Here is a 922,746-nt window from a genome sequence, read left to right as displayed (position 1 = left end):
ATGCTGCAAGGCAAGAATACATTTCAGCAAGCCGGAGATCCCCGCCGCATGGTCCAAATGTCCGATATTCGTTTTGATGGAGCCAATCGCGCAAAACTGTTTTTTTCTCGTGTATCTGTCAAAAGCCCTTGTAATTCCGTCAATCTCCACAGGGTCACCCAAGCGGGTTGCCGTCCCATGGGCCTCAATCAAAGAAATGGTCTCCGGATGAACCTCCGCATCCTTCCATGCCCGGATAATCAGCTCCTCCTGGGCTTTGGAGTTAGGCGCGGTAATGCCAATCGATTGTCCATCCTGATTGACTGCACTCCCTTTGATGAGAGCATAAATATGGTCTCCATCCTGAATCGCCTGCCTGGCATCCTTCAGCAGAACGACTCCTGCACCTTCCCCAAGACCGGTTCCATCGGCATTCTGATCAAAGGTTCTCGTTCTGAACCCGGAGGAGACGATGCCAATACCGGTGCTGGATTTGTCAAAAGGCTGCAATTGCACCTTTACTCCTCCGGCAAATGCCATCCCGCACTCTCCGCGGCGGATGGACTGGCAGGCGAGATGAACGGCGACCAGCGAAGAGGAGCATGCCGTATCGACCAGCATGCTGGGTCCGTGCACATCCAGCCAATAGGCCAAACGTGCCGGGATAATCGATTTGATGTTGCCCGTCATCGCCAGATCAGCCAGCTCTGCGCTCTCCCCGCTGAGCAAATGCTTGTATTCTCCCCCGAAATCGCTGCTATACCCTAAAAAAACACCGGTTGGGGTTCCGCCCAGCTTGCCTTTTCCGTACCCGGCATCCTCCATTGCCTCCACACAGCATTGCAGAAAGAGGCGCTGATTGGGGTCCATCAGCTTCGCCTCCTTCGGTGAAATGGAGAAGTATTCGCAATCGAACCCGTCAATCCGGTCCAAATACCCGCTTTCGGCATACGCCGCCTGGTCCTTTTGACAATCCTTTTTCAGCAAAGCGGACATGACCTCTTCATAGTCCTGTTTGCGGGACAAGGGGATTTGGCGGATCGAATCCCTGCCAAGCGTAATATTGGTCCAGTACTCCCTGGCGTTGTGAGCATCAGGCAGCTTCCCTGCCAGCCCAATGACCGCAATGTCTTTGCGGAGGGCTTCCTCTGATTCAGCAGATTCACAGGAAAGGGGGAGCTCCTCTTCCAAATCGAGTTGAATCTGATTGAACAGAGGTTTATTTTTCATACACCGTTTCCTTTTCGTCAAACATGATCGGGGCAAAGTCATCAAATAGATGTCTGTTCTTGGTTTCATCAAAAATTTGCGTGAAGCGTTCCCTTTGCTCTTCCAGCGGCACCTTTTTGGTAACAAAAACCGAGCGGAGCATCTCGATGGCCTCTTTCATGTCGTCGGCAGACTCTTCGCGGCCTTCTTCCTCCAGCCGGTTGCTCAGCGCCTGCACCTTCCGGTAAGGTTCAATTACGCCCCGTTGGTACTCCGCCTCATCCCAGTTCTGATTCCGTGTACACACAGCGATAGCTAAAGAGCGTGACACCAGAGTAGGGCGTTTTTCGGCGATTTGCTCATCGATGATTGCCATGATCTCCTGGTTATGCTCCTCATAAGAAAAGGCGCGTACATGCGAGAAATCACGTTTGATCAGATTAGTCAAAGCCGACTTCGGACCCAGCTCGATAAAGGTGTTGACGCCTTGGCGCAGCAAATAATCAATCGTTTCTTTCCATCTCACCGCACTGACCATTTGCATGCTGAGCCGGGCACGAATTCCCTCCGGATCGGAATAAGGCTTCGCATCCACATTGGACAGAACCGGCCAGTTGATGGCGGACATATCCGTGGCGGCCAGGACACGCTGGAATATTTGATTGCTGATTTCAAGATAAGGCGTATGGAAAGGAGCGGAAACCTGGAGCGGAATGCTGATTGCCCCGATCTTCGCCAGATTTTCCGCTGCCTGCGTGACCAGTGCCTTGGACCCGGAAATCACCACTTGATTCGAGGAATTGTAGTTAGCCACCACGATTTTATCCTCGTCATTCGAAAGCCTTGCACATTCCTCCTCCACCAGCAGCGGATGCAGACCGTTAATGGCAGCCATCCCCCCCTGTCCCTCTGTTGTAGCCTGCTGCATCAGGGACGCTCTCTCCATTACCAGCCGCAGAGCAGCTTCATACGTAAACACACCTGCACATGTAAGGGCTGTAATCTCCCCTAAGCTGTGGCCGGCCATAAAGGACGGGAAAAACTTTTTCCCCTTCCAAATCGATTGAAAAATCGCATAACTGTAGGCAAAGATCGCCGGCTGGGCAAATTCAGTCCGGGTTAATTGGTCCAGATTTCCTTCATTGATGACAGCAAGCAGATCATAGCCGAGGATATCGTTGGTTCTGCTAAAAATCTCCCTTGCTTCGGCAGAGCTTTCATACAGGGATTTGCCCATCATATTGTACTGGCTTCCTTGACCTGGAAACAGCAAAGCAATTTTTATCATCTGTGTATCCTCCCTTTATTTACCTTGGTCCAGTCCATCGTCAGGTTGAAAACTCCGCGGATAGCCCGGCCTCATGGAATGTAGAGCCGACTCGCTAACTGATTGGCTAATTGTGTGAAACCTTGAACGACTTTGCTCAACGCTGCCGCTTTCCACAGCAGTCCGTCATAATCAAGCTGCACGATAATTTTCTCCTGCCGGCTGATTTCCCATGTCCAGAGCGCATTGAACGGGAAGGACAAGCCGGCGGCTGAAGAAGAGGTCAGCGGGAATAGCAGGAACAGGTTCTTCCCGTCCTTTTCCTCAATCCGGGTGTTCTCTGCCGGGGAGCGTTGACTCTGAATATCACTGACCTTTTCCCTGATCTTTATAAAGAGCGAATCAAAGTCTTCCAGCTCTGAAAAATCAATACACGCCTGGTGTACTCCGTGGTTACCATCCAGAAGAGTGATTTCGATCATTTCTTCACGGGAGATCTGATTCAGTACATAATACAGAAGCGACAGGATGACCTCTTCCGTCCTCATCCCGTGGGAATCGGCGATATGGACAAGCCCCTGTGCCGCTGCCGGTTCTAATTCCAGCCTCAGCTTCATCTGCTCATTCCTGTCATTCGCCGTCAGATAGTATCCGGAAGGCATTTTTATCCCCTTTAGCAACAAGGAAGCCTCCGGAGTCATCTTCCTTTCCATAAAGCCTGCCAGGCGTTCAATGGTCGGATGTGCAAAAATATCGGCAACCTGGAGCGGTACGCCGAAGGCTTCCCTCATTTGCTCCTGCAGCAAAACCACGGTGATGGAGGTACCGCCAAGGTCGAAATAAGAATCAGTGATACTGATGGTTTCTTTGTGCAGCAGCTTCATCCAAATGGAGCTGATCTGCTTCTCCAGCTCCGACACCGGCTCCTTATACGCCTTCGCGGACACCAGGAGTTTTTGCTGCATCGTCCGCAGTTTTTTCTTATCGGTTTTCTGATTGGCACTCAGCGGGATTTGATCAATGATGAAAAATTGCACCGGGATCATGTAGGACGGCAGTCTTTCCAGCAAATAGCTTTTCAGCTCATCGATATGGACCGCTTCCGGTCCGGCCGGAACCATGTAGCTGATTATAGACTTCTTATCAGACTCCGGTTCCTCCCCGTTTGGCAAGCCGGATTCAACCACCACCACATTGTCTTTGATCCCCGGATAAGCGGCAATGACGGCCTGGATCTCTGACAGTTCAATGCGGAAACCTCTGAGCTTCACCTGGTCATCCATCCGGCCCTCGCATTGGAGTGTGCCATCCGGCAAAAAGCGGGCGAGGTCGCCTGTCCTGTACATCTTGGGATACAACGTGCTGAAGGGATTATCGACAAAACTCTGCTCCGTTAACTGCTGATGGTTGACATACCCGTCTGCCACCCCGGCCCCGCCGATATACATCTCTCCGTAGACTCCCAATGGCACCGGGTTCCGGTTCTGATCCAGGATGTAAATTTGTGTATTATCAATCGGCTTTCCGATCAGGATTTGCCCGGCATTGGTGATCTCGGCGACGGTTGACCAGATCGTTGTCTCGGTAGGCCCGTACATGTTCCACAGCGAGCCTACTTTGGGAAGCAGCTCCCTGGCCACATCCGGCGGCAGGCTCTCCCCTCCGCATAACGCCTTCAGCCGGCTGCTGCCGGAATAGCCGGACAGCAGCAGCATCTTCCATGTGGCCGGTGTTGCCTGCATCACCGTAATTCCGTGTGCTGCGAGCAGCTGCCCCAAGACTCTGCCATCGGCTGCTTCCCGGTTGGTCGCCAGGACAACGAGCGCTCCCGTGACCAGCGGCAGGAATAATTCCAATCCGAAAATATCAAACGAGAGGGTAGTTACCGATAAAAGCTTATCCTCCGCTGTCATCCCGGGCTTTTTGGCCATGGAGAGCAGGAAATTTGTCAATGCGCGGTGCGGAATCTTCACCCCTTTCGGTTTGCCGGTGGAACCGGAAGTAAAGATCATATAGGCCGTGTGTGAAGCCTCCACCCCGTTGCCCGGATTAGCGGATGATTCCTGTAAAATAGCCTCCCGTTCCCGGTCCAGCAGGATCATTCTCCCGCATTCCAGCTTCGCCTGCTCTGTTAAGTCACTGGTGGACAGCATGACCACCAGCCCGGCCTCCTCCTGGATTTGGAGAATCCGCCGGATGGGAATGCTTGGATCAACCGGCACATAACAGCCTCCCGCCTTCAGCACAGCGAGGATGGCGACAGCCGCATCCGGGGAGCGCTCCAGGTATATTCCCACCGGCGTTCCCCGGGTAACGCCGTTCTTTTGCAAATAATGAGCCAGCTGATTTACAGCATGATTCAATTCCAGATAGCTCATGGCGGTTAACCCCGCAGCAACGGCAATTTTCTCCGGATGCTCCTCGGCCTGCCGCTCGAATAACGAAACGATATTTTGCCCGGGCTCCACAATGCTTTGTGTCTGATTGAAGCCAAACAGGATTTGTTGTTTTTCACTCTCTGTCATCACCGCAATTTCGGCCAGCGGTCTGGCCGGCCCGTTCAGAACCTGCTGCATGAGATGTTCAAAAAAACCGGCAAACCGCTGCATCGTTTCCTGGGCCAGCCGTGTGGTGCTGTACTCAATTTCGCAGCCGATTTGCGGCCCTTCTTCCCAAGCGGTAAATCTTATTGTAAACATTGCTGTCTTGTGTCTGTAAAAAGAGGTGATCTCCCGCACACCGCCGATTTGATTGGTCTTATCGTATACCTCCCGGTAGCTGAACATCGTTTCAAACAAAGGATTACGGCTCAAATCCTGTTCCAGGTCCAGGCTGCCTATCAGCTCTTCAAAGGGATAGTCCTGATGATCCAGAGCGGAGGACAGCGTCTGCTTGACTTCTTGCAGAAATTCCGCAAAAGAAGCCTGGGCTCCCATGGACAGCTTCAAGGCAACCGTATCTACAAACGGGCCGATGACATGCTCCAGATCCGTATGCTTTCTGCCGGATACCGGGGTGCCGATGATGACCGTCTCCTGCTGGCAGATCTTAAAAAGAACCACTGCATAAAGCGCCAGCAGCCCCATATTTAAGGTCACGCCCTCTGTTTTCAGCCATTGCTTAAACCGTCTGCTCGTGTCGGCATCCACATCGAACCGGATAAAGTCGCCTTCAAAGCTTTGAACGAGCGGCGGCTTGAAATCGAGCGGCAGCTGCAGCCTCGTTTCGCTGGCACCGTCCGCGAATTGATCCAGCCAATATTGCTGCTGGCTTACGAACGCCGGACTGCCTTTCATTCCGGATTGCCACGCTGCGTAGTCCTTGTATTGCAAAGGCAATACGGTCAAATCCTTACCCTCATACAAAGCAAGAAAATCCTGAATCAGCAACCGGTATGACATCTCATCCGATACGAGGTGATGCATGTCGATCAGCAAAATACGCTTGTCCCGCAAATACCCCACCCGCAGCAGTGGAGCCTTCTCCAGTTCAAACGGACGAATAAACCCTGCGATTACCGCATCCATGCCGGCTTCGTGGCCGTCCAGTTCTTCAATGGAGAATACAACATTCTGGTGAACCCGTTGAACCACCTCTTCCCCGGCAAAGCCGAAGGAGGTCCGCAGGATTTCATGCCGCTGCAGGATCCTCTGGAAGATTTGCTGAAGCAGGCCGGTATCGATTTCACTTTCCAGTTGATAGATTCCCGGATTGTTGTATACCGTCGTCGTAGAATGCATTTTTTGCAAAAAGTACACCCGTTTCTGAACAGAGGTCAGCGGATAATATTCTCTACGCGCAACAGGCTTGACCCCGCTTGACTCGGTTGGCGTTGCTTGCTCCATATAGCTGCTGATGCCTGCCACAGTGGGATGGTTAATAAAATACGCCATCGGGATGCGTTCATTCCATTGCTTTTGGACCCTTGCCAGAATCGAGAGGGCCATCAGCGAATCGCCTCCCAATTCAAACAGGCTGTCATCCATCCCGACCGGCTGCACCCCAAACTGCGCTTCCCATAACTGTGCGAGCTCCCGCTCCCGCTCATTTCGCGGAGGGACATACTCCGTTGTCAGGCTGGGCCGTTCAAATATCCCGGCAACAGGCTGCTGATGAGAAATGCTCTCCGCTCCCTCAAAATCAAGGGGAGAACCGGCCAGCTCATAAAGCTGGACCCTCTCGTTCATATCAAAGGCAGAAATGATGATCTGTGGCACTGCGAGATTCCCAATCCGCGAAAAAATCTGAATGCCTTCTCCTTCCGTAATCGTATCCTCCAGTTCCGATCCGGTCAGTTCCTTATGCAAGGCTTCAATCCTTCTTGACATTCCGGTCTGTTTCCAGCGCTCCCAATTTACTGACAAGACAGGAAAACCGGGATTTTGGGCATGGGCATAAAAGGCAAAGGAGTCCAGGAATGCATTGGCCGCACAATACCCCGCCTGCCCAATTGCCGGAAGATAGGAGCTCAGGGAGGAGCATAAAATAAAAAAGTCGAGCGGCTTCCCCCGCAGAGCCTCATACAAGCAAAGCGTGCCGTCTACCTTAGCCGCCAGCATGTTTTTGGAGCTCTCCCGGGTGGAACGTTGGATGAGTTCACCATCTGCAACTCCGGCAGCATGGATAACTCCCGTCAGCTCTCCCACCGTATGCTCAACCTGTGTGAGCAATGCCTGAACTTCTGCCGGATTACTGATATCCGCCTGCAGAACATGAACGGTGCCTCCGGAGTTTTCTATTTCCGTTAGCTTTTGGATCTCTTCTGCAAGATGGGGGGCGCTCCATTCTGCCCACTCTTCTTTTGGAGGAAATGGTGTTCGTCCGGCTAAAATCAATTCCACCCGGGCCTGCCGTGCCAAAAATCCGGCAACAGCAAGACCAATACCGCCAAGCCCGCCTGTAATCAGGTACTTTCCGTGCGGCTGTATCTTCATGGCATGACGGGTATCCAATGTGACGGCATTACAGGTTGGCACCCAAAAGCTATTATTTCTATAAGCCGCAACGCTCTCCCACTTTGCCGCAGCAAGCTGAGAGACTAGCGAATCGATCATATTGTCCAAACGGGAGCCGTCCGGCAGCAGCTCCATGTCCAATAAGCTGCAGCGTATCGATGGATACTCCAGCGGAATGACTTTCACAGGTCCCAGCATTGTTGCCTTATGCGGAGATGTAGCGTCATCCCCCATCACTTCACAGACACCGTTGGTAATAACCCTCAATTCAAGCGGATGCTCCCCGAGATGCTGTCCGCACGCTTTGGCAATCGCAAGCAGGCTAAAGTAGCCATCGTCCAGACCCGCATCCGGGACAAGAGCATGAGCTTCCTTCTGATCAAACGGTAAACTCCATAAATGAATCATTTCATCCGGGATAAACGAACCGGCATGCAGCTCCTGAAACAGCCATTCGTAATCCTCATCCCGGGCGGGATTGATCACAAGCTCGTCCGCACTCCATTTGGCACGCTTCTCACCCTTATAAACCGTAACGCTTCCTTCGCTGACTGTTTTCCACTTATCGGTAAACTTTTGACCTGCGGAACTGTGGTCACCAAAAATAAGCCTGCGCCTCTCAGACTTGGCTTGAGACGGGGCGGCTTGAGTGACCGGCGTGAGCCGTTTCCAGGAGGGCACATAGTACCACTCCTCTATGTTTTTCCGGTTCATGCGATAGGGCTGACTGCCTGCCCGGCCTGGAAAAGAGGGCTCCTCCAGCCAGAATTTCTTCCGCATGAACGCATATGTGGGCAGCGGTATGCGTCTGCCCTGCGGGCTGAATGTATTCCAATCTGCGGAATAGCCATATTGCCACAGCTTGCCGATCCGGTCATACAAATGATGCTGCTCGGAAACCTTGCTGGTGCCAATCGGAATGAGGTTGAGCACCTGCACATTGGGACCCTGGCCAAACGTTCGTTTGACCAAGGCGCTTAGATCATGGCCCGGGCCAATCTCAATAAAGAGGGTGCGTGTATCAGCCAAACGCTGGACCGCTTTCACAAAGGAAACCTTTTCCTGCAGCTGATCGATCCAATACTGGCTTGTGGCAAGTTCTTCCGGCCCGGCCCAGTCTCCGGTCACACTGGACATAAACCGCAGCTTCATCGGCTGGTACTGCACCGGCTGTAAAGCTGCCCGGTATTCATCCAGAATGGACTCTACTCTCGACGTATGAATCACCTTTGCCGTGGGGAGCGGTGTGCAGACACATTTGCTCTGCTTCAGCTTCTCTTCCAGCTCAAGCACCAAATGTGCGGGACCGCCCACCACGCACGATACCTGATTATCAATGGCAATTTCAAGAGAATCGCCTAACAGCGGCAGAACCTTATCGGGCGGGAGCGGAATACTGAGCATGATTCCATCCGGCAGCTGCTGAAAGAGCCGGCCCCGTTTGAGAACCAAAGGAATAGCCTGCTCCAGGGTGAACAACCCGGAAACCGTACCAGCGATATATTCTCCGAGACTGTATCCAATCACAACATCCGGCTTGATTCCCCATTCCATGAGCAGCTCTGCCAACGCGTATCCGAAAATAAAGAGGATGACCAGGCTATGGTCCAGCCGGGCCATGAATTCCCGCGCCTGCTCTGCCTCTTCTTCGCTTGGAAACAGGATAGCCCGATAGTCAGTTTCCGAATGGACCTGCAGGATCGCGAAGCACTGATCCAGATATTTGCGGAATATCGGCTCGTTGTGATAAAGCTCCCTGCCCATATTAACATATTGGGCGCCCTGCCCCGGGAACATGAACACAATTTGCTCAGGCGCTTCCCCCACACGGTTCACTTGCGGCTGCCTGGCATCCTTCTTGCGTAATCCTTCGATCAGTTGTTTCCTGTCCCGGCAGATGAGCTGCTTGCGGAATTCGAAAGGTTTTCTGCCTGCCTGCAAGGTATAGGCAACATCCCGGATACGGATGTCCGGATGCTCTTCCACATGGCGCGCCAGATTCTCTGTCATGTTCTCCAAAGATTCCATGCTTTGCGCGGACAGCAGGATCAGCTGCGGCTGTAAATCCTCTTCCGGTTCCTCCACGGGCAGGGGAGCTTGCTCCAGTATTAGATGTGCATTCATTCCCCCCACACCGAATGAACTGACTCCCGCCCGCAAGGGATAGGAGGACAACGGCCAATCCAGCAGTTTGGTATTGACCGCAAACGGATATTTTTCCATTTCCAGAAGCGGATTACTTTTCGCAAAGTTAACCATGGGTGGAATCTGCCGGTGCTTCAGCGCCAGCACGGCTTTCATGAATCCCGCAACCCCGGAAGCTGCATCCAGATGGCCAATATTGTTCTTGACGGAACCCAATATGCAAGGGGACTGCCTGGTGTGAAAAACTTGCTGAAGCGCAGTAAATTCAATGGTATCCCCAAGCTGAGTCCCGGTGCCATGCGTCTCGATGTAAGAAATGCTGTCCGGCCCGACTTCAGAGACTTGCAGAGCGCTCTCAATGACTTCCCGCTGTCCCTCTACACTGGGTGCCATATAACCCGCTTTACGGTTCCCGTCGTTATTGACCGCGCTGCCCTTGACGACCGCCCAGATGTGATCCTTATCCGCAAGCGCATTTTCCAGAGGCTTCAGCACAACGGCGCCGGTTCCGTTCCCGAACAGAATGCCCGAGGCTTGTTCATCAAAGGCCCGGATATGCCCGTCTTTGGATAGAAAATGACCCTCTTGATATAAATATCCGCTCCGATGCGGAATTAAGATCGAGCTCCCGCCTGCAATTGCCATGTCACATTCGCCGCTCAGCAGACTTCGGCAAGCCGTGTGAATGGCAGTAAGCGATGTGGAGCAGGCTGTCGTAAGCGTCATGCTCGGGCCTTTCAGATTGAACTTGTAGGAAATCCGGGAAGCGAGAAAATCCTTATTGCTCAACTGAATTTCGGAAAAGGCGTCCCGGTGCTCCCCTTCATAGGAATAGACTCTCGCATTCCAGTTGTAGTTGCTGGACGCTCCGGCAAACACGCCAATCAAGCCGGGGTAAGTATCGGGGACGTACCCTGCATCCTCCAACGATTCCCAGGCCACCTCATGAAACAACCGCACCTGCGGGTCCATCACCAGCGCATCTTTGGGGCTGTAGCCAAAAAATCTTTCATCAAAATACTCAAACCGGTCCAGAACCGCGCCCGCTTTTACATAGTTCTCATTGCTTAGGAACTCAGCCGTGACGCCTTCACGTCTCAGCTCTTCATCCGTAAAAACGGTAACTGACTCCAGGCCGTCCTTTAGATTGTTCCAGAATTGTTCGCGGTTGTCTGCTCCCGGAAACCGGCATGCCAAGCCGATAACGGCTATCTCTAATCCGTTGTAATCTGATGGATCAGCCATTTTGCAGCTCCCTTCCTTTGTTCCGCAGCATTTTTAGTTTATCCATCCCTTTATTGACGATTTCGGTGCGGTCAAACGCCTGAGTACTGCGCGCTTCCTTTTCTTCGCCCTGCAAATAACCCGCCAGTTTCTTGATCGTCGGATATTCATACCAGGAGGAAATCAGAATGGGTCTGTTGATATGCTGCTGGATGGAGTCATTCATGCCTACAATGTCGATAGAGGTAATCCCTGCATCAAAAAAGTTCTCGTCTGCACCCATGCCGGAAAGGCCTGTTGCTTCCCTGATCCTCTCTTGCAGCAGCTGTTCGATGGACAGCTCCTTGCGGCTTTCCCGTTGGCTGCCCGGTTCGTTATTCCGCGAATGGTTCACCCACAAAGCGAGCCTGGGTTCAAGCTCCGTAGTCGAAACCACAATATGTTCCGTCTTGTTCATAACCTGGAACAGGGCTTTTATAACCGCTCCGCCTTCCGCCGGATGAATAAACTGATCCAGGCGTTCATTGGCGGCTGTGCCGCCCGCCTTGTCAGAAGCTGAAAAGTTCCATGCATCCCAATCCACAGCCATCCACCTGGTCCGGTTCTGCTGCTGGTTCATCATCTGAACAAAGCTATCCATGAACTGGTTGGCAGCCGTATAGGCGGCTAAACCGATTCCGCCGAGAATCGTGGAAATCGATGAATTGACCATGCAGTATTCTATGTCTTTCCCGCGGATCATCCGCTCCAGAATGATAAGTCCCCTTATCTTCGCCTCAAACTCAGCTTCGCACATTTCCCGGGTAATGCCCGATATGGAGTTGTGGAAGAAATCGCTTACGACCGTACCTGCCGAATAGATGACTCCCTGTATTTTGCCGTGTGTATGCTCTATGCTTGTAAACAGTCCGTTCATCCGCTTCTCATCGCTTACCTGCACTTGATAAAGATATACCTGGGCTCCCTGTTCCTGAAGTTCTATTATTTTGCGGATTTTTTGATTGATGATGTCGTTCCCGGGATACAGGGCAAGCCGTTCTTGCCACTCCGCTTCTGGAGGGAAGCTGGTTCTTCCCGTCAGGATAAGGGTTCCCGCACCTTGTTCGGCCAAAGCCTGTGCCGCAGTCAGGCCAATACCGCCTAATCCTCCAAGAATCACATGTACCCCGTCCCGCTTCTGCTTCAAATCTGCCGGATGATCCATCTGCATGGGCTCAAAAGCGCGAACCCATTTCCGTCTGCCCCGAACCGCCAGGAATCTTTCCGGGCCGGGCTTGATGAACTCTTCAAGCAGAAGCTCCAAGGCAGCTTGATCATACTTGCCGGTATCTTCCCCGGCCAGCTCTATTAATGCTGTGCGAACATTTTGTAATTCCTGCTGAATCACATGTACTGCACCGGTTGCGGCTGCATTTGACGGGGTCAGGACTTCATTCCCCATAACGGATTGAAAAGCGGAAGTTACGACCGTCAGTTGGATCTGCTGGTGAATCCCGATCATGCCAAAGGACTTGCCCATATGCAGCAGGCTGTAAAAACCTCCGGAGTCCGGCATGTATTCCCGGCTGCTCCACATATGAACGATTTTCCATACGGGATGACCCGTCTGAAATACCTGCCGGAACACCTGGAGGTAATGCTCTGCATTGTCCGGATCAATTTCGTATTGATCCCGGTGAATCCGGCCAAAACCGGCCCCCATCTTCACCGTACACACTCTGTTCCCTTTGGCTGACAGGGCTTCCTGTATCCCTTCCCCTAATCCGCTGTCATCTATAAACAACAGGAATGTGTCCGGCCCTCTATCCTCCAGCCTGTAGTCCGGTGAGGCATAATACTGTTTCCAGACCGGACGGTACAACCACTGCTCGGGCGTTTTTTTTCGCGGAACGGTTTGAGGGGCTTGTTCTTTCCTTTCATGCCAATACCGCTGCCTGTCAAAAGCATAAGCAGGGAGTGTGACGCGCTTTCTGCTCTCCTGGAAATAGAACGGCTGCCAGTCTACTGTTCCGCCTTCCGTCCATATTTCTCCTAATTTACTATAAAAGATAAAATCAGCCGGTTCATCATAAGCTTGTTGACGCAGTAAAGAAACGACGCCCATACCCTTCAATGCCCCGTCTGTCCCGCTTTCCATGCCTATCTTAATAAGCAGCCGGTTCTCTTGCTCCGGCAGACTGGGCGCTTGAGGCCAATCGGAGGCTGGTCCGCAGGACAGCCAAAATTCCTCGTCGCGGAGCATTTCTTCGCTTACCCGAAGTCCACCGGCGAGCATTTCCGCTTCCGGAGTCTGGACGGGCAGAATCTTCAGCAAAGAAGCCAGCTCTATTGCAAGCAGGGATTGTTGCTCTCCTGCTGCATTAAGCCATGTCTGCCTGATCAGGATGATTCGGATCAGGTCATTCATGCTGAGCGCTCCGGAGACATATACCGCCGGGAGCACTCCATTTCCCTCTGCAATAAGCACTTCCTTCCGGATACCCAATGTAACCAGATAATCGGCAAGCGCACATTGATAGATAAACTGGCCCAGCACCGTATACAGGCGTTCCTGGTTTCCATGGCGGGAACCTGCCAGGATTTGCTGCAAATCCAGCCCGGCCAGCGTGTGAAGAATACGCTCATTACTAAGATACGTATCTATGATAGACGCAAAACGTGTTTCTTTTTGATATAATTCATAACCAATCCTTAACATATCCCGCTGCTCTGCCGGAAAGAAAAAAGCTACAGGCACCTCTTCCCTCCCCTTGCATTCCGTTTGGCTTGAGCCGGTCCTGAGCCATTGTGCTGCCTCTTCGAGCGAGGAACTGACGACCATTTTGCGGTAGGGAAAATGCTTGCGGCCGGTTTGCAGCGTATAAGCAACATCGGCAGGATGAAGGGTGGAGTGATTGCCGAAAAAATCAGCCATGTTTCTGCAGGTATCCTCCAAAGACTTCAGCGTTTTGGCCGAAAACAAAAAGACATGGTTCTGTTTGGCGGAAGCATCTGAAGCTATGGAAGGCGCCTCTTCAAGAATAATATGGGCATTGGTTCCTCCAATGCCAAAAGAGCTTACTCCTGCCTTGGGTGCAGCACTTACCTCTTTCCAGGGCCGCGATGCTGTATTCACATAAAAAGGGCTATCCTCCAGGGAGAGCTTCGGATCGGGCGTTTCATGGTTGATGCATACAGGGATCACCTGGTTCTTCATAGCCAGCGTAGTTTTTATCAGCCCGATGATGCCTGCAGCCGTATCGAGATGGCCTATATTCGGTTTGACTGAACCAATTGCGCAAAACTGCGCCGGACCCGTTTCGGCCTGAAATACTTCCTTAAGCGCCTTGATCTCAATGGCATCCCCCAGTTCCGTCCCGGTCCCGTGGGTTTCAATGTAGCTGATCTCCCGGGGGGCAACACCAGCAACACTGAGTGCCTCATGAATCACTTGAGCCTGTCCCACCGGACTTGGCGCAGTAAAACCAATCTTGTGATCACCGTCGTTGTTGACGGCCGTGCCGCAGATCACCGCCTGAATGTTATCCCGGTCCCGGACTGCGTCCGCCAACCGCTTTAACACAACGATTCCGAGGCCATTCCCGAATACAGTCCCCTTGGAATCCTTATCAAACACACGGCAATGCCCATCCGGCGAAACCATGCCTTCCTTTTGATACATGTAGCCGGCCCTTTGCTCGCTCCGGATGGTGACCCCGCCGGCCAAGGCGAGATCACACTCCCCGTTCAGCAGGCTTTGACTGGCCATATGAACCGCTACCAAAGAGGATGAGCAGGCGGTTTGGACATTGACGGAAGGGCCGCGGAGTCCCAGCTTATACGAGACTTTTGACGCTAAGAAGTCTTTTTCATTGCCGATTCCAATTTGCACATGCCCAAGCCTGCCCATCAATTCGGGATCGGAATACAGATTCAGCACGTAGGAGCTGATACATGAACTGGCATATACCCCCACCGGATATTTTTCCAGGTCCTGCACACATCCGGCATCCTCCAGCGCCTCCCAGGCACACTCCAGAAACGCCCGGTGTTGGGGATCGGTAATTTCCGCATCCTTTGCCGTATAGCGGAAGAAGCCGGCATCAAAGCAGTCGGCATTCTCGATAACCGCGCCCCGCTTCACGTACTGGGGATGGTTCAGAATATCCGCTGAAATACCGCTTGCGGTCAGTTCCTCATCCTTGAAGGTCCTGATGGATTCAACCCCGTTTACAATCTGATGCCAAAAGGCTGCGGGAGTATCGGCTCCGGGAACACGGCAGGCCAGGCCTATGATTGCAATTTTTGACTGCATCGCGTCATCATCCAACAATTCAATCCCTCCCGCTGCTTATAATGAAACTTCGGTGTGCAGAAAAAGAGCCTGCAGCCCATGGCGCAGTTCCTCCACGTTATACGCGACATAACTGGGGGCTTCCTGCCGGAGAATTTCTACCGGATTATGTCCCCAGGCAACGGCTATGCTTCTCATCTTCGCCTCACGCGCACAAATGATATCGTTCTTGCCATCGCCCACAAAAACCGAATGCTCCACTGTCGTATGCAATTGATCGATCGTACACAGCAGGCTCTCCGGGTGCGGTTTGGGGTGGGTGACATCATCGGAACAAACCACTGCATCAAAATAGCCGGCCAGTCCGTGTTCTCCCAGCGTGAGCAGAGTCCGGGGGCGGTCCTTTCCCGTGCAAAGGCCGCAGAGCCAGCCCGCATCCTTGATGTATCGGAGCAGTTCCTCCATGCCGTCTATGATTTGAATCAGATGAATATTTTCTCTGGCAATCCTCCGGTAATGCTCGGTCATGTCAAGCGACAGGCCCATCTTGGTAAAAATGTTGGGGATGGAATCCCCGCTGTGCCCAAGGAATTCCTCAAAAGAGGGGAGCGGACCATCGGAAACCAGCCGGAAGCTCTCAAAAAAGGCTTTACGCTGTACTTCCAGTGAATCAATAATTACTCCATCGAAGTCAAATACTACTGCGTTATTCATTATTCAGCTCCCCTTTTCTGCGGTTTCCCATCAGGCTTCTTCTCAGCTCCCCGCGCTGCTTGCTTTGGTTCAGGTAATCATTGTGATTATGCTTGTCTTTTAAGAACGTAGCCAACGAGCTTATAGTAGGATATTTAAAAAGATCCCCCATCTCAACGGTTAGCTTAAGCTCCTTCTCCAGATTGTTCTGGACCTGCATGAGCAGCAGGGAATGGCCGCCGATTTCAAAAAAGCCGTCATCTACCCCGATATGCTGGATGCCCAGTACCTCTCCCCACAGCCTGGCCAGCATGTTCTCCATCTCATTGCGGGGAGGCACATATTCATGCCGGAGGTCATTGGACGGAATGGCATCCGGCGCCGGCAAGGCGTTGCGGTCCACTTTATTCGGACCGGTCATGGGAAAGAACTTCAGCTCTATCCAATAACGGGGGATCAGATAGGCAGGCAGCTGTTCCCGCAGCAACCGGATAATGTCCTTCTCTGCGGCCGGTTCCTTCAGAACGTAATAGGCGGCAATGGCCTGCTCCCCCTCGTGATCCAACGTCGCTGTGACAATACTTTGCTGAATAAAGGGGATGTGATCGAGCGTGCTTTCGATTTCGTTCAGATCAACTCTGTAGCCCCTGATCTTCAGTTGGGCATCATTTCTCCCGTGATATTCCAGACAGCCATTGGGCAGCAGCCGGCCATAATCACCGCTCCGGTACAGCCTTTTCGCTCCGCTGTCTGGACCGGAAGCAAACACCCTCTCCGTAACCCCGGCCTGATTCCAATAACCAGGGGAGAGATATTCGCTTTGATAGACGAGCTGCCCGACTTCGAATATTCCGGCCTCCCTGCCACTCTCACCGACAATCCGTACATCAATGCCATCGACCGCGTACCCGGCCGGAAGCCTGGCATGGTTCACTTCACTTCCCTTATCCAGCGTGTAAAAGGAAATCACCATCAATTCCGAACACCCCAGAAAGTTAACAAACAGGCAGTGTTCGGCGCAGTTCTTCTTGTACAGCTCAAAATCCGCTCTGGTAACCACTTCTCCGCCCAATAAAACCATCCGAAGCGAGGGCAGCTTGACATCTCCGGGCAGATTCTTCATTAAAAACCGGAAGACGGATGGAACAGAGTGATAGAGGGTAATCCCTTCGGAGTTCAACCAGCTGCTGAGTCTCTGTATACTTGCGTCCAGTTTAAGATCGCATAAATGCAGCGTTGCCCCGTTCAGCAGGCTTGCCAATATATCCAGAATGCCGATGGCATGGCTGTAGGTGGTTAACAGGGCCATCCGGTCTTGATGATTGACAGCTAAGGAATGCGTAAACTGGGCAATGTAAAAGGCGATGTTTCTGTACGATTGGACTACCCCCTTCGGTATCCCCGAGGAGCCTGACGTGTACAGGATAAAGGCCGTTTGATCACCATCCGGGCAAACAGAGGGATTCTCCGCAGAGACACCGCTTAATCCCTCTGCCGTATTGACAATCGTTACTTTGGCATGGACTCTTTCCGCCAGTTCACGGGCAATGGACTCATTCTCAGAATCAGTGAGGATGAGGGTTGCCTGTGCATCATTGACCATATGAATCAGGCGCTGCAACGGAGCGCTGCGGTCCAGCGGCACAAAAGGAATTCCTGCTTTGATTGCCCCTGCCAGCGCCGCAACCATTTCAATCGTATTTCCGAACAGTAAGGCTACCGGGCGCTCTACACTTTCCTGTTCTTTCAGCTCCCATATACGGCGGGCGATCCGGTTGGCTTGTTCGTTAAGCTGGCGGTAATTCAATGATTCTTCACGGTATTTGACAGCAGTATGGGCCGGGTATGCAGCAACCTGCTTTTCGAACCGCTGTACCAGATTCTCTGCCGGATCGTTGTAATGGAAGGCTTGGAATCGGACAGGTGGTGAAACATTGCCTCCCGCTGGCGGGATGTCGTTCTGCCTGAATACCGGCAGCTCTCCTATTGTCCTGCCGGCCTGCTCTGGAATAGCCTCAATCAATCTGCGATATTCCTCAAAGATGTACTGCACGGTTTCCCGCTTGAACAAATCCGTCCGATAGAAGCACTCCACGTAAATCCCGGAAGGAACTTCATATAAATGAATATTCAGATCCGCTTTCGTCGTTTTGGATGTCATGGGATACGGCGACAGCTTCATGTCATGCAGATAGCTTGCTTCCGTCTCCGTCTGATTTTTCATGCTCTGATAATTGAAAATCGTGTCATAGAGAAAGGTCCGGCCCGGGTCCCGTTTATAGTCCAGCTGGTCCACAATCATTTCAATCTGAAAATCCTGATTTTCCAAGGCTTCCAGCAGGCTTGCCCGTACTTCCTGTAAAAAGGCGAGGAACGGCTTGTCCCTCTCCGGTTGATTCCGCAGCACCAGCGAATTGACAAACATGCCTACCATTTCTTGTACGTCTTCGTGATTGCGCCCGGCCTGTGGAATGCCTATCAGAATATCGGATTCTCCACTGAGCCGTGCGAGCAATGCATAGTACGCAGCCAGCATGGTCATAAACCAGGTCACCTGCTGCTCCTGGGAAAACTTTTTGATGCGCTCACTGGACGGGCGGTCAAGCTCCAACGTGATCCTGCCGCCTTGAAAGCTCAGGGCAGCCGGACGCGGATAGTCTGTCGGCAGCGTCAAGACAGGCAGCGGCCCCGCCAGCTTTTCCAGCCAGTAGGTCTCTTTGCTCCGATAGGCTTCGGAAGTAATGAATCCTTGCTGCCACTCGGCATAATCCTTATATTGAATGGCTAATGGCGGCAGGATCTTCCCCATATACAGATCAGCAAAATCGTTGACCAGCAGATTGACCGACGTGCCGTCTGCAATGATATGGTGCATATCGACGACGAGGATGCTTTGCTGCTCCCCGGCTTGGAGTAAGCCGACGCGGATAAGCGGTGCCCGGGCAAGGTCAAACGGCTGAATAAACCTTTCCACAGCTTCTTCAATCCCCTGCTCTTTCACCGCCGTCCGGATCAGCTTAAAGTCAACATGAGGGTGGATGATTTGAACGATCTCGCCATTTTCAGCCCGGAAGGAAGTCCGCAAGCTTTCATGACGGTTGATAATTTGGGCAAAAACCTCCTCAATTCGCCCGGCATTGATGTTCCCTTCCAGCAAGACGGAAGTGGATTCATTGTATCCAACCGTATCCGGCATAAGTCCCTGCAGGAAAAAGATCCGTTTTTGCGCCAATGAGGTCGGGTAGTGGCTTTTGGGGTTCACTGGAGCAATCTGCCGTTCATTGGCGCGGCTGGCGTTCCGGATGAACCGGGCAACACTCTTAATCGTTTTATTCTGAAAAAAGTCTGTCAGGGTCAGGTTGCAGTCGAATTGCTTTCTAATGCTGGATATTACATGAATGGCTTTGAGCGAATCTCCGCTCAATTCAAAAAAGTCATCCTCGATACCGATGGGCTGAAATCCAAGATGATTTTCATAGATCGCACACAATTTTTTCTCGGTATCCGTTCCGGCAGGAACATAAGCCACCGGCAGCTCGGGCCGTTTCCCCTGGGACTTTCGGGTCACCGGCTCCGGGCCGTTCTTGCCCGGCTGACCGGTGCTCTTATCCCCGCGCAGCCGTGTTTCCAGCGGTGCCGCGGATACGATGATCGTGGCAGCTTCCGCCGCAAGCGCCCGGCCGAATATGTCCCGCCCTTGCTCCGGCAGGATTCCTGTTACGGCAGCTGCATTCCCGGCCGGGGACGGGGCCAGCAAATGATCTATATCGATGGCAGCATGCTGCGGTTTCCCGTGATTGGTGCTGATCCGGCTCGTCAGCGTATCAGATACGGCTACCATGGTGTAATTCCTGATATCCATAATGACGCTGCCATGTTCATCCATGATCTGAATATCAAAGCTGGCCAGTTCCTCTTGAGGCAAGGAGCTGTCATGGTACCTGCTGTAGCTGTATACCCGGCTCGTCAACTCCCCATAGACGGCAAGAGATTCATAGGACAACGGAATATACAGATTGGTTTGGTTGATGAAGCCAAGTAAAAAGCTTGTTGCGGAATCCAGCAGTCCGGGATGCAGATGATAGTCTTCCAGATCACCCTGATATTCCTCCGGAAGCTCAATGATAGCCAGGCCTTCCTGGTTGCCAGCCATGACCTGGCGAATATTGCGCCATCTTTTTCCAAAGCTCAGATGGCCCCCATGCTTGTGATTATCAGCCTCTGTATATATGGCGTTCTGCTGGCTGCAGCGGGCCTTCAACCGTTCAAGATCAACGGTGTTGTCCTGCGGCTCAACGGAACCCATCCGCCCCGTAACATGCGGCACCCATGAAGCTTCCTCCGGAAGACGGCCATACATTGTAAACTCATTGTCCTTGGTGAGGATAAGCACGATTTCCTTCTCTTCTTCCGCTTGAACCAGGATAGGCGTGTGAAACTGTACATTGCGTAGGAGGAAAGGCTTCTTCAGCCTGGTGCTTTCAACAGCCTCCCGAACCATTTCCAGTACAGCAGTACCTGATAATACGCCGTATTCCTCCGTGCGGTGATCCTGCAGCACCCAATGCTTACGCAGGCTAAGCTTCGAGTGGAAGATGTCCCTCTCTCTCAAATGAAGGCAGGAATCGAACAACGGATGGGCAAGCTCTTTCCGGGGAGCCGGAGCTGTCCCTGCATTTACCGCCATCCCGACATCCTTCCACACATCCCATTTGATGCTGGTTATCCGGTGTTTGCCAAAGCGGTTCCAATATTCTGCGTATGCATCAACAAAGGCATTGGCCGCGTTATAATCGGACTGACCGATAATCGGAAACAGTGTGCTGACCGAAGAGCATACCGCAAAGAAATCCAATGGATGATCCTGAAGGATTTGATTCAAATGCATGCAGCCCAGCGCTTTGGTCAGGATGACCGGGTCTGCGGTCTCCTTATTCTGCTGCTGAATAAAGCCGCCGCCAGGAAGCCCTGCGGCATGGATGACGCCTTGGATGCGCCCAATCTCCTGCTCGACCTGCTGAATGGTATCGGCAAGACGATTGAAGTCAGAGACATCTGATTGATATACGTATACCTGTGTTCCCCTTTGTTCCATTGCCTGAATTCTTCTGATTTTTTCCGAGACAGGATCATGTTTGGCCTGTTCACGAAGCCAGCTTTCCCACTGGCTTCGCGCCGGAAACGCTGAACGGACAAGGAGGACGAGGCTGGCATTGCAATTGCGGGATAGATATTCGGCCAGTTCTATTCCGATGCCGCCGCTTCCCCCTGTGATCAAATAAACCCCTTGGTCGGAAAGCACAGGCATGGTGTCCGGGCCCGGTTCAAGAGGTTCGTACATGGGCAGCCATTTGGAATTTCCGCGTATAGCGACAATCTCGTCCCGGCTGCTCTCCGCTTCCCGGAAAAGGATGTCGGCGGCTGCGGACAAGCGGAGCTGTTCTTGATCCGCAATCTCAATGAGCTGGCACTGCAGGCCCGGAAACTCCAGGGGAATTCCGCGAATAAGTCCCAGAAGTGTCGCATTCCACGGGTTTATTTCTTCATTGCCCAGCACATCAAAAAGATGATTCGTGACCACGTTCAGTTGAAGCATTCCGTTAGCACTGCACTCATCTATAGCTTGAACGAGAGACAATAATCCATAATAAGTTTCTTGCAGCATAAGATCTTCCTGGCCGTGATCCCATGACTCCATGCCATGATCGTTTAGCGCAAAATAGAGGATATTCTGGGGGAACGCCTTTGTTTGCTTTTGATACGCTTGAATCATTTGGCAGTAGGCGTGTTTACTGCTGTTCTCCAGTTGAATTGTGGCGCCGCCAGCCGTAACAGGGCTGCAGGCTTTTGCCACAAAAACCGGATGGTCAAAGTACCGGCTGCATATTTCGATGGTGCGCTCATCCAAGGCGACATCGTGAACAATAATCGCTGAGGGCTTGGTCCCCTTCCTGCTTTTCACGCTGGAAAGCGCCGCTTTCTTCCAGGTGGCTGTATAGCAGCAATCCGCCGCAGATTTCTGTTGGCCGGTCTGTCCTTTTACCTGCTGCAGCAAGGATTGTCCCAGCTGTGCCGGGTCTTCGTCAAGAAAATAGCGGTTTCGCTCAAACGGATAGGCGGGCAGCGGAATCCGGCCCTTATTCCCTGCCTTCTCAAGGGCTTCCCAGCGAATGCCCAGCCCTGCGCTCCATAGTCTCCCTATCCATTGCTGAAAACACCCGTCCTCACTAATACCGTCCGCACCTGGATTGAAGGAAATCAGCTTAGAGCGGGGTTCATCCATTGCTTTCATTAGCTCGTGTACTTCTGTTCCTATATAAGCAACAAGGGTTTTGGGGGTGTTCACGAGGTTCACCATCCCCGTCGTTAACGAAAAAGAAGAGTTCCGGACGTTACTCCAAAAATCCGGTTCCTTCAGCTCTTCCAGCGACAGCTTGCCGCCGCTTGCCGCCGAAAACATCGGGACACGGGGGTTATGAATCGGATAATCTGCGATGGCTGTGCTCTCTCTGTCCATGCATGCAGTGAACGAGTGATGAAGTGCTACAGCCTCTGTCACAGCGGCAGCTGCAAGGCTGCCCCGCTTGATGCCAAGCAGCCCCAAAGGTTTATGGTTACATTGCAGCATGATGCTTACCACAGCATAGCCGAATAGAAAATGAATAGCCTCACGCTGCAGCTGATTTTTTTCACCCCGGAGAAACAGTGTGCGGAAGTCTATCCCGCTGTGAGCTCCCAATTTGCCCATAGCTGTGTCTGCCGCCTGGCGGAACACCGGATGGCTCTCATATAAGGAGATCGCCTGTTGAACGGCCTGGATATTACCATCGATATCCGGCAAGACGTAAAGAACAGCGTATTCGCTTTTATCCACTGACTGGACGGTAACGTTCTTGTCCTCAAGCTTGCTTGCCAGTTCCTGATGACTGCTCGCAACAATATAAGCACGGTTTGGCATAGCCCTTCTCCCCGCTTGCAGCGTATAGGCGGCATCGGACAGACTCAGATGGGGACTGCTTTTCAAGTGCTGCTTGAAGCGGCTGATTTGCTCCTGAACGGCGGTTGGGGTCTTGGCAGAGAATACAAACAACCGGGGAACCTTCTCCTCAGTTGCTGGTTCTAATGACGGAGGCTCTTCAAGAATGACATGGGCATTGGTCCCGCCGATGCCAAAAGAGCTTACGGCGGCCCGGAGCGCCGTGCCCGCAGTTGTCCAATCAGCCAATGCATTATTTACATAAAAGGGGGTATCCTCAAACTCAATTTTGGGATTCGGGTTGTTGAAGTTAATCGTGGGAGGAATCTGCCTGTGCTCAATCGACAGAATCGTTTTGATCAAGCCTGCAATCCCTGCCGCTTCATTCAGATGGCCGATATTCGACTTTACAGAGCCGATGGCGCAATATGCTTTATGGCCAGTGCCATAAGCCCGTTTCAGTGCTTCGATCTCGATGGAATCCCCTATCTTCGTGCCCGTGCCGTGGGCTTCCACCATAGTAATCGATTCGGCCTCCACTTCAGCCATTTGCAGTGCCGCTTCAATCACTTCCCTTTGTCCGTTGATGCTCGGCGCGGAGAACCCCGCTTTCCGGTTGCCGTCGTTATTGACGGCCGACCCTTTAATCACGGCGTAAATATGATCGCGGTCCTGAATGGCATCCTGCAGGGTTTTCAGAACTACAACCCCTGCTCCATCGCTGATAAGCGTTCCCTGTGAAGCGGCATCAAAGGTGCGGCAATGGCCGTCCGCTGAATAGATCAGGTCCTCGACATAGTAATACCCCTTCTTGGAAGGGAGCGACAGGTGCACACCGCCCGCCAATGCGATGTTGCATTCACCGTTCAGCAAGGCCTGGCTCGCCAGATGGACAGCAACCAGCGAAGTGGAGCACGCCGACAGAACGGTCACGCTTGGCCCCCTCAGTCTTAATTTATAGGAGACCGACGTACATAAATATTCACGGAAGCTCATGTTAAACGTAGGGTGTTCGTCAGCCAGAAGCTGGCGAAGCTGCCAGTTGGCATTTTCGGTGCTGCCCGCGTACAGCCCGATTTGCCCCTTGTATGTATCAGGATTATACCCGGCATTGTCTAAAGCATTCATCACACATTCATGAAAGATTCTGACTTGAGGGTCCAGTACCGTCGCTTCAAACGGCGTGTAGTCAAAAAAGGAGGCATCAAAATATTCAATGTCTTCCAGAATGCCTCTTGCCTTCACATAATTCGGATCGTTGCATAGAGCCGGATCGATGCCGGATTGAATCATTTCCTCATCGGAAAAAAATTGAATCCCTTCAACTCCGTGCTTGAGGTTATTCCAAAATTGCCCGGCGTCAGCAGCCTGCGGAAATTTACAATCCAGGCCGATGACGGCAATTTCTAATCCGGTATACATTTGCCCACTGTTTTGATAACTCATAGTAACCCCCAGTTCCTTTCCTATAACAAATAACCCTTCACCATATACAGGCGAGGGTTATTTATGCTGGCACATTCTATGCAATTAGTGTTCTGTTAATGAGGTCGATGACCTTCTTCTCTTCCTCGTTGATGAAGAAGTGCCCGCCCTGAAACGTAACGATCGAGCAGGATTGGGTCGTGTACTCATTCCACTGCCGGATATCACCCATGCTTGTGATCTCATCCTCATCACCGACAAGAACGGTAATATCCATATCCCATTTCTCTTGGGGGGCTTCAGTGATATAGCTCTCTACATTCTTGTAGTCAGACCTTAGGACTGGTGTGAAAATTTCCATCAGTTCTTTGTTCTCCGAAACCTGCTTCGGAGTTCCGCCAAGCCTGATGACTTCCTGCCAGAATTCATCATCCGGCAAATGATGTATCTTCTTCTTATCTTGAATATGGGGCGGGTGCATGCCGGACAGAAAAAGATGCCGCGGTTTTTCCCAGCCGTTGGCCTGAATTTGTTTCATCAGTTCACATATATATAACGTCCCCATGCTGTGTCCAAATAAGGAGTAGCCTTTGTCGCCTATTTGATCCATAATCGCAGTCGAGATATCCATCACCCCGTCATGCAGCGAAGGATAAAATGGTTCTACAAACCTTCTTCCCCTCCCGGCCAGCTCTACGGGAATCAGTTCAATTCTTGAGTCCAGCTCTCGTTTCCACTTTGTAAATACGGTAGCAGAACCACCTGCGTACGGCAAACAAAACAACTTCATCCCATCCAAAGAACCGTTGCTCGTGCCCACTGCGTATTCTCCTTTTTAGACAACGTCTTCAGAGGCATAGCTTCGCCATTTCGTGTATCATGCATCATACACTACTACTCTACCATTTATGGCCCCTGCGTCATTCTAAAGTGCCTAAGCTTCAATAGAACAGTCTGGTTATTTTTGTGAGAATAAAGCAAAAACCTCCCCTATAACTCTACTGTTGTCAGGACAGGTTTTACCACTATGAGTATCTTTATCTATCCAAAAAATTGTCGACTTGGAACCCTTAACCAACATATTATCGTACGCCTATACCCTTGTCAAGAAATTGCAGGTTACGACGCTTTATTCACTTCCCGCTCAATATAAGCAACCAGATCTTGCAGTGAATGGAATAATTGAATGTCCAGCATGTCATCCTCAAATTGAATTTGAAACGTATTTTCGATCTCAACCACTAACCGGATGAACCCCAGTGAGTTAATTCCTGCCTCCTGCAGGCTGATTTGCTCCCTGGAAAAATCAATTCCGTTAGTCTGCACAACTGCATCGCCAGTTGCATCACCGGCTGCCACCGCTTGCATCTGTTTGAGATAAATTTGCACCAATTGGGCTTCAATTTCATTTTTGGTTATCACGCTTAGAATCACTCCCCTTTTGGATTTTACCTACAGCCCTTGAGCGGGATGGATCATGACAATGGCTTAGAAGGAGTACACTTTGTTTGGAGACAGGTGATCCAATAGCTTTTCCATGAACAGCTTTTCCTTGGATGCTATTTCTTCCAGATACCCCATGATTCTGACAAGCGATTGCGGAGTATTGTGCAAATAATATTTCAGCATCAAGTTTCGCGCGTTTAAGGCCAGCCGTTCCAGTTCCATGGCAGAAGCAAGCACATCATCAGAAGAAATAAGCGGTTGTGAAAGCCCTTGCATGTATCTGATGCGGGCTGTCATCAAGCTCTTATGCTCCCACAAGCTGTGAATATGCCTGACGTCGAAGCCGGTGTGCCCATTCAGCAATTGCTCAAAATAGTGCAGCAGAGAGGCATAGGTCTTCAACCCGTAATCACAATGATTCCAAGGGGAGGCAACCATCCGGAATCGGGCAGATGTATTTCTGGAGAGCAGGTAATCTTCAAGCGTTTCCTGAACCAGGGCCAGATCAAAATCATATTGTCCTGATTCATTCCATTTATACAGAAAGATCCGGTCGCACACCGCCTGATGATCGATAACGTCAATGTTGTGATACGCCTGCTCAAAGTCGGTAAACCGTACGCTGGTGGAAGCAAAGGTATGCTTGTCTGTAAAGCCCATAAGCTGAAAGGTCTGCTCCTGCATATCATATCCGTGGACCAATACATCATGGGAAAGATGGCTTTTGCGGTAAACTTCCCGTTCCGGGATAAAAAACTCGTCTACGTTCAGATTACAATACATGCCGTCATCGAGACAGTCCCGGATAAATTCAACAATATTCCGCTTGATGATGCCCATTGTGCCTCTTTGCAGGCGTTCGACATGCAGCCATGGATTTAAGGTATGGTCGTGAATGTAAAAAGTAAAGGGGATGGGCGGATCAGGTCTTTTGTCATAACACACTTGTATATAGTTGCTGTAGAACCAAGGCAGACTTTTGTCGTGTGCAAGCACGATGCTAAGCGGAAAAGCAAAAAACTGGTATCCCCAAATAGGCGGCTGTACCACCGGTAAAAGCACTTTCTTCATTCCATACTTCCCCTTTCAGTTTCGAATGAGAGGCTATTCCAAAAACGGGCCAATCATCGAGCCGGCATGCTTTTTCACTTCTTCAGGTGTTCCGGTGGCAACAATCTCCCCTCCCTTGTGTCCTGCGCCCGGCCCTAACTCGATGAGATAATCACAATAGGAAAGAACATACGGGTCGTGTTCGATAAGAATGACGGAATGCTTGCCGGCTACCAGTTTGCTTAATATCATCAGCAATTTTTCGGCATCGTAGTAGCTGAGCCCGACAGTAGGTTCATCCAAGATATACAGATAGTTGACTTTTCCGCTTTTCCCGAGCTCTCTGGCAAGCTTTAAGCGCTGCACTTCTCCTCCGCTCAGTGTTGTGAGGCTTTGACCCAAATGAATGTAGCCCATGCCCATCTCTTCAATCGCAGTGAGCAGGCTGCTGATCTTGGGCTGGTCCTGAAAAAATGCCTGAGCTTCCGTAACAGACATCGCAAGGATATCAGCAATACTGCGCTGCTTGTACTTCACCCGCAGTACCTCATCCTTAAAGCGTTTGCCTTGGCAGGACGGGCATTCCTCACTAAACACAAGCTGGCTCAGCCATCTCTTGATGTGCCCGTACCCATTGCACATCGGGCATGAGCCCATGGAGTTAAAGGAAAAATGCCCTTTCGTAAATTGCTGCGCCGCCGCCTCTTCCTGGGTGGAGAAAATATGGCGGACCGGCTCCCAGACCCCCAGAAAGGTAGCCACAATCGAATTTTCATGCCTCCGGGCCAACTGCTGGGTGACGACGACAAATCCGTCTATATTCCCGGCGCCTTCCAGCTCCGCCTCTGCGCTGGCCTGAACGGTGTCATTTTCGGTCTCGGTTTCAGTTTCGGCTTCGTCCGCCCGCTTGTTTCCCGGTGCCCGCGCCTTCAATGCGGCCTGCAGCTTAGGGATCAATGTATCGATCATCAGGGAGCTTTTTCCGCTGCCGGACAAACCGCATATTCCTACGATAGACTGCAGCGGGATATCCACGTTAATATTCTTCAGGTTATTGGTTTGGGCATTTCTGATGGAAAGCCTGGGCGTGGAGGCATCCGCTGCAACCGTGTATTCTTTGGGCGGCATCGGTTTGTGCAGCAGATACTTGGCCGTTATGGATTCAGCGGAATCAAGAAAGCGGGCATAGTCCCCTTGATAGACGATAGTTCCGCCCTGCTCACCCGCTTTGGGACCAAAATCAATGATGTATTCAGCCTGCCGGATCACACTTTCGTCATGTTCTACAACAATTACCGTATTTCCTTGTTCCTTCAAGCTTTGAAAGCTTTCGATAATCTTAGCCTTCTCCACTTCATGCAGGCCGGCCGTCGGTTCATCAAAGATATAAATGATCGAATCCACTTTGGCCGAAAGATGGGACATGATATGCAGTCTCTGGATTTCCCCGCCGCTAAGAGACGGGATCTCCCTGTACAGATTAAGGTAAGATAAGCCAACAGTCTCCATACAGGCCAGCTTGCCGAGAATCTCCTTGATCAAATGCATCACAAAAGCAGTGTGCGGCCTTACGTCCAGGTAATCCTGAAAAAACGCTGTAAGCCCGAGCACATCCATCCGGCAAAGCTGGCCAATATGCTTATTCTCCAATGTGACGGATAGCGCTTTTTCCCCAAGCCGGTACCCGTGGCATCTTGTACATGGCCGGGTAATATGGAGATCAGGAAACTGCTGCAGATTCACTTTTTTTAGCTTCTCTTCAATAACTACATTCACGCCATAAAAGATAAGGTTCCCTTTGCTTTGCGTCCGTTTGGGCCGGTAATGCATAAAAACGTCCCGGGCCTCTCCGGATAACTCGGAAACCGGCGTCTCCGGCGCGAGATTATAGAATTGGATAAAGTTAGCAAACCTTTTCGTGACATATTCCTTTTCTTCTTTTTTGTGTTGCGGAAACTCATAGGCGAACTGATGCCATGCTTCGATCGATTCGCTGTCAGGGGGCAGAATTTTGGCAATATTCACCTCAGTGATCGTTCCTCTTCCGCTGCAGGCCGGGCAGGACCCATGAGGGGAGTTAAACATAAACATTCCGGGGACATCCCCCCGCAAGGAAGCCTCTGTCTGTTCGCTCCCCTTCTCCACCCCTTCGTTCACATAGATCAGCGCCATCAGGTTCAGGAGCCGGGTGGCTGTCCCTACAACCGACCTTGGGTTCAGGTTGCTCACGGTTCTCTGCTGTACGGCAATCGTCGGACTAAGCCCCTGAATCATATCAAACGAGTCATAGTGCAGGACGTCATGGGAAATGCCTAAGGCTTCCAGATACAGCCGCTGCCCTTCATGATGGAGCGTATCAAAGATAAAGCTGGATTTCCCCGATCCGCTTATGCCCGTTACAACAATAAGCTGTTGCTTCGGAATTTTCGTTGTGATGTTTTTGAGATTATGCAATTTGGCATTATAGACTTCAATATGTTTCATTACAAATGTCCTTTCTGCTCTCCCTCTGGATGGACTAACTCCCCCAGTGTTGACACACGGGGAATCTTGGCTAGCTGCTGCCGGATATCCAACAGCAGGTTAGCGATATGGTCATGATCATACACACTGCGGTTGTATTCGATCCGGAGCGTAAACCGCTCTTCACCCGGATTGACAAACAGACGCAGGGGAAGCTGCAATTGTCCCATGCTCTCTGCCTGAAGCAGGTTCTGCCCGCTTCCGCTCTGTGCCTGGTTCACATGAAACGGAAAATTGGTGTAGACCAGGCTCCGTGTGTTGGCCACCCTCTGTAAATAGTCGACGGGAAGCCCGGACCACTGGCTGATCTGCTGTAACGTAACATGCTCGTAGCGTCTGAGCTTCAGTAATTTTTTTTGCAGCGCCTGAAACCAGTCCAGGACACGCTCCGCAGGAGCGTACGTCAAGCGGACAGGCAGGCTGTTCGTAAACAATCCCACCATGGTATCCATATGCTCCACCTCCGGGACTCTTCCGGAAGTAATCATTCCGAGCATGAGGTCATGCTTCTTGAGCAACCGGGCAAGCACCAGACCCCACACGCCGAGAAACAGCGTATTCATCGTGATCTGTCCTTTCCGGGCATAATCTCTTGCCGCCTGCAGATCACCGGGAGGAATATCCGCACTCTGAAAAGCGCCTTCGTAGTTCAGAGAGGTCATGTCGTCCGCTAACTCCGGCTGCGTTTCCATGCTGAAACCCTTCATTTCTGCTGTCCAGCACTGCTTCGCTTCCCCGATATCCTTTGTTTTTTGCCATTGCATATAGGTTAGATAAGGAGTGGGCGCGGTTTCGGGCAGAAGCTTCCGGGATTCGCTCTGTTCATAGCTGTCCCATACTTCCCGCAAAATAATATTCATACTCCAGCCGTCAAACAAAGAGTTCTGGTAGGACCAGACAAATTGGTAACAGGCCTCCCGGAGCTTCATAAGATGGAAACGCATTTGCGGAACCTCATCCACTTTAAAGCTTCTTTTGCTTTCAAGGGACAGGAACTCATCCAAACCGCGCTCCTGTCCTTCTTGGGAGAGTCCGGTCCAATCCAGCTCGTGGATGGTGATTTCAGCCTTTTTTTTGACAAACTGAACCGGATTGGAAATTCTTCTCCAGACAAAGCCTGTCCGCAGCAGGGTGTGGCGGTTCACCACCTTGTTCCAGGCGGACTGAAAACGGTCTCGTTGCAGCTCTTCGAAAATCTGAAACGAAAGCAGGCTCACCGTGCCTAAGCGGGCGTTAATGATATTGTGATTCAACACCAGAAGCTGCATAAATGACAGCGGATACACACTTTCGACTTCTTCGGCAGATAAAACCTCCGCCAACAGGTTCTGATCGGAGGTACCGACATCAAAATAATGAATGCCCGCCCGTTGTTCCGGCACAGGCTTTTCTTCTTGCAGGGAGGCCGCCGGCTGCTCCAGGATTTTATCCGATAATTGCTCTATCGTCGGGTATTCAAAGAGCAGATCTGAAGCAAACGCAATGTCAAAATCCTTCGCACGCGAGGCAAACTGGATCGCCGTTACAGAATCGCCCCCAATTTCGAAAAAGTCGTCCTGACTGCTGACCGGTTGTCTTCCTAGTAATTCCTCCAGGATGCTGCACAGTCTGGAGACGATGTACGCTTTACGTTTCTCGGGCACATCCGGGAATGATCCGGCCGGACTGGCGGAGAAGCTGGCAAGCAGCTCCTGAATTTGCTGCAGCTGAGACGAATCCAGCATATAGTTTGTGCTGCCAACCTGAACAAAATGGTCTCCCCGGCTCATTACCATTGCTGGCTCTTCGTGACGTTCACCTGCCTCAAGGCTGCCCTGCACACCAGCAACAGCTCTGTCAATCCAGTAAGTCTCTCTATCAAAAGCATAGGTCGGCAGCGGAATTTTTCTTGCCTGCCCGCCGGAGTGAACGTTCTTCCAGCAGATCTCAACGTTTGCCAGCCACAAATTCCCCAGGGATTCGAGAAGGCCCCTGTCAGCTGCTTCGTTGTCTGCTTCCCCGGGCAGGGAATCCAGCAATAAAGCGGTTGGATTTTTTTCCTGGATGATCAGGTCCAGCATATCCGGACGATGCTGCCCCGGACCGATTTTGAGATATACCGGATTTTGGAGTGCGGCAAGCTCTGACACGCAAGCCGGCAGATTGCTTGGGTGGTTCAAGACCTGTTTCCAATAGGCCAGGGAGGTTGCCTGCCCTTCTTCCATCCAGGTCTGCGATATATTGGACAGAACCGGGATGGCTGGTTGTCCCAGCACCATGCCTTCCGGAACCTCCCCCTGGAAGAACAATAATTTTAAGGCATCCTCACGTGAAAAAACATTCGCCAGGCAAGCGCCGACATATTCACCGATCCAGTCCCCGGCCACCGCTTGCGGGAAAACGCCCCAGTGCTGCCATAGCTGTGCCAGGGAATAACCAAATATGAAAGACAGAAGCGGTCCATAGGGCTCCTGGCTGGATGGGAACTCCGCTTGTCCTTGAACATTATCAGCTTCAGGGGATATCCGCTTTGTGAGATCAAGCTGAAACATCCGTTCCACCATATGAAAGCTTTCGTCCATTGTTTGCCGGAAGAAAGGCTCTTGCCTGTACAATTTTCGAACCATGGTTACGGGGGGAGCCTGTTCCAAAGAGATCAAGAAAACAACGGATTTCTCCTGCTTAGACGCCCGCTGGTCCGGGCAGATGATCCGCTGCTCTCCATGGTTGCCGCAAAGAAGAAAGCCCCGGTAGTCAAAATGCTCCCTTCCCGTCTGAAGGGTATAAGACACCCGCGCAAGATCGGCCTCCGGATTGGCTTTGAGGTATGCCAGCAGATTGTCAAGGTTGCGCTGCCGGGCCTGCTCCGTTTTTCCCGAGAACGGCAGCAGATAACCCGCCTGTCTGCCTGGTTCCGGACGGAAGTCCGGGGCTTGTTCGACAATGACATGGGCATTGGTGCCTCCGATGCCAAAAGAACTGACACCTGCCACCCTCTTCTGTCCACCCGCGGCCCAGGTCACCGGACCCTGATTCAGCCGGAACGGGCTGTCCTCCAACTCCAGCTGCTGATTCGGGCTCCGGAGGTGCAGGAGCGGCGGGATGAGATTCTGCTGGATGACCAGAACCGTTTTGATCAGGCCGGCGATGCCTGAGGCGGTGTTCAAATGCCCGATGCTGGACTTGACGGAACCAATGTAACACGCCTCTTCCTGAGCCCGGCTTTTGAACACTTCCTTAAGGGCCGCAATCTCTACCTGATCACCCAATTTGGTTCCGGTGCCGTGCGCCTCGATATATCCTATATCATGCGGCGTCACTCCGGCCACTTCCATAGCCTCCGAAATCACTTGTACCTGTCCGTCAAATCCCGGTGCCGTGAACCCGATCTTGCCCGCCCCGTCATTGCCGACGGCTGACCCGCTAATCACGGCATAGATATGATCCTTGTCCGCAATGGCTTCCTCCAGCCTTTTGAGCACTATCACACCAACCCCGTCGCCGAACACGGTTCCTTCCGCCTTTTCATCGAAGCAGCGGCAGTGTCCATCCGGCGATTCGATGCCGCCCGCTTTATAGAGGTATCCGCTCTTGTCTAAAAATTGAATGGAAACGCCCCCGGCCAGTGCCATATCGCACTCGCCATTCAACAAGCTTTGGCATGCGATATGCACACTCACGAGGGAGGAAGAGCAAGCGGTCTGTACGGCAAAACTGGGACCGGTCGCATTCAGTTTGTAAGAAACCCGGGTTGTGAGGAAGTCCTTGTCATTGGCTACCTCGATTTGCCGGTGGTCCAGGATCTGCAGCAGCTCAGGATGGCTCATAATATGGGTGATATATTTATTTGCACCTACCCCGGCGAATACGCCAACCGCCCCGTCGTATTGGGACAGGCTATGCCCGGCATCCTCGATTGCGGTCCAAGCGCACTCCAGAAACAGCCGCTGCTGCGGGTCCATGATTTCCGCTTCTCTTGGGGTGTATTGAAAAAAGGCGGCATCAAACCGCCCGATGTCTTGTAAACGGCCGGAAGCCGGTACATATTCGGGTTTCTCAAGCAAGGCCGGATTCACTCCCGCCTGCCGCAATTCCTCTTTGGAGAAGAATTGAATCCCTTCCGCACCTTGAACCAGGTTATGCCAGAATTCCCCGATATCCCCTGCTTGCGGGAACCTTCCAGCCATTCCGATGACTGCAACCTTCGAGTTAAGACTAAGATCATTTTCCATGGTCATGTTCCTTTCACAGGAGCGGAGGTCAACCTCTCATGTTCCGCAGTCTTTTTCTCATGTCCGCTCTTTTTTGGCCGGTTTCCACACTTGATACTTTTACCGTATGCTCCTGCAGGTAATCAGAGATCTTTTCAATCGACGTATATTTGAACAGATCCATCATCGGGATGTCCTGGAAAAATTCCTGTTGGATCATCCCCTGCATTTGTACAACCAATAAAGAGTTCCCGCCGATATCAAAAAAGTTCTCCTGAATGCCGACAGCAGGGATGCCCAGCAGTTTCTTCCATATTTCGGACAGCTTCTTGTCCACCTCGTTCCGGATTCCCGCTGCCTCTATGCTGCCCGGAGTTTCCCTGACAAACTTCTCCATCGACCTCCAGTCCATTTTTCCGTTTGGTGTGAGCAGGAAGCGCTCGACATGGAAAAATTGGGCGGGGATCATATATTCAGGAAGCCTTTTCCTTACCGCATCCTTTAGCTGGTTCTGCGGAACCGGCTGATCTCCGGTATAGAGGCAGACAATTTTGCTGGTTTCCCCATCCTTCACGGCTGTTACAGCAATCTGCTGCAGGCTGGTCAACTCTTTTAAGGCCTGCTCAATCTCCCCGAGCTCAATACGGTATCCTCTTACTTTGACCAATTGGTCTCTTCTACCGGTGAACTCCACATTCCCTTCCGGCAAATATCTTCCCGAATCTCCCGTCTTATAAAAGATTTGTCCATTGCTCTGAGGGATAAAGGCCATTCTCGTCTTCTCTTCATCGTTGTAATATCCTTGGGTCACATTGTTCCCGGCGATATAAATTTCCCCGGCGACTCCCGGGGGACAAACATTGCCATACTGGTCCAGGATGATTAGCCGATTGTTGGCAATCGGCCTGCCGATAAGCATGACCGGATGCGACTCGTCGATCTCCGGACCCGGCTTGTAACTGGAGACCCATATTGTCGCCTCCGTCGGGCCGTACATGTTGCGGATTTCCGCTTGCGGAAAGGTCTCGCGCAGGCTTGCTGCCAATGAAGTACTCCAGGCCTCCCCTCCAAGCATTAAGTGCCTAAGCTGTTGTAATACCGGCGAGTGACGATACCGGCCCGGATGATGCCTGAGTAATGTCATAAGCTGGACCATCAGGCTGGGAACCGAATGCCAGATAGTGATGTGCTGGGCCTCCATATAGGCAAGTAAGCATTCGGTGTCCTTCAGATGCTCCATAGATGCAATGCAGAGCCGGGAACCGCTTAATAAAGCGGCGAATATCTCGAACACTGAAATGTCAAAGCTGATTGAGGTTACCAGCAGAAGTGCATCCTTAGGCTGAAGCTGCAATTCTCCAATGCTCCAGGTAACGAAGTTCAAGACATTGGAATGGGTAACCAATACGCCTTTGGGCTTGCCTGTAGAGCCTGAGGTGTACATGATATACATCCGATCCGGTCCATGGCCCCCGGTTCGCGGATTCTCTCTGGAAAGCTCATCCTCATAATCCGCAAGGTACATCTGGCTTACAGCACTCTGTTCCTTAACCGGACTCAGATTGATGATCTGAATCCCTTCCTCATGCGCGAATGCTGCCACGCTCTGGAGATAGCGGTTTTCGGTCAGCAGCCATTTGGCGCCGCTGTGTGCAAGAATGTAAGCGATCCTGTCTTCAGGATAACCCGGATCAAGCGGCACATAGGCTCCGCCCGCCTTCAGAATAGCTAATATACCGATAACTGAGCTGAAACTCCTGTCCACAAAAATCCCCACAGGGGTATTCCGCTGAACCCCGCTGCCAGTCAGCATCCAGGCAAGCTGATTGGCCTTCCCGTTCACTTCCTGGAAGGTCATCTGCTGTTCCTCATACACTAAAGCGATGGCATGCGGATTTTTTTGCACCTGCGCTTCAAAACGTCCGTGGATCGTCTGACCGTCTTCCAGGTCCGCCTGTTCTCCTTGAAAGCGGCTTAATAGCGCAGTTTGTTCCTGAAGGGTCAACAAGGTAATTTCCCGGAGGAGACCTTCCGGCTTGTCCACAACCTGGCCGATGATATTCAGAAAGTATCCGGCAAACCGGGAGATGGTGCTGTCTGTATACATATCCGAATTGTACTCGAACGAAATCTCGATTTGCTGATTGGTTTCCTGGGCCAGACAGCTTAATTCGAACGGGCTGATTCCTTCATTTTCCAAATATAATTTATCATAAAACTGGAACAGTACATTGTAAATGGGATTTCTGGATAAATCTCGGTCGGGATTTACTTTTTCCACCAATAAATCAAAAGGATACTGGGCTTTATCCATGGCGGACCATACCTTGTGCTTCACGGCATCCTGTAATTCCATAAAGGTGGTGATTCCCTGAAAGTGAATGCGGATGCATAGGGTATTAATAAATATGCCCGCGACACTCTCCCATTTCTGTTCATTTCTTCCTGAAGCAGGCACGCCAATAATAATATCCTGCTCCTGCGACAGATTGTGCAATAACAGAAAATATGCGCTCAAGAGAAAGTTGTTGGCCGTAATCTGCTGAGTTTCTAGATGGGCCTTCAGCTTTCTGTACAGCTCCCCGCTAATCGTAAATTTGTGAAAGCTGCCTCTATACGTCTGGACAGCAGGCGCCTTGTGGTCTGAAGGCAGGCTCAACACCGGCAAAGGCTTGGCAAGCTCCTTCAGCCAAAATTGCTCGTGCTCCACAAACGCTTCGCTTTCCTCCCAGGCTTTTTGTTCCAGAATCCAGTCAAAATAATCCTCTTTCACCTCTGGAAGTCTGGGCGGCTGCTGATGCAGGAAGGCCTGGTACAGGCTGAACAATTCTCTGTAATAAATATCAATGCTCCAGCCGTCTGTCAGGATGTGGTGGAAATTGATGTAGAGGCAAGCCCGCTCATCGCTGATCGTGTACAGATAGATTCTATAAGGCGGCATTTCGAGATTGAACGGTTTCATTTTTTGCTGGTGGATATTCATTTTCACAAAAAGCTCCGGATCGCTTTGCCCGGCGGCATCGATAGATTGAACGGCCGGCACATACGCCGGGAGCACCTCCTGCACCGGATTTCCGTCCTTCAACACATACTTCGTGCGCATCAGGAGATGTCTTCCCGCCAGGAAGGAGGCTGCCTGCTGCAGCAGTTCCAAGTCAATGGCCATGTCAAAATAGCGGATAAAGGGCAGGTTGTACGCCACCAGGTCCGGATTCATTTTCTGCAAAAACCAGATACGCCTTTGCGCATGTGACAAGGGCATACTTGTTTTTGCGTACTCCACTTCCTGCTTATTCACCGCCCCGGCTTCAGTTTTTGTGCCCAGCTTTTGCTCAACCAGCTTCCCCAGTGATGCTACCGTCAGATGGGTAAATACATCCTGAATGGTCATAGTCACACGGTACTGTTCATTGATCCGGTTCGCAATTTTGATGCCCATGATGGACGTGCCGCCAAGCTCATAGAAATTATCTTGAATATCGATGTTCGGCATCTGGAACAGGTTGCCCCAGATCCGGGCAATTTGCTGTTCAATCTCAGTATAGGACTGATCTGCTCTTCCGGTTAGCCGGACATCGATTTCGGCTTCCGGATGCTTGATCTGCTCTCTAATTGCAGGAGCCAGGCTAACCGGCAAGGGACGGTTCCAGAACAGGTCATTATTAAACTGGATGCTGCCGACCACAATGTTATTTATTTTTTTGCCCAGGATCTGATCGAAGGCATGAAGCGCGTGGCGGGGCAAAATAGAGCGAAAGGCCACATCCAGGCTGCCGCCTGTATTCTTCGCCATCCCGGTGTTCATCCATGTCGTCCAGTTGATCGAAATCAACCGGGTATGTCCGGCTAGCAGCCCGGAAAACGCGTCCAGATAGCTGTTGCCCGCCACATAATCTCCTAAATAGATGCCGCCCACTACAGAAGCGATAGATGAAAACAACAGGAGAAAATCGGGCGGGTTGTCACGGGTCAACAGATGCAGATGACGGGTTCCTTTGATTTTGGCAGCGACGGAGGCGGCGAACGATTGCCCGTCCTTCTCAATCAGCAGACCACTGCCCGGAAGGCCCGCTGCGTGGATGATCCCGTCTATTTTTCCAAGCTGACTTGTGATCCTGCTGATTACCGGGGACAATTCGTCCAGCTCGGCAACGTCCGCACTGTATGTAAATAGCTGTGAGCCGTTGCTCTCCAGATGCTTCAGGCTATGGATCAGCGCCGCTCTCTCATCCGGTTCCTGAGCCGACTGGATCAGCTCTTCCCAGGATTCGCGCGCAGGCAGCCGGGAACGGCTGATTAATACAAGCTTCACTTTGTGCTTCAGGGCAATATGCTGTGCCAGCTGCAAGCCAATTCCGCCTGTTCCTCCGGTGATAACATATACACCTTGCTCCTTAAAGCCTGTCATACTATTGTCGAAGGCGTCGAGATCAACAGGCGTTAATTGCGGGTAATACTTCTTTCCTTCACGAATGGCAATTTGGTAATGGTCTGAGGGTCTAAATACCTCATCGGCGAGTTCACGGACCGGCGCCGATTCATCACAATCAATGCATCTGCAGTGAAGCCCGCTGTATTCCTCGCGGATCACTTTCCCCATTCCGTAGAGCGATGCGAAATATGGATAAATCTTCTGGTCTGAAGGCAATACCCTTTGACCGTTCTTCCCGGCTAGGATAAGCTCTGTCCGGTTCATCTCCTGCTTGACCCATGCCTTCGTCAGATACAGCAGCGTATGCAAGGTATGGGTTAATCTCTCCTCCTCGCTAATGCTCCCGGTATCACAGTCGTCCATTCCGGCAGCAAAAAGAATTTTGCTGATCTTCATGGCCCCCGTATCTTTCAGCAATTGGCAGAAGTCTGCTTCCGTGCCGGCCAAGCTGTATAATGCCGGGCTCTCCCGCTGGTAAGCTGCTGCAAGCCGGGCATGAATGACATGCGGGGTGTGCCGGGAGATTTCACCTGCCAGTGCTTGGCCCCAATCCGTCGAATCGGTGAGCACCAGGACTACCTCTTCGTCCGTATGCAGCGGCGGTGAGGGTTCTGTGGTTACTGGCAGCCATTGAATATGGTGGTAGAGCCGGGACTGCGGTGTTTCTTCATGCGGGTTGGCTGTATCCTGGAAATCCGGCTGTTTCTCAAGTGCTGAACCTGATTTGACAGCCGCTGTCGGCCAGAGCTTGATCTTTTCAAAGGGATATCCGGGCAAATTCAGCTTTTGCCGCTTTTGCGGGTAGAGGGCTGCCCAATCGACGGAGAATCCGCCGACATATCGCTCAGCCAGCTTTTCATACGTTAATTGCAGATTCTGGCGGTCCGGCTCGAGCTCCTCTGCAGCAGTTAACAGATCTTCCCGCTGGACATTGCCGCTTATATAGATGCCATTCCCGCCGGATATACCGTTTCGGGACGAATCCGCATTTGCCAGCTGCTTCATTAACTCGTCTCTGGTAGCAAAAACGAACGCGGCCCTGCTGTCAGAATGGCCTCTGCCGGTATTTGCGGTATAGCATAAATCCTCAAGATCAATCTGATCATTGTCCTGCAAAAAGGCATAATACGCTTGGATTAACCGGGCTAAGCCATGTGTTGAGCCGGCTGACAAGGTTAAGAAATGAAACGGAGACGAGCCTTCCCCTGCTTGATGGTTCATCTCTGGAGCTTCCTCCACCACTACGTGGCAGTTCGTACCGCTGAAGCCGAAGGAATTGACGCCGGCCCGCCGCGCTGTATCTCTCCGTTCCCAGTCTTTCACCTCCGTATTCACATAGATAGCAGAATGATCGGCGTCAATAAACGGATTCGGGGACTGATAGTTCAGGGACGGAGGGATTTTTTTATGTTTTAACGACAATATAACTTTCAGCAATGACGCTAAACCTGAAGCAGCCACTGTATGTCCAATATTGGTTTTAACCGAACCAATGCCGCAAATATGAGGGGTGTTTGTATATTTTTTAAATGCATCGTTAATCGCCTGCAATTCGATGGAGTCCCCCAGCAGTGTACCTGTACCGTGGGCCTCCACATAAGAAATCGAGAGCGGATCGATCTTGGCTTTCTCCCAGGTTCGGATGAACAACCCTGTCTCAGCCTCCGGATTGGGAGCGGTTAAGCCATTGGAGGCCCCGTCTGCGTTGACCCCGCTGGCCTTAATGACCGCATAGACAGGGTCCCGGTCCTTCAGGGCCTTCTCTAACGGCTTAACCAGCAGGGCTGTGATTCCTTCGCTCCAAATGGTTCCGTCGGCGTCCTTGTCGAACGCCTTCACCTGTCCCAGGGAGGTCTCCAGATCATTTAATTTCCCTGTGGCCTGCGGAATCACCATAAGGTTGACGCCACCAACCAGTGCCGTTTCGCATTCTTTGTTCATCAAGGCCAGGCAGGCCTGGTGCAAGGCGACAAGTCCGGATGAGCAGGCTGTATTTACAACAAGGGCGGGCCCCCGGAGGTCCAGGAAATAGGAGATCCGGTTGGCTAACAGACCTACCAAAGAACCTGTCAGCGAAGAGATATCCTCATGCTCCAAAAGAGCGCGGTAGTGGGACTGATAAGCCGTCTCCAATCCCACGAATACGCCTGTGTTCGAATGCTTCAGTGCATCTCCGCCATATCCTGCGTCTTCAATCGCATGGTACGCCGTCTCCAAAAACAGCCGCTGATAGGGCTCCATCGCCATGGCTTCCTTCCCGCCGATCCGGAAAAACGGATGATCAAAATGGGCAATTTGCTCCAGATAGCCTGCCTGATGATTGGCATGGGCAAGCAGCTCCTCCAATTCCGGGATAAACGGAGAGAGGTCTTGCAGGCGTTCCTCCGGAAAGGCTCCGATGCTGTTGACCCGGCCCAGCAGATTCCCCCAAAACCTCCGGGGGGTATCGGCTCCGGGAACACGGCAGGCGATCCCGATTACGGCAATATCCTGCCGCTTCACGTCTGAGGAGCGGTTAACCTTTTCCAGAATGGAGACAGCCATTTCCTGATTCAGGTTGCCTGATTTTAACAACTGTAAAATATGATCATTGATCTCTTTACGGTTAATCATCATCATCCCCCAACTCGTTGTTATCCAGGTACTGCAAAATATTCTCGATCGGCACCTTCCCCTCGACAAACCCGGATAGCTTATCGCTGAGCTCCATCCGCTTGGCAGTCTTTGGATCTGCTTCCTGCAATGATTCGTTTTCGCTTTGTTTTTGCTTAAGGTATTCCGCCATTTTGGCAATGGAGGGGTACGCAAACAAGGTCGCGATATTGACACAACCAGGATAGACGCCGTCAATTTCTTTAACCAGGCTAGTAGCCAGAATAGAGTTCCCGCCTGTTTCCTGAAAAGGAAGATGCACATTGACCTCAGCTACACCCAGCACCTTTTGCCACATCGCTGCCAGCGAAATTTCGTACGAATTGTAGCTGTGATCATATCTGCCTTTCAGGATAGGGAGGATGGGCTCGTCTGCAATTACTTTTTCTTGGGGGTTGAACGCTCCGGTTCCCCGGGAGATCATCTGGGGCGGCACGGCAAAAGGCAGCGAAGGGTCCCCGTTCTGGAAATAGCGCTCATTGATTTCACCGGCAATAATCCGTGACAGCTTCCGCTGCAAAACAGCATCCAGGATGCTGATCCCCTGCTCCTCTGTCAATCCCAAAAAGGGAGAGCGTCCCTCCTGAATATCATATTTCAGCGTCATGCCGACTTCCTTCCATGCAGGCCAATTGATGGTAACACTTCTGCGGTTATTCGCCTGCCTGTAGTCGCTGAACCCATCCAGGTAGGCATTGGCAGCCGTATAATCCGCCTGTCCCATCCCCCCCAGCAGGCTCGTGACCGAAGAAAACAGCACAAAATAGTCCAGGTGATCTTGGGCCGTATACTGATCCAATAACCAGGTCCCCGTTACCTTTGCATCAAGCACCCGTTTGATCTCCGGCTTCCCTTTGTTGATCAGCAGCCCTTCCCCGGCGATGCCCGCGCAATGGAATAGGCCATTGATCTGCCCGTATTTGGTGCGGATGGCTTGCAGCACACCCTGCAATTCATTGGGAGCGGAAATGTCTACGGAATACAAATCAACGTCAGACCCGTTAGCTTCGATTTGGCGAATCCTTTGGCTTTGGCTTGGGCCGGGCGGCAGCGTTCTCCTGTTCAACAGACAGAGATGAACCCGTTGCTTCCCGGATAGATACTGGGCAACCGCCAGTCCGATACCGCCAAGTCCTCCGGTCACCACATAGACGCCGTTTTCTTTCAGGGACACGCCGCCCGCTTCGGCAGCCTCAAGCCGCCGCTCTCCGAAATGTTCGAGATAACGGGTGTTGTCCCGATAGGCCACCTGGAAATCTCCTTTGCCGGAACATATTTCTTTCCAGACCGTTGCTGGGGCTGTAGCACTGTCGATATCGATGCAGCGGCATTTGAATTGCGGGTATTCCTGCGGGATCACTTTAGCCATACCAAACAGAACGGCATGATGCGGGTTCAGCACCGGTTCATGCCGGTTCACCAAAAATGTATGGTCTGCAACAAAAAACAGGTTCAGTTCCTGATGATACTGCCCGTTCAACAGCGCTGTTACCAAGTGGTGGAGGTTATACACCCCCCTGTTCTCCGCAGCATGCAAGTCTTCTATCCCGGCAATCTTTTCATCGGCGAGGCTCAGGCAGTGAATGACATGTTTGATCCCCCGGTTTGAAAGCTCTTTCAACAAAAGAGAATACTCCTCGCCTGAACCGATGCTGTACCGGTTAGCAGCCAATTGGTGATAACGGGCTCCCGGCGTGACCTCAATGAGCTCAATCTCTTGCTTCCGCAATACGCGGAGCAGCTCCTGGCTTTTTGTTCCCGTTCCCCCCACAAAGAGCCAGGCTCCTTCATCCGGCTTGATCCCTGCGGGTTGTTCCCGATGATCCGGCAGCCATTGCAACTGATAATATTTCCCCGGAGAGGAAGACCCTTTCCGGGCGGAGCCACCGATCCAATGACGAACCGGTTCATAAGCATAGGCGGGCAGTTCGGTTAACCGGTGCTGCTTGCCCTGATATAGACGATCCCAATTGATATCCGCTCCATCTGTGTACAATCGTGCGATTTTGTGCAGATTGTCCACAGCGGACAGCGTCTCTTCAACGCTCCATTCCTCAATCAGGCTCTCTGCCAGCTTGTTTAATTTGAGCTTGTCCTGCTCAAGCAGGCCGTCACCGTCAAAACCCTCCTGGTCATAACTAATCCTGCTGGCCTTGTAATAGATTCTCTGATCACGGTCCGCCGCTTGCAGGATGCCCGCCTCCTGCAGATATTTGAACTTGGCGCGCAGCTCGTTTTCGGTCCGGAACAGGAGGACGATCCGATGCTCATAATGTCCCCGGCTGATGTTGGCGGTGAAGCAAAGATTTTGCAAATCCAGAGTGACGGTTCCGTTGATCATATGAAAGTAGCGTTTGATCAATGCGCTTAAGGATCCTGCCGTCTTCGCCGACAACGCCAGAATATGCCAATCCTGCTTCGCTTCCTGCGGATTGGTGAAGACCGGCGGTTCCTCCAGCAGGATATGGCAATTCGTTCCGCTGAATCCAAAAGAACTGATGCCGCATCTGCGCGGAGCGGCCGAGCCGCTCCAATCCTGAAGCCTGTCGTTAACATAGATGGGGGAGTCGGCAAATTCTATAAATGGATTCGGATTCTGGAACTGTAGCACCGGAGGCAATTGTTTATGTTTGAACGCCATTATCATTTTGATGACCGACGCCATCCCTGAGGCCCCGACCAAATGGCCGATGTTGGCTTTCACGGTGCCTGCGGCACAGAATTGCCTTTTATTCGTAAAACGTCTGAACGCATTCGTAATGCCCTTTACTTCAATCGGGTCTCCCAGTTTGGTTCCGGTTGCGTGAGCCTCGATATAAGAGATGGTTTCCGGATCAATATTAGCCGCTTTCCAGGCGGCTACCAGCACCTTCTCCTGCGCTTCCGCATTCGGGGCAGTTATGCCGTTGGATGTTCCGTTGTTGTTCATCTCCGAACCCTTGATTACGGCATGAATCACATGGTTGTCCTGCACCGCTTCACTCATCCGCTTCAGGATGATCGTCCCTGCCCCCTCGCCCCACATGGTACCGTTGGCCCCGGCATCGAAGGGGCGGATCATTTCGTCGGCAGAGTCAATCAAAGAGTTGCGCTGGGTAGGAAGATACGCCAGGGATACGCCCGCCACAATGGCGATATCAATCTGGCCCTGCTTCAGGGCCTGCGTTGCCAGACATATTGCGGTCAGACTGGAGGAACAGGCTGTGTCCACAACCAGGCAAGGCCCGTTCAAATTGAGATAATAAGCGATTCTACTGGCCAGAATGCCGGTCGAGCCTGAGGTCACTTTCAAAGGGTCCAGGATATCCACCCGGTTGTTATACTCATTCCGTCCGGTGGTGTCCTTTCCGACATACACGCCTGTCCGGGTGCCCGACAGGATGGTTCCGCCCAGGCCGCTATGTTCGGCAGCCTGATACACATTCTCCAGCAGCAGCCGCTGCTCCGGGTCCATCAATTCGCCTTCTCTGGGAGAAATGTGAAAAAAGGCGGAATCAAACCGGTCGATCTCCTCCAGATACCCTCCCTGGCAATACGCATGTCCTTCAGGGCTGATCTGATTGGCAGCCAGGTAGCCGTCGGTATCTTTTCTTCTTGACTCAGGAAACGGCCGGATTGCGCCCACTCCTGTCGTAAGATTCCGCCAAAATTGTTCGGCATCCTCCGCCATCGGGAACTTGCAGGCATAGCCTATGATGGCATACTCATCACTCTCGGCGGGTTGAAGGCGTTCAACGGATGAATGTTCAGTCCATTCTGCCAACAGCCGCTTTGCCTCTTCCTTGGAATATTTACTCCCCTTGAACCCTTCCAGAATACTGTCCAGATTAAGCGCTGCCGGCTGACTGATCCGCTGGCTGTCCAAATACCCGGCCATTTCATGAATGGTCGGGTATCTGTAAATATCCGTAACGTCAAGCGTGCCGGGATGCCGCTCATTCCATTGCTTGTGCAGATGCGCAGCATGAATCGAGTCCCCGCCCAGCTGGTGAAAAGAATCGAACACACTGATCGTTGTGAGTCCAAGAATATCCGCCCAGACCTGGGCCAATTCCCGATGGGTGGCTGTATACCCTTCCGGCTCTTTCACAGTGACTGAAGTCTGGCGGACCGGCCGCTCCTCCTGGCGTGTCTTTGGGAACAGGGCCTGCTTAATTTCGCCGGCCAGCCGGAAAGGCCACAGGTTCTCCAGTTCAAGCAGCTTGTTCTGAACGTTGAGCTTGCCGACAATGGTCCGGAACATCCCGCGGCGGATAATCAGATCCAGCGCCTGCAATGCCTGGTGGGTGGACAGGAACTCAAAAAAATGCTTGTCTGCCTGCAAGGAAAGCCTGGATGCGGTCGCTTCCCAGGTGGACCAGTTGATGGCCATCACGTTTTTCCCCTGCAGCCTGATGGTTTCCGCCAGCCCATCCACAAAAGCATTGCCCGCCGTGTAGGCAAGCGACCCTCTTCCGCCGGTAATGCTGACAGCCGAAGAAAACAACAGGGTAAACCCGGTATTGAATTCTTGGGTAAGATTGTATACCAGCCAGCTTCCATAGGTTTTCACCGCATGTCTTTGTTCAAATTCCTGCCCGCTCATGCCGAAATCCTCGATGTCCCCTACTCCGACTCCGGCACAGTGGAACACGCCGTTTATGCTCCCGTGATCCTGCCGGATCTGTTCGACGGTCCGCCGGAGCTGAGCTTCGTCGCAAATATCTACACAATGGTAATCAAGCGTGAAGCCCAAAGCTTCAATAGCCAGAATGCCGTTAATTTTTTTCAATAGCTGTTTATCTTCATTATCCATAATGATCGATTGCCAGGATTCTCTATCAGGAATAGCCGTTCTTCCCAGGACGATCAGCTTCACTCTGTTCTTTTGGCTCAGATACTTGCAGACCTCTATTCCCAGTAATCCCAAGCCGCCGGTAATCAGAAAAGTGTCCCCTGCTTCTATGGCTATGGCCTCGCCGGCTTGTTCCGCAATATCCGCTCTCTTAATGACTTCAACGTACCGGCGGCCGTGGCGCAGCGCTACTGAATATTGGGCCGATGGTACTTCCAGCTCCGCCGGAAGCGCCTCCAGATCGGCGGGCTCATTGCTGATGTCAATATGACGCACATGGAAGGAACGATTCTCCTGCAGGATTGATTTCCCTATTCCGTAGAGCGTATGGGCGAAAGGGTCGGAACCCGTATCCATTGGTTGCAGGACATGGGCATTCCTTGTAATCAAGGCAATGTCCAGATCTTTATTCATTGTATTGGCGGCCTGCAGGGCTTTCACCAGGTACAGCAGATTCATCACTGTCTGATTGAAGCTTTCCTTGAATTCCTTCAAAGAATCCGGCAACCCCTCCCGGGAAGGCGCTGCATACAGAATTTGCTCCAGTGCCGAAATATCCAGCTCCCCGCACAGGGCGGAGAAATCTTCAACCGAATTGGAGACGTGATAATGCTCAGCGTTTATTTTGCGATAGGGTCTGCCGATTTCTACGAGGATGCAGCGCTTTCTCCGTAATTTCCCGGGAAGCTGTGCCTCCCATAGGGCTGTATCCGCCTCATGCACAATCAGCAGAACCGTCTCGCGGGCAGCTCCCGAACCGGCGGGCAGCCTGCTCTCTTCTACCCATTCCGTCGTATAATACAGCTCATCCTGGTACACCTCTCCCCGCTTGGCTTCAGCCGGCCAGTATTTCGTCCGTTCCAGCACATTGCCGGGCATAGCCAGTTTCCGGCAGCCGGGATAGAGCGGACGCCAATCCATGCTGGCGCCCTTGATGTAGAAGCGGGCCGCCTGCTCCCAGAGCATTTCGCTGCCCGCTTTCTTTTGCAGGAGCTCCCTAATTGCCTCATTGGCGGTTTTATCCAGTGCGATTTTCTCGCCTTCCCTGATCTCCCACGCTTCTATTTGCGATTTAGTATCCGCAACCACTTCATGGAGCTGGAAGCTGATTCCGGGATGGCTGCTCCACAGGGAGAGCTCCTTTGTCTCCCTAATGATCTTCAGTTTGGCCAGCAAATCTTCATAGCTGCTGAACGTGATAGCCAGCCGGTTCGCGAAATGATTGCGGAATTGGCTTGCTGTACAGCACATATCTGCCAGATTAACGCTGCGGTTCGTGAGCAAAAAGCGCTGCAGGCTCTGCGCAGCCTCAACCAGCTTCTGGCTGCTTCTGGCCGATAAGGTCAGCAGGAATACGTTATTTTCCGCATTGTTGTCGTATACAGGCACTGGCGGCTCTTCTAACAGCACGTGGCAATTCGTACCGCTGAATCCGAACGAGTTAATCCCTATCCGGACCGGGTGGTTCCCCTTCTCCAGCTTGCTCCGCTGATCATTGATAAATAAAGCCGAATCCGCCAGATTGATATAGGGACTGGGCGTCTGAAAATGCAGCGAGGCCGGAATTTCTCCATGCTTCAGCATCAATACGGCTTTTATCAGGGAGACGATCCCGGAAGCCCCGACCAAATGGCCGATATTGGTTTTTACCGAGCCTACACCGCAGAACTGCTTCTTGGAAGTAAACGCTTGAAAGGCATTGATGATCGAATTCAGCTCGATTGTATCTCCCAAGATAGTTCCCGTCCCGTGCGTCTCGATATACCGGATCGTTTCGGGATTGATCTGCGCTTGCTTCCATACCTTTTTCAACAGCTCTTCCTGTGCTTCCCCGTTCGGTGCGGTGATGCCTTTGGAAAGACCGTTGTTGTTGATTCCACTGCCTTTGATGACCGCATAAATCACATCTTTATCTGCAACCGCCTTGGACAGCGGCTTCAATAGCAGGCCTCCGCAGCCTTCCCCCCAGACCGTGCCCTCTGCAGCTTTGTCAAAAGCCCGGATTTTTTCTTCAGCGGACTCCACCTGGTCCAGTGATCCATCTTCCTTGACAGGAGGAAAATAAAAAAGGCCGCTGATGCCGCCTACAAATGCCATATCACATTCATTTCTGCGTAGAGATTCACAAGCAAAATGAAGTCCCACCAACCCGGAGGAGCAAGAGGTATCAAACACAACGCTCGGCCCCTTCAGGTTATATACATAGGAGATTCTGCTTGCTAAAATACCCGGCCAGCCCCCCGTTAAACGAAAAATATCGGGAGCGGCATAGTTGCGGTACTCAATCCCTGTTACGTGGTCACGCCCGATAAAAACCCCGGTTTTGGAGCCAAGAATATCCTGCGTCTCATAGCCTGCATTCACTAACGTGTCATAAGCAACCTCAAGCATGATCCGCTGGTATGGCTCCATCGACAAGGCTTCCTTAGGCGAAATGCGAAACATCTCTGCATCAAAAAAACTGATCTCGTCTAAATATCCGCCTTGTTTGAGGCTCCCTCCCGCCAAATGCCGTTCAGGGGCCAAGGCCTGTCCATCGTGGAGCCGGTCTTCAGGAAAGGTGTCTAAACAATCTCTGCCTGAACAAAGATTATCCCAGAACTGCTCTACCCGGTCAGCCTTTGGAAACCTCCCGGAGATACCGACAACCGCAATCTCCTCGCTCCTGTGCTCATTTCCGTTTTGCAGGTAAGTGATGTACTCCGTCGCTTCCTTGGCAGTCAGCTTCTTGGATGCAACCAGCTCGTAGATGTACTTTTTCAGTTTGTCCATCATTTAACACCATCGCTTTCTTGATCCTTCGGCTCTCCTACCCTTTGAATTGCAGGAATTCATTCTCCAGAAAAAGCGCCTGCAGCTCCTCAAGGTTGGCATCGGGGTCTTGAAGATACATGGAGACTTCATCGAGCAATTGCAGTTCCTCGAAATCCAATTCATCTATTCCTTTTTGGCAAATAGGAGGATAATCCCAGTACCGCAGCTCTTGCCCAAGCACAGCATGCAGATCATAGCAGAGGTTGTTGCGGATGTAGTGCATTCCCCATGATTTTTTTACGCCAAAGAGCTGCGGGTTGATTTCTTTGTCTCTGGCCATAAGCCAGGCCACTCCGGCCTCCAGGAAATCATCCCCTTGAAGATCGACGATTCCGATATCGGGGTCCACTCTGATCCAGCGCGCTTCGCCTTCGCTCCACACCTCGCAAATCCAGTGATCTATATATTTCAATTGATGCTCTGAGAGATACCTTGCAAATCCGACTCTGCAGCGCACCGGGACACCCTTGGAGCGCAGCATGGAAATGAGCAGCAGCGAATGGAACCGGCAGGAGACTATCAATCGTTCCCGGGGCAGCCGCTCCCCGATAATTCCATTGGCATTGCGCTCCACCAAAGCTTCGAGCATGTCTTGGACGGTATAGAATTGCTCGTCTTCATTTTTGGTATAAGAAGTGAGCAAATGCCTTACCTTCTTCACCATCGCAGGATGAATCAATTGACATTTGATTAATTTGCATAACTCGCCCAGATCATCCGGCAGCTCATCAAAAAGATAGCCCAGGCTGAACGGGTCTGTATTCGGAGTATATTCCGTATAAAATTGCAGCACTTGAGATTTATTCACTGTCTGTATGTCCCCTTCGTTTGGCGCTTCGTTGTTTCATCCGCTCTTTTCCTTGATTCCGTGTGACTTGCTGCTCCTGCGGCACATCATCCGGCTCATTCTGGTCATTCCCGGATAAATACCCGGCCAGCGCGTGAATATTGGCGTATTCGAACAGGGTGAGCAGGGGAATTTCTTTCTGGAATTCCTGCTTCAGCTTGTTGTTTATCATCGCGATCTGGACAGAGTTGATGCCCATCTCAAAGAAATTGTCCAGTGTACCGACCTGGTCCGCTTCCAGAAGCTCTTTGAAGATGTTTACGATGCGCTCTTCAACATCATTGCGCGGAGCCGTATAGGCTGACGTCTGCTTATTCCCGGCGGGCTGCAGCTTCAGCAGCGCTTGTACATCCATTTTCCCGTTAGCAGTCAAAGGAAATTGCTCCAGCACAACAAAATAATGCGGGATCATGTAATCCGGCAGGACCTTGGCGATCCGCGCCCGGACTTCATTGATGAATGCTGCCTGATCTGCTGATTGGCTGTCTGGAATCAGATAGGCGCCCAAACGCTTGTCTTCCCCGTCTGCTGCCAGAACAACCGCATGCCGGACCCCTCCGCACCGCAGCAGCTGCGCTTCCACTTCGCCCAGCTCGATGCGGTAGCCGCCCACTTTTACCTGCTGGTCCTTCCTGCCCAGGAATTCTATGCAGCCATCCCGGTGCAGTACTCCGTAGTCACCCGTTCGATAAATGTACCCCAATTCAGGATGATGAATAAAGGAATGGCTGGTTTTCTCCGGATCATTCAGGTAGCCGTTTGCCACTCCGCTTCCCCCGATGTACAACTCACCGGACACCTCAAGCGGGCAATAGTCCATCTGCTGGTTGAGGACATAAAATTGCTGGTTGGCCAACGGCATGCCATAGGGAATGCTTGTCCACTGCGGCATAACTTCGTCTATTGGATAATAGATGGACCATATGGACGCTTCTGTCGCACCTCCGCAGCTGATCAGCTTGGCTGCAGGGAACAGCTGCTTGACAGTCTCCGGCAAATGCAGGGGAATCCAGTCTCCGCTCAGCAGCACCAGACGTAAATCAAGGTTTTCCTGATATATGCCCTGCGCTCTTATTTCTGATCCCACCCGGTCCATGATCGCGGGAACAGAATTCCAGATGGTGATCTTCTGGGCTGACAAGGTATCAGCAAGCTGTCGGATGTCCTTCTGATCCTTCACCAATACCAGCGTTGCCCCGGCGGCAAATGCTCCAAAAATATCATAAACCGACAGATCAAAGCAAAGCGAAGAGATGCCCAGCATCCGGTCTGCTGCACCCACCTGAAACTTCTGATTGATATCCTGCACGGTATTGCATGCAGCCTGATGGCTGATCATAACGCCTTTGGGATTGCCTGTGCTACCCGACGTATAGATTACGTAAGCCAAGCTTTCCGGCAGATTATGACGCTGAAGTTCCGCTGGATGCTGCCCTCTACAGTTCTTCTCGTAATAATCCGTTTCCAGAACAAGCTTGCACTGGCTATGGTTCCGGATATAGTCCACCCGTTCCTGCGGATATTCCGGATCAATCGGCACATAGGCAGCCCCGCTTTTCAGGATGCCTAAGATATTGATAAAGGTAGCGATTTCTTTCCTCGCAATCACGCCAACCCTGTCACCGGCGCTTACCCCAAGGCTCCGCAGGGAACCGGCGACCTTGTCTGCTCTGTCATCAAGCTCTTTGTAGGTAATGCTTAGATTATCGGCTTCAATGGCAACCGCATATGGAGTTTGGTGGACGGCTTCTTCAAAAAGCCCGTGCAAGGTCTTGCTTGGAATCGGCTCTTCCGTATGGTTATAGGCCTGAATGCTGGTGTAGTCGGAGGCCGGGAGCGCCGGAAAGCCCATTTCCTCACGGGAATACAAAATGGCTTCAATCCGCGACAAATATTGCGCAAACATGGCATCCATCACGGCAGGATCAAACAGCTCGCTGATATAGTCCCAGTTGATTACCATTTTTCCATGGATTAGCGCCACCTGGTTATCGAGATAGACCTGGGAGGTTTGCGTGATTCCGTTGGTGCTCTGCTCTCCATCTGAGGCTTCGCCATGGTTCTCCGCTGCTTCCCCGCCGTCTTCACCATTGTCAAACAAAGCGCTTGTGAACACAATCGGCAGCAGCGCCTTGTTCCCCAGCGCTCTCCTTTTGCTGATTTCCCGCATCACATCAATGCCATCAAAATGTCGGTGGGCCAATGCTTCCATCAGCACCCGCTGAATGTTGCCCGCCTTCTCCCAGAATGAATCGTTGGGATTCATACGGACCTCTAACAACAGGAGGGAGGTGAAGTCCCCGATCAGCTTGTCTACATCAGAATGCAAGGGCAGCCGGTTAAAGAGCGTCAAGTTCAAGCCAAACTGGGGCTGATTGCTCCAATTCGCCAGCACTTCGGCATAGACGGTGCATAACACCGCCGAAGGGGTCAGATTATGGTTTTGCGAAATCTGTTTGAGCTGCCGCCAATGCTGCTGCGAATAATGCTTCGACTTACGCTTGAAATAAGGATTTTTCACGTGCTGCGGCTGTGTCAGCAGAGGGAGGCCGGGAGCCAAAGGGAAATCCTCTACTTTTTGCAGCCAGTACTCCTTGTCCTCCAGATACCACTTGCCGGATTTCATCTGCTGGTAGCCCACAAGGTAATCCCGGAAGGTAATGGACAGCTCCTCCAGCTGCAATGAGCGGTCAGCATACAGCGCCATAATTTCTTCCTGCAGGATCTCCAGACTGTAAGCATCCATAATCAGCAGATCAAAGCTGATGCACAGCAGGCTCTCCTCCGGGGAGGAGCGGAAGGCCACAATCTCAAACAGCGGCCATACATTCGGGTTGAAGATATGATGGGACATCCGGTCTCTTTCTTTTGTAATTCTCTTGTTTTTTGCTTCTTCTGTATACCCGCTCAGGTCGTATTCGCAGATAGTGTATTCCGGCACTTCCGGCAGAATCTGCTGTGTGGCATCCGGCAAATATACGGTGTGAAGCGCGGGATGTCTTTGAATCAGCGTATTCAGGCATTGGTTCAGCCGGCGGATGTCCAGCTCTGTTGCCATCTCCAGATACGAGTGGGTCGAAACGCCGCCCAGTTCAAAATGGCTGCTTCTGCCCAGGTAATACGCCATTTGTACATTCGTTAACGGAAACGGTTCATGGCGGTTGGCAGGATCTGCAGCAATGAACGGCAATTCCTCCTTCCGCTCCTCTTGTATTGCCTCTTTGATGAAGTCGGCTATCCTTTCTATCGTCTGCCGTTCTATAAAATGTGTAAACTGAAAGGACACTGGAAAACATTTGTTGATTTCATAAACAAGCTGCATAATTTGAATGGAATTTCCGCCCATTTCAAAAAATCCGTCCTGCACACCGGTATCCCCGATACGCAGTACTTTCTTCCAGATTTCAAGCAGCTTCTCCTCCACCTCATCCTGTGGCTTGCGTGTTTCGCCTGGTTGAACCAGCGTAACCGTTACAGGAGGCAGCGCCTTGACATCAAGCTTGCCGCTGATCATGAGGGGAATCTTGCCGATCTCCATAAAATGCTGCGGAATCATGTAGGCTGGCAAAAACTTCAGCAAAAACTCCCGCAGCTCCGCACCCGAAACGGTGCGGGCTGCTGTATAATACGCAACCAGCATGGGTTCGTCCTGGTCATCCCGCTGGGCACGGACCACGGATTTTTCAATAGCGGGATGGGTGTCGAGCTGCTGTTCAATCTCCGCCAGCTCGATGCGGTAGCCCCGGATTTTCACCTGAAAATCTGCTCTGCCCAAGTATTCAATCGTACCCTCTTCCGTCCACCTGGCTATATCTCCCGTGCAATAGATTTGTTCACCCGGACGGTACGGATTGTCAATAAACCTCTGGGCAGTCAGCTCCGGGTTGTTCTGATACCCCCGCACAACACCGTGGCCGCCGATATACAGGATGCCGGGAACGCCTATGGGCTGAAGCAGAAGCTCGTCATTGAGGATATAAACTTGTGTATTCTTGAGCGGTTTGCCGATATTTACGGGACCAGCCGTCACCTCTTGTGCCGTAGACCAAATAGTGGTTTCCGTTGGGCCATAAAGATTAAATATCCGGCCGCCGGGCAGGATGCTTCGCGCCTGCTCCGCCAAGGCCTGCGGCAAGGGCTCCCCTCCGATCAGCAAATACCGCAAGGCGCCTAGCGCCTTCGCGAGTTCTGCATCAGCAAGCAGGAGCTTCAGACGCGACGGCGTGGTTTGCATTACGCTGATCTCTGCTTGTTTTACCAAGGCGAGCAATGCGTGCACATCCTTTTGCTGAAGCTCATCGGCAATGACCAGCTGATATCCGGCTAACAGAGGCAGGATGCTCTCCAGCCAGAAAATATCAAATGAAACCGTTGTTAACGATAAAAACGTCTCACCCTTCCCGAAGGACAACACATCCGATATCGCTGAAAAGAAATTCAATAAGGAGCGGTGCTCCACCAGAATCCCTTTCGGCAAGCCGGTAGTTCCCGAAGTATACATGCAGTACGCCAGATTACGGCTGCTGTGCACCGGCGGCACTGGAAGGGGGGCACCGTGATCCAACCCCAGGCTGCGCATATCCAAAACGATACGATTTCCCTGGTTCTCTACAGACGTGTTGGTCAAAATAACTTGAACCCCGGCGTCATCCAGCATATAAGCGATTCTATTCGCCGGGAGGCCCGGATCAATGGGCAAATATGCCCCGCCGGCCTGTAATATGGCTAATATTCCGGCGATCATGTCAACCGAACGTGTGGTGATGAGTGCAACGATCTGATCAGGACCGATTCCTTGGGCCCGCAAGGCATATGCCGCTTGCTGCGCCCGGCGGTTCAGTTCATCGTACGTTATGCTCTGATTGCGGAACGTGACAGCCGCCTGATGCGGATGCTCTTTTACCCTGGCTGCAAAAAGCTGGTGAACGGTCAGGTGCTCCGGATATTCACCCGCAGTCTGGTTGAACCGGTTAAGCAGCCGGTCCGTCTCTTGATTATCGGGCAGATGAATCAGACCGGTCTTCTGCGCGGGATGTTTCAGCACTTCCAGAAGGATTGTGCGGAAATACCGGATCAGGCGCATGACCGTTTCTCTTGTGAACAGGTCCGTAGCGTACTCCAAAGTGAAAACAAGCTCGCCTGCGCGTTCCTCGCCGTCCAGTGTCAGATCAAAACGCGACGTTGTTGTTGTATACGGATAAGGCTTCATTTGCAGCTCATTCAGCTGGACCTGTCCGGCTTCCTGCTGCTGTGCATTAGCATTTTGAAAAGCAAACATCACATCAAACAAAGGATTTCGTCCAAAATCACGTGTAATCTGCAGCTGGCTGACAAGATCCTCAAAAGGATAATCCTGGTGTTCCAGCGCATTGGAAATGTTCGCTTTCATGGCATGCAGGATTTCTGCAAACGTCAGCTTGGCGGAAATCCGGCTTTTAATCGGAAGGGTATTCACAAACATGCCGATTACATGCTCGATATCGCTGTGATTTCTTCCCGAGGTCGGCACCCCTACAATGATTTCTTCCTGATCACTCAGCTTAGCCAGCAGTATATTCCAAACTGCAAACAATACCATATACAGCGTCGCTTCCTGCTCAGCGGCCAGCTGCTTAATTTCCAGCACCTGCTCTTTCGGGATGCTGAACATTTCCGCCGAACCCCGGTAGGTCTTGAATGCCGGACGTGAATGGTCTGCCGGCAAATGGAGCAACGGGATTTCCCCGGAGAACGTTTCCAGCCAATAAGCCTCAGCTGCTTCATTAGCGGTATTCGCCTCATCCATCCGCCATTCCGCGTAATCCTTGTATTGTATGGTTAATGGCGGCAACACGCCGGGTTTCCCGTCATTTTGGTACAGGGTGGTGAACTCGTCGATCAGGATGGCATTGGAGGTCCCGTCGGTGATGATATGATGAATATTAAACACAATGAGATGACGGTGTTCACCTTCCTTAAAAACACCAATTTTCCATAACGGCGCTGCCGCCAGATCAAATGCCTGTATCCAAGCTTCAATGTGCTTATCATTGACCGTTCCCTTGATGTCCACAACATCGAGGGCCAGCTGAACCTCTTCCTCAATCCATTGCACCCATTCCCCGCCGATTCTCCGGAAGCAGGTCCGCAGGCTCTCATGTCTGCGAATCAGCTGCTTCAGGCAGGCCTCCAATTTCCCGAAGTCCAAAGGCCCGTTGACTTGCAGCGCAATGATATTGTTGTACTGTTTATTTTCCTGCTCCATTTGGCTGAGGAAATAGAGCCTTTTCTGTCCCGGAGTTAACGGATAACCCTCTTTTTGGGGGGCGCGCTTAATCCGGGCATAATCCGTCCGGTTTGTTTCCCGGATGATACGGCTAATTTCACGGATCGTTGGTTTGTGGAAAAATGCAGGGAGCGGGAGCTTAACTCCAAGCTTTTTGAAAACCAGTGAAACGATGGTAATCGCTTTAAGGGAATCGCCGCCCAATGCGAAGAAATCCTCATCGATGCCGATGGCCTCAATTCCCAGGACCGTGCTCCAGATATCCGCAATCTGTTGCTGCAGCCCGGCTTCCGTGAGCAGGCTGCTGCTGCCGGCTGTTGCAGGTGCAGCTTCCATGGTATGGGCAGCCGCCTCCTGCTCCAGGATAACCTCCACGCTGATGTTGTTGCTCTCCTCCATCAATGCCGGCAAATCAAGCGCAGACACGATTACCCGGTTCATTTGGTTCTCCATGATATACCGGAACACATTCACACCTTGCTCTGTTGTGATCGCCTCGGCTTCAAACTGAAGGTCGTTAACCGCCTTGTGCAGGCTGCGGTTCTTCTCCATCGCTTTCACGGACATTCCGGCTTCCGCCCAGTCGTTCCAGTTAATCGTAGCTGTAAAGCCCTCCCGGTTTTGTAAGCGGTAGTGTACAAAGGCATCCAAAAATTCATTTGCCGCATTGTATCCCACTTGCCCGAACTTGCGGCCGTAGATATAGTTGCCGATGGATGAAAATAAAACAAAAAAATCCAGCCTGCGGTTGCGGAAAAGCGTATCCAGAACGAGGGTCCCTTTAACCTTGGGCAGCAGCACCTCGTCGGTCATCGCTTGTGTCCTTCTCTGAATGACTCCGGCATAATCCGCAACTCCAGCCGTGTGCAGAACCCCGGTAATGGGACCCAGCCGCGCTTCCGCCCGGGCAACCACCTGCTGCATGGCGCTGAAATCTGAGATGTCGGCGCTATGCACCTCAATCACCGCCCCTGCCGCTTCCAGCGCCCGGATAGTTCGAATGATCCGGGCTACTTCTGCATCGTCCGGGCGGTTCATCCACTGGTCCCATTCACTTTTCGGCGGAAAAGCAGAACGGCCCACCAAAACCAGGCGGGCTGTGTACTGCGTGGCTAAATATTCCGCCAGCGCCAGGCCCATTCCTCCCAGCCCACCCGTAATCATACAAACGAGATTGTTCCTAAATAGCGAAACCTTGCCGGGGCTGGCCAGCAAAAGCGGCTTTTGGACCGCTTCGATCCACCGGCTTTTCCCCCGGTATGCGACTTGCTTGTTCGGAAACTCAAACTGGAATTCCCGGAGCATTTGCCGGGCCTGCTCTCTTTGCCGTGCGGGATCACCCTCCGCCAGCGGAAAATCCACATGGCAAACCTTAATATTCGGATATTCGTACGGAATAATTTTGCTGGCACCCAGCAGCAGCCCTTTCATGGGACACAGCATTTCTTCTTGGGTTATTGAATACAATCCATTCGAAACGATCTGCAAGTGTACCTCTTGAGCGGCAGCCGCAGTGCCTAAGAATTGGACCAGACGTAAAATATGATGCAAAAACAATTGCTGGCCGGTTTCGATATTGGCCAGCTCCGGCTCCATCGGGGAGGTGACCGTCCAGAGATAGCAGATGTGATCCGGAACCGCATCCAGGCTATGATACAGCCGGTCCATCTCTTCGCTGCGCAGCGGGTTCACCCTGTAGTGATCCGCCGTAATTTGCTGGTAATGCTCTGCATGCTCAACCATAATGCAGCGGATCTGCTGCTGCCTGAGCAGATCGCCCAGCGCTTCTCCCAGACCGCCCGGATCACAAAAAATGAACCAGGCTGCATCCCTGGAAAGCATTCTGCCTTCGTAGTTAGGGAGAGCAGCGCTTTCCCAGGCGGGGATATAAAACCACTTGCGGATATCATCCCTGTCTGCCGGGGTCCCGCCCTTCCCGGATGGAGGACGATTGAGAAGATGGTTAAGGTTGAACAGCTCAGGATCTACCGGGAACTCCTGGCGGTCAAAGGCATAAGTGGGCAAAGAGAGACGGTTCCGCTGCTCGTGTTGATATAATTCCCGCCACTTAATGTCCTGGCCGTACAGCCACATAGTACCTACAGCAGCCATAAGGGAGTAGGTGTTCAGCTTTTCCAGGGCGATGATTTGGGGCTTGGAAGACTGCTTGTCCAAAAAGGGCTGTGCCTCATTCCCTGCGCCCAGCACCAGCCAAATCTCTTCCCGCCGGGAACTCCTACGGCCGGCCTCCGGCCGCTCCATCCCGCATTCGTCCAGACTCAACAGAAAAGAACGGACAGCCTCTTCAAGCGAAAGCTCACCCGACAGGCAGGCCGCCAGCCATTGGCTTTTCCCCCTCCCGATCACAGCTTCCGGGTGCAATCCCCATTCGATGAACAACTTTCCTACTGCATAATAGCTGCCAAACGCAAGCACTGGATGGTACTCACGTTTCCGCAGGTCCTCCAGCTTCACAGCAGCCCCGTCCGGAACCAGCCGGTTCATCATTCCCAGCACCTGGTTCAGGAAGCGGCGGGCACCGGGTTCCTCCTGATACAATTGCTCAAGTTCATCAAGCTCACTCTCACTCCATAGGCGCTGCGTAAAGTCCGGGATCACAAAAATCACCGGAGCATTCTCTAGTCCAGCCGTGCCCTTCATTGTTGCCGTTTCAGCAAACTGAAGGACCCGTTGGCTCTTCCGGTTGACAAGGGCTAACTCCCGGATGGGAAAATGTTTTCTGCCCACCTGCAGTGTATAGGCAATGTCTTCGAGACGACGGGGTTCCGTTTTGGAATACCGCTCCAGATCCTGTTTGATCTCCGCCAACGCCGACGGTGTTTTCGCGGAAACGGGAAGCAATTGCCACTCCCGTCCGGCGGAAGCTTCCCGCGGGGGCGGTGCTTGCTCAACAATGATATGGGCGTTGGTTCCGCCGATGCCGAATGCGCTGATTCCGGCCCGCAAGGGCTCATTTTTGCTGGGCCATTCGGTCAGCCGGTCATTAATATAAAAGCCCTTTTCAATCACCTTCAACACCGGATTCGGCGTCTGAAAATGCAGAGAGGGAGGGAGTATGTTATGTTTGAGCGCCAGTACTGTTTTGATGAAGGAAGCAATGCCTGCTGCGCTGTCCAGATGTCCAATATTTGTTTTGACTGAGCCGAGCGCACACGCATGTCTTCGCTCCGGGTTATAGCCCAGCTCCAAGGCTTCCAATTCAATCGGATCGCCCAGCGGCGTCCCGGTCCCGTGACATTCGATGTAATCGATGCTGTCCGGCGATACCTCAGCCAGCTTGAGCGCGGTCCGGATAACCTCTGCCTGTCCGATGGTGCTGGGGGCTGTAAATCCCGTTTTTTGCAGACCGTCATTATTCACCGCAGAGCCTTTGATGACCGCATAAATCTGGTCGCCGTCATCGAGGGCATCCTGCAAACGCTTCAGGACGGCTGCGCCCGCTCCGTCTCCCCCCACGATCCCTTTTCCGTCGGCGTCAAACGCCCGGCATTTCCCGTCCGGGGATAAGATCATGCCCTCCTGATATTCATAACCGCTTTTCTCAGGCAGGGTGACCGTGACCCCGCCCGCCAAGGCGATATCACACTCGCCGTTCAGCAGCGACTGCGCCGCCATATGCACGGCAACGAGCGAGGTGGAGCATGCGGTATAGATCGACAGGGCCGGGCCCTTGAGGTTTAATTTGTGAGCGATCCGCAAGCTTAAATAGTCTTTATCCAGCAGCTGGGAGGCGGCCCAATGCCCCATAACCCCGCTTTTGCCGGACAGGCCCATAAGCCCTTCCCATACATGGTTCGGAGATGCCCCCGCGAACAGCCCGATAAGCTGCTGATCCGCTTCCGCCGCGTAGCCGGCATCCTCCAAAGCCGCCCAAATACACTCATGAAACACTTTCATCTGCGGGTCCATCAGTTCTGCTTCCAGGGGGGTGTAGTCAAAAAAACGGGCGTCAAAACAATGGCCTGCTTCCAGATAGCCTTTTGCCTTGACATACTCTGCTTTAGCGGCCAAGCCGGGTTCTACTCCGGCTGCAATCAATTCTTGCTCACTAAAGGTCTGAACCGAATGAACACCGTTCTTTAGATTGTCCCAGTATTCTGAAATCGTACCTGCTCCCGGAAATCTGCCGGCAAGGCCGATGACTGCAATTTCCAAACCACTGTAATTCTGCACGGTATCACCCCTACTTCTTCAACAGACGTAATTTTTGCCTTCTTGCCCGTTTGCCTTCTTCGATGGAGGCTTCTCTTGATTCCGCACTCAGTTCCGTCACAGGGCTGTCCGCCTGGAGGACCTTAGCCAGCATACTTATCGTTGGATAGGTAAACAAGGTGATCACCGGCACCTCTTGACCCAGTTCTTCTGACAAGGCTTTGCTGATCGTGATCACATCAAATGACGTTCCGCCCAGATCAAAGATGGTCGAATGCACACCGATGCGGTCCATTCTGAGGCTGGTTTTCCAAATCTCCGCGATTCTGTGCTCCATCTCCGTTGTTGGAGGGGTCAGCACCCCTTTTGCCTGCTGCTTGAGCTCAAGGGTATCAAGCTTTTCGTAGTCTACTTTTCCATTCAGTGTTAACGGAATTTTGGATAACGGCAGCAGGACGGAAGGGATCATATAATCGCTTATGCGCGTTTGCAGATACTGCCTGATCTCCACTGGATCAAAAGCAGCTTCCTGCCCCTCTTTGATCACCACATAGGCAACCAGGATTTGAGCATTTGGCTCAATCTCCCGTGCCGACACTACGGCTTCCTTGATAGACTCTACCGTCAGGAGGTGGGCGGATATTTCGTCAAGCTCGATGCGGAACCCTCTTATCTTCACCTGGTTGTCCCTGCGCCCCACATACTCCAATTCACCGCTCGGTAGATATCTGCCCAGATCACCGGTCCGGTAAAGACGTATCCAACGGTCCCCCATCCTGCGGGTTTGGAATCTGTCTTCAGTCAATTCCGTCCGATTGAGATATCCGCGCGCTACTCCCCCGCCGCCAACCCATATTTCTCCGACAGTTCCAATTGGAACTTGCTCATGCTGCCGGTTGAAAATATAGACCTCTACTGTTGAAAAAGGCACACCGATATTGTTCTGATTCGCTTGGATCTGCTCTGTGCCGATTTCCTTAAAAGTTGTATGTACCGTCGTTTCGGTGATCCCATACATGTTGATGATTCGGGTGCCGGGATATTTCACCTTCCAGGCTTCCAGCTTGCCCGGCTGCAAGGCCTCTCCGCCAAGAATCACATAACGTAAGCGCAGCTTCTCCCCGGTATCCTCCAGCTCTTCTTGCATGAATTGGTAGAAGGAGGACGGCGTCTGGTTGAATACGGTTACGTGTTCGTTCCGGAGCTCCTGCACAATGTGCCGGTAATCTCTCTTGAGCAGCTTCGGAATCAGCAGCAGCTTGCCGCCATGCAGCAATGCGCCGAAAATTTCCCACACGGAGAAGTCAAAGCCAAACGAATGAAAAAGCGTCCATGTATCCTGGCAGGTGAAATCAAACCTGTTATGTTCATGAAAAAATAGCCGGACCACATTCCGGTGTTCGATCATGACGCCTTTGGGATTTCCTGTAGTGCCGGAAGTATAAATGATATAGGCCAAGTCGTGAGGATGAATGACATGCTCCAGGTTAGAACTGGAATACTGCTCCAGCATGGGGTCATCGAGAAAAATCACCTCACAGCTTTCGCCGGTCCCTGGCGGCAATGAAAGCGATTGAACCGTTAGTATCTGCCCGGCCTGACTGTCCTTCAGAATATAGTCAACCCTCTGTGCCGGGAGGTCCGGGTCGATGGGCAAATATGCGCCGCCCGCCTTAAGGACCGCCAGGATTCCGATGATCATTTCCAGAGAAGGCGGCAGGATCAGGGCTACAACCGATTCGGCCGTTACGCCTAGCCGGCGCAGATGATGGGCCGCTTGATTCGCTTTGCGGTTCAGATCCTGGTAGGACAAGCGCTCATCCGCAAATTCTGCCGCCGTATGGTTCGGATATTTAGCAGCACATTCCTCAAAGAGGGCCGGAATCGTTGCTTCTTCCGGAAAGCCCGCAGATGTGGCATTGCTGCATGCGATGATTCGCCGGTCCTTCTCTGTCAGAATTGAAAGCTCCTGCACAGAGCTGTGCAAGTCTGCAAGCGACTGCTCCAGCAGCACATGGAAATGCTCCAGCAACTGGTTGACCGTATCGGCACTGTAGACCGCAGCATTGAAGCGTATTTCGCCCTGGAGCACGCTCTCCTCCCTGTGGACGATCATTGTGAAATTTGACAGGGTTCCGGATAAATACTGCTCGTCCTGGATGTTGCTCACAATCACGGAAACATCCAAAAAGCCGGAATCTAAGCCTGCCTGCTTCAACATTAACTCAAACGGATAGTTTTGGTGCCGGGCGGCTTCAGAAACCGTCTGCTTCATCAAGGAAATCAGGTCAATCAGCCGCATCTCATTCTGAACCTGTACGCGAACCGGGAGGACGGTATTAATGAAATCCTCCTCGCTGGGCTGCCGGTAAATGCTTGTGCCAAGCACGATATCCGTTTGTCCCGAATACTTGAGCAGCCACACGGAAGTGAACGCCAGCAGCAGCACGTGCAACCGGGCATCGGAGTCATTGCTGATCTGCACCAGCTTCCGGGCATGGACGGGGTCCAGTGAAAAGGGGATTGTTTCTATATGGCGTTCCTGATGACGGTCTTTATGAGGTTCGCAGGGGAAGTGACTTTTGTCAGGCAGGCCGGCCAGCTTGTGCAGCCAGTATTGCTGTTCCTTCTTGTACACGTCATTCAAGTACGGCACATTGGCGAAGAACTTACCTTTCACGATACCCCACTCCTTTGCTGTTGATTGACTGTTCAAAATGCAAAATCATTCCCGTCATCCAGCAAATCCAGCGCTTCTGTCCTGACGAGACCTGAATCCAGCATAATTTCTTTGATAAGGATGTCCGGGTTCCCGGCCACCAGGCTGGCAATATCCAGCAAGTGCCTGCACATCGTTATGATCGTCTTGCGGGCAAACAAATCCGTCGAATATTCCATCCGCATTTCAATGCTGTCGTCATAGTCGTACACCCATAGCGTCAAGTCGAATTTGGACGACGGGTTGCAGAACGGATACGCCTGCAGCCTCACCTGATCCATAGCCGCTTCGGCGGGCGCAACATCCGGCAGCACCAGCATTACATTAAATAAGGGGTTTTCGCTCAGCTGATGGCTCCGGCCCAAGGCTTCGACCAGTACCTCAAACTGCACATCCTGATTTTCAAAAATCTGCAAGCTCTGCGTTTTGACCTCTGTCAGCAGCTGTTCAAACGATCCATCGCGGTTGATGCGGGATCGGAAGGGCAGCACATTGGCAAACATGCCGACCATATCCGCCAGATCTGCATGGTTTCTTCCGGCAAGACTGGCCCCGATCATCACTTCATCCTGCCCCGTGTATTTTTGCAGCAAGACACTGAAAAGGGCCATCATATTCATGAATAATGTGGTGGTATTACGCTTCATCCCTTGCTTCAGCCGGCCCGTTACGGTTTCATCCAAAGTAAATGTATAAATATCGCCTTGGTGGCTCAGCACGGCAGGCCGCGGATAATCGGCGGGAAGACGGCTCTCCGGCAGCTCTCCCGATAATTGCTGAAGCCAATACTCCGTTTGCTTGTCAAATTTTCCGCGTCTGATCTGTTCGTTCTGCCAGCCCACAAAGTCCACATACTCCAGGAGGATCGGCTTCAGCTGGTCGGCTTGACCATTATATATGCTTATAAGTTCACTCTTAAGAATCTCAACCGAGAGGTTATCGGCAATGATATGGTGAATATCAAACAGCCACACATACTTCTGCATCCCGCAGCGGACAATCTTTACACGCAGTAAAGGAGCCGACCGCAGATCAAACGGCTGCATAAACTGTTCAACCACCTGATCGACTTCATCTTCCTTTACGGTCACATGCTCCACTTGAAACTCTGCACGGTCATGGATGATCTGGACAATCTCCCCGTTGATGACGTCAAAGCTGGTCCGCAGCACCGCATGCCTCTGGATTAATAGATCAAATGCGTTTTGTAATTTACCCGGATCAAGATTCCCTTCCACCGATGTGATCTCCAGGATGTTGTAGGCAACACTGTCCGGCTGAAGCTGCTGTTGAAAGTACAACCGTTTTTGCGCCGATGACAAGGGATAATAAGCCCCGGGTGCAGCTTTTTGAATGGCGGCATATTCATTGGTTGTATGGCTGGCAGCCTGAATATGCCGGGCAAGCTCGTTCAGCACGGTTGTATGAAAGAAGACCGAAACCGGAATCTTGATGTTGACCGCCTGATAAATCCTCTCTGCGACCGTCAGCACCTTCAGCGAATCCCCGCCCAAGTCAAAAAAGTCATCTTCTCTGGAAATCTGCTCATGACCCAGGACACTCTGCCAGATGCTGCGGATCACATGCTCTAATTCCTCGGCAGACATATTCACTCCTGAAGCCTGCACTTTGTCCGCCGCAGAGCTGCCGCCATTGTCCTGATACAGGTTTACCTTCTCATTTCTGTATGCTTCGACCCGTGCAGGCAAATCAACAGTAGATACAATCACCTGTGGATAGGCTGTCGATAATGCGGCATCCAGAATCATAAGGCCTTCCTCAGGAGTCAAAGCACCCGAATTGCCGTTGGCAGTTACCTGAGCCGCCTGGACCGCAGTTGTTTTTTCAGCAGCCGCACCTCCCCCGCTGACCTGTTCATTAGTAACGGCTGTAACCTGATATCCCTCGATTTCAACGATCCCTTGGCCGTGTTCATCCATAATCGTCAGATCAAACTCCATGATTTTGCTTCCAAAAGAGTGTTCTGTCCGGTGACGGATATAACTGTAGACTCTTCCCGGCACCTTCCCATGGACCGTAATGTTCCTGTAGCCGAACGGAACGTACTGGCCGGCCCCGGTTTGTGCAAGGCCCATGTGCACCAGCGCCACATCTAGGATCGCCGGATGGAACCCGTAAACCGCAAGATCTCCTGCGAATGCTTGCGGAAGTTCAATCCAGGACAGGCCCTCCTGCTCAGAGAATCCTCCCCAATGGTAGCTGTCCCACCGGGGACCATACCGGAATTGGCTGTCCCGCCGGTTGTTGTAATGCTCCCTGCCATAGCGGCTGTGATCGCAGGCATTGCGGATCGCAGCCAATTCATAGCCTTGGGACTTGATGCCAGCAGTGTCAATGCGGCCGCGTGCGTGGAGTATCCATCTGCCCTCAGGGGCCTCCCGGCAGCTTTCTATCGTAAACTGACAGCCTTCTGCGTCCCGGGTAAGGATCGTTCGGACGGGAACCTCCGTATTGTCGGCAACCGCCAGCGGGGTCAGGAAAAAGACATCACGGATCATTACGGCTGCTTCAGGATCCGAAGACGCTGATTGATAGGCTGCACGCGCCATTTCCAGATAACATGTTCCCGGCAGCACGGCCTGGCCCGCTATGCGGTGTTCATTCAGGACCCAATCTCTGCCTGTATGGAAATAGGAAATAAACACAGTACGTCCTGTATTCTCTGCCACGGAATACTCAAACAACGGATGCTCTTCGGGCTGATAAGAAATGCCTGGAGCAGAGCTGACTGGACGGGATTGCGCCGGAAGTCCTGTCATCCCGGTGTTCTCCCACCGGTCCCAGTTGATGGCTTGGGTGAAATATCCCCTCTTGGTGTTAATCTGGGCAAAAGCATCCAAAAAAGAATTGGCTGCACTGTACGCCACTTGTGCCGGTGGAGCAAGCAGCGAGCTTAGGGAAGAGAAGAGCAGCAGAAAATCGACCGGGCGGGACAGCTCTCCGATAACCTTTTGCAAAACCTGGGTTCCATAAATTTTGGTGCCAAAAACCGCTTCGCACATCTCCCTGCTTCTCCGCTGAATAACCGCTCCGTCCGGAACACCCGCAGCTTGGATAATCCCGTTAATGGCCCCGCAGCGCTCAAGAATCTGCCCAAAAACAGCTCTGACCTGAGCGGCATCCGTAATATCCGCCTGAACCAGATAGAATCCGCTTGCCGCTGCTTTGATTTCCCGCAGGCTGGCAATTTTTTGGCTTACCGGGTCATCCCCGCTATGGATGGCATACCACTTGTCCCACTCGGCTTCAGGAAGAAACTGCGACCGGTTGAGCAAGACCACTTGAGCTTGATACTGCTCTGCCAGATACTTGGCGACATGCAATCCGATGCCTCCAAGACCTCCGGTGATGACGTATACCCCTCCGGATGTTAAGCGCTTGTGGACTGCATGCAGCGGAGTTGTTAGGCGCACCTGCTTGAAGGCGGGCTCCCATATATAGTTATTCCGCAGCGCGATCCAATCGGCACGGCGGTTATTTTCCGGCCCGGACAGGATGCGGCAAAGGATATGATGGTCGTATTGATCGGTGTCGATCAGCCTGCAGGCAATGTTCTCGTACTCTTTGGGAATGACACGAAGCGGTCCGAACAACGTGGCCTTTGCCGGGACGACGGTCTCGTTGCCGGTCACTTCAGCGACCTGGTTAGCCACGATGTCGATGGTTACCGGCTGCTGAAGCTGAAGCTGGCTCACCGCTCTGGCAATGTTCAATAAAGTATAGTACCCGAGGCGGTTGCATTCTTCCGCTTCCGGCAGTTGTTCGCGGGCCGCTGACTGCGGATGCATGCACCAAAAATGCACAATCCTGACCGGCCCGTCACCCCGCCGGACAAGGATATCCAGTAACCGGGTTAGATCGTCCGTAATTTCGGGATTGATCTCAAACGACAAGTTATTTTGCTGGAAGGATTCACCGGCCTCAATCCGGGCAATGGTATGGCCCATTTGTTCAAGCCGCTCAATACACCGGGCTACAAAGGGCTCCTGTGTGGCAAAAACTGCGATTAAACCTTGCTGCTGCTCCCTTTCTTCCGGCATGTATTCAGAACGTATCCACGAGGGGACATACATCCATTCTTCCTTGTTTTCTTTGCCGGGTTGGGGTTCTTGACGCTTCCAGATATTCTGGAACTGCTTAATCTGCTGCGTATCCACCCAGTACCTTTTCCGGGTAAAGGGATAGGTCGGCAGGATCACCCGGGCCCTGTTTTGATGCTTTGCCAGCTCGTCCCATTGGAGCGGATAGCCGTTGGCCCATATGCAGCCGACAGTCTCCAGGAGCTCCGGCCCGCTTTTGACAAGGGAAATATACCCGGACGGACCGGATGGTTCACCTGCTGCACCGAAGTGAAGAACCAGATGCTTATCCGCTTCTTCCGCCTTTGCGGGCAAGCTTTTACCGTCATCATCTGCACCTAATGCATTGACCCAATAATCCGGGAGCGTCACATCAAGCACAGTATTGCTTCCGGCATCCGCAGAGAGCAGCGGAATCGCAGGCGCAGACAGGGTAACAGAATCAAACGCCTCGTAAAATTCGGACTGGAGGGCCTCCAGTAAAAACAGATCCCCTTCGCTCCCCCGCCATTCCTCCAGCAGCCGGTCCCTTTTCTCCATGAGCATCAGCGCTTCTTCCAGGGTAAAAACGCCGGCTAGGCAGCCTGCCACATACGCCCCGGTCCCGGTCCCCATAAGGGCCGCCGGCTTCACACCCACCCGCAGCAGCCACTTGGCCAAGGCCAGTTGAAAGAGAAAGACCGGTGTCTGTCCAATATAGACATCGCTCCCACCCGATAAAAGCTCATCACGCTTAACGCCTCGTATCCCGCTCGCCTGAAGCAGGAGCTCTTCCATTTCTTCACGGCAATACGGATGATGCAAGCAGGAGTGGTAATGCTGCACCGCCTCTTCGAGTGCCATCCCGGCAAACCAAAAGTATACTGGCTTCAATTCTTTTTTCGGATCAACCCATAGGGCTTGATCTGCCTTCACTCTTAATGCTGCACAACCGGCAAGCAGTGTCCGGCAGGACACATATTGACGATAGGAAAAATGCTCACGCCCCTGCTGCAGCGTATACGCAATATCCGCAGAAGCTTTCCCCGGATTCTTCTGCACATCCTGTACAAACGCTTCAATTGACTGCTCCAGCGCTTCCCTGGTTTTGGCTGAAAAAACCAGCAGCTGCTCCTGTGCCTCCGCTTGCTTGACGCTCTGTCCTGACGGAGCTTCCTCCAAAACGATATGCGCATTGGTTCCGCCGACACCAAATGAACTTACCCCTGCCCGGCGCGGCCCTGAACCGTTCTCCCATTCCCTCATCCGGTCCACCAGGTAAAAGGGGCTGTCTTCAAGCATGAGGTGCGGATTCGGATTAGCAAAATGCAGGGTTGGCAGCAGGCATTTATTGTGCAGAGCCAGCACCGCTTTGATAAGCCCGGCTATTCCGGCCGCACTGTCAAGATGGCCAATGTTGGTTTTGACTGAGCCTAACCCGCAGAAATGTTTACGTTTTGTCTGGAACGCTGTGGTTAACGCCTTCACTTCAATCGGATCACCCAAGGCCGTCCCCGTTCCATGTGCTTCTATATAACCAATCTCCTTCGGATCTACCCCGGCCACGCGGTGGGCCGTCCGGATGACCTCTGCCTGTCCATCCACACTCGGCGCACTGTAGCCTACTTTGCGGCTGCCGTCATTATTAATTGCCGTTCCTTTAATCACCGCATAAATGTGGTCATTGTCGTCCAAGGCATCTTCCAGCCGTTTCAAGATCACCAGGCCGATGCCGTTGCCCACCACAGTCCCGTCCGATGCGGCATCGAACGCCCGGCAGCGGCCGTCCGACGACAGGATCATCCCGTCCTGATGGAAGTATCCGTTTTGCAATGGACTCGTAACAGACACCCCGCCGGCTACTGCCATATCGCATTCTCCGCTGATGACCCCCTGGCAAGCCGCATGGACCGCAACGAGCGAGGTGGAGCAGGCCGTGAACAGCGTATAACTGGGCCCTTTTAAATTCAGCTTGTAGGAGACCCTCGTGCTCATTAAATCCTTGTCATTCAGATGGGCAATCTCAAAATCCTCAGTCCCGTTGCGGGAGCCCATAGACAGAGATAACGCCTCCCAGTGAAAATGGGGCCGTCCTCCTGCATAGACTCCGATGGCATCCTGTGTCCTGCCCGGCGGATATCCGGCATCCTCCAGGGCCATCCAAGCATGCTCGTGCAGCAGCCTCGTCTGCGGGTCCATAAACTGCGCTTCATTCGGTGTATATCCAAAAAAGGAATTATCGAAGTACTCACACTCATTGAGATAACCTTTTGCTTTGACGAAGTTCTCTTTGGTGTAGACCTCTGCGGGAACACCGGCCTCCGCCAATTGTTCATCCGTAAAGAAGGAAATGCTGTCCACACCGTTCTTTACATTTTGGAAAAACTGCTCAAGGTTTTTGGCACCCGGAAAAGAACCCGACATTCCAATAATGGCAACTTCTAAACCTGTTCTCGTGTTTTCCTTCATAATTACCCTCGTTTTTTCGTCATTTTCTTTGCTCTGTTCCAGGTTTTCTGAACTGCAATTGTCTTGTTAATCCGGACCTGCCGCTTTCCAGCCCGCTCAGCCTTGCATCCTCCTGCCCGTCCTGCCCGCCATTCTCAATCTGCCCAATCCGCTTGGCCAGCGCTGCGATGGTCGGGTTGGCAAATAAATCAACGATAGGAATTTGAAGGCTGAGCGTTTCTTCCACAATCGATTTGATCCGTATCAGCGTCAAGGACGTAGCTCCCAGCTCAAAAAAGTTATCATGGATGCTGATGTCCCTGATTCCCAAAAACTCCTCCCAAATCCCGGCGATTTGCTTCTCCAGATGATTGGAAGGTTTTTCGTATTCAACCATTGCAGCAGGACGCTGCCGTTTCTTCTGCCCATCTCTTGGCTGTACAGGCTTGCCTTCTGAAATCCCTTGAAGCTGTACCCACTCAGCCAGCCGCTTGTCCAAAATGCCCGGGGAGTGAACCATATGGTGGTATCTTTCTGCCGACAGCACCCGTGTCAGGGCCTCGATTCCCTCCTCCGGACTCATCGCCAAGTCCCCAATCGAGGATGTATATCCTGCCTCTGCCTTCGCCTCCCGCCTCCATGCCTCCCAATCGACGGTTTTCCATTTGACCTGCCGGTGTTTATTTCTTATCTTCATGTACGTATCCATAAATACACTCGCCGCCGAATAGGCGGCAAACCCATAGCCCCCCAGAACCGCCGCTGTTGAGGACATGAGCAGGCAAAAATCAAGCTCTTTATCTTCCAGCAGCTTATCCAGAACCAGCAAACCGTCAACCTTCGGCTGGAAAATGGTCCGGCAAAGCGCTTCATCCAACCGGGTAACCGGGTTGAAAAACTCTGCCCCCATGTTTGCGGCACAATGAATAACACCGTTAATGGCTCCCAGTTCGCATTCGATAGCCCCAATGGCGTCCGCCATTTGCCCGTAGTCACTCACATCGGCCGGATAGATGGCGATGTTCGCACCCAGCTTCTCGGCCTGGATCATTTCCTGGATGGTCCGGCTTGTGGAATCATCCTCAGGATGATCCCCCAGCCACTTGTCCCATTCCGGTCTCACCGGGAACGAACGCTGGATAATAGCGATGGAGGCGCGATAGTTTATGGCCAGATGCTCAGCGATAATCCACCCGATCATGCCTGCTCCGCCAGTCAGGACATACACACCGTTAGTCCGGAACAGATCCGGCTTGACGATCTGCGGTTCCAGCTTGATAGGCTGATAGATTGGAACCCATCTTTGGAGCCCCCGGTAAGAAACCTGGCGGTCACGATGTTCGCCGCCCAGCTCCTCTAACAGCATCCGGGCCAATTCCCTGGCCTCTTCCCCGTTGGCTGCGGAAGCAGCCTGAATGTCTACGGTCAGGTGCCGGATATGCTGCATTTCCTGTGGAATCACGATGCCAAGCCCAATCAGAGGGGCATTCTCCGGGTGCAGCGTTTCCTGCCCCGTCACAGGGAATACTTCATCCGTCACAACTGCAATCCGGACCGCCTTGTTTCTGCTGAATTGATGGAGGCATTGGACAATATAGGTGACACTGTAAAACCCGTTTTTTTGGCTTTCATGAAAGGCGGCGGCATCCAAAGGCGCGGAAACCCGGTTCTCCAGGCTCCACAGATGAATCAGGTTATCCGCCTCCACCTGTTTCTCTTGCAGGACCGCAAACAGTTGTTGGTAATCCGCCAGCGATTCCGGGTGAATCGTATATTCGCCGTCATCGTGCATACTAAATTCATGACCGCGATACACGGGAATTACGCGCTGCCCGCTGCTCCGTAACGCCTGCAGCAGTTCCCTGCTGATCAAATCATCATTCGCAAAAAGAAGGCAGAGCTGCCCGCCCAGCGGCCCGGACGCCAGCGGCAGCGCCTTCTGCTGCCAGAGCGGGAGATAAAACCAGTCTTCCATATGCGGCTGTTTTGGCAAAAGTGAATGCTTCCCCTTCTGTTGACCCTCCAGCATGTCAAACGGGTTGCCCTCCATTCCATACGATTCCCGTTCAAAAGGATAAGCCGGCAGGGAAAGCCTATTTCTTCGCTCATATGCGTACAGCTTCATCCATTCAATGCTGTGTCCCGCCCCCCATAACTGGCCTAACCGGGTGTACAGATAGGTCTGATCCTCCACATTTTCCTGCGGATTCCGAATGAGGTTAAGGATCGTATGCGACGAATCACGGTGTACAAAGTATCTCAAAAGCGCACTCAAATTCCGGTCCGGGCCTACCTCGAGAAAGGTCAGTGCTTCTTCCTTCAAGATTTCCTTCAAGCCATCTGCAAAACGGATCGAATCGGTTAACTGCTGGCCCCAATACCCCGGATCGGTTGCTTCCTCATCGGTAATCCAGTTTCCGCTGAGGTTCGAAATAAACGGAATCTGCGGCGGGTATAAACGGATTTGCTTCATCTCTTCCGCAAATGCATCCCTGACCGGTTCCATCACCGCGGAATGAAGGGCATAAGACGTGTCCAGGCGGATGCAGATTTGCCGCAAGGATTTCAGTTGCTCCTCAAACTGTTCAACCGCTGTTCGGGTGCCGCCTACCACGCAAGAAGGGCCGTTCACAATGCTTAAGGAGACGTCCGGCGGGAGCAGGGGCCGCAGCTCTTGCTCCGTCATCGGAACGCTGAGCATAGCGCCTTCCTCCGTCCCCTTAATCATCTGTCCCCGCCGGATAATCACGCGGATAGCGTCTTCCAGCACAAAAACGCCTGCCAGACAAGCGGCGGCGAATTCTCCAAAGCTGTAGCCAATCATGTATTTCGGCTTGATCCCTAGCTCCATAAGATATTTGCCAAGGGCATACTCAAAGATAAAGACCACCATTTGATTGATATCAATCCGGTTGATCTTGTAAACAGCTTCATCCCGTGCTTCCTGCGGGAAAAGGATTGCTTTCATGGAGAAATCCAAGTGGCTGTCCAGCAGGTCAAAACATCTATCGAGTTCCTGCTTAAAGAGTAGCTCCGTACGATACAGCCCCAGTCCCATATCCACGTACTGATTGCCAAGGCCCGGAAACATGAATACGATCGGCTTGTTTTCCTGTTCGACGGTACTTGTGAATACTTTGCGTGAAGGCTTTCCTTTCTCATTGCCAAGCGGCTGCAGCATTTCCGGAAGTTCGCCCGTATGGTTCGCCACGACAAACCGTCTGTGCTCGAAATCCGTTCTCCCGACCTGCAGGGTGTAGGCCAAATCCGCCAGGGGCACCTCGGGGTGGTTCCTGATATAGGCCGCCAGATTGCTGCTGTGCTGCTCCAATGCGCTTCTGCTTTTTGCCGAAATCAGAATAAGCTGTGAATCTCTTCCTCTCGACGACCTTGGCGGCGGGGGGGCTTCTTCCAAAACGATATGCGCATTCGTGCCGCCGATTCCAAACGAGCTGACCCCGGCTCTGAGCGGGTTGCCTTCACCCGATAAATCGGACAGCTTACCATTCACCACGAAGGGGGAATCCGCCAGATTGATTTTCGGATTTAGCGTGGTAAAGTGCAGGGTAGGCGGCAGCAATCTGTGCTGTAAACTGAGCGTGGCCTTGATAAAGCCGGCGACACCTGCCGCCGCATCGAGATGGCCGATGTTCGACTTCACCGAACCGATCCGGCAGACCCCTTCACTGTTTCCAAAAGCAGCTTTTAACGCCTCCAGCTCAATCGGATCTCCCAAAACCGTGCCAGTTCCATGCGTCTCAACAAATTGGATCGAAGCGGCATTCACCTCGGCCAGCTGCTGGGCTGTTTGTATGACTTCAACCTGGCCTTCCACGCTTGGGGCCGTGTAGGCGCTTTTGCGGTTTCCGTCGTTATTGATCGCTGAGCCCTTGATCACTGCATAAATATGATCTCCGTCCTGGACAGCCTCTTCGAATCGCTTCAGGACGACCACCCCCGCCCCATTTCCCGGGACAGAGCCTTGTCCCTCTTCGTCAAACGCCTTGCAGTGCCCATCCGGCGACAATATCATCCCCTCTTGGTACTGATAGCCTGATTTAAGCGGCAGGGTAATGCTCGCACCGCCCGCCAAGGCGATATCGCATTCACCATTGAGCAGCGCCTGAGCCGCAAGGTGAATGGTGACGAGCGAGGTTGAACAGGCTGTATTGACCGTCAGACTCGGCCCTTTTAGGTTGAGGCGGTGGGAAATCAGCGTCGACATATAATCCTTGTTCGCGAACTGGTTCGCGGTAAATGGACCGAGCAGCCGGGCACCTTCCGATAAATAGGAAAGCGCCTGCCAGTAGAGGCTGCCCGCCGCCCCCGCATATAATCCGATCAAACCCGGATACGTGCCGGGGCAATAACCGGCATCCTCCAGCGCTTCCCAGACACATTCATGAAAGATGCGCACCTGCGGGTCCATCACTTCGGCTTCCAGCGGCGAGTAGTTGAAAAAGGAAGCGTCAAACTGATCACTGTTCTCCAGATAGCCTTTGGCGCGGACATAATCCGGATGGGACACCGCCGCCGGTTCAATCCCGCTCTCCAGCAATTCATCCGCAGTGAAAAAAGTAATGGATTCTTTGCCGTTGACTAAATTGTCCCAGAAGGTATGAACGTCCGCCGCACCCGGAACTCTGGCCGACATGCCAATGACTGCAATCTCAAGTCCGTTTGTTTGTTTACTCATCTCGGTTTATCCCTTTTCTTTTTGATAATCTTTGCGCTCTTTTCTCATTGCCCTGCAGCAGCAGCTCTCTTCGTCCGGCATTGCTTGCTGTGTGCCGGGCAGGGCTATTCTGCTTGTGGCTCAGGTAATCCAGAAGCGCTTCGATGGTGCGGTATCGGTACAAATTGGCGATTGAGATTTCAGCGTCTACATGCTGCTTCACCTGCTGATGCAGGATAATCACACTGAGGGAATCCCCTCCGATCTGGAAGAAGTCATCACGAAGACCAACCTTGTCGATGTGCAAAACCTCTTTCCAGAGCTGTGACATCTGCTTTTCCAGCATCGTTTTCGGGTGAACATACCGCTCTTTCTCGATACATACTTCCATTTGGGAAAGTGCCTTCCGGTCAGCCTTCCCGCTGGAGGTATGGGGCAGCGTATCCAGTTGCGTATAAAAGACCGGAACCATATACGATGGCAATTCCCGGCGTAAATATTCCCTTAGCGCCTCCGTTTCGATCCGCTCCCTGGCCGTAAAATAGGCGCAGAGCACTTTGCTTTCCGTCTGTGCTCCCTGGCTTACCACGACAGCCGTTTCAATCCGGCTGTCATATTTTTGGATGGCGGATTCGATCTCCCCCAGTTCGATCCGGTAGCCCCGCAGCTTGATCTGGGTATCCTTTCTCCCCAAATACTCGATATTCCCGTCTTCCTGCCACCGGGCGAGGTCCCCCGTGAAATACAGCCGCTCTTCCGGCAGCCCCGGCAGCGTCCTGAATTTCTCCGCCGTGAGCTCCGGCCGGTTAAGGTACCCCTTCGCCAATTGCACACCGCCGATGCACAGTTCTCCCTGAATGCCCATCGGCACCAGCCCGCCTTCTTCCGATACGATATACAGGCGGGTGTTCGCCACCGGCTTGCCGATCGGAATCAGCGGATCTGCCGGGTGCACCTCGCAGGAGCTGACATCAATGGTCGCTTCGGTAGGTCCGTACAGGTTATGCAGTTCAACCCCCTCGATCCTGCGGAAAAACCGCTCCTTCACTTCCAGCGTCAGCTCTTCACCGCTGCATATGCAGCGCCTCAGCTGTCCCAATGACGCATTCTCCGGCAGCGCATGCACAAATCCCGACAGCATCGAAGGCACGAAATGCAGCGTCGTTATTCCCTGGCTGCGGATCAGCTGAACCAGATAATCCGGGTCTTTTTCCCCGCCCGGCTTCGCCAGACAAAGCACGCCCCCGATCATTAGCGGGAGGAACAGCTCCCAGACCGATACGTCAAAGGTATAGGTGGTCTTTTGCAGAACGACCTCCCGTTCGTCCATCTCGTACGCCTCTGCCATCCAGCGCAGACGGTTCACCAGCCCCCCGTGCGTCAGCAGGACCCCTTTGGGTTTGCCTGTCGAACCCGAGGTGTAGAGCACATAAGCCAAATGATGCGGGAGGATGTCCAGTGCGACATTGTCCCGTTCGTACCCTGCATAGATGGCTTCCTCTTCCACATCCACAGCGGTTACGCCCAGGGCGGCCGCCTGAGAAGCGAAGGCGGTCTGGGTCAATACGAGCTTCAGCCCGCTGTCTGCGATCAAATACCCGATCCGTTCCGCCGGATAGTCCGGGTCCAGCGGCAGATAGGCGCAGCCCGCCTTCTCGATCCCCAGCAAGCCGATAATCATCGCCGGGGAGCGCTCCGCCAGGATGCCGATGATCTCATCCCGCTGGCAGCCCTGATCCCGCAGCAGGCGGGCCACCTGGTTGGCCCGCTCATTCAGCTCGCGGTAGGTCAGGCGTTGCCCTTCCCAGACGACTGCCGTCTCGTCTCCCCTTTTCCGCGCTTGTTCTTCAATCAATGTGATGATGCTCTGACTGAGGTCATACCCGGCCTCCGTCTGATTGAATCCGTACTGTACCTGCTCCGCTTCCTCTGTTCCGAGCAGACTAAGCTCCCGGATCGTCCGGCCGGGCGACTGCAGAACCTGCCGGACAATCTGCTGGTAATGTCCGCCCATCCGCTGAATCGTGGAGTCCTTGAACAGCGCGGTGGCGTACTCGATGCTAAAGCCCATTTCCCCTTGCTCTTCCCAGGCTTGCAGCATCAGGTCGAACTTGGCGATGCCGTTGTGAAAATCATAACGCTGCACCTGGAGACCGGAGATATGCAGCTGGCTCCGGTCCCGCTGCTCCCAGGCAAACATGGTGTCGAAGAGCGGATTGCGGCTGACGTCCCGCTCCTTCTCAATGTCCTGCACCAGTTCTTCAAAGGGATACCCTTGGTGGTCAAAGGCATGCAGGCAATACTCCCTCACTTCCTGCAGATAGTCGAGCACCACCTTCGCTCCATCCGGGCGGCTGCGGAGGGCCAGCGTATTGACAAAAGCCCCCACCGTATCTTCCGTATCCACACCAAAACGCCCGCCGACCGGCGTGCCGACCAGAACCTCTTGCTGGCCGCTGTATTTTGCTAACAAAATGGTAAAACAGCTAAGCAGCAGCATGTACGGCGTAATCTGATGGGTCTGGCAGAACGCTTGCAGCGGGCCGCTGATTTCTTCAGTCCAGGTAAACGGGCGGAGCTCGCCCGCGAACTGCTTGATGGGCGGACGCCGGAAGTCGGTCGGCAGATTCAGCAGCTCGTACCCGTCTTTGTATTGCTCCAGCCAAAACGCCCGTTCCTCTTGCCAGAACGCCGACTCCCTGTTCTGCTGCCACACGGCGTAGTCCTTGTACTGAAGCCGGGGCTCCGCAAGCGTCCGTCCCTCGTAATAGGCCAGGAAATCTCCGATCAATAGCTCAATGGACAGCCCGTCTGAGATGATATGATGCATATCGATCTGCAGGACATGAGATTCGTTCTCCACACGCACCAGCCGGATCCGGATCAGCGGAGCCAGATCCAGCCGGAACGGCTGCACAAAACCCTGCAGCGTCTCTTCGATTCCCGCCCCCGGCAGATCAGAATATGCGATCGCTAACGCTGCGTGAGGGTCTATCTTTTGCACCAATGCTTGTCCGTTCAGTTCAAAGCTGGTCCGCAGCGCTTCATGCCGCCGGATCAGACCGTCGCATGCGGCCTGCACCCGCTCCCGGTCCAGCTTGCCTTGCAAGACAAAGGCACCCGGAATATTGTAGGCGGTGCTGTCCTCATCGAATTGCTGCAATGCATACAGCCTTTTCTGCTGGGAGGAAACCGGATAGCATGCTGCTTCCGGCGCTTTCGGGATGACAACGGCCTGACCCGGTGCCTGCCTCTGGATCACTGGCAGCAGTTCCCTGATTGTCGGGTTCGCAAAAATATCAAGGATGGTCACATGAATGTGAAAGGCTTCGGATATTCTGGCTTTCAACACAATTGCAGCAAGAGAATTGCCGCCCAATTCAAAGAAGCTGTCGGACGGAGAAATATTCCCGCAGCCCAGCGTCTCTCTGAAAATGTTCTCCAGCATTTGCCCTTCCTTACTGGAGATAACCTCTGTCACCGGCTCCTTGCGGCTATGCCCTACAGCCGCTTCTGCCAAGGCTTTCCGGTCAGCCTTCCCACTGGAGGTATGGGGCAGCGTATCCAGTTGCGTATAAAAGACCGGAACCATATACCCCGGCAATTCCCGGCGTAAATATTCCCTTAACGCCTCAGTTTCGATCCGCTCCCTGGCCGTAAAATAGGCGCAGAGCACTTTGCTTTCCGCCTGTGCTCCCTGGCTTACCACGACAGCCGTTTCGATCCGGCTGTCATACTTCTGGATGGCGGATTCGATCTCCCCCAGCTCGATCCGGTAGCCCCGCAGCTTGATCTGGGTATCCTTTCTCCCCAAATACTCGATATTCCCGTCTTCCCGCCACCGGGCGAGGTCGCCCGTGAAATACAGCCGCTCTTCCGGCAGCCCCGGCAGCGTCTTGAATTTCTCCGCCGTGAGCTCCGGCCGGTTAAGGTACCCTTTCGCCAGTTGTACGCCGCCGATGCACAGTTCTCCCGGAATGCCCACCGGCACCAGCCCGCCTTCTTCCGATACGATATACAGGCGGGTATTCGCCACCGGCTTGCCAATCGGAATCAGCGGGTCTGCCGGATGCACCTCGCAGAAGCTGACATCAATGGTCGCTTCGGTGGGACCGTACAGGTTATGCAGTTCAACCCCCTCTATCCTGCGGAAAAACCGCTCCTTCACTTCAAGCGTCAGCTCTTCACCGCTGCATATGCAGCGCTTCAGCTGCCCCATTGTCGCATGCTCCGGCAGCGCATGCACAAAACCCGACAGCATCGAAGGCACGAAATGCAGCGTCGTTATTCCCTGGCTGCGGATCAGCTGAACCAGATAATCCGGGTCTTTTTCCCCGCCCGGCTTCGCCAGACAGAGCACGCCCCCAGTCATCAGCGGGAGGAACAGCTCCCAGACCGATACGTCAAAGGTATAGGTGGTCTTTTGCAGAACGACCTCCCGTTCGTCCATTCCGTACGCTTCCGCCATCCAGCGCAGACGGTTCACCAGTCCCCCGTGGGTCAGCAGGACCCCTTTGGGTTTGCCTGTCGAGCCGGAGGTGTAGAGGACATAAGCCAAATGATGTGGGAGGATGTCCAGTGCGACATTGTCCCGTTCGTACCCTGCATAGACCGCTTCCTCTTCCACATTCACAGCGGTTACGCCTAAGGCGGCCACCCGGTCTGCGAAGGCGGTCTGGGTTAATATGAGCTTCAGCCCGCTATCTTGGATCAAATACCCGATCCGTTCCGCCGGATAGTCCGGGTCCAGCGGCAGATAGGCGCAGCCCGCTTTCTCAATCCCCAGCAAGCCGATGATCATCGCCGGGGAGCGCTCCGCCAGGATGCCAATGATCTCATCCCGCTGGCAGCCCCGATCCCGCAGCAGGCGGGCGACCTGGTTGGCCCGCTCATTCAGCTCGCAGTAGGTCAGGCTTTGCCCTTCCCAGACGACTGCCGTTTCGTCTCCCCTCTTCTCCGCTTGCTGTTCAATCAGCGTGATGATGCTCTGACTGAGGTCATACCCGGCTTCCGTCTGATTGAATCCGTACTGTACCTGCTCCGCTTCCTCTGTTCCGAGCAGGCTAAGCTCCCGGATCGTCCGGCCGGGAGACTGCAGAACCTGCCGGACAATCTGCTGGTAATGTCCGCCCATCCGCTGAATCGTGGAGTCCTTGAACAGCGCGGTGGCGTACTCGATGCTAAAGCCCATTTCCCCTTGCTCTTCCCAGGCCTGCAGCATCAGGTCAAACTTGGCGATGCCGCTGTGGAAATCGTAGCGCTGCACCTGAAGACCGGAGATATGCAGCTGGCTCCGGTCCCGCTGCTCCCAGGCAAACATGGTGTCGAAAAGCGGATTGCGGCTGACATCCCGTTCCTTCTCGATATCCTGCACCAGTTCTTCAAAGGGATACCCTTGGTGGTCAAAGGCATGCAGGCAATACTCCCTCACTTCCTGCAGATAGTCGATCACCACCTTCGCTCCATCCGGGCGGCTGCGGAGGGCCAGCGTGTTGACAAAAGCCCCCACCGTATCTTCCGTATCCACACCAAAACGCCCGCCGACCGGCGTGCCGACCAGAACCTCCTTCTGGCCGCTGTATTTCGAGAGTAAAATGGTAAAACAGCTAAGCAGCAGCATGTACGGCGTAATCTGATGGGTCTGGCAGAACGCTTGCAGCGGGCCGCTGATTTCTTCGGTCCAGGCAAACGGGCGGAGCGCGCCGGCAAACTGCTTGATCGGTGGACGCCGGAAGTCGGTCGGCAGATTCAGCAGCTCGTACCCGTCTTTGTATTGCTCCAGCCAAAACGCCCGTTCCTCTTTCCAAAACGCGGACTCCCTGTTCTGCTGCCACACGGCGTAGTCCTTGTACTGAAGCCGTGGCTCCGCAAGCGTCCGCCCCTCGTAATAGGCCAGGAAATCTCTGATCAATAATTCAATGGACAGCCCGTCTGAGATAATATGATGCATATCAATCTGCAGCACATGAGATTCGTTCTCCACACGCACCAGCCGGATCCGGATCAGCGGAGCCTGATCCAGCCGGAACGGTTGCACAAAGCCCTGCAGCGTCTCTTCGATTCCCGCCCCCGGCAGATCAGAATATGCGATCGCTAACGCTGCGTGAGGGTCTATCTTTTGCACCAATGCTTGTCCGTTCAGTTCAAAGCTGGTCCGCAGCGCTTCATGCCGCCGGATCAGACCGTCGCATGCGGCCTGCACCCGCTCCCGGTCCAGCTTGCCTTGCAAGACAAAGGCACCCGGAATATTGTAGGCGGTGCTGTCCTCATCGAATTGCTGCAATGCATACAGCCTTTTTTGCTGGGAAGAAACCGGATAACACGCTGCTTCCGGCGCTTTCGGGATGACAACGGCCTGACCCGGTGCCTGCCTCTGGATCACCGGCAGCAGTTCCCTGATTGTCGGGTTTTGGAATACCTCGTGCATGGTTAATTGAACGCGGAACGCGTCTGCAGTCTTCGAGATAAACGAAATCACCTTCAGCGAATCAAATCCCCGCTCGAACAGATCATCATCCTCGCCAATAGTTGTGCCGCCGATGATATCCGCTACCATCTGTGCAAGAATGGCGGCTTCACTGCTCATTGCCTTTGGCTCAGCTTGAACCCGACTTGCTTCCGACTCCACCGGTGCTTCCGGCAAGTCATTAGGGACCTGAACTGCTCCGGCCTCAACGGCCGGACTGCCCATACCATAGCGAAAATCCCGGAGCCAATAGCGTTTTTTCTCAAACGGGTAACCCGGCAGGGGCACTCTTCTTCGTTGTTCACCGCTGTAAAAGCGGCTCCAATCCACACTAACCCCGTTTACCCATAATTGTGCGACTGTCCTTAATAAATACTCGTCGTCCGCTGCTTTCTTACGTTCGACCCGGATGGTATCGAGCAGCTTCTGCTTGCGGTCAGGCAACATAAACCGCTGAACCAGCGTGCATAGATTCCGCCCTGGGCCGATCTCGATAAACAGGGTATTCTCTTGCGGCGCAAGCTTTTTGAATCCTTCGGCAAAACGCACAGGCTCCCGCAAATGACGCACCCAATGCTCCGGGCTCGCCGCCTCCTCCGGCGTGATTACATCCCCGGTCAGACTCGATACAAAAGGAACAGCCGGCGGATTACAAGTCACCCGCTGAACACATTCCCTGAATTCGCTGATCATCGAATCAAGCATTTTGGAATGACCCGCGTGGGAAATCTGCAGTCTCATGCTGATCAATTTCCTGCTCTTGAGCAAGGCTTCAAAGGCGGCAATGCTGTCCTTGCTTCCAGATACAATACAAGACTCGTCGTTAACAGCAGCAACCGACAGAACGGGTGGTAAAATCTGCAGCAAATCCGCCTCCTGGAGCGGAACCGTGATCATAAGTCCTTCAGGCAGCTTCTCCATAAGGACTCCCCGGTGATAGGTCAGAAACAAGGCATCGCGCAAGGAAAATACACCCGCCAAACACGCGGCGACATACTCTCCGATGCTGTACCCGATCATGCTCAGCGGCTCTACCTGCCAATTCATCAGCAGCCATGCCAAAGAATATTCCAGAGCAAAATGAAGGGGCTGGGAAACGCTCTGTCTGTGAATATGGCGCTCCGCTTGCTGCTCCCGGCCGTCCGGGAATAAAAAATCCTGATAGCGCAAACCGGAAATCTCCTGCAAAATCGTCAGGCATTCACTCAGCTTGTCCCGGAAAACCGGCTCATGACGATAGAGATCCAGAGCCATATTCACGTATTCTGCACCTTGGCCCGAAAACATGAATACAACGGATGGGGCCTGCTCCGAAACCACGGCCTCCCATCTTTTGGCTGTTTCCTTTGCCGTAAGAATATCTATGGCCTCTTTGGTTTCTGTGCAGAGAAAAGCGGAACGGTGCGCAAAACTTTTCCGTCCCACTTTCAAGGTATAGGCGGCATCGGCCAAATGCACGCCGGGGCTGCGTCTGAACGACTCTCTTACTTTTCCCTTCAAATTGTTCAGCGCAAGCTCCGTTTTAGCCGATAGAGTCATGATCTGAAAACGTCTTTGGGCAGGACCCGAGTCCACCTGCGGCGCTTCTTCCAGAATCACGTGCGCATTGCTTCCCCCTTGTCCAAACGAGCTTACCCCCGCCCGCAGCGGATAATTGTCCTCATTCCGCAAATCAAGAAGCCGGGTATTCACATAAAATGGGGAATCCTCCAATACGATTCGTGCATTGATCTCATCACAGTTGAGTGAAGCAGGAAACATTCTTTGTTGCAGAGACATGGATGTTTTCATCAGCCCTGCGATTCCAGCAGCAGCTTCCAGATGTCCGATATTCGTTTTGACAGAGCCCAGTCCGCAATAATTTTTCTTGCTCGTGTTGAAGGCCCGTTTTAGCCCTTCGATTTCTACCGGATCACCCAGTACAGTTCCCGTCCCGTGTGCCTCTATATAATGAATTTGCTCGGAGCCAATACCGGAACGCTGAATGGCCTTTTGGATAACCGCCGCCTGTCCTTCAGCGCTTGGAGCGGAATAACCCGCTTTACGGTTTCCATCATTATTGACGGCAGTGGATTTGATAATAGAATAAATGTGATCCCCGTCAGCAAGCGCATTCTTTAAGCGTTTCAGGACGACCAGTCCTACTCCGTTGCCGGTCACGGTGCCTGTTGCCTTTTTCTCAAAAGCTCTGCAATGCCCGTCCTTGGACAGGACCATTCCCTCCTGATGGATGTAGCCCATTTCGTCAAGCAGTGTAACCGCAGCCCCTCCGGCAACCGCAATGTCACAATCGCCAAAAAGCAGGTCCTTGTAAGCCCGGTCGATGGCCACAAGCGAGGTGGAGCAGGCGGTTTGAACGGTGATCGCCGGGCCCCGCAGATTCATGCGATAGGCAATCAGCGTAGCGAACGAATTGCTGTTCATGTTATAGATTTGATATTGATCAGAGGCATACAGGGAAGGGCTGAACTTCTCGGGTACCCAATAAATATTATAAGAAGAGCCGATATACAGTCCGATTGCTCCGGGGTAGGACTCCGGTTCATATCCGGCATCCTCCAGCGCATGCCAGGCACACTCGTGGAGCAAGCGGATTTGCGGGTCCATCCACTTGGCCTCGGCAACGGTATACCCAAAGAAATCGGCATCAAAGCAATCGCTGTCATCGAGCTTTCCTTTTGCCCTTACATACTTGGGATTGTTCAAAAGCTCACTGTCCATCCCAAGTGCCTTCAATTCTTCATCGGTATAAAACTTGATTGCTTCTTTCCCGCTCACCAGGTTGCTCCAGAACTGCTCCTTGTCAGCAGCCCCCGGAAACCGGCCGGCCATCCCGATAATAGCCACATCAGTATCCTGAAAATCCAGGATTGGAGGCTGAAAAGCTTTGGGTTCTGCAGGTTGCTGCCGGGCTTCGCCCGTTGTTCTTGTCATAGTTTCATTGCAGTAACTGACAAATTCATGGATCGTCGGATAGTCAAAAATGGTTTGGACCGGGATCTCCATGTTCAAACGGGCCTTTAATTCATTACATAGATGAATGACCTTCACCGAGTCGCCGCCTATGTCAAAGAAGCGGTTGAATATGCCCACGCTCTCAAGCTTCAGCACCTTTTTCCAAATCTCTGCAACCTCATTTTCCAGCTTGCTGCGCGGCTCCACCAGCTTTCCGGACGGAACCATGCGGGCGGTTTTCATCTGGGCAAGTGCTTTCCGGTCCACCTTCAGATTACTTGTATAGGGAATCTCGCCGATAGGATACAAGTTGGCCGGCACTGCGTAATATGGGAGTTTGCTCTTGAGAAAGGCCTGGAAATCCTCCCGGACAAATCCGCTGCCCGTCACCAGATAAGCGGCCAGTGCCGCGTCGCCAGCCTCTTCCACTTCGATGACCACTGCATCTTTTACAGCAGGATAGCTTTTGATTGTGCCTTCAATTCCTTCGATTTCGATGCGGTGCCCCCTGATTTTGACCTGGCCATCGTTTCTTCCTACGAACTGAAGTCTTCCGTCCGGCAGCCAATACGCATAATCACCGGTACAATACAGCCTCTCCCCCGGATGATACGGATTCGTAATGAACTTATCGCTGGTTAAACCGGGCTGGTTAAGATATCCTTGGGCCACACCTTTCCCGGAGATGCATAGTTCCCCCGGATAACCCAAGGGCCGCAGATGCTTGTCTTTGGATAAAATATAGATTCCTGTATTGGCAATGGGTTTCCCGATAGACAGCGTATCCTCAAGCTCCTGTACGGTAGACCATACGGTCGTTTCCGTCGGCCCGTACACATTGTAGATCTGCTGGTCTGTGATCTTGCGCAAGGATTGGTAGAGGTCTTCGGGAAACCCCTCTCCGCCGATCAGAATTTTTCCCGGCTGCTGAAGGCAACCGGCTAATGAAGAGTCTACAAGCATCCTCATACGTGATGGTGTCGCTTGGAGAATATCGATGGACTCCTGTTCGATCAACCGCAATATGGCATCGGGGTCCTTCTGTACCCAATCGGGGGCGAGCACAAGGTTCAGGCCCAAACAAAGCGGCAGCAAGGATTCCAGGACGAATATATCAAAGGAATAGGTGGTGAGCGCCAATACCTTATCATCAGGCCGGAATCCGATCCGCTTGTCCATGCCAAAGATAAAATTCACTACGTTGCCATGGCTGACCATAACGCCCTTGGGCGCTCCCGTCGATCCCGACGTATAGATTACATAAGCAAGATTCTCCGGGGTTGACGGATGTATGCCGGCTTCGTGAGGGAATCGGAGAATATCCTGTAAACCGTAATGTCCCTGCAGCGCGTCTTGATCCATACATAAGAGCGTCTGCCGGACCGGCTGCTTCCCGTTCATGCCCATTAAGGCATCCGTGTACTTCTGGACGGTGATGATTACTTCGATCTGCCCGTCCTGTACCATGGCGGCAATCCGTTCCTCCGGCAGAATGGGATCAATCGGTACGTAAGCGCCTCCGGATTTCAAAATTCCAAGCATCGCAATCAGCAGCTCAGGCCGTCTATCCATACAGATGCCAACCAGCTGGTTAGGCTGAATCCCCTTACCGGTTAAAAAATTCGCCAACTGGTTAGCTTGTTCATTGAGCTGCCGGTAGCTGTAGATCTGCCCTGCGTAATGAAGCGCAATCCGGTCTGGTTCCCTGTCCGCCTGCTCTTCAAATAGCTGATGAATGGTTTTATCGGCCGGAACCATAACTTCCGTATTCGCAAATTCCAGCAGCAGCTTCCTTTGTTCCTCCGGAAACAAAAAATCGGCAGAAGCAACCGGTGCCTCGGGATGTTGAACGAGAGAAGACAGGATCAGCTGATAGCGGGCTGCTGCCTCATGAATAAACGCCTCGCTATACATCTGGCTGCTATAATCCACAACGATTTCAATGGAGTTCCATAAAGTAATAAAGATGGACAGAGGATAATTGGTTTCCTCTCTATATGAGAAGGAATCGATAAGCATATTCCGACTATTCAAGTTATTTTGCAAAGGATAATTCTCAATCACCAGAATCGTATCAAATAATTCTTTTTCAAAAGGCATTCCGCTGTATCGTTTGATATCCCTGAGCGGTGTGGAGCCATACTCTTTTCTTGCATTCAAAGAGACAAACACTTTCTCCAGAAGGCCCTTGAAGGTTTCTTCCGGGTCTATCCTAAGCCTTAGCGGCAGCGTGTTAATAAACAAGCCGACCGTTTCTTCCCACCCGTGCAGCGCCTCTTCCCGGCCTGAGATGGTTGTGCCAAACACAATGTCCCTGCTGTCGGTATAAAATGCTTGAAGGAGTGCCCAGGCTGTGTAAAGATAACAGCTTACCGAGTATTTCCCCTCCTGTTTGATCTCTTCATAGAGAAAAAGGGGCAGCTCCAGACGAAGCTGCTTTTTCCCCTCCGCTTGCTGCCCAGATGGACTGGCCGGAAGAATATCCTGCAGCCACACGGGATGAACCTCCTGCAGATACCCGGCCCAGAACCTTTCCTGCTCCGCTTTGTCCTTGTTTCTGGTCAGCCCGATAAATTCTTTATATCTTTTCTTGAGTGCTGCGGATGGCTGCTGCTGATTCAAGAAGAGCTGATAGCTCTCCATGAATTCATTCAGGATAATCCCCGTGCTCCACCCGTCAAACAAAATATGATGATGGCTCATAATCATGTGATAGTCGGCTTCAGCGAATTGATACAGGCAGACGCGAAAAGCTCCCTCTGTTAAATCAAACGGACTGTTCCTGTCATCCTCCATAACTTTCGTAATGAACTCACTGCGTTCACCGATGCCCTGAGACGAAACATCGATGATCTGCAGAAATTGGGACCGCTCTTTGAGAATAATCTGCACCGGCTCTTTGACGCCTTCCCAGCGAAAAACCGCCCGTAGCATCTCATTGCTGGAGACAACGTGCTGCCATGCCGCCTCAAAAGCGGAGAGATCAACCCGGGATGCAATGTGCAAACTCACCTGTTCGAAATAAAGGGAGCTGCCGGGCTCCTTCAAATAATGAAAGAGCATCCCTTCCTGCATCGAACTAAGAGAGATGATATCACTCACTTGATTTGCATCCAGTTTTTTCATATTTCTTTAATCCTTTTTGGCTGATAATATTTATTTGCGCCATACAAGGCGATTATCTGCTGCTGAAGCTGTGAAGTCCCTTCAATGATTTCAAGGACTTTGGCCTCTCTGAACAGGCGTTCCACCGGAAACCGCCTGCTGCATCCGTTGGCTCCGAGAACCTGAATGGCATCGGCGGCAGCCTTGTTGGCAACGGTAGACGAGTAATATTTGGCCGCTGTCGTGTGGATTGCAGCATCCGGGTGATTTTCGATTCTCATCCTTGCGGCCTCCTTACACAACGAACGTGCAGCCATAATATTCGTGACATTATCTCCGATAATTCCCTTGATGAGCTGATGGTGAAAGATTTTTTGCCCGGACTGGCTTCTTTTTCTGGCGTAAGTAACCATCACTTCCAAAGCCTCCTGCGCCAACCCTACACCCATCCATGCCACGTTGAAGCGTCCGTAGTCCAAGGCAAAATTGGCGATTCCGGCAAAACCCATCCCTTCCTTGCCAACCATCATTTCCGGCCCGACTTCAACACCGGTAAGCTCGATGTCAGCAAGCTGTGAGGCGGCGCAAGACAGCAGCCCCTGCATTTTTTTTATCTTCACGCCTTCCAGATTGCGGTCGACGAGAAAAGCACTGACGGCCTTGCTTGATGGTTCGGCAGCAATGACGATAAAAAAATCAGCGATTTCGCCGAAGGATATCCATTTTTTCCGGCCGGTGATCCGGTAGTTGTCTCCAACTTTTTCGTAAGCGCTCTCAACATCCTTCGCTCCGCTTCCCACGCCCGGCTCGGTCAACGCAAACGCACCGATCTTCTCCCCCCTGGCAATGGGCAGAACATACTTCTGTTGTTGGTATTTGGTGCCCCAACGGATGAGCGTTTCGCCAACCAGACCCGTGCTTACCGTAAGCAGCATCGCGGCGGACAAGGCTCCTTTGCCGATCTCTTCAACCAGACTGCCATATTCAAGCGGGTCCAGCTCCAGCCCCCCGAACTCTTCAGGGAAGCTCGCTCCCAGATACCCTTTCCGCCCCATCTTCCGGATTAACTCGCGGGGGAGAGCCTGCTGTTCTTCGAAATCAGCCGCGAAGGGCCGGATGTCTTCCTCGACAAACTGTTTTACTTCTTCCAGAATGCTTTGTGAGTTATTCCTTGTCATCGCCATTTTTCATTCATCCCATCATTAGATTGTATGTTCTGAAAAAGACCTAACATCTGTCACTTACACAAAACCGTCAAAAAATCATAGACATAACCCTGGCTGACTTCAGCCCGGACCGGCTGCAGCCCGCTTGTCTGAATCTGTTCCAATGCAGTCTTCTTGGTTAACAGCTCTCTATACCCCAGGTTGATTTCGGGATGAACCTCGTAATAGGCCCGTGTCAAAAAGCTGTCCATCGGCACGATCAGAATCATATGACCGTCCGGGCGGCAATGCTCCTTGTGGATGGACAGAATCTCCTGCTTCTCTTGAAAATGTTCGATTAGCCCAAAGCTGCAAACTATATCAAACGGTTCCGGCACCTTTAAGGCAAATATATCTTCCAACCGGTACGTAATGCGGTCCTCATTCTTTTCTTTTATCCGGCTATAGGCGTCAAATGAGGTCCGGCAATTATCCACCAAAACTCCGCTTCCCCCGTACATGGTCAGTAAAAGACGGGTCAGAAATCCCGTACCCGCCCCCAGCTCCAGTATTCTTGGCTGCGGCTGTACCTGAATGCCCTTTAACAGCTTGCGCAATACGTCCCCCAAGACCAGTGCCAGCAGATGAGCGTTCTCACTCAGCAAATCCCTGACATTGTGAAAATACGCATCCGTGTCAAACGCCGGAGCTTCCCCGTTCTTCAGCTTCATGAAATATTCATCCCAATTAAAAACGGCCCCAGTGTTTTTTGTCGTATAAATCATACAGTGCCCTTATTGATAGACCGTTTTCGAATTGATAAAGCTTACGATGTTATCTATCGTATTGAAATTGTTGATATCCATTTCATCACTCTCAATGGTCGTATTGAATTCACTCTCAATATACGTTACCAATTTCATGGCAAACAGTGAATTCACGAAGCCAAGCTCGAAAATATTGTCTTCGTTGCTGAATTCAACCTCATCATCAAACACTACCAGATTATCCTGAATAAAATTGCGGATTTGCTCGTGCATGCTCATTGTAAAAACTCCTTTAGTTTTATTTTTTCCCGGATAACCTTACTGGACAAGCAGCTCGATATACGGAGGAAATTTCTGAATCGTTGTTAAATCATTTTCCAGAATCACAAAGCCGTCCTCCGCTTTGGCTATCTCTTTGAAATTGGAGAACCTGTAGGAGACGTACATCATTTTATTGCGTTCCGTATTCTTAAAATCAGCCAGCAGCCTTTTATTAGCTTGTTTGGCTTGCTGCATGATATGTGTCAGCAGAACCGTGCCAACCCCGTGCGAAATCACCCGGCAGGACATAATCAGCAGCTTGATATGCCAATGGGTATCCGTCAGCTCGGCCAAGGCGATGCCAATTTTGCCGTAAGACCCGTATTTATCGGTTAGCTCACAGACAAACAGCTTATGGCCGGGGGATACCCGGAAGTGATTCAGCTCGTCGTAGCTGTAGATCCGGCCCGTCGAATTCAACTGATTGGTGCGCACAGTTAATTCTTCCGCACGCTTCAAATCCTCCTCCTCAGCCTCACTGATGATGAATTTCATGCCCAGCGATTTCAGGAACTCCTCGCTGGTTCCCGAGAACGCTTCTTCTTCCTGTTTACGTTTCATATCCTCCAGGTACATGAGCCTTCTTTTGACTGAATCCTCTGTAATAAAGGCGGGGATCAGCGAAGGATGGTCAAGCAGCTCCTGGTAGTGATCGGCATGAACGCAATTGATGGCTGCATGAACACTTTTCACCTCATCCAGCTCAAACGGCCGGTCATCGATAAACAATAGCGTATCCATCCCGATGTTGATCGACTGGCGGATAGCATCCAGTGACTTTGATTTCGGCTCCCAATGGATTTGGGGATACAGAAAATAGTGGTCGATTTCAAACTCCTTCAGTTTGTTCATCGCATCGTCGAGATTGTTTTTGCTGGCAACGGACAGCAGAATTCCCCGGTGATCCAGTTCCTCCAGAATCTCCTTGATCTGCGGTTTTAACGTGACCTCATCCCCCTCGGACAGAACGCCATCCCAGAGGGTATTGTCCAAATCCCACACGACGCATTTAATTCCGTTTTTAATCTCCATCGTTTAGGTTCCTTCACATTGGATTTTGTATATCAGCTTACGCATGGCTATGGGCCAGAACAGACGTGTAATCAAAAAATCCTTTGCCGCTCTTTTTCCCCAGCAGCCCTGCGTCTACCATTTTGACCAGCAACGGACACGGGCGGTATTTCGGATCGTTATAGCTCTCGTACAAAACCAGGATAGAATTCAAAATTGTATCCAGCCCGATCAAATCGGCAGTTGCGAGCGGGCCCATTTTATGGCTGAAGCCTAAGCGGAAAATCTTATCCACATCCTGCGGTGCGGCAACCCCGTCATGAACGGCCCAAATACATTCGTTAATCATCGGCATCAGGACGCGGTTGGTCACAAAACCCGGTGAGTCGTTGACCAGAACAGGCTTCTTGTCAATCGCTTTCAAAAAGTCCTTGATCTTCCGGATCGTATCCTCTGATGTATAGTAGCCTTTAATGATCTCCACCATCTGCTTGAGCGGGACCGGATTCATAAAATGCATGCCGATTGCATGCTCCGGTCTGGGGAGGATTGCGCCTACCTTCGTAATGGAAATACAGCTTGTGTTCACACCATAAATGGTATCTTCCTGACAATGCTCTTGGAGTTCCAGATATACCTTTTGTTTGGCTTCCCAGTTTTCCGTGATATTTTCAATCACAAAGGGAACCGCATGGAAGCTTTGATATGTAGTCGTGAACATGATGTTGGAAAGCACTTGTTCAATTTTTTTTACCGGCAGCTCTTTTTTCATCAGCTTTACCAGCTTGAAGTCTTCCCTGATTTTGACCTTGGCCTTTTCCAGTGCCTCTTCATGGATATCTTTCAGGATGACCCGGTACCCCTGGCTTGCCAGATCCAAGGCCAAATCGGAACCCATTACCCCTGCACCAATAATCCCAATCGTTTCAAATGTATGCATATGCGACTGCCACCTTTTCATAATAGTAGAGAGCTAGTGTACATGACGGATGCGATCCGCCAAACTCCTTCTGCCTCCCTTCATTTGCGGATGGTAGGACTCCATGTATGACCTGTTACGCATGCTGTTCCTCCAGCTCACCCACGAGCAGACCCACTTCCATTTTCAGCAATTGGTCAGCCATATGAAAATATCTATCGTCATGCGTAATCGCAATGATGCATTTCCCTTTTTGCTTCAGCTCCGGTATGAGTACATGATAGAAATAATCCCGGAATTCCGGGTCCTGATCAGCAGCCCATTCATCAAAAAGATAGATCGGGCGATCCTCCAGGCAGCTGATCAGGAGCGCTAACCGCTTCCGCTGTCCGGTTGAAAGATTTACGGTGCTGAAGGCCCCCTGCTGAATTTGGACCTTGTGCTCAATATCCAGCTTCTGTAAATACTCCTGAATCTCCTGGCTTTTGTCTCCGGTTTCCATTCCGTACAGCCGCTCAAACAGGTGGAAATCACTGAATATAGCGGAAAAACTCTGGCTCAGTTCTTCCGGCGCTGCCTGCCGGCCATTCAATAGAATTTCTCCCTGATCGGGCTTATATAAGCCTGTTATTAATTTGCCCAGGGTTGACTTCCCGCTCCCGTTCCCGCCTGTAACAAAAGTTACCTGTCCGGAACGGACGCTCAGATTCAGCGGCCCCACCGCAAACTGTTCGCCTTCCTGGGATTGGTAATGGTAAGTTATATCCTTTGCCACCAAGTGGACCGGGGCAGCTTCAGACCATTCATTGTCAGGCGGGCCTTCTTGCCTTTCCTCAGCTATATCCAGCTGCCTGGACAGCTCGTTCAGCCTGTTCCAGCTGATGCGGACCCGTATGAAATTCGGGATGGCATCCAGTACTCCGTGGACCGGACCTGTCATATACAGAAAGACAAAGATATAGGCTCTGAGCGAGCTGTTGGAAATGTCCTTAAAGAGCAGCGGAAAAATAAAGGCTACAACCCCGATGACCAAGGTAAACAGCAGCTCTCCCATCACAAATACATTGGCGAAGCTTAAGTCTCCCTGAATCCGTTTGATCCGGTAGGTATCACAGCTTTGCTTAAGCTCTTGCTGGAACTCTTCTTTTTTGCCTTTATGAAGGCTAAGCTCCTTGAAGCCGCTGACCATGTGATTGATGAACTTGAAAAAGGTATTTTGAATATCCCTTGTTTCTCCCCAGACCTGATTGGCATGTCTTCCCGCCAAAAAATACAGGCCGGCTGCGAACAAAATAACCGCAATCGAGATCAGCAAGCCGAGCAGATTAATCGTGCCTAAATAGACGAAGCAGCAAAGCAAAGTGACAAGGCTCGTCACGCCGAAAATGAGAATATTGGTAACACCGCTGATCGTTTCCGTATCATTGTTTAATACCGAATAGATCCGTTCGTTTTCGATGGTTTCAATATTTTGATAAGAAGAACGCAGAATCTTGTCGATCAGATCCGTTCTTTTTTGAAAGACCATTTCATTGGTCAGGGTAATCAGCTTCGTTCTGACCAGCCTTTGGCCAAAAACGTAGACAGCGATCCCCATTACAAAAAATGAGAATAACCCCACCTGAAAACGGTTGGTATGGTTCAGCGCTTCATTGATGATAAAGATGATAATTGCATTTCCGAAGCCGCTTATCGTGCTGAGCAAGATGATAGGAAACAATGTGCGGTCCCGCGCTTTGGGGAACAGTGATGTGGTGAAGTAGTAGACGGAAAAGAAAAAGACCCCGATTAATAAACCCGGGATCGCGATCATAAAGCTTGACGGGGCCCATACTTCAACAAGCTCCCATGAAAGCCCGCTAAATAAAACAGAGGGAATGTTATAAAAGCAATAACTGACCAGCCCCAAAAATACCAGCAACACGGCCAGCCCATAAATGTTTTTGGCGGTTTTCCGGCGGAGCCTTCTTTCCTTGGTGATGATTTCTTTGATGGTCATAATGAAAAACCAGCCCGTTAACAGGATCAATGGGACGGCAATGCAGAGAATGACAGTAGAGATTTTATCCACACTGCGGTATTGATCGGATACGTTTTCAGGCAGCTTTTGGTTGTGCAGAATTTCCATAATTCCCTGGCCCATCGCCTGGGTATAGGAGGAGTTGATGTTCGCCAATACGGCGACCCCGATCTTCTCCTCCGGGCGGAACACTACGGAAGAGGAATAATTCGGATTGCTGCCTCCATGGGAAAGCTCTCCGCTCCCTTTCTGATAGACAAACCAGCCTGCCGCGTAGGAAGAACCGTCCAGACCGGGGAAGACGGACCGGTCCGGCTGATGGGAGCGGCCGATCCAATCGGCAGCCACCGCTGCTTCCGCCTGCCCGCCCATCTGGATTTTCAGCCACGCTGCCATATCGTTGCCATTCGAAATGACATAACCGGCAGGTGTATTTCCACGATACACAGGAGCCTGATATTCCCTGGCCTTTAAGAATCCGAGCTTATACCCCCTCGCCATTTCATGCTGCTCTGCTTCTGTACGGAAAAGGTAGGTATTTTTCAAACCCAGGGGGTTCAATACATTGTTTTTCAGGTAAACCTCAAATGATTCACCCGTTACTTTTTCGATCACAAGCCCCAGGATGTCATAATTGATGGAAGCATACTGAAACCTTTCCCCGGGGTAAAAATCGAGTTTCGCCCCAACCACTGCCTTGACCGTACGCTCCAGCGCTTGTTCATCCCCGCCAACGGGAATATCGCTAATCGTATCAAACGAAAGGCCGCTGGTATGATGAAGAAGCTGTTCCAGGGTAATCCCGGCCACACGGCTTGTACCAGAGCCATCTTCTCCGGCGTAGGAAACCTGGAACCAGGACAGGTACTTCTGTACAGGGTCTTTCATATGAAGCAAGCCCTGTTTTTCCAGCGATAATACAGCTAATGCAGTAAAGGCCTTACTGGTCGAACCAAGCTCAAACAAGGTCTCCGGAGTCACAGGACGCTTAGCTGCCACATCGGAATCCCCAAAGCCTTTGCTGTAGACCGTTTGCTCCCCCTTAACTATCACAACGGATGCACCCGGTATTTTGCCTTCCCGCATATTCTTGTTGATCCAGGCTTCAATGCTGGCCGTTTCCTCATTAGACAAACTGTTTGGTGCAGCCGGTTCTGCCCATGCATGCAGCGGCAGTACCATGGTGAGCAACAATAAGACGAGCCATCCCGCAATCCCTTTTTTCATCCCATAACCTCGCATCCTGAATTTTCACCATCAGCTAAACAGGCTGTCTAACTCCTCCTGGGAAATATCGACCGTATCAAAGTCGGAGGGAGTATATTCTTTCCTTTCAGTATTGCTGCAATGTTCAAGCACCAGCTTCAGATTTCGGATCCAATGCGTCTGGAACCGTTCCATGGTCATGTCCAGAAATTTATTCCGGCTATATGTCAGACGCAGCTGTAAACGGCCGCCGATCACAAAGCAGTTGATATCCAGCACACTTGTCAGATGGTTGTCTCCGCTTACATTGTGCTGAAATTGATCTCCTGATAATGTCAGATTTCCGCCCCCGTGATCCTCGGTAAATTCCCCAAGGTAATTAAAGCGGATGTATTTGCGCAGACGGTGATCTCCAATACGGCCAAGCTGGCGCAACAACCCGAACCCTATTCCGTTCCCGGGAACTCTTCTCCGTTCCTCTTTGACCTGTTTAATCTGTCCGGGAAGGGCTTCCCCGTTCAAGGTGATGCCGAATGGATATAAGCTTGTAAACCAGCCTACTGTCCTTGTGACATCCACAAGTTCATCGATATCCTCCCGTCCGTGCCCCTCCAGCTCAATGACTATATCTCTGCTGCCCGTCCATTCTTTGACCGTCACCAGTAAAGACGTTAGCAGCAAATCATGTGGTTCTGTATTGTAGGGAATATTGGCTTCGGACAGAAGCGCCGCAGTCTCAGGTTGCCCAAGCCCGGATATTAATGTATGGCAGCTTGCGAGGGTATCCGCTCCCCGGTCATGGTCAGCCGAAAACGTAAAATGCTTCTGCAATACCGAATTCCAGTACTCTTCTTCCTTCATTCCCAGCGTCTCCCTGCTGGCCTCCAGCGCCGTGGCCCATTTCTGATAGGAGCTTGTCTTCAAAGGGAGCGCCGCTTCCTGCCCGTGATGGATCTGCTGCAGCAAGGTATTCATATCTTCCAGGATAATTCTCCAGGATACACCGTCTACCACCAGATGATGAGCAATCAGCAGCATTTTCCGGACATGGCCGAGCTCAAATACAGCCGCTTTCAGCAAAAGACTGTGCTGTAGATCAAAGCTTGCAGCCAGCCTCTGAGCCGCTTCCCCCAGCCTGGCCTCTTGTTCGGGCAGGGATAGGTCTGAGAAATCATATTCTTCAATGGACGGGCGGGTATGATAATGCTCTTGATTATAGAACAACCCGCCATTGTCACTCCTGCAATTGATTCGCAGGGAATCATGATGCCGGATTAGGGCACTTAACGCTTTTTCCAGCGTATCCAGCCCAATCTCCCTCTTCAATACTGCCATCACACTTTGATGATAGTGACCGGCCTTGGCAAAATGCTGCGAAAAAAAATAGGACAGGATGGGAGTAAGAGGGATGCCGCCCTCAGCTGCTCCCTGCTCAACCGCCTCTGATTGCTCCCTTTCAATAAACGCGGCCATCTCTTCCAGGACGGGAAATGACAAAATGTCCTTCACTTTAAGCTTGAAGCCTTTTTGGCTCATTTTTGAAGCAATCCGGATCGCTTGGATGGAGTCTCCGCCCAGATGATAAAAGTTGTGTTTCACCCCTGCACCGTCAACCCGCAAAACCTCCCCGACGACTTGAATAAGCTGCGCTTCATGTTCGTTTCTCGGCTGGATATACGTTTTGTCTGCATTTTCCGGAGGTGCGATTTCCTCCAATAGAGCTGTATCCACCTTACCGTTTACGGTTAAGGGAATTTCCTGCACTTCAATAAAATGTAACGGAATGAGGTAGTCAGGCAGCTGCTTCTTGAGGTACTCTTTTAACTCATGGGCTGCAAACCTGCGTTCTGAAACGATATAGGCGCAAAGGTAAGCATGCTGCTGCTTGTCTTGACGGTTCAGGACGACCGCCTCTGTTATCCCGGTGTGCTGGAGCAGATGCTTCTCGATCTCCTCCAGCTCAACGCGGTATCCCCTGATCTTGATTTGCTTATCGGCCCTGCCAATATACTCCAGCGTGCCGTCCCGCAGGAACCTCCCTTGATCCCCTGTCTTATACATTCTCTTCCCCGGAGCAAACGGGTTGTCTATAAATTTCTCCGCAGTCAGCTCGGGGTTGTTCAGATATCCTCTTGCCACGCCGTCACCGGCAATATAGATTTCACCTACAGCGTGAACAGGAACCGGAGCAAGACTTTTATCCAAAAGATAGATTTGCACATTATCAGCAGGTCTTCCAATGGGCACGGCTGCTCTCGTGTCTGTATCCGGTGCATAAGAATGAATCATACATCCGACCACTGTTTCGGTCGGCCCGTACTCATTGAAAATCTCTACATTTCCCCCAAAACGGTCATAGATTTTTTTCGCAAGACTGGCTTTTAGATTTTCTCCTCCAACGATAAAACTTTTGACGGAGGAATTCAGCTGGTCCCGGTCCAGCAGCAAGGATAGATGGGAAGGCGTAAGCTTCACGATAGTAGCCTGATTCTCCTCCAGAATCCGGAACAGGACATATTCGTCTTCATCGTCGCGGTACACCATGATGGCTCCACCGCTGATTAATGGTGTAAAGAGCGAGGTGACCGTCAGATCGAACGCAAGTGAGGAATAAAGCGGAAATACTTCCTCCGTCTGCTTCACATAGACCTTTTTCGCCCAGCAAATATAATTCACTAATCCCCGGTGCTCAATCATGGTGCCTTTGGGCCGCCCCGTGGAGCCGGAGGTGTAGATGACGTAAACCAAATCATCCGGTTTGCTCACCGGCTTCACATTGGAAGTCCTGTATGCATCGTATTTAATTTCCTCCAAATTGATGATCACACCGTCGAAACTACATTCATCCACAAGGGAGAGATTAGTGAGCAGGAATTTCGCGCCGGCGTCTTGCAGGATGTAATCCAGCCGCTCAGCCGGATTACCGGGGTCGATGGGCAGGAAGGCTCCACCTGCTTTACCGATACCAAGAACGCTGATTACCGTTTCCAGCGAGTGTGCGGTCAACAACCCGACAATGGTTTCTCTGCCGACACCCTTTTCAATAAGAAATCTTGCGAGCTGGTTGGCCTTCCCGTTGAGCTGCTTGTAAGTCAGGTGCTCATTCTTGCAGGTAACAGCGATTGCATCCGGTGTTTTCTCCGCCTGTTCTTCAAACAACTGGCAGATGGTTTTGTCATGCGGGTAAGCGGCTTGGGTCGCATTATAAGAATGCACCCGTTCGGTCCACTCTTCTTTGGACAGGATGCTGATTTGGCTGATCTGCGCTTCCGGGTCAGACACCATTTGCGTGATTAACGTCGTGAGATGACCGTACATATCATCAATTTGTTCATCCGTGAAGTCGTTTAGCTTATAGTCAAAGCTTGCGGTAATGCTTCCGGAGCCTGTCCATTCCTTAAGCACGAGCTGCATGGAATACATCTGCTGCCCGCTGTAGAACTCGACACTATCAACAGGGTATCCGTTGATTTCTGTACCCAGCTTGGTATTGTAGTAATTGACACAGACATTAAATAATTGATCCAAGCCTTTCTTCTTAAGCTCAAGCTCTTGTATTAACCGGTCATAAGGATATCTCTGATGGAAATAGCAGGCCATTAATTCGCTGTTGATCCGGGTCATCGTGTCCAGTACCGAACTGGAGCCGTCAATCACATAGCGAAACGGCATTGTACTGGTATACATCCCAAAGGTGCTTTTTTGCCGCCGGCCCGACCGGTTCAATACCGGGGTGCCGACGACCAAATCGTCTTGGCCCGTAATCTTGTGGGTATACAGCAAATACGCAGTAATAAAGAAGGTATTCAAGGAACAGTTATGCGCTGCGGCCAAACCCTTGATCCGGGCAGACAGCTCAGGGCTCCATTCATACGTTTTTCTGTTTCCGGCTAATCTGTCCGAGCTGGCATTCAAAAAAGAATCCGGCAGTGCCCGATATTTCCCGGTCCAAAATGTCCGGTTTTTGTGAAACCGCTCTGAGGCAAGATAGGCTTGCTCCTCGTCCCTGTACTCCAGATAAGAGGGTCCAGGCTGAACCTCTACCCTTTCTCCCCGCAACAGCCGGGTATATATCCCGCTGATCTGATCGGTCATGATATTCATGGACCAGCCATCTGCCACAATATGATGGAACTTGGCCAAATAGCCATTTTCGTGATCAGAGACTCGAAACATGGCAAAATAAAAAAGCCGTTCGTTTTCGAGGACGAATGGCTTTTGCGCTATGGATTCCACCCAGTCGGCAAACTCCCGTTCCGGTTCGCTGCATGTGGAGAAATCTATGAAATCTAGTGGAAAATCATTATTGTGACCGATGTATTGCCTTGGCTCCCCGTTCTCGGCAGCTATTCTGAGCCTTAATGCCTCATGACTCTGGATGAAGAGATCAATAGCCTTTTCCAGTACCGGAAACTGAACAGGCCCTTTGATTCTGATGGTACCCCCGATGTTATGCAGCGGGGTTTGCGGGTAAATCTGTTCGATGGACCATATTCTTTGTTGTGGATGAGTTAAAGGATAGAAGATACTTGGTTTCATATGCAGTAATTCCTCCATAACCGTTCAAGTCGTTATGATTCCACTATTTAGATTGAACTTGTGATTTTTTTAGTTTGGGATTGGTCGTGACTCCAGAGAATGTTTGGACTTCCGGCCGCTGTTGTCTACAGATTTCTTGATTTATACCGCTGTTCGCGGTGGAAATCCGCAGACAAAGGCGGACGCATTCGCTCCTCCAGTTCCAAACTTCTCTTCCGCCACTTTTCCCTGATTTTATATTTTCAAGTTCAGTCTATATACCCGGTTTCTATCGAGTACTTGCTAACATCCATTAAACATAACAAAAAAAATGGCAAGGCTTCGCCATTTCGTGTAACTTGTGAAGTATACACTACCCTGGTTTTTGCCGCCATTTGTCCCCCTCATTTCTCTAAAGTGCCTAAGCTTCAATAGATTCGTTCGGGTTGCTGTGATGTTGCCGTCTAAATCAACGTTATATCCCAGTTATCAGATAACCATTTCCAGTCAGTCCGAAGATAAATCTTACAGAATCGTTAGTGTTTAGTTTTTTAAGGTTATTTTATTCTAAAGAAGATTTGATTTCAAGCTTTTCCCATTTTTTATTGGCTTAAGTCACCACTTCATAAGCTCTTTAATATAAGACGTCAGTTGTTTGGCCGCTTTGCTGTGTGTGGCCCGGGACGGGTGAAAGTCGGCCGCGTAGCCGTCTGCTGTCAGCTGCTCGTCCAACTTCATTGCGGTAATTTTGCTGTCGCCTGTCTCCCGGATAAATTGCTTCACTGCCTGTTCGACATATGGATACAGCCTGTCCCCCATAATACCCAGTGTACACAAAATTGGCGCATGGGGATTATTTCGTCTAACTTTTTTAAGAAATTTAACATATTCTTCAGCATATTCCGTCTGCTTGGCGGTATCCTCTTTCGTGTAGGAATCATCGTTCGTTCCGAGGTTAATGACAATGAGATCGGGCACAAACTTCCGGAAATCCCAGCGTATATCTTGGGGCAGCAAGCGATTGTCAAACTTCCCCTCAGATTTGCCCACTTTTTCATAGTAATCCGGAAGAAGATGTGTGATAAGCTTGTGGTCATTTTCCGTATAGCCTGTAATAATGCCATACCCGCTGTACGAAACCATGCTGTAGTCAGCCTCAAGCTGCTCTGCGGTCAGGTAAGCATAGGTTTTCGTAACATCTTCTGTAGCAGTGGAAAAAGAATGCAGCTCATGCTCATCATCAACCCCATAGCCGCAAGTAATGGAATCCCCGATAAATTCGATAGTATGTATTTTATCCGGAGTTGGCTTAATTCCATCGGCGGCATGGACGGAAATGCACTGAACCCCTACCGTTGACATCGCCGCCTCGGACAGTTTTATGACCCTTATTACGACGTTCTGGGCAGTCTCGCTTTCAAATACAGTGTACGATTTGAGCGGTTGATCCACCTGATCGTCAATAACTCTTTTGCCGTTAACACTGATGCCGATTCTGGCCAGATTATTGCCGGTTGAAGCAATTGCATCGCCTTTGATGGTGATCTCCGCTTTCGTGCCGCAGAATGAAAATTCTATACCGCCGCCTGAGAGAGCCAGCCACAGCACATCGTTGTAATAGTGGGTCCGTCCAATGATTTTTACATGTGTATCCGTCGCTGTGAAAGTTTGAGTTGTGGGAGACATAATAACCTTCCTTCTTATATAGAGTGAACTTGAAAAACGAACAAAAGGGAAAAGGGATGGAGGGGAAGTTTGGATACTTACGGAGCGAATGCGTCCGCCTAAAAGCTTTCCGTAGGAAAGCTCGCTATCTTCAGCATAGGCAGTCTGCGGATTTCTACCGCGAACAACAGTACAAATCAAGAAATCTGCAGATGGGCAGCGGCCGGAAGTCCAAACATTCTCCGTAGTCCTGACGAAGTCCCTAATGTAAATATCTTAAGTTCACTCTATATAGATTGTATATTAGTAACAGTAACAAAGGTATATTCTGTTTTCAATAAGCCGCTGTAAGATCAATACTGAAACCGCAATATAGTGCTATTATACCTGCAAGATTACTATAGATATCGCTATTCTCCTTTATTATGATGAACTTAGAAAGAGCAATAATACATCAGTAAAGGAGCTTTACAATGAACCATAAGCTTGCAGCACCTACCCCGCCGCTTGGCTGGAACAGCTGGGACTGCTACGGCGCGGCCGTAACAGAAGATGAAATCCGCGGCAATGCGGAATACATGGCAGAGCATCTCAAAGATTTCGGCTGGAGCTATATTACCGTCGATATTCAATGGTACGAGCCCCATGCCAATTCCTCTCAATACCGGCCGTTCGTTCCGCTCGTAATGGACGAATATTCCCGGCTGATGCCTGCCGCGAACCGCTTCCCTTCCGCAGCGGACGGTCAAGGCTTCAAGCCGTTAGCCGACTATGTTCACAGTCTAGGACTGCAATTCGGCATTCATATTATGCGCGGCATTCCGCGGCAGGCTGTCCATGCCGCAACGCCTATTCTGGGCACAACGGCAACCGCACGCGATGTTGCACATACGAACTCCATCTGTCCGTGGAATACAGATATGTACGGAGTAGACGCCTCAAAAGAAGGGGCACAAGCATACTATGATTCCCTCTTTGAACTCTACGCCCAGTGGGGTGTCGATCTGGTGAAGGTGGACGACATCGCCGCTTCCAGGCTGTACGACACTCATCAGCCGGAGATCGCCCTGATCTCCAAAGCCATCGAACGCTGCGGCCGGCCTATGGTGCTGAGCCTCTCCCCCGGTCCCGCTCCGGTTGAATATGCTGGGTTCTTCACCGGACATGCCAATATGTGGCGGGTCACGGACGACTTCTGGGACCAGTGGCCGCTGCTGCTGGATATGTTCAGCCGCTGCCGGAAATGGCAGGGCGTACCCCAGGCCGGCTCCTGGCCGGACTGCGATATGCTGCCGCTCGGCCACATCGGCATCCGCTCTGTGGATGGCGGGGGAGCGGACCGCTGGACCCGGTTCACGCGTGACGAGCAGCTGACGATGATGTCGCTCTGGAGTATTTTCCGCTCTCCGCTGATCTTTGGCGGCGAGCTGCGGGACAACGACGACTGGACGCTGTCGCTGCTTACCAACCGCGGGGTTCTGCGCATGCACCGCGAGAGCTATGGAGCCAAGGAGGCACTCTGCAAAGATGAGCTTATCGTCTGGACTGCCGGACACACCGATGGCACCCGATATGCTGCCGTGTTCAACGTTGGCGAAAGCCCGCTGCAGCTGGACCTGGCTCTTGAAGAAATCGGCCTCAGCGGTACAGCCGCCGGCACCGAGCTGTGGAGCGGAACGCCAGCTGAGCTTAACGCAGGCTCGCTGCAGACAACCATCCCGCCGCACGGCGTTCGCCTTTATAGCTTCTTGTAAAGAAAAGCCGGTTATCCAGATTCGTCTGGACAACCGGCTTTTTACTGCCTGCAGTTTATTTCCCCAATTACATTGTTACCTGGAGAACGACTCCCCATAAATCCTACGGCAACTCTTTAAGTGGAAAAAGGTTAACTAATTTGCCGGAGCACCCTATCCCCGGGCAGATGAAGTGGAAAAAGGGACACTAATTCAACCCATTTCGCCATTGGAGCAGAAATGTAGCCCAAATAGGTTTACTTTTTCCACTTAACTCTCAGAATTTCTTAATTTCCGGAAAAATAAGTTCCCTTTTTCCAACTTGCACCTGCGAAGAAGCCGGTAAGCAAGTGCTAAATTCCTCCGAACTCGGCCTTCGATGCTCCGACAACGGTATTTCTGCTTATTCCACAGCTTTAAGCATCATTTTATCCACATGCGGAAGTAGCCATAGTTTCCTATACAAGAACAAAATCACCCAAGCTGGTGAAAAACAGCCCGTGGCTTATCCACAGCGATTTCCCCGCCGTTTCAAAATCATTGTATAATTTCTTATTCAGCGGGCCAAAAGGGGCTGTGCTTTTCCGATAGGCTTGAGCCAAATCGTTCTTTGCTTCTCGGCACGAGGATTGTTCTCATTTAAAAGCCCTTATTGGCGAAGAGGAATGCGGCTCTGGTTCCCTGCGCCGCAGATTGCTGAATGCAATTCCACCTAAGATGATGAGAACGCCAACCCACTGGACCCAGCCCACATGTTCTCCGAGCACAAGCGAGGACATAACGACGGCCATGGTAATTCAGAGGCAGTCATAATGGTACCCGTTCCTGAACCAATATGCGGCAATAATCCTCCTCTTCTGAAAACAAAAAAAACCACACAAATGCCTGTACAAGACATTCATGTGGTGAAAATAGAGCTGGCACTCTAGAAAAGTCCTTTTATTTATCCTTCCTTAAACCTGCACCAGCAGACGGTTCAGAAAGTCTAGACTTAGTCCTTGCGTATCGCGCAGCACCACGTCGGCACCGGCGGCCTCCAGAGCAGACTGCTCCCCAATGCCGACCGCCTTCATCCCCGCAGCCTTGATCGCCTGGATTCCGGCAGTGGCATCCTCGATGCCGACGCAGTATTCCGGCCGGGCCCCAACCTCTGCGGCTCCGCGCAGGAACAAATCCGGCGCAGGCTTGCCATGCTGCACGGAATCGGGATCAACAACATAGCGGAACAGGCCGTCCAACTGGAGCGAGCGCAAGATTTGCGGCGCATTTTTGCTGGCGGAAGCAATCACCGCCGGAATGTTCTGCGCCTGCAATTCCTCCAGCAGCCCGGCAATCCCCGGATATGTGTCGCCGGGTGTAAGCCCGTCCAGCAGCGACACATAATGCTCGTTCTTGCGCCGGGCCAGCTCTGCCTTTTCCACAGGCGTGAACTCCGTTTCCTTGCCGCCCAGCCGCAATATCCGCTCCAGCGACTCGCCCCGACTGATGCCTTTCAGGGTCTCATTAAATTCGCGGTCGAACGGAATCCCAATGGATTCCCCCAGTTGCTTCCAGGCAATATAGTGGTATTCTGCCGTATCGGTAATTACTCCATCAAGATCAAAAATAACTGCTTCCAGTTTCATACTCTCTCCATCTCCCTAATTTAACGTTTCTCTTCTGCTTCAAGCTCTATCCCGGACAGCTTCAGCTCAATACGCTGCTCACAGCTCTCTACAATCTGGCCATTCCATTCCACGGTTACCTTCCACCCGGCTTCATTATGAATGAGCGCCTGCAGAACCCCGTCTTTCTCGGTCAAGGACAGCCCGAATTCCGCTTCACCGATTACAAGCCGTTCCAGCGTGCAGGCTTTGCCGCTCCACGCTGACGGAAGCTGCGGCTTCAGCCTCAGCTCTTTCCGCGCGGCAAACGGCTCCGCGCCAAAGAAGTGGCGCACCACCGGCACCGCCAGCGCATAGATTGTCCAGGCCTGCACCACGCAGCCGTAATCCGGCGACATTTCGGAGAAGGAGCCCGGCAGGACGCGCGAGAAGCTGCGCAGCATCCGGCCCAGCAGCGCCAGCGCCGCGTCCGGGTTGCCGCTGGCAGCCTCTGCGACAGCATGAACGCCGGTCGAGATGGTCATCGTCCCCTGCTGGAACATCCCGGATAAATACGTGCCGTATTCCCCGATGAAGGTATCGTTCCGCATGTTGTCCAGCGCCCGGCGGGCTTTGTCCGGCTCAGCGATGCCGGCTTCCATCGGCGTGACGATGACCCAGTTCTTGTTCAGCAGCCAGCCGCGGTCGGCCGGATGACCGGCATTTGCCTGGATACCGGCAGCAGCATCGGCATCAGCAGCAGTGGCGGTAAAATCAGCACCGTCCGCCTCCAGCAGCCTGTCCATATATTCGCGGTATCCGGTCACACCCTGCGCTTCGGCAAGCGAGACCAAAAAGTCTGCTTTGGACGCCACATCGGCGACAGGAGCAACCGCATCGGCGAACAGCCCTTCGTTCTCCTGCCAGAACGAACGGTTCACCGCAGCCGTACAACGCTGTGCCAGTTCACTGTATTTCTGCTGCGCCTCTGCTTCCTGCAAATATCCGCTCATCTCCGCCATCGCCTGCAGCGCTTTAGCTGTATAGACGGCGCTATCGATCAGTTCCATATTGAGTCCGGCAATCTCAATAATCCCGTAACCTGACGGGAACAGATCGCCGTCAGGGTCCATTTCCCCCAGAAGCCAGCCGATCCCCTTGACGCAGTAACCGTAGTGGCGGCGAAGCAGTTCCTCGTCGCCCGTCCAGCGGAACAGTTCCCATACGAAAGCGATATAATGGGCGGTCTCTTGCGTGTTGCCGCGATTAGATACCGCTCCCAGCGTCGTCAGCTCATGGATAAAACGCCCATTGCCGTTGACCTCCTCCGACTTCTCCAGCAGCAGATTCAGCGTATCCTTGGCAAGCTGCGGATCTCCAATGGCCAATACGCCCTGCAGCGCATATGTGCTATCGCAGCCGAACCACCAGGGATAGGTCGGGCCGCCTGCCGTCAGTCCCCGTCCTGTGCCGTCCACCTGCTGGATCAGCCATTGATTGTTCCACTTCGCCCACTTGAACGCTTCATTCCAGAGCGGTTCGCCTTCGACAGTCAGCTTCGCCCGCTCCGCTACGGCGCTGTACACCCCGCGTTTTTCAGCGAGCAGAGCTTCATGTGCAGCGGCGAGCAGCCGATAGCTGTCTTCACACTCTTCCCGGGAAGTGCAGGAGCCCGCGACAAACAGATGAAACCGGCGCCGCTCTCCGGCAGCCATCGTCAGCTCCGTGCGGAAGGCAATGCCGCAGCCGGCTCCGGCGGTAAATTCAGGCCCGTAGAGATCAGACCGGACCTCCAGTTCCTCTCCGGCCAGGTCAGTGCCGACCAGTGTAAACCATGGGTTGCCTTCATCCTGAACCAGCACTTCGCGCGGATTCAACACGGTTGGTTCGTCACGTACACCGTCATGGACACCCACCTCGTCGGAGAACCAGACTGGCCGGAGATCGGTGCGGACGAGCAGCTCCACCTGCAAATGCAGATCTTCATCCCCGTAATGATGCAGCTCGTAGGCGGCAGTCATGCCCTTTACCCGTTCAGGGGCAAACTGTGTCCGTTCCATCGCTACCGGAATGTGGCTGAGCCCGTGATCGTACTGGAACCGGCTGCCCCAGGGCTCGCTCGTAAAGCCGTCGGCCCGCGACCAGACGGAGATATTCCGTTTCGTATCGGTCAGCTTCAGCCAGAAGCCGTCCAGCAGCTTGATCGGATGCAGCCAGATTCCCCCCATCTCATTGGCTGTATGGTGGCCGAAGTCGGGGAAATAGCCATCCTGCGTACCGCAGATTTTGACGTATTCGCCGCCGTTATAATATAAATTGAATGGATGCTTGCTCATAATTCCGGTCATATGGAAATCCCGCTCCTTGTTGTATAGGTCAGAAATACATTACGGCCGCTTAGCCCTTCACTGCGGAAGAGATGGAGATCCCTTCAATAAAATACTTCTGGGCAATAAAAAACAGGATTAGCGCAGGCAGCATAATCAGAATGGTCGCCGCCATCAGCATGTTCCACTCCACATTGTATAAGCCCTTGAACATGGACAGCCCAAGCGCCAGCGTATATTTTTCATTGGAATTCAAATAAATCAGCGGGCCCTGGAAATCGTTCCACACGCCCATGAAGGTGAAGATGGAAACCGCGATAAGGGGCGCCTTGGAAAGAGGAAGCATAATCCGGGTAAAAATCTGCCACCGGTTCGCTCCGTCCACAACAGCCGATTCATCCAGCTCACGCGGGATGCCACGCATAAATTGTCTTACAAGAAAGATATTAAATGCACCGCCGCCAAAAAAAGCGGGCAGGATCAGCGGCAGGAACGAGTTGGTTAGACCAGCCTCTTTGAACAGAATGAAGGTCGGGATAAGCGTCACCTGGCTCGGCAGCATCATTGTGGCCAGCAGCACCAGGAACAGCGTTTTTCTGCCGCGAAAGTTGAAGCGTGCGAAGCCATAGGCGCTGAGGGCCGAAGTGAATACCGTACCGATCATGACAGGCACAAGAATGACGATCGTATTGCGCAAATATAAAAAGAACGGAATGGCTTTTACAGCATCGGCATAATTTGACCAGAGCCAGCTCTGTGGAAAAAATGAAGTCCCGAACACTTCGGCTGGCGACTTCAGCGAGGTGGATACCGTCCACAGCAGCGGAATCAGCACAATCGCCGAACCGCCGAGCAGCAGCAGAAGAGCAAGCAGTTGAAACGGATTGAATTTACTTTGTATTTTTTGCATTGTAGGCGTCTCCCTTCCTTTAGTCTTGTTGATCATCGCCCTGGTAGTACACCCAGAAAGACGAGCTGCGGATGACCAGAAGCGTGAATACCAGGATGATCAGGAACAAAATCCAGGAGAGTGCGGACGCATACCCCATATCGAATTCCATAAATGCCTTGTTGTACAAATAAAGATTGTAGAACAGGGTCGAGTTTAGCGGACCGCCATTGGTCATGACGAAGGCCTGGGTGAAATATTGAAAGCCGCCGATAATCCCCATAATCAGGTTAAAAAATACGGTCGGCGTAATTAGCGGCAAGGTTATGCTGAAGAAACGGCGGAACGGACCGGCACCATCGAGTTCCCCCGCCTCGTACAGGTCCTCCGGCACGCCCTGCAGACCGGACAGATAAATGATGATCGTGTTCCCGATTCCCCACAGACCCATCACAATAAGGGCGCCAAGCGCATAGCTTGGGTCCTGCAGCCACGCCGGACCTTGAATACCGAACCAGGACAGCGCCTGATTCAGAATCCCGTATTCCGGATTGAAGATCATCACCCACATCATTGAGGTGGCGACAGCCGGAATAACGGACGGCATAAAAAAAATAAGCCGGAAAAACTTCATTCCGCGCGAACGCATGTTGAGCAGTACAGCAATTAAAATTGACGCTACCTGGAACAGCGGTACGGACACAAGTGCAAAGATAAAGGTGACTTTTAAAGACTGGTAGAACAGTTCATCGTGAAAAATGGCCTTAAAATTGTCCAGACCCACATATTGAATCGACTCGACACCGGTGATGACATCCCATTTGCTGAAGGAGAGAACCAGCGAAAAGATCATCGGCCCAAGTGTAAAAATAACTAATCCCAGCAGCCACGGCAGGATAAACCAATATCCAGCGCGATCCGATTTGGCATTATTCATGACGGCCTCCTTGATGGAAGCAGGTGAAGCACCAAGAATAGCGCTTCACCCGCTAAGCTTATTTTGTGATTTTGGCGTCGGCATCTTTAGCCGCTTCGTCGAGCGCACTCTTCAGATCCAGCTTGCCAAGCAGCGTTTTCTCAAGAGCCTGCGTGAACGCTTCCTTGAAGACCGGGCCGTTAACCGAACGAAGCGTCACCGGTTTTTGGGCAAAGTCCATCATTTCAATGACCGGTTTGTCCTTCTCTTCCGTCGCTTTGACCTGATCAAGTTCAGCTACAGTTGCCGGCAGTACCAGCCCGTTCTTCGAACGCAGCTTCTGGGCGTCGGCGCCGGACAGCCACTTCATCAGCTCATAGCTCTCCGCTTTGTGCTTCGTCTTAGAGTTCATCGCCCAGCCTGCAGCAGCGATAATGCCGGCACGCGTTCCGTCCGCCCCTTTCGGAATCAAAGCCGAGCCGTATTCCACGTCCGATTTGTCCAAATCGGATTTTATCCAGCGGCCGGTAACCATCATGGCCAGTTTGCCGGTCATGAACATCGAGGAATCGCCGCCCATCGTCTGTGTATCCTGCGGCGTCGGCGATACTCTGTTCTCACCTGTGGACAGCGCCACATATTTTTCCAATGCCTTCACTGTCTTTTCACCATTCATGAAGCCTTCAGCTTTCGTGCCGTCTTCATTGGCAATATCGGTACCGTTCGCCCACAGGTAGGTATAAATCGGATATTCCCATGTACCGGCATTGAATCCAAACTGGGTGTATTTGCCGTTTTCTTGTTTGGTCAGCTTTTGGGCTGCGGCGAACATATCATCCCAGGTCCAGCTTTCACTCGGATAAGCGACGCCCGCATCATCAAAAATCTTTTTGTTGTACCACAGAGCCAGCGGGTTAAAATCCTTCGGTAAATAATACAGCTTGCCGCCGATCTGCTCCATATCGATCAGATTCTTCTGGTAAATGTTTAGGTCAAAGGCTTTATCCTTGGCGATGTAATCGTCAAGCGGCTCAATGACACCCTTATCCACATAGGAGATAAAGTCGCCTTCGCCGACCAGAAACACATCGGGGGCCGTGCCGCTGGCCAGTGAGGTCGTCAGCTTGGTGCCATAACCGTCTCCCGGTATCGGCTCGAATTTGACCTCAATGTCCGGATGGGCAGCATTGAACTCATCGGCCAATTGTTGTTCGACCGCACCGGTGTTCACATCGCCCCAGATGGAGAAGGTAAGCTTCACTTTTTCCTTGCTGCCTCCGGCATTTTCCGTTCCGGCGCTGTTGCCGGCATTATTATCCGCTCCGCCCGAAGAACAGGCCGAGAGCAGCATAGCTCCTGCGAGTACCGTGGCGATTGTGTAAGACCATTTCTTTTTCATCTTGAATGACCTCCCTTAATAATGTCCATTATTTGGATTTCATTAGTGCTTATCTTATAAATTTGCAAAAATGGCTGTAGACTGTACTTCCTGCAGCTGCCCGTGAACGAATAGGCTGACTGGCTGGCCTGCAGTGCTGCAGATGGAAATTTCCTGCGGTGTAATGCTGATCTCAAGACGCTGACCCTGCCAGTATAGCGGGAAGGCCAATTTGTCCCAATGCTCCGGCAGCTTCGGCGCCAGATGCAGCTGTCCATCGAGCATCCTTACTCCGGCAAAGCCCATGACTGCGCACTCCCAGATTCCGCCAAGCGAAGCAGCATGGATGCCTGCATCCGAGGAATGCACCTTCGGTCCGAGGTCGATCTCGGTAGCTCTTTGGAAGAGACGGTAAGCAAGCGTTTTGTCGCCGAAGTCGCTCGCCAGAATGGAGTGTGTCGAAAGCGACAGGGAGGAATCATGCAGAGTTTTTTCCTCATAGTAATCGTAGTTGGCACGCTTGACTTCCGGTGAGAATTTATTTTCCAGCAGGAAGAACAGCATCATGATGTCCGCTTGCTTCGAAATCTGCATATTTCCAACCTGATCCAGATTGTAATCATTAAATATGCTGCCCACTTTTTCCTGATCCTTGTATGGTGTCAGGTCGATAATTTCCTTTTGCAGGTACGTGTCGTCCTGCGGAATAATCAGGCGCTCATTCGGCTGCGGCAAGTAGATCAAGTCCAGCTTGCTTTCCCATATGCCGTAAGCCTCGTGCAAGTTCAGCAGCTTATTGTAGCGGGCAAACAGCTCCGGCTGGTTCTGCTCCAGCTCCTTGTAATATTGCATGGCCAGCTCGATGTTGAAATGAGCCATATAGTTGGTAAAAGCATTGTTATCGACATGCTCTTTGTACTCATCCGGCCCGACGACTTCGTTGATCTCATAACGGCCTTGGGCCTCGTTCCATTCCAGCCGGCTCGCCCAGAAGACCGCCGTATCGAAGATGATCTCATATCCGTAATCTTCCATGAAATCAACGTCACCCGTTGCCCGGAAGTAGTGCCATACCGCATAAGCTATATCCGATGTAATGTGCTGCTCAATAAATCCGGACCAGATTTTGGTCTGCTCACCGGTTACGATATCGACCGCACCCCATACCGGGGTCACTTCACCGTCAGACGGCCAGGCGGCTTCCCACGGATACATAGCTCCGGCATACCCGTTCTCCTTCGCTTTGCTCCGGGCGCCCTCCAGTCCCAAATAACGGTACTCCAGCAGGGAGCGGGCAATTTGAGGGTTGCTGTAAATGTAGAACGGCAGGATGAAAATCTCGGTATCCCAGAAAGAATGGCCTTTGTAGCCTTCACCGCTCAAGCCCTTGGCGCCGATGCCCATCCGGTTATCATGCGCCGGGGTCATGGCGACCAGATGATACAGTGCGAAGCGTACACCCAGCAGATCAAACGGATTGCCGGATTCAATCGTAATGCCGTAATTCTCCCATACCTTGGCCCACGCAGCAGCATGCTTACTGAACAGAGTCTCATAACCGGATTCATGTGCAGTCTTCAAAACGTCCAACACTTCCGCACGCATCGCCGGCAGGCTGTAGTTACCGGCAAATTGCTTGTCACGGCTGGTGTATACGGCTGCTACCTTATCCAAGGTCAGCGTTTGACCTTCTTCCAGATTCAGGCTGTAAGCTACAGCCACCTTGCGGCGGTCAATTTCCATCGCCGGTGCAAGGTCAACCGTCCCGCCGTCGACCTTCAGCTTGTGGGAAGCTCCAATCACGAAGTCAACCTTGGATTCCGTGGTGGTCTGAATCAGCTCCAGGAAAGTCTTGTCGTAGATCCGCTTCTCACCTTCATGGAAGTGCTGGCTGCCGCTGTTGCTGACTTGAGCGTCAATACCGGAGGCTACGGACAGATGAACCGGACCCCGCAGCACCTTCACTTCGAGCTTCAGCCCGATCAGGTGCAGCTGATCCAGAGAGACGAACCGGCGGAAGGTGAACTCCAGTTCCTTGCCGTCGCCGCTGTTCCAGATGAACGTACGCACCAGTTCGGCTTCCCGAAGATTCAGACTGCGGCTGTATGCCTTTACCTCTCCCTGATCCAGAGAAAAGCACTTGCCGTCAATCCGAATGTCCATCCGTGTAACATCAGCGGCATTCGGCAGCTCGCTGACCTCCAGCTCATCGAAGCGGTTGAAGGTTCCGTTCACGAAGAGATTGCGTTTCTCACCGACATACGATTCTTCAGCGGCGGAACGAAGCCCCATATAACCGTTGCCGAGCGCCATGACGGCTTCACACTTGGCTAAGGCCAAATTTGAAAATCTTTCTTCCGTTACGACCCACCCTGAAGCCCCATCGGGTAATGTCTTGTTGTAATTTAGCATGATTTGAATGTCCTCACTCTCCAAAAATTTCTCTTTTTTGTAAGCGATATCGAAATCGTTTTCGATTTAAAGAAAAAATTCGAAAACGATTTCGATCATCCCGAGAAAAACCTCTTTGCTAGCGTTTAATACAGATGGTTTCGAAAACGTTTTCGATCTTATTATAAAATCATTATTGTCTCTCTGTCAACTATGCTGAAGGGAAGAATTTTATTATATCCGGGTGTATTCCGCTCCAACATCTTAACAACTTGCTCCAGTGCCGCATACCCAAGACCGACAAAATCCTGGCGGATGGTGGACAGCTTTGGCGTTGTATAGCTGCACAGAACAATATCGTCAAAGCCCATCAGCGAAATATCTTCCGGAACACGCAGCCCCAGCTCAGTAATGCGCTTCATCACGCCAATCGCCATCAGATCACTGGCAACAAACACAGCCGTCAGCCGGGGATTTGCAGAGATAAAGCCTTCAGTCAACTCATAGGCGCCTTCCTCGGTGAAATCCGCTTCGACCACCCTGGAAGGAATAAAGGTAAGACCCGCCTCTTCAAGCGCTTCGCGGTAGCCCTGCTCCCGTTTGATGCTGACTGTAGCATACCGGTGTCCATTAACCATCCCGATTTCCTGGTGCCCCTTGCTGATCAAATATTGTACCGCCAGCCGGGCCGCCTCCAAATTATCCGTAATGACAGACCCCGCGTGCGGTCCGATCGTTTCTGCGTCAATCACAACGCTCGGAATGTCGCTGTCGATCAGCTCTTCAAAATAGGGGTCTGTCGTCCGCAGTCCGGAAATGACGACGCCGGCAATTTTGTGGTCATTGCAGAATTGCCAATACGATTTATCCTGCTGTTCGGACAGGCTGCGGGTATAAATCACGACCTCATATCCGTACCGGGTGGCGGCTGCGTATACACCGCTGATAATCTGGAATACCACTCCGTCCTTGCCGTTAGCCTTCTCAAAGTTGGAAATAATCAGAGCAATCGTCTTGGTTACTTTATGCTTGAGATTCTTGGCCAGCATATTTGGAGAATAATTCAACTCCTGTGCCGCCTGAAGAATTTTGCGGCGTGTTGCTTCACTTACATCACTGTACCCGTTCAGTGTCTTCGAGACCGCGGAGATCGAGACACCGGCATGTTTTGCTACGTCTTTTATGGATACCATTACAGGCTTTCCCATCCCTTTCTATTTTTCGGCATAACTCGGCCAGCCTTCATTATAACACAAGGCAGGAGACAAAAATTCATGTTCAGCCGCGCTCTTTACGGTACTGTCCGGGCGTTTTCCCGGTGTATTTTTTGAACAGCTGTGTGTAATAGCTTTGGCTGCAGAGCTTGAACATCAGCGAAATGTCAGAGATGGACTGGTTGCTGTGGATTAGAATCGACTTGGACTCTTCAATTCTCCGGCGGTTGATGAATTCGGTAAGGGCCATTCCCGTCTCGCGTTTGAAGCGGTCCGAGAGATAGCTCGGGTGAACGCCGGCATGCCGGGCAATCCTCCCCAGTGTCAGCTCACGGCAAATATGCTCGCGGATATAATAGATGGACAAATTAACGATGTGGGAATAGTGCAGAATCTCCTTCTCTCTTTTCATAATGGCAATGAACTGCAGCACCATCTCATATTCAAAAAGAAGCAGCTGTTCGAGGCCGGCCGTGTTTTCAATGTCGCGGATGATCGTATCGCTTAATTGAAAAGCCGTTTCCGGGTTCACGCCGCCGCGGATAATCGCCCTTGTAAACAAGGTGCAGGAGGCAATCAACGAGTTCTTCTTGGAGCGGAGCGGGTAGCCGGCCAGCGTGGCGGCCTCCAGCGTATTAATTTTGTGCAACGCCTCCAGTGCCTTGGACTCATTGCCCATCCGGATCGCTTCCAGAAGCTCCTGCTCATAGTCCAGCGGCGGATGAACAAACCCCCTGTTGAGATCCTCGGACCTTGTTGACCAATAAGAGGACACCGCCCTCATCTCCGTTTCCTCCCCATCAGTCATATGCTTCTCCACCTAAAATTTTTGATAATAAGCTAAATAATTTAGTATCATCTTAAGCTTTTCTAACCTAAAATTCAATCCATAACGATCCAGGAGGAGATTAGGCAATGAGTTGGAGCATTTCGGGCCACGGACTTTCGGCAGATGCCCTGCTGAATTTAGAAAGCATTTTTGCGCTGGGCAACGGTTATTTGGGCGTACGGGGCAATTTTGAAGAGGGTTACGCCAACCCGGACCTTCAGAGCATCCGCGGCACCTATCTTAACGCTTTTCATGATGTAATCCGCATTCCTTACGGCGAGAAGCTGTTCGCTTTCCCCGACAATCAGCAGAAGCTGGTGAATGTGATCGACGCCCAGGATGTGCGCATCTATATCGGTGAAGAAGAGGAGCTTGTAACGCTTACGGAAGAGAGTATTCTGGGTTACGAGCGTATCCTGCATCTGGACAAGGGTTATTCGGAGCGCAGAGTGCATTGGAAATCGTCCACCGGCAAAGAGCTGAAGCTTCGCTTTCGCAGACTCGTATCCTTTACGCACAAAGAATTATTCGCAATCGATATTTACATTGAGCCGGTAAATTTCACGGGCCGGATCAAGGTGGTATCCCGGGTGAACGGCGAGGTCAGCAACTACAGCAATCCGAATGATCCCCGGGTCGCCGCCGGACACTCCAAGCTTCTGTCTGTTGCCGGCTGCGGCGTACAAGAGGAATTTTTGTATGTGGAAGATAAGACTTCCGTATCGGCACTACACACTTGCTGTGTAACCCGGCATCAATGGGATGGAAACTGGCAGACCGAGGCGCACGCCAGCGCTGCGGAAGGAACGGTTACCGCCACAGCAGAGCTGCGCGGACCGCTGAATCTGACCAAATGGAACATCTACACGGACACTTTGCGCCATGAAGAGCACTTGGTGGAAAAAGGCATCGGACTTCACAAAGCGCTTCAGGGAATGTCGATGGATGACCTTCTGACAGAGCAGCAGGCGTATTTGCAGGATTTCTGGAAAAGATCCGATGTGGTGATTGAAAATGACCAGTTGCTCCAGGAGGGAATCCGTTTCAACCTGTACCAGCTGCTGCAATCCGCAGGACGGGACGGGCACAGCAATATTTCAGCCAAAGGATTATCGGGTGAAGGCTATGAGGGGCATTATTTCTGGGATACCGAAATTTATATGCTGCCTGTGTTTCTGATGACCTCCCCGGAAAGGGCGCGGCAGCTTCTGCTCTACCGGTATTCCAAATTGGAGCAGGCCCGAAACCGGGCCAAGGAAATGGGCCATGCCCGGGGGGCGCTGTTCCCGTGGCGGACGATCGCCGGGACGGAATGCTCCTCCTTCTTCCCGTCGGGTACGGCGCAATATCATATTAGTGCAGACGTGGCTTACAGCTACATCCAGTACTATCTGGCGGAAGAGGACCAGGAATTTCTGCTGGACTACGGGGCTGAAGTACTGTTCGAAACGGCCCGGCTGTGGATGGAAATTGGCCATTACCACGAGGGCAAATTCCATATTGACGAGGTAACAGGGCCGGATGAGTACACCTGCTTAGTCAATAACAATTACTATACCAATGTTATGGCCAAATATAATTTGAAATGGGCTGCCCGCAGCTATGAAGTTTTGCAGCACAGCCAAAATAATGGCCTTCAGGAATTGTGCAGCCGGCTTGGGGTTACCCCGGAGGAAGTGAACCGTTGGCAGCAGGCCGCCGAAGCTATGCTGCTTCCCTATGACAGTGAGCTCGGGATCAACCCCCAGGACGATACCTTCCTCCGCAAAGCAGTATGGGATTTCGAAAATACGCCCAGGGACCGCTACCCGTTGCTGCTGCATTATCACCCGTTGACGTTATACCGCTATCAGGTATGCAAGCAGGCGGATACGCTGTTGGCCCATTTTTTACTTGAGGATGAACAGACGGAAGAGACCATCCGGCGTTCGTATGACTATTACGAGGCCATCACCACCCACGACTCCTCTTTGTCATCCTGCATTTTCAGTATTATGGCCTCCAAAGTCGGCTATCATGACAAGGCCTACGAATACTTTATCGAGACGGCCCGGCTTGATCTCGACAATACGCACGGCAACACCAAAGACGGGCTGCACATGGCTAACATGGGCGGAACCTGGATGGCCATCGTCTTCGGCTTTGCCGGGATGAGACTGAAAGAAAGCGGGCTGTCGTTGTCCCCGGCCATTCCGGACGGATGGACAAAATATGCGTTTCGCCTGACCTTCCGCGGGCGGCTGATCGCAGTAACCATCGGTCGTACGGATGTTGAGCTGGAATTGCTGGAGGGCGGCGCCCTGACGCTGACCTTGTATGGACAGCCGGTTGAGCTAAGTCCGGGAGCCACTGTCAGACAGACGTTAATCCCCTAGTCCGGGTAACGAAACGAAGCGCCGCACCCGGTAGCCCGGTTTGCGGCGCTTCGTTTTAGCTATATGATGTACAAACCTTTCAAATCCAAGTCATTCGGCTCAAAAACCTCCCACAATATCAGTGACTTGCTGCCGTGATCCAAACTTCTCCGCTATCGTACCCGTTACCTTTCGTGTAGAGCGCCCTTACAAGCATGGCAAAATCAACTCATTGCCGGGCAGCCTCCAAGATTTGTTTATCACTTTGCCGGATTTGACTCAGCCACAGCCTGCCGCCTGCCTTTGCGGCTTCGAATCCACGCCGTTAAGAACAGCAGAAGACCAAGAGCGATGTTGAAAAAATCAAAAATAACATGGCTCGTTCCCAAATAGATTTGGAATTCTTCAACGCCGGAAGTTCGCCACATACTCAGCACCAGCGCAATGAAGCCTACCGGAAACACAAGCTGGCGGTAGTTTTTGAGTCCGAACCACTGGCTGGCCCCCAATGCGGCCGTATACAGATAGGTGGTTAACTGAATGAACGTTCCGGGGAGCCACACGATTAGCAGCAAGGCGTCAACATGCTGGATAAATTTACCTATTCCTATATACCGAACGACTTCGATAAACGGATAATTCAATGTGCTGACATGCTTGCCGAAGAGAAAAACGGATACAAGCCCGGAGACTGACAAGGTAACCATGAGAGCAAACCAAGTTAATACTATGCACACTGTCGTTTTCTTCTGATTCGACACGAACGGAAAATATAGACCAAGCATCAAATAACCGGAGAACCAGCTGAACGGGACAAGGGCGCCCTTAATGGAAGGAGCGATCCCTTCACCCATAACGGGGAGAATATTATTTACGTCCCATTCCGGAATTGACAAGATGATCAGCAGTCCGAACACCAGGAAGGTTATCGGCAGGAACAGTTCTGCTAGCCGACCTAAAACCTCCAGACCTCCTCTGACGGCGTAGGCTACAAGCAAGACAATCCCGCCAATGGCGATTAGGGGTGGCGTTTCACGTAAAAAGACGGCCGAAATAAAGTCGCCAAATTCCCTCAATATAACAGACGTCAGATTAATACCGTATAGTATGACTACAAGCCCTACAGCTTTGCCGGCCCAAGGTCCAAGCAGCCGTACGCTGTACTGAATGATGGTCTCCTTCGGAAACCTGCTGCTGAGCCGGAGCATTCCTAGTACAAATAGCAAACCAAGCAGATGAGCCCAGATCGGGGATAACCACAAATCGTGACCGGCTTCCTTGCCTGTTACCTTCGGAATATACAGGATTCCGTCGTAGGCCGTTACCGAATAAAAAAGAAGACCTAGCTGCGCTGCGGAAATCTTACCTTTCTCTATCATCAGAAACGCTCCTCACTTCAACCCGACGTCAACCGCTTAAATATACTGTTGAACATATCGATCGGTCCTGGCATATTAGGAAACAGAAGCACGAGCACAGCCATGAGCCATGCGACACCTGTGACGGCGAACAACGACACCCGCTCTCTTTTTTGCTTGTTTCCGAGACAACGCCATTCGGCCCATACCATCAATGCAGTTGCAAAGGTTGTTCCCGCCACCTTCACCCAAGTCACTTGCCTCCACACCTCTTTTCAGGATTTGCCGACGGGCACACTATTCATCCCGGTTTGCCGGATTCTCACCTTAACCTGCACGTTGGCTTGTACCAAAGGATACATTCGCTCCCATTGGTCATGGATATGTTTCCATTTCCGTGGATTGTGGCGTTCGATCTCTTCGCCGAAGCCGAAAATGTCAGCCTTCATCCTTTGGGCTTGCTTGATGGTTATCTCCGCCTTTTTGCGGATTTTGTCGACCGCCGCCTCTTCAACATTGCGGATAAATTTCGAATCCGTTGTTTTAAAGCGAGTCGTATTTTGCACGAGGCTCATTTCGGCTTCGATCACAATGTCCATACGCGGTATTTCACCCGCAAATTTAGGATCGATCCGGGTGCTGGAAGAAAGGACTCCAAGTGAAATGAGCGGAGAAGAGGGCCGCTCCAGCTTCACCGTCTCAACGTCGCCTTTTACTTGTTTCAATATCCATTTAGCCCCGGAGTAGGACTCGCCTTGAATCAATCCGGCCATACGGTAGCTAGAGAAGGCAGCATAACCTTTCACATATGGGACGCTTTCCCCGCCGTCTTGCGTGGTATCCACATAAGGTAAAAATGCCTCCTTTGAAATATTTCCGAGATCCTGTACAAGGCTGTTAAGCGTTATGGCCCGGCGAAAGAGGCGCTTGGATTCACCGCCCAGAAAATCCGCTTTAGTCTTTTCGAGCGGGGGGTCAGAAGCGAGAAAATCGCGTGCGGTCCCTTTGCAGACAAATGGCCGGACCCGCAGACGGACATTGCTGTCGCGGACAAGATAATCCAGCTGTTCCCTGAGCTGGCTGCGGGACAACGCCTCTCCGATGACCAATATTTCAAGCTGCCCCCAATAAACAGTGCGGGACAGCTTAACCTGCAGCTCAGAAGCAGCATCCGCAGCAGTTGCGCCTGAAGCGGACCAAATCAGAGTCGAACCGCTGCTTTTAGAGCTGCTCTTACTCTTACTCTTACTCTTGCTCTGTTGTGTATCCCCTCCTACCTCCTTTGGATGGACAATCTCCAGTGTTAATTCAATCTCCCCATTGTTTTTCAGGTCTAAACCGGCTGTCGTTACAATCGCCAGATCATTCACTTCCTTACGATCCCAGCAGCCCGTCGAAAACAGTAAAACGGTTGCCGCCATTACAAGCAATATGCTCTTACAAGCATGCATCCAGATGAATGATAATCCGCTCTTCATCATCCGTCAGTTCCCGCCTCCTTTGCTTGAGCCCGGCTTCTGCCCTGGCGCCAGCCGGTGGCGGTTCTGCAAGCTGCTAAAACCGGGACGCCTTGACATTTTCCACAGAGGGGCCCGAATCATGGTATCCTTCATTTCATTTGGCACAAAAGGCGCGAAAGGAGACATGAAGGGGACGCCGTAAGAGCGGAGCATGCACAGATGTATCGCAATGGCGATAAGGCCAAACGATACCCCGAGCAGGCCCAGCGTCCCCCCAAGGATAATAAGCGGCAGCCTCAATAGACGAATGGCGAACTCCAGAGAATAATGAGGAGCCGTAAATCCCGCAATGCCTGTGAAGGCAATAATAATAACGATCGGTGCCGACACTAGCCCGGCCGACACGGCGGCTTCTCCTACGACCAGCGCTCCGACGATCGTAACCGCTGAACCGATTTGCCTTGGAAGGCGGAGTCCGGCTTCACGCAGCACCTCGAACGCGAGCTGCATCATCATCACTTCTACGAAAGTCGGAAACGGGATTTCCTCACGCGCTGAGGCAATGCTAGCCAACAACTTGCCCGGCACCATTTCATGATGAAAATTTAAAATCGCAACGTACACTGCCGGAAGTATCATGGATAACATTAGCGTCCAGTACCGCAAAAACCGTAAAAAGCTGGAGTATACTGTCCGGTTGTAATAATCGTCTGCAGCCTGTAAAAGCGTCGCCAGCGTTGCCGGAACAATGAGCACATCAGGGGTGCCGTCCACCAGGAGAACGATACGGCCTTCGAGCAAGCTCCCTGCTGCCACATCCACCCGTTCCGTAAATTGCTGCTGCGGAAACGGCGAGTATGGATTGTCTTCTGTCAGTTCTTCTATGTACCCGGTCTCTAGTACGCTGTCAATATTGATACGTTCGAGCCTGCTTTGCACCTCATGTAACAGGGAAGGTTTAGCCAATCCGTCAATATAAGCAATGCAGACTTCAGTCCCCGTATAGCTGCCAATGCTGTACGATTGTACTTGCAGCTTAACGCTCCGGATTCTCCGCCGTAACTGCGAGAGATTGGTCGTGATGGATTCGGTGAAGCCTTCCCGCGGCCCCCGCAGCGATGTTTCAGTCTGGGGCTCTTCTATACTGCGCTTGTCCCATTGAACGAGTCCTAAAAGTAAAGCCCCGGCACAACCGTCCACAAGGAGAACGGGATACCCTTTGATTAATTGCCCGGCACATTCCTCAATAGTCCCGGCCTCATCGGCAGACATGACGGGGAGGAGGCGCATTTTGACCGATTGCAGATCGTTGCTTGATTCATCCCCGGATTGCATGAGAGGCTTCAAGACATTATTGTCGATCTCCTGCCTGTTCGACATGCTAGGAATATTGACGAGCTCAGCCCTGATCGTTCCGCCGATCAAAAACGGGCGAAACGAAACGTCATCGGCTTCACCTAATACTCTTTTGAAGGCCTCTATATTGAGGTCTAACTCAGGAACCAGAGCAGTGCGGTCCTTCAATTCAAAGCTGCCAGTTGAAGCAGAACGTGTCTGCATCCTCACCCCCTCCTGTCGCCAATACTGGTTATAACAGTTCATCATTGTGAAAGTACCGTTATTTTAACCATATAAGCGATTTATATCCTTTCACCAGTTACTCGTACTGATGATCACAGCATCTCCGCCTTGATAGCTTCCCTTGTCTACGGTTTTCGTGACATGGATCTCATTATTTATCGTAGCCATTATCCTTGCCCTCCGGCCGGCATGCCGCTAATATGAAACGAAGCATGGCTTTAGCCATGCTTCATAACAATATCATCGCTTAAGACGGACGGCGCGTCTTGAGGTTAGTGCTGTTCCCTTTCCTTAATAGAGCCGCGGAAGTGTGTCTAAGGTAACTGCATACGGGTGGTCATATGCCCGCCGAAGCTCCTCCTTCGTCGTCCATTCCCCGGACGCACCGTAATCATTGGACCATATCATATACCAAACCCAAGGAATACGCGTCTCGGACAATGCGGGGATGCCCGGAAGCACACCGATTTCACCCAGTGCAGCCAGTTTATTGGCCTTCGTAATTTTCACCAGCCCGTTGTATTCTTTCTCTAAGTCAGTATGGGTATGTTTAGGAGGATACAAATCCAGCGAGATCACGTCGCAGACGTCGTCGCCCACATACCCTTCCGGAAGCGGAGAATTCCAGACCCAAATGAGGTTATTCAAGCTATGATGATTCGTATACCGCTCATACATCATACGGTACAGCTGTTTGGCCACTTCGGGCCCTTTGGCTCCCCACCAGAACCACTCACCTTCAGATTCGTGGAAAGGGCGCCATAACACCGGAATCCGCTTCTCGCAAAAAGGCTTAAGCAATGCTGCCATGTGATCCATGTCGGATAAGAGCATCTTATGCTCTTCCGTTCCTTCCACTACAGCCCGGGACGCGTCAAAGGTGGTGTACTCGGTATAGAACCCTTTGTCACGGCTGCCGAACGGTGAGAACCAGTGCCAGGTAAATGTTATCAGCCCCCGCTTGTTTAACACCCAGTCCCATGCATTGTCCAGCGTATTTTTATTTTCCTCCACCTCAATCAGGCAAGCTTCGCCGGCATCGCCGTAGTTAATGCCCGGGGAATAAGCAAGCAGCTCAAACCCGCATAGAGCCGGCAATTTCCCCGTCACCTCTTCAATATACCGCAGTTCTTTCTGTACGGTGGTTTGCGTATGCTGGCCGGTTATGATCCCCTTGCCGGACAGTTCGTTTAAATAACGGAGGACGTTCTTTACCTCCTCAATTGCATTTGGATTGCAGGGTGCAGCATTCATAAATTTGTTCATTTCCAAGACTCCGATCATTAATTTTAGATATATTAGGAGTGTGAACTACACACCACCTAAGAGGTGGGTGCTTCTTGGTCAATAGAGCTACTGCTCCAAGTTTACCCAAGCTTAGAGGCTAGTTCCTAGCCCAATCGTTGCCATTTTATATGGCTAATTGTAGTAAGTTTTTAGCTGCGTTTACATCTCTGTCGTGTTGTGCACTACATTCAGGACAAGTCCATTCACGTACCGCAAGGTTCTTCACTTCTGCGTTTTTGTAGCCGCAGCAGGAACATAGTTGGCTGCTCGCAAAGTGTTTTGGGGCAATCATCAATTCTCTACCGTACCATTCTGATTTGTAAGTAAGCATCTCTCTGAACATGCTCCAAGATACTTCGGATATGGCTTTCGCTAATTTGTGATTCTGCATCATGTTCTTTACACGCAAGTCTTCCATCACGATCACTTGGTTTTCGCGTATCATTTGGGTTGACGTTTGGTGCAAGAAGTCTTTACGCTGATTCGCTATTTTTTCATGAAGCTTGGCGACCTTCAAACGTGCTTTATTTCGGTTATGGCTTCCTTTCTTCTTTCTCGACAAGTCCTTTTGCAGTTTGGCTAATCGTTGTTCAGATTGACGAAGATGTTTCGGATTTGCGATCACTTCGCCACACGAAGTAATCGCAAAGTTTCTTAGTCCCAGATCTACGCCAATCTTCTTTTCTGTTTTTGGCAAAGGAGCGATATCTGTTTCTACCCGTACGGAGGCAAAATATTTTCCTGATGGTGTTTTGGATAGGGTGCAGGATTTGATTCGCCCCCAGAATGGACGATGTACCTTGATTCGGATTTTTGTCTTTAGTTTCGGAATTTTAATCGTTCCAGCTTTGGTGGCTATCGTTCCGTTTTGATTGTTCGTTGTGAAGCTATTGTTGTTCGTTTTCTTGCTTTTGAATGTAGGGAAACCCACGTTCTTATCCCGAAAAAAATGCCTATAGGCTTTCTCCAGGTTGAGCTGAACGTTTGCTAAGGCCAGGCTGTCCACTTCTTTCAGCCACGGGAATGCTTTCTTGTACCTGGCAGGTGTATTATGGAGCATTTTCTCCGTTTGTTTATAGTGTTCGATCTTATCCGCAAGCATTTTGTTGTAGATAAAACGGACACATCCGAACACCTTTGCCAGATATTGTTGTTGCTCATGGGTGGGGTAGATCCGATACTTATACGCTTTAAGTACGAACATGCCTCGCAACTCCTTTCCAGGAATTTACGAATCCATCATAGCACAAATGTTCGTATTTATGGAAGATAATTTCCTTTGGATAAGAAAGACCGTTGCCATTCATCCCACCATTTTAGAAATGGGGGAATTCTGACAACTGATGGTTAAAAAATTCAAGTAGACCAGTAAACGCTTTATCATGACGACAGCTTGTGCGCGGTCTGCCAAATCTTTGGCGGCAAACTGATCATTAGTTAAGCCCTGTACAAGTCCCGCATCTAACGCCTCATTAACACTGTCCGCCGCCCAATGACTGACAGAAGACGAGTCATGGAACTGTCCCAGGATATCACGTGCCGCTTCCACGCTCTGACCTGCGATTGCTGCAGCGCGAACAATCAGAACCGCCATCTGCTCACGCGTAATCAAAGCGTCCGGCCGGAAGGTGCCGTCCGAAAAGCCGGTAATTAAACCTGATTCGCCGGCAGCCCCAATCGCCTCCGCATACCACTTTGTTGCCGGAACATCAGGGAATTCGGCTGCTCTCGATGGAGTGGTGAAGCCCAGCGCTCTGGTTATTAGCATTGTGAATTCAGCCCGCGTAATTAAACGGTTCGGGGCAAAGTGATGGTCATCGGTTCCATGAACAAGCAATTTATTCGCCATGAATTCGATATCCTCCTTGGCCCAATGGCCGCCGAGATCGTCAAACGTTCGCTTAAACTCGCCCATCGTATAAATGCCGCTGCCGTTCCGCTTGATAGTTACAACCGTTTTGCCATCCAGTGAATTGAATAAAGATGGAATAAATGACAGCTCTCCTGTTGCAGGATCAACCAGTACAGCTGTCAAGCCCTTGCCGGCAGACTGAGGAAAGGTAATCGTATGGGATACATATCTGCTACCAAAATGGTTGATTTGGACGGAGTTTGCGTCCGAAAATGCAAGGATGCTGAATTCATACATGTTACTGTCCAACCGGACGTCCGGGTCCTTTGTCCCTATGCGGATTTCCCCGGCTTGTCTGCCGGTGAGCTTTCTTATGTGGACCGAAATATGAATTTTATGAGCCTCAACCCCCAACCGGTCCGAAATTGCATCAACATCGACGAGCGTAACCGGGAGACTGTAGGTCCCCGTATCCGATTGAATTACAATTCTTGCTTTTGGAGTGATGGCGGCTGCTTGTGCCAGAGCCGACGCGAGGAAGCTGACCTCTGTAACTTCACTGCCGGCAGCATCAATCACGAACAACTGCGATTCAGCAGGATGACCAATCTGTTTTTTCAGCGCGGCAATCAGTTCTGCCTCATCCACCTCGATACGTTGTGATCCAAAACTATCCGTAGGCCCGCTATTCCCTATGCTTCCGGAACTGCCGCCTTCGGCCACGGTTTCAGTAGACGGTGTAAGACGCGTTAACTTAATATAATCAATATCTGTTCCCTTTTCGGCGCTGATGATATCAATCGTATTCTCTCCCTTTTGTAGAGGGTAAGATCCCGTTACCGTGTCTGTCCACTCGGCTGCATCTGCAAACGTATATTCAACCGCAGAAGCACCATTTACCGAAATGCTGTTCTTTGTCTGCACATTGCCCGTCTTATAACGAATCATCAGTGAATAAGTACCTGGCGACGCATCGACTTTAATCCGTAATCTTCCCCCCTGAGCATCCATACCGGTAATATAACCGCTTCCCGAGTATGCACCCTGCTCATCACTTACTTCCAAACCTGTGAGTTCTCCTTTTTCTGCCTCATACTTTAGTGAGGAGTACAGGTCAGCCGGAAGTTCATCAAGAGTGACGACATAGTCGTGCTTATAGATTCTCTGCAAATGTTCAGCAGAGTTGGTGGCTCCGTCCTTGATAAAGCTGCCGGTCCAGGTGGTGAAGAAGCTCCAGTCGGCGCCATAAGCCTGCAACATTTCCGGATCAGGGATAGGTCCGTTTTCCGCCAGTCCGATCACTTTTTTGCCGTTCACCAGGGATACCAGATTCTCATACTTTGCGATGCTGGGATTATAGTCACCTGCGGGATTATAAATATCGACACTGGCGATATCTACGACATCATCTCCCGGATACCACTCCGGTTTCTCGGAGTTCCATACCCAAATCAGGTTGTTTAGATGATGATGGCTGGTCAACCGGTCAACCATCAGCTTCCATAACCGCTTTGCCGGCTCAGGCCCTTTAGCTCCCCACCAGAACCAGCCGCCTTCCGCCTCATGAAGCGGCCGCCATAACACCGGAACACCTGCATTCTGCAGGCGTTTCAACTGAATTGCGATTTCATCGATATCCCGGATGAGTAAGTGATAATCCTCCGAATCCGGATGATCAAGCGCATATTCCACATCAAAGGTTGTATACTCCGTGTAGAAGCCTCTCCACCATTCATAACCCGGCTCCTCCCCTCCGATCCCCTTTGGCGCATTCCAGTGCCAGCACAGCGACACAATGCCCCCCCGGTTATACCACGCGATCATTTTCTCGATTTCAGTTGACGAGGCGCCGTTTTCAACACGGGAGGGGGAATAGTCCATCAGGTCGGTGGCGAGTATCGCCGGATATTTCCCAGTCTCCTGACCGATCCACTCTGCATCCTCAAGCGTTTGCTGCCCCGAGATAATCTTTTGGCCATACTGGCTGTCCATAAAGTTCATGAGTGCCCGGGCTTCAGGCGTTGCATCCGGATTCATTAAGGTGCTTACCACCTCGCGTTGCTCCGGCTTGGCGGCAGCCGTCAATTTGACGTAGTCGATATTGTACCAGCCCCAGTTAGCCAGAATCTCGATGGTATTATCGCCTTGATTCATCCATGTTTTTCCGGCAGAGATTTCAATAAAGCCGGTGGTCTCCGGCAGTGTAATCTCCGAAGTATGCCCGTTCAAGACCATGCTGGTCTTCTTCTCGCCGTTTGGCGCACAGTAACCTACAAGAATGTCGTATGTCCCTGCCAAAGGAGTTTTGTAAGTCAAAGTAAGCGAGCCCGACTGCTGAAATATCACGTACCCTTCTCCTGAGTATCCGTCCCCTGCGGTACCTACCGAGACACCGCCGCTCATCATGCCGTCCTCTGCCTCAAGTATGTTTCCTGCCGACGGGTCTTTGGCCGGTTCCAGCTTGATATGCTCGATTCCATAGTAGCCCCAGCCCCGCGTAACCTTAATCGAATTATTACCGGCGTTCAACAGCACTTTACTCACCATTTTTTCAGCCCGTACGGTACCTGCAGCAGGTGCATCCAACATTAGCTCTCCGGTGCCTATACCATTAACTTGAATACCGGTTGCCTTTCCGCCGTAACCTTCAGGAATATAATAGCCTATACTCATCTTGTATAATCCGGCCTCTGCGACATTCACCGTAAAGGTTGCATTTCCCGCTTCATCCGGAGAGGAAGCATCTTCCGCGAAAAAGAAAGAGATATAGCCCCCGCCATCGTAGAGCCGATCCTTATCCTCATAGACAGGCCCCCGTTTCTCAATGCCATAACCTTTTAACACGGCCTCTGCATAAGTGGCCTTGACGACGCTCATGTGATCACTTTCCGTCCGCCGATCTCCCATCATCCCTCCTTGGGAATTATAAACAATGTCTGAGATGTCTGTGAAAGCAGCAGCCTTTGCACCGTTCGCTCCAAAATCTGATAACAAAGAAAACATCATAATTAAACACAGCGAGCTTAACAGACTTCTTTTGATTTTCAACCGCATCCATTTACCTCCTAGCAAATCTTGATAGCAGTACGGTGTTATCATAAGATAGAGCGCTTACATAACCATGGTAAATTCTCTCTCACCCGTTTGTGTCTAATTATTTTTATTAATAAAAAACAGGCTCATTTCCGTCTGAATAACGTTGGAAACGAGCCCGATGGATCAAACATCCTACTTCGTGGACCACAGCTCGATACGGTTTAGGATATGCTTGGTATAAGCTTCTTCCATTTCCTTAACTCCGGCTTTATCCAGGTCTGCCATATAGGCGGCCCAGATTTTATCAAATTCCTCCGGCTTGGACATCACTGCTTCAGGTATCCGCTTCCAGGTAATATCCTTCATTTTAGCCCCCAGGATCACAGCAGGATCGTCACTGGCGAGTGACATCGTGTAGGCTGCACCATAAGCTCTTGGCCCAAATTCTTCTTCTGCAGGAAAGAGATCCTTCCAATGCTCCGCACCGTAAGCTTTCAGGGTTTCCTTCTCCGGTTCACTGTAGCTCGCCGTCAACTGCTCAGGATAACTGCGTGTGAAATAGTTCCCGGTCGAATCTTTAATCCCGTCCCCATAGTGGACCATCATATTCCAGTAAAGTCCAACACCCGCTTCTTTTTGAAAAGCCGCGTTGTCATTGTCCATGCGTTCTTGTACAGCTGGTATAATCACCCGTTTGCCGCCTTCAACCGTATAGTGTTTTCCTTCAATTCCCCAGTTGTTCAGAATTTGGCCCTCTTCCGATGCAAGGAAGTCAAGGAATTGAATGGCACGTACCGGGTCCTTACACTTGCTGGAGATCGAGATTCCGTACCCTCCGTCAAAGCCGGCCGGCCAGAAGCTGGTATCCTTGTATTCTTTACTCATAGTAACCGGATAGTGACCGTAAGTCTGATCGAGCTTTCCTGCAGCCTTCAGCGCATTCTGTGCATCGCCATAATCCCATTCCGGATCGGCCAAGCCGAGGACCCGGCCCGAAGCCACTTTAGCCTTGAACTGGTCGGTCTTTTGCACGAAGCTTTCCGGATCAAGCAGCCCGATGTTGTTCATGTGATTCAACCAGCGGAAATATTCTTTTTCCTCCGGACGGCGGAAATGATAAGTCGCCTGATGCGTTTCCTGATCAATGTAATATTCGCCGTCGTCCGGTCCTCCGGTGGTCTGGAATCCTGCGTTGGTGACCTGGTACATATGCCAATCGTCCCCATTCAGCGAAAGCCCGATATTCTTATTGCCGTTTTCGTCCGTAGGGTGCTTGGTGATATAATCCTGGATGACTTTTTCATAATCCTTCACCGTCTGTATTTCCGGATAACCGGCCTCTTTGACGACACGGTGCTGAAGTTCAAATCCTCCGTCGGCTTTGAATTTCTTCTCATCAACGGCGGACCAGGTTGGAATGGAGTAAATCGCCTGATCCTCCAGGCTGTACTTGGTCCGGACAATCTTGTCCCCCAGCATTTTTTTGATGTTAGGCGCGTGCTTCTCAATCAAATCTGTCAGATCGAGAATAGCACCGGCGTCGACAAGCCTGCCGACATCCGCCTTTGCGGCGATCAAATCCGGATAGTTGCCTGTCGCTGCAATCAAGGAGATTTTTTGCACCGGATCACCGACGGCAAACTCAGCATCCAGAGTCACTCCGGTTTTTTCCGTAATAATCTTTCCGACTTCATCCTTCATGTTATTCCAGTTTGTGCTGGAATCTTCCGAAAAATAAGTAAGCGTAACCGGTTTTAACTCTGTCCCGGCCGAAGAACCTCCCGCGTTGTTTCCTTCACCGGCAGTAGCGCCGTCATTACCGCTGCACCCCGCGAGCGTCGACACTAAAGTCAGTGCCACTATGGAAGAAGCAATCAACCCTTTTTTTTCTGGCTTCATGAACTAAACCCCCTAGATTAATGAAATAGATAATAGCTTGTATGAGACAGGCAGTTCACCTGGGCACACCATAGGCCGGTACACTCTAGCTCTTCACAGCGCCGAGCGTCATCCCTTTGACAAAGTATTTTTGCAAAAAAGGATAAACAATAAGAATCGGAACGGTGACCACAATCGTAATTGCCATTTTTACCGACTCCGGCGAAATTTGTGACATGCGCTCTGCCATATTCGCGGCGTCTTGGGAATTGCTTGCGCTTGTTGTCGTGCTTTGCAGGATTTTCATTAATTCATACTGCAGCGTTGTCAAAGATTCGTTCGACCCGTTAAAAAGGTAAGTATCGAACCAGGAGTTCCATTGGCCTACCGCCAGGAAAAGAGCCACGGTGGCTAATGCGGGTTTGCAAAGAGGAAGAATAACGCGCCAGTATATTGTAAAATCGTTGGCGCCATCCAGCTTGGCTGATTCTTGCAAGGCATAAGGCAGACCGTCTATAAAGGAACGGATTACGAAGACATTAAATGCACTTACAAGGCCCGGCAAAATGTACACAGCAAACGTATCAATTAAATGCAGATCCTTCATCAGGATAAAACCCGGAATCAAACCTCCGGTGACATACATCGTGACAGCAAGAAAAATTGAAATAAATCTTCTCGCCTGAAAATCACTTCGCGCAAGCGTGTAAGCCAGCATAGAACCGCTGACCAAGCCTGCTATGGTACCAATGACGGTCCGCAGAAAGGAAATTTTGAACCCGGTAATCAAGCTTCCATAGGTGAAAATCAGACTATAGTTATCCAGCGTAAATTGCCTTGGCCAGACGGTGATTCCTCCCCGGACAGTATCCACTGAATCGTTAAGGGAGATAGCCAGCACGTTTAGGAATGGATAGATCGTCAGAACGGTTACGACAGTCATTGAAAAATAAACGATGATTTCAAGAATTCGATCTTGCGGCGCTTTCGCCTGAAGGCTCTGTTTTGCCCGGCCAACCGGCGCATTGCTTTTAACAACCCCCATGTCACCCTTCCTCCTTACATGATGCTTTCATTGGTAAAGCGCTTAAAAATCCCGTTAGCCGCAAACAACAACACCAGGCTTATCACCGAGTTGAAGATGTTGATTGCCGTTCCGAAGGAGTATCGTCCCATAGCCAGACCATAATTAAGCGCATACAAGTCAAGCACTTCAGAGTAATCGATGACCAGGTGATTCCCCAGCAGAAATTGTTTCTCAAAGCCCGTGCCCAGCAGATGGCCAATGGACATAATCAACAGGACAATCATGGTCGGACGGATACCCGGCAACGTAATATGCCATATTTGTCTCCATCTGCTCGCACCGTCCACCCGTGCAGCTTCATACAATTCAGGACCAATCCCGGATATAGCAGCAAGGTAAATGATGGCGTTCCATCCGGTTTCCTTCCAAATATCCGCACTGGTTACAACGCCCCAAAACAAGTGGCCTTGAGCCATAAACTGAATCGGCTGATCGATGAGATTCAGGCCCAGGAGTATATCATTCACGACCCCGCCGTCCGTCGAGAGCATTTTGGTGACAATCCCTGCGGCCACCACCCAGGATACAAAGTGCGGAAGATAAGATACGGTCTGGACGAACCGTTTCAAGGCCTGTACGCGAACCTCATTCAGGAGCAGCGCAAAGACGACCGGTACGATGAAACCGGCGATCAGGCCCATAAAACTCATAGCCAGCGTATTTCGCAGCACCTGATAGAAGTGTTCATCCCCGAACAGGGTGCGAAAGTGCTCAAAGCCTACCCATTTCTGTTCAAAAAAACCGACGCCGGGCTTATATTTCTGGAAGGCCATGGTCCAGCCCCACAAAGGCAGGTACTGGAAGACAAAGACCCAAAGAACGAACGGTATAGACATGTAGTAAAGATACTTCTGATTTTTTAACTCCTTCCAGGCACTCTTTTTTCTTTTTTTGTATGCGTTTTCCGCACTTGCTGTTATCGTTTTCATATTTCCTCCCCTCTCCTGCTTATCATCATAAATCAGAGGAGAGGCGGAACCCATACCAAGGATTTCGGGAAAAATCATCTAATAATTATGGATTTTTATAATCGGACGGCGAACGGCCTTCATACTTTTTGAATTTGCTGAAGAAGTAATTTACGCTCGTGTAACCGACAAGCTCGGCCGCTTCGTACACTTTCATTCCTTGGGCCAGCAGCTCTTTGGCTTTTTGGATACGTACCTTGTCCAGATAAGTGTTAAAGTACTCCCCGGTCTTGTTCCTGAACAATTGTCCTAAATAGGGGGTGCTGTAGTTCAGGAGACCAGCCAGCGTCGAAAGCTTTAAGTCTTCTGCATAATGTCTATGAATAAAACCGGTCATTTGCTTAATTTCCTGCTCCTTGCCCTTTGGCCCGGCGTCCTCCGCAAATTCCAACAGAAAACGGTGTGTCTCTTCCAAAAGATCCGATAGATAATCCTGCTGATAAATCCCGTTTAAAAAACGCGAAACGGTCTCCGTTTCTTTCAGCTCGATACGGGAGGCGGCGGTGAGCTTATGAATGAGCCTGTTGGACAGAAAAAAGAAAGCTTGTTTGACAGCGTCCTCCTCTTGCCCCTGTTGGATAAAAAAGGCGGCAGCCTCATTCAACAACGGAAGCACCATAGTTTTGTTGCCTGCATCCAGGCTGTAATACAAGCGGAAGATTAAATCCTCCATCCTCTTTTCATCCCTGTCACCGGCCTCACGGGGAAACTCCGGTGCAGCAAAAAGAGTACGTTCCGGCTCCAAAAGACAGTCCTTAGCGCTGAAAAAGACTTGTTTTACCGCTTCCTGTGCTTTCAAAAAAGCGCTGTAAATAAGCTCCGGCTCACTAACGGTTCCCCCGGTCGCAGCAATAAACCGGGTATCGCCTGCGATGCTCCGGATCTCACCGTACAGATGATCGCGCCGCTGCCTTCCGTGCAGAGGCGAATTGAGCAGGAGAATGACATAAGGGGCGATTACGGTTACGAGCCCCCTATTCCGCCCCTCTATCCCGTGTTTCAGTCCTGCGGACAGCTGATGTAAGTGTTCCGGACGGTCCGCTTCGGGAACACGCGGTGAAATAACAACGATTTCGTAATGGCTCCACAACAAATCCATTTCCCTGATCCTGCTTCTCAGCTTGGCCGGATCTTCCGTCTTCTCTTGAGGAGCAAGCAGGCGGCGCAGATACAGCTCCCGGTTGGTAACCTCCGTTCTGTACCATTCCCTCCGCAGACGCTCCTCCTCGATCTGCTCGCGCACCAGCTTTAAAGTAGCCGACATTTCTGCGATGTTTACCGGTTTAACGAGATAGCCCGCTACTCCATATGTAATCGCTTGTTTGGCATACTCGAAGTCGGCATATCCGCTGAGAATAATACAATGCATCTGATGACCGGCCGATCGTAAGCGCTGAATGAATTGTAAGCCGTCCATTACAGGCATGCGGATATCAGCGATTACAAGATCCGGGACTTCTTCCTCGACGATCTTCAAAGCATCTCTGCCGTTGCCTGCTGCAGCAGTAACTGTGAAACCGAGGTTTTCCCAAGGTATCAGAGTTTGAAGTCCCTGTCTAAGCTTCGGTTCGTCGTCGACAATAACAACCTTAATCATTCAGTGCACCTCCAGGAATAAAAAACGTGATCGCCGTGCCTGTCCCGCTCCCGCTTTCGATACTTAAGGCACTGGATTCCCCGTACAGCAGGACGAGGCGGTCGTTTACATTTCGCATACCGATCCGCTTGCTCTCCTGTTCATGTACGGATTCGGCAAGCTCTGCCTGAATTTCGGCAAGACGTTCTGCGGTGAAACCTGCACCATTGTCACATACTTTCACCCGGGCTCCCTTCGGCATCTTCTTGACCTCAACTGTAATGACAGCTCCTTCTTCACGGTTATCCAGGCCATGAAGAACTGAGTTTTCCACTAATGGCTGAATGATCAACGGAGGGACCGGCATTACCTCCAAATCCGCATCAACCGTCAGATGATATTCCAAACGGTCTTCATACCGGAACTTTTGCATTTCAAGATAACAGCGTACACGCTCAAGTTCTTCGCGAAGGGGAATATTGCCGTTTCCAGCCTCCAGACTGCTCCGCAATAACGTACTCAGAAGCCATACGGCCTCCGCGATTTCGTCCTGCCTGCGAATATGGGCCTCCATGCGGATGGATTCAAGTGAGTTGAAGAGAAAATGCGGATGAATCTGGCTTGCCAGCATTTTGAACTTCATTTCACTTTGCCTTTGCTCAACAAGATTTTTCTGGTGATTGGTTTCTTGAACTTCTTGGACAAGGTCATGCACGCTCCGGATGAGAGCATTAAATTGCTTTGAGAGCAGACCAATCTCATCTTTACTGTCGATATGGATATACGTTTCCCAAGAGCCCGCTCCCGCTTTGGACATATGCTTGCTCAACCGGAGCAGCCTGCCGGACAACAGCGAGGCGGAAGCATAGATAAGCAAAACTGCAAACATCAGGCTGACCGTTATGACGACAGCGCCGAGCCGGATAACTTGATTGGCTTCCCGGGTAATCTCGGAAACGGAAAAAATAGAAATGATCCGAAGCCCGTTCCAGCTGTTTTCCGGATTCAGATTGACCATAACCACTTTAGATGCTTTTCCGTTGACGACCGTGTCATAGCTTCCTTCCTGACGGGAAAGTATCTTTGCATCTCCATCAATTTCGGATAGATTCTTTCCGAAAAACTCTCCTTCATTGGACCCGACCACCCGGTTCCGGTCATCCACAATCAGCGTAGTGAACGGCTCCTGGTCCAAAATCGATCTTAGTTGCTGTTTATCCACATTGATGGCCAGAACGCCTTTCTCCCCCAGTGAGTCCACTGGAAATGAACGTACCAGACTTAGCTGCTCGGAACCGTTACGTTCATCCTTGATCAGATTCCATCCGGCAAGCCCTTTCTGCTCTATGGCTTCCTTATACCAGCCTTCTGCCATAATGGCATTGTCCGGCTGGATAAATTCCCAGTTGTTAAGTGCTCCTGGATTAACAACATATACGCGAATGCTGGATATCTCCTTGTACAGTTGGATGTAGTCGCGGATATCCGTATACTCCCGGTATGCCTGGATGACTTCGGTATAACTTTCGTATTTTTGGGCGGCCACCTTCTTCATCCGGTTATCAATGGTTAGCCGGTAGGAAATATTCAGCGGTACCTTAATCAGCTCTTCCGTGCGCTTCCGTACGCGTTCGACATTGTTAGATAACTGTGTAAAAGCGTCATTAATGACAATCTCCCGAAGCTTCCCGGTCAGAAACAAGCCGGATAACAACAAAGGCAATACAGCTGCTGAAATGAAGGTAACCGCCAGTTTCTTTTTCATTTTCATGTCATTCATAATTCGGACCAAAAACATGGATCATCCTCCCGGGCCTGGTTGGCCGCTGCGCACAAAATGCCCCTTTTCCACAGAAAGGGGCATCGATTTATTGTAGATATTTTCCTCTTTCGGGCGTTGACAGATCCTTACCTTAAGCAGTAACGGGCTTGATTGCCCGAACCCTGAACCATCCGCTTTCATAATCTTTTTGTTCATAGACAAGGGGCAGCCCCAACTGCATCAGTCTGTCTCCCCCGCAGATAAACTGTTCTCCGCTGTATTCCGAATGGATCTCGTATTCGAGTTCCGGATGAAGTCCGGCCAGACGCAAAAATCTCTGGGGCGCATTGGGCACGGCCATCACTTGAAAATGGTAGACAAGCGCTTCCTCTTTGTCTTCGGAAACGAACATCCAAGCCGGCTCGTTTCCTTCGAATGGGCTCTTCAAACGGTACAAATCCCCTCTCTGTACTAATCCGCGGATCTCCTTGTAGGTTATGATCTGGCGTTTGGCCGTCTCTTTGTCCTCTTCAGTGAATTTCGTCAGATCAAGCTCATAACCGAAGTTTCCGGACATCGCCACATCGCCCCGAAAATCAAGTGGGGTTATCCTTCCGACTTGATGGTTCGGCACAGCCGATACATGTGCTCCGATTGCGCTTACGGGATAAACAAGGCTGGTGCCGTATTGAATCTTCAGCCGTTCCACGGCATCGGTATTATCACTGGTCCAGGTTTGCGGCATGTAGTATAACATACCGGGATCAAACCGGCCCCCTCCGCTGGAGCAGCTTTCGAACAGAATATGCGGAAATGCGGAGGTGATGCGCTCTAACAGCTCGTATAATCCAAGAACATAACGATGGGCGGTCTCCGGTTGGCGTTCCGGCGGCAGATCAGCCGAGCCTATTTCCGTCAGGCAGCGGTTCATATCCCATTTCACATAAGCGACAGGCACACTGGAAAAAATAGCTGAAAGCGAATCATAGATAAAATCGCGCACTTCTTGGCGGGTATAGTCCAGCACCAGCTGCCATCTGGCTTCGGTGCGTCTCCGCTCCGGAACATGAAGGCACCAGTCCGGGTGCTTCCGGTACAGCTCGCTGTCCGGCGAGATCATCTCCGGCTCAACCCAGAGCCCGAATTTAAGGCCCAGACGGTTGATCCGTTCCGCAACATCCGCAAGCCCGCCGGGGAGCTTCCTGCGGTCTTCAACCCAATCGCCGAGGGACGAATTGTCAGCATCCCGTTTCCCGAACCAGCCGTCATCCAACACAAAAAGCTCGATACCCAGTTTGGCTCCCTCTTCTGCTATCGCTGCCAGCTTATCTGCATTGAAGTCAAAATAGGTAGCTTCCCAGTTATTGACCAGGATCGGACGCTCCTCGTCCCTATATTCCCCCCGGCAAAGCCTGGTCCGGTACAAACGATGATACGTCCGTGACATGTCTCCCAGTCCTTGTCCAGAATAAACCATCACGGTTTCCGGTGTCTGGAAGCTCTCCCCCGGATTCAGCAACCACGCAAAGTCAAAGGAATTAATACCGATGCTGAGCCGCGTTGAACCGAACGAATCCACTTCCGCTGCCGCTTCGAAGCCGCCGCTGTAGACAAGGCTGAAGCCAAAAGCTTCCCCTTGACTTTCGGTCGTCTCCGGAGTGACTAATGCCGCAAAAGGATTGAACTGGTGGCTGCTCATGCCCCTTTTACTATCGATTCGGACCTCCCCTTGATGAAGCGGTTTGCGGGTAATATTACCTTCCCGGGCCCAGGCGCCTGAGAGGTACGTGATCTCAAAACCGCGTGTGCCCGGAAAATCGACACTGGCGCTCAAGGCACGGCGAAGCCGTAATTTCTTCTCCCCCTGATTGCCCAGCCGGGCCGAGCGAATAATGACGTTTCGATCCGCAAAGATGCTGTAACTCAGCACGACGGTAAGGCCTGAATAGGCATCCGTTAATTCCAATTCCAACGTATCTGCTTCGGCTGCATCCTCGGTATACACGGCTGGAAGCCCGGGTAAGGATGGTTTCCCCTTCATAAGCCGGTAACCTTCGTACTGTAGCTCAGTGATTCGTGTTCCGTCCTCCAGTTCAACCTGGTACGCCGGATTCCGGAAGTCTCCGCTTCCATATTGCGGGTATTCCTGCGGCAGCCGGTCTAATCCGGCTTGTTTCGGGGTGTGAATCAGCAGGCCGGACATGGGTTCCCGGTGCTTCAGTCTGCTCCCCCAATAGACATGTACAGGGTACCCGTCTACGATCTGAATAATATAGCTCATGCCGGACGACTGCAGATGAAACAGCCCAGCCTGCTCTTGTACGATTATGCCCAATGTAAATCCCCCTTCCTTCTGGTTCATCCTGTTGACATGGTTTAATACTTGATAAGTACATGTAATATAGCAGTCAGTTCTATAGAAATAATATATAAATTGAGTTCTAGAGTACATGGCACTGTACTCACTAAATATGTTATAATGCTGGATAATTTACATGAAGGAGACTTGTTGTGATTGAATATTTACCGCGCAGTAAACAGCATGCCGAATTGCATCTTACTCAATTCGGCATCGAGGAATGTATACCGGGTCATTTTTTTGGGCCGGCTGTGAGGAATCATTATTTGCTCCATTATGTTTTGAGCGGAGAGGGAGTTTTTGAAGTCGGTGGAAGCCGGTACCGGCTGCGGAAGGGGCAGGGGTTCTTAATTTTCCCCGATGTGGTTACTTATTATCAGGCGGATACAGCGAATCCCTGGTCTTACTGCTGGGTTGGTTTTAACGGGGCATCGGCAGAGCTGCTTCTCAAGCAAGCGGGTCTAACTAAATCTTCCCCAATCTTCCTTTATGACAGGGATGATATGATTTACCAGTACTTGCAGTTAATGAACGAATCGAGAGGATTCCATAAAGCCCGGGAAACCAGGCTTACGGGGTTGCTGTATTTATTATTATCGCTGCTCGTGGAGTTCGGTCCGGTGGCATCTCCTGAACTCAAAGGAACCCGGACGGAGATTTATGTTGAAGAGGTAAAGGATTTTATCGAAATGAACTATCCTCAGAAAATTACCATTGAGGACATTGCCCAGTTTATCGGACTCAATCGAAGCTATTTATGCTCCTTATTCAAACAGCGGAAGCAGATCAGCATTCAGGATTATCTGATTCGTTATAGAATCAATAAAGCATGTGAAATGATGGGGAACGCGGAGCTTTCGATCGCTGATATTTCCCGGTCCGTAGGCTATAACGATGCTTTACTTTTCTCCAAAATGTTCAAAAAAGTAAAGGGCTCCGCCCCTAAACATTACCGGGCGGAGATTCAGGCCCAAATGCAGAACGATTCCCAAAATTCCATTCAGCAAATTGAAGAGGAGCATCTATTTTATAACGGCTTTGCGCCATGGGTCCCGACTCCCCATGAATCCTACGGCAACTCTTTAAGTGGAAAAAGGTTAACTAATTTACCGGAGAACCTTATCCTCGGGTAGATGAAGTGGAAAAAGGGACACTAATTTGGCTCATTTCGCCATTGAACAAGAAATGTGGCCCAATTAAGTTTACTTTTTCCACTTAAATCTCAGGATTTCTTAATTTTCGGAGAAATAAGTTCCCTTTTTCCAACTAGCACTGCCCACCTGCTTCTTCGCAAGCATCAGTTGGAAAAAGGCAGCCGAAATCCGACGTCCATAACAAGGACGGTATCGTTTCAGCGAAAAATAGAAGGCGCATTTATTGCGTGAAGCATATAAATGTTCTTTCAAAAAAAACTAACGTCCGGAATTCCGGACGTTAGCCTCACGGGTCGTATTCTATTGCTGCTCCACTTTCTTAATCAGTCTAAGAACCATTGTTATGGCTTCGGCTCTCGTTGCCTGATCATTGGGAGCCAACCGGTTATTGTCCTTGCCTTCAATCAGACCGGCATCATATGCGGCTGCTGCATACGGTTGCCCCCATGCAGGAATGCGCTCCGCATCTGTAAAAGGCGCCTTTGCCTTCGGGTCTGGCTTCCAGTCCAGCGCCCGGACGATCATGGCAATCATCTCTAAGCGGGTAATCTTTCCATCAGGCCGGAAGGTTTGATCAGTATAGCCTGTAATCCAGCCGGATTGAACCGCATTTGCAATATACGGCTTCGCCCATGACGGTATGCTGCCTTCATCTTTGAAGGAAAGCCCGGCTTGCTCAAGATTTGCTTTTAACGCACGGCCCAGTATTACCGCAAATTCACTGCGGGTAACCTCTCCGTCCGGACGGAAGGTGCCGTCTTCATAACCTTTCACAATATTGCGTTCCACCGCTGCCAGGATATTCTCTTTAGCCCAATGCTTATCAATATCCTTGAACTTAGGCTGATTGGCAGTTCCTTCATTACCCGTATTACCAGTATTTCCATTGTTGCCGGTATTGCCAGGGCTGCCAATGGTTCCAATGGTCCCAGTAGTTCCGGTATTCCCCCCGGTGCTGCCCGTATTGCCTGCATTGCCGCTGTTTCCCGTGTTGCCGTTATTTCCGTTATTTCCGTTATTTCCGTTGTTGCCCGTGCCTTCGTCAGGCTTCTTTTCGGCCTCTAGAACCGTTAACTTGAAGCTTTTCTGCGCCTCAGCCCCATCTTTCTTAAGGGTTGCTGTCAGCGTCACCTCGGTTGTGCTGGCTGGACGCTTAACTTCCCCTATGCCAGAGATGATGCCGGGGTTGCTAGAAGTCCAGGTGATCACACTTCCATGCTCGCCTACAGCCGGTAAAATAACATTCTTCGTTACTGAGGTATTGAGATCTCCATCGGCATATCCGATTTCAAGCTTATCCTTGTCTAAATTCACATCCAGCGGCTTAGGCAGATCACCCAAAGTTATTGTTACTGAGGCTGTATTAAGCGGAACGGTAACAATCCCTTTTTCGTTATCCATTACGCCTGTGGATACAGCAGTGATGTTGTTCACCATACTTGGCAATTGAACGCTGAAACTGACCTCGCTTGCCTCAATCTTAGCTTGCTTCAGATCGCTGTTAAATGTAACAACTAGCTGATTGTCTTTCCTTACCACACTGTATCCTACTCTGCCGCCTTGAAGGGCGGGGTAGTTCTGCACACTTGCCACTGCATTGTTATTCCCCGCATCTATGACCCACTCCTTAGGGATACCGCGGCCCACGATAATATCAATCTTTTGATTGTGATCATAAATTTTCTCGGCAACCAAGGAGTCGATGAGCACCTTGGAGTTAACGGATTGCCCCCACATATGCTGTGCCGATCCGCCACCGCCCGGTGCATTTTGAAGGTTCAGATGATCATTTGTTTGGGCCCAAGGGCTGCCCGCGACGGGATAATTAATGCCTTCCCACCAGCTGAACGGTCCGCTCATTGAATTTTCAATCATGAATTCGTAAGCTTTAATTCCCATATCCCGGTATTCTTCCCCGCGCAGCGCAGCGCTTCCATAACCGGCGTTATATGCGCTTGAATAGAAGCCATGCGGATAACCTCCGAAGTTATACGGAGAATCTGTGGTATCCTCCTGAATACGTCTGTTAATTCCGTAAGTATAAGTATCATCCAGCAGCTTCAGGTTAATATTGTCTTCCGGCTGCTCCGCTCCGTACAGATATCCGTCCCAGTGCCATCTGCCGAACAGGAACATGGACGCCCAGTTCGCATCTCTGGAATCTCTCATGCGGTTCTCATCATTGGTTTCAACGACCGATGCCGGAATATAATCAAGCCCTTTATCGGTTATCGTCTGCTGCAGTTTGGCTGTAAATTTGGCTAACAAGTCATCATACCTTGCTTTTGCCCATTCCGCCTCATGTAAATAATATTCGTCATTCTTCAAACGGTATAATTCACGGGTTAGATATTCATAAGCGGTCAGACCGGTCAGAGCGGAATAATTGTCAATGGTCCAGTTTCCCTCTGAATCAATCGCATACGTTTTTTTCATAATCCCGTCAGCGTTGCGGTCGCTTTCAATGGTTCTGGCACCGAATTTTACCCGCTTCTCAAATACGGTACCGCTCGTTCCATCATCGGCAGTCATCTGCTCATCAAAGATAGAAGCGTCTCCGGTCTTGCTTAAGTAAACAGCATAGGCCCATGGAATCTTCCAGTTCGTATCCCAGTACAGATTGCTGTCTACCTGACCTGTCTCAATATTGATTCCGCCTGTCAAAGGAATGCTCTTCAGATAATCCTGCGCATGAGCGAAATCCCCGCTCTGAATCAGGTTCACCAGAATCCCCAGCGTATCATGGGAGAATAATCGGGCATAGCCGTTTTCACCCACATGCAGATAAGTGTCATCCTTAATAATCATGGTATCGATATAACCTGACTTGAATGCATTCACAAGCTCCTGGTTCGGCAAACGGATATCCACCACTTTGGAAAGTCTCGTTAGCCAATAAGCTTTCATCTCACCGTAGTTGGCTTCGAAGGATCCCAGACCAGCCACCTGCTCTTTGGTCAGGGAAGTGAACTGGGTGACGTTCTTGTCAAAATATTCATATTTATCGGCTTCAATCGCATATTCCCTGACAATGCTCTCACCGGGCTCAACGGTATACGTATTGATAGCGGCCGCATTCAATGGAACCAGATTGCCCGATACCACCGGCAAAAGCATGATTTCGTTTGAACGATTCGCAGCCGTAATTCTGGAATAGTTGATGACATAATCCTTATTGTCTACCGTATGTTTGTTGGCAAACGTTTCAATCTTGTAGTCCACTTTATTTTTCGTATATTCACTGATAAATTCGGGCAGATACCCTTCCCCTTTGGTCCACTTGATGCTGCTAGTATCGGTCACTCCGAAGGTAACCAGTTGTTTGGGGGCAACCGGGCCATGCTGTTCCGGACGGCTTCCGCCGATTTGATACGAACCATCCAGAAATGCAAGCGAAGCATTCTTGTCACCCTCAAAACCAAAGGCCGCTGTCATCTGCTCATTCGTCTCATACTTGTATTTGCCCGAGACCTTGAGGTTATGAACCGCTTCCAATACGGCGGAGTATGCAGCTAATTTATCGGTTTCCGAAGCGTTTGCATCCAGCGCCTTGGCGGCTTTTACCGCTTCATTCAAGGCATTCAGAGAGCTGATGGTATAGCCTTTAATAACCGCCCGGCTGATTTTATCGACCTGGCCGGCAATGGCAGACATATCCATATTGATTTTCAGGTTATCCCTTGCAGTCAGCAGTTGGCTGTAGGCCGCATTGATCTCCTCTTGTTTGGCATCAAAATCATTCAACCGCAGCTTGGCGTGATGGAGTGCAGCTTCCAGAGCCGACCATGACTGTACAGTGTACAGCTTGCTGTTATAGTTGTGATCCGTAATCTCATTGACTAAGGCCTGCAAGGCGGTTCTGTCCGTGTCCGATTTTTTAATAATTCTTAGTATTCCTGTACCGAGATGTGCTTCCGATTTAAAAACACCCGAGATGCTTTTGCCGAAATACTCGCCTGCCGTTTCCCCATTCTTCTTCATGACCATCCAGCGGTATTTGCCGGAGAACAGATTCTTCTGCGATAAGACCAGGGCATAGCGTGTATTTCCGGCAAGAGTATAGCTGAGCGGAATTGTGGTCATATCGCCGTCTGTAACATGGTCCCTGGCTACCGTTGTTTCTGCAAGCGGCGCACCTGCCGGTAAGCCTGAATGGTCTGTCTCGTATAATTTCGCCGTCAGATCACTTACATTATTGGACATTTTTCTTACATTTACTTGCACGTACTGCATATCAAAGCTGTCTGCAACGGTAAAAGTCTGATATCTGTCCTGCTGATCCCCGCTGCCGCCGAACTCATATTCATTTTCTGCAGCACCTGTGTAATCGATCATAAGATTGGTATCTCTTCTTACCAGCGCAGCTTGTGCCGTATTCAGCAGGGCCAGTGTGCTGTCAATTTCCGCCTGGTCTGCATCCGCCTTCTCCAGAATGCCCTTGGCTGCATCCCTTGCCTTCACAAACTCCTGCCAGGACTCATCCGTGTATACGCCCTGAAGCCTGTCTTTCACTTGATTATAGGCATTCTGCAGTATACTCTTGTCGGCAAGCTGCTTACTGCTCACTGCCAGCCCCGAGAAGGACATATTTCCATACCGTGAAAGAGTTTCTGCCTGCAGGCCTTCCACTTTCAATTCCACATGGGCAGGCACCTTAATCTGATACTTGTATACTTCCGAAGTGCCGCCCGCACTGACATCCTTCGTTTCGATAAGATTCATATCGGCATAAATCTTCACAGCAGCCTTAGCCTGCCATAACCCGATTCCGAAAACGACCGTCGACTCCTGCGGCTGCGGTGAAACCCGGAAGGTCCAGCCTACATTCTCGTATTTCCCTGAATCTCTGTTCTTGGGGAAAAACACGCCGAATCCCGTATCTTTGACAGCCCTTTCATATCCGGCCATGCCATCATCCCAGGAATAAGACAGATAATTCGCATCACCGCCCCGGTCCGGTTTCCCCTCAGTGCCCGTAGTATCATTACCGTATACGCTGAAGGTTACAGAACTGGAAACGGCCTTTCTGATCTGGACCATTTGGTCCGGGCCATTACCTTTCAGATGCAGCCAGTCCACATTGCCAACCTGGGACAGATCAAGCGAATCTTCCCCTTGTACTTTACTTTCGACGATTTGAAGTGCGGCGGACCCTGTACCGGCATCCGTTCCGTCAGCTCCATAGGCGACCTTGGGCTGGCCCAGCGAAGCTGATGTGATAACCAGAGAGACCAACACAAACACGGCTGTCATCTTTTTGATTGGTATTCTGAGCATTGCATTACCTCCATCCGGTTTCTGCCTTACTTTTGTCCATACTTCTCTTGTAATTCATCAAGCAATTCCTTGACAGGCAGCTTACCGTTTTTAAAGATGATTTCTTCCACGCCCTTCAGCAGATCCGCATGGAAGGCTTTGGTCTGTTCCGGATAAGCAAAAGGCATACCTGCCTTTTCCATATTATCGAATACAGGCTTCAGTTCAGGATATTTCTCCAGATATTTCGGAAGCAGTGCCGATACGGCAGGCGAATAGCCTACAGTTTCAATCGCATCTGTTTGTGCTTCGTCACGCAATGCGTAAGAAATCACTTTCATAGCCGCTTCTTTATTCTTGCTTCCTTGAAGAATGGAGAGTCCATGGGAGTAAGCGCTTTGTGCATCTACGGTACCTTTAGGCATTGGCAAAGCGATCAGCTCCAGCTCCGGATTGGCCTCTTTCAAATAACCGACATACCATGGTCCCGCTGTGGACATCGCTCCCTTTTCTTTCGAGAATACCTCGCCGTCCCAAGGTGCGCCGATTTCTATCGGTGCAATGGCTACCTTGGACTTCAGGTACATATCCACGAAGAACTGAAGGCCTTTCACGTTCTCTGCAGAATTGATGGTCTTCCCGAAATTCCAGCCTCCGCCGAAAGCATGAACATATTGTGTGATATGGAATGGATCAATACTGCCTACAATCCCTTTAACACCGTCTTTTGTCATCGCTTTAGCGAGTTCCAGCATTTCATCCATCGTCTCCGGATATTTAGTAATGCCTGATTGATCGAACATCTTTTTATTTATAGCGAGCATTGAAGTGGAAGAGTCATAAGGAATACCGTATAATTTACCGCTATCTGTCCAGCCTTTATATAGAGAGGTCGTAATCCGGGTCTTGTCAAAGCCTACTGTCTTAATAAGCTCATCCAAAGGCTCAAGCACACCCTTCGCAATGTACTCGTAGTTCCCTTCATCGGACATGGCAATAATGTCGGGACCCACTCCTGCAGCAATAGCTGCCGGTACAGCCTTCCAGAACTCATCGCTTGTCGGATACTGCTGAAGCTTCACCTTCACCTCCGGATATTTTTCTTCTATGCCCTTGACCATAAACTCGAAGTTCTTCTGTTCAGCGGAGTTGGCCCAATAAGCCATGGTTACTTCAACCGGATCAGCAGGCTTCTCGGATGCTTCCGTGGCAGCAGGCGATTGGTTTGTCTTCTGCTCTGCTGAATTATTGGTTGTTTTAGAAGCACAAGCGGCCAGCAGACCTGTGAGCATGATGCAGCACAGTATGAGCGTCATTGCTTTTTTCATCTATTTAATCCCCTTCGATTCAATTCGCCAACAATGTTGAACGTACTTTTATCATAAGGAATCGGACCTATCGGCTAAACAGAGGATCTTTACATGCAGCTGAAAATTTTTACATCGTTTCGGATTCGCGGATTAATTCCGGGTTCTTGCGGACCTCATTCGGTGGGAAGCCGATCAGTCTTTTAAACGCGATATAAAAGTTATCCGTGCTTTTAAAACCGACCCTCTCCGCAATTTCATAGGTCTTCATTGTACTGTTGATCAACAAATCCAGTGACTTGTTTACACGATATTGATTGATATACTGGATCAGAACCATACCTGTTTGTTCCTTAAACAAGCGGCTCAAATAGGAATGATTCAGTCCTACGTAATGCGACAATTCCTCCAAATTCAGATCCCGGTCATAGTATTCATGAATATAGTCAATCACCAGCCTGATCTTATGATTCATTTTTTGGGAAGCAGCATTCGTATTCTTCTTATACTGGACATACTCTGCCTCCTGCACCAGTAATTCGTAGATTTGCTGCTGGGTTTCCGCTTCGAAAAATTCTTCGACCGCCGGAAATTCGTCTATAGGGAGACCTGTTTCTGTTTCACAGGCTCTGCTGAACGCATAATGAAGATACGTTGCAATCCTCAGCATCTCCTGTTTCGATAGCTGCCGGTTCTGCCGGAGTTCCTCAAACAACTGCCCCATAGATCCAAGTATTCGTTCCCACTGTTCATTTTCAATTTCCAGTTTGATCTGCTGAACCTTTTTTTCAAACGCGTGCTTGTTCAAATCCTCTTTCTTTCCTGGTACGGAACCGGTGCCCTCCAATTGATAAAAAATCACACCCGACTCTTTATCATAGAAATTGCTCTCCAGGACCTTCTCCGCCTCTTTCAATGCGAGGGGAACATCCAATAAGCTGAGATGCAGTGCACTGATCCCAAAGCTGACATTTATATTCATGAATTTATGCAGGGCATTCTGCACCGTTTTAATCAGATTCCATTGTTCATTGTAAATACTCTGTGCGCTTCGCAGGCTGGAATACGATTTAAGGATAGCAAAGCCGTTCTGGCGGTGCTGAAAAAATTCCACTTCATCGAACTTGCGCAAGACCTCACTCAGGATATTCTGGATTGAAAAATAAAGTAAATACTCCATATCCTGTTTGTATCTCTTTCTGACTTTAGAGAACTGGTCAATATGGAAGGCAAAACAAACGAGATTGGGCGCCTGAAGCCGGACATCATACTCTTTCATTTTATCTTCAATCTCCCAGGTATGCCGTATGGCTCCTTCCGACCACTCCTTGAAAAAAACCGCTTTCATATTCGGCTTGACCCGTTCAGCATTTTGCCGCAGATTCTCGATTTCATCCGTTTGCTTCCGCTCCCGCATTATAGTCTCGCGGGCACGCCGCAAGGCATCAAATATGCCAGCCTCATTTAAGCTGGGTTTGTGGATATAATCCACAGCACCCAGGCGCATGCCCTCCCGCACATATTCAAATTCCTTGTAGCTGCTCAGCATAATGACCTTTGGCGGATCATTCCAGCCCTGGAGCTTCTCCAATGCCTGGAGGCCGTCCATAATCGGCATTTTGATATCCATAAGTACAATGTCCGGCTTAAGCTCGGCGATTTTGACCAGCGCATCCTCGCCGTGAGCGGCATCCCCAATCACTTGAAAACCATAAGCTTCCCAGTTCAGCGACGTCTTCAAACTCATTCTCATGTAAGATTCGTCATCCGCAATAAGGATTTTCATCAACGTATACCCTCCTTGGCTGAAGGTTCTTCTGTGTTGATTAATACAGGAATATCAATGAAGATCGTAGTCCCTTCCCCGGATAATGTATGGATTTGCACTCCATATTGAGGGCCAAAATGAAGCTGTATCCGTTCTGAAACATTCCGTACGCCGATAGAATTCATTCCCTGCTGCCCTTTGCCCTTATCCATCAGCCGTTCGATCTGTTCGTGACTCATGCCAATTCCGTTATCCTTGATCATAAACCGGACTCCCTTCTCATGGCGGCGGACATCAATACTTAACCGGTAAGTGTGTTTTTCATCGGCAAAACCATGGAATATAGCGTTTTCAACAAACGGCTGCACGATAAATTTCAGCGTCTGATAGTGCCGGACCTCTGCTTCAACGTGATAGGTTGCTTCAAAGGTGTTGTAGTATCTTAGTTCCAACAGAGTTACATAATTCTGGATGAAGGCCATTTCTTCTTCAATAGATACGAATTCTTTCGTATTCCGGGCAGAGAAGGCCAGCAGCCCAATCAGTGAATCCAGTGTTTCAGTGATGTTATCCGCCATTTGTGCCTGGGACATCCACCTCACTACTGACAAGGTATTATAGAGGAAATGCGGATTGATCTGGGCTTGCAATGCGTTGAGTTCCGCACTCCGCTTCTGATGCTCCTCTTCCTTGATCCTTGCAATCAGCTGCTGAATTTCTTTGGTCATCGCATTAAAGGCATAGCCGAGCCGCCCGATTTCATCCTGCCGGTTCATATCAATGTTGACATTAAAATCTCCTATTTCGACCCTCCGCATCATTCGGCTTAATTGTTTGATCGGGTTCGTAATTCCTCTGGATACAAGGAGCGCGACGCAAAAGGCTGTAATAATGGTAATGCCCACGATGACCGCGATAAAATTCCGGATCTGGTATACTTCGTGGAACATCGCTTGCTTGTGAATAATGGAATAGAATTTCCAGCCGCTGATTGCAGAGGTGTTATGAACAATATAATATTCGGGGTCATCCTGCCTTACCTGATCTTCTAAATTCAGCCCTATAGCCCTGCTGACCGTACTGAACAGAATTTTATTATTCTCGTCTACAATCATCTGTTCCGCTTCGGGACCGGGGTTCAGCCCCTGATATAATTTGCGGAGTGTGCCATCCCGGAAGTTCACGATAAACGTACCCAGCTTCTGATTGGTCGCCGGATCAACGATGACCTGCCCCACAGACATCACGGAACTGCCCATGCTGACCTGTTTCTCCGGATGAAGACCCACCACGACCGGTTGTCCCCGTTTCGCCTCAATTTGCCGGAACCAGGGTTCGTCAAACGGCTGATAATCGTAGTTATAAATAACCTGGTAGCCTTTACGGTACGCCACTTCATTGTTGTCCGCATAAATGACGAGGGAATCAATGTCGTTGTTGAACAGAAATATTTTTCGGAAAAATTCATCATTAATATATTTGTAATCAGAAGATTTCTCATAGATCGGGTACTCAAAGGTCCCATAATCCTTCGACAAAATATTCAGAAGCTCCTGATCGTAGAAGGGGGTCTCCGAGACACGAAGCATGTTCTTCAAAAATGCATCTGTACTTGTCGTCATCTGCCTGTTCAGTTCCTTAAATGAATGTACAATCCTTCCTTCCAGAAAAGAAATCGAATAGTAGTAAGAGATGGAACCGATTAATATAAGCGGAATAATGATCAAAAACACATAGGTAAGAAACAGCTTCTGATTCATGCTGCGGTCCTTAAACCTGATTAATCTCATTCACTCCCCACCGTTCAAAAAAAGATTGAATCCGCATTTTCGGAATCAATCATAGCATATATTATCGCGCTATTTAGATATTATTTAACACTTTATGATAAAACCCGACAATATTCGAGTGCTTCATCTCTTCCCCGTGTTGAGTGACACGGTAATAGATTCTTTAGATTCCAGTGAATAGTTCTGTCCGTCAATTGACAGGCGGAGAGAAGCATTCAGATCGGTCAGCTTCGCAACCTGAACAGCATCATGCGTAATATCAATCTTCAAAAGATCACCCTGCCAATATAAAGGAAAAGAAAGAGAATCCCAGGCCTCCGGAAGCCGCGGCTGGATACGAAGCTGGCCACCCGGCGCACGCACTCCGCCAAAGCCGAACACGACACACTTCCATATTCCGCCGATGGATGCTGTGTGTATGCCTTGATCGGATGACTTCATGTTCCGGCCCAGATCAATGCCTGCCGCCAGCCCGAAGAGCCGGTATGCGAGCTCCGGTTCTCCCAGATCCGAGGCCAGAATGCTGTGAGTTGCCATACTGAGTGAAGAATCATGGAGCGTCTTCGGCTCATAATACCTCCAGTTCGCCTGCTTTACCTCATAGCTGAAGTAATGTTCAAGGAGGTACAAGAGCACCATTACATCCGCCTGCTTGGATACTTGAATGTCATTCACCTGATCCATATTATAATCTTCCAGGATCAGAGCCACCTCTTGCTGATTGCGGTACTTCGTTAAATCAATGAGCTTTTTGCCCAGATAGGTATCATCCTGCGGAATAACCAAATCCGTCTCCCGGGGCCGGGGCAGATAGATGTTCTCTGCCTTCTGTTGCCATTCTTCATAAGCCTTATCCAGCTGCAGCCGGTTTCTCAGCTGTATCCACATGCCAGACGGAGCGTGCTGCAGTTTCTCATAACAAGCAATAGCTGTCTGTAAGTTCCAATGGGCCATATAGTTTGTATAAGCATTATTGTCAACATGCTCCTTGTATTCATCCGGTCCGATTACATCCTTGATTTCAAAGCATTTACGCGCATCATTCCAGGTCAGGCGGCTTGCCCAGAAGGTGGCTGTCTCCATGATGATCTCGTACCCTTTCGTATCCATAAAGAGCTGATCTCCCGTAGCCAAATAGTACTGCCACACCCCATAGGCCACATCGCTTGTAATATGCTGTTCAATCAACCCCGTCCATATCCTGGTAGGTGTTCCTGTTACCACATCAACGGGTCCCCATTCCGGTGTCACTTCGTCTCCGGTCAGGGCAGATTCCCAGGGGTACATTGCTCCTCTGTAGCCGTTCTCCTTCGCTTTCCGCCGTGCTCCGTCCAAGGTATGATACCGGTATTCAACCAGATTGCGGGCCATGCCAGGGTCGGTGAACAAGAAGTAGGGCTGAATAAAAATCTCTGTGTCCCAGAAGGAATGGCCTTTGTAACCTTCGCCCGTCAAGCCTTTTGCAGCAATGCCAAAGCGGTTGTCATGCGCCGGGGCCATAATTACAAGATGATATTGCGCAAAGCGGATCGCCAGTTGATCGAACTCCTGCATGCCCTTGATCTTAATATCCAGCGCTGCCCATTTCTCCCGCCACGCTTTTGCGCTGTCCTGCAGAAGCTCCCCGTAACCCTTCGTGGCCTCAAGACGCAATTCATCCAATGACACCTCACACAGCTTCGCGGCTTCCTGCTGCCTGTGCTCAAGATCCAGCGAGGTATGAATGTTGGCTATTTTCTCAAACACCAGGGTCTGGCCTGCTTCAACCTGAAACGTATACTCTAGCGATACCTTTCTCCGCTCTATGGATAAACGCGGCTCTGCCGCAACCTCCGCGTCATCCACCAGACAACGGTGATGGCAATGAGTTACCACATGAATATTGGACTCTGTTGTTGCAGCCGCATACTGAATCATTTTTTTATCATAAATGCGCTTATCTCCTTCTGCAAAATGCTGTGCTCCGGAATTTGTAACCTGTCCGTTAATTCCGGAGCGTATAGAGATTTCTGCAGCTGCCGTACACGGTGTCAACTCGGCCCGCATACCCAGCAAATGTTTATTATGTAATGACACGAATCTGCGGAAGACCATTTCAAAGCGATTTCCTCTGTCATTACGCCAAATGACACGGCGGTTCAGTTCAGCTGTTTGAAGATTCAAGGTACGCGAATACTCTTCAATATTTCCTTTTTCCAGGTGAAACCCTTCGCCGTCAAGCCAAATGCCCAGTTCCGTAACATCCGCGATATTAGGCAGCTCTGTTACCTCTGAAGCACCGGATCTATTGAATGTTCCGGCAACAAAACAATTGCGGGTTTCTTGCGGGTAGGACTCCTCCGTACAGGCTCTAACCCCCATATATCCGTTGCCCAAACTCATAATCGCCTCATATTTAGCCAAATACCGGACATTAAATGAATCTTCGCCAATAACCCAGTTTCGCAGTTCTCCTTCGCCCATATCATATCTCAGCACAAGAATAACCTCCTTCTCTTTCTTTGGCAGTCTGTATTATCATCAGCCCTTCAGACCTGTTGTTGCAATCCCTTGCACAAGATGACGCTGGAAGATCAGAAACACAACGATGATGGGCAGCGTGAGCAGCACAACCCCGGTCATTGTAAGATTGGGCCATTCAAAATAACGGTTCTTCAGTGTATTCAGTCCCACCGTCAATACATACCATCGGCTGTCATTGACCAGCGTGACCGGCCAGACGAACGAATTCCAGGTTCCCGTAAAGCTGAAGATAATTTGCGTACCGATTGCTCCTTTGGACAACGGGAGGATAATCCGGAAGAAGATGCCGATCTTGGTTAGACCGTCTACCTCTGCCGCCTCTTCCAATTCTTTTGGAATACTCATCATAAATTGCCGCATCAGAAAAACAAGGAACCCTTGGAACATAAATGGAATAATCAAACCCTGATAGCTGTTCAGCCAACCTAACTTCACAATCATGGAGTAGATCGGAATAATCGTAACCTGATAGGGAATCATCATCATGCCGATTATGATAAAAAAGATCAGCCCGCGCCCGGGATAGTTCAATCTGGATAGAGAATAGGCTGCCATCGTGTTAATGGCGAGATTCCCAAGCAGGATGCCGAGTGTAACCACAATGGAGTTAACATACCAGACCGTCATATCGGAGTTCACAAATACATCTTTATAGTTCTCCAAGGTCAACCGGGCCACCCCCACCCAATGGCCGATGTCACTTTTGCCCAGCAATGAGGTGTATATGGCATAACCAAAAGGGAGGATGAAAAAAATGGAGCATAGCGACAACAGGGCATAGCGGATACTTGTCTTTCCCAAATTATTCATCTCTTAAATATCCTCCTTTACAAAGCGTTTTTGAATAATGGTTAAGAGGATAATCAGTGCGAAGATGATAAATGCCGCCGCGCTGCCATATCCGGCCCGGTTGAAACTGAACGCCTGGCTGTAAAAATAAATAACAATGGTGCTCGTTGCTCCGGCGGGACTGCCCAGTGAACCGTTCCGGGCGAGGGCATAGGGCTGGTCAAACAGCTGCAGCGCATATATCAACCCGGAGGTCAAGACAAGAAAGGTGGTCGGCTTCAGCATCGGAATCGTGATATACCGGAGACGCTGCCAGGCATTGGCTCCATCGACCATTCCCGATTCATAGATATCATAAGGAATGTTCTGCAGCCCGCCCAGATACACCACCACATAGAAACCTATATAGGTCCAAACGGTAATCAATATTAAGAAGGGCAGCGCATATTTCGTACTGGCGTACCAGGATACGTCCTCCATTCCGAACAGCGTAAAAAATTTCGTGGCAATCCCATCCTGCTGCATAAATAAATACATAAATACGGTCGTAACTGCCACCGTGGATGTGATGTAAGGCAGGTAGAACAACGTGCGGAACGTCGTCTTCAAGCGGGTAATTTTGTTCAGGCCCACCGCGATAAGCAAGGCAATAACGGACTGCAGCGGCACCGCAATCACCGTTATAATCGCAGAATTTTTTAATGCCCCCCAAAAGTCGCCGTCCTTCAGCATCTCCGTATAATTTTGCAAGCCGATAAATGTTGCTGCATCCGGATTTAAAAAGCTGATATCCTGAAAGCTGTATACAAAAGACCGTAATAAAGGATAGTAAAACCAAATCCCCATAAAAATAAGAATAGGCGCTACGAATAAATAACCTACAAATTTAGAGGAAGAAGCTAACCTCAACCCTATCTGTGATGGCGAACGCCCCGCTTTCCAATTTGCTTCTCTGCCATGCTCCATCTCTGTATCCTCCTTCAAGTTTCCCTGTCACAGGCATTCTGTACTCGAATCCGATCAGGTATTTACATCATACGAGGCGGCAGAACCTGCGAAAACAGAGGATCTTTACTTGACACTGAGGATTTTTACTTGGACCTTCCCAACTGGAAATAGCTGTCTCATTTATAGATAAAGTCCGATCACCTGTATTATTCCACGCAAATAGCCTGTAGGATTGGGATTTTAATATCTCATTCCTACAGGCCGTTTTTCATGATGCTTATTAAGTCATTGAAATCGAATCGTTATTCGCTTTTGGCCCCTTTGCCAGAAGCTTCTTCGTAAAATTCACATCAAAAAAATGAATGATGGGTCCCAGGCCGAATACGGACACCAGTGTTCCCAAACCGATGATGCCTCCTGCCAGGAAGCAAATCAAAGCACAAAGCGCATCCGTAAACATCCGGTGCCAAAAATAAGAGATTCTAGGGAAGTTATCCCTCATAATCAGGGACAGGCTGTCGTAGGGAGCTACTCCCACATCCGATGTCTGATACATGGATACCCCAAAACTGCATACCACCACGCCAATCGCCACGATGATCACCCGCTGCCATAACAGCTGAGGTTCGCCCAACAGATTTAGCCAGGTATTATAAAAGAAAGTAGCTATGTAGCCAAGCAAAATTGCATTTACAAAAGTTCCGGCTCCAATGAACCTTCGTCCCGTTATGAATTCGATTACAAACAATACCAGGTTCAGCAAGATCAGAAAATTGGCATATGTCATACCGATGCACTCTGCAAGTGCCATCACCATGCCGCTGAAGGGATCATTCCCCATGCCGGACAGCTTAAAAATACTGATTCCCATGCCCAGGAATACATTGCCGACAATCATAATGATCAAGCGTTTGGTATCTACCTTATTAATGTACTCCTTCATATGGTCCATCCTATTTTCATATTATAGTTCTGCTTTTCACAAGCAACGTCGTCATTATATCACAATTTCAAGCGGACAAGCCGTAATAATGAACTGGCCCATACTCTAAAGTGTTGATAACAGGATTATCATTTATTCCAAGAATTTTTCCTTTCATTAAAATCCTCCCCCATCAATAAGAAAAGAACAACCATCTTATTCAAATGGCTGTTCTTGAAATGAACCTGACATATATGCGGCTAACCGGATGCACTCATTTCCTGCTCTTATCGTGGAGCCTGACCGGCTCCTAAAGCTTCAATCTTCACCCCATGGAATTCTGCTGCACCCTGGCTTACGAACAAGGCAAGCTTTCCTTGCTGAATATCGTACATTCTGGCACTCATCGCCACATCTCCGCCGACATAAATTTCGCAGATCGTGCCGTCAATGAACACCTTCAGCTCGTATTCCTGATCCGGCAGCAGCTTGAGCGGACGTTCCAGCTCCATATCATAAGGGAAGGTTTTGCCTCCCTCTTCAGATTGCATAATCGGCCCCCGGAAGGCAATCCGGCTTCGCTCAGGCTCCAGCGTGATATAGTAGGCAAAATCAAGGCCTTCACCCGCCCGAAGCATGAACCCTAAGCCCTGGGTCGATCCCGAGAAACGTACAGTTGTAGAAATCTTGCACTGATCGGGCAGTTCCTCCTGTGTAATGCAGCCGGCAAAAGAATACGGGGATTCGCACCGGATCACCTCATCCGTAATCGACCACTCTCCAGCAACTCCATAAAAATGAGCAGGTACCTGCCGGGCAAAAGCCGAGTCTACGGTTTCCGGAGCTTTCACGCCTAGTGTCCCGTCCGGGCGCTGTACAATTTCATGCACAACCAGATTGCCGCCCCAATCCCAGGTATCATAATCTTTGCCTGGAGCTTTGGGAGGGTTCCAGCCGAACAGATCGTCTTCCTTCGTAGGATTCCAGCCGAACAAATAACGCTTCTGTCCATCGGATACTGACTTGGCGGCATAATATGCACGTCCATCAAAGGCTTCTTCCGGCGGCGTAATCCACGGTCCGTTCAAGGAACGGCTCATCCGGTAAAAGGTGCCGAAACGTCCCGTATATGAGGAATAAATCAGGTACCACCAGTCCCCCATCCGGAACAAGTCCGGGCATTCATGCGCCCCCACGTGCAGGTTCGGCGCATACAGCGGCTCCCGGTATTCCCAATGCTTGAGATCCTTAGATGACAGCAAGCCCGTGCAGCCTTTCCGGTTCGTCGGTCCTTTGGCCAGCGCTGCGATCAGCATCCAGTATTGGCCCTCTTCTTCATTCCAGAATACAAAGGGATCACGCCAGTCCGCCAGCTCATAAATTTCGCCATCCGGACCAAAAGTGTCTTCAGGAATCGGCTCCCATGTCCGCAAATCCTTGCTGACGGCATGGCAGGCGAACTGCTTCCCTTCAGGAAAAATACAGTAGAACATATGATAGACATCGTCCACTTTGAGAATATGGCCGGTTCCGCCTTCGATTTTGCAAGCTCCATCTTCCCTGTAATTCACGAAATCCTTCGTTCCAAGCAAATGCCAGCCATGATCAAGGCCTTCCCGGTAATTGTCTCTCCAGCCATGGAGATAAAAAAGTTTAAATTCCCCGTCTTCATAGTAGGGGATTACGTCCCCTACCCAAGCGTTTTCCGGCCGATAGAAAAATTCCTTCATTAAATATTCCCCGTTCCTTTAGCAGTTATTATTTATTGAATTTATCCAGCAACAGCGAGATGACTTGTGCACTTTCTGCACGGTTAACCTGTTCCTGCGGCATGAACAAGTGGTTCCCGCGCCCGCTGATTAATCCTAGCTCCTGTACGGCAGCGACCGCATTTGCAGCCCAGCCGCTGATCGTACCGGCATCCTTAAAATCACTTTGGCGATTAACGGCAGCGTTCTGTCCTGTATGGAGCAGATACGCTTTGTAAATCATGGACGCCATTTCTTCACGTCTGATGGTGTCCTCCGGGGCAAAGGTATCCGTGCTTCTTCCGGTTACAATTCCCGCTTCGTATGCTGCGGCAATGGAAGCAGCGTACCACTTCGTTGATTCCACATCCTTGAATACGGCTGACTTCGTTGCTGATATTCCGAGTGCACGGGTGATTAAGGAGGCGAATTCGGCCCTGCTCACTTTTTGCTTCGGGGCGAATGCCGTTTCACTCACACCTGAGACCATTTGCTGCGCGGCCATTCTTTTAATTACGTCATAGGCCCAATAAGAGGCATTAACATCTTCAAACGACTTGTCATAAGTAAGGACGGCAAACGTACTGAAATGGCTCACATTCGCTGTCCATTTACTGCCCGCAAAGGTTCCACCCACATACTCCAGTCTTCCGTCATCAGCGATGTAATAAATGCCCGTCAGATCTTGTTGGGCATTCTCCTGTGCAGTCAGTCTGATTGTGACGGGTTTGGAGAACTTCTCAAGCGTCAGTTTCGTTCCATCGGGCTTCACAATAGACAACTTGAAGTCGTAGACCTCTCCAGCCGCAGAGATGGCTGCCTGATTCTTTTGTCCGGCTTGCGCAACCCTTTCTTTGCTTTGCTCTGAAGATAAAGTTTCCATTTCAAAAGATATCTTCGCATGTTCCAGCTCGCCGCCCGTAACCTGTGCCTGCAATTCCTTCAATACTTCTGCAGGGACTTCGATTTCCACATTTGTATTTTTAATCTTCAGGGCATTCTTGCCGTCATTTGCAGCCGTGGTCACAGGGAACAGCACCTGCCGCTCTCCCTTTGCCATTTCAAATGACAAGCTGCTCTGGCTCACCGGTTTGCTTGCCGGAATCACAGGGCTGCCCGGAGTACTAGTTGGGACAACTGTACCGGTTGGATCTGTCGGAGCACTTGGACCGTTTGGGTCACTTGGACCAGCCGGATCGCTTGGACCGCTTGGGTCAGTCGGACCGACAGGATCGGTTGGATCGGTTGGATCAGTCGGATCAGTCGGACCGGCCGGGTTATTCGGATTCACCGGATTTTGCACCTTGACTGGTACATTGAAATCGTCGACGTTAATATGTCCGAAGCCGCCTGTAGATTGGTCAACCACCTTGATGTAAAGCTCCTGGCCGATATACTGCGACGCATCCCAAATCTTCCGTTGATACTCCTCATAATTCGTGGCGGTCTCTTTAAATAGTTCTTTGCCGTCCGATGCCCGGACCAGCGCAACATAGAGCTTATCGATATCACGCCCGCCGCTGACCAGGAAGTTGATCTTGCCGTTCCCGCCTAAGACGAACTTTTGCGATTTCAGCGTTCCCGTTAAGCTGTCACCGCCAGCTGCCTCGTTGAAGCCCCACAAATGATAGCCGCCCGGAATTTTATGCGACGGATTGAAGTAGATCGTGTCCCAGAAGAACTTGGCATCGGTCACATGGACATTCTGGAAGGCGTTCCCTTCCGTAATCCAGCCTGTTAAGTCACCTGTGGCAAAATCATGGTTAGGCAGATCCGTAATATCGGTGTACACGGAGTTGTCCCAGTTGTCAGGCACATCGACCGGAGCAGCCGGTTCACCCGTCAAGGCATTCATATTCCATACTTCCATCGACTTGACCGTAATATCGTTGTCGGCCCATACCTGCAAGCCCAAGGAATCGTATCTTCCTACGTAGACACGTGTGGTCAGTTTTTTCTTATCATTGGCAAAGGCTTCGACAACCGAGCGGTCCAGGAAAATATGGAGCTTCAGATTCTCTCCCTTCAGATCCACATATCCGCCTTGGATGCCATCCACACGCACATCCGGGTCAATGCTGCTCTTGGTCCGGTCCACATTGAAGGTCCCGGCCGTCTTGTCATAGTAAATCAGCGTTTCCTCCTGGCCGTTATCGGAGCGCCGCACTTTAAGACCGAATTTCTGGGCTTGCCCCGGATCAATCTCCATCACAATCTCCAGCATGTCGCCTTTGACATTTTGGATCAATTGATTGGCTGCCTGCAGATTTTTGTCTGCAAAATCCACCAGTTTGGCACCCCGCAGACTCTGCAATTCTTGAATCGGCTCAATGCGCAGTTCATCATGCTCATCCAGGCTCAAGGAAACCGGCAGCGCCAGATTATGCGCCCATCCGGCTTGATATTCAGCCTGCGGCGTTCTTACATTCTGCACCATGGAGTATACGACCGTTCTTCCGTCAGGTGTAACCATCCCGCTCTCTGCGGTCAAATAACCATCCCCCACATCCATTTTGGAGGGGGCGTCCTGATCAGGTATAAACTTGAAGTTATCTCTATCCCAGGTGCCTATCCAGTAAAAGACCTCAACATCTCTTAGCACATCGTTTGCCGGCGGAACTTGCTCCGGTTTCTCATGCGGGTTGATCATGAAAATATACTTCTGCTTGCCTGTGCTATCCTTGCCTAACGGCAGCAGCACTGGCAGTTCCCATACCGTGCCAAGCTCCGGATACAGGCTTCTGTCACTGACGTATAATGGCCCCTTATACTCCCAGTTGTACATATCGTCGGATACGTATACCAACGCTGTACCGCTGCTGAAATCCTTAAGACCAGAGGTTACCAGCTGATACCACTTGTCTGTCTCTTTGTCATACCATACAAACGGGTCTCTGAACTCGTTATGAATACCGTTTCCGTTCTGCTCTGTAACCGGTTCGGGATATTTCACCCACTTCTCCAGATTAGGGTCCGACAAATCAGCCGGCGTTGCAAGGCCTGTTCTTTGGTTCGGCGACAGAGAGTCATTACCGGCTGTGTAGAAGAGAACGGGATTGCCATCGCGGTCATATGCTGCACTGCCTGACCATACTCCATCCGGGTCAAGGGTGCCCGCTTCAGGCGCAAGTGCAGGTCTTACATTCTCCCAATGCACCATATCGTCGCTTACCCAATGTCCCCAGTGGATTTGATGCCAGTATGGCCCCTGCGGGTTATGCTGATAAAACAGATGATATTTGCCGTTATAATAAATCGGCGCATGCGCTTCATTCATCCAGTTTTGCGGAGGCATCGCATGGTACTGCGGACGGTGCTGGTCACCATCGAACACACTGGGGTCCTCATCGATATCCCCATTTGGAATTTCCGGAACCGCGCCGCCGTGAAGCGTTTGTACGCTCTCATATTCAGCAAGGATCTCCTGGCCCGTGAGCGCTTTGTTCTGCAGCTTCACTTCATCGATGAGTCCGCTGAACATATTGTAGGAGAACAATCCCGCAAACTCTACAGGTCTATTGTTTTTACCGATCACCAGATTTTCTGTAGAAGGTGAGATCGGAACGTTGACAGGGGTCGCTTGGGAAGCCACTTCCTGACCATTCAGGTACAGCTTAATCCTTCCATCCTTTTTGTCGAACGTAGCCGCCACGTAATTCCACTTGTATTTTTCGAGCGGATGATCTTTGACCCATACCTGAATCCATTGGCCGCCAATCCCGGCCTGCATCGACCATGTGCCATGCCGGTACATGCCAAGCGCAAAGCCTTCTGCCTTATCCTGATCGGATTGGTTCACAATTGCAGACAGCTTGTTTCCGTCTCCCCATTCGTAGCTGCGCGGCGCAACCCAGGCTTCAAGCGTCAACGCGTCGCTTACGGGAACGGTATCCTTTGCCTTGACCTCGATATCATTTGAATATCCATCGAACAACAGGGCAGAGCCTTTTACTCCGCGCGGAGTCCATCTCGGTTCCTTGGAGTCCATGTATCTGGCGTTGTTAAATACATAGTTCACATCGTGTTCAAGATTGCTTACTTCCTCAAGCGCCTTTTTCCCTGCACCTTCATCCAGACTCATGTAGAAAATGGTACCCGTACCATGAGCCTGAAAAGCGTCAACGGAAATACTCGCTTGATTGGATTGATCGATAACCTTGATATAAAGCCTTTTATTATAGTGCTTCTGCATTTTCCAGGAAACCTTCTCATTCGCACTGACATCCCCGGTCTTCTCAAGCAACGTATTAGTGCTGGCATCATACAGTGCGACGTAGGCGTCCTGCGGATTATTGATGCCTAAAACAGTAAAGTTAATAGTCCCGGTTCCCTGAAGCGTAAAGGTATTGGAGGTAATCGAGCCCTGTCCTTCCAAAGAGGATTTGACATAATAGTTACCTTCTTTACCAGCTTGAGCATCATTGTTCACTTGAAAAGCGTTACCCTGAGCGGTCCAGCTCTCTAAATTTCCGGTTTCAAAGCTGGGATTCTGGATTTCAGTCGGCATAATGTTATCTGCCATGACTCCTTCTTCCGGCACGAGTTCATTGAAGGTGTGGAAGGCGTCCGCAAAGATTACTCCCCAATCCGCGTGCCCATTATCGACGATCTCCACATAAAGCTTCTTCCCGATATACTTGGAGAGATCAGCTTTATATTGCTCCATATTCGCAAGTCTCAGGCCCTGTGCCGGATACGGGAACCCGGACTCGTTAAATTCGGTGTTGCCGTACCTGGCAATAAGTTCACCTGTGTCCGCATTGATGACGTTCACATACACTTGATCCGTATGCTTGCCTCCGCCCAGTCTGAAGGTAATCCAGCCTGTTCCGCCCAGCTCGAAGGTGCTGGAACGAAGCTTGCCGGTCGCAGTCTCGTTATACCTCAACCCGTTTAAATGATAAGTGCCTTCCTGGTTATACGGGATTTGTTCAACCCAATAGGTGGTTTCGTCCGACACGCTGTTCGGACCAAACGCCTCGCCTTCTACAACCGTCCAGCCTGTTAAGTTCCCGGTTTCAAAGCCGGGATTCTCAATTTGATAGCGTTTGAAATCCGGCTTGATATCCGTAGCGGTAATTCCAGCCGCCGGCTCGGATTCATGGTACATGAAGAAGGCGTCTGCAAATACCACTCCCCAATCGTTGGTTGCATTGTCGACGATTTCTACATACAGCTTCTTGCCTAAATAACCGGATAAATTTGCCTTATACTGCTCCATATTGGCAAGCCGCAGGCCCTGTGCGGGATTCGGGAAACCAACGTCAGCGAAGGCGCTATTGCCATACCGGGCAATCACTTGGCCCGTCTGGGCTTCCACGATATTTACATATGCTTTGTTTGGATTTTTCGCACCGCCAAGCTTGAAACTGATCCAGCCGCTGCCGCCCAGCTCGAAGGTGCTGGAACGAAGCACGCCGGTCGCAGCCTCGCCATACTTCCAGCCGTTTAGATGATAAGTGCCTTCCTGATTGTACGGGATTTGTTCCGCCCACCAAGTGGTTTCATCCGATACACTGTCCGGTCCGAACGCTTGACCTCTGACGACCGTCCAGCCTGACATATCCCCAGTCTCGAAGCTTGGATTTTGGATTTGATAGACGGTATCCGTAACTGACAACCCCTCGTCAGCCTCAGGAATGTGATAGACCGTATCCGTAACCGACAACGCTGCATCAGTCTTGGGGGTGAACGCCTCACGGGCATCCACTCCAGCTTCGGCTGCAGCAGATATTCCGGGAGCTGCAAGCTGAAGAACCATTACCCCAATAACCATTTTGGAGATCCATGCTCTGCTTCTTTTGATTTCTTTCATCAACGAGCCTCCTTCAACATTTTTATTCATGCAAACATTCGTACCCAATTTTGAAATTGGTCTCTTTATACAAGGATGCATAGTCATGAAGTAAGAGAGGCGTGAATAGAGCGTTTCCATTTCGAGGAGTACTATACTTGGCTTAGATAGTTACATTACCCATATGGTATAGTAAGGAGCGCCTAGGCGCTCCTGCTACCAAATGGACTGCATTTCCCAAATCTCCATGGATTTAACCAACAGTTCCCCGGTTCCCCAGATTTCAAGACCCAAAGCATCCTTACGGCCCGGATACACCCGCGTCGTCAGGCTTTTTAGTCCGTTGGCATAGGCTTCGACCATGGAGCGGTCCAAATAGATGTGCAGCTTCAGATTTTCTCCTAGCAGCTCCAGTTTACCGCCCTGAATCCCACTGCATTTTTCTCCCGGATGTTGCGTTGTTTTCGTCCGGTCCACCAAGAACATAGCTTCATTTACATCATAATACAGCAGGGTTTCTTCTTCCCCATCCGGTGATCTCCGGATTTTGATTCCGCATTGTGCAGCACTTTCCGGCTCAATCTCCAGTTGAATCTCCAGCATGTCGCCTTGTACATCCTTCAGCAGCACATTAGCTTCAGCCAATGACTTGTCGCGGAACGATAACCGTTTGGGGCCGCGCAGCGATTGAAGTTCCTGAATCGGCTCGATTCCCAGCCGTCCATCCTCCCGCAAATACACGCTTAGCGGCAAGCCGCCGTTATGAGCCCAACCCGATTGGTATTCCAGCTCGGACGTCCGGTCCCCTTGGGCAATCGTAAAGATGATATTTCTGCCCGTCTTCGGATCAACCATTCCGCTTGGACCGGTAAAATGGAAGTCGCCGACATCTATCAATTGAGGTTCCTCTTGATCCGGTATAAATGATAGCCCGTGCTTGTCAAACTGACCGATCCAATAGAAAACCTCAACATCGGCGCCTGCTCCCACAGGGCTGACCAGCAGGAGATGTTTGCTCACACCTTGTTTGTCGCTGCCAAGAGGAAGAAATACAGGGAGCTCCCAAATGGGTCCAAGATAGGGGAACTTCTGAATATCCGCTTCAAAAAATGGTCCTTTATACGTCCAATTCAGCATATCCTCTGACGCAAACGCCAGCGCTGCTCCGCCTCCGCCTTCGATCCCTGACCCGACCAGGGCATACCAGCCGTCCTCATCCTTCCACACGAACGGGTCCCGGAAATCTCCGAATGCCCCTATTCCCTTTTGCTGTACAATGAGCGGCTCCGGATGTTTGGTCCACCTAACCAGATCAGAATCCCCGTCTTCGGAATATGTGCTTCTGGCGAGCGCCACGCTCTGATTCGGTGAAGCACTGTCATTCCCCGCCGTAAAGAACAGGACGGGCAGGCCGTCTGCATCATAGGTCGCGCTTCCCGACCAAATTCCGTCCGGTGCGAGCTGATCCTTCTCAGGTGCCAAGGCTATAGGAAGATCACGCCAATGCACCAGGTCCTCGCTTACCCAATGTCCCCAATGGATATGATGAAAGTACGGACCTTGCGGGTTATGCTGATAGAACAAATGATATTGCCCGTTAAAATAGATCGGCGCATGGGGTTCGTTCATCCAATGGGCCGGCGGGCTGACATGATATTGCGGTCTGTGCCGGTCCGCCAGCAAGGGAGTCCGATCCAGCTTGATCTCATCATAGCTGACTTGCGGCCGGGCGCCTTCATGTGTGGATTCCAGCACCTCCTGATAAGAAGCAGTCACTTCCTCATTACTCAGGGCGCGGTTATAAATCTTCAGCTCATCCATGATTCCGCTGAACATGTGAAGACTGAACACTTCCGCCAGCAGGGTGCTGTGGTTATTCCTGCCGATGAGCAGCTCCGTGTCTACCGCCTCAGCCAGGCGGGAACCGCGGGGCACAGCAGCCGAAGCAATTACGCTGCCGTTCAGAAACAGCTTGATTTCTCCTTGATTCCCGTCGAACACGGCATTTACGTATGACCACTCATTTTTGGGTAATTCATAGCCTTCAGGGGACCAAAGCTCCTTCCATTCTCCTCCCTCCAGTCCGACTTGGAAGGACCAGGAGCCGTGACGAAACATCCCAAGGAGGTATCCCTGCTTGGCATCCTTATTGTGTCGGTTCACGATGGCGGCCAGCTTGCCTTCATGTCCCCATTCGTAGGTGCGCGGAGCAACCCATACCCCGATACTGAGAGCTGATAGCGACTCTGGCTCAGCATTCGGATCTTCCTGATTCGCCGGATGGGCAATATAAGTCGAGTAACCGTCGAACAGAAGCCCGCTTCCCGTTACTCCCCTTCTCCACTGCGGAGAACATGGTTCGGTGAACTCCGCCTGGTTAAACACATACTGAATATCATCCTTGACTTGGGATATGCTCTCCATAGCGTTTGCTCCGGTTCCTTCATCAAAAGCCCAATACATGATTAGCCCGTTATTATCGATTATTCCGCTCATACATGAACCCTCCTTGATATCTGCCCTATGCTGCCATGGAGCATATGAATGGAATGAAGCGTATGGATATGAAGGGAATGAAGCTCAGCCTTTCCTGTCTCTGCGCCTATCCAGACAGTATCGATTGGTTCATCCGGGAAAATTTGATCAGTCAGCGCAACCAGTCCTTCATTCGCGAACACTTCAACCACACTGCGGTCCAGCCAGATACGCAGTTTAATGCTCCCGTTCTCTGGAGCTAATCTGGCACCATGCTTGCATGCAAATGACGGATTGAAATCAGTCAGACCAGAGTTTGACCGGTCGATAAACAACCACTCGCGCTCAGGGTCATAACCGATAATCGTCTCACTCTGCCCGGAAGACCTCAACTTGATTTGAACTTCGTCTCCGGAGCGGATATCAAGGTCTACCTCAATCTCCAGCAGATCATCATTAGTCCCGTGAATAAACGGGGCCTCCCGTGTAACCGATACATCACTCCAGGAGAGCGACTCTTTCCGCAGCTGCTCTATCTCCTGAACAGGCATTTGAGATAGAACTACAGTCCCGTTCCGGCTGGTCAGGGACAGTACGCGGGGGAGGGTCATAGCGCCCCGCCAGGAACCGGTTGGTATCTGTCTGGCGTAGCTCCAGTTACTCATCCAGCCGATAATTACGCGCCGTCCGTCTTCCTCCGGAATATCCGACCAGGATACTGCCGCATAATTATCCCTTCCCTCATCCAGCCACAGCACCGTATCAGGAGTATTCTCATTTACAAATTTCCAGCCATCAAAGCTTCCAATGAAATATTGGGTTTTGGAGCCTTCCGGATAATCCGGATTGTCTCCGATACTTACGAGCAGTACCCATTTTTTCAGATTGGACCCATCGACGGATAACTCAAATAGATCCGGACATTCCCACACACCGTAATGTGAACCCTCCGACTTCCCGAATTCGCTGGCAAAATCCCAATCCTTCAAGTTAGCAGACCGATAAAAACGGATATGATCGCCGCACGCCAGCACCATTACCCAGACGCCGGCTACCTCCATCCAGAAGACTTTGGGATCACGAAAATCGGTGATTCCGGTATCGGACAGGACCGGATTTCCTGCGTAAAACGACCAGCTTCTGCCCTTGTCCTTACTGTATGCCAAGCTTTGGCGCTGCCGCGGTCTGTCTGAATCCGGGTAGATATCCGCATGGGTGAATATAGCCACCAAGCCGGACCCGCCATCAAAGAATCCGCTGGTATCCTTCCAATCCACCACTGCGCTTCCAGAGAAAATGGCACCGTTATGATCCGGATTCAAGGCTACAGGAAGTGTTTCCCAGTTCACCAAATCCTTGCTCACCGCATGCCCCCAGTGCATAGGACCCCATACGGTGCTTTCAGGATGGTGCTGGTACATCAAATGGTACTCTCCTTCAAAGTAGACCATTCCGTTCGGGTCATTCAGCCACATAGCCGGTGGTGAGTAATGGAATTGAGGCCTGTAGGATTCTTTGGAGTAATCCGTGCCGGCCGACTGAACTAATGCAGCAGCCTGCCGATAGGTTGGAATGGCCGGTATGGCTCCTTTTCGTGTCGTCACCAGTGCACCTACTGCATTAGCGAAGCTTACAATGGGAATCCAGTCCTGATCTCTGATCTGTTCGATACTGCATCCCCTCTCCAGCAGCTGATAGAGGAAACCGCCAAGGAACGCATCTCCCGCTCCGGTGGTGTCCACGGTATCTACTTTGTAACCGGGAACATCCGCCCATTTGGAGCCGGGACCGAACCGGACGAAGCACCCTTTTTCAGCCTTGGTCACCAGGACCACTTTCACCTTGAACTGGGTCTGAATTTGACGGGTACCCTCTTCCAAATCCGTGAGACCCGTAATAAACTCAAGTTCCTCTTCGGAAATTTTGACAATATCCGCAAGAGCAAGCCCTTCTTTGATCCTGATTTTCGCCTGCTCCAAATCCTGCCAAAGCGCAGGCCTCAGATTGGGGTCAAATGAAATCAGTGCTCCGTTTTCTTTCGCATGAATGCACGCTTTCAGGGTTGCGCTTGCCGAAGGCTCATGGGTCATCGATACGGAGCCGAAATGAAAGATTTTCGTCCCCTTGATCTGTTCCAGGTCTATATCATCCATTCCCAGAAGCATATCGGCACCAGGGTTACGGTAGAAGCTGAATGAACGGTCGCCGTCTTCTTTGAGATGGACAAAAGCCAGCGTTGTTTTAGCACGGCTTTCCTTCACCAAGCCCTTGGTATTCACACCATTTTCAAGCAAAATCCGAGTAAGATATTCTCCAAACTGGTCTTCACCGACCTTGCCGATAAATGCCGTGGATTTCCCAAGTTTGGCCAACACAACAACCACATTCGCAGGGGCTCCGCCGGGATTGCATTCAAACAGCTGCTCTCCCTTTTCAGACAAGCCTGCAGGAGTAAAATCAATCAGTACTTCTCCTATTGCTGTAATATCAACCATATGGTTCTCCACTCCTAGTCCATCATTTATATATAAAAACATATGTAGCAAGCCTGACTGAAGGCCTCTCATCCAGGCTTGCTACATCCTTACCATTTCAATTTATTTTAGGGCTGCGAGGTAACGGTCGTATCCGTCTTGGTATACCTTCATCAAATCATCCAAGCCCATATTTTTAAGCGAGGCCAGGTAATCGCTCCACTCGGAGTCAGAAACCCCCTTCAACATGAACTTGGCGCGCATGGAGTTGGTATAGGTTTGGATCTCCGGTTTCAGCTTATCGATAGTCTTCAACTCTTCTTCTGTGAAGAAGATATTCGGGTATTTCTCCTTCTGCATTTGCGGTACAAAAATATTTTTGATATCATCCAGTCTTTGCTGTGCCCGTGCTTCCGGAGGTGCAATCTTTTCGAAGTCTTCACCAGTGAATACTCCTCCTCCACCCAGTGATACCTTTTGACGGAACTCACCCGGATTGCTGATATCCGACTTCTGTACCAGCTTGCCATCTGCAGATTTCTCAAACCATTCGCCAATTGGGCCCCAACGGACTTCCGCGGTGGTTTCCGGTTTGTATATCAAATCCAGCCATGCGGCAACCAAGGCCGGATTTTTTGCTTCTTTCGTAATAACCGAACCGCCTCTGGAAAGTGCGGAACCATTGTTCCATTTGACAACCATATCTTTAAACGGAGGGACGATCGGATAATGTTTGTCACGTTCAGGTCCTACTACGTCCGTATGATCCCACCAGAGAAAAGAGCCAAGGGTTTCCTGCTCTGTCTTCCCTTTCGCATAATATTGCGTATATTCTTGAGTGAAGGATTCCTGATCTACAAGCCCCTCCCCGACCCATTTCGCAATCTCCCTTACAGCATCTTTATATCCATCTTGAATAGCTGCATAGGAAACCTTGCCGTCGTCCACATTTAAATGTTCAGCGTAGGCATTGTTGGCAGGCTGATAGGTTTTGTCCGGCACACCGAAGGCCCCGAATAGATAACCGATATCACCCGTCCAGAATGCATTGACGAAGGATAGCGGAATTTCATCTGCTTTTCCGTTGCCATTCGGATCTTTGGTTTTAAAGGCAACCAGTACATCATGATATTCTTGAAGGGTGGTTGGCATGGATAACCCTAGCTTTTTCAGCCAATCTTCATTTATATAGAGGAAATCAGGGTTGGCACCAATCTCTTCTTGACCCGTTCCCAGCTCCTCACCCGCAGGAAGGGAATAAATATTGCCGTCCGGGGCAGTAACCTCAGCTTTGATATCCGGTCTTTTGTCAAATAACGCTTTCAAGTTGGGCATATGTTTGTCAATCAAATCATTTAGAGGTATAATAGTGCCGTCCTTACCATATTTCATCAACTCTGTATCTGTGAACCCGGCTCCGAAGAACATTTCAGGCAAGTCGCCACTTGCTATCAGCAGATTCTTCTTCTCGTTGTAATCTGTCTCGACAATGGTATTCCAATCGATATGAACATTTGACATTTCCTCAAGTTTTTTAGCCATGGTCATTTCGTTATAATCGCTTGGCGCCAGCGGAGCTCTCCGGGCAACCACCTTTAAGGTGGTTTTTTCTTTTAGTGGAAACTGAATGGATGCATTGTCATCCGCTTGACTTCCGCTATTCTCTGTCTTCGCGCCTGCATTAGCATTGCTGTTGCTGTCATTGTTACCGTTGCATGCCGTAGCAAACACGGAAACGGCCATCATCACTGCCAAAAGACCTGCAGCTTTTTTGTTCATCCTTCTTAACCTCCCTGTTAAATCTGCTCATTTATACTTTCTTGATTCGGGATGATCCAGTCCCATTCCAATCCGGCTCCACAACACCTCCTTAACGGCGGTCTGACAAGTCAGGTCTTATCCTTTCACCGAACCCACCATGACCCCTTTAACAAAATATCTTTGCAGGAACGGGTATAAGGCTAGCAGCGGAACTGCGGAAACGATAATGACTCCGAACTTGATCAATTCTGTTACCCGCTGCTTGGCCAGCATGTTGTCAATGTCCATAAGCATATTCCCGGACGGTTGGCTTTGGATCAGAATGTTGCGCAGGACCAGTTGTAACGGAAACTTATCGCCATCACTCAAATAAATTAGTGCATCGAAGAATCCGTTCCATTGGCGCACGACTGCGAAGAGGACAAGAACTGCAATAATCGGTTTAGATAATGGAAGGACAATACTCCATAAATATCTGAGATTCTTTGCTCCATCAATGGCAGCGGCCTCTCTCAATTCATCAGGCAGCTCCTCGAAAAAGGTTTTTGCAATAATAATCAGGAAAGCATCCATTGCACCTGGGAGAATGACCGCCCACATCGAGTTCATCAAATGCAGATCTTTTACAACCAGATAAGTAGGAATAATGCCGCCGTTAAAGAACATCGTGATGATAAAAAAGGTCATAATAACATTTCTTCCATAAAAATCTTTCCTCGAAAGCGGATAAGCCGCCATAATGACGAGAGTTGTGCTGACAAATCCATTCAGCACCGCGTAGAGAATGGAATTTTTATAGCCGTTCCATATTGAACCGTCGCTGAAAATCCTTTTATATCCGTCAAAGGTTATATTTTGCGGCAGTAACCATACATCACCGGAATAAATCTTGTTAGGGTCACTTATAGAAGCGATCACTATAAAATACAAGGGATACAGAATCATTAAGGTGAAGCAGCCCAGAAACAAATAATTGATCATATCAAAGGCCAGATCGGATTTCGTTTTTCTCTTTAACATGGTTTCTCCCCTTCTTCTAACAGACGTTCTTTGCCCCTAAAACAAGCCCTTGCCGCTTATTTTCTTGGTAGTTTTATTCACAATGACCAGTAGGATCAGGTTTATCACTGAGTTAAACAGTCCAATTGCTGCCGAAAAACTGTATTCCGCCCGCTGAATCCCCACTTTGTATACGTAAGTCGGAATAATCTCGGATGTAGCGACATTCAAATCAGTCTGCATAAGGAACGCCTTTTCAAACCCAACGTTCATTAAATTACCAACAGCCATAATGAACAAAACAATAATGGTAGGAGCAATACCCGGTAAATCAATATGCCGGATCCGATGCCATTTGGATGCACCATCCATAACCGCTGCTTCATGCAAATGGGGGTCGATCCCTGCCAGGGCGGCCAGATAGATCACTGATGCAAATCCGGTTTCCTGCCATACGGATGAGAATATGTACAGAGGCCTGAACCATTTTTCCTCTCCCATGAACATAATCGGTTCGCCGCCGAAGGCGGTTACAATATGATTCACCAAGCCGCTGGTGGGGGACAGGAAGATGAACAGCATGCCGACCAATACGACGGTTGAAATGAAATACGGTGCGTAAATCGTAGTTTGAATGAACTTTTTCATCTTTTGCTGTCTCAATTGATTCAGCATAATTGCTACAATAATGGGAAAGGGAAAAGCTATAGCTAAATTGAGCAAGCTTAGTAAAAGGGTATTTCCTACGATTTGCTTGAAATTGTATGATTCAAAAAAACGTTGAAAATGCTCCAGCCCTACCCACTCACTGCCCCAGACCCCTTTGGAAGCTACAAAGTCTTTAAATGCGATTTGCACCCCATACATAGGCCAATATTTAAAAATCGTAAAATAGGCTACTGGGATCAAAATCAATAGGTACAATTCATAGTTCTTCTTCATTTTCCCGAGCATGCATTTTTTCCTCCATCTCCAAGGTAAACGATTACGTATTGATCAAGAGCTTTTATATCTAATTTTTGTAGGCTCTCCCTGCTACTCATTGTAAAGGCCGGCATATGCTCCGATTATATTATTTTTTAATAAAACACATTTGCCAAAATCCTTGTTGCAAAGCCAGGTAATCGTTTGCGTAATCGTTTTTATACACCTGATTTTATTCGTTTTTGATAGCGTTGTCAATAAATTTTCTTGCCCATGGAGCTCATCTTCCTTTGTTTTTAATTTGGGTTGTGAAATAAGAAAACGAACAGGGAAAGATTCCCTGCCCGTTTATCAACACTCCCTTAGCAGCTTATTGTTGCATAGAAGCTAACCAATGAACTGCTAGTCTGCTAGAACCGGCACGTTCACATCGTCCACATTAATATGCCCAAAACCGCCAGTTGCATTGTCCACAATCTTAATATAGCAAGTAGTCCCTACATAAGAAGCGGCGTTCCAAGTAATCCGGCTGTAGGCTTCGTTGCTGCTGCCTGTCGCTTTCATCAGCTCAGTACCGTCCGATGCCCGAACCAAAGCGACATATAAATGATTGATATCGTTCCCTCCGCCGACCAGGAAATCAATGGCTCCGCTGCCGCCAAGGGTAAATTCCGCAGATTTCAGTACACCTATCTGAGAATCTCCCCCGTCCTTAAATCCCCAAAGATGATACGCACCACTTTGATTAAAGGGCCCTCCCCAGCCCCAGTTCGTATCCGCCACAACATCCGCATCACTGAACGCATTGCCGCTTACAACCGTCCATCCGCTCAGGTTTCCGCTCTCGAAATCATGGTTTGTCAAACTGCCGATCTCCTGTGCAGCTTGAGTTGTTGCTGTGACACTGTTGCTTGCTGCCGAGATATTTCCCGCCGCATCCTTGGCTTTGACAGTATAGGTATAGGCAGTTTCTGCTGTTAGTCCGCTGTCTGTATAGGTGGTTGTAGTACTCGTAGCTACTTGTACCCCACCCCGGTAAATCAGGTAGCAGGTTACTCCCACATTATCCGTAGATGCCGTCCAACCCAGAGTAACGGAACTCGGGGTTATCCCGGTCGCTGCCAGATTCTTCGGTGCTGCCGGCGCTTCAGCATCAACCGTTCCGCCTTGGATGGGGACGATAAAATCATCAACATTGATATGACCCCAATCATCCGTTCGCTCATCGACAATTTTGATATACATGGGGGTGCCTATATATTGGGTAGCATCCCAGGATCTCTTCGTATACCCTTCCGTAACTCCTTTGATACTCGGCCAGTTCCAATAGCTTCCTGGTCCGCTGGATCGATAGAGCTCCTTGCCGTCTGAAGCACGAACAAAGGATACATACAATTTATCAATATCGGAACCGCCGCCGATCAGGAAGCTAACCTGACCATTACCCCCGAGTGTAAATTCATTAGATTTTAATACGCCTGTTGCCGCATTGCCCCCACTTAACTCCCCTAAAAGGTGGTAATTACCCGCGTGATTATACGGTTGGTTATTTCCGAACGTTGCTGCATTTGTGACTCCCGAATTGGAAAAAGCCGTTCCGCTTTCTATAATCCAGCCGTCTAAGTTACCGCTTTCAAATCCATTATTCGCAATATTTGCAGCCGGTGCAGCAACTATAGTAACAGTGCTCGAAGCTGCTTTTGCGCCGTCTCTTGTTTGGGCTGTAATCGTTGCACTGCCTGCGGATTTCCCGGTAACTACTCCATTAACCACCGATGCGACAGAGGTGTTGCTGGAGCTCCATATCACATCTTTATTCGTTGCGTTTGCTGGTGCAACATCAGCATTAAGCGTTTTTTTACCGCCTACTGCTACTTCCAGACTGGCAGGGCTGAGGCTGACCCCGTTGACTGCCACAGGAGTATATGCAGAATTCATTTCCCAAACCTTCAGTGACTTAACGACGATTGAGCCGGTGTTTGCATCTCCCCACAGTTGAAGGCCTTTTGCATCTGTCCTGGAAGAATAAGTACGTGTGGTAATGGATTTGAGTCCATTCAAATAAGATTCGGCCATAGATTTATCTAAGTACACGTGTAGTTTGACATTTTCACTGCCGATATCTATAGTACCCTTTTGGATGCCTTTATTTTGACCGGCAATGGTTTTCGTCCGGTCAACGCCATATTCTTTAGTACTGTTTTTGTAGTAAATTAATGTCTCTTCTTCGCTGTTAGGTGATTTTCGGATTTTGATTCCCACACTGTCAGCAGAACCGCGGCTCACTTCCATTTCAATCTCAACCGTATCGCTTTGCACGGAGGAAAGTGCAGTATTGGCAGCCGCAACACTCGTATCCGTTGTAATATTTACAAGTTGCTGGCCTCTTAAGGACTGCAGCTCGGAAATTGGATTGATCCCCAGCTTACCGTCCGGGCGCAGCGAAAGTTCTACAGGAAGCCCTGCATTATGCGCCCATCCGGCGTCGGACTCTTCCTGGGAGTTCCTTTCTCCCTGAGCAATGGTGAACATAATATTACGTCCTGTCTTAGGATCTTTAAATCCGCTTGGTCCTGTAAAATGAAAGTCTCCAAAATCCATTAATTGAGGTTTGGGGTCATCAGGTGTGAACTTTGCAGTACCAGCATTCCAAGTACCAATCCAATAGTACACCTCCACGTTTGCGCCGCTTCCGACCGGACTGATTGCCAGCAAATGCTTGCCGCTTCCCAGCGGCATCATCACCGGTAATTCCCATACGCCGCCTAATTCCGGATAAGCTGACGGATTGGCTTGATAGAGTGGGCCGCGATAGGTCCAGTTCATCAAATTGGGATCAGCTGTAGAATAGACGGCTGCAGATCCGCCCTGGCCCTCATAACCAGTTCCCACAAGCATATACCAGGATGAACCATCTTTGAACACATATGGGTCCCTGAATTCACCGAATTTCCCGTATTGTTGGGCAACGGCTAGTTTAGGCTCTTTTACCCATTTCTTCAAATCGTTATCCCCATCCGTCTGAACCGTACTGCGGGCAACACCCACATTTTGATTGCTGTTAAGATACGCTCTAGAATCATTGCCGGCAGTGAAGAGAAGGGTAGGATTCCCTGAATCATCAATCACTGCGCTTCCCGTCCAATCACCATCAGGATCTACCTGGAACAATTCCGGCGATAAAGCAGGCTGAACGTCTCTCCAATGCACCATGTCCCCGCTGATCCAGTGGCCCCACTGCATGTTATGCCAATAAGGTCCATGCTGGTTATTCTGATAGAACAAATGGTATTGTCCGTTATAATACAGAGGTGCATGAGGTTCATTCATCCAGTGACCTGGCGCTATAGCATGATAAGTGGGGCGGTAGCGGTCACCGTCATAGACGCTACGGTCAAAACTGAGGTTTGGCGTCGGCAAGTTTCCACCAAGTCCCGACATGTAGCTTTGATAAGAATCTTCGGCTTCATTATTTGTATAGGCTCCGTTGTATATTTTCACTTCATCGATGAGCCCGTTGAACATATTTAAGGGAAATACACCAAGTTGGGTACTCTGATTGTTTTTTCCGATCAAAAGCTGATTCCCTGAAGGTGTGATTGTGGAATTTGAAGGGATACTGCTCCTAGCCACTTGGCGTCCGTTAAGGAACAGTTTCATTGTGCCAGCCGCTCCGTCTACTGTAGCAATAATATGGGACCATTCATTTCTGGGAATAGGCTCATAAGACCAAACCTCATACCATTGCCCACCCGAGCCGACTTGAAACGACCAAGTTCCATGCCGGAACATTCCAAGAACAAACCCTTGCTTTCCGGATTTATCATGCTGGTTGACGATAGCTGAAAGAGTGCCGTTATCCCCCCATTCATAGGCTCTGGGAGCTACCCAGGCTTCAATCGTCATGCTTTGAGAAGGAGTGGTTATTGGAGGATGTGTGACCCAGTTCGAGTATCCGTCAAACAGCAAGGCCTTATCAGAAATTCCGTCATTACGCCAAACCGGGTCACTGGAAGGCTTGTAAACTGCATTATTGAAAACATAATTAATAGAATCATTTGAATTGCTGATGTTTTCTTTTGTCGTTTTTCCGCTTCCCTCATTAAAGTTCCATTCAGCAATTTTAGCAGGCGCAGCTTCGGCTTTTGGTGTATAGATTCCATAAGGCATCATTAATAAAATAGCAAGCACACTAACCATTACCCGTATCCCTTTAATATTTTTCACCACAAAACACCCTCCCACTTTTCACAAAATGTTCTCCTTCATACTTGGCAATGATCTTTAAATCGTCTCCCTTCCAGTAATTGAATTCACCGTAATAAATGACTATATAGAGTGAACTTAAGATATTTACATTAGGGACTTCGTCGGGACTACGGGGAATGTTTGGACTTCCGGCCGCTGTTGTCTGCAGATTTCTTGATTTGTACCGCTGTTCGCGGTGGAAATCCGCAGACAAAGGCGGACGCATTCGCTCCTCCAGTTCCAAACTTCCCCTCCATCCCTTTTCCCTTTTGTTCGTTTTTCGAGTTCACTCTATATATGCGGTATCTATCACCCCCCCTCAGATTAAATTGCAGCAAAGAAAACAACGTAATGTTAACGCTTACAAATACTTTATAAAAAAATATCCTGATAGCGAAATGAAGTAATCGTTTACGTAATCGATTACTTCGGCTTCAAAAAAAAGTCAGAGCGATTGTCTGACTAGAAAATTAGCTTTTAAGCGATGTTCCTCTTTTCCAGAAGTACCGTCCTCAATTCTCTGCAATATCACTTCCGCAGTTTTTACACCAAGCTGAAATGACGGCTGTTGAATAACGGTTAACGGCGGATGAGTGACCCGTGTCCACTGAACATCATCGAATCCAACAACGGCCAACTGGTCCGGTATACGAATCGAATGGTCCTGCAAATACGTCATGGCTCCCATTGCCATTACATTATCCGTCACAAAAATAGCTGTCGGCTTCTTCTCCAGCAAATCCCCCATCTTATTGTATCCGTTCTCAAAGCTCACCTCTTCAAAACAAATCAACGAATCATCCAGTTCAAGGCCTGCGTTCTTCAATGTTTCAGAATAACCCTCATACCGTTCAATCGTTGTTGTTACCGAAAGGGGACCGGATAAAAAGGCAATTTTTCGGTGGCCTTTGTCTAGAATCCTTTGTGTTGCTTCCTTAGTCACAGTTTTGTTGTCAATGAGAACGGAATCCCGCTCACAATGATTAGGCACCCTATCAATATAAACCACAGGATAATCTCCAAATAGCTGTTCGTAATCAGAATCCCGGCTGGCCGGAGCCACAATCAGTCCGTCAATCATTTGTGAATCAAACATACTGATTTCTTTGTTTTCCGCTTCAACATTATCACTGGAATCACTCAAAATAAGATGATAGCCCCTTTGTTTCAATACGCTTTGAACTCCGGCTGCTACCGACATAAAATAAAAGTTGGACGTCTCAGAAGCAAGGATCGGTGCAAGAAACGCAATAATATATGACCTGCGGCTGCGTAGTGAGCGGGCTACCGAATTGATTCGGAAGTTCAACTCATTCATTGCAAAGTGCACCTTCTGTTTCGTCTCATTGGACACAAACCGTGTCCCGTTAATGACGTGTGAAACCGTAGCCGTAGAAACATTAGCCCTCAGAGCGACATCTTTAATACTGACATTCTTTTTTTCTGTCATCTTAATTACACCTGTCTCGTTTCGCATTAAGCATCTCTGATACCCCAACTGATGTTTCCCCGTATTCATTGAAGTAAACGATTACTTACTATATAATATATTTTCACTAGAAGCTTTTGTCAAATATTATTGGGATATCCCGCCTTCTGATCACTCTATTGTTATATGTTGGATTAAAGCGTGAATCATCGCTAATTCGATGTTTTTTAATTTCATTATATTTTCAATTATAGCTTCGTATTTTTTATAAATTCCTTTCTCAGCGATACAATGGTTACAGTAAAGAACCAAGTTTCTAAGCTTAAAGGCTTCATTGATTAACAGGTCGGATTCCTTTTTTACGGTGGGACTGTTTGTACAGGCAGCAGCTAATGATAACAGCTTTTTATGTTCATACAGCAAATGGAACGGATGAATGGCAAATGGTTGCCCAACCATATTATTTTTCTGTTTCTCCAGCATTTCTGTCATCATGTCATATATTTCTAAGCCAAGATATCTATTATCTTTTCTTAGGATCGTCCGAACGTTGTTACTCATCCCAATATATTCTTTTAGAATATCCAATAAATCTTCTTGGGAAAAGTTTAGTACTGTTTCATAGTAAAATTCATTTGGTTCTTTATATTGGTTTGTTTTTTCAATTGCCCATACGCCATTTAAATAATCTGTGGACCACTCATTTTGAAAAGCTGAATCTCTTTTGAGTGTTATTTCACTAAAGGGAATCCATTTTTCGCCATATACCCCATTCCAAAAATCATGACATAGGAATTCTTTCCTGGACAAGTCAAAACCCGAGATAAACACCTCATGTGATCTTCCATCAGCAAACTCTCTAATAAAATATATATAGTTTTCGTTATTAATTAATTCCACTAAAAAATCGTGAAAATCCCATTTGCTAAGAATCATTTCTTTTTGATAGACTCTGGTAATTAACATTGGACACGTTGCTAATTTGAATTTATGCCAAGGATAATATTGGGAACAAAGGTCTAATCCATACCCTCCTTTTTCATCATGATGAAGAATTACCAATAAATAGTTATGAAAAATCCAGCTAAGCGACCGCTGATCCAAATCAAGTATTGAAAACAAATTTGCATGATGTGGGTAGGTCGTAATTAAAGGCTTATTTAAATTTAATATCTTTTTATTCATAACGGATGCTCCTCGTATCATTGTCATTTGAAGTTTTATTATTCCAAAAAGAGTAAACATCAGAGGCGTCATGGATGCAATTCAAACGGTAATTTTTGTAGCTGCTCATGGACTTCATTCTTCAGTTAAATTTGCCTCTCCCTTACAGTAATCACATATTTTCTTCAAAATAAAAAGCGAATCTCCCGGAAATAAGGTCACTAATCCCTGATTGAAGCTCAGCCCATTTTGAATTATCAATGATTTCACCTAATAAAAGAGAAAAAAGGCAACTTATCCGCAGACAAGTCGCCTTCTGATCACCTTAGCTCACCTCATTTCAAGATAACCATAGCTTTGAAATCATCAAAGTCGATGGAAGCATTGGCGTAGCCGTCGACGCCAAACAGCTGTCCGGTGAGCTTATCGCCGCCTGTGTGCCGGAATTTGTAATCAATAGCCACTGGAACATCGTCTATGTAGACGGTGTACGTCTTGGCATCCCAGTTGGCCACGATTTTAACTTTGTACCATATATTGTTTGCGACGTTTAGAACTGCCTTCTTGGTACCGCCATCCTGCACGATTATTTTTCCCGTATCAAAAGCCGTCACCATCGAATAATTGCCCGTACCGCTGTCATTTCGAATCATGGCACCATTGGCGTACTGGAAGCTGCTGTTTAATCTGGCGCGATATTCGATGACGATACGCTGATCCGCCTCAGCCTTTACCTCGCCCGTATAGGGTAAGAACAGGTTTGCTTTGCCCGAAGCAGCAGTTGTGGTCAGCCGCAGGAATTTATTCCCGTTCTCTTCTTGTACGGTAGCGGAAGCGCCATTGGTCAGACCTTCGGTGATAATGCCGTAAGGATATTTGCCCGCCGTATCGCCGGAGAAATCCCGGTAAGCGTTATAGAGCACGCCATCCTGTATGTTGTTAAGCGAACCTAACAGGGCTGCTTCCGCCCCGGCAAGTTTATCCAGCTCCCTTTCAAACTGTTCTTTACTCAGTTCTGCATTTCCGGCCATTTTCTCCGCTTTATCCACCTCGGCTACGAAGGCATCATACTTGGATTGATTATAATTGCCTAGTCCATCGCCCAAAGGATATGAGAAATTGGCCAGCTGGTTGCGGAGCTGATTCACAATGTCGTCAAGACCCCAGCCCGGAATCACTTCTACGGTAATAGCGGAAGAAATATTACGGCCACCCAGTTTCAGGGTGACAGGTACCTGAACCGTGCCAAGAGAGCTGAAGTCAAGTCCCGCCAGCTCCCAGCTGACGATTTTTGCCTTCTTCGACTTACTATTGTAGACAACATCCACAACGCCGGGGGGCTTAGGGGCTACTCCGGAAGGAGTCTTCACCCTTGAAACAACCTGAACCGCATCCGAAGCAGCAATGACCGTCAAGTGGAATGCCGCTTTCTTGCCGTTGTATTCGCCTGTAATCAGCGTTGTGCCCGGTTTGACCGCATATACCGATCGGGTGGCCGAATTAGAATCAATCCGGGCGACCCCGGGATTGCTGCTGGTATACTGAGCATCAGCTGTCACATTCTGCACTTCATAGTTGTTATAGCGTGCTGTCACCTGCAGGGGCTGGCTAGTCTGCCCGCTGGTCAGGATGCCGGCCAATCCGCTCATGACAACAGACTGTACAGATTCAGGCTCAGCAATAACGGTAACGTTGGCCGTGGTCATTTTACCGTTATAGGTTGCGGTGATTGTGGTACTGCCCGCTCCGACAGCCTTAACCTGAGTCCCTCCGTCAATAACGGCAACCTTCGGGTTGGAAGAACTGAAGAATGCTCCTGTGCCAACAGCGGTATAAGTAGTGCCTGTTACCGTATACAGGGGCAAATTGCGGGTTTCACCCAACCCCAGCGTGTATCCCGGTGATTCGAATAAAATTTCCGATGCATCCAGCTTGAATATATCCATGCTGTCGATCTCGGCAAGGTTGTTCCCCTTCCAGAAGCGGAGGATATTGTCGCCTTCCTTCAGATAGACTTTCGCCGTGGAGGCCCCCCAACGATTCGGACCGGAATAGACGATGTTCAAATTGGCGCCGGAGCTTCCGTTGACCGACAGGATATGTGAGGCTTCCGCCGCATTGGGTGAGCCGTTGGCATTGCGCACGGACATCATATAGAATCCCGCCTCCGGCACATTTACTGTAAACTGGGCATAATCATTGGCATTATTGATGTTGGCGATCTTCATCCCGCCTGAAGCGCTGCTTTCCCGCCGGACAGCCGGAAAAGTTTCACCGTTCGGATCTTTCACCAGCAGCGCTTCTTCCGCTTCATAACGCTGCCGCACCGGCTCGCCGGATGGCTTGGCAACCGGTTTGTTCGGATCGGCGGGCTCTCCCAGGTTCGGCGTATTGTCTTCGTTCCAGGTGAATTTCTGCGCGTGGACTTTGCGGGTCCAGCCTGATCCCGGCCAGCGGGCAGCGTGGTAGATGATCCAGTCCTCCGCGCCGTCAGGAGACGCAACGATGCTGTGGTGACCCGGGCCGTAAACGCCATTAGCGCTGGAAAAAATCGGCTGGTCCTGTTTTACCCAGGAGCCGGGATTCATCAAATCATCGCCAATCTTGGCTGTAATCAGCCCGAGGCAGTAACTGTCTGTCCAGCTTCCGTTAGCGGAATAGACCAGATTGATGGTATCTCCCTTTATAGTGACTTGGGGGCCTTCATTGATCTTGCCCGGAGATGTTTCCCAATCATGGTCAGGCGTCGAGATCAATACCCGTTCCGAGCTGATGGTCCGCGGATCGCTCATCTTTGCAATATATAGATTCTGGAAGCTTCCGTCCGTTTCTTCCCAGCCGGACCATATGAAATAATGCTGCCCGTTTACAGTCAGCACAGTACCGTCGATCGCCCAACGGTCGGTGGAATCGGTAATCTTTCCTTTGAACGCCCAGGTTCCTGTCATCGGATTTTCATTGGCGTTCTCCAGCACGTACATGCGGTGGTTGGCGTTGGCTCCGTTATCAGCCGCGAAGTAAATATACCATTTGAATTTGCCATCGGTATCTTGGACATAGTGCATTTCAGGCGCCCAGACATTGGAGCTGTACATCGTACCGTTAACCGGTGTCCATGCTAGGCTTCTCTCGCCCGCTTCAATGCCGGTGATGGTCTTCGCTCTGCGGACCATGATGCCGCTGGCGTTGACAAATACGTTGTAATAAAAGCCGTCCGTGTGCTTGTAAACCCAAGGATCGGCTCCTACCTGCATGATCACATTGTAGAAATCCGCCACATTCTTTCCCTCCCATAGTGGTGCCGAACCGGGCGTATCCGGCATCGGCTCTGCCGCTACAGCCGGTCCGCTCCATTGCGGCAGCATCAGCAGCACCGCGAGACAAACCAGCAGATACCTGAATCTTTTCTTGACCATTTTCAGTCCTCCCTGGAATCAAGTCATTATGTTTTCCGGCGACGCCTATGGCCTCTCTTAGATGCTGTCTACGGGTCGCATAAAACCGCTTTCATTTTTTTCATCTCCCTGTTGTATTGATTTTTCCAGCCATTATCCTCATTCTACCTCCGGAAGAAAATTCAAAAAATGTACTATCTTAAATTGTTTTTGTAACCGTTTTAGAAATTAAAAAAGGACACAAGCCCCCATTAAAGGATGTGTCCTGAACTTTCCGGTAGTGCAATCTATTCCCCTATCTCGACTGGCCGGCAACAATTTGTTTAATCTGTTCTAACGGAACCTTGGGGGCCCGGTCATAGGTCAGCAGGCCGTTGATCTCCTGTTCCACATCGGTCAGCTGAGTGTAACAGATGCCTTGGACATGAGGCGATTGCAGCAGCGGTTCGATCACGCCGGCCAGCTTAGCCAGGAAATCCTCATCGTTGTCTGCGCCGGAATAGCCCCAGCCCTCCCAATCGCTTTTTTTATAGGCTATACCCCCGAACTCCGTCACCAGAACCGGCTGGCCCGCATATGCGGTTCCCCCAACAAACAGCTCCCTGCGGTGCGGCTTTCCAATTAGCGTCCCCTCCAAGGTGCTGTAACGCTCCGTTAAGTCCTCCCGCCTCCACTCATAGTCATGGATGGTAACCAGATCCGTGGTCATCTGCTCCCAACCGTCATTGGAGATCACCAGCCTGCTGTCATCCAGAGATTTGGTCAGAAAATACATCGCCATGGCGTGCCGCTGCTGCCGCTTATCGATCAAGATGTTCGGCACCCCCCAGCTTTCGTTAAGGGGAACCCACACCACCAGAGACGGATGATTGTAATCCCGCTCTACCGCCTCCTGCCATTCCGCCGTTACCTTGCGCACATATTCCTCCGAATACGCATAAGCATTAGCCATCTCGCCCCATACCAGATAACCGAGCCGGTCCGCCCAGTAGAGGTAACGCGGATCCTCTATCTTCTGGTGCTTGCGCGCGCCGTTGAAGCCCATTTGTTTGGCCAGCTCAATGTCCCGTTTCAAATCCCCGTCGCTGGGCGCCGTCAGAATCCCCTCCGGAAAATACCCCTGATCCAGCACCAGCCGCATAAAATAAATCCGGTTGTTCAGCATCAGCTTGCCGGCTTCCACCGCGATTTTGCGCATGCCGAAGTAGCTTTCTGCCTGATCCGCTTGGGTACCGTCCACGAAGAGTGTAACGGCGACTTCATACAGATTGGGATGCTCCGGAGACCACCAGCGGCCCAGGCTATGATCATTAAAATCATGGAGACCGATGGTACGGGTTTCCTCCGCATGGTCAATAGACAAGGTTGTAACCGCCCGGTATTCATCCTTGAAGCGGATTTCGATGCGGGCTTCCGCCTTGCAGCCTGCAGGGGCCTGATTCAAAAACGTGCGGATCTGGATTTCATTGCGGTCAATATCCGGCTTGAATTTCAGCTTCCTGATATAGTACTCCGACACAGGCTCCAGCCAGACTGTCTGCCAGATTCCGGTTGTCCTGGTGTAGAAGATGGAAGCCGAGTCCTCCTTCCAATACTGCTTCCCCCGTGGCAGGGTTACATCTCGGCTGAAGTCTTCCGCCCGCACTACCAAAGAATTCTCTCCGGGTTGCAGAGCCAGCGTAATATCCGTCTGAAACGGCGTATGGCCGCCTTCATGATAGGCCACCTGCCTGTTGTTAACCCAGACCGTAGCCTGGTAATCTACTGCGCCGAAGTGCAGGATGACCCGCTGGCCTGCCCATTCTTCCGGAACCGTAAAGCTGCGCTTGTACCACACCAGATCGTGGAAGCCTGTATCTTCGATACCGCTCAATTTACTCTGATACGTGAAGGGGACCTGAATCTGGCGGCTAAAGGCGTGATTCCCGCTGCTCCATTCCGCGGTGTCGCCGATCCGCTCATCGTCAAATTCAAACTCCCAGGTTCCATTCAGATGCTGCCATTCTGCTCTTACAAATTGAGGCCGTGGATACTCCGTCCGCAGGGCGGTTTGTGTCATGGTTTTGACATCCCTTTCAATTAGATAATGTACAGATTAACTTCATCACATTTCAGTTAATATAATAAGCACAGTTTTCCATTATGTCAACATTCAAGTTGATTTGTTAACTTTTAAGTTATATAATCGAAACAGTCAGGAGAGTGAAATGATGAAGGTGGATGTAACAACAGCAAATATGCGGATTTTGGAGTGTTTTTCATCGGATACCCGGGTGCGCATGATCGAGCTAATGAATGAGAAACCCTATAATATCGGGGAATTGGCGGAAGCCCTTGGGCTCTCCTCAGCTATTATCACCAAGCATATTCTGAAGCTGGAGGAAGCCGGCATTGTGGCCACAGAGAATTTGGCGGGCAAACGGGGCACCCAGAAGCGCTGCACACTGAAGCTTGACCAGCTGACATTGGTGCTGCGGTCAAGCGCTGCGGAGGAGCAGCCGGACCAGAACCAATTAACCGTGGATTTGCCCGTCGGGCAGTATTATGCATACGAAGTCCGCCCAACGTGCGGATTAGCTTCGCCGGAGAAGCTGATCGGCATGTTGGACGATCCTCGTTACTTCGATGATCCCGAACATACAAAGGCCGAGCTTCTGTGGTTCGCCAGCGGCTTTGTGGAATACCGGATTCCCAACTATCTAGTGGGGAACCAGAGCGCTTCGTCCCTGTCAATATCCCTGGAAATATGCTCAGAAGCCCCTAAGTATAACGACAATTGGCCGTCGGACATTACGTTCTCCGTCAACGGCCTGGACCTGGCCACCTGGACCTGCCCGGGAGACTTTGGGAGCAGGCGGGGTCAGTATACCCCGTCCTGGTGGGTGGATACCCAATACGGATTGCACAAAACCTTGTCCATCACCGACAACGGCACCTTTATCGACGGCGTCCAGTTCTCCGGCACCCGCATCGGCCAATTGAATATCCGGGCGGGGCAGGAGCTGCGCTTCCGCATTTCCTGCCCGGAAACCGCGGTCCACTGTGGAGGTGTCAGCCTTTTCGGCAAAGGGTTCGGCAACTATCCTCAGGATATCCGGGTAACCATTACGGTGTAGTGGCCTGCCCGGCAGAGCGGCATAATTTCCTGCTACTCTTCCAATGGTTTGCGGTCGTCTAACAGCTTTGGAATCTTCACAGTCACTGTTGTCCCCTCGCCGAACCGGCTTTCTATGGTGATCCCGTAACCCTCTCCAAACAGCATCCGGAGCCTGTTATGGATATTCGTTAGCCCAATGCCTTTTGCCGGTTGGCCTTCTGATGCCTGCTCCCGGTACTCCATGCCCAGCTTGGCCTGGAGAGCGGCCAGCTCCTCCGGCTCCATTCCCCTCCCTGTATCTGTAATACAGAAGCACACATCTCCATGCACATCGATACTCCCGGTAACCAGGAGCCGCCCCCCTTGGTCCATGCGCTCCAGCCCATGGTAGACGGAATTCTCCACAATGGGCTGGAGTATCATCTTCGGCGTTTTCATTTTGAGCAGCCTGTCCTCCACATCAAGCTCCATGGAGAATTTATTCTCGTACCGGATTAAGATAATCTTCATATAAGCCTGAATACAGTCAACTTCTTCCCAGATCTGTACAAGATCATCCTTTTTGATGCTGTACCGAAAGATTTTAGACATGCAAAATGTAATTTGCGCAATCTCCCTGCTTCCGTATTCCAATCCGATGCTGCTGATACAATTCAGCGTATTATAGAGAAAGTGGGGATTGATTTGGCTTTGCAGGGCAGAAAATTCCGCCTGCTTCTGGCTCAGCTCGGATTCATATAATCTGGCCTGGGTATTGAACATATCTCTTGCCATTTCCTCCATTTCATCCATCATCCGGTTAATGTCGCAGGCTAGCAAGCCTACCTCATTGGTAAACCGGACTTTAATGCGGAAGCCCATGTCCCGCCTCCCCACCCTCTTCATATCCATAACAAGTCCCATCACCGGACGCATCAGATTGTTCATAAAAAAACTGCCTGTTATAATCATGGTTAGAATAATTCCAATGCCTACGATAATGCTGACCTTCCGCATGGGAGCCATATCCGCGGTCAGTTCATGCACCGGAATCATACTAACAACCCGCCACCCGTCTGCTTGCTCCAATCCCTTGACCTGGACAAGAATATCTTCCCCGTCGATGTTTGCTTTTACGCCGTTAAGCAAGATGTCCTTATCCATAGACAGAACATCTCTGAACAACGTACCTCGGGCATTGGAATTCGTGGATGCAATCACCTCATCCCGGTTATTCAGAATGTACAAGGTGGAGCTCTGCGTTAATTCCGTATTTTTCACAAGCCCCTGCATCTTTTCCATATTGACCATTACTGTGCAGTAACCCGTAATTTGGGAGAAATGGATTCCCCCAATCGTCTCCACAATCGGAGCGATATAGAAGAACTGTTCCGTGTCTGTTCTGTCATCTTTTAAAATCGTGGTGAACATCCCCTTCTCCCGAAGCGAAGGATCATCCTTATACTTGCGAATAAAGGCTTCATAACGATTGATGTAAAAAATATCGCCGCTTGCAGACTCCAGACTGTAAAGCCGCCTTCCGCGGATGTCATTAATTACAATGCCGCTCACATAGGAATTGAAGGACCTCATATATTCCATGAGATCCAGTGCATATGGACCACTATCAAACGCCCTTTTGTAATCATCATCCACTACGGAAAACTCCTGAATCAGTTTGCTATTGACCGCAATGCTGGTGCTGACCCTGATATCATTAAACACAGAATCAATCTTGCGGCGTGTTTGCTCAATCATCTGGTTGCCGTAAGTGGCGGCTCTCTTCTGGGTTAAATTAGAGAAACTATAAAAAAAATAAAATTCCATGACTGTGAATATAACGATAGAGAAAAAAAAGATAAGCCATATCTGATGTTTCAATTTCAATTTACTGGTCTTCATGGGCCGCCCCTCCGTTCATCCTAACTTTTTCTGAATTTGGTGGGCGTCATCCCGCAATGCTTCTTGAAAACTTTATTGAAATAATAATAGTCCACATACCCGGACTTAATGGCAATTTTCTCAATGGACAGGTCTGTTTGCTTCAGAAGCTCACGGGCTTTCTTGATCCTGAGATCCGATACATATTCGGAGAAAGTTTTGCCCAGATTTTTTTTGAAAAATTGACAGCAATACACCTGATTGATGAAAAATTGGGCGGACAAATCCTTCAAATACAATTTCTGCTCAAAGTGCTGGTTGATATAGGCTATCATCTTGTTGAAGCAGGACAGGATGTCCCCTTCCTGCAAAGAGCGGCTGTTCTCCTGCCTGATAGAGGCCAGGACCTCATACAGAAAGCTGCACAGAGACTCAAAGTGTTCAAAACGCTCCTTGATCTCGGAATAATTCAGGAATTCCAGTTCCATATCCTTCAATTCCTCAGGATATGCGTTTACAAGTATTCCGACTGCCTGATTCCACAAGTAGACAACCTCACACATGCCCAGATGATGATCCCTAAAGTATTTCTGCAGCCCTTTGATGTACACATCCATGTTGTCAAATTGATTCCCCTGAACGATACTATAGAGCCTATCGATACATGGTTTCACCAGATGAAGCTTCGGCTCATAGTGAACGGCGCCTGCAGCTTCCTCCAGAAAAACCCGGGAGGCGGACAGGTCTGCTTCTTTAATCAGCTTGCTCATATGCTTAAGCTCGCTGGAGATGCTGCTAATGCCCACAACGCTGATGCCCGTCTTATTCAGAATCCGTTCATCCCAATTCCCTTCCAAATAAGCCCTATGCTCCGTTATCAGAACAACCAACATTTTTCTGGTCCCGGCTTCAACTTCCACAGCATAAACAGGCTTTCCCTCCAAAGACAGCAGCTTTTTGAAATCCTTGTTTTCGCCCTCAAAATAGATAGCAAGCACCTGGTAATAGCATACAGCCGCACAACCGGAATACGGCAATAAGCGTTTTATCTCGTCCTCATCTGCCGAGGTCAGCGCATCCAGAAGGATTTGATTGCGTGCCTCGCTTCTGCGGGAGAAGTGCATGGCCAACTTCATAATGAACTGATCAGCCATATCAATATCCAATGGCTTCAGGAAATAATCCAGTGCGCCGTAGCGCAGCGCTTCCTGAGCATATTCAAATTCCGCATATCCGCTTACGATGACAAACTCAGTGTCCAGCCCGTGTGATTTGGCCCTCTTCATCAGATCCAGCCCGGAAATGTCCGGCATACGGATATCCGTAAATACCAGATCTGGTTTATCCGCCCTTATGGCATCCCAGGCATTGTAAGCGCTTTTAAACTGGCCTACGATTTCAAACCCATACTTATCCCAATCAAAGGCGTTGCAGATTCCTTTAATTGCCCACGCTTCATCATCTACAATCATGACCTTATACACGGGTATCCTCCTGAATATATGGAATCTCCGAATAATAGCAAAACTATCATGGAATAGCAATGAAATACGGATAAACCACGGTGAAGAACAATCAATGGCTTATCCGTATATTACGATGGGTTACTTATTCTTGGCTTGGACTGCTCTGTAGTTCTTCACATTCTCATCTTGAACAGCCTGGCCGCCGGCGTCCATATATTCTTTCACCAGCTTGTCGTATAAGGCGTCGAACTCTGCCGGCTTGGCAACGATCAATCTGTCAATCATTTGCTTGTTCATGTCACCCAAGGTTTTGCCGTACTTGATATTGGCTTCGTTCGGTACGCCATAGTTGAAGCTGGAATAGCCGTCCGTTGTATTGATTTTATAGGAATCGGTAGCCAGCTTCTCGTAACTCTTGTCCCCGGATGCCAGCGCTGCGGCATATGTTCTGACATTCTTTTCGGTATCACCCAGCTCAGCGCCATTTACAATCGGCGTATAATCCATATTCAAATTGCTCGTTTGCATTTTTTCGCCGGTCTGTGCAATCCCGTGCGGGATGCCGTCTACCAGCTTGTGGTTAACGCCTTCTTCACCGAACTGCAGGAAGAACATCACTTCCGGTTCAGCCATCCAGTTCAGATATTTCATCGCCAGCTCCGCGTTCTTGCTGCTTTTGGGAATGAAGGAGAATATTCCATTCTCATTATATACCTCTTTGAGGTATTTGCCTTCGTCATTTTTGAAGGTATCAACCGGAACATAGTTGGCCTCCGGCACATTTTGCTTCAGCGGCTCACGGATTTTTTGCGACAGCGGATAATCCCAGTTGGCAGCGTAGAAGCCTACCTTGCCGTTGGTCACATCGGCATCCGCTTGCTTGGTTGTTTTATCCAGCGCAAAGTCGGGGCTGATCAGCTTTTCATTGTACAGTTTGTTCAGCCATTTGAATGCATCCTTGTGGCCGGGCTTCAGCCAGTTGGTGGTGGTAACGAATTCCTCCTCCGTCATCGGACCCCAGAAGGATTGAATAAGATTACCAAAGGTGTAGTTCATGCCGGCAGCAGCTGTTGCCCATGGAATGACATTATCCACATTGCCGGGGTTCTTGTCACGGAAGGCAACAAGCGTATCGTACAATTCATCCTTATTAGTCGGAACAGGCATTCCCAGCTTATCCAGCCAATCCTTGCGGATAAACATACCATTCCAGGCAAGCAGAGTCCGTTTGCCCGGGATTGAGACTTGTTTGCCCTCGTATTTCCCGTAGGAAAGCACTTTTTCGCCCAGATAAGACTTCAATTGCTGCCCGTGCTCCTCCAGCAGTTCATCAAGTGTATAAATGCCCTTGCTTTTGGCATAGCGGGTTACTGTAGTACCGTCATAGGTGAAGGAAATATCCGGTGCTTCGCCGGCAGCCATCAACACATTCAGCTTGTCGATTTCTTGCGAACGGGGTACAGAGACATATTCTACAATAGCGTTATTGGGCTTTCCGAATTTTTCATTGACATATTTGGTCCACATGTTGTTGTTCAAATCCGGCTGTCCCTGGACACCTCTGTCAAACACTTCCACAGTCAAGGTAACAGGCGGACCAGAAGTAGCTGCTGATTCAGTTGCCGCAGTCTGAGATGCCCCCTCGCTGCTATTCTTGCCAGAATTCCCACAACCTGCTGCTGCAATGGCCAGAAGCGCTGTACTGCACAGAATTGCTATTCTCTTCTTTTTACCTGTATTCATTGTATGCCTCCCTTTCAAGTCGAATATCCTGCAAATCATCCGTGCTGCAAATCCCTTGTAGCTATACATCCATCATCCACCGGAACGGGTATGCCCCACCCCCTTTAGCTTGATCTGTTTGCCCATCAGCCCTTGATCGCTCCGGTCATTACACCATCTACGAAATACTTCTGCAGCTTGGGATAGATCAACAAAATCGGGAGGGTCGTAAACATAACGCTGGCCGCTTTCAGGGACTCAGGCACAATGTAGGAGCCGATACTTCCTTCTCCCCCTTGCTGGCTATCCAGCTGCTGATTGGCCGATATGATCTGGTACAGCTTCATCTGCATAGGATACAGCTCTTTTTTCGTAATGTAGAACAGCGCATCCTGGAATCCGTTCCATCTGTCCACCGCATAGAAGAGGCTTAATGTGGCGATCGAAGGCAACGAGAGGGGCAGCACAATCTTGATGAGAATGCCCAGATCCGAACATCCGTCAATGGCGGCCGATTCCTCCAGGCTCTCCGGAAGGTTAGTGAAAAAGGTCTTCAGGATGATCATATTAAACACGCTCATGGCACCCGGCAAAACCAGGCTCCACACCGTATTCATCATTCCCAGGTTTTTAACCAGAATATAGGAGGGAATCAAACCGCCGCTGAAATACATGGTGAAGACCAACGCCGTCAAAATAAAGCCTCTTCCCATCAGCCGCTTCTTCGTTAACGGATACGCTGCACAAATGGTCAGGAACATACATACCCCAGTGTAAAAAATCGTAAGTACAATACTGTACCCAAGCGTATACAGCATATCCACATCGCTCAGGATGGTTTTGTACGTTTCTGCCGTGAATTCCACTGGCCACAGCCCTACTTTTTGGGCAATAATCGCTTCATTGGAGCTAAAAGAAAGCGCAATCATATATAGGAACGGAACAATACATGTAAAGGACAATGCTACAATAAATACGATAATCACAATATCCGCCACATTCATTTTTTTCTTTTTGCCCTTCTTGTTCGCCATCCTCACCATATCCCATCCTCACCTAATTTTTTGGCGATAAAGTTGGCAGAGAGCAGCAGGACCAGGCCAACCACGGATTGGAATAATCCGACTGCTGTTGCCTGGGAGAAATCTCCCGAACTAATACCAACTCTGTACACAAAGGTACTGATAACATCGGAGTATTCGTTAACCAGTGAATTCCCCATCACGAACGGGCGGTCGAACCCGATGGAAACCATTCGGCCAATTTGGAGAATCAGCAAAATATTAATCGTCGACTTGATACCGGGCAGTGTAATATGCCACATTTGGCGAAGCCTGCTGCAGCCGTCAATATCGGAGGCCTCATACAATTCCTTATTGATTCCGGTAATGGCCGCCAGATAGATGATAGTGCCCCATCCGATATTTTGCCATACGCCAACAGAGATATAGGTAATCAACCAAGGTGTTTTCTGTGACAGAAACTCAATCTTATCAAGTCCGAAGCCCGCCAGGAAATTGTTGATCATCCCGCTGTTAGAAAACATCAAATAGACCATACCGCCGATGATCACCCAGGACAAAAAGTGGGGCAGATACAACACGGTCTGGGTTACTTTCTTGAATGCTGCCTGTCTCACTTCGTTGAGCAGAATTGCCAGCAGAATGGGCGCCGGGAATCCCGCGATCAAGTCCAGAACATTCAGGACCAGCGTATTCTTCAATGCACGGTAGAAGCTGTCCTGCTCGAAAATAAACCGGAACACATCCAGTCCTACCCATTCGCTTCCCTTAATGCCTTCAAAAATGTTGTAATCCTGGAATGCCATAACCAGACCATAGATGGGGGCATACTTGAATATCAGGATATACCCGATAGGCAGCAGCAAAAGAAAATATAACAGACTGTCTCTTTTGAGGTTGTGCAGAAAATGATTTTTCTTTTTTGTTGCAACGTACTCCCGGGAGTTGTCTAAAACCGCTTTCATATTTCTCATCCCTCCGACTGTATTAAGGAGCTCTTATATTTTTCATTTTACCTTCAGGAGAAAATAAAAAAATGTACTCCCTTAAATCAATTTTGTAATAACTTAAAAAAGTAAAAACTAAGGCACAAAAAAAGCCATAGCCTGCAAAATTCCTTTTGCAGGTTGTGGCTTGTGCGGGGAGCTTGCCGACCGGCTGGGCGGCATCCTGCTCCGCCGGATAATTGAACGGTATATGCGTATAATCAGATCGTAAAATAAACTTAACTGCACATTAAAATCTTGCCGCCTGGAAGGCTGTGAATACTTGATTGCCCAACTCCGATTGGAATATTTGTCCTTCCCTATTTGCGTTAAATATGATTTCAACTCTATCTCCAGCACGTAGCTTGAGAATTGCGCTTATTTTTACAGAGAAAGCAGCAGTTGGTACAAAATTCTTTAAAGTCGTAGCTACCACGGCATTGTTTACAAGCACATTCATAGAAATAGAAGTTAGTTGGTTAGTAACGGTTGGGCCAAATACCACACTGGAATCAATAGCATAAATACCAGTTTGTTTTGGAACAAACGTACTTGAACTTGGATTATATTCATTATTTAAATCAAATTGTTCGTTCGCAAATTGAACTTTAGTTCTAGAGAACGGAAATATGGATTGATTGTTACTAGCTAAAGCTCTAAAGGCTGAACCAGTAACTAAGGCCGAAACCATTTTTTTCGAAGTTTTTATAGAAGTTATTTTTTTTACGCTATTCCTACTAGCTAAAGCACTAAAAGCTGACCCAGGAAATAAGGCTGAAACCATTTTAGTTTTTTTGTTTACACTGTTCCTAGTAACCATTTTTCCCCTTTTATTCATAAGCACCACTCACTTTCATAGTATTTATACCTTACGATATAAATACTATGAGTCTATGAAAAAATAGAAACAGACAAGAGTGGATTGTGAATAAATATTTCTTGTTTTACCTCTATGTCGTAAATTTAATTTTCGTTGCCTGTTATGCCGAAGCGATCCGCTCACAGCAGACTTTGAATTGCCATGAAATCCATCGCCGGGATTAAAATCCAGTAGTTCAGGAGCAATCCGGTTGATCTTGGGACCGGGCTTGCCTGTCCTCAGGTACGGTTTTTAAAAAAACACAATAGAGGTCGCCTCAAAATAAAAAGCAACTCATCCACAGACAAGTCGCTTGATTAAACACGATATTCTTTACGGAAACTGTTTTGACGTATCTTTAAATTCTCACCGCTTCGCCTTATAAAACTCATGATACAGCTTCATCAGCGCCCTCTTCTCTATCCGTGAAACGTAGCTCCGCGAAATCCCCAGCTCCTTCGCAATCTCCCGCTGCGTCCGCTCTTCGCCCCCCGTGTCCAGGCCAAAGCGGCCGACTACGACCTCCTTCTCCCGGTCATCCAAAATATCGAGATTGCGGTAGATCTTGCTCTTCTCGATCTTCAGATCGACTTCCTTGATTACATCGTCGGTCTCGGAGCCGAGAATATCTATAAGTGTAATTTCATTACCTTCCTTATCGGTTCCTATGGGATCATGCAGGGATACGTCCTTGCGCGTCTTTTTCAGCGACCGGAGGTGCATCAGAATTTCATTTTCGATACAACGGGCAGCAAAAGTAGCGAGCTTCGTGCCTTTGTTCGGCCGGTAGCTCTCGATGGCCTTGATCAGGCCGATGGTGCCGATGGAGATGAGGTCCTCCATATCTTCCCCTGTGTTGTCGAATTTTTTTACTATGTGGGCGACCAAGCGCAGGTTGTGTTCGATCAGTAAATTCCGTGCTTTAGCGTCTCCCTCCGCCATCCTCCCTAAGTATTTGCTTTCATCCTGTTCGGAGAGCGGTTGGGGAAAAGCATTATTCCTTACGTAGGATACCAGCAGTGTCAGTTCTTTGATCAGCAGCGCTATCGTGCTTATTATTCCTGGCAAGTTGGCGACACCTCCCGCACATGTACAATGAAACCGATCTGTAGTTTGAACTACGGGTTCATGGTCCTTTTATTGTATGTGGGTCATCGCCTAGAAGTGCCTGTACAGGGGAACTTATTTCTTCATCATCTATCCGCTTGTGCATTCTCCTGCTTCCTTCAATCTATCAAGGTAGGCGGTCATTTTATAGGACATATATAATTTCAGAACGTTATCAATATTGTCTAAATCAACATGGATCAACACACTGATCTGGTGCAGACGGTACCGCAGGGTGTTGCGGTGGATGAACAGCTCGGTGGCGGTTCTTTGCAGCTGCCGGTTGTTTTTCAGATAGATAAAAAGGGTATGGTACAGGTCAGCATGGTGCTTCCCGTCGTATTCCCGCAACGTAAGCAGCGCCGGATGGCATACCTCCCGGTAATCCCCTTGTGTATGGGCAGACAATATGTCATACAGCTGCACATCGGAGTATAAGACCACCGGGTCGGCAGGCATGGCGATCAGGCCGATCTCCAGCGCTTTGACCGCCTGCAGATAATATTTGCGGCAATCCGCAATATCGCTGAATTCACTGCTGATTCCCAGGCGAATCTGATTCGCGGTCAGGAATTCGCGTATATCAGGACCACAATCCATTCTCGCTGCCTTAAGCTTCCGTTCCCTGATACTTACAATATGCCCATTATAAAAAATCTGACGTTCCGCGGTAAAAAGCGTACTGATCCGGTCCCGTAAATATCCGTTGTATTTGCCGGAAGCATCATACTGCACAATATCCAGCACCAGCACGGACAGCCTGCCGGTCAGCCTGATATTACCGCTGCGGAGCCTCTCTTGGACAAGTTCCTTGCCGCTCAAGTGATTCTCCAGCAGATCATAGATCAGCTCATCATATACGGCATGCGCGGAATTCCGGTAAAAGCTGTTCTTCTGCAGTTCCGCCGCCACCATCTCCCCTGCAAAAGCGGCTAGGTCACGGTCCCTCGGATGGACAGGCCGCTCTGTCCCCAGCAAAATAAGATTGCCGACAGGCTTGTCCCCGATTTTAATCCTGGCCACCATTTTCGCGGCAGCACTGCCGCTGCAGAACACTTCATACGGTTCCCCGGACTTTGCACCGTTTTGTACGCTTTTCATCTTTTGGACGGCGGCTATAAAATCATAAGAGCAGTAGCCCTTCTGCAGATTATCCCTCCAGACCGGATCGGTTATCTCGCTGTCCGAATAGGCCAGAACTTTATAGCTTAAATCAATGACGATTACCGGATTACCCAATATATCCGCCGCCACCGATACGATGTGATCCATCCCTTTTCCGGCCGCAAAAGCTTTGAGCAGCGTTGCCTTGGCCTGCTCCGTTTCCGCTTTTTCCAGAAACAGCTCCCTGGTCTGATTGTAGATTTCGAAGACATCTTCTCCCGCTGTAAACTCAATGATATTCGGGCTGCTCTCGACATCCTCCTGTACAGGAAGCTCCGCGTCATTGATCAGCATCAGGCTGGCATTCTCCATATTAGCGGCGTTCCCCGGCAGCATGGATCTCTTGCCCACATAGATAAATTCGGGCGCAAAGGAGGTTAGACTCTTCGTAATGAGTACAGCATCACTGTAAATCCCATCCTCTAATCTCCTGTTCCGGTGAACACGGACTGCTTGCTTGTCAAAATGTCTGCTTAGTTGCTCAAAGCTAATACTCATCACTCTCACCCTCTGTTTATTATAGTGCGAGTTGCACAACGATTCCATTTATTTTTATATTTTCCATATATATGATCGCGAAAAAGTCTATGTTACATTGAAGCTGACGATAAAGAAGGAGGAGTTGCTGATGGGCAGCTTTATCAAAGATGTGAACGAAATTGTGAAGAGAACCACAACCCCAACGACATTTTATAATGCCGAGACACTTACAGTTTATTGGGAGACCTCCCCCGGGATTATCCGGCGGATTCTGCCTCCCCCGCTGGAGCCCGGCCCAAGGCCTTTGGTCCAGGCCTTTGTAGCCGACTATCCGCGCACCAGCTTCTGCGAGCCTTACCGGGAAGCGGCCATATTCGTACTCGCGCAGTATAACGGACAGCTTGGAAGCTATTGCCTGTCCATGCCGATTAATGATGATATCGCCATGGGGCTTGGCCGCGAGATTTACGGGTTTCCCAAGAAGATGGCTAACATCAGCCTGAGTAAGGAGGATCAGCGGATCAGCGGCAGCGTTTCGCGCCGGGGTATCGAATTTTTCCGGGTCAAAGCGGCATTGAGCGGAAAGATGAATGCCGGGGACGGACAGCAAATCCTTGACGAGTATTACGGAGACGGCCTGCCTGTCTTCAATATTAAGTATTCCAAATCAGCGGACGGCAACGGGTTCGATGTACCGCCGCTCCTCATTGGGCAGAACACCTCCATGGATATAAGCGTACTGAAGGCGGCGGAGGTTGAAGTCACCCTATCGGACTCGCCTCACGATCCCTGGGCTGAGCTGGAGGTGGTCAAGCTGCTGGGCGGCGTCTATACGGTCAGCAACACCATACTGCTGCGGGGCAGCGTACTGGCCAAAGTCAATCCTGTGAATTTCCTGCCGTATTCCTATTTACGCTGGGACTGGTATGAGAATGAAGGAGGGGTATCATGAATAATCTGTTTGATTTAAGCGGCAAAGTGGCCGTTGTAACCGGCGCAGCTGGCGGGATTGGCGCAGAATTGGCGAAGGCGTTCGCCGCCCAGGGAGCGGATGTGGCCCTTCTGGATCTAAGACCGGACAAGCTGATAACACCGGCCAGGGAGATCGAATCCGCAGGCCGCCAGACCCTGTCACTGGGATGCGATGTAATCCGGGAGGATGAGATTGAGACTGCGGTCCAAGCGATTTTACAGCATTGGGGCCAAATCGATATTCTGGTGAACAATGCCGGGGTCGCCTCCGCCGGTTCGGTGGAGGAGCTGGAAGAGCGGGAATGGGACCGGGTGATCGACACCAACCTGAAAAGTATTTTTCTTATGTCCAAGCATGTCATTAAGCCCATGAAGGAGAGAAGGTATGGCCGGATTATCAACATGGCCTCCATCTGCGGCATGACCGGCAGCAAGTCATTTCCGCTTCATGCCTATAATGCCTCCAAAGGCGCGGTCTTGAGTATAACCCGGGGCATGGGGGCTTCCTTGGCTCCATACGGCATAACTGTAAATGCCATTGGCCCCAGCCTGTTCCGCACGGAAATGACTGAACGCGCCTTGTATCAGGACAGTTTTCTCCAGTTGTACAATGCGCAGTGTCCCATCGGCCGGCCCGGCAATCCGGAGGAAATAAATGGTGCAGCCATCTATTTTGCCTCGGACGCTTCCAGCTACACGACGGGCCAAACCCTGTATGTAGACGGGGGCTGGACCTCGGTTTGATTCCAGATGAGTAACACAACAAAAACCCTACAACTCGTGTGGTTGCAGGGTTTGATTGTGTTCTTTCTTTCTGCCGGAGTACGGCTATTAAAAGGTCAAAATTCCCGAGGTATGCAGCAGCACCAGGAACACCAGAACCGGGGCGACATACCGGAGCATGAACAGCCAGATGCGGAACCAGCGCGCCTGCAGCCCGGCCGCTTCCGCTGCCCCTTTCCAGAAGTACCCGGCAAAAATGGTGATCAGCAGGCCGCCAAGGGGCAGCATAATGTTGGAGGTGATGAAATCCATCCAGTCAAACAAGGCTTTGCCGCCGAATGTAAGCTCCGGGAACATCCCCAGCGACATCGCTGAGGGAATACCGAGCAGGAAACAGATGAGAGACAAGATCCAGACCGCACGCCGGCGGCTCCAGTTCCAGCGCTCCATAGCGAAGGATACAGGCACTTCAAGCAGCGATACGGCTGAGGTCAAAGCGGCAATCGCCAGCAGAATGAAGAACAGGCCGCCGAAGAACGAACCAAAGGGCATGGCCGAGAAAGCTGCCGGCAGCGCGATGAATATCAGTGAAGGCCCCTGGTCGGGGGCAATGCCAAACGAGAATGTCGTCGGAAAAATAATCAATCCGGCGATAAACGCGTACACCAGATCTCCGGCGCCAATCGCCAGTGCTGCGCTGCCCAGCGACTGTCTTTTATCCACATAAGAACCATAAGTCAGCAGAATCCCCATCCCGAGCGACAGCGAGAAGAAGGCATGTCCCAAGGCGACCAGCGCGGATTCGGCCGTCAGCACCGAGAAGTCCGGTTTGAGGAAAAAGGATACCCCTTCGCCTGAACCCGGCAGCGTTACGGCGCGAATCATCAACACAATGAGAAGAACGACCAGGCCGGGAATCAATACTTTATTAAATTTTTCAATCCCGCCAGAAACCCCAAGGATGACTACACCCGCCGTAATCAGCATGGCAACGCCCTGCCAGACTATCGGCATATACCCTGAGATAAAGGAGCCAAACTGACCCGCATAATCACTTGTGCTGAACAATTGACCATTGAAGGCGATCAGCGCGTAGTTCAGCGTCCAGCCTGCAACAATAATATAAAAGGAGAGGATCAGAAACGGCGCCACCACTTGCAGAATTCCGGCTGCCTTCCAGCCTTTCCCCCCTCCGGCCCGTATGAACGAAGTCGCCGCGCTTCCGCGTCCGCTGCGTCCGATGGCCAGCTCAGCCAGCAATACCGGCAAGCCGATCAGCACCAGACAGACGATGAAGAGCAGGAAAAAAGCCGCCCCTCCATTTTCTCCTGTAATATAAGGGAACTTCCACATATTCCCCAGGCCCACTGAGCTGCCAATGGCCGCAAAAATAAAGCCGCTGGAAGAAAAACGCTCCTTTTTCTCCGAAAGCAGGCTTGTTTCACCTTTAAACTGATTCATTCCTAACGCCCCGTTTTCTTTTTTAGACCTCATTATAGCTTAAGTAACACGGAGAGTCATATGAAAAATTTATTAACTCCTATTCCCAGTAGAACGGGCCGGCTTCCTTAAGCCGGGCCAGCGCCTCGACATAAAAGAAATCGCCGTAGATAAGGGGAACGTCAATGTTGCGGTTCTCCGGATAGTTGCTTGTTCCGTGAAGCAGCAGCCCTTCCTCGTCCGGCTGGTCCCAGGTTCCGTAATTCCGGAAAAGGGACTCCATGATCTTCAGCGCACCGCTGCGGTACATATGTGACTCCGGATCGCCTGCCAGGCGGGCCAGCAGCAGCAGGCCGCTCGCTGCGCAGGAGCCGGCAGAGGTATCACGGATTTCACCAATTTCCCCTGGCGCCCGGAAGTCCCAATGGGGAACATGATCTTCCGGAAGCCGGGTCAAAAAGAAATCCGCCACCCGCTGGGCAGCATGCAGATACTCCTGTTTGCCCGAATGATGGTACGCCAGCGTCAGGCCGTAAATAGCCCAGGCTGCGCCGCGCGACCAGGCAGATTCAGGACCATAACCCTGCCCGCCAAGCTTCTCCTTCACCTCCCCCGTGTCCGGATTGAAGTTGACGATATGGTACACCGAGCCGTCTGCCCGGATGAAATACTCCAGCACGGTATCCATGTGCGCCTCGGCGATATGACGGTAGCGCGGATCGCCTGTCTCTGCGGAAGCCCAGAACAACAGGCTGGTATTCATGCAGCAGTCAATAATTGCAACACCACTGTTGTCCTCCCCTTCCCGCCAAGGATTCCAGGCCCGGATATAGCGGCCTTTCAGGTTGAAGCGGGCGGACAAGTAATTGGCCGCTTTTAAGGCCCGAATCCGCGATATTTCATTTCCTGTCAGCTTGTAATTCGCCACACTGGTTAGAGTCCACATAAAGCCCAGATCATGATCCAGTCTGACGTAGCCGTCCAGCACCTCGTCAAGCCGTTTCTCACAGTGTTCGGCAATCGCCTTCAGGCTCTCGTCACCGCATTCTCCGTAGAACTGCCACAGCATACCGGGCCAAAATCCGGCGGTCCACCAATCCGGGGCTTCGAGCACGTATTTGCCGCCCTGGCTCGCGTGAGGGAATTCAGCGCCGATGCTTTGGCTGTTTATCCCCGTTTTCTCCAGTGCCTTACTCCAGGCTTCTTCTACCCAAGCCGTATCTTCCATTTGTCTCATCATTCAAGCACCGCCGTTCATCTATGATAGGAATTGAAATGTGAATGCCAATCTGCCCTCAGAGCCGGGCCGGAGCACATGAAAATCCAGCGTATGCCAGACCGTCTCCCGGCCGTAATGATCACGGTACTCACGTTGCGTAATTTCGGGTTCCACCAGCTTGTCATCGTAATGTACTTCTACTCCGCCGCCTTCACTTCCCGGCAGCAGGACGATGCCGGTCCGGAGGAGTTCCGGCTGCCGCCAGGTTACGAACCGCTCGGTCCAGCTCTCCGGCGCCCCCTCATGCAGGTACTCGTCACACAGCTCCAAACGGGGGAGTTCCTCCTTGTGCCATACCAGAGAACGGATCAGTGACTTCAGGCCTTCCGTATCATATGCCTTAGACAACTCCAGCTTTAGCTCGTCCCTGTCCGTCCCGGCGGCGGCATGCAGCACTGCAGCGGCATACTCCGGTCCTGCACTCTGGTACCGGCCGCTGATAACCGGCACCGAATGACCCTGCGAACCATTGCAGTCATACCGGTAGCGGCCTTTGCCGAAATAATCCGCCGTGTACTCTCCGCTTCCAAGGTCCGCGGCGTAGACTTCCCCGCCGCCGGCCAGAATGAAATGGCCCAGATCATTATGATTATGCGGTTCATCGTTATGGCCGCCCTTGGCGGCGAAGCCAAAGACCTTCCCCGGAGAACCGTGCCGTGCAACGATCCAGGCCGCATCAGGAAGATAAAAGCTGGCGGCATCCCACTCCTGCGCACCCCTGCCCTGCCTGGTCCAGATCAGATTGCGCAGTGCCGGAGCCCAGCGGCTGCAATGATCCTCTGTATATGGAGCACGAAGCTGTGCCGGAGGTGGCTCGACACCGGAATATTCAGCCGCCAGATAATGGGACAAGCCCATATGGACGCGGACCCGGGGCGTCGAATCAGAGAAATTCGCTACAAGGCTGCCGCCTATGAAGCATTTCTGCTGGAACGCGGCGATGCTGCGGACCTTGTCACATTGGAACCAGTCCAGCTTCCCTCCGCTTCTGGCCCGCAGAAGATCGCTGTAATACGTGAAATATCCGAATCCGTAATTCCAGTAGCCAAGCCCCTCCGCACACGCTCCATCCTCCCCGAAGCCCTCCAGATAGAAGTGCATGCAGCGTTCCGTCCTGTGCAGAATCCGGCTCAGCTGAGCCGGGTCATCCAGTGCCAGCATAGCCGCCGCCCCGACCGATCCTGCACAGACAGCAGACCAGTTATGTGTGGCGGTCTCCCAGTGATAAGGGCCGTCTTCCAGAAAAGGCCGGAATATCCTGCGTTCCACTTCAGCCGAGATCCGGGAACGCAGCAGCGGCGACAGCCGCCCGCCCAGAAGTAACGATATTTCGCTTAGGGTAAAACCGGTCTCAGCCGAAAACAGATCAATAAACCGTCCGATCTCCGTGACCGCAAAATCCGGAGGCAAATGGGCGGGAACACACCAGGTGTACTCCCCGCAGATGGACCACAGGATATCCTCCAGCCCCCTCAGATATCCCGGATTCTCCGGCTCCAGCAAAACAAGCACAGCATACGTATTCAGCCTTCTTCTCCGTTCGAAATAGACCCGTTCATACTCCAGCCTGGAGCCTGTACGCGCAAAGGCAGTGAACAGGGAATACTTCAGCTCCGGGATGTCCAGAGCTTCCAGCCGCAGACCCTCAGCCCGGATTTCAGAGATCATCTCCTTCCATTCGCCGGACTCCGCCGCCCGCTTCCAGAATGCATCCTGATCCCCCTGCGGATAATAATGGCTCACCTGCAGCGGTCCAGCCGCCCGGATGATATCAAGCAGTTCCTGTTGATTCATATCTGTTCTCCCCTTCCCAGTAGCGCAAGATTACAAAGCATGGTCGCGCATAACATTCTTACCTGCAGCAATTTGCTGTGAAGTCCAATTCTGATTGTCCCCGCTCCAGAATGCATCTTCAGGCAGCAGCCCCAGCGGAAGAAATACGGCTGCGCACAAGTACAAGCTGCCTGTATTGATATAGCTCTCGGCCAGCTCCGGCTGATAGCCGTATACGCCCGGGCGCAGCCAGCCGTTCTCATCCAGATTGCCCGGGAACTCCATAATCCGCCTGATCACAGCCGTCAGGGCACAGCGTACCTGTGCAGGCTGCAGGGATGCTTCAAGGAAATGCTGAAGCGCCGCCTGCGCGAGCAGCTGAAACGCCCCGAAGCGGTACACGATGGAACGTCCAAGGAACGGATAAGTGCCGTCCGGTGCGATCATCCGCTCCAGCACGGCGGCATACCGCCGGGCCCGCTGCATAATCAGAGGCTTCAATTGGGGGTAATGCGCCGAATCCTGCTCAAAAAGGGTAATCACATCCACGAGCATCGGCTGAATAACAAAGCTGTTGTAATAATCCCAGTGATAATCTTTGCCGTCCCCGTATACTCCGTCGCCTTTATACCAGTCCATGAACATATGGACTGCATAACCTACCCGCATCCGGTCGTATTCCGGATCGCCGAGAATGTACAGCGCCGCCTCCACCATTGCGCTGAACAGCAGCCAGTTGCTGCCGCTGGGGGCCGTCCGGCGGGTCTTTTTTAAGGCCGCGATCACGTTGCGTCTGACGCGTTCATTCAACTGCGAGGCCAGGCGCTTTGGTGCCCGCACCAGCGCATGCGCCAGAAAAGCCGCATCAACCAGCGGCTGCCCCTCCGCCTCAAAATCCATATAATCCGCAGAATCCGGGTCCGTAGCTGCATCAAGCGCTTCCAGCATCAGTTTGGCGTAATAAGCTCTAAGCTGTTCTTCTTCACCCTCAAGGCCTTCCAGCTCCAGCCAGGGCGCCATTCCGCAGGCCAGCCGGGCAAAAGCTTCCAGCGGCGCGAAGCCGCTCCGGCCGCTGTGGAATTCCACCGGCAGCGTTTCCGCAAGTGTTCTCCGCTTCAATGCTTCCAGCACCGGAGCACCGATCAGCAGCATCGTATCCAGCCAATATTTACGCTGTTCCTTACCGTTCATATTCCATTCCTCCATGGCTTCGCTCTTCTGGATTGTCTAAACTTCATTTATAGTTTAGTTTTATGTTATCGCAATGTCTTTGCGATAATTAATGATTTGTTGCGTTTATTGCGATAAATTCCGAAGGTGGCCTACGATATGAAGCATGCCGAATATTATCAGCAGTTCCATGGTGATATCCTGGCGGGAATCGGCAATTCCCCGACCTCTCCCACCAAGGATTTTCACATTCATGACCATTATGAAATCTTTCTGTTTCTGGGCGGGCAGGTGAACTGTTTTGTGGAACAGTACAGCTATCCTCTGAGTCCCGGAAATGTTCTACTATTCAACAATCAGGAAATCCATAAAATCATCAACCTGTCCCCAGAGCCCTATGAACGGATTACGATCCACTTCAAAGCACCGCTGGTTTACCCTTTTTGCACCGCTGACACAAATCTGCTCGCCTGCTTCCAGAACCGTCAGACCGGGGAACATAACCTTTCGCAGATGGATGAGGCACAGCTTGAAGCTTTTACCGGACTGGCCTTCCGTCTCATCGATATCCTGAAGCATCCACAGTACGGCGGCGACGTTCTGGCGCTCACTTATCTGATTCAGCTGCTGGTGCAGGTCAACGATCTGTACAGCCGCAGCTTTTCGGCGGTTCCCAGTCTGATCTCCACACTGATTCAGTCGGCCATGGCCTATATTGATCACCATCTGCATCTGCCCCTTTCGCTGGAGGGGATCGCTGAGGAACTATCCGTAGATAAGTATTATCTCAGCCATCTGTTCAAGCAGCAGACCGGAGGAACCCTCTACCGTTATGTCCTGTTGAAAAAAATAACCTTAGCCAAGCAGCTCCTCACCGCCGGCAACTCGGTATCTGACACCTGCTATCTTTCCGGCTTCAATGATTACGCCAACTTCATCCGTACCTTCAAGAATTTCACGGGCCACACCCCCGGCCAATACCGAAAAAAAAGCTAATTATATAGAGTGAACTTAAGATCTTTACATTAGGGACTTCGTCGGGACTCCGGAGAATGTTTGGACTTCCGGCCACTGTTGTCTGCAGATTTCTTGATTTGTACCGCTGTTCGCGGTGGAAATCCGCAGACAAAGGCGGACGCATTCGCTCCTCCAGTTCCAAACTTCCCCTCCATCCCTTTTCCCTTTTGTTCGTTTTTCAAGTTCACTCTATATATTTTGAATATATGGAGCCTCTCTCCCTACTGACTGTTTACATAGTTAATTCTTTAAATTAATACTATCGGTACAGATCAGCTTTATAATTTCTCATAACATTAATCTTGTAAACGCAGAGGGAGAGAAAACCATGTTCAAAGAACGTATCCGCCGAAGGTATAAATTTATATCCTCAAGAGCAACAATGCTCCTCCTACTCATCACCGTTATCGTAAGCACCCTGCAACCGGCAGGACTCATTGCCGCTGACCCGCCCCTACCCAATACCGTAATCATCGAGGATTTCGAGAACAACCTGAGCGATAATGTGCTGATTCAAAAAAGGAATTTCTCAGGCGCCATGAGCCTGGAATCCGATCCCCGGCATGTCCGCTCAGGGAATAATTCCGTACGTGTGGATTATGACTACATTGGCGTTAAGGAGAACCCTTCCTATGTCTATGTAGGCCCTGCAGCTCCGTATCCTGTTAACGGCCTACCCCAAAAAATCGGGATGTGGGTATACGGTAACAACGATGGACATCTCATCTTCAGCAAGTTCAGGGATGGCAACGGAAAATCCTTTGAGGTGGAATATTTGGACGAGAACGTTGGCGTGGACTGGACGGGCTGGAAATACATTGAGGGTGACATCCCTCAAGACAAAGTCGGACCGATTACACTCGAAATATATATGCGGATCGAACAATCCATTTTTGATAAGAAAAACAAAGGCACGGTATGGGTTGATGACGTACGCTTGATCTATGAGCAGGACCCTAATGAAGATATGGCCGTCCCAACACTGGATGTGCTCTCTCCGGCAAATGAAGCTGTGATCGATACGAACTCCCCCCGGATTCAGCTTGCGGCCGCCGATGCCCAATCAGGCATTGATCCCGGCTCAGTTACGCTGAATCTGGATGGACATCCAGTACAGCCTGAGTATGAAGCGGCCAGCGGCCTCATTTCCTATCAGCCTTCCGCTCCGCTGGCAGGGGGATATCATACCGTCCAGTCGGCTGTATATGACAGATCCGGCAATCCCGCCGAGAGCAGCAGCACCTTTTTTATTCAAGGCGGGATTCAATACCACCTGGACGCCCCCACAGAAGTCATCAGCAACAAAACATTCCAATTGAAGCTTCAGGTCAAAAATGCTGGTGATTTGCAGGATTCCTATGCCCAGCTTCAATACGATCCCCAGACGCTGGAAATTACCACTGCTGAACCTCAAGTAGCGGCACCATCCGTTGCGCAGAATGAGATCGACCCTGTAAAAGGGCAGTACCGGCTGCAGCTAGCTGGACTGAGCAAGGATTCCCTGCCGGCTGATGAGACGATTGCGCTATTAAATGTGGCTGTAAAACCCAGTGCCAAAATGGAGCGCGGCGAGGCATTCAAATCCATCGTAATGAGCGACGGCAGTTTTCGAATGACCGTAGGTGAAGCTGTCTATGCGCTGGCCGCACCCCATAAGTATACGATTGGTTTTCCTTACAAGCTCACTGTAAAAGGGAGCTCCCTCCATACGAAAAGCACCCTTCGTGTCACGGATGATGCAGGAGTGCCGGCCGAAGGGGTGTCCATCATCCCGTCCGATCCTCTTTTTCCCCAGTATTTCGCTGAGGTGAAGCCGGTAACAGCGGATGTCTATGCGGAGGCCGACCCGGCTTCGGCCAAGCTTGCTTCCATCACCCAAGGTGAACAATTTTTTTCGGACGGAGTGACCCGTGGGGAATATACCGCAATCCGTCTGCCCGACGGCAAAACCACAGGCTGGATTCCAACCGCAGCTGTTGATGTGAAGCTTCTGAAGGATGGTTGGGGGCTAACCGATGCGCAGGGTGAAATCCGGACCTCCCTGACAACACTTGCCTTAACGAACCTTAATCTTCAGGCAGTGAATGGGGATAAAGTCAGTAAGGTATTCTCTTTGTCCGTAGTGCCGCAGCTTGGCTCAGATATGCCTGAATATGTAAGAATCTATGTTACAGAGGATATGAAAACCACCCAAAGCATCGTCTGGAAAACGGCCCCCCGCGTGGAGCGCGGTGTGATTCAATACGTGGAGGCCAGTAAGTTCACCGGTTTTGACCAGCCTAACATCAAAGAGCAGACGGCGGAACCGCAGCTTCTGCTGGCTCCCGACCGTGTAGGAGAAACGTTGTTTCATAAAGGGATGCTCCAAAGCTTGTCACCGGGTACAGAATACATTTACCGTGTCGGATCTCCGGGATTGTGGAGTGAGCAGCACAGGTTTACGACAGAGTCAGCAAACCCGGAAGCCTTTTCCTTCTTGTTTGTCACGGACTCTCACACCAATACTGAAGAAGCCTATCATATTCATCAAAATTTGCTGAGCAGTGCTTTTACCAGCTACCCGGATGCCCGGTTTGTGATGCACGGTGGCGATATTGTTGACGATGGCGGCATCATGAATGAATGGGAGCAGGATATGAAGGCTTCACAGCTATACAGCGGGAGCGTGCCTTCTGCCTATACGATGGGAAATCATGATGTGAAGAATGGCGGAAAGGAAGTATTCAGAACCGCTTTGGGGCTCCCAGGGAATGGAATGCCCGGACAGGAGCAGCTGACCTATTCGTATGATTATGAGGATACTCATTTTATCGTGCTCAATTCTGAAGCCGATGAAGTGGACATGCAGAAACAGGCAGAATGGCTGCGGGGAAACCTGCAGGCCAGCTCCAAAAAATGGAACATCGCCATGTTCCACCGGCCTGCTTATCATACAGAGGATGGACGTGGTCCGGAGCTCGTCACCAAATATCTGGCTCCTGTCCTTGAGGAGCTTGGCGCAGACCTGGTGCTGGTGGGCCACGATCATGCGCTCGCTTGGACCTATCCTATGAAAAATGGCCAGCCCATAAAGGATGGCAGCCCAGGGACTGTGTATCTGTCCGGCGGGTCCTCCGGCTGGAAATTTTATGATGCGGTCAAGTTCGATTACCTGGAGTACCTGTATGATGACAATTTCCCGGTATATTCCGCCATCACGATCGGCAAGGATCAGATCTTGATCGAAGCCAGAAAGGCCGATGGCGAACAACTGCAAGCCTTGACCATTGAAAAAGCTGAGACCTCAGAGCCTGAACCTGAGCCTGGCACAAGTCCAAGCCCAGCACCGAGTCCGTCGCCAGGCCCGCTGCCAAGCTCAGATCCAAGTCCGGAACCAAGCCAGACGCCAAGTCCGAACCCGACACCAACCCCTGGCTCCGGGACAGGCTCCAATCCGGGCACGGTGCCTAGTACAATGCCAAGTGCTGTGGCTACGGCAGCGCCCACAGCCGTTCCGACAGCCAAACCTGCACCTGTTGAGGCACCACAAGGTTCTATATTTGCTGCAGGAGTAAATTCTCAAGCTTTAAAAGACACCCTAAAGGACGCGATTGCCGGGAAAAACGGAAACGTTCCTGGACCTGCTCTTAAGGACATTGCTGATCTGTGGAGCACCCGGACGATATCGGCTTTCCTTAAGCTGAAAGTCATCAACGGTTATGCCGATGGCACTTTCAGACCGGACAAAACCATCACCAGAGGGGAATTCGCTGCTGTCGTTGCCAAGGCATTTGGGCTGGCGAAGAAATCGGACGCCTCCCAACTAAGTGACGTTAATACCCATTGGGCCCAGGAAGCGATTGCTGTATTAGCTTCCAACGGAATCATTGCCGGTTATCCGGACGGAACCTTTAAGCCGGAACGGGAGATAAGCCGCTCAGAGATCATTATGATCTTGTCCAGGATCGTGAACTTCAACAACGCAGCACCGGTAAAAGCCGGCATCACCTTCAGTGACACGGCGAATTCGTGGAACAAGGACCAAATTGCCAGAGCTGCCCAAATCGGGCTAATTAACGGAAAAGGCAATGGCAAATTCGCCCCTGCCCAATCCTCAACCCGGGCAGAGGCATTGACCATCGTCATGAACGCCCTTTGCCTGGACCCGGAAATCAAAGCTCTGATGGATCAATTGTCTAATTAATCGACTGTAGAACCTCTACACTATGTAAAAGACCTTCAACTCCACGGAATGATGGAGTTGAAGGTCTTTTGTATTCCGTCTAGGATTAAGGTTCATCTATTCCGGGAGAACCTCCAGTAAGCTTCAGGCCTACTCATCCGACTCCACTTCCCGGGACCCGAGCGCTTGTACAGGACGGTTATCATGCGGGAAAATCGCAGCAAATTGATTGATTTGCTCCCCGGACCATTGAACCGGATGTTCCAGGACGATCCACTGCACCCCTTCGGTGCATGGAGGCGTGGTGAGCGATCCCTGGTAGCGGAAGGAATGAAGATCTGCCGGAAGCAGCTTATTCATATCGAAGTCACCATTCACCGGAACTTCCTCTTCACTTTCTTCGCCCGGAAGCACAGACCAGAGCTTGTTCAGCCCGGCATTTTCCGTACCTTTAGTGATCAGCACACTCAGTACCGCAAGCTGGCCTTCTTCATTTTTATGTACAAAATGAAGCTCCATGTCCGCATGTTTGCCATCCACCTCATGCTCGCTAGGCAAGTGGAAATGGAACTGCTGCAGGGTATATGTTTTGCCTTCAACAGTGATCCGGTTCTTCTGATTCTTCAAATTCACCTGAATGGTATGGCCGTTATTGATCACGGCTACCGGAGACGGTGAATACTCCACTACAACAGGCGACAGGCTCCCTTCATCCTTCACTTTCTCCTGGAGAATATTAATGGGGGACTGGGCCTTGCCGGTACTGCATGTTGTGAATAGTTCGTCGAGTTCCGCCCAATGCTCCGGTGACGTTTCCCCTTCGTAGGACCAATGGGCCTGATGAGCACTTGCCTTGGCCGGCGGCTCTTGTGTGCCTTCTGCCTTGCCGTTCTGGTTGTTACCTCCGCAGCCTGCCATCACAGACATAATCATGACCGGGAACAGTATTTGAGATAGCCTTTTGCTCAGACTCATGTACAATCCTTCTTCCTTATATTATGTGGAGCACCACTATAAATAGTAAATAATGGAATAGGAAGCAGCAAGTGAAAAAAGGCTCAAAGTTCTCAAAATGATTCTAACTATTCATTCCCCTAATAAAATATGGCTTCCCCAATGAATCCGTCGCTGCCGTAGAGACTCACAGTTCCGCCCCCCTTATACTTTGAAGAGCGCTCGACCAATGCCCCCCGTTTATGATTCAGCTCAAACCGGTCCTTCTGCATATTTCCTCCATCGAAATAATTGATATTAAAAAATTCAATATCATGCCTCACGGCCTTCTCATGAATAACCACATAAAGATAAACATTATCACTTTTTACGGAAATGCCATCTTCATCCTCTTCCCATGAAGAAATTTCGGATTCCTCAACAATGGAATGGTCACTCTGCTTGCAAATCTTATGCGCCGAGGCGCGCGGACCATCGATTTCCAGAATGATTGCGGTAGTATCATTGATAAGCTTATAATCCACAGCCTGAATCCGGTTGTGCTGGAGATAGGTTTGAACCTCCTCCTCCGTAAGCGGTTTAATCTGGGTAATCGCCAGATAAATAGTCATAATTACTGTTAACATTTTCAATTCAAGAATCTCCTTTATGTTCCCGGCTATGTATAGCTTCAGCGTACAACTCATAAACGGGTCGCATATACAGCTTGCCGTTTATAAATTAAAGGACCGCCTGCACCCCACTCCAGATTTTTCCTACATTATAGCATGTGCAGATTACCCTATACAGTTGTTACCCAGGTATAAAAAAAGAAGCGTACCCGGCATTCCTACAGAGCCAGCGCCTCTTCCGTAATTTGTCTGATATCAATGGAGGAAATCGTTTCTTCATTCACCATATCCGGCAGAATTTCCGTCAGGAAATACTCAACACACTTCAACTCAATGTTCTTGATTTTGATCAGGGCATTGCGGTACATCACCACAAATTCCTTCTCCGTGTTCCCTCTCTGCAGTTCGGCAAAAGCCTCATACACCTGGTCCATCTTGTCGGCTACCTCCAGAATCAGCCCTTCCAGCGACTCATCCTTGCCTTCACGAAGCTGATGGTAGAAAATGCTTTTGAACTCCTCGGGAATGTGCTCCTTAATGAAGTTATCGATCATCCCCTCTTCAACCTGCTGGATCAAGGACCGCAGCTGCAGCGATGAATGCTTGACCGGGGTTTTGATATCACCGATAAAAATCTCACCATAATCATGGCTGCTCGTAATTTCGTACAGCTTCTTCCAGTCAATGACGGCGCCGTTCTGTTCCTCAATGTCGGCCAGTGTTTTGGCATACTGCACAACCTTCCAGGAATGGGCGGCCACGCTGTGCTCCTCGAATTTGAATTTGCCGGGGCAGCGGATAATACGTTCCAGTTCGTTCAGCGAACGGAAATATTTATGGATTCCCATGCCAGTCCTCCTTTTGTCCAGATGCGGATATGATCCGGTACTGTCCAGTATAGGCCGCAAGTGTTAAATCCGAATAAACAAGCTTACAGGTTATGTAAAAAACGGGGACAACTATGCGTTATCCTGCGTTTGTCCAAGCTTTCCCCGCCTTACTGCCGAGGCCATCCCCGACTAAGGTCGGGATCAAAGAACAGTCTTCAGGCCGTTTTGCAGCAAAGCTAATAGCTTTACAATAAACACATAGACAACGGCTAAGACGAACCGCACCCCGGTTCAAACCATATGAGAGGAAGAGATTAATTATGAAAAAATTGTACCGTTCCGATAGGGACAAGAGAATCAGCGGCGTTTGCGGAGGTTTGGCCCGTTATTTGAACATCGATACTACCCTCGTCCGGCTGCTGGCTGTCGCTGCTGCCCTGTTCAGCTTAGGCACTGTGGTGTTCCTGTACATTCTGGCAAGCATCCTGATGCCTAAAGAGAACTACAACAGTTACCCTGAAGGTTATGAGTACTACTAATCCCAAGCCGACAATACCAAATTCCATAATATAAGAGAAAAAGGAGAAATGAACATGAGTATTTTCCAAAGAATCACAACCCTGACTAAAGCAGCAATCCACGAAGGACTAAATAAATTAGAAGACCCGGTACTGCTGACCGGACAATATTTGCGGGACCTGGAGGAAAAAATCTCCACTGCCGAAACCAAACAGCGTGAGTTCCAGGCGGCGGCGAGTGTGCTGGAGCGCCGTATCTACGAGAATCAGGTGCTGGCTGAACGAAGCGAAGCGGAAGCCGTGCAGGCGATGAACGAAGGGAATGAACCTGCGGCCAGAGCAGCGGTCATGGCTAAGCTGCGCTACACCGAAAGTGTTCAGGAGTGCACCGCAGGGCTGGAAGAAACCCGTGAAACGCTCGCAGTCCTGGACAGCAGTCTTCTGAATGCCAGGGAAGAGCATAAGCGGCTTAAGGCAAAAAGAGCCGAGCTGGCAGCCCGCGCCCGCAAAGCGGCTGAGTTAAAGCGCGCCTCCGAAAGCAGCAGCTATTCTGCCCATCCCGGACACCCCGGACAGATCTTGAATGCCGGTGCGGCCTCACGCGGCTTCGAACGTATGGAAGACAAAATCAACGAATGGGAGGCCGCTGTCGAAAGCTCTGCACATTACTCGGCAGGCATCCCTGAATCCCCGCTGAACAGCGCCGTTGAAGCCGAGCTGGAACGCCTCCGCAGCCGGAAGGCCGGAGACAGCAAGTAAGACGGCCAGCTCTAAAATCTGCGTGCAACCACAAAGGATACTCTTCCTGATTACGGGAAGAGTATCCTTTGTTTGGTTTGCAGAAGTTGGCATCCGCCGCACTATAGTTCATGCAGAGCCAGCCTTACCAAAAGACGCGCACCATGCACCAGCATGTCTTCGTCAATATTGAAATTCGGCTGGTGGAGGGCATGTGTGATTCCCAGCTCCTCATTACCGCAGCCAATAAAAGCAAAAGCCCCAGGGACACGGTCCAGGTACCAGCCAAAATCCTCACCTGCCAGACTGGGTTGATTCAGCATAACCGCCTGCTCTTCCCCCAGCACCTCACGTGCTGCCCTAAGGACCCTTTGAACGGCCTCTTTATCATTAAGTACGGCAATCCCTTCACGCAGCTCAAGCTTCCAGTTCCCGCCTGAAGAATCAGCTATCGCTGCCGCATGGCGTTTCAATCCTTCAGTGATTCCGGCAACGGTTGGTTTGGAGAATGCTCTGAACGTCCCCGTCAGCATACTGCGCGCAGCAATAACATTAATGGCAGTCCCGGCGTTCAGTGTGCCAAACGCCAGAACTGCCGCTTCGGAGGGATCGATCTGGTTCGCCATCAGAGCATTAACCTCAGTGATGAACCGGGCGGCCATCTGGATGGCATCCACTGACCGGTGCGGAGCGCTGTGATGTCCGGCTGTCCCCTGAAACTCCAGACTGAAATGGCTGGAGGCAGCCATTGCATAATGCGGATGAACGCCAACCGTGCCTGCTGGAAGCTCCGGCATAACATGGAGTGCGTAGCAATAATCCACTCCCTCCAGAATTCCATCCTCAATCATATCACGCCCGCCCGAGAGCAGCCTTCCATCCACGGGACTTTGGACTGCCCCTTCTTCGGCAGGCTGGAAGATGAAGATTACCTTGCCGGACAGCTGATGCCGGTATTCGGCCAGCGTTTTTGCCGCTCCCAGCAGCATTGCGGTATGAGCATCGTGACCGCAAGCATGCATGACTCCAGCATTCAGAGACTTATACGGCACCTCATTCCGTTCGGTAATCGGCAGAGCATCCATATCGGCCCGCAGCAGAATAGCCGGCCCGTCACCCCCCGTTCCCTGAAGAGTCCCGACAACTCCCATCCCGAAATGCCTGCCGACATTCCGCCGCACGGCAATTCCCCAAGTCTCCAGTAATTCTGCGACTTTGGCGGAGGTGCGGGCAACATCGTACAGCAGCTCAGGATGGCGGTGAAGATCACGGCGGATGGCGATTATTTCCGGCTCCAGCAGGCCGGTAAAGTTCATCATTCCGGCTATATCCGGTTTCCGGGCGATACCATCTCCCATACTGCCGTCACACCTGCTGCGAAGGCACTGGAGCCTTCGCATAACGGTTGGCCGGAACCGGAAGACCGAGATTGCCCCGCAGGGTATCACTTTCGTATTCCGTGCGGAACAATCCCCGTTCCTGCAGGATCGGAACCACACGGTCCACAAATTCCTCCAGGCCGTTTGGCACAGCCGCTGCCAGCATAAATCCATCTGCCGCTCCGGCTTCAAACCAGGCCTGAATCTGATCCGCCACCTGCTCCGGTGTACCGATGAAGCTGCTGCGCGGAGTAGCCGCCTGCAGGGCGACCTCACGCAGGGTCAGGCCTTTTTCCCTGGCATTTTTCTTGATTTTATCCGTGCCACTCTGAAAGCTGTTCCGGCCCAAGTCTCCCAGCTCCGGAAAAGGCTCATCCAGCGGATATTGTGAGAAATCATGATGCTCAAAAAATCTGCCCAGATAATTCAGCGCGTTCTCAATCGTTACCAGTCCGGCAACCTCCTGATATTTGCGCTCTGCTTCCTCAGGCGTATCGCCAAGGATGGGACCAATGCCGGGAAAGATCAGCACTTCATCGGGATTTCGCCCAAAAGAAGCTACCCGCGCCTTCACATCCCGGTAGAATTCCTGTGCTTCCTCCAGCGTGTCATGCCCTGTGAAGACAGCATCCGCCTCTCTGGAGGCATAATTCTTTCCGACCTCTGAAGAACCCGCCTGGAAAATAACCGGCCCGCCCTGCTTCGAGCGGGCGATGTTCAGCGGGCCTTTGACGGAGAAGAATTCACCTTCATGGTCCAGTGTATGCATTTTTTCCGGGTCAAAAAAGACGCCTGTCTCCTTATTGCGGACAAATGCATCATCCTCCCAGGAGTCCCACAAGCCGCGCGCCACCTGCAAATATTCCGCAGCAATCCGGTAGCGTTTGCCATGGTCGGGGTGCTCCTTCCGGCCATAATTCAGCGCAGAGCCTTCCAGCGGCGAAGTTACCACATTCCAGCCTGCCCGGCCGCCGCTGATCACATCCAGTGATCCGAATTGCCGCGCCACGGTGAAAGGCTCGCTATAGGAGGTAGACAACGTGCCGACCAGACCAATTTTGCTGCTGACTCCCGCCAGTGCGCTAAGAATGGTCAGCGGCTCAAAACGGTTCAGGAAATGCGGAATGGATTTCTCATTGATATATAAACCGTCTGCTATGAAGATCAGGTCCAGCTTGCCTTCCTCAGCCTTCTGTACCCACTGCTTGTAGAGCTCAAAGTTTACACTGGCATCCGGCTTGGCGTCAGGATGGCGCCACATGGATGTGCTGCCCCCGACTCCGTGCAGCAGCGCACCCAGCTTCAGTTGTTTGGGCTTGGTCATGTTCATTCCTCCTAAAAGTTTTGTGAACGTATACTTCTTGAATTACTTCGACAAAACTGGCTTCGAAAGCATACGCCGAGTTTTATGGAGCATTACTTCCTGAATTACGTTAATGGAACCGCGGCAGCGCCCTGCTTACAGCGTCCTGCTTAATCCGCTCGATCTGGGCCAGGTGCGTCTGCACATGCCCTGTGAAGCTGCGGACGATGTCCGCAATACTGACGGCTTCCCCCTTGAAATTAATTCCGCTTTTCTCCCATTCCCCGTCACCCAGCCGGTTGAACAGCAGACTGTTGTAGTAAAGGAGGCTGCGGAACAGCTCCAGGCTGTCTGCGGCATGGCCGCCATTGGCATGCTGGCCGCTAACCCAAGCGTCCTGGTTAAATACCGGCAGCTGTGCCTCAGTCCCGGCCAGAATGTCACGGATGCGGAAGGAAACCACAATGCTGTGATCGGCCAGATGCGCGAGCACCTCGGTAACGCTCCAGTTGGACGGTGCAGCTTTCCATCGTAGCTGTTCCTCACTCAGCCCTTCCAGTGACTGTACCAGCTGGTCATACGTATTGAGATAATCCCGGATTTGCACGCTGCTCATTAGATCCCCTCCAAAGTAAGTCCGGACTGCGGCTGGTCCGGTAATAAGTCAAAGCGGGACAAGGAAAATGGCCCGATATTCTGTTTCGAAGCTCTCCCTGCCGCCAGATCCGCCAATATTTCGCCGACCACGCTGGAAAATTTAAAGCCATGCCCCGAGAACCCTCCGGCGAGCAGAATATGGCGATAAGCCGGATGGCGGTCGATAATGAAATCCTCATCCGGGGTATGCTCATATTTGCAGACTGACCCTTTGAGCAGCCTTCCGGCCGCGCCGGGCAAATAAGCCTCCAGCACGCGGCGGAGATCTCCTTCATCGCTCTCCTCGCTGCCAAAGGGAGCGAGAGGTTCTCCCGGCCTCCATACCCGGCCGGTATCATGGCGGCCGATCTTCAGCCCTGCCCCGCCAATGCTGGGAAAGCCGTAATAGCCGCCCTCCCCGGTACCCAGCGTAAAGCCCGGAAAGCTCCCGGCATCAAAGTCCGGTGTGCTCTGAAACCAGCCGACCACCTTGCGGATCGCTTGGATCGGCAAGGCGGCAAACGGCGGCAAGGATCCAAACCAGGCTCCGGCACTGAGAATAGCCGCCGCTCCGTGATAATCACCACTCTGCGTATGCACGGTGACACTGCCTTCGCGTGTAGTCACATTCAGCACGCGTGTATTTGTCAGTAACTGCGCTCCGTGGGCGAGTGCCAGCTTCCGGTACACGGCGATACATTTCTCGCTGTACAGGTATCCGGCATCCGGCTCATACATCGCCCCGAAATGTTCAGGCAGATTCAGGACCGGCCAGCGGCGGCGGATTTCATCTGCATCAAGCCGCTCTACCCGCACCTGCCGCTTCTCCGCCTCTGCAAGCCGGTCCGCGAAGGAATACACGCTCTGGTCGGCCAGGTTCAGCACGCCGGAAGGGACCAGCAGCTCCGTTCCGCTCTCCTGTTCCAATTCCTTCCACAGCACATGCGCCCGCAATGCCAAGTCGATATAGGCCGGATCACCGCTGTAGGCATGCCGGATCAGCCGGGTCTCCCCGTGATGGCTCCCCTCGGTATGCGGGGGATCGAAGGCATCAACCAGCAGCGTTTTTACGCCCTGCCTGGCAAGATAATATCCGGCACTCATGCCCATCGAGCCGGCACCGACAATAATAACGTCATAACCCGGGGGCTTCGCTATGATGCTGCACCCTCTCCCGCAGAGAGATGCTCCAGCACCCGGACAGCCAGGCCGGCAAAAAATGCAGCTCCCACCGGCAGTGCCGCCTCATCCAGATTGAATGCGGGATGATGCCACTCCCGGCTTCCCGCAGTGCCCACAAAGACGAACAACCCGGGAACCACGCGCTGATAAAAAGCAAAATCCTCTCCCGCCGGCGATGGTGATGGCTTCAAGTAATCGAAACCCAGCGTGGCGGCGGTTTCTTCGCCCAGCCGGGCCAGTCCGGCGTCATTATTCACCGGCGGCGGTCCGCCGAGCCAGCGCACTGCCGCTTCGGCTCCCAAGGCAGCGGCTACACCGGCCGCTACCTGCCCGAAGCGCTCCAGCACTTTGCTCCGCACGGCTTCTTCAAACGTGCGGATCGTGCCCTCCAGCACCGCCGTCTCAGGGATAATGTTCCAGGAATTCCCGCTATGCAGCTTCGTAACGCTGACTACCGCACTTTGCAGCGCGCTGACGTTGCGGCTGACGATGCTCTGCAGCGCCGTAACGATATGCGAAGCGGCCACAATGGGGTCCGTCCCTGCCTCCGGCACGGCCGCGTGTGATCCGGCTCCCCGCACCTCCACCACAAAGCCGTCTGCCGCCGCCATCAAAGGCCCGCCGGTTATGCCAAGAGTGCCTACCGGCAGGTCCGGCTTATTATGCATGCCGATGACGGCACGGACGCCCTCCAGCGCTCCACTGGCTATAATCTGCTGAGCGCCTTTCGCCTTCTCCTCAGCGGGCTGGAACAGAAGCCGGACCTTTCCTTTCAAATCAGGCTCCTGCTGTTTCAGTTGATAGGCGGCACCCATCAGCGCTGCCGTATGAAAGTCATGCCCGCAGGCATGGCTTTTGCCGGGATGAAGCGAAGCATAGGGCAGCCCGGTTTCCTCCTGAATCGGCAGCGCATCAATATCGGCGCGCAGGGCGACCACCGGACCATCCTGCAATCCGCCGATCTCCGCGATGACACCGGTCGTCAGGCCATAGTCAATAATGGTTATTCCGGCCTGCTCCAGCAGAGAGATAATATATCGGGTCGTTTCGAATTCCTCATTCGAAAGCTCCGGGTGCTGGTGAAGATGGCGGCGGATGCCGATCACCTTTTCATTTAACGCCTGTGCTCCATGCTCCGCGTTGCGAATACTCATCATAATCCCTCCCTTCAGCCAAATACTATGCCTCCGCAGGCACTTCAGCGAATGCCTCATGCAGCAGCTCAAAGGAGCGGAGCCGCTTGTCAAAGGACTGTATATTCGTCGTCACGATGAACTCCGTGACACCGGAGGCCCCGGCCAGCGCCAGCAGCTGCTCACGGACCGCTTCCTTGGTTCCCTTCGTGATCTCCGGCTCCCGCTCTTCGAGCGTGTACGCTTCCTTGCTCTGCCGGGTGAACTCCTCCGCCTGCTCGCGGGTGGCTACCGTCAGCGTCTTGCCGCTGGCCAGATGAATCCGGATCAGCTTATGCGCTCCGGCCAGCTCCTTGGCCTCCGCCTCCGTCTCGGCAGCCAGCACGGCAAGGGCGATTATGGCCTGCGGCTCTCTCCCTTGCGAGGTGTCAAAGCCGCTCCGGTAGGCCCGGATCGCTTCCAGCGCCACCGCCTGGTCACCGCTGATGAACAGCGAGAAGACGTAAGGCAGTCCAAGGCTGGCGGCAATTTCCGCGCTGGCTACGCTCGCGCCAAGCACATATAGCTCCGGCGGAGTGCCCGGAATCGGTCCCGCTTTTAGTCCGGCCAGGGGATGATCTGCCGCCAGCCGGTTATGCACATATTGCTCAAGCTCTGTAATTTTATCCGTCAGGGAAGGCGCTTCGGCTCCGCCCTGCTGCAGTGCCTGAGTGCTCCGGGGCAGTCCTCCCGGTGCCCGGCCGACTCCAAGATCTACCCGTCCCGGCGCCAGCGAAGCCAGCACATTGAAATTTTCCGCTACCTTATAAGGGCTGTAATGCTGGAGCATGATGCCGCCGGAGCCTACCCGGATACGCTCTGTCTTGGCAAGCAGATGCGAGACCAGCACCTCCGGGGATGAGCCCGCCACCTGCTCGGAATCATGATGCTCTGATACCCAGAAACGGCGGAAGCCCAGCCGTTCGGACAGCTGAGCCAGCTTGACCGTATGCTGAAAGGCTTCTTCCGGTGTTTCACCGGGATAGATTGGACTCTGATCCAATACGCTGATTACAATAGCCATGGGCTTGCCTCCTAGATCGAATAGTTCAGCTCCGGCGTAATCCGCTTCAGGAACTGCTTGGTTCTTTCTTCACGCGGATGGTTGAACACCTCCGTTGGTGTCCCCTCTTCCACAATGACCCCGCCGTCCATAAACACCACGTGATTGGCCACATCGCGGGCAAAACCCATCTCATGCGTCACCACAATCATCGTGATGCCTTCCTTGGCAATTTTGCGGATGACGGCGAGCACCTCACCTACCAGCTCCGGGTCGAGAGCCGAAGTAGGCTCATCGAACAGAATCACTTCCGGCTCCAGCGCAAGCGCCCGGGCAATCCCGACCCGCTGCTGCTGGCCCCCGGACAGCTGGCTCGGATAGGCGTCAAGCTTTGCGCCGAGGCCCACCTTCTCCAGCAGCGCGATGCTTTTCTTCCTCGCTTCCTCCTTCGGAAGCTTTTTCACGATCAGCAGTCCCTCCATCACATTCTCCAGCGCTGTTTTGTGCCGGAACAGATTGTACTGCTGGAAGACCATCGCCGTCCTTTGCCGCAGCTGGTGAATATCCTTCTTGCGGGCATGCCTGCAGTCCAGCTTGAAATCACCGATGGCGATTTCTCCTCCGCTGGGCTTCTCCAGGTAGTTCACGCAGCGGAGCAGCGTGGTTTTGCCCGAGCCGCTGGGGCCGAGAATGACCACAACCTCGCCTTTGGCAACCGTCAGATCAATATGGTTCAGCACCTGATGGCGTCCGAAGGACTTCGAAATCTGCTTCAGCTCAATCATATGACTCCACCTCGATTGTACAGATTGATCCGCTTTTCGATCAGGGCGGTGGCCCGTTCAATCAGGAACGTAAGCCCCCAGAAGATCAGCGCCGCCGCCAGATAGGCCTCAAAAAACTTCCAGTTCGTGGAGGCGACAATCTGCGCCTGGGCATTGATGTCCACAACCGAAACCGTAAAAGCAAGGGTTGATCCATGCAGCATGCCAATCACGGAATTGGAGAGATTCGGCAGGCTCGCCGCCAATGCCTGGGGGAAGACTATCCGCCGCAGCGCCTGGGACGTAGTCATGCCTACAGCATGGGCAGCCTCCATTTGCCCGCGGTCCACCGCCAGCAGACCCGAGCGGACTACCTCAGACATATAAGCGCCTGCCGTAATCGAGAATGCAATGTAGGCAAAGCCGATCATCGGAATGGATACCGACCGGAAGCCCCAGCCGAAATGCGCCGCCAGCCCGTCAATGATCATCGGCAGCCCGAAATAGATCAGCAGCAGATGGGTAAGCATCGGCGTCCCGCGGATAAAGGTGACATACCCGGTCGCAAGCGGATGCAGGAGCGGCACCTTGTAAATCCGGATAAGTGCAACGGCGATGCCAATGATCAAACCGGCACTTACCGAGACAAGCGTAATATACAATGTTGTTGGGATTGCACTGAGAATTTGCACAAATGCTGTCCATATAAATGAAGGGTCCAGCTTCATCATCCGCCGCCTCCTTTACCCGAGCCCATCTGGGCAATCATCCTCCGGTAAGACCCGTGCTTTTGCAGACTAAATGTTTTTCTCTCAGGACTGCCTGGTACTTCATGCCGCAAGAGACGGCGTTCTGCCACCAGAAGCAGCTTCTCAAGCGTAAAGCTGATCACCAGATAAATCAGGGCAAGCGCAATATAAGTCTCAATGAAATGCTGGCTGATGCTCCCCAGCGTCTGCGCTTTTCCCGTCATCTCCATCACCCCGAGGGTAAAAGCGAGCGAGGTATCCTTCAGCAGGGCAATCACCAGGTTGGAGAACACAGGAACCGCGATCCCCAGCGCCTGAGGCAGCACAATCCGTGAAAAAGCTTGAAAAGACGTCATTCCCGCCGCATAAGCAGCCTCCACCTGCCCCCGGTCAACGGCCGTTACAGAAGCCCGGATCATTTCAGACATGAAAGCTCCCGTGTGCAGCCCATAAGTCAGAATCACAAAGAACAGCACAGGCGTCCGCGTCACATCCACGTGAACCAGCTTCAATATTTCTGGCAGACCATAATAGAACAAGAACAGCTGAATCAGAATCGGGGTTCCCCGGAAAAATGAGATATAAATCTCGGCAAAAGTTTTTAGAACCGGCACCTTATACAGACGGGGGAGGGCCACCAGGAAGCCTACCACAATACCTGCCAGCAGAGAGAAGCCGACAATCAAAAGCGTTGTACCCAGCGTAGTCAGCAATTTTGGCAAAAAGGTAAAAACATAGCTGATATCAAACGGTGCCCCCATACGTTCACTCTCCCCTCCCCATAGTTTTTGAAAAGCCAATCATTTCACTTCATCTGCAGTAACGTCTGCTCCCAGCCATTCGGTGCTCAGTTTTGCCAGTGTTCCATCGGCCTTCAGTTCCTTGATTGCTCCGTCGATGGCATCAGCCAGCGTCTTGGAATCGGCATCATCCTTGCGCAGTACGTAGAGAATGTCTGCAGAGGACAGCTCTGGCCCTGATGCCTTCAGCTTGGCTTGCGGATCAATGACCGGCAGTACAAAATCCGCCGCGAGCGTGGCATCCACCCGTCCGGAGCTGATTTGGCTTACCGTATCGTTGGCGGCTCCGTTCTGATAGACGATTTTGATTGCATTGTCATGCTCCTTGTTGTAGTTCTCCAGGATTTGCGCCTGGGCACTGGTTGCACCGACGAGGGCTTTTTTACCCTTCAGATCATCGAGGGTCTTAATCGAGTTGTTATCTTTGGCAACCACAATCCGGTTTCTCCAGTGTGCATAAGGCTCTGTATTAAAAAGATATTTCTGCTCTCTCTCCGGATTCTTCTCCATGACGTGAGCGACCAGGTCAATCTTCTTCGTATCCAGGCTCAGCAGCAGATTGCTGAAATCCATCGTCTGCAGTTCAAATTCATACTGCGGCAGCCGGCTGTCGATATCCTTGAGCAGCTCCACATCGAAGCCTGTAAGCTTGCCGTTCTCATCAATGAAGCATACCTGTGGAAAACCGGTGCCCGTGCCGACGACAATTTTGGTTACTTGGCCCGCGTCAGTTGCGGCAGGAGCCTCTGTGGATGTTTTCGCTGCTGCTTCAGCGGTATTGCTGCCCTGGCTGCTGTTTGCATTATTATTCGTGCCGCAGCCCGCAATCACCAGTGTCAGCAATAGTCCATATACCAGCAGGATCGTCTTCTTCATCGTTTTAGCCCCTTTGAATAGTAGTTGGTTGACCGATAAGCTTTTTTCGCATTAAATACATAATCCCGTCGCCATTTTGCGGGTCCAGCTCCAGAATCCGCTCGTATCCCCGCCGTTCATACATCGGAACCAGCCAGGGATGTTTCTCCGCCGTAGCCAAAGTAACTGCAGAAGCACCCAGCTTGCCGAGAATCACATTCTCCTCAACCCAGTCCAGCAGCTTGCCGCCGTACCTTTTTCCCCGGGCATCCGGATTTACCGCAAACCATTTGACAAAAGGCAGCTCAGTGAGCGCCTTGATCTCTTCACCTCTTGACAACGTAATTGTGGCTTCCACGCTGCCATCAATCTCCAGCACATAACACTCGTTCTTGGCTATATTGTCCTTAATCAGCGCCAGATCGGCTGTGGCCGCAGGCCAGTGCAGCCCGAGTTCACGAATCGTCTCATACGCACGATAGGTTATATCCAGCAGCCGCTCCGCATCCTTCAGCTCTGCCAGCCGGTAAACCTCTCCCATTCTGCCACCTCCGTCCGTTTTAAATTTTATAATCCCTATAGAATTAGTGGTGATTATCTGCAATCAACTTTATCACTGCATGCAGCCATGCGCTAATAGAGTTTTTTAATTGATCTATACAATAAGTCGATTTAGCTGATTGCCCGTTCCCAGCTCCAGCAGCGTTTGGATAAAGCCGGCATACTCTCCATTAAGGGAGATCAGGCTGGTCCGGAGCGAGATCCCTTCCGTCTCGGCAATCTCTACCCGGGTCAGGGTTCCGGCCGCAACCTCCTCCTGCACACTCAAAGCCGGGAGAAAAGCAATGCCCGCCTTTCGCAGCACCAGCTTTTTGGCCGTCTCCAGATTATCCACCTGATATACAATATCCGGCGGCTGCTCCATACTCTCGAATACGCGGTGCAGCCGCAGCCAATCCAAAGAGCCGCATTCAAAAAACACGAGCGTCTCCCTGCGGATATCCTGGATTGAAGCACGTCTAGCCTGGGCCAGAGGATGCCCTTCATACACATATAGAGAAATCGGGTCCTCACAGAACGGATAAGCCTGGATCGCCGGATTGACCACCTTGCGGATGAAGGCCAGATCGATATCCTTCGCTTTCAGCTTGTCAATCAACACCTCCGTGGGGGCCGTGGTCAGTTTAATATTCAGATTCGGATACGCGCCCTTCAGATGAACCAGAAGCTGCGGCATCAGATAGTTGGAGACGGATATCGTGCTGCCGATTCGCAGCTCATCCGGGACCAGCCCTTTAGATTGAACCTGATGTTTGCCCGATTGATAGACCTGAAGAATTTGCTGGGCGTAGGGAAGGAACTGCCTGCCTTTATCCGTGAGATTAATCTGCTTGCCCACCCGGTCGAAGACTCTGCAATCCAGCTCACGTTCAAGCGAGTGTATGCGGGCAGTAACTGTAGGCTGGGAAATATACAGAACATCCGCTGCCTTATTGAAGCTCCCGTAGTGGTTGATATAGACGAACGCTTCGATATTTTCAATGTTCAATAGTAGCCCCCCCTAATCCCTATTCAATAAATTTTATAATTCCGATCGATTAACAATGAATTAGAGGCAAAGTTCCCTATAGATTTTGTTTATATCTTAGTCACAGCCCCTTTTTTTGTCAACTGAATTTCTTTGTTATCATTCAAGAAAACCATTAAAAAAGTCACAAACATAGATAGAACTTTTCTATCCATTTATCGGAATTATTAAATTCCTCTTATATTCATCGGATTTGTCGTCTATAATAGGCCTCATTCATTTTGATTCACAGGAGGCGCAAGATGTCCAACTCCAAAGAGATCCTTATCCGCAACGCAGCTGATTCAGACCGGGATGCTATCGCCAAAGTGCTGCTGGAGGCGTACGGCCAGTATGCCGCTGAGCTGCCTGAACCGTTCTGGGCGGAGTACCGCCGTTCCATACTTGATTCCGTGCACGGAACTGCCCCCTATGCGCGGATCGTCGCTGAAATAGATAACCGGATTGTCGGCAGCGTGCTGCTCTTCCTGTCCTCCGAAGAAGCGTACGGGCGACCCGAGCTGGGCATTCGCTCCCCAATTATCCGCCTGCTGGCGGTTTCTCCAAGTGTCCGGGGCCGCGGCATCGCAGTACTGTTGATCCGTGAAGCCGCCAGAAGATCCATCGGGCTGGGAGCCGCCACCTTGAACCTTCACACCTCCGATATGATGGCCTCCGCAGTTAAGCTATATGAGCGGCTAGGCTTCCAGCGGGCTTATGAGACGGATATTATGAACGGGGATACCCTGGTGAAGGGCTATTGCCTTGATCTGGGAGCATTCTCCCTTCCTCATGCCCTTCAGACTCTTTCAAGACGTTTTAAACCTCTTGATGAGAAAGCACCATAGAGAATAAAACAAGCTGCAATAAAAAAGATCATTCTTAAACTCATAAACTTAGACAAAATGCTAGCTATAGCAATAGAAAGAGTACGTAATGTATTAATAATAAATCTTGTTGTAGTAAAGACCCGTCCTAATATTTCTACTGGGAGTTCTGTCTGTAACGTCGTACGAATTCCATTCGGCGCAGATGCAGCTCCAAGGCCAACAAATAAATATGCGCCTAACACAACAAAAAGGTTATCAGCGAATGATGTTATCATTAATGATACTCCTAATAAAATCATTCCAGCCACTATAAGATCATAATGGTGATACGGCTTTTTCTTACGAATTATTACAACAGACCCAATTACTAAGCCAATTCCTTCCGCAGTCATAATCCAACCATAACTTTCTGTAGGTAAGTGCATATAATCACTTAACATAATAACAATAAGTGATCCCGTCGCCCCGACACCAATTAATAAAAATCCCCAAATTAAAATAATTTTTTTAACAAGCTTGCTTTTTGTTACAATTTCCAAACCTTCTTTAATCTCCGTAATAAAATGTTTTGATTTTTCATTTACTGCTTTCTCATACTTATACTCAATAAATAAAATCATTAACCCAGCGAGAATAAAGGTAAAGATCACGGCTGAAATACTTCCATTAATGCCAGCCAACGTTATCAATAGACCCGCTATTGCTGGTCCAAATATCATATTTACCGAATCCGTAGTTGACAGAACTGAATTAATTTTTGAAATATCCTCTGAAGGTGTAGTCTGAGGTATTATTGAGCTAATGGTAGATGAGCTTGTTTCATCACAAATACCAAGTATAACTGCAACAATATATATTGTTTCGATGGAGAGATGCACTAGCAGAAGAGCGACTGCAGCACCTCTTAAAATATTCACAAATAATAAAATATATTTCTGATTTAGACGATCTATTAGCGCACCTGCTATAGGTGTTAAAATAAGGGAAGGAATAAATTGCACAATAAAAAAACCACCAACTGCTATGGTGGAACCTGAGATTTTATACAATTCTACTATTATTCCTATATCAAAAATATAAGCCCCTAAAGATGAAAAAAAATAAGTCAGAAACATACATACAGTGTTTTTTGATATTGATTTAGATGTTGGTTTAGATATTGATTTAGATATTTGTTTATTTGGAATCATAAAGTCCTCCTGTATTAATATGCCAAATTCATTGCCTTCTTCCATGACTCACAGTATGGATACGGCGCTTGAAGCCCGACTTCTAATACATAGTATATTTAAATATTTTTAACAATAATATAAATCATATTATATTCACTAGTAGAACATCCCAGAAGTTCCTCCCCTGACGGAGTGACCAAAACGATCCTGGCGCTAAGATGAAACCAAATTGGAACGAAGCGGAACATCTCAATCCTCCAGACGGACCGGATAAAGGGAACCACGATCGTTATGGACTCCAGCGCCGTTGGAGAACCAGGGAGGAACTTTTGAGATGTTGCACTATGCATTGTAAATTCAATAGTTTGTATTTGCCTCTCCGCTCCTTTAATATGAATTCTATATGATGAATAAGGGGCTTTACCTATGAATTTTACTGCGATAGACTTTGAAACGGCCAACTCCAGCCGTTCAAGCGCCTGCGCTTTGGGGCTTGTTCAAGTGAGAGAGGGTGTAGTGAGCGCCGAGCATGTGTGGCTGATTGATCCGCAGCAGCGGTTCGACGGCATGAATATTGCCATTCATGGCATCACCCCCTCCATGGTTGAGGGGAAACCGACGTTTGATGAGCTATGGCCCACACTGGAACCACTGCTGCAGGGAGAGGTGGTCATCGCGCATAATGCTGCCTTTGATATGAGTGTGCTGCGCTATTGCCTGGACCGGACCGCCTACAGCTATCCTGAGTTTCAGTACATGTGTACCTACCTGCTCGGCAAAAAAATGCTGCAGGAGCTGCCCTCCCACAAACTGAACGTAGTGTCACAGCATTTCGGGATCAGCCTGAAGCATCACGATGCGCTGGATGACGCCAGAGCTGCGGCGGCGATACTGCTGAAGCTGATGGAACGTGAGCAGCATACCGATCCCCTCTTGCTGGCCGGCAGCCAGGGCTATAAGGCCGGAACGATGTATGCGGGCGGCTATACGCCTTTTAAGTCCCCGCCCAAGAAACCAGCCAAAAAAGCAGCAGCCAAGAAAAGCACTCCACCGCCTTCCTCCCGCCCGGCAAAAAGCACCTCCGGCAGCAGCTCTGCCTTGGGCAATTTTTTCTGAACATGCAGAACCCCCGATCCATTCCGGCGGATCTGGGGTTCTGCAAACTGTTTTCCCGCACAAAAAGCCGCCTGCTTCGGACAGCAGGCGGCTTTTTGTCTTGTCCAATGATTGTGCGCGGCTTAGGGGCGTTTCTGCCGCAGTCAGGTGCTTTCCCGTTCGACTAGCTCCACCGGCAGAACGGTCTCCCGCTCTACCGTCTTGTCATCCATCTGCTCCAGCAGCAGTTCAACGGCCCGCCGGGCCATATCCTTAATCGGCTGTTTGATCGTGCTTAACCCGGGCATGTACCATGAGGCGGCGTCGATATCGTCATAGCCGATGATCCGCACGTCGCGGGGGACCTCCTTCCCGAACGTGCGGCACCACTTCATCACGAACAGCGCCATCAGATCGCTTGTCGCGAACACGCCGTCGATGTCGGGGTGTTCAGTGAACATTTTCCGGATAATTTCATTGTAAATCTGCTCATCGAAGACATCCAACTCGGTCTGGTAGGTGACAAATTTGACGCCTCCCTGTCTTGCCTCACGCTCAAAACCGGTCGTACGGAGATTGGACAGCATATCCAGCTTCATATTGCCGGACAGATGGCCGATCTTGCGGCAGCCCTTAGCGATCAGCAGACGGGCCGCTAGAGCTCCGCCATTTTCATTGTCCGAAGCGACAAACGGAATATCGCCTATCCTGCGGTCGATGGTAACCAGCGGATAATTCAAATGGGTATAATCGCCGATCTCCAGCGTATGGCTGCCCAGAATCATCCCGTCCACCCGGTTGCGCCGCATCATATCAACGTATTCCCGCTCCTTGGCGGAGTCGAGCTGTGAATTGCACAGCAAGAGCTTGAAGCCGTGCTGATAAGCAACAGATTCGATTGCGTTCGCCAGTTCGCCGAAGAACGGATGCGCCACGCTCGGGATAATCAGCCCGAGTACATTCGAGTGCTTGCGCAGCAGCGAACGGGCCAGCTCATTGGGCTGATAGTTCAGCTCGTCCATGACTTGGTATACCTTCTGCCTGGTCTTCTCGCTGATATACCCCCGGTTGTTTAACACTCTTGAAACGGTGGTCACGGACACACCGGCTTGTTCGGCCACATCGTTGATCGTTGCCATTGCATTGCTCCTTCCTAAAGCTCGTCTATCTATTATAATTTATCGGGCCTAGTAAGGAAAAGATTGGCTGACCAACAAACCGCTAACACCATCCCGTGCCTCCTGAAGGCAACAGCCTACACCTCAAGCTGCGCCAGCACGCCCTCCCCGTCCGTATATTCAATCTCAGAGCGCATCGTATCAAGGTTAATGTACAGCGTGCAGCGGAATTCGCCCTTCTTCCAGGACAATCTGATTTCATCCGCTGCAGCTTCCTCCACTGTAAAGTCGCCGTTAAACGCCTCGTATTCATTTCTGAACCGGATCAGCTTAAGCAGACGCTGTACAACTTCCTTTTCCAGCGATTGCCCGATTTCCGGGAGCGTATAGTTGCGGCGGTTGATTTCGCGTCCCTCGCCGGTTTCCCGCACCCGCTCCAGATCATTTTCACCAGCCAGCAGCCCGACATAATACACCTGCGGAATGCCCGGAGCAAAAAACTGAATCGCCCGCGCCGCCAAATATGCATCGTCATCGCAGTTCAGCACCGAGTAATAGGAGCAGCGGATTTGATGGACGTCGAACCCATCAGGCGCCTTGTGCTCATCGGATAAGATAAGGCTCAGGTTGGCCCCTCTTTCGACACAGATGTCAACGATCTTCTGGGCATCCTTCGTGTCGATCAGATCGTCCAGGTCAGGCTTGACCGGCACGCCGTCATGACAGTCAAGCATTGTGAACTGTTTGGCTGGACGGGTGCGCAAGTACTCTCTAAGCCCACGGCTGTCCTTGTTCAGCAGCGTATCAAGAATCCGGTAAGGCAGGATAAAATCGTAAATCCAGCAGCCGTGCTCCGCCAGCTTGTATTGAATCGAATAGTGCGAATGCACCTCGGGCAGCAGTTCGATATCAAGGGAATCGGCCAGCTCCTTGATCCAGTCCAGAAAGCCATAAATCTCCGGCTCAACGAAAAAGCAGCTGGTGCCCAGCTTTTTGATCACATAGCCTACCGCATCCAGCCGGACGATCTTGATATTGTTCTCCTTAAAGCAGGTGAAGAATTGGATGAACAGCTGCTTGACCTTCTCCGAGCGGATATCCAGATCAATCTGCTCGGACGGATCGTTTTTGCCGAAGGTCGTCCACACCTGAAGCTCTTCCCCTGTGTCCTGAATGGTGAAAGTGGAGTAGGGCTTACTGCGGCGCAGGAACATTTTGTCGATATCCGCCTGTACCGGTTGTCCGTCCGCCCAGATTTTATCCAGCGTAAGGAACAGATCTGCGTAGCGGGACTGCCGCCCGTGCTGCAGGACGTCCTGAAAGTAAGGGGACTGGCGGGAGATATGATTGACCATCAGGTCCACCAGCACATCATGCCGCTCCCCGATTGCCCGGATGTCGGCCCAATCCCCAAAGGCAGGCTCAATCTCCAGATAGGTCAGCGGTGCAAAACCGCGGTCCCCCGACGAAGGGAATGGAGGCAGAATATGCACCCCGCCCTTGAACACATCCGGAAAATACACATCCAGCGCATGATGAAGCGACTTCAAATCCCCGCCAAGCGAGTCCGGGTACGTAATCAGTTGCACTTGATTTTTAACCATCGTCTTCTCTCCCCTAACATCCGTATTCGGCTTGTATTATATTTAGATCCGGCAGCGGAACCACTGCACCGGTATATTTCAGCTTAAATGCGCTTACGGCAAAACCTGAGCGGAGCGCCTCACGGACCGTTGCACCTCTGACAAGCGCCGTATAGAACCCCGACCAGAAAGCGTCACCCGCTCCGGTCGTGTCGACCACCTCATGCGCCAGCGTCTCAAACCGGGCCGTCTCCTGTCCATTCGAGACAATAGCGCCGTCTTTGCCGAGCGTCATAATGACAAGACCTGCGCCGAGCGCGATGTATTTTTGCACCTGGTTCTCGGGGGTATCGCGGCCGAACAGCCGCTCCGCATCGTCTTCTGAAGGCTTCACGATGTCCGCCTGGCTGATGATCTTCTTGACATAGGCTGTGCCATCCTCGCCCTTCCGCCAGACCTGGGGATGGTAGTTCGGGTCAAAGCATACCGGAATACCGCGCCGCTTCGCCGCCTCAATCACCCGGTTAATGGTCTGCCGCGACGGCTCCATTGAGATCGGCCAGCAGGAGAAATGCACGAACCCGGCCTTCAGCACAGCCTGCTCCAGTTCCGGCGTATACGCCAATTGGTAATCCGCAGCCCGGTAAAAGATCGGGACAGGGGTGGACGTGCTTTTCGTGATAAGCACCAGACTGGTAGAATCCTCTACAATCTGCACACACTTGGTATCAATTCCTGCCTTTTTCAATGATTCAACCAAAAAAAAACCCAGCCGGTCATTACCGACTGCCGAAGCCACTATAGGACGGATACCCAGGCGGCTGATATTCATTGCGATATTGGAAGGAGCCCCTCCGAAAAAAGGATGATAAGTCCCCTGCCCTGCAGTATTCTGATCTTCCTCCGATATAAAATCAACCAGCATCTCTCCCGCTGACAGCACATCGTACTCTCTATCGGCCGGCAGCTTGATTCTCTCATCTAACTTGAACACCATGTTCTCCCTCCTACTGCTATCCAATATATGAATCGTTTATCTCTCGCACAGCTCCGCTCTCTCAGACGGGCCGATGCTCTCAATGAATCAAATCGCGGCTTGTGGCGTGTCCCCAGTGCACTGGCCCCCACTCTGTGCCGCCAGAATGATATTGGTGCATCAAATCAATTTCGCAGAAAGCTACTTCACCGAACCCTGCATAACACCTTGGATAATGTATTTTTGAGCGAACAAATACACAATCACTACCGGCAGAATGGTCAACATCAGGCTCGCCATCAGCGGACCGTAATCGACCGTGTAGGTGCCGTAAAAGGAATAAGTGGACAGAGGCAAAGTGCGTTGTCCAGCCTCTACCAGGACCAGCGATGGCAGCAGGAAGTCGTTCCAGATCCATAATACATTTAGAATTCCGATGGTCACCGTCGTCGGTACCAGGACCGGAAATACAATTTGAAAGAACATTCTTATTCTGGAGCAACCGTCAATCATCGCGGCCTCTTCCAATTCCTTAGGGATGCTCTTAATAAAACCGTGATAGATAAACACGGCCAGTGAGCTGCCGAAACCCAGGTACATAAAGATCAGGGAAGTCTTGCTGTTCAGCATGTCGAGAGAGCCGTAAATTTTCACCAAAGGAATCATTATCGCCTGGAACGGAATAATCATGGACGCTACCATAAACAGAAATGTATTCTGGTTCAGCCTGCTGGGATTGCGGACAAAATAGTGGGCGGTCATGGCGCCGCAAATCCCGATCAGAATGACGCTGAGGGCCGTGATGATAATAGTATTGGTGAACGCGTCTACATAGTTCATCTGCTTAAAGGCATAGCTGTAATTGGCGAATTTAAAGCTGGTAGGCAGGGCCAGCGGGTTAGAAGTAATCATCGCGTTTTCTTTCAGGGAGTTCAGCATCAGCAGTAGAAAGGGAACGAGAAATAGAACCAGCAGTATAGCCAACACAACGAATTTTGCCGCTGAGCCAAGCTGTCTTTGGACGCGCATCAGGCTTCCACCTCCATCTTTTTGCTGAAATATACCTGCAGCAATGTGATTACGGCCACGAGCAGGAACAGGACGAACGCTTCAGCCTGGCCGACACCGTAATCCCGCGACAAGAAGGCTTTTTGGTACACGTGCATGGAGACAAGCTGTGTGGAGCCGAATGGGCCGCCCTTAGTCAGAGTCAAGTTCAAATCATAGACCATAAAGCCGCGCTGCAATGACAGAAAAAGACATACGATAAACGAAGGCACCATCATGGGAATAGTCATACGGGTCAGCTTTTGCCAGCTGTTCGCTCCGTCGATGCTGGCGGCTTCCTGTATATCGGCAGGCACACCGGTTAAACCTGCCACATAGATCACCATCATATATCCGGCATACTGCCAGACGGTAACAATCACAAGCGTCCAGAAGGCCTTGCCCGGTTCAGCCAGCCAGGATGCGCTGAAGATGCCGATGGAGGCTTTTTGCCCCAGGTAGACCAGTACATTGTTAAAAATAAATTGCCAGATGAAACCCAGCACGATGCCGCCCACCAGGTTTGGCATGAAAAATCCCGCCCGGAAAACATTCTGGCCCCTGACTCTTTTGGTAAGCGCGTAAGCCAGCATAAAGGCCAATACATTGGTGAGCACTACGGTAAACAGCACGTATTTGAGGGTAAGCCCAAAGGAGCTCCAAAATTCCGAGTCCGCAAAAACCGATCCGTAATTCCGGAAGCCGACCAAAGTATGTCCAACAGAAATGCCGTCCCAGCTCGTAAACGTTAAGTAAATGCCATATACAAAAGGAATAATCATTACGGTCAAAAAGGCAAACAAGGTAGGCCCAGTAAACAGAAGCCGCAGCCGCAGCCGGTTCCAAAAGCCTTTTTCTCCAGTCATCGCATGTTCACTCTCCTTCGTGTTGAAAACCGGCAGGGCAGGAAACAGCCCCGCCGGCAGAATCACCTTACTTTACTGTTTTCCAATAGTCCTGAATTTCTTTGGCCAAAGTGGCCCGGTCACCGGCCTTGGACAAATATTTCTGCATGGATGCCCCCACCTTGGTCCAGTGGTCGGCCGGCAGATCGCTCAGAGACGGCTCCACCTTGCCAGCAGCCAAATAGGTTTGAATCGACTTGCCTAACGGATCTGGTGTCTCCATAGTAATGTTCTTGAAGGCAGGGACGATATTGGCTTTATTCACCAGGAAATCTTGTCCGGCTTGTTCATATACGATCCAGTCAAAGAATTTTTTGGCCGCAGCCTGCTGCTCCGGTGTCGTCTTCTCCTTGTCTACAACAATACGTTTGCTTACAGCAGCAGAAATTTGGGTGTTGCCGTAGTCATCGGGATTATTGCTGACAGGCACAGGGAGGAAGCCATATTGCTTGTCGGCTGTATCAAAGCCGCTGATCTGCGGCCATGCCCAGTTGCCCATAAACCAGATGCCTACTTCACCCTTGCCCAGCACCTCAGGTCCCTTCTCATAAGTTGGAGAAAGCGGAGAGGCCTGATCCATGTTGTACTTCATCATCACATCGAAGGTGTCCATCAGCCCGTTAAATACCTTGTTGGAGGACAAATCCACAGTTCCTGCTCTAAGAGAGCTGATAAAGCCGGCAACCTCCTTGCTATCCTTACTCTGCCCTCCGTAAGCCAGAGAAAGATAATGAGCGCCAAGCGACCAGTCCATCGGAGAAATGGTGAGTGCTTTCTTTCCGCTGGCTTCTATTTTCTTGAAAAGCTCCTCTAGTGAAGAAGTGGTATTAATTGAAGCAGGATCAAAGTTCCCTCCTACAGCTTTATCCAGGACTGCTTTGTTGTAGATCAGGCCATACCCTTCAACCGCCAGCGGGAAAGCATAGTTTTTGCCGTCAAACGTAGTCAGATCAAGCGCGCTGTCAATAGCGTCGCCATTCCACTTCGCATCGCTCAGATCAAGAATGTGGTCCTTGAATTTGGCTACATCCCCGGTATCCAGCATAATCATGGTAGGCTGATTTCCGGAGGCATACAGCGTGGAAGCTCTTTCAAAAGGCGATGTGCCGCTCGGCACCTGCTGAACTTCCAGTGTGATGTCAGGATATGCCTCATGGAAGCTCTTGGCCGCATCCTCTAATTGGGTTTGAATTTCACCTTTGGAATTAAGCAAAGTGATCTTGACACTTTTATCCGTGCCGGATTTATCTGAAGAGGTGGTGGATTTGCTGTCGCTGCTTCCACAGGCAGACAAAGAGGCGGATAATATCAAAGTAAGCGCTGTTAAAGATACCTTTTTAAATCCTTTCATGTGTACATTCCCCCATCGGTAGTTTGTATAAAGATGATTTGGAAGCACTTTCAAATCATCTTTAATCCGATTATATGTCAAAGGTTTAACATATGTCAATCCTTTAACATATATTAAACCTTTGACATATAAATCCAGAGCGTTGCTTCTCACAGCATAGCTTGGCATTCAGAACCAAAACGGCTGTGCGGTCCTCCACGGGACAGCGCAGCCGTCTTGGTTCTAGCGTTACCTGGAGAACGACTCCCCATGAATCCTACGGTAACTCTTTAAGTGGAATAAGGGACACTAATTTGCCGAAGTACCCTATCCTCGGGCAGATGAAGTGGAAAAAGGGACACTAATTCAACCCATTTCGCCATTGGACCAGAAATGTGGCCCAATTAGTTTTACTTTTTCCACTTCACTCTCAGGATTTCTTAACTTTCGGAAAAATAAGTTCCCTTTTTCCAACTAGCACCTGCGAGGAAGCCGGTAAAGACGGATCGCCCTATTCCTTTGCGATCGATCCGCAGCCGTTACGGACAGGAAAGCCGTTATGGATAGAAAATTCGGCTATTCCGCAAGACTAACGGACTGAGTCCGTAACTACTGAAAAAGTAAGATTTTTGGCAAAATAAGGGCTCCTCGGTCCGCATCGGTCCGCATCAGTCCGCGAATGGAGCCCTATCCTCCTGCATCGCGTATATTCCTGTGAGGCTTCCAAGATATCCACATTTTTTCACACTGTATTACAGTTAAATAAGGGGGAAGTCAATTCCCCCAAAACATATAAGCTCTTATCTTTCAAGTAGAAACGGCTATGCCGTCCTTATTAGGAGCCTACTTCCGAAGCAGCGATACAGAGTATCGCTTTCAGGTACCCGTTTCAGCGAGAAAAAGAAGGATAATTTACAGCGTGAAGCTTTTAAAAGACCACCTGCTTAAGCAGGTGGTCTTTGACATAAATATGGACGGCTAAAATCGTTGCCGAAGACTTACATTCTTCTGAACATCCATACGCGAAAATTAAATCTTCATCCGGTACACAGCCTTATTCTCCAGCCCCCGGATGAACGGCGTCCATTCCTCCGTCTCAGGTGTCGTATCCAGCGCATCCTCTACCATTTGCAGCTTCGCATCCAGCGCATCGATATGATGCAGGGCCACGGCCTCCGCCGTCTGCGGCTGCACCGGGCTGCCCCATTCACCCAGGTTATGATGGGATAATACCAGATGCTGCAGGCCGAGCACTTTTTCCGACTCCAAATCAATGCCAGAGCGGATCGCCGCCTCGGTAATCCAGTTCGAAGCCATGGAGATATGGCCGATCAGCTTGCCCTGCACACTGTAATCAGACACGATCCCAAACTGGGAAATCATCTCTTCCGGCTTGGCGATATCATGCAGAATAATTCCCGCCTTCATCAGGTCGGGGTTCAGGAACGGACGCTGCTTGCAGAGAAACTCGCCGATTTCCAGCATCCGCACCATATGATAGGCAAGTCCGGCAAAATAAGCATGATGATGGGTTTTGGCCGCCGGATAATGCATTAATTTCTTTTCCACCTTACCCACACAAAAAGATACGATCGTTGCGATCTCCGGGTCAGTGATGCTCGCCATAACGCCTTTAATCGTATGAATCAGATCAACCGGCCGGATCGGGGCGGACCTGATAAAATCAGTAAGAGAGACGTTGTCACCATCATTGGCGAGTCTGATCTTGGTTATTTTCACCTGGAGCTTCTCACGGTACGTATGCGCAATCCCGCGGATCTTCACCAGCGCCATCGGGAAAAAGGTTTCTTTATCCGTTGTGCTTGCATCCCAGTACTTGGCCGAGATCTGGCCACTGGAATCACCCAGAACAATATCAAAATAATCCTTTGGAGGAGTACCGTTTGTTTGTTTGATTGCCAGCTCTCGCAGCAGATAAAAGCCGACAAATTCATCCTGTGGAGATAGCTGTTTAATTAGTGTCATTTTTGGAGCCTCCTATTACTAACAGGACCTAAGCCTGTTTGTGTATATTAAACTTTAGACATTCATCTCCAAAATCCCTTTAATTACTATACGATTCCTATTTCTAATTATGCCCTTGTCCTATCACAAGCCGTTTTTACCCAATTCCGCCAGCTCCGAAAATCTTGTTGCTTGAAAAAAGGGTTGCTCCAGGCCATGTGCATGACCCGGAACAACCCTTAATGATGTCCTAAAAAAATTATTTTCCTGCTGCTTCCAGTGCAGCTTTGATGGCTTCAACCGCTTTGGCGGAGACTTCCTTCTCAGCATCATTGCTGCCAAATGCCGCTGCACGGTACCCATACTTATGCAGGCCATTGCCCGACGAAGTATTTTCGATTTCTGCCTTTACAGCCTTTTCAGCTTCAGTCAGCTGATCGTAAGCTTTTACTTTGCCTGCTGCATCCAGATAATACACGACCATGGTCACTGGAACGTTATATTTTACAGTAACCATTACATTTACAGTTTTGTCGGTGCTTACACCAATAAAAGTTCCGTTAAAGTAAGCGGCTTTGCCGGCCTCAACAACTTCAGCTTTGCCGTAAGCTCTGTCCACCGCAGCTTTCAATGCATTGCTGCTGCTCGTTGCCCCGGATACCGCATCCACTTGCTGCACACCTTCTCTGGTGCCGGCGGCAAAGAAGTTGGCTGTGAGCTGAGGAAGCGCTTTTTGCACTTCAGCATAAGCATTTTTGCCCAGGTCAACCATATTCATGCCTACACGGCTTAGAGCAACATTTACGATTTTGCCGTTGCGCAGAGTAACATCAGCTTTGTTCGTTCCTTTGTCATAAGCGTCGCCATAGGCAGTGAAGGTGCCGTCTTTATAAGCACCCTGCTCCTTGGAAGCATTGGTCAAAGCGTCTGTCAGTGCGGCTCTCGCCGCTGCGGTCAACGCTTCCTGTCCCGTAACGTCAGCGATTTGTACGCCTTTGTCAAGAAGTCCGGCAGTCAATTGTTCAACCAGAGTTTTCTGTTCAGCAGTCAGCTTATCGTCTGCAATCAGTTTGCCGTCTGTTCCGAACAAGCTCAATTTGATGCTAGTTACCTGATCTGCTGCTACATCAACAAGAATGAAAATCCTGGATGCATTGTCCACGCCGGCAAATTTGCCGTCAAAGTACCGGCCGGCAGCCGGAGCCTTCAGAGCCTTCCCAAAAGCTCTTTCTACAGCCTGATTCCAGCCGTGGCTGCTTTCGGTAGCGCCGGAGATTCCGTCTACCTTCTCATTATAATTAGCGATATAAGAACCGTTAGCAAGCAGTTTGGCTGTCATTGGAGCGTTAGCCTTCACTACTTCAGCATAAGCGGTTGCGCCTCTGTCGATCAGGTTGGTGCCCAATCTGTACAGCTTCACATCAACCAGCCTGCCATTGCGGATCACCACATCTGCTCTTTCTACGCCCACGTTTCTTGCAGTGCCGTAGGAAGAATAGAACCCGTCAATATACGCCGAGGTGTTGTTGATGCTTGCGTTTTGTTCTGCATCCCAGAAAGCTTTGATGGCAGCCTTGGACTCCGCTTCGAAGCCGGCAACTGGCTGGGCGGAAGAACCGTTTGCCAGCAGTACAGGTGTAATTGCGGCAATTGCTGCAGTTTGTTCTGCTGTGTAGGTTTTTTCGTCCACGAAATCTCCGGCTGCGTTCAGCGGATACAGCTTCACCGCAGTAAGCTTATTAGCATCATAGCTGGCGAATACAGCATATTTGCCTTCCGGATCTACACCCATATGGTCGCCTGCAAAATAAACAGCATCCGCCGGCTTGACCTTAAGTGCTCTTTCAAATGCTCTGTCGACCGACAGCTTCCAGCCATTGCTGGAGCGTGTTGCGCCGGAAACCGCATCCACTGCTGCTGCGCTGTCTCTGGTCTGGCCAAGCAGTCTGTCCTTCATCAGCTTGTAGGCCACCCACACGCCGCTGTAATTCTCGCGGGCATTTCTGTCGATAAGCTTCGGGCTGGTTCTCAGCAGCTCAATGTCAGTGATTTTACCGTCTTTAATGGTTACCTTAGCGCCTTCGGTACCTTTGGAGTAAGCATTGCCGTAAGCTGTATACACTCCGTCCTGATACACATTCTGCTTAACCGTTACGGGTTTTGCAGCCGCTGCCGGTGCAATGGTTGCAGCTGGCTCAACGGTAACAGCTGGTGCAGCCGTTGCAGTTGGCTCAGCGGTAACAGCTGGTGCAGCCGTTGCCGTTGGTTTCACTGTTGAGCCAGGTTTAGCTGTTGCAACAGGCTTGGCGGTTGCTGAAGGATTGGCGGTTGCCGTTGGTTTTGCGGTCGCTGCAGGTTTGGCGGTCGCTTTGGCCGTTGCTGCCGGTTTAGCCGTAGTTTTCGGGGTTGGTTTCGCTGTTGGCTTCGGTGTTGGTTTCACGGTTGGTTTGGGTTTCACTGTTGGTTTTGCTGTTGGTTTTGCCGTCGGTTTCGCTGCCGGTTTTGGTTCAGCCGGTTTGGCTGTAGCCGCAGGTGCCTCCTCCGAAGCCGCTGAAACCGCATCCACCTTTAGATTCAAGGCAGGTGCATTAATCGTATACGCGAGTGGCGCGAGCAGCAAAGCTGCGCTGACAGTCAAAGAAATTAGCTTTTTCAATGAGTATTCTCCTTATCATATCCCCAGTAGTAGTGGCCTTTCACATCCAAGCTTCTTCATAGTCATCTCTCTTCGGCTCTCTTCTGTTCTTATGAAGCCTCCTTCATAAGACATTAGAGGTCATCCCCCCTCTCCCGATCCTGCGCGACCCATCCGTGCATCCAAAGATGCCATCCATTTTATATGCCTCATTAAAGGTGAAACATTTCACATAAAAAGGTGAATTAATTCACAAAAGAAAGGATTCAAGTCTGCCAGCGGCAAATTTCTGGCTTGAATGTATCAAAATACTCCTTTGCTTCTCTGTATACTAAATCACATACCCTATAAGAAACATCACTATTTTACAATTACCCTAAAAGACATACTTATTTCCCCTCTCAATTCCTTCCATTTACTCCGCCTTATGATAATCATGTGATTCCTTATATTGTATTCTCAATAATGGATGTGATATTTTGGAGTGATGTCAAGTTGATGGAAAGGAGTCTTATGTTATGCTGCCCCCCGCTCCTATCGGTGTGATTCTCGCTCAGATTGGAACACCGGAAGCCCCCACTGCCAAGGCTGTCCGGCCCTATTTGCGCCGGTTTTTGTCAGACCGCAGGATTATCGATTATCCGCCATTCTTCTGGCAGCCCCTGCTCAGGGGAATTATTCTGCGCATCAGGCCGCGCCGCTCCGCACTGCTGTACAGCCAGATCTGGCAAAAGGATGGATCGCCGCTGCTGCTTCATTCACTGGACCAGCGTGCCGGGCTTCAGCGGCTGCTCGGCAACCGTTATCTAGTTGAATTAGGACTCGCCTATAGTGCGCCAAGCATGGAACAGGCAATGGGCAAGCTGGAAGCGGCTGGCGCCACACGGGTGGTCGTTGTTCCGCTTTTTCCGCAATACTCTTCTACAACAACCGCTTCGGTTTATGATGCGGCGAGCTTCGCCGCTCTCGGACGGCGCAGCGCCAGCGGGCCGGTCACCAAACGGTTTGTACCCGCACTACGTTTCATGGAAGCCTACTACAATGAACCGGGATATATCTGGGCAATGAAAGAGCATCTTATGCAGCAGATCAGCCGCTTAAGCACGCCGCCGGACTATTATGTGCTGAGCTTCCATGGCATTCCCCGCAGATATGCAGATACCGGAGATCCTTACCCGCTGCAGTGTCTGGAGACGGCGCGCCTGCTTGCTGAGGCTATGGGCTGGGAGACGGGATGCTGGCAGGCCGCCTTCCAATCCCGCTTCGGACGGGAGGAATGGATCGGTCCCTCTACTTCTGAAGTCTTGAAGGAGCTCGCCGGACGCGGGATCCGCAGACCTATGATATTCTCCCCGGGCCTTACGACCGACTGCCTGGAAACCCTGCATGAGCTGGCCATCGAAGGCCGGGAGCATTTCGCCGCAGGCGGCGGGCAGCCGGAAAACTTGTTTGCTGCACCGTGCCTCAATGACAATGAGGAGTGGCTCAGCTTTTTGGCAGAGCTGGTAGAACGGAATGCCCTAGGCTGGATCTAGAGGGATTCCGTGTATGTGGTTAATCAGAGCAAAACAGCTGCGAGGCCGCACAGCCGTTAGAGTTACCGGGGGATTTTGCAATTCACGCCGTCTGGTAAGCCTATGCTTCCCCCTGTAATTTCATTCTTGCTGCACCAGGCTACGGCCAAGTGAAAAAAGCAAACTTCAATCTCCCCCATCCCCTCTCTCAGCAAGCGTCAGCTAGAAAAAGGAGCACTAATCCGGCCGATTCCACCTTTTCAGATGACGTAAAGTAAGTTGTGCACCAGGATTTGGAGCCTGGTCAGGCAAAGGTATTCCCTGGATTACGACACCACTAAGAAGGGACCCTGCTCGATGCTCACTTCTGGCCAAATCAAAGGTACTTTTACCTCTCATTTCACTCAATTGCCCACTTCTGACTAAATCAAAGGTATTTCTACCTCTCATTTCACTCAATCGCCCACTTCTGGCTAAATCAAAGGTATTTATACCTCTTATTTCACTCAATTGCCCACTTCTGGCCAAATCAAAGGTACTTTTACCTCTCATTTCACTCAATTGCCCACTTCTGGCCAAATCAAAGGTATTTCTACCTCTCATTTCACTCAATTGCCCACTTCTGGCCGAATCAAAGGTATTTCTACCTCTCATTTCACTCAATTCCCCACTTCTGGCCAAATCAAAGGGACTTTACCTCTCATTTCACTCAATTGCTCACTTCTGGCCGAATCAAAGGTATTTCTACCTCTCATTTCACTCAGGCGCCGAGCATATAAATCCCCCCTATAATTCAAAAAAACAAGCCGCCCGTCCGCATATAGTCATGCGGGAGAAGCGGCTTGTCAACCTGATTCCGAAAGGAAGCGATGAATGATCGGTATTCTCATACGGTCAATTGCTTGTATTTGGCGGTTAATTCCTCGAACCATTGCTTATCCTGCAGGGACAATGCAAAATCGATTAATTCGGCAATCTCCTCCGGCTGCAGTTCCGGCGAGTCATTGAAGCTGACCTCGGCCCAAGCCGTCGCCGCACCATTGGCACCTTCTGCAAAATCATAAGAGAAGCGGAGCTTGATATCACTTTCCAAAAATTCGCTTCTCAGGAAGTACAGCACCTCGCACATCAGAACCGGCCGGGTATGGCTGTCAAAAACACAATCCATGACTTTGGCCCAGTAGTGCTGGTTGCTGAGATGCAGCTTATCATTCGTGAGCAGATACTGCTCCCCTTGAAAATCATTGACGAATCTCAGTTCAACCGGCTCTATTTTAAAAATCGCAGCAATTTGCTTTCTGGTGATATTCACGATGTCCTGCGTATCTAATCTCATCATTTCATACACCCCGTTCCACATATTTGGTCTTTCCGTACCTTGTTATCTTCACAATATGCAATAATTTTAATTAATTTAAAAATATTATCGTCTATTTCCTGCAGATTGTTAATGTTTTTATAAAAAATTTATAAAAATATGTTTCTTATTGTGATGAATTGGTTAATTTATAGGCTTCGTCTACAAATTGTTTACATTTGACCGCCAAAAGGGTCTGAAAAATCCAAGCAAACAGACCCTGTTAAGCTATTATTCTAGAGTAAAGGGCTGGTGCAACCCAGCCCCTCCTCATCAAACCGTACGTGAGGTTTTCCCTCATACGGCTTTCCGATGTTCGTCATTCATGGGCATGCAGATTACAATAGCGTTTTTAGTCCATATTGGATGGTCAAATATTTAACTTCTGACCTGGACCTCATCCATCTCCCGCGTTGTCTCTTCTTCGCGTACCACCGGGTTAATCTTTGCAAAATATACCAATCCAGTTTCGCTAATCTCTTTTGGCTGTAGTTCGTGTAGTAATAATTTCTCCATCCTTGAATCTTTGGATTGAGCCATTCCACCTGTTCCGCCAACGTTCTTGAGCGCATGCTCGGAGGGGCTAATCTTTCTTTGACCACGCCTCGGATGCGCTCCTCTGCCTTTTTCGTTAGCCATTGCTGTGTGGTGTAATATACCTTCCCTTGGGAAGTTTCTGCTTTCGTTTTTCGATGGTGCATTCCTAAAAAGTCGAATCCTTCGTCTCCTGTCCACAGGCCTACAATGCGGGTTTTGGTCGGATGTAGAGTTAACTCCAGACGTTCCATGATTCTGCTTATGAGCTCATAGGCATGTTCGGCGTCCTTTTTCGTTTTACAGACTACGACGAAATCGTCTGCATACCTGGTCAGTTCCCCCAATCCACTTCCGTGTTTCTCCCATAGCCGGTCAAAGTAGTTCAAGTAGATATTCGCCAACAGCGGTGAGATGACGCCACCTTGTGGTGTCCCTAAATCGGAACGCCTCACGTTTCCTTCTTCCATAACTCCCGCCTGAAGCCATTTCCGTATTAACTTCAAGATTCTCCTGTCATTGATACGCATCTGTACCAGTTTCATGAGCTTCTCTTGATTAATGTTGTCGAAGTAACCTTGGATATCGACGTCGACTACCCAATTTCCTTTGCGGTTGCAGGCTTTCCGGATTCGTTCCAGCGCTCCTTTCGCACTTCGCTTCGGGCGAAATCCGAAGGATACTTCTTCGAAGTCTGCTTCGAAGATGGGCTCAATCACGAGTTTGGTTGCCATCTGTATGACTCGGTCGCGCACGGTGGGTATGCCCAGCGGCCTTGGCTTCCCGTCTTTCTTTGGGATATAGTGCCGCCGCACAGGCTGCGGATGGTAGCTGCCTTCTTTCAATTCTCGCTCACAGGTCTTAAGGAAGTTCGTTTCTCCTCGTTCCTCGATGTCTGCGAGCGTCACGGCATCTACTCCTGCTGCTCCCTTATTCGCTTTCACCCGTTTCCAGGCTTCACACAGCACATCCGGGCGGTAGACCTTGTCATACAGCGCATGAAATTTACGCTTCTTGTTCTCCTTGGCCGCATGACCTAGCTTTTCTTGGAGTTCTTGAACTTTTTCCTTTGGTGTCGTTAGCCCTTTGGCATTCACTCACTCGTACCTCCTCCAAAAGCATAAACAAAGCAGGGCTCCTTCCCTCCCTAAGGTTATGTTGTCCTTAGGTTCTTCGGTATTATGAGCCCCTCGGACTCCCTTCCCACAGACGGTTCATTTCATCTTTTGGACTTATAGAGCGTCTCTTTACGGGTTTCTAAAAAAAAAATTCCTCCCGTGTGGGGGAGGGTCTCCCCAGTTCACTGCGTCTTCTTTCCTTCCATGCCGATCCCCATACGCCGGAGGATTCTTCACTGCCGTTCCAAGTTCTCTGCAGCTTCCGTGGTCTTCACCCGTATAGGCGAGGCTCGACTTCCTCTCTCCCCCCTTGCGGGGCCTTTGTGACGACGCGGCAGGATTCACTTCATGTTACGGCCTAGCAGGTTGCTCGCCCTGTCTCTGACCGGACTTTTGTCGATGCGCTTCTACGCACAGATTTCGCCGTACGCAGGCATCCCAGCTACACGGGGGCTTGGCCCCTCCCGTGACCGGACTTTCACCGGCTAGAAGATACGTGCTTTCTGGGCACGCCCTACACAAAAATGGGGTGTCCCAGTAAAATAATGACTGCAGACACCCCATCGCCTAGGACCGGCTATTCAAGATTAGACAAACAAGGATACGAGTTTAATCCCCTCTTCCGGTGAGATGCGGACCAGGCCTTTATCGGAAATGCGCAATGTCGGGATTACAGCCAGCGCAAGCAGGGACAAGGTCATAAAGGCATAATTCAGCGTGCAGCCCGAATCATACAGCGCTTTGCTGACCGCCGCAGACTTAGCTGCTGCCATTTCGAAGGGCTCTACAGACATCAGTCCGGCAATAGCCAGCGGAAAAAGCGTGGTTCCGGTTCCTGTAATTACAGCCACACCGCCCTGAGCTTCAGCAACCGCCCCCGCCGCTTGTGCCATCAGCCCGTCATCATTGCCAATCACCAGCACATTGTGGCTGTCATGGGCAACGGTCATGGCGATGGCCGCAGGCTCATGGAAGCCGATTCCCGCTGCAACACCAACCGACTTGTTGCCGGTCCCTTTGTGCCGCTCCAAGACAGCTATTTTACATAGGCCATTCCCGACCTGCAGTCTGCCTTCTGAGACCGGCAGGTCCAGGATCAGCTCCTCCGTCTCCACATGGTTCTCGATGACCCGGATGACCCGGGTTAAGACGCTGCCTGATTCAATCGGCGCACGGATCACAAAATCCTCCGCCACAGGCAGCTGCGGCAAATGCACCGAAGCCAGCACCTCGCCGGGATAGGCATATGGTGCAAGCGAAGCGGTCATGATGCCATTTTCAGCAACTACAACACCTGCCGCAATAGTCATCACCACATGCACATCCGCCAGATTTCCATCCAGTAAAATGATATCGGCACAGGAGCCGGGAGTAATCGAGCCGATATCACGGGCAACGCCAAAGCGCTCGGCCGTGTTGATCGTCGCCATCTGAAAAGCGGTAACCGGCTTCACCCCTTGCGAGATGGCATGGCGCACCACAAAATCCATGTGTCCCTCATCGCGCAGCGATTCCGAACTGCGGTCATCGGTCACGAGCAGCATCCGGCGCGGGTCCAGCCCATGCTCCGTGTGCGCGGTGATCGTCTTCGCCACATCATGCCAGGCGGAGCCGCGGCGCATTTGGGCATACATGCCCAGGCGGACGCGCTCGATCACATCCTCGGCTGTGACACACTCATGATCGCCGGTCACGCCAGCGGCGGCGTACACAGGCAGTCTCCAGTCATCCGCCGGCCAGGTGAAATGCCCATCCACCACCCGGCCGGCACGCAGGGTTGCCTGAATTTCCCCGAGCATTTTACTGTCTCCGTAGACCACACCGGGGAAGTTCATCACTTCGCCCAGCGCGATCACATCCTCGCCCCAGGTGTATGCCTCCGCTACCTCCTCCGGCCCAATGGAAGCGCCGGTTGTTTCAAATTCCGGACCTGCAGAAGGCACACAGGAGGCAACCTGCATATAAGCAGCCAGCGGTGTTCCGCGCATCTCCTCCAGCATCAGCCGGATGCCCTTCAGTCCGAACACGTTGGCAATCTCATGCGCGTCGAAGAATCCGCCCGTTGTCCCAAGCGGAAGCACCGCACGGGCAAATTCGGTTACGGTGAGCTGCGTGCTCTCAATATGGCAGTGTCCGTCCAGCATTCCCGGAGCGATGTATCTCCCGGCTGCTTCGATGACCCGGGTGCCTTCGCCGATCATGTGCGAGACATCTTTGCCAACATAGGCGATGCGTCCGCCTTGTACCGCAACGGACATCCCCTCCAGAATTTCACCAGAACAGACATTGACCAGCTTGCCCCCGGTAATGACCAGAGTGGCCGGCAAATCGCCACGGGCAGTGGCTACAAGCTCCGGCACACAGTCCGCGAGCGGTTTTCTTGTAAATGACATGTCTCTCACTCCTTTAGATTCACTATCCAATATACATCCTCTCTATATATTCAGCAAAAACGGCCTCACTGTTCCCCTTCCGGGACCAGCAGCCGTTTCTGAATTCAACATCTATTTACTGCCGCCCCCGGGACAGCCCGCGGCGGGTTGTGCAGGCATACTATATAGAGTGAACTTAAGATATTAACATTAGAGACTTCGTCGGGACTACGGAGAATGTTTGGACTTCCGGCCGCTGTTGTCTGCAGATTTCTTCAATTTATACCGCTGTTCGCGGTGGAAATCCGCAGACTGCCTATGCTGAAGATAGCGAGCTTTCCTACGGAAAGCTTTTAGGCGGACGCATTCGCTCCTACAGTTCCAAACTTCCCCTCCATCCCTTTTCCCTTTGGTTCGTTTTTCAAGTTCACTCTATATACCGGGATGTTTCACCCCGGCTTAAGCCTCATATACATCAAGCGCCGCCTGTACGCCAAGCCCGCACGGAACAGCATAACCGTGCCGCAGCAGCACGGCCTCCAGCGCTCCCAGCAGACGAAGCACATTGTTCTCCCGGCAGCTGAAGCCCATCGTGCCGATCCGCCAGATCAGACCCTTGAGCGGGCCAAACGAGCTGGCGATTTCAATGCCGAAGCGCTCAAGCAGCATGGCCCTGACCGATTCGCCGTCCACGCCTTCCGGAATAAGCACACAGGTCACGACCGTCAGCTTGCTCTCAGGGTCACCATACAGCTTCAGCCCCATTGCCGCAAGTCCGGCGGTCAGCGCCCGTTCGTGCAGGACATGCCGGGCATATCGTTTCTCCAGCCCTTCCTCCAGCACAAGCCGCAGGCCTTCCCGCAGCGCGTAGAGCATGGACGTCATCTCTGTATGGTGATTCAGCCGCTGTTCACTCCAGTAATCCTGCAGCATGCCCAGATCAAAATAATTGCTGCCCACCACAGGCAGTTCGCTGCGCGCAGCGCCGCCAGTGCGCAGTCCGCGCTCTACCTGCTTGCGCTTCATCAGCTTGGCTTCGGCACGTTCGTTGTAGGTGACCGGGGCCATGCCTGACGGAACGGACAGGCATTTCTGCGTGCCGCCGATGACGGCATCCAGCATCCAGGCATCCGTCTCCACCGGCACACCGCCGATGGTTGCCACAGCATCGACGATCAGCAGCGCATCGTGCCCGCGGCACGCCCGCCCGATTTCTGCCAGCGGCTGCACCCGGCCTGTGGAGGTTTCGCCATGAACCATCGCCACCACATCAGGGTTAAAGCTCCGTATCGCAGCAATGACTTCCTCCGGGGCGAATACACTGCCCCATGCCGTCTCAATAGTGAACACCTCGGCCCCGCAGCGTTCGGCGATCTCATGCAGCAGATGGCCGAACCGGCCAAAAATCGGAATCAGCACCCGGTCGCCGGGCGCGATCAGGCTGACCATAACGGCCTCAATACCCGAGCGGGAGGTGCCGTCCACGGGAAAAGCCCATTGATTCCCCGTTGCAAACAACTCACGCAGCATCCCCATCGTCTCATTCATAATATCCGTAAATTCGGGATCAAACTGGCCGAGTACCGGAAAAGACATCGCCCGCAGCACACGCGGATCGACCTCCACCGGCCCTGGAGTCATTATGCACCGCAGGGCCGGCGACAAATCTTCGTACCGCTTCATGGTCATCTCTCCCTCTATAGGTTCAGCTTGCCTCGTAGGCAAGCTTATATAATAGCGCCGTCAGCACATTAAGCCCGGCCGCCAGCTCTTCCGGCGAAGAATATTCCTCCGGCGAATGGCTGATTCCCGCCCGGCTGGGTACAAAAATCATGGCCGCCGGGCACTTCGGGGCAAACAGCTGGGCATCATGCCCCGCCCCGCTTACCATGCGGCGGAAGCTTCTCCCCTGCTCCAGGCAGATCTGTTCAAGCGCCCCGCAGAGCGCCTGGTTCATCGGTGCCGGAGAGGTAGCCAGCGTGGGCACAAGCTCAAGCGCGAGCCCGCGCCGCGCCGCGATTTCTCCGAATGCTGCCGCGAGCGCAGCGCAGAAGCTCTCCAGCCGTGCCGCCTCGCTGTGGCGGATGTCCAGCGTGAACTGCACTTCGCCCGGAATCACATTCGGCGTGCCCGGAATGACCTCCAGCCTGCCGGCGGTTGCTACAAGCGGAGCTCCCGCTTTCGCAGCGGACCGCTCCAGCGCACACAGCATCTCCGCTGTGCCGGCAAGCGCATCCCGGCGCAGCCCCATCGGCGTTGTCCCGGCATGATTGGCTGTTCCCGTCACCTTCACGGTGAAGCGCCGCTGGCCGGCAATCGCCTGGACAACCCCAATCTGCTCTGCCGATTGCTCCAGAAGGATGCCCTGCTCGATATGCAGCTCGACGTACATCCCGATGTCTTCTCTCCGGGCGGAATCCGCGCCTCTACCGGAAGACTCTTCACTGTCAATCCGGCTGCCCCCGGTGCCAAGTCCACAGGCATTCATTGCCTCCATGAGTGTAACACCTTCCGGATCGGCAATGGAATCGGCCACCCATCCGTTATACAGGCCCGTTACGTTGCCTGAGCCCCAGAAGGCCAGCGGGAAGCGGCTTCCCTCCTCCTCGCAGAACGCAACCACCTCCAGCGTCCGCAGCGGCGGTCCAAACGTCTCCGCCAAATAATGCAGCGCAGTGACAGCGGCTGCCACTCCGTAAGCCCCGTCATATTTGCCGCCGTTCACAACGGTGTCGATATGCGATCCGGTCAGGATGACACTGCTGGAAGGCTCTGATCCGTTCAACCGTCCAAAGACGTTGCCAACGGAATCCGTATGAACCTCAAGTCCGAGCCCAGCCATTTTTTCCTGCAAAAAATGCTGCGCCCCGCTCCACTCCGGCGTGTACAGCAGCCGGGTAACCCCCGGCCCCGGGGCGCTGAATGCCGTCAGCTCCTGAAGCAGCTCCAGCATGGCCGCAGCCGGTACTTGAATGACCGGCTTCATCATGGAGCCTGCTGCGCGTTATAAATCTGCAGCCACTCTCCTTTATCCGCCGACACCACTCCTTGTTCAGCGGTGTATACCACATTCCCCCGGCAGACCGTCGTTGTGACCTTGCAGGATAAAGTCATTCCGATATATGGGCTGTGCTTGTGCCGGTAGAGCAGATCCCCAGCAGCCAGCGTATAACCGGCTTTGGGGTTCAGCAGGACCAGATCGGCGTCCAGCCCCGGAGCGATGGAGCCTTTGCGGTGATCCAGTCCAAAACGCCGCGCAGGCTGCCCCGACAGCAACGCCGAGACTTGGGTGACCGGCAAACCGCGCATATGCACGCCTTCGTGGAACATCAGCTCCAGACTGCTCTGCGCCCCGGAAATGCCGCCCCAGGCTTCAAAGAAGGTTAAACCCGGATCAAACTTAAGCTCCGGCGGACAAGGCGAATGGTCGGAGGCTATCAGATCAATCCGGCCCTCCGCCAGCACCTTCCACAGCTCTTGCTGCTCTTGCGTGCTGCGGAGCGGCGGCGCACATTTGGCTACCGGTCCGAGCTGTTCCATGCTGTCTTCATTCAGCACCAGGTAATGCGGACAGGTCTCTGCGGTCACATCCAGCCCGCGCCGCTTGGCGGCATGGATCATTTCAACCGCAGCGGCGGTGCTGATGTGTACAAAATGCAGCCGGCAGCCGGTACGCTCACTGTAGAGCAGCGCCCGGGATACTGCCTCAAGCTCCGCCATCGCCGGCCGGGAAGCCGCGAAATCCCGCGCTCCGGTCCTGCCGCTGCGGACAGCCCCCGCTGACAGCATGGCTGTAATGTCCTCGCTTTCCGCATGCAGGGCGAGAATGCCGCCGAGAGCGGCGATTTTTTGCATCCCCAGAAACAGCGTCCCGTCATCCACCTCACGGAAACGCCCTTCCCCTTCGCCGCCGGGATTGGAGATAAAAGCCTTAAACCCGGTCACTCCAGCCGCCGCCAGCCCTTCAAGCTCTGCCAGATTCCCCGGAACAAGACCGCCCCACAGCATATAATCCACCGCTGAGTTCCCGGAGGCAGCTTCTGCCTTCAACTGCAGCGCAGCCCTGTTCACCGTAGGCGGATTGCCGTTCAGCGGCATATCCGCATAACAGGTGCAGCCTCCTGCCGCCAGTGCAGCCGAACCGCTGCGGAAGCCTTCCCAGTGACCGAACGCCGGCTCATTAAAATGGACATGCATATCAATCATCCCCGGCAGCACATACTGCCCTTCTGCATCAATAACAGTTGTAGCTGCTGCTGCCTGAAGCCCCTGGCCCAGTGCGGCAATTTTGCCGTCCTGTACCCCCACATCCAGCTTGCGCACTTCTCCGGGCAGCACAACATCCCCATTTCTGATAATAAGCTCGTATGCTTCCTCCATGAATCGGCCACCTCCGGTCATTTACTCCTGCTCTTCTCAGCTTCCCCGGTATGTACTGTATCCTCCGGGCGCAACAAGCAGCGGAACATGATAATGCTCTGAAGCATTGGTGATATTGAACCGGATCGGGATCTGCTCGAGGAAAAAAACCTCTTCATCGCCGAGCCGTTCCTCCAGTCTGCTGCCGCGAAAATAATCCCCTGCCATGAACAGCAGCTCATAGCAGCCGGGAACCAGCTCCGCTCCTTCCAGCAACGGAGCATCCAGCCTGCCGTCATCATTCGTCTCCGCTTCCCGCAGCAGCTTCCCTGTACCTTCCGCAAGATTCCAAAGCTGCAGCTTCATGCCTGCGGCCGGCAGTCCCCGCGACAGGTCCAGCACATGAGTCGTCAAGCGCCCGCTCATGCTTCCTTCTCCCGGATCAGATCGTTCAGCCGGAAGGCGGTAATTTTGCCGATCTCGGCAAGCGCCTGCTCCCACTCTTCCTCTTGCGAACGGTTCACACGCGCTTCAATGGACTGAATGATGTCATCCTTATCCTTGCCGCGCACGGCCAGGATAAAAGGAAAGCGGAATTTCTCCGTATACACCCTGTTCAATTCCGTAAGCCTTGCAAATTCTTCCGGGCTCAGACGGTCCAGTCCCGCCCCCTGCTGCTCTGACGCCGATAACGGGCTCACCTGGAGCCGGGTCGCCAGATCCGGGTGTGCACGCAGAAGCGCTTCTACCCGGCTATGCTCCGCATTTCGCGCAGTATCCAGCATCATGCCGTGCAGCTGGGCAGCGGATTGAAACGGAGTATGCTTATAGGCACCTTCCGCCACCCATGGCGAATGTTCAAAGATTCCGCCGAGGTTCGCTACAAATTCCTCCTTGCTCATACGGTTAATCTCTTCCAGTGTCCACAATAAAGGCGGTGTCGTCATGGGCTCCCCTCTTCCTCCGGTTATTTCCGGCATTCAGAACCGCTGCTCACGAATGTACGGCGTGCCCAGGGATTCCGGTGTGCCGGATGGCTTGTTGCGGTTGCGGTAACCGAGGTACATGAGCACCAGGATGGTTACCACGTACGGTATCATTTTAAGGAAATATGGCGGAATAATACTGCCGAGCAGTTGGATGCGGAAGCCCAGTGAATCGAGCGCCCCGAAGAAATAGGCACAGAATAATGCACGCAGCGGATTCCATCGCGCGAAGATGACGAGGCCCACCGCAATCCAGCCCCGGCCTGCTGTCAGCCCTTCATTCCATGTCGGCGCGTAGGCGAGCACCATATCGGCACCTGCCAGACCAATTAGAGCGGTCCCGGCAGTGATGTAACTGTAACGGATCAGCTGCACACGAATGCCCATAACATCCGCTGTCGCCGGACTGTCTCCGACTGCCCGCAAATGCAGACCCCAGGACGTGCGGTGGATCAGGAGATGCAGAACCAGCACCAGCAGCAGGCTGAACCAGGTCAGGCCATCCATCCGGCCAAAAATATCTCCAACCACCGGAATCCCCTTCACCCAGCCCAGATCCAGCTTGGGCGAAGTTCCCGGCAGCGGAATGCCGCTGATGGACTTGCCTAAGTAAGCGCTGAGGCCACTGCCAAACAGCGTCATCGCCAGGCCGGACATGGTCTGGTTCGCGCGCAGGGTAACACACAGGAAGGCATGGACCAGACCCAATACGGCGGTTACGGCAATGGCCGCAAGCAGGGCAAGCAGCAGGTTCCCGCTGCGGATGTAGACGATGCAGGTTGTGACCGCCCCCATCAGCATCAGCCCTTCGGCACCCAGCTGGATGATGCCCGCCCGCTCATTCAGGATGCCGCCGAGTGTAGCGAGGAGCAGCGGTGTCCCGGCGGATATGGCGGCTATTAATAACTGTGTTGTGAAATCCATGGTTAAGCTCCCTTCTCTAAGAGGATGCTGCTATGCATTCCGGCGGATGCGGAAACGGTGGATCATATCGCCGGCAATCAGGAAAAACAGGATTGCGCCCTGCAGCATTTCCGAAATGGACGAAGGCAGCCCGATGGTCTGCACACTGTAGCCGCCGACAATGAGGCCGCCGAACAGGACCGAGGTAACGATCAGACCAAGCGGATTCAGCTTGGCAAGCCAGGCGACAATGATCGCCGTATAGCCGTAACCCGGTGAGATTCCCTGCATCAGCTTGTGGGTGACCCCGGAAACCTCAGCCATTCCCGCGATGCCGGCCAGACCGCCGCTGATCAGCATGACGATCATAATGTGCTTTTTGATGTGAATCCCCGCATAACGTGCAGCGGTGGGGTTGGCGCCAATCAGCCGCAGCTCATAGCCCCAGCGGGTAAAGCGGATCATCAGATAATAGATGGCTACTGCTACCAGGCCAAAAATCAGCCCGATATGCAGTCGTGTAGCCCCCAGGACCGGCAGCGACTGGGCAGCGGTGAACATAGGTGAGCCCGGAAAGTTGAAGCCTTTAGGGTCCTTCCAGGGACCAAACACTACATAATCCAGCGCGAGCAGGGCCACATAATTCAGCATCAGCGAGGTAATCAGCTCATTGACGCCGAAATGGGTCCGCGGAATTGCCGTCATGAGCCCCCAGAGCGCTCCGGCGGCTGTTCCGAACACCAGCATCAGGGCAATGGACCAGAAGGAAGACAGGCCGGGAAAATAAATGGTCACCGCCGTAGCAGCCATTGCCCCAACGGTAAGCTGGCCTTCCGCACCGATATTCCATACAGAAATCCGGTACGCAACAGCGATGCCAAGTCCGCAGAGCAGCAGCGGTATCGCTTTGACCATCGTTTCCGTGATGCCGTAAGAGGTGCCGAAGGCCCCGCGGAACATTTTGTCGTATACGGCAACCGGACTCATGCCGTTGGCGGCAATGAATACCGCACAGAGCAAAAGCGCCAGGATGATGGACAGAATCGGCGACCACCAGGGAGAGCGGGTGCGGCTTGCATCATACTCCAGACGCATCGGAAGCCGTTTGGCGGATTTGGCCGGAACGGAATTCAGCAGCACGGCATCACTTGCATTTTTGGAACTCATATGGCACTTGCCTCCTTGCTCCGGATTCCGGCCATGAGCAGGCCGATATGCTCCCGGTCCGCATGCTCATGATCGCTCTCTCCTATAATCGAACCGTTATAGATCACCAGAATCCGGTCAGAGAGCTGGAGCAGTTCATCCAGATCCTCCGATATCAGCAATACTCCGCTGCCCCTGCTGCGCAGCTCCATCAGCAGCTCATGCACACCTGCAGTAGCACCTACATCCAGCCCTTGCGTAGGATGGACGGCTACCATCAGCTTTGGCTGGTGGCTGACCTCGCGGGCGAACAGCAGCTTCTGCTGATTGCCGCCGGATAACTGCTGTACTGGTGTATCCAGCGCAGGCGTCTTAACATTGAAGCGTTCGACAAGCTCCTGTGACCAGGAGCGGTTTTTGGCCGCCTTCAGGAATCCGAATTTGGAGTGGCCGCTGCTGCGGTAAGACTTGAACAGCAGGTTATCCACGGAGCCCAGGCGTCCGGCGAGGCCGCTCTTCATCCGGTTCTCCGGCACATGGGAGATTCCCGAATCAATGGCGCCCCGTACCGAAGCCGATTTTACCGGTCCGCCATCAAATATGATATCGCCGTTCTTCCAGGTTCTAAGCCCTGTCAATACCTCTGCCAATTCCTTTTGTCCATTGCCGGCCACTCCGGCAACCCCCACAATCTCCCCTTCGCATACTTGAAGCGACATCCCGTCCAGCGCCTTGCGGCCATGGTCTGCAGTAACTTCCAGATTGCTGACAACCAGGAGCGGCTTACCGGGCGCAGCTTCACGTTCCCGGCGGATGATTTCAACCTCACGCCCTACCATCAGCCGCGCCAGCTCCAGCTCATCGGTCCCGGAAGTAGCCAGCGTAGCTATCATTTTACCTTTGCGCATAACAGAAATGCGGTCAGAGGAGGCCATAACCTCCTTCATTTTATGCGTAGTCATGATCACCGTCTTGCCGGCCTGCTTCATGACCTGCAGGGTCGCAAACAGCTGTTCCGCCTCGCCGGGAGTTAATACTGAGGTCGGTTCATCCAAAATGATGATCTCCGCCCCCCGGTAGAGTGTCTTAACGATCTCCACACGCTGCTGCTCGCCGACGGACAGCTGCCAGACCGGACGGTCCACCGGGAACATCAGCCCGAATTGCTCTGCCAGAGCTTCAATTTCCCTATGTTTGTTTTTGATCCATTTGCTCCCCCGCCAGAAAGACGACTTTTCGCCAAGCACGATATTTTCCGCTGCCGTGAGGCTTTGCACCAGTCTGAAGTTTTGAAAAACCATGCCGACGCCAAGAAGTGCAGCATCTTTGGGGGAACGGATTCTGGCCGGCTGGCCGTGAAGGAGAATTTCACCCTCATCCGCTCTGTACACCCCTGAGAGCATACTCATGACTGTGCTTTTACCTGCTCCGTTCTCACCAAGCAGCGCGTGAATCTCACCCGCATTTGCCGAAAAATCGACTTGATTGCTTGCCGTTACAGAACCGAATTTCTTCACGATCCCGCGCATCTCAACCGAAGGGTCCTGCATAGTGGGACGCTCCTTTCCTTATAGTTGTAGTACGGGTGGGGAAGGTTCCGTCTGTACGGCACCCGCCCCACCCATAAGGCCTTGCGTAATTCATTTGGTTTCAGCATTATTTCGGGATGGTGCCTTCAATGCCTTTGGCCAGCCAGTTCATGGACAGAACCTCATCAAGCGTCAGCTTTTGGCCTTCCTGGACCTGAACCTTGCCCTGGTTGTCAGATATAGGGCCTGTGAATATATCCAGCTCTCCGCTGATAATTTTGGCTTTGGCGTCCTCCACGAGCTTTTTCACATCATCCGGAACCTTGCTGCCGAATGGCGCAATATCGATCATACCATCCGCCATATCCCCGGAATACTGCTCGCTCTTCCAGGTTCCGTCCATAACAGATTGCACAGCCTTCACATAATAAGGGCCCCAGTTCCATACAGGGTTGGTCAGATAATGATCCGGTCCGTATTTGCCCATGTCAGAGTCGTTTCCACCAGCAAAAGCACCGCGTTCAGCCGCAGCCTGCAGGGTGGCAGGTGAATCCTGATAGGCGAGCAGCACATCTGCACCTTTATCCAAAAGGCTGATTGCCGCCTGGCGCTCCGTTGCCGGGTCATACCAGGTATTCGTCCAGACTACATCCACCTTCACTTCGGGATTTACGCTTTGCGCGCCCAATGTGAAGGCGTTAAGATTATAAATCACCTCGCTGATCGGGAAGGCTCCCACGTAACCCAGGTGATTCTTTTTGGTCATTTTGCCGGCTGCGATACCGGCCAGGTAGCTGCCCTGATAGTTTTTGCCGAAGTACGTTCCCATGTTGGCAGCTGTTTTGTAGCCGGAAGCATGCAGGAATTTCACCTTTGGAAATTTATTGGCTACGTTAAGGGTGTAGTCCATATATCCGAAGCTCGTTGTAAATACAATGTCATGATTCTGGGCAAGCTCGGTGATGATGCGTTCGGCATCGGCGCTTTCCGGAACATTTTCCACAGTGTCCGCCTTAATGCCCAGCTCCTTTTCCATATACAGGCGGCCCTGATCATGCTGATACGTATATCCACCGTCACCCGGAGGTCCAATGTAGACAAAAGCAACCCTCGGCTTCTCTGCTGCCGGCTCTGTTGCCGCTGCCTCTGTCGCTGTGCCTGCGTTCGATGCCGCCGGAGCCTCCGTACCGCCAGCATTTGTGCCGGAATTATTGTTGCTGCCGCAACCTGCCAAAACCACCGCCAACAGGAACATTATTGCGAAGCTGAATGATAGTGCCTGACCCCTTTTTTTCATAATTCTCCTCCTCCAGTAAATCTCCCATCATAGCTGCTGCCATTAATGTATCTCTACTATACTGAGCCGCAGCATTCGCGTAAATTTATATAACATACGTTTGTGCCATCTGATAAGAACTGCTGTTTATTTTGTGCAGAGCGCACTAGAATACATAAAATACGTGATATTTCATGACACAAGATTAAAGGCCAGCGATTTTCATGCCAGAAATTGCTGCTGCAGGAACCCGGGGCCGCACCCCACCGGCATACAGATTCCCCACCTCCGGGCGCCGGTTAATTGACGTTGGGCACATCGCCGGGGAATTACAGCACCCTGCTTAAATAGACATGCATCCCCCTCATTCTCGCTCCAGCATTTTCCGGAAAATAAACACCAGCTTCAGGCGCATCAGGTCATTGATTTTTTTGAAATCCACATCCAGCAGCTCGCTCAGCTTCTCGATCCGGTAAGTGGCGGTATTGCGGTGAATAAACAGCTTTTTGGCCGTCTCATTTACATGTCCGTCATTCTCCAGATAGACCTCCAGCGTATGCAGCATCTCCCTGACATAATCCGGTTCCCGGCTTTGCAGGCCCCGCAGGCTGCTGCTGCAGTATTTCTCCATCGTTTCTGCCGGGATCCGGCCAAGCAGCAGATTCAGCTCAAGCTGCCGGTAGTGTACAACATTTCCGTGTGCTCCCCAATGCTGGAACATTCCCATACACTCCTTAATCTCGGCAAAAGCCTCCTTCAACCCTTCCGGTTTGACCTTAGCGCTGCTGAGCGCGGCCCGGGGATAATAACCTTTATCGAATTTTAAATTGCCAAAACAGGCATTGACCAGTTCCCGGAACTGCTCAGGACTGTACGGCTCTGCCGGATACAGTGATACCAGGCCTTCATTCATCATTACATGGATGCCGTTCAGATCGCGCAGCAGCGGATGTTCCAGATATTCTTCTTTCAAACGGTGCAGTTCGGTCTGGCGTGCATCCCCGGAGGCGACCGTATCGGTAAGCATCAGCTGAAACGGTGCCTGCAGCAGCCCCACTTCCAGCTTGGAAGCAGCCTGCGCCATTTCAGCGCAGGGCATTCCGCCGTTCAGGCAGAGCCGCAGGAGTCCGCTGAACTCCCTATGCCCGGCATGCTCGAAATAATCCTCATAACCCGAATGAAGATGATAGGAGATCAGCTCGGCTCCCTGGATGAACAAGCTTTCTTCTACCGGCAGCAGCAATGGATCAATGGAGCAGTATAAAAGATAGCCGGAGCACTTACCGCCTTGCAGCAATGGAAGCCTGAACCCGATCTTGTCACCGATCCGGAAGCGCTGATTCCGGCTTTGCCAGGGCCAGCCTTCCAGCAGCTGCGGTACAGCGTTGTCCGAATTGTTGAACACTACATCCCCCCGGGCGCTGACTACAGCGAGCGGAGTTTCGATCACTTCAGATACCGATTCGAACAACGGGCGGCTGCGTCCCGAGCGCAAGGCGAACCGCATCAGCTTCCGCTGCTTCTCCATTATGCTCTGCAGCACACTGGTGCTGCGCGTAAGCTCCGCACGGAACAGTCCGTTCATCTGGTCCGAGAAGGTGAACTGGAACGGCAGCTCAATCAGCGGAAAATTCATCTTTTCCGCTTCGGCAATCAGCTTCTCCGGCACAGCGTCCCAAAAACGCCCCAGCTTGATGCCAAGCCCCGCCGAACCGCGCCGGTTCAAGGTCTGGAGCAGAGCCGAAGCATCCTCCAGACTGTCCTTGATCAAATAAGCTGTTGTAAGGAGCATCTCCCCCTCTTTGATCCAGTCAGAGATATCGGGAGCGTCCATTACATTGACAGATTTGATCACCCGGTGTTTCCCCTTCGAACCGGCAATCAGCTTCGCTTCAGACAAAGGGTAAACGGACAACGCTTCTTCAACCGTAAGATTCATCGCTACCCCTCCTTTATAGATTGATGTTGCAATCATCGTTTGTGTCACTTTATGTAACATTATAAATAAAGTTACTGAAGTTGAAAAGAAAAAAGTATTGAAAACTAATTTATTGTGTTAGTAAACATAACATTATTTTGCAAAAACTTAATGATTCCGGCTGATTTTTCTATTTGAAGGTGAGTTTAGCTTGCACAGGGACATAGGCGGTGGCGGGATGGGCGGCTATGAGATGGTGGCGCGGAATGGGGCGATGGGATGGCGGTGGCGGGATGGTGGCGCGGATTGGCAGCGGTGGAATGGCGGCGTGGGATGGTGGTGGCGGGATGGTAGCGCGGATTGGCAGCGGTGGAATGGCGGCGTGGGATGGTGGTGGTGGGATGGAGCGGGATGGCGGCGGCGGGATGGCGGCCGTGGGATGGTGGTGGCGGGATGGCAGCGGTAAGATGGTGGTGGCGGGATGGTGGCGCGGAATGACAGCGGCGGGGTGGCGGCGGTGGGATGGTGGCGGCGGGATGATAGCGGCGGGATGGCAGGGGCGGGATGGCGACGCGGGATGATAGCTGGGGGATGGTGGCGCGGAATGGCAGCGGCGGGGTGGCGGCGGTGGGATGGTGGCGGCGGGATGGACTGCGGCAAGTAATGCTGCTTAGTTGTGAGGGTATCGGGATGAGTTGGGGGAGCTGGAGAAGGCAGACACAGGCAGAGATGTCAGAGGTGCTTTCCCCACTCATTTCATCTTGCAGCCCGGCTGCAAGAAATATCGGAAGTACTATAACTTCTTATTTTGTCGTAGGGCAGCGTCAAAAAAATGTGTAAGTAACATAGGCATCTTCTCGCGGCCTCGTTAACTGGATAAGTGGAATAAGTATAACTAATTTGCTTGTGAACCTGCTCTTACCGACACTAAGTGGAAAAAGTACCACTAATTCAGCTCATTTCACTCCCAATAGGGAGATATCGCCCAATTAAGTTTACTTTTTCCACCTAAATCGCACGATTATTTATTTCTGGGAGAAATAAGCTCCCTTTTTCCACTTAATCATTCGCTGGCTGGAGTAGGCGATTTCAGAAGTACTTTTGCGTGCCTGAGCATTATTCGGATTTTTGCCTCACTGCTTACTCTTCCTCCTACTCTTACCCTTACCCTCCCCCTTACTCCTACTTCTTACTAATTGTTCTTACTTCTACCTGCTCTACTTCTTACTACTCACCTTCATTACTTACTTTTACTCTTACTACTTGCTTTTACTCCTTACTACTTGCTCTTACTCCTTACTACTTGCTCATTACTACCTGCTACTTACTCTTACTTCTTACTCCATCTACCTGCTCTTACTCCTTACTAATCATCCCAACATTTACTCCTGTTAGCTACACCTAATCCCCCCACTGCTCCGCACAGTCGCGAAGACACCGGGGGGGGTGCACAACACTGAGTTTGTTGTGCCACACTAGCTTTGTTGTGCAACACTAGCTCTCTTGTGCAGCACTAGCTCTCTTGTGCAACTCTAGCTCTCTTGTGCAACTCTAGCTCTTGTGCAACTCTAGCTCTCTTGTGCAACTCTAGCTCTCTTGTGCAACTCTAGCTCTGTTGCCAAATCTCCCGGACCCAGGAGAGCAGGCGCAGATCCTGGCCATGCCCGCCGATCACCGACAAGCCAAGCGGCAAGCCGGCGGGGCCAATCACCGGCAGCGTCACCTGCGGCAGACCGGCTAAGCCGGCGATGCAGCTGAGCATCATAGCGCCGCTGCGGTTCTGCTCCAGCTGTGCCAGATCCCCGCCGCGCAGTGGTGCGGGGCCTGGCACGGTCGGGAGGACGATGCAGCTGTCCTCCCCAAGCAACTGCCGCAGCCGGGCGGCAATCTCACCGCGCATCCGCAGCGCGCGGCTGTGGTCCTGCCCGGCCAGGCCCGCCGCCCACGCGAAGCGGGCGGCGATGTCCGGGCCAAAGAGCGGCTGCGCACGCTCTATCCATGCCCCATGGGTCGCCCATATCTCGGCGCCCTGCAGTTCCCTGAAGACATTCATCCATGTCTTCAGCCCCTCCGGCGCGATCTCCGTCGCGCCGGACCAGCCCGCACCGGCCTGCAGCAGCTGCAGGCCGTTCCGCAAGCTGGCTGCGCTATCCGCATCAGCCAGCGCCCAAGCCTCCGGCGCGATGTGCAGCTTGCCCATCGCGCCTCCCCTGCTGCCGGGAGCTGCCGCCCCGAGCAGCACCTCGCCTGCCTGCAGCAGCAGCTCCGGGCAGGCTGTGATCCAGCCCACGGTGTCGAAGCCCGGCGCGAGCGGAATCACACCTTCCATCTCCACCGCACCATGCGTCGGGCGGAAGCCGTACACGCCGCAGTACGCAGAAGGCACACGGACCGAACCACCGGTATCCGTGCCCAGCGCAAAATCCACATTGCCGGCGGCTACCGCCACCGCTGAACCGCTGGAGGAGCCGCCGGGAATGCGGTCCTTAGCCAGCGGATTGACCGGCGTGCCGTAGTGGTAATTCTCCCCGCCGAGGCTGTACATCAGCTCATCGGTATGTGTGGCTCCCCGCAGGGTAGCTCCGGACTGCAGCAGCATGCTGACCACTGCCGAATGTGCAGCAGACGGGGGATGGCTGCGAAGCCAATCCGGGTTGCCGGCAGAAGAGCAGTGCCCGGCAACTGCGAATACATCTTTTACTGCAAAGCTAAATCCAGCCAGCTTTCCGCTTCCCGAACCCGTTACCTCAAGCTCCGGTTCAATAAATGCGCCGTATAAATTATGAACAGCCATCTCTGCCCCTCCCCTCCCGGACGAACCGGAATGCCTTCAGCCATCCCATGTCTCTTACTCTTCTTTTCTTGGTCATACAAACCAAATTGGAAAGAACCTATGTGTTCATTACAAGTTAAGTGTATTTACTGCAATTAAACTGGTGGTTAAAAGTCCATTTATTGAAATAAATGTATTTCGTACAGTTAAAAATGGCGGTTGACCTTGTTTGGGCACGATGAGTGTTATTTAACTGTGCAGACTGCAATTAAATCTATTTTCACGCTGATACCCGAGCTTTTAGTTGTAGAAAATACAGTTACAGGCGGGAAGCAGCCTCCGCAGAAGCAGCTTCAACTCCACTCCAGCTCCAACTCAACTTCAGCCCCAGCTACCAGCCAATAGCTGCACCATCACAGCGCGGGTCCGTGCCTCCGCTGCGGTAGCCGTTGGCATCGATGGAAATGGCGTGGGCATGGCCCACAATTCCATCGTAGTCCCCCACAGAGCGCACCAGATGTCCTGCTTCGGATAGCTTGCTCAGCACCTCAGGTGCGACCCGGCGCTCCACCTTCAGCTCTTGGGTCGGCTCGCCCCAGGTTCTGCCCCAGACAAAACGCGGTGCGTCTACCGCCGCCTGCGGGTCCATTCCGTAATGCAGCATCCGGGTCAGCAGCAGGCTCTGGGTCTGCGGCTGGCCCTCGCCGCCCTGCGTGCCCCAGAGATAGGCCGGCTTGCCGTCAAGGCAGGCCATCGCCGGCATCAGCGTATGGAACGTCCGCTTGTGCGGCTCCAGCGTATTGATATGGCCAGGGTCGAGCGAGAAGAAAGAACCCCGGTTCTGCAGCAGAATCCCAGTATTTCCGGCCACAACGCCTGAACCAAATTCAAAATACAGGCTTTGAATAAAAGAGACCCCGTTGCCTTCTTCATCCACAACCGCCGCATAAGCGGTATCCCGGCCCACCGGCTCACTGCTAAGCGCAGCTGCCTTCACAGGTGAAATCGATGCAGCCAGCAGCGAAGCATATTGTTTATCCAGGAGCGGCTCCAGCGGAATCCGGCTGAAGGCCGGATCAGTGAGCACCCGGTCGCGGTCGCGGAAGCTTAGCTTCAGCGCCTCCACCAGCAGATGATAATATTCATAGGAGCCATGCGCGATGCCGCCAAAATTGTAGTGTTCCAGAATATTCAGCGCCAGCAGTGCGGTGAAGCCCTGGGAGTTCGGCGGAACCTGATAAACCGCGTAACCGTGGTAGTCCGTGGATACCGGCTCGTCCCAGTTCCCCTGGTGATCCGCAAAATCCTCCCGGGTGAGATACCCGCCGGAAGCCCGCATATACCGGCTGATATCCCCGGCAATCTGCCCTTTATAAAACGCATCCCGGCCGCCCTCGGCCAGGAGCCGCAGCGATGCGGCCAGCTGCCGCTGCACAAACCTGCTCCCTGCGGCCGGAACCGCACCGCCGGGAAGATAGATCGCCGCCGCTTCCGGCGATAGCGCCGCTCCGGCGAGCACGCTGTTGCCGTACTGGTCCGGCGACAGCGGAAACCCGCCGGCGGCATAGCCGATCGCCGGCTCCAGCACCTCCCCCAGGGTCAGGCGTCCATACCCGCGCTGGACGGCCGACCAGCTGTCCGCCATTCCGGGGACCGTAATGGCACTGCGCACCCCCCGTCTCGGAATCGCCTCCTCGCCGGCGTAGCAGTCCCTGCAGACGCCATAGCCGGAACGCCCGCTGCCGTTGTAGGCCCGGACGCGCCCTTCGCCGGCGCTGTAGGTAAGCCAAAAGGCATCGCCGCCCAGTCCCGTCATATGCGGATAGACCACAGCGAGCGCGGCGCTGACTGCTACCGCCGCATCAAAGGCGTTGCCGCCCTTTTGCAGAATCCGCGCTCCGGCGGCGGAAGCCAGATAATGGGGGCTGACCACCATCGTTTTAGTACCGATTACAGGACCTGTCGTCATGCTGCCCATCTCCCATTCCTGTCGCTCAAGTTAGTGTCATTTAACAGCACCGCAAAAACCTTTGTCAATCGGGAGAGACGAAACCGCATGTTTGCCCTCTGTTTTTTGTGAGCCATGCACAAAGTTCTGCAGAACCGCATTGCGCAGGATAGTCTTACACCGATGAACTGTATAGAATAGCGGCTATGGTGACTATGGCTGGCTGACTGGCTGCGGCGCTGCTTGCTAATGTGCCTCCTTCCACGGTTGCATTCCCCATTCCGCTCAGCGCCATGCAAAAATACAAGCAGCCGCCTATAAGGAAAGGCATAACCTGCTTGTACCGCCTGAATCGCCATTATGATGTTTGTGCACCCCACGACTTATTTTAAAATATACTGGGACAGCACAGCCTGCACCTCATAGATATTCACGGATTTGTTGAAGGTTTTCTTCAGCGGCAGCGCGCCTCCCGAGACATACAGGCACAGCTCCGCATCCAGGTCAAAGTGCCCGGCGGTTTCCACCGAATAATGCGTAATGCTTTTGTAAGGGATGGAATGGTACTCCGTTTTTTTGCCGGTCACGCCTTGCTTATCAACAAGAATCAGCCGTTTATCCGTAAAAATGAACATATCCCGGACCAGCTTATAGGCCCGCTCGATTTTTTCCTGCGGGGCAAGAATCTGTGCGTATTCCCGCTGAACATCCGGCAGCGCAACCTGCGTGGCATTACCCAGCAACCCGTTGAACATCGCCATTGCCCGGCCCCCTTCCTGGATTGGATTTGGCAAAAGAACCTCCGCCATATACTCATACTACTTGCACATGGCATCAGATATGCACAGGCGCTGCACTTTTTCTCTTGCATATTCAGCCGTTATTGGTTAAACTGATTTTAAATTTGGATGAAGGAGGTGTAGGAGGAATGGATCACAATCGGACCAATAGTGTTAGCAGCCGGCTGATTAATATTATGGCTGGCATCGTTCATGTAATTGCCGACAACGGGAGAAGTCTGTCCATTTACATGAACTCAATAACACTACAACATTGTGAAATGCCTTTCCTGCCTGCGCTTCAACGGACGCTTTAAGACCGGAGAAACCATAAGGGCCGCGGGGAAATTTCCCTGCGGTCTTTTTGTTTCCAGAATTGAACGTAAGCGGCGACAGGGCATTCTTATAAAAGGAGAATCCCTATGATCATCTCATGCCAAAATGTTCAAAAATACCACGGCGCCCAGCTCGTGCTGAGCGACATTACCTTCGATATCCGCCAAGGTGAAAAAATCGGCCTGATCGGCCGCAACGGCTGCGGCAAAACGACGCTTTTCCATCTGCTGAGCGGGGAGGAACGTCCCGACCAGGGTCAAATCTCCATCCGTAAAGGCAGCATCGTTGGATTGCTGGCGCAAATCCAGGAAGTCAATGACGGGGAGACTGTTTATGCAGTTTTGCAGCGCAGCTTCGCCGAACCGCTGGAGTGGCAGGCCCGCCTGCGGGAGCTGGAGCTGGCAATGTCTCAGCCGGATGCCGGAAGCAGCGGGTTGACCTTTGAGCGGCTGCTCAAAGAATACGGCACCCTTCAGGAAAAATTCGAAGCGGCTGGGGGCTACGAGATTGAAGCATCCATTCAGCGGGTAGCCGCAGGACTGGGCATCGGGACCGGGCAGTTTGACCGCCGCTTCTCTTCCCTCTCCGGCGGGGAGAAAACCAAGGTCGGCCTGGCCGAGCTGCTGCTGCGCCGTCCCGATATCCTGCTGCTGGATGAGCCGACGAACCATCTCGATATGGAAGCCATCGAATGGCTGGAGCAGTTCCTGCAGGATTACGAAGGGACAGTGGTGGCGATCTCCCATGACCGCTACTTCCTCGATGCCGTAGTGAAGAAAGTGATTGAGATTGAAGACGGCGAAGCCTTCACGTTCCACACGAACTACAGCGGTTATCAGATCGAGAAGGAAGCCCGGCTGCTGCGGCAGTTTGCTGATTATCAGGAGCAGCAGAAGAAGATTAAACAGATGCAGGAGAGCATTAAACGGCTGATCGAATGGGGCAACCGCTCCAATCCGCCGAACCCTTCCTTCCACCGCCGGGCGGCTTCAATGCAGAAGGCGCTCGACCGGATGGTGAAGGTCAAGCGTCCGGTCCTGGAGCGCAAAGCCATGGATTTGCAGCTGCAGCAGGAGGATCGTACCGGCAATCAGGTCGTCATTCTTGATCGGATTGGCAAAAGCTACGGGGACCGCACCCTCTTCTCCGGAGCCAATGAAGTTCTGCGGTATGGGGAAACCACCGCATTGATCGGCGGCAACGGCGCGGGCAAAAGTACGCTGCTGCGGATTATCCTGGGCCAGGAGCTGCCGGATGAGGGAAGCTGTATCCTCGCCTCCAGAGCCGTTGTCGGCTACCTGGCTCAGGAAGCTGTTCCGGAGGACGGGAAGCTCTCGGTGCTGCGGTACTTCCGCGAGGAAGCAGGTCTGGAGGAAGGCGAAGCCCGGGGACAGCTGGCACGGTTTCTCTTTTACGGAAGCGATGTGTTCAAGAATATTGCGAACCTCTCCGGAGGAGAGTGGACCCGGCTGCGGTTCGCAGTGCTGATGCACCGCCGCCCGAATCTGCTGATTCTCGATGAACCGACCAACCATCTGGATATCGATTCACGCGAGGCGCTGGAGGAAGCGCTGGAGGAATACCCTGGCACTGTGCTCGCGGTATCCCATGACCGATATTTCATCAACCGCTGCTTCGGGAAGCTCTGGTCGATAGCCGAAGGAAGATTTACCGTTTTCTCCGGCAACTATGAGTATTACAAAGAAAAACAAGCGGAGAAGGCTGCCGCCGCCGGACTCTCTTCGGATAGCGGCAAGAGGCTGCTGCAACCAGACAATGCCCCGAAGTCCGCCAGCAGCCCATCTGAAGGCAAGCCCCGTCCCTCAGGCTATTGGGAGGAGAGGATTGCCACCGCCGAGGAACAGCTTGGCTCCATTGATGCGGAAATGCTTGACCCGCAGATCTCCAGCGATGCGGACAGACTCGCCGAGCTGCAGCTTCTCCGGGACGCCGCTCAGGAGAAGCTGGATGAGCTGTATGCCTGCTGGATGCGTGAAACAGACCAATAAGCCCTGAAAGGACAGATGATAACAATGACAGAAATAATCGCTGAATATTGGAAGGCAAATCATGACCTTTGATCCGGGCATGCGGGTGGTTTGTGAAAACTTTGAGCTGATATACTGCAAATAATCAGAGATGCGAATTCAAAAAGGCTGCTTCTTCATCACGAAGAGGCAGCCTTCATTGTATAGTTGCAAGTAGTGGTGGAAGTTGTAGCTCTGCGGTTAATTCTAGTGCCAGAAACCCATAACCCAGCCAATAACCGAGATCCATAAAGGAATACTGATGAGGACGCCCCATACCAGTCCAGTGGCAATGTTGCCTTCTGCAGGACGTGTCATGCCCTCCTGCTTAAGCGGAAGTCTTAGCTCTTCTTGTTCCATGCGATCCCCTCCTAAAATAACTATCGACAGAGCAGAGGAAAAAATGTAGACCGCCTGGCCCAAAAAGTTAAATTTTCGGCGATTTTTTTAGATATAAAGGCTCAGCGGCTCCATATTGTAAAGGCTTACATATTTATTATTAACCAGTTTTTGTCTCATTTAAAACTTATAAATTATCTTATTCCTACAGCATATGTAAATTCCTAGTCCAAAATGACCGGTTTTTCAGGATTCCGCAAATATTCGAACATGATCCGCAACTGCTCCCGTGTGTTCCGTTCTTCCGACAGCTCCGGCAGTTCATCCTCGGCAAAAAAAGCCACCCCGTTCGTCTCCACGCCCTCCGCCGCAGCGCCGCCGGTTATCCGGCATAAGATGAACATTTTGTACACATGGTACGGCTCCGGCGGATGGTGATGGAACTTCTTGTCCAGCACAGCCAGCAGACGCAAAGCCTCGGCTTGAAAGCCTGATTCCTCAGCGATCTCCTTCACCGCCACTTCCCTTGGAGACAGTCCGATATCGGCCCAGCCTCCGGGGAGCGCCCAGTGGCCATCCAGCTTTTCACGAACCAGCAGAATCTTCTCTTCATGGAAAATCACACCGCGCACATCTACCTTGGGAGTACTGTAGCCCTCCTCGCCCGCAAAAGCAAGCCTGATCTTCTCCTTGCTCTCAAAGGTATAGCCCGCCAGAATATCCACGCTCAGCTCCCGCAGCGCCTGATAACGTTCGATATCATATACATCCTTGGCATAGGCAAGCCCCGTCTGGGCAATCGCCTGAATTTCCTTGGCCCAGGTTAACCACTTCTGTTCCATAGCTGCACCGTCTTTCCTCAGTATAGACATACAAAGTCCTGTTTACTCACACAGCATCAAATGACGGGAGAATGCGCCTTTCTTTGCTACGCAGCGGTCGATAATGGCGAAGCCTGCTTCAGCAATCATCTCATCCACCGCTTCAATCGCGACAATGACAGCACGGTCAGCAATACGGCGGGTATGAACCAGAATCGCCAGCTGCTCCTCGGGCGTAATCCGCGAATATAAATTATAGGGCATGTCCACGATAGCAACGTCATAATGCTCCTGAATGTCCGCAATATCGCCCAGGGTAACCACACTGTTAAATCCGAAATGGGCGATATTCGTGCGTGCACCGGCGGCAATTTGCGGATTAATGTCCCGGCCTACAATGTCAATGCCCATGGACAGCGCCTCCACCATTACTGTGCCTATGCCGCAGCAGGGATCTATCGCCCTCACACCTTCAGGATGCGGAACCGCCATATTGACCGCCGCCCGCGCAACACGCGTGCTCAGCGCAATCGAGTAGCTGCGCGGTTTGTTCATCTGCCGGAACCAGGTTGCCTTGTTCTTATGATACACTCCGAAGTACCAGCGGCCGCCCAGGGTTACAATGCCGTATACCCGCTCCGGATGGTTCACATCCGCCTCTCCCTCGATGCGCAGTCCGATTTCCCGCTCGATTGCTCTGCGTTCATCATACTCTATTTTTTCTTCCGGGGACAAATCGTTCGTCTTCACAAAAATCACCTTGAACGTCTGCCCTTCCACCTCTACCTGCTCAGTCTGCTTATAGATATCCTCCAGACGGTCCCCGGAGTACATGACGTCAATCCGCTCCTTGATAAACGGACTGCGGCTGACCTCCACTTGGGTCCGGCTCCCAAAGATCGCCGCCGGAATTTCCCGGCCAAACAGACAGCGCAGCTCCATTCCGCATAGGGATTCTTCGTCCCCAGTACAAGCGTAGGTGTATATATATAATGGCTGTTCCTGATTATTTTGCATATGCATTCCGGGGTCATGGCTACTATTTGAATTCACTGACACTTCATTTTCGCTCCTGTCGCTTCCGCTTGATGCGGAGAATCTGCCTCTTATACTGAATTACAGCACCTGCCATACCAGCAGTGCCCTTTGCCGCTTAAGCCAGCTAAGCTTATCATGGTTACTGTAGGTAATCAACAACCTGAAAGGGGCTGACAGCGGATCTCCTGAAACTATCCTTTGTCAGACTTTTGCCGATTCCGTTTTGATCCATCCTGGGTTCTCCAGTATAATGGAGGCAATACACTGCCAAAAAAAGACTGCGGCGCAAGCCGTAATGCCATGCCGGCTGATTCAGCCGGTTTTTCGCAGTGAAACCCAAGGAGGTACATATTCACTATGTCTTACGAAACCTACTTTCAGACTGAGCGCGAAGCTCAACTGGCCGAACTGAAGCAATGGCTGTCCATCCCCAGCATTTCGGCGCTCTCTAGCCACAAGGAAGATGTATTATCTGCAGCACACTGGCTGCTGGATACCCTGAAGCGTGCCGGGCTGGAGAACATTGAACTATACCCTACCGCAGGCCATCCGGTCATTTACGCCGACTACCTTCATGCCCCCGGCAAGCCGACCATCCTGGTCTACGGCCACTATGATGTGCAGCCGGTTGATCCGCTTAACCTGTGGACGACTCCGCCGTTTGAACCGGAAATCCGTGACGGCAAGCTGTACGCCCGCGGAGCTACCGACGACAAAGGCCAGGTGTTCATGCACATCAAAGCCATTGAGGCCATTCTCAAGCAGGAAGGCACTCTGCCGGTCAATATCAAGCTGTGCATCGAAGGCGAAGAGGAAATTGGAAGCGTCCATCTGCCGTCTTTCCTGGAAGCCAGCAAAGACAAGCTCGCAGCAGACGCTGTGCTGGTCTCGGATACTTCCCTGCTGGAACGCGGACGCCCGGCCATCTGCACCGGCCTTCGCGGTCTCTGCTCGCTTGAAGTCAGCGTCAATACCGCATTGACTGATCTCCACTCCGGTTCGTACGGCGGCGGTGTGCCGAATGCACTGCATGCGCTGGTTTCTTTGCTAAGCTCGCTTCATGACGACAAGGGGCGCGTTGCCGTTGAAGGCTTCTACGATGGTGTTCCCGAGCTCTCCCCGCTGCTGCGTGAAGAATTTGCGAAGCAGGGTGTGGATGAAGAGAAGATCCGGACAGGCCTTGGTTTGGAGCAGCTGTACGGCGAAGAGGGATACAGTTTTGTGGAACGGGTCGGCGCCCGGCCAACCCTTGAATTGAACGGTGTCTACGGCGGGTTCCAGGGTGAAGGCAGCAAGACCGTCATCCCTAAAGAAGCCCATGCCAAAATCACCTGCCGCCTTGTCGGCGACCAGGACCCTCAGCATATTCTGGATGTTGTTGAGGCTCATCTCAAGGCCAACATCCAGGCAGGAGCAAAAGTCCAGGTAAAACAGATGGAAAAAGCCCGCGCCTTCAACATTGACCCTTCGAACCCCATTTTGCAGACAGCGGCTGACGCCTATGGCAAAGTATACGGCACCCGCGCCCTTTTCACCAAAGACGGCGGGTCCATTCCGATCATGGAAAGCTTCTCCCGCATTCTTCAAGCACCGGTGGTGCTGATGGGCTTTGGCCTGGATGACGAGAACCTGCATGCACCGGATGAGCATTTCAACCTGGAGAACTTCGATAAAGGCCTACTGACCATTGTCGAGTTCCTGAAGACTGTCTAAGACCTCCTGTCCTAGAGTAAAGGGCTGGTGCAACCCAGCCCCTCCTCATCAAACCGTACGTGAGGTTTTCCCTCATACGGCTTTCCGATGTTCGTCATTCATGGGCATGCAGATTACAATAGCGTTTTTAGTCCATATTGGATGGTCAAATATTTAACTTCTGACCTGGACCTCATCCATCTCCCGCGTTGTCTCTTCTTCGCGTACCACCGGGTTAATCTTTGCAAAATATACCAATCCAGTTTCGCTAATCTCTTTTGGCTGTAGTTCGTGTAGTAATAATTTCTCCATCCTTGAATCTTTGGATTGAGCCATTCCACCTGTTCCGCCAACGTTCTTGAGCGCATGCTCGGAGGGGCTAATCTTTCTTTGACCACGCCTCGGATGCGCTCCTCTGCCTTTTTCGTTAGCCATTGCTGTGTGGTGTAATATACCTTCCCTTGGGAAGTTTCTGCTTTCGTTTTTCGATGGTGCATTCCTAAAAAGTCGAATCCTTCGTCTCCTGTCCACAGGCCTACAATGCGGGTTTTGGTCGGATGTAGAGTTAACTCCAGACGTTCCATGATTCTGCTTATGAGCTCATAGGCATGTTCGGCGTCCTTTTTCGTTTTACAGACTACGACGAAATCGTCTGCATACCTGGTCAGTTCCCCCAATCCACTTCCGTGTTTCTCCCATAGCCGGTCAAAGTAGTTCAAGTAGATATTCGCCAACAGCGGTGAGATGACGCCACCTTGTGGTGTCCCTAAATCGGAACGCCTCACGTTTCCTTCTTCCATAACTCCCGCCTGAAGCCATTTCCGTATTAACTTCAAGATTCTCCTGTCATTGATACGCATCTGTACCAGTTTCATGAGCTTCTCTTGATTAATGTTGTCGAAGTAACCTTGGATATCGACGTCGACTACCCAATTTCCTTTGCGGTTGCAGGCTTTCCGGATTCGTTCCAGCGCTCCTTTCGCACTTCGCTTCGGGCGAAATCCGAAGGATACTTCTTCGAAGTCTGCTTCGAAGATGGGCTCAATCACGAGTTTGGTTGCCATCTGTATGACTCGGTCGCGCACGGTGGGTATGCCCAGCGGCCTTGGCTTCCCGTCTTTCTTTGGGATATAGTGCCGCCGCACAGGCTGCGGATGGTAGCTGCCTTCTTTCAATTCTCGCTCACAGGTCTTAAGGAAGTTCGTTTCTCCTCGTTCCTCGATGTCTGCGAGCGTCACGGCATCTACTCCTGCTGCTCCCTTATTCGCTTTCACCCGTTTCCAGGCTTCACACAGCACATCCGGGCGGTAGACCTTGTCATACAGCGCATGAAATTTACGCTTCTTGTTCTCCTTGGCCGCATGACCTAGCTTTTCTTGGAGTTCTTGAACTTTTTCCTTTGGTGTCGTTAGCCCTTTGGCATTCACTCACTCGTACCTCCTCCAAAAGCATAAACAAAGCAGGGCTCCTTCCCTCCCTAAGGTTATGTTGTCCTTAGGTTCTTCGGTATTATGAGCCCCTCGGACTCCCTTCCCACAGACGGTTCATTTCATCTTTTGGACTTATAGAGCGTCTCTTTACGGGTTTCTAAAAAAAAAATTCCTCCCGTGTGGGGGAGGGTCTCCCCAGTTCACTGCGTCTTCTTTCCTTCCATGCCGATCCCCATACGCCGGAGGATTCTTCACTGCCGTTCCAAGTTCTCTGCAGCTTCCGTGGTCTTCACCCGTATAGGCGAGGCTCGACTTCCTCTCTCCCCCCTTGCGGGGCCTTTGTGACGACGCGGCAGGATTCACTTCATGTTACGGCCTAGCAGGTTGCTCGCCCTGTCTCTGACCGGACTTTTGTCGATGCGCTTCTACGCACAGATTTCGCCGTACGCAGGCATCCCAGCTACACGGGGGCTTGGCCCCTCCCGTGACCGGACTTTCACCGGCTAGAAGATACGTGCTTTCTGGGCACGCCCTATACATTAAAAGCCAGGGTTTCCGCATAATGCGGAGACCCTAGCTTTTTTTAGATTTATGTATATATAAGTTTAATAACTAATCCATAGGAGAGGCGATCTTAAGATATTATTAATAATTGGCTTAAGTTCTCCTTATGTTTTCGTTTCTATACTTGGTCTATCAAGGAAAGGAGGCAAGCGGTTAAGCTTCGGGTCGGGCATACGACTGTAATCCATTATTCATGAAAAGGAGAGTTACAATGAAAAAAATGATCCCGTTCATTCTTGCTGCTGTTCTGCTGGTTCCATCCGTTGCTGCAGCGGCAGATCCAGAAAAGAACGCTTCCCCTGTCAACCTCGGCAAGGCTGAAATCGAAGCATTCGCGAATACATTTTTTCAGCAAAAAGAAGTAAAAGACCAACTTGCAGGCGCAGTTCTCGTCGTCGTGAAAAACGGGCAGGTCTTGCTGAATAAAGGGTATGGCTATGCGGATGTCGGCTCCAAAAAACCGTTCGACTCCGATCATACCGTCTTCCGCGTGGCATCCGTATCCAAATTGTTTACTGCTGTAGGGGTTATGCAATTGGCTGAAAAAGGAAAACTGGACCTGGACAAGGACGTTCAAGCCTATTTACCGGATGTTCAAATCCCGAATAAAACCGGGGGGCCGCTCACTTTGAAGCATCTAATGACTCACACGGGCGGGTTCGACGCAGGTACCGCAGAAGATCCCCAAAAAACATATTCGCTAAGAGACTTTATCAAGGAAACCGTACCGACCGTCATCACAAAGCCTGGGGAAGCGTTCAACTACAATAACTACGGCTATGATTTGCAAGGGTATATTATTGAAAAGGTATCCGGTCTTCCGTTTGAAGAGTATATGATGAAGAACTTGTTTGCGCCTCTCGGCATGAACAACAGTGATTTCATCTTCACCGATAAAGTCAAGAAAGCGATCGCTACTCCCTACGACAGCTCCCTTAAGCAGGCCCCGCAACCTGTCAATGTACCGGTTAACAGGCCGGCCGGCGGTATGTTTTCCACTGGAGCCGATATGGCCAAGTTTCTTATGGCCATGCTGAACGATGACCCTGCTAGCAAACCTCGTATCCTGACCGAGGCTTCTATACGGGCGATGGAACATAACAGCGTTACGATTCACCCTAAAATTCCAGGAGCCGGCTACGGCTTGGAATCGAACTATACCAAATATTACAACGGATACAATGTCGTAGAGAAGGGCGGCGATTTGCCTGGCTTCCATTCGAACATATGGCTGCTGCCTGATGAGAAGACAGGGGTTTTTCTCGCTTTTAACAGCGACAAAGGCAATTTGCGCCTGCCTTTCTTCGAGCAATTCATGAATCGTTACTTCCCGAAAAAGGGAACAGGCCCGGCTTTCGTGCAACCGGAACCGACCAAGCAGCAGTTGCTTCGCTTCGAGGGAACATACCGCGATTTGCGCAGTCCGGGATGGAGTTATGATATTTCGGCCGTGGACGGAGCATTGATCGTCAAAGCCCCTTCGGGTAATCATACTTTGCGGCAAGCGGAAGACTTGCTTTTCTATGACGAAGAGGGAGTTGCCGCAGGATTTAAACCGGGCGCCGATGGAAACATCCTTTACTTTGCTTACAACAAGCCTGGCAGTTGGTCGATGAAGGCCCCCGAGATGCCCAAATTCCAAGACGTACCCGATGACCATCCTTATGCTGAGTACATTTATGAGCTCGCTCAATCAGGAGCCATCCAAGGAGGTTCCGGCAGTTTTGAGCCGGACAAGCCGATCACCCGCGGCCAATTCATAGCTATGCTCGTTCGTTTATCCACTTATCCGCTTTCTCAGAAACCCTCTTCGTTTGCAGACACCAAAGGAAATGAATACGAGGCATATATCCAGACAGCATACGAAATTGGCATTGCTAATGGACTTACAAACGGAATGTTCAATCCTGACCAACCGGTCACTCGTGAAGAAGCAGCAACCCTTGTCTGGCGATTGGTCAAAATTGTCCTGAGCGCCGCTCCAGTGCAATCCGACTTGAAAGGCCCGTACTCTTCTTGGGCAGCTGAAGGCCTGCAATTTGTCGTCGGTAAGCGATTGTTCGGTCCCGATGTACAGACGTCTTCAACAGGTTCGGTAGACTATAGACCGAAAGATATCATGCTCAAACAAGAAGCGGCTGCATTGCTTAGCCAGCTCCTGAAGTCAATTCGGCAAATTGAAAAGTAACTGAATATTCAGACGGATCGATCGTGAGGGTTCCGATCCGTCTTTTCGGCCCGCCGCCTCATTTGAACGATGGAGATGGCATAAGCCCCATGAATAAAAAGCAGTCAACGGTTTGGCGAAAAATACGCAAATAAAAAACCCTTGTGCAACAAGGATTTCGAAGTTAAGTATGGAGCGGGTGATGGGAATCGAACCCACGCTATCAGCTTGGAAGGCTGAAGTTCTACCATTGAACTACACCCGCAACAGAAAGTGAAGACAAAAAGTATTGTAGCATTCCTACGAAAAAAATGCAACCCTGTGGGCGCATTCTGTTTCCTTTAAGATGGCATTCCCAGCGAGGGCTTCAGAAAAAAGGTTTCGAATTCGGCCGCCTTAATGGGTTTGCTGAACAAATACCCTTGCCCCTCATGGCATTGCTGCTGGCGCAGGAATTGCAGCTGCTCCTGGTTCTCCACACCCTCCGCCGTTACCTTCAGCTTCAAGTGGTGGGCCATGGAGGTAATCGTTGATACAATAGCTGCGTTGTTGCTGTCCTCCAGCACTTCCGACACAAAGGAACGGTCGATCTTCAGCCGGTCAATCGGCATATTCTTCAGGTAATGCAAAGAGCTGTAGCCTGTGCCGAAATCATCAATACTGATAAAGACCCCCAATCTCTTCAAGCGGTTAAGCTGATCGAAGGCCGTCTCTTTATCCAGGGTCATGCTTTCCGTAATCTCCAGATCAACATAACAAGGGTCAAGCCCGATATCCTGCAGAATGACATCAATTTTCCCCGCCAGATTCGGCTGGAGAAATTGGCGCATAGACAGGTTGATGGAGACGCAAATGGGCCGGTAACCGGCGTTCTGCCACATTTTATTCTGAAGGCAGGCTGTCTTGAGTACCCATTCCCCAATTGGAACAATTAGGCCGCTCTCTTCGGCAATCGGAATGAAGTCTACTGGGGAGACCAGTCCGCGCTTCGGATGATTCCAGCGCAGCAGTGCTTCCATACCCACGATTTCTTCGGTTTCGAGCTGTACCTGCGGCTGATAGACCAGATAGAACTCGTCACGTTCAAGCGCGCGGCGCAGATCATTTTCCAGTTTCAGCCGTTCCTTCGCTTTCATCTGCATTGCGGGTATGTACCGGCGGATCTCCACTCCCTGGTCTTTGGCATTATGAACAGCGGTATCCGCATTCTGAATCAGCTGCTCTGCCGTGTCTCCGTCTCCAGGGTAAATGCTCATGCCCAGACTGAGTGAAATATGATACTCCCCGGATTCAAGCTGCACCGGCGTGTCGAATAGCCGCAGAAGCTCCCCCGCACGAATCAGGCAATTCTCTACACCTGTCCGGTCCGTCATAAGAAAAGCAAACTCATCCGCTCCCATACTGTAGAGCTCTTCATTCGCTTTCGCTTCATTCCCAATACGCTTGGCGACCAGTTGAAGCAGAAGATCGCCGGCGTAATGTCCGAGCGAGTCATTTATATTTTTGAAATGATTGATATTCATGATAACCAGTGCAGTGAATCCGCGGCTCTTGTCCCGTTCACTCTGAAGCAGCATTTCTTCCACGCGCTGCATCAGGCGGCGCCGATTCGGCAGACCGGTCAGATCATCGTGGTAAGCCAAATAATTAATCCGGGCCTCTGCCTCCTCATTTTCCTGAAAAGGCTCTTCAATGGTAAGCCGGTATACGCCCTTCAGCAGAAGATAATAGGCTGCACCGCTGCTGAGCATTCCAAACAGATAATCCATCTCTCCTACGCTTAGAAGATTCATAAGGAATACCTGCCCCAGCGCGAAAAAAATCAATGAGCGGATAATAATGAGGAGGGAAGCCGACTTCTCCGTTTTGCCAGGGTAGACGATAATGCCCACGGCTAACAGATAGATAAAAAGCACGGCCAGATTCATGACATGCTGCAGTCCGTCAACCTGCGAATAACCTGACATCCGGGCAGCTGCCATATCCCCAAAAACGAACAGAGCCAGAGCGCCCAGAACCAGCACAGAGGAGGTCCGGAAGACTTTGTTTTTGCCTGCCGCTGCTACCGGCTTGTCCCCCCTGCCGAAGATGAACAAAATCCCCAATGCACTGGCCAAGCGCGAGAAGGTGAGCAGCCACAAGGATTGTTCAGCATTAATATAGGAAGATATTGCCGGAATGCCTACGAAACTGAGCGTGTGTAAAAAGTCAAATATGCATACACCCAAAAAAAGCGCAGAGGTATACAGCCTTGCCTGCGATAACCGGTTAGCGAAGAACAGCCATCCTTGGGCAAAAATAGCAAATCCAAAGGCGACATTACAAAAGCCAATGATCAGATAGAGCGCCGACAACAAATCCTTATCCTCTATATTCCCCAGCGGCGTACGAAAAATTTGTATCAGAAGGAACAGCACGGCCCCTGTAATTGCCGCATGTATGGTCTTTTTCTCTTCTTGTCTCATAGGTCCCTCGCGTCTGAATTTGATATCTATTATAAGTGGATGGATATATTTATGTCCTATGTATAAATATCGGCTGGATGGCACAGTAAAGTTACATTCAACCTTTATTAAAAGAAAGCCCCGGGGAAAAATAAAAAGCACTTCCCCCTGTTCCAGAGTTCAGTGCTTCTCATGAAGCCTTTATTTATCTCCAAAATTCACTTCAGGTGTGGTGAGCTTGTCATAGAATTCAACCGCTTTGTCCTTGTCCTCCGATGAACGCAGCGCCATTGCGGAGCGGGGATGCTCATCCAGTGTGCCTGTAATCATATACGGAATGATGTAGCCCCATTCTTCCTTTTCACGCAAAGGGATCATCAGCCGTTCGAGGATGTCGAGTACCGGCCGGAGCGTGTACCTGGTATTCTTCAAATGGGTAACCAGCAGCTCAGTCGGGCAGTTTCCGGCGGCACGTCCCATCCCGTAGCAGGAAGCATCAAGCAGCTCTACACCTTTTTCGGAAGCCAGAAGGGTGTTGGAGAAGGCCAGCTGCAAATTGTTATGGGTATGTACCCCTAACCGCTTATTCGGCAGGTGGGTTTGGAACTTGTCCACCAGATAATGAATGTCGTTATGGTCCAGGCTGCCATATGAATCCACAATATATACAACGTCTACAACGCTCTCGCGGATTTGTTCAAAGGCTTCCAGCAATTCATTCTCCATGACATTCGACAAGGCCATAATATTAATGGTGGTTTCATAACCTAGATCATGGAACGTCTGCACCAGCTGCAGGGCCTTGTCCACATCTTTGCTGTAGCAGGCAACGCGGATCAGATCGAGCATACTTTCACTGCGGGGCAAAATATCATTCTCATCGACCCGCCCGATATCCACCAGCGCAGACAGCTTGGTGTGACCCTTCTGCGGAATCACTTTTCTCAGAAAATCATCATTCAAAAAACGCCAAGGCCCGGCACCCTCTGCTCCTTTGAGCAGTTTAGGTGAATTTTTATACCCGATCTCCATATAATCAACACCAGCCTCATTCAGGCCGGCATATAGATTCTGAACGAATTCAACACTGAAATCCCAGTTATTAACCAGACCTCCATCGCGGATCGTGCAATCGACAATCTTGCTTTTATTACTCTTCACCTTGTGTTCTCCTTTCAGTTGTAACCCTCATTTTGCCGCCGGGACGGACTTCCTATGCAGTCATTATCGTTCAATCATACTGTAGCAAAGAATCAATTGTAAAGAAAATTTCAGTTTCCCTTCATACACCTTCCCTCGCATAATGGACAATGACAAATATCACAGAAAAAATGCATAAAAAATGCTAAAGTACAAGAAAACAATTGAGATTGATTATCAATCTCTCTCGGAGGGATTTAAATGGCTTCCACATCCTGCTCCTTACTGCGCTTACAGCCGGGCTCAACAGGCTCCATTCAAAGAATAGAAGGAATGAACCCCATCTTGCGGCGCCGCTTAGCTGATCTTGGTGTGTCTGAAGGCGTAATAATCCGTCTGAAAGGGAAAGGCCCTTTTCTCGGTCCCATCACCCTGGAATGCAATGGGCAACTGTTCGCTATCCGCCGGAAGGAAGCTTCCATGATTGAGGTGAATGTCTCATGAGTTCAATTGCTCTCTTAGGTAATCCTAATACTGGGAAAACCTCGCTTTTTAATACACTGACTTCTTCCTATGAATATGTGGGCAACTGGGCAGGCGTAACGGTTGAGAAAAAAATCGGCAGCCTGAAGAACGGCGCAGGCAAGCTGATCGATCTCCCTGGTATATATTCGCTGCATCCCCTCTCCCGTGATGAGGGTGTCGCCACGCAATATCTGATTGAGGAATCCCCGGAAGCCCTCATTAATATCGTTGATGCCTCCCAGCTGGAACGCAATTTGCTGCTCACCCTTCAATTGCTTGAGTATGGCAAACCCACTGTCCTGGGGTTGAACATGATCGACGTGGCCAAGGCGCGCGGCATTGCAGTTAATCATGAGGTACTGCAGTCACGTCTTGGCATTACTGTGCTCCCGCTGATTGCCAGAACCGGCAAAGGCAGCGGACAAGTACTCAGTATCCTGGAGAAAGCTTCAACGATCCCGCAGGTAACCTTCAGACTGGATTATGGCGAACTGACCGAGGAAGCCATCGCTTCCATCGTAACGGAATTGAAGTCCATTCCCGGACTGCCCAACCTGCGCTGGGTTGCCTTACAGTTGATGGAGCAGAATCCGGTTGTTCTGGAACTGCTGAAGAAACGTATGGATATCTCCCGCCTCTTGGTTATCTGCGACGGATGCCAGAACGCATTGCAGAGCAGCAAGCAGGCGCTGACGCTGCCTCAATGGATCCGGTCTGTCCGTATGGATTACATCCGCTCCCTCTGTGCAGCCGTGATGGATACCACACTTCTTAAGCCGCATAATCTGACTGAAAGACTTGATTCCATTCTGACGCACCGTTTTCTTGGGCTGCCGCTGTTCATTTTCTTTATGTACGCAATGTTTAAGACAACCTTTGACTGGGTCGGCGGGCCTTTATCGGATCTTGTAGACGGCTTGATATCAGGCCCCATCAGCACTGGAGCGAGTTCACTGCTGCAAACAGTAGGGGCATCGGACTTCACACACGCGCTTATCGTGGACGGAATTATTGGCGGGGTTGGCGGGGTTATCGTCTTCGTTCCGCAGATCTTCATCCTGTTCCTGATGATCTCCTTCCTTGAGGACTCCGGTTATATGGCGCGTGTCTGCCTGCTGATGGACAGCACAATGGAGCGCATGGGGCTCAACGGCAAAGCCTTCATTCCTTTTATCATCGGCTTCGGCTGCAATGTGCCGGCAATTATGGCCGCACGCAGCATTGAGCAGCCTAAAGACCGCATGCTGACTACACTCCTGATGCCGCTCATGTCCTGCTCCGCACGGCTTCCGGTGTATCTGCTGTTTGCAGCTGTATTTTTCCCGGCTCAGCAGGCTACAGCAGTGCTGGCCATGTATGTGCTCGGCGTTGCGTTTGCACTCATTTTGTGCAAATTGTTCTCGAAACATCTGTTCAAGAACGAATCCTCCATCTTTATCATTGAGCTTCCGCCCTACCGGATGCCCCAGCTGAAGACGCTTGGCCGCAGCACCTGGGAAAAAGGCAAAGGGTTTCTGCGCAAGGCGGGAACGATCATTCTTGCCGGTTCTGTGATTATCTGGCTGATGTCTTACGCTGGCCCTTCAGGATTAAATGTGGAAATGGACAACAGCTTCCTCGCTAAATTCGGCGGGTTGATTGCGCCCCTGCTGCATCCGCTTGGTTTTGGGACCTGGCAGGCTGGCTCTACGCTGGTTCCCGGTTTTCTGGCCAAAGAGGTTGTTGTATCCACCATGAATATTATCTATCATGCGCCGGATGCAGCCGGACTCGAAGGCCAAATCTCGCAGGTCTTCACACCGCTCAGCTCAGTCAGCTTCATGGCCTTTATCCTGCTCTATATTCCTTGCCTGGCTACTGTAGGGGTTATCAGAAAAGAGACTGCTTCGTGGAAATGGACCTTTTTCTCCATGGGATATTCGCTGGTGCTGGCGTATTTGGTTTCATTGGTCATTTTTCAGGGTGGAAGCTTGTTGGGCTTGTCGTAGGATATGATATAACCAAAAGTTACTTGAGCGAAAGCGGGGGAACTGCAATGATAATAAATATATTGATTATAGCGCTTGTATTTGGCTACTCCGGCTGGATGATTTACCGTCACGTGCAGAAGGGAAAAGAAGGGGCTTGCGCCGGGTGTGACAAAGCCAAGACCTGCGCTACCGCCTCCGCAACTTCCCCCTTCTCCTGCAGCGGAGGACCGGTAGATCCCAAGCATTCAGCCAAGGCCTGAAACTCAAACATCATAGAGCCATTCGTTTAAGATCCCTGGGATGGGGGTATGTTAGTTATATGCAACTGCAACCAGACCAACCCAAGGAGGGAAAACACATGAATACCAAAAAGACTTTATTTACTACGGCAGCGCTTGGAGCAGCCTATCTACTCAGAAACAAGGATGCGCGTAACAAGGTCATGAACGGCATTCAGTCCATTACTTCCCAAATCAGAGCCAAAAGAAACAGCTAGCCGCAGCCGATGAACGGTGTGGGCCGTGCTTATACGTCATTATATGAAGCACAAACGGTACCTCCTTTTCCTAAGGAAGGTACCGTTTTGCTGTTCTCCTTTTGAAGTGGTCTTCAGCTTTGGGGTGTATCCGCAGCTCTGGCCTCATCGTCAGCATTCAAGTGCAGCAAATATTGCAGCAGCGTGCGCACCATTACACCGGTTGCCCCCTTGGGATTCACTCCGCGTTCCTTGGACAGAAATGCCGTTCCGGCAATGTCCAGATGAACCCAGGGCCGCCCCTCCGCAAACTCACCGATGAACAAACCCGCTGTGCTGGCTCCGCCGTATCTTCCGGCTGCATTGCGGATATCTGCCACCTCGCTGCTTAGCATCTCACGAAACTCGGGAAACACCGGCAGCCGCCAAATTTTTTCTCCGGCGCGGATAGAGGCTGTCTGAAGCGCCTCCATCATCACCTCATTATTGGTTACAGCCCCCGTTGCGATATCACCGAGAACCGAGAGCACAGCCCCTGTCAGCGTCGCTACATCGATAATCCGTTCTGCACCCCACTCCAGGGAATAGGTGAGCGCATCTGCCAGCACAACCCGGCCTTCAGCATCGGTATTCAGGATTTCGATGGTCCGGCCACTCAGGGTAGTCACGATGTCCCCCGGTTTGAAGGCATTGGCTGCAGGCATATTTTCTGCAGAAGGAATAAGCATTACTATGTTAATCCGCGGACGCAGTGTCCCCAGCGCCTCCATAACGCCAAGCACCGCCGCCGCACCGCCCATATCGCTGATCATATCTTCCATGCCCGGCGCCCGCTTGAGCGAAATGCCGCCGCTATCAAAGGTAATGCCCTTGCCTACGATTGCAGTAACATTCTCCCACTGGCTGGTGCCCTGATAACGGATAACAATCATTCGTGGAGGATGAACACTCCCTTTGCCGACTGCCAGCAGCCCGCCCATGCCCTTTTGTGCGATTTCCTGTTCATCCAGAACTTCGGCAGGGAATCCATGCCGCTCGGCAACTTCAATCGCCGCCATGGCAAGCGCTGATGGCGTCAGCAGATTGCCAGGAAGGTTGGTAAGATTGCGTGCCAGGTTGGTCGCTTCTCCAAAAGCCTGGCCCTGCCTGATCCCTTGAGACCATTCCAGAGATTCTGCAGCCTCTGCCTGCCGGTCTAGATGGAATACAGCAGACTCAAGGCCTGCATATACCGGCTGTTCCCGCTTGTAGTGCGTCCGGCGGTAAGCCCCCAGAATGAGCCCTTCCGTCAGTGCTTGCCCGGCCTCATGGGGCCTTACCGCAGTCAGCTTGCTCAGATTGTCCGGAACCTGGATGATGAGTCTGACAGCGTTTAGCCTGTGAGCCGCACGGGCCGCCTGAGCCGCAATAAGACGGAGTTCATCCGTTCCCTCCAGCCCATTCCCGCAGCCTGCCAGAATGAGGACAGGAAGCCCCGGCTGCCCTTCCAGCGGAAGGACATAAATCTGATTCAGCTTGGCACCAAACAGTCCGGCTTGTGAGACTCGGCTAATTTGCTCCGTCCACTCGCCAGCCTCACTGCTTTCCATATCATTCTCAGCTATCATCAGACAAAGTGCATCCCCCTGCAGTGTTTTTGCCTGTATGCCGCTGCTCCATTTAATATCGATAAAAATCACTCCTGTCCCGTGATTCGGATGACGATTGCTTCGTAAGAACACAGATAGGCTGATCTCCCGCACAGCCGTGCTGTACAGGGATCAGCCTCCCATAAACTATATTATAGCAACTATTGGATCAGCGGCAGTGAAATGACAAATCTTGTCCCCTCGTTGACCCGGCTGCTGACCGAAATGCATCCCCCGTGGTTCTTAATAATCCGGTCGCTGACGGACAGTCCGAGTCCCGTCCCATTTTCCTTCGTGGTGAAAAAAGGGCTAAACAACCTGTCAAGGGTGCAGATATCCATCCCCTTTCCATTGTCGGAAATAAAGATGCGAACCTCGGCGCCTTCTCTGGACGCACCCAGCTCGATCCTGCCCATAGAATCATCAATCTTATCGGTAATCGCTTCCATTGCGTTTCTTATCATATTAAGCACGACCTGCTTCATCTGTTTGATGTCGCCTGAGATGATCATTTCCTCCTGAAGCGGATAAAAATTGATCTCACAGCCTTTCATCAAGGCTTCGCTTTCTGTCAGCAGCACTACTTCCTTTAGCAGCGCCGATACTGGAATCATTGCCACCTGCGGCACTGAAGGTTTGGAGGAGGTCAGAAATTCATGAATAATATCGTTCGCACGATCGATCTCCGCTAATATGATCTTGGCATACTCCTCTTTGCCCAGCTGATGAAGATGGGGATGCAGCAATTGAATGAACCCGCGAATCGCAGTCAGCGGATTTCGGATCTCATGAGCAATGGATGCTGATAATTTGCCAAGCATGGCGAGACTGTCGTTCTGGTAAGCCGTTTGTTCAATCAGCTTGTAATCGGAGATTTCCTTGAACGTGAACAGATAGCTGCCTTTCATGTGCTCGCCGCAGTGCAGAGACACTTTCCAATACCGGCCGTATTCATCTACAAATTCATAGCTTGGCTTACCTTTCTTCATCATTTCACGATATCCGTGCAGCACCTGTCTCTTCTTGAAACGGTTCATTTGGATATTCGATAGCAAGTGAATCAAAGTGCAGCCCAAAAGAGAATGCCTGTTCAATCCAAGAATGCCGTACATCTGCTTATTCACAAACGTCAGCACACCCTCTTCATCAAAAAGTAAAATTCCGCTGTCAATGTGCTCTAGTACATCCTCATATGTAGTATTCATCGGTCCAGATTGAAACGTTCTTGCCGGCAAAAGCAAGCTTTCCTGATATTGGCTTATCACGATACGAAGTTCCCCCTTTTACTGCATTTGACGAAGAGCTTAAGCGACATCAATTTACTATGTATTTAAGTATATGACGAAGCCGCCAGAACATTCGGAAATCGTATTATATTATCCAACCGTTTCAACTATATTCCAATCATATCCAAGAGAAGCAGACAACGCAATCAGAGAAACTGTCGAATTACAAAAATATTCTTAAAATGATTCTAAAGACACACTAATTCGCATAAGGAAACCGGTTCCCCTTGCGTACTGCAGCTTTCTGGCTGCAAAAAGAGCCTCCGCCACAGGCGGAGACTCTAGAGTCACTATATAAGGCTGATACATAGACAGGCTGTGATTTCGATGTTTTTAGGCTTTTTGCTGCAGGCGGTGCCTCCGCTGGCTCATTACAGCGAGACGTTTCTTCAGCTCGCGTTCCCACTTGGTATCTTCAATCTGCTTGGCAACTGCCAATAGATCAAGGGCCATGTCAATCTGGCTGCGGACGATACTCAGCGGATCTTCACTCTCTACGTTGATGACGTTCTCGAAGATCGCTTCTTCATCCTCCATTACATAGTCCTGGAAATCAACATCGGTCACACCGTCGCCATGGGCATATTCCGCCAGAATCTCATATTCGTTTTCGACTTTATAATGTACCTCCACCCGATGGCAGACCGGGCAAAAAAGCAGGGGAACATTATGGACTTGCGTGCGATAATGCTTTAGGGTTCCCTTCGTTCCAACCATACTCGCTCCACAGCAAAAGCTCATTTTTGTTCACCCTCCTTGGCATTTTACATTGATTTCGTATATTGTATTACAAAATGGAAGCGGAAATTCCACTGCTTGAAGCTATAAATTAACCTTTAAGCCCATTTCAGACGAATTCCCGTTAACAATATAGATTGAACTTGTGATTTTTCTATTTCGGGATTAGTCGTAACTACAGAGAATGTTTGGACTTCCGGCCGCTGTTGTCTGCAGATTTCCTAGATTGTACCACAGTTCGCGGTAGAAATCCGCAGACAAAGGCGGACGCATTCGCTCCTACAGTTCCAAACTTCTCTTCCGCCCTTTTCCCTGTTTGTATATTTTCAAGTTCAATCTATATATGGACTGTTTGGTGCAAAAAACCCCCTCGCCGGGAATTTCTCCCGCAAGGAGGTCTTCTTAGTATATCAAAGATCGCTGTTTATGCCAGCCCGGACTTACAGATTTTTGTCGCCCGGTTTCCAGTTCATCGCGCACAGTCCGCCTGATTGCAGGGCTTGCAGAACGCGAAGTGTTTCTTCTACGCTGCGGCCTACATCGTTGTGGTTGACTACCTGGTATTTCAGCTCACCGTCAGGATCAATAATGAACAGACCGCGCAGTGCCACACCTTCTTCTTCGATCAGGACGCCATAATCACTGGCAACCTTCTTCGTGATATCCGAAGCAAGCGGGAAGTTGATCGGGCCAAGGCCGTTCGAATCCTTAGGTGTGGTAATCCATGCTTTGTGGCTGTGAACCGAATCGATGCTCACACCGAGAATTTCGGTATCAAGCGCTGTGAATTCAGCAGCAGCCTCGCTTAGCGCTGTGATTTCCGTCGGACATACAAATGTGAAGTCAAGCGGATAAAAGAAGAATACAAGCCATTTGCCGCGATAGTCGGACAAGCTTACCTTACCGAAATCCTTACCGTCGCCCGTAACGGTTTCCATTGTGAAATCTGGGGCTGGTTTACCTACCAAACGTTCTGCCATTGCTTAAATCCTCCTTTGATTATGTAAGAAAAACAATTGTCAGAAGATCCTTCCAGTGCAATATGCTTTTCTTGATTGATGAGTTGGTTGTATCTTGCTTGCTATAGACCAAATGGTATCATCGTACAAAATCAAAGTCAATATTACAGTCATTACTTTTTTATAATTATTATAAATAAGCAACTTTCTGTGAAGTTTTTTGTTTTTCTGCGTCAAAAGGAGAAACGCTGTGTTCCAGCTTAGGCTTTGCGGATAGCCGCCACAATGAGATCGCCCATCTGTGCGGTGCTGAGGGCCTTGCTCTTATCTACGGCGATATCGCTCGTGCGGTGTCCTGCATCCAGCACCTCAGCCACGGCAGCCTCTATAGCAGCCGCTGCCGCCTCATAACCGAAGGTCAAACGGAACATCAGGGCGAGCGACAGAATGGTGGCGATTGGATTAGCCAGTCCCTGTCCGGCAATATCAGGCGCAGAGCCGTGGACCGGCTCATAGAGGCCGTAGCTGCCTTCGCCGAGCGATGCCGAAGCCAGCATGCCGATCGATCCCGTCAGCATTGCAGCTTCATCACTCAGGATATCTCCGAACATATTCTCCGTCACAATAACATCGAAGCTCGACGGACGGCGGAGCAGCTGCATAGCGCAGTTGTCTACAAGCACATGCTCCAGCTCTACCTGCGGATATTCCGGAGCAATTCTGTTCACAACTTCACGCCAGAGACGGGAGGTCTCAAGAACATTCGCTTTGTCGACACTCGCAAGCTTATTGCGGCGTTTGCCGGCAATTTCAAAGGCTTGGCGCACAATACGCTCTACTTCCGTTACATTATACACACATGTATCAACGGCTTCTTCACCGAATTCGCCTTGACGGCGCAGCTTGTCACCGAAATAAATACCGCCTGTCAGCTCGCGCACCACCATGAGATCTGTGCCTTCCAGCACTTCCGGCTTCAGCGTCGACGCATCCTTCAGACAGTCAAAAACAACAGCCGGGCGAAGGTTCGAGAACAGTCCCAGCGCTTTGCGAATGCCCAGCAGCCCGGTTTCCGGACGCAGCTCCTTGGGGTTGTTGTCCCATTTCGGCCCGCCGACCGCACCCAGCAGCACAGCATCGGCGCTGCGGCAGATTTCCAGCGTATCCTCCGGAAGCGGCGTTCCCCGTTCATCAATGGCAATACCGCCAAACAGCGCCTGCTCGGTTTCAAAAGCATAACCGAACAGTTCCTCCGTTTTTTTCAATACTTTCAACGCTTCAGCCACAACTTCAGGTCCGATACCGTCCCCGGCGATTACGGCGATTTTTTTGACCTCGCTCATTACCGTCACTCCTCTGATTATCTGCTGCTCGCAGACATAGTTCTTCTGTATATTGTTGTATCATAACCACGGCCAAAGGACAAAGATATAGATTCTATGAAAGTGATAGGTTACGCCTATAACTGAATTTGCTCTTGTTCCTTAAGAAGATTACAATTAATTTGTACTTATTGAAAAGCGGCTTGGCCATTACATGAAGAGGAGATGTTGTGGAGTGCAATACGCAAAGCTTGGCAAATCCGGTATGAAGGTCAGCCGTCTTTGTCTGGGGACGATGAATTTCGGTCCGATTACAGACGAAAAGGAAGCCTTCCGCATTATGGACGCTGCGCTTGATGCCGGAATCAACTTTTTTGATACCGCGAATGTGTACGGCTGGGGAGAAAACTCCGGACTTACGGAAACGATTATCGGCCGCTGGTTCAAGCAGGGCGGCGGACGGCGGGAAAAAGTTGTGCTCGCCACCAAGGTCTACGGGGCCATGAGCGACAAGCTTGACGGTCCCAATGATGAACACGGTCTCTCCTCCTATATTATCCGGCGGCATCTGGAAGGCTCGCTGCAGCGTCTGCAGACGGATCACATCGAGCTGTACCAAATGCACCATGTAGACCGCAGCGTCTCCTGGGACGAGCTGTGGAGCGCCTTCGAGCTCGCTGTGAGCCAGGGGAAAATCGGCTATGTCGGCTCCAGCAACTTCGCCGGCTGGGATATCGCTGTAGCCCAGCAGGAAGCCAAGGCCCGCGGATTCCTGGGGCTTGTGTCCGAACAGCATAAATACAGCCTCACCTGCCGTCTACCGGAGCTGGAGGTACTGCCAGCATCCCGGAGCCTCGGCTTGGGGGTCATTCCCTGGAGTCCGCTCGACGGGGGCTTGCTTGGCCGCAATGCACTCAAGAAAATAGAGGGCAGCCGCAGCGGCGGGAATGCGGAGCGGGTAGAACAGTACAAGAGCCAGCTTGAGGCTTTTGCCGAACTGAGCCTTGAGCTCGGCGAACCGCAGGATAATATCGCCCTCGCCTGGCTGCTGGCGAATCCTGCGGTCACCGCTCCGATCATCGGCCCACGCACGCTGGAGCAGTTCGAAAGCGCCCTGCGCAGCCTGGAGGTCCTTCTGGATGAGTCTGTACTGAAGCGTCTGGATGAGATTTTCCCTGGTCCGGGCGGTGCAGCTCCGCAGGCGTACGCCTGGTAGGATCAGAGCTATCAAAAAAGCTGTTGTACAAGGCGGTCTTATGCCAGGTACAACAGCTTTTTCTATCAGAAAGGGATCTTGTATCAACCGCTATTCTGCCGTATCTACCGTTACTGACCCATTGCTGGTCGACAAAGAAACTTTGTGGGTTCCGCTGCCAAGTACGGCGGTTCCATGACCGTCGCTTCCGTCCCAGCTGACATTGCCCTTCAGCGAGCCGTTGCTGGTATCAGCGGTGATCGTCGCATCCGTAGCAGCCGGCACGCCAGCTATGATCTTGCCGTTGCTGGAGGAGCATTTCCATTCGCCGGTGATCCCCGAGTTAATCGTAATCTTGCCGTTGCTGCTCTTGGCATACAGCGAACCATCGATATTGCCCAGACTCATCGCACCGTTGGAGCTGACCAGCTTCACTTCACCCTTCACATTCTGCGCGGTTATTGTTCCATTGCTCGTATGCGCATCCACACCTCCGGCTACATCATGAATGTCCAGTCTGCCGTTGCTCGTATCCGCTTCAATGCCGGACTGCAGATTGCCGGCTTCAATCGATCCGTCACTGGTTTCGACTTCTACTGCAAGATTGCTGGGAAGGCTGACATTTAAATAGGGGTCTTTGAAATTGAACCCGATATGAATATTGGACAGCCAGCCCGAATTTCCCTCCAGCTTCATCGTCAAGGTGTCTCCTTCGGCAATAACGGTCCATTTCTGCGCCAATGCGCTGGAGGCCTCTTGTTCCGAGTCTCCTGGTAATTCCAGCTTTCCTTCATAATCAAGCTTGCTGCCTTCCACTCCATTAAGCTTAATCTTGCCGTGTGGCAGCTCGATCTTCACATTTTTAATCCCTGGCTGCACCTCGGCCGTTCCATTCACCGGCACGAGCTGGGTATTGCCAAAGATTCCGCTGAGCGAGCCGTCAGACAGCACTTTTTGGGCCCCGCTGGCAGCAACCAATATCACAATGAGAACAACAGCCCAGCCGCTTATACGGGTTTTGGCATCGGATTTGATGAATATCCGCAGCAATGTCTCCAGCCCGAGCAATATAAGCAGTGCAGGCCAGAGATACCCCAGCGCCTGGTAAGTAATCACATCAAATTGGGCTAGTGCGATGATAACCCCAAAAATGATGCAGCCCAAGGCTGCGGTAAAACTGCCGATCTTCCATCTCGCCATTGTTATTTCCCCACTTCTCTATACTTTTGGATTTTTCTTCAGCATTCTCAGCCCGTAGCCGATCAGGCCCAGCGACAACAGGACGGATCCGATATTCATTTCGGTAAGCAAATCCCAAAGCCCCGGGAAGGTGGTGACGATCAGCAGCAGAATACCCGCACCTACACAGCCGAAACCGATCCAGACCGGATTCACATCATCGTTCGGATAAGCCGGACTGGCAGGCATCCCCATACCCCAGGGCATCCCGTAGGCGTCCTGATGGAACATCATGCGTTCATGCTCTTCGGCGGATATTTTCATCCAGGCTGCTTTTTGAAGGGCATCAAATAACTGATAGAACCACAGCGCAGCCAGAGCGAACGGGAAGACCATTGGCATCGAGGGGATAAAGATAATACATAAGGATGCTCCTATCATATACTCAAGCCCTAATTTTTTGAAGCCTAAATACAGATGTCCGAGCCCCGGTACAATCGCCAGAAGAAAGGTGAGCCAACGTCTTTTTTTAATCATATAATATCCTCCTTGAAGTTGCTGAATTGATCGATTTATTTATTTACACCGTCAGGGTTAAGCCAAGCGCTGACCGATGTGGACATATGCCCGTTAATCTCAGTAATGCCGTAAGCCATATCTTTGAACACACCCAGCTGCAGCAGCAGGAAAGTCAGGCCGACCGCGACTCCATAGTGCAGCCATGAGGTTCTGGAGGCTGTGCGGCGTCTTGCCATAGTTGTTCTGACCGCCCGTTCCCGGCGTCCTGTCTCCAACTGTTCAATTTGAGACATTACATCGGCAGTGATATCCGGAATATCCAGATGTTCCAATGGCTCTTGTCCGCTCTCCATGTCATTCCACAAGGAAGACATTTCCTTCGCTTCCTCCAGCCACCGGGCGCAATCGGGACAAGACTCGATGTGCAGACGGATTCTCAGCTCCGCTTCGGGAGACAGCAAGCCATCGATATAATGCGGCATCCATTCTTTTACTGTTGCACAATTCATCGCCATTCCTCCCCGTTTTTACGCATCATCTGTCTGGCCCTGTACAGTTGCGACTCTACCGTTTTGACTGAAATGCCTTTCTGCTCGGCAATCTCCTGATAAGAGTGTCGTTGAAAATAATACATCTGCACGACCGACCGGTACGGTTCCGTGAGATGATTCAGATTCTCGCCCAGCTCCTCCGAAGCTTCCTTGCGGAGCAGCACATGCTCTGGCGTCTGCGATGTCACCCAGTCATTCTCTGTATAATCCGCCGTACTGCGGTGCCGCCATTCCCTGTCATTGGCCCGTTTCCAGTCCAGACAGGTCCGGTAAGCAATCCGGTACAGCCATGTGGAGAATGAAGATTGCCCTCTGAAGGAAGGGAGCGCCTTATAGGCTTTGATGAAGACCTCCTGGGCCATATCCTTGGCCGATTCAGCCTCACCTGTAATCTTGATGCATACCCGATATACCATGCCTTGATAACGTTCCACCAAATGCCCGAAGGCCTGATGCTGCCCGCCCAGCACGGCTGAAATCCATTCTGCCTCTTCCAGTATTCTCCCCTCCTTCAGCTACATAATATTAGACGCAGGACTTCTCTTTTCCCCTGCAAAGATTTCAACTATTTTTTTGGGGCGGCCGAAACTCCCCCATTTGAAGGAAAAACTGTCTTCCTGTCGAAAATACATAACTAACAAACCGTATATCCGTTTCGCGATTCCAACAGTCTTATTGTACCCGGATGTCCAGCCTTCCTCCAAGCGGTTTGTCTGCAGCATGATAATCCAAAAAGAAGTGGTGAGATCGGAATGATACAAGCTTTGCTGGTGGATGATGAGCGGCTTGCCCTTATGAAATTAAAGCTGATGCTGGAAGAATTAACAACGGTAAATATCATGGGCTCTTACACGAACCCGGTCGAAGCAGTCAGCGCAGCTTCCCAGCTTCAGCCTGACGTTATTTTCCTGGATATAGATATGCCTGAAATGAATGGTGTGCAGGTTGCGGAAGCCATGCAAAGCCTGTGTCCGGGCACCAGCATTGTGTTTGTGACCGCTTATAACAGCTATGCCGTAGAGGCCTTTGAGCTGTATGCCCTGGATTATGTGCTGAAGCCTGTCCGGCGAGACCGCCTGCTTAAGACCATCCAGCGGCTGGAAGAACGATTCGGCAAGGAAGAAGGATCTGTAAAAAAGCCTGAACATGAGATCATGATCCGCAGTTTTCAGTCTTTGCGCTTTGAGCGTGCCGGCCAGCCGCTCCCTGCCATTCGCTGGCGCACCTCCAAAGCACAGGAATTATTTGCTTACCTGTTCCATAACCGCAACCGCTTTGTCAGCAAGGACAGCCTTATCGAGCTGCTGTGGCCGGATTTCAATCTGAAGCGGGCTTCAACTCACCTCTACACCACCATTTATCAGATCCGCCAAAGTTTGAAGCAGGCTGATATCGGGCTGCAAATCGGCAGCGCCAGCGGCGGGGAAGGTTATACCATGGAGACTGGCTCCATGCTGATCGACAGCTATGAATGGGAAAAGGGCATTCTTACTCTGGGGCCAATAAACGCTGAAAACTGCGAAAAGCATCAGCGCCTGTTCTATTTCTACTCGGGTGACTATCTGAACGACTACGATTATTTATGGGCTGAGAGTGAGCGGCAGCGTCTTCGGACGATTTGGCTGCATCATGCGATGGGAATGGCTGAATTTTTCACTGCCGGGGGAAGGATTCCCGAAGCGGTAACGGTGTATCAGCGGGTGGTTCAGCTTCAGCCTTATTTTGAGCAAGGCCACTTGGGGCTTATGAAGGTATATGACAGCATTGGGGAACGTTCGGCAATCGAGGAGCAGTATCAATACCTGGCAGACCTTCTGAAGCGTGAGCTAGGTGTAGATATGCCTGATAACATTAAGACCTGGTATGAGGAATGGAAGCAGCAGCATTTCAAAAGCCTGTAGAGGCTGCCTGCAGTACAGAAAAGTGAGGCCTGGTCATTTATTTAGTATGTACACAGCCAAAGACACCCGGGGATACATACGCCCTCGGGTGTCTTTGGCATGAATTTTAATACTTGGTTACTTCGATTTTTTGTGGTTCTTGAACCTTCTGGACATAACGGCTCCCAGAATCATTAAGCCGCCGCCTGTCAAGTAAAGCGGCAATGGACTGTTTTCTCCGGTCTGCGGAAGTTTGCCGGGCAGCCCGTTTTCCCCAGTGTCCGGTGTATCGGTTACAGTCCCCTTCGGCACTTCATCGACACCTACTTCAATGATTTCTTCTTCCTCATTGCCGTCTTTATCGGTAACGACAATTGTAAATTTGTCTTTACCGGTATAGCCGGGATCAGGGGTATATGTCCATTTGCCATCCGGTGTAATCTTCACGGTACCATGTGCAGGCTGTTCACCGATGCTCGGAACCCCTCCCAATGGAATCTCCCCATCGATAGGTACTTCCTCATCGGTGGTGACGGCTGTGGGTTGCGGAACAGCCGGCGTCTGTACCGGTGAGGCAGACGGCGTTGCTGCTGGTGTTGCCGATGGTCCAGGGGTGACTACTGTTCCCGGCACCGATGAAGTCACTGGAGTCGGAGTCGAATAGTCGATCACTGGCGGCGTAGTCGGCGTTGCTGTTGCTGTTGCTGTCGGTGTTACTGTTGGCGTTGGTGTTACTGTTGGCGTTGGTGTCGGTGTTGCTGTTGGTGTTGGTGTTGGCGTTACTGTTGGCGTCGGCGTTGCTGTTGGCGTCGGCGTTGGTGTTGGCGTTGCTGTTGGCGTCGGTGTCTCGGTCGGCTTCACCGTCGGTGTCGGCGTTGGCGACACTACCGGAGATGCCGTCGGCGACGCTGTCGGCGTTGCCGATGGTGTTGGTGTTGCTGCTTTTTGATTATAAACTTTGAATTCTTCCACTATGGCTGTTGTCGAATCGAAAGTAACAGCTTTTTTACCCGAATCCAGAACATATCCGGAAGGTGCGCTGATTTCCTGCAGCAGATACTTACCCGGCCACAGGTTTTTAAATACTGCCTCTCCATTCGCATCTGTTGTAAGGGTATTAAAGAGCACTTCGCTTGAGCCTGATTTGCGGTACAGCGCAAAGGTTGCCCCGCTCAGCTTCGATTGATCAGCACCGTCGGCCTTGATGATTTTCAGTGCTTTTCTGGTGCCTGTGCCCACTCCATCCGCCGAAGACAGCGCAACTGTAATATCTTTGGTGCTGGTCTTCGTAATGGTTGTGGAATTCTTGCCGGTCAGTCCGACTTTGTTGGTTACCTTATCGTTATTGTTCGCTACAATCAGCGATTCGTACTCCAGAATATAAGCTTTTTCAATAGGTGCTTTGAATTTCAGCACAAACTGCTGTTTTCCCGAATCAAGGTCGGTAGTGATTGTCAGTTCATAATCTTTTCCATCAACCAATGGAGTTCCTGTTTTCGCTACATCTCCAGCAGGATTTACCGTAGTCGCATAGAGCTTAAAAGAATCCGCCAGCAGGATTTGATTATCGCTCGGATCATCCGTGACTACCGCATCTTCGATATACGACTGGCTGTAGTTGATGCTGACGGTCCATTTGATCTTAGTATTGCTCTGGCTGCCGCTCTTCTGCACAAATTCATTAGCCTTGGGAATCGTCAGCGAAGCCGTAAGATCCTTCGATTCCTCCTTGCCTTCATTGTACAGATTCGCAGTATTCGTAATTGCAGGACTGTCGACCAATTTTCCCTTTAGACTTGTTTTGAAATTGATGATGTATCCAGATTCAATCTTCTTCGTGAACTTCACTTTTAACAGCTTCGTGGTCTCGTTGTAAGAGACTGTATAATCCGTGTTAAGTGTCAGCTTGGCCGTTCCCTGGCTGTAGTCGCCATTTTTGGCCACGATCATATTGTAGATTTCTACGGATCCCGGAACATATTCCTGCTTGCCTTCTATAGTATCGGTAACCTCGGCGCTGTTAAGCGGGTTGCGGTTATAATTGACCCCTACGGACCAGATAATTTCCTTGCTGGACGCATTATAGGAGCCGTTTTTGTAGCCGTTGGCTTTTTCCGCCGGTTTAGGATCAAAGGATGCGGTAACGGTTTTGGTGTTCACATCCGCGGAGCCCGGTTTGGTCCATTCCACTGTCGCCCGGTTCACAAACTTGGCATCCGTGGTCAACCAGTCACTGGCGAGCCATTGATTATCAAAATAAGTTTCATAAGTAATGGTGTACGGTCCGGTAATCTGCGAATTAAACTTCACCTCAAAACCGGTATCCGGTATTTCATTCTGAATCGAGAAGCCCGTGGTAATCACGGTATCGCCTTTCTTGACAACGATGCTGCCGGGGATGATTTTCAGCCCTTTGTTTGGGAAAGCATCCTTGACGATTACATTATCCATTTGATAGCTGTCGGCATTGATGGTCACGGACCATTTTACCTTTTTGTTGGCATAATCGATACCGCTGCTTGGCAGCGTTTTGGCAATAATCACCTGACGGATGCTGCGTGTGCCGGTTTCATAAGTGTCCCCGGAGTAAACGGTATTTGTTACTGTTGTATCCTTCTCAACACGGCCGGTGGCCTTGGTTTTGTATTTGATTTTGTAAGCACTGTTGATGTCACTGTTGAACTTCAGTTCAAAGCCGTTTTTCCCGCTAGGCGCAGTTGATGGAGATATCAGCGTATAATTGCTCACAGGTGTGTCGCCCACTGTTCCTCCGGCATTCGTCAAAAAGCTAACCGGGAAGACCTGCAGAGAATCTGCCACCAGCTCCTGTGTGTTGTCAAAATAATCCTTCAGCACAGCATTCGCCTGGGCAACCGGTAGTTCATTGTAATTGTAATCGATCTCCCAGGTAGTCGTCTGGGTATTAGGATCATATGCACTGGAGGTTTTCTTCAATGGTGTTCCATAGCTCACATTAACCGTTGCCGATGACTTCGATGCCGGCAGTGCGGTACCCTTTAAAGAAGCTTCATTGGTGAAGCTCTTTTTTGTAAGATCTGTAATGTCTGTAGTAAATTGAATACGGTATGCGCCCGTTATGGGAGATTGCTTGAAGGCTACGTTCAAATTTCCGGAGGGATCTGTCACCGCATACTGGGAAGAAGGGATTTCCGCCCCCTGCACCGCCGATCCGTCCAGCTTCACGTTAAGCTCATACACTTTTACATCCAGCGGGTCCGTTAAAGCAAGGCCAGCCGGGATAACATCTGTGACAGAGGCGTCATAGACACTCGACAGCACCTTGTTCACGTCGACCGTCCAAGTGATTTGCTTCGCGTTCAGACCATCCTTGTTGGTGCCAACAGGCCTGCCGCTTTTTTCAATAATTGAAGCATTATCCGGAACAAACTCAAGCGTTACAGTCTGGTTGCCTCCGTTAACCGGAAAGACGATGTGCTGCTCAGTCGTTTCAGTAAAGCTGGCTTTATCAAATTTCGTATTAATCGAGAAAGAGCCATGCACGCCAAAATATTTATCAACATCCTGGCCAAAAGTCATGATAACTTTATTGGGATTACCCTTCAGCACATCAAAATGTCCCAAAGTAAGGCCATCCGCCTGCAGCGGAGTCCCCATGATGTCGCTGGCCAGCACAAAATGGTCCGGCAGCTCGAAACTGTAAGTATCCCCTTCCTGATAAGTATTATCCGGCAGCTCCCAATCATAAGTAAGCTTCACTTCAGCGCCCTGCTTGTAAACCACATCAGTTACGGGAACCCCGTTATCATACACGGCCATTGTCACGCTGGTGATGATATTATCCGTAATTTCCGCAGCATGAGCTTGAGTATTGAAGCCCAGCCCGTAAGCGCCTTGTACAATTATTATAAGAACGCTGAGTATGGCTGCTATTCTTTTTTTGAGCATCGTTACAGTAAACCTCCATTTCACATTTTATAATTATTTGCGTATCCTGTGCTCATTGAATTGTAATCTCCCGTGATGAACAATTTCTGAACAGATCTATACCATTGGCCCTATATGTCTTATAAAAGACAAAAAAACAGGGATATTCGCAAAATCGACAATATTTCCAGTAATTAAAGTCACTGATTAATCGCTAATATCATTTTGCCGCCCGGCTGGACATCACAAAAAAGCTGTTCAAACCCTAGATTCCTCTACGGTCTGAACAGCTCAATATGCATAATTATTCAAAAGTATAAAGCTGCGCTAAAGGCTGTTTTTGTATCAGCCCCGGCGGTTTTACAGATTCGCGTGATCACGCTTTGTATAGGTTTTCCGTTTCTCCAGCAGCTTGTTCAGCGCGTTCAGATAGGCTCTGGCGCTTGCCTCCAGAATATCGGTACTGAGCCCGCGGCCCTGCGCAGCAACCTCGCCCTGAGACAACACTACGTGAACCTCACCCTGGGCGTCTTTGCCTCTACTCACGGCCTTGATGGAATAATCGCCCAGCGTAACTTCCTCACGGGTCGCCTGGTCAATGGCGTTGTAAATGGCATCAACCGAGCCATTGCCTTCAGCAACCGCAACAATCGGCTGCGGCTCCGGCCCTTTAATCGTTATCGTCGCTGATGGGGTGGCCTCATTGCCGTAAGTAACATAAATCGTCTGCAGGCTGAACACCTCTGGTGTATCGAGCAGTTTTTCTTCCAGCAGCGCCAGAATGTCCTCATCCGATACTTCCTTTTTCTTATCGGCCAAGTCCTTGAACTTGGCAAACGCTGCGTTCAGTTCCTCCTCCAAAAGGTCATAACCCAGATCCCTGAGCTTGTCGCGGAACGCATGGCGCCCGGAATGCTTGCCAAGCACCAGCTTGCTCTCTTTGAGCCCGATGGTTTCTGGAGTCATGATTTCGTAGGTGGTCTTCTCCTTCAGCATGCCGTCCTGGTGAATTCCCGACTCGTGGGCAAACGCGTTGGCCCCGACAATCGCCTTGTTGCCAGGGACGACCATGCCTGTCAGCCTGCTGACCAGACGGCTGGTACGGGAGATTTCGGACAGCACCAGGGACGTTTTGGCATCAAAAAACTCGCTGCGTGTCTCCAGCGCCAAAGCCACTTCTTCAATAGCGGTATTCCCCGCACGTTCGCCGATCCCGTTGATGGTGCCTTCGATCTGGTCGGCACCATTCTGGATGGCAGCGAGCGTGTTCGCTGTAGCCATACCCAGATCATTATGACAGTGGGCGCTAAGCTGAACCTTCTCAATATCCGGCACGGTGTCCTTAAGAAATTTGAAGATCGCACCATATTCCGATGGGTTCAAATAGCCTACAGTATCCGGAATATTGACTACATTTGCCCCCTCCCGGATCGCCATTGCCACCATTTCAGCCATGAAGTCGCGTTCGGTGCGGCCAGCATCCTCAAGTGAGAACTCCAGCTTGGAGAAGTATTTTTTGGCATAACGGATGGCGGCCTGTGCAGTTTCCAGCACCTGGGCCTTTTCCATACGCAGCTTATGCTGCCGGTGAATCGGTGAAGTCGCCAGGAACAGATGAATACACGGGTCCTGTGCCCCTTGAAGCGCTTCACGAACTGCATCAATGTCGCTTTCTCTGGAGCGGGAGAGGCCGATCAGCGTTACATTCTTCACTGCTCTCGCCACAGCATTCACTGCAGCCAGATCTCCTGGCGAAGCTGCGGGAAATCCCGCCTCCATCCGGTCGATCCCCAGCTTCTCAAGCTGGTAGGCAATCTCTACCTTTTCCCTTGTATTGAGGTTCACCCCCGGCGACTGCTCTCCGTCACGCAGCGTCGTGTCGAATACATATATTTTCCGCAAAGCTGAGCACCTCCCCAACAAGTTTGTGCTACAACCCTCAAATGCGGCCCGCAAAATACGGCCGCATTTGAGAATCACACTATAGTACGTTCATTATTGTAAGTATATGAGACTATTTCTTAATCCAGTGCATCATTTCACGCAGCTGGCTGCCTACAACTTCAACCGGATGAGCGGCTTCGTTGCGGCGGGTAGCCGTCAGGAATGCACGGCCGGATTGATTCTCAAGGATAAAGTCGCGGGCGAATTTACCTTGCTGGATATCGCTGAGCACTGCTTTCATTGCCTTTTTGGTTTCGTCAGTAATGATGCGCGGGCCTGTTACATAGTCACCGTACTCAGCAGTGTTGCTGATGGAATCGCGCATGGTGGCAAGTCCGCCTTCATACACAAGGTCAACAATCAGCTTCATTTCATGCAGACATTCGAAATATGCCATTTCAGGAGCATAACCTGCTTCAGTAAGTGTCTCGAAGCCGGCTTTGATCAGCGCGGATACGCCGCCGCACAGAACGGCCTGTTCACCGAACAGATCGGTTTCGGTTTCTTCACGGAATGAGGTTTCGATAACCCCTGCACGTGTACAGCCGATGCCTTTGGCATAAGCAAGGCCAATCGCTTGGGCATTGCCGGTTGCATTTTGTTCAATCGCGATCAGGCCGGGAACGCCGAAGCCTTCAACATAAGTGCGGCGAACCATGTGGCCCGGGGATTTCGGTGCTACCAGCAGCACATCCGCATCCTTAGGTGCCACGATTTGGCCGAAATGAACGTTGAAGCCGTGGGAGAACATCAGCGCTGCGCCGTTTTTGAGGTTCGGCTCGATTTCATTTTTATAGACGGATGCCTGAGTTTCGTCCGGCATCAGAATTTGCACTACATCCGCACGGGATACTGCTTCAGCTACCGGCAGCACTTCAAAGCCGTCATTCTTGGCGGTTTCGAACGATTTGCCTTCGCGCAGGCCGATGACAACCTGAAGACCGCTGTCACGCAGGTTCTGTGCCTGGGCATGCCCTTGGCTGCCGTACCCGATTACTGCAATTGTCTTCCCTTTTAGTACACTAAGTTCTGCATCCTGTTCATAGTACGTTGTCACTGCCATTGTCAATATCCTCCTTTAATTTGGGACCCATCGTAAAGAGCGGGTGCTTCAAGAGAGCCTTCAGGGTTGAAGAATGGACCGGCTGCTCTTCAAGCCCCCGCTCTTTCGCGGGAATTGCCCTTCCATCATCTTATCAAATTAATGCAAACCAGCAGCAATTCGTTAAAGCCGCAAGTGGAAACAACCTAGCCGGCCTCTAAAAGAGGCGGCTTCCGTTTCAGCGAGAAATAGAAGGATACTTTATGGTGCGAAGCATATAAAGTCTTATATTTTAAACTATAATGATCAGGCATTTCCCCGGATCATTGCTGTAACGCCGGTACGGGACAGCTCTTTGATGCCATATGGCTTAAGCAGTTCGATCATGGCATCAATCTTCTGGGTATCCCCAACCACCTGCACAAGCAGGCTGGTTGTGCCGATATCCACCACGGAAGCGCGGAAGGTTTCAACAACACCCATAATTTCCGGACGTTCCGCCGGTTCCGCTTTGACCTTGATGAGCGCCAGCTCACGGGCAACCATCGGCTTGGAGCCAAGATCCACTACCTTGATCACATCGATCAGCTTGTAGAGCTGCTTCTCGATCTGCTCCAGCGTGTGCTGGTCGCCAAGTGTAACAATGACCATCCGGGACAGGCCGGCCTCTTCGGACTGCCCGACGGTGATGCTCTCAATATTGAAGCCCCGGCGCCCGAACAGGCCTGACACCCGCTGCAGCACACCCGGCTGGTCATTCACAAGCACAGCAATCGTATGTCTCATCACTGTCATTCATCCCCCATCAGCATTTGATCGATGGTCGACCCTTGAGTTACCATCGGGTAGACATTCTCGTCCTTGGGAACAACGAATTCTACCAGAACGGGTCCCGGCGTTTCCAGGGCTTCCTTCCACGCAGCGCCTGCTTCTTCCTTGTTCGTTGCCCGAAGTCCTTTTACCCCGTATGCTTCAGCCAGCTTGACGAAATCCGGGCTGCCTGCAAGGTCGGTATAGCTGTAACGCTTATCATAAATGAGGGTCTGCCACTGCCGGACCATCCCCAGAACCTCGTTGTTAATAACCACGATTTTGACCGGGATATTATGGATCGCACAGATCGCAAGCTCCTGCGAACACATCTGCATGCCGCCGTCACCATTAATGGAAACTACCAGCCGTTCCGGATGCGCCATCTGCGCTCCGATCGCCGACGGGAATCCGAAGCCCATCGTGCCAAGCCCCCCGGAAGTAATCCATGAACGGGGATGATTGAACTTGTAATATTGGGCAGCCCACATCTGGTGTTGTCCAACATCGGTAGTAATGATAGCTTCACCTTTGGTGGTGTCATTAATCATCTGAATTACCCACTGCGGTTTGAGCTCTGTCTCAGAATCGTTGTAGCGGAGCGGATAATCCAGCTTCCACTGGGCAATCTGCGTTCTCCAGGCATCAGCGCCCGCTGCACGGCTCACCTCAGGAATCAGCATCTCCAACACGGTCTTCACATCTCCGACAATCGGAATGTCAGGCGATACGTTTTTGCCGATTTCCGCCGGATCGATGTCGATGTGAACGATTTTTGCTTTTGGCGCAAAACCGTCCAGGTTGCCGGTCACACGGTCATCGAAGCGGGCACCGATGTTGATCAGCAAATCGCATTGCTGAATGGCATTGTTCGCTGTATACGTTCCGTGCATGCCGGGCATTCCCATCCACAGCTCATCCGCACTCGGATAACAGCCCAGGCCCAGCAATGTAGTTGTGATCGGGATTTCCGTCCGCTTCACGAATTCATACATTGCTTCATGTGCTCCGGAGTAGATCACCCCGCCGCCTGCAATAATGATTGGACGTTCCGCCTCCGAAATAGCCCGGACCAGCTTATCCAGCTGGAGCTTGTTCGGAACTGTACGCGGGTTATAGCCGCGGAGGTTAACGCCTTGCTGCTGCACCGGACTATACAGTGTCTTGGCAGCCGATACATCCTTCGTAATGTCGATCAGTACCGGACCTTTGCGGCCGGTGTTGGCGATATGGAAAGCTTCATGAATGACGCGTGGAAGTTCTTCAACATCGCGTACCAGATAGCTGTGCTTCGTAATCGGCATCGTAATGCCTGTAATATCCGCTTCCTGGAAAGCGTCGGTTCCAATCAGGCTGGAGAAAACATTGCCCGTGATTACCACAAGTGGCACCGAGTCCATATAAGCGGTCGCGATCCCCGTTACCAGATTGGTTGCTCCCGGACCGGAGGTAGCAATACACACACCCGCTTTGCCGCTTGCTCTGGCATAGCCGTCAGCCGCGTGAATCGCGCCCTGCTCATGCCGTGTAAGGATATGCTTGAAATCCGTGAAGCCGTGAAGCGCATCATAGATATACAACACTGCACCGCCCGGATACCCAAAGACGGTATCAACCCCTTCCATTACAAGACTGCGCAGCAGGACTTCGGAACCCGTAATCACCTCGGGATTCTTCCATTTCTCACGTAACTGCTCTATAGACCGCATCTCCGGTGTTGGCGCGCTCATCAGTATTCCTCCCTTCAATAGTTAACATGCATTATGGGAATGACAGACCGTCTATGAATTCAACTGTTAAGGTTCCTGGCAACAAAAAAACCTTCCGCCTCCCACGCGCAGAAGACAGCGCGTGAGGGACGAAAGGTTGATCTTCCGTGGTACCACCCATGTTTGCATTGCATCTCACGATGCAACGCCTTATCAGGATACAAAAATCCATCGATGTAGGCAGGGCCCAAATCTTTGTAACCTGAAGTCCCTAACGCGGACCAAACGATTCCCCCTAATAATTCCACCACTCTTGCCGGTGGACCTTTCAGGAAAACAGCTCCGAGGTGAGCTCGTATATAAGGGATTCTGGTGGAGGTTGCAGCAATTCCTCTCACTCTCTGAGCAAAAGAGCCCTTAAAACTTCGTCCTCATCATTGCCGATGATTATATGTTCGTAAATGTTTAGACACATTATATGATTCCTCACACGGTTAGTCAATACCCTTCTTTTGGGCAATCGTCACAAAATGTTGTTCTTTCCTTGCCGGAACGCCCACACCCCTTAGAGCATATGATATACGACAATGCGTGAAGGGGGCGCTTTATGATTCGCTACCGCAGACCCAAGCAGGATGATGCCGTGATTCTTGACTTGATTGAAAAGCAACTGGTTCCATTATCACATCTTCCACAGACCGTTATCAACCAGATCCGAAAAGATCTGCCCCGGCGTCTGGGGCAAGGGGTCACCCTTGTGGCTTGTCCGGATTATGAGAGCGATCCGCTGGGATTTGTACACTTTATGCTGCATGGAGATTTGCTCTATATTGACATGCTGGCCATAGCCCCTGCCGCAAGACGCAAACGCTGGGGGAATATGCTTATGGACAGAGCCGAGCGCTTTGCACTATCACGCGGTTGTCTAAGGGCCAAGATATCCGTGGATGCGGGCAATGCGCCAGGCATTTCCTTTTATCAAAAATTGGGCTACAGCGTAGCCCGTTATCAGCCGCAAAACTTCTGCTATGAATTCGAAAAACTGTTAGCCAACAGATTCAGAGCTTAAAAGAAACCAATCGGCGGAACGCCATATCCAGGCCCGTAGCCGCCATATGGTCCAGGAACCGGACCGGGGCCGTAACCGCCGTAAGGAACGCCGGGGTAACCATAACCTCCGTATGCGTAAGGTGCCGTACCGACGGCCAGCAAATCAAACAGCACCAGCGGAATCAGCGCTTTGGTTTGCACTTTTTTACCGCTGACCCGTTGTAAAACCAGACGGTTGCCCGACACGCGGAGCAGCTTGCCGGACACTTTTGTGCCATCCTTTTTCACTGCGACAATATTTTTGCCTACCAGCTTCATCACCTGTTTCTTCGTCACCGGCTGTGCCATATTATCCCTCCTAAAAAATGAATACTCAATAAAACCCGCTGCAATCTGCGCTAAAGTTTCATCTTCACAACAGTCTATTCGCGCGCATAACGCTTCGCCTGTACACCTGTCCCCGTCAGCCTCTCTTGCAGCTTCAACAAAAAAAACGCATTCCCGGAAAAGTCCGGAAATGCGTTATACACGCTTGTGTAAGGCAGGGAATAATAACGTCTATCGTTTGCTCGGGTCGTAAGGTTCGCCCAATGCCTTTGGAGCCGAAGAACGTCCAACCGCACTCACCAGAACGATAATGGTTAGTACATAAGGAATCATGAAGATAAACTCCTGCGGGATGTCTTTGGACCATTCGAACAACTGGACATAGTTGCGGATCGCCTGGGACAGGCCGAAAAATACAGCAGCCCCAAAAGCGCCAAGCGGATTCCATTTCCCAAAGATCATCGCTGCAATAGCGATAAACCCCTGACCGGAAACCGTGTTATGGGCAAAGGTGCCCGTGGTCGTAAGCGTAATGGTCGCTCCGCCAATACCCGCCAGCAGTCCGCTCAGCATTACTCCGATATATCTCATCCGGTTTACGTTGACACCGAGTGTATCTGCAGCACTTGGATGCTCCCCTACAGAACGCAGACGAAGGCCAAACGGAGTTTTGAAGAGCACAAAATAAATCACAATAACCAATATAATCGCAAGATATGTCGTGGGATAGGAGTTGAATATTCCCTCACCGATGACCGGAATCTTGGAGAGTCCAGGAATAGCCACTTTATTGAACCCATCCAGCAGCGGCGTTTCGCCGGCTCCTTCAAAGATCAGCTTGACTACATAAAGGGTGCTGCCCGCAGCCAGAAAGTTGATGACCGTACCGCTGATCGTCTGATCTGCCTTGAATGTAATCGACGCCACCGCATGAATAAGCGCGCCAAGCACGCCTACAACCATTGCACACAACACGCCGATCCATGGAGCCCAGTCTCCCATACCGGCATCCTGAGCGTAATATCCGCCTACGGCTGCGGCAAAGGCACCAAACATCATTAAGCCTTCAAGTCCAATATTCACGACACCGGAACGTTCAGAGAAGATGCCACCGAGGGCGGCAAATATCAGCGCTGTGGAAAAAACTAGCGTTGTATTGAGCAATTGGCCTAATATCTCCATCTATAACACCTTCTCTTTCTTGCGCTTGAAGTAGAACGGTTTGAGCACCCAGCGCACAATTCCTTGTGCCGCAATGAAGAAAATAATGGAACCAATAACGATTCGGATCAGCTCAGGAGGAACATCCGCCCCAAAGCTCATGCCCGCTGATCCATAGGTCAGCGTACCATAGAGAATCGCAGCCAAAATTACTCCAAGCGGATGTGTCAAGCCCAGCAAAGCAACGGCAATGCCGTCAAAGCCATAACCGGGAGAGGCCGCAAACACAGATTGATAGTGGAACACGCCAAGCACTTCCCCTGCCCCGGCAAGACCGGCAAACACACCGCTGATGAACATGGCCTTCATCACATTGCGGCCAACATTCATTCCTGCGTATTCTGCAGCATGCGGGTTCAGGCCGACAGCACGCATTTCATATCCCTGTTTGGTCTTCCATAGGTACACATAGAAGAACACTGCTGCAGCAAGCGCGATCACTGTTCCCCAGTGGAGCCGGGCATTATCAAACACGGAATTCAGAAATGTCATCGAGAGCGAAGCCGGGATATCCTCAGAACGGTTCTGCCCTTGAAGCAGCAGAAAGGATCTGACAATATAGTTAGACAGGAACAGCGCAACCCAGTTGAGCATGATGGTAGTAATAACTTCATTAATTCCGCGTTTCGCCTTCAGGTACCCGGCAATCCCCGCCCAGAGGCCGCCACAGACCCCGGCAATAATAACAGCCAGCGGTACAAGCACGAAGCTTGGCAGAGTCCCGGCAAACTTGATGCCAACCACAGAAGCGGCTGTCATGCCAATGAGCACTTGACCGTCAGCGCCAATATTAAACATTCCTGAACGGAATGCAAAGGCTACTGCAAGTCCTGTGAACATCAGTGGGGTCATCTCACGGATAGCCTCACCAAAATCATACGGGGTGCCAAATACGCGTTTGAACAGCGCAGAGTATGCAGCGATAGGATCGTATCCGCCCACCAGCATAACGATAGCCCCCACCAGAAAGCCCATTACAATTGCAACTAGCGGAACGATGTAGCTGTCGGTCGCAAATATTTTTCTGAGTCTAGACATCCGCATGGCCTCCCCGTTTCAAGCTTCCCGCCATCATCAGACCCAGTTCCTGATCGTTGGTATCCTGCGGGAATACTTCACCGACAATCTGGCCTTCGTAAATGACGGCGATTCTGTCAGATACATTCATGATTTCATCGAGTTCAAAAGAAATTAGCAGCACCGCTTTGCCCTGGTCCCGCTGGGCAATCAGCTGCTTCTGCACAAATTCGATTGCACCGACATCAAGACCGCGCGTCGGCTGGGCCGCAATCAGCAGTGTCGGATTTTTGTCTATTTCCCGCGCAATAATCGCTTTCTGTTGGTTACCTCCTGACAAGGAGCGCGCTTTGTTCTCAATGGAAGGCGTTCGGACGTCAAACTGCTTGACCAAATCCTCAGCATGCTGATCAATGACTTCTTTGTTCAAGAATCCATTCTGGTTGTATGGACTCTTATAATACGTCTCCAGCACCATATTCTCGCTGACTGTAAAGTCCAGTACGAGGCCATGTTTGTGACGGTCTTCCGGAATATGGGAAACATTCATTTCAGAGACTTTCCGCGGACTCAGGTTAGCAATCTCTTTGCCTGATACAGTAATGGAACCTGAATCAATCTTGCGAAGCCCCGTAATCGCCTGAATCAGCTCGCTTTGTCCGTTGCCGTCAACTCCTGCTATTCCGAGGATCTCGCCAGCCTTCACTTCAAAACTGAGGCCATTTAAAACTGCCACCCCTTCTTTGCTCTTGCTGCTGACATTTGTCAACTTAAGCACGCTTGAGCCAATATGGGGATTCTGCTTCTCCACCTTGAAGGTTACCCCGCGTCCGACCATTTTTTCGGCCAGTTCGTTGGGATTGGTGCCGGCTGTCTTTACAGTATCAATGACCTTGCCCCGGCGGATGATGGTAACCCTGTCGGAAATCTCCATGATTTCTTTCAGCTTATGTGTAATCAGAATGATGGACTTGCCCTCTGCAACGAGCCGCTTCATAATCGCCATCAGTTCCGTGATTTCCTGTGGCGTAAGCACAGCGGTAGGCTCGTCGAATATTAGTATATCCGCACCGCGGTACAGGGTCTTCATAATCTCTACCCTTTGCTGCATGCCGACCGAAATGTCATGAATTTTGGCATTTGGATTGACTTGGAGGCCATACTGCTCCGATAGCTTGCGAACCTGCTCCGCAGCGGATTTATAGTCGATTTTAAGACCTTTTTTCGGTTCCATGCCCAGAACAATGTTCTCGGTTACCGTAAAAGGCTCTACAAGCTTGAAATGCTGGTGAACCATTCCAATGCCAAGCTCAATCGCTTTATTGGGGTTATCGATAATAACCGGTTTCCCGCCGATTTCGATGCTGCCCTCATCGGGCTGATACAGTCCGAAGACGATATTCATCAAAGTGGATTTGCCTGCTCCGTTCTCACCAAGCAGTGCATGAATTTCTCCTTTTTCGAGCGTAAGACTGATTGAGTCGTTCGCAACGATACCGGGAAAGCGTTTTGTGATTTGCTTCAACTCTACAACAGGAGCCGCAGCACTCATGGAATCACCCTCATCACAGAATATTATTGCCTTATAGACACGGCTGTACCGCCCCCTGAAGGACGGTACCACTGTGTTGAACCTATTGCCGGATGACTGTCTCTAACAAGGAACAAGGCCAGCTCAATAACCGGCCTTGTCCCTTGTTCATTATTGTAATGCAAGAAACGTCAAGTTAGTATTACTCGGAAGGAACTTTGATTGTTCCATCGATGATTTGTTTGGTGTATTCGTCAACCTTGGCAAGAATATCAGCGGATACGTTAGCCTTGGAAGTTTCAGGAAGGCCTACACCGTTGTCTTTCAGACCCAGTACAGTTGTAGTGCCGCCTTTGAAGGTTCCGTCAATAACCTGCTGGGAAACTTTCTTAACCGCTTCGTCTACACGTTTGATCATGGAAGTCAGTGTTACATCATCGCCAAACTCCAGGGATTGGTCTTTGTCTACACCGATTACCCAAACTTTAGCGCCGCCTGCTTTGTTGCGGGATTTAGCTTCGTTGAATACACCGTTGCCAGTTGCGCCTGCAGCAGGGAAGATGATGTCATTGCCATCATTGTACAGGGTCGCAGCCAGAGACTTACCAATGTCTGGCTTGTCATACGCACCAGCGTATGTGATTTTCACTGTTGCCTTAGGGTTAACAGCTTCTACGCCAGCTTTGAAACCAACTTCAAAACGTTTGATAACCGGGCTTTCCATACCGCCGATGAAGCCTACTTTGTTGGTTTTTGTAGTCAGGCCTGCAACCACACCAACCAGGAAGGAACCTTCATTCTCGGAGAAAGTTACGGATTCAACGTTAGGAGCATCTACCACGCTGTCGATGATTGCAAGGTTGGCATTCGGATTCTCAGTAGCAACCTTCTTAATAGCATCGCCAAGGTCAAAACCGATACCCCAAGTCAGGTTATAGCCGCCTTTAACGAACTGGTTCAGGTTCGGCTCGTAGTCTGCATTGGATTTACTTTGCAGATACTTGATATCAATGCCGGTTTCCTTTTGAAGAGCCTGCAGAGCTTCCCAAGCAGATTGGTTAAACGATTTGTCATTTACGCCGCCTACGTCGGTAACCATACCTACTTTAACGTCGGTTTTGGGAGCTTCCGTTGGCGCTGCTGTTGCTTCAGCTGGCGCATTGGTTGCTGTTCCGGCGTTTTTGCCTCCTGCGTTGCCGGAGTTGTTGTTGTTGTTTCCGCAGCCTGCCAGAACGACAGTGAATGCCAGCAACATAACAAGAGAAAGTTGGTAAAACTTCTTCATCGAGTGTGATCCCCCTTAAAAAATTGGATGTCTTCTGTGTTCTGCTTGGACATACCATTAAGTCAAATTATAACTGGTAAAAAACCTAAAATCCAGTCCATTAATGACCTCAGGTCAATAATAATTTGCATTTTCCCACAAGAAATCGCTTACTATTACATTGTATGTCAATAAAATGATCAAACTATGTCAGAAAGGCTCAGATAAGCTTGATTTATTTCGGTTCATTATATATATTATTGCACAGTTATGAGTTTTCTATTATCATGGATGACTACATATTGTAGAAAAGGGAGTACTGTATAATGGATGATCAAAACCAACCCCAAGCTGCACCGGACTTCAAATACTGCCGGGAATCCCGCGTGTTCAAGACAAGCCGTGTATTCCCGAATGATGTCAATAATCATAAGACGCTGTTCGGCGGCAAGCTGATGAGTACGATTGACGAAGTGGCCTCCATCTCTGCAATGCGCCACTGCCGCACGAATGTCGTAACCGCCTCAGCGGACTCTGTTGACTTTCTCCTGCCCATTAGGCCCACTGATTCTGTGTGTTTCGAATCCTTCGTCTCCTGGACAGGCAGAACCAGCATTGAAGTCTTTGTCAAAATCATCTCGGAAAACCTGTATACCGGCGAACGCGCAGTTGCCGCCACCTCCTTCCTCACCTTCGTAGCCGTCCATGAAGACGGCACCCCGGCTCCGGTACCCGCGGTCGTTGCCGAGACCGATGAAGAGAAGCTCATCAGCGCCTCAGCAGACCAGCGTTCCGAGCTGCGCAAGATCAGAAGAACAAGCAGCAAATTGCTGGCATCTCAACTGAGTACAACGAAATACTGGGAGTAAAGTAATTATCCAAAGCACTTTCAAACGCCCAAAAAAAAGCACCGTCGCACGGGATATCCCGCAGGCGGTGCTTTTCGGTTACTTCTAATGCTTACGCGTTGATCTTCTCTTTGGCTACAACAGCCAGGGAGTTGAATGCGTTAAGGTCGTTTACTGCCAGGTCAGCCAGCATCTTGCGGTTCACTTCTACGCCAGCCAGTTTCAGGCCGAATACCAGCTTGCTGTAGGAAAGACCGTTCAAACGGGCTGCAGCGTTGATACGGACGATCCACAGTCTGCGGAAGTTACGCTTAGTCTGACGACGGTCACGGTATGCGTACAGCATCGATTTCATTACCTGCTCATTGGCAGTTTTGAAAATGCGGTGCTTGGAACCAAAATAACCTCTTGCCAGCTTCAGTACTTTTTTATGTCTACGACGAACTACAAATCCGCCTTTAACTCTTGCCATATTAATAAACCTCCCAAAAATGTGTGATAAAACTATTTCAAGTTAGCGAGTCCTTGTTTCAAGCGTCTTACATCCCCAGGGGCCATAACCGGATTGCCGTTCAGAACGCGTTTTGCACGTTTCGATTTGTGGGAAAGCAAATGATTCTTGTGAGCTTTGTAACGCAGTACTTTGCCGGATCCGGTAATCTTGAAACGGCCTTTCAGACTGCTGTGGGTTTTCATTTTAGGCATGGTGTTTCCTCCTTGAATATTATGCGGCGCCAAATTGCTGTGCAAGTGACTCCAAATTTATTGGGCTTTGGGAGCCAGGATCATAATCATGCTGCGTCCTTCCAGCTTGGGCTGGCGCTCCACAACAGAGATATCTTCCACTTCGCTCTTCACACGTTCCAAAATCTTCTGGCCGATGCTGGCGTGGGTAATCTCACGTCCGCGGAAGCGGACAGAGCATTTCACTTTGTCGCCTTCGCCCAGAAACTTGATGACGTTGCGGAACTTGGTCTGATAATCATGTTCCTCGATGTTGGCACGGAACCAGACTTCCTTGATATCCACGATCTTCTGGTTCTTGCGTGCTTCCTTCTCTTTCTTCTGTGTTTCATAACGGAACTTGCCGTAATCCATGATGCGGCATACCGGCGGCTTCGCCTGCGGTGCTACGTTGACTAAATCCAGATTAAGATCAATCGCCATCTGCAACGCTTCGCGGATCGGTTTGATACCGATTTGCTCGCCTTCCGCTCCAACCAACCGAACTTCTTTGGCCCGAATTTCATCATTGATCATATGTTCCTTACTGATAATACTCCACCTCCGGATCTTCTTGGGAAATCAATTCTGCGGTTCTCCATAAAAAAGGGGTGCCGGTAACTCCCGACACCCCGTTTGATCAACGTTCATGAATTATAACATCCATAAAGCATTGAGATCAAAACCAGCTGGCGGAGGCCAGTCAGGTGAGAAGCCGGTGCTTCTGCTTGCAATCCCTATGTTTTGCATACTTGAATAATATACATCACTCTACAAGCTGTGTCAAGAACTGCAAGTGCATTTCTTGTAAAATGACTCTAATCAGGAAACCTGCTTGCTCTGAACTTCCTCAAGCCGTACGACACGCGTATGCTTTGTATGGCTCCACTGCTTGTTGTTCTGCGTAAAGAACGCATAGAACGTAATGGGATACCAGGAAATCAGATAAACCGGGAAGACCAGCAAATACAGGTAGACTTTCTTGAATTTGACCTTCTCCAGCGCCATTGCGAGCAGGAAGGTCAGGATATTCGCGCCGACTGCAAAATAGCTGAGCCACAAAGGCAGCTGGCCATAAATATTGGCGATATGCGGACCTCCGAACATGGAGTTGTCGACCCACATTACAGCCGTCATCAGGAAGGTCAGCAGCACGATGTAGACATTGGCACCGTACAGTGCCAGGTCAAACTTCGTGAGGCTGCGTTCTTTTATGCTCTGCCACAGCAGAGGAAAGAAATATCTCCGCGCTACTGTGAAGTGACCCTGCATCCAGCGCAGACGCTGTCTGGAGGAAGCCTTGAAGGTCAGCGGCTTCTCGTCGAATACCTTCGCGTCATAATTGAATTTGGGATAGACGCCCTTGGATGCGCTCCGCATCGTAAACTCCAGATCCTCTACCAGGCTTGTCGCTCCCCATCCCATTTCCTTCAGCAGATTGGTTTCGAAACACATCCCCGTTCCGCCAAGGAAGTTCGCCATATTCAGATTATGGCGCGACAGCTGCCAGAGCCGGTTGATGTACCAGTAAGATACGCCATAAGCGGCCGTAATCCAGGAATCCTCCGGATTTTTAGTATCGATGTAGCCTTGAATAACCTTTGCGCCGGAGCAGAGATCATTGTTCATCTCTGTCAGGAACTCTGTATGGGCAAGATTGTCGGCATCGAACATTACGACTGCGTCGTACTGCCGCGGCATGGCCCACAGCTCCTTAAGCATCCATTCAATCGCATATCCCTTGCCGCGCAGATTGGTATTGGTGCGGACACAGGCATTCATGCCGTGCTCTCTTACAATTCTTGCCGTTCCATCCGTACAATTGTCGCAGATGACAAATACATCGTACAGTTCCCGGGGATAATTAAGCTGTTTCAAATTTTCCATCAGCGCCCCGACAACTTCTTCCTCGTTGTGTGCGGCGACCAGTACAGCAAATGATTTTTGCGGAGCAAACTGTGCCTTGTTCTTTTTCTTGTGCAGTCCGAATAACGAAAACGTAAACTGATAGACTGCAATTGCCGCCAAGATCACTTGGAGCGTAACAAACAATGCGTCTGCCATGACCTTTGATGCCCCCTTTTCGAATCTTGATGTTCTTTTGTTTTTTTCTCTCTCTGGCATTGCTGACGTTCTTTCTGACCCTTATGTTGCATTCCTTACAGTAAGACCGCTAGATTTCCCTTTGGCTAAAGCAGGCTTGCCTGTATATTTATCACGTCAAAAGATATGGTCCGGCTGCCGCTGCTGCGGCTCCCTATTTCTCTGTTACCTTTTAAACGCGTTCAGCCTGCTTGAATCATTGTAAGGTGTAAGTGGCTGTGAAGTCAAAACTGGCATTTTCCGAGCTTACCCGAGCTTTTTCTTGAAATGGACTACCTTAAAAAAGTATGATAAAGACAGCTTTATGGCATAGACCGGATTGCTGCAGCTGCGCCAATTATCTTCAGCCGGACTATCGGAGGGACAAGATATGAGACATTTATTCATGAAATTGCATCTCTTGGAGCGGCGCCTGTTCAAGTGGATCAACGGACGATTGCATAACCCATTCCTGAACTTCTGGCTTTTCTATCTGACCCATCTGGGCGGGGCCACAAGTGCCATCGGCATCAATCTGCTGATCTGGGCGCTGTCTCCCCAGCCTTTGAGAACTGTAGGGCTGCAGGCCCTTATTGCCCTGGCGATCAGTCATCTGCCTGTTGCCATCGCCAAGAAGCTCTACCCGCGGGTGCGGCCGTATCTGGCGCTGCCAGGCACGAATACGTTCCATAATCCGCTCAAGGACCACTCATTTCCTTCAGGCCATACTACAGCTATCTTCGCTTCTACCGTTCCTTATATGGTGGCCTTTCCTGTCCTGACCGCCATACTGCTGCCGCTGGCCTGCATTGTCGGATTTTCGCGGATCTATCTTGGACTGCATTATCCGTCAGATGTTGCGGCAGGTGCGGTTATAGGCTCCGGCGTCGCTGCAGGCACCATTGCCCTGTGGTTCTAGCGCCTCTGATGGAACGGCGAATATCATTCACGAAAACAGGTGGATTATACATTGCGCAAAAAAAGAGTACTATTGCTGTCGGAAGGTTTCGGCGCAGGGCACACGCAAGCAGCTTACGCTTTGTCGAGCAGCCTGCGCAAATTGTCGCCTAATCTGCAAACCAAGGTGCTGGAGCTTGGGAGCTTTCTGAATCCCAGACTGGCGCCTCTGATTGTATCGGCATACCGGAAGACGGTGACCTCCCAGCCCAGGCTGATGGGGTATGTGTACCGTCACCAGAAATCATTCAACCGTCTTACCACACTTGCCCTGCACCGCATTTTTTATACACATACGCAAAATATTATGAAGCAGCTGAAACCGGATATTATCGTCTGCACCCACTTCATTCCCAGTGCCGTGGTTTCCCGCCTCAAACGGCTGGACCCGGCCTTCAAGGTCCCGCTGGTCACGGTCATCACTGACTACGATGCACATGCCACCTGGATCAGCCCGGAAGTGGACCGGTATCTGGTCTCCACTCCTGAGGTCAAAACCAAGCTGCGCTACCGCAGCGTCGCTGCAGCCAAAATCCAGGTCACCGGCATGCCGGTCCACCCGAGCTTCTGGGAGCATCCGGGCAAAGCGGATATTCTGGAGCAATTCGGCCTGCAGGATATGCCGACCGTGCTGGTTATGGGCGGCGGCTGGGGCATGATGAACGACGAAGTCATCAATACAGCTTTGGCTGGATGGCGTGATAAGCTCCAGATTATTTTTTGCCTGGGCAAAAATGAGAAGCTGCTGCGTGAGATGCAGGGAAATCCGCTCTACAGCCATCCCAACATCTCCCTGGTCGGCTTCACGCGTGAAATCGACAAGCTGATGGAGATCTCCGATCTGCTGGTCACGAAGCCGGGAGGAATGACCTGCAGCGAAGGCCTGGCCAAGGGGATCCCCATGCTGTTCTATGACCCGCTGCCCGGCCAGGAAGAAGAGAACTGCCGTTATTTCACGGCGGCAGGACTGGGCGAACCGGTAACTTCACTGAAGGTGGTCGACAGGTGGATGGAACGGCTGCTCTACAGCTATGATGAGGTGCAGGCCAAACGGCAAAGCCATCTGGATGAAATCGCCCGCTTCCATCCCTTGCAGAGCGCCCAGAGCATTATTGATATGCTGGAATAACGCCGGCAAGAACAGCGAATCCTAAGCAAATATATAGTATTATGAAGAACAAAACGGCTGCACCCTCCTTCATTGGACAGGCAGCCGTTTTTGATTTTAAGCTCAGGAGCTTGATGCCTCTTGAGGTTATGCGGAACGTTCCTTTCCCATTCGTCCAGCTTCCCCGCTTACCGGCAAGCGATAGTTGGAAAAAGGATAACTAATTTGCCCCAGTACCATGTCCTCCGCAGATTAAGTGGAAAAAGGTACACTAATTCAGCCCATTTCGCCCATGGTGGAGTAATACAGCCCAATTAAGTTTCCTTTTTCCACTTAAATCTCTCGATTGTTGATTTTCGGGAAGAATAAGTTCCCTTTTTCCAACTAGCCGCTTGTTCACCGACTAGGAACCCGGATTGGCGGCAAGCCCAGTGAAAAGTGTACTTCACTGACCATCATCCCGCGTCCCGATAAATTTCATCCGAAAAGGATAACTCCCTCTTCAGGAAGCTTTTAGCATCCATTCCATCAATTACAGTCGGTACTTATCCAGGCGGGTGGCCTGGTAGCGCGCCAGTGCTTCCGCACCCACAATGGCCTCGCAGCGGTGAATATTAACTCCGCGGCCAAAAAATTTGGTCTCATATTCAGTCATCACATGCTCCTCGTTCATCACTCCGTCCGGATGCAGATCGAGGGAAATATTCTTCATTTGCAGCCCATAGTCAGCAAAGGCATTCAGTGAGAACTCAAACAGGCTGCGCGAATCTGTCTTCAGGTGAATTTCGCCAAGCGGGCTGAGCAGGCCGCGGTATTTGTCGAGAAACCGCGGATGGGTGAGGCGGCGGCGCGCATGTTTGCTCTTGGGCCATGGGTCGCTGAAGTTCAGGTAAATGCGCTCCAGCTCCCCCGGCGCAAACACTTCCTCAGCATAGTTAATATTGGCGAGCGCCACTCTAAGGTTAGGCGGCGTCTCCTGTCCTGCCGGCTCCCAGACCGCCCGGGCCTTCTCTGCCGCACGGCGGATCAGTTCATCGTACATATCAACGCCGATAAAGTTAATATCGGGATATTTGAAGCTCATCCGGCTGATGAACTGCCCCTTGCCCATGCCAAACTCCACATGGATGGGATGATCGTTGCCGAACAGTTCAGACCACTGCCCCTTCAGGCTGCGTGGATCAAGGATGACCAGATCGGTCTGCTCTTCCAGACTTTCACGTATTCCTTTTCTTCCGCGTAAACGCATAAGGTATTCCTCCGCTTTCTCTAATACGTACACTGTCACTTGCAATATTGTGCCGAACTTGTCCGCAAAAGTAAAGGGATTTCACCGAAAAAAAAGGAATTCTCCGCCTGGCCGGGTACGGCCGGACGAAGAACTCCCTTTTGCTGTATTTGGAATTGGGGTCCATGGTTTCATGCAATTCTTAGTCTACTTGGCAGAAGACTTAAAATCAAATGTCTTCTCGAAGGCACTGCGGATCTTGCGCTGTGCTTCAGTCTTGATCTTGTGATTGCCGTTAAATTCAACGCCCGTAAGCGCCAGCGCTTCGTCGGGGGTCAGCTGCACATCAATGGAGCCTTTTCCTTCGGCATAAGCCGTGTGAGAATTCATCGTGATCACCTCTTGATATTATTATGAACCTTGCGACACGAAATTATGAATTCATGATATAGAAATTATGTGGGCTGCAGCGGCTTTTTTACATTTTAAATATAACATAGTGTGTAAGCATTATCAAGATGAAAACGCTATTATTCCTGCCTATTTTCCGCCTCAATTCCAGCGGCCTTCATGTTACGTTGACCGCTGATTTTTGATACAATGGAAAGGTTAAGTAGGAACGGCTTGACCGTCCTTGCAAGGGACGGTCCGTTTCAGCGAGAAATATAAGGATGCTTGATGGCGCGGGACAGATAAATCCTTATATTTTAGAGAAAGGAGTACCGCATGTCCAACCTTCTACAGACCTCCTCTCCACTGCTGTGGGGGGATAAACGTTTCCATACCTGGAATTATGAAATGCGTGAGCATATGGACACCAAAGTGTTCAAAGTCATGCTCGATGCCGGCTTTACCTGTCCCAACCGCGACGGTTCCATCGCCAAAGGAGGCTGTACCTTTTGCAGCGCCAGAGGCTCCGGGGATTTCGCCGGCAGCCGCCGCGATGATCTGGTGACCCAGTTCAATAATGTCCGGGACAGACAGCATCTGAAATGGCCGAATGCCAAATATATCGGTTACTTTCAGGCTTATACGAACACGTATGCTCCAGTCGCGGAACTCAGGGAATATTATGAAGTCATTCTGCAGCAGCCGGGCGTAGTCGGCCTGTCCATCGCTACGCGCCCCGACTGCCTCCCTGATGATGTGGTCGAATACCTGGCTGAGCTGAACCAGCGGACCTACCTCTGGGTCGAAATGGGGCTGCAAACCATTCATGATTCCACCTCTGAGCTGATTAACCGGGCACATGATACGCAGTGCTACATTGACGCTGTCCAGAAGCTCCGCCGTCACGGCATCCGCGTCTGCACGCATATTATTCACGGCCTGCCGCAGGAAACGCATGAAATGATGCTGGAAACTGTGTCAGCGGTGGCGAACATGGACGTGCAGGGCATCAAAATCCATCTGCTGCACCTGATGCGCAAAACGCCGATGGTGAAGCAATATGAAGCCGGCCTCCTGCGTTTTCTGGAACAGGATGAGTATGTGAAGCTGATCGCCGATTCACTTGAGCTTCTTCCTCCGGAAATGATCGTGCACCGCCTGACCGGCGATGCCCCGCGCGATCTGCTGATCGGTCCGCTGTGGAGCCTTAAGAAATGGGAAGTGCTGAACGCCATTGATGATGAACTGATTGCCCGGGATACCTGGCAGGGTAAATACTGGAGGAAGAGCTAATGGGCTTTATGTCGGTCCTTAGCTTTGCTCATAAATTAACGGAGGGCCGCCTTCAGCCGGGCGGCCGGGCGATTGACGCCACCGTGGGCACCGGTGCCGACACGCTGTTCCTCGCCAAAGCGGCCGGGCCGCGCGGCGGGGTGTACGGCTTCGACATCCAGCCTGCGGCGCTGGCTCTGGCCGAAGAGCGCCTGCGGCTGGCCCGGGAGGAAGCGCGGGCGGCGCTGTCTCCCGTAACGCTGCTGCTGCAGAGCCACGCAGCAATGGCGGAAGCCGTTCCGCCGGACTGGCGCGGAACGGTCTCGGCGGTGATGTTCAATCTCGGCTATCTGCCCTCGGGCGATGCCGACAAGACCATCATCACCGAGCCCTCCAGCACGCTGGCCGCGCTGGAGGCCGCGCTCGCGCTGCTGCGGCCGGGCGGCATTATCACGGCCGTCCTCTATCCCGGCCACGAAGGCGGGGACCGGGAAGCCGCCGCCGTGGAAGCCTGGGCGGCAGGCCTCCCTTCCCGCCAGGCGCAGGCCATCGTCTACCGCCAGCTGCAGCGGGCCTCGGCCCCTTACACGCTGGCGGTCGAGAAGAAAAAAGAAGCGGATCTGTAGGTGGCCGTAACCAGGATCGAGCACATTAATACCGGTGAACGGCAGCCGCTATTTTCTTTTTTGACGGGCCGGATGACGAAAAGCCGCAGTTACTCGAATCTGCGCAAAACAGTAAGTAAGCACATTATTCTACAATCGGAAGGAAGATGCAGTGATGACTAAGCCTTATCCTTTAAAATTTCAACCGGAGTTCAAAGAACGCGTGTGGGGAGGCCGGGCCCTGGAGAAATTCGGCCTGGAGCTGCCGGAAGGCCACATCGGTGAAGGATGGATGATTGCCGATCATCCCAATGGCACGTCTTCGGTGCTCAACGGCGAGCTTGCCGGACAAGGATTGGATCAGATCCGCCTGCAGTTCGGCCATGAATGGTTCGGCAGCAAGGGCAGCCCGAAGGACGGCGGCCGGTTCCCGCTGCTGATCAAGCTGCTGGACTGCAATGACAATCTGTCTGTACAGGTGCATCCTACGGATGATTATGAAGAATTGCCAAAGGGAGAACTGGGCAAAACAGAAATGTGGTATGTGCTGGACGCCAAACCGGGCGCCAAAATTATCTACGGCCTTAAAGACGGCGTAACCCGCGAAAGTCTGCGTGAGGCGCTGGAGAGCGGTACGGTCATGGATACCATGCGGGAAATCACTGTCTCGGCCGGTGACGCCTTCTACATCCCTGCCGGAACTGTTCACGCGCTCTGTGCCGGAGTGGTTGTAGCGGAAATTCAGCAGAACTCGGACACTACATACCGGATTTACGACTATGACCGTCCGGGCCTGGATGGCAAACCGCGTGAGCTTCATATCGAGGATTCGCTTAACGTAACCGCTTATGAAGGCGCAGGCGCAACCTCCATGAAGACAGACGGCGCTGTAGCCGGAGAGTGGCTGCAGATTGCCGCTTCCCCCTACTTTATTGTAGAGAAAGGCATCGTAAACGGGGAATGGAGCCTCTCCACCACACCGGACAGCTTCACTATTCTCGTGGTCTGCGAAGGCAGCGGACATCTGACCTGGGAAGGCGGCTCCCAGCCCTATTCGGCCGGAGAATGCTACCTCCTTCCGTCCACTCTTGGGGCTTACGGAATCGAAGGCCACTCCACGGTGCTGCGTTCGTATCTGCCATAAACCATGCCTGTGCCGGCATATATTAACGGGTAAGGCTCAAACTTAGGTCCATGCCACCAAAGCGGTATTGCAGGTAGAATTTAGGGTGTGTCCGCTTTGCTGTTACATTATTGCTCAATCTCCAAGAAGTATGGCTCACAAAACTTTTAGGAGGACCGGGATGAGGGAAAACACTTTTAAGATGACCGATCCGCTGGGGGTCGACATCCATGTGTATGAATGGCTGCCGGAACCGGAGGCGCCGGTCAGAGGGATTGTCCAGATTGCCCACGGCATGTGTGAAACGGCTGCCCGGTATGCCCGGTTTGCAGCGGCGCTCACAGGAGCAGGCTATGCGGTATATGCCAATGACCACCGCGGCCACGGGCAGACTGCAGGCCGGGTTGAGCTGCTCGGCGATACCGGCGAGAATGGATTCTACTGGATGCGGCGCAATCTGCTCCAGCTCGCCGGAATCGCCCGCTCCCGGCATGAGGGCCTGCCGATCTTCCTGCTGGCCCACAGCATGGGCTCCTTTCTGGCACAGAAGCTGATGTGCGAGGAAGGCCGTGACATCTATGCCGGATTCATTCTCAGCGGCACCAACGGGCCGCGCACGATGCTCCGGCTCGGAGAATCACTGGCGGGGCTGCAATTCAGGCTGCAGGGGAAGCGCCACCGCAGTGTTCTGCTGAACGGTATTGTTTTTGGTCCGTATAACCGGTCTTTCACACCGGTGAGGACCGCTTTTGACTGGCTGAGCAGTGATACGCAGGAGGTGGACCGCTTCATAGCTGATCCGTTCTGCGGAGCGATTTGCACCACCCGGTTCTTCCGCGATTTCTTCCGGCTGCTGCGGGATATCCATTCCAGGGAAACGCTGGTTACCCTGTGCAGGGATAAGCCGGTATATCTGTTCGCCGGAGCCAAAGACCCGGTCGGCATGAACGGTCAAGGCGTGCTGCGCCTGGCAGAGATCTACCGGGAGCAAGGAATTTCAGATGTGGAATACAGGCTGTATCCGGAAGGCAGGCATGAAATGCTCAACGAGGTCAACCGGGATGAGGTGACTGCGGATGTGCTGGACTGGCTCGTCCGGCATCTTCCGGCAGAATCCCTGCTGCTTCAGCCGCTTGCTCCTTAGCTATCCGGCATAAACGTATAAAAGACAGGCTTTCCATTCATTCCGGAAAGCCTGTCTTTGCATTTTTCCGCTATAAATCTACTAATGCTCCATTTTTTAACATACCAAATGTGATATGATTCTCTTGTACAACAATGTTCATGAGCAGCAGCTGCACTCCCTAGAGGAGGTGAAGGTAATGGATGTTAAAGATGCTATTACCCTAATGTTCATGTTCGGTATGTTCATATTGGCACTGCTTGGCTACATTAAAAAGAAATAGACCGTACCTGTAAGGTAACGGTCTACTCCAACCAAATAAAACGGGACGACCGGCTGCTCTTCAGCAGTGGTTGTACAACAGGGCTGTGCTGGTGACACAGCTCCTTCTTTTATTGTATTATAGCATAACCCATTTTATTACATAATCCCCGAGGAAGAATGCATCTCCGCCAATGGCTTGTCCAACCCGTATTGAAGCACCTTCTGCGGCCCCTTGCCCCCGCTGCGGCGGAGCCCTTTATCAAGAAAGCCTGCTCTGGAGTAGAGGCTTGCGGCAGCGATATTCCGCTCGTTGACAGCAAGTACAATTTCGCGGACCCAAGGAAAATGAGTGCTGATGAAGTCCGGCAGCACCACCAGTGCGGCTTTGGCTATGCCCTGGCCTTGGCTGGCATAGTTAATCAGGAACGCGCGCAGCAGTATGGCCCCGGTTGTATTGGGGTAAAAGTCCGCAATACCTTCTCCACGGTGAAGGACAAAAAAGCCTACCGCCTGTTCCTCCTGGACAATGACAACCGCAGTTTTGCCGGGATTTGCTACAGCTTCAGACAAAGTCTCTTCCGGCAACCCGGTGAACTCCGCCTGCTCCGGCGGCAGCTCAAAGGCAAGCAGGTCTTCCTTGTACTTTTCTTCATATAAACGCAAAGAAATCTGCACAGCACTGTTCATTCTGTCTCCCCCTCCCAGCCCAATCAAGGGCGCGCCTGCCTACAAAGGCAGCGCGTAATATTGCGCCCGCTGGCTCTCATCCTGCTGGTACATGACGATCAGCAGGGTGCTTCCACCGGCATCTGGCAGAGCTTCCGCCAGAGCGGTGGAACGCTTGTCCGCCGCCGCAAGCGGCGCTGCGGCTGACGCTGCCGGATTCGCCGCTCCCCTCTTAGCCGCTGCCGTCCCCGCCTCCCCGCCGCCTGCCGGGCTTAAGCTGTCCGGTATCCTGTCAGCATTGTCCGCCGCTTCGGCAACAGCCACGGCTGCCGGGTCAAAGCGCAGTCCGCTGATCGAGTCCAGCACGGCTTCCAGACGGAACGGCAGCACTTCGAGCACGGTGAACTTTTGCAGCTCCCGCTCGCTGAATCCCGCATCGGCCAGCTTGGCAGAGAGCCGCTCCGGATGCTCGGCGATCTCCTTCATATAATGAGACCACTCCGGCTTGTCCAGCGTAATATCCCACCAGATTTTGCGCGGCTTATATTTGTGCCCCAGGAAATAATCCAGCTTCATCAGCCCCGTAATGACGGGCATGGAAGGCGTTCTGCGGTCCGTCAGAAAAGCATGCAGCCGGGTGAACAGATCTTCGAGCTGATGCCCGATCTTCTGCCAGCCCCGCGCCTCCCAGTAATCGCCGAACTCCTGGAAGAAATCGAACGGCGATTGGAACACATGGCGGATCAGGTATTTAACCGAGTGGTCCAGCCTGTGGCTGTTCCAATACTTCTCCAGCACATCCTCCAGCCGCTTGAGGCGGATAATGTCGGAGAACGGCATCACATGGCTGCTCAGAATCTCATATGGGGCGTGCTCCATATACGTATAGTTGTATTTGGCCGCCTGGGCACGGAGCCCGGTGCCGCGCAGCATTTTGAGGAATCCGAGCTGAAGCTCTTCCGGCTCCATGGCAAATACATCGTTGAAGGTCTTGCGGAAGGTCGCGTAATCCTCCTGCGGCAGCCCGGCAATCAAATCGAGATGCTGGTCGATGTTGCCGCTGGCTTTGATTTTCATAACGGTGCGGGACAGCTTGGTGAAGTTCTGGCGGCGTTTGACCAGCTCATTCGTCTCGTCATTGGTGGACTGCACGCCTATTTCGAAGCGGAAGATGCCCGGAGGCGCGTGCTCGGCAAGGAAATCCAGCACCTCAGGACGCATAATATCCGCTGTAATCTCGAACTGGAACACACAGCCCTGATGGTTGTCGATCAGGAACTGGAACATTTCCATCGCGTAATTGCGGTTGATATTGAAGGTGCGGTCAAGAAATTTGATGACTTTGGCACCATTCTCAATCAGATAGAGCAAATCCGCCTTCACCCGTTCAATATCATAGTACCGCACACCCACCTCAATGCTGGACAGGCAGAACTGGCAGTTGAACGGACAACCCCGGCTGGTCTCAAAATAGACAATCCGCTTGCCGAGATCCGGCAGATCATCCGGGAAGCGGTGCGGGGACGGCAGGGTGTTCAGATCGCTTTTGGGACGCGGCGGATTGACGATCAGCTCTTCCCCCTTGCGGTACGCAGCTCCATAGACAAAATGAAACTTGCGATCATCCCGCAGCTCCTGAAGCAAATGGTGGAAGGTCTCTTCCCCGTCACCGTTCACGACAAAATCAATCCCGGCCTCCCGCTGCATCCAGTAAAGCGGCTCATACGATACTTCCGGCCCGCCCAGCACAACCGTAACCTCAGGCATCACTTGCTTGAGAATCCCGATCACCTTGACGGTCTCTTCAATGTTCCAGATATAACAGGAAAACCCGATCACATCCGGTTTCTTCTGGAAGAGGTCGGACACGATATTCATCACGGGATCTTTGATGGTATATTCCGCCAAATGGATATCCTGAAACTCATGCTCGCTGTATGCCTTCAGGAGGCGGATGGCCAGCGAGGTATGAATGTATTTGGCATTTAATGTAGCCAGGATGATTTTCATGCCTGATAACCCTCTTTACATTTCATTTTGAAAAAATTCCAGGAACGGCTTGCCGTATTTACGGTATTTCACTTCACCGACCCCTTTGACTCTCAGCATTTCCGCTTCAGTCTGCGGGCAAACCACGCTCATCTCGCGCAGGGTCGCATCATTGAAAATAATGTAGGACGGCACATGCTCGCGCCCCGCCAGCTCGCGGCGGATCAGGCGCAGCTGCTCGAACACCGTCTCATTCACCGCCGATGGCGACAGATCGCGCACGCGGCTGCGGTCCCGCCCGCCGGAGCTGCCTCCGGTGCTGCGCACCCGGGCCACCCGCTGCAGGACCTGCCGCTGGCCGCGCAGCACTTCGGCGGCCAGCGGCTGAAGCCGCACCACAGGATACTGGCCTTCCGATAAGGCCAGATACCCTTCCGAGATCAGCACATTGATGCTCTCGGTAATCTCCTTCTCGGTGCGGCTGGACATCGCCCCGTGGGTAGGCAGATTCTCGAAGCCGTACTGCAGCACCTTCTGGTTGCGCGAGCCTTTGAGGACAGAGGATACCAGCGCGACGCCAAAGCGTTCACGCATACGGTGGATGCAGGAGAATATCTTCTGGGCATCCACTGTCATATCCACCAGCTCGCGTTCATCTGTACACGAGCTGCAGATCCCGCATGGCTGGTCCCCGTGCTCCTCGCCAAAATAATCCAGCTGGGCGCTGCGCAGACAGCGGGTCGTATAGCAGTAATCGATCATCTGCTGAAGCTTGCGGTATTCATTGGCCTTGCGGTCCGCGTCCTGCGGATTCTGCTCGATCAGGAACTTCTGCGTCATAATATCCTGCGCGCTGAAGAGCAGGATACACTGGCTGGGCTCTCCGTCCCGCCCGGCACGGCCCGCTTCCTGTACGTAGGCTTCCATATTTTTGGGCATATTGTAATGGATGACGTAACGGACATTCGACTTGTCGATCCCCATCCCGAAAGCGTTGGTGGCAACCATGACACGGATATCGTCATAGAGAAAACCTTCCTGGCTCTCCGCACGCTCCTGGTCGCTCATCCCTGCATGATAACGTCCGGCTGCGATGCCGGAAGCCTGCAGCCGCTGATACAGATCATCCACCTCTTTGCGGGTGGCGGCATAGACAATGCCCGGCTGATGGGAGTGCCGCGCCGTATAATCCAGCACGAACTCGCGTTTATTCTCCCCGCGCAGCACCGACATGGCCAGATTATCCCGGCCCAGTCCGGTCATGAATACGCCCGGCTGGCGAAGCCGCAGCAGCCGGACCATATCCTCCATAACCTCTGGTGTAGCTGTGGCGGTAAAGGCGGCAAGAATCGGCCGTTCCGGCAGCTCGTCCACAAAAGGGGAAACCGCCAGATAGCTCGTCCGGAAATCATGCCCCCACTGGGAGACACAGTGGGCTTCATCCACCGCGACACAGGAGATGGACAAGCCTGCCATCTCCAGGCGGAACCAGTCCAGCTCCAGCCGCTCGGGCGCCACATAGAGCAGCTTCAGCTCTCCCCGGCGCGCCGCACGGATGCGTTCATTCACTTCTTTGCCGCTCAGCGTGCTGTTGATATATGCAGCCGGAATTCCGGCCGTGGTCAGCGCGTCCACCTGATCCTTCATCAGTGAAATCAGCGGGGAAATGACCAGCGTAAGTCCCGGCAGCAGCAATGCCGGAACCTGATAACATATCGATTTCCCGCCGCCCGTCGGCATGATCCCGAGCGTATCCCGGCCCTCCAGCAGATTCATGACAATTTTTTTCTGGCCCTCCCGGAAGTCGGGATAGCCATAATATTTTTGCAGTTCAGCCTGCGCCTGTTCCATGGTAGGTGCTTGCATCTTCATCTCTATCATAACTCCTTAAGACTTTCTATCTTTAGTTTACCGGGCAACGGGGTATTGAGCAACCGCCGGAAGTGTAAATCAGGGCATAAAAAATCCCTTTCTAAGCAACACTTGATAGTGATCTTCCAAACTTCCAGCCCCAAGGAGGCGTGACATGCAAGCTTGGAAAGAGAAATATGTTTCATCTATCCAAAAACAAAAACAGCCGTCCCCCGCTCCACCGGAACCGGGCAAGGAAAAGCTGAGTCTCAGCCTGTCAGCCAATCTGGAAAGGCTGCTTAACCGGCTCGGCCAGAGCAGTGATCTGGTCGTACGTGATTTCCTGCTGTTCGGCCGGTACCGGGCAGCGCTTGTTTTTTTCTCCTCTCTTGTCAATCAGGAGCAGATTCAGGAGCATATCCTGAAACCGCTCATGGCCCGATCCGATGACCATCCAGGACTTCCTGACAATCCCGCCGGGCTGTCCCATTATATCTGGAATACAGCGCTTCAAGTCACACAGGGAACCACTGAAGAAGATTTGTCCGCCCTGCCTTCCGGAATCGTCAAAGGCCAGCTGATTCTGCTGATAGAGGGTTCAGCCGAAGCCCTTGTGCTGGACATGCGGCAGGTCGACACCCGTGGTGTAGAGCAGCCGCAGACGGAACAGGTAATCCGGGGACCGAGGGAAGGCTATGTAGAGAAGCTGGAGAACAATCTCTCCCTTCTGCGCTATCGGCTGCAGAGTACGGATTTCCGGATTGAGATCAGTCCAATCGGGTCACGGACCCAATCACGGGTAGCCTTGTGTTATCTGGACAGTCTGGCCGACCCGAAGCTGGTAGCCGAGGTGATGCGCAGAATTTCAATGATTCAAACCGACGGCATCATTGATGCGGGATACATCGAACAATTCATCGAAGACCAGCCGTTGTCTCCTTTCCCGCAGGTTCAGAGCACAGAGCGGCCGGACAAAACGGTAGCCGGTTTGCTTGAAGGGCGGGTTGCTATCCTGGTGGACGGCTCACCTTTTGCCCTGATCGTTCCCGCCCTGTTCAACCAGTTCTTCCAGACGGTGGATGACTATACCGAGCGTTTTATTATGGGCAGTCTCATTCGCATAATCCGTCTGATCGCCTTGGCCTTCTCCCTGTTTTTCCCGGCTTTGTATGTGTCGGTCATTTCGTTTAACCCGGAGCTGATGCCTACCGATTTCGCCGTAGCCATCTCCGGGGGACGCGCCGGCGTGCCTTTCCCGGCTGTGCTGGAAGTGCTGATTATGGAGGTCTCTATGGAGGTGCTGCGCGAGGCCACCATCCGCCTGCCGCAGATGATCGGCGGGGCCTTATCCATTGTCGGTGTGCTCGTTATCGGCCAGGCAGCGGTGGCAGCGGGACTGGCCAGTCCAATCACTGTGGTGATTGTCGCGCTGACGACTATCGGCTCTTTTGCCACACCTGCTTATAATGCGGCGATTGCACTGCGTATGCTGAGGTTTCCGCTAATCCTTCTGGCCGGGATGTTCGGACTCTATGGCGTGATGATCGGCACCATCCTGATTATCAACCATCTGTTGTTCCTCGAATCCTTTGCTGTGCCCTATATGTCTCCGTACATCCCCGGCAAATGGCGCGATTGGAAGGACTCGCTCGTGAGAGTACCTTTGTGGTGGATGCGCAGCCGCCCCAGTTTTCTGCACACCCGGGATAATACCAGGCTTCCTGCCTCCACTCCCGGGAATTATACCGAACAGATTCTTCAGCAGGGAGGAGAGACCAGTGAACCATTCCCGGCAGATCACAACGCTGCGGGCGGCAGCCGTAATCAGTAGCACCATTATTGGGATAGGGATTCTCAGCTTTCCCCGCTATATGGCCGATGCCGGAGGCAGCAGCGCACCTTTGGTTGCTTTTACCGGCGTTCTGATCTCCTTCTTCAGCTTCTGGCTGCTGGCCGCGCTGTGCCGGCGCTTCCCCAGAGAATCTCTGTTTGTGTTCAGCCGCCGGCTTATCGGCCGGCCGCTGGCCATGTTCTTCACTTTGATCATTTGGCTCATTTTCATCATGCTTACCGGCCTTACCGCCCGTCAGTTCGGAGATGTCGCTACAAGTGTGCTGTTCAATAAAACACCGATTGAAGCGACCGTTGTTTTGATGCTGCTGATCTGCCAGCTGTCGGCCCGAAGGAATATAATCAAGTTTTCCTACATTCATTTCTTCTACCTGCCGCTGATTATTGGCCCGGTGATCATAACTATCCTTATTTCTATGAGAGATGTCGACCTGCTGAATCTTCAGCCTGTCCTGACCGCTCCCTCAGCCTCCTTTTGGAAAGGCGCCCTTGAAGCGAGCTATCTGTTCCAAAGCTCTTTTATCATCACGCTGCTGGTTCCTTTTATGCAGCTGCCTAAGCAGGCTGTACGAGCAGGAGCAATCGGTATTTTCGCAGCCGGAGCTGTATATCTGCTGATTGTTATCGCCTCCGTAGGCATGTTCGGTGTGGAGGAAACCAAGCTGCTGATTTATCCCACTCTGGAAACCGCCCGCTCGGCGGTCGTTGGAGACGGTTTTTTGGAACGGATGGACGCCTTGTTCATTGTTATATGGGTAATCTCTGTCTACACCACCATCTACACTACCTATTATATAGCCGCCTATCTGCTGCAGAATTTGCTTGCATTCAGGGATCAGCGGATGACCTCCAGTGTACTGCTCCCTTTGGTTTTTGCCATTGCCATGCTCCCGAAGAATGTCTTTGAGACCTATACATGGACCCTCCTGCTGGGGAAAATGTCCATGATCCTGATGGTCGGCTACCCCGCTCTGTTATGGGCCGTATATGGGGTCCGCCGTTTCCGGAAGAAGGTGCTCCCATGAACAGACTGCTGCTGAAAATAAGCTCCGGATTGCTGGCGGCTGCCGTCATCAGCCTTTTTCTTACCGGATGCTGGGATCAAGTCGAAATCGAGGACCGGGCACTGGTGCTGGGATTATCCATTGATACCGTCCCTCCGGAAAAAGCAGATCAGGAAGAAGAGGTCACCCATCTTTTGGATACTCCGGTGCCGGAGGAAATGATCAGCGTCACAGCGCAGATCGCCGTGCCGGGACGTGTGCCGCTGGGTCCGGGAAGCGGCAGCAGCGAGGACGGGAAGACAAGCCCGGTGTGGGTGGTTACGGTGACGGGGCATTCGCTTGATGATGCCATGAATAATCTGCAGCAGCAGATTGCCGACCCGCGCTATCTCGTGCATTTGCGGGTAATTGTCATCAGCGAAGACATCGCCCGTGGAAGGATGGATGATCTCAATGATTATCTCCGGCGCAATCCCGAAGTCCGGCGCAGAACCTGGCTGCTGGTATCCGAAGGCCGGGCCTCGCAGTTCATGGATGTCAATCCTCCGCTGCAGCGCGTGCCTACACTATACATCCTCTCCATGATGGAGAAAGCAGTAACCTCGGGCAAGTTTCCTCCCGATTATATCGGCACCTACTGGTCCGCGGATTCCAAGTGGGGACAAAGCGCTTATCTGCCTTATGTGGCGCTGCGCAACAAAGACAATGTACTGATTAACGGATTGGCTTACTTCAGCCAGGGCAAAATGGTCAATACCACCAAGCCGCTTGAAATCGGCGCGTTCATGGCGGTTCAGGGAATGGACCCGGGCGGGTACTCCGCTTTTTTCGAAACAAGGGAGCTCGGCGTGGTCATGACCAAAACTAATAAACGATACACAAAGACCCGCAGCTCCATCCGGGACGGCAAACCCGTTCTAACCTATGACATTTACCTCGAAGGGGATTTGGACGAGCACTTTCACAGCGCGAAGCCCGCCGATTCCCCGGCGAGTCTGCATGAGATTGAGCAGGAATTCAATAAGAATGTTCAGACCTTGATCCACAATCTGATCCGGCAGACCCAAAAGGACCATGCCGATATTTTTGGAATGGGCGAGATTATCCGCGCGCATCACCCTGCCTACTGGAAGGAGCATATTCATGACAAGGACGATTGGGAGAAGCTCTATGACAGTGTCACTGTGAATATTAATCTGGCTCTGCATCTGCGGAGAGTCGGACTTAAAGAGACATAAGAATCTATAAGCGGTTTAGCCGCGCAAATGGATGGAAACGGGGAGAAGCTCATGATGCACCTAGTTACCTATACTGCTGCGATCACCATATTTTCCGCACTGATGCTGCTCACAGTGGACCGGGCGATCTATAAGTCCAGCGGATGGGTTCGCGAAAGGAAATACGCCTCTGCACTGGGATGGGGCTGCGCGGGTGTATCCTTGCTGTTCATCGTCTGGCGGCTTATCTTGTTATAGCTGACCAGCCACCTCCTCCCCCTTCCGGGCTCTTTCGTAGTATTTCTTTACCGCTCATGGTATATTGAGGAGTACATTATTAGAGGACGGAGAATGCTTCCATGAATACAAGACGACATCCAAAAGAGGGTTCCAAACGCGGCGTAAGGCCGGGAGTGAAGGCCAAAGCCCAGCTCAAGCCCGGCACAAGAGTCCCAAATGGCAAAGCGAGCGGCAAGCCGGGAGCAGCAGCCAAAGCAGCATCGCCGGTTAAATCATATACGGTAGCGGAGCCTGCCGAGCTGCTGGCTTTTTTGCTGAAGACTATTACAAGCCGCGGACGCAATTCCATCAAATCCATGCTCTCCCGCGGGCAGGTGTCGGTAAACGGCAAAGCCGTAACCAAGCATAATTTCCAGCTGCATCCCGGCCAGACCGTAACCATTGATCTTGAAAAACCGGTCCAGGCGAAGGAAATGACCGGACTGACCATTGTTTATGAGGACGATGATCTGATTGTGATTCAAAAGGAAGCCGGACTGCTCTCCATCGCCACCGGTGAAGACAATGAGCTGACTGCCTACCGCCAGCTGATGGAGCATGTCCGCCAGAGCAATCCCCATAACCGTGTCTTTGTGGTGCACAGACTGGACCGCGATACTTCCGGCGTGATGATGTTTGCCAAAAGCGAACAGCTGCAGCAGACGCTGCAGAATACATGGAAAGAAACGGTAAAGGAACGCTCCTATGTGGCATTGGTGGAAGGCGTGGTCAAAAAACCGGAGGGAACCATCAGCTCCTGGCTGAAGGAAACCTCGACGCTCAAAATGTATTCCAGTCCCCATGAAGGGGACGGCCTTCATGCCGTGACCCACTATAAGCTCATTCAGGGCAACCGCCACTTCTCTTTGCTGGAGGTGCACCTGGAAACCGGACGCAAGAATCAGATCCGCGTGCACATGTCCGATATCGGACATCCCATTGTCGGGGACAAGAAGTATGGTGCGGAGACAAAAGCTGTCGGGCGGCTCGGACTGCATGCCCGCCTGCTCTCCTTCGTACATCCGTCCTCCGGGGAACTGCTTACCTTTGAGAGCGCCATCCCCAAGACATTCCTGAAATACTCTGCTCCGGCACCTTCGAACTGAGCTCAATAATTCAGGCAGGGGAAACATGACCGGCAACATTTTCACTATAATTTGCGTCATGATACAATATAGAGAAACGTAAGAAGGTGCGGTTCTTGTTCCATCCCACTGTATTTGACAACATCAAAATTGCCTTTGAAAACCAGATTTACGATTACGATAACCTGGATGGAATTCTTATCGTGACGGACCGTGCCGATCTGCTGAATCTGGCGCTGATGTCCCGCGAGTTCAGCTTGTCCTTCAGACTGGCCGGCAGCCAAAATGTGACGTCCCAGGTGGTTCTGCTGTCCTCGGTGAAGGAGCTTAGCGACGAAATTCTGGAAACTCCCGGCAGCGATCCCGGCTGCGGCCTTGTATTGCGCTTTTATATGGAAATCCGGAATGTGAACGTCCAGTGTGCAGCAGCCCAGCGGATTCTCAGTTCGATCTGGGGGCCGGATGTCCAGCCCGTTCAATCCCTCACTTACCGGTACGGCCAGGAAGACGGCACCTGCAACAACTGCATTGAACTGAAGTTCAACAGGCAAATTACCGAAGAGCAAATGGAGGATATTCCCCATCTTCTGGAGTTTCTTGTGCAGAGCGCGGAGGAATTGGAGGACATCTACTAACGATAACGGGGTGAAGAGTTCATGGGCTTCCTGCCAACCGCCAAAAGCAAACGCTGGTCCCTCTGGATTCCTGTGTATGCGCTTGTTCTCTGGCTGCTGCTGTTGCTGGACCGTTTTGTTTTGCTGCACAAAGATTTCAGCCCCCTCCTTCTTGCCAGGTATGCCGCTCTTGCGCTTGGTGCATCTATAGTTGTAAACGGCTTTGGCTGGCTGGGCGCACGGCTGGTCTGGCTGATCACTACAGCCGGCATTCTGGCCGGACTGGGGCTTATGATGGCCTATACGTACCGGGAAATGTCCGGCTGGGAGGATCTTGCAGGCTTTCTCATGTTTGTAATGTTTGCACTGGGCGGATTTGCAGCCGGGCTGCTCGCAGAAGGCATCTTGTGGCTGATCAGACACCGGCGCAAGCTCTAGGACCAATTACGCGGTATCAATTCAATGTCACCAGCATCATATAATGAGGTGGATAACCCGTGTCCAATTCCCTTTTGACCAAAAAAGCCCTCGCCCATTCCCTGAAGACCCTGATGGAGCACGTACCGCTGAACAAAATTTCAGTCAAGCATCTGGTGGACGATTGCGGGCTCAACCGTCAGACGTTCTATTATCATTTCCAGGATATTTTTGAGCTGCTCGGCTGGATTTACCAGACGGAAGCGTTGGAGAGCATCGCCCAATATCGCAGCTACAATACGTGGACGGGCGGGTTTTACCGGATTTTTTGCTACATCGAAGCCAACAAGGCCTTTTGCAACAATACGCTGGACTCCCTGGGCAGGACGCATCTGGATGCGTATCTGTATGAAGTGACGAACGATCTGATCATGGGTGTGATTCAAGAGCTCGCGGGCGGGATGGAGGTTGACGCCGAGGATAAGCGGTTTATCGCCAATTTTTATACGCTGGCTTTTACGGGCCTTGTGATCCACTGGATGCGCGGCGGCATGAAAGATGATCCGAAGGTGATTATCGGCAAGCTCAGTGTGCTGATTGAAGGGAATTTTGCCAAAGCGCTGCATCAATACGAGAAAAAGCTGTCGTAACCGTTTCGGGTTCGGCGGCTTTTTGGCTTCTCCGGCCTTCAGCCGTTGTCGGAAAACCTTACACTTTGCTCCAAGTGACCAAAATTCATACACTCGCAGACTATTGGCCATACCCTGTACGCAAGCCTTGGTTTACATTAGGGACAGCAACATCAAACAGCAACCCTATGGAGGCGACACGAGTGAAAAAAGAGTACGGTAACAGCCAGGTTTATTTTGTCGGCGGCGGTATTGCATCTCTTGCAGGTGCAGCCTATCTCGTCAGAGACTGTGACTTTCCCGGACAGAACATTCACATTATTGAAGAGATGAAGATCCTCGGCGGCAGCAATGACGGCGCGGGCAACAGTGAACAAGGTTATGTCATCCGGGGCGGCCGGATGCTGAACGATGAGGCCTACGAGAACCTGTGGGAGCTGCTGAGCACCATTCCTTCAATCGACCATCCGGGGCAATCGGTGCGGGAGGAAATTACCGCCTTCGATGACGCCAATCCCACACATGCCAATGCCCGCCTGATCAACAAGAACGGTGAAGTCGAAGACGTGCTGTCGATGGGCTTCGATATGGCCGACCGTCTGGCCATGGGCAAGCTGATTATTACTCCTGAGGATAAAATGGGCAAAGCACGGATCAACGACTGGTTCGCTCCGCACTTTTTCCAGACGAATTTCTGGTATATGTGGGCAACGACCTTTGCCTTCCAGCCTTGGCACAGTGCGGTTGAATTCAAAAGATATATGCTCCGCTTCATGCATGAATTTCCGCGTATTCAAACGCTTGAGGGGGTTACCCGTACCCCCTATAACCAATATGATTCGATTATTCTGCCGCTGCACAAATATCTGGAGCCTTTCGGCGTAGACTTCACTCTGAAATGCACCGTCACCGATCTGGATTTCAAAGACGGCGACGGCATTACAGTTACGAAGATGCATGTGCTGCGGCAGGGCGTTCCCGATGTCATTGAGATTGCTGAAGGGGACCGCGTGATCGTTACGAACGGCTCCATGACCGAAGGCTCCAGCCTCGGTTCGATGACAACCGCTCCGCGCCTGAACGGTAAGGGAAGCTCCTGGAAGCTGTGGGAGAATATCGCCGCCAAAAAACCGGGCCTCGGCAACCCTTCCTCCTTTGACGATCATGTGGACGGCTCGAAGTGGGAATCCTTCACCGTCACCTTCCAGGACTCGGTATTCTTTGATCTTATGGAAAAATTCACACGCAACCGGGCCGGCACAGGCGCGCTCGTCACCTTCAAGGATTCCAGTTGGTTCATGTCTGTGGTGCTGGCCTTCCAGCCGCATTTCCGCAATCAGCCGGAGCATGTCAAGGTATTCTGGGGTTATGGGCTGTACCCGGACAAGGTCGGCGACTTCGTGAAGAAAAGAATGTGCGACTGTACCGGGGAAGAAATCATGCAGGAGCTGATCGGCCACCTTCATTTCGAAGCGCATAAGAAAGAGATCATGGCTACCGCCAACTGTATCCCTTGCATGATGCCATACATTACCGCCCAGTTCATGCCGAGACTGAACAGCGACCGGCCGAAGGTGGTTCCCGAAGGCTCCACCAACCTGGCTTTTATCAGCCAATTCTGCGAAATCCCGGATGACGTCGTGTTCACCGAGGAATATTCCGTCCGGGCAGCCAGAATTGCCGTGTACACGCTGATGGGTGTGAACCGCCCTGTGGAGCCGATCAACCAGTACCAATATGATGTGCGGACGTTGTTCTCAAGCTTTGTGACTTCGTTCAGATAAGCCTGCTGCTCCAGGTTCCGAATAACATCCAGCAGCATTAGAAAAAGCCCCCTGCCGTTAGCATTCACTAACGGCAGGGGGCTTTGGTGCGCTGCATTCAGGCTGTGCCAATCAGCCAAGGGTCCGGGCAGGCTGCCCCAGGCCGGGCATCTGCCTGTCAGATGCTGCAGGAGCCGTCGTCGCAGCCTTCGGCATCCGGGGCCTTGGACTTAGGTTGTCCGATCACCTGAAGCTCAGGTATATTCTTCTCTTCAGCCCAGACGGTATCCAGCACCTCAGAGAAGACCGGACCCGGCTGAGCGCCTGATACGGCATATTTATTATTGAATACGAAGAACGGTACGCCCGTGATATTCAGCCGCTGTGCTTCCGCAATATCGGTGTCCACTGCATCCGCGTAGGCGTCTGTTTCCAGCATCGCTGCAGCTTCTGCGGCATCCAGCCCAACCTCGGCAGCCAGAGAAACCAGCTCCTCACGGTCTGCCAGATTATGCCCATCGGTAAAATAAGCACACAGCAGCCGCTCCGACATCTCGGCGCCTTTGCCTTTGGCGGCAGCAAAATGGCTCAAACGGTGGCTGTCAAAAGTGTTCGTATTCTGCACGGTATCGAAGTTGAACTCCAGACCCACGCCTTTGGCTTGCTCTGCCAGTTGTGCATTCGTGGCTATCGCTTTCTCACGGGTCATTCCGTATTTGGCAGCCAGCATATCATATACATCCTGGGTTGCCTGCACCGGTGCGCCGGGATCGAGCTGGAAGCTGCGGAAGACCACTTCTACCTTCTCTTGTCCTTCGAACTGGCTCAGCGCGTGCTCCAGCCGTCTTTTGCCGATATAGCAGAATGGACAGGCATTATCGGACCATACATCTATTCTCATGGGGATTCCTCCTGAATCTTAGTAACTTAACATATCTCACTTACATAAATATATATCACTTACAATTGTATAGTTAAAAACTGAAAATTACAAGTATATTTCTTCCGCCGCGGTTTTCACAGCTCCATCATTGAGCGTGACATATGATGCTCATGATCATTCGATTGTATACATGAAATTGCTCCATACACACAAGCTGCTTACACGGGTGTGCCCAGCTCCGGTGCGAAGCTGTCGCCGCCAATTTGGGCTGCCGAAGGATCGAGTCCCAGGCTTTCCTGCAGCAGATTATACAGCCGTGCCCCGATAATCTCCTCTGAGTAGTCAGAGCGGACGATCTGCAGGGCAGCTTCCCCCATCTCCGCACACAGCTCCGGGTTTCCGAGCAATGTATCCAGTGAGGCCGCCAGTGCGGACGGCTCCAGCCCTTCGGCGAGCAGGCCGCTTACCCCATGCTGAACCAGCCCGCGCACCCCCATTACATTAAAAGCAACCGTCGGCAGCCCGCAGGCCCCGGCTTCCAGGATGACCAGCGGCAGCCCTTCATACCGGGAAGGCAGCACGAACAGCTCGGAAACACTGTAGTAGCTGGCCAGAACATCCTTGTTGCGGATCGTGCCGAGGAGAATTATGCGGTCCTCCAGATTTTTTTCCTTAATCAGCGCCCTTAGGCTCTGCTCATCCGGCCCGCCGCCGGCGATCAGTATCTTCAGGTCCGGAATATGCCTGAGCTGCTCCGCAGCTTGAACCAGCAGGGAATGCCCCTTTTGGTATTCGAATAAACGGCCCACCGTAATCAAATATCTGTTCTCCGGGTCTAGCCCAAGCTCCGCCAGCGCCTGCTCCTTGTCCCGCTTGTAAAAAATCGCTGAATTCACAAAATTGGGCAGCAGCCGTATCCGTTCCGCGAGATGCGGGAAGTGGCTGACCATGCTTTTCTGTTCATCCTCGTTAAGCGTTGTCAAAAAGGAAGCCTTGTGCAGCGTATGCTTCTTAATAGGCATTATCCATTTATGTATGCTGCCCCCGTGATAGGCGGCAATGATTGGAATGTTCAGCTCCTTGGCCGTCGAAGCCAGCCGTTCAAAACGTCCGGAGGCATATTCCTGGGCATAAATCAGGCTGACCCCGTCCCCGCGCAAAATTCCGGCCAGATCCTTTTGAATGGTGGATATATATTGGGAGATAAATTTGCCGATGGGTGTCCGGTGGGAGAGCGGAATCAGGCAATACGATTTATAAAGTCTGCCCACAGGAATGAATTTAATGGTGCAATCCACAATGCCATGCCGGTAAGTGCGGACCTCATCGCCGACCCGGGTGAAATTGTAGATAGTGGTGCGGATGCCTTTGGTATGTAAAAGACGCGCATAGTCGAAAGAAAAATCGTTATGATACGAACTTACATATTCCTCTTCACTGAGACCCAGGCCTTTTACGAAGAAATCTTCAAAGTAATTGGTATGCATAAAAATCCCGACATGCATAACGTCTCCTCCTTAAAGTTTTGATAGCTTAAGCTTCCTGAATCCATTTCGCAAAACTGACTTCGGAAGCATACACTTAAGTTTTGATAGCATCTACTTCCTGCATCTGCTGCGAAAAACTGACTTCGGAAGCATACACTTAAGTTTTGATAGCTTAAGCTTCCTAGATCCGCTTCGCAAAACTGGCCCCGGAAGCATAGATTAAGCTTGGTCCAAATAGTTCGTACTACTTAAAAAAATCTGCAACTATTTTCCTAATCATTATAATCGTAAACGCTATAAAAAAAAGTAAACGAAAGTGGTATATACGCCCTACCTGAAGGGGGGTACACTTAGAGCAACAAGAAGTTTCGGTGCATTATATTATGGTAAAGCGGACGCCAGGCGCGTCCCGGAAGGAGTCAGCGGCATGCATGATGTGTCTATCGTAATTCCCACGCGCAACCGGATCAAGGATCTTACGCTGTGCATTGAGTCTATCGGCAGGCAGACCGATCTTGAAGATGTCTCGATTGAGCTGCTGATTGTGGACGATGGCAATATTGAGGAGCAGGTGCTGGAGTACTTCCGCAAAGTGCTGAACCGGATGCCTCAAGCGGAGCTGCGTTATTACCGCAAAACCAAGCCCGGTGTCTGGCTCTCCCGGTATGAGGCACTCGGACTGATCGATGGAGACATTCTGCTCAGCTTCGACGACGATGCCGAACTGGATGATCCGCTGTATATCCGCCGGATGCTGGATACCTACGCGGCGGACAAGTCAATCGTCGGGGTCGGGGGCATAGCCAAAGGCATGTCCAGCAGCAGATCCGGCAAGCTGCTCGGTATGCTGACCTGCCAAATGTCAGCTTCGCCAGGCCGGCTGTCTGCCAGCACACTTGCAGGCTCTCTGCTGCTCTGGGGAGAGACTGAGGATACCTTTGAAACGGATTTTTTCCACGGCTGCAATATGTCCTTCCGTGCTTCGGCGCTGAAGGACATGAAGCCTTATCCCTGGATGACCAGCTATGCAGTGGCTGACGATATTTATATGTGCCATCTGGCCAGCAAATACGGCAAGCTAGTGATCAATCCGGATATGAAGATTACCCACCACGAGTCTCCAAGCTCCCGCGACAAGGCGGGCCGGGTCGCGCGGGCCACGGCCGTCAACCATTATTATCTGCTGAATCTGCGCAAAGCCCCGGTGAAAAATTACGCCGCCCTGCTGTGGACGCTGACTTATCTAACCGGCAAATCGACATTGAAGCGCAACTTTAATGCCGTTTCAGGCTACCTCAGCGGCATTCTCTTCGTACTGAACCCCCGCAAGAACAAGTACCGTGAGTATATGCTGGACTAGGCACGAGCCAGCTTGATGAATCAGTTAAACATGAGCTAGTTATGCAGGAACCAGTTATGCAGGAATTAGCTATGCAGGAACCAGCTATGCAGGAATTAGTTATGCAGGAATTAGTTATGCAGGAATACTATGCCGAAATTAGTTAAATAGGAGCCAGCTTGCCGGGAATCCATGCATGGACCGGGTTACCCTGGACCTAACGGCTATGCCGTCCTTCATTGGATTGCATAGCCGTTTTGCATTATAAGTTTTTAGGGTATCCGGCAGCAGGCCCAAGTGGAAAAAGTAAACTTAAATCTCCTTCATGCCCCTTTTCCAGAGGTGTTAGTTGGAAAAAGGACAACTAATCCGGCCGATTCCCGGCAATACAGGGAAATTCGCTTAAATTAACTTTACTTTTTCCCACTATTTCCTCTGCTTAATGCTTTTTTGCCGATTGAAGTGAACTAATTCCACTTCGCCTCCCTGCAACTCTCGCGGACAGTCCCTTCCCTCCTTGCGTCCTTCCCCCTTCTTTCTTGTTACTGTACTCTTGCTTCCTTCCTTTCTTGCGCCACCTTACTTTCCCCAACTCCCAGTCTCTACACCATACATGCAATAGAAGAAAATCATTATTTCCGACCAACAGGAGTAATAAAGAACAAAAAAACTCCCGTTCCCCTCAGAGGGAGGCCACTGTAAAGCTAATTTTCAGTGGCCTCCCTCTGAGGGGCGGAAGTTTCCGTAATAGGTCGTTCAGGTCCGCCTTATGGGGGGACTCTTGCGTTTATGCCTTATCTTTCGCTCAGCCGCCGCCTAGCGAAGCTGATCCTTCATATTTCCTTTCACCCAAGGGCTGCCTTAGACCGCAAGCTCCTTAGAAGGCGCTGCAGTGCGCTTGTTCTGGCGTGCAAAGTACAAGAAGGTGAGCGCCAGGAAGATCACAGCGTAAATCAGCAAGTAGACGATTTGCTCTCTCATCAATGCGTAGTCTCCGCTGCCGATGATTGCCTTGTAGCCGACGATGCTGTGCGTCATGGGCAGCCAAGGATTAACCTTCTGCATCCAGCCTGGCAGCATCTCCAGCGGGAAGGTGCCGGCGCTTGAAGTGAGCTGGAAGATCATCAGTACAATCGCCAGGAAGCGTCCCGGATTATCCAGCCACGTAACCAGTGCCTGAACAATCATCGTGAAGCTGAAGCTGACGATCAGCGTGAACAGGAAGAAGAGTGGTACGCTCTGTACCTCCAGCTTCAGGCCGTATAACAGGACAATATCGGCAAGAAGCGACTGGAGAATGCTGACCATCACGAAGGTGAGCGTCCGGCTCAGAAATCGGCCCATCGGCGAAGCGCCCGGCACATTCGAATCGCGCAGTGAGAATACAGTACTGAACACCAGCGCTCCCACGAACAGGGCAAGCGACAAGAAATACGGCGCGATTCCCAGTCCATAGTGATCCAGCTTATGATCCGTCTTCTCTGTGAGCTTCACCGGCTCGGCGAACATGCTCACCGTATCATCCCCGGATTTCACGCTGGAGGTATCCGCTGCGGCGTCGGTCAGCTTCTCCGCCAGTTCACCGCTGCCGCTGGCCAGCTTGCCGGCGCCGTCATTCAGTTCTCCCGCTCCATCCTTCAGTTTGACCGCTCCTTCAGAGAGGCCGTCTACGCCTCCCGCAAGCTTGGTCAGCCCTTGCCCCAGCTGGACGGCGCCCTTGTTCAGCGCCGCAGCCCCGGCAGCCAGCTTGCTGCCGCCTGCGCTGGCCTGATTCAGCTTCTGGCCAAAGGTCTGCAGCCCTGTGGCCAGCTGGGAGCCGCCATCGCTTAGCTGCTTGGCGCCTGCAGCCAATTGCTGCTGTCCCGAGTCCAGCTTGGTACTGCCGGCCAGCAGCTGCTCCTGTCCGGTGTGCAGCTGCTGGCTGCCTGCGGCAACCTGCCGGCTTGCAGCCAGCAGCTGCTGGAACTGCTCATTCTCCTGCAGGCCGGGCGTTGCCGCCATCATCTGCTCCAGCCCCTTGGCCACCTGATCCGCACCGGCGGCAAGCTGGCTGCTGGCCGCTTCAGACGCGGTCAGTCCCTCTTTCAGCTGGCTGCTGCCCGTCTTCGAGGCCAGCAACCCTTCGTTCAGCTGTGCAGCGCCTTTCTGCGACTGCACAGCACCAGCCTGGAGCTGTTGCTCAGCCTTGACCAGCTGGCTTAATCCGCCGGCCAAGCCTGTCGTTCCCTGCGTGAGTGTACCTGTGCCTTGCTTCAGACTGCCCGCGCCGTTATACAGCAGCTTCAGTCCGCTTTGCAGCTCGGTTGTGCCGCTGGCCAGCTTGTTCAGGTTGGTCTTCAGCGTGGCCAACCCGCCCTGGAGTTTGCCTGCTCCATCCTTAAGCTTAGTTGCACCTTCGCCTGCATCTCCAAGGCCTTGCGAGATCGTGTCCACCTGCTCGAACATACTGCGAGTATAGGCTGCTGTTATCTGGGTGGACAGCTTGGCCTTCAGCTTGCTCATCGCACTGTTGCCGATTTGCCCGGCGACAAAGTTATAGTCGCTGTTCGGCTCGAACACAATCTCTGCCTGAACCGGATGCTCCGCAGTCAGTGTTGTCGCATTTTCCGAAAAGTTGGCGGGAATCGTAATGGTCATATAATAACGGTTATGGGCCATGCCGTCCTCGGCTTCAGCCGCGTTAACGAAATTCCACTTGAAATCGTCGTTATCCTTCAGCTCATCCACGAAGTCCTTTCCCACTTCCATGGATTTGCCCTCATAGACAGCTCCCTTATCCAGGTTAACAACAGCAACAGGGAGCTTGCCCGTATTGCCGTACGGGTCCCAGGAGGCATCCACCAAAAAGCTGCTGTACAGCATCGGCAACGCCGCTACACCCAGTAAAGTGAGCACAAGCATAGGCTTGGTCAAAAGTATTTTCATATCCTTCAGAAACACAGTAATAACTTTCATTGCCGGCACCTTCTATCTCTTGTTTGTAAATTCGTGAAAATTTTCATAATCAATCATAACTATTGGAAAAAAATAGCCCTTGCAGGCTGTATGGCTTGGCTTCTAGATAAGTATGCCATTTGAAATAAACAGAATCATATGCTCCTTGATCCGGTTTTTGTCCAGGGGCTCATGTTCCTTGTTCCATTCAGTAGTCAAAGCCAGGTATAGCCGGAAAATCATAAACGCTGCCACGCTGGCATCACAGGGCTTCACTTCCCCGCGCTCCATCGCCTGCTCAATCTGATACCGCAGGAAATCCAGCGCATATTCCTCCATCCGCTTCACTCCTTCAAGCGCCTGGACAGTCCCGATATCGCGCACTTCCTGCGCCAGCTTGACGAACAGCTCATGATCGGAGCGGAATTCCAGAATGGAGTCGAGCAGATTGAACAGCTTCTGGATAAAAGTGTTGTCCTCCGCCGCCAAACGGTTCATGACCGAGGTCAGCTCCTGGGAGGCCTTGTCCAGAATTTCTTCGAATAATTCTTCCTTGGTTTTGAAAAAAGTATAAATCGTGCCTTTGCCTACATTTGCGATCTTGGACACTTGATCCATAGTCGTGGCTTTATAGCCAAACTGTACAAAGGATTTGGTCGCCGCCTGCAGAATTAATGCTTTGCGGTCGATAGACATGGCTCAAGCTCCTTTCCTTCCTAAACAGTCAATAATTGACTAAATTTTATTTTTGGTCAGTCGGTCAACAATCAATTTAACATGTCTGCGCCGATATGACAACAATTTTAATTAATTCTTTCACCCGAAGCGTGAATCCCACCTGTATCTTATGCCCAAAATGTCATGAAATAAGTATCCATTGCCTGCTGATCTGGGGTATTATAGTAAGGATGTGATCAAGAAACTAACTTTATGGATGGTGGAACATGCTCAAGAACAAAAAATCGACACTTCTCCTCGTCGTTTTCGTCATTATCATCGCTCTGTCTGTCACAGCCTGCGGCAGCAGCAAGGACAAGAACAGCAGTCCGGAAGAGACCGCCGGCGGCGCTAAGGTATCCACGGATGGCGGAACGAAGTCCCTGGAGCAGACGTTTTATATTTATGATACCGTTGTGAATATCAAGGTTTTCGGCGACAAGGCCGAGCAGAAAAATATGGATGACATCCAGCAGATGCTGGAGCGCATGGATAAAGAGTTCAGCCGCACCAAGGAAGACGGAGAGTTGTATGCGGTAAATAAGGCTGCCGGCAAGGAGGCCGTTGCAGTCTCCGATGAAACGCTGGATATTGTTAAGCAGTCGCTGAAATACGCCGAGGAAATGGACGGGCTGTTCGACCCGACAATCGGCCCGCTCGTGGATCTGTGGAATATCGGCAGCGGCGGAGAATCGGTTCCTCCTCAGGCGGAGATCGACAAGGCCAAGGCCTTGACCAATTATAAAGATGTTATTGTGGATGAGGCTGCGAAGACCGTCAAGCTGGCCAAAGAAGGCATGGTGCTGGATATGGGCGGGATCGGCAAAGGGTATGCAGCCGACCGCATTGCCGATTATTTGAAGGAGCAGGGGCTCGACAGCGCAATGATCAACCTTGGGGGCAGCAGCATTATTGCGCTTGGGAACAAGCCTAACGGCTCGCCCTGGAACATCGGCTTGCAGGACCCGGATCAAAGCCGCGGCAGCCAACTGGGAACCATCAAAATTTCGGATGAGGTTATAGACGCCTCCGGTGTATACGAACGTTTCTTCATGCAGGACGGTGTGCGTTATCACCACATTCTTGACCCGCGCACAGGTTTTCCATCCCAGAACGGGCTGAAAAGCATCACCATTATGAGCCCCAACGCAACTGATGCGGATGCCCTGTCTACCGGAGTGTTCCTTATGGGTCTGGAGGATGGCATGAAATATCTGGAATCGCTGCCGGAGAAGGTGGACGCCTTTTTTATCACGGACGACAACAAGATCTACGCAACCTCCGATTTGAAAAAAAGACTGCAGCTGACCGACCCGACATATACGTTCGCCAATTAAACCCTCTATCTTCTCAAAAACTTAAAACGTCAAAAGAGCAGCGATTCCCCTGTTATTGGAGAATCGCTGCTCTGCGTTAATAAAAAGTCTGGAGAGTACACCCCATATCTTTTAAATTAAAGGAAGCTCACTGAATTCACGGTAGCTGGCGAAGATATAGCTCGGCTTATGCGCTGTTCCCGGCTGTCTGCCCCGTGGGTTGTACCAGCACACCTTCCAGCCTGCCTCAAGCGCTCCGACCACATCATTATCCCATGTATCCCCTACGTAGAGCGACTGTCCAGCCGTTGTCCCGGTCACCCGGTTCACATGGGCAAAGATTGCCGGGTCCGGCTTGGCCAGTCCCACCGCATCCGAGATAAAAATCATCTCTTCAGGGATCAGCCTGTCGACGCCCAGTCCGCGCAGCTTGCTCATCTGATGGTCCTGGGGGCCATTCGTAATGATCCCGACCTTATGTCCCAGGGAAATAAAACGCTGAAGCTGTTCAGCGGCCCCTTCGATCATCTCAATGCTGTACTGGCGGCCGATGTATGCTGCCTGCACCTTGGCCGCCTGCTCCCGGCTCAGCTCCAGACCATATTCCGCAAAAGCCAGCTCCAGCCGCCGTACCCGCGTTTCTTCAAGCTCAAGCTCCCCGCGCAAATACTTCGGCCAGAGCAGATCACTGTGATGCCTTACCTTGTAGAACAGATCCGCATAATTCAAATGGCTCTCATCCGGCTTCAGCACCTCGCGCACCGCTTCCCGGAAAGGAATCAGATGGTCGTACAGCGTATCATCCAGATCAAAAAATATGGCTAGCTTTCCATTGCTGTTATCCACATTAACGCTCCTAACTTTCTTTTCAAAAAAACAAATGATAAGAAAAAAATTCATCCTCCCGGCTGTAGCCATGCGCCTCATATAGACGCTGCGCTCCGGTATTATTGGTCATCGTGGTTAGTTCCAGACCCTTGGCGCCTGTATCGCGGGCAAATTCCCGCACTCCCGTTAGCAACAATGACCCTAATCCCTTCCCGCGCTGCTCCGCTGCGACAAACAGATCATTCAGAATCCATACCCGCTGCATGGTTACGGATGAAAAGGACGGATACAGCTGCGCAAAGCCTCCTGCCTGCCTGTAAGCTCCTTCCCCTGTCACCGCTATGAACAGGGCCGATTCCTTATTGTCCATTCTCGCTTCCAGGAATTGATGGGCTCCTGCCAAATCCGGCTGCTGCCCATAAAAGACGCGGTAATCATTAAATAGCGGAGCGGCCAGCTCCAGATCCTGTACCCCCGCTTGTTCCAAATGATAGTTCATGTCCCGGTTCCAACTTTCCGGCTGCTTCCGCCATAGAATATCAAGGATTACTAACACATGAGGTTCATCCTTTATTCTATTTTAGTGAATTGCCCGGCTTCAGACCATGGAGAGAATCACGCATCATTTGGACTTAACTTCAGGACCGCCCTATCCCCTGGAATCGTAGAAAATATGGCGCGCGCTGATTTTGCCCTCTTCAATATCCATGAGGCCGAACGAATACTGCTTCTCCCGCCGCTTATCCGTAGGTGAGCCGGGATTGAACAGCAGAATATCCCCCTCCTGCCGAAGCAGCGGCTGGTGGGAATGGCCAAACAGGATGCAGTCCACCTTCTCGCCTTCAAAAGCGAGCAGCGCGTTCCCGTCGGTTCCCTTGCGGGAGTAAGGCGCATGTCCATGAATCATTCCGATCCGCACGCCTTCCAGCGTAACGATCTTGCGTTCCCCAAACCGCCGGATAATCTCGGCCCCGTCGTTGTTGCCGGCAATCCCTTCTACTGGGGCAAGCTCTGCCAGCAGATCATAGATTTCCAGCGATACCCAATCGCCCAGATGCAGGATCATATCCACCTTGCTGAATTCTTCCATAAGCACGGAGGGCAGCCCCTTGGCCCTGCTTGAGAGATGCGTATCCGATACCACTCCTACCTTCATTTGCTTCAACTCCTAATCTGCATAATCGCAAACATCTACCGCAGCTGTGCGAATACTAATTTTCAGATAATTGTACGATTTGCAGGGGGGAGAAGCAAGTATACGCGGCTGTGATTCTCCTCTTCGCCTTCCGCGTATGATCCACAAACGCATTGTACGCAACACGGAACAGCCAGGGCTTAATCTTGTCCTCACGGCAATTCTCCAGATACAGATAGGCACGGTAAAAGGTTTCCTGCATCAGATCTTCCGCAAGGTAATGATCATGGCAGAGGGAGCGCAAGTAGGCGTATATGTCCTGAACATAAATCTGGTACAGCTCATCCAGCGAATTTGGCTTCATCCCCTCCCCCCTTAACCCATCCACGTATGAATCCGCCAAAAATTTGGTTTGCGTTTGCGTTTGCGTCTGTATTTGTATGGATCAGGAATAGTGGCTCTTCGATGATTACTCTGGTGCTTTCCCGGAAAAAGGGAGCCTCACGGCTCCCTCATACATACTCTATTGAGTCGTCTTATCCGTTCAGTAAAATCCAATGGTCGAAGAAGCGTCCTTCAACCATTCCCGCTTGCGGCCTTTGTCGAGCTCGCCGCGCATTCCGCGGACAAGCGCCTCGACATCGGCCCGGCCGTTCTCATGCCATTCGAGCGCGGCGCTGACGTAGAGTTCGCCGAGCTGGGTCAGGGAGAAATCCGCCGTCAGACGCGCGGCGGCGGCAACGCCCTCTTCCCCGGCAAAAGCCGTGAAGCCGCGCAGCTTCAGATACTCCAGCCGCAGCTCCTCGTCCGGCATTTTGATCTCGTAAGCCCGGTCGAAGCGTCCTGCGCGGTTCATGAGGCCGGGGTCTATTTTCTCCGGATAGTTGGTCGTTCCGATTAGGAAAATCCCTTCCTTGGAGGTGGCCCCGTCCAGCGTATTCAGGAAAAAGGATCTGACCTCCTGCGGCATGGAATCGATGTCCTCGATCACCAGCACCATCGGCGCCAGCCGGGCGGCGGCCTCGAACACCTCATTCACCGATTCACTGCTCGTGTATTCGGTAATCTGCCAATAGACCACCGGACCAGGCACACTCCCGGCGATGGATTTGACCAGTGTGGTCTTGCCGTTGCCGGGGTGACCGTAGAGCAGAATCCCTCTTTTGTAGGGAATGTCATAGGTAACATAAAAGCTGCGGTCCGAATCGAAGAATTGGTCGAGTGAGCGGTAAATCTCTTTTTTGATCCCCGCCTCCAGCACGACAGCCTCGCGTCCAACCGAACGTGTTATCGGCTCATCCTCACGGAAAATACCATTGCGCCTGTCGGTGAACACCGTCACCTTATTGATATTCTGTTCCCGCTGCCGCTTGCGCACATTGCCCAGAAACCCCTGCAGCTGCCCGTCGGAGGCGGCAAACACATAGTCCTGAAAATTGATGCCATTCTCCTGAAATACAGGAACCCGGGCCAGAGCCACACCCATCTCCGGATAAGCCAGCACGTTGTTGCGGATCGACAGATGGATGCTGTATTCCGGCTGCTCCTTGTCATCGTCATACACAAACGTCCGGTCCTCCAGACGGTCAAAAATCCGCGCCACATGCTCCACACCGGGATGTCCGCTCTGTACATCATTCTCCAGCAGCTTCCAGTATTCACTGTTTGGATCGTCACTGGCATACAGCTCGTAGCGGACGCCATACCGGGTGTGCAAGGCCTCCAGAATTCCATCCACCAGGCGTGCATAGGCATCGTAGCCCTTGATCATGCCCGTGGCGTTTTCGTCGTATTTGTAAATTACAGTATGTGACTTGTTCTCTTTCTCCATTGTTACTTGGTCCCCTTTATCGCTGCGAGCGGCTTGCATTTGGCCACGACAGCAGCCAGTCCGGCGCCCGTAACGCTTTCTATGATCTCATCTACATTCTTATAGGCTTGAGGCGATTCGTCAATGATAGATTCGAGAGAATGCTGATTGACGACAATCTCATCCTCCCGGCCAACCCTCAGCGACTTGGAAAAATCATTGACCGACACCAGCCGCTTCGTCGCCGAACGTGAGCGGATACGGCCGGCTCCATGGCAGATGGAATAATAATTCTCTTCCCCTCCGGGCTGGCCGACCATGATGTAGGAGGCCGTACCCATGGAGCCGGGGATCAGCGCCGGATGTCCGGTAGCAGCATATGGCCGGGGATTATCCGGGTGTCCGGCCGGGAGCGCCCGGGTTGCCCCTTTGCGGTGCACGAACTTGGTCCCGGCAGCCGTCTGCTCTTGCCAGGCATAGTTGTGCATCAAGTCGTAGAGGGTCCGCAGCTCGCATTTCGGTCCAAACACATCGCGGAAGCCTTCGCGGACCGCGTAGGCGATCAGGTGGCGGTTCACCACCGCATAATTCAGCGCCGAGTACATCAGGTTGACGTAGCGCCGGGCCTGCGGATGCGCAAGCGGAGCATAGATCAGGCGCGGATCGGCGCTGCCCAGGCCCAGCTGGCCCATCACCTTGGCGAAGGCCGGGATGCAGAACTGGTTGACCATGCCTCCCCAGGCCCGGGAGCCGGAGTGGATCATTACGGCAATCTGCCCGTCCCGCAGTCCCCAGGCTTCAGCCAATTCACGCTGCTCCTCCGCAATTTCAATCGCCTGAATCTCCACAAAGTGGTTGCCGCCGCCCAGTGTTCCAAGCTGGCGGTGCCCCCGGTGCCAGGCCATGTCCGGCAGCTCATTGAGAATCTCTTCGTCAAAACCGAGCTTGCTGATCTCGACATGCGACAAGGCACTCGACTTCTTCGGGGTGTAGCTGTCCGGCACATACTTGTTCGGCAATCCGTGCAGCCCCTTGCGGACGATGTTCTCCAGGCGGATATCACTGTAAGTCCCCCGCTGCTGCTGCTCCATCGGCAAATATTTCTCGATGGCGCGCACCAGCTTCCGGCGCAGCTTCACTTCGCGCAGATCGTCCTTGTGCAGTGTAGTCAGATGCACGCGCATGCCGCAGCCGATATCGCTGCCCACAATGGACGGGGACACATAGCCGTCAGCAGCATCCCATACCGCCGTTGTGCCGATGCAGGTTCCGACGCCTACATGCACATCCGGGGTGTAGCTCATATATTCGATATTTGGAATTTGCAGATTGTTGTTCGCCATCTCCAGTACCTTGTAATCCAGCGTGGCAAACAGCTGCTCGCTGGCGTACACCTTCAGATCGCCGCCCGGCAGGGCAAGCTCATGTTTATAACGGGAGTCATAACCGCCCGCTTGTTGTTGTTCATTAAAATTCATAATAGTAGTTCAATTCCCTTCAAAGTGTAAGCTATAAATGTATTGTAAGCATAAAACGGGTACGCAAAAAAGAACCGCAGATCATCCTTCTGATCCACGGCTCTTCGCAGAGATTCCGTACATATCACCTGGTTAAGGTTAAGAACACATGCCACACAGACCCGGACCGCACCACTCAGCAGGCCAGGCCGATGCACATCATGTTGCCCGGACGGGGCCGATGAGATCAGATCTTCCATATGCGGTTGTAAGCTGTATATTTCCAATCATGACTCATCGGCCTCCCTTCAATTTGATAAAACCAATAATAAACGCCAGTTCCGCTTCATGTCAACCCTTTTATTGGAAATGCGGTTATTTAAATTTGTGCCAATCCTGGCTGCTGTTCTCCAGCAAATGGGCAAAATCGTTCTCCAAACGTTTCTGCTCCGCCTTCCGCTGGTCCTCCACTGCCTTTCTGGCGGCTTCTTTTTTCTCGTGTTCCTCAGCCTTCAGCGCGTCCGATTGCGCCTTCAGCTTATCCAGCACATCGCTACTCAGCAGATCCTTCAGGGTTGCCGGAGCATCCGAAGCTGCGGGGCGCGGTGCAGGGGCTGTTTTTTTCTTCTTAGCCATTATTTATCATCCTTTCGGGGCGGTCAGTCCCATTTGATATACTTTCAAATTTGTTTTAGCTGCAGGTCTTTTTGTTTATAATGTTAATTAAGAGGTGAGCCTTATGAAATCTACAGATTTGTGTCCACGGTTACAAAAAAGCATGGATATCATCGGCAGACGTTGGACGGGCTTAATCATCTACCAGCTTCTCCAGGGACCGCAGCGGTTCAGTGTCATCGAAGCCGCCCTGCCGGTCAGCGGCAGACTGCTCTCCGAACGGCTCAAGGAACTTGAGCAGGAAGGGATCGTTCTCCGTGAGGTATTCCCGGAGACCCCCGTCCGCATCCAATATTCTCTGACGGATAAGGGACGCGCACTGGAATCTGTGATCCGTGACCTGCAGCAGTGGTCGGATTCATGGATTACCGCCGAAGAGTGCCAGACTGAATCCATCCGCCCGCTTTAAGCGCCGGGAAGCGCCGCTGACGCCGGAAGCGCCTTCCCATGGATTACAGCTTGCGGCCGATAATCACCAGATCACGCATAACGCCGTCCATTTCGGCAACACCCGGCAGCAGGCCCCACTCTTCAAAACCAAATTTCCGCAGCAGCGACAGGCTTGGCTCATTGTGGCCAAACACAAAGCCAACCAGATTCTGCAGACCAAGGCGGGGGCATTCTTCCAGAGCTTTGGCCAGCAGCAGGCTTCCTGCCCCTGTGCCGCGGAATTTTTCATTTACATAGACACTGATTTCCGCTGTGCCGTTATAGGCCGGACGGCCGTAAAAGGACTGGAAGCTGAACCAGGCGGCGATTTCTCCGTCCTTTTTCAGCACCCAGAGCGGCCTGTGATGACTGTTATGCTCCTGAAACCACTTTTCCCTGTCGGCAACGCTCACCGGCTCAAGATCGGCGGTCACCATCCTGCCTGCAACCGTCGAGTTATAAATATCCACGATCGCCGCCAAATCCCCGGCTGCCGCATCTTCAATGCTGTAATTCTGCGCTGTCATTTATCCATTCCTCCTGCAATTATACGAATTTCCAACTGTTTTCCACAGCAGCTGTACAAGCTTGCTCTGCCCTTCCCCGTCATGCAGTTATTGCAGCAGCCCGGTGTGTTCCAGGCTCCACTGCCATAATTGTGCTGCTGCCGCAGCATCACGTGCTCTGGGGGACAGCTCCTGAATTTTCCGCCGGTAATAATATTCTCCGGTCACACCCCGCAGCTCCGGTGCTGCAGCCAGCCAAATGGCTGTGTCCGCTCCCTGCTCCGGCGTCAGAAAGAAAGGGGACAGCAGCTTCAAGAACGAGCGGCCAAACCCTGTCTCACGGTTCACCCCGATGCTTGTGCCAACTGCGCCCGGATGCACCGCGTTCACCGTAACTTGTGTCCCCCGCAGCTGTGCAGCCAGCTCCCGGGTGAACAGAATGTTGGCCAGCTTGGAACGGGCGTAGGCCTTCGCCGGATTATAGCCGCGGGAGAGAGTATGATCCTCCAGATGGAGCTTGCCGATCTTATAGGCACCGGAGGCAACCACTACAATCCGCCCCTGTTCAGCGGCAACCAGCCGCTCCAGCAGCAGCTTCGTCAGCAGGAAGTGACCCAGATGGTTCACGCCGAAATCCAGCTCGTACCCGTCTGCAGTGAGCTGTCTTTTGAGCGCAACGACACCCGCATTATTGATCAGGACATCAAGCACCGGATAACCGGCCGCAAATTCCTCTGCAAAAGCGCGCACGCTATCGAATGAAGCCAGATCGCACAACATCAGCCTGATGTTGTCCGACCCGCTCTGCCGCTTGGCTTCCGCCAGCGCTTCCTCTCCCCGCGTACGGCTGCGGCAGGCCATAATTACCGCTGCTCCCCGGCGGGCCATTTCAATGGTTGTCGCCAGCCCCATCCCGGCGTTGCCTCCGGTCACCAGTACTGTCTTCCCTACCATGAGCATTCCCCTCTCTTCATACTGAACCCGTCAGCTTCACCTGGCCCGGCCTTTTAAAAAGCACATATCTAAGATTATGTTACATCATATCAGGGGATGAAGAAAAGCCGGTCTCACCGGACACAAAAAGACTGGCCCTGCACAGACTCAGAATCTGCGTACAGGCCAGCCTTTAAGGGTTTAATACAGACCGTTCACTTTATTTCAGTTGATAAAGTCTGTAAATCAGTGCGGCGGCTTCCGCTTTGGTTGCCGTTTGTGCCGGACGGAAAGTCCCGTCTTCAAAACCTTTGAAAAGATCGGTGCGATTAGCCAGAGCAACGCCTGCTGCTGCCCACTTGGCAATTTTACCGCCATCAGTATAAGCGGCGTTCACTGCTCCGGGATCGGCAACTGTCTTCGCCCCGTTATAGAGCGTAAGGGCGCGTGCCAGCATCGTAGCAATCTCCTGACGGCTGATTGTAGCCTCTGGGTCAAAAACCGTAGAAGATTTGCCTGTAATAATTCCGGCTTCATAAGCAGCGGCAACTCCATTATAGCCGGCGCTTCCGGCTGCAACGTCGCTGAATGGCAGGGTCAGCCCGCTGCCGTCCAAACCATAGGCTCTGGAAATCCAGTTGGCGAACTGTGCACGGGTCACCTTGCCCGAAGGATTAAACTCCGCCGTCTGTTCCAGAATACCCTTGGTTAACAGGTAATTGATCTCTTTTTTCGCCCAATGATTGTCTGCTACATCCTTAAATGACGCTGATCCGATCATTACGGTATAACGGCTGAAATGCCCTCTAAGCGCACTTACTGTTTGTGTAACCGGATCATATTTACCGCCAACAGCTTCCCAGGTCAGACTGGTCTCATTAAGCACATACACTGTGAGACGCTCAAGGTTCTCTGCCGGGTATTTGGATGTATTAATTGCGGAGACATCGAAGGTCACGTTAACCGGCTTCTCGAAATGCTTAACCGCCTTATCTCCTACCGTTGCGCGGAATTCCATCACCGGCAGGGTAGCCAATGGCTCTGCCTGACCCGGCTTGCCGATCACAGCATTCTCCACTACCTCAGCCGCCAGGGTTATTTTCTGCCCCGCTTCCACCGTGCCGAATGTATCCGGCTCAATGGTGAATCCGGTTGTCCCCATCTGAAGCTTGAGACCGTCAACTTTGTTGTCTTGAAGAACCTTAAGAATCTCCGAAGGCAGCGAGGTGTTCAGCTTGTTCACACCATCGCCCATCGCCGGGACCTCAACGGTCAGGGAAACCTTAAGTTCACTGGCCAGACCTGCTCCCAGCTTAGCAGTAAGCTGCTCTGATACCGCAGCCAAAGCCTTCTTAGAGGCTTCAATCTGCTTGCTGACGAGTTCTTCAGTCAATTGTGAAGAGACAGTATTCCCCTCCAGAGTCACATGCTCCTTAGAGATTGTAACTTCGCCGGCTTTGTTCAGGGCCGCCTGGCTCGATGACACTATGCTTTGTTTCAATTGCTCAATCTCTGCTGCCGCAACACCCTGTGTGTTATTCAGAACTGCTGCCGCATTCTGTATGAGAGTCTGTGCAAAAGCAAGCGCCTTGTCAGCAGTATCCAGCTTGTTCAATATATACGGTGCGCTGTCCATTAAGGTATGGATTGAACCGACAATCTTTTGCTTCTCTGCAGGATCTTGAATGCTCGCCAGCAATTGGGCCGCACTGTCCAGGGCTTGAGACATGCTTTTGCTGTTCTGTTCCGCTTCTTGGGCGGTGGCCCCGGACTTCAGGGATTCGGCAATGCTGCCCAGCGCTTTCTGCGCCGCTGCTGCCCGTTCTGCCTGTGTCCCGTTGGTATTATTCACCAAGTCCTGAAGCTTCGTATTCTGTTCATTTACGTTCACATTTACCGGCGTTGTGGTTACAGGTGCCGTTACACCGCCGTTACCATTACCACTGCTATTACCATTTCCATTTCCGTTTCCGTTACCACTGCCATTACCGCTTCCATTATCGGGATTACTGCCGTTCCCCGGATCTGTCCCCCCGCTGCCGCCGTTTCCGCCCGGAACAGGCACACCAGGATCGATAACGGTTCCCGCAGCTGTATCCAAAACAAATTTCTTGTCCAAACTATAGGTTTTTCCTTCAATCGTTACCGAAGCTTTAAGCACATAGGTTCCATTTGGGAAAATTCTATTTACGTTAATTGGATAGCCGGTAGAAGTTCCTTCATACAGTTTCATTCCGGCCTCATCCTGGATCTCATAAGATGCCGCTTCAGGGTACAGAAGTTTATATCCCCGGGAGGATCCATAGTCTGTAACCAGAATCCGGGGTTTACTAAGTTGGCCAATATGGTTTCCTGCGGTATCGACTAATCCGAATTGCAGCTGTTCATTGCCGGAGGTGCGAACCAGCTTGCCGTTCTGCAGTCCAAAAATATCCAATCCGGCAATAGCTCCCGGCACAAGCTCCGATATCGTTCCTGCTTTCAGTGCTCCCGCAGCAAAATGAATATTGAACTGATATTCAAGGCTGCCGACCAATTGGTCCACCTTGACGATGACTTCCCCCGGAGTCAACTGGATCTGTCTGGCATCGTAGGAGTAGCCTCTCATTTGCGACCGGGCTGGTGTGATGTACTCTACACCGTAAATGCTTCCTGAGTCGGGAGCAAGCAGCGTCGCTAATCCGGCGGCACTGTCATTATAATCCCATATATTATCTCCTGCATTTACAGCAACATCATCGCGGTAAATAAAGATGTCTCCCTTGGTATGGGCAAGAACGCTATAAGTTCCTTCTGTGGCATAAAAATAATTATCTTCACTGGTATTGCTGTCGATTACATAAGGCACATAATCAACGCCGGGCAAATCCTTGCGGATAACCGATAATTCCTCCATATATTTAGTCAGGTTGACTTTGCTGACTGCCTGCAGCGGTTCTCTTGCATCAAGCACCAGGGAATAATCCTTACCCGGCTCGGTATGAATGGAACCATACATGTAGTAACCGTATTTAGATTCCACCCCCAGATAGCTGCGGTTATAGCGCATGAAATCTACTCCGACCGTCGATGGCGATTCTACAACCAGAAATGTCTGCTCGCCCCCGGTGCCGATGAACTTCGACTGCTGGGTATAGCTGTCATCACTCTTTTTGATAACAGCTTGAACGTAAGCATAGTCCAGCGGAACTCCACCGTCATAAGCACCTTCAGCCTTGTCCAATCCCCGGACCCGGACTACAGCTTGATTCTTCGGATCGATAACGGCAACAGATTCCGTTCTGGATAAATAATCCGTTTTCTTGAAAAAGAATTCGCCGAGATACGTTCCCAGTCTTGCCGGCAGAACCAGTTGCCCCTGCTCATCTGTTACTCCGATGTCTTCACCGTACCGGGTCACCTTTACACCTGGAAGAACTTTTCCAAGTCCGCCTGTAATATGCTCGCGTACAGTAACGGTTACCTTCTCAGCCTGGTCTATGTTCATATAAGGCTTATTCACCAGGTCCACCAAATTTCCGGACTTATCACGGATTTCGACTTCAAGCTCCTGCTTCGGCAGAACCTTGAGGGCGGTTTCGGCAATCACTGCCCCCTTAACGTACCCGGTCCCGCTTACGTAGTGATGCGGCAGAAATTGAATGGTGTAATCGCCGGACTTCGCAGGCTTCCATTGCCGCTGGCTGATACGCATCAGCTTGCCGTCTTCTTCTTCAGATGTCCAGCTGAGTCCGTTGTCTTCAACGATTGCTCCAGAGGCATCCAGAATTTGAATGGTGTAGTCACTTGTCAAATCTATCGCGTTATTGTATTCGTCTTTCATGTCCACCCGCAACTGCAGGTTCTCACCCAGTACAATTTGATTGCGGACTTCATCTTGATCATAGTAGTCGGAACTAAGGACCTTCAGAATGACTTGAGACGTGTATTTGCTTCCTCCCTTGAATACATACTCATTATCCGCCGGGGTGAAAAAGGAATTCAGCACGATTTCATCATTGTAGCTGCTGTTCTTGGCTGCGCCGGAAACTGTAGTAGTTAAACGGTGAATTTCTTCACCTTTCCGTACGTACAGGGTTGAATCAGCAGCCTGAACCTTCAGGCTGAGCTCATTGTAATTGAATTTATTATTCAAATAGGAAATGAATAGATCCCCCAGCCCTTGTCCGCGCTCCGGCACCTGAACCTTCAGGGCGCTGAAGTCCGCAGCGTTGGCTGCATATTGCACGGTGAACTGGTCTTCGGCAGGTTTGACCTGGTTTCTCAGTACAACCTTGCTGTTTGTTCCGGGGATACCTGCAACTGCCGTAATATCATATTCCACATTTTTCTTCACATATAATGAATTAGAGGTTATGTTCTTGAACGGACTGGTTAAATTGACTTGTTTGTACTGGTTGTTGGGAACAATGGAGAAGGACTCCATCTCAACAGGCGCCCCTTCCCATGAATACTCAAAGCCCAAGCGGCTGTATTCGCTGCTGTCCTGGACAATCTCCAGATGCGCCCCGTCTGCAGCTGAATACAATGCGGTCTGGCTTGTCTGGAACATGTATACTTCGTTTTCTACTGATCTGATCAGCGCCGGATAAGAGTCCGAAATTTCACCTGTTTTGAGCACCAGCACATCCAGCCCTGAAGTGCCAAAGGATTGGCTTACCCCACTCGGCAGGGAAATATTGTCCGATTGCTGCTGAATTAGTTTTCCATTCCCGTCAAGGTAACGGATAGCCGCTGTGTATGTGCCTTCTTTCATGAGGTTATTGACATATAGAGGCATAGCCTCATAGTCTGGTTTTCCTTGACGCACAGACACAAAGAGCACCGGACTTGTCAGCGAAACTCTCGGGTTTCCTATGATCTGTACCTGGCCAGCCTCATCTGTAGTCAGATTGTTGTAGGAGGAGTAAGTTCCAACCGAAATCGCTTCGTTGGCGAGCGGCACGCCTTTGCTTAAAATCGTCAGCCTGACATTCTTATCATCGCTGCGGACTTCTCCGGTTGATGAATTTATGTATGTATCGGAATCCTTAGTCATCCGTTCCACGACAATTTGGATTTCAGATGAAGCAGGAACCTTAATGCTCTGCGGGTCAGTAACTATTAACCCCGACTCCCCTTGATATTCTGCCTGAAGCACAACCTCCTCTCCGGCGGTGAGTCCCTCAAATGAAATATCAGGGTACTTGAGCGAATATACGGAATCTGCTGCAGATAGGCGTTCTCCCTGATCTTTTTGCTTGATTTGGGTTGCCAATACATTGCCGTCTTTACTAAGAGAGAACTTCACTTCGTTAAGCTTGTTGTAGTCTCCGTAGGTTACATCCAGCACGCTGTTGACAGAGATCTTCTGTGTCCCGTTCAGCATTTTCTCCGAGGTTACTACCGTCGCTTTCAGCGATGCAGCCGATACCCCCAGCACACCCATAAAAGATAAAATGAAAACCAATACCATGGATACTGCACTTCTCAACCTTTTTGAATACATAATTGTCTCCTTTACACCAAAGATAGTCATTCCATCCAATCCTACAATCCAGAATCTATCCTTGACTCCTCCCCCAGCAGAATTGTCAAATTCAGATAGACATAATGGCATCCTATCTAAGGACCTATTTAATGTCAATCAATTCCTTAACAATAGACCGGAGAATCTGTTAATTTAGCGTAAAGAAAGATATTTTGTCACATTTCGCCATTTTATCAAGCATGAAACCAGGACTTAAGACCTGAATGTACATAAAAGAGAAGGACTATTGAGATTTCTATCATTTCAGCAAAAAAAAGAGAGCAGCTGAGCTGCTCACTTCCAATTGGGCTTCAAAGCGATCAGCTGATCGTCCGCTGTGCCAGGGCTGCCTCTGCCATCCCGGTTATTGGTCATCACGTAGAGCGTGCCGTCCGGCCCTTCGGCCACGTTGCGGATACGCCCCCATTTTCCCTGAAACAAAGCTTCCGCCGAAGGTTTCTTATCTCCCGTACCCGGTGAAACATGAAGCAGCTGTTGTCCGGCCAGATTCGCCACAAGCAGCTCCCCGCTCCATGGCCCCTGGGTAATAAAAGCCATTCCTGACGGCGCCCAGGTCTCCTCCCCGCTATGCAGCAGCGGAAGCTTCATCTGCTCCCCCCTCCCGGTTCCGGCCTCATCGCCTTCGATCAGCGGCCATCCATAATTGCTCCCGGCCTCAATAATGTTGATCTCGTCATGGCTGGATTGGCCGTGTTCCGAGCTGTAGAGAACTCCGCTCTGCGGCTGCCAGGCCAGCCCCTGCGGATTGCGGTGCCCCCGGCTGTAGACGGGAGAGTCAAGGAACGGATTATCCGCCGGGATGGAGCCGTCTTTGGAAATGCGCAGGATTTTGCCGCCCAGGCTCTCCTGATCCTGCGCCAGCTCCGGCTCATACTTTTCGCCGGTAGTGATGTACAGATAACCGTCAGGCCCGAATTTGATCCGTCCGCCGTTGTGGTTGGCATCACCGGGAATGCCGTCCAGCAGAACCTTGTCGATCTCCGCCTTGCTCCCGCTGATGCTTAACCGCAGCACCCGGTTCTCCACGCCGCCGCTGGCACTGCGGTATGAATGGTAGGCATAAGCGAAACCGTTGTCTTCAAAAGCCGGATCCAGCGCAAAACCCAACAGCCCGCCTTCGCCTTCGCTGATAAAAGGCGCCGGGAGCTCCAGCAGCGGATTCTTCCTCAGCTCACCTTCTTCAAATAAACGCAAGGTGCCGGGCCGTTCGGTGAAAAAAATCCGCCCATCCGGCGCGAAGGCCATCTCCCATGGAACATTCAAACCGCTGGCCAGTGTTTGGGCCGTGTACGGAAAGGCCGAAGAAGATAAGGCCGGCTGCGAATTCTCCGGGTTCCCCCCTCCGCCTTCTGTCGGTTCGGCTGCTGATGGCACCGACTCGGAATTGGCGGATGGAGAAGGTGTCATCGCAGGGCGGTTGCCCCTGGCGCCCATTCCGGTTTCGTTAACCTCCGGTGAGGCAGAATTCATGCAGGCGCTCAGCAGTCCGGCCCCTATAATGCATGAGCCGCCTAGCAGCCAAATGCGGGTAAGGCTTTTTTTACGAAACATAATATAACCTCCTACAGGATAAAATTCCGGGTGCGGATGGAGCCCGGGAAACCAAACTTTTCACGCAGGTATGTTAAATGTATTATGTGTATTATGTGCAGTTAAAAGAAGGCAAAACCGCCTCATGACAGCGCTAAGTGTATTTCGTACAACTAAAATAGCGTTTGGCCTGATTTCAGCCCATTGGAGGCTTTTTAATTGTACGAAGTGCAATAAACTCAGGTTTGGACATAAAAACATTCACTTTAGTTGTATGGAATACAGTTACGGCTAGACGCGGGCGGATAGATAGTTAAAAAGCAAACAGCCCGCCCGGCATTAAAATTGCGTATTCTGCTCTATGCCACTGCCTAGCCGTAAAACGGTTGTGGCACCTATTACCCCGCACCCCCTGGTCATAAACCAGGGACCACCTCATTTTCCTGCGCGTGCACCCTACCGGGTTATGATCTATAATGAGAGCGTTGCTTTGTAACGTGAATCCGAAAGGGGAACAACTGAAATGAATGAGGCTCTATCCACATTGGAGCAGGGAATGGCCGGCGGGGGCCTGGACGCGCTGCTCGTTACCGATCCGAAGCATGTCTATTATTTGACCGGATTTGCCAGCAATCCGCATGAGCGTTTTCTGGGACTGCTGCTGATCCGCGGCGGGGAGCCGGTGCTGATCGTTCCCGCGCTTGATGCCGAAGCGGCCCATGCCGCCTCCTCGGTGACTAAGATTCTGACGCACAGCGATACGGACAATCCGTATGAGCTGTTGAAGTCATGTTTTGCAGGCTCTAAGCCGGGAACTGTGGGCATTGAGAAGGAGCACTTCACCGTTAACCGTTATGAGCAGCTGGCCGAAGCGGTTCCTGCGGATGCCTTCCGCGATATCGGCCATCTGCTGCGGTCCATGCGCGCGAAAAAAACGCCGGATGAGGTCAGCCGGATGAAGCATGCCGCCGAGCTGGTGGAGGAGGTGCTCCGCCAAGGCCTCACCCATGTCAAAGCGGGGGTTAGTGAAATCGAGCTGGTTGCCGAGCTGGAGTATCTGATGAAAAAGGTGGGCGCATCCGGCCCCTCCTTCGACACCATGGTTCTCTCCGGCCCGAATACCGCCTTGCCGCACGGTGTGCCGGGCAGCCGTATTATTCAGCCGGGAGACTTTCTGATGTTCGACCTGGGTGTATACGCCGCAGGCTACGCTTCGGACATCACCCGCACCTTCGCTGTGGAAGAAGCGCATCCCAAGCTGGTTGAAATCTACAACACAGTGCTCGCAGCCAATGAAGCGGGCATCGCCGCTTCCCGCGCCGGCGCGACCTTCGGCTCGGTGGACCGTGCAGCACGTGAGGTGATTGAAGCGTCCGGTTACGGCGAGTATTTTATACACCGGGTCGGTCACGGCCTCGGCATGGACACGCATGAGTATCCCTCGCTGCATGGCATGAACGGGGATTTCATTGAAACCGGCAACGTATTCACCGTGGAGCCGGGCATTTATGTGGCCGGTCTGGGCGGTGTGCGGATCGAAGACGATGTCTGGATTACGCCGGAAGGCCCGCAGACGCTGACAACCATGTCCAAAGCGCTGACGGTGCTGCATTTATAGTTAGCGGCTTCCAGTACCAGCATTTTCCCGCAGACTGTGCGTATTTCCCGTGTGTGCTGCCTACGGACAGGCGTAGAACCTTATACGAATCCTTCGGCAATACCAAGTGGAAATAGGGGCACTAATTTGCTTGTGTAACCTATTTTCAGCAGGGGGAAGTGGAAAAAGGCCAACTAATATAGCTCATTCCGCCTCTAACAGCGTAATACTGCCCAATTAAGTTTCCTTTTTCCACTTAAATCTCATAATAGTTGATTTTCAGGGAGAAATAAGTTCCCTTTTTCCAACTAGCATTTGCAAAAAAAGCTGATGAGAAAGCACTAGTAGGAATAAGGGTATCTGGACCGGCTGATTCGCCGGCTTTTAATCAAAAAAGCAGCAGACCGGCTCCGTAAAGAACTGGCTGCTGCTTTTTATTTTGACTAATTAAACCGGTGCTTCTTGAGCAAGACCTCAGGAAACGCTGCGTGTATCAGGAGAGGTATGAACAGGCTGTTCATCCTCCGCAAACTTGAAGGAACGGGCAATGTACAAAATCGGCGTTCCGGCCCCGGTGAGCAGAAACTTTACAACATAAGTAGTCAGCAAAATCTCAGTCCACACCCTGAGGTCATAGGTTCCGGCGAAGGCAATCGTGCAGAAGACCAGCGTATCGACAAAAGAACTGACCATCGTGCTGCCGTTAGAGCGGACCCAGAGCTGGCGCGAGCTGCTGTAATATTTGCGAATCCAGGCATAAAGCCGGACATCAAGGAACTGGCTGATAAAATAGGCGGTAAGGCTGCCCAGCGCCAGCCGCGGCATCAGACCAAAAATGGTCTCCAGCGAAGACTGGGCGATATCCGTTTCCTGCGGCTCGAACAGAAGTACCATCTGCATAATCGCGGTGGTCATCAGCAGTGTGAAAAAGCCAAACCATACCGCATGCCGCGCCTCGGCACGCCCGTATTTCTCATTCAGCAGGTCACTGGTCATATAGAGCGTGACATACATGGTGTTGCCCAGCGTCATTACAATATCGAACGGCATGGCAATGGTTTTGGCGACCTGAATGTTGGCGATGACCGTTGCCACGCCGACCCAAGCATACAGGCCTTTTTTGCCGAAAAGCCGGTAGCAGAGCAGATAGAAGCCAAAGTTGACAACTACGAACAAAATTCCCCACAACAAATTAAACATGAATCAGTAACTCCTCCTAGTTTTGGTTACGCGGGATGGTTACGAACCGCGGCGTTCCGCTTTGGACAAGCAGAAACAATTAAACCGTCCTACAAAGAACGTATAACTGTTCTATATGAACAAAAGATTACTCTACCACAATCAAAGCTAACATGCTATGAAATTTTAAATTTTCATGAAAAGACGTAAGATTCATCTTTTTTCGCTAAATAAACAAAGGATTCGTCAATTATTCATATATTTTCTGAAAATTCTTCAGGATTAAGCAAATTTTCACTATTCAACCGGAGGTTAATTCTATAGAATAGTTATCAATCACATTCCCGGAAATGATAGCTTAATATATGACCAATACCTACGGAATATATCGCTGCTTACCGGCCCACAAAACATTGACATCGGGTTAGAAGGATGCAATTGAAGGATAAGGAGAGAATGAAATGTTTCAAGTCAAGAAATCAATCAGCCGTAAATTTACACGTTTGCTGTTCGTCGTTCTGCTGCTCTCGTCTGTTCTACTAAGTACCAGCTTTTATTTCATATCCATCAATACCATCAACAGCTATGTCATGCCGCAGATCAACAAGCTTCTGACATCCGCCGCCCAGGACATTTATAAAAATATGAATGCGACACATGCCCAGCAGACTCTGAACAAAAACGAGCAATCGAGGACAACGCTCGAATTTTATTTCCAGGATAAACGAAAACAGCATGATCTGGAAACCATCTTTCTCATCGATTTGAAGGAAGGCAAAGCCACCGTGCTGACCGCAGATCACGGAGCCGGGCTGAAGCCGGATGAGAGCATCGAGGTCCAGCCAGCCATGGAACAGGCCGCCAAAGGAAAGGCCGGACTCAGTGAAATCTATAGTGACAGTCATGGTATACATAAGACCGCGTATGTCGGTGTTCCCGGCACTACGATGGTCATCGGGGCAAGTTCGGATGTCGCTTTTGTCAAAGATAAAATGAGCAGTATCCTGTGGACCAGCGCCGGAATCACTTTGGCCGTACTGATCGTCGGTGTGGGCTCTGCGCTGCTTATGACCCGCAGAATTACCCACCCGATCACACAGCTTGCGGCCTACAGCAACAAGCTGGCAGGCGGCGATTTCACCCAGCAGCTGGAGATTAAAGGCAGTGACGAGGTAGGCCAGCTCGCCGAGAGCTTCCGGACCATGAGCCAGCAGCTGAAGGAGATGATCGGACAGGTGCTGGATACCTCCAGTATCGTGGTCGCAGACTCCAATGATCTGAAGGGCCGCACCGACATTCTGAACGGAATGGCTGAACAATCCTCCCTGTCCGTTGCTGAGATCGGCAAAGGCAGTGCTGCCATTGCGGGCAGTGCGCAGGATAATTCCCGGGCCATGGATGAGATTAATACCGGCATCCAGCATATTGCTTCAGCGGCCGGTGAGGTTACCGAACAGATTATCGAGGCTTCTGAAGAGGCAACAGGCGGAAACGACATAGCCCAAAGCGCCGTCGAGCAGATGCGCCAGGTGGCAGAGGCTTCTGTGAAATCACTGGAGCAGTTCCGCATTATGAACGAGCGTTCGCTGCAGATCGGTGAGGTTGTCCAGGGCATTACGGAAATCACCAAGCAAATTCAAATGCTCTCGCTGAATGCTTCGATAGAAGCCGCGCGGGCGGGCGAGCATGGCCGCGGCTTTGCGGTGGTTGCCGGGGAGGTCCGCAAGCTGTCCGAGCAATCCAAGGAATCCAATGAGCAAATCCGTGAGTTCCTGCTCAGCCTGCAGGAGGATATGAACCGGTCGGTGGAAGAAATGAATCACGTGAACGCCGAGGTGGCTTCCGGGGTGGGCAAAGTGGCCGAAGCCGGAAATGCTTTTAGCCATCTGCTGATTCTGATTCAGAGCATTAACCACAGCATTCAGTCCGTATCCGCCGCCACACAGCAGATTTCGGCAGGCACCGAGGAGGTCAGCGCTTCTGTAGAGGAAACGGCCCAGATCACTTCCAAGTCCCGGCAAAATGCCGATACCCTCGCCGCCAACTCCGAACGCCAGCGCCAGGAGCTGGAGGTTCATGCGCAAACCGTAGAGCATTTGTACCAACAGGCCGTGAAACTTCAGCAAGCCGTACAGCAGTTCAAAATATAGTCCGGCGTACCCGCGAGTCCGCCGCAACAGCAAGCATAAAGGGGCTGTCCCAAAAGTAGATATTCTACTGACGAGTCAGATTCTCAAATTTCTCAAAAGCTTCAAATGTTAAAAAAGCAGCGATCCTCCCGTTATTGGAGAATCGCTGCTTTCTGTTTTTGGTCCATTACAGCTTGCTTCAATAGATTATGGGCGAGCGAAAGCCAACCGACTTCTAGCATCACTTTCTCCATGCCGCGAAGCAGAAATCGCCGGAACCCCCGGTTGTTCTTCAGTTGTCCAAATACACTTTCCGGCTGGGCACGTCCAGTGATCCTCGGCTGTGTTGTATGTCCAGTACTCGATTTTACCAACGTTTGCTTTCCAGGCTTTACTCTTTTCCTTATGGTAGCTGCCGTACTTTACCACCGCCTGAATCTCTTTCTTTTCCAGATAGGCGTAGTTTTCTTCACTGCCGTAGCCTGCATCCGCAATGACTGTCTTTGGCAATTGTCCGAGGATCTGCTGCACTTTTTCCATATGCGGCTCTAAACAGCGGGTGTCGGTCGGTCTTTGATGTAAACTGTAGGCTAAAATAAATTGGTTTTCGGTCCCGATTTGCAGCAAATCCTTACGCAACATCCGAACCGCTTTTTTCAGTGGTTTGTTCTTGGGCAAACTGAAGCACGGCTGTAAATACCGTTTCAAGGACATTCCTCATTCGCTGGGAACGGAAGCGATTCAGCGTGCGAAAGTTGGGGCGTTGCCGTCCGGCCAGCCACATGAAAGGGAGGTTCTTTCTGGAATATCTTCTTCCAGATCCATTGGCTAGCAAAGTTGGTCCATGGTATATTGCGGAGAGGACGGAACGATTGTGGAAAAGCGGGAGCGGTCGCCTTTGTCCCCGGATTTTCACCGCTAAGGAGAATAAATAAAATCTGGGGACAACAGCGATTGGAACAACGGTCCGTTCGCGGAGCGTCCACCCAAGGGCTCACTTTGATCCTATTCCAAAATAAGGGGCTGTCCCAAGCAGCCATTTCATGGCTTTTGGGACAGCCCAAAAAGTCCGTTTTAAACAAGGGGAAGAGCATTAAGTTCACGGATATATTTCTGTATTAACGGCGATTTACTGTGTAGTTGTTCCCGTAATTATTATCCCAATACGTTTGTCCATTTGCGGTGTAGGAGATAGCGTACTGAATTTGCGTAACACTTGGGTCAATATTATTAAAGCTGAAACCCCAGATTTCTACGCTGCCATCGGAGTTCGCCGGTATGGAGTAGCTGGCGAACCCTTCCCTGGTTGTATTCCAGTTATCGGTTGTATATTTGATTTTAACCTCTTTGCTGGAGACTAAATTTTTGACATATACACTACCCGAGAATGTGTTCTCATATAAATCATCGTAAGCGCGAAAAACGTTCGGTTTACCAAGAATGGTTGAACTTTCATTAAAACGGCTGACGGAATAGTTTTGTCCGTTGTTATTGTCCCAATAAGTTTGTCCATTGACTTCATACTTAATTGCAAATTGAATCGTTTGGGCATTTGTGAGCTGCGGATTATTATTGCTAATGTTATCGGTGGAAACTATAAAACTCCATTTTTCATGCGTGGAGTCCGTTGGGCCTTGATAAGAGGCGTTCGTATCATACCACTGACCGTCTCCAGGAGTATAGTGAATAGTTACAGTTTTTGGGTTGCCCAGGTTGCTTACTTCGATATTGCCGCTGAATCCAACGTATCCAAACTTGTAAAGATATAGATTGGCTGAAGTCAGTTGAACAGGCTGGTCACTGGCAAAGACAGATTGCGCAAACGTTAGCACAAAAACAGCTGCCAAAACCAAAATCGATAAACTCTTATTCATCTTCTTGAACATTTTACGACATCTCCTTTTTTTTGGTATGAAATTCAGGATAAATATACCATATAATGTACCAATAGTAAACCTATTTTATGTTAAATTTTGATTAAATGGATATTATTAGTTTTGACGGAAAACCCGTAATGGCAATCGTTTGCACATTTATGTAATCTTTTGAACATAAGAATATCTCTGGAGCACAGCGGACGGAGGCTATTCCTGGACAGAGCTTCATCCCTAATGACCAGCGGGCGCAGCGGAGGCAATGGGAGAAATGTAGAAGGGGCTGTCCCAAAAGTAGATTTCTTTGACTGTGATAGCTTTCTTCATTCTTAAAACCACAAAAATTGAGCAAAGCAGCGACTCTCCCGTTACTGGAGAATCGCTGCTTTGCGTTTTTGGTCATTGGCTGCTTGCTTTAACAGATTGAGTTTTTAGCCGATTTATGCCGCATCTGCTGCAGAAACTGCAATAGAATGATGCCGGGCGCAGCCTGCCCGCCGCTCAATGTCTTGGCGCCCACAAAATGACAGACACGCCGATTACACATATGCCGGCACCCAGCCAGTCATAGAGATCGGGTGTTTTTTTATCGACCAGCCAGCCCCACAGCACGGCCAGCACGATGAACACGCCGCCATAGGCGGCATAGACCCTGCCGAAGGAAGGAAACTTCTGCAGGGTGGGAATGATGCCGTACGCCACGAGGATCAGCGCTCCAACCATTCCATACCAGAGCGGCCGTGCTTCCCGCAGCCACAGCCAGACCAGGTAGCCGCCGCCAATTTCGGCCAGGCCGGCAACAATAAAGAGCAGAATCGCAATGACCATGGTTACCTCCCTTGCTGAGATACACCCATGATCTCATAGATGGCAGCCATGTCAAGGCTCGCGCGCACGGTATCCGCCAGCCGGTCGAACTCCTGCTCGCGCAGCGCCGCTGCCGAGAAAGTCTGCCCCAGCGGTGCAAGTCCTTTAGATTGCCTCAGGCCGTCAAGCCAGGCTCTGCGCAAGGCATCATTATGAAACAATCCATGCAGATAGGTTCCCCAGACCCGTCCTTCCGGCGTTCCCCAGCCTTCTTGCTGCATACTTCCATCCGGTCCTTTCAGCTGGAAAAGGCTTCTGACCGATGCAGGGTCATGGTTTGTGGTTGTGCCCATATGGATTTCGTATCCTTCCACGGGCAGCTCTGCTGCCGTAGCGGAAGCCGCTTCCCCGCCGTAGAGTGGCAGCGGATGATCCTGAGCCAGCAGGCCGGTGGCACGGACGGTGGTCTTCTGCCGCAGAAAAGAGGTCGACAGCGGCAAAAACCCAAGTCCCTCCCTTTCGCCGGGTTCTGCACTTTCTACAGCATGCGGATCAAGAAGCTTCAAGCCCAGCATCTGGTATCCTCCGCAAATTCCTGCAAGCTGCCGGGTTCCCTGGTTCAGCGCGGCTGCGATAGCTTCCGGGAAGCCCTGCTCCCGCAGATAATCCAGATCGGCGGCTGTGTTCTTCGTGCCCGGCAGGATGATGACATCCGGTGTCCCCAGCTCTACAGCGGTGCTTACATAACGCACAGCCGTATCCGGTTCGTCCTCCAGCGGATCAAAATCGGTGAAGTTAGAGATTCTCGGGTAGCGGATAACGGCGACATCCAGCTCTTTCCCCCGTTCCGCATGCAGACGGCCCGAGGTTCCTTCCAGAACCACGGAATCCTCGGCTTCAATCCGCAGGCGCGGAAGAAAAGGCAGCACCCCGAGCACCGGGATGCCTGTCCGCTGCTCCAGCCAATCGAGTCCGGGCTGCAGCAGCGACAGGTCGCCGCGGAACTTATTGATGATGAAGCCTTTGACACGGGCCCGTTCATGCGGCTCCAACAGCTCCAGCGTGCCGACCAGAAAGGCAAACACACCCCCTCTGTCGATGTCGGCAACCAGTAGTACCGGAGCATCCGCCCAGCCTGCGAGGTTCATATTGACGATGTCCCTGGCCTTCAGGTTGATTTCCGCCGGACTGCCTGCGCCTTCCATCAGCACGATATCATAGGCCGCCCGCAGCCGTCCAAGCGCATCCATCACCGTGCTTTTAGCTTCGGGCAGAAACTTCTCCCGGTATTCGCGCGCACTCAGCGCTGTATGCGGCACGCCGTGCACCACAATCTGGGCACTCATCTCGCCTGAGGGCTTCAGCAGAATCGGATTCATGTCCGTGGTGGCGGTAATGCCGAACGCTTCGGCCTGCATACCCTGGGCACGGCCAATTTCCCTGCCGTCCTCAGTAACATAGGAATTCAGCGCCATGTTCTGCGACTTAAACGGTGCCGTGCGGTATCCGTCCCGGGTCATAATCCGCCCGATGGCCGCGGTCACCAGACTCTTCCCGACATCCGAGGCCGTGCCCTGGATCATCAGCACGGCCGCAGGCTGCGGCTTCCTTTGTGTTGCTGCTGCTTGATCTTCCATGCCAAGCCTCCTTGTTATATTCCTGCTGCCGGCGTACAGGCGAAGCAGTTGTATATGTGGATAAGCGGTCACCGGTATAGCTTATCCTGTGGGTTGGCGCGCGCTACAGGTTATGCTGCAGCAGCACCAGCAGGAGCAGCAGCAGCGCCTCCAGCAGCTCGTTCAGCGCGCCGTACACGTCGCCGGTGAGCCCGCCGAGCCGGCTGCGGACCCGCCGCGCAGCGAGCGTGCCGCAGGCCAGCGCCAGCGCCGGGGCCAGGATGGCCGCTGCCAGCAGCTGCGGCCAGACTTCGCCCGCGCCCAGCGCCAGCGGTGCGGCGGCTGCGGCCAGCGAGAGCAGCGCCGCCAGCAGCAGGGTGCGCCGCTCCTGCCGGGCAGGCACGCCCTTGAAGCTGGCGGCCAGGCCGTCATCGCCGCGGGCAAGCGGGTAGCGGACCATGACCCGCACCATGTACCAGCGGCTCCAGACCGGCGGCAGCAGAAGCAGCGGCAGCTCCGTCCAGGAGCCGCCTTCGAGGAATGCCGCCAGCAGCGAGGCCTTCAGCAGCAGGAGCAGCATGCAGGCCAGCACCCCCATGGCCCCAATGCGGCTGTCCTTCATAATCTCCAGCATCCGCTCCCGCGTGCGGTAGCTGAGCAGCCCATCCGCGCAGTCCATCCAGCCGTCCAGATGCAAGCCGCCCGTCAGCCACACCCACAGGATCAGGGTGATGATGGCGGCAGGCCAGGCAGGCAGCAGCCAGGCCGCAACGCCTGCGCCTAATGCCGCACTTAACCCGATGGCTGCGCCAACCGCAGGGTAATACACCACGCTGCGCTGCAGCAGCTCGCGGGAGAAATCCCCGCCCCCCTTAACCGGGAAGCGTGAAAGAAACTGAAAAGCAGCCGCAGCATCCCCCCGCACGCTCATAACCGGTACTCCCGGCTCTTCAGCTCAACCGGAATCCCGGCAGTAACCAGAAAAACCTGCCCGCACTGCCGGGCCAGCAGCGCATTCATCCGTCCGGCCAAATCCCGGTACAGCCGGCCAAGCGGGTATTCCGGCACAATGCCGTCACCCACCTCGTTCGTCACCAGCACCAGCGTGCCGCGAAAGGAAGCTACACTCCGCTCCAGCCGGGAAAGTTCCCGCACCACCCGTTCCTGTCTGTCTTCCTGATCCTCCACGGCCAGCAGGACATTGGAGAGCCACAGCGTCAGGCAATCCACAAGCACCGCCTTGCCGCCGGAAAGGCGGTCCAGGAGTTCAGGCAGCTCAAGCGGCTCCTCCAGCATCTCCCATGCGCCGCCGCTCTCTTCACGAAGCTTGCGGTGCAGGGCAATCCGGGCCTTCATTTCTTCATCAAAGGCTTGTCCGGTAGCCACATATACGGCCTGATCCGCCAGGGAGAACACCAGCTGCTCGGCAAAACCGCTTTTCCCGCTGCGCGCCCCACCGGTTACAAGAATGCTCATTTCCCCTCAGCCCCCGAAACTCCCGCGCTTTCGAAGGTAGCCATCTCGGTCATGATGCGGCTGGCCGCTTCAATCAGGTGAAGAGAGAGCACGCCTCCCGTTCCCTCACCCAGCCGCAGCCCCAGATCAAGCAGCGCTTCCAGTCCCAGACACTCCAGCATCAGCTTGTGGCCCTGCTCGTTCGATACATGGGAAGCGATCATATACGCTGTGGACTCGGGGGCAATGGCTTTGGCGACCAATGCGGCTGCGCCGGAGATGAACCCGTCAAGAATGACGGGAACGCGGGCGGCAGCGGCCCCAAGAATAAGCCCGGCCAATCCGGCAATCTCAAGTCCGCCTACTTTGGAGAGCACATCGACCGGGTCTGCCGGATTCGGGGCGTTCACCCGCAGCGCGCGCTCCACAACTTCAATTTTGTGCAGCAGCCGTTCATCGTTGATCCCTGTTCCGCGTCCAACCGCCGCCTCCGGCGGGAGACCTCCCAGTGCGCACAGAATGGCAGCGCTGGCTGTGGTGTTGCCGATGCCCATTTCACCAGTGATCAAAATCTCTGTTCCGCTTTTTATCGCTTCCTGGGCAACTTTTACACCCACAAGTACTGCCTCAAGAGCCTCTTCCCGGCTCATAGCCGGTCCTGCGGCCATGTTGTCCGTTCCCGGCCGTACTTTGCGGTTGATCAGTTCCGGGTGTTCAAGCTCTGCTTGGATACCGATATCGACGAACTGCACGCTTGCCCCGGCCTGGCGGGCCAGCACATTGACTGCCGCCCCTCCGCTGAGGAAATTATAGGCCATCTGCACCGTAACCTCCTGCGGAAAAGCGCTGACTCCCTCAGAGCACACCCCATGGTCGGCAGCCATTACAACAACAGTGCGTGTCCCATAGCTGGGCTGCTCCGTCTTCGAAATGCCCGCCAGGCGGACGGCCAGCGCTTCCAGCTGCCCGAGGCTTCCCGGGGGCTTGGTCAGACTGTTCAGACGGAGTACCGCCCGCAGTGCCGCTTGTTCATCCGGCGGAGCAATCGGCCCCGTTACTTCTACAATTGCTGAGATCATCATATAGCCTCCTGTGTGTTTTTTGGATTGAAATTGAAGCTCCAACCCAATTCATACAACTAACGCAGCAGAGTGCCCTCTTCCCTGAAGAAGAGGGCACTCTGCTGCGGCTGCGCCAGCTATTCCGTCACAACTCCCTATTTCTTCCTTAAGGATTATAGGGGATAGCGATTGATCTTACAATTACATTTTTACCTTCATGAAGCCTTCCAGCCGCTCCAGCGCTTCGGTCAGCTTTGCGGGGGAAGCCGCATAGGAGCAGCGGAGATGTCCTTCTCCGCCCGTTCCGAACACATGGCCCGGCACAACTGCAACTCCTGCTTCCCGCAGCAGCCGCAGCGCAAAATCCTCCGACTTCATCCCGGTATGCCTGATGGAAGGAAAGGCATAAAATGCCCCCTGCGGCTCATGGCAATGCAGCCCGATGGATCTGAGCCCCTCAACGAACAGCGAACGGCGCTGCCGGAAGCATTCCTTCATATAGTCTTTGTCGGGCAATCCATGGCGCAGCGATTCCACCGCGGCAATCTGGCCCAGGACCGGTGCGCACATTGCGGTATATTGATGGATTTTGAGCATCGCGGCCAGCAGCTCGCGGTTCCCGCAGGCATAGCCGACCCGCCAGCCGGTCATGGCGAAGGCTTTGGAGAAGCCGCTGATCACAATCGTCCGCTCCTTCATGCCGGGAAGCGAGGCGATGCTGACATGTCTGCTGTCATAGGTCAGCTCGGCATAGATTTCATCCGACAGGACGATCAGATTATGGGCCTTTACAATTTCCGCAATGGGCATCCAGTCCTCGTAAGACATGACCGCTCCCGTCGGATTATTCGGAAAGTTCACCATCAGCAGCTTGGAACGCGGGGTTATGGCTTTTTGCAATGCCTCGGCAGTAAGCTTGAAGCCCTGCTCCGCAGCAGCCTCGACCTCCACCAGTGTTCCTCCGTTCAAATAGGCGATGGGCGAATAAGCAATATAGCTCGGAGAAGGAATGATAACCTCATCCCCCGGAGCGGTAAAGGCACGCAGCGCCAGATCCAGGGCTTCACTGCTGCCTACCGTTACCACCACCTCGTCCCGCGGGTCATACGCCAGTCCAAAGCTCTCCTGCTGATAGCGGGCAATTTCCTCCCGCAGCTCCGGCAGGCCGGCATTCGGGGTATACATCGTCTCTCCCTGTTCCAGGGCACGGATGCAGGCGGCACGGATATGCTCAGGCGTAGTGAAATCGGGCTCACCTACCCCAAGTGATATAATCTCGTTGTTACCCGCACTGAGATCAAAAAAAGCCCGGATGCCCGAAGGCGCAATCTCCCGCACACGCGGAGCAATCCGCTCACTCAGCAGACTGCTCTTTTCCCGCGGCAGGAACGGCTTCATTTTATACATAATTGATCACTCCCTGCCTCGTTGTCAGCTCTTCCTGCATGTTTCGGATTCCTAATAGGCCTTGTTTGTCCACCGCAGCCTCCATCCCCCGCCGCTCTGCAAGCGAACCGGAGATGATCTCATCCAGCAGCCCGCTGAAGGTATATCCGGCAGCAAGCGCACTTCTTGGCAGCAGACTGGTTTCGGTCATGCCCGGCAGTGTATTTACCTCAAGCACATATGGAATGCCGTCCTTCACCAGCATATCCACCCGGGCGTATACCGTACATTTCAGCGCCTGATAGCAGGCCAAGGCCGCCGCATGCACCCGTTCCTCAAGCTCTGCAGGCAGCTGAATCACCCGCTCTTCTGCACCGCCCAGCTCATATTTGGCGCTGTAATCGAACCAATCCGCCCCAAGCGAACGGATGCCGATAACCGGCAGCAGCGTTCCTCCGAGAATGGGGCAGGTAATTTCCCGGCCCTCGGTATATTCCTCAATCAGCACCGAACAATCCGCGGCAAAGGCCTTCTCCACCGCACTTCGCAGCTCCGCACTGCTGTTCACCTTTGTCATGCCGATGCTGGAGCCGCCTGAGTTCGGCTTAACCATTACCGGGTAACCAAGAGCCTCCACCGCTTCAGGCGATAAATCCTCCATCCGGTCGAGGCAGAGCCAGTCAGGGGTGTGCACACCTTTGCTGCGGATGATGGTCTTGGACAGATGCTTATCCATGCACAGGCTGCTTGCGAGCACGCCGCTTCCGGAATAGGGAATACCCAGCGTTTCCAGCGTTCCCTGCACCGTTCCGTCCTCGCCGTAGGCTCCGTGGAGGGCGAGCAGCGCGAAGTCCAGGCCTTTTACCGCATCAACCAGCTCTTCCCGCGAATGAATGACCACCGGAACGCCCTCATATTTGCTGCGGTCCAGATGCTTCAGCATTTCCCTGCCCGTATTCAGCGACACCTCATATTCCGAGGATACCCCGCCCATGATCACGCCTACTTTTTTCATTCTCCTAACCCCTTTTCATCCCAGTAGTTGCCGTGCGGTCCTGCCAATAATCTCAATGCCCTTGAGGATATCCCCATCCGCCACCCTGGAAAAGCCCAGCCGCAGCGTGTTTTGTCCTTGCCCATTCGTATAAAACATATCTCCCGCCGTAAAAATAACTCCCTGCTCCCGGCATGCGTCCAGCAGCTTTCTTGTACTGAAGCCTTCGGCAAATGTCGCAAAAAGATGCAGGCCCCCATCCCCCGTGAGTGACGCATACGGAATATGCTCCTGGCAGCAGGCCAGGGTCAGCTCGTATTTGCGCTTATATTCCGCTCTGGCCCGCTTCAGGTATTTCTCCAGATTGCCGCCGAGCAGATATTGGTACAGAATCGATTGATCCAGCGTCGAGGTATGGATGCTGCGCGCTCTTTTAACACTTTCCAGGTAGTAGATCAGCTCCTGATCCGCAATCACCCAGCCGACCCGCAATCCGGGAAACAGCACCTTCGAGAAGCTGCCCAGATAGATCACACCGTTTCCGCCGCCCGCCGCGGCAATCAGAGGAGCCACGTGGGAACCCGAATACCGCAGCTCCTCGTTGAAGCCGTCCTCGATCACCGGCACCTTGTATTCGGCCATCAGCTTCATGAGCCGCTGCCTTTTTTCGGGAGACATGACGATGCCCGTTGGATTGTGATAAGAGGGGACAAAATACGCGCAATCATATTCCCGCGCCTCCAGCGCCCGCTTCAGCTCTCCCAGATGGATGCCGTCACGCTCCATGGGCACGCCCGCAATCTCAAAGCCGTGCAGCTTCATATTCTTAATCGCCGTATGATGTGTAGGATTCTCACACACCACTGCCCCGGCTTTACGGCCGAGCGCCGACAACACCACATCAAACCCTTCCGTAAACCCGTTCGTAATCAACAGGTCCTTGCCCCGCATATCCACGCCTTTGTGCTCCATATATTGCTTCAAATAGTCTATTAAAGGCTTATACCCCTTGGCATAACCATAGTTCAGCAGCACATTGCCTTCCACCGCCATGCGTTCCAGAAACGCCCGTTTCACATTATCCAGATCGAACAGGCTTTCATCAGGCGCAATGCTGGTAAAAGAAATCGTCCCCTTCGCCGCGCGTATCCCCCGCTTCATGATATCCAGCTCTTCGGCAAGCTTGGCCTGACTGCTTAACCGTGCTGTCCAGTCCAGCGTCCACGCGGCTTCTCCTGTGTTCCCGGCCTGGGCCGCTGCACCTTGTGCCACATAGCTTCCCTGGCCCTGCACCGCATACGTGAATCCGTCGTCCGCAAGTGCCTCGTAGGCGGAAATGACCGAATTGCGGCTGACGCCCAGCAAAGTGCTGAGCTCGCGGGTTGAGGGAAGCTTCTGGCCTCCCTGGAGGGCGCCCTTGATCATAAGATGCTTCATGTAATCCTTCACTTGTATATATACCGGCCGGCCGGCAATGAGCCTGAAATCCTTGAACATGCTTCAATCGCCCCCATAGCTATCATGGCACAGTCTTCTTCGTAAAAAAAGAACCACAGCCCCGGGATTTTTTTCCCGCTGTGGTTCTACACTTATTTCCGCGCGGCTGCATCTGCTGGCAGCTGCAGCGATTAAGGCCTCCCTCAGCATCAATCTTTGCATTCCTGCGTCATCCCATTTGTGGACACGGCTTGTGGATTAGCCTTTTTCTGAATCATGGCTTCTTCTTGATGCCGCCTGAATTCCCGTGGTTGCGCTGCTTCGATTGGATGCTATTCGGCTTCATTGATTGTAAGATTGTAAGCAGCCGGATAGCCGGAGGATCATTGCCCTTGCCCTCCCTGAAGCTGCAGCTTTACTGTGGCAGCAGTACCCGGCGGCGGGGCTGCTGTGTCATGGAAGCTGCGCCCCTCCATGGTCCGTGCCAGCAGCTGGCGGATGATGCCGCCATGCGTCACAACCAGCACCCGCAAAGGCCCCGCATGGCTGCTGTTCTTCAAGCCGGGCACCGCTGCCGCTGCCTGCAGCAGCCCGGACACAAAATGCTCCACGCGCCCAGTAAACTCACTCCAGGCCTCACCGCCTGGCGGAGTGCTTGCCGCCGGATCATCAATCCAGCTCCGATATTGCGGAAGATACTGAAGCTGTTCATAGGTATGACCTTCCCACGCGCCAAAGCTCATTTCCCGGAGCCGTGAATCATAGATGGCATTTTGCAGAAGTGCAGGCGCGATGAGTTCCAGGGTCTCGCGGCATCTGCGCATATCGCTGCAGTATACCCGCCAGAAGCTCCCGGCAAGCTCCGGCTGCTGCCGGAGCGCAGCCAATTCCGCCCTGGACTCCGGCAGCAGCGCAAGATCGGTGCTGCCCAAATAGCGGCGCTCCTTATTCCACAGGGTATGTCCGTGGCGGATCAGCACCAGTTCAAGCACAAGACCGGAATCAGCCTCTGATTCCGGTTGATCATTGCACCCCAATCCCGTTTGCCTACACTCAGGGCTCGGGTCATGCTCATGGCCAGAATTCAGTTCACGCTTATGGCCAGAACTGGAACCCCGCACATGTTCAGAACTGGATTCATCCGCAGTATCCAATTCATCGACGGGTTCCCGTTCAGGCTCATAATCCAGTCCGGCTTGGGTTTTCGCCATCTTCAGGTCAGCCCCCCATCCCGTGCCACAGCATGGCAGCGGCTGCACACAAGCAGACAAATATGGCGGAAGACAGCATCATTATCCGTGAAGTCACAATAATATCCTCCGGCTCCATCGTCCGCAGGGGATCGCCCATGTAGGCGCGGAACGAGACCACGCCGTGGTATACATTCTCGCCGCCCAACCGGATGCCGAGTGCTCCGGCTACAGCCGATTCGGGAAACCCGCTGTTGGGGCTGGGGTGGAGGCGGGCATCGCGCCGCACAATACGCCAGCTGCTGCGCCAGTCCAGACGCAGCAGCCAGGCGCATAGGACTAACAGCGGCGCCGTCATCCGGGCCGGTATGTAATTGGCGACATCATCGAGCCGGGCGGAGGCCCAGCCGAGATTGCGGTATTTGTCATTTTTGTAGCCGACCATGGAATCCAGCGTATTCACCGCACGGTAAGCCATGGCCAGCGGCGCTCCGCCCAGCAGCGCGAAAAAAAGCGGCGATATAATCGCGTCCACGATATTCTCCGCCACTGTCTCTACCGTGCCCCGGACGATATCCGGGCTCTCCAGCTTGGTGGTGTCACGGCCGACGATCATGCCGAGCGCTGTGCGGGCTGCCGGGATATCCCCCTTGCGCAGCTCGGCATATACAGCCATCCCGGCATCCTTAAGCCCCTTGGAGGCAATCGTTGTAGAGATCAGCCAGACCTCTGCCGCCCAGGCCAGCCAAGGCGCGATGCGGGACAGCAGCAAGAGGATCACTGCGGTCAGTCCCCAGGCTCCGCCTGCTACCAGCAGCGGGAGCAGCACTCCCGCAAGTTTCAGCGCCCGCGGCTGCGAGCAAAAGCGGCGGATCAGCCGCTCAATGGCGGTAACCGCTTTTCCCATGAGCACCACCGGATGGGGAATACTGCGCGGATCGCCTATTATCCGGTCCAGCACATAGGCTGCAAGTAATATAACAGCAATCTTCACCGGCCTTCACCGGGCAGCGGCTTACAATTCAAACCGCTCATTGGCTGCCCTTCCTTGCCGGCTCCGCTGCGGGGGAACAGCCAGCGCCGGGACCTGACTGTGAATCCACCGGCTCCGGCGCAGAGCTCCAACCGCTTGTCTTCCCGCTTGGCTTAACGCTTACCACCCCACTGGGCCTCTCGCCTACCACCCTGCTGGGCCTCTCGCTTACCACCCCCCTGGGCCTCTCGCTTACCTTCTCCGTTTGGGCTTCCGCTACTGAACCGAGGCTCGCCGTTACAGCGGCGTACACCAGCCGGCCGATGGCTCCGCCCAGGTCGGTGGCCGTTCCGGCGTAGACATGCTCCGCGCCGTAGCGCCCGCTCCCGCTCACTGCGAGTACAACTGCATCCGTAGTGGTGCCGGTTGCAATCAGGCCATTCTCAGGGTCTGTGACCCCGAGATCGGCCAGCGCGGCAGCCTTTGCTTCGGCTGCCGTCATGACGGCATTGACCATCGCGGACGGAGTCAGGCGGCCGTCAATGCCCAGCATGATGTTGATCGTGCCGGGGCGGTAAGCCGCCAGCACGTTGCGCGCCACTCCGGCGCGCGCGGCATTGCCGGAGGCTGCGGTCACGCAGCAGAAAATCCCCGCCGAGCCGGTATCCTCCTCCGCAACCGCAGCATGCTCCAGCGGCACCGCCGTCATCAGCCCGGCGCAACCTTCCAGCGGGTACCCCCATTCGCGCAATTTATCCTCCATATCGCGCACCGGATTGCTGCACTCATAATCGCGGCTGACGAACTGGTTGACGGCCCGTTTCAGACGGCCCATGCCCCCGCCGTATACCGCGCTCGAAAGCCCCTCTGCTTCAGCCGGGAATTCCAGCAGCAGATGCCCCGGCTTCCACTCCAGCATCAGCCCAGGCCAGACAGCAGAAGCATACATTGTCTCCCCATCCTTGAGATTAAAAGGATTTCGCGCATCAGTCATTGTATTTCCTCTCCCTTCACACTCATAATCTACAGCTATCCATGACCACACAGCTATCCTAAGTGGAATTTCTCCACCTAATTCGGCGCCAAATGCCGTTCCTGCAAACGTTAGTTGGAAAAAGTATACTTAATTAGGCCACATCCGCACATATTTGGGGATTCACCTTAAATTAAGTGTACAAAATCCCACTAATCCCCATTCCGAGCTGTAATTCAACAAAATAAGTTTACTAATTCCACTTAAATTTTTCTCAAGGGCAGATTAGTCCAAAATATTGAAGAACCTCAACTTGTGCAATAGCATTTGGAACGCTGATGCTGCCAGAGTATTAGTACGACTACTTTATTTAACACATCTACTCCGCACGACAACCTCTACTTACTACTGCCACTTCTACTCCGCACGACATCCTCTACTGACTACTGCCGCTTCTACTCCGTACAACAACCTCTACTTACTACTGCTGCTTCTACTCCCCACGACATCCTCTACTTACTACTTCCGCTTCTACTCCGCACGACATCCTCTACTGACTGCTGCTTCTACTCCGTACAACAACCTCTACTTACTACTGCTGCTTCCACTCCGTACAACAACCTCTACTGACTACTGCCGCTTCTACTCCGCACGACATCCTCTACTGACTACTGCTGCTTCTACTCTGCACGACATCCTCTACTTACTACTTCCACTTCTACTCCGCACGACATCCTCTACTGACTACTGCCGCTTCTACTCCGTACAACAACCTCTACTTACTACTGCTGCTTCTACTCCCCACGACATCCTCTACTTACTACTTCCGCTTCTACTCCGCGCGACATCCTCTACTGACTACTGCCGCTTCTACTCCGCACGACATCCTCTACTGACTACTGCTGCTTCTACTCCGCACGACATCCTCTACTGACTACTGCTGCTTCTACTCCGCACGACATCCTCTACTTACTACTTCCGCTTCTACTCCGTACAACAACCTCTACTTACTACTGCCGCCTCTACTCCACACGACAACCTCTACTTAGTGCCATCGCTTCTACTCCGAGCTCCCAGCTACTCAGTACCCCCGCCTCCACGTCATGCGTTTTACTGCGGCTTCTGCCATCGGCCTGCACGCTTTGGCTTTATTTCAGCGTCAGTCTCCCGCCGCGATAATCTCCTCCAGCTGCCGCAGCAGGCGGGCATTGTCTTCGCGGCTTTTGACCGCGACGCGGATATGTCCCGGCGCAAGGCCCGGGTACATCGCGCAGCTGCGCACGAGAAGGCCGCGGCGGCCCAGCTTCTCCTGCAGGGCCGCCGCGCTCCAGGGCGCGGGCAAGCCCAGCAGCAGGAAGTTCGCTTCGCCCAGCGGCACCTCGCAGCCGAGCCGCAGCAGGCCCTCCCGCAGCGCTTCGCGCTCTGCGGCAATCAGCCCGCGCGTGCGCTCTTCGTAACCGCGCCCGCTGCGCAGGCAGGCTTCCCCGGCCAGCAGGGCCAGGCCGTTCACGCTCCAGGTCACCTGCTTGCCGCTCATGGCTGCGGCAAGCTCCGGGGCGGCGATAGTGAAGCCCAGCCGCAGCCCCGGAATGGCATAGAACTTCGTCATCGAGCGGATCAGCACCGTATGACGGTAACTCTTAAGCTCCGGCAGCAGCGATTGCCGCCGCTCTTCCGGGATGAAGTCGATGAACGCTTCATCCACCGCCAGCACCGTCCCGCAACGCTCCGCCTGCTGCGCCAGCAGCCGGAGGTCGTCCAGCGCATACTGGACGCCATTCGGGTTGTTCGGCTGTCCGAGGAACAGCAGGTCCACCTGCTCCAGCAGGCCGGCGATGCTCTGCACACCGGCCCGGTAGCCCTGCTCCTTCGTCCCCCGGACCGGGAGGACTTCCGCACCGAACTGCCCGGCGAGCTGTCGGTATTCGGAGAAGCAGGGCTCGACGATCCCTACCCTGCGCGGAGCCGCAGCCAGCAGCAGCAGGGCCATCGATTCCGCTGCTCCGTTGCCGACCGTAATCCATTCGCGGTCTACGCCCAGACTCTCCGCCAGCAGGGATTTCAGCCTGCGGTGACCGGGGTCAGGATAAGCCGTCACGGCTGAGACGGCATCCCGCAGCAGGTCCAGCACGCCGGGCGGCGGACCGAGAGGATTGATATTCGCGCTGAAATCCACAAAAGCGCCGCCGCTTCCGTTCCCATACAATTCCGCCGCTGTCAGCAGGTCGCCGCCGTGGCCGTATTTTTCAAGCATGCCTACACTCCTCTTAACCTGTCGATTATACCTCTGTGTGACTCATTGACCCCATTATTGCCCCATTGCAGGAGGTACGTCAATGATTTCACTCCCCGGCCGCAGCAGGATATTGCCGTTTGGCGGGAGGCGGAATTCTGCCCGGGCGCTGCTTGTTCTTTTTGTGCAAACTGTACTTTTGGTTTAAAATAACTATATAGCTTGAACTAGTGATCTTCGATTGGGGATTTGGTCGTGAATGCGTGGAATGGTCGGGGCTTTCCCTTTTGTTCATTTTTCAAGTTCAATCTATATAGAGCAGTAAATCATGCATAAGCGGAGGAATTCACCATGCTTTTTATCGATAACACCGGAATTACAGACGCTTCGATCAATCTTGCGATTGAGGAATTTGCCCTGAAAAATCTGCCGATGGACGACAGTTATCTGCTTTTTTATATCAACAGCCCGTCCATTATCATAGGCAAACATCAGAATACCATTGAAGAGATTAACCAGGAATACGTGAAGGACCATAATATCCAGGTCGTGCGGCGGTTATCCGGCGGCGGGGCGGTCTATCATGATCTGGGCAACCTCAACTTCAGCTTCATTACCAAGGACGACGGGCAGTCTTTTCATAATTTTCTGAAATTCACCCAGCCGGTCATCGACTACCTGCAATCCATGGGGGTGAACGCCGAACTCAGCGGACGCAATGACCTTCAGGTCGGTGAGCAAAAAATTTCCGGCAACGCCCAATTCTCCACGCGCGGACGCATGTTCAGCCACGGCACCCTGATGTTTGACCTCAATCTGGACGATGTGCAGGCATCGCTGAATGTGAACCCGGAGAAATTCAAATCCAAGAGCACCAAATCCGTGCGCAGCCGCGTCGCCAATATCAAAGACCTGCTTGGAAAAGAGATGACAATTGAGGAATTCCGTGCGGGCCTGCTGCGTTCCATCTTTGGCATGGAGCCTTCCGAGGTTCCGCAGTATAAGCTGACTATGGACGATTGGGTGCGGATCAATGAAATCTCCAGGGAGCACTACCAGAACTGGGACTGGAACTACGGCCTGTCGCCCAAAAGCAATGTAAAGCACACCCGCAAATTCCCGGCAGGACTCGTCGACATCCGCATGGATATTGAAGATTCCTACATCAGGGATATCAAAATCTACGGCGATTTCTTCGGTGTAGGCGATGTAGCGGATGTGGAGAATGCGCTGCGCGGCAAACGCTACGAAAACGCTGAGGTCAGAGAAGCCCTGGCCGGACTGGACCTGAAGCATTATTTCGGCCGGATTGAGCCGGAGGACTTCATCGGGCTGATTTTCCTGGAGGAATAGAACAAACAGCAAAGCTGAATATGAAAAAAGACAAGGGCGGGACCGTAGCCATTATATACGGGCCCGCCCTTTTGTGGTGGTATAGCAGTGCGAATCGAAGGTATAAATACCCTTGATTCCACTGCCCAGGCGCACTTGAACTATATCAGAGGTATAAATACCCTTGATTCCACTGCCCAGCCGCATCTGGACGAAATCAGAGGTATAAATACCCTTGATTCCACTACCCAGCCGCATCTGGACGAAATCAGAGGTATAAATACCCTTGATTTCACTGCCCAGCCGCATCCGGACGAAATCAAAGGTATAAATACCCTTGATTCCACTTCCTGAGCGCATCCGGACGAAATCAAAGGTATAAATACCCTTGATTCCACTTCCTGAGTGCACTCAGGCAATTCAAAGGCTTGTCAAACTCTCCGGCAGCAAAAAGACTCCCGTCGCTTTATGCGGCAGGGAGTCTTCAAGATGGGGCAGCAGCTTTTTACAGATTGGGGGTGAGCACAAATACATACATAACCAGCACCAGTGTGAGCACGATGCAGAATTTCTCCACCGCACTGCCCTTCTTCGTGCCGGTGCTCATCAGCTTCAGGCGAAGCTTGAAGGGCAGCGGAGGCAGCGGAGTAATGCCGCGCTGGGTCAGGGAATCCGCCAGCAGATGCAGCGCATAAGACATGCCGCCGGCAATCCACAGGCTGCCGCCGTCATTCATGCCGAGCGAAGCGAAATAGAGCAAGGCTCCCCAGCCGGCCACCGCGTACAGCGTATGCGTCAGTCCGCGGTGCGGAACAACCGAGGATACGACAAGCACGCAGGCGGCTATGTAGTTCCACGGATCGTAGGCATCCGCGAACGCGAACAGCGCCAGTGCCAGCAGCAGCATCACGAGATGCCGGAGCCTGCGGCCCGGCAGGAAGGATACGCTCCCGATAAGCAGCGCCAGCGCGATATTCCAGGGAGGCGCGGCGATTCCGGCAAAATACAGATAAATGGCCGCCCCGATTAGCGATACCTGCAAAATCCGCAGCAGGGATTCCGGCACGGCTTTGCGCACCAGCAGCGAATTCGGCTCATCGATATCAGGCAAGAGGGCGCTGAGCCCTGCCACAGCAACCGCCGGAATCGTAATTTCATGGCCGAGCAGGCTCATGACGGATAGGGTAACCCCGGTGCTGATGATTAAATGGGATTTGCCCATCATGGTGTACCCGCTCCTTTCTAAGGTGTAGGGACTTTGAAGTACAAAAATAAGAACAAGTGTACGGTTCTCGAAGTATACCAAGTGCTGGCTTTTTTGTCCAGTCTTTGGCTGTTTTTCCGCTGCTGAAGCCCTTGTCCGATCTGTTCCGGGCACAGTTTCGTCTTGTCCTCCCCCCTGTTTTAAGCTACAATTTGGAGAACTTGATTTTACAAAATATTTGTCGTGTCAAGAAAGGATGACCTCTGTGAAACGCTCCCGAATAGCCGGCCTCAGTCTGCTGCTGGTGGCGATGATGTGGGGATGTACGTTTCTCATTGTGCAAAGTGCGGTCAAGGTGCTGCCGCCGCTCGCTTTTAACAGCATCCGCTTTATCGGCGCAGCTTTGCTGCTGGCGCCGATTACCGCCGTTTTTTACCGCAGGGAATGGAAAATGCTGAGCTGGCGTATGGCAGGGCACGCCTTGCTGCTGGGCCTCTTTCTGTTTCTGGGCTATGGCTTCCAGACGATGGGACTGCTCTATACCACCACTTCCAACACCGGTTTTATCACGGGACTGTCGGTCGTGCTCGTCCCTTTCCTCTCGCTGGCCCTGCTTAAGACGGCCATCTCACGGTATACCTGGTTCAGCGCGGGACTCGCGGTGGCAGGCCTCTACCTGCTCACCTTTACCGGCTCCGCGCTGTCCCTGAACAAGGGAGACGCACTGGTGCTGATATGTGCTGTCGCCTTTGCCCTGCAGGTCGCCTATACCGGCGTATATGCTCCGCGATACCCGGCGCTGCCGCTGGCTGCGCTGCAGCTTGCTTGTGTCGGGCTGCTCAGCGCCGGCGCCTCCCTGCTTGTGGATGGGCCGGCCCCGCTTGCGCACAGCGGGACCCTGATCCTGAAGCCGGATGTGCTGTGGGCCCTGCTTGTTTCCATCGGCCCGACCAGCGCCTTTGCCTTCTGGATTCAGACGGCCTGCCAAAAATACACCACGCCTTCCCGGGTGGCGGTTATTTTTGCCACAGAGCCGGTATTCGCCGCCCTGACAGGTCTGGTGTTCGGCGGAGAAACGCTCGGCGTATCGGCGCTGCTGGGCTGTCTCTGCATTCTTGCGGCCATGCTCATGGCCGAACTCAGCCCCGGGCCTGCCCCTGCAGCACAAAAGGACGAAGAACCAAGCCTTCTGCTTTCATCTGATCCATGATTTTTTGGGCCTAGTACAACATCAGTTTTTTAATTGTGAAATCCAAGCACTGGCCCTTCGGAAGCTGCCCATTTGGAATCCACAGCGCACTACCAGCTTGTTCAGAGACAAGAGCCATGCCTTCCGCACAGGCTCCCCAAATTTAAGCTTAGGCTTCCGATGCATTGGTACGAAGCTATTCAGGAAGCTAAGCTCACCCAATAGGAGAGAACCTACATGTACAAATTGATTGCCATCGATATTGACGACACCTTGATTAACGATGACAAGGAAGTTACCCCTGCCACACAAACAGCGCTGGAACAGGCCGTTGCCGCAGGCGTTGTGGTTACTCTGGCTACCGGACGCGCCTATGCTTCCGCCCAGGCCATCGCCCGCCAGACCGGACTGAATGTGCCGATCATCACTTACCAGGGGGCACTCGTAAAGAACCTGATGGATGAAAAAGTGCTCTACGAGCGTTATGTGCCGCAGGATGCCGTACGCAAGCTGTTCAACTACTGCGTGGAGCATAACCTGCACTTGCAGACCTATATTGATGACAAGCTGTATGCCCGTGATGAGAACCAGAAGCTGGTCGATTATGCCACCCTTAATGGAACTAAATATTATATCGAGCCGGATTGGGAGAAGCTTGTCCCGCAAAAAACACCAAAAATGCTGATCATCGACGATCCCGATTTCCTGGACGAGCTGTCGCCTATTCTGCGTGAGCTGCTGGGTGATTCCGTGCATATTACGAAATCCAAGCCGCATTTCCTGGAGATCATGCACAAGGAAGGCACCAAGGGACTGGCGTTGGAGTTCCTGGCAGCCCACTTCGGCTGCGAGCTGTCCGAAACCATCGCAGTCGGCGACTCCTGGAACGACCACGAAATGCTGGAAGCCGCCGGTCTTGGCGTAGCCATGGCTAACGCCATCCCGGCGCTGAAGGACATTGCTGACTTCGTCACCCTCAGCAACAATGAAGACGGCGTGAAGTACGCCATCGATAAATTCATCCTTCAAACTGCCCAATAGAGAAGTATAAGCTTGCTCTCCAGCAGCACAAAGGGTGCCTTACGCCAGTCAACTGATCCCGGCGGTAAGGCACCCTTTTTTTCCAAATATAATTATATGCTAGCTTCATGTTCCATATCCCGGGATTAATCGAACCTGTAGGTCCAAAACGGTTCCGTTCCGAACCGGGCCCGGATTTCCTCATCCGTCAGCTCCTGATTCCCGACCAGCTCCGCCGCTTGGAATTGCGAACGGTGCGCGCGTATCGACGCCATTTTCTGCTCAAGGAAGGCGGTCACGTCTACGATCACATCCGCCTTTCCGATCGCCCGCTCATGGTTGCTTGCGAACGCGACGCAGTGTACAAGCGGCCGCTCTGCTGCGGGAAGCCGGCCAATCGTACGTATGACAGCGGCTCCGGTGGCATCGTGGTCGGGATGCACACTGTACCCCGGATAGAAGGTGATCACCAGCGACGGACGCAGCTCCTGGAGCAGCGCCATAATCTCATTGTCCAGCCGCTGCTGGTCTTCGAACTCGATCATTTTATCGTGGAAGCCGAGCATCCTTAAGTCCCGGATGCCGATTGCAAGGCAAGACGCTGCCAGTTCCTCTTTGCGGATTGCCGGCAAAGTAACCCGGCTCGCGAATGGCGGGATACCCATGTTGCGCCCCATCTCCCCCAGGGTCAGACAGGCATAAGTGACTTGAGCGCCGCTGTCTATGTACATCGCCAGCGTCCCTGATGCCGCGAAAGCTTCATCGTCGGGATGGGGGAACACAACTAAGATCCGCTGGTGTTCCGTTTGTTGATTCTTCATGGTGTGTATTCCTCCGCTTTCATCAGAACGTTTCCCGGCTCAGCTGCAAGGCAACGATCAGCTTGCCTTGACTGTCATGCCCAGCCAAGATTAGCCGTTCTTTTTCCGTCTCATCAACATGTGTAAGGCCTTCGGCATAAATCCAGCCCTGTATTGTCTTTAAGCCCACACGGTAGGGTCCCGTGCCGGAGATGGAGCCTTGTGTATAACGGACCGCCGCATTGGAAATGAATGCCGACGCCGGGTGCCGGGTACTGTCCAAGTGACTGGCGTAGGCGCCTGTCGTTAGCTCAAGGTGTACGTATAGATCCTGACCGGCGAGCTGATCGATCCGGATTTGGATGTCTTCGGGGGTTATCGGCTGCATGTTGGCCTCCTTATGTCTGTTTCTCCGATCCGCTTGTTTAACTATCTTGCCCTGGTATTACAGCAAGTCCAACTTATTTTTTTGCTAAATACAAGTCGATGGTATCATAAACATTTAGGACATCGCCAAATTTTTTAATCGATTCTTTAATCTCATCTTCAAAATGCTCTTTCGCAGGAGCAGGCAAGCTTCTATGGTCAGAATAAGTGTTCAACAATGCGATATAGTCAGCCGAAGAAAATTGTCTCGTTAAATGATACAGCTTAAACACAACATCTCTAAATCCATAATTTTGAATAGTTTTCGATATATTATTGTATCTCTCAGTGTCATTTTCTATGAGCTTGGTATTAGAAGGTCTATATTTTTGATATATGCCTTGAATAATCTGATGTAATTCGTCATTTTCCCGTGATACAAACGGCCGGTTCCAAAATAACGCCAGGGTTCCACCGGTTTTTAATAAATTGGAGGCTTTAAGATACCCTGTTTTTTCCGGAATCCAATGAAATGCGGTAGCTGAATAAATGAGATCTATACTGCTGTCCGGACATGCAAACTCTTCAAATGCAGTATTGTATATCGTAAAATTTTTATATTCCCGGAATTTTAATTTTGAGTATTCTGTGAGGTCTTTCCCTAATTCTATGGCCGTTAATTCACATTCTGTTTCCAAAAAGGGTCTGGTGGCCTGGCCTGTTCCAATACCAATTTCAATTGCTTTTCGGCCTTGTTCAAGATGAGAGTACGCTATGATATCTTTGAATAATTCTTCACAATAGGTTGGTCTCCACTTGTCGTAATTCTCCACATCTTCATTAAAGGTTAGCCGTTTATCGATAATAATCATCCTCCATTTCATCCCCATAACGCAACCGGATAGGGGCCAATCAAGTAAAAGCAGATATACTCCTTATCGTTGCCTCAATTTCTTCATAACGGCGGAGTGAATTTTGGTACTGGTCTTTTTGCATTAACAATTTGTTATTTCTTTCGCAATAATTAACGATTTGTCCAATGTCTGTGTTGAGGATATGTAGCCGTTCATTTTCCAACTCCGAGAACATGACCTTCCATAAAATTTCAATAGACAGCAAATCAGTATCTTCATAAATGTCTATCGTGTGCGCCAGTTCCCCTAGGCTTGAAGACAATATTGAGACGAGATCTGTATCCCATTTATTAATCAAATATGCAAGGATGTTGTATATCCAAATGGAGTCGCTTTGAGAAAAAACCGTTTTAATATGCGGGATAGTTTCGGACTTATACTTTGACAAAAGGTCTACAATTTCTGCAGCTATAGGCCAATTCATTTCCTGCAGCCATTCCAACAATTCCGGCAATAAGGGAATGATCATTGATCTTTCTAAGCGGGCCAGGGCTTCAACACTTTTAAAATTCTGCTTATTCTTTGGTAGAACGTTGTGATTCATTGTCCTGCCTTCTCTCTCTGTCTGAAGGATTTAACTCCATACGCTTCGGCATTAATGCTCCAACATCTCTAAAATTCGGCTCCCCGTACCTTGGCGTATACCTTGGAGTCATGCATCTCTCCATCCAGGCCGAGGGTGTTAAGCCGCAGAGTGCCATCCAGTAAAAAACCCGCACGCTCGGCGACGGCAGCACTTCTGGTATTAAGTCCGCTGCAGCGGATTTCAATCCGGTTCGCCGCAAGCTCCTGTATGGCAAAGCGGGTGATTCCGTTCACTGCCTCCGTGATGTATCCCTTGCCTGTGCAGGTGGTCCGCAGCCAGTATCCGGCTTCAAAACAGCGGGTCTCCCAGTCGATATGATGCAGGCCGGTACACCCGAGAAAGGTCCCCTCTGTCTTATGAAAAATAAGCATATTCAGCACAGTCCGGTTCAGAAATTTCAGCCTGGAATCTCTGACGTATATTTCGGATTCCTCTAATGCCGGCATACTTTGGGCAAAAGGCATCCACGGCTTCAGCTCCTCCAGACTCTCGCGAATCGCCTCATTTACTGCCCGACCGTCACCCCACTGCGGGGCGCGCACCAGCAGGCGTTCGGTCTCAAAGAACTCGGGAAAATCAAACAAGACCGGGATAAATGGATCTGACTTCATGACAGTATTCAACCTCCTGCACAATTAAGTGTGAATTTTATTTTTTAACAAGAATATTCCCATTGTAATGGTAGTTACCTATCTTGGAAATGCGGATTAATACGCAGAATTTCAAAACTTTAAGGCAAGGGCCTTCTTGACCCCCTTCATTCGACTGGAGCAGGTTTAGACGGATTGGAGTATGCGGACTGGATTTGCGGAGTATACAATAAAAAACCGTCTCCCAAGTGAATGAAAGACGGTTCTCTTTAGATTTCAAAGCTTTCAGGCGGCTTATACTGGGAGAGAATCTCCAGCACCACCTCAGCCGAGTTTGCCGCAGCCAGCTCCAGATGGGATTTGAACAATCCGGCGGCATCGGAGCCGGCAATATCCGATATGGCGCGGACCGCCAGAAAAGGAACACCAAACTGATAGGCCGTCTGGGCAATCGCCGCACCTTCCATATCGGTCGCTTTCGCCTCCGGGAACCGGCTGACAATGGACACCGCCCGCTCCGGATCGCTGATAAAAGAATCAGCTGTCGTAATCAGCCCGGTGACAATCTGCTCCTGCCTTACGCCGCGCCGGACGAGCTTCCGCGCCTGTGCAAGCAGCCCGGCCGCTACCGGATAACGCTGCGGCATCTGCGGCACCTGCCCGAAGGCATAACTGAAGGCCGTAGCATCCACATCACTGTAGACCAGTTCCTCAGCGATGACCACATCGCCAACCTTCAGATCAGCAGCCAGACCGCCCGCCGCTCCGGTGTTGATAATCAGCTCACAGTGGAACCGCTCCAGCAGCAGCGTGGTGGTCACTGCCGCGTTGACCTTGCCGATGCCTGATTGAAGCAGTACTACCTCCTGTCCGTCCAGCACTCCGGCATACAGCTTACCGCCGCCAGCCTTCAGGCTGCGCACATCCCGCAGCTTCGGCAGCAGCGGGGCTACCTCTTCTTCCATGGCTCCGATAACCGCTATACTCATAAGATGCCTTCTCCTTTTGTCTGATTCTGGCCAGCCGTTATGTATTCCTCCAGCTCCGCCACTGCATCCGCCACCGCTTCGGCGGTAATTACACCGGGCATCATATGGATGGAGGCTTCGGGTACAGCCGCCCTTTCGCCCAGCTTCAGCAGCTCTTCCCGCGTCAGGTGACCCAGCCCCATGGCTCTAAGACTGGACGGCAGGCCCAGTTCCTCATAGAACGGCAGCAGCCCGTCAATCTCCGGCCAGTTCCCCTCCAGCGCCAGCTGCACCAGTACACCGTAAGCTACCTTGCTGCCATGCAGCAGACCGTGGGTCTCCGGGATGGCTGTCAGTGCATCGTGCACCGAATGGGCCCCTGCGGTACGGCCATAATCCTCACCGAATCCGCCTACAAGCCCGGCGACCATAATAATCGTTTCGGCTGTCCGGGTCAGGGCTTCATTCAGCTCTCCTGACCGCACAGCAGCAAGCGCCGCGCTGCTGTAGCGCAGCAGGTTTTCGCGGCATTTCCGCGCCGCATCCCAGGCCAGCTCCACTTCAACCGGCGGTGCCTCCAGATGTCTGATGATGACATCCGCCTCATACCACTTCGCCAGGGTATCGCCGATTCCTGCGGCCAGCAGCTCTGGCGGCGAAGCGGCGATGACCACCGGGTCCAGCAGCACCAGTGCATTGCTGCGCGGAAAAACCTCAAAGCGGATGAACGCCCCCCGCTCATCGTACATCACACTGAGCGAGGACCAGGCTGCACAGGTCGCAGCCAGGGTCGGAAGAATTATGGCCGGCAGATTCAGCGTGGCCGCTGCCGATTTTACCAGATCGGTAATCTTCCCGCCGCCTACGGCGATAACCGCCTCAAGCTGATGCTCTGACGCATAGCCGGCAATGGCATCACGCTCGCGGTAGCTGCACTCTCCGCTGTACACATGATAGTGCACCTCTGTCTCTTTTAGCTCCGGCCAATACGGTGCAGCCGCCGTCCAAGACCTGTTCCCGCGCACCACCAGCACACGGCGGATTCCTCTTCTCTGCAGATGCTGTTCCAGGCTGCCCCAGCTGCCCGGCCTGCAAATGAACTCCTGCGGCGCGGCGCGTACAATAATTTGCGGTTCCACTGGCATATCCCCTTCCGTGCTCCGCACTTAATCACGGCGGGCTTTGCGGGCCAGCCGGTTCCCTGCGGACTGAATGCCCTGGACAAAAATAATCAGAATCGCCACAGTCACAATCATCACAAAGGTATCAAAACGCTGATAGCCATAGGAGATCGCCAAATCGCCAATCCCCCCGCCGCCCACTGTGCCTGCCATTGCGGTAGCCCCGATCAGTCCGATCGTCGCGGTCGTCATCGTCAGAATCAATGAACCAAAAGCCTCGGGGAGCAGAAAATGCCAAATGACCTGAAAGGTTGTCGCGCCCATCGCTTCAGCAGCTTCCATGATTCCAGGGCTGACCTCAAGCAAAGAGTTCTCCACCAGCCGCGCTATATAAGGAGCAACATATACAACCAGCGGCACAATTGCCGCGCTGGTACCGATCGATGTATGCACCAGAAGTCTTGTAAAAGGAATAATGGCCACAAGCAGAATAATAAACGGCAGCGAGCGGATGATGTTAATGACCGGATTAAGGACCGCAAACACAAACCGGTTCTCCAGCACACCGCCCGGACGCGTAATCACCAGAATGATGCCAACCGGTATCCCCAGCAGCGCCCCGAAAAACAACGACACCCCCACCATCACCACGGTTTCCCTCAGCGCTTGAAACAGCTGCTCCGAAGTAATCACTGAATCGAACATTTAAGCTTCCACCTCCGTAATCTCAACGCCCTGGCTGGTGATAAAATCCGCTGCCCGGTCAATCACTGCATGGTCGCCGTGCATCTGCAGAATCATATTGCCCAGCGTTGTATTCTGGATCTCCGTCATATTGGCGAACAGAATATTTACATCCACCTCATACCTGCGGATGAGGCTGTTGATGATCGGCTCCGAGGCCGCCCCGCCGACAAATTTCAGCTTGAACAGCCGCCGCCCGTTTTCCGCCTTCAGGGTATGCAGCACGCTCTGCGGCACACTGTTATGTATGACCGTCTGCACAAAGCTCTGCGTCGTCGGATGATGCGGACTCCCGAACACATCCAGCACATTGCCCTGTTCGATGATTTCCCCGCGCTCCATGACAGCCACCTTGTTGCAGATCTGCTGAATAACAGCCATTTCATGGGTGATGATCATGATCGTAATGTTGTACTCTTCGTTAATTTTTTGGAGCAGCTCCAGAATCGACTTGGTGGTCTGCGGATCAAGCGCCGAAGTTGCTTCATCGCAGAGCAGAATCGAGGGATTGCTCGCCAGCGCCCGGGCAATGCCGACCCGCTGCTTTTGCCCGCCCGATAATTCCTTGGGGTAGCTGTTCGCTTTATCCCCGAGTCCCGTGAATTTAAGCAGTTCGGTCACCCGCTCGCGGATTTCCTGTTTGCTCCGCTTCAGCAGCACCAGCGGAATGGCGATATTGTCGAACACGGTTTTGGATTCCAGCAGATTGAAATGCTGAAAGATCATCCCGATGTTCTTTTTGGCCTGCCGCAGCTCTGCCGGATTATAGCCCGCAAGATCCTGGCCTTCCACCAGCACCTCCCCGGCAGTGGGCCTTTCCAGCGCGTTGACCAGACGGATCAGCGTGCTTTTGCCGGCACCGCTGTAGCCGATAACGCCGTAAATATCCCCTCTGGCAATACTCAGGCTTACTCCGCGCAGGGCTTCAATGGACTGGCCTTTGCGTTCAAAGGTTTTGTATACATTTTTAATCTCAATCATAGCGCACCGCCTCCTGACCGGCCGATAACTTGATCCGTTTGAAAATGCCTGCTGCCGCGATCCGGTCAACGGCTTCGTTCAGCTTGTCCTCGCTGTTCACGAGGCTGACCCGCACATATTCGCGGCCCTGCACTCCAAAACCGCCGCCTTCAGCGACGGCAACCTGCGCCTCATCCAGCAGACATGCTGCAAAAGACGCCGCTGTATAGCCTTCCGGGACTCTGAACCAGGCAAAAAAAGTGCCCTGCGGAGCCTTAATCTCCCATCCCAGCTCCCGCAGTCCGGCAACCAGCACGTCACGCCGCCGCTCATACAGTCTGCCAAGCTCTGCAACCCCCTCCTGGGGACCCAGCAGCGCGGCCGCCGCCGCATCCTGCACTGCACCGAACACTGTGCTGTACGCCTGGGTATGATAATGCTTCAGTGCCGCGATAATCGAGGCGTTGCCCACGGCAAAGCCGAAGCGCCAGCCGGCCATGTTGAACGTTTTGGAGGCGGTATAGGTTTCGATACCGTATTCCTTGCCGCCCGGCTGCTGCAGCAGACTGACCGGCTTATGGCCGTCGAAGCCAAAGGCTCCGTAAGCAAAATCGTTCAGCACCGGAAATCCATAGCGGGCCGCAAAAGCGAGCGTCCGTTCAAAGAACTCCGCCGTAGCCACCGCCCCCGTCGGATTATTGGGATAGTTCAGCATCAGCAGCTTGACCTGACGGGCTAATTCCTCCGGAACTGTCCCGTAATCAGGAAGGAAGCCTTCAGCTTCATAGGCGGGGATCGTATGAACACGGGCTCCGGCTAAGGCGGCAGCCGCGTGATAGGCCGGATAGGCGGGATCGACCGTCAGCAGCAGATCTCCCGGATTCAGCAGGCTCTGCGGAATGCCGACCACCCCTATTCCTGAACCGCTGAACACTGCGACTTCCGTCTCCGGGTCAAGGCCCACCCCATATTCACGCTGATAAAAAGCAGCGATGGCCTCAAGCGTAGCACTTTTGCCATAAAAGGGCGGGTAGCCCTGATTCTCCGGCTTGTCTACCGCCTCCTTCAAGGCGGCAACAATATGCTCCGGTGTCGGCTGATCGGGATTGCCGCTGGCCAGATCAATAACGTCGATTCCTCTGCTGCGGTATAAGGCGATTTTGGCTTTCATAGCGTTGAAATAATTACCTGGAAGCTCTGTGACGATTCTGGAGGGTATAAAATCCATGCTCATTGCACCTCTTTGCACATTCTTTGGAATAGACAATGATCTGCCACTCCCCCGCTTACAGAGGAATGACAGATCGGAAAGGGATTATTATTTAAAATAAGCCGGCAGCTTATAGCCCTCATAATCCGGGTTCGATTTGATGTATTTCTGGAATTCATCCGAATGATACCCTTCAATGATGTCTTTAACAAATTGAGCATCCTTGTTCTTGCTGTCCACCGCCACGATATTCGTGAACGGATCGGTCATTTTCTCCAGCTGCAGTGCCGTGGTCAGCTTGATGTTATTCGATACAGCGAAGTTCCCCTGAATCGCGGCGTAATCCACATCCTCCAGCGCCCGCGGTCCCTGTGCCGGCTCAGTCGCAATAAACTTCAGGTTGTGCGGATTCGAGGTAACGTCAGCAAGCGAAGTCTGCAAAGGATCAATGTTGTCTTTCAGAGTAATCCAGCCCACATCCTTCAGCACATTCAGGGCGCGGAGCATATTCACCGGCTCATTCGGCAGATTGACCTGATCGCCGTCCTTCACTTCATCCAGGCTGTTATGTTTTTTGGAATACAGTCCCATTGGCGGAGTCGGCACCTGCACCACACCCACCAGATCTATTTTTTCCCGTTCATTAATGGACTGCAGGTATAAGGAGTGCTGGAACACGTTGGCATCAATTTCGCCGTTCGCTACCGCCACATTGGGCTGAATGCCGTCTGTGAACTCTTTATAGGTAATGGTATAGCCCTTCTTCTCCAGATAAGGCGCAACACCGTTCTTGAACTGATCGCTGTAAGGTCCGGGATTAAAGCTGATCTTCAGTGTCTTCTTCTCTTGTGCGGAGGAATCGCTGCCAGCACCGGAAGCTTCCTTGTCATTGCCGCATCCGGCAGTAAATAAAGCGACGGCGACGACCAGCAACGTTGAATGAATCCATTTTTTCTTCATACGGATGTTTCTCCCCCTATTATTCCTAGTAAATTGATGCGATTTAATTTGATTCATATCTTACAATGCATTAATACACGTGTCAACACATTTTAATTAAGCAGATTAGTATACTCGGATTAACTATTTACTTCTCTTATTCATTGTGATAGTTTGATATGAAAAGGCCGAAAGGAAGAGGAACATGGCAAAAGTTGAAAGTTTCCAATTGGATCATACGAAGGTAAAAGCCCCTTATGTGCGGGTTGCAGGTACAGAGAAAAATGAGAAGGGCAGCACGGTGCAAAAATATGATCTCCGCCTGCTCCAGCCGAATGCCGACGCTCTGCCCACGGCAGCAGTCCATACGCTGGAGCATCTGCTGGCTACCTATCTGCGTGACGAGCTGGAAGGGATCATCGATATTTCTCCAATGGGGTGCAGAACCGGCTTTTATCTGATTATCTGGGATGAGCATGAGCCAGCCGATGTCGCTGCTGCACTGACCAAGGTCCTGCATAAGGTACTGGAAACCGAGCATGTGCCGGCTGTGTCTGCGCTGGAATGCGGCAATTATAAAGACCACTCCCTGTTCAGCGCCAAGGAATACGCCAGACTTGTGCTGGAAGCCGGCATCAGCGATGATCCCTTCCGCAGCTAGCCTGAAAGGATCCTTCATACGATGCTGAATATTGACTTTGCCGGCAAAACCCTGGTTGTAACCGGAGGGCTTACCGGAATCGGCAAGGGAATCACAGATTTATTCCTTAAGGCCGGAGCAAATGTAGCTATCGGAGATATCGCCTGCCGCCCCGGCCTTGAACGTATCCATGACCGGCTGGTGCAGATTCAGATGGATGTCACCATAAGCGCGGACGCTGCGCGGCTGATTGACGCTGCTGTGGAGGCTTTTGGCGGAGTCGACTTTCTGGTGAACAACAGCGGGACCTCCACGATGGATTACGCCGTGGATATCCGGGAGGAAGACTGGGATAAGGTCATGGATATCAACGCCAAGGGCGTATATCTGGTCTCCCAGGCGGGAGCAAGACAAATGCTGCGCCAGGGCCGAGGCGGCCGCATCATCAACATTGCCTCCCAGGCAGGCAAAAATGGCTACCGCTGCATGGGCAACTATGTCGCGTCCAAGCATGCCGTGCTTGGCTTCACCAAGGTGATGGCGCTGGAGCTGGCCCAGGCGCAAATCCTGGTGAACGCCGTCTGTCCCGGCATCGTCGAAACGGACATGAAGCGGCGCGAGCGTGTAGAGGGTGCAGCCCTGCGCGGCATGCAGCCGGAGGATATTCTCGCTGAAGACCGCTCGCAGGTGCCGCTGGGCCGGACGGCCGAGCCGGAGGATGTAGCCAATGTAGTGCTGTTCCTCGCCAGCCCGCTGTCCTCCTATATGACGGGCCAGGCGATTAACGTGACCGGCGGCATGACGATGAATTAACGGACACGACAGAAAAAAACGGCTACGTTGTCCGGTGAAGGACGGCGTAGCCGTTTTCAATTTCAGTTTACCGTTGTCCGGGGGACCCTCTATGAAACCTGCGGAAGTCCCGATTGGTTAATTGGAAAAAGGATCACTAATTCGCTCGAACACCCTGTACTCCCCAGGCGAAGTGGAAAAAGGATCACTAATTCAGCTCATTTCGCGCCTGACAGGGTAATATTGCCCAATTAGGTTCCCTTTTTCCACTTAAGTCTCTCAATTATTGATTTTTTGAAGAAATAAGTTCCCTTTTTCCAACTAGCACCTGCTCATCTGCTTCTACGCAAGCATTGTCCGAAATAGGAGTTCTAATCCGGCTGTCCGGCTGCTTTCCGCAGGGGCCTGGAACTTCTTCTATAAGCCTCAGCCTTCGGCGTGACCCAGCCGCAGCTTCAGTCCCGTGACCGCGAGCGTCACATTGCCCGGCAGAATGTAGTCTTTTCTCATATCCACATCATGCGACATATGCGTATACACCGCACGGACCGGCTGTACGATGTCCAGCAGCTCTGCCGCTTCGGTCATATCGTACACTGAACGGGTGGACAGCTCGGCGGATTCATAATAAAAGCTTGTCCCCAGCACCAGCAGATCTGCTCCATGCATATGCTTCGTCTCCTCAGGTCCCAGTGAAATGGAATCCGGGCAATAGACCCAAGTGTAGCCGTCCTTTTCCAGCCTGTAGGCGTAGGAATAGCCATTCTTGCCATGGTTAACCCGCCAGGTGCGGATCTGCCAGCCATCCAGCTCAAGACCGTCATCGCAAGGAATCATGTCGATCTGCCCGCCAAGCCACGGATACTGCCGCTGAATTACAGGGATCACCTCCGCCGGAGCGTATAGCTCCCCTCTGTACCCCATCCAGCGGCAGCTGTCGGCCCATTCCGGCAGTCCGCCGATATGGTCGAAGTGGGGGTGTGTCACCAGCAGCCTGTGCATGCCTCGCCGCCCCTGCAGCTCCATCTGCCGCCGCCAATCCGGCCCACAGTCAATGACCCAGAAATCACTGCCATTATCGATGAGCACGGAGGAACGCAGCCGGGCGTTGTCGCCGCTGCTTCTTGCCTCCATGCAGGTCTCGCAGCTGCAATATACCCGGGGTACGCCCATGGCATCCCCAGTTCCCAAAAATACCAATGTGTCCACAAGCCAGACCTCCCTCTAATATCGTCACGGTTGTTCCAAAAACACTTTACCATTATAGAACAGCTTCGTGTCCAATTGCATCCTGCAGGAAGAAGGAGGAGCTCGTCTTTCTTATACCTCACCGTAAGCTATGCACCTTGAGTAACACCCTGAGGTAATCCAATCCTGCACGCTATACAACATTTCAGCTCATCCTACCCCACATTTACTCCAAATCTTGCACGCCGTACAACATTCCAGCTCATTCCAGCCTGATCTCACCCTAAATCCTGCAATCTGTGCAACAATTCGGTTTCCACCTTAAATCCCGACATTACCTGCATACTGTACAACATTCCAGTTCAATCCACTCTATACTCCCCAAATCCTTCATGCTGTGCAGCATCTTCTTCGAAAGCAGCTCTGTTTTCTCACTTCTGCACACGCCAGGACGGGCCTAAAAACCGAAAAAAGAGCCATCCCCTTCCGCAGGCCCGCCTGCCGATGGGACAACTCTTTTTTTGGCCATCCAATCCCTTATCCATACTCAAGTTACCTTATCACTCCGTGCCTTAGATTCCGGCCAGCACCTGATACCAGATGCCCCGCTTCGAGTACAGTGTTGTGCGGACCTTATCCCAGCCGCCCAGATACGAAATATCGAACAGACCCGCAGGCACCGGATATCGGCCTTCATTCTCGGCATACACCTGCTCGTCAACCGGCCGGAAACCATATTTGGCAAAAACCTGCTGTGCCTCCGGCGTAGTCAAATAATCCACTAAGGCTTGCGCAGCTTCGCTGGTGCCATGTTCCTCAGCGTACTTATTCACGACCGCTGCCGGATTTTCGATCAGAATCGTGTTCCTGGGGATAATCACTTCATACTTGACGCCTTGTGCGATCCGGGCCAGCAGCTCATTTTCATAGGTGACAATCACATCGCCCACCCCGTATTCAAAAGCCGCCATGGACGCCCGCCCGCTTTTATCCAGAGATTCTACGTTGGCGTGTACGCTCTCCAAAAAAGCTTTGGCGGCAGCCGGATCTTTAGCTCCCTCCTGCTCCTCAGACAGCTTCAGGCCTGCCCCATAGATGGCATTGATGTCCCATTGGGCTCCCCCGGAAGTCTTAGGGTTCGGATACAGCACCTTCACTCCCGGCTTCGCCAGGTCGGCAAAATCATGGATGCCCTTGGGGTTGCCCTCGCGGGTACCGAGCGCCACCACCGAGCGGGTCACCATACCGTTCACCCCCCGGTCCTTCCAATCCGCTTCAACCAATCCCGCCTTCACCAGCTTGTCGACATCGCCTTCCATCGCCAGCAGCGTCACATCGGCTTCAAATCCGCCGGCAATGGCCCGGGCCTGGGTTCCCGATGCCTCATAAGACTGCTGGAACGTGAGCGTCTGCCCCGTTTTGGCCTTCCACGCTGCCGCGAACAGGGGCAGAATTTCGCCCATGGCATCCTTCGCCACACTATAGGCTCCTACCACCAGCGTAAGATCACCTTGCTGTGGCTTTTCAGCCGCAGTGCTTTCTTTTCCATTTCCGCACCCGGCCACCGCCAGCGCGAGTACTGCCAGCATTAGGGCAGCTAGCCATCCGTGCAGTTGTCTGCTCCTTTTGAAAAGCCTCATCCCGGCGACACATCCTTTAGTTAGATAAACACAGGCATTGGGTCTTCCTTCAACCCGTTCTCTTGAATCCAGCTCCGCTCGTCGTTGAAAAGATAAGCACGGTGGACAAGCACCGCGATTTCCTGGCCCGGGGTCAGGGTTTCTTTTTCCAGCGAGCGATAGGTGACCAGCTTATGGCCGTTCACTTCCACCTCAACCAGCCATTCGCTGCCGCGGAAATGCAAATGCTTCACGATGCCTTGCTCCGTAGCCGAAGCCATTTTGAATTCATTCAGGTGGCCTACTTCGATATATTCCGGACGGATTAGCGCCTTAGTCGGCTTACCTCCGGTGTTGTGGAAGCCCTTCAGCTCTGCGGCGCTCTCGATCAGGGTAGACTCCCCGATAAAGGTCGCCACAAACGGCGTCTTCGGCTCTTTATAGATGTCCCAAGGCGTGCCCTTCTGCTCCAGCCGGCCCTGATTAATAATCATGATCTCATCCGCTACCTCAATCGCTTCATCCTGGTCGTGGGTTACGAAAATGGAGGTGATGCCGACACGCTCAATCAGCTCACGCAGCCACGAACGCAGCTCCTGGCGGATCTTGGCGTCAATGGCTGCGAACGGTTCATCCAGCAGCAGCAGCTGCGGCTCAGGCGCAAGCGCCCGGGCAAAGGCAACACGCTGGCGCTGACCGCCTGAGAGCTGATGCGGGTAACGTTTTTCAAAACCCTTGAGACCCGTAAGCTCCACCAGCTCGGCCACGCGGTTCTGGATGGTGTGTTTGTTTGCTTTTTTCACCTTCAGGCCAAACGCAATATTCTCATACACCGTCATATGCTTGAACAGCGCATAGTTCTGGAACACAAAGCCGATCTCGCGCTCCTGGGGAGGAAGATTATTGACCGTCCTGCCATGAAAAACAATCTCGCCGCTGTCCGGCGTCTCCAGTCCCGCCAGCATGCGCAGAATTGAGGTTTTGCCCCCGCCGCTTGGACCGAGCAGCCCAATCAGATGGCCTTTGGTAATGCCGAAATTGACGTCCTTCACCGCGTGAAAATCTCCGAAATGCTTATTGAGTCCCCGGACCTCCACATGCATATTAATGCACTTCCTTTCTTCTTTTGCTCCATTCCATAAGCAGCAGCAGACCCGCGGAGAATGCGGCCAGCACCAGCGCTATACCGCCCGCAGCCGTTACATTGAAGTTCTCGACATCCTGATAGACCAGCGTGGTCGCGGTCTGGGTCTTGTTCATGATATTGCCCGAAACGACCAGCACCGCACCGAATTCACCCAGCGAGCGCGCAACCGTCAGAATCACACCGTAAATGACAGCCCAGCGGATGGAGGGCCAGGTTACCTTCCAAAAGGTGGTCCAGCCATACGCACCGAGCGTTGAAGCGGCCTCCTCCTGTTGCGAGCCGATCTCCTGAAGCACCGGCATGATCTCGCGCACCATCAAAGGGAAGGTCACGAAGAGTGTGGCAATTACCATTCCCGGAAAAGCATATACAATTTTCAGCCCAATTTGTTCAAACACTGCACCCAGCGCACTTTCCGGACCAAGCAGCAGCACAATCATCAGGCCACCGATTACCGGCGACACCGCATAGGGCAGATCGACGATACTGTTCAGAAGCCCCTTGACCCGGCTGCCCAGCCAGCTTGCCCTTACCAGATACAAAGCCATCATAATGCCGAACAGCGTATTGAGCAGTGTTACCACCACAACGACGAACCCTGTCATCATCAGTGCGTGCAGCGCCTCCGGCCGGGTCAGTGCATTCCAGAAGCCGTCGAAGCCTTCGCTGAAGGCGCCGATCGTCATTTTTCCGAGAGGTGCAGCAATCAGCAGGAAAAATACAAGATAAGTAAGTCCGATCCACAGCTTTCTCATGCTCTTCTCCCCCTCATCTGCAGAAGGTTAATAAGCCAGAGAATAAGGAAGGACAAGGTTAAGAGAATGACGGATACCGCCGCAGCTCCGACCGGATTGTCACTTTCCACTTCACCGAAAATGAACACGGAGGATACCAGCGTACGTCCCGGAATATTGCCCGCTACGAGTACAACAGCTCCGAATTCGGCAAGCGCCCGGGAGAAGGCCAGCATGCCGCCGCCGATCATTCCAGGAGCCATGGAAGGCAGAATGACCTGCCGGAACACGCGGCTGCGCGTGGCTCCCATCGTATAAGCTGCTTCTTCCTCCGAAGCGTCCAGCTCCTCCAGCAGCGGCTGCACCGCGCGGATCACAAAGGGAAAGGTGACAAAAACCATGGCAATCACAATCGCCGGCTGGTGAAATACAATTTCAAATCCCAGGGCTTCCGCCATGCCGCCAATCAGACTGCCTGGACCCAGCAGCAGCAGAATCATCAGCCCCCCAACTGCCGTCGGCAGCGCAAAGGGCAAATCAACAAGACTGTTCAGCAGCGCCTTCCCGGGAAATTGATAGCGGATCAGCACCCAGGCAATCATCGTCCCAAGCAGCACATTAATGACCGTAGCCATAACCGCTAATTTTAGCGTCAGCAATACAGACTTCCAGGCTATCGGATCACTGATACTTTCGGCAAAATTACTGAAGCCAAGCGAAAACGAGTTGTAGTAGACCCCCAGGATCGGCAGAACAATCAATACCACAAAATACAGCAGAATAGTCGTGCGGAATCCCCAGGTCCAGCCCTTGTGTCTAAGCAGCGTATTCAAGAACAAATCCCCCCACCTCCGGCTTACCGGTCGGTATACTCGCCTTTACAGCCATAATTATTCCTATTAATATACTTGGTTTAAAGTTATCACTACTTTACCAAATGCCGCTTGCGCTCGTCAATTACTTTCGTTCGATTTGGGGTAAACTATAGTATATTTATTGTAAAGAGAGGGGATAACATTATGCTGCACACCATGGAGATCAGTACCAGCAAACGGGATGAGCTGCGGGACATCACCAGAGAAGTCATTTCCTATGTCAAAAAAAGCGGTGTTCAGAATGGCATCATCATTGTATACTGCCCGCACACCACTGCGGGAATAGCTATTAATGAAAATGCTGACCCGGACGTCAAACATGATGTGCTGATGCGGCTTGACGAGGTTTATCCTTGGGAGCATCCCAAATACCGCCACGCGGAAGGCAATACGGCTTCTCACCTGAAATCCATCACTGTCGGCCCCTCCCAGAGCATCATCATCCATGAGGGCGCACTGCTGCTGGGCCGCTGGCAGGGCATTTACTTCTGCGAATTTGACGGGCCGAGACGCCGGCAATGTTATCTGAAGATTATAGAAGGCTAAACTTACGTACTCACGTGCCGCTTCTATAACATAGCCCTTGCTGCAGCAAAAAGACGGCCACTTCTTGCGGGGCCGTCTTTTATAACAAGGATAAATCTCTTCACACTTTCACCATTCAAAGTTATACCAATGCAACGCGCTAAACCGAGAAATGTTAAAAAAAACACAGCGTCTATAAACTGCGGCTTAATACCTTGACATGCATAACAGCTGCCTGTCTGACATCCTCGAACGATACTTTATCCTGAATATAATAAGAAATAAAACCGTGTGCGGACAAGAACAAGGTGAGCGGTATGCTCTGCCAGTCCTCGGATACATAACCCTCTTCTTTCATGTGCGAACGCACAATGCTTGCGAATAACTCAAAACATCGGCCCTGTTCCGCACGGCAATAAGCCAGAAGCTCTTCGTCGCGGATCATGAACATAATCTCGTACTGATAAGGATGATCCAGTCCAAACCGGATAAATTCCAGAATCAGCTGTTCCACCCGCGTCATTCCCGGTTCAGGCGGCGTATGCATAACCTGATTCAGCAATGTGGCGACATGATTGAAATCCTCGACAACAATGGCGTAGAATAGCTCCGCCTTCTCTTTGAAATGATAATAGAGCGACCCATGGCTGTACCCCAGATGCTGGCCAATGCTGCGCATCGATATGGCCCGGTATCCTTTGGTAATGAACAAATGCCTGGCCGCTTCCAAAATTCTTTCCCTCGACAACTCCTGCTCGACTGCTCTTCTTGCCATATCTTATTCCCCTTCGCTGTAGTAAAGCCGCCGCCCTTCTGTAACCAGCGCTTGCCCCTGGGTAAGATCCGTTATCCATGCCATAAATGCGTCTCCCTCATCATTGCGCGGCAGACACAGCAGCGTAACTTTATCCGTAAACAAAGTTTCACCAGTCTGTATGCCTCTTCCTCTAAGCTCATTCTCAACCTTGCCCAGCCAGGTATAGTCAATTTCCACAAATACCTCACGCCTCAGCACACGGGTGATTACTTCTCCAGCTTCGAGTGCCAGGACAGCGCCGTCCGTATAGGCCCGGATTAATCCGCCTGCGCCCAGCATAATGCCTCCGAAATAACGGGTAACAACAATTGCGACATTTTTAACGTTTTGGCTGCGAATTACCTCCAAAATCGGTTTACCGGCCGTTCCACTCGGCTCCCCGTCATCCGACTGTCTCTGGATCTCGTCCCGCTCGCCAATCATATATGCAGAGCAGTTATGTGTGGCATTCCAATGCTGCTTCTTGATGTTCTCGATAAATTGCACCGCTTCTTCTTCGGTCTCCACCGGCATTACGTGGCCGATGAAGCGTGACTTACGGATTACGACTTCCCGGGAACCGGGAGAGCGCACCGTCCGGTATTGTTCCAGCATCATTATTCCATTCCTTACATCCAAATAATATCATGATATATATTAGGAGCAGGCCATGGTATGGATTACCTCTGGTCTGCTCCCTGGTGGCTATACTAGTATGAATGATCTGCGGTGTCCGGCAATGTTATTCGGTAAGTCTGGCTTCGAGCTCTGCCTTTTGTTTCTCGTAGCCCGGTTTGCCGAGCAGGGCGAACATGTTCTTCTTGTATGCTTCTACACCCGGTTGGTCGAATGGGTTGACGCCCAGCAGGTATCCGCTGATACCGCAGGCTTTTTCAAAGAAGTACACCAGGTACCCGAAGGTATAAGGCGTCTGATCCGGGATGGTCACAATCAGGTTCGGAACTTGTCCGTCTGTGTGGGCCAGCATTGTGCCCTGGAACGCTTTTTTGTTGACAAAATCCATGGTTTTGCCGGTCAGGAAGTTCAGGCCGTCCAGATCATCCGGATCATTCTCGATCGAAATTTCATGCTGGACCTTTTCAACCTGGATCACCGTTTCAAAAATGTTGCGGTTCCCCTCTTGAATGAATTGGCCCATGGAGTGCAGATCCGTAGAGAAGTCAACGGAGGATGGATAGATGCCCTTGAAATCCTTGCCTTCGCTTTCGCCGTACAATTGCTTCCACCATTCGGATACAAAGTGCAGGGAAGGCTCGTAGTTAACGAGGATTTCTGTTGTTTTGCCCTTGCGGTACAAGGCATTGCGGACAGCTGCATATTGATAGCTCTGGTTGGTAGCCACATCCGGGTTGTTGAACTCATCCGCTGCGGCTGCGGCCCCTTGCATCATTTCTTCAATGTTGATTCCCGCTACAGCGATCGGCAGAAGTCCTACCGGTGTCAACACCGAGTAGCGTCCGCCTACATCGTCAGGGATAATGAACGACTCATAGCCTTCTTCATTGGCAAGCTTCTTGAGTGCGCCTTTTTCCTTGTCGGTGGTAGCGTAGATACGCTTGCGTGCCTCTTCTTTGCCATATTTCTTCTCCAGCGCTGCGCGGAAGATACGGAAAGCGATAGCCGGTTCAGTAGTTGTACCGGATTTGGAAATGACGTTCACGGAGAAGTCTTTGCCTTCTACAAGGTCAAGCAGGTGTGTGATATATGTAGAGCTGATGTTGTTCCCTGCAAAATAAACTTCCGGTGTTTTGCGTTTGTCCTTGGAAAGGTTGTTGTAGAAGGAATGCGAGAGCGCCTCAATTGCTGCACGCGCACCCAGATAAGAGCCGCCGATACCGATAACGATAAGCACATCGGAATCGCTCTGAATCTTCTTGGCCGCCTGCTGGATCCGGGCGAACTCTTCCTTGTCATAAGCCTTAGGCAGATCGATCCAGCCCAGGTAGTCGGAGCCTGCTCCGCTCTTGTTATGAAGCTGCTCGTGGGCCAGCTTCACCGGAGCGGCAAAGTAGTCAATCTCATGCTGGCTGAAGAAGGAGAGAGCTTTGGTGTAGTCAAAATTAATCTTCTTGGACATCGGTAATGGTTACCTCCTGTTTATCTCTTTGGATTTGACACCGTTTGTTACAACTTTATAATTAGGATACTTTAATTTGCCTTGACTGGCAAGGTCATTAGGCACATCCCGGGCTTTTGAACCATGTTTTCGGAAGTTTCGTGGAAACGCTTGCTGCACCGCACAATGGACCGTTTTGTGGAACAAGCCAGGGTGCCGTGATAGAATATATAAAAGCACGCAATTTCAAAGAGCGAAGGTGGAAACGGAATGAAACAGATCGGCTTTATCGGACTCGGAACGATGGGGGCACCTATGGCTTCCAACCTGCTGCGCAGCGGATTTGAGGTTACCGTGTACAACCGGACAGCAAGCAGAAGTGAACCTCTGAGAGCAGAGGGTGCCCGGGTGGCTGCAACACCGCAACATGCCGCCGAAGGCAAGGATGTTATTATTACCATGATCAGCAACGATGATTCCATCCGTGAAGTGTTCTACGGCACCGGCGGCATCCTGGCTGTCCTTAAGCCGGGGACAACGGTTGTGGATTCCAGCACGATTTCCCCCGGCTTGGCCAAGGAAATTGCCGCAGCCGTGGAGGAGCGGGGCGGCAGTTTCCTGGATGCGCCGGTAACCGGCAGCAAACCTGCGGCCATCGAAGGCACGCTGGTGTTCATGGTTGGCGGCAGCGCCGGGGTCATAGATCAGCACCGTGATATCTTCGACTCCATGGGCAGGCTGCTCCTTCATATGGGCGGCAACGGCAGCGGCGCTGTCGCTAAGCTGGCCCACAACGCCATGGTCGGCATTCATAATGTCGCGCTCGCCGAAGGCTTCTCCATCGCCGTGAAGTCGGGCGTGCCCGCAGACAAGTTCCTGGAGCTGGTGAAGAACGGGTCGGCTGGCAGCAAACAAGCCGAACTGAAAGGCCAGAAGATCATAGACAATGATTTCAGCAACCAGTTCTCCCTTGCGCTGATGCTGAAGGACCTCAAGCTGGCCTCCTCGCTCAGCGACTCCGCAGGCGTGCCTTCCCCCATGCTTGGTGTGGCCAAAAGCATGTTCCAGGCCGGGTACAACCACGGCTATGGGGATGAGGATCTGTCTGCAGTGGTCAAATCCTATGAGGAATGGATTGGCCAGAAGATCGGCGGGGACGCAGCCAAGGAGTAGGCTCCCGAACCCCCGTCTAAGTTAAAACCCAAGCAAAGTGAAATCGGACGCAGCCGCAGTGTAGGCTGCGTCTTCTGCTGCAGAAGCCGCAGCGGTTGATCTGCCCAACCGGATGCTTCGGCCATTTACCTTCACCAGAACAACAAATGGAAATTTACCTAAAACACCAAGGAGGACCATTACATGCTGTCCATTCTTATAGCCGAACCCCAGGATGCTGACCTGTTGGCGGAAATCCAAAAAAGAACCTTCGATGAAGATGCGCGCCGGTTCCAGAACAAAGAAGAAGACGGGCCTCCAGGATACAGCTCCAGTTCGTGGCAGAGTGAAATGATGGAAAAAGGCCTGTACTACAAGCTGATTGCTGATGGGCACATCATCGGCGGAATGATAGTTTTCCCTTCACCGGATGGACAGGAATATCATCTGGGCCGAATCTTTATTGACCCGCTGCATCAGAACCGGGGCTTTGGCCAGGATGTCTTTCATTTCTTATTCAGCACTTTCCCTAACGCGCATAAATGGACACTGGACACCCCATCCTGGGCGGTCAGGAACCACTACTTCTATAAGAAGCTGGGCTTTGTGCAGACCGCTGAAGTTCAAATCGAGGAAAGCGGCATAACGCTTATTCAATATGAACGAACGGCGCAGCATTCAGACTGATGTTCCGACTTAGCTGATGTTCAGGTCTCATTGCTTACTCTTGAGAGCCATTCTTTTGCCATAGCCTTAAACAGCTCCTCTTGCTCCAGATGCAGATTATGACCGGCACGGTCCAGAACTGCAAACGTCGCGTGCGGCAAGAAATCCAATAGCTTCCAGACATCCTTATATCCTGTCATTGAATCTTGCCTTCCTGTTATGATCAGACTTGGCTTCTCAAAGGGAGCAATAGCATCTGCCTCAAAGCTGAAGGGATAGCCACCGTCCGCTTTTATCCGCTCCATGAAGGCTTCATCCGCCAGTTGGAGGCCGCATAGTATCTCACGGCTGAACCGCTCCCATACAGTTCTATCCTGCACAACTGCAATGGAGATGAATTCCTCCCTGTCCGCTGCACTCAGCTCTTTCAGCAATTCAGCATCCTGGACCATCACCTGGTGCGGCGGAAGCTCCCTTTTGGAGGATTCAGCAATTACACAGGGACAGAGCAGAAACAAGCCATCGATTAGCTCCGCATATTCTCCCAGCAGTCCTCTTGCCAAATAGCCGCCGTAAGATTGGCCCACAAGAAGAAAACGTTCATTGGGTATTAACGCTTCAATCATCATCTTGACCGCACGCAGCATATCATCCGAAGAACGGATCCATTCTGCGGCAGGTGACATTCCCATCCCAGGCAAATCAACGTAGATCCGCCTATATTGGTCTTGACTGGAGAATAGAGGTTCCATACAGCTCATCATCATCCGGTGATCCGGGCCGTTACCGTGAAGGATCAGCATCGGCTTGCCCTCTCCGGCCTCTTCATAGTTAAACGTTATGTAGTTATCCGAATACAGCATGATCTCACTCCTACGCACATCTGAAATATTAGGACCAAAACAATTGAAAGAAATAATATTTTCCACAATCACAAACATATGTTCTTATTACAGAATAACAAATTTCGGTTTGACTGGCAAGTACACATACATGCATAACAATTAAACGCGGCTTCATGTTCCTCCAAAGATAGCGGGTCCCCTTTCAGCAAGAAATGGAAGGATGCAATGCAGCGCTCAGCATATATTGTATACATTAAAACAAAAAGAGCCCGCTAATAGCAGGACTCTAGAGATACATCCATTATGAAATTGTTTGCGGTTTATGGAGTAGTTGCAGCAGCTGGCGGTGTTTGCCCGGGCTGCTCAACATCGGCCGATGTATCAGCACCCGTTGTATCAGCTCCCGCTGTATCAGCATCGGTTGTATCGGCATGCGTTGTATCGGCATCTGTTGTTGTATTTTGTGCAGCTTCCTCTTTTACCGGCCATTTGAGTTCTGCCTTTCGCCCGTCAATCCACCACTGCCCGCCTGAGGTCGAAGCTAACAGCCAGGTTCCCCATCTTCCCGATACCTGGACGGTTTGCGGAGTAAGAACGGTTACCTTAGGAGAGAAGGCATCCGGATATTTATAAGCGGGTGCGCTCACTTTCAATTCAGCAGTTGCCATAGTCTCCTCGATGATTGCCAGTTTTCCCGGTGAGGGATGAATCCATCCCGGCCCTTTATCTGCTTGTACCTGATACCAGTCGCCCTTCCGTGCAATAACCTGAAGATTTTGCGGCTGTAGAGTGGTCCCGCCGGCTGCAGCCCCGATTTTAGTATAGAGTTCCGTTCCTGCCAGCAGGCTCATGGTTTGCTGCAGATATTGGATCTTCTGTTTCCCCAGCCATAACGAATAGGACTGCAGCGCAGAATAAAGCCCAACTTCCTTATTCTCAGACCAGATTCCGCTAAACTGCCTTAATGGAACACTGCTCTCACCGGCATAATTAGCAATTTCAATCGTAAACCCGGGACGGCCATACTCCTGAATGAACCAGTCTTTATAACCGCCGCCTGAAGGATTCTTCTGTGGAATCACCAGAGAGTATCCCGTCAGGTTGCCAAGGGCCCGGGCCATGGTTTTATCACGGGCCAGATTGCTGTTCAAAGTATTGAAGTGCCAAAATATGATTTCCCCGGAGCTATGGTAGGAAATTGTAACTTCCGGATCAACTTTATGTGTAAAATCCATCATCATCTGCACTTCAGGAGCTTGCCCCGGCTTCTGTCCTTTGTAGTTCTGATACCAGGGATACTTGACCGCATCCTGAATCGTAGTCCATCTCGCCGGATATTGGCGGTTAAGGTCAATTCCCTGCATATTTGCTTTCCAGCGGTTAAAATTAGTGCTGTTTCCGTTATACCGGCGCAGCGTTTGGGCCAGATTCACCGGCAGCCCCGCTGTACCCTGCTGGGATAAAGTAACACCATCCGGGTTTACCATCGGAACGACCCAGATGCTGACTTCGTCCAATAAGCTTCGTACGTTATAATCCGCAATTTTTCCATTGCTGTAATAGGCTTGGGCATATGTATCGATCATTTTCATCAGCAACGCACTTGTCATCCATTCTCTGGCATGATGCGACCCGTTAAGAAACAGCACGGATTCTCCCCGGCCTAGCTTCACCGCCCACAGCTGCCGTCCATAAGCAGTTTGTCCCAGCGATTCTGTAGATACCAGATCAGGATATTCCTTCACTAATCTTTCAATATCCCTTTGCATCACAGTATAGGAATATACCTGATTGGGGTTCACAATGTTTGCCGCTGCCTGTACTGATCCTGTAATGATGAATAATGAACCTAGTAATATAAAACTGAAAAAAACAATCGTAACCTTATGTATTTCCTTGCAAAAGCGTAACCTTACCACATTCCCATCCCCCATTCAATCTGCCTGAGACGTGTTAATCTCTCTAGTAGCTAGTGGAAGTATATGAGAACGTAACTTAAGCCGTCAATATTAATAATTGGTAGATTCATCTATGTGATCAAAAAAAGTGTCCCAGCAGCCAAAGCCGCCGGGACATCATATCATCCTAAAGATTCAATTACAAAACCGGGTAAGAACAGCAATAATCAGTTAATGCAAATACTTCCAGCGCAAACTTGGAGTTGCCGGGAACGTGAAAGGTATCTGTGCCTTTGATTTCTTTCCAGACATCTGTACCGGGAAGCAGTACTTTCAGCTCGCCGGACAGAATTTCCATCGTCTCGGGACCTTCCGTACCAAACTCATATACTCCAGGCAGCATGATGCCAAGCGTCACCTTAGTGCTATCCTGCAAAGTAACCGTGCGGCTGGTAACTTTTCCATCGTAATAAATATTAGCTGCTTTTTGAATTGTCGCGTTGGTGAACTGACTCATCTGCTCATTCTCCCCTTTGTCCTTAATCCGTCTATTATAGCAGGGCTTTGACGCGGCTGACTACATTTTCTACGGTAAAGCCGTATTCTTTGATTACCGTATCGCCAGGTGCAGAAGCACCGAAGGTTGTAATGCCAAGAATATCGCCCTGATCACCAGTGTAACGTTCCCAGCCGAAGGTCTGCGCCATTTCGATAGCCAGACGGGCTTTGACCTCAGGGAGGATAACGGAATCACGGTAAGCTTTATCCTGCTTCTCGAACAGATCCCAGCTCGGCAAGCTGATGACACGGACATCGATGCCTTCTTCGGCAAGAGCGGCCTGTGCTTTTACGGCCAATTGAACCTCAGAGCCTGTTGCGATAATCTGTGCCTGTGGTGTTCCGTTCTTGGAATCGGAAATCACATAACCGCCGCGTTTGATGTTGTCGCGTACTCCGTCCACGGTGCCTTGCAGGATCGGCAGGTTTTGGCGGGTAAGCACCAGCGCTACCGGATTTGATGTATTTTCCATCGCATATGCCCAGGCTGCAGAAGTTTCATTGCCGTCAGCCGGACGGATAACCGTCAGACCCGGAATGATGCGCAGGGATGCAAGCTGCTCAATCGGTTCATGGGTAGGACCGTCTTCACCGACAGCGATACTGTCATGCGTCAGCACGTAAGTTACCGGCAGTTTCATAATCGAAGCCAGACGAACCGCCGGACGGAGGTAGTCGGTGAATACGAAGAAGGTGCCGCCAAATACCTTAAGGCCGCTGTGCAGGGCAATCCCGTTCATCGCCGCAGCCATACCGAACTCGCGGACGCCGAAATAGATATTGCGGCCACCGTAGGAATCCGGAGTGAATTGGTCAAGACCGTTCAGATGGGTCATTGTCGAGCTTTCGAGGTCGGCGGAACCGCCCACCAGCTGCGGAACACCAGCCGTTAGCCCGTTCAGAGCATTACCGGAAGCAACACGTGTGGAAACCGCTTTGTCTTCAGCTTTGTAGAACGGAAGGTTAGCATCCCAGCCTTCAGGAAGCTCGCCGTTCAGCGCTCTTTCCAGTTGAGCCGCAAGCTCAGGGTATGCTTTTTTGTAAGCAGCGAATTTCTCATCCCATGCTTTGTTGGCTGCAATACCTTTTTCCTTCACTTCAGCAAAACGTACACGGACTTCATCCGGCACATAGAAATTCTCTTCGTATACCCATTTGTAGAAATCCTTCGTCAGCTTCGCTTCTTCTGCTCCCAGCGGGGAACCGTGAGTACCGCCGTGGCCGCCTTTACCTTGCTTGTTCGGGCTGCCGTAGCCGATGACGGTCTTCACTTCGATCAAGGTTGGTTTGCCGCTCTCGGCCTGCGCCTCGCTAATCGCCTGGCTGATTGCCGGAAGGTCGTTGCCGTCTTCCACACGCAGAACTTGCCAGCCGTAAGCTTCAAAACGTTTGGCTACATTTTCGGAGAACGCCAGGTTCAGCTTGCCGTCCAGCGAAATATCATTGGAATCGTAGAGCACAATCAGTTTGCCCAGCTTCAAATGACCGGCAAGCGAAGCAGACTCGGAGGAAATCCCTTCCATCAAATCGCCGTCGCCGCAGATTGCGTACGTATAGTGGTCAATTACATTATGATCGCCTTTATTGTAAGTAGCGCCAAGCTGGGCTTCAGCCATCGCCATCCCTACGGCCATACCGATACCTTGTCCAAGCGGACCTGTAGTTGCATCAACACCTGCAGTATGACCGAACTCCGGATGTCCCGGTGTCAGGCTTCCCCATTGGCGGAATTGCTTCAGCTCCTCCATTGGCAGATCATAGCCGCTAAGGTGCAGCAGGCTGTACAGCAGCATGGAACCGTGTCCTGCGGACAGCACAAAACGGTCACGGTTAACCCAAGTCGGGTGCTCCGGATTATGATTCATAGTCTTCGCAAACAGCTGATACCCCATTGGAGCTGAACCCATCGGCATTCCCGGATGACCGGAATTTGCTTTTTCAATCGCGTCAATGGCAAGCGTGCGGATCGTCGTGATGGCCAGGTTATCCACAGTGGAGTTTTCTTCTTTATGGATTGCTTGTTCTTTTGCCTGTTCAGTCATGAAAATAATCCTCCTCGTAATCAAGAATGTCATTTTGACTATTATTGTAACACTAATGTGGAAGCAATTCCAATTGTTTTTACAGACCCTATGTTTGAACAGCTTATTTTTTGCGGGTTCAGCCTAATCTATTCATTTATTTTCTTCCTATGAAAATAAAAAGCCGCTTCAGCAAATGTAGAGTATGATAGAAATAATGAAAGCGCTGTACTTTGAACTGTACCTGACTCATCCATAACCCATTGATAATCCCTGCAACGTGCATAGGACCAGTTTCCGACTTAGCCTTTGGTCCAGTAACTGAATAAGACTAAAGTTTGTTTTACAACGCTGGAATATACAGTAAGATGGAATTACTTAAGCAAGCGATTAACCGGACAACACTATTTCCAGCAGAAAGGGATCTCAAAGATGAATGCAAACCGAAATATCTATGTTGTGCTTACCGGAACGGGCACTGCTTTTAGCGGAATTATTAAATGGTTTACCAGAGCTGAACTTAATCACGCTTCGATTGCTTTTGACAGGGAGCTGAGTGAGGTGTACAGCTTTGGACGGAAAAAAGCATATAACCCCTTTGCCGCAGGGCTGATCCGCGAGGATTTTGTGCACCCTTTTTACAACAGTGCGGACTGCGCAATCTATCAGCTCAGTGTGAGCAAAACAGAATATGAGAAGATGTACAACCACGTGAAAGGCATGATGGAGCAGCAGGACCGCTACAAATACCATCTGCTAGGCTTAATCGGTGTTCTGCTCAATGTGGAAATCAACCGGGAAGATGCCTATTTCTGCTCCCATTTTGTCGCTTCTGTATTCGAAAAATCTGCGGTTCATCCCGTTGCCAAGCCCTCCTGCTTCGTAACACCCGAAGATTTCGCCTCTTCGCTGCGCGCGCATAAAATCTTCAGCGGCAAGCTCTCCTATTACATGCGCAGAGTGCACGGAAAGACAGCCCATACTTCTGGTCTACATAATTCGGGATCTGCAGCTCCTGCCTCTGTTGCGTCACGAATGATGCGGCTGCAGGAAGAGCGGGTAGAGGGAGTCGTCTAAAGCCCCTCCACCCGCTGTACGTTCCCCTCACATTTCACTTTATTCTATGACTGCGGAAATACTCCGTCCAATCCTCAGAAATGACTACTGTCACCGTATCTACCTTTGTCTGATATTCATTCGTTGCCGTGAAGGTGAACGTAACCGGCCCATTTGGTAATTTCTCAAAGGAAGGATCAGTGAGTTGTCCATCCCAAATGAGCTTGTCACTATCAGCCGGGGTGAGCTGCGTTGTATACCCTCCCGTCATCGTTACCTGAACCGTATCCGGAAGACCGGTTGTCTTTGCCTGCAGCACGAAGGCTTCTCCTGCCCAGTACACGTTATAAGCGCGCGGACTTTCCGGATCTCCGCTTTGCTTCAGATTATAGGCTTGGCGGTTAGCGTTCCATTCCTCGGTGTGCTTGACTCCGCCCTTTACCGTCAACAGATTGACCATAAAATATTTCCGCGGAGAAATCGCGCTCCAGTCAAAGCCGTCGAAAGCCTCAACCTCTACCGCATACTTCTCATACTCTGCAAGCGCTCCAGCGGGCACCTGCCACTGCTTAGCACTTGAAACCTGTTCACCTGATTGCACCTTTATTGCGCCAGTTGTTAAATTGATGATTCTTACTTTATACCGCTGCTGTTGGTCTCCATCCTCATCCTGATAATCCCATTTGACGATCGGCGTAAGCGTGCTGACGATGGTGGGCTTGGCCTGGTTACCGCTAGTCGGATACGTGATATTCACTTTCGGGAGACGGTTTACAACCGTGAGGCTATGTGTAATCTCACGGAAGAGTCCCAGCGAATCCGTAACGACCTGACGATACGTAAAAATTCCATTGGAAGCAAATTTCTTCGTGAAATCGCCCTGGGTGCCGGCGAGTCCTTCCGTTCCGTTTTCGGGCTTAAGAGTATATTTATAGCTGATAGAATCTCCTTTCGGCTCGTCCAGATCTGTAGCCGTGCTTTTGATGCTAAGAACATCCGTCCGATAGATCGGTACCTTTGTGGCATCCTTTCCTGTATCCGTCAATAAACTAAATCCAGGCTTCGGAGGGTTGTCGATGATGAACATTTTTTCATTCGAAATCTCTGACCAGGAACCCTTAGAATACGCCCGGCCCAATACAGTGAAATATTCGAAGCGATTAAACGTTGGATTAGGGACCTGATACTGGCGGATCAAGCCGGTGTTATCTGCGTTCTCCACGCTTTTTTCCAAGATACCTTCCTTTGTAAAAAACTCCAGCCGGTACTTTTCCTGCGGGTCATTCTCCGGATCGGAGTATGTCCACTCGACCAACGGATCTCCTTGCTTCTCTGCATCCAGCACGGAGGGGTTCTCCGATGTGCCAGCAGGGGATGTTATCGTCATCGATGGTGCCAGGTTCTTCAGTACATTGACCTTTAGCGTGTCGATGTTCGACTTGGCCCCGATCTGGTCTACGGCCCAATGCTCCAGGGTGTAAATACCTGAATTCGGGAAACTGACCTCGATGCTAGGAGTCTTGTATAATTTGGTGGCCCCGTCACTGTCCGTCACCTTCCAAAAATATTGAAGACTGGCCATATCGGATGGATCTCCATCATTATCAGACGATGTGTACTGTTTTGTGTCGAACTGATACACCGTTGCAGGCCCGTTAATGGCTGCTGTCGGAACATGGTTCAAAACAGTAAAATTTCTGGTTGCATTAGAGGAAAGTGTTCCGTCTGAAGCGGTCAGGCGCATTTCCCAGCCATCTGATATGGCTTGCTGCTGTGTAATGCCGCTGCGTGCGATCAGGTCCCGGATGGTCATGACCTGATTTCGGTTGCCTCCAGAATAATAATATGAACTGTTATTGATTCTTGCGTTCCAAGCGTAGCTTAATACATCGCCGTCTTCGTCTGGATCTGGTGTCATATTCTCCATGGTAATGACCGTATCCCGGTACACTTCCGTTGGCATGCTAAAAGCAGCTGCCGGAGGATGATTAATCACCTGTACGGTTTGGCTGTATGGCTCCGACCAAAGCCCGCGGTTATCATGAACCTTTAGGGTGAGCTGATAGGTCCCGACTCCGTATGCGGCGATGTTCGGCGGTGTAGTAGCACCGCCCCAATGACTCCATACCTGCTGCCAGCCATCCTTAATTACGGTCCAATTATAAACATCCAGCGGGTCATTATCCGGATCAAAGGATTTGTCTATAATCGTCGTTGCCTTCCGGTAAGACACGATGCTCGGCTCCACCGTAAACAGTGCAACTGGGGGTAAGTTATAGGCCGCTCCTACGGTTTGCTGCGACCAATCGCTCCACACACCAGCCCCATTTTCACCATCTACGTCTCTCACTCTTAAGCGAATATCATACTGGTCATTGCCCGGTAGCTGTGCCGGAGGAAACCCGTCCGTCCAGACTTGCCCTTCTGTCTTCTTATATTGCCATTGCCAATCCATCAGCCCTTTATTGGATGCAGTAATATGATCTAAATCGTACGAGCTGTCGGTAATCTGTAACCATCCGCCCATCAGCTTGGCGCTGAACAAGGCAATCGGTTTGCGGTGCACATGGAAAGTCATGGATGACAAATTGTCCCGGCTCCATTTCCGGTAAACGTCGAACCGGTCATCGTTTTTGGGGTTGTCCCGGCCCTGAAAAGTAGCCACATATACTCCACTATAAGGGAAGGAAGGGTAGACAGAACTGCGCCACAACCCGGAGTCTCCGATGATGCCCATGGAATTATCAAAAAAGTATGGATCATGATCGAATCTGTAGCGCTCTCCATGTTTAGCATCGCCCTCCGAGTCAAAGAATTTTGTTTTCGTTTCTACAGGTGTATTGACGAGCACAAAGGACTTGTTCCTCATTTGCTGTTTGACATTAATCGTGAGCGATGCCTTGGCTGTCATTCCAGAGGGGTCGGATGCCGTGATATTCATCGTGTACGCCCCTGGCGGCAAAGAGTCTTGAATTGCGTCTATCGGTATACTGAAATTTTTTGAAAATTTGGCTTGAGGTACAACGGTCTTCTTGTAGAAAACATTAGGGATTTCAGCGGTTACCGTTACATCTTCGTTATCCGGATCACTGACATATCCCTCAATATTAACTCCGCTCAAATTGGGAGCATTGACTAACGTTATTCCATTAGGTGTACCCACGGATAAAGAGGGTGGATGATTCGGTATGAGTTCAGCCGTCCTTGTCATATATGGAGTCCAGTAGGCCGGTGTATAGCCGACACCGTAAGGGTCCCCCGCAAGAAAATCTGTATGAACAACTATTCTAATTCTGAACAATTCCGGATCGCCAGCTAATCCTGGACGTATGTCTTGTTCTTGAAGGTCGTTAGAACCTTGAAAGTATACGTTCGGTGCTGTTACTTTCATTTTCTCTCTTATGTTAGATAAATCAAAATCAACATAAGGTTTATACCGCTCCTCATAAGGGACAAAACTATACAAGTTTCCGAAATCCGCTGGCCAATAACGATCATCGTAGTAAGAGTATGGGTTTTCACGACAAAACCAGGACTGGTCTTCCCCATACTGATCCATTTTTTCGTATTCATACCCCTTTTTGGTATAAATAGAAGAGCACATCTTGGTCATAATTCGTTCTGTACCATAACTACTATTCAAATGGACCCGCAGGTTGGCCCCAGGCGCAACATCATAGGTCAATCTTTTAGTGATTTTATTGTATTTAAGATTGATAACCTTGAGGGCTGGAAAGTCTAAAGTGATCGCATTATCCTGGTTTCCGTGACTCCCTTGTCCGGCTTCAAAGTTGATATCCCGGTAATAAATGATGTCGTCCTCTGCGGCCTGCACGACTGTTCCTAACCCTACCACCTCTAATGCTGGTCGTGGCAAGAAAGGGAGCAGTAAAGCAAAACAAAGGAATAGTATGATGCTTTCCTTCAATAAACGTTTCATATGTCTTTCCTTTCTCCACTTAAAAATCCCAATCTACTTCAGGCGGGCGGTTATTCACTTCTACTATTCGTTCGATAACATTCTGGGTAGCCTCAGAGCTCGTCCGCAGCCTATCGGCATCGGTGACAAAATCCTCAATCGTCGGCTGGCCGAACTCTTCAATAACGGTAACACGTACTTCATACTTCCCGACCTGATACAGTTCCAAATTTAGGCGAGTTTTGTTTTCGCTACTGAACTGTACCCAGCCTTCATCTGTAAAACTTCCGTTGTTATTAGAATCGTAGCGGTATTCCCAAATCCGTCTCGTAATATTATCTTTGTCTGAAGAAAAAGACATATCATCAATGGAAATGACTGCTTTATTTCCATTAGTCGGGTCCCTATAGGCCCCTATGGGCATTGCAAAGTAGGCAACTGGGGATTCATCGGGAGCGATATCGAAGGTAATCTCCTTGTCTGAAGCATACCCGGCCGTATTCTCCACGTGAATCGTCGCCCTATACTTCCCTGGTATCCTAAAAAGTACATCTTTACTCTCCAGCTCGGCCAAGCTGCCACTGTACTTAATGTCCGCATTCGTGCCACCGCTGACTGCACTAATCGTGACCTGCGTCCTGGACTTAATGATCGGAAACCGGGTCGGACTTGAGCTGCTGTTGGTCAATGTGGTTTTCCGGTTCTGCTTGAGCGAGCCGCTAATTTCGAGATCTGCCGATGGCCTCGGCTCGATGACCGTCACTTCCGTGCTGGTGCTTCCGGTCATGCCGTCATTATCAACGACGGTCAGGGTAATGGGAAAAGTCTCTCCGACCTTATCCCGGGTATACCAGACATAACCTCTGGCCGTATTTTCAATCCCGCCTTCTGCTCCAGGAGTTCCCCAAGCATAGTCAGTAATGTATCCGTCCGGATCGGAGGAATTGCCCCCGTATACCATCATGTCAGAACCGGCTTTGATGTACTTAGGTGCAGTGATTCGGGCAATAGGCGGTTTGCCTTCCGGCTTGGGCGGTGTACTCGGTACAGATGGATAGCTGACCGGGTTATCCTTCTTGTACACCCCGGCAGAGACTTCCATGCTCTGCTCCAGTGATGTTATAGTTCCGGTCTTGGTAACCACAGGCTTCTTGAACCGGATTACGACTGTCAGGGTATAGTCTTGCTTGAAATTATCATTGACGACCCGACTGGCCGGGATTGCGAAGTCAAAGCTTTTTGATGCAGTAAGTTGCTTGCTGTACTCTTTCTTCATGTCGGCCTTGGCGGTACCGTTCTTTTCCTTGGCGTAAAACACCCATTCTTCGATGTTAGAGGAATCCGTGTAACCTAATAGCTCCCCTTTGACGTTAATCTTCACATCCACCTTACTGCCTTCCAGCTTGATCGGGTTCGGGCTTGGCTTCTCCAAAGTGGCCGTTCCGTTTAGTGTAGCTTGGTCGGGTGGGGAGTAGTCGAAGGTGACTGTACCGGCGTAACTGTAGGAGGTGAGTTTGGCTTGGGCTTCGTAGTAGTAAGGTTGTTTGACAAAATATAGACGTCCTTCAACCCACTGTCCTTTTTCAAAATTATCAGAAACTTGTTCAGGCCTTACGTTTGCTGTGGGAACTTGATATGTAATGACGATTTTCCCATTTTTGAGACCACCAGCCCCTTTAGCCCCATCTAAAAGCGTTCCTAGTTGCATCTTGATACTTGATTCATTGACAGAACTAAAGGGAACCACTGTTTGGTCCTTCCGAAACCATGTTGCCGAATTGGGCGGTACAATGGTAATAGATTTAGTAGATACATTTTTAGTTGGCGGATTAGTTGAGGGTGTACTGTAATCAGTTGCAGCTGCATTATAGAATGTATTGACGTCTCTGTATTCATCATAGTTATTAATTTGCCAGCGGCGTCCATCCGCATACCGCCAGATTGAATTTCCTGGGTTGGTTACAAATGGACGATTGAAACTTTGATCTTTGCCTTCTACAGGGAACGTTTCATCCTTTGCCGTCCCCTTCAGCGTAAGTTTTATTTTCCCGTTCTCAATGCTGATCGCCCCTACGACACTATTACTTCCAGAGTATTTGAGAGTGCCCGTCTTTATCGCGGAACTGGAGACTCCGCTAGGCAAATCAAGATAAAAGGTCTTCGCACTATTGGCCGATCCCGTTAAGCCACTTGTCACCGGCACGCTGACGCTGCCTTGCTTGGCACCTTCTGCTTGTGCAGAATAGTTTATGGTCGGCATAAATACCAAGCAAGAGACAATAAGAGCAATTATCCATAGTTTATTTTTTCCCATCAGTATGCTACTCTTTCCATTTCACAATATTTGCGAAGCTAGATTCTCTTTTATTATCTACACTTAGCTCAAAATATTTGAGTTTTCCAGTGTAACGTAGTCCTTGATAGGTAGTAAGCTTCTCCCCTGGCTTTAAACTCCAATCCCAAAGCGCTTCTTTGCTATTTGGTTTGTAATAGCTTACTTCCGGCATAGCAGCAGAAGCTTCCTCCTCCGGCAAATCCCCAAAACGTAGACGCCATTTATCTCGTAGATCCTTAGCATTCTGTTGAACAACGTTCCCACTCTTATTCTCCACGGTAATCTTTGTCCAAACAAAATACTTAGCGTTGTTCAGGTCATAACCGTACTTCTTGGCCAGCGCCAGAGCATCCTTCGACTTGGCATCATATATCATGATCTTCTCCAGCGTGTAACTAAGACCACCAGCAGTTACGGTAACCGGCAGCTCCACGTCCTTCTTCAAACCATACTTGATTAGATTGTCTGTCATTACTGGTTGTGACTGGCTGGCTGCTGCAGATGCTGTATTAATTACTGCTCCTTGAATCAATATGGAGCCGAACATCATTGTTATTGCCAGAGTTACTTTCAGAATTGTCTTTTTCATTTAGATTCTCTCCTTTAAGAATGAATTTGGATGCGGCTGCTAAGGCTCGCCTCGGATCAGGTTAACCATTTCAATTAATGCTCATCGGATATGCCGGAGCGCAATTGCCAATCCAACCGATAATGGCACGCTGGATCAAAAGCGGCCAGAGCCAAAAAATCCGCACGCTTCATTAAATCACTTATTCATTTTGTACTCCTGCACGGCAGGCACAATTATGGCCTCCTGGACTTTCGCACGGGAGATTAATACCGGGTGAGCCGTCTCAATGACGGCAATCACGGAAGGACCTTGTATGTATTTGGTAATGCCATAATTGCTGTCCTCATAGAGAAAAGGAAAGGTGACTCCGCTAGACTGATCAACAATGTCGAACTTCACGATTTTTACTTGAGTTTGCAGCCGGCTCCCCGCCAGGGGGGACAGGCCGTCGTCCAGTCCCAGATTTGCCTGAAGAGATTGCCGGAAGGCGGCAAAAGCTTCAGCGGGTTTGATAATCAGACGGCCTTGTGCCCGTGCGGACTCATTCAACTCCTGTGATGCGTCATGAACAGCAATGTTATTGGCATCCTTGAGCATGCTGCGCAGCATGTCCCATTCCTGATTCTGAATCTGAAAAAACCAGGAATAGATGAAGATGAGCAGAACAAATGCAAGCTTAATAATATAGTCCATAGATTAGGTTCATCCCTTAATCAGTCGAGATACTCACTCATGATTGACCCATGCCCGTAATAACGCGAGGGCTGTGACACACCGGAAAAATTGTAAGGAAACAGATTCATTCTAGGTGCAGAAATATACACATCCATGCGTTGCTTGCGTTCCTGCAAGGTTTCTGTGCTGCTTGTGATTTGAATAGAACCTTCAGGAAATCCGACAGCTTTTAGGTTAGAGATGACCTCATTCCTCATTGAAGCCGTGACCATACCCTCCGTTGCCGCTTTTTGAGTGATGTAGGATGTGTTAGCCTTGACCTGCAAATCTAGCAGGTAATCAATATAAGTGAAGATGGGCTGCAGGATTATAAACAGGACAAGCCACATGAATAATGCCCGGAGGACGGTAGCCTTCAATGCGCACGCCCCCTTTTAATACTGCTCGACTTGTTTGGTGTGTGTGATGATGTCGTCCTGGCTGCTGCCGATGATATTCGTTGCCGCCGCGATGAACATTCCCGCAATCACAAAACCGATCGCCAGAAACATGGCAACTGAGATCGAGTCTTTTTTCATCGTCTTAGACCGCAGTATGTAACTCAGTATTGGCGACTGTGGCGGATGGAGCTAACTCTGCCGGTTGAACCATAGTTACTCCAGGTATTGTCGGTCTGTTGTCGTCCGCAGCGTTAATAACATCCCGCACAACCGGAATCAAAATGGCAATTACGATGGCAACACACAGAAACCCGATAGCGATGAACAATCCAGTAGAAATAGCGTCTTTTTTCATTGTTAATATCTCCCTTTTTATTTTATGTTTTTATTGGATTCTTGAATATAACAAAAAACTCACTGAAACAGCCCCACCCCATTAAAATTCCCTTTGATCAGCAAAATGTACTGCATCGCCATCGATACGATCATCAGAAAAGTGGCGATGGAGGGGATGACGTTGATGATGGTGGAGACATCGCCGATGAAGGACCATTTTTTCAAATATTGATCGCTGGAGATCTTGGTGATAATCTTCCCCTGCTCCCGCAGATAATTGGCCGCTTCCGTATCGTCGTCCATCCCCTCCGTAGCCAGCAGAATCGAACGAATGTCGTTGATGAACGCATGGTTGTCCGGAAATTTACCGCAAAACCATTCAATGGCCCGTTCCGTCCCCTCATCCACTGCCCGCTCTGACAGCTCATACAAATCCTGACGGATGTAGTTGAAATGCCCTGCCGTTCCGGCGCAAAAGGCCCCAAACTGCACATATCCCCGTTTGCGCAGCCGGTTATTTTCATAGAGGCGGATAAAGGAGATCAGCTCCCCGTCTTTTTGAATAAGTGACTTCTGATGCATCCAAGCCAGCAGCCACCCCAGCGGAAGATATCTCAGCGGACTGGTAATCAACAAAATCAGAACGGCGACGAGCAGATCGTAGATGGAAAAAGGCGCGGACCGCAGGAAGTCCCCTGCCGCTTGAACAAGCACATATATCAGTGCCGCCGAATAGCGGAACAGTGTGATTTTGCCTGCGGAAATGGTGAGGCCGCTGTTATAAAGAAGCTGCTGCAGCCGCTCATTGTGCATGCGCTCCCCCAGTGTCTTCCATCTGGCACCCAACCGGAGAAAATAACGCTCCTGCCTGGTGCTGCTGCTCACAAAAACCAGCAATGCGAGATATACAAGTCCCAGTATCGCAATCAAAAGTAAAAATCTATCCATAATTCATCACCTTAGTGGTAGTCCAGCTTTGGCCTGGCGAGTATGGTACTGATCATGAAAGAAATGAACAGCCCGGATATAATAATCATCAAAAAGGTTAGGCCGACAGTAGTCTGAAACTGCAGTTTGAAATAGACATCCGGCTTCAGCATATAAATAAAGGTTCCGACGGATGATACCAGCACCACCAGATTGCCGTACAGCCCCAGACTGATCGCATCCCGGCTCCCTGCCTTCACTGTAAGAATCGTCTCCCGCTGCTGCTCCATGGACCGGCTTAGCATCATCAGCGTGTTCTTCAGGTAACGGGTGCCTTCTTTCTCGAAATACAGCAAATCCGAGACAAATTCCACAGCAAAGGTGGTTCCGATAGCTCCTGCAAACCGCTCTGCCTCAAGGGTCAGCTCCCGTTCATTGCTGTAGTTGGCAAATGCGGCTCCAAGCAGTCTGAGCGGAGTCTTCAGCACACTTTCTTCTGTCAGGAAGTCAGCCGTCTTAGATAAAATGGAGTCCACCGACAGGTGTGTGAATTTGGTCGCAATTTTGATTACATCCAGCAGATCATAACTTCCATGCACCTTGCGCTGCGCGAAGAGATATCTCGTCCGAAGATAAGGAATACTGGCTGCGATGACTGCCACAAACAGCGGAAACCGCCAAGATCCCTGAACGGGAAGCTGGTTATCGAAGTTGATACCTTCCAAGAAAGGATTGCTGAAGCTCAAATGCCCCGGCAGCTCTCTTAGAGTAAGCAGTCCTGAGAGAAAAACCGTGATGAACACCAACAGAGTCCGGATGGAAAAACGCATAACACTAATTCCCGGCTCATATTTTCGTTGGGCAAAATAGAGCAGATCGTCCAAATGCCGGTACAGCCACCTCCTTTGCTTATTGCTGACTTTTTGACCAAAAAGACTGATCCGCAGGCTCATCCGCTGGTCGATCTTTTGCCCAAGCTGGCGCAGATGCCTCTCAATGAATGGCTTCACCAGCAGCCACAAGCCACCGGCAATCAATAAATGAAAGGCAATCTGAAGCACATAAAATAACAGCTCCATGAGTTGTCCCCCTTCATTCGTTCAAAACAATCTTTGATTTGAGGCTCTCCTTCAGCGGCTCATCCATCGGTTTCTGCGCAGCTAAATGTCCCAGCTCCTGCAAAAGCACCCGTGAAGCGCGCGGATTTTTCTTCTTCATCTTGCGCATAAGGCCAGCTGTCAGCTTGTCATTATAGCTCCAGGCGGATTGTTCTTCTTCCCAGCGCATCAGATCATTGGCAAATACGGAATTTGCAGCTTCGTCATAATACACCTCGGAGATCCGGGCCAGCCGTTTTTTTCCGTCCGCTACGCTCTCCAGAATAAATACCAGCTCACAGGATTTAAGCGCAGAGATCAGATGGCCTTTCAGACTGCCGCCGATCCGCGTGGATACCGCAAAAGCTCCCTGATAAGGAATATCCTCCGAATCCACCGTATGAAAGGTGCCTGTAATGCCGTCATAGCCTTTTTCGCCGCTCCACAGATAAAATTCCCATTCGTTATAGCGCATTTCAGTCATATAGAGAATGTTCGGATCATGCCGCAGCGACTCCACCCCGACCTCCATTAATTCCTCGTTGGCTGCCTGAATCGGAATAATCCGATGGCCTTTGATCTGGTACGGCAAAATCGACTCCGGATGCTTTTCAATCATCACTACTCCCATACACGAAGAAGATCCAAGCAGCTGCTCACCTACAACAGTGTTGGCAAAGGTAGTTTTGCCTGATCCGACCGCTCCGGCAATAATGGTGTTGCGGAACGTACCCGACAGGGCGCGGATCAGCTCAATGGCTTCCGCAGGAATACATCCCGTACCGGCTTGATCCTCCAGATCCAGAAACTCGACCACCTGCCGCCGCAGTGAAATCGTGGTGAAGCCTTCCCACACTCTGGGAGACACCCAAATCGCAAGCCGGATGAAGCGGCCGGGCCAGAGCGGATCATCCATTTTGAACTCTACAGAAGGATTGTCCTTGTTGAGTTTCTTATCAGGGTCGCTTTTCAGCAAAGAGCGTTTGAGCTGCTCCACCCGGTCCAGTGAGGGCATCTCATAGGGATACACCACAAACTTGCCCCGGTGATTGTAAAAAATCTGCCGTCCGATCATCTGCAGCCCGGTAGATTCGCTGTAGGCCCGGTCGGTAAACCAGCGGTACGCGGGGCCAAATCCCTTCCATTCGTGAAACAGCGCTTCTGCTGCTGTCCCGTATGCTTCCGGTACCTTACCGGTAAACGGTGTTTTGCGCAGATATTTCTCAATCTCATTCATGAAAAAGCTGACTGCCTGCGGGTCGCCGATCAGCGCCTTCGCATTAAGTTCAAAGTACCCGTCATCCTCCCGCTCCAGCTCGGCGTTCATGTCGCTTTTCATTTTTTGCAGGAAGCCGTAAAAATCATCTTTGCCTGGCCTGCTGGTGCGAAGCACGCTTTGTTTCAGGGAGAACAGCCTGCGGTTGTCCTGAGGATTCGGCAGCCATATCGCCTTATGGATCTGCCCCATCCCTTGTTCTTCACGTTGAATCTGGGCTTGATTCCATTTCGCGCGTAAAACCTCTTGCCGGTATTCAATCATTGAAAAATCCCCTTCTTTCGGGCTTCCGGTGCCAGGCCCAGGGATACCAGCAGCGCATGTACCTTGTCATCTACATGCTGAAGCTCTCTTTTGCCCAGCGGAAGACTATCCTGAAACGGTTGATAATAGGGCAGTTCAAGTAAAATCTCACTGCCAAAGCGGAGCGCCAGATTCTTGGGCGAGGTCATTTCCTCCACATTGCTGCGGTTGATGATCCACTGGAAATCCTGCGGATACAGATCCATATGCCCGGCAAGCTCCATCAGCGGCTGAAGCCGGTATTCGTGTCTCGGGTGTGTGACAATCAAACGCAAGGCGGATTTCTGCATCCCCACATACCATGCTGCACTCTCGGGAACCGATCCGAAATCAGCAACCACCACATCGGCATTCTCAGCAGCCTGGGCGAGCAGATATTCAATTTCCTCTTCCTGGTAGTCCTGAACGCTTAAGAAGTCAAAATTCCCAGGAAGATAAGCGTAACCCTCCTGCTTTACCAAACCTTCAAAGTCTGCGGGCTGCAGCATTTTGCCGGTCATCCGGGGCCGCAGCCTGTCGAGGCTGATCGCAGTTTTGCGGTCGAATCCGGGATCGTACAGATCAAGGCCGAGCAGAATCACACGTTGTCCCGCAGCGGCAATCCGCCGGGCGAACAGCTTGGCTACACTGGTACAGCCAATACCCGGGCCGGAGCCGAAAAAACCGACAAGATTGCCCCGCTCCTCACGTTCCTCCTCCAGAATGTAACGCAGCTTCTCCACAATCGCTGAAGAAGTAGAACGCGGCGGGATGAAGAAAATCCCCAGACTTTCGCAGAACATATGGATAGCCTGATAGCTCCTTACCCCCTTTTGCCGGTAAACATATAATATGGAGGAGTTCGGATAGCCCTGCCGCAGCTCGCTCAAAGCTGTCACCGGGACCTGTTCACTGGTAACCATCAACATCTGCCCCTGAGTCTGGGAAGGTTCAGGCAGGACATTTTGCGTAACTACCGTGAACCCGGCAAGCTTGATCTCATTAACCGTCAGCTGATCCATCCCAAAACTGAATATTTTCATTACATTGGCCTCCTTTCACTTTTACTCTACACGTACAATCCACAGCTTCTTCCCCTGCTCCAAATATTGTCCCAGCAGCTCGCCGTCGCTTTTTTTCAGCTTAAGCTCAGGTGCTGCCACCTTGCCGGTTGAAGTAAAGCGGTTGTTCGTGTTGCCGTTCTCCGAGTCCTGAACATCGTTGTTGTCTTCCGTTCTTACATAATTAACTGTGACTCCAGTTAGGAATACTTTGCGTGCAGGCGCGGAAGGCTGCGGGGTTGCAGTATTCGCAGCTCCTACGGTTTTTGCTGCCCCTGCGGCTCCAACAGTTTTTGTTTCTCCTGCAGTTGCTGCTGTTTCTGGGGCTGTTCCTGCCCCCGCTGTTGTTCCGGCAGTGCCAGAGGTTGTTCTGCCTGCTGTTGCAGAGCTATACCCGCCACCACTCCGCGTTTGATTTGCTGAATCACCTTCAACCAGATAAATATCCACTTTGTCTCTACTGCGCAGCGAACCGTTAATTGCATAGATGGCTTCCTTGGGAATAGGAAAAATCCCCTCGTCCTGCTGTGGCTCCAGGTCACTGACATCCACCAGCGATGCCGTCAGAATACTACCGTTCGTTAATATTACATTTGTAATCTTATGCTCCACCTGACTGACATCTGTGATCACCCCTGAAGGAATATCCTTGGTCTGGACGGAGTCCAGGTAAAGATCACTTGGTTTAAGTTCATAATTTTTGGGCAAAAAGCTACCCTCGGCCACTTTGATCTTGACCACAGTCTGCGACAGCACGTATGGCTTGAAATACAGATCGTAGCCGAGCAGGCCGCCGAAGCCGATAACCAGAATGAGAAAAGCAAATAAATAATTGCGTCTTAAGAGATGTCCCCGCTGAGAAGCCAAGCCTTTACCCCCTTATAAATGCATTTATGAGCACGACAAAACACACCTTGGCAGAGAGCGCCAAAATGCTGGTAAAATGCTTTTTTACCTAATAGTAGTTGAGAAAAGTATTAGATTATCATTGTGAGGTACGGAGCTTGAGGATAACCGCGGGAGCAGGCTCCCGGCAGAAGAAGGATTCCGGTGAACGGCACACACTGTCCATGCAGAGAAAAGGCTGCGCAGGTTCACCGGAGATGATTCAATTAATTAAAAACCACTGTTTTGTTGTGATGGACAAGAATTCTGTCTTCGATATGCCATTTGACTGCCCGGGCCAATACAACCCGCTCGATCGTGCGTCCGATGCGTTTCAGCTCATTTACATCATCACTGTGACTTACCCGCTGCACATCCTGCTCGATAATCGGACCGCCGTCCAGCTCTTCAGTGACATAGTGGGCCGTTGCACCGATAATCTTCACCCCGCGCTGATAGGCCTGGGCATAGGGCTTGCCGCCTACGAACGCCGGAAGGAATGAATGATGGATGTTGATGATCCGATGGCGGTAATGCTCTATGAACGAGGGCGAGATAATCTGCATGTAGCGCGCCAGAATAATAACGTCAATGTCATCTCCGATGACCTTAAGCTGGTGCTGCTCCGCTTCTGCTTTGGTATCCGCCGTTACCGGAATATGGTAGAACGGGATGCCAAAGGACTCCACATAGGCCTGCATATCTGTATGGTTGCTGACAACCAGAGCGATATCGGCATCCAGATCCCCGGCCTGCCACTGCCAGAGCAGTTCAACCAGACAATGATCTTCTTTGGAGACAAAGATAGCCAGCCGTTTCTTTTGGCTTACATTGAATATTTGCCAGTTCATCTTGAACCGTTCCGCAACCCCGCTAAAGACTGAACGCACTTCGTCAATCCGCTCGGCCAGCTTGGGCAGGTCAAACTCCACTCTCATAAAAAACATTCCGCCATCCGGGTCCATGGTGTATTGATCCGACTGGACAATGTTCGCGCCATGCTGGTATAGAAATTGCGATACAGCAGCCACAATCCCCGGTCCGTCCGGACAGGAGATCAGCATCCGCGCCCGGTTCGGGTATTGTCCGCTTAACGAATGCTCTCTTTTTACATGCAATTCCATAATTCTCGTTCCATCCTCTCATCTGCATGCGCAATCTATAATTTGGCTTTAAGCGTTCACGAGCAGCTGCTTGCCTGCCAGCCAAGCGATCAGCCTTTGATTGACCGCTTCTTCACTGAGCTGAGGAAACAGCTGTGCGGCAGCAACCGTATCATATAGACGTTCCAGCGGTTCACGCGGATCAGCTTTTTTGGCCTTGGCATCGTTCTTTAGCAGTTCCCATACATTCAGCACGTACTGGCGGGGATCAAACTCCTGCTTGGCAAAAAAAGCATGCAGCTCTTCCACCTCATTCAGAAACTCCGCCCCGAACCGCTCAGCCACGGTGCCGCGCAGCAGGGCAATTTCCACCTCATACATCGGGCGCAGCTTCTTCGCATCTTTTCCGATCCAAGGCGTCTCCAGAATGAACGGCAGACCTGCAAGGGCTTCGTGATGGACTACCTTGTTGATAGTCTCAAAGCCAATGTAGCCCGAGCCAATCGGCGTATGGCGGTCCTTGCCCGCCCCGCGCGGATTTTTGCTGTCATTGATATGGATTACGCCCAGCCGGCTCAGACCAATGATCTGGTCAAACTGCTGCAGCACACCATCCAGATCGCCGACAATATCATAACCGGCATCATGGATGTGGCAGGTATCGAGACAAATGGACAGCCGCTCGTTATGAACGACTTTGTCGATAATGGAGGCAATTTCCTCGAAGCTGCGGCCAACTTCCGTTCCTTTACCGGCCATCGTCTCCAAAGCAATGTGCACTTCCGTCTCGTTCGTACCGCCAAGCACCTCGTTCAGACCGTCTGCAATCCGCTGCACTCCATATTCAGCATCTTTGTCAGTGTATGCTCCCGGGTGCAGTACGATATGCTTCACCTCAAGCGCATGCGTACGGCGGATTTCCTCCTGGAGGAAGTCAACAGCCAGTTGATACGTGCTGTCCTTGTAAGAACCCAAGTTGATGATGTAAGGAGCATGGACGACAATTTCCTCCACACCATTATCCTTCATCGCCTGCTTGCCTTCGGCGGGATACATCGATTCAATAGGCTTGCGGCGCGTATTCTGCGGCGCACCCGTATATATCATAAACGAGGTCGATCCGTACTCATTTGCTTCATTGGCCGCACTCAGGAGACCCTTGTCCGCACAGGACACATGTGAACCTATTTTAAGCATACCTTTTTCCCTCTTTCCTTCACGAATTAACCCTTATTCTACCGTGATCGGGAAAATAAATCTAGGCAAGCTCTTAGCGCCTGCTTCCGCTTCGCAAAACTTTGGAAATGCGCTATACTTTAGATGAGCATTAAGTTTGTGACAATCATCATTGTCAAAGGCGGTGTATTCATGTTTTCAAAATCAAGCTTAGGCTTGCTGTCCGCAACACCGAGCAACTGGTTTATGAACTCCATCGCATTTTGGACTTTTGTGCTGCTGGGCTGCATGTGCATCGGCGGCTATTTCATGTTCCGCAAATTCCTAAAAGTGCTGCCCAAAGCCGATGGCAAATCCAAGCTGGACTGGCAGAATTATTGGGTCGAACGCAGCCGTCCACTGTGGAGCGATGAGATGAAGGCTTTTCTGGATCAGCTCGTTCAGCCTGTGCCAAGCCCTTTCCGTGATATCGCCAAGCATTCCATTGCTGCCGAGATTGGCAAGATCGCTGTAGAAAGCCATGCGCCGGAGGTTACCCGCGAGCACTGCATCAGAGGATATATCGTGGCTACACCACGGCGCGACAACCGTTTTCTGATCAGCTTTCTGGAGAAAAACGGTATCGACTACTCTCTTTATCAGCACCTGATTAAATAACCGGAGGAGCGATCCTTATGAAATACCTAATCTGTGGAGGCAGCGGCTTCATCGGACGTGAGCTTACCGAATACTGGCTGCAGGGTGGACATCAAATCATTGTTGTCGGCCGCAAACAGCCTGAAGCCCGGACCGCTGCCCATCCGGCCCTAAGCTTCCTTACTTGGGACAGTCTGGCTTCACATCCGGAGCTTGCCTATGGCGCGGATGCCCTGGTCAACCTTGCCGGTTCCTCATTAAGCCAGCGCTGGAGTCCAAGCGGCAAGAAGTCCATTATGCAGTCCCGGCTTGAAACCGTTTCAGCGGCAGCCAGGCTGCTGAACGCGCTGCAAAACAAGCCTCCCGTGGTGATTCAATCCTCCGCAATTGCTATCTATGGCACTTCATTGGAGGATACTTATGACGAAACCTCTCCAGCCCAAGTGATGGACTTCCCGTCCGGGGTTGTGGAAGCCTGGGAAGGGGCTGCAGACGAAGCCTACAAGGGTGTGCGGGTAGTCAAGCTGCGCACTGGCGTGGTGCTGGGCAACGAGAGCGGTGCTTTTCCCAAGATGAAGCTGCCCTACATGCTTGGCTTTGGCGGTAAAATCGGCAGCGGGAAGCAGTGGCTGTCCTGGATCAGTCTCACCGATATCGTCCGGCTAATCGATTTCTGCGTTCAAACTCCCGGCATTGAAGGCCCTGTTAACGCCACTGCTCCGCACCCCGTGACCAATGAGGCGTTCGGCAAAATGATCGGCAGGGTCTATCATCGCCCACACTGGTTCCCCATTCCTGCCTTTCTGCTCAAGACAGCCGTAGGCGAGCTGTCGGAAATCCTCCTGAAAGGCCAGCGGGTGCTCCCTTCCAAGGCCTTGGAACACGGATTTACTTTTACTTATCCAACCTTGCAGCCGGCGCTGGAGCATCTGAAAGGAGAATAGCCTCTCAAGCTGACCGGAAAGTGTAGCAGCCTTTTACTATCGTGAACACGGCCCCTTCGGTCAGCGGATATTCCTTGTAAGGGATCATCGCCTTCCCTTGAAACAACGTGCCGTTTCTGGAGTCCAGATCCTTCAGGATATATCCTCCCCCGCTTTTGAGGATCTCCGCATGCACTCTCGAAACTCCTTCGGACTTCTCCACATATTGCGCTACGTCTGGAGATCGGCCAATAAGAAAGCTGGGGCGGTTCAGTTCGATTTTTTCCGGAAGCCCGCCCTCATTCTCATGGACTCTTTCAAGATAGGGTACTGTAGGGCCTCCTCTCTGGACTCTCTCATTCTCAGAAGGCAGATCCTGCTGCAGCAGAGCTGTAGCTTCTACTGGCATTGGCGATTGAATTTTGAGTTGGCTTCTTTCCTGCAGCGCCCCCTTCGTAAGCGCAGCTTGAGCATTAGCATAGGCAGGAATCTCTAATTGCTGTGAAGACACTTTAATGCCGGGAACAGCAGCCGATACAGAGGACACTGCGGGAGGCCGGCCAAAATCCCATTCCAGCTCCTTGTGATTTCTCCGGCGCATAACCTCCATACCGTCTTCAGTCCCTTCTTCCTGTCTCTCACCACCTAAAATCAGTCTTCCGCTCCAGACCAGCCAGCAAAATACACCCAATGCCAGCGTCGCCACTGCGCAAACGGCCATCCAAAGCGGCTTAGGATTGTTCAGATAAAGAAACTTCCACAATACCGCATCAGCCAAAACCCCGCCCAGCACCGTATAAGTTCTGTAGGCAGAGGAGGCGGGAGCCGTATTGCTCTCCATATCCCCATCATCCGGCTGCTGCAGTGGCGGCGGCTCTTTTAGCTTGAGTCGCGGATAACCACTCATCCATGGAGCAGACTTTTGAATCTCTGATCCTGCATTCCCGAATCCCTCCCCCGTCCGGTTCTGTTCAGGAACAGCAGATGCAATGTTTGGCGCTGTGCCAGTCATTTCCCGAATGCCTCTCTCTGCTGGCCCATTTGTATCCGGCCAAATAGAGCTTGGCACAGCCCGTGCAGTATCTGTGAACCTGTTTGCCCCCTCACCGTCCGTCAGCAGTTCGGCTAGCAGTTCCTTCAATCCGGCCGGAGTGAACTCCTCTTCCCCGCAATATTGCAGCAGTCTTTGCACTCCATCACCGGACAATTCTTTTACAGACGCCATAAGGGCCATAATCAGTGACTTCAGCCCTTCTCCGGCATTCACCGAAAATTCAGCCTGCAAAGGAAGATAAGTAAGATACACCTTGCCGCTGCGCAGGGGTCCATCGATAAAAATATAATCCTCATGCAGCACATACTGCTCGGCACTCAGCATATATAACCGTCCCTCCTCCATCCCTACCGCAATCTGCAGCAGCAGTCCGAAGAAATCGGGCATGCCCAGCTTGTCCCCCTTCAGAAGATGGCTGAGCATTTTCCGGCGGGAAAGCGCATAATCAAGGGTTACCTGCAAATTGATCTCTTTGAGCTGCAGCCGAAGATGATGGGGAATCCCGATATTCATCAGCATACGGGCCTGCACCATATTGAGCTCATCCGGCTTCAGTCCCCCGGGCCTGCTGAGCAGCATCGAGATGCCGTCCCGCTGTACAAAATCACGGCTTAATCCAAACAATACGCCTCACCTCTCCACTATAAGTACAAATAGGCACAGATGAACCCTGGAACAACCGCCAGCATAAAAGGGAATTTCAACAGATCATCGCTTCGCCTCTTCAATAGCCGGGGTTCCCGGAGCATTAAAAATCCGGCACTCCTGCTGATAATTCCCCGGATGCGCCTTCCCGTTTCCCGTCTGGAAAGAACAATGATCCATCCGATCACTGCCCCGAACAATACAGAATAGACAGTAACCTGCAAGGTGAACAGTATCCCCGTCCAAGCACCGATTCCCGTAAAAAGCTTCACATCTCCTGCGCCAACCGCACCCAGAAGATGCATGATCAGCAGGAGGAGAAAGCCTGTGCCTGCACCGCATATGGACACCAGAAATCCTTGGCGGCCGTTCATCATCCCCTGTACAATCAGCCCGGCCATCAGCAGCGGGAGCGTGATCCAGTTCGGTATCCTCATGAAGCGGATATCTGTAAGGAACGCCGCTGCCAAGAATGGCAGACAGCTCCAAAATGCCCATACCGCCATTACTTTTCCCCTTCTTCCGCCTGAATTTTTTTCACCACTGTAAAAGCTGCCTCCAGCGAGGTGCCATCCTGCAGCTGGATAACAAAACGCCATGTGCCCGGCGTAGTATTCACCCCGATTTTCCATTCCCAATCGAGATATCCATTCTCATCCGCCTGCTTCCACCCCAGGTATTTGGCGGTGCTCTGGCCGCTTTTATAGAAGATGGACAAGCTGGCTGAAGCATTGGGCGGAATCTTGACCCGAATCCTGCCCTGATGATTGGCCACTCCGGGGCTTGGCTTCTCCAGAATAACAATGGAGTTCTGCTCTTCCCCGCCCCCTGAACTGTCCTCTCCATCCTCAGCATCCGTATTTCCGATCCATAGACGCTCCACCGCACTGGCCTCCAGCACGATTCGCTGATTCAGAAAAGGCACCTTCATCGGCAGTTCATAGCTCACCACAAGTCCAAAGTATGGCCGCGACCCTGTCTTAAGGTCCGGGACAATCACATTCGAAACATGAATGCGGTCATATTCCAGCCAGTCTGTTGAAAGATAGGGCTTCATTACAGGCTTGAGCGCCAGATCCAGCGCTCCTTCAGATGCCTCTGCCTGCAATTTCTGCAAGGGGTCTTCTCCCCGCTTCACGGCTGAACGGACCCAACCAGCGACCGGTTCCGGAAGGTCTGCCACATAGCTGTCACTCCACTCCTCAAGCGAGAGCCGGGGGATGCTCCATTTATCCGAAGATCCGGCAGCTCCAGAAGCTCCAGAAGCTTCTGTCCCTCCGTCTGAGCCTCCGGCAGCGTTTCCTTCTTTACCAGCTTCCCGTTTCTGCACAGCCAGTGCAGCAGGATACATATGGGCCGAGATGACCTTCACCGTATCCGAAGCTGTACTCTGCAGAGCCGTCGAGTATAAGGACATTTGCACGATGAAGATCAGGAACAGGACAAAAAGCAAAAACATAGGGAGGACCATAGCAGCTTCCACAACCATGCTGCCTTCACACGCCGCTCTTCTCCGCTTCCGGAATCTTTGCTTCACCTTGTTCCACCTCCCAGCTAATAAGAAAAATCCGCCTGTACAGTCCGGTAGTATAATTTGCCCTGCACATCACCCGAAAGACCGCCGCCGTAATCCAGCAGCTTCACTACTCCCGGCAAAAACCATAAGGGCATAGCCATTTTGATATCTGCTGCTGCGTATGTGAAAATCTCATCCGGATTACTTCCGGTATTCAGCCGGATTAAAGCCAGCATCCGCGATAATTGGACGTCCCCGCCTCCATGCAGCACCAGAAACAAGCGCAGGTAATCCCGGTAACTCAGCTTGGCGGATATGTATTTAGAGAGCGGAATTTCACCATTTTTGCATAACAGCAGCATATCCTGCACGGCCTGCTCGACTCCGTATAGAAGTGCCGAAGCCAATACCAGCAGCGGATTGCCCAGGTTTGCGCGCTCTGTAAAACCCTCCATGGTACGTATAGCCAGGCGCACTGCAAAAATCTCCCCATAAGCTGCCGCTATATTCCCGGCTGGATTGTAGAAGCCATACAAAACATACTCCAATTCCTGAGCCGTAGGATCAAGCTGATCAGCCAGCTTCTCTGCTGCGTCATTTATGGAGCCTGAAGCTAACCCGGACAGCTGCGAGATATCAAAGGGAGGAAAATACAGCGCCGAGTATTCAGTCTGAAAAAGCCTGTCTCTGGCTCCCTCTAGCACATTGCCCATTGCAGCATAGAGTCCGTCCACTTTGACCATGGAGGAGCTTCCGGCAGAATAGAGGTTCTGATCTGCCGCACCCGTCTCTGGCTCCTGGTCCAAACCCTTGTTAAACGCTATATTGCCATTGTAATAATTACGCAGCGTCTGATAACGTTCCATAGCCTCCCCGGCGCCAGCGCCAAGCCCGCGGATTTGGTCCAGCAGCTTCATGGCATCGCCCAGCTTGCCCTTGGCCTCCTGCTCCGTCTGCTTGCGCTGGCTGTCGAAAGTGCGGTGCGTCTCTATACGTGTTCTGTCAGCAGCAATGAGCACGCCGTCATTTCCATAATTGCGCATATAGCTGTCAATTGTCTGCGATGCACCCAGGACACTGGCCATCATGGCGGAGACGTCGGCATTCAACCCCGTTGCCGGACTCAGGCTTCCGGGCAAGAGTGCGACCTGCTGTACTACGGCCTGCGAAGCTGCCTGCTGTTCCGATAAGCTATTCTCCAGCGTACTAATGTCACTTGCCGCGAGGATAAGCGAATCCTCCTGCTCGCGCAGCTTATGGATCGGATCTGCGCTCAGCTCAGCTGTACCGCCTGGAATATCCCAGCTCCGCGCCGGGTCCTGTGCATCTTCCGGCCCGCTGTTCCGGGACTGCTCCAGCAGGCTTTTCATTTGAACATTCAGAGATTTGACCCGTTCCAGCGCAGCCGCTGCCTCTTCCATATAGCGTTGCTGCTCTTCCTGATAAGCGGCCTGACTGCCTGAAACCTGCTCAAGCAATTCAGCGGATTCTTGTAAATAAGACTTTAAAAGACTCTCGTACCACGCAGTTCTGCCCTCAGCCCTGCGCTGCATATCGGCATGATATTTTCCTACATAGTCGCCATACATGGCCGGGATATCCGCAGCAGCGGTAATGCTGCCTATCGCAGTGAATACGATAGTGTCACCTGGCGGATTCATGATCAGCGCCTGCAGTGCTTTTCCGCTCTCTGCCGCCTGTTTCCGCGACTTCAGCATTTGATCCAGCGCTTCCTCCCGCTCGTCATACAAAGGCTGCAGCTTGCCTAGCACCTTGGTCGTCCGTGAAGCTTCACCCATTGCCGCAGACAGCGGCTTGAACTTGCCGGCCAGCTCCAGGGCAAAATCAACCGGCGCCTTGTATTTCATCTCTTCTACAATCTGGCGGCGGAAAATATCATAGTTTCCAAGCGGCCGGCTCCAGCTTAAAGAAGAAGAATCCAGATCCGAAGGCAGCAGGTTAAAGGCATCGCCGCGTCCGCTCTCATACAAATTATCATTCAGTACACTGGCCAGCAGCTGGTCGCCGTCATTGCCGCCATAAGCAAAAAGTCCGTATTTGTCCTTCAGTTCAAGATCATAAGCTGACATGACTGAACGGACAGCCGCCCTGGCCAGACGCTCTTCCTGTACATTTACAGCGGCAATGCGCGCATAATCAATGAGCACAGCGGTAAACAGGAAAACAAATGCCAGCACCATAATTAAAAAGATAGAAACTGAACCATCAGATCGGGTATATCTGTCAATCCTGTACCTTTTGGCTCCCGCAAAAACATGCTTAGTCTCAGACTTCAAGCGGGTCCTCCTTTCTGGCCTTATCCGCTGCTCCCAAAATATCATTTCCGCTCCGGCCTACCCCTCTTGCTCAGTGCAGCTTCTTCAACATGATCTCCGCGTTTTTCTTATCCATCCCACTGTCTGGACCGCCTTTGAATTTGGCGCCGTAATAACGCATAAGATCAACGGTACGGATAAATTCAACCGGTTCAGCAACCACAGACCGGGCCTGCACTACCGGCATGGCCTTATCGGAGAGAATCCCATCCAGCACAGGCAAATTCAGCATCCGCTTCAGCTCTGCGCTGATTTGCCGGCCTGCTGGGCTATAGGCATATCTCATCTCACCCGGCATATTTGCCGGGACCATACCCGAGGCATGCTCCAGCTTGACCACAGGCAATGTGCCTCCATCCCCTGCGGCAGGAAGCGTAATGGCTGCTCTACCATCAGGCGAGCCGATGCCGAATAAAGAGGAGAGCAGAGCATCATCGCCAATGCGCCAATATAGCGGGTCGTATTCGCCAATGGGATAGGCACCCTTCGTTTCTTTGTGAGTGTTATCCCAGTTGTAAGCCGCACGCTCCGTAGTGGCTGAAGCGATCTGCAGCAGCATTGACTTCTGATAGCTGTACAAGCAGAAGAACAGCAGCAGCATCGTGATGCACATTATAATCGGCAGCAATAGAGAGGCTTCTATAGTAAAACTGCCCTCGTCTTTCCGAGGCGTGCTCAATCGAATACTTTCTGGCTCTTTTCACCAGCCGTCTCAATCAGAGCTTCAACTACCTCTTGAATCTTGTCTTTGAAAAGAAGGACGACCGCAATCAGCACAGCAATGATCATAATCATCTCCAGCGTACCGAGTCCTTCCTCGTCCTTCCAAAAGCTTTGTACAGCTCCCGCCATCATTGAACTCATCATCAGCTTCCTCCTTCTACATTTTGAGCATCATGAACGCCGGCGTCCCTACCAGCACAATGACAATTAAAAAGATGACTACCATCGGAAAAACCAGCTTCGAGGATGCCTGTTCCCCGCGCGTCCGGCTGATCGCCTTCCGTTTCTCCCAGAGCATCCGTGAGAGATCGCGCAGCGCCAGGACAAAATCAGCTCCGCCTCTGCGGTAATTAAGCAGCACCGTGGTGGTGAACAGCGAGACCTCCTGCACCGCACAGCGTTTGCTGAAATTCTCAAAAGCCTGCTGGAACGAATAGCCGCTGTCCCACTCAGCTGTCATTTGGTGCAGTTCCTTATAGAGCGGGTGCGATGTGTCCCCCTTGCGGCTGTCCACACAGCGGATGATCGCCCGCTGCACTGTTTCTCCTGCACCTACGAGAAGCACAATGCTGTTCAGCAGCTCCGGCAGCTCAAAGCTGATATTCTGCTCCCGCAGCCGTACCTTCTTATGGAGATCGCTAACCAGGGCAGCGGGAAGCATTACCGCCAGAAATGTTCCCAGCACGGTTCCGGCTGTCTCCCCGCTTAACACCGTCAGCACACTTCCGGCTGTCAGGAACAGCCAGCTGTAGCTGACCATTTCCCCCATAAAGAGCAATGTCCGCTCTGCGCTATAACGCGTTCCGTAGGTACGCTGCAGTGAGCGCTGAATCCTGAACATGACCGAGGGAAAATATCTTCCGGGCTTCCATCTCTCAATCATCCAGAGAAATGGCTCACCCAGCCCTCTTAGCCGCAGCCCCTCCATAGGAAGCGTGCGCAGTACAGCGTAACGGCTTCCGCATTTCAGACGGAGCAGCACCCAGCCAAGTGCCAGCACCAGCGCGGCGGCGCCGCATAGCCAGTTCATTCATTTCACCTCCTTTACAGTGGAATATTCATGATTTTGGAAGTCCACAGGCAGCATAGAAAAAGCAGTCCAAGAGCCAGTGTAGAGATCGCAATACCTGCACCTGTATACATCGGCTGCATATAATCCCCCGCTGTCAGACTCATGAATGTCACCATGATGAGCGGTGAAACCAGCAAAGCCTTGGCCTCAAATTTCTTCTGGGCAATGCTGACAGCAATCTCCTGCTGCATATCCAGTTTCTCCCCGATAATGGTTGAAGTGCGCCGCACGATTTCTACCAGGTCGCCCCCGGTCCGTTTACAGACGGAGAAGACATCGGCGAACCGTTCGACATCTTCCATGCCTGCCCGTTTGCTGAAATCATTCAACGCTTCTTCAACCGGCTGTCCATACTCCATGCGTGCACAGATAATGTTCAGCTCAGAGATCATATCGCTGTCACCCTCCGGGTCAAGCATCAGCAGATCCTGCACCGCTTCGCGAAAAGCATTCTCCACAGAGCGGCCGGCGGACAATGAAGAAGATAGCGAAAACAGCATCTGCTTAAATTGCAGATTAAGTGCGGCACGCCGCCGCCGGTGCAGATAATCCCGCAGTATTCGCGGCGCATAAGCCCCGCCCGGAGCCAGCAGCAGGGACAGCAGCCCATTGTGGTAAAATAGGTAGCCAATCGCCCAGAGCAGCGTTCCGCCAACCAGCATTGCTGTGATTTTGTGCCAGGAAGCCAATACGTACACGGTATAATCCGGCAGTTGCGCCGCCGCACCGGGATTCCCCTTCGGCGCAACGCTCCCCGGGAGCGGTCTGCTGTTCATACCCAACCTGTGTGCACCGCTATTTCGGAGATGCTGCCCCTTCTGTTTTAACGAGATCAGAGCACTTCCCCCTTCCAGTGGATTCCGGCCATCCTGAGCTTGCCGGTATGCAGCATCGGGTTCCCGCTGGGGATCAGACCGCCCTGAACATGTCCGTCCGTCCCCCCCGTTTCACGGAATTCATAGAGCGGATTCAGCACCACCTCCCCCTCCTTGACCCCGGCAACCTCACAGATTTCCGTCACCCGGCGGGAACGGTCACGCAGCCGCGACAGATGCACGAAGATATCAATCGCAGACCCGATCTGCTGCCGGACAACCGCCACTGGCAGATCGGCAGCACTAAGTACCATCGTTTCCAGACGGCTGACCATATCCCGGGCACTGTTTGAGTGCCCTGTACTCAGCGAGCCGTCATGACCTGTATTCATCGCCTGAAGCATATCGAGGCATTCCGCTCCCCGAACCTCGCCCACCACAATGCGGTTCGGCCGCATCCGCAGCGAGGAACGGATCAGATCACGGATACTGATCTCTCCCCGGCCTTCCGTATTCGCATTTCTCGTCTCCAGCGAAACGAGATTCGGTACGGTGACGATCTGCAGCTCGGCTGAATCCTCTATCGTAATCACACGCTCCTGCGGTGGGATGAACTGCGACAATGCATTTAGAAAGGTTGTCTTGCCTGAGCCGGTGCCGCCGCTGATAAAAATATTGTATTTCGCCGCCACTAACATCTGCAGAAGCTCGGCAGCCTCCATACTTACAGTTTCCCGGCGGATCAGCTCGTTCATCGTCATCGGCGTTTCGGGAAACTTGCGGATAGTCATCGCCGGCCCCTTCAGTGCTACCGGCGGCAGAACGATATTGACCCGGGACCCGTCCTTCAGCCGTGCATCCACAATCGGCGAGGAATCGTTGACCACCCGGTTAACACCGGAGACCACCGACTGGATAATATCCTCCAACCGGCTGCTGGACTCAAAGGCCAGCGGGAGGCGGCGGATCAGCCCGTTCTCCTCGACAAAAATCTCATCATGGCTGTTGATCATAATCTCGGTGATCGCCGGATTATCCACCAGCGGCTGCAGCACATCCAGCCCCCGGAATGAATCGAACAGCTTCTTGACCAGGGTATGCTTCTCTTGAGCGGTCAGATGCCGCAGGCTGTCCCGCGCAAGAACCGTCTGCTCTATATAAGCGGTAAGCTCACGGTTGCCGACAGCGGAGGTCAGGTCCAGTCCGGAACGGATGTCACTGCGGAGCAGCCGGAACATCTCTTCATTCATATACCATTCCCTGTAAAGACACGCGGCAGCGCGGGCTCAATGATTCCCGAGCAGAGCTGCTGTATCCCGAAGATGAATTGCGGGGAATTCAGGCACAGCTCCCCGTGGTGCTGTACGGCCCAGGAAGAGATATAAGGAAGCACAGCATCCATTTCCACCCCCTCAGGAAGAACCCCTCCGCTATTGGCATCGGCTGCAAAATTCAGCACAAACCTGCTTTTGCCCTGTACCTCCTGCAGTCTGCCTGAGTGGGGTTTACTGCAATGCTCCAGCCATCGCCCGGTCTTGTGCATGCTGTTCTTATCCCCCGTCAGCACCCAGAGCAGGAGGCCGCATCTATGCAGAACGGCCTGGGTCTGCTGCTCCTCAATGCCCCCGGTATCTACAATGACAACATCATAGCGCCCCGCCCCGGACAGCTCTTCCAGCACATCCAGTGTATCCGTCAGCGTCATCTCCAGCTTTTCCTTAAGATTGTCTACCGGTCTGAAGGCCTCGCTTCGCAGACTTTCATGCCGGATCACATACTGTTCAAGCTCCATCTTTCCTGATTGCGCTAGGCCCCCCTCTCCTGCGCTTGCCTTCAGTTCATACAGCAGTCGCTCCAGACCGGGGGCGCTGCCGTCCGGCAAGCGCAGGAACAATCCGCTGCTGTCCACACTTTCCAGATTCAGATAAAAAACGGACAACCCCAGCCCCCCAAGCTGCTTCGCCATATTGAGCGCAAGCGTGGTTTTGCCGCTGCTGCCGCTGGCTGAGACCACACCCAGCAGCAGCGTCTCCTCCTTGGGCACGGACGCCATCCGGCTTCGCTTCAGATCACATAGCTGAAGTATGGACTCCAGCAGGGAAGGCAGCGCCTGATACTTGATAATCATTTGTCCGCCCGCCAGACTCCCGGAGGGATTGCCGCGGATGTCCCCATCATCACTAAGAACTGCCCACGGCACTGAATTCCTCCCTTCCACCAGCCACGCCTCAATAAAAGAAGGATCTCCTACAACCGCGTCCGGGACTTCCTCCCCCTGCATAAATTCCATAAAGGCATCCAGCATGCTGAACGCGCTGACCCGCAGCATCCCTCCATATTCACTATGGTGTATATAGTGGAGCAAGGGCTCAATGTATTGGCTTTCGCGTACTGCGAGAACGATTCTCGCTGCCATGTCACACTCTCCTTTCTGCAAAAAGACAACAAAAAAAGCACCGCCAATAACCGTGGGATACGGTCATTGAACGGTACTTCCGTTACTATTCCTATAATTTACAGCTATAGTAGCATATATATGAGATCACAGCAATACCTTTTTTTACTTTCCCAAAATTCCGTCAGCTCTTATATCCAGCACAGGATATTCCCCGAACCATTATTGTCCTGTATAATTTATACGTCCATCATTTGCCGCCCCCCAACATATAACAAAGGAGATTTTCGACACATGAAATTTGTACCCGGTTTTCTTGCCGCTGTAGCCATATCCGGTGTTATCAGCGTATCGGCAGCAGCGGCAGAGCAGCCTATCACCGTAACCGTTGATCAGCAGAAACTGAACCTGAGCAGCAGCGCGCCAGTCAAGGATCAAGGTTCCATTCTCGTTCCCATGCGTCCGATTTTTGAGAAGCTGGGCCTTACCCTGGTGTGGAATTCCAAGACAGGCACCATCACAGCCTCTAAGGAAGGCCTGACAATCACTCTGCAGCTCGGCAGCAAAAAAGCGACCGTGAACGGAACCGTAAAGCAGCTCGCAACCGCTCCAAAAATGGTCAACAACGTTACTTATGTCCCGCTCCGTTTCGTGGGCGAAGCAACAGGCAAAAGTGTAGTCTGGAACGCCAAAGCCAATTCCGTAGAAATCAAAAGCAGTCTGAACAGCGCGGACGACAAGGGGATTTCCAAGCTTTTTGACCAATACGTCAGCTATTCCAACAAAGAAGATTACGAGGGATTTATAAGTCTGATCGATCCGAAGTCACCGCTGGCCGCAGCCGCAACGGCATTTAAGGAGCAGATGGCAGCTTACGACGTCACCACAACAATTTCCAGAATGGACATTATCGATATCAAGGAGAAGGAAGCAACTGTGGACGTTGTGGAAACAACGGAAAGAACCGGCGGGGCCTTCATACCGAACAGTACTGCAGAATACATTTATTCGCTTACCAAAAATGATTCCGGCTCCAGCTGGCTGATCAGCAATGTGCAAATCCAGGCTGTCCAGTATTCCCTCCCGGCAGGAGCGCTTGAAGCCAAAATCACCGTTCCGGCAGCCGATGAAGAGCAGATCAAGGCCGTGCTGCAGGCGAATACGGATTACACCAACAAAGAAGATCTGACTGGCGTACTGTCTACCATAGACGAGTCCTCTCCAGCCTACAAGCTGAGCGGGCAGACTTACAAGCAGCTTTTTAACTCCTATGATTTGGAATCCAAACTGGAGTCATCCAAAGTTATTTATTACAATGATAATGAAGCCGCGATTTATGCCGTTATGACCACCAAAAAGCTTAAGGGTCCACAGTTCACCGATAACCGGGGTGAAACCGTCACAACCGTCAAGAAATCGGCAGATGGCAAGTGGAAGCTGGTACAAACCTACAGCCTTAGCGTGAAACCGCTGACCAACTAGGCAATTTTGACATTCTCTGTTACCAAAAACGCAGCAGGGCTCTATCGGAGCACCCGCTGCGCTTTGTAATGTCTTCTACAGAAACCGCTTCCGGATCTCCGGCGTCGGAACCATACATTGTTCATCCCGGCCGAACCAGCGGTAACGGTTCCTCGCAACCAACCTGTACAGGGCGTCCCGCAGCGGACGGGGGATAATGATAAGCAAATAAGCAGCAGGCCACGGAAAACGCAGTTTGCGGGCGATCCGCAGCACTGCAGCCGATTCCGTATAGCAGACGCCGTTCTCCAGCAGGACAACCGTGCTGAGCTGCCCGGGCACAAGACCGCTGTCATTCGTCAGCTTACGGGAAATCTCACTCTGTAAAGGGGCAAACAGAATCCGGCCTTGGGGATCACGGGGGATAATGAACCGCACCAGCCCCTGGCACAGATGGCAGACCCCGTCAATCAGTACGACAGATTTGTTTGTTAGAGCTTCCTCTTGTACTTTCACATTGCCCTCCCCCTTCAGATAGTCACAGTATATCCAGAATCCTCCCCGAAAAAAAACAAAAGCGCGGGATAAGCTCCCACGCCTTCAAAACCGTCCGTTCAATTTACTCTGCGATTGCCTTGTCGATCCATTCGTTCCCAAGCATCTGCCCTTCGAAATCAGCTGTGAAAGCTTCCATGCATTTACAGATGAAGTCTTTGCGGCACACCGGACATGGCGTCTTAAGCAGGCGGCTGATGTTCGTCATTTTCCATTCCGGAAACCGATTGTAGAACGCGCGGCACTCCGTTCCGTCAGCAAGCTTGATAATGAACTCGTATAATCCTTCCTTATCGTTGCTGCTGGCTTTGGTCACATTCGTAATATTCGGTCTGTAAGACATCTTCATCACCCATTATTTAAATTTTTGGTAGTTAATTGCACGCGCGACATTAACAGATACTTAGACATATTAAAGAATTTTGGGGGTGATGTCAACCAAAGCGGACGCTCCCGCCTGCGATTTATGGCCCGGCCTGAAATTCCCGACTCTATTTAGACATTTTTTCCAAAAAATACGGTTTACAATACGTTCAGTTCAACCTCAATATTGCCGCGGGTTGCCTTGGAGTAGGGACAGAACTCATGAGCTTTGCGGGCAAGGTCCTCTGCTTTTGCGCGTTCAATGCCGGGCAGGCTTACATCCAGTTTTACCGCCAGCTTGAAGCCTCCGTCACTTTCATCCTTGCCGATCAGCACGTTGGAGGTCACAACCACATCCTGAAGCTTCACGCCCTCTTTACGGGCGATATTCGCCAGAGCGCTTTCATAACAAGCGCCATAACCTGCTGCGAACAGCTGCTCCGGGTTCGTTCCCGTACCTCCCGGGCCTCCCAGCTCTTTTGGCATTTTGAGATCATGCTTCAGAGCACCGTCCGAGGATTCCACCGACCCTTCGCGTCCGCCGCGGACCGTAGCAGAAGCTGTGTACAAAGGTTTCATTGTTAATGCTGTCATCGTCCATTCTCTCCTTTTTCAAGCCAAATTTTAACTGCACATACTTTTTACTTAAACATTAGACATGGTTTGAAACGGAGATGCAATGTTGTTATAACCTTACGGCTTGCTTCTTACGATAAATAGTGTAAAATTAAATTGTGATAAATTAATGTTCGGGAGGTATCATTGATGAGTATTTATGATTATGAAGCCAACACGCTGCGCGGTCAGGAAGAATCCCTATCCAAGTACAAAGGCAAAGTGCTGCTCGTCGTCAATACAGCCAGCAAATGCGGCTTTACTCCCCAGTACAAGGGTCTCCAGGAAGTGTACGATAAATTCAAGGACCGCGGTTTTGAAGTGCTCGGCTTTCCAAGCAACCAGTTTGCAGGCCAGGAGCCGGGCGAGAGTGAAGACATCGCAGAGTTCTGCGAAATTAATTATGGAGTAACCTTCCCGATGTACGAGAAGATTGATGTGAAGGGTGACGGGGCGCATCCGCTCTTCAAATACCTCTCCAAGGAAGCACCGGGCGTGCTGGGCTCCAAAAGCATCAAATGGAACTTCACCAAGTTCCTGGTAGACCAGGAGGGCCGTGTGCTGAAACGGTTCGCCCCGCAGACCACACCAGACCAGATCGAGGCGGATATCGCCAAGCTGCTTGAGCAATAATTACACGGTTAGCCAAAAAAGACTCTTCATGCACAGCCCAATGCCATGTGTGAAGAGTCTTTTTCATCTTACAAGTATCTATGACTGCATCTGCCAATATTATTCGGATGCAGCACATAGTAGCCAGCCAGCTTGTCATCCACTAGACCGTTTACATTTCCAAAATCCCCCGCTCAAGTGCAACAGCTACCGCTTGAGAACGTGAATCCACTCCAAGTTTATTATAAATAGCCGTTAAATGTGCTTTTACTGTACGTTCGGAGATTCCCATATCAATGGCAATAACTTTGCTTTTGAAACCCCGGGCAACAGCCTGCAGAATAATTGTTTCCTTATCGGTCAAACGAGCGGCTTCATTTTGAGGAGAGATTGAATCTTTCTGCTGCGCCCGGGCTGTAATTACGCGTTCCATAATGTCTGCCGACAGCAAGGTTTCTCCACGTACTGCCGACTCAATATTTCTGAACAGATTCTCACGGCTGGTATCTTTTAATAAATAACCCTTCGCTCCCATGGCCAGTCCGCTTATCATTAGATCATCTTCGTTATAGGTTGTAAGGATGATTACCGGAATCGAAGACCCTTGTTTTTTTAACTCTTGCATGGTTTCCAGTCCGCCCATAACTGGCATATTCAAGTCCATCAGGATCACATCAGGATGCAGTTCCTTAATCATTGGCAGCGCCTCTGCACCGTTTTCAGCTTCACCAACCACTTGAAACTGCTCGTTTGTCTCCAGAATCAGCTTTAGGCCTTCCCGGACAACCAAATGATCATCTACAATCAGAATCTTATATACAATCATTTATGTTCTCCTTCTAATGAAGGGTGTCTCCAGCTTAACACGGGTTCCTTCTGAGTTACTGTTCACGTAAATTTCTCCTCCAATTAGCCGTACCCGCTCTTTAATTCCCAGCAGTCCATAGTGTCCGGCATCCTTGCCGATATCATCCGTTTTAAATCCGATACCATTATCCTGAATTTCAATGATTAGTTTATCGTTTTGCGTAGAAACAAATACCCATACTTTATCCGCCTTTGCATGGCGGGCAATATTCGTCAGACATTCTTTAACAATATGCAAGCTGTGTTCCATCTGCAGCCTGGATAATCGTTTGTTCAAACGATAATCTGTGGATACGACGATACCCGTAGCCTCTCTAAAATGTTCAATTTCATCAGCAATGGCCTCTTTGAAATCCATCTCTGGAGCTGACTTTAACCGCAAATTGTCAATCGCTCTCCGGGCTTCAGCCAATGTCCGGCGTGCCTGCTGCATAGACTGCCTGATAATTTCCTGTGCCCTCTCCGGATGATTTTGTGACATATGGGCATCTGCAGCCTCCAGCCGCATAATCAGTCCGGCGACACCTTGTGCCAGTGTATCATGCAAATCCCGCGCCATCCGCTGGCGTTCATTGGCAAGGGTTAATTCCTCTACCTTTTCATGGGCTTCTCTTAAATCCTCCAGAAAACTCTGAATTCTGAGCCGCTCTTGAACCTGCTTGAAGAATAATATTGCATAAGCCAGCACAACAATAAGCATCAGAAGAAATATAGGAAGAAATACGATCAGTTCATCCCTATCCCCCACAGTCAGAGCAGAATCAAAAAAAACAATAATACTGATCAGTGAAACGAACACTACTCTCTTCACACGGAATGAATAACTAAGGGTCTGAGCTATCAGTATAGGCAGCAGCCCGATTAAAACCGCCTGATACCCGTCACGCATTAAAATGGCACACAAATAGATTAAAGCTGCTTGAACTGAGAAGTAAATCCAGAATTTTTTGTAGGTGACTCTGTAGGAATTCCAATGCAATAATACATGAATTGTAAATAAGCCTGTAAATACAGCACTCTCTAAAATCAAATGTTCCCTAAGAAATTGCAATACTATAGTTCCAACATATACAATGGATACCCAAATTAGTGTCGGCAGCCTTGAAGCGAATAAATCACTAATATTTTGCATGCCGTTTTTTTCGTTCAATATTCTCCCCCTAAGCTGTAACATGATGACCTATGTTCTCAAGTATACCTTTTACACCCCCGGACTTGCACCTGTACACATAGCATCATCCCTTAATCCGGTACAGGATTACTCTTTTTTTGAGCCAGCCGATCACAAGGGCATCCATGAATCCTGCATATGCGCGGTTCAACACCCTGTATTTGGATACCCCATGTTTCCTTTCCTGATGGGTTACCGAGACTTCGATGACCGAAAAGCCGTTCATCTTTGCTAATGTCGGCAAAAACCTGTGCATCCCGTTATATAAATAAAGGCTGTCGGCTACCTCCCGTGTGAAGAGCTTCATGGGACAGCCTGTATCATAAATCGAATCTCCGGTGATCCAATTGCGGATTCCATTCCCGATACGTGAAGATATTTTCTTAAGCAGGGTATCTTTACGGTCTATCCGTTTCCCGTTCACAAAATCTATCCGCCCGATAAAGGGCATTAATCTAAAAATATCCCTGGGATCTGTCTGCAGATCGGCATCCATAAGGGCGATTAATTCACCTGTTGAGTTCTTTATTCCGGCCCAGACCGCAGCCGTTTGTCCGTAATTCTTCTCGAAGTGGATGACCTTTACAGACTTATCCATCTGAGCGATCTCATTGAGCAGCACTGCACTCCGATCTTTGCTTCCATCATTCACTAACAGGATTTCATAGCTCTCTATTTTCCCTTTCAACGCATCAGTGATGCTTAAATAAAGATCATAAATATTCCCCTCTTCGTTATACACAGGTGCGACCACTGAAAGCCGGGTCATGAAGCGACACCTCTCTGTCATTGAATTTGATTGCTGATTCCTCACCACGCTTCTTAAACCAACTTATTCTAATGGCTTAGCCAATAATCTGATGTTAGATTCCTTCGTAAATTCCCGCTGTTTTTTCTCCACTTCCTCCATCACTCCCTCACCTTCCACGTCGAGATTCGGAAGCAGGCGGTCCAGCCATTTTGGAAAATACCAGGCCGACTTCCCAAGCAAGGTCATCACCCCGGGAACAATGAGCATCCGGACGATAAAAGCATCAAAGAGAACACCGAAGGCAAGCGCCAGCCCCATGACCTTAACCATAGGCTCCTCTGCCAGAATGAACCCGGTAAAGACGGCAACCATGATGAGCCCTGCTGCGGTCACGACTCCGCCGCTGTGGCGGATACCGGCAAGAACGGATTTTTTGGCATCTCCGCTCTTCTTGAATTCCTCGCGCATCCGGCTGACCAGAAACACTTCATAGTCCATAGCCAAACCGAACAGGACGCCGACTACAATGATTGGCAAGAAATTAAACACCGGTGCTTCGGCATAGAATCCGAATAATTTTTGGAAGTGGCCGTCCTGAACGACGTAAGTAACAAATCCCAAAGTTGCGCCAAGTGAAAGAATAAATCCAAGTACGGCCTTGATCGGAACCAGAATTGAACGGAATACCAGCATAAGCAGTACAAAGGCCAAGCCGACAATGATTAGGCAGAATTCAGGTAAGGCCTGATTCAACTTCTGCGTGATATCGATATTGACAGCCGTGCTGCCGGTCACACCAATCTTAATATGATCCTGCTGCTCTATTTCGGGTGCCTTATCACGAATTAAATGGACAAGGTCAATGGTTGCTGAATCATTGGGGCCTGTTGCCGGCATAACCGTAATCAGCGATACTTTTCCGGAAGGCGCGGTGACCGCCGGGTTTACCATCGCGACGTTGGGATAAGTTTTTACTTCCTCAATCACTTTATTGAGATTGGCTGCAGCCTCTTTCCCGCCATCCGTTTCAGCCAAAAGCACTAACGGTCCATGATACCCTTCGCCATAGGCTTCGGAAAGGAGATCATAGGCCCGGCGTTCGGTTTTATCCGGCGATTTATGGCCATCATTTCCAAGACCTGTCTCCATGTGGAAGAATGGCAGAGCAATGGTTGCAAGCAGCGCTACTCCCAGCAGGACAGCCACTAAAGGATGACCGGTAACGAATCTCCCCCACAGATTGCTGCGGCCCGCCGGCTTCTGCTTGCTTCCTGCCCGCTTGGCAGGCGCTTTAACCTTGCCCCCCAGCAGGTCCAAAATTGCCGGTACAACGAATATCGTCATAAGTATTGCGGTAAATACAGTAAGTGCACCAGCCATACCCATAGCCGTAAGGAACGGTACTCCAACGAAGGAAAAACCGACCAGAGCGATAATAACCGTTACTCCGGCAAACACAACCGCACTCCCAGCCGTGCCGTTCGCGATGGCAATCGCTTCCCGCCGCTCATAACCTTCTGCAAGCTGCTGGCGGTATCTGGCGATAATGAACAAAGCATAGTCAATACCTACAGCCAATCCAAGCATACCTGCCAGTGATAAAGCAAACGAAGGAACGTCCAGGAAACTGGTTCCGATGATAATCAGCATAATACCAAATCCGAGCCCTAAACCTGCCGTCACAATCGGAAGGACACCGGTAAGGATGGAACCTAGTGCAACAGCAAGGATTACCAGGGCCAGAAGCACGCCGAGCGCTTCGGTCGGACTGCTGGTCGCCATTTTTACATAGCCGTCTCCAATCAATTCAGCCTGCCAGCCGGCATCACGAAGGCTCTCTGCAATCTCATTAACTGAATCTTTGGATTCATCCGTTACTTCATCGCCTGGTACCGCATAGGTAATTGTTGCGTAACCGATGGTGCTGTCCGCATTCAATGAATGATTGTCATATGGACTTACTACTGATGTCACCTCCGGATCTGCTGCCACTTCCTTGAGTTTGGCGGTAACGAGCTGCTTTGCAGTCTCAGAGGATAACCTTTCATTGTCCGGAGCCTTCAGCACCAGTTGGGTTTTACCGAGTCCACTTTGCGGGTTTGGAAATTCCTTTTCCATAACCTCGAGTGTTTTTTGCGAGGCAAGTCCGGGGATGGAAGTCTCCTCACCAAAATGAACTCCCATCGATAACGCTACAATCGCCGCCGCCACTAAAAGCGTAATGCTGCCCAGAAGGACTTTTAGCCGGTTTTTCGCCGACCAAAACCCCAGTCTGTATAATATTTTTGCCATTTCAGTATCGTCTCCTCTTAGCTAAATGTTTTCTCTATGTACCTATCCTATAGCTCGGGAGATCTCCTGCCATCGTCCAAAAGGGCACGCGGATTCTGCCCTTTTGGGCAGCCCTTAAGTCAAAAAAAACCGCGCAAGGCAGTGTGACTTCAACGTAAAAAAGCATGCGAAGGAAATTCTTCGCATGCTTAATTAAATTAAACCTCCAGCCACCCGTTTCCAATACCTTTTTTGTGCCAATAATAGCTGTCTTTCGGCGAACGCTGCAGGGCTAAAGCATCAGCGGTAAGGCAGATGTTGTCCGGCATACGCGCTAGTTGCTGTCATTTTTTATCGGAGTAATTGTAAGAATGAGGGCTTTTTGCTAATTACATGTTATGCGGTAGAGAGGACTCGAACCTCCACGGATATACATCCACTACCCCCTCAAGATAGCGTGTCTGCCATTCCACCACTACCGCGCGGTGATGTTGTATTAAGAATTTTCTTCCGTTTCTTTTTGCTTGCGGTATTGGGTAAATTCGAAGTATTCCTTAATGAAATTCTGCTCTTCCGGCTTCAGCTCATCGCTTTGGCAATTCAATTGCCGTAATTGGCCAAAAAAATAATCCTCCGATCCTTCACGCACCATTTCAGGTGTCTTTTTGCCTAAGATCAGCCAATCCAGACTCACTTGAAAAAACGCCCCGATCTCAATCAGCTTATGCGTCCCTGGTGTTGACTTACCCCGTTTCCAATCCCCCATGTTCCCTGTGCTGATATTTAACTGTTCGCAAAACTTTTTCTTAGTGATTCCCTTTTGCTTAATCAGGTATTCAATTCGTTCATAGATGGACTGCATCGGCTAACCGCCCTCCAATGTATTTAAAAAAGCACTTATTTACGTAATTTTTATTGTAAAATGACGTAAAAAAGTATATAATTAACTATTATTATGCCTTATCCCATTATATCATACGGCTGGATAGTCGATAAGAGGTGAGCCCCTTTTGAACAGTAAACGTCCCATCACTCCCTACGGCTGGGCAATCAAGCAACGGCTGACAGAGCTGCATCTGGATCAGAAAAAATTCTGTGAGATCTACAACATCCCGCCTTATCGCCTATCCAACCTGATCCATGGCACCCGCAAAGCGGAACGCTACCGGCGCCAGGTTTCAGAGCTTTTGGGTTTGCCCCCATCCTAAGCTTTGGACATCACGCGGCAGCAATCTTTGTATACAAAAAGCCGCTCCTCATCAGATGAAGTACTCTGATTCAGGAGCGGCTTAAGGGACCCGCAGAGGTGTACAATTCGTTTCACAGACAGAAAGTACCAGAGGAAGCTGGTCATAACGCTCTGGCACAATACCTTCACCTTGTTTTTACATCTATCAAAGACGGTTTTACAGAATTCAACAAAAAAAACCTTGATTAATCAAGGTTTTTTTCTTGTTGAATGTTATGCGGTAGAGAGGACTCGAACCTCCACGGGTATACACCCACTACCCCCTCAAGATAGCGTGTCTGCCATTCCACCACTACCGCGCAGTGTGTACAAATTTAAAGCTTTGTTTGAGGCCAACATTCAATATTATAAATCCATTGCAGCAAAAAGTAAAGATGCCCGCTTAAGAATTTTCAATGGGCTGGACCCCAGGCAGGATAAATATTAATATACTCATAAAGAACCTTCCCCGTTCGCCTTATGCTTACGGTAATTAGTAAATTCAATATATTCCTTGATAAATTCCTTCTCCTTCGGCAGCAATTCGTCCGTTTGGCAATTCGGTTGCCGTATTTGGCCAAAAAAATAATCCTCTCCACTTTCTTTCAGTGTGTTTGCATTCTGTTTGCCCAGAATCAGCCAATCAAGGCTGACATCAAAAAAAGCGGCGATCTCAATCAGCTTATGCGTGCCGGGTGTCGACTTGCCCCGCTTCCAGTCCCCCATGTTGCCGGTGCTAATTTTCAGCTGCTCAGAGAAAGCTTTTTTGGTAAGTCCTTGCCGTTTAATCAGATATTCAATTCGTTCGTAGATAGAGTGCATAGCAAACCGCCTTCCGCCCAAATTATTTTTACGCAAAAACGTTATTTTTATCGCAAAATAACGTAAATAAGTATATAATTAACTCTTATTATTTCTTTTCTTCATTATAGCATAGCAGACCTGCACTCTCCGAACTTATGATTCTGATCTCTATGCTTAAACAAAAAAAGCAAAAAGAACCTTGGATGATCAAAGTTCTTTTTGCTAATTAACTGTATGCGGTATACTTGTTCATGTGTTCTAATACGGTTACCACGGAACCAATGAGCTGAGGCCGCATTCCATCTCTTGATTTTTTCACCGTACCGTTCGTCCATGCGAGATACGCATAAGTCCCGCTGAAACTGTAAATACGTCTGTTCTTTGACGGTAACGCTGTTCACCAGAATTCGTCCTCCTTCGATTTCACCTATACGTGTAAGCCATCGCCGGCTGCGAGAACATCATGATGACGCTTCAGACGACGCCGGCCAATGGAAATTGATGCCTCCCGTCCGGCGGTCCGTGCCGAAAATATCATGGATGTTGAGGTTCTTGATGTAGATATGCCTGAAGTTACCGGCACCGCTTCCTTCACCCACTACAAGGACGCCTTGCCTTCTCATGTCTGTTAGCTGCTCGCCGCTCGTAATCTCCAGGTTATTGATTTCCCAATAAGATACATTTCGCAGCCGAACACCAAACCCCTCCCCGTTTACACTAGTATTCCCGAAATGGATCAACGGTTTGGAACCGCTTCCATCTACAACAATCGGGCTTCCTTCGGTACCCGAGCCCTTAAGATCTAAATACTGATTGCTCCACACTCCCCCAGCCTTAAGCAAAATGCGATCGCCGGGGTTAAAGGTTACCGTGTTCACCTTGGTCAACGTCTTCCATGCCGACGTTTCGCTATTACCCGCCGCGTTGTCATTACCCAGGGCGGAATCCACGTAATATGTGGTGCCCGCTGCCCCGGCGACTGGGCTTGCTGCACCTGACACCAGACTCGTCAGAAGTAGGCTGACGAGAATAAGCAGGGGCAAAACGAATTTGCTGCTTCTCTTCACTTGACATCACTCCTTAGCAGCTTATAATCCGAGGCTAGCTCTTCGCCTAGCCAGGCGCCTTCCCTCACCAGCTCGCGCTGAAGCTCACCGACATTTCACTCATGGTTTTCCTCCTTTAACACTGTTTGCTAATTTATATCGACTTTATTCCTCTGTTTCGAAGCAAGTGGAAACCTGATTTTTGTATTCACTGGGGCTCTTGCCGCTGTATTTCTTGAATACTTTGGAAAAATACGCCCGGTCGGAGAACCCGAGGGTATACGCCACATTCTCCACCGTTTCGTGCTGCCGGCTCAGCATTGTAATCGCCAAATTAATTTTGTACTGGTTGACGTAATCGGTGAAATTAACGCCCGCCAGCTTTTTGAAGTATCTGGAGAAATAGCTGGCATTTAAATGCAGATGCTCCGCCATCTCCAAGGAGGTGATCATCCGGTCGACATGCTCGTCGAGAAACTGATCGATCGCTAACAGGCGGATATCCTTACCCTGAGCAGAAGTCGGAGCCAGCGTATGCTGTCGCCATAGATTACGCAGTTCCCGCTTGGTCAAACGAACTGCTTCATCGATATGCACGGCCTGGCTGAGCCAGATAAAAAAGCTGCTCTCGGCAACTCCGCCCGATTCAAACACCATCTGACGGACAAGGTCGCCGCACATTTCCTTCACCAGCCGGGGCAGAAGCCGCTCGGAGGTGACATACTGAATCCACGAATTTACCGCCATATCGATCCAGGCGGCATTCCCCTCCTCGAGCGCCAGTGACAGTCGTGTACGTTCCTGATCCCATCTCCGTTCCGGCGTTTGCTGAAAAACAGCGCGGGGCTCCACAGCGGTAACTGCTGTAATTTTCCCGTAGAAGCTGTCGTCCCGGCAATCGCTCAGCGTTTTATATACGGTATCGATATGCTGCATCAATACGGTCTGTGCCAAATAGAACCCCAGTACCTTAATCTTCAAATATTGCTTTGCTTTTTCCCGGACCGATTCCATGAAATCAATCATGGGCTGGTACGAAGCATCCGGTTCGGACACATTCCAAATTAGATAGATCCCTATATCCTCGGTCATGATCGGCGTAATCGCCGCCGCCCCCGCAGATAACTCCATAGCAATGTTGTTCACAGCAAAATGAATCAGCGGTATGTCCCTGTAGCTGTAGCGCTCTGTCAGGGAAGCGGCATCGATATGGATGAAGCCTTGACGGAAATAGGGCAGTTTCCATGAGATGTCCAAACGTTCGCCCAATAAGAGAGTATGGGCTGCATCACTGCCCGGAGAGATCAATTGCTTCAGGAAGCTCTGCCGCAGTACCTCTTTATTACGTTCAATCGCCTGCCGGAACGAAAAACGCTCCAGCAGTTCCTCCCGGGTACGGAAGCGGTCTACCGCCTTGCCCAGACTGACCTTAAGCTGATCGGGTGATAGTTCGTCCTTGATTAGATAATCGTCGGCTTCGAGTTGGAACGCCCGCTTGGAATATTGGAAATCCTCATAACAAGTCAGAAAGATAAGCCGGACCTCCGGTTTGGTGATCCGAAATGCCTCTGCCAGCTCAAGCCCGTTCATTCCTGGCAGTCCGATATCGATGACCACGAGATCCGGCAGCATCTCGTGGAAGTCCACCAGAGCTTGATCACTGCTGGAAGCCGAAGCGACAAGCTTCAGTTCCAGATCAAGCGAACCCAGCAAATGCGCCACATACTCCAGCATCGGAACATCGTCATCGATTAGCATTACAGTCATCATTAATAATCGCCTCCTTGCCGCTTACCATCGGAATGTATAGGGTGAAACTCATGCCGCCGCCCTCGCGGGAAGCCGCTGTTAGACGGGCCTGGTATCCGAATAGCACCTGCAGCCTCCGCGCCGTGTTAATCAATCCCACGCCTTTATCCTGCTGCCGGGGAGTCTCGTCCTCTGCCCCAAGAAGCCGCCGGTTCAGCCGCACAATCGCTTCTTCTGGCATGCCCTTGCCATTGTCGCTGATGGTAATCTCAAGCTTCTGATAATGAAGGGCTGTACGCAGCTCAATGACTGGATTCTCCGGTCTGGAGGAAAATCCGTGATAGATCGCATTTTCCACGATCGGCTGCAGCAGTAGCCTTGGCAGCTCAATCAACTCTGTCCCCTCACCCAACTCATAATTAAACTCAATATTCAAGCGATTGCGGATTTGCATGACCTGAACATAGCTTCCTAGCACCTTGCATTCTTCGGCCAGCTTAAGCGGCTCGTCAACATGGACATATGCGCGAAGCAGCCTCATCAGCGCATCAATCATGGTGCCATGCGGCTCATCTCCGACCAGCAACAAGCTAACCTTGATCGAATTCAGTGTATTGAGCAGAAAATGCGGCCGGATCTGTGCGGCCAACGCCTGAAGCTCCAGAAGCCGCTTCTCCTCCTGCTCACTCTCCACCTGATGTAGGAGCCCGTTAATATCGTCCAGCATCTGGTTGAACGCGGCAGACAGAACGGCGACCTCGTCTTTGCCCTTCACCGGAATTCGGACATCCCGCTTCCCGCCGACATACTGCTTGACGCTGGAACGCAGCAGGCTGATCGGCTTGTTGATGTGCCCCGCCCAGAGCATGGAAAGGATCAGAAACGCCAAAAAAAATAAACCCACCACTGAAAGCGTCACAAAGAATTCCCGGTTAATTTGGCTGTCGATAAGTTTTCGGGGCATCTCCTCGGAAAGCAACCAGCCGGTCTTTGGAATAGAAACTTTACTAACCAGCATGCCGCCTGAAGCGGAGGTTTCGCTCCGGCCCTTAACGGCGATAATCTCCCCTGAGCGGTCGGCGAGTGAGAAGATGATGTCGGGGTTCCCGGTATCCAGCAAGTTGTGAAAATACGACTTCGGGATCCCGATGAACAGCGTCGCCAGCTTCTCATGGTTGCTCGGGTCGATGATAAAACGGGAAGCGTAATAATAGTCAGGAGCGGCGCCTTCCTCACCGGAAGGAAACCACTGCAGTGAAGTTGTTTCCTTATCATCAAGTTTGCGGCTTTCCCGTACAAAACGTTCCGAAAGCCCCGAGAATATGGCAGCGTAACTATCTCCTATAATAATTCGATTCTGCTTGTTGACGATCATCATCTTCAAGTCGGCATCCATTGACTGCATCGACAAAATATCGGCCATGGAATTCAGCCGGGAATAATGGACATAAGTCTCAAAATCAGCAAAGCTTTCGGCATCCTTCAGATGCCGAAAGCTTTCCAGAATATCCGGATTATTCAGTTGTGAGAAATAAACTGAAGCGAAAGAAATGGTGTCAATCGTCTTCCCGATTTGATTCGCAATAACCGTAAGTGTCTCTTCGTTCGAGCGGGCAAGCTTATCGCTTACATTTTGTTTCACAGAAGAATACGACCAGATGGTTACAGCAATAAAAGGAAAAAGTATAAGGATCAGGAACGATAACTGCAGTTTACGATGGAAAGAAAATAGTCTTAACCATTCCATGATGAAATCATCCTTGTCCAGAGTGTCCATTTTACTTTTATTATAAACTCCTACCGCCGCTATTGCCCTTACATTATCTTCTATTTGTTAGCTTCGACGACTTTTTTCACTTCGTCTGTCATCTCGGTCTTCACTTCATCAAAACTTCGGTTATCAAGCATATAGCTGGCTAAGCTATTTTCGACGATCGTTTTCAATTCAGAGCCATAAGGCACGCTGAAGGTATTCGGAACTTTGTTGCGTGAGTCGAACAATGTTTCGGACAAGGATTCAGTATCGATCAGGTTCTTATTTTCTTTAAAAAATTCATTGATCAGTGCAGTACCGTCGACACCTTTGTAAGCAGGGATTTCGTGCGTATACTTTGAAGACTCTTTCGTCATCCATCTTACAAAGTCGTACGCTGCTTGCTTATGCTCTGATTTGGCGCCGATCGCCATGCCACCGCCTGAAATATTGGTCATGCCAACTTCTGTCGAATCGACCGAACGCGGTACCGGTGCGTACACCATCTGGAATTCATGAGGAAATTTTTCCAGGTTCAAGCCTGCTCTTACTACATAGCTTGGCACAACCAGCATGCTTGCGTTTCCGGCAAAGAACTGCTGCAGTACATGGTAGTTGGAAGCGAGCACGTCCGCATACGGTTCAACACTCTTGTCCTCCTTCTCCATTGCCCGGCGGAGTTCGAAGAAATACTTAAAGGAAGGATCATCGAAGATCGGGTTCAGATTGGCATCCAGTTGCGGATTCGGACGTTCGGTATAAGCGATGATGTTAGCGTATTCTCCCCAAGTGTGGAAGTAGGTTCCGTAGTGTCCGTCCATCGTCAGCTTCTTGGCATAATTACGGAAGTCATCCCATGTCCAGCCCATCTCAGGGAGCTTCAAGCCTGCCTTTTCCAAATGATCGCGGTTGAATACGGTGAGCCATTGGGTCGAACTGGGCATAAGTCCGTAGATTTTGTCGTCCAGTTTGATAACTTTATTATATTCATCTTCAGGCTTTATGCCTTCCTTATCGAAGAATGAGTTAAGCGGTTCCACAACTCCGCGCGAAGCACGTTCAAGCAGTTCTTCTTCATTGCCGGTTGCGAACACATCGACCACTTCGCCGCCACTGATCAGAATGTCCAGCTTCTTCATGAAATCCGTGCTATCGCTGTTCTGCACAAGTGAGACATATTCCACTTCCACCTTCTCCTGCGACTCATTGTACGCTTGAACGGCCTGATAGATTGGCTCATCCGGCTTGTTCGCCTTAAATGTGTAGAATTTGATCTTCTCCTTGCCTGCGGACTGCTCTTTCTGCTCAGCATTTGTCGGCGCGTTCGTCGCAGATGCATTGTTGTTGCCGCTATTGCTTCCGCAAGCGGTAACAGTGAGCATCATTAACATACAGATCAGCAATAATGATGTTTTCTTCAAAATCAATTCCCCCTTATAATGGTTGCTGCAGACTCATTATACTATCTCATCTACGCGCCTACCGTGTACAGAATTGCGGTATGCGCGTAGACAATTTTGACCTTAGCTGGTCCTTTGGAAGTGCCGACAAAGCCGGCTTACCCCTTGACTCCGCCGATAGCGATCCCCTCAATGACTTGCTTCTGCAACGCCAGGAACAGCACGAGCAACGGAATAATTGCTGCAACGGAAGCCATCATCATAACCGAAATGCGCGTGCCGAACTCCTCCTGAAAGAACTGCATGCCAAGCGGAATCGTATACAGCTTCGTCGAGTTCAGCATGATCAGCGGACCCTGGTAATCGTTCCAGGTCCAGATGAACTTGATAATCCCTACCGTCACCAGAATCGGCTGGCATAGCGGAAGCATCACGCTCCGGTAAATGCGAAAGAATCCGGCGCCGTCCAGTTCTGCCGCTTCCAGCAGATCATTATGGATCCCTGCCATAAACTGCTTCAGCAGGAAGGCAAAATAACTCGAGAACATCCCCATAAGAATCAGTGCGGCGTGTGAGTCGTACAGCCCGAAATCTTTGATCATAATATAGCGCGGGACGAGTGTTGCCTGCTCCGGAATCATCATGAACGCCAACATCAGGCTGAACACGATTCCCCGGCCCTTGAATTCCAGCTTGGATAGGGCATAACCAGCCATCGACGAGATGATCACTGTGGCCAGCGTAGAGATCACCGCGAGCTTGATCGAGTTCATATAGAACAAGCCGAAAGAAACGTCGCCCATCCACACCTCTTTAAAATTGCTGACCAGATTCCACTCCTTTGGAATCCATTGGATTGGAAACGTCCAGACATCCCGTTCCGTTTTTGCAGCGGCGGACAGCATCCAGATCAGGGGCAGCAGGAAAAAGACGGACAGTAAGGCGAAGAGAATGGTCAGGATCAGGTTGCTTGTCTTTATTCTTTTGAGTGACATCGCATGGGTTCCTTTCACATGGGACTAATAGTGGACTTTCCGGCTTTGCGTAATCCAGGTAATCGACGTTACGAGCATGATAATCAGGAAGAGCACCCACGACATGGCCGAGGCGTACCCCATCTTAAAGCGCTCGAACCCTTCCTCATAGATCTGATACACAATAACCGTGCTTGAATAGTTTGGGCCGCCATTCGTCAGGAACTTGATCATGTCAAACACTTTGAAGGATGAAATCGTGCTCGTAATCGCCAGGAAAAAGGTAGTCGGACCTAGCAGCGGCACGGTAATGCGCCGGAACTGCTGGATGCCCGTAGCCCCGTCGATCGTCGCCGCTTCATACAGCTCTTCCGGGATATTCGTCATTCCCGCCAGGAAAATAATCATCTGGTATCCTAGAACCTGCCAGATATAAATAATCATAATTGCAATCAGCGAGTAGCTCGTGTCAACCAGCCAATGAGGCGGGCTGGAGATCCCCATTTCCATCAGCATCTGGTTCAGCGGGCCTTTGGAGGGATGATACAACGCCTGCCACACAGCTGCAATCGCTACCGTCGAACAGATATAAGGGATAAAGAACGCCACTTTAAAAAACGCCTTGCCGTACAGCTTCTTATGGATCAGCGCCGACAGGACGATGCCGAGCAGCATGGTCAGCGGCACCGTGCCGACTGTAAACAACACATTGTTCTTCAGTGCCAGGATAAAGTGATTATCCTTAAATAGATTAACGAAGTTGTCCAGCCCGATGAAATGGATTGCCGACAGCCCGCCCACCAGATTCCATTCGGTAAAGCTCAGGAAGAGGCTGAACAGCAATGGGAACACGGAGAGGAGAATCAAGCCGAAAACCTCAGGCGCGATAAAAATCCATCCAGCCCACTGCTCCCTCTTTTTGCGCGTCCAGTACGTTCTCTTCGGAACCGTCTTCTCTACAATGAGTGGTTCACTGCTCACTCGTTTCCACCTCCACGGCTTCCGCTTCGATATCCGGCAAGTAGGCTCCTTCTTCCTTCAGCCGTTTGCGTAACAAGGCAACGTCTACGGCGTGAACATCATTCTCCGCCTGGCCTGAGGCCAGCGCCGCCGCCAGTCCGGCCGCTTCCCCCATCGCCAGACATACTGGCATTACCCGAACACTTCCCAGCACCCGGCGGTCGCATGAAATACTGCGTCCGGCTACCAATACATTGCGCAACCCCCGCGGCGTAAGGCAGCGGTACGGAATGCCATGCGATTCACCCGGGCCATACAACGTGATCGAAAGACTGGAGCCTGTACCGTTCTGCTGTTCCTCCTGATTACCGTGAATATCCAGGAAATAGCTGTTGCGGCAAATCTCGTCCTCGAAGCTTTTTCGTCCGATATAATCCTCCGCTGTCAGTATATAGTCGCCGATGATCCGCCGCGATTCGCGGGTGCCTATCAGCGTGCCTGTGCTCATCACGAAGGCGTTTCCGAACGCGGAAGGCTGAACAGCCGCTAGCATATCGCGGTATGCTGCCGCCATCCTGCGGCCCTCGATCATCGCATTCGAAACAGTAAACGTATCCGTGTTATCGACGCCCCACAGATGGCCGGCATTGAAGCCCACAGAGCGAGGTGCAACCAGGTTATTGCACAGGTGCGTGTCCGGAATGCCAGGATAGGCTCCTGACTGGTAGGCCTCATGAATCGGGCTCAGGGGATTCTCTGCGTGCAGATTTTGCCCGTTCAAATAGGCGTAATCATCCACGTTGCCAAGAATGAAGCAATGTGTAGCCGGCTGCAGTTCTCCGGTTACCGCGTCCCCTTTCTGGTACTCCGCCCCCGCCCATGCGGCAACATCACCATCTCCAGTGCAGTCGACATAGACCTTCGCGCGAAACGCCTGCAGTCCACCCTTGTTCAGCACCACGATTGCTGTCACATTGCCGTCCTCATCTCTTTCCACATCGGCAAGCGTTGTCAGAAACAACACACTGGCGCCGGCTTCTGTCACCAGATCGTCATAGACCCGTTTCAGCTTCTCCGGCTCGATCGGAACCCAGTCCAGCGCATCTGCATGCACATGCGGCATTTGCCCCTTCAGGGTATCGAATACCTTGGCGGCAAGACCACGGTAGATCATCTTTTGCTTATCGGAGAACGGGCACCAGGCCGGAACCAAACCCGAGGTTCCCATTCCGCCAAGACTTCCGGTCGCTTCAATCAATAGCGTGCTCGCGCCTTCCCGGGCCGCCGCAGCCGCCGCAGTACAGCCCGCCGGGCCTCCTCCGACTACGATGACATCAAAAGAAGAATTGAGCGGGATTTCCTTGCTTTTCAACGTATATCTATCCATATGATCCTCTCTTTCCCGGCAGCCGAAGCTTGCCTATCGGCCTGCCGTTCGTCTATGAGCTTATTGTAGCAAGAGGCTTTTGGAATTACGGTATAACCTTCCGACTCCTTGATGTGCAATATTTTGACTCAGAGCAATTGAGCCATAAATTTGTATAGGAAAATTACCGTGTGATCCGGTACTGCCTTGGGGTCACACTGGTGTGCTTCTTAAATAGGGTGTTGAAATAAGTTGCTACGGCAAGGATACGGCCGAGTGGACCTTTGAACCTCACGTTGACGAGCTGATTTTTAAAAAGAGGTTGGAAGAGTGCGGAATTCCAGTTTAATCTGAATTACAATCTAGGCATGCTCTATTTCCTGTCCAATGATGAGCGAGTGCCACAACATGTCCGGAAGGAAATGTCAGCGTGGGGGATCGTTGTGGATGGGCGGTGTGTGAATGAAGGAAACGTGGAGGTTGATGCAGCCTCGCCGTATCCGATTTCATACCATTCTATCATTCCAAAAGGTGAGGAGTGCACAAACCTGTTAGTTCCAGTATGTCTTTCTTCCTCCCATATTGCATTCGGTTCGATCCGAATGGAATCTGTCTTTATGGTCCTCGGACAATCTGCGGCTGTTGCAGCGTCCATATCCATGTCAGACCAAGTGACTGTGCAAGAGGTAGAGTACAAAAAGCTGAAGGAACGTTTGCTGCAAGTGAATCAGATTCTTCATCCCAGACTCTGAGGTCGTCTCTAACCAGAAATGCAGGGAGAGTACTCCCTGCATTTCTGGTTTCGCCGTATGGCAGATCTAACTTATTCTTATAGCGTTTATTCGTAACAGCGGATCTCAAATATGCGGGCATGGTCCAGTCCGTTGGTGTTGGCGATATCCACGCGCAGCTTCACGATATGCTCCAGGTTCACCTGGCAAGCGATTTGCCGCTGGTAGTTATCCTGAATTGATACTACTTGATGGGCTGGAATCTCTGGATTGGCGAAAAACGCCGTCACCCGAAAATCCTTAACCGTCTCCGGCTGGGGACCCCACTCCATCATTTTCAATACTTCGTCCGAATGGGTCAGAGTCAGTCTGCGGTGCATTCCCGTATCAAATACGATCTCGATCTTGCCAATGGACACCGGCGTTATCCACTCTAGCTCAATCCATGGCGCAGGGTCGCCCGTCTGGGACATCCAGCGGTGCGTTCCGGGTACGGCCAGCTCTGGTCTGGCGCCGCCCACTCCATGCATCGCCCGGGTATAACCATCGGTGATGTAGGCGGCCTTGCCTTCCTGCTGTTCCGAAGAGGCGCGGACAATCGCGCTTGATGCCAAATTATCTCTAGCCGGCGTGATGCCTGGTAAATAGGCGTCCTGTTTCAACAGCTTGTGCTGAACCTGCTGGATGAACTCTATATCATGGAGGGCGTCATCCAGCGTTAATCCGGATTGAACGGCCAACGCGGCTGCCGTTCCTGCGCCTTGTCCCATGGCGGCGCAGGTTCCCATTACCCGCGTGCTGGAGAAGGCGATATGTGTTGCCGATATGTTACGTCCTGCGAACATTAAGTTTTCCACATTAGCGCTGATCAGCGCCTTGAGCGGAATGCCGTACACATACCGGCTAAACGGCTGATGGGCTGGGTTCAGCTCGGTGGCATCAATACCCTGAGGCGGATGCGTATCCATTGGCCACCCTCCGTAGGCAATCACGTCATCGAAGTGTGTCGCTTGCTCAATATCCGTCTGGGTCAGCAGGTATTTTCCGATAAAGCGGCGCGACTCTCTTTTTCCCGGAACAAATCCGAACCAGTCCAAAGCCCAATTCTCCGACTCAGGATGATTGCCGCTATTCTTGATATGATCCCAGACACCCAGCATAATCGCCAGAAGTTCATCTCGAATGGCCTCATTATCAGCTATCGTGTCCATCATCCCGCCGAACTCCACCCACCAGTAGCCATATTCCCACGTGGAATGGTTACGGAATTTCAGGTCTTCCTCCGAGAATTTGCGCGTCCAAGAGGGCGGTGTAAAGGTCATGGGCCGGCCCATATCCCGGGTGGTGAACAAGAGCGACGACCCTTGCCGATACAAATCCGCGTCCTCATTCGCGAGCGTCTCACCATACTCGCTTGCTGCCTCGCGCCCGATCTTATATAGCGCGCCCGCTTCCTTACCAAGCCGCCCGTCCCCGGTGCAATCCATGTACACTTTTGCAGAAATGCGAAACCGATGCTCCGTGCTCTCTCGAACCGCCAGAGCGGAAACGATCCGTCCCTTATCCACTTCCACGTCAATGACCGTGGTATTCAGCAGCAGCGTCAAATTCGGCTCAGCTCTGCACTTCTCGTATAGGATCAAGTCAAACATGGAGGCGCTTCGCTGGGGATTTCGAACGGCATTTTCCAGCAGGATCTCTTCCAGAATGCCGCCTTCCCGCGCCTCCGTTTCCAGAGCTTTTCCTCGTTTGGAGTTGGCCGCACCTACAATGTGCATCCGAATTTCTGAAGAAGCGTTGCCCCCAAGTACAGGACGATCCTGGCATAGCACAACCCTAGCTCCATTCCGGACTGCCGCGAGCGCCGCCGACACCCCGGAAACGCCTCCCCCGGCCACCAAAATATCCGTTTCCAATGTTATCAGGCCCATTTTATCCGTCATCAAAAGAAAATACCCCCTGTCTATAATTGAATCTCAGCACAGAATTCTTCTATGGGTCTTATTGTAGCAAGGGGGTTAGTGAAGTACGGTATAGTTTTACAACCCGCTGACGTGCATTATTTTGACTCATTGCATAAACGCCTCCCCCGCCACCAAAATATCCGTTTCCAGGGTTACAGGCCCATTTCATCCGTCATCAAAAGAAAATACCCCCTGTGCAGTTTATTTCTACTGATTGTTTATCCTTCCTCCCGGTACCGCTCATTAATATCATCTCCTAACCATGCGCCCTGACGGACAAGCCTGCTCTGCAGGGTAGTTACATCGATACTGCGTGTTTGGCACGAACCTTTCCCAGCCAGGATTGCTGCAGCCGTACCTGCGGCTTCACCCATCGCGAAGCAATTCGGCATTACCCGGGCAGAGCCTTGGGTGGCTCTATCAGTCGATATCGCTCTCCCAGCCATGATTATCTGTGGTCTCTGCACCAGCTGATCATCCGGTCGACATATGCCAAATGAACTTCTTTCCCCGAAGGGGCTCATCCTCATCATCTAATAGAAACCGTGCATTAATCGGAAGTCTAATAGAGTTGAAGCCTTCGGCAGCGATTACTTTGATATCCGCCTCTGCAATATAACGATCGTAATACTGTTATATCTTTTCTTCATTATACAAATAGCAGACCTGCACTCTCCGAACTTATGATTCTGACCTTTATGCTTAAACAAAAAAAGCAAAAAGAACCTTGGATGATCAAGGTTCTTTTTGCTAATTAACTGTATGCGGTAGAGAGGACTCGAACCTCCACGGGTATACACCCACTACCCCCTCAAGATAGCGTGTCTGCCATTCCACCACTACCGCATAATAATGCTTCAACGAACCCTATGGATTCTCATCCCAAACTCGCAGAAGAAATGGTGACTCGTATGGGATACTCTCCACTCCGTTACGAGATTGCGAAGTATTCCTAACGCAGCCTATGCTTCAACGAACCCTATGGATTTTCATCCCGAACTCGCAGAAGAAATGGTGACTCGTATGGGATTCGAACCCATGTTACCTCCGTGAAAGGGAGGTGTCTTAACCCCTTGACCAACGAGCCATGATTGATAACTTACGTGTTTGTCACAACAAAAATGAGTATATCAAACACAATGATTTTTGACAAGAAGTTTTTTTAATAAAATTGCAGGGAGCTGCATCCGTTTGCAAATACAGTCCCCTGTCATTTCCGGTCCACTCTGCCTGGCATTTCATCGCCTCCTTGATGTGATGAGGGTATAAGCCTGCAGTGTATTAGAATGCGAAAAGAAAGACCCTTTAATGAGCCTTTCTTTTCAGCAGTTAAATTTATTTAATCTCACGCAAAGTCAGCTTAAGGATTAACCTTCGTTTCGAACGTCTGCTTGCCGTCAACGAACTTCAGCACAACAGCCGCTTTTACCGGGTCATGTGTCTCGTTCAGCGTAATTTTACCGGTAGCCAGCTGCAGGTCTTTGGTTGCTGCCAAAGCGTCTTTGATCTTAGCAGGGTCTGCGGCTCCGGCACGAGTGATTGCATCGGCAACCAGCTTGAGTGCATCATAACCCAGTGCGGCCATACCGTCAGGTACTGCCCCGCCGTTAGCTGCTTTGTAGGCATCTACGAAGCTGGTAACTTCAGTAGCTGTATCTTCGGGCGAGTAGTGATTGGACATGTACGTGTCGTTCAGGGCATCTGCACCGGCGATTTCAGCCAGCTGCGGCGAATCCCAGCCGTCTCCGCCCAGGAAGGGGGCAGTGATGCCCATTTCACGTGCCTGTTTCAGGATTTTACCTACTTCTTCATAGTAGCCTGGGAGGTAAATCACATCCGGGTTGGCGGCTTTGATACGGGTCAGTACGGCTTTGAAGTCGGAATCCTTCTGCTGGTAGGACTCTTGGCTCAGCACTTCTCCGCCTTTGGATTTGAAAGTTTCTTCGAAAAACTTCTGCAATCCCTTCGAATAGTCACTCGACGTATCTGTGTAGATGACCGCCGTTTTGGCTTTCAGGGAATCAACGGCAAAGTTAGCCATGACCTGGCCCTGGAATGGATCAATGAAGGCAGCGCGGAATACCCAGTCGTTCACTTTGCTCGTGCGTTCGTCAACAGTAACCTTAGGGTTGGTGGCACCTACTGAGACGAGCGGGATTTCTTTTTCGGTTGCTACTGGAACGATGCCCAGGGTGTTGGTTGATGTGGAAGCGCCAATAATGGTAACGACCTTATCCGTTGTGATCAATTTTTGCGCTACCTGTGTAGCTTCCTCAGATTTCGAGGCATTATCGGCTACAACCAGTTCGAGCTTCTTGCCAAGAATACCGCCTGCGTCGTTAATCTGCTGGACAGCCAGCTTCGCGCCCTTTGATGCGGAGTCGCCGAAAGAAGCCTGGCCGCCTGTGAGCTCAAGGTCAGCACCGATTTTGATTGTGTCCCCGGTAGTGTTCCCGCCGCTTGCAGAGTTGCCGCTGTTCTCTGTGTTGTTGTTGCCGCAGCCCGAAGCTAATACTGCTGTCAGTACTGCCGACAAAATAATGGCCCCAATTTTCTTCATTGTTTCTCTCAGCCTCCCGAATAATTGAATTTTTTATATGTTGTTTCCATGATGCCGCATGTCAGGTCAGCCCGGACCTAGTGCCCGAGGTAAGCCATTTTAATCTCTTCGGAATCCGCCAGTTCCTTGGCGTCGCCTTCCAGCACGACTCTGCCGGTTTCCAGCACATAAGCGCGGTGGGCGATTTTGAGGGCCTGATGCGCATTCTGCTCTACTAGCAGCACGGTTGTGCCGGCAGCGTTCACTTCTTTGACGATTTTAAAAATATCCTGCACGAGAAGCGGAGCAAGCCCCATGGACGGTTCATCCAGCAGCAGCAGCTTGGGGTGCCCCATAAGCGCACGGCCCATAGCAAGCATTTGTTGCTCGCCGCCGGACAGCGTTCCGGCCTGCTGTTTCTTGCGTTCCAGAAGTCTCGGGAAAGTCTTGTAGACCCTCTCAAAATCAGCCGCCAGACTGGACGGATTCTGCAAATAAGCGCCAAGCTCAAGATTTTCTTCTACCGACATATTGGCAAATACGCGCCGCCCTTCCGGGCAATGAATCAATCCCTGCTTCACAATCGACTGGACACTCTGGTTCGTAATGGATTTATCGAGAAACTCAATGCTGCCTGTCTTTGGCTTCAGCAGGCCGGATAGTGTTTTGAGCAGTGTCGACTTGCCGGCGCCGTTGGCACCGATTAAGGTCACAATCTCCCCTTGCTTCACTTCAATGCTAAGGTCTTTCAGAGCGTGGATCGCTCCATAATAAACGTTGATTCCTTGTACTTTGAGCATCCCCCTTACGCCTCCTGTCCCAAATACGCTTCGATGACCTTCGGATTGCTCCGGATCTCCGAGGGTGTGCCATTCGCAATCAGCATGCCGCGGTCCAGCACATAGATCCGGTCGCACACACCCATAACAAGAGACATATCGTGTTCAATCAGGAGAATCGTAAGATCGAATTCCTTGCGGATCCAGGCAATCAGATTCATCAGATCACGGGTTTCATTCGGGTTCATACCCGCTGCCGGTTCATCCAGGAGCAGCAGCTTCGGCCCTGCGGCCAGAGCCCGCGCAATTTCAAGACGCCGCTGGTTCCCGTAGCTGAGATTGCTGGCAACCTCACCGCATTGACCGGCGAGATTAAATATTTTCAGAATATCCATAGCCTTCTGCGTGATTTCATCCTCTCCCTTGAAATGCTTCGGCAGCCGGAGCATCGAGGTGAACAGGGAATGCCTGGCATGCTGGTGGAAGGCGATTTTCACATTTTCCAGCACGGTCATGGATGTAAACAGCCGGATGTTCTGAAAAGTGCGCGCCGCCCCTTTATGGTTAATCTTGTAGGGCTTCATGCCGCCGATCGATTCATTGTTAAGGATGATGCTGCCTGTAGAGGGCGGATAAACCCCGGTCAGCAGGTTAAACAGTGTTGTTTTGCCTGCACCGTTGGGTCCGATCAGACCGATAAGCTCGCCTTTGCCGATATAAAGGGAAACTTCGCTAAGGGCTTTAAGTCCGCCAAAAGAACGGCTGGCCTCTTTAACCTCAAGAAGCACTGCTTTCGCTGATTGCGTCATTTGCCTTGGCCTCCTTTTTGCCGAGCTTGCCCAGAGAAAATTTGGTTTTGCCAAGCAGGCCGCTTGGACGGAAGATCATCATCAGGATCAGAACGATTGAATAGATAATCATCCGCCATTCCGGAAATTCGCGTAAGTAAGTATAGAGCAGAGTAACGAAAACCGCTCCGACGATGGAACCGGCTGTGCTGCCAAGTCCACCGAGTACAACCATTACGATGATTTCGAACGACTTCAGGAAGTTGAAGCTGCCCGGAGTAATAACATAGAACGTATGGGCTGACAACCCGCCGGCCATACCGGCAAACAAGGCACCGATGGTAAAAGCGATGATTTTGTAACGGGTGGTGTTGATCCCCATTGCCTCTGCGGCAATCTCATTCTCACGGATGGCGATACAAGCGCGGCCGTGTGTAGATCCGATGAAGTTGTTGATCACTACCACTGTAATCAGGGTGAACAGGAACAGCATGGTCCATGTGGTTTTGGCCGGAATCCCGCTCAGTCCTGAAGCTCCGCCGACATATTCCGTGTTGAGCATGATGATGCGGATAATTTCACCGAAGCCAAGGGTAGCAATAGCCAGATAGTCACCGTTCAGGCGGAGTGTCGGCATGCCGATCAATACGCCAAACACAGCCGCCAGCACACCTCCGGCAAGGATGGCCGGAATGAAGGGAACGTTATAATCCAGCGTCAGGATAGCCGAGGTATACGCTCCTACCGACATAAAGCCTGCATGACCGATGGAAAACTGTCCGGTAATCCCGGTAATCAGATTAAGCGATACCGCCAGCATGATGTTCACACCAATCAGCAGCAGCATAGATCTCGTTACATCACTAAAGATTCCCGTTGTTAAAAGAACTTGAACGATTCCGTAAAAGGCCAGGGCAACAATAATGCCTACCCAGAAATTTGTATTCAGCTTCTTCACGCCAATCCCCTCCTACACTTTCTCCCGGACATTTTTGCCAAACAGCCCGGATGGTTTGAAGATAAGGATCAGAATCAATACAGCAAAAGCTACACCGTCACGCCAGGAGGAAAACCCGAGCGAGGAAATTTCCGTCTCTACCGTCCCCAGCAGCAGCCCGCCTACAAGCGCACCCGGAATACTTCCGATGCCACCAAGTACAGCAGCAACAAAAGCCTTAAGCCCAGGCATAACACCCATTAGAGGATCAACAGAATTGTAGGTCATCCCGAAAATCACCCCGGCTGCGGCAGCAAGCGCTGAACCGATAGCAAAGGTTGCCGAAATGGTGCGATCTACGTTGATCCCCATCAAGCGCGCCGCCTCCACATCAAACGATACCGCACGCATGGCTTTGCCGGTTTTGGTGAAACGGACAATATACTGTAGAATAATCATAAGAATTATCGTTGTTAGAAGAATCATTACCTGATTCGATTCCACTTGGATAGATGATCCGAAGAGGGTGAACTGTTTCTTGTCCATAATGTCCGGGAAGCCTTGAGCCTGCGGCCCGAGAATGAGCACTCCGGTATATTCAAGCAGAAAGGATACACCTATGGCTGTAATCAGTGCAGCAATCCGTGTGGATTTGCGCAGCGGCTTGTAAGCCAACCGTTCAATCGTTATGCCCAGCAGCGCACTGATCGTCATGGAGATGACAAGCGACAGAATCAGAACGACAACCGGAGGAAAACCTGCATCTGTCAGATATTTGGCACTATACAGTCCAATAAACGACCCCACCATAAATACATCCCCATGTGCAAAATTGATCAGCTTGATAATACCGTAAACCATAGTGTAACCAAGGGCGATCAGAGCGTAGATACTGCCTACGGAAATCCCGTTAATTAATTGCTGAATGAAATACTCCATCGCCATCCTCTTTTCCCCATAGTCATTTTAAATCCCCTTTCTCTGCCTTGCATTCTCTGCACCTTTGCATTCTTTGCACCTTCACATTCGTTACAGCTTCGCATTCTTTACATGCTTTTCATTTCCCAGCTCTTTGATGTCACCTATATTAACACATAGCCCTATCCTAGTCACTAACAAAAATGCAATGTAATACAAATTTCAGAATTTTATGTAAGGTTATATGACCTTGACGGTAATTTGCAAGTGAGGTAATTCAGCGAGAATGAATAATAACCGAGAGAAACGGAGAAAAACGGAGGTTTTTGAAGCACGTCATTTTTTTGAATTTGTTTCCTTTTCTAATACAATACTTTATTTTTCCGCAAATAATATAACATTTGTCTCTTTACAGCATCAATCCTTCAATTTATTAAAGGGGTAATGGGTTGCATCAGCAGATTTTTTTGTTCGATTATAGGGAAACTTGCGGAGGGCGGAGAGGAGCTTTTTAGCTTAGAAAGCAGAACAAACGGGCTGCGGCAACCTTCACTGGACGATGCGCCGTTTTAGATGTCAGCTGGTGCCTGGAAAGCTCTCCATGAATTCTGCGAATTCCAGGTGGAAAAAGGATCACTAAATTGCTTGTGCCCCCTCTGCCCCGCTGTTAGGTGGAAAAAGGTTAACTAATTGGCTCATGGCACCCTCTGCTCCGCTGTTAAGTGGAAAAAGGTTAACTAATTTAGCTCATTCCGCCTCTGACAGAGTAATATTGCTCAATTAAGTTTCCTTTTTCCACTTAAACCTAATAATTGTTGGATTTTGGAGAGAAATAAGTTCACTTTTTCCAACTAGCGCATGCTCAACTTCTTCTTGTCACCATTATCATCCTGCAACTCCCCACGCCTGATTTCCTCTCTAACCTTTTTCGCAAAATATCGCCATCTCAGTCCGCTTCACTTAGCAGAATGGTCTAATTCGCCTCCGCACCGCCTACAGTTTATCATCTGAAGCGTTCAAGTAATCCACATTTTACGTATAGTTCAGTTTCCCGGACAACAAAAAAAAGAACCTCCGCCGGAAGCTCTTTTTGTATGAAATCATTTATGCGAGATTGCGATGCAATCCTAACGAGGCTTATGCTCCAACGAACCACCCAGGGTTCTCATCCCTAACAGGGAAGTACTTCACAACGGAGAGAGAGGGATTCGAACCCTCGCACCGCTTACGCAGTCTAACCCCTTAGCAGAGGGTCCCCTTATAGCCACTTGGGTATCTCTCCAAGAAAATGGCTCCCCGAACAGGACTCGAACCTGTGACAACTCGATTAACAGTCGAGTGCTCTACCAACTGAGCTATCAGGGAACATTAACATGAACAAGAAATAATTTATCATGATTTTGTGGTCTAGTCAAGCATAACTCAATATTTTTGAGATCGTTTTCAGTCTCCCCTGGCCAATGCCCTGTTCAACACCATTCCCCGTCCGCCGGAATCTTGACACGCCCCAGCAATCCCTCCTGCTCCAGCCGGGCGGCAAGCTGTTCACGGGTAACCAGGCAATGGTTGATGGCTTCCATGTGCACAGCAATCACTGATGCTTCCGGCGCATAGCGGCACAGCTCTATAATGTCCTGCTCATTCATGGTAATATGGCCTCCGGTCAGGAATTGTGCTCCCCCGGCATTAACGATGATGACCTCCGGCTTGTGTTCATCCAGGGCTACTTTCACTTCATCGCACCAAATCGTGTCACCGGCCACATACAAGACCGGCTCGCCTTCGGCTCGGAACACAAAACCTGACACCTTGCCCATAAGCTCCCCGATTTCTCCTGTGCCATGCCGGCCGCCGGTCCGCTTCAAAGTCACCCCCCGGAAGTTCTTCGCCGCATGGTCCTCAACCACAGATACATGCCCAAAGCCCTGTGCCGATAAAGTCCCTTCGTCTCCGTCCTGGCATAACACGGGAAGTTCATGGGGCAAAAGAGACACTGCCGCTTCATCCCAATGATCCTGATGCAAATGCGTAACGAGTACAGCGTCAGGTGCGAGCCATTGCTGAACAGGCCCCGGCAAGGGCACCAGCGGATTTCTTCGTGCATTGGGAGAATTCGGAATGGGCGGATTCGCCTCTTGTTCGCTGAGCATGGGATCTACCAGAAAAGTTATACCGCCGTATTCCAGCCATAGGGCCGCGTTGCGGATGAGCTGAATTTTCAATATAAACACCTCTTTCATCTATCCTGTCTTCTGCTACAATCTAAGTATAAGAGCTGCTTCGTTCAAAATACATTGTGCGGCGAAAGAGATTCATCATTTTTGCTTTCACCCGGAAAGGATTTCGCGATAAAATGGAAAACTACGCAATAGATGATATAGACTACAGAATCCTACACTATATAATAGAAGATTCCCGGTTGAGCCATAAGGAAATTGGGGAGAAAATACACATGACAGGGCAGGCTGTAGGCGCGCGAATCCGCAGAATGCGGGAGCTGGAGATTATCGAGGGCTATACGGTACGCTGGAATCCGCAAAAGCTCGGGCAGAACATTCACGCTTTGATTACCGTGTTCCTCAGCTCCAACAAAGCGCATCCGCTTTTTCAAAAATTTGCCCTGGAGCATGGAAGTGTGGCCGAGCTGCACCGGGTCAGCGGTGAGGGCTGTTACTGGATGCGTGTATACGCCAAAGATCATGATGAGCTCGCCACTTTCCTGGACCAGCTGCTGGAGTTCGGCAATTACCGGGTCAATCTCGGCATGGGCCAGCTCAAATAAAACGGGCAAATTACAATGACATGGAGGCCAATATGAGCAACAAAATCGATCCGCCCAAAATCACTGAAGAAAATGCTTTGCTGCCACAGCAGATCCATACACTCCAATCGAAGGAAGAAATCAGCCACTGCCTGATCAGCGACAGCCTGATTGAATATCAGGAAGCGGACAGGGTATCGTTCGACAAAGTGATTTTCCGGAATGTGACGGTTACCGAGTCCACACTTCATGCCATTGAGCTGACGGATGTGATCTTTGAAAATTGTGATCTGTCGAATGTGAATTTCAGTGACGCTTTTGTGCACCGGACAGAATTTCGGAATTGTAAATTGATTGGCACAGACTTCAGCAGAGGCCGATTTCAAAATGTACGGATAGTGGATTGTATCGGGGATTTCGCCAGTTTCCGCTTTGGAAAATTCAAAGGGACGGTTTTTACGAACTGCCGGCTGGTCAGCAGCGATTATTATCAGGCGGAGCTGACTCACATCGGATTCTCGGAATGCGATATCGATCAGGCCACCTTTGCGGGCTGCAGGCTAAAAGAAATCGACCTCAGCGATTGCAGCTTCACCGGTCTGCATGTCGATATCGAAGATCTCGCAGGCTGTATCATCTCCGCAGAACAGGCGGCTTCCTTCGCCGGTCTGCTCGGATTGGTCATCAAGACCGACACCGAGCTCTAAAATAGCGGCTATTTAGCTTTTCCTCGGGATTCTTCCAGTGCGACCAGCTTAAGCTTGCCTGCACAGTTGCCGCAGCGGTAGCGCTTCGGATCAGCCTTACGCTTGCGCGGGTATTCCGTGGCACATGCGGTGCAGACGAGCTTGTACCGGTAAGGCAGCGGCTTCCGCGCCTTCGCTCCCGGCAGGGTCTGGCAAAAGCGGCTTCCGCCAACCATGGCGAGCAGTTTTTTGAAATCGGCGTCCCGGTGCATATATCCCCGCTTCGAGAGATGCAGGTGGTAATGGCACAGCTCATGCTTGATGATCCGCTCTGTCTCTTCACGCCCGAACATTTCCAGCTGCATAGGATTGATCTCAATGTTATGGCTTTTGATAAAATATCTGCCTCCCGTGGTGCTCAGCCGGCTGTTAAAGCTCGCCTTGTGGCGGAACGGGACACCAAAGCTGTCCTGCGATACCTGCTCGATCCACTGCTGCAGCTCTTCATTGCTCATTCTAGTCATCGTTTCTCTCACAAGTCCTCTCCACAGGAATTTACGCTCTCTACTTGAATTGTAACTTGTGCATAGGCTACACTGTCAAGAAGGAAGACAAGTTCGGAGGGAGAATGACTTATGCCAAAGATGCGATATGTAATTTTGCAGCAGCATCAGGAATTGCAATTTGTGGAGATGCCGGAGGAATATGCTTATCAGCTCAGCGCACTCAATCTGCGCCTCAATAAAGAGATCGACAAGCTGACAGCGGACAATGTTCCGGATCTGCCGCTCGCCATTGCCGAGTGTGACTCTCTGGAGCTGCTGCGCGAGGAGCATTCACTGGAATCCGGATTGGCCTATATTAACCGGCTGGAGAGTGCTTTTTCCTCCATTCAGGAGAGCAATTATCCCCTCATTTCATTGTTGACGGAGATCCGTGCGCTACAAGCCCAGCTGGAGCAGTGGTACGAAGAGGAAGAAGAAGGCGTGCACTAGGAACGGAAATTCCGGCTTGCCGCTGCACCATTGGGCGGGTTACCCCATATGCTATCCTATGTTAGCATGCAGAGGAGGGGTACTCTTGCCGCAGTGGCTCTGCCATCAGCTCATGAAGGCTTATTACAAAAAGGACCGGCGCCAGATCAAGCTGCTGAACGAATGCTGGTTTTTTTACCGCAATTCCGCCGAAGCCCGTGACTCTATCCAGCGGGAAGTATAGGTATATGAATCCGTACCACAAAACCCACCCCACAGTGATCTACGGGATGGGTTTTGGCATGTCGGCGTGTTGCCTGATATCGTCTAGAACAACGGGAAGACATACTTGACCAGAAAGAACAGCAGTCCGAAAAAAATGATCAGGTAAGCGGCGTATTTGATAAAGGTGGATGCGACAACGCTGGAATCCGATTTCTTCTGCACCTCAGTGCGTTCCACTTCAACACTTCTGTCTTTGTAGTTCGGTTCCATCATCTATCTCTCCTTTCGAATCTCTTGGGTGTAGAATCCATTACCCTGACTCTTTCCCGTTTGAAACAAATAGCCGCAGCTCCGGGCCTCCCTGTAAGGAGAAACGGAACTGCGGCTTTATGCTGTGCTGCGGAGCTGGCTGTAGTCTGTTAATTGAAGCTGCGGTTCGTTGGCCAGGAGCCCTGCAGCTTGCGGACCAGCACGATCTGTCCGGTATGATAGGAATCATGCAGAATCAGGCTCATCACTTCTTCTCCCGGAGCATGTCCGGAACCGCCCCAATCATATGCGCCTTCCTCCAGCGCCTCAATCACTTCCCGCAGAGAAGCATGGACTTGTTTCAGCTTGGCTACCGCGTGCCCCCATGCCTCTTCCCCGCTCTCCGTAACGGTAAAAGTAGCATCATTGCTCTCTGCTTCAGGCAGTTTCGGCAAGCCTTTGAGCTTGATAAGCAGACGCTCCTTGTAATAGGTCAGGTGGTTGACCGTCTCCCAGATCGAGTTGCCCGCTTCGCCTTGCGGTTTCCAGACGGCCTGTTCACTAGTCACCCCTTCCAATGCAGCGCTCAGCGGCGGTGCCCAGTCCTCGATATCCATGACATAATCCCAATTTTGCAGCAAAACATCACTAATCTTATTCTGCATGTTCACCCTCCTAAGAGTTTTATAAGCGATATGCTCTCTTCCCCATTCACTTCGAACCAAAACCCGCTCCAAAACATACGCTTAAATTTTGTACTGCATGTACTGTTTCAGCAGCTTCGCAACCCGTGTAACGATTTAACGACTCGAATAATAGTTACAATAGAAATGTAGCATATTCTCTGCCACGCATCAAGTAACTAGCAAAATTATATTTTAACTGTTACAATCAGTGGAAAGTGATGTAGCGTAAGGAGGAAAACCCTGTGTTGTGGGATGATTTCATTAACAGCTACTGGCGGGATTGGCGGACAGGCGACCGCAGCAAAGACAAGGACAAGCTGCAAGATCAGGAGTGGCTGGCCGTCTGGCTGGAACAGCATTCATTGCGGGCAGAGCTGCCGCCAGAGCCTAAAGAGCTGGAGCAATTGCAGCAGCTAAGGAGCTTACTGCGGGAAGCGGTACAGAAGCTGGTGCAGGACTGTCCCCCGGACGGGGATCTGCTGGAGCGGTTGAACGGTTATATGCTGATGGGGCCGGTCATTCGGCAGGTTGTCCAGAGTGTGGAGGGTAAGGTAAAAATCTCCTTTCAACCGCAGCGCCCGGATTGGGAGCAGGTGATGGCGGAGATTGCGTCTTCTTTTGCCGCTGCGCTTGTGGAGAAGGACACCTCCCGCTTTCGCATCTGCGAGAACCCGGATTGCCTCTGGGTCTATTATGATGATACCCGGAACCGTTCGAAACGTTATTGCGATGATAAAATGTGCGGCAATCTGATGAAGGTGCGCCGTTTCCGGGCACGTAAGAAGGCAGGTATGGAAGGAAACTCCGAATAACAGATTATGTAAAATCTAAAAGCTGCGCTGCCCGAGAACATTCGCCGGGATTTTGCGCTATGTAAATACCGTGGATGAATAAGGAGTCCGGACTTTGTTTTTTCCCTCGTGTTTGGCGGCATAGAGCAGTGCGTCCACTTCCTCAAACAGCTGTTCTTTGGTGGTTCCTTGCGAGTAGCTTTTAAGCCCGATACTTACGGTTACCGCCGCGCCGTCCATTTCTTCATGCGGGGTTCCGGAGAGCCGCAGGCGAATCTTGTCCGCTATCGCTTCAGCCTCTTCAAAGGTCTTCTCAAAAAAGAGAATGGCAAACTCCTCCCCGCCATAACGGGCGGCAATATCCGCCGATGATATGAGGTCCCGAATGACCTTGGCTACCCTGGCCAAAATGATATCCCCGGCACGGTGGCCGTATTTATCGTTGATCAGCTTGAAATTATCGATATCAATCAGGGCCAGATGAAACGGTGCGCCTTGATCCCCATACTCCAGCGCCTTGTCGTAGAACTCATGGAAGGAAATATGATTGTACAGATCCGTCAACGCATCGGTCGTCGACAGCTTGCGCATGACCGCATTCTCAATCAGCAGGTCCTGCTTCGCCATCAGCGATGCCTCCAGATCACTGACCAGCTCACGCCCGTTAATAATCATAATGCTGGCCACCAAGGTGCCCACGACCAGAAAAATCGGGATCGCAATCAGATCAAACGAGCTAAAAAAATACTTAAACCAATAATCCCACCGGTACATTACAAAAAAAGCGACAGCCTGCAGCGCAAACGTAAAAAAAGTTAAATCCAGCCGGTAAAAAATCGCCGAAGCGAAGATGGGCAGCAGCATAAGCGCTCCAATAATGCGGATATCCATATTCAGGTGGATGATGATCATCGCAATAATGGTACCGGCCATAAAAAGAGAGATGAACGAATACTTGGAGGCACGGCGGTCAATCCACTGGGCTATGCCCACAACCGCCCCCATCAGCAAAGTCGGGTACAGCAGAACCCCATAATAAAATTCATGCGCCCCCCTCTCATACGGGAGAAAAGTATAAGCCGCAAGCTGGGCCAGAAAATGCAGGGCAATTACAAGCCAATAAGTCTGCAAAAAACGTTTGATCCACTTCGCCTGCCGGTAGGCCGAGGTCCCCGAAGGGCTCATGAACTCTCGTAATCTCAACACGGTCACCTGCTGAATTTAGGATGGACTGTAACAAGACAAGTCACAATATTTTACCATGATGTTAGGTGTTTTAGATACTTGTTAGTTTATTTCAATCCACGCTCCTACATAAGGAGCGACAAGCCCACATTTCATTTAGTCGTGAGTCATTAAAATTTCAATCCACGCTCCTACATAAGGAGCGACATAATCGAGACCTCGCTGCTTCTCTAAAGATATCCATTTCAATCCACGCTCCTACATAAAGAGCGACATCTCGCAAATCGCGTTCAAACAGTTTGTCCTTATTTCAATCCACGCTCCTGCATAAGGAGCGACTACGGACCGAGCATCGTAGAGATCGTTGCAATATTTCAATCCACGCTCCTACATAAGGAGCGACGTCCAATCTTCCGCACTAGCAAAGGACGACACAGGATTTCAATCCACGCTCCTACATAAGGAGCGACCTTCCGCGACGGCTTTTCCTTCCCGGTCCTTGCCATTTAATCCACGCTCTACATAAGGAGCGACAAGATTGATCTGGAGGCCGCTAAAATCGCCAGCGATTTCAATCCACGCTCCCACATAAGGAGCGACACTGATCTCTGTGCGCATAACGTCTCTAGTTAAGGGATTTCGATCCACGCCCCCACATAAGGAGCGACTCAGTGCTGTGCAGGAGGCTACTGACGATCAGCTTATTTCAATCCACGCTCCTGCATAAGGAGCGACGGAATTAACCTTTTCTCAATGATGTTGTTTGTATTATTTCAATCCACGCTCCTACATAAGAAGCGACATCAAACATCTGGTCTGCACTAAACCCGAGTTTTATTTCAATCCACGCTCCTGTATAAGGAGCAACGCTACGGATTACGGCGCAGATGGCGTTAATCGAGCATTTCAATCCACGCTCCTGTATAAGGAGCGACTTTACGTGCCCGCGATGAGTATGGTAATATCACTATTTCAATCCACGCTCCTGTATAAGGAGCGACGCGCGATCCGGACGCGGCAAGTCCATCCTTGTCATGATTTCAATCCACGCTCCTGTATAAGGAGCGACCTGAAGGCAGCTGGCTTTGAATGTGACTTTTATCAATTTCAATCCACGCTCCTGTATAAGGAGCGACGGCGGTTGGGCTACTTTCTATCACTGCATACTGTATTTCAATCCACGCTCCTGTATAAGGAGCGACGCTTAAATACCGGCGAGCATACACGGGAGGGATAAATTTCAATCCACGCTCCTGTATAAGGAGCGACCATCTCCTCTAAGTACGGCAGTATTATGTAATCGCATTTCAATCCACGCTCCTGTATAAGGAGCGACGCGAATGTCCAAAAACTTGTTCACATCCTCCAGGGATTTCAATCCACGCTCCTGTATAAGGAGCGACTGTACAGATTAGCCCCCCAGCATACGTAGGAGGATTTCAATCCACGCTCCTGTATAAGGAGCGACACGACCGTCTAGTGCAGATCGATTATATCCTCTGATTTCAATCCACGCTCCTGTATAAGGAGCGACATTGTTTTCGGGCCTGACCAAGAAAGAGATGTAATTTCAATCCACGCTCCTGTATAAGGAGCGACCACACCGGCACGCTGCTGCATCCCGGGAAGAATGTATTTCAATCCACGCTCCTGTATAAGGAGCGACGTAAGCAATCGACACGTATATCAGCATAAACGGCATTTCAATCCACGCTCCTGTATAAGGAGCGACATGTACCCGCAGCGTGTTGCTGCACCCGGCGTTAATTTCAATCCACGCTCCTGTATAAGGAGCGACCGGTAAGTCTCCGTATCACGGATGGGGCAACGTGGAATTTCAATCCACGCTCCTGTATAAGGAGCGACAAGACCATCTACGATTGTGGATGCTGCTGACGATATTTCAATCCACGCTCCTGTATAAGGAGCGACAGCGGGAGAAATTTGCGAAGGAACAATCTGAATATATTTCAATCCACGCTCCTGTATAAGGAGCGACTCCATAGGGTTGACATACCGTTTATTCACAGTAAATTTCAATCCACGCTCCTGTATAAGGAGCGACTATTCAGGAGGTTTGCTATGGATGCCGGGAAAATATTTCAATCCACGCTCCTGTATAAGGAGCGACGATCAGCACACGCAGCTAACGGTCGCAAACGTGATATTTCAATCCACGCTCCCACATAAGGAGCGACAAAGACACTCCGCTTCAAAAAAATTTTCGAATGATTTCAATCCACGCTCCCACATAAGGAGCGACAGCGATTCCCAACCAAATAAAGGATATAAATACTTTTATTATGGTTAACAACCGCTTGAATATCAAAATAATTAACAATTACATAAGCACATCTTGATCTTTATAACAAATAATGTAATAAATCCGGTGCGAAGGACCCGGGGATTTCATGTGCACTATACATTCGCACTACAAAATTAAAGGCCCATCCAGGTCAATGGATTTCTTTATGCCTGCATGTTTGACTTTATTCTTGTGCTTGGAGTTCTACTCCCGCCAATATCTCCGCGCAAACAAACAGATGAACAATAACACGCCTAAAGAACATACGTTTCCTTCATTATAACAGCACAATAAGGAAAAATCCGGCATTGTCTGGAGAACAATCGAACACTTTTTTACAGTTTCTGACCAACTTCAGTCAAACCTCCAACAGCCCCCATATCCTAAAATGGTGTAACTGTTAGTTTCATCTTGACGCTACTTGTGAAGACCTATAGAAATAGCAAAAAATATCAAGTTCAAGCTTTCGAGTGGGTTCATAATATTTATGAAAGGAACGGTGCTGTGCATGGAGAAAACAAAAGTGTATTTTAAAAATTTTATTGGTACAAGCTATGAAGTTGGAACAGAAATAGGACAATGGGTTCTCTCAACTCCGAGTTTGCTAAAACAGGTTCTATTGCCGCCTAATGCTTATCCAAATGACAAGTTTACAAAAATTACGGATTTGCTGGATAGGTATTGCCAAGGTATCAACGAAGAAATAAAGGGCTTTGCAGATACGATTGGGGTATCATCAGAGCAGGCTCTTTTTTATACCATGACCTATTTAGAACGTGGATGCAGCCTGATGGCAGTATTACCAAGCAAGTCAAAAAGCGGGCATACATTAATGGCCAGAAATTATGATTTTAACAATGAAATGGAAGAAATGTGCTTCGCTTTTACTAATATCAAAGGTAAATATCGTTATATTGGTTCTACATTGAATCTGTTCGGCAGATGTGACGGTATGAATGAACACGGCCTTGCCGTTTGTAAAGCAAGCAACGGTGTACCTGTAGGCAATTTTGAAGGAGGGCAAAAAGCTGGAGCCACAGGTTTTAGTTTCTGGGTTGTGGTTCGGAGTATACTGGAAAACTGCAAAACCGTTCAAGAAGCAATAGAATGGACAATGAGCGCACCTATCGGTTATAACATGAACTTGATGTTAGCTGACAGCAGTAACAAAATAGCGTTGCTTCAATGTATGGACGGACACAAATCCTATAAGTTATTAGATGAATATAGCGAGGAAGCTTTTCTAAGTGTTACAAATCACGCGGTATTGGAAGATATTAAGCCCTATCAAAAAATGATAATTGAAAATTCGGTAGTACGAAACAATAAAATTGTTGAGGTGTTTACAGGAAAGAAACAGCTCTCAAAAAAAGATATGAAAACTCTTTTGTCCACTTCCTATCCGGACGGTCTTTGTTGTCACTATTATAAAGAATTTTTTGGCACATTACGCTCTATGATATTTGATGTAAACGATAAAACTATAGAAATGACATTTGGCTCTCCACAAGTTAATGAATGGCAGACCTTTTCTGTGGGAGCGTTAGAAATGCAAGAAGTTGAAGTATTGTTGCCGCAAGAAAAAGCCAGACCTGACTTTTATAAAATAAGCTGATATTTCTAGAGAGGAGGAAACCTCATTGATCAACAACAGAGCAATAGGAGAAGCAATCGTATTTATTGAAAATAGTCTGTACGAGCCTATCGCCGCGTGTGATGTTGCTAAAGCGGTTTCCTACTCTTATTATCATTTCCATCGGTATTTTCAGGCCATCATGGGGGAAACGATAGGGAGTTACATAAGAACCCGGCGTTTAACACAAGCCGCATGGGATTTGGTGCACAGTGAAAAAAAGATATTAGATATCGGAGTTTCCCTTTATTTTGAAACAGCAGAAAGCTTTACAAGAGCTTTTAAAGACCGGTATGGTATGACCCCAACAGAGTATCGAAAAAATGGGATAGACGTCTTGATAGGAAACAGGCCACCCGCGCAAATTTCCGATAATATAGTACACCCATATGCTGATTTAAGCCCGCAGATTGTTACAGTTCCAGAAACCTACACTATGGGTATTCGTTTCATAACAACCATTAGCAGAAATGAAAGCATCGCTATGTGGCAGCTTTTTAACCAGCAGATTCCTGATACCTTTGCGGGTACAAGATACGGTATTTTTGAAGCCGGAGAAACTTGTGCTGCAGATGTATTTAATCCTCAAAGCGAAACCACAGCGTTTGTAGGAATTGAATTTCCAAAAGAGCAGCCTATTCTTAGAGGTATGGAAAGAAAAACAATACGCGGCGGAAAATATGCAAGGTTTATTCATAAAGGAATCGTAAAAGACTTAATGCAGACCTATCATTACATTTGGGGCGTCTGGTTTCCTAAAAGCGGCTATGAGCTTGATAACCGTGATGACTTTGAATGTTATACTGAACGATTTGCAGGAGAAAACATAGAAAGCTCTGAAATTGATATTTACTTTCCGATTAAGTAGAAAATCTAGACTTTCCCGTTTCCGTGTTTTTAGCTTGAGTATTTAGATTGCAATGGCGGCGTTTAGACATATGGCTTCCTTCGTTTTTTTCTAAGGGATGTACAGGATTGTGTTCGCAAAGTAACCTTTACTGCAAACTGGGCACTATATTAATAAAGGATATATTGTTCGAAGTATGCCGCAAAGAATAACCTCAGATAGAAAAAGCACCAAATACGGCTTAGGCGGAATTTGGTGCTTTTTTGCTGTTGGCTTTCTCTCTAACAATTTAGATGTACGTTCCTATGTAAGGAGCGGCTCTATTTTGGGCCGAACGTGAGGCACCTTTGGAGATTTCAATCCACGCTCCTCCGTAAGGAGCGACCACTGATCGGTACGTATCACAGGCCCGAGTAATATTTCAATCCACACTCCTATATAAGGAGCGACGGCCTCCAAGGTTAAAGCCCTTCGTCTATTGAATTATTTCAATCCACGCTCCTACATAAGGAGCGACATTGGCTTCCTACAGAACTTTTTTGACATTGAAGGATTTCAATCCACGCTCCTACATAAGGAGCGACTATTGATGGCTATCGGGCTAATGGTCGCCCTGTTCAATTTCAATCCACGCTCCTACATAAGGAGCGACAATCAGTATCGCCAACACCGTTCTATTGCTGGTATTTCAATCCACGCTCCTACGTAAGGAGCGACGAGGGCTGAGAAAGCAAATTCCCAAACGCGTGGATTTCAATCCACGCTCCTCCGTAAGGAGCGACCAGTATATTTTCCCATACTTCTTTGAGATCCTTCAATTTCAATCCACGCTCCTACATAAGGAGCGACAGAGGTCCGTAATGTCCCTCGTAATGGTAAAGCATTTCAATCCACGCTCCTACATAAGGAGCGACTCGCCTGGACGATGTAAATACGGAAATCGCACTATTTCAATCCACGCTCCTACATAAGGAGCGACCAATCACATTGGCAAAGCCAACGTGGGGAAGAAATTTCAATCCACGCCCCTCGTAAGGAGCGACTCGCACAGAAAGGTGTCCCACTCATCCAGGCGAAATTTCAATCCACGCCCCTACGTAAGGAGCGACTTGCAACTTCTTATCCTTGATGCCTGTCAGGATATTTCAATCCACGCCCCTACGTAAGGAGCGACCATGCAAAACGGCCCGCTGTGATAACTCTCGGATATTTCAATCCACGCCCCTACGTAAGAAGCGACATATATGCCATGATATCCGTTCGGATCGATAAGGAATTTCAATCCACTCCCCTACGTAAGGAGCGACTTTAGCAGCCCACGCCCTCCCTTCCCGGTCCACATTTCAATCCACGCCCCTACGTAAGGAGCGACCAGGCCTTTCAGGTATTCCACCAGGGACGCCAGATTTCAATCCACGCCCCTACGTAAGGAGCGACCAATTGTTGGTTCGGTAATGTTTTTGTATTTTAATTTCAATCCACGCCCCTACGTAAGGAGCGACGGAGTTTCTAATGGTACCATCTCTGGTTATGAGAATTTCAATCCACGCCCCTACGTAAGGAGCGACATACATAAGTATTCATTAATTAAATTGCAAACAAATTTCAATCCACGCCCCTACGTAAGGAGCGACGGGATGTGAAAACAGGTTTTGCATTCCAATATTGTATTTCAATCCACGCCCCTACGTAAGGAGCGACAGATACGAAGCAGCTGCGCGCTGATCCGGATCTCCTATTTCAATCCACGCCCCTACGTAAGGAGCGACATTGGGGGCCGTGGGAAAAGGTCTTCACGGATAGATTTCAATCCACGCCCCTACGTAAGGAGCGACCTTGCTGCAATATTTGCATTATTAATAGCAATTTATTTCAATCCACGCTCCCACATAAGGAGCGACTATTTACGACAAATTATTACAATTAGGCAAGCCTATTTCAATCCACGCTCCCACATAAGGAGCGACCCAGCAATAAATCATCCAGTTTGTCCCGTGCCATTTCAATCCACGCTCCCACATAAGGAGCGACAGTGTGTCTTGTGGCTCGTAAGGCTCTCTACTTCCATTTCAATCCACGCTCCCACATAAGGAGCGACACTCCTGGGTGGACTGGATTTTGATCGGGTGCTGATTTCAATCCACGCTCCCACATAAGGAGCGACCAAAGCTGTGTGAGTCAAACAGGTTGAGTTTATATTTCAATCCACGCTCCCACATAAGGAGCGACATTTCGCTGCGGCTCGCTCCGTCTTAGGCAGTGATTTCAATCCACGCTCCCACATAAGGAGCGACATAAAGCCGAAAATGCAAAGGCTGCGGAAACTGAATTTCAATCCACGCTCCCACATAAGGAGCGACGGATACTCTAAATCTATATGATTAGACTGCTGCTATTTCAATCCACGCTCCCACATAAGGAGCGACTATCGCACATCAGGTCAAGGGGTTATTCAACTAATATTTCAATCCACGCTCCCACATAAGGAGCGACGTGACGGATTGACGCGAGTGTGTGATAGTTGACGATTTCAATCCACGCTCCCACATAAGGAGCGACCAGGACTTATTCACAAAGTACCCACATTTAACTGAGATTTCAATCCACGCTCCCACATAAGGAGCGACCATGTCACAGCCCATAGTTACAAATGGATGGGGTATTTCAATCCACGCTCCCACATAAGGAGCGACGCGTGAAGCAGAGAAGATACGGGCGGATGATGCTATTTCAATCCACGCTCCCACATAAGGAGCGACTACACATAGACAGCACCGGACAAACGGTGCCATGTATTTCAATCCACGCTCCCACATAAGGAGCGACGCGCTATGAGAAGCTTCAAGAGGACATTGGCAATATTTCAATCCACGCTCCCACATAAGGAGCGACTTCCACTCAACGCCTTTTCAGTAGTACCATAAGTGATTTCAATCCACGCTCCCACATAAGGAGCGACACTCACCATGGCGGCTATCCTTGTACAATCCATCATATTTCAATCCACGCTCCCACATAAGGAGCGACCATAAATCCTTTTCCCCAGATGTTTCCTTCAATCGGATTTCAATCCACGCTCCCACATAAGGAGCGACAGCAAGAACGATGATTTCGACGTCTCGGACTTTATTTCAATCCACGCTCCCACATAAGGAGCGACGATTAAATCATCCTCGTGCCAGCGCGTCATGATATTTCAATCCACGCTCCCACATAAGGAGCGACCAATGACCTTGCTTCTGCGCCGATTGCCAACGGATTTCAATCCACGCTCCCACATAAGGAGCGACCCATAAACACCATATGCGCGGTACATTTCATATGGAATTTCAATCCACGCTCCCACATAAGGAGCGACACTCCACTTTTGCCAAGTCTTTAAGTGCAGCGTTTATTTCAATCCACGCTCCCACATAAGGAGCGACAGCGATTTTTAACCAAATAAAGGATAAAAACACTTTTATCATGATTAAAAACCGCTTAAATCCCAAAATAATTAACAATCACGTAAGAACATCTTGATCTTTATAACAAATAATGTAATAAATCCGGTGCGAAGGACCCGGGGATTTCATGTGCGCTATACATTCGCACTACAAAATTAAGGGCCCCTCCAGGTCAATGGATTTCTTTATTCCCACATGCTCGACTTTATTTTTGTGATTATTACCAAGCTGATAAAATCTTATGCTGTCTTCATCATCATCAATTATAGTCTTCAATTTTATTTTCAATTCAGCAAACTGCGCCGCATCTACAACGCACTCAAAAACAGAATTTTGAACTCTCTGTCCATAGTTCTGACAGATCTTAGAGACTTTACGCAGCCGACTCTGACCTTCACCACTTAGGGTGCTTACATCGTAAGTAATCACCACCAACATTCCTTGCACCTACTTCCACAGAAACGGAGGATACTCGTCCAAGTCATTACGCAAATGACGAGCCAGTAACAATGCCTGAGCATGTGGGACTAATCCCCATGAGATCTTCTCCCCCAAATAAGGATGCGTTATCGTTTCTTGCTTTTTGCTCTGCCAAGCAGCTAAAAATTTCTTTCTTGCCTCATCAGTCATGATCACGGCTCCATTTTCTTTCTTCAGGAAATCCGCTTTACTGATTAATTTTTTATTGATCAAGGTGAGAACAAACTTATCTGCAAAAACACCACGCAGTTCCTCCATCACATCCAGCGCCAGAGAAACTCGCCCTGGCCGATCCCGATGCAGAAACCCTACATATGCATCTAATCCAACAGCCTCCAATGCGGAAGCTGTATCATGTGTCAGCAGTGTATACGCCAAAGACAACATAGCATTCACATTATCTAATGGCGGCCTACGAGTTCTGGAATGGAAGTAGAAGTCCTCTTTTTGCTGCAAAATCATTTGATTAAACTGGCTGTAATACGTAGCTGCTGCTTGTCCTTCCAGCCCTCTTAACCGATCCAGTTGCTCACACGCCCTTACTTCAAGAATTAGCGAGGAAAGTTGCTGAGAGGTTTCTTTGAACAGTTCTACATTTACCCGCAACGGATAATCCCTTGTCATTCTCTCCAGCATCCACTTATGGTTATAAATTTTGCCGATAATAAAATTACGAGCTATCTTTGCAGAACGGACTTCATCTTCAGATAAGTTGTATTGCTTCTTGCGAAGTACTACATTCCCACGGCTCTGCCCGGTTACTCTAGCCAGATATCTGCCGTTCATGGTTAAGAACAACAAAGAAATATTGCTATCCGCACAATATCCCATTAGCGCCGGACTCGCTCCTGTGTACCCAAATGTTACAATGGACTCTAGATTATGCAGCGGGAATCTGCCCAGCTTCTCTTCCTCTTTCAGGAGCACTACATTATCCCCATCCAGTGATAAATATACTGACGGCTGTGTGATATATAGTGTATTCAGAAGTTTCTTCATTCCCTGATTTTCCCTTCAACATAACTTTTTACAGACTGCTTATTCATTAATTTAGGTAAACAAATATGTTGAAGAGAGCAACTTTTGCAAAAAGGACCAGTCTTCACTTTAGGAGTATGCCTGCGATGGTAATAGCTCTGCATCACCTCTACAATCGCCTTTACATTGGCCTTGAGTTCCGCAGTGAGGGGCACCTCAATCCGATGTTTGATCTCATTATAGAAAATATAGCCTGTTGACACCTCACACAGCAGCATTTCCTCCAGACACATAGCTTGCGCGGCAAGCTGTAGAATATCCTCATCTTCCCTTTTAGGTTTGCCACGCTTGTATTCAACCGGATAAGCCGCGTATTTGCCATCAGCGCCATTAATTTCAACCCCGCTGTCATCCCGGATGAACTCCACCACATCACAAATCCCGCTGATGTTGAGTTCGCGCGACTTCACTGGCATCGCACGAACAATGATTTTGTCGACCCGCTTCTCCCGTATAAGAGGCTGATCTGCATTCCGATGCAGATGCTGTCCTTCTATAGTCCGCACATTTTCTTCCCATTGCTGTTCAATATGTATTAATGCCCACTGCCGTTTGCAGAAATGAAAATGCTGTATCCCGGAGAGCATTAATTCATCTTCGTCATCATATTCCATCAATAACCTCAGCTTTGAGTCCTTCCATCTCACTTACAACTATTTCATAATCGGCTATTGTTTTGGGGTCATCAACCTTGGGACGTACCACTAATGAACGATGCACTTTAGCAGATGAGTACTGTCCCAGCTTGGAGTTATGCTCCCACCAATACACTTTATGTACCTCCATGCTCCCATCCGGTCTGGCCGCTGAAGCATCATTCTCAAATAGGGTGACAAGAACCTGCTTGATCTTCTCCGCATCTTCATTGGAGAACCCTGTCTTTTCAGCCAGTTGTGTATTGATACTTCCATAGAAGACATACACGCCAAAATCCACGCGATGCTTCATCCCCATGGTATCGGAACCTCTATCCTTACCTGGTTCGGAATTCACACTCTTGGTAATTTGCATACTTGTAATATCAATCGGACTGACACTGGTTGCGGTATGGATGGAGACAGGACCTCTAACCCCTACAGAAACTCCCGCTCCTTTGTCCGCTTTGAAGGCAAACACCTGGCCAAAGCTGCGTACATCCAGCCATTCCTGGCAGGCAATTCGGGCAAACTCTTCATTTGAGCTGCCTTTTGCCTTGAGAATTTTATCTAATTCCGCATTTGCATCTGCACGCTCTCTTAGGCTGTTATATGAATCAGATTTCCGGTCGTTGGACTGGACAAAAATGGATTCCCCCATATCTTGCAGACGATTTCTTATTTTGCGTTTTAGAGCGACATCTGAGATTTCTCCGTAACCATCATAATTTTGACGTGGACGGTTTCCATTGAGAGGATCGCCGTTAGGGTTGGCTTTCGTAACAGATACAATCACAGCGAAATCAATTTTGTGATCTAAAATAGTCATTTTTTATCTCTCCCCATTTTCAGATGCTTGGATGGAATCGTTGTTTTTATCTTTTTTCTGATAGAGTTCATGTCTCTGGCTGTAAAAACCTAATAAATATTTACCAGACAGCGGTTTGTTGTTGAATTGATCCAGCGGAATTTTTGAAGCTACTTCATCAATTAAACTTGAATAATACCGCAATTTTGTTCCCAGTCTAGCCTGGTGCGGCTGAATGGACTGCTGAATCGTGTTCCAGGTTCTCTCCGGATGCTGGGAGAAAGCGTTCATATAACGTATAGCATTGGTTGAGCGTTTCTCGTCGGAATCAAGAGCTCTTCTCTCCAGTACATCAGCAATAGCCAGCAATCTCCCGAACAAGTAACTGCGGTCATCAATCTCCGTGTCTAAAGCCACATTCATTTCCTCCTTGGCATTAATTAAGGCGCATGTAATACTCAGTGTCTTCTCCCATTCCCATTTCTCCATGGATACAGGATTGGATGCCCGGTAAAAAGCACTCCGTACAATATCCTGCGGAATATTATGGCCATCAACGATGCAGGGAAGAAGGCGTTCCATCACTCCCTTAACAATCTTCTCATTGGCTTTTGGACCGTACGCGGCAAAGGCAATATCTTTGGTTGCCGATGCACCATAAAACTCCACCCATTCATCCTGCGTATTTTTACGATACCGATGAAGCCATGAGCAAGTCGAATGCCAATGAACCAACTTGTCCAAATAGAGCTGCTTGTCCATGTTGCGGTAATAGAGCACCGCCAACCGACCAGTTGTTGCAGAATCAAGCACAAGTATGTTCACATCTGATTTGTATTCAGAAGCCAGCTTGTTTCTGTAGCCGTCCATCGCTTTTGCGATTTCACCAGCGTACTCCTTGTGGGTATAGCTCTTCCGTTCTCTGGCAACAGCCGGCTCCAAATCGAATGAAAAGAAATCTTCAGTAGGGTCAGGAATGTTAAGATCATCATTGCCCCAAACCAGAAACACACGCTGATCGACAATTTTGCCTTGACGGTTAATTAGCCATTTCAAGGCGTTGTGAGCCTTCTGGGATACCTCATAGCTGATACTGGCCGCATCACTGCTCTGTGTGAAACGCCCGCGGAATGTAAAACCGCTGGTATCGTTGGATGAGATGAGCTTCGCCTTGTCAGCCGCATTCCTGATTTTGTTCGCGTGTCTATCTGTGCTAGGAAGCATCCTGCCAGTAACATAACAATAATCTTCCTGACCTAATAAATGACTGTAATACTGCATGAAGGAATCATACATTTCAGGATCTTTCCACACTTTGGTCAGTTCTTTGTCCGGCGAATACACATTAAACCGAATAAAGGCACTTTCTTGTTCACCAGCAACCGCAGAGAAGATCAGCGGCTTCTCTCCATGCAAAGCTTCATACTTCTTATCCCATTTCTCAATGAGCTGATGGTCGGCGTCAAGAAACAGGATGCTGTGACTCACTAAATCCTGAATAAGCCGTCGTTTGCTCAAATAGCTGTGAATACTTTTGACTTTGGGACATGCGTATGGAGAGTCAGCCCATCCTCCTAGCTGTTTGATATATGCAGCGAAAGGCTCTTCTTTTTTGATCTTCCCGCCATACGCAAGGAAATCTCCGGCTACATAACTTAATTTGTCATGAAGCGGATAGGGAGCGACCTTGGAACCGGCGCGGCTGGCAGAGTCTTCGGTGCATGGAATTAATGTGCTGCTCTCGCTCTTATCAAGTACTGAAGCAGAGTGAAACTCGCCATCTTCTGTAACGTTCACTTCAATATGTGCGTTCTGGGTGGTGTGAGACACAGGCAGCAGAGTGTATTCTCGGTCATTGTATCTGGTCTCTATAACTCCTACACAGTCCTGATTAGATTGATACGTTTCATACAGGTTCAACAACCAGCTCATGCCTTCTCCTCCGCTTCTATTTGCGCAAGCAGTTCCTCGGCTGTCTGGAGATTCGTTTCATTAAAAGACTTCGGCTTCATCTCGGCAATTCTGCGGACCTGGGTGCATTCCTCCGGTCTGATAAAGCGTATAATGCCATCTCTCATGACAGGACTCCATAACCGCACTTCCATCTCATCTCTGCCCGTCTCGTCCGGATAGTTGATGCCATGGACCATACTGCCTAGATGAATATCACCGTAATCATTATAAAAACCTCGTTCCACACCGAAGACACAAGGCTCCACATAAGCTTGACATTCTCTCGCACCCAGGAAAATATCACGCCGCCCTCCAGCCTGCAACGATCGCTTTAACAGGTTATGATGCTTATGTTCGTTGCGGTCATGTTCCAGATCTGGCCGATTCATATTGAACTCAAAATGAGCTCGCACCTCATAGCATACATCCTTTAGGTATGTATAATTGGCAAGCGTATTGCCTCCCCCGTAATCCATCGGGCGAATCCCTTTGGACTCCATACGAATGGCATTCATAATTCGGACCTCTTCAACAATGATGTGGATTGTAGGCTTCCAATAGATGCTCTCCACAATTCCCTTAAGCGCTTGATATGTAGGAACACTGTAAGTTAACTTCTCCCCGCCAAGCTTAGTTAAGGGGTCTGTAAATAGCGCATACTTACCGTAAACTTTAAACTCTATCGAATTTCTCATATTTTCCTCCTTTCACTATATTCCATAAATTTCAGGTTCACATTTCCATGATATTCCTGGGAAAATCGACTGTCAACGAACCTATCCAAAAGAGATAGGTTCTTATTACGTTAGAACATATACATATCAAGCGGGCTGTCATTCTCAAGATTAAGTCCATATTCGGGATGGTAGGCTCCTTCTTTTAAAGCCAGAATCTTGCCATCCAGGTAAGGAACCAAAGATCCATTCTTGCTTAGCAAATCTTTCTCATAACTATAAATATTAATTGTGTATTGCTGGGCTTTACGTAATAAACGCGTCAGATCCGGTATGCTCTGTTGTCCGTTGAGTTCAGCAATAATGTCTTTCCCTTCTTCCGGTCCATCCCCAAAAGGAACCACGACAGTAGTCGTCAGGTTATCAATCACTTGAAAATTCTCTGCAGCTGTCTTATAGCTATTTAGCAGAAATAAAGGCAGAGCTGCCCTATGTTTGCTTAAATAAGCCTGATAGTATGCGTTATTCTTTCTGGGGCCTGACAGTAGAGTTGTCATTTCTTGGCCGAGCTTGGGAATAGAGTAATTCAGACTGGTAGCAAGTTCTGTATAAAATTCTTTGAAATACTTCTCCATCGCCTGAATGGACAGAATATGCCCTCCATGCAAGGATGCGTCACGGCTAAGATCAATCAGAATTTTTCTGGAGATTTCTTTGCCGATCTTTATTTCCTTCAGATGCTTCAAATTCTCTTCTATATGATCAATAACATAGACTTGACGGATCAGGTCTTCCCCATGCCGATTGCATCGCCCAGCCGCCTGTGCTATCGAATCCAGCCCCGCTAACGAACGGATCACACACTGAAAACTGACATCGACCCCAGCTTCGATTAGCTGTGTGCTGATACAGATCACAGGCTCTTTGTCCTCCAATAACGCTTTTACCTTGTCCAGTATTTGGTTGCGGTGTGCCGCACACATAGAAGTACTTAAGTGATAGATCGGAACAGACAAGTTGCGCTCATTCAGGCTTCTGTATAATGCTTGTACAACTGACTTAGTATTTAAAATGACCAGGACACTGCTTACTTCCCGCATCTGGGTTATAACAAATTCCGTAAGGGTATCGTTATCAAAATGCTCATTTGTTGCCCGATCAACAATCTCCACCCGTCTAAATGCCTCAATAACATGGTCCAAATTGTGAATCATTTCAGCTTCGGGTTCAATTTCCAGCTTAAGCCGGACATAATCCAGTTCAGGCTGTGTAGCCGTACAAAGTACAATACTGGAATGGGCGTATGACTTCAGAAAGTTCAGAGCCTGATTGAATAAAGAAACACATCGGACTGGAACCTTCTGCACTTCGTCAAAAACGATTACCGACTCACTTAGATTATGTAATCTGCGGATATTGCGGCTTCCATCTGCATAGAACACATTCAAGAACTGTACCATTGTTGTGAAAATAATCGGAGCATCCCAGTTATCCTTAGCTAGTTTTAATTTTTGACGGAGACTTAGCGATCCATCTTCATGCTCATCATCCTGAGTCTCTTCTTCAACAACATTCGAATGATGCTCCAGAATATGCTCATCATCCTTCAGAATGGAGCGAATCTCATTTGCGTTCTGTTCAATGATTGTGGTGTACGGAACAACATAAATAATATGTTTTTTCTCTTTCAGGAGAGCGTGCTTCAACGCATATCTCAAGCTTGCCAATGTCTTCCCCCCACCGGTAGGTATGGATAGGGTATATATACCGGATGGTTCGGCAGCAAATTGTTCACATTGCTCAGACATGCCTTGCCTAAGCTGGTTTATCGCGGAATGGGCATGTTTATGGTTGTGGAAGGAATCAATCTTCGTCATCAGCTTCGTGTAATAAGCACTGAACAGCTGTTGGGGGTTATATGAAGGGTCTGGCTGATTTTCTTCAAAGCATCGGGTGTTGGTCCGGTCAGCATCGATCAGCGCACTGAATACATATTTGGTCAGGAACATTAATTTTAATTCCGTGGTTGATGAAGAATCTACTTTAAGATAATCGCTTAATTCTTCTACAGCCTTGTCCACATAAAGATGAAACTCAGTTTCATTCATGACAAGTTCAAAAAAGCTGTCCTTAGCGCGTTCGAATTCCGGAAGGCATTTATCCTGAACACGATTTAAGAAATTGGATTCCGAATCGGGATTAAGAAAATCCTGCAAGTAGGAATGGTGCGAGAGAATTGCATTGCCTACCACTTCAGCCAAAATCATTTTGTTGATATGGGCTTCTTTGTTGGAGAGATCTGCCGGAACCCTATGAAATCGTTCAAACAGTAATTTCCCACCCGCAGTTGAGTGATCAACGCTGCCTCTTGAGGGCGGGGCCTCAGGATGGTAGACGGCTTGCACTATGTAATTTCTGAACTCCTCTGTATATTTGCCCAGATCATGAAGCATCCCTGCGAGCCCGGCCATATACTTGATTCCAAGCTTCTTACCATACTTCTCAGCTAGCGTCCGCACTTCTAACAAATGCTCAGTGACGGTCTGGACTTTCATGTCACTTTCCCGGATGTGAGCTATGTATTCCATGGTTCTCCTCCTCAAACAAACAGATGAACAATACCACATCTAAGGAACATACGTTTCCCTAATTATAACAGCATAATAAGGAAAAATCCGACATTTTCCGGAGAACAATCGAACATTTTTTTACAGTTTTCGCACAAAAAAAGTAAACGTCCAAAAACCCACTCATATTAAGATGGTGTGGGCTTTTAGATGCGTATATCCTATCGGTTTCGTTTGACTATTAGTTCAATCTATCTCCTGCATGGGGAGCGACCAAGTAAAGGAATGGAGCAACGCCGAGCTCAAACGATTTCAATCCACGCTCCCATAGAGGGAGCGACTATCAACCCGTTTACCAAGGCGATAGCGCTTGCCTTGATTTCAATCCATGCTCCCATATATGGAGCGACGTGATTTGGAATATCAAGCGAAACTCCAGGAGGATTTCAATCCACGCTCCCACATAGGGAGCGACACAAGTGCTAATCGTGGATATGTTAATGCTGCCAAATTTCAATCCACGCTCCCATATAGAGAGCGACTTGATACTGGTAAATGCTGTTCCTCGATCATCAACTATTTCAATCCACGCTCCCATATAGAGAGCGACCCTTTGTCGCCTCGGGTGACTGTAGCCGCATTATATTTCAATCCACGCTCCCATATAGGGAGCGCCCCCTGATCGAGGCAGACGGCGGCGCCTGGAAGGTCATTTCAATCCACGCTCCCACATAAGGAGCGACAAGTCATCTTTGACCGTAACGTCACCGACAACCTATTTCAATCCACGCTCCCACATAAGGAGCGACCAATCCCCCGGATGCTCAATGAGCAGCAGGTAGTGATTTCAATCCACGCTCCCACATAAAGAGCGACTTTTTCTATAACCAAATGGTGCAACACTCCCAGTATTTCAATCCACGCTCCCATATAGAGAGCGACCCCAGGTGCGGACGGCCTTCCTGGCGTCCCTGGTGATTTCAATCCACGCTCCCATATAGAGAGCGACAACAGCATAGGAGCCACAAATAAGCCCTCCAAAGAGATTTCAATCCACGCTCCCATATAGAGAGCGACCATCATTTGATAAAAAGTACCTTACCCAATCAGCGGATTTCAATCCACGCTCCCATATAGAGAGCGACGCGCTTCTGATAATCTGCATACTCCTTCGTTCCTGATTTCAATCCACGCTCCCATATAGAGAGCGACATATACTCTAAATTCAAACCGTTCCCGGTGTGATAATTTCAATCCACGCTCCCATATAGAGAGCGACCCAAAGTAGATGATGCGAATCGGCTGGACGTAATCATTTCAATCCACGCTCCCATATAGAGAGCGACTTCGACCAGTTGTTAATATCCTGGGCCATCCCGCCATTTCAATCCACGCTCCCATATAGAGAGCGACGAGGTTCTATAGATAGCAATCTCATAACCGTATTATTTCAATCCACGCTCCCATATAGAGAGCGACGCCTCAATCAGCATCCGACATCGCAAAGGTCGGTATTTCAATCCACGCTCCCATATAGAGAGCGACATAAGGCCGCCGGAGTAGAGTATCAAGATTTCAAATTTCAATCCACGCTCCCATATAGAGAGCGACACGAAAAGGCAGCATTCTGGCCGTTGGTACCTTTATTTCAATCCACGCTCCCATATAGAGAGCGACGTTAAATCGTTGATGAACGATCTTGGCGTTGATACCATTTCAATCCACGCTCCCATATAGAGAGCGACGCCGGGGAGATCAACCAAAAGATTGAATCGTTGTGATTTCAATCCACGCTCCCATATAGAGAGCGACATAGCATCAATAATTTTGTTCGAGAGTATACAGATTTCAATCCACGCTCCCATATAGAGAGCGACTTCCTCTTCTTCATCTAAGCCGGCCCAATAGAGGGCATTTCAATCCACGCTCCCATATAGAGAGCGACTAACATACTTCATGGGAAAGGATGGTAGTAAAATATTTCAATCCACGCTCCCATATAGAGAGCGACATTTTTCTAGCAGAAGCTCTAATTCGTCCATTGATTTCAATCCACGCTCCCATATAGAGAGCGACTGGCAGCATCCGGGCCTACAATTTTGCCCGATAGGATTTCAATCCACGCTCCCATATAGAGAGCGACGCTGAACACAAAGCGCCCTGCTCCCGGATCACAATTTCAATCCACGCTCCCATATAGAGAGCGACCAAGTTTGTATTTCTGATCTTTATCAAGATTGGTATTTCAATCCACGCTCCCATATAGAGAGCGACTTACTGATTTTGGGATGTATGGTAGCCTTGGAAATATTTCAATCCACGCTCCCATATAGAGAGCGACGGCGATTTCGCACTTAAAAACAGCATAAACTAATGTTCAGCATTCTTAAATCCACTTTATTACGATAGATACCAAGTTTCAGTGAAATCTATCCTAATATTTCTTGTAAATAATGTAATAAATCAGGTGCGAAGGACCCGGGGGGTTCATGTGAGCTATACATTCGCACCAGAAATTTGACCTCCAAATGTAGGTACCCGAGTATTGTACGCCATTTCAGATCATGCGAGCAGTATATTTCCCTACTAATGACAATTTTATCAAGCCGAAAAAGGCTACACTCTTACATTGTGGCAATGTCAGTCTTGAATTGATGGTGACTACGCAATCTCCATACTGAGCGCATATGGTAATGGGCAGAAATTGAGAGTATTGAACAAAATATCTCCTTAGCTTAAAGCTTTACTCTAATTCATATTGTTAGGCACGGAGCAGATGACTAACCAGCAGCTTAACTATTTCAGTTTACGCTCCCACGCATACTCGTACCTTTATTTAGAAATGTTAGTATTGAACATGTCCACATAAGCCATATGCGGGAAGAGGATCGGATTGTTAATGAGCATGAGCAGTTGATTTAACTGAAATGTAAGAGAAAGCAATCCGATTTCCTTAGTCCTCGCTTTATCCTTATACACCTTATAGTTGTCCACTTGCAGTGCTTTTTGAAAGTCTTCTGATGGTTCTTTTGTGTCAAATGGCTTAACGATGTGTTCATAACGGGGGTCTTGTTTATGGTTCAATGAGTCATACCATGATGGCAAATCCTTTAAGTCAGGTTTCATTTCCACTCTCAGACGTTCGCCTTCGGGATGTATCACGATGTCAAAGAGATCATCATACTTACTGGACGAAGTATCTTTCGTATGGCATAAAATTTGAATAGGACGAGTGGAAGTCTGTGCTAACTTGTCCCTGTCCGATTTTTCTAATTTCTCTGGTTCTATTCTAAGCTGACCATCTTTATCCAGTATATAGTCATATTCTCCTTTAGCGATACCAGTGTGAATACGGGCCACTGACTTCAAGGAAGTTTTAAGATTAGTAATACTCTTGGACCAAGTCCTCAAATTTTCCCTTTTGTTACGCCCGTGAATATTGTTGCTCTTACACTGCACTACAACGGCAACAGCTTCAATCGGGATGTATTTAATCCGCCCAAGCCGGAAGATATAGGGAGTATATTGCTCGTCAAATATTGCTAGATCCACTTCCTTGGACACCAGACCATGCGAATCAATAATGAAGACGGACTGCTCAATGGAAAATTTACGGGGAATAATCTGCTCGAACAAAGATTTCCAGATGTCTTCTCGGAACGTTCCACTGGTTACATGGTGGCTCCCGGCTGCCATGCGTAGTTGACTGGTAATGCTCTCTTCCAGATGGATATAATTCTGGGCAATTTGCTGAATAATTTTGGGGGCAGCCTTTCTCATTTCTTCCAACTCTTGTTCTGATGATGGCTGTTTATCCTTCATTCCCTTTCTCTCCTGTCCGCTTGAAGCATCCGGCCATAGCCTGCATTAGTTTTTCCGCCGATTCCCTCATATTGCAAAGCATGACTCACAATTTCCTGAGCAATGTTCAGCCACTGCCTGGCATCTTCCTTCTCTACCCTATCTGACGGACAAGTAAGCAGGAAGCGAAAGGAAGCATTTACTGCGAGAAAGGGAAGCGGGACTGGATCATCGTCATCTCGCGGTGCAGAGGCTTTTTGCTGATCCGTTCGCTGCAATTGAATAGAATTATAGTTTTGATGATGTGGAGTCATCACGTCATCTATCAACGCGCTTTCAGCAGTAGCAGGAGTAACCCAAGCATCTTCATAATTGATATAACCTGCCTGATCCTGTGAACCAAACAATGCTTCATAATATTCACCATCACTCAAAAAAGCAGGATTCTCCGCCCCCAGCATGCAATGACAATAATTCGCCGTAACACCTTTTATAGCACTGCCTGGAATGTACGGCACACCATAGATGCGATGCAGCATCAGGGAGGTTTCCAGTGCGGATACCCCTCCGTGTCCGATTAGAAGCGGCGAAATGCTTGCCATCTCGAACTCTATACACCGGGAATCCCCCAATGTATCATGCAGCTTTGTGCTATAATGCTCGTATCTTTGCTCATACCAAATACAGGACTGCTTCCAGTCCGCTTGGTATTCTTTAATTAGCTGCCTGTAAAATTCACCTTTAGTATTCTGCAGATCGCCATTTACAACTCGGTATAACTTCGAGCCTTTGTTTGAGGCTTCTTGTTTGGTTATTGCCAAGTACGCATTCAACGTAAGACCTCCTTTCTTCGGTTAACTATCCAGCCCATCAGCTGCCTCCACCTTGAGAATAGCTTCTGCATAACGTTTGAACCAGACTGCCGCTTGAAGCACATGCCGGGTCAGATCGCGGTAATCCATCATATCATTAGTGCTTAGCCCCGTTTCCCAAGCAGCAGAACCCACAGCCGCAGCCAAATCCTGCAGGTAGCGCTGATGCAGAGTCTTCTGAGATTTACCTTTACTCTGAAAAAAGGCCACGGTCAATCGCAATCCATTTACTTGGACCATCGAAGGAAATAGCAGGCACAATCGCCCATAATCTTTATTGTTGCAGTCTGGATCTGCTTCTACTGAACGGATGCTCTGCATCGCTTTTTCCGCATAAGTATGTGCTGCTGATTTCATCAGGCTCCCCCTTTCACGTATCTGCACCGGATTCTGCCTTTACCTACCGTGGCATTGCCCCCGATCTGCAAAAAAGCTTCCTCAGGAAAAATATCCAGCAGCCCCCGATTCTCCAGTGTTTTCACAGAAATCCCGTCACTCCAGATCACACCATAAAGGATGGATTCCACCGGTAAATATTCTTCATTCCACAGCGCGCCGGGCTCCACGCTACCGGTTTCCAGACCAATTCGAATCCGTGGCACGACCTCGCTGCACATTGAAACGAAATACTGAAAAGCTTCATCAGAGACAAGCAGCATCCGTTCCTTGAGCATGGTCTCAGAGAGTTCATCCTTCACGAATATCTGCCCCGCCAGCCAATCTGTCCATTTTGCAAAAGCTTCGTCTTTCACGGCTCCACTGGTGAATTCGTCAACAAATACTTCGTTGTTCTTGTCAAGTTTACTGTCAGTGTGGAGCATGACCACCCCTGAATTCACTACAGACTCCAGCGCTGCCCAGTCGAATTCAGGCATATCGACGCCCGCAGCTACCGTATCCCGTCTGAAGCGCTTTAGTACAAGCGGACAAGTTACATAAGCGAATGTGCCATAACGGCTTGCCACTGGGAAGGCCAAGATTTTGGCGTCTGACATCACTAACGCTCCTGCATTTCCATCGTCTAATTCGAAACCATCATCACTATTGAAGTTTGTCCCTTTATTAGATGCTTTGCCAAAGGCACTATTTAGCCACTTCTCGGGTTGCTTGTGGATACCGCTTTTGAAAAATACCCGATGCACCCCTTTCATGCTTGAGCCTGGCAGGTAGGGCCATTCCGTCACTTTTTCGCGAATCATCGGCATATCAATGATACCTACACCTTGTCCTGTACCGATATGTACTGAACTCATACAATGCACATAGTACAATCTGTTGTTAGTCATCTTATGTCCCCCTTATCCATTCCTTTATGATGTCCATACGGTGTCCACACACCCCAGGTTGCCAATCCATACCCATCCTGCTTGTCAAAAAAAGCCTTGCGCCGATCCTCATCAGACATGGAAGTCAGCCAATTCCGCCGAACAAATTCCACCGGATCACCACTGATAACCTTGAAAAAATAAACACTGCCTGCTGCAACCATACGTCTTACCGCCTTCGGCTGATTATGTCGATAGCTCCAACCCGAGATCCCTTCCCAGCGCGGCAGGCAAGCCCAACACAATTCTATTTGCAGTTGTTTGTCGAACCTATCAGTCGATCTCAAATCTCCATCCAGCCATCCCGGCAACCATCCTTTGGAGAAATAGGCGGAAGTAGCCAACACCATCCGCAGATATCTTGGATTCTCAGCTACGGCCTGCGCAATGGCTTCCGGACATTTCCAGATATTATCCTGTATCTCTTGGTCGTCAATCTCTCGAAAATGAGCCAGCCGCCGCTTGCCGCCAAAAGAGTGGATGCCGCTGATTGTACCTTCCCATTTCACATCTGAACCTATACTTGCACTGGCAATAAGCGATACATCCGGGGGAATCACCAGAGATTCGGTAGAAAACAGGGCTTTGTCCTGTACCGTTGAGGTTTCCGCTTGTATTGCGGTATGCGTACGTACCTCCTTCACAAAAGGAGCGATAAAATGCACCTTATCCTCCGGTTTGCTTCGCCATTCTGCTATCGCAGCACTCCACTGCTCGGGCTGTAAATTATCGCAAAGCCACTTAATCATCCACTCAGCGGAGATATAAGCTGGCGCAGACTTAAGAGGCTTCCGGATTTCCGTATCCATCGAGACCGGCCATAGCTTATCCTCATGGAGGCTGGTTTTGCCGGTACCGAGGAACCCGTGAAGATGGGTGGGCGTATTCTTCGCTGGTTCGATAGGCCGCCTTACATTAACATGTATGCTCGCAGGATCTTCCTGTAGCCCAGGCTCATACAGATCCAAATCATAGGGCATCGGCAGAAATAATCTGTCATTCAACATATATAACGGTCCACGTATATCAACCTTAGCCACAGTCGAGGGTTTCCCCTCCCGTTCCGCATCCTTAGTCGTTGTACCGAATGTTCCCGCTGTATTATTTTTTTGCATCAAGGTACGCAAGGTTCCAGCTACTACGCCAGGTGTGACTGTACCCAAGGTATGTGCTCTCGCCCCAGGCGTATTGCCGAACGGCCTGCCATCCCGGATCATGAGCGGATCAAGAGGTTGAATTTGTATCGTTCGTTCCATAGGCTCCCCCTACTTTCTCCAGAGTTACTGCAATAACGCATTGTTCTGCCAAACGATTCAAGAGAACCAACGGGTCTTTAACACGATCAGAATCGGTTTGTTCCAACCCTTTAAACACAGATAGCACTTCTTTTATTATTTCGTCCTTGCTCTTAAATTCAGGCTTTTTGAGCAACAGTAGCCGCCGAATTTCAAAGTACAGCAATTCTCCCATCCCCTCGTTTTGGAGGGACCCGTGTGCTTTTAAATCCAAGTACTCAGCGTGCAACTGTCTTAGTCCGTAGGCAAAAGAAGTTGAAATGTATCTATTTCTATACAAGGATTGTAATTTCACAATAGTATTCACGGGATTCTCAGAAAACGGCAAGCTAACCCTCATCTCCTCACTTCCGCTGCGCTTCTGAAAGTGAATAGCCAGTTCATCACGACGCACCTTGGCCAGAGCCTCTGCTGCTCGCGCTATCAGCAAAGAGTCTTCCAGCGGCTCAAACATATGTACAATCGCTATACCCACAGATAATGTTGGACGCTGATCTTCATCCGGCAGTGCCAGGGTCATAGTATTAGTAAAAGCTTGCCGAATCTCTTGGGCTGCAGCCAGACAGCGATGAACCGGGAGCAAAGCCATCAGGTCATCCCCGCCGCTGTAAATCATCTGTCCTTTAATATCGTCTTTGAATACAATCCGCTCTACCTCCGAAGCAAACCCGGAGAGGTGTTCAGTGAACGACTGATGCTCTGCAGGGGTCTTCATTTTGCGCAGGGCATCACCCATGCGGTCGCCATCTCCTACAACTAGAGCGTAATAGGGAGTAGGTTCTTTTAGGATTTTTCCATATAATTCTTCAAGTGAGGTTAGGATGTTTTGAGTAATTTCCAGTTGCTTAACTCTATTTATCGGTTTCTTCATCTCGGCAGCGAGTTCTACCACGGCCTCTTCAACCCTGCTGGTATAGAACATCTCGGACTTATAGGATTGCAGGTCACTGCCGGTAAGCTTTAATGCAGTCCCATATTTATGCTTCAAATCCCGGTAGTACTCATCCACCGCTGTCTTCATCCACTGGTTCCTTGAGGCCCCCAATTCATCTCGAAACTGTTGGAACGCAACATCACATACGGACTTGAATTCCTTCTTATCCACAGTAAAACGGGACAAGCGTTTGACCAGCGAGATCGCATCTAGTGTTTCTTTGTGCTTGATGCCAAATCCGGCGTAGGACATATATTGGGAAGGTTTCAATACAGATTCCCTTCCGCTATCAAGGCCCGATTTATCATCACCAAAAAGGTCTGCCGGCTCGTTGGGCCGAAAGTCACGCAAGGTTTTACGGGCTGCCATGAGCTGTTCGGTCTGCTGCAACACCTCTGCATATTTCTCTTCACTTTCCAGCTCCGACCAAACGGCATAAAATTCGATGAAGTCCTTAACTTGTCTTTCCCACATTGGTCCTATAATACCGCTGCCTAACTCCTCTTTAGCTTTATTTGCATAACCCAGCCACTTCGTCACTACTGCTCGTCTCACATCCAGCGCTACCGCTTTCGGATCATTAGTAGGGACAATCGCAAGCACCTTGTTAGCCACTTTGAGATCATCCAGTCCGTATGCAATCTTTTCCTTATGGATATAGGGGAAAATCATACGGGCATTATGGGCCTCCGCTAACCTGCGCGCAGCTTCCTTGCTAATTTCAGACAGCAAATGAGACCCAAACCACAGATCTCTCGTCTTACGCGCCTGGGCGATAAACTCCTGAACGGGGCCAATGGAAATGAGCATTACTACTTCTGTTTGGGGTTCGGCCTGTAGGAAGTTCTCTTCCATTCCTTTACCTCCTCACTCTCTAAAAAAGCCTGAATTGCACTCTTCTGCCCCTGCTTCATAGGACTTCCCGGATAACTAAGTTCTTTATATATATCTTTTTCTCTAATAGGCTTGTGAGCGACAAGCTCTTCGATACTTTCTATGTGAGCAAAGTCTCTGGGCGATCTTTTTCTCTTATCTTCCTTATTTTCTATTACTTTCAACTCCAACTCCGATAATCGGGGCTGATTCAGTTTTACAATAATCCCCACTCCACGTTTATCACTACGTGCAAGCGCCTTAGTAATAAGCGGTGAAGCAAGCCTGCTTTTGTCTTTGGGTGCCAATTGCATATTATACGGCTCTCGAAAATTTGAATATCGTTTCTTTAAATATTCATCTTGTTTAAACTGGAAAATAATAGGAAGTCCAAGCTGTGCGCGTGGAAAAGAAAAAAACTCCTGCTTTTTAAATGGAGATGGTTTTTTATGATCTTCCTCAGACATGCCAGTAACCCGCCGCAGCGAATCCGCTTCCGGCCATAGGCTGCGTTCGTATTTAGGAGGTTTAGAGTAAATATACGTGTTGTTCGGTTGCGACCTGAAGTTGTGATACAGCTTAATCACATCGTTCCAAGCTGAAATCATGTCTCTTTCATATTCTTGAATAATTACGCTCCTTGACAGAGTAGGCCATTCCTTCTTCTCCAATTGCGTATCCAGCTCCAATTCATAATCCGCAACTTTCCCATGAAACCAATCTTCATACTTGGGATGTGTAGACGTACGCTCTGGCGCAAAATCCTTGCAATACAAGCTACCGCAACCACGCCGGGTTCTGCTTCCAAGTCCACCGAAATTAATCCAGGCCCACAATGCAGGAGTGATTTCCTTCCGTAGTTGCTCTACATTAAGAAATGGCTTTGAGCCATTCTCCAAGGTATCCGCCTGTTTGGGAAGTCGTGGGGTATAGCGGATTGTTAATTCAAATTGCTGCATATTAGACCCGGGATTATTTTTGTCGAATGGAAATACTGCATAGCGCGGCAATCTAACAGTCCTTTTTGGGGTCTCATTATTAATTGATGCTGAATGCTCTTTTCCCTTTTCAGGCTCTGTTTTATTGAAAATATGTACCGATATCTTCACCCTGCTGGGTGAATGAGAATCCCCAAAAATTTCGACCTCGCGCTGGCGGAGTTCAGTAACACTCTCAAATGCCGCTCCTCGCGTGGCTCTCCACCAGAATCGCAAATGGCCACGAATTGAAGCACTTCGAATCGGAAAAGCAGAATCCGTAAATCCAGGTTTACTGCCGCCCCCAAACATAGGAGTAACTATAGTAATATTGAATCTGTCTTCCGGCACCTTTTTTCTGGATTCTTGTATGTCCTTTATTACCAAATCCAGCGTAGGAGGTTTTATTTCCTTTTTAGGATCCATGAACATGAACTTCACCTCATTTCTGACTAATTACAAGACTAGTACTTTTAACATAGAAAGAAGCACGGATATGAGCTAAAAGAATTATTTCATAGCAATATTATACATTTATATGGAATTTTTTACAGATTAATTTTCCATGATTCTACATAAAATTCATTTCTTCGGGGAAATTCACACGGGAATAAGTCTGCTGGATGCAACAAAGCACCAAAAGTTTTGCTAATGCAGCAAACTTCTGGTGCTTTGCAGTATCTGGGGTTATTTGAAGGTTCAAACATTATGCTTTTGCGGCTTGGAAGAAAATTTAAGTTTCAACTGGATTTAGGATTTTGGTACACGTTCCCGCGTAGGGGGCGACTATCAGCAGATTAATTCTGTAACAAATTCTGTGATTATTTCAATCCACGCTTCCACATAGGAAGCGACGAAGTCTTACCGCTGTCTTCAGCACCAAGCAGGCATTTCAATCCACGCTCCCACATAGGGAGCGACTCAGTTAAACCCCCTGTACCTGATGTGCCTGCTTATATTTCAATCCACGCTCCCACATAAGGAGCGACAAATGAGCAAACAAATCTATAACCCAACAGTCCAAATTTCAATCCACGCTCCCGCATAAGGAGCGACAGCTATGGTAAGCCCAAGGAGCTACAGTTGCGGCTATTTCAATCCACGCTCCCACATAAGGAGCGACAGCAGCACGCCATCATTCTTAAAAATATGATTCGATTTCAATCCACGCTCCCACATAAGGAGCGACTTTCTCCGGCTGCTGCATTTGCGTCAGAGGTCGCAATTTCAATCCACGCTCCCACATAAGGAGCGACTCTACTGCCATTATTCGTCTCCTCCGATCACCCGATTTCAATCCACGCTCCCACATAAGGAGCGACGATTGCAGGAATGGCACATCGAGGCTTTAGAGAGTATTTCAATCCACGCTCCCACATAAGGAGCGACAATCCATTGTTCGAGTGGGGTTTTGTAGTAGTTGATTTCAATCCACGCTCCCACATAAGGAGCGACATTGGTGCCAAAATCCAAAATGCAGGGACAAGGCATTTCAATCCACGCTCCCACATAAGGAGCGACCTATGTGAACAGCCTATTGGCAGTCATGCTCATTATTTCAATCCACGCTCCCACATAAGGAGCGACGCAACATGAGTTAAATAGTGTAATGAGCGCGGAGATTTCAATCCACGCTCCAACATAAGGAGCGACTGAAGTAAAAAACTAATCAACGAGGGCGATGGGATTTCAATCCACGCTCCCACATAAGGAGCGACCCCGGATCGGCACAATTACCGCAGAGGTGAAAATAATTTCAATCCACGCTCCCACATAAGGAGCGACATACAAGAGGTTTATCAGATCCGGCAAGAATTCAATTTCAATCCACGCTCCCACATAAGGAGCGACTGTGCTGCGGATGACAGACTCGCCACTTGTCAGCAAATTTCAATCCACGCTCCCACATAAGGAGCGACGAATAAGCAGGACAAGATCCTGGATGATCTTATGATTTCAATCCACGCTCCCACATAAGGAGCGACAAAATGAGCATCACGATAATGATCCACGGTATATAATTTCAATCCACGCTCCCACATAAGGAGCGACACCGTGCGAGTATGGACGATGTTAAATTGATCTGATTTCAATCCACGCTCCCACATAAGGAGCGACGATAATCCCGCTGGAGTGAACAATGGACTACCAGATTTCAATCCACGCTCCCACATAAGGAGCGACCTTGACGGCCTCTTTGAGTTCTTTGACTGTTTCAGTATTTCAATCCACGCTCCCACATAAGGAGCGACTTTCGTGATTTTGATAAAGGCTTGATTGCTCCATATATTTCAATCCACGCTCCCACATAAGGAGCGACCAGAGCCTGCGGACGGCTTCCTGTGCAGCTTCAAATATTTCAATCCACGCTCCCACATAAGGAGCGACCTACATGGTGATTTCTTGGACTGGTACAACGCCCGATTTCAATCCACGCTCCCACATAAGGAGCGACGCATAGTCTTGCGCGGCTTGTAGCAGTGATTAGGATTTCAATCCACGCTCCCACATAAGGAGCGACCTTGGACATTTGTTTCACGACTTCCGGCAGTTTCGATTTCAATCCACGCTCCCACATAAGGAGCGACCCACCCAACCCCACTGCTGTTCGTCCGCCAATTGATTTCAATCCACGCTCCCACATAAGGAGCGACATTTTTGGCCCGGAAGCAAGGATAAACAGAGCATATTTCAATCCACGCTCCCACATAAGGAGCGACGAAAATATGATGTAGTCATAATGGATAAGGCCCTATTTCAATCCACGCTCCCACATAAGGAGCGACGGCGTTCTGTAGCTCGGCTGCTCTCTTGTGCCTTATTTCAATCCACGCTCCCACATAAGGAGCGACTTCTCTACAACTCTTCCATCTTTAAAAACCAAAAATTTCAATCCACGCTCCCACATAAGGAGCGACTGCGATTTCTCACTTAAAAACAGCACAAATCCATTTTTAACATTCTTAAATCCACTTTATTACGCTAAATACAAAGCGTCAGTGATGTTTATTCCAACTTTTATATACAAATAATGTAATAATCCAGGTGCGAAGGACCCGGGGATTTCATGTGCGCTTTACATTCGCACCACAAATTTAATCCCAACATCCAATCTATCTGCTGTTTATCCAATCTATCTTAAAAAAAGTTCCTCTCAACACTCTCATGCTGGTACACAATTCATTCTATGCCATTCTGCCACATGCAAACAATATCTCTTCCTACTAATTCTCTTTCCACTCTGCCTACCCCTGCAGCGCCTTCCGCACGCTCAGGATATACCTCGCCTGATCGAGCGGGTTCACGCCCCGGCGGGTGCGCTCGGCCCGGACATCCGGAGGGCATTCCTCGTAGCCGGCAAAAAAGGAAGTGAACGTGCTGCGCCCCTTCGTGTAGGAGCTTAAGCTCACGGGGTAATCGAGTGACGTTGCCAGCGGCAGCCGGCCCTCGATGATCATCCGTTCGCCTTGCAGGACGGGCGGCTCGAAGGTGCCGCGCATCTGTACGAGATCGTTCATGACGCGGCCGCCGTTCTCTTCGGGTACAACAATGCGGACCTGGAGAATCGGCTCCAGCAGCTTGGTGCCGACCCGGTTCAGCCCGTCCATGATGGCCATCGGTGTAGCCACCGCAAAATCCAGCGGATGCGTATGCCACACATGATGCTGCCCCTCGGTTAGCGTGACCTTAAGGTCGGTTACCTCCCAGCCGTATAGACCCTGCATTAACGCCTCCGGCACGCGGCGGGCGGTTTCGTTCTGATATTGCGGCAGCAGATCGGAACTGCGGACCAGTGATTCATAGCGAAGTCCGCTGCCCGGCGGTCCCGGTTCAATCCGGAACCGCAGAATCGCCCAGCACGGCTTGGGCATCAGGTAGGCGACATAACCTTCGCCCGCGCGGCTTGGCGTCTCCCGATAGATCACCGACGGCTGGCCGAAGGTAACCTTCAGTCCGTACCGGCTCTCCAGCACACTGTCCAGAATTTCCAGCTGAATCGGACCCATGACCTTGATGTGCAGCTCCCGCTCATCCTGAAGCCACTGGGTATCAAGCAGCGGATCTTCATCGGCCAGCTCCTGGAAGGCTCCGATGACCTTATGCTCATCCACAGCCGCATCCCAATGCACCCGCACGGTGAGCAGCGGCACAGCCAGCTTCGCTTCCTGCGGAACCGCGTCCGGCACGCCCAGCACATCGCCGATTTTTACCCCGGACAATCCGTAGACTACGGCGATATCTCCGGCCTCCAGCGTCCCGACATCCTCCGTGCGTCCGCCTTCCACCTTGCGGATTTGTGTGACCTTGCCTTGAACATCCTGCGTATAATTCATCACCGTATCCCGGTTGCGGACCATTCCCTGATAGAGGCGGACGTAGGCCATGCGGCCCATGGTTTTGTCACGCTGAATGCTGTACACGATGCCGGACACCGGCAGTTGCGGATTCCCGCCGGCACGGGGAAAATAATCGGTCATCGCGTCCAGCAGCTGCGTAATGCCAAGGCCTTTGGCGGCCACGCCGTAGACAAGCGGGAACCATCGGCCAGCGGCTGCTCCAGCCTTCAACTGTTCCTTCCAGGCTGTCAGATCAAGCGGAGTGTCCGACATATATGTCTCCAAAAGCGCCTCGTCCCGTTCCGCCAGGGCTTCCAAAAGCTCTATCCGCGCCGCAGGGTCCGCAGCTTCTGCCCATAGATCTACAGCACCAGCATATTCCTGTTCTTGTCCCAGCGCCTGCTGGACCGGCAGGATATCACCGGACAGATACGTTCTTGCCTGAACCAGCACAGCTTCGGGGTCTGCGCCGGTCCGGTCCATTTTGTTCAGAAAAACCAGTGTCGGAATCCCCAGCTTGCGCAGCGCGTTCCAGATCATCTCGCTCTGGGCCTGCACACCTTCGACCGCCGACAAAATAAGCACCGCACAGTCCATCACCCGCAAGCTCCGCTCCACCTCGGACAGGAAATCGACATGGCCCGGTGTATCGACCAGATTCACCTGCACGCCCCGCCACTCGAACGATGCCAAGGCCGCACGCACGGAAATCCCCCGCTGGCGCTCCACCTCCATGGAGTCGGTCAACGCCGTTCCGCTGTCTACACTGTCCACCGCCTTAATGCGGCCGCTTTCATAGAGAATATGCTCCGTAGTTGTTGTCTTCCCCGCATCAACATGGGCAAAAATCCCCACGTTAATCCGTTCCATCCCCTGCTGCTGAACCATCTATGTTCTCCTGTCATGAACTGATTTTATAATCAAAGCGCTACCATTCCTAAGTGTACAGCGAAAAGGCGCCGCTGTTCAATCCTCACCGCATACTCTTACCGCGTACTCTCACCACATCAAAAGGCTGGTTCATCCGGGGGGCACAGGGTATTTAGTTACTGAAGAAAGAATCCCAATAGTCACCGGGGGAGCATCAGGGGTCAGCAAGGCCACGGCTTTACGTTTTGCCCAGCATTGGGTTGTAGCATATAAACTTGATCTTTCCCTTGTGAATCTCGCACAAACTACACAGGAGATTGAGTCCATCGTATGAAGAAAAACGGCGGTTACTTAAGCTGGCGCAATACACCATTCGCATAAATGCCGTGTGCCCCGGTTCTATTGACACTAATATTGGATAAAATACGTATAAAAGCAAAGAACTAGAGGAAGTACGAATTACGAATCCCCTTAGAATTTCCGGACGGCAATCATCCGCTGGAGCAGGCTCCCGGCAAACCGGAGCAAGCCGCCAACCTGGTGCTTTTCCTGGCTTCGGATGAGTTGTTTCTTTTTACTGGCACGGAGATTTTTGTGGACGGTGTGGAGTCGCTGCTGCGGGGATAATTCCTCTGCATTGCATTTTTTTGGAGTGGACCTGCAACCTTTCTACGCTTTCCGCCATCTAAGAGGATAAGAGGTGAGGCACAATGAATAAATATTCTTTCCAGATGAGCGCAAAAAAAATAACTATTGCGTGCGGCATTCTGGCGGCAAGCGTATCTTTTGGAGCATCGGCTTTTGCATTTTCCGACATCAAGGGAGATCCCGCTGAGTCGAAAATCAACGCACTGCATAACAAGGGAGTCGTTAATGGAGTGACTACGGACAGATTTGCGCCAAAATCAAAGGTTACCTTTGCCCAAGGCATCCAGTTTATTGTGAACGGCCTGCAGTTGTCCCCGAAGGCATCGGGCGGTGGTAGTACAGTTACGTCTAGTGTATATTTTGACAAAGTAAAGGATAAAGCGTGGTATGCATCCGCCTTCCTCATTGCGAAGCAAAACGGTCTGACCCTGGATAAGTCGGTTGATCCGAACGCTGCGATGACACGTATCCAGTTCGCCCATTTGCTGACTCAGGCTTTGCAGAGCAAGGGGAACTTCCCGGTAACGCTGATGTACGCCGATATCTCGGATGGCAGCAAGCTGTCCAATGCTGAGATGAATAGCCTGCAGATTCTGGTGAACACCCATTTGGTGACATTGGAAAAAAATAATACTTTCCGTCCAAATGATGCGGTGACCCGTGCGGAAGCTGCCGTCTGGATCTATGACGCTGCTGAGTTTGCCCAAACGGTGATTACACCAGAGGTGACACCTCCGGATGAGGGAACCGCAGCTCCTGCTCAGCTGTATGAGGGTTCAATAACTCTGGAAAAAGCCGGCCAAGGCGTAAACAAAGTTACACTTACCGTCAATGATCTGCCGAACCCGGGGTATGGACTGGCTATTAACCGGATCGAATTCGGCAAAGACAAGACGGCGGTCATCTATTTCAGCGTAACCAAGCCCGACCCGGGCAAAATGTACCCGATGGTCATCACCAAGGGCACCGCAGTAACGTATCTGCCGGAAGGTTATACCGCAACTGCCAAGTCCCTAACCGCTGCTCCTTCATCGTCCGGTTCCAGTGTAAGGTAGGCTGGAATTGTAACTTGGAGGACTGGCCCGGGTTGCAGGCCCGGATGTACCTGCTTAGATAGGCCTAAATAGACCGTGCCCCCGGAGGCACGGTCTTTTTGGCGTAGATCAAACGAAAGGGAACATGCCGCAGGGACACTGACCGCCGGACGCTGAAGCATGGTTACGAAATCGGAAGGTTCCGGACTCCAGTGTGCTTATCTGCACCATGCAGCGACTTTCCGGAATATTCCGGTCGGACTCCGGTGCGCTTATTTGCCTAAAACCCCCGCAGACAGGGCCGTTTTAGGCAAAATAACGGATTCTCAGTCCGTCCCTGTGTTCAATCTTCGTTCCCCTTGGCATTTCCGGTATTTTTTCAATGTGTGGCTCATATAGAAAACGGACGCTGCCACCGGAATAAACCAGTGGTGCGTCCGTCTCTTTTCTATTTATGGCGTCCATTGATCGTGGACGATGCCTACGAGGGCGCGGTCCTCGCCCATTTTCTCGAAGACCAGGCGCAGGCTGCGCCAGTCCATGCCTTCATTGGCCGGATCTACACCGGCGATGTGATATTCTACGAAGTCGTAGCTGTCCTTGGGATAGACTTCGTTGATATTATTCAGGGTTGTTCCCTGCCCGAGCCCCTTATTCAGGGCCGTTTCAGCCTTATTCATGAAGTCGGCGTCATAGACAAACCGCTTGAAGTATTCCGCAAAGGTCAGCTTGATGGCCTCCCCCGAACCGGCGAATTTCCCCCATACGTACGGTTTAGAATCTTTCATCAGCCCCTCCAGTTGATCTCTGGTGAATACCAGATCAGTTGCCGTATCAACATGGGCGTAAGGTGAAAAACGGACACCTTTGTCGGGGTGCGCCCAGGATGCGAGGGTCTCCATATTGCCTCGGCTCAGGGCTCGCAGCACTGTGGTTGCCGCTTCCATAGCTGTAGGAGGCGTCCCTTCCTCCGGTGCGCCCGAAGCCTGCGGCACCTGGCTCTCTGCCGGTTCCGAAGAAGCCGGCGCTGCGCTTGCTGGCGCGCTTGGCACTGCACTCGCTGACGTGCTTGGCGCTGCGCTCGCTGATGCGCTTGGCGCTGCGCTCGCTGACGCGCTTGGCGCTGCGCTCGCTGACGCGCTTGGCGAAGGCGAACCCTGGGTCTGCTGCGGCTCCGCTTCAGACGCTGAATTGCAGGCCGCAAGGACCAGCAAAAGAGCGGCCAGGGCGGAATGCCCTAATATTTTTTTTACAGTAATCATTGAAAATCCCTCCTTATGCTGCTGTTTCTCTCTCTCTGTATTTAGACGTCCGCAGCTGGATTAATGTTGCAGATGGACCAGATTTACCCGAAACAGGCAAGTGCCCCTGACAACAGCATTAAAAACCGCTATACTTTTGTTCAGATGCACAACAACTTCAATGTAACGGATCAGCCGCAAGGCCCTAACTGTTATTTACCCATTTGACGAAGGAGGATGTGGATTTGTTCCAGCTTTCCGAGAATCAGGCCCAGGAGATCGTGGATAAAATGATGACGGACATCCCATACAATATTAATATCATGAACGCAGACGGGATTATTATCGGCAGCGGCCGAAGGGAACGGATCGGCACGGTGCATCAGGGAGCGGTCCAGGCGCTGTCCACCGGGAGAATGGTTGAGGTCTGGGAGGACAGCCGTTTTGAGAAAAAAGGCACCAATGAACCGATTGTAATCGGTCATACCCGCGTAGGAGTCATCGGCATCTCAGGGAATCCGGATGAGGTCCGCCCTTTTTGCAATATTGTCAGAACTACCGTATCCCTGTTAATTGAGCAGCGCAACAGCTTGGAGACTCTGGCCCATGAAGCGAATCGCAAAAAAGCCTTCCTTGAACTGCTGCTGAATCATCAGGGAGCCTATTCCCAAAAGCTGAGAAAAGAAGCAGCGCCGTATCAGATCGACCTGCTGCTGAAAACCGTGGTGCTGTACATCAAGCATTTCAATGCCGAAGCAGACCCGGACAAGCTGCTGCTGCGCTACCCTTCCTTTGCTATAGATGAAGAGACGCAGCTGCTTATTTTACAGGAGTCAGGCGATCCCGGACCACTGATCCGCGAGCTTTTGCGAGGCCAGCCCCAAGTGCTGATCGCCGCCGGCAAGCAGGAAGCGAGCATAGCCGAAAGCTACCGCCAGGCCAGATCCGCGATGAATATTCTGCTGGCGCTGAAGCCTGCTGCACAGGTCATCGCTTTTGAAAACGTGGAATTTCTGGTGAAGCTGAGCCACGCTTCCTTGGCCCCGCTGAACACCGCCGCCAAGCTGGAGGATGCCGTAGATATGATTGAGACGCTTCGAAGCTTCATTAACCATAATTGCAGCGTCTCCCATACCGCCGATGACTTGAATATCCACCGCAACACGCTGCAATACCGCCTGAAACGGATTCAGGCCCTGACCGGAAAAGATCCGCGCAATCTGCTCCAGTTGTTCGAGCTCACGCACGGTCTGCTGGCGCTCTACAAGTAGTGCTGCTTCACACGACAAGCGGCCCTGAAGAGAACACTCCAGGGCCGCTGTTTTTCTATGCTATTCGCTTAGCTTCAGAATTCTCGCAATATTCTCACAGGTCCGCTCGACGTTCTGCGGCCCCTCAGCCAGCAGCTTCTCCAGGCCGGAGGCCCCGGGAACAATGCCGAAGATTGCCGTGAAGCCTTCCTCATACAGGGCATCTATGCCCTCGCCGATGTAACCGGCGACAGCGATGACCTTTTGTCCGCCGGCTTTGGCTGCACGGGCGACACCGTAGGGAGTTTTCCCGAACTTCGTCTGAAAGTCAATGCCGCCTTCGCCTGTGAACACCACATCGGCGCCAGCCAGTTTTTCCTTCAGGCCGGTATATTCAATAACAATCTCAATTCCCTTCTGCAGCACAGCCTGGGTAAAGATCAGCAGCCCCGCACCTAACCCTCCGGCAGCACCTGCACCGGGCAGATCACGCACATCCTTGTGAAGCTGCTGCTTCACGACCGCCGCATAATGGGCAAGATTCGCATCAAGTTTTTGCACCATTTCCGGTGTAGCTCCCTTTTGCGGGCCAAATACCCGGGAAGCCCCCTGCTCCCCGCACAGCGGATTCGTCACATCGCAGGCAACAATCATTTGTACATGCTGGAGGCGTTCGTCCAGCGCAGAAATATCTATGCTTGCCAGTCTGTCCAGACTGCCGCCGCCCCGGGGAAGCTCCGCTCCCGACTCATCCAGGAACCGGGCCCCGAGCGCCTCGGCCATGCCGGCTCCCCCGTCATTCGTCGCGCTGCCGCCGATGCCGATGATGATTTTGCGGATGCCCCGGTCCAGGCACTCCCGGATCAACTCTCCGGTGCCGTAAGTGGTTGTGATCAAGGGGTTCCGGGTTTCCTTCGGCACCAGATGGATGCCGCTCGCGGAAGCCATCTCAATCGCCGCAGTCTGTCCGCCGCCAAGAATGCCGTATTTCGCCGTAACCTTTTGCCCGAGCGGTCCGTTCACCTCTTTATAATGAATTTCCCCGCCCGAAGCATCGACCAGGGACTGTACGGTTCCTTCCCCGCCGTCAGCCATCGGTACATGAATATAATGGGCAGCCGGATAGACCTTCCGCAGCCCCTTTTCCATGGCAATGCAGACTTCTTTGGCAGTCATGCTCTCTTTGAAGGAATCCGGCGCCAGTACGAATGTTTTTTCTTTTCCCTTCATATCCTCACCCCATACCATATATTAATGCCTGTACTCTATAACAAAAACCCGTAAATGACCGTCGCCGCAACCGCCATCGTCCCGCCAACCACCGCTTCATAGGGAATGAGCCCCATCCGCTGCTTAATCGACATTTTCATGCTGTCCGCTGTGACATGGAAGTAATTGCCCTGCGGCAGGGAGTCGATGACAGTGGCTCCGGTATGCACCATGACCGCTGCGGCCAGCGGCGCCGTGCCCATATTCAAAATCGCTTGTCCAAACGAACCCGTCGCCAATATAACGCCCGTCGAGGTAGAGCCGGTAGCGGCCGCCATCAGAATACCGGAGATCGGTGCCAGGAAAGTTCCCGAAATCCCCGCCGCCTGGATCAGGCTGACGATCTGCACGGACAAGTCGGAAGCGGCAATGAGTCCGGCAATCCCCCCGGCACCGATCAGAATCAGCACCGTTGCCGTCATTTTATTGAGGCCGGATGAAGTAAAGGCCAGAATTTTGTTTCCCTGGCCCATGGCCAGGAGGCCAATAATCCCGGCAACCGGCAGAATGTACAAGGCATCAACTTTAATTCGGGAAAGGGCATCGATGCCCGTGAGCGAACCGATCGGATTGATCATCAGCAGAATGACCGCAACAAGCGGTGCCACAATAGCCTTGCCGAGCGGCGGATATTTGGAGGTGTCAATTTCGTTGTACACTGCTTCCCCGTCCAGCACCCTGACACCTTTATTTTTCAAAAGAGAAGCTACGATAACGGTTACAATTAAGCCGCACACCGCTGGAATGAAGCCGGCCAGCATCACATGGCTCAGATCCAGGTCGAACCCCCGCGCGGCGGCAATCGTATTCGGATTGGGTGAGATAATGTTCCCTGCTTTTCCGCCGCCGGAGAGTGCGAGCAGCAGCGCCATTTTGGAGATTCCCATTTTATTGCCTACAGATAAAGCAATCGGTGCCACTATCAGTACGGCCACGGGGATAAATACCCCTACCGCTGTAATTATCATCGTAGCCAGCGCCAGCGCCAGAATGGCTTTGCTCCCGCCGAATTTCTTCACGATGGCCTGGGCAATCGTTTCGGCCGCTCCCGATTCCATCATCACCCCTGCCAATACACCGGCGGCAAGCACGCGCAGAACCGTACCCATGACACTTTGCGTACCGCTTACAAGTACACTCACCGTCTGCTCCAGATTGGCCCCGCCAATCAGCGCACCTGCGATAGCCCCCAGAAATAAGGAGTAAACCGGATTCAGCTTTCTCAGGATCAGAATAATCGCGAGCGCCAGTCCCGCAAGTGCCCCATACCAGCCTATTGTTAATCCTTCCATTGTACAGCCCCCTATAACTCTTGTTGAACACGCTTTCAGTATAAAGGCTGGCCTCATTAAATAATATTGATGTTCGGACGAAATGTATTGTGCAGTTGACCAAAGGAAAACCTCCCGATCGCTCAGCCACAGGCCGGGATTATCGGGAGGTTGCCTTCTGTTGTGTGGCCATCATAGGCTAAGCAGTGCCGCTTTTGCAGAGTTCTACAGCTCTATATAGTATCTGATTTCTTCGCTTTCAATGTGAAAACCAACCGATTGATACAGGGCCTGGGCGGAGTGGTTGTCGGTTCCTGTTATCAGTGAGGCGGTTTCAAGCCCGTGCCCCTGCAAATATTTCAGGGCTTCAGCCAGCAGGAAGCGGGCAATGCCGCGTCTTCTCCAGGCTTCCCTGACGAACACATCCTCGATAACGCCACCCGCATCCTCCTGCCAAACCATCACACTGGCGACCCTCGTCCCTGCTTCCCGGGCAATAATGGCGGTCCACAGCGGATGGGCACGATATTCAGCAAGCCGCTCCGCTCCAATCGGTGCATCCGGCCACACCTCTGATTCCAGTTTCATATACTGGTTCTGCTCTTCACGAGTCTCCATCCCCCAGTGTATCCAGTCCAGTCCTTCCGTAAGCGGCATTTCCACCACGGGCTGTGTCAAATCACGTTGCAGGCTATACAGACTATGTAAATACTGATAGCCCTGCTGCTCCTGAAAATAACGGTGATACCCCGTTTCGGTCGAATAATTCCCCACACACAATAATGTGCCGTGACCCTCCGGCAGCGTCTCCTTCACAGCAACGGCCCGCGCCAGCAGACGCTCATACACACCATTCAGCAGCTCCACATCCTCTTCCCTGCCCGGCACAACCTTCAAATTAATGAAAATCCTATGCTTATTCTCCGCCGTGCTTTCATTTGGAATAACGTTGAATACCCCAACCTGGCCTTTGGCAACCATCTGATTTCCTTCAAAAGCGCATAACACATTTTCATAATTCTCTTCTTCGCCCACCCACCAAAAAATCACAGGACCGCTTGCCGTCACCACCTGATAAAATTCACCCAGCGCTGCCATGTCCTCCTGCCTAAAATTCCGAATTACGGTTTCATTCAACAGCTTACCCACCCGTCTCATTTTTTTCCAAATCATAACATGGAGGCAAGAGGACAGAAAGATGAAAAATAGTTATAACTATTTAGTACAATACCCCGGCAAACTTCCCCTTTGAGCCCCGTGCATGCTGTAGTAGTTTCCGGGAGGACGCCTACGTTGTCCGTGGATTTCGCCGGAAAAAGGTTATTCTAACGGGTAGCGAGAGTAGCGCCTTCTCTGTCCGCGTTACTCTACATACGGTCCTGTCTTCTCCTATCCCCTTGCAACTGGTCATCTGAAGTTCCCAAGAGATTCGGATTTTTGGGGTTTTATATAATTTCCTGTTGAACAAAACACGGCTGTACCGTCGTTCACTGGACAATGCAGCCGTTTATGCTTTCAGTTTAGCGTCGCCTGGAGAACCCTTTATGAATCCTTCGGCATTCCAAGTGGAAAAAAGATAACTAATTTGCCCGTGCCTCCTATTCTCCGCAAGCTATTTTCCACTTAAATCCCACAATTGTTGATTTTGGGGAGAATTAAGTTCCCTTTTTCCAACTATATAAGTTGAACTTAAAGAATTCATAAAAGGGAAGAAGTGCGGAGGGGAAGTTTGGATACTTACAGAGCGGAGGCGTCCGCCTGAAAGCTTTCCGTAGGAAAGCTCGCTTCGGAAGCATAATCAGTCAACAGATTTCAACCGCTAAAGGCGGTTCAAACCAAGAAATTCTTAAGACAACAGCGGCTGGAAGTCCAAACATTTCCCGCAGTGACGACCATACCCCACAATGCAAAACTAAAGTTCAAGTTATATAGCACCGCTAGCTCTATTAGCACTATTAGCACTACTCAGCTACCTCTTCGTAAGCGCTATTTGTCGTTATGTTGGAAAATGGCGATCAACTTCGGCTGATTCCCAACTTTAGGCAAATCATATCTACAAAAAGGGGAATTATAATAATCATAATTTCCTAAATAACCAAAAAACCACCCGCCTCATCTTCCGGGGCAGGTGGTGGGATAATTTATTTATTTCGCGCCTCCGTTATTGTCGCGCGGCGGACGCATGGTCAGGCTGACCCGGCCTTTCTTGAGGTCGACGCCCATCACCCATACGGTGACATTGTCTCCCACGGAGACAACGTCCATCGGATGCTTCACGTAGCTGCCGCTAAGCTGGGAAATATGCACCAGCCCGTCGTTCTTGATGCCGATATCGACGAAGGCGCCGAAATCGATCACGTTGCGTACGGTTCCCTGCATTTCCATGCCGGGAACCAGATCTTCGATCTTCAGCACATCCGTGCGGAAGATCGGCGGCGGCAGCTCCTCGCGCGGATCACGGCCCGGACGCTGCAGGCTCTCCAGGATGTCGCGCAGCGTAGGCACGCCGACATCAAGCTTCACCGCCAGCTCGGCGGCATCCTGCGCCTGAAGCTGTTCGGCTACTTCCTTGCTGCCAAGCGAGGCCACATCCAGCCCCAGCTCGCGGAACAGCCGGTCCACCACCGGATAGGATTCCGGGTGGATAGGCGTACGGTCCAGCGTGTTGTCGCCGCCGGGAATACGCAGGAAGCCGATGCACTGCTCGTAGGATTTGGCGCCAAGGCGCGGCACCTTCTGCAGCTGCTTCCGGGTCGTGAACTTGCCGTTCTCCTCGCGGAACTTCACTATATTTTTGGCGATGGTCGAATTGACTCCCGCGACATAGGACAGCAGGGAGGCGGAGGCGGTATTCACATCGACACCGACATGGTTGACCGCCGACTCCACGACGCCTTTCAGACTTTCCTCCAGATGCTTCTGAGAGACGTCATGCTGGTACTGCCCGACACCGATCGCCTTCGGGTCGATCTTCACCAGCTCCGCGAGCGGGTCCTGCACGCGGCGGGCGATGGAGGCGGCGCTGCGCTCCGCCACATCAAGGTCGGGGAACTCCTCCTGCGCCAGCTTGGAGGCGGAATACACGCTGGCTCCGGCCTCATTGACAATGAGGTACGCCAGCCCCGGATCGCCGATCTCTGCGATCACCTCAGCGGTGAACTGCTCCGTCTCCCGTGAGCCGGTGCCGTTGCCGATGACAATGAGCTGGATGCCATATTTGGCAATCAGCTCTTTGAACTTCGCCGCCGCCTCCTTCTTCTTGTTGTTCGGCGGCGTCGGATAGGTGACCGCCACCTCCAGCAGCTTGCCGGTGTCGTCCACCACGGCCAGCTTGCAGCCGGTGCGGTAGGCCGGGTCGACGCCAAGCACGTTCCGCCCCTTCACCGGCGGCTGCAGCAGCAGGCTGCGCAGATTTCCGGAGAAGATGGCAATCGCTTGCGTTTCCCCCTTTTCCGTCATCTCCCCGCGCACCTCGCGCTCCACGGAAGGCGCGATCAGCCGTTTGTAGGCATCCTCGGTCACTGCTTCCAGCAGTTCTTTGACCGGGGAAGGCCCCTTCACGAGCTTCCGCAGGATAAAGGCATGAATCTTGTCGGCAGTCACTTCTATGCCGACCTTCAGCACATTCTCCCGTTCGCCGCGGTTGATGGCGAGGATGCGGTGCGGCGGCATTTTATGTACCGGTTCACGGTAATTGTAATAGTTCTCGTAGACACTCTCCTGCTCCGCGTCCTTGGCTTCCGAGACCAGTATGCCTTGACTCGCTGTGTACTGGCGGACCCAGGAGCGGACGGCAGGATCGTCGGCAATGTTCTCCGCGATGATGTCCATCGCACCCTGAAGAGCCAGCTCTGCGCTCTCTACGCCTTTGTCGGCATCTATATACTTTGCAGCCTCCTCAAGCGGCTGGCCTTGGCGGCGCTGCTCCATTACCCAGTCTGCCAACGGCTCCAGCCCCTTCTCCTTGGCGGCACTGGCGCGCGTCTTGCGCTTCTGGCGGAACGGGCGGTACAGATCCTCCACTTCCTGCAGCTTCACCGCCTTCAGAATCTGCTCCTGCAGCTCCTTTGTCAGCTTGCCCTGCTCTTCAATGCTGCGGAGCACATCCTTTTTCCGGTCCCCGAGATTGCGCAAATAGCTGAGCCGTTCTTCAATATCGCGCAGGACATTCTCGTCCAGCTCCCCGGTCATTTCCTTGCGGTACCGGGCGATAAAAGGAATCGTATTCCCCTCATCCAGCAGTCCTACCGTAGTCCGTACCTGCTTCACGCTGATGCCAAGCTCCTTGGCAATCGCCTGCGTGATCGTTTCCTGCTCCTGGCGGGCCAGCGCTTCTTCAGCCGCAGGACCCGCTTGATTCGTATCCACCGTCAATGAAATCCCTCTTTCCGTACACGGTCTGTGTTCATATGGTCTACCTAAAATAGTATCACAGATTAGCCCCGTGCCAAAATCCAGAGAATATCAATCGGCCTGTTTCGCCTGCAGATCCGGGCGGTTCATCCGCTTTCTTGAACCGAGCGACATGATAAAGCAGAGCATGAGCACAAGCGCAGCCACAGTATACGGAAGGTTGATATCGAGATCAAAGAGGACTCCGGCAACAATCGGTCCGGCAATATTCCCTAGACTTGTATACGCGGAATTCATGCCCATCACGAAGCCCTGCTGCGACTCCGACGCCATTTTGGAGAGCTGCGTGCCGACAGCGGGCCGCAAAATATCCATCGCAAGAAACACAATGAAGGTTACAGTGACAATGGCCCAGTAGCCATGGACAAATAGAGTCAGGAGGATGGACAGGCCTGAAACAAGCAGTGAAGCTGAAATGACTTTATTTTCCCCAAAACGATTCAAAATCCAGCTGAACGCCGTAACCTGAATCACCGCCCCCGAAATCGAACCAAAGGTGATCACAAAAGCGATATCTTTAGGCGTGAAGCCAAACTTATGATCGACAAACAATCCGAACACTGTCTCATAATTGGCAAGTCCAAAGGAGAGCACAAAGACAATCACCAGCCCGAAGAAATAAGGCTCCCGGTAGGAACGCACCAGTTGAGTAATAAGGCTGTCTTTACTATCTTTATTTTCCTGTGTAGACTTGGCTGCGCCCAGCTCTGCACTTGAACGTGACTCCGGCAGTACAAAAAGGGTCATCACGGCAACGAATGCCGCTGCCCCCGCAGCTGCGAAGAAGGGCACACGAATGCCAAGCTCAGCCAGATAGCCGCCCAGACCCGGTCCTATGATAAAACCGGTGGTAATCGCCGCATTAATCAGCCCCATGCCTTTGGCCCGTTCCTCCATAGAGGTCGTATCCGCCACATAGGCCATGACCGCAGGCATAATCATTGCCGCTCCGGCGCCTCCCAGCATTCGGGACGCAAACAGCAGCCAGCTTGACTCGGCAAGACCAAACAGCAGCTCCGACAGCGCAAATACAACCAGCCCGCCGACAATTATTTTTTTCCGGCCCATCCGGTCGGACAGCCCTCCGGCAAGAGGCGACAGGATCAGCTGGGTCAGCGAAAAGGCTGCCACCAGCAGTCCGACAATGCTGCCTCCGATCCCCAGCTCATTCATATAAGTGGGCATAATCGGAACAACCAGTCCGATCCCTGTAAACGCCAGAAATATATTCAGCATCAGGAGCAGCATCGCTCCCCGGTTTCTAAGTAACAATGTCATTTGAGTAACCCCCGTATTTCCAGAACCCAACTTCATATCCTTGGTGTTCCCTTAAGTAAAAAATATTAATAAAACAATAAGACCGACCATCCGGTCTATTTAAAGACAACAAGAAAATCACCCTGTGAGGTACCGTAGCACGCTCGCGGAGAAATCAAAGGTACTTTTACCTCTCATTCCGCACTGTAACCCACTTTTGGCGAAATCAAAGGTACTTTTACCTCTCATTCCGCACCGCAACCCACTTTTGGTGAATTCAAAGGCACTTTTACCTCTCATTCCGCACTGCAGCCCACTTTTAGCGAAATCAAAGGTACTTTTACCTCTTATTCCGCACTGCAACCCACTTTTGGCGAAATCAAAGGTACTTTTACCTCTTATTTCGCACTGCAACTCACTTTTGGTGAATTCAAAGGTACTTTTACCTCTCATTCGGCACTGTAACCCACTTTTGGCGAAATCAAGGGTACTTTTACCTCTTATCCCGCCATTCCTCCCGCTCACTGGAGGCCGAAGTTTTGCCTTGCTGATATTAAGAAACCTCCTGGCGGAGTTCTGCCGGCGATGTTGAAGAATTCCTCATTGGAGGCTTACATGAGCAGCGTATTAACCGGGATTGACTACCGGGCACGGATCCCCTGCAGCAGCAGCCCTATGGCTTCGCGGTAATATTGCATGATATCCTCCGGTGCCTTTGCTGCGGCCATGATCTCGCTGACTCTGGCGACTCCTTCCAGCAGGCCGCTCACAACGATGACGTAATTGTCCAGATCACCCTTGACCAGATATCCGCTGTCCATTCCCTCTTGCAGCAGATTGCGGCAGGCCTCCGAGGCGGATTCGTAGAGCTGCGCCAGACGCTGATGGACCTCATCGGAATGAGGACGGGCTCTGGCATATTCCTCCAGCGCCCGGATCAGGGGATTCTGAAAATCATTCGCATAATGCTCGCCCAGCGCATAGAAACGCTCTTCCAGGCCGCTGATGCTTCTGCTCTTCTCCGCCCACTGGGAAAGCCACTGCTCCGTATCGTCTTCGACCACATACAGGAACAGCTCATCCTTACTGGGAAAATGGTGATACAGGCTGCCTTTGCTGACCTTTGCCGCCGAGCAGACCTCATTCATCGTTACAGCTCCATATCCTTTTTGAACAAACAGCTGCGCAGCCTTCTGCACAATCCGTTTCTTGGTCTCTTCTCCGTCAGAACGTCCTTTAATCCTGATCACCCCTTCCTAAACCGACCGTCCGGTCTAATTGTAGCACAAAAGCTGTCCAAAGTGAATTTTGTCCACATGGGCTGGTGGATTCCACACCGGACTTCAAGCTGCCGAGCTTCCCATTCACGCTATTGGGCAAGCCAGTGCATGGGAGCAGATTGCATGGCCCGGGTATCCCCAGAAATCAAACAAAAGACCCGCATTAACGGCGGGCCAGTCCATTGAAACTATTAGCAAAGCTCCTTTATCCCTTCACTCCCCGCAATATCCGATCCATTCGGCGGGGCTGACCACCTCTTGCAGGTTTTGTTTGCTTGCCCTGCTTAATTTCAGGCCTTCGGAAGCGGGAATTAATGTGCCTGTTCTGCTGCTGTAGATTCTTCTGCAGACCTGGCATTTTTTCATGACCATTTGGGAGTTTTCTTCATAATAATAGAGAAGAGTCCCATGACAGCTGCGGCAGTGTTCCTCTGACACCCTGTTAAATATGAGCAACTGGCGGATCTGGCAGCAGCAATGAATATAGAAGCTTTCCACATTCCTTTTGGCCTGCCACAGCTTCTTCAGCTGTCTGAAACCCTGTTTGAACTCAGAATACATAGCCTTACTGATCACGACTTCTTCCGAGTATTCCAGCACAGCCTTGATCTCATCCGCGTACTTAAGATACAGCTTGCCCCCGTACCTGCCCACTTCATTATAGGAGGCCCGCAGCTCGGCAAGAATCCGGTTGGCATCGACCGGCTCTTTATTGGATATAAGCGTACTCTCCAATCGATGCAAGAAATCATCTATTGAATGATAAATGCTCATTTCAATCCCTCACCCATCGGCTAAATTCCGGACAACGAAACGGGAATCAAACCAAAAGGAAACGGGAACATTACCGCTCCCGTTTCACTTTTTGGATCTTAAGAAATATTACCTATATATAGAGAGTGAACTTAAGATATTTACATTAGGGACTTCGTCGGGACTCCGGAGAATGTTTGGACTTCCGGCCGCTGCCCATCTGCAGATTTCTTCAATTTGTACCGCTGTTCGCGGTGGAAATCCGCAGACTGCCTATGCTTTCGATGAGAGCTTTCCTACGGAAAGCTTTTAGGCGGACGCATTCGCTCCTCCAGTTCCAAACTTCCCCTCCATCCCTTTTCCCTTTTGTTAGATTTTTCAAGTTCACTCTATATAGATTGAACTTGCCGGAATATCTTAATATTCCATCTTCCACATATAACGGCGCACCGAAAGCGCATGTCCGGTTTCTTCAGATAAATGCTGTGCGTACTGTCTGAGTACTACACCAGCTACAAGGTTCGTAAAGTACGGACGCACATCCGGGGAGATTCCCTCCAGGTCGAAAGTCTCCGCATCAATCAGAATCGTTTTGTCGGAATATTTCACACAGAAATCGTAAGCACGGTCATCCAGCGGCCGGGTTTCTCCCAGCCCTTTAATTACGATGAACGGTACATCAAAGTCTGTAATTTCAAAAGGTCCATGGAAGTATTCCCCGGAGTGGATGGCACTGGAATGAATCCATTGCATCTCCTGCAGCAGGCAGATGGCGAACGAGTAGGCTACAGAATAGTTAATTCCGCTGGCCATGGTGTAAATCAGTTTTTCCCGCTTGTAATTGCGTCCGAATGCTTTGGCGGCATCCAAGGTTAAGGCCTTATTCCGTTCATACACACCATGCAGGCCGTTCTCAATGGAACTGATCGCATTTGCATATTTCTCATTCGGGTACAAAGTCTGGAGAATGCCGAATACCAGCCGGTACAGGATAGCCATACTGGTTTCTTCCCCGCGGAGAGCCTCGCCATAAGGGGCATAATTGTAATGCAGTTTGAATTCTGCAGCCTCCCAGAGCGGTGAATCTACCAGATTGGTCAGGCAAATCGTCAATGCACCCTTCTCACGGGCAAATGTCGTTGCCGCAACCGTTTCCGGGGTGTTCCCGGAGTGGGAGCAGGTAATGACCACGGAACTAGGCCCAAGCGCTTTGGGGGAACGGTGAATAAATTCGTTAGAGGAATAAGCGGCTGAGGGGATCTCAATCTCACGATCCAGAATATATTGCGCTGGTGTAACGTTTGCGAGCGAGCCGCCGCAGGCTACAAAATAGAAATTAGATACCTTTCTTTGGGCTACGGCCTGAATCGCTGCTTCCAGTTGTTGCACATGCTCTTGGTTCATTGATAAACTCCTCCTCTTGTTGTAGATATCTCTGGTATATAGATTGAACTTGTGATTTTTTATTTCGGGATTGATCGTGACTACAGAGAATGTTTGGACTTCCGGCCGCTGTTGTCTACAGATTTCTTGATTTTGTACCGCTGTTCGCGGTGGAAATCCGCAGACAAAGGCGGACGCTACCGCTCCTACAGTTCCAATCTTCTCTTCCGCCACGTTTCCCTGTTTGTATATTTTCAAGTTCAATCTATATAGACCGGAAACATCTAATTGTTACGTTATGTAACGTAATGTATCTATATGTTACTATGGTTATCGCCTGAAATCAACCCTTTTCCTGAAGTTCAAACAGTTTACATTATAAAAAAAGTATTATATATTACCTGTGATTGGCTTTTGACAGCAATAATCGCCAACGTTATAATAATTAGTTGAATTCTAATATCGTTCTCAAAAGGAGCTGCAATGAGACAATTACAGCCGGATAGCATTATCCCTCTTTATGTGCAGTTAAAAGACATTATCAAATCCGATATAGAAGCCGGCATCATGAAGCCGGGGCAGAAGATTCCCACTGAATTTGAGTTATGCGAAATGTACTCGATCAGCCGGCGCACGGTCAGGACTGCGATCAGTGAATTGATTGAAGAGGGCTTGCTTGACCGCAAGCAAGGGAAAGGCACCTTTATCACCACACCTAAGATTCAAGCGAAATTCGGCCCCTCGGTATTGGGATTTACAGAAATTTGCAAGCTTAACAACCTTAGACCTTCCTCCAAATTGGTTGAACAGCGGCAGATTAGTGCCACCTCCAAACTGGCTGAAGCGCTGAATGTTCCTGTGAACTCCAGCCTTGTAGCGATCCGCCGCATTATGCTGGCCGACGAAGTTCCGGTAATGATGGATTACGCCGTGTTTACAGATGCCTACAACTTTTTGCTGCAGGAAAATATGGACAACCATTCGCTGTACGCTACTATCAAAGCCAAACGAGATGTCTCCTTCATGCGCCAGCGCAAATCGATCCAGACCGTATTTGCCGATTCGGCACAAGCACAGTACTTGGAGATTCCGGTCGGCTATCCGCTGCTGCTTTCCCAAGGCACTGTTGTTTCCTCCACCATGGAAATCATTCATTACGGGGAACAGCATATCGTAGGCGACAAATTCGTATTGTATATTTAGTTAGTGAGCAATAAATAACATGTCAAAAAAAGCTGTTCAAGCAATGAACAGCTTGTGACCATACATTCAGGTGTATAATTACTCCCCTATGGGTTTGGGGTACCCGAATCCCCCGTAAAAGGTGCAGGTATACGCGGCAGAATTTGCCCCGGACTGCAGCGCCTCTTCCATAACTCCTTTTTTTAGATAAGATACCAGAAATCCGGCAATGAAGCTGTCTCCCGCTCCCATCGTATCCACGACCTCCGCCGGAGTGACTCCTTGTTTGTACAGCACACCGTTTTTGGAGAACAGCGCGCCTTCACTTCCTTTCGTTATGCCTACAATCTCCGTCCCCAGCCGGTGGCAGGTCTTTATGAGTGCTTCAATCTGCACAGAGTCAAGCTCCGCACCCGAAAAAAATGCATATTTAATATGAGGGCACACCTGCCCTAAATAATCTTCATCCGTCCTTGTGGAGAAGTCGAATGAAATATCGCAGTGTTCCTTAATTACAGGAAGCTCCCTCTCTATGCTGGAATAACAGCTGGTATGGCAGACGTCATGTCCCGCGATATATTCCAGATCCGCAGGCATTAGGCGCAGCCGGAGCAGATGCTGGGCTGTATCCTGGGCACCGCGTACGAATACTCTGTCATTGCCGACCAGCTTCACTCCGGGCGAGCCGCTGTCCGCATACACTCTGCGTGAATAACGGTAGTTGATTCCTTCCTTATCCAGCGAGTCCATAATATGATCGGACTTCTTGTCATTCCCGAATACACCGATATAGGACACTTCCTCGCATCCGTTCCGCTTACAATTCACAGCCACATTGACGGCATTGCCTCCGGGATAGTAGAGCCCTTGATCCAAATAACAATCCGCAACATTGTCGCCTACGGCAATCATTCTCATGGATAAATCCTCCCAAGTTCTTATGTGCGATATTCAGCCTTTTACAGAGCCGTCAGACATGCCCTGAATAAAGTATTTCTGCATAAAAATAAATAGAATAATAAGCGGCATTGAAGAGATGACCAGCCCGGCCAGCAGAACCCCCCAGTCGGTTGACAATGCATCTTTGAAGTTCATCAGCCCGGCCGGAATGGTTCTGTATTTGTCAGAGTCAATAAAGATAATAGAGAACAGAAACTCATTCCAGGCATAATAGGAGGTAAGGATGATGGTAGTCATAATAATCGGAAGAGACATGGGCAGAAAAATATTGAGATAGGTCCGGAAGACCGAACACCCGTCCATGGTTGCCGACTCTTCAATCTCCTTGGGGATGCCCAGGAAATAAGAGCGGATGAGCAGCACTGCGATCGACAGCCTGAAGGCAATGTAGGGCAGAATCAGGGCGAAATACGTATTATGAATATTTAAATTCTGCAAAAGCTTGTACAGCGGTACGAGACACACCTGCGGGTCCAGCATCATTCCACCGAGCACGAACATAAATAGTGTCTTGCTGTACCGGAAACGGAAGCGGCTCAGTCCATACGCACACAGTGAAGCAATGATGACAACGCCCGCAATCGTGCTGACGGTGACAATCACACTGTTCATAAAATAATTGCCTATCCCTTTGGTCCAGGCGGTTACGTAGTTCGAAAACAGCCACTCGCTTGGCAGATTCCAAACAGCGCCAAAAATTTCATCATAGCTTTTAAATGATGAGGACACCATCCAGAACAACGGGTACATCACCAGGACTACCCCTATCAGGAGAGGCAGCAGCACAATGAGTCTGTAAACAGGCAGCTTGCCGGCCATACTCAGTCCCCCTTCCCTGTTCTGAATGATAATGTCTGTATGAGCGCCAGCACTGCTGTAATGACAAAAATAAGCAGTGAGATGGTCGCGGCATAACCCATGCTGTCCCGGACAAAACCGTTCTGATACATCAGAACCGCAATTGTAATGGAACTGGTTCCGGGACCTCCGCCCTTGGTTAGAATAAAGGGTTCGTTAAATACCATGAACGCCCCTGTTATGGTCAGAAGTGAGTTTACAAAAATCATTTCTTTCACCTGAGGCAGCGTGATGCTGAAAAAGATTTTTATTTTGCCTGCCCCGTCGATTTTGGCCGCTTCATAGAGGTCGCGCGGAATTTTCTGAATGGCCACAATGAACAACATCATGCAATAGCCGATACTCTGCCACTGCGATACGGCAATAACGGCATAAATGGCTGTAGTACCGGAACCCAGCCACGGTTTAGCCCAGGCATCAAGTCCCACAGCTTGCAGAAACATATTCAGCAGACCGTCCGTCGGGTTATAGACGAAGGAAAATAACAAACAGATAACCGTAATAGAAATAATAACGGGAATAAAAAAGATCGTCCGGAATATCGCCGAGACCTTTCTCAGAAACTCTTCCTCCAGGATGGCGGCCAGAACCAGCCCAAATCCTACCTGGCAGATTAAAGAGATCACGGCATATTTCACATTATTGATTAAGGCTTTGCCCACAACAGGGTCGGAGAACAGTGTTCTATAGTTATCAAAACCGGCGAATGAGCTTTTTCCTGACAGCAGTGAGATATTCTGAAAGCTATAGAAGAAATTCTGGATTAGTGGCATATATACGAAGACTGCAAGCATCAGCACACACGGCAAGACAAACAAATAAGGAGCTATCGTTCTTCTTGTTCTCATCACTTTCCCCCTGTTTTATCCCGGGAACCCAGTTAGACGCATTTCCCTGTATCTTAGAAGAAAAGAGGGGGGCGGAGCCCCCTCTTTACAGTTGAAGCACTTCGTTTTTACTTTTTAACTGCTTGAAGTTTCTCCGCTGCGGTTTGCACTTCTTTGAGCACATTTTCAGGAGTCTCGATATCCGCGGCAATGGCTTGGCCTCCACGCATAAAGGCATCGGCTACGCTGGCATCCACCGCATTATCAAGCCAAGGGGTGGTTTCTGCCGCATTCTGGATCACTTCGATCGCTTCCAGGGTTCCCGGAGGGGAATTCTCCTTCGTAGCCGCACCAATTACAGTTGTCATAGAACCTACATCCTGCTGAAACTTCGCTGCATTCTCAGGAGAGACAATGAACTTTACAAATTTCTCGGCAAGCTCTTTATTGGCTGTTTCCTTGCTGATCATGAATCCTTCGGGTGCACCTGTCAGACCTTCAGGATTCCCTTTACCTTCGGAGAACTGCGGGAAGTTAAAATAATCAAACTCAAGATCAGGTTTATCTTTCAGATAACCCAGCTCGGCAAACTGCAGATAATGGATCGGCACTTCTCCGGCGATGAACATATTTCTCGTAGCTTCATGGTTGACGGAAGTCGCGTTAGGCCCCATATATGAGGATAATTTCTGCCAATACTTCAGTACTTGTAAATATCCCGGATCGGTAAACTGGCCCGTACCCACTGCATAGTCAGTTGCCAGCACCTCCGGACTCAGCATCCGCTGATTCATTGTGCCCAGGTAGTGCCCCACGGCCCAGGAATCCTGGAGGCCTTCGATAATCGGCGTGTCGTAGCCGGAAGCCTTAAGCTTGTCCAGCAAGGCTATGAACTCGTCCCAGGTCTTTGGTTTTTCCAGACCCAGCTTGCTGAATATTTTCTTATTATAAAAGAAGACTTTTCCATCCATGGTAAAAGGCACACCATATATTTTGTCATCAAAAGTGAAGGATTTCAGCTGATTCTGAACCAGGGTTTTTGCCCAGTCCGGATCAGAGTCGTACATAGAAGTAAGATCTTCAACCCTGCCGGAGGAGACCAGACTTTCGGCAAAGCTGTCCGACCAGGAGGAGAAGACATCCGGGATGTCTCCCGAGGAGACAAGAACCTTGATTTTCTCCTTGTAGTTATCGTTCAGGACGGATTCCATCTCAATTTTGACACCCGGATTCTGTTTTTCGAATTCCTCCTTAATGTAATTGAAATACGAATTTCTTGGTTCATTGGGCCAGCGGTGAAAAAACTTAAGCGTTGTTGTCTTGCCTTTTGAATCCCCATTCCCATTGGCAGCAGGAGTAGAATTATTGCCGCTGCACGCCGTCAGTACTACCAATAAACCCGCCAACATTAACAAGCCCAATTTTCGTCCCATCCGATACATTGTAAATACCTCCCATCGATGATTAACTTATGTAACATAATATAGGTAACGTATTGTTACGTAACAACACTATACCACACCGATAGTTAATTTTAAATCTTTTTTTACAAAACCTTTGATAAGCTCTTTCAAGAGGGGCGAAATGGCAGGATTTAACGTTTAAAACTGAATACACACGGTTCATCTAACGGGGGTTTATTTTGAGAACACAAGAATTATTTATGCAAATTTTAAAATATAAATAACATATAGTGTTATTTATATGGACATGATACTACAATTCACGGGTGGAGCACACTGTAAAATTCATGATATTATTGCTGCGGCCAGCTCAAAGAGGCACACCGGGATCTTCCGGTGTGCCTCTCCATACATTATCCTGTGATCTATAAGTCTGCCCGGCTCAGAAATCAATCAGTCCCAGGCTGATTTGCAGCGAATCATCCACCAGCTTCATTGTTTCATCGTCCAGATGGGTGATCTTATCAGTTAAGCGTTGTTTGTCAATTGTCCGAACCTGCTCCAGCAGTATGACAGAGTCCCTGTCAAAGCCGTGAGCAGCCGCATCAATTTCTACATGCGTCGGCAGTTTAGCCTTCTGAATCTGGGCAGTGATGGCTGCCACAATGACTGTCGGGCTGAAGCGATTGCCAATGTCGTTCTGAATGACCAGTACCGGCCGTACTCCGCCTTGTTCTGAACCCACCACCGGCGAAAGGTCGGCAAAAAAAACGTCGCCGCGTTTAACGATCAATATCTACACCCCGCTTACTAAGCGGCCAAGAGTACTGTCTGCATCTTCCTCCGCGAGAAACGCCTCGCATGCCATGGTCAAATTGATTTTAGCCATTTCCATATAGCCACGCTGCATCGAATCGCGGATGGTCCGTTTCCTCCGTTCGCTCAGATACAGCTTCATGGCCTGCCTGATCAATTCACTCCGGTTGGAGTTCTCCAATTGGACGATCCCATCCACTTCCTGCAAGAGATGATCGGGCAAGCTGATCATGATTCTTTTGGTGTTCTGCAAATTGGCCACCTTCTCTTCCACCCCCACAAACCTTCTGCCCTTGTGTTCCAGTGTTGCAATATACAAGGAATTTTATACAAGGAATATATGCCGCCAGTATATCAAGTATGCTGCATTCCATTATAAACTAGAAATGGCGGTTCGTATAGACCATAAGTCACACTCGTCAATACGACATTATCCTTCTATTCCGTTCTTTGCATCAGCAACGCGGTCAAGACATTAGGTCTGCAGCAAGGGGTTCACCAGGTTAGGAGCAGCGCCTTCGCGTACATACACACGCGGCACCCGGTGGGCCAGCATACAGATTACCTCGTAGTGAATCGTTCCAAGATGGAGCGCCAGTTCGTCTGCCGTGATGGACACGGCACCCTGGCGTCCGATGAGTACAACCTCTTCGCCAGCTTTGATTTGTTCCGCTTCTTCAGCGAAAGATTTGAGCGTTACCATACACTGGTCCATGCAGATGGTTCCGACGACAGGAACGCGGCGTCCGCGTATTAGCACCTCCGCTTTGCCTGTTAGCATGCGGGAATATCCGTCGGCGTACCCCACCGGAAGCGTCGCAATGATCTCCTCGCTGTCTGTGAAGTACCGGGTGCCGTAGCTGATGCCCCAATCGGGCGGCAGGGTTTTGACATAGACTGCCTGCGTCTTCAGCGTCATTACCGGGTGTAAAGCCACCAGCTCGCGGTTCACCTCTGTCGAGGGATAGAAACCGTACAAGCTTATGCCTACACGCACCATGTTACTGGATAGAAGAGGTGTATCAATGGCCGTAGCGCTATTGCCCGTATGTATGATCGGGATGTGAATGTCTCTGTCCCGAAGCGTTTCGGCCACGCTCATAAACCGTCGGTACTGCATCAGTGTATAGCTTTTGTTGCTTTCGTCTGCTTTGGCAAAATGTGTGAACATCCCCTCCAGCTCCGCCTGCGCTACAGAATGCACTTCAGCGATAAAATCGGGGGCATCAGCCGGCAAAAGCCCCAGCCGTCCCATCCCGCTGTCTATCTTGATGTGCACTTTCAGCCGGTGCTCCGGGTCAACCGGAAGCTGTCTAACCGCCTCCAGCACCTCCGGGGTGAACAGTGTTACGGTTACATGGTTCTTCCAGGCAACGGGTATTCCTTCCGGAGAGGTGTAGCCGAGCACCAGAATAGGAATTAGTATTCCCGCTTGACGCAGCTCCAATGCCTCATCCAAAAAAGCAACACTTACATAATCCGCTCCAAGCCGTTCCAGCTCCCGGGTCACTTCCACCGCTCCATGGCCGTACGCATTTCCTTTGACGCATCCCATGAACTTGGTCTCCGCAGGAAGAGCCTTGCGGAAGGCCTCATAATTGGCACGCAGATCATCGAGGTTAATCTCGGCTACTGTAGGTCGATAGCTTGCTTGCACTTCAGGGTCACCTTCTAACATTGTAGTAAAACATCTCTGCATCGTGTTGATTATAGTCTTACCGTCAATGGTAATGCTAATCGAAGGCGGCTGTCAATGTAAGCAGGGAGCTATCTTTTGGCAGAACCTCCAATGGTCCTGTCAGGGTCAGAACAGCTGAAAAAAGCGGATACTGCTTGTAGAGGAATGACTCCCACCATACGCAGTATCCGCCTACTGATATTTACTTACCCGATTGTTCCTCCATAGAAGCGGCAATCTGCATCATTTCGTTCACAGGAAGATTTGCACTGGTGATCCGGTACTGCACCCCATCGCTCATCCAGGTCAGTGTCTTCTGCTCATCACCGGTCAGCGCCCCTGCGGTGAACCCGAGATCAATCAAGGTTGCCGGTGCCAGTGAGACAGCGCGGTCCAGCGGCCGGGACTCAATGATCGTGTACTGGTATGTTCCATCATAGCGGAGAAGCACAGAATGATCCTTGCTGTCCTCAAGTTTGTTGGAATCTTTCAGCTGCACACCGGCTGGGATATAACCCGGTTCAATAATCCCGAAATCACCGGGTTCAGCAGCTGCCGTCTGGCCTTCCTGGCGGGCGTTCTCCGGCGCAGCGACCGGATTGCCATTCTCGTCCACTTCCGCCAGCGTGCTTTCGGATGCGCTGCCTGTTGCCATATTCTTTTGCATATCAAAAGAATCCTTGGTAAATTCCGGATCGAACTTGAAGCTGTCGAACTTCACGTTCACCACAACCTTAGCTTCGGAATCAGAGACCTGCACCTGCTTCGGCTCATAGGTCTTCTTCGCCAGCCAGATTTTCTGGCGGACCAGCGCGCTGCTCTGGTAATTGGCCGCTACCTCGAACACATAGTTGTCTCCATCCTCCGCAAACTGGCGGTTGTTGTCGGAGACAATTCCCCGGAGCAGCGTCTGGTACAGATAGACCTGGCCTTGATTGTCCGGCCAGTCGCTTTGGAAGCGGAAGCTTTTGCCAAGGCTTGGTGTCAGTACGAATACGCCCTCATCATTGCGCAGCACGATTTGCGTAACATCCTTTTGGACGTTCGACAGGCTGATCCGGTAGTAGGAAGGATTCTTGTACCAGACCTCCACCTTATACTCCTGCGGCTGCTCGCCGGTGTACAGCGTCATCGTGCCCGAACCCTGGTAAGCCCCCTGCTTGCTCTCCAGTTTGTCAGACACATTGTTCAAATCCTTGACCACGGAAGCGGCGTCCTTCTTCCCGCATCCCGCGAGCACCAGGGCCACGCTCATAATGATCGCGAGTACCCATGTTATCCGGCGCATGACATCATCCCCTTAACCTGTTTTGAAAAGCATTGATTAGTACATGTCTATGAGGGACTTGCCTGCATTATGCAGACGGGCATGACAAGCAGGATGGATAATGACAGACAGCCGGACAGCAATACAAAAAGCCCGCGCAGAGCGCAGGCTTACTGAGGTGAATTGGGTGAGCAAACAGTCACCAGGACCAATCGGACAGCGCTAAATCACGGATCAGCAGACCGCTGGGCTCCCGCTTCATATCAACCGCGCGATCTTCTCAATCTCAACGGCGGAAGCAGACATCTGCTGCATCGAGGCGGTAATCTCCTCAGTCGCCGCAGCCTGGCGTTCGCTCTGGGCCAGACAATCCATCAGCGTTGCTTCCATCTGGTTAATATTCTGCTTGATCGTCTGCAGAATGCCGGCGATGTCCTTCGCGGACGAGGCTCATTTTGATTGTCCATGACCGCAACAGCTCCCACGAAAACATTTTGGATCATTTTAGTATAGGAGAAAATATCTCTATATTAGATATCTTACCCTGGTGGGATGTAAAATTTTATCATTAAATTAAAGTAAATTTGCAGCCGATATATAACGTAACCATATGAGTAACTTAACAAAAGCAGAGGAGAAAAACAGCATGTGGAAAGCAGACAACGTATCCCCTAAAATAAGCAATATCTCATTGAAGGTTAAACTTCCCGTTCTATTAAGCTTGCTTGTGGCTGTTGTTCTCCTGGCTACTTCGGTCACGGTCTATCTGTTTTCTTCGGACCTGCTGCTCCGCAAGAGCAAGGATGAAATTAATGCGAATAGTGACCGTATAGGCGAGGGACTGTGGACAGCGATGCAGCTTGAGGAACAAATCGCTTATGTCATTTCCGTGCATAATACCTTCAAAGAGCTGCTAGAGCTTAGAGAACAAGGAACCTTATCGGATCAAGCGTTCTTTTCCCCAGACAATCCCCTTTTCAGTAAAGCGAACACCATCCTTCAGGATAGTCTGCAGGGAGGAAATGACTCCTTGCTTGTATTGGATTCGCAAGGGACTATCGTCGCAGGAACCAATAAAGAGAGTTTGGGGCAATCCCGGGTTGACCGGGAGTATTTCACAGAAGCCTTTAAAGGAAAATCGTTTATCAGCGACGCTATTGTCTCCAAATCAAACAACAAACTGCTCCTGGTATTCTCGCAACCGGTCAAATCTGCCGACGGCAAAGTTCTGGGCGTTCTGGCCATGACAGTAGCCAGCGACTTCTTCCTCGACAAACTGGGCAACATTAATATTAATGCCAAAGGTAAAATTGAGGTTCTAAGCCGGGGCGGGATTGTATTATATAATTCCTCCGACCCGGCGCGTATTGGCCAGGATGTCGGTGACGATCCGGGGATCAAACCTTTACTGGAGACCCGGGCAACGGATGAGCTGGAAATCCAGACGACCGAACTGGGCACTGAATACCTGAGAATCAATAAAATTCCCAAGGCCGACCTTACTATATCCGTTATTGATTCCTACGACGATATTGAACGCCCCATTCAGGATATGTTAATGAAGATATTGATTGTAACCGTTATTGCCCTGCTGGTTGCCATTGGTTTCGGACTGCTGCTGTCCCGTTCCATTACCAAACCTGTAGTTACGCTGACCTCACGGTTCAAAACATTGGCTACGGGAGATTTGACGGTGACCGCAGACGGCAGCTATAAAAGTGAGTTCAAGGATCTGGCGGACAGCTTTAATACCATGGTCCAGCAAAATAAAGCGCTCATCACCAATATGAACGATTCGATCACCATACTTAAGACAAGCACCCATGAGCTGGAGGAGACCTCCAAACAGGCCGCCCGTTCTGTGAATGAAACCTCGGTGACCTCAATGGGAATAGCCCAGGCGATGGAGCTTCAATCCAATGATACCGAGCAAATCGTCAATAAGTTCTACGGGTTCAGTGAGAAATTTGCCGGAATGAATGATAACGCGCAAGCGGTCAGACAAAGAGCCGAAGAAATCACCCAGGTCTTCCATACCAGCAATCAGGTCGTCGAAGGGTTGATTGAGATCAGCAGCAAAAATGAACAGGAAGTCCAAAAAATCTCGGCCATCACCGTTAAGCTTCAGGATAGCTCCAACAGCATCAGCAATATTACGGGGGCCATTAATCAGATTGCCGCCCAGACCAATCTGCTTGCCCTTAATGCATCGATTGAAGCTGCAAGAGCCGGGGAGCATGGAAGAGGTTTTGCCGTAGTAGCCTCCGAGATTCGCAAGCTCGCTGAGCAAAGCTCGAGGCAATCGAACGAAATTTATGAGATTATTCAACAAAACCTGGCGTTTGTCGCCGAAAATAATGATAGCGTAATGGAGATTAACCAGATTTCCGCACAGCAGGATGAGCTCGTAGGACAAACCCAAACGGCCTTCCAGACCATTCTGGACAAAATCACAGAAATCACTGTGCAAATCCAATCGATGGCCGATGAAATTGCTCATATGCAAAAGGATAAGGACGAGGTTCTCGATTCAGCTCAAAGCCTGTCAGCTACCGGAGAAGAGGTTTCCGCATCGGTAGAGGAAGTTACCGCTACTATGATGGAGCAATCCTCCGCCGTTGACCAGCTGGCTGAGATGGTGGGAACCATAGATCAGCTCTCGAAAAGCCTGGCCGAAGCAGCCTCCAAATTTCGGATAGAATAAAACAGCAGCGGTTCTCCTAAATGGATAACCGCTGCTTTTTTTCGGCTAATTTCTGGTCAACGGATCGACTCAGCGATCTTCAACACCTCGGACCGCTCCAGACCACAGGTGTTCATAGCATACAACACGCCGTCCGCTTCCCAATGCAGGCTTCTGTCATCCATCATGACAGCATCGGCGCCGTTCACCTGCACTTTTTCCATCTTCCCGCTGGTTGACATTTCGTAGGCTGTTTCCTCGTCGGAATAGCGAAACTGCATGGAGAGCTTCTGGCCGATTTTTTCACTGGTGAATATCAGGTCGAGGTATTTGCCGTTCACACCTTGTTCCCCTTTGCTGAATTCCCCATGGTCAAAAGCAAACCCTTCAGGTAGATACTTCGGCAGCTTTACAAATCTTCCTTATCCCCTCTAGTATCATGGTTTGTTTCTCTGCTGTATGCGGATTATGTTGCACCTTCTGCTGCTTGGTATTTTCATATAAAAAGAAAAGACCGCTCTCCAGCGCTGGTTGATCCAGCCCAGAAAGCAGTCTTTTTAACAAGATCCTGCCGCTTACGCTTGTTTTTTCTCCGTTAAGTAGTACAGGAAGGCCAACACCGGCAGAGCCAGCCCGATCAGAGTAGTCAACCCCCAGCCGCCATACGCATATGCCCAGCCTCCGAGAGAGGAACCAATGGCTCCGCCTATGAAGAAAATAGCCATAAACAATCCGTTCAAACGTCCTCTTGCTTCGTTGCCAAGGGAATAGATCGCCCGCTGTCCAAGCACCAGGTTCCCCGAAACCCCCATATCCAGGATAATGGCTCCCACAACCAGCAGTCCCAGTGTTACTTTGGAATCACTTTGGAACAGGTAAGCGATTAAAAAGGCTGCGGCCGCCAGTACAAACGCAAGCCCCGTCAGGGGTCTGGTCCAGCCCCGGTCCGCCAGTCTTCCGGCAATAGGAGCAGCAACCGCACCGGCAACACCGGCCAATGCGAACAGGGCAATTCCCTGCTGGCTCAGATGATAGGTGTCGGCCAGCCGCAACGAAACGGTCGTCCAGAACAAGCTGAAGGTTCCGAACAGACTGGCCTGATACAGCGCGCGGCGGCGCAGCACCGGTGTAGTCTTCAGCAGCGTCCCCAGCGAACGGATCAATCCGCCATAGTTCATGGTTGGAATAGGCTGACGTTTAGGAAGGACACGGGATAACAGGATCGTCAACAGCGCGATTATTACCGCAGAGATGGCAAAGATCGCATGCCAGCCCCAGAGGCCGGAGACAAAGCTGGCTAGCGGGCGGGCGAACATAATTCCCAGCAGCAATCCGCTCATCACATTGCCCACGACCCGGCCGCGGTGTTCTTCAGCGGCTAAGTAGGAAGCATACGGCACCAGAATTTGTGCGGCTACCGAACCGAGCCCGATAAACAGGGAGGCGGCCAGAAACAACGGCGCATTGGGAGCAAGAGTAGCCGCTGCCAGTGCAGCTACCACAACTGCCAGCGAGGTTACCGTCAAGCGGCGGTTTTCAATAATGTCGCTAAGCGGCACCACAAACAGCAGTCCAATCACATAACCGATCTGGGTCAGCGTCACAATCAGCCCTGCAGCTCCAGAGGAAAGATGAGTAGCTGCGCTGATCGGTCCAACCAGCGTCTGGGCATAATACAGATTCGCAACAATAAGTCCGCAGGAGGCCGCCAGCAGAAAAGTGATCCAGCCGGGGACTGCCTTGCTTGCTGCGCTTGCTTGCGCATGTTTCACGTTCATTCCTCGGCTTGCCTGATTTACCTGGTTCATGTGAATTCCACCCTTCATTTAAATACTAAACGTATAGTTCATTAATTTATGTCCTTATGATATACTGAACGTACAGTTTTGTAAATAGGCAATCTGAAATTTATTTATGAAGTCTGTGATTCACAGCTTATCCTTCGCCAGGCTGGCTAACTCCATGTATGTTTTTGTATAATGAACGTATAGTTTCTTAGGGTGAACCGGAATATGGCTAAGGGTATATTCAAACAGGAGGTTATCATTATGGATAAAAAAAGAGGACGGCCGCGCAATAATGAGGCCGAGGCTGCCATTCTTGCGGCATCCTATGACTTGCTGCTGGAGACGGGATTCGGCGCCGTGACGGTAGAGAAGATTGCGGAACGGGCAAAAGTCAGCAAAGCGACGATCTATAAATGGTGGCCCAATAAAGCGGCTGTGGTGATTGACGGGTATCTGTCCGCCGCTACCGCCCGGCTTCCTGTGCCGGATACGGGTTCCGTTAAGGAGGATATTAGAATCCATGCAACGAACCTGGCCGCTTTTTTGTACAGCCGTGAAGGAAAGGTCATTACGGAGATGATCGGAGAAGGACAATTCGATGCCGGCCTTGCCGAGGCGTACCGGACGAGATTCTTCGCACCGCGCCGTCAGGAAGCCAGACAACTGCTGGAGCGCGGGGTAATGCGGGGGGAACTGAAAAAGGATCTGGATGTAAATTGCAGTATTGATCTTATGTATGGACCGATATTCTACCGGCTGCTGATTACAGGAGACACACTCAATGGAGAATTCGTAGAGAAGCTGTTGGCATTAGCTTTCGAAGGGATTCGAGCGTAGCGATAATTCCTTGGTATACTCATTAATTAATGTGTCCAGCTTCATGGATTGCCTGATCACTTTCGGATGCAGTAGCCCATAGGTTGTTTCCATCTCATTCAGCTTCCTGCGTTCTGCCTCGATGCGCTGCTGAATGGCTTCAAGCTTGTTCATGAACATAACCTCCCCTAGGTAGTTTAGAAGGTTATGTTTAATTATAGGACGCCGAGAGATATGCAGCATTGAATGAAAAACCACCGGAATGCAAGGTTATGCCTTTCCGGTGGTTTTGTTTATTTCGGAGTTGAAGCTGCTTCCTTGATCCGTGGCAGTCTTTTTCCTTATGAGCTTGGCTTAAGCTGAACACCCAGCTTCTTCAGATAAGGGTTCAGCTCCTCGATCAACCGGTCCTGGCTGCTCTGGTCTGCTTGGGTTAGCCGATCCATATGAATGCTGCCATCCGGGTCAGTTACTTTGGCATTCAGCACTTTCAATTCGCCGATTAACCGCTGGACCTCGTCCAGTTCCCCGCCGCTGAAGGTCTTCTGTGCTTTGGCAAGCTGCTGGTCCCAAAACGCATCGGGGTCCACCTGCTCCACCGGTTGCTGCGGTTTTTTTGGGTTCTTCAACTTGCTGAAATAGGGCTCAAGCTCTGCCCCCAGCCGGTTATAACGCTCCCGGTCCTTCGCACTCAGCTTCTCAGGATGAAGCATCCCGGACGCATCGGCAATTTGCAGGTTGAAGCTGCCGAGCTTGTGCAGCAAGGAGATCATTGTATTGAAATCCTCCTCGCTCAGACTCTGCTTTGCCTGCTGAAGCTTGGCTTCAACTTGCTCATATTGCTCCAGCGTTCCTCCATTTTGAACAAAGTTATCCTGTGAGCCATACATCGAATCACTCAAATAATGATACCCGGCATAGGCTCCGGCCGGGATCACCAACGATGCTGCCAGTATCGTAGCTATCAGCCATTTTTTCATGCGTCTGCCCCCTTTTCCGGGTTCAATCCTGTCCAGGATCTTCCCCTTCAGTTCCGGTGGGGCGCTCCAGCCTTCAGTTTCTGCTTGCAGCGTCCGCCGCAGATTCTCTTCAAGACTCATGCAGATCCTCCACCTTCCCTATTCTAATGGTGTCAGCCTTTTGTTTCCGTCGCAGCTTCTGCAGTGCAGCATGAATGCGCGATTTAACAGTTCCCAGCGGGATACCGAGAATGGCAGCAGCCTCTTCCTGGGAATATTCCTGCAAGTAGTGCAGAACAATGACCTGCCTCAGCTTGTATGGCAGACTGTTCACTTTATCCATCAGCATTCGGCTGGACAGCCTGTCAATAACTTCCCCGGCAACATCTGCATCCTGGATCTCGCTGGTATGCTCCGCTTTCTTGCTTATCCGCAGCTGTCTCCAGCCCTTTCGCCGGTACGCGTGAACCTGCCGCATCACCAGTCCCATAAGCCAAGGTCTGAACGCCCGGCTCTCATTATACTGCTTAAGCGAGCGGTGCAGCTCGAGATAGATATCCTGCACCACATCGTCCGCATCGGATGGCTCGGAAACGAGGAAATGCACGGTCCTGTAGACATCGCGAATGGTCGCTTCGTATAATTCACCATAGGCTTCACGACTGCCGGCCAGCGTGCGCGTTATGAGCTGCGAATATTCGGTTTGATCTTCCATTCCGTCATTCCCCCTCAGGCTTACACTATGTATTGGAAGGAAACGCCCAGATCGTTCGATTTATTTTGGCTGAAAAAGTAAACTTAATTCCCTCCACCCCGCTTCCCCGCCAATGCTTTAACTTTGCCTGGAGAACTCTGTATGAATCCTTCGGCAATTCCAAGTGGAAAAAGGGTCACTAATTTACCTGAACACCCTATTCTTCGCAGGTTAAGTGGAAAAAGGGTCACTAATTCGGCTCATTTCGCTCCTTACGTAGGAATATGACCCAATTAAGTTTCCTTTTTCCACTTAAACCTCACAATTGTTGATTTTGGGGAGAAATAAGCTCCCTTTTTCCAACTAGCATTACCACCTGTGTCTTCGCAAGCCCCAGTTGGAAAAAGGCTTTCGAATCTGGTTAATATCCGTCCTTTTGGGTGAATTCGCTCTGATTGTATGGCTATAATTGTATTGATATCAGGATAGTTCACAACATGGTGTCTGCATCACAGGCGTTGCCAGGGAATGCTGAAGTATGGTATAGCTTTCCGATCCGCAGGCGTGCATTATTTTGACTCATTTTTTATCCGGAGATAACCCCCAGAACAAATCCATCATATCCTTTGCTGCCTACGGTTTGTAGTGCTGTCGCCTCTACCCGCGGTTCGGCTGCCAGCAGGTCTATAAACTGACGAATGCCCTGCACCCGGTCATCCTTGCTGTCGGCCTGAACCACCTCACCGCCGCGTACAACATTGTCCGCTACTATAACCGCTCCCGGACAGGCCAGCTTCAGCGCCCACTTCAGGTAGTGCGGATTATTGGGCTTGTCGGCATCGATAAAAATAAAGTCAAAAGGCGCAGCCCCCCGCGCTTCCAGCGCTGCCAGAGACTCCAGCGCCGGCCCTTCAATGATCTCCGTTTTATCGGCTAATCCTGCCAGTCTCAGATTATCCAACGCCACCACGACATGCTTATGCTCGTATTCGAGTGAAACCAGTCTGCCTGCTTCCGGCAAGGCCCGGGCCAGCCAGATGGTGCTGTAGCCTCCCAGCGTGCCAATCTCCAGAATGTTTGCCGCCCCTTTCATCTTGGCCAGGAGATACAGCAGCTTCCCCTGATTCGGGGCAACATCAATCGCCGGCAATCCGGCTCCTGCATTCGCATCCAGCACAGTATCCAGCACCGGATCGGCTGGCAGCAGCCTGCTGTTGAAATATCCATCAACCTCGCTCCATGTATTCATTTCTCCCATGATATGATTCCTCCTTTATGTTGTGTATTGGATCTGTCTTTAATATAAGATACAATGAATCATAATACTAATATATGTTTTTGTGTGTTACATATATTTATGTTATGAAAGAAGGGATACTTATTAACATCCATGCCCTGAGACTGTTTTATTATGTGGCCGAGACCGGGAGCGTTACAAAGGCGGCAGCCCGGCTGAATATCAGCCAGCCGGCAGTGACCAGCCAGATCAAGAAATTCGAGAAGGATCTGGGGCTGCCCCTGTTCAATCCCAGTGGACGGGGAGTCTCGCTTACCCCCTTTGGGATTGAACTGGCTAAGCAGGCTGGCAATTTCTTCACCTACGAGGAACAAATTGATGAATTTGTAGAGGACTACCGCCACGGCCGGAAAGGCAAGCTCCGCATTGCCGCCACTTATCTTCCGGCCAATTTCCTGGTTCCTGGCTGGGCTGCCAGGTTCAAAGCCGGCTATCCGGAGATTGAAATGGAGATTACAACAACCAATTCCCAGCAAGCTTTTGAACAACTGAAGCGCCATGAAGCCGACGTCGCCTTCTATGGAGGGGGAGCACAGGACAGGCCGGAGGATATCGATTGGCTGGAGCTTTTTGAGGATGAGCTGTGGTTCGTGGTGTCCCCTTCCCATCCCTACGCAGGCCGTACCGTGTCATTACAGGAGATGATGCTGGAGCCGTTCATTATGCGGGAGGAGGGCAGTTCAACCCGGGCACGTCTTGTCTCGCTGTGTGTTACCTATGGTTTAAAGCCTCCGCAGGTTACTTTGCAGTTCAGCGGTCTGGGCGAAGCCATCCGCTCGGTCATGGCCGGATACGGTGCCAACTTTATTTCTTCTCTGGCTGTGCGGGAATATGTGGAACAGAAGCGGCTGTCCCGGGTGCAGGTAGAAGGCATTCAGCTAAGCAATCATATTGCCATCTGCACACGAAGCCATGAATCCGTGCCTCCAGCTCTGCAGCAATTCATTGACATCTGCCGCAGCTTTCCGCCTGAATTGTAGTGACGGCTTCTTTTCTTGCATAAAACGTAACATTCCTGTCTTCTTATTGTTAACGGATCGTGTCCCCGGAGCGGAAAATATACAGTATAATTGTATTGATTGGAACTTTTAGACTCTGGAGGTTATTCTGTGAAAAAAATACTGACCGCTTCCGCTCTCGCCTTGCTGATCGCCGGGTGTGCGGCAGCTCCGACTATAGATTCTGTATCCGCAGCTGCACCGTTAACACTGTCGGTAGACGGCCAATCCGTTCTGCCCAAGCTTCGCCCTTTTTATTCCGGAGAGTTATTGTATGTCCCGGCCAGAGCGCTGCTGGAATATTACCCGGTTGAATTGAAATGGGATAATGCACACAAGAAACTCAGCTTAACCACAAACAGCTCCCGTTCGGTTCTGTCACCCGGCAGTTCAGCCATGCAGGTTCAATATACGCAGACTGACGGAGGTTATGTGGACAAGCTGGAGGGGCCGGTCCTTCTCAAGGAGGGGCATGTGTATGTTTCTGCCGGGACGGTGTCCTTGCTTACCGGGGCGGAAGCCAAGCCTGCTGCTTCTGGAAATACCGTATCCATTACATCAGGAGATGTCAGCACATCCGTGCGGGTCCTCAAGGAACCCCTTGCAATTGCAGCGGGCAGCTCCGGTAAGGCCAAGCTGTATACGGCCCGGAAGCAAGGCAGTACCTATAAAGGATTCATGCTCGAAGTGAACGGCAGGAAGCACAGCTTTAACTGGGAATCCCCCAGACTGGTGTCTTACCCGCCGGAACTTCACTATGCCGATGTGGATGATGACGGGAAGCCGGAAGCTATAGTGATCTTAAGTCTTGGTACAGGAACGGGTATTTCCCAAGAGGAGCTCCATGTGGTCAAGCCGGAAGTGTGGAAGGAGCTAGCGGTGCCCACAGCGGAAAAGGCAGCCTCCGCCGCTGTCTCTTCCAGAATCACCTTGGACAACAGCGATGTTGTGGTACGGCTTGAGCTTGCAGGCGCTGCCCCATCCAAGGTTACCTTGCGGCTTCCTGGACGGGCAGGAGACGGCGGTCTGGATCATTTCGGCACAGAGGCAGGAATCGGGGCAGTCACCCATTATAAAGTGGTGAATGGCAAGCTGAAGGCGGAGACCAGTGTTAATGCAGGAATTGGGGAGAGTATGGGGACATTGATGCTGGACTACAAAGCAGGCAATGGAGGAATGGTACTGGATACGATCCGCTTTCAACCTCATGACACCACTGAGCAGTATGTGGAGAAGGAGCAATGAAGCGATGATTGATGCTCATATACATCTGGAGCAATATGAGGATTCCGAGCTGCAGGCCATGCTGCCCGGGTTGCTGGAGCAAGATATCCAATCGCTCGTCGCGGTCTCGATGAACCTTGATTCCTGTATCCGTACACAAGAAATCGCCGCCCGGTATCCGGGCCGGGTAAAACCGGCCTACGGATTTCACCCGGAGCAGCCGGCTCCAACGGAGTCTGAGCTTGCGGCACTGTTGAAGTGGATCAGTCAGCATGCAGGGGAGATGGTGGCTGTAGGCGAGATCGGGCTTCCCTACTATTCAAGGGCTGAGGCGCTGGCACGCGGGGAAGCTTTTGAGCAGGAGCCTTACCTCCGGGTACTCGATAACCTGCTTGCTTTGGCAGCCCGCCTGAACAAACCGGTGGTGCTGCATGCTGTCTACGAGGACGCTATAACCGCCTGCAATCTGCTGGAGAAGCATGGCATTGCCAGAGCGCATTTCCATTGGTTCAAAGGTCCGGAAGAAGCGGTCACGCGCATGATTGAACGCGGCTACCATATCTCCTTCACCCCGGATATTGTATATGAGCCGGAGATCCGGGAGCTGGCACGGCGCTACCCGCCGGGGCTGGTCATGGCCGAGACGGACGGGCCTTGGCCGTTCGAAGGCCCCTTTGCCGGACGTCCAACCCGCCCGGCGATGGTTCATGATGTTGCCGCCGCCTGGGCAGAGCTGCATGGGTATTCTGCCGCCCAGGCGAAGGCGATGCTGACCGCCAATACGGCGCGCTTTTATCAGCTGTAGCAGACGGCTGGCTTGCCCGTAACCCTGTACCTTGACCGCACAAACGTCCACAGCCTCACCTCAGCCCCGCTTGATCGCCAAGCGGTAACCCAGGTTCATGACAAAGTTATAGACCGGATGTGTTCCCGACACCCGCATCCGGCGGATGAACGAAGGCAGGGAATAGAAGCGCCGCCGGAAATCAAGATAACCCTCATATAATTGCTCGGAAGTCATGCCGGCGGGATGGAATACCACATCGGTTTTGCCGTTATAGAGGCTCCAGTCCTCGTGAAGCAGGCGCTGCTCCCTCTTCATCCGGGCATATATCGGTGTCCGGGGCAAGGGTGTCAGCAAGCTGACCGTCACCCCGTCAATCCCCAGTGCTTCGCAGCCCTCAAGGGTCTGCCGGAAGGAATCCGGCGTATCCTCATCGAACCCGAATACAATGCCGGCTTGGATCATGATGTTATGCCTGTGCAGCTTGCCGATAATGTCCCGGTAGGCATCTACCCGGTTCATTCCCTTGTTCACCCCCCGCAGTGCCGCCGGTGAGAAGGATTCCAGGCCTACGAACAGGTACAGGCAGCCTGCGGCACTGGCTTTTTCCAGCAGCTCATCGTTGTTGCAGTCAGCCAGGGTCACCTGCGCCGCCCATTTTTTACGCAGCGGCCGCAGCTGCTCCATCACCTCTATGGCATGGGCTTTGTCTGCGAAAAAGTTGTCATCCCAGAACACAAAAAACCGCGATTTCATCAGGGAAATCTCATGAATCACTTCGCTGACCGGCCGGGTACGGAAACGGTTGTGGTAGATTTGCTTCAAGTTGCAATAGGAGCAGTTGTAGGGACATCCCCGGGTGGAGATAACGGCCCCCTTCATCAGCGGGTTTCTGTGCAGGAGATCCCATCTGGGCAGCGGCAGGTTCGTCAGCTCAGGAATGGCATCCGAACGGTATTCGGTTTGATATTTGCCCTGATAGAAATCCTCAAGCAGCTGCGGCCAAGTGGCCTCTGCCTCTCCAATGACAATGATATCGCAGTGCTCCGACACCTCTGCGGGGAGCAGCGTGGCATGGGGACCGCCCATCACCACTTTGGCTCCAGCCGCCTGAAATTTCTCCGCCATCTTGTAGCAATGCCCGCTGTTCGGCGTATTTACTGTGATCGCTACCAGATCGAACTTCCGGGTGTAGGGGATTTGCTGCTGATATTCATCCACAAGCGTAATCTTATATTTAGCTTCATCTATGAAACCAGCCAAATAAGGCATCGTAATCTGCACGAAATTGTTGAACTGCTTCCTCCGGAAGCTGTTAATCTTCTGATTTTCCGGCTGGATGAGCAGTATGCTTTTTTTCATAGGTCACCTGCCTGCTCCTCATTCTTCATTATGTACGGTCAGTCATCAAGCGGCATTCTTTGCACATGACTAAGCAATCCATCCTTCATTTCCATCCGGTAAATATCCGGTTTGCGGGTCTGCAGCAAAAAATCCAGCCCGTATTCCTCAGCGAACTCATTCATCATCAGCGTCATGACCATCCCGTGGGTGCCAATCACGATTCTCTCGCCCGGATGATTGCGCAGAATCTCCTTCAACGCCTTTACGGCCCGCTCTTTGCAGACACGGTTCGACTCCCCGCCGTCTTCCAGCACAAAATCCGGCTCCGCGAACATTTGCTCCAAAAAAGGATACAGCTCCGGGTCCTGCAGCGTACGGTCGTCTTCCGTCCAGCATTTTTCTTTTAAATCCTCGACCTTATGAATCTCTTTGCCCAGCGCCCCGGCCAGGCCCGCAATCGTATCTACTGCCCGGGTATACGGACTGCTGTATAAGGCATCTATGCCTTCACCCAGCAGCCGCTGCGTTACTCTCTGCGCATCCTTCTCACCCTGGGCTGATAGAAAACGCGATCTTTCGTTGCCCGATGTTTTGAGCGAATCTCCATGCCGCACCATGTAAATATAAGTGGTCGTTGTCATTTTGTTCCTCCTGATAATACAAAAACGATCTTCATTTACATATTCGCCCGGCCGGGCCCGTCTCCTCCATATCAAAGGAAAAAAGCCCCTGAGGGCTTGGTGCTACTCTGGCTCTGGCTCTGGCTCTGGCTCTGGCTCTGGCTCTGGCTCTGGCTCTGGCTCTGGCTCTGGCTCTTAAGTGTATTTTGTGCAGCTATATCTGAGTAATCCAGGAGCTATCGGAGTTTAAATGTATTACTTACAATTAAAAAAGACCATTTCCGTGAATATGAGCAAAAAGTGATTTTTAGTTGCATGAACTGCAGTTAAAAGCCATATTGGCTTGAATAAGGCCGAATTAGCTGTACAGACTGCAGTTACCCGTGTCTCCTAGCCAAATCAACTGTGCTCCACCATGGGCTGCACACTCTCCCGCTTAGCTTCAGGCCAGAGCACCCGGCCAAAAAGCACTCCGACGAGCCCTAGAAGCACTTGAACCATGCCAAAATTCATAAAGATCCGGCCGGGTCCGGCCACCTGAACCAGCCAGCCTCCCAGAAGAGGCGCTGTAATCATCACCAGACCGAGTATGCTGCTCTGGATGCCGAAGATGCGGCCGGTCATGTGGGGCGGGGTTTCTTTTTGCAGACAATAATTGAAGGCCACGAAAAAGCTTCCATTCCCGAGCCCCAGTATTAATCCGAACAACAGCACCCAAATCACAGAAGCCCCCGGCTGAAGCAGGCCGAGCCCGCCGACAGAACCGCCTATCAGCACATAGCCCATTCCGAGCCGTAGTCCATAGCTGGTTCCCGGTTTCAACTTGCCCAGAAGCAGAATAACAGATACGGCCCCGACCCCGGATGCGGCAACCATCCAGCCCAGCAGGGATTCATTCGCCGGTGATATCACACGGAACAGGCTGGTGAACTGAAAATCAATGATCTGGATCGCCAGCGCCCCTGTGAGTCCAAAGAGCATCGTATGCAGCAACAGTCTGCTGCGGAGCATAAAGCTCCAGCCCTCAGCCCACATCTTGCGCAGCGGAACCCGTTCTTCCTGCACCTCCGCCGCCGGGTGTTCATCCCCGGTATGGATGTTTTTTACCGAGAGCAGCAGCAGATAAGAGCCTACCCGGAATATGGCGTTCAGGAGGATACACCACTGCGGGCTGAGCAGCGTAAGCGCCACACCGCCCAGCAGAGGACCGGCGATTTTGGAGCCCTGGTTGACGATCCCGTTCAGCGAGGTGGCCTGAAGCAGCTGATCCTCTCTGACGATGCTCCGGGTCATGGACTGCTGGGCCGGAACATTCAGCGTGGAGAGTGCCGAGCGCAGCGCCAGCAGCGGCAGCAGCCACACCATATTGGGTGCGAACAGCACCAGGACGGTCAGGAACGCAGTAAGCAGATCACACATGCGCATCAGCTTCAGCTTGTTCAGCCGGTCGGCGGCCACTCCCGCCACAGAGCCGAGCAGAACGCTGGGCAGCGCCACCGCTACCGGAATCAGCGCCAGCATCAGCGGACTGGCATGCCAGCGGTAACCGACCAGGACCTGAATCGCCAGCGAATCGAACCAATCCCCGAAGGCTGCTGTGGCGTAGGCACTGTACACGCGCATATATACTTTGTTGTGCAGCAGGCTGTTCCCCTGCTTGACGGAAGCTTCCATCTGTCATTCCTCCATAGTTGCATTTAGAATCATAGAACAGGTTATTCGTATGACCCTACTGTAACGGAGAATTGTCAGAGAAAGATCAGAGGGATTTCAGGACCTGCTGCATAGTGTCCTCCAGAGACTGGCTGAACCTGTTCAACCCGGATTGCTCCAGCTCTGCCACAAATATTTCTTCATATTTATGCTGCAGTGCTTTTGGGGGAGGGAACATACGGCAAAAATGCACAATCCGGTACAGCGAATATAGCCGAAGGGGAATGAATCCAGACATCTCCAGCACCTGCAGCCCCTCACTGAGCAGGTTCTCTGCTTCACGCCATTGTTCCAGCCGCAAACTCCAGAGTCCCTTCACCACTTTATAGCTCCCGATCTCCCGGAGAAAAGGTTTTTCCTGCAGGATGACGCCAATCGCTTCATCCATCCGCTTAAGCTCCTCATCTCCGGTGCCGGCCGTCAGATGCACGAACAGCTCCGTAATCAACGTCACGGGAATGAAATTATCATAACCAAGCTCAGCAATGACCTGATGGGAACGTTTCAGACGCTCCAAAGCCCGCTCCGGTTGCCCCGCAAGGGTGAACAGGTCCAGAATGGTGAGAATCTCCAGCTCCAGCTGATAGTTAGGGTACACCAGCTTCAGTTCAATCACCTGCTCACAATACGCAAGCCGCTCCTTCGGATCGCCGGAGAGAAAGTAAAAGATCATCAGATAAAATAACCGTTCCTTGAGCGGAACTTCATCTGTATGCAGCAGCCATTCCAAATCTCCCTGCACAAAATGAATGACCATGGAATACACCGAGTCCAGCTCATAGCCAAGGATATCCTGCTGGCGCGCCAGCGTTACCATGGATTTGCCCTGGCCATATACATGAAATTTGGAAAATACGCTGCGCATGGTTTCCCGCAGCTCCGGATCATTCATTGCCGGATTTAGGGCTACACCGGCAGGAGTCCCCGGAACGGCAAGACTGTAGCCGAACCCCCGGACAGTCTTGATGTCCAGGCCGCTGAGGACATGCAGCTTTTTGCGCAGACGGTAGATATGGTCGTCCACCGTGCGTTCTACCGGATACTCCAGCGGCCAAACATGGTCCAGCAGCTGCTCCCGGCTGAAGGTGCGTCCAACATTGCGGTACAGAAACTGCAGAAGAGCGAATTCCTTGGGCAGCAGTGTAATCGTAATCCCGTCTGCCATCACTTTGTATTCGCTGTTGTTTAATTCAAGATGCATAGCCGAACCTCTTTTCCAAGGATAAGTCCATGGAAGTATTATAGCTTATCCGGCCATATTGTTAATTGAATCCTGTTCAGAAAATACAGAGATATGATCCACCGTACCCGAGGCCTCCGGAATGATGAATTTCAGCTCATATTGCTTGCCTGCCTGATACATGTAGATTTTATCGCCGCCGTTCACGGCTGTTTTCTCCGGTTCGCCGAGCACAGCTTCAATCTCCTTCAGTGTCAATTTCTGCAGATCGGCGGCGCTGGAGCGGACGTCAAAAATCCGGCTGCCTTTATTGAAGCCGATGACGACATGTTGTTTGCTGTACGTTGCGTATATCCCCTTGCCCGCAGTCTCTTTGGTGTCCGGCTCGCCCCAGGCAGCCTCCACGTCGTCAATTAATCCGGTGTGTGCGGCATATTCCACACCAGGCACTTTGCCCTCCCGGGCCAGTTGGAGGAGCTCTTCAAGCAGCTTGCTGCTGTCTTGAGGTGCTGCCGCCGACGAGGCCCCTCCGCCAGGAGCACTGGGCGAAGCGGTAGCCGATGCTTCCGCCGGGGCTGCGGACGGTGCTGAGGAGCTGCTTGCTCCCGGCTGCGGGGCTGTCGGGGCTTCCGTTGCCGAAGCAGCTGCCGGTGAGGCGGTTGCTGCATCGTTGCTGCCGGAGCTGCTTGCTCCCGGCTGCAAGGCTGCCGGTGAGGCGGTTGCCTCATTGTTACTGCCGGAGCTGCAGCCGGTAAGGCCCAGCATACCCGCTAATATTAGAATTCCGGTAATTGTTTTCAATGAGTTTGTCATGGTTGTCATCTCCTTGAGTAAGTTAGTCTCTCTGCATAGACGGCTGTTAGTTCAGACGACCGGCTGTAAGTAAAGGTTGCAGCAATAAGCGATTGTCCCACCAAGCAGACACTGCTTCACCTTCTCCAAAAGGGATACCCGTTCCAGCGGGAAATATACGGAAGATTTGTAGCCTGAAACATATAAATCCACATATTTGCACAAAACGGCTACCCCGTCCTTGCACAAAACAGCTACCTTTTCCTTGCAAAAAACAGCTACCCTTTCCTTGACTGAATAAGACAGCCGTTTTGGATTTCTGTTTTGGATTTCTGTTTTGGATTTCTGTTTAGCGTTGCCTGGAGCCCTGTATGGATCGTTTGGCAATTCCAAGTGGAAAAAGGGTCACTAATTTGCTGGAACACCCTATTCTCCACAGGCGAAGTGGAAAAAGGATAACTAATTCGGCTCATTTCGCCCCTGACGAAGGAATACTGCCCAATTAAGTTTCCTTTTTCCACCTTAATCTCACCAATTGTTGATTTTGGGAAGAAATAAGCTCCCTTTTTCCCACTAAATAATTTGAACTTAAAAAAGCAGGAATGGAAGCAACCAGGCCTATCCAGATGCGGAGGCGGATGCCGATATGAGTCCGATGCGAGTGGATGAGCCCGATGCAAATCTCTTTCTAAATTAGGCCAGAACTCGCATTCTGTCCAGAAATAACGATGCCCGATTCATACGACTATGTTATGGAAGCCTCGAATTTTGGCAAAGCCAAAATTGAGGGCCTTCTCCGAGATTTCATCGTCTGAAGTGCCGCCAATGGGCGGCATGAATGTCTATTGCACTCTCTGCAGCAGAATACCCCATAATTCAATCAAAAAACTCCATCTATTGCACTCTGTACATTAGAATCCCTTGGAAAAACCGTTTTGGACGCTATATCCGAAAATCTGTTGCACGAAATACAGCAGAAGGCGATTCGACGCAGGATCATTGGTATTCTACTGCACAAAGTGCAGTCATGCAAAGAATCCACTGTGGTTATCTCACAGGAAGATTACAAATCTCAAGTTCAATCTCTATAACACTGCTCACCTCCTTCCCCAAAACATATAAGTCCTGGCTTATATTTAGAAAAAAACACCCCGGCTGCCAAGCAGCCGGAGGTGTTAGAGTGAGTTTTAGTTATATCAGATTGGACTTCTGCAGCAATCTTTGGACAATAGCAGCAACCTCAGCTCTAGTAATATACGCCTGAGGTGCCAGCTCAGAAGCACTGCGTCCGGAGACAATGCCTGCCTCAATACTGTCGGCAGCGCCGCTCTGCGCCCACTGCGAGATTTTGCTTGCATCCTTGAACGGACTCAGCAGCTCTGCTGACGATTGGACCGGAAGCTTGTCTTTTAACGAGGTAAGCTTCATCGCCTTGGCTATGATTGCCATCGCCTGTTCCCGGGTGATCTTGTCCGCCGGACGGAAAGTACCATCTTCAAATCCATTGATCAGATGATACGCATAAGCTGTTTGAACCGCACTGCTGTACCAGGCTCCGGCCTTCACGTCCGCAAATGAAGCGGCGCTGCTGTCCAGCTTCAGTCCCAGTCCGCGTACGATAACTGCGGCAAATTCAGCACGTGTAATATCGGCATCGGGATCGAACAGCCCATTTCCGGTACCGTCAATAATCATCCGCGAACCCATGTTATTTACGATATCCTTAGCCCAATGTCCGGCCACATCCTTGAATTCAAGCGGATGCCAGATGATCGAATAGGTGCTGTTGGTGAGACTGTTCACTTTTGCATAATACTTTTGGTCCATAGTAGTAACCCTGGTTGGCACATGTCTTACCGATCCATTGGGCTCCACTACGATGGCTGTGGTAATTTTATTCGGGTCCACTCCATCCGGAAGGGCTATTTGCCGTTCTACGTAGGCACTGAATTTGGATATTTCGACGGTTTGGCCGCCATATTCAGCCCGCACCACAAAATTGAGCGGTGGCGCAACCAACGTGAATCCTCCCTGCACCGCAGAGTTTTCTACCGTTTTTAACGTATCCTCCGCAGGGGCAGCAATTTCAAGTTTGACTTTGATATCCCCCAAAGCAGCGGCGGTACCGAACTGGCTTCGGATCGCGTCCATATTGATTTGCCCGGCGGGCAGGGTGTAAGTTGCATTTTCACTTTTCAACTCTAATACTGCCTGTTTGTCTTCCATGTCTTTAACCATTTGGCCGTTCAGCTCGGCAATGACAATATCCGATTTCACAGTTACCGGAATCGTAACTACAGCGCCTTGGCCTTCTGCTGCAAGCTTTTCTTCCAGCTTAGCCTGATCAATGGCTACAGTCAGAGCCGTCTGCCCATTTACTGTAGCGGTTGTTATTGTTCCGGCATTCTCCACCTTGCCATTTACAAGAACATTAAAACCTGTTACAGCCGGTGGTGGTGCTGCTGGTGTTGCTGGTGTTGCTGGTGCTACAGGCACGGAGGGCGGAGTGTCTCCGCCACCGCTGGAAGGAGCGATAGGCGTTACGGTATTCGACAAGGCAGAGGTTGTGCTGCTGCCTGCGCTATTAATTGCTTTTACCGTAAAAGTGTACGCCGTCCCGTTAGTGAGTCCAGTTACCGTAATGGGACTTGCTGTTCCATAAGCAACAATATTTCCCGGTGAGGAGATCACCTCATACCCGGTAATCGGACTGCCTCCGTCTGAATCAGGGGCCGTAAAGGATACCACCGCCTGCCCGTTTCCGGATACGGCTGTTACATTGGTTGGTGCTCCCGGAGCTGTCTTTGGCGTAGCGCTTAGTTCATTGGAGGCTGCGCTGTCCCCTTCAGCATTGGCTGCTTTGACTACAAAATAATAGGTTGTTCCATTCAACAGATTCACCGCATTATAGCTGTAGACAGACCCGCTGACGGTAGCAATTTCGCTGCCGTATTCCGTATCGGCCAGTCTTTGGAAGATTTTATACCCTGTCGAGCCTTCCACGGGTGTCCAGATTAATTGGACCTGGGCGTTGCCGAATACTGCGGACTGGAGAAGAGGTACTCCGGGAATTGGAACCGTTGTGTCGGTAATCGTTATATCCAAAGTCTGCGCTGCTCCTGCACTAAATCTGAAGGTTAAGCTGGTGGTGCCTGCCGCCAAAGAAGCGAGATACGTTTTAGAGATCGTTACCGTACTGCCGGACAGCGTATAATCCGTTCCCGCAGTAAGATTGGCTATCCCGTTTGAGATTCCAATAAGGGTATTTCCGTTCAATGTCAATTCAATGGTCACGTCGGCCTGTTGAGTCTGTTTTTTGTCAAAAGCGGCACTCACCGGGCTAATGATACTGTCCAGTTCCGGTTCAGTAGAAAGCGTGTAGGCTTCGCTCATGACGGCACTGTCCGTCATCCCCGCCTTCACGGCGATGGCCTTGATCGTCACCGCACCGGTGACTGGAATCGGCCCGCTGTACACTGGGCTGCTGCTCGTCGGCACGCTGCCGTCCAGCGTGTAATGGATCGCCGCTCCGCTCGTCGCACTGCTCAGCGTAACCGTCGTGCCCGGTGCCACCGCACCTCCGGCTGGATTCGCGGTCGGCGCTTCGACCTGCGCCATAATTGTATACGCTTCGCTCACCACGGCGCTGTCCGTCATCCCCGCCTTCACGGCGATGGCCTTAATCGTCACCGAACCGGTGACTGGAATCGGCCCGCTGTACACTGGGCTGCTGCTCGTCGGCACGCTGCCGTCCAGCGTGTAATGGATCGCCGCTCCGCTCGTCGCACTGCTCAGCGTAACCGTCGTGCCCGGTGCCACCGCACCTCCGGCTGGATTCGCGGTCGGCGCTTCGACCTGCGCCATAATTGTATACGCTTCGCTCACCACGGCGCTGTCCGTCATCCCCGCCTTCACGGCGATGGCCTTAATCGTCACCGAACCGGTGACTGGAATCGGCCCGCTATACTCCGTGCTGCTGCTCGTCGGCACGCTGCCATCCAGCGTGTAGTGGATCACCGCTCCGCTCGTCGCACTGCTTAGCACAACCGTCGTGCCCGGTGCCACCGCACCTCCGGCTGGGTTCGCTATCGGCGCTTCGACCTGCGCCATAATTGTATACGCTTCGCTCACCACGGCGCTGTCCGTCATCCCCGCTTTCACAGCGATGGCCTTGATCGTCACCGCTCCGGTGACTGGGATCGGCCCACTGTACACTGGGCTGCTGCTTGTTGGCACGCTGCTGTCCAGCGTGTAGTGGATCGCCGCTCCGCTCGTCGCACTGCTCAGCGCAACCGTCGTGCCTGGTGCTACCGCACCTCCGGCTGGATTCGCTGTCGGCGCTTCAACTTGCGCCATAATCGTATACGCTTCGCTCATGACGGCACTGTCCGTCATTCCCGCCTTCACGGCGATGGCCTTGATCGTCACCGCTCCGGTGACCGGGATCGGCCCGCTGTACACTGGGCTGCTGCTCGTCGGCACGCTGCCGTCCAGCGTGTAGTGGATCGCCGCTCCGCTCGTCGCACTGCTCAGCGCAACCGTCGTGCCTGATGCTACCGCACCTCCGGCTGGATTTGCCGTTGGCGCTTCGACCTGTGCCATGATCGTATACGCTTCGCTCATGACGGCGCTGTCCGTCATCCCCGCTTTCACAGCGATGGCCTTGATCGTCACCGCACTGGTGACCGGGATCGGCCCGCTGTACACTGGGCTGCTGCTCGTCGGCACGCTGCCGTCCAGCGTGTAATGGATCGCCGCTCCGCTCGTCGCACTGCTCAGCGCAACCGTCGTGCCCGGTGCCACCGCACCTCCGGCTGGGTTTGCCGTTGGCGCTTCGACCTGTGCCATGATCGTATACGCTTCGCTCATCACGGCACTGTCCGTCATTCCCGCCTTCACAGCGATGGCCTTAATCGTCACCGCACTGGTGACCGGGATCGGCCCGCTATACACTGGGCTGCTGCTCGTCGGCACACTGCCGTCCAGCGTGTAATGGATCGCCGCTCCGCTCGTCGCACTGCTCAGCGCAACCGTCGTGCCCGGTGCCACCGCACCTCCGGCTGGATTCGCGGTCGGGGCTTCAGCTTGCGCCAGGGTACCCGTTGTCGTCATAACCAGTTGTGAATTCCCGGAAAGAAGCACTTTTTCATCCGCCTCCATCAGCGAATAGATCGCATTCGGATCAATGGAAGACATATCCACACCGGCATTCTGCCAGGTCGAACCGTGGTCGGCAGTGTAATATACGACGGGAGTATTGCTGCTGTCATAGGCCAGCATATAGAGGTTATTGCCTTTTTGCCCCAGCATGGCTGAGGATGAAAAATAGGTATACGTCCCCGTTAAGGTCGGACTGCTCCAAGTGGTTAGATCCTCGCTGGAACGGGAAAACACCTCATATGTGCTTGAATCATAACCGGTCAAAACATATTTGCTTCCATCATACAGAAGGTTATTGAAACCGTCCGTCTGGTTGGGGTATGCCCCGGAGCGGTTGGACCAGGTTTCCCCGTCCGCGGATGTCCAAATGCTGGCAGCATTCAAATAACCTTCATCACTATACCCGTATCCCAGAGCAATAAACTGATTATTGGTGTAGGCGATGGAGTACACTGCGTCTATCGACTGCACGGGCAGCGCGGGTTCATGCCAGGAAACACCGTCTTCCGATGTTTTTATTTTGGGACCTCCCGCCCCGGAGCCTACCGCAACGAATTTCCCATTGCCAAAAGCGATATCCGATAGAGTAGTCGAATCATTTATGCCGCTGCGCAGCGTCCAGGTCGTTCCGTCCGGCGAGGTGGCAAGCGCTGTGGTCGTCTGATTCGTCTCCCCGACTGCGACATAAGTGTTATTTCCGTATGCAGCTGCATTGAAGCCTGTCGTCCTCGGGGACAGCGTTACCTCATTCCAATGTGCAAGATCCGCCGAGTTCCAGATCGCCCCATCGCCGCCTGTTTTCCCGACTGCAACATACTGTGATCCACTGCCATGAACAATCTCTGTAAAAGCTCCGCCCCATTTATAACGCCAATCCGCGCCATCTGAGGATACGAGCATTCCTTCATTGCCCAAACGGAAATATTTTCCGTTCAGATAACGGGCATTCTGTGTGACAAAATAATTTTTGAACGGCTGCATGGTCCATGTGGTTCCGTTCGTTGAGGTGTACACTGCTCCATAGTTTGGAGATTCATAACCGAACATGTAATACTTGGTACCATCGTAAAAGCCATTAAACATCTGGTTGTTATGTTGAGAGGCATTTTGTTTAAAAGGAGGGCCTAGCAGCGTAAATGTGGAGAGATCCGTAGAGGTCCAAATGTAGGCCCTAGGATCTGAAATATAATAGCGGTCATTCATCCAGGTCACCATGTTGGTGCCAATGGACTGTCCTTCGGCGGTTGAGGGCTGGGCCGAGGTCCAGGCCGTGCCATTTGTGGTGGAGTAAATTCTTCCGTTCGCCCCTCCTACCGCTAACCGGGTGCCGCCATTGCCTACGGTTACTTTGGTTAAAGTGAGCGAGGAGTCCACACCTGTTGGAACGATTGAAGTCCAGTTGATCCCGTCCGGTGAGGTCAGCAGCTTCCCTTGTGTTGTCGCGTAGAAGGCGCTGCTTCCATTAAAAGTGAGAAATTCAGTACTCCAGATTCCAGAGGTGACCCCAGAACTGCGCTGAGTCCACGTGTTGCCGTCCGGCGAGGTCAGAATCACCCCTTCACTTCCCGTAACAACAAATAAACCATTCCCATAAGCCGCCCCGTTAAAAGTAAAAGAACCTGGAGCCGTCACACCCGTGTAATTAATGTCGGCTTTGGTTTTTACGTTCACCCAGGTTTCGGCATCTGCCGATTTGATAATGGCCCCGTAATAGCCGACTGCAATATACACGTTGTTGCCGTAAGCCATCGCTGACATTGCATTTGAAGGCAAGCTGCTATAGCTCGTTGTTGTGAAACTGTCCGGTGTAGGACCCGCAGCGTACAAATCTGCCGGACGTAAACAGAAAAACACCGCAATTCCAAGCAGGAACATTCCGATAAGCGAATGTCTTGAATGTTTAAAGCTCCTTTTCATAATTCTGCCTCCAATAATTTTAATAAATCTAAGATGGCCGGGCATGTAAACCCTTTAACGATTCCATAATTCGACAGGTATCGGCATAATTCCTTTAATTTTTATATTAAAAAATGATAATAAAGAAATTTTATTTTAAGCCGCAGCTTCCCCGTCCCCTGAGCATAAAAAAAGAGCATTCAGCGGATTTCTCCGCCGAACTGCTCCAGGGATATTTTGCCTTAACGGGCCATTTATTCAGCGATAGTTATCTTTCCTTCATCATCCACTTTAATATTTGATAAGTTTGAAAATTTATTAAATTCCTCCATCTTTGCACAGTACATAAAATAAGTTTTACTTAAAACTTTTAGATTTCCAACAAACTTATCATAGTACCCAATATCACTCATTATTCCCTTCATACCTTCCGATAAATTTGACATTCTTTTATAGGCTGCACGCAAATCAGCATCGAGGTTAACCCGATTAATGTATTCGGAAATTTTTTCTTTTTCGTTTATTAATCCTACGTCCGTCATGTTAAGCCACTTCTCTACATTCTGATTAATATAACTTTCATATTTTTCAATATCTTCATTGGTCAGTTCTTCGTATATCCCTACCACTTCTTGGGGATAATTTATCACTTCAACTTCATCTAAAAATTTTACTATAGAAAACCAAGCTTCCTCTTTTTCTGGCGTATCTATAGGTTCATTTAAGAAAGAACTGAATTGCATGGTCAACATTCTGCCAAAGTTCCCTGGAAATATACGCTCTAACTGCTTTTTCATAAAGCCCTCTCTGCTTCGCTCATCCAACTCAAGGGATTTATTCAAAACCGATAGTTTTTTTGTTAATTGTGGAAGTCCAATCTCATCCGAATCCAAACCGTTTAAGCATGACCGAAGAACATTTCTACTTTTTTCAAGTCTTCTAGCCTCGCTGTCCAGTCTTGCCAGATGCTGTTCTAAATTATCTTTTAGCATTTGAGGGTTCGAAATTATTGCTTTAATATCTTTAAGGGGCACATCAAATTGTCTCAAAATTGAGATTTGCACCAATCGATCGGCATCACTTTCAGAATACTCCCGATAATTATTTTCAGGATTAACAGGAGGACTTATTAAGCCTTCTTCCTCATAATAGTTTATTGCTTTTTTGGTAAGGCCCGTAATATCCATAACCGTACTTATTCTCATCCAAAACACCTCCTTTCAAAATATAAGGTAATCCCCAAGGGAACAGTCAATAGCAATTGAACGCATAAACACATTACCCAATCTGTTCCTTCAGCCACTGCCGGAAAAATTGCAGCTGCTCTTTGGTGTGAAAATAATGTTCCCCCTGCTCCATCACCTTCAGTCCGCAATGAAAGCGGCTGGCAAACGCAGATACAACGTCAAACTCGCACAAGTTATCGTCAGAGCCATAAAGAATGGAAGTCGGCTTATGCCAAGCGTCAACCGGATGGGAGTTAACATAGCAGTAATAATCCCAATAGAGTGTCTGCCCAACGGGTGTAGCAACTTCTTGTTCAGCCTTTAATCTGTCCTCACTTATGCCGAACCATGCCATCATATTTTCAATAATTCTTTTCATGTCCAGCACCGGAGATAAGAACAGACACTGTTTAAGCGGCAGGTCACGATAAGCAAGCAAGCTGAAATACACCCCCATGCTGCACGCAAAAATACTTATATCATCCGATAGCCTTTGTGCATAACGCATGATTACATCCAGATCATGAACACAATTTTGGACTTTGCAGCTGTAGGCTTCTTCTTTGCGGTCACCGTGTTCGGGTAAATCAAAACTGATTACTTGATACCCTCGTCTTACTGCTTCCCCGGCAAATATAACAATCGCATCATCTGCTTTGTTTGACATATTGCCGTGGATAGCCACAAACAGCTTGTCTGACTGGTCTCCCCACAAAATTGCGGGGATCCCCTCTATTCTAAACTCCTGTTTTACCATCATATTTCTCCTCGTATATTAACGCCTCTGCATCCGTCTTTGCCATACTCACTGCTTCTGCACTTTAAAAGTAAACGTCCATGTCGCCGTATTTCCGGAATACCGCCCCCGGTTTTCGACTACAGTCACTTCCACGGCTTTGTTGATGGTTTTGGTCACTGCTGAGGCTTTGATAGAAGCAGTAGCTGTGGCGGATTCCGGGATCTTATCCTGCTCTTCCGCGTAGGCCTTCAGCTTCACGCTTTCTGTTGATTTCAGGTCCAGAACCACGGATGAGCCTTCGCTGATCTCTTTGCCGTTAATATACGCCGTGGTGTACCATTCATTGCCCACATGATTGTTTTCGGTCAGTTCTGCACTGACCAGGGTAACTTTGACCTTTATGCTTTTGGACGCCGCCGAAGTGGACTGTACCGGTACGGCCATACTGAACAGAAGCAGCAGCAGTACTATGATTCGAATTCCCTTTTTCTTCATTTGAGAGTGCCTCCCTCATATATTGGCTTTTCCCTTATTGATTTCGCCAAAATAGGACATGATCCTCTACCCAAGCTGTAATTTTTTGGTTTCTTTTCACTTTCTGCACCCACGAAGCGGGTGGGGTCTATTGCAGCCGTTGAATGGTTTGCCGCAGCTCAACAATTTCGGCCATCAGCTCCCGGTCCTCCTCCTCCGTCTCCCTGGGTTCACTGTGCATCAGCCGGGCCAGCCGCAGCTCCAGCAGCTGCAGTTCTCCTTCCCGCGATTGCTCATCCGGTGTAAGCATAAGGCTGCGCTCCTTGGCAGCATACTCTTCGTAAGTCCCCGGAAACAGCCGGGGCCTGCTTCCCCGTTCCAGCAGGAGCAGACGGTTGGCTACTGCAGCATGAAGGTACCGGTCATGCGAGACGATAACGAGTCCGCCGGGATAGGCGGCGAGTGCTTCCTCAACCCGTTCCCGGGTGTCGATATCCAAATAGTTGGTCGGTTCATCCAGCACCAGCAGGTTGGCACGTCCAAAATACAGCCGGAGGAAAGCCACCCGGCATTTCTCTCCAAGGCTTAAATCACCGATCCGCTTGAACACATCCTCCCTGCGGAACATGAAGCAGCCGAGAATGGTCCGCGCCTCCGTCTGGGTCATGCCCGGCAGTTCCAGCAAACTGTCCAGAATGGTTGAAGACAGAGGCAGATTATCCAGCTCCTGGGCAAAATAACCCACCCGCGTGCGGGGATGCCTGCGAATTTCGCCGCGGTCAGGTGCCAGCAAGCCGGCGATCAGCTTCAGCAGCGTGGACTTTCCGGCACCGTTCGGTCCCAGCACCGCGAGCCGGTCCCCGCGCCGCAAAGTCAGATTGAAGTTCTCCAGCAGTGCAGCACCTCCGCCGTAAGCATAACGAACACCACTCATATCCAGAAGAGCATCCCCCCGGAAAACTTCACCTTCCAATTTCATGCTTAGCTGTGGCGCGGCCTGGGGCCGCTCCACCCGGTTCAGCTCCAGGCGCTCCAGACTCGCTTCCTTGGCATGGAGCCGGGAGACGTTCTTCTTCGCTTTCGCGCGCCGGAAATCGTTCTGGCCGGCGGCCCGGTGAGCCTGCTGGAACCATTCGGCGTACCGCCGGATGCTCTCCAGCAGCTTTTCCTTCTCCAGCTCCTGCTTCCTGTACTGCACCGCCAGCGTCCGCGCCTCTATTTCCTTTTGCTCCCGGTACTTCGTGTAAGCTCCGGGATAGCGGCGGCAGCCTTGAGGGCCCAGCTCAAGCACTGCCGTCGCTGTCCGTTCAATAAAAGTGCGGTCATGGGAAACATAGAACACCGTTCCTGGATAATCCCGCACCCACTCCTCCAGCCAAGCCATCGTTTCCTCATCCAGATGGTTCGTCGGCTCATCCAGCACCAGCAGCTTCGGCTGACGGGCCAGCAAAGCAGCGAGTTGAACTCTTGTCTTCTGCCCTCCGCTGAGCTGGCGGTAAGGCAGGTTCCATACCGCAGCATCGAGCATCAGCTGACTAAGGCATTTCTCTGCCTTGGCCTCCCAGCCGTATCCGTCCAGCTGCAGATAGCGCTCGTAGACCTCTCCGTATTCGGCTACAAGTGCTTCATCCCCACCGTCTGCTTCCTGGAGCAGCCGCCCAAGCCGCTCTATTTTGCACTTGAGGTCATCCAGCTCAGGCGAACCGGACAATACATAATCCAGTGCGCTCATATCTGACTGAAGCTCCAGCTGCTGGTCCAGCACGCCCCACTCCTCCGGCGGCAGACCGTAATAGACGCTGCCTTCGTCAAAAGGATGCCGTCCAAGCAGCCCCTGCAGCAATGTCGTCTTGCCGATCCCGTTGCGCCCGAAGAGCAGCGCGCGCTCTCCCTCCGCAATTTCAAAAGAGACATTCGCGAACAGCGGGATGCCGTTCCATTCTTTGCGTATATTTTTAACTTTGATTAAGGTCATATCCATTCCTCCGCTTCCATGTAAATACAAAAAAACCGCAGCCAGCGGCCTGCGGCAGAGCATGTATGAAAGAGGAAAAGATGCCATGAAAACAGCACCGTGGACTGCACTGCCCGCGTAATGGCAGGGCAAGCCGTCAACTGTAGGCCGCGTTCATCTGTAATAAGCATCGTAAAGTCCCCGATCGACACACGTATCCCCTGACCGTACGCCCCAAAAAAGGCGTCCCGTGGCTTGTGCATAAGCACATCACTAGTTAATGGTCTTTTGAGCAGGAAACGTGTTAGTTATTCATCGATCCGGTGAACCTCCGTATTTGTCCGAAATGTACTAATGCTTACAGCATAGTCAATGCCACAGGCAGAATCAAGGTCAAGAACTGTTTTAGTTAAAGTCTCCCAACGTTAATTACTTTAGCAGCGGTACAGCAAACGGAAGCAGAATCAGCAGCAGAGAAAGACCGATCAAGCTGCGCGTCAAATGCTGTTCCAGTCTCTGATTTTTGTCTGACTCGAACCAGCCCCTGAACTGCCAATAGTTACGGTACAGCACAAAAAATAGAATAATATTCCCCACCACAGCGCTCCCGGGATATATTGTCCAGCCATACAACAGCTTAAATATAGCATCTTCCAGACCGCCCAGAAGGCCTATCGTTATTATCAGCAAAAGACACATCCGCAGCAGTTCCAGCACAAACGTTGCCAGCTTGCCCATACTTCCCTCCCCCTCCGTCTGCACAGGAACGCCGTCTCCGGTTTCAACGGAATCGCTGTACAGGCTGAACCATTATCCGTTTCAAAGTAAGGGATGCCATAACGCTTGGATAATTCTCTGGCCGTATAGGATTTCCCGCTCCCGCAGCCGCCTATGATTCGAATTCGGATTTTGCTCACCTTCCACTTTTTTTCACAGCGGACGCTGCATCTCTATCGCTGCTATTTTCTCGCCCATCTGATTAAACACTATCTTATACCCGCATGGGTTAAAGCCGTTTTTGCAATATAACAGCAGGGCTCTGGTATTGGTATTGTGGCAGTACAGCTTCAGGCTCTGAAGCCCGTGCGTAAACTTCGCCTCATTCATCATTGTATTGATCAGATAGGCCGCAGCGCCTGTGCTTCTGTATTCAGGACTGACCATGACATTTCCCAGCCAGCAGCTCCGGGAATCTTCGTCCTTATCATACAAATTTGCATACGCCAGCGGTTCAGAATTGCTGTCCGATATAACTACGGTTGGGCTGTACCGGTTCTCTAGTCCATGCAAAATCTGCTCCGGTGTGAGCGGATACTGGAATTTGGGGCCGGCGTAGAACAGCTCTTCCGGATTTCGCACGAAGCCACAGATGGCTTCCAGGTCCTCCGGCTTCAAGCTGCGGTAAGCTAAAGCGGGCATAAAAGGTTTCGCTCCTTCATTCGTTATGTCCCTCTAGGGGTCCGTATCCTTTTATCTTCAATATTTATCCTGTAATTCCTGCCGAACCGAAGCTGAAAATCCGCCTTAAAAAGTGACGGTGGCCTCCTGCTTGCTCCATTTGAATGAAAGACCAAACAGCTCTGTTAGGCTGCCCAGCGGCAGATACAGACGGTTGTTCACATTTTTGGACGCGGTCATGGATATCGTTGCACCCTGAACCACAGCTTTGGCGGTCAGCGGTTTATGCGTTACGGTCCGGTTGCCTATAGTGATTACCAGCGCGCCGGTTCCGGCTTCCTGCGTAAGTGTCCCCCCCAGTAAAGCTACGGTTTCTCTCAGCGGAACAAAAACACGGGAATTCACCAGGACGAAATCATTCTTCAGCTTCGAAGGCTTACCATTAATAATGAAGGTGCCTGCGAACGTTGTGGACCCGATAGAATAGCCGCTTTTCACAGCAATGCTCTCCAGACTGAGTGTGGAAGAGGTAATAACCACAGTTGTATTCTTGGCAATCTGCGGGTACAGCCAGTGGATATCATCGTTATGCATCCGGATACAGCCGGCACTGACATATTTTCCGATGGAAGATTCGTTATTATTGCCGTGGATCGCGTACGTTGTGCCCTTTGTACCGTTCACTTCCAGTCCCAGCCAACGGTCTCCCAGCGGGTTGGACGGATCGCCTCCGGGGATATGCTCCTTATAATAAGGCCTGTTTTTGATTTTGACGACAATTTTGAAGCTGCCTTCAGGCGTGAGGCTCTTGGATTTGCCTGTGGCAACCGGAAAAGTCCGGACCAGCTTGCCGCTGCTGAAATAGCCCAGCGTGTTCGTTTTTTTGTTCACAATAATCAGATCCGAGGCTGACGACGACGCTGCGGCCGCTCCTGTGAAACAAAACGTAAACAGAAGCATAAACGCAAGCGTGACCGTGATGCTGCGTCTCCAAAATGTCCTCGGTCTAGCTAAAAAATCGTGCAGATTCATGCTGCTCCTCCTTCAGGTTATGGGTCTTTATGGAAAGCTTTTTCTACATAGACGATAAGAACCCTCAAAAGTTGCTGGGCAGCCAGTACCTTTCTTGATCAGCTCGTCCCTGGACAACAACCATGAATAAACCGTACTTTCATCACAGATAATAACATCGCATTACAAAACAAAACCTGCCAAGGAGGCAATCACTTTGAATTCAAACATTTCCAGCCAGGTCAGCCAGTGTGAACAAATTATTCAGCAGCTGATCTCCCAGACACAACAGGCCAGCCAAAACTATCAGCAGCTTCTTCAACAGGAACAGCAGAATGTCGCTAAGCTTGAAGAATTGGCAGACCGTGAACGCAAAGCCAGCCAAATGATCCAACAGGCCCTGCAGGGTCATCAGACAGCTGTACAGCAGCTGCAGCATGCATCCCAGTTGGTTAGACAGGTGGAGCAGACTGCCCAGACTTCCAGCTTCGGCACCGGGGTTCAAGGATTCAGCACAGGATCACAAGGATTTAATCCATCCTTCAGCCCATCCTTCAACCCAGCCTACAATTCTTCCTTCAGCCAGCAACCATCACAAATGATGCACAGCCCGCTCAATTCATCCTTTAGTTCACAGCAGATGCATTCTCCACTCTCTTCAGGCCAATCCTATGGTTCTTCCATGAACCAGGGACGCAGCTTTCAGTAATAGCTATATAGATAGAACTTAAGATTTTTCAGCTTAGGGTTCCCAGCAGCCGCTTTTGGCTGGCGGGGAACCCTTTCCCTTATCCGGGCGGCACCGGGACAAGCCCGTTTTCTGCTGCATGCCGGGTTCATACCACCAGCCGTCCGCGCTTTTCGCCGAGTGTTATGGTCGCCTCAACACCGGAGTTGAACTCCAGGAAGTCGCTCTCGACGCCGTCGCTGAAGATGACTCCGTCCTCCGGCATTTGCGAGGTGATCTTCAGCGGGGCCCGGCCACTGATCTGTCCAAAAACCAGCCCGGCTGAAGTGGTCCGGCTGGGAAAAGGCTCCCGAACCGTAAAGTACAGGTTCGGGTGATCCCATGGAAGCCGCTGCTCTATTCCGGCGGCTTCGGCAACACCTGCTGCCCGCGCTCCGCCGGCTGCAGCCCCGTCCATCTGCAGCTGCGCCGCGCTGCGGGCAATCCCCATGGCTCCGGCGAGCACGCTTTTGAGCCAGCCGGTGGAGCCCATCCCGGTGGAGATGATGATGCCGCTGGAGGACTGCTGCTCAGTGACACCGTTCAGCTCCACCTGATAGCGGGCCGAGACATGGGTTTTGCGGCCGACGAACAGATCGTTGACGCCATAGAGGCTCTGCCCGTCGTTAAGCTGCGCTTTGGCAAGCGTGACCTCGCGCACCTGGCGCTGCCCCCGGAACACCTCCGGCACCAAATGCCGGAGATCCTTGACGGTGAACGGCAGCAGCACGCCATCCCAGCGCTGCGGATCGGGATTGACCCCGATCAGCGGCTGCTCGTGCAGGTATTTTAGCGTATTCGCTACAAGCCCGTCCTGCCCCAGCACAACTACGGTATCCTGGTCTCCAAAAATAAAGTTCGGCACATGCTGGCGCTCCAGCAGCTGTACCCGTCCCAACGCACTAAGCTCCATAACTGCGCTCTCCACCGCCTTGCGGTAATGAAAATCCTCGCTGATATAATCGCTGAAATCCGCTCCCAGCCGTTCAATATAGAATTGGGCCTGCTGAATCGTATTGTAGCGGACCACCAGCTCTTCGAGGCGGGTCTTGCGCTTGATCAGGATGATTTTGTTCTCTGAGCTGCGCGTGCTCATCGGCCTCCGCCTCCTCTCGCAGCGTTCCCGCCGTTTCCGGCTGAACCGGCCATCAGTCCCTGGAGCAGATCCGGCGAAATGTTCAGCTGTCCGATCTTGCCTGCATTTTCCGCCAGCTCCTGGAAGGCGATCGCAATCAGTTTATCCGGCTTCATGCCCACATTGGCCAGAGCCTGGAGCACACCAGGCGCTACGCCCTGGAGCGAATTCATTACCGCCGACAGCTCATAGGCTTTGGCATCCGCTTCGGCTCTCTGGTTGGCAACGGTCAGCCCGATCAGCTCCTGCTTCTTCGCTTCAAGCGCTGTATCGAAGCTGAGCTGCTCCTCTTTCATCGCATTCTGCTTTTGCTTTACTGAACGTTCGGCGTCCAGCTGGGTTTCGCGGATTTGCTTCTTTTTCGTCTCTACGGCAATTTCCGTGTTCAGCTCGTTCTCCTTCACGCGGCGCTCCTGTTCAATGGAAGCATTGCGGCGCTCATACAGCGCGTTGTCCGCACTGCGCAGAATTTCTTCCCTGGCCTGTGCCTCCAGGGCGCGCAGCGTTTCTTTGTTCGGGACAATGGCCAGAATCGACAGGCCCATCAGCTCGATGCCCAGCTTCTCGATCTCCTCATTTCGTCCAATCTCCTGGGTAATGGTCTTGGCCAGACGTTCGCTGGACTGAATCGCTTCGCGCAGCGGCAGCTGCTCCAGCTGCTTTTTCGTCAGCACCTTGGCGATATTGATCACACGCTGCGCGAGCTTGCCGGGATCGTCGGACAGGTACGTATTTTTGCGTAAATTATAGGTGTAATTGAGGATCTGTGTGGTCTTGCGGTAGTCGACAATCCGGTAAGTCAGCTGCCCCTGGACAGTCACTGTCTGATAGTCATTCGTAATTTCTTCGAACATGAACGGAACATCAATCGAGGATACCGGGACCACAACCACCGAAGTCGTAGGCACATAATAATAAAACGAAAGACCTACTCCCTCACGCACTACTTTGCCGTTCTTGACCTTAAGTACATACTCGCTGGGCTGGAATTTCACGAATCTGAATCCGAACATGGTCATTACCTCCTGTAAATGGTTCTGGCGTTTTTTTGTTATTAACATTTTGTTATTAACAATATCTTAGCATATGTTTTTGATATTATCAAGTTGTTAATAACAATTATTATGCTCCCGGAGACACTTACAGCACAGATAACCGGGAGATGTCGTTGTACTACTACCTGTTCTCATTTTCAGCCGTTCAGACGGGAGATTGTCCCGGACTCTATACAGGGGAACTGCTTCCAGGCAGGTGTGAACTCATGGTTCACCCTTTTTCACGGGTGATCCGGCTGGCGGAAGAACTGCTCCTGAACAAAGACTGTCAGGAGGAGGATGTGCAGCATTTCAGGCAGCAGCTGCGGTTTCAGGAGCTGCTGCTGCTTTTTGAGCATAACTATTCTTCCCGGCAGCAGCCAAGCCCCGCACAATCCGTAGAAAACACGATCCAATATTTGCAGAAGCACTATATGGACAGCATCACTGTGAAGCAACTGGCGGAACGGGCCAATGTCGGGATTTCCGCTGAATCCTCAACTGACAGATTCGTTAAGTCCCGATCTGATCATTGTCGCGAATGCGGATGAAAAGCTGTATACACGTATCGCAGCTATCGCCCCAAAGCTCACCTTCGATTCCTTTGCACCGCTCGACAGCCGTATACGCATCCTGGAGACTGGCTGGGCAAGCAGCGTGAGGCGAGGCTGAATCCTGGCTGAAAACCTTCCATGCCAAAAACGCCGCCATGTGGCAGCGTCTGTACAGTGATATCCTCCGGCCTGGTGAAACCGCGTCCGCCTTGTTCTACGACCACGGCAACCATCTGTTTGCCATGGGGATGTCAGGACTCTCCACTGCCCTGTATGCTCCTGGCGGCTTGCAGCCGACCGAGGAGATTCAGGACATTCTGGACCAGGAGCTGGGCTTCGCCGAGGTTGATCCGGCGAGGCTGCACAGCTATGCGGGTGACCGTGTCTTCATGCTCATCCTGGAGCGTGAGGACTCCCGCACAGCCATGGAGCAGCTGCTGCAGAGCCCGGTCTGGAGCAGCCTGCCTGCTGTGCGGAAGGGGCAGGCCTACCAACTCGACGGGACCAAGTGGAACTCCGGAGATGCATTGACCCGGGAGCGGCTGCTTGCCCTGCTGCCGAAGCTGCTTAGCGGACAGCATAGTTGAGCTCGGACGCAGAGCTATGCCGCATGTAGGGCTGTGTAACAGGCAGCCTGCTTTGTGCCAGCCACGACGGCTGTCCGTCACCGCCTAACTGCACTTTGTGCAGGTAAAATGCCCATTTTCGGAGCCATTAACGATAGAACTGCACTCCGTACAATTAAAAAGGCGTATTCAAGCTAAATAAGGCCTGTTCACAATTTTTAATTGCACAAAGTACATTTACTCTTCCAAAACAGCTCAATTGGCTCTGTTTAATCGCAGTAAATACAATTATCCTATAAACTCACTTTAGTTGAGCTTATATAGCCACTAGCCTGTGCCTATTGGCTCGCTCAGCTTTGACTCAACCGTATCATCTAGATGTCTCCGGAGCAGCATGCTCAATCCGCAGCACTACAATGCCCTGTTCCCGCGCACTCTCCGGCAGCTTGACAGTTAATCCTTCTTCTTCGCGGCTCCACTTCAGCTCTGTCTTACTGCCCAGCAGCTCCACCTTCAGAATTTCCCCGGCGAGCAGCTTGGAGCGGCTGCCCAGGGTTTCAATTACTGAGGTTCCGCCCTCCGGCCAGCCCATGACTGCCGCGTAGAGCAGACTCCCGCCACGGGTAGTGAACCGGATATCCTGCGCGGTGAACGGACTGCGCTTGGTATCGTTGAACGTGCCGGTAACCACCTGTGTCGGGCCCTCTCCGTAAACCTTCCAGGGCCGGGTGCCATAGATGGCTTCCCCGTTGACCGCGAGCCACCCACCGACTTCCAGCAGCAGCTTCTGTTCTTCTTCGGGAATCGTGCCGTCCGCGCGCGGCCCGACATTCAGCAGCATCACACCGTTTTTGCTGACGATGTCGACCAGATCGCCCAGAATGGCGCCGGAGGTTTTGTATGTATGGTCAGCAATATGGCACCAGGCGGTTTCACCGACCGAGGTGCAGGTCTGCCATACCTCCGGGTTGATATCCGCGAGTTGGCCGCGCTCCATATCATACACAGCGGTCCCTTCCGCAAAGGCATCGAACTTGTAGTTGATGACCGCGCCTTGGCCCCATTCGGCGGCCTTGTTGTAATAATAAGCGGCCAGCTTTTGAAGGTAGGGCTTGAAGACAGGCTGTTCAATCCACCAGTCGAAATACAGCAGCTGCGGGCCATAACGGTCAATCAGATCGCAGGTGCGGACCAGCCAGTCGTCCAGAAACTCCTCATTCGGCGGCAGAACCGGCAGCGGATAGGCAGGATCACCGTAGCAGGGCTGTGCCGGACCGTACAGGTCCGCGTATTTCGGGTCCTGCACATCTGAAGGCAGCAGCCGCCCGCCATTGTAATACCACCAATTCTCCGCACGGTGGCTGGATACGCCGAAGGTCATATAATGACGCCGGACCGCTGCACCCAGCTCGCCGATGACGTCTCTTTTGGGGCCCATTTTGGCGGCAGTCCACTCCGAATAGGGGCAGTCATACATCGCGAAGCCGTCATGATGCTCGGCGACAGGCACTACAAACGCAGCACCGGCCTGTTTGAACAAGGCCGCCCATTCCTCGGCATCGAACTTTTCTGCCGTGAACTGCGGAATGAAATCCTTATAGCCGAACTGGTCCGGGGGACCATAGGTCTTAAGATGATGCTCATACACCCCGGTGCCTTCCCTGTACATGTTGCGGGCATACCACTCTGTTTCGAAGGCTGGCACGGAGTATACGCCCCAATGGATAAAGATCCCGAACTTCGCATCCTCATACCAGCGGGGAACAGAATACGCGCGCAGCGACTCCCAATCGGCCTGGAACGGACCATTTTCCACGGTGCTTTTGATCTCCAGCTTCTTCTCCTTGCGCAGTTCATGCAGCTTGGACGTTGACATATGCGCTCACCTCTTCCCTGAATTCAGAATGCTGCAGACCGCCTGAAGCCGCGCCGGGTCAATCGGCTTCAGCGGATCTCCGTCTTCTCTTACAGCAGAGCCGAAATGCACCCGGCTTACTGCGGTCCGTGTGACAAAATCGCTCAGCCCTTCTGCCGTTAAGCCGCTTCCCGCAAGGATAGATATGGGGGAAGCAGCAGATAGACGCTCAAGCACGGCAATCCGCTCCGCCCCTTCAGGCGCAGTATCCCTCCCGCCGGAGGTCAGAATATCGGTAATTTGCGGATAACGCGACAATACTTCCAGAGCCGCAAGCTGATCCTGCGCCTCGTCATAAGCCCGGTGAAACGTAACATCCATACCATCCGCAGCCTGCAGCAGCCGCTTAAGCAATTCTTCATCCACCGTCCGGTCTGAGCGGAGCATGCCCATAACCAGGGACAATCCGCCTACCGCTGCAATGTGGCGGATATCCCGCAGCATCGTCTGTACATCGGTCTCCTCGTACTGGAAAGAACGGGCATGCGGCCTTACCATCACCCTTACAGGAATGCGGACTGCTTCCCGTACCTCCTCAATCAGCCCGAGGCTCGGCGTAAGTCCGCCTTCACGGATACCCGTAATCAGCTCGATCCGGTCCGCACCGTAACGCTCGGCAATGACCGCATCTTTCACTGTGGTGGCAATGACTTCAAGCAGCATCTTCTACTCCATCTCCCTCATCATAATCATCCGCGCCGCACCAATGATCCCCGCTTCATTCCCCAGCCTGGCAGGCAGCACGTTAAAAGACAACGGCGACGCGGCTGTTAGCCGGTCCAGCCAGGCCACCCACCATAACGGATGGGATTCAGCGACGCCTCCGCCAAGGATAATGGCCCCCGGATCAAAAAACGACTGGATATTGTGTACAGTCAGACTCAGATCATTCATGTACACTTCCATAACCGCAGCCGCGCCCGGGTCGCCTGCAGCAAACGCCGCAAGCAGGCGGCGGCTGTCCCAGCCCTCGTTTGCGCCAGCCGCCAGGCGGTTCAGTGCGCGGCCGGACAGATAATGCTCGGTGCAGCCCGATTGCCCGCAGCTGCAGGGAATCCCGCCCGGATACAGGACCATATGGCCGAATTCACCGGCTGCACCCTGCTTGCCGGATACCGGCTGATTCTTGTGAACGAGGGCCCCGCCAACTCCGGTGCCCAGCGTCAGCATGGCGTAATCCGCCAGCCCCAGGGCTGCCCCCAGCCAGCCTTCACCCAGCGCAGCGGCGTTGGCATCGTTCTGAACGGCGGCGGGCAGCGCAAATTCGGCTTCTATCTCCGCCGCAAGACGCATTCCCGTCCAGCCGGGGAGATTATCGGTCGCGTACAGCACGACACCTTCCTCCGGGTCCACCCTTCCGGCGGTGCCGATGCCAATACCGCTCACCTCCGGCCCGTCCGCCAGCAGCCCGGATATCACACCCTTCAGGGCCAGCAGGATGCCCTTGGCACCATCGGCCACGGGTGTAGGTCTGCTGCTGCGGGTGATTATACCGCCACGCTCATCGATTACCGCTGCCTTAATGCCCGTTCCGCCAATATCCGCTCCTATATAGCAGCGGGTCATTCCTCTGCCCCCGCGCTGCCGCCGGCGACAGCGCCCTGCATCGCTTCAACGTAACGGGCGGCGATCCACTGCGGGCGCGTAATTGCCGCGCCTACCACGACGAACGCTGCCCCCAGACGCAGCGCCTCGGCCGCTTGCTCAGGCTGGCAAATTCCGCCCTCGGCGACAACGGGAATGGTGAGCACTGCCGTCAGCCGTTCCAGCAGACCGAGATTCGGCAGCGGAGTTCCGGCTGTTTCGCGGGTATAGCCGCACAGCGTTGTCGAGACGTAGTCCGCGCCCCGCTCTGCGGCCAGCACACCTTCCTCAAAGGTGGCGATATCCGCCATCACAGCAGCCCCGGCGCGCTTCAGCCCGGCGATGGTGTCCGCAAGCGAACGCCCGTCAGGGCGGGGACGGCCCGTGCCGTCAATCGCCACAATGTCCGCTCCGGCCGCATGTACGGCAAGGGCATCCTCAAGCGTTGGCGTAATATAGACCTCGCTGTTTTCATGCCGGATTTTGACCAGTCCGATCAGCGGCAGGCCAACGGCCTCCTTGATGGCCCGGATATCCTCCAGCCCGCCTGCGCGGATGCCTACAGCTCCCGCTTGCTTCGCCGCCTTCGCCATGACAGCCATATGATGGCTGCCATGCAGCGGCTCATCCTCCAGCGCCTGACAGGAAACGACCAATCCTTTATAGGAAATTAAGCTATAAGCTTCCATTTTCACCCATTCTCACCTCTGGCTTAGTTTTAGTGTACTGCACCCGCTCTATCCTTTAACAGCACCGCCTACCAGACCTTTGATAATAAAACGCTGCACGAACAAGTACAGCATGATGATGGGCAGCGCCACAAGCGCGGCTCCGGCGAACATCTGCGGCCAATTCGTATTGTATTGGCTTTTGAAGGCCATGAGGCCAACGGGCAATGTCCGCATTTCCGGCGAGGACAAGTAGACCAGCGGATTAAAGAAATCATTCCAGGAGTTGATCGCCACCACAATAATGCAGGTCGCCGTAATGGGCAGCGTCAGCGGAAAAATGATCCGGACAAACGTCCGCCAAGGCCCGCAGCCGTCAACCAGTGCAGCCTCTTCAATTTCACTCGGCACCGTTTTGAAGAAATTCACGTACAGAAAGATCGGCAGCGCGAGCCCCGAGGCAATCTGGATCAGGGACAAACCGATATGCGTGTTCAGCAGATGAATCTGCCGCAGCACCAGGAAGGCCGGAATCGTCCCGGAAAAGGCCGGAAGAATCAGCCCCATCAGGAAAAAGGTCGACATCACATCCGATTTGTAGCGTTTGCCGTGATGCAGGCCGTATGCGGCCAGTACCGAGACGCTGATCGCGGCGGCAGTCGTCATGACCAGCACCAGAATGCTGTTCCCGAAATACGGCAGCAGATTGCCGGTACGGAATGCCTCAGTATAATTGCCCCACTGCGGATTTTTCGGAAGACTGAGCGGATTAATGGTCGATGGCGTCTGGAGTGAGACAGAGATCATGACTGCCATGGGCACAAGCACAATAATGAGCGCGATCGCCAGTACAGTGTAGATAGAGGTTTTTTGCAGGGTTGTTGTCAATTCGCCACCTCCAGACGGCTGAGCAGCTTGATCTGCACGAAGGTCACGGCCAGAATCATCACAGACAGAATCATCGCCATCGCGGTACCGTAGCCCATTTGCGAGGTTTTGAAGGCATATTGGTAGATCATAATACCGAAGGTCTGTGTCGAGTTCGCCGGCCCGCCCTGTGTCATGATGAAGACATGCTCGAACATTTTCATGCAGCCGATTACCGACAGAACGGTGTTCACAATAATCGAAGGGATCAGCAGCGGCAGCGTCACCCGCCAGAACTTATTCCAGGGGCCTGCGCCGTCAATGCTTGAAGCCTCATAGATTTCACCCGATACGGATTGTAGTCCAGCCAAATAAATCATCATCGAGTAGCCTGTATACTGCCAGACCATCACGAAGGCAATTGCATAAATCGCTAACCCGGGATCACCGAGCCAATCCAGTCCCGCCAGACCCTCCAGCCCGATTGCGGCAAAAAACTTCGGCAGAAATCCGACCATCGGCGCATACATGTAGCTCCACACATAACCAATAACGACGGTGTTCAGAATGACCGGGAAAAAGATGACCGCCCGCATCCACACAATGCCTTTCACCTTCTGGTCCAGCAGTACGGCCAGCAGGATAGAAGCGCTATGCTGCAGCACGATGACCGTGGCAGAGAGTATCGCCATATTTTTCAGCGCGGTCAGCAGCAGCGGATCACGGAAGGCCTCGCGGAAGTTCTCCAGTCCGACCCAGTCGGCCTTGAACGAGAACCCGTTCCAATCGGTGAAGCCATAGTACAAGCCGCTGAAGATCGGTCCGGCAAAAAACAGCAGATAGATCAGCAGCGCCGGTGCGATAAACAGCAAATAATTGCGGAAATTCATGAATTTCATGGTTAGATGTCCTTGTCCTGCGCCGTCTGCATTTGCTCCAGCAGCTTGGCCGTGTCCACCTCCTGCTTGAGCAGGATCTGCTGGAAGATCGGGAACATCACCGGCTCGATGGAAGAGGTCATGCTTGGGAAAATCTGCGCTTCGCTCGCGTCGATCAACGGCTGAAGCGAGGCGGCCAGCGGGTTGTAGGATTCCGAGGTGCCGTCTTTTACCGTAACAGCCTGCTTCGTTTCATCCGACCAGATCTTGGCCATTTCCGGCTGGGCGACGAATTCCATGAACAGCTTGATCTCTTCCTGGTGCTTGCTCCACGATACGCCCACCAGCAGGTTGTCGGAGACAAGGTTCGTTACCAGCGGCTGGTCGCCACGGTTGACCGGAATCGGGAAGGCGCCTAGCTCGAAGGTGGAGAAGTCGGCATCAAAGTTTTCGCTGTAGCCCCACTCGCCCATCGGCCACATGGCCGCCTTGCCTTCTTTGAATACCTGCGCCACCTGGTCATAGCTGAGGCCGACGGAATTTTCCAGCAGGTAGCCTTTATCGGACAATTCCTTCATTCCGTCAAAGTAGCCCGCAAATTCCGGATCCGTCCACTTCTTATCTCCGCTTGCCAGCTGTGCGAATACATCCGGGTTCTCATGTTGATAGAGGCCGAACTGGGAGGTGGTGATGAACTGGGTAGCCCAGCCGTCCTTGCTTCCGATGACCATTGGTGCCGTGCCGCTGGCTTTGATTTTTTCACTCACAGCCATCAGCTCTTCCCAGTTGGCGGGAATGGAGAGTCCCAACTGATCGAACAGGGTTTTGTTATAGAACATGAGAATTGGCTGGCTGTTGTATGGAACGCCGTAGGTTTTGCCGTCCACCGTACCCAGCTTCACCGCCGCATCGAGGTAGTTGCTGAGCCAAGGACTGCCGGTAATGTCCATCAGCACATCCTCTTTGGAGAATTCAGCCACCTGGTTGGGGAACAGCCAGAGCATATCCATATCGGATTTGGAGACGATCCGGGTACGGATGATTTCGCGGAATTGGTCATATACCTTGTCGTGCTCGATCGTGATGTAAGGGTATTTCTCCTGAAACTTATCGACTACCGTCTGGCTGATCGGATTCCATGTCGTCAGCTTGAGCACCACCGGCTCTTTTCCGGCATTGCCACCGGCAGCTGCGCTTCCATCATTTGTGGCCGAAGCACCATTTGTCGCCGCGTTATTGCTGCCGCAGCCTGCAAGTATGATCAACAATCCGAGACATAATACCGGCAACCACCTGAACCCGCCTTTTCTTCTCACAATGTTAGCCTCCCTGACATAAAGTGAATTTCTTGAATTCATCGTACCTCCGATGCGTCAGGTAAACTACCGGTGCGATTTGCTGCTTTGGCGCTATAAATTGCTTAATTTAAGTCTTCACTTGGCCAATTTGCCCAGGAACTAGACGAAATTTGCTATTTCCCATAAAATTTTTGCTTTCCTCTGTAAATTTGCTTCCCATTGCCGATTCACTGCTTATTGATTGCGGAATTCGAGGGGTGTCATGCCTGTGTCATCTTTGAACAGCTTGCTGAAATAATGCGGGTTGGCATAGCCCAGCTCCTCCGCCACCTCATATACCTTTCGGTTGCTGTTACGCAGCAGCTTGCGGGCGAGCAGCATTTTTTTAGCGGTTACATATTCGTTGAAATGCTGTCCGGTCTCCTTGAGGAACAGGCGGCTTAAATGGCTGACGCTAACATGAATCTCCTCTGCGGTCCGGGCCAGTGTCAGATCCTCCAGCAAATGCCCGTCAATATAGGCTGTCGCCAGCCGGATAATTCCGCTGAGTTTACCTCCGCTCACCGGCTCTTGGGATGCAGCACTCCTGTAGGCCTCCGGCAGTTCTTCCGCCTTGCGGTGAATCATGCTGTACGTATAGGACAAGCGGATGCCTAGCATTTTGAACAGACTCTGCTCCAATTGATCCAAATATGCCTGCATCGCCCCGGCCTCCGCCCTTTCCCCGTCCAGCGCAAGCAGCCAGATCAGCTCCTTGTTGTCACGGCTGAGCAGAATTCCGCCCCACTCCCGTGAGGTATACTCCTCCAAAAAATAACGAAAAGACATAAACCGGGCCAGCCCGGCCTGAAGCTCCACGGGTTGGTTCTCGGCTATACGCAGCAGCGCCAGCTGATATCCCTGTCCGTACAGGGCTTCAAGCCCGTAACGCTTCCAACGCTCTGCCCAGTCAGCCGGATGTTCTTCCGTCTCCAGCATCTGCTGCAGCAGATGGTCCCGGTCTTTATCCGTATGCGCCTGGGGAACAGCTTCCTGATGAAGCTGCTCCAATGCTGCTGTTGCTTTTTTGAGTGCCGCAGCAATCTCCTCCGCGTCCATGGTCGGCTTATGCAGATAATCCACCACGCCAATGCGGACGGCTTCTTTTACATAAGGGAAATCCTCGAAGCTGCTGAAGAAAATAATCTGCACCCCGCTGTACTGCTCCTTAATCCTGCGCGCCAGCTCCAGTCCGTCCATTCCTGGCATGCGGATATCCGTCATCACGATATGAATTTCTTGCTGGGCCAGCGCCTTGAGGGCTTCCTGGCCATTCGCTGCTTCAGCCTTCCAGCTGATTGCAAGCCCGTCCCAGTCCAGCATATACCGCAGACCCAGCCGCACAATGGTCTCATCTTCAACGACTAACAAATTCCACATGGCTCATTCCTCCATTTGCGGCGGGGCAGCTTCCCCGTCCTCCTGTTTAAAAGGCAAATACAGCTCGGCCCGGGTTCCCCGATCCGGCTCACTCACCAGCAGCAGGGTATACGGCGGGCCAAATCTCAGGCGGATACGGTCGCGCACATTGGCTACACCGATGCTGTTGCTTAAATGTCCAGCGGCATTCTGGGGGCTTAGCCCATTGAGGACATTCAGTGCTTCAGGCGTGATGCCATGCCCGTTGTCAGCAATCGTAATCAGCAGTTCCCCGCCATTGTTCACAAAAGAAACCTGAACCTCAATCAAAAGCGGACCTTCCACCTCGAAGGAGCCGTGAAAAATCGCGTTCTCCATCAGCGGCTGCAGAATCATCGGGGGAACCATGGCCCGCTCCGTATGCTCCTCAATCTTCCAATCCACCTGAAACCGGTTCGTATACCGCAGCTCCATCAGCCGTACATAGTGACGCAGCAGTTCCAGCTCCGCCGCAAGCGGCACCAGCTCGCTGTCCAGCTTCATGTTGGCATGCAGCAGCTTGTTCAGCGATTGCAGCAGTTTGGCTATCCCGTCAGACTGCTGCAGGACGGCCAGCATGCGGATCGAGTTGATCGTATTGTACAGAAAATGGGGTGCAATCCTCGCCCTGAGCGCATACAGCTCGGCTTCACGCTTCTGCCGCTCATTCTCTTCAATGGACTGGATCAGCATATCCAGCCGCTTCACCATCGTCACGTAGCTGAGATGCAACTGGCCGATTTCGCCTTTGATAGGCGGCGCAGCCGGAGCTACGAACAGCCCCCGCTCCACATCACGCATCGAGGAAATCAGGCTGCGGATCGGTTTCGACAGACCCCGGGCCAGCAGCAGGGACAGAACCGCGGCGGCTGCGGTAAAGATCACCACCAGCACAATCGTAAAATTACGGATGACATTGGCGTCTTCCAGCAGTTCCTTCCGGTCGATCAGCAGGTAGCTGGTCCAGCCCAAATATTCACTATGGGCATATACCCCGGTAGCCGCCTCAAGCCCGTCTCCGAGTTCAGGAACTGTGATCAAGCCGCGTGTTGCTCCGTTCCGGCCTGACTGCTGCGCTGCCGCGCTGAGAAACCGCTGATTATCGGCAGTACGGGTGGAATAGATCAGCTCCCCTTTCTCATCGGCCACCATGACATGCATGCTCTTGAGCTGGAAGGAGCGGACGATCTTATCCATAAAATCGGGCCGGATATCCACAGCCACCACACCCGCCGGACTAAAATCATCATTCAGCAGCAGCCGGGAAGCCGTAATGGTCGCAAACGGGGCACTGTTGAACTGCTTCTCCTGCCGCAAACCTGAGATGAACACACCCCCGTCCCGGCTGAGCGTTTCCTTATACCACTCTTCTTCTACCGGACTGACAGACTCATTGATAGAGGAGCGGTCACTGACCCGGTAGCCGTACACATTGCCTTTGGTGCTGTAGAAGATCAGACCTTGAATCGTGGAAAAAATCGAAGGATACGTCACCAGAAGCTTGGCAAACTGGAGTTGGGTTTCAAGCTCCCTGTAGCCCCACTGATCGCGGGGGATATACGGCTGATTGAGGATTTGAAAGATCTCCGGCGTAAAATACGGAAAGGTGCTGAAACGGTCCACATCCTCCACCTGCCGCTGGATCGCTTCGTTCAGCTGCCCGGCGATCACACCCAAATCCTCATTCACTCGGGATTCCAGGGTATCCACGGATTTGAAGTACGCCATCGTCCCTATCACAATGGACGGGATAATACCTAACAGAAAAAAGGCGAGCAGCAGCTTGCTCTGGTAGGTTAAGTTGTTCCATCGCCGCATCATCCGTTTCACTTCCCCCGGCTGAATTTTTCATTTAGTATAATGGATTATGCGCCGTGCTGCATTGGAAAATGAAGCATTAATTGCTCACAACATCCCTGGCTGCAGCACCTCGAAGCAGTGAATCCCTTGGCAGTCAAGGCTTTATATTTAACATCTACGTTCCATGAAAATATCTTTTTTATTTTCAATTTGTAAACTTTCATCACATGGCTATAATAAAAAAAGACACTATATAGTTTAAACTTGAAATTCGTAGTCTTTATTTGGAATAACAAAAGCGGATTTTTTGCATGACTGTACTTTGTGCAACAGAACGCTCAGTGTCCCGGCTACGAATCGCATTCTGCTGTATTTCGTGCAACAGATTTCCGGTTTTGGAGTCAAAAACAGCTTTTCTAGTAGATTCTAATGTACAGAGTGCAATAGATTGAGCTTTTTGACCGATATATGGGGTCATCTGCTGCAGAAAATGCAATAGAATGAGAGTTCTGACCTAATTTGAAAGAGACTCTCATTGGCATCCGCATCTGAATTGGCCTGTTTAGCTTCCATTCCTACTTTTTTTAAGTTCAAATTACGAAAGGGAGACTTGCTGATGAACCATGAAATTACCATTAAGCGGCTTGAGGAATTACAACCGGAGATTATACAGCAGTTGAACACGCTGATCATAGATGTTGTTGCGGACGGTGCCTCCATCGGCTTCCTGTCTCCGCTTGCAGCAGAGGAAGCGGAAGCCTATTGGCGGGGAGTACTGGCCCCTGGCGTCCTGCTCTGGGTGGCTCAGGAGGGAGACAGTATTGTTGGCACGGTGCAGCTGCACCCGGAATCCAAGCCGAACTCCCCGCACCGGGCGGAAATCGCCAAGCTGATGGTGCATCCGGAGCACCGCCGCAAAGGCATTGCCCGCATGCTCATGGAGACTGCGGAGCAGGCAGCGGTGGCGGGTGGCCGGACACTGCTCGTGCTGGATACACGTGAGGGCGATCCCTCCAATCTGCTCTATCAGTCACGCGGATTTGTGGAAGTGGGCAAAATCCCGGACTATGTAATCAATAGCGATGGGGAAATGTCCGCAACGGTGATTTATTACAAGCACCAGTAAAGCAAGGGTGGATGAGCTGATAAAGTAGGGAAAGCAGGGGAGACGGAGGAAGCAGGGGAGGCGGTGCAAACGGAGCAAGTGGGCAAGCAGGCAAACGGGGCAAGAGGGTAAGCGGAGCCGGAGACTGGCGCGGCATACTGCATGAACAACCGGCCGCTGCGCTTCATGAGCCGCATTTCCGGTAACGCGATTATGATGAGATCAGAGGTATTTATACCTCTCATTTCGTCCAGTGGGCCGTTTTCCACCAGATCAGAGGTATTTATACCTCTCATTTCGCCCAGCAGCACGTTTGCTGCCCAATAAGAGGTATTTATACCTCTCATTTCGCCCAGCAGCACGTTTCCGGCGCGGTCGGAGTTACTTTCTCTTAGGCCCCTCCCGCGCCAGGACTTGCACCGGCTAGAACATCCGTGCTTATCAGGGCACACAAACAAAGAAAAAGCCATCACGGCCTACGAAATTGTAGGCCGATGATGGCTTTTGAATTTTTCACCAATGCAGTTGTTGTTCCCCTTACGCCCACCACATATCCAGCGGCTGCTCACGGATCAGGATTGACTGCAGGTTGGTCACTGCGCGGTAGAAGCCTTCGTCCACGGACATGAGCGGATCTTCGTGCTCAATACTAACTACGTAATCATAGCCGTAAGTACGCAGCGCACTCATAATGTTCGACCATTCGGACAGGCTGTGCCCGCAGCCGACGGAGCGGAAGGTCCACGCCCGGGTCTGCACATCGCCATAGGGCTGCATGTCTGTCAGACCGTACATGTTGATGTTGTCCTGATCCAGGTATGTGTCTTTGGCATGAAAATGGTGGATCGCGCCGGCTTTGCCCAGAATCTTGATCGCACCTACAGGATCAATGCCCTGCCACCACAGATGGCTCGGGTCCAGATTCGCGCCAATCGCCGGACCGGTTGCTTCTCTCAGCTTGAGAATCGTATACGGGGTATGGCACAGGAAGCCGCCATGCAGCTCGATGCCAATCTTCACCCCATGCTCTTCTGCGAGCTGGGCGATTTCTTTCCAGTAAGGAATCAGCTTGTGCTCCCACTGCCAGGTTAAAATATCGCTGTATACTGTAGGCCAAGGCGTAACGGGCCAGTTCGGTGCTTTGGCCTCATCGCTGTCTCCGGCGGTGCCCGAGAAGGTGTTGACCACGGCAACGCCCATCAGTGAAGCAAGCTTGATCGACTTGCGCAGGATCTCATCGCCCTGGCGCGCTTCCTCCTGATCCGGCGAAATCGGGTTGTTATGGCAGCTGAAGGCGCTGATCATAATGCCGCGTTTCGTGAACTTTTCCAAATACGCCTTACGGGCCGCTTCGCTCGCCAGCAGCTCATCCGTAGGACAATGGGGGTTGCCGGGATTTCCGCCCGAGCCGATTTCGACGGCGTTCAGGCCGGCGGCTGCGATTTTATCCAGCATCTCATCCAGGCTCAGACTTCCAAATACGGGATCAAATACTCCTAATTTCATCTATACTCCCACCTTTTCTCTAATTGGCTCCAGCGCCTCGGAGTGTCCATACACAGGGTAATCACGCTTAGCCGGCGCACACCAGTTCACGCCGTTGATAATCACCTGTTGAATCTCTTTATTGTAATAGGTCGGGTAGGACTCATGTCCCGGCTGAAAATAAAAAATCTTCCCGCTGCCGCGCCGGTACGTCGATCCGCTCGGGAATACATTGCCGCCTTCGAACCAGCCGACAAAAATCAGTGACTCCGGTGCCGGAACATCAAAATGTGCCCCGTACATCTCTTCCTGCTCAAGGTCAATATACTCGCCAATGCCTTCGGCAATCGGATGGCTCGGGTCCATGACCCAGAGGCGCTCTTTTTCCCCGGCTTCGCGCCATTTCAGGTCACAGCTTGTGCCCATCAGTTTCATGAAGATTTTGGACATATGCCCTGAATGCAGCACCACCAGCCCCATTCCCTGCAGCACGCGCTGATGAACCCGGTTCACGATCTCATCGCTCACTTCCTGATGGGCGACGTGTCCCCACCATACCAGCACATCCGTGTTATTCAGCACTTCCTCCGTTAATCCGTGCTCCGGCTCATCCAGCGTTGCTGTCGCTGTATCCAGTCCGGCTTCGCTGAGGAAGGATGCCAGCTGGGCATGAATGCCCTGCGGGTACACCTCACGGATTCGCTCTTCCTGACGTTCATGACGATATTCATTCCATACGGTTACTCTGGTCACGATGAACACTCTCCTGTTTGTCTCAATCTATATAGAGTGAACTTAAGATATTTACATTAAGGACTTCGTCGGGACTACGGAGAATGTTTGGACTTCCGGCCGCTGCCCATCTGCAGATTTCTTGATTGTTACCGCTGTTCGCGGTGGAAATCCGCAGACTGCCTATGCTGAAGATAGCGAGCTTTCCTACGGAAAGCTTTCAGGCGGACGCTTTCGCTCCTCCAGTTCCAAACTTCCCCTCCATCCCCTTTCCCTTTTGTTAGTTTTTCAAGTTCGCTCTATAAATATAAACTGAACTTCTGATCCTTGTATTCCAGGCTGGGGCGTGACTCTGCCACTTTCCCTCTTATTCTTAATTTTCCCAGTTCAAAATAATTAGTCAAAAAATACCGGCATTCCCGTTTCGGACGATTTGTAGATGGCTTCCAGAATGCGGGTAACCACCAGCGCCTGCTCCGGCTTCACGACCGGTTCGGTGTTATTTACAATGCTCTCGATCCACTGCTTCGCTTCAGCCACCGCAGGGTCGTCTCCTGCACCGTCGTAGAAATCCACACCGGCTGCATCCAGGCCAATATGCTTCTCATAGGTTTTGCCGTATTCTTCACCGTTGATGCGCAGGCCCTTCTCCATGTCCGCTCCGCCTTCTGTACCGCAGAGCACCGTTCTGGCCTCGCCCACATCGAGAGTATTCAGCGCCCAGCTGGCCTCAAGAACGATAGTCGCTCCGTTCTCCATCGTAATGAAGCCGATCGCCGAGTCCTCTACCGTGAATTTTTCCGGGTCCCACGGTCCCCACGCATTGGCGGCGTTCTTGCGGCCGGACAGCTTGTGATAGGCATTGCCTACAGCATACTTAGGCTTGTAATTGTCCATCATCCACAAGGTAAGATCAAGGGCATGGGTGCCAATATCGATCAGCGGCCCGCCGCCCTGCGCTTCCTCATCCAGGAACACACCCCAGGTTGGCACCGCACGGCGGCGGATAGCCTTGGCTCTGGCATAATAAATTTCTCCAAGCCCGTTATTCTCGCATACAGTGTGCAGGTAAGCCGAATCCGCCCGGAAGCGGTTCTGGTAGCCAATAGTCAGCTTCTTTCCTGTCCGCACGGACGCGTCAATCATCGCCTGGGCTTCCGCAGTAGTTTTGGCCATAGGCTTCTCGCACATCACATGCTTCCCGGCCTCCATAGCAGCGATCGAAATTTCCGCATGGGAAATGTTCGGCGTACATACATGAATCACATCTATACTTGCATCCTTAAGCAGCTCTTTATAATCGTTATAGACCGCAGCGCTTTCATTTCCAAACTCTGCTTTTGCCTTTTCGGCACGTTCAGGCACGATATCGCAGAATGCCACCATCACCGCACCTTCCACTTTTTGCAATGCCGGCATATGTTTGCCGTTGGCGATACCGCCGCAGCCGATAATTCCTATCTTTAGCGTCATTGTTGGCCTAACCTCCACTGGTTTTGATATCTCTATCATACAAATCTGCCCCGGCGCTTTCTTCCTGCATTCTTGCTGTATTATTCCTGAATATTGTCTTATGGTACTTCAGCGGGGAAATCCCCGTGGCCTCCTTGAAAAAATGGTGAAAGGTCTTCACGCTGCCAAACCCCGCAGCTTCCGCCACAGCGGACATCGGCAGGTCCTCGTTTAACAGAATCCACTTCGCTTTGTTGAGGCGGTATTCATTCAAAAAAGCAACAAAGGTCATCCCAGTATTCCGCTTGAACAGCTTGGTGAAGTAATAGGGGCTGAAGCCCATATAGCGGGCCACCTCGTTCAGTGAAATCGACTTCTGGTAATGCAGCTCCACATAGGCAAAAATCCGCTCCAGGCGCTCCATGGTTTCTCTGGACTGGGTCAGCGTATCCTCCGAGAACTTAGGCTGCCGCTGCGTTCTATTCTTAGGAATTTCCCGTAAAATAACCGTCAGCAGCTCGAACATTCTCGCTTTGATCAGATAGGCATACCCTTCCCGGCGCTGGGTATCTTCCTCATAGATGCTCTCGATCAGCGATATTACTTTGGCGGTAGCTGCCTCAGGCCATGAAGGGCTGGAATGCTCCATCTCGGTAAACAGGTCCCGCAGCGAATAGCCGCTGCTTCCCAGGGCGGCAACCTCCTGGAACAGATTCAGGTCGAACTGGATCACCACCCGCTCACTTTCAGGCGATGCAAGAAAATAATGCACATCCCCGCCGTTGATAAACTGGACTTCCCCCTGCTCCATACGGATCGGGGTATCATTTATTCCCAGATTTAGTCTTCCCTTAGTAACGTATATAATTTCAATTTCCTTATGCCAATGCGGATAACACAGCTCATCCCCTCCACAAATCAGACTGCGGAAGGGAAAATGCTTATCCACATCTGGAAGCTCCAGATATATGCTCATGAGTGCGGCTCCTTGTCCGTATGATGTGATGTACTGAAGGTAACATATAACATCTATATAGAGTGAACTTAAGATATTAACATTAGGGACTTCGTCGGGACTCCGGTGAATGTTTGGACTTCCGGCCGCTGCCCATCTGCAGATTTCTTGATTATTCCCGCACTTCGCGGTGGAAATCCGCAGACAAAGGCGGACGCATTCGCTCCTCCAGTTCCAAACTTCCCCTCCACCCTTTTCCCTTTTGTTCGTTTTTCAAGTTCGCTTTATATATACTTAGATCGGGTTCATTATTTATATCGTCCTCCGCAGAAAATTCATGATCCACAGACCTTGGAGTAAACGTTTACTTTATCGTAGGCCCCTCTCGGTTCTTTGTCAATCGCTGTTCTTATTTTGTATAGAGATTACGGGATCTGTCCGATTGCTTTTCATTTTTGTGTAATCTTTCCGTTGACAAAAATATATCTTGCCTTTATATTTCAGGTAAGCGTAAGCGTTTACGTTACACTTTAAATCCGAATGAAACAGAAAACCGAGGAACTGCCTTATGAATCCTACGATCAAAGATGTCGCCCAGAAAGCAAATGTATCCATTGCCACCGTGTCCCGTGTACTGAATAACCTGACGGGCTACTCGGACAAAACGAAGCAGAAGGTGAATCAGGCGATCAAAGAGCTTGGGTATCAGCCCAATGCTATCGCCCGCGGTCTCATCAACAAGCGGACACAGACTATCGGTGTGATGTTTCCCAAAGTTTCCAGCGCCTTCTCTTCCGATCTGCTTCACGGGATTGACGAATTCGCCCATGACAGCAATTACAGTGTAGTCGTCTGCAACACAGATAATGACGGCAAGCGGACAATGAAGTATTTGCAGCTGCTGCGCGAAAAACAGGTAGACGGCATTATTTTTTCCAGTGAGGTGCTGAGCAAAGAGTACTATGAGGTGCTGGAGAGCATGAAGATACCGGTTGTTCTTGTCTCCTCGCAGACGGATTTTGCCAAGGTGCCCTATGTGAAGGTTGATGATTACCAGGCGGTCTATGACGCGATCCAATTTCTGATCTCCAAAGGCCACCGTAAAATCGCCATGATCAGCGGAACCAAAGGCGATCCCATCGCCGGGACTCCCAGAGTACAGGGCTACCGCAAAGCGCTGGAAGCGAACGGAATTGCTTTTGACAGCAGCCGTCTTGTGTATGGAGACTTTTCATTCGAGAGCGGCAGCAGGGCAATGGAAGCCTTATTGCGCAAAGCGGGAGAGGTTACCGCCGTCTTTGCAGCCAGTGATGAGATGGCCATTGGTGCACTCTCCTCAGCCCTGAAACACGGTCTGAACGTTCCCGAGGATATCTCGATCATGGGATATGATGATCTCAAACCGGCTCAGATGGTTACGCCTCCGCTAACAACGGTCCGGCAGCCGCTGTACGAAATGGGAAAGATCGCCTCCGAGAAGCTGATCGGAATGATTGAAACCGGGGAAATTGCCGCAAACAGGATCATGGCACATTCGATTGTGGAAAGACAAACGGTGAGAACACTTGCCTAAGTCTTTTTATCAATATAACGTAAACGCTTAACCTAAAGGGTCCGATTGTTGACCATCCTGCCGTAGGAACCTGTATCACAACTGGTTAAATCCAGTATCTACAGGCATCTAATCCAGGGATAGTTTGGTAGGGACAGAGAGTAAACGTTTACTCCAAATGGCAGTAAACTGCTAAATTCAGTAATCAGGGGGATTCCATCCATGAAAAAAACAATGAAACCCGTAACAGTAAGCCTGCTGGCTATGTCACTGCTCAGCGCCTGCGGCAATAATAGCGGGAGCAACGCTGCTACCGATGATGGAGGGAACGCCGCTTCCGGTGAGAAGGTCAAGATTGAGTTCTTCCAGAACAAGACGGAAGCCAAAGCCACCTTCGACAAGCTGGTCGCCCAATTCAACGCCGCGAACCCGGACATCGTTGTCTCGCAGATCAACCCGCCGGATGCCGAAACGGTGCTGAAGACCCGCGCCGCTAAACAGGATCTTCCCGATGTGATCGGCCTTGGTGCCACCGACACTTACAAGACCCTCTCCGCCAGCGGATTGTTCGAGGACTTCACCGGTGATCCGCTGGTTTCCTCTATCCAGCCCGCCTATGTCAAAATGCTGAATGACCTGACGGGTTCAAGCGAACTGAACGGCATTCCGTTCTCTGCCAATGCCAGCGGTGTCATCTATAACAAAGCAATGTTCAAGGAAGCCGACGTAGCCGTGCCAACAACCTGGGATGAATTCATCGCTGCAGCCCAGAAGTTCAAAGACAGCGGCAAGTATGCCTTCTACCTGACGCTGAAGGATTCCTGGACCTCACTCACCCCCTTCAACTCTCTGGAGCCAAGCATTCTTGGCACTGATTTCTTCAAGAAGCGCACCGAAGGCAGCGTGACCTTCAGTGACAGCTTCCGGGAAATCGCCGAGAAGCAGCTGAAGCTGACTGAATTTGCCCAGAAGGACATTTTCGGCAAGGGCTACAATGACGGCAATACGGCATTCGCCAAGGGTGAATCCGCGATGTATCTGCAGGGTGTATGGGCGATCCCCGAAATCATGAAGGCCAATCCATCTCTTGAGCTGGGCGTGTTCCCTTTCCCGGCCACCAATGATCCCGCAAAAAACAAGGTCATTTCCGGCGTGGATACCCTGCTGACGATCTCCAAGGACAGCAAGCATAAAGAAGAAGCGAAGAAATTCGTCGAATTCCTCCTTCAGCCGGAGAACGTAACGGCCTACATCACCGAGCAAAAAGCATTCCCGGCGGTGAAAGGCGTAACTCAGAATGACCCTTCCACGGACGGCTTCAAGGAAGCATTCACCTCCGGCAACCTGGCCGATTTTGCCGACCATTACATCCCTGGGGCGATGAAGGTCGATACGATTATTCAAAGCTTCCTGAACAAAAAAGACATCGACGCCTACCTGAAGCAGCTCGATACAGAATGGGATAAGGTAGCTAACCGGAAATAGGATTGCCAATCGATAAAATGAACTACAAGCATCAGGAGAACAGGGGCGGCAAGCCCCTGCTTCTGCGCTTTTTTCCAAGGAGGATTAACTGATGGCCAAACGGCGAGCCGCTTTTTACCTGATGACTATACCCGCACTGCTGCTGTTCTTCGCCTTTCATACGTTTCCGGCGCTGCAGGGCATTTATTATGCGTTCACGAACTGGGATGGCTACAGCAACAGCTTTGATTATGTGGGGTTCAAGAATTTCATTAATATTTTCAAAGACGAGAATGTGCTGAACTCTTATCTTTTCACCTTTAAATACGCCATCGCTACAACTGTTCTCATCAATATCATCAGCCTGCTGATCGCATTGGGACTGAATGCCAAGATAAAAGCCAAAAACTTTTTCCGCGGCGTATATTTCCTGCCCAATATCCTCAGCGTGCTGATTGTCGGCTTTATCTTCAACTACCTGTTCTCCAATGTATTTCCGGTGTGGGGCGAAAAGCTGGGAAGTGATTTTCTCTCGCAGAACATCCTCGGCAACTCCGATTGGGCCTGGATCGGGATCGTCATTGTTGCGGTCTGGCAGGGCATCGCTTATAACACCATTCTGTATCTGGCCGGCTTGCAGACGATTCCCCACGATCTTTATGAAGCTTCCAATCTGGACGGCGCCAGCCGCTGGCGGGAATTCTGGAGCATTACCTTTCCGCTGCTTGCCTCCTTTTTCACGATCAATATGGTGCTGGCGATGAAAGGCGGCCTGATGGTTTTCGACCAGATCATCGCCCTGACAGGCGGGGGTCCCGGCCGTTCTACGCAATCCATCGCCCTATTGATATACACCGGCGGCTTCCAGGGCGGAGAATTCGCATACCAGTCGGCGAACGCCGTGATTTATTTTATCGTCATCGTCGTCATCTCCGCCCTTCAGCTTAAATTCCTGCAGAAACGGGAGATGGACCTATGATCAAAAAAACAACGAATTGGCCGGTTACGGTAATTATCGCGCTGTGCTCCCTGCTCATCCTCTTTCCGCTGTACATGACGATCGCCATAGCACTCAAAAACCCCGAGGAAATGGCCCGCTCCATTTTCTCTCTGCCCACCGGACTGCATTTCGAAAATTTCGCGAACGCCATCAAGGCGACGAATTTCTTCAATGCCCTGGGCAACAGTGCCACAATTACTGTGACAGCGGTTATATTTATTCTGCTCACGAATTCTATGGTCGCCTACGCCATTGCCCGGAATATGAACAAGCGTTTCTTCAAAACGCTCTACTTCTATTTCATCAGCGCCATGTTCATTCCGTTCCAGATCATTATGCTGCCGGTGGTCAAAGTCACTACCGACCTGCATATGAACAATATTCCCGGGCTGATTATTTTGTATATCGTATATGGCCTTGCTTTTAATGTCTTTGTGTATGTCGGTTATATCCGCTCCATTCCGTATGAGCTGGAGGAAGCGGCGACAGTGGACGGGGCCTCGACCTGGGGCACCTTCTGGCGGATTATTTTCCCGCTGCTGGCTCCTGTCAATGCGACCATCGGCATCTTGTCCTGCCTGTCCACCTGGAATGACTTCATGCTGCCGCTGATTCTCTTAGGCAACCAGGATTCCTATACGCTGCCGCTTGTGCAGTACGTCTTCCAGGGCCAATTCAGCACCGATTTCAACCTGGCTTTCGCCTCGTATCTGCTGGCTTTGTCCCCGATGCTGATTATTTATTTGTTCGCACAGAAATGGATTATCGGCGGCCTTACCCAAGGCTCCATTAAGTAAATTTACGTACCGCAGTTGATATAGAGACAGGAGTGCAGGAGCATGAACAAGCAATGGTGGAAAGAAAGTGTAGTGTACCAAATCTACCCCCGCAGCTTTCAAGACAGCAATGGAGACGGCATCGGTGATCTTCAAGGGATAATCTCCCGGCTTGATTATTTGGAGCAGCTGGGCATCAACGTGGTCTGGCTGTGCCCGGTATACCAGTCGCCCAATGACGATAACGGCTATGATATCAGCAATTATCAGAGTATCATGAATGATTTCGGCACACTCGCTGACTGGGAGGAACTGCTTGCCGGACTTCACGCCCGCGGTATGAAGCTGATTATGGATCTGGTGGTCAACCACTCCTCGGATGAGCATGCCTGGTTCGCTGAATCGCGCAAATCCCCGGACAGCCCTTACCGGGACTATTACATCTGGCGCGCGGGCAAGGACGGGCATGAGCCTAACAATTGGGGTTCCTTCTTCAGCGGCCCGGCCTGGGAATATGATGCGCAGACTGACGAATATTTCCTGCACCTGTTCTCCCGGAAGCAGCCGGATCTGAATTGGGACAATCCGAAGCTGCGGCGGGAAATTTACGATATGATGACCTGGTGGCTCGATAAAGGCATCGACGGGTTCCGCATGGACGTAATCAACCTGATCTCCAAGGTTCCAGAGCTTCCCAGTGTGGTGAAGGACCAGGAGGACGGCGAGCGGAGCTACCATTTTGGCGGTGAATATTTCGTAAACGGTCCGCGCGTGCATGAATACATGCAGGAAATGAACCGGGAGGTACTGTCCAAATATGACATTATGACTGTCGGTGAAGCCATCGGCGTTACCCCCGAGGAAGCCGCGCTGTATGTCGGCGAAGACCGGAATGAGCTGCATATGCTGTTCCACTTCGAACTGATGGAGGTCGATTCCGGGCCGAGGGGCAAATGGGATGTGCGGCCATGGAAGCTGGCGGATATAAAGTCTATCTTCTCCAAATGGCAAACCGCGCTGCATGGCAAGGGCTGGAACAGCCTTTACCTGAACAATCATGACCAGCCGCGCATGCTGTCCCGTTTCGGAGATGATAAACACTACCCGAAAGAGTCGGCCAAAATGCTGGCTACGCTGCTGCACACACTTCAAGGCACCCCTTACATCTACCAGGGCGAAGAAATCGGCATGACCAACGTGAAATTTGACTCTATAAGCGAATATAAGGATATTGAAATCCTGAATATGTATAAGGAATACCGGGCCGCGGGGCATGCGGAGGAAGAAATTATGAACTCCATTTATATCAAAGGCCGCGACAATGGGCGTACCCCCATGCAGTGGAGCGCGGAACCGCAGGCCGGATTCACCACCGGCACACCTTGGCTGGCCGTGAATCCAAACTATACGGAGATTAACGTCGAGCAGGCCCTGGCTGACCCCGATTCTATTTTCCACTACTATAAAAAGCTGATTGAGCTGCGGAAAAGCCATGACATATTCGTGTACGGGGATTATGCGATCCTGGCCGAGGAGCATGAGCAGGTGTATGCCTATCTGCGCACACTTGGAGAAGAGCGGCTGCTTGTCATGCTGAACTTCTTCGGCCGGCCTGCCGCTTTTGAGCTTCCAGCATGTGTAGTCTTTCAGGACAAAACGCTGGTTATCGCTAATTACGGAGTACAGCCGGAGGAGGATATCCGTTCCCTGTCGCTGCGCCCGTATGAGGCCCGGGTGTATAGGCTGAGATAGAGCTTTTGCATGTGTTGTTCTCATTCCGCTTAAAAAAAGGAGCCTTCCGGCTCCTTTTTTTAAGCCGCACAAAGTCAAACCTATGTATTGGTTCACTTCCCGCAAGCATATCTATTACTATTGGAGGGAGACTGGATTCACGGGAGTTTCGCTCACAAAACTTAGCTTATGCTTACGAAGTAAGTTTTGTACGAAGCAGGATTCACGGGAGTTTCGCTTACAAAACTTTTAGGAGGCGGCCTAATGCTCAATTTCCTGATGTACCTGTTCGCCCTGTTGGGGGTTTCATTGCTGCTGGCAGCGGGAATCCTGCAGATCAAGCTCTCTTCAGCGTCATCCGCCCGGAACAAACCGGCCTCTGGCCTAACACCCTTCAATTATAACTTTACCGAGCAATATATCACTCCGGATAAGTCCCATATTATCGCCTTGGATGAAAAAGGCAAACAGATGGCAGTAGGGTTCTGTAATCCCGCCAGCCCGGAAGCAGCATCACCGGCGATGTTCCCTTTTGAGCATATACTGGGATCGGAAATTGTAGAAAAGGCGCTAACGCTCACCAAGGTCAGCAAAACCAGCCGGATTACCACCAGCCCTGCCAGGCAAACTCCGGGTGCAGCCCCATCAGGCACAACCGCAATAAATCTTGATACTGACCACGCCGAGGAAATTACCGAGCTTACGCTCATCATCTATCTCAACAGCGCCGATACTCCGGTGCTCTCCATTCCATTCCTTCCGGGGCTTACGCCTGCCAAAAAAAGCGACTCCCAGTATTCACAAGCCCTCTGCACAGCCCGGCAGGTACATGAAATGATCCGCGGGATTGTGTCGGCCTAAGTTACCGGGCTGTCGTAAACGGCCGTAATCCCAGATGGCTATAGGTATTCCCGATATGATAGTTGGAAATTCTCCACTTATTTCTTAGCAAGCGCTTATTAATCAACACTTAGGTGGAATGTATCCACTTACATTGATCAAAAAAGACCCTATTTTCCGTTTTCCTTCAATTTAAGTGGCCTTTTTCCATCTATTTTCGAATTTATCGCCTGATTGAGAGAATTAGTGTACCTTTTTCCACTTCATTCTTGGGACTATACTTGGTGCTGTATTGGGATCCGGCATTGGGCAATGCCAAGCAATGCTATAGTGCTATAGCGCTGTAAAAACATAATCAGCCTGGCCAAAGCGGATTCTCCGGCCCGCCAAACCGGGGGCATCCGTTGCCAGCAGCAGTTCCTGCATCTGCTCCCCGTTCCCCTGCCGGAACACAAACGCCTTGTTTCCGATAGCAAGGGATACGGAGCCGTCTGCCGCAGATCTATGATTCTGGAAGGGCAAGCCAATCACTTGACTCCAATGAGCAGCGGTTGCCGCCGGATCAGTAACGGAGAAAACAGCCGCCCGTACTTCAACTGCTCCGGCAGGGTGGGGCCTAATAATGCCTGCTGTCCTAAGCTCCTGTTGACGCTGCCCGTCTGTGCCTTTCCACTGAATAACGAACGGGTAGACCAGTCCCTGAAAATGTCCGCCAATGGTCAACATCCGCCATTCAATCCATTGCCCTTGCTTGTTCAGCCGTCGGCCGTCCATAATCGGCGACAGCTTAAGGCCTTGCTGCTGGAGCAGCGCCGCAGTCTGCTCAATATCATCAGTGCGGATAGCCACCCTGCTGAAGCCCTCATGCTCGGGCAGCAGCTTTACAGCATCCTTGACGACAAGATTGGCAGTATCCGCCGATTCAGCCAGCTCCCGGTTCTCCACTGCCAGAAATTCCACATAGTTCAGCCCGAAGTAGCTCAGCGCATTATGGGTGCCCCACAGCTTGTGCGACCCGCCCGGGAATGCGGCAAGGCCATTGTCCGTAAAGGTCTGCACCGCCTGCTCCAGATCATTGATATAATGAACGGTATGATCCCATTGGAGGCTGCTCATGGATGTACCTGCCCCAGCTCTGTCGTGCGCTTCACGGCAGCCTTGACACTGCGCTGCAGCCCGGCTGCGAAATCGCTGTTGTTCAGCTCATACAGGGCATGGATACCGACGCCGCCCGGAGAATTGTTGATGTCCAGAAGCTGGCGCGGATGCTTGCCGCTGTGGCGCAGCATGGCAACGGCCCCTTCCACATTCTCCAGCGCGACCTGCCAGGCCTGCTCCCGGGGCAGACCGGCAAGCACTCCGGCATCGGCCAGGGACTCGATGAAATAATAGACATAATTCGGCCCGGCCACCCCGTAGCCGGTAAAGATATCAATCTGCGCTTCTTCCAGATACAGCACCTTGCCAAAAGCGTTCAGGAAGTCATCCACCTGGGCTTTGTCGGCAAAACCGTTCAAAGCCGCACCGCTGTAGCCAAGGCCGGTATCGGTCAGCGTATTCGGAATCACCCGGATAATCGGGCGTTCCGCACCCGCATACCCGCCCAGCCTGGCAATGCTCACTCCGGCCACGATCGACAGCACGGCGGCCTGGCCTGCCGCATGTTCGGCAATCAGCCTGCCGACCGCTGCCAGATCATCCTGCGGCCGCACCGCAATGATGATCAGCTCCGCCTCCCCCAGCTCCGCTGCCTGGGATACAGCTGCGTGAATACCGTAGGTATTTTTCAGATAGAGGTTACGTTCTTCATTCACATCCGCTACACTGATCTGTTCCGCCTTATAGGCGCCTTTGCCGATAACCGCCCGAATGATCGCCTCGGCCATTTGGCCGCCCCCGATAAAATGAATTCTTTTTGCCGCCATCCTGTGATCTCCTCCGCTCATTTATCAGTTATTGGCCCACGCATCCGGAAGTATAAAACCGTCATATTTGTCCTGCGCGTGGATGTACTCCTCGAATTCCTTGGATTCATAGGCTGCTTTCAGATCCTTCGCCCATTGGGTATCCAGATCGTCTTTGTTGACAGTTACGGTGACCCGGTGCTGCTCCGGTGTGTTCTCAATCTTCAGCGCTTCGGTAATTTGACGTTTGGCATTGGCAATATAGTTGCCGTTAACCACTCCATAATCCACATCGGCCAGCGAAACGAGAATCTGGGCAGAATCCAGCGCTTCCAGCTTCAGCTGATATTTGTCCGGCTCTACACTGCTAAGGTTGAAATCGGTTGTTCCGGCACCGGGTTTGACTTTCACCCAGCCCAGCTCCTCCAGAATCCGCACCGCCCGCTCCTGGTTCACCGGGTCATTCGGTATTGCGATAACCGAGCCGTCCTTCACCTCGTCGAGCGACTTGTGCTTCTCGGAATACAGCCCTTGCGGCGCACTCGGCACGAAATTCAGCACTGCCATATCCGCACCAATTTCCTTATTAATGCCCTCCATATACGCGGTACTCTGAAAAATGCTGGCATCGATAGAGCCTTCCTTCATCGCCGGGTTGACCTGCATATTCTGGGAAAAGGTTTTGATCATCACCTTATAGCCCTCTTTCTCCAGAATCGGTACAATGCCGAGGCGGAACTGCTCCTCATAAGTGCCTACACCAAAGCCGACGACGATGTCCTTTTTGTCTGCACCGGCAGCCTCTTTGTTCCCGCACGCGCCAAGCACTACCGACATTCCTACCAGTGCTGCAGCTGCCAATGTTCTGATTTTCATGCGCCAAACCCCTTTTCATCTTAAAAAAAGTTTCCGAAAGCAAAAGCATAGTTTACTTATCGGATTTAAAAGAATTAGTGATATGATAGCATGGCCAAATTTGAATCGTCAATGAGATTTAAAGCAGACCGAATAGCCCACGAAAGCAGACCAAAATAGCCCGCTTAATGTTTCATTAACGTCAGCTCAATGTTAAAATTGCCAAATCAGCGCCCTTTCGCTTCCGGCGGACAGGGTTTCCTGCTGGAGTGTTGAATATGAAATAGGAAGACCCGCACCTGCTGCGGCAAATGTACACTTACACTAATGAGACGGAGGAACTGAATGAGATGAACAACACAATTAATTTTGCGCACCGCGGCGCATCTGCGGTCTGTCCGGAGAATACGATGGCGGCATTCCGCAAAGGTCTTGAGCTCGGGGCAACCGGCATTGAAACCGATGTGCAGATGACCCTTGACGGAAGGCTGATCCTCATTCACGACGAGAGCCTGAACCGCACAACGAATCGCAGCGGATTGGTAAAGGATATGACACTGAGCGAGGTACTGAAGGCGGATGCCGGATCGTGGTTTGGCGCTGAATTTGCCGGAGAACGGATTCCTGTCCTGGAAGAACTGCTCGATCTGCTGCAAGGTCGTGACACCATCCTGAATATCGAGCTGAAAAACGGCACCTATCTCTACCCCGGCATGGAGGAAAAAGTGATCGCCGCTGTGCGGGAGTATGGCATGAGTGAGCGCATTGTGCTGTCTAGCTTCAACCATTATTCTCTCGCTTACTGCAAGTCGCTGGCACCGGAGATCCGCACCGGGATTTTATATGGAGAAGGCTTGTACCGCCCATGGGATTATGCCGCTTCTCTGCAGGCCGATGCGCTGCATGCCTATCATTTGGCCGTGCTGCCGGAGTTTGTAGCCGGGGCTGCGGAACATGGGGTTGTCTATCATCCATGGACCGTAAATGATCCGGAACGGATGAAATATTTAATTGAGGCCGGTGTAGCGGGGATTATTACCGATGTTCCGGATGTACTCGCCGGACTGCTGGCATCCAGAGGAGTGTGATGGAGTGAAAAAAGTCTGGCTGCTTGGCTTCGGCTTTTTCAGCATCAGCATTACATGGAGCTTGTACAATGCGTTTGTTCCTTTTTTTCTGGAAAAATATGTGCATAGCGTCGCCCTGATCAGCTTCATGATGACCATCGATAATTATTTCGCACTGTTTCTGCAGCCGTGGATCGGCAACCGCAGCGACCGTACGGCGACCCGCTTCGGGCGCAGAATGCCCTATTTGATGATCGGCATGCCACTGGCTGCTGTGCTGACTATGTTGATTCCGTTCCACAGCGGACTATTCACTCTCCTGCTGTTCATGATGCTGATGAATCTGGCCATGAGCCTGTACCGGTCGCCAACGGTGGCGCTGATGCCGGACATCACGCCGGAGCATCAGCGCACCAAGGCCAACGGGCTGATTAACTTTATGGGCGGAGCAGGTTCCATTCTCGCTTTTGGCGCAGGGTCCTATCTTTACGATTCGAGCCCCGTGCTGCCATTCGTGGCGGCTGGCCTGATCACACTGCTGTGCCTGTTCATTGTATCGCGGTTCATCAAGGAGGGCCGGGATGGCGTCAATACGGCGGCAGCTAATGCCCCGGCAGGTCCTGCTGCTGACAGGGCTCTTCAGCCGGGGGAGCTTGTTCTTCCCTTGAGCAGACCTGCACGCGTCTCCCTGAAAAAACAGCTGGACCGGACAACGGTCTGGCTGCTGGCGGCTATCTTTTTCTGGTTCGTGGCTTATCAGGGTGTTGAGACGTTGTTCACCTTGTACGGCAAACATCATCTCGGTCTTAGTGAGCAAGCGGCTTCCTTTTCGCTCACCTTCTTTTCGCTGGCTTTTGTGATTTTTGCGATTCCAAGCGGCTGGCTGGGCGGGCGGTTCGGGAAGAAGCCAGTTATTATTCTTGGGGTATGCGGACTGATGGCGGTATTTGCACTCGTAGGTTTTGCAGAAAATGTGCTGCTGCTGCGTGGTCTGCTGCTGCTGGGCGGAATATTCTGGGCTTGCATCAATATCAATTCTTATCCTTTTGTAGTGGCTACAGGAAATGAAGAAAGTATTGGCACACGGACCGGAATATATTATTTGGTCTCCTCGCTTGCTGCTATTACATCGCCTCCCCTGCTGGGGCTGCTGATTGACCTTACGGATTACTCTACCCTGTTCTATGCGGCAACCGCCAGCATGGCGTTTGCCCTTGTGTGCCTGCTGCTGATGAAAGGACGTGCCAGAGCAGTGAACACCGTCCATTCCAATAAAGCGTAACCGCGAAAAAACAGAACTCCCTGCTCACGCCCGCATGGAGTTCTGCTTATCGCCAAGTCTATTCGTGCTGGAAGCGCTGCTGTGGAGCAGGCTGGCGGAGCCGCCGGCGGGGTTGCTTGGACTTGCACTTTGGCCCTGCTTGTGCAGGGAATAGCGGCCGCTGCCCAACTGTTTGGCGTTGTACATGGCAGAATCGGCCTCTTTGAGCAGCTTCTGGCGGTCGATTCTGCCATGGCTCATAGTAATGCCGATGCTGGCTGAAACAAACAATTCATGTTTCTCCAGCTTATAATTGCGGGTCGTCTTCTCCAGAATCCGCAGCGCCAGCTGTTCCGCATCCTTGCGGCTGCAGCGCTTGGCGATGATCACAAATTCATCCCCGCCAATGCGGAAGATATGCCGCTTGCCTTTGCTGGAGAATTGGCTCAGCGTGGTGCCGACTGCTTTAAGCAGCAAATCGCCCACATGATGTCCAAGCGTATCGTTGATCGCTTTGAAGCGGTTCAGATCCAGAAACAGCACGGCGAGCTGCTCGTTAGGCTTGCAATGGTCCCAGAAGTGATCCATGCCGTTCTTGTTCAAAAGACCAGTCAAGGAATCCCGGTAGGCCAATTCCTTCAACTGTTCCCGTTCCGCCAGGAGCTGGCGCAGCCGGGAGAACAGGAACAGCATCCCCGCCAGCGTCAGAACATAAAGGGTGAGCGGAAGGAACAGGCTTTCACTATCAGGGGCATATTCCGAGAGGGTCTGCATCCCCAGCAGATGCATGACGCTTAATCCGGCGCCTGCAATAAGAATCATGAAGACCGCGCGTATTGCGCGGGCTTTTTGATGTTTGCCGCCGAATTTTGGGGACAAATAGTAAATACTATAGATGGTCAATGCTGCTATGAGCACCGACGATAAGGCCAGCATATAATTTCGGGCTTCCATCGTTCACTAGCACTCCCTTTTGCGTGTGAATAGTTTCGCACTCTGAAGCTGTACTGTACAATAATACACTGAACATTATCTGAACACCACTATCAATCACAGCGGGAAAAAAGCAGACAGCATAAGTATTATGCTTATTATCGGCAGGATCACCTTCTCCCTGCATGGGATGTTTTGGAATCCGATGCAGCAGGCTAAGCACAGAAGAAAAGGACATCATAATTTCCTAAGTAAGAACAAAATCACCCTGGCGGGTGAATAACCTTCTAGCCAACGGTCATTTGTCCGCTGGCTCTTCTTTTCTCACCAAGGTTCCATTACAAACCGGACAGAAGAACTCCGGGGATGCTCCGGCTTCAAGTTCATACGAACACTCTGCCACTATAAATTCAGGGACAGGATCTACCATCCCACATTCTACGCAGACATAATCAATCCATACCTCAGGTTCTTCCTCCCATGGCTCCCACAAATCCCATTCGCTCGGGTTATCCTGTTCGTTCTTTTGTCCTCGTACTTTTCCCACCTTTTCTCATCCCCCATTTCTTTTGGTTTGCGTATTCTCGCTCCTCGTCATAATAATAAATTCGCCCATATTCTGCATGCCAAATCACCACAAGCAACATCCGGTGCTTGCAGCATGGACAGCGCATCGGGTCTCGCCCGTAGCTTTCCAACATCCGCTGGCGGTAACTTTTTTTCTTTCGTTCTTCCGCAGGAAACGTCATTTCGATTTGTTTATGTACCATGAACCGCCACAGATTAATCACCTTCTGCGACTCTTTGTTTTTTCCTCTGCTATATAGACCATAGCGGCCCACCATCCGGAAATGCTTCGGGGGGATGTGCTGGACCAAATCATAGATAAATTTCATTACTGGCGACACGACGTCCACCCGTTTCCCTGTTCGGTGATCCTTGTACCAGTAGTGTACCTTGTGGTAGTCATAGCTGACTACACGGTACTCTGCAATCGCCGGGCGCGCTAAGTAACGCCCTATATATTTCGAGGCTCCCCGGGCATCTTTCATCCGCTGCTCCGCATTTACGTAGAACCCCTGCGGATAACGCTGGTATAGCTCATTCACCAGTCCCTTTATCCATTCTTCCTTCGGATACCATTTCATCATTAAATCCAGAAGTAGCTTCTGCCACGCTTTCCGCAAGTACTCATAGGAGATATACTCTACCTTCTTCCACTCCTTGTTCTGCTCTAGCGCACCTTCTGTGATTAATGTATGGATATGTGGGTTGAATTTTAAATCTCTTCCAAACGTATGAATCACTGTAATGACACCGACTTCATATTTCTTGCTCTTGTTTTTCCGCCGGTAATAATATTGAATGACCTTGGCCACTTGCTTACTCAGTTCATTTAACTTGTGTCGGTCTTGAAAAAATACCTTGCGCAATTCTTGCGGCACCGTAAATACCATGTGACGATGAGGTACATTTAGGATTCGCTCTTGCTGCTTTTCCGCCCATTCATCCGTATATTTCTTCCCACATCCATGACAAAAGCGGCTTTTACAGGTAAAGCAAATAAACACGGGCTCCGGTGCTCCCTTCGTGCATCCCTTGCACTCATATCTGGCATAGCCCATATCCCGTGTGCCACAGCGTATCGCTTTATTCACGGTTTCCGTGATGCTGCTATGAAGTCCTTTGGGCAAGTGATGTCCGTGCATTTCCATGAATCCATGAAAGTGATCTTTTAGAATCTGCCGGATGATTCCTCGTTTCTTCCACGTCTCCTGGTTCTTCACGTTCATCCCTCCTACCTTTTTCATCGGAGTTATCCACATTTTTTTGCATTGCATAATTTCCTAAACAAGAACAAAACGGCTACGTCGTCCTTCGCTGGACAACGTAGCCGTTTCCGATTTCAATTTTGCGCTGCCTGGAGCCTCCCATGAATCGCGCCGCAATTTCAAGTGGAAGTAGGTTAACAGTTGTAGCTCAAGCTCCTTGTGATTCGGTAGCTAGGTGGAAAAAAGGTAACTAATCAGCTCGAACACCTTGTGATTCGCTGGCTAAGTGGAAAAGGTCAACTAATCTGCCTCGAACACCTTCTGTTTCGCTAGCTAAGTGGAAAAAGGTCAACTAATCTGCCTCGAACACCTTCTGTTCTGCTAGCTAAGTGGAAAAAGGTCAACTAATTCGGCTCACTTTGCTCCAAACAAGGTAATTTAGACCAATTAGGTTCCCTTTTTCCACTTAAATCTCACAATTGTTGATTTTGGGGGAGAAATAAGTTTACTTTTTCCAACTAAACTAATAACTGATCCAAAAAATCTGTCCGGTGAATGGACGGATTGGCATCCTTGATTTCAGTTGCCAACCGGTAGGCCAGGCGCGCCAATTCAAAGGTATTTTTACCTTTGATTCGTCCCCCGACGGCCAGGCGCGCCAATTCAAAGGTATTTTTACCTTTGATTCGGCCGCCGACGGCCAGCCGCGCCAATTCAAAGGTATTTCTACCTTTGATTCGGCCGCCGACGGCCAGGCGCTCCGCCCGCAGGGCCTTCATTCCCGCGGCCCGAAGCTCTGCCCGGACTGCCCGGTGCATACTGTTCAGCGTTCAGCTTCCATATGTGCCACGCAGTTGTACAGTGCACAGGTCCAGCCGCTGTTATCCTTGACGATGTGGGTGATCGAGGTGTTTTTGAGCAGCTCGCCCACATCGAGGCCCGGAACCAGCTTTCTCAGGCTGCTGCGCAGAATGGCGCCGTGGCTGACGATGAGGATTCTTTTGCCGGGATGCCGTGCCGCAATTTCCTCGATGGCCCGGCTGCCTCTCTGCTGGCCCGATTCGTCGCTTTCCAGCCCCATGTCCATGCTCTTCCATCCGCTGCCCCAGCGCTGCACACGTTCGTCTTCTGTGGTGCCTTCAATCAGACCGCCGTTCATCTCCCGAACTCCCGGTACCTGCCCTGCAATCGGAATACCGAGCCGCTTCGAGATCACCTCCGCTGTCTGTACCGCTCTCAGCAAATCGCTTGAATAGATGTAATCCCACTGCTCCCCGCTCAGACGTTCGGCGATAGCCGCTGCCTGCTGCAGCCCCTCCTCATCAAGCGGGTTATCAGTATGTCCCTGAATCCGGCCTTCCTTATTCCATGCTGTGCTGCCGTGCCGAATCAAGCCTATGGTTGTCATTGGGTGGCCCACCTTTATTCATTGTGTGTAGCATTCTGTAGATTATAAACCATCGCTGCAACAGATGCATGCAGGCGCCGCTGAATCCCAAGGAAAACATAAGGCGTACGATGGGAAACATTGACGGTACTTCCACCTGGATATATGATGATATGGGCCTGTTTGCCGCAACCCGGCATCCATTCCTTTTTACATACGGTCCTCTCAAAGAGGCCAAGTTTCTATGTCCGTTGCTCTACAACGGATAAGTATCATACTTCAAAGGAGATCACTGTTTATTATGAAAAAGCTGTCCATTCTATCCCTCGTGCTCACGCTCATGCTCACTGCACTCCCGGCTCTACCTGCCAGCGCCGCAGCTACTGCGGCACCCAAAACCGCCGTCTATGTCGACAAAGACAACCACGCCTTCATTCCGCTAAGGTTCCTGAACGGTTTTGCCGGTATTCAGGCAGGCGTGAGCGGCCAAAACGGCAAAGAAATGACCCTCTCCAAAAACGGGACAACTGTAGTCCTGGTATCAGGCCAAGCGTCGGCCTCCGTGGGCGGCAAGTCCGTTAAGCTAAGCGAACGGCCTTTCAGCGGCAATGGGACAACCTATGTCCCCCTGTCCTTTATCAGTCAAACCTTTGGCCTGCAGTTAGTGTGGAATAAAACATCCGCTTCCCTTACTTTAGCTGCCGGTGATGATTCTGCTACTTTGCCTGTGTTATCCGGTGCTCTTATTTCCGCAAGCTCTCCGGCGGCCGTAAGCTCCAGGCACACCTATACAGTAGGCGGCAGATCCTTCCCTGTACAGATGGTGACCGTGTCCCTGCTGCACCCCGCGCTCAAGCTGGATGTTGTCCTTGCAGGCAACACTGTAGGCAAGACGGAAGCGCTCGGCAGTATAGCCAAGCGCAGCGGGGCTGTTGCCGCCATTAACGGTACGTTTTTTGACGCTTATACAGATGCGGCCTACAAAGCTCCTTACGGTTATATTATCAGCCGCGGAAAAATGCTGAAAGACAGCCCGGCAGATAAACGGACCGTCTTCGCTTATGACAACAACCTTCTGGCCGAACTGATTCCGGGCAGTCAATTCCTGGCGCGCTTCAATGCCGGTACTGTCACAGGAGCAATCCAGGCGGGTCCCCGGCTGCTTGTAGACGGTAAAGTGGCGCTGAATGTAGCCGCTGAAGGCTTCCGGGACCCCAAAATCTTAACCGGCGGCGGCTCCCGCAGCGCACTGGGCCTGACCCGGGACCATAAGCTAATCCTTCTGACCTCCGGCGGGGCAACCATCCCCCAATTGGCACAGATCATGAAGCAGGCCGGAGCGTATCAGGCGATGAACCTGGATGGCGGCGCATCGAGCGGCCTTTTTTACAGCGGTAAATATCTGACCTCACCCGGACGGCTGATCAGCAATGCGCTGGTGGTCAAAACCAACTAAGCCCCCGAAATCGGGGCCATAATCCTTCTATTAACCCCGCCTGCCTCCAAGCACCAGTCCTTAGGACCGGAAGCTATGGGGGTTTTGCTGCGGAAAATGCTCCTTCAAGCTCCCGGCCCGCAGCGGGGCCTGTCTAGACTTTGCAGGACTTTCCCTGGACATGTTACTGTATAACTGGATAAAGGAGTGATCTCATGGATACGATTCTGATTGTTGAGGATGACGCCAAGCTGGCGGACCTGCTGGATGCCTATCTCTCCAAATATGATTTCCGTACGGTAGTTGTGGAGGATTTCAACCGGGTGCTGGAGACTTTTGAGCAAGCGGCTCCCAGCCTGGTGCTCCTGGATGTCAATCTCCCCAGGTATGACGGGTTCTATTGGTGCCGCCAGCTGCGCAAGTCTTCGCTGTGCCCGATTCTGTTCATCTCTGCCCGTGACAGCGGGATGGATCAGGTAATGGCGCTGGAGAACGGCGGCGACGATTACATTACCAAACCCTTTCAATACGAGGTGGTGCTGGCCAAAATCCGCAGCCATCTGCGCAGAGCCTACGGCTCGTATGCCCAGAGCCAGGAGGAACGCAGGCTGGAGACGGGGGGCCTTACCCTTTTGCCGGAAAGGTACATCATTCAGTATGCCGGTCAATCCGCAGAGCTTACCCAGAAGGAAGCCGTGCTGCTGGAAGCGCTAATGCTCAAGGAAGGGCGGGTTGTCACCCGTGAACGGCTGCTTGATCTGATGTGGGAGGACCAGCATTTTATTGATGACAATACCTTGAATGTATATATTACGCGGGTGCGGAAGAAGCTCAAGGATCTGGGGCTTGAGGAAATCGTGGAAACGGTCAGAGGCGCAGGCTACAGGCTAAGCGCTTCCGGAGACAGCCTGTGAGGCTGTTCCTCAAGGACCAGCGGCCGCTGCTGCTCTTTTATCTGCTGCAGATGATCCTCGTTCCGGTTCTGTATTATTTGTCCGGCGAATCCAGGCCGCTGTCGATCATCCTGTATGGAATGGCCCTTAGCGCTGCGGTTCTCCTCGTCTATCTGGTGTACAGATATATCCAGCACCATAAGCTGTACAGCCGCCTGGCCCAGCCGGCCGCCGCACCCGGCGAGCTGTCTGTTCCGCTGGATGATGCACCGCTGTCCGAAGCCGTAAGCGAGCTGCTCCAGGCGACCCACCGCCACTATCAGGAGCAGCTCCAGAGCCATATCAGCCGGATGGATCAGCATATCATTTTTATCAACCGCTGGGTACACCAGATGAAGACTCCGCTGTCCGTTATCCAGCTTACGCTGCAGGAGCTGGACGATGAGGCGGCAGGCAGCATTCAGGAAGAGCTTGAACGGCTGCGCAAGGGGCTGGAGATGGTCATTTACACTTCCCGCCTGGAGCGGTTTGAGGATGACTTTCAGGTGCAGTCTCTGCCGCTGCGCCGGATCATCAGCGAAGCGGTAGCCGAGAACCGCAGGCTGTTCATCCGCAGAGGCATCAAGGTTGATATCCGGGTGGATGAGAGTTTGACCGTCTACAGCGATGCCAAATGGCTGATGTTCATGCTGACCCAGATCCTGGTCAATGCCGTGAATTATACTTCCGGGTCAGGCAAAACCGTTGCCGTCACGGCACAGGCCATGGGCAAAGACATCCAACTTGACATTGCGGATCAGGGCATCGGCATTTCCTCTGAAGATCTGAAAAGGGTATTTAATCCCTACTTCACGGGTGAGCGCGGACGGCAGTATCATGAATCGACCGGGATGGGCCTGTACCTGGTCCGCGAGATTTGCAGCCGTCTCGGCCATAAGGTCGGCCTGGAGTCCAAGCCCGGAGAGGGAACCACGGTGCGAATTATTTTTAACGGAACTGGCCTCCAATAAAATCATAAGGTCCGAGACCCAGCCTTCACAGCTGAGGCCGGGCCTTTTTTTGGCATGTACGGTTTGGCATACACGGTTTGCGTGCTCCGTTTGGCGTTCCCGATTCGGCGGTTCCGGCCTCTTAGTGACCACACTCTCATCCAGGCAGAATAAGGAATTGAAGGCCCGGGGATAATAACGCCAAAGAATCCAGATTCCAGCAGAACGGAGGCGTTACGATGCCAGGCAACCCGCCGCGGGCCAACCGCAGCAAGAGCGACAACCCAGAACAATCCGCACCCGCCCCGTTTCCTCTTGATCCTTCACTGGAGGTGAATTTGCAGGAGCTTGGCCAGCGGATTGGCCATAGTTCGGATATTGTGGTCCGCAGATTTACCAATGAGTCATTGGGCCCGCTAGAGCTGGCTTTAATCTATATTGACGGGCTGGTCAACGCCGACGTGGTCAATCAGGCTGTACTTCAACCCTTGCTGGAAACAGTTAAACTGAACAGCGAATTGATCAGTGCCGCTGATGCCTTTCATGTCATCAAAAATCAAATGCTGCCCATTGGAGGGGTTAAAGAAGGCAATACCCTGGAAGCGCTCCTGCCCATGCTGTTCGACGGCTATACCTTAATCCTGCTGGGAGGGCTTCAAGCGGGAATGGCTGCGGATACCTCCGGCTGGGAGAAACGCGGCATCAATGAGCCAACCTCCCAAGGCGTCATCCGGGGACCCAAAGAGGGGTTCACCGAAAGCCTGCGGACCGGCACCTCCATGCTGCGGCGCAGACTGAAAACCCCTGATCTGCGCATTGAGGAATATAAAATCGGCCAGCGCACCCAGACCGGAGTGGCCTTGGTCTATTTGGAGGGCATCGCAAGTGAGCAGGTGCTGGAGGAAATCCGCCGCCGCCTGAAAGCGATCAATACCGACAGCATTCTGGAGAGCAACTATATTGAGGAATTCATTCAGGACGGCGGTCTGACTCCGTTTCCGACGATCCAGAATACGGAGCGCCCGGATGCGATGGCCGGAGGCATTCTGGAAGGGCAAGTCGGCATCATTATTGACGGTACGCCCTTTGCGCTGCTTGCACCGTCCACATTCTTCAACTTCTTTCAGTCCAGCGAGGACTACTATCAGCGTTATGATATCACTTCGTTCCTGCGGCTGATCCGGTATTCAGCATTTTTTGTATCTATGCTGTTGCCTGCTCTATATATTGCTGTCACTACTTTTCATCAGGAAATGCTGCCGACCACCCTCCTGATCAGTCTTGCCGCACAGCGGGAGGGGGTTCCGCTCCCGGCGCTGGCGGAAGCGCTGCTGATGGAGCTGACCTTCGATGTGCTGCGCGAAGCGGGGGTGCGCATGCCGCGCACCATCGGCCCGGCGATTTCCATCGTGGGCGCCCTGGTGCTGGGGCAGGCTGCGGTTCAGGCCGGACTGGTTTCGGCCGCAATGGTAATTGTTGTATCTTTTACTGCGATCTCCAACTTTGTGATTCCATCGCTGGCAATTGCCAACTCGATCCGGCTCATCCGCTTTGTCATGATGTTTATCGCCGCGACGCTGGGGCTCTTTGGCATAATGTCCTTTCTGATCGTGCTGCTGATTCACATGGCCGGACTGCGTTCGTTTGGGGTGCCGTACCTGTCCCCGGTGGCTCCAATGGTTCCGCGATATCTTAAGGATATCTTTATCCGTGTGCCGCTCTGGGATATGACGATGCGTCCCAAGACCATTCTGGGCCGGGAAACACGCAGGCAAGGTGACAAACAAAAACCCAAGCCGCAAGGGGAGGATCACGCATGAATAGAAAAATCGGCACTACCCAGGCAGCTATGCTGATTGTCAACACAATACTGCCCACTGCCACTGTCGTGCTTCCCGCAATTATCAGCAGCTATGCGGAACAGGATGCGCCGCTCGCTATTCTGCTCTCCACTTTCTTCGGGCTGCTCATCGCATATATTGTCGGCAGCGCGGTCCGCTGTACCAACGGCGCTCCGTTTCTGACATGGGTCGGCGAAAAAAGCTCGCCCGTAATTGCTGCAATCCTGGGCCTCTTCATGCTGCAGTTCTACCTGGACACTTCTGCGACGATTCTGCGGGAATTCGTCAATTTCCTGAAGGACAATGTACTCATCAATACACCGATTTCGATACTATCCGTATTGATTCTGCTCATTACCATTTATATGGTAAGGCAAGGCCTGGAAGCCATCGCCCGGGTAAACAGCCTGGTGATTCTCTTGTATCTGTTATTTGTGCCGCTGTATATATTCGGTTTGGCTAACGAGATGAATGTGCACCAGCTGCTGCCGATGTTCGATCATTCTCTCGCTGATCTGACCCTTGCCAGCATTACTCCAACCACATGGATGTCCGAAGTGGCCGTGCTGCTGTTCATGGCGCCGTATCTGCAAGCTCCGCGGCAGGCCCGGATCATTGGCTGGACCGGCCTGATTTTTGTTGCCCTGCTGATGATGTTTTCCCTCGTTATTGCGCTGATGGTATTTGGCCCCGACCTTGTCAGGCTCAGTGCGTATCCCGGATTCTCAGCCGCCGGCATTGTACATCTCGGAAGATTTATCGAGAAGCTGGATATTCTCTTCATTTCTTACTGGGTGTTGTCCATCTATGTGAAATTTTCGATTTTTTTGTTTGCTACTGTAGAGTGCTTCAAGCAAACCTTCAAGGTGGGCAGCAGCCGGCCTTTTATCGGCACCTTAGGCCTGCTTATCGTTCTGGAGTGCCTGTATACCTGGGAGAGTACAGAGAAACTGAACCTTTATAACAAGGAAGGGCGTTTTCTGGTTTTCTTTATCTTTAACGTACTCGTTCCTTTGGGGGCGGTTGGACTGGACCGGTTCACGAAGGCTAAAGCCAAGCGGAAAGGATGGGGAGCATGAATCTTTCAAAAAAAACCCTCTTCTGCCTGCTGTGCCTTCCCCTCTTATCCACACTGCTGTCCGGATGCTGGGACGACCGCGAGCTGAGCGAGCTTGGCATCACTTCCGGTTCAGCCTATGACTGGGAGGATAACCAGTGGAAGGCCACTTACCAGGTAATCAACCCTTCTTCCGGCGCCAGCAATACGGGGGGAACCGGGGGTGGAAGCACCAGTTCGCCTCCATTCGTCACCTTTACGGTCAAGGGAAGGACCATTATGGAGGCGGTTGAAAAAACCAACCTGACCAGCACACGTGAAATGTTCTTTTCCCATTCACGGATTACCGTTATGGGCGAAAGTGTGGCCAGACACGGTGTCAATCAATTAATTGATTTGTTCCTGCGCAAGCAGGACGCCAGGGAAACCGTCTTTGTATTTATTGCCAAAGGCGAAGCCGGCGATATTCTGGATCAGCTCATGCAGCTGACCAAAAACCAGGGAGCCGGAATCCAGTTGATGATAGAGCAGGAATCCCGGCTGCTCTCCTATTACCCCGGCACGCGGATGTTCGAGCTCGCAATGGCCCTTTCCTCCGAATCGGGCAGTGCGGTCCTGCCAGAAATCCTCCTTACCGGGCCGGAGATTATGGATGAAACGCAAGAAACCGGACGAACAGACCTACAGACCCGGCTGGCCCTGGGAAGACTGGGCGTGCTGAAGGGCGAGAAGCTGGTCGGATGGCTCAGCCAGAAGCAGGCCTTCGGCTTGTCCTTTATGACGGACAAAATAAAGACAGCCACAATCGCCTTCCCGTCCAAGCCCGAATCCGGCGGCAAGCCGGATGCTTCTTTTGTCCTCCAGAAATCCAGGACCACGGTTCAGCCGAAATGGGAAAAAGACCATTATGTTATCGATATGAATATTAAAGGCAGCGGGGTATTAACCGAACTCGGCAGCGTCATGGATTTGAACGAGCGGGCTTCGATTACAGAGATGGAGCAGTCTCTCGAACAGCAGGTGCTGGAGCTGGTGGACAATTCCTGGAAGGAAGTCAGGAAGCTCGGTGCCGATGTCACCGGCTTCGCAATCAAAATCCACCGCAGCGACCGCAAACGCTTCAAGCAGATCCGGAAGGACAAGAGCTGGGACCGCGTATTCCAGGAGATCGAAATCCGGCCTCATGTTTCGATTGAAATTGAGCGGACAGGACTCAGCAATAAATCCTTCCAATCTGTTCACGAGAAATAAAGGAGCTTGTCTATGAAAATAGCTGTAATTCTGGGGCTCTATATCCTCGCTTTCTGGCGGGGCTGCGTCCTGCTGCAGGGTCATAAGCGCAAACTGCACAGGCTATGGTTCGGCTGTATCCTGGTCTATTGTGCCTATGTTCATATTTGCGGCATTACGGAAACTCCGCATTTCGGCGTGTCTGCGCTATATATCGCATACTTCCAGCCTGCGGGACGGGCAATCATCAAGTGGTTAGGAGGCTGACCTTATCCCATGCACAACAAGGAGCAGGTGTCTGCCCTGCAGCTCTCGTTCATGATCATGCTGTTTGAAATCGGCAGCACACCGCTGTTTCTGCTTGGCGCCAAGGCCAAACAAGACTCCTGGCTGGCGATGTGCACCGGCTCGGCAGCAGGTCTGGTTCTGCTGATGCTTCTGATGTGGATTCAATACCGTTCCCGGCACAACGACCTTATCGGCATGCTCGCCCTTCACTTTGGAAAGATTGCCGGTTCAGCACTCGGCGGAATGTACAGCCTGTATTTCGCCTACCAGTCGATGCGCAATGTCCGGGATCTGGGTGAACTGACCGCGCTGACCATGCTGCCGAACTCACCGATGTCTGTTACGATGCTGATTTTTGTCGGAACTGCCCTTTACGCCATCTGGAAAGGGACCGAGGTGGTCTTCCGCCTGCCGGAGGTCCTGCTGCCGGTGGTGCTGTCTTTTTATGCTGTGCTTGTTCTTCTGCTCGGCATCATGGGCTCCCTGGACTTCAACCATTTGGCGCCTGTTTTTGAGAACGGATTTAAGCCGATTGCGGACGCCGCGCTGCCCGATATTGTCTCCTTCCCCTTCGGACAGATGATTGTATTTCTGATGCTGTGGTCCTTATGGGATAAACCGGGGGTTCCGGTAAAAAGCACGGTGACAGCTTATCTCCTCATTAGTATATTTCTGATCTTCATGAACGCACTCAATATAGCCGTTCTCGGGCCGTCCATTGCAGGGACCAGTCAACTGCCTTTTTTAAAAACTGTACGCACCCTGTCGAGTCTAAAGTTTATCGAACGCCTGGATATTCTGGTTACCATTCAGCTTTTTATCGGTTTGCTGATCAAGATGATGCTGTTCTACTTCTGTTCTGTGAAAGCCTTAACCGGGCTGACCGGAAAATCCGCCAAATGGTGGGTATTCCCCGTAGGTGCAGTCATTTATGGAGCTTCTTTTCTGGAAAGAGACTATACGCAGCATATTGCTATCGGCCTTGGGCCCAGTCTGAAAATCGATCCTGTGTTCCAGGTGGCGATCCCTCTGCTGCTGGCTGTTTCCATCCTGCTGCGCAGCTGGTTTGCACGATCCTCCTCTTAATCTACGAACATAATCTTAAACGGGCCGTAAGAATTCATTAAGATAAATCCATAGCTTACCGGATGGCCATCCTGTACACTCGGAAACAGAGGCGAAACCTTAAGCATATCCGCACCAGATTAGGGTGACTTAAGTTTCCAACAGGAAGGAATGAAAGAAATGAATGTACTGGAAGTAACCGCACTGAACAAAGTGTATCCGGGCAAAGTCAATACCCAGGCCCTCACAGATATTCACCTCAGTATTGAGCAAGGCGAATTCGTTGGCATTATGGGACCCTCGGGCAGCGGCAAAACCACCCTGCTGAACATGGTTTCCACGATTGACCAGCCCTCTTCGGGCGTCGTGAACATCGGGGGCAGCGATCCCTACCTCATGAACAAAAAGGAGCTGGCCCTGTTCCGCCGCAGGCAGCTTGGCTTTGTCTTTCAGGATTTCAATCTTTTGGAGACGTTGACCGTAGCTGAGAACATCGTTCTCCCCTTAACCCTGGACAACCGCAAGCTGGCCGAAATGGACGCTCTGCTGCACAAGGTTGCGGACCGGCTGAATATCAAGGATATCCTGAATAAGCGGACCTATGAAATCTCCGGCGGACAGCGCCAGCGCACGGCGATTGCCCGGGCAATGATCACTTCCCCTGCAATTATACTGGCCGATGAACCTACTGGTGCGCTGGATTCCAATTCCTCACGGATCGTAATGGAGTCGCTGGAGGACATCAACCGCAAGGAAGGCACCACACTGATGCTGGTCACGCATGACCCGCTGGCGGCAAGCTATTGCAACCGCATCGTCTTCATTAAGGACGGCAGGCTGGCGGCGGAAATCCACCGCGGAGACAACCGCCAGGCCTTCTTCCAGAAAATTATCGACACACTTTCATTCTGGGGAGGGAATTCTCATGAGCTTTCCTCAATTCGCGTTTAACAATGTGCGGCGGGGTGCGCGTACGTATATGGCTTTTTTTCTCAGCAGCGCCTTCATGGTCATGATCTTCTTCTCCTATTCGGTATTTATGTATCACCCTGGAGTTACGTCTATCGAAATGGGTGAAAATTCGGCTGCAGGGATGATGATTGCTTCATATATTGTGTTCATTTTTGCTTTTTTCTTCGTGATGTATTCCATCAGCGCCTTTCTGAAGCTGCGCAATCAGGAATTCGGCATTCTGATGATTCTTGGTGCACGTCCGGGGCAGATCAACCGGCTGATTATGCTGGAAAACATGCTGATCGGCCTGCTGTCGATCGTAACCGGGATGGCCGCCGGAATGCTGCTGTCGAAGCTGTTTCTGCTCCTGAGCACGAAGGCTATAGGCATTGACAATCTGCCGTTCTACTGGCCGGTCAAGGCGCTGGTTACGACCTCCGTTGCTTTTATTGCCCTTTTTCTGGCCAATTCCGTATTCACACTGTTGTTCATCCGCAAAAATCAGGTGCTGGAGCTGCTAAAGGGCAGCGTGAAGCCAAAAAAGGAGCCCAAAGTCTCCTGGCTGCTGTCGATCCTTGGGCTGGCCCTGCTGACGGCTGGTGCCTGCTTCATCTGGACTCCGTTATCGCCGCTCTCCCTGCTGTCCGCTGCTGTTACAGGGATTCCCGGCACCTATTTCTTCTATTCGCAGCTGTCCGTGCTGGGGATGCGCCTGCTGAAGATCAGCCGCAAACGGGTGTGGCGGGGAACCAATCTGCTATGGATTTCAGAGATGAGCTACAAAATTAAGGACAACGCCCGGATGCTGTTTCTGGTTACAGTCGTTACCTCTCTGGCCTGTATGGCTGCGGGGTTCCTGCTGTCCGTCAGCCAGTCGAACCGGACGGGTTATATGAACAGCCCGTTTGGAATTATCTACACGATCTATGATCGTGGTGCTGCTGCGGCTGATACCGGGAGACAGAAAATCTTAAGCACACTGGAGCAAAACGGAATCAAATATACAGAGAACAAAGTTAATTTCATCCGCAGCTCTATTAAAGACCAAAGGGACAAGTTCAAGAGTGTTATGCTGCTCCCCCTTTCCCGCTTCAATCAGCTCGCCGGACAAATAGAGTCTAACGCCCTGCCTGCTCTTACGGACGGAGAAGCCGTGCTGGTGCTTAATCCCCGGTATAGGGATGTCAAGTTCGATTCCGGCCAGACGGTATCCTTACCGGCTCCAAATGAGCAGAAGCTGGCCTTGAAGCAGGTTCAAACACCAAAGGCGATGCCTTTCGGCCAATATACCGCACCTGTATTAATTGTGAGCGATGGTTATTATGAACAAGCCGCTGCTGCGGCTGACCGTTCCAACCTAATGGAGTATTACTTATATAACATCCCGGATTGGGGCGATGCGCCGCCCAAAGCAGGTGAACCGAAGACCCTCATTTCAAGCGAACTGGAGACATGGAGCCGGAACTGGAACTCCGCCAATGACAACTGGGATACCCTAATCAGTACTTCGGCGGGCGACTATATGGCCTCGAAGCAGGGAACGTCCATGCTCAGCTTCATCGGCATTTTTATCGCCCTGATCTTCTCACTGTCGTCTGCAAGCTTCCTCTATTTCAAGCTGCATACGGAGCTGAACGCTGATATGAAAATGTACCATTCTTTGTCCAAAATAGGCCTGAGCGTCAGAGAAATGTCGGCAGCCGCAACCCGCCAGATTGCTTTGCTGTTCTATATCCCTATTCTTGTCGCTGCGGTGCAGACGCTGGTGGTCATCCGTCCGGTGCTGTATCAGATCAGCATCCGCAATGTCACGATGCCGGTTCTGGTAACGGCAGCAGCCTTTTTGGCGGTGCAAACGGTATATTTCATCATTGTCCGATCCCGCTATATTCATAGTCTGAAGAAAATGATGGTGTAGACTCCCTGCATTGGCTGGGATCCCGGGTTGGACGGCAAGCCGTGATACAGGTACACTGGCTATATTGAAACAGCCAATGAATAAGGGGGTTACGGACGTATGTCCAAGGCCGATTACATGTTGTCCATTCTGTGGATACTGCAGCAGCACAAAAGAACCGCTGCGGAGCTGGCCGGGGAGCTGGAGCTGAGTGTACGCTCAGTCTACCGCTATATTGACGCCCTCTGCGCGAGCGGTGTTCCCGTCATCGCGGATGCCGGCCCGGGCGGCGGCTATAGCCTGCCGGAGCATTTCAGCGCGGCTCCGCTGTTCTTCGACGCCGGGGAACGGCGGGCGCTTGTGCAGGCCTCGGCCTTTGCAAGGGGAAGCGGCTATCCCTATGAGCAGGCGTTAGACGGGGCGATTGCCAAGCTTAAGCGTTACAGCAATGCTGAACAGCTCTCGCAAATGGAGCGCCACGAGAGCGGTCTGGAGACGCTCCATTCGCCGGCTGCCCCGCTTGCGCAGCTGCTGGAAGAGCTTGAGGCCTGTACGGCAGACAGCCTGACGCTGGAGATGGAATACCGCAAGGGCAACGGCGGATTTCCATCCTCCCGCTGTATTGATCCTTACGGACTTGTGTTATGGAAAGGCCAGTGGTACCTAACCGGGTTCTGCCATCAGCGCCAGGAGGTCCGCAGCTTCCGGGTGGACCGGATCGCCGGCCTGCGCAGGACGGGGGCAGGCTTTATACGCCCCGCCAGCTTCTCGGCACGCGAGTTCCTGCTGCAGAGCCTTCTCCCCGGCCAGAACAACCCGGCAAAGCTGACTGCCGTTGTCATTTCAGCCGCAGAAGACGTATTAAATGACCTGTGCAGCCATTGGCTGTTCGGGCATACACTGGAGCAGCGGAGTGAGAACACAGCAAGGTTCCTGCTGGATGAGGCCACTCTATACAGCTACACTCCGTACTTTCTGCTGCCCTACGGCAAAGCGCTGACCATCCGGGAGCCCGCTGCCTTGAAGAAGAAGCTCGCTGAAGTGACCGCAGAGCTTACAGCCTATTACAATGAATCGTGAACTACACACCACCTAAGAGGTGGGTGCTTCTTGGTCAATAGAGCTACTGCTCCAAGTTTACCCAAGCTTAGAGGCTAGTTCCTAGCCCAATCGTTGCCATTTTATATGGCTAATTGTAGTAAGTTTTTAGCTGCGTTTACATCTCTGTCGTGTTGTACACTACATTCAGGACAAGTCCATTCACGTACCGCAAGGTTCTTCACTTCTGCGTTTTTATAGCCGCAGCAGGAACATAGTTGGCTGCTCGCAAAGTGTTTTGGGGCAATCATCAATGTTCTCCCGTACCACTTCGCCTTGTATTCGAGCATCGCTCGAAACATGCTCCAAGATACTTCGGATATGGCTTTCGCTAATTTGTGATTCTGCATCATGTTCTTTACACGCAGGTCTTCCATCACGATCACTTGGTTTTCGCGTATCATTTGGGTTGACGTTTGGTGCAAGAAGTCTTTACGCTGATTCGCTATTTTTTCATGAAGCTTGGCGACCTTCAAACGTGCTTTATTTCGGTTATGGCTTCCTTTCTTCTTTCTCGACAAGTCCTTTTGCAGTTTGGCTAATCGTTGTTCCGATTGACGAAGATGTTTCGGATTTGCGATCACTTCGCCACACGAAGTAATCGCAAAGTTTCTTAGTCCCAGATCTACGCCAATCTTCTTTTCTGTTTTTGGCAAAGGAGCGATATCTGTTTCTACCCGTACGGAGGCAAAATATTTTCCTGATGGTGTTTTGGATAGGGTGCAGGATTTGATTCGCCCCCAGAATGGACGATGTACCTTGATTCGGATTTTTGTCTTTAGTTTCGGAATTTTAATCGTTCCAGCTTCAATGGCTATCGTTCCGTTTTGATTGTTCGTTGTGAAGCTATTGTTGTTCGTTTTCTTGCTTTTGAATGTAGGGAAACCCACGTTCTTATCCCGAAAAAAATGCCTATAGGCTTTCTCCAGGTTGAGCTGAACGTTTGCTAAGGCCAGGCTGTCCACTTCTTTCAGCCACGGGAATGCTTTCTTGTACCTGGCAGGTGTATTATGGAGCATTTTCTCCGTTTGTTTATAGTGTTCGATCTTATCCGCAAGCATTTTGTTGTAGATAAAACGGACACATCCGAACACCTTTGCCAGATATTGTTGTTGCTCATGGGTGGGGTAGATCCGATACTTATACGCTTTAAGTACGAACATGCCTCGCAACTCCTTTCCAGGAATTTACGAATCCATCATAGCACAAATGTTCGTATTTATGGAAGATAATTTCCTTTAGATAAGAAAGACCGTTGCCATTCATCCCACCATTTTAGAAATGGGGGAATTCTGACAACTGATAGTTAAATTTCCTCCTGGATCACTGACCATAACTGTCAGTGGTCTTTTGTTATAGTGAAGACAGGCTTAAGGCCGTATGAAAATACACTTCCAGGGAGGAACAAATGAAATGAACGAATTAAAATATGAATTTTATATTGCCGGTACCCCGGCGCACGTATGGGACACGCTGTTTTCACCCGGGCAAGTCAAGCAAATCTATTACGGCTGCGTGATCCGCTCCAGCTTCAAGCCGGGAGAACTGATAGAATATGTCGGCCCCGGTGCCGAAGGCGACGAGACAGTACATGTGTACGGAACGCTGCTGGAGTATACCCCGGAGAAGGTGCTGAGCTTCACGCACAAGGTAGGCCCATCCTATCTCAAAGACAGAGAAAACTACGAATCCCGCATCTCCTGGATGCTGGAGCCGGCCGGCAGTTGCACCAGATTAACATTGATTCACGATAACTGGCATCCGGACGACCCTGCCTATGCAGCCAGCGACAGCGCCTGGTGGCATATCTTAAGCAACACCAAAACCCTGGCCGAGACCGGCCGCACCTTGGATTTCGGCAGCGGGGAATAGCAGGCCGATACTAATTTAACTTTTTATCCAAATATTTTAAATTTCATTTTTAATTTTAACAAAGGTCGATATTTGTCGATAATCAGGCTTGCAAATGATAAAACAGTATATTAAAACGCTTTCTTGGCCATGTTATATATTTGCCATAAAAACTAACATGTAGATATAATCCCCTTAATAATCATTCAATATGTAATGTTTAGTGACGCGAATGAATGATTATACATACTCTGGGGGGTTGAAATTATGTCATTATCCAAATCATTATGGCTAAAAACTGCTTTAACTGCTGGCCTGGCTTTAGGTGCGCTTTTTCCAACGGTCACCATGTTTCCGGTCTCAAACGCCTATGCAGCAGAGGTTGCAGTCCAGGGAACAGTCGTATCTACTCAATCACCAGTCAAACTGCCCAAGATACAGGTTATTGCAACCGGGGGCACCATCGCAGGCCAATCTGTGGATGAAACCAGCTTTCAAAATTACAAAGCAGGCACTTTATTAATCGAAGATATGGTTAAAGCGCTGCCCAATAAAGATCAAATCGCTGAAGTCTCCAGCTATCAATTTGGCAATGCGGGTTCCGGCTCCTACTCAATGCAGCAATTATACAGTCTTTCCTTAAAAGTCGATGAAGCGCTTAAGACACAGGATGGAGTCGTCGTAACTACAGGTACAGACACGATGGAAGAAATCGCTTATTTTCTTGATCTCACGGTGCGCAGCCCCAAACCCGTTGTGATTACAGGTTCAATGCGCCCGTGGACAGTTATCGGCAGTGACGCTCAAGCGAATTTATACAATGCCATCAAGCTGGCTGCAAGTGGAAAAACAAAGTATTTCGGAACCGTTCTGATGCTGAATGATGAATTCCATACGGCAAGAGAAGTTACTAAAAGCAACGCTTACCGGACAGATACTTTTGAAACACCTAAGCTTGGGATGCTCGGATATATCGACGAAAAAAACATTCGCATCTATCGCTCCAATGCCAGATCACTTATGAGTGAAGATAAATGGGCAACACCCTTTGATTTGAGTAAAATCTCCCCATCCAGCCTGGCAAAGGTGGAAATTGCCTATTCTTATCAAGATGCCGGGGCTGGAGCAATCACAGGTTTTGTCGAGGACGGCGCTAAGGGGATTGTTACTGCCGGCACAGGAGCCGGGGGGATTTCCAAAGCAATGGGAGAAGCCCGGACGAAGGCGATTAAAGAGAAAGGCGTTATCTTCGTTGCAACAACCCGTACGGGTTCCGGCAGTAACTACACAAGCGCCGACGGCATCATTGCAGGAGACAACTTAAACGCCGCACATGCCCGCATTCTACTGATGTTAAGCCTTTCTTTCAGCAGCGATTTCAACACGATAAAAGGCTGGTTTGACACTTATGGCTCAGGTCAAATCGACACTGCGGGCAAATAACGGATAGCTGCAAGCAAGCAGAAACTCATGAAGCATAATAAATCCTATATTTGAAGAAAAACAAGCACCCGTGACCCTTAGAGGTCCGAGTGCTTGTTTTTGCTTTACCATCCACATTTAATCCGTATTCCCTGCGTAATGGCCGTTTCAATTCACATTAAAATTATCCCTCTTTTATTTTTCCCTAGGGAAACTTTTTTGTTGCCAAGACAAATTTATTTACGTATACTACTATTGTGGCAGACTACAAGAATCTATCCCTAGTGCACAATATATACTTAATTCTAAATATGAAAGTAGGGGATGTTATGGCTGGAGCTGTTATTCCATTATCTGAGGCAGTAAACGGCAGCAAGCTGGTGATCAGCGGCATAGAAGTGCAGGGCGTGCTGCGGAGAAGGCTGCTTGATCTCGGATTTGTTGTCGGCAACGCTGTAGAGGTACTGCGGCGCAGCCCGCTGGGTGACCCTACGGCATTCCGTGTAAGCAATACAACCATAGCACTGCGGCGGGAAGAAAGTGAATTGATCTATGGAACTTTGATTGGAGGTGGAGACGAATGAGTCAATTTACTGTGGCTTTTGCCGGCAACCCCAATACGGGGAAAAGCACGCTGTTTAATCTTTTGACCGGACTGCGGCAGCACACAGGCAACTGGGCGGGCAAAACCGTCATTACCGCCGAAGGCGAATTTACCCACAACAACCATAAGTACCGTGCAGTCGATCTTCCAGGCACCTACTCGCTGTACTCCAATTCCGCTGACGAAGAGGCGGCCAGAGATTATATTATTTTCGAGGAGCCCGATGTGACGCTGGTGGTACTGGACGCAACGTCGCTGGAGCGCAACCTCAACCTTGCCCTGCAGGTGCTGGAGATTACCGGACGGGCCGTGATCTGTATCAACCTGATCGATGAAGCCCGGAGGCTCGGCATCGACATCAACTTGAAGGCGATTTCAAAACGGCTGGGCGTACCGGTTGCAGCCATTTCTGCCCGGGGCAAAATCGGCATTGAGGCTCTTCTGGATCAGATTGAGCGCGTGGCCACCGGTGCCTTTACGGCACAGCCGCTGCGCATCAACTACAGTGACGAAATTGAACAAGGCATCGCCGAGCTTATCCCCATGGTTGAACAGACTGTTGGCTCAAGATATCCGGCACGCTGGATCGCCCTGCGGCTGCTGGATGGTGATGACAGCCTGCTCACTTCGCTGAAGGCCCATATGGGACGCCAAAATATTCCCGGAACAAAGGAGGTAATTGCCCATGGAGTCACCGCATGCCATTAAAGGAACGGACGCCATGGATTCCCTGCTGTCAGCTGCGAAGAAGCTCGCGGACAAAGGCGCGATCCGGGATGAAATAGTCAGTGGAATTTACGGGGTTTCGGCTGGAATCTGCCGGGAGGCTGTCACCTACAAGGACCAGAAGAAGCTCGCCAGCACTTATAAACTGGACAGTATCGTCACCTCCAAAATTTGGGGCTTCCCCATTATGCTCGCCGGCCTCGGCCTCGTATTCTGGATTACAATTGCGGGCGCCAATTATCCTTCGGGCTGGCTCGCTTCCTTTTTTGGCTGGATTGAAGGCTATCTGACTGCGGGTTTTGAGGCTGTGAACGCACCGGCCTGGCTGCATGGCGTGCTCGTGCTGGGGCTGTACCGCGGAACCTCCTGGGTCATCAGTGTCATGCTGCCGCCCATGATGATTTTCTTCCCGGTGTTTGCGCTGCTGGAGAATTTCGGCTATCTGCCGCGCGTGGCTTTTAACATGGACCGGTTGTTCAAAAAATCCGGCGGCCACGGCAAGCAGGCCCTGACCATGTCGATGGGCTTCGGCTGCAATGCCGCCGCCATTCTCTCCACCCGCATTATCGAATCGCCCCGGGAACGGATGCTGGCCATTCTGACCAATAACTTCGTACCCTGCAACGGACGCTGGCCTACGCTGATTCTGCTCTCATCCTTGTTTATGGTCGGCGGGGCCGCAGCGGGCGCACTGCGCACTTTATCAACAGCCCTGGTGCTGATGGGCATTGTCCTGATCGGCATCATCGTCACCTTGACCGTCTCCTGGGTGATGTCCAAGACCGCGCTGCGCGGAGTGCCAACTCACTACACGCTGGAGCTTCCGCCCTACCGCCGTCCGCAAATTTGGAAAACCATACTGATTACCTCCAAAGAAAAATCCCTGAATGTGCTGACCCGGGCAATCGTGGTCGCTGCGCCTGCCGGAATTCTCACCTGGATACTGGGCAATGTGATGGTCGGAGGAGACAGCGTACTGAACCATATGGCTGCTTTTTTTGATCCTTTTGCGAATTTGCTCGGGCTGGACGGCTTCATTATTATGGCCTTTATCCTGGGGCTCCCTGCCAATGAAATCGTACTGCCGATCCTGCTCATGGGCTATATGTCCTCAGGCGCCATGGTCGATATCGATGGACTCGGCGGCATTAAGGATATTTTCCTGAATCATGGCTGGACTTGGCTGACCGCGCTGAATATGATGCTGTTCTCCCTGCTCCACTATCCATGCGGCACCACGCTGATCAATATTTACAAAGAAACCCGCAGTATGAAGTGGGCGGTGCTCTCTGCCGTCATTCCGCTCGGGATTGCCATTGCTGTAACGTTTGCCGTTGCCCAGGCAGCCCGGTTGTTAGGCTGGGTGTGATGGCGGAAAACCACAAAAGCAGACGCAAAAAGCTCCTTCACAGCCAAAACCGTGAAGGAGCTTTTGTTAACGAAGCGGCAGCTTATTTTGCAGCCTTGGCAGCAGCCAGAATAGCTTTCAGGTAGCCTTGGGTGTCTACCAGTGTGGCTCCGCTGACAGCATCAACCATCTGTTCCTTGCTTTTTGCAGCCAGTGTAGCTTCAAGCGATTTGATCGTTTTGCCTGTTGCAAATTTCTCAATAGCAGCCATGTTCTTGTCATAGGAAACCGTGGATTTGGCTTCTTCTTTCATATGTTCGCTATAGTATTTGGCATTGGCTTTCTTCGAAGCCAGGACCATTGCAGGATCTTTGTAATTCTGTCCGAAGTCTTTGTCGGAGTTAGGCACTCCTTTGGCCACATCCGAACCCAGGAATTGATAGTCATCCAGCGAAGCGGCGACGATAACGCCATTCTGGACTACGGCAACTGCCACAGTGAAGCATTTCGTGCCGTGAGCGGCAGCTTCGATCCGTCCAACCTTAAGCGGTGCGCTAGCAGCTGAAGATATATTGCTCAGGACGCCGCTGCTGCCTACGCCGACTACTGCCAGCGAGATGCCAGCTGCCAATAATAATTTTGTTACTTTTTTCACAACCATTCCCCCAGTCGATTAATAGAAACGCTTACATACTATATTTATCAGTTCCCTGCCCAGATCGTCAGTTACAAATGTTACTAAGAAAATGTAAATATACGGAATGGAAGCGGCACAACGGATATTTGCCAGACAATAGAGCATATGATCCACAACAAAAAAACAAGCCAGCCGGAAAATCCGGCCAGCTAGTTTATTGCATAAGGAAGGGGGCTCCTTCTGCCGTATTATTTTTTTGCATTAAAACCGTACGCCTGCATCAGCTTATCGAACACGGCAGTGTTCTCAAAAACTCCCGTGAAGAGCTGGGCGTTTTTGCCCATCGCCGTAACCGGAATATCCACCGCTGTATGTCCGGAGGTTGTCCAGTCCACTACAAAGCTTTCCTTGGAATTGGCGATAGCGAACGGGCCATCTTCTTGGGAGATGCCGTCTCCTGTTTCATCCTCTGCATCCACCGGTTCGATGGACAGCCCCCCGGTTTCATGGTCAGCCAGCACCAGCACCAGCGTGTCCGGGTTCTTTTTGGCAAAATCCTTGGCCACTTGCACAGACGCATCCAGAGCCTGGCCGGATTTGATCGTCATTTTGGCATTATTTTTATGGGCAAACTCATCCGTGCCTTCTTCCTCTACCATCAGGAAAAAGCCTTTTTGGTTCGTGGACAGAGTGTCGATTGCTTTCTTAGTCATTTCCGGCAGCGAGACTACAGGATTATAAATATCCCCTTTGCCTTCCTCATTCTGCTGGAACATTTCCTCGTTGGCAAACAGTCCGAGCAGCTTGCCGCCTTTGGCCTGCTTCAGGCCGTCTTTGGTCGACACATAGTTGTAACCAAGCTGCTTTGCTTTGGTGACCAGATTACCCTGGGTTCCTTTGCTTTTCTCTGAAGGATCTTCTGCCGGGGCATCCGGGAACTTGCCTGCTTCGCCGGCCGGATACCAGAAATCCTCACCGCCGCCGAGCAGAACATCCACTTTGCTCTTGGTCAAGAGCTGCAGTGCGATGTCGCTTTGCTTCGAGCGGTCTTCCACATGTGCGCCAAAAGCTGCGCCCGTAGCATCTGTAATCTGGCTGGTAGTTACCACGCCTGTGGATTTGCCGGCTTCTTTGGCGTATTCCGCAATCGTTTTAACCGATTTTTTGTTGGCATCCATGCCGATGGCGCCATTATATGTCTTCACTCCGCTGGCATAAGCTGTGGCGGATGCAGCTGAATCTGTAACCGGTACAGTAGAGCTCGTATGTACCAGGCCCGCGTAGGGCATATCATCCATGGCCAGCTTGCCTTTTTCGCCTACAGTCGCCAGACGGATTGCATTGCGTGCTGCTGTTCCCATGCCGTCGCCGACAAAAAGAATGACATTTTTCGTTTTTGAAGAAGCCGCCTGAGCCGGTTTGGCAGGCTGTGTAGCCACTACACTTGTAGCCAAAAGCGCCCCTGCCGCAGTTACGGTCAAAGCCGTCTTAAATCTATTCTTTTTCTGAGATTTCATATATACCCTCCTTAAGGTTAATTACTCCCTCATACTAGAGCAAATATGTTAAGGGGATATTTGGCGAATGTCCGATTCATGTAAAACCACACAAACAACATACCGCTTAGAGCAAAAAATGCCTGTCCAGGCAGCTTTCAGTACAGGACACGGTCCGGCAAAAAATCAGCCAACAGTCCGGTACTCCCTGTGCACTTCGTTTCCCCTCTTTACAGCTCCCGCGCAAGTGCCGCCAGACGGCGTATTCCTTCGCGCAGCACCCCTTCGCCGGCGAAAGAGTAGCTGAGGCGCAGCCAGGACTTCATCTCCCCCAGCGGATCGAGAATTTCACCCGGGACAAAAGAGATGGACTGCTCCATAGCGCGCACAAACAGCGCAGACACGGAGACCGGCTCCGGCAGCTTCACCCAGAGATTCAGCCCGCCCTGCGGAGTCGTCCATTCCCACCCGGTGGCGGCCAGCTCCTCCTCCACGATCTCCTTGTGTACCTGGAGCGCGATCCGCAGCTTCCCGAGATGCTGCTGCAGGCGCGGTGAGGTGTAGTAGTGCAGAAAGATTTTCTGGTTCAAAATCGGCGTACCGTTGTCTGCCAGCGATTTGGCGGTAATCAGCTGTTCCATGAACGGATAGCGGCACCCTACAGCGCAGATCCGCAGGCCCGGGGCCACATATTTGCTGAAGCTGCTGATGTAGATTACCCAGCCTTCCGTATCATAGGCAAAAAACGGGGGCGGCGGCGGCTCCGCGAAATACATATCGCGGAACGGGTCGTCCTCCACGAGCAGACAGCGGTAGCGCTCCGCCAGCTCAATCAGGAGCTTGCGCTGCCGCGCCGGAACGGTAAAGCCAGTAGGATTGTGATGCGTCGGGTTCATGTAGAACATCCGCGGCCGGTGCCTGCGCATCAGCTCCTCGACCTGCTGCAGATCATAGCCCTCCGGAGTAATTTCCACCGGCACCAGCCGTGCCCCCAGACGCCGGAAAATATCCATCGCCACGCTGTACGTCGGCCGCTCCACCAGCACCGCATCCAGCGGACCCAGCACAATGCCTGCAATCAGATTGATCGCCTGCTGAGCCCCCGAGGTTATCAGCAGCTCGCGCGGCGACAGGTGCAGCCGGTGCTGCTCCCGGAAATGGCGGCTAAGCGTTTCGCGCAGCTCCTCATCTCCCTGGACGGAAGAGTATGTTCCCATAACTTTCGGGTAGAGGTCGAACACTTTTTTGACATAGTCGGACAGGAACAGGTTGGGCAGCAGTCCCGGATCTATGAGCGCCTGCGAGAACTGGTAGCTGACCGGCATCCGCTGAATATCGGACATGGGATTCGCCAGCATGTAGGAGGAAATTGCTGCTCCGTCCCCTTCCGCTGACTCCTTCGTCGGGCTGCTGACCGGAGACATGTAATAACCGGATTTATCTTTTACATACACTCTGCCGTCTTCAGTCAGCTCCCGGTAAGCCTTGAACACCGTAAGCCTGTGAACCTTCAGCTCCTCGGCCAGCAGCCGGATGGACGGCAGCTTGTCATGCGCCTTCCACTCCCCGCGTTCCATCCGGTTGTGCATATACTGGTATACCTGGCGAAACAGAGGATGGCTCTGTTCTGCACCTGCTGCTTTTTTCATCCATCTGTCTCCTCTCCACAATGACCTGTCAAACAGCCAAGGCCAATATTCACACCAACTAACTTCTCTTTGCCCTATTGTACTACATTCCGCTCCACATCTGTTCTGTCATCTATAATCTGTTCTGTTCCTCTTCGGATATGATTAACCAAAACCTTCAACCGGCTGCCACATTACCATTACAAAGGGGAACTGAACCATGATTATGCTCGCTTACTCGCTCGTCTGTCTGATCTTCGGCACTACCTTCCTGGCTATAAAAATCGGCGTAGACGCCGGGACGCCTCCGTTTTTCTCGGCGGGTCTGCGCTTTTTCGTTGCGGGTGCTGTACTCTTTCTCTTTATGGCCTGGAGAGGCAAAGCCAGCTTCCGCCTGCTCCTGCGCAAAGAAATGCTGTTCACCGGCGCTGCGCTGACTTTTGGAACCTTTTCCGCGCTGTACTGGGCCGAGCAATATGTCTCCTCAGGGCTTGCTGCGGTGCTGTCCGCTACCGGTCCCATGATGATTCTGCTGATGCAGACCGCGTTTCTCCGGCAGAAAGCGCCCTCCTATTCGCTGTTGGGCTGCATCATCGGCTTCACTGGCGTGCTGCTGCTGGTGCTGCCAAGCCTTGCCATTGATGTTTCTCCCCTGTGGATCGCCGGCTGCGCCATAGTGTTGACCGGAGAAATTTGCTACGCAGCGGGGGCGATTTATTCCAAAAAAGTAACCCGCACCTTCTCCGGCGAATCACCCGTTGCCCTGAATGCAGCACAGATGATATACGGCGGCGCGCTGCTGTTCGTTCTGTCCCTGTTCACCGAAAACGTGCATCCCGGATTTCTGCTGTCGTTCGAGACAGCCGGTTCCCTGCTCTATCTGACCGTGGTCGGCTCCATGGTCGGGCACACGCTGTTCTACTGGCTGGTTGCCAAAACGAATCCCGTCTTTCCTTCTACATGGCTGTACATCTCCCCGCCGATTGCGGTTGGCGTAGGTTTTCTATTCTACGGAGAGACTGTAACTTGGCTCACTCTGCTCGGCGTCTTCACCATCATCACCGGCACCGTGCTTGTAAATGCAGGCGCACTGAAGCAGCTGCTGTTCAAGCCGAAGCAGAGCGCACCGCTGATGCAGCCGCCGGGAGCGGAAGCTTATCCGCGGAAGCGGATTTTGTGAGGGCGGCGGGTTGCTAGGCTGGCGCAGGCCGCTGGGCTGCGACGGCTGGCGGCGCGGGGGGTGGCTGCGGCGGCCCAACGCGGCCGGGCTCGGCGCGGAGCCGGGGGCGGCGCAGGGCAAGGGCAGTGCTAACAACGGCAGTTCTGCCGTTGTTTCGGCTTGCGGCGCCGGGGGCGGCGCTAACAACGGCAGTTTTGCCGTTGTTTCGGCTTACCGGGCCGGGGGCGGCATTAACAACGGCAGTTTTGCCGTTGTTTTGGCTTGTGGCGCCGGGGGCGGCGCTAACAACGGCAGTTTTGCCGTTGTTTCGGTTTGCGGCGCCCGCTCACGACCAGTAAAAATACTCATTTTTACAAAATAAGCGCATCTGTGTCCGCAACGCTAAGAACCTAACACCTGCAACTCAGCTACTCTCTGCCCCCCAATCTGCTACTCTCCACTCCCACTCAACCACTAATTACTCCCTACCCTCTGCCCCCTACTCAATGCTCCCCAATCAGCTACTCCCAACTCCCACTCAACCACTAATTTACTCCCTCCTCCCTGCCCTCCACTCATGCCCTCCACTCATGCCCCCCACTCAGCTACTCTCTACTCCCACTCAACCACTAATTACTCCCTCCCCCCTGCCCCCACTCATGCTCCCCAATCAGATACTCCCCACTCCCACTCAGCCACTAATTTCTCCCTGCTCCCACCCCACATTCCAGGTTGCATCGGCAGGTTTTATGGTGGGGATGAGCTCCGGGCTGTATAGGTCGGGAGTGGGAAGCGCTCCAGCAATTTCCGTTGCTCTTAACCGCCTACGTTCCCGATCGCGAATAAAAACGTCTATTTTTCAATAATATATTATATATGACGTATTATATGTTGCATTAATGATCATTATTGCGTATTATATAAGCAAGTTAAGGGCTATATATTCCAATAGCACGTAAGAATGGAAGGGGGAATCGGCAAACGGTGCTCCTTTTCAGTGAAGGAACGCCAGATTGCATCCGGAAAGTGGAGGGAACCTGTGATCGAACTGACACCCCGTCAACTGCAAATTGTTGAAATTGTTAAGAAAAGAGCACCCATAACCGCCGAGCAAATTGCGGAGCATCTCAACCTCAGCAAGCCGACGATCCGCTCGGACTTGTCCGTGCTCGTCATGCTGGAGTACATTGACGCCAAACCCAAGGTGGGTTATTTTCCCGGCAAAAAAACCGCGGAGCGCCTCAGCGGCAGCTATCTGCTGAAGGAAACCAAGGTCAAGGACATTCAGAGCATTCCGATCATTATCCGCGAGACGACAACGATTCAGGATGCCGTAGTTACACTGTTTCTGCAGGATGTCGGCACGCTGATCATCTGCGACGGGGATGGCAAGCTGACTGGAGTGGCCTCGCGCAAGGATTTTTTGAAGGTTACGCTGGGCAATCCCGGCGCGGTATCCATGCCTGTGAGCATGGTGATGACCCGCCAGCCCAAGGTCGTGACGGTTTCTCCCGGAGATACGGTGCTTGATGCCGCACAAAAAATGATTTTTCACGAGGTGGACAGTTTGCCGGTGGTGATCCCCGGTACTGTGGAAGAAAACGGCCCCGGGCTCGACGTGGTCGGACGGCTGACCAAAACTTCCATCGTCAAACTGCTCCTCGATCTAGAAGCCAAAGGATAACGGGAGGAATCAAAAACGCATGGAGCCATCCTCACATTTCATTACGATATGCTCGGATTCTATAGGGGATACAGCAGAGGCTGTCGTGCAGGCTGTTATCCACCAATTCCAGAATCAGCGTGTCACGATCAGAAGATACGGCAATGTAAGGCATGAAGACGAGCTGCGGAAGCTGATGGAGGAGACTGCCCAGCTTCAGGGCTTTGTCGCCTACACGCTGGTTCAGCCGGAGCTGCGGGAGATGATCCGCGAGGAAGCAGTGCGCCTCGACCTGCGGATTGTCGATATCATGGGCCCGATGATGCAGGCCTTCATCGATACCTTTGATGATGCGCCCCAGGCCCGGCCAGGGCTGCTTCACCAGCTCGACGAGGACTATTTCCGGCGGATCGAGGCGATTGAATTCACCGTGGCCTGTGACGACGGGCGCGATCTTGGCGCCATGCTGAAGGCGGATATTGTGCTGCTGGGCATGTCCCGCACCTCCAAAACCCCGCTCAGCATTTTTCTCGCCCACCGGGGCAAAAAGGTTGTGAACTACCCCATCGTTCCCGAAATCGGACCGCCGCAGCAGCTGATGAGCCTGCCGCCGAACCGGCTCATCGGGCTTACGATGAAGTCCGAGTATATGCTGAAGATCCGCTCCGAGCGGCTGAAGCAGCTTGGACTGCCGGCGGGCTCGCAGTATGCCAGCCTGGAGCGCATCACCGAAGAGATGGAATACGCCGCCGTGCTGTTCGCGAAGCTGGGCTGCCCGGTGATTGATATCACGAACAAGGCCATTGAAGAAACTGCAGGCATTATTATGGGTTATATTACTGATTCTCCGTAGAATCGTTTTACTGCTGGTCTTAGCCTGTCCGGCCTTAGCTTATACAAATAGAATACTGGAGGGAAATCATATGGAACGCGAATTGGCACTGGAAATTGTACGGGTAACTGAACTGGGCGCTTTATCTTCAGCCCGCTGGATAGGACGGGGCGATAAAAATGCTGCGGATGATGCGGCCACAACCGCCATCCGTTCCATGTTCGATTCCGTCTCCATTGACGGGACAGTGGTCATCGGCGAAGGGGAAATGGACGAAGCGCCGATGCTCTACATCGGTGAGCAGGTCGGGAACCGGAACGGCCCCTCCGTTGATGTGGCCGTTGATCCGCTGGAAGGCACAGAGGTGGTAGCCTGCGGGCTCCATAATGCCCAATCGGTAATCGCCATTGCCGACCGGGGCAGCCTGCTCCATGCGCCTGATATATACATGGAGAAGCTCGCCTGCGGTCCCGAGCTGGCTGGCAGGCTCAGCCTGGAAGATCCGGCTGAGACCACGCTGCGCAAGGCCAGCCTCATTACCGGCAAAGCGCTCTCCGAGCTGACGGTGATGGTCCTTGACCGCAAGCGGCATGAGCAGCTGCTCGCCACGCTGCGCGGGCTGGGCGTGCGCGTCAAGCTGATCGGCCACGGCGATGTGGCCGGAGCCATAGCGGCAGCGCTGCCGGACAGCGATGTTGATCTGTACATGGGCTCCGGCGGAGCACCGGAAGGCGTGCTGGCAGCAGCCGCGCTGAAATGCCTCGGCGGTGAGCTGCAGGGCAAGCTGCTGCCGGAGGGCCCCTTCGAGCTGCAGCGCTGCCTGATGATGGGCATCGAGAATCCGACGCGCGTCCTCTCGATGGAGGATATGGTCGGCACCGGCGACGTCATCTTCGCGGCGACGGGCGTGACCTCCGGTGAATTTTTAAACGGAGTCCGCTTCATCGGCAAGGAACGCGCCGAGACTCATTCCGTCATCATGCGGGCGCAGAGCCGCACAATCCGCTACATCCGCAGTATTCATTTCCTGCCGGGCAAGGAGATTCCGCAGGTAACGGCCAGCAGACCGGATGCCGCTTTCATCTGATCTGCGGTTCACCGTACTGGCTGTAATAGCAAGTTTTAGGCCATCCTTTGCGGATGGCCTTTCTTTTGAAAATTTGCACTAACGCTCCCCGTCAGGGAACATCTAATCCAATATAAGAAAACATCATGCAGTTGACAGCTTATTCATCATTCCCCGTGATCTCTGCGTTGATTGAAGCGGCAAGTTTTGTTTAATATGTTCTCTGCATAGATTATAAAAAAATCTCATGATACCTTATTCATACAACGACGGAGGAGGTTATAACATGAAGATCACGTTAAGAAGGTATAGATTACTTTCCGATTTCGAAAGAGTCTCTCAGTTCATGCGATTAAACTTTAAGAAGTATCAGTTGGGTGGTAATGTCCCGCAGCCTTTTTGGGAGTATGCGCATACACATCCTTACTTTAATCATTCTCTAACACACCGATTCGGTATTTGGGAGGAGAACGAAGAAATTGTAGGTGTAGCTTGCTATGAAATGGACGTTGGCGAATGCTACTTTTCAACCAAAGAAGGATATGATTTTTTAAAACAAGAAATGGTTGAATATGCAGAGACAGAGTTGTCAAAGAGATCAGCTGACCAATACAGCCTCGATGTTAGGGTATACGATTATGAAGAATATCTTATAAAATTGCTTGTCCAAAAAGGATATCACAAGGTATACAGTGAGCCAATCCGAGTTTACAATTACGTTTCGGGTTTTTCCACGCGCTTATTACCCGAGGGGTTCACTTTCATAACTTTAGAAAATGAAAATGACCTGCGTAAAATTAACGATGTATTGTGGCGGGGATTCAACCATGGAGACGAGCCTGACGATGACCTTGACTCCAGATTGCTCATGCAGAGTGGTCCACATTTCAGAAAGGACCTTACCGCAATAATAAAAGCCCCCAATGGAGAGTACGCCTGCTTTGCCGGAATGTGGGTTGATGGTGTGAACGATTTTGCATATCTTGAACCACTCGCTACAGATCCGCGATATCGCAGTTTAGGGCTTGCAACTGTAGCAGTAACCGAGCTAATGAAACGCACTGAACAACTGGGGGCTACATATTGTTTCGGAGGTGCTCCTGACTTTTATCCCAAAATTGGCTTTGAAACCGCCTGCCACCGGGAAATGTGGTCAAAAGCATGGTAGCTGGGCAACAAGTCACGAAGCGGATATGGTCTGACCATATTCCCGCTTCGGTCTGTAGAGTTTAACCATTCACTTCTCACCGAGACGAATCAAGTCCTTTTACCTCCATTACCTTTTTACTAAACTGATACGCTACAGTAACGTTTTCTATAATCTCAGTATCCTGATATGCAAGGGAGCCCTCAAACTCTAAAGTATCATTGTCTTTCCACACTACTTTGTCTGCGTAGCTGTAATTCTCATGATCCGGGCGGGTCCATGTATCCAATTTTTTTTGTGCACCATATTTGACTCTTGCAGATTCTACTAACTCTGGACTTATTCTTCCCTCTTCAATATTCATAATTTGAACAAATTCACTTTTATTAGAGCTTGTCATGACCGCAACTAACTTCTTATCCGGTGAAGGAATAATATCTGTAATATACATAGATGGTGGAGAAAAGCTTAAATACTCTTGAAGCACATTGTCTTTTATCCTCCAAAGGACATTTTGACTTCCATAATCCGAATAATTGTTAAATAACGTAAACATTATACTTCCGTCTGCTAACTTAAAAATATACGGGCTCCGATAACTTTTGGACAGAATATCTATGGCGAAAGCAGCTGAATCAGCGATTTTTGGATTATCATTTTTTAAAAATGGCTGGAGTGCATTTAACGCTTTTTCTCTCAGCTTTTGATCATTAAAGCATTCTACCAGCCTATTAATAGCAATATATATATGTTCATTATTATTACTTTTTAAAGCTTGTAGAAATTTTTCCGCATCATAGCGGGCAACAGGTGCTAACTCCATGTCTTCAGCTCTTAAATAACGTATATAAGGCTCTGCATTTTGATTTTTATAATATTCTGTTGCTAATAATGCTGAAGCCGTAGAACTATAAAGGATAAGACAGGCAACCAAAACCACCCACTTTTTAGAAATACTTTTTTTCCTTTTCTCCATACTGTGCCCGGCCGCTTCAATTAAGTTCTCATCAATTAATCCGATCTCTTTATATAACTCTTCTCTCTTCACAGGTTAACCCCCTCTTTCTCCAGATGAACTTTAAGTTTATTTCTTAACCTGAATAAAATGGACTTTACTTTGCTGCTACTCATATTAAAATTCATAGAAAGGTCCTTTATGGAATAGGAGTACCAGTACCTCCCAATAAATAAATTTCTTGCTTGCTCATCCAAGCCATATAAAAATTGATTTATTGCATTGGCTATCTCACCTGCTTCATACTCTGTTTCTACAGTATCAGGGGAAGCTATACAATCTTCTAATTCAGTCAGAATAACTTCAAACTCACGATTACGCTTTTTCGCTGTGTTATAGCCATGTTTATCAAGCGCAATATTACGTGTGATCCTCCCCAAAAATACAGGGAACTTCCTAGGCAGATTAGGGGGGATTGCATTCCATGCTCCTAAGTATGTATCGTTCTCACATTCTTCAATATCCGAATAACTGGAGAGTGTGTTTCTGGCAATCATTCTGCAGTATGCCCCATATTTATTCTTAGTCTCTATAATAGCTTGCTGCGAACGCTGTAAATATAGGCGGACTATTCCCTGATCTTCCATCCGGTATTCTCCTTTTACAAATCTTATCCCTCTTATCTATATAGTAGAAAATTCGTAGAATTGGTTGCACTTCTTTTCGATTCTCTAATATTAATGGGTTCGCAAGCAGTTTTAAAAGGGGCACCCTTTGCAGGATGCCCCTTTCATTTTTAGATCAGGCTTTCCGGATAATACCGCTCCTCTCCCAGTTCTAACGGATACCAGCCATTACTCCGCAATACTTAATAATTTAGTAGTCGTCCATAATCGTTCCATTGACCGTACATTTTGTTTGCTCTCGTGTTTGTTATGAATTTGTCTAATCTGTTCTTATATACTTCCGGCTGATTCCTATAGCTTTGTATCGTGTCGATCCGAACTCTTTGGTAAAGATCCGGAAATGCCATGAAATTCTCATATACTTGCTTTTCCTCTTTTAGCCTTTGCTCGATATCTTTATCTATTGTAAAAGAATGGTGATCCATATCAGGAAGAACCCTTCTTCCTTCGTCTCTCATGAACCCCAGCTTTTCGAGGCGGCGGACACGTTCTTTATTTAATTCAGTCCATGAGCTTTTTTTGCTTCGAGGGGACAGTCTCTGTGCCAGCTCCGTTTCAGATATTTTCTTCTTGACCCCATCGACCCATCCAAAGCATAAAGCTTCTTCGACCGCGTCCAAATATAACAACACATCGGGGATGGGCGTCAGACTAACCAAGACCCAGCAACACTTTTCAGTCTTACCATTGTCCTGCAGCCAATTCCTTAAATCTTCCCTCGATTTTACCGGAATTAAATTTTCAATTTCCATAGATAAAAACCATTATCCTTTCCAAATTGATTCACATTACCATACTATACCTTCCACGCGAAAGAAATATTAAAAAAATGGCCTTTAATTGCAAGACCATTTTTAATGAGTTACTGTTTATTGGAAATAACTTTATCAAGGAACTGATCTGCATCGCTATTAAACTTCCAGTTAACTCCAAATTTATCAACCAGCATTCCGAAGCAGGAAGACCAAGGGGTATTGGATAACGGCATGATGACATGACCGCCAAGGGCCAAATGGTTAAAGTATTCTTCCAGCTTTTGCTTATCATCGATGACCAGATTAATCAGAATATTATTTCCTTGTACCAGTTCACCTGTTACCGCCTTCATTGAAGGCAAAATGTCCGACATCATGATTTTCCCGCCTGCAAATTCTATGGAAGACTCCATGATCATATTTAACTCATTTTCCGGCATTGGGTAGTTTGGATCTTGCGGGATATCACCGAATTTCACCTTTTTTACTTCATTTGCGTTTAAAGCCTCCGCATAAAATTCAATTGCTTGTTCTGCGATTCCATCAAAGTTTAAATAGGCAATAGCTGACATAGGACATAACCTCCTTCTTGTTATAAATGTAGTATAATCCACTAAAGGTGACAGCTTTATGTCACCGTTCTTAGATTAATGTAGAGAAAAAGGAGGGTGAAATATGGACAAGGTCGAGAGGCTGATTTCTATCATTATGATATTACTGAAAAAAGATATCGTTCCGGCAAATGAATTCGCGCAATTATTTCATGTTTCCAAAAGGACGATTCTTCGCGATATGGAGACGCTGAGTTTATCAAACATCCCGATCTATTCGGTCAATGGCGTTCATGGCGGCTACGGTATTATGGATGAATACAAGGTGGATAAACGTCTGTTAAGCAGCCCCGACTTGGAGAATATATTGACTGCGCTTGGCGGATTGGAGCAAATTCTAATTAGCGAAGAAGTTGAGGTGACGATCAAAAAAATAGAAGCCATGGTTAGCCCATTGTCCCCAAAAGGTTCAATCGAGCTGTCATTTTATGACTGGGAGGGCCGGGCTGAGATTCTTCCAACCTTGAAGATATGCCAAGAATCGATACTTAAGAGAAGGTTAGTTTCATTTGATTATATAGATAAAAATGGCACCACGACGAATAGGATTGTCGAGCCGTACCAGCTTCATTTTAGCGAAACGAGTTGGTATTTGAAGGGATTCTGTTTACATCGCCAGGGATATAGAACATTTAAATTATCCAGGATCGATCATCTTCATATGGAGGGAAATTCATTTAACCCTAGAGATTATTTAGTGGAACAAGCACATGAAGCAAGTTATCAACCGCAATTAGCCGCTATTAAAGCGTTGATTTCACCTGGCATAAAAGATCAATTCATTGAAAGGTACGGCCGGAAGAGTATTGAAAACTATAGTTCTGACTATTTCTTAGCCACCATCCACGTTCCTCAAAACAGTATTGGGTTTCAATTTTTAGCAAGCTTCGGTACAGACCTGGAAATCGTAGAACCCAAAACCTATGTTGAAGAATTTCGAAATTATTTAATTAGAATGGTGGAGAAATATTCTTAAATGCCCCCAAGAAGAGCGTCCAGTTGCTCCCACCGCTCCGCAGTATGGATCATTTCCTCAGCAAAACGGACAGGGACCGCGCTGGACGATTCGAACGACGGCTTGATCCACCAAAGCGATTCGATGCACCAGACGTACTTGATTGCCCTCACAAGCGAGCCCTGCGGCAGCGCCCGCACACTACGGTAGCCTTCAGCGAAAGCGGCCACTGCATCTTTGCGGAATCCGCGCCCGCTGAGCGTGCCGGAAAGGACAGCCCGCCCGAGGTCCAGCGCTGGAAACGAGTAGCGCGCCCGGTCGAAATCAACGATGGCTGTCAGAGCATCCCCTTCAAAAAGCAGGTTATCTGCCCACAGATCGAGGTGGGCCCAGCCTGCAGTCAGAGGTGTAAAGTCATCATCTCCAAGTGAATCAACAATCGCCTTCTGTAATTGCAATGCATTCCGGACACGCTCAGACGAGTCACGAGCCGCATCCCAATTCACCTCCCAGGTGCGCTCCATCTCCTTGCGGGACAACCGCCAAACCGGTTCCTCCGGCGGCACTGCTGCTCCGAACCCTGATGCCGCCGCGGAATCCCAGACGGCATGCATATCTGCGGCAGCACGTCCGAGTGAGTGCATCCCATGCTCACCGATCATGCCAGCGGGCACCATAGCGCCCGGACAGCACATCATGACGGTCATGTACCTTCCGCACGGCAGGATGTGCATGCAGCGCCCTTCCAGCACCAGCGGCTCAGGACACGGTCCTCCCGCCTGATAAAAAAGAAGCTGCAGTTGCAGCGCATTTTCAATCTTGCCGCGAAATTCCGGATCATGCATCTTAAACCGCTCAGGGTGATAGCTTTTGGCGAACAGCCTTCCCTTGTTCGTCTCAACAATCCACTTCTCGTTCATTAGCCCGCGCCTAACACGCTCAGCGGACAGCATCTCAGCCGAAAAATGCTTTTTCAGCCAGTCCGCGATTTCGTTGACTAATTGGTCCTCAGTCGTCAACAGCATTTAAAACCAACCTTTCTAATCATATAAACCCCTAAGATAACAAAATCTTCTGTACTTCGACTGCACAAACAGTCCGAAATTCCCTTCACATAGGTATGAACAAAGCGAACATATTCATTCAGGAGTTCTGTTTTTCCTGACAGAATCTCTACGGCGTATAAATTCACTTTTGATAAGAACCAAAATCACGTATAATACGGTTCTCCGCATTGGCTGATAGGGCAAGTTTGGATAGCTATCTTAAGGATGGTCTTAGTTTGCGTTTATATAGCCTTCGTCTTCCGGCAACTCGGATAATTACTGCAACCCCAGAAAGCTATGCCTTCCTTATTCTTACGTTGAACCATTGGAGCCCCGCATGCGCACGTTACGGCTTTGACTGTAGAACTAGTAGCTTTTTTGGGCTTTGCTTTGGTTCTAGCTGGCTGCCATTTCCCCCAGGCACGGAGCTTGTTCTCAACAAGACCACCATGCCAGTAATCAACCTTGAATTGCTCGGCCTCCCGCTTCGCTTCTGATGTAAGATCGGAAGTAGTGACCAGCAGAGACAGAATGCAGTCATGATTTCTTTTTGCGCCCACCAGCTCGCGGACGGTCATAACTTGCACTTTATTATGATCAGCGTAACATTTAGCTTGAACCGCAGTTTTTTCACCGCGTTTATCGACGATTACCAAGTCTACGCCTCCATCCTTGCCTCCCACACCTACTTCTTTAACGGTATAGCCTAGATCCCGGAAATACAGGGACAGCAATCGCTCAAACTCAGCACCATTAATTTTGTCCAGAGGTGTTTTTAAAAGCACATCATCCGGTCTGCACGTCGTAGAGGAACGGTTAAAAGTAGCAGTGCTTTTGGCAGTACTTTTCTTAACAGTAGTCTGCCGCTTGCCTGTACTGCGTCTTCTCTTCTTCTTATTTCCTTGCATCATCCCGGTTAAAGTGGATAAGACAATAATAGCTACTATAAATCCGATAAATGATGTCATGGCTGCTCCTTGATAAATTAATAAAATTTCTTGAATATCAAACTTTAGGTCATTGCCATTAATCATAAAAGAAGCACTACACTTACGCTACAGCAAAACGCACAAGCCACTGGCTTGTGCGTTTTTACTTCTTACGACCTCATTTGTTGCCCTGTAGGACCTTGCCTCATAATAATTCCTTTAGTACATTTTTAGCCACACGGATTTTCTCATCATTGGCATCACGAAGCATACCTACAATATCTTGAATATCGCTCTCTGCTGATGTAACCATAAACTCTTCATTCAGATACGCAAACAGCTGAATTAAATTAACTTCAAGCGATTCTGCTATCTTATGTAAATTCAATAAAGAAACATTCTTCTCGCCGCGTTCAATCTGCCCTATGTATGAAAAATGAAATCCGCCTTTCTCCCCAAGCGCTTCCTGCGATAATCCCCGCTCTTTCCGAAGAGCACGAATCCGGGTTCCTACGAGCTTCAATATTTCTTTATCCATTATGGTATTCACCTCTCCATGTCAAAAGTGTAGACAAGTTTCATAAAGGTAAACACCAAACAATGAATATTATTATTTATTTTAATATTTATAAGTATTATAATTATGTGATGCTTTTCCAATTATAGTCTAGGAGGCATTAGCTATGGGTAAAAGCTTGCAAGAGAAAATCGACGATTATTATCAACTTGCTCAATATCATATGAAATTAGCCCAGATTATGAGAAAACACAATCAGTTTAAAGCTTCGTTCTTTCTTTGTCATTCAGCGCTCATCTCCATGACCCGTGCGCTATACATTTATGAACATAAGGCAGAGTTCGGTTCAGAAATATCATTAATTGATCTTTTGCTACTTATACATACGGATTATAATCCTGGGCTTGAGATTGCGGTGTTTGTTGGCGAGTTAAATTATATCGTTAATGGGGAGGGGAAGGAGTTAGAGGTGATACAAGATGAGGATATGAAAAGAGTGATACTAAGAGCAAAGGAGATACTGAGCCTTCTTTACGAGAGAATGAGGGATTGAGAGTGCTTATGAAACATCAGCCCAAAACGAATCTGCTGGTTACGCACCCCGCAGCCCGCAGATTCCCGCTCACTCATTACAAAGAAGGGTTCCCCCAAGTCCAACTCAGGGAAACCCTTCTTTTACTCCAATAATCGTTACTCCACGGAGGCAATGCCCCCTGCTTGCGAATTCCTCTTAACGGGTCCGGCTGTGGTCTCTCAGCACCCCGCTATTATTGTTAACTTTCACATTACCCGTCTTATCCACCCGGGCTTCCTCACGTTTAACGGTATCTTTAACCTGCTCCGTCTCCTGAATTTCACGTTTATGAACATCCACTTCACCGGTGACCACCGTATTCTTGTTGACCTCGACCTGTTCCTCGCTTACAGGAATACGAATCGTCTCACCGGCTCCGACGGGTTCTGCCGTGGAATCATGATTAACGGAACGGCGTTCGATGACAATTTCTTCATGGCTGACTGGAACATTAATCGTTTTCTGCTCTTCAACGATCTCTTTCCGCACGTTCACTTCACCGGTCTGCACTTTATTTTTGGAAACGTCGAGCTGTTCTTCCCGCAAGCGCAGCTTACGCGCTTCATCGCGCTCTCGCTCACGGTCAGCCCAATCATCGGATCCTGTGTTGTCCAGTGCGCTGTCCATGCCTTCCCGTGAGCTGGAATAGACATCTCCCGTCATCCCCGGCCGGTTCACATCATCCAGCCTTCTGCTCCCCGGAAGATCATTCACCGGTGCGGAATTCATCGTATCCAGTCCAGTATCCTCGCGTCCCTCCAGCCCGGAGCCATTGAATGCGGCATCCACCGTATCACTTACTGAATGCCGGGCTTTCGCCGCCTCACCTTCAGGAATTGCCTCATCTATATAACGGTCAGCATTTGCGGAGTTGTGGCTGCGGAACACCGAGTATACATCATTGGCCCGCGTGCTGTCGGCATCCACCATAACGAGAATGCGGCCTTCATCCACATAATTATCATAGCTTTCCGCTTCATCCTCCGGTATGCCAAGTCCGATCAGCCCGCCGACAAGTCCCCCGGTTCCGGCACCTACCGCAGCTCCTGCCAGTGTTGCCGCAATGGGCCCCGCCGCAAGAATGGGTCCGATTCCCGGAATCGCCAGTGCGCCGATGCCCGCCAGAAGTCCGGTTACACCGCCCAGCACGCCGCCGGTCGCCGCACCTGAAGCCATTCCCTCGGGGGCTTTGGTACCCGTTTCATCATTGATCGTTTCGACATCCTGCTTATTTCTTGCAATCACCGAGATATCCTCTGTCAGAAATCCGCGGCTTTTCAACGCCTCAATGGCCTGTGAAGCTTCATGTTCGGTATGGAATACACCAACAATTTTCTTGTTCATAACGATTCCCTCCTGATGGCTTTTTATTGGGTGTCAATTCATCATGCTGCTTGTTTTCACATCCCTTACTTAACCAAACACACAGAGCCTAAACTGCATAATATCTCTTTTCAGGCTGAATCCACAAAAGAATTTATCAAACAGGAAATAATTCGGGAAATATATAAAAAGACACATTTTGATCAATTTCCTTGAATTCAGGTTAGATAATCTGACGCAAATATCCCCGATTTTACCCATTTGTTAAGCCTTTTGGAACATTGACCGCTACCCCATTACAGATGCTGCAAAAGGGAATATACTCCTCGTAAGATAGGTCAACTATTATGACTCGGTCAAGGAGGCTCAGGTATGAATATGCGACTCAAGGTGCTGAAGAAGCACCTGCTCTTCTGCTGCAGCGAGCACTGCAATAATCAGGATGTGGAAGATGTCATGCAGGAATTCAAAGAACAGCTCGTGGAGAAGGGGATTAACAAAACCGTCAAAATCAACAAAACCAGCTGCCTCGGCCTGTGCGGCAACGGCCCTTTTGTGATTGTTTATCCCGACGGCATCTGGTATTACAATGTGACTACAGATGATGTGGAACGTATCGTGGAAGAGCATCTGGTGAATGGCGAGCCTGTCGAAGAACTGGTAATGCTCAAAATGGAAGCCTGAAGCCTGATTCCTGCCCGCACCGGCTGGCTGCATATTTCTATTGCTGCATTAACCCCCGTACAACCCCTTCTTATCTAAACCCTGTAAGTCCCGCCCACAGCCTGGGGTCTGGGACTTTTTGCGGTTGATCAGCCTTGGACAATCTAATGTATAATAGAGGATGTCTATCAAGGTAATTGCCTGGAGCCATCCTACACTGAAAAGAGGCTGAAGCATGGCTATATTCAAATATAATTCAGAGCGCCCTTTCCGGGGCAATCCCGATCTGCATCTTCATTATTGGGGCCGTGAAGAGTGTGCTCCCGGACACAGCGTTGGCCCCGGCGTGCGGGACCTGTACAAAATCCATTTCATTCATGCCGGAACCGGCCGGGTCACAGTCGGGAGAGAAACCCACATGCTGCAGCCCGGTCAGGCGTTCCTGACTTATCCTCATATCGTTACTCATTATGCCGCAGATATGGATCAGCCCTGGACCTATTCATGGGTTGCTTTTACGGGAGAGGAAATCGGTTATCTGCTGTCCAAAACCTCGCTCTCGCCGGAGCATCCCGTCTTCCCGATGGATGATTCGCTTATGCCCGCACTCTATGACCGGCTTAGCGCGGCTGCGGACTATAAGGACAGTCTTGATCTGCCTCTTAAGGCGATCATGTATGAGTTCTTCGGGCTGCTGGTGCGCATGGTTCCGGCGGCTGCCCATCCCATCCCGCTCCCCCGTCAAAAAAGTATCTATGTGGAGCAGTGTCTGCATTATCTGCATGCCCATTACTGTGAGAATGTGACTGTAGAGTGCATGTCCTCCTCCCTGAAGCTGGACCGCAAATATTTATCGGCATTGTTCAAAAAAACCGTCGGCCTGCCGCCGCAGCAGTACCTGCTTAATTTCCGCATCGCCAAGGCATGTGAGCTGCTGACGGAGACCCCCTGCACAATCGGTGAAATTTCACGCTCTGTCGGCTATCAGGACCCGCTGCTGTTCTCCCGCATGTTCAAGAAAGTCAAAGGCTGCTCGCCCAAGGAGTACCGCATCCGCCATGCCGGTAATGACATTGTTCTATAAACTTCTTCCTTGCTGACATACTTTTGTTCCTGCACTTCCGCTACAATAAAAGCGAAGCCTTTAGCCCAAACTGGTAAAGAAAACATTTTAAGGAGGAACAAATCCGATGTATTCTGCAAATTCTGAACGTTACAGCCAGATGAAATATAACCGTACCGGCCGCAGCGGCCTGCTCCTGCCCGCAATCTCGCTTGGACTATGGCATAACTTTGGCGGCAATGATGTGTTCGAGAACGGCCGCGCCATGATCAGAAGGGCCTTCGACCTGGGGATTACCCACTTTGACCTGGCCAATAACTACGGCCCGCCGGCCGGCTCCGCCGAAGAGAGCTTCGGGCAAATCCTGCGCAAAGATCTCGCCGCTTACCGCGACGAGCTGATCATCTCCAGCAAAGCCGGCTACTATATGTGGCCAGGCCCTTATGGCGAATGGGGCTCGAAGAAATACCTCGTTTCCAGCCTCGACCAGAGCCTGAAGCGGATGGGACTGGACTATGTGGATATTTTCTATCATCACCGTCCCGACCCGAACACACCGCTGGAGGAAACGATGTCCGCACTGGACCTGCTGGTGCGCCAGGGCAAGGCGCTGTATGTCGGCATCTCCAACTACAATGCCGAACAAGCGCGTGAAGCGGCGCAGATTCTGCGCCGCCTGGGCACACCTTGCCTGATCCATCAGCCGAATTATTCCATGATGTCGCGCTGGATTGAAGACGGGCTGCAGGATGTGCTCGCCGAAGAAGGCATCGGCACCATCGCCTTCTCGCCGCTGCAAAAAGGCATCCTGACCGACCGCTACCTCAAAGGCATCACGCCGGATTCCCGCGCGGCCGGACCCAGCGTGTTCCTCTCCGAGAAGGAGATCACCGCAGAGGTCATTGGCAAAGTAAGCAAGCTGAATGAGCTCGCTGCCGCACGCGGGCAAAAAATGTCGCAGCTGGCCTTGTCATGGGTTCTCCGTGGCGGCAAAGTCACTTCGGCCCTGATCGGTGCCAGCAAGGTCAGCCAGATCGAAGACGCGGTTGCCTCCCTGAACGCGCCTGAGCTCAGCGCGGAGGAGCTGGAGCAAATCGAGAATATTTTGCGGGGATAAGCTTAAAAGCAGCTCAGAAAGGACAGCAGATGAAGACAAACCGTTTAGGAAATTCCGATTTATACGTAAGCGCCATGGGACTAGGCTGCATGTCTCTCGGAACAGATGAGGCCAGGGCTGCCGCAATCATTCACGAAGCGCTGGAGCTGGGCATCAACTTCCTGGATACCGCTGACCTTTATGATGAAGGGCGCAATGAAGAAATTATCGGCCAGGCACTGCGCGGGCGCCGCGGGGATGTTATTCTTGCCACCAAAGTGGGCAACCGCAGAATTCCCGGACAAGCGGGCTGGAGCTGGGACCCTTCCAAAGCCTATATCAAATCGGCAGTAAAGGGCAGTCTGCGCCGATTACAGACCGATTATATAGACCTGTACCAGTTGCACGGAGGAACTCTCGAGGATCCGATCGGCGAGACGATTGAAGCCTTTGAGGAGCTGAAGCAGGAAGGTCTTATCCGGTACTATGGCATTTCCTCCATCCGTCCGAATGTAATCCGCGAATATGTCTCCCGCTCCCATATTGTCAGCGTCATGAGCCAGTACAGCATTCTGGACCGGCGGCCGGAGGAAGCGGTACTGCCGCTGCTGGAACAGCATGGCATTGGCCTGATTGCCCGGGGGCCGCTGGCCGGGGGCATATTAACCGGGCATGGCGGCAGCAAAGCACACCGGGAATATCTCGGTTACAGCAGCGAGGAACTGCCCCTGCTCCACGAACACCTGCTGGAGCAGACCGGTCCCTCCCGCACCCTGACGGAGGCGGCCCTGCATTATCCGCTGGCAAACCCGGCGGTGGCTGCGGTTATTCCGGGGGCGAGCAGCCTGGAGCAGCTGCGGTTGAATGCAGCGGCAGCTGCGTCGGCCCCGCTTACTCCGGCAGAGCTGGCAGCCTTCCGGGCTGCCAGCAAAAGCAACCGGTACGCGCAGCACCGGTAGAGCAGCAGAGCAGCACATGCCAAAGAGGCTGTCCCTTGAACGGTTAAGTTCTAACCGTGCAGGACAGCCTCTTTTTTTCTTCACGCATAAACTTGCGTAATATACACCATCACCAGCAGCCCGAAGATAAAAGAATAGGTGGACGGGCGTTCGTAACCATGACCGTGGCTCTCGGGAATCAGTTCCTTATAGACGATGAAGAGCATCGCTCCGGCAGCAAATGCCAGCCCGTACCCTACTACATTCTGCACATAGCTGGCTGTAAAATAACCGATGACCGCCGATACCATCTCCATAAGGCCGGTCAAGGCGGCCATGATCAGCGCTTTTCGCCGGGTCGCTTGGGAATTGAGCAAAAACACCGCCAGAATGAGTCCCTCCGGCATGTTCTGCGCCCCGATGGCGATCGCCACCATGGGACCGAGACTGGCCTGCTGGCTGGCGTAGCTGAAGCCTGTACTGAGGCCTTCGGGAATATTATGAATGAACAGCGCGATCAGCACGAGCAGCGCTTTGGAATCCATGTTGGTGAAGCCGGGTTTATTCTCTACATCAATATGGGGAATATTATTCTCAATCAGATCGAGCAGCAGCACACCGGTAATCAAACCCAGGGACAGGGCGATGATTCCCGACTCCTTGATCGCCTGCGGCATTAACCCAAAGGTGGATGCAGATACCATAATTCCGGCGGTGAAGGCGACCAGCACATCCTTCCACAGCTCGGACAATCTCCGGACAAACAGAATGGGAACCACCCCAAGCACAGTAGCCATAGCCGATAAAAAGCTGCCAAAAAGCGCAGTTGCCAAGTCTTCAACCCCTTTAGTGGACAGGACTCCTAGACCCAGCTTATGCTATAAGCAGCCTTAGTTATGTCTAATAATTTCCATTTTCCTCCTACAGCTCCGGCACAATCTGCAAATACATCAGATCCTCATCCAGATATTCCTCCCCCAGCTTCATTGCCTTCGGCTCTGTGCCGTAGCAGATAAAACCCAGAGTTTCATACAGCCGTTTGGCGGGCAGGTTGGTGGAGGTAAGCGTCAGATTAAGAATTTCCAGACCCGGCAATGCTTTGGCACGGCTGATCAGTTCCAGCATCAGGAGCCGTCCCACTCCCTGCCGGCGGGCGCCCGGATCAACATATACGGAATATACATGGGCTTTATGATGAATCTTCGGTCTGCTCTCACGGAAAAAAGTGATGATGCCCACCAGCTTTTCCCCTGTATCAAAGGCTCCCAGTGTAAAATGATCATCCGCCGGTTCCAGTCTGATCCGTGTAGTGACAATGGAGATTTTGAACTCGGATTCATAAGTGCTGAGAAAAGCCTCCGGGTTCTGCAGCAGCGACTGCAGCCGGAGTTCGCGGTAAATCTCCGCATCGGCGGAAGTCAGTGTTCTTATGTACAAGGCTTTGCCTCCTTACTGTGTTTGTTAAAAAATCCCTTCCTTATATCATTATACCGGTTTCCCCTAGGTACAGGCCCTCATATATTTCTAAATTGACAAAAAAGCTGGATTTAGGTATATTTACTTTTGTTAAATTAAATTTTGCAAAATATAAATTTGTCTATGCGTACTAATCCAACGAAAATGAGGGAATGGCTATGATGATCTTAAGTACAATACTTGTAGCGCTTGTAGCACTTGAGCATGTGTATATTTTAATCCTGGAGATGTTTATGTGGGCTACCCCAAGAGCGCAGAAGGCGTTCGGGACCACCAGCCAGTTCGCTAAGGAGACGAAATCGCTCGCGGCCAACCAAGGGTTGTATAATGGCTTTCTGGCAGCGGGTTTAATATGGGGCCTGTTCCATCCGAACGATACGTTCGGGTTCCAGCTTCAACTATTTTTTCTGATTTGTGTAGGCGTAGCAGCGGTCTATGGCAGCATCACTGCCAAGAAATCGATTCTGTTCGTCCAGGGCCTTCCGGCCTTCGCGGCTATTCTCGCTGTTGTTCTGGCGAATCTGTGAACCTTTTTCCGCAAAAACAAGGCCATCCATTGAGGGATTACACGTTCTGATGGATTGCACTTTGTACAATAGAAAGCTGAGATTTCTGCGGCGAATCGCATTCTGCTGTATTCCGTGCAATAGATTTCTTGATTTTGAGTCAACAGGGCCTTTTTTGCCCAATTCTGCTGTACAAAGTGCAACAGAATCAAGTTTCCAGTCAATTTAGGGAACATCTACTGTATAAAGTGCAATTGAATATCGGCTAGCCCAGTCTGAGCCTCAAATAGTTTCGGTCAGAGGCAGAAGTTATCCAGCAACGCCGCCTGCCGCTTGTAATGATCCTCGATCACCAGGCAGGCCATGGCTTCAATCACCGGCACAACACGGGGGCAGATGCAGGGATCATGCCTGCCTTTGGTCACGATTTCCCGTTCATTGCCGCCGGTGTCGATGGTCCGCTGGGGGACTGAAATCGAAGAGGTCGGCTTGACGGCCACCCGGAAGACGATGTCTGCCCCTGTGCTGATGCCGCCGATAACCCCTCCGGCATGGTTCGTCTGAAATCCGCTTGCGTCCATCTGATCGTTGTGTTCACTTCCAAGCATGGCTGCCGCCTGGAAACCGGCGCCAAATTCAATGCCTTTGACCGCCCCGATGGAGAGCATTGCCTTGGCCAGCTCTGCATCCAGCTTGTCAAACACAGGCTCCCCAAGTCCTGCCGGGACGCCGCTAATCCGGCATCCCACAATTCCTCCGCAGCTGTCGCCCTTAGCAGCCAGCTCTTCGATCCGCTTAATCATACGTTCTGCCGCCGCAGGATCGCACGCCCGCACCACGTTGGATTCGATAACCTCCGGGTCAAATGTCCCGCAGCGGATGCCGCCGATTTCGGTGGTATAAGCCAGGACCTTCACGTTCCGATGCTCCAGCAGCTTGCGCGCAACCGCCCCCGCAGCCACGCGGGCCGCCGTTTCTCTGCCCGACGCCCTGCCGCTCCCGCGATAGTCACGAACCCCGTATTTCTTCTCGTAGGTGAAATCCGCATGTCCGGGCCGGTACATAGATTTAATATCATCATACGCCGACGGGCGCATGTCCGTATTGTCCAGCATGATGCACAGTGGTGTACCTGTTGTCCGGCCCTCGAAGAGGCCGGACAGGATGCGGATCTTATCATATTCCTTCCGGGGAGTCGTGACGGAGGACTGCCCTGGTCTTCTCCGGTCCATCTGAACTTGGATGTATGCTTCGTCCAATTCGACACCCGGGGTAACCCCCTCCACAATAGCACCTACGGCCTCTCCATGGGATTCTCCGAACGTAGTCACTTTTAATCTTTCCCCAAACGTGCTTCCCGCCATTTCAATGCCCCCCTGTTCTTAGAGTTCCTTCTTTTCTTAGTCTAAGGGTATACTTGAAATAAATGAAATTGTAATATTCAGCATCTGCCATAGAGAGGATTGATAACAAGTGATCATTAACAGTGAATGGTACCGTATTTTCCTCCATGCCGCTGATTGTTCCAATCTAACCAAAGCTGCACAAAACCTCAATATGACGCAGCCATCCGTCAGCTACGCGATCAAGCAGCTTGAAGAAGCCCTTGGCGTCCGGCTGTTTGACCGGTTATCCAAGGGCGTCCGGTTAACACAAGAAGGACAAACTCTGTATCTGCATGTCCGGCAGGCCTTCGAGGAACTTGACTCCGCTGAGCGTCAAATGAAGAATATGCAGCAGTACCGTGAAGGCCGGCTGCGAATCGGCGCGAACGGGGCAATTATTAAGGATTTCATTGTCCCCCTGCTCGACCAGTTTCATGCCCGCTATCCCAACATTCGCATTCAATTGTCGCAGGAGAAGACCAGCCTCATCCTGGAGCGGTTGAAGCGGGGCTCGTTGGACCTCGGCTATATTTATCTGCCCGTCTCCGATGAAGAGATTAGGATCGTGGCCTCCCATGCCTCACCTTTTTGTGCGGTTGTGGGAACTGCCTTTGCAGACTGGTCACAGCAACCCCTGCCAACGGAACGGTTGATGGAGCTTCCACTCCTGATGCTGTCTCCGGGCAGCACCACGCGTTCCTTCATTGAAGAATGGTTCCGGTCCCAGGGGATAGAAGCCGAAGCCGACTTTGAACTGAACAGTCTGGAAATGCTCACCGAATTTGCCGAGCGGGGATATGGAGCAGCCTTCCTGCCTCGTGCTTTTGTGGCCTCACGTATTACGGGAGGGTCTTTAGTAGAGCTTCACACGGCTGTCCCCATCCCTGACCGTCATATTGGCATCGCTGTTCGCAAGCATTCGTCCCTGTCACTTGCGGCTGAGGCTTTTTTGGAGATGTAATTCCTTGGCAAAACAGGACGACTCCCCGTAAGATACCAGGGAAACGTCCTGTTTTATTTTAAGTATTGCCGCTGGCCGCTCAGCCGTTGAAGTAAGTCTTCAGTACAAATTTATGCGTAAGTTTTCGAGGCCGCTTCTTCTGTTCCTTTTAGAGTGAACTACACACCACCTAAGAGGTGGGTGCTTCTTGGTCAATAGAGCTACTGCTCCAAGTTTACCCAAGCTTAGAGGCTAGTTCCTAGCCCAATCGTTGCCATTTTATATGGCTAATTGTAGTAAGTTTTTAGCTGCGTTTACATCTCTGTCGTGTTGTACACTACATTCAGGACAAGTCCATTCACGTACCGCAAGGTTCTTCACTTCTGCGTTTTTATAGCCGCAGCAGGAACATCTTTGGCTGCTCGCAAAGTGTTTTGGGGCAATCATCAATGTTCTCCCGTACCACTTCGCCTTGTATTCGAGCATCGCTCGAAACATGCTCCAAGATACTTCGGATATGGCTTTAGCTAATTTATGATTCTGCATCATGTTCTTTACACGCAGGTCTTCCATCACGATCACTTGGTTTTCGCGTATCATTTGGGTTGACGTTTGGTGCAAGAAGTCTTTACGCTGATTCGCTATTTTTTCATGAAGCTTGGCGACCTTCAAACGTGCTTTATTTCGGTTATGGCTTCCTTTCTTCTTTCTCGACAAGTCCTTTTGCAGTTTGGCTAATCGTTGTTCCGATTGACGAAGATGTTTCGGATTTGCGATCACTTCGCCACACGAAGTAATCGCAAAGTTTCTTAGTCCCAGATCTACGCCAATCTTCTTTTCTGTTTTTGGCAAAGGAGCGATATCTGTTTCTACCCGTACGGAGGCAAAATATTTTCCTGATGGTGTTTTGGATAGGGTGCAGGATTTGATTCGCCCCCAGAATGGACGATGTACCTTGATTCGGATTCTTGTCTTTAGTTTCGGAATTTTAATCGTTCCAGCTTTGGTGGCTATCGTTCCGTTTTGATTGTTCGTTGTGAAGCTATTGTTGTTCGTTTTCTTGCTTTTGAATGTAGGGAAACCCACGTTCTTATCCCGAAAAAAATGCCTATAGGCTTTCTCCAGGTTGAGCTGAACGTTTGCTAAGGCCAGGCTGTCCACTTCTTTCAGCCACGGGAATGCTTTCTTGTACCTGGCAGGTGTATTATGGAGCATTTTCTCCGTTTGTTTATAGTGTTCGATCTTATCCGCAAGCATTTTGTTGTAGATAAAACGGACACATCCGAACACCTTTTCCAGATATTGTTGTTGCTCATGGGTGGGGTAGATCCGATACTTATACGCTTTAAGTACGAACATGCCTCGCAACTCCTTTCCAGGAATTTACGAATCCATCATAGCACAAATGTTCGTATTTATGGAAGATAATTTCCTTTAGATAAGAAAGACCGTTGCCATTCATCCCACCATTTTAGAAATGGGGGAATTCTGACAACTGATGGTTAAATAAATCAAGATTAGCTCATTATCTTATAGCAATGTAAATCTGTAGCTCTGTGTTCGCCGGATCAAAGTCTCTGGCATCATACAGCTCAAAGTCGCCTGTGTAGGCTCTCTTCTCTGTGGATTCCCCGAAATAGGCCCAAATCTCGCGCCACGCTTGTGCCACCACTTCATACACCGGCCCTTTTTTTGTCGTGAATACCCTGTATTTACTCCCGGGGACGGCCACAACGACATGATTCTTGTCATCCGGGACCGGCTTATCGCTTGATTCATGCCCAATTACAACGGTATAAGCGCCGTTTGCGTCGCTCTCATAATCCGTGTACACAGCGTAAATAAAATGCGGATTTTCGCCTCCCGCCGCAGATAAGAGATTGCTCTGAAAGTAAGTTTCCCACAGCTTGGGCAATCTCCCCTCCGGTCCCGCCTCTTCTGCGTTTGTAGTACGTACAGCAACTCCTGTTATGATCAGGTTTTGTTTGTGAACGGTATAAGTGTTCATGGTCCACTCTCCTTTTCACTGAATTGTACAATAAGAAAGTAGACAACTTACTGTCATGTTCCGGATGTTCAGCCGATACCAGTTAAGGAAGCCTCTGGGAACTGTCTGTTACACCAACTCATACAAAGATGTGTCTACCGCCTGGATGAAAGGTGTCCATTCCTCTGCCGTATACAGGAGAAGCCGGTGCATTGCCCGTGTACATGCTGTATAAAAGAGCTTGCGCTCGTTCTCCCGGTGATAGGACTGCAAGGAGGCATCGTAAATCAACACCGCATCAAATTCTACCCCCTTAGCGAGATATGCGGGAATGACCAGTATCCCCTTGTCAAAAGTAGGCGTGTTCTTTGTGATCAGCCGCAGCTCTTTGACCCCCCCGGCTGCCAGAGCCTCATAGGCTTCTGTGCTCCCGGCAGCGGTTTTCGTAATCACGGCGATGGATGTATAGCCTTCAGACTGAAGCGCCGCGATATCTGCCGCTATTCGCTCCACCCGCCGCCCGCTGCTCTCCAGCCTCGTGAGGGTGGGCTTTCTGCCGCTTCGCTCAAAAGGTACAATTGTTTCCCCGCCCGGCAAAAGCGGCTTCGTGAACTCCACAATTTCACGGGTGGAACGGTAACTGCGGACAAGAAGAAACTGGCTGGTCTCCTCCTCGCCATAGAGCCGGACTAACGGCGAACCGATCCCGTGCAGGTTCGTGGCCTGTGTAAAGATGGCCTGACTGAAATCACCGAGCACGGTCATCCGGGCACGGGGAAAAAGTCTTTTGAGGAACTCATACTGAAACATCGAATAATCCTGACCTTCATCGATGAATATATGCCGCACCTGAGTGTTGGTCCGGGTACCTTCGACAAGTTCTTTTAGATACAGATATGGTGTAGCATCTTCATACAACAGCTCGTTCCGGCTCAGCTTATCTTTGGTATGCACGCAGATTTCCGGCCAATGCTCCGGCACCTCAGCTTCATCTGTCATTTCCCTGTATGCAGCTTCATCGCTGAACAACTGGCTGTACAGCCCAAGCATATCTATAAACGAGAATTGCTTTACATTCCGTCTCAGGGGTTGGAATTGCTCTTTCACGATCATCCGGGTCAGCAGCTCTTCCTCCCGCTCGGCAAAATCAAAATCACCCTCGTCCGGGCGGGGCTTGTTGCGGACTATTTCATCGATCCGGGCATATTTTTCGGCAAAGTCAAAAACCCCCCGGTCTTTGTGCAGCATACTGAATACTTCAGCGTACTGCTCCCCGTCCAGATAGTTAAGCTCCTCCTGTACCCAGTCTGCTCCCTGCTCTACCTTCTCCAGCCGGGCCAGCTCCTGCAGCAGCCATTTCTGGACAAGTGTGATACGGTTGGCCAGGCGGATCGAAGCATCATAGCTGTAGAATTTGGCTTTGATCTGCTCATCAGAGATCAACACACGATCCCGGAAACGGATGCTGACAAACCTCATGCCTTCCCGCTCCAGCCACACCGAATACCTGCGGAGTGCCTGAAGGTAGGCTTCCGACGCTTTATATTGAATTCCATTCATACGGGCCTTATATTCTGGCCCCTGCTGTCCGGTCAGCACATATTCGATCTGATCGAACGGGTCCTCCAGGCGAAACGTTGATCCGAGCCAATAGTCCAGATATTCCTGGAAGGTGGTCTGCTGCATATTCTCTTCCCCCAGCTCAGGAAGAACTGTAGAGACGTAGCTGTTGAACATGGGGTTAGGCGAGAAAAGAACAATCTGATCCGCCGTGAGCCTATCGCGGTGTTTATACAGCAGATATGCTACGCGCTGCAGCGCTGCAGAGGTTTTCCCGCTTCCGGCTGCCCCCTGCACAATGAGCATCTTGCTTTTATCGTTGCGGATAATCGCGTTCTGCTCTTTTTGAATCGTCGCCACGATGCTTTTCATTTGCGCATTTGCCCCTCCACCGAGCACCTGCTGGAGCAATTCATCGCCGATGGTTAAACTCGAATCGAACATATGCTGGAGATGACCGTCACGGATCTGGTATTGACGCTTCAGGTTCATGGTCCCCGTGATGCGCCCTCCCGGCGTTTCATAGGCTGCCGTGCCCGGAGGATAGTCATAGTAAAGACTCGCAATTGGAGTACGCCAGTCATATACCAGAAAGCTCAGACCATCCGTATCGGCGAAGGAGGACACTCCGATATACACTTGCTCCGTAATCCCCTGGCCATCTTCCAGAAAGTCGACGCGTCCAAAATAAGGAGAGGGCAGCAGCCGGTTCATATTTTTCCACTGCTGCACCAGCCGTTTATGGCTGCGTTCCCGTTCGGACAACACTGCAGATTGCTGATTAATCGTGAAAAAGGTTTCTTCGAAATCCTCGTCCGTGCTGGTGTTGACCGTAACCTCTTCCCAGAATCTTTTGCGGATATCCGCCGCCTGATCCTTTAATTGGCTTATCTTGGGCTCCAGTTCAACGATCGCGGATGACAGTTTTTCCTTAACCAGATCCAGCCGCTGCTGCTCCTGCTGCCATTCATTCATGTTCATCATCTTCTGAATACACTCCTTCTCAAACGAAGTTAGCAAAGAAAAAAGGACTGTTGACAAAATGCATTTCCATCTGCTACAATAAAGGTGTAGATAAAATGCGTTAACTGTGTTTTATTTAAAAAAACATCGACAGTTCTTCAACTTTAGCACAATGCTTATTTGTTTGCAACGGTTTTACATATAATAACCTGGCGTTTCTGCCAGGTTTTTTTGATTCCAAAAATGGCGGCATCCGGGAAGTTACTCCCTCTGCCGCCATTTCCTTTGTATTCTTTAGCTCTTAGAAATTCAACTTAAAATTCGTAATCCGGAGCGTTCCAGCCGATACGATTTCACCTGAACCGGCATATACCTTGAATTGAACCCCCTTACGTCAATTGCATTTTCCAATCCGGCATTATTGCTCCAATTTGTTTTTGCCGATTTCCAAACCGGGGAATGAAATGCATAGACGACATCGACAAATTCACCCGGAGCAATAATTCTTTCAACTGTAGGAAATAGCTGTATGTTTCCTATTCAGGAATCCAGAATGGTATGTGGTTCAGCTCAACATATCTATCTTGTGGAGTGTGACGGTCCGCAGACCCGTAAAGTATATATTCAAATGATGGGTGAGTAATTGAAAACGGACTTACACGGCACGAAATGTATCAACCCAGAAAATGAATGCTAAGTCAAAAGGCACCCGGATGGGTGCCCTTTGTTTACAACATAGCAGGTTCTGCTAGCGGCCGCGATGTTTTTCTTTGGCCTTTAGCACCTTTAATTCCCGTTTACGTGCCAATGCTGCTTCCAACTGCTGTTTCGAACCGGTCCTTCTCTCCTGCTTTCTTTTCTCATACTCCAGCTTAAGAGCCTCTTGAGCATAGGAAGAAACGCCTTTTCTCCGTACTTCATTAGTTGCCTGCCGTGCAAGCCGCTTGGGGCTGACCTTTTTCACTTCGGACGGCTTTACGGCCACTTCCTCCGAGAGTCTGCTGATAAGCTCCGACACCTTGTTACGAATGAACTGTAGAATCTCCTCGTCCTTAGGTTCTGCACCAAAAATGTACCTGACTGCCTTCAACTTCCCTTGGTCCTGATCCTCCAGGACTCCAACCCAATACTGACCATCATGATAAATTGTAAGCTTCATATCCATCCCCCTCAATTGAATCGAAACGATGGACATCCCGAGGGGGGGAAGGCTACTGACATGCCGTTCTGAGGAATACAGAGCCATGCATGCGCCTGGACTACCAACCAGGCTGTGTTTTCTCGTTTCAGGGAAAATTATAGACGCCTAAGGGACGGATGTAAATCTAAGTTTGTCTGGATTATACGAATGTCTAATATCTTGTCAAAATCGACAAAATATGATTCTCCAACAGCTCCCCCACATCCAGTCCATGCCGCAGCGCGTTAAGATGGGCAATGTCACTGGCACGGATAAGCGGCGCTCCCGCCTAAACCATAAAAAAACAACTTCAGCCATTGATCCATATTTATCGTTGTTCCTTCTTCGTTCGATGCCGTCCAATGCCGGCCCAACTCGTTCTTGTACATCGTGAAGTACATGACCATCATCTCGTCTGTTTGCTCCAGGTGAATATAACCCTCCTGCTTTCCAAGTGCGACAAATTTCATAAAAAAACGCATGACTTTTTCCTCGCTGTACTGCTCCATCATTCGCTCCAATCCAACCTGCTCTGCGGACGGAGCCTTCATAAATTCATCCGATATGATTTTTAAGTTTTTTACCTCAAGCAACATAATTTCCTTGGTTTTCTCAGGAAAAGAGAGGCTGGACTCCAAAATTTGCTCATACTGCTCCAGTTGATTGTCCATCCAATATATAAGCATGTCGCCATAAAGCTGTTCTTTGGTCCCAAAATAATTATAAATAGTAGCCGGAGAAACCCTCGCCTCTTGCGCAATCTCATTTACGCTGACCTTCTGAAAGCCGTATTTAGAAAATAATTTGAATGAGACGCTAAATATTTGCTCCATTTTCTTCTGTTTCCGTCGTTCGTAGCCGTTCATCTTCTCCACCTCATAGGTAGTGTAACTTAAGTTTTAGAGTAATTCAACAAATTGAGTATAAATCTTTATTGAAATCTGGGTTACATGTATTTATAATAGTTTTATACTAAATAACTACATTTAGTACAAAACTATCGCAAGACAAAAATCAATCTATGAATGATGGGAGCGTAAAGAAATGAAACCAATTAGGATACCTTCGTTTTTGCATGATGTTTTTGGTGAAAAGCAGTCCATTGCAGCTATAGCAGCAATCCTGCTGTTCGGCGCATTGCTGACCACTGCCTTATATTTGGTGTTCCCTGAGATGACCGGCAATTTGCCAGTGTGGCGCAGTGTTTTGGCATTGGTGCTGCTGTTCGATATATTCTCCGGCTGTATTGCCAACTTCACGGCCTCGACCAGTAACTTTTATGCGGCGCGGAAAACGAATCGTATTGTATTCATTGCGATTCATGTTCATATCGTGCTTGTAGCCATTTTATTAAATACGAATATCGGGTATTCAATAGCGGTATGGGCGTATACCATCGCGGGAGCATTTATCGTGAATGCTGTTATGGGGAGACCTTCGCAAGTCTTCGTTGCAGGTTTGCTCTTGTCCCTCGGCATGGGCGGCTTGCCTATGCTGCCTGATATCCAGCCCTATATGCTGACCGCATGCTTATTATTTATGCTGAAAGTATTATTCAGCTTTTCTGTCGACCATTACCGTAAAGCTATCAGCAACGCCGGTGAACAATTATGAGCCCTTCGTACCGAATATCCCCATTGGCCAAGTCAGACAAGCCTTTATTCGTAGCTCTCATGAGCAGTGCATTTGCCCGGGATCCCTTATTCCTGCATTTATTCGGCGATTCAGAGCTCGACAACAAAGCAAGAAGCCGCGTGACCGCATTTGTTTCCTTTATGTTTGACAAAAGCTTCTTACTCCATGAAGAGGTGTGGGGTTATTTTATACATGAACGCTTGCTTGGCGCTTATGTCGTTGAGAAGCCGCACGCGGGCATACGTCAGACGATGAAAGGAGTTTTACTGCTGGGGAGGCTGATTCCGTTGTTATTTCAGGTTTCCGGACAAACCTTACATCTTCTAAATTCCTATATAAGAGTCACAAGAGCCGCCGCTCCCCCACTTCTGCATCATTATCTCATCATGATTGGAGTAAAACCGGAAGCGCAGGGTAAGGGAGTCGGAACGGCACTGCTGAAACACCTTCTGGAGACGGTAAATACAGACAAACAATCACAGGGACTCGCCCTGGATACGGAAAATAAAAGAAATATAGCGCTATATCAAAATTTCGGATTTACTTTAAGCAAAGACACCCAAGTCGGCCAGATTCCTGTGTATTGTATGTTTTATCAGAAATAGTACGTCCGACAGCGGCACCGGGTGAAAGGTGCCGCCGTTCGCTCCGCACCATTTACGGCTGACCGTCCCGCTGCTCTACCAAATAGAACATATAATCGGTCGGGACGCCGGTATGCCCTTGCTGCCTCAGCATCGCGGTCACATTGCCCCGGTGATAGGTTCCGTGGTTGACCACATGCCGCAGAATTTCGGAGAAATGCGTATCGAGACTGCCGTACCTCGGATGCTCAATCGTCATCGCCTTGTCCAAGTCGGACGTACGCCGCAGCAAATCGCGGAACTGTTCGGCGACGCTGGAGAACAGCCGCCGCATCTCGTCCACTGTTTTGCCCTGCGCTTCCTCTGTCCAGTCCGGGATTCTCGGAAAAATTTTCTCGTTCGGAACCTCCGCGAGCACAGACATATAGAGCTGTTCGTACATGTACAGGTGCCCAAACGTTTGCGACACGGACGGGAACACGCTCGTTACTTTTGCATGGAACACTTCCTTCGGAAGCTGCTCCAGGTGAGTGAATAACCGGTCATTCGCCCAAACATGATATTCATACAATTGATGCGGGTGTTGAAGCATATAGGAATCCACCTTTCCTGTATTCATCATTGTTTGGCTGCGGCTGCCGCAGCCTTGTCTCTATCGTATACCGGGTTCACTGACAACTGTTGTCAGCAAAAAGTTCAGCCGGAATCGTCTTCGTAATGTTGTGCGATTGTGTACGCCATTTCCCGGATCTTACGCTTGAGCTCAAGCGGCTCGCGAATGTGGATGGCCGTGCCGAACGTCATCAGATACTGCGTAAGGTACTTGTTCATCGTCGGGACGTCGAGCAGGAACCGCGCCTCCCGATCGGTCCGTTCCGTCAAATAGTGGCGCAGGTGCCAGTGGCCGCACACCGCATTCAACGTATCTGGCTCTCCCTCAATGCGGATGACTATCAGCGGTCCATCCGCCTCCCGTTCTTGCTCGGACTGGTTGCGGAAATAGGCCGACGCGGAGAAACGCTCCGGCTTTTCGAACCGCTCCTCAGTCGGCTCCAGCCGCACGATGCGGTCGACGCGGAACGTCCGCACCGCCTGCGACCGGTGGCAGAACGTGACAGCGTACCAGTCGTTTCGGTCGTAAGCCAATCCGTACGGATCGACTTCACGTTCATCGGCCTGCTTCGCATTTGCTTTGCGATAGGCGATTCGGACCGTTCGCCCGTCCCTCGCCGCCTGCTCCAGGTCCCGTAACAACAGAACGTTGGAAGGCGGGCGCGCCGGAGAAATCACATCCAGGCCGCTTGTCTGACTCGACAGATCGCAGCGCTGCTCTTCGTGCAGCCCGTTCTCCACCTTTTTCAATGCGCCTTCCAGTTCCTCCGTATACGGATAGCCAGCACCTTGCGCAAATTTAAATGCGTCCACAAGCGCTTTCAACTCTACAGAGTTGAAGAACAAGGGCGCCTCCTTAAAGCTGTCCAGAATGCGGATGCCGCCGTCGTGGCCTGATTCCGCGACGACCGGCACGCCGCTGGCGCATAATGCATCGATATACCGGTACACGGTACGGACGCTGATCTCCAGACCGTCCGCAATCTGCGCGGCGGTGAGCTTCCTCCCGGATCGCAGCATCCAAAGCATGGACAGCATGTTATCCCATTTTGCCATCGGGAGCCCCCTCTTCCTCACGAAAATAAAACTGATTTTGCTATTGCATAATCATGTTAACATATGTTTCCCAACCCCCACATACCGCCCCAGCCCGTTCGCCTCCAGTTCCTCCTTCGGGATGAACCGCAGCGCGGCGGAATTGACCCGGTAGTGCTGCTTCGCCGGCTCCGGCCCATCGAAGAACAAATGGCCGAGATAGGCTCCGCTCAGTCTGCTGCGAAGCGCAGTCCGCACCTCTCCGCCGCTGTAGTCGGCTTCCCGCCGGATCAGTCCCCCGGCTATCGGCCCGGTGAAGCTGGGCCACCCGGTAGCGGAGTCGAATTTGTCCGCCGAGCTGAACAGCGGATCGCCGCTGATTACATCGACATAAATGCCGTCACGGAATTCATTCCAATATGCATTCTCATATGGCGGCTCCGATGCCTTATGCTGCGTGACCTCATACTGCAGCCGGGTAAGCTGGTTGCGCAGGCGTTTTTGATCCTCAGGGCTGTTCCAGTGCTGCTCCAGAAATTCGTCCCGGCCCGAGCCTTTCAGATAGAGCTTATAATCCAAAGGATGGGTTTTATAATAATCCTGATGCAGCGCTTCAGCAGAGTAGAAAGGAGCGGCAGGAAGAATCTCCGTCACAATCGGGTCCTTAAATCTTCGGCTGGCCTGTAGAGCCGCCTTAGACGCCTCCGCCTTCGCACGCTGTTCTTCATTATGCACAAAAATTGCCGTCCGGTAGGAATACCCCCGGTCCATAAATTGTCCGCCTTTGTCGGTCGGATCAATCAACTGCCAATAAATGTCCAGCAGGCGCTCATACGGGAACAGCTCAGGCTCATACGTAATCTGCACAGCCTCCACATGCCCCGTCGTTTCCGTCCCCACTTCCTCGTAGGTCGGATTCTCCGTATGGCCGCCCGTATACCCGGATACCACAGAGACAATTCCCGGCAGCTCGTCAAAAGGCTTGACCATACACCAAAAGCAGCCGCCCGCAAAGGTGGCGAGCTCCGTTCTGTTCTTTTCGTTCAACCGGAACACCTCCTCTGTGAATTGTCCCTATTATATATGAATATCTCTTTTTTCCAAAGAAAGCAGGGCAGCTGTCAGACAAACTATGATTATAATAGCCGGAATAAGCACCGCCCGGACGTAGTCACTTGTACCTGACAGCAGAATAACCTTCGAGTGCTCCACGTACATCCCGGAAAATTTCATAATCTGCGTCATCAGCGCATGGTCGGACAGCAGCCGCAGAAACGCCGAAGACGTTCCCTGAAGGTAACCTGTAAGCAGAAAATTACCAAATACAAAGAAAAAAGCCGCCACTATGGCGGAAGCCGCCTTGCGGATCATGACTCCCAGCATCATCACAACAGCGGAATAAGCAGCCAGATACAGGAGGTTTAACCCGAAAACCCGCACAGAGGCTGTCAGATCTTCAATTGTTGTCTCATGACCAACGGGAGAGCCGGTGATCAGCGCCGCAGACAGAGACACGATCAGAAAACCTCCGTAAAACTCCAGCAGCCACCACAGAATCACCAGCATCCCCAGCAGGTATTTCCCCAGAAAATATCCTGCTCTGCTCAACCCTGAAGCGATTATATTCTGCACCGAGCCATGCTCGAACCCCTCTGTGATAAAAAAACATGCGAACATCGGAATGACCAGATAGAGGAACAAGGAAAAGGACGATGCAATCCGCATGGGCTGAGCAGGACTGTCTAGAGCATAGCCCCCCTTGCTTCCAAGAAACACCGCCAGTCCAAGGCTGGCGAGCGCGAACAGCACGGTAATGCTCTTAAACGCCGCATCTTTCCGCAGAAAATAAATCTCGGCCTGAAGGAAGTTTCTCATCGTTTCACGCCCCCGATCAAATCCATATAATAGTGCTCCAGATTTGGCGCGGACAGATTGAACCCTTCTACAGGAATCCCCTCCTGCAAAAGCACAGCCATCAGCCGCTCCAGATCCACACTCGATTTGGGAATCTGCAGCTCTCCAGCGGTGTTGACGGAAATGTCCGGGATTTGCAGCCTCTGCTTCAGCAGTTCGGCGGTACTTTCCGCATTCGGAGCAGCAATACAGATCATAGCTTGGGCGGATTGCAGCAATTCCCCGGCAGCAATCTCTTGCACCAGCCTCCCTTTATGAATAAATCCGTATCGGGTAGCGAGCAGCTGCAGCTCACCAAGAATATGACTGGAGATCAGTATGGTAACCCCCTCCTCCTTCGCCAGACGCTCCAGAATATGCCGCATATCCACAATCCCCGCAGGATCAAGCCCGTTAATCGGCTCATCAAGTACAAGCAGCTGCGGACTGCCCAGAAGAGCAACCGCCAATCCCAGCCGCTGCCGCATCCCCAGCGAATATTCCGAGGTCCTCTTATTACCAGTATCCGTTAGAGCAACTGCCTGCAGCGCTTCACCGATTCTTTTGGGATTCCTGATGCCAAGAACATGATGATAAAATGTCAGATTCTCTTCAGCGCTCATATGCGGATACAGAGCCGGCATGTCAATCAGAAAACCTACCCGCCGTCTGGCCGCGCACAGCTCCTTTTTGCCCTGCTGTCCGAACAGCAGAATCCTGCCGTCTGTCGGCTGTACAAGCCCGCCAATAATTTTCATCAGCGTAGTTTTACCGGCTCCATTTTCACCGACGAACCCGTAAATATCCCCCTCCATAATCTTCATATCAAGCCCCTGCAAAGCGAAACCTGACCTGTATTGCTTGCTTACATGCCTTGCCTCAAAAACCGCTGGTTTCAACCGGAACACTCCTCTGATCATTAATTATCTGCGGAATGACCATATCATGAACCGTCCGCGCCGGACTTTGAATTGTTCAATATACGAGGGTTACTGTCGTATTTAGGGAATAAATGTATAATAGAGCAATACATCAGGAAAGTGAGTGAACCTATGATTCATATCGCCATTTGCGACGATGACCCGCGCTCTGCGGGGCTGGTGGAGAGCCTGATTCTGGATAACCGTGAGCGTTTTTCCGAAAAGATTGATATGTCGGTTTACTTTTCTGCAGAGCGGTTTGTCGAGGCTTTGGGGCAGGGCAGCATATTCGATATTATTTTTATGGACATTGAGATGGGGGGAATGGATGGCATTATGGCGGGGCATGTGCTGCGCGCGGATGATGCCAACGATCCGGCACAGCTCTTTTATATCTCCAGCTATGAGCAGTATCATCTCCAATTGTTCGACGTCCGGCCTTCCGGATTCATCAAGAAGCCTGTCGGTCAGAAGTCCTTGTTGGACAAGCTGATCCCTGCTGTGCAAAAAGCAATACGCATCCGGCAGCAGGGCAAGCAGCATTTTCTGCCGGTACAACTGAAAGGGAAGGAAAGGCTGGTTCCCCTCCGGGACATTCACTATCTGGAGAGCCGTATCCGGCGTATCTCCCTCATGACCAGGGATGGGGAGATCCAGTATTACGGCACACTAGGCGAAGAAGCCCGAAAGCTGCCTTCAGGCTATTTTATCCGCATACACCAGTCTTACATTGTTAACTTTTACAGCGTGAAAGAAATAAGCGCCCGGAGAATCGTGCTCATCACCGGCGACGAGCTTCCGGTCAGTGAGAAGAACAGCATTCCTGTGCGGAAGGCCTACATGAAATTCAGGGGGAATCTCGCTTGAACACTTTGCTGCGCGAGGAACTGCTGTACCTCATCACCTTCCCTCTGATTCCGTTAACCTTTCATTATTTCTTCAGTCGCTGCTTTGCCTGCCGGATAGAACGGAGAAGCAGACTTGTCCTGCTCTACCTCCTATATACCACCTGCCATATAGGCCTGCATCACAGTCCACTGCCGGATATCCTGCTGATCCTCCTGAATACCGGCCTTATCATCCTGTTATCGCTGCTCTATGCCGGAGACCTCAGATGGAAGGGGTACAGTGCGTTTTTCATGGCTGCCCTCCTGTTTCTTAGCGACACAGTGCTCCCTTTCGCCTTTACAGATATAGGGTACCTGGCGAATCTGATCCTCTCCAAGCTGTTGATGCTCCTGCTCGTCTTCCTGGTGCTGCGGATTGCCACAGGGGACGGAAACGGCATGCTGGCCGGCTGGTACTGGTGCCTCCTGTTTCTGGTGCCGCTGCTGAGTATTGCAACGCTGCTGCAGTTGTCCAACAGCCTGTTCTTTCGCAGCTACCCGCAGCTGTTCCCGGTGGTTCCCTCCTTGCTGCTGGCCATCAACCTGCTCATTTATGTACTGAGCGACCGGATTCTGCACGCACAAGCCGAGCGCAGCAGACGGATCCTGCTGGAGCAGCAGAATACCTATTACCTCAATCAGTATCATCTGATCCGGAGCATGCAGGAGGACAGCTTCAAGTTTCAGCATGACTTCAAGCATATCCTGCTTGGCTTGCGCGTGAAACTCAGCTCTGGTGAAGCGGCCGCAACGGCGCAGGAGCTGGACACCCTGCTCTGCCGGGTTGAGTCCCCAACCGGGAACTGCAATACCGGAAACCTGGTCATTGACTCGATGATCAATTACAAAATGCAGGAAGCCGCCCGCTATGGGATTACTTTCACGCTGGAGCTGAATATCCCTCCGCAGCTTGCCCTGGACACTACGGCTCTTTGTGTGATTCTCGGGAATGCCCTCGATAATGCCATAGAAGCCTGCCAGGGGATCACAGGCCCGGCGCCTGAGCGGCAGATTTCCATACATATGCATTATCTGAACGAAAGCCTGTTTATGCGAATCCGGAATCCATACGTTCAGCCCATACAGACCACCCCTTCCGGCGGAATCCGGTCGGCAAAGTCCGATCACAGGGCGCATGGCATCGGACTCAAAAACATCCAGAAAACCATCGGGGAACGGAACGGGCTGCTCGATATTTCATATGACCATAGTTTCTTCCAGATCGAATGGGTGCTGTTTGGCATTGAAAGACAGCCATGTCCCGGGTAACTGTGAAAAAGGGGATAGGAAAGCTATCCGCCACGGATGCGGACAGGAGATCCCTTATTCTTTTCTTTAATCCCCAAGCTTATCCAGTTCGGTTTCCAGTTCAGCGAGCCTGCGGCTCAATTGATCCTGCAGCTCCTGCAGCCCCGCGGCTTCTGCCCGTTTCATTTCTTTTTTTACTGTTTTAATTTGCTGTTCCAGATAGAACATATCGGTGACACTGCCCGAGTTGCGGGAGATCTGTGAATAGGTCATAATCATCATCCTTTCTAATAAGAAAAGTCTCCTTGTAACATAATATACACTTTTCCATCTAAAAGAAAATCCATCCGGGAGATTCAGATCTTAATCTCATCCACCCTTTATCGTTCCGGGCAGGGACAGCCTACAGCTTCTGAAAATCTGAACAACGCCAAAACGCCCGTCGCGCCGCTTGGACGTAAAAACCTATTGACTTGTATTTACATTGTCCATATAATCAGTCTATGACTTTTCATGTAAGGAGATCTGACATGATTATTGTGGATGAAGTATACCATAATGTTGTTTATCGTCTGTCTACAGAGGAGATAAGACACCTCATCGAGCGCCTCAAGGCCAGAAAAGAGGAAGAAATCGAGGGGATTAAGGATAAAATCAACAAATATGAACAAAAAAGGCGGGCAGAAGAGGCCATGTACCAATCCCTCTCCCCCATCCGTAAATGGTTTGCAGGGCATCCGGCGAGCCATCACACAGCCGTAGAATATATAGTTCATGTAAAAGACCGGTTCAAACAAATAGACAGCATTAAAAGAAGCATACAGGAATTGGATCAGGTCCTGCTGCTGCTCGGCACTCATCCCGTAACGGAAGAGATCCCGCTGTCACCTGAAATCATAAGAGAGATTAAATTCATTAAGGGCATGGAGGCATTATAGAAATGAATGTGACGCTGGAGTCCCTTGGCGGTGGAGTAGATACGATTTGGGTTGTATTGAGCGCCGCTATGATTTTGCTGATGGAGGGCGGTTTCGCTCTGCTGGAGGCCGGTTTTGTAAGATATAAAAACAGTGTGAACATTATCATGAAAGTATTCGCCGATATCACTATAGGAACGCTGATTTTTTATATTTTCGGATTTGGGCTGATGTACGGAAAAGATGCCGGCGGGTTGGTAGGCACCAGCGGATTTATGCTTGGCGGTGATCTCTCCAATCTTCATTTCACCATCTCGGTGGATACCTTCTGGCTGTTCCAGGCGGCTTTTACCATTGCTGTTATCTCCATCGTATCAGGGGCGGTTGCTGAACGGATCAACTTCCGCGCTTATCTGCTGTACGTCATATTCATGACCGGCCTGATCTATCCCCTGGGTGGCCACTGGGCCTGGGGCGGCGGCTGGCTTAGCCAATTGGGCCTGCAGGACTTCGCAGGTTCAGCCGTTATTCATGCCCTTGGAGGATTCTCGGCACTGGCGGCAGCAATTGTCATCGGCCCAAGAAAAGGTAAATTCAATCAGGCCGGGAACAGCACCGTTGCCCTTCCGAGCAATCTGCCGCTGGCTTCAGTGGGCGCCTTCCTGCTCTGGTTCGGCTGGTTCGGCTTTAATGCAGGCAGCACCTTAAGTGCTACCGATGCCCGGATCGGACACATTGCGATTACGACCATGCTCTCAGCGGCAGCAGGCGGCGGGATCACACTGATCTACACCTTATTCCGTTACAAGCGTTCAGACGCACCCTCCGTAATTAACGGTTCTCTTGCCGGTCTGGTTGGTATTACTGCCGGCTGCGCCTTTGTCAGTGACGGCGCGGCCATCCTGATTGGCGCCGTCTCCGGTCTGCTCATGATGGCGGCTACCAACTGGCTGGAAGCCCGCCGCATCGATGATCCAGTGGGAGCCTTTCCGGTACATGCCGTATCTGGCGCCTGGGGAACCGTAGCCGTAGGCTTGTTCGCTACCGACGGCGGACTGCTCTATGGTGGAGGCTGGCACCAACTCGGGGTGCAAATCCTTGGGCTTGTCACATTGGCAGCCTGGGGTTTTGCAACTACCTGGTGCGGGCTGAAGCTGATTGGGAAGCTGGTTCAGGTACGGTCCAGCGAGGAAGAGGAAGAAATCGGCCTCGATATCAGCTATCACGGCATGATTGCCGCGCACCGTTCAGCCGAATTTATTGAGCTTGAAGATCACTACCTGGCGGAAGACGACATGGTCTCCGGCAGTAACTCAAGAAGATAAAGGACACCGTTCATCTAAACCAGGCTTCCTTTGCAAGGAGAACACAAACAACGCCCTTTCGCATCCCAATAGGAATGTGAAAGGGCGTTGTTTGTGTTCAAGGCCTCTCCCCATGCTCTAGGGGAGTTTTACCAGTAGTGAACAAGAGGCCTCACAAAAGTTCGGAGAACTGATGTGAGGCCTCTTGTTCACTTGGATGTATACGGGCTTATCGCCTTATTACATCATGCCGCCCATGCCACCCATGCCGCCCATATCAGGCATACTTGGTTTTTCAGGCTCAGGCTTGTCAGCGATAACCGCTTCGGTAGTCAGGAACATCGCAGCTACGGAAGCTGCGTTCTGCAGCGCGGAGCGTGTTACCTTGGCAGGGTCAACGATTCCGGCTTCAAACATGTTCACCCATTCACCGGTAGCAGCGTTGTAGCCGATGCCGATGGATTCTTTTTTCAGACGGTCCACGATAACGGAACCTTCTTGTCCTGCATTAGCTGCGATCGTGCGGATTGGCTCTTCCAGAGCGCGCAGCACGATGTTCACACCTGTCTTCTCATCGCCAGTTACGTCTACAGCCGCAACAGCGTTGTATACATTCACAAGAGCTGTACCCCCACCGGATACGATACCTTCTTCAACCGCAGCGCGGGTTGCGTTCAGGGCGTCTTCGATGCGCAGTTTACGCTCTTTCAGTTCAGTTTCAGTTGCAGCGCCGACTTTGACAACGGCTACGCCGCCAGCAAGCTTAGCCAGGCGTTCCTGCAGTTTTTCTTTGTCGAACTCGGAAGTGGTTTCTTCCAATTGGGCACGGATTTGGCTTACGCGTGCATTGATGTCCGCTTTGTCGCCGCTGCCGTCTACGATGGTTGTATTTTCTTTGGTTACGCGCACTTGACGGGCGTTACCCAGTTGTTCCACAGAAGTGCTCTTCAGATCAAGACCGAGCTTCTCAGTAATGACTTGGCCTCCGGTCAGAGCAGCGATATCCTGCAGCATAGCTTCACGGCGGTCGCCGAAGCCAGGAGCTTTCACCGCTACAGCGTTGAAGGTTCCGCGCAGTTTGTTCACGATCAGCATCGCTTGAGCTTCGCCTTCGATATCTTCAGCGATGATTACGAGCGGACGCGCCTGTTGAACGATCTTCTCCAGCAGTGGCAGGATTTCCTGGGTGCTGCTGATTTTCTTATCGGTGATCAGGATGTACGGGTTCTCCAGAACAGCTTCCATTTTGTCCGTGTCCGTGATCATGTACGGGGAAATGTAGCCGCGGTCGAACTGCATACCTTCTACCACTTCAAGCTCAGTCAGGAAGCCGCGGGATTCTTCAACGGTGATAACGCCGTCTTTGCCCACTTTTTCCATAGCTTCCGCAATCAGCTTGCCCACTTCGTCGTCAGCAGCGGAGATAGCCGCTACCTGAGCGATCGCCTGGGAATCTTCGATTGGCTTAGCGATGTTTTGCAGTTCAGTTACAGCTGCTTTAACCGCTTTGTCGATCCCTTTGCGGATAACCATCGGGTTCGCGCCTGCAGTTACGTTCTTCAGACCTTCGCGGATCATCGCTTGAGCCAGAACAGTTGCAGTTGTAGTTCCGTCACCGGCTACATCGTTGGTTTTGGTAGCTACTTCTTTCACGAGCTGTGCGCCCATGTTCTCAAAAGCATCTTCCAGTTCAATTTCTTTGGCGATGGTTACACCGTCGTTAGTGATCAGCGGGCTGCCGAATTTCTTCTCCAGCACCACGTTGCGGCCTTTTGGTCCGAGTGTAACTTTTACGGCATTTGCCAAAGCATCAACCCCACGCAGCATTGCGCGGCGGGCATCTTCACTGAATTTAATTTCTTTTGCCATTGTGTAATTAACCTCCTAAATTTTGGTGTAAGTATAATTCGGTTATCACTTATGAAAGGCTTACTGATTAGTCGAGAATCGCGTGAATGTCGCTTTCTTTCATAATCAGATATTCTTTGCCTTCGTATTTAATTTCAGTTCCGGCATATTTCGAGAACAGCACACGGTCGCCTTCTTTAACTTCAAGCGGAACACGCACTCCGTCTTTCAGGGCACCGCTGCCTACAGCGATAATTCTGCCTTCCTGCGGCTTCTCTTTGGAAGAGTCCGGCAGCACAATCCCGAAAGAAGTGGTTTGCTCTTGCTCGCTTGGTTCTACCAACACGCGTTCACCTAGTGGTTTGATCATGAAAAAATAGCCTCCTTTGAAATATGTTGTTTTGCTTGAAAACATAGATGGGATACCGGTGAAGACTAAAGCTTCGGCGGCAGCTCTGAAAAACAGGACCTCCGGACCGTCATATACCGGCGATGGCCTCTTTCTCAGCACTGTTAGCACTCAACGCTGTGTAGTGCTAACAACAATTTTTATGATACTCAACTTGAAGGCGGATTTCAAGTCCTTTTACGTAAAATCGTATTTGTTTTTGGGAAAAATATGGTTTGTGGGCTTGTCTGCCCCGCACTCTCTTACATTCTGTCCACCGGAGGGCAGAATATGCCCTTCCGGTTCACGTTTTCCGGTTCCCTACCGGGACTCCTCTTTCCTGACGTAACGGGCCTCCAGCTCACGGTCCATGGCAAGCTGCTTGCGGTAGACGAAAGACGACAGAAATACACTGAATTCGTAGAGAATCAGAAGTGGAATGGTGACGAGAAAGTCCGAGATGAAATCCGGCGGCGTGATGACCACGGCGATAAAGACAAGCGCGAAATAAGCGTATCGGCGCATCTTACGCAGGCGCAGCGGATTAAGAATTCTCAGCTTGGTCAGAAACATAACGACAAGCGGAAGCTCAAACAGCAGCGCCAGCGGGATGACCAGACTGAACATGAAGCTGAAGTACTGCGCAATGCCATAAGTCTCTTCCAGCCCCATGCTGCGGGTTATTGTAATCGTGAACGACAGGGCCATGGGGAATACAATATAATAGGCAAACGCGATGCCGAGTATAAAAAGGACAAACACATAAGGCACATAACGCAGTGCGGCGCTCCGCTCCACCGGCCGGAGTCCGGGACTGATGAATGCCCACAGCTGATAGACAATAAACGGGACCGATACGGCCAGCGAAACAGCCATGGCGATCTTCACATACATCCCGATGCCGTCCCAGAAGGAGAAGGCATGCAGCACGAAGCCCTGGGCCATATCTGCGTGAATCAGGTAGAGATAGATTGGTTTGGCAACGAATAAGCCGGCAACGAGGCCGGCAACGAATACAACCAGCACATAGATAATCCGTCTGCGCAGTTCGGTAAGATGATCCACCACTGACATTTCTTCCGCTTCCAGAGACATGACTGACACCACCCGATGACTTATGTATGAAGAGCCGTATTTCAAAAAAGGGGCGCCGCCCAGCCTGAAACAGCACTGAGAGAAACGCCCCCGCGTGAAAAGATGATTTTATTCCGGCAGACGTCTGTCCTGCGGAAGATCTGCTGTCATAGTCTGCGGGGCTGCCGCTGCCGGAGCTTCGCTTTTCTTAGCGGGTTCCGGGTCATTGATGATTTCCCGCGCCCCGTCCTTAAATTCACGGAAGGTACGCCCGACGGCCCGGCCCAGTTCAGGAAGCTTATTGGGACCAAAGAGCAGCAGCGCCAGGATGACTAACAAAATAATTCCGGGAGCACCAATACCACTTAGCATAGTTTATTCCTCCTTGTCACTCTGTCCGTCCATGATATCGTTAACAATAAATTAATAATACCATAACTTATGTCACACATCCATCAGAGATCCATGACGATTCCTGGTGACCTTACTGGGCATAGAAGAAATTATTGCCGGTATTGGCCGGTTACCATGAGCAATGCTTCCGGCAGTTGATCCATAATTGCTGCCAGATTCTCATGCACTCCCTTGGGTGTGCCGGGCAGGTTCACAATCAGCGTTCTTCCGCGAATGCCGCAGATGCCCCGGAACAGCATCACTGCACGGTTCTTCTGCATTACCGTACTCCGCATGGCCTCGGAGAGCCCGGGCACCTCCCGTTCAATGACACGACGGGTCGCCTCAGGCGTAACATCACGAATCGCCAGATCGGTGCCGCCCGTAGTCAGCACCAGATCCGCCTGGAAATAATCCGTCAGTTCAATCAGTGCGGCAATAATCTCATCCTGTTCATCCGGCACGATCCGATATTCAACGATCTCGCCGCCTAGCTCCTCTTCCACCAGTTCCCGAATAACCTGGGCGCTCGTGTCTTCCCGTTCGCCTCTGGCCCCTTTATCGCTGGCCGTCAGGATTGCTGTTTTCCACGCCATAGGTTGTCCCTCCTTCTCGCTATGCTATGTATAGGCGGCCGTCTTCACGGCCTTTACTCAGCGCTTCCACCCGCATCTTGGTGTCCTGATTCCTCCAGCGCGTAATCCCCCGTTTTGCCTCCGCTCTTCTGTACGAGCAGCGTGGGCCCGATAATCATATCCTTCTGCAGTGCCTTGCACATGTCGTATACCGTCAGCGCGGCTGCCGATACGGCGGTCAGCGCCTCCATCTCCACCCCGGTTTTGCCGGTTGTTTTGACGGTTGCTTCTATATATAGCCGGTCTTCGCTGTTATCCCAAAAACGGATATCAATGCCGGTAAGCGGCAGCGGATGGCACATGGGAATCCAGTCCGCGGTTTTTTTGGCCGCCATGATTCCGGCAACCTGGGCAACAGCAAGCACATCGCCTTTGCCGATCCGGCCCGCCTTGATCGCTGCGAGCGTTCCGGGAGCCATCTCTACGCTGCTGCGCGCGGCGGCTGTCCGCTTGGTGATCTCCTTGTCGCTCACATCCACCATGCGCGCCCTGCCCTGCTCATTAAAATGGGTTAATTCCATGGTATGTTCTCCTTCCGGCAGTGAAAGATGCCCTCTTCCGTAATCAGCATGTCCATATAGGCATCATGCCCATCCATCGGGACTTCAGGCACCAGTTGTTGGCTGAAAGCCAGCCCGATCCAGACCGGAGGCTTCAGAGCAAATCCGGACTCCTGCTTCAAGGACGCCTGCATCCGGTCATAGTAGCCCTTACCGTAGCCAAGACGCCCGCCCTGCCGGTCAAAAGCGAGCCCCGGAACAAAAACCACATCCGGAACCGGGGGCACCTCCCGCTCCTGCCCGTTCCCTTCAGGGAGTAAGGGCTCCAGGATGCCATAAGCTCCAGGTGCAAGCTCCTCCCAGGAGCCAACCGTATGAAGGCTCATGGTTCCCGCTTCCGCAATAACACGGGGGAGCAGCACCTCCCGGCCAAGCGCCCAGGCCCCGGCAATCAGCGGGCGGCAATCCAGCTCTGAACGGAAAGGCACATAGGCGAGCAGTGAAGCAGCCTTCTCCTTCCGGAGCCAGTCCAGTGCATGGCTGCAGACCCGGGCGGACATGGATGCCCGTTCATCTGCAGCAAGCCCCTCACGGACAGCTGCTCTCTCTGCGCGCAGTTCCCGCTTAAGCGCTGCCAGCAGCGCACGGTTGCCTGTCATGGACAGCAGCCTCCTTCTCCGTTATATCCTAGCTTATCATAGTTTGTAAACTCAGTTTACCACTCTTCTCACATGTTCGCCAAGGTTGAACAAAACACGCTGTTACAGGAACCTTTGCAAGTCTTGTCCACGACCCGGCTGGTGCAGCAGTCTCCGGGGAAGGATTCTTTCGTCCAGACGCATCGCAGCAAGGTAATGCAGGCTGCTCCCCTCGCGCGGCAAACGCTTTTCATGTAAACTATAGAATAAGGTTTTTGGTACAACCGGGGCGGTAGACGCCGTGGTGAAATATGTAAGGGCGGAGGTTTCATCAGTATGCTTCTTCAAGCAACAGGAATTACCAAGTCATATGGAATACAAAGCGTGCTGGACGGCATCAGCCTGCAGGTGAACGAGAAGGAACGGGTAGGCCTCGTCGGTGTCAATGGAGCCGGGAAGTCGACCTTCCTGCAGATTCTCGCCGGCGAGATGTCCTTTGACAGCGGGCAAATTCATAAATCCAAGGAAACCACCATTGGTTACCTGGCCCAGAACAGCGGACTGCAGTCCGATAAGACCATTCAAGAGGAAATGCTGGCCGTATTCAGCCCGCTGATCGAAGCGGAAGCAGAGCTGCGGCAGCTCGAAGCAGACATCGCCGACCCTGGGCTGGCGGATGACCCGAAGCGTTATGAAGATCTGCTGGAGCGCTACGCCAGACGTTCGGATTGGTTCAAGGATCATGGCGGCTATGAGATGAATACGCGGATCCGCAGCGTTCTGCACGGCATGGGCTTCGGCGAATTTCCGCCGGAGACGCCGATTGCCACGCTGAGCGGCGGCCAGAAAACCCGTCTGGCTCTGGCCCGCATTCTGCTGCAGGCTCCGGATCTGCTGATGCTGGATGAGCCGACCAACCATCTGGACATTGAAACGCTGACCTGGCTGGAGGATTATCTGCGCAGCTATGCCGGCGGCATTCTGGTCGTCTCCCATGACCGCTACTTCCTTGACCGTCTGGTGACTACAATCGTCGAAATCGAACGCCATCAGTCCCGGAAGTACACGGGCAACTACAGCCGTTATGTGGATCAGAAGGCCGCAGAATATGAGATCCGCCTGAAGCAGTACGAGAAGCAGCAGGAAGAGATTTCGCGGATGGAGGATTTCGTGCAGCGCAATATCGTGCGTGCCTCCACCACCAAACGGGCCCAGAGCCGGCGCAAGGCGCTGGACAAGATGGAACGTATCGACAAGCCGCTGGGTGATTTGAAAAAAGCCAGCTTCTCCTTCGAGCCGGACTTCATGTCCGGCAAAGAGGTGCTGCAGGTGCGGGATGTCGCGGTAGCCTTCAGCGAAAAAGCGGAGCCGCTCTTCCGGAACGCCTCCTTTGAGCTGCGGCGGGGTGAGACGGCAGCCCTGATTGGCCCGAACGGAATCGGCAAGTCCACGCTGCTGCAGTGCCTGACCGGTACGCGGGAGCCTTCCACCGGCACCGTGAACTGGGGAACCAAAGTGAAAATCGCCTACTACGATCAGGAACAGACCCGGCTTAATCCGCGCAATACAGTGCTGGAGGAGCTGTGGAGTGAATATCCGATGCTGGAAGAGGCGCGAATCCGGACGATTCTCGGCAATTTCCTGTTCAGCGGCGAGGATGTCCTGAAGAAGGTTGCTGCGCTCAGCGGCGGTGAGAAAGCCCGGGTTTCGCTGTCGAAGCTCATGCTGCGCGGCGCCAACATGCTCATTCTCGATGAGCCGACCAACCATCTGGATCTGATGAGCCGCGAGGTGCTGGAATCGGCGCTGATTGATTTTGAAGGCACCCTGCTCTTCATTTCCCATGACCGTTATTTCCTGAACAAAATGGCCGAACGTGTACTGGAGCTTCATCCAGGCGGAATTGATCAATATCTGGGCAATTATGATGATTATATCGAAAAAAAGCGGGAGCTTGAGGCGATTGCCCTGGAGGAAGCGGAGCTAGCCTCTGTCAAGGCCTCCAAGAATGCCGAAGCTGAAGTGCCGGCGGCAGAAAAAGGTGCGGCCCTCTCCTATGAAGCCGAAAAGCAGGCCAAACGCGAGGAACGCAACCGCCAGCGGCGGATCTCCGAACTCGAGGAGAATATCGCAGTGCTGGAGGAAGACATCGCCCGGATTGAGAATGAAATGACCAGGCCCGAGGTTTTTCAGGATTATGTCGCACTTCAAGAACATGAAAGTGAGCTAAAGCTCAAAAAAGAACAGCTTGGAAATTTATTTAGCGAATGGGAAAACCTTGCTGACGAATAATGTAAATCCGTTAAATAATTATTTTTTAAGAATTTCCGGTTTGTTCATAAATAGTTATCCACAGCCCCATCCACAGTTTTCGTGTATAACTCACAGCTTAAAAAGGCCCATAGGGCCTTTTTTTACGCGTAAAATCGCCTTTTTCCTTGTCAAGGACTTTTTATCCACCGAATTATCCACATTATCCACAATTATCACAGGAAAACGGCTCTTAGTAAACAGCCCTTTTCGGGTTTTGAAAAAATGCCGTTATTGCTGATTTTACACGGTTTTTACACAATTCGGGCAGAATATGTGGATAACGTTGTCCACAGCTTGACAAAAGGCGCTTCTGCTTTTTTATCGGGTAAATAACAACACGGGACTTACGGCCGCAGGGATTCCCCACCGCTCCCAAATTGTAGGCCGTATGATTATGGTGTGGGTCCTTCTGCGGATACGATGAGCTCCCTTCACGATCGATCCGCAGCCGTTGCGGACTGGAAAGCCGTTATTGAAAGAAGATTCCAGGCTCAATCGAACGATTTAACGACTCCTGAGTCCATAACTACTGAAAAAGTAAGATTTTTGGCAAAATAGGGTCCCCTCTGTCCACTTCAGTCCGCTGATGGGCTGATGGAGCCCCCCTGCATTGCTTATATCCTCTGAGGCTTCCAGGATCTCCGCATTTCTTGAAATTGAATAATTTTCTATACAATAAAAAATGGCCTGTTCCCCCACATAATATGTGGAGAAAACAGGCCATCGGATGTTCCTGAGCGCCTTGCAAATTTACACTTCGCGCACTATACAGCCGATGACGGCTGAGAAGCTGAAGCAGCGGAGAGCAGGGCCGAGTTGCAGGCCGCGATATAAGCAATGCCCGCTGCCATTACAATATCCTGATGGATAGCCGTCCCCCTGAATTTATTTCCTTCCCACTCCACCATTACCGCCGCCTCGGCCTGGGCGTTCTCACCGCTGCCCAGCGAATGCAGCTCCAGCCCCGTAAAAGCAATCTCCTCGGCAATCCCTTGCCCGATCGCCGCTATGATCGCTTCCAGCGGCCCGTTGCCGGTGCTGGTGTGCGAAGTTTCCTCGCCGCTTTTTAAGTGGCGGACCGTAACAGCGGCCACCCGGCGCTGTGCGCTGCCGGCCAGTACCTGGACCTCGCCCAGCTCATAGACCTTGGCTTCCTGACCGGTAGTGGTGCTGACCATCCGCAGCAGTTCATCGTCGCTGACTGCCTTCTGGCGGTCAGCCGTCTCCTTGAAGGATTCATACAATGCATCCAGCTCCCCGGGGCTGAGCGCAATGCCATACTTCGCCGCCCGGTCCTTCAGGGCATGGCGGCCGGAATGCTTGCCCAGAATAATCATGCTGCGCGGAATGCCCAGCCGCTCGGGGTCCATAATTTCATAGGTGCTGCGGTCCTTCAGCAGCCCGTCCTGGTGAATTCCCGATTCATGCTGGAAGGCATTTCTGCCGACGACCGGTTTGTTGTAGGCAATCGGAAAATGCATGGCCCCGCTGATGATCCGCGAAGTGTCGTACAGCTTATCCAGCACTATGCCGGTTTCCGCGCCAAGCGCATCCCCCCGTGTCTCCAGCGCCATGACCAGCTCTTCCAGCGCACAGTTTCCGGTGCGCTCCCCCACGCCGTTGACTGTCACCTCAATCTGGGTAGCCCCTCCTTCAATCGCAGCCAGACTGTTGGCCACGGCAAGCCCCAGGTCGTTGTGGCAGTGAGCGCTATAGCTCACGGTATCGCCGCCTCTGGCCCCCTGCCGGACCCGGCGGAACATCTCGCCATATTCCTGCGGCAGCGCATAGCCCACCGTGTCGGGCAGATTGATAATCGTCGCGCCTTCCTCAATGACGGCCTCCACCATTTCGATCAGGTCATCGATGCCCGTCCGTGCGGCATCCATGGCGGTGAACTCCACCACCTCGCAGAATTGGCGCGCATACGCCGTCATCTCCCGGGCGGCGGCTACAACCTCGGCCCGGCTCATGCGCAGCTGATGGCGCAGGTGAATGTCCGAGGAGGAAATGAACAGATGAAGCCGCCGCCGCTCCGCATCCCGGGTCGCCCGCACCGCAGCATCAATATCCCCTCTGACTGCACGGGCAAAGCCGCAGATTTCCACGCCCTGCACCTTCCGGGAGATCGTCTCCACGGCAGCAAAATCCCCGGGGCTCGATACCGGGAACCCCGGCTCCAGCACATCCACGCCCAGTTCGGCCAGCTTATAAGCCAGAATGATCTTTTGTTCCGGAGTAAGACTGGCCCCGGGAGCCTGCTCGCCGTCACGCAGCGTCGTATCGAAAATCTGAATTCGTTTCTTTACCGGAATAATCATGGAAAACCCTCCTGAAAGTTTTGTGGCATTGCTTCTCAGACCCAGCTCCGGGCAAAAACCGCTCCTTCAAGCATAAGCCGCATTATGGTGTACTTAAGCTGCAATCCTCCTATGTCCCTGGCCTTCGTTTCCGCTTTGCACAAGAACCGCACGTCGACTTGCGGCTCTGCTGATTCCCACCCACTGCTGCCGGCAGCAAGCGGAGAGCAGGCTGTCTGCCTAGCTTGGCAGACGGCCTTCACTCTCCAACGCTTTTCCAGAATGAGGCCGCCTTATCCGGCCATCACCTGAACAACGCAAAAACCCGCCATCTCTAAATAAAGAGACGGCGGGTTCCCCCTCCGCGGTACCACTCTTTTTGACGCACAGCCTTCTATGCCAGCAAAGCTTCAAGCTGCGTCCTGCTCTTCCCCACGGAACGCTTGCCGGGCGCTAATGCCCGGCAGCACTCCATGAAGGTCCGGTAACGGGGACATCCGTAGCGGCATACATCCTGCTGTTCCGCCGCTCCGCTCCCGGGCGAGATTCAATGCCTCCGGTGACTGCGTCGCACCACCCCGCAGCTCTCTGCTCACCTTCATCATCTACTGCTCCCGTTCATCGCGTGTTCTCTATCATATCCGTTAATTTCTTCAATGGCCCTGTCAATTCACGCAAAAAAGCCTGCCGTCTCATTCAAGAGACGACAGGCTGTTCACCTTCGCGGTACCACTCTTGTTGATATCCCGGTTCAGCCAGCGCTTTAGCCGTTCTAAGATATCCACTCTACAGCCTTGCAAGGAAACGGGAAGCAACCGCTTGTTCCGTCACTATGCAGGACTACCCTCTTACGGAGGTCAACCGTAACGGTGTACGAAAGGTCGGGGGCAATTTCGCCCCGGTTGGCGTTCCTTGAAGGAACCTCCTGCTTCCACCGTTCCGCTCCCGGACGAGTTCAGGTCTCCTTCGGCTGCGTCGCACCCACCCGCAGTTCTCTTATCCCGGAGATTCCTTACTGCTTCCATTCATCGCGTTTGTTCAAATTATTAATAATGATTGAACTGATTATACCCGCCATCACCAAAAGCTGTCAATAGGTTTCCACTGACCAATTTTCCAGCGAGAACCCCGGATCAGCGACCATATCCAGCGGTGTGCTGCCGTCATGGCGCCATTTCACGTAAGCGGCCGCACCGATCATGGCCGCATTGTCGGTGCAGAATACCGGAGGCGGAATGATCAGCTCAATGCCCTCCGCCTCGCAGCGGGCGGTCAGCGCCTCGCGCAGGCCCTTGTTGGCGGCTACGCCTCCGCTGAGCAGAAGCTGCTTGGCTTGGGTGGCTTTTACAGCACGAACCGCCTTCTCCACCAGCACCTCGACAACCGACTCCTGGAAGCCGCGGGCTATTCCGGCCACATCCGGCGCAAGGCCCTTCATCTTGCTCTGGTTGACCACATTGAGCACGGCCGACTTCAGGCCGCTGAAGCTGAAATCATAGGAATCCGGCTCCAGCCAGACGCGGGGAAGCGCCACCGCTTCCTCCGCCTCGCGGGCCAGCCGGTCCACATGGGGGCCGCCCGGATAAGGGAACCCGAGCGCCCGCGCTACCTTGTCATAGGCTTCGCCCACAGCGTCATCGCGGGTTCGGCCGATAATCCGGAACTTGCCCTCCCGTTCCATGCTGACCAGCTCTGTATGCCCGCCGGATACAACCAGCGTCATGTTGGGATACTGCAGCTCCTTAACCAGCCGGTTGGCATAAATATGACCGGCAATATGATGCGTGCCAATCAGGGGCTTGCCCCAGGCAAGCGCCAGGCTTTTGGCAGCTACAACACCGACCAGCAGCGCTCCGACGAGCCCGGGCCCCTGCGTAACCGCAACGGCCGTCAGCTGTTCAGGCTGAACGCCTGCCGCTTTCAGCGCCCCCTCTATCACCAGTGTAATCACTTCTACATGCTTGCGGGATGCCACTTCAGGCACAACACCGCCGAACGCGCGATGGGTTTCGATCTGGCTGGAGATCATGTTCGAAAGCACCTCACAGCCGTCCTTCACCACCGCTACGGAAGTTTCATCACAGCTGGTTTCGATTGCCAATATTAGTACAGGCTGAACTTCACCCGTTTCGGTCTTCATTTCAGATCCACGCTTCCTTCCATCATGCCTTGCTCCCCGTATTCCGGCAGATCCGCCCACATAATCAGCGCATCCTCGCGATTATCCGAGTAATAGCCTTTGCGGGTGCCTGCCGGACGGAAGCCTTTTTTGCGGTACAAATTCTGGGCGACCTCATTCGAGACCCGGACCTCCAGTGTGATGGACTTCATGCCCAAAAAAGCAGCCGTCTTCATTAGCTCGTCCAGCAGTCTCTCGCCCCATTTGCGTCCCCGGTACGCCTCAAGCAACGCTATATTCGTGACATGGGCTTCATCAACAATGGCCCACATCCCCGCATAGCCAATAATACGCCCGTGCAGCTCCATGACCATATATTTGGCAAAATGATTGTGGGTCAGCTCGTTGCGGAAGGCCTCCTCCGTCCAAGGCATCGTGAAGGCTTCCCGCTCAATAATCAGAATATCAGGAATATCTACAAGCTTCATCAGGCGGAACACCAGCTCCGTGCTCTGATCCCTTACCGGCTCCGATTCCATCATTATTGATTCAGGCCCCCTTCACCGCTCCGGCGCAGATTGGCTTCCGCTTCGGACAGCTGAGTATAATTCGGGATTAGACTATGCAGATCATCGTTTCCCGCTTGCAGGCGCTCTTCCCCTAAATACCCCGCCCAGCGTCCTTCCAGCTCATAGGGCACAACGAGAACATTCCCTGTTTCCCGCAGCAGCCCGGTTGATTCGCCGCTGCCAAGCAGCAGCGTTTCGCCGACGAACCAGATGGCGCGCGGCTTCCTGCCTTCTGCCTCCGCCTGCTTCAGTCTATCCGTCAGGTCCAGCACCCAGTCGGCCATAAGCCGGATAGCATCCGGCTCCAGTCTCCGGGGCGCATGCTCCCCGTCCGCAGCGAACAGTGCGGTGTAGGCCTGCCCCCGGCGCGCATCCAGCAGCGGAATAATCCAGTCCGGGCCAGTCCCGGCCGGTTCCTGTTCCGCCGGTTCCCCCGCGCCGGATGGTTCCACCTGCTGCTTCAGCGCAGCAGCCAAACCGCCCCAGGCCAGCGCCTGCAGGGTGGAGATGCCGGCTACCGGCACCTTCCAGGCCCACGCCAGCGTCTTGGCAGCAGTTACGGCGATGCGCGTTCCGGTATACGAACCCGGTCCCAGCCCAACTGCAATTCCGCCGATCATGGCGGGGGTTGTGCCGGTAGCCTGCAGCGCCTGCTCAATAATCGGCAGCAGGTGCACGGAATGGTTCCGCTCCCCTGAGGCATTCGTTTCATGCAGCAGCCTGCCATTTTCCGTGATCGCTACCCCAAGGATAGCTGTGGATGTATCCAGCGCCAAAAACCGCTTGCGCGGCTCAACATTTAGCTTCATCATCTTTCATTACCCCACTTCTGGTTCAGAGCCCGGCACACCCCGCCGTAAGGCTCCCCGCTTCCGGTCACTGTAATCAGCCGTTCCTCCGGCCCGCATGTTTCTATAGCGATATGGAGAAGCCGCGGCGGCATCAAATCCGCAATAATACGGCTCCACTCTACCAGGCAGACGCCCTGCCCATAGAAATATTCATCCAGCCCCAGCTCGTCCGCTTCCTGGAGCGAGATGCGGTATACATCCATATGATAGAGCGGCAGACGCCCTTCATACTCCTTGATAATCGTAAATGTCGGGCTGCTGACGATCCCTTGTACACCCAAATGACGGGCAAAGCTCTGCGAGAACGCTGTTTTTCCAGCGCCCAGATCTCCGTCCAGCCCGATAACCATGCCCGGTTCTGCTGAGGCGGCCAGTTCAGCCGCCAGCTGCTGTGTATCCTCCAGGCTATATGAACGGTAAGTGAACACCGTTTCAGCGATGTTGTTCAAGCTGCAACTACCACCTTTTTATTTCAATCCACGCCCCTGCACCAGGAGCGGACATATCATCACAATAATTTCAATTATATCGGTATGATACTTCTACCGCAACAACGTCCTTCATTTGCTGCCTTCGGCTGCAAGAACAGGGACAGCATATAAATTCTATATTTGCACAAAACGGCTAGGCCGAACCTTGACTGAATAAGGCAGCCGTTTTGGATTACAGTTTAGAATTGCGCTCGAGATTCCTGTATGTCGCTTCGAAAGGAGTAATATCGCTTACCGATACGAGTCCGATGTGAATCTCTTTCTTCTAATCAGGTCAGAATTCCATTCTATTGCATTCTCTGCAGCAGAATAACCCAAAATCAGTCAAAAAGCTCCATCTATTGCACTCTGTACATTATAATCCCTTGAAAAAGCTGTTTTGGGCTCGATATAAGAAAATCTATTGCATAAAATACAGCAGAATGCGATTCAACGCAGAATAATAAGAATTCTATTGCACGAAGTGCAGTCAAACAAAAAAATCCACTGTGGTTACCCCACATGAAGACAACAGACTTCTAGTTCAATCTATAAACACTCACCCGATAGCAATGGTCTCTGGCAGCCGCTTACCAATTTCTTTCTCCAGTGCCAGTTGGAAAAAGCAAAAAACCGATTGAACGGGTTATCCCCCTCAATCGGCTTTTAGGGTCTGAATGGGTTCCGGTCTCAGCTCTCCTGTTCTTCCAGACGCTCCACACCCACCGTATGTGTATTCGTCGGACGTGAACCTACCTGCACTGTAGCCATTCCATTTTCCGCATCTACATGCTCTATCCAGACAGGTTCTCCGTCCAGATGTACAGAAATCATATCCTTGGAGGCATAAATCGCTTTTGCCCGTTGTACATCCATGATTTGGTCTCCTTTCTTCATACAAAGCTCACTCTGAAGCAGCAGCCTTACTCTTCGATAGCAGGCGGTTCGCCAATCGTCGCTTCGGCGTCCAGCCGCCCGGAATCCTCGGTCAGCGCTTCTTCTTCCCCGGGCTCTACAATGCTTGCCCAATCCACAACCTCAGCCGGAATATCCTGTTCCGATAAGGCGTCGCTCCAGTCATACCATCCCTTTTCCAATATCGCTCCTCCGCTTCGTTTCAGTGCTGCCGGGAATTCGCAGTTTCCTCTTAACGCCCGGGCTTATTTTTTCCCAACCTGCGCAAAAAATGCATCAGGGTAGAAACAGCCCCGTCATCCCATACTAAGCGGAAAGAACTTTGGATCAGGAGGCGATCATCATGCATACCGTTTGGAAAGGGGCCATCAGCTTCGGGCTGGTCCATGTTCCGGTCAAAATGTTCTCCGCTACCGAGGACAAAGACATCTCGCTGCGTTACATCCACAAAGAATGCGGCAGCCCGCTGTCGTATGTGCGGAAATGCCCTGTCTGCGACAAGGAAGTGGCGTGGGAGGAAATCGGCAAGGGCTACGAATATGATAAGGGGAAGTTTGTCCTGTTTGAGAAAGAAGAACTGGAACAGCTGACGGAGCAGAGCACCAAGAACATTGCGATTCTGGATTTCGTGGACCTGACGGAGATCGATCCGATTTATTTCCAAAAAACGTATTACCTTTCCCCCGATCAGGCCGGGGCCAATGCTTACCGCCTGTTGATGGAAGCAATGCGCCAGACCGGCAAGATCGGCATCGCCAAAATCTCCATCCGTTCCAAAAGCAGTCTCGCCGCCATTCGCGTGCTGGCTGACTGCCTCGCCATTGAAACCATCTTTTACCCGGATGAGGTGCGGCCTGTGTCCCAGGTTCCAGGCCTGCCCGAGCCCGGCATCGTTAACGACAAGGAGCTGGATATGGCTAAGCTGCTGATCTCCCAGTTGTCCACCCCGTTTGAGCCGGGCAAATACACCGATGACTACCGCCAGCGCATGCTTGATCTGATCACTCACAAAATTGCCGGTGAGGAATTCCATATCGCTCCTGCCCGCCAGGAGAGCAATGTAATTGACTTGATGGCTGCGCTTCAAGCCAGTATTGAAGCCGTCCAGCATATCCCTGCTGATCCCGGCCCATCTGCGGCTTCCGCCAAAACCAAAGGCGCGGCGTCCAGGAAAAAAACAGCCGCAGCCAAACCGGCCAAAACTGCTGACGGCCCAGCAGTCGTTAGCGAGGCTACCGGACCGATTCCGGTCATTGCGCCCAAGCCGAAACGGCGGACAGCCAAGAGTAAAGAGCCGGGGGCTTAATTTATGAAGCTGCAGCCCGTTGTTCCCTTCGAGCCTGTGCTGGCATCGCAGCTGCCGGAGGGCGGTCAGTGGATTGCCCAGATTAAATGGGATGGCGTGCGCATGCTCTCTTACTGTGACGGGAGCGAAGCGGAGCTGATTAACCGCCGCGGCAACCGGCGCACCCTGCAGTATCCCGAAATCGCCGACCCCAGAGCCTACTGCCGGGCCGGCTCGGTCATTTTGGACGGAGAAGTGATTGCGCTCAGCGGCGGCAAACCCTCCTTCCATGAGGTGATGCGCCGGGACAGCTTGAAGAATGCTGCGGCGATCAAAGCCGTGAGTCCGCAGGTTCCCGTGCTGTATATGGTATTTGACATTCTATACTGTAATGGCACATGGCTTCTGGATCAGCCGCTGTCCAGACGGCAGCAGATGTTAGGCGAAATGCTGCTCCCGCATCCGCATGTGCAGGCGGTGCCCAGCTATGCCGACCCGGCGGAGTTGTATGCCGCTGCGGTGCGCCAGGGGCTTGAGGGCATTGTCTGCAAGGACAGCGGCAGTACCTATGCGCTTGGAGGCAAGGACAAGCGCTGGCTAAAGCGGAAGATCATCTTCGACGTAACGGCTGTGGCAGGCGGCGTCACCTTCCGGGACGGAACAGTCAATGCCGTGCTGCTCGGCCTCTACGATAACGAGGGCAAGCTGCATTATATCGGCCATGCCGGGGCTGGCCGGATGACCGTGCAGGACTGGCGTGACCTGACCGAGCAGGCGCACACTCTGGCTTCGGAGACTATGCCGTTTGCCGAACTGCCGGAGCGGAGCAAGGGCGCATTCTGGATCAAGCCACAGCTTGTCTTCAAGGTTCATTATCTGGAATGGAATGCTTCAGGCACGCTGCGCCATCCGAGTATCCAAGCGAGAGTCGAACTGGCTCCGCAGCATTGCCTGCTGAGCCAGCGGGATGCCTCCGTCGTCAACTAAAAGCGTTCTCCCGATTGGTGGAAGAACGCTTTTGTCTGTTTATTTTACGGGGCAATGAGAGTGGCGGCAATGGCTTCGAGATCTTCTTTGGCAAGGCTGCTGTTTTTGTTCACCGTAATTTTGTAGTCCTTGCTTCCATCCCCGCTGCTCCAGGTCAACTCCGCCTTAAAATCGCCATGATGAGGACCAAATTTCGTATAGACAGCCTCGCGCCCGTTGATGATTAAATCCTCAGGCTCATCGCCTGGCAGTATAGCATAGGTTGCCCCTTCCGGAAGGACGGCCGCAGGGCCGTAGTGAAAACGGATTCTTTCCGCGCCCTTTGTATAGGTCAACATTGCCGAACCACTCGTCCACTTGTACTTCTTAAAGATCACTTTTTTACCGGAAGCTACTGCCTCCGCTTTAAGCTGATTTTTGAGCTTCTTATAATCAGGACCAAGGAAGAACGGGATATAAGGCTCAAGTAAGGCCTCCTGGAACACAAAGCCTTCCGGTAAATCCCCCGGTTCCTCCAGTGTTTTTCCTGTCAAAGCCAGCTGCTTTTGGGCAGCCTCGCTGATATCCGCGAACCTGTACGGCATGTAGCTGAAATCAAGCGTATCGTCCGGATTGGACTTGGCGTGATTAATGTACCCCACCCGTATTTCTCCGGTTTGGAGTTTGACCGCATATTCCTTGTCAAGCAGCTGCTGAATGGATGGATCGGTTTTGACAATCTGCACTACAGGTGCCGTGCTCTTGCTCCTCTTCTGCGAGGATGACGAAGCAGCCCCTGCTGCACCGTCGGCGGCTCCCATCAACAGCACAACGCTCATTGCTGCAATGGCTGTTTTAACATTCATTTTCATCGCTTATTCTCTCCTTCGCAACGGTTCCGGCAACCTCATGCTGTATTGTGTAGCTACATATCTGTAACGCCCTTCATGACAAAAAAGGGACACCCCATCAAATAATTGTTCCGGATCTAACGTTGTAAGGATTCTGACCAAACCTCTATTGGATAAAACCGGAGGCCAGCGCCTGCCATTCACTTTTGTCCAGCGGATTTCCGGCATCGGTCCAGATGTACGTTGCATTGGCAGCTTCGTTATAATAGATCAGTCTGTTGGCTGTATACCAGATTTCCCGGTCTCCTCCGGATGACAGACCTGATATGAAGAGTGCCTCTTTCCCCTCCATCAGCCATTTTTCAGCAGACTGTCCGGATAAAATATTTATTGTGTTGGTACTTCCCTGGAGAAGCGGAGTTATCCTCAGTTGAAGGGACCGCTTGACTCCATCTATGAGTAAGTCCATGGTGACGGCAAGATTATTGGCCTGGCCCCCCTCCAGCTTGCGGACAAATACCTTTTTTCCGCTGCTGTCTGCTTCAGCTTCTGCCTTCAGCGCTTGCAAAAGAGTCTGATATTCCTTAGTTGCGGGATTTATGGAAGACTCATCGATAATCTGTGCCTTGGCAAAACCAAAGTCGCCAGGCAGGCTGGAAGGCAGCGGCGCTCCGGCAAGGGCAATCCCGCTCCATGCCTTGCTGAAATCGTCATAGCCGCTATACGTCAGAGGACGGAACACAGTGAACAGTCTTGTACTCTCTCCAAGCCCATTGGCCAGCTTCTCAAATTCGGCATCCTTGATGTAAAATACCGCCTTCTCGCCAGGGCCAAGTTCACTCTCCGCCTGCTGTTTATAGGCATCCAACAGATCGTTGTATTTGACCGCAGCGGATGAAGGGCTGGGCACAGGAAGGGTTCCCTGTACACTCCGGGCCGTTTGAAGAATCTGTTTACCAGTGCTGTTATTCAACGTTAGAGGCGCACCTTCCTTAGATTCAATAATTTCCACGGCAACGCGGGGCGTTTCCGGCAGGATATAATCGGCGGCCAGCTGGTATATACCGAATCCTGCTGCTAAAAGGATGAGTGCCGCAGTAATTCCCGAAGCTGCAATTTTAGTCCTTGAACGCGGCTTCTTCCTCCGTTGGTGCCTGGACCGGGTTTGCTGCATCACAGCTACTCCTTGCCCGGCCTCCTGGTCCGGTCCCGACTCCACCCGCGGACTGACGGAGTTTCCGTGAATTGCGGTGTCTGAACCTTCTGACAGATTCCTGGCATGGATTTCACGTATCCGCAACATCACCCGGTCTTTCACATCAAAATCATCATAACCCTCATTTCCGCTCATCTTCTTCACATTTTCTTCTTCAATAGAGATCCCTTGCCGTTCCATTCGCTCCCTCCTTTATGAGCTGACATCATTTTGGCCAATTTCATGAGGGTCCGCCTGTATTTTTTCTTGACCGCTTCCATATTCTTATCCAAAATCCCCGCAATTTCCGGGAAGCTCTGCTCTTCAAAAATCCGCAAAACCAGCAGATTTCTCTCTTCAGTACTCAGCCTGGACAGCGCCTTAGCAAGCGGTTCGCTAAATATATTCCGGTCCATCTGCTGCTCGGGGCTTTCCGGCGGCGGTGCAGGCTGAAACAGTTGCAGCACCCGCTGCTGCCTTTTACGCCTGCGGATAAGGTCCAGGCAGTGATGATAAGCAATCTTGTACAGCCAGGAGGAAAAGCTGGCAACAGAGCGATACGCTGCTATATTCAGATAGGCTTTGACCAGGATATCCTGCACGGCATCCTCTGCCTCGGACCTGCTTCCCAGCAGGCGGCTGCAATACCGGTGAATCGGCTTCTGATACGCCTCGACAATTTGGGCGTAAGGCTCCACTTCTCCGGCCTGCACGCGGGCAACGGCCTGTTCAATCCAGTCCAAAATCAAAAAACACTCCCTTCTACGCACATCTCCTACTCTTATAAGCATCGGGAATGGCGAATCGGGACAAAGTACCCTAATTTTTTTCTGCTTCCTGGCAGCCTATGCGCGGATGGAATATCTCCGGTATGCAGATAATACCTTCAACTGCAGCTATCCAGAACAGAAAGGTGGTTCCCCTGATGCCGGCAGCCGTCAAAGGCTCCATCACCGTCGATGGGCAAGAGATTATCATCACCAATCCCGACAAGCCGTTATGGCCTGAAGTGGGCATTACCAAACGGATTTACCTGCAAAAGCTGGCCGCCCTCTCCCCTTATCTGCTGCGCTATTCCCGTGACCGGCTGCTGACTGTAATCCGCTATCCGCACGGCGTTCCCGGCATGTCCTTTTATCAGAAAAATGCGCCGGAGCCTTTGCCGGATTTTGTGCGGACAGCAACTCACGACAACATTACCTATATTGTCCTGCAAGGACTGCCCGAGCTGCTCTGGCTGGGGAACTTAGCCGCGCTGGAGTTTCATCCCTCACTGCATTATGTCGGCAGCACTTTGCCCTGCGAATGGATGATTGACCTGGACCCGTCCCTTGAGGTCGAGCCGCGGATTATGGAAGCGGCGGCTGTTGTAGGGGAGGTACTGCAATCATTGGGGATTGCCTCAGTCCCCAAAACCTCCGGTGCAACCGGAGTGCAGATTATCGTTCCGATCCGGCCCGGAGTCACTTTCGATGGCCTGCGCCGGATCGGGCATTTTGTCGGCAGGTATGTAACTGAGAAACGTCCCGATCTGTTCACGCTGGAGCGGTTGAAGAAGAACCGGGGCGACAAAATTTATTTTGATTACCTTCAGCATTACGGGGGCAAAACGCTCGCCGCTCCGTACACGCCCCGTGCCCGGCCGCTGGCTACCGTCTCCACTCCTCTTTTGTGGGAAGAGGTTCAGCACAATGTTTCGCCTGCCGATTTCCATCTGCTCAACATTGAGGAACGCCTGAGCATCATGGGCGATCTGATCGCCAAGGTGCCGCCGCAGCCGGTGGAGGCTCTGATCCCCAAACTTCCTTGACCCGGAACAAGCAATAAGCCCGCAGATGCCTATCCAGGCTGCGGGCTTATCAGGCGTCCATGGTATGGACAGAAGGTATTATATATGAGAATACGGCGACGCTTGATAAAGACGCCGAAATGGTTACTCTGATGTTCGTAAATATACCTTCCTTCGGTCAGTGCTCCCCTTGTTACGGGTGCTGCTAATGGATTGCTTTTTTCTTGAAACGGCCGCCCTTCACATCGTGGATATTGCCGATGGCAATAAATGCGTCGGAATCCCAATCCTCAACGATGGATTTAAGCTTCGCTTCTTCCAAACGGGTAATGACTACAAATATAACCTTCTTGTTATCGCCGGAGAAACCGCCTTCCCCATCCAGATAAGTAACACCGCGTCCGAGACGCTCCGTCAGCGCTTCCCCGATATCACGGAATTTATCGCTGATAATCCATACCGATTTCGATTGATCCAGACCCTCAAGCGTAACATCAATCACCTTAAAAGCAATATAGTACGCAATCAATGAGAACATCGCATTATTCCAGCCGAACACAAAGCCTGCGCCGGAAAGAATAAAAAGGTTGAAGAACATGACTACTTCACCTACGGAGAAGGGGAGCTTCTTCGAAACTAGAATCGCGACAATTTCTGTTCCATCCAGCGATCCTCCGTACCTCACCACAAGACCCACACCCACACCCAGAATAACGCCTCCAAACACTGCAGCCAGCAGCGGTTCGCCGGTCAGCGGGGCAACAGGATGCAGCAGCTGAGTGCCAATGGACATCAGGACTACAGCAAACAGAGTGGATAAGGCAAAGGTTTTACCAATCTGCTTATAGCCGATGATAAGGAACGGCAAGTTAAGCAGCGTCAATATAATCCCCAGGGGAATATGAAAAATATGGGATATCATAATGGAAATACCGGTAATTCCGCCGTCAATCAGTTGATTGGGAACAAGGAAGATTTCCAGCGCTACAGACATCATCGCGGCTCCAAGCACCATCATTACGATCCGTTGGATCAGCCTGGCCCGCTTAAAGGCTTCTGATTTCTGAGGCTTTTTCTGCTCCTCATTCGAGAATATTTTCTGGCTTACAGTCATAGAACTCCCCCTATAAAAAGTATAATTAAAGCCTTATACCTTTATTATATCATAAAAAGGGGACATTTACGGATGGAACATGTTAGAACCTTCGAAAACACAGGTTTATCTCACTTAATCTGTCATAAAAGCGGCGATAACAGCTGACAAAGACTTTCTATGAGCTTGACATGATTTCCTCTTCTTCGGAAGATTACCGGCTCAATAAATTCGCTGTGCTGCAAATCCTGTTCAACACTGGCTGCCAGCCCGGCAATCACCTCCGGTCTAAGCAGGACTGCTGTCAGCTCAAAATTGGAGTAAAAGCTGCGCATATCCAGATTGGCACTGCCCACCGTCCCCAGCAGATCATCGATAATCATCACCTTGGCATGCATAAACCCTTTCTGATAGCGGTAAAATTTCACTCCGGCGTCCTGCAGATTTTCCAGGTATGATAGAGAAGCATAATACACCAGCCTGTTGTCCGGTATAGCCGGAATGATAATCCGCACATCCACACCGCTCAGCACTGCGTTTTTTAACGCCCGGCAGATCGTAGGATCGGGAATAAAATAAGGTGAGGTAATCCATATCCGCTGCTTGGCCGCCACAATTGACGCAAAATACATCTCCTGCGAGGCATCCAGCGCCCCGTCCGGTCCACTGGCAACCATCAGAACAGCCTCTTGATCAGTGCATTTATGCGCCGGAAAAAACCGGGGATGGTTCATCCCCTCACCCGTTGCCAGACGCCAGTCCTTCAGAAAAATATACTGCAGACTGTAGACCGCATCCCCCTCCAGACGCAGATGGGTATCCCGCCAATATCCCAGCTTCGGATCTTTTCCCAGATAATCATCCCCTATATTTAAGCCTCCGGTGAACCCTACACGCCCGTCGACCACAATGATTTTCCGGTGATTGCGGAAGTTGAACCGGCGGTCCAGCAGGGAGATGAGCGGGGGCAGGAAGAAATGAACCTCCACTCCGGCATTTCTCAGCGTGCGAATAAATCTCCGGCCCAGCTTATGACTGCCGAGACCATCACAGAGCAGACGTACCCTCACCCCCTGGCGCGATTTGCGGATCATAACGTCCTGAAACCGTTCTCCGATCTCATCATCGCGGAAAATATAGAATTCCATATGGATGTTATCCCGCGCCGCTTCCATGGCATCCAGCATTGCCTCAAAGGCTTCCCGCCCGTCGAACAGCACTTGGCACTTATTCCGGCCGGTGACCGGAAGCTCGGACAGCCTGGAGAGCAGGTGCAGCAGTTCTTTGTGATCTGCAAAATGCGGATTTCCGCTATCTGCCGCATCTGCTACAAGCTTTATTTTACCGGACAGATGGGCGCGGATTTCCCGAAACAACGAAATGCATCTTTTGTGCAGCTTGCGGCTCTGCCAGTAATCCCGGCCAAAAAAATAATAGAACAGCAGACCGGCCGGCGGACAGCAGAAGGCAATAAACAACCAGGCCAAAGCTCTTTGCGGGCGGCGGAATTCAAGCAGAAGGATGACAGCAAGCTGTAGAATAAAAAGACATAGAATGAACGCAAATATTTTCAATCCTTCACCCTCCAGGTATTTTTTATAGTAGGCCACCGCCCGTTACATTCCGGCTTCCCCTCTGGAAAATCCATGCTCCCGCCTGTGAATTCAGGCCGATTCTAGTACAGCTTTTGCCTGAAATCTCCTTCTTTATTCAAGCAAACCGTTGTCATGTTCCCTACAAAGATGGAATACATAGAGTAGTAGGACGATTCGGATAAGCCAGCGTCACAAAAGGCCTTAGTGAACACAAGGCGGCTGCACGAGCCGCAGGAAGGAGAAGCTATGAAGAAACAGCCCGATCATAACCGGATCACGCTGCTCGTTGTCCGCGAAGCCGGGCGTCCGGTAAGACAGCTTCAGCTATCCAAACCGCTCGCTCTGGTGCTGCCGGCCGCAGCGGCCCTTTCTCTCTCCAGTCTGGTCACCTCCATGCATTTTCATGCCTCCCGCTCCATATCCGAGCTGGAAGCGGAAGCTGCGGCACTGTCCCTGACCAATTTGCGGATGGAAATGAAGGTTGCCGATAAGGATAAAGCCCTGCTGCAGCTCCGCAGTCAGGTAACCGAGCTATCGGAGGAAGCAGACCAGATCAAAGAGAAGCTGAAAAGTGTCAGCGAATTGGAGCAGCAGCTCCAGTCGCTTATTGACAAAGACAGCAGTGCAGCCTCCGGCAGCAAGAAAGAAACCTCTGCCTCCAAGACCTCCGCCTCCGCAGGCAACCTGCCTGAAGCCTCTGCGGCTGCAGCGGCACCATCCAGTCTGACAGGCTTACCCGGCAGTCCGCTTATTGCCGTCTCTCCCGCCTCTGCCGCTCCCGTGCTGTCCGCCGTGCAGTTCCGGCTGGAAGCGATGCCGGCTGCGCTTGACGGCGCGGTCACTCCGCAGGTCGGCGGAGAATATATCGCGGTCTACCAGAATGATCCCCTGGCGCTGGTACGGGAGACGAAGGATGACTATGAGGAAATCCGCAGCATGCTGGATGAAATGATGAGCAGTATCACTTCAACCATTACAGAAGCTAAAAAGGCAAATACCGCCAAAGCCGACCTGCAGGCCAAACAGGCACGCGCCGAAAAAGCCCGGCTGGCACCGGCCGTCCTCTGGCCTACACAATCCAAGGTTATTACCTCCAGCTTCGGCTACCGTTCTGACCCTTTTAAGGGAGTAGCAGCCTATCATTCCGGAATTGATATTGCCGGCAGCATCGGTGATCCTATTTATGCAGCAATGGATGGTGTTGTCACTGCCGCCGAGCAAATGGGCGCACGCGGCAAATATATTATTCTCCAGCATGACAACGGACTGGAGACCTGGTACATGCATTTGAACACAATGCTTGTTGCCCCGGGCACCAAGGTCAGCAAGGGCCAGAAGATCGCCCTGCTCGGCAACACCGGACGCAGCACAGGACCGCATCTTCATTTTCAGGTAGTCAAACAAAACAAGCCGGTCAATCCCTTGGGTTATGTACAGCCATAAGCCGGGAACTGGAATAAATTGAAGGAGGATGAGAGCATGTGGGGGAAAAATAAACTGCAAATGCCAGTAAAGTCCACCGACTCCTTAATCGGGCACGGCGGAACTTTGGAGGGGAAGTTGAACTGCGACACCAATTTACGGATCGAGGGCAACTTCAGCGGAGAAATCAACTGCCAGGGAACGGTTACCGTCGGTGAGCAGGGAACCGTCCGCTCCAGTATCAGGGCACAGGATATCATCATTGCAGGCAAGGTCTACGGGGATGTGATTGCGGACCAGCGGCTGATGATGACAGACACCGGACAGCTGCATGGCAATATTCTGGCCGGCAGCTTAAGCATCATGGAGGGCAGTGTGCTCAACGGCTCCGTTGCCATGGCCGAAGAGCCCGCCACAGAAAAAGCAGGCGGACTTCAGAAAAAAGAACATGCGGACAAAGCCGGCAAACGCAGCTCCAAACAAGCAGAAACGGCTTAGCCGCAGGAGCATGTCCATTGTTATATTGGCACAAAACGCCTTGAAGCAGGCTGATGCGGAATCAGCCCGGGCTACGCGGCAACGTCTCTTTTACGGAATACAATCCATGACACCAGCATGAATATCAGATAATAGACAGCGAGCACCACGAGAGCGAATCCCAGCGTGGACCCGCCTGGACCCTTGTCTGTCAGCAAATAGCCATGCAGATCCATGTGGGTGAAGATCAGGTATTTGGCCCACTCGTAACGCTCAGGGCTGAAGATTGCCGCGATAATATCCTTGGCGAACATAATGAACAGCGACAATCCGATAGCCAGCCCGCTTGCACGGAACACACTGGAAACCATGAAGGCCAGCGCAGCGGTGACAAACAGCTCGGCATAGCTGCACAGGATGCCCAGGAATGTATACTCTGCCGGACTCCAATCCGAGACGGAAGCTCCTCCAAGTCCGGACGAAGACGAGAATATCATCGCCGACACATATCCGAAAACGATCAGCACAGCAGTGCTCAGCAGGCTGAACAGGATCAGGGAAATATATTTGGACAGCAGTATTTTGGAACGGCTCCAAGGGCGGATCAGCAGCAGCTTAATCGTTCCCCAGGAAAATTCGCCCGCCACGGAGTCGGAAGCGATCACCACAGTAAAGATCGTATTCAGGAAGAAAGAAACACTCACGGTCGTCTGGAAGCTGTTCCACAGTTCTGTTGTGGAGGGATCGCTGCTGGTATAGTAGAACAATGCCGGAAACAGCGCGCTCATCACCGCCAGAATAATCAGCATAATCCATGTGCGTATACGACTGTAGATTTTGACGTTCTCATTATGTATGAGAGCCGCGAAATTACCCAATGCCTTCACCTCCGGTGATTTCCAGGAATTGATCCTCCAGTGAACGGGACAGCACCCGAATACCGTAGACCTTAATTCCGCCCGTTACCAGCTTCGCATTCAGCTCTGCGATGACTTCGCGGTCCGCTGCGACGGCAACGCCCCCATCCTTCAGCACCCCGGTCCCCAGCAGGGCCAGCGCCGCTTCAGGATCACTAACCTCAAACAGCGTCTCGCCGTCAGGCAGTATTTCAGCCCCTACTGCTTTGAGCTGCTTCACGTCAATCAGTTTGCCGTTCTGGATGATCGCCACCGAGTCACACATCAGCTCCATCTCGGACAACAGATGGCTGGAGACGAACACCGTAGTTCCCTCTTCCTGGCACAATCGGCGCAAATAATCACGCAGCTCGCGAATCCCCTGCGGATCAAGGCCGTTCGTCGGCTCATCCAGAATCAGGAGCTTCGGACGGTGCAGCAGCGCCTGGGCTACCCCCAGCCGCTGGCGCATTCCCAGCGAATAGGTTTTCACCTTGTCATGAATCCGCTGTCCCAGCCCGACCAGCTCTACAACCTCATGAATCCGCTTCTTATTCACACCGGGAACCATACGCGCGTATTGGCGCAGATTCTGGTATCCGGTCAGGAACTTGTACATCTCCGGATTCTCTACGATCGCTCCTATATTCGCCACAGCTTCTTCAAAATGATCTTTAATGCTGCGGCCGCAAATCAGGATATCCCCGCGGCTGATCGAGATCAGTCCGACCATCATGCGAATGGTGGTTGTTTTGCCGGCACCATTCGGCCCGAGGAATCCAAAGATTTGTCCGGGCGGGATATCAAGCGTCAAGTCGCTGACCAGCGTCTTGCTGCCGATTTTTTTGGTTACACCCATAAGACTGGCGACGGGCTTCACCACTTCTGCCGTGTTCGGCATGGTCTCACTTCCTTTCTTGTAAAAGTGCCTGAAAAATCTAAGGCTCCTATTCGGTGGCTAGCCGTAACTGCGGGGAATGTTTGGACTTCCGGCCGCTGTTGTCTCCAGATGTTTTTGATTATATCGCTGTTAGCGGATAACATCCGGAGACAAAGGCGGTCGCTATCGCTCCTTCAGTTCCAAACTTCCCCTCCATTACTTACACCTTTTAAAGTACCAAAAATTTTCAGTCCACTTTTTTTATTCTACCACAACTTCCCTTTTTCCTGAAAACCGGAAAAAAGTGCAGCAATAGTAAAAGGGACAACGTCCCTCCGGTTAAGGAGGGGATGTTGTCCCTTTAGATCAGCCAGCCAAGATAGCTGTTTGCATTATAAGGGCGGTTAGCCGCCAACACGGGCAAGCTCGCGCATATTCGCTTCGAACGCAGCCATCAGGGCGGCTTCGCCGGTCAAGCCGGTCTGTTCCACCTTGCGGATCTGCTCCATCATCCGTTTGTAATCCTTCGGAATAACACGGACAAATTTCGGCAGGGCCTCATCCCATGCATCGAGGATGCGTTGTCCGGCATTGCTGCCGGTAAGCGCGGTATGCCGCGTAATCAGACCCTGAAGCTCGGCAATTTCCTCCGGCTCCTCTACGCGCTCCAGAAGCACCATTTCCAGGTTGCAGCGCTTGATGAACGTATTGTCCAGATCGTATACGTAAGCGATACCGCCCGACATGCCTGCCGCAAAGTTGCGTCCGGTCGCGCCAAGCACAACCACACGGCCGCCGGTCATGTATTCACAGCCATGGTCGCCTACACCTTCAACCACCACGTTTGCTCCGGAGTTGCGGACAGCGAACCGTTCTCCGGCAATGCCGCTGATATAAGCCTCACCACTGGTAGCCCCGTACAGCGCCGTGTTCCCGATGATGATATTGTCCTCAGCAGCAAAAGTCGCCTGGGCGGATGGCTTAATGATCAGCTTCCCGCCGGAAAGCCCTTTGCCGACATAGTCATTGGAGTCGCCTTCAACGGTGATGGTGATTCCCTTCGGCACAAATGCGCCCAGACTCTGTCCCGCCGAACCGGTGAAGTGAAGACGGATTGTATCATCCGGGAGGCCAGCAGCACCGTATTTGCGTGTCAGCTCACTGCCCAGGATCGTACCAACCGCGCGGTTGACGTTCGTGATCGGCAGGGAAGCTTCAACCCCAGTGCCGGATTCCAGAGCCGGTGCGGCCAGGTCCAGCAGCTTCGACACATCCAGTGTTTCTTCGAGGCCGTGATTCTGGCGCTTACTGTTGAAGCGCGTGCTTCCTTCCGGCATAGCCGGGGTGTGCAGCAGGCTGCTCAGGTCGACGCCTTTCTTCTTCCAATGGCTGGAGGCTTTCACGGCATCCAGGCAATCGGTGCGGCCAACCATTTCTTCGATGGTGCGGAAACCAAGCTCCGCCATAATCTCACGGAGATCCTGTGCCACAAAGGTCATGAAGTTCACGACATGCTGCGGATCACCGGTGAAGTTCTTGCGAAGCTCCGGATTCTGTGTGGCTACGCCAACCGGACAGGTGTCCATTTGACATACCCGCATCATGATACAGCCCACCGCTACAAGCGGCGCAGTGGCAAATCCGTATTCTTCAGCACCCAGCAGCACAGCAACAGCGAGGTCGCGTCCGCTGAGCATCTTGCCGTCTGTTTCGAGTACAACACGGTCGCGCAGATTGTTCAGCATCAATGTCTGATGGGTTTCGGCCAGCCCCAGCTCCCAAGGCAGACCGGCATGGCGGATGGAGTTCATCGGCGATGCGCCGGTACCGCCATCGTAGCCGCTGATCAGGATGATATCGGCACGGCCTTTGGCTACCCCGGCGGCAATCGTTCCGACACCGACCTCAGACACGAGCTTAACATTAATGTTCGCACGGGGATTGGCATTCTTCAGATCGTAGATCAGCTCAGCCAGATCCTCAATGGAGTAGATATCGTGATGCGGCGGCGGGGAGATCAGACCTACACCCGCTGTGGAGCCGCGCACTTCGGCTACCCAAGGATATACCTTGCGGCCCGGAAGCTGTCCGCCTTCACCCGGCTTCGCGCCCTGCGCCATCTTGATCTGAATCTCGTCGGCGTTCACCAGATAATTCGAGGTCACCCCGAACCGTCCCGATGCCACCTGCTTGATCGCACTGCGGCGGGAATCGCCATTGCTGTCCGGAGTAAAGCGGGCCGGATCTTCTCCGCCTTCACCGGTATTGCTCTTGCCCCCGATGCGGTTCATAGCAATCGCCAGCGTCTCATGCGCTTCCTTGCTGATCGAGCCGAAGGACATAGCGCCGGTTTTGAACCGTTTCATGATCGATTCTGCAGATTCAACCTCATCCAGCGGAACCGGTGCATTTACAGGCTTGAACTGGAGCATGGAACGCAGGGTCTGATGCTTTTCGCTTTCGCCCTGCACCAGTGCAGCATACTTCTTGTACAGCCCGTAATCGCCGCTCCGCACGGAGTGCTGCAGCAGATGAATGGTCTGCGGGTTGAACAGATGCTCTTCCCCGTCGCTCCGCCACTGGTATTCACCGCCGGAATCGAGCACCTTGTCATTGCCGTCCTTGTCTGTGAAGGCCCGGTAATGGTGCGCAAGCGACTCCGCTGCCACTTCTTCCAGGCCGATGCCGCCAATGCGGGAAGGCGTCCAGGTGAAGTAACGGTCCACGAATTCCGCATTCAGGCCTACAGCTTCAAAAATCTGTGCACCGCGGTAGGATTGAATCGTCGAGATGCCCATTTTGGACAGTATTTTTACTACACTCTTTGTCGCAGCTTTTATATAATTCTTCACAGCCTTCTCATGCGAGATTCCGCGCAGCAGGCCTTGGCCAATCATGTCGTCGAGACTCTCGAAAGCGAGATACGGGTTAACCGCGCTTACCCCATAGCCAAGCAGCAGCGCATAATGATGTACTTCACGCGGTTCACCGGACTCCAGCAGGATGCTGACCTTGGTGCGCGTTCCCGAGCGGATCAGGTGGTGATGCAGGCTCGAAACGGCCAGCAGTGCGGGAATAGCAGCATTCTCACGGTCTACGCCGCGGTCGGACAGAATCAGAATGTTATGTCCTTTGGCCATGACGCGGTCAGCAGCTTCATTCATCCGCTCCAGAGCGATGCGCAGCCCTTCCGCTCCAAGCTCAGCCGGGAACAGAATCGGAATTGACATCGACTTGAACCCTGCACGGCGGACATGGCGGATTTTCGCGAAGTCCTCATTGGACAGGATTGGTGAATCCAGTGAAATCTGCCGGCAGCTTTCCGGTTCCGGCTTGAGCAGGTTGCGCTCAGGTCCGATGGTTGTAGCCGTGGAAGTAACCAGTTCTTCACGAATCGCATCGATCGGCGGATTGGTTACCTGGGCGAACATTTGTTTAAAATAGTTATAAAGACGCTGTGGCCGGTCCGACAGAACGGCCAACGGGGCATCATAGCCCATCGAGCCGACAGCCTCAGCACCGGTGGAGGCCATAGGCTCCAGAACCTTGCGCAGATCCTCAAAGGTATATCCGAAGGACTGCTGCAGCTGCTGCACATTGTCATGCTTCGGATTCGGCAGCTCCGGCGCATCAGGAAGCTCGTCGAGGCCGATCAGGTGCTCATCCAGCCACTGGCGGTATGGCTGCTCGGAAGCGATAGCGGCTTTGACCTCTTCGTCGGAAATGATCCGGCCTTCCTTCGTGTCCACCAGCAGCATGCGTCCTGGTCTCAAACGGTCTTTGTATAGTACGTCCTCAGCAGGGATATCAAGCACGCCTGCTTCCGAGGATAGAATAATCAGATCATCTTTGGTTACATAATAACGCGCCGGGCGCAGGCCGTTGCGGTCAAGGATCGCACCGATCTGAACGCCATCGGTGAAGCCCATTGCGGCCGGTCCATCCCACGGCTCCATCAGCGTGCTGTGGTATTCATAGAATGCCTTCTTCTTCTCGTCCATGCTGTCATGGTTGCTCCATGGCTCAGGGACCATCATCATGGCCACATGCGGCAGGGAGCGTCCGCTGAGGTACAGGAACTCGAATGTATTGTCGAACATGGCCGTATCGGAGCCGTCAGGATTCACTACCGGCTTGATCTTGCCCAGGTCTTCCCCGAACACTTCACTCTTGAACAGCGACTGGCGCGCATGCATCCAGTTCACGTTGCCGCGCAGAGTATTAATTTCGCCGTTGTGAATCATGAAACGGTAAGGATGCGCGCGTTCCCAGCTCGGGAACGTGTTGGTGCTGAACCGGGAGTGAACGAGCGCAATCGCCGATTCCAGCTTCTCATCCTGCAGATCCAGATAGAACTGTCCTACCTGTGCAGTAGTCAGCATGCCTTTGTATACGATCTTTCGACAGGACATGCTAGGCACATAGAAGGATTCACTCTCTTCTGCCCCGCCGTAGCGGATGGAGAGCTCGGCGCGTTTGCGGATGACATACAGCTTCCGTTCAAACGCCAGATCATCCTTAATGCCTTCGGAGCGTCCGATAAATACCTGGCGCACATAAGGCTTGGCCGCCTTGGCCGTCTTGCCCAGCATCTCGTCAAAGGTAGGTACATCGCGGTAGCCGAGCACCTGCTGGCCTTCCTCAGCAATAATCCCGCTGAGAAGCGCTTCATGGCGGGCCCGGATCTCCTCGTTGTGAGACAAAAAGATCATCCCCACGCCATAATACCCCGGCTCAGGCAGTTCAAAGCCAAGCTTGCTGGCTTCTCCGGCAAAGAAGCGGTGCGGAATCTGCAGCATAATGCCGGCTCCGTCACCTGAGTTTGGTTCTGCTCCCTGGCCTCCCCGATGCTCCATGTTGAAGAGCATAGTCAAAGCGTTACTTACAATATCATGGGACGGCTTGCCTTTGATATGGGCGACAAACCCCATCCCGCAGGCATCCTTTTCGAATTGGGGATCGTACAGGCCCTGTTTGGCGGGCAGTTCAGTGTGTCTCATTGTACGCAACCTTTCTATTATAAAGTAGACGGATTTCAGGAAAAATTTTCAGAGGGAATTCTTAATAAATATTCAAGACAGATTGGTTATATTATTTTATCATCGACCTGACATGAGCGCAATTTAAACTTTTTATGAGCTTGATTAACAAATGCTTTTGCGTTACAGCTTTAGTGAATAGAAGCGTAAAAAATCTTAGTTATGCATAAATATGCATCGACAACGAATAAGAACTTATTCAATGAAAACGCTGCATTCATTTTCCTGACACATTCATGGCACTTTTTAGAACGATATAACGGATACTGTGTCCGCATCATTGTGATATGCAGCCTTTTTGGCAAAAAAGCGCCTTCTGTGTCCATTCCCCCCAGAACATAACAAAAGCGCCCCGGAACGGAGCGCTCTTGTTTGTTTTTTCTGAAGTTTGTTTTTCCTGTAAACAGCTTGCTGTTATACAGTCAATACTTGTTCATTCTTCACGGCGACTTCACTATCCCGGTCACGGGTCATGAAGTAGGTGAAGGTAAAGGCCAGGAATACGACTCCGTAAATGGCCAGCAGGCCGGCGTCGCTCCACATTGCGCTGAAATCGCCGGTGGAAATTACAGCCTTGAAGCCTTTAACACTGTAGGTCATAGGCAGCAGCGGGTTGAAGAATTTCATCCAGGACGGGATCAGCTCAAGCGGGAAGGTTCCTGCGCTTGTGGTCAACTGGAAGATCAGTATAACAATAACAACGAACCGTCCAGGCTGATCCAACCAGGTAACAATGGCCTGGATCATCCACATAAAGGCGATGCTTGTAATGAAGGTAAAGGCAAAGAACAGCGGGACATTCTGTACATTCAGGCCCAGTCCATACAGAACAATAATGGCAGCCATCAAGGACTGGAGCACACTCATCATCGAGAAGGTAAGCGTGCGGCTGATGAAGCGGTTGAACCGGCTTGCGCCGATAACCTCAGAGTCGCGCATCGGAATCACCAGGGTGCAGATCAATGCGCCAACGAACAAACCTAGAGACAGGAAGTACGGGGCAAAGCCTGTGCCGTAGTTCGGCACCGCACTCACTTTTTGCTCTTCAATCTGTACCGGCTGGGCGAACATAGATACAAGCTTATCGCTTGAGTTCACCGAGCTGGTCTGTGCAGCGGCATCGCCGAGCTTCGTTGCCAGCTCGCCGGAGCCGCTCTTCAGGTCATCCAGTCCATCTTTAAGCTGTCCGGCTCCATCGCTGAGCTTCTTCGAGCCGTCTGCTACAGAGCTGAGGCCGCTGCTCAGCTGTCCGGCTCCGGCCAGCAGCTTTGTTGTTCCGGCTTCAAGCGTTTTGCTGCCGTCGGCCAGCTTGGCGCCGCCTGCTGCAGCTTCGCTCAGCTTCGCGCCGAACTGCTTCATGCCTGCGGCCAGCTTGCTGCCGCCGGTTTCCAGCGCTCCGGCTCCGGCCAGGAGCTGCTTTTGTCCATCCAGCAGCTGTGTGCTGCCGGCATTCAATTGCTGCGCGCCGTCATGCAGCTGGGTCACACCGGCATCCAGCTGCTGCGATCCGGCGTGCAGTTGGTTCGCCCCTTGCACCAGCTGCTCCTGGCCGCTGTGCAGCGCAGTTGCGCCCTCAAGGAGCTGCTGCTGGCTCTGATCCAGCTGTGCGGTGCCTTGGGCAACTGCGGCGCTTGCCGCCAGCAGCTTCTGCACATCCGGGCTTGCCGCCAGCTGCGGATTCGATTTGGCCAGCTGCTGCAGGCCATCCGCTACCGCTTTAGCGCCTGCGCTGGTCTTCGCGCTGCCATCCTTCGAAGCCTGAAGTCCGGCTGCCAGCTTGGCGCTGCCGTCCACGGAAGAGGTAAGTCCTGCGGCAAGCTTTGCACTGCCGTCAACAACGGACTGGGTACCGGCTTGAAGCTTAGCCGTTCCATCCACCGCAGACTTCGTGCCTGCTTGCAGCGCGGCTGCTCCGGCTGCAGTCTTCTGTAATCCGGCATTCAGCTGTTTGCTGCCTGCTGCCGTCTGGGATACGCCGTCCTGGAGCTGCTTATGCGCTGCGGACAGCTGCTGGAGTCCGCCCGCAAGCGTGCTGCTGCCTGTATGTAATGCAGCAGCACCGGTGTTCAGATCCGCCACACCCTTTGTCAGCGGGCCTGCACCATCCAGCAGCTTGCCGGTACCTTCGGTCAGCACAACCAGATTATCTTTCAGCTTGAGCGCACCGTCATCCAGCTTGGAGGCGCCGTCCGCAATCTTGGTGGCACCGTCTCCCGCTTCGCCAAGGCCGCTTCCGATAGTTTTGATTTTGTCAAAAACAGAAGTGGTATAAGCTTCGGTAATTTTGGCGGATACTTTAGTCTTGATATCTTTTACAGCCGTACCGCCGATTTGACCGGCCAGAAAGTTGTAGCCTTCATTCGGCTCATAAATAATTTTGGCTGGCTTCGGGTCTGCTTCCAGCAGGGTGGTGGCACTCTCGGAGAAATCTTCCGGAACCACGATAGCCATATAGTAGGTGTTATCCTTCAATCCGGCCTCAGCCTGCGCCCGGGTTACAAAGTTCCATTTGAACCCGTCGGTCTTCTTCAGCTCTGTCACCAGGTCATTCCCTGCTGCAAGCTTCGTGCCTTCATAGTCGGCACCTTTATCTTCATTGACTACTGCGACAGGCAGCTCATTCATTTTGCCGTACGGGTCCCAGAATGCCTTCAGGAACAATCCGCTGTATAGCACCGGAATGAACAGGACGACAAACATAGGAATCAGCACCTTGGGTTTCTTGAGCGCTGCGCCCAGGTCCTTGGCAAATACGGATAAAGATTTCATTCTGGTTCTCTCCTTCTGATCATATGCTCTCTTTAAAATGCTATAAACTGTTTTAAGAATGCGGTTCTTTTGAAAACTTGCAGTAACACCGAGTGACTGATTTACCCATTTGGTCAACTGAGAGCAAATAAAAACTCCTCCCGGAGTCGGTTGAAGCTGCCCGTTTCACAAGTGATGAAGCTACTCTGCAAGCCCCTCTGCCAGAAACAGATGAAAATAGGATTTGATCTGCTCCTTCGTTAAGGGGACATGTACACTGCTCAGTTCAGCTGTAAGCACAATATACAATCTGAACATCACCAGCGATACAATCTTGGGTTCACAGGGCTTGACTTCCCCCTGGGTTATCGCATGCTCCACCTCCCGCTCCAAGTATTCCAATACGACGTTCTCAATCTTGTCGAGTCCTTCATTAGCCTGTGGGGTTCCGAAATCACGGCTTTCCTGGGACAGCTTGATGAACAACTCATGTTCACTGCGGAATTCCAGCAGGGCATCCAGAACATGGTGCAGATTGTCAAAAAAAGACCGTTCCCGCTTGATTTCCCGCTCAGCGATCAACTTCATATCCATTATGACATCACGGAGAATCTCATCAAACAACTGTTCCTTGTTCGTAAAAAAGGTGTAGATGGTTCCTTTGCCGACATTGGCGATCTTAGCGACCTGGTCCATTGTAGTCGCCTTGTAGCCAAATAATGAAAAAGACTTGGTCGCTGCCTGGAGTACCTGCTGCCTTCGATCTACCACAGCCACCTGCGCACTTCCTCTCTTTCTGAATTTGTGCAGCCACTGCAATATGACTGTTTTACCATTTCGGTCAATCGGTCAATACCCACTTTATCACTTTGCCTCCGCGTTTGCAATACTTGGGCGCAATCTTTATTTTTTTATTTTTGCAGGGTTTTAACTTTCTATTTACGTCTTATTTGTATAATGTGAGAAAAGAAGCAATTTCCCTAGTATAATGTAAGAGAAGATTTATCCTACCCATGAAAGAAAGTAGCAGGTGAACTTATGCGAAAGAAAAGAGTACTGCTGTTTTCGGAAGGCTTCGGTACGGGCCATACAGGGGCAGCCTATGCTCTGGCCGAAGGATTAAAACGGCTTAGCCCGGATGTGCAGTGCAGGGTGATTGAGCTTGGCAAATTCCTTAACCCTACGGTCGCTCCCTGGATTCTTTCAGCTTACCGCAAAACAGTCAGCAGCCAGCCGAAGCTGGTCGGCATGATGTATAAGACCCAATATCATAAATCTCTGAACCGGTTGACCAAGCTGGCGCTTCACCGGATTTTTTATACACATGCCTCACAGGTCATTGAGCAGCTTAAGCCCGATCTGATTATTTGTACGCACCCTCTTCCAGCTGCGGTCATTTCCCGGTTGAAACGTCAGGGTCTGGATGTGCCTATGTATACGCTGATTACAGATTATGATGCACACGGAAGCTGGATTAATGACGAAGCGAACCGCTACCTGGTGTCCACTTCCCGGGTCAAGGCGATTCTCACCGGACGCGGCGTGTCCCCGGAAAAAGTAGCGGTTACCGGTATCCCCTTGCACCCCAAATTCTGGGAGCGTTCGAACAAAAGGCTGCTCCGCAAGGAACTGGGACTGGCCGATATCCCTACAGTACTGATTATGGGCGGCGGCTGGGGGCTCATGTTCGGGAAGGAAGTTATGGACTCGCTCACTGCGCGGATGGATGATATTCAGCTGGTTTTCTGCATGGGCAGCAACGAAAAGCTCGTAGCCAAAATGCGGGCCAATCCGCTCCTGAATCATCCCAACGTAAAGATTCTGGGGTACACCAGCGAGATTAACAAGCTGATGGACGCCTCCGATCTGCTGATTACCAAACCTGGCGGAATGACTTGTACGGAAGGCCAGGCCAAGGGCATTCCGATGCTTTTTTACAGCGCCATTCCCGGCCAGGAGGAGAAGAATTGCCAATACTTCGTAGAACTGGGGCTGGCTGAAGAGCTGGATTCGGATGTGGTGGACAAATGGTTCTCACTGCTGCTGCGTGAATACGCAGGCCTGGAGGAGCTGCGCAGACGCCGGATCGCCCCGGACCGCCAGCAGCCAAGCCACTGCGCATCCACCGTACTGCAGCTGCTGGGCAAGCCAGGCGGAACGTCTCCGGAGCCTCGCGGCTCACTGGCGGCTGTAGCCGCCGCTGCCGCAGCCCAGCCGCGGAATGAAGAAGCGGTATATATTACTCCTTAAAAGAAGACAACTTCTGCAGTCCAAGCAAAAACGGTACCGGCCATCACAGGCCGGTACCGTTTTTGCTTGCTAATACAGGCGGCTTGATGCCGCCTCCTTCTATCCGCTCAGGTTAAGCCGCGCCTGACAGCGCCTGACAGATACTTCAGCAGAACCCTCCATAGGGCTTCTTCAAGCCCGCCGGGATGGCGGATATGCGCAGGTATAATACTGCCACAAGCGCAGGTTTTTCCGTTATATAGGTGGCCGGCTTATGAGGCAGCCAGTCCATTTATTTATAAAAAGTATGATTGCCGATCGTTTTAGCATACTGTCTGGAGTGATGTACCGTGAGATCCTGGGCAAGCTTCAGCGACAGGAAGAAATACGTATCGTCCGTTACCGCTTTGATTCCGGAGAGTGCGGCGGTTACGGCTTTGATCGAGTCCGCGTTTGGCTTCACACGCTTAAGACGCCCGTTGGCCACAGGACTGAATTGACTCTTCTGATAGATCACATCATGTATGGTGTCGGGAAAATTGGCTGACCGCAGCCGGTTCAGAACAACGTTGGCGACTGCCACTTTGCCCTGGTACGGTTCGCCTTCTGCTTCTGCCATAACGATTTTTTGCAGCAGTAGCAGGTCTCCTTCGGATACCGCGTAGGTCCAGGTCGCTTGATCCCGCTGATCCTGGCTTAATAGCTTTGTCCGAGAGAAGAACAATTGTGTGGGGGGATGTTGCTGAATTGCCGTTTTTTTCGTAATTACGGTCTGGCTCCCCTTAGCCGCCGCCGTCTTGGCCGCTTGCTGCGCCACGGGCGGAGTTGACTTCACCACAACTGCCTTTTGCCGGAGAATATCAGTCTTGGCGGCTGCGCCTTGGGGCTTCAGTCTATCCAGACTGCTCCATTCTGCGGTTTGCCTGATCTTCTGGGTTTGGACCAGATAGGCGGCTGTGGTGTAGAGCATGGGTCCCGAGGAACTTTTGGTCCTCAGTGAAGCTGCCGAGGCTTGACTGGAGCTTGTCCGGTCAGATGCGTGAGCGTTCGGCTGCAACGGATTCATTTGTACTGTATCTTTGCCCTTGGCAGGACCTTCAAGGCCCATCAGGCTTATCGCAGAGAAACACACTAGAATAACGCCAACAAGCAGCGCAATACAGCGGTTTTGTTTGAAAATTACCATTATTTACCTCCTATTTTACGGCACACTCCTATTGTATGTAACCGAAAATGGAAGCTTTGAAAACTTTCTTGCCGATTTTCTATCAGAAAAATGTAAATTTTTCGATCATTTCATACATAGGAATGGCATGCATCCTGGTAGCATACACCACAAAACCGTCTACCGTCCAGTCCGCGATGCCAGTTTTTTCCTCTCCCAAGGCCTCTTCAGCCCGTAAAAGAGCAAGTTTTTCCAGACTGAAAGGCAGCTCATTCCGGTATTTGCGGGCCAAGGTAAGATGAGGTTTAAACTCTCTCGTTTCGGGGATGAAGCCAAGAGGACGGGTAACGGAAATCACACGCTTTTGAAGATCCTTCAGCTTTTCCATTTCACCTGAAACCCCCGCCCAGAGCACCTTTGGCGACTCCGGACGCCCAAAAACCCCCCACTCCGAAAGCTGCAATTGAAAAGGCTGGCAGGCTGCGGGGATCTCCTTCAAAGCTTCGAGCAGGCCGGGAATCGAACGTTTCGGGGTATCTCCGAGAAATTGCAGGGTAATGTGATAATCCTCAGAATGTGTCCATTTGGCAAAATTCAGTTTGCCCGACAACACGCTGCGTTCTTTTTCCAATTTTTCACACAGCGCAAAAGGAAGCTTTAGCGCAATGAACAGCCGCTCCCTTGCGGCTTCAGACACCTTACGTTCCATTTCAATTTCACCTTTCAGGGCAGATTTGTTATCCTTATTCTATACGGAATCAGCCAGCTCTATTAAATAATATTACGGAGGGAATCCTATTGACGAAATCCATCGTTTGTTTGCAGAAACTATCACACCGGCAGCAGGACTTAATCCGTGACGCCGCTCCAGGCTATACACTGACCCTGGGTGACGGCAAGGCACCTGACCTTGCACAGCTCGCCGAAGCCGAAATTGTCATCGGCTGGGGCAAGGGGATTAGCGATACGCTGCTGAGCGCCGAATCTCCGCTGCGCTGGGTACAGGCCTGGTCGGCTGGAGTGGAGAAGCTTCCTCTGGCAGCCATGGAGAACAAAGGAATTCTGTTAACCAACGCCAGCGGTGTGCACGCTGAACCGATTACAGCGGTAATCTTCGGCTTCATGCTGCTCTTCACCCGGAATCTGCATACAGCTGTGCGCAACCAGTTGAACCGCAGGTGGCACTCCGAAGGCAGCGAGAGCGAGCTGACCGGCAAAACCGCCGTCATTGCCGGTACCGGCTCCATCGGCAGCGAAACGGCCAGAATCGCCAAAGCCTTCCGGATGACAACCATAGGTGTAAGCCGCTCCGGCAAGCCGGTGGAAGGCTTCGATGAGGTCTATACCACGGACCGGCTTCAGGATGCTGTGAGCCAGGGGGATTTCCTGATCAACACCCTGCCGCTTACTGATGAGACACGGCTTATGTTTGGCGCGGATATTTTTGCAGCCTGTAAGCAGGGCTCCTATTATATCAATATCGGCCGCGGGGCTACAACCGATACCCAAGCTCTGATGGATGCCCTGAACAGCGGACATTTGGCCGGCGCCGGTCTGGATGTGTTTGAGACGGAGCCGCTGCCGGAAGACCATCCGCTGTGGGGAATGGAGCAGGTCGTCATCACGCCGCACTGTGCCGGGGTCACTGACCGTTATGCCGACCGGGTAGTTGAGATTTTTACAGAAAATATGAAATCTTATTTGAAATCTGGGACTCCTTCACGTAATCTCGTAGACTACAGCCGCCAGTATTAAGCAGAGGGACGCTTGACGGCCAGTGCTTCAATAACGGCGTTTCTGCCGTTACTTCGGCGCATACTGACCAAGGGCGGTTCAATAACGGCATTTCTGCCGTTACTTCGGCGCATACTGACCAAGGGCGGTTCAACAACGGCATTTCTGCCGTTACTTCGGCGGAAACTGACCAAGGGCGGTTCAACAACGGCATTTCTGCCGTTGTTTCAGAGCATACTGACCGGGGCGCTCCATCAACGGCATTTCTGCCGTTGTTTTCGTACAGATTCGTCCTTGGGACGATCCAAACCATAACCACCCGTACTCCAAGTTTGCATGCTTATCGAAGATCATAAGCACACTTTTCCCTTTCAGATACCCAATAAAACTCGGGACGCTCATTTTCGGTGAAATACTCAACAACCTATGAATATGATCGGGCATGAGGTCCCCTTTGATAATCTCTACTCCTTTGCAGCCACAGAGCTGCTTAGGATATCTCGGATACTTTCTTTGTATGAATTGTAGACCACCTTTCGTCTATACTTTGGGGTGAGTACGATATGGTACTTGCACATCCATTTGGGTTGTGCCATGCCTTCTCTGGCTTGTGCCACAACACCTTCTCCTTTCGTTAGACATAGCAGCTTGAACACTCCTATTATAATGATCGCACCAGGTGGTTTTTTGCTATAAGCATCACTACACCACTCGCAGCAGGTGGTTTTTTGTTTCGCACGCTTCGCATACTCAACCGGCTAATGCCAGAACAAAACAGCTACGCCGGCGTTGACAGGATAAAGTAACCGTTTTGGATTTCAGTTTAGCGCTGCCTGGAGGAACCCTGTATGGACCGTTCGGCAATTCCAAGTGGAAAAAGGATCACTAATTTGCTCAGTTATCCTATTCTCCACAGGTGAAGTGGAAAAAGGTTAACTAATTCAGCTCATTTCGCTCCTGACGAAGGAATATGGCCCAATTAAGTTTCCTTTTTCCACTTCAATCTCTCATTTGTTGATTTGGAGGAGAAATAGGTTCCCTTTTTCCAGCTAAATATTTGAACGGTCAGAAACTCGCATTCTATCCTGAAATAACGATGTCCGATTCATACGACATTGTTATGGAAGCCTCGAATTTGGCGAAGCCCAATTGAGGGCCTTCTCCGAAATTTCATCGTCTGAAGTGCCGCCAATGGGCGGCATGAATGTCTATTGCATTCTCTACAGCAGAATAACCCGTAAATCAGTCGAAAAGCTCCATCAATTGCACTCTGTACATTAGAATCCGCTGGAAAAGCTGTTTTGGGCTCGATATCCGAAAATCTATTGCACAAAATACAGCAGAGAGCGGTTCAACGCAGAACAATAAGAATTCTATTGCACGAAGTGCAGTCATGCAAAGAGTCCATTGTGGTTATCCCACGTGAAGACTACGGATTACTAGTACAATCTCTATAGCCCTGCTTACCTGATAACTCTGCTCACACAATAACTCCGCTTACCTGATAACTCTGCTTACCTGATAACTCTGCTTACCCGATAGCCCTGCTCACCTGCTTCTCCGCCAGCACCGGGTGGAAAAAGGCGGTCGAATCCGACTAATCTCCACCTCTTTGGGTGAATTCACTAAATTCACGTAGACTCATCCCCAACGTTGTACATATTCATATCCACAAAGAAGGGAAATCGTAATTTCCCAGACAACAAAAAACCCCCGTGCGGCCGCACGGGGTGTAATGCAGGCAAAAAGTTAAGGGGTAGCTTCAGAGTTTGAAAATCTTCAGGAATTGAAAAACAACAGCGCAAAAAAGCCTCGGTGGATCAGCCAAGCAGTTAACGAACGGGTGTGTAACGGAGCACCACGACGCCGGAGCCAAAGGGTCTGGTCTCGGCCAGCTTCAGATTCAGTCGGTCAAGAACTCCTCCCAATAATCGGGGGCCACGTCCGGCAACGATAGGCTGTACCAGGAAGTGATACTCATCCACCAAGCCTAGCTGTGCCAGGGTGGAACCGAGGCCGGGACCGCCGTTAACGACTAGGTTCTTCCCTTCTGCCGTAAGCCGTGGCACCTCTTCGGAAACAGGCCCCTTCAACAAGAAAGAGTTCTGCCACGACACGTGATCCAGCGTCCGCGAGAAGACGTACTTAGGTTTCCGATCGAGCTTGCGTGCGAAGTCGACCATGAATTGAGGTCCGTCGCCGCTGCTGGCAATGGCTGGCCAGGCACTTTCCATCAGCTGGTAGATTTTACGTCCGAAAAGCAGACCAGCGGACTGGTCCATCAGGTCCACTGTATACTGGTGGAGCTCCTCATCCGCAATTACCTGCGTGTGGTCACAGCAACCGTCCAGTGTCACATTCATCATCAGGATTACTTGTCCCATATGCAGCCTCCTTTTGTCTGCATTTTATCATCCAAACGCAGGCCCGGTTTCTCATAGATTGCTGTTCAGTCTAATACTTTATGTTCTTTCAACAGCTATTCCAAAATTACATCGTCAATATATACTGTAGCCGCACGGTCTGAAGAATAGATTTCCAAGCCCATGGCGCGAACCATAGTTTTATCGATCTTGACTTTTCCCGTCCAGTCAAAACCGTTCAGATCAAGCGAAATCCATTGATATTGATCGGTCAAGGTCACTTCCTCTGTGTTGGCCCAATTCCAGTCCGCCCCGCTTTTCAGGAACACTTTGCCTTTGACGGTTCCCGCAGTAACCCGGACATGGAGTTTCAGTGTGCTGCCGCTGCTCAGATCCTCATCGCCTACAAAATTCAGGTCAAAAACATTTGCTGCCGCTGTTTCAAGCGGATAGTCCGCGCTCAGCACCCCCTTGCCGCCGTCAGTTGCCGGGCCTAATCCGCTTGCCCCCATAGTATTCGTTCCGAATGTCCAGCCTTGCAGAGAACCTTCGAAATCAAACAGCGTCCCGGGAGCAGTCCCCCCGCCGTCGTTTCCTCCCGGAACGGTTCCGGCACCGGGATCATTGACCGCCTTGATGTCGTCAAAGTACATCGAAGATGTCAGCTGCATGCTGTCCGGCTTGGCATTGGTGTAGATCGAGAACTTTTGAACGTCCTTCAGATTGGTCTTGGTCAGCGTTCCTGTTGCGCCATTGGCCGGGACGAATTCACTAAACTTTGCAGTCACAAGTGCCGCCTGCTCAGTAGCAGTGTCGGGATAGTACTCGTAAGTGCTCCCGCCTGCATTAATCTGTATTACCAGCTTCTGCCCCTTGGCATCCGGCTTATACCAGAATTGCAGTGCATTGAAGCCGGACCAGTCTACATTAAGTGCCTTGGTCACGCCGGCATATCCGCTCGCGCCCAGTGTATAGGTATACTTCATGCCGTAGCTGCCGCCATGTTTGTTCGCATCAAGCGCCGTTTCCGTCGCATCGCCTCCCGCATGGACAAATTTCGTGTTCAGCGCCTCGTCACTGCCCAGATAGCTCTCGAAATCGTCGACCACGGCCGGGTCAGAGCCCGTTTCCACGTAAGTGCTGTATAATCCGATATTGTCGATATACACCGGAATGCTGCCGCTTGCCAGTCCGCTGCCCACAATGGATACTGCAATATCGTCAGCTGCCAGGAGCGCTGCCGCGTTAGTCATATCGATTGCCGGTGTGAAATGCACATACTCCACGCCGTCAATGGTTTCCTTCGGCAGATCGGCAAAAGAAATCTGAGTCGTTCCGATTCCATACTTGCCGTTCCAATCCGGAGGCAGCTGCACGACAGCCTGCAGACTTGCATTTCCGTTCTCCGGCTGCGCGGTGACCGGCATCCATACATCAAGCTTCACGCGCGTCGCCTCTGTCAGGTAGACGCTGTCTATAACCGACTTCGCATTCTTAAGCTCCAGCTTAAGCTCCTGCCATGTATCGGCAGGGTTCATCCCGCTTGCATTGACCTTCAGTACGCCGCTGCCGTTGAACTGCCCCGGCTCGATGGAGTCCACTGCCGCTTGATAGCCGCCGTTGTTCTGGACGCCCTCAATGCCATTGTCGAACGTATAGGCTCCCAGCAGCACTTCGCTGATTTTTACAAAAACGGAGTTCGTCTGCTCTAATAATACAGTCCCGTCTTCACCGTATACCTTCACCGTTACCGCCGCAATTTTGCCGTTCAGCTTTGCATCCGGCGACCAGCCCGCCACATAAAATCCTGTTTCCGGGTCCAGCACGAGCGGCGTTTCCAGGGCCGATTCACCCACCGTGTACACCACTTTTGCCGGTGACCCGTTCAGGACGCGGACACGGATCAGGGTTGTGCCTTCCATCACTATAGCCTGATTGGTCGGAGAAGCGATGTGCATGAAAGGCTGCTCCCCGGCAGTGTCAACAGCTTGTGTGTAAGCTCCGTTGATTTCTCCGCTGAACAGGGTATACGGATCGTCGAAGAAGGACTTAAAGTCAGCCATCATCTGATGCTCCTGCCCGGAAGCGAGCGGATAGGGAACATAAGAGTTCTCGCTTGGGGTAAAGTCGGCCCAAGTCAGCATGAAGGCCATTCTTTTGGCGTCCGGATTGGATTTCAGTGCTGAGGCGAGACGGGTGTAGAAGTCCGGCGTGGAGTTGCCCGCCACTTTCATGTTCTGATAACCGAATTCGGTCAGTGCCGCAATCTTGTGTTTTGCATCGGCAATCTTTGAGAGGGTTGCGGCTTCTGTTGCGACGCCGTCGAACCAGCTTTGCCCTTCCCCGTTGTAGTAACTGTCAAAGCCCAGAATATCTACATAATCATCGCCCGGATAGGTTTCAAGATACTGCTGCCCACTTGTGCCAAATCCGCCGCCTGGAGAATACGCGTACAGGAAGTTGTGCACATTCTTAATATCCCGCAGGTATTCTACAGTGTACCGGAATAACTCTTTATACTGGTCTTCTGTTGTAAAAGCACGCCCCCACCAGAACCAGCTGCCGCTCTGTTCATGAAACGGGCGGAATATAACCGGAATGGAACGGCCGCCGTCATCCTTCAGACTGTTCGCAAACAGCGCGATATTATCCAGGAAGGTGTTGAACTCGCCATGCTTGTCGCCGCCGGGGAGGATATGCGAGACGACAGAGCCCTTGAGATCATAGAAATCGCCGCCGGTCACAAAGTTAGGCATATGGGCGCTTAGTGTCAGCACACCGCCCGCTTCATAAGCATGTTTCATGCTGGCAGCGAGGTTATCAATACTGGCATACACATCTCCCGCCACACCTGGCTTTTCTTTACCTTCCAGGCTGAGCGTATCCCAGCCGAACAGGGCCGGATGCGCACCAACGGCATTTTTTACATCGGATTCGGTCCCATCACGCTTTGTGATCGATTGACCTTCGTCCGTTGCGTGCTGCTGCCCGAAAAGCGTGCCTCTGCCCCGGATGTCGTCCAGGTAGACGAACAGCGACCGGGTAGCAGACGACGCGTCAGCATCCGCGAGATTCACGACCCGCGGGGTCGGTTCAGTTCCTCCATTGCCACTGCTGGGAACAGGGGTCGCTGTTGGTTCTGTTCCTCCGTTACCGCTGCCGGGAGAAGGGGTAGCCGTCGGTTCTGTTCCTCCGCTGCCGCTGCCGGGCGCAGGTGTGGACGCCGGGTGGCTTGGAACCGGAGTGCTTCCAGCTGCAGTCCATGGCGATGCCGCTCCGCCTTTCACAATATAAGTTCCGGCAGCAAGAGGCTGTCCGTTCAGAACAACCGGTCCTGAACGGACAGCCAGCCTGCTGATCGTACCCTTGCCCACAATAGAGGTCCCGGCGGCACCAGCGCCGGTTACAACCTCGGAAATCACTGCATCCGCATCCGTTTCAATTATCGAAGCGCTTTCAATTTCCATCCGCCTGATAGCTGTAGCACCCTCGCCAGCGACCCGCACCTTACCTTCCGGGCGGTTGACAACAACGAGTGCAAGCTTGGCATCCTTCATATGAATGGAATGTTCCCCGCCCCCGGCAATATACATGTCACCCTGCACCGTTACCTTCTCCAGAGTGGCCTCCCCGCTGCCGATTCCAGGGGCCAAATACAAATTGCCCGATATTACGTTGTCTTTAAGAATAACTCCGGTATGGTTGACCAGTACGTTGCCCTGTACCGTTCCCCCGTCAGCAGTCCCGGCCGTGTGATAGTAGCGGCTGACCAGCCTGTCGATGATGCTGACTGTCTCCGCTCTGGTAACCGGACTGTCCGGGCGGAAGCTGCCATCCGGGTAACCCTGGAGCGTCCCCTGCAGCGCCTGGACGGCTTCCTTGGCATAGCTGCTGATAGCGGCATTGTCCGTGAATGAAGCCGAAGCCGCTCCCGCTCTTGGTTCAAGCGAAAAAACCGCTGCCAGCAAGGCGGCCGCATCCTGGCGGGTGACTTGTGTATCCGCTTTCGCTTTGTTGTCCGGGAAGCCTTTATAATAGCCGGCCTGCTTGGCAACCGACAGATCCTTGGCGTACCAGGCCCCGGCCGGCACATCTGCAAAAGAGGCCTCCGCTGCAGCACTGAAGCCGAACAGTTTATTCACCATGCTGGCCAGCTCCGCACGTGTTACCTTGTTGTCGGGTCTGAACGAACCGTCAGGATAACCCTGAATCACTCCGTTCCCCTGCCACTTGGCAATGCTGTCCTTCGCCCAGTGCGTACTCAAACGATCATCTTGCCTGACGTAAGCAAGCGCAGGTGCCGCCGTCGAAACAAGCATGATGGTGGTCAGGAGCGTGGTGAGCCCTTTTTTGAACCGCTTCATCCAATCATCCTCCTTAGTAAGTGTAAGTGCTTTCAAATGCAAAGAAATACAATAACTACATTGGCAATATTAGCATCATATACGCAAATAAACAATAACAAAAATACATTTATTATTAAATTTTTCATATTTCATTTGTTGAACAAAAAAAGTACTAACGCGGGACATTTGGATAAAACTCAATAATTCCAAGGATCATTCTATGCATTTTCTGTTAACAAGGTTTCATGAAGCTTATGTACCATTCCTACAAATATAAATAACAAAATAATAACAAAATAGAGCAAATTAACACCAGAATTCCAAACTAAAGACCATAAATCATAAGACAGGACAATAAAAAGCCCTGCTACCGCTTGGCCTCTTCAAGATCGATCCGAAGCTGATGCGGGCAGGGGAGTCTTTATTCTTCAAGACCGATCCGCCAGCTGATGCGGACAGGAGAGCCTTTATTTTGCCGATTCAAGCGGTTCAGCAGGTTATGCGGACTGAGGCCTCTATTTGTCCTTTCCCCTTTATTCCAGGCGCGGCTTACGATATTTTTCTAGTCCAGATCATATATGGAGCCGACCTTCAGGCCGTACAGCTCATTGTAAATTTTCTCGGCAAAAGCATCCGTCATCCCGGCGATATAATCAATCACCATATGCTCCCATGTCCAGATCGGCTTGACCTGCCGCTGATCCTTCTCAAAGCGCTGCAGCCAATCGCTGGGAATAATGGCCCGTGAGGTTTCCGGGTCGAGGAATGCCTCCCATAAACGGCGCAGAATCCACTCGCTGCGTTTCTGCAGCCGCTGCACCCGCAAATCACGGATCATCGTGACCCAGGCGAAGCTTTTGAGCACACTGACCGTCCGCAGCATATCCTCATCCTCCTGGCCGTCTTTAATGAAGGTAACCTTCTTCCAGTTCCCGTCCGCAATGACACCTAGGCTGGCAACAAAGGTGCTGACCCAATAAGCCTTAACCTCCCGGCGGGTGCGGGAATAATCGTTCTCGCAGGTAGGCATTTTCTCCATCCATACGTGCAGGAAGGAGCTCAGCACCTCTTCAACCTTGATGTGTATGTCAGCTTCCTTCCATCCGGTCCAGAAGGCATCCTCCAGGGTAGTAATCTTCTCTACGATCAGCCGCTGGATATACGCATCATGCATGAAGTGCTCATGCACCTCGATTTTACCGGCCTTAATGCCATCCTCCAGATCATGCGCGGAATACGCGATATCATCACAGAGATCCATCAGTTGGGCTTCCAGCGTTTTCTTCCCATCCGGAATCCCCCACTGGCTGCGGATGTCTGAAATGTAGTTCCATTCGTGCAGATACATCCCCTTTTTTAATACCGTACCGGGAAACGGATACTTATTAATGCCCAGCAGCACCGCATCCGAGAGGTTCAGCCCGTCGATATTCTCGCGTTTCTCCAGGAACATGATCAGCCGGAAATTGTGGGCATTGCCTTCAAAATGCTCATACTTCCGCCTCATATTCTCACGGATCGTCTGCTGCTGCACCGGGCCTGCGCCGGACTTTTGCACCGCCTCTGCCGTCTTCTTCACCACAAGCCGCTCCAGAATGCTGTCCAGCACTTCTTCTCCCTTGTGGCCGAACGGCGGGTGGCCGAAGTCATGGGCAATGGCTGCACATTCCACCACCTCCGGATCAATGACCAGCCCCGGATTCTCCGCTTGTCCCGTTTCAACCTCCGGGTAGGCGCGCAGCAGGCTTTTGGCCGCTTCACGGGCAATCTGCGCCACTTCCAATGAATGGGTCAGACGCGTCCGGTAATAATCGCCGGTGCCTGCGCCGAACACCTGGGATTTGCCTTGCAGCCGGCGAAAGGTCGGCGAATGGATCAGACGCGAATAATCGCGTTCATATGCGGCTCTAGAGGTTTCCAGTCGGGTGATCTCCGGATATTGCCGGTGTTCTCTTTTTTCAATAAGTGTCATATCCGCTGCCCCTATCCTTGATCTGTATTTAGTACTTCATTATAGTCATTTTCCCCGGAACTTTCACTCTAAAATAGAAATAAGCGGACACCTGCCAAAAATGAATATTTCATATAGCCGCTGACGCATTCTAAGCAGAGTAATCCAAATAACCTGTACCCCGATACAGCGCGGAATGGACCTGAAAATCAATGAAATCCGTCTGGAGAACCGCTGCAGTTGCAGCAGCATTAGTATTTGCCGCGGCAAGCCCTGCACTGGGCAGCCCCAATGTCAAAGACCGCAATTATTACGAGCAAAGAGGCGAGATGATCTGGGAGGTGCCGACTACCCAAAAGGTGATTGCGCTCACGTTCGACGACGGTCCCGATCCCTCAGAGACGGATCAGATTCTGGATGTGCTGCAGCAGTACAACGCCAAGTGCACCTTCTTCGCCATCGGAAAACGGATCGCCGCCTACCCTGACGTAGCCCGGAGGGTGATCACGGAAGGACATGAACTGGCCAATCATACCTATAATCATGTCTATTTCAAAAAGCCGGTCTCCGAGCAGCAGATTCAAGAGGAGCTGGAGCTGACGGAGAAGGAGATTATAAAGGTATCCGGCAGGCACAGCAGCCTGTTCAGACCGCCGGGAGGCATGTACGACGAGACCCTGGTCGATGTCTCCAACAGCATGGGACTTAAGCCTGTGCTATGGTCATGGCATCAGGATACACGCGACTGGAACCGCCCTGGCGTATACAGCATCTCCAGCCGTGTCATCCGGAATGCGCGGAACGGGGATATCGTGCTGTTCCATGACCATGTTCACGGCCAATCGCAAACCCGCGAGGCGCTGAAAATTATCCTGCCTGAGCTGCAGAAGCGGGGCTTCCGGTTCGTGACCGTTTCCGAATTGATCAGGCTCTCTGATGCGCAGCAGGCCAAGAATAGGAGAAACTTGGCTTTTTAGAGCGCTCTTCCGCTCTGCCTCCGGTGTTCTTTAATTGCGCAGCATCTTAAAATAGGTTAGTCTTGAGCTATCATAGCGTTATTTTGAGAACTGCCGCAGTTCATCCCTTAGGAGGCTTTACCATGTCCGAGAATACTTCCTATACGACCGAAGAAATCGCCCGGTTATTAAAGATATCCAAACTTAAGGTATATGATCTGATTAAAAAAGGGGAACTGCCCTCCTACCGGGTAGGCAAGCAGATGCGCGTGGATCTTTCCGATCTGGAGGCGTACAAGCAGCATTCGCGCAGCGGCATCTCCGGGAGTATCCCGCCAGTCTCAGCGCCAGCGGAAACTCCCCTGTTCATCCCCCCATCCGCCCTGCATCCGCAGCATCCGCAGCTGCCGGCCCAACCCGGCAAAGCCGCCACCGATAATGTGGTGATCACCGGTCAGGATATGTCGCTGGATTTACTGGCTACGCATCTGGAGCGAAGCGAGACTTCCTTCCGTCCGCTGCGGTCGTATGCCGGAAGTCTGGACAGCCTGATCGCGATGTACCACGGGGAATCCGACATTGTCAGCACCCATCTGCTGGACGGGGACAGCGGGGAGTACAACCTGCCCTATATCCGCAGACTGCTGGTTGGCTTTTCATATATCGTAGTGCATATGCTGACGCGCAGTGCAGGCTTCTATGTGCAGAAGGGCAATCCGCAGGGAATCCGCAGCTGGTCCGACCTGAAGCAGAGCGGAATCCGGATAATCAACCGGGAACGCGGGGCGGGGGCACGGGTGCTGCTCGACGAGCAGTTGCGCCTGCATGGCATTCCCGCCTCACAAATCAGCGGGTATGCTGTCGAAGAGAACAGCCATTTGGCCATAGCCGGCAGAGTGGCCCGGGGAGAAGCCGATGTGGGCATCGGCACAGAAAAAGCCGCCAAAATTATTGACGGCGTTGATTTCATCCCGCTCATTCAGGAACGGTACGATCTGGTGATGCTTAAGAAACCGGGGCATGAAACATTGATCAGGACAGTTCTTGATATTTTGCGCTCAGCAGCCTTTCAGAACGAGCTCAGCTCCATTCATGGCTATGACCTTAGCGAGACCGGCACGGTCATTTACGAGACTTGAGCTCTAACGCGGCCCAAGCCTCTTCCTGCGCCTTTTCGTCTCTGCTTACCCGGAACCCTCTTTTTTTGTTTTATAGCTGACCTTATAGCTTCCTTTCGCACCGGCTCCTACAACCTCCAGCTTGTAGGAGCCGGTTTGCTGTATCTCCACTTCTTCCTCGCCTTTCTTGTTCGTCTCCAGCTCCTTAAACAGCTTATGGTCAGGATCATACAGCTTCATCGACAGCTCGCCCTTCTCTACTTTGGAGGCATAGCTCAGATAAAGTGTATCTCCTTTTTTAAGCTTCAGCGTTTTCTTCTCGGTACCGGACAGCAGCCAATAAGAAGCCTTCATTTGATGCGGTGTGCTGGAACCGACGTACATCACTTGCTTCTCGCATCCCGCAAGCAGCAGCAAAGATCCGCCTATTAGTGCCAGCAGAAGCCGTTTCCGCCATTGTTTATCCATCCCCGTTCACTCCCCAGCATGTATAATATGTCCGCAATGCGGGCATATTTGTGTGTGCATATCATTTGCAGCCGGAATCTTATGCCGCCGCCGGGCATAAAAATACAGCACAACCCCCATAAAATTAGGAATATAGAAGACAGCGGTCAACCACAGCCATGTGTTCATCTTTTTGCGCGAAGAATCCTTGTAAATAAACACTCCCAAAGTCACGTATAACCCCATAAACAGCAGCACTGCCAGCGCCGTTATGGTAAACCAGACCCGGTCCTCGTTGAACATATCAGCCATATAAGGAATCATCCAGTAGCCTGCCACAGCCAGAAAAATCAGCATGCCAGATGTAATGATCCAGAATACCAGCATGCCCAAGTATTTGAAGTTCCTCATTTCATCCCCCTTCCCCCTTTGCACACCTCTTCTCCACGTTCCGATTAGCTTTGCGTACTTTCTGCTTCTCTGCCGGATATATACAGCACAACTACCCCTGCTGCAACAGCCGGAGCTGCACCACAGGAGAGCAGAAGCGTCAGCTTCCAGAGCAGGGGTATCGGGCCGCTCAGCAGACATCCCCACAACAGCAGCAGAACCAGTGCACTCAATACCGCCAGAGCCGCAGCCGTTTTACTCATGTCCTCTTTCCTGCGAATCCGCCGCAAGGTTGCCGCCTGCAGTCCCGCTGGAGCCGCCATCAATTCGCTATAATACTCCCGCAGCAGCTTCTCCTGCTCTTCTTCACGTTCCGTTTCTTTCACCGGTACTCCTCCCTCCATGGCTCCACAGCCTTCTGCAGCAGCTTTTTGCCCTGATTCAGCCTCGATTTGACCGTCCCTATTGGAATATCCAGCATTTTCCCGATCTCCTCATAACTAAATTCCTCATAATAGTAGAGCACCAGCGGGCTCAAATACCGCTTTGGCAGCTTGCAGAGTCCTTCTTCCAAGCGGGCATACCTTTCATTGCGCAGGATTTGCTCCTCCGTCAGCGGCGCCCCGTCCCGGAGCTCAAGAAGCGGAACACGGCAGGATGCTTCTCCGGTAAGACGTTCATAAAGCTTTTTCCATTTCCGGTAGCTGTCCCGGTACATATTCAGGGTCACCTGAAACAGCCATGCCTTAAAAGACCGCTCCGGATCGTAACGATCCAGCTTGCGGATTACCCGCACCCACACCTCCTGAAACAAATCCTCCGCTTCCAGGGCATTTAGGGTGAGGTGGCGGCAGAACCGGTACAAGTCATCCTTGTATCTCTCTACCAGTAGTTCGAGCATTTCCCGCCTGCCTGTCCGGTATCCTTCGATGAGCTGCTTATCAGTGACCATTTTCCTCTGCCCGCCCTTTCATATCACATTACGAAGGAAACCGGACCTTTGTTCGAAAATTCACAAAATCCGGCATACATAGATAACACAGCAAAAAGCAGGACTCAGGTCTTCCAATGCCTGAGTCCTGCTCCTTATGCTGAAACAGATATATCCCGGATTAGTCCACAATCAGGAACGGCGGTTGACGAACATCAGCATGAGTGCGGAGATGGCAATAATTGAACACACCCACAGCCAGGCCAGCGTCATGTTGCCGCCATCGACGGCCACGTAAATAGCGGTGGGGACGGTCTGCGTCCGGCCGGGAATATTACCGGCCACCATAATGGTGGCTCCGAATTCACCCAGCCCGCGGGCGAATCCGAGCACGTAACCGGCCGCCAGCGAACGGCCCGCCAACGGGAGCGTTACATACGCAAGCACCTGAAGCTCGCTGGCTCCCTGTGCGCGTGCTGCATCCTCCAGATCCTTCTCCACACCTTCAAAGCCCGCCTTCACTGTGCGGTATACGAGAGGGAAAGCAACCACAACTGCAGCAATAACTGCCGCCCCCCAGGTGAACAGGATCGTATGCTCCGTAAATTGCTCGTACAGCTTCCCGATCCAGCTCCGCCGGCCCAGAATCACCAGCAGCACAAATCCGACCACGGTTGGCGGCAGTACCAGCGGGAGCAGCAGCACCGTTTCAACCAGGCTGTAGCCCGGAAACCTCCGGCCCGCCATCGCCTTGGCTGCCAGGGTCGCCAGCAGGAAAACAATGATGCTGGTTATGACTGAGATCTTGACCGAAAGCCAGACCGGGGCGAAAAAATCGGTCCAATTGATCTCCATCCCGGTTCACCCCGTTGATTTATTCAGCAAGCTTAAATCCATAGCTTGTAAAGATATCGCTTGCTGCCTTCGTTTGCACGTAGCTGTAAAAAGCTTTGGCCTCCGCCGTATGCTTGGAATCCTTCACGATCCCGACCGGATAATTGATCGCTTTGTGTACATGGGCACCCACAGTAAGGGCAATCTTCACCTTGCTGGAAGTAAGGGCATCTGTTTTGTAGACGAATCCGGCATCGGCATTCCCTGTTTCTACATAAGAAAGCACCTGGCGCACGTCCTTGGCAAATACCAGCTTGCTTTGCAGCTTATCCCATACCTTCTTCGCTGTCAATGACTGCTGCGCATATTGGCCGGCCGGAACCGATTCGGGCTGTCCGACAGCCACTTTCTTGAAGCCTTTATCCGTAAGCTGTGTAATGGCTGTAATGGAAGCTTTGGAGTCCGAAGGAACAACCAGCACCAGCTGATTCTTCAATAGCTCTTTATGGTCAGAAACAAGTCCTCCATCGACCAGAGCAGTCATTTGCTTGTCACCTGCCGAGAAGAACAGGTCAGCAGGTGCGCCTTGCTCAATCTGTTTTTGCAGAGTACCAGAAGCGCCGTAGTTGAAGACAAGATCAATATCAGGATGCTGCTTCTCATAGAGGACGGCAATCTTATCAAGACTGTCCTGCAGGCTCGCCGCGGCAGACACCATAATCTCCGTCTTGCTGGCCGCCTGCACCTGCTTCTCAGGCATTGCTGACAGACCCACTGCCAACAGCGCAGCCATGATAACCACTGCTAATTTCTTGAACATTCCCATTCCTCCCATTTATGTATCTTGTATATTCAGGTGATATTCTAGCATATCCTTTTTTGTTTTACTATACGTTTGGTTATGTTTGTTTATATTTAGTTATGTATAGTTAATATCCGAAGTTAATATGCGATATGCTTAGATAAAAATGGGCGGCATAAATGTCTAATTTTCTATCTAACAAAAGAAAGTCCTTTAGGCATCACGCGAATGCCAAAAGGACTTTTGGGAACACCTTAATTCTTCATCCGTGGATCAAGCACATCCCGCAGGCCGTCTCCCATGAGGTTAAAGCCCAGGACAGTCAGCATAATGGACAGCCCCGGGAACACCACTGTCCAAGGAGCCTTCTGAATAAACTGCCGTGAATCGGAGAGCATCTTGCCCCATTCCGGGTCCGGCGGCTGGGCGCCGAGGCCAAGGAAGCCAAGTGCGGCTGCTTCAATTATGGCCGTGGCGATGCCGAGTGTGCCCTGTACAATAATCGGCGTCAGGCTGTTCGGCAGGATATGGGTAAGCAGAATACGGGTGTTGGTCATCCCGATGGCTCTTGCCGCCGTAATGTACTCCTCCGACTTCAGGGAGAGCACCTTCGCCCGCACAAGCCGGCCGTACGTTGGGATGTTTACGATAGCAATGGCGTACAGCGCATTCTGCAGGGAGGGCCCCAGAATTGCCACGATAGCAATCGCCAGCAGAATACTCGGAAAAGCAAGCAGAATATCGAACAGGCGCGAAATCAGCATATCAATCCATTTGCCGTAGAACCCCGCCAGGATGCCGAGAAATGTACCTGCAATAATAGATCCGATGACGGCAAAGAAACCGACCCAGAGCGAGATGCGCGCTCCATAAATGATACGGGTGAACATATCTCTTCCCAGATCATCCGTGCCGAACCAATGAGCGGCTGACGGCGCTTTCAGCCGGTTGACCAGCTCCTGCTCCTTGAATCCATAGGGGGCAATAAGCGGCGCCAGCAGAGCGACCAGCACAAAAAACACGATAATGCATAACCCGAGCATAGCCGTCTTGTTCCTGCGGAAGGCCTTCCACGCATCGCGCCAAGGTCCGGAGACCTTGTCGGCAGGTACACTCTGGGGCGTTACATTCATTGATACCTGTCCCATAGGTTCACCCCTCACTTGTAATTGATGCGCGGATCGATAGCGGCGTAGAGCAGATCCACAAGCAGATTGATCACAACAAAAATAAAGGCAATGATCAGAATCCCCGTCTGGATCACCGGGTAGTCACGGGAACTGATCGCTTCATATATATATCTCCCCACGCCCGGCCAAGCAAAAATCGTCTCAGTCAGCACGGCTCCGCCAAGAAGAGCGCCTGTCTGCAAGCCCACTACCGTCAGTACAGGAATCAGCGCGTTCTTGAGCGCATGTTTGTACACGACCAGGAATTGCGGCATGCCTTTGGCTTTTGCCGTACGGATATAGTCGGAATTCATAACCTCCAGCATGCTGGAACGGGTCATCCGGGCAATAATCGCCATCGGGATGGTTCCGAGCGCGATGCTTGGCAGGATTAAATGCTTGATTACCGTCCACAACTGTCCCCACTGTCCAGCAATAATCGTATCAATCACATAGAGATTGGTAATGCTCTCCACCGGATGGCGCTGGTCCATCCTCCCTATGGATGGAAGCCAATGCAGCTTCAGCGCGAACAGCAGCTGCTCCATCAGCCCCAGCCAGAAGATCGGCATGGAGACGCCAACAAGTGCAATAATCATCGCCGTATAGTCGAACCATGAATTTTGCCGCCAAGCGCTCAGAATCCCCGCATTGACACCTACAAACGCGGCAAACAGCATAGCGGCTGCCGTCAGCTCCAGAGTCGCGGCAAGGTAAGGCATTATTTCTTTGGCAATCGGCGTTTTGGTGCGGATTGAGGTTCCCAGATCACCTTGCAGCAAATCACCCATATAATTGAAATACTGCTGCAGCCATGGCTTGTCCAGTCCAAGCTGCTCCCGCAGCGCCTGCTTGGACTGCTCTGTAGCTTTTTGGCCCAGAATCGTCTCTGCCGGATCACCCGGTATCGCATGAATAATGGAAAAAACAATAATTGTCATCCCGATCAGCACAGGGACCAATACCATGATGCGTTTTAATAGGTAGGAGTTCAAATTCGGCTCACCTACTGTTCGAAGTAAATTTCGCTATAATATTCCGTACCTGTCGGACCTGGAACATACCCTTTCAGGTTTGCTTTTGCAGCCAGCAGCGGAGTAGTGTGCACCAGTGGAATCCAAGGCGCGTCCGCTTTGATAATTTCCTGGGCTTGCTTGTACAGATCGGAACGCTTGGCCTGATCCGTTTCCTTCTGGGCATTGATCAGGAGGGTATGCAGTTTTTCATTTACGTAGAAGCTGCGGTTGTTTCCCGGAATAGCATCCTTATCCAGGAGGGTGTAGAGGAAGTTATCCGGATCTCCATTGTCGCCCGTCCAGCCGAGCATGTAGATATCATCTTTTTCTCCGGCTTTGGTATCATCGAGATAAGTCGCCCATTCCGGCGATTCAATAACGGTTTTTACGCCGATTTTTTCCCAATCCGCTTGGATCGCTTCAGCAACCTTCTTGCCGTCAGGCATGTAAGGACGGGATACAGGCATGGCATACAGGGTTACCGGGTCCGGGAGACCCTCAGGATATCCGGCTTCGGCCAGAAGTGCCTTGGCTTTATCCAGATCGTATTCATAATCCTTCACAGCATCGTTGTAGCCCCACAGTGATGGAGGCATCGGGTTTACAGCGGCAGTGGCCTGGCCCGAGAAGAAGGCATCGATAATAGCTTGTTTATTGACAGCATAGTTCAGCGCCTGTCTTACTTTTACATTGTCAAAAGGTTTCTGTTTGAGGTTGAAGCCGAGGTAAGACACATTGAACGGCGGACGTTCAATCTTCTGCAGCCCAGTGTTGCCTTCAAGCGTGGACAGATCATCCGGGCTCAGATCCTCCATCAGATCAATCTCGCCGTTCTGCAGGGCGTTGAAGCGTGCCGAGTTGTCCGGAATTGAGCGAACGATGATTTTGCTCAGCTTAGGAAGTCCCTCTTTCCAATAGTTAGGGTTCTTGTCCAGTGTAATGGAATCGTTGTGCTTCCATTCCTTGAACACATAAGGTCCGGTGCCCACAGGCTCATTCTTGAAGTTTTCCTTCTTTTCCTTAATGGCAGCAGGACTGGCAATCCCAAAGGAGGTCATCGCAATATTCTGCAGGAATGGCGCCTGCGGCTGGTTCAAAGTAAATTGTACGGTTGTGGCATCCACAGCCTTCACTTCCTTGATCACACGGCTGCCCTCCGGACCAAACATGGAATCATAATAATCAAAGGAGTCCCCTTCAAATTTGAATTCACTTGCCGGATCGCTCCAGCGGGTGAAGTTGAACACTACCGCTTCGGCGTTGAAATCCGTTCCATCATGGAATTTCACACCCGGATGCAGCTTGAAGGTATAGGTCAAACCGTCAGCAGAAACTTCCCAGCTGTCAGCAAGTGAAGCTTGTACTTCGGAGGTACCGGGTTTGTACTCCAGCAGAGAGTCGAACACTTGATGGCCAATCTTAAGCGATTCGCCGTCGGTCACAATAGCCGGGTCCAGCGAGGCCGAGTCGCCGCCGCGTCCCAGGATCAAGGTATCCTGCTGTGCCGCCGCCTCAGGTGAGCTTTCCGGTGCGGCGGTTGCCGCTGCATTCGAACCTTTTGCTTCTGTACCGGCATTGTTGTTGTTACCTCCGCAACCGCTTAAGGTCAAAACGGCCCCCAGCGTTACTGCCAGTGCAAGACTGCTCCATTTCTTCATCTTTAGAAAAACTCCCTTCTTTCGTTAAAGTGTTAAAACTTCTATATGGAGTCGCGCCAAAGCGCTGCCATATACCAAGGCCAATGTTTGCCTGCAGAATTAGTCTCATTGCACACTAAGCCAGATAAATTGAACTATAGTTTTACATTGTGGGGTATGGTCGTAACTGCGGGGAATGTTTGGACTTCCAGCCGCTGTTGTCCCCAGATTTCTTGATTGAACCGCCTTTCGCGGTTGAAATCCGGTGACTGATTATGTTTCCGAAGCGAGCTTTCCTACGGAAAGCTTTCAGGCGGTCGCATTCGCTCTTCCAGTTCCAAACTTCCCCTCCGCACTTCTACCCTCTTATGAATTTTTTAAGTTCATCTTATACAGATGGATACGGTCCTCTCCGTCATACAAATGACATGCGGTCAAATGTCCGGCTCCGGTTTCCAGCAGCGGAGGTCTTGTACTGCGGCAGACATCCATCACCCGGGGGCAGCGGGTATTAAAAGCACAGCCTACCGGCGCATTCGCCGGACTCGGCACTTCCCCCTGCAGAATGACCCGCTCCTTGCGGATATCCGGATCTGGTTCAGGAACCGCTGACAGCAGCGCTTGAGTATAAGGATGCTGCGGCTGGTCATACAGCTTGTTCTTACCGGTAATCTCCACAATCCGCCCAAGGTACATCACGGCAACACGGTCGCAGATATGCTTCACTACACTAAGGTCATGAGCTATGAATATGTAAGTTAGTCCGAATTCTTTTTGTAAATCCTGCATCAGATTAATGACCTGGGACTGGATAGACACATCAAGGGCAGACACAGGCTCATCAGCGATAATCAGCTTCGGCTGGAGCGCCAGCGCTCTGGCAATCCCGATCCGCTGGCGCTGGCCGCCGGAGAATTGATGCGGGTACCGCTGAAGATGCGCCTTGGCCAGACCGACTACATCGGCCAGCCGTTCAACAGCCGCCCGCCGCTCCTTCGCATTGCCTGCGCCATGCACAATCATCGGCTCTTCCAGGATACGCTGCACGGTATTCCGCGGGTCGAGGGAAGAGAACGGGTCCTGGAAAACAATCTGCATCTCCCGCCGTTGCCTGCGCATGTCCTCCATAGACAGCTTCGTGATATCCCGGCCTTCAAACCAGACTTCCCCCGCCGTAGGCTCGATCAGACGAAGCAATGAACGGCCGGTCGTTGATTTGCCGCAGCCGCTCTCCCCAACAAGCCCAAAGGTTTCACCCTTCCTGACAGAAAAGGATATGTCATCAACCGCTTTGATATAAGCTTGAGTTTTGTTGAAAAAACCCTTGTTGACCGGATAATATTTTTTGAGGTTCCTGACCTCCAGCAGGTTATCATTCATACCGCATCCTCCTGTTGACTATCATGCAGCCAGCATCTGCAGCTATGGTTATCCTCCTGCAGCTTCAGCTGCGGAAGGGATTGCCGGCAGATCTCCATCACATGGGAGCAGCGCGGTGCGAACCGGCAGCCCTGCAATTGTGTGCTCAGGATCGGCACACTGCCGGGAATAGAATACAGCCGCTCCCTGGTTTCACCCATTCTCGGCACCGACTGGATCAGCCCCCGGGTGTAAGGATGCAGCGGATTCTTGAAAATATCGCGCACACTGCCCTCCTCCACCACCTTGCCCGCATACATTACGGCAACCCGCTGGCACATTTCCGCCACCACCCCAAGATCATGGGTGATCAGCATAACGGCAGTTCCCTGCTCCTCGTTCAGTTTGCGGATCAGGTCAAGAATCTGCGCCTGGATCGTAACATCGAGCGCCGTTGTCGGCTCATCGGCAATGAGCAGCTCGGGGCTGCAGGAGACCGACATCGCAATCATCACCCGCTGCCGCATGCCTCCCGACAATTGATGCGGATATTCATCGATGATGGCCTCCGGCCGGGGAATGCCGACCTTGCGGAGCATGTCCACCGCATGGGTGCGGGCATCCTTCTTGGACAGGCTACGGTGCAGCCGGACGGTTTCTATGATTTGCTGGCCGACAGTAAACAGCGGATTCAGGGAAGTCATCGGCTCCTGAAAAATCATCGACACGGCATCGCCGCGGATGTTGCGCATTTCTTTTTCTTTCAGCGGTACGATATCCTGGCCTTTCAGCAAAATACGCCCGCTCACGATCTTGCCCGGCGGATTAGGAACGAGCTTCAGAATGGATAGCGAAGTGACGCTTTTGCCGCAGCCCGATTCGCCCACCACACCCAGAACTTCTCCCGGATTGATGTATAAATCCACTCCGTCCACTGCCGGCACTTCGCCGTGTTCAGTAAAAAAATGGGTGTGCAATTCTTCAACTTTCAGAATAGGCTGGACCACAATGAACCCTCTCTTCTATTAGAAATTGAACAAAGGTCAAATGAAAGAATAGTGAACTGCCTCATAAGAAGAAATAAAGAATAACTAACACCTTACATAAAGCGATAGAAAAAGGGGATAAGTCTACATTATTGTTATTTAATGTATAACACTACTATATAAATCCTGGATAGACAAGATGTTTTTGTACACAAAACTAACACCAGTGTTTATATAGGAATAATTCAGTCCGCAATAAAAGAAAAAACTGTGCTATTTATATAGCGACAGCCATTTCTCCAGCTGATGTCTCAGCATCTCCCGGTAATATAGCGGCTCCATAATTTCAGCCTCTTCTTCAAAATTCAGAATCCAGCGGACAAAGCCGATGTCCTGTTCTATGGCTACTTTAAAATGCAGACACCTGGTCTGGAGGTCTACCTTGCTGGGTTTCACGAACATATCCTCGTATTTGATCCGGTCTATTATCTGCTCCGAAAACCTGATCTTGAACTCTACCTGCAGACTATCCCGGTCGAGCGACCACTTCTGCTCCATAAAGGCCTGCAAATCAAATTGCTCTTTGGAAAACCAAAGATTCGTCGGCTTCACATTCGAGAACCCATGAAGATGAAAAGTCCGGATAATCCCGAAACGATGACAAAACCCGATTAGATGATAACGATTCTCTAAGGGAACAAGGCAGTATGGATCAATCTGGATGCCTCTTTCAGCATAGGCATTCTCGCTGTAGTCGGCCAGAATGCTGTTTTGCTTCATAATGGCGGTCAATACCTCGGTCAAAAAGAGCGGCGGGTCATCCTGGTACCCGCTTCTTTCCATCCATAGCTGTCCAGCTTCTCTTTTGGCAGTTTCCATCGTTTCTTCCCTTTCCGCCTTCTGCTTGTAGGCTGCGGCCATTACTTTCTCATAGGCGCTCTCAAAGCTGGGAGGCAGTATGTTTTTGATGTCATCCATAATGCCCCGCAGCTGTGAAAATGCGGCCGATTCTTCTTCCGACCAATCCAGAGGATATAATGCAAAATTACCGATAAAGGCGTATCCTTTCCCATGGCCCAAATGGATGATAGGGATGTGCATGGCGCTGAGCGCATCCATATCCCGGTATATCGTTCTCTCGCTGTTGCCGCAGCGTTCCGCCAGTTCGCGGGCCAAAATTCCCGGTTTGGCTTGCACTAGCGTAATAATGCGCATTAGCCGGATTAATCGGTCTGTCATATTCAGTTCCCCTTGAGTTTATGGTAAAATAGACCCATTATTTTAAATAAATTAGTTATATATATCTATAACCATTGATGTAATAACCCAAATTAATAAAGATAATAGAACTATTTTACTACATTACCACACTTATAAATCGGTTAATTGTTACCTAATCCCTGCAAAAGATTATGAATGAATATGCTTATGTATGTACTGGCAGGGTCGCGTCCAATTCCCGCAGCCCCCCCTATCTTGTTGCTGTCCTCCGCCAGACTTGACTCTCAGCGTCAAGCTGTTTATACACTGTTTCAGCTTCTTTCACAAGCTCCATATCTCCGGATCTGGCGGCCAGCAGCAGCAAATCGTCTGCCTGCCGCCGAAGATGCTCGAACTCCGTCTGGATGTTGCCTTTGGTGCGCTGCACCGCTACTTCTTCCAGCAGTTTTTCTGTCTTCAAGAGTTCCAGGTGTTTCTCTACATGGAAGCAGCACCGCTCTGACAGGACATCTGTATGATGTGTATATTCCAGGCTGAGCTTTTTGAGAGGCAGCTCCCGGATCCGTTCTACCGGAGGCTGTTTATACTGCCATTGCAGCCAGAGGGCTTCGTGAATGCCTGCCGGTTTGGCTGCCATCGTGAATTCCAAAGCGATGAATTTCCGCGCTTTGGAATATAGTTTGCCAAGCTTAAGCAGGATAGAACGCCCCTCCCCGGCTTCTGCGTTGCAGCCATGACATCTGTTGAAGGTTACATGTGCTTCCAGCCAGACTCTAAGTTCAATCTCGCGGGCCACCACCTTCCGGGTCCGCTTGCGGGATTCCTCAGGACTAGAGATTCCCTTCCACTCGATAAGCAGAATTACATTCTGCGCACCGGCTGCAAAAATCCGTTCCTGGCTCCACGTAAATGTGGGCTGAAAACTTGCTTGCATATTTCCACCTCTTTCTTTTTCTGGGTCTTCTATTAATGTACCAATATTGGCGGACAACTCCTTGTCATGGAATATATGTTCGGTCCTATAATATCGACAAAAAAAGAGGCACTCTCCTTTAAAAGGGGAACGCCTCTTTGCGAATGAACATTCTTTTGTCGAAACATGGCGATAAATACTCATTTTAGTAACTTGCAGTACTGCGTCTGCCCCGCTCTCCCTTGAAGAAAAATCCCAGCGCCCATTTTGCACACAACAGCGAGAATACCAAAAACAAAAGCGCCCAGACAATCGCAGGCAGCGGAGTAAGCCGTGCCAGATTCGCAGCGTCTCCTGCACGTCCCGGGGTAACCGCTGCAGCCGAGACCAGAAACAGCGAACTCATGACAGATTCCTCAAGGGTGAGGAAGGCGAGAAATAAATAATAATATTTGCCGGCCTTTGGCCAGACGAACAGCATGACGGCATTCAGCAGGATGAACCCGCCCAGCCACAGCATTCCGAAACCGCCCCGTACATACAGGACAAGCATCACCAACGCCACACCCGATGCCAGCAGCAGCCCCCATCTATACCGTCCCCTGTTATACAAATAAAACAGCAGAAGTGAGAATAATGACGCCAGCGTATAACCCGCCAGTGAAACCAGAACCGCCTTCCCGCCCGCTTCTATAGCCGAGTAGGTTACTCCGCTGTGATCTGCATACAATTCAATGCGCAGCACACTTCCCGAGAGCAGCAGCGTGATCAGCGCATGGCCGAATTCATGAAACATGGTATCCAGATTGCGGAACAGGGAGGAAAATGGAATCAGCCGGGTCAGTAAAGCGGAACCTGCAAGAAACAGCAGGGTTTTGAGCCATTTATTCATAGCGTGCAGCCCCTTTCCGTACAAAGTATACGTGAATTCAGCCGGGAACGGTAGCCAAAAAAGAAACCTTAATGGCCTGAATCCGGTATTACCTGTAGATATGGTTATCCCCCTGGGCCGCAGGGTAAAAACTTGTAAACTCTTCTATAAAAATTGAACTTGAAAATATTACTTTTAGGGAGAAGTGACGGAAGAGAAGTTTGGAACTGGAGGAGCGGTAGCGTCCGCCTTTGTCTGCGGATTTCCACCGCGAACAGCGGTATAAATTGAAGAAATCTGCAGATGGGCAGCGGCCGGAAGTCCAAACATTCTCTGGAGTCACGACCAATCCCAAGATAGAAAAATCACAAGTTAAGTTTATATAGGGACAAAATATCGCCCAAACCGTCAAATCACGCCATACTACGGCACCAGATGCCAAGCCAAGCCAGTTCTGCTATGTTAAAATAAATAGGAAGGCCAGTCTATACCAGGTGGTGATTTAGAAATGAAGCCCAAAGTAAAACACACTTATGCAAAGCTGTTATGTTCAGTAATGCTGCTCCTGGGATTGTCAGTCATATTTCCCGCTTCTGCGGCAAAGGCTAATTATTTCAGTGATTTATATAATGGATTGCAGAATTTCTCGGAGCTTCCCGGTGAGGTCAACCAGTTGCAGGAGAGCTACAGGCAGACTACGGAGGAGCTGCAGCAGACCAAGGAACAGCTTGGGCAAACCCTGCAGCAGATGGCGGATTATCAGGCCCAGAACGCGGCCCTGCAGGAGCAGAACCGCCAGCTCAGCCAAGTGGTGGATGAACTGAAAAATGACCGTACAGCGAGGGAGAACTACTATAACCGGATTAAAATCACCGTCATTACCGGACTTGCACTGATACTCGGTTACTTCGTGCTGATCCGGCTGCTGCGGCTGGGCATGCGCCACCGGTCCAGAAAAAGCGACCGCCTGCGTTAATGTGTACATGAGGGAGTGTAAACTATGAACATCGATGTCCAGGATGAAGGTGACAGCGGCAGCGGACAAGCCGTGGCCTTCACTGTTGACGAAAACGAAGAAATTCATGTGCTGCATCCGCAGCAAATTATCGCCTATCAGGGCCCTTCTTCAGGCCGCGCGGACAGGCTGATGGATGTCAAGGGAATGTACCGCAAACGCAAGCTGATCCGCTCGGATATGACCGGCCCTTGCCGCTTCGTCGCCGCCCTGCCTCCCGGATACAGGGTCAAAACCTTCCAGCTGGACGGGAAAAGCGACCTGCTCTATGACTTCAGGCATCTGTTCTTCTACAGCAAAGGAATTACTATGCAGACCAGGGTCCTGAGCATGAAGAACATGCTTGTTACACGCGATGTGATCAAGGTTAAGTTCTCGGGGCCGGGCAGCATCGGCATTCTGACCGAGGGAACCGTATGTGAAGCCGAGCTGCACCCCTTTGATCCGCTGTATGTGGACGCTGGCAGTATCATTGCATACCCCGAAAACGCCAAGCTGGAGCTGACCGTCTACGGCAATCACTTAGCCAGCCAGCATATGAGCTATCACTGGAAAATGACCGGCCACGGGCCGGTAATGTTTCAAGCCGGACGCCAGAGCCGCCGCTTTGAACGCGACAATAATGAGGACGGCATTATCAAGCGTTTTCTGCGTGAAGCCCTGCCCTTTGGCGGGGTCTTCATCAAGTAACCCGATATCGGTTATCAATTGTAAAAGAGCGCCGCGCGAACTCTTCGCGCGGCGCTCTTTGTTGATGCTGCAGCTTGGATTTAAGCCAAAAATGCGTTCAGCATCCAGGCGGATTTCTCCACGCTGGTTCTTATGCCAATCAGCAGGTCGGCAGTAGGCTGGTCGCCCAGTTCTTCCGCAGCCGAGATCGTGCTCTTCAATTCCCCGCTCACAACAGCAAAGTCCTTAACCAGCTGGGCTACCATTTCCTGTGCGGTTTCTCCTCCAGTCGCTTCTTTAAGATCGGAGAGAGCCAGATATTGTGTCATCGTTGAAGCCGGTTGGCCTCCGATGGCCAGAAGGCGTTCAGCCAGATCATCCACATATGTGGCAGCTTCTGTATACAGCTCTTCAAATTTAGCGTGGAGCGTGAAGAATTGCGGCCCGCTCACATACCAGTGGTAATGATGCAGCTTCACTCCCAGCAGCGTCCAATTTGCGGTCTGACGGTTTAAGGCGGTGTGCAGTTCAGTATGACTCTTGATTTGTGTACTCATTCGAATAACCTCCTATGGCTTATTTATTTGTTATTTGTATTTAGACTCATTCTAAATCTATATACAATTTAACATATCGCTTAGAGTTTTGCAAGCTATCCTGAAATAACGGTGTCCGATCCATAGGACATGGAACTGCTGCAAATTCTAGCACACTCCCCTTTCTGCACCTATTATTTCCATCACATTTAGCCAAATGCTGCCGAATTGACATAAATTACTCCATTGCGGCAGATAAGATTACATTATCGGCAGATTGGATTCTGCCACCTTTCCTTTACCGCTGCGGAAGAAGGCCCGCATCTCGTCACGCTTTGATTTTGGACTGAGCACATATACCGTGTCTCCCGGTTCGATGACTGTGCTCCCATGCGGGGTTACAATACTTTTATTACGGATGATGGCGGTGAAGAGAATATCCTCGGGAAGCCCTATCTGCGCGATTTGCATCCCGGCTATAGGCATATGCCTGTCAATGGCAATATGATTGAATTCAGAATCCGTTTTGCCGAGTGCCACCAGCTCCATAAGCGAAGGCTGGGCATCGTCTTTTCCGACAAGCCTTAACCGGGAGGCCAGCGGAGAAATGGTTGTCCCCTGAATGACCGCCGAGGTCAATACCACAAAAAATACAACATTAAAGAATAAACGCCCTTGCGGAAGTCCCGCCAACAGCGGGTAAGTCGCGAGTACAATCGGTACCGCGCCGCGCAGGCCCGCCCAGGAGATCAATGTTTTCTCCCGGGTGGAGAATCTGGCAAACAGCAGGCTCAGGAACACTCCCACCGGCCTTGCAATCAGCATAAGAATAACGGACAGCAGAAGGCCCTCCCAGGCAATGTCCGCCAATTCATTCGGAAACACAAGCAGCCCCAGCAGTGTGAACATGGCAATCTGCATCATCCATGCGAAGCCGTGGTTAAAATTCATGATCGTCCGGTGATACATCAGCTCGGAATTTCCCAAAGTCAGGCCGATGACATATACCGCCAGCAGGCCGCTGCTATGGACCATGGCTGCAAGCCCATAGGTCAGCACGGCGAACCCAATCGCCATGACCGGATAGAGCCCGGTAGAATCGAGATTAATCCGGTTGATCAGGTAGACGGCAAGCTTACCGACCGCTATTCCCATCACCAGCCCTATCCCCATCTCCCATACAAAAGACAGCAGGAGGCTCCAGATGGCGGTATCGGGATGCTGAATCCATTCAATCAGCGATACGGTCAGAAACACTGCCATCGGGTCGTTGCTGCCTGACTCCGCCTCAAGCGTAGACGTCAGACGCTTGTCAATATTTTTGCCGCCGAGGACAGAGAATACCGCCGCCGCATCAGTGGAGCCCACAATGGCTCCGAACAACAGACTTTCCGCCCATGGGACATCCAGCACAAACCTTGCGAAAACTCCTACAATCGCTGTTGTCAGCAGCACGCCCACCGTCGCCAAAGAAAGTGCAGGGGCCATGATCGGCCGAATGTCCTTGATGCTGGTCTGCATGCCGCCCTCAAACAAAATGACAATCAGCGCAAAAATACCGGCAACCTGCGTCAGCGAGGCATTGTTAAAATACACAAAGCGGCTAAGCACCATTCCCGCGGCGATGAACAGCACCAATGCGGGCATGCCAAAGCGCGTGGAGAATTTGGTAGAGAGCACACCGGCCAGCAGCAGCGCTGCCAGCAATAAAATAATATTGTCCGCAAGATGAGTCATATCTGAGGTACCGCCTTTCCTGTAAGTCACGCCCTTCACACCAGGCTGGTCTGATATGTACGTTATTACCCCATACCCGCTAGTCCCAAAGCAACGCTTGCCCTTATTTCAGCTTTCCCAATTCACAGTAAAAAACCCCAGTGGTCTGTAAATCCACGGAGGTCATTCGGATGAGCTTATTCTCTTGAATAGACTTGCATTTCTTGAATGGACCAGTAATTCCCTCCCGAGCCGGTCTGCAAAATCCGCAGGTATCTTGTTTTGACTGCAGGGAATACGATTTTGGTCATTTCCAGCTTTCCTTTACCGGAAGCGATCTTGTTCCAGCTTCTTGCATCATCCGAAATATATAGCTCATATCCCCGGGGATAATCATAAGAAGATAAGGTATAGTCCAAATCTATCGCTTCGACTGAGTGCACACCCCCCAGATCAATCTGGATATATTCCCCGGACGCCTGGTGTTTGCCGGTATCCCAGCGTGTCCGCCTGTCTCCGTCAATGGCATTTGCCGGATTTGAAGCCTGAGTGTTCACATTGGATGATACCTTCCACTCCGAACGGTCTAGGGGAACCAGTCCGGTAGCTGTGATCTGCGTTTTCTCCGATACTACACTTGAGCCTGCTGTACGAACTGCATATGTGTACAATGTGCCCTCCTGCAGCTTGCCGTCCGTATATTCCGTTTGCTTGATGCCGGTGGCAATTACCTTCAAATCACTACCGGAGCCGTCGGCCCGGAGCACTTCATAGCTTGCTCCGGGGGCCTCCAGCCAATTCAGTTTAACAGAGGGTCCTTTGACTGCTGCTGCCTTCAGACCTTGGGGTGCAACATCCGCTACCTCGGAGGAGGGCTCCAGAATATACTGTACAGCCTCACCGGGGGCGAGTGTTTCGTTGAATTCAAGCGTTGGTGCAGCACTTTTTCCCGAGACATAGCTGCGGGCTTCTTCATATGTGTCCCCGTTGCCGAAGCGTTCACCCTCATACACTGTTTTCTTGGGCATCTTCACTTTTACAGTGACGGTTTGCGGTGTTTCCTCGAAGTTGACGAAGTTTACCAATACCTTGTTCGAGGTGGCTCCGGTTCCGGCCAAAGGCTCCAGTGTGGAGGTATCGACTGCACGGACATACACCAGCTTGTCGGCCAGAGCATCCTTATTGGTAATTTCGTAGCTTAACGGAGCTCCGTGCGTGGCATAAGCCAGATCCAGCCGTCTCATGATGCTGACACGCGAATCCTCGCCTTTTTTGGTATAATAAATCTCCGTTTTTACCGGATCATGGTCTTCCAGATTAAAGCCATACTTGAACAGACTGAAGTTTTTGAAAAAAGCGGCATGCTGGACAAACATATCCGCATAGCCGATATGCGCACGCATAATCCGGTCGAACACCGCGGCCGTCCGTTCGGAGGCCCCGTATTGGTAAGCATCCACATGAGAATCGGAGGTTCCGAATTCGGTCGTCAGCATTTTTTTGCCAAGCCCGTCCGCGGCTCCGCCGAAGGTTTTCAGATTCTCGGTAAAGCTGCCTCCGTTGCTGAAAATATAAGAGTCGCCGTAGGAATGCCCATTGGTCAGGTCGGTCACTTCCTCCAGCTCGTCCCGCTGCTTCGGATCACGTTCCCAGCCGTCCGGGTCGCCGCACTGGCGCACCGTGCCCTTCTGATTGCCGCAGGAATCATCGCTGTAATCCGGCCAATAGGCCCAGCCTGGAGCCACGGTCTGCAGATGGGGGGCGATTGTCTTGCCTTTCTTGTTCAGCCAGTCGGCAATTGCCAGATTAACCGCCTTGGAGCGGTTAAACAGCCCCGGCTCATTGTCCACTTCATAATATTGGAAGTACGGGCTGTACTTCTCGAAATAATCCGTCAGCTTCTTCTCTGCTGTTTCCGGCAGTGAGCCGTCTTCATTAAGTTTGATATCACCAGTGTACAGATACAAGGCTACAGCCTGCATATTGTAATCCTTCAGCACCTTGTAGTATTCTTCCATGTTCGAACAGGAGCGTCCGACATCGCTGGCACAGCTGGTACGCATAATATTGCCGCTGTACGCTACACCAAGCCACTTCATGATATAGGGCAAATGCGTAACCGCACCTTCGTCAAAATAAAACTGCTTATTGTTGACCATAGTCCCGGTCAGGGTATAGCTGCCGTGAATCGGCTCCTTGATCGGCGTCTTGAGTGCCTCCAGACTAAGATTATCCCAGGTCCACCAGTTGTATTTATCCTCCATATCTGAGGAATACATTCCGCGTGTTGTCCGGAGCTTCAGTTCATTAATACCGGCAACCAGCTGTTCTTTGGGAATATACAGCTCATAGGTTTTACGGAAATTGTATTTGCTGTCCGTTCCGGCGATACCGGCGATCTGTATAATTCCCGATAGCTGACGGTTGGAAAAGACGCTCATCTGCGGAACGGATTTGTAAGCATCAAGGATGCTTACGCGAAATAAGACCCCGTTCTCCGGGATCTCATCCAATTTATACTTAATCCGCAGTTCAGGGTTGGTATCGCCCCTGAGCCCGGAAGGAATGGATTGGAGTGCTGAAGCTTTCAAAGCCGGAGAAGCAATATTAATCACCTCGTCTCCATCAGAGGCGCCGGTTTCTGCAAATTCCGCATCGGACCCATCATGCCGTCCGAGCTGCCAGAGGGTCGTGCCCTCCGGCAGCTCGGGTCCCGCATCATTGGCGGCGGACAGTTCAGACATATCTACCTCCACTTTGCCTTTATTGGTCCCGTCCTCTCCGAAGACAGAGATGGATAACAGAAACAAGATGGCAAGTGCTGCGAATTTTAGTAAAAGATGAAGGGGTTTGCGTGTTTTTTTCTTAGTCCTAGCTCTCATTCCCATGTCCTCGCTTTCTTCCGGGGTGTGTGCCCAGGCTCTGTAAGCCTGATTTTGCTTCATTCATTAAGGAAGGGTAAGGGCGTTCTGGGGGATGAGCCCAGGCTTCTGGCTCGGACTCTTCCACATCAAGCGGATGCTTGCATCTCCGCGGTTCTCGTAATATTCTACTTTCAGGTTATACGAGGTTCCTGCTGTGAGCTTAATGCTCCCCACGCGGCTGACACCGCTTTGCTTCTTCCAGCTGTCGATAATCAGCTTGTCGCCGATCCATACACGGACGCCATCATCTGAGGAAGCGGTGAACGTATATTCCTCACTGTAGACCGCCTTCATTTTCCCGGTCCAGCGCACGGAAAAGGAATCCTTGTTCACGCCTGCCGCCGGAGAATCTCCATGCCAGTTAAAGTCAATCTTCTTGTCATTGCGGGTGAGCACAGGGTCTCCTGAGAGTTCGGCATTGTTGAAATACTGTCCTTTCAAGCCATTCTTCGGAATGATGCCTGATCCATTGTTCGTTTTGGCATTAAGCGCCTGAACGTAATCCTGTCTGGATACCGTATGCTGATTGGTCATAAAACTCCGGATTTTCTGGAGGTTGTTATTTTCGGTCAGCATTTTCCCCCATGTCATCGTATATACCCATTTACTTTGGGTTTGAGACAATATAGCAGGGTCTGGCAGTTCTCCGCTCTCTCCTATGCCAATAGGCTTTCCATTAGCCAATTCAAGCAGGCCTTCATAATAAGACTGCTTGTAATCATTATTGTAGATATCCGCTGCCAGTACATCCACCTTAGCCGCCCCAGGATAATAGGCACTGTAAGGCTCTGCCCACTTATTCGGAGCATTCGGATTCCATACCCACAGCAAATTGTTCAATTTATGCTGGTTCACCAGCCGGTCGTACGTAATATCCCAAAGTCTGGAGAAGTTATCCTTCTGCCCCCACCAGAACCAGTTTCCGTTCATCTCGTGATACGGACGCCACAGCACAGGAACTCCTGCATCCCGCAGCTCCCCCAAATAGACGGCAATCTCGTCAAGTGAAGCAAGCAGGCTTTTGTATTGCGGCGTACCCGGTGTAACATAGGCATCGAACTTCTCCTGGCTCAGGCTCATATGCACGTTGGCCCACTCCGGGGTGGTTCCGGGCAGGTTCTGATGAAACGTCATCGCCACGATGCCTCCACCCTCATGCCATTTAATCGCGCTGGCCACAACAGCCTGGCGCTGCCGGGCAATAGTTCCTTTCGACTGGTTGTTAATCGCTCCAAGCTCATAGCCGTGCAGCACCGCGTAATCCCCTGCGGCATTCTTCAGCTTGTTGTTGAATTCGTCCGGGCTCTCCAGATAGTCATGCTGGCCGGAGATTATGCCCTTTCCCCCGAGATCAACCAGATAGTCCAGCAGATCGGCGGCTTCCTGAGAAGCCGATGGATTCACCGGTGTGACCGCCTCCGGGGGAATGACCACATTCCGTTCAACAGAGAGACTGCGCGCCTCACTCCAGGGCAGCAAGGAAAGAATAAACATAATAGGCAGGATCGTAATAAAAAGCCGGTACTTGCGGTAAGTGTTCAATGTAATCTCCTCTCTCCAGCCGTAGGTGGCTTCCATCCGCTCATGGGTGAACTTAAAGTTTGACCAGTATGCAGCGTAGAAGGACTATAGCTTAGTAGCCCTGCCGATAAGCAGGGCTATTGGACTTTTAGGATTAATATTGTAACGTCTTAACCAGTATCGGCGTTCGGGATGAATTCAGCAGTATTTCTTTAGGAAGCGGAAGGAAGGAAAAGGGCGCTGGCAGGAACCGTCTCTTTGACTTGGCTTGGACTTTCCCACATCAGCCGCGCTCTTGCATCCCCTTGGTTCTCGTAATACTCCACTTTGATATCATATAATTGCCCGGCTTGCAGGCTTATGCTTCCTGTGCGTTCGGTCCCGCTTTGCTTCATCCAGCTGTCAATCACAAGAGTGCCATTGACCCAAACGCGGACACCATCATCTGATGTTGTATAGATCTGATAGGTTTCGCTATACAGCGGTTTGATCTTGCCGCTCCACCGTACCGAGAAGAAATCGGTGGGGATTGCAGCATCCGGCGAACCCAGCCGCCAGTTGAAATCGAGCACAGCATCGGTGCGTACAACTGCCGGAGCACCAGACAGCTGCATGTTGCTGAAATATTCCGCCTGCAGTCCGTTATCAGCAGGCGCTGCTGCTGGCGCTGGAGCCGACGCCGGTTCCGGCGTCGGTGCCAGTGTAGGTTCCGGCGTTGGCGCCGGGGTTGGCGCCGGGGTTGCTACCGGCGTTGGCGCCGGGGTTGCTACCGGCGTTGCTGCCGGGGTCGCCACCGGCGTTGGCGCTGGGGTTGCTACCGGCGTTGCTGCCGGGGTCGCCACCGGCGTTGGCGCCTGAGTTGCTACCGGCGTGGGCGCCTGAGTTGCTGCCGGGGTTGCTACCGGGGTTGCTACCGGCGTAGGCTCAACGGCCAGTGAAGTTTTGCTTGAGCCGGCTGCTGAAGGATTAACGTACAGCGCGCTAGCCGGAACGGTAGCTTTGGTCTGGCTTGGGCTTTGCCACATCAGGCGAATGTTGGCATCACCTGCATTTTCGTAATACTCGACTTTGATATCGTAGAGCTGGCCTGCCTTCAAGGTGATATTTCCGGTACGTTCGGTTCCGCTCTGCTTAGTCCAGCTGTTGATTACGGCTGTACCGTCAATCCAGACACGGATACCATCGTCTGAAGTCGTGGAAATCGTGTAAGTCTCGCTGTATGACGGTTTGATCAGTCCGGTCCAGCGGATCGAGAACGAATCCACTCCAAGCGAGCTAACCGGTGCAGCCTGCCGCCAGTTAAAATTGACTACTGCATCATTGCGTACAAGTACAGGAGTTCCTGAGAGCGTCATATTCTTGAAATATTCTCCCTGCAGACCGTTTACAGTAGGGATAATTACCATACCATCATCCGGAGATTGTTCCGGTGCGGCAGTCGGTTTTACCGGCTGCGCAGCCGTTGGAACCGGGGATAGTGTAGCCGTTGGCGCCGGTGTTGGCGTGGCCGTCGGCACTGGTGTCGGTGTGGCCGTCGGCACTGGTGTCGGTGTAGCCGTCGGCACCGGTGTTGGCGTAGCCGTCGGTACTGGTGTCGGCGTAGCCGTCGGAGTAGCTGGAGCCGCAGGTGTCTCCACCAGCCCGGCTTTGTATTGATCCAGTGTGACGGTGTAACTGTCATTCATAAAGTTTTTGATCGTAGTGGTGCTGTTGTTCTCATAGAGCATTTTTCCCCAGTTCATCATATAGACCCATTGTCTCTGGGAGAGCTGCAGCTTGGCGGTGCTTGGCATTTCGCCATTTTCACCAATGGCAATGGGTTTGCCGTCCGCGAGGCTCAGCAGGCTGTCATGATATTTGTTCATATAATCATTGTTATATATATCTGCTGCGAGAACGTCTACCTTGTCTGCTCCCGGATAGGTCAGTTCATAAGGATCAGACGAGGCATTTGGAGCATTGGGGTTCCACACCCACAGCAGGTTGTTTAATTGATGAACGTTTACGAAACGGTCATACATAATATTCCAAAGTTCCGCAAAATTATTTTTCTTCCCCCACCAGAACCAGTTGCCGTTCATTTCATGGTAGGGTCTCCATAGGACTGGAACACCAGCGTCCCGCAAGCTCTTAAGCGAAACGGCCACTTTGTCCAGATCGGCGATCAGGCTTTTGTATTGAGCCGTTCCCGGTGTTACATACTTGTTGAATTCCGCTTGGCTAAGCGTCCTCTGCACATTCGCCCATTGGTACGAAGTGCCGGGCAGCTGCTCATGGAAGGTCATCGCGACGATGCCGCCATTTTTGTACCAGCTGATCGCACTGTTCACCACATTTCTGCGCTGTGCTGCTCCAGTGCTTTCCGACTGGCCGCTGATTAAGCCAAGCTCGTAGCCGTGAAGGGCTGCGTACTTTCCGCTCGTCCACTTCAGCCTGTTGCTGAATTCATCCGGGCTCTCCAGATAGTCATGCTGGCCGGTAATAATACCTTTTCCTGAAATAGCGTTTAGATCGTCAAGCAGCTTGACGGCAGCAGGTGATGCATTGGGATTAACCGGGGCTGAAGAACTCGGGGCAGCAGCTGCCGCCGAAGGCGCACCCCCCAGACCAAACGGCACTGCAGTCAGAAACAGGGCAATAGTTAACATGACGGACACCAGACGCGACTTACGGTAAGTTGTCAAAATTCATCTTCCTTTCGGTAGCCAGGCTGCCACTCTTTCGGAGGCCCTATAGCTTTGCGTCCCTATCTTTCGATTAGGTTTGCCTTTGTCGTAGTGGAAGGATTTATCCCTCTTACCGTAAGTATCGTCTCTATTAAATTTTTAGTTTAGAGCATTAATGAACTTTTCTTAATAAATGGTTCTTAATACCTGTTTTGGAATTGTAACAATTGGGTAAATAGATTATTTAGCCCTAGCTTGAAACCTGAAATCGACATGACCCGGGAAGGTTTCGCCGGATTCGACAGCGCCTTCGGCGCATTATTTTACGAAATAAATTGCTGCAGAGCGATGTCTTCCCACTCCAGTGTAATGCGGATATTGTCTTCTTCCACCAGCTCCGAGCCGGTCTGCACTTCAATGAACTCCACATCTGTCAGCGCCAGAATGGCATGTTTTGTCCCTTCCGGTATGCGGACTACATCCCCTGCCTTCACATTATGCATCTTCTCATTCAGCACAATGCTTGCCTCGCCGCTGACAATTGTCCAGATTTCACTGCGTTTGTGATGCAGCTGGTAGCTGATATTTTTGCCTTCGGAGATAAAAATCCGCTTGGTCAGCACTTCATTGCCCTCATCGTACTTCACATAATCAATGACTTTATAGTGGCCCCAGCGGCGCTCCTCGTACATCGGTCTTTGTTCAAAAGACTTCAGCACTTCCTTGATGCGCGGGCTTTCGGTTTTGTGGGTCACGAGAATGCCGTCCGGGCTGGCTGCGATAATCAGGTCCTTTGCTCCGATTACTGTGACCGGAATGTCCAGTTCATTGATCAGGCAGGTCCCTTCGGAATCGGCGGTCACGAAGCCTTTGCCCACGTGGTTGCTGCTCATTTCCTCGGTGAGGGTATTCCATGTGCCAAGATCCTTCCAGAACCCGGCGTACGGCTGAACGACGATATTCTCCTCTTTTTCCACCACTTCGTAGTCAAAGCTGATGGACGACAGCAGTTTATACTGCTTCTGCAGTTCCTCATAGTTCAAAGGCAGACCTTTGCGCTGCAGAATATCCAGCAGATAGCCCAGGCGGAAAGCGAATACTCCGCAGTTCCACAGTGCCCCCCGGCTGATCAGCTCCTCAGCCTGTGCGCGGTCCGGCTTCTCCTGGAAATGGCTCACCTGCATATAGCCGCTTGCCGCTGCCTCATCACTGGTAGGAATAATATAGCCGTATTTCTCGGAGGCAAGCTCAGGGACTACACCCATCAGCGCCAGATTCGCGCCGCTTTCCTGTATCGTGGCCTCAAGCTGGACGACGGTTTCAAAAAATGAAGCCTCCACATACGGATCGACGGGCAGAATAGCCACGGTCTCTCTTGGGGACACCCCTGCGATTGAATACAGGTAAGCTGCAGTCAGAGCAATGGCCGGGAAGGTATCGCGGCGCTCCGGCTCCACAATGATTGGCACCTCTGCGCCGAGCTGGCTCTGAATCATTTCGACCTGGCTGCGGCCGGTAGCCAAATACGAGGAATCCGCCATGCCTGTCTCCTGAAGTTGTCTCCATACCCGCTGCACCATGGATTCCGGTTCGCCCGCCGGGCTTTGCAGCACCTTCAGAAATTGCTTGGAACGGGAATCGTTGGACAACGGCCAGAGCCGTTTACCAGAACCGCCAGATAGAAGTACCAGTTTCATAAGTGAACCCTCCTATTTATGTGTTGTCGCGTAAATATCGGATTGTTATTGTGAGCTTCGGCTGGGTGGCTAACGCAAAAGATAGAATGCTTCTCGTAGCGCTGTGGCTGCGCAAAAATTCTTACGGATTGAGCTGTTACGGGAGTCTCTGCAAGGAATGTTTGGACTTCCGGCCGCTGTTGTCTGCAGATTTCTTGATTTAAACCGCTGTTCGCGGTGGAAATCCGCAGACAAAGGCGGACGCATTCGCTCCTCCAGTTCCAAAATTCCTCTCCGTTCCTCCCTAAACAGCTTCCCCGGCAGCATTTCCACTGGAAAACGAGCCAGTGGAATTAGTTCGCCCAAGCTACTTCACCCGGCAGGCGAAGCTCCCTGCTAAAGATCCGGCATGGCCGCTTGTTTGGCGGCAGATACAGCTTACACCGCGCCGGCTACGCTGGGGGAGTAGCCGCTGAGGCCCCCCATCTGCGGGCGTCCCACAGAATGGTATTCAAAGCCGGTTCCCTCGATCTGCTCTTTGGAGAAGACGTTGCGTCCGTCGATCAGCACCTGGCGGCGCATGCTCTCCGCAAGCTTGTGCAGATCAATGTCTTTGAACACGCTCCAGTCGGTCAGCAGGCAGACCGCATCGCTGCCTTCCGCCGCTTCTTCCGGCAGGCCGCACCAGCGCAGCTGCGGATGATCGTATTGCTGTCTGAAGTTCTCGGCAGCAATCGGATCATACAGCTTCACTGTAGCGCCTTCGGCCACCAGGCTCTCCACAATTTCGCGGGCCGGGGCTTCGCGGACATCGTCGGTGTTCGGCTTAAAGGCCAATCCCCAGATGCCGATGACTGCACCGCGCAGGTTGCCAAGGGACTCATGCAGCTTCGAGATGATCATGAAGCGCTGGTCTTTGTTCACCTCAACCACCGATTTCAGCAGCTTGAACTCGTAGTCCACATTGCCTGCAATTTGAATTAGCGCATTAGTGTCTTTCGGGAAACAGGAGCCGCCATAACCGATACCGGCCTGCAGGAAGGTTGAGCCGATCCGCCGGTCCATCCCCATACCTTCTGCTACCTCGGTTACATCAGCTCCCACTTTTTCACAAATGTTGGCAATTTCGTTAATGAAGGAGATCTTCGTCGCCAGAAAAGCATTCGATGCATATTTAATCATTTCCGCACTGCGGATATCGGTTACGAACACATTTTCCGTGAAGCCCTGGTGAAGCTGGCGCATCGCAGGCTCAAGCTCCGGGTTATCCAGTCCGATAACAATCCGGTCCGGATGGAGGGTATCCTGAATCGCCGAGCCTTCACGCAGGAATTCAGGAGCGGAGACGATATCGAAGGGATGATTGGTGTGGGAGGCGATAATTTTGCGGATTTTTTCATTGGTGCCCACCGGAACGGTTGACTTGGTCATAATGATTTTGTAGCCTTCCATCGCCTGGGCGATTTCCGTAGCCGCCCCTTCAATATATCTCAGGTCTGCTTCACCGCCCGGAAGAGAAGGCGTCCCTACCGCGAGAATGACGATATCAGACCGGCGTACCGATTCATGAAGATCGGAGGAGAAGGATAACCTGCCCTCACGCAAATTCATTTCAATGAGTGCCTCAATACCCGGCTCATAGATGGGGGATTCCATCTGGCTGAGCTTTTTGATCTTTTCCTCATCCTTATCCACGCAAATTACATGATTTCCATTCAGTGTAAAACATACGCCAGAGACAAGACCGACATAGCCGGTACCGATTACTGCCAGTTTCATACAATCATCCTCCTTTTAGAAAATTGACGTAGGCCTGTTCCACATATTGCTTGAACTGAACCATAAACGCCTGTTCATCGAATTTACGCGCATGGTTCATGATCTGCCCAATGTCCCACGCATAGGACTCCACTTCGTAAATGGCCTTAAGTAAATCATCAACTTCCTGACGCTGGAAGAACACGCCGTTGACATAAGGAACGATGGTATCCAGCGCCCCTCCGGCCTGATAGGCAATAACCGGTCTTCCTGCAGCATTGGCCTCAAGCGGTGTGATGCCAAAATCCTCTTCACCGGGAAAAATAAACGCCCGGCACTTCGACATCAGCCCCGTCACCTCGGCATCCTCCAGCCGGCCCAGAAACGATACATTATCTTTGGCCATGCCCTCCAGACGTTTGCGGTCCGGACCGTCGCCGACGATAAACAGCTTCAGCCCGTTGCGGTTGAAGGCTTCCACCGCCAGATCAATCCTTTTGTAAGAGACCAGCCGGGACACGATCAGATAGTAATCGCCTATGGAAGACGAACTGCTGAAGCGTGCGGTGTTGATCGGCGGAAAAATCACATCGGCATCCCGGTGATAGTAATTCTGAATCCGGGTCTTGACCACGGACGAGTTGGCAACGAATTGGTTAACATTTTTGGAGGTGCGCTGGTCCCAGTGCTTGAGCCGCTGCATGTAGACCTTAAGCAGTCTTTTGAACAATCCGGAATTCGATTGCCGCTCCATGTAGGTGTCATAATCCCAGGCGAACCGCATCGGAGTATGACAGTAGCACAGATGAAATGTAGACTCGGGCACCTGTATGCTTTTCATGAAAGCACTGCTGGAACTCAGGACGATATCATACCCGCGAAAGTCCAAATCACGGATGGCCATGGGATAAAGCGGCAGCACCCCTTTAAAGTTGGTCTTCACTCCCGGGATTTTTTGCAGCCAGGAGGCCCGGATATCCGCATCTTTGAGGTTGTCGGTCAACCGGCTTCCGTTAAATACCGTCGTGAAGATCGGAGCATCCGGATACATGTGGTGGAATACCTCCACTACTCTTTCCGCCCCGCCCATTTGGATTAAGTAATCGTGCGCTATCGCAATTTTCATGTGAATCATCCTCAAAGTTTTATGGAGCAGCAACATCAAGTAGTGAACGTATGGACATATTGGTTCCTGACTGGGCTTGAAGCTCTTGACTTACCTGCGATCAGGTTGCCGCGAGCAGCCCTTTATAGTAATCAACGATATCCTTGACCGTATTTTCGATGACAAAATGCTCTTTCACCCGTTTCATTCCACTGTCCGCCATCCGTTTCCGGTCTTCCGGATGGTTCAGCATCCAGGTGATAGAGTCTGCAAGTACAACCGGGTCTCCCGGCTGGATCAGCAGCCCCGTTACCCCGGGAACCACAATCTCTACCGGTCCGCCTTCATTGGAGGCAATCACCGGCAGTCCAGCCGCCATGCCTTCGACAATCACCTGGCCGAACGGTTCAGGCGTTATCGAGGTATGAATCAGCAAATCAGCTTTGCTCATCAGGCCTTGTATATCATCCACATGACCCAGCAGGCTGACATTGGTCAGCTCATCCTGCTGAATTTTCTGAATTAATTCGTTTTTGTACGCCTCTTCTCCGAACAGGGCATCCCCGGCCAGCCAGAACTTCACACGGCTGTCGTTCTTAAAAGCCTTGGCGGCCTCCAGCACAATATGCTGGCCTTTCCACTGCGCCAGCCGGCCTACCAGCAGGACGTTGAAGTCTTTTTGCTGCTCCCGTTTGCCGATTCCTTCACCAATCGCTTTGGCAAAAGCGGAGTACACGACCAGCGTTTTCTTGGTGCGGGGCAGCTCCAGCGCATTCAGCGTGGAATGCGAATTCGCAATGACGCCATTCGGCAGCAGGCGTGACAGCAGCCGGATCGCCTTGGCGACAACCGGCTTAAGGTAAGGGGCGCCGATATGATCCCGGATATGCCAGATTAGCGGCACTCCTGCTTTTTTGGCGGCAACGGCTCCGTAGAATGCTGATTTCAGGGAATTGGTATGCACACAATCCACTTTCTCCTGCTTGAGAATAGGAGCCAGCCTGCGGCCGTAAGCCAGCAGTCCCAGCGCAGCGGCTGGAGCACCCAGGTTGACGGTATTCCGTCCGCGGTTGCGGATGCTCTCATCCAGCGGAATGACACGGACATCGATGCCCTTCTCCCGGAGGCGTTCGGCCAATGCGCCTTCCTCAGCGAGGATCACAAGCGGCTCGATCTGATTGCTGATGTTGGTAAGAATGTTGAACAAGGCTACCTCTCCGCCGCTCCATTTGGCGGTGTGATCGATATAAGCAACTTTTAGCATCCTGCCGCCACACCCTTTCCCAAAGTTTCAAGGAATACGGATTCCACTTGGTCGCCTACATGCTGCCAGGTGTATTTCTCCAGCACATGATTTCTGCATTCATCCCGGCCCGGCAGCAGCTTGCGGTTGCCCAGCATGTGGATCATGCCTTCCGCCATGTCGTCGCTGGTTGAGCCTTTGAACAGCAGTTCCGGCCGGAAGCCCTGCAGAATTTCCTTGTTGCCGCCCACTGGCGTTGCCATCACCGGAAGTCCGGAGGAGAGCGCCTCAACCGTAATCAATCCGAAGCCCTCCAGCGCCTGGGAGGGGACCACGAACATGTCCGCTGCCTGATAGTAGGACGCCAGTTCATGATCGGGAATGTAGCCCAGCAGCCTTACTTTGTTGGCGAGTCCATAATCGGAGATTTTTTCTTCCAGCTCGCCGCGCAGCGGCCCTTTGCCCCCGATCAGCAGAATTGCATTCGGGAACCGCTCGGACACCTGCTTCCAGGCTTCCAGCAGCTGCAGCAGCCCCATCCGGTTCATCAGACGCCGCACCGTCAGCACCGTAGTCGCTCCCTCGGGAAGATTCAGCGTCCGCCGGGTCGCCAGCCGGTTGGCGGCGGGTACGAACCGTTCCACATTCGCCGCCCCCGGAATGACTATGATCTTGTGCAGCGGCACCCCGTGCAGACTGTGCAGCATATCGCGGAAATATTCGCTGAGCACGATGAATTTATCCGCAAGCTTGTAGGCTTTATGTTCAATGGATTTGGCAATGGTTGTTTTGACCCGGTGCTTGATGCCCTGGCCTTCGATCTTCATCTCTTCATTCCATGGGCCATGGAAGGTCATCACCACCGGAATTCCGCGTTTCTTGGCTTCAATCGCCGGGCCGATTCCGTATGGCGCAAAGTGGGAATAGAGAATATCGATCCGGCCGCTGCCATTCCCCATGAGGTCCGCCGCCTTGCGCTGGAATGCATCCTTACGCTTCCAGATCGACTGCTTCGGATCACCGGCGTTATGGATAATCAGCTCTTTGGGCGTGGATGGCGTTTCCTGACTGCAGATCAGCGCATGCACTTTGTTGCGCGAAGAAAGCTGCTCACACACGGATTTGAAATACGTATTGAGTCCGCCTGGCTGTAAAGAGGGCCAGCTAAGGCCGGTCGTCATAATGTTCAACCCGTCACTGTACGGCATAGCTTCTCTCCCCTTTTTTCTCTTTTTCCGCCTGGCCCATTGAATTGTGCCGGGCCAGCCTGCCGGAGCTGTTCAGTTCGTAATGCTTGAAGCCGACCATGAATTCATACATCACCCAGAAAATGGATACCGCAAAACCTGAGATGCCTTTCTTGAACAAGCCATGCAGGAAATACTTCTGTAAGAAACGGGCCGGCGGGCGAAGCAGCAAATGGCTGATCTTAAAAGGCTTGCCGCTGGCATAGGCAGTCTGCGCTTCCAGATCGGTATATTTATTGAAGCGGGCGACATGGTCATTGATGCTGCGGAATCCCTGATGCCAGAGTATCCCGTTCAATTTGACCGTTTTTTCCTCCGATACCTCAGGCATTTCGTGCACCAGACTGTTGCGGATGCCGTATTCCTTGCGGTTATAGAGGCGAACCAGGTATTCCCCTTTATCCAGCCATCTGCCCAGGAAATCACCGATCCGGTACAGTGAAAAGGCTACCGCCCTGTCTGTAAGACCGGGCTTGCGGTCCAGAATGTCCTGCGCCAGCTCCTCACTCACCACCTCGTCGGTATCAATCAGGAAGACCCAATCATGGACGGCGCGTTCCACTCCGAATTCCCTTTGCTTCGCATATCCCGGCCAGGGGTTGACGAACACCCGGCAGTCCAAACTTTCGGCAAGTTGCACCGTCCCGTCTTTGCTCCCCCCGTCGATTACAACCACCTCATCGGCGAACAACCGGCAGGACTGAATTGCTTTGGATATTCGAACTTCGTCATCCTGAGCAATGATGACGGCCGATATCGGGTAACTTCCCGGGCCGCCAAGCACGCTTTTCATTGAATCCATGAAGGTATCCTCCTTTGCTTGGGTAGGTCCGGTGCGTGTCGTTGCTCCGAGAAATGTTTGGGCTTTCGATCGCTGTTGTCTTCTGATTTCCTTGATTGAACCGCTGGCTGCGGTTGAAATCAGAAGACAAAGGCGAACGCTAACGCTTCTACAGCTCCAAACTTTCTCTCCGCTCCTCCAGACACCGTCCCTTAGTTATTTAGCAGCTAAGTGCTCGCATCGTGTCCTCTGCTCGCATACATAATTTCTTAACTGCTGGTATCCATAGGTTTTTTGCGGATATAAGAATTCATCGTTGTCTTCAACCACTGAATGTCCTCCCCGTTAATCAGCAGGCGGGGCAGTTTGACCTTCAGGTTGTATCTGATATTAAGAATAATGAACAGGAAGCGAAGCACCGCCGAAGACAGCATTGCCACCCCTGCCCCGAACAATCCGAACTTCGGCACCAGCAGGAACAGCAGCGGGATTACCAGGATCAGTCCGACCCCCTGCAGGATCGATACGAACTTCGGTTTGCCAAGCGCCATGAACACCTGAGCCAGAATCAATGTGCCGCCGCTGATGGTTACTTCGAGCAGCAGCAGGCGGAACACCGTGAGCGCAGTGTTGAAGTCCTTGCCGTAGAGCAGCGGAATCACGAAGGGAGCCACCAGCATCAGGAACAGCGAGCCCAGCAGGGTACAGGTTGTGCTGATCCGGAAGGCTTTGAAGGTAAGGGCAATCGCCTGATCCTTCGACAGCTCAGAGGCTTTCGGAAACAGCACCACGGTGATCGAGTTCGAGAAGAAGTTGACCATCCGCGAGAGACTGACCGCTACCGCATACAGCCCCAGATCGGCTGGCCGCAGCAGGCCGGCGATAACGATCTGGTCGATATAGTAAGAGAACTGCCCGAGCAAGTCATTTCCGTACGAGCCGAGCCCGTAGGTGAACAGCCTTTTGAAATTCAGGTAAGCGTCTTTCATCTTCACCCTGTAGGTGCGGAGCAGTGTGATCGTCATCCAGATGAAGACCGGAACGGATGGCACCAGATACGCCAAGGCAGTTGTGAACGGATTGATCGAGCGGGTCAGAATCAAAATTCCGATGGCCGCCAGCGTCAGCAGCGGAAGCAGATACCGCAGCCAGTTGAACGTCTTGTAGTCGCCTCTGAACTGAAAAGCCGCATTGTTGATCTGTGACACCACAATCAGCGGACACAGGATCATCGAGCATTGCGCGAACAGTACGACATTCGGGCTGAATGAATTCAGCCAGTAGGGAAGGACCACAATCCCGACAATCATAGCCAAGGTTCCGAAGGCCAAAGCGATTAGAAGGGCCATCCGGTAGAGCACGCCCGCCTCATCGGGATTCTTTTTGGCATTGTAGATCAGTGCCGAAGGAATACCGAAGCTCATGCTGAACGCCAGGAATTGTGACCAGTTCACCATCGCTGTCTGCTCCCCGCGTCCTGTAGGACCCAGATAACGTGCGGTCAGCACACCCGTCAGCATATTAACCAATAGGATCAGCACGCTGACGAACATCGTCTTCACTGCGGCAGAACTGTTGTCCTTACTCTTGGTAAACCGCCGGAGCGAAGACCAGACTGTATTAGTGGGAAGTGATTTCGCGTTCGATGGCTGCATGTGGTGTTCCCTTCTTTCTGCTCTCAATAATCTCTTTGGCACCGAGGCCCAGGCCAATCAGCATCCAGACCAGGTAGCCTTTGAGCCCGGGAAACCCGTTGTCCGATACCAGGCTGATCACTGCCCCCATCCATGCTGCCAGCGACAGCCGGGCATAGGGCTGAAGGCTGTCTTTGCTGGTGACTCTGACTACAATTTGCTTAATTACAGCGCCCAGGGCACCGAAGAAGAACAAAGCGCCCAGGACTCCGAAGGTAAGCAGCAGGGCGATAACCCCGTTATCCATGTTTCCGTATTCGCCAAGCTCGCCGCCGTTGCCGATCTTCGTCCCCTGGCCGACACTGCCTATCCCTTGCCCGATTGGATTTGCAGCTACCATCGGCAGCATGTTCTGCCACAGGCTCAGGCGTTCATTGTAAGAATGGTCTTCCTGAACGGAGGTCAATGTCTCCATACGGGCCACCAAGCCTTCTGCACCCGGCAGCTTAGGGACGATCCAGAACAAAGCGGCAGCGACAAATACCAGTTGGAGCAGTGCCTTCCACTTCCCCTTGGACGGGGAGGAAGCGATGTATACGAGCAGCATCACCAGCATCACCAGCCAGGCTGAACGAACCAGCGTGGTCAATAGGCAGACGACAACGAGCATGACACCAATCCAGCGCAGCGTTCCCTGCCATCTTTTCTCCAGAATCATCGGTACCAGAGCAAATACCAGGAAGGTCGCCGCAGGCCCGGGGGAATTCAGAGTAGAGAACACCCGGATTTCCAAAGGATACGGTGTGCCAATGGACATCATGTCGGCATTCTTCATCCAGAAGGCATCCCACGGAGGGACGGTTAAATACTGGACAATCCCATAAATGGCTACCAGAACTGCGATATTGGCAAAAGCGTACAGCAACCGGTCAATATCCTTCGGTTTAAAACGCGTTACCGCGAAGAACGGAATCAGCAGCAGGGGTACGATGTAGTTCGCCAGATCGTACACGGAGCCAATGCCGTTCTTCGCAAGCCCGATCAGTGCCCCGTAAGCCAGTGCCACCGAGAAGAGCAGGATAATCCGGGTGGAGGATTTGCGGATGCGGTGAATCTCCTTCAGCACCGGGATTGCCAGGGTAGCCCCCGTCAGCAGCGGTGCCAGACTCAGCAGGGATACGGAATGGTAGACTCCTTCCGACCAATCCGCGATGCGCCGCAGCTCCGGAGCGACCGCCCAGACCAGCAGGGTGTAGGCGATCAGCGCCTTCGGCTTCAGCAGAGCCAGCAGGAAGGCCGGAAACAGAATGCCCGCCAGAATAGCGCCCTGAAGACTATTGGATGAGCTGAGCTTCGCGCTGGCAAAACCGATCATCAGCGGAAGGCCCAGACAGATGCCGCAAATCAGCAGCAGCATTCCTGCTGACTTCATGGATGGAAGACTCACATTCATTCCGGCCTGCCTCCCTTTACTTTATCCCGTTTGCGGAGCTCCTTGAGCAGCAGGACCAGGAATTGGGCGTCATCGACCAAATATCTTTTCCAGAGGCGGCCCGGTTCCTGGCTGAGCCGCCAGAACCATTCCAGGCCTGTTTTCTGCATGAAATTCGGCGCCCTTTTCACCGAGCCTGACAAAAAGTCAAAGGTGGCTCCCACACCAATCGAGATTGGCGCCCGGTACGAGTTGTAATGCCGGTAAATCCACTTCTCCTGCTTCGGCGCTCCCACGCCTACGAACACAATATCCGGCTGACTTTCCGTCAGCATTTCGATAATACGCTGGTTCTCTTCATCGTTGTGCTCAAAGCCGTAGGAAGGAGAATAGCAGCCGACAATATTCATTCCGGGATAAGCCGCTTTAAGATTCTTGGTAGCCTGTTCCGGCACGCCTTGCGCAGAGCCCAGAAAGAACAGCCGGTACTTTCTTTGCTCAAAGGCATTGCCGAGACGGCTGAAAAGATCTGCTCCCGACACCTTTTGCTTCAGCGGCTTACCCAGCATTTTCGAAGCCCAGATCAGCGGCATTCCGTCTGCCACTACAGCACCCGCCTGGGAATAGACGGTCTGGAACTCTTTGTCCTTGCGGAGCTTGATGACATGATCGACGTTGCAGGTCAGGATGTACGATTGCGACCGTTCCTGAATCGTTTTATCAATATAATCAAGCAGGTCCATGAAATCATAGTTATCGAAATTGACATCGAACATGTTCACTTGGTTCATCGTATCACTTCTTTTTGTGGGGAATCGGTTGGCTGTGAAGATCGATACAGGCAGTTCAGGTACCAACAGAACGGAATGATCGATTGGACCGTCGACAGCGTGTTGTCGGAAAACGAATAAATCATAAATCCTGCTATAAAGAGCAGATAATACGGTTTGACCGGCGGTGCCAAAGCTCTGTACACCAGAATAAACACAGCCAATAATGAAATCAGCAGCAGAATGGCTCCGATATACCCTCCATCAAAGTAAAAGCGGATATACTCGTTGTGGGGAACCACGAACCCTTTATAAAGGGTCCCGTCGTTCGCCACTGTCACTGCTCCAAGTCCTCTGCCCGACCACGGAGAATCCGCCGCCTTGTTCAGGAAGTACTCCCAGGCTTCTGCCCGGCCTGACAAGTCTACTGCCGTATCCGTTGTGCGTTCGAAGGAACGCTTCTTAATATTGTCGAGCTGCAGATATACCGCCGAGAAGATCAGAATAACCGAGCACAGGAGCGGAATCAGATATTGTGTTCTGCCCTTCAAGTATTGCCGCGAAATATCGTAAAAGTAGTACAGGACCATTAACAGCAGTGCCAATATCGGCCCCCGTGTCCCTGTTCCAATGAGAATCAGGAAGTTCAGCGCCAGCATGGTGTAGAAAAAACGGATATGCTGCGTACTGCGCTTGATCTCAATGAATGCAATTCCCACGCCCATGAAGGCCAGCATCGCCAGATGCGCCGGGATATTCGCTCCCTGAACCCGTACAGCGCCGGTGAATTCCACATCGAGAAAAGAGTGGAGATGCACCACCTGCAGCACGATTCCGGCCAGCACGCTTACCAGTGGAAGCATAGTGATAATGCGGATCTGCCGCTCGGCCACTTCCTTTTTCCAGTTGATCAAGAGAAAAACAAAAGGAAGGGACAAGCCGATAAACGCTTTGACCGCAATAGAACCGCTCATTTCAGGCAGCCAGATCGAGGAGCCGAAGGTGATGAACAATAATCCCACCATGGCCCAAAGCGGCGGGCTAAGGCGGAATTTCAATCCGTTCACCAGAATGCAGGGCACCAGCAGCATCAGGATCACCAGCTTGTAGAGCGATAGAATCTCAACGCCAAACATGCTGCCGGGATACAGAAAGTTAATAGAGATCGCCGTCGTCAGCAGAACGAAATAGCTGATGAGTTCAGGACGCGAGATAGAGACAACCAGCAGCAAAATCAGAAGCACGATGGCTACCGCTATTACCGGCTGGTAGATGACCGCCGCTCCAAGGAACAGCGCGGACATGAGGTAGAGCATTCCGTATGGCAAAACATTCATTTTGGAGCCCCACTCAAAATTCATCATTGTCCCCCTCACCCCGCTGCGGATTCTCTCTTCCGGTTCCAAATCATATGAAGAGTTCCGCGAATACTCTCCAGCCGGCATTTGTTCAAAAGTTTTCTCCCCTGGCTCCGGGAGAGGATCGAGTCACCCGCAATATACATGATCTTGGCGGCCGTCTTTCCCAGCAGGAGCAGATTCCCCTTCACACCTTCGCTTTTCATCGCGTTGGATATGCCTTGGCTGTAATATCTTTTCATAATCCAATCCTCCGTCAGCCGGTTGGCCGGTACGAAATGATCGACGGCCATCTGCGGATGATAGAGAATGGAATGTCCTTGACTTTCAATCTGATTAAACAGCCAGGTTTCTTCACCGGAGAGAAGCGAATCTCCTTTTCTTCCAAGCTCCAGCGGAAACAGGCTGATATCGAAGGCCACCTTGCGCATCGCCATGTTGGCGCCGCAGGGATGAAGCCGTTTCGGATATTCTTTGACGCGGTTGCCCAGATCCACGATGGTATAAGGCAGCTCGAACGGCTTGATCAGCCAATCCGGACGCCTGCTTTCGAAGATCGGAGCGATTTTGCCGCCCATGGCCATAACCTCGGGCTTTTGTTCAAAGGTACTTACAATTGTTGTAATCCAATTCCGGCAAGGAATCGCGTCATCATCCAGAAAAGCGATGAGCGGCGATTTGGAAGCCAGAATCCCTGTATTCCGGGCCGCCGACAACCCTTGCACCGGCTCCAGAATGTAACGGATATCCATATTTGCACCTTCAGCCTCTATAAACCGCTTGACCACTGCCGCCGTATCATCCTTGGAGCTGTTATCCACCACAATGACCTCGGCCTGATCCAGATTCTCCAGCGGCAAAAGCGACTGAAGCGTCTTAAGCAGCAAAGCTGACCTGTTGTAGGTACAGATGATTATGGAAATCTTAGGAACGTCTCCGTATACAAGCATCGGCATTCACCCAATTTCCATTTTTTTAATACGCATCTTTGGAGCCAAGCAGCATAAGGCCGGTTTTAGCGATGATTTTGAGATCCAGCATAGTGCTGCGGATAGAAATGTAGGTCAGATCCAGCTGAACCATTTCGTCAAATCCGACGCTGTTTCTTGCATTCACCTGCCAATAGCCGGTGCAGCCTGGTGTAACCATAAGCCGTTGTTTGTCATAATCCGTGTACTGCGCAACCTCTTCCACGAGCGGGGGGCGCGGGCCGACCAGACTCATATGCCCTAGCAGCACATTCCAGAGCTGAGGCAATTCGTCAATGCTGGTCTTGCGCAGGAATCTGCCGATACGTGTGATGCGGGGATCATTCTTAATCTTGAACATCGCGCCGCTGACCTCATTGTAGGCCATCAGGTTTGCCTTCAGCTCCTCGGCATTGGAGACCATGGATCTGAATTTGTACATCGGAAACAGCTTCTCGTCCTTGCCAACCCGGTTCTGACGAAAGAACACCTTTCCTTTCGGATCTTCCAGCTTGATCAGGATCGCCACCACGATGAACAGCGGCAGCAGTACGAGAAGGCCAAGAGCGGAGAAAAAAATGTCGATAATCCGCTTCATCACCAGATAGGAATCCATTTCTTTGCTTCCTTCTTTGGCATGTAGCATGTAAAGTTTCGGCAGGACGGCCTCATAGTCTTCCGGCAGTTTTTGCATGCTCATCTCTCCTCATTCCTCCTAAATATTGTGTAAGCCTGGGTGCCTACTGACTCTCCACAGTCCAAAACCCGTCTCGAAAGTCTAAACTTGGTTTTCAACTATTCAGAGTTTGTCCCGCTTTGCTCAGATATTCCGCCATTGCATCCATCACCGGATACCGCAAATCTTCGCTTTCCAGTGCGAATTCAAGTGTAGTCAAAATATATCCCAGCCGTTCGCCGACATCGTATCTGGTACCGTCAAAGTTATAAGCGTACACGCGCTCGCTTTGGTTCAGCTTCTGAATGGCATCGGTGAGCTGAATTTCGCCGCCTGCGCCTTTTTCCTGAAGGTCCAGGTACTTAAAGATCTTTGGAGTAAACACATAACGTCCCATGATCGCCAGATTGGAAGGCGCTGTGCCAATCGCCGGTTTTTCGACAAAATTATTAACCCGGTACAACCGTCCGTCCTGCAGGTCGGGTTCAATAATTCCGTAGCGGTTGGTGAATTCATCGGGAATTTCCTGTACGCCGATTACTGAATTCTGCGTTTCCTCGTATTGGTCAATCAACTGCTTCAGGCAGGGCACCTTGCCGGTTACGATGTCATCCCCGAGCATTACGCCAAAGGGCTCGTCTCCGATAAAACGTCTGGCGCACCATACCGCATGGCCGAGGCCTTTGGGTTCTTTTTGCCGGATGTAGTGAATTTCAACCTTCGAGGACCGCTGAACCTCTTTCAGCAGCTCCAGCTTACCGTCTTCCAGCAATCTGGACTCCAGTTCAAAAGCGTTGTCGAAGTGATCCTCAATCGCCCGTTTGCCTTTACCTGTAACAATAATGATATCCTCGATGCCGGAAGCGATCGCTTCTTCCACGATATACTGAATAGTGGGTTTGTTGATGATCGGTAGCATTTCCTTAGGCATTGCTTTCGTGGCAGGAAGGAAGCGCGTTCCTAGTCCTGCTGCAGGGATGATTACCTTCTTTACTTTTTTCATCGCACATACCTCCTGAAAGTTTTGTAAGTATTGGCTCCACTCATTTTCTCTTTAGAACAAAACCCGCTGGAAGTACTATCTGGTCTGATTCATAGCAATTCCGAGAATCTTCACACCTGTCTGCTCCATTAGGCCTTTCAGCTTTTTGAGCGACTCGCGTTTCGTTTTGCCGTGTCTGGCAACGATGATTAAGCCGTCTGACAACGGAGCCAGGATGCGTGCATCGCTAAATTCCACCGCCTGCGGCGCATCCAGCAGGATCAGATCAAAGCTTGACTTCAGTTCCTCCAGCAGAGCGGCCATCTTGTCGCTTCCAAGCAGATCCGGCGGACTGACGCTGGTAATCCCGGCCGGAATGACGGCCAGATTGGCCAGATTGCCGTAAACCGCGATATCCTTGACCTCTTCCCTGCCTCCCAGGTATGCGGCGAGGCCGTGGCTGCCCTCTACCTCAAACACGCTGTGCAGACCGGGATGTCTAAGGTTGCAGTCTACAACGACAACCTTCTTGCCATCCTGGACAAAGGATACTGCAAGGTTCGACAAAATCGTCGTTTTGCCTTCCCCGCCTTCTGCGGAGGTGAACAGGAGCGCCTGCCCTCCACTGCCCTTCAGCAGCCCCAGCTGCCTGATGTAGGTGCGCAGCGAGCGGAAGGATTCCGAGATATGCGAGGAAGGATTCAGGTCCGTGATCAGACTTTTATTCAGCCGTAACATAAGCGCCCTCCCCTACTCTTGCATTGGCATTTGCCGACTTGCCCAGGTCCCGTTTGCGGATCGTAGGAATGCTGGCGATTACCGGCAGCCCCAGATCGAACTCCGCTTCCTTCTCTGTCCGGAGTGTACCGTTCAAGGTTTCCAGCAGCAGAATGATTCCGATCGCAGCCATCAGGGAAACTACAAAGCTGATGATAATGTTCATTGTGGAACCGCTGTTGACAGGACCAGGAGCATCTGCCGGATCAGCCGGCGTCAGGAACGTTACATTGTCCAGATTCATCAGCGCCGGCAGGCTGCGGATGAACGTCTGCGATACCGCGTTTACTATCGTAGCCGCTTTGGTGTAGCTCTCGTCCTGCACGCTCAGGTTGATGACCTGGCTTTTCTCCGAAGATTTAATCTGCAGCTTGCCGGCCAGCGCCTGTTCTGTCAGATTGAATTCCGGGTGCTCTGCTACTACACTCTTCATAATCGTTGGCGACTTCAAAATTTCCTTATAGCTCTCGATGAGGTTGAGACTGAAGTTCAGATTATTAAGGTTGTTGCTCTCGGGGACATTCGCGGCGTTGTTGACGAGCAGCTGTCCGGAGGCTGAGTAGACAGGCATGACGAAGTTCTTGCTGACATAGAAGGTGGTGGCGCAGGAGATTAATACAAATACAATGATTAACCATAACCTCTTCTTAATCAGGTTAATGTAATCCAAAATCGTCTTTTCCACAGTAACCCTCCTTCCGCATTCATTGCATTCTGAAAGCAATCATGAAAGTTTCAGATATCTTGCTTTTATTCTATCAATCTCAGCGGATCACCACATGGGTCATACCTTCACTTTAATCTTCACTTTCGAGTGAGGCAGACTACCTCTAAAGTGTAGGTGTATGGTATACTTTAGTACCAGATGACCGGAAAATACTGACAGACTGTGGCAATATTCGCTACATTCTCAGGAATTCCGGCGGTCCAGGCTGTTCAGATTTTGTTCAGATCTGTCTGCTATCTTGGGTCGTAATCCATATGGTACTTTGCAGGGACCCCAATATATCTTCAGGTATGCAAAAAAACACGGACATCAATGTCCGTGTTTATCACATATTTTGAAATTAATGGAAACTAATCGTATGACATTTCGTATTTTGTGAGCCCTACGGCGTTGGCGTAGAGTGCGGCCTGTGTACGGTCTGCCACCTGAAGCTTCGCCAGAATCTGGCTGACATGCTTCTTGACCGTGAATTCACTGATGAACAGCCGTGAGGCGATTTCGCGGTTGCTGGCCCCCTGCCCAAGCTCGATCAGTACTTCCTTTTCTTTCGGAGTCAATTCGTCGGTTGGACTGTTGCCGCTCATCCGCATCTTGTCTTCCATCAAGCCGGGGTCATAATACTTGCGGCCCTTATGAACGAGTTGAATGGCAAACAGCAGTTCTTCCGGCAGCGCCTCTTTCAGCACATAACCATCAACCAGTACTTCTTCCGCCTTCAAAAAATCCTCCCGGCTCGCCGAAGAGGTCAGCAGGATAAACTTGCTGATGAGTCCGCGCGAACGCGCTGCTTTGATCACATCCAGGCCTGATTCATCGGCCAGCTTAAGATCAATAAGCACAAGATCAGGCTGCGTCTCTTCAATGATCATAAGCGCTTCTTGGCCATTCGTTGCTTCGCCGGCAAAATGCAGATTGGACTGCATAGAAATGACCGCCGCGAGTCCTCTTCTAACCAATGGGTGATCATCAACGATGACGATTTTCACTAGAATGACCTCCTGCCTAAAGTTTATGCATTTTTTAGTTCAGCCACGCCGACAGGTATCGAAATCAAAATTCTGGTGCCTGCATTCTCACTGCTGGACAACTGGAAGTCACCGCCTAAAGACTGTGCCAAATATTGCATATTCTTCATGCCTAGTCCGCCGGTGTTATCCTCGGATTCGGTCCAGAGCAGATCAGTATCGAAACCGACACCATCATCGACTATCGAAAGTCTGATCCATTTCGGCTTAAGTGACAGTTCGACATCCACCCGGCTGGCAGCACCATGTCGAATGGCATTGCCTGTCGCTTCGGATATAATCCGGAAGAGCGCCTTGTGGTAAGGATAAGGGAGACTGAAATCATCCCCCGTTATTTTTAACTCAATTTCTACATCGTTCAGCCTGGACAAGCTTTTCAGATGTGATCTGACCATACCCAGCCATGTCGGGCCGCCGCTCTTTTTGGAGCTGAGGCTGTAGATGGTAATGCGCAATTCCTTAGCTACCTTGGTGGCTGAATCATGAATCAGTTCAATTTGCTCCTCCAGCTCGGATTCGGACATCTTCCGCCATGTCTGCTTAAGCGAATGAGTCGCATAGACTATCCCGAACAGGCTCTGCGATACGCTGTCGTGCATCTCGTCGGCAATCCGGTTCTGTTCGTTCGTGATAATCAGCCGGTTCTCAATGACACCAAGTTCATGCCGTTCAAGGATAATCGCGCTCAGCTCCGAGAGAAACATCAGCTGCTGGATGTACCACCTGCGTCCTTCCAGGCCTTCCGATGCTTCCAGCTTTACGCCGATCATACCGACAAACCGCGTACTCATTCTTACAGGCATAAGCAGAAAGTCTCCGAGTCCGGGTAGGCTCTTGAACACCGGTTCACGCTGCAGCCGCCATTCATGCTCATGCTTCTCAAGCTCTGCAAAAAGAAACCGTTCCTCCTCCTGATGCCAGCCAGTCTGCCGGCTCTGTGGCGCGGGCTCGCCGCTCTTTTGGGCGAACCAGAACAACGCTTTGTCCAGCTTGGTAAGCTTCACCACATAATCCGTAATAACCTGGCCGATGTTCATGAAATCATGCTGGCTTGAGGTTTCCACAATGTGATAGAGCGACTTAATATGCTCCATGGTTTCATTCGTCCGTGCATTGGCCGCTTCCCGCTGCCGCTTGATCCGATTAACCATCTGCATAACTATAACCGTAAGTACCATGACTAGAAACAGGTTACCATTGTCAAGCACGGCTTCGGCGAAAGTTTTTCCGGAAGAGTTCAAGAAAAAATAACAAAATACGGAAATAATACCAAAATAGCTGAATAACAAGCTCCAGCTGAAATAAATAGACAAGGAACCTGCCGCGATGAGGACAGGATTCAGGACATACAATTTGAACGAGCTGTCATACCCGCCAGTAAACAATGTGAGTACTATAAGCCCCGCCATCTCAATGCTTACGGCAAGCATAAGAACACGCGGCCATTTACGCAACCTCCGGTAATAAATCGTGAACACTTGTGCAAATAAGAATAACACCATGATTAATAGGGATTTATAAAAGACGGAAGGCCCCGTATGGTCCAAGAGGTACATCAGCGATGTGAGGGACAAAGATATGTTTCTGTAAATGGTTATTACTTTGTCATCCGCGGTTGCTTTGATATTCATCCCACCACCCTATTCTCCAGTTTGTGGAAAATGCGAGCTTATTCTAAGCTTTGTTTAAAAGCATCATACATGAGAAAAATCACAATAACAAGTTCCCCTTTTCATTGATAACGTTTACAAATGATGAATGTTGCATAATTTCCAGCTTTTTTTTCAAAACTTTATTGGAAAAAGCCCATATTTTCAAATGATAGCGAATTCACAAAAAGTCCACATTTTTAGACGCACAAGAAACAGCCTGTCCGTAGTCGCTGACAGGCTGCTTCGGCAGCAATAATCTATGGTTGTCATAAGTCATACCGGTCATCCGCAGGTCTAGTCGGCCACCGTCGGCAGAGTTTTAGGCAACTTGGATGAATTACAAATACAAATCTGATAGCGCTGTTCGCCAACGATATGATACCCGGTGGACAAAATACGTACAGAATGGTTTTGTGTATCCACCTTATGGAGACTGCGGCAACTGATGCAGTAATATTCTCTCATGGCTTCATCTCCGGCATAGTCTATAAGAACTATCGTGAATCTGCTAATATTACCTAAATAATAACATTTCATTTTTGGCCATGTCAATAAAAAACCACAAATTCCGACATGATTTCGTCGGTTTAGGTAGAAATATGTCGCCATATAGATTGAACTTGGAAAATTTAGAATTAAGGGAAAAGTGGCGGAGGAGAAGTTTGGAACTGGAGGAGCGGTAGCGTCCGCCTTTGTCTGCGGATTTCAACCGTGAACAGCGGTTATAATCAAGAAATCTGCAGACAACAGCGGCCGGAAGTCCAAACATTCTCTGGAGTCATCCAATCCCAAAATCGAAAAATCTCAAGTTCAGTTTATATAATTATAAGCTGTTGCGGCAGATTAGCGGGGATACTCCCATATATTTCTTGAATAACCTCGAAAAATAAAAACTATCCGCGTAATGCAGCATTCCGGCTATCGCCTTAACCTGCAGCGAAGTATTGAGCAGCAGATGCTTCGCTTCCGCCATTTTGAGCCGGTGGATATATTCATGCAGAGGGTAACCGCTGCTGTGCCGTACAAGACGGCGCAGCGTGGACATCGAAATATGGTGTTTGGCAGCAATCCCCTGCAGATCAGGTAATCCATAGATGCAGGCATTCAACTCTTCACGGATTAGCGGGAAGAGATCAGGCTGCCGGGTGCGGTGGTGACCCTCAGTAATCAGGGAACACTCCAGCAGAAGCCCCTCCAGCATCGCTGCCGCCCGGTCGGCATCCGCCGGGACACCGCCTTCCATCAGCGCCAGCACCTGTTCGAATACAGATGCCAGCTCCTGAGAAGCATGGGCATCAAATACGGTTCCCCCCTCCAGGAGTCCCGACTCCACCCATTCAGCCACACGGGTTCCATTAAAGTTGATATAGTATTCATCCCAGTTGCACCCCGGAGCAGGTCCAAAGCTGTAGCTGCAGCCCGGCCGGAAAAAGAACAGGCTCCCGGCCCGCACCTGCTGAATCCTGCCGCCGTTCTCCATGTATGTGCCGTTCCCGGATAATATAAAGACAAGGGCCCAATGTTCGAATACAACGTTGGACCGAAACCAGATTCTTCCCGGCAGATGACCCGCCTGGCCTATCCGGATGGCCTTCAGCCTAAGCCTGGAGGACTCGACCTTGGGATCAATAATCCGTACGGGGTACGGACTGATCATATAATCCATGACCTCGGACATGATGTGCATTCCTCCCTTTGTTCAGGAGTGATATGGTTAATCTGAAGATGATCATATTCTACATGAACAAGAGGTGTCCACGCTATGTCTGAAAACCATTATTTGCAGCTGTTTCCGGTGCCAAAGGTCTTGGAATGTTCTGACGGCCGGTTCCATCTTCCCGCGCAAGGAAGCATCGTTCTTGCGGGAGAAGCGGACCGCGCCGCTCTTCCTGCTGCGCGCAGGCTCCAGCTCACCCTGTCTCAGGTCCTTCAACTGAACCTATCCCTGTCTGTAGGCACACGCCCGGCTGTCCGTTCCGTCTACCACTTTAGTTATAGTCCATTGCTGCCTGCCCAGGGCTATGAAATCCATGTGGATGAGAACGGAATCGCAGTAAATTACGGTTCACCCGAAGGGGCTTACTATGCGGCTGCCACACTGAAACAAATTCTGCAGCAATGCGGCAGGAGCCTTCCGTTTGTGCATATCAGCGACCAGCCGGACTTTGCGGCCAGAGGACTGATGATCGACATCAGCCGCAATAAAATCCCCAAGCTCGAAACCCTGTTCCGGATCGTTGATTTCATGGCTGATCTTAAGCTGAACCAGCTGCAATTATATATAGAAGGTTCTCCCTTTGCCTATGAATCCTTTCCCCAGGTCTGGGAGCTTGAAACCCCGATAACCGGGGAGGAAATTCTGCAGCTTGATGCCTACTGCCAGGAACGTTATATCGAGCTTGTTCCGAACCAAAACAGCTTCGGGCATATGGAAGGATGGCTGACCCGTCCGGAGTTCAATGCCCTCGCTGAGATTCCGGAAGGCTTCATGCTTCCTGAGAATATGTACGACAGCGATATGTATCCGGAAGGATTGTTCATGCACCCGGGAACCTTCCATACCGAAAACCCTGAAGTGCTGCAGCTGCTCGCCACCATGTACGATGACCTTCTTCCCTACTTCACGTCAAAATACTTTAATGTAGGCTGTGACGAAACCTATGAGCTGGGACTCGGCAAAAACAAAGCCGCGGCAGACGCCGATGGCAAAGGCCAGCTGTATTTGTCTTTTCTGCAGAAAATTCATGGGCTGGTCCTGGAGCGCGGTAAAACCATGCAGTTCTGGGGCGATATCATCATCCAGCATCCTGAGCTCATTCCCCGGCTCCCCAAAGATATCGTTGCCATGGAATGGGGCTACAGCGCAGCCCATCCGTTCGAAGCGGATACACTGAAATTCCGCGAAGCGGGGATTCCTTTCTACGTCTGTCCGGGAACCAGCTCCTGGAACTCCCTGACAGGCCGCAGCGACAACATGATGGCCAATCTGCGCAGTGCGGCAATCCACGGCAAAAACAACGGCGCCATCGGCTACCTAATTACCGACTGGGGCGATTTCGGCCACTGGCAGCACCTGCCCATCAGCTATGCCGGATTCGCCTACGGTGCAGCGGTCGCATGGAATGTGGAGAACAATCTGGAGGCAGATGTCGCCGCTTACCTGAACACATCCGTTTTCCATGACCGTGCAGGCAAAATCGGACAGCTGCTGCTGGATCTTGGCAACTACTATAAGTTGGAGTCCGGCATAGTCCGTCCGAATGATACGGAAATGTCCATGCTGCTGCGTACTCCGCTGCAGCAGGTGCAGCTTGTCGGCAAGCTTACGGTTGAGCATTTCGAGCAACTGGAGCAGTATTTGGCGGAGATCGAAGCCCGGCTTGACCAGCCGGAGCTGGAATGCGCCGATGCCGGACTTGTTGTGGCAGAGCTCCGGAACGGCATTCATTTTGTGAAGCATGCCGTGCAGCTGGCCCGGATCAAAAAGCAGCTGGCTGACGGGCCCGGCACACTTCAGCCTGAGTTGATCCACCGCCAGATCAAGGACCTGGACATTCTGCTCCATCACTACCGCCAGCTATGGCTTCAGCGCAACCGTCCCGGCGGCTTGGAACAGAGTGTCTCGAAGCTGGTCCGGCTGCGCGCCGAGTACACCCGGCTGGCAGCCGAGCTGACTGGTTCAGCGGCGTTATAGCAGCAAGGGCATTAAGGCAGCCGTTCCGCAGGTATTCTGCGGAGCGGCTGCCTTTTACACGTTGCCTCCGCCGGCGCCCTAACAACGGCATTTTTGCCGTTGTTTCATCCCGTTGCCTCCGGGGCGCCCTAACAACGGCATTTCTGCCGTTGTTTCATCCCGTTGCCTCCGCCGGCGCTCTTCGATTAGGCCCCCCTTATTCTGAAGCCTGAACTGTCAAAAATCGAGTTTCTTGTAGAACTCCGCTTACTATCACAGTGTGCTGACCAATCGCGCAAATGTGAGGTATAAGTACCTCTCATTTCTCACCAAACTGACCAATCGCGCAAATCTGAGGTATAAGTACCTTTCATTTCTCACCAAACTGACCAATCGCGCAAATCTGAGGTATAAGTACCTCTCATTTCTCCCCACACTGGCCAATCGCGCAAATGTGAGGTATAAGTACCTCTCATTTCTCCCCACACTGGCCAATCAGGAAAATGTGAGGTATAAGTACCTCTCATTTCTCCCCACACTGGCCAATCGCGCAAATGTGAGGTATAAGTGCCTCTCATTTCTCCCCACACTGGCCAATCGCGCAAATGTGAGGTATAAGTACCTCTCATTTCTCCCCACACTGGCCAATCAGGAAAATGTGGGGTATAAATACCTCTCATTTCTCCCCACACTGGCCAATCGCGCAAATGTGAGGTATAAATACCTCTCATTTCTCACCAAACTGACCAATCGCGCAAATGTGAGGTATAAGTGCCTCTCATTTCTCCCCACACTGGCCAATCGCTCAAATCTGAGGTATAAGTACCTCTTATTTCTCATCAAACTGGCCAATCGCGCAAATGTGAGGTATAAGTACCTCTCATTTCTCCCCACACTGGCCAATCGCTCAAATGTGAGGTATATATACCTCTTATTTCTCCCCACACTGGCCAATCAGGCAAATCTGAGGTATAAGTACCTTTCATTTCTCACCAAACTGGCCAATCGCGCAAATCCGAGGTATAAATACCTCTCTTTTCTCCCCACACTGACCAATCGCTCAAATCTGAGGTATAAGCACCTCTCATTTCTCCCCACACTGGCCAATCGCGCAAATGTGAGGTATAAGTACCTCTCATTTCGCCGCAAATGGATCTCCGGCTGAAATGAGGGGCATACAGTAAGATCAGCCAAAACCCCGAGGTCGCCACTGGAGCCCCAGCAACGGCATTCCTGCTGTTGTTTCTCCCTGCCCCCGCCACCGGAGCCCCAGCAACGGCATTCCTGCTGTTGTTTCTCCCTGCCCCCGCCACCAGCGCCCCTGCAACGGCATTCCTACCGTTGTTTCTCCCTGCCCCCGCCACCAGCGCCCCAACAACGGCATTCCTGCCGTTGTTTCTCCCCGCACGGCGCCCGCAGGCTTACTCCGCTGCCCAAGGCTGGCGCTGCGAAACTACGGTTTCGCCGCTCTCTGCGGCCTGCTCCAGCAGCAGCGCCAAATACTGGTCCTGGCTGCCTTCGGCCAGGCTGTAAAAGGATGGCCCGCCCCCGACATGCCGCTGCATCCGGACCAGGCTCTCCGCGACCGCGATTTCATCCTCCGAGAGCCGTGCTGGTGCGTAGGGATTCCGGTATAACCACTCTCCGTCCATCATGATCCCCTTGAGGTAAAAGCCCTCCAGATTTCCGCCATGACCGGCGTCGATCCGGCGCAGCTTGCCATATAGCGGTGTATCATAGGCCTGCAGCCAGGAGACATCATCGTTCATCAGTTCTCCCCGGTCCCCGCGCACGAGAATCCGGCTGCCGCGAATCCACGAAAAATACTGGTCGCCGGTGAAATCGAATACACCCAGCTTATCACCAAAGTCCAGCACAGCCAATGTCTGGACACTCTGCACCCTTGCTTCAGCGGAAGGGGGGCCGCTGCGCTGCGGTCCTTCAATAATCGCTGAACGGAACTGCTGCGCACGGATGCTGACATTGCCGAAGCCGGTGCCAAGCAGCCGGCGGATCAGACTGATGCCGTGGTAGCCGTGCGCAGCCGATATCTGCGCCTGGCTGACAGTTCCAAGCCTGCCCGAGTCAGCAAGCGCAATCCTTGCCGCATGCATCGGCTGAAACATGTACTGCTCGGCAATCTGGATCGTCGCCGAACCGCCCACACGGTTCCACAGCTCCTTCAGCCGGGCCAGATCCGGGGCGGGAGGCGTTTCCGCCAGCACCGGGATTCCGGCTTCGGCCAGTCTGATCACATATGCTGTGCTGATATCCTTTTTCAAGCTTATTACTGCAAAGGAATAGGATGCTGCCGATATAAAATCCCCGATCGATGTATACACCCGCACTCCCCAGGTTCTGCTCAATGCTTCAGCCTTGTCCTTATTGCGGACGAACATGGCGCCAACGGCAAATTGCTCCGGAAGCTCTCTCGCAATCCGCAGATAAAACTCCGCCCGCCAGCCTCCGCCCACCAGTCCAAAAATAATCTTCTCCATACCGATGACCCCTCCTCTATAAGTCTTACCCTTCCAGCACCCTCTCCCGCGCTCGTCCCAGGTGTAGAATCAGTCTTCCCTCCGGGCTTTCCGAATCTCCAGCTCATTCCAGCGCTGCTCTTCATATTGATTCGCCAGCATTTCACGTTCCTTTTGCTCATGAATATCCCGGCCACGGCTTTCTTTCAGGCTCGCTTCATCCTCGAAAATCCGCCATATATCGGAGAAGAGATAACCTTTAATTTGCACAAAGTCACCGTCCAGCCTGCCCCCTTGCCAGAGTAATCCGGCAGAGGTGCGCAGCACTGTGCGCCCGTCAGGTGTGGCAGCTTTTTGGCCTAGACGGATATGCATCAGCATTTGTCCAAAAGTATACCATTCCATATCGAATCTCCCCCGAATTAAGATTGAAATCAACGACCAGGAAGCTTATAATCATCACGGATAACCATTATTTACCTAATTCTAATACATATCTCTCTGCATCAAAAAAATTGAAAACAGGAGGCAAAATGATGGATTGGCTGCATGATTACGACAAAGAGCTCCGTTTGGTATTTCAGGACTGCAGCAGTGTGATTTCCGGATTTCCTGATTCTCTCCGCATTCAAGGAATGGCCTATCTCGAACAGTTTAACGTTTTCAGCACAGGAAGCCACAAAAATTATATCAGTTATCTGCTCCCCTTCTGGCTCAGGGACGGTTACGGCCTGACAGAGGCTGAAGCCCGCGGGCTGTCGGCCGGCAATATTTTTTGCATGCTGTATTTCTTCATTCAGGATGATCTGATGGACAGTGATAACAGCGCATCCCGGATGCTGCCGCTGGCCAATCTGCTGTATGTTGAGTTCCTGAACAAGTACAGGCCGCTGTTTCCGCCGGAGTCCCTTTTCTGGCTCTGCTTTAACCGCTATATTCTGGAGTGGGCGGAGAGTGTGGCCGGTGAGGCGCATGGAGATTATTTTAGGAATGACCGGCTGAAAATCTCCCACAAAGCCAGTCCGCTGAAGCTTACCAGTACAGCTATTCTGCTGCATACCGGCAATGCTTCTCTGATTCCGGAAGCGGAAGATATTCTCCATACCGTACTGCTTACCCTGCAAATGCTGGACGACTACGAGGATTGGGAGCAAGATCTTGCTGAAGGAAGCTACAATTGCCTGCTGTCCCTGGCCGGACACCACACAGGCATAGATCAGGTTGCGCTTACCAAAGCACAGGTCAAGGATTATATCTTTACAAAAGGGGGGCTTGCTGCGTATGCCGGTACGGCGTTGGATAATCACAAAAAGCTTGAAAACTGCCGCCTGAACGCCCCTCATCTCATCGCTTTCCATCAGTTTATGGCCGGGAATCTGCAGCAGATGGCAGCAGCAATCGAAGCGGAAAAACAGCTTTTGCAAGGCGGGGGTCTGGGTTACTGGTTGTCCAAACATATGAATCTGTAAATAGGAAATAGGATATAGAATAATAGAGTGGGCTATGCTATACTAATCAGGAAAATATAACCATTTTGGGAAGGGTGATTATTTTGTCAGAAGCAATTCTCCGAAATCAAGTAATTCAAAAGGCATGGGAAGATCCGGGGTTCAAGCAAAGATTACTCACAGATCCGAAGGCAGCCCTCCAAGAAGCGCTAGGCATTGAACTTCCCGACAATATTACCCTCAGAACTGTTGAAGAAGCGTCCAATGAGTTCTATCTGGTTATCCCGCCCAGTCCGGCATCAGGCGTAATGAAGACAGACTTAACCACACTCAGCACCTGGTAAAATCTATAAGGCTTTGTCCCGTTAGGAGCCAGAACCCTCCGGAGCTTCTGCCAACGGCAGAATGGTAATGGACTCGGTTCCGGCTCCTTTGCTGCTTATGAAGCGGACCTCTCCCCCCATCGCCTCTATGATCCTGAACGTAACCATCAGCCCAAGGCCTGTACCTTTTGTTTTGTTGGAAGAGAAATAAGGCTCACCCAGCCTGCTCAGAACTGCCGGGTCCATACCCGCCCCGTTATCCTTGATATGAATGAACACCTTATCTCCTTTGGCATATGCCTTAATATGAATGCTGCCATCCTCCCCGAGCGACTCAATACTGTTCTTGATCATATTGATAAAAGCCTGCTTGAATTTGGAGGAATTGCCCTTTACCCATAAATCCCCGGTGACCTCGAGCACCATTTTGCCTCCGTTCAAGTGGCACAGCGGGAGCATAATGCTCTCGATATGCTTGCATTCATCCAGAACGCTCAGCTGAGAGATCTTCTCGAACTCAGGTTTGGCGAACGTAAGAAAATCCGTAATGATATTGGATGCGCGGTCCAGCTCGCTTAAGGCCATGGACAAATATTTACGCTCATCGCCGCTCGACTTCTCGCTTAACAGCTGCAGAAACCCTCTTGTCACCTGAAGCGGATTGCGCACCTCATGCGCAACAGATGCGGCCAGCTCGCTGATGATTTCCATTTTTTCGGAACGCTGCAGTTCGTTATTGAAGAGCTCCAGTTCCCGTGAATACTTGACAACCTGCTGATGGTTATGGGCAAGACGGCGTCCCAGTATGATGATCAAGGACAGAATGAACACCACCAGCGCCCACTTCCAATAGATGAGATCATAATTGCCCTGGCGGTAATAATACCAGGCCAGTTCAACCGCTCCGGTCAAAGCTGCAGTTCCGAAACCGATGGCAAAGGTGATTGCATCCTTGTTCCCACGCAGCGAGAAGAGGATAACACAGGCAATCAGCAGGATGAATTGCAGAATCATAATGACTCCGACAATGGTGGCGGACACGACATAATAAAATTCCACCAGCCGGTTGCCTGAGAGGGTGTTCACGATCAGACAGGCTATGCAGAACAATGAATAGGCTACCTGGAATTTACGGAAGCGCCGGATGATGGCGAACTTGCCGCTGCCGAATATTTTCTCAAACAAAAAGGTTAATGCGGGGAGCAGCGACAGCAGCGCCAGATCGAAAAAAACGACGCTAAGCGGACCCAAATAACTGAAGAAGGTGTACGTAAAAGGAGAATAGGTGATGGACAGGACTCCCGTGGAGGCTATCACCAGGGACAGTGCGGTCGCAATGGAGAAATACTCCTTGCTCAGGTAAAAGGTGCATACGAACAAAACGAGAGCCACGAACAGAAAGGCTCCGCCCAAAACGATATCGGCAAGTCCATTTTTCGAATAATCCTTAAGCAGATTGCTGTGTTCGCCCACGGCTACTCTGTCTTTAATCCCGATACGGTCCTGCAGGGTTGCCGTCCATATATATAGGGTTGTGCCCTGATCTTCGGTACTCAGCGGAATGAGCAATGAATAATTGTCATGGATATAGCTGCGGCTGCCTTCAAAGATAAGACGTTCACCCGCATACACCTTCACATGCAGGGCATATAACGTCTTAATATAAACCGCAGGCGAGGTATATTGACTCTCCGGCAGCGTTATCCGCGTCCATGCAGAGGATATTCCCTTGGGAAGCTCCGGTGTCCCCTGACGGGCATCAACCTTTATCCAGCCCTGAGTCTCTCCAAGCGGTACCTCTTGCCCCGTATCTCCGTCCGGACTTCCCCATCTCATCTGCCAGCTTGTCAATTCCCGGGGGGCGTGCCGGCCTGCTGCCGAGGCCTCGAACGCGCCACAGGCCGTACAAAGTACGAATAGAACTATGGTTAGATGTAGAATTTTAGCGAACAAGCGCATGCAAGCACCTCAGCAGAAAATTTCAGAAGCTTAGCTCTGTTGTTAGTAGTACTTCGCTCCAGTCACAGCGCATCCCTTCAAAAAAACGGTATTAAACAAAATAATTCCTATTTTTTTGCGGCGGATGGTAATTTCACAATGACCTCAGTGCCTTCTCCCTTTCTGCTCTGAAACTGAATGGAGCCGTTCATTGCTTCAATAATCCGGAACGTAACCATAAGTCCAAGGCCTGTTCCCTTCTTTTTATTCGAATAGTAAGGTTCGCCCAGATGCGCCAGCTCGCTCATCTTCATCCCTTCCCCGTTATCCCGGACACTGATGATGATGTGCTCTCCCGATCTCCAGGCGGCAACCGTTATTTGTCCATCTTCCTCCAGGGATTCAATAGCGTTTTTGATCAGATTGATAAAAGCCTGTTTGAACTTGGAGGTGCTGCCGAGCACCTGAAGCCCGCTCTCCAGGTTAAGCTCAATGGTCCCCCCTTGCAGATGAGCCAGCGGCACCAGAACGCCGGAGACATGCCGCAGCTCCTCCTCCACCTCAAATCTGTCCAGCGTATCCATCCCCGGCTTGGCAAAGGTCAAAAAATCCGTGATGATGAGCGAGGCTCTGTCAAGCTCCTCCATAGCCATCTGCAGGTATTCCTTCTCCTTCTTATCAGAGCGTTCCCCCAGGATCTGCAGGAATCCGCGGGTCACCTGCAGGGGATTGCGCACCTCATGGGCCACCGAAGCAGCAAGCTCGCTGATGATCTCCATTTTCTCAGAACGCTGCAGGTCGTCATTGAATTTCTCCAGATCACGGGAATATTCGAGCACCTGCTCATGATTGCCCGCAAATCTCCTGCCCAAAATGAGAATAAGCGAAGCCACGAACGCAATCACTCCCCATTTCCACCACTGCAAGTGGTAGCTGTTGTTGGCGTAGTAGAGAATCAGCTCAGTTAATGACAATAAGGCAAATATAGAGAATCCGGCCGAAAAGATGACGGCATCCCGATTGCCTTTGAACGCAGCTCCGAGCGTCACGAACAGTAAATAGATGAACTGCGCCATCATCAGAAGGCCCAGAAAGTCAACGGTAGCGATTCTATACAGCCCGTCCAGGCGGTAAGACAACATAGCGTTCACGATGAGAAATACCAGACAGAATAACGAATAGCCCAGTTGGAATTTACGCAGCTTCGTGATTACCCTGTGCTTGCCTGCGCCAAAAATCTGCTCAAAGTAGATCGTGAACGACGGCAGCAATGTAAATAATGCCAGATCAAAGCCGATCTGGGTCCAGTGGTCCGGGATGTGCAAAATAACTGGCAGAAAAGGTGAATAGGTGATAAACAGAACCCCGAAGGATACTATAACCAGGACAAGGAAAAAACCGCCTTTGAAAAAGTCCAGCTTGAGAAACAGTAAACAGCCCATAAGTGCCGCACCTACAAATAGAAATGCCGCACCAATCACCATATCCGGCAAATTCTGTTTTACATAAAACTCCAGCAGTTTCCCGTAGTTTCCTGCCGTGATTTCCCCTTCAATTCCAAAGCCCTGTCCGCCTCCGCTGCTCCATAGATATAACCAGGAATGCCCCTCCGTCCCGGACAAGGGGATCAGCACTTTTCTTTCATCATAATTCATCAAATCCTGCGACTCATAGATAAGCTTATGATCCGCATAGGCCCTGAGGTTATGTCCGGTGACTTTATTAATCAACAGGGCCGGGTTGCGCTCTTCCGTTAACGGGAGGGGAAAACGGAACCAGACTGCCGAAGCATCTGCCGGAGCCGCAGGCCGCACTGAATCCATGCCTGCTTGCACCCATTCGCTGTCAGGGGCTTCAGCTGCTGCCGCAGGATCGCATACGTCTGAAGTCTCCCATTTCATTTCCCAGTCCGGTATAGAAAATCCTGCCCCGCCGCCCCATTGCACTGCGATCCCGATAGGCACTATGGAAATCAGCAGAAACAGCATGAATATCGCTGCGGCCGCCTTCATTGATGGCAACTTCATTATCGCACCTCAGTAAGTCTATAGTTGGATTTATGTAGTACATCTAACCTCTAAAATTTTCGACAACGTTCGCATTTTACCTGCCCATATTTGCAAACCATCTCGAAAAAAGACGTTATACCGCAGTTTATGGTTAATCCTCCTGCAGAATGATTATATTAAGAATAGGCCGCCTAAAGGTTACAGATTCGCCATCTGAGATTAGGGTATAGAATTACTATAAGCAATCAAGAAGCAATTAAGCCAAAAGGAGTTGAGCGGCTATGGGTAATGAATTCAACAAAACTGAAGCCGATTTTGTATATGAGCGGTACAACAAGCTGGGGGATGTTTCCCCGGAGCAGGACATTCCCCTGGAGGAGCTGCGGCCGCTGGGGACGATCACGCGGCACAACCCCGATGATGAAACTGCCGGAGCGGACTTAAGGCCTATGGAATCCGCACTGGCCAGCCATGATCCGGCCCACGAAAGGCCTGTCGATTGGGATGGCGTTGCAGATGACGGCTCCGATCCGGCTTTGACGGGCGATCCTATTCTCGCTGCCGATATCGGCCTGAATGCCCCTGAACCGGCGCTTGGACGCAGGGCCGACAGAGTGCGGAGCATGACTTCCCCGCCGCCATCCGAACGGGATGAAGTGCTGGAGTCCGATGCGATATTCGCTGCCGGTGCGGCCGGACTGGCCGGCGGTGCCATTGACTACGCCGGGGATGAAGAGCTTGTGGATCAAGAAGAGCTTCCGCTGGAGGATGTGCCCGATGCCGACGAGCTCCAGCCCGGAACTGCCATCGATCCGGCCGCGCCGCCTATTGATGCCATGCCGGGTACGGATGTGCTGAATGGCTCCACCGGTGAGGAAGAATAACATTGTTAATTTCCGCATTGACTTTTTAGCATGATATCCTTAGTATTGGTTGTAATTCAATACGGCGATGGAGTTCGCCATTAACCGTCCCTAGAGACTAATGACTCCTACCAGCGGTCACTTTGCTGGTAGGAGTCTGTTTGATTTTAGGGAATCAATGAAGCAGCATTATTCTATTGGAGGCTGGCAGGATGAGAGCAATACATACATATTGGCTGAAGCTTATGGAAAGGAGCCATTTTCTGGCGCTGTGGGGCACCTTCATCAAATGGATTGTGCTGGGGGGGTGCGTCGGTATTCTTTCGGGCTCGGCCTCGGCCATTTTTCTGAAAAGCCTGGATGCTGTGACAGAGGTACGGCTGAATCATGCCTGGCTGCTGTACTTGCTGCCGCTGGGCGGAGCGCTGGTGAGCTTCCTGTACATGCGCTACGGCAAGAACAGTGCCAAAGGGAATAATCTGATCCTGGAACAGATTCAGCAGGGGAATGAAACCATTCCGATGCGGATGGCTCCCCTGGTGCTGTTCGGAACACTCGTTACCCATCTATTCGGAGGCTCCGCAGGACGGGAAGGAACAGCTGTGCAAATGGGAGGCAGCCTCGCGGAAGGATTCGGCAGGCTGATCCGCATCAATTCCCTTGACCGGCAAATATTGCTTATGTGCGGGATCAGCGGCGGCTTTGGCTCGATTTTTGGAACACCATTGGCCGGAACCCTGTTCGGCCTGGAGGTTGTGGCTATCGGCCTGATCAGCCACAAGGCCCTGCTCCCCTGTTTCACAGCCAGCTTCATCGGGGATATTGTGGCTACCCGTTTGTGGAAGGTCCAGCACATCCATTATCATGTGGAGCTTTTTCCTCCGCTAACTGCCATCATACTGCTAAAGGTGATCCTGGCCTCTGTGCTGTTCGGGCTTGCCAGTATCCTCTTCAGTGAGCTTACCCATTATCTGAAAAAAACCTTTACCCGGCTAGTGAAGAATCCGATGCTCAAAAGTGCGCTGGGCGGCTTCATTATAATTGCGCTGGTCTATATTGCCGGCACCCGGGACTATCTCGGTCTGGGCATCCCTCTGATTCAGGACTCTTTTCAGACCGATGTGGCGCCCTTCGCATTCTTATGGAAGCTGATTTTCACCTCATTCACCCTGGGCACCGGATTCCAGGGGGGAGAAGTGACTCCGCTCTTTGCCATCGGAGCAACCCTGGGCAACAGCCTGGCCAGTTTTCTTCATCTTCATGCGCCGTTTCTGGCTTCGCTGGGCTTCATCGCCGTCTTCTGCGGTGCTACCAATACGCCGGTTGCCTGCTTCCTTATGGGCATTGAACTGTTCGGGTCGGGCGGAGCCGTCTATATGTTCATCGCTTGTCTGATAAGCTACCTGTTCTCCGGTCATTCGGGCATCTACACCTCTCAGCAGATCGGAATTTCCAAGAGTGAGTGGGTCCGGATTCCCGAAGGCACCACGCTGGGAACCGCCAAGCAGCTGCGCACAACAAAAAAAACGTCCGCTGAAGAGTAACCTTCAAGCGGACAGCCTTTCATGTTTCTTTTACGGGTTTTCCAGGGTTACCGTCTGCCCCGGGGCATGGGCAGCTTCCACAGCTTCCACTTTTGCCTCCAGCTTGCGGGTTTTTACCAGTACAGCCGCCACAAGTAGCATCCCTCCGTTAATGACAAATACCCAGCGGATCGGAATGCAAAGCTCCGAGCAGTCCGCCGATAATCGGCCCGGCCATGGTTGCCAGCTGGGTCGCCGCCTGATTTAGGCCGAAAGCCCGCCCGCGGAAGCCAGGATCAATGACCTGCACAATCATGGCATTTACCGACGGAAGCACACCGGCATAGAACAAGCCGTAAGCAAAACGCAGGATAGCGAATTCTACATAACCCGATACAAAATACTGCAGAATATTTCCGATCCCCCCGCCGACCAGGCCGATGAACAAAATAAAGCCAAAGCCCTTGCGGCTGCCGAGCCTCCCCCACTGTGGAGCCATAATTACCGTGGCGATCCCCACAGCGGAGAAAACGATGCCCGAGCTTAGGGAAGCGCTGTTCCGCGATATCCCCATATCGAGCAGATAAATTGGCAGCAGCGGTTCCAATATCATTACAGAAAAGGTGGCCAGCCCCGCCAGCATCAGCAGCGTCATAAACGCCGGATTTGCTGCCGCTTCCCGGATATCATCACGCACATGCGATCTCGGCGCCGAACGGTCATAATTCTCCTCCTTGGCAAAAAAGGTAGCGATCAGCGCGGATACCAGCACAATTACCGCCGAGAACAGAAACGCGCTGCGGTTGCTGGAATAAAAGCTGACCACACCGCCGATCAGCGGGCCGATAATGCTCCCGGTGGCCCCGGCCGTAGACATGATGCTGAGCGCATAACCGGTCTTCTCCTCCGGTGTGTTGGTGGCGACCATAGCAATGGCTGCCGGCACAAAACCAGCCAGGAGACCTTGAAAAATACGCACAATAATAAAAACATATGGATCATGTACAAAAAAATTGATCAAATAGAGCGCCGCGAGGCTGAAGCCCGACCGGATCAGCATGGGCTTGCGCCCGTATTTGTCGGCGAGCGACCCCCAGTAAGGCGATATCAGCGCACTGGCCAGGAAGGTAATGCCAAAGCTGACCCCCGACCAGATTTCCAAATGATTCTTAACACCAAGCTGGTCACTCAAAAAAATCGAGAGGAACGGAATCGAGATCGAATATGCCGTACTGCAAAAGAACACCCCTACCCAAAGCACGATCAGGTTCCGCTTCCATGAAAAACGCATGCTGCACACGCCCCTTCTGTGTATTCTTGGAAGCATCATCTTTTCATTCTAACCTTCTTTCGGGGATGTGCCAATGCCGGGCGGCGCTGCGGGCTTTGCAACGGGCGGTACAAACAGGGTATGATTGAAGGTGTGAGCATTTGATATTCAAGATCAAAGGAGCGATTGAGAACGTGAAGCGTACAAGAAAAAAACCTGTCATCTTGCTGCTGATGATGACTTTCCTGCTGGTCATTGCCGCAGGCTGCGGCAACAAACCCGCGAACAACAATAATGCGGCAGGTAACGGAAGCAGCAATGCGGCGGGCAATGCGGCAAGTCCTGCTCCCCAGGAGAGCGCTGCCGCAGCTACGGAAGGGTTGCCTTCGGCAACCGCCAGTCATCCGGTGGTTACTATAGAGATGGACAACGGCGGCATCATCAAGGCCGAGCTGTACCCTGAGGTCGCTCCGAATACCGTCAATAATTTTATCTCTCTCATTCAAAAAGGCTTCTATGACGGAACGATCTTCCACCGTGTCATTCCTGGCTTCATGATTCAAGGCGGCGATCCCGATGGCACAGGCATGGGCGGACCGGGCTACAGCATCGCCGGTGAGTTCACCGCGAACGGCTTCACCAACAACCTGCAGCACACACAAGGTGTTCTGTCCATGGCCAGAAGCCAGGATATGAACTCCGGCGGCTCGCAGTTCTTCATTATGGCTGCGGCTTATCCTAGCCTCGACGGCCAATATGCCGCTTTCGGCAAGGTTACCGAAGGCCAGGATGTGGTAGATGCCATCGTCAACCTGCCGCGCGACAGCTCAGACCGTCCGGATCAGCCTCCGGTTATGAAGAAGGTTACCGTCGATACGCTAGGCGTCACTTACCCGGAACCGGAAAAGGTACAGTAGCCGGTTAGGTTGCTTACTTGCCGACACTCTTAAACGCAACAAAGCAAAGGGCCCCTTTTCCCGAGTGGAGAAGAGGCCCTTTGCTGTATCCGGCAATACGCAAACCTAAGCTTTATCTTCTGCTGAGAACATGGTGTCCATCGCGCAGGAAGGTGCTGCGGCTGTTCTTCAGCAGGGAAATACGCTCCTGGGCAAGATGATCCGCAGCAGCATAGGCGGGAATTCCGCTAGTAGCGGAAATTTCCAGGATGCGGGTGATGCTGTCATAGATTTTGGCAATCTGCTTGTAGGCCCGATCCTTATTGTAGCCGTTCAATTCATCAGCCACATTGATTACCCCGCCCGAATTAATAACATAATCCGGTGCATATACAATCCCCATCTTATGCAGAGCATCGCCATGGCGCGGTTCTTTCAGCTGGTTGTTGGCTGCGCCGGCGATAACTTTTGCCTGAAGGAGCGGCAGCGAATCATCATTGATTGTGGCGCCGAGCGCGCAGGGCGCATATATATCGCTTTTAACAGAGATAATGTCGGCAGGATCAACCGCTGTGGCTCCATAGGCTTCCACCGCCCGCTTTACGGCATCCTTATTGATGTCCGTTACGATCAGCTGCGCACCTTCCTCGTGCAAGTACTTGCACAGGGTAAAGGATACATTGCCGACACCTTGTACTGCCACTCTTCTGCCTTCCAGTGAATCGCTGCCAAATGCTGCCTTCGCCGCCGCTTTCATCCCTTGGTATACGCCAAAGGCTGTGGCCGGAGACGGATTGCCCGAAGAACCGTAAGTCGCCGAGATCCCGGTCACATAATCCGTTTCCTGATGAATGATATCCATGTCCGCTTCTGTGGTGCCGACATCCTCGGCTGTAATGTAGCGGCCGTTCAAGCCTTGTATGTATCTGCCGAAGGCCCGGAACATCGCCTCGTTTTTATCTTTTTTGGGATCGCCGATAATCACTGTTTTGCCGCCGCCCAGATTGAGCCCGGCTACAGCATTTTTGTAGGTCATACCTTTAGACAGCCGGAGTGCATCTACAATCGCGTCCTCCTCCGAAGCATAGGTCCACATTCTTGTTCCACCCAGTGCGGGACCCAGTGTTGTGTCATGAATGGCGATGATGGCCTTTAGCCCTGAAGCCTTGTCCTGACAAAACAAAAGTTCCTCGTAATCGTCCCGCTCCATTGCTGCAAACAATTCCATAGGTCTCATTTCTCCTGTCTGTACTTTTTTACATGTTACGTTTCATAGCAAAGCTAGTACTTCCAGAGAATATTGTCAAGGTATTTTGTCCTTTTCATTCTATAATAATCCCCAAATCGTCTTCACATCCAACATTGACTTCACCTCGAATGTCAGGCTGAAGGGCGCCGGAAAATAGAGTCAGCTTTATTCCCAGTACTGATCCGGACGGTATTCAATTTCCGATTGCACTGTTATCTTCAAGCAGCCGGTAGAGCTGTCGTAGCTGACGGGATTGTCACCAACATAATACCAATGCTTGATGACCGGGCCATCCTCCGGCTCTTCGAAACGGAAAACATTCAGCTCGGCCTTCAACCGCTCCACCGCCTGCCCTGTGCCGGCAGACACTCCGCATAGTGTGATCAGAGTCAGGCTGCCCTGCTGGTCAAAGCTGTAGGATACCCCTTCGGTGCTGCTGACGAGCATGCGCCCAGTAACGGAATGTTTAACCAGAACTCTCTCCTGTGCCATGCAGGTTCCCCTCCTTGTGCAAATATACGGATATTACGGCAAATCAATCAGCATTACAAAAGCATCTTCACCCGCAGCTAAGGTCAGTTCACTAACCTGTTCGATCCGTGCAGAGTCACCTGAGTCGCGCAGCGGTGTCCCATTCAGCTCAAGCTGCCCCTCGATCAAGTAGACAAATATCCGCCGTCCAGGCTGCTGCTGGTAATTCAGCTGCTCTCCCGCTTTCATCCGGCCCAGGTATATGGTCATATCCTGAGCAATATCTACAACCTCTTCCGAGCCGTCCGCCGCTACTACAGGCAGCAGTCTCCCCTCAAGCTTCGCCGGATCAAATTTGCCTGTACCGTAAGAAGGCGCCGTGCCGCGGGTGCGCGGCATGAACCACAGCTGCAGCAGCCGCACCGGTTCCGATTCCGACGGATTATGCTCCGTATGAATGGCTCCCGTGCCTGCTGACATCCGCTGGATGCCGCCAAAAGCCGTTTCGGCCACATTGCCAAGGTTGTCTTCATGCCGGAGTCTGCCGGACAGCACGATGGAGACAATCTCCATATCACTGTGCGGATGGGCACCAAAACCTCTTCCAGGAGCGATGACATCATCATTGCAGACACGCATTGGCCCAAAGGCCGTATTGGCAGGATCATAATAATCACCGAACGAAAAGCTGTGCATCCCTTTCAGCCAGCCATGGTCAAAGTGATGGGCGGATTCCGCCGGGTATACTTGTATCATGTAATCCCCTCCTGAGAAAATTCATGAATCAATCCAGCTAGTTCCTAGTGTAGCAGAAAGCGCCGAAAACCAGAAATAAGCGATGCCGGGCTGAGCTTGCGGCCAACAAGAAACAGGTACCCTCCATAACTTCAGGAAGGTACCTGTTATCAATGAACAGCCGGCATCGCCGTCCTCTTCAGGACAGGGACACCGGCAGGTTAAAGTTAGTATAAGTGCACGGATGTCCGGCTTACGCCTGGAATCCGTTCCAGTGCACAACGGCCTCCAGCGGCAAGCGGTTTGTCGGCCGTCCTTCGACCGCAGCTTTGCCAAGCGCGATCAGCATTACCGGGATGTAACGGTCTGAGATCCGGAACAGCTCCTTCAGCGCGGCAGCATCATAACCGCCCATAGGTACGGTGTCATATCCTCTCGCTTTGGCTGCCAGCATCAGCTGCATGGACACCAGTCCGCCGTCAACCAGGGCAATGTCTTCCAGCTTCTCCTTCGGCAGACTGGAGTAGCCTTCGCGGCTGCGTTTGGCCATGGCTGCAGCAACATCCTCGGGCATAAGTCCCGTAGCGCTGGCATGACCATAGATTTTCTCCGCATTGCTGTAAGCTTCGGTATCTCCAAGTACAGCAATCATTGCTGAGGACTCGGTGGTCTGTGCCTGGTTGTGCGCGATAGGAAGCAGCTTGGCCTTGATTTCCTGATCTGTGATGACGATGAACCGCCAGGGCTGAAGATTGGAGGAAGAAGGTGCGAGGATAGCCTCTGCAAGAATCTCCTTGATCTCCTCATCGGAAATTTTCCAGGAAGAATCATATTTCCGCACCGAACGCCGTTCACGGATCACCTTGCTGAATTCCTGTTCTACTTTTAATTCTGAAGCCATAACTTAATCCTCCTCTTCCCTATCCAAATTGGGTATCTGAGTTTAACTGTGTCTTAATAGGCACAGTATAATTCATAAAAAAGCCCCCTGTCAACATCCCGCCCGGCGCACCAGATCCGCCAGTGTATACTTTTGCAGAATACCCAATGCACTTTGGTTCATTTCTTCGAGAATGCCTCCGCACGCAGACTTCATCTGCGCCCCAAAAGTGTTCCCGTACATAGTCTCAATCACCGCATTGCTCTGCAGCCCGTCGACCTCCATCGCGAGGTATATTTCCGCCAGCGTCAGTTCTTCCGGGGACCGGTTCAGCATATAGCCGCCATCCCGCCCTTCACGGGTCACCAGGATTTGTTCCTTGGTCAGCTTGGCCAGCGCTTTTCGCAGAACTGTCGGTTCTGACGACAAATGTCCGGCGATTTCACAACTGGAACAGGTATTGCCTTCTTTGCGGGCCATAATGATAAGTGCCTGCAGCACCAGTACAAACGATTTATATGGAGGCGCTCCGCTGTTTCGTGTTCTGGTCATGTTTCCCCGCTCCTTTTGCACCATGTATGTAAGGTTAAGTATAGGGCGTCCGCCCGTTTTTGGCAAAAGGATTCAACACAGCGCTGCCGGTTAAATCGTGGAAATCTGCATTTCGGAAACGATGAACCAGCTTTTGGACGAGCTGTCCTTTATGTAGACCTGAATCATATAATTCCCTTTCTCATTAAACGTGTAGCTGTAATTCGCCGACTTGAACCAGAAGCTGTCCTTCTTCTCTTTAATTTGCTGATTATCCACGACATCTGTTTTGTTCTGAGGATCAGTGATCGTAATCTTCAGATCGGAAATATCAGTTTTGAGATGATCCACCTGTACGAGAACGGAAAAAGTATTGCTCGCCGCGCTTCTCACCTTGCCAAAGATTTTCCCCTGGTCGTCCAGCAGCACCATGTTCACATTGGGCTTGTAAATCCGCACCTCTTGGGCAGTCTCATCCCAGGATAATACCGCGTGCAGGCCTTCGGGCAGCTGCTCGACGGACACGTAAGGTACCCCTTCCGAGACCAGGCCGGTATTCTTCAACAGCACATTATTCAGATAGACCGCAATGTCTGATTTGCCCGTTGCCGCATACAGCAGGCTCCCGCCCGAGATGATCATCAGGCACATTGTGGCGAAGATCAGCTTTTTTATTGTTCTCATTCGTTCTCCCCCTCTGAATCGTCCATGCTTATTTATACCGCCCGAATGGGAATAAGTTGCACTTATGTAAGATGAAAACGGGGGATGCTAAAAAACCGGCTGTGCGCCTCCCGAAAGACAGCGCACAGCCGGTTGGAACCTGTCTTATTTAATTAAAACAAAATGACTGCCACGTGCTGAAGCTGCTTGTTACAGCTTGGCAATGGTTTCGGTCAGCACCGGCACAATTTGCGATTTGCGGGATACGACGCCTTTCAGGAGCGCTTTGTTGTCGTCCAGCTTCACATTGTAGGCCTGCTCGACAGCCCCTGCCACGCGGCCCAGAGCCAAACCTACGGAGTCATTGTTCAAGATATCCGTAACGACGAACAGGAAGAGATCCAGACCTTTGTCATCGATGATGGCTGTCAGGGCCGTTTCCAGTTCGGCTTGTTTGGAGAGCACATCATTTACATCCACCGCATTTACCTGGGCAATCTCCACTTTGTATTCACCCATTTTGAATTCCTTGGCATCCAGGGAAATCAGCTGGGCGATCGTTTTGTCGCTAAGATCAGCACCGGCCTTCAGCATGGCAAGCCCGTAGCTGTCTGCATCCACACCGGCAATTCCAGCCAGTTCGCGCGCAGCCGCCACATCCTGCTCGGTGCAGGTCGGCGATTTGAACAGCAGGGAGTCAGAAATAATTGCGGACAGCATCAGACCGGCAATGTCCTTCGGAATCGCCACTCCGTTCTCTTTGTACAGCTTATTCAGGATTGTCGCTGTGCAGCCTACCGGTTCTGCACGGTAGTAGAGCGGATGAGCCGTTTCAAAATTAGCAATCCGGTGGTGGTCGATAACCTCCACGACGCGGACCTGATCGATATCATTGGCACTCTGCTGGCGTTCATTATGGTCAACCAGAATGACTTGTTTGGCTTCGCTTGCAACGTTCTCTACCAGGCGCGGAGCCTTTACGCCGAAGTGGTCAAGCGCATATTGGGTTTCTCCGCTGATTTCCCCGAGACGAACCGGCTCAGCATCCCAGCCCAACTCCTTCTTAAGCGCTGCATAGGCGATGGCCGAGCAGATTGTATCCGTATCCGGATTTTTGTGTCCAAAGATCAAAGTTTTTTCCATTTCCAATCTCCTTACTTTGTTTTTTGTGAGAATAATATACCATACATTGATAGGAGCCCGCCAGATTGCGGACAAGCGTCCGGAATTCATTAACCCGTATATCCGGAGATTTTTCGATTTTGGGTTTGGTCGTGACTCCACCTTATTAACCCTTCTCCGGTATTCCCCGCTTCGTCCTGGGCAGCAGCTCAGGCACCGCTCCGCCGTCCAGCGGCTCGTTGTCCGAGAACAGCTCCGGATCGGCCAGCAGCATCCGGCTCAGGATATCTGTCGTCTGCACGGCCCCGCAGATCATCACAGGCGCATCTCCAAAGCTGGCTCTGCGCAGCGCTCCGCCCGTCTCCAGCACCTGCTCCACCTTCCAGAAATGCTGGGACCAGGAGAGCCCGCAGTGCCTGCGCGACGGCACTGAAATTATTTCTCCGCCGGGAGTTTCCGTATACAGCTGCTCATGGCTATCGGTCATTCTGCCGGGAATATCCAGCCACTCTTCAATCCCGTGGATGAAGGTATTCCGCCGCAAATCTACACCGAGCAGAAGTATGTCGGCCTTACGGTCCAGCAGCTTGCCGTAGACGGATCCCCGGGCACAGGGCGTGTCCCACCGCTCGTCGCCGGAGGTGAACTCCGCTGCATCCCTGCCCAGCGCAGCTACGGAATGGGTGGGATGCCACGAGCGGATAACCCCCGGCCGCTTACGGAACAGCTCCGGCAGTATTCCGACACAGGAGGGAGACTGCCGGACGGAGAACTGCGGATTATCCGCATCGATATAAGACCAGGTATGTGTCGGCAGGACCAGCAGCCCTGGTCTCATATATTCAGACAGAGCATCCAGCACCGTGTCTGCACCTCCCTGGACTTCGCCGATGCTTTTCAGCGAAGAATGGACCAGCAGTGTTCCCTGAGGATCAATCCCCATCCCCTTAAGCTGCTCCATTAAGCTTGCTTGTGTATGTATCATATCAATCTCCTTTGCGGATAATGAAATTCATGCTTGCCAATTTTATATATTACTATTAAAATGTAAGTAACTTAATATTATTTATTTACTTGATATCATGTTAAATATAATTTACGGTCTTATGCAGTCTTACTGAAGCAGTGTACAGCAAACTTCAAGGAGGAACTATTATGAGTTTAACATTAAAAGGACTACACCATGTATCGGCTCTTACAGCCAGAGCCCCGGAGAACTTCAAGTTCTACACCGAGGTGCTCGGACTGCGGCTGATCAAAAAAACAGTGAACCAGGACGATGTCTCCGTCTACCATCTGTTCTATGGGGACGAGGCAGGCAATCCCGGGACTGAGGTCACCTTCTTCGAGATTCCGAACGCAGGCCGCAACCGTGACGGCAATAACAGCATTTCCGCGCTGTCGCTCCGTGTGCCTGACGACAAGGCGCTGGAGTACTGGACACAGCGGCTGGCGGAATTCCAGGTGGAGCATGATGAGATTCAGGACCGCGGCGGCCGCAAGACGCTGGCTTTCCGGGATCATGAGGGACAGCGCCTGATTCTTGTATCGGATGAGCACAACCAGGGTGTCGCAGGCGGCAAGCCCTGGGACAAAAGCCCGGTTCCGGCGGCATACGGCATCCTCGGACTGGGTCCGGTCCATTTGACCGTTCCGGCTGCCGAGTCTTCTGCCAAGGTGCTTGTGGAGCTGCTTGGCTTCCGCCGCAAAAGCACCTATCCTTCCCTTGTAGCAGGCCAGCCGGATGTCATCGTGTTCGAAACCGGCGAAGGCGGCTCCGGCGCGGAGCTCCATCTGGAAGAACGCACAGATCTGCCGCAGGAACGGCTTGGACGCGGCGGTGTGCATCATGTCGCCTTCCGCGTAGACAACGAAGAAGAGCTGAAGCAGTGGATCGGGCGAATCAGCAGCTATTCACTGCCGAACTCGGGATTTGTGGACCGTTTCTATTTCCGGTCTCTATACTTCCGCGAGCCAAGCGGAATCCTGTTCGAGCTGGCTACGGACGGTCCGGGCTTCGCCACCGATGAGGATATTGAGCATCTGGGCGAATCCCTGGCCCTGCCGCCCTTCCTCGAGGATAAACGTCCGCAGATCGAGGCGCACCTGAAGCCGTTGGATACCCGGCAGCAGGGATAACAGCTTCTGTCTCTATCCTTTGCCGGGGGCTAGCAATGACCCTGGTGCAAGCGAAATCGGCTTCGCTGTCCTCAGCAAGAGGCAGTTTCTGTTACTGCGCTCAGTAAAAACAGTGAAAATTTAAGACAGCTGCAGCCTTCAGAAGGCGCAGCTGTTTTTTTGCCAAAAATAGATGAATCAGCTCTCCGAGAACGTTATGGTGAAGATATTGAAGCCCGGACGGGCGGTTGAGGCCTTGCCGGTGATGGACAGCGGGCTTGTCCCGCCCAGCCGGCCGGAGATTTTGACCGTGCTGGCACTCACTGTCTGAGAAGCATTGTCCAGCCTCTTAATCCGCACATATTCACTGTACACAAACCCCATGGTTTCCAGAGCTTCCTGTGTGGAGTAGGTAAAGGCCGCCTTCTTCACTCCATCTGCATCCGTATCCAGTGTAGTTGCAATGATGGCATCCGCCGGAATCGGAAAATCCTTCGGCAGATTAACCGGCCGTTCGGTGCTCTCCACCGGAGGGGCAGCAGTCCCGGCACCCGTTCCCGGGGTTCCGCCGGTTTCCGAACCTTTGCCAATTCTCACTTTATAGTTCGCGGCATCGTAAGTAATCGGCACCTTCAGGGCACCGGCGACCGAACGGACCGGCAGATAGGTGATGCCTTCGTAGGTGATAGGCGTTAATGTTTTACCGTTGCCATCCTTCAGCCAATAAGGGGTGCCATCCACGACCACACCGATGCTGTGGTTCAGATAGGCTTTGATCTGCTCCAGCTTCGCTCCCGCATATACACCTGCCGAGCCGGTTATCGTCATGCCCGCGGCAACGGCGGCAATCAGCCATTTTTTCTTCAATAGAATCCTCTCCCTGTCTATATTTGATGATGGAGAATGAGAAGTCATCTTAATATATTTAACACGAGAGAAAGTTTTCAACCCGCCGGGGGTGTTAAGTCAGTGCATCAGCGGGTAATTTCCAGAAGCTCGGACAGCTCCCTTATCTCATAGGTCGGATGAATGCCCGGAGCGCCTTCCTTGCCCAGCGGGTTGAACCAGCACGTATCAATTCCGTAATTGATTCCCCCCTGGATATCAGAGGTCAGCGAATCACCGACGATCAGCACTTTGCTCCGGTCAGAGATTCCCAGCTTGGCAAAAGCATAATCAAAAATCCCCCGCTCCGGCTTCTGACACCCGGCCTCTTCGGAAATAATGATCTGCTCAAAGGTGCTGCTCAGCGGAGAGCCCTGGATTCTGGACAGCTGCACATCCTTGATTCCATTGGTAATAATCGCAAGCCTGCACCCGGCCAGCTCCCGGCACAGCTCTACCGCTCCCTGAATAAGGAACGTCCCTTCCCCCAGAAACTTCAGATATGCTTCACTGAATGCCTCAGGGCTCAGGTCCAGCTTGTGCGCGGCAAACAGCCGGTTGAACCGCTCGACCCGCAGCACGGCAGAGGTGGTCCGCCCCTGTTCCAGATCCTTCCATAGCGCCGCGTTGATTTCTTTATAGCTCGCAGCATAATCCTCAGCACCCGTCGGCAGGCCAAAATGGGCAAAAGCATTGTACAGCGCCCTGCTCTCAGCCATCCTGTAGTCAAACAAGGTATCATCGGCATCAAATAAAATGACCTCATATTTCATCTTTCTATTTCCCTCCAATTTCGCGTTTCGTCGACAAGCAGCAGCCATTTGCGATATAATTCAGACAGGCCTTTTCAAAAAAAGTAATGGCGGTGATTGTCATTTTTTATGTTCTGGCGTTTCTGGTGTCCTTTTGCATTGTCTATTTGCTGATTCCCCCGCTTGGCAGGCTCGCATTCCGGCTTGATTTTGTGGACAAGCCCCGGAAGGATGTGGAGCGCAAAATACATAGGGAGCCCATTCCGCTGACAGCCAGCTATGCTATATTTATCGGATTTTTTATTACATACCTGCTGTTCACCCGCGATTTCTCACTGGGTACTCTCGCCTTGTTCATTGGCGGTGTGCTCCTGCTGACCATAGGCACGATCGATGACTGGTACAAAACCAAAGGCAAGGACTTCCCGGCACTGCCAAAATTTATCGTTCAGATCGCGGCGGCGATTCTGGTCTTTCTGTCGGGGAATGCCTTCACCGGATTCTTCAACCCCTTCTCCGGCGATTATATCTCGCTGCCGGTGATCCTGCAATTTGTGCTGACTATTCTATGGATTTTCGGTGTGACTACCGTAATTAATTTCTCGGACGGCATGGATGGTCTGGCTGGCGGCCTGACGGCTATCTCCGCCATGACGCTGTTCGTGGTAGCTTTGGCGAAGGGACAATCTGCCTCGGCCATGATGGCGATCACTCTGGTGGGCGTCACTATTGCTTACCTGCGCTACAACAAAGCTCCGGCCAAAATCTTCATGGGTGACGCAGGCGCCACCTTTCTAGGCTACATTCTGGCCGTAATCGCGCTGGACGGGGCGTTCAAGCAGGCGACGGTGCTGTCCCTGTTCATCCCGATTCTCGCGCTCGGCGTGCCGATCTTCGACAATTTGTTTGTCGTCATCAAACGGTTTGTGCAAGGCAAATCCATTTATCAGGCTGATGCGACCCAGGTCCATTACCGCCTGCTCAAGGCCGGCCTGAACCAAAAGCAGGTCGTTGCCGTGCTGTACCTGGCCAGCGTCTGCCTGTCGCTGTCTTCCATTATTCTGCTGCTGATTCAGATCTGATCCCGGCTGGGACGGAAGCAGATTGGGATTGACGCAGGCTGGGGCGGGCAATCGGCCGGAACTGGTACCGGCTGAGGCTGAGTCAGGCCGAGGCGGGCGCACTGAGGCGGCAAGACCCGGGCGGGCGCGGGCCGGTAGGGCCGTGGTGGGCAGTGGCTGGCAGGTCGGTGACGTGCGCAAGCTGAGGCTAATAACGGTGACGCGGCTAAAAACACCCTTGAAATCAAGGGTGTTTTTTTATCAAAGGTACTTTTACCTTTGATTCGCCCGTCTCCGGTCAGACGGGGGGAATCAGAGGTATTTTTACCCTTGATTTACCCGTTCCCGGTCAGACGGGAGGAATCAAAGGTATTTTTACCTTTGATTCGCCCGTTCCCGGTAAGACGGTGGGAATCAAAGGTATTTTTACCCTTGATTCGCCCGTCTCCGGTCAGCCGGGGGGAATCAGAGGTATTTTTACCCTTGATTCGCCCGTTCCCGGTAAGACGGGGGATATCAAAGGTACTTTTACCCTTGATTCCCCCGTTTCCCTCATTGAATTCAGGGACCCTCCTGAATATACTCATACAGCCTCCGGTAAATGGCCACGATCTCCGGCAGGGGCATACGGACCAGGCCGCTGGACGAGGGGGCGACAAACTCCCGCACACCGTCCACAACCGGCGGCTGGCCATCCTGAAAGCCCCAGTCCGCCTTCGGGCGGCGGCTGAATTCCGTATAGACGCCTTTGCCGACAAAGCAGGCGATCTCCGGCCGGTGGCGGGCAAGCTTCTCCCGGAGAATCTGCCGGCCCTCGGCATACTCCTCCCGGGTAATATCCTCCGCACCCCGCGTCGGGCGGGCGACGATGTTGGTGAATCCCAAGCCTAGCCGGAGCAGTTCCCCATCTTCCGAGGCATCATAGAGGCGGGGCGTCAGGCCGGAGCGTTCCAGAATGCGCCAGAAATTATTGCGCGGATTGGCGTAATGATGCCCCACTTCCCCCGAACGGAGGCTGGGATTGAACCCGATAAAAACAATCTGTAAGCCGTGGTCCAAGTGATCCGGCACTTCATCCATGGTACATCCCTCCCTTATGTAGAAGCTGGCCGTGCAATGCTGTCGAGCAAAACCGTTTCCCTGTTCGGGCTTGGCAGCATGAACAGCCTACAACTCTTCCCGCATAGCTATACAAGCAGGTGGAATCGGCTCTGACAACCACACTTCATTGCCTGCATAATAGAAGGTTACTCCCAAATGTACTGCCTTAACCGTATCCACGGTCAGCAGAATCAGCTTGCCCCTGCGGCTCCCGGCCAGGCTGGCAAAATGAAGCCCTTCGGACAAATGTATATACTGCCGCCCCATCGGCAGCAGCCCCTCCTTCAGAATCGCAGGCAGCGCGGCCTGATGCGTTCCATGATACAGAACCTTCGGCGGTATTCCCGGCTCATATGTAAGCCTGGCATGACTATGGCCATACCGCGCTTTAATACGGTCTCCCTCTATGGCAAAACGCTGCTTCTCACTGTTCCGGACGACCTGGCGAATGTCCTCTTCGGTGATCCCTGCCCATTTTGGGGCAGTATGGATGACACGCTCCAGATCCTCCAGCAGACAGGAGCCGTCCTCAGGATCAAGGAGCAATCCATACTCTGCCGGTGTATGCCGGAGCAGCTTGGTCATAAATTTGCTGAGCGAAACCTCAGCGGCATGATTTAACATTGTTGCACCTCGTTCCTTACCTTTTTCCCACTAACGGACTGTCCTCTTCACTGATTATGCTCCCCGCCTACAACCGCGGATCGACCGGATCGGATTCGAGCGACAGGGCGGCAAGCACGCATTCATGCATCCGTTCCAGCGGCTCTTTGCGGATAAAACGTTCCACCGACTCTACGCTTAGGGCGCATTCCATCAGGGCATGGCGCTCTTTTTTGCCGGTTTTGCGCAGCTTGAGCCGGGCCAGATTGTCCGGCTGCAGATAGTCGATCCCATAAATAATGTGCAGGTACTTGCGGCCCCTGATCTTGATGGCAGGCTGGATTAAGCTTTTACCGCTGCGGACAATGAAGGTTTCCGGCTTGATCACAATGCCCTCATGCCCGTCCTCTGTCAGCTCCTCCCACCAGCGGATCACATCGGCTTCATCAGCTTCACTGGTGATCGTCCGGTATTCCGTCTCCATAAAGAGCGGCGACACCCCGGCCAGCTCACGGCCATGCTCCATATGCCAAAGATGGCTCCGGTCAAAAAAGGTCTGCCCGCTGTGCGCCAGCGTATGGAACGGAGCGATCCGGATACCGTCAAGGCCGCTTGTATCCCAGCAGTACTGCTGAAAAGCTTCACGGAATACACGGGCGTTCTTCAGCTTGCCCTCCATCTCCTGTACCCAGCCGGACACATCGCGTCCGGCATTTTCCGCTTCGCGCAGCTTTCCCAGAAGCTGCTCGCGGTCCATTGCCGCAGCTTCGGCGACATGTGCGTACTGGGTTGCGATCAGCTCGCGCGCCTTCAGGTTCCACGGGATAATTTCGGCGTCAAGCAGCAGCAAATCCGTATCATGGCGGGCCCAATAACCGGCTTTGTGCAAATCCGAATTCAGCCGGGACAGCACGTCAGGCCCCGCCTCCTTGTTAAAAAAGGCCCGGCCGGTACGCGTGTAAATCGTGCCGAGTGTGGGACGGCCCACATAAGGCACAGCGGCAGCTTCATCGCGGAACAGCAGCAGAACGGCGCGGCTGCCCATGTGTTTTTTCTCCGCCACCATAGTCTTAACGCCCTGGGAACGATAGTAAGCAATCGCTTCACGGGGATGTTCCAGGCAGGTTTCATCGGCGGATACCCTCGGTGCCGGACTCATCGTAGGGGGAATGTAGACGAGTTCCTCCATAGGGATGGTGAAATGGGATACCGCGTCTATCGCCGCTTTTACAAATTCGCCGCGCACAGAGATTTCGCCGTAGGTGTCTGTCATGACGGAGTACCCTTCGACAAGCTTGCGCAGGTTAGGCGGAGAGAATCTCCCCCGTTCCCAGCGGATCAGCGGGCTGTCCGGGTCCCGGGCATAATCCTGGTAAGCCTTGACGCTGACAAACTTCTGTTCAGGATAGCGGTAAGCGGTCAAAGAACCCCCAAAAACCGCCCCCTGGTCAATATTAACCGTATTTTTCACCACTGTCGGGAAAGGCCTTGGATCATGTCCCCAGACGATAAGCTCCCCGGATTCATGTTCTACATACCACTCCTTCCGTACAGGTGCACCTGTGGCGTCCATGCCATCCGTATCGCCGTAGCGGCAGAAGTCCTGTATCCGCTTGGATTGCTTACCGATATATTCATCCCGGATTCCGGCATGGGCTACCACTACACGCCGGACCCCCTCACGGCACAGCACCAGATGGCTGGGGGCGGAGAGCAGAAACTGCTTCAATTCCTCTTTTAGGGCATCCGCTTCCTCCTCGCCTGCTTCAAGGGCAAGCTGCGCAAGCTCCGCAGCGATATGCTCATCGCCGTGGCTCAGGGTTACCTGACGGCCGCTGAGGTAGCGGGCAATCTTCCAGCCATGATTGCTGTCGATCATGCGGGCGGTTCCGGCATCGCAGTGCTTTTTCCAGAATCTCAGGGTATCCAGCGATTTCGGTCCACGGCTCATCACATCTCCAACGGAAACCAGCGTTCTGCCGCCGGGATGCCGGTAGAGTCCTGCATCATCCGGTGCGTACCCCAGCTGTCCCAGGAGCTCCAGCATTTCGTCATAGCAGCCGTGAATATCGCCGATCACATCCACCCCGGCGCCAATTTCAGCGAGCAGCGGGTTCTTTTTGCGGATAAACTGGACGGATTCGGTTTCCTTGAGCATATAAGTGAAGTCAAAGCCTTCATCCCGCAGTCCGCGCAGCGAACGTTTGAACTGGACAAACTGCTGTTTCACACGCTGTCTTCCGCGCGGCTGGTCCCGGCTTGTATCCCGCTCTAACAGGGTCTGCTCCGGCAGATCCAGAATCCAGGCGGCGCAGGGGAGATCATGTCCGGCTGCTAGATCGATATACTTCCTGCGGTATTCCGGCTGCAGATGTGTGGCATCCACCACCGTCAGCTTGCCCAGCCGGCAGCGCATCGACACCACGGTATTCATCGCCTCAAAAGCCAGATTCGACAGCAGTTGATAATCGCTGTACAGAATGTCCGCTTCCTCCCGGGGGCGGCCTTTCCAGTCGATGTATTCAACATCCCCCACCAGTGTCCGGTAATCATCTGAAGAGACAATCTCCGTCTGCAGCAGTACACCTTCTTGCACCAGTCTGCGGAGCAGGGTGGTTTTGCCGCTGTTTGAAGGCCCGACGAGCACAACAATGCCTCCGTGCGGAAAAGGAATCACCCGCTGCCCTTCATGTCTGTCAGTCATAACAACGTATCCTCCTTCGTAAATATGGCCATCTGCGTCGGGTATCCATAATCCTGCGCGAACCCGCCGATCCCGCTCAGCCGGACGGAATAGTTATAAGCCTCAGTCCAGCGGGAACACCATGCGGCAAAAGCTTCCCGGCTCCACTCAAAACGGTGGTCGCCATGGCGCATTTCCTCCTGATCCATCTCATATACTTCGTTGTATTCCTTGTTAGGCGTAGTAATAATCAGCGTCCCGGGTGTATATTCGTGAAAAATCGTATCCATCACCCGGCCAAGCCGGTATTCATCAATATGCTCGATAACCTCGCAGAGAATCATCACATCCTTGTTCCGCAGCGATTCATCGTAATAGAACAGCGATCCCGTCACCGGCTCCGGTACTTGAATACCAGCCTTTCCTTCCAGCTTGGCGAAACGGTCCATCGCCCGCAGCTGCGCCGCAGCGGAAGGCTCCACCGCCTTGATCTCACGCACCCCCGGCACACTGCTGAGCCGCGCGGAGAGTTTCCCTTCCCCGGAGCCGAAGTCCACGATACTGCGCCTCAGGGGGAGATTCTCCACCACGTCCGCGATTGCGGCATAACGCAGATCATTCAGCCTGACCTTAGGCGCTGCGTCTGCATCAGCCTCGGCCGCAGCTGTTGTCCCCGGCAGGGACAGAGCTTCCTCTCCAGCCACCTCTCTTGAGACCTCATCCGGCGCCTGAGTCCCTTCCAGATGCCCGCCACTGGACATCAGACTCTCATATTGCCGGATTGCCCCGGCGAAACGCAGTGTGCGTTTTAGAATCAGTCCGCGCTGGGGATGATCCTCCAGCCAGCCTTCACCGTAGCGTCTGATTTTGTCCACCTCATCATCGCTGATGTAGTAATGCTTGTAGTCATCCAGTGCAGGAATCAGCACGAACAGCTGACGGAGCGCCGTCTGCAGCGTCTGCATCCCCTTAAGCCTGATGTACCGGACAGAGCTGCGGCTCTTCAGATCAAAGGGATATCCGGCATGCCCCCGCTCCAGCAATACCTCATAGCCAAGGGCAGTGAACAGCCCCTCCAATGCCACATCCGGCAAATTGGATGCAACAGGCCCAAAGGTCAGCTCCAGGACCAGCTGCCGCCCGGCCCACGGCCGGAAAGCTTCCTTCGTTTTGCCGTTCAGCGCCGTGCCGAGTGCGGAACGGATGTAGGTGCAGAACAGGCTGCTCACCACAAATTCACGGTCATTGATATACTGCGTAATATCATTGTGCGCCGAAGAAGCGCCTTTTACCAGCTCAACCGGGTCTGGCGTAACAAAAATGACCGCTTCCGTTTCTTCCTCCGAAGAGGCGGTGAAGACGATGCGCACCCGGGCATCCTTTTCCATCCGGTCGTACAGGTTATTGGGATTTTTGGCCAGCAGGTGGGGCAGCATGCCCGCACCCGCGCCAACCGCTCTAATGATTAAATGCATAGAGTCCATCTCTCCTTAACGTCACTTGATTTTCTCTCTAGGGGGTTCAGCGGCTCTCACCGCCCCATACCTCAAGCAGTGCGGAACGGAACAGTTCATCCAGCACGTTGTCTTCTACCCCGTTCCCTGATCCAAACCGGGCCGCACTCTCTTCAAAATGGCTGATCTGCTGCTCCAGGTACTTGTTAATACCCTCAATCCGCGGCTCCAGATTCAATTCATCACCGGACTTCTTGCGGACCAGCAGCCTATCGACCGCTTCCCTCAGTTCGCTGCCTTCAGGAATCAGATCCTTTACCAGTGTGGTGAAGTCGAGGGGCGGCACCTCCTGGTATTTCTCAATCCAGGCGCAGGCCAGAAGCGGACGGAGAACATAGAAGTATTTCTTGATCTTGACCTCGCTGCCCTGAAGGTAAGTCCGGTAATTCCCCCGGGCCATGTGAAGATAATGATACACACAGGATTTGGGCGAAAATCCAAGCGGCGACAAGCTGCGGATGCTCTCCGCCACGGTGTAGTTTTCTTCATAACGGACCGGAGACTGCAGCCACTCCAGCAGCGGCGGGTTGGATTTGCGGAAAAGGGTAAGCCCCTTTTTCAGGTCCCATCCGTTGATATCCAGCAAATCGCTGATCGGGCGCTCAATGACATCTCTCTGCTCAAAGATGGACAGATAAGCCTCAGGCCGGCGCAAATAGAGAAACCGCACATCATAGTCACTGTCTTTGGAAGGGAACCCCCAGGCCCTGCTCCCGGATTCACAAGCATACAGGATACGGACATTCTCCTCCGCTTCGATGGCGCGAAGCTCGCGGATAATGGATGTATGAATATCTGACATTGTGCATCTCTCCTTTTTCTTGACCACAAGAAAATACAAAAAAGCCACGGACTCCATCGTCCATGGCCGGGCTGCCGCTATGCAAATACAGGCATATGATTACCGGAAAACAACTGTATACGCTGCTGCCGGAAATACAGATACCGCTGCAAAGGCTGACCTTCTGAACGAGGCGGACCGATGAACAGGAAACATATTGGGATGATGAGGGTTCGAATGTTTTCCTTGTTCATTCATTTGGTCCTGGCCTCCTTAAAGTGTGATGAGCATTTGCTTCATGAAGTGACATCAAGCTGCCTGTATAATATTCCAAAAGCATAATTCAAGGTTCCAGGTTTTGTCAACCTGAATCGATGTCAGCACAACCCTCCCCCGAAGCAAAAAATGCCCCCGCCGGAGCAATCACCGGACAAGGGGGGCAGTATAGTGGTCAGTCAAAGATACACCTTCTTTCGGGGAGCTACGGGAGCAGCTGCTTCAGGGCAGGCTCCAGCCCCTTCCCGTCAAGGGATACATATTGGGTGTCTCCGTCTGTATATTCCAGCTTAGCTGCATACATCCCGTTTTTGCCCGCATACTCGCGTTGATTTTCCAGGATGCCTTCAATCAGCTTCTTATCCCGGGTAACAACTGAAAGCTTCTGCTGGCGGGCCAGAGCCATATGCAGTTCAACATTGTAGATTTTCTCCGGGGAAAGCTTGCCCTTATAATCATCTTTAATAATTTCAGCCGATTTTACGTCTTGCGCGGTGGTGCGGATTTTGTCCGCATACCCCTTCTGCTCCATCCAGTTGCCCAATTCCTTGTAGGAGGGCAGCCATTCGTAATTGCGAGTAACAGTTACCATTGCCCTTCCGCTGCCTTCTTCTTCGTCTGCAGGCTTGTTGATAGGCTGGATATACGCAATCGGCAATTGCCCCTCATTCTGGTCCTCGTAGGACATATTCAGCTTTTCTCTGATCAGAATATCCTTGAACTCCTGAACGTCCTCCGGCTCGGTAATTCTAACCACCCGGTTCCGGCTGGACAGCCTGAAGCTTTCAATTTCCGTATTAAGCGCCTGAATATCATATTCCGCACGCTTGAAATCTTCATTTCCCATGACCGCTTTCATTTCCGGTTCAAAGCCCTGGGCCGGAATCCGGTACTCACGCACCATCTTACGTCCGTTATCCAATTGATAAGCCAAGGTGAACATCCTGCTGCCACGGGTGTATCCCTCAAGCGGGAAGGCGTTCTTGTCGGGACGCATCGTAACGAGCGTCTGGTGAAGGTTGCGGACAGCTTCAACATATTGCTGACCGCCGGAAAAAGGCACCCTGCTGCCGGATGAAACCTTTGCAACCTCACCGGAGGCATATCTGTTATATGAATCATCGTTGTACATCCTGTAATTACTTCCCGCATACACTCCAGTGATATGTTCCGCAGCCGGTACCCGGCTCTCATATCCGGTTAATCCGGACACCGGAATGTAGATCAGCAAACCCAGCAGTACCCCATAGACCGCGAATTCCAGCGGCACTCTGCGGGACAGGATATGCCAGGTTTTACGGATAATCATTTCTGCCGCGATATAACCAAGCAGCGCCCCGGCAAAATGGCTGCACAGAATCCAGCCCACCTGATGCGGCTTAACGGCAGCAAAATACGTTCCCGCCAGAAGCATGGCACACAGCATAACCCCGGCTTTGAACAGCGGGTTGAAGTAGGTGAATGCAATTGCCTGCCCGGACTTTTCCGCGCTGCGCTTGCGGTACAAGATATAAGAAAAGACGATGAACACAAGCGACAAACCGCTGTAGGCCCATAATTCCCCCGTACTGTAGGGCTCTTCCGCCAGAACAATAAGATGCAATAATGGCGACCAGACCAATCTGTCATTATTGAGGCCAAACCATTCCGGGTAACCGTAGAGATACCTGTTGAGATGGAGATTGACTAGCTCCATCAGCACCGCCGGAAGGAGCAGCAGAATATAAATAATGATTCCCTGGAGTACGGTTTGTCCCGTGCATATGCCGACGAAGATGCTGAACACAAAGAGAAACAGCGTAAGAATGCTGACCGTCAGGCACCAGCTCCAGATATCCGATCCCTGATAAATGTACATATTTCCGTTCATAGGGGTAACCATTGCCGTGACCGCAGCGGTTAGCCATACCGGCAGCAGCAGCAGACCTAGTCCGCTGGCCAGATGCGCCGTAAGCAAATGCTCCCGCCGCAGCGGAAGGCTGTGCCACAGATCGGAAGCCATTCTGGACTGCAGATAGCGGAACAGGAACAGCCCGGCAGCGACCGGCAGCGAGATGATAAACAGCATTTGTATATTCCCGCCCACACGGAACAGGGTATCTATCTTCTGCGGTTCCGCACCCGGATACCTACTCATGAAGAGCTGCAGCGGAAGCGAGAACAGCAAGCCCAAGGTATAGATGATGCCAATCCAGCCGTGCTGGCGCAAACATTGGCGGATAACACTGCTATTAAAGAAGTATTGGCTGCGCGTCATACCCGGCATCCCCCATTTCATAAATAAAGATTTCCTCCAGCGTCAAGGGAAGCAGATCGAACACATACGGCTCATAGACATGGATCACTTTCGAAATCCGCTCCCGATCGCCTTTTACGATATACAGATCCACACTGCCCCGCCGCTCCTGATGGAGAATTTGCAGCTTGGCCGCCAGTGCATCCGCATGGCGCTCATCGCGAAAAGCTACCTGAACCTTATGTGTATCCGCCTTAAGATCATCCAGATCCTTCTCGACCAGCATCCGGCCGTGATGCATAATGCCGACATGGTCACACAGATCCTCGATCTCCCGCAGATTATGCGAAGAGATCAGCACGGTCAGCTCCCGCTCGGCAACCTCCTGGAACAAAAGATTCTTAATCTGGCGGCGCATTACCGGGTCCAGGCCGTCAATCGGCTCATCCATAATCAGCACATCCGGTCTGCAGCTAAGCGCGAGCCAAAAGGCCGCCTGGCGCTGCATGCCTTTGGAGAAGCGGCTTAGCTTGCGTCCCATATCGAGCCGGAACACTGTGCCCAGTTCCTCAAAACGTTTGTCGCTGAAGCCCGGATAAACCGAACGGTAGAAGGCGGCCATCGTCTTGAGCGAGGCTTGCGGAAAGAAGTAAGGGCTGTCCGGCATAAAAATGAGGCTCTGCTTTACCTGCGGGTTCTCAAACACCGGCTGGCCGCCGATCTTGACGGTTCCTTCCTCAGACCGGTAGATGCCGGCGAGTGTTTTCAGCAGTGTGGTTTTCCCTGCCCCGTTAGAACCAAGCAGGCCATAAATGGCACCTTTATGTACCGTCAGCGACAGGCTGTCAACAGCCTTTTCGCCCTGAAAGCTTTTACTGACTCCGCGTATTTCAATCATGGCTATTCTCCCTTCTCTCTCTGCTCCAGCACCTGACGGTACAATGCCCCAATTTCATTTTCGGTAAATCCGAGGTAGACCGCTTCTGCCATCAGGCGCAGCAGCTCCTCCCGGAGTTCTGCTTTTTTGCTCTCGTTCTGCCCCTGCTGCAGCGGAGCCACAAAGCTCCCTTTGCCCTGCAAAGAATAGATATAGCCTTCCCGCTCCAGTTCGCGGTAGGCTTTCTGAATGGTATTGGGATTCACTGTAAGCTGTGAGGACAAGGTTCTTACCGATGGAAGCTGCTCATCCGCGCGTAAAATCCCGTGCATGATCAGCTCCTTGACTTTATCATTCAACTGCTCGTAGATCGGCTTGCGGCTGCGGACGTCCAATTCGAACATAACAGTCCTCCTTTCGTGTGCTGTATCCGGCAAACATTCTAGTGTATTAACTGTACTACTATTATTAATACAGTATAATGCTGCTGTCAACATAAAAAGAAGCGGCTCTGCAAAAGAGCCGCTTGATCTTTTCTGAGCTGGAGCTACCGCTCGAGCACCGCCGGTTCGGCTACTGCCACCGGCTCCTCGGGCTTGCGCCGCTTGTCGCTCAGGAGAGCGAACAGTATCCCCGGAATCATCAGCAGGCCGGCAAAAACAAAGGTCCGGCGGAATCCCTCAACAGCTGCCTGCTGCATCCCGTTCCCCGCTTGAGACAAGAGCAGCTTGGCTTCCCGCAATTGATTGGCGCTGTCCGCTGCAAAAGCCTTTTGTTCCGCAGGCGGAAGCTTTGCCGCAGCAAGCTCCACCGCATGTGCCACGGCTGCCGCAGGATCAGCTTTGCCGCTGGTTCCTCCCATCGGCGCAGCCCCCTCCTTACTGATGGAAGCTGCTGTTTCCGCTAGAACAGTTTTGACAATGGGCTGCAGCTTAACATCTGCCTGGATTGCCTCAGACAGGTGATTCCCCGCTTTTCCCAGTTCGCTGTCCATGTTGTGCTGCAGCACAGTCACTATAATAGCTACTCCAATGACGCTGCCCAGCGACTTCGCCATATTGGTGACTCCCGAAGAAATGCCCACCTTGTCCTCCGGAACGTTGCGGACAGCGGAAGACATCACCGGCGCCATTGTAAGGCCTATGCCGACACCTGCCACCAGCAGGCGCACCACTACCTCCGCCACCGCCGAGTCAGCGTGAAGCCCGCTCATGGAATACATCGCACCGCCCGTGACTACAATACCGGCTGCAGCGAACAGATGGCTGCCGTATTTCGCGGAGAGCGGCCCGGAAACCGCCGAACTGACGATGGAGCCTACAGCGACCATGGACAGCACAAGCCCGGCCTTCAGCTCGGTCATCCCCATCATCCGCGTCAGGAAGAAGGAGGTCAGCAGGGAAAGATTCATCAGTGCCGCACCGACAATCAGCAGGGTCAGGGAAGCACTGTTGAAGGTACGTATCCGCATCAGTGACAATGGCAGCATAGGCTCCTTCCCTTTCCACTGTGTAAGGATGAACAGCAGCAGAAACACAACTCCCGCACCCAGCAGCGCAAGGGTCTTTCCTGAACTCCAGCCATAATCCTGCACCTTGATCAGTGCATACGTAATGAAGAACATGGCTCCGGTAATTCCAAGGGTTCCGCCATAATCAATCGAACGGCCTGCCGTATCATCCCGCGATTCCTGAATGAAGACAGCCGTCAGCACAATACTCAGCACACCCAGCGGCACGTTAACAAAAAAGATCCACTCCCAGCTCAGGTTTTGCGTCAGAATCCCGCCAAGCGCCGGACCGCTCGCTGCAGCCACCCCCGAAACGGCTCCCCATATGCCAATGATCAGGCCATGCATCTCTTTTGGAAAAGTGGTCGTAGTCAAGGGGATGGTGACCGGAACAATAATGGCCCCGGCCAAGCCTTGAATGACCCGCAGCAGAATCAGCATTCCCAGGGATGTTGCGAACCCGGCAAGCAGGGAAGTCAGTGTAAATAGAGCAACTCCGCAAATAAACACTTTCTTTCGGCCAAATTGATCTGCCAGCCGGGAAGCAGTCAGGATGAACACGGCAAAAGCCAGGTTATACCCGTTCATCACCCAGGAAATCCGCGACACACTCCCGCCGAAATGCCGCGTCATCTCCGGCAGGGCGATATTAATAATCGTCGTATCCAGCAGCGCCATAAAAAAACCAAGTACGATTGCTGTAAAAGATAAAGCTCTGCGCATTCTTACACTCATCTCCATCATCCTCCAAAAGACTATCCAAAATGTGAACTACAGTTCATGTTTTTGATTATATGAACCATAGTTCACATTTGTCAATGATTAAATATGAAATCAAGTTCAACTTTTATTGACAGCCTGAATTCCCTCCTCTACAATCAGTACTACAAGGGGGAGCAATCTGACATGAGTGATATGGAAGACAAGATCAGAACACCACGGCAGGAACGCAGCATCCGGACCAGGGAGGCTATTGTCCAAGCTGCCATGAAGCAGTTTTCGGACAAGGGCTTCCATCAGACCAATACCAAGCAAATCGCAGCGGCGGCTGGAGTATCAACTGGCAGCTTCTATTCCTATTTTGTGGATAAAAGAGCGGTTTTCATCGAAGTGCTCAAGAACTATGGTACAGATCTTCTGGCCCGGATCGATGCTTCGATGTCAGAGATCAACTTCTTAACCATCGACCGTTCCGAGCTGATCATGCATCTGGTCGACACCCTCCTGATCTCCCATGAGGCCTTTATAGGCTACCATCGGGAGCTGACGATCATGTACCATAGCGATGAGGAGATTAAGCAGTTAATGGATGCACAGTATGAAGCAGGCCGCATCAGAACACTCGAATATCTGCAGATGGGACAGGATGAGCTAAAAACAGAAGACATGGAGGCCGCTTCCGTGATCGTGTTCGAAACGGTAAGCGCCATCGTTGACGTTATCTCGTTCTCCCAGCAGCGTATCGCAACTGAACGGCTGAAATCCGAGCTGGTACATATGATCGTAAGTTATTTGTACAAATGACTTTGCTCAGGCGCATATTCTGTTGCACTTTCTGCAGCAGAAGTTCTCCTATATCGGCCGAAAAGCTCAATCTATTGCACTCTGTACACTTGAATTCCCTGAAGATGCTGTTTTTGGCTCCAGAACCGGAAATCAGTTGCATGAAATACAGCAGAGTGCGATTCAACGCGTAAAAATAAACATTCTATTGTATGAAGTGCAATCACCTCATAAATCAACTATATAGAGTGAACTTAAGATATTTACACTCCCCCTCCATCCCTTTTCCCTTTTGTTCGTTTTTCAAGTTCGCTTTATATAATTTTAAACAGCAAAAAGAGCAAGCAGCGAGGGTTTTTCACCTCGCAGCTTGCTCTTTTGGTATCCTGACAACCGTTAACGTTTGTCCTTCCAGAAATTCACCGGCTCCATATCCTTCGTGATAATCCCGAAGGTATAGCCTTCCTTCTTCAGCGATTCCAGCAGGCGCGGCAGTACCTTAAGTGTTGCTTTCTGGTCATGCATCAGAATAACGGGATTGGTTTTGGACTTCTGCAGCTTATGCACCTGGCCCATTACGGTGTTGTAGATGGTAACACTGTCCTCTTTATATTTCCAGTCATCGGAATCCACGTTCCAGTCCCACAGGTGATAGCCTTGACCCAGCACTTTGTCTCTGAAGGCCTTAGTGAAATATGGCTTACTGCCATATGGGGGACGGATCAGGGTTGTGCCGGTGCCGGTGATCTTCCGCAGCACATCGTTGTCCCCGTTCATTTCAGCAAGCGCGGCAGAAGCAGAAGCATAGAATTTCTCTTTGCGGTGCGTCATGCCGTGCAGTCCCAGCCCGTTCCCCTCTTCCGCGATCCGCTTAACCTGGGAAGGATAGCGGTTCATGTTCGGTCCAAGCATGAAAAATGTAGCTTTGACCCCATACTTGTTCAGAATGTCCAGCAGCTCAGGCGTTGTAGCTGACGGGCCGTCATCAAAAGTCAGATACAGGGTTTTTCCCGGCTTGGCCGCCGGCGGATTCTGTGCAGGCTCCGCAGGCGCAGGCGGCGCCAGTTCGTTTTTGTACTTGCTTACGAACGCGGTGTCATCAAGTGCCGCCGAACCATCCTGGACCCGCAGTAAATATTTATCCGGTTCAAAGGATATTCTATATCCTAGGTAGGCGCTGATCTTCAGCGGGACCATTAATGATCCATCCCGTTGAAACGTGTCTGCCTGGGCAACCGTTCCATCCTGAAGCCGGGCTCCCCCATTATTCCCCAGCAGACGGAGTGTGCGCCCCCCGCCGTCCACCTGAATGCCATCCGGCAGACCGGTGAGGGTCCACTTCAGCTCTGCCGCCAAAGCGCGGAGAGGGACATAATAGGTGTTTTTTTCCGAAACGGCTGTGATTTTGGTTAATGAATCGTTCACTCCGAGCTTCAAAGATTTGTTTGCTCCCGCTGCATCTGCTGTAGTTTGCAGGATTCCGAAGCAAAGAAAAAAAGACAAGAATAAGAGCACTACTTTTTTGATAGGCACGTGAAACAATCTCCAATCTATGTATATTTACCTACTACTTTAGCATAAATAGATATACCGTAATTTGAGAGATTGTAACCAGGAGCACAAAAAGTTGTAACTGTTTCGCTGTGAGAAATGACATATCGTCATTTTTTTCAGAAAATAACCAAACCTTGTCGAGCGCTGTCGCAGCAAGCAAAACCCGCAAAATCAGGACGTTTTCAGCTTAAATAATTGTGACGAAAATAGTAACATTTGTGAAATCATGAACAAAATTTGAACTTTCTTAAAATAACCTAAAGGCGCACCGTTACTGTGATCTTTATCATACATTTAGAATCTCGTAACAATTTGATCACATATATTTAACCGAATGTACATTTTTAAGGACTATTGTGTATTTTATTACAAAATATGTATTTTGCATTATGGGTAAGTAGTTCTTACTATAGATACAGGTTAATGTTTGCCCGCAACGATCGGCGCATGAAAAGAACTATTGAAGGAAGGAGTTCTATATGAAAAAAAAGGGACCGTTATACGCTTTGTTTCTCAGCCTCATCCTCCTCCTGCCGGGATGCAGTTCACTCACCGTTCTGAACCCGAAGGGGCCGTCTGCCCGAACTTTATCTGACACCATCATCCTTTCCATTCTGGTTATGCTTGGTGTTCTGGCGGTTGTCTACATCTTATATATCTTTGTACTGGTGAAGTACCGGGCCAAGAAAAGCAATGAAGGATACATTCCAGAGCATGAGGAGGGCAATAAGGTCCTCGAGACGATCTGGATCGTCATCCCGATCATTATCGTGGCCTTCCTGTCCGTCGTGACGGTCAAAACGACCAACGCTGTCGAGAATCAGGCCGTAGAGTACAAAGACCAGACTCCGCTGGTCATTTACGCCGCCTCCTCCAACTGGAAATGGCATTTCAGCTATCCGGAGGAAGGCATTGAAACGGTTAACTACGTGAACATGCCGGTTCACCGGGCGGTAGAGTTCAGAATGTACTCTTTCGGTTCCATTACCAGTCTGTGGATTCCGCAGCTTGCCGGACAAAAGTACGCTATGAGCGACATGCTTACCACGCTTCACCTTTCCGCAGATACCGAAGGCTCTTATATGGGCAGAAACGCCAACTTTAGCGGTAAAGGCTTCGCCCACATGGAGTTTGAAGCACTGGTTATGAGCAGCAAGGATTACGACGACTGGGTGAAAGAGGTCAAGGAAACCGCTCCCAAGCTTACGGAAAAGGAATTCAAAGGCCTGCTCGCTACCGATTATCTTGGACGCAAAACCTATTCGTCCACCCATCTTGAGTTCAGCCCTCCTCCGGGAGAACACAGCGAGCATATGAGCGGCGGCGGCAAAGAAATGGATATGGATAACGGAAGCATGGAGCATCAGGACAATAAGGAAATCCATCCTTCACCGGAGCCTTCCAGCGAGACCGAGTTCGACAGTAAACCGAATCCCGAGGTCGAACAGCCCCTGCCAAGCTCACCGGTGGATGAACATACACACGACAGCAATTCTTAATGACATGCCTGATGAAACAACCTGAAAGGAGCCACCCTAATGGATTTAGACAAATTTAAGGTTCACGGCGAACCCTTGATATACGGAGCCATGGTCAGTATCGCACTTGCTACCATCGGGATTCTCGTCGGGCTTACCTATTTTAAAAAATGGGGCTACCTCTGGCGCGAATGGCTGACCACGGTTGACCATAAGAAAATCGGCGTCATGTATATCCTCGCCGCCCTGCTCATGCTGTTCCGCGGCGGCGTGGACGCCATAATGATGCGTCTGCAAACGGCAGCACCGGAAATGAAATTCCTCGACGCGCAGCATTATAACGAGGTCTTTACCACCCACGGTCTGATCATGATCCTCTTCATGGCCATGCCGTTTATCATCGGTCTGATGAATGTTATTGTACCGCTGCAAATCGGCGCCCGCGACGTGGCCTTCCCGCGCCTCAACGCCGTCAGTTTCTGGCTCTTCTTCTTCGGGGCTATGCTGCTTAACATTTCCTTCGTCATCGGCGGCTCGCCGGATGCCGGATGGTCAGCCTACTTCCCGCTGGCGAGTTTGGAGTTCAGCCCGACGGTCGGGAACAACTACTACTCCCTGGCGCTGCAGATTTCCGGTATCGGGACTCTGATCACAGGCGTTAACTTTATCGTCACCATCCTTAAAATGCGCGCTCCAGGCATGAAGCTGATGAAAATGCCGATGTTCACCTGGTCCGTGCTGATTACAAACGTCATTATCGTCTTCGCCTTCCCGGTACTGACCGTGGCGCTCGCGCTGATGATGTTCGACCGCCTCTTCGGCTCCCAGTTCTTCACGATGGCCAACGGCGGGATGGATATGCTCTGGGCCAACCTGTTCTGGGTTTGGGGCCATCCGGAGGTATATATCGTTATTCTTCCGGCGTTCGGTATTTATAGTGAAATTATTGCCACCTTCTCTAAAAAGAACCTGTACGGCTACACCTCCATGGTGTTCAGTATGCTGATTATCTCGCTCCTGTCCTTCCTGGTCTGGGCCCACCATTTCTACACCATGGGGCAAGGCGCAATGGTCAACAGCTTCTTCTCAATTACGACCATGGCGATTGCAGTGCCGACCGGGGTAAAAATATTCAACTGGCTGTTTACGCTCCGAAAAGGGCGGATCACCTTTACAACACCGATGCTGTACACACTGGCATTTATTCCAATCTTCACGATCGGCGGGGTGACCGGTGTCATGCTGGCGATGGCCAGCGCCGACTACCAGTACCACAACACCATGTTCCTGGTCGCGCATTTCCACTACGTGCTGATTCCGGGGGCCGTGTTCGCGGTTATTGCCGGGTTCCACTACTGGTTCCCAAAAGTGTTCGGCTTCCGTCTTAATGAACGCCTGGGCAAGCATTCCTTCTGGTGGATCGTGATTTCCTTCAACGTCACATTCTTCCCGCTGTTCTTCCTGGGACTGATGGGGATGACGCGGCGGATGTACACCTATTCCGAGGAATCGGGCTTCGGTCCGCTCAATATGCTGTCCTTCGTGGGCGCGGTGGGTCTGGCAATCGGCTTCGTGCTTCTGGTTTACAACATCTACTGGAGTACACGCTACATGCCGAGAGACACCACAAGCGATCCTTGGGATGGACGCACCCTGGAATGGGCTACACATAGCCCAATGCCGGTCTACAACTTTGCGGTTGTACCAAAAGTGCAGACCCGTGACGCCTTCTGGTCCGCCAAGCAGGATAACATGCCGCTGTTCGAGGACAAAATCACCAAGATTCACATGCCGAGCAATACCGGCAAGCCGTTTATCCTGGGTGTGATCTTCTTCTTCCTCGGATTCTTCCTGGTCTTCAGCATGTGGATTCCTGCGATTGTTGCCGGAGTCGGTGTGCTGATCATGCTGGCAGCCATGTCCTTTGACCGGGATCACGGCTACTACATCTCAGTGGATGAAGTTATGGCTACAGAAAAGAAATTGATGCGGGGTGAGACTGTATGAAAATAGATGCGTCCAAGCCGCTGGAATACTCTACAGAAGAGAACAGCAATAAAATCTTCGGCTTTTGGGTTTTTCTCGGAGCTGAAATTCCGTTGTTCGCTACCTTGTTCACGGTATATTTTGTCATGGTGGACCGTTTTGCCAGCGGACCGAGCGGAAGTGAATTGTTCGAAATCGGCCCGGTGCTGATTGAAACCTTCCTGCTCCTGACCAGTTCGTTCACAATCGGTCTGGCGGTTCACGCCATGCGTCTCGGCTACAAAAAAGCGATGATGGTCCTTATGGCCATCACACTGCTGATGGGTCTCGGCTTTATCGGCATTGAAATTGACGAGTTCTTCACCTACGTCCATGAAGGCGCCACGCTGCAGACCAGCGGCTTCCTTTCCAGTCTGTTCGTCCTGCTGGGAACGCACGGAGCGCACGTCAGCTTCGGCTTCCTGTGGGGAACGGCAATTATGATTCAGGTGTGGCGTCAGGGCATCAACCCGGCTACAGCCAACAAAGCATTTATCTTCTCACTGTTCTGGCACTTCCTGGACGTTGTCTGGATCTTTATCTTCAGCTTCGTCTACCTGAAAGGACTGATGTGACATGATGAAGCAACTGTTTCCAATTCGCCATGTGATGGGTTATCTGGCCTCTCTGGTCCTTTCTGCCGCAGCGTTGATCGTTATTTACGGTGATCTGTCCAAGGGGGCCAATATGGCCGTACTGCTGGTCACAGCTATTATTCAAGCTTCCCTGCAGCTGTTCGTGTTCATGCACATCGGGGAAGCGGCAGATACCAAGAAAGAGCTGTACATTAATATCGCTTATGCGTTGTTTGTCGGTCTGGTCACCATTTTCGGTACCTTGTACATCTTCGTATGGGGCTGGTACGCTTAAGGCCAGAATCAATTGAAGGCTTCAAAAACGGCTGTGCCGTCCTCCACGGGACAGCACAGCCGTCTTGATTCTAGCGTTACTTGGAGAACGACACCCCATTAATCCTACGGCAACTTTTTAAGTGGAAAAAGGGACACTAATTTGTCGAAGTACCTACCCTCGGGCAGATGAAGTGGAAAAAGGGACACTAATTCAGCTCATTTCGCCATTGGACCAGAAATGTGGCCCAATTAAGTTTACTTTTTCCACTTCACTCTCAGGATTTCTTAATTTCCGGAAAAATAAGTTCCCTTTTTCCAACTAGCACCTGCGAAGAAGCCGGTAAAGACGGATCGTCCTATTCCTTCGCGATCGATCCGCAGCCGTTACGGACAGGAGAGCCGTTATTGAAGGAAGATTCGTCTATTCCGCAAGACAACGGACTCAGATGCATTTATTTGTCCCTTTCCCCTTTATTCCAGGCTCCATCGAAGGATATAACGGCTCCCCTAGTCCGTAACTGCTGAATAAGTAAGGCTTTTGGCAAAATAAGGGCTCCTCTGTCCGCTTCAGTCCGCTAATGGAGCCCTACGCCGTCCTTAATAGGACGGTACCCGTTTCAGCGAGAAATAGAAGGATAATTTATAGTGTGAAGCATATAAATTCTTATATCTTTATAAAAAACGGTCCGCCCGGTATATGCATCCGGGCGGACCGTTTTGACTTACGCAGCTATTCTCTTAAACTCTAACGCCGATTCCTACCTGAGCGCCTTCATTGGACAGCGGTACACCGGATGCAGCTTTAGTGTACAGCTGCAAGCCGGCGGCGGCCCACGAAAGCTGAGATCAACAGGACAACGGTTAGAGCGAAGCAGACGGCCAGCGGCAGCCAGGCAGAAAAGCCAGCCTGGCCCAGCGAGCGGGCTGGCAAGTCCGTTCCCAGAAAGTTAACCCCCGGAGCCTGGTTGAACGGACCGATATACCACAACAGCATATAGAGAACTTCAAACAGTTTTTTGGAATGTGTAATGACGCCCGACACGAGGGCCAGCGTCGGAATGAACAGGCTGCCGAGCAGCCAGTACAAGGCGTGAACCATATCGCCTTCTATAAGCAGACGAACCAGAATGCCGCCGCCCGCTGCAGCTGTAACGATATATCCCGCTGCCCAAATAGCCGGCAGTTGTCTGGCGATCAGCTTGGGACTGGCGGCAAGGAACAGATGTGTGCCATGCATCACTTCACGGCAGCCCATAGCGGACCAGAGAGTCAGCGGCCAAATCCACGCCAGCGGCCAGAAGAAAGAAAATGAATTATCCAGCGGTAAAAGAAGACAAAGGATATTCAGAGCGGCTCCAACGGCAAACCATAACCATGAACTCCCCTTAAGCATGAGGCCCAATTCTGCTTTGACAAGTGCCATGAACCGAAAACGGTAAACAACCGGCGTTAATGCTGCCGCCGGGAGCCCTGGGGCGTTGGCTGCTGCCTGCTGAGACTGTTCGCTTTCCCCGGACAGCGGTGAAACGGCTTTCTTTTCGGGTCCAGCTCTCCGGGAACGTCTGCTGTATGCTTGCCCCTGCCGGCTTGCCGGCAGCTCCGCGAAACCTTTAAACAGAAGAGCCGCCAGCAGACATAAGGCCAGCGCGGCAGCGAACAGCAGCAGCTGCATGCCCACTATGCTGCCGCTCCAGTGCATACCGTGCCACTGGAACAGGCTTAAGGGTTTGTCGAGGAACATGATGCCTTGCCCAAATTCTCCATCATACGCAGGGTTGATCTGCTTAAGATCATTCTGCATTTGCCCGGAGATGATCCCCGTTGAAAGATTGCCGTTGTTAATTGAAATCGTAACTGTCGCAATAAACAGCGCCAGATAGATCAGATTCCCGGCGGCTCCACGCAAGAGGGTCCGGCTTTCGAAAACAACCGCCAGCGCAGCCACAACAGCCAATTGAGGAAAGACAACAATCAGGAACGGCAGGACAATGTCCAAGATATGAATGGTCATATCCTCGCCGCGAATGAGCTGCATAAGCAAGGCGACAACCATCATCAGGAATGCAATCACCGACAGGACAGCAAAATTACTGAGCGCCTTGCCTAACAGGTAATGCCGCTTTTTCAGCGGAGTCCCTGAAATGATGAAGCCGACCCTTGTGCGCAAATCCCTGTCAATGCTGTTCTTAACCAAAAAGAATCCAACCAGCGTCAAAAACATGGTCGTTGACACGGCTACCGTTCCTCCAACCCATGCGGAATTATACACTCCCCTGTAATTGCCCAGATAAAAGGTCACGTAATTCGAATCCGCAGGCGGGACGAACAAATACGCTGCGAACACCGCCAGCACTGCCGTTACAAAAAATGAATACCGTCTCGTGCGTTCCAGGAAATCGGCACGGGCAAGATGATAGATTGTATGTACTTTGCTCATTGGCTGTCCCCCAGACCTGAACGAAGAAACAGATAGGCATCTTCAAGATCGGGAGCCACCTGAACCGCATCAGGGGCAGGTGCCTCACCTGCCACCATACGGACACGCACTCCCTCCCCAATCCGGACCGATCCGCTGATCAGCCATTTCGAGCGGGCCTCCTGCAGCTGATTTTCCGGTATAACCGTCGACCAGACTTTCCCTTCAGCTAACTTCAGCAGTTGAGACGGAGGGGCGTCGGCCAACAGACGGGATTTCGCCAGAATGACAATCCGGTCTGCAGTGGCTTCGATATCGGAAACAATGTGTGTCGAAAAAAGAATGATTCGCCCTTGGGACAAATCCGCAAGCAGATTGCGGAACCTCATGCGTTCCTCGGGATCAAGCCCTACTGTCGGCTCATCCACAATTAACACTTTGGGGTCGTTCAGCAGTGCCTGTGCGATGCCGATCCGCTGCTTCATGCCGCCTGAATACCCGCCGATCTTGCGTTTGCGGGCGCCATTCAGGTTGAGCAATTCCAGCAATTCGTCAATTCTCCGGTTGGCCCGGCTACCGTCAAGCCCCTTGACCGCTGCCATATATTGCAGGAACTCGACAGCTGTTAGATTGGGGTACACGCCGAAATCCTGCGGCAAATAGCCCAGAACGCGGCGCAGCTCATCGGGATGCGCCGCCAGATCGCGGCCATTCCATGTCACACGCCCTTGGGTCGGCTGTGAAATGGTTGCCAATATGCGCATCAGTGTCGATTTGCCTGCCCCATTCGGCCCCAGCAGCCCGATAATCCCTTCCTTCAGCTCCAGATTAATATCCTTGATTCCCCAGAAATTTTTATTGTATCTTTTCCCTACTTTTTCAATTACGAGCACAATACTCCCTCTCCTTCCAGACTAACCGTTTCAAACGGCGCAATCCTTCCTTAGGCATCTGATGTATGACACTTACCGCTTTCCAAGCGTTAAATCTCCTGAACCAGTTTTAACATTTACCGCAACGCTTCCATCGCCAAATACGATATCGTCCCCCTCATGAGCGGTAGTCTGAGCTGTCCCCTCCCATTGGTTATGAAGCTCGCCCGAACCGTGACTGAATCTTATTGCCGCCGAAGAAGGACGTTCCGCCGTGTTAAGAATGACCTCACCACTGCCGGTTGTGATATTGATTGGATGCGTTATGTCTGTCATCTCCGCCTCAACTTCTCCCGTATCCGCCTCCAGTTCAAGCTCAGCTTCCACATCCTTCATACGGATATTGCCTCCACCTGTCTTCAACTTCACTTTCTGTGCTGCCAGCTTTCCGAGGAACACATCCGTAGAGTCTCCATTCAACTCCAATGTGTCAGCCGCAACATTGTTGACTTCAATATCACCACTGCCGAGTTCAAGCGAAATCTTACCTGCTTTCATCCCTTCAAGCTTGACTGTGCCTGAATCCGCCTCAACACGGACGGACCGGGCAGAAACACCTGCTATATTCATGTCACCGGTCCCGGAATTGAACACAAAGGATTCATACTGCTGCTGAGGCAGCTCCACTCTGACCTGTACATCAAATACACTGAAGCCGACCGTCCATCTGTTAGAGTCAACGCCAATCTTAACCGTGTCGCCTTCCCGAATGAGGTTCAGTTTTGTTGACTCCACCATTTTTTTGCTCACCCTGCCCGCAAGTGAAGCTTTGATTTCGTTCGCCGTTCCTTTTACCATTGTTACATTTATACTGTTTAGTGAAAGAACGACATCCTTCACCCCATCAGCGGCCACTGCTTGTTCCTGGTTGACCTCTACGCTGCCAAGACTGAAGCCGCCCTCGTTCCACATCGTCGCGGTTACACCGATCAATCCAACCACAAACAGAACAACAGCGGTAATTATCCATTTTTTCATGATCCCTTCACCCTCATCACCTTGGAATTAAACTTCAAGTATCGCAGTGTCATTCTTGAAACAGCCATGGTCAGCCAGCGCGAGAACGCCCCGAGCAGCATTCCCGCTCCCAACAGCATCACAGCCACAAAAACCCCCTGGACCGGGGTAAAGGCATCTCCGATTACCCCTTCGTAAATGGCGGTAAGTGCGACCAGACCACTTGCGGCAGCCGAAGTCCAGCATACAAGAAGTACAGCCAAAAGCATGATATAGGGCGCCAGCACAAACACAAGATTAAAAAGTCCCAAACCTACCATTGCAAACACCACCCTGGAAACCGGTGCAAGGCGCCCATTGCTGCTCTCCGCCTGATTCACCCGATAGGCCAGCACCATTTCTTTGGCGAGCTGGCGCGGGTCGCCAAGCTCCTCTGTGATCTGCTCCTCTCTAAGCCCCTCTTCAACCGCCTGACGAAAGTGCTCCTCGTAATCGAATATCCATTCGCTGCGCAGCGGCTCGGGAATTGGATTCATCAGCTCCCGAAGCTGCGTCAGAAATTGCTCCTGTGTCATCCCTCGACACCTTCCTTTATCAATTGATCTACGGATACAGTGAATGACCGCCACTCAAGGATCAGCTCCTCAAGATGGTTTTGTCCGAGCGCTGTAAGCTTGTAATATTTGCGGGGCGGACCTTCGCGCGACTCCCGCAGATACGTGGAGAAATATCCCTCCAGCGTCAGCCTGTTCAGCAGCGGATACACACTGCCGACCGCCACCTCAAACTTCGAGGAAATCGCCACGGCAAGTTCGTAGCCGTAGCGGTCTTCCCGTGCGGTTAAGGCCAGCACGCACAGATCAAGGACACCTTTTTTGAATTGTATATTCATTTATTTCTCTCCTATGCAGTAATGTTCACTATTCAACATTGTATAATAGCTGGCCAAAAAAAAAGAACTACTTGCTGTAATATAGCATTCACTATTCCATAATGCAATATATTCCTTTTCCCCACCATGAAGAAAAACGCGTTGGAATCGCGGACAATACCGGCAGGAAGCCAAGTCTGAACGCCGATCAGGCAAACTGAATACGAGAAAGTAAGTGTCTCAACTGAATCTTCCTACATAAGTAATTCCCAGCAGCTTAGGCGGCTTTTGCCCGCCAAAGCTGCCTGAGAGTCAGACCCAGCATTACTGTACTGATTCATACTCTGTATGGGCATCGAACCATCGCGGAAAAATGTTGGTCCCCATTTCCGTTGCCGTGCTAGAGTTTGAAGCGAGCCAAATTCATGTGCAAATTCTCGGCTAGTGCCGCCAGGTACCTGGACGACATCAGCATTTCGCCCATTGCGGTCACTTGCTCTTCGCTGGCTCTACTTAAGTTCTGCACATCTTCCGCACTTTTACGGGACGCTTCACTTGCCTGCCCCATTGCCTGCGACACTGTAAGTGCTTGGCCGGACACATGCCCGATAGCCTCGCGGAGCTCCGCCGTCTGCCGTGCAGCGGTCCGAATGGATTCCTGAATCTCCGCGAACACCCGCGGTACGGCCCCGCTCTGTGACAGCCCCTGCGAAACCAGCTGTGAATCCCGTATTATGGATTGCACGGCCTCTTCGGTCTGGCTCTGGATCTGCGTTAGAAGGTCTGTGATCTGCAGCGAGCTTTTCCCCGTTGCTTCTGCAATCTCCTTCAGCTGTGCAAGGATAACCTCCACTGCAGCAGCTCCATGATCAGCCGAAGCAGCAGCAGCCGCCATCAGTCCGGATATTTCATGAGTGCTCTGCCGGGCGGCGGCAATCTCCTCCGCCATCGCCTGCACGGAATGTGCCGCCCGGTCAACCGTCTCCACCTGCACCCCGATACCGGCGGCAATTGCACTGGAGGATTCGGCAATGAATTGCGAAGCTTGTGCAGCCTGCTCCGCACTGGCGCTCATCTCCTGTGAAGAGGCAGACAGCAATCCGGTGCTCTCCGACACTCCTTGCATCATAGTCTTCAGGCTCTGAATCATTGCATTGAACGAGCGGTGGAGCTGACCAGTCTCGTCCCTCGACGAATAGGCAGCGGAAGCGGTGAGATTCCCTGACTCTGCATCCTTCATCAGCACCTGCAGCTCCTTAAGCGGTTTCGTAATCATCCTCGAAATGAGGATGCTGATACCTATACTGAGCACCAAAGCGGCAATAATCAGCAAAATGATCAAGGTCAACGATCTTTGGGCATCTTGCTGGTTAGTTTCGTTATTGTTGCGGGCATCTTGAACCAGCAGCTTGGCTGTATCCTCAAGCAGACTCACCATGATCTCCCGCGATTTACTGAACACGCTCCCCGAGAAGATCTGATAACCTTCATTTTTGAGCTTCTTGCCGGCCAGCTGGACAATGCTGTCACGCTGTGCCCGGTAATCCGGAAGCAGGGACAGATACTCATTTATTTTATTCGATACGTCTTTGTTGCTGAAGGATATGGCCTTTAGCTGAGTGATCAGCTCATTGTTGATGTTGATATACTCTCCGATAGCTGCCGTATGCTCTTGGCTTTTGCCATCGTTTTTGGTAATCAGACTTTCCAGGAGCAAAGACTCAATTGCCCGGTTGTTTCCGCGTATTTCTGTTATCAGATACATCGGCTGCAAATTTTGGCTGTAGGACTTACCGGACCCTGTTGCCATTTGCTTGGTGGTGATGATGCCGACAGCTCCGGTCCCAATAAGCATAATTATAAAGACCGTTACCAGCAATAGCATTTTATGTCTTACCTTAAGATGTCTCATCTGTTCTGTTCCCGTCCTCTTCATCTCCTGCTGTATCTAATTTATCGGAGATAAAGGTCGAAAGTATGATGTTTTCGCTGAAAAATATGTCGAAAAAACGAAGAAAATATTGTTTTTTTGTGACTATATGACTAATAGATTAGTTTTCAAAAATGAAGAATGGGGGGATGTGAGGGAAGGAACGCCGTTCTAATGCACTTTTTGCAGCAGATCAACGATAAACTCAGCCTGAAAAGAGATTCTATTGCATTATATATAGTAGAATCCCTTGGAAAAGGTACTTTTTACCCAAAATCGGGATATCGGTTGCATGAAATACAGTAGAATGTGATTCATCGCAGAACTCCGGGTAATTCTATTGCAGAAAGTACAGTCTATAACAAATCCTTTATTGTTATCTGACGTAAACATGCCCCTAAGAACCCTCCCCTGCTTCACTCCTGCAGCAAGCCGTATTTTTTGCGGAATCGCTTCAGCACTTTGGTCCAGCCTCCGGCCAGAACAGCCAGGAAAAAGACATTGGACAAGGCATGGGCGAGATCGAGATAAAAGCTTGACGCATACGCGGCAGCCACGAGCCCCCAGCTGAACGCATCCGGCAGGCTGATCAGATACCAGATATTCATAATCCAGCCGAATAAAAATCCCCAGACAAAGCCGAATGCAAGCATTCCGCCCTTTTTTTTCATCCACCAGGTATTCCGCAGCCAGCCAGCGGTCAGACCGACCATGCCCCAGGCGAACATTTGCCAAGGCGTCCAGGGTCCCTGCCCAAAGTAAATATTGGACACCAGCGCGGCCACCGCGCCGATGATGAACCCGGCTTCCGCCCCAAAAACATAAGCCGAAAGAATAACAATGGCCGATACCGGCTTTACACTGGGCAAGGCGGCAAAAGGAATCCGGCTGACCGCAGCGACAGCGGACAACACCGCCAGCAGCACCAGTTCTCTGGATTCAAGCGGACGCCGTTCCAGACGGATGAACAGCGGCAGCAGGGCTACCGCCAGCAGCACAAGGCTGAGCAGCATATAATGGCGGTCCTTCAGCGCTGAGGTCAGCGCAAGGCCGGCCACAAACAGCCCGAGGGCAATCAGGAGCGGGAAGCGAAAGCGGACCACGCGTTCATCACATCCTCTATCGTTAAGGCTTGCGGCAGCAGCTCTCTGGCCATGCGGTTGACTGCCGTTGTATAGAAATAGTTGCTGCTGAAAAATTCCGCCGGCGTCCCTTCCGACGTGATGCCGCCGTCAAACAGCATCGCGCAGCGCGAGGCATACCTCGCGGCAAACTCGACATCATGCGTCACAAGCAGGATACTGACTCCCTGCCTCCGCAAATCTCCGAGCAACGCTGCGAGCCGTTCTTTGGCCCCCGGATCAAGTCCCTTGGTCGGCTCGTCCAGCAGCAAAATACCGGGACCCAGCAGCATCACCATGGCGAGCGCCAGCTTCTGCTGCTGCCCGCCGCTGATATCATGCGGATGGCTAAGCAGAAGGTCTTCGAGCTGGAAGATTGCCAGGAGCCGGGCAATTTCCCGGTCCGCCTCTTCCTTGGACAATCCGGCATACTCCGCCATCTGCTGCAGCTCCTCCTGAACCGTGTCATAGCTGAAGTAGAGCAGCGGATTCTGGGCCAGGAAGCCGCTTGTCTCCCCCTTAGCAAGGGTTACCTTGCCGCGCTGGGGCTTAAGCAGGCCGTTCAGGATATGCAGCAGCGTTGATTTTCCGGCTCCATTCCCGCCCATCACGGCCAGCAGCTCTCCCCGGTACAGGGACAGCGACAGCTTCTTAAGCACCTCTGCCCCGTCCTTGCTGTAGCGGAAGGTCACTTCCCGGCAGCTGAGCAGCAGGTCGGATGAAGTGACAGGAGCGGAGAGGCGGGAAGCGCCTGTGTCAGCTGCCGCCTCCCCCATGCCTGGCCCTCTTTCAGCCAAGGAATGCAGCCAGCGCTTGCCTTCCCGCACGGTCAGCGGGATGGCCTCGCGGGGCGCTTGAACCGCATCCGGCTCAAGGGCAAGGAACAACCGCGCAGCAGTGGGCAAATACGCCATATGCGGAGCGTGAAGCGCAAGCCCCGCCCCGCGTACAAAGTCACGGGGCGTCCCCTGGAACCGCAGCTCTCCCTCTTCCAGCAGCAGCACCCGGTCAGCCAGCGGCAGTACCTCCTCCAGGCGGTGCTCGCTGATGATGACCGTCACGGACATCTCTTCATTCAGCCGGTGCAACGTCTGGAGGAACTCCCGCGCGGCGACCGGATCAAGCTGCGAGGTCGGCTCGTCCAGCAGCAGGAGCTTAGGTTGCAGCATCAGCACCGAGGCCAGGTTCAGCAGCTGCTTTTGCCCGCCGGAGAGCTCGTGCACCGACTTGTACAGCAGCGGCTCCAGTCCGAACAAGCCGGCGATCTCCGCCAGCCTGCTGCGCATAACCGCTGGCGGATAGCCCATATTTTCCATTGAAAAGGCCAGCTCATGCCACACGGTATCCATCACGATCTGTGCATCGGGGTTCTGGAACACCATCCCGATTTCTGCGGCAGCAAGCTCGGCAGGCAGACCGGATAGCGGCTGTCCCTTGTAAGCAATCTTCCCGCCAGCCTTGCCCACGGGCGCAAGCTCGCGCTTCAGATGGCGCAGGAGCGTGGTTTTGCCGCCGCCTGAAGGGCCGAGAAGCACGACAAACTCACCTTCCTCTACCGTAAATGAGAGCTCATGAAGCGAGTCCCTGTCTTCCTCGGGATAGCTGAAGGATAGACGCTCCGCCGCGAGGATCTCCATAACCATTTCTCCTTTCCTTCGAGGGCCGGCGGCGTCAGCACGAACAAGCAGAAGCTTGCATACATCGCGGCATCGGCCCAGCCGAAGTGCATCGGCTTCATCCGCGGATAAATCTCCAGCACCCCGTACCCTTTCATCCAAAAAAACAGCGGGACCAGCCCGCTAGCCGCGAGCAGCAGCAAAATGGCCTTATCCTGCAGGTCCAGCCTGTAAATCCCGTATACACTCCGTTTGCGGATGCCGTAGCCCCGTGCTTTCATCGAGTCTGCCGTCTGCAGCGCTTCCTCCAGCGACCAGGTCAGCAGCACCTTCACCAGCGTCATCCCGTCCCTCATTCTGGAGCGCACGCTGCCCTTGCCTGCATCCACTCCCCGAATCCGCTGGATCATGGTGATCTGGCGCAGACGCCGCTGGAACAAAGGCACAAAGCGCAGCGCCATCAGCGTCAGCAGGGTGGCCCGGGGCGCAGCCGCAGCGAACAGATACATGAATTTATCCGTGGTGACCGTGTAGCTGTAAGAAATGAACAGAATACAAACAGTCAACAGGACCGCCATCATCATCAGCCCGTACAAAACGGCTTCCAGTGTAACCGGCTGGTCCATAAAATAAAACAGAATATGCGCACCCCTGTGTGAAAACAAGGGATTCAGCACGGCTACCGAAACGGCCATCAGCAGAAAAAAAGGGAGCCCGCGCAGCAGCTGCCGCCCCTGTCCCTGCAGCACCAGCAGAAGGATCAGTCCGGCAAGCTCTGTAGCCAGGAACAGGGGATGAAACAGCAGGGTGGCGAACAACAGCAGCCCGGCATAGTAGAGCAGCGCCGCCGAGGGATGCATTGCACGGAAGCCGCTGCTCATTGCACTTCCGCCCCTACATCCTTGCCCATATCCAGCGTATACAGCCACTCCACGGTATCGCCCGGCTGCAGTATGTAGCTGCCTGCCCCTTTGCCGGGAACTTCACCGTTGACCTTGTAGATCCAGCCGCTCTCCGGGCCTTGGTCAAATTCATACAGATTATCGATTCCTTCTACATAAGCGAAGCTTTTGGCTCCCTGGTATTCCATTTGAATTTTATTGCTGCGGGTAATGCGCTTCAGCAGCTCCAGCGCACTCTCGCCGCTCTTGATGTCAACGGCCGCCGCCGCAAAAATCGTCCCGTGCTCCTTGTCTCCGACAATGGAGAGCGTGACGGTATTTACGGCCCCGGCAGGCTTCGCCGGGGCGGCTGAAGCGGCTGCCGGGGCTTGCGCCGTGGCGGCCGGCTTCGCTGTCGCCGCCGGTTTGGTGCCGGCTGCCGGCTGCGCACCGGCTGTCGGCTTCGTGCTGGCGGTCGGCTTCGCGCCGGCTGCAGGCTTCGTGCTGGCGGTCGGCTTCGCGCCGGCAGCAGGCTTGGCTGGCCCGGCCGAGGCCTTCGCCGTGGCCGGGGCTGCGCTGGCCGTAACGGAAGCTGGCTCCGTTACGGCAGCGGCGGAAGGCGCGGGCTTTGCAGCCGCGCCGGATGAGGCGGGCGGCGCAGACACAGCCGCCCCCTTTTGCGTCCCGGCAGCGGGTTCCGCGCCGGACGGCGGGGCCGTGCCGTCCGCAGCGGCGGAAGGCACGGGGGTTGCGGCGTCCCCGGGGAGAGGGGACGCCGGGGTCTTGGGCTGCGGGCTCTGCACCGCAGCCGTGCCCGCGGCGGGGCTCTGCGCCCCGCCGGCCGTGTCTGCGCCGGCTGCGCAGCCGGCGAGCAGCACCGCTGCGGACAGAAGCAGCAGCGGAGTGAACAGCCATTGCTGGATAGACTTGGACATAAACAAGGACACCTCCGATAAATAACCCCTCAAAGTGAGGCTTTTGCATGGAAGCTGATACTGCTACTTTGCAGGAACCTCAAATTATCTTTCTGATCTGACAAAAAAGGGAAAGGAACGGGGCTGCACCTGCTCCCCCGTTCCGTTCTTTTGGCAATATGATTAGTGGTGAAACGGCACAGTCTCCGCCCGCCTAACCTGTGGACAGAGAAGCCGCAACTGAAATGGACGGGTACTGCAAACCCACACGCTCCCAGCCCATACTCAGGCATGACGAAGGCAGAGTTGTCAGCCACAGGATAATCCAAACGCACTCCCGCTACTGCCAGCACTTGTAAACCCGATGAAGAGGGCAGTCACCGTTAGTGGAAAAAGGATCACTAATCGGGCTCATTCGGCCTTATGGCACAGCCTATCTTGGAAAAAGTACCATTAATCCGGCTGAAAGCGGCCATATGAGATGAATAGGCATGAATTAGGTGTACAAAATCCCACTAAAACCTTCTGTAGCCTGGATTTCAGCAATTTAGTTTTACTTTTTCCACTTCGCTTCAGTTCCTTATGAGCTTCATTGCTTCCCAAGCTTTCAAGTTCTCCAGTTCAACTCATACACTTTTTGCTTGATTGCACTTTGTACAACAATAGAAAACTGAGCAGTCTGCGGTAAATCGCATTCTGCTGCATTTCGTGCAGAGATTTCTTGATTTGGAGTCAAAAGCGCCTTTTTCGCCTGAATCTGCTGTACAGAGTGCAATAGATTCCATTTTTCCGCTGATTTGGAGATCATCTACTGTATAAAGTGCAATTGATTGCCTGCTAGCCTAATTTGAGCTTCATACAGTTTCAATGAAAAGGGAAAGCTTTCGGATAAATCCGCATCCCTTCTTCATTTTACTAACTTAACTTATATAGTTGTATCTTCAACAGTTACAAATAGCAGAATCGCCTCTATTACTACATGTAAGTTTACCTAAATATACAATGTGCAGCCAAATGAGTTCAACGCATAAAGTGGCCGCTTTAGTCGCACCCAATACAGTCAAGACTACAGACCCTCTTAAAAATAGAAGGCAAGTCCGGCCGGACCAGGCACTTAGGCCCTTTGAAGGGCCAGCCTTGAATCAAACAGCGGTTCAAAACCGCATGATTATGTTAGTCTTACTGCCACATCAGCATGCTTATGGTGTCTTACTGCCACCAGAGTACGGTTCATGTTTTCCTACCGCCACACCAGGATGTTTATGTGTCTTACTGCCACAACCGCATGATTATGGCAGTCTTACCGCCACCACTGCGGCCATTTCCCTGGTCACAGCGGACGACGGGTCAAAGGTTCCGCCGAATCCGGTCATGTAACCGAGCTCCGTAACTGTACGGACAGCGGATACGGCATAGCTGCTGATCCGTCCTTCGTCAGTAAACTTCGCAGCTTGCGGAGCTGCCGCAGAAGCTGTATTTTCCAGCTTTAGTGCTCTTGAAATCATGACAGCCATATCCTGGCGGGAAATGACTCCGTTCGGATTAAAGGTTGTGTCCGTAATTCCATCGGCAATGCCGAGCTCTTTCGCTTTCCGCACTACTCCATAATACCATGTGCCGGTCTTGACGTCGCTGAATACCGGAGCACTGTTAGCCACAGACGGCTCGTTATGGGTCAGCCTCAGCAGCAGGGCGGCAAATTCCGCCCGGGTAATCTTCTGCTTCGGTGCAAAAACCAGACTGTTCCCGCTGATGCCCTCCATCAGCTTCTTGCCGTATGCCTGATGCACGGCTTCCAGCGCCCAGGGCGAAATCAGATTCTCATCGGTGAACACGACTCCACCATTTACACCGGTAGGCGAAATGCTGAAAAGATTCGCTTCGCCCGTCAAGTAACGGTTATAAGCGGTCAGGGCCAGCAGCGCCTGCTCGGTGGCTACGCTGTTAGCCGGCTGTCCCTGTGTATGGGCATAGCCGCCGTCCGCTTGACGGAAGGAAGCCAGGTGGCTGAGCAACCCGCCTTTGGTTTTGACAAACCGTGAGTCATTCGGACCGATTCCCGCTGCAGCCAGGGCAATGATGACCTGCGCTGTGCTCTCACTGTTTTCTACATTCGCCTGCTTGAAGCCGCCGTCTTCCTGCTGCTGCTGCGACAGCCAGGCAATGGCTTTGTCAACAGCTGCTGCAACCGTTGTCTGACTGGCGTGAGCTGAAAGCGCGGTAACCGCCATAGCAGTGATATCGGGATCAGCTGCTCCGCCTGAGGTCAGCGGGAAGCCGCCGTCCTTGCTTTGAACCTCCAGCAGGGCCTGAACCAGACGTTCTTTGGTCCACTTGGCACCCGAAGGCACCGTATAGGAGCCGCTGTCCAGGGCGATCAGGGCAAAAATCAGACCGTTGCTGCCTTGGCTGGTCATGTTGTCATTGTTATAGATTTTTTCAATCAGGTTATAGCCGCCAAAGTTCTGCGGATCTGCACCTGCAGCAGCCACACCCAGGACCAGACGCTCATAGTCCGTAACCTTGCGGAGCTGGCCCTTGCTGGCTGACAGCTGCTCCTTCACCCCTTCCAGGTAAGCAGCCGGCACTGCATGACCCGAGCGGGCCAGCCCGACAGCCTGCCAATCACTTAGCTCTTCTGCTGCCGTTATCCCTTTCGCGGTAGCAGCAATATCGCTCTTCAATTTCTCCGGCTGCGGCTCCCATTTGCTGCGGTCGACTACTGCGTAATCAGTAAAATGGCTGATTTTGCCGGTAATGATACCCGTTTTGGCATCCAGAACGGAAGGAACCGGAATCCAGCGGCCTGTAGCCGGATCAAGCCAAGCCAAGGCCAGGTTGGCCGGATTTCCGGATTTTACCGGAACTGTGATGGAAAGATCAACCGGCTTCACAAATTTTGTCCCGTCCGGCCCGAACGTATATAGACCCGACACCAGTTCGCCACGGCTGGAGCTGCTCTCCTTCATGCTGATCTTCACTGTTCCGGAGACTGCCCCGGCCGGAATCAGCAGCTGCACCTCGCCGCCGCTGTCCTTCAAAGCCGCTCCCGCACCTGAAGTAACTTCCTGTTCGAAGGCTGCCGTGTTGGCCGTTAATTTTTGACCCAAAGCTGCCGCCTCAGACGCTGTCATGGGTGCACCTGAATTCGTAACAGCTGTCGTCTGTCCCACCTGGTTCAGCGGGAGGGTGTTGTCAACTGCGATGCCGACGCTTCCCGCACCTCCCGTGCTTCCTGTGTTTCCGGAGAGACCGCCTGTACCTGCCGAAGGAATATCATAATCTGTCGTATAGTACCAGACAAGCACATCCCCATTGTTCAATTTGTAATCCCCGGCACTGAATCCAGGATCGCTGCCATTGACGGAATACTTCCAGCCGCTTTTTGGCCCCCGGTCAAACTCTTTCAGGCCATCGATAGCAACGACATACATGCTTCCACCGGAGGTTGTCGCAGTCACCCGGCTTCCCAGCTGGCGGATCAGCAGACTATACGCTGTTTCTCCGGCATTTAGAGCTACTGTGGTGCTGGACAGAATAGTCCCTTTAGCACTGTCGCCGATAACCGAAATCGTTGCCGATGCCGGCTGAGGCACCACTACCGGATCAGAAATAGTCAGCGGCTGCGTGTAGCGGACGATCTTCGGCGTGCTGTCCGCAACATATCCCGTCACGGCAATCTTATACGCACCCGCAGGCAAGCCGTTATCGATGGTAGCTGCGCCCTTTTGATCCGTTGTTACGGTTGTGCTGCCAATGGTCACTTGTACGCCTGCTGCTGGTGTAACCACCGGATCAGAGGTATATGTCTTATCGTTCCATACCCACTGCTTCTGGGCAACGTTTACTGTGAACGCTTCGCCCGGTTTAGGCTGGGCAGCGGAGAGCGTTACGGAGTTGACAACCTGGGTAGCTCCCCCGCCGTAATAGACCAGCACATGATCGGAAGGCTGAAGGACGAAGGCTCCCATCCCTACAGACGGATAAATCCACTCCCCGCCGCGGGAAACCACAAAGCTCCAATACCCGTCATATGTTCCGCTCTGGATTCCATTGATGCCCGAGACATAGCTGCCAAAAGAAGACTCTGTGATGTCCAGCGGAATATTGCCGGATGCCGCCAGCTTCTTGAGGGCGTCCAGCGCGTCAGACGCTTCCAGTGTGCCTTCGGCGATAGGGCCTTGCGGACCTTCGACCGATACTGTGGCTTTTACATTGAGAGGGGCTACCTTAAGCGTCTGTGTATATTTTGCAATCTTGGGCGCCTTCTCTGCAACGTATCCTGTAACAGCAAGTGTGTAGTCTTCTGCAGCGAAGCCCTCTGGAAACTCGGCTTTACCGTCTTTATCTGTTGTTGCCGTCTTGCCACCAATCGTCACCTGCACACCGGCGGCTCTTGAAGTTACCGGGTTGGAAGCGGAGCCATCCCATACCCATGTTTTTTGGGTGACTGTGACGGTAAAAGCTTCACCCTCTCTTGGCTGTGCGTTGGAAAGGGCCACTTTATCGACAAGCTGCGTAGCGCTGCCCGCATAATAAACCAGTACCCGGTCAGACTCCTTCAGCTTGAAGTCTTTCATACCTACATCAACGCTGGCCCATTCCCCGCCGCGAGACACGGCGTACATCCAGCCGTCATAGCCGCCGGTAGCTCCGGCATAAATGCTGCCAATGCCAGTAACATAAGCGCCGGAAGGATTCGTAATCGGCAGACTGTTCGCTGCGGCTACTTTTTCCAGTGCTTCGAGTACGTTCCCAGCGTAGGCGCTGCCTTGGCCCAGCGTCTGCTCAGGCCCTTCAATCGTGAGCGGCACATAGACGAGAGGGTTCTGCGCTACCGGCTTCGAAAAGTCATACAGCTTGCCGTTCGTACCACCGCTGAACAGATTGTAGGCCACCAGGGCCTGCAGGCCTTGCTCGGTAGCCAGCGCATTGGCGCTGCCGCCCTGGTTATGAGCAAAAGCTCCACTGGCCAGTCTGAAGCTCAGCAGCCGATTCAGCAAGCCTGTTTCATTTTTAGTAAACTCGCCGCTGGCTGGGTCTACACCAAAGGAGGACAGACCGATTATGGCCTGGGCCGCACTTTCACTGCTGTCTCCGTAGCCGCCGCTGCTGTCCTGCTTGGCTGCCAGCCAGGCTACTGCTTTTTGTCCCGCTGTTGCCACAGCAGGGTCATTCTTGTGGGCAGCGAGTGCGGTCAGGACTATGGCCGTCATATCCGGATCGCTCGCCCCCGTGAACAAAGCAAACCCGCCATCGCTATTTTGCTTGGACAGAATTTCGCTCAGCAGCGACGTCTGGTTCCATTTGGCGTCACCGGGAATCGTGTAGCTGCCGGAGTCCAGCGCGAGCAGCGCGTAGACTGGCGCATTCAGCGGCTGGCCGCTGATATTGTCGCTGTTATAGATGCGCTCCAGCAGATTGAAGCCCGCTTCAGAACCGCTGCCGGCAAAATTCGCCGGATCGCCGCCGACCGCCCGCACAGCCAGCACAATCCGCGCATAATCCGTCACATTCGGGAAGCTGCCTCCCGCTGTCTGTACTTTTTTCGCTAATGACTGGACGTAGCTGTCCGGTACCCGGTAGCCCGCCTGGGCCAGCCCGATCGCCTGCCACTCCGATGTTACGCCGCCGCTGAGTATATATTCTGCAGCCGAATACGTTGCCTGCGAGACAGTTACCTGTCCCCCGTTATCCGCTGCAGCCAAGGAAGCGCCAGCTTTTCCTTCCGCAAAAGTATCCGCAGCATATACTGCGTCCGTGACACTGTCCGTGCCTGTGTTAACAGTGGCTTCCGCTGCGGCAAAAGCCTGTCCCGCCGGAACCACCGCGGTACCCGTAACCGAAATTACCAGCAATAAGACCAGACCAAGCACAAAAGACTTGGCAGAATAAAATGTCTTCATCGTCAACCTCTTTCCTTGTCATAAAATAAATGCTTGTACTGCTTTGCAGAGGACAGCCGGGACAACATAAAGACCGCCCTTGTTCAGGGCGGCCGGGAAGAATACAAATTGGAAGGCTGCGGTGCTCGAAGCTCCAGACTTCATCCATTTGCATATGTTCCGCATTCTTACCCCACGAAGAATAGAAACGTTCACGAAAAAGGCAGGTCTCCTGGCTTATGCCTCATCGCTGCTCTTGGCCTTCCCATCCTTACAGCCGGACAGTGGCCGCTCTAAGAGCCGCTCCGCATTTACAGTGGCGGGACCGCGCCGGATTTGCACCGTGCTTCCCTTTTAAGCCGATTTCTGATGCTACGCATCGAACCGGCACCTCTCTCTTAACTATTAAATTTTAATATCCATAATCATATCTAGTATTCCCTTGTATGTCTATAGAGAAGCTGTTTCTTAGCGGGTGCAAAAAGTACTCCACCCTCTCCAGCTATTATTCCATCCTGAAATAACGATGTCCGATTCATACAACATGGTTATGGAAGCCTCGAATTTGGCGAAGCCAAATTGGGGGCCTTCTCCGGGATTGCATCGTCTGAAGTGCCGCCAATGGGCGGCATGAATGTCCATCCACAGTAATAGTGAAAAAATCCAACGACTCCCAGCCATAACCGTCAATGCAGAGCAGCACCTTGTGAGGAGCAGCTTGTAACAAGCACCTTGTGACTAGCAGTTCAGCAGCCGTCGGATCATTTGTACGGACTGTTGAGAATATACAGCAACTGTTGGCTAGTATAAGGATAGTTGGGACTTAACGAACGATGGGGCAGCGAATATTGGATCGTTGTCAGGGCAGTTGGGACTATACAGAAACCGTTGGCTGGTATACTGGTAGTTGGGACTTAATCGAGTGTCGGGCCGGCAACTGTTGGATCGTTGTCAGGGCAGTTGGGACTATACAGAAACCGTTGGCTGGTATATTGGTAGTTGGGACTTATACAACAAGTGTTAGGCGGCTATCCAGATAATGTGTCTATGCGGCAATCGTTGAGGGCGTGCAGTAATTAGGTAACTTTCAACTTAGAAATTCCTGTTAACAGCAACCTTATAGCAGCGGCGGTAACAACGGTATTTCTGCCGTTGTATCCACCAGTTTCGGCCTCGGTGCGCACAACAACGGCATTTCTGCCGTTGTTTCTAACATTTCTAGACTCGGCGTGCACAACAACGGCATTTCTACCGTTGTTTCTAACATTTCTAGACTCGGTGCGCCTAACAACGGCATTTCTGCCGTTGTTTCCAACAGTTCCAGACTCAGTGCGCCTAACAACGGCTTTTCTGCCGTTGTTTCTAACATTTCTAGACTCGGTGCGCCTAACAACGGCATTTCTGCCGTTGTTTCCAACATTTCCAGACTCGGCGTGCACAACAACGGCATTTCTGCCGTTGTTTCCAACATTTCTAGACTCGGTGCGCCTAACAACGGCATTTCTGCTGTTGTTTCTAACATTTCTAGACTCGGTGCGCCTAACAACGGCATTTCTGCCGTTGTTTCTAACATTTCTAGACTCGGTGCGCCTAACAACGGCATTTCTGCCGTTGTTTCTAGACAAGTTTGTCCTTCAAACGATTAGCACTAAGCTACTTCCCGACTCTGTATGATTCTGAAGCACAATAAAGTAGAGGCTATACTTCCCCAATCCAAAACAAACTCAAACGAGGCTATAGCACTCTGCGAAGAAATCAAAGGTACTTTTACCTCTCATTCCACGCTGGAGTCCACTTTTGGAGAAATCAAAGGTACTTTTACCTCTTATTCAACGCTGGAGCCTGCTTTCGGAGAAATCAATAAAAACCTGAAGAGCATGATAAGCCTCACTTTTTCGGCATATCATGCTCTTCAGGTTAATGTGTCAAAGCTGCTTCGAGAAGCGTCGTCTCATTCGGTTGTTGTATCCCCCGTTGCTGTGGGGGATGGCTCAGGGCTTGGAGAGGCATCCACTCCGGCGCCCGGAGGGTTGCTTGCTGCCGCGCCTGAGGCCGGCTGCAGGGTCAGCTTGTACTCCCCGGCGATGACCATGTCGCCTGCGACCAGCTTCGCGCCGGCCTCCAGCTGCACGGTCACCTCGTACGCGGGTGCCTCCGGCACCGCTCCCGAGGCTCCGGGGGCTTCCGGCGCGGTGCCGCCCGCTGCCGGTGAAGGCGTGGCCCCGCCGGCATTCCCGCCGACGGGCCCTTGGGTGACGGCGCCTGCGTCTGCGCCGTCCTCACTTCCGTCGCCCGCCCCTGCGGCGGCGCCGTCAGTCCCTGCGGGCGCGCTTGCCTTCGCGCCCTTTGCCCCAGCGGCGGCATCCGCGCCGCTGTCAGACCCGACCGGCGCACTCGCGTCCGCGCCGGTGTCCGGGCCAGCGGCTGCCGTACCCGCAGCCGCTTCACCCGATGCGACCAGGCAATTGCTGGTCGTACCCGTGACCTGGTAGTCCTCCGTGACATCGCCGGAGGACACTACGCTGATCTCCGCCGGCTTGAAGGCGGAGCAGTCAGCCGCAGCGGCAAAGGTGAACACCAGGCCGCTGCCCGTGTCCCCGCCGCCCAGCCGGACGGCGGCAGGAGCCAGCGCGCCGGCCCCGCCCGTGGCGCTGGGCAGTGCACTGCCCGCCGGCTTGGCCGTGTCCGCAGGGTCCGGCCGGAGCAGGCTGATGGCAATAATCGCGCCAATCAGCACAATGCCCAGGATGCAGCCGGAGATCAGGATTTGAAATCGGCTGCGGCTGACCCACCGCGCCAGCGGCGAAGCCAGCTGGGAGCGCGCTTCGTTGTAGACATTTTGCAGTGCCGGACCTGCGGCGGCGGCATAGCTTTTGCGGAAATCGCGGCTCTTGAACGCCTCGCGGTCACTGCTCTGGAAGTACTTCAAGATGGCCCGGCGGTAACCCGGCCACAGCTTTTTATTCGAAATGGAAAATAGCGGATTCCCCTGCGACCAAGCCAGGAAACGGTAGACCGTCTCCTTGTTATCCCCCGCCTTGCGTTTCACCAGCTCCATAAGCGTCTCATAATCCAGAGGCCCGTCCTGGCGCTCACTGCTGTGATAAAAGGCCAGCGGCAGCCGTTCGAACGGTTCAATACTGCGGGATTCCTTCAGCCAGCGCCGTCCGAGCAGCTGCACATCATCGAGCTCTCTCGGCGAGAGCCCGGCAAAAATCTCCTCCGTCGGCTTCTCCTCCCCGAACCACCGGTAAGCAGCCCGGAGGGCGTTCGCCTTCCGCCGGGTAATGGAATCCAGCGGCGGCTGCCAGTCGGCAGCATCGCGGTAGCGCAAAAAAGAAATATCCAGCAGCTGCTCCTGCGTCAGTTCCTCCAGCGACACCCGGTTCAGCAGGAAACGGTCCGAAGCCGTCATCAGCTCCTCCAGCAGCAGCAGGACTTCGGGATACATACCGCTGCCTCTGCGGCGTTCCTTTTCCGCTTTATCCACCGAATCATGGATCGCCGCTACCTCTCCCACCGGATTGGGACTTTGCTGGAGCTTCTCCAGCAGATACTCCTTCACTGTGTCCCGGACAAAAGACTGCTGCAGTGCTTCAGGCAGGAACCGGCCCCAATGTGTCACAAAACGCAAAATATCCGCCGGGCTTGCCGCCGCAGACAGCCGGGATTCCATGTAAGGCTCCAGCAGTGCCCGGCGGAATACAGGCTGGGCCAGCACTCTTTTGAAAAAAGACGCACTAAGCTCGTCATTGCTCTCAATAATGCCGTAAGCCGCTGCCAGCGCATCTTCACGGCCCGCAGACTGGGCATTGAGCATGCCGTTAATGAAATAATCCACGATTTTGACCCGGTAGTTATGGCCCTTCAGCGCAAAATACTCCACAAACCGCTCCATAATCTCCGGCACTGGCACGCCTTTTTGGCGGATCAGGTCATATTCGCGGTCAAACCGCTCCAGGAACATATCGTTCAGCCGCACCCGTGCTTCAAGCGCACCCTCCGGCTTCAGGTAGGCCAGCAATCCGCCCAGCACAGCCTGCTTATTCCCGGTGTACAGACTCTCATTGCCCTGCTCAATTTCATAAAATACCGCCAGCTCATTGTACAGCGCGAGCGACAGCTTGCGCTCCACACTCTCCCCGGGCAGCAGCGAGTCAGCAAAACGCGCAAAATCCTCCAGCCCGCGTTCCGGCTCTTGCAGTGTTTTCCAGGCCAGCTCTGCAAACGGCTGCTGCGTATCGCCAAAGTCGGCACCCAGCACCCGGCCCGCTGCCAGATCGAATACAAAATCCTTCTCAATGCTGCGGTCGCCCGGGCGGAGCGAGCCTTTTTCCACGAAGGTCAGATGAATATATTTGCGGCTTTTCGGCTCATTGGCATAGGTGATCACACCCAGCCTGCGGCGGAAATCATAAGGCAGCGCCCTGAAAAGAACCTCCGTCAGCTCTACCGCGCGCCGCGACAGCTCTCCGATCGGAACGTCCAGGGCTATGTACAGCTTTTTTTTGCCGGCCACGGAGATCATCACCGCCTGCAGCAGCGTCTTGAACAATTCCTCCGTGATGCCAAGCCCGCGCAGGATACTTAACGGATGGGGCTTCTGCTCCCGCTGTGACACAGGGATAGCCGAAAGCTCCGGCAGCGTTCCGCCCAGCTCTCCCGCATAGCTCCCGGCAAAATCCGCATGAAGCCAGTCTCCGTAACCCTCCAGAATTTCCTCCGAACGGATGGGCGGCACCACGAAATTATGGGCAAAAAAAGCGCTCCGCTGACCCGTGAAATCCGCCGCCAAATACCGGCTCTGCCCGATTACCGTATCATTTGTTTCCGTATGGAACAGATGCAGCGCAGCAGGGTACAGTTCCTCATTCTTCTCGCCGCGTGCCGCCAGCTCTGCCGGAGCATCGTAAAGACAGAAGGGATGCAGAATTTTTTTGACAAAATTATTGTCCAGGCTCTCCGACTTCGCTACCGTATCGAATCCTTCTGTCGCCCGGTACACACCACGCCGTTCCCGGGTATACATCTGCTGGGCGATCATGGACCCTGAAAATCTGTTCACGGCCCGTCGCTCCCCTCAATGTAATTCAGCTTGTGCAGCAGCCAGATAAAAGGCTCGTCCACCCGGATTGGACTGACCACACCCTCCACCTTCTGATTCACCGGATTGCTGCCCAGTGCCGATACGGCAAAATACCCCGTGTTCGCAAAATACACATCCATCGTGTCCTTGAACGGGCGGTCCACCTTCTCTATGAAGCGGCGGATTTCGCCGTCGATGTTGTGGAACTCGTCCAGATTCAGCGTTTTGCGGTGCACATAGTTGTTGAACACATTGCTGTTGGACTTGATGTAATCGCCGTCCTCATCCTTGAGCGAATGCAGCATGTCGCTTTTGGCGAGTACGACCGCTGTCGGGATATCGGTTTTGCTCTTCTCCTGGTAGGCGATGAAATCACCGAACATGGTCAGCACCACATCCCGCGGCTCGTCATACTGGGAGACCCATTCGCCGGGGCGGTCCCCGAAATTGATCCGGATTTTCTCGCGGATGGAACGGATCTGCAGCGGGTCAACCATGAACAGAATCCCGGCGGAGTTCTTGATATGCTGGCCATGCAGCCCGAGATAATCCTGATCGACCATCCCTTCACCGGCGACATCGAAGAATACAAGCGTCAGCGGGGGCTTGGACTCATCCTTGAACACAAATTGGAAAATAAACGGCTCCTGCATCTTTTCCTTCTGGGTCGAAGCCAGCAAATCCCCCCGCTCGAACAGCGGTTCTTCGTACAGCGTGCGGAACTTGCGGCTGATCTCGGCATTCAGCGGCATGCAGGCCGCGTCAAAATGTCCCGCCGTCGTATGCTGCAGCGTATGGATCAACGAGGTCATATACACCGACTTCCCGACCTGGGATGCGCCGATGATGGAGATAATATTGCTTGGCACCTTGCCCGCAGTCACGGGCAGCTCATTATGGCAGGACGGACAGAGCCGTCTGCGGGTAAGCACGCCATAGCGGTCTGTAAGACCGGTCAGCACATTGTCGGTATAGTGGTGGTACTCTTCCGGAATATCCGCCGGATTCAGTATAGCCTCCATATCATCAACCGTATCGAGGCCGAAGCGCTCGCGGTATTTGTTCAGTGCATCGTCTTCGCCCAGCGCATAATTCTCATCATCCTCGCGGCTGTGCATGGCCCGGAATACCACATCCTCCGGTTCGAACCGCGTGAAGCAATACGGACAGACAATATCATAAAAAAGCGGCCGCGCCTGCGGCTGATTCTTTTTCTTAAACCGGTTGAAAAAAGACATCTCTTGTCCTCCTAAAAGTTTTGCGGAACCTCCGCTTCTCCGGCTGGCTTTGCAGCAAAACTCGCTTCGGAAGCATACGCTAAGTTTTGTGAGCCTTGCTCCCTAGAATCGCTTCGAACAAAACTCGCCTCGGAAGCATGTGCTTAAGTTTTGCGGAACCTCCGCTTCTTTTGAGAATCTTTGCAGTTAAAACTGCTTTTGAAACATTGTCTCGCACGGATATAGAGTGAACTTAAGAATCTAGCTAGATGCCTGATGGAAACTCTGTGTTTTCTGAAAATCCACTGTACAGCCTGCTGCAATTCTCAAATTCAGCTTATATAGCGTGAGCACAACTGCCCCGGTTCCCTTTAACTCCTATTTGTGCTGAACACATAACGGACGGTTAAACCTTCAGTTCCTGCATCCAGCCTGCTGCTTAGCTATAACTGCACTTTGTACAGCTATATTAACCCCCCTGCCTGTCCCCGCTAGTTTAACTGTATTTCATGCAGGTAAAAAGAGGAAAAAAGGCCATATTGAGATGATTTCCAAAATATAGATGTACAAAGTACAATTAAGCGTTTGATTCCGCTGAAAAGGCAGCTTTTACATGTACGAAATGCAGTTACAGCTCCGTTGACCCCTGCTTGAAAGACATGCATCAGTCACCGTTGCTTCCGCGTTCTCTGTTCACTCCGGCACCAGCTCGTAAAATATGCCATATTTGCGGCCATCCGTAAAAAAGATGCGCACAGCGTCCTCCTTGCCGATTTCTATCGGCGGCAGAATGTTGCGTCCGGCGGCAAAGTCCTGGACGAACGGGAACAGTACGCCGTCTTCTTTGGAGGCAGGGAAGCCGCCCCGTTTCTTGACATAGCACAGCACCTCTTTCGACACCGGCACTTCAGCCGTAATCGTCATATGTACTGTTTTTTGCTTGCCGAACAGGCTTTTTTTCTGCTGGATGGAATAGTAAATCCGCGCTTTGCCCGCGCTGACCAGCGTCCGGTTCGCCCCGTCCCGCTGGCGCACCAGCAGAGTGTCTGTACCGTCCGCAAGCCGGGCGTAAACGGTGTACGCCACCAGACCGATGTCATCCAACCGGTCACGGTATCCGTTATTTGCCTTATACTCCTCACGGGTGTAGAGCTTCATACCGGAGGGCGGCAGTTCTCCGCTGTCCGCAGCCTCCGCAGGTGCCTTATGAATGCAAACCGCCTGCACGCCGTCCGGCCAGCGCCACCGCAGCGTACAGAACCTGTCCTCCACCCGGGAGGACACTTCCGTAATGACTGGTGTGGAGGAATCAACCTCGGCGTACCTCATGACTGTAGGCTCCCTTCAAATATGTCTTACCATTTCTATCTCTTACATCATCTCATTCAACATCTCATTCAATATCTCTTACAGTATCTCATTTAATGAACCGCTGTACGCATATCGCGCAGCAAAGCGGGTGTTCGAGCCCGGTCGGCATTTTCTCTTTTTGGACCATCCGATATCAGAATCCTTTGCTGCCCCGGTTTCTGCGCGGAGACGGGAAGCCTGCCGACGATGGAGCAGCCGTATCGGCGCTTCGTCCTCTTTTGCGGGAAAGCCGCCCTTCTCCAAAAGGGATCACAAACGTGAACAATGCAATGATTGCTGCCAGAACAAGCAGAGCCAGCAAACGGGTCATAGCATCGCCGAAGGCATGGCCGTCCAGGCCAAACTCCAGAATCAGTCCGGCGAACAAACCGGAAACCGCACCGCCGACGCCAAAGCTCCGCGCCAAATGGCGGTTGTCAAACACAATGCCAAGTCCGATCCCGAGAGCCGTACCCACAAGCAGCAGCGCCAAAATCCGTACCCCGGCATAATACGGGCTGTCCGCCGTGTAATCACTGCGCACAGTCAGCAGCGTCCGGTCGCCCAGCCGGTCATAGATTTGCTGGAACACATCCCCGAGAAGATCTGCATTGGTCACATCATAATACTGCCCGCCGGTTGTGGTGGCAATATCCTGAAGCAACGCTGATCCCGACGGATCATCCAGCGCCAGGCCAATCGTATTTACGGCAATCCCCCGGTTTACGTACTCCGTAAGTTCTTTTGAGGTGTCAAACTGGCTGAAGCCGTCGGACAGCAGGATTACCATAGCTCCCCGCCCTGACTGATTGTCACTGTTAATTACGCCCATGGCTTCTGTGAGCGCGCCGCTAATATTTGTACCGCCATCCGTGGTCTGCAGACTGTTAATAACTGACGTCACCTGCTCACGGTTGGCTGAGCTGGACAGCGGGATCAGCGGTTGAACCACCGTGGCGTCCTGACTGAACGTAACTACAGCCACCATGTTGTCTTCATCCATGCGCTGCACCAGTGATTCGGCTGCCTTATAGCGGCTGTTGCCCGGATCGCTCTGCATCATGCTGCCGGAGTCATCAATGACCATGACCACATCTTTGACCGGCTTCACGCCGCCGAAGTTCAGCTCATACACGAACTCCATTACGGAGCCAACCGCGAACAGCAGCACCAGCGTCAAAGGCAGCATCTTCCACGAGAATCCCAGATACCGCTGCTTCCACGACAAGCCATTCAGTTTTGGCGAGATCATCTCCGCAAGCAGGCAGCCCAGGCCGACCCCAAGTGCCACTATGGCAAAATAGATGCCGACCAGCACAATCGACGGCAAATCGTACGGCCTTTGGTCCAGCAGCAGCTCGCCTAGCACAAAGGCCGCTCCGCCGCCGAGAAGGCTGAAGAGAAGCAAAAGCAGATTGATTTTACGCTGCATCGCTATCCACCCTTTCGAGGTAAAACTAAATTTAAGCACATATGATTTCCGATGGCGCAGGACAGCTTGAACTCCCTTACCGCAGTTACAAAGCGGTCTGCTTAATGCCATATGTCTTTCGGTTCCCGGCAGCTGCACTGCTGACAATGAAGAAGTCCGAAATGAGGCAATCTGCAGAGTTTGGAGAAAAGCAGCTGCCATTCTAGTGTATGTAATGCAGCAGAATGGCTCCAAAAGAGGCTATACTCCCATTCTATTGCATTTCCTGCAATAGAATATGCAAGAAAAGCCACATTCAAGCGAATCCTTCGAATTCTGCTGCACTTTCTGCAGCAGAATGCACGCTCACAGCGGATTTCCAGCCATTCTGCTGCACTTTCTGCAACAGAATACCCACTGGCTGCGGATTTCCGGCCATTCTGCTGCACTTTCTGCAGCAGAATGCCTTATACCGCCGCCTCTACCGCAGCTCCGGCAGCTGTTCCTCGGCGATGCCGTGCAGCCGGTAGCCGCTGGTGGCGTAGGTCTCATAGTAGACCTTGCCGTTGCGGTAGTAGAGCAGATCCTCCAGATGGAAGCCGCCCATCAGGTTCAGCTTCTCAATGCCGCTTCTGCGCTGCTCATGTACGAAGCCGAGGCGGTAGATGCGTGTCGTCTCATCGGCACCAAAGGCATAACGCAGGAATTCGGAGCTGCTGTCGCCGAAGAAATATTTCTCCTCATGGCGGTGCTCCTGCGTGTATTCGAAGAGGCGGACGTTGATGCAGGCTTCGTCCTCCAGGCTGCGGTAGAGCCGCTTGAACAGCTCCTCCCGCGAGACAATTTCGCGGTTGTCGTAAGCGGCCGCAACATTGGCGCGCCGCAGCAGCTCTTCCTCGAAAGGCAGCGCGAACGCCTCGGCCGCCAGCAACTCCCGGCGGCACAGCTCAATCAGCCGTTCAGCTACCACAGCGCCTCCCTGGCGGAGCAGCTCTGAGACGCTCCCCAGGAACCGGTCGCTGAAGAAGATGCCCGGGCCGCGCCGCGCTTCAATATCACGCATAACCTCTTCCGCGACGTTCCGGTAATACTCCATAATGTTCTGGTCCACCGTCTCGCTGGTACGTCCGATGCTGGCAAGCGCCAGACTGTGCAGTTCCTCCTCCAGCGCTTCCATGGTCTGCACCTTGGCTTTGCTCTCCGCGTGCAGCTGCTCCAGCGCCGCGTCGTAGCGCAGACACAGCGCAAGCTCGCTCTCCATGCGCAGCAGCTCATATTTTCTGCTGTACACCTGCGCAAATAAATAATGAATGAAATTGCGCACGGTCCGTTTGTCCAGCAGCGGCACGCGCTGGAACGGCTGGCGCTCCACGCTCTCCGCGTAGAGCTGCTCCAGCTCCTCCTGCGCGGAGGCAATCGCCGCGCGCAGCCCGGCCATATGCTGGCGCAGCGCATGCAGCACACTGCCGCCGCCAGGCTGCTCGGCGGTCCATTCCGCCAGCTGGTAGAACGTCAGCGGCGGAACCGCCTTCTCCTGGGCCGCCAGCACAGCGGCCCACTCGCGGGCAGGGTCGGTGTCCGCCACCCTTCTGGCGGACACCTCCGCAAAATTGCTGCGGAAATAGGCCTGCCCGCCGTCTCCGAACAGCAGCGTTTCGGCTTCGCGCAGCGACAGCGGCTTCAGCTCGCTGTAGGAGGGCCGGCCGTGGCTCATCAGCCCGGTCATCTCTTCAAGCCCCGCTTCATCCGGCAGCAGCGCCGCGGCCCGTTCACGCAGGGAATCGGTGCTCAGGCCAAGCAGCGCCTGCCGCTCGCGCAGGCTGAGCGCCCCGCCCTCCTGCAGCTTCGCAGCCAGATAATGAAAGGCATGATACAGCACCGCAAGGGCGATTTGCCGGTTCGGCCGGCGCACCGCCGAGAAGCCGGCGGATGCGTAGCCCTGCCTGCCCGAGCTGCCCCGGATGCCGCTTTTGAAGGTCATATTATTGTAGCCGCCGTGTCCGGTAGCCGTATCTGTTGCCGGGCGGACGCGGTTCTTGAGCAGGCTGATGTGGGCGATAATCTCATAGTTGTCGTCCATGCCATGAGGTGACATCATGCCCCGTTCGTTTTTGTCCGAGAGCAGATAGACAAGATCAAACAGTGCAGAAGGCCCGTGGGCCACCGGGATGGACAGCCCGTCTTCCGTGACCAGCAGCGGAGCGCTGAGGGTGTAATCCGATTGCTGCATCCCGTCCAGCTCACGCAGAAAAGCCAGCCCAACCGAGCTGGAGTAACCGAAGTTGTCCCCCTGCTCCCGCTCATTGATCAGCACATACAGGTCGGTCTGCACCGACTTGAACGACTGGCTGAGAACGGCCCGGGCCAGCAGGGCAACCTCCGGCAGCAGCACATTAAGCGGGTCATCGACCCGCGTAATGATGGAGAGATGGATAACGTCAAAAGAGGAGTACAGCCGTCCATAATCCGCGATGCTGTTGCTTAAACGCCGCAGGCTGCGGTTCATCCCGGACAGAAACCGGCTGTCTTCGTGGAACTCGCGGTAGAGGTCCTGACGGACTGTACGGGGATCGCGGCCCGCCGTTTCCGGCAAGGCCATCCCCAGGACCCGCTCTCTTCTGCTGCCCTCGGCCTGCGCCCGGTTCCTGCTGCCGGCGTACTCAGGCTGTGGCTGGCTTCCATCGCCAGCCTGCTCTGATCCGGCGGACGCGGCATGCAGCGCCATAATCCCGCCCGCATTGTCCCATTTCCGCTCGCAGCCGTCCAGCACCGGACCGATGGCCGAAGCCACCTTGTCGCCCAGGAACAGGAACAGAGCGGGATAATGGATGCTGCTGCGCCCGTCCCCTTTGCTCCGCTGCGCTTCTTCCTGCGCCGCATATTGTTCTGCATAGGTTAATGCCTGTGCTTTGATCATAGGCTTACTTCAGCTTTCTGCGGATGCTGCCAAGCTTGCCGGTCAGGCTCTGATAGAAGCTGTACATTTCATCGCCGTCCGCATGTTCTACCCGCTCGTATTCCAGACTGTCGCGCGCTTCCAGGAAGGAGACATACAATCCTTCCAGCTTATACAGCAGGGGGGTGACATCCTCGGCGGCTGTCATTTCCCCGGCACGGCGCGCTGCTTTGCGCAGCAGAACACTGCGGCTTTTCTCATCCAGCCCGCGGAAATGCCGGTAGACGGCGTACTCCACATAGCTCCGTTCCTTCATTAAGTTGGCGAACGGCTCCCAAGCATCCTCGTCCTCGTCGCGGTCATAGACATACAGCGCACCTTTTTTGGTGATGGTATCGGTGTACAGCGCCTCAATAAACTGGTCGATCCACTTGTCTTCGTCAAGATATTGATGAAGCAGCCCTTCCAGTTCAGCCGCTTTGGCTGCCAGGGCGTCATATTTGGCCAATTCCTCGCGGACCCGCGCGATCAGCTGCGGCGAACGGATCAGATTTTCCTGCCCCATCTCTTTGTTAATGCTGCCAAAAATGTCCTTAGCCCCTTCACGTTCCAGTCCGCTTGCGCGCAGCGACTTCAGCTCGTCAGCCGCTTTTTTCACTTCACCCAGATTTGGGCGCGAATTCCCAAGCTGCAGGTCATAGCCGCTGAGCATTTTATCCACATCAAACGGCTTGGTGAGGATGACCGAGAAACGGCTGCTCGTATTTTCGTCGAGGCCTTTCTCGACAATAACCCCATTCTCCAGCGCTCTGGCAAAATCAGCCCGCACTCTCGCATTGTACTCGCGGACACGGTTGTTGACGTAGGTATCGCCCCAGGATTTTTCCGGAATCGGCGAAGGCAGATACGTCCAGTTATTCTTGTCGGTCATCACCAGATGGCGTCCGATTCCTTCCTTATCAAGGATGGTCCGCTCATAATTCTCTTCGTACACCCGCAGCGGCGTATATACGAACAGCGGCACCCCATTGCGCGTATTCAGCCAGAAAATCCGGTTTTTGACCTGGCTCTCCTTGATGGTAAACTGCGATTTGCCCAGCGCGTTGTTCTGGTAATTGCGGATTCCCTTCAGGATGCCCGGCGCCTTGACCGGCACAGAGACAAACCCCCAGGACGGGAAGTGCAGACTGCCGGAGCTGTTGCTCAGGTGAAAAATCGGCACGGCATCCTCATCCAGGCGTCCGGCGATAATCCGTTCCACGAATTTATCCAGCGGCTCCTCGCGGCCGTATTTCATTACCAGGAATTCCTCCATGGAACGGGTAATCAGGTCGCCGAACTTATCGCTCAGGAATTCTGAGATGGAGCGCACAATGTCGATTTCCTGCTCCTTGACCCAGCGCCCGGAATGTTTCAGCATCTCCCGCGTGAAGTCGCGGATCAGATCGTCGCCATCCTTCTGGTCCATCACCTTGGAGATGGTTGAGGCAATGTCCGGCACATTGACGATATTCCAATAGTAGGTTTTGTTGCCCTTGTGGTCGGCCTGCTCCTCACCGTTGATCAGGATATCGCCGTTCTTCTCAAAGATCGTGCTGAGCGCGCTGAGAATCTCGGTAAACACCCCATAAATCCGGTTGTTCTCTTCATTCAGCAGCTCAAACAGATCTTCATAGAATTCAATCATCTGCTCGGTGCGCTCCACATCGGCGTGCAGCCAGTATTCATTGATTTTGGCTTCAATATAGGCGTTTTTCTTCTTTTCCTTGGAGACAAAAGCGCTCCGCGCATCGCCCAGCTTCTCCTGCGCACTGTCCTGCGCCGTCTCGATATCACGCGGCAGCCGCAGCAGGCTCTCGCGCAGCGCTTCGATATAGGACTGGATCAGCTTCAGAATACAGAAGCCTTTTTCGGTATAGAGCAGCCGTGATACATAGAACGGACCCTGCTCAGGATGCAGGAAGATACGCTCCAGTTCTTCTCCGAAACGTCCGGTGATTTCTCCGGGGAGCTGCTTCTTGGACTTGATATATTCCTCGCGGGCACGGGCCAGAAAGTTCTGCTCCAGCTCCGTGTCCATATCCACCACCTGGTGTTTGATGACATTGCTGTGGTTCAGGCGCTCGCTGTTCTCATAGCCGGGCAGCGGCTCCGGGACACGGGACTCGAAGGTTTTGATCATGCTGTCGAGATCGATGCCCAGCTTGCGCGCGAGCTTTTCCACATCCTCCTGCCCTGGTGCCTGCTGGAACATTTTGTCCATCTTGTCGAACAGGCGGAATGCCAGATATGTCGTCATTTCCTCAATCGGCAGCACCGCAGAAGAAGCCCCGATAATGTTGTATTCATAATTGGCAGGATACGTCTTGTTCATCTGCGCAATGTTCGTACGGATGTTGCTGATATAGTCGTGGATCGCGAATTCCTCGCCCGACTGCTTTTCCTCGCTGGCCATGAAGTTCGTAATATTCTCCGCCGTTACATTCATGCAGTAGTCATAGGCGTTCTCCAGCAGCTTGCCTTCGGTATTGGTCGCAGAGATCAGATGGCACAGGTTGAACGGAGGCAGCGGTGAATTCACCGTCAAAATATTGCCGTACTGCTGGCGGAACCGCTCGCCCCGGCTGTCGACGTTCATCCAGTAATCCAGTTCCTTGAGCGCTGCATAGCCGTTCTTGCGGATATATTCACGGGTATGCTCGCTGAGGCTTTTGTTCGACAGGTTCACATCCGGCGTGAACAAATAGCCGAGCGTATTCACACGGTCGATGCCTGCAGAGCCGTAGTCGCGTTCAATAATTCCGCGCACGATATAAGCGATATCCAGAAACGAACCGCTGCCCGTTCCCCCGGACAAGCCGGTAAGCAGGAATACCATCAGCTTTTTGCTGGTGCCTACAGAAAGGGTCTTAATCTTCTTGTCGATCGCCGACACAACCTGATTGATCTTCGTGAACAGCAGCAGCCGTCCGGCCTGGCGCACCCCGGCAGCCCCGTTCATGCCATCGGTTATGCTCAGCTCCGGCGACAGCCAGTCTGTAATGTACGGTTCAAGAATGCTGCGGTTCTGCAGAAGTCCGCCGATCTCGGCATTGGCCAGCAGCACGAATTCATTCTGCGGGTCGAGGCCGATGCCCTTGTATTTTTTGCCGCGGTCCTGCTCATTGGTCTCAAACGCCAGGAACTCCACGTTGTCCGGCTTATCCCGCTTCTTCTTGGACAACGGATCTTCAGGCAGCTTAAAGCGGCGGTTAATCTGGTATTTCAGCCGCAGCAGGGCATCGATGCCCGTGCCGCCCAGGCCGATAATGAGGATCGGGTTGTCAATGGTGTCTACTCTGATTTTGTCGCTGACGATTCCTCCGCCCAGCGATACGTCGAGCTGTTGAATATGTTCTCTTACTACCGGTTTCATGAGTGCTCCCCCTTATATCAAATACTCAAGTAAAATGGTCTTGTCTACTGTCTGCAGCGCCACGGATATACGGTCGCCGCTTTTCAGCTCCAGTCCCCGTGCCGTATCGACCACACGTCCGGACCGTTCAACAGATATTTCTTCGCTGCCGCGCAGCATCAGGCGGTCATTTTTGCCCGGAGTGAACACAAGCTTCTCGCTCTCTTTCAGCTCCGGCGCCAGCTGCAGCAGCTGGTGGAGTGTGAATTTGCCGCGGAAGGCCGCCAGCTTCTTGTACTGCGGATAGGTCTTCTCGCCAGTGTTGCCGTCCAGCACTTCCACTACCATCTGTCCGACAAAGCCGCGGTTTGATTTTTGGCGCAGCAGCCACAACACCACAGCCGCCGCCAATACCAGCACAATGCCGCCAATTATATAATAGAGAGTTTTGGATGAAGACTTATCCTGTGCCGGCTCAGTGCCCCCTGCTCCAGCTGGCTTGCTGGTGCTTGTGGCCACCGCTCCCGTCTTGGCATTGATCGTAAGCACATCGCTTTCGCGGTAGAAGCTGCTCTCCTCCGCCCGCACCTTCAGCTCATAATTATGGCTCTCCGCAATCTCAAAGGAGCCCTTGAACACCGCACCGGTGTTATCCATCGGAAGCTCCTGCACCTTCCCTGTATCGGTATCTGTCGCGAGGAGCACCGCCTTCATATCCTGATATAAGTTGTTGAGCGTTACCTTAGCCCCGTTGCTGTACAGGTGGGAGGAAATTTCAACGGTATCGCCCTTTTTGTAAGTCTTGGACTGGAGCGCGTCCAGCTTCAGCTCCAGATCATAGTTGAACACAAGATTGATATCAATTTTGTCCTTCGGCACGCCTTTCACCTGAAGCTTCCAGTCCCCCTGCTCCGGCGACAGCAGCTTGATCAGACTGTACGTGCTGGACTTGGAGAGCAGCACGTCATCAGACGGTATGGCCACTTCCTTGCCCGACGGGTCTGTCAGCTTGGCGGTAACAGGCTTCGCCGACATAATGGATATATTGGCCTCCAGCACACTGCTGTTGGGTACATTGACGGTGACCTCCTGGTAGCTGCCGTTCGCAGTAATAGACTGCACCGGAACAACCTTCAGCTTCAAATGGTCGGCAAAAATTTCACTGAGAATCTGCGGCAGATCATCCGCCGAATCGGTGATAAACGCCTTGCCGGACGTTTTATTGGACAGCCCGGCCAGAATTTCCTTGTTCAGCTTGCCGTCGGCGTTCAGCCCGATCGTGTAGACCGGATACCCCTTCTGCTTGGCCGTTTCGACCGCTGCATCCAGTTCCTGGTCCGACTGGCTCTGTGTACGGCCGGTTGCTTCATTAAGGTCATTGTTGCCGTCCGCCAGCATCACGATCATCGGCTCATGCCCCGGATCGCTGCCGTTCTCCAGCACCTTCACGGCCTCTTCCATCCCGACGGCGATATCCGTATAGGCTCCCCGGTCCAGGCCGTCAATGAAGTCCTTCAAATCCTGCTTGTCGGCGGCAGAGCCAATCTGCAGCAGCGCCTTCTCCCGCTGGACCTTGTCGGTGTAGGCCACAATTCCGACCTTATCCCCTTGCGCCGACAGCATATCTATGAACATTTTCATCGCTTCACCCGCGATATTGTTCTTGTCACTCTTATTCATGGAGTTGCTGACATCAATCAGCAGTACAGCGTCAATATGAGAGGGCGCGGGCGATGCTGCGCTTGCTGTTCCGCCCGCAAACGGCGCGGCCGAAATGCACAATACCAGCAGCAGCAGAACTATAGGCCGCATTATCTTCTGGGCTGTCTTAAAATGATTAAATAGTGTACGAAGCATAGATAGGGCTCCTCTTGTGTTAAATTAGGGCAGGTACGGCAGAGTCGTCAGTATAGCTAAATTCTGTCAATAGCATGCCATTATGATATAATTAAACCTTGTAAACTTCAACTTTAGGACCGCAGGACCGGGGCTGGCTCCAAGCGCCGTTATTCTGGAATGCATTCAACAGCTTAAGTATAGACTACGTTCCTGAAAATTTGATAAAAACGTTGTTTGCATTGCTGCCGCCCTGCCATTCCAGGGCTAATCTCCGCAACCCGGGCCGCCATGCTGCCAAGAAGAAAGGAAGAGTTCCATGATTTCATACGCCATTCTCGGGATTTCGTTTCTTTATGCTGTCATTCAGATTCTCATTTATGCTTCACGCCAGCGCAAGCCGCTGACCCGTGATGACATTGATGAGCGCCTGCTGGCTGCGCTGAACGGAGGCGACCATGCCCGTCAATAACAAGAAACCCGTGACGTTCCGGCCGTTCAAGACTCCGCGGTATGCCTATGACAAGCTGCGCATCTGCCGCCGCTGCGGCCGTTATACCGCACTCAGTGAAGACAGGTGCGGCCAATGCGGCCGTGCAGCCCTGACGGCAGTAGAGCAGCACGCCGCTGCCCTTGCCGGACGCAAAATGCATACCCGGCTCCTGTTCATCCTCCTGCTGACTTTGGCGGCGGTCTATTTCGGCCAAAGCCTGCAGCAGATGGCGCTGTGCGGGGCCGGCGGAATCGTGCTGGCCGGACTGCTCTTCCTTACGCAGCGTAAAGTGCGCCAGAACGAAAATCTGTATTCGCTGAATGCGCTGCTTGGCCGCAGCATCGACAGCATCCGGGACGGCCTGGAGATCAACCGCCAGGAGGCGGTATCCGTTCTGCGCGAGAACGATGTGCTGGCCTATGAGAAGCTGCGCGAAATCTCCATTCTGCTGCGCGGCGACCGGGTCTCCCGCCAGCGCATTGCGCTGCTCCACGGCTTCCAGCTGCGCAAGGATATGCAGCTGGAGCTGGAGCAGCTGCTGCTCAAGGATTTCGAACCGCTGCTGGCCGAATATATCGGCGAGATTGCCAAAGTGCGGCCCGAGCTTATCAAGGACCGCACATTACGCTATGTCAAAACCTATGAGGTTCAGATCCTTCAAATGGACAAAGGGGCAGCGATTCTGACTGCGGTAGCCGGAGCTGCTGTGCGGTTAAAGCGTTACGCGCTGCTCTACTCCGGCATGATCGGAAGATACGTAGCCGAGCTGCCCAAGGACCGTTTTTTGCGGTTGTCCAGAATGATAGACGCCAGTCCGTACGAGGCCTGGAATGGCCTGGATCTCAAAGTGGCGGAAGTCCGCGAAGCCAAATACCGCTGGGACCCCGATTTTTAAATAGAGTACTGCAAGCCGGACACATGTACTGTAATTTACAAAGGGGCTACTATAATATGACGATCAAACAAGCCTTATCCCTGCGGAATATTATGATCATTTTGTGTATATTGATGCTGGTCCTGCTGGGGCAGAAGGGCATCAGGCTCCACAGCAAAATCGGGGCAGTACGTGAAGCCGGACGGCTCTACGCCGCAGGTGATCTGGTCGCTGCCGAAAATCAGTACCGGCTGGCGCAAGCGAACGCTTCCTTTCATTACAAGGAAGCGGAGATCGCCGCAAGGCTGCAGGAGCTGGCACCGATCACAGCCATCCGCAGCGGGCTGGGCCTGCTTAAGCTGAAAATTGAAGACCAGCTGATCACCAAAGATTTTAGCGGCTTCATGGAGAGCTACGCCTCCCTGTTGAGCCTGAAAAGCCAATATATGAAATCCGGCGGTCCCTATGAATCCTATTATCGCCAGCTGTCGGCGGATTCAGGCGTTTCCGGCCAGCTCGGGACGGGCTTCCAGCAATTCAAGGCGCAGTTTCTGGCCGAGCTGGCGGCGGGGCGGAGCGGCAGCAGCAACGCCGTTAATGACGGAGACAGCTTCAAATGGAACCTGCTGCGCATTCCCGATGTCTATTTAGGGGGGACGGATGCTAAGAAAAAGCTGCTGGCTTCGGAGTTCAAGGCCTATGACACCGCGCGGCTTAAGGCGCTTGCAGCAGCGGGCAGCTTCTCCCCCATGCTGGATTACGCCTTGTCCCTTGCCGATGCCTACAGCAGCCACAGCTATACGGCTCCCTGGATAGCCAGCCAGATCGAGAAGAGCGCCAAGCTTATCCTCAGCAAAGATATAGACGGCGATCAGATTGCCGCCTTCTCCGCTCATGCTGCGGCGTACCGCAAATATGCCGCTTCGGCTGGCCTGGCTTCTTCCAAGGTGCTGTCCCTGATCGACAGCACCTCCGCGAAGCTGCTCCGCAGCGCCGCAAGGCTGGTCCGCAGCGGCGGGTACGCCGAAGCTATCCAGCGCTATAACGACCTGGCCCCGCTTCAGGACACAACGGCAGAAATTGCCGCCGCACAGCTCGCCTGGAATATCGCCGAGCCTGCGCGGCTTCTTCCCGGCGGGGAAACGCCGGGCAAATATGTCTTGACCACTTCTGTCAGCGGGAAATACGGGGCCAGACTTGCTGTCGCCGGAACGGACAGCAGCGGACAGCTGTACTATGCGGACATGGGTGAAAACGGGGCTGTGACTACAAGGACCGGAGAGATTATTCCGGGCTTTGAGAAGCTGATCCGCCTCGCTTTTGACGACCAGCTCTCCGCCCTTGCCGGATTCCCGGTTGTGGTCGCTGAAGGCAGCCGCGAAGATCAGCGGACTTCGTTCGCGGCCTACACCATCAAGCCTGATGGAATCTCCCTGCTCTTCTCGTTTGCTGGCAGCAGCTACAAGCTGCAGCCGGATGATGCTTCCATCCGTGTCGCCAATGCGGATCTGAGAGATGGTTCAGAGGGTCAGACGGCCATATACCGCCAGACGAATGGGGTCTACCAATTTGCTGAAATCTATCAGGAGTATCCGCTAATCGACGCCTCCGAGCTGGAGCTTCATCCTCTGGAGACCGTAAACCTGCAGGTTGATATTTATATTGATTCCACCGGCAGACCTGTGGCCGCCGCGGGCGGGCGCTATCTGGCGCTGCAGGGAAATGTGGGTACCGTTACTGGGCCCGCCTTAGCTACCGGCCAGTTCCAATATGGCTATGATTATGCGGGGACCGATGCCGGGGAGGAGTACGTGCCTGTATTTATAGTAGAATCATTGGGGAGTATGAATCCAATCCCTAACCCATAAGGGGGATATAGTATTTCTCAACACTATGAAAAAGTAGACTTAAGTCTTCCTTCTGCTTTTGTACTCCGAGTCTAAGTGGAAAAAGGATAACTAATTTGCCCGGGTACCCTGTTCTCCGCAGGTTAAGTGGAAAAAGGTTAACTAATTCAGCTCGTTTCACTCCTGACGAGGAAAAAGTGCCCAATTAAGCTCCCTTTTTCCACTTAAATCTCACAATTGTTGATTTTCCGGGGAAATAAGTTCCCTTTTTCCAACTATATAGAGTGAACTTAAGAACTTCATAAAAAGGGTAAAAGTGCGGAGGGGAAGTTTGGAACTGGAAGAGCGGTAGCGTCCGCCTTTGTCACCGGATTTCAACCGCAAAAGGCGGTTCCAATCAAGAAATTCTTACGACAACAGCGGCTGGAAGTCCAAACATTCCCCGCAGTGACGTCTATACCCCACAATGTAAAACTAAAGTTCAACTTATATAGCACTACTCGCCTGTTTCTTCGCAAACACTAGCTGGAGAAGGGATATTCCGCTTCATTGTCAGGCAGGTTCTGAACAGGAAATCATAATTTCCTGAAAAATAACAAAAAAGCCGATGCTCCTTGTGAAGGGAGTATCGGCTTCTTTGTATGTGCCTTTTTGTATGTGTCTTATAGAGGCAGACCCTTTTGCAGGTCCGCTATTCTTTTACAGCACCGACCACAATCCCGGTTACGAAATACCGCTGTAAAAAAGGATAGACCAGCAGGATCGGCAAAGCGCTGATAAAAATCTGCGACGCCCGGATGGTACGCTGCGACAGATTGGCTACGGCAGCCGGATCAAGCTTCGTCATGTCGGCCTGCACGATAATGGTCTGCATAAAGGTTGCCAGCGGGAGCTTGGAAGCATCCTTGATATAGATAATCCCGTCAAAATATGCATTCCAATGTCCAACCATAATGAATAAGGAGACCGTAGCCAGCACGGGCATGGAGACCGGCAGATATATGCTGTAAAAGGTCCGGAACTGCCCTGCCCCGTCAATAAAGGCGGCTTCTTCGAGATCCTTGGGTACCGTCCGGAAGAAATTCAGCAGCAGGATGATATTGAAGACGCCCACCAGTCCGGGAAGGATCAGCGCCAGCAGGGAATCCATCAGCCCAAGCTTCAGAATCAGGATGTAGCCGGGAATCAGGCCGCCGCTGAACAGCATCGTGATGACAAAATACCAAAGATAAATATTGCGTGCCCGGAAAACATGCGTTTCCTTGGAGAGTGCATAGGCAGCGATGGTGTTCACCACCAAGGCCAGTGCCGTTCCCAGCACGGTCCGTTGTACCGACACCCACAGGGAAGAGAGAAAGTTAGCGTTGTCGAACGTTTTTGCATAGGCTTCAAGGGTGAAGCCGATCGGCCAAAAGGTCACCAGCCCGGCATTGGCCGGAGCCGTTGAGCTGAGGGACACCATCAGCAGATGAAAGAGCGGAAGCAGGCACAGCACGGAAATAAGCGTCAGGAAGACATTATTGAATACGCTGAATACGCGGTAGGACACTGTTTTGTGATACATGGAATGTCCTCCTTTCTAGAAGATTCTGTAGCCTGCAAAACGGTACGCCAGCCGGTAGGAGATCACGATCAGAATTAAGCTTATCGCCGATTTGAACAAATTCACGGCTGTAGCAAAGCTGAACTGTCCGCTGAGGAGACCTTCTCTGTAGACAAACGTGTCAATAATGTCGCCTTGCTGATAGATCAAAGGACTGTACAGGTTGAACACCTGGTCAAAGTTCGCGTTCAGCACGTTGCCCAGTGCCAGGGTGGCTACAACAATCGCAATCGGGATCAACGCCGGAATGGTAATATAGATCGTCTGCTTCCAGCGCCCCGCCCCATCCACTTCCGCAGCTTCGTACAAGGAGGGACTGATCCCGGACAATGCGGCCAGGAAGATAATCATGTTGAACCCGAATTCCTTCCAGACATCACTGAAAATGATTGTGAACCGGAACCAGCTGCCGTCACCCAGGAAAAAAATCGGCTTAATGCCGAAAACACTGGAAATGAACTGGTTGATGAGCCCCGTCTGGGCAAGCATATCAATCAGAATCCCCGAAAGGGTAACCCAGGATAGAAAGTGCGGCAGATAGACCAGTGTCTGGATGGTTCTTTTGAGCGCCATTTTTCTGACCTCATTGAGCAGCAGCGCGAAGAAGAACGGGATAATCAGGTTCATGATTATTTTAGTGCCGGCGAAGAACAGTGTATTCCAGGTTATCTGCAGGAAATAATCGTTCTGCCACATGTATTCGAAATGTTTCAGTCCTACCCAAGGAGAGCCAAATAATCCGGGCTTCGGCTTATAATCCTGAAAGGCCATAAGAATTCCACCCATGGGAATATAAGAAAATATAAACACCATAACCGCCGCCGGCAGCACCATAAGGTGGAGCATCCACGGCTGCTTAACCTTCTTTTTCCTCGATTGGCGCAGCGGTTTTCCAGGATTCACCTGCTGTATAGTGTTAGCTTCCATCGCTCTCTCCCGCTTTCAAAAAATTATTTTGTGTGTTGTATGAATCTCTGATATAAATAGTAGCAAGCATTTCTGAGCTTTGACTATATTACTTTGTTAGGCTCACATAGGGATTTATTAGGGGCATTGTCTGGGGGGACAAAAATGGGTTTTAGCCAAGCTTTTATGTTTGTGAAAGAAAGATCCTGGAGCAGATTCAGTTTATTCGCCAAAATGAACAGCCTGATTATCGTGCTGTTTGTGCCGATCATTATTGTGTATACGTATTCAAACAACGTTACCTTCGATGTGGTCAGCAAAGAACTGCAGGAGTCCAACACCAAACAGCTCACTTTTTTGTCCAGCCAGATTGATTCGCGGATCAACCAGATGATGGATTTCAGCGTGGTGTTCTCCAAGGATCCGAATGTGCGGAAATTCAACGGCCTGGGCATCTGGGAGGACCGGTATGACCGCATGCAGACCCGTTTTGTCATTCAGGAGAAGATGATGCTCCAGTCCGGCTTAACCGACGTCTGGCCGTCCAGGTACGCTGTATATTCCCAGCAGAACAAGGATGTCATTTCCAATTACGACAAACCCACCGGGTATGATGAAAATTACCTGATTCAAAATATGAGCGGCAAATGGACTTACAGTGACGACGGGACGGGTTCCTCCAGCAGCTCCAAGGCCTTTTACTGGTTCCACAGCGATTCTATCGCCCCGCAGGGAACGCTTACCGGAAGCGATCTGGTGGTTGAAGCAAGCTTCAGTTCGGAGAATATCCAGAACATGCTGGATACGTATAAAACGGGGGGACAGGGTGATCCGTTTCTCTATCACAAAGGCGAAACGCCGATTTTGAACCGTACTGCGGACCAGAAGTTAACCGCTGATTTGATCCGTTATCTGGATAAGCATTCGCCGGACAGCAGCACACAGCATGTAATCAGTCTGGGACATAAAAATTATCTGGTCAGCTCCGTCAAATCCTCATATCTGGAATGGTATCTGGTTGACGTTGTGCCGCTCGACCGCATTCTCGGGCCTATATCTGTCAGCCGCAATTTATTCTATGTATCCATGCTGCTGCTGTTTGTTGTGGGGATTTCGGCCTCTATTCTGCTCTACCAGAATGTGCAGCGGCCCATCAAAAAGCTGATCAAAGGACTCCGGCGGGTGCAGCGGGGCGACTACTCCGTACGCCTTCACTCGGAGGATCATAACGAATTCTCGTTCCTCTTTTACCGGTTCAATGATATGTCCCATCAGATTCAGGATCTCATCGAAAATGTCTTCAACGAAAAAATCCGGGCCCGGGAAGCCACCCTGAAGCAGCTTCAAGCTCAGATCAATCCGCATTTTCTCTACAATTGCCTGGGTTTTATTATTAACATGGCCCAGATGAAGGATGAAGAAGCTGTCGTATCGATGGCCTATAATCTTAGCGCCTACTATCGCTATACTACCCGGATGGAGCGGGACACCGCCACGTTGGATGATGAAGTCCGTCTGCTCGTCAACTATCTGGACATCCAGAAGCTGCGCAATGGCCGGATCGAATATCACATTGATATCCCGCAGGAGATGCTGAGTTATTCTATCCCCCGCCTTCTCCTGCAGCCGATTGTGGAGAACTCGGTCATCCACGGGGTCGGCAAATCGTACAGCTCCGGTGAAATCAGGATCAGCGGGGAGTGCTCCGGCGGCTGCTGCCGGGTGTATATCGACGACGACGGACCGGGCCTAAGCCCGGAGCAGCAGGAAGCGCTCAACCGCAAGATGCGGGAGCCGCTGCAGGAGGAGATGGGCTGCGGTCTTTGGAATACGAATCAGCGGCTCATTCACCAGTTCGGCAATCACTCCGCCCTGCACTTCACAGAATCGCCGCTGGGCGGCTTCCGGACAGAGATTGTCTGGGAAATTCCGGCCCAGGAAGAGCAGCCTCTGCCCACTAACTTACAAGGAGACACCTCATATGCAAATGATCATTGTTGACGATGAAGCCCACTGGGTAGACAACCTGTCCATGACCAAACCCTGGCACACGCTGGGCATCGAACAAGTACACAAGGCTTACTCCGCTTCCGAGGCGCTTCAGATCATTGAGACACACCCTATAGACATTGTGATCTCCGATATTCAAATGCCTGAAATGACGGGACTTGAGCTGATGGAGCGGATACGGAGACGGGATAAGAAAATCAAATGCATTATCTTATCCGGGCACTCGGAATTTGAATTCGCCAAAAGCGCCATTCAGCACAGCGCAGTCGATTATCTGCTCAAGCCCCCGACAGACAGCGAGCTGTTAGGCGCCGTCCAAACCGCGATTGCACAACTGAACGCGGAGTGGGAGCTGATCAGCTCCCTGGAACGGACCCAGTATACCCTAAGGGAGAATCTGCCGCTGCTGCGCGGCCAGCTCCTGCTAAGTGCCCTGCAGGGCCAACGGATGCCGGCCGACGAATGGGAACGCAAGCTGGAAAATTACGGTCTGCCCTTCCGCAATGGGGATTGTGCACTGATGCTTGTCCGGCTGGAAGAAGAATTCGGTCAATATAAAAACAACGGCCAGCCGCTCATCGAATATGCGGTTATCAATATGGCCGAAGAGATCATTGGCGAATGTATGGAGGTGTGGGGGGTCAAGGAAGAGCACGGATATCTTGTATTTCTGCTGCAGCTGAAGGAAAAAGCTGCAGACCTGGGGACAGACGGCCTTTTGGAGCAGCTGTCCGTGCAGCTGCAGTATAAGGTAAAGCAATTCCTGAAGGGTTCCCTGTCGATTGTGATCACGGAATGGTTCAGGTTCCCTGACCAGCTGCCCGAACAATTCCGCCAGGCTTCAGCCTATTTCCGCCAGATTGTCGGAGACGAGCGGGAATTCGTCATGAGGGTAAGCGACTTGCACGAACCGTCCGAACAAGGGCCGCTGGACGCGCTGTACACCCCGCCTTCCTTGATTAACCTGCTAGAATCCGGCCACTGGGAAGCAGCCGGGGCCAAGCTGATGGATGTCTGTGCAGAGCTGGATGAGAAATGGCCTGAGTCCTGGGAGCACTGCATGGAGGCCGGATTTTTGATCACGGCCGCTTTCTCCAATCTGGCGCACCGGAATGGACATACCCTGGCGAAGCTGCTGGGGACAGATATCGAAGAGCTGCAGAGCGGGGAAGCTTTTACCTCTATCAACAAGCTCAGAGTGTGGTCACTTAGCGTGCTCGGCAAGCTGAAAGAGGGAACCTCCAGCGAGATCAAAGACATCCGTTCCCTCTACGTGAAGAAGATTCAGGAGTTTACGGATAAGAATCTGCATCTTGATGTCTCCTTGCGGGTTCTGGCCGACCATGTCAATCTGCACCCGACCCATTTGTCCAAAATCTACAAGATTGAAACGGGCGAAGGCATCAGCGAATACATCTCCCGCCTGCGCATGGACCGTGCCTGCCATATGCTGAAGACCACCGGCAAAAAGGTGTATGAAATCAGCAATGACATCGGATATATGGACCCTGCCTATTTCATCAAAGTATTCAAACGCCAGTTTGGGGTCACGCCGCAGGAATACCGGGACGGGAAAAAATAGCATAATAGAGTCCTATCGAAACTAAGAAACTCATATAGATACGCTCCCCTCGCAGTTGGTACAGTACACATGTAAGCATTATACACAGTAGGGGGAAATGATGATGGTTAAGCTCAACAAATTAGGCTCGTTCCTCATGATTACGGCTCTCGTCACACTTACAGCCTGCAGCGGAGCATCGAATGAGAATGCATCAAAAGGCAATGCCGCTTCCAATAGCAGTGCCAGCACGTCTGAAGCCGATGCGGCCTTCGCCAAAGGCAAATACGATCCGCCGATTGAGATCAGCTCCGTATTAATGCCGAAGAAATACGTGCACGGCGACACGAAGGAAAACAATGTACATGACCGCTGGATGCTGGAGACGCTGGGGATCAAACATAAAGATACCTGGTACCCCGCCAATGACGACCAATATAGACAAAAGCTTCAGCTTGCCATCTCCTCCGGCGAGAAGCTGCCTGATTTCGTATCGGTACCGACCAATGCGGTATTAACCAACCAATTGATTGATTCCGGCCAGTTCATTCCGATTGATGAGCTGTTTGACAAGTACGCCAACAAAATCCTGAAGGACCATGCGGCGGCACATCCCGAGCTCTGGTACCCGTTCATGAGAGACGGCAAAAAATATAATATGCCGATCCTCGAGTACACCGACAATGACGATACGCTGCTGTGGCTCCGCGAGGATTGGATGGAGAAGCTGAAGCTTGAGGCGCCCAAGACCATCGCCGACCTGGAAAATATTATGGATAAATTCAAGAATCAGAACCCTGATGGTCTGGCCCCCAAAGATGTGTATCCGCTTGCGATTTCACTAAAAAACAAAACTAACACCTGGATGGGCTCGCTGGACTGGCTGTTTGGCGCTTACGGCACCATCGAGGAGCAATGGAACAAGGATGCGAACGGCAATCTGGAGTATGGTTCCGTGAATCCGGGTGCGAAGCAGGCCCTCGCGAAGCTGAAGGAATGGATGGATAAAGGTTATATTCATGCTGACTCCGCACTCTGGGATGAAGGCAAATCAGCCGAAAGCTGGACCAAAGGCACCGCAGGCATTCTGCCAGGGGCCAACTGGGTACCGGACTGGCCTGCTCCCGATCTGCTCAAGAATGTAAAAGGCTCCAAGTACAAGGCCTATCCTATTCCTGCAGGACCGGACGGCCTGATCGGCACCAAATGGCAAAATTCCGGTGTGAATGCCAGCATTATGATCAATAAGGATGCCAAGCATCCGGAGGCTATCTTCCTGTACTACAATTATTTGCTCGACAACATGGCTAATCCGACCGCAGGCAGCCCGTATGAATATGGCTTTGCCAAAGGCTACGATTGGGATATCATTGACGGCCAGCCAACCAGCGACAAAGAAAAGATCAAGGACTTCTCCAATGAATTCCCGTTCCTGACCGGCCCGGCCCGTATTCCTGATCTGTATATGAAGACACTCGTCAAGCTTGCAAACGGTGAAAAACCGGTAACACCTTATGAAAAACAGATGGCTGAGTTCCGCAAGCCGGAGAACTGGGCGGCCGCCAAGATCGTAATGTCGCAGCAAAATATCCGCAAGCAGAATTATTTCACCGGTGCAGCCACACCAACGATGGTCTCCAAGTGGAACCTGCTGCGCCAGTCCGAGATGGAAACCTTCAACAAAATCATCTACGGCAAACTGCCGGTCGATGCCTTTGACGAATTCGTCACCAACTGGAAAGCTAACGGCGGCGACCAAATCACGAAGGAAGTCAACGACTGGTACAAGTCCGTATCAGCGAAATAAGCGAAGTCCCGCAATAAGTATAACAAGTAGAAACGCTACGCCGTCCTTATTAGGACGGTACCCGTTCAGCGAGAAATAGAAGGATAATTTATAGCGTGAAGCATAGAAATCCTTATATTTAAAAAAGAGGCTGACCCAAAAGCCATAAAGTGGCTGCTTGGGTCAGCCCTTGTTGTTTTGAATAGAACCCACGTTAACCTCAGGGAGGGCGTTCCGTGAACGGCTGTTGGTTCGACGGAAGTCCGCATTTGTTGCACAACATGCAGGATGTTCGAGGGTTAACACCTTAGGGGTACCCTTTATATGCCCTTCTTCGACAATTTCAAGTGGAAAAAGGGCAACTAATTTGCTCAATTCCCCTGTTCTCCGTCGGTGAAGTGGAAAAAGGGCAACTAATTCAGCTCATTTCGCCTCTAAGTAGGGAATATAGTCCAATTAAGTTCCCTTTTTCCACCTAAATCTCATAATTACTGATTTCTGAGAGAAATAAGCTCCCTTTTTCCAACTATATAAACTGAACTTGAGATTTTTCGATTTTGGCATTGGCCGTGACTCCAGAGAATGTTTGGACTTCCGGCCGCTGTTGTCTGCAGATTTCATGATTATAACCCGCTGTTCACGGTTGAAATCCGCAGACAAAGGCGGACGCTACCACTCCTCCAGTTCCAAACTTCTCCTCCGCCACTTTTCACTTAATCCTAAATTCCCCAAGTTCAATCTATATAATAAAAAGGTGATCGAATTCGGCCGATTTCTACTAATACCTCAAAAAAACCTACACGCGCGGCATCTCTTCCAGCGCAGCCAGGATGTCGGCTTCTTCGACCGGGATGGAATAGGAGCCATCCGCAAAACGCTTCATCGCGCCGATCCCGTCCTGGAACACAAAACGGATGCGGCCGCTGCGTACTTTTTTATCGGTATACATCTTATCCACCAGCTGTCTGTTCGGGATGGAAGCCGGCATTTCCGTCGGCAAGCCCGCCTTCTTCAGCAGCGCAATTAACCGCTCCGCCTGATCTTCAGTCATGTATCCGCGCTTCACTCCCAGCTTAGCCTGAACAACCAGCCCTATCGCAACCGCTTCTCCATGCAGCAGGGTATAGCCGCTTAGCGCCTCAAGCGCCCGCCCGGCGGTATGGCCCAGATTCAGAATCTGCCGCAAATTGCTCTCACGCTCATCCTGCTCTACGACTTCGTATTTGATCCGGCAGTTGGCCAGCGCAATATGCTCACAGACCCCGGCATCAAGCACGAGCTGCCCGCGATCCGAAATGACCTTGCCCATATTCTCTTCCAGATAGCTGAAAAAATCCGCATCCCCCAGGCACGCATGCCTGATGGTTTCGGCCAGCCCGCTTCTGAACTCACGTGCGGGAAGGGTGCGCCAAGCGGCCAAATCTATGTACACCTTACGCGGCTGGTGGAAGAGGCCGATCAGATTTGTGGCCACCGGCGTATTCACACCGGTTTTGCCGCCGACCGATGCATCCGCTGCGGCCAGCAGCGTTGTCGCATAATTCAGGCTCGGCACTCCGCGGCCAAAGGTTCCGGCCAGAAATCCGGCCAGATCAGTCACCGCCCCGCCGCCTACAGCGATAATGCAGGAGTCCCGCCCGTAAGCGCGGCTTAGCAGTTGATCCTCCAGCAGCGCCTTCGTTTCCCGGGTTTTGGACGCTTCCCCTGCCGGAAAAGAAAACAATTCAGCCGCAAAGCCATTTTGCCGCAGCCGTTCAAGCAAAGGCCGGCCATAGAGCGGCTCTACCGTAGAATCTGTAATAATGGCGTATTTGCTCACATTCGGCACCAATCCTTGCTGCAAATCCGCAATCAGCGAATCGAACAGTTGCTCCCCAATCTCAATCGCGTAGGAGTCATCGACTACCTTTTTCAGCATCACCTGAAAGGTTCGGGACATGACAAAACCTCTTTTCCTCAAACTTGAACATCATCTAGATAGGATTCGCCACAAGGGAATATTCTCCTGCCTCTTTGACCCGGCGGCCAATAATGCTATATTGGAAAAGGGGTCTCCCCCTACTTTTCGAATTGGAGCGAGCGGCCATGATCATAAAATTCATTCGTTTACGTTAATGAGAGGCACATTACATTGAACCCGGTCTTTTTTTGAAAAGACAAGGACCCGGGTTTATTTGTTTGTGCCTTTTTCATTCAACCATAACGAATGAATGGGGTGTTTTCACATGTCCACAACAACGAAAAAAATGATTCTCGCCGGGCTTATGGCTGCTAATCCGAGACTGTTCTGCTGTCCGCTTTGCGCAAGTCCCATGAGCCTGACCGAGTATAAAAGCCTGATCTGCAGCAATCATCACTGCTTTGACCTGGCCAGGAACGGATATATCAATCTGCTCTCCCGCCCGGCGGGAGGAAAATACGGCAAAGAGCTGTTTGCCTCCAGAAAAGCAATCGTAAACGGCGGGTTTTTTGAACCCGTTGACACCTATATTTCCGGGCTGATTGCGGGCCGGAAGCTTGCCGGTAACGGTCCGCACCGGATTCTCGACGCCGGCTGCGGGGAAGGCTCGCATCTGGCAGCCATTCAGGAACTCGCGGCGGCTGGCCCGCACCAGTCACTGCTTGGAGTGGGACTCGATATCTCAAAGGAAGGCATCGCGCTCGCTGCCAAGAACAATAACGCAAGCACCCTCTGGTGTGTAGGCGACCTTGCTCACTCCCCCTTTGGCAGCGGGCAGTTTCATACGATTCTCAACATCCTGTCCCCTTCCAATTATGCGGAATTTCAGCGGCTGCTTACTGCTGACGGGAGAGTCATCAAAGTCATTCCCGGACAAAACTATCTTCAGGAGCTGCGCGAACTGCTCTATGGACGCTCAAGCAGACAACAACCGAACGCGGACAGCGAAATCCGCGAACGCTTTAGTGAGACTTTTGAAATCACCGAGGCCCGGCACTTTCAGTACAAGGTCAGCCTACAGCCACCTCTCCTTCAGCAGCTGGTACGTATGACTCCCTTGTCCTGGGCTGCGGCCCAAAACAAGCTTCAGACCGTGCTCCAACTGAATGAACTGGAGATTTCGGTGGATCTGAGTGTATTGGAGGGCAGGAAGTTGCCTTCATAACCTAACACCAAGAGGGTGTCCCGGTCTGTAGGGACACCCTCTTGCTTTTACACACTTAATATAAGCCGTTACTGCTAAGCATCGAATATACAGCCTGATCCATAAAATTCCGCTCGGGACGGCATTTCATCATTACAGTAAGCCCAATCAGTGCAATGACCAGCGAATGGGCCAGCCCTTTGGCATCCGTACCGGAATCAAGCTCCCCTGACTGTATTCCCCGTTCAAGCGTTTCCTGAAAAATCACGGCAAGATACATCTGGTGTTCTCTGGTCAGTATCTCAAACTTCGCATCATGCGGTGATAGCTCTACCATTGTGTTGATGCAGAAGCAGCCTTTATTCGAACCTTCTTCCCTGTACTCTTCCTCCACCAAATGTTCAAAAAAAGCGCGGAAGGCTGCCTTCACAGAAGCTTTCTTGTGAAGGCTGGCCCGCACACTGGCCGCATGGGATTTGGTATACATCCGCAAGGCCGCTTCAAACAAACCCTTCTTGTCCCCGAAAGCTGAATAGATGCTTGGCCGCTGAATGCCCATTGTCGCAGTAAGGTCGCTTAGCGATGTCGCTTCATAGCCTTTTTCCCAAAAAATCTGCATGGCAGCATGCAGCGCCTTCTCTTCGTCGAACTCACGTGGCCGTACCATAACTTCATCCCTTTACATATCGATTGGTATGTTATTATTCTAATTATTCAAGTACGGACTGTCAATCGTTATACCGATCCCCCTTATATTCATGGATGGATATTGACATTTTTTATTTCTCAAGGTTATATTAATCGGGAATCTTTATATACCGATCAGTATGTTATGATTCCACAATACTTTTTAGGAGTGAACAGCAATTGATCCCTTCAATTTCGCAAAAGACTGCCCTCTTGTTTGCAGCCGCCAGCGGGCTTTCCGTCGCCAACATCTATTTCGCGCAGCCTTTACTGGATGCCATCGCCGCGGAGTTCGGTATCCGGCATTCTGCAGTCGGCATTATCATCACGCTTACTCAAATCTGTTATGCGGCAGGACTGCTGCTGCTGGTTCCGCTTGGCGATTTGCTGAATCGGCGCCGCTTAATCACCGGACAGATGCTGTTATCCGTCTTGGCTCTTTTAATAGTTGGAACTGCCTCAAGCGGAACTATGCTGTCCATAGGCATAGCGGGGATAGGATTACTCGCTGTTGCTGCGCAGACACTCGTAGCGTTCGCGGCGAGTCTCGCCTCTCCTGCCGAGCGGGGGCGGGTGGTTGGTCTGGTGACCAGCGGAATCGTGATAGGGATTCTGCTGGCGCGGACTTTTGCGGGTTTATTGACGGACGTGGCGGGCTGGCGGGCTGTATACCTGGCATCTGCGGGAATGACACTGCTTATGGCCGCTGCCTTGTACAAAGTACTTCCTTCTGTAGAGACCGCCAAGAAATCCTTGTCCTACCTGAATCTGATTCATTCCGTGTTCCTGTTGTTCGCCCATGAACAAATATTGCGGGTGCGCGCCGTTCTCGCTTTCTTAATTTTTACCGCTTTCAGCATATTATGGACCCCGCTGGTGCTGCCCCTCAGTGCACCGCCTTATTCACTTTCGCATACCGCTATCGGAGCGTTCGGTCTGGCCGGAGCAGCCGGAGCCTTAGGTGCAGCCAAGGCAGGGAGGCTTGCAGACCGGGGCTTCGGCCAGCATACCACCGTCATCGCCCTAGGTCTCCTGCTGTTGTCCTGGCTGCCGATCAGCCGCGCAGAGCATTCGCTTTTTATTTTAGCCATAGGTATTATCGTTCTGGATCTGGCGGTACAAGCCGTACATGTCACCAACCAGAGCCTGATCTTCAAGGTGCGGCCCGAAGCACGCAGCAGACTTACTGCCGGTTATATGATTTTCTATTCTCTGGGCAGCGCCACCGGCTCCATCGCCTCCACCCGGGTCTACGGTTACGCAGGATGGAATGGGGTATGCTTGCTAGGCACGCTCGTCAGTGCCCTGGCGCTTGTCTTTGCACTATGTTCTTCCAGAATCCGCAAGGATTCCAGATAATTTCTACACTCACGGCAAGAGGGCATCCCATTTGGGACACCCTCTCTCTTTTGTACATCCACTCTAAAGTTTAGTTACACTTGCTCATATCATCTACCCGGCCTGCCCAGGTTACTCAGAACTACTGATGTTTCGATCTGCCGCTCCGGGATGTTCCAGTATTTGCTGAGCAGGTTTCGTTTCTCGCCGGCGGGTACCAGCTTGAAGCCATTTTTGATGTAAAACGAAATTGCCCACTCTGCCGCTTCCCATGTGCCGATCAGGATCGGCTTGCTTGTACGTTCTATGAGGTGCTTTAGCAGCTTGCTTCCAATCCCGCCTTGGCGCTGAGCCGTTCGGACATAGGCATGTCTGATTAGAGACACCTCGCCTTTATCCTGAATCCCCATCACACCACACAGCTCCCCATTGTCTTCGAATCCCCAAAAGACGACCCCATGCTGAATTTCGTGAACAAGTTCATCTCTGCTCATGTACGGCTCATGATACCGGTCTCCCGGAATGACGCCCTGGTATGCCTTGGCAGCATCGTTGATAATCCGGTACATATTTTCCTCGTCCTTCTTCTCACACAATCGAATCATAGGCGTCTCTCCTTCGCTGTCTTCATGAAGTTGTCCTTCTGACTATCTCCGGATCATCGTCCGGTATACAAATTTCGGCAGTGCGGATTGTCTGCGCCAGCGCGACTTTTGTCCCTTGGCAACGGGTGAAAACAGCAAACGGTGCGCCCACTCCAGGTTAAGCTTTTTCCACACAGGCGGCGTGGGTTTCACTTTTCCCGAAATCACATCTAGACTGCCCCCTACACCAAAAACCAGCTTGACTCCGGCAAGCTCATCTTTATGCTTGTGAAGCCATTTATCCGAATAGGGGGCACCCATGGCAAGAATGAGAATGTCCGGTCTGGACTGTTGAATGCCGGCGATAATCTCCGGTTCCTCCGCTGCGTCAAAAAATCCATGATGCCTGCCGGCAATCCTGACTTTTGGGTAGCTGTGCGTGATCTTTTCCACTGCTTGCCTGCTGGTTTCTTCATCTGTGCCCAAAAAATAAAAACTCCAGGTCCGCTCATTCCCCTGCTCTAATAGTTTGAGTAGAAGATCATATCCCGTAACCCTTTCGGGGATGGGATTACCTTGTCTTCTCGCCGCCAATACGATGCCGATCCCATCCGGAACAACCATATCCGCTGATTGAATAATGCGCTGCAGCAGCTCATCCGATTGGCTTGCGAGCGTAATTTCCGGGTTTGCCGTGATCAGATGAAACAGCTTGTCCCGCTTGTTCTCAATTTGTTCAGCTAAATGAAGTACCGTCTCTTCAAGCGTCAGCTTGGAAAATCGCACACCTAAAATACTCACCGTTCCGTTCATAGGTTCACCCTGCTTTCCCAATCCTCCAGCACCGCCCAGTTCATTACAGCTTGTCCCTGCATACCGTGCATGGTGCCAATATAAGTTTTGTGATTATGTATTCCCGTCTCAAGAAAGTGCCGCATGGCCTCTTCAGTGGAGGCTGAGACATGCCGGCTGGATACTGTGCTGCAATCTACCCAGAGCAGCCGGCCTTCCTTGCTCTCCACCAGTTTGCTGCCTGCCGCTGCCTCCCCTGTGAAAATGTATTGAATGCGGATCTCCCGCTCATCCTTCATCCGGTGCACGATGTACCGGAGTTCTAAACCTGCAAGCTCGTGTTCCCCCAATCCCGTCTCCTCTTGAATCTCCCTAAGGCAGGCCCGCTTCGGATCGCTGATCTCACCGCTTTCCATATGCCCTCCGATGGGAACAAGCATTCCTGGAAGAAAGGCGCTGGTTGGTTTTTTTTGCAGAAATAACACTTCTCTGTGTTCATTGAATATGAATGCTACGGCCATTTGCCTAAGCTGCATCTGCTGTCGCCTCTTTCAATCCAATAGAAATGAGATCATCTGAGGTAAATTATACCATGCTATTATAGAAGAGATAAATGAAGGACTGGATGCAGGAGAAAGTCCCCTACTCCAGAATTAGAATTAGAGAGTCCAACTCAATTAGGAGGTTATGATTTTGCATATTAACGTACTGGACAAAGGATATGTCCGCTTGGTTAACCATATGGGCAGCGATCTGACCGTTGTGAATGCGGCGCGCGTATCCTACGCCAAACAATCTGAAGCACTGACGGAAAAAGATATCCGGCTGATTCAGTTTCTCGCACGGGAAGGACACACTTCCCCCTTCAGACACGCCGTAATCCAACTGGAAATCTATGCTCCGCTCATGGTCGCCAGGCAGTGGTGGAAATACGTAGTAGGTTCAGCCCATTATGAGGGCACTGGAGACAGTCTGGAGGCATGGAATGAATCCAGCCGCAGGTATATTACGGAGGAACCCGCTTTTTATATCCCTTCTGCCGGACAGTGGAGAGGAGCACCCGAGAATTCAAAACAAGGCAGCGGCGGTCTGGTGGCCTGGGAGCTTGGCGAAAAATATACGCGGGAACTTATGGAGTACACCCAGCTGGGCATTCAGAAATACGAAGCCGCTTTGGCCGATGGCATCTGCGCCGAACAGGCCAGACTGTTCCTTGCGGCTTACGGCCTGTATGTGCGATGGTATTGGACGGCCTCTCTGCAGTCCGTTACCCATTTCCTGAACCAGCGGCTGGAGCATGATGCCCAGCAAGAGATCCAGGACTATGCGAAAGCCATTCTGAATATCGTGAAAACCTTGTTCCCGGTAGCCACGGAAGAGCTGCTGACCAGACAGCAGACCTAGCTTTCCAACGAACAACCCCCATCGCTCGCACAAGCCTTGAGTGGGCCCATCGAGGGCTGGACACAAGCCGTTAACACTGCAAAAGCCAAAAACCTCCGCCTGGCCGGGGGAGGTTTTTGGAATACCGGTTTCTTATTAGAAAACCCTTACAACATAAATTTTCCTAGTACTATTACAATGACAACCGCAATCGCACACCCGACGGTCACCGTGATGAACGCTTCTTTAAATCCGTTTTTATGGTTTAGTTTTGTCAAAGCTAAGAATGTTAAGAGAACGCCGCTTTGTGGAACAAGTGTTGTAATATTCGAAGCGATCGCTGCTACACGGTGAATTAATTCCGGATGGATGCCGGCATTGAGATAAAAATCGGTAAAGTTAGGCATCACGATCCCCAAGGTTCCGGAAGAAGATCCTGTAATTGCCGATATACATGCCGTTAGTACAGTCAAGCTTATTAAGGGGTCACCTGGTATAGAAGTAATCAAATTCGAGAAAAATTCAAATCCTGGTGCAGCCATCAGCACGGAACCAAAAGCTACTGCTGAAGCGGTAGCAAAAATAGGGGCAATGGAGCCGCTCGCCCCAATACTTAACGTACGGATCTTATCAGGAATATGTTTATTAAACAGCACTACTGCTAGTAAAATAGCTACTATCAATGCCACATAAATCACATTCTTGCGAACAAATTCATTACCGAAAGTACTGCCCAAAACAGCAATAATAATTAATGTAACAAGCGGTAAAATACTTGCAAAAAAACCGGGTAATTCTCTTTCAGCCCTGCTTTCCTCTACATCGTCAGCATAGGTTGCATAAGTTTCTCCAGCTTTCAGGCTCTTGTTCAGACAGTACTTCATATAGAAGAGACCAAATGCGGTACACCCGAGAGCCCCCGCTATACTTGGTATGGCCGCTGCCACTAGAGAAGTTCCTAAAAACTGAATGGGAATGACATTCTGGATAGCCGGAGTTCCCGGCAATATAGTCATGGTAACCGTTCCGATCCCAAGCCATACTGGAATTTGGATTAAATTCCAAGCGATGTCCAGCTTTTTAAACAACGTGCGTGCCAGTGGAATGACTGCAAACATAACTACAAAAAGGCTAATTCCTCCGTAAGTTAATATAACGGCAACAATAAAAATGGCTACAAGTACCCGATACGGGTTCTGGGTGCCGAATTTCTTCAATATAAAATCGGCGATCGAGATTGTAGCTCCGCTTTCCTCCATAAACTTGGCTAATACGGCTCCGAGCAGGAAAATCGCAAAAAATTTCACAATGTAGTTCCCGAGAGCCCCCATAAAATTGCCGCTCTCCGAACCCAGCATAAAGGTGACAATATCCATTTGATTTAAAAGAACTACAATTAATGTCGCTAACGGGGCAGCCACTGTAATATGAATTTCTTTTAGGGCAAAAAGGATGATGGCTATAACTCCTAATATAATTCCTATTGATCCTATAATTTCCATTTGTACTCCTCCAGATTAGATAAAAGAAGGGGTGAGTAGAGTTAGCCTGTATGTTACTGCGCTGTATAGCCACCATCGATTAGACAGGCTTGACCTGTAATTCCTTTTGCCTGCTCGCTGGCCAGGAACACTGCATAATCGGCAATTTCCTGAACATCGATTAGACGCTTTTGCGGAACTAATGGATAAAGAACCTCCTCTAATACATTCTCTAACGGGATATTGCGGGTTTTAGATAAATCCTCGAATTGGCCTCTAACAAGCGGTGTATCCACATATCCTGGACAAATGGCATTTACTGTTATACCAGAGTTTGCTGCTTCTAAGGCTGTTACTTTCGTCAGACCAATAACCCCATGCTTCGCGGAGTTGTATGCTGATTTTCCGGCAAAGCCAATGACTCCGTTAATCGATGCCATATTAATAATGCGTCCAAAACCTTGTTTTTTCATAATTGGGAATGCTCTTTTGGTTGCAATAAATGGAGCCACTAACATGACTTTCAACATAAATTCAAATTTATGGGTCGGGAAATCCTCAATTAAGGATACGTGCTGTAATCCGGCATTGTTGATCAAAACATCCAAACGGCCATATTTTTCTACCGTTTCATCAATCGCTGAATTGATTTCATCCTCTTTGGTTACATCGCATTTAATTCCGTGGCAATCGAATCCTTCATTTTTCAGCACATTAACCATCTCTTGTAAAATTTCATCATTAATATCTGAAAAAACAACTTTTGAGCCCTGCTTCAAAAAAGTTTCTCCAATTTGTTTTCCAATTCCGCTTGCGGCACCTGTTACAAAAACAACTTTAGTTTCTTCCATGTTAATTCCCCCCACAAGATTTTGAATTGATCAGGCCTTAAGCAGTTTCTTTTAATTTCTCACTAATCAACAGCTTTGCTTCTGTTGCCGCTAGCACCTCTTCCAGGGTATAAGCAGAATTTATCTCTTGTAACAGGAATCCTTCCGGAGTAACTTCGATAACAGCCATTTCAGTGATAATTAAATCCACCGCATTTTTGGCCGTCAGCGGCAATGTGCATTCCTTCAAAATTTTAGCTTTTCCTTGTGAGGTATGCTCCATGGCTACAATTACTTTTTTCGCTCCCGTCAACAAGTCCATTGCGCCCCCCATTCCCGGCACCATCTTTCCAGGAATCATATAGTTGGCGATATTCCCCTTTTCATCAACTTGAAGGGCTCCCAAAACCGTTAAATCCACATGCCCGCCGCGGATAATTCCAAAGGAAGTAGCACTGTCGAAAAAGCAGCCGTTCGGATTAATGGTTACATATTGCCCGCCGGCATTAACAATCGTTGGATCGGTTATTTCTTCTCCTTGGGCCGGTCCTAACCCGACAAATCCATTTTCCGAGTGAAAAGTAACGTGAACCTCTTCTGAAACAAAGTTTGCGACTTTGGTTGGTAAGCCAATTCCCAGGTTCACCAGCTCTCCGTCCTTGAGTTCCTGGGCCACACGTTTGGCGATCATGTTTTGCAGCTCTGCCTTATCCATTTTCACTTACCTCCTTCAACTATATAGTTCACGAAGATATTTGGCGTAACGACTTCATTGGGATCAATCTCCCCTATTTCTACTAATTCTCCCACTTCAACAATGGTTGTCTTTGCCGCACCTGCCATAATATTGTTAAAATTGTTTGCCGAGCCTTTGTATACCATATTCCCGGCCTTATCCGCCTTAGCGGCGTAAAGAAGTGCCACATCGGCAGTTATTGGTTTCTCTAGTAAATACTCTTTTCCATCGACTACAATTTTTTCTTTGCCTTCTTCAACCAGCGTGCCTATTCCGGTAGCTGTCAATACGCCGCCTAGACCATAGCCGCCCGCACGGATTTGCTCCACCAATGTCCCTTGAGGAATAAGCACCACTTCTGTCTCTCCCTCAGTCATCTGTCTGCCGGTTTCTTTATTTGTTCCAATATGAGAGGCCATAATTTTTTTGCATTGCTTATTGGATACCAGCTTACCTGAGCCTCTATTGATAAATCCTGTATCATTGCAAATCAAAGTAATATCTTTGATGTTTGCTTCAACAAGGGCATCCACTAGTTTTTCAGGAGTCCCGTTAGCCATGAACCCGCCGATCATCACAACATCCCCGTCTTTGATATGAGCGATCGCCTCATCTAAAGCCACTACTTTATTCATCCTCTTACCCCTCTCTCTCTACAATCATGGCAATGCCTTGCCCACCGCCGATACATAGAGTTGCCAAACCAGTTTGAACCTTTCTTCTTTCCATTTCATGAATCAGTGTTACCAATATGCGTGCACCGCTGGCGCCAATGGGATGCCCCAAAGCAATGGCTCCGCCGTTTACATTGACCATATCCATGTTTATTCCTAATTCATTTACGACACATAATGCTTGTGACGCAAAGGCTTCATTCGCTTCAACTAGATCCAAATCCTGCACCGTTATACCGGCTGTCGCCAAGGCTTTTTTTGTTGCCGGAATGGGTCCTGTACCCATAATTTCCGGGGCAACCCCTGCACATTCAACAGCTTTAATCGTTACAAGCGGTTTTAAGCCTAAACGTTCAGCTTTACTTTTGCTCATCACAATCAATATTGCCGCACCGTCATTCAGGCCTGAAGCATTGGCTGCTGTTACTGTGCCGTCCTTTTTAAAAGCCGGTTTTAATTCAGCCAGGCTTTCTGCGGTCACTCCCATTCGAGGGTACTCATCGGTGTTCGCTACCACTGGCGCGCCTTTCCGCTGCGGAATCTCAACAGGAATAATCTCCTCTTTGAATTTCCCTTCTTTGATGGCTTTCTCTGCTTTATTTTGGCTTGCTGCCGCTAATTTATCTTGCATTTCTCTCGTAATATTGTATTTTTCAGCGATATTTTCAGCAGTAATTCCCATATGATATTGATTAAAAGCATCCGTTAATCCATCATGAACCATCGAATCTATAACGATTCCGTCACCCATTCTTTGTCCCCACCGGGTTGTCGGCAGCAGATAAGGCGCCTGGCTCATATTCTCTGCTCCGCCTGCAACTACAACCTCCGCCTGGCCGGCCAGGATTGTCTGAGCCGCAAGCTGAACGGACTTTAAGCCTGAACCGCAAACTTTATTGATGGTATATGACGGCACTTCCATTGGAATCCCGGCTTGTATAGATATCTGCCTTGCGACATTTTGCCCTAACCCGGCCTGTAAAACATTACCTAAAATAACTTCATCAACTTCTGCAGGGTCTAAATTAATTTTTGCCAATGCTCCCTTTACAGCAACTGTTCCTAAGGTAACAGCCGGTACATTTTTAAAAACTCCCCCAAAAGAGCCCACTGCGGTTCTCACCGCTGACACAATAACAACTTCCTTCATACTCTTCCCCGCTTTCTTTCCCAGGTTACTGGTGAACACACCGTGTAATATGATTCACAAGTGCAACTGAACTGCTTACGCGAATAACAATAAACCGCTTTCAAAATTCTGTCTAAAACCAAATTTTTATATAAGCTGTAAAATAAATTAATACTATGGGGAAATCCTTGCCAGGAAAGCTATTTCTAAAAAAATTCAGCTATAAAAAAAAATAAAAACCAAAATCAGGATAAACATCGTGGACAAACCAAGTGTAATTTGCTATTTTCAAGAAGAATACAGCTTAAGACCAGCCTTTTTTCCGGTAACCCGTGATAACTTGCACGACTATTCATATCACATGCTATAGATAAAATTTATAGAAGTGAGGAAGCTCGTAGTGGATATAAAACATTTAGAGTACTTTATTGAAATCGTAAATTCCAGCTGTAATCTATCTGTTGCCGCCAAAAAATTATGTGTTACACAGCCGTCCCTTAGCCTATTAATTAAAAATTTTGAAGACGAAGAAAACGTCAATCTATTCGAACGCTACAAAGGAAGATTACAGAACTTAACGCCTGCCGGGGAAAGGTTTTTTGAAAACGCAAAAATTCTTGTGAAGACTTATCAAAACATGCTGGCCGAGCTGCGCGAGGACTCTTTTCAATTCAAAGGCAAAATAGTAATCGGCATCCCGCCGCTTATATTAGGAATTGTCTTTGCCGATATCCTATCCGGCATGCTGTCGACCAATCCTGATATTAAATTTGAAATCATCGAAGCCGGGGCATATGAATTGCGGAGAATGCTGACCTTAAAAGAGTTGGATTTTGCTATTTTACTGCAGCCTACAAATATCGATCCTACTACGATTAACGAATATCTGCTGCAAGAGGATGAATTAACCGCCTTTATGAGTTCAAGCAATCCTCTGGCAAACCATGAGAAAATCCATTGGAAGCAGCTTAATAACGAACCCTTAGCTATCTTTAATCATACTTTTATGATTCACCATAAACTGCTGGAGCAATTTAAAAAAGAGAATATTCAGCCGCAGATCTCGATTTTGTCAGCGTCCTGGGACTTCCTTTTACAAGTAACCAAACGCTCTAAATTCATAACAATTTTGCCTTCACCCGTTCATGATTTTTTCAATATTTCTGACATCATTGAAGTTCCCTTTCATCAACCGATCACTTGGAAGGTCATTCTTTGCCAGCCGGCAAAAGACCGGTACAGTCATGTAGAAAGACATGTAAAGAAAATTATCATTGATCATTTCGCTCAAAACAGCAGCTCTTGAATTCTGGACCGGACCGCTGCACAGCCATTGATTATGTCGTGTTAGGTTAATGCCTCAGGCTGTGAACCACGGTGTGTGAGCAAATCCGCCCCAAGCGGGTCAAAGTGAACCCGCAACTATCCTTCCTTATCCAAAACGGAAGAAAATCATAACTTCCCGAACATCAAAAAAGCTCCGCAGCCGCGGAGCTTCTTTGACGTTCTATTTATTTAGCTACCTGCCGTCTTCTATCGCTTACCTTCCTGCCCGCTCGTTGTATAGCCGTCCGGCGAAATCGCTGATCAGATCACGCATGGCAAGTCTGCCCGACCATTGCGCGGGTATGCCGCTGAGGCCGTAATAGGCTCCGGCAATCTGGCCGTAGACCGCGCCGGTAGTATCGGCATCATCGCCCAGATTCACGGCCAGCAGCGCGCCTTCGGCGAAGCTGGACGACCCGTGGAATGCCCATAGCGCCGCTTCCAGCGATTGCACTACATAGCCGGAGCCCTTAATCTCCGGCGGAGCCTTGAGCTTGTAAGATCCCCGCTTAATGTCCAGGATGCTGCGGGACAGTGCCTCCTCCTCCAGCCAGCCGCCGAAGGCGTCCGGGGCCAGCAGTTCCTGCTTGCTCCAGCCGTGCAGCCCGGCGAGGATATAAGCTGCCATCAGGCGGCAGGCATCCACGCACTCTGCGGCGGCATGGGTGGTCCGCGAGCTTCGCGCAGCGTACTCTATGGCTGCCGCCGGGTCCTCCGCATAGTACATCACCACCGGGGCCAGGCGCATAATCGGGCCGTTCCCGGCACTGCGCGGATCTTCCGAGCCGCTGTACGCTTCGCCGCCGGCCTCGAACTGCAGCAGCGCAGCGCGCGTAGCGTTCCCGATGTCGAAGCACTCCCCCGTGCTGCTGAGGTATCCTTCGCGGAACCACCGCACATACCGCCGCATCTGATCGGCGGGATCAAACCCCGGTGACGCCAACAAGCTGTCCGCCAGGCACAGCGCCATCGAAGTATCGTCGGTCCATTGTCCCGGCTGCAGGCCGAACACTCCGCCGCCTACAATGTCCTCGAGCGGCGCAAAGCTCCCCGGTGCCTTGAACTCGGCGGTAGTCCCCAGCGCATCACCTGCTGCCAGCCCTTGCAGGCAGCCTTGATACCGGTCGCTGTCCAGTGCCATTTTCGCACCTCCTGTAATTCATCTTCTCTCTATCGCCCGTCATTGAACCAGGCAATCATTGTGTCCATACGCCCATTCGCCGTTTATTCCCCGGGATACACAAGTCCCCACTCCGCACGCACCCGATCCAGCAGCTTCAGAATCGCTAACGATTCATCCAGCGTCAGCGCCGGGCTCTCCGTAAGTCCCGCCTGCAGACAGCGCCCCACTTCTTCCGCTTCAAAGGCATACCCGATAGAAGTCCGGTCATCTTCAAAGGTCTCCACAAGCTCACCTCCGACATACAACTCAGCTGACCTTGGATTGACAAAAGAGCCCTTTACAACAATATGCCCTTCCGTCCCGAACACATAGGCCTCCTGCAGCATATTCAAGCGCACCCCGCCGTTAAGGGAAGCCGTTTTGCCGCCGCCATAGGACAGCAGCAGCGAGAAATGCTCATCCACTCCCGTTTCACCCATATGTACAGTGCTGGCTACACTCTCCGGGTGAGGTCCAAAGATCATGGAGGCAAAAGAAACCGGATAAATGCCGACGTCCAGCAGCGCACCGCCGCCCAGCGCCGGGTTCAGCAGACGGCCCTCCGGATTCCAGCCGGCCCGGAAGCCGAGATCCGCCTTGACCAGCCGGACGTCTCCGATCCGCTGTGCGGCAACCCACTCTCTGACCTTGACATTAGCGGGAATGTAGCGGCTCCACATCGCTTCCATAAGGAACAGCTTATGTTCACGGGCATACGCCACGATCTCCTCCAGCTCACCGCTGTTCACCGTAAACGGCTTCTCGCAGAGCACCGCCTTGCCTGCACGCAGCGCGAGCAGCGCATTGTCTTTATGAAAAGGATGCGGGGTCCCGATATACACGGCATCCACCTCCGGATCATTGACCAAATCCTCGTACGTGGCATGGGCTACCGGAATGCCGTGGTTTTTGGCAAATTCATCCGCGCTCTCCTGATTGCGTGAACCTACAGCATAGGCAACCCCGTTCGATGCATGGGCCAGATCGGTTGCGAACTGGTGCGCGATCCAGCCGGTGCTGAGAATTCCCCACTTTACCTTGTAAGCGTTATCGATTGTCATTGATGAATCCTCCTTATGATTGGACCTCAGTTCTCTTTGATTCTATCAAAATGTATTTTACGAGTACAGTCAGCGGACCCGGCCCGCTACACCATAGCGAGCAGGGCACAGACGCTAATCGCGGCAAAGGCGGCCGTCACAAGCAAGGTTGCCGCATTCCAGATCCGGTGAATGGACGCCAGATTGTGGATATAGCTGCTCAGGAATATTTTGCGCAATAAGAATTGCAGCAGCCGCATACAGCCGAAGCCGAACCAGCCGAGCAGGCAAAGCGTGGCGACATCCACACTCCATTTATTCACAAACCGGTCAGCCGTGGCTCCGGTGTAATGAATCGGCACGAAATCCGGCAGCCGCGGGTAGAGATAGAAATACAGCACAATAGGAACCATAGCCGCAGCACTGCATAAGATCATCGTCAGTCTGCTTTTGAACATACAATGTCAACCTCCTGTTGCTACAAACATCGGGTGCGCCGCAAGCTGCCTGCGTCTACCCGCAGCAAATAAATCCGCTTTTAAAATCCGCAGCTCAAGTATGTACTCTTCACCTTCCATTATATAGTATATCGTCTGCTGGCCCGCTTACCTTAACGGCTCCAGCAGCCTGTTCACAAAAGGGATATCTGCCGGAGCAAAAGCAAACCCGTCCAGCTCCTTCGCAGTCACCCAGCGGAAAGCGTCATGGTCGCTCAGCGTGATTCTGCCTTCCAGAAATTCGGCCTCCCAGGCCATCAGCCTGATCGTGAATCCGTCATAGTCATGCTCATTCACTCCAAAAGCCGCGTAAGGGAGGATCGCGATGCCCATCTCCTCCATCAGCTCTCTGCGCAGGCAAGCCGGCGCGTCTTCGCCGTCCTCCAGCTTGCCACCGGGAAATTCCCACAAGCCCGCCTGTGATTTGCCCTGCCGCCGCCGGGCGATCAGGATACAGCCTTCATCGTTATGTATAATCGCCGCTGCTACTTCAATCACAGAGCTTCCCCCTTCACACAGTATAAGTAAAAATATACCTCTCAGCAGATTGGATATCCAGCGAAAATCAAAAAAACCCTTCCCGAAAGCTGCTAATAGGGTGCAGCCGGGAAGAGTTTTTTATTGTTTTCACTGAGCTATATAGAGTGAACTTAAGATCTTTACATTAGGGACTTCGTCGGGACTCCGGAGAATGTTTGGACTTCCGGCCGCTGCCCATCTGCAGATTTCTTGATTTGTACCGCTGTTCGCGGTGGAAATCCGCAGACTGCCTATGCTGAAGATAGCGAGCTTTCCGTAGGAAAGCTTTTAGGCGGACGCATTCGCTCCGTAAGTATCCAAACTTCCCCTCCATCCCTTTTCCCTTTTGTTCGTTTTTCAAGTTCACTCTGTATAGTCCTGTTATTTCGACAGTACAAGCTCCAGGCGGACCTCCAGATTATTTTCGGTGTCCAGTACAATTGAGTGCGGGTTGGCCATGCCGAAATCCTCAAAGGTTACAGTGGTTGTACCTGAGAGCATAAGCTGCCCGCCGCTGTATACGGCCTGGGAATCAAAGGTGACCTCTTTTTCAATGCCTTTTACTGTCATCGTGCCTTGCAGCTGAACCGGTACTGCTGTACCTTCCGTCCATTCCGCCGGCAGCTCCGAGAAGGATTTGACGGTAAAGGTGGACTGCGGGAATTCTGTGACGGACAGGAAGTCCGCTCCTTTTACATGCTCGTCCCTCTGCGCGTTGCCGGAGTCCAGGGCGCTCATCTCTACCGTTCCTTCGCCGGTCATCGCGCCCGCGTCGTCCAGGTTCACATTCCAGGTTCCTGTAACTGCCGGGTCTACGAAATTGACGGTTTCCTTGGAGGTCGTTACCGACCAGTATACTTTTGAGGTGTCAGCGATGTTCCAGGCACCATTTAACTGCTCTGCTGTAACGGCGGCTCCTGCCGGTGCGGCTGCTGCATCCGCCGTGTTCGTGCCGCTTGACGCTCCTGTCTCCTGTGCCGGAATAACGGACTCGATTTCAACATTATTGCCCAGGGTGTTATTGAGTAGTGTAAATGCTGTAATAGCTCCTGCGATAACGACTCCGGCAGCGGTTATGGCGATTGTTTTTTTCTTCATCCTATTCCCTCCATCCAAATTTTTGCAAATGCCGTCTATGGCTTGGTTCCCATTCTAACAAAGCAATATGTCGGGAATAAGTCAAAGCAGCGTGAACGGCATTGTGGTAAAATTGTCGTAATTTTAACTAACCGTTGAATGCTGTTAAGGAGACTGGAGTATCTATGATGAAATCCATTCTGATTGTCGAAGATGAGGAAGCGATTGCCCGCGTGCTTGCGGCCTATCTCAAAAAGGCGGGCTTTCAGGTCACCCTCGCTGCAGACGGGCGCACCGCGCTGGAAGCCTTTGAGACTGCACCGCCTTCCCTGATTCTGCTCGATATTAATCTGCCGAATATGGATGGCTTCGAGCTGCTGGGTCTGATCCGTGAGAAAAGCAGCTGTCCCGTGATTATGCTGACGGCCAGAGACTCTATCGGCGACCGTCTGGCCGGACTGGACGGAGGGGCCGACGATTACATGTCCAAGCCCTTCATTCCCGAAGAGGTGGTGGCCCGCGTAAATGCGGTGCTGCGCCGCCCTTCACAGTGGTCCGACGGCAGCCGCAAGCGCCATTACGGCAGCCTGTTTATAGATTTTGGCGCCCGCAGTGTATTCCTGAACGGGGCCGAGGTATCCTTAAGCCCCCGCGATCTGTCGGTGCTGCTCTTCCTCGCAGAGCGCCCGAATCAGATCTGCACCAGGGATCAGCTGCTGGAGCATGTATGGGAAATGGACTATGACGGAAGCGACCGGGCGGTGGATCTGTCGATCAAAAGGCTGCGCCAGGCCCTTTCGCACTGGCCTGCCGAAGAAGGCGAAATCCGCACGCTTAGAGGAACGGGGTATCAATTATGGACCACCTGAAGCGGAAGCAGAAGCGGAAAAAGCACACCTCCATCCTCTCCTACTGGACGGTCCGTTATCTGCTGATTATTGGCACCGGCCTCCTGCTCACCGCGCTTGTGACCTTTTGGTGGATTCAGCAGGAGGCGATGAGCAACCGGATGCAGACCACGGCCCTGCTCGCCCAGGAGATAGCCGACCGCAGCGTCAGTGCAGACGGCAGCCTGAATGTCACCCCGGCTCTGCATCAGCTGATTGAGGACCGCAAGCGGTTCTTCAAATTGACGCAGGAAATGTGCGTCATTATCACCGGTCCCAAGGGCGAGCTGCTCTTCTCACAGCCAGAGATGACCGAGAAGGAGATGCGCTACGAGCTTAACGACAGCCTGGACGCGGCGCGAAGTCCAGGGTTCAAGGCGGCCGGCGCCCGGATTCAGGGAAACGGCGAAACGCTGGGACAGGTGATGGTGCTGCAATCCAAACGCTCGCTCCGCTACATTCCCCGGGAAGAGATCACCTTCTTCTCTATTCTGATCGTCTTCCTGATTATCTTAAGCTGGCTGACCATCTATCTCCTGTCCATCAAGCTGGCGAAGCCGATTCAGCGTGTAGCCTCCGCGGCCTCACAGATCAGCGGAGGGAAATATAACATCATCCTGGAGACGGAGGCCAAGGAGCGCGAGATTCACGAGCTGCTGCTCTCCTTCCAGGAGATGGCGGGCAAGCTGCAGCAATTCGAGCAGTCCAGGGCGGTGATGCTGGCCGGGGTGTCTCATGAACTGAAAACCCCGGTCACCTCCATCAAAGGACTGGTGCATGCGGTGCGTGAGGGCATTGTCGAAGGCGAGGAGGCCGGCGAATTCCTCGACATTGCTCTGCTGGAGGCCGGGCGGCTGCAGCGCATGGTCGCAGATCTGCTGGATTACAACGCCCTGGCCGCTGGCATTGTCGCCATCCGCCATGACAGGCTGGAGGCCGTTCCGCTGCTGGAGGAGATCGTCTACCAATGGAAGCTGACCCAGGACGGGGAAGTCTGTACGCCGGAGCTTCAACTGCCCAGGCAGCCCCTGTTCCTGCGGGGCGATCCGCTGCGCATTCAGCAGATTCTTGTCAATCTGCTCAACAACAGCGTTCAGGCCAAGCTGCCGGGACAGATGCTTCAGTTGGACCTCCGCCTGGAAGAGAACCCGCAGGGCTATGCAGAGATTACCGTTACGGATAATGGAACGGGCATCCCCGAGGAGAACCGCGAGCGGATCTTCGAGGCCTTCTTCCGCAGCAGCGGCAAGCAAAGCACGCTCCGGGGGCTGGGGCTTGGCCTTACCTTCAGCCGTCTGCTTGCCGAAGCGATGGGCGGAAGCCTCCGGCTTGGCGACGGGCCGGAGCAAGGCTGCACGTTTGTAATAACCCTGCCGCTATGGCGGTAGGCCCGGCTGGCTGGTGTCCGGTTCTGGTCCTTGAAGCGGACGGCATGGTATAATCAGGCGACTGTATTTGAAACCGTAAACCGGAGGCTGTATATGCTTACTTTTGAACAGAAACTGGCTATTCTTGATTCCTATCCCGAGCTGGAGCGGAGAAATGTATCGCTCGGCCGGGTGAATTATCACTTGGAGCAAAGCCGCCACGAGAAAAAAACCGTAGCCTTCCATCTCCATCCGAATGGCAACGGGTTTGTGTATGGGGGACTGCTGCGCGGTTATGAGACGGATGACAAGGGCATGGTAAATATCCGCGACTACGGGGAACCCGAGCTGCGGAGCCTGCTGGAGGCGTCTATTGCCTCCCTGTCCATGTTTATTCCGGAGGCGCCCGCACCCGGCAAAAGAAAGAAAAAACCCGCAGCCGGGTCGCTGTGGACCAATCATGAAGGGCACACGCTGAGCCTGAAGCCGGAGGATGACCTGTGGTATCTCTACGCCGGGCTTCAGCTGGAGATGGCCTTTGAGACACTTGAAGAAGCCGAGGAATATCTGGCGGAAGAAGGATTTGCCCGGACTCAGGGCTAGATTCCCTGCATTTTAATTCAAATTTGCTCATGCGGACTACAGAGCCCTTATTAGGCTCAAAACCTCTATTTTGCCGGGAATGCGGACTCAGAAGACGTTAGTTGAGCTCAAATGATACGTATGAAGGGGAATGGGCATAAATAACGTATTCTCAGTCCGCAAGAATGGCTGAACAGAAGAATTCTGCGAAATAAGAGCTCCTGTGTCCGGAACGATCAAGTGTGCTTCCCGGATTTAGAGACCGACGATTCTCATCGGACAACAAAGGACAGTCCCGGTAGCCGTTTCGGCCCAGGAACTGTCCTTTATTAAATACACAATATTTCAAAGTTAATAGCAGCGTGCCGCTATCCGCATTATTTTGTTGCAGGCATCTGTACTTCCTTGGCACTTAGTGCTTCTTCCGGCACTGTAATCTTACTGATCTCATTATGCTGATTAATCGTTGTCTTCATCTTGGTGTCCATGCTGATGCTCTGGCCATCATTGGTCATATCCATCATGATTTCAACATCCGTACGGGTGGGCAGATAAGTCTTCTTGTCCACCGCATATACTAGCTTCATACTCTTGATGTCCATCTGCTCTACCAGCGCCGCCTGACTCTTGTCACCGCCGTTCTGTTCAAGATAGCTTTTAGCCAGCTCTTTGACGCTATCCCCCGATACATCCGCCGTCAGCAGATAATTATTGCCGTCTTCGGTGACCTTCGTATCCTTGGCAATGGTTTTGAATTGCTCCAGTTGCGCCTCCGGATTGGCAGATTGCTCCAGCGAAGCTGTCATCTGTTTTGACATCTCTGCCGGTATTTTCAACCAGCGCCCGCCTGTCTGGGAGTAGATGCCCGAACCGGTGATATACTGCTCCACATTCTGTACACCTTGCCCGCTATCCACCTTGACAGCCTGATGCATTTGCAGCGGTTCCTTGATTAACTCAGATTTAGTAGTCATTTCTACTTTTTGCTGCTTGGCCGTTTCGCCCTTGATGGTCATATTCTGCGAGACCTGCGAATCCATCCCGAAGCTTTTGAGGTCCTTGGCGGCTTCTGCCGACTTCCGGATAAGCTCATCTAACGTTGGAACCCCTTGCTCTGAGGCTTGCTCTACAGGCGCGGCCGACGCAGACGCCGATGGAGCCGTAGAGGCCGAAGGAGCCGCACTGCTTGCATTGTTAGGCGCAGTTGATGCCTCTGCAGAATTCTCTGTGTTCTTGTCGTTTCCGCAAGCGCTCAGGCTTAAGGCCAGCGCTGCCCCCATTACTACCGCAATCCATTTCTTCAACATGTCTTCCTCCTACGCAAAGTGTGCCGATGCCCCTTAGATTTATAGATGGTAACATCTGCCATGGTGTGTATGTCAACTATTAACCCATCGGGCGGGATTTCTAACATTACTTTTTTTGGAAAGAATCCCCTATCAACACAAGGCAAATTATGGTTAGATGAACAAGAAGGCCATAACCTACAGGGAAAGAAGCGTGAACCGCATGGGTTTTGAAATCGTAGAGGCTACCATTCCGGAGATTCAAGCTGCGCTTGAAACCGGCCAAATGACGTCCAGACAATTAGTCCTCATGTATCTTGAGCGCATCGCCGAGCATGACAAAAGCGGGCTGACGGTGAACTCCGTCCTGGAGATTAATCCCGATGCCCTTTTCATCGCCGAAGCTCTGGATGTGGAACGCTCCCTGCAAGGACCGCGCGGGCCGCTGCACGGTATCCCGGTCTTGCTCAAAGACAATATCAACACAGGCGACAAAATGCACACCAGCGCAGGCTCGCTGGCTTTGGCGGATTCTTTTGCCGGGGAAGATGCCTTTATTGTAACCAGGCTGCGCGATGCCGGGGCAGTCATTATGGGCAAAGCCAATATGACGGAATTCGCCAACTTCATGACGAACGGCATGCCTTCCGGCTACAGCTCGCGCGGCGGACAGGTGCTTAATCCCTACAATATATCCACTCCGACCGGCGGCTCCAGCGCCGGTTCTGCCGTAGCTGTGGCCTGCAATTTCTGCACAGTATCCGTAGGTACGGAAACCTCCGGGTCGATTCTTAATCCCGGAAATCTCGGCTCGATCATCGGCATCAAGCCGACTGTGGGTATGCTGAGCCGTTCCGGCATCCTGCCGCTCTCCAACACACAGGACACCGCCGGTCCCATGGCGCGCACTGTCCGCGATGCTGTTCTGCTGCTGAACGCGATGCTGGGCAAGGATGACAGCGACGCCGCCATGGGCACAGGCGTTGGCCGTCTGCATGAGGATTATACGGTTTTCCTCGACCCGAACGGGCTGCAGGGCGCGCGGATCGGCATTCCGCGGGATTATTATTTTGAGGAGCTGACAGACGAGCAGCTGGCGCTGTTCAATGCTTCGGTGGAGCGGATGCGCGGGCTTGGCGCCACCATCATTGATCCTGCAGACATCCGGACAGCGAGGGAAATCAAGTACTCTTCCGTTGTGCTGAATGAATTCAAAACCTCACTGAATGCCTATCTGGCCCGTCTCGGCCCGGGAGCCCCGATGCGCACGCTGAAGGATATCATCGATTTCAATCATGCCCATCCTATGGAGACTCTGAGATATGGACAATCCACGCTGCTGGATGCCGAATATACCTCCTCCGGAACGTTCACCGAGCCGCAGTATCTGCGCGACCGGGCAACGGACCTCCGGCTCTGCAAGGAGCTCGGAATCGATGCCGCCATGAAGGAGCATCAGCTTGACGCACTGCTGTTCCCGGCCGATTTCGGCGCGCGGATTACCTCAAGGGCAGGTTATCCGTCCATCGTCGTGCCTTCCGGCTACACCTCCGCCGGCGTTCCCTTTGGCGTGACCTTTTCTGCCCGGGCCTATCAGGAGCCGGTGCTGATCCGGCTGGCCTATGCCTACGAGCAGAACTACAAGATCCGCAAAGCACCTTCGCTGCGAAGCTTTCTATAACAAAAACGGCTGTGCCGTCCTCCATGGGACAGTGCAGCCGTCTTGGTTCTAGCGTTACCTGGAGAACGATTCCCCATGAATCCTGCGGCAACTCTTTAGGTGGAAAAAGGGAGCCTAATTTGCCGGAGTACCCTATCCTCGGGCAGATGAAGTGGAAAAAGGGTCACTAATTCAGCTCATTTCGCCATTGGACAAGAAAAGTAGCCCAATTAAGTTTACTTTTTCCACTTAACTCTCAGGATTTCTTGATATCCGGAAAAATAAGCTCCCTTTTTCCAACTAGCACCTGCGAAGAAACCGGAAAGTAATTGCTAGACCGGCTACCCCCTCAGAACTCGGCCTTCGCTACTCCTACAACGGTATTTCTGCCGTTGCTCGTTACACAACTTCAAGCATATTTTTATCCACATATGGAAGTAATCATAGAGCTGCCTCTTCTATTCCTCCTCTATTCCTCTGCGATGCCCATGTGCCGATTACCTGCATGCGACAGTCCCCAGGTGCGCAGCTCATAGCTGCGGATTCCCGTAAGAATGTACGGATCACGCTGAGCGATCCGTTCAGCTTCTTCACGGGATTCCGCACGGATAATAACCATGCCGCCCGGACTGTCGCTGAAGGGGCCGCACATGACCAGCTGTCCGCTGCGTTCAAGCTCCTGCAAATGCTTGACATGCGCCCGGATGATATCCATATCCCTCCGGTCCTGCGGGGTTGGACTTAATAAAATGACATAACAAATATCCTCTTCGCTATTCACAGCACTCATTTGTTGTCCTCCTTATTCATAACCTTGCTGGCTCTCTTCATCGGCGATATTCTGAATCTCCTCGGCATGCATTAGATAGAGGCCATAGTCTCCTTCTTCATTCAGCTTCGATGCACGCTCCTTGAAAAATTTCGGACTCCCCTCGGCGGCATCTTCGTCATAGAACAGCAGAATTGCATCGCTTTTGCGGAATAACAGGTCATCTCTAGCCCGGAACTGCCAACTGCCGTCATACGGAGCATTGCTGACCGCCCCGCAGTAATCGGCCCCGGCCACAATCCGCCGGTACTCATTCTGCTTCTCTTCCTTCCACTTCTCCTCCGGTGCGGCATGTGCTGTAATAATGCCCAGCTTCAATCCGGGGTACTGCTGCTTCAGCTCAAGCACCACTTCACAGGCCCACAGATCCACACCGTATTGGCCGGGCGTAATGATCCAGTCCACCCCCTCCTCAACCAGCGGAACCAATCTGTTCATCAGCGCTTTTTTGATATAAGGAATCCCCTGATGTTTGCTGTCAAAAATCCCGAGCTCATGCGCACGGTAGCCTGTTACCAGTAATGTTGTCATGTGCTGCCTCTCTCCTGAACCGTTACTCTTCGCCAACTAATTAACGAAGTTCGCAAAAGCAAAGATCGAACATTCTTTGTCTTTCAAACAATTTTCTTGTTCTGGGGTTGAATGAATTGTAGTGTGAGCGGATGGGCCATGCTATAATTTGCTCCATGGACTTTTAATGTGGTGGATGTTTTCGGACCACGGCGCAGCTTACCGGAAGGGGGTGGCACCGATGGTCAACCTTGTGTCGTGCTACGATGTACTGCGCTGGATCGTTTCGTTACTGAGCCTTGTGTTCAGTGTACGGAAGCTCTATCGTATACTGCGTCGGAAACTTCGGAACAAGCGAAAACCCACCGCGAAATAGGTTGGCGCCTTAACGGTGGGTTTCGCTTGAACTAGCAATTTTGTTCGTGCGCGCCGTGGTGATCCACAGCCTTACTGGTCCTAAGGAGACTTTGCCGTTGGCGCGGCGGGATCTCCTTTTTTAGTATACGGAACCGTTGATCTTCTTTATACCCACTATTTTAACACGCAGAATAATGACGTGTCCATTGGGTAACCAACGTCAAGAATAGAATGAGGCGAGTGAAACACTCCAGTTGTACCGGATAGTCTCACCCGCCATCTATTGCACTTTGTACAGCTGATGACCCATAAATCGGCCGAAAAACTCAATCTAATGTACTTTGTACATTTGAATCCGCTGGAAAAGCAGTTTTTGACTCCAAATCCGCAAATCTGTTGCACGAAATACAGGAGAAGGCGATTCTATGCAGAATAAAAAAGTTTTCTATTGCACAAAGTGCACTCATATAAAAGATCCACCGCAATAGTTATCCAAAAAGAGGACTACGGCGTTTTCTAGTTCTTGTCTGACAAAATCAGAACGCTCCGCCCCGGAACCACGGCCGTGCCGCTGAAAGTTTTGCCCGTCAGCAGATCGGTGCGCTGCACGGAACCGATATCAGCGCTAAGCTCGCCTTCCTTATGGTTCAGCAGGAACAGATAGGATACACCGTCCTTGACGCGCTGTACGGATTCGATGCCTTCCGGTGCGCTGACCAGCGGCTGAATCTCTTTTTCTGCACACAGGTTTGACAGGAACCCTTGCAGGAACGCCGCATCCGGGCTGGTTGCCACGTAGTAAGCCTTGCCTTCGCCAAAGCGGTTCACGGTTAGAGCCGGCATCCCTTTGTAAAAATCAGCGCCATACTCAGCCAGCACTTCAGCGCCTTCCGCGTGAATCAGATCGCACAGCAGATCGCACGGGTAAGTGCGGTTCAGTGCGCCCCATTCTTTGCTCATCACGATTTCATTGCTCATTCCCGGCAGCAGGGCGTCGATTTCCTCAGCCCAAATGCCGAGCACCTTGCGCAGCTCGCCCGGGTAGCCTCCGACGGTAACCAGATCATTTTCGTTCACGATGCCGCTGAAATAAGTCGTAACGAAGGTGCCGCCCGCCTTCACGAAGGCTTCAACCTTTTCGGCAAATCCCGGCTTGATCATATACAGCACCGGAGCGATAACAATCTTATACCTGGAGAGGTCTTCTTCAACACCGATCATATCGGCTTCGATATTCTGCTGATACAGCGCGTCGTAATATTTATGCACTTCGTTCACATAATCCAGCGCTACGGAAGGTCCGCTTGACAGGTCAAGCGCCCAGCGGTTTTCCCAGTCGTAGATAATGCCGATCTGCGCTGCACTGCGCGCATCCAGCAGCTGGTCGCCCAGCAGCCCCAGCTCTCTGCCAAGCTCGGCACATTCACGGAAGACCCGGGTATGCTCATGTCCTACATGCTCAATGACAGCGCCATGATACTTCTCGCAGGCGCCGATGGAACGGCGGAGCTGGAAAAACAGCACCGTATCCGCACCCCGCGCTACCGCCTGATAGCTCCACAGGCGCATTACACCTGGACGCTTCAGCGAGTTGTACGGCTGCCAGTTCTGCTGGCTTGGCGTCTGCTCCATCAGCATAAACGGCTGGCCGTTCTTCAGACCGCGCATCAGGTCATGCGTCATGGCCGTATGGCTGACCGGCGTATCCAGCGACGGGTAGTTATCCCAGGAGACAACATCCATATGCTTAGCCCACTCGAAATAATCCAGCTCGGGGTAAAAGCCCATCAGGTTGGTGGTCACCGGAACGTTCGTGCTATGCTCCTTGATGGCATCATATTCCAGCTTGTAGCATTCCAGCAGACTATGCGACATAAATCTGCGGTAATCAAGGGAAATTCCCTGGAAGTTGGTCCGGTTGCCGTTCCATTCCTCACTCAATTCGCTTGGTACAACAATTTCTTCCCAATCATAAAAGGTGTGCCCCCAAAAGCGGGTGTTCCAGGCTTTATTGAGCGCATCCAGCGAGCCGTAACGGTTCTTCAGCCAGACCCGGAAAGCTGCTTCAGACTGCTCGGAATAGTCGTAGCCGCCGTATTCATTAGAAATATGCCAGGCCACCAGCCCCGGATGGTCCTTGTAGCGCTCAGCCAGCTTGCCCGCCAGCTTGGCAGCGAATTTACGGTAGACCGGACTGTTCGGGTTGGAGTTGTGGCGTCCGCCGAATTTACGCTTTCTGCCCTGCACATCGACCCGGGTCACTTCAGGATAGCGGTGGGCCATCCAGGCCGGATGGGCTCCTGTGCTTGTAGCCAGGCAGACATAGGTTCCATTGTTATATAAACGGTCCATCAATTCATCCAGGCCGGAGAAATCATAGGTATCCTCCGAAGGCTGAATCAGCGCCCATGAAAATACATTAATCGTAGCAACATCAATACCCGCCAGCTTGAACATCCGTTCATCCTCTGCCCATACCGGGGCGTCCCACTGCTCGGGATTGTAATCTCCGCCGTACCAAATCTTTGGCAATTTATCGTTGATCACGTATCGCACATCCTTTATAGTATAAGTATATTCTTATTGTAAACGCTCTACGATTCCCTTTAAATATAAAATTACCACCAAGACATATAATAATATGGAACAAAAGGAGAGGATGCATTTGCCCGTGACAGCCCCCCGCAGAATTGTGTTCGGCCAAGAAGGCGGATACCACCTGCCGATTACACTCGACAGCATGGGCTACAACCCCGATCAGGAGAAGGTATCCCGCCCTGAGGGCTACCACGCCTATCATTGGCTCCAGACCTCGCAGGGTGAGGGAATCATCCATTTCGAGAATAAAAAGCTTACGCTCGCCGAAGGCAGCGGCGTACTCCTGCTCCCGGGGATCTCCCATAGGTACGAAGCGCTGTCCGCTGAACCGTGGTGCACCTATTATCTGACCTTTGGGGGAAGCTCTGCCCGGCAGATTCTGGATTCACTCGGCATGAACGCCAACTCCTTTTACCGCTGGGAGAGCGAGGCGCCGTTGCCCCTGATGCTGAAGGAAATGCTCGACCGGCACGATGCCGCTGAGGATATGTTCAGCCTTGGTGCTTCTACCGATGCCTACCGGTTCCTCCTGACGCTCAGCAAATACGGGCACCTGCACAACAATACCGCCATCTCCCGCAATGTGGACAAGGTGCAGCCACTGCTGAAATGGATGGACAGCCATTATGGCGATCCCGATATCGGCCTGCATGACCTGGCTCTGCAGCTTGATGTGTCGGGCCGCTACCTTAACAGCCTGTTTCTGCAGACCTTCGGCCTTTCGCCATATGCCTATTTCGTCCGCCTGCGTATCCGCAAGAGCAAGGAGCTGCTGGTCAGCCAGCCCGATCTAACCGTAAAAGCCATTTCGCAGCAGGTCGGCTTCCGCGATGTCAGCCACTTCGTGGCCACTTTCCGCAAGCAGTCCGGAACCACGCCGGATCAATTCCGGCGGCTGCATTGATTTTCTTTATGAAGTGGAGAAGTGGAAAACTTGGGGAACGTGAGTGAGGTTCATAAGGGACTGAAGCTAAGTGGAAAAAGTAAAACTAATTCGCTGAAATCCGGGCTACAGAAGGTTTTAGTGGGATTTCGTCCACCTAATTCATGCCTATTTCCCCCATACGGCCACTTTCAGCCGAATTAGTGGTACTTTTTCCAACATAGGCTGCTCCATAAGCTAAATGAGCTTGATTAGTGGTACTTTTTCCCACTAAGGATGATGAATTTTAGTTTTACATTATGGGGGTAGGGTCGTAACTCCGGGGAATGTTTGGAATTCCGGCCTCAGAACACAAGCAGCGGCACCCGGGGCTGAACCAGCCGGGGTCCGCTGCTTGTGTATTTTGCATAGGACCATGAGGTAAATTCGTTAAAAGAGCCAGATACACAGGCCCACGATAACCGCGAGCACACCTACCGCTATCACCAGATCGGTAACCTGCCTCCAGAAGCCGGTTATGCCTTTGTGATGATATTTATGCGCGTCGGCATCATGCTTGGCTTTGTGGGCGTAGGGGTCCGGCCTGGGTACAGTAGGGCCCGGATTAAAAAAGTCAGACATGGAAATCATCTCCTTTTATCCATTATACCCGTGAGTTCCCGAGAATAATACCCCGGCTGATGCGTTCCGGCTCCATGGAACAAGTACAGGATCAAAAGTCCGCCTATTTCTTCAGCTTATCCCAAGCGGCCTGCATGCTTTTTTCCCAGCCGGCTTCGTCCGTTTTACCCGCGATCAGCTCTTGAATGACACTGGCAAATTCTTGAGTCACACCATCAGGGAATTTGGAGGATTGCAGACCATACACCTTGCCGTCCTGCACATATTTCCATACATCGGAACCGAGTGCCCCGATATCCTCCGGAGTAGCTTCAATGGTTTTCAACGCAGGGATGAACTTCCATTTTTTAGTGATATATTCTTTACCCATATCGGAAGTTACGAGCCAGTTCAAGAATGTTTTGGCTTCTTCTTTGGAAGCGGAATCCTTGTTCACAACCAGGTTGGCAGGAATCCCTACAGTCAGCTTATCATTCTTCTCTGCATTATCATTGATTGGCATAGGGAACATGCCGATGTTCATGTTAGGCGTAATGTTGTCCACAAGCGTTTGAGCCCAGTTGCCTTCCTGCATCATAGCCGTTTCACCCTTGGCGAACAGAGCCAGGTGAGTATTGGCATCGGTGGTCAGCGGATTTTTCTGGCCGTATTTCACGGTCAAATTAAGCAGGTTGCTCCAGTCCTTGAATACCGGGTTGCCTACGATACTTGCAGTGCCTGCATTGAGGCCTTTGATGAACTCATCTACGTTATCCTGCTGTGCAAAGGCTACGCTGATGCCCTGGTTGCCCAGCAGCCACCATTCCTGATACGCGTTGCCGAAAGGTGTGACATTGATAGCCTGCAGCTTTTTAGCGGCTGCTTCTAGCTCGGTGATGGTTTTTGGCGTTTCAGTGATGCCGGCTTTGGCGAACAAATCCTTGTTGTACACATAGCCGATTCCTTCAAGGTTCATGGGCATACCGTAGGTTTTGCCGTCTTTGGTCATAGGCTCTGCCGCCATCGGGATCAGATCCTTCACCCAAGGCTGGTCGGACAGGTCTTCCAGCTTGTCTGCCCACAGGGCCATTTCGGCATATCCCCCATTGGAGAAAATATCGGGCGCATCGCCGGAAGCAAATTTGGTTTTCAGGGCTGCCCCATAGTCTGCACCGCCGCCGACTGTTTGAATATCCAGCTTGATGTTAGGATGCTCTTTTTCGAATTCCACCTTCAGCTCATTCAGGCCTTCAACGATTTCCGTTTTGAACTGAAAGATTTTAACCGTTTTCACTGCGCCGGATGTATTGCCAGCGCTTCCATTTGATGCATTATTAGATGCGGTATTATTGGAATTTCCGCCACAGGCCGCAAGCACAACTGACATTAGCATTACAGATGACAGCATCACTGCAGAACGTTTCTTCATCATTTCTAATTTCCCCCTTGAATAAATTAACTGCTGGTATATTTGGAACGGGGGCCCGGGGAATTAACCCTTCACCGAGCCTGCCGCTATTCCCTCAACAATGTAACGCTGCATGAACAGATAGAAAATAACGATTGGAGCAACCCCAAGGGTCAGTGCCGGAAGCGCCATATCCCATTGCTTCGTATATTGCCCGAAGAACGAGAAGGTAGCCAGCGGAATGGTGCGCAGCCCGGGCGCCTGAAGAATCAGCGACGGGAGCAAATAATCGTTCCAGATGCCTAGCGCGTTTAAGACGATGATCGTCATCAGCATCGGCTTCAGCAAAGGAAGCACGATCCGGAAGAATGCCGAGATCGGATTACACCCGTCAACGGTTGCCGCCTCTTCAATCTCAAGCGGCACCGATTTGATGAAGCCGTGGAACAGGAAGATCGCCATCGGAATACTTAACCCCAGATTGGAGATAATCAGACCGGCAAAGGAGTTATTGACCCCAAGGATATTAACGACTTTCAGGATCGGAATCATAATGGTCTGAAACGGAACCACCATCGCCGCTACGAACAGCAGCAGCAGAATTTGATTGAACCGTGTGTTGGCGCGGACCATCCGGTAAGCAGCCATTGCGCTGAACAGCGAGATCAGAACCACTGAGATGATGGTCACAATCAGTGAATTGCGGAACGCTTCGGAGAAGCGGGCTAACTTCCAGGCATTCGTGTAGTTGGACCACATGAATTCCTGCGGCCAGCTTGCCGCATTGCTTAGAATCTCACCGAAGGACTTCACCGAGTTCGCCAGCAGGAAATAGAATGGGGAAAGAAACAGCAAGGCCAGCAGGATCATAAGCACTTCAATTCCAATATTCAATCTGCCTTTAGACTTTGCTTTCATTAAGCTTCTACCTCCTTGCTCTTCGTCACACGGACCTGAATGACGGTGATGATCGCTACAATCAGGAAGAAGAGCAGCGCTTTGGCCGTGCCCAGACCATAACGGTTGTTCAGGAAGGCTTCATTGTAAATATTCATGGCCACAGATTCCGTAGATTTGAACGGTCCGCCTTTCGTCAGGGACAGGTTCAGGTCGAACATTTTGAAGGACCAGGAAATGGCCAGGAACAGGCCAATCGTTACCGCAGGCATAATCAAAGGAACAATAATGCTGCGGAGCACCTGCATGCGGGAAGCCCCGTCAATCTCAGCCGCCTCCAGCACCTCTTTGGATACATTGCTGAGTGAAGCGATGTAGATCACCATCAGATAACCTGAGGACTGCCAGACAAAAACCATGACAATCGCCCAGAAGCCGGTGGTTGCATCCCCGAGCCAGGGAAGATTAAAGAAGGACCAGCCGGTGATATCGCCCATCGTGGCAAAACCCTTGATAAAAATGAACTGCCATATAAACCCAAGCAGCAATCCCCCGATCACATTCGGCATGAAAAAAATGGTACGGAGCATATTGCGTGTTTTTAATGGTTTTGTCAGAAAATAGGCCAGAAAAAAACCTACTATATTGGTCAAAACTACTCCCAGCACAGTAAATCTCACGGTGAACCAGAAGGATGACCAGAAATCCGGATCGTTTGTAAATATCGCTTTAAAGTTATCAGCGCCAACCCAGCTCACGTTCCCCGATACCCCATTCCAGTCCGTGAAGGAATAGTACATCCCCATCAGAAATGGAATAATCGTAATCAGGGTGAAAAACAATAATGCCGGACCGACGAAAAAAGTCTGTTGACCAAATTGGGACAACTTTGAACCGCGCATTCACCCGTCCCCCTTTCTTTTACTCACTTACTTGTTTATGATCTAAACATATTATCTGTTTTTTGAAGGGTCTCTTACACCTACTCAGGTGATCTTTCAGGTGTAAAATATTGATCGGATGTGACAAGAATCGATGAAATGGAACAGTATCCGCACGAAACTGATTGTTTTTTTACTCCTTCCAACTCTGGTTTGTATTCTGGCTACGATGTTTATCAGCTATTCCTACACGACGAAGTCTCTGCGGACCCGGGCGGTGGATGAGAATACGAATCTTCTATACCAAGGCTCCAAAAATATCAGCAGCTTCATTCAGGACGTAAACCGGCTGTCCCTGACGATCTACTCGGACTCGGACTTTTACCGGCAGCTTGAAGCGGGCTACGATGATATGTCGGCCAACATCCGCATTTATTCTTCGCTGAATTATATCCTGACCTCCATGCCTGACATCTTTCAGGTCTATCTATACCGCGTCAAGGACAGCAAAGCGACGCTCTTATCCCATAACGCCACGCCAAAGCGCTGGCAGGGAATCCCTCCCTACAGTGACTCCAGGATCACGGATGCCTATCCCTTATCCATTCAGAGCACCCATATCAGCAATACCTACGGGCTGAATTCACCGATCCCGCAGCTCACGGCCGAGCCGGTATTCACCCTGCACAGAAGGATTGAACGGATTCCTTCCACCGAGGCGCTGGGCTACCTTTCCATTGATGTGAAGCTGACTGCTTTTACGGATATCATGAATCAGCTGTACGAACAGGATAAGGAAAACATCTACCTGGTGGATGACAGCGGCACTCTCGTCTACAGCCATGATGAAGCCGCTCTCGGCAAGCCGCTGAAGGCCTCCTGGTATGACAAGCCAATCGCGGAAAAAGGCCTGTCCCAGGGATATTTTGAAAAAGACGGCGCCGTGTTTATCTATCAGAAGATTGAAAGCCCGGGACTGAACTGGACGCTGGTGAAGCAGATTCCGGTCTCCTACCTGTTCCGTGAAGCTAAGGAAGCGGCAAGAATCAATATTCTGCTGCTGGTGCTGCTGATGGTTATGATCATTGCGCTGACGATTCTGATCTCCTTCCGGATCACAGCCCCCATTAAGCAGCTGACCCGGTACATGAATCAGGTGCAGACCGGCAATCTTGAGATTGATATCCGGCCTGCCGGCAAGGATGAAATCGGCCTCGTTACCGAGCGCTTCCGCAGCATGATGGATACGATCAACAACCTGATTCTGCGGGAGTACCGGCTGGAGCTGTCGAATAAAACCAATGAGCTGAGGGCGCTGCAATCGCAGATCAATCCTCATTTCCTGAACAATACGCTGCAGATTATCGGTACCCTTGCTCTGGAGCTTAAGGTGCCGCAGATCTATGCCCTGCTCTCCGCGCTGGCCAAGATGATGCGCTACAGTATGTACAATGATGAAAAGATTGTTACGGTACAAGATGAACTGGACCATGTAAAAGCCTATGTCGAGCTGCAAAAGGAACGTTTTGAAAATAAGTTCACTTTCCGCTACGATATGGAAGAATCGCTGCTGAAGGCGCTGATGCCCAAAATGATCCTCCAGCCCATCGTGGAGAATTACTTCAAGCATGGCTTCAATCTCGCCCGCACCGACGGCCTGATTGAAATTAAGGCGGCCCGGCTCGCCACCGGGCGGATGGAGATTACCGTCCGGAACAACGGCAGCTCCATTCCCGCAGCGAAGCTGGAAGCCCTCCGGGAGGAGCTTCAGCATCCCGGCAGGCTGGATATAGACACGCTGAAGGAGACTGACAGCAACGACAGCAAGCGGGATGCTCCGGGGGCCCGGATCGGCCTGCCCAACGTGCTGGCCCGGCTGCGGCTGGTCTGCGGGGACAGCGCTCTGCTGATTGTGGACAATGATAAGGCCGGCGGAGTAATCGTCCGATTGGAAATTGATATTGTAGTGGAGAGTGAAACCATATGAAGGCGCTGATTGTAGACGACGAAGCCAGAGTCCGGAAGGCGGTCAGACTTCTGGTCGACTGGGATGCCCATCAGATCGGGGAAGTTCTGGAGGCCGGCAACGGCAACGAAGCCATAGAGCTGATCCGCAAGGAGAAGCCTGCACTGGTCATCATGGATATGATGATGGAATCCGGCAACGGGATCGAGCTGATGTCCTGGGTCAATGAATTCGCCGGCAACACCAAATTTATTGTAGTCAGCGGCCATAATGATTTTGATTTTGTCCGCCAGACGGTCCGCCATGGCGGGATTGACTATATTCTGAAGCCCATCGAGCCGGAAATGATCAATAACGCAGTAGCCAAGGCGGTAGCCGCCTGGCGGTCCGAGGAAGAAGAACGCAGCCACCGGCAGCAGCAGAGCATCCGTCTGAATGAAATCAGACCCATTTACGGGGAGAAGCTGCTGTCGGCGCTGATCGATGATCCGATCAATGCGGAAGCCTCACTGCGCAGGCTGTGGGACGACGGGGTAATCCCGCATACCGCCACAGTCTCACGGCTGATTCTGGTGCAGACCGATCCCGGCAACAACCCGCTGATCAAACGCTTTGGAGGAGACAGCGAACTGCTGTATTACGCCATCGTCAACATCTGCAACGAATTCCTGCACCTGCAGAACAAGGGAATTGCCTTCCGGTATTGGGGAGGCCCGCCGGAAATCGCCATGATCCTGTGGGATGTCCGGGAGCCTGTTGCCGAGCTGATCAACCGGATCAACGAGGGCATTTACATGACGCTGCAGTTCCGGATGCATTTTGGCATCAGCTCCGTGGGAGCCCTGCCGGGGGGCCTGCCGGCTGAACGCACAGAAGCCGCTGAAGCCTTGCTCCGGCGGAATCTGCTAAGACATGAGGATTACTGCCATTTCTCCTCCTCTGAACCTGCAGATACCGGAAGTGAACCTCCGGTTATCTTTGCCGACGTACAGGAGGAATGGAGAATGGCGGTCATCAGCGGCAACCCGGAGGTGCTGTCCGCCGCAGCCCGGCACTGGACTCAGGAGCTGAGCCGCCGGGGTGTCGTTACCCCGGAGATGCTGAATTCCTGGAAGGCCGATGCCCTGCTGTTCCGTTCCCGGCTGGTACGGGAAGCCCTTGGCGGACAAGCAGACAACGCACTGGCAGAGCTTGAGCGTGCAGATGCATTGAACCCTGCTCCCCTGCCCAGCGGCTATTCCTTCTCTTTGTTCGCCTGGCGCGACTGGTCCTTTGCTGTGCTGCAGCGCCTCTCGCAGGAGCTTACGGCCAGAGCAGTGAAGGAGCGCAACCCGATGGCGGAAATTGTGAAATACATTGAACAGAATTATCCATCTGACCTGTCGCTGCAAGAAGTGGCCGGCAAATTCTACGTCAGCCGTGAATACATCTCCCGCAAATTCAAGCAGGAATACGGCATCAATTTCTCCGATTATATCGGCAGTGTCAGGATCGAAAAGGCCAAACTGCTGCTGCAGAATCCCAACCTGAAGCTGTCGCAGATTTCGGAGATGGTCGGCTTTCACGATGTCAAATATTTCAGCAAGGTATTCAAAAAACAGGTTGGCCTCTCGCCCAAGGACTACCGGGCCCAGATTACCCCCTGATTATTCATTTTTTTTAATCGGGTCATTCGTCCATACAGGGATTGAGGAAGGTGCATATCTTGGGTCTGTAAGATAATAACGCGAAGGAGGTAGTGCAATGAGCGGTTGCGGAAATATTGGAGGACTTGTTACTTCCACTACTACAATCTTGGTGCTGTATATTCTGTTGGTGATTATCCTCAAAACATTCTAATCAGACTTAAGCCCAAAAAAAATGAGAGCCTACATTCGTGTAGGTTCTCATTCGACTATTACGTGTACAATAGGGTGATAACAAGCAATTCATAAAGCACAAGGGTTAATATTGCTTCATCACTGCTGCTTCCGAAAAAAGCGCGTTGTCCTTCGTGTTTCTTCACTCCCAAATAAAACAACCCTCTATCGCATCCCAAAATTCTCCCGGTGATGACTTGACCGTCTAATGTCTGTACGCGAACAAACTGATTGGCATGTTGTCTGCATATACTGTGTAAGTGATGTCTAACGGATGCCAGGTTCTGGACATAATTATTGTCAGCTTGATACAGCACTTTTTGCTGTGACGCCATTTGGATACCCATGGTAAGCACTACCTTCCTGTTAAAAGTACTACATAGTATGCCTAGTGTGCTTTGGGTGTTCATAAGATACCCGGCTGTTCAGCCTTACTTAACCGATGGTTTCCCCGTACCATTTCAGAAAAGCGTCCGCCACCGCCTTACCGGCGGTGCCGTTCGGATGCGGATCGTCCGTATTGCTCATATACTCCGCGCGGACTTTATGGTCCAATGGAGCCGGCATGGACAGCACGGCTGCGATATCAAATACGCGGTTAACCCCCGCCGGCGGAGCCGTAAGAATCTGCGTATTCACACACCTCCAGGCCTCCTCCCGCTCGCCTTCGAAGTTAAACGGCGGCACGGTGCCCAGGATGATCTCCACGTCCGGGTTAGCCTCTCTGATAGAAGAGACGATGAAGGCGAGGTCTGCTAGAAGCTCTGCCGCAGAGCGCTTGCCGATATCGAGATCGTTCACACCCAGCACGATCAGCACCTCATCCCCCTGCTTCGCCTTATTCAGCCAGGCGCCGTCAGTGGCCGCGTCATACGCTCTCCCCCACCCTGATCCGAGGTTCCACAGCCCATACCCGGTTCCAAGCCCTTCGGCAATCCGTGCCGCCCAGTAGGAATACTCATCCTTTGCGGTCCGCACCCCTTGTGTAATGGAATCTCCCAGGAATACGAGCTTTTTATCCACCTTTTTCTTATACCCGATATAGCTTGGCAGCACCAGGAGCTTGTCCGATTCGCTGAAGGCAGCGTTCGTTTCCTGACCGGCGTGATTCCCGGGAGCATCATAAGCAGAGACGAGCATCCCCTCCACATTGTACGGGAAGGTTTTGCCGGGAGCAGCCGTTCTAATCGTCCAGGTAAAAGCCAGATAGTGGCCCTCCGGCAGCACAAGCGCCGCTTCGTCACTCCAAAAGGCTTCCCCTGGTGCCACTTGCTTGGCTGTTTCTCCCAAGAAAGTTACGGGCACTTGCGAGCCTTGCATGACCGTACCATCCGGCTTCAGCCCTCCGTCGGCGATGTACGCCGCCTCGATGCTCCATTTCCCTCCCGGCTCGCTCCCTCTTGCTTCAACGCCCAGATCCCAGGTGGAATCCACCGCATTGCTGTGCCAGAATTTCAGGGTCAGGCTCCCATTCTCGCGCAGACGGATGTAGGTCCGGTAGGTGCGGGTGAACGGTTCCGCCCAGTTCATGATGTAATTGGCCGCTGTGGACAGCGCCATAGCCGAGGTGTACTCAGACTGGCTGAACACACTGGCTTGGTTCTCTTGACTGTACATGTGAAGTAGCTCCTTCATCCGTGCTAATCTGTAAACAATCACAGTATACGGACATTATAGCCATGAAACTAATACGATTCAGCCGATATATAACACAATTTTGATCTTGAACGGGTGGAATGTCCCTTTCCAGACAGCTTCAGCGCGCAGCCGGACAAGCTCCCCCACAGCAAAAAAACCTCTCAGGGCGGCAGGGACGCCTTTGCAGGCGGCCGCCGGACAGAGAGGTTTTTGTTCCTTTCGGGAATTCCTCAGAATGCCTATTCTTAGTTCAGTGTAATGGTGAATGCTACGGACTTCGCCCCTGCTTTTACACTCACTGTAGATGCATCTGCCAGTTCTGCTCCATTCACGGAGGCAATCGTGCCCAGATCCTTCACAGCCAGGGTGAAGGCCTTGCCGCTGCTTTCGGCGGTAACGGAGATGGTGCTGCCTTTACGCTCAGCCTTAACGGTCAGCTCAGGCGCGCCCTTGATGTCACGGACCGTTGCAGTTGTTGCCGCACCGTCTTCCAGCGAGTACAGGCCGAATTTCACGCCATCGGCAAAATCATAATCCGGACGGGTATCCACACTGCCGATAGCCAGCAGCGAGTTCTGGCGGACGAAGAGCGGAAGGCTGAAGAAATCATATGTTTCCTTGCGCCATGATCCGCCTTGTACGGTTTCACCGCTAAGCAGGTGGGTCCAGCGGCCAGCCGGCAGATAATATTTCACTTCGCCGTTCTCCTGGAAGATCGGAGCAACCAGCAGGGAATCTCCCAGCATGTATTGACGGTCCAGAATTTCGCAAGTCGGATCTTCCGGGAACTCCATAACCATTGCACGCATCGAGGCCCAGCCCTGTTCATGTGCCTGTCCGGCGACATCATACAGGTAAGGCATCAGGCTGCACTTGAGCTTGGTGAAGAAGCGGGTAACATCCACGGCTTCGTCATCGTATGCCCAAGGCACGCGGTACGAAGTGCTGCCGTGCAGGCGGCTGTGGCTGGAGAGCAGGCCGAACGCCAGCCAGCGTTTGAATACATGCGCCGGAGCCGTATTCTCGAAGCCGCCGATATCATGGCTCCAGAAGCCGAAGCCGGACAGGCCGAGCGACAAGCCGCCGCGGAGGCTTTCTGCCATCGACTCGTAGTCCGCGTAACAGTCGCCGCCCCAGTGAACCGGGAACTGCTGCCCGCCGGCCGTTGCCGAGCGCGCGAATACGGCGGCTTCATTTTTGCCCAGCTTCTCTTCCAGTACTTCAAAGACCACCTTGTTATACAGCTGTGTGTAATAGTTGTGCATTTTCTGCGGATCGGAGCCGTCGAAATACACCACATCGGTTGGAATCCGTTCGCCGAAGTCCGTCTTGAAGCTGTCTACGCCCATATCCACCAGATCACGCAGGTAGCCTGCATACCATTCACAAGCCGCAGGGTTCGTGAAATCCACGAGTCCCATGCCCGCCTGCCACAGATCGGTCTGGTACACGTCGCCGTTTGCTTTTTTGATCAGATAGCCGTTTTTCTTGCCTTCTTCAAACAGCGGTGAGCGCTGTCCGATATAAGAGTTGATCCACACGCAGATTTTCAGGCCTTTTTCCTTCAGGCGTTTCAGCATGCCGACCGGGTCCGGGAATACGCGCGGGTCCCATTGGAAATCGGTCCATTGGTATTCACGCATCCAGAAGCAGTCGAAGTGGAAAACATGCAGCGGCAGATCCCGTTCGGCCATGCCTTCTACGAAGGAATTGACAGTCGCTTCATCGTAGTCGGTAGTGAACGAAGTCGTCAGCCACAGGCCGAAAGTCCATGCCGGAGGCAGCGCAGGCTTGCCGGTAAGGGAGGTATATTTAGTAATAACCTCCTTAATGGAAGGTCCCTCGATGACAAAGTACTCCAGGCTTTGGCCTGCTACGCTGAATTGGGCTTTTTTCACTTTTTCCGAAGCGATTTCATACGAAACCAGTTCCGGGTGGTTAACAAATACGCCGTAGCCCTTGCTTGTTACGTAGAACGGAATGTTCTTGTAGGCCTGCTCGGAGCTGGTGCCGCCATCTTTATTCCAGATGTCTACCACTTGTCCGTTTTTGACAAAAGCTGTAAAGCGCTCGCCCAGACCATAGACGAATTCGCCTACGCCGAGATCCAGCTCTTCACGCATAAACGTGTTGCCGTCCTGGTCTGTAATGTAGGCCATCGATTTGAAACCGCTGCCGGTAATCCGCTCGTCGCCCCGGTAGAAGTCCACGGACCAGTGTGTGCCTTTGTTGATCACCACACGAAGCCCGCCGCTGATCAGCACGGTCTGTGCTTCGGTTTCTTCGATTTGGACATGATCGCCGGTACCCTTGGTCAATTCAAAGGCCGGACCATGGTCCACTACGCCATCATTATGAATAATCTTAACGCCTACCACACCCGGAAGCGGGGAATGGAATTTCACAGTCAGGAGCGTAGAGTTCAGTGTTGCCGCGCGTCCTGTAATTGGAGTTGTCTGCGTAACAGCGGTCAAACCTTCGGCAGTTTTTTCTACCACATAGTTCTGAACCGCACCATTGATATTGATTCCGTCGCGAACCAGCCAGAGGCCGTCTGTAAATTTCATGTATGACTTGCCACCCTTCAATTTGGTGTTTATAGTTGCATTATAACGATAATAATTAGACAAAACTAATATATTATAGCTCATTTATAACACTATTCTGATGTCCCACCAAAAAGGAGGCTTATTATGGACCGTACCTCTCAGCGTCTGCTGAAAGAAGACCGTGTACATGGTGATGTTATGTTCCCGCTTGCCGCCTATTGGATTGAGCTTCCGGCCGGAACCCATGTCCTGGATACGCACTGGCATGAAGAGGCAGAGTTCTTTATGCTGCTGGAAGGCGAGATTCTGTTTCAGGTGGATACCGATTATTTCCCGCTCCGTCCGGGTGAAGCGGTGTTCATCGAATCCGGTGACATCCATGCCGCGTATGCGCTCCAGGACAGCCCCTGCCGGTTCTGCGCACTGGTCTTCCATCCTGATCTTCTGGCCAGCGCCCAATATGACACCATTCAGCAGACGGTGATTCTGCCGCTTCTGGAGAAGCGCCAAAGCTTCCCCAGACATCTTACACCGGAGATGGCCTGGCAGCAGGAATTACTCCACCATCTCGAACGTTTAATGGAGGCATATGCTAATAAAATGCCCGGATTCGAGGCCTTTATGAAAGGAACTTTGCTCATCATGCTCTCCCAGATCGCGATCGAGGGCCGCTCCGTGAACCATACCCAGTCGGAGGGTGCGGATACAACCAAGATCAACCGGCTGAAGAAGGTCATCCTTTACATTCAGGACAACTACCAGGAACCGATACGTACCCGCGATTTGTCTGAGCTTATACCCATGAGCGAAGGGCAGTTCTGCCGCTTTTTCAAAGCGATGACCCGTAAGACGCCGGTGGATTACATCAATTCCTACCGGATCCGCCAGGCCGCGGATTTGCTGCAGCAAAGCGAACGCAAAATATCCGACATCGCCATGGATGTCGGATTCGATAACGTCAGCTATTTCATTAAGGTGTTCCGCAAGGCGATGAAATGCTCGCCTTCAGAGTTCCGCAAGGGAGCAGTACAGGGTGCCGGACAGTCGCAGCTGTATCCGTGAGATGAATGAGCCTCGTTGAAGGGTTACAGAACCATGCGGCATGCGGGACCCTTCCTGACATATCAGAAGGTAAGCGTTTCGTGAACCGGCCACTCGACCACCGCTTCTTCGCCTACCCGCAGATTCAGCTCTCTTCTCGTGTTCTGCAGCCGGATAATAAATTGCTGGTCCAGCGACTTGATTACAACTCCGATCAGATAGGAGGAACCGGAGTAGTTGATAAAAGCCACTTCACCCGCCAGCGTATTAAGCCCATGTCCGGATACCGGATGAGGTTCCAAGCTTTTACGCCGCACAGAAACAGCCTCCGGCCGGACCATAACATATGTCGGAGCGCTCCCGTTCCCGGTTTTCTCCGCAGAAATGGGGTTCCCCTTCGTCAGTTCGAAACGCCACATGCCTTCTGATTCCATGATATTGGTGATTGGAAACAAGTTCGATTCTCCCACAAAATCGGCCACGAACGGGTCGGCAGGATGCATATAAATCTGCTGCGGCGTTCCGGTCTGCACAATATTCCCGCCGTTCATTACGGCAATACGGTCAGAGATGACCATCGCTTCCTCCTGGTCATGAGTAACAAAGATCCCGGTAAAACCATACTCCCGCTGCAGCACGCGGATTTCAATTCCCAGCGCCTGACGCAGCTTGGCATCTAGGTTACTGAGCGGCTCATCGAACAGTACAAGCGGCGGTTTAAGCACAAGAGTCCGCGCCAGCGCAACCCGCTGCTGCTGTCCGCCGGACATTTGTGCGGGGAACCGTTCTGCAAAATCGTTTAGCCGCACGGAATGCAGGGCCGCCTCCACGCGTCCCCTGATTTCCGATTTCTGCACACCGTGACGCTTCAGTCCAAAAGCTACATTTTCAAAAACGCTTAAGTGAGGGAAGAGGGCATAGTTCTGGAAAACGAGTCCAATGTTCCTTTTATGGGGAGCAATAGTTGTCAGTTCCCTGCCATCCAGCCGGATGGAGCCCGAGGTCGGATCATGCATGCCTGCAATCATACGCAGGGTTGTCGTTTTCCCGCATCCGCTCGGTCCGAGAAGCGACAGCATCTCACCGCTCTCTACAGTAATATTCAGATTGTTGACTACGGGTTTTTGCCCGTAATTTTTTACGAGATTTTCGATGATCAGTTGGCTCATGGTGTGCCTCCCCGCTATGTTTTTTTGCCCCACCGCATAAAGCCGATCCCCAGCAGCCCAATCAGAATCGTGCCTACGATAATAATGGACGATACCGCAGCCAACGAAGGGGACAGATTGAACTGAATGTCCGAATAAATGGTCATCGGCAGCGTGTTGATGCCTGGACCTGTAAGGAATAAGGCGATAACCAGTTCATCAAAGGAAAGCACCAGACTGAGGAACGCACTGGCGAGCAGCGACGGTCTGGCAAACGGAAGTGTCACCAGGAAGAAGGTTTTCACCGGCGATGCGCCGAGAATGATCGAAGCCTCTTCTACCGACCGTTCCATCCGCGAGAATCCGGCCAGCATGGTCCGCACGACATAAGGAATAATTAAGATGATATGGGCGAGCAGCAATCTCAGGAAGAACATCCGTATGCCCAGGTAGCTGAAGAAAATCAGCAGGCCGATGCCGAACAGTAGCGTCGGAATAACCAGAGGGGACAGAAAAAGCCCCTGCAGCGCATTCTTCAGCCGAAATTCAAACCGCTGTATGGCGTAGGCAATCATCGTCCCAAACGGCAGCGCAAACAGCGTAGTCAAAACAGCCAGCTTAATACTGGTCAGGAAGGGTCCGGTGTACCTCCCGCCTGTCAGCACCTCTTCATACCATCGCAGGGAGAAGCCTTTGGGAGGAAACACCAGAAACTCACCGGAATTAAATGATGAAATGAGGATGACAAGCAGCGGTGCCATAATAAATAGATAGATTAGAGTATTTACTATAGTAAGGAGCGGAAATTTCCTTCTCATATCAAACGACTCCTCCCGGCTTCCTGCCGCTAAGCATCCGTCTGTAGAGACTGGTTACCCCAAGCATGGTCAGCAGTAAAATGACGCCCATTGCAGAAGCATAAGGCCAGTTAAGCAGGTTAATGGTCTGGTTGTAGATTTCTGTAGCCATCAGCTTCACCTTGGCCCCCCCGATCAGGGACGGAGTGACGAAAAAGCTTAATGTAATTGAAAAAACAAGCAATGTTCCAGCAATAATCCCCTGTTTAGAGAGCGGCAGGGTGACGAACCAGAATACCTTTGTTTTCGACGCACCCAGATTGGCGGCCGCACTTTCAAGATTGCGGTCCATGCCTTCCAGCACCGAGTAAAGAACGAGCACCATATAAGGAAGCATGACATGCACCAAAGCAATAATCACACCCGCAGGAGTATACATTAGCTCAAGCGGCTCCTGGATCAACCCTATTCCGAGCAGGAATTGATTCAGAATTCCTTTGCGGCCCAGAATAATAATCCAGCCGAAGTTGCGGATTACGGCGCTTGTCAACAGAGGGAGGGCGATTAAGATGAGCAGCAGAAAATGGTGTTTGGGCTGAGCCCGGGATACCCCATACGCGAGGCAGTATCCCAGAATCAGACAGATGAAGCTTACGGCGACACCGATATACACCGAACGCCAGAGCATTTGCAGATAAAACGGATCTGTGAAGAATCTTCCGTATTGCTGCCAGACGAACGCCGCTTCCATGCCTCCGGATGAGTCCGTTTGATAAAAGCTGAGCATCAGCAGCCGGGCAAGCGGGAGGACAAACACCAGCAGGAAAATTATCAGCCCGGGAGCCAGCAGAATCCAGTAAGGGGGAATGCGTTTCAGCATGGCATTGCAGCTCCCTTCAAATAGTAATGATGCAGTGCTACTGTGAAATCAATTTGCTCCACTTCTCCATCCAATCTGCCTTGTTGTTGTTCACCTGCGCCAAATCAAGATGAATCAGGCCGTTAAACGTATCTTCGCCATTCGGAAGGATGCCTTTCAAATCATCGGACAACTCTGTCTGGCTATTGGTCGGGGAATAGCCGCCTCCCTCAGCGGTCAGCTTCTGAATCTCCGGACGCAGCAGGAAGTCAATATATTTCCGGGCAAGCTCAGGGTTCGGGCTGCCTTTCACCACTTGGGCAGTAATATAGATGCCGACGGCTCCTTCTTTGGGAATCGCAAAGTTAATGGGAATTCCCTGTTTGCCAAACGTATAGGCATAACCGGAATCGAACGGGGCAATAACCGCCTCATCCTGGGCGAACAAATTGCCGACTTCGGGACTGGATTTCACAATTGCCGCGGCATTGGGCAGCAAAGTCTTGATTGCATCGAGTCCAGGCTGAATATTATCTTCTCCGCCGCCGTTCATCTTGGCGAGGGCTACCAGAAACTGATTACCGTAGGTGTTGGAGATATCAACCAAACCGACTTGTCCTTTATATTCTTCCTTCCACAGATCATTCCACGAGGCTGGAGGAGTTGGGATTGCATCACGGTTATAAATCATGCCAAGAGCTTCATAGCCGAAGGTAGGCCCATAGCCTTCAGCACTACGAGCTTCCGGGTACAGCTGGTCCAGGTTCTCCATCTGCTCCGGGTCGAGCTTCATAATCAGATCCTCTTTCGCTGCAATCTGCTCCTGTCCGCCTGAGAACAGCACCACATCGATGGTTTGATTGTTCTTCTCCGCACGAATCTTGGCTAGCGCATCTGCCGAATACAACGTCACAACTTCAACCTCGGCATTGTACTCCTCTTCAAATTGTTTGATATAGGCACGCTGGGTTTCTTCAATCGCTCCGCCGAAAGAGGTGACCACCAGCTTGCCGCCGGAAGGCTTATCTGTGGCTGCCGCCGCTGGAGCATCATTACCCGAACTGCAGGCTGTTCCCGTAATCAGAAGTGTCAGTATACCTGCCGCAGCTTTTCCATAGAACCATTTCCGCATCGCGCATATCCCCTTATCGTTTAGATGATGATAATTCCTTTGGTTTAGCCGTTTGATCTTTCGCCCCAGTTGCGGATATACAGATTGCGTGCATTTTCCGAAAGAACCAGGCCAGCCGCAGTATAAGCATATTCTTCATCAATAATTCCATCTGTCACCAGATCCGTTAGCATTTTACCCAGCTCTTTCTTGATCATCCGGCCGCCCAGCCAGCTGACCTCGGGAATCGTAAAACCGTCGGAGCCGTACATCACTTTCGTAAAAGGAGCCATTTCAAAGATTTGCCGCAGCTTCGGCTGCACGCCTATGCTGCTGAAGGGAATCATGGAGGACAAGTCGAGATACACATTATGATACTGATTGACCAGGTAACCGGCTTCTTCAACAAACGGATATGCGGTATGAATAAAAATAATCTTTACAGCCTGATAGTGCGGATCGCTGACAATGCTGTGCATCAGCAGCGGACTTGCAAGCTTCACATCCAGCAGCGGGGCATCCCCTGCTCCCGAATGCATCTGAATTGGTATGTCATATTCCATGCACAGCTCGAACGCGAGCAGTACGAGATAGTCACGGACATCTTTTTCAGCTTCAGTATTATCCGGCGATTCCAGGAACCTGCTGTAGCTGGCTGCGGCCTGGCTCTTGCTGATCTTGTTTATTTTCAGTCCGGTATGGTAGGCAATTACGGTCTTAAAAGCAATAGTCCCCTGATTCTCCACCTCGTCCCGCAGCTCCCGGATGTAGGTCTCTTCCAATTCCCCGAAGGGTACCTTCTCCTCGAACAGCCGGTGATAGGTAGCTTCCACCCGGTGAATGCGGCGGGTCGGAATGGACGACGAGGTCTGATGGAACCAGTCAAGCTCATCCTGGGCCAACCGCGATCCCATAACCGGGAAACCGTAGTCCACCAGCAGTGATTCCAATCCTACATCCTTGAAAAGCATGTCTACGTATTCTTTGGGATTGGCTTGATAACGCTGATTGCGCTGCAGGATCAGTTCGTCATCCGTCGCGCGGGGATCAAGCCCAAGCAGCTGGATCATCTCTTTACGGACAATTTTGAATAACAAAGTGTTTCGGGTATCGCGGCTCTTGGGGGGGATCAACGAGAGGGTGAAGCAATTATCGAAACTCTTCTTCTCTCTGGTCGGCATGAATGGATGACAATGGTCGTCAATGATGGGCAAGCGGCTGATATCAATCGTCATGGTAATCCCCCTTAATCTTTTGTGAACAAATTGTTTTTGTTATTGTATACAATAATACGTACAAGGATGGTTCTTGTCAACAAAAGTTACATATAGGGTATGAAAAAATATTTTTATCGGATTAATTGTAATATAACATGACACTAAATAAAAAAACCACTCGTTCACGCCCCAACAGGGGCGCAACAAATGGCTTGTCCATACAATACCAATGCGTTGTAAGCTGCATAATGAACCTCTCAGAATACCTACAGCTTATCGTTGTATCCGTAGTTCACCAGTTCATTTCTGGCTCTGTTCCAATTTTGCTGTGTATAATGCCTGGCTTTCTCGGAATCTTTAGCGATGATTGCATCGAGTATGAATTGATGCTCCTCTGTCGCCTTCTCCAAATTGACTCCGGCCACAAACCGGGTCTGAATTTGGTAGGTTTTGTGGAACAGCTTTTCCACATGATAAATAAGTAGCTTATTAGGGCACATGCGGTGCAGGGTCCGGTGAAATTCAATGTCATATTCCTTCCACTGATGGAAGTTAGACAGATTTTTTTGCTCATTCATTCTGCCGATCAGTTCCGTAAGCTGGTTAACATGCTCAGTAGAAGGCTGATGTGCAGCCAGATAAGCGATCATCCCCTCAACGGCTTCCATCATTTCGTAACATTCCTTCACATCTTCTGCTGTCAGTACACTGACATACGCGCCTTTTCGAGGGTAAACGGTCACAAATCCTTCTACGGACAATAGTCTGATCGCTTCTCTTACCGGAGTCCGGCTCATATCCAGCTTCTTGGCGTATTCTTCTTCTATAATGGGCTGGCCTTGGGTTAGCTGGTTCTCTTTGATATCCCGAAGAATGCTGTCGTATGCAATTTGCGCTTGGTTCTGCTTGCCCATATACACAGTCTCCTTCACCGGTCATGATCATCACAACAATACGCTGATTATAATACTATCTGAATACAGCATCTGTAAAGTTAGATCATCACTGCGAGGCAATTGTCCCGTATCATTTCTACACGCTGCACACGCTGTTTCAGCCTTCCTTAGATCAATGCCCTTATGCTTTCCGGATCACAATAAAGCAGGTACTGTCCGGCAATGCCACCTCTTCGCCGTTTTCGTCCATAACGACCACCCTGTCCCGCAGCGCCTCCGTGTAACCTTCCTGCAAATAGTGCCGGAACACCTCAACCTTCGCCTGCTCGCCCAAATTGTGCTTGATAAAATCGGCATACTGGCTTGGAGTGAAATAGCCGAACTGCTCCTGAACCTCATGGACATAGGCCTCTTCCCCCCAGGTATAGGTGTACAGAAACTCCATCGCATCGTTGACCGGCATCAGCACCTCTTGTTCATCAATCCGCTCATATTGAATGACCCGCCCGGCAAAATCCTTGGCATAGCGCTCCAGCGCCGCCATTCCTCCCTCCTCCAGGAAACGGACCCGCCGCCGCTGATCCAGCGGCTCGGTCATAATGCCGTCGCGGATAATGATCGCCCCGCCGTCGGCCAGCACCTCAAAGCTGCTCACCAGTGCCGCTGCTACGGTCGCATGATTGAACTTTGTCCCGTTCAGCGGCACATAGGAATACAGCTCATGCAGAATCGAGGAGAAAATCACAGTATCCACTGTGCCCGGCTCTACGAAGTCCTTCAGGTTCAGCGCATCGCCCTGCAGCACTTCCCAGAGGCGCCCCTCCCGCTGCTTCCTCTGGCGCAGCGCCTCCACCACATTGCTGGAAATGTCGATGCCGACCGGGATGACTCCCGGCAATCGCTCCTCGATCAGATCCAGCAGCACACCGCCGCCGGGGCCGATGTCCAGCACCTTCCGGCCGGTGACATACTCCAGGATGACCGCTTTATAGTCTGCCGTCTCATTCATTTGGCTCAAATACGTATCCTCATTATGGAACCGGTCAAAGGCATCGCGGCGCAGCTCGAACAAATCGAACAGCATCAGCACAGCCCGTTCGTAGAGTGCCGACTTTTCGGCCTCCATGCAGAACTCGATCAGCTTCTCAGCCGCCGGAGAGAATTCGAAATTGAAAAAGAGGGTGTCCGGCAGATGCTCCTCCCGCCGCAGCCGGTGAACCAGATGCGGATTACCCGGCGGGGTGGCTCCATTCAGAATATCCTCCCAGGCCAGGCCGGACAGATACTTTTCGATAATCCGTTTCTTATACACATTAATCTTTTTGACGCCTTTGTAGTCATAATAAATGCTGTTCATGACTGCCTCGAAGCTGATATGGTTCAGGCCGGACAGCTTGCTGCCGCAGGCGGTAAGTGCCATTACCTTAAGGTATTGCTCCAGCGAAAAGGTCTGCAGCGCCGCTTCCACATACCAGAAAGTGATAGGCTGCATAGGTTCCAGGACATCGGGATTGAAGCCCTCCTCCAGCAGGCTGCTCCACTCCTCATCATAATCCTCACCCCCGGCAATCGCCCCGGCACGCATTCTGCGCAGACGCTCCTTCATCGGCACCCCGCCATGCAAATCCCCGGAAGAGATTACCGCAATCAGCCCCATCACTTCGGTGCGTACCTCCTGCCACAGCTCGGGGGACACGGCGGAAATAATGCAGTGGTTCAGCGCGAACAGCAGCCGCTCCAGCTCATCGGCGGTCAACAGCCCTTCCTCCACCAACGCCGCCAGCGGACGGTTCACGGAAGGCGGCACTTCACCGCGGATCTGCTGTCCGATCAGTCCATGGGTCCCGATCAGCCGGTGCACGATCTCTTGCTTGGCTGCCTCGGTGCCGCCCGGCTCCAGCGCCGGAAACGCCTGCCCGCCGTACACCTCCATCCCGGTTCCACCCGTATGTCTCAGGTATAACTCGGCCGAACCGATATTATGTACAAAAATATTAATGCCCTCTGCCTGCCACAGACGGCGCTGGCGCAGAGTTCCGCCTTTGGCCGTTTCTGCCCAGACCAGCGTTTCTTCCGCCAGCTCCTTAATCCAGTAGGACAGGGGCAGACTATCGAGCAGGCGAAGGCTCCGCTCCACATACTCCAGCACCGGATTGATGTATTCCAGCTCTTGCAGCGAGTCAACCCGTTCCAGATTGACTATCGTTTCTTCCGCTTGAACAATATAGTCCAGCCAGGGATAACTCCCGCCGGACAGCTTGCCGTCCTCACGGTACGCTTCAATGGCTTGCAGGGATTTCAGCATGCGGATCGCCTCCTGATCATGTTGTATAGGCCGTAACATCAAACAGCAGGCCCCCGGATGGAAGCTTGCTGTTTGATGCGTAATGCTGTTCTGGAACAAGTACTAGACGACTTTATCAATCTGGCTGCCCGGGGGAACCGTTGTCTTATTGGCTTCTGCATAGATCTCTAATTCCGGTCTGGAAGGACTGCCTTCGGTGTCAGTGGCGGCCGGGTCCTCCTGATCCTGCACGTTTGCAGGAGATTCGTCCCGAATAACCGGCGAAGGTGCCGATTGTACATTTTCTTTCAGTTGTTCCTGGACGTCCATAGCAATGCTCATTAGCTTCTGATCCAGATTGGTCACTTTTTGAAGGAGACCTGCCGACTTCGCCGGGTTGCTGTTTTCCCAGGATTTTGCTTCAGTCCGCAAGGTGGTTTGGGCTATTCGCACAGCACTGCTTTGCTTCAAATCATTGCCCGCAGATATGACGCCGTTCATGTTGTATGTAGTATAGGCAAGCTGCTGCTCTTCAGGCGTTTGTTTGTCCGGACTCCACGATTCTTGAAGAGCCTCATCCTTCTTTTTGGGGTTGTCTTCATCCAGACCTTTTGTCTTGTTCTGGTTGTCGATAGCCTGCTTTTGAATTTGCTGCTCCAGCTGCTGAATTTGCTCATCCATTGAGGCAAGCTCGGCCTGGATAGCTTCTTGGCTCTCCCCTCTTTTTAGGGCGTTGCCCAGATACTCGGAACGCCTGTCCATCAGGGACTGCTTCTGCTTGTTCAAATGGTCAAGCAGCTTTGATTCCGGTTTACCCGGAATCCTCATGTTTGGACCGGGGTTCTGTTCTGTTCCCCTTCGCTGTTGCCGGTCATGAATGGCTACCGGAAATGGCGGGCGCTGAATAGAACGCGATACATTCATAGGTTACCTCCTAAATTGTATATGCATATACTAAAAAAAGTATATTCTATATCAATATCGGTCTTATCCGTAATTCTTATAAATGTTCGTGTACTTCTATTTCAAAGAACAGCTCTACGTCCCGAACCGCTGCCGGTACCCGCATTTGCGGCACAGCTCCTCTACCGCTTCCCGGCGGGAGAAGCCATAGAACAGATTGTTCGCGCGTTCGCCCTCGATAATCTCGGAGAACGGCTTCTCATGGAGATTGCCGAGGTTGATTACGCCCTCGCCATCCAGACAGCACGGGACCACCGTGCCGTCGACCAGCACCGCCGCCTGGCTGCGCAGGGCGTGGCAGAAGCCTTTGCCGTCATCCTCCGGCTCGCTTAAGGCAGGCCATCTGAACTCGTGGTCCTGGTTCAGATAGACGCGCGGGGCAATCTTCACCCCGCTGCCGGGCACCACCTTTTCTTCAATGTTAAAATCCAGATTGAAGGCTTCCTCCAGCAGCGCCAGCGTCTCGCGGTTGCGCTGCTTCTCCAGATTCGTCCGGTTGTCCTCGGTCAGATTCCACAGCCGGAAGGAGACAATAACGCCCTGGGCCGTGACCTCGCGCACAAAAGAAATAATCTCCGACACATATCCCTCCCGGTTCTCCGAGCCCGCATGGCCGTCGAAGCTGTGCAGCGAGAAATTCATCTGCCGCAGCGCGGGCTTGCCGAGCAGCTTGGGTCCAGCCTTATGGATCAGTGTCCCGTTGGTCGTGATGTTGACCCTGAACCCTTTGGCGTGGGCGGCATCCAGCAGCTCGCCAAGCTTCGGATGCAGCAGCGGCTCGCCTTTGACATGCAGGTAGATATGATTGCTGTGCGGTTTGATCTCATCGAGAATGGTATTAAAGGTATCCAGCTTCATGAAGTTTTTCTGCCGCTCCGTGGGCGGACAGAAGCTGCAAGCCAGGTTGCAGACACTTGTAATCTCGATGTAGACTTTTTTAAAAGTTTTCAAGTTCCGCTCCCCATTTCAAAATTCGTTCAAAAGCTTCAGCTACAGGTCCGAGGCATAGCGGAGGCCGATCTGTGCTCTGGCTTCCTCCATGACCTCAGCGACTGCAAGCGAATTGGCATGGCTGTTCACACTGCTCTCGCGCTGCCCGCTCCGGATCAGGCGGATAAATTCCTCTACCTCATAATACATCGGCTCGAATACCTGCGGCAGGGTAAGTTCCTCCACCGTACCGTCGCGGTAGTGGATTTTGACCTGGTAAGGCTGGTTGATCTTGTCGATCACCATCGTGCCGTTCTCCCCCTGGATCTCGGCAGGCAGATAGGAGTCGGCAATCTTGGAATGCATGACTACGGCATCCATATCCGGATAACGCATCACAATGCTGCCCTCGCCGTCTACGCCGGAAGCCAGCATCAGGCCTACCGCCCGCACCGACTCCGGTTTGCCGAACAGCGCCACCATCGGATACAGGCAATAGATGCCCAGATCCATCAGGGACCCGTTGGAAAAGGCCGGATTGAAAGCGTTCAGCACAGTCCCCTGGCGGTAAGCATCATATCTCGATGAATATTGACAATAACCGGCAAAATAACGGCGCACTTGTCCCAGCTTGTACAGGTTGTCCTGGATCACCCCGAAGTTCGGCATAAAGGTGGATTTCATCGCTTCCATAAACAGCACATCGTTGTCCCGCGCCGCTTCGATCATCGCCCGCAGCTCCGCGCTGTTGGAGGCCGCAGGCTTTTCACAGATCACATGCTTCCCGTGGTTCATGCAGACAAGCGCATGTTCAGCATGCATCGAATTGGGGCTGGCAATATATACCGCATCCACTTCCTCGCTGGCCACCATTTTCTCCAGATTGGTATATATGGAAGCGCCAGCATATTTTGCCGCAAAATCGCGCCCCTTCTCCTCCGTACGGGAGTATACAGCAGTAAGGATAAATTCCTCATTCTCAAGACCCGCTTGAATGAAACGGTCTGTAATCCAGTTGGTTCCAATAACCCCGAATCGAATTGTCATGAAGTGATCCCGTCCTTTTTAGTTCGTACTGACTCTACATGCTATTTTCTCACTCCAGGGTAGGGATGTCCACTTTTCTGGGGCAATTTTCCGACAAATTCTGCTGTTTGAGAATGTGAAAAAAAGCACCTTACATAAAACCCAATAATTTACAAAAATTTGGAAACGGTAGAATCAATCCGCTTTGCCGATGCGCTTCAGATGCCTTTTATACGCCAAACGGCCCCCGTCCTAATCCCAGGAACGGGGGCCGTTACAGTATGTCGGAAGCTTGCAGAAGACAGCCGGGAGACTGTTCTATTCGTAAAAAGCCTGCAGCTCGCGTACGATCACATCTTTATCATTCTTCACTACCGTCTGGTGCTGTGGCAGCGAGAACAAGGCCGCAATCTGCTCTGGGAACTCCTGCCTGATATCAACCAAGGCGATAGCCTCGTCAAATTTGGCCGGATGGGCTGTCGCAAAAGTAATGGCCGTTTCCCCTGCGCCGTTAAACTTCTCGTATGCTGCAATACCGCAGGCCGTATGCGGATCGAGCAGATAATCATACTCTTTATTGTACTTCCCGATCGTATCCAGACATTGCTGGTTCTTCACACCCAGCGCGGCAAAATCAGCCTGCACCTGCTGCAGTGCTTCGCCCGCGATAGTAATCTTCCCTTCGGTCTGCAGCTTGGACATATGGGCAGAGAGCTTCTCCGCATCCTCGCCCACCAGGTAATAGAGGTACCGTTCAAAGTTGCTGGCCACCTGAATATCCATCGAAGGGCTGTAGGTGCTCGTGAAGCTTCCCGGCTTATATTCACCGGTGTTCACGAACCGTTCCAGGATATTGTTTTCATTCGTGGCGATAATCAGCTTGTGAATCGGCAATCCCATCTTCTTCGCCAAATAACCGGAGAAAATGTTGCCGAAATTGCCGGATGGCACACTGATGTTGATCTTCTTCTTATCGCTGTCCTCAATTTGCAGATAGGCATAGAAATAATAGACCGTCTGCGCCAGAATACGCACGAAGTTGATCGAGTTGATCGCCCGCAGGTGATATTTGCCCTTAAAATCCAGATCGGCGAACAGTTCCTTAATCACCTTCTGGCAGTCATCGAAATTGCCTTCAACAGACAGATTCAGCACATTGCTGTCGTCCACTGTCGTCATTTGCAGCTCCTGCACCTTGCTGACCTTGCCGTGCGGATGCAGAATGCAGATCTTGATGCCTTCCTTGCCGCGGACCCCCTGGATGGCAGCCGCCCCCGTATCCCCCGAGGTAGCACCAAGGATATGAATAACCTCGCCGCGCTTGCGGGAAATGTAGGAATACAGCTCGCCCATGAACTGCAGCGCTACATCCTTAAAAGCAAAAGTAGGCCCATGGAACAGCTCCAGCACATACAAGGAATCATTTACTTGGTGCAGCGGCGTTACTTCCGGCGCGCGGAAATTGGCATAGCTGGTGTAGACCATTTCTTTTAGATCTTCGTAGGGAATTTCATCATTGGTATAATACGAGAAAATTTCAAGGAACAGCTCCTGGAAGCTCAGGCTCCGCCATTCCGCCAGCTTCTCAGGGGAAATTACCGGAATCCGAAAAGGCACCATGAGCCCGCCGTCATCCGCCAGCCCCATCAGAACCGTATCAATAAAGCCCTTAGCTTCTACATTGCCTCTTGTGCTTATATACTCCATACCTCTCTCATCCTCCTGAACCCCTCTGTAGTTAACCCTTGTATAGGCTGATGTGCAGAAAATGTACCCGTGCTGCCCGGCGCCTAAGCTCATTCTATATTAACACGTTTAAGCGTTAAAGTCCGTTACTTCTGTGTTAACTTTTGCGTATCCATAGGATGCCGCAGGGCAGCTTCACGTTATTTGTTCTGCAGCTCTTTCCAGACGGTTTTGTTACTGTATTTCTTGTCCACGCTGACATCCTTGCCGAACCATCCGGGGGCTACGAAGCTCTCCGCCGCCTCCAGCGAATCGAATTCAACCTCCAGCACAGTCAGTTCCAGTTGGGTATAGAGGTCAATCTCTACGGTCGTGCCGTTCCAAATGCCGGTAATGCGTGTCTTCACCAGCGGTACAGCCTTCACGGCTTCGATCATCTGGTTATATAATCCCTCAGAGATGGAATATTCGATCTCCTTGCGGCTGATGCCTTTGCCGTCCTTGAAGGTATGGGTATACGTAATCTCGCCCGAATCCAGATCAGTGATCTTGCGCACTCTCAGCTCCTGCCCGTCCTCAATCGCCAGATAAGTCTGGTCAATGCTGTGCCGCGTAAGCACCTGCACCTGGCCTTCCTGAATCAGCCGCTCCGGGTACTCCGGCAGCAGGAACTTGCGTTCAATCTCCATAGCCATGCTGTCTCTCTCCTCTGTGCGTTTCACTGATATAAGCTGAACTTAAATTTTCCATTCTGGGGTTTAGCCGTACACTGCGGGGAATGTTTGGACTTCCGGCCGCTGTTATGTTTAGATTTCTTGATTTTAACCGTTATTTGCGGTAGAAATCCAAACATAAAGGCGGACGCGTTCGCTCCTGCAGTTCCAAACTTCCCCTCCGTTACTTCCCCCTTTATGATTTCATTTTAAAGTTCAGCTTATATAGTTTTTTTATTATTAATCATCATAGGCGCGGGGCATCTGCAAGTCAATGGAATCCGCCAACTCAGTCGAACAGGCTGTCAATAGAGCGCATGTCATAATGATTGATGATCTTAAAAGACCCGCTGCCGTATTTGTCCTTTCTGGCCAAGTCATTAATGTTAATATACTTTTGGTCGTCCAGGCGAATGCCGAACCTTAAGGATTTGCCTACAATGATACTAATCCAATAGCTTCTGTTGAAATCGTGGGAAATGCTGGAGCTCATCAATTTGACACCGGCAAAAGCATTCATGATGTCCGCTATTTTTGCAGGGTCGGTCACAGTGACCTTCACTTCGTCAGTTGTCGAGGGCAACGAGCGGATGATTTCAATAGAAGTAATCTCGTTCAGGTTAATCCGTCCGGACACACGTTTCTCGAAGGACGTGAAGGACTGCAGAATCGTCCCCACCACAAACACAGCAATCCCGAGCAGGAAAAGAGTCAGGAAAATTTTCGTCATGGCTGGCTTCTTCCACTTTCCCGAATGTTTCCTCTCCCTAAAATTATCCGCATGTTCTCCCCCGTTCATCCGATCCATTTCTGCCATCACAACCGCCTCCTCCGAATTCAAGCAATGCTTCCATTATATATAATATGGCTTGCACAAAAAACTTTTTGCCGGCACTGCTTTTCTGCTTCAGGGTTATGTTGAGGGCTGATACAGATTAGTGGTTATAGCTATGGTTAGTAGTTACGGTGGCTGTTACGCTTATTGGCTACAAGTTACATGTACTGACTACTGACTACTGACTACTTGCCATTAAAAATCTGTTAACCCTCCGTGTTCATCTCGCAAATGTATTTTGTACAATTATAAGTGACGATATCGGTGTTAAAACGAAACTAGCTGCACTTCGTACAATTAAAAAAGCTGCATTTCAGCAAATTAGCGCCAACTGCCATTTTTAAGAGTACAAAATGCAATTACAGCTAAAACAGGGGGGTTACACAGCCTTTTAACTGCATCAAATACAATTGCAAGGTTAATGGCGTAAAAAATCAGCCGCATTATATTTAGCAAAAAAGGGTTGGCTTAAGCGTAAATTTTCCGGGACAATTGCAAAAAGGGCACCCCATGCCGGGATACCCCTCTCTTTGCACCGCTCTAATTGCACAATCTCACCGCAAAGGCCAGCTACTCTTCCCCAAGCGGGAACAGCAGCGGCACTACACGGCCTGTGCCTACATCAATCAGGCCATGGTCCGTGATCTTGAGCGCCGGGCTGACCGGAAGGGAATGCGTGCTGATAGACATAATCGGATTGTAATGGTTATAGCCCAGCGATTCCATGGCTGTCCGCAATCCGAGCACCCGCTCAGCCGTTTCCTCAAGCGGCGCTTCAGTCAGAATGCCGCCGACCGGCAGCGCCAGTGAAGCAATCACTTTGCCGTCTAAGACGACACAGAAGCCGCCTTGCCCCGCGATCACTGCATTGGCGGCCACAGCCATGTCCTCCGGGTCATGACCCACGACCAGCAGATTGTGATTGTCATGTGAATAGGTGGTAGCAATGGCGCCGCGCTTAATCGTATCCCCGCCGATTAGGCCGTAGGCGCGGTTACCGTTTTTGCCGTACCGCTCGAAGGTGGCAACCAGGCCATACCCGCTCTCCTGCCACTGCAGCAGACCGTTCTTAACCCCGGCCTCCGCGTGCTTCTCCTCGGTAAATGTGGAGATGCTGTTGACCATCATCACCCGGGAGCTGTAACGCCCGTCCGGCAGCCCGGTCCGCACCGTGAAATCGTCAGCGGTCAAGGAAGACAGCTTCACGCTGCGGTAGAAATGCTCAGGGAACCGCGGCACTGTCTCCGGCTGCGGAAGCGGCTGCTTGCGGTCATAGACCTGAGCCCCCCGCTTGTAGACCGCTTCGATGGCGAAGCTGTCCAGATCCGAGAGCAGCAGATAGTCGGCGGTTTTGTTCGGCGCGATCACGCCGCGGTCATTCATCTTCATCCGCCGGGCCGGGGTGAACGTGGCGGCATACACGGCGTCCTCCGGTGCCATGCCCATAGCAATGGCTTTGCGCACGAGATGGTCAAGATGCCCCGTCTTGACCATCGAGTCGGTCATCACATCATCGGTCACGAAGCAGAAATGCTCGCTGACCGCATGCCGGACGAGATAGTCCACCACATCCGGGGTCATCGATTTTTCCTGAATCTCGATGAACATTCCCGCCGCAATCCGCGCCTTGAGGCCTTCAATGCTCTGATGGGTGTGGTCCGAATCGATCCCGGCATAGATCAGCCGGTGGAGATCAAGATCAAGCAGCTTCGGCGTATGTCCCTCAATCACAAGACCGGGATAGCGGCTGCGGACATGCTGCAGGATACGGTTGCTTTTCCCGTCAGGGTCACGGATGACCTCGACATAATTCATCACTTCGCCCAGGCAGATCATCCGCTCTGTCTCCATCAGTTCGTCGATATCCTCAATTTCAATCGAACCGCCGGTGGTTTCAAGCGGAGTGGCCGGCACCGAACTCGGTATGGCGTAGAACATATCTACCTGGCAGTCCCGGCTGGCGCGGATCATCTCATGCACGCCCTCCACCCCGAATACATTGGCCATTTCATGCGGCTCAGGGACAATGGTGGTTACCCCGTGCCGCAGAATGCCATACGAAAACGTCTCCGGGGTAATCATCGTGCTCTCGATATGCAGATGGATATCAATCAGGCCAGGCACCATATATTGCCCTTCCGCCTGAATGGTATCCTTGGCGGTGAACGTCTCTGCCCCGAGCGTCCCGACATAGAGGAACCGCCCGTCCTTCACAGCGACATTCGCCGGCTCGAACCGTTTATAGTAACTGTTGTACACCTTAGCGTTCAGTATAAGTTGATCTGTAATCATCATGTATGCTCCTCTTATGAAGCGCTACTGCACCAGCACCAGCTTCTCTTTTGGAAAATAAACCGTGACCTTCTCCCCTTGTCCGAAGGGATGCTCCAGCTCCTGATTGACGGTAAATACGCCCAGCTCCGTCTCCACCTGATACTGATAGCTGCGTCCCAGGTACGTGCTGACCTGCACCGTGCCCGGCAGCGTATTTCCAGTGGCGCCGGACTCCGGCGGACTGCTCAGCAGCTGCAGATCATCAGGGCGGATCGCTCCTAAGAGTCCGGTGTTGCCTTCACCATTCGGGCGCTTCACCGCCAGAAACTTCAGCGTTCCCCGGCTCAGCTCAATATCCGTGCCTTCGTCATTCCTGCCGTCAAAAGAGATAAAGTTCCCAAACCCGATGAACCGGGCCACAAATTCGCTGGCCGGATACTTGAAGATTGCCTGCGGCTGATCGAGCTGCTCGATCTTGCCATTATTCATAACCGCCACCTGATCGGAGATGGAGAAGCATTCCTCCTGGTCATGGGAGACGTATACAGTTGTAATGCCCAGCTCCTGCTGGATGCGGCGGATTTCCACACGCATATTCACCCGCAGGTTCGCATCAAGATTGCTGAGCGGCTCATCGAACAAGAGCAAATCCGGCTCGATGACCAGCGCCCGGGCAATCGCCACCCGCTGGCGTTGTCCGCCGGACAATGCAGCCGGAAGTCTTTTCTCAAAGCCGCCAAGACTGACAATTTCCAGCATCCGCGTTACCCGCTTCTGGACCTCCGCCTCCTTCAGCTTCCGCAGCCTGAGGCCGAACGCCACATTGTCGTACACCGACAGATGCGGGAACAGCGCGTAGTTCTGAAAGACAAAACCGAAATTCCGCTTTTCTACCGGAACCTTGGTGTAGTCCTTCCCGGAGAACATGAAGTTGCCCGCTTCCGCGCTTAAGAATCCGGCGATCAGCCGCAGCGTGGTCGTTTTGCCGCAGCCGCTCGGTCCGAGCAGGGACAGAAGCTGCCCTTTGGCCAGCGACAGATTGAAATCTTCCAGGATCAGACGGTTGTCATAAGCAACCGATACATGTTCCAGACTTAAGAGCGCCATTTGCTTATGCCTCCGTATCTTTTGGTAAAGTAAGCTATCGTTTGGTGAAGTAGGCGAAACCCATCAGCCGTTCGATGATAAACATCAGTGCCGCCGTCAGCACCATCAGGATGACCGAAATCGCGGCAATCGTAGGGTCGAAGTAATTCTGCACATAGGTCAGCATCTGGATCGGCAGCGTGCTGATCCCCGGACCGGTCATGAACACGGAAATATCCACATTATTGAAGGATTCCAGAAAAGCGATCAGCACCGCCGCCAGAATGCCGGAGCGGATATTGGGCAGAACCACTTTGAAGAAGGTGAACAGTCGTGTGGCCCCCAGGCTCTGCGCCGCCTCTTCCACGGCAAAATCGAAATTCTCCAGACTTGAAGCAATCACCCGGATAATAAAAGGCAGCATGATCACGGTATGTCCAATCAAGAGGCCCGCCACAATCGGCAGGTTGTACACCACAATCAGATAACGCAGCAGCGTGAAGCCCAGCACAATACCGGGAATCAGCACCGGCGACAGGAAAACCGCATTCAGCGTATCCCGCCCGCGGAACCGGTAACGGCTCAGGGCGTAGGCAGCAGGAACTCCCAGCAGCAGAGCCAGCAGATTGCCGAGCAGCGAGATTACAATCGAGGTTCTGAAGGTCTCCATGAACGCGCTGACCTCAAAGATGTTCTTGTACCACCGTAATGAAAAGCCCTCAGGGGGGAATTTCAGGACCGTGCCCGGCTCAAAGGAAGTAATGGAAATAATGACAAGCGGGCCCAGCAAAAAAATAAAGACCAGCAGCGTGTATAACGACAGCGCGCGGTTTCCTTCCTTCATGTTCTCACCCCTTCGGATTCAAGCGGTTGGCCCAGGCATTCATCAGCCCTACAACCACAAATGTAATGACGATCATAATTACGGCGATGACCGAGGCTGCCTGCCAATCGTTCAGCGTCATGGCGTTCTGATACAAAAAGGTGGAGACCACCCGTTCCTTGCCGCCGAGCAGCGCAGGCGTGGTATACGCCGTCAGACTGCCGACGAAGACCAGAATGCCGCCGATAATCAGTCCCGGCACGGTAAGCGGGAAGGTGATTTTGCGGAATGCTGTGAAGGGGGAAGCCCCCAGACTGCGCGCCGCCCGGACCAGCTCATGATCCAGATTCTCCATCACCCCTAGCAGCGTGATGATGATCAGCGGCAGGAACAGATGCACCAGGCCAATCATCATGGCCGTGGGCGTATAGAGAATATCCAGCGGTTTGTCAATGATACCGGTATTGACCAGCAAGGAGTTGACCAGCCCTTTTTTGCCGAGGATAATCATCCAGCTGAAAGAGCGGACAACAGGACTGGTCAGCAAAGGAAAAATCGACAGCGCCAGCAGAACGCTCTTCTTGCGCACGCTGGTCCGTGAGATATAATAAGCCACCGGATACCCAAGCACCATGCAGACCAGCGTCGTCACAGCACTTACCCGGAGCGTAGTCAGCAGGATGCGGTTAAAGTACCCGTCGCGGAAAAAATGCAAATATCCTTCCAGCGTCAGCTTCCCGTCCTGCACAAAAGTAGAGGCAATAGTCAGCGTTATTGGTATCAGCATGAAGGCTGCCAGGAACAGCAGTCCCGGCAGCAGGAGAACCATCGCTTTTTTATTCATTCTAACGACTCCCGTCCTTCTTCGGCTCTTGATTCAAGCTGTTAATGAAGCATTCCAGAAAAGCGGGCGCGTCAACCTCCAGGCAGACAGTGACATTCGGCGGCCGGTTGAGCCGGTTCTGGAAATCGCAGACCGTCTGCCCGTCGCACAGCTCACTGCGGGTTTCCACATCTACGTAGTAATCGCGGGTGGTGACCAGACCGCAGTTCAGCGCGACTCCCACCGCCAGCGGATCATGCAGGGCGCAGGCCTGAACGCCGTTGCGCTCATAATAGCGTGCCCGGTAGCCGGCGGTACTTGTCTCCACATATTCGCGGATGACCGGGTTATGCAGCTTCTGGATATCCTCCGCACCAAGCAGTGCCCGGCGGGTAACATCCAGCCCCACCAGCGTCAGCCGGGGGAACCCTGCCGCCAGCACCTGCTTCGCGGCTTCGGGATCGACGTACATGTTGTATTCCGCCGTCGGCGTGATATTGCCGTAGCCCTGCACCACCCCGCCCATCACAATCACCTCGGCAGCATGCTGCACAAGCTCCGGGCATTTCTGCAGCGCGTTCGCCAGATTGGTCAGCGGTGCAGTCATAATGAGCGTGACCTCCCCGGGCTGCGCCAGCACCTGGCGGATGATGAAATCTGCCGCCGCTTCGGCTTCCGGCTGCTTCGTGACCGGCATGTCGCCCAGCGCGCCGCCGATGCCGTCCGAGCCATGCACCCGGTGCTCGAACACCGCTTCACGGACCAGCGGCTTATCCGCACCACGGTACACTGGTATCTGCCCGGACACCCCGAGCAGCTCCAGGATTTTGCAGGTATTCAGCGTTGCCTGATCCAGCGACACATTGCCGCTGACTGTGGTGATGCCAAGAATATCGAACCTCCCGCTTGTCACCGCCAGCATGATTGCCAGGGCGTCATCCACACCTGTATCTACGTCCAGAATGACTTTTTTACGCCCGGTCATCCTTAGCCGCCAATCTCACGATTGAAGCGGTCCGTCCACTCCGTGATGTGCTGGTTCACAAAGGACATGTCCAGCTTGCGCAGCTTGCTGATGACATCCGCCCCGTATGTCACGCCTACAGCCTCTTCATCCGTCAGCACCACCTCGGTATTCACCGGGGAGTCGACCTTGGCCTTGGCCGATTTCTCCTGCACTTCCTTGCTCAGCTGCCAGTTGATGAACGCTTCGGCAAGCTCCTTGTTGTCGCTGCCCTTAACCACATTGACCGTATTCATAACGGCATACGCACCTTCGGAAGGTGCAACGAACTTGGCATCCGGTACAGCAGCCTGGAGGTCCTTGAAGTACATCTCCATAATTGGACCGCCGGCAATTTCCTCCTGGCCGAACATATTCACATACTCGGAAGTCTGGCTGTAGTATTTGACTACGTTGCTGTCCAGCTCCTTCAGCTTAGTGAAGGCCTGGTCCTCGTTGAACTCCGATCCGCCTGCCGCTACGGATGCTGCATCTACAATCATAGGACCGGCCGTTGCAGTAATGGCTGGAAGCGTAAGATTCTTGTCAAACTGCGTCCACATGTCGCTCCAGGATTTCACATCCCCCTTTACGAGGGCCGGGTTGTAGGCAATACCGAGACGGCCCACAGTATAGGCAGGGCCATATTCTTTGCCCAGCGGCGCTTTGGCGATGTCATAGATTTTGTCGAGATTCGGGATTTTGCTGCGGTCAATGGTCTCGAATAACCCTTCGTTAATCGCTTGCTGCGCATAATAATCCGACAGATACACTACATCCACATCGGAGCTGCCCTGCCGGATCTTATTCAAACGCTCGGCATTGTTGCCGATTTCGACGACAATTTTCACATTGTGTTCTTTCTCAAACGGTGCATATACCGACTCTTTGAAGAAGTCCTCCGAGAACCCCCATGTGGAAATCACCAGCTCCTGGGGGGCTCCCGCTTGCGTCGCCTCCGGCGCAGCTGCATTCTTTGTGCCCGTGTTGTTTGTTGCAGCATTGTTCGTTGCAGCGTTATTGCCGCAAGCAGCCAGCACCGCAGTCAGTGTGAGGGCAAGGCCCGCATTCATTATTTTTTTCATTAGTAAATAACCTCCCAAATGTAATATGCGGTACAATTCCAGCAGTTATCCTCTGGTTCCAGGAATACATAGTCATTCCCTTATTCATTGGCATGGCGGCTATAGAGTCAGGGTCCGTCAGCACCTCCTAATGGTAATAAAATCTTGATTCCCCTTATTTTTTCATAAAAAAAAGAAAAGCATTCTTGTGGGAACAAGAACACTTTTCTTTGTATAAACAAAGTAAAGAGCTACCCGTTATAGAAGGACGGTCTTCGCTTAAGATAGATCAAAAACGAAAATCCGCGATAATCCGTATGAATCTGTCATTCTCCGGCCAAGATCATGTTCGTAAAAGCCCACTGGGTCGGTGCGTCGTAATCCCTAAGCAGAACCTCAATCGCCAGTCCCATCTCTGCTTCAAGTCTTTCTCTGAATCTTTTCTTGAACAGCAGCGACATCCGAAAATCCACTTCCTGCTTAAGTTCGGGCGCCTCGCCCTCCAGTGCGGAAGAACGCGGAGACCTGCGGTGCTTGGCATGAAAGGTAATAACCCTTGCATCGACAGTGACGCGGAGCAGGGTCGTACCGAAACCAAACAATTCCTTGGAGATCTCATTGTAGATCTGGCACATCTTCTTCTTCTGCTCGTTGTTTTCCAGTTCTGCCATGAAACCACCTTCAAAAACAGAATATCGTACAATCACATCGAAAGCAATTGTTATTATACATAATTATTGCATTTCCAGCAAGAAAAAAGCCAAATCTCACATGAAAGTAACGTCAAACACGAACGATACTGGTCCAAAGCGGGGAATTAGCCGGAACATCACGGCCGCCGGGAATCCGCTAACATCGTTTGGCCCATTCGCCTGCTTGTGGCCGGACATTTTCAGAGGTATCTATACCTCTCTTTCGCCAATCTGCCTATTTCCTGTGATCTCAAAGGTATTTATACCTCTCATTTCGCCAACCTGCCCATTTTCTGCGATTTCAAAGGTATTTATACCTCTCATTTCGCCAACCTGCCCGTTTTCTGCGATTTCAAAGGTATTTATACCTCTCATTTCGCCAACCTGCCCGTTTTCTGCGATTTCAAAGGTATTTATACCTCTCATTTCGCCAACCTGCCCGTTTTCTGCGATTTCAAAGGTATTTATACCTCTCATTTCGCCAACCTGCCCGTTTTCTGCGATTTCAAAGGTATTTATACCTCTCATTTCACTCAATAGCCTGTTTATAGCGGGATCAGAGGTACTTTTACCTCTCCTTTGGCACAACGGCGTTTCTGCCGTTGTTTCTCTCCCAGCGGCCGCAACGCGCCTCAACAACGGCGTTTCTGCCGTTGTTTCCCTCCCAGCGGCCACGACGCGCCTCAACAACGGCATTTCTGCCGTTATTTCCCTCCCAGCGGCCGCAACGCGCCTCAACAACGGCATTTCTGCCGTTATTTCTCTCACAGCGGCCGTAACACGCCTCAACAACGGCAATTCTGCCGTTGTTTCTCTCCCAGCGGCCGCAACGCGCCTCAACAACAGCGTTTCCGCCGTTGTTTCTCCAACGGCCGCCCCACAGTTCACATAAATGTGAGGCCTCATCCCTCCACGTTTCAAAACTCAAACAGGGGAAGCCCATTTTTCAGGCTTCCCCTGTTCGTCTAGCTTCCCCTGTCCGTCTAGCTTCCCCGTTCATTCCTGCACCAGCGGCTTTAGTTACAGCAGGCTTTCATCTACATAATCCGCCATTGTGGAAATCTCAAGGCCCTTCGGGGCAGCCGGAGTGAAATCCTGCTCCCCCTTGCCGCTCAGGAAGAATTCTACGGTCTTCGCTTCGCCCGGCAGCAGGTCGAAGAAATTGTCCGAGAAGATTCCATCCTCATCCGCTGTCAGATACACTCCTCTGGCAAGCACATCAGTGCTGACCGTAAACGCTGCGCTGCCCTGCACCTCTTCCACCTTAACCGCAGGCCGGGCCAGCGGAATTTCTTTGGCCGAAACAAAGTAATGATGCTTGAGGTCAAGCTGCTGTCCGTCCGCCAGCAACGCGGCAGTCAGCAGCACACGGCGGGGTTCGCGGCCCTCCAGCAATCCGGCAATATTAGCCGCAAATACAATACTTGCCGAGTCAGCCGCCAGGGCCACCGGCTGTGACCATTCCTGCAGCACAGCTCCGCTGAAGTCCTGCAGCCGGACCCGCAGTTCGCCTTCCAGCCCCTCCTGCCGGTCAGATACAGCATGGATCTGGAGATTCTCCCCGTCCGAACCGTCGATGGAGAGAAGCAGCTCCTGGTAGCTTTTGCGTACCGTGTATTGCAGTGCCTTCCAGCGGCCGTAATAATCCATGCCCGCCCAGGAGGCAACCGGCCAGCAGTCATTCATCTGCCAGTACAGCGTGCCCATGCAGTAGGGCTTGTTTCTCCGGTGGCTTTCAATGGCGATCCGCATGGCCTCCGCTTGAAGAAGCTGGCTCATATACAGGAAGCTCTTGAAATCCTTTGGCCGGGGCAGATAGATATCCATGTATTCCTTAATCAGCAGATTGCCGCGTCCGTTCTTCTGATGAGCCAGCATCACTTCGGATTCCAGCTCCATATCGTTTTCTTCAGCATAGCTGAGTACCGATTTCAGCTCAGGGAAGGACTGGAAGCCGTATTCGCTCATGAAGCGGCCAACCTTGATATTGTAGTTCTCAAAAGGCTCGCTCCCATGCCATACACCCCAATAGTGCACATCCCCTTCACCGGCCATCCGCGTAGCATGCTGGTTCATGTCATGAGTCAGAGCCCGCATCGGAGAAGATGCCCAGTAATCCACATCCGGGTGGCAGGAGGCCACGGCTTCAGGCAGGATACGATGGAAAACGGCCTCATAATCCTTCCACAGCTTCTCACGGATCTCCCGGCTGAACTTTTCCTTCCAGCCCCAGCCCTTGTTATCCTCATAATGCGACCAGGCCGAATCCATCTCATTATTACCGCACCACAAAGCGATGCACGGATGGTTGCGCAATCTCCGGATGTTATAGACGGCCTCCTCACGCACATTCTCCAGGAACGGCTCATCTCCCGGGTACATGCTGCAGGCGAACATGAAATCCTGCCAGACCAGCAGACCATACTCATCGCACAGCCGGTAAAAAGTCTCCTCTTCATAGATCCCGCCGCCCCACACCCGCAGCATGTTCATATTGGAAGCGACAGCCGAAGCGATCTCATGGCGGTAGCGCTCCTCCGTAACCTCCGTCGAAAAACTGTCGTTCGGAATGTGATTGGAGCCCTTGGCGAATACACGCACACCATTCAGCTCAAAATAAAAGGAAGCTCCCCGGTCATCCGGCTCCCGGATCAGCTTGATCTCCCGCAGCCCGGTGGTAACCTCAGCTTGTGCTGCGGCCTCCCCTGCCTTCAGCAGTTCTGCCCGGAAAGCAGTCAGCTCAGGTTTACCGAGGCCGTTGCACCACCAGAGACGGGGCTGATCCAGAACGATTTCCAGTTCCAGCCTCTGCTTGCCCTGTTGGAGCGAAACGGATTGGGTCCATTCCCGGCCGCCGCAGCTTACCCGCAGCAGGCCGTTCCATGCCGATGGAGCATCCGCTTCCACGAGCACAGTGAGCCGGGCTTCTTCCGGGTTCACCGCATTCTGGCGGATATACAAATCAGTAATAGCAACCTGATCCCTGCCTTCCAGCACAGCTTCACGCCAGATGCCGCTGGTCAGGAATCTCGGGCCCCAGTCCCAGCCGTAATGATAAGGCGCTTTGCGGGCGAATACGCTGATCTGCTGTTCCCCGAGTCCGCCCAGCGCGGATTGGTCATTGGGCGCCGGGAGTGCATAGCCAAGCTGTTCCAGCTTCGGCAGATCCTCATGTACTGCGGAACGGAACCGCACGCGGATCTCGTTCTCCCCGGCCCGCAGCAGCTCCTTGACATCTACGGTCCAGGCCCGGAACATATTGTCCGCCGAAAGTGCATGCACATCATTCACATATACATCCGCATAGGTGTCCAGCCCTTTGAAAACAAGTTCAGCAACAGCACGCTGCTGCCACTCTCCGCCAAGCTGCAGAACCGTCCGGTATTCCCAGTCTTTCTTGTCAATCCATTGCAGTTCATGTTCGTTCTTTCCATAAAAAGGGGAAGGAATCAGTTCATTGCAGAGCAGATCGGTATGCACCGTTCCCGGCACAGCTGCCGGAAGCCACTGTTCATCCCCGCAGGCTCTAAATTGCCAGTTGTCCAATTTCAGTTGTAGTTTCATGGAACCTCCTATAAGTGGTTGTGGGCAGAAGCATTCATCTAAGTCTGGTGAGCATGCGCTTTCATGAATCGCTTTCATACCTATTGTATTTTGTTATTCTATTGTTATCAACACGCTAATTATATTCTTTTAAAAAGAACAAATAAAGACAATAAATAATAATTCAAACCATTTATCGGCCGGTGATTTACCGCTATAATTACTAATGTAAACGCTAACAATAAACGAAAAGGGGAAAGCACAATGAAGAAAAAGTTATTTTCGTTAGGTTTTGTTATTGTTACAGCCCTATCTCTATCCCTGACCGGCTGTGGCTCCGGCAACAACAATACTAATGCCTCCGCCACTAACGAGCCTGCAGCATCTGCTAAGCCGGATAACAGCGGCGGAAATGCGGCAGCAACCACCGAACCGGCAGCGGCAGGCGGAGCAGACATCAGCGGCAAAATCACCTTCCTTACCAACAGAACCGACATGATCGGCAAAGAGTATGACGAATATGTAAAGCGTTTTAATGAGAAGTATCCGAACATCAAGGTAGAATTCGAAGCTTCCCAAACCGACTATAACCAGCAAGCCAAAGTCAGAATGGCCAGCGGAGAGCTGCCTGACATCATGTTTATCCCGACAGTGCCTAACTCCGACTTAACGAAATATTTCGCCCCTCTGGACGATCTCGGCTTGAACGATCAAATTACATTCAAAGATTTCAAATCATATGACGGCAAGCTTTACGGTATTACAACGGGGAACTCCACCTCAGGTATCGTATACAACAAAAAAGCATTTGCCGATGCCGGCATTACCGAAGTGCCCAAGACCTGGGACGAATTCCTCGCAGCCTGTGAAAAGCTGAAAGCCAAGGGCATCATCCCGCTTGCTTCCAACTTCAAAGACAAATGGCCGCTGAACAACTGGGTTTACGACATGCCCCGCGTCATTGAAGGCAAAGCCGAATTCCCTAACGAAAAGCTGAATCAGGAAGCCCCGTTCACAATGGATAACGGATACGGCAAAGCATTCAGTTTGCTGAGAGAGCTTAATGAAAAGGGTTACCTGGAAAAAGACATCAACTCCACCAACTGGGAACAGTCCAAGAAAGATATCGCAGCCGGCAAATTCGGCATGTACTTCCTGGGCAACTGGGTTATCAATCAAGTGATTAATGCAGGCACCACTTCCGATAATGTAGGCTTCTTCCCGCTTCCTTATGACAACTCAGGCACAACAACCGCTGCCCTCAGCCCTGACTTCTTCTATGCCGTTTCCAAGGACAGCAAAAATGTAGACGCTGCCAAAGCTTTCGTGAAATGGATGATCGAAGAATCCGGATATGAAGATTTCGCCGGCTTCCTCTCACCGCTGAAGGGCAAGGAATCTAAACTGCCTCAGATCCAGGAATTCCAGGCTACCGGTGTGCAGCTTCAGGAAGCCACTCCGGATGAGGCCAAAGTCACCGAAATCGGCAACAAGGCACAGGTTGATCTGCCGGCCATGCTTCAGGAATTTGTACTTGCCAAAGATCCGCAAAGCGTTCTGGAGAAATGGAACAAAGCCTGGGCTAAATCTAAAAAAGACCTTGGCTATTAATCTAAGAATAGAAACTGCAACGCCAGCAATTCCATAAACATGGCGCAAAATGGATTATCGCCTTTACGGATAATCCATTTTGCCGTCAATAACAGAGCGCTATAAAGGAAAGAAGGTAAAGCGATGTTCGGAACGTTATCCTATAACAAACAGAAGACTATTATCATAGTGTCCTTCCTGCTTATTCCGTTGGCACTGCTGGCTACATTCACATACTACCCGGCTATTAAGCTGATCTATTACAGCTTCACCGACTGGGACGGCTACAGCCCGGAGAAGCCTTGGGTGGGGCTGGCCAATTACCGCGAGGTGTTCAGCAATCCCGATATCTTCAAGGTGTTTACCCATAACTTTGCCTATTTTGTAATGGGGCTTGTCCAGAACATCGTAGCGATCTATTTCGCTGTAGTGCTGAACAGCAAGCTGCGGGGCCGCAACGGGTTCCGGATCATGCTTTTCCTGCCCTACATTATGAACGGTGTAGCGGTTGCATTTATGTTCGGTTATGTGTTTGATACCACCAACGGTTCCCTGAATCTCTTCCTCAACAATATTGGACTTTCGTCTCTGGCCCAGACCAGCTGGCTTGGAACCGAAGGCCTCGTCAACTATTCTCTGGCCTCCACCGGCTTCTGGCGTTTCATGGGCTATAACATGGTCATCTATATCGCCTCCCTGCAGGCTATTCCGCGGGATATTTATGAAGCGGCCAAGATCGACGGTGCCGGCTCTTTTCAGACCCTGTGGAGAGTTACGCTGCCGAATATGAAGGCGGTTATCCAATTGAATCTCTTCCTCACGGTTACCGGTGCGCTGGAAGTCTTCGATTTGCCGTTCGTGCTCACCAAAGGCGGACCTGCGGGCGCGAGCCAGACCTATGTACAGCGCGTAGTCGATACGGCATTCGCTTTTAACAATTACGGGCTGGCTTCGGCGATGAGCATCATTCTGCTGTTCTTTGTCGTTATTGTACTGCTGGTGCAGCAGCTAGTTCTTAGCCGGGGAGGAGACAAGTAACATGACACACACCAAATTCCGTTTTGTTGATTTCATCAAATACTTTTCACTTCTGATCGGAGTCTTTGTCGTCCTCTTTCCGCCATATGTGGTTGTGGTCAATGCCTTCAAATCTACGGATGAGTTCAACTCCAGCAGCTCGATGGCACTGCCCAAAAGCTTCCTGAACTTCGACAACTTTGTCGCCGTCTTCCAGCGCGGGGGGCTCCTCAGCGGATTCGGCAATGTCCTCGTCATCATCATAATTACATTGACCCTGAACATTCTGTTTGGGACAATGGTTGCATATGTGCTTGGCCGCTTCTCTTTTAAAATGAAACCTGTGGTATTCGGCGCTTATCTGGTCGCCACCATTATTCCCAGCATCACTACTCAAGTTGCCACCTTTGGGATCATTAAAAATATGGGCCTCTACAACACGCTTGGCGCCCCTATCGTACTCTACATCGGTGCAGACGTGATTCAGATTATTCTTTATCTGCAGTTTATCCGCAACATTCCTGTGGATCTAGATGAGAGTGCCATGGTTGAGGGCGCTTCCCTGTTCAAAATCTACCGTTCGATCATCTTCCCGCTCCTGACCCCGGCGACAGCTACGCTGGTAATTCTGAAGACGATCAGCATTTACAATGACATGTACATCCCTTATCTGTATATGCCCAAACAGAGCCTTGGCGTGGTCACCACCGTCTTGATGCGCTTTCAGGGGGTCAACTCGGGCGAATGGAATCTCATCTGCGCTGCGATCCTGCTGATTCTGCTGCCGACAGTGGTTCTGTACTTTTTCCTGCAGCGTTATATCTTTGAAGGTGTAACCAGCGGGGCGGTCAAATAAAGGGGATGTGCGGAGAGGAATAACAACGTGGTGTCTACGATCCTGAGGACTTTTCGCAAAATGTGGCTGTTCCTGGCTAACCTGCCAATGGAGCGGAAGCTGATTGTTGTGTTTGTATTTCTGATTTCTATGCCCATCACCTATGTCAGCTATCTGTCCTCCCGCTCCATGTTCAACTCCGTTCTGGTAAATGCCACCGAGCGGGCGGGTCAAATGACCTCCAACGCTTCCGATACCATTGACCGCTATGTGGCCGATCTGAAACGGTATACTTCCCTGCCGCTGTATAATACCGATGTGCAGCTCTATCTGACGCAGAAGAACACCGATTGGGAAAAGAATACCGGGATGTCGATGTTCCTCAGCTATCTGAAGCACATGAAAAGCGAAATACTGGCCGTCTATATGGCAGACCAGTATGATTCTGTTTTTTACGATACGGCTGTAGGCATTAATGAGATTTTTCCGGCAGAACGGCTGTCCACATGGAAAAGCCTCAGCGAAGCCGGAGGAACCGCCCCTGTCATTCAGGGCAGACACAGCATCCGGGTAAATTCATCCGCACAGCGGGAAGTATTCAGCGTTCTGCGCACCATTAGTTCTGTAAGCACTTTGAAAAAAATCGGGATTCTTGTCTTCGATGTTGACATTAGCCTGTTCAAGGGGATTTTGGAGCCGGTAAATGCCGTGACCCAAGGCAATACACTGGTGGTGGACGATCAGGGGAATCTCATGTACGCCGGTGAGGGCAAAGCGGGGGAGACCCCGGAGGAACAGGCGCTCACCAGACAGCTGCTGCTGGATAAAGTGAAGCTGGATCAGGGACATTTTCAGATCAGGCTGGATGGGGTATCCTATCTGGCAGTATACACTGTATCGAAGCAGACCGGCTGGACAACCCTGGTCACGATTCCGCTCTCCAGCATCCTCTCGCCGATGGAAAAAAACCGCAACACCCTGATTCTGACGACGCTCGTGATTATTGCGTTTGCCCTGTTCGTCGCCACCATTATCTCTCATGCGCTGACCAAGCCCCTGAAATCAATGGTCCGGCTGATGAAGCAGGTTCAGCACGGCAATCTCGACGTCTGGCTGCACCCCAAATACAACGATGAAATCGGCATGCTTGGCAGCCACTTCAACCGGATGATCATCCGGGTCAAGGATTTGCTGCAGGAGGTCTCCCTTACGGAGAAAAGAAAACAGAAAGCCGATATGCGGGCACTGCAAAATCAGATTAACCCGCATTTCATTTATAACACACTGGAATCCATCCGCATGCTGGCGGAGAGCAGCGAGGACCCCCGTGTAGCAGAGCTGACCTATCTTCTGGGATTACAGATGCGCTACGGCATTGTCCGCAGTGAAGAGATGGTCACGATCCGCCATGAGCTGGACCATGTGCGGAATTATCTGCATCTGCTCCAGATCCGCTTCCCGGACAAATTCATACTGAATATTGCCGTGCCGGAGGCTTTTCTCCCGCTTCCCGTCATTAAGCTGGTTCTTCAGCCGATTGTCGAGAACGCGGTCTTCCACGGTCTGGAACCGAAGGAGGGGCCCGGCACACTGAGCATCAGCGGCTGGGAAGAAGACGGCAAAGCGGTATTTTGCATAGAAGATGACGGTGTGGGTATGGATGAGAATACCCTGCGTGCCTTGAACGGCAGCCTGAGGAACGGAGCAGACGGCGAGATGTTCGGCATCGGGCTGCGGAATGTGAACGAACGGATCCGCCTGCATTACGGGCCTTCGTGTGGACTTAGCGTGAGCAGCGAGATTGGAAAGGGCACCCGTGTCACCTTGAGGATTGAAGACCTCTCCGGCCATCTCCGGGAGGAATAAAATTTAGTTGTCTAAGGAGGATATCCGGATTGCTGCGTATAGTGATTGTAGATGATGAGATTCTGATTCGCGAAGGCCTGGCCCGGATGATCAGCAAGGAGAGCCGAAGATTTCTTGTCACCGGAACGTATGCCGGCGGCAAGCAGCTGCTGGACGCCCTGCCCTCCCTTCAGATTGATGTGGTCATTACAGACATCCGGATGCCGCAGGTCGACGGCCTGGAGCTGATTAAGCAGCTCAAAGCCGGATACCCCCATATCAGCACCCTGCTGATGAGCGGTTTCGTAGAATTTAATTATGCCCGGGAAGCGATCCGCAGCTCCGCAGTGGACTATTTATTGAAGCCAATCAACAAGGAGCAGCTCTTTGAAGTGCTCTACCGTCTGGACGAAGAACGGAAGAAGCTGCGGGAAAAGGAAGAACGCCATCGTTCCGGACTGCTTCTCTCGCTGCTGCATGTCGAGCAGCCGTCTGCAGTCCTGCTAAGCAGCCTTATTTTGCCCCAGCCTTACTTCTCCGTATTTGTGCTCAAGGGAAGCTCCCGGGATACCGTCTGCGCCCGCTCAGACAGTCTGCGGCAAGAGAAGGAGTTATTGATGGACTCTCTGGAAATACGCAAGGGGCTGTGCGTATGGATTTGGTATTCTGCTGATCCTTTAACCGCTGAAGAATTGAGTAGTATCGGCGGGCATATCCGCGCGGCAAGCGGCGGACAGCGGCTCCATGCGGGGGTCAGCGGCTCCTGCAGCGATCCGTCCAAGCTTAGAGCGTCCTACCTGGAAGCCAAGCGGGCCTGTGATGCGGGGATTTACAATCCGCAGCGGGTGCATTATATTACTGCTCAAGAGCTTGCGGCTGCGGAAGTGTGCCTGAGCGATCCTTTCCCGGCACTGCGCGAGCCGCTGATCCATGATCTGCAGATTCTGAATGTGCCGGGGGTGCTGGAACGCATCCATTCCTTGTTCTCCGGGCTGGAATCACAGCGCGCTTGTCCCGAACACATTCTGCGGGCTTGCCGCGAGGTTGAGGACACAGCCCGTAAGGAGCTTCAGGAATTCGAAGCGGTGTACCGCGTGAACGGGGAGCCTCCGCTGGAGGAAAAGATCGGGTCCAGCATGAGCTTCCGAGAGATCGAGCAGGCCTTCATCTCCAGCTTCTCAGCGGCGCTGGGCGGCATCCGCTCCCACCGCCTGGAGCTGTCCGGAACCGCCGTCGAAACCGTGAAGCGCTGGGTATCGGCCAACTACAACCAGCATGCCGATCTGAACATGCTGGCAGGCATGGTGTTTTTGACGCCAAGCTATCTGAGCAAGCTGTTCAAGCAGGAGACCGGGCTGACCCTGACCGATTATGTGATTGAGATCCGCATCCGGAAAGCCAAGCAACTGCTGAAAAATGCTCCCGATCTGAAAATCCACGAGGTCGGGGCCGAAGTCGGCTACCCCGATCCCGCCTATTTCAACAAGCTGTTCAAAAAAATCGTCGGCGTCACGCCGAACGAATATAAACGCATCTCACTTGTTTAAGGAGACTGATCTCTTGAAACCATGGTTACACCTATCGGATGAGCAGCACGGAATCCAGGTTTACGATACGACAGAATTATATGGCGAGACAGGCAGATTCCGTGTGCTGCAGTTTTCCGGGGACGCCATTCAGGGCGCCCTTGATCTGGACCACCCCCGGCGGGTGGTCTTCGAATACCCGCGGGCGATGATCCATTTAATGGAGGCGGGCGAGCCCTTTTTCGAGGATGTCTTTGTGATTGGACACGGAATTGGGACCATTGCCGGTTACTTTGCAGAGAAGCGGTTTAAGATAGCCGAGGTGAGTGCGGAGGTTGTGGAGCTGAGCAGGCAGCATTTTGGCTACAGCCAGGATAATGTCATCGTCGGAGACGGGCGCTCCATTCTTGAGGGTGAGCCGGAACACTGCTATGACTACATCCTGCTGGATGCCTTCACCGCTGACGGCACGCCCCGGCATCTGATCTCCAGCGGCTTCTTCGCCCTGGCCCGTTCCAGGCTGAACAGCCGCGGCTCCATCATCATGAACCTGATGGGCCGCAGCGAAAAGGACCGGCTGATGGGTGCCATCCACACGACCCTTAGCGAAGCGTTCCCCTACATCAAGGCTTTCGCCCTCCCTTCGGAAGGCACAGCCGATATCCGCAACATCATTATCATGGGCAGCGGCCGGCCGATCCGCTACCAAGCCCGGCAGATGGCCGGATTTGTAGAAATCACGCTGGGACAAGGCCATGTGATCCGGGACTAAGGCATCATTACATGATTACCAGCCCCAGCCTGCCTCGCCGCATTGTTCCGGACTCCAGCGTGCTTATTTGATTCTTTTGGCTTTCCGTACATAACGATCCTCATCATTCCTGCACGGCCGCCGGTGTCCCTTGATGGAACAACATCTGCCACAGCCCATCCCTGCACCTCCAAATGGAGCTGCGCAAGGTATATCCCCCGTTCTTGGCATTCAAGGTCTTGTAGGTCGCCAGCACAGCATCTTCGGACAATGGATGGAGCGCAAACTCACTTAGTGTCAGCTCCACCATCCCCGCCCCCTCTTCACCCATCAGATCCTTCTTGTGCCACACCCTGCCGGAGCTGCCATACTCCACAAATTCATCCGCAAGCAGCAGCCCAAGCTGCTGTGGAGATGTGCGTACCTCCGGGGTCAGCAGCTTCTCCTCCAGCCCGCAGATATGCTTACTCAGTGAAGCTACATTCATCATGGTTCCTTCCCTTCCAATCTCCGTCTTATCTGACTATTCGACATCTCAGTCCCTTTTCCCCTGCGGACCACCGCTGGTTTCCCCCAAATCCCCCATTCATCCGTTTTTTTTGCTAAAATAGAATAGTCGGCGCATTTTAAGGCAATCCTAGCGCCAGTCACTGAAACGGAGGCATTACCTGTGGATTATATTATTCTGGACATCGAATTCAACGGCCGCAAATTTGCCAGTGAGCATCCTATGGAGGTCATTGAGATTGGAGCCGTCCGGTTAGATGCTTCACTGCAATATAAGGATGAATTCTCGGCTTTGATCAGGCCCATATACTTCTCCACCCTCAATTCATTTATTAAGAAAAAAACCGGCATCCCCCAAGAGGATATCGACGTTGCCGACCGGTTCCCCAAGGTGATTACCGCCTTCCGGGCCTGGCTGGATCAGAGCGTGGACGGCGTGCTGCTCCTGACTTGGGGCGGCGAGGATATGAAACGGATCATTCAGGATGTGCGCATGCATAAAATGGACGATGCCTACTGGCTGGCCGCCACCTATTTCGATCTGCTCAAAGGCGTGCTGCGCGCCCGCGGCCTCACTAACGATATCAGCGTCGAAGGAGCAATGGCCCTGCTCGGACTGGAGCCTTCCGGCTCCGCGCACCGCGCACTGGACGATGCCAAGATGACTGCGGATATATTCCGCGCCGTCTTCCCCGATCTCGACTTTGAGCGTTCCCAGCACTATGTGGACACCTTCTCCAATGCCAGAGAACGCAAAACCGTCAAGATCGCAATCAAAGCCATGAAGGCGCAAAAGATCGTACCCACCTGGGAGCTGGTGGCCGAGCACTATTTTCCGGGAGAAGACGCTTTGGCCGATCCCCGGAAGCTGGCGGAACTCCAGGCCTATTTTGCGGCACAGCTCGGTAAGAAATAACACAACTCCATACCCGTAACTGGACAGCGGCAGTTTCCTTAGTGGGCATACTAGGGGGGGTGCCGCTGTCTGCTTCAAATATCAGGATTTGTATGTCCACGCCATTTCTATTTGCCGAAAATTAAGGTTTGACATTGCCGTTACGTAAAGGTGTACAGTGATTTTGTAAGCAGCTGCTTGCCACAACGTTGATGAGAAGCTATCCACGAACACACGCTGAAGAAAGAGACGGAGGCTGACAAGACTATGGAATATACCGTGCAGAAGCTGGGGGCACTTGCGGGAGTCAGCACACGAACCCTGCGGTATTACGATGAGATTGGCATTCTGAGGCCGGCCAGAATCAACTCCTCGGGATACCGTATCTATGGGCAGGCCGAGGTGGACCGGCTGCAGCAGATCCTCTTTTACCGGGAGCTGGGCTTAAGCCTTGAAGGGATCAAGGAGCTTGTCACCGCGCCGTCCTTTGACGGAGCCCGGGCCTTGCGCGAACATCATGAGAAGCTGCTTCAGCGGAAACAACAATTGGAGATGCTGATCTTGAACGTCGAAAAAACACTGGCCCAGGCCGAAGGGAGAATAACCATGAGCAATGAAGAAAAATTCGCAGGCTTTAAGCAAAAGCTGATTGACGATAATGAGCAGAAGTATGGACAGGAAATCCGTGAGAAATATGGCGAGAAGGCCGTGGAGAAATCCAACCGCAGGCTGAAAAATATGACGGAAGAGCAGCATGCCGCCATTCAGCAGGTTGAGGCGGAGATGTTCAGTGTGCTGGAGCAGGCGATGGAGGATGGCGATCCGGCAAGTGTGCTGGCCCAAAAAGCCGCCGACCTGCACCGCCAGTGGCTGACCTTCCACTGGGATACCTACTCCAAGGAAGCGCATGCCGGAGTGGCGCAAATGTATGTCGATGACGAGCGGTTCACCGCCTACTACGACAAAACCCGCCCGGGCACAGCTAAGTTTCTGAGAGACGCCGTGCATGTATATGCCGGAACGGAGCAGGATTAGGCTTATTCCTGGGCTGGTCTAAACATAGGGCTGGATCTATAAGTGGATGATTCTGCGAAGCAGCGGTTCTCTGTCATTGGAGAATCGCTGCTTCGCACTTGTGCTCAACCGCTGCTAGGAATTAGTTTTTATAACCCATTCTTCCTCCATTTCTTTGTAATACTTAATCTTCCCGGCAATCTTCTCCAGATTCCCGCTGAGCTTCCGCATCTGCGCCTCCACCCTGCTCCGGTGGGCTTCCAGCATCAACCTCCGCTCATGGACGGTAGATGGCCCCTGGCCGCGCAGATCGGAGTAACGTTTCATTTCCCGGATCGGGATGTCCAGTTCCCGCAGAACGACCAGGAATTGTACCCAAGCCACATCCGCCTCCGAATAAGCACGGTAACCCTACTCATTCCGCGCCACGCCCTCCAGCATGCCTACCTTCTCATAATACCGCAGCGTATGTGCAGACAATCCCGTCAGACGGGACATTTCTTGAATTGACAGTAAGTTATCCATGCTGAAATCATATCACACCCAATCACGGCTTGCATTAGAGCGCGCTCTAAGCTGTAATCTGGTCATAGGGTACGAAATTCATATTCAATGGAGGTTTTCTTATGACTACAGAACGTTATGAACGCGGTTGGAAAAAGTTAATGGAGGTGGATGGCACCGGCGGGGCAAAGGTGATTGAGTCGCTGCGGGACATCTCTCCCGATTTGGGCCAATTTGTGATTGAATTTGCTTTTGGCGACATTTATTCCCGTGAAGGGCTGGACTTGAAGCAGCGTCAACTCATCACCATTTCCGCGCTTACCGCACTTGGCGGCTGCGAACCTCAACTCACCGTGCACATCAATGCTGCGCTTAACGTGGGGCTTTCACCCAAAGAGATTGTCGAAGCGCTCCTGCACTGCACGCCTTACGCCGGTTTTCCGCGGGTGCTCAACGCCACCTTTGTAGCCAAGGAGGTTTTCGAAGAACGGGGGCTGGCGGTACCCCAACATTGATCCTCAGGAGGCTTAGCCGGGAAGCCGGTGCCTGCTGCATGTATCCCGCCCCTGCAAAAAAGAGCTGCCCCTTAAGCCAAGGCTACCGGGACATAGGCAAGGAGCAGCTCTCTCGGGGTGCTCAATTCTCCTGCGAGCCCGAACCCCCTCAAATGCTATAGACTGCGGTGCAGCAGCTCCAGCACCCTCCGCAGCTCGGCTACAGCGACCTGGCCCGGGGCCGAAGGCTTGTGTGCCGCGCCAAACGTCAGCGCCGAGCCGAAAATTTCTCCGGCCAGACGGCTGATTACACCTTCCCCTGCCATAGACATCGTAATGATCGGGCGGTCCGCATATTGCTCCCGCATCGTATTTGTCGCAGCCAGCAGGGTCAGCACATCGCCCGCCTGCTGCGGCATCACAGCAATCTTCGGCAGATCCCCGCCAAGGGCCTGCGCCTGGCGCAGCCGGGAGACAATCTCCTCCTGGGACGGCGTTCCGTGGAAATCGTGATTCGAGACGATCACGAATACCCCGCAGGCATGGGCAGCGGCAACCAGCTCGCGGACCACGTTCTCCTCATTGAACAGCTCCACATCGATAATATCCACATAGCCGCTTTCTGCGGCCGCCTGGTTCAGCCGGATATAATATTCCGTGGTGATCTCCCGCTCGCCGCCTTCCCTGGCGCTGCGGAACGTGAAGATCAGCGGAGTGTCCGGCAGGACGGAGGAAATCTCAGCGAGCGTTTTCCGGACTGCCGCAAGATCCTCCACCTCGGCAAAAAAGTCGCTCCGCCATTCCACCAGATCCGGTGCCAGCTCCTTCAGCGCTTGGGCCTCTGCCACCAGCTCCGCCATCGCAGCACTGATCAGCGAAACGCAGATTTTGGGAATCCCCTCCCCGAGGGTTACATTTTTAACCGTTACTGTGCCGCTCATTTCCTTCAGCTCCTTATGTATCAGCTTATAGCCAAGCTCATTTTACCGTCCAGCAGCGTCCTGCAGAAACTGCTCAACCTCCGGCAGATACGGCAGCGAAGGAATCGCCCCCTGCTTGCCTACCGCCAGCGCACCGACCGCATTAGCAAATCTGGCTGCTTCGGCCAGTGTTTTGCCTTGGGTAAGCTGCCAGGCCAAGGCTCCGTTAAAAGAATCGCCGGCAGCTACCGTATCCACGGCTTGCACCGGAAACCCGGGAATATGCAGGGTGCCTCCCTTATTCACAATCAGCGCCCCTTTGGAGCCGAGGGTCACAATGACGTTCTGCACCCCTTTTTGCAATAATATATGCGCCGCCTGCTCTGCCTCAGCAACGCTGTTCACGGCTATTCCCGCCAGGATACCCGCCTCCGTCTCATTGGGAGTCAGATAGGTTACATGCTGCAGAAATTCATCGTCAAGCTCTCTGGCCGGGGCCGGGTTCAGGATCACAGGAATTCCATGTCTATGTGCGACAGCGGCAGCATGTGCACACATCGCAAGATCCGTCTCCAGCTGCATAACCACAATTTCCGCCTGGCTGATGACCGGCTCCAGTGCTGCGATATCCGCTGGTCCCATCTCGATATTCGCACCAGGCACAACGATAATCCGGTTCTCCCCTTCTCCGTCCACCACAATAGAGGCGACCCCTGTAGTCTGCGTTTCACTTTGCCCTATATGCTCGGTATTGATTTGCTCCTTGCGCATCACTTCCAGCAGTTCGCTGCCGAAGGTATCCCTGCCCACTCTGCCGATCATCTGCACATCTGCGCCGAGACGGGCTGCGGCTGCCGCCTGATTCGCGCCTTTTCCGCCCGGAGACAGAGCGAAGCCCTGTCCGAACAATGTCTCACCGGCATTCGGAGCCCGGCTTGTGCGCACCACCATATCCATATTTAGACTTCCGATTATCACTATGCTCAATCTTTTCACCACCCTGACTTGTTACTCTCTATCTTACTCGGGATTACTAAGGTTTATCAAACCCCATTCCGCTTGAACGGACAGAAACTGTCTGCTGTTCTTATGGACCAGTGCATCCTCACATACTTAAAAGACACGGCAAAAAATGCCGTGTCTTCTCCTGAACGTATAGCTGTTCAGCGCCTGCAAAAGAATTACTGCATTACCCGGGGCTGCGCAAAGCCTACTCTTCGTAGATGACTACGGATTGGGATTCCGGCTCCCATTTTACAGTAGCTTTTAAGGCTTCACTGACAAAACGGGCCTGAAATTGCAACGCTACTCCAGCACTAGCCAAGGGGATCTATTCACAAAAGCCTCCATGCCTTATGAATTACTTTTCATTAGCAGATTATCCGGTTTACAAAGTTCGATATGCATTTTTCTGGAAATGTGCTAAAATAGGTGTGCAATCGATTCCACAAAAGTTTTTTTAGTCATTTGAGCAAACGTTTGCACCTTAGATCAAGCCTGCAGTTATGCCAGATTTCATTCTAATTATTATTTAGGAGGCTTATCAAGTGAACGAAAAGCAATTACCGTCAGTAGCTTATTTCAGCATGGAGTACGGACTGCATTCCGACTTCAAAATGTACGCCGGTGGCCTGGGCATCCTGGCCGGAGACTATATCAAGGGAGCCAGGGATATACAGGCTCCGATCATCCCCATCGGCCTCAAATGGAAGCAGGGTTATACGGACCAGAAGATCGATGCAAGCGGCAAACCTTACGACTCCTATCACAACAATGTCTATGATTTCCTTGAAGATACTGGAGTGAAGGTGACCGTTAAGGTCCGCAAGATTGATGTAGTCTGTAAAGTATGGAAAACCGACCATTTCGGCAATAGTCCCCTGTATTTGCTCGATACGGATATTCCCGAGAATGGCGATGCCTGGATTACAGGCCAGCTGTATGGCTGGTTTGGGGAAGAGCGGATTGCACAGGAGATTGTACTTGGGATTGGCGGAGTCAAAGCCATGCGTGCGCTGCAGATTCCGATCGACGTCTACCACTTCAACGAAGGGCATGCGGCACTGGCAGCCATCGAGCTGATCCGGGAAAAGATGTCCGGCGGCAGCTCCTTTGAAGAAGCCTGGAAAGCTACCCGGGAAGAGGTTGTGTTCACTACACATACACCGATCAAGGAAGGCAATGAGACGCACCCGCTGGACCGTTTGGAGTATATGGGCGCTTTTAACGGCTTGACCCGTGACCAAAT

712 protein-coding genes, 7 tRNA genes, 9 pseudogenes, 6 CRISPR repeat arrays, 3 riboswitches and 1 other annotated feature (2 of these 738 running past the window's edge) are annotated in these 922,746 nt (G+C 51.6%); of the genes and pseudogenes, 182 read left to right on the top strand and 546 right to left on the bottom strand.

Annotated elements, in window-relative coordinates; genetic code table 11:
• The 29 genes and pseudogenes from PRIO_RS33790 to PRIO_RS08520 all read right to left on the bottom strand — a co-directional run.
• Positions 1 to 1,209 carry the 5' end (the start) of a type I polyketide synthase gene (locus tag PRIO_RS33790; RefSeq protein WP_052741427.1) on the bottom strand. Its footprint begins 3,540 nt before the window's first position, so 1,209 of the gene's 4,749 nt are visible here — the first part of the coding sequence; its start codon is at positions 1,207 to 1,209; the stop codon falls past the left edge of the window.
• Entirely contained in the window at positions 1,199 to 2,476 is a 1,278-nt protein-coding gene (gene fabD, locus PRIO_RS08645) for an ACP S-malonyltransferase (protein ID WP_020431285.1), read from the bottom strand. Before fabD ends, PRIO_RS33790 begins: the two co-directional genes overlap by 11 nt.
• Positions 2,477 to 2,547: 71 nt before the next feature.
• The gene (locus PRIO_RS08640) at positions 2,548 to 10,800 is read right to left on the bottom strand and encodes a hybrid non-ribosomal peptide synthetase/type I polyketide synthase (RefSeq protein ID WP_046501895.1); all 8,253 of its coding nucleotides are present in this window, start codon (positions 10,798 to 10,800) and stop codon (positions 2,548 to 2,550) included.
• A complete protein-coding gene (locus tag PRIO_RS33785) occupies positions 10,793 to 15,091 on the bottom strand; it encodes an SDR family NAD(P)-dependent oxidoreductase (RefSeq protein ID WP_020431288.1) in 4,299 nt (1,432 codons plus the stop codon). The genes PRIO_RS08640 and PRIO_RS33785 overlap by 8 nt, the downstream gene beginning before the upstream one ends.
• 18 nt (positions 15,092 to 15,109) lie before the next feature.
• Positions 15,110 to 15,766 (bottom strand): HAD family hydrolase, encoded by a 657-nt coding sequence (locus PRIO_RS08630; protein ID WP_020431289.1) that lies wholly within the window; start codon positions 15,764 to 15,766, stop codon positions 15,110 to 15,112.
• Positions 15,759 to 24,167 carry a type I polyketide synthase gene (locus PRIO_RS08625; protein ID WP_046501891.1) on the bottom strand — a complete coding sequence of 2,803 codons (8,409 nt, stop codon included), beginning with the start codon at positions 24,165 to 24,167 and terminating at the stop codon, positions 15,759 to 15,761. The genes PRIO_RS08630 and PRIO_RS08625 overlap by 8 nt, the downstream gene beginning before the upstream one ends.
• A gap of 76 nt (positions 24,168 to 24,243) precedes the next feature.
• The gene (locus PRIO_RS08620; protein WP_020431291.1) at positions 24,244 to 24,966 is read right to left on the bottom strand and encodes a thioesterase II family protein; all 723 of its coding nucleotides are present in this window, start codon (positions 24,964 to 24,966) and stop codon (positions 24,244 to 24,246) included.
• A gap of 299 nt (positions 24,967 to 25,265) precedes the next feature.
• Positions 25,266 to 25,568 carry a phosphopantetheine-binding protein gene (locus PRIO_RS08615; protein WP_020431292.1) on the bottom strand — a complete coding sequence of 101 codons (303 nt, stop codon included), beginning with the start codon at positions 25,566 to 25,568 and terminating at the stop codon, positions 25,266 to 25,268.
• A 66-nt stretch (positions 25,569 to 25,634) separates the two neighbouring features.
• Positions 25,635 to 26,663, bottom strand: a complete 1,029-nt coding sequence (locus PRIO_RS08610; RefSeq protein ID WP_020431293.1) for a hypothetical protein — start codon at positions 26,661 to 26,663, stop codon at positions 25,635 to 25,637.
• A gap of 33 nt (positions 26,664 to 26,696) precedes the next feature.
• Entirely contained in the window at positions 26,697 to 29,126 is a 2,430-nt protein-coding gene (locus tag PRIO_RS08605; protein WP_046501888.1) for an excinuclease ABC subunit UvrA, read from the bottom strand.
• Complete coding sequence (locus PRIO_RS08600; protein ID WP_039790550.1) at positions 29,126 to 33,382, bottom strand: beta-ketoacyl synthase N-terminal-like domain-containing protein; 4,257 nt, start codon at positions 33,380 to 33,382, stop codon at positions 29,126 to 29,128. Before PRIO_RS08600 ends, PRIO_RS08605 begins: the two co-directional genes overlap by 1 nt.
• A 22-nt stretch (positions 33,383 to 33,404) precedes the next feature.
• Positions 33,405 to 40,406 (bottom strand): non-ribosomal peptide synthetase, encoded by a 7,002-nt coding sequence (locus PRIO_RS08595; RefSeq protein ID WP_231869842.1) that lies wholly within the window; start codon positions 40,404 to 40,406, stop codon positions 33,405 to 33,407.
• Positions 40,393 to 48,048, bottom strand: coding sequence for an SDR family NAD(P)-dependent oxidoreductase (locus PRIO_RS08590; RefSeq protein WP_020431297.1), 7,656 nt, complete (start codon positions 48,046 to 48,048; stop codon positions 40,393 to 40,395). The genes PRIO_RS08595 and PRIO_RS08590 overlap by 14 nt, the downstream gene beginning before the upstream one ends.
• 34 nt (positions 48,049 to 48,082) lie before the next feature.
• Complete coding sequence (locus PRIO_RS08585) at positions 48,083 to 48,895, bottom strand: transglutaminase domain-containing protein (protein WP_020431298.1); 813 nt, start codon at positions 48,893 to 48,895, stop codon at positions 48,083 to 48,085.
• A pseudogene (locus PRIO_RS37600) lies at positions 48,888 to 49,193 on the bottom strand (phosphopantetheine-binding protein); the annotation flags it as partial. The gene PRIO_RS08585 and the pseudogene PRIO_RS37600, both read right to left, overlap by 8 nt.
• A 108-nt stretch (positions 49,194 to 49,301) precedes the next feature.
• Positions 49,302 to 50,630: pseudogene (locus PRIO_RS37595) on the bottom strand (amino acid adenylation domain-containing protein); the annotation flags it as partial.
• A gap of 180 nt (positions 50,631 to 50,810) precedes the next feature.
• Positions 50,811 to 59,393, bottom strand: a pseudogene (locus tag PRIO_RS08580) (amino acid adenylation domain-containing protein); the annotation flags it as partial.
• A gap of 10 nt (positions 59,394 to 59,403) precedes the next feature.
• Positions 59,404 to 62,052, bottom strand: coding sequence for a non-ribosomal peptide synthetase (locus PRIO_RS08575; RefSeq protein ID WP_020431301.1), 2,649 nt, complete (start codon positions 62,050 to 62,052; stop codon positions 59,404 to 59,406).
• Positions 62,053 to 62,084: 32 nt separating this feature from the next.
• On the bottom strand, positions 62,085 to 68,639 hold the full coding sequence (locus PRIO_RS08570; protein WP_020431303.1) for an SDR family NAD(P)-dependent oxidoreductase: 6,555 nt from the start codon (positions 68,637 to 68,639) through the stop codon (positions 62,085 to 62,087).
• 19 nt (positions 68,640 to 68,658) lie between these two features.
• Positions 68,659 to 73,314: a type I polyketide synthase gene (locus tag PRIO_RS08565; protein WP_052741426.1), complete on the bottom strand. Its 4,656-nt coding sequence runs from the start codon at positions 73,312 to 73,314 to the stop codon at positions 68,659 to 68,661.
• Entirely contained in the window at positions 73,307 to 85,840 is a 12,534-nt protein-coding gene (locus tag PRIO_RS08560) for a hybrid non-ribosomal peptide synthetase/type I polyketide synthase (RefSeq protein ID WP_046501881.1), read from the bottom strand. Before PRIO_RS08560 ends, PRIO_RS08565 begins: the two co-directional genes overlap by 8 nt.
• Positions 85,837 to 87,003, bottom strand: a complete 1,167-nt coding sequence (locus PRIO_RS08555; RefSeq protein WP_020427017.1) for an acyl-CoA dehydrogenase family protein — start codon at positions 87,001 to 87,003, stop codon at positions 85,837 to 85,839. The genes PRIO_RS08560 and PRIO_RS08555 overlap by 4 nt, the downstream gene beginning before the upstream one ends.
• A 53-nt stretch (positions 87,004 to 87,056) precedes the next feature.
• Positions 87,057 to 87,695, bottom strand: coding sequence for an SAM-dependent methyltransferase (locus tag PRIO_RS08550; protein WP_167345593.1), 639 nt, complete (start codon positions 87,693 to 87,695; stop codon positions 87,057 to 87,059).
• A gap of 63 nt (positions 87,696 to 87,758) precedes the next feature.
• Positions 87,759 to 88,010 (bottom strand): acyl carrier protein, encoded by a 252-nt coding sequence (locus PRIO_RS08545; protein WP_020427015.1) that lies wholly within the window; start codon positions 88,008 to 88,010, stop codon positions 87,759 to 87,761.
• 39 nt (positions 88,011 to 88,049) lie between these two features.
• Entirely contained in the window at positions 88,050 to 89,078 is a 1,029-nt protein-coding gene (locus tag PRIO_RS08540; RefSeq protein WP_231869937.1) for an HAD-IIIC family phosphatase, read from the bottom strand.
• A gap of 43 nt (positions 89,079 to 89,121) precedes the next feature.
• The gene (locus PRIO_RS08535) at positions 89,122 to 90,003 is read right to left on the bottom strand and encodes a 3-hydroxyacyl-CoA dehydrogenase family protein (protein ID WP_020427013.1); all 882 of its coding nucleotides are present in this window, start codon (positions 90,001 to 90,003) and stop codon (positions 89,122 to 89,124) included.
• 115 nt (positions 90,004 to 90,118) lie between these two features.
• A complete protein-coding gene (locus tag PRIO_RS08530) occupies positions 90,119 to 93,244 on the bottom strand; it encodes a cyclic peptide export ABC transporter (protein ID WP_231869841.1) in 3,126 nt (1,041 codons plus the stop codon).
• A 15-nt stretch (positions 93,245 to 93,259) separates the two neighbouring features.
• Complete coding sequence (locus PRIO_RS08525; protein ID WP_020427011.1) at positions 93,260 to 97,747, bottom strand: non-ribosomal peptide synthetase; 4,488 nt, start codon at positions 97,745 to 97,747, stop codon at positions 93,260 to 93,262.
• A 594-nt stretch (positions 97,748 to 98,341) separates the two neighbouring features.
• Positions 98,342 to 99,412 carry an SGNH/GDSL hydrolase family protein gene (locus PRIO_RS08520; protein WP_020427010.1) on the bottom strand — a complete coding sequence of 357 codons (1,071 nt, stop codon included), beginning with the start codon at positions 99,410 to 99,412 and terminating at the stop codon, positions 98,342 to 98,344.
• A 452-nt stretch (positions 99,413 to 99,864) separates the two neighbouring features.
• Between PRIO_RS08520 and PRIO_RS08515 the strand changes: the two genes are divergently transcribed.
• Complete coding sequence (locus PRIO_RS08515) at positions 99,865 to 101,145, top strand: glycoside hydrolase family 27 protein (protein ID WP_020427009.1); 1,281 nt, start codon at positions 99,865 to 99,867, stop codon at positions 101,143 to 101,145.
• A gap of 614 nt (positions 101,146 to 101,759) precedes the next feature.
• Here the strand turns inward: PRIO_RS08515 and PRIO_RS36660 are convergent.
• The 9 genes and pseudogenes from PRIO_RS36660 to PRIO_RS08475 form a co-directional block, all read right to left on the bottom strand.
• Positions 101,760 to 101,968: pseudogene (locus PRIO_RS36660) on the bottom strand (EamA family transporter); the annotation flags it as partial.
• Between the two features lie 109 nt (positions 101,969 to 102,077).
• Entirely contained in the window at positions 102,078 to 102,749 is a 672-nt protein-coding gene (pgmB, locus tag PRIO_RS08510) for a beta-phosphoglucomutase (protein ID WP_046501875.1), read from the bottom strand.
• Between the two features lie 20 nt (positions 102,750 to 102,769).
• Positions 102,770 to 105,043: an alpha-L-rhamnosidase-related protein gene (locus PRIO_RS08505; RefSeq protein WP_231869840.1), complete on the bottom strand. Its 2,274-nt coding sequence runs from the start codon at positions 105,041 to 105,043 to the stop codon at positions 102,770 to 102,772.
• Positions 105,044 to 105,104: 61 nt separating this feature from the next.
• The gene (locus tag PRIO_RS08500) at positions 105,105 to 105,944 is read right to left on the bottom strand and encodes a carbohydrate ABC transporter permease (RefSeq protein ID WP_020427005.1); all 840 of its coding nucleotides are present in this window, start codon (positions 105,942 to 105,944) and stop codon (positions 105,105 to 105,107) included.
• 19 nt (positions 105,945 to 105,963) lie between these two features.
• Positions 105,964 to 106,860, bottom strand: a complete 897-nt coding sequence (locus tag PRIO_RS08495) for a carbohydrate ABC transporter permease (protein ID WP_020427004.1) — start codon at positions 106,858 to 106,860, stop codon at positions 105,964 to 105,966.
• Between the two features lie 58 nt (positions 106,861 to 106,918).
• Entirely contained in the window at positions 106,919 to 108,238 is a 1,320-nt protein-coding gene (locus PRIO_RS08490; RefSeq protein ID WP_020427003.1) for an ABC transporter substrate-binding protein, read from the bottom strand.
• Between the two features lie 54 nt (positions 108,239 to 108,292).
• Complete coding sequence (locus PRIO_RS08485; RefSeq protein WP_039786502.1) at positions 108,293 to 110,629, bottom strand: glycoside hydrolase family 65 protein; 2,337 nt, start codon at positions 110,627 to 110,629, stop codon at positions 108,293 to 108,295.
• Between the two features lie 161 nt (positions 110,630 to 110,790).
• On the bottom strand, positions 110,791 to 111,816 hold the full coding sequence (locus tag PRIO_RS08480; RefSeq protein WP_231869839.1) for a LacI family DNA-binding transcriptional regulator: 1,026 nt from the start codon (positions 111,814 to 111,816) through the stop codon (positions 110,791 to 110,793).
• A gap of 70 nt (positions 111,817 to 111,886) precedes the next feature.
• Positions 111,887 to 112,630 (bottom strand): helix-turn-helix transcriptional regulator, encoded by a 744-nt coding sequence (locus tag PRIO_RS08475; RefSeq protein ID WP_020427000.1) that lies wholly within the window; start codon positions 112,628 to 112,630, stop codon positions 111,887 to 111,889.
• 107 nt (positions 112,631 to 112,737) lie between these two features.
• Between PRIO_RS08475 and PRIO_RS08470 the strand changes: the two genes are divergently transcribed.
• Positions 112,738 to 115,026, top strand: coding sequence for a glycoside hydrolase family 65 protein (locus tag PRIO_RS08470; RefSeq protein WP_020426999.1), 2,289 nt, complete (start codon positions 112,738 to 112,740; stop codon positions 115,024 to 115,026).
• 239 nt (positions 115,027 to 115,265) lie between these two features.
• Here PRIO_RS08470 and PRIO_RS08465 read toward each other — a convergent pair whose 3' ends face one another.
• The 13 genes from PRIO_RS08465 to PRIO_RS08405 form a co-directional block, all read right to left on the bottom strand.
• Entirely contained in the window at positions 115,266 to 116,384 is a 1,119-nt protein-coding gene (locus PRIO_RS08465; protein WP_020426998.1) for a GerAB/ArcD/ProY family transporter, read from the bottom strand.
• A gap of 17 nt (positions 116,385 to 116,401) precedes the next feature.
• Positions 116,402 to 116,632 carry a hypothetical protein gene (locus PRIO_RS08460; RefSeq protein WP_231869838.1) on the bottom strand — a complete coding sequence of 77 codons (231 nt, stop codon included), beginning with the start codon at positions 116,630 to 116,632 and terminating at the stop codon, positions 116,402 to 116,404.
• 6 nt (positions 116,633 to 116,638) lie between these two features.
• Positions 116,639 to 117,784 carry a Ger(x)C family spore germination protein gene (locus PRIO_RS08455; RefSeq protein ID WP_039786495.1) on the bottom strand — a complete coding sequence of 382 codons (1,146 nt, stop codon included), beginning with the start codon at positions 117,782 to 117,784 and terminating at the stop codon, positions 116,639 to 116,641.
• 63 nt (positions 117,785 to 117,847) lie between these two features.
• A complete protein-coding gene (locus PRIO_RS08450) occupies positions 117,848 to 119,383 on the bottom strand; it encodes a spore germination protein (protein ID WP_020426995.1) in 1,536 nt (511 codons plus the stop codon).
• A 312-nt stretch (positions 119,384 to 119,695) separates the two neighbouring features.
• The gene (locus PRIO_RS08445; protein ID WP_085981526.1) at positions 119,696 to 120,670 is read right to left on the bottom strand and encodes a glycosyl hydrolase; all 975 of its coding nucleotides are present in this window, start codon (positions 120,668 to 120,670) and stop codon (positions 119,696 to 119,698) included.
• Positions 120,671 to 120,815: 145 nt separating this feature from the next.
• Positions 120,816 to 121,895, bottom strand: a complete 1,080-nt coding sequence (tnpB, locus tag PRIO_RS08440) for an IS200/IS605 family element RNA-guided endonuclease TnpB (protein WP_046501866.1) — start codon at positions 121,893 to 121,895, stop codon at positions 120,816 to 120,818.
• Positions 121,896 to 121,994: 99 nt separating this feature from the next.
• On the bottom strand, positions 121,995 to 125,453 hold the full coding sequence (locus PRIO_RS34365; protein ID WP_231869837.1) for a glycosyl hydrolase: 3,459 nt from the start codon (positions 125,451 to 125,453) through the stop codon (positions 121,995 to 121,997).
• A 318-nt stretch (positions 125,454 to 125,771) separates the two neighbouring features.
• Positions 125,772 to 127,478 carry an ABC transporter substrate-binding protein gene (locus PRIO_RS08430; RefSeq protein WP_020434251.1) on the bottom strand — a complete coding sequence of 569 codons (1,707 nt, stop codon included), beginning with the start codon at positions 127,476 to 127,478 and terminating at the stop codon, positions 125,772 to 125,774.
• An 85-nt stretch (positions 127,479 to 127,563) separates the two neighbouring features.
• Positions 127,564 to 128,502, bottom strand: a complete 939-nt coding sequence (locus tag PRIO_RS08425; protein ID WP_020434250.1) for a carbohydrate ABC transporter permease — start codon at positions 128,500 to 128,502, stop codon at positions 127,564 to 127,566.
• Positions 128,503 to 128,516: 14 nt separating this feature from the next.
• Positions 128,517 to 129,473: an ABC transporter permease gene (locus tag PRIO_RS08420; RefSeq protein WP_020434249.1), complete on the bottom strand. Its 957-nt coding sequence runs from the start codon at positions 129,471 to 129,473 to the stop codon at positions 128,517 to 128,519.
• Positions 129,474 to 129,558: 85 nt separating this feature from the next.
• Positions 129,559 to 131,109: a response regulator transcription factor gene (locus tag PRIO_RS08415; RefSeq protein ID WP_020434248.1), complete on the bottom strand. Its 1,551-nt coding sequence runs from the start codon at positions 131,107 to 131,109 to the stop codon at positions 129,559 to 129,561.
• Positions 131,102 to 132,886, bottom strand: a complete 1,785-nt coding sequence (locus tag PRIO_RS08410) for a cache domain-containing sensor histidine kinase (protein WP_020434247.1) — start codon at positions 132,884 to 132,886, stop codon at positions 131,102 to 131,104. Before PRIO_RS08410 ends, PRIO_RS08415 begins: the two co-directional genes overlap by 8 nt.
• A gap of 115 nt (positions 132,887 to 133,001) precedes the next feature.
• Positions 133,002 to 135,185 (bottom strand): alpha-galactosidase, encoded by a 2,184-nt coding sequence (locus tag PRIO_RS08405; protein WP_046501862.1) that lies wholly within the window; start codon positions 135,183 to 135,185, stop codon positions 133,002 to 133,004.
• A 176-nt stretch (positions 135,186 to 135,361) separates the two neighbouring features.
• On the opposite strand from PRIO_RS08405, the gene PRIO_RS08400 reads away from it, so the two are divergent.
• Positions 135,362 to 136,342: an AraC family transcriptional regulator gene (locus tag PRIO_RS08400; protein ID WP_082118081.1), complete on the top strand. Its 981-nt coding sequence runs from the start codon at positions 135,362 to 135,364 to the stop codon at positions 136,340 to 136,342.
• Positions 136,343 to 136,663: 321 nt separating this feature from the next.
• Here the strand turns inward: PRIO_RS08400 and PRIO_RS33780 are convergent, their stop codons facing one another.
• The 21 genes from PRIO_RS33780 to PRIO_RS08295 form a co-directional block, all read right to left on the bottom strand.
• Positions 136,664 to 141,640 (bottom strand): S-layer homology domain-containing protein, encoded by a 4,977-nt coding sequence (locus PRIO_RS33780; protein WP_020434243.1) that lies wholly within the window; start codon positions 141,638 to 141,640, stop codon positions 136,664 to 136,666.
• Positions 141,641 to 141,666: 26 nt separating this feature from the next.
• Positions 141,667 to 142,947, bottom strand: coding sequence for an extracellular solute-binding protein (locus tag PRIO_RS08390; protein WP_020434242.1), 1,281 nt, complete (start codon positions 142,945 to 142,947; stop codon positions 141,667 to 141,669).
• Between the two features lie 109 nt (positions 142,948 to 143,056).
• On the bottom strand, positions 143,057 to 144,712 hold the full coding sequence (locus PRIO_RS08385; RefSeq protein ID WP_020434241.1) for a response regulator: 1,656 nt from the start codon (positions 144,710 to 144,712) through the stop codon (positions 143,057 to 143,059).
• Positions 144,712 to 146,484, bottom strand: a complete 1,773-nt coding sequence (locus tag PRIO_RS08380) for a sensor histidine kinase (RefSeq protein WP_020434240.1) — start codon at positions 146,482 to 146,484, stop codon at positions 144,712 to 144,714. Before PRIO_RS08380 ends, PRIO_RS08385 begins: the two co-directional genes overlap by 1 nt.
• A gap of 123 nt (positions 146,485 to 146,607) precedes the next feature.
• Entirely contained in the window at positions 146,608 to 148,962 is a 2,355-nt protein-coding gene (locus PRIO_RS08375) for a glycoside hydrolase family 65 protein (protein WP_020434239.1), read from the bottom strand.
• A 42-nt stretch (positions 148,963 to 149,004) separates the two neighbouring features.
• On the bottom strand, positions 149,005 to 149,817 hold the full coding sequence (locus PRIO_RS08370; protein ID WP_020434238.1) for a carbohydrate ABC transporter permease: 813 nt from the start codon (positions 149,815 to 149,817) through the stop codon (positions 149,005 to 149,007).
• A 3-nt stretch (positions 149,818 to 149,820) separates the two neighbouring features.
• Entirely contained in the window at positions 149,821 to 150,762 is a 942-nt protein-coding gene (locus PRIO_RS08365; protein WP_020434237.1) for a carbohydrate ABC transporter permease, read from the bottom strand.
• Positions 150,763 to 151,024: 262 nt separating this feature from the next.
• Positions 151,025 to 151,696: a YczE/YyaS/YitT family protein gene (locus tag PRIO_RS08360; protein ID WP_231869836.1), complete on the bottom strand. Its 672-nt coding sequence runs from the start codon at positions 151,694 to 151,696 to the stop codon at positions 151,025 to 151,027.
• A gap of 257 nt (positions 151,697 to 151,953) precedes the next feature.
• On the bottom strand, positions 151,954 to 153,396 hold the full coding sequence (locus PRIO_RS08355) for a glycoside hydrolase family 32 protein (RefSeq protein ID WP_020434235.1): 1,443 nt from the start codon (positions 153,394 to 153,396) through the stop codon (positions 151,954 to 151,956).
• 28 nt (positions 153,397 to 153,424) lie between these two features.
• Positions 153,425 to 159,229 carry a GH32 C-terminal domain-containing protein gene (locus tag PRIO_RS36655; protein WP_020434234.1) on the bottom strand — a complete coding sequence of 1,935 codons (5,805 nt, stop codon included), beginning with the start codon at positions 159,227 to 159,229 and terminating at the stop codon, positions 153,425 to 153,427.
• A gap of 195 nt (positions 159,230 to 159,424) precedes the next feature.
• The gene (locus PRIO_RS08345) at positions 159,425 to 161,704 is read right to left on the bottom strand and encodes a GH32 C-terminal domain-containing protein (RefSeq protein WP_020434233.1); all 2,280 of its coding nucleotides are present in this window, start codon (positions 161,702 to 161,704) and stop codon (positions 159,425 to 159,427) included.
• The gene (locus PRIO_RS34730) at positions 161,701 to 164,178 is read right to left on the bottom strand and encodes a PfkB family carbohydrate kinase (RefSeq protein ID WP_082118080.1); all 2,478 of its coding nucleotides are present in this window, start codon (positions 164,176 to 164,178) and stop codon (positions 161,701 to 161,703) included. Before PRIO_RS34730 ends, PRIO_RS08345 begins: the two co-directional genes overlap by 4 nt.
• A 102-nt stretch (positions 164,179 to 164,280) precedes the next feature.
• On the bottom strand, positions 164,281 to 165,936 hold the full coding sequence (locus PRIO_RS08335; RefSeq protein WP_020434230.1) for an ABC transporter substrate-binding protein: 1,656 nt from the start codon (positions 165,934 to 165,936) through the stop codon (positions 164,281 to 164,283).
• A gap of 117 nt (positions 165,937 to 166,053) precedes the next feature.
• Positions 166,054 to 166,938, bottom strand: coding sequence for a carbohydrate ABC transporter permease (locus PRIO_RS08330; RefSeq protein ID WP_046501857.1), 885 nt, complete (start codon positions 166,936 to 166,938; stop codon positions 166,054 to 166,056).
• 36 nt (positions 166,939 to 166,974) lie between these two features.
• Entirely contained in the window at positions 166,975 to 167,871 is an 897-nt protein-coding gene (locus tag PRIO_RS08325) for an ABC transporter permease (protein WP_039833081.1), read from the bottom strand.
• A 372-nt stretch (positions 167,872 to 168,243) separates the two neighbouring features.
• Positions 168,244 to 172,014: a GH32 C-terminal domain-containing protein gene (locus PRIO_RS37185; protein WP_046506588.1), complete on the bottom strand. Its 3,771-nt coding sequence runs from the start codon at positions 172,012 to 172,014 to the stop codon at positions 168,244 to 168,246.
• 40 nt (positions 172,015 to 172,054) lie between these two features.
• Positions 172,055 to 172,333: a hypothetical protein gene (locus PRIO_RS08315; RefSeq protein ID WP_046501851.1), complete on the bottom strand. Its 279-nt coding sequence runs from the start codon at positions 172,331 to 172,333 to the stop codon at positions 172,055 to 172,057.
• A 201-nt stretch (positions 172,334 to 172,534) separates the two neighbouring features.
• Entirely contained in the window at positions 172,535 to 173,539 is a 1,005-nt protein-coding gene (locus PRIO_RS08310) for a LacI family DNA-binding transcriptional regulator (protein WP_020434224.1), read from the bottom strand.
• 150 nt (positions 173,540 to 173,689) lie between these two features.
• A complete protein-coding gene (locus tag PRIO_RS08305; protein ID WP_046501847.1) occupies positions 173,690 to 174,703 on the bottom strand; it encodes a hypothetical protein in 1,014 nt (337 codons plus the stop codon).
• Positions 174,704 to 175,017: 314 nt separating this feature from the next.
• Positions 175,018 to 178,098 carry a family 43 glycosylhydrolase gene (locus tag PRIO_RS33770; protein WP_082118079.1) on the bottom strand — a complete coding sequence of 1,027 codons (3,081 nt, stop codon included), beginning with the start codon at positions 178,096 to 178,098 and terminating at the stop codon, positions 175,018 to 175,020.
• Positions 178,099 to 178,372: 274 nt separating this feature from the next.
• Entirely contained in the window at positions 178,373 to 180,136 is a 1,764-nt protein-coding gene (locus PRIO_RS08295) for a glycoside hydrolase family 2 protein (protein ID WP_020430882.1), read from the bottom strand.
• Between the two features lie 148 nt (positions 180,137 to 180,284).
• Between PRIO_RS08295 and PRIO_RS08290 the strand changes: the two genes are divergently transcribed.
• Positions 180,285 to 181,193, top strand: a complete 909-nt coding sequence (locus tag PRIO_RS08290; RefSeq protein WP_231869835.1) for an ArsR/SmtB family transcription factor — start codon at positions 180,285 to 180,287, stop codon at positions 181,191 to 181,193.
• Positions 181,194 to 181,225: 32 nt separating this feature from the next.
• Here the strand turns inward: PRIO_RS08290 and PRIO_RS08285 are convergent, their stop codons facing one another.
• The 8 genes from PRIO_RS08285 to PRIO_RS08250 form a co-directional block, all read right to left on the bottom strand.
• Positions 181,226 to 182,911 (bottom strand): sensor histidine kinase, encoded by a 1,686-nt coding sequence (locus PRIO_RS08285; RefSeq protein WP_231869834.1) that lies wholly within the window; start codon positions 182,909 to 182,911, stop codon positions 181,226 to 181,228.
• Positions 182,912 to 183,075: 164 nt separating this feature from the next.
• Positions 183,076 to 184,518 (bottom strand): response regulator, encoded by a 1,443-nt coding sequence (locus tag PRIO_RS08280; RefSeq protein WP_020430885.1) that lies wholly within the window; start codon positions 184,516 to 184,518, stop codon positions 183,076 to 183,078.
• Between the two features lie 120 nt (positions 184,519 to 184,638).
• Complete coding sequence (locus PRIO_RS08275) at positions 184,639 to 186,243, bottom strand: extracellular solute-binding protein (RefSeq protein WP_046501843.1); 1,605 nt, start codon at positions 186,241 to 186,243, stop codon at positions 184,639 to 184,641.
• Positions 186,244 to 186,368: 125 nt separating this feature from the next.
• Positions 186,369 to 187,265: a carbohydrate ABC transporter permease gene (locus tag PRIO_RS08270; RefSeq protein ID WP_020430888.1), complete on the bottom strand. Its 897-nt coding sequence runs from the start codon at positions 187,263 to 187,265 to the stop codon at positions 186,369 to 186,371.
• Positions 187,259 to 188,209 carry an ABC transporter permease gene (locus PRIO_RS08265; RefSeq protein ID WP_020430889.1) on the bottom strand — a complete coding sequence of 317 codons (951 nt, stop codon included), beginning with the start codon at positions 188,207 to 188,209 and terminating at the stop codon, positions 187,259 to 187,261. The genes PRIO_RS08270 and PRIO_RS08265 overlap by 7 nt, the downstream gene beginning before the upstream one ends.
• 271 nt (positions 188,210 to 188,480) lie before the next feature.
• Positions 188,481 to 189,068: a C1q-like domain-containing protein gene (locus PRIO_RS08260; protein WP_082118078.1), complete on the bottom strand. Its 588-nt coding sequence runs from the start codon at positions 189,066 to 189,068 to the stop codon at positions 188,481 to 188,483.
• A 387-nt stretch (positions 189,069 to 189,455) separates the two neighbouring features.
• Positions 189,456 to 190,157 carry an RNA polymerase sporulation sigma factor SigK gene (sigK, locus tag PRIO_RS08255; protein ID WP_020430891.1) on the bottom strand — a complete coding sequence of 234 codons (702 nt, stop codon included), beginning with the start codon at positions 190,155 to 190,157 and terminating at the stop codon, positions 189,456 to 189,458.
• A 129-nt stretch (positions 190,158 to 190,286) separates the two neighbouring features.
• Positions 190,287 to 191,858: a PucR family transcriptional regulator gene (locus tag PRIO_RS08250; protein WP_020430892.1), complete on the bottom strand. Its 1,572-nt coding sequence runs from the start codon at positions 191,856 to 191,858 to the stop codon at positions 190,287 to 190,289.
• Between the two features lie 130 nt (positions 191,859 to 191,988).
• On the opposite strand from PRIO_RS08250, the gene PRIO_RS08245 reads away from it, so the two are divergent.
• Positions 191,989 to 192,792, top strand: coding sequence for an acetoacetate decarboxylase family protein (locus PRIO_RS08245; RefSeq protein ID WP_020430893.1), 804 nt, complete (start codon positions 191,989 to 191,991; stop codon positions 192,790 to 192,792).
• Positions 192,789 to 193,556 (top strand): SDR family NAD(P)-dependent oxidoreductase, encoded by a 768-nt coding sequence (locus PRIO_RS08240; protein ID WP_020430894.1) that lies wholly within the window; start codon positions 192,789 to 192,791, stop codon positions 193,554 to 193,556. Before PRIO_RS08245 ends, PRIO_RS08240 begins: the two co-directional genes overlap by 4 nt.
• A gap of 87 nt (positions 193,557 to 193,643) precedes the next feature.
• Here PRIO_RS08240 and PRIO_RS08235 read toward each other — a convergent pair whose 3' ends face one another.
• The 4 genes from PRIO_RS08235 to PRIO_RS08220 form a co-directional block, all read right to left on the bottom strand.
• Positions 193,644 to 194,996 (bottom strand): sodium-dependent transporter, encoded by a 1,353-nt coding sequence (locus PRIO_RS08235; protein WP_020430895.1) that lies wholly within the window; start codon positions 194,994 to 194,996, stop codon positions 193,644 to 193,646.
• Between the two features lie 79 nt (positions 194,997 to 195,075).
• Positions 195,076 to 196,212: a glycoside hydrolase family protein gene (locus PRIO_RS08230; protein ID WP_039790311.1), complete on the bottom strand. Its 1,137-nt coding sequence runs from the start codon at positions 196,210 to 196,212 to the stop codon at positions 195,076 to 195,078.
• A 21-nt stretch (positions 196,213 to 196,233) separates the two neighbouring features.
• A complete protein-coding gene (locus PRIO_RS08225; RefSeq protein ID WP_020430897.1) occupies positions 196,234 to 198,048 on the bottom strand; it encodes a heparinase II/III family protein in 1,815 nt (604 codons plus the stop codon).
• Between the two features lie 30 nt (positions 198,049 to 198,078).
• Positions 198,079 to 199,218 (bottom strand): DUF2264 domain-containing protein, encoded by a 1,140-nt coding sequence (locus tag PRIO_RS08220; RefSeq protein ID WP_085981623.1) that lies wholly within the window; start codon positions 199,216 to 199,218, stop codon positions 198,079 to 198,081.
• Positions 199,219 to 199,356: 138 nt separating this feature from the next.
• On the opposite strand from PRIO_RS08220, the gene PRIO_RS08215 reads away from it, so the two are divergent.
• Positions 199,357 to 200,193, top strand: a complete 837-nt coding sequence (locus tag PRIO_RS08215) for an AraC family transcriptional regulator (protein WP_020430899.1) — start codon at positions 199,357 to 199,359, stop codon at positions 200,191 to 200,193.
• 349 nt (positions 200,194 to 200,542) lie between these two features.
• Positions 200,543 to 204,397 carry an S-layer homology domain-containing protein gene (locus PRIO_RS33765; protein WP_052741424.1) on the top strand — a complete coding sequence of 1,285 codons (3,855 nt, stop codon included), beginning with the start codon at positions 200,543 to 200,545 and terminating at the stop codon, positions 204,395 to 204,397.
• Between the two features lie 129 nt (positions 204,398 to 204,526).
• On the opposite strand, the gene PRIO_RS08205 is transcribed toward PRIO_RS33765, so the two are convergent.
• The 3 genes from PRIO_RS08205 to PRIO_RS08195 form a co-directional block, all read right to left on the bottom strand.
• A complete protein-coding gene (locus PRIO_RS08205) occupies positions 204,527 to 205,351 on the bottom strand; it encodes a carbonic anhydrase (protein WP_020430904.1) in 825 nt (274 codons plus the stop codon).
• Positions 205,352 to 205,470: 119 nt separating this feature from the next.
• Positions 205,471 to 205,962 (bottom strand): hypothetical protein, encoded by a 492-nt coding sequence (locus PRIO_RS08200; protein WP_046501837.1) that lies wholly within the window; start codon positions 205,960 to 205,962, stop codon positions 205,471 to 205,473.
• Between the two features lie 197 nt (positions 205,963 to 206,159).
• Positions 206,160 to 206,789: a YfbR-like 5'-deoxynucleotidase gene (locus PRIO_RS08195; RefSeq protein ID WP_020430906.1), complete on the bottom strand. Its 630-nt coding sequence runs from the start codon at positions 206,787 to 206,789 to the stop codon at positions 206,160 to 206,162.
• Between the two features lie 302 nt (positions 206,790 to 207,091).
• Between PRIO_RS08195 and PRIO_RS08190 the strand changes: the two genes are divergently transcribed.
• Both PRIO_RS08190 and PRIO_RS08185 read left to right on the top strand, forming a co-directional pair.
• Complete coding sequence (locus tag PRIO_RS08190; RefSeq protein ID WP_020430908.1) at positions 207,092 to 207,310, top strand: PspC domain-containing protein; 219 nt, start codon at positions 207,092 to 207,094, stop codon at positions 207,308 to 207,310.
• A gap of 54 nt (positions 207,311 to 207,364) precedes the next feature.
• Entirely contained in the window at positions 207,365 to 208,048 is a 684-nt protein-coding gene (locus PRIO_RS08185; protein WP_020430910.1) for a PspA/IM30 family protein, read from the top strand.
• A 101-nt stretch (positions 208,049 to 208,149) separates the two neighbouring features.
• Here PRIO_RS08185 and PRIO_RS08180 read toward each other — a convergent pair whose 3' ends face one another.
• The 12 genes from PRIO_RS08180 to PRIO_RS08125 all read right to left on the bottom strand — a co-directional run bounded on the left by PRIO_RS08180 (position 208,150) and on the right by PRIO_RS08125 (position 219,419).
• Entirely contained in the window at positions 208,150 to 209,385 is a 1,236-nt protein-coding gene (locus tag PRIO_RS08180) for a M20 metallopeptidase family protein (protein ID WP_020430912.1), read from the bottom strand.
• A gap of 7 nt (positions 209,386 to 209,392) precedes the next feature.
• The gene (locus tag PRIO_RS08175; RefSeq protein WP_020430914.1) at positions 209,393 to 210,730 is read right to left on the bottom strand and encodes an LLM class flavin-dependent oxidoreductase; all 1,338 of its coding nucleotides are present in this window, start codon (positions 210,728 to 210,730) and stop codon (positions 209,393 to 209,395) included.
• A gap of 109 nt (positions 210,731 to 210,839) precedes the next feature.
• Positions 210,840 to 211,325, bottom strand: a complete 486-nt coding sequence (locus tag PRIO_RS08170) for a DinB family protein (RefSeq protein WP_020430915.1) — start codon at positions 211,323 to 211,325, stop codon at positions 210,840 to 210,842.
• The gene (gene solA / locus PRIO_RS08165; protein ID WP_081487262.1) at positions 211,325 to 212,503 is read right to left on the bottom strand and encodes an N-methyl-L-tryptophan oxidase; all 1,179 of its coding nucleotides are present in this window, start codon (positions 212,501 to 212,503) and stop codon (positions 211,325 to 211,327) included. The genes PRIO_RS08170 and solA overlap by 1 nt, the downstream gene beginning before the upstream one ends.
• A complete protein-coding gene (locus PRIO_RS08160) occupies positions 212,500 to 213,681 on the bottom strand; it encodes an amidohydrolase (RefSeq protein WP_020430925.1) in 1,182 nt (393 codons plus the stop codon). The genes solA and PRIO_RS08160 overlap by 4 nt, the downstream gene beginning before the upstream one ends.
• A gap of 25 nt (positions 213,682 to 213,706) precedes the next feature.
• On the bottom strand, positions 213,707 to 214,723 hold the full coding sequence (locus tag PRIO_RS08155) for an LLM class flavin-dependent oxidoreductase (RefSeq protein WP_020430927.1): 1,017 nt from the start codon (positions 214,721 to 214,723) through the stop codon (positions 213,707 to 213,709).
• Positions 214,724 to 214,734: 11 nt separating this feature from the next.
• Positions 214,735 to 215,487, bottom strand: a complete 753-nt coding sequence (locus PRIO_RS08150; protein ID WP_020430929.1) for an amino acid ABC transporter ATP-binding protein — start codon at positions 215,485 to 215,487, stop codon at positions 214,735 to 214,737.
• Entirely contained in the window at positions 215,484 to 216,194 is a 711-nt protein-coding gene (locus PRIO_RS08145; protein WP_046506555.1) for an amino acid ABC transporter permease, read from the bottom strand. The genes PRIO_RS08150 and PRIO_RS08145 overlap by 4 nt, the downstream gene beginning before the upstream one ends.
• A complete protein-coding gene (locus PRIO_RS08140; RefSeq protein ID WP_020430935.1) occupies positions 216,194 to 216,976 on the bottom strand; it encodes an amino acid ABC transporter permease in 783 nt (260 codons plus the stop codon). The genes PRIO_RS08145 and PRIO_RS08140 overlap by 1 nt, the downstream gene beginning before the upstream one ends.
• 39 nt (positions 216,977 to 217,015) lie before the next feature.
• Positions 217,016 to 217,891, bottom strand: coding sequence for a transporter substrate-binding domain-containing protein (locus PRIO_RS08135; protein WP_046501829.1), 876 nt, complete (start codon positions 217,889 to 217,891; stop codon positions 217,016 to 217,018).
• A 4-nt stretch (positions 217,892 to 217,895) separates the two neighbouring features.
• The gene (locus tag PRIO_RS08130; protein ID WP_020430940.1) at positions 217,896 to 218,411 is read right to left on the bottom strand and encodes a GNAT family N-acetyltransferase; all 516 of its coding nucleotides are present in this window, start codon (positions 218,409 to 218,411) and stop codon (positions 217,896 to 217,898) included.
• Positions 218,412 to 218,525: 114 nt separating this feature from the next.
• Complete coding sequence (locus PRIO_RS08125; RefSeq protein WP_020430942.1) at positions 218,526 to 219,419, bottom strand: LysR family transcriptional regulator; 894 nt, start codon at positions 219,417 to 219,419, stop codon at positions 218,526 to 218,528.
• A 281-nt stretch (positions 219,420 to 219,700) separates the two neighbouring features.
• On the opposite strand from PRIO_RS08125, the gene PRIO_RS08120 reads away from it, so the two are divergent.
• Positions 219,701 to 220,285 carry a GNAT family N-acetyltransferase gene (locus PRIO_RS08120; protein ID WP_020430944.1) on the top strand — a complete coding sequence of 195 codons (585 nt, stop codon included), beginning with the start codon at positions 219,701 to 219,703 and terminating at the stop codon, positions 220,283 to 220,285.
• Here PRIO_RS08120 and PRIO_RS08115 read toward each other — a convergent pair.
• Complete coding sequence (locus PRIO_RS08115; protein WP_082118076.1) at positions 220,237 to 221,502, bottom strand: MFS transporter; 1,266 nt, start codon at positions 221,500 to 221,502, stop codon at positions 220,237 to 220,239. The two genes, PRIO_RS08120 and PRIO_RS08115, sit on opposite strands and share 49 nt — an antisense overlap.
• A gap of 363 nt (positions 221,503 to 221,865) precedes the next feature.
• Between PRIO_RS08115 and PRIO_RS08110 the strand changes: the two genes are divergently transcribed.
• On the top strand, positions 221,866 to 222,555 hold the full coding sequence (locus tag PRIO_RS08110) for a 3'-5' exonuclease (RefSeq protein WP_020426000.1): 690 nt from the start codon (positions 221,866 to 221,868) through the stop codon (positions 222,553 to 222,555).
• 143 nt (positions 222,556 to 222,698) lie between these two features.
• Here PRIO_RS08110 and PRIO_RS08105 read toward each other — a convergent pair whose 3' ends face one another.
• The 9 genes from PRIO_RS08105 to PRIO_RS08070 form a co-directional block, all read right to left on the bottom strand.
• Entirely contained in the window at positions 222,699 to 223,673 is a 975-nt protein-coding gene (locus PRIO_RS08105; RefSeq protein WP_020426001.1) for a LacI family DNA-binding transcriptional regulator, read from the bottom strand.
• A gap of 116 nt (positions 223,674 to 223,789) precedes the next feature.
• Entirely contained in the window at positions 223,790 to 225,256 is a 1,467-nt protein-coding gene (gtfA, locus tag PRIO_RS08100) for a sucrose phosphorylase (protein WP_020426002.1), read from the bottom strand.
• 13 nt (positions 225,257 to 225,269) lie between these two features.
• On the bottom strand, positions 225,270 to 226,232 hold the full coding sequence (locus PRIO_RS08095; protein WP_046501819.1) for a carbohydrate kinase family protein: 963 nt from the start codon (positions 226,230 to 226,232) through the stop codon (positions 225,270 to 225,272).
• A gap of 79 nt (positions 226,233 to 226,311) precedes the next feature.
• Positions 226,312 to 226,392, bottom strand: coding sequence for a hypothetical protein (locus PRIO_RS35425; RefSeq protein ID WP_231869936.1), 81 nt, complete (start codon positions 226,390 to 226,392; stop codon positions 226,312 to 226,314).
• Positions 226,393 to 226,412: 20 nt separating this feature from the next.
• Entirely contained in the window at positions 226,413 to 227,240 is an 828-nt protein-coding gene (locus PRIO_RS08090) for a carbohydrate ABC transporter permease (RefSeq protein WP_020426004.1), read from the bottom strand.
• Positions 227,240 to 228,124, bottom strand: coding sequence for a carbohydrate ABC transporter permease (locus tag PRIO_RS08085; protein WP_039785360.1), 885 nt, complete (start codon positions 228,122 to 228,124; stop codon positions 227,240 to 227,242). Before PRIO_RS08085 ends, PRIO_RS08090 begins: the two co-directional genes overlap by 1 nt.
• 67 nt (positions 228,125 to 228,191) lie before the next feature.
• Entirely contained in the window at positions 228,192 to 229,514 is a 1,323-nt protein-coding gene (locus tag PRIO_RS08080; RefSeq protein WP_020426006.1) for an ABC transporter substrate-binding protein, read from the bottom strand.
• A 1,008-nt stretch (positions 229,515 to 230,522) separates the two neighbouring features.
• A complete protein-coding gene (locus tag PRIO_RS08075; RefSeq protein ID WP_020425991.1) occupies positions 230,523 to 231,479 on the bottom strand; it encodes a 3'-5' exoribonuclease YhaM family protein in 957 nt (318 codons plus the stop codon).
• Between the two features lie 238 nt (positions 231,480 to 231,717).
• Complete coding sequence (locus PRIO_RS08070) at positions 231,718 to 234,114, bottom strand: FMN-binding protein (RefSeq protein WP_020425992.1); 2,397 nt, start codon at positions 234,112 to 234,114, stop codon at positions 231,718 to 231,720.
• Between the two features lie 497 nt (positions 234,115 to 234,611).
• Here PRIO_RS08070 and hemH point away from each other — a divergent pair, with 497 nt between their 5' ends.
• On the top strand, positions 234,612 to 235,628 hold the full coding sequence (gene hemH / locus PRIO_RS08065) for a ferrochelatase (RefSeq protein WP_020425993.1): 1,017 nt from the start codon (positions 234,612 to 234,614) through the stop codon (positions 235,626 to 235,628).
• 216 nt (positions 235,629 to 235,844) lie between these two features.
• Here the strand turns inward: hemH and PRIO_RS35420 are convergent, their stop codons facing one another.
• The 14 genes from PRIO_RS35420 to PRIO_RS08000 all read right to left on the bottom strand — a co-directional run bounded on the left by PRIO_RS35420 (position 235,845) and on the right by PRIO_RS08000 (position 253,126).
• On the bottom strand, positions 235,845 to 236,270 hold the full coding sequence (locus PRIO_RS35420; protein WP_144412091.1) for a hypothetical protein: 426 nt from the start codon (positions 236,268 to 236,270) through the stop codon (positions 235,845 to 235,847).
• A gap of 223 nt (positions 236,271 to 236,493) precedes the next feature.
• Positions 236,494 to 236,946 carry an IDEAL domain-containing protein gene (locus PRIO_RS08060; RefSeq protein WP_039835926.1) on the bottom strand — a complete coding sequence of 151 codons (453 nt, stop codon included), beginning with the start codon at positions 236,944 to 236,946 and terminating at the stop codon, positions 236,494 to 236,496.
• A gap of 356 nt (positions 236,947 to 237,302) precedes the next feature.
• Positions 237,303 to 238,595 (bottom strand): group II intron reverse transcriptase/maturase, encoded by a 1,293-nt coding sequence (ltrA, locus tag PRIO_RS08055; protein WP_020425999.1) that lies wholly within the window; start codon positions 238,593 to 238,595, stop codon positions 237,303 to 237,305.
• Positions 238,596 to 239,203: 608 nt separating this feature from the next.
• Complete coding sequence (locus PRIO_RS08050; RefSeq protein ID WP_020431243.1) at positions 239,204 to 241,009, bottom strand: adenine deaminase; 1,806 nt, start codon at positions 241,007 to 241,009, stop codon at positions 239,204 to 239,206.
• Positions 241,010 to 241,447: 438 nt separating this feature from the next.
• Positions 241,448 to 242,671 carry a pyridoxal-phosphate-dependent aminotransferase family protein gene (locus tag PRIO_RS08045; protein WP_020431241.1) on the bottom strand — a complete coding sequence of 408 codons (1,224 nt, stop codon included), beginning with the start codon at positions 242,669 to 242,671 and terminating at the stop codon, positions 241,448 to 241,450.
• Between the two features lie 22 nt (positions 242,672 to 242,693).
• Positions 242,694 to 243,977 carry a Zn-dependent hydrolase gene (locus tag PRIO_RS08040; protein WP_046501814.1) on the bottom strand — a complete coding sequence of 428 codons (1,284 nt, stop codon included), beginning with the start codon at positions 243,975 to 243,977 and terminating at the stop codon, positions 242,694 to 242,696.
• Positions 243,974 to 245,368 (bottom strand): allantoinase, encoded by a 1,395-nt coding sequence (locus PRIO_RS08035; RefSeq protein WP_020431238.1) that lies wholly within the window; start codon positions 245,366 to 245,368, stop codon positions 243,974 to 243,976. Before PRIO_RS08035 ends, PRIO_RS08040 begins: the two co-directional genes overlap by 4 nt.
• Before the next feature lie 36 nt (positions 245,369 to 245,404).
• The gene (gene uraH / locus PRIO_RS08030) at positions 245,405 to 245,773 is read right to left on the bottom strand and encodes a hydroxyisourate hydrolase (RefSeq protein WP_046501811.1); all 369 of its coding nucleotides are present in this window, start codon (positions 245,771 to 245,773) and stop codon (positions 245,405 to 245,407) included.
• On the bottom strand, positions 245,770 to 246,294 hold the full coding sequence (gene uraD / locus PRIO_RS08025) for a 2-oxo-4-hydroxy-4-carboxy-5-ureidoimidazoline decarboxylase (RefSeq protein ID WP_039790489.1): 525 nt from the start codon (positions 246,292 to 246,294) through the stop codon (positions 245,770 to 245,772). The genes uraH and uraD overlap by 4 nt, the downstream gene beginning before the upstream one ends.
• A gap of 33 nt (positions 246,295 to 246,327) precedes the next feature.
• Entirely contained in the window at positions 246,328 to 247,257 is a 930-nt protein-coding gene (locus PRIO_RS08020) for an ABC transporter permease (RefSeq protein WP_020431235.1), read from the bottom strand.
• A gap of 30 nt (positions 247,258 to 247,287) precedes the next feature.
• Positions 247,288 to 248,403, bottom strand: coding sequence for an ABC transporter permease (locus PRIO_RS08015; RefSeq protein ID WP_020431234.1), 1,116 nt, complete (start codon positions 248,401 to 248,403; stop codon positions 247,288 to 247,290).
• Positions 248,400 to 249,932 (bottom strand): ABC transporter ATP-binding protein, encoded by a 1,533-nt coding sequence (locus PRIO_RS08010; RefSeq protein ID WP_020431233.1) that lies wholly within the window; start codon positions 249,930 to 249,932, stop codon positions 248,400 to 248,402. Before PRIO_RS08010 ends, PRIO_RS08015 begins: the two co-directional genes overlap by 4 nt.
• Before the next feature lie 106 nt (positions 249,933 to 250,038).
• Positions 250,039 to 251,208, bottom strand: a complete 1,170-nt coding sequence (locus tag PRIO_RS08005) for a BMP family ABC transporter substrate-binding protein (protein WP_020431232.1) — start codon at positions 251,206 to 251,208, stop codon at positions 250,039 to 250,041.
• Between the two features lie 343 nt (positions 251,209 to 251,551).
• Positions 251,552 to 253,126 carry a PucR family transcriptional regulator gene (locus tag PRIO_RS08000; protein ID WP_020431231.1) on the bottom strand — a complete coding sequence of 525 codons (1,575 nt, stop codon included), beginning with the start codon at positions 253,124 to 253,126 and terminating at the stop codon, positions 251,552 to 251,554.
• A gap of 190 nt (positions 253,127 to 253,316) precedes the next feature.
• Between PRIO_RS08000 and PRIO_RS35415 the strand changes: the two genes are divergently transcribed.
• The gene (locus PRIO_RS35415; RefSeq protein WP_144412090.1) at positions 253,317 to 253,571 is read left to right on the top strand and encodes a hypothetical protein; all 255 of its coding nucleotides are present in this window, start codon (positions 253,317 to 253,319) and stop codon (positions 253,569 to 253,571) included.
• Positions 253,572 to 253,622: 51 nt separating this feature from the next.
• A complete protein-coding gene (locus tag PRIO_RS35970) occupies positions 253,623 to 253,769 on the top strand; it encodes a hypothetical protein (RefSeq protein ID WP_167345592.1) in 147 nt (48 codons plus the stop codon).
• A 942-nt stretch (positions 253,770 to 254,711) separates the two neighbouring features.
• Here PRIO_RS35970 and PRIO_RS07990 read toward each other — a convergent pair.
• The 3 genes from PRIO_RS07990 to PRIO_RS07980 form a co-directional block, all read right to left on the bottom strand.
• Positions 254,712 to 255,899 (bottom strand): amidase, encoded by a 1,188-nt coding sequence (locus tag PRIO_RS07990; protein WP_046501799.1) that lies wholly within the window; start codon positions 255,897 to 255,899, stop codon positions 254,712 to 254,714.
• A gap of 370 nt (positions 255,900 to 256,269) precedes the next feature.
• Positions 256,270 to 257,847 carry a gamma-glutamyltransferase gene (gene ggt / locus PRIO_RS07985; protein WP_046501796.1) on the bottom strand — a complete coding sequence of 526 codons (1,578 nt, stop codon included), beginning with the start codon at positions 257,845 to 257,847 and terminating at the stop codon, positions 256,270 to 256,272.
• Positions 257,848 to 258,209: 362 nt separating this feature from the next.
• Positions 258,210 to 258,587 carry a PH domain-containing protein gene (locus PRIO_RS07980; protein ID WP_020431226.1) on the bottom strand — a complete coding sequence of 126 codons (378 nt, stop codon included), beginning with the start codon at positions 258,585 to 258,587 and terminating at the stop codon, positions 258,210 to 258,212.
• Positions 258,588 to 258,754: 167 nt separating this feature from the next.
• Here PRIO_RS07980 and PRIO_RS35410 point away from each other — a divergent pair, with 167 nt between their 5' ends.
• Together PRIO_RS35410 and abc-f (PRIO_RS07975) are read left to right on the top strand one after the other, a co-directional pair.
• Positions 258,755 to 258,922, top strand: coding sequence for a hypothetical protein (locus PRIO_RS35410; RefSeq protein ID WP_020431225.1), 168 nt, complete (start codon positions 258,755 to 258,757; stop codon positions 258,920 to 258,922).
• A 105-nt stretch (positions 258,923 to 259,027) separates the two neighbouring features.
• Positions 259,028 to 260,950 carry a ribosomal protection-like ABC-F family protein gene (abc-f, locus tag PRIO_RS07975; protein ID WP_020431224.1) on the top strand — a complete coding sequence of 641 codons (1,923 nt, stop codon included), beginning with the start codon at positions 259,028 to 259,030 and terminating at the stop codon, positions 260,948 to 260,950.
• Between the two features lie 225 nt (positions 260,951 to 261,175).
• Here abc-f (PRIO_RS07975) and PRIO_RS35965 read toward each other — a convergent pair whose 3' ends face one another.
• The 3 genes from PRIO_RS35965 to PRIO_RS07965 all read right to left on the bottom strand — a co-directional run bounded on the left by PRIO_RS35965 (position 261,176) and on the right by PRIO_RS07965 (position 263,145).
• The gene (locus tag PRIO_RS35965; protein WP_020431223.1) at positions 261,176 to 261,328 is read right to left on the bottom strand and encodes a hypothetical protein; all 153 of its coding nucleotides are present in this window, start codon (positions 261,326 to 261,328) and stop codon (positions 261,176 to 261,178) included.
• A 203-nt stretch (positions 261,329 to 261,531) separates the two neighbouring features.
• Positions 261,532 to 262,149, bottom strand: a complete 618-nt coding sequence (locus PRIO_RS07970) for an NUDIX hydrolase (RefSeq protein WP_020431222.1) — start codon at positions 262,147 to 262,149, stop codon at positions 261,532 to 261,534.
• A 42-nt stretch (positions 262,150 to 262,191) separates the two neighbouring features.
• Entirely contained in the window at positions 262,192 to 263,145 is a 954-nt protein-coding gene (locus PRIO_RS07965; protein ID WP_039790477.1) for a TRM11 family methyltransferase, read from the bottom strand.
• A 378-nt stretch (positions 263,146 to 263,523) separates the two neighbouring features.
• On the opposite strand from PRIO_RS07965, the gene PRIO_RS07960 reads away from it, so the two are divergent.
• Positions 263,524 to 264,879: a dipeptidase gene (locus PRIO_RS07960; protein WP_020431220.1), complete on the top strand. Its 1,356-nt coding sequence runs from the start codon at positions 263,524 to 263,526 to the stop codon at positions 264,877 to 264,879.
• Positions 264,880 to 264,992: 113 nt separating this feature from the next.
• Here PRIO_RS07960 and ltrA (PRIO_RS07955) read toward each other — a convergent pair whose 3' ends face one another.
• The gene (gene ltrA / locus PRIO_RS07955; RefSeq protein WP_020425999.1) at positions 264,993 to 266,285 is read right to left on the bottom strand and encodes a group II intron reverse transcriptase/maturase; all 1,293 of its coding nucleotides are present in this window, start codon (positions 266,283 to 266,285) and stop codon (positions 264,993 to 264,995) included.
• A 778-nt stretch (positions 266,286 to 267,063) separates the two neighbouring features.
• Between ltrA (PRIO_RS07955) and PRIO_RS07950 the strand changes: the two genes are divergently transcribed.
• Positions 267,064 to 269,040: a serine hydrolase domain-containing protein gene (locus tag PRIO_RS07950; RefSeq protein WP_020427407.1), complete on the top strand. Its 1,977-nt coding sequence runs from the start codon at positions 267,064 to 267,066 to the stop codon at positions 269,038 to 269,040.
• A gap of 170 nt (positions 269,041 to 269,210) precedes the next feature.
• Here PRIO_RS07950 and PRIO_RS07945 read toward each other — a convergent pair.
• From PRIO_RS07945 to PRIO_RS07935, 3 genes are all read right to left on the bottom strand, one after another.
• A tRNA-Gly gene (locus PRIO_RS07945) sits at positions 269,211 to 269,284 on the bottom strand.
• Between the two features lie 76 nt (positions 269,285 to 269,360).
• Positions 269,361 to 271,484, bottom strand: a complete 2,124-nt coding sequence (locus PRIO_RS07940; RefSeq protein WP_020427406.1) for a putative bifunctional diguanylate cyclase/phosphodiesterase — start codon at positions 271,482 to 271,484, stop codon at positions 269,361 to 269,363.
• Between the two features lie 180 nt (positions 271,485 to 271,664).
• Complete coding sequence (locus PRIO_RS07935) at positions 271,665 to 272,624, bottom strand: aldolase catalytic domain-containing protein (RefSeq protein WP_020427405.1); 960 nt, start codon at positions 272,622 to 272,624, stop codon at positions 271,665 to 271,667.
• Between the two features lie 240 nt (positions 272,625 to 272,864).
• On the opposite strand from PRIO_RS07935, the gene PRIO_RS07930 reads away from it, so the two are divergent.
• The 4 genes from PRIO_RS07930 (at position 272,865) to PRIO_RS35960 (ending at position 275,594) form a co-directional block, all read left to right on the top strand.
• Entirely contained in the window at positions 272,865 to 273,107 is a 243-nt protein-coding gene (locus tag PRIO_RS07930) for a FeoA family protein (RefSeq protein WP_020427404.1), read from the top strand.
• Entirely contained in the window at positions 273,104 to 275,116 is a 2,013-nt protein-coding gene (feoB, locus tag PRIO_RS07925) for a ferrous iron transport protein B (RefSeq protein ID WP_020427403.1), read from the top strand. The genes PRIO_RS07930 and feoB overlap by 4 nt, the downstream gene beginning before the upstream one ends.
• 47 nt (positions 275,117 to 275,163) lie before the next feature.
• The gene (locus tag PRIO_RS07920) at positions 275,164 to 275,358 is read left to right on the top strand and encodes a FeoB-associated Cys-rich membrane protein (protein ID WP_020427402.1); all 195 of its coding nucleotides are present in this window, start codon (positions 275,164 to 275,166) and stop codon (positions 275,356 to 275,358) included.
• 98 nt (positions 275,359 to 275,456) lie between these two features.
• Positions 275,457 to 275,594: a hypothetical protein gene (locus tag PRIO_RS35960; protein WP_020427401.1), complete on the top strand. Its 138-nt coding sequence runs from the start codon at positions 275,457 to 275,459 to the stop codon at positions 275,592 to 275,594.
• Between the two features lie 113 nt (positions 275,595 to 275,707).
• Here the strand turns inward: PRIO_RS35960 and PRIO_RS07915 are convergent, their stop codons facing one another.
• From PRIO_RS07915 to leuB, 5 genes are all read right to left on the bottom strand, one after another.
• Complete coding sequence (locus tag PRIO_RS07915; protein ID WP_020427400.1) at positions 275,708 to 277,294, bottom strand: leucyl aminopeptidase; 1,587 nt, start codon at positions 277,292 to 277,294, stop codon at positions 275,708 to 275,710.
• A gap of 68 nt (positions 277,295 to 277,362) precedes the next feature.
• The gene (locus PRIO_RS07910) at positions 277,363 to 278,466 is read right to left on the bottom strand and encodes an ATP-binding protein (RefSeq protein ID WP_020427399.1); all 1,104 of its coding nucleotides are present in this window, start codon (positions 278,464 to 278,466) and stop codon (positions 277,363 to 277,365) included.
• 354 nt (positions 278,467 to 278,820) lie between these two features.
• Positions 278,821 to 279,228, bottom strand: coding sequence for a hypothetical protein (locus tag PRIO_RS07905; protein WP_039786980.1), 408 nt, complete (start codon positions 279,226 to 279,228; stop codon positions 278,821 to 278,823).
• 437 nt (positions 279,229 to 279,665) lie between these two features.
• On the bottom strand, positions 279,666 to 280,205 hold the full coding sequence (locus PRIO_RS07900; RefSeq protein WP_020427397.1) for a peroxiredoxin: 540 nt from the start codon (positions 280,203 to 280,205) through the stop codon (positions 279,666 to 279,668).
• A gap of 239 nt (positions 280,206 to 280,444) precedes the next feature.
• Entirely contained in the window at positions 280,445 to 281,527 is a 1,083-nt protein-coding gene (leuB, locus tag PRIO_RS07895; RefSeq protein ID WP_020427396.1) for a 3-isopropylmalate dehydrogenase, read from the bottom strand.
• A 214-nt stretch (positions 281,528 to 281,741) separates the two neighbouring features.
• Between leuB and PRIO_RS07890 the strand changes: the two genes are divergently transcribed.
• Positions 281,742 to 282,722, top strand: a complete 981-nt coding sequence (locus PRIO_RS07890; RefSeq protein ID WP_020427395.1) for an aldo/keto reductase — start codon at positions 281,742 to 281,744, stop codon at positions 282,720 to 282,722.
• A 90-nt stretch (positions 282,723 to 282,812) separates the two neighbouring features.
• Here PRIO_RS07890 and PRIO_RS07885 read toward each other — a convergent pair whose 3' ends face one another.
• The 4 genes from PRIO_RS07885 to PRIO_RS07870 are packed head-to-tail and all read right to left on the bottom strand — an operon-like array spanning position 282,813 to position 285,429.
• Complete coding sequence (locus tag PRIO_RS07885; RefSeq protein WP_046501789.1) at positions 282,813 to 283,901, bottom strand: DUF4097 family beta strand repeat-containing protein; 1,089 nt, start codon at positions 283,899 to 283,901, stop codon at positions 282,813 to 282,815.
• A gap of 18 nt (positions 283,902 to 283,919) precedes the next feature.
• A complete protein-coding gene (locus tag PRIO_RS33760; protein WP_020427393.1) occupies positions 283,920 to 284,417 on the bottom strand; it encodes a hypothetical protein in 498 nt (165 codons plus the stop codon).
• Positions 284,418 to 284,452: 35 nt separating this feature from the next.
• Positions 284,453 to 284,908, bottom strand: a complete 456-nt coding sequence (locus PRIO_RS07875; protein ID WP_020427392.1) for an anti-sigma factor family protein — start codon at positions 284,906 to 284,908, stop codon at positions 284,453 to 284,455.
• Positions 284,905 to 285,429 (bottom strand): RNA polymerase sigma factor, encoded by a 525-nt coding sequence (locus PRIO_RS07870; protein ID WP_267919285.1) that lies wholly within the window; start codon positions 285,427 to 285,429, stop codon positions 284,905 to 284,907. The genes PRIO_RS07875 and PRIO_RS07870 overlap by 4 nt, the downstream gene beginning before the upstream one ends.
• Positions 285,430 to 285,702: 273 nt before the next feature.
• Here PRIO_RS07870 and PRIO_RS07865 point away from each other — a divergent pair, with 273 nt between their 5' ends.
• A complete protein-coding gene (locus tag PRIO_RS07865; protein WP_020427390.1) occupies positions 285,703 to 286,851 on the top strand; it encodes a response regulator in 1,149 nt (382 codons plus the stop codon).
• Positions 286,852 to 286,968: 117 nt separating this feature from the next.
• Here PRIO_RS07865 and PRIO_RS07860 read toward each other — a convergent pair whose 3' ends face one another.
• The 5 genes from PRIO_RS07860 to ilvB form a co-directional block, all read right to left on the bottom strand.
• The gene (locus PRIO_RS07860; RefSeq protein ID WP_020427389.1) at positions 286,969 to 290,757 is read right to left on the bottom strand and encodes a collagen binding domain-containing protein; all 3,789 of its coding nucleotides are present in this window, start codon (positions 290,755 to 290,757) and stop codon (positions 286,969 to 286,971) included.
• 339 nt (positions 290,758 to 291,096) lie between these two features.
• Positions 291,097 to 292,638 (bottom strand): 2-isopropylmalate synthase, encoded by a 1,542-nt coding sequence (locus PRIO_RS07855; protein ID WP_020427388.1) that lies wholly within the window; start codon positions 292,636 to 292,638, stop codon positions 291,097 to 291,099.
• A 112-nt stretch (positions 292,639 to 292,750) separates the two neighbouring features.
• Positions 292,751 to 293,743 (bottom strand): ketol-acid reductoisomerase, encoded by a 993-nt coding sequence (gene ilvC / locus PRIO_RS07850; protein WP_020427387.1) that lies wholly within the window; start codon positions 293,741 to 293,743, stop codon positions 292,751 to 292,753.
• A 285-nt stretch (positions 293,744 to 294,028) separates the two neighbouring features.
• Positions 294,029 to 294,517: an acetolactate synthase small subunit gene (ilvN, locus tag PRIO_RS07845; protein WP_020427386.1), complete on the bottom strand. Its 489-nt coding sequence runs from the start codon at positions 294,515 to 294,517 to the stop codon at positions 294,029 to 294,031.
• The gene (gene ilvB, locus PRIO_RS07840) at positions 294,514 to 296,262 is read right to left on the bottom strand and encodes a biosynthetic-type acetolactate synthase large subunit (protein ID WP_020427385.1); all 1,749 of its coding nucleotides are present in this window, start codon (positions 296,260 to 296,262) and stop codon (positions 294,514 to 294,516) included. The genes ilvN and ilvB overlap by 4 nt, the downstream gene beginning before the upstream one ends.
• A 586-nt stretch (positions 296,263 to 296,848) precedes the next feature.
• On the opposite strand from ilvB, the gene PRIO_RS07835 reads away from it, so the two are divergent.
• Positions 296,849 to 297,310: a GNAT family N-acetyltransferase gene (locus PRIO_RS07835; RefSeq protein ID WP_020427384.1), complete on the top strand. Its 462-nt coding sequence runs from the start codon at positions 296,849 to 296,851 to the stop codon at positions 297,308 to 297,310.
• Here PRIO_RS07835 and PRIO_RS07830 read toward each other — a convergent pair.
• The 5 genes from PRIO_RS07830 to PRIO_RS07810 form a co-directional block, all read right to left on the bottom strand.
• Complete coding sequence (locus PRIO_RS07830; protein WP_020427383.1) at positions 297,307 to 297,639, bottom strand: hypothetical protein; 333 nt, start codon at positions 297,637 to 297,639, stop codon at positions 297,307 to 297,309. The genes PRIO_RS07835 and PRIO_RS07830 overlap by 4 nt on opposite strands.
• A gap of 210 nt (positions 297,640 to 297,849) precedes the next feature.
• Positions 297,850 to 298,800, bottom strand: coding sequence for an ABC transporter permease (locus PRIO_RS07825; RefSeq protein WP_020427382.1), 951 nt, complete (start codon positions 298,798 to 298,800; stop codon positions 297,850 to 297,852).
• Positions 298,801 to 299,877, bottom strand: coding sequence for an ABC transporter permease (locus tag PRIO_RS07820; RefSeq protein ID WP_020427381.1), 1,077 nt, complete (start codon positions 299,875 to 299,877; stop codon positions 298,801 to 298,803).
• Positions 299,870 to 301,408 carry an ABC transporter ATP-binding protein gene (locus PRIO_RS07815; RefSeq protein WP_020427380.1) on the bottom strand — a complete coding sequence of 513 codons (1,539 nt, stop codon included), beginning with the start codon at positions 301,406 to 301,408 and terminating at the stop codon, positions 299,870 to 299,872. The genes PRIO_RS07820 and PRIO_RS07815 overlap by 8 nt, the downstream gene beginning before the upstream one ends.
• A gap of 181 nt (positions 301,409 to 301,589) precedes the next feature.
• Positions 301,590 to 302,672 carry a BMP family lipoprotein gene (locus tag PRIO_RS07810; RefSeq protein ID WP_020427379.1) on the bottom strand — a complete coding sequence of 361 codons (1,083 nt, stop codon included), beginning with the start codon at positions 302,670 to 302,672 and terminating at the stop codon, positions 301,590 to 301,592.
• Positions 302,673 to 302,977: 305 nt separating this feature from the next.
• Between PRIO_RS07810 and PRIO_RS07805 the strand changes: the two genes are divergently transcribed.
• Positions 302,978 to 303,520 carry an acyl-CoA thioesterase gene (locus PRIO_RS07805; RefSeq protein WP_020427378.1) on the top strand — a complete coding sequence of 181 codons (543 nt, stop codon included), beginning with the start codon at positions 302,978 to 302,980 and terminating at the stop codon, positions 303,518 to 303,520.
• Positions 303,521 to 303,611: 91 nt separating this feature from the next.
• Here the strand turns inward: PRIO_RS07805 and rplT are convergent, their stop codons facing one another.
• From rplT to PRIO_RS07785, 4 genes are all read right to left on the bottom strand, one after another.
• Positions 303,612 to 303,971 carry a 50S ribosomal protein L20 gene (gene rplT, locus PRIO_RS07800; protein ID WP_020427377.1) on the bottom strand — a complete coding sequence of 120 codons (360 nt, stop codon included), beginning with the start codon at positions 303,969 to 303,971 and terminating at the stop codon, positions 303,612 to 303,614.
• 32 nt (positions 303,972 to 304,003) lie between these two features.
• Positions 304,004 to 304,204, bottom strand: a complete 201-nt coding sequence (gene rpmI / locus PRIO_RS07795) for a 50S ribosomal protein L35 (protein WP_019912828.1) — start codon at positions 304,202 to 304,204, stop codon at positions 304,004 to 304,006.
• Between the two features lie 57 nt (positions 304,205 to 304,261).
• A complete protein-coding gene (infC, locus tag PRIO_RS07790; protein ID WP_020427376.1) occupies positions 304,262 to 304,759 on the bottom strand; it encodes a translation initiation factor IF-3 in 498 nt (165 codons plus the stop codon).
• 285 nt (positions 304,760 to 305,044) lie between these two features.
• The gene (locus PRIO_RS07785) at positions 305,045 to 306,286 is read right to left on the bottom strand and encodes a glycosyltransferase family 2 protein (protein WP_020427375.1); all 1,242 of its coding nucleotides are present in this window, start codon (positions 306,284 to 306,286) and stop codon (positions 305,045 to 305,047) included.
• 409 nt (positions 306,287 to 306,695) lie between these two features.
• Here PRIO_RS07785 and PRIO_RS07780 point away from each other — a divergent pair, with 409 nt between their 5' ends.
• Positions 306,696 to 307,223 carry a phosphatase PAP2 family protein gene (locus tag PRIO_RS07780; protein ID WP_020427374.1) on the top strand — a complete coding sequence of 176 codons (528 nt, stop codon included), beginning with the start codon at positions 306,696 to 306,698 and terminating at the stop codon, positions 307,221 to 307,223.
• A gap of 51 nt (positions 307,224 to 307,274) precedes the next feature.
• The gene (locus PRIO_RS07775) at positions 307,275 to 308,390 is read left to right on the top strand and encodes a UDP-N-acetylglucosamine--LPS N-acetylglucosamine transferase (RefSeq protein ID WP_020427373.1); all 1,116 of its coding nucleotides are present in this window, start codon (positions 307,275 to 307,277) and stop codon (positions 308,388 to 308,390) included.
• Positions 308,391 to 308,901: 511 nt separating this feature from the next.
• On the opposite strand, the gene trmB is transcribed toward PRIO_RS07775, so the two are convergent.
• Together trmB and PRIO_RS07765 are read right to left on the bottom strand one after the other, a co-directional pair.
• Positions 308,902 to 309,618: a tRNA (guanosine(46)-N7)-methyltransferase TrmB gene (gene trmB / locus PRIO_RS07770; protein ID WP_020427372.1), complete on the bottom strand. Its 717-nt coding sequence runs from the start codon at positions 309,616 to 309,618 to the stop codon at positions 308,902 to 308,904.
• 186 nt (positions 309,619 to 309,804) lie between these two features.
• On the bottom strand, positions 309,805 to 309,987 hold the full coding sequence (locus PRIO_RS07765) for a hypothetical protein (protein WP_020427371.1): 183 nt from the start codon (positions 309,985 to 309,987) through the stop codon (positions 309,805 to 309,807).
• A 336-nt stretch (positions 309,988 to 310,323) separates the two neighbouring features.
• Here PRIO_RS07765 and PRIO_RS07760 point away from each other — a divergent pair, with 336 nt between their 5' ends.
• From PRIO_RS07760 to PRIO_RS37435, 5 genes are all read left to right on the top strand, one after another.
• Positions 310,324 to 311,280, top strand: coding sequence for a tRNA modification radical SAM protein MnmL/YtqA (locus PRIO_RS07760; protein ID WP_020427370.1), 957 nt, complete (start codon positions 310,324 to 310,326; stop codon positions 311,278 to 311,280).
• Entirely contained in the window at positions 311,280 to 311,885 is a 606-nt protein-coding gene (locus tag PRIO_RS07755) for a tRNA 5-(aminomethyl)-2-thiouridylate-methyltransferase MnmM (protein ID WP_046501772.1), read from the top strand. The genes PRIO_RS07760 and PRIO_RS07755 overlap by 1 nt, the downstream gene beginning before the upstream one ends.
• A gap of 154 nt (positions 311,886 to 312,039) precedes the next feature.
• Positions 312,040 to 313,008, top strand: coding sequence for a type I phosphomannose isomerase catalytic subunit (locus PRIO_RS07750; protein WP_046501769.1), 969 nt, complete (start codon positions 312,040 to 312,042; stop codon positions 313,006 to 313,008).
• 160 nt (positions 313,009 to 313,168) lie between these two features.
• Positions 313,169 to 314,131: an alpha/beta fold hydrolase gene (locus tag PRIO_RS07745; RefSeq protein WP_020427366.1), complete on the top strand. Its 963-nt coding sequence runs from the start codon at positions 313,169 to 313,171 to the stop codon at positions 314,129 to 314,131.
• A 115-nt stretch (positions 314,132 to 314,246) separates the two neighbouring features.
• Positions 314,247 to 314,393 (top strand): putative holin-like toxin, encoded by a 147-nt coding sequence (locus tag PRIO_RS37435; protein ID WP_407944484.1) that lies wholly within the window; start codon positions 314,247 to 314,249, stop codon positions 314,391 to 314,393.
• Between the two features lie 137 nt (positions 314,394 to 314,530).
• Here the strand turns inward: PRIO_RS37435 and PRIO_RS07740 are convergent, their stop codons facing one another.
• Genes PRIO_RS07740 through recQ form a run of 3 tightly spaced genes read right to left on the bottom strand, consistent with a single transcriptional unit; the run spans position 314,531 to position 318,901 of the window.
• Entirely contained in the window at positions 314,531 to 315,061 is a 531-nt protein-coding gene (locus tag PRIO_RS07740; protein WP_020427364.1) for a GNAT family N-acetyltransferase, read from the bottom strand.
• Positions 315,062 to 315,100: 39 nt separating this feature from the next.
• A complete protein-coding gene (locus tag PRIO_RS07735; protein WP_046501766.1) occupies positions 315,101 to 317,050 on the bottom strand; it encodes a B12-binding domain-containing radical SAM protein in 1,950 nt (649 codons plus the stop codon).
• Between the two features lie 15 nt (positions 317,051 to 317,065).
• Complete coding sequence (gene recQ, locus PRIO_RS07730) at positions 317,066 to 318,901, bottom strand: DNA helicase RecQ (RefSeq protein ID WP_046501763.1); 1,836 nt, start codon at positions 318,899 to 318,901, stop codon at positions 317,066 to 317,068.
• Between the two features lie 154 nt (positions 318,902 to 319,055).
• On the opposite strand from recQ, the gene PRIO_RS07725 reads away from it, so the two are divergent.
• The 9 genes from PRIO_RS07725 to PRIO_RS07685 all read left to right on the top strand — a co-directional run bounded on the left by PRIO_RS07725 (position 319,056) and on the right by PRIO_RS07685 (position 327,760).
• Positions 319,056 to 320,711: a spore germination protein gene (locus tag PRIO_RS07725; RefSeq protein ID WP_020427361.1), complete on the top strand. Its 1,656-nt coding sequence runs from the start codon at positions 319,056 to 319,058 to the stop codon at positions 320,709 to 320,711.
• Positions 320,659 to 321,756: a GerAB/ArcD/ProY family transporter gene (locus PRIO_RS07720; RefSeq protein ID WP_020427360.1), complete on the top strand. Its 1,098-nt coding sequence runs from the start codon at positions 320,659 to 320,661 to the stop codon at positions 321,754 to 321,756. Before PRIO_RS07725 ends, PRIO_RS07720 begins: the two co-directional genes overlap by 53 nt.
• Entirely contained in the window at positions 321,753 to 322,973 is a 1,221-nt protein-coding gene (locus PRIO_RS07715; RefSeq protein ID WP_020427359.1) for a Ger(x)C family spore germination protein, read from the top strand. The genes PRIO_RS07720 and PRIO_RS07715 overlap by 4 nt, the downstream gene beginning before the upstream one ends.
• Positions 322,974 to 323,024: 51 nt before the next feature.
• Entirely contained in the window at positions 323,025 to 323,210 is a 186-nt protein-coding gene (locus PRIO_RS07710; RefSeq protein WP_141639065.1) for a CLC_0170 family protein, read from the top strand.
• A gap of 101 nt (positions 323,211 to 323,311) precedes the next feature.
• The gene (locus PRIO_RS07705) at positions 323,312 to 324,337 is read left to right on the top strand and encodes an RluA family pseudouridine synthase (RefSeq protein ID WP_020427357.1); all 1,026 of its coding nucleotides are present in this window, start codon (positions 323,312 to 323,314) and stop codon (positions 324,335 to 324,337) included.
• Positions 324,338 to 324,432: 95 nt separating this feature from the next.
• Positions 324,433 to 324,951: a hypothetical protein gene (locus PRIO_RS07700; protein WP_020427356.1), complete on the top strand. Its 519-nt coding sequence runs from the start codon at positions 324,433 to 324,435 to the stop codon at positions 324,949 to 324,951.
• Between the two features lie 21 nt (positions 324,952 to 324,972).
• A complete protein-coding gene (locus PRIO_RS07695; protein ID WP_020427355.1) occupies positions 324,973 to 325,368 on the top strand; it encodes a hypothetical protein in 396 nt (131 codons plus the stop codon).
• 59 nt (positions 325,369 to 325,427) lie between these two features.
• Positions 325,428 to 325,997, top strand: a complete 570-nt coding sequence (gene dhaS, locus PRIO_RS07690; RefSeq protein ID WP_020427354.1) for a dihydroxyacetone kinase transcriptional activator DhaS — start codon at positions 325,428 to 325,430, stop codon at positions 325,995 to 325,997.
• A gap of 167 nt (positions 325,998 to 326,164) precedes the next feature.
• Positions 326,165 to 327,760: an oleate hydratase gene (locus PRIO_RS07685; protein ID WP_039786948.1), complete on the top strand. Its 1,596-nt coding sequence runs from the start codon at positions 326,165 to 326,167 to the stop codon at positions 327,758 to 327,760.
• A gap of 157 nt (positions 327,761 to 327,917) precedes the next feature.
• Here PRIO_RS07685 and PRIO_RS07680 read toward each other — a convergent pair whose 3' ends face one another.
• Both PRIO_RS07680 and PRIO_RS33755 read right to left on the bottom strand, forming a co-directional pair.
• The gene (locus tag PRIO_RS07680) at positions 327,918 to 328,640 is read right to left on the bottom strand and encodes a DsbA family oxidoreductase (RefSeq protein WP_020427352.1); all 723 of its coding nucleotides are present in this window, start codon (positions 328,638 to 328,640) and stop codon (positions 327,918 to 327,920) included.
• Between the two features lie 200 nt (positions 328,641 to 328,840).
• A complete protein-coding gene (locus tag PRIO_RS33755; protein ID WP_020427351.1) occupies positions 328,841 to 330,127 on the bottom strand; it encodes a glycosyltransferase family 4 protein in 1,287 nt (428 codons plus the stop codon).
• Between the two features lie 409 nt (positions 330,128 to 330,536).
• On the opposite strand from PRIO_RS33755, the gene PRIO_RS07670 reads away from it, so the two are divergent.
• Positions 330,537 to 331,469 carry a glycosyltransferase family 2 protein gene (locus tag PRIO_RS07670; protein WP_020427350.1) on the top strand — a complete coding sequence of 311 codons (933 nt, stop codon included), beginning with the start codon at positions 330,537 to 330,539 and terminating at the stop codon, positions 331,467 to 331,469.
• 840 nt (positions 331,470 to 332,309) lie between these two features.
• Here the strand turns inward: PRIO_RS07670 and PRIO_RS07665 are convergent.
• Both PRIO_RS07665 and PRIO_RS07660 read right to left on the bottom strand, forming a co-directional pair.
• Entirely contained in the window at positions 332,310 to 334,403 is a 2,094-nt protein-coding gene (locus PRIO_RS07665) for a YhgE/Pip domain-containing protein (RefSeq protein WP_020427349.1), read from the bottom strand.
• 102 nt (positions 334,404 to 334,505) lie between these two features.
• The gene (locus PRIO_RS07660) at positions 334,506 to 335,078 is read right to left on the bottom strand and encodes a TetR/AcrR family transcriptional regulator (RefSeq protein WP_020427348.1); all 573 of its coding nucleotides are present in this window, start codon (positions 335,076 to 335,078) and stop codon (positions 334,506 to 334,508) included.
• A 248-nt stretch (positions 335,079 to 335,326) separates the two neighbouring features.
• Between PRIO_RS07660 and PRIO_RS07655 the strand changes: the two genes are divergently transcribed.
• Positions 335,327 to 336,436, top strand: coding sequence for an FAD:protein FMN transferase (locus PRIO_RS07655; RefSeq protein ID WP_020427347.1), 1,110 nt, complete (start codon positions 335,327 to 335,329; stop codon positions 336,434 to 336,436).
• A gap of 111 nt (positions 336,437 to 336,547) precedes the next feature.
• On the opposite strand, the gene PRIO_RS07650 is transcribed toward PRIO_RS07655, so the two are convergent.
• From PRIO_RS07650 to PRIO_RS07615, 7 genes are all read right to left on the bottom strand, one after another.
• Positions 336,548 to 337,261: an HAD family hydrolase gene (locus PRIO_RS07650; protein WP_020427346.1), complete on the bottom strand. Its 714-nt coding sequence runs from the start codon at positions 337,259 to 337,261 to the stop codon at positions 336,548 to 336,550.
• 22 nt (positions 337,262 to 337,283) lie between these two features.
• Entirely contained in the window at positions 337,284 to 337,742 is a 459-nt protein-coding gene (locus tag PRIO_RS07645) for a GNAT family N-acetyltransferase (RefSeq protein ID WP_039786946.1), read from the bottom strand.
• Positions 337,743 to 337,892: 150 nt separating this feature from the next.
• Positions 337,893 to 338,399, bottom strand: coding sequence for a metallophosphoesterase family protein (locus PRIO_RS07640; protein WP_020427344.1), 507 nt, complete (start codon positions 338,397 to 338,399; stop codon positions 337,893 to 337,895).
• Positions 338,400 to 338,454: 55 nt separating this feature from the next.
• Complete coding sequence (locus PRIO_RS07635; RefSeq protein ID WP_020427343.1) at positions 338,455 to 338,742, bottom strand: sigma-70 family RNA polymerase sigma factor; 288 nt, start codon at positions 338,740 to 338,742, stop codon at positions 338,455 to 338,457.
• 180 nt (positions 338,743 to 338,922) lie between these two features.
• Complete coding sequence (locus PRIO_RS07630) at positions 338,923 to 340,209, bottom strand: ATP-binding protein (RefSeq protein ID WP_020427342.1); 1,287 nt, start codon at positions 340,207 to 340,209, stop codon at positions 338,923 to 338,925.
• A gap of 2 nt (positions 340,210 to 340,211) precedes the next feature.
• The gene (locus PRIO_RS07625) at positions 340,212 to 341,666 is read right to left on the bottom strand and encodes an RtcB family protein (RefSeq protein ID WP_020427341.1); all 1,455 of its coding nucleotides are present in this window, start codon (positions 341,664 to 341,666) and stop codon (positions 340,212 to 340,214) included.
• A 354-nt stretch (positions 341,667 to 342,020) separates the two neighbouring features.
• Complete coding sequence (locus PRIO_RS07615; protein ID WP_046501743.1) at positions 342,021 to 342,281, bottom strand: YqkE family protein; 261 nt, start codon at positions 342,279 to 342,281, stop codon at positions 342,021 to 342,023.
• Positions 342,282 to 342,384: 103 nt separating this feature from the next.
• Here PRIO_RS07615 and PRIO_RS07610 point away from each other — a divergent pair, with 103 nt between their 5' ends.
• Complete coding sequence (locus PRIO_RS07610) at positions 342,385 to 342,729, top strand: winged helix-turn-helix transcriptional regulator (RefSeq protein ID WP_020427339.1); 345 nt, start codon at positions 342,385 to 342,387, stop codon at positions 342,727 to 342,729.
• Positions 342,730 to 342,772: 43 nt separating this feature from the next.
• Here the strand turns inward: PRIO_RS07610 and PRIO_RS07605 are convergent, their stop codons facing one another.
• The 4 genes from PRIO_RS07605 to PRIO_RS07590 form a co-directional block, all read right to left on the bottom strand.
• Complete coding sequence (locus tag PRIO_RS07605; RefSeq protein WP_020427338.1) at positions 342,773 to 343,276, bottom strand: GNAT family N-acetyltransferase; 504 nt, start codon at positions 343,274 to 343,276, stop codon at positions 342,773 to 342,775.
• An 87-nt stretch (positions 343,277 to 343,363) separates the two neighbouring features.
• Positions 343,364 to 344,209, bottom strand: a complete 846-nt coding sequence (locus PRIO_RS07600; RefSeq protein WP_020427337.1) for an SDR family oxidoreductase — start codon at positions 344,207 to 344,209, stop codon at positions 343,364 to 343,366.
• A gap of 199 nt (positions 344,210 to 344,408) precedes the next feature.
• On the bottom strand, positions 344,409 to 349,676 hold the full coding sequence (locus tag PRIO_RS07595; protein WP_020427336.1) for an S-layer homology domain-containing protein: 5,268 nt from the start codon (positions 349,674 to 349,676) through the stop codon (positions 344,409 to 344,411).
• A 315-nt stretch (positions 349,677 to 349,991) separates the two neighbouring features.
• Positions 349,992 to 351,269 carry a PQQ-dependent sugar dehydrogenase gene (locus tag PRIO_RS07590; RefSeq protein ID WP_020427335.1) on the bottom strand — a complete coding sequence of 426 codons (1,278 nt, stop codon included), beginning with the start codon at positions 351,267 to 351,269 and terminating at the stop codon, positions 349,992 to 349,994.
• A 502-nt stretch (positions 351,270 to 351,771) separates the two neighbouring features.
• On the opposite strand from PRIO_RS07590, the gene PRIO_RS07585 reads away from it, so the two are divergent.
• Entirely contained in the window at positions 351,772 to 352,866 is a 1,095-nt protein-coding gene (locus PRIO_RS07585; RefSeq protein ID WP_020427334.1) for a M24 family metallopeptidase, read from the top strand.
• Between the two features lie 453 nt (positions 352,867 to 353,319).
• Here PRIO_RS07585 and PRIO_RS07580 read toward each other — a convergent pair whose 3' ends face one another.
• A complete protein-coding gene (locus tag PRIO_RS07580; protein WP_020427333.1) occupies positions 353,320 to 354,045 on the bottom strand; it encodes a queuosine precursor transporter in 726 nt (241 codons plus the stop codon).
• A gap of 440 nt (positions 354,046 to 354,485) precedes the next feature.
• Here PRIO_RS07580 and PRIO_RS07575 point away from each other — a divergent pair, with 440 nt between their 5' ends.
• A complete protein-coding gene (locus PRIO_RS07575; protein WP_020427332.1) occupies positions 354,486 to 356,174 on the top strand; it encodes a methyl-accepting chemotaxis protein in 1,689 nt (562 codons plus the stop codon).
• 131 nt (positions 356,175 to 356,305) lie between these two features.
• Here PRIO_RS07575 and PRIO_RS36625 read toward each other — a convergent pair whose 3' ends face one another.
• The 16 genes and pseudogenes from PRIO_RS36625 to cobD all read right to left on the bottom strand — a co-directional run bounded on the left by PRIO_RS36625 (position 356,306) and on the right by cobD (position 372,173).
• Positions 356,306 to 356,527: a transposase gene (locus tag PRIO_RS36625; protein WP_231869832.1), complete on the bottom strand. Its 222-nt coding sequence runs from the start codon at positions 356,525 to 356,527 to the stop codon at positions 356,306 to 356,308.
• Between the two features lie 43 nt (positions 356,528 to 356,570).
• Positions 356,571 to 356,795 (bottom strand): annotated as a pseudogene (locus tag PRIO_RS36620) (transposase); the annotation flags it as partial.
• A complete protein-coding gene (locus PRIO_RS36615; protein WP_231869831.1) occupies positions 356,785 to 356,937 on the bottom strand; it encodes a hypothetical protein in 153 nt (50 codons plus the stop codon). The pseudogene PRIO_RS36620 and the gene PRIO_RS36615, both read right to left, overlap by 11 nt.
• A gap of 334 nt (positions 356,938 to 357,271) precedes the next feature.
• Positions 357,272 to 358,039 (bottom strand): carbohydrate-binding protein, encoded by a 768-nt coding sequence (locus PRIO_RS07565; protein ID WP_020427330.1) that lies wholly within the window; start codon positions 358,037 to 358,039, stop codon positions 357,272 to 357,274.
• Positions 358,040 to 358,528: 489 nt separating this feature from the next.
• A complete protein-coding gene (locus PRIO_RS07560) occupies positions 358,529 to 358,855 on the bottom strand; it encodes a YnfA family protein (RefSeq protein ID WP_020427329.1) in 327 nt (108 codons plus the stop codon).
• A gap of 2 nt (positions 358,856 to 358,857) precedes the next feature.
• The gene (locus tag PRIO_RS07555) at positions 358,858 to 360,471 is read right to left on the bottom strand and encodes a cobyric acid synthase (protein ID WP_046501736.1); all 1,614 of its coding nucleotides are present in this window, start codon (positions 360,469 to 360,471) and stop codon (positions 358,858 to 358,860) included.
• Positions 360,472 to 360,574: 103 nt separating this feature from the next.
• Positions 360,575 to 361,381 (bottom strand): adenosylcobinamide-GDP ribazoletransferase, encoded by an 807-nt coding sequence (cobS, locus tag PRIO_RS07550; RefSeq protein ID WP_046501731.1) that lies wholly within the window; start codon positions 361,379 to 361,381, stop codon positions 360,575 to 360,577.
• Entirely contained in the window at positions 361,378 to 361,926 is a 549-nt protein-coding gene (cobU, locus tag PRIO_RS07545; protein WP_020432027.1) for a bifunctional adenosylcobinamide kinase/adenosylcobinamide-phosphate guanylyltransferase, read from the bottom strand. The genes cobS and cobU overlap by 4 nt, the downstream gene beginning before the upstream one ends.
• On the bottom strand, positions 361,923 to 362,984 hold the full coding sequence (gene cobT, locus PRIO_RS07540) for a nicotinate-nucleotide--dimethylbenzimidazole phosphoribosyltransferase (RefSeq protein WP_020432029.1): 1,062 nt from the start codon (positions 362,982 to 362,984) through the stop codon (positions 361,923 to 361,925). The genes cobU and cobT overlap by 4 nt, the downstream gene beginning before the upstream one ends.
• A 183-nt stretch (positions 362,985 to 363,167) precedes the next feature.
• Positions 363,168 to 364,364 (bottom strand): aminotransferase class I/II-fold pyridoxal phosphate-dependent enzyme, encoded by a 1,197-nt coding sequence (locus PRIO_RS07535; protein ID WP_046506544.1) that lies wholly within the window; start codon positions 364,362 to 364,364, stop codon positions 363,168 to 363,170.
• A gap of 1 nt (position 364,365) precedes the next feature.
• Positions 364,366 to 365,367, bottom strand: a complete 1,002-nt coding sequence (locus PRIO_RS07530; protein WP_020432032.1) for a D-alanine--D-alanine ligase — start codon at positions 365,365 to 365,367, stop codon at positions 364,366 to 364,368.
• Positions 365,368 to 365,382: 15 nt separating this feature from the next.
• Positions 365,383 to 366,843 (bottom strand): aminotransferase-like domain-containing protein, encoded by a 1,461-nt coding sequence (locus tag PRIO_RS07525; protein ID WP_020432033.1) that lies wholly within the window; start codon positions 366,841 to 366,843, stop codon positions 365,383 to 365,385.
• A 323-nt stretch (positions 366,844 to 367,166) separates the two neighbouring features.
• A complete protein-coding gene (locus PRIO_RS07520) occupies positions 367,167 to 367,994 on the bottom strand; it encodes a histidine phosphatase family protein (RefSeq protein ID WP_052741423.1) in 828 nt (275 codons plus the stop codon).
• A 7-nt stretch (positions 367,995 to 368,001) separates the two neighbouring features.
• Complete coding sequence (gene cbiB / locus PRIO_RS07515) at positions 368,002 to 368,967, bottom strand: adenosylcobinamide-phosphate synthase CbiB (protein WP_046501718.1); 966 nt, start codon at positions 368,965 to 368,967, stop codon at positions 368,002 to 368,004.
• Between the two features lie 37 nt (positions 368,968 to 369,004).
• Positions 369,005 to 369,940, bottom strand: coding sequence for an adenosylcobinamide amidohydrolase (locus tag PRIO_RS07510; RefSeq protein ID WP_020432039.1), 936 nt, complete (start codon positions 369,938 to 369,940; stop codon positions 369,005 to 369,007).
• A gap of 1,138 nt (positions 369,941 to 371,078) precedes the next feature.
• Positions 371,079 to 372,173, bottom strand: coding sequence for a threonine-phosphate decarboxylase CobD (gene cobD / locus PRIO_RS07505; RefSeq protein WP_046501713.1), 1,095 nt, complete (start codon positions 372,171 to 372,173; stop codon positions 371,079 to 371,081).
• A 330-nt stretch (positions 372,174 to 372,503) separates the two neighbouring features.
• On the opposite strand from cobD, the gene PRIO_RS07500 reads away from it, so the two are divergent.
• Positions 372,504 to 373,505 carry a lipoate--protein ligase gene (locus tag PRIO_RS07500; RefSeq protein ID WP_046501709.1) on the top strand — a complete coding sequence of 334 codons (1,002 nt, stop codon included), beginning with the start codon at positions 372,504 to 372,506 and terminating at the stop codon, positions 373,503 to 373,505.
• A gap of 51 nt (positions 373,506 to 373,556) precedes the next feature.
• Here the strand turns inward: PRIO_RS07500 and PRIO_RS07495 are convergent, their stop codons facing one another.
• Together PRIO_RS07495 and PRIO_RS07490 are read right to left on the bottom strand one after the other, a co-directional pair.
• The gene (locus PRIO_RS07495; RefSeq protein WP_046501705.1) at positions 373,557 to 373,895 is read right to left on the bottom strand and encodes a hypothetical protein; all 339 of its coding nucleotides are present in this window, start codon (positions 373,893 to 373,895) and stop codon (positions 373,557 to 373,559) included.
• Between the two features lie 94 nt (positions 373,896 to 373,989).
• Positions 373,990 to 374,709 (bottom strand): metal-dependent hydrolase, encoded by a 720-nt coding sequence (locus tag PRIO_RS07490; protein WP_020428293.1) that lies wholly within the window; start codon positions 374,707 to 374,709, stop codon positions 373,990 to 373,992.
• 244 nt (positions 374,710 to 374,953) lie between these two features.
• Between PRIO_RS07490 and PRIO_RS07485 the strand changes: the two genes are divergently transcribed.
• Both PRIO_RS07485 and PRIO_RS07480 read left to right on the top strand, forming a co-directional pair.
• Positions 374,954 to 375,898, top strand: a complete 945-nt coding sequence (locus PRIO_RS07485; protein ID WP_020428294.1) for a DMT family transporter — start codon at positions 374,954 to 374,956, stop codon at positions 375,896 to 375,898.
• A 216-nt stretch (positions 375,899 to 376,114) separates the two neighbouring features.
• Positions 376,115 to 376,918: a Cof-type HAD-IIB family hydrolase gene (locus tag PRIO_RS07480; protein WP_020428295.1), complete on the top strand. Its 804-nt coding sequence runs from the start codon at positions 376,115 to 376,117 to the stop codon at positions 376,916 to 376,918.
• Positions 376,919 to 377,043: 125 nt separating this feature from the next.
• On the opposite strand, the gene bshB2 is transcribed toward PRIO_RS07480, so the two are convergent.
• From bshB2 to PRIO_RS07425, 11 genes are all read right to left on the bottom strand, one after another.
• A complete protein-coding gene (gene bshB2 / locus PRIO_RS07475) occupies positions 377,044 to 377,718 on the bottom strand; it encodes a bacillithiol biosynthesis deacetylase BshB2 (protein ID WP_020428296.1) in 675 nt (224 codons plus the stop codon).
• Between the two features lie 22 nt (positions 377,719 to 377,740).
• The gene (locus PRIO_RS07470; RefSeq protein ID WP_020428297.1) at positions 377,741 to 378,085 is read right to left on the bottom strand and encodes a YojF family protein; all 345 of its coding nucleotides are present in this window, start codon (positions 378,083 to 378,085) and stop codon (positions 377,741 to 377,743) included.
• A gap of 73 nt (positions 378,086 to 378,158) precedes the next feature.
• Positions 378,159 to 378,935, bottom strand: a complete 777-nt coding sequence (locus PRIO_RS07465) for a class I SAM-dependent methyltransferase (RefSeq protein WP_197545401.1) — start codon at positions 378,933 to 378,935, stop codon at positions 378,159 to 378,161.
• Positions 378,936 to 378,975: 40 nt separating this feature from the next.
• Positions 378,976 to 379,521, bottom strand: coding sequence for a DUF5071 domain-containing protein (locus PRIO_RS33750; protein ID WP_052741422.1), 546 nt, complete (start codon positions 379,519 to 379,521; stop codon positions 378,976 to 378,978).
• A gap of 68 nt (positions 379,522 to 379,589) precedes the next feature.
• Positions 379,590 to 380,174: a GNAT family N-acetyltransferase gene (locus tag PRIO_RS07455; RefSeq protein WP_020428300.1), complete on the bottom strand. Its 585-nt coding sequence runs from the start codon at positions 380,172 to 380,174 to the stop codon at positions 379,590 to 379,592.
• 248 nt (positions 380,175 to 380,422) lie between these two features.
• A complete protein-coding gene (locus PRIO_RS07450) occupies positions 380,423 to 381,142 on the bottom strand; it encodes a 5'-methylthioadenosine/adenosylhomocysteine nucleosidase (RefSeq protein WP_020428301.1) in 720 nt (239 codons plus the stop codon).
• Positions 381,139 to 382,266, bottom strand: a complete 1,128-nt coding sequence (locus tag PRIO_RS07445; RefSeq protein ID WP_039788062.1) for an iron-containing alcohol dehydrogenase family protein — start codon at positions 382,264 to 382,266, stop codon at positions 381,139 to 381,141. Before PRIO_RS07445 ends, PRIO_RS07450 begins: the two co-directional genes overlap by 4 nt.
• 21 nt (positions 382,267 to 382,287) lie before the next feature.
• Positions 382,288 to 382,947 carry a methionine ABC transporter permease gene (locus PRIO_RS07440; protein WP_020428303.1) on the bottom strand — a complete coding sequence of 220 codons (660 nt, stop codon included), beginning with the start codon at positions 382,945 to 382,947 and terminating at the stop codon, positions 382,288 to 382,290.
• The gene (locus tag PRIO_RS07435) at positions 382,948 to 383,967 is read right to left on the bottom strand and encodes a methionine ABC transporter ATP-binding protein (protein ID WP_046501698.1); all 1,020 of its coding nucleotides are present in this window, start codon (positions 383,965 to 383,967) and stop codon (positions 382,948 to 382,950) included. It abuts the gene before it with no gap.
• Positions 383,960 to 385,174, bottom strand: coding sequence for an aminotransferase class I/II-fold pyridoxal phosphate-dependent enzyme (locus PRIO_RS07430; protein WP_020428305.1), 1,215 nt, complete (start codon positions 385,172 to 385,174; stop codon positions 383,960 to 383,962). The genes PRIO_RS07435 and PRIO_RS07430 overlap by 8 nt, the downstream gene beginning before the upstream one ends.
• A 90-nt stretch (positions 385,175 to 385,264) precedes the next feature.
• Complete coding sequence (locus PRIO_RS07425; protein WP_020428306.1) at positions 385,265 to 386,116, bottom strand: MetQ/NlpA family ABC transporter substrate-binding protein; 852 nt, start codon at positions 386,114 to 386,116, stop codon at positions 385,265 to 385,267.
• A 184-nt stretch (positions 386,117 to 386,300) separates the two neighbouring features.
• On the opposite strand from PRIO_RS07425, the gene PRIO_RS07420 reads away from it, so the two are divergent.
• Complete coding sequence (locus tag PRIO_RS07420; RefSeq protein ID WP_020428307.1) at positions 386,301 to 386,756, top strand: S-ribosylhomocysteine lyase; 456 nt, start codon at positions 386,301 to 386,303, stop codon at positions 386,754 to 386,756.
• A gap of 21 nt (positions 386,757 to 386,777) precedes the next feature.
• The gene (locus PRIO_RS07415; protein ID WP_020428308.1) at positions 386,778 to 387,548 is read left to right on the top strand and encodes an SDR family NAD(P)-dependent oxidoreductase; all 771 of its coding nucleotides are present in this window, start codon (positions 386,778 to 386,780) and stop codon (positions 387,546 to 387,548) included.
• Between the two features lie 405 nt (positions 387,549 to 387,953).
• On the opposite strand, the gene PRIO_RS07410 is transcribed toward PRIO_RS07415, so the two are convergent.
• From PRIO_RS07410 to cysT, 5 genes are all read right to left on the bottom strand, one after another.
• Complete coding sequence (locus PRIO_RS07410; protein WP_020428309.1) at positions 387,954 to 388,736, bottom strand: MBL fold metallo-hydrolase; 783 nt, start codon at positions 388,734 to 388,736, stop codon at positions 387,954 to 387,956.
• A 551-nt stretch (positions 388,737 to 389,287) separates the two neighbouring features.
• On the bottom strand, positions 389,288 to 390,355 hold the full coding sequence (locus PRIO_RS07405) for a sulfate ABC transporter substrate-binding protein (protein WP_039788070.1): 1,068 nt from the start codon (positions 390,353 to 390,355) through the stop codon (positions 389,288 to 389,290).
• 20 nt (positions 390,356 to 390,375) lie between these two features.
• Complete coding sequence (locus tag PRIO_RS07400) at positions 390,376 to 391,437, bottom strand: sulfate/molybdate ABC transporter ATP-binding protein (RefSeq protein WP_020428311.1); 1,062 nt, start codon at positions 391,435 to 391,437, stop codon at positions 390,376 to 390,378.
• A 1-nt stretch (position 391,438) separates the two neighbouring features.
• On the bottom strand, positions 391,439 to 392,236 hold the full coding sequence (locus tag PRIO_RS07395) for a sulfate ABC transporter permease subunit (RefSeq protein ID WP_020428312.1): 798 nt from the start codon (positions 392,234 to 392,236) through the stop codon (positions 391,439 to 391,441).
• On the bottom strand, positions 392,233 to 393,048 hold the full coding sequence (gene cysT / locus PRIO_RS07390) for a sulfate ABC transporter permease subunit CysT (protein ID WP_039788072.1): 816 nt from the start codon (positions 393,046 to 393,048) through the stop codon (positions 392,233 to 392,235). Before cysT ends, PRIO_RS07395 begins: the two co-directional genes overlap by 4 nt.
• Positions 393,049 to 393,234: 186 nt before the next feature.
• On the opposite strand from cysT, the gene PRIO_RS07385 reads away from it, so the two are divergent.
• Complete coding sequence (locus PRIO_RS07385; RefSeq protein WP_020428314.1) at positions 393,235 to 393,636, top strand: secondary thiamine-phosphate synthase enzyme YjbQ; 402 nt, start codon at positions 393,235 to 393,237, stop codon at positions 393,634 to 393,636.
• Between the two features lie 172 nt (positions 393,637 to 393,808).
• Here the strand turns inward: PRIO_RS07385 and PRIO_RS07380 are convergent, their stop codons facing one another.
• The 3 genes from PRIO_RS07380 to PRIO_RS07370 all read right to left on the bottom strand — a co-directional run bounded on the left by PRIO_RS07380 (position 393,809) and on the right by PRIO_RS07370 (position 396,509).
• Entirely contained in the window at positions 393,809 to 394,390 is a 582-nt protein-coding gene (locus PRIO_RS07380; RefSeq protein WP_020428315.1) for a TetR/AcrR family transcriptional regulator, read from the bottom strand.
• Between the two features lie 3 nt (positions 394,391 to 394,393).
• The gene (locus tag PRIO_RS07375) at positions 394,394 to 395,026 is read right to left on the bottom strand and encodes a YigZ family protein (RefSeq protein ID WP_039788078.1); all 633 of its coding nucleotides are present in this window, start codon (positions 395,024 to 395,026) and stop codon (positions 394,394 to 394,396) included.
• Positions 395,027 to 395,153: 127 nt separating this feature from the next.
• Entirely contained in the window at positions 395,154 to 396,509 is a 1,356-nt protein-coding gene (locus tag PRIO_RS07370; protein WP_020428317.1) for a glucose-6-phosphate isomerase, read from the bottom strand.
• A gap of 249 nt (positions 396,510 to 396,758) precedes the next feature.
• On the opposite strand from PRIO_RS07370, the gene PRIO_RS07365 reads away from it, so the two are divergent.
• A complete protein-coding gene (locus tag PRIO_RS07365) occupies positions 396,759 to 397,661 on the top strand; it encodes an NAD(P)-dependent oxidoreductase (RefSeq protein WP_020428318.1) in 903 nt (300 codons plus the stop codon).
• Between the two features lie 183 nt (positions 397,662 to 397,844).
• On the top strand, positions 397,845 to 398,327 hold the full coding sequence (locus PRIO_RS07360; RefSeq protein WP_020428319.1) for a GNAT family N-acetyltransferase: 483 nt from the start codon (positions 397,845 to 397,847) through the stop codon (positions 398,325 to 398,327).
• Positions 398,328 to 398,347: 20 nt separating this feature from the next.
• On the opposite strand, the gene PRIO_RS07355 is transcribed toward PRIO_RS07360, so the two are convergent.
• The 4 genes from PRIO_RS07355 to tkt form a co-directional block, all read right to left on the bottom strand.
• The gene (locus PRIO_RS07355) at positions 398,348 to 399,169 is read right to left on the bottom strand and encodes an alpha/beta fold hydrolase (protein ID WP_020428320.1); all 822 of its coding nucleotides are present in this window, start codon (positions 399,167 to 399,169) and stop codon (positions 398,348 to 398,350) included.
• A gap of 302 nt (positions 399,170 to 399,471) precedes the next feature.
• The gene (locus tag PRIO_RS07350) at positions 399,472 to 400,953 is read right to left on the bottom strand and encodes a M14 family metallopeptidase (RefSeq protein WP_167345591.1); all 1,482 of its coding nucleotides are present in this window, start codon (positions 400,951 to 400,953) and stop codon (positions 399,472 to 399,474) included.
• A gap of 295 nt (positions 400,954 to 401,248) precedes the next feature.
• Positions 401,249 to 401,566 (bottom strand): pyrimidine/purine nucleoside phosphorylase, encoded by a 318-nt coding sequence (gene ppnP / locus PRIO_RS07345; RefSeq protein ID WP_046501682.1) that lies wholly within the window; start codon positions 401,564 to 401,566, stop codon positions 401,249 to 401,251.
• Positions 401,567 to 401,600: 34 nt separating this feature from the next.
• Positions 401,601 to 403,649 carry a transketolase gene (gene tkt, locus PRIO_RS07340; RefSeq protein WP_020428323.1) on the bottom strand — a complete coding sequence of 683 codons (2,049 nt, stop codon included), beginning with the start codon at positions 403,647 to 403,649 and terminating at the stop codon, positions 401,601 to 401,603.
• A 411-nt stretch (positions 403,650 to 404,060) separates the two neighbouring features.
• On the opposite strand from tkt, the gene PRIO_RS07335 reads away from it, so the two are divergent.
• On the top strand, positions 404,061 to 404,705 hold the full coding sequence (locus tag PRIO_RS07335) for a hypothetical protein (RefSeq protein ID WP_020428324.1): 645 nt from the start codon (positions 404,061 to 404,063) through the stop codon (positions 404,703 to 404,705).
• Positions 404,706 to 404,739: 34 nt separating this feature from the next.
• On the opposite strand, the gene PRIO_RS07330 is transcribed toward PRIO_RS07335, so the two are convergent.
• From PRIO_RS07330 to PRIO_RS07270, 14 genes are all read right to left on the bottom strand, one after another.
• Complete coding sequence (locus PRIO_RS07330; RefSeq protein ID WP_141639094.1) at positions 404,740 to 407,625, bottom strand: glycoside hydrolase family 78 protein; 2,886 nt, start codon at positions 407,623 to 407,625, stop codon at positions 404,740 to 404,742.
• Between the two features lie 1,018 nt (positions 407,626 to 408,643).
• A complete protein-coding gene (locus PRIO_RS07325) occupies positions 408,644 to 410,917 on the bottom strand; it encodes a hypothetical protein (RefSeq protein WP_020428326.1) in 2,274 nt (757 codons plus the stop codon).
• 7 nt (positions 410,918 to 410,924) lie between these two features.
• On the bottom strand, positions 410,925 to 411,527 hold the full coding sequence (locus tag PRIO_RS07320; protein WP_020428327.1) for a hypothetical protein: 603 nt from the start codon (positions 411,525 to 411,527) through the stop codon (positions 410,925 to 410,927).
• A gap of 177 nt (positions 411,528 to 411,704) precedes the next feature.
• The gene (locus PRIO_RS07315; RefSeq protein WP_020428328.1) at positions 411,705 to 412,202 is read right to left on the bottom strand and encodes a hypothetical protein; all 498 of its coding nucleotides are present in this window, start codon (positions 412,200 to 412,202) and stop codon (positions 411,705 to 411,707) included.
• Between the two features lie 20 nt (positions 412,203 to 412,222).
• Positions 412,223 to 412,603 (bottom strand): hypothetical protein, encoded by a 381-nt coding sequence (locus PRIO_RS07310; RefSeq protein WP_020428329.1) that lies wholly within the window; start codon positions 412,601 to 412,603, stop codon positions 412,223 to 412,225.
• A 15-nt stretch (positions 412,604 to 412,618) separates the two neighbouring features.
• Entirely contained in the window at positions 412,619 to 412,762 is a 144-nt protein-coding gene (locus PRIO_RS35955) for a hypothetical protein (RefSeq protein WP_020428330.1), read from the bottom strand.
• Positions 412,763 to 412,766: 4 nt separating this feature from the next.
• Positions 412,767 to 412,979 (bottom strand): hypothetical protein, encoded by a 213-nt coding sequence (locus tag PRIO_RS07305; protein ID WP_020428331.1) that lies wholly within the window; start codon positions 412,977 to 412,979, stop codon positions 412,767 to 412,769.
• A 59-nt stretch (positions 412,980 to 413,038) separates the two neighbouring features.
• Positions 413,039 to 413,908: a hypothetical protein gene (locus PRIO_RS07300; RefSeq protein WP_020428332.1), complete on the bottom strand. Its 870-nt coding sequence runs from the start codon at positions 413,906 to 413,908 to the stop codon at positions 413,039 to 413,041.
• 11 nt (positions 413,909 to 413,919) lie between these two features.
• Positions 413,920 to 414,966 (bottom strand): hypothetical protein, encoded by a 1,047-nt coding sequence (locus tag PRIO_RS07295; protein WP_020428333.1) that lies wholly within the window; start codon positions 414,964 to 414,966, stop codon positions 413,920 to 413,922.
• 13 nt (positions 414,967 to 414,979) lie between these two features.
• Entirely contained in the window at positions 414,980 to 416,524 is a 1,545-nt protein-coding gene (locus PRIO_RS07290) for a P-loop NTPase family protein (RefSeq protein ID WP_046501669.1), read from the bottom strand.
• A complete protein-coding gene (locus PRIO_RS07285; RefSeq protein ID WP_020428335.1) occupies positions 416,521 to 417,585 on the bottom strand; it encodes a CpaE/TadZ family protein in 1,065 nt (354 codons plus the stop codon). The genes PRIO_RS07290 and PRIO_RS07285 overlap by 4 nt, the downstream gene beginning before the upstream one ends.
• Positions 417,586 to 417,606: 21 nt before the next feature.
• Positions 417,607 to 418,470 (bottom strand): hypothetical protein, encoded by an 864-nt coding sequence (locus tag PRIO_RS07280; protein WP_020428336.1) that lies wholly within the window; start codon positions 418,468 to 418,470, stop codon positions 417,607 to 417,609.
• Between the two features lie 245 nt (positions 418,471 to 418,715).
• On the bottom strand, positions 418,716 to 419,612 hold the full coding sequence (gene purU / locus PRIO_RS07275; protein WP_020428337.1) for a formyltetrahydrofolate deformylase: 897 nt from the start codon (positions 419,610 to 419,612) through the stop codon (positions 418,716 to 418,718).
• Positions 419,613 to 419,660: 48 nt separating this feature from the next.
• On the bottom strand, positions 419,661 to 420,788 hold the full coding sequence (locus PRIO_RS07270; protein WP_020428338.1) for a deoxyribonuclease IV: 1,128 nt from the start codon (positions 420,786 to 420,788) through the stop codon (positions 419,661 to 419,663).
• A gap of 171 nt (positions 420,789 to 420,959) precedes the next feature.
• On the opposite strand from PRIO_RS07270, the gene PRIO_RS07265 reads away from it, so the two are divergent.
• Positions 420,960 to 421,424, top strand: a complete 465-nt coding sequence (locus tag PRIO_RS07265) for a DUF2621 domain-containing protein (RefSeq protein ID WP_039788100.1) — start codon at positions 420,960 to 420,962, stop codon at positions 421,422 to 421,424.
• 17 nt (positions 421,425 to 421,441) lie between these two features.
• Positions 421,442 to 422,347 (top strand): TIGR01777 family oxidoreductase, encoded by a 906-nt coding sequence (locus PRIO_RS07260; RefSeq protein ID WP_020428340.1) that lies wholly within the window; start codon positions 421,442 to 421,444, stop codon positions 422,345 to 422,347.
• A 4-nt stretch (positions 422,348 to 422,351) separates the two neighbouring features.
• Here PRIO_RS07260 and PRIO_RS07255 read toward each other — a convergent pair whose 3' ends face one another.
• From PRIO_RS07255 to PRIO_RS07210, 10 genes are all read right to left on the bottom strand, one after another.
• Entirely contained in the window at positions 422,352 to 424,004 is a 1,653-nt protein-coding gene (locus PRIO_RS07255) for a DUF6382 and FHA domain-containing protein (RefSeq protein WP_020428341.1), read from the bottom strand.
• A 17-nt stretch (positions 424,005 to 424,021) separates the two neighbouring features.
• Positions 424,022 to 424,531, bottom strand: a complete 510-nt coding sequence (locus PRIO_RS07250) for an A24 family peptidase (protein WP_020428342.1) — start codon at positions 424,529 to 424,531, stop codon at positions 424,022 to 424,024.
• On the bottom strand, positions 424,531 to 425,562 hold the full coding sequence (locus tag PRIO_RS07245; RefSeq protein WP_020428343.1) for a TadE/TadG family type IV pilus assembly protein: 1,032 nt from the start codon (positions 425,560 to 425,562) through the stop codon (positions 424,531 to 424,533). Before PRIO_RS07245 ends, PRIO_RS07250 begins: the two co-directional genes overlap by 1 nt.
• 17 nt (positions 425,563 to 425,579) lie before the next feature.
• Positions 425,580 to 427,838, bottom strand: coding sequence for a hypothetical protein (locus PRIO_RS07240; RefSeq protein WP_020428344.1), 2,259 nt, complete (start codon positions 427,836 to 427,838; stop codon positions 425,580 to 425,582).
• A 70-nt stretch (positions 427,839 to 427,908) separates the two neighbouring features.
• A complete protein-coding gene (locus tag PRIO_RS07235) occupies positions 427,909 to 428,556 on the bottom strand; it encodes a TadE/TadG family type IV pilus assembly protein (protein WP_046501664.1) in 648 nt (215 codons plus the stop codon).
• A complete protein-coding gene (locus PRIO_RS07230; RefSeq protein ID WP_039788092.1) occupies positions 428,553 to 428,744 on the bottom strand; it encodes a Flp1 family type IVb pilin in 192 nt (63 codons plus the stop codon). Before PRIO_RS07230 ends, PRIO_RS07235 begins: the two co-directional genes overlap by 4 nt.
• 13 nt (positions 428,745 to 428,757) lie before the next feature.
• On the bottom strand, positions 428,758 to 429,630 hold the full coding sequence (locus tag PRIO_RS07225) for a type II secretion system F family protein (RefSeq protein ID WP_020428347.1): 873 nt from the start codon (positions 429,628 to 429,630) through the stop codon (positions 428,758 to 428,760).
• Positions 429,631 to 429,644: 14 nt separating this feature from the next.
• A complete protein-coding gene (locus tag PRIO_RS07220; protein WP_081487186.1) occupies positions 429,645 to 430,448 on the bottom strand; it encodes a type II secretion system F family protein in 804 nt (267 codons plus the stop codon).
• A gap of 56 nt (positions 430,449 to 430,504) precedes the next feature.
• Positions 430,505 to 431,737, bottom strand: a complete 1,233-nt coding sequence (locus PRIO_RS07215) for a TadA family conjugal transfer-associated ATPase (RefSeq protein WP_046501659.1) — start codon at positions 431,735 to 431,737, stop codon at positions 430,505 to 430,507.
• A complete protein-coding gene (locus tag PRIO_RS07210) occupies positions 431,734 to 432,903 on the bottom strand; it encodes a P-loop NTPase family protein (RefSeq protein ID WP_020428350.1) in 1,170 nt (389 codons plus the stop codon). Before PRIO_RS07210 ends, PRIO_RS07215 begins: the two co-directional genes overlap by 4 nt.
• Positions 432,904 to 433,176: 273 nt before the next feature.
• Between PRIO_RS07210 and PRIO_RS07205 the strand changes: the two genes are divergently transcribed.
• Positions 433,177 to 434,364: a copper amine oxidase N-terminal domain-containing protein gene (locus PRIO_RS07205; protein WP_020428351.1), complete on the top strand. Its 1,188-nt coding sequence runs from the start codon at positions 433,177 to 433,179 to the stop codon at positions 434,362 to 434,364.
• 75 nt (positions 434,365 to 434,439) lie between these two features.
• Here the strand turns inward: PRIO_RS07205 and PRIO_RS07200 are convergent, their stop codons facing one another.
• The 3 genes from PRIO_RS07200 to PRIO_RS07190 form a co-directional block, all read right to left on the bottom strand.
• The gene (locus PRIO_RS07200; RefSeq protein ID WP_020428352.1) at positions 434,440 to 434,859 is read right to left on the bottom strand and encodes a thiol-disulfide oxidoreductase DCC family protein; all 420 of its coding nucleotides are present in this window, start codon (positions 434,857 to 434,859) and stop codon (positions 434,440 to 434,442) included.
• A 103-nt stretch (positions 434,860 to 434,962) separates the two neighbouring features.
• A complete protein-coding gene (locus tag PRIO_RS07195) occupies positions 434,963 to 435,241 on the bottom strand; it encodes a hypothetical protein (protein WP_020428353.1) in 279 nt (92 codons plus the stop codon).
• Between the two features lie 179 nt (positions 435,242 to 435,420).
• Positions 435,421 to 435,840: an organic hydroperoxide resistance protein gene (locus PRIO_RS07190; RefSeq protein ID WP_039788113.1), complete on the bottom strand. Its 420-nt coding sequence runs from the start codon at positions 435,838 to 435,840 to the stop codon at positions 435,421 to 435,423.
• A gap of 186 nt (positions 435,841 to 436,026) precedes the next feature.
• On the opposite strand from PRIO_RS07190, the gene PRIO_RS07185 reads away from it, so the two are divergent.
• Positions 436,027 to 436,509, top strand: a complete 483-nt coding sequence (locus PRIO_RS07185; protein WP_020428355.1) for a glutathione peroxidase — start codon at positions 436,027 to 436,029, stop codon at positions 436,507 to 436,509.
• Between the two features lie 151 nt (positions 436,510 to 436,660).
• Here the strand turns inward: PRIO_RS07185 and PRIO_RS07180 are convergent, their stop codons facing one another.
• The 6 genes from PRIO_RS07180 to PRIO_RS07155 form a co-directional block, all read right to left on the bottom strand.
• On the bottom strand, positions 436,661 to 437,311 hold the full coding sequence (locus PRIO_RS07180; RefSeq protein ID WP_085981571.1) for a response regulator: 651 nt from the start codon (positions 437,309 to 437,311) through the stop codon (positions 436,661 to 436,663).
• Positions 437,312 to 437,314: 3 nt separating this feature from the next.
• Positions 437,315 to 438,505 (bottom strand): sensor histidine kinase, encoded by a 1,191-nt coding sequence (locus PRIO_RS07175; protein ID WP_020428357.1) that lies wholly within the window; start codon positions 438,503 to 438,505, stop codon positions 437,315 to 437,317.
• An 85-nt stretch (positions 438,506 to 438,590) separates the two neighbouring features.
• Positions 438,591 to 439,295 (bottom strand): glycosyltransferase family 2 protein, encoded by a 705-nt coding sequence (locus tag PRIO_RS07170; RefSeq protein WP_046501652.1) that lies wholly within the window; start codon positions 439,293 to 439,295, stop codon positions 438,591 to 438,593.
• Between the two features lie 63 nt (positions 439,296 to 439,358).
• A complete protein-coding gene (locus tag PRIO_RS07165) occupies positions 439,359 to 441,569 on the bottom strand; it encodes an MMPL family transporter (RefSeq protein ID WP_020428359.1) in 2,211 nt (736 codons plus the stop codon).
• Between the two features lie 378 nt (positions 441,570 to 441,947).
• Positions 441,948 to 442,030, bottom strand: a tRNA-Leu gene (locus PRIO_RS07160).
• Between the two features lie 14 nt (positions 442,031 to 442,044).
• Positions 442,045 to 442,410, bottom strand: a complete 366-nt coding sequence (locus tag PRIO_RS07155) for a helix-turn-helix domain-containing protein (protein ID WP_020428360.1) — start codon at positions 442,408 to 442,410, stop codon at positions 442,045 to 442,047.
• Between the two features lie 148 nt (positions 442,411 to 442,558).
• On the opposite strand from PRIO_RS07155, the gene PRIO_RS07150 reads away from it, so the two are divergent.
• Positions 442,559 to 442,756 (top strand): hypothetical protein, encoded by a 198-nt coding sequence (locus PRIO_RS07150; protein ID WP_020428361.1) that lies wholly within the window; start codon positions 442,559 to 442,561, stop codon positions 442,754 to 442,756.
• Between the two features lie 257 nt (positions 442,757 to 443,013).
• Here the strand turns inward: PRIO_RS07150 and PRIO_RS07145 are convergent.
• From PRIO_RS07145 to PRIO_RS07100, 9 genes are all read right to left on the bottom strand, one after another.
• A tRNA-Leu gene (locus tag PRIO_RS07145) sits at positions 443,014 to 443,096 on the bottom strand.
• Positions 443,097 to 443,229: 133 nt separating this feature from the next.
• A complete protein-coding gene (locus PRIO_RS07140) occupies positions 443,230 to 443,598 on the bottom strand; it encodes a helix-turn-helix domain-containing protein (protein WP_020428363.1) in 369 nt (122 codons plus the stop codon).
• 443 nt (positions 443,599 to 444,041) lie between these two features.
• Entirely contained in the window at positions 444,042 to 444,647 is a 606-nt protein-coding gene (locus PRIO_RS07130) for a hypothetical protein (RefSeq protein WP_020428365.1), read from the bottom strand.
• 144 nt (positions 444,648 to 444,791) lie between these two features.
• A complete protein-coding gene (locus PRIO_RS07125; protein WP_020428366.1) occupies positions 444,792 to 446,396 on the bottom strand; it encodes a response regulator transcription factor in 1,605 nt (534 codons plus the stop codon).
• A complete protein-coding gene (locus PRIO_RS33745; RefSeq protein WP_167345590.1) occupies positions 446,371 to 448,122 on the bottom strand; it encodes a sensor histidine kinase in 1,752 nt (583 codons plus the stop codon). Before PRIO_RS33745 ends, PRIO_RS07125 begins: the two co-directional genes overlap by 26 nt.
• Before the next feature lie 80 nt (positions 448,123 to 448,202).
• Positions 448,203 to 449,549, bottom strand: coding sequence for an ABC transporter substrate-binding protein (locus PRIO_RS07115; protein WP_020428368.1), 1,347 nt, complete (start codon positions 449,547 to 449,549; stop codon positions 448,203 to 448,205).
• Positions 449,550 to 449,686: 137 nt separating this feature from the next.
• Positions 449,687 to 450,523, bottom strand: coding sequence for a carbohydrate ABC transporter permease (locus tag PRIO_RS07110; RefSeq protein ID WP_020428369.1), 837 nt, complete (start codon positions 450,521 to 450,523; stop codon positions 449,687 to 449,689).
• Positions 450,524 to 450,547: 24 nt separating this feature from the next.
• Complete coding sequence (locus PRIO_RS07105) at positions 450,548 to 451,483, bottom strand: carbohydrate ABC transporter permease (RefSeq protein WP_046501643.1); 936 nt, start codon at positions 451,481 to 451,483, stop codon at positions 450,548 to 450,550.
• A complete protein-coding gene (locus PRIO_RS07100) occupies positions 451,473 to 452,849 on the bottom strand; it encodes an FAD-dependent oxidoreductase (RefSeq protein ID WP_020428372.1) in 1,377 nt (458 codons plus the stop codon). The genes PRIO_RS07105 and PRIO_RS07100 overlap by 11 nt, the downstream gene beginning before the upstream one ends.
• 401 nt (positions 452,850 to 453,250) lie before the next feature.
• Here PRIO_RS07100 and PRIO_RS07095 point away from each other — a divergent pair, with 401 nt between their 5' ends.
• On the top strand, positions 453,251 to 453,580 hold the full coding sequence (locus PRIO_RS07095) for an FAD-dependent oxidoreductase (protein ID WP_231869830.1): 330 nt from the start codon (positions 453,251 to 453,253) through the stop codon (positions 453,578 to 453,580).
• An 86-nt stretch (positions 453,581 to 453,666) separates the two neighbouring features.
• Here PRIO_RS07095 and PRIO_RS07090 read toward each other — a convergent pair whose 3' ends face one another.
• From PRIO_RS07090 to PRIO_RS07035, 12 genes are all read right to left on the bottom strand, one after another.
• The gene (locus PRIO_RS07090; RefSeq protein WP_020428374.1) at positions 453,667 to 455,502 is read right to left on the bottom strand and encodes an FAD-dependent oxidoreductase; all 1,836 of its coding nucleotides are present in this window, start codon (positions 455,500 to 455,502) and stop codon (positions 453,667 to 453,669) included.
• A gap of 239 nt (positions 455,503 to 455,741) precedes the next feature.
• Positions 455,742 to 455,915, bottom strand: a complete 174-nt coding sequence (locus tag PRIO_RS36610; protein WP_231869829.1) for an FAD-dependent oxidoreductase — start codon at positions 455,913 to 455,915, stop codon at positions 455,742 to 455,744.
• A 371-nt stretch (positions 455,916 to 456,286) separates the two neighbouring features.
• Positions 456,287 to 456,369: transfer RNA gene (locus tag PRIO_RS07080), tRNA-Leu, on the bottom strand.
• Positions 456,370 to 456,535: 166 nt separating this feature from the next.
• Positions 456,536 to 456,610, bottom strand: a tRNA-Glu gene (locus PRIO_RS07075).
• Positions 456,611 to 456,883: 273 nt separating this feature from the next.
• On the bottom strand, positions 456,884 to 458,083 hold the full coding sequence (locus PRIO_RS07070; protein ID WP_020426215.1) for an ABC transporter substrate-binding protein: 1,200 nt from the start codon (positions 458,081 to 458,083) through the stop codon (positions 456,884 to 456,886).
• Between the two features lie 77 nt (positions 458,084 to 458,160).
• Positions 458,161 to 458,862 carry an ABC transporter ATP-binding protein gene (locus PRIO_RS07065; protein WP_020426216.1) on the bottom strand — a complete coding sequence of 234 codons (702 nt, stop codon included), beginning with the start codon at positions 458,860 to 458,862 and terminating at the stop codon, positions 458,161 to 458,163.
• 5 nt (positions 458,863 to 458,867) lie between these two features.
• The gene (locus tag PRIO_RS07060) at positions 458,868 to 459,650 is read right to left on the bottom strand and encodes an ABC transporter ATP-binding protein (protein ID WP_020426217.1); all 783 of its coding nucleotides are present in this window, start codon (positions 459,648 to 459,650) and stop codon (positions 458,868 to 458,870) included.
• Positions 459,619 to 460,587, bottom strand: a complete 969-nt coding sequence (locus PRIO_RS07055; protein ID WP_020426218.1) for a branched-chain amino acid ABC transporter permease — start codon at positions 460,585 to 460,587, stop codon at positions 459,619 to 459,621. Before PRIO_RS07055 ends, PRIO_RS07060 begins: the two co-directional genes overlap by 32 nt.
• Positions 460,588 to 460,599: 12 nt before the next feature.
• Positions 460,600 to 461,505, bottom strand: a complete 906-nt coding sequence (locus PRIO_RS07050; protein ID WP_020426219.1) for a branched-chain amino acid ABC transporter permease — start codon at positions 461,503 to 461,505, stop codon at positions 460,600 to 460,602.
• 1,172 nt (positions 461,506 to 462,677) lie between these two features.
• Positions 462,678 to 462,766, bottom strand: a tRNA-Ser gene (locus PRIO_RS07045).
• 7 nt (positions 462,767 to 462,773) lie between these two features.
• Positions 462,774 to 462,849: transfer RNA gene (locus PRIO_RS07040), tRNA-Asn, on the bottom strand.
• Positions 462,850 to 462,953: 104 nt separating this feature from the next.
• Positions 462,954 to 463,706: an MBL fold metallo-hydrolase gene (locus PRIO_RS07035; RefSeq protein ID WP_039785559.1), complete on the bottom strand. Its 753-nt coding sequence runs from the start codon at positions 463,704 to 463,706 to the stop codon at positions 462,954 to 462,956.
• Between the two features lie 131 nt (positions 463,707 to 463,837).
• Between PRIO_RS07035 and PRIO_RS07030 the strand changes: the two genes are divergently transcribed.
• Positions 463,838 to 464,266 carry an Lrp/AsnC family transcriptional regulator gene (locus PRIO_RS07030; protein WP_039785553.1) on the top strand — a complete coding sequence of 143 codons (429 nt, stop codon included), beginning with the start codon at positions 463,838 to 463,840 and terminating at the stop codon, positions 464,264 to 464,266.
• A 32-nt stretch (positions 464,267 to 464,298) separates the two neighbouring features.
• Entirely contained in the window at positions 464,299 to 464,952 is a 654-nt protein-coding gene (locus PRIO_RS07025) for a pentapeptide repeat-containing protein (protein ID WP_020426222.1), read from the top strand.
• Between the two features lie 8 nt (positions 464,953 to 464,960).
• Here PRIO_RS07025 and PRIO_RS07020 read toward each other — a convergent pair whose 3' ends face one another.
• Entirely contained in the window at positions 464,961 to 465,446 is a 486-nt protein-coding gene (locus PRIO_RS07020; RefSeq protein ID WP_020426223.1) for a SprT family protein, read from the bottom strand.
• Between the two features lie 120 nt (positions 465,447 to 465,566).
• Here PRIO_RS07020 and PRIO_RS07015 point away from each other — a divergent pair, with 120 nt between their 5' ends.
• Positions 465,567 to 465,926, top strand: a complete 360-nt coding sequence (locus tag PRIO_RS07015; RefSeq protein ID WP_020426224.1) for a hypothetical protein — start codon at positions 465,567 to 465,569, stop codon at positions 465,924 to 465,926.
• Positions 465,927 to 466,011: 85 nt separating this feature from the next.
• Positions 466,012 to 466,149: a cortex morphogenetic protein CmpA gene (cmpA, locus tag PRIO_RS35405; protein WP_020426225.1), complete on the top strand. Its 138-nt coding sequence runs from the start codon at positions 466,012 to 466,014 to the stop codon at positions 466,147 to 466,149.
• Positions 466,150 to 466,232: 83 nt separating this feature from the next.
• On the opposite strand, the gene PRIO_RS35950 is transcribed toward cmpA, so the two are convergent.
• Both PRIO_RS35950 and PRIO_RS07010 read right to left on the bottom strand, forming a co-directional pair.
• Positions 466,233 to 466,403, bottom strand: coding sequence for a hypothetical protein (locus PRIO_RS35950; RefSeq protein ID WP_167330838.1), 171 nt, complete (start codon positions 466,401 to 466,403; stop codon positions 466,233 to 466,235).
• A 146-nt stretch (positions 466,404 to 466,549) separates the two neighbouring features.
• Complete coding sequence (locus PRIO_RS07010) at positions 466,550 to 467,044, bottom strand: DinB family protein (protein ID WP_020426227.1); 495 nt, start codon at positions 467,042 to 467,044, stop codon at positions 466,550 to 466,552.
• A 263-nt stretch (positions 467,045 to 467,307) separates the two neighbouring features.
• Between PRIO_RS07010 and PRIO_RS07005 the strand changes: the two genes are divergently transcribed.
• Positions 467,308 to 467,877 carry a CGNR zinc finger domain-containing protein gene (locus PRIO_RS07005; protein ID WP_046501636.1) on the top strand — a complete coding sequence of 190 codons (570 nt, stop codon included), beginning with the start codon at positions 467,308 to 467,310 and terminating at the stop codon, positions 467,875 to 467,877.
• A 57-nt stretch (positions 467,878 to 467,934) separates the two neighbouring features.
• On the opposite strand, the gene PRIO_RS07000 is transcribed toward PRIO_RS07005, so the two are convergent.
• Positions 467,935 to 469,041, bottom strand: a complete 1,107-nt coding sequence (locus PRIO_RS07000) for a GGDEF domain-containing protein (protein ID WP_020426229.1) — start codon at positions 469,039 to 469,041, stop codon at positions 467,935 to 467,937.
• A 109-nt stretch (positions 469,042 to 469,150) separates the two neighbouring features.
• Positions 469,151 to 469,511: a CRISPR direct-repeat array (repeat unit 32 nt).
• A gap of 97 nt (positions 469,512 to 469,608) precedes the next feature.
• A CRISPR array of direct repeats spans positions 469,609 to 471,304; the repeat unit is 32 nt; unit sequence ATTTCAATCCACGCTCCTGTATAAGGAGCGAC.
• Positions 471,305 to 471,833: 529 nt separating this feature from the next.
• Here PRIO_RS07000 and PRIO_RS06995 point away from each other — a divergent pair.
• Together PRIO_RS06995 and PRIO_RS06990 are read left to right on the top strand one after the other, a co-directional pair.
• A complete protein-coding gene (locus PRIO_RS06995; RefSeq protein WP_197545399.1) occupies positions 471,834 to 472,961 on the top strand; it encodes a C45 family autoproteolytic acyltransferase/hydrolase in 1,128 nt (375 codons plus the stop codon).
• 25 nt (positions 472,962 to 472,986) lie between these two features.
• Positions 472,987 to 473,847, top strand: coding sequence for an AraC family transcriptional regulator (locus tag PRIO_RS06990; protein ID WP_046501630.1), 861 nt, complete (start codon positions 472,987 to 472,989; stop codon positions 473,845 to 473,847).
• A 332-nt stretch (positions 473,848 to 474,179) separates the two neighbouring features.
• Positions 474,180 to 474,805: a CRISPR direct-repeat array (repeat unit 32 nt).
• A 97-nt stretch (positions 474,806 to 474,902) separates the two neighbouring features.
• A CRISPR array of direct repeats spans positions 474,903 to 477,251; the repeat unit is 32 nt; unit sequence ATTTCAATCCACGCTCCCACATAAGGAGCGAC.
• A gap of 168 nt (positions 477,252 to 477,419) precedes the next feature.
• On the opposite strand, the gene cas2 is transcribed toward PRIO_RS06990, so the two are convergent.
• The 15 genes from cas2 to PRIO_RS06915 all read right to left on the bottom strand — a co-directional run bounded on the left by cas2 (position 477,420) and on the right by PRIO_RS06915 (position 500,729).
• Positions 477,420 to 477,710: a CRISPR-associated endonuclease Cas2 gene (gene cas2, locus PRIO_RS06985; protein ID WP_020431498.1), complete on the bottom strand. Its 291-nt coding sequence runs from the start codon at positions 477,708 to 477,710 to the stop codon at positions 477,420 to 477,422.
• Between the two features lie 9 nt (positions 477,711 to 477,719).
• Complete coding sequence (gene cas1c / locus PRIO_RS06980; RefSeq protein WP_020431500.1) at positions 477,720 to 478,751, bottom strand: type I-C CRISPR-associated endonuclease Cas1c; 1,032 nt, start codon at positions 478,749 to 478,751, stop codon at positions 477,720 to 477,722.
• The gene (gene cas4, locus PRIO_RS06975) at positions 478,748 to 479,404 is read right to left on the bottom strand and encodes a CRISPR-associated protein Cas4 (RefSeq protein WP_020431502.1); all 657 of its coding nucleotides are present in this window, start codon (positions 479,402 to 479,404) and stop codon (positions 478,748 to 478,750) included. The genes cas1c and cas4 overlap by 4 nt, the downstream gene beginning before the upstream one ends.
• Complete coding sequence (cas7c, locus tag PRIO_RS06970) at positions 479,394 to 480,254, bottom strand: type I-C CRISPR-associated protein Cas7/Csd2 (RefSeq protein WP_020431504.1); 861 nt, start codon at positions 480,252 to 480,254, stop codon at positions 479,394 to 479,396. The genes cas4 and cas7c overlap by 11 nt, the downstream gene beginning before the upstream one ends.
• A gap of 3 nt (positions 480,255 to 480,257) precedes the next feature.
• The gene (cas8c, locus tag PRIO_RS06965; RefSeq protein WP_020431505.1) at positions 480,258 to 482,165 is read right to left on the bottom strand and encodes a type I-C CRISPR-associated protein Cas8c/Csd1; all 1,908 of its coding nucleotides are present in this window, start codon (positions 482,163 to 482,165) and stop codon (positions 480,258 to 480,260) included.
• Positions 482,162 to 482,881: a type I-C CRISPR-associated protein Cas5c gene (cas5c, locus tag PRIO_RS06960; protein ID WP_020431506.1), complete on the bottom strand. Its 720-nt coding sequence runs from the start codon at positions 482,879 to 482,881 to the stop codon at positions 482,162 to 482,164. The genes cas8c and cas5c overlap by 4 nt, the downstream gene beginning before the upstream one ends.
• A gap of 110 nt (positions 482,882 to 482,991) precedes the next feature.
• A complete protein-coding gene (locus PRIO_RS06955; RefSeq protein WP_020431507.1) occupies positions 482,992 to 485,448 on the bottom strand; it encodes a CRISPR-associated helicase/endonuclease Cas3 in 2,457 nt (818 codons plus the stop codon).
• Between the two features lie 288 nt (positions 485,449 to 485,736).
• Positions 485,737 to 487,768: direct repeats of the CRISPR family, unit length 32 nt; unit sequence ATTTCAATCCACGCTCCCACATAAGGAGCGAC.
• A gap of 491 nt (positions 487,769 to 488,259) precedes the next feature.
• Positions 488,260 to 489,249, bottom strand: a complete 990-nt coding sequence (locus tag PRIO_RS06950) for a DUF6602 domain-containing protein (protein ID WP_052741421.1) — start codon at positions 489,247 to 489,249, stop codon at positions 488,260 to 488,262.
• The gene (cmr6, locus tag PRIO_RS06945) at positions 489,246 to 490,049 is read right to left on the bottom strand and encodes a type III-B CRISPR module RAMP protein Cmr6 (RefSeq protein ID WP_231869828.1); all 804 of its coding nucleotides are present in this window, start codon (positions 490,047 to 490,049) and stop codon (positions 489,246 to 489,248) included. The genes PRIO_RS06950 and cmr6 overlap by 4 nt, the downstream gene beginning before the upstream one ends.
• 33 nt (positions 490,050 to 490,082) lie before the next feature.
• Positions 490,083 to 490,457 carry a type III-B CRISPR module-associated protein Cmr5 gene (gene cmr5 / locus PRIO_RS06940; RefSeq protein WP_020431435.1) on the bottom strand — a complete coding sequence of 125 codons (375 nt, stop codon included), beginning with the start codon at positions 490,455 to 490,457 and terminating at the stop codon, positions 490,083 to 490,085.
• Entirely contained in the window at positions 490,457 to 491,386 is a 930-nt protein-coding gene (gene cmr4 / locus PRIO_RS06935; RefSeq protein WP_020431434.1) for a type III-B CRISPR module RAMP protein Cmr4, read from the bottom strand. The genes cmr5 and cmr4 overlap by 1 nt, the downstream gene beginning before the upstream one ends.
• Entirely contained in the window at positions 491,383 to 492,681 is a 1,299-nt protein-coding gene (cmr3, locus tag PRIO_RS06930) for a type III-B CRISPR module-associated protein Cmr3 (RefSeq protein ID WP_020431433.1), read from the bottom strand. Before cmr3 ends, cmr4 begins: the two co-directional genes overlap by 4 nt.
• Entirely contained in the window at positions 492,650 to 494,509 is a 1,860-nt protein-coding gene (gene cas10, locus PRIO_RS06925) for a type III-B CRISPR-associated protein Cas10/Cmr2 (RefSeq protein WP_020431432.1), read from the bottom strand. The genes cmr3 and cas10 overlap by 32 nt, the downstream gene beginning before the upstream one ends.
• Positions 494,467 to 495,930, bottom strand: a complete 1,464-nt coding sequence (cmr1, locus tag PRIO_RS06920; RefSeq protein WP_167345589.1) for a type III-B CRISPR module RAMP protein Cmr1 — start codon at positions 495,928 to 495,930, stop codon at positions 494,467 to 494,469. Before cmr1 ends, cas10 begins: the two co-directional genes overlap by 43 nt.
• A 397-nt stretch (positions 495,931 to 496,327) precedes the next feature.
• Positions 496,328 to 498,422: a CRISPR direct-repeat array (repeat unit 32 nt; unit sequence ATTTCAATCCACGCTCCCACATAAGGAGCGAC).
• A gap of 327 nt (positions 498,423 to 498,749) precedes the next feature.
• Positions 498,750 to 500,729, bottom strand: a complete 1,980-nt coding sequence (locus PRIO_RS06915) for a GTP-binding protein (RefSeq protein WP_046501621.1) — start codon at positions 500,727 to 500,729, stop codon at positions 498,750 to 498,752.
• Between the two features lie 320 nt (positions 500,730 to 501,049).
• Here PRIO_RS06915 and PRIO_RS36605 point away from each other — a divergent pair.
• A pseudogene (locus tag PRIO_RS36605) lies at positions 501,050 to 501,338 on the top strand (SDR family oxidoreductase); the annotation flags it as partial.
• Between the two features lie 83 nt (positions 501,339 to 501,421).
• Positions 501,422 to 502,414, top strand: coding sequence for an S-layer homology domain-containing protein (locus PRIO_RS06905; protein ID WP_020427482.1), 993 nt, complete (start codon positions 501,422 to 501,424; stop codon positions 502,412 to 502,414).
• Between the two features lie 431 nt (positions 502,415 to 502,845).
• Here PRIO_RS06905 and PRIO_RS06900 read toward each other — a convergent pair whose 3' ends face one another.
• A complete protein-coding gene (locus tag PRIO_RS06900; RefSeq protein ID WP_046501615.1) occupies positions 502,846 to 503,655 on the bottom strand; it encodes a hypothetical protein in 810 nt (269 codons plus the stop codon).
• A 224-nt stretch (positions 503,656 to 503,879) separates the two neighbouring features.
• Between PRIO_RS06900 and PRIO_RS06895 the strand changes: the two genes are divergently transcribed.
• Positions 503,880 to 504,905, top strand: a complete 1,026-nt coding sequence (locus tag PRIO_RS06895; protein ID WP_020427479.1) for a CdaR family transcriptional regulator — start codon at positions 503,880 to 503,882, stop codon at positions 504,903 to 504,905.
• Between the two features lie 60 nt (positions 504,906 to 504,965).
• On the opposite strand, the gene PRIO_RS06890 is transcribed toward PRIO_RS06895, so the two are convergent.
• From PRIO_RS06890 to PRIO_RS06850, 8 genes are all read right to left on the bottom strand, one after another.
• Positions 504,966 to 506,114: a glycerate kinase family protein gene (locus tag PRIO_RS06890; RefSeq protein ID WP_039787092.1), complete on the bottom strand. Its 1,149-nt coding sequence runs from the start codon at positions 506,112 to 506,114 to the stop codon at positions 504,966 to 504,968.
• A 35-nt stretch (positions 506,115 to 506,149) separates the two neighbouring features.
• Positions 506,150 to 507,445: a GntP family permease gene (locus tag PRIO_RS06885; protein ID WP_020427477.1), complete on the bottom strand. Its 1,296-nt coding sequence runs from the start codon at positions 507,443 to 507,445 to the stop codon at positions 506,150 to 506,152.
• Positions 507,446 to 507,649: 204 nt separating this feature from the next.
• Positions 507,650 to 508,522 (bottom strand): GNAT family N-acetyltransferase, encoded by an 873-nt coding sequence (locus PRIO_RS06880; RefSeq protein ID WP_020427476.1) that lies wholly within the window; start codon positions 508,520 to 508,522, stop codon positions 507,650 to 507,652.
• 1,047 nt (positions 508,523 to 509,569) lie between these two features.
• On the bottom strand, positions 509,570 to 511,753 hold the full coding sequence (locus tag PRIO_RS06875; RefSeq protein WP_197545441.1) for a Tex family protein: 2,184 nt from the start codon (positions 511,751 to 511,753) through the stop codon (positions 509,570 to 509,572).
• A gap of 135 nt (positions 511,754 to 511,888) precedes the next feature.
• On the bottom strand, positions 511,889 to 513,115 hold the full coding sequence (locus PRIO_RS06870) for an MFS transporter (RefSeq protein ID WP_020427474.1): 1,227 nt from the start codon (positions 513,113 to 513,115) through the stop codon (positions 511,889 to 511,891).
• Between the two features lie 620 nt (positions 513,116 to 513,735).
• The gene (locus tag PRIO_RS06860; RefSeq protein ID WP_020427617.1) at positions 513,736 to 514,344 is read right to left on the bottom strand and encodes a TetR/AcrR family transcriptional regulator; all 609 of its coding nucleotides are present in this window, start codon (positions 514,342 to 514,344) and stop codon (positions 513,736 to 513,738) included.
• Between the two features lie 243 nt (positions 514,345 to 514,587).
• Positions 514,588 to 515,148: a hypothetical protein gene (locus tag PRIO_RS06855; RefSeq protein ID WP_020427618.1), complete on the bottom strand. Its 561-nt coding sequence runs from the start codon at positions 515,146 to 515,148 to the stop codon at positions 514,588 to 514,590.
• A gap of 396 nt (positions 515,149 to 515,544) precedes the next feature.
• Entirely contained in the window at positions 515,545 to 516,531 is a 987-nt protein-coding gene (locus PRIO_RS06850; protein WP_020427620.1) for an SIS domain-containing protein, read from the bottom strand.
• A 462-nt stretch (positions 516,532 to 516,993) separates the two neighbouring features.
• Here PRIO_RS06850 and PRIO_RS06845 point away from each other — a divergent pair, with 462 nt between their 5' ends.
• A complete protein-coding gene (locus PRIO_RS06845; protein WP_020427621.1) occupies positions 516,994 to 517,713 on the top strand; it encodes a GntR family transcriptional regulator in 720 nt (239 codons plus the stop codon).
• 78 nt (positions 517,714 to 517,791) lie between these two features.
• Here the strand turns inward: PRIO_RS06845 and PRIO_RS06840 are convergent, their stop codons facing one another.
• The 9 genes from PRIO_RS06840 to PRIO_RS37180 form a co-directional block, all read right to left on the bottom strand.
• On the bottom strand, positions 517,792 to 518,610 hold the full coding sequence (locus tag PRIO_RS06840; protein ID WP_020427622.1) for a PfkB family carbohydrate kinase: 819 nt from the start codon (positions 518,608 to 518,610) through the stop codon (positions 517,792 to 517,794).
• A gap of 33 nt (positions 518,611 to 518,643) precedes the next feature.
• Positions 518,644 to 519,471, bottom strand: a complete 828-nt coding sequence (locus PRIO_RS06835; RefSeq protein ID WP_020427623.1) for a carbohydrate ABC transporter permease — start codon at positions 519,469 to 519,471, stop codon at positions 518,644 to 518,646.
• Positions 519,472 to 519,473: 2 nt separating this feature from the next.
• Positions 519,474 to 520,358 (bottom strand): carbohydrate ABC transporter permease, encoded by an 885-nt coding sequence (locus tag PRIO_RS06830; protein ID WP_020427624.1) that lies wholly within the window; start codon positions 520,356 to 520,358, stop codon positions 519,474 to 519,476.
• Positions 520,359 to 520,465: 107 nt separating this feature from the next.
• On the bottom strand, positions 520,466 to 521,779 hold the full coding sequence (locus tag PRIO_RS06825; RefSeq protein ID WP_020427625.1) for an ABC transporter substrate-binding protein: 1,314 nt from the start codon (positions 521,777 to 521,779) through the stop codon (positions 520,466 to 520,468).
• A gap of 403 nt (positions 521,780 to 522,182) precedes the next feature.
• Positions 522,183 to 522,533: a type II toxin-antitoxin system PemK/MazF family toxin gene (locus tag PRIO_RS06820; protein WP_019913013.1), complete on the bottom strand. Its 351-nt coding sequence runs from the start codon at positions 522,531 to 522,533 to the stop codon at positions 522,183 to 522,185.
• Between the two features lie 3 nt (positions 522,534 to 522,536).
• On the bottom strand, positions 522,537 to 522,818 hold the full coding sequence (locus PRIO_RS06815) for a CopG family ribbon-helix-helix protein (protein ID WP_025708964.1): 282 nt from the start codon (positions 522,816 to 522,818) through the stop codon (positions 522,537 to 522,539).
• Positions 522,819 to 523,031: 213 nt separating this feature from the next.
• Positions 523,032 to 524,213: an alanine racemase gene (gene alr / locus PRIO_RS06810; RefSeq protein WP_020427627.1), complete on the bottom strand. Its 1,182-nt coding sequence runs from the start codon at positions 524,211 to 524,213 to the stop codon at positions 523,032 to 523,034.
• A 223-nt stretch (positions 524,214 to 524,436) separates the two neighbouring features.
• Positions 524,437 to 525,522 carry a LolA family protein gene (locus PRIO_RS06805; protein WP_020427628.1) on the bottom strand — a complete coding sequence of 362 codons (1,086 nt, stop codon included), beginning with the start codon at positions 525,520 to 525,522 and terminating at the stop codon, positions 524,437 to 524,439.
• Positions 525,523 to 525,759: 237 nt separating this feature from the next.
• Positions 525,760 to 525,891 carry a hypothetical protein gene (locus PRIO_RS37180; protein WP_020427629.1) on the bottom strand — a complete coding sequence of 44 codons (132 nt, stop codon included), beginning with the start codon at positions 525,889 to 525,891 and terminating at the stop codon, positions 525,760 to 525,762.
• 256 nt (positions 525,892 to 526,147) lie between these two features.
• On the opposite strand from PRIO_RS37180, the gene PRIO_RS06800 reads away from it, so the two are divergent.
• Positions 526,148 to 528,205 carry a methyl-accepting chemotaxis protein gene (locus PRIO_RS06800; RefSeq protein ID WP_020427630.1) on the top strand — a complete coding sequence of 686 codons (2,058 nt, stop codon included), beginning with the start codon at positions 526,148 to 526,150 and terminating at the stop codon, positions 528,203 to 528,205.
• 56 nt (positions 528,206 to 528,261) lie between these two features.
• Here the strand turns inward: PRIO_RS06800 and PRIO_RS06795 are convergent, their stop codons facing one another.
• From PRIO_RS06795 to PRIO_RS06790, 3 genes are read right to left on the bottom strand one after another with little or no spacing between them, the layout of a single operon-like run.
• Positions 528,262 to 528,591, bottom strand: coding sequence for a DUF4367 domain-containing protein (locus PRIO_RS06795; RefSeq protein ID WP_081487155.1), 330 nt, complete (start codon positions 528,589 to 528,591; stop codon positions 528,262 to 528,264).
• Positions 528,572 to 528,748, bottom strand: a complete 177-nt coding sequence (locus PRIO_RS35945) for a hypothetical protein (protein WP_167345588.1) — start codon at positions 528,746 to 528,748, stop codon at positions 528,572 to 528,574. Before PRIO_RS35945 ends, PRIO_RS06795 begins: the two co-directional genes overlap by 20 nt.
• Positions 528,749 to 528,759: 11 nt before the next feature.
• Positions 528,760 to 529,962 carry an MFS transporter gene (locus PRIO_RS06790; protein ID WP_039787246.1) on the bottom strand — a complete coding sequence of 401 codons (1,203 nt, stop codon included), beginning with the start codon at positions 529,960 to 529,962 and terminating at the stop codon, positions 528,760 to 528,762.
• Between the two features lie 270 nt (positions 529,963 to 530,232).
• Between PRIO_RS06790 and PRIO_RS06785 the strand changes: the two genes are divergently transcribed.
• On the top strand, positions 530,233 to 530,808 hold the full coding sequence (locus PRIO_RS06785) for a TetR/AcrR family transcriptional regulator (protein WP_020427633.1): 576 nt from the start codon (positions 530,233 to 530,235) through the stop codon (positions 530,806 to 530,808).
• Here the strand turns inward: PRIO_RS06785 and PRIO_RS06780 are convergent.
• The 4 genes from PRIO_RS06780 to PRIO_RS06765 all read right to left on the bottom strand — a co-directional run bounded on the left by PRIO_RS06780 (position 530,782) and on the right by PRIO_RS06765 (position 533,698).
• A complete protein-coding gene (locus PRIO_RS06780) occupies positions 530,782 to 530,961 on the bottom strand; it encodes an aspartyl-phosphate phosphatase Spo0E family protein (RefSeq protein WP_020427634.1) in 180 nt (59 codons plus the stop codon). The genes PRIO_RS06785 and PRIO_RS06780 overlap by 27 nt on opposite strands.
• 167 nt (positions 530,962 to 531,128) lie before the next feature.
• The gene (locus PRIO_RS06775; RefSeq protein WP_020427635.1) at positions 531,129 to 531,887 is read right to left on the bottom strand and encodes a DUF3600 domain-containing protein; all 759 of its coding nucleotides are present in this window, start codon (positions 531,885 to 531,887) and stop codon (positions 531,129 to 531,131) included.
• Positions 531,877 to 532,461 carry a sigma-70 family RNA polymerase sigma factor gene (locus PRIO_RS06770; RefSeq protein ID WP_020427636.1) on the bottom strand — a complete coding sequence of 195 codons (585 nt, stop codon included), beginning with the start codon at positions 532,459 to 532,461 and terminating at the stop codon, positions 531,877 to 531,879. Before PRIO_RS06770 ends, PRIO_RS06775 begins: the two co-directional genes overlap by 11 nt.
• Positions 532,462 to 533,026: 565 nt before the next feature.
• Positions 533,027 to 533,698 (bottom strand): O-methyltransferase, encoded by a 672-nt coding sequence (locus tag PRIO_RS06765; RefSeq protein WP_020427637.1) that lies wholly within the window; start codon positions 533,696 to 533,698, stop codon positions 533,027 to 533,029.
• 122 nt (positions 533,699 to 533,820) lie between these two features.
• Here PRIO_RS06765 and PRIO_RS06760 point away from each other — a divergent pair, with 122 nt between their 5' ends.
• The 3 genes from PRIO_RS06760 (at position 533,821) to PRIO_RS06750 (ending at position 536,764) form a co-directional block, all read left to right on the top strand.
• Positions 533,821 to 534,717: a LysR family transcriptional regulator gene (locus PRIO_RS06760; RefSeq protein WP_039787249.1), complete on the top strand. Its 897-nt coding sequence runs from the start codon at positions 533,821 to 533,823 to the stop codon at positions 534,715 to 534,717.
• Between the two features lie 129 nt (positions 534,718 to 534,846).
• Positions 534,847 to 535,980, top strand: coding sequence for a stalk domain-containing protein (locus tag PRIO_RS06755; RefSeq protein WP_020427639.1), 1,134 nt, complete (start codon positions 534,847 to 534,849; stop codon positions 535,978 to 535,980).
• Positions 535,981 to 535,984: 4 nt separating this feature from the next.
• On the top strand, positions 535,985 to 536,764 hold the full coding sequence (locus PRIO_RS06750; protein ID WP_020427640.1) for a TatD family hydrolase: 780 nt from the start codon (positions 535,985 to 535,987) through the stop codon (positions 536,762 to 536,764).
• A gap of 60 nt (positions 536,765 to 536,824) precedes the next feature.
• Here the strand turns inward: PRIO_RS06750 and PRIO_RS06745 are convergent, their stop codons facing one another.
• The 13 genes from PRIO_RS06745 to PRIO_RS06680 all read right to left on the bottom strand — a co-directional run bounded on the left by PRIO_RS06745 (position 536,825) and on the right by PRIO_RS06680 (position 556,271).
• Positions 536,825 to 538,105: a B12-binding domain-containing radical SAM protein gene (locus PRIO_RS06745; protein WP_020427641.1), complete on the bottom strand. Its 1,281-nt coding sequence runs from the start codon at positions 538,103 to 538,105 to the stop codon at positions 536,825 to 536,827.
• Between the two features lie 38 nt (positions 538,106 to 538,143).
• Complete coding sequence (locus PRIO_RS06740; protein ID WP_020427642.1) at positions 538,144 to 538,728, bottom strand: histidine phosphatase family protein; 585 nt, start codon at positions 538,726 to 538,728, stop codon at positions 538,144 to 538,146.
• Between the two features lie 378 nt (positions 538,729 to 539,106).
• Positions 539,107 to 540,381: an MFS transporter gene (locus PRIO_RS06735; RefSeq protein ID WP_046501584.1), complete on the bottom strand. Its 1,275-nt coding sequence runs from the start codon at positions 540,379 to 540,381 to the stop codon at positions 539,107 to 539,109.
• Between the two features lie 85 nt (positions 540,382 to 540,466).
• Positions 540,467 to 541,621 (bottom strand): winged helix-turn-helix domain-containing protein, encoded by a 1,155-nt coding sequence (locus tag PRIO_RS06730; RefSeq protein WP_020427644.1) that lies wholly within the window; start codon positions 541,619 to 541,621, stop codon positions 540,467 to 540,469.
• A gap of 45 nt (positions 541,622 to 541,666) precedes the next feature.
• Positions 541,667 to 542,413, bottom strand: a complete 747-nt coding sequence (locus PRIO_RS06725) for a YjgB family protein (RefSeq protein ID WP_020427645.1) — start codon at positions 542,411 to 542,413, stop codon at positions 541,667 to 541,669.
• 1,170 nt (positions 542,414 to 543,583) lie between these two features.
• Positions 543,584 to 549,469: a chitobiase/beta-hexosaminidase C-terminal domain-containing protein gene (locus PRIO_RS34715; protein ID WP_052741420.1), complete on the bottom strand. Its 5,886-nt coding sequence runs from the start codon at positions 549,467 to 549,469 to the stop codon at positions 543,584 to 543,586.
• A 233-nt stretch (positions 549,470 to 549,702) separates the two neighbouring features.
• Positions 549,703 to 550,653 (bottom strand): MerR family transcriptional regulator, encoded by a 951-nt coding sequence (locus tag PRIO_RS33735; RefSeq protein WP_052741419.1) that lies wholly within the window; start codon positions 550,651 to 550,653, stop codon positions 549,703 to 549,705.
• Positions 550,654 to 550,726: 73 nt separating this feature from the next.
• A complete protein-coding gene (locus PRIO_RS06710; protein WP_020429851.1) occupies positions 550,727 to 551,431 on the bottom strand; it encodes an alpha/beta hydrolase in 705 nt (234 codons plus the stop codon).
• A gap of 48 nt (positions 551,432 to 551,479) precedes the next feature.
• Positions 551,480 to 551,908: a hypothetical protein gene (locus PRIO_RS06705; protein WP_020429850.1), complete on the bottom strand. Its 429-nt coding sequence runs from the start codon at positions 551,906 to 551,908 to the stop codon at positions 551,480 to 551,482.
• A 127-nt stretch (positions 551,909 to 552,035) separates the two neighbouring features.
• On the bottom strand, positions 552,036 to 553,862 hold the full coding sequence (gene abc-f / locus PRIO_RS06700) for a ribosomal protection-like ABC-F family protein (RefSeq protein ID WP_020429849.1): 1,827 nt from the start codon (positions 553,860 to 553,862) through the stop codon (positions 552,036 to 552,038).
• A 408-nt stretch (positions 553,863 to 554,270) separates the two neighbouring features.
• Entirely contained in the window at positions 554,271 to 554,579 is a 309-nt protein-coding gene (locus PRIO_RS06690) for a hypothetical protein (RefSeq protein WP_020429848.1), read from the bottom strand.
• A gap of 192 nt (positions 554,580 to 554,771) precedes the next feature.
• The gene (locus tag PRIO_RS06685) at positions 554,772 to 555,260 is read right to left on the bottom strand and encodes a GNAT family N-acetyltransferase (RefSeq protein WP_020429845.1); all 489 of its coding nucleotides are present in this window, start codon (positions 555,258 to 555,260) and stop codon (positions 554,772 to 554,774) included.
• A gap of 105 nt (positions 555,261 to 555,365) precedes the next feature.
• Positions 555,366 to 556,271 (bottom strand): L,D-transpeptidase family protein, encoded by a 906-nt coding sequence (locus tag PRIO_RS06680; protein ID WP_020429843.1) that lies wholly within the window; start codon positions 556,269 to 556,271, stop codon positions 555,366 to 555,368.
• 196 nt (positions 556,272 to 556,467) lie between these two features.
• Here PRIO_RS06680 and PRIO_RS37430 point away from each other — a divergent pair, with 196 nt between their 5' ends.
• Complete coding sequence (locus PRIO_RS37430) at positions 556,468 to 556,959, top strand: hypothetical protein (protein WP_020429842.1); 492 nt, start codon at positions 556,468 to 556,470, stop codon at positions 556,957 to 556,959.
• 127 nt (positions 556,960 to 557,086) lie between these two features.
• On the opposite strand, the gene PRIO_RS06670 is transcribed toward PRIO_RS37430, so the two are convergent.
• Together PRIO_RS06670 and PRIO_RS06665 are read right to left on the bottom strand one after the other, a co-directional pair.
• Positions 557,087 to 558,073, bottom strand: coding sequence for a diacylglycerol kinase catalytic domain-containing protein (locus PRIO_RS06670; protein ID WP_020429839.1), 987 nt, complete (start codon positions 558,071 to 558,073; stop codon positions 557,087 to 557,089).
• Positions 558,070 to 559,125: an SPFH domain-containing protein gene (locus tag PRIO_RS06665; RefSeq protein WP_020429837.1), complete on the bottom strand. Its 1,056-nt coding sequence runs from the start codon at positions 559,123 to 559,125 to the stop codon at positions 558,070 to 558,072. The genes PRIO_RS06670 and PRIO_RS06665 overlap by 4 nt, the downstream gene beginning before the upstream one ends.
• Positions 559,126 to 559,373: 248 nt before the next feature.
• Here PRIO_RS06665 and PRIO_RS06660 point away from each other — a divergent pair, with 248 nt between their 5' ends.
• Entirely contained in the window at positions 559,374 to 559,697 is a 324-nt protein-coding gene (locus PRIO_RS06660; protein WP_039789550.1) for a hypothetical protein, read from the top strand.
• A gap of 158 nt (positions 559,698 to 559,855) precedes the next feature.
• On the top strand, positions 559,856 to 560,287 hold the full coding sequence (locus tag PRIO_RS06655) for a TroA family protein (RefSeq protein ID WP_039789547.1): 432 nt from the start codon (positions 559,856 to 559,858) through the stop codon (positions 560,285 to 560,287).
• A gap of 349 nt (positions 560,288 to 560,636) precedes the next feature.
• Here PRIO_RS06655 and PRIO_RS06650 read toward each other — a convergent pair whose 3' ends face one another.
• The 9 genes from PRIO_RS06650 to PRIO_RS06610 form a co-directional block, all read right to left on the bottom strand.
• Positions 560,637 to 562,142: an alpha-L-fucosidase gene (locus tag PRIO_RS06650; RefSeq protein WP_020429835.1), complete on the bottom strand. Its 1,506-nt coding sequence runs from the start codon at positions 562,140 to 562,142 to the stop codon at positions 560,637 to 560,639.
• Between the two features lie 6 nt (positions 562,143 to 562,148).
• The gene (locus PRIO_RS06645; RefSeq protein ID WP_020429833.1) at positions 562,149 to 562,844 is read right to left on the bottom strand and encodes a copper homeostasis protein CutC; all 696 of its coding nucleotides are present in this window, start codon (positions 562,842 to 562,844) and stop codon (positions 562,149 to 562,151) included.
• Between the two features lie 3 nt (positions 562,845 to 562,847).
• Positions 562,848 to 563,747 (bottom strand): ROK family protein, encoded by a 900-nt coding sequence (locus tag PRIO_RS06640; RefSeq protein WP_046501571.1) that lies wholly within the window; start codon positions 563,745 to 563,747, stop codon positions 562,848 to 562,850.
• Complete coding sequence (locus tag PRIO_RS06635) at positions 563,744 to 564,454, bottom strand: N-acetylmannosamine-6-phosphate 2-epimerase (protein ID WP_020429825.1); 711 nt, start codon at positions 564,452 to 564,454, stop codon at positions 563,744 to 563,746. The genes PRIO_RS06640 and PRIO_RS06635 overlap by 4 nt, the downstream gene beginning before the upstream one ends.
• A 48-nt stretch (positions 564,455 to 564,502) precedes the next feature.
• Positions 564,503 to 565,321 (bottom strand): carbohydrate ABC transporter permease, encoded by an 819-nt coding sequence (locus tag PRIO_RS06630; RefSeq protein ID WP_020429821.1) that lies wholly within the window; start codon positions 565,319 to 565,321, stop codon positions 564,503 to 564,505.
• Positions 565,318 to 566,199: a carbohydrate ABC transporter permease gene (locus PRIO_RS06625; RefSeq protein ID WP_020429818.1), complete on the bottom strand. Its 882-nt coding sequence runs from the start codon at positions 566,197 to 566,199 to the stop codon at positions 565,318 to 565,320. Before PRIO_RS06625 ends, PRIO_RS06630 begins: the two co-directional genes overlap by 4 nt.
• Positions 566,200 to 566,201: 2 nt before the next feature.
• Positions 566,202 to 567,446, bottom strand: a complete 1,245-nt coding sequence (locus tag PRIO_RS06620) for an ABC transporter substrate-binding protein (RefSeq protein WP_231869827.1) — start codon at positions 567,444 to 567,446, stop codon at positions 566,202 to 566,204.
• A 264-nt stretch (positions 567,447 to 567,710) separates the two neighbouring features.
• Entirely contained in the window at positions 567,711 to 568,895 is a 1,185-nt protein-coding gene (locus PRIO_RS06615) for a response regulator transcription factor (protein ID WP_020429816.1), read from the bottom strand.
• A gap of 3 nt (positions 568,896 to 568,898) precedes the next feature.
• Positions 568,899 to 570,734, bottom strand: a complete 1,836-nt coding sequence (locus tag PRIO_RS06610) for a cache domain-containing sensor histidine kinase (protein WP_020429814.1) — start codon at positions 570,732 to 570,734, stop codon at positions 568,899 to 568,901.
• Positions 570,735 to 571,329: 595 nt separating this feature from the next.
• On the opposite strand from PRIO_RS06610, the gene PRIO_RS06605 reads away from it, so the two are divergent.
• Positions 571,330 to 571,839 (top strand): GNAT family N-acetyltransferase, encoded by a 510-nt coding sequence (locus PRIO_RS06605; RefSeq protein WP_020429811.1) that lies wholly within the window; start codon positions 571,330 to 571,332, stop codon positions 571,837 to 571,839.
• Between the two features lie 516 nt (positions 571,840 to 572,355).
• Here the strand turns inward: PRIO_RS06605 and PRIO_RS06600 are convergent.
• The 4 genes from PRIO_RS06600 to PRIO_RS06585 form a co-directional block, all read right to left on the bottom strand.
• A complete protein-coding gene (locus PRIO_RS06600) occupies positions 572,356 to 573,324 on the bottom strand; it encodes a sugar phosphate isomerase/epimerase family protein (RefSeq protein WP_020429809.1) in 969 nt (322 codons plus the stop codon).
• The gene (locus PRIO_RS06595) at positions 573,325 to 574,056 is read right to left on the bottom strand and encodes a ThuA domain-containing protein (protein ID WP_039789535.1); all 732 of its coding nucleotides are present in this window, start codon (positions 574,054 to 574,056) and stop codon (positions 573,325 to 573,327) included.
• 375 nt (positions 574,057 to 574,431) lie between these two features.
• A complete protein-coding gene (locus tag PRIO_RS06590) occupies positions 574,432 to 575,508 on the bottom strand; it encodes a Gfo/Idh/MocA family protein (RefSeq protein ID WP_020429805.1) in 1,077 nt (358 codons plus the stop codon).
• Between the two features lie 7 nt (positions 575,509 to 575,515).
• The gene (locus PRIO_RS06585; RefSeq protein WP_020429804.1) at positions 575,516 to 576,463 is read right to left on the bottom strand and encodes an AraC family transcriptional regulator; all 948 of its coding nucleotides are present in this window, start codon (positions 576,461 to 576,463) and stop codon (positions 575,516 to 575,518) included.
• Positions 576,464 to 577,010: 547 nt separating this feature from the next.
• Here PRIO_RS06585 and PRIO_RS06580 point away from each other — a divergent pair.
• From PRIO_RS06580 to PRIO_RS06555, 6 genes are all read left to right on the top strand, one after another.
• Positions 577,011 to 578,015, top strand: a complete 1,005-nt coding sequence (locus PRIO_RS06580) for a LacI family DNA-binding transcriptional regulator (protein WP_020429802.1) — start codon at positions 577,011 to 577,013, stop codon at positions 578,013 to 578,015.
• 201 nt (positions 578,016 to 578,216) lie between these two features.
• Positions 578,217 to 579,479, top strand: coding sequence for an ABC transporter substrate-binding protein (locus tag PRIO_RS06575; RefSeq protein WP_020429800.1), 1,263 nt, complete (start codon positions 578,217 to 578,219; stop codon positions 579,477 to 579,479).
• A gap of 91 nt (positions 579,480 to 579,570) precedes the next feature.
• Positions 579,571 to 580,437 (top strand): carbohydrate ABC transporter permease, encoded by an 867-nt coding sequence (locus PRIO_RS06570; protein WP_046501561.1) that lies wholly within the window; start codon positions 579,571 to 579,573, stop codon positions 580,435 to 580,437.
• A complete protein-coding gene (locus tag PRIO_RS06565; protein WP_020429796.1) occupies positions 580,434 to 581,255 on the top strand; it encodes a carbohydrate ABC transporter permease in 822 nt (273 codons plus the stop codon). The genes PRIO_RS06570 and PRIO_RS06565 overlap by 4 nt, the downstream gene beginning before the upstream one ends.
• A gap of 42 nt (positions 581,256 to 581,297) precedes the next feature.
• The gene (locus PRIO_RS06560; RefSeq protein ID WP_020429794.1) at positions 581,298 to 582,986 is read left to right on the top strand and encodes a glycoside hydrolase family 13 protein; all 1,689 of its coding nucleotides are present in this window, start codon (positions 581,298 to 581,300) and stop codon (positions 582,984 to 582,986) included.
• A 243-nt stretch (positions 582,987 to 583,229) separates the two neighbouring features.
• Entirely contained in the window at positions 583,230 to 583,826 is a 597-nt protein-coding gene (locus tag PRIO_RS06555; RefSeq protein ID WP_020429792.1) for a hypothetical protein, read from the top strand.
• 312 nt (positions 583,827 to 584,138) lie between these two features.
• Here PRIO_RS06555 and PRIO_RS06550 read toward each other — a convergent pair whose 3' ends face one another.
• From PRIO_RS06550 to PRIO_RS06540, 3 genes are read right to left on the bottom strand one after another with little or no spacing between them, the layout of a single operon-like run.
• A complete protein-coding gene (locus PRIO_RS06550; RefSeq protein ID WP_020429790.1) occupies positions 584,139 to 584,921 on the bottom strand; it encodes a VOC family protein in 783 nt (260 codons plus the stop codon).
• Positions 584,918 to 585,730, bottom strand: a complete 813-nt coding sequence (gene proC, locus PRIO_RS06545) for a pyrroline-5-carboxylate reductase (protein WP_020429788.1) — start codon at positions 585,728 to 585,730, stop codon at positions 584,918 to 584,920. Before proC ends, PRIO_RS06550 begins: the two co-directional genes overlap by 4 nt.
• A gap of 24 nt (positions 585,731 to 585,754) precedes the next feature.
• On the bottom strand, positions 585,755 to 586,585 hold the full coding sequence (locus PRIO_RS06540; RefSeq protein ID WP_020429787.1) for a MetQ/NlpA family ABC transporter substrate-binding protein: 831 nt from the start codon (positions 586,583 to 586,585) through the stop codon (positions 585,755 to 585,757).
• Between the two features lie 329 nt (positions 586,586 to 586,914).
• On the opposite strand from PRIO_RS06540, the gene PRIO_RS06535 reads away from it, so the two are divergent.
• Both PRIO_RS06535 and PRIO_RS06530 read left to right on the top strand, forming a co-directional pair.
• A complete protein-coding gene (locus tag PRIO_RS06535; protein WP_039789524.1) occupies positions 586,915 to 587,652 on the top strand; it encodes a glycerophosphodiester phosphodiesterase in 738 nt (245 codons plus the stop codon).
• A gap of 4 nt (positions 587,653 to 587,656) precedes the next feature.
• Positions 587,657 to 588,913 carry an SLC45 family MFS transporter gene (locus tag PRIO_RS06530; protein ID WP_046501557.1) on the top strand — a complete coding sequence of 419 codons (1,257 nt, stop codon included), beginning with the start codon at positions 587,657 to 587,659 and terminating at the stop codon, positions 588,911 to 588,913.
• Positions 588,914 to 588,937: 24 nt separating this feature from the next.
• Here the strand turns inward: PRIO_RS06530 and PRIO_RS33730 are convergent, their stop codons facing one another.
• From PRIO_RS33730 to PRIO_RS06510, 4 genes are all read right to left on the bottom strand, one after another.
• Complete coding sequence (locus PRIO_RS33730) at positions 588,938 to 589,846, bottom strand: GGDEF domain-containing protein (RefSeq protein WP_020429782.1); 909 nt, start codon at positions 589,844 to 589,846, stop codon at positions 588,938 to 588,940.
• A 488-nt stretch (positions 589,847 to 590,334) separates the two neighbouring features.
• Positions 590,335 to 591,618, bottom strand: coding sequence for an IS91 family transposase (locus PRIO_RS06520; RefSeq protein WP_331709847.1), 1,284 nt, complete (start codon positions 591,616 to 591,618; stop codon positions 590,335 to 590,337).
• 497 nt (positions 591,619 to 592,115) lie between these two features.
• Positions 592,116 to 592,415: a hypothetical protein gene (locus PRIO_RS06515; protein ID WP_046501545.1), complete on the bottom strand. Its 300-nt coding sequence runs from the start codon at positions 592,413 to 592,415 to the stop codon at positions 592,116 to 592,118.
• A gap of 5 nt (positions 592,416 to 592,420) precedes the next feature.
• Positions 592,421 to 593,005, bottom strand: coding sequence for a histidine phosphatase family protein (locus PRIO_RS06510; RefSeq protein ID WP_020425919.1), 585 nt, complete (start codon positions 593,003 to 593,005; stop codon positions 592,421 to 592,423).
• 280 nt (positions 593,006 to 593,285) lie between these two features.
• Between PRIO_RS06510 and PRIO_RS06505 the strand changes: the two genes are divergently transcribed.
• From PRIO_RS06505 to PRIO_RS06455, 11 genes are all read left to right on the top strand, one after another.
• Complete coding sequence (locus PRIO_RS06505) at positions 593,286 to 594,440, top strand: phosphodiester glycosidase family protein (RefSeq protein WP_020425918.1); 1,155 nt, start codon at positions 593,286 to 593,288, stop codon at positions 594,438 to 594,440.
• 194 nt (positions 594,441 to 594,634) lie between these two features.
• Positions 594,635 to 595,333, top strand: a complete 699-nt coding sequence (locus PRIO_RS06500; protein ID WP_020425917.1) for a response regulator transcription factor — start codon at positions 594,635 to 594,637, stop codon at positions 595,331 to 595,333.
• Complete coding sequence (locus PRIO_RS06495) at positions 595,330 to 596,322, top strand: sensor histidine kinase (protein WP_020425916.1); 993 nt, start codon at positions 595,330 to 595,332, stop codon at positions 596,320 to 596,322. Before PRIO_RS06500 ends, PRIO_RS06495 begins: the two co-directional genes overlap by 4 nt.
• Positions 596,323 to 596,540: 218 nt before the next feature.
• Entirely contained in the window at positions 596,541 to 598,121 is a 1,581-nt protein-coding gene (locus PRIO_RS06490) for a spore germination protein (RefSeq protein WP_046501537.1), read from the top strand.
• Positions 598,118 to 599,221 carry a GerAB/ArcD/ProY family transporter gene (locus tag PRIO_RS06485; protein ID WP_020425913.1) on the top strand — a complete coding sequence of 368 codons (1,104 nt, stop codon included), beginning with the start codon at positions 598,118 to 598,120 and terminating at the stop codon, positions 599,219 to 599,221. The genes PRIO_RS06490 and PRIO_RS06485 overlap by 4 nt, the downstream gene beginning before the upstream one ends.
• Positions 599,218 to 600,450: a Ger(x)C family spore germination protein gene (locus PRIO_RS06480; RefSeq protein ID WP_020425912.1), complete on the top strand. Its 1,233-nt coding sequence runs from the start codon at positions 599,218 to 599,220 to the stop codon at positions 600,448 to 600,450. Before PRIO_RS06485 ends, PRIO_RS06480 begins: the two co-directional genes overlap by 4 nt.
• Before the next feature lie 12 nt (positions 600,451 to 600,462).
• On the top strand, positions 600,463 to 600,696 hold the full coding sequence (locus PRIO_RS06475) for a hypothetical protein (protein ID WP_020425911.1): 234 nt from the start codon (positions 600,463 to 600,465) through the stop codon (positions 600,694 to 600,696).
• A gap of 9 nt (positions 600,697 to 600,705) precedes the next feature.
• Positions 600,706 to 601,803: a GerAB/ArcD/ProY family transporter gene (locus PRIO_RS06470; protein WP_020425910.1), complete on the top strand. Its 1,098-nt coding sequence runs from the start codon at positions 600,706 to 600,708 to the stop codon at positions 601,801 to 601,803.
• Between the two features lie 159 nt (positions 601,804 to 601,962).
• Positions 601,963 to 602,733, top strand: coding sequence for an ABC transporter ATP-binding protein (locus PRIO_RS06465; protein WP_020425909.1), 771 nt, complete (start codon positions 601,963 to 601,965; stop codon positions 602,731 to 602,733).
• Complete coding sequence (locus tag PRIO_RS06460) at positions 602,708 to 604,654, top strand: FtsX-like permease family protein (protein ID WP_046501527.1); 1,947 nt, start codon at positions 602,708 to 602,710, stop codon at positions 604,652 to 604,654. The genes PRIO_RS06465 and PRIO_RS06460 overlap by 26 nt, the downstream gene beginning before the upstream one ends.
• A gap of 99 nt (positions 604,655 to 604,753) precedes the next feature.
• The gene (locus tag PRIO_RS06455; protein WP_020425907.1) at positions 604,754 to 605,713 is read left to right on the top strand and encodes a helix-turn-helix transcriptional regulator; all 960 of its coding nucleotides are present in this window, start codon (positions 604,754 to 604,756) and stop codon (positions 605,711 to 605,713) included.
• Between the two features lie 101 nt (positions 605,714 to 605,814).
• Here the strand turns inward: PRIO_RS06455 and tnpB (PRIO_RS06450) are convergent, their stop codons facing one another.
• Positions 605,815 to 606,894, bottom strand: a complete 1,080-nt coding sequence (gene tnpB, locus PRIO_RS06450; protein ID WP_046501522.1) for an IS200/IS605 family element RNA-guided endonuclease TnpB — start codon at positions 606,892 to 606,894, stop codon at positions 605,815 to 605,817.
• Positions 606,895 to 607,144: 250 nt separating this feature from the next.
• Between tnpB (PRIO_RS06450) and PRIO_RS06445 the strand changes: the two genes are divergently transcribed.
• The 5 genes from PRIO_RS06445 to PRIO_RS06425 all read left to right on the top strand — a co-directional run bounded on the left by PRIO_RS06445 (position 607,145) and on the right by PRIO_RS06425 (position 611,703).
• Complete coding sequence (locus tag PRIO_RS06445) at positions 607,145 to 607,603, top strand: SRPBCC domain-containing protein (protein WP_046501518.1); 459 nt, start codon at positions 607,145 to 607,147, stop codon at positions 607,601 to 607,603.
• Positions 607,604 to 607,849: 246 nt separating this feature from the next.
• Entirely contained in the window at positions 607,850 to 609,025 is a 1,176-nt protein-coding gene (locus tag PRIO_RS06440) for an asparaginase (RefSeq protein ID WP_020433456.1), read from the top strand.
• Between the two features lie 308 nt (positions 609,026 to 609,333).
• Positions 609,334 to 609,588: a FeoA family protein gene (locus PRIO_RS06435; RefSeq protein ID WP_020433455.1), complete on the top strand. Its 255-nt coding sequence runs from the start codon at positions 609,334 to 609,336 to the stop codon at positions 609,586 to 609,588.
• Positions 609,585 to 610,316, top strand: a complete 732-nt coding sequence (locus PRIO_RS06430) for a FeoB small GTPase domain-containing protein (protein ID WP_020433454.1) — start codon at positions 609,585 to 609,587, stop codon at positions 610,314 to 610,316. Before PRIO_RS06435 ends, PRIO_RS06430 begins: the two co-directional genes overlap by 4 nt.
• Positions 610,294 to 611,703 carry a nucleoside recognition domain-containing protein gene (locus tag PRIO_RS06425; RefSeq protein WP_020433453.1) on the top strand — a complete coding sequence of 470 codons (1,410 nt, stop codon included), beginning with the start codon at positions 610,294 to 610,296 and terminating at the stop codon, positions 611,701 to 611,703. The genes PRIO_RS06430 and PRIO_RS06425 overlap by 23 nt, the downstream gene beginning before the upstream one ends.
• Positions 611,704 to 611,785: 82 nt before the next feature.
• Here PRIO_RS06425 and PRIO_RS06420 read toward each other — a convergent pair whose 3' ends face one another.
• The 3 genes from PRIO_RS06420 to PRIO_RS06410 form a co-directional block, all read right to left on the bottom strand.
• Positions 611,786 to 612,337, bottom strand: coding sequence for a hypothetical protein (locus tag PRIO_RS06420; RefSeq protein WP_020433452.1), 552 nt, complete (start codon positions 612,335 to 612,337; stop codon positions 611,786 to 611,788).
• Positions 612,338 to 612,567: 230 nt separating this feature from the next.
• Complete coding sequence (locus PRIO_RS06415) at positions 612,568 to 613,836, bottom strand: alkaline phosphatase (RefSeq protein WP_020433451.1); 1,269 nt, start codon at positions 613,834 to 613,836, stop codon at positions 612,568 to 612,570.
• Positions 613,837 to 614,045: 209 nt separating this feature from the next.
• The gene (locus tag PRIO_RS06410; protein WP_020433450.1) at positions 614,046 to 615,464 is read right to left on the bottom strand and encodes an aminotransferase-like domain-containing protein; all 1,419 of its coding nucleotides are present in this window, start codon (positions 615,462 to 615,464) and stop codon (positions 614,046 to 614,048) included.
• A gap of 199 nt (positions 615,465 to 615,663) precedes the next feature.
• Here PRIO_RS06410 and PRIO_RS06405 point away from each other — a divergent pair, with 199 nt between their 5' ends.
• The 5 genes from PRIO_RS06405 to PRIO_RS06380 all read left to right on the top strand — a co-directional run bounded on the left by PRIO_RS06405 (position 615,664) and on the right by PRIO_RS06380 (position 621,331).
• Positions 615,664 to 616,623, top strand: coding sequence for a DMT family transporter (locus tag PRIO_RS06405; protein WP_046501513.1), 960 nt, complete (start codon positions 615,664 to 615,666; stop codon positions 616,621 to 616,623).
• Between the two features lie 1,018 nt (positions 616,624 to 617,641).
• The gene (locus PRIO_RS06395) at positions 617,642 to 618,286 is read left to right on the top strand and encodes a helix-turn-helix transcriptional regulator (RefSeq protein WP_020427193.1); all 645 of its coding nucleotides are present in this window, start codon (positions 617,642 to 617,644) and stop codon (positions 618,284 to 618,286) included.
• A gap of 19 nt (positions 618,287 to 618,305) precedes the next feature.
• A complete protein-coding gene (locus PRIO_RS06390; protein ID WP_020427194.1) occupies positions 618,306 to 619,118 on the top strand; it encodes a pyruvate, water dikinase regulatory protein in 813 nt (270 codons plus the stop codon).
• Positions 619,119 to 619,188: 70 nt separating this feature from the next.
• On the top strand, positions 619,189 to 620,184 hold the full coding sequence (glpX, locus tag PRIO_RS06385) for a class II fructose-bisphosphatase (RefSeq protein ID WP_020427195.1): 996 nt from the start codon (positions 619,189 to 619,191) through the stop codon (positions 620,182 to 620,184).
• Positions 620,185 to 620,449: 265 nt separating this feature from the next.
• Positions 620,450 to 621,331, top strand: a complete 882-nt coding sequence (locus PRIO_RS06380) for a GNAT family N-acetyltransferase (protein ID WP_020427196.1) — start codon at positions 620,450 to 620,452, stop codon at positions 621,329 to 621,331.
• A gap of 76 nt (positions 621,332 to 621,407) precedes the next feature.
• On the opposite strand, the gene PRIO_RS06375 is transcribed toward PRIO_RS06380, so the two are convergent.
• The 4 genes from PRIO_RS06375 to PRIO_RS06360 all read right to left on the bottom strand — a co-directional run bounded on the left by PRIO_RS06375 (position 621,408) and on the right by PRIO_RS06360 (position 624,278).
• A complete protein-coding gene (locus PRIO_RS06375; protein WP_046501503.1) occupies positions 621,408 to 622,358 on the bottom strand; it encodes a hypothetical protein in 951 nt (316 codons plus the stop codon).
• Complete coding sequence (locus tag PRIO_RS06370) at positions 622,355 to 622,912, bottom strand: RNA polymerase sigma factor (protein ID WP_046501500.1); 558 nt, start codon at positions 622,910 to 622,912, stop codon at positions 622,355 to 622,357. The genes PRIO_RS06375 and PRIO_RS06370 overlap by 4 nt, the downstream gene beginning before the upstream one ends.
• Before the next feature lie 221 nt (positions 622,913 to 623,133).
• Positions 623,134 to 623,703: a YdeI/OmpD-associated family protein gene (locus tag PRIO_RS06365; protein WP_020429609.1), complete on the bottom strand. Its 570-nt coding sequence runs from the start codon at positions 623,701 to 623,703 to the stop codon at positions 623,134 to 623,136.
• 110 nt (positions 623,704 to 623,813) lie between these two features.
• Complete coding sequence (locus tag PRIO_RS06360; RefSeq protein ID WP_020429608.1) at positions 623,814 to 624,278, bottom strand: VOC family protein; 465 nt, start codon at positions 624,276 to 624,278, stop codon at positions 623,814 to 623,816.
• A 103-nt stretch (positions 624,279 to 624,381) separates the two neighbouring features.
• On the opposite strand from PRIO_RS06360, the gene PRIO_RS06355 reads away from it, so the two are divergent.
• Positions 624,382 to 625,293: a helix-turn-helix transcriptional regulator gene (locus PRIO_RS06355; protein WP_020429607.1), complete on the top strand. Its 912-nt coding sequence runs from the start codon at positions 624,382 to 624,384 to the stop codon at positions 625,291 to 625,293.
• On the opposite strand, the gene PRIO_RS33725 is transcribed toward PRIO_RS06355, so the two are convergent.
• From PRIO_RS33725 to PRIO_RS06340, 3 genes are all read right to left on the bottom strand, one after another.
• Positions 625,290 to 626,297: a phosphotransferase gene (locus PRIO_RS33725; protein WP_020429606.1), complete on the bottom strand. Its 1,008-nt coding sequence runs from the start codon at positions 626,295 to 626,297 to the stop codon at positions 625,290 to 625,292. The genes PRIO_RS06355 and PRIO_RS33725 overlap by 4 nt on opposite strands.
• 263 nt (positions 626,298 to 626,560) lie before the next feature.
• On the bottom strand, positions 626,561 to 627,352 hold the full coding sequence (locus tag PRIO_RS06345; RefSeq protein WP_020429605.1) for a restriction endonuclease: 792 nt from the start codon (positions 627,350 to 627,352) through the stop codon (positions 626,561 to 626,563).
• Positions 627,353 to 627,452: 100 nt separating this feature from the next.
• Positions 627,453 to 627,788, bottom strand: coding sequence for a helix-turn-helix domain-containing protein (locus PRIO_RS06340; protein ID WP_046506493.1), 336 nt, complete (start codon positions 627,786 to 627,788; stop codon positions 627,453 to 627,455).
• A gap of 142 nt (positions 627,789 to 627,930) precedes the next feature.
• Here PRIO_RS06340 and PRIO_RS06335 point away from each other — a divergent pair, with 142 nt between their 5' ends.
• Complete coding sequence (locus PRIO_RS06335) at positions 627,931 to 628,317, top strand: hypothetical protein (protein ID WP_046501494.1); 387 nt, start codon at positions 627,931 to 627,933, stop codon at positions 628,315 to 628,317.
• Positions 628,318 to 628,494: 177 nt separating this feature from the next.
• On the opposite strand, the gene PRIO_RS37425 is transcribed toward PRIO_RS06335, so the two are convergent.
• Positions 628,495 to 629,682, bottom strand: coding sequence for a YsnF/AvaK domain-containing protein (locus PRIO_RS37425; protein ID WP_020429601.1), 1,188 nt, complete (start codon positions 629,680 to 629,682; stop codon positions 628,495 to 628,497).
• A 351-nt stretch (positions 629,683 to 630,033) separates the two neighbouring features.
• Here PRIO_RS37425 and PRIO_RS06325 point away from each other — a divergent pair, with 351 nt between their 5' ends.
• From PRIO_RS06325 to PRIO_RS06310, 4 genes are all read left to right on the top strand, one after another.
• Positions 630,034 to 630,345 (top strand): (2Fe-2S) ferredoxin domain-containing protein, encoded by a 312-nt coding sequence (locus PRIO_RS06325; protein WP_020429600.1) that lies wholly within the window; start codon positions 630,034 to 630,036, stop codon positions 630,343 to 630,345.
• A 214-nt stretch (positions 630,346 to 630,559) separates the two neighbouring features.
• Positions 630,560 to 631,408, top strand: coding sequence for an AraC family transcriptional regulator (locus PRIO_RS06320; RefSeq protein WP_020429599.1), 849 nt, complete (start codon positions 630,560 to 630,562; stop codon positions 631,406 to 631,408).
• Between the two features lie 106 nt (positions 631,409 to 631,514).
• Positions 631,515 to 632,504, top strand: a complete 990-nt coding sequence (locus PRIO_RS06315) for an aldo/keto reductase (protein WP_020429598.1) — start codon at positions 631,515 to 631,517, stop codon at positions 632,502 to 632,504.
• Positions 632,505 to 632,533: 29 nt separating this feature from the next.
• Positions 632,534 to 633,442 (top strand): aldo/keto reductase, encoded by a 909-nt coding sequence (locus PRIO_RS06310; protein ID WP_039789310.1) that lies wholly within the window; start codon positions 632,534 to 632,536, stop codon positions 633,440 to 633,442.
• A gap of 80 nt (positions 633,443 to 633,522) precedes the next feature.
• On the opposite strand, the gene PRIO_RS06305 is transcribed toward PRIO_RS06310, so the two are convergent.
• Entirely contained in the window at positions 633,523 to 634,254 is a 732-nt protein-coding gene (locus PRIO_RS06305; RefSeq protein WP_020429596.1) for a ZIP family metal transporter, read from the bottom strand.
• Between the two features lie 88 nt (positions 634,255 to 634,342).
• Complete coding sequence (locus PRIO_RS06300) at positions 634,343 to 634,858, bottom strand: GNAT family N-acetyltransferase (protein ID WP_020429595.1); 516 nt, start codon at positions 634,856 to 634,858, stop codon at positions 634,343 to 634,345.
• 197 nt (positions 634,859 to 635,055) lie between these two features.
• Between PRIO_RS06300 and PRIO_RS06295 the strand changes: the two genes are divergently transcribed.
• Entirely contained in the window at positions 635,056 to 635,424 is a 369-nt protein-coding gene (locus PRIO_RS06295) for a DUF1304 domain-containing protein (protein ID WP_020429594.1), read from the top strand.
• 275 nt (positions 635,425 to 635,699) lie between these two features.
• Here the strand turns inward: PRIO_RS06295 and aroC are convergent, their stop codons facing one another.
• On the bottom strand, positions 635,700 to 636,767 hold the full coding sequence (gene aroC, locus PRIO_RS06290; protein WP_020429593.1) for a chorismate synthase: 1,068 nt from the start codon (positions 636,765 to 636,767) through the stop codon (positions 635,700 to 635,702).
• A 109-nt stretch (positions 636,768 to 636,876) separates the two neighbouring features.
• Between aroC and PRIO_RS06285 the strand changes: the two genes are divergently transcribed.
• The gene (locus PRIO_RS06285; RefSeq protein ID WP_020429592.1) at positions 636,877 to 637,749 is read left to right on the top strand and encodes a LysR family transcriptional regulator; all 873 of its coding nucleotides are present in this window, start codon (positions 636,877 to 636,879) and stop codon (positions 637,747 to 637,749) included.
• Between the two features lie 258 nt (positions 637,750 to 638,007).
• Here PRIO_RS06285 and tnpB (PRIO_RS06280) read toward each other — a convergent pair whose 3' ends face one another.
• The 3 genes from tnpB (PRIO_RS06280) to helD form a co-directional block, all read right to left on the bottom strand.
• Complete coding sequence (gene tnpB / locus PRIO_RS06280; protein WP_046501484.1) at positions 638,008 to 639,087, bottom strand: IS200/IS605 family element RNA-guided endonuclease TnpB; 1,080 nt, start codon at positions 639,085 to 639,087, stop codon at positions 638,008 to 638,010.
• A gap of 166 nt (positions 639,088 to 639,253) precedes the next feature.
• The gene (locus PRIO_RS06275; RefSeq protein WP_020429387.1) at positions 639,254 to 639,736 is read right to left on the bottom strand and encodes a GyrI-like domain-containing protein; all 483 of its coding nucleotides are present in this window, start codon (positions 639,734 to 639,736) and stop codon (positions 639,254 to 639,256) included.
• Positions 639,737 to 639,844: 108 nt separating this feature from the next.
• On the bottom strand, positions 639,845 to 642,256 hold the full coding sequence (gene helD / locus PRIO_RS06270; protein WP_039789126.1) for an RNA polymerase recycling motor HelD: 2,412 nt from the start codon (positions 642,254 to 642,256) through the stop codon (positions 639,845 to 639,847).
• A gap of 475 nt (positions 642,257 to 642,731) precedes the next feature.
• On the opposite strand from helD, the pseudogene PRIO_RS34705 reads away from it, so the two are divergent.
• Positions 642,732 to 642,881, top strand: a pseudogene (locus PRIO_RS34705) (YjbQ family protein); the annotation flags it as partial.
• 105 nt (positions 642,882 to 642,986) lie between these two features.
• Here the strand turns inward: PRIO_RS34705 and PRIO_RS06265 are convergent.
• Both PRIO_RS06265 and PRIO_RS06260 read right to left on the bottom strand, forming a co-directional pair.
• On the bottom strand, positions 642,987 to 643,397 hold the full coding sequence (locus tag PRIO_RS06265; protein ID WP_020429389.1) for a YjdF family protein: 411 nt from the start codon (positions 643,395 to 643,397) through the stop codon (positions 642,987 to 642,989).
• A 281-nt stretch (positions 643,398 to 643,678) separates the two neighbouring features.
• Positions 643,679 to 644,284, bottom strand: coding sequence for a TetR/AcrR family transcriptional regulator (locus PRIO_RS06260; RefSeq protein WP_020429390.1), 606 nt, complete (start codon positions 644,282 to 644,284; stop codon positions 643,679 to 643,681).
• A gap of 178 nt (positions 644,285 to 644,462) precedes the next feature.
• Here PRIO_RS06260 and PRIO_RS06255 point away from each other — a divergent pair, with 178 nt between their 5' ends.
• Together PRIO_RS06255 and PRIO_RS06250 are read left to right on the top strand one after the other, a co-directional pair.
• A complete protein-coding gene (locus PRIO_RS06255; RefSeq protein WP_039789123.1) occupies positions 644,463 to 645,032 on the top strand; it encodes a hypothetical protein in 570 nt (189 codons plus the stop codon).
• Between the two features lie 59 nt (positions 645,033 to 645,091).
• Positions 645,092 to 645,658 (top strand): GNAT family N-acetyltransferase, encoded by a 567-nt coding sequence (locus PRIO_RS06250; protein WP_331709831.1) that lies wholly within the window; start codon positions 645,092 to 645,094, stop codon positions 645,656 to 645,658.
• A 52-nt stretch (positions 645,659 to 645,710) separates the two neighbouring features.
• Here PRIO_RS06250 and PRIO_RS06245 read toward each other — a convergent pair whose 3' ends face one another.
• The 5 genes from PRIO_RS06245 to PRIO_RS06225 form a co-directional block, all read right to left on the bottom strand.
• Positions 645,711 to 646,259, bottom strand: coding sequence for a DinB family protein (locus PRIO_RS06245; RefSeq protein ID WP_231869825.1), 549 nt, complete (start codon positions 646,257 to 646,259; stop codon positions 645,711 to 645,713).
• Between the two features lie 74 nt (positions 646,260 to 646,333).
• Positions 646,334 to 647,305 carry a helix-turn-helix transcriptional regulator gene (locus PRIO_RS06240; protein ID WP_020429397.1) on the bottom strand — a complete coding sequence of 324 codons (972 nt, stop codon included), beginning with the start codon at positions 647,303 to 647,305 and terminating at the stop codon, positions 646,334 to 646,336.
• Between the two features lie 51 nt (positions 647,306 to 647,356).
• Complete coding sequence (gene msrA / locus PRIO_RS06235; RefSeq protein WP_020429398.1) at positions 647,357 to 648,331, bottom strand: peptide-methionine (S)-S-oxide reductase MsrA; 975 nt, start codon at positions 648,329 to 648,331, stop codon at positions 647,357 to 647,359.
• A 30-nt stretch (positions 648,332 to 648,361) separates the two neighbouring features.
• Positions 648,362 to 649,159, bottom strand: a complete 798-nt coding sequence (locus PRIO_RS06230; RefSeq protein ID WP_020429400.1) for an ABC transporter permease — start codon at positions 649,157 to 649,159, stop codon at positions 648,362 to 648,364.
• Complete coding sequence (locus tag PRIO_RS06225) at positions 649,156 to 650,076, bottom strand: ABC transporter ATP-binding protein (RefSeq protein ID WP_020429403.1); 921 nt, start codon at positions 650,074 to 650,076, stop codon at positions 649,156 to 649,158. The genes PRIO_RS06230 and PRIO_RS06225 overlap by 4 nt, the downstream gene beginning before the upstream one ends.
• A gap of 141 nt (positions 650,077 to 650,217) precedes the next feature.
• On the opposite strand from PRIO_RS06225, the gene PRIO_RS06220 reads away from it, so the two are divergent.
• Together PRIO_RS06220 and PRIO_RS06215 are read left to right on the top strand one after the other, a co-directional pair.
• The gene (locus PRIO_RS06220) at positions 650,218 to 650,964 is read left to right on the top strand and encodes a LytR/AlgR family response regulator transcription factor (protein WP_141639127.1); all 747 of its coding nucleotides are present in this window, start codon (positions 650,218 to 650,220) and stop codon (positions 650,962 to 650,964) included.
• Positions 650,961 to 652,253, top strand: coding sequence for an ATP-binding protein (locus PRIO_RS06215; RefSeq protein ID WP_020429406.1), 1,293 nt, complete (start codon positions 650,961 to 650,963; stop codon positions 652,251 to 652,253). Before PRIO_RS06220 ends, PRIO_RS06215 begins: the two co-directional genes overlap by 4 nt.
• 66 nt (positions 652,254 to 652,319) lie before the next feature.
• Here PRIO_RS06215 and PRIO_RS06210 read toward each other — a convergent pair whose 3' ends face one another.
• Entirely contained in the window at positions 652,320 to 652,505 is a 186-nt protein-coding gene (locus PRIO_RS06210; RefSeq protein WP_141639128.1) for a hypothetical protein, read from the bottom strand.
• Positions 652,506 to 652,762: 257 nt separating this feature from the next.
• Here PRIO_RS06210 and PRIO_RS06205 point away from each other — a divergent pair, with 257 nt between their 5' ends.
• Together PRIO_RS06205 and PRIO_RS06200 are read left to right on the top strand one after the other, a co-directional pair.
• The gene (locus PRIO_RS06205; RefSeq protein ID WP_020429410.1) at positions 652,763 to 653,170 is read left to right on the top strand and encodes a hypothetical protein; all 408 of its coding nucleotides are present in this window, start codon (positions 652,763 to 652,765) and stop codon (positions 653,168 to 653,170) included.
• A 2-nt stretch (positions 653,171 to 653,172) separates the two neighbouring features.
• Entirely contained in the window at positions 653,173 to 654,474 is a 1,302-nt protein-coding gene (locus PRIO_RS06200) for an ammonium transporter (RefSeq protein ID WP_020429411.1), read from the top strand.
• Between the two features lie 219 nt (positions 654,475 to 654,693).
• Here the strand turns inward: PRIO_RS06200 and groL are convergent, their stop codons facing one another.
• The 7 genes from groL to PRIO_RS06165 all read right to left on the bottom strand — a co-directional run bounded on the left by groL (position 654,694) and on the right by PRIO_RS06165 (position 659,950).
• Complete coding sequence (gene groL / locus PRIO_RS06195; RefSeq protein WP_039835288.1) at positions 654,694 to 656,322, bottom strand: chaperonin GroEL; 1,629 nt, start codon at positions 656,320 to 656,322, stop codon at positions 654,694 to 654,696.
• Between the two features lie 67 nt (positions 656,323 to 656,389).
• Positions 656,390 to 656,671, bottom strand: a complete 282-nt coding sequence (groES, locus tag PRIO_RS06190; RefSeq protein WP_020429415.1) for a co-chaperone GroES — start codon at positions 656,669 to 656,671, stop codon at positions 656,390 to 656,392.
• Between the two features lie 339 nt (positions 656,672 to 657,010).
• Entirely contained in the window at positions 657,011 to 657,784 is a 774-nt protein-coding gene (gene tatC, locus PRIO_RS06185) for a twin-arginine translocase subunit TatC (protein WP_020429417.1), read from the bottom strand.
• A 108-nt stretch (positions 657,785 to 657,892) separates the two neighbouring features.
• Positions 657,893 to 658,135 (bottom strand): twin-arginine translocase TatA/TatE family subunit, encoded by a 243-nt coding sequence (locus PRIO_RS06180; protein WP_020429418.1) that lies wholly within the window; start codon positions 658,133 to 658,135, stop codon positions 657,893 to 657,895.
• Between the two features lie 131 nt (positions 658,136 to 658,266).
• Complete coding sequence (locus PRIO_RS06175; RefSeq protein WP_020429419.1) at positions 658,267 to 658,752, bottom strand: MogA/MoaB family molybdenum cofactor biosynthesis protein; 486 nt, start codon at positions 658,750 to 658,752, stop codon at positions 658,267 to 658,269.
• A gap of 53 nt (positions 658,753 to 658,805) precedes the next feature.
• Positions 658,806 to 659,312 (bottom strand): cyclic pyranopterin monophosphate synthase MoaC, encoded by a 507-nt coding sequence (gene moaC / locus PRIO_RS06170; protein ID WP_046501465.1) that lies wholly within the window; start codon positions 659,310 to 659,312, stop codon positions 658,806 to 658,808.
• A complete protein-coding gene (locus tag PRIO_RS06165; protein WP_020429423.1) occupies positions 659,303 to 659,950 on the bottom strand; it encodes a 5-formyltetrahydrofolate cyclo-ligase in 648 nt (215 codons plus the stop codon). The genes moaC and PRIO_RS06165 overlap by 10 nt, the downstream gene beginning before the upstream one ends.
• A gap of 315 nt (positions 659,951 to 660,265) precedes the next feature.
• Between PRIO_RS06165 and abc-f (PRIO_RS06160) the strand changes: the two genes are divergently transcribed.
• On the top strand, positions 660,266 to 662,221 hold the full coding sequence (gene abc-f / locus PRIO_RS06160) for a ribosomal protection-like ABC-F family protein (RefSeq protein ID WP_046501458.1): 1,956 nt from the start codon (positions 660,266 to 660,268) through the stop codon (positions 662,219 to 662,221).
• Positions 662,222 to 663,006: 785 nt separating this feature from the next.
• On the opposite strand, the gene PRIO_RS06155 is transcribed toward abc-f (PRIO_RS06160), so the two are convergent.
• The 7 genes from PRIO_RS06155 to PRIO_RS35940 form a co-directional block, all read right to left on the bottom strand.
• Positions 663,007 to 664,563: a 2-isopropylmalate synthase gene (locus PRIO_RS06155; protein WP_020429425.1), complete on the bottom strand. Its 1,557-nt coding sequence runs from the start codon at positions 664,561 to 664,563 to the stop codon at positions 663,007 to 663,009.
• Positions 664,564 to 664,881: 318 nt separating this feature from the next.
• Positions 664,882 to 665,173: a binding site (T-box leader), on the bottom strand.
• A gap of 459 nt (positions 665,174 to 665,632) precedes the next feature.
• A complete protein-coding gene (gene tsaD / locus PRIO_RS06140) occupies positions 665,633 to 666,682 on the bottom strand; it encodes a tRNA (adenosine(37)-N6)-threonylcarbamoyltransferase complex transferase subunit TsaD (protein ID WP_020429429.1) in 1,050 nt (349 codons plus the stop codon).
• Entirely contained in the window at positions 666,679 to 667,203 is a 525-nt protein-coding gene (gene rimI / locus PRIO_RS06135) for a ribosomal protein S18-alanine N-acetyltransferase (RefSeq protein WP_020429430.1), read from the bottom strand. Before rimI ends, tsaD begins: the two co-directional genes overlap by 4 nt.
• On the bottom strand, positions 667,203 to 668,042 hold the full coding sequence (tsaB, locus tag PRIO_RS06130) for a tRNA (adenosine(37)-N6)-threonylcarbamoyltransferase complex dimerization subunit type 1 TsaB (protein ID WP_020429432.1): 840 nt from the start codon (positions 668,040 to 668,042) through the stop codon (positions 667,203 to 667,205). Before tsaB ends, rimI begins: the two co-directional genes overlap by 1 nt.
• The gene (gene tsaE, locus PRIO_RS06125) at positions 668,039 to 668,530 is read right to left on the bottom strand and encodes a tRNA (adenosine(37)-N6)-threonylcarbamoyltransferase complex ATPase subunit type 1 TsaE (protein ID WP_020429433.1); all 492 of its coding nucleotides are present in this window, start codon (positions 668,528 to 668,530) and stop codon (positions 668,039 to 668,041) included. The genes tsaB and tsaE overlap by 4 nt, the downstream gene beginning before the upstream one ends.
• 711 nt (positions 668,531 to 669,241) lie before the next feature.
• Complete coding sequence (locus PRIO_RS06120; protein WP_020429434.1) at positions 669,242 to 669,427, bottom strand: H-type small acid-soluble spore protein; 186 nt, start codon at positions 669,425 to 669,427, stop codon at positions 669,242 to 669,244.
• A gap of 47 nt (positions 669,428 to 669,474) precedes the next feature.
• Positions 669,475 to 669,648, bottom strand: coding sequence for a hypothetical protein (locus PRIO_RS35940; RefSeq protein WP_020429436.1), 174 nt, complete (start codon positions 669,646 to 669,648; stop codon positions 669,475 to 669,477).
• A 161-nt stretch (positions 669,649 to 669,809) separates the two neighbouring features.
• On the opposite strand from PRIO_RS35940, the gene ku reads away from it, so the two are divergent.
• Both ku and PRIO_RS06110 read left to right on the top strand, forming a co-directional pair.
• Positions 669,810 to 670,772 carry a non-homologous end joining protein Ku gene (gene ku / locus PRIO_RS06115; RefSeq protein WP_020429437.1) on the top strand — a complete coding sequence of 321 codons (963 nt, stop codon included), beginning with the start codon at positions 669,810 to 669,812 and terminating at the stop codon, positions 670,770 to 670,772.
• Positions 670,773 to 670,775: 3 nt separating this feature from the next.
• Positions 670,776 to 671,738, top strand: coding sequence for an ATP-dependent DNA ligase (locus PRIO_RS06110; RefSeq protein ID WP_020429439.1), 963 nt, complete (start codon positions 670,776 to 670,778; stop codon positions 671,736 to 671,738).
• A 44-nt stretch (positions 671,739 to 671,782) separates the two neighbouring features.
• On the opposite strand, the gene PRIO_RS06105 is transcribed toward PRIO_RS06110, so the two are convergent.
• From PRIO_RS06105 to PRIO_RS06095, 3 genes are all read right to left on the bottom strand, one after another.
• Entirely contained in the window at positions 671,783 to 672,589 is an 807-nt protein-coding gene (locus PRIO_RS06105; protein WP_020429440.1) for a hypothetical protein, read from the bottom strand.
• Positions 672,590 to 672,734: 145 nt separating this feature from the next.
• Positions 672,735 to 673,964, bottom strand: a complete 1,230-nt coding sequence (locus PRIO_RS06100; RefSeq protein ID WP_020429441.1) for a hypothetical protein — start codon at positions 673,962 to 673,964, stop codon at positions 672,735 to 672,737.
• The gene (locus tag PRIO_RS06095; protein WP_051010658.1) at positions 673,925 to 674,506 is read right to left on the bottom strand and encodes an RNA polymerase sigma factor; all 582 of its coding nucleotides are present in this window, start codon (positions 674,504 to 674,506) and stop codon (positions 673,925 to 673,927) included. Before PRIO_RS06095 ends, PRIO_RS06100 begins: the two co-directional genes overlap by 40 nt.
• A gap of 182 nt (positions 674,507 to 674,688) precedes the next feature.
• On the opposite strand from PRIO_RS06095, the gene ligD reads away from it, so the two are divergent.
• Entirely contained in the window at positions 674,689 to 675,573 is an 885-nt protein-coding gene (gene ligD, locus PRIO_RS06090; protein WP_020429444.1) for a non-homologous end-joining DNA ligase, read from the top strand.
• A 184-nt stretch (positions 675,574 to 675,757) separates the two neighbouring features.
• On the opposite strand, the gene PRIO_RS06085 is transcribed toward ligD, so the two are convergent.
• Both PRIO_RS06085 and cls read right to left on the bottom strand, forming a co-directional pair.
• Positions 675,758 to 676,666, bottom strand: a complete 909-nt coding sequence (locus tag PRIO_RS06085; protein ID WP_020429445.1) for a YitT family protein — start codon at positions 676,664 to 676,666, stop codon at positions 675,758 to 675,760.
• 122 nt (positions 676,667 to 676,788) lie between these two features.
• The gene (cls, locus tag PRIO_RS06080; protein ID WP_407944483.1) at positions 676,789 to 678,255 is read right to left on the bottom strand and encodes a cardiolipin synthase; all 1,467 of its coding nucleotides are present in this window, start codon (positions 678,253 to 678,255) and stop codon (positions 676,789 to 676,791) included.
• 231 nt (positions 678,256 to 678,486) lie between these two features.
• Between cls and PRIO_RS06075 the strand changes: the two genes are divergently transcribed.
• The gene (locus tag PRIO_RS06075) at positions 678,487 to 679,683 is read left to right on the top strand and encodes a M23 family metallopeptidase (protein WP_020429447.1); all 1,197 of its coding nucleotides are present in this window, start codon (positions 678,487 to 678,489) and stop codon (positions 679,681 to 679,683) included.
• Between the two features lie 60 nt (positions 679,684 to 679,743).
• Complete coding sequence (locus PRIO_RS06070) at positions 679,744 to 680,160, top strand: bactofilin family protein (RefSeq protein WP_231869824.1); 417 nt, start codon at positions 679,744 to 679,746, stop codon at positions 680,158 to 680,160.
• Positions 680,161 to 680,231: 71 nt separating this feature from the next.
• Here PRIO_RS06070 and PRIO_RS06065 read toward each other — a convergent pair whose 3' ends face one another.
• The 5 genes from PRIO_RS06065 to PRIO_RS06045 all read right to left on the bottom strand — a co-directional run bounded on the left by PRIO_RS06065 (position 680,232) and on the right by PRIO_RS06045 (position 690,479).
• Positions 680,232 to 681,017, bottom strand: a complete 786-nt coding sequence (locus tag PRIO_RS06065; RefSeq protein ID WP_046501448.1) for an ABC transporter permease — start codon at positions 681,015 to 681,017, stop codon at positions 680,232 to 680,234.
• Positions 681,010 to 681,936 (bottom strand): ABC transporter ATP-binding protein, encoded by a 927-nt coding sequence (locus tag PRIO_RS06060; protein ID WP_020429451.1) that lies wholly within the window; start codon positions 681,934 to 681,936, stop codon positions 681,010 to 681,012. The genes PRIO_RS06065 and PRIO_RS06060 overlap by 8 nt, the downstream gene beginning before the upstream one ends.
• A gap of 383 nt (positions 681,937 to 682,319) precedes the next feature.
• A complete protein-coding gene (gltB, locus tag PRIO_RS06055; RefSeq protein WP_039789154.1) occupies positions 682,320 to 686,915 on the bottom strand; it encodes a glutamate synthase large subunit in 4,596 nt (1,531 codons plus the stop codon).
• A 453-nt stretch (positions 686,916 to 687,368) separates the two neighbouring features.
• The gene (locus PRIO_RS06050) at positions 687,369 to 689,723 is read right to left on the bottom strand and encodes a YhgE/Pip domain-containing protein (protein WP_020429456.1); all 2,355 of its coding nucleotides are present in this window, start codon (positions 689,721 to 689,723) and stop codon (positions 687,369 to 687,371) included.
• A gap of 180 nt (positions 689,724 to 689,903) precedes the next feature.
• On the bottom strand, positions 689,904 to 690,479 hold the full coding sequence (locus PRIO_RS06045; RefSeq protein WP_039789156.1) for a TetR/AcrR family transcriptional regulator: 576 nt from the start codon (positions 690,477 to 690,479) through the stop codon (positions 689,904 to 689,906).
• A 261-nt stretch (positions 690,480 to 690,740) separates the two neighbouring features.
• On the opposite strand from PRIO_RS06045, the gene PRIO_RS06040 reads away from it, so the two are divergent.
• Positions 690,741 to 691,952: a UDP-N-acetylglucosamine--LPS N-acetylglucosamine transferase gene (locus PRIO_RS06040; RefSeq protein WP_046501442.1), complete on the top strand. Its 1,212-nt coding sequence runs from the start codon at positions 690,741 to 690,743 to the stop codon at positions 691,950 to 691,952.
• 271 nt (positions 691,953 to 692,223) lie between these two features.
• Here the strand turns inward: PRIO_RS06040 and PRIO_RS06035 are convergent, their stop codons facing one another.
• The gene (locus PRIO_RS06035) at positions 692,224 to 693,117 is read right to left on the bottom strand and encodes a cell wall hydrolase (protein ID WP_020429461.1); all 894 of its coding nucleotides are present in this window, start codon (positions 693,115 to 693,117) and stop codon (positions 692,224 to 692,226) included.
• An 82-nt stretch (positions 693,118 to 693,199) separates the two neighbouring features.
• Positions 693,200 to 693,805 carry an RNA 2',3'-cyclic phosphodiesterase gene (gene thpR / locus PRIO_RS06030; protein WP_020429462.1) on the bottom strand — a complete coding sequence of 202 codons (606 nt, stop codon included), beginning with the start codon at positions 693,803 to 693,805 and terminating at the stop codon, positions 693,200 to 693,202.
• A gap of 89 nt (positions 693,806 to 693,894) precedes the next feature.
• On the opposite strand from thpR, the gene PRIO_RS06025 reads away from it, so the two are divergent.
• Complete coding sequence (locus PRIO_RS06025) at positions 693,895 to 694,851, top strand: D-2-hydroxyacid dehydrogenase (protein WP_046501438.1); 957 nt, start codon at positions 693,895 to 693,897, stop codon at positions 694,849 to 694,851.
• 180 nt (positions 694,852 to 695,031) lie between these two features.
• On the opposite strand, the pseudogene tnpA reads toward PRIO_RS06025, so the two are convergent.
• From tnpA to PRIO_RS06005, 4 genes and pseudogenes are all read right to left on the bottom strand, one after another.
• Positions 695,032 to 695,408: pseudogene (gene tnpA, locus PRIO_RS06020) on the bottom strand (IS200/IS605 family transposase).
• A gap of 1,254 nt (positions 695,409 to 696,662) precedes the next feature.
• Positions 696,663 to 697,214: a dihydrofolate reductase family protein gene (locus PRIO_RS06015; protein WP_020426661.1), complete on the bottom strand. Its 552-nt coding sequence runs from the start codon at positions 697,212 to 697,214 to the stop codon at positions 696,663 to 696,665.
• A gap of 95 nt (positions 697,215 to 697,309) precedes the next feature.
• A complete protein-coding gene (locus tag PRIO_RS06010) occupies positions 697,310 to 701,557 on the bottom strand; it encodes a glycosyl hydrolase (RefSeq protein ID WP_052741418.1) in 4,248 nt (1,415 codons plus the stop codon).
• Positions 701,558 to 702,101: 544 nt separating this feature from the next.
• Entirely contained in the window at positions 702,102 to 703,511 is a 1,410-nt protein-coding gene (locus tag PRIO_RS06005; RefSeq protein WP_046501434.1) for a deoxyguanosinetriphosphate triphosphohydrolase family protein, read from the bottom strand.
• 191 nt (positions 703,512 to 703,702) lie between these two features.
• Here PRIO_RS06005 and PRIO_RS06000 point away from each other — a divergent pair, with 191 nt between their 5' ends.
• Positions 703,703 to 704,467: a polysaccharide deacetylase family protein gene (locus PRIO_RS06000; RefSeq protein WP_020426665.1), complete on the top strand. Its 765-nt coding sequence runs from the start codon at positions 703,703 to 703,705 to the stop codon at positions 704,465 to 704,467.
• Positions 704,468 to 704,589: 122 nt separating this feature from the next.
• A complete protein-coding gene (locus PRIO_RS05995) occupies positions 704,590 to 705,585 on the top strand; it encodes a helix-turn-helix transcriptional regulator (protein ID WP_020426666.1) in 996 nt (331 codons plus the stop codon).
• Between the two features lie 45 nt (positions 705,586 to 705,630).
• On the opposite strand, the gene PRIO_RS05990 is transcribed toward PRIO_RS05995, so the two are convergent.
• The 14 genes from PRIO_RS05990 to PRIO_RS05925 form a co-directional block, all read right to left on the bottom strand.
• Positions 705,631 to 706,032, bottom strand: coding sequence for a hypothetical protein (locus PRIO_RS05990; RefSeq protein ID WP_020426667.1), 402 nt, complete (start codon positions 706,030 to 706,032; stop codon positions 705,631 to 705,633).
• A gap of 6 nt (positions 706,033 to 706,038) precedes the next feature.
• Positions 706,039 to 706,422, bottom strand: a complete 384-nt coding sequence (locus PRIO_RS05985) for a hypothetical protein (RefSeq protein ID WP_020426668.1) — start codon at positions 706,420 to 706,422, stop codon at positions 706,039 to 706,041.
• A 44-nt stretch (positions 706,423 to 706,466) separates the two neighbouring features.
• Positions 706,467 to 706,787 carry a hypothetical protein gene (locus PRIO_RS05980; RefSeq protein ID WP_020426669.1) on the bottom strand — a complete coding sequence of 107 codons (321 nt, stop codon included), beginning with the start codon at positions 706,785 to 706,787 and terminating at the stop codon, positions 706,467 to 706,469.
• Entirely contained in the window at positions 706,784 to 707,353 is a 570-nt protein-coding gene (locus PRIO_RS05975; protein ID WP_020426670.1) for an RNA polymerase sigma factor, read from the bottom strand. The genes PRIO_RS05980 and PRIO_RS05975 overlap by 4 nt, the downstream gene beginning before the upstream one ends.
• A gap of 171 nt (positions 707,354 to 707,524) precedes the next feature.
• Positions 707,525 to 708,187, bottom strand: a complete 663-nt coding sequence (modB, locus tag PRIO_RS05970) for a molybdate ABC transporter permease subunit (RefSeq protein WP_020426671.1) — start codon at positions 708,185 to 708,187, stop codon at positions 707,525 to 707,527.
• Positions 708,188 to 708,206: 19 nt separating this feature from the next.
• Positions 708,207 to 708,986, bottom strand: coding sequence for a molybdate ABC transporter substrate-binding protein (gene modA, locus PRIO_RS05965; RefSeq protein ID WP_020426672.1), 780 nt, complete (start codon positions 708,984 to 708,986; stop codon positions 708,207 to 708,209).
• 236 nt (positions 708,987 to 709,222) lie between these two features.
• Positions 709,223 to 710,116 (bottom strand): nickel transporter permease, encoded by an 894-nt coding sequence (nikC, locus tag PRIO_RS05960; RefSeq protein ID WP_020426673.1) that lies wholly within the window; start codon positions 710,114 to 710,116, stop codon positions 709,223 to 709,225.
• An 11-nt stretch (positions 710,117 to 710,127) separates the two neighbouring features.
• A complete protein-coding gene (locus tag PRIO_RS05955; RefSeq protein ID WP_020426674.1) occupies positions 710,128 to 711,132 on the bottom strand; it encodes an ABC transporter permease in 1,005 nt (334 codons plus the stop codon).
• Positions 711,133 to 711,143: 11 nt separating this feature from the next.
• A complete protein-coding gene (locus PRIO_RS05950) occupies positions 711,144 to 712,811 on the bottom strand; it encodes an ABC transporter substrate-binding protein (RefSeq protein ID WP_020426675.1) in 1,668 nt (555 codons plus the stop codon).
• Positions 712,812 to 713,156: 345 nt separating this feature from the next.
• Positions 713,157 to 714,170: an ABC transporter ATP-binding protein gene (locus tag PRIO_RS05945; RefSeq protein ID WP_020426676.1), complete on the bottom strand. Its 1,014-nt coding sequence runs from the start codon at positions 714,168 to 714,170 to the stop codon at positions 713,157 to 713,159.
• The gene (locus PRIO_RS05940; RefSeq protein ID WP_020426677.1) at positions 714,167 to 715,156 is read right to left on the bottom strand and encodes an ABC transporter ATP-binding protein; all 990 of its coding nucleotides are present in this window, start codon (positions 715,154 to 715,156) and stop codon (positions 714,167 to 714,169) included. The genes PRIO_RS05945 and PRIO_RS05940 overlap by 4 nt, the downstream gene beginning before the upstream one ends.
• Positions 715,157 to 715,408: 252 nt before the next feature.
• Positions 715,409 to 716,374 carry a helix-turn-helix transcriptional regulator gene (locus PRIO_RS05935; protein WP_046501425.1) on the bottom strand — a complete coding sequence of 322 codons (966 nt, stop codon included), beginning with the start codon at positions 716,372 to 716,374 and terminating at the stop codon, positions 715,409 to 715,411.
• 232 nt (positions 716,375 to 716,606) lie between these two features.
• Positions 716,607 to 717,290, bottom strand: coding sequence for a hypothetical protein (locus PRIO_RS05930; RefSeq protein WP_020426679.1), 684 nt, complete (start codon positions 717,288 to 717,290; stop codon positions 716,607 to 716,609).
• 184 nt (positions 717,291 to 717,474) lie between these two features.
• Positions 717,475 to 718,161, bottom strand: a complete 687-nt coding sequence (locus tag PRIO_RS05925; RefSeq protein WP_020426680.1) for a M50 family metallopeptidase — start codon at positions 718,159 to 718,161, stop codon at positions 717,475 to 717,477.
• Positions 718,162 to 718,648: 487 nt separating this feature from the next.
• On the opposite strand from PRIO_RS05925, the gene PRIO_RS05920 reads away from it, so the two are divergent.
• Both PRIO_RS05920 and PRIO_RS05915 read left to right on the top strand, forming a co-directional pair.
• Positions 718,649 to 719,116, top strand: coding sequence for a hypothetical protein (locus PRIO_RS05920; protein ID WP_020426681.1), 468 nt, complete (start codon positions 718,649 to 718,651; stop codon positions 719,114 to 719,116).
• Positions 719,117 to 719,140: 24 nt separating this feature from the next.
• Positions 719,141 to 719,845 (top strand): AIM24 family protein, encoded by a 705-nt coding sequence (locus PRIO_RS05915; RefSeq protein WP_020426682.1) that lies wholly within the window; start codon positions 719,141 to 719,143, stop codon positions 719,843 to 719,845.
• An 80-nt stretch (positions 719,846 to 719,925) separates the two neighbouring features.
• Here PRIO_RS05915 and PRIO_RS05910 read toward each other — a convergent pair whose 3' ends face one another.
• From PRIO_RS05910 to PRIO_RS05800, 23 genes are all read right to left on the bottom strand, one after another.
• Positions 719,926 to 720,381: a Dps family protein gene (locus PRIO_RS05910; RefSeq protein WP_020426683.1), complete on the bottom strand. Its 456-nt coding sequence runs from the start codon at positions 720,379 to 720,381 to the stop codon at positions 719,926 to 719,928.
• Between the two features lie 240 nt (positions 720,382 to 720,621).
• A complete protein-coding gene (locus PRIO_RS05905) occupies positions 720,622 to 722,097 on the bottom strand; it encodes a potassium/proton antiporter (RefSeq protein WP_020426684.1) in 1,476 nt (491 codons plus the stop codon).
• Between the two features lie 176 nt (positions 722,098 to 722,273).
• Positions 722,274 to 724,820, bottom strand: coding sequence for a discoidin domain-containing protein (locus PRIO_RS05900; protein ID WP_039786150.1), 2,547 nt, complete (start codon positions 724,818 to 724,820; stop codon positions 722,274 to 722,276).
• A 204-nt stretch (positions 724,821 to 725,024) separates the two neighbouring features.
• Positions 725,025 to 726,578 (bottom strand): glycosyl hydrolase, encoded by a 1,554-nt coding sequence (locus PRIO_RS05895; protein ID WP_046501417.1) that lies wholly within the window; start codon positions 726,576 to 726,578, stop codon positions 725,025 to 725,027.
• 155 nt (positions 726,579 to 726,733) lie between these two features.
• On the bottom strand, positions 726,734 to 729,205 hold the full coding sequence (locus PRIO_RS05890) for a PA14 domain-containing protein (protein WP_063850474.1): 2,472 nt from the start codon (positions 729,203 to 729,205) through the stop codon (positions 726,734 to 726,736).
• 13 nt (positions 729,206 to 729,218) lie between these two features.
• A riboswitch (cyclic di-GMP riboswitch) is annotated at positions 729,219 to 729,299 on the bottom strand.
• 211 nt (positions 729,300 to 729,510) lie between these two features.
• Complete coding sequence (locus PRIO_RS05885; protein WP_020426688.1) at positions 729,511 to 730,884, bottom strand: sugar phosphate nucleotidyltransferase; 1,374 nt, start codon at positions 730,882 to 730,884, stop codon at positions 729,511 to 729,513.
• Positions 730,885 to 731,301: 417 nt separating this feature from the next.
• Complete coding sequence (locus PRIO_RS05880; protein ID WP_020426689.1) at positions 731,302 to 732,642, bottom strand: UDP-glucose dehydrogenase family protein; 1,341 nt, start codon at positions 732,640 to 732,642, stop codon at positions 731,302 to 731,304.
• A gap of 4 nt (positions 732,643 to 732,646) precedes the next feature.
• Positions 732,647 to 733,747 (bottom strand): glycosyltransferase, encoded by a 1,101-nt coding sequence (locus PRIO_RS05875; RefSeq protein ID WP_020426690.1) that lies wholly within the window; start codon positions 733,745 to 733,747, stop codon positions 732,647 to 732,649.
• 100 nt (positions 733,748 to 733,847) lie between these two features.
• Positions 733,848 to 734,990, bottom strand: coding sequence for a glycosyltransferase family 4 protein (locus PRIO_RS05870; RefSeq protein WP_020426691.1), 1,143 nt, complete (start codon positions 734,988 to 734,990; stop codon positions 733,848 to 733,850).
• The gene (locus tag PRIO_RS05865) at positions 734,984 to 736,177 is read right to left on the bottom strand and encodes a glycosyltransferase family 4 protein (RefSeq protein ID WP_020426692.1); all 1,194 of its coding nucleotides are present in this window, start codon (positions 736,175 to 736,177) and stop codon (positions 734,984 to 734,986) included. The genes PRIO_RS05870 and PRIO_RS05865 overlap by 7 nt, the downstream gene beginning before the upstream one ends.
• Positions 736,164 to 737,018, bottom strand: coding sequence for a glycosyltransferase family 2 protein (locus PRIO_RS05860; RefSeq protein ID WP_020426693.1), 855 nt, complete (start codon positions 737,016 to 737,018; stop codon positions 736,164 to 736,166). Before PRIO_RS05860 ends, PRIO_RS05865 begins: the two co-directional genes overlap by 14 nt.
• Before the next feature lie 248 nt (positions 737,019 to 737,266).
• The gene (locus PRIO_RS05855) at positions 737,267 to 738,652 is read right to left on the bottom strand and encodes an oligosaccharide flippase family protein (RefSeq protein ID WP_020426694.1); all 1,386 of its coding nucleotides are present in this window, start codon (positions 738,650 to 738,652) and stop codon (positions 737,267 to 737,269) included.
• Entirely contained in the window at positions 738,618 to 740,084 is a 1,467-nt protein-coding gene (locus PRIO_RS05850; RefSeq protein WP_020426695.1) for an O-antigen ligase family protein, read from the bottom strand. Before PRIO_RS05850 ends, PRIO_RS05855 begins: the two co-directional genes overlap by 35 nt.
• On the bottom strand, positions 740,081 to 740,854 hold the full coding sequence (locus tag PRIO_RS05845) for a WecB/TagA/CpsF family glycosyltransferase (protein ID WP_020426696.1): 774 nt from the start codon (positions 740,852 to 740,854) through the stop codon (positions 740,081 to 740,083). The genes PRIO_RS05850 and PRIO_RS05845 overlap by 4 nt, the downstream gene beginning before the upstream one ends.
• Positions 740,851 to 742,197, bottom strand: a complete 1,347-nt coding sequence (locus tag PRIO_RS05840; protein WP_046501406.1) for an O-antigen ligase family protein — start codon at positions 742,195 to 742,197, stop codon at positions 740,851 to 740,853. Before PRIO_RS05840 ends, PRIO_RS05845 begins: the two co-directional genes overlap by 4 nt.
• An 8-nt stretch (positions 742,198 to 742,205) precedes the next feature.
• Positions 742,206 to 743,147, bottom strand: coding sequence for a glycosyltransferase (locus PRIO_RS05835; RefSeq protein WP_020426698.1), 942 nt, complete (start codon positions 743,145 to 743,147; stop codon positions 742,206 to 742,208).
• Between the two features lie 19 nt (positions 743,148 to 743,166).
• Positions 743,167 to 743,859: a sugar transferase gene (locus tag PRIO_RS05830; RefSeq protein WP_020426699.1), complete on the bottom strand. Its 693-nt coding sequence runs from the start codon at positions 743,857 to 743,859 to the stop codon at positions 743,167 to 743,169.
• 91 nt (positions 743,860 to 743,950) lie between these two features.
• Entirely contained in the window at positions 743,951 to 744,838 is an 888-nt protein-coding gene (gene galU, locus PRIO_RS05825) for a UTP--glucose-1-phosphate uridylyltransferase GalU (RefSeq protein WP_020426700.1), read from the bottom strand.
• Positions 744,839 to 744,913: 75 nt separating this feature from the next.
• Positions 744,914 to 745,555 carry a CpsD/CapB family tyrosine-protein kinase gene (locus PRIO_RS05820; RefSeq protein WP_020426701.1) on the bottom strand — a complete coding sequence of 214 codons (642 nt, stop codon included), beginning with the start codon at positions 745,553 to 745,555 and terminating at the stop codon, positions 744,914 to 744,916.
• Positions 745,539 to 746,279, bottom strand: coding sequence for a YveK family protein (locus tag PRIO_RS05815; protein WP_020426702.1), 741 nt, complete (start codon positions 746,277 to 746,279; stop codon positions 745,539 to 745,541). The genes PRIO_RS05820 and PRIO_RS05815 overlap by 17 nt, the downstream gene beginning before the upstream one ends.
• Before the next feature lie 392 nt (positions 746,280 to 746,671).
• The gene (locus tag PRIO_RS05810) at positions 746,672 to 747,307 is read right to left on the bottom strand and encodes a response regulator (RefSeq protein WP_020426703.1); all 636 of its coding nucleotides are present in this window, start codon (positions 747,305 to 747,307) and stop codon (positions 746,672 to 746,674) included.
• A 23-nt stretch (positions 747,308 to 747,330) separates the two neighbouring features.
• The gene (locus PRIO_RS05805) at positions 747,331 to 748,776 is read right to left on the bottom strand and encodes a sensor histidine kinase (protein ID WP_231869823.1); all 1,446 of its coding nucleotides are present in this window, start codon (positions 748,774 to 748,776) and stop codon (positions 747,331 to 747,333) included.
• Between the two features lie 1,045 nt (positions 748,777 to 749,821).
• A complete protein-coding gene (locus tag PRIO_RS05800) occupies positions 749,822 to 750,676 on the bottom strand; it encodes an AraC family transcriptional regulator (protein WP_020426705.1) in 855 nt (284 codons plus the stop codon).
• 84 nt (positions 750,677 to 750,760) lie between these two features.
• Here PRIO_RS05800 and PRIO_RS05795 point away from each other — a divergent pair, with 84 nt between their 5' ends.
• A complete protein-coding gene (locus PRIO_RS05795; RefSeq protein WP_020426706.1) occupies positions 750,761 to 752,692 on the top strand; it encodes a beta-N-acetylhexosaminidase in 1,932 nt (643 codons plus the stop codon).
• Positions 752,693 to 754,092: 1,400 nt separating this feature from the next.
• Here the strand turns inward: PRIO_RS05795 and PRIO_RS05785 are convergent.
• Positions 754,093 to 755,169, bottom strand: a complete 1,077-nt coding sequence (locus PRIO_RS05785; RefSeq protein ID WP_046501397.1) for a Gfo/Idh/MocA family protein — start codon at positions 755,167 to 755,169, stop codon at positions 754,093 to 754,095.
• 69 nt (positions 755,170 to 755,238) lie between these two features.
• The gene (locus PRIO_RS05780) at positions 755,239 to 755,553 is read right to left on the bottom strand and encodes a hypothetical protein (protein ID WP_020429700.1); all 315 of its coding nucleotides are present in this window, start codon (positions 755,551 to 755,553) and stop codon (positions 755,239 to 755,241) included.
• A 128-nt stretch (positions 755,554 to 755,681) separates the two neighbouring features.
• Between PRIO_RS05780 and PRIO_RS05775 the strand changes: the two genes are divergently transcribed.
• Together PRIO_RS05775 and PRIO_RS05770 are read left to right on the top strand one after the other, a co-directional pair.
• Positions 755,682 to 756,617 (top strand): hypothetical protein, encoded by a 936-nt coding sequence (locus PRIO_RS05775; protein ID WP_141639135.1) that lies wholly within the window; start codon positions 755,682 to 755,684, stop codon positions 756,615 to 756,617.
• 74 nt (positions 756,618 to 756,691) lie between these two features.
• Positions 756,692 to 756,940 (top strand): NHLP leader peptide family RiPP precursor, encoded by a 249-nt coding sequence (locus PRIO_RS05770; RefSeq protein WP_407944482.1) that lies wholly within the window; start codon positions 756,692 to 756,694, stop codon positions 756,938 to 756,940.
• Positions 756,941 to 756,961: 21 nt separating this feature from the next.
• On the opposite strand, the gene PRIO_RS05765 is transcribed toward PRIO_RS05770, so the two are convergent.
• Together PRIO_RS05765 and PRIO_RS05760 are read right to left on the bottom strand one after the other, a co-directional pair.
• Positions 756,962 to 758,770, bottom strand: coding sequence for a sensor histidine kinase (locus PRIO_RS05765; RefSeq protein ID WP_231869822.1), 1,809 nt, complete (start codon positions 758,768 to 758,770; stop codon positions 756,962 to 756,964).
• A 215-nt stretch (positions 758,771 to 758,985) separates the two neighbouring features.
• The gene (locus PRIO_RS05760) at positions 758,986 to 760,884 is read right to left on the bottom strand and encodes a sensor histidine kinase (RefSeq protein WP_082118072.1); all 1,899 of its coding nucleotides are present in this window, start codon (positions 760,882 to 760,884) and stop codon (positions 758,986 to 758,988) included.
• Between the two features lie 263 nt (positions 760,885 to 761,147).
• Here PRIO_RS05760 and PRIO_RS33720 point away from each other — a divergent pair, with 263 nt between their 5' ends.
• Both PRIO_RS33720 and PRIO_RS05750 read left to right on the top strand, forming a co-directional pair.
• Positions 761,148 to 761,750, top strand: coding sequence for a hypothetical protein (locus PRIO_RS33720; protein ID WP_020429710.1), 603 nt, complete (start codon positions 761,148 to 761,150; stop codon positions 761,748 to 761,750).
• 54 nt (positions 761,751 to 761,804) lie between these two features.
• Positions 761,805 to 761,867: riboswitch (Fluoride riboswitch) on the top strand.
• A gap of 74 nt (positions 761,868 to 761,941) precedes the next feature.
• Complete coding sequence (locus PRIO_RS05750) at positions 761,942 to 763,273, top strand: voltage-gated chloride channel family protein (RefSeq protein WP_020429712.1); 1,332 nt, start codon at positions 761,942 to 761,944, stop codon at positions 763,271 to 763,273.
• A 30-nt stretch (positions 763,274 to 763,303) separates the two neighbouring features.
• On the opposite strand, the pseudogene PRIO_RS05745 reads toward PRIO_RS05750, so the two are convergent.
• A pseudogene (locus PRIO_RS05745) lies at positions 763,304 to 764,543 on the bottom strand (MFS transporter).
• Positions 764,544 to 764,716: 173 nt separating this feature from the next.
• Here PRIO_RS05745 and PRIO_RS05740 point away from each other — a divergent pair.
• Positions 764,717 to 765,439 carry a peptidylprolyl isomerase gene (locus tag PRIO_RS05740; protein WP_039789472.1) on the top strand — a complete coding sequence of 241 codons (723 nt, stop codon included), beginning with the start codon at positions 764,717 to 764,719 and terminating at the stop codon, positions 765,437 to 765,439.
• 112 nt (positions 765,440 to 765,551) lie between these two features.
• Here the strand turns inward: PRIO_RS05740 and PRIO_RS05735 are convergent, their stop codons facing one another.
• The 8 genes from PRIO_RS05735 to PRIO_RS05700 form a co-directional block, all read right to left on the bottom strand.
• A complete protein-coding gene (locus PRIO_RS05735) occupies positions 765,552 to 766,646 on the bottom strand; it encodes a Leu/Phe/Val dehydrogenase (protein ID WP_020429715.1) in 1,095 nt (364 codons plus the stop codon).
• 186 nt (positions 766,647 to 766,832) lie between these two features.
• On the bottom strand, positions 766,833 to 767,159 hold the full coding sequence (locus PRIO_RS05730; protein ID WP_020429717.1) for a hypothetical protein: 327 nt from the start codon (positions 767,157 to 767,159) through the stop codon (positions 766,833 to 766,835).
• A 33-nt stretch (positions 767,160 to 767,192) separates the two neighbouring features.
• Positions 767,193 to 767,894: a pirin family protein gene (locus PRIO_RS05725; RefSeq protein ID WP_020429718.1), complete on the bottom strand. Its 702-nt coding sequence runs from the start codon at positions 767,892 to 767,894 to the stop codon at positions 767,193 to 767,195.
• A 232-nt stretch (positions 767,895 to 768,126) separates the two neighbouring features.
• Positions 768,127 to 768,774, bottom strand: coding sequence for a nitroreductase family protein (locus PRIO_RS05720; protein ID WP_020429719.1), 648 nt, complete (start codon positions 768,772 to 768,774; stop codon positions 768,127 to 768,129).
• 90 nt (positions 768,775 to 768,864) lie between these two features.
• Complete coding sequence (locus PRIO_RS05715; RefSeq protein WP_020429720.1) at positions 768,865 to 769,305, bottom strand: RrF2 family transcriptional regulator; 441 nt, start codon at positions 769,303 to 769,305, stop codon at positions 768,865 to 768,867.
• 90 nt (positions 769,306 to 769,395) lie between these two features.
• Complete coding sequence (locus PRIO_RS05710; RefSeq protein WP_020429721.1) at positions 769,396 to 769,968, bottom strand: hypothetical protein; 573 nt, start codon at positions 769,966 to 769,968, stop codon at positions 769,396 to 769,398.
• Positions 769,969 to 770,157: 189 nt separating this feature from the next.
• The gene (locus PRIO_RS05705; protein ID WP_020429722.1) at positions 770,158 to 771,090 is read right to left on the bottom strand and encodes a manganese-dependent inorganic pyrophosphatase; all 933 of its coding nucleotides are present in this window, start codon (positions 771,088 to 771,090) and stop codon (positions 770,158 to 770,160) included.
• A gap of 145 nt (positions 771,091 to 771,235) precedes the next feature.
• Entirely contained in the window at positions 771,236 to 772,054 is an 819-nt protein-coding gene (locus PRIO_RS05700; protein WP_020429723.1) for an AAC(3) family N-acetyltransferase, read from the bottom strand.
• A 170-nt stretch (positions 772,055 to 772,224) separates the two neighbouring features.
• Here PRIO_RS05700 and PRIO_RS05695 point away from each other — a divergent pair, with 170 nt between their 5' ends.
• Positions 772,225 to 773,208, top strand: coding sequence for a ring-cleaving dioxygenase (locus PRIO_RS05695; protein WP_020429724.1), 984 nt, complete (start codon positions 772,225 to 772,227; stop codon positions 773,206 to 773,208).
• A 177-nt stretch (positions 773,209 to 773,385) separates the two neighbouring features.
• Here PRIO_RS05695 and PRIO_RS33715 read toward each other — a convergent pair whose 3' ends face one another.
• Both PRIO_RS33715 and PRIO_RS05685 read right to left on the bottom strand, forming a co-directional pair.
• On the bottom strand, positions 773,386 to 774,054 hold the full coding sequence (locus PRIO_RS33715) for a stalk domain-containing protein (protein ID WP_020429725.1): 669 nt from the start codon (positions 774,052 to 774,054) through the stop codon (positions 773,386 to 773,388).
• 107 nt (positions 774,055 to 774,161) lie between these two features.
• Entirely contained in the window at positions 774,162 to 774,845 is a 684-nt protein-coding gene (locus PRIO_RS05685; RefSeq protein WP_020429727.1) for a YjjG family noncanonical pyrimidine nucleotidase, read from the bottom strand.
• Between the two features lie 86 nt (positions 774,846 to 774,931).
• Between PRIO_RS05685 and PRIO_RS05680 the strand changes: the two genes are divergently transcribed.
• On the top strand, positions 774,932 to 775,906 hold the full coding sequence (locus tag PRIO_RS05680) for an MraY family glycosyltransferase (protein WP_020429729.1): 975 nt from the start codon (positions 774,932 to 774,934) through the stop codon (positions 775,904 to 775,906).
• Positions 775,907 to 776,220: 314 nt separating this feature from the next.
• Here the strand turns inward: PRIO_RS05680 and PRIO_RS05670 are convergent, their stop codons facing one another.
• The 6 genes from PRIO_RS05670 to PRIO_RS05645 form a co-directional block, all read right to left on the bottom strand.
• The gene (locus PRIO_RS05670; protein ID WP_046501386.1) at positions 776,221 to 776,472 is read right to left on the bottom strand and encodes a hypothetical protein; all 252 of its coding nucleotides are present in this window, start codon (positions 776,470 to 776,472) and stop codon (positions 776,221 to 776,223) included.
• Positions 776,447 to 776,965 (bottom strand): mismatch-specific DNA-glycosylase, encoded by a 519-nt coding sequence (locus PRIO_RS05665; protein WP_020429731.1) that lies wholly within the window; start codon positions 776,963 to 776,965, stop codon positions 776,447 to 776,449. The genes PRIO_RS05670 and PRIO_RS05665 overlap by 26 nt, the downstream gene beginning before the upstream one ends.
• Before the next feature lie 87 nt (positions 776,966 to 777,052).
• A complete protein-coding gene (locus PRIO_RS05660; protein ID WP_020429733.1) occupies positions 777,053 to 777,610 on the bottom strand; it encodes an RNA 2'-phosphotransferase in 558 nt (185 codons plus the stop codon).
• Positions 777,611 to 777,677: 67 nt separating this feature from the next.
• A complete protein-coding gene (locus PRIO_RS05655) occupies positions 777,678 to 780,293 on the bottom strand; it encodes a polynucleotide kinase-phosphatase (RefSeq protein ID WP_020429735.1) in 2,616 nt (871 codons plus the stop codon).
• Positions 780,290 to 781,747, bottom strand: a complete 1,458-nt coding sequence (locus PRIO_RS05650) for a 3' terminal RNA ribose 2'-O-methyltransferase Hen1 (RefSeq protein WP_020429736.1) — start codon at positions 781,745 to 781,747, stop codon at positions 780,290 to 780,292. The genes PRIO_RS05655 and PRIO_RS05650 overlap by 4 nt, the downstream gene beginning before the upstream one ends.
• 46 nt (positions 781,748 to 781,793) lie before the next feature.
• Positions 781,794 to 782,588: a nucleotidyltransferase domain-containing protein gene (locus PRIO_RS05645; protein ID WP_020429738.1), complete on the bottom strand. Its 795-nt coding sequence runs from the start codon at positions 782,586 to 782,588 to the stop codon at positions 781,794 to 781,796.
• 19 nt (positions 782,589 to 782,607) lie between these two features.
• Here PRIO_RS05645 and PRIO_RS35935 point away from each other — a divergent pair, with 19 nt between their 5' ends.
• A complete protein-coding gene (locus PRIO_RS35935) occupies positions 782,608 to 782,772 on the top strand; it encodes a hypothetical protein (protein WP_167345587.1) in 165 nt (54 codons plus the stop codon).
• Between the two features lie 276 nt (positions 782,773 to 783,048).
• On the opposite strand, the gene PRIO_RS05635 is transcribed toward PRIO_RS35935, so the two are convergent.
• The 4 genes from PRIO_RS05635 to PRIO_RS05620 form a co-directional block, all read right to left on the bottom strand.
• A complete protein-coding gene (locus PRIO_RS05635; protein ID WP_141639137.1) occupies positions 783,049 to 785,121 on the bottom strand; it encodes a DUF6449 domain-containing protein in 2,073 nt (690 codons plus the stop codon).
• Entirely contained in the window at positions 785,075 to 785,977 is a 903-nt protein-coding gene (locus PRIO_RS05630; protein ID WP_020429743.1) for an ABC transporter ATP-binding protein, read from the bottom strand. The genes PRIO_RS05635 and PRIO_RS05630 overlap by 47 nt, the downstream gene beginning before the upstream one ends.
• Positions 785,978 to 785,979: 2 nt before the next feature.
• Positions 785,980 to 786,360 carry a GntR family transcriptional regulator gene (locus PRIO_RS05625; protein ID WP_020429744.1) on the bottom strand — a complete coding sequence of 127 codons (381 nt, stop codon included), beginning with the start codon at positions 786,358 to 786,360 and terminating at the stop codon, positions 785,980 to 785,982.
• A 143-nt stretch (positions 786,361 to 786,503) separates the two neighbouring features.
• Positions 786,504 to 788,201, bottom strand: a complete 1,698-nt coding sequence (locus PRIO_RS05620) for an MFS transporter (RefSeq protein ID WP_046501383.1) — start codon at positions 788,199 to 788,201, stop codon at positions 786,504 to 786,506.
• A 171-nt stretch (positions 788,202 to 788,372) separates the two neighbouring features.
• Between PRIO_RS05620 and PRIO_RS05615 the strand changes: the two genes are divergently transcribed.
• Positions 788,373 to 788,990 (top strand): TetR/AcrR family transcriptional regulator, encoded by a 618-nt coding sequence (locus PRIO_RS05615; protein ID WP_020429748.1) that lies wholly within the window; start codon positions 788,373 to 788,375, stop codon positions 788,988 to 788,990.
• A gap of 375 nt (positions 788,991 to 789,365) precedes the next feature.
• On the opposite strand, the gene PRIO_RS05610 is transcribed toward PRIO_RS05615, so the two are convergent.
• Positions 789,366 to 790,502 carry a polysaccharide deacetylase family protein gene (locus tag PRIO_RS05610; protein WP_020429749.1) on the bottom strand — a complete coding sequence of 379 codons (1,137 nt, stop codon included), beginning with the start codon at positions 790,500 to 790,502 and terminating at the stop codon, positions 789,366 to 789,368.
• Between the two features lie 500 nt (positions 790,503 to 791,002).
• Between PRIO_RS05610 and qoxA the strand changes: the two genes are divergently transcribed.
• Genes qoxA through qoxD form a run of 4 tightly spaced genes read left to right on the top strand, consistent with a single transcriptional unit; the run spans position 791,003 to position 794,896 of the window.
• Positions 791,003 to 792,022 carry a cytochrome aa3 quinol oxidase subunit II gene (gene qoxA / locus PRIO_RS05605; RefSeq protein WP_020429750.1) on the top strand — a complete coding sequence of 340 codons (1,020 nt, stop codon included), beginning with the start codon at positions 791,003 to 791,005 and terminating at the stop codon, positions 792,020 to 792,022.
• A gap of 39 nt (positions 792,023 to 792,061) precedes the next feature.
• Positions 792,062 to 794,008, top strand: coding sequence for a cytochrome aa3 quinol oxidase subunit I (gene qoxB / locus PRIO_RS05600; protein WP_020429752.1), 1,947 nt, complete (start codon positions 792,062 to 792,064; stop codon positions 794,006 to 794,008).
• Positions 794,005 to 794,601 carry a cytochrome (ubi)quinol oxidase subunit III gene (locus tag PRIO_RS05595; protein WP_020429753.1) on the top strand — a complete coding sequence of 199 codons (597 nt, stop codon included), beginning with the start codon at positions 794,005 to 794,007 and terminating at the stop codon, positions 794,599 to 794,601. Before qoxB ends, PRIO_RS05595 begins: the two co-directional genes overlap by 4 nt.
• 1 nt (position 794,602) lies before the next feature.
• Entirely contained in the window at positions 794,603 to 794,896 is a 294-nt protein-coding gene (gene qoxD, locus PRIO_RS05590; protein WP_020429754.1) for a cytochrome aa3 quinol oxidase subunit IV, read from the top strand.
• Positions 794,897 to 795,679: 783 nt separating this feature from the next.
• On the opposite strand, the gene PRIO_RS05585 is transcribed toward qoxD, so the two are convergent.
• From PRIO_RS05585 to PRIO_RS05485, 20 genes are all read right to left on the bottom strand, one after another.
• The gene (locus PRIO_RS05585) at positions 795,680 to 797,314 is read right to left on the bottom strand and encodes a hypothetical protein (protein ID WP_046501377.1); all 1,635 of its coding nucleotides are present in this window, start codon (positions 797,312 to 797,314) and stop codon (positions 795,680 to 795,682) included.
• Positions 797,311 to 798,189: an ABC transporter ATP-binding protein gene (locus tag PRIO_RS05580; protein ID WP_039790900.1), complete on the bottom strand. Its 879-nt coding sequence runs from the start codon at positions 798,187 to 798,189 to the stop codon at positions 797,311 to 797,313. The genes PRIO_RS05585 and PRIO_RS05580 overlap by 4 nt, the downstream gene beginning before the upstream one ends.
• Positions 798,190 to 798,258: 69 nt before the next feature.
• Entirely contained in the window at positions 798,259 to 799,203 is a 945-nt protein-coding gene (locus tag PRIO_RS05575; protein WP_020433234.1) for a DUF4097 family beta strand repeat-containing protein, read from the bottom strand.
• A complete protein-coding gene (locus tag PRIO_RS05570) occupies positions 799,200 to 799,757 on the bottom strand; it encodes an HAAS signaling domain-containing protein (protein WP_020433233.1) in 558 nt (185 codons plus the stop codon). The genes PRIO_RS05575 and PRIO_RS05570 overlap by 4 nt, the downstream gene beginning before the upstream one ends.
• Positions 799,754 to 800,074, bottom strand: coding sequence for a PadR family transcriptional regulator (locus PRIO_RS05565; protein ID WP_020433231.1), 321 nt, complete (start codon positions 800,072 to 800,074; stop codon positions 799,754 to 799,756). The genes PRIO_RS05570 and PRIO_RS05565 overlap by 4 nt, the downstream gene beginning before the upstream one ends.
• Before the next feature lie 379 nt (positions 800,075 to 800,453).
• Complete coding sequence (locus PRIO_RS05560) at positions 800,454 to 801,965, bottom strand: methyl-accepting chemotaxis protein (protein ID WP_020433229.1); 1,512 nt, start codon at positions 801,963 to 801,965, stop codon at positions 800,454 to 800,456.
• A 434-nt stretch (positions 801,966 to 802,399) separates the two neighbouring features.
• Positions 802,400 to 803,086, bottom strand: coding sequence for an ECF transporter S component (locus PRIO_RS05555; RefSeq protein WP_020433227.1), 687 nt, complete (start codon positions 803,084 to 803,086; stop codon positions 802,400 to 802,402).
• On the bottom strand, positions 803,059 to 804,741 hold the full coding sequence (locus tag PRIO_RS05550) for an ABC transporter ATP-binding protein (protein WP_020433225.1): 1,683 nt from the start codon (positions 804,739 to 804,741) through the stop codon (positions 803,059 to 803,061). Before PRIO_RS05550 ends, PRIO_RS05555 begins: the two co-directional genes overlap by 28 nt.
• On the bottom strand, positions 804,657 to 805,601 hold the full coding sequence (locus PRIO_RS05545) for an energy-coupling factor transporter transmembrane component T (RefSeq protein ID WP_020433224.1): 945 nt from the start codon (positions 805,599 to 805,601) through the stop codon (positions 804,657 to 804,659). Before PRIO_RS05545 ends, PRIO_RS05550 begins: the two co-directional genes overlap by 85 nt.
• Positions 805,598 to 806,536, bottom strand: coding sequence for a DUF4430 domain-containing protein (locus PRIO_RS05540; protein ID WP_046501370.1), 939 nt, complete (start codon positions 806,534 to 806,536; stop codon positions 805,598 to 805,600). Before PRIO_RS05540 ends, PRIO_RS05545 begins: the two co-directional genes overlap by 4 nt.
• A 586-nt stretch (positions 806,537 to 807,122) precedes the next feature.
• Positions 807,123 to 807,323: a hypothetical protein gene (locus PRIO_RS35930; RefSeq protein WP_046501367.1), complete on the bottom strand. Its 201-nt coding sequence runs from the start codon at positions 807,321 to 807,323 to the stop codon at positions 807,123 to 807,125.
• Positions 807,324 to 807,804: 481 nt separating this feature from the next.
• Positions 807,805 to 812,421 carry an S-layer homology domain-containing protein gene (locus PRIO_RS05530; protein ID WP_052741417.1) on the bottom strand — a complete coding sequence of 1,539 codons (4,617 nt, stop codon included), beginning with the start codon at positions 812,419 to 812,421 and terminating at the stop codon, positions 807,805 to 807,807.
• Between the two features lie 184 nt (positions 812,422 to 812,605).
• Positions 812,606 to 812,810, bottom strand: a riboswitch (cobalamin riboswitch).
• Between the two features lie 707 nt (positions 812,811 to 813,517).
• Positions 813,518 to 813,973 (bottom strand): hypothetical protein, encoded by a 456-nt coding sequence (locus PRIO_RS35390; RefSeq protein WP_167345585.1) that lies wholly within the window; start codon positions 813,971 to 813,973, stop codon positions 813,518 to 813,520.
• A gap of 378 nt (positions 813,974 to 814,351) precedes the next feature.
• Positions 814,352 to 817,465 (bottom strand): GAP1-N2 domain-containing protein, encoded by a 3,114-nt coding sequence (locus tag PRIO_RS05515; RefSeq protein WP_052741416.1) that lies wholly within the window; start codon positions 817,463 to 817,465, stop codon positions 814,352 to 814,354.
• Positions 817,462 to 818,724, bottom strand: coding sequence for a hypothetical protein (locus PRIO_RS05510; protein ID WP_020427113.1), 1,263 nt, complete (start codon positions 818,722 to 818,724; stop codon positions 817,462 to 817,464). Before PRIO_RS05510 ends, PRIO_RS05515 begins: the two co-directional genes overlap by 4 nt.
• Before the next feature lie 672 nt (positions 818,725 to 819,396).
• Positions 819,397 to 820,032 (bottom strand): hypothetical protein, encoded by a 636-nt coding sequence (locus tag PRIO_RS05505; RefSeq protein ID WP_020427112.1) that lies wholly within the window; start codon positions 820,030 to 820,032, stop codon positions 819,397 to 819,399.
• A gap of 175 nt (positions 820,033 to 820,207) precedes the next feature.
• Positions 820,208 to 821,485, bottom strand: coding sequence for a vWA domain-containing protein (locus PRIO_RS05500; protein ID WP_020427111.1), 1,278 nt, complete (start codon positions 821,483 to 821,485; stop codon positions 820,208 to 820,210).
• Positions 821,486 to 821,945: 460 nt separating this feature from the next.
• Positions 821,946 to 824,381: an FtsZ/tubulin family protein gene (locus PRIO_RS05495; RefSeq protein WP_020427110.1), complete on the bottom strand. Its 2,436-nt coding sequence runs from the start codon at positions 824,379 to 824,381 to the stop codon at positions 821,946 to 821,948.
• 4 nt (positions 824,382 to 824,385) lie between these two features.
• The gene (locus tag PRIO_RS05490; RefSeq protein WP_020427109.1) at positions 824,386 to 827,775 is read right to left on the bottom strand and encodes a tubulin-like doman-containing protein; all 3,390 of its coding nucleotides are present in this window, start codon (positions 827,773 to 827,775) and stop codon (positions 824,386 to 824,388) included.
• 12 nt (positions 827,776 to 827,787) lie between these two features.
• Positions 827,788 to 829,611, bottom strand: coding sequence for a vWA domain-containing protein (locus PRIO_RS05485; protein ID WP_020427108.1), 1,824 nt, complete (start codon positions 829,609 to 829,611; stop codon positions 827,788 to 827,790).
• 298 nt (positions 829,612 to 829,909) lie between these two features.
• Here PRIO_RS05485 and PRIO_RS35925 point away from each other — a divergent pair, with 298 nt between their 5' ends.
• Genes PRIO_RS35925 through PRIO_RS05475 form a run of 3 tightly spaced genes read left to right on the top strand, consistent with a single transcriptional unit; the run spans position 829,910 to position 832,825 of the window.
• Positions 829,910 to 830,062, top strand: a complete 153-nt coding sequence (locus PRIO_RS35925) for a hypothetical protein (protein ID WP_020427107.1) — start codon at positions 829,910 to 829,912, stop codon at positions 830,060 to 830,062.
• The gene (locus PRIO_RS05480; RefSeq protein WP_020427106.1) at positions 830,049 to 830,978 is read left to right on the top strand and encodes a hypothetical protein; all 930 of its coding nucleotides are present in this window, start codon (positions 830,049 to 830,051) and stop codon (positions 830,976 to 830,978) included. Before PRIO_RS35925 ends, PRIO_RS05480 begins: the two co-directional genes overlap by 14 nt.
• Positions 830,979 to 831,034: 56 nt before the next feature.
• Complete coding sequence (locus tag PRIO_RS05475) at positions 831,035 to 832,825, top strand: hypothetical protein (RefSeq protein ID WP_020427105.1); 1,791 nt, start codon at positions 831,035 to 831,037, stop codon at positions 832,823 to 832,825.
• A 670-nt stretch (positions 832,826 to 833,495) separates the two neighbouring features.
• Here the strand turns inward: PRIO_RS05475 and PRIO_RS05470 are convergent.
• Both PRIO_RS05470 and PRIO_RS05465 read right to left on the bottom strand, forming a co-directional pair.
• On the bottom strand, positions 833,496 to 834,368 hold the full coding sequence (locus tag PRIO_RS05470) for a carbohydrate ABC transporter permease (RefSeq protein ID WP_020426978.1): 873 nt from the start codon (positions 834,366 to 834,368) through the stop codon (positions 833,496 to 833,498).
• A 15-nt stretch (positions 834,369 to 834,383) separates the two neighbouring features.
• Positions 834,384 to 835,334, bottom strand: coding sequence for an ABC transporter permease (locus PRIO_RS05465; protein ID WP_020426977.1), 951 nt, complete (start codon positions 835,332 to 835,334; stop codon positions 834,384 to 834,386).
• 144 nt (positions 835,335 to 835,478) lie between these two features.
• On the opposite strand from PRIO_RS05465, the gene PRIO_RS05460 reads away from it, so the two are divergent.
• The 3 genes from PRIO_RS05460 (at position 835,479) to PRIO_RS05450 (ending at position 840,691) form a co-directional block, all read left to right on the top strand.
• Positions 835,479 to 837,314, top strand: coding sequence for a sensor histidine kinase (locus PRIO_RS05460; RefSeq protein ID WP_020426976.1), 1,836 nt, complete (start codon positions 835,479 to 835,481; stop codon positions 837,312 to 837,314).
• Positions 837,295 to 838,905 (top strand): response regulator transcription factor, encoded by a 1,611-nt coding sequence (locus tag PRIO_RS05455; protein WP_020426975.1) that lies wholly within the window; start codon positions 837,295 to 837,297, stop codon positions 838,903 to 838,905. Before PRIO_RS05460 ends, PRIO_RS05455 begins: the two co-directional genes overlap by 20 nt.
• Before the next feature lie 103 nt (positions 838,906 to 839,008).
• On the top strand, positions 839,009 to 840,691 hold the full coding sequence (locus PRIO_RS05450) for a type 2 periplasmic-binding domain-containing protein (RefSeq protein ID WP_046501356.1): 1,683 nt from the start codon (positions 839,009 to 839,011) through the stop codon (positions 840,689 to 840,691).
• Between the two features lie 775 nt (positions 840,692 to 841,466).
• Here PRIO_RS05450 and aroB read toward each other — a convergent pair.
• The gene (gene aroB / locus PRIO_RS05445) at positions 841,467 to 842,609 is read right to left on the bottom strand and encodes a 3-dehydroquinate synthase (RefSeq protein WP_020428407.1); all 1,143 of its coding nucleotides are present in this window, start codon (positions 842,607 to 842,609) and stop codon (positions 841,467 to 841,469) included.
• Between the two features lie 286 nt (positions 842,610 to 842,895).
• Between aroB and PRIO_RS05440 the strand changes: the two genes are divergently transcribed.
• Positions 842,896 to 843,795: a putative RNA methyltransferase gene (locus PRIO_RS05440; protein ID WP_020428406.1), complete on the top strand. Its 900-nt coding sequence runs from the start codon at positions 842,896 to 842,898 to the stop codon at positions 843,793 to 843,795.
• Between the two features lie 55 nt (positions 843,796 to 843,850).
• On the opposite strand, the gene PRIO_RS05435 is transcribed toward PRIO_RS05440, so the two are convergent.
• Complete coding sequence (locus tag PRIO_RS05435; RefSeq protein WP_020428405.1) at positions 843,851 to 844,441, bottom strand: TetR/AcrR family transcriptional regulator; 591 nt, start codon at positions 844,439 to 844,441, stop codon at positions 843,851 to 843,853.
• A gap of 200 nt (positions 844,442 to 844,641) precedes the next feature.
• Here PRIO_RS05435 and PRIO_RS05430 point away from each other — a divergent pair, with 200 nt between their 5' ends.
• Positions 844,642 to 845,820, top strand: a complete 1,179-nt coding sequence (locus PRIO_RS05430) for an MFS transporter (RefSeq protein ID WP_020428404.1) — start codon at positions 844,642 to 844,644, stop codon at positions 845,818 to 845,820.
• An 89-nt stretch (positions 845,821 to 845,909) separates the two neighbouring features.
• On the opposite strand, the gene PRIO_RS05425 is transcribed toward PRIO_RS05430, so the two are convergent.
• From PRIO_RS05425 to PRIO_RS33710, 3 genes are read right to left on the bottom strand one after another with little or no spacing between them, the layout of a single operon-like run.
• On the bottom strand, positions 845,910 to 846,404 hold the full coding sequence (locus PRIO_RS05425) for a GNAT family N-acetyltransferase (protein WP_020428403.1): 495 nt from the start codon (positions 846,402 to 846,404) through the stop codon (positions 845,910 to 845,912).
• A 42-nt stretch (positions 846,405 to 846,446) separates the two neighbouring features.
• Complete coding sequence (locus PRIO_RS05420) at positions 846,447 to 847,196, bottom strand: WecB/TagA/CpsF family glycosyltransferase (RefSeq protein WP_046501348.1); 750 nt, start codon at positions 847,194 to 847,196, stop codon at positions 846,447 to 846,449.
• Positions 847,193 to 847,696: an NUDIX domain-containing protein gene (locus PRIO_RS33710; protein WP_167345584.1), complete on the bottom strand. Its 504-nt coding sequence runs from the start codon at positions 847,694 to 847,696 to the stop codon at positions 847,193 to 847,195. Before PRIO_RS33710 ends, PRIO_RS05420 begins: the two co-directional genes overlap by 4 nt.
• Before the next feature lie 166 nt (positions 847,697 to 847,862).
• On the opposite strand from PRIO_RS33710, the gene thyX reads away from it, so the two are divergent.
• The gene (gene thyX, locus PRIO_RS05410) at positions 847,863 to 848,579 is read left to right on the top strand and encodes an FAD-dependent thymidylate synthase (protein ID WP_039788164.1); all 717 of its coding nucleotides are present in this window, start codon (positions 847,863 to 847,865) and stop codon (positions 848,577 to 848,579) included.
• A 146-nt stretch (positions 848,580 to 848,725) separates the two neighbouring features.
• Here the strand turns inward: thyX and PRIO_RS05405 are convergent, their stop codons facing one another.
• Genes PRIO_RS05405 through PRIO_RS05385 form a run of 5 tightly spaced genes read right to left on the bottom strand, consistent with a single transcriptional unit; the run spans position 848,726 to position 853,429 of the window.
• Complete coding sequence (locus tag PRIO_RS05405; protein WP_020428399.1) at positions 848,726 to 850,060, bottom strand: GntP family permease; 1,335 nt, start codon at positions 850,058 to 850,060, stop codon at positions 848,726 to 848,728.
• 53 nt (positions 850,061 to 850,113) lie between these two features.
• Positions 850,114 to 850,890, bottom strand: coding sequence for a 3-hydroxybutyrate dehydrogenase (locus PRIO_RS05400; protein WP_020428398.1), 777 nt, complete (start codon positions 850,888 to 850,890; stop codon positions 850,114 to 850,116).
• A gap of 37 nt (positions 850,891 to 850,927) precedes the next feature.
• Positions 850,928 to 851,584, bottom strand: coding sequence for a 3-oxoacid CoA-transferase subunit B (locus PRIO_RS05395; RefSeq protein WP_020428397.1), 657 nt, complete (start codon positions 851,582 to 851,584; stop codon positions 850,928 to 850,930).
• Positions 851,585 to 851,586: 2 nt separating this feature from the next.
• Positions 851,587 to 852,240: a CoA transferase subunit A gene (locus PRIO_RS05390; protein WP_020428396.1), complete on the bottom strand. Its 654-nt coding sequence runs from the start codon at positions 852,238 to 852,240 to the stop codon at positions 851,587 to 851,589.
• 4 nt (positions 852,241 to 852,244) lie between these two features.
• Entirely contained in the window at positions 852,245 to 853,429 is a 1,185-nt protein-coding gene (locus PRIO_RS05385; protein WP_020428395.1) for an acetyl-CoA C-acetyltransferase, read from the bottom strand.
• Positions 853,430 to 853,808: 379 nt separating this feature from the next.
• Between PRIO_RS05385 and PRIO_RS05380 the strand changes: the two genes are divergently transcribed.
• On the top strand, positions 853,809 to 854,714 hold the full coding sequence (locus tag PRIO_RS05380) for a LysR family transcriptional regulator (RefSeq protein WP_046501343.1): 906 nt from the start codon (positions 853,809 to 853,811) through the stop codon (positions 854,712 to 854,714).
• Between the two features lie 234 nt (positions 854,715 to 854,948).
• Here the strand turns inward: PRIO_RS05380 and PRIO_RS05375 are convergent, their stop codons facing one another.
• The 5 genes from PRIO_RS05375 to PRIO_RS05355 all read right to left on the bottom strand — a co-directional run bounded on the left by PRIO_RS05375 (position 854,949) and on the right by PRIO_RS05355 (position 859,050).
• Positions 854,949 to 855,875 (bottom strand): ADP-ribosylglycohydrolase family protein, encoded by a 927-nt coding sequence (locus PRIO_RS05375; protein ID WP_020428393.1) that lies wholly within the window; start codon positions 855,873 to 855,875, stop codon positions 854,949 to 854,951.
• An 83-nt stretch (positions 855,876 to 855,958) separates the two neighbouring features.
• On the bottom strand, positions 855,959 to 856,957 hold the full coding sequence (locus PRIO_RS05370; protein ID WP_020428392.1) for a Gfo/Idh/MocA family protein: 999 nt from the start codon (positions 856,955 to 856,957) through the stop codon (positions 855,959 to 855,961).
• A gap of 86 nt (positions 856,958 to 857,043) precedes the next feature.
• Positions 857,044 to 857,394 (bottom strand): DUF1648 domain-containing protein, encoded by a 351-nt coding sequence (locus PRIO_RS05365; RefSeq protein WP_020428391.1) that lies wholly within the window; start codon positions 857,392 to 857,394, stop codon positions 857,044 to 857,046.
• 147 nt (positions 857,395 to 857,541) lie between these two features.
• Complete coding sequence (locus PRIO_RS05360; protein ID WP_020428390.1) at positions 857,542 to 857,931, bottom strand: (deoxy)nucleoside triphosphate pyrophosphohydrolase; 390 nt, start codon at positions 857,929 to 857,931, stop codon at positions 857,542 to 857,544.
• A 402-nt stretch (positions 857,932 to 858,333) separates the two neighbouring features.
• Positions 858,334 to 859,050, bottom strand: coding sequence for a YceI family protein (locus PRIO_RS05355; RefSeq protein WP_020428389.1), 717 nt, complete (start codon positions 859,048 to 859,050; stop codon positions 858,334 to 858,336).
• A 167-nt stretch (positions 859,051 to 859,217) separates the two neighbouring features.
• On the opposite strand from PRIO_RS05355, the gene PRIO_RS05350 reads away from it, so the two are divergent.
• From PRIO_RS05350 to PRIO_RS05340, 3 genes are all read left to right on the top strand, one after another.
• On the top strand, positions 859,218 to 859,898 hold the full coding sequence (locus PRIO_RS05350; RefSeq protein WP_039788156.1) for a response regulator transcription factor: 681 nt from the start codon (positions 859,218 to 859,220) through the stop codon (positions 859,896 to 859,898).
• The gene (locus PRIO_RS05345) at positions 859,886 to 861,304 is read left to right on the top strand and encodes a sensor histidine kinase (protein ID WP_046501340.1); all 1,419 of its coding nucleotides are present in this window, start codon (positions 859,886 to 859,888) and stop codon (positions 861,302 to 861,304) included. The genes PRIO_RS05350 and PRIO_RS05345 overlap by 13 nt, the downstream gene beginning before the upstream one ends.
• Before the next feature lie 93 nt (positions 861,305 to 861,397).
• Positions 861,398 to 861,886, top strand: coding sequence for a hypothetical protein (locus tag PRIO_RS05340; protein WP_020428386.1), 489 nt, complete (start codon positions 861,398 to 861,400; stop codon positions 861,884 to 861,886).
• Between the two features lie 356 nt (positions 861,887 to 862,242).
• Here the strand turns inward: PRIO_RS05340 and PRIO_RS05335 are convergent, their stop codons facing one another.
• Positions 862,243 to 863,172 carry a DUF6612 family protein gene (locus PRIO_RS05335; protein WP_020428385.1) on the bottom strand — a complete coding sequence of 310 codons (930 nt, stop codon included), beginning with the start codon at positions 863,170 to 863,172 and terminating at the stop codon, positions 862,243 to 862,245.
• A 202-nt stretch (positions 863,173 to 863,374) separates the two neighbouring features.
• On the opposite strand from PRIO_RS05335, the gene PRIO_RS05330 reads away from it, so the two are divergent.
• Entirely contained in the window at positions 863,375 to 864,832 is a 1,458-nt protein-coding gene (locus PRIO_RS05330; protein ID WP_020428384.1) for an amidase family protein, read from the top strand.
• A gap of 448 nt (positions 864,833 to 865,280) precedes the next feature.
• Here PRIO_RS05330 and PRIO_RS05325 read toward each other — a convergent pair whose 3' ends face one another.
• The 3 genes from PRIO_RS05325 to PRIO_RS05315 form a co-directional block, all read right to left on the bottom strand.
• Positions 865,281 to 865,601, bottom strand: coding sequence for a YciI family protein (locus PRIO_RS05325; RefSeq protein WP_020425886.1), 321 nt, complete (start codon positions 865,599 to 865,601; stop codon positions 865,281 to 865,283).
• A 12-nt stretch (positions 865,602 to 865,613) separates the two neighbouring features.
• Positions 865,614 to 866,171 (bottom strand): SLOG family protein, encoded by a 558-nt coding sequence (locus PRIO_RS05320; protein WP_020425885.1) that lies wholly within the window; start codon positions 866,169 to 866,171, stop codon positions 865,614 to 865,616.
• 852 nt (positions 866,172 to 867,023) lie between these two features.
• The gene (locus PRIO_RS05315) at positions 867,024 to 869,054 is read right to left on the bottom strand and encodes a beta-galactosidase (RefSeq protein WP_020425884.1); all 2,031 of its coding nucleotides are present in this window, start codon (positions 869,052 to 869,054) and stop codon (positions 867,024 to 867,026) included.
• 124 nt (positions 869,055 to 869,178) lie between these two features.
• Between PRIO_RS05315 and PRIO_RS05310 the strand changes: the two genes are divergently transcribed.
• A complete protein-coding gene (locus PRIO_RS05310; protein ID WP_231869929.1) occupies positions 869,179 to 870,009 on the top strand; it encodes an AraC family transcriptional regulator in 831 nt (276 codons plus the stop codon).
• A gap of 408 nt (positions 870,010 to 870,417) precedes the next feature.
• Here the strand turns inward: PRIO_RS05310 and PRIO_RS05305 are convergent, their stop codons facing one another.
• From PRIO_RS05305 to PRIO_RS05290, 4 genes are all read right to left on the bottom strand, one after another.
• A complete protein-coding gene (locus PRIO_RS05305; protein ID WP_020425882.1) occupies positions 870,418 to 870,609 on the bottom strand; it encodes a hypothetical protein in 192 nt (63 codons plus the stop codon).
• A 103-nt stretch (positions 870,610 to 870,712) separates the two neighbouring features.
• Positions 870,713 to 872,020 (bottom strand): ABC transporter substrate-binding protein, encoded by a 1,308-nt coding sequence (locus PRIO_RS05300; RefSeq protein WP_020425881.1) that lies wholly within the window; start codon positions 872,018 to 872,020, stop codon positions 870,713 to 870,715.
• A gap of 60 nt (positions 872,021 to 872,080) precedes the next feature.
• Positions 872,081 to 872,914 (bottom strand): carbohydrate ABC transporter permease, encoded by an 834-nt coding sequence (locus PRIO_RS05295; protein WP_020425880.1) that lies wholly within the window; start codon positions 872,912 to 872,914, stop codon positions 872,081 to 872,083.
• Positions 872,914 to 873,795 (bottom strand): carbohydrate ABC transporter permease, encoded by an 882-nt coding sequence (locus PRIO_RS05290; RefSeq protein WP_020425879.1) that lies wholly within the window; start codon positions 873,793 to 873,795, stop codon positions 872,914 to 872,916. Before PRIO_RS05290 ends, PRIO_RS05295 begins: the two co-directional genes overlap by 1 nt.
• Positions 873,796 to 873,928: 133 nt before the next feature.
• On the opposite strand from PRIO_RS05290, the gene PRIO_RS05285 reads away from it, so the two are divergent.
• The 3 genes from PRIO_RS05285 (at position 873,929) to PRIO_RS36595 (ending at position 877,579) form a co-directional block, all read left to right on the top strand.
• Positions 873,929 to 875,761, top strand: a complete 1,833-nt coding sequence (locus PRIO_RS05285) for a cache domain-containing sensor histidine kinase (RefSeq protein WP_020425878.1) — start codon at positions 873,929 to 873,931, stop codon at positions 875,759 to 875,761.
• Entirely contained in the window at positions 875,758 to 877,386 is a 1,629-nt protein-coding gene (locus tag PRIO_RS05280) for a response regulator (protein ID WP_020425877.1), read from the top strand. The genes PRIO_RS05285 and PRIO_RS05280 overlap by 4 nt, the downstream gene beginning before the upstream one ends.
• Positions 877,387 to 877,483: 97 nt before the next feature.
• Complete coding sequence (locus tag PRIO_RS36595) at positions 877,484 to 877,579, top strand: hypothetical protein (protein WP_020425876.1); 96 nt, start codon at positions 877,484 to 877,486, stop codon at positions 877,577 to 877,579.
• A gap of 58 nt (positions 877,580 to 877,637) precedes the next feature.
• On the opposite strand, the gene PRIO_RS36590 is transcribed toward PRIO_RS36595, so the two are convergent.
• The 3 genes from PRIO_RS36590 to yicI all read right to left on the bottom strand — a co-directional run bounded on the left by PRIO_RS36590 (position 877,638) and on the right by yicI (position 881,804).
• A complete protein-coding gene (locus tag PRIO_RS36590) occupies positions 877,638 to 877,934 on the bottom strand; it encodes a hypothetical protein (RefSeq protein ID WP_231869820.1) in 297 nt (98 codons plus the stop codon).
• Positions 877,935 to 878,034: 100 nt separating this feature from the next.
• On the bottom strand, positions 878,035 to 879,216 hold the full coding sequence (locus PRIO_RS05270) for an SGNH/GDSL hydrolase family protein (RefSeq protein WP_020425874.1): 1,182 nt from the start codon (positions 879,214 to 879,216) through the stop codon (positions 878,035 to 878,037).
• A 266-nt stretch (positions 879,217 to 879,482) separates the two neighbouring features.
• The gene (yicI, locus tag PRIO_RS05265; RefSeq protein ID WP_020425872.1) at positions 879,483 to 881,804 is read right to left on the bottom strand and encodes an alpha-xylosidase; all 2,322 of its coding nucleotides are present in this window, start codon (positions 881,802 to 881,804) and stop codon (positions 879,483 to 879,485) included.
• A 126-nt stretch (positions 881,805 to 881,930) separates the two neighbouring features.
• Between yicI and PRIO_RS05260 the strand changes: the two genes are divergently transcribed.
• On the top strand, positions 881,931 to 882,848 hold the full coding sequence (locus PRIO_RS05260) for an AraC family transcriptional regulator (protein WP_020425871.1): 918 nt from the start codon (positions 881,931 to 881,933) through the stop codon (positions 882,846 to 882,848).
• A 62-nt stretch (positions 882,849 to 882,910) separates the two neighbouring features.
• On the opposite strand, the gene PRIO_RS05255 is transcribed toward PRIO_RS05260, so the two are convergent.
• The 22 genes from PRIO_RS05255 to PRIO_RS05150 form a co-directional block, all read right to left on the bottom strand.
• Positions 882,911 to 883,996: an ABC transporter ATP-binding protein gene (locus tag PRIO_RS05255; protein ID WP_020425870.1), complete on the bottom strand. Its 1,086-nt coding sequence runs from the start codon at positions 883,994 to 883,996 to the stop codon at positions 882,911 to 882,913.
• Positions 883,997 to 884,010: 14 nt separating this feature from the next.
• Positions 884,011 to 884,793 carry an ABC transporter permease gene (locus tag PRIO_RS05250; protein ID WP_020425869.1) on the bottom strand — a complete coding sequence of 261 codons (783 nt, stop codon included), beginning with the start codon at positions 884,791 to 884,793 and terminating at the stop codon, positions 884,011 to 884,013.
• Between the two features lies 1 nt (position 884,794).
• Positions 884,795 to 885,652, bottom strand: coding sequence for an ABC transporter permease (locus tag PRIO_RS05245; protein ID WP_020425868.1), 858 nt, complete (start codon positions 885,650 to 885,652; stop codon positions 884,795 to 884,797).
• Positions 885,653 to 885,689: 37 nt separating this feature from the next.
• On the bottom strand, positions 885,690 to 886,763 hold the full coding sequence (locus PRIO_RS05240) for an ABC transporter substrate-binding protein (protein WP_046501330.1): 1,074 nt from the start codon (positions 886,761 to 886,763) through the stop codon (positions 885,690 to 885,692).
• A 44-nt stretch (positions 886,764 to 886,807) separates the two neighbouring features.
• Positions 886,808 to 887,977, bottom strand: a complete 1,170-nt coding sequence (locus PRIO_RS05235; RefSeq protein ID WP_020425866.1) for an amidohydrolase family protein — start codon at positions 887,975 to 887,977, stop codon at positions 886,808 to 886,810.
• Between the two features lie 248 nt (positions 887,978 to 888,225).
• Complete coding sequence (locus PRIO_RS05230) at positions 888,226 to 888,873, bottom strand: GntR family transcriptional regulator (protein ID WP_020425865.1); 648 nt, start codon at positions 888,871 to 888,873, stop codon at positions 888,226 to 888,228.
• 163 nt (positions 888,874 to 889,036) lie between these two features.
• Positions 889,037 to 891,160 (bottom strand): class I SAM-dependent methyltransferase, encoded by a 2,124-nt coding sequence (locus PRIO_RS05225; protein WP_020425864.1) that lies wholly within the window; start codon positions 891,158 to 891,160, stop codon positions 889,037 to 889,039.
• Positions 891,161 to 891,262: 102 nt separating this feature from the next.
• On the bottom strand, positions 891,263 to 892,063 hold the full coding sequence (locus PRIO_RS05220) for a hypothetical protein (protein WP_020425863.1): 801 nt from the start codon (positions 892,061 to 892,063) through the stop codon (positions 891,263 to 891,265).
• A 114-nt stretch (positions 892,064 to 892,177) separates the two neighbouring features.
• The gene (locus PRIO_RS05215) at positions 892,178 to 893,053 is read right to left on the bottom strand and encodes a radical SAM/SPASM domain-containing protein (protein ID WP_039834107.1); all 876 of its coding nucleotides are present in this window, start codon (positions 893,051 to 893,053) and stop codon (positions 892,178 to 892,180) included.
• Positions 893,054 to 893,092: 39 nt separating this feature from the next.
• Entirely contained in the window at positions 893,093 to 894,079 is a 987-nt protein-coding gene (locus PRIO_RS05210; RefSeq protein ID WP_020425861.1) for a Gfo/Idh/MocA family protein, read from the bottom strand.
• 297 nt (positions 894,080 to 894,376) lie between these two features.
• A complete protein-coding gene (gene thrC / locus PRIO_RS05205) occupies positions 894,377 to 895,765 on the bottom strand; it encodes a threonine synthase (protein ID WP_020425860.1) in 1,389 nt (462 codons plus the stop codon).
• Between the two features lie 179 nt (positions 895,766 to 895,944).
• The gene (locus PRIO_RS05200) at positions 895,945 to 896,439 is read right to left on the bottom strand and encodes a CYTH domain-containing protein (RefSeq protein ID WP_020425859.1); all 495 of its coding nucleotides are present in this window, start codon (positions 896,437 to 896,439) and stop codon (positions 895,945 to 895,947) included.
• A gap of 307 nt (positions 896,440 to 896,746) precedes the next feature.
• On the bottom strand, positions 896,747 to 897,274 hold the full coding sequence (locus PRIO_RS05195; RefSeq protein ID WP_020425858.1) for a hypothetical protein: 528 nt from the start codon (positions 897,272 to 897,274) through the stop codon (positions 896,747 to 896,749).
• A 588-nt stretch (positions 897,275 to 897,862) separates the two neighbouring features.
• Positions 897,863 to 899,584 (bottom strand): adenine deaminase, encoded by a 1,722-nt coding sequence (locus tag PRIO_RS05190; protein ID WP_039785230.1) that lies wholly within the window; start codon positions 899,582 to 899,584, stop codon positions 897,863 to 897,865.
• Positions 899,585 to 899,608: 24 nt separating this feature from the next.
• The gene (locus PRIO_RS05185) at positions 899,609 to 900,673 is read right to left on the bottom strand and encodes an ABC transporter ATP-binding protein (protein WP_020425856.1); all 1,065 of its coding nucleotides are present in this window, start codon (positions 900,671 to 900,673) and stop codon (positions 899,609 to 899,611) included.
• A gap of 34 nt (positions 900,674 to 900,707) precedes the next feature.
• The gene (locus tag PRIO_RS05180; protein ID WP_020425855.1) at positions 900,708 to 901,496 is read right to left on the bottom strand and encodes an ABC transporter permease; all 789 of its coding nucleotides are present in this window, start codon (positions 901,494 to 901,496) and stop codon (positions 900,708 to 900,710) included.
• Between the two features lie 4 nt (positions 901,497 to 901,500).
• Entirely contained in the window at positions 901,501 to 902,319 is an 819-nt protein-coding gene (locus tag PRIO_RS05175; protein WP_020425854.1) for an ABC transporter permease, read from the bottom strand.
• A 1-nt stretch (position 902,320) separates the two neighbouring features.
• Positions 902,321 to 903,283 (bottom strand): nucleoside hydrolase, encoded by a 963-nt coding sequence (locus PRIO_RS05170; protein WP_020425853.1) that lies wholly within the window; start codon positions 903,281 to 903,283, stop codon positions 902,321 to 902,323.
• A gap of 2 nt (positions 903,284 to 903,285) precedes the next feature.
• A complete protein-coding gene (locus PRIO_RS05165; protein ID WP_046501324.1) occupies positions 903,286 to 904,386 on the bottom strand; it encodes an ABC transporter substrate-binding protein in 1,101 nt (366 codons plus the stop codon).
• 305 nt (positions 904,387 to 904,691) lie between these two features.
• Complete coding sequence (locus tag PRIO_RS05160) at positions 904,692 to 905,036, bottom strand: hypothetical protein (RefSeq protein ID WP_020425850.1); 345 nt, start codon at positions 905,034 to 905,036, stop codon at positions 904,692 to 904,694.
• Between the two features lie 231 nt (positions 905,037 to 905,267).
• Complete coding sequence (locus PRIO_RS36585) at positions 905,268 to 905,978, bottom strand: hypothetical protein (protein ID WP_231869819.1); 711 nt, start codon at positions 905,976 to 905,978, stop codon at positions 905,268 to 905,270.
• A gap of 99 nt (positions 905,979 to 906,077) precedes the next feature.
• Positions 906,078 to 908,621: a beta-mannosidase gene (locus PRIO_RS05150; protein ID WP_020426031.1), complete on the bottom strand. Its 2,544-nt coding sequence runs from the start codon at positions 908,619 to 908,621 to the stop codon at positions 906,078 to 906,080.
• Between the two features lie 243 nt (positions 908,622 to 908,864).
• On the opposite strand from PRIO_RS05150, the gene PRIO_RS05145 reads away from it, so the two are divergent.
• The 6 genes from PRIO_RS05145 to PRIO_RS05120 all read left to right on the top strand — a co-directional run bounded on the left by PRIO_RS05145 (position 908,865) and on the right by PRIO_RS05120 (position 916,185).
• Complete coding sequence (locus PRIO_RS05145) at positions 908,865 to 910,211, top strand: ABC transporter substrate-binding protein (protein WP_020426032.1); 1,347 nt, start codon at positions 908,865 to 908,867, stop codon at positions 910,209 to 910,211.
• 123 nt (positions 910,212 to 910,334) lie between these two features.
• Positions 910,335 to 911,228, top strand: coding sequence for a carbohydrate ABC transporter permease (locus tag PRIO_RS05140; RefSeq protein WP_020426033.1), 894 nt, complete (start codon positions 910,335 to 910,337; stop codon positions 911,226 to 911,228).
• 1 nt (position 911,229) lies between these two features.
• Positions 911,230 to 912,063 (top strand): carbohydrate ABC transporter permease, encoded by an 834-nt coding sequence (locus tag PRIO_RS05135; RefSeq protein WP_020426034.1) that lies wholly within the window; start codon positions 911,230 to 911,232, stop codon positions 912,061 to 912,063.
• A gap of 27 nt (positions 912,064 to 912,090) precedes the next feature.
• Positions 912,091 to 913,908 carry a sensor histidine kinase gene (locus PRIO_RS05130; protein ID WP_046501318.1) on the top strand — a complete coding sequence of 606 codons (1,818 nt, stop codon included), beginning with the start codon at positions 912,091 to 912,093 and terminating at the stop codon, positions 913,906 to 913,908.
• 29 nt (positions 913,909 to 913,937) lie between these two features.
• Positions 913,938 to 915,434, top strand: a complete 1,497-nt coding sequence (locus PRIO_RS05125; RefSeq protein WP_020426036.1) for a response regulator transcription factor — start codon at positions 913,938 to 913,940, stop codon at positions 915,432 to 915,434.
• 13 nt (positions 915,435 to 915,447) lie between these two features.
• Positions 915,448 to 916,185, top strand: coding sequence for a spermidine synthase (locus PRIO_RS05120; protein WP_020426037.1), 738 nt, complete (start codon positions 915,448 to 915,450; stop codon positions 916,183 to 916,185).
• 103 nt (positions 916,186 to 916,288) lie between these two features.
• Here the strand turns inward: PRIO_RS05120 and PRIO_RS05115 are convergent, their stop codons facing one another.
• Positions 916,289 to 916,654, bottom strand: coding sequence for a nuclear transport factor 2 family protein (locus PRIO_RS05115; RefSeq protein ID WP_020426038.1), 366 nt, complete (start codon positions 916,652 to 916,654; stop codon positions 916,289 to 916,291).
• Between the two features lie 180 nt (positions 916,655 to 916,834).
• On the opposite strand from PRIO_RS05115, the gene PRIO_RS05110 reads away from it, so the two are divergent.
• Together PRIO_RS05110 and PRIO_RS05105 are read left to right on the top strand one after the other, a co-directional pair.
• Entirely contained in the window at positions 916,835 to 917,587 is a 753-nt protein-coding gene (locus tag PRIO_RS05110) for a 3'-5' exonuclease (RefSeq protein ID WP_020426039.1), read from the top strand.
• Positions 917,588 to 917,833: 246 nt separating this feature from the next.
• Positions 917,834 to 918,601, top strand: coding sequence for a MerR family transcriptional regulator (locus PRIO_RS05105; protein ID WP_020426040.1), 768 nt, complete (start codon positions 917,834 to 917,836; stop codon positions 918,599 to 918,601).
• A gap of 114 nt (positions 918,602 to 918,715) precedes the next feature.
• Here the strand turns inward: PRIO_RS05105 and PRIO_RS05100 are convergent, their stop codons facing one another.
• Positions 918,716 to 918,964 carry a MerR family DNA-binding protein gene (locus PRIO_RS05100; protein ID WP_020426041.1) on the bottom strand — a complete coding sequence of 83 codons (249 nt, stop codon included), beginning with the start codon at positions 918,962 to 918,964 and terminating at the stop codon, positions 918,716 to 918,718.
• 27 nt (positions 918,965 to 918,991) lie between these two features.
• Positions 918,992 to 919,105, bottom strand: coding sequence for a MerR family DNA-binding transcriptional regulator (locus PRIO_RS36370; protein ID WP_197545389.1), 114 nt, complete (start codon positions 919,103 to 919,105; stop codon positions 918,992 to 918,994).
• 101 nt (positions 919,106 to 919,206) lie between these two features.
• On the opposite strand from PRIO_RS36370, the gene PRIO_RS05095 reads away from it, so the two are divergent.
• Complete coding sequence (locus tag PRIO_RS05095; RefSeq protein ID WP_020426042.1) at positions 919,207 to 919,599, top strand: carboxymuconolactone decarboxylase family protein; 393 nt, start codon at positions 919,207 to 919,209, stop codon at positions 919,597 to 919,599.
• A gap of 155 nt (positions 919,600 to 919,754) precedes the next feature.
• Here PRIO_RS05095 and aroD read toward each other — a convergent pair whose 3' ends face one another.
• The 3 genes from aroD to PRIO_RS36580 form a co-directional block, all read right to left on the bottom strand.
• Positions 919,755 to 920,519: a type I 3-dehydroquinate dehydratase gene (gene aroD, locus PRIO_RS05090; protein WP_020426043.1), complete on the bottom strand. Its 765-nt coding sequence runs from the start codon at positions 920,517 to 920,519 to the stop codon at positions 919,755 to 919,757.
• Positions 920,520 to 920,561: 42 nt separating this feature from the next.
• The gene (rbsK, locus tag PRIO_RS05085) at positions 920,562 to 921,476 is read right to left on the bottom strand and encodes a ribokinase (RefSeq protein WP_231869928.1); all 915 of its coding nucleotides are present in this window, start codon (positions 921,474 to 921,476) and stop codon (positions 920,562 to 920,564) included.
• A 232-nt stretch (positions 921,477 to 921,708) separates the two neighbouring features.
• Complete coding sequence (locus tag PRIO_RS36580) at positions 921,709 to 921,822, bottom strand: stalk domain-containing protein (protein ID WP_231869818.1); 114 nt, start codon at positions 921,820 to 921,822, stop codon at positions 921,709 to 921,711.
• Between the two features lie 223 nt (positions 921,823 to 922,045).
• Here PRIO_RS36580 and glgP point away from each other — a divergent pair, with 223 nt between their 5' ends.
• A protein-coding gene (gene glgP / locus PRIO_RS05080; RefSeq protein ID WP_020426045.1) for an alpha-glucan family phosphorylase crosses the window boundary here: on the top strand, positions 922,046 to 922,746 show its 5' end (the start). It continues 916 nt past the right edge of the window; only the first 701 of its 1,617 coding nucleotides appear in the window; the start codon lies at positions 922,046 to 922,048; its stop codon lies beyond the right edge, outside the window.

Origin of the sequence: Paenibacillus riograndensis SBR5, from assembly GCF_000981585.1 — a bacterium.
GTDB lineage: Bacteria > Bacillota > Bacilli > Paenibacillales > Paenibacillaceae > Paenibacillus_AQ > Paenibacillus_AQ riograndensis.
The sequence above is the reverse complement of the archived record's forward strand: the minus strand, read 5'-3'. Positions and strand labels throughout refer to the sequence as shown.

Bases quoted from the DNA above. Each gene is read 5' to 3' on its own strand.
- fabD (WP_020431285.1), bottom strand. From the start codon at position 2,476: ATGATAAAAATTGCTTTGCTGTTTCCAGGTCAAGGAAGCCAGTACAAT.
- PRIO_RS08640 (WP_046501895.1), bottom strand. From the start codon at position 10,800: ATGGCTGATCCATCAGATTACAACGGATTAGAGATAGCCGTTATCGGC.
- PRIO_RS08630 (WP_020431289.1), bottom strand. From the start codon at position 15,766: ATGAATAACGCAGTAGTATTTGACTTCGATGGAGTAATTATTGATTCA.
- PRIO_RS08625 (WP_046501891.1), bottom strand. From the start codon at position 24,167: ATGAGTTATCAAAACAGTGGGCAAATGTATACCGGATTAGAAATTGCC.
- PRIO_RS08610 (WP_020431293.1), bottom strand. From the start codon at position 26,663: ATGAAGAAAGTGCTTTTACCGGTGGTACAGCCGCCTATTTGGGGATAC.
- PRIO_RS08605 (WP_046501888.1), bottom strand. From the start codon at position 29,126: ATGAAACATATTGAAGTCTATAATGCCAAATTGCATAATCTCAAAAAC.
- PRIO_RS08600 (WP_039790550.1), bottom strand. From the start codon at position 33,382: ATGACCATGGAAAATGATCTTAGTCTTAACTCGAAGGTTGCAGTCATC.
- PRIO_RS08595 (WP_231869842.1), bottom strand. From the start codon at position 40,406: ATGATGATGATTAACCGTAAAGAGATCAATGATCATATTTTACAGTTG.
- PRIO_RS08590 (WP_020431297.1), bottom strand. From the start codon at position 48,048: ATGATGGACAAACTGAAAAAGTACATCTACGAGCTGGTTGCATCCAAG.
- PRIO_RS08570 (WP_020431303.1), bottom strand. From the start codon at position 68,639: ATGAAGGAAAACACGAGAACAGGTTTAGAAGTTGCCATTATTGGAATG.
- PRIO_RS08565 (WP_052741426.1), bottom strand. From the start codon at position 73,314: ATGAGTAAACAAACAAACGGACTTGAGATTGCAGTCATTGGCATGTCG.
- PRIO_RS08560 (WP_046501881.1), bottom strand. From the start codon at position 85,840: ATGAAAAAACTGGATGCAAATCAAGTGAGTGATATCATCTCTCTTAGT.
- PRIO_RS08555 (WP_020427017.1), bottom strand. From the start codon at position 87,003: ATGGCGATGACAAGGAATAACTCACAAAGCATTCTGGAAGAAGTAAAA.
- PRIO_RS08550 (WP_167345593.1), bottom strand. From the start codon at position 87,695: ATGAAGCTGAAGAACGGGGAAGCTCCGGCGTTTGACACGGATGCGTAT.
- PRIO_RS08545 (WP_020427015.1), bottom strand. From the start codon at position 88,010: ATGAGCATGCACGAGCAAATCCGCAATTTTATTCAGGATAATCTGGTA.
- PRIO_RS08535 (WP_020427013.1), bottom strand. From the start codon at position 90,003: ATGCATACATTTGAAACGATTGGGATTATTGGTGCAGGGGTAATGGGT.
- PRIO_RS08530 (WP_231869841.1), bottom strand. From the start codon at position 93,244: ATGCGAGGTTATGGGATGAAAAAAGGGATTGCGGGATGGCTCGTCTTA.
- PRIO_RS08525 (WP_020427011.1), bottom strand. From the start codon at position 97,747: ATGAAACCAAGTATCTTCTATCCTTTAACTCATCCACAACAAAGAATA.
- PRIO_RS08520 (WP_020427010.1), bottom strand. From the start codon at position 99,412: ATGTCTCCCACAACTCAAACTTTCACAGCGACGGATACACATGTAAAA.
- PRIO_RS08515 (WP_020427009.1), top strand. From the start codon at position 99,865: ATGAACCATAAGCTTGCAGCACCTACCCCGCCGCTTGGCTGGAACAGC.
- pgmB (WP_046501875.1), bottom strand. From the start codon at position 102,749: ATGAAACTGGAAGCAGTTATTTTTGATCTTGATGGAGTAATTACCGAT.
- PRIO_RS08505 (WP_231869840.1), bottom strand. From the start codon at position 105,043: ATGAGCAAGCATCCATTCAATTTATATTATAACGGCGGCGAATACGTC.
- PRIO_RS08500 (WP_020427005.1), bottom strand. From the start codon at position 105,944: ATGCAAAAAATACAAAGTAAATTCAATCCGTTTCAACTGCTTGCTCTT.
- PRIO_RS08495 (WP_020427004.1), bottom strand. From the start codon at position 106,860: ATGAATAATGCCAAATCGGATCGCGCTGGATATTGGTTTATCCTGCCG.
- PRIO_RS08490 (WP_020427003.1), bottom strand. From the start codon at position 108,238: ATGAAAAAGAAATGGTCTTACACAATCGCCACGGTACTCGCAGGAGCT.
- PRIO_RS08485 (WP_039786502.1), bottom strand. From the start codon at position 110,629: ATGCTAAATTACAACAAGACATTACCCGATGGGGCTTCAGGGTGGGTC.
- PRIO_RS08480 (WP_231869839.1), bottom strand. From the start codon at position 111,816: ATGGGAAAGCCTGTAATGGTATCCATAAAAGACGTAGCAAAACATGCC.
- PRIO_RS08475 (WP_020427000.1), bottom strand. From the start codon at position 112,630: ATGACTGATGGGGAGGAAACGGAGATGAGGGCGGTGTCCTCTTATTGG.
- PRIO_RS08470 (WP_020426999.1), top strand. From the start codon at position 112,738: ATGAGTTGGAGCATTTCGGGCCACGGACTTTCGGCAGATGCCCTGCTG.
- PRIO_RS08465 (WP_020426998.1), bottom strand. From the start codon at position 116,384: ATGATAGAGAAAGGTAAGATTTCCGCAGCGCAGCTAGGTCTTCTTTTT.
- PRIO_RS08455 (WP_039786495.1), bottom strand. From the start codon at position 117,784: ATGGCGGCAACCGTTTTACTGTTTTCGACGGGCTGCTGGGATCGTAAG.
- PRIO_RS08450 (WP_020426995.1), bottom strand. From the start codon at position 119,383: ATGCAGACACGTTCTGCTTCAACTGGCAGCTTTGAATTGAAGGACCGC.
- PRIO_RS08445 (WP_085981526.1), bottom strand. From the start codon at position 120,670: ATGAACAAATTTATGAATGCTGCACCCTGCAATCCAAATGCAATTGAG.
- tnpB (WP_046501866.1), bottom strand. From the start codon at position 121,895: ATGTTCGTACTTAAAGCGTATAAGTATCGGATCTACCCCACCCATGAG.
- PRIO_RS34365 (WP_231869837.1), bottom strand. From the start codon at position 125,453: ATGATGGGAGATCGGCGGACGGAAAGTGATCACATGAGCGTCGTCAAG.
- PRIO_RS08430 (WP_020434251.1), bottom strand. From the start codon at position 127,478: ATGAAGCCAGAAAAAAAAGGGTTGATTGCTTCTTCCATAGTGGCACTG.
- PRIO_RS08425 (WP_020434250.1), bottom strand. From the start codon at position 128,502: ATGGGGGTTGTTAAAAGCAATGCGCCGGTTGGCCGGGCAAAACAGAGC.
- PRIO_RS08420 (WP_020434249.1), bottom strand. From the start codon at position 129,473: ATGAAAACGATAACAGCAAGTGCGGAAAACGCATACAAAAAAAGAAAA.
- PRIO_RS08415 (WP_020434248.1), bottom strand. From the start codon at position 131,109: ATGATTAAGGTTGTTATTGTCGACGACGAACCGAAGCTTAGACAGGGA.
- PRIO_RS08410 (WP_020434247.1), bottom strand. From the start codon at position 132,886: ATGTTTTTGGTCCGAATTATGAATGACATGAAAATGAAAAAGAAACTG.
- PRIO_RS33780 (WP_020434243.1), bottom strand. From the start codon at position 141,640: ATGCTCAGAATACCAATCAAAAAGATGACAGCCGTGTTTGTGTTGGTC.
- PRIO_RS08390 (WP_020434242.1), bottom strand. From the start codon at position 142,947: ATGAAAAAAGCAATGACGCTCATACTGTGCTGCATCATGCTCACAGGT.
- PRIO_RS08385 (WP_020434241.1), bottom strand. From the start codon at position 144,712: ATGAAAATCCTTATTGCGGATGACGAATCTTACATGAGAATGAGTTTG.
- PRIO_RS08380 (WP_020434240.1), bottom strand. From the start codon at position 146,484: ATGAGATTAATCAGGTTTAAGGACCGCAGCATGAATCAGAAGCTGTTT.
- PRIO_RS08370 (WP_020434238.1), bottom strand. From the start codon at position 149,817: ATGAATAATTTGGGAAAGACAAGTATCCGCTATGCCCTGTTGTCGCTA.
- PRIO_RS08365 (WP_020434237.1), bottom strand. From the start codon at position 150,762: ATGGAGCATGGCAGAGAAGCAAATTGGAAAGCGGGGCGTTCGCCATCA.
- PRIO_RS08360 (WP_231869836.1), bottom strand. From the start codon at position 151,696: ATGGACCATATGAAGGAGTACATTAATAAGGTAGATACCAAACGCTTG.
- PRIO_RS08355 (WP_020434235.1), bottom strand. From the start codon at position 153,396: ATGAAGGAATTTTTCTATCGGCCGGAAAACGCTTGGGTAGGGGACGTA.
- PRIO_RS36655 (WP_020434234.1), bottom strand. From the start codon at position 159,229: ATGAAAGAAATCAAAAGAAGCAGAGCATGGATCTCCAAAATGGTTATT.
- PRIO_RS08345 (WP_020434233.1), bottom strand. From the start codon at position 161,704: ATGAGCGGAATAATCGATAATAACGGGCTAATCATGTATTGGGCTTTT.
- PRIO_RS34730 (WP_082118080.1), bottom strand. From the start codon at position 164,178: ATGGTTGATATTACAGCAATAGGAGAAGTACTGATTGATTTTACTCCT.
- PRIO_RS08335 (WP_020434230.1), bottom strand. From the start codon at position 165,936: ATGAACAAAAAAGCTGCAGGTCTTTTGGCAGTGATGATGGCCGTTTCC.
- PRIO_RS08330 (WP_046501857.1), bottom strand. From the start codon at position 166,938: ATGTTAAAGAGAAAAACGAAATCCGATCTGGCCTTTGATATGATCAAT.
- PRIO_RS08325 (WP_039833081.1), bottom strand. From the start codon at position 167,871: ATGCTCGGGAAAATGAAGAAGAACTATGAATTGTACCTATTGATTTTG.
- PRIO_RS37185 (WP_046506588.1), bottom strand. From the start codon at position 172,014: ATGATGCCTTATGGAATCTATACACCAAAAGCCGAAGCTGCGCCTGCT.
- PRIO_RS08310 (WP_020434224.1), bottom strand. From the start codon at position 173,539: ATGACAGAAAAAAAGAATGTCAGTATTAAAGATGTCGCTCTGAGGGCT.
- PRIO_RS08305 (WP_046501847.1), bottom strand. From the start codon at position 174,703: ATGAATAAAAAGATATTAAATTTAAATAAGCCTTTAATTACGACCTAC.
- PRIO_RS33770 (WP_082118079.1), bottom strand. From the start codon at position 178,098: ATGGTCAAGAAAAGATTCAGGTATCTGCTGGTTTGTCTCGCGGTGCTG.
- PRIO_RS08295 (WP_020430882.1), bottom strand. From the start codon at position 180,136: ATGACACAAACCGCCCTGCGGACGGAGTATCCACGGCCTCAATTTGTA.
- PRIO_RS08290 (WP_231869835.1), top strand. From the start codon at position 180,285: ATGATGAAGGTGGATGTAACAACAGCAAATATGCGGATTTTGGAGTGT.
- PRIO_RS08285 (WP_231869834.1), bottom strand. From the start codon at position 182,911: ATGATTGAGCAAACACGCCGCAAGATTGATTCTGTGTTTAATGATATC.
- PRIO_RS08275 (WP_046501843.1), bottom strand. From the start codon at position 186,243: ATGAATACAGGTAAAAAGAAGAGAATAGCAATTCTGTGCAGTACAGCG.
- PRIO_RS08270 (WP_020430888.1), bottom strand. From the start codon at position 187,265: ATGGTGAGGATGGCGAACAAGAAGGGCAAAAAGAAAAAAATGAATGTG.
- PRIO_RS08265 (WP_020430889.1), bottom strand. From the start codon at position 188,209: ATGAAAGCGGTTTTAGACAACTCCCGGGAGTACGTTGCAACAAAAAAG.
- PRIO_RS08260 (WP_082118078.1), bottom strand. From the start codon at position 189,068: ATGAATAAAAGGGGAAAAATGGTTACTAGGAACAGTGTAAACAAAAAA.
- PRIO_RS08250 (WP_020430892.1), bottom strand. From the start codon at position 191,858: ATGAGTATTAGCTTTGAGCAACTAAGCAGACATTTTGACAAGCAAGCA.
- PRIO_RS08245 (WP_020430893.1), top strand. From the start codon at position 191,989: ATGGGCAGCTTTATCAAAGATGTGAACGAAATTGTGAAGAGAACCACA.
- PRIO_RS08240 (WP_020430894.1), top strand. From the start codon at position 192,789: ATGAATAATCTGTTTGATTTAAGCGGCAAAGTGGCCGTTGTAACCGGC.
- PRIO_RS08235 (WP_020430895.1), bottom strand. From the start codon at position 194,996: ATGAATCAGTTTAAAGGTGAAACAAGCCTGCTTTCGGAGAAAAAGGAG.
- PRIO_RS08230 (WP_039790311.1), bottom strand. From the start codon at position 196,212: ATGAGACAAATGGAAGATACGGCTTGGGTAGAAGAAGCCTGGAGTAAG.
- PRIO_RS08225 (WP_020430897.1), bottom strand. From the start codon at position 198,048: ATGAATCAACAGGAACTGCTTGATATCATCCGGGCGGCTGGACCGCTG.
- PRIO_RS08220 (WP_085981623.1), bottom strand. From the start codon at position 199,218: ATGAACGGTAAGGAACAGCGTAAATATTGGCTGGATACGATGCTGCTG.
- PRIO_RS08215 (WP_020430899.1), top strand. From the start codon at position 199,357: ATGAAGCATGCCGAATATTATCAGCAGTTCCATGGTGATATCCTGGCG.
- PRIO_RS33765 (WP_052741424.1), top strand. From the start codon at position 200,543: ATGTTCAAAGAACGTATCCGCCGAAGGTATAAATTTATATCCTCAAGA.
- PRIO_RS08205 (WP_020430904.1), bottom strand. From the start codon at position 205,351: ATGAGTCTGAGCAAAAGGCTATCTCAAATACTGTTCCCGGTCATGATT.
- PRIO_RS08195 (WP_020430906.1), bottom strand. From the start codon at position 206,789: ATGGGAATCCATAAATATTTCCGTTCGCTGAACGAACTGGAACGTATT.
- PRIO_RS08190 (WP_020430908.1), top strand. From the start codon at position 207,092: ATGAAAAAATTGTACCGTTCCGATAGGGACAAGAGAATCAGCGGCGTT.
- PRIO_RS08185 (WP_020430910.1), top strand. From the start codon at position 207,365: ATGAGTATTTTCCAAAGAATCACAACCCTGACTAAAGCAGCAATCCAC.
- PRIO_RS08180 (WP_020430912.1), bottom strand. From the start codon at position 209,385: ATGGGAGATGGTATCGCCCGGAAACCGGATATAGCCGGAATGATGAAC.
- PRIO_RS08175 (WP_020430914.1), bottom strand. From the start codon at position 210,730: ATGACCAAGCCCAAACAACTGAAGCTGGGTGCGCTGCTGCACGGAGTC.
- PRIO_RS08170 (WP_020430915.1), bottom strand. From the start codon at position 211,325: ATGAGCAGCGTGCAAATCCGGGATTATCTCAATACGTATGACCAGCTG.
- PRIO_RS08160 (WP_020430925.1), bottom strand. From the start codon at position 213,681: ATGAGTATTCGCAACGCGGAGCATGGAGCACAGGCGTTAAATGAAAAG.
- PRIO_RS08155 (WP_020430927.1), bottom strand. From the start codon at position 214,723: ATGGCTATTGTAATCAGCGTATTGGATCAGAGTCCAATCTATCCCGGT.
- PRIO_RS08150 (WP_020430929.1), bottom strand. From the start codon at position 215,487: ATGATTGAGCTGAAGCAGATTTCGAAGTCCTTCGGACGCCATCAGGTG.
- PRIO_RS08145 (WP_046506555.1), bottom strand. From the start codon at position 216,194: ATGAAGCTGGACCCTTCATTTATATGGACAGCATTTGTGCAAATTCTC.
- PRIO_RS08140 (WP_020430935.1), bottom strand. From the start codon at position 216,976: ATGGGGGCACCGTTTGATATCAGCTATGTTTTTACCTTTTTGCCAAAA.
- PRIO_RS08135 (WP_046501829.1), bottom strand. From the start codon at position 217,891: ATGAAGAAGACGATCCTGCTGGTATATGGACTATTGCTGACACTGGTG.
- PRIO_RS08130 (WP_020430940.1), bottom strand. From the start codon at position 218,411: ATGGGAGAGGTTTACCGGCTGGCAGAGCTGAAGGATGCGGAGCGGCTG.
- PRIO_RS08120 (WP_020430944.1), top strand. From the start codon at position 219,701: ATGTCCAACTCCAAAGAGATCCTTATCCGCAACGCAGCTGATTCAGAC.
- PRIO_RS08115 (WP_082118076.1), bottom strand. From the start codon at position 221,502: ATGGAAGAAGGCAATGAATTTGGCATATTAATACAGGAGGACTTTATG.
- PRIO_RS08110 (WP_020426000.1), top strand. From the start codon at position 221,866: ATGAATTTTACTGCGATAGACTTTGAAACGGCCAACTCCAGCCGTTCA.
- PRIO_RS08105 (WP_020426001.1), bottom strand. From the start codon at position 223,673: ATGGCAACGATCAACGATGTGGCCGAACAAGCCGGTGTGTCCGTGACC.
- gtfA (WP_020426002.1), bottom strand. From the start codon at position 225,256: ATGGTTAAAAATCAAGTGCAACTGATTACGTACCCGGACTCGCTTGGC.
- PRIO_RS08095 (WP_046501819.1), bottom strand. From the start codon at position 226,232: ATGGTGTTCAAGTTAGATGAGAGAATCAAGCTGCCGGCCGATAGAGAG.
- PRIO_RS35425 (WP_231869936.1), bottom strand. From the start codon at position 226,392: ATGCACCAATATCATTCTGGCGGCACAGAGTGGGGGCCAGTGCACTGG.
- PRIO_RS08090 (WP_020426004.1), bottom strand. From the start codon at position 227,240: ATGCGCGTCCAAAGACAGCTTGGCTCAGCGGCAAAATTCGTTGTGTTG.
- PRIO_RS08085 (WP_039785360.1), bottom strand. From the start codon at position 228,124: ATGACTGGAGAAAAAGGCTTTTGGAACCGGCTGCGGCTGCGGCTTCTG.
- PRIO_RS08080 (WP_020426006.1), bottom strand. From the start codon at position 229,514: ATGAAAGGATTTAAAAAGGTATCTTTAACAGCGCTTACTTTGATATTA.
- PRIO_RS08075 (WP_020425991.1), bottom strand. From the start codon at position 231,479: ATGACACTAATTAAACAGCTATCTCCACAGGATGAATTTGTCGGCTTT.
- hemH (WP_020425993.1), top strand. From the start codon at position 234,612: ATGCTGCCCCCCGCTCCTATCGGTGTGATTCTCGCTCAGATTGGAACA.
- PRIO_RS08060 (WP_039835926.1), bottom strand. From the start codon at position 236,946: ATGATGAGATTAGATACGCAGGACATCGTGAATATCACCAGAAAGCAA.
- PRIO_RS08050 (WP_020431243.1), bottom strand. From the start codon at position 241,009: ATGTCATTTACAAGAAAACCGCTCGCGGACTGTGTGCCGGAGCTTGTA.
- PRIO_RS08045 (WP_020431241.1), bottom strand. From the start codon at position 242,671: ATGAAGCGGTACGAAGATTTGTCGCCGGCCCTGCGGTGCATAATGACT.
- PRIO_RS08040 (WP_046501814.1), bottom strand. From the start codon at position 243,977: ATGATGAAGCCGGTCATTCAAGTACCGGCTGCGGCCATGCTGGAGCTG.
- PRIO_RS08035 (WP_020431238.1), bottom strand. From the start codon at position 245,368: ATGGAGGAAGCATACGAGCTTATTATCAGAAATGGGGATGTTGTGCTG.
- uraH (WP_046501811.1), bottom strand. From the start codon at position 245,773: ATGAGCGGGCGCTTGACGACTCATGTGCTGGACCTGTCGCGGGGACTG.
- uraD (WP_039790489.1), bottom strand. From the start codon at position 246,294: ATGACGACACCGCCTTTATTGTGGACACTGGAAGAGATTAACCGTATG.
- PRIO_RS08020 (WP_020431235.1), bottom strand. From the start codon at position 247,257: ATGGATTTCACAACACAGTTATTAATAGCCGCCATATCCGCCGGGACA.
- PRIO_RS08015 (WP_020431234.1), bottom strand. From the start codon at position 248,403: ATGAGTTCCAAAAATGCAAGTGATGCCGTGCTGCTGAATTCCGTTCCG.
- PRIO_RS08010 (WP_020431233.1), bottom strand. From the start codon at position 249,932: ATGCAGGACCCTTCGGTTGAGATGCGCGGGATCGTGAAGAAATTCGGT.
- PRIO_RS08005 (WP_020431232.1), bottom strand. From the start codon at position 251,208: ATGAAAAAAAGGGGTCAGGCACTATCATTCAGCTTCGCAATAATGTTC.
- PRIO_RS08000 (WP_020431231.1), bottom strand. From the start codon at position 253,126: ATGAATCTTACGGTTGAAGAAGCGTTGTCCGTTTACCCTTTGTCTGAA.
- PRIO_RS07990 (WP_046501799.1), bottom strand. From the start codon at position 255,899: ATGGCTGTTCATAATTTATACGGCGCATTTATTGAACCGGAGCTTGAG.
- ggt (WP_046501796.1), bottom strand. From the start codon at position 257,847: ATGACGACAGGTCCTGTAATCGGTACTAAAACGATGGTGGTCAGCCCC.
- PRIO_RS07980 (WP_020431226.1), bottom strand. From the start codon at position 258,587: ATGGCGATGTTCAACGGGTTGCTGGGTAATGCCACGCAGGTTGCGCTG.
- PRIO_RS35410 (WP_020431225.1), top strand. From the start codon at position 258,755: ATGGATCACAATCGGACCAATAGTGTTAGCAGCCGGCTGATTAATATT.
- abc-f (WP_020431224.1), top strand. From the start codon at position 259,028: ATGATCATCTCATGCCAAAATGTTCAAAAATACCACGGCGCCCAGCTC.
- PRIO_RS35965 (WP_020431223.1), bottom strand. From the start codon at position 261,328: ATGGAACAAGAAGAGCTAAGACTTCCGCTTAAGCAGGAGGGCATGACA.
- PRIO_RS07970 (WP_020431222.1), bottom strand. From the start codon at position 262,149: ATGGAACAGAAGTGGTTAACCTGGGCCAAGGAAATTCAGGCGATTGCC.
- PRIO_RS07965 (WP_039790477.1), bottom strand. From the start codon at position 263,145: ATGCAAAATAATCAGGAACAGCCATTATATATATACACCTACGCTTGT.
- PRIO_RS07960 (WP_020431220.1), top strand. From the start codon at position 263,524: ATGTCTTACGAAACCTACTTTCAGACTGAGCGCGAAGCTCAACTGGCC.
- PRIO_RS07950 (WP_020427407.1), top strand. From the start codon at position 267,064: ATGAAAAAAATGATCCCGTTCATTCTTGCTGCTGTTCTGCTGGTTCCA.
- PRIO_RS07940 (WP_020427406.1), bottom strand. From the start codon at position 271,484: ATGAGACAAGAAGAGAAAAAGACCATACATGCGGCAATTACAGGGGCC.
- PRIO_RS07930 (WP_020427404.1), top strand. From the start codon at position 272,865: ATGGCTTCCACATCCTGCTCCTTACTGCGCTTACAGCCGGGCTCAACA.
- feoB (WP_020427403.1), top strand. From the start codon at position 273,104: ATGAGTTCAATTGCTCTCTTAGGTAATCCTAATACTGGGAAAACCTCG.
- PRIO_RS07920 (WP_020427402.1), top strand. From the start codon at position 275,164: ATGATAATAAATATATTGATTATAGCGCTTGTATTTGGCTACTCCGGC.
- PRIO_RS35960 (WP_020427401.1), top strand. From the start codon at position 275,457: ATGAATACCAAAAAGACTTTATTTACTACGGCAGCGCTTGGAGCAGCC.
- PRIO_RS07905 (WP_039786980.1), bottom strand. From the start codon at position 279,228: ATGAGCTTTTGCTGTGGAGCGAGTATGGTTGGAACGAAGGGAACCCTA.
- PRIO_RS07900 (WP_020427397.1), bottom strand. From the start codon at position 280,205: ATGGCAGAACGTTTGGTAGGTAAACCAGCCCCAGATTTCACAATGGAA.
- leuB (WP_020427396.1), bottom strand. From the start codon at position 281,527: ATGAGCGAGGTCAAAAAAATCGCCGTAATCGCCGGGGACGGTATCGGA.
- PRIO_RS07885 (WP_046501789.1), bottom strand. From the start codon at position 283,901: ATGGCGAGATGGAAGATCGGCAGTTTTACCGCAGCCTTGGGCTGCATC.
- PRIO_RS33760 (WP_020427393.1), bottom strand. From the start codon at position 284,417: ATGATTAAAAAAAGACGTTGGCTCACCTTTCTTCTGGCGATTGTACCG.
- PRIO_RS07875 (WP_020427392.1), bottom strand. From the start codon at position 284,908: ATGAATTGTGCAACAGTAAAAGAATGGATGCCGCATTATATCGATGGC.
- PRIO_RS07865 (WP_020427390.1), top strand. From the start codon at position 285,703: ATGATACAAGCTTTGCTGGTGGATGATGAGCGGCTTGCCCTTATGAAA.
- PRIO_RS07860 (WP_020427389.1), bottom strand. From the start codon at position 290,757: ATGCTCAAAAAAAGAATAGCAGCCATACTCAGCGTTCTTATAATAATT.
- ilvC (WP_020427387.1), bottom strand. From the start codon at position 293,743: ATGGCAGTGACAACGTACTATGAACAGGATGCAGAACTTAGTGTACTA.
- ilvN (WP_020427386.1), bottom strand. From the start codon at position 294,517: ATGACAGTGATGAGACATACGATTGCTGTGCTTGTGAATGACCAGCCG.
- ilvB (WP_020427385.1), bottom strand. From the start codon at position 296,262: ATGAGCGCGCCAACACCGGAGATGCGGTCTATAGAGCAGTTACGTGAG.
- PRIO_RS07835 (WP_020427384.1), top strand. From the start codon at position 296,849: ATGATTCGCTACCGCAGACCCAAGCAGGATGATGCCGTGATTCTTGAC.
- PRIO_RS07830 (WP_020427383.1), bottom strand. From the start codon at position 297,639: ATGGCACAGCCGGTGACGAAGAAACAGGTGATGAAGCTGGTAGGCAAA.
- PRIO_RS07825 (WP_020427382.1), bottom strand. From the start codon at position 298,800: ATGGAGATATTAGGCCAATTGCTCAATACAACGCTAGTTTTTTCCACA.
- PRIO_RS07820 (WP_020427381.1), bottom strand. From the start codon at position 299,877: ATGTCTAGACTCAGAAAAATATTTGCGACCGACAGCTACATCGTTCCG.
- PRIO_RS07815 (WP_020427380.1), bottom strand. From the start codon at position 301,408: ATGAGTGCTGCGGCTCCTGTTGTAGAGTTGAAGCAAATCACAAAACGC.
- PRIO_RS07810 (WP_020427379.1), bottom strand. From the start codon at position 302,672: ATGAAGAAGTTTTACCAACTTTCTCTTGTTATGTTGCTGGCATTCACT.
- PRIO_RS07805 (WP_020427378.1), top strand. From the start codon at position 302,978: ATGGATGATCAAAACCAACCCCAAGCTGCACCGGACTTCAAATACTGC.
- rplT (WP_020427377.1), bottom strand. From the start codon at position 303,971: ATGGCAAGAGTTAAAGGCGGATTTGTAGTTCGTCGTAGACATAAAAAA.
- rpmI (WP_019912828.1), bottom strand. From the start codon at position 304,204: ATGCCTAAAATGAAAACCCACAGCAGTCTGAAAGGCCGTTTCAAGATT.
- infC (WP_020427376.1), bottom strand. From the start codon at position 304,759: ATGATCAATGATGAAATTCGGGCCAAAGAAGTTCGGTTGGTTGGAGCG.
- PRIO_RS07785 (WP_020427375.1), bottom strand. From the start codon at position 306,286: ATGGCAGACGCATTGTTTGTTACGCTCCAAGTGATCTTGGCGGCAATT.
- PRIO_RS07780 (WP_020427374.1), top strand. From the start codon at position 306,696: ATGAGACATTTATTCATGAAATTGCATCTCTTGGAGCGGCGCCTGTTC.
- trmB (WP_020427372.1), bottom strand. From the start codon at position 309,618: ATGCGTTTACGCGGAAGAAAAGGAATACGTGAAAGTCTGGAAGAGCAG.
- PRIO_RS07765 (WP_020427371.1), bottom strand. From the start codon at position 309,987: ATGAATTCTCACACGGCTTATGCCGAAGGAAAAGGCTCCATTGATGTG.
- PRIO_RS07760 (WP_020427370.1), top strand. From the start codon at position 310,324: ATGTCCAACCTTCTACAGACCTCCTCTCCACTGCTGTGGGGGGATAAA.
- PRIO_RS07755 (WP_046501772.1), top strand. From the start codon at position 311,280: ATGGGCTTTATGTCGGTCCTTAGCTTTGCTCATAAATTAACGGAGGGC.
- PRIO_RS07750 (WP_046501769.1), top strand. From the start codon at position 312,040: ATGACTAAGCCTTATCCTTTAAAATTTCAACCGGAGTTCAAAGAACGC.
- PRIO_RS07745 (WP_020427366.1), top strand. From the start codon at position 313,169: ATGAGGGAAAACACTTTTAAGATGACCGATCCGCTGGGGGTCGACATC.
- PRIO_RS37435 (WP_407944484.1), top strand. From the start codon at position 314,247: ATGATTCTCTTGTACAACAATGTTCATGAGCAGCAGCTGCACTCCCTA.
- PRIO_RS07740 (WP_020427364.1), bottom strand. From the start codon at position 315,061: ATGAACAGTGCTGTGCAGATTTCTTTGCGTTTATATGAAGAAAAGTAC.
- PRIO_RS07735 (WP_046501766.1), bottom strand. From the start codon at position 317,050: ATGAAAATCATCCTGGCTACATTAAATGCCAAATACATTCATACCTCG.
- recQ (WP_046501763.1), bottom strand. From the start codon at position 318,901: ATGAAGATGCAAGCACCTACCATGGAACAGGCGCAGGCTGAACTGCAA.
- PRIO_RS07725 (WP_020427361.1), top strand. From the start codon at position 319,056: ATGCAAGCTTGGAAAGAGAAATATGTTTCATCTATCCAAAAACAAAAA.
- PRIO_RS07715 (WP_020427359.1), top strand. From the start codon at position 321,753: ATGAACAGACTGCTGCTGAAAATAAGCTCCGGATTGCTGGCGGCTGCC.
- PRIO_RS07710 (WP_141639065.1), top strand. From the start codon at position 323,025: ATGATGCACCTAGTTACCTATACTGCTGCGATCACCATATTTTCCGCA.
- PRIO_RS07705 (WP_020427357.1), top strand. From the start codon at position 323,312: ATGAATACAAGACGACATCCAAAAGAGGGTTCCAAACGCGGCGTAAGG.
- PRIO_RS07695 (WP_020427355.1), top strand. From the start codon at position 324,973: ATGGGCTTCCTGCCAACCGCCAAAAGCAAACGCTGGTCCCTCTGGATT.
- PRIO_RS07685 (WP_039786948.1), top strand. From the start codon at position 326,165: ATGGAGGCGACACGAGTGAAAAAAGAGTACGGTAACAGCCAGGTTTAT.
- PRIO_RS07680 (WP_020427352.1), bottom strand. From the start codon at position 328,640: ATGAGAATAGATGTATGGTCCGATAATGCCTGTCCATTCTGCTATATC.
- PRIO_RS33755 (WP_020427351.1), bottom strand. From the start codon at position 330,127: ATGCATGTCGGGATTTTTATGCATACCAATTACTTTGAAGATTTCTTC.
- PRIO_RS07670 (WP_020427350.1), top strand. From the start codon at position 330,537: ATGCATGATGTGTCTATCGTAATTCCCACGCGCAACCGGATCAAGGAT.
- PRIO_RS07665 (WP_020427349.1), bottom strand. From the start codon at position 334,403: ATGAAAGTTATTACTGTGTTTCTGAAGGATATGAAAATACTTTTGACC.
- PRIO_RS07660 (WP_020427348.1), bottom strand. From the start codon at position 335,078: ATGTCTATCGACCGCAAAGCATTAATTCTGCAGGCGGCGACCAAATCC.
- PRIO_RS07655 (WP_020427347.1), top strand. From the start codon at position 335,327: ATGCTCAAGAACAAAAAATCGACACTTCTCCTCGTCGTTTTCGTCATT.
- PRIO_RS07645 (WP_039786946.1), bottom strand. From the start codon at position 337,742: ATGAACTATCATTTGGAACAAGCGGGGGTACAGGATCTGGAGCTGGCC.
- PRIO_RS07640 (WP_020427344.1), bottom strand. From the start codon at position 338,399: ATGAAGGTAGGAGTGGTATCGGATACGCATCTCTCAAGCAGGGCCAAG.
- PRIO_RS07635 (WP_020427343.1), bottom strand. From the start codon at position 338,742: ATGAAGCCAAATTCGCTGGATGAGCTGTACCAGATTTATGTTCAGGAC.
- PRIO_RS07630 (WP_020427342.1), bottom strand. From the start codon at position 340,209: ATGGAGAAAGAGAACAAGTCACATACTGTAATTTACAAATACGACGAA.
- PRIO_RS07625 (WP_020427341.1), bottom strand. From the start codon at position 341,666: ATGAATTTTAATGAACAACAACAAGCGGGCGGTTATGACTCCCGTTAT.
- PRIO_RS07615 (WP_046501743.1), bottom strand. From the start codon at position 342,281: ATGGCTAAGAAGAAAAAAACAGCCCCTGCACCGCGCCCCGCAGCTTCG.
- PRIO_RS07610 (WP_020427339.1), top strand. From the start codon at position 342,385: ATGAAATCTACAGATTTGTGTCCACGGTTACAAAAAAGCATGGATATC.
- PRIO_RS07605 (WP_020427338.1), bottom strand. From the start codon at position 343,276: ATGACAGCGCAGAATTACAGCATTGAAGATGCGGCAGCCGGGGATTTG.
- PRIO_RS07600 (WP_020427337.1), bottom strand. From the start codon at position 344,209: ATGGTAGGGAAGACAGTACTGGTGACCGGAGGCAACGCCGGGATGGGG.
- PRIO_RS07595 (WP_020427336.1), bottom strand. From the start codon at position 349,676: ATGTATTCAAAAAGGTTGAGAAGTGCAGTATCCATGGTATTGGTTTTC.
- PRIO_RS07590 (WP_020427335.1), bottom strand. From the start codon at position 351,269: ATGTTTCGTAAAAAAAGCCTTACCCGCATTTGGCTGCTAGGCGGCTCA.
- PRIO_RS07585 (WP_020427334.1), top strand. From the start codon at position 351,772: ATGAATGAGGCTCTATCCACATTGGAGCAGGGAATGGCCGGCGGGGGC.
- PRIO_RS07580 (WP_020427333.1), bottom strand. From the start codon at position 354,045: ATGTTTAATTTGTTGTGGGGAATTTTGTTCGTAGTTGTCAACTTTGGC.
- PRIO_RS07575 (WP_020427332.1), top strand. From the start codon at position 354,486: ATGTTTCAAGTCAAGAAATCAATCAGCCGTAAATTTACACGTTTGCTG.
- PRIO_RS36615 (WP_231869831.1), bottom strand. From the start codon at position 356,937: ATGTGGCTGGCCGGACGGCAACGCCCCAACTTTCGCACGCTGAATCGC.
- PRIO_RS07565 (WP_020427330.1), bottom strand. From the start codon at position 358,039: ATGTTCAAGAAGATGAATAAGAGTTTATCGATTTTGGTTTTGGCAGCT.
- PRIO_RS07560 (WP_020427329.1), bottom strand. From the start codon at position 358,855: ATGGTCATTGCGATTCTGCTCTTTATTGTTGCCGGCCTGGCCGAAATT.
- PRIO_RS07555 (WP_046501736.1), bottom strand. From the start codon at position 360,471: ATGGAAGATCAAGCAGCAGCAACACAAAGGAAGCCGCAGCCTGCGGCC.
- cobS (WP_046501731.1), bottom strand. From the start codon at position 361,381: ATGAGCGTGCGGGGGGATGCTGCGGCTGCTTTTCAGTTTCTTTCACGC.
- cobU (WP_020432027.1), bottom strand. From the start codon at position 361,926: ATGAGCATTCTTGTAACCGGTGGGGCGCGCAGCGGGAAAAGCGGTTTT.
- cobT (WP_020432029.1), bottom strand. From the start codon at position 362,984: ATGATCTCAGCAATTGTAGAAGTAACGGGGCCGATTGCTCCGCCGGAT.
- PRIO_RS07535 (WP_046506544.1), bottom strand. From the start codon at position 364,364: ATGAAGCCGTTCCTGCCGCGGGAAAAGAGCAGTCTGCTGAGTGAGCGG.
- PRIO_RS07530 (WP_020432032.1), bottom strand. From the start codon at position 365,367: ATGAAAAAAGTAGGCGTGATCATGGGCGGGGTATCCTCGGAATATGAG.
- PRIO_RS07525 (WP_020432033.1), bottom strand. From the start codon at position 366,843: ATGTTCAAGGATTTCAGGCTCATTGCCGGCCGGCCGGTATATATACAA.
- PRIO_RS07520 (WP_052741423.1), bottom strand. From the start codon at position 367,994: ATGGCGAAAACCCAAGCCGGACTGGATTATGAGCCTGAACGGGAACCC.
- PRIO_RS07510 (WP_020432039.1), bottom strand. From the start codon at position 369,940: ATGACTGATGCGCGAAATCCTTTTAATCTCAAGGATGGGGAGACAATG.
- cobD (WP_046501713.1), bottom strand. From the start codon at position 372,173: ATGCTTGAAAAATACGGCCACGGCGGCGACCTGCTGACAGCGGCGGAA.
- PRIO_RS07500 (WP_046501709.1), top strand. From the start codon at position 372,504: ATGCTTTTTATCGATAACACCGGAATTACAGACGCTTCGATCAATCTT.
- PRIO_RS07490 (WP_020428293.1), bottom strand. From the start codon at position 374,709: ATGATGGGCAAATCCCATTTAATCATCAGCACCGGGGTTACCCTATCC.
- PRIO_RS07480 (WP_020428295.1), top strand. From the start codon at position 376,115: ATGTACAAATTGATTGCCATCGATATTGACGACACCTTGATTAACGAT.
- bshB2 (WP_020428296.1), bottom strand. From the start codon at position 377,718: ATGAAGAATCAACAAACGGAACACCAGCGGATCTTAGTTGTGTTCCCC.
- PRIO_RS07470 (WP_020428297.1), bottom strand. From the start codon at position 378,085: ATGCAGCCGATAACCCCCGAAGACATCCAAATCCGGATCGATCAGCTC.
- PRIO_RS07465 (WP_197545401.1), bottom strand. From the start codon at position 378,935: ATGATTATTATCGATAAACGGCTAACCTTTAATGAAGATGTGGAGAAT.
- PRIO_RS33750 (WP_052741422.1), bottom strand. From the start codon at position 379,521: ATGAATCACAACGTTCTACCAAAGAATAAGCAGAATTTTAAAAGTGTT.
- PRIO_RS07455 (WP_020428300.1), bottom strand. From the start codon at position 380,174: ATGAAGTCAGATCCATTTATCCCGGTCTTGTTTGATTTTCCCGAGTTC.
- PRIO_RS07450 (WP_020428301.1), bottom strand. From the start codon at position 381,142: ATGAGTATAGCGGTTATCGGAGCCATGGAAGAAGAGGTAGCCCCGCTG.
- PRIO_RS07445 (WP_039788062.1), bottom strand. From the start codon at position 382,266: ATGCCAGTGGAACCGCAAATTATTGTACGCGCCGCGCCGCAGGAGTTC.
- PRIO_RS07440 (WP_020428303.1), bottom strand. From the start codon at position 382,947: ATGTTCGATTCAGTGATTACTTCGGAGCAGCTGTTTCAAGCGCTGAGG.
- PRIO_RS07435 (WP_046501698.1), bottom strand. From the start codon at position 383,967: ATGATTGAGATTAAAAATGTATACAAAACCTTTGAACGCAAAGGCCAG.
- PRIO_RS07430 (WP_020428305.1), bottom strand. From the start codon at position 385,174: ATGGATTTTATACCCTCCAGAATCGTCACAGAGCTTCCAGGTAATTAT.
- PRIO_RS07425 (WP_020428306.1), bottom strand. From the start codon at position 386,116: ATGAAGAAAAAATGGATTCATTCAACGTTGCTGGTCGTCGCCGTCGCT.
- PRIO_RS07420 (WP_020428307.1), top strand. From the start codon at position 386,301: ATGGCAAAAGTTGAAAGTTTCCAATTGGATCATACGAAGGTAAAAGCC.
- PRIO_RS07415 (WP_020428308.1), top strand. From the start codon at position 386,778: ATGCTGAATATTGACTTTGCCGGCAAAACCCTGGTTGTAACCGGAGGG.
- PRIO_RS07405 (WP_039788070.1), bottom strand. From the start codon at position 390,355: ATGAGGCTTTTCAAAAGGAGCAGACAACTGCACGGATGGCTAGCTGCC.
- PRIO_RS07400 (WP_020428311.1), bottom strand. From the start codon at position 391,437: ATGCATGTGGAGGTCCGGGGACTCAATAAGCATTTCGGAGATTTTCAC.
- PRIO_RS07395 (WP_020428312.1), bottom strand. From the start codon at position 392,236: ATGAGAAAGCTGTGGATCGGACTTACTTATCTTGTATTTTTCCTGCTG.
- PRIO_RS07385 (WP_020428314.1), top strand. From the start codon at position 393,235: ATGCTGCACACCATGGAGATCAGTACCAGCAAACGGGATGAGCTGCGG.
- PRIO_RS07380 (WP_020428315.1), bottom strand. From the start codon at position 394,390: ATGGCAAGAAGAGCAGTCGAGCAGGAGTTGTCGAGGGAAAGAATTTTG.
- PRIO_RS07375 (WP_039788078.1), bottom strand. From the start codon at position 395,026: ATGCTGGAACAATACCGGACGGTGCGCTCTCCCGGTTCCCGGGAAGTC.
- PRIO_RS07370 (WP_020428317.1), bottom strand. From the start codon at position 396,509: ATGTCCAAGAAGATTAATTTTGACTACACCAAAGCTCTCTCCTTCTTC.
- PRIO_RS07365 (WP_020428318.1), top strand. From the start codon at position 396,759: ATGAAACAGATCGGCTTTATCGGACTCGGAACGATGGGGGCACCTATG.
- PRIO_RS07360 (WP_020428319.1), top strand. From the start codon at position 397,845: ATGCTGTCCATTCTTATAGCCGAACCCCAGGATGCTGACCTGTTGGCG.
- PRIO_RS07355 (WP_020428320.1), bottom strand. From the start codon at position 399,169: ATGCTGTATTCGGATAACTACATAACGTTTAACTATGAAGAGGCCGGA.
- ppnP (WP_046501682.1), bottom strand. From the start codon at position 401,566: ATGAGTCAGTTCACCAACGCGACAATTCAAAAAGCAGCTAATATTTAT.
- tkt (WP_020428323.1), bottom strand. From the start codon at position 403,649: ATGACTGAACAGGCAAAAGAACAAGCAATCCATAAAGAAGAAAACTCC.
- PRIO_RS07335 (WP_020428324.1), top strand. From the start codon at position 404,061: ATGAATGCAAACCGAAATATCTATGTTGTGCTTACCGGAACGGGCACT.
- PRIO_RS07330 (WP_141639094.1), bottom strand. From the start codon at position 407,625: ATGAATATCACGGCATCCGACCCCTCTGGAATGACAGCCAAGGCATCG.
- PRIO_RS07325 (WP_020428326.1), bottom strand. From the start codon at position 410,917: ATGGGAAAAAATAAACTATGGATAATTGCTCTTATTGTCTCTTGCTTG.
- PRIO_RS07320 (WP_020428327.1), bottom strand. From the start codon at position 411,527: ATGAAAAAGACAATTCTGAAAGTAACTCTGGCAATAACAATGATGTTC.
- PRIO_RS07315 (WP_020428328.1), bottom strand. From the start codon at position 412,202: ATGGACTATATTATTAAGCTTGCATTTGTTCTGCTCATCTTCATCTAT.
- PRIO_RS35955 (WP_020428330.1), bottom strand. From the start codon at position 412,762: ATGAAAAAAGACTCGATCTCAGTTGCCATGTTTCTGGCGATCGGTTTT.
- PRIO_RS07305 (WP_020428331.1), bottom strand. From the start codon at position 412,979: ATGAAAAAAGACGCTATTTCTACTGGATTGTTCATCGCTATCGGGTTT.
- PRIO_RS07300 (WP_020428332.1), bottom strand. From the start codon at position 413,908: ATGGATAGATTTTTACTTTTGATTGCGATACTGGGACTTGTATATCTC.
- PRIO_RS07295 (WP_020428333.1), bottom strand. From the start codon at position 414,966: ATGGAGCTGTTATTTTATGTGCTTCAGATTGCCTTTCATTTATTGATT.
- PRIO_RS07290 (WP_046501669.1), bottom strand. From the start codon at position 416,524: ATGATTGAATACCGGCAAGAGGTTTTACGCGCGAAATGGAATCAAGCC.
- PRIO_RS07285 (WP_020428335.1), bottom strand. From the start codon at position 417,585: ATGAAAATATTCAGTTTTGGGATGGATCAGCTGACGGTTAATGAGATC.
- purU (WP_020428337.1), bottom strand. From the start codon at position 419,612: ATGGAATTGCATGTAAAAAGAGAGCATTCGTTAAGCGGACAATACCCG.
- PRIO_RS07270 (WP_020428338.1), bottom strand. From the start codon at position 420,788: ATGCTTAAAATAGGTTCACATGTGTCCTGTGCGGACAAGGGTCTCCTG.
- PRIO_RS07265 (WP_039788100.1), top strand. From the start codon at position 420,960: ATGTTTTCAAAATCAAGCTTAGGCTTGCTGTCCGCAACACCGAGCAAC.
- PRIO_RS07260 (WP_020428340.1), top strand. From the start codon at position 421,442: ATGAAATACCTAATCTGTGGAGGCAGCGGCTTCATCGGACGTGAGCTT.
- PRIO_RS07250 (WP_020428342.1), bottom strand. From the start codon at position 424,531: ATGGCGGTATGGGCATTTTGGAGCTGTCTGCCATTCTTGGCAGCGGCG.
- PRIO_RS07230 (WP_039788092.1), bottom strand. From the start codon at position 428,744: ATGATGAGTTCAATGATGGCGGGAGCTGTACAAAGCTTTTGGAAGGAC.
- PRIO_RS07225 (WP_020428347.1), bottom strand. From the start codon at position 429,630: ATGAACTGGCTATGCGGCGCCGCCGCGCTGGTGCTGGCACTTGGCTGG.
- PRIO_RS07220 (WP_081487186.1), bottom strand. From the start codon at position 430,448: ATGAACAGCAGACCGCTCCCGGGGAGCGTTGCGCCGAAGGGGAATCCC.
- PRIO_RS07215 (WP_046501659.1), bottom strand. From the start codon at position 431,737: ATGAATGAAGAGATGTTCCGGCTGCTCCGCAGTGACATCCGTTCCGGA.
- PRIO_RS07210 (WP_020428350.1), bottom strand. From the start codon at position 432,903: ATGGCAGCGAGAATCGTTCTCGCAGTACGCGAAAGCCAATACATTGAG.
- PRIO_RS07205 (WP_020428351.1), top strand. From the start codon at position 433,177: ATGAAATTTGTACCCGGTTTTCTTGCCGCTGTAGCCATATCCGGTGTT.
- PRIO_RS07195 (WP_020428353.1), bottom strand. From the start codon at position 435,241: ATGTCTTACAGACCGAATATTACGAATGTGACCAAAGCCAGCAGCAAC.
- PRIO_RS07190 (WP_039788113.1), bottom strand. From the start codon at position 435,840: ATGAAACCTTTGTACACAGCTTCTGCTACGGTCCGCGGCGGACGCGAA.
- PRIO_RS07185 (WP_020428355.1), top strand. From the start codon at position 436,027: ATGAGTATTTATGATTATGAAGCCAACACGCTGCGCGGTCAGGAAGAA.
- PRIO_RS07170 (WP_046501652.1), bottom strand. From the start codon at position 439,295: ATGACCCGGCTTTCAGTGGTCGCACCTGTGTATAACGAAGAGGGGAAT.
- PRIO_RS07165 (WP_020428359.1), bottom strand. From the start codon at position 441,569: ATGGCAAAAATATTATACAGACTGGGGTTTTGGTCGGCGAAAAACCGG.
- PRIO_RS07155 (WP_020428360.1), bottom strand. From the start codon at position 442,410: ATGCAGTCCATCTATGAACGAATTGAATACCTGATTAAGCAAAAGGGA.
- PRIO_RS07140 (WP_020428363.1), bottom strand. From the start codon at position 443,598: ATGCACTCTATCTACGAACGAATTGAATATCTGATTAAACGGCAAGGA.
- PRIO_RS07125 (WP_020428366.1), bottom strand. From the start codon at position 446,396: ATGATGACTGTAATGCTAATCGATGACGATGTTCCGATGCTGGAGTAT.
- PRIO_RS33745 (WP_167345590.1), bottom strand. From the start codon at position 448,122: ATGGAATGGTTAAGACTATTTTCTTTCCATCGTAAACTGCAGTTATCG.
- PRIO_RS07110 (WP_020428369.1), bottom strand. From the start codon at position 450,523: ATGTCACTCAAAAGAATAAAGACAAGCAACCTGATCCTGACCATTCTC.
- PRIO_RS07100 (WP_020428372.1), bottom strand. From the start codon at position 452,849: ATGGATAGATATACGTTGAAAAGCAAGGAAATCCCGCTCAATTCTTCT.
- PRIO_RS07095 (WP_231869830.1), top strand. From the start codon at position 453,251: ATGTCAGCGTGGGGGATCGTTGTGGATGGGCGGTGTGTGAATGAAGGA.
- PRIO_RS07090 (WP_020428374.1), bottom strand. From the start codon at position 455,502: ATGACGGATAAAATGGGCCTGATAACATTGGAAACGGATATTTTGGTG.
- PRIO_RS36610 (WP_231869829.1), bottom strand. From the start codon at position 455,915: ATGCCGAATTGCTTCGCGATGGGTGAAGCCGCAGGTACGGCTGCAGCA.
- PRIO_RS07070 (WP_020426215.1), bottom strand. From the start codon at position 458,083: ATGAAGAAAATTGGGGCCATTATTTTGTCGGCAGTACTGACAGCAGTA.
- PRIO_RS07065 (WP_020426216.1), bottom strand. From the start codon at position 458,862: ATGCTCAAAGTACAAGGAATCAACGTTTATTATGGAGCGATCCACGCT.
- PRIO_RS07060 (WP_020426217.1), bottom strand. From the start codon at position 459,650: ATGACGCAATCAGCGAAAGCAGTGCTTCTTGAGGTTAAAGAGGCCAGC.
- PRIO_RS07050 (WP_020426219.1), bottom strand. From the start codon at position 461,505: ATGGAGTATTTCATTCAGCAATTAATTAACGGGATTTCCGTAGGCAGT.
- PRIO_RS07030 (WP_039785553.1), top strand. From the start codon at position 463,838: ATGGAAAACTACGCAATAGATGATATAGACTACAGAATCCTACACTAT.
- PRIO_RS07025 (WP_020426222.1), top strand. From the start codon at position 464,299: ATGAGCAACAAAATCGATCCGCCCAAAATCACTGAAGAAAATGCTTTG.
- PRIO_RS07020 (WP_020426223.1), bottom strand. From the start codon at position 465,446: ATGAGCAATGAAGAGCTGCAGCAGTGGATCGAGCAGGTATCGCAGGAC.
- PRIO_RS07015 (WP_020426224.1), top strand. From the start codon at position 465,567: ATGCCAAAGATGCGATATGTAATTTTGCAGCAGCATCAGGAATTGCAA.
- PRIO_RS35950 (WP_167330838.1), bottom strand. From the start codon at position 466,403: ATGATGGAACCGAACTACAAAGACAGAAGTGTTGAAGTGGAACGCACT.
- PRIO_RS07010 (WP_020426227.1), bottom strand. From the start codon at position 467,044: ATGCAGAATAAGATTAGTGATGTTTTGCTGCAAAATTGGGATTATGTC.
- PRIO_RS07000 (WP_020426229.1), bottom strand. From the start codon at position 469,041: ATGAGCCCTTCGGGGACCTCGGCCTACCGGCAGGCGAAGTGGATCAAA.
- PRIO_RS06995 (WP_197545399.1), top strand. From the start codon at position 471,834: ATGAAAGGAACGGTGCTGTGCATGGAGAAAACAAAAGTGTATTTTAAA.
- cas2 (WP_020431498.1), bottom strand. From the start codon at position 477,710: ATGTTGGTGGTGATTACTTACGATGTAAGCACCCTAAGTGGTGAAGGT.
- cas1c (WP_020431500.1), bottom strand. From the start codon at position 478,751: ATGAAGAAACTTCTGAATACACTATATATCACACAGCCGTCAGTATAT.
- cas4 (WP_020431502.1), bottom strand. From the start codon at position 479,404: ATGGAATATGATGACGAAGATGAATTAATGCTCTCCGGGATACAGCAT.
- cas7c (WP_020431504.1), bottom strand. From the start codon at position 480,254: ATGACTATTTTAGATCACAAAATTGATTTCGCTGTGATTGTATCTGTT.
- cas8c (WP_020431505.1), bottom strand. From the start codon at position 482,165: ATGAGCTGGTTGTTGAACCTGTATGAAACGTATCAATCTAATCAGGAC.
- cas5c (WP_020431506.1), bottom strand. From the start codon at position 482,881: ATGAGAAATTCGATAGAGTTTAAAGTTTACGGTAAGTATGCGCTATTT.
- PRIO_RS06955 (WP_020431507.1), bottom strand. From the start codon at position 485,448: ATGGAATACATAGCTCACATCCGGGAAAGTGACATGAAAGTCCAGACC.
- PRIO_RS06950 (WP_052741421.1), bottom strand. From the start codon at position 489,249: ATGAAGGATAAACAGCCATCATCAGAACAAGAGTTGGAAGAAATGAGA.
- cmr5 (WP_020431435.1), bottom strand. From the start codon at position 490,457: ATGAAATCAGCAGCACATACTTATGCGGAAAAAGCGATGCAGAGCATC.
- cmr4 (WP_020431434.1), bottom strand. From the start codon at position 491,386: ATGACTAACAACAGATTGTACTATGTGCATTGTATGAGTTCAGTACAT.
- cmr3 (WP_020431433.1), bottom strand. From the start codon at position 492,681: ATGGAACGAACGATACAAATTCAACCTCTTGATCCGCTCATGATCCGG.
- cas10 (WP_020431432.1), bottom strand. From the start codon at position 494,509: ATGGAAGAGAACTTCCTACAGGCCGAACCCCAAACAGAAGTAGTAATG.
- cmr1 (WP_167345589.1), bottom strand. From the start codon at position 495,930: ATGGATCCTAAAAAGGAAATAAAACCTCCTACGCTGGATTTGGTAATA.
- PRIO_RS06915 (WP_046501621.1), bottom strand. From the start codon at position 500,729: ATGGTTCAGCAGCAGGGGATGGAACGGATTAACGTGGGGATTTTTGCC.
- PRIO_RS06905 (WP_020427482.1), top strand. From the start codon at position 501,422: ATGAATAAATATTCTTTCCAGATGAGCGCAAAAAAAATAACTATTGCG.
- PRIO_RS06900 (WP_046501615.1), bottom strand. From the start codon at position 503,655: ATGATTACTGTAAAAAAAATATTAGGGCATTCCGCCCTGGCCGCTCTT.
- PRIO_RS06890 (WP_039787092.1), bottom strand. From the start codon at position 506,114: ATGAAGGGAAAAGAAAAAACATTCGTACTGGCGCCGGATTCCTTCAAA.
- PRIO_RS06885 (WP_020427477.1), bottom strand. From the start codon at position 507,445: ATGGAAGGATTAACAATAGGCTGGTATGGGGCACTTGCGGGACTGGCG.
- PRIO_RS06880 (WP_020427476.1), bottom strand. From the start codon at position 508,522: ATGGCAGCGCTGGGTGAATTTTATCAGGTGGTGACGGCAAGCGGTCCT.
- PRIO_RS06870 (WP_020427474.1), bottom strand. From the start codon at position 513,115: ATGACATTGTTACTTAGAAACCGGGGAGCGATGCTGCTCCTGATGCTG.
- PRIO_RS06855 (WP_020427618.1), bottom strand. From the start codon at position 515,148: ATGAGCATTTATCATTCAATAGATGATTTCTTGCATCGATTGGAGAGT.
- PRIO_RS06850 (WP_020427620.1), bottom strand. From the start codon at position 516,531: ATGAACCAAGAGCATGTGCAACAACTGGAAGCAGCGATTCAGGCCGTA.
- PRIO_RS06845 (WP_020427621.1), top strand. From the start codon at position 516,994: ATGAGACAATTACAGCCGGATAGCATTATCCCTCTTTATGTGCAGTTA.
- PRIO_RS06840 (WP_020427622.1), bottom strand. From the start codon at position 518,610: ATGAGAATGATTGCCGTAGGCGACAATGTTGCGGATTGTTATTTGGAT.
- PRIO_RS06835 (WP_020427623.1), bottom strand. From the start codon at position 519,471: ATGGCCGGCAAGCTGCCTGTTTACAGACTCATTGTGCTGCTGCCTCTC.
- PRIO_RS06830 (WP_020427624.1), bottom strand. From the start codon at position 520,358: ATGAGAACAAGAAGAACGATAGCTCCTTATTTGTTTGTCTTGCCGTGT.
- PRIO_RS06825 (WP_020427625.1), bottom strand. From the start codon at position 521,779: ATGTATCGGATGGGACGAAAATTGGGCTTGTTAATGTTGGCGGGTTTA.
- PRIO_RS06805 (WP_020427628.1), bottom strand. From the start codon at position 525,522: ATGCGCCGGATAACATGGGTACTCGCGATCATTATGAGCGTGGCCCTG.
- PRIO_RS37180 (WP_020427629.1), bottom strand. From the start codon at position 525,891: ATGGAAGCAACGCTGATGGATTGTCTGGCCCAGAGCGAACGCCAGGCT.
- PRIO_RS06800 (WP_020427630.1), top strand. From the start codon at position 526,148: ATGTGGAAAGCAGACAACGTATCCCCTAAAATAAGCAATATCTCATTG.
- PRIO_RS06790 (WP_039787246.1), bottom strand. From the start codon at position 529,962: ATGAACGTGAAACATGCGCAAGCAAGCGCAGCAAGCAAGGCAGTCCCC.
- PRIO_RS06785 (WP_020427633.1), top strand. From the start codon at position 530,233: ATGGATAAAAAAAGAGGACGGCCGCGCAATAATGAGGCCGAGGCTGCC.
- PRIO_RS06780 (WP_020427634.1), bottom strand. From the start codon at position 530,961: ATGAACAAGCTTGAAGCCATTCAGCAGCGCATCGAGGCAGAACGCAGG.
- PRIO_RS06775 (WP_020427635.1), bottom strand. From the start codon at position 531,887: ATGAGTCTTGAAGAGAATCTGCGGCGGACGCTGCAAGCAGAAACTGAA.
- PRIO_RS06770 (WP_020427636.1), bottom strand. From the start codon at position 532,461: ATGGAAGATCAAACCGAATATTCGCAGCTCATAACGCGCACGCTGGCC.
- PRIO_RS06765 (WP_020427637.1), bottom strand. From the start codon at position 533,698: ATGGGAGAAATGAATACATGGAGCGAGGTTGATGGATATTTCAACAGC.
- PRIO_RS06750 (WP_020427640.1), top strand. From the start codon at position 535,985: ATGATTGATGCTCATATACATCTGGAGCAATATGAGGATTCCGAGCTG.
- PRIO_RS06745 (WP_020427641.1), bottom strand. From the start codon at position 538,105: ATGAAAAAAAGCATACTGCTCATCCAGCCGGAAAATCAGAAGATTAAC.
- PRIO_RS06740 (WP_020427642.1), bottom strand. From the start codon at position 538,728: ATGACAACGACCACTTATATTTACATGGTGCGGCATGGAGATTCGCTC.
- PRIO_RS06735 (WP_046501584.1), bottom strand. From the start codon at position 540,381: ATGGAAGCTTCCGTCAAGCAGGGGAACAGCCTGCTGCACAACAAAGTA.
- PRIO_RS06730 (WP_020427644.1), bottom strand. From the start codon at position 541,621: ATGCATCTTGAATTAAACAACAGCGAATACAAAGTGATGGCAGACGGG.
- PRIO_RS06725 (WP_020427645.1), bottom strand. From the start codon at position 542,413: ATGACAAACTCATTGAAAACAATTACCGGAATTCTAATATTAGCGGGT.
- PRIO_RS34715 (WP_052741420.1), bottom strand. From the start codon at position 549,469: ATGAAAAGGAGCTTTAAACATTCAAGACATTCGCTTATCGGAATGTTC.
- PRIO_RS33735 (WP_052741419.1), bottom strand. From the start codon at position 550,653: ATGAGAATAAGTACGGTTATGGATATTACGGGCCTTACCAAAAAAGCA.
- PRIO_RS06710 (WP_020429851.1), bottom strand. From the start codon at position 551,431: ATGGTAAAACAGGAGTTTAGAATAGAGGGGATCCCCGCAATTTTGTGG.
- PRIO_RS06705 (WP_020429850.1), bottom strand. From the start codon at position 551,908: ATGAAGAAAAAGGGAATTCGAATCATAGTACTGCTGCTGCTTCTGTTC.
- abc-f (WP_020429849.1), bottom strand. From the start codon at position 553,862: ATGACCTTAATCAAAGTTAAAAATATACGCAAAGAATGGAACGGCATC.
- PRIO_RS06690 (WP_020429848.1), bottom strand. From the start codon at position 554,579: ATGGGCAAGCTGGCAACGTTTGTGCTGGAACTGCTGCGGATGTGTCTT.
- PRIO_RS06685 (WP_020429845.1), bottom strand. From the start codon at position 555,260: ATGCCCGCTTTAGCTTACCGCAGCTTGAAGCCGGAGGACCTGGAAGCC.
- PRIO_RS06680 (WP_020429843.1), bottom strand. From the start codon at position 556,271: ATGAATCTGCACGATTTTTTAGCTAGACCGAGGACATTTTGGAGACGC.
- PRIO_RS06670 (WP_020429839.1), bottom strand. From the start codon at position 558,073: ATGAGCACGCGCAGCTCAGAGAACAAAATCATCCTGATCAAGCGCAAG.
- PRIO_RS06665 (WP_020429837.1), bottom strand. From the start codon at position 559,125: ATGTTCGGATTCAGATTCGTGAAATTCCAGCCCAGCGAGTATGTACTT.
- PRIO_RS06660 (WP_039789550.1), top strand. From the start codon at position 559,374: ATGGTTCACCCTTTTTCACGGGTGATCCGGCTGGCGGAAGAACTGCTC.
- PRIO_RS06655 (WP_039789547.1), top strand. From the start codon at position 559,856: ATGTGGCAGCGTCTGTACAGTGATATCCTCCGGCCTGGTGAAACCGCG.
- PRIO_RS06650 (WP_020429835.1), bottom strand. From the start codon at position 562,142: ATGTCAACGTCCAAGCTGCATGAACTGCGCAAGGAGAAGAAGCTGGAG.
- PRIO_RS06645 (WP_020429833.1), bottom strand. From the start codon at position 562,844: ATGCTGCTTGAAGTCATTGCCACCACAGTGAAAGATGCGGTCATTGCC.
- PRIO_RS06640 (WP_046501571.1), bottom strand. From the start codon at position 563,747: ATGACCCGCTGCTATATAGGAGCGGATATTGGCGGAACGGGCATTAAG.
- PRIO_RS06635 (WP_020429825.1), bottom strand. From the start codon at position 564,454: ATGGAAGCTTATAGCTTAATTTCCTATAAAGGATTGGTCGTTTCCTGT.
- PRIO_RS06625 (WP_020429818.1), bottom strand. From the start codon at position 566,199: ATGAAATTCATGAATTTCCGCAATTATTTGCTGTTTATCGCACCGGCG.
- PRIO_RS06615 (WP_020429816.1), bottom strand. From the start codon at position 568,895: ATGTGGAATTTGTTAGTCGTTGAAGATGAGACCATTGTGCGGCTGGGT.
- PRIO_RS06610 (WP_020429814.1), bottom strand. From the start codon at position 570,734: ATGATGCGGCGATGGAACAACTTAACCTACCAGAGCAAGCTGCTGCTC.
- PRIO_RS06605 (WP_020429811.1), top strand. From the start codon at position 571,330: ATGAACCATGAAATTACCATTAAGCGGCTTGAGGAATTACAACCGGAG.
- PRIO_RS06600 (WP_020429809.1), bottom strand. From the start codon at position 573,324: ATGAAATTAGGAGTATTTGATCCCGTATTTGGAAGTCTGAGCCTGGAT.
- PRIO_RS06590 (WP_020429805.1), bottom strand. From the start codon at position 575,508: ATGACGCTAAAGATAGGAATTATCGGCTGCGGCGGTATCGCCAACGGC.
- PRIO_RS06585 (WP_020429804.1), bottom strand. From the start codon at position 576,463: ATGAGCATATATCTGGAGCTTCCAGATGTGGATAAGCATTTTCCCTTC.
- PRIO_RS06580 (WP_020429802.1), top strand. From the start codon at position 577,011: ATGAATCCTACGATCAAAGATGTCGCCCAGAAAGCAAATGTATCCATT.
- PRIO_RS06575 (WP_020429800.1), top strand. From the start codon at position 578,217: ATGAAAAAAACAATGAAACCCGTAACAGTAAGCCTGCTGGCTATGTCA.
- PRIO_RS06570 (WP_046501561.1), top strand. From the start codon at position 579,571: ATGGCCAAACGGCGAGCCGCTTTTTACCTGATGACTATACCCGCACTG.
- PRIO_RS06565 (WP_020429796.1), top strand. From the start codon at position 580,434: ATGATCAAAAAAACAACGAATTGGCCGGTTACGGTAATTATCGCGCTG.
- PRIO_RS06560 (WP_020429794.1), top strand. From the start codon at position 581,298: ATGAACAAGCAATGGTGGAAAGAAAGTGTAGTGTACCAAATCTACCCC.
- PRIO_RS06555 (WP_020429792.1), top strand. From the start codon at position 583,230: ATGCTCAATTTCCTGATGTACCTGTTCGCCCTGTTGGGGGTTTCATTG.
- PRIO_RS06550 (WP_020429790.1), bottom strand. From the start codon at position 584,921: ATGAGCAGCCTCCAATGGGATCATACCGTTCATTATATCAATGATCTG.
- proC (WP_020429788.1), bottom strand. From the start codon at position 585,730: ATGGCGGCAAAAAGAATTCATTTTATCGGGGGCGGCCAAATGGCCGAG.
- PRIO_RS06540 (WP_020429787.1), bottom strand. From the start codon at position 586,585: ATGAAAATCAGAACATTGGCAGCTGCAGCACTGGTAGGAATGTCGGTA.
- PRIO_RS06535 (WP_039789524.1), top strand. From the start codon at position 586,915: ATGAACAACACAATTAATTTTGCGCACCGCGGCGCATCTGCGGTCTGT.
- PRIO_RS33730 (WP_020429782.1), bottom strand. From the start codon at position 589,846: ATGGAAGCCCGAAATTATATGCTGGCCTTATCGTCGGTGCTCATAGCA.
- PRIO_RS06520 (WP_331709847.1), bottom strand. From the start codon at position 591,618: ATGAACGTGAAGAACCAGGAGACGTGGAAGAAACGAGGAATCATCCGG.
- PRIO_RS06515 (WP_046501545.1), bottom strand. From the start codon at position 592,415: ATGCACCGGGCAGTCCGGGCAGAGCTTCGGGCCGCGGGAATGAAGGCC.
- PRIO_RS06510 (WP_020425919.1), bottom strand. From the start codon at position 593,005: ATGACAACCATAGGCTTGATTCGGCACGGCAGCACAGCATGGAATAAG.
- PRIO_RS06505 (WP_020425918.1), top strand. From the start codon at position 593,286: ATGAAAAAGCTGTCCATTCTATCCCTCGTGCTCACGCTCATGCTCACT.
- PRIO_RS06500 (WP_020425917.1), top strand. From the start codon at position 594,635: ATGGATACGATTCTGATTGTTGAGGATGACGCCAAGCTGGCGGACCTG.
- PRIO_RS06490 (WP_046501537.1), top strand. From the start codon at position 596,541: ATGCCAGGCAACCCGCCGCGGGCCAACCGCAGCAAGAGCGACAACCCA.
- PRIO_RS06485 (WP_020425913.1), top strand. From the start codon at position 598,118: ATGAATAGAAAAATCGGCACTACCCAGGCAGCTATGCTGATTGTCAAC.
- PRIO_RS06480 (WP_020425912.1), top strand. From the start codon at position 599,218: ATGAATCTTTCAAAAAAAACCCTCTTCTGCCTGCTGTGCCTTCCCCTC.
- PRIO_RS06475 (WP_020425911.1), top strand. From the start codon at position 600,463: ATGAAAATAGCTGTAATTCTGGGGCTCTATATCCTCGCTTTCTGGCGG.
- PRIO_RS06470 (WP_020425910.1), top strand. From the start codon at position 600,706: ATGCACAACAAGGAGCAGGTGTCTGCCCTGCAGCTCTCGTTCATGATC.
- PRIO_RS06465 (WP_020425909.1), top strand. From the start codon at position 601,963: ATGAATGTACTGGAAGTAACCGCACTGAACAAAGTGTATCCGGGCAAA.
- PRIO_RS06460 (WP_046501527.1), top strand. From the start codon at position 602,708: ATGAGCTTTCCTCAATTCGCGTTTAACAATGTGCGGCGGGGTGCGCGT.
- PRIO_RS06455 (WP_020425907.1), top strand. From the start codon at position 604,754: ATGTCCAAGGCCGATTACATGTTGTCCATTCTGTGGATACTGCAGCAG.
- tnpB (WP_046501522.1), bottom strand. From the start codon at position 606,894: ATGTTCGTACTTAAAGCGTATAAGTATCGGATCTACCCCACCCATGAG.
- PRIO_RS06445 (WP_046501518.1), top strand. From the start codon at position 607,145: ATGAACGAATTAAAATATGAATTTTATATTGCCGGTACCCCGGCGCAC.
- PRIO_RS06440 (WP_020433456.1), top strand. From the start codon at position 607,850: ATGTCATTATCCAAATCATTATGGCTAAAAACTGCTTTAACTGCTGGC.
- PRIO_RS06435 (WP_020433455.1), top strand. From the start codon at position 609,334: ATGGCTGGAGCTGTTATTCCATTATCTGAGGCAGTAAACGGCAGCAAG.
- PRIO_RS06430 (WP_020433454.1), top strand. From the start codon at position 609,585: ATGAGTCAATTTACTGTGGCTTTTGCCGGCAACCCCAATACGGGGAAA.
- PRIO_RS06425 (WP_020433453.1), top strand. From the start codon at position 610,294: ATGGAGTCACCGCATGCCATTAAAGGAACGGACGCCATGGATTCCCTG.
- PRIO_RS06415 (WP_020433451.1), bottom strand. From the start codon at position 613,836: ATGAAATCTCAGAAAAAGAATAGATTTAAGACGGCTTTGACCGTAACT.
- PRIO_RS06410 (WP_020433450.1), bottom strand. From the start codon at position 615,464: ATGAAAAAAGCAGCAGGTGCAGAACAGAGCCATCCTCTGTTTCGCCAG.
- PRIO_RS06405 (WP_046501513.1), top strand. From the start codon at position 615,664: ATGATTATGCTCGCTTACTCGCTCGTCTGTCTGATCTTCGGCACTACC.
- PRIO_RS06390 (WP_020427194.1), top strand. From the start codon at position 618,306: ATGGAGCCATCCTCACATTTCATTACGATATGCTCGGATTCTATAGGG.
- glpX (WP_020427195.1), top strand. From the start codon at position 619,189: ATGGAACGCGAATTGGCACTGGAAATTGTACGGGTAACTGAACTGGGC.
- PRIO_RS06380 (WP_020427196.1), top strand. From the start codon at position 620,450: ATGAAGATCACGTTAAGAAGGTATAGATTACTTTCCGATTTCGAAAGA.
- PRIO_RS06370 (WP_046501500.1), bottom strand. From the start codon at position 622,912: ATGGAAGATCAGGGAATAGTCCGCCTATATTTACAGCGTTCGCAGCAA.
- PRIO_RS06365 (WP_020429609.1), bottom strand. From the start codon at position 623,703: ATGGAAATTGAAAATTTAATTCCGGTAAAATCGAGGGAAGATTTAAGG.
- PRIO_RS06360 (WP_020429608.1), bottom strand. From the start codon at position 624,278: ATGTCAGCTATTGCCTATTTAAACTTTGATGGAATCGCAGAACAAGCA.
- PRIO_RS06355 (WP_020429607.1), top strand. From the start codon at position 624,382: ATGGACAAGGTCGAGAGGCTGATTTCTATCATTATGATATTACTGAAA.
- PRIO_RS33725 (WP_020429606.1), bottom strand. From the start codon at position 626,297: ATGCTGTTGACGACTGAGGACCAATTAGTCAACGAAATCGCGGACTGG.
- PRIO_RS06345 (WP_020429605.1), bottom strand. From the start codon at position 627,352: ATGATTAATGGCAATGACCTAAAGTTTGATATTCAAGAAATTTTATTA.
- PRIO_RS06335 (WP_046501494.1), top strand. From the start codon at position 627,931: ATGGGTAAAAGCTTGCAAGAGAAAATCGACGATTATTATCAACTTGCT.
- PRIO_RS37425 (WP_020429601.1), bottom strand. From the start codon at position 629,682: ATGAACAAGAAAATTGTTGGTGTATTCCATACCGAACATGAAGCTTCA.
- PRIO_RS06325 (WP_020429600.1), top strand. From the start codon at position 630,034: ATGAATATGCGACTCAAGGTGCTGAAGAAGCACCTGCTCTTCTGCTGC.
- PRIO_RS06320 (WP_020429599.1), top strand. From the start codon at position 630,560: ATGGCTATATTCAAATATAATTCAGAGCGCCCTTTCCGGGGCAATCCC.
- PRIO_RS06315 (WP_020429598.1), top strand. From the start codon at position 631,515: ATGTATTCTGCAAATTCTGAACGTTACAGCCAGATGAAATATAACCGT.
- PRIO_RS06310 (WP_039789310.1), top strand. From the start codon at position 632,534: ATGAAGACAAACCGTTTAGGAAATTCCGATTTATACGTAAGCGCCATG.
- PRIO_RS06295 (WP_020429594.1), top strand. From the start codon at position 635,056: ATGATGATCTTAAGTACAATACTTGTAGCGCTTGTAGCACTTGAGCAT.
- aroC (WP_020429593.1), bottom strand. From the start codon at position 636,767: ATGGCGGGAAGCACGTTTGGGGAAAGATTAAAAGTGACTACGTTCGGA.
- tnpB (WP_046501484.1), bottom strand. From the start codon at position 639,087: ATGTTCGTACTTAAAGCGTATAAGTATCGGATCTACCCCACCCATGAG.
- PRIO_RS06275 (WP_020429387.1), bottom strand. From the start codon at position 639,736: ATGAACACTTATACCGTTCACAAACAAAACCTGATCATAACAGGAGTT.
- helD (WP_039789126.1), bottom strand. From the start codon at position 642,256: ATGAACATGAATGAATGGCAGCAGGAGCAGCAGCGGCTGGATCTGGTT.
- PRIO_RS06265 (WP_020429389.1), bottom strand. From the start codon at position 643,397: ATGAAGCTTACAATTTATCATGATGGTCAGTATTGGGTTGGAGTCCTG.
- PRIO_RS06260 (WP_020429390.1), bottom strand. From the start codon at position 644,284: ATGAACGGCTACGAACGACGGAAACAGAAGAAAATGGAGCAAATATTT.
- PRIO_RS06255 (WP_039789123.1), top strand. From the start codon at position 644,463: ATGAAACCAATTAGGATACCTTCGTTTTTGCATGATGTTTTTGGTGAA.
- PRIO_RS06250 (WP_331709831.1), top strand. From the start codon at position 645,092: ATGAGCAGTGCATTTGCCCGGGATCCCTTATTCCTGCATTTATTCGGC.
- PRIO_RS06245 (WP_231869825.1), bottom strand. From the start codon at position 646,259: ATGATGAATACAGGAAAGGTGGATTCCTATATGCTTCAACACCCGCAT.
- PRIO_RS06240 (WP_020429397.1), bottom strand. From the start codon at position 647,305: ATGGCAAAATGGGATAACATGCTGTCCATGCTTTGGATGCTGCGATCC.
- PRIO_RS06230 (WP_020429400.1), bottom strand. From the start codon at position 649,159: ATGAGAAACTTCCTTCAGGCCGAGATTTATTTTCTGCGGAAAGATGCG.
- PRIO_RS06210 (WP_141639128.1), bottom strand. From the start codon at position 652,505: ATGACCTATTCACAGATCTCCCGCAACTCGGGCAGTGTCACCGATATG.
- PRIO_RS06205 (WP_020429410.1), top strand. From the start codon at position 652,763: ATGATTATTGTGGATGAAGTATACCATAATGTTGTTTATCGTCTGTCT.
- PRIO_RS06200 (WP_020429411.1), top strand. From the start codon at position 653,173: ATGAATGTGACGCTGGAGTCCCTTGGCGGTGGAGTAGATACGATTTGG.
- groL (WP_039835288.1), bottom strand. From the start codon at position 656,322: ATGGCAAAAGAAATTAAATTCAGTGAAGATGCCCGCCGCGCAATGCTG.
- groES (WP_020429415.1), bottom strand. From the start codon at position 656,671: ATGATCAAACCACTAGGTGAACGCGTGTTGGTAGAACCAAGCGAGCAA.
- tatC (WP_020429417.1), bottom strand. From the start codon at position 657,784: ATGTCTCTGGAAGCGGAAGAAATGTCAGTGGTGGATCATCTTACCGAA.
- PRIO_RS06180 (WP_020429418.1), bottom strand. From the start codon at position 658,135: ATGCTAAGTGGTATTGGTGCTCCCGGAATTATTTTGTTAGTCATCCTG.
- PRIO_RS06175 (WP_020429419.1), bottom strand. From the start codon at position 658,752: ATGGCGTGGAAAACAGCAATCCTGACGGCCAGCGATAAAGGGGCCAGA.
- moaC (WP_046501465.1), bottom strand. From the start codon at position 659,312: ATGGAATTAACCCATTTTAATGAGCAGGGCAGGGCGCGCATGGTGGAT.
- PRIO_RS06165 (WP_020429423.1), bottom strand. From the start codon at position 659,950: ATGACAGGCAACCGTGCGCTGCTGGCAGCGCTTAAGCGGGAACTGCGC.
- abc-f (WP_046501458.1), top strand. From the start codon at position 660,266: ATGCTTCTTCAAGCAACAGGAATTACCAAGTCATATGGAATACAAAGC.
- PRIO_RS06155 (WP_020429425.1), bottom strand. From the start codon at position 664,563: ATGATTATTCCGGTAAAGAAACGAATTCAGATTTTCGATACGACGCTG.
- tsaD (WP_020429429.1), bottom strand. From the start codon at position 666,682: ATGAAGACCGAAACGGGTGAAGTTCAGCCTGTACTAATATTGGCAATC.
- rimI (WP_020429430.1), bottom strand. From the start codon at position 667,203: ATGATGGAATCGGAGCCGGTAAGGGATCAGAGCACGGAGCTGGTGTTC.
- tsaB (WP_020429432.1), bottom strand. From the start codon at position 668,042: ATGATGAAGCTAAATGTTGAGCCGCGCAAGCGGTTTTTGGCGCTGGAT.
- PRIO_RS06120 (WP_020429434.1), bottom strand. From the start codon at position 669,427: ATGGATGTACAACGGGCAAAAGCGATTTATGCCTCCAAGGATATGATT.
- ku (WP_020429437.1), top strand. From the start codon at position 669,810: ATGCATACCGTTTGGAAAGGGGCCATCAGCTTCGGGCTGGTCCATGTT.
- PRIO_RS06110 (WP_020429439.1), top strand. From the start codon at position 670,776: ATGAAGCTGCAGCCCGTTGTTCCCTTCGAGCCTGTGCTGGCATCGCAG.
- PRIO_RS06105 (WP_020429440.1), bottom strand. From the start codon at position 672,589: ATGAAAATGAATGTTAAAACAGCCATTGCAGCAATGAGCGTTGTGCTG.
- PRIO_RS06100 (WP_020429441.1), bottom strand. From the start codon at position 673,964: ATGGAACGGCAAGGGATCTCTATTGAAGAAGAAAATGTGAAGAAGATG.
- ligD (WP_020429444.1), top strand. From the start codon at position 674,689: ATGCCGGCAGCCGTCAAAGGCTCCATCACCGTCGATGGGCAAGAGATT.
- PRIO_RS06085 (WP_020429445.1), bottom strand. From the start codon at position 676,666: ATGACTGTAAGCCAGAAAATATTCTCGAATGAGGAGCAGAAAAAGCCT.
- PRIO_RS06075 (WP_020429447.1), top strand. From the start codon at position 678,487: ATGAAGAAACAGCCCGATCATAACCGGATCACGCTGCTCGTTGTCCGC.
- PRIO_RS06070 (WP_231869824.1), top strand. From the start codon at position 679,744: ATGCCAGTAAAGTCCACCGACTCCTTAATCGGGCACGGCGGAACTTTG.
- PRIO_RS06060 (WP_020429451.1), bottom strand. From the start codon at position 681,936: ATGCCGAACACGGCAGAAGTGGTGAAGCCCGTCGCCAGTCTTATGGGT.
- gltB (WP_039789154.1), bottom strand. From the start codon at position 686,915: ATGAGACACACTGAACTGCCCGCCAAACAGGGCCTGTACGATCCCCAA.
- PRIO_RS06050 (WP_020429456.1), bottom strand. From the start codon at position 689,723: ATGAAATCTTTATCCGTATTTGCCAAGGACCTGGGCGCAGCGCTCAAG.
- PRIO_RS06040 (WP_046501442.1), top strand. From the start codon at position 690,741: ATGCGAAAGAAAAGAGTACTGCTGTTTTCGGAAGGCTTCGGTACGGGC.
- PRIO_RS06035 (WP_020429461.1), bottom strand. From the start codon at position 693,117: ATGGTAATTTTCAAACAAAACCGCTGTATTGCGCTGCTTGTTGGCGTT.
- thpR (WP_020429462.1), bottom strand. From the start codon at position 693,805: ATGGAACGTAAGGTGTCTGAAGCCGCAAGGGAGCGGCTGTTCATTGCG.
- PRIO_RS06015 (WP_020426661.1), bottom strand. From the start codon at position 697,214: ATGGGACAAGTAATCCTGATGATGAATGTGACACTGGACGGTTGCTGT.
- PRIO_RS06010 (WP_052741418.1), bottom strand. From the start codon at position 701,557: ATGAAGCGGTTCAAAAAAGGGCTCACCACGCTCCTGACCACCATCATG.
- PRIO_RS06005 (WP_046501434.1), bottom strand. From the start codon at position 703,511: ATGACACTTATTGAAAAAAGAGAACACCGGCAATATCCGGAGATCACC.
- PRIO_RS06000 (WP_020426665.1), top strand. From the start codon at position 703,703: ATGAAATCCGTCTGGAGAACCGCTGCAGTTGCAGCAGCATTAGTATTT.
- PRIO_RS05995 (WP_020426666.1), top strand. From the start codon at position 704,590: ATGTCCGAGAATACTTCCTATACGACCGAAGAAATCGCCCGGTTATTA.
- PRIO_RS05990 (WP_020426667.1), bottom strand. From the start codon at position 706,032: ATGGATAAACAATGGCGGAAACGGCTTCTGCTGGCACTAATAGGCGGA.
- PRIO_RS05985 (WP_020426668.1), bottom strand. From the start codon at position 706,422: ATGAGGAACTTCAAATACTTGGGCATGCTGGTATTCTGGATCATTACA.
- PRIO_RS05975 (WP_020426670.1), bottom strand. From the start codon at position 707,353: ATGGTCACTGATAAGCAGCTCATCGAAGGATACCGGACAGGCAGGCGG.
- modB (WP_020426671.1), bottom strand. From the start codon at position 708,187: ATGGAGATCAATTGGACCGATTTTTTCGCCCCGGTCTGGCTTTCGGTC.
- modA (WP_020426672.1), bottom strand. From the start codon at position 708,986: ATGTTCAAGAAATTAGCAGTGGTTATCATGGCTGCGCTGTTGGCAGTG.
- nikC (WP_020426673.1), bottom strand. From the start codon at position 710,116: ATGGGACAGGTATCAATGAATGTAACGCCCCAGAGTGTACCTGCCGAC.
- PRIO_RS05950 (WP_020426675.1), bottom strand. From the start codon at position 712,811: ATGAAGAAATGGAGCAGTCTTGCACTGGCAGTAACGCTGGGGGCCGTT.
- PRIO_RS05945 (WP_020426676.1), bottom strand. From the start codon at position 714,170: ATGAATGATAACCTGCTGGAGGTCAGGAACCTCAAAAAATATTATCCG.
- PRIO_RS05935 (WP_046501425.1), bottom strand. From the start codon at position 716,374: ATGACAGACCGATTAATCCGGCTAATGCGCATTATTACGCTAGTGCAA.
- PRIO_RS05930 (WP_020426679.1), bottom strand. From the start codon at position 717,290: ATGCAAGCAAGTTTTCAGCCCACATTTACGTGGAGCCAGGAACGGATT.
- PRIO_RS05925 (WP_020426680.1), bottom strand. From the start codon at position 718,161: ATGAATAAATGGCTCAAAACCCTGCTGTTTCTTGCAGGTTCCGCTTTA.
- PRIO_RS05920 (WP_020426681.1), top strand. From the start codon at position 718,649: ATGAAGCCCAAAGTAAAACACACTTATGCAAAGCTGTTATGTTCAGTA.
- PRIO_RS05915 (WP_020426682.1), top strand. From the start codon at position 719,141: ATGAACATCGATGTCCAGGATGAAGGTGACAGCGGCAGCGGACAAGCC.
- PRIO_RS05910 (WP_020426683.1), bottom strand. From the start codon at position 720,381: ATGAGTACACAAATCAAGAGTCATACTGAACTGCACACCGCCTTAAAC.
- PRIO_RS05905 (WP_020426684.1), bottom strand. From the start codon at position 722,097: ATGACTCATCTTGCGGACAATATTATTTTATTGCTGGCAGCGCTGCTG.
- PRIO_RS05900 (WP_039786150.1), bottom strand. From the start codon at position 724,820: ATGTCTGAACTGTCCGCCGCCAATGATGCGGGACCCGAGCTGCCGGAG.
- PRIO_RS05895 (WP_046501417.1), bottom strand. From the start codon at position 726,578: ATGGAAGCCACCTACGGCTGGAGAGAGGAGATTACATTGAACACTTAC.
- PRIO_RS05885 (WP_020426688.1), bottom strand. From the start codon at position 730,884: ATGAAACTGGTACTTCTATCTGGCGGTTCTGGTAAACGGCTCTGGCCG.
- PRIO_RS05880 (WP_020426689.1), bottom strand. From the start codon at position 732,642: ATGAAACTGGCAGTAATCGGTACCGGCTATGTCGGTCTTGTCTCTGGC.
- PRIO_RS05875 (WP_020426690.1), bottom strand. From the start codon at position 733,747: ATGAAAATTGCGATAGCGCACGATTACTTAATCCAAATGGGCGGGGCG.
- PRIO_RS05870 (WP_020426691.1), bottom strand. From the start codon at position 734,990: ATGCTAAAAGTTGCTTATATCGATCACACCGCCAAATGGAGCGGCGGA.
- PRIO_RS05865 (WP_020426692.1), bottom strand. From the start codon at position 736,177: ATGCCGTACAGTGACGGGTTGAACATTATGACGACCGGCCTTAGCTGG.
- PRIO_RS05860 (WP_020426693.1), bottom strand. From the start codon at position 737,018: ATGGATTCAATGAAAAGCGTGCTTGGCGGCCCGGGAAGTTACCCGATA.
- PRIO_RS05855 (WP_020426694.1), bottom strand. From the start codon at position 738,652: ATGCAGCCATCGAACGCGAAATCACTTCCCACTAATACAGTCTGGTCT.
- PRIO_RS05850 (WP_020426695.1), bottom strand. From the start codon at position 740,084: ATGAATGTGAGTCTTCCATCCATGAAGTCAGCAGGAATGCTGCTGCTG.
- PRIO_RS05845 (WP_020426696.1), bottom strand. From the start codon at position 740,854: ATGAACCAAGTGAACATGTTCGATGTCAATTTCGATAACTATGATTTC.
- PRIO_RS05840 (WP_046501406.1), bottom strand. From the start codon at position 742,197: ATGATGAATTTTGAGTGGGGCTCCAAAATGAATGTTTTGCCATACGGA.
- PRIO_RS05835 (WP_020426698.1), bottom strand. From the start codon at position 743,147: ATGCCGATGCTTGTATACGGAGACGTTCCTAAGATTTCCATAATCATC.
- PRIO_RS05830 (WP_020426699.1), bottom strand. From the start codon at position 743,859: ATGAGCATGCAAAAACTGCCGGAAGACTATGAGGCCGTCCTGCCGAAA.
- galU (WP_020426700.1), bottom strand. From the start codon at position 744,838: ATGAAAAAAGTAAAGAAGGTAATCATCCCTGCAGCAGGACTAGGAACG.
- PRIO_RS05820 (WP_020426701.1), bottom strand. From the start codon at position 745,555: ATGTTACGGCTGAATAAAAGTCTGATCACGGACCTGAATCCTTCCTCG.
- PRIO_RS05805 (WP_231869823.1), bottom strand. From the start codon at position 748,776: ATGCTTGCCGTAAGCATTGAGATGGCGGGGCTTATAGTACTCACATTG.
- PRIO_RS05800 (WP_020426705.1), bottom strand. From the start codon at position 750,676: ATGTCCGAGGTCATGGATTATATGATCAGTCCGTACCCCGTACGGATT.
- PRIO_RS05795 (WP_020426706.1), top strand. From the start codon at position 750,761: ATGTCTGAAAACCATTATTTGCAGCTGTTTCCGGTGCCAAAGGTCTTG.
- PRIO_RS05785 (WP_046501397.1), bottom strand. From the start codon at position 755,169: ATGGAGAAGATTATTTTTGGACTGGTGGGCGGAGGCTGGCGGGCGGAG.
- PRIO_RS05780 (WP_020429700.1), bottom strand. From the start codon at position 755,553: ATGGAATGGTATACTTTTGGACAAATGCTGATGCATATCCGTCTAGGC.
- PRIO_RS05775 (WP_141639135.1), top strand. From the start codon at position 755,682: ATGATGGATTGGCTGCATGATTACGACAAAGAGCTCCGTTTGGTATTT.
- PRIO_RS05760 (WP_082118072.1), bottom strand. From the start codon at position 760,884: ATGAAGTTGCCATCAATGAAGGCGGCCGCAGCGATATTCATGCTGTTT.
- PRIO_RS33720 (WP_020429710.1), top strand. From the start codon at position 761,148: ATGGGTAATGAATTCAACAAAACTGAAGCCGATTTTGTATATGAGCGG.
- PRIO_RS05750 (WP_020429712.1), top strand. From the start codon at position 761,942: ATGAGAGCAATACATACATATTGGCTGAAGCTTATGGAAAGGAGCCAT.
- PRIO_RS05735 (WP_020429715.1), bottom strand. From the start codon at position 766,646: ATGGAATTGTTTGCAGCAATGGAGCGGGACGATTACGAGGAACTTTTG.
- PRIO_RS05730 (WP_020429717.1), bottom strand. From the start codon at position 767,159: ATGGCACAGGAGAGAGTTCTGGTTAAACATTCCGTTACTGGGCGCATG.
- PRIO_RS05725 (WP_020429718.1), bottom strand. From the start codon at position 767,894: ATGATACAAGTATACCCGGCGGAATCCGCCCATCACTTTGACCATGGC.
- PRIO_RS05720 (WP_020429719.1), bottom strand. From the start codon at position 768,774: ATGGCTTCAGAATTAAAAGTAGAACAGGAATTCAGCAAGGTGATCCGT.
- PRIO_RS05715 (WP_020429720.1), bottom strand. From the start codon at position 769,305: ATGACCAGAACACGAAACAGCGGAGCGCCTCCATATAAATCGTTTGTA.
- PRIO_RS05710 (WP_020429721.1), bottom strand. From the start codon at position 769,968: ATGAGAACAATAAAAAAGCTGATCTTCGCCACAATGTGCCTGATGATC.
- PRIO_RS05705 (WP_020429722.1), bottom strand. From the start codon at position 771,090: ATGGAAAAAACTTTGATCTTTGGACACAAAAATCCGGATACGGATACA.
- PRIO_RS05700 (WP_020429723.1), bottom strand. From the start codon at position 772,054: ATGATACATACACAAGCAAGCTTAATGGAGCAGCTTAAGGGGATGGGG.
- PRIO_RS05695 (WP_020429724.1), top strand. From the start codon at position 772,225: ATGAGTTTAACATTAAAAGGACTACACCATGTATCGGCTCTTACAGCC.
- PRIO_RS05685 (WP_020429727.1), bottom strand. From the start codon at position 774,845: ATGAAATATGAGGTCATTTTATTTGATGCCGATGATACCTTGTTTGAC.
- PRIO_RS05680 (WP_020429729.1), top strand. From the start codon at position 774,932: ATGGCGGTGATTGTCATTTTTTATGTTCTGGCGTTTCTGGTGTCCTTT.
- PRIO_RS05670 (WP_046501386.1), bottom strand. From the start codon at position 776,472: ATGAGTATATTCAGGAGGGTCCCTGAATTCAATGAGGGAAACGGGGGA.
- PRIO_RS05665 (WP_020429731.1), bottom strand. From the start codon at position 776,965: ATGGATGAAGTGCCGGATCACTTGGACCACGGCTTACAGATTGTTTTT.
- PRIO_RS05660 (WP_020429733.1), bottom strand. From the start codon at position 777,610: ATGTTAAATCATGCCGCTGAGGTTTCGCTCAGCAAATTTATGACCAAG.
- PRIO_RS05655 (WP_020429735.1), bottom strand. From the start codon at position 780,293: ATGACTGACAGACATGAAGGGCAGCGGGTGATTCCTTTTCCGCACGGA.
- PRIO_RS05650 (WP_020429736.1), bottom strand. From the start codon at position 781,747: ATGCATTTAATCATTAGAGCGGTTGGCGCGGGTGCGGGCATGCTGCCC.
- PRIO_RS05645 (WP_020429738.1), bottom strand. From the start codon at position 782,588: ATGTCAGATATTCATACATCCATTATCCGCGAGCTTCGCGCCATCGAA.
- PRIO_RS05635 (WP_141639137.1), bottom strand. From the start codon at position 785,121: ATGAAATGGGGGATGCCGGGTATGACGCGCAGCCAATACTTCTTTAAT.
- PRIO_RS05630 (WP_020429743.1), bottom strand. From the start codon at position 785,977: ATGATTGAAATACGCGGAGTCAGTAAAAGCTTTCAGGGCGAAAAGGCT.
- PRIO_RS05625 (WP_020429744.1), bottom strand. From the start codon at position 786,360: ATGTTCGAATTGGACGTCCGCAGCCGCAAGCCGATCTACGAGCAGTTG.
- PRIO_RS05620 (WP_046501383.1), bottom strand. From the start codon at position 788,201: ATGAGTGTAAGAATGCGCAGAGCTTTATCTTTTACAGCAATCGTACTT.
- PRIO_RS05615 (WP_020429748.1), top strand. From the start codon at position 788,373: ATGAGTGATATGGAAGACAAGATCAGAACACCACGGCAGGAACGCAGC.
- qoxA (WP_020429750.1), top strand. From the start codon at position 791,003: ATGAAAAAAAAGGGACCGTTATACGCTTTGTTTCTCAGCCTCATCCTC.
- qoxB (WP_020429752.1), top strand. From the start codon at position 792,062: ATGGATTTAGACAAATTTAAGGTTCACGGCGAACCCTTGATATACGGA.
- PRIO_RS05595 (WP_020429753.1), top strand. From the start codon at position 794,005: ATGAAAATAGATGCGTCCAAGCCGCTGGAATACTCTACAGAAGAGAAC.
- qoxD (WP_020429754.1), top strand. From the start codon at position 794,603: ATGATGAAGCAACTGTTTCCAATTCGCCATGTGATGGGTTATCTGGCC.
- PRIO_RS05585 (WP_046501377.1), bottom strand. From the start codon at position 797,314: ATGAGCAAAGTACATACAATCTATCATCTTGCCCGTGCCGATTTCCTG.
- PRIO_RS05575 (WP_020433234.1), bottom strand. From the start codon at position 799,203: ATGAAAAAATGGATAATTACCGCTGTTGTTCTGTTTGTGGTTGGATTG.
- PRIO_RS05570 (WP_020433233.1), bottom strand. From the start codon at position 799,757: ATGACACAGGAGCAATTTCTGACGCAGCTTCGGGAGCTGATGAATCCA.
- PRIO_RS05565 (WP_020433231.1), bottom strand. From the start codon at position 800,074: ATGAATATACAATTCAAAAAAGGTGTCCTTGATCTGTGCGTGCTGGCC.
- PRIO_RS05560 (WP_020433229.1), bottom strand. From the start codon at position 801,965: ATGAGACATCTTAAGGTAAGACATAAAATGCTATTGCTGGTAACGGTC.
- PRIO_RS05550 (WP_020433225.1), bottom strand. From the start codon at position 804,741: ATGGAGATCCTCGCGGCGGAGCGTCTATCCTTCAGCTATCCCGAGGAA.
- PRIO_RS05545 (WP_020433224.1), bottom strand. From the start codon at position 805,601: ATGAGCAGCGGCTTCCGTGCAATGCATCCCTCGGCGGCGCTGCTCTAC.
- PRIO_RS05540 (WP_046501370.1), bottom strand. From the start codon at position 806,536: ATGTCCAAGTCTATCCAGCAATGGCTGTTCACTCCGCTGCTGCTTCTG.
- PRIO_RS35930 (WP_046501367.1), bottom strand. From the start codon at position 807,323: ATGATCTCCAAATCAGCGGAAAAATGGAATCTATTGCACTCTGTACAG.
- PRIO_RS05530 (WP_052741417.1), bottom strand. From the start codon at position 812,421: ATGAAGACATTTTATTCTGCCAAGTCTTTTGTGCTTGGTCTGGTCTTA.
- PRIO_RS35390 (WP_167345585.1), bottom strand. From the start codon at position 813,973: ATGTTAGAAACAACGGCAGAAATGCCGTTGTTAGGCGCACCGAGTCTA.
- PRIO_RS05510 (WP_020427113.1), bottom strand. From the start codon at position 818,724: ATGTCTTTTTTCAACCGGTTTAAGAAAAAGAATCAGCCGCAGGCGCGG.
- PRIO_RS05505 (WP_020427112.1), bottom strand. From the start codon at position 820,032: ATGAGGTACGCCGAGGTTGATTCCTCCACACCAGTCATTACGGAAGTG.
- PRIO_RS05500 (WP_020427111.1), bottom strand. From the start codon at position 821,485: ATGCAGCGTAAAATCAATCTGCTTTTGCTTCTCTTCAGCCTTCTCGGC.
- PRIO_RS05495 (WP_020427110.1), bottom strand. From the start codon at position 824,381: ATGATCAAAGCACAGGCATTAACCTATGCAGAACAATATGCGGCGCAG.
- PRIO_RS05490 (WP_020427109.1), bottom strand. From the start codon at position 827,775: ATGAAACCGGTAGTAAGAGAACATATTCAACAGCTCGACGTATCGCTG.
- PRIO_RS05485 (WP_020427108.1), bottom strand. From the start codon at position 829,611: ATGCTTCGTACACTATTTAATCATTTTAAGACAGCCCAGAAGATAATG.
- PRIO_RS35925 (WP_020427107.1), top strand. From the start codon at position 829,910: ATGATTTCATACGCCATTCTCGGGATTTCGTTTCTTTATGCTGTCATT.
- PRIO_RS05480 (WP_020427106.1), top strand. From the start codon at position 830,049: ATGCCCGTCAATAACAAGAAACCCGTGACGTTCCGGCCGTTCAAGACT.
- PRIO_RS05475 (WP_020427105.1), top strand. From the start codon at position 831,035: ATGACGATCAAACAAGCCTTATCCCTGCGGAATATTATGATCATTTTG.
- PRIO_RS05470 (WP_020426978.1), bottom strand. From the start codon at position 834,368: ATGTATCACAAAACAGTGTCCTACCGCGTATTCAGCGTATTCAATAAT.
- PRIO_RS05465 (WP_020426977.1), bottom strand. From the start codon at position 835,334: ATGGAAGCTAACACTATACAGCAGGTGAATCCTGGAAAACCGCTGCGC.
- PRIO_RS05460 (WP_020426976.1), top strand. From the start codon at position 835,479: ATGGGTTTTAGCCAAGCTTTTATGTTTGTGAAAGAAAGATCCTGGAGC.
- PRIO_RS05455 (WP_020426975.1), top strand. From the start codon at position 837,295: ATGCAAATGATCATTGTTGACGATGAAGCCCACTGGGTAGACAACCTG.
- PRIO_RS05450 (WP_046501356.1), top strand. From the start codon at position 839,009: ATGGTTAAGCTCAACAAATTAGGCTCGTTCCTCATGATTACGGCTCTC.
- aroB (WP_020428407.1), bottom strand. From the start codon at position 842,609: ATGTCCCGAACCTTTCAGGTGATGCTGAAAAAGGTAGTCGATGACTCC.
- PRIO_RS05440 (WP_020428406.1), top strand. From the start codon at position 842,896: ATGTCCACAACAACGAAAAAAATGATTCTCGCCGGGCTTATGGCTGCT.
- PRIO_RS05435 (WP_020428405.1), bottom strand. From the start codon at position 844,441: ATGGTACGGCCACGTGAGTTCGACGAAGAGAAGGCGCTGCATGCTGCC.
- PRIO_RS05425 (WP_020428403.1), bottom strand. From the start codon at position 846,404: ATGATTCGATTGTGTGAGAAGAAGGACGAGGAAAATATGTACCGGATT.
- PRIO_RS05420 (WP_046501348.1), bottom strand. From the start codon at position 847,196: ATGAACGGAACGGTGAGTATTTTAGGTGTGCGATTTTCCAAGCTGACG.
- PRIO_RS33710 (WP_167345584.1), bottom strand. From the start codon at position 847,696: ATGGCCGTAGCATTCATATTCAATGAACACAGAGAAGTGTTATTTCTG.
- thyX (WP_039788164.1), top strand. From the start codon at position 847,863: ATGATTTTGCATATTAACGTACTGGACAAAGGATATGTCCGCTTGGTT.
- PRIO_RS05405 (WP_020428399.1), bottom strand. From the start codon at position 850,060: ATGGAAATTATAGGATCAATAGGAATTATATTAGGAGTTATAGCCATC.
- PRIO_RS05400 (WP_020428398.1), bottom strand. From the start codon at position 850,890: ATGGAAGAAACTAAAGTTGTTTTTGTAACAGGTGCCGCAAGCGGAATT.
- PRIO_RS05395 (WP_020428397.1), bottom strand. From the start codon at position 851,584: ATGGATAAGGCAGAGCTGCAAAACATGATCGCCAAACGTGTGGCCCAG.
- PRIO_RS05390 (WP_020428396.1), bottom strand. From the start codon at position 852,240: ATGAATAAAGTAGTGGCTTTAGATGAGGCGATCGCTCATATCAAAGAC.
- PRIO_RS05385 (WP_020428395.1), bottom strand. From the start codon at position 853,429: ATGAAGGAAGTTGTTATTGTGTCAGCGGTGAGAACCGCAGTGGGCTCT.
- PRIO_RS05375 (WP_020428393.1), bottom strand. From the start codon at position 855,875: ATGGCACTGGACAGCGACCGGTATCAAGGCTGCCTGCAAGGGCTGGCA.
- PRIO_RS05370 (WP_020428392.1), bottom strand. From the start codon at position 856,957: ATGACAATCGATAACGCTTACAAGGTAAAGTGGGGAATTCTCAGCACC.
- PRIO_RS05365 (WP_020428391.1), bottom strand. From the start codon at position 857,394: ATGTTCAAAAGCAGACTGACGATGATCTTATGCAGTGCTGCGGCTATG.
- PRIO_RS05355 (WP_020428389.1), bottom strand. From the start codon at position 859,050: ATGAAGAAAAAAACAATCGCCATAACCGCTGCCGGAGTCGTTATCGCA.
- PRIO_RS05350 (WP_039788156.1), top strand. From the start codon at position 859,218: ATGAAATCCATTCTGATTGTCGAAGATGAGGAAGCGATTGCCCGCGTG.
- PRIO_RS05345 (WP_046501340.1), top strand. From the start codon at position 859,886: ATGGACCACCTGAAGCGGAAGCAGAAGCGGAAAAAGCACACCTCCATC.
- PRIO_RS05340 (WP_020428386.1), top strand. From the start codon at position 861,398: ATGCTTACTTTTGAACAGAAACTGGCTATTCTTGATTCCTATCCCGAG.
- PRIO_RS05335 (WP_020428385.1), bottom strand. From the start codon at position 863,172: ATGTTGAAGAAATGGATTGCGGTAGTAATGGGGGCAGCGCTGGCCTTA.
- PRIO_RS05330 (WP_020428384.1), top strand. From the start codon at position 863,375: ATGGGTTTTGAAATCGTAGAGGCTACCATTCCGGAGATTCAAGCTGCG.
- PRIO_RS05325 (WP_020425886.1), bottom strand. From the start codon at position 865,601: ATGAGTGCTGTGAATAGCGAAGAGGATATTTGTTATGTCATTTTATTA.
- PRIO_RS05320 (WP_020425885.1), bottom strand. From the start codon at position 866,171: ATGACAACATTACTGGTAACAGGCTACCGTGCGCATGAGCTCGGGATT.
- PRIO_RS05305 (WP_020425882.1), bottom strand. From the start codon at position 870,609: ATGTCTGACTTTTTTAATCCGGGCCCTACTGTACCCAGGCCGGACCCC.
- PRIO_RS05300 (WP_020425881.1), bottom strand. From the start codon at position 872,020: ATGATGAAGAAACGTTCTGCAGTGATGCTGTCATCTGTAATGCTAATG.
- PRIO_RS05295 (WP_020425880.1), bottom strand. From the start codon at position 872,914: ATGAAAGCAAAGTCTAAAGGCAGATTGAATATTGGAATTGAAGTGCTT.
- PRIO_RS05290 (WP_020425879.1), bottom strand. From the start codon at position 873,795: ATGCGCGGTTCAAAGTTGTCCCAATTTGGTCAACAGACTTTTTTCGTC.
- PRIO_RS05285 (WP_020425878.1), top strand. From the start codon at position 873,929: ATGAAATGGAACAGTATCCGCACGAAACTGATTGTTTTTTTACTCCTT.
- PRIO_RS05280 (WP_020425877.1), top strand. From the start codon at position 875,758: ATGAAGGCGCTGATTGTAGACGACGAAGCCAGAGTCCGGAAGGCGGTC.
- PRIO_RS36595 (WP_020425876.1), top strand. From the start codon at position 877,484: ATGAGCGGTTGCGGAAATATTGGAGGACTTGTTACTTCCACTACTACA.
- PRIO_RS36590 (WP_231869820.1), bottom strand. From the start codon at position 877,934: ATGGCGTCACAGCAAAAAGTGCTGTATCAAGCTGACAATAATTATGTC.
- PRIO_RS05270 (WP_020425874.1), bottom strand. From the start codon at position 879,216: ATGTACAGTCAAGAGAACCAAGCCAGTGTGTTCAGCCAGTCTGAGTAC.
- yicI (WP_020425872.1), bottom strand. From the start codon at position 881,804: ATGAAATTTACAGACGGCCTCTGGCTGGTTCGCGACGGAATCAATATC.
- PRIO_RS05260 (WP_020425871.1), top strand. From the start codon at position 881,931: ATGGACCGTACCTCTCAGCGTCTGCTGAAAGAAGACCGTGTACATGGT.
- PRIO_RS05255 (WP_020425870.1), bottom strand. From the start codon at position 883,996: ATGAGCCAACTGATCATCGAAAATCTCGTAAAAAATTACGGGCAAAAA.
- PRIO_RS05250 (WP_020425869.1), bottom strand. From the start codon at position 884,793: ATGAGAAGGAAATTTCCGCTCCTTACTATAGTAAATACTCTAATCTAT.
- PRIO_RS05245 (WP_020425868.1), bottom strand. From the start codon at position 885,652: ATGCTGAAACGCATTCCCCCTTACTGGATTCTGCTGGCTCCCGGGCTG.
- PRIO_RS05240 (WP_046501330.1), bottom strand. From the start codon at position 886,763: ATGCGGAAATGGTTCTATGGAAAAGCTGCGGCAGGTATACTGACACTT.
- PRIO_RS05235 (WP_020425866.1), bottom strand. From the start codon at position 887,977: ATGACGATTGATATCAGCCGCTTGCCCATCATTGACGACCATTGTCAT.
- PRIO_RS05230 (WP_020425865.1), bottom strand. From the start codon at position 888,873: ATGGGCAAGCAGAACCAAGCGCAAATTGCATACGACAGCATTCTTCGG.
- PRIO_RS05225 (WP_020425864.1), bottom strand. From the start codon at position 891,160: ATGCTGAAATCCCTGCAAGCCATTGAAGCGTACCGTGAGGACGGCAAG.
- PRIO_RS05220 (WP_020425863.1), bottom strand. From the start codon at position 892,063: ATGAATGTATCGCGTTCTATTCAGCGCCCGCCATTTCCGGTAGCCATT.
- PRIO_RS05210 (WP_020425861.1), bottom strand. From the start codon at position 894,079: ATGACAATTCGATTCGGGGTTATTGGAACCAACTGGATTACAGACCGT.
- thrC (WP_020425860.1), bottom strand. From the start codon at position 895,765: ATGGAGTATATAAGCACAAGAGGCAATGTAGAAGCTAAGGGCTTTATT.
- PRIO_RS05200 (WP_020425859.1), bottom strand. From the start codon at position 896,439: ATGGCTATGGAGATTGAACGCAAGTTCCTGCTGCCGGAGTACCCGGAG.
- PRIO_RS05195 (WP_020425858.1), bottom strand. From the start codon at position 897,274: ATGGCAGAAATGGATCGGATGAACGGGGGAGAACATGCGGATAATTTT.
- PRIO_RS05190 (WP_039785230.1), bottom strand. From the start codon at position 899,584: ATGATTACAGATCAACTTATACTGAACGCTAAGGTGTACAACAGTTAC.
- PRIO_RS05185 (WP_020425856.1), bottom strand. From the start codon at position 900,673: ATGGCGCTCTTAAGTCTGGAACATGTATCGGTTGCTTATGACAACCGT.
- PRIO_RS05180 (WP_020425855.1), bottom strand. From the start codon at position 901,496: ATGAAGGAAGGAAACCGCGCGCTGTCGTTATACACGCTGCTGGTCTTT.
- PRIO_RS05175 (WP_020425854.1), bottom strand. From the start codon at position 902,319: ATGAATAAAAAAGCGATGGTTCTCCTGCTGCCGGGACTGCTGTTCCTG.
- PRIO_RS05170 (WP_020425853.1), bottom strand. From the start codon at position 903,283: ATGACCGGGCGTAAAAAAGTCATTCTGGACGTAGATACAGGTGTGGAT.
- PRIO_RS05165 (WP_046501324.1), bottom strand. From the start codon at position 904,386: ATGAAAAAAATAATGAATGCGGGCCTTGCCCTCACACTGACTGCGGTG.
- PRIO_RS05160 (WP_020425850.1), bottom strand. From the start codon at position 905,036: ATGGCAGAACTGGAAAACAACGAGCAGAAGAAGAAGATGTGCCAGATC.
- PRIO_RS05150 (WP_020426031.1), bottom strand. From the start codon at position 908,621: ATGAAACTACAACTGAAATTGGACAACTGGCAATTTAGAGCCTGCGGG.
- PRIO_RS05145 (WP_020426032.1), top strand. From the start codon at position 908,865: ATGAAGAAAAAGTTATTTTCGTTAGGTTTTGTTATTGTTACAGCCCTA.
- PRIO_RS05140 (WP_020426033.1), top strand. From the start codon at position 910,335: ATGTTCGGAACGTTATCCTATAACAAACAGAAGACTATTATCATAGTG.
- PRIO_RS05135 (WP_020426034.1), top strand. From the start codon at position 911,230: ATGACACACACCAAATTCCGTTTTGTTGATTTCATCAAATACTTTTCA.
- PRIO_RS05115 (WP_020426038.1), bottom strand. From the start codon at position 916,654: ATGATGAATGTAGCTTCACTGAGTAAGCATATCTGCGGGCTGGAGGAG.
- PRIO_RS05105 (WP_020426040.1), top strand. From the start codon at position 917,834: ATGGAATATACCGTGCAGAAGCTGGGGGCACTTGCGGGAGTCAGCACA.
- PRIO_RS36370 (WP_197545389.1), bottom strand. From the start codon at position 919,105: ATGGATAACTTACTGTCAATTCAAGAAATGTCCCGTCTGACGGGATTG.
- PRIO_RS05095 (WP_020426042.1), top strand. From the start codon at position 919,207: ATGACTACAGAACGTTATGAACGCGGTTGGAAAAAGTTAATGGAGGTG.
- aroD (WP_020426043.1), bottom strand. From the start codon at position 920,519: ATGAGCGGCACAGTAACGGTTAAAAATGTAACCCTCGGGGAGGGGATT.